We start from the raw sequence: 910,991 nt of genomic DNA on the forward strand, positions 1-910,991 counted from the left end.
GCGCCGCTGCCGGTCCCTGCCAGTCCGGCGCGAGTCCGAGCGCCTGCAACTGCGCGCACAGCAGCCGGCCGAGCAGCAGCTGGAAGGCCGCGTCGACACGCTTGCCTTCGGCCGTCCCGTCCGGCTCGGGCGTGCGGCCCGCCGCGCGTTCGAGCGCGCCGAGCAATGACGGATAGGCTGGCGCGAACACCTCGATCGTGTCGTCGCCGCGCGCCGCGCGCCGCGTCGTCTTCAGCAGGGCAAGCTGTCCGGCCGGGCCGCCGAGCAGCGTATCCAGCGCGGCCATCGCCTCGTCCGGCTCGATCGACGCGATGCCCTGCTGCGCCATCCGCTCGTGATACGGCTCCGACGCCACCGCGCCGACGCCGCCCCACCAGCCCCAGTTCATCACCCGCACGCGGCAGCGCCACGCGCGGCCCAGTTCGTGCGCGAACGCATCCTTGAAGGTGCAGCCCGCCGCGTAGTTGCTCTGGCCCGCCGCTTTCAGGAAACTCTGCAGCGACGAGAAGAACAGCACGAAATCGAGCGCGTCGCCGTCGAACACCTGCGCCATCCGCACGCTGACATCGACCTTCGCCGACAGGCTCGCGACGAAGCGGGCCTCGTCCATGTTCGCGAGACTCTGGTCGCGCAGCACCAGCGCCGAATGCACCACGCCGTGAATCGCGCCGAACCGTTCGCGCACCGTCCGCGCCGCCGCCCCCAGCTGTTGCGCGTCGGTCGCGTCGGCGGCGAGGTAGAGCGGCGCGGGACCGAGGCGCGCAAGCCGGTCGATGCGCGCCTGGATCGCCGCGTCGCACGCACGCCGCCCGATCCACACCACCTGCGCGGCATGCCGGCGAATCAGGTGCTCGCTCCAGGTCTCGCCGAGTCCGCCCGCGCCGCCGATCACCACATAGACGCCGCCCTGCCGGTACGGCGCCGCGCCGTCGGGCGCGACCCGCGCCGGCAGCAGCCGCTGCCGGTACCACTGGCCCGCGCGCCACGCCCAGCCATCGCCCTGCGCATCCGCCGGCACGCGCAGCACGTCGTCGAGCGGCCGCGCGTCGTCCTCCGGCAGATCGACGAGCCGCACCGACCAGTTCGGATATTCCTTCGCCAGCGAACCCGCCAGCCCCCGCACGCCCGCGTGGGCCGCGCGCACCGGCTCGTGCCGGTGGACCGCGCAGGTCCGGGTCGTCAGCAGGGTCCATTCGAGCGGCCGGCCGCCGTATCCCGCGCCGAGCAGCGCCTTGACGAGCCGGAAGCAGGCCAGCACGCCCGCCTGCTGCGCCGCGATCAACCGCGCGTCGGTCACGTCGAGCAGCGCTTCGTCGGGCGCGATCCAGACCAGATGGTCGACGTTGCCGAGCGTCGCGAGGGTGGCCGCGAAATCGGCGGCGGCGTCCAGCGGCACGCGCCCGATCACCCGCGCGTCGTCGCACTGCCGGCTCAGCGCCGCCTGTTGCGCGGGCGTGCCGCCCACGATCAGCACGCGGCCGCGCACCGGGCCGGGCGCGCAGACCGGCTTCACGACGTCCCAGGCCGGCGCCAGCATGGTGAGGTGGTCGGTCGCGGCCTCCACCGCCTGGCTCGCGAAGCCGCTGATGCGCACGCACACCACGCCGTCGTCATCGCACAGCGTGATGTCGTACTTGCGCACGCGCTCCGGCGCGGCGCCACCGGCGTGCGGCACGACCCACGCCCACATCGCCGGCGCGCAGCGCCCGACGATGTCGACCGCGTCGATCGCGAACGGCAACGCCAGCCGTGCGTCGCGCCCCGGCTCCGCCAGGCCGGCGCTGGCCTGCAACGCCGCGTCCAGCATGCCGGGATGCAGCATGAAGCCCGCCATCGTCGCGCCCGCTTCCGGGGGCAGGCGCAGCCGCGCCAGCGCCTGACCGTCGCCGACATGAATCCGCTCGATGGCCCGGAAGGCCGGACCATAAGCGAGACCGAGCGCGGCGAAGCCTGCGTAGCACGCGTCGCCGTCGAGGGTCGAGCGGTCGCATTGCGCGCGCAGCGCGGCCAGGTCCAGCCGCTCGGGCGCCGCCGTCAGCGCCTCGGCTTCGCCCTGGCCGTGCAGCATGTCCTCGCCGCTGTAGACCGCATAGGTCACGCGCCCGTCTTCGTCGACATCGAGTCCGATCTGCACATCAAGCGGCGCCGCGTCGACCACCACCGGGCGCGCCCAGACCACGTGCGTCAGACGGACGCCCTCATCGGCGTCCAGTCCCGCCGCGCGCACCAGCGCCTCGCGCGCCATCTCCAGATAGGCCACGCCGGGCAGCACCCGGCGGCCCCGCACCGCATGCCCGGCCAGGAAGAATTCGTCGCCCGTGAGGCGCGTCGTGAAGCGTTGCCGGCTCAGGTCGGACGTGTTCTCATGCAGCAGCGGATGCAGGTACCCGCGCATGCGTTCCACGCGCGCCGCGTCATCCGGCACGGACACCCAGTGGCGCTCGCGCGCGAACGGATAGGTCGGCAAGCTCACGCGGCGCGGCTTCGCGTCCGGATACAGCCGGTTCCAGTCGATCGCGAGCCCCTGCACCCACAGGTCCAGCAGCTTCGCCAGCTTGCCCTTCGCGATCCACGCGTCGAGCGTCGCGGACAGGTCCTCGTCCGCCTTCAGCGCCGCCAGCGCATCCTGGCCGCGCCTGACCTGCCCGCGATACAGCGCGTCGATCGCCGCGTCGCCCGCGAGATACGCCGACAGCTTGCGCGCCAGCTCCGCCATCCCGCTCACCGCCAGCGCCAGCCGCTCCTCCATCTCCTCACGGCCCACTTGCAGCGTATAGGCCAGATCCGGCAGCTCCGCGTCGCCCCAGCCTTCCGCTTCGATCGCCCCGACCAGATCCCGCACCCGCTCACGCAAGCGCGCCTCGTCGCGCGCCGACAGCACCACCAGCGCCGGCGCTTCCGCCGTCACCGGAGGCGCGTCGCGACGCGCCTGCGCCCCGCGATATTCCTCGATCACCACATGCGCGTTCGACCCGCCCGCACCGAACGACGATATCCCCGCCCTGCGCGGCATCTCCACCTTCTGTCCCGCCACCTCCACCACCGGTCTGCGCCACTCGCCCAGCTCCCGCTGCAGCACGAACGGCGTCGTCGAAAAATCGATGTGCGGGTTCAGCGTCTGCGCATGCAGGCTCGGCGCCAGCTCGCCGTGCTTCATCTGCAACAGCACCTTCGTGATCCCCGCGATCCCCGCCGCGCTTTCGCAATGCCCGATGTTCGACTTCACCGAGCCGATCGCGCAGAACTCACGGTCCTGCGTGAACTCGCCAAACGCCTTCGACAGCCCCGCGATCTCGATCGGATCGCCCAGCGACGTCCCCGTGCCGTGCGCTTCGAGATAGCTCAGCGTACGCGGATCGATGCCACCATCGCGCAGCGCGCGCGCGATCACCTCCGCCTGCGCCTGCGGATTCGGCACCGTGTAGCCGTTGTTCTTGCCGCCATGATTGAGCGCCGATGCCTTGACCACGCCATGAATCGGGTCGCCATCCGCGATCGCCTGATCGAGCGGCTTCAGGATCACCGCGCCGACGCCCTCGGCCGGCACATAGCCGTCGCCGCCGTCGCCGAAGCTCTTGCAGCGCCCGTCCGTCGCCGCGAACTTGCCTTGCGCCAGCGCCAGATACTTGTTCGGATGCAGCGTGAGATTCACGCCGCCCGCGATCGCCATCTCGCAGCGGCCGTTCAGCAGGCTTTCGCACGCGAGGTGCAGCGCGGTCAGCGAGCTCGAACACATCGTGTCCACCGACAGGCTCGGGCCATGCAGATTGAAGTGGTAGGACACGCGATTGGCGATCGACGCGGGCGCGCCGCTGAGCGCCACGAAGTGACCGCGCGCCTGTTCCTCGACGCCGTAAAGCTGGTATTCCTCGTGCGTGGTGCCGACATACACGCCCACGCTGCGCCGCCGCGCACCCTGTTCGAGCGCGTCGCGCGGGTAGCCGGCATCCTCCAGCGCCGCATGCGCGCATTGCAGGAACAGACGCTCCTGCGGATCCATGAACATCGCCTCGCGCGGCGAGATGTTGAAGAACTGCGGATCGAATTCGTCGACGCCGTCGATGAAGCCGCCCCACTTGCTGTAGACCGTGCCGGACTTGCTCTTGTCGGGATCGAAATAGCGGCCGTGGTCCCAGCGTTCCGGCGGGATCTCGGTGATGCTGTCGCGGCCGGCGCGCAGGTTGTCCCAGAAGGTCCTCAGATCGCGCGCCTGCGGATAGCGTCCGGCGACACCGATGATCGCGATGTCGCGGTTCGCGACGCGCGCGGCGGCGGCTGGCGAAGCACTTCGCGTGATCGCCGCGCGGCGCGCGCGCCGCCCGCGCACCATCGCGCGGGCGAGGTGCGCGGCCCGCGGCGCGTCGGCGGCCGGGCGCGGCGGCGCGGACGCCGCCGGTTGCAGCAAGGTCGCGAGTCGCGCCCCGTGGCTGGCGACGAAATAGTCGACCAGCGCATCCAGCGTCTGATATTCGAACAGCAAGGTCTTCGACAACGGCCCGAAGGTCTTTTCGAGTTCGCTCGTCAACTGCACCACGAGGATCGAATTGATCCCGTAGGTTTCGAGCGGCGCGTCGGCGTCGATCCGCGTCGGCGGCAGCTGGAATACTTGCGCGAGCAACTGCTTGAAGTGAGCGACAGCCTGGTCCCGCGACACGGCGGCCACACGCGCGGACGCCTCCGGCGTGGGAACGCCCGCCAACTGCGCCGCGCCGGACGCGGCACGCGCGGGCGCGGCCCCGTTCAGCCCCTGCCGGATCCGCGCCAGGTCGCCGTGCAGCACCATCACCTGGCCAAGACCCGCGCCCAGCGCGCTGTACAACGCGCGCATCCCGGTCTCGCGGTCCAGCGCCGTGAAGCCTGTCAGCGCCTCCAGCTGCCGCGCGCTCGCCGCGTCGATGCGCATTCCGCCATCCCGCCACAGCGGCCAGTCAATCGACACGGTCTGCCCATGGCGCAAGCCGCGCGCCACCAGCGCGTTCCGGTAATGTGCGAAACCATCCATGAAGCCGTTCGCCGCCGCGTAATCCGCGAGCCCCATCGCGCCCAGCGCGCCGCTCGTCGACGAGAAGGCGATCAGCCAGTCCAGTTCGATCTCCCGGCTCGCCTCGTCCAGATTCACCAGCCCCGCCACCTTCGGCGCCAGCACCGCGTCGATCGCGTCGTCCGTCCTGTCCAGCAGCGGGCCGTCGCGCAACACGCCGGCCCCATGCACGATCCCGTTCAGCCCCTGATGGGCCTCCTGAACCTCCAGCACCATGCGGCGCACGGCCGCGCCGTCCGCGACATCCAGCGCGCGGTATTCGACGGTCGCGCCCAGCGCTTCCAGCGCGCGCAATTGCGCGCGCCCCGCGTCGTCCAGCGCGCGGCGGCCCGTCAGAATCAGCGTCGCGCCCGGCGCCCGCCGCGCGATCTCCTCGGCAAGGAGACGCCCCAAGCCACCGAGCCCGCCCGTCAGCAGATACACGCCATCCGCCTTCCACGGCATCACGGCCTCGGGTTCCGTCTCCAGTTCCCGCCAGCCGCCGACCTCTCGCCCCGCCTCCGCATAACGGATCGCCGCGTCCGACGGACTGCCCGCGTTCTCCCGCAGTTTCGCCGCCAGCCCCCCCACGTCCTCGCCCGCGCCGACTCCGATCAGTTGCCCGACGAGCCTCGGCTGTTCCTGATACGCGCTCTTCAGCAAGCCGCTCAGGCCCGCCAGCACCGCGCCTTCGCCGTGCGCCGGCACCACCACCTGCACCAGCACCCGCGACGACGGCTGGCTGCGCGCGAGCGCCTGAAGCTCGCCGATCACGCGTCGCGCCGCCGCGCCATACGATCCGGCCAGATCGCCGGCGGCCGGCAGCGCGACGCAGGTCACGCCGTCCATCCGTGCCGCCAGCGCCTGCGCCGTCACGTCGACGTCACCCAGCAGCACGACCCGCGCCGCATAGTCCGGCGCGACGCCGGTCGCCGCCTGCGCGCGCCAGACCGGTTGCAGCAGCATCCGGCCGGACGCCGGACGCGCGTCGTGCGCGTGCGGCCCGGCCGCCGCCTCGCGCGACTCGCATCCGTTGATCCGCACGCGCACCGCGCCTTCGTCGTCGCACAGCGCGATGTCGTACCGGCCAGCGCGCGCGTCAGCGCCGCCGTCCAGCGGGTCCGCTTCGCGCGTGACCCACGCCCACATCTGACGCACGCAAGGCCCGGCAAGGTCCACTTCATCGGCCGCGAGCGGCACGACCCGCCGAGGCGCGCGGCCAGGTTCCGCGAGCCGCTCGCCGATCTGCAGCACGGCATCCAGCACGCCGGGATGCAGCACGAAGCCCGCCTCCGCCAGCCCGTCCGGGGACAGGCGCAGCCGCGCCAGCGCGCGATCCTCGCCGATCAGGATCTGCTCGATCGCCAGCCATGCCGGCGAGCCGGCCAGCCCGGATGCCGCGAGCACCGCCGCGCAAGCGTCACCGTCCAGCCGCTCGCGGCCGCACTGCGCGCGTAGCGCCTCCAGATCCAGGCGTTCGCCCGGCGCGGCCAGCACCTCGACCGTCCCTTCGCAGTGAACCTCGTCGTCCCCGCTGCCGAGGTCGAATTCGACCGTCCCGTCTTCCAGCGGATACAGCCCGACATGGAGCTCGACCGGCTGCGCCCCCACGCTCACCGGCCGCGCCCATACGACCTCGCGCAAGCGCACGCCGCCGCCCGCTTCCACGCCTCCCGCCTGCACCAGCGCCTCGCGGACCATTTCGAGGCTGGCGGCGCCGGGCAACACCCGTTCGCCCGGTTCGCCATGCCGGGCCAGAAACCCTTCGTCGCCCGCGAAGCGCGCGCTGAAGCGCGCCCCGGACAGGCCGGACGTATTGCGCTGAAGCAGCGGATGCAGGACTGCCTGCGCGGCCCCCGACACCGCGCCATGCGACGCGGCAGCCCGCGGCACCCAGTAGCGTTCGCGAGCGAACGGATAGGTCGGCAGGCTGATCCGGCGCGGTGTCCCCTGCGCATGCAGCCGGTTCCAGTCGAACCCGAAGCCTTGCACCCACAGCTCCAGCAGCTTCGCCAGCTTGCCCTTCGCGATCCACGCGTCGAGCGCCGCCGACAGATCCTCGTCCGCCGTCCAGGCCGCCAGCATCTGCCTGCCGCGCCGGACCTGCCCGCGATAGAGGCCGTCGATCCCGCCGCGCCCGTCGACCACCCCGGCCAGCCGCTCATCCAGCTGCTCGACCGAATCGACCCGCAGCGCGAGCCGTTCTTCCATCGCCTCGCGTCCCACCTGCAGCGTATAGGCCGCCGCCGCGAGATTATCCGCGCGCAGCACGCCCGCCGCGATCGCGGCGCGCAGCTGGCTCGCCTGCTCGCGCAGCGCGTCGTCCGTCCTCGCCGACAGCACGATCGCCACCGGACGCTCGGGCGTCACCGGCATGCCGGCCGCCTCCGGCGCGACGTACTCCTCGACGACGACATGCGCGTTCGCGCCCCCCGCGCCGAACGACGAGATGCCGGCGATGCGCGCGCCTTCGCGCGTCTGCGCGCCGATCGTGACGCGCGGACGTGGCCACGGCTTCGTTTCGGACTGCACGACGAACGGCGTGCGCGCCAGATCGAGGCTGGCGTTCAGCGTCTCGCTGTGAAGGCTCTTCACGAGCGTCTGGTGCCGCATCTGCAACAGCACCTTGGTCAGGCCGGCGATGCCGGCCGCCGCCTCGCCATGGCCGATGTTCGACTTGACCGAACCGATCGCGCAGTACGGCGGCGTATCCGGCGCCTCGCCGAACGCCTGCGCGAGTCCGGCGATCTCGATCGGATCGCCCAGCGCCGTGCCGGTGCCGTGCGCCTCGATATAGCTGACCTCGCGCGGCCGTACGCCGGCCCGGGCCAGCGCGTCGCGCACCAGTTCGGCCTGCGCGCGCGGGTCCGGCACCGTGTAGCCGTTGGTGCGGCCGCCGTGATTGACGGCCGTGCCGCGGATCACGCCATGGATCACGTCGCCGTCGGCGATCGCCCGCGACAGCGGCTTGAGCAGCACCGCGCCCACGCCCTCGCCCGGCACGAAGCCGTCGCCGCCCGCGCCGAAGCTGCGGCACCGGCCGTCGCTGGCGGCCATGCCGAGCAGCGCGTGGGTTGCATACTTGTTCGGATGCAGCGACAGGCAAACCCCGCCCGCGAGCGCCGCGTCGCACTCGCCGCGCCGGATGCTCTCGCAGGCGAGATGCAGCGCCGTCAGCGATGACGAGCACAGCGTGTCCACCGCCATGCTGGGCCCGCGCAGGCCGAGCACGTAGGACACGCGGTTCGCGATCGTGCCGTAGGTCCCGCTCAGCGCGAGGCCGCCGGGCAGGCTCGCATGCAGCTGATACTCGCCGTACATGACGCCGACGAACACCCCGACGCGGCTCGCCAGGGTCGCGCGCAGGCTGTCGCGCGTGTAGCCCGCGTCCTCGACCGCCTGCCACGCGGTTTGCAGGAACAGGCGTTCCTGCGGATCCATCAGCCCCGCCTCGCCCGGCGTCACGCCGAAGAACAGCGGGTCGAATTCGTCGACGCCGTCGATGAAGCCGCCCCATTTGCTATAGGTCTTGCCCGGCTTGCCGCGCTCCGTGTCGAAATAGCGCGCGTGGTCCCAGCGCTGCGGCGGCACTTCGCCGATGCAGTCGACGCCTTCGCGCAGGTTGTCCCAGAACGCGTGCAGCGAGCGAGCGCGCGGATAGCGCCCGCTCAGGCCGATGACCGCGATGGCGTCGGACGCCGCCGCCGCGTCGCGCGGAACCCGCGCCGGCTCGACGCGCGCCGCAGCGCCCGTCCACGCGACGCCGAACGTCCGCGCGGCGGCCTCGCCGTGGTGCTCGACGATATGGCCGGCCAGTTGCCGCAGCGTGCGGACCTCGAAGAACAGGGTTTTCGACAGCGGCCCGAACACCGCCTCCAGCCGGACGTTCATCGCCTCGATCATCAGCGAGGTCAGGCCATAGCGTTCGAGCGGCGCATCGACATCGAGCCGCTCGCCGGGCACTTCGGTCACCTCGGCCACGAGGCCGACCAGATGCGCGCGCACCTGGTCGCGCAGCGCCTCGACATCCGCGCCCACGTCCGCTGTCGTGCCCGCGGTCGTGTCATCCTGCACCCGCGCCGCCGCAACCGGCGTCGCGCCGCCCTGGCCGATCCAGTGACGGGTCCGCTCGAACGGATAGACCGGCAGCGCGATCCGGCGCGCGTCGCCGGACGCTCGCGCGTGCCAGTCCACCGCGCTCCCCCGCACCCAGTCCCGCGCCAGCGCGGCCAGATCGTCCGTCGCGGACACGGCGTCGGCGTCGTGCCGCGCGCGCGCGCGCCAGGTATCCGGCCGCGACGCGTCCGCGCCTTCATCGGCGGCCAGATACGCGCGCAATGCGTCGCCCAGCGCCGCGCAATCCGGCACGACGAACGCCAGCCGCTCGTCCATCGCCACCCGGCCGACCTGCAGGGTCCACGCCAGATCGTCGAGACGCGGCGCGGGTGTGCGCGCCAGCCAGTCGAGCAGTTGCCGCGCGCGCTGCCTGAGCTGCGCGCCGGTCGCGGCCGACAGGGGCACGAGCGCGGGCGCGGCGCGCGCCGGCCCGCGCGGGTCCGCGCCGGCCTCTTCCAGCACGAGATGCCCCTCGGAGCCGGCCGCGCCGATCACATTGACCAGCGCGCGCAGCGGCCGGCCCGGCTGCGCCGGATGCCACGGCGCGAGCGCGTCCACGATCCGCACGCCGGTGCCGTCCAGCGCGATCAGCGGGCTGCGCGGCTCGCTGTTCAGAGAAGGCGCCAGCTGACGATCGCGCAGCTGGTACAGCACCTTCGTCAGCTGGGAGAACACCGACGCCGACTCCAGATGGCCGATGTTCGCCTTGACCGTGCCGACCTGGCACGGCGCGGCCGCGTCGCGTCCCGCGAACACGGCGCGAACCGCGCGCATCTCGACCGCGTCGGCCATCCCCGCGCCGGACGCCGCCGCCTCGACATAGTCGATGTCGCGCGCCGCGAGCCCGGCGTCGTCCAGCGCGAGGCGAATCGCGGCCTCCTGCTGCGGCGCGCTCGGCGCGCCGAAGCGTCCGGTCCGGCCGCTATGGCCGATCGCGCTGCCGAGGATCCGCGCGTACACATGGTCGTGATCACGCAATGCGGCGTCGTGCCGCTTGATCAGCACCACGCCGACGCCTTCGCCGAGCACCCAGCCGTTCGCGTTCGCCGAGAACGGACGGCAGGCGTCCTCCTTCGACAGGAAATCGATCGCCTCGAGCAGGCGCGCGTGATATGCATGCGAGAGCAGATTCACGCCGCCGACGAGCGCCGCCTCGCACTCGCCGCGCCGGATGCTCTCGCAGGCCAGATGCAGCGCCGTCATGCCCGACGAGCACGACGTATTGATCGCGACGCTCGGCCCGGTGAAGTTGAAGCAATAGGACAGGCGATTGGCGAGCGACGCGTGATGCGAGAACTCCTCGATGCGGCCCTCGCGCTCCCACGCCTGCACGCCGTGACTCTGGTAGTCATTCCACATCGCGCCGACGAATACGCCGACCCGCGGGTTCCGGCGCAGCAGCGCGTCGGCCGTGTAGCCGGCGTCCTCGAGGCAGGCCCAGGCCGTTTCCAGCAGCAACCGCTCTTGCGGATCGAGCGCGCGCGCCTCGACGGGCGAGATCCCGAACAGCAGGTTGTCAAAGCAGTCGATCTGCGTCAGGTAGCCGCCCGCGCGGATCGCGGGCGCGGGCTCGCGCGCGAGCAGCGCCGCGCGCTCGGCGGACAGCGGCGCGATGCTGCTGACGCCCGCGCGGAGGTTGTCCCACAACGCCTCGGGGTCCGCCGCGCCCGGATAGCGGCCGCTCAGGCCGACGATCGCCAGCGCGTCGCGCGTGCCGGGCCGCGCCGGCGCGCGGACGGGTTCAACCACCGGTTCGACCGCCGGCGCGGCGTCGGACTGCCACCGCCACGCGGCCGGCACCGGCTGGCGCGCGATGCCGCCCGTGAAACTGTGCAGCAGCGTCGCCTCGGCGCCGAGCAGCAGGCTGTCGCGCACCACGTCGAAACGCATGCCGCCGATCGGGCACAGGCCGATCTCGAACTCGGCCTGACGCTCCATCAGCAATTGGCCGAGGTAGCCCGCGTCGAGCAGCGGCAGGTGAATCGCTTCCTCCTCGTCCAGCCCCGCGTGCGGGGCCGCGACGAGAAACAGGCAGAACGCGGCGCCACGATAATGCCGGCGGTTGTACGGCGAGTACGCCTGCGCCATGCGCGCCTCGTCGAGATCGCATTGCCGCGTCAGCGCATGACGCGCGTCGTCATACGCGTAGAGCCCTTCCGTCAGCCCTTCGACGCGCTCGCCGCGCGCGTACAGATAGATCCGGAAGCCCGGCTTGCCCGCCGCCGAACCGTACAGATAGGCGGGTGCCGCGCCCGGACCCGGCCTGAGCAGGGTCAGCAGGCCGCCGAGCGCGCGCAGCGACAGCGGCGCGGGCTCGTAGTCGCGCCGGCACGCGCGCAGGCGGTAGTCGTCCCAGCCGGACGGCGCGGCCGCGAGCCGGCACACGGCGGGCAGCGCCGACACGTCGCGCAGATGGCGATGCGCGTCGTGCAACTGCTCCAGCGCCGCCTTGGACAGCGGCGCCTGCGCGACCGTCTCGCTCAGCGCGCGATGGCTCAGGGTCGCCGTGCTTGCCGGCGGCGGCGGCACGCGATCGAGCACGGCGACGCGTTCGTCGGCCGTGAGCGGTTCCGGCTCGCCCGGGGCCGCGCCCGCCAGCAGGCAGTGCACGAAGCGCTCGTCGCCGGCCAGATCGAAGGCCGCCGCGACGCGACCGAAGTCGACCCGCACGGCCGGCCGCGCCGTCAGGCCGGACGCGGCCTGACGCCCGAGCAGCAGTTGCGCCATGTAGCCCGCCTCGACCGCGACCAGCACGCCCGCGTGCTGCGGGTAGAGCGGCGTGACCGCGTCCAGCGCGGCGACGAAGAACACCGCGAGCGCCGCGCTGTCGAAGGCGGCCCGGTCGGTGTCGGCGAACGCGTGCCGGTCGACGGCCGCGATCTCGCCAACCCGGTGCAGCGTGTGCGCCACCGGATGAAAGTAGTAGACGCCGCCCGCGAGCCCCGATACCGCCTGAGGCTTCACGGCGACATAGGTCCGTACCGCGTTGAGGCCGCCGCCGGACGGATGCAGATAGCAGAGCCGGCCGTCCCGCTCATCGGCGCCAAGACGCATCAGCCACGCGCCGAACGCGGCGAATTCGAGCGGCCGGTTCGCGAAACGGGTGGGCGCGGGCGGCAGGTAAACGTCCGCGCGCAAGCGCGCGACCGGCAGCGGCGTCGTCTCCACGGCATCCGGCGCGGGCGCCGCGGTTGGCGCGGGGGTGGGTTCGGAAGACGACGCCGCGCGCGCGTCGGTCACGCCATGCGCGTGCAGGTACGCGACGATGCCGCGCAGGTTTGGCGTATCGAGGAAGGTGTCCACCGGGACTTCGACGCGATACGTCTGGAACAGCCATTCCGCCACGCGAATCAGGCTCAGCGAGGTCGCGCCGAGATCGAACCAGTCGGCGTCGTCGTCCAGCGTGCCGCAGTTCAGCAGCGCCACGACGAACGCGCGCAGCGAGTCGGCGACCGGGCGCGATGTCCCGGCCGGCGGCGCGCCGGCGGGATGGACGGGCGCTGCCACGCCGGATGTGTTCATGCTGGCCGTATCCACGCCGGCCGTATTCGCATCAGCCCCGCCTGCGTCGCCGCCCGCCCCGGCGATATAGTCAGCGATGCCGCGCGTCGTCGGCGTATCGAGGAAACGATCGACCGGCACCTCGACGCCGTATTCGTCGCGAATCCACTCAGCCACGCGCACCAGGGTCAGCGACGTCGCGCCAAGATCGAACAGATCGGCGTCGCCGTCCACGCTCGCGCGTTGCAGCAGGGTCGCGACAAACGCGGATAACGCATCGCGCAGCGTGTCCACGCGGCGTGACGCAATCGGCGCAATCGGCGCAATGGGCGCCACGGGCGCCGCCACCGCTGCCGCCGCCTCTGCAGGACGCGCAACCGCGTCGCCCGCCACCGGCCAGGGCAACGCCTGCCGGTCGAGCTTGCCATGCACGGTCACCGGGAGGCGGTCGAGCACCGCGACGAGATTCGGCACCATGTACTCGGGCAGCCGCGTCCGGGCGAACGCGCGCACGGTCCGCGCATCGGGCGCATCACCGTCCGGCTCGACATAGGCGACGAGCTTGGGATCGCCTTGCGCCTCGCCGTGCACGAGCACCACCGCCTCGTTCACGCCGGGACAGTCGCGCAGCACGGCCTCGATCTCGCCCAGTTCGACCCGCAGGCCGCGCAGCTTCACCTGGAAGTCGATGCGGCCGACGAACTCGAGATTGCCGTCGTCCAGCTCGCGCACCCGGTCGCCCGTCCGGTACATCCGGCCGCCCGGCCCGCCGAACGGGTTCGGCACGAAACGCGCGTCGGTCAGCTCCGGCCGGTTCAGGTAGCCGCGTGCCAGGCCAACGCCGGCGATATACAGCTCACCCTCGTCGCCGCGCGCCACCGGCGCGCGCGCGTCGTCCAGCACGTGCAGCTGGATGCCCGTGATCGCGCGGCCGATCGGCACGCGCTTGTCGGGGCGTATTTCGCAGGTCCAGTGACTGACGTCGACCGCCGCCTCGGTCGGCCCGTAGAGGTTGTGCAGACGCGCGGACACGCGCTCGCCGAAACGGCGCACGAGTTCGAACGGCAAGGCCTCGCCGCTCGTGAACACGTCGCGCAGGCTCGTACACTGCGACGCCGCCGGATCGTCGAGAAAGAAGCGCAGCATCGACGGCACGAAATGGCAGACGGTGATGCCCTCGCGTCGAATCGTCTCCGTCAGGTAACGGCTGTCCTTGTGTCCGTTCGGTTTCGCGAACACGAGCGTCGCGCCCGCGATCAGCGGCCAGAAGAACTCCCACACCGACACGTCGAAGGTATAGGGCGTCTTCTGCAAGACCCGGTCGCGCGCCGTCAGACGATACGTGTCCTGCATCCAGACCAGCCGGTTGCAGACCGCGCGGTGCGACAGCATGCATCCCTTCGGCTGCCCGGTGGAACCCGAGGTGTAGATCACATACGCGAGATCGTCCGGCGCGTTGACGGGCGCGAGCGCGCCGCCGTCGTAACCGGCCAGCACGTCCGCGCCGAGGTCGAGCGCGAGCACGGTGCCCGCGAAGCCCGCGAACGCATCGGCAAGGCCCGGCCGGGTGACGACGACCGGCGCGGCGGAATCATCGAGCACGAACGCGCGGCGCGCCTCCGGAAAGGCGGGATCCAGCGGCAGATACGCGCCGCCGGCCTTCATGATGCCCAGCAGCGCGACGATCATTTCCAGCGAGCGCTCGATGAACAGCCCCACGATCACATCCGGCCCGACTCCAAGCTCGCGCAGATAGCGCGCGCAACGGTTCGCGTGCCGGTCGAGCTCGGCATACGTCAGCGTGCGTCCGGCGTCGCGCGCCGCGACGGCATCCGGAGTACGGGCGGCCTGCAATTCAATCTGCTGATGTATCAACATGGTTGTCTGATCACGTTGTGTTGATCTGGAATGCGCAGTGAAAGACCGGCGTCACGCCGGACCGGTGCGCACGCACCTAATCCGCGCCATAAATGCACTTCAAGGCCTTGCTCGCGATCCGCTCCTCGTAGGGATAGCCGAACGCGTTGTTGATGTACTGAATGCCGTCGATCCGGATGTCGCGATTGACATGGCTATGCCCATACACATGAATCGCGGGGCGGATGGTCCTGACCAGCTGCTCGATCCGGATGCTGCCCAGCACCGGATAGATCACGCGCCGCGCGGGCGGAATGAAGGCCGGCATCAGATCGATGCGCGGCAGGAAATGCGAAAACGAAATCGTCACGTCCTCCCGCGCGAGGTCGGGCGGCGCGTTTTGCCGGATGAAGTAATCGGTGACATCCGCGTCCGACCATCCGTCGGGCCAGCGGCACGCGTGAAAATCCATCCAGGTCTGGCGCAACTCCGGTCCGGGCATGCCGAACGAATAGTCGTACCAGCCGAACAGCGGCACGATCGACACGCGCTCCACGCTGGCCGCCCGCATCGTCGCGCCGCCGCGCTCGACCACGCCCCGCAGGCGCGCGAACTTGTCGACGGAGGTCGCGTCGCGCCCGTCGCGCGTGACCCACAGTTCATGATTGCCGGGCACGAAGAACACCTGACGGAAGCGGCGCGCCATCCCTTCCAGGCACCGCTCGACCGCGTCGAGCGAATCGGACAGATCGCCCGCCAGGATCAGGACATCCCGCTGGTAGTCGCTGCGCGACAAGTCCGCCGCCCAGCGCGCGTTGGCGTCGAAATCGACATGAAGATCCGACAGCGCGAAGATCCGCATCGCGGCTACCTCCCCGCCGCGTGCGGCACGGCGCGCGCGGACGCCGGGCGCAGCCGCGCGACGACCGATTCGAGCAGGCTCAGGTCGTCGCCGAACGGCGCCATCGCGCCCATGTGCCGGGACGCCGCCGACGCGGGCAGCAGGTATTTCAGGAACGTGCTCAAGGTGCCGGTCGGGCTGCAATCGAGGTAATCGAACGGACCGGTCCGCTCCATCGCGTCGATCGTCGTCATGAACGCGATTTCGCGGCGCGCGACCTGCCAGAAGTAGTCGTCGGCGATCTCGCCAAGCGGCGCGCCGTGCGCGCAGCAGAACACCGGGATCGCCGACGGCCGGAACGCGCCGGCGTCGTGCGACGTGCCCAGCAGGTCGCGCATCGGTTCGATCCACGGCGAGTGGAACGGATAGCGCACCGGCACCGTCTGGCTGGTCAAGTCGAGCCGGACGAGGCCGCGCCCGAGCGCATCGAGGTTGGCCTCGGGCGCGGCCAGCACGAAGTGCGACGCGAAGTTCCGCCCGGCGATCACCGCGCGCGCCTGCAGGAACGGCGACGCCTCGTAGAGCGCGGGCGCGCCCAGCACGGCGATCATGCCGCCCGCCGGGCCATGACGCTCGAGCGCGAGCGCCTGACGGATCACGGACGCGAGCGCCTGTTCCATCGACCAGCGCCCCGCGATCGCGAGCGCGGCGAAGGTGCCGAGACTCGCGCCCAGCGTACAGGCGGGTTCGATGCCGGCCTCGATCAGGGTCCGCGCGAGCGCGAACTCCACCATGAAGATGGCCGGGTGCGTAAAGCGGATGTCGGTGAACGGTTCGGCCTTGCCGGCCGGCCCGTAGAGCGTCGCGACGACCGACGCGCCGAGCGGCTCGCGCGCGAGCCGGTCCATCCGGTCCATGTGCGCGCGAAAGCACGCATTCCGCTCGTACAGGCCGCGCCCCATCTGGTAATACTGCGCCCCCTGTCCGGCAAACAGGAACGCCACCTTGCGCGGGCTCATGCGCGAGCCCCCGCCTCGACGCGCCCCACCCGCGCGGCGCGCACGACGGACGCGCGCATCCCGCGCGCGCGGATCACATGCTCGTTCACGGCGACCTCAGGCGCTGGCGCGCTGAAACAGGCGCTCCACGCTCCGGTTCAGATAGTCGGCGGTCGCCGCGAGCAGCTTCCGGCCGATCTCGTCCGCATGCCGGTTCGACCACGATTCGAGCGCCGTGCCCTTGACCCACTGATTGAATGCGCCGAGCGCGGGCCCGGTGTGCACCTGGTAATTGACGCGCTCCTCCTGATTGCCGGACAGCGCGAGCCGCGTCGAATACGCGAAGTACCAGCGGAACACGAGCGCCATCTTGTGCCGCGCGTTGGCCTCCGCCTTGACGATCTCGTGCATCATCCCCTGCGCTTCGAGATACCGGCGCGTGTCGTCCCAGACCTCGTCGAAGCTCTTCTTGAAGTAGGTCGTCTGCAGCTGCTTGCGCGTCTTCTCCGGGATGTCGTCGAGGCTCGCGCTGTGGTTGTACAGCGAGAACAGCTTGTTCGCGCGGGTCGCGAAGAACACGCCCTTCTTGAGCACCTGGACCTTCGCGCCCGTCTCGAACATGTCGCCGGCGGGCGCGTAGTCGGTGTCCTGCACGTTGATGTCCTGCAGCAGCGTCTTTACGTCGTCGCTCGTGCCGGCATCCACCGTGCACTGGTTGATCGAGCCCGTCAGGATGAAGTCCGCGCCCATCATGAATGCCGCCGCCGCCGCCTCGGGCGTGCCGATCCCGCCCGCCAGCCCCATGCAGAACGGCTCGGCATACTGATGCTTGCGCGCCATCTCGTCCTTCAGCTGCAGGATCGCCGGGAACAGCACGCTCGGAATGCCGCCGTCGGTATGGCCGCCCGAATCGGCCTCGACGCAGATGTCCTCGCTCACCGGCACCTGCTTCGCCAGTTCCGCCTGTTCCGCCGTGACCTGGCCTTCCTTCAGCAGTTGCTGGACGATGTGCGCGGGCGCGGGGCTCATGAACGCTTCGGCGACCTCGGGCCGGGAAATCTTCGCCATGATGCGATGGCGGCTCTCGATCCTGCCGTCGGTACCGCGTCCGAGGCCCTTCAGCTTGAACAGCACGAGCGCGGGCGTCACCTGCATGAACGCGGCCGCCTCGATCAGGCGCACGCCATGCCGCAGGTACAGCTCGATCGTCTGCCGCTCCAGCTCCGGATATGCGTAGTTGGCCAGCAGGTTCAGGCCGTATGCCTCGCCATTGCGCAACTCGCCCTGGATGTAGCGGATGCCCGCCTCGATCTCGTCGAACGACAGCCCGCCAGTGCCGAAGAACCCGGCGAAACCGGCCTTGCCCATCCGCACCACGAGCTTGGGCGCGGCGATGCCGCGATACATCGCGCCCGACACGTATGCATAGCGCGTGCCGAAACGCTCACGGAACAGCGCGCTGCCGAGCGTTTCGGCGGACAGCGGCGCGCGCGGGCCGGCGACGGGCGCGGCTTGCGCGGGGACTGTCGCCGGAGCCGGAGCCGCCGCCGTCGAAGCCGAAACCGATGCCGCGACGGCCGGTTCCGGCTCGACCACGAGCGGCGTCGCCGTCTTGCGAATCTCGTCGACCATGCGCGTCAACACCGCGCCGCCGATCTCGACGAACTCCGTGCAGCCCGCGCCCATCAGGTAGCGCACGCTGTCGACCCAGCGCACCGAATGGCTGATCTGCCGCGCGAGCGTGTCGGCCACCTCGCCGTCGCGGTACGGGCGCGCGGATACGTTGGCGATCACCGGCACGGCCGGCGCGCGGAACGTGAAGCTCCGCAGGAAGGTCGTGAACGCGGACTGCGCGTCTTTCATGTAGCGCGAATGGAACGCCGCGCTGACGTTCAGCATCACGCAGCGCACCTGGCGCGCCGTCAGCAGCTGCTCCGCGCGTTGCAGCGCCTCCTTCGGGCCGGCGATCACGATCTGGTTCAGCGTATTGAAGTTGGCCAGATCGATCGACGTGAGCCGGTGCTCGCCGAGCAGCGCGGCCAGACGCTCCTCGTCGATGCCGATCACGGCGGCCATCGCGCCGTCCCTGGCCGCGCCCATCAGTTCGCCACGCCGCTGCACAAGGCGCAGCCCCGTCTCGAAGTCGAACACGTCGGCCGCCAGCAGCGCGTTGTACTCGCCGAGGCTGTGCCCGGCCACGAAATCGGGCAATGCGAGGCCGTCATCGCGACGCCGGTAATAGCCGAGCGCGTTGACCACGTACAGCGCCGGCTGGGTGTACTGCGTCAGGCGCAGCGTGTCGTCGGGGTCTTCGGTGCACAGCCGGGCGATCGAGTAGCCGAGCAGGTCCGAGGCCGTCTCGGTCAATGACCGGTACTGGGCGAACAGATCCTTGCCCATCCCGCGAAACTGCGCACCTTGTCCAGGAAACAAAATCGCCTTCATGATGACGCCCTCGAGTTTTGATTGGCTCTTGTTGTTCAGAAAACCGCCGGTGACGCGGCGGCGGCGCATGGCGCGCGCGACCGCCGGGCCAGTCCGGCCGACGGCTCTCACCCGTCGGCCGGACTGACGCACCTTGCTTCAATCTGCCTGATGCCTCTGCATGCCCGCGCTTCCACGCGCGGACGGACGGTCCGGCGCGGCGGGCGGGGGTCGCGCTCGCGTCCCCCGCCGGCGCGCCCCGTCTCCTTCACTCCGTCAAAAGTAATGCCGATACGACAACTCGAGCGCGGTCCGCAGCGGCGACGCGCCAAACGTGCTGAACAGCTTCCCGCTGTTGTTCAGCCATTGCACCGCCACCTCGTCATGCGGCCAGCGATAGCGCAGTTCGAGCCACGACAGGTTGCTGCGATCGGCGACGCTGTAGCGAACCAGCGCGGACAGGTTCAGGTGGTTGATCACCACGTCCTGCCAGGTCGCGTAAAACAGCAGCGCGTGCCGCGTCGTCATCTCCTGCTGCGTCATCGCGTACTGCTGATAGCGGACATAGCCCGGCAGGGACGTCGCGGGCAACGCGTCCCAGCTCCCCTTGTCGAGCCCCGCGCCGTTGTACTCGTACTCAAAGGTCAGTGACAGCTTGTTGCTGGTCGTATACGTGAAGCCCGTCGACAGGCGGTTCCGGAACGCCTTGTCGCCGCCCTGCCCCAGCGCGTCCGTCAGCAGCGTATTGCGCCGCCCGCCCGCCCACTCGACATAGGCCACGGTCGAATCGTTGACGAGCGTGGTCAGGTTCATGCCGAACTGCACCGAGCCGCCCTGCTCCTGATACAGCAGCCACTGCGGATTCAGATTCGCGCTGATCCGCTTGCTGAAGATCAGCATCGCGCGATTCACGCCATTGGTCGAACCCCAGTCCGGATTGAACGGCGCATTGTTCGCCCGCGACGCGAGCTTCGGTGAAAACAGCGCCATCACCGACCCGCCATCCCACAGCATCTGGCCGCGCACCATCACGCTGCCCTGACGATTGTTCTTGATGCTGAGCGGATCGAGCGTCACGAGGGAACGCACCGCGCCACCCCGGAAAAAATCCGTCGGGTTGTACCCGACCGCGACGCCCGAATACTGATTGATGCGACCGGCATCGAAGATCACGTTGTTGCTCGGCTGCACGCTCAGATACGCTTCCCTGAGCGTGTTGACCTCGCGGTTCGGCTCGATCTGGTACGGCCAGTCCGCATAGTCGAGCCGGTCCGACAGCACGGCCCGCAGCCCGCGCAGCGGCGTCGCGTCGATGCGCAGGTCGGCCGACAGACGCTGGATCGAGCTGGTCTGGTTGCTCAGCGACTCGGTACGGATCCGCGACCAGCCGGTTCCGCCCTCGGCGAACAGCTGCCACGCGCGCGGCTTCGCCTCGGCCTGCGGCGCGCCGCTCTGCAGCGACAGCGCCGCCAGATCCGGATCCTGCTGCGCGTGCGCGACGCCCGCCACCAGCAGCCATGCCACGGCCACGCCCGCACGCATGCTTATTCGGGCTTGAAGCGCGCCAGGTAATCACGCTGCAGCCACTCTTCCGGCACCTCGCGCGGCATCCAGTTGCTGAAGTCGAGCAGGGTCACCCAGTTCGGATCGAGGCCGTCGATGATCACCGTCTCGGTCGGACGCTCCGCGCCGAGCTGCTTTTCATAGCGGCGGTAGTAGGCCGTCTTCAGCAGGCGATTGCTCTCGCTGTAGAAGCGCGCCTTCACCGGCCGGCTGCTGGCGGTGTCGATCCACATCTCGATGTGGTCGTAGGTCACGTCGGAGCGGACCGCCGCCAGCGCCAGCTTGTAGCAATGGCGCGTCTGGCGGTCGCCGTCGATGGTGTCTTCCTCGCCGACCAGCGTCGCGCGGTAGTCCTTCGCGAGATTGAAGGTCACCACGTCGCCATTCGCCGCCTGCCCGAGCAGCCGCTGTTGCGGCGAGATCCGGATGCTCGCGCTGTTGGCCGGATCGTAGAACCACAGGTCGTTGCCGGTCTTCAGCATCAGCTTGTTCGCGTCGCGCGCCGGCGCGACGAAGCGGATCAGGCTGCGGAACTGGCCGCTGTTCTTGTCCGCCTTCGAATACACCGTCATGGTGTTCAGGTCGGTCTGCTTGCCGTTGCGATACTCGGTGAGCGTCGTCGTCAGGCTGAACGGGCGGTCCGGATTCCGGATCGAGTCGCTGGCCGCGAGAATGTCCTGGGCGCTGGGCGCGGCGATCGCGTAAGACGCCCCCAGGCTCGCCACTGCGAGCAGAACCGGGAGCACGAGGCGCAACTTTTTCATATCGAGTGATTTCCGTGGTGCGATGAATGGCGGGAAGAACGGCGATACGTCGCCCGGGCCCGGACGCGCGCCGTCCGGGCCTTGCCCGGCGCGCGTCATGACCATGGGGAACCGGCGCGCGCGGCATCCTACACGCCGCGCCATCCGGGAAGTGCTACGCGTGGCGCAACGCGTCGACGATGTCGAGCTTTGCCGCGCGGTTGGCGGGCCACCAGGCGGACACGATGGCCACCACGGCGAGCGAGAATGCCGTGCCGAACATCAGCGCGTGATCGCCCCACACCCGCACCAGGAGCGGATATTTGTAGGAATAGCCGGGCGGCGCCCAGGTCAGGCCGCTGTGGTTGATCACGTAAGCCAGCGGCACCGCGACGACGATCCCGAGCAGGCCGCCGAACACGCCCAGCAACGCGCCCTCGCAGACGAACTGCGCACGGATGCCGCCGCGTCGCTGGCCAATCGCGCGCAAGGTGCCGATCTCGGCCGTGCGCTCGACGACGGCCATGCTCATCGTGTTGCTGACGGTGAACAGCACGATCACGTAGATCAGGATCGAGATGAAGCCGAAGATCGAGTCGAAGAACTGGATCACCTGCTTGTAGATCGGCGTCAGCGTCTCGTAGTCGAGCACTTCGAGCGACTTGTCCTTGAACTGCTCGTCGAGCAGCTTCTCAAGACGCGCCTGCGCGACCGGAATCTGGTTCGTATGGCGCAGCTGGATCTGGATCGCCGTCACCTGCGGCGGCGCGTTGCCGAACAGCAGCCGCTGCGCCTGATCGAGGTGCATGATCATCAGCGAGTCGTCGATATCCTTGACGCCCCAGTTCTGCGCCTTCACGACGTTCAGGCTGGCGACGTTGGGCGCGCCGTTCACGCTGGCGGCCAACAGTTCGATGTGGGTCGCCGGCGCGCGCGGCGCGGCCGTCTGCTCGAGGGCCGACAGCGCCATCACGTTGGCCGGCGCCGCCGGCGCATCAGCGGGCTTCTCGGCGATGCCGAGCTCCGCCGCGGACGGGCAGTCGTCGAGGTGCAGCGGCTTGCACAGCTGCAGCTGGCGCGCGACGCCGGACCCGATCACCGCCGAGTCGGGAGAGGTGCCGCCGAGTTCGATCAGCAGTGAACGGCCGATGCTGTTGTAGTCGTCCCACTTGCGCATCTTGTTCTGGTCGTCGACCACCACGCCGGCCGCGACGATGCTCTTCGACACGCCGTTCGAAAAATTGCCGGCGATGCCGTTGAGCCGCAGCGTGGGCGTGACGACCGCCAGCATCGGCTGCAACACCGGATCGCGCTGGACCGCGTCGATCACGCGCTGGTAGTCGGCGATGCCGTAGGCGGTCGGATTGCCGCTGCCGAACTGGAAGTAGCCCTTGCGCATGATCTGCAAGTGGCCCTGGTACTGAACATAGCCGGTTTGCGTCGCGAGAATCGCGTTACGCGAATAGCCGCCGAAGATCAGCAACGCGACCACGCCCACCACCATGGCCGACAGCGTCGTCAGCGAGCGGCGCCGATTGCGCAACAGATTGCGCAGTGCAAGCGAAAACGTCATCAGGCCACCCCTACGGCTTTTTCCAGCCGCCGTTCGATATGGGTGATGCGGCCGTCGCGAATGAATACTGCGTCGTCGGCTTCCGCCAGCACCTTGGGATCATGGGACGAAAATACAAACGAAACCTTATGTTCGTGCTGCATCTTGCGCATCAGCGAAATAATCGCAGCGCCTGTTTCACTATCCAGATTGGCGGTCGGCTCATCGGCCAATACCAGTTTGGGCGATGTCGCCAATGCGCGGGCAATCGCAACGCGTTGACGCTGGCCGCCGGAAAGTTGAGAAGGTCGATTATTTGCCTTATTCCCCAGACCGACTGCCTCAAGCAAACCCATGATTCGCTGGCGGCGCTCGCGCGCCGGCATTTTCATCAGAATCAACGGATATTCGACATTCTCGAATACAGTCAATACCGGCAGCAGATTGAAATTCTGGAAAATAAAACCGAGATGATGGAGGCGAAAACTGGAAAGCGCGTTATCCGACAGGCGATTGACGGCCTGTCCGGCCAGCGACACCTCGCCGCTGTCGGGGCGGTCGACGCAGCCGATCAGGTTCAGCAGCGTGGTCTTGCCGCTTCCCGACGGCCCCGAAATCACCGTGAAGCAATTGGCGCGGACCTCGAGATTGATATCCGTCAATGCCGGCACCGATACGGCATCGAGTTTATATGTCTTTGATATTTTACTGAGAACGACCGAATACACAGCTCACTCCTTGACTTGTAAGCAGCAATCGTCGAGTCATTATCACCGGGCGTGCTCACGGGCCGTCCTGAAAAACAAACGGGATCGACGTGCGCTGGCGTGACGTGCAAGTTCGGGAGCAAAACACTGCGAGTATCAATTCATCTTTTTCTCGCACCCCGTAACGGCAGCACGAGTCTATAGCCAATTTTCGGCGGCCGCAAGCAACTTGCCGAAACAATTTGGGGGAAGAATTTCGAGATTGTCGAGCGTGGCGAGTTACAACGCGCATCTGTTTGATCGGAAATGCCAGTGCGGCATTCAGACCGGTGACATCGATCGGCGCGAACGGTTTTGCCGCGCCGCCGTCATGCGCGCGATAACGACGCGCGGGCATGATGCATGCGGCCGCCGCGCGGCGGCCGCGACCGCTCAATACGTCGAATCGCCGCGCGTCTCGCCGCCGCTCGCCGCGCCCTTGAAGCGGGCCGCCAGCTGTTCCGCGCCGCGCGCGAGCAGCGTCGTGTCGACCCCGACCGCGACAAAGGTCGCGCCCGCCGCCAGATAACGGCGCGCGGCCGCTTCATCCGCGCTCAGAATGCCGGCCGCCTTGCCCGCCGCCACGATCGCCGCGAGCGCGCGGTCGATCGCCGCCTGCACCTCGGGATGGCCGGGCTGCCCGAGATGACCCAGGTCCGCGGCCAGATCCGCCGGGCCGATGAACACGCCGTCGACGCCGTCGACCCGCGCGATCGCGTCGATCTGTTCGAGCCCCGCGCGCGTCTCGACCTGCACCAGCACCGCCATTTCGTCGTTCGCGCGCGCGAGGTAGCCGTCGACGCGATTCCAGCGCGACGCGCGCGCGAGCGCGCTGCCGACGCCGCGCACGCCTTGCGGCGGATAGCGGGTCGCGGCCACCGCCGCGCGCGCCTCGCCGGCGCTCTGCACCATCGGCACCAGCAGCGACTGCGCGCCGATGTCGAGCACCTGCTTGATCAGGACCGGGTCGTTCCATGCGACGCGCACCACCGGATGCGACGGATACGGGGCCACCGCCTGCAGTTGCGCGAGCATCCCCGGCACGCTGTTCGGCGCGTGTTCGCCGTCGATCAGCAGCCAGTCGAACCCCGCGCCCGCCACCACCTCGGCGCTGTACGGATTCGCGAGCCCGAGCCACAGCCCGATCTGCGCGTCGCCGCGCGCGAGCGCGGCCTTGAATGCATTGACCGGCATCCGCATCGCCGCCTCCTTACGCGAAATGACAGTGGATGGCGCCGAGCGGACCGTAGTCGACGCTGAAGGTGTCGCCCGGCCGCGCCGCGCACGGCCGCGTGAACGAGCCGCCGAGAATGATCTCGCCCGCCGCGAGCGTGACATCGAAGCGCGCGAGCCGGTTCGCGAGCCATGCGACGCCGTTCGCCGGATGGTTCAGCACGCCCGCCGCGACGCCGGTTTCCTCGACCACGCCATTGCGCGACATGATCGCCGCGACCCAGCGCAGGTCGACGTCCATCGGCCGCACCGGCCGGCCGCCGATCACGACGCCCGCGTTGGCCGCGTTGTCGGCGATCGTGTCGAACACCTTGCGGGGCCGCTGCGTATCGGGATCGATCGACTGGCTGCGCGCGTCGATGATTTCGAGCGCGGGCACCACGTAGTCAACCGCGTCGTACACGTCGAACACCGTGCAGCCCGGTCCCTTGAGCGGCTTGCCGAGCACGAACGCGAGCTCCACCTCGACGCGCGGCACGATGAAGCGTCCGGTCGGGATGGTCGCGCCGTCGTCGAAGAACATGTCGTCGAGCAGCGCGCCGTAGTCGGGCTCGTCGATCTGCGACGACGACTGCATCGCCTTCGAAGTCAGCCCGATCTTGTGCCCCCTGAGCACGCGGCCCTCGGCGAGCTTCAGATCGACCCAGCTGCGCTGGATCGCATAGGCGTCGTCGATCGTGATGTCGGGATGGTCGAGCGAGATCTGGCGGATCTGCTTGCGCTCGCGTTCCGCGGCGTGCAGCCGGCGCGCGAGCTGGTCGATGGTGGCGGTGTCCAGCATGTCGGGTTTCCGGAAGTCAGGGCGCGCGCCGGTAGCGCGCGTGAATGTTGTTGTGCTTGTACGTGCCGGCTTCGCTGAACTCGCTCAGCTCCATCGACAGCGCCAGATAGCGGCGCGCATACAGCTCGGCGAAATGCGCGTTGATCGCGTCGAACAGCGCGTCGCACGCGGCCTGCTTCACCGCGTCGCTGCGCCCCGCGCCGATCTTCAGCGTGACGTGCACGAACGCGTCGTCCTCGCTGCCGTCGGCCACGCGGTAATCGCTCAGCGCGATCGCGCGCGAGCGGATGCCGCCGATCGGAAACGCATCGCCCTGCGCGATCAGCGTGTCGTTGATCGTCTTCAGCAGCGCGGGGATCCGCGCGTCGTCGCGGATGTTGTCGGTGTACTCGACCACGATGTGCGGCATGGCAAACCTCCGTTGCGGCGCGCGCTCATGGCAGCGGGAAGATCGCGTTGATCTGCCCCGTGCCCGAGCTCGCAAAATAATCGGTGACGATTTCGACCGGCTTGTCGTAGCGGTCCCAGCCCAGCAGCCCGAGCAGCATCGCGGTGTCGTGCATGCCGCCCTCGCCGAAGCAGTGCTGGTTGTACTCGGGCAGCATCTTGCAGAAGGTCGCGAAATCGCCCTGCTTCCACAATTCAACGACCCGCAGGTCGACCTGCCGGAAGAACTCGCGGCTGATCTGGTGGATCGATTCCTCGGGGCTGCCGTTGTCGTTGAAGCGATGCGACAGCGAACCGCTCGCGAGGAATGCGACGTTCGCATCGCTCTTCCCGATCGCTTCGAGCAGCGCCTCGCCGAAGCGGCGGCTTTCGTCGAGCGTGTGCCACATGCACCAGCCGGCGATCGACACGACCTTGAAGTGCTGGTCGGCGTTCATGTAGCGCATCGGCACCAGCGTCCCGTATTCGAGTTCGAGGCTGTCGATCTCGTGCGCGCGCGTCGCGATGCCGCGCGCAGACGCCGTCTCAGCGATCAGCCGGCCGAGCGCCGGATTGCCCTGATACGCGTATGCCATGTCGCGGATGAAGTGCGGCAGCTCGTTGCTCGTGTAGATGCCGGAAAACCGCGCGTTGCAGTTCACGTGATACCCGGCATTGACGAGCCAGTGGACGTCGGACACGACGATCGTGTCGACGCCGAGCGCGCGGCAGCGCTCGCCGATCAGCCGGTGGCCGCGGATCGCTTCCGCGCGGCAGCCGTGATGCTTGCCCGGCAGCTCCGACAGGTACATCGACGGCACGTGCGTAATCTTTGCAGCGAGGGACAGTTTGCCCATCGTGAGTCTCCATATCGTTCTTTCACGCGCCGCTCACACGCCCCAGCGCGGAATGTGATGCGAACCCATCGAAATGCAGACGTTCTTGATCTCGGCGAACACGTCGAAGCTGTACTCGCCGCCCTCGCGCCCGGTGCCCGACTCCTTCACGCCGCCGAACGGCTGCCGCAGGTCGCGCACGTTCTGGCTGTTGACGAACACCATCCCGGCCTCGATGCCGCGCGCGAGGCGATGCACCTTGCCGACGTCCTGCGTCCACAGGTACGACGCGAGGCCGTAGCGCGTGTCGTTCGCGAGCCGCAGCCCTTCGTCCTCGTCCTCGAACGGAATCAGGCACGCGACCGGGCCGAAGATCTCTTCCTGCGCGATGCGCATCCGGTTGTCGACGTCGGCGAACACGGTCGGCCGCACGAAGTTGCCGTTGCGCAGGTGCGCGGGCAGGTTCGCCGGCTTGTCGGCGCCGCCCGCGACGAGCCGCGCGCCTTCCTGTTCGCCGATGCGGATGTAGCCCGTCACCTTCTCCCAGTGCGCGCGCGTGATCATCGCGCCGAGCTGCGTCGCCGGGTCGGCCGGATCGCCGACCACGAGATTGTTCGCGCGGCGCGCGAATTCCTGCGCGAAGCGGTCGTAGATCGAACGCTGCACGAAGATCCGCGAGCCCGCGGTGCAGCGCTCGCCGTTGATCGAGAAGATCGTGAACAGCGACGCGTCGAGCGCGCGGTCGAAGTCCGCGTCATCGAAGATCAGCACCGGCGACTTGCCGCCGAGCTCCATCGAATACTTCTTGAGGCCCGCGCGCTCGATGATCTTCTTGCCGGTGGTCGTGCCGCCGGTAAACGACACCGCGCGCACGTCCGGATGCCGCACCAGCGCGTCGCCGGCGGTCGCGCCGTAGCCCTGCACGACGTTCAGCACGCCCGGCGGAATGCCCGCCTCGAGCGCGAGCCGGCCGAGCTGGTCGGCGGTCAGCGGCGACAGCTCGGACATCTTCAGCACCGCGGTATTGCCGAGCGCGAGGCACGGCGCCGTCTTCCACGTCGCGGTCATGAACGGCACGTTCCACGGCGAGATCAGCGCGCACACGCCGACCGGCTGGTACAGCGTGTAGTTCAGCATCTGGTCGTCGACCGGATACGTGCGGCCGTTCATCTGCACGCACACTTCCGCGAAGAAATTGAAGTTCTCCGACGCGCGCGGAATCAGCTGCTTGCTGGTCTGCGCGATCGGCAGCCCCGTATCCTGCGTCTCCAGCGCCGCGAGCGCCGGCACGTTCCGCTCGATCAGCTCGCCGAGCTTGCGCATCAGCTTCGCGCGCTCCTTCGCGGGCGTGTTCGCCCATTTCGGGAATGCGGCCTTCGCCGCGCGCACCGCCGCGTCGACTTCCGCTTCGCCGCCGGACGCGACGTCGGCGATCACGTCGCCGGTCGCCGGATTCAGCGTCGTGAACGTCTCGCGGCTTGCGACTTCGCGGCCGTCGATCCAGTGCTTGATGGTCATCTGCTCTCCTTGTGCGGCGGGCTCAGCCGGCGCGATAGTAGTCGTGTTCGCCGACGATCGTGTTCACGAGCCGGCCGATGCCTTCGATCTCGGTGACGACCTCGTCGCCCGGCTGCGTGTCCGCGAGCCCTTCGGGCGTGCCGGTCAGGATCAGGTCGCCCGGCGACAGCGTCATGAAGCCGCTGATGTGCTCGATCAGCGCCGGCACGTCGAAGATCATGTCGTGCGTGCTGCCGCGCTGGGTCTCCCGGCCGTTGACCGTCGTGCGCAGCGTCAGGCCGCCCGGGTCGTCGATCTCGTCGCGACTGACGAGCCACGGCCCGAGCGGCGTGCAGGTGTCGCGGTTCTTCACGCGCAGGTTCGGCCGGTAGTAGTTCTCGAGATAATCGCGGATCGCGTAGTCGTTCGCGACCGTGTAGCCGGCGACGTAGTCGAGCGCCTGCGCGCGGCGCACGCTCCGCGCGGGGCGGCCGATCACGACCGCCAGCTCGCACTCGTAGTGCATGTGGGTCGCGTCGGCGGGCCGTACGGTGCGCGACCGGTGGCCGATGAACGTGTTCGGGCCCTTCAGGAAGATCAGCGGCTCGCTCGGCGCCTTGAACGCAAGCTCCTTCGCGTGGTCCGCGTAGTTCAGGCCGAGCGCGAACGTCGTGCGCGGCGCGACGGGCGGCAGCCAGGCCACCGCGGTCTCCTCGACGACCCGCCCCGTATCGAGGCGGATCAGGCCGTCGCCGGCCGGTTCGGCTGCATGCTGCGCACCGTTGTAGATCACGCGAGCGGTTCTCATCGGGCCTCCTCCGCGATCAGCGCATGCCGCAACGTGCCGATGCCGTGCGCGGCGATCTCGATCCGGCTGCCCGGCTTCGCGCGCGGCGCGCCGCCCGCCACGCCGAGCAGCAGCACGTCGCCGGCGTCGAACGACATGAATGCCGACACGTCGGCGATCAGTTGCCGCACCGGGCGGATCAGCGTCGCCGTCGACGCGGACTGCGCAACGTTGCCGTCGATCCGCACGGCCAGCCGGATCGCGTCGACGTCGTCGAGCGCGCCGGGCGGGACGATCGCCGGGCCGAGCGGGCAGAACCCGTCGCGGCACTTGAAGCGCACGGCGGGACGGTAATAGTCGGGATGCGGCACCGACACGTCGCTCGCGAGCGTGAAGCCGTGCACGTAGTCGAGCGCGCGGTCGGCCGCCACGCGGGTCGTGCGGCGGGCAAACACGACCGCGACCGACGCACCGATCTCCAGCGCGCCGACGCCGGCCGGCACGACGACGGCCGCGCCGTCGGCCGCGTGGGTGTTGGCGGGCTTGATGTACAGGATCGGCGCCTGCGGCGGCCGCCCGTAAGGCGGCTGATGCACCGCGTCGCCGAGCGCGACGAGCGCGGCGCGCTCGTTGAGCAGCGCGCCGTAGACGGTGCCGATGGCTACCGGCAGCGGCGGCGCCGCGGCGGTCATGCAGGACAGCTCCATGCGTCATTCCCCTGCCGCGCGTCGCGGCGCATCGTCAATACTTAACATCTTAAGTAAACAATCGGGCAGTGACAACCTCGATTACCCTGATACGCGAAATTCGCCGCGACCGCCTGTTAAGATTGGCGCGTCCCCGTCCAACCCCTTCATCTCGATGAACCGTTCGTTCGACCACCGCAATCTGGCCATGCTGCTGCTCGAGGCCCGGGAAACGCTGATGGGGCGGTTCCGCCCCATTCTCAAGGAATTCGCGTTGACCGAACAGCAATGGCGGATCATCCGCGTGCTCGACGGCGAGCCGTCGCACGCGCTCGAAGCGGGACAGATCGCGCGGCGCTGCTGCATCCTGAGCCCGAGCCTGACGGGCGTGCTCGAACGGATGGAGCGCGACGGCCTGATCAAGCGCATGCGCGCGCAGGAAGATCAGCGCAGGCTGCTCGTCAGCCTGACGCCGCAAAGCCGGAAGCTGGTCACGGAAATCGGCCCGCGCATCGACGAACAGTACCGGCTGCTCGAGGCGCGCTTCGGCCAGGATGCGCTCGACGACATCTACCGCGCGCTCGACCGGCTGATCGAGCTCGGCGACAGCGCGCCGTGAGCCGCGCGCAGGCTCAGGCCTCGCCGCGCATCAGCGCGGTGACCGGGACGCCGCGCGACGTACGCATGCATTCCTCGACGTAATCGACGAACGGCAGCGGCTCGAAATCGATTTCATCGCGCACGCGCCGGTTGTCGAACACGCGATCGGCGGCCGCGAATTCCGCGAAGCGCTGCAGCGCCTTGCCGACCACCCGCTCGAGCGCCGGATCGGCGCGCCCCAGCACGTCGCGCACGACGAGCGGCAGTTCCGCCGCCGCGCACGCCGCGTAGCGCGGCGCGCCCGCCATCCCCGCCGCCTCGTCCATCGCCCGCACGATCTGCGCGACCATCGGCGCCTCCTCGCCCGCCGACACGTGATAGACGTCGTGCGCGAGCGCCGGCTTGACCGCCAGCAGCATCGTCGCGCGCGCGACGTCGTCGACCGACACGATGTCGATGCGCGTCATCGGCCGCGCCGTATAGCGGCGCGCCGCGTGCACGAGACGGAACATCCAGAACGTGTTCGGCGCGGGCCGCGTGCCGAGCACCGTGTGCCCGACGACATGCGACGGACGGACGACGACGAGCGGCAGCCCGAGCGCGCGCAGGCGCCGCTCGGTCTCGCGCTTGGCGTGCAGGTAATCCGCCGCCAGCACGGCGCCCGCGAGCGCTGCGCCCGGATCCGCAGCGTCGGCCGCACCGGACGGCGCGTCTTCCTGCACCGTGCCGCCCCGGCCGCCGCGCACGAACGCGGTGCCGACGTACGCGAAGCGCTGCAACTGCGCGGCGTGCGCAAACCGGGCGGCGAAGCGCAGCGACTCGTCGACGTCGGCCTGCAGGTGCGCGCCGTCCGCCGACGATGCGTGGCCCGCGCAGTGGATCACATGCGTCGCCTGCGCGAGACGGGCCGCTTCCGCGCCTTCCCAGACGTCGCCGAGCGCGCCGACGACCACGTTCGCGTCGCTCAGGCGCGATGCCCAGTACGGCGCGAGCCCTGCGCGCAGCGCCGCCTCGCGCAGCCGCGCAACCGCATGGCCGCGATCCTGCGCGCGCACGACGCAGACGATGCGGTCGAGCAGCCCCGCATTGACGAGCGCCGTCAGCACGGTGCTGCCGATGAAGCCGGTTGCGCCCGTGAGCACCAGTCGCCCGACGTTCGCCGCGGCGACCGGCGCGCACGCCGGCGATACGAGGCTCGTGCGCCAGTTGAGCGACAGGGCGGTTTTCCAGATCAGCACGGGAATCTCCTTCGAAAAATCGGCCGGACGGCACGCCGCCCGGCGCACTGGCGCCGGGCGTGACGGCTGTCGGTCTGCGGGCCGTCGAGCGTGCCCGGCGTCCCGATCCGGCATCCGCCGCGCGACAAGTCGGCGCGAGCGGCAACGCGGGCGGCGCCGCGAATGAGGGCCGCAACGCCAGTCGGGACCTTGCCAGTGTGGGGCCGGGTTCGGGACAAGTCTGTCCTGAAAGTTTTGCGAAAGTGTGCGGATTTGTATGAGATTGTCTGCGTGTGTGGTTCCGGCGGCCGCGCGCGATCCGGGCCGGCGCCAGCCCCTCGGATCAGGCGCGACACATCGACGCGTCTGCGGCGGCCGCGTGTCGTTGCGCGACGCGGGACGACGCACTGCCGCCCGGTGCAACGCGCCTGCGGCCGGCGTCACGCGGCAGTCGCGGCTGTTCGGCCATTTTCATCAGACAACATTTCATGCGAAATGCGGATGTGCGCGAGGTTCATTTATTGCGCATTGCGTCTTGCGTTTCACGGCAGTCTATCTAGACTATCGAGGCCAACGTGGTCGAATGAGTCATTTTTCATAAGGAGACGATCCAATGCGCCTCACCATTCGGATTAATGGCAGCGAAGCGGCAACTCGACAGTCTTTTGCAGTGCTGTGGGTGGACACCGACGAAGGACTGTGGTCTCGCGAGGCACATCAAGGCATCGATCTTCCGACATGGGGCAAGGTCAAGGACGTCGAGGGCGCAATGGCGCTCTGCGCGGCCGACAGCGGCAAGGCCGTCTGCAAGCTGCAGGGGCTGTCGTTCGACGCGACGCAGCGCGAACAGGGCACCGCCGTGCTCGTCGGCGAGCACGCGAAAGGGGCATGGCGGCTGCAGGAAATCGACACTTGCACGATCCAGCCGGAATACAAGGAATTTATTTCCGTCGATCGATAGTCAGGTATTTTTGACGCGTATTGTCTGCGGGTTTCGGGTTTATTCCAGTTTTAGCGATTTAGTTTTTCCTGTTTGAGAATATCGACGCCCCTCCGGGGGCGTTTTTAATTGGCCCGCATCAAAAAAAATTAACCGGGGACGGTTCGATTTCAGGACTCGTCCGATTTCGGCAAGCGGGTTGCACGCGCCCCCTCCCGGCTTCAGCCCCGCGTCCGCATCCCCAAAATCGGGGTCGGACTCACGCACTTTTCCCCACATGTCGATTACTCATTTATTACAATCGCATATCCAGACTGACAGCCCGCCGCCTGGCGGCTCGCCCCGGCCCCCGCATGAGCGTGAAAAAGAAGACCCATCCCGCCGATCCGTATGCATCGGCGACCAAGCACCCGATGCTCGCTTCGCGCCTGCCGATGTGGCGCTCGAAGCTGGTCGTGATCATCGTGTTCCTCGCGTTCGCGACGCTGCTCGCCCGAGCATTCTGGGTCCAGATCGCCAACCAGGATTTCTATGTCGGCCAGGGCCAGAAGCGCTACCAGCGCACGATCGAGCTCGACGCGATGCGCGGCCGCATCGTCGACCGCAACGGCGCGATGCTCGCCGTCAGCCTGTCGACCTACGAAATCTGGGCAAATCCGAAACAGGTCGCCGAGACTGACTATCCGCAGATCGCGAAGCTGCTCGACATGCCGCTCGCCGAGGTCAAGCGCCGCCTGCGCAACGACCGCACATTCGTGCTGCTCAAGCGCCAGATCGACGCCGACACCGCGAGCCGTCTCGACAAGCTCGCGATCGAGGGCGTCACGCAGATCGCCGATTCGAAGCGCTACTACCCCGAAGGCGAATCCGCCGCGCACGTGGTCGGCTTCACGAACGTCGAGGACCGGGGGCAGGAAGGCGTCGAACTGGCGGCGAACAGCCCGCTGTCGGGCACCGCCGGGCAGCGCGAGGTGATCCGCGACCGGCTCGGCCGCATCGTGTCCGACACGCGGCCGCTCGTGCCCGCGCAGCACGGCGCGACGATCGAGCTGACGATCGACCGGCGCATCCAGCAGCTCGCGTTCAGCCAGCTCAAGGCCGCGGTGCTCGAGAACAACGCGCAGGCCGGCAGCGTCGTCGTGCTCGACGCGCAGAACGGCGAGATCCTCGCGCTCGCGAACTATCCGACCTTCGATCCGAACGACCGCGCGCGCCTGACCGGCCAGCAACTGCGCAACCGCGCGGTGATCGACACGTTCGAGCCGGGCTCGACGATCAAGCCGCTCGTCGTCGCGCTGTCGATCGACGAAGGCAAGGTGCGCCCGAACACGATCCTCAACACGTCGCCCGGCACCTACAAGATCGGCCCGGCCGTGATCCACGACACGTCGAACCACGGCTCGCTGACCGTCGCGCAGGCGCTGCAGAAGTCGAGCAACGTCGCGCTCGCGAAGCTCGCGCTGAACCTGCCCGCCGAGACGATCTGGAACAAGTACCAGGAATACGGGATCGGCCGCGCGCCGGAGCTGACCTTCCCCGGCGTCGCGTCGGGCCGCCTGCGGCCCTACAAGCGCTGGCGGCCGATCGAGCAGGCAACGATGGCGTACGGCTACGGGCTGTCGATGTCGCTGCTGCAGATCGCGCAGGTGTACACCGCGTACGCCGGCGACGGCACGCTGCATCCGGTGTCGCTGCTGAAGAACGGCACCGACAAGCAGACGATCGACGCGCATCGCGGCCATCGCGTGACGACGCCGCAGACGGCGGCGGCGATCCGCTCGATGCTCGAGATGGCGGTCGGCGAAGGCGGCACGGGACGCCGCGCGCGCGTCGACGGCTACCGGATCGGCGGCAAGACCGGCACGGCGCGCAAGCAGGTCGGCAAGTCGTATGCGCAGGGCAAGTACCGTGCGCTGTTCGCCGGGATGGCGCCGATGAGCAATCCGCGCCTGATCGTCGCGGTGATGATCGACGAGCCGCGCGGCAAGGGGTATTACGGCGGCACCGTCGCCGGGCCGGTGTTCGCGTCGGTCACGAGCGGCTCGCTGCAGCTGCTGGGCGTGCCGCCGGATGTGCCGGTCGAGGCGGACAAGCTCGCGCCGGCCGTGCAGGCGCAGGCGACGGCGGCCGCGCGCTCGTAAAGCGGCCCTTCGCCGCCGCCGGCATCCCACTTTCTAGGAACGCCTCGCAACATTTGAGCGTTCCCGTCGCGCTCTCCTACAATTTTTTCGCGCCGCAGGCACCCTGCCCGCGCGAACAAGTACAACAAGGAGAGACGCATGCGATTCCGCTGGAAAACGCTCGTGCTGGCCTGTACGAGCCTCGCGCTGTTCGGCGGCGCGCCCGCCCGGGCCGCCGGCTCCACCGACGCCGCCGACGTGAAGATCGGCTTCCTCGTGAAGCAGCCCGACGATCCGTGGTTCCAGGACGAGTGGCGCTTCGCCGAGCAGGCGGCGAAGGACAAGCACTTCACGCTGATCAGGATTGCCGCGCCGAGCGGCGAGAAGGTGTCGACCGCGCTCGACAGCCTCGCCGCGCAGAAGGCGCAGGGCGTGATCCTGTGCGCGCCCGACGTGAAGCTCGGCCCCGGGATCGCCGCAAAGGCGAAGCGCGCGGGGATGAAGCTGATGTCGGTCGACGACCAGCTCGTCGACGGCCGCGGCGCGCCGCTCGCGGGCGTGCCGCACATGGGCATCTCCGCGTACAAGATCGGCCAGCAGGTCGGCCAGGCGATCGCCGCCGAGACGAAGCGGCGCGGCTGGAACCCCGCCGAGGTCGGCATCATCCGCCTCGCGTACGACCAGTTGCCGACCGCGCGCGAACGCACGACGGGCGCCGTCGACGCGCTGAAGGCGGCGGGCTTTCCCGCCGCGAACGTGATCGATGCGCCCGAGATGACGGCCGACACGGAAGGCGCATTCAACGCGGCGAACATCGCGCTCACCAAGCACCCGAACTTCAGGCGCTGGGTCGCGTTCGGCTCGAACGACGACACGACGGTGGGCGCGGTGCGCGCGGCCGAAGGGCGCGGGATCGGCGCGCACGCGCTGGTCGCGGTCGGCATCAACGGCAGCCAGGTCGCGCTGAACGAGTTCGCGAAACCGAAGCCGACCGGCTTCTACGGATCGATCCTGCTGAACCCGCGGCAGCACGGCTACGACACGGCGGTCAACATGTATGACTGGATCACGAAAAACCAGGCGCCGCCGCCGCTCGTGCTGACATCCGGCACGCTGATCACGCGCGACAACGAAAAGCAGGCGCGCGCGGCGCTCGGCTTGTAACGCAAGGAGCCGACATGACACGCACCACCCTCGTCACGGGCGCCGCCGGCGGCATCGGCCAGGCGCTGTGCCGGACCTTCCTCGCCGCCGGCGACCATGTGCTCGCGCTCGACCGCGACCGTACGGCGCTCGACCGGTTCGTCGATGCGCTCGGCGAGCCGCGCGCGATGCCGATCGTCGATGACCTGGGCGATCCCGAGCGGCTGCGCAGGCTGCTCGAAGCGCATCCGGCCGTCGACGTGCTCGTCGCGAACGCGGGCACCGCCGCGTCGGGGACGCTGCGCGAAACGACGCCCGCGTCATGGCGCACGGATCTCGACGCGAACCTGACCGCGACCTACGTGAGCGTCGAGGCCGTGCTGCCCGGCATGCGCGCGCGCCGGCGCGGCGCGATCGCGATCATCGGCTCGGTGAACGGCGTCCACGCGCTCGGCCACCCCGCGTACAGCGCCGCGAAGGCGGGGCTGATCAGCTATGCGAAGTCGCTCGCGATCGAGTTCGGCCGCGACGGCGTGCGTGCGAACGTCGTGCTGCCCGGCACGGTGAAGACGCCCGCGTGGGAAGCGCGCGTGCAGCGCAACCCGCAGGTGTTCGAGCAATTGAGGAAGTGGTATCCGCTCGACGATTTCGCGACGCCCGACGACGTCGCGCAGGCCGCGCTGTTTCTGTGCTCGCCGGCCGCGCGGATCATCACGGGCGTGGCGCTACCGGTCGACGGCGGCCTGCTGGCCGGGAATCGCGTGATGGCGCAGGAGCTGACGCTCGATACCTTCTACTGAGCGGGCCGCCGCCCGCCGTCAATGCGCGTGCGCGGCCACGGCCGGCTTCGTCATCCTGCCGAGCACGTGCTCGATCATCCCGCGGGCGAGCTCCGTCTCGCCCATGAACACCGTGCCGACGCCCTCGCTCGCGAGCAGCGCCGCTTCGTCGCCGCTGTTCGTGCACAGCACGACCTCGAGCGACGGATTGAGCGTGCGCGAGATCTCGACGATCTGCCGCACGTCGAACACGTCCGGCAGCGTGACGACCAGCATCCCCGCTCGCGCGATGTGCGCCTGCACGAGCACGATCGGCTCGATCGCATCGCCCGACACCGCCGCGACGCCGTCGGCGCGCAGCTTTTCGACGATCTCGCGATTCTGCTCGACCACCACGCAGGCGATCCCGCGCTCGTCGAGCGCCTGCGCGATCCGCGCGCCGACCTTGCCGTAGCCGACGATCACGACCTGCCCGGTCAGGTGCGTCCGCGGCGTGGACATCGGCAGCGCGGCGAGCGGATCGTCGCGCGCCTCGAGCCGCCGCGCGAACGCGGAATGCTGGCGAATCCATGCGAGCGCCGGATCGATCATCGCGAACAGGAGCGTATTCAGCGCGATCGAGATCAGCGCGACCGCGAGGATCAGGCTTTGCCCTTCCGCCGACAGCAGCCCGAGCGCGCGGCCGAGACCGGCCAGGATGAACGAGAATTCGCCGATCTGCGCAAGCCCCGCGCCGACCGTCAGCGCCGTATTGAGCGGATAGCGGAACGCGAGCACCAGCGCGACCGCCGCGAGCGTCTTGCCGACCAGCACGATCGCCGCGACCTCGATCACGTGCAGCGGCTCGTCGAGCAGCACCTGCGGGTCGAACAGCATGCCGACCGAGATGAAGAACAGCACGGAGAACGCATCGCGCAGCGGCAGCGTCTCGTCGGCCGCGCGCCGGCTGAACTCGGATTCGCGCATCATCATCCCGGCGAAGAACGCGCCGAGCGCGAACGACACGTCGAACAGCTTGGCCGCGCCGAACGCGATGCCGACCGCCGCGGCGATCATGCACAGCGTGAACAGTTCACGCGAGCCCGTGCGGGCGACGAGCCACAGGATGCGCGGAAACACCCGCTTGCCGACCACGAGCATCAGCGCGATGAACGCGGCGACCTTCAGCATCGTGACGCCAAGCGTGCCCCACACGCTGCCGCCGCCCGCATGCGCGTCGCCGGGCGGCGTGCCGCCGAGCAGCCCGGCGACGGGCGGCAGCAACACGAGCACGAGCACCATCACGAGATCCTCGACGACCAGCCAGCCGACCGCGATGCGCCCGTTCACGGACTCGACGAGCCCCCGGCCCTCCAGCGCGCGCAGCAGCACGACCGTGCTCGCGACCGACAATGCGAGACCGAACACGAGCGCCGCGCCGAAGCTCCAGCCCCACAGCAGCGCGAGCCCGCCGCCGAGCACGGTGGCCACCGAGATCTGCACGATCGCGCCGGGCAGCGCGATCTTGCGCACCGCGAGCAGGTCGCCGAGCGAGAAATGCAGCCCGACCCCGAACATCAGCAGCATCACGCCGACCTCGGCGAGCTGCTGCGCGAGCGACAGATCGCCGACGAAGCCCGGCGTGCCGGGGCCGATCACGATCCCGGCGAGCAGGTAGCCGACCAGCGGCGGCATTTTCAGCAGCGACGCGAGATAACCGAAGGCCATCGCGAGACCGAAACCGGCCGCGAGCAAAGCAATCAGGCTGACGTCATGTGGCATCCCCTCTCCCTCGTATGTGTAACCGTTTAGTAAGGTTCAAGGATAAGGGATGAGATGGGGAAAATGGCGCGCCGCCGCGAAAAATTCACGGGCGGCGACGCGACGCGGGGGAATGTCGGGGAATTGGGGAGACAATCCGCGGCGATTCGGCACGATGCCGGCCGCGGACGCGACGGGCGCGGCTGGCGCCACGGCCCGTCGCGGGCGCCCGCTCAGCGCGCGGCTTGCGGATAGCGCGCGCCCGGCGGCGGCTCCGGCCGCGTGCCCGGCGTAGCCTTGCGCACCTTCGCGACCTGCGCCGCGGTGACGGGCGAGCCCGTATTGCCCCAGCTCGTGCGCACGAAGTTCGCGACGTCCGCGACTTCCTGATCCGACAGGCGCCAGCCGAACGGCGGCATCGTGAACGTAGACGGCGCGGTGTGCGTGCCCTTCAGCGCGCTGCCCGCCAGCACGACGTGGATCACCGAAGTCGGATCGTCGCCCTGCAGGACCGGGTTGCCGCCGAGTGCCGGGAACACCCGTGTATAGCCGCGGCCGTCGCTGCGATGGCAGGCCATGCAGTTGTCGCGGTAGACCGCCGCGCCCGGCTTGCTGGCGTCGCCGCTCTGCAGCGCGTGCGCGGCCGCCGCGTCGTACGCGTATGGCGTCTCGCCCTGCACCTTCGGCGGCAGCGTCTTCAGGTAGCGCGCGATCGCCGTGAGGTCGTCGTCGGTCAGGTGCTGCATGCTGTGGCCGACCACGTCCGTCATCCCGCCGAACGCCGCGGTGCGCTCCGTGCGGCCGGTCTTCAGGAACTGCACGATTTCCGCTTCCGTCCACGCGCCGAACCCGGTGCGCGGCTCGCCGCGCAGGCTCGTCGGCACCCAGCCGTCGATCGCCGCGCCGCCGGCCAGGAAGTCCGGGCCGTCCGCGTCGGTCAGCCCGCGCTCCTGCATCGTCGGCGCGCGCGGCGTGTGGCACGCGCCGCAGTGGCCGAGCCCCTGCACGAGGTACGCGCCGCGCGCGAGGACCGGATCGGGGTACGGCGCCGCTTCGAACGGCTTCGGCACCGGCGCGAACAGCCTGCGCCAGAACGCGAGCGGCCAGCGCATCGACAGCGGCCACACGATGTCGACTGCGCGGTTCTCCTGCTGCACCGGCGCGACGCCGTGCATGAAGTACGCGTAGAGCGCCTTCACGTCGTCGTCGGTGAGGCGCGCATACGACGGAAACGGCATCGCCGGATACAGCGTGTCGCCGTTCTTGCGTACGCCCGCCCGCAGCGCGCGATCGAACTCTTCCAGTGTCCAGCCGCCGAGGCCCGTCTTCGGGTCGGGCGTGATGTTGGTCGAATAGATCGCGCCGATCGGCGTGTCGAACTTCAGCCCGCCCGCGAACGGCTTGCCGCCGCTCGCCGTGTGGCACGCAACGCAGTCGCCGGCGCGGGCCAGGTACGCGCCGCGCGCGACGAGCGCGTCCGCGGCGTGCGGCGCGGGCGCGACCGCCGCCGAAGCGGCCGCCGCAGGCACGGCCGCCGGTTGCGCGACGGCCGCCCCGCTCGCCAGGCCGAACCCCAGCCAGGCCGCGCCGGTCGCCAGCGCGCGCGCCGTGCGGCGCGCGGCGTTGTCTGTCGTTGTTCTCTTCATACGGTCACCAGCGGAGCGGGGTTTTTCAGGTATTGCTCGCGGATCGCGCGCGCCGACCAGTAGGCCAGCGCCGCGATGATCCCGGTCGGGTTGTAGCCGATGCCCTGCGGCAGCGCCGACGCCCCCATCACGAACACGTTGTGCACGTCCCAGCTCTGCAGATAGCGATTCAGCACGCTCGTCTTCGGATCGGTGCCCATCACCGCGCCGCCGACGAGGTGGGTCGTCTGGTACTGGCGCGAATCGAAGTGCTTGCCGAACTCGCGCGTCGACACGCCGATCGCCTTCGGCCCCATCGCCTCGGCGATCTTCTTCATCTGGCCGGTCACGTACTGCGCCATCCTGATGTCGTTGTCCTTCCAGTCGAACGTCATCCGCAACAGCGGCTGGCCGTACGAGTCGCGATAGGTCGGATCGAGGTCGAGATACACGTCGCGGTACGACATGTTCGTGCCGTGCGCGTCCATCGACACCGTGTGCGCATAGTTGTCCTTGACCGCCTTCTTCCACGCGGCACCCCACTGCGGCGTGCCGGGCGGCGTCGCGATGCCGCTGATCGGCTTCACGCCGGCCTGGTTGACCCACAGCGGCGAACCGCCGACGAAGCCGAGCGGGCCGTGGTCGAAGTTGTCCGCGTTGAAGTCGTCGACCGCGACGCCGTTGCCGCCCGCGCCGATGAACGGGTTCGTGTAGGTGTCCTTGTCGAAGAACGCCTTGATCGTCGACAGGTTCTGGTACGCGAAATTGCGGCCCACGACGCCTTCGCCCGAGATCGGGTCGTACGGCTTGCCGATGCCCGACAGCAGCAGCAGGTGCACGTTGTGATACTGGAACGCGGCGAGGATCACGAGATCGGCCGGCTGGTGCACTTCACGGCCGGCCGGGTCGATGTAGGTGACGCCCGTCGCGCGCTTCTTCGTGTCGTCGAGATCGACGCGCAGCACGTGGCACTTCGAGCGCAGCTCGAAGTTCGGCACCTGCTTCAGCGCGGGCAGGATGTTCAGGTTCGGCGACGCCTTCGAGTACATGTAGCACGCGTAGCCGCTGCAGTAGCCGCAGAAGTTGCACGGGCCCATCTGCACGCCGTACGGGTTCGTGTACGGCCCCGACGTGTTCGCGGACGGCAGCCGGTACGGATGCAGCCCGAGCGATTTCGCCGCGTCGAAGAAGCGCTGCGCCGAATACGTGTTGAGCTGCGCGGGCAGCGGGAAGTTGTCGCTGCGGTGCGCGTCGAACACGTTGCCGTCGCCGACCACCTTGCCGTTGACCTTGTACGCCTGCCCCGACGTGCCGAACACCTTCTCGGCGAAATCGAAGTACGGCTCGAGTTCGTCGTAGCTGACGCCCGTATCCTGGATCGTCATCCCTTCCGGGATGAACTTCTTGCCGTAGCGCTCTTCGTAGTGGCTGCGCAGCCGCAGCTCTTCCGGCGCGATGCGAAAGTGCACGCCCGACCAGTGCAGCCCCGCGCCGCCGACGCCCTCGCCCGGCAGGAACGCCGCGAGCTGGCGGTACGGCAGCGCCGTGTCCTGCACGCCGTGGCGGATCGACACGGTGGTCTTCGACAGGTCGAGGAACAGCTTCTTGCGGATGTTGTAGGTCAGCTCGTCGATCGTGTTCGGATACGCGCCGTCCGGATACGTGTCGCGATACTCGCCGCGCTCGAGCGCGACCACCTTCAGGCCCGCTTCGGTCAGTTCCTTCGCGAGAATCGCGCCGGTCCAGCCGAAGCCGACGATGACCGCGTCGACATGCGGTTTCTTCTCTGCGGCCATCAGGTACGCTCCCCGTTGATCGAAACCGGCCCGTACGGATACGGCTTGCCGTTCTGGTTGACGAAATCCATGAAGTCCGCGCGCGCGCCGGGAAAGCCGATCATCTTCCACGCGGCCATCCCGCGATTGCCGCCGTGGACCGGATCGCAGAAGTAGCCTTCGCGCGTGTTCTGCAGCAATTGCCCGAAGAACACCGCGGGCGGCACGTCATCGATCTGCGCGCTGCTCTTTTCGAGCGCGCCGAGCACCGCGTCGCGCGTCGTCGCGTCGAGATCCGCGAACGCCTTGCCGTGCGTCTTCGCGCAGAAACGGTCGACCGCCGCGATGCCGAGCCGGTACACGTCGCGCGGCACGAGCTTCAGCTGGTAGCCGAGCTCCGGCACGCCCTGCTGGAACGGCCCCTGCATGTACCACAGCGCGCCGTGCGCGTAAGGCGTTTCCATCTGGCGGTCGATGAATTCGGGCACGCCGGCCTCGAGCGCGCCGGGGCCTTCGGCGTCGGCGGGAATCAGCCGGTCGACGGCGGCCTGGACGAACGCCCACTCCCTGGCATCGAAGAAAGTCGGCTTGTACGGCGCTTGCGCGGCGTCGGCCGATGCGGCGCTCGCGCCGCCGGCCGTGGTCGCGGTGGTCGACGACGGCCGCAGGTCGCAGCCGGCGAGCGACGCGATCGGCACGAGCGCGACCGACGAGCGCAGAAAGTGACGGCGCGAATTGGGTTTGTCGGGTGGCGTGGACATGGTCGGATGATGATGTTGGGGACAGCGCTTCGAACACGCGCAAACAGCATGTGTCGCGCGCGACGGCCGGGTCGCGCCGGGCCGCAATACGCCCGGCTGCCCTTTTATTTCGTGTTACGAATTACCTTGATGCCGTCGGCGGATTCGCGCAGCGCGCAACGCCCCGCCGCCATGCAGCCGCTTTCGGCCAGTTCCATCGGACTCCAAAGCGTCACGACCTCTTGCGGGCCTTGTCGTCAGACGAATCCGCGCCTGCCGGACCGGATTCGACCTGCCGCCGTCATGGCCATTTCAACCTAGTCGCCGGTTCCGCCAACGGCAATACCGGGAAACGCGACCCTCTCGGCGGCCTGAATCGACGATCCGGCGAATCATAAATGGAACCGGTTCCATTTAAAAGTGTTTTAACGCAATTCATTGGATTGAAAAATGCAACAATCGCAGCGCTTCAGGTGCGGGAGGCGCAAGGATGAGGAAAATTGCAGGCTGACGGCCGGCGCAAGACGGCCATCCGTCGAAATCCGGTAGGCTTCCGTCCCGATATGAATACCGATACCAAGAAGACTCTCGACGAGACCAGCAAATACCTGAGCTACATCCTCCGTCACGCGCCGCAGGCAATCGGCCTGCAGCTCGACCCGGAAGGCTGGGCCGATCTCGATGCGCTCATCGCCGGCGCGTCCCGCGACGGGCGCGCCCTCGATCGGGTGACGATCCTCGCTGTCGTCGCCAACAACGACAAGAAGCGCTTCGCGCTATCCGGCGACGGCCGGCGCATTCGCGCGGTGCAAGGCCACGCGACGCCGGCCGTGCGGCGGCAATACCCGCAGCAGTGCCCGCCCGACGTGCTCTATCACGGCACCGCCACGCGCTTTCTCGACTCCATTCGCGAACAAGGGCTGAAGGTCGGCACGCGCCATCACGTGCATCTGTCCCGGGACGTGACGACGGCCATCGCGGTCGGCACGCGCTACGGCAAGCCGGCGGTGCTGGCGATCGACGCGCAGCGCATGCACGCGCGCGGCTTCAGGTTCTTCGTGGCCGAGAACGACGTGTGGCTCACCGACGCGGTGCCTGCCGAGTTCCTGTCGCTCGACGCTCCCGCCGCCTGAACCGCCGCGCGGCCGCGAGCCGCGTCACGCCGGACGAACGCCGCTGCCGCACCGCAGCAAACGGCACGCGCCGCAACGGTCAGCGTATCCAGAACATCGACGCGATCGACAGCGACAACGCCGCGCACAGCGGCGAATAGCACAGCGTATCCAGCCGCGCGAACCGTGATCCGCGGATGTGCTTGAAGAAACCCACGTAGCGGAAGTCGCCGATCGCCCGCACCGCGAAGATCAGCGCGAGCGCAACGGTCGCGAACGCGACCGCGCTCGCATGCAGGCTCGCCCCCAGCCAGCCGGCCCGCGCGGCGATCACCCCGGCGCCGGCGAGCAGCGCCGCCGCCACCGCGAACGTGCCGGCGACACTCGGCTGCAGCACCGGCTCGCCGTCGAGCTCGGGAATCGCCGCCAGTTTGCCCGCTCGGCCGCCGCATGCCCAATAGACGTGGATCAGCGCGATCGCGCACAGCGTCGGCACGATGAAATACGCAGCGGTCATGGTGAAATCGTCTCCTTGTGTCGGGGTGGTTCGCCGGCCCCCGATCCGGCGCGGCGTGCAATCCGCGAAGCGTATGACGATACCGAAATCGCGCGCGCCGTGCATTGCGGCGTCCGGTCGCGGCGTCGCCAGCCTCCGCGCCGATGCGGTCATGCGTGCCCGCCGCTTGACTTCCATCCGGGCGCTACTACCCTTTTATTCCAGGACTGCAGTCGAGGCGTGAACGCGAAACCGCTCATACCCCCTGCCGGAGGAAATGTTTCATGAACGAAGCCCTCGAACGCCGCGCGCTGCTGCTGCATCTCGGCAGCGTGATGCGAATGCTCAGTTGCCTGCTCGAAAGCGAGCGCGACGACGCCACCATCGGCGCGTTGATCGCGACGCGGCCGATGCTTGCCGATCTGCCGCTGCTCGAACACGTGTTCGATCACATGACGGTGCGCGAATTCGCGAGCGCCGTGCTGCACGCCTTCTGCCTGTGGCCGCAGCAGCTGCTCGATGCGCAGCTCGATCGCGACGCGCTCGCCGCGCCGGTCTGCGCGAAGCTGTTCGCCGGCAATCCGCGCGGCTGGACCCGCTACGCCGAGTCGCTCGTGGCCGACGTGCCGTGGTTCGGCGCGGGCATCCAGCCCACGGAACAGCGCCCCGAGCACGCGGCGCCGGCGGAACGGGCGGACCCGGTCGCGAAGACCGCATAGCGCCGTCACGACAGGCCGTCACGACAGGCCGCCGCGCCGGGACACGTCGACGCGCACGCAGCGCCGTGCGCGCGGACGAACGCGGCCGGCCGCGCAGGCCGCCGTGGAGCACATATAACGAAGGCCCGTGGAGGTGACCCATGCTGATCGGAGTGCCGAAGGAGATCAAGAACCATGAATACCGTGTCGGGCTCACGCCGGCCGGCACCCGCGAACTGACCCGTCATGGGCATCGGGTTCTGGTGCAGCGCAGCGCCGGCACGGCGATCGGGCTGCACGACGAACACTATTCGGCGGCCGGCGCGACGCTGTGCGACGGCGCGGCCGAGGTGTTCGCGCAAGCCGACATGATCATCAAGGTCAAGGAGCCTCAGCCGGCCGAATGCGCGATGCTGCGGCGCGGCCAGATCCTCTATACGTACCTGCATCTCGCCCCCGATCCGGAACAGGCGGCGGCGCTCGTCAAGTCCGGCGCGGTGTGCATCGCGTACGAGACCGTGACCGGCCCCGGCGGCGGCCTGCCCCTGCTCGCGCCGATGAGCGAGGTCGCCGGACGCATGTCGATCCAGGTCGCGGCAACCCATCTCGAGAGCCCGCGCGGCGGGATGGGCCTGCTCATGGCGGGCGTGCCCGGCGTGCCGGCCGCGCACGTCGTCGTGCTCGGCGCCGGCGTGGTCGGCACGGGCGCGCTGCAGATGGCGGTCGGCATGGGCGCGCGGGTCACGGTGCTCGACAACAACGTCGGCCGCCTGCGGCAGCTCGACCTGGTGTTCGGCAACCGGATCGGCACGGTCTGCTCGAACGCGCAGACGATCGAGGAAGCGGTGTGCGACGCGGACGTCGTGATCGGCGCCGTGCTCGTGCCGGGCGCATCGGCGCCGCGGCTCGTGACGCGCGACATGATCGCGCGGATGCGCGCCGGCGCGGTGGTCGTCGACGTCGCGATCGACCAGGGCGGCTGCTTCGAGACGTCGCACGCGACGACGCATACGAAGCCGACCTACGTGGTCGACGGCGTCGTCCACTATTGCGTCGCGAACATGCCCGGCGCGGTTGCGCGCACGTCGACGTTCGCGCTCAACAACGCGACGATCGGCCATGCGCTCGCGCTCGCCGACAAGGGCTGGAAGCGCGCGATGGCCGACGACGCGCACCTGCGCGCCGGCCTGAACGTCTGCGACGGACAGATCACCTACGAAGCGGTCGCACGCGCGCTCGACCTGCCTTACGCCCCCGCGGAGCGCATGCTGGCGTGACCCGGCCCGCGCCCGGGCGCCCCGGATGCGCGCCCTCATGCCGTGCCGTCGTCCATCCGCTTCACGAGCGCGGCCAGCCCCGCTGAAATGCCGACGGCGACCGGCTCCGCCGCCGTCAGCACACGCGTGCGCTCGGGCAGCATCGCAAGCTGGCGGGCCGCATGCGCGCGGCTTGCGTCGAGCGACGGCAATACCAGCCGCGCCCCGTCGATCATGACCGGCTGCAGCAGCGCCGCGCCCGGCTGCGCGTCGCCGTCCAACGCCAGGCAGTCGGCGTCGATCCGCCCGTTTGCGCCGTGCCGCCGGAACACCTGCTTGCGGCCCGGCCATGTCGCCTTGCCTTCCGAGCGCTTGCGGCGCGGCACCCCTGCATATTCGACGAGCTTGTACGCGCAGTCGAGCGACGGCGCGTCGGACGAGGTGTTCATCCGCGTGCCGATGCCGAAGCCGTCGATCGGCGCGCCGCGCGCCAGCAGGTCCTGCAGCCCGTATTCGTCGAGATTGCCGCTCGCGAAGATCGTCACGTTCGCGAGCCCGCCGCGGTCGAGAATCTCGCGCACGCGCCGCGCGTGCATCACGAGATCGCCGCTGTCGAGACGCACGCCCTTGATCGCGATTCCCTCCGGCGCCAGCAGGCGCGCGGTCTCCACGACCGTCTGCGCGGCCTGCTCCACATCGTAGGTATCGATCAGCAGCACCGCGTTGTCCGGCTGCGAGCGCGCGAAATGCGCGAACGCCTGCGCCTCGTCGCCGTGCGCCTGCACATACGAATGCGCCATCGTGCCGAATGTCGGAATGCCGTACGCGATCCCGGCCAGCACCGTCGCCGTTCCGGAGAAGCCCGCGAGGTAGCTCGCCCGCGCGGACAGCAGGCCCGCCTCCGCGCCGTGCGCGCGGCGCAGCCCGAAATCGACGAGCAGGCGCCCGGGCGCCGCGAGCACCGAGCGCGCCGCCTTGCTGGCCGCGAGCGTTGCGTAGTGCAGCAGGTTCATCACGCGGCTTTCGACGAGCTGCGCCTCGCGCAGCGGCGCGGTGATCCGCAGCATCGGCTCGTCGGCGAAGCACACCGTGCCTTCGGGCATCGCGTGCACCGTGCCGGTAAACCGCCAGTCCGCGAGCGACGCGAGAAAGTCGGCGCGAAAGCGCCCGGTCCGCGCGAGGCCCGCGATGTCGGCGTCGGTGAAGCGCGCGCGCTCCAGGTAGTCGAGCACGGGCGCGAGCCCCGCCGCCATCAGGAAGTTGCGCTGCGGCGGCAGCGCGCGCACGAAGAACTCGAAGCTCGCGACGTCGTTCATCGCGGCGTCGAAGTACGCCTGCAACATCGTGAGTTCGTAGAGGTCGGTCAGCAGCACGCTGTCGCCGTCAGCCATCAGCCCCCCTTCGCGCGGCGCGGCGCCGATGCGCTGCTCGCGCCCATCGTGCGCGCGAGCAGCGGCCGCAGCTGCGCGAGCGTCCGCGTGTTGAGCACGTCGGCCCGCGTCAGCCAGCCGCGCCGCGCCTGATCGACGCCCAGGCCGAGATCGTCCAGTTCGTCGGCGCACTGCGCGTCCGAGCCGATCGACACCAGCACGCCGGCCTGCGCGGCCTCGCGGCACCAGATGTCCGCGAGGTCGAGCCGCTGCGGCTGCGCATCGAGTTCGAGGAAGCAGCCGCGTGCACGCGCATGCTCGATCACGCGCGGCACGTCGAGGTCGCACCCGTCGGTCTCGCCGAGCACGCGGCCGGTCGGATGCGCGAGGATCGTGAAATGCGGATGGTCCATCGCCCGCAGCACGCGGTCGGTCTGCGCGGCGCGCGGCAGGTCGAGCGCGTCGCGCACTACGCCGACCACGAGATCGAGCCGGCCGAGCATGTCGTCCGGCACGTCGAGGCTGCCGTCTTCGAGAATGCCGGCTTCGACGCCCTTCAGCAGCACGAAATCGTCGTACGACGCGTTGACGCGGTCGATGTCGTCAAGCCGCCGCGCGAGCCGCCCGCCGTCGAGCCGGCGCTCGCCGGGCCGCCGCGCCGGATCGGTGATCGCCAGATACGCGAGCCCGCGCGCGCGGGCGGCCTCCGCCATCGCCCGCAGGCCGTCCTGGCCGTCCTTGCCATCCGATGGGCCTGCATGCGCATGCAGGTCGCCGCGCAATTGCCCGCGCTCGACCAGCGCCGGCAGGCGGCCGACGCGCGACGCATCGATCTCGCCGCGATCCTCGCGCAGCTCGGGCGGCACCCAGCGCAACCCGATCGACTCGTAGACCGATGCTTCGGTCGCGCCGGCGATCCGTTCGTCGTCGCGGAACACGCCGTACTCGTTGATCTTCAGGCCGCCTGCCTGCGCGATGCGGCGCAGCGCGATGTTGTGCACCTTCGACCCCGTGAAGTAGACGAGCGCCGCGCCGAATGCGTCCGCGTCGACGACGCGCAGATCGACCTGGATGCCGCTGCGCAGCACGACGCTCGAACGCGTCGCGCCGCTCGCGAGCACGCGCTCGACTTCCGCGTAGCCGATGAACGCGTCGGTGACCGCGCCCGGATCGCGTGCGATCACGAGGATGTCGAGGTCGCCGACGGTTTCGCGCCGGCGCCGGAAGCTGCCGGCCGGCACCGTGTCGCCGACGCCCGGCACCGCTCGCAGGCGTTCGAGCAGCGGCGTCAGGCACTGTTCGGCGAACGGCAGCAGGAAACGCTGCTGCGCGTGATTGAGGCGCGCGTCGATCGCTTCGAGCAGGTGCGCTTCGGATTTCGCGCCGAAGCCCGGCAGTTCGCGCACGCGTCCGGCTTTCGCCGCGGCCTTCAGCTGTTCGAGCGTATCGACGTGCAGCCCGTCATGCAGCGCCTTCACGCGTTTCGCGCCGAGCCCCGGCACGTCGAGCAGCTCGACGATCGCGGCCGGCAGCGCGCGGCGCAGCGTCTGCTGCAGCTCGCAGGTGCCCGTCGCGGCGATCTCGCGCAGCTTCGCTGCGAGGTCGACGCCGATCGACGGAATCCGGCCGAGGTCTTCGCCGTGCGCGACCATCGTCGGAATGTCGCGACCGTAATCGGCGATCGTGCGCGCGGCGTTGCGGTACGCGCGCACCCGGAACGGATTGGCGCCCTGGATTTCGAGCATGTCGGCAATCTCGGCGAACACCGCCGCGCACTCGGCATTGTGGATCGACATGATCGGCGCGGCTCCTTCCACGTGGATCGCGCCGCGCGCCATGCGGCGGCGCCTGCCCGCCCGGCGCGTTCACGACGAACGCCGGGCGCCCGACCCCATCCTACGCCCGCGGCGCCGTCCGTGCAGAAGGCCGGCCGAACGCACGTGCGCCGCACGGCGTGCACCGCCCCTTCACATGCAACGGTCGTGCCGGAACGCGGGCGGCGACGCCCGCCGGCCGACGGCGCGACGATCGGCCCGCACCGCGTCCGGCACGACACCTTCAGTATGGACCGAGGCGGCGCAGTTGCGTTACCGCCGGGATCGATTCGTGCGCCGCGCCGTCAGGCCGCGTCGCGATCGGCCAGCGCCTTGACCGCGGCCGCATAGCCGCGCGCCTGCAGCTCGGCGATCGTCGTGGCGGAGAAATCGTAGTCGGTGACGAATGACACCGGTCCGGTGCGCTGCAGCGCGATCCGCTCGACGCGGATCGGCGCGCGGTTGCCCATCAGCCGGATGTAGAGCGGCAGTTGCCGGATCGCGCTGGCGGCCGGCTCCTCGACGTGCGTCATGATGTTGCCGACGAGATCGCTGAAGTCATTCGCGTATTCCTCGAAACGCAGGTCGCTGCGCACGCGGTCCATGTAGCTGATCTCCTCGCGCCGCAACATCACTTCGACGAGGTTCTCCGGCATCCGCTTGCTGCCGGTGAACAGGTCGACGATGAAGATCCGCCCGCCGATCCGGCCGCAGCGCTCGACGACCAGATCGAGCGGCGAATTGCTGACGATGCCGCCGTCCCAGTACGCATGCCCGTCGAGCTTCGTCCACGGGATGCCCGGCGGCAGGCTGCCGCTCGCCAGCAGATGCTCGGGCGTCAGCCGGTCGACGTAGCTGTCGAAGATGCGCGGCTCGCCGCTTTTCACGTCGACCGCGCTGATCAGGAGGCGCGTCGGGCTCGAACCGAGCGACGCGAAATCGACATACTTATCGATCAGCTTGACGATCGGGCGCGCGTCGTACAGGCTCGTCCCGCGGCCGTAGAGCCAGTCGAGGCCGTTCAGCGGATTCCACCAGCGCGGCTCGAGGAAATTGGGCACCCCGAACCAGAACACATAGGCGGACAGCAGCATCTGCTGCCAGCGCGGGTCGCCCGTCGACGGCAGCGGAATCGCCAGCTCGCGCCAGAACGCGTCGAGCGCGCGCGACGGCGCCTTCGGATGGCTCGCGATGATCGCGCCGTTGAACGCGCCGATCGACACGGCCGACACCACGTCCGGCCGGATGCCGTGCTCGTCGAGCGCCCGCGCGACGCCGCATTCGAACGCGCCGAGCGCGCCGCCGCCCTGCAGGATCAGCAGCGTCTGCACCGGCAGCCGGTCGAGCGGGAAACGGACATCCTGCAGGCGTCCCCGCTCCGCCTTCAGGTCGAGCCGCATCGAGATCGCATCGGCCAGCGACGCGATGCTCGCGGGCGGCTGCGCGACCGCGAACGCCGCGCGCAGCGCGTCATCCTTCAGGTACAGCAAAGCATACGGGCCGTCGCCGAGCGTGCCGCGCTCGATCGTCTCCGTCGCGCCGCGCGGGTCGCCGAGAAAGTTGTAGGTCAGGCCGAACACGTCGCCGAAGAAGATCGACACGTCGCGATACGGCACCGGCCGCCCGGCCATGTTGTGCGCGGCGATCCTGCCCTGCCGCATCGCGTTGTCCCAATGCTCGATGCGGCGCCGCACGCCGAAGACCGGATCGGGGAAATTCGCGACGTCCCCCGCCGCGTAGATGTGCGGATCGGCGGTGTGCAGGAACGCGTCGACCTCGATGCCGTCGCCGATCGGCAGGCCGCTGTCCGCGAGGAAATCGCAGTTCGGCGTCACGCCGATCGCTATGAGCACGAGGTCGCACGGCAAGGTCGCGCCGTCGCTCGTCTGCGCCGCTTCGACGCGGCCGTCGCCGATCAGCGCACGCAATTCGCAGCCGGTTCGCACCGCGATGCCGCGCGCCGCGCAGCACGCCGCGAAGAAGCGCGACAGCACGGGCGCCCGCAGCATCGGCATCACGTCGGGCTCGCGCTCGATCAGCGTCACGTGCACGCCGCGCGCCTGCAGCGCCGCGGCGACCTCGACGCCGATGAAGCCCGCGCCCAGGATCACGACCCGCTGCGCGTGCGCGGCGTCGCGCTGCAGCGCCAGCATGTCGGCCAGCGTATGCAGGCAATGGACACCGCCGAGCTCGAGGCCCGGCAGCGACGGCAAACGCGGCGACGTGCCGGTCGCGATCAGCAGCTTCACGTAGTGGAATTCGCCCTGCGTATCGGTGCGCACGATGCGTGCATGCCGGTCGACGTGCGTCGCGCGCGCGCCGAGCAGCAGCGCGATCCGCTGCTGCTCGTAGAACGCCGCGTCGTGCAGGATGATGCCTGTCGCGCCATCGCCGACGTTCGGCAGTTTCGTGAGCGGCGGACGGCGGTATGGCGGCACCGGCTCGCCGCACAGCATCGCGATGGTGGCCGCGTCGTCTTCGCGGCGCAACGTCTGCACGGCCGTCGCGCACGCGATCCCGCCGCCGATCGCCAGATAGTCGACTTCCCGCATCGCGTCCCCCGGTTGCGCCGGCGTGCGCCGGCGCGTGGACGAGGCGCGGCGTCAGAGCGACGCGCGTGTGCCCGTCGCGTACCGCCGCTCGTGCAGCTTCTGGCAATGGGCGCAGCGCTCCGCGGTCGGCCGCGCGAGCAGGCGTTCGTAGTCGACGGGCGCGTCGCAGTCCACGCAATCGCCGTAGCTGCCGTCACGCATCCGCTGCAATGCGCGCGCAACCGCGCGCAACTCCGCCAGCTTCATGCCGATCAGCGCATGATCGACATCGACGAACAGATCGGCGTTCGCTTCGTCGCCCTCGTCGGGCGCTGCGCCGGCCAGGTCCGCATACGACTCCGACGCGCGCTGGTGTTCGCTCGCGCGAATCTCCGCGCGCAGCGTCTGCTCGCACTCGGTCAACCGTCGATGCAGGGTTTGCCATTCGCGTTCGTCGAGCGCCATCGTCGTTCTCCTTGTCCGGGTTCCACCTGCCCGCTTCAGCGTCCGATCGCAACCATCGCCGGACGCTTCCGACGCAGCATAAACCCAATGCGCACGCGCGTGTTGACCGACCTCACGCGAAACGGGAGCGGGCTTCGTTCGCAAAAAGCGGGGACCGACGCGAAATCGTTTCGCATTGCTGCGCCGCGCTGCGCGCGGCGAGCCGGCGGACTTCGCGACTCGCGCCCTGCCCGCCCGTCGACGGATGGCGGGACGTGTCGACGCCGATGCGCGCCAGCAGGCCGCAGCCCTGCGGCGTCAACGCCGGATGGGGAGCTTCGCCCGGCGCATCGGAGACGAGTTCGACAAACGACTGCGCGACGAGCGCATCGAAATCGGGACTGAAGCAATCGACATGCTGCGGTGCGTGAGCGACCAGCAGCAGCGTGGAAAATTCGTGCGGGGTCAGCATCTTGACGAGCTCCTCGTGACGAATGTCGCGCCGTGCCTTCTGGCACGAAAGTGACGGCGCGAACCGTGCTGCGCAGTTTGACGGGAATGATTTCCGCGGAACAGTAAGTGCTTTCCACGACACCGGACTGGCCGACGATATGCTTGTCGCCGTACACGTTTCACCCCGCATTCGATAAGCGCGATGCGGGTCGTCCGACGCACATGCCGACCACACCAGACACGCTAACGTTTGCGCTTTCCGCGCGGACCGTCGCGCCATTGCCTTCGTTCCAGTTCGTCGAGACGATCGCACAGCATCTGCGCCAGCGTTGCCGCCCGGCTGCCCGCACGCACCCGCGCGCGGATCGCGTCGAGGCGCGCGCGCCAATACGCAGGGTGCATCACCGAGGTCGTGGCGACCGGCCGGTCGCCAATCTCGACGCGGGACAGCTCGTCGATCATGGTCGCGACATGCCGCAGTTCGCGCTCGTCCTCATCGTTGCATGCCATCGCCGGCTCCGGTGTCGACGCGCGAGTCTCGTCGTCGCGCTCGCGCATCTTTGACACTGCGAGTGTAGGAACCCCGTTTGACGGAAATCTGACCGTCTATCGTCAACCCGATGACAGGCGAAGCGCAATCGTCTGACGCACGGCGGCTTGAGATCGATCAATCCCCTGCATAAAACTGCGCCGTAGAGTGGGACGACCGGGACAGATCGCACGCGCCCTTTGCTTGACACGCGGGAGGCAGCCATGGTTTTCGGCGTCATCATCTGGGTCGCGCTCGCGGCCCTCTTTCCGACGATGGTCGTGCCGACGATCCAGCACGCCGTCGCGCCGTCCAGCATGACCGTCGCGCCGGATGCGCAGCCGCAGGAGACCGCTCCCGGCGCGCCGCATGCCGACGCATCGGCGGCGGCAGGTTGACGGCCGCGGGCATCGTCCACGCCGGCTTCCGATCGAATTGTCATGGACTGCCAATGAATCGGGATGCGGCCGGCGTTGCGACGCGCCGCCGGATACTTCGATGCCGAGCGGCGTTCATTCGCTGCGGCGCACGATGCCGAGCAGCGCGTGAGCGGATGCCTGCCAGCTGAAGCTGCGCGCATGCTCGGTGCCGCGCTCGCGCAGGCGTGCGCGCAGCCCGGCGTCGTCCATCACGCGCGCGATCGTCGCGGCGATGTCGGCTGCGTCGTACGCGTCGCAGAACAGCGCCGCGCCGCCGCACACCTCCGGCAACGCGCCCTCGCGCGAGACGATCACGGGGCAGCCGCTGCGCATCGCCTCGAGCGGCGGCAGGCCGAAGCCTTCGTAAAGCGACGGGAACACGAAACAGCCGGCCGCCTCATACAGCGCCTTCAGCTCGCCGTCGGTCACGTATCCGGCCCAGGTCACGCACGGATCGTCGGCGCACTGTGCGGCGCTCGCGTCGCCGAAGATCTTCGCGTTCGCGCCGCCGGCAATCACGAAGCGCATCGCCGGATGCGACCGGCGCAACCGGCCGATCGCTTCGAGCGCCCGCCCGAGATTCTTGCCCGGCGCGAGCGAACCGACGAACAGCACGTAGCCGTCGCGTTCGAGCTGCAGCCGCGCGAGCACGCCGGGATCGGCGTCGATCCGGTCGATGTGGTCGACCGCGCCGGGCACGACCGACACGCGTGCGGGCGACACGCCAAGCCGGGCGGCGAGGCGCGCGCGAGAGAAATGCGACACGGTGACGATGTGCCGCGCGCGGCGCTTCAGGATCGCGAACGCGATCCGATACCAGACGCGAAACGCGAGCGAATAGCCTACGGGCAGATCGAAGATCGCCGCGTCGTGAATCAGCAGCACCTGGTCGCGCTTCATCAGCGGGCCGACGTTGCACAGGCTCAGCAGCGTCCGCCCGCGCGTCGCGCGCGGCAGCGTCCATTGCTCCCAGAGCGTGCCGCGCAGGCCGGGCGCGACCTGCCGGCGCGCGCAGGCCGGCAGCGCGGTCGAATCGTGAACGGACGGCACGACGACCGGCGGCGCGTCGTCGGCGCCCGCGAGCCGCGCGAGTTCGGCGGTCAGTTCGTAGGCAACGCGCTGCACGCCCGTCATCCGCTGCGACGTGAACTTGCCGTTGATCGCAAGCGCGCGCGCCTGCGCGATCCGCGCGGACGCGGCGACCGCCCGCGGCATGCGCGCCTCCGACGCCGCGTGCGCCCCTTCCCGTTCCCGAATCGACGTTGACATGATCGTGACTGCCCCGATGGCGGCGACGCGACTGCACGCCGCCGGGCATCCCGCGGCGAACGGGATGCGGTTTGCTGTGCCGTCAGTGTGTGCGCCGCGCGGCGCGCGATCCGTGCGTTCGACCGCACAAGCGCGTTCGGCCGGAACACATCGCCGCGCACGCGCTGCTCAAAACGCATTGCGCCCGACGAAGCCGCGCACGATCGTCAGCAGGATGATCTTGATGTCGAACCAGAAGCTCCAGTTCTGCATGTAGAACAGGTCGAACTTCACGCGCGCGGCCATCGCCTCGACCTTGCGCGTTTCGCCGCGATAGCCGTTGACCTGCGCCCAGCCCGTGATGCCCGGCCGCACGCGGTAGCGGTACATGTAGCCGTCGACGAGCCGCCGGTAGAAATCGTCGTGCTCGATCGCATGCGGGCGTGGCCCGACGACCGACATCTGCCCGAACAGCACGTTGAAGAACTGCGGCAGCTCGTCCAGCGACGTGCGCCGCAGGAACGCGCCGACCGGCGTGATGCGCGCGTCGTGGCGCGACGCCTGCCGCACGACGCCCGGCTGCTGCCGGTGCACGCGCATCGTCCGGAACTTGAGGATGTCGAATTCGCGGCCGTCGACGCCCTTGCGGCGCTGCCGGAACAGCACGGGCCCCGGCGACGACAGCTTGACCGCCACCGCCAGCGCCGCGAGCACCGGCAGCAGCGGAACCAGCACCGCCAGCGCGAACGCGCGGTCGAACGCGAACTTCGCCCACAGTTCCGGCGCGGATCGCGGGGTCGTCGCGAGGTTGATCGCCGGCATCCCGAGCACGTCGGTCGCGGAGCGGTCGACGACCGCGACGTGACGCACGTCGGGCAGCAGCCGCACTTCGACGAACTCGTCGCGCAGCTCGCGCACGATGCGCTGGATGCGCCGCTCGTGCGACATCGGCAGCGTCAGCCACACTTCGTCGATCAGGCCGGCGCGTATCCGCCCGCGCAACTCCTCCCAGTCGCCGATCACCGGCACGCCGCCGATGTCGCGCTCCTTGCGCGCGGCGTCGGCCTCGTCGAACACGCAGACGGCCACGTATGAAGGCTGCGGCGCCAGCCGCATCCGGTCCAGCGCCGCACGGCCGTAGGCGGTCGCGCCGACGAGCGCGACGCGGCGCGGCCGCCCGCGCGCGTCGCCGCGCCGCCGCGCGATCGCCAGCATCGCGGCCCTGCCGAGCAACAGCGCCGCGTCGCCCGCGAGCACCGTGCGCGCGATCCAGCGCGTCGACATCGTCGCGCCGCGATTCATGATCCACGTCGCGCCCGCGACCGTCAGCAGGCTCGCGCACGCGCTGGCGACCACGATCCGCGACAGCGCGGACCAGCCGCCGTCGCCGGCCGCGCGCGCGCCGCGCGGCAACAGCAGCAGCGTCAGCGCGCACAGCAATGCGATCGCGCCGCGCTGCGCATCCGCGAGATCGCGCCACGCGAGCCCCGCCCATGCCTGCGCGATCAGCGCGCCCATCAGCACCAGCGCGACGTCGACCGCCGTCACCGCCGCGCGCCGCATGGCCAGCGCGCTCCCCTGCGCGCGCCGTTGCGCGCCCTCTTGCGCCGCCTGCATCGTCATGCACCGTGCACCGGACGTGCGCCGCGCGCTTCCGGCAGCGGCACGCGGAATGGCGTTGCGCCTGCGCTTGCGCGCGCGCCGAGCAGCTTGCGGTATTCCGCGCGAATCAGGTCGTAGCATTCGCATGCGTGCTGCTCCAGCCCGTCGCGATCGAGCAGCGTGATGCGCCCGCGCCGCTGCCGGATCAGGCCCGCCTCCTGCAGATACCCGGCCGCCTCGGTCACGCCTTCGCGCCGGACGCCGAGCATGTTGGCGATCGTCTGCTGCGTGACGGCCAGCTCGTCGCCCTCGACGCGATCGTGCGCGAGCAGCAGCCAGCGGCTCAGCTGCTCGCTGACCGAGTGATGCCGGTTGCACAGCGCGCTGCGCGAGATCTGCGCCATCACCGCCTGGCAATAGTTAAGCAGCAGCCGGTAGGTCGCCGGCGAACGTTCGAATTCCGAGCGCATCACGCAGGTCGGCACGCGGTACGCCATCCCGCCGATGCGCACCTCGAAGCGGTTCGACACCGCGTTGCCGCCGATCAGCCCCGACAGTCCGACGAGCCCCTCGCTGCCGACCACGGCGACCTCGACCATCGCGCCGTCCTCCATCAGGTGCAGCACGGACAGCATCGCGGTCGTCGGAAAGTGCATGTGACGCGCCGGCTCGCCTACCCGGCCGAGCTCGCCGGGCTTGAGCCTGACCAGTTCGAGATGCGGCGCGAGGGCGCGGAGGCTGTCGTCCGGCAGTGCGTCGAGAATCGCGTTCGCCGAATGGCTCGATTGAAGATGAAGCATGTCTGTATCCCATTCTGCCCGCGCCGCCTGAAACCGCGTGCACGGAATTCGTTTTCGTCATGCGCATTCGGGAGCCGGCCCGGTTGCGGCCCACAACCGTTCATTCCGGCCGACTGCCCGCCGCCGAAGCCGGGTTTCAATCGTCTGCCCCGTTTTTTTCGGCACGCCATCCCAATAAGCGATTTACGTGCCAATTCCCGTCCATCCTTAATATCTAAATCACGACGCATTTATCAGGCATGAAAACCCGCTTGCGGAAGACGAAAAGCGTCGCATTTTTGGACACTGCGACATCGAACGGACACCGCGGCGGATTCGACTGAACATTTCGACCGCGCGCATACGCGCCGCCGGCGACCGTCGACCGCGCTGTCATTTCAAATACTTACACTGGCACGACGATTGTTTCGGCAGTCGTGGCGATCGCGCTCGCCGGCCGTACGCTGCCATGTCTCGCCTTCGGAACTGTCTCAAAAATGAGTCGTCGCGCCCGCCCCGGCCAATGTCAGCCGCCGCACATTTCTCGCCTATCCCCATGATTCGATTGAGAACCGGGAGCGTACGGCAGTCAATTGTCAAATAATATTTAAATCCACCACCGGTCGAATTCTCGTGAAATGCAGCCCCATGCGGATTGACTCCAAAACCACGGCCGGATACCAGCATCCGCGGACATTCGATTTCGTCATGATTAAATTCAGAGAATCCAATAATCGTCGCCCGGTTCAAATCTTTAAACTTTGTGAAATGACGCGCGATGCAATTGACCGGAATCGGCAGCGTGCTAGCGTTTTAACCGCCATCGGCATTCGAATATCTCCATAACGCCGTGCGACGCGCGTGATGCCTCGATTCGCGACGGCCGCCGCGCCGACACGCGATCGCAACCATACGAGGATGCGCCGTGATACATCAGGCAAATGAAGCCGCCGCCCCGGCCAGCGGCATGATCGAGCTGTCGCCCAGCTTCGACGCCAACCGGTTCCTTGCCGCGCTCGACCGCGAAGACCGCGCCGCGCTGGCGAGCCACCTGCAGCTGGTCCACGTGAAATCGGGCCAGGTGCTCTGCGAGCCCGGCGAAACGTTCGCCGCCGTCTATCTTCCGGTGACGACCGCGGTGTCGCTGCAATATGTGTCGTCCGGCGGGATGACGCTCGAAGTCGCGCAGATCGGCAGCGAAGGCGTCGTCTGCGACGACGTGATCGGCGGCAACGGCACGATGCCGTGCCGCGCCGTCGCCTGCCGCGACGGCTTCGCGTACCGGCTCGACCGGCGCGCGTTCGCCGCCGCGTTCGACGCGTCCCCGGTGCTTCGCCATCTGCTGTTCGTGTGCCTGCGGCTGCTGTTCGCGCAGGTGTCGCAGATCACGTTCTGCAGCCGGCACCACGTGCTGAAACATCAGTTATGCAGATGGTTCCTGCTCGCGTACGACCGCTCGCGCAGCATCGAGATCCAGGTCACGCACAGCATGCTCGCGCAGATGCTCGGCGTGCGGCGCGAGACCGTCACGGACGCCGCGGGCGAAATCCAGAAGCTCGGGCTGATCCGCCAGTATCGCAGCTCGATCGTGCTCGCGGATCTGCCGGGCCTCGACCGGATGGCGTGCGGCTGCCGCGGCATCGTCCGCGACGAGATGCAGCGCATCCTGTCGGCCGACACGGGCGTGCCCGCCGCGTCGCGCAGCGGATCGCGCAGTTGACCTGCGCTCAAGCGTGTCTATCCGGCATTGCCCCAAGCCCACTGTAGTGTGACGAACAGAACGCGGCGGCGGCGAATGGTCTACTGAAGCGACACCAAGCACGCCGGAGCTGCACGTGAAAAACGCAATCAGGGAAATACTCAAGCACGTTGCCCACCTCGAAACCGCCGTCGACACGATCGGCGACGCGGACGACCTCTACGACGCGGGCCTGTCCTCGCTCGACACGATCCAGTTGATGCTCGCGATCGAACGACAGTTCGACATCGAGATTCCCGACGAGATGCTGAACCGCCAGCTGTTCCGCAGCATCGACGCGCTCGCGGAAACGATCGTGACGCTGCAGCGCGCCGAGCATTCGGCATGAGCCGGCTGCTTCCGGACGTCGCCGCCGGCGACGACACGCGCCGGCTCGACGAAGCCGCGCATGCGGTCGCGCAGGTCGCCGCACAGCACGCGGACGCGGTCGACCGCGACGCGCGCTGCCCGGTCGAGGCGATCGAGGCGATGCGCGCGCAGCGCCTGCTCGGCGCGATGGTACCCGTGCGGCTCGGCGGCGCGGGCGCGTCGCTCGCGGATGTCGCGTCCGCGTGCGCGATCCTCGGCGAAGCGTGCGCGTCGGCGGCGATGGTGTTCGCGATGCACCAGATCCAGGTCGCATGCATCGTCGATCACGCGCTCGACGACGGCTGGCACAAGCTGTTCCTGCAGCAGCTCGCGCGGCATCAGTGGCTGCTCGCGTCCGCGACGTCGGAAGAAGGCGTCGGCGGCAACCTGCGCGCGAGCGAGTGCGTGCTGGAGACCGACGGCGGCGAGTTCCGGCTGCGCAAGCGCGCATCGACGATCTCGTACGGCGAATACGCGGACGGGATTCTCGCCACCGCGCGTCGCGACGCGCACGCGCCGCCGTCCGACCAGGTGCTCGTCACGCTGCTGCGCGACGGCTATGCGCTGACGCGCAGCAGCGACTGGGACACGCTCGGCATGCGCGGCACCTGCAGCAGCGGCTTCGCGCTCGACGCGCGCGGCGCGGCCGTGCAATGCCTGTCCGCGCCGTTCTCGCGGATCGCCGAACAGACGATGGTGCCGGTGTCGCACATCCTGTGGGCGTCGGTCTGGATCGGCGTCGCGCAAGATGCGTTCAACCGCGCGCATCACTTCTTCCGCGCGCAGATGCGCAAGACCGACGGCGCGCCGTCCCCCGCGTCGCGGCGCATCGCCGAATCGCTCGAGCGGATGCAGGCGATGCAGGCGCGCGTCGACCACGTGCTGCGCCTGCATGCGGGCGCGTCCGCGCGCTCGTGGTCGGCCGGCATGGCGTGGGCCGCCGAGATCAATACGCTGAAAACCTATGTGTCGACGACGGCGCTCGAAGTCGCATGCCAGGCGATGATGATCTGCGGAATGGCCGGCTACAGGCACGGCACGCCGTTCAGCGTCGGCCGGCACATCCGCGACCTGCATGCGGCGCCGCTGATGATCAGCAACGACCGCATCGCCGCCAACACGTCGAGCCTGCTGCTCGCGCTGCGTCCCGCGACGCCGGAGAAACAACCTTGAACGATCGCCTTTCCGCTGCTTCCGCTGCCCCCGTTTCCGCCACGCCTGCCGACGCGCCGCTCGACCGCGCAGGCGTCAATCCGTTGCGCGACGCGCTGATCGACGCCGGCCTGCTCATCCCGACCGGCGTGCAGGGCCTGTTCGGCCGCAGCGAGCGATTCGAGCGCGTCGTCGATGCGCTCGACGCGTTCGTCACGCGCATCGGCGCCGACCAGCAGGCCGAGGTGCTGCGCTTCCCGCCCGCGATGAGCCGCGTCGAGTTCGAGCGCAGCGAATACATGAAGAGCTTCCCGCAGCTCGCGGGCACCGTGCATGCATTCTGCGGCGACGAGCACGAGCAGCAGCGCGTGCTGCAATGCCTCGATCGCGGCGACGACTGGACCGGCTTCCAGAAGCCGACATATGTCGTGATGACGCCGGCCGCGTGCTACCCCGTCTACCCCGTCGTCGCGCGCGCGGGCGCGCTGCCCGGCGACGGGCGGCTCGTCGACGTGTTCTCGTACTGCTTCCGCCACGAGCCGTCGCTCGATCCGACCCGCATGCAGCTGTTCCGGATGCGCGAATACGTGCGGATCGGCACGCCCGCGCAGATCGTCGCGTTCCGCCGCACGTGGATGGAACGCGGCACGCGGATGATCGACGCGCTGCGCCTGCCGAACGCGATCGATCTCGCGAACGACCCGTTCTTCGGGCGCGGCGGCAAAATCGTCGCGAACAGCCAGCGCGAGCAGAACCTGAAGTTCGAGCTGCTGGTGCCGATCGAGCACGACGGACGCCAGACCGCCTGCCTGAGCTTCAACTACCACATGGATCACTTCGGCCTGCTGTGGGGCATCCGCACCGCCACGGGCGACGTCGCGCACACGGGCTGCGTCGGCTTCGGGCTCGAGCGGCTGACGCTCGCGCTGTTCCGCCATCACGGCTTCGACCTCGACGCGTGGCCGCGCGACGTGCGCGACGTGCTGTGGGGCGATCGATGACGTTCGTCTGTCACGACGGGGAGGACACGTCGTTCGACGACGTGCGCCATCGCGCGCGCCACTACCGCCCGCATCCGCTGCACGGGCCGGAGATGGTGTGGAAGCAGACCAACTGCTACGTCGACCTGTGGCTCGAGGTGCTGCGCTGGTGGGGCTTCAATCCGTATGCGGCGCTGCCGTTCACGATCGCGCTCGACTTCGAGGGCGACCAGTTCACGTTCTTCAAGTTTCCGCACGACGAGCTCGAACGGCTTTACGGGATCGTCGTGCAGGAACATTCGATCTACGAGCCGCTCGACCGGCACATCGACACGCAGGTCGCGCGCGGCCACCTGATGATCGTCGAAGTGGACGCGTGGTTCCTGCCCGACACGCGCGGCATCAGCTACCGCACCCAGCATACGAAGACGACGATCGGCATCGACGCGATCGACCGCGCGCAGCGGCAGCTCGGCTACTTTCACAACAGCGGCTATTACGTCGCCGAAGGGCTCGACTACGACGGGCTCGTCGGCAGCGGCTCGCCGATGGCGCTGCCGCCCTACGTCGAATGCGCGAAGCGGCGCTTCGCGCCGCTCGGCGAACGCGCGCTGTGCGAAGCGTCGCTCGACGCGCTGCAACGCCAGCTGCGCCGCGCGCCGGCCGTCAATCCGGTCGCCGCGTTCCGCCGCCAGCTCCGCAGCGACGCGCGCGCGCTCGCCGACGCGCCGCTCGAACGCTTCCACGCGTACTCGTTCAACTCGGTGCGGCAGCTCGGCGCGAACTTCGAACTGTTCGGCCACTATGCGCGCTGGCTGTACGCGAGCGGCTGCACCGGGCCGTTCGCCGACATCCGCGCGGCGTGCGAGCGCATCGCGAGCGAGGCGATGGTGCTCGAATTCCGGCTCGCGCGCGCGTGCTCGCGCGGCAAGGAGGAGCACGGCGACAGCACGCTCGATGCGATCGAAGCCGCGTATGGCGACCTGGTGGACTGCGCGCGCCGAATCGCCGCGCCGCATCACGCCGCCGTGCAAGTGCATGAAGACGCGGCTTGCGTGACGCCGGTCGCGCAGTGAGCCGCCCGACCGGGGCCACCGCGTGGTCGATGCAGGCGACGCCGGCCGGCGCCGCCGTTACCCCGGCGGATCTCGGCACGGCCGGCGACTGGATTGCGGCGCCGGTGCCCGGCACGGTCGCGCAGGCGCTTGCGCAGGCAGGCAGGCTCGACGCCGCCGGGTCGCTCGACGAGCGCGACTACTGGTATCGCACCGTGCTGCACGGCCGCGGGCCGCGCGCGCTGCGCTTCAACGGCCTCGCGACCATCGCCGAAGCCTGGCTCGACGATACGCCGATCCTGCGCTCGGACAGCATGTTCGTCGCGCACGACGTCGCCGTCACGCTCGACGGCGCGCACCGGCTGACGATCTGCTTTCGCGCGCTCGGCCCGCATCTTCGCAACATGCACGCGGTGCACGCACCGCGCCGCGCGCGATGGCGCACGCGGCTCGCCGAGCCGGCCGCGCTGCGCACCGTGCGGACCTCGCTGCTCGGCCACATGCCCGGCTGGTTCCCGCCTTGCCCGCCGATCGGCCCGTGGCGGCCGGTCGACGTGCTGGACCCGGCCGACGGCCCCATGATCGTCCGCTGCGACCTCCATGCACGCGTCGACGGCGAGACGGGCCGACTCGAAGCGGAACTCGCGTTCCGGTCGCCATTGCCTGACTCGCTTGCCGCGCGCATTTCGTGCGGCGAATACGAAGCGACGCTCGAACGCGTCGGCGCCGACCGGTTGCGCGCGACCGTGACGCTGCAGCGCGTGCGCCGCTGGTGGCCGCACACGCACGGCGAGCCGGCGCTGTACGATGTCGCGCTGCATCTGGACGGCGCGCGACGCACGCTCGGCGCGACCGGCTTTCGCACGATCGAGCCGGAGCCGGGCGATGACGGGCTCGGCTTCGGGCTGCGCGTGAACGGCGTGCCGGTGTTCGCGCGCGGCGCGTGCTGGAGCACGGCCGCACCGCTTGCGCTCCACGCGGACGACGCGACCTACCGGCGCCTGCTCGAGCGGGCGCGCGACGCGGGCTTCAACATGATCCGCGTCGGCGGCACGATGACCTACGAGGCCGATGCGTTCCATGCGTGGTGCGACCGGCTCGGCCTGCTGGTCTGGCAGGACTTCATGTTCGCGAACTTCGACTACGCGCTGGCCGACCCCGCGTTCGACGACGCGATCCGTCAGGAAGCCGAACAGTTCCTGACGCGTCGACGCGCATCCCCGTCGCTCGCGGTCCTGTGCGGCGGCAGCGAGATCGCGCAGCAGGCCGCGATGTCGGGCCTCGCGCCGCAGCAGCGGTGCGTCGAGCTGACGGCCGAGCGGCTGGCCGGCTGCGCGGCGGCGCTGCGCCCCGACGTGCCATATGTGCCCGACACGCCCGACGGCGGCGTGCTGCCGTTCCTGCCGCGCGAACGCGTGTCGCATTACTACGGCGTCGGCGCGTACCTGCGCCCGCTCGACGATGCGCGCCGCGCGGACGTGCGGTTCGCGAGCGAATGCCTCGCGTTCGCGAACGTGCCGTGCGACGCGGCGCTCGACGCGCTCGGCCGCCCCGGCGCGCACGAGCCGCGCTGGAAGCAAGGCGTGCCGCGCGACCCCGGCGCGTCGTGGGATTTCGACGACGTGCGCGACCACTATCTGCATGCGCTGTATGCAGTCGAACCCGACCGGCTGAGGCGCGAGGACCCGGCGCGCTACTTCGAGCTGTCGCGCGCGGTGCTCGCCGACGTGATGCGCGAGACCTTCGCCGAATGGCGGCGCGCAGGCTCGCGCTGCGCGGGCGCCCTCGTCTGGCAGTTCCAGGACGTGCGGCCCGGCGCAGGATGGGGCCTCGTCGATGCCGCGCATCGGCCGAAATCGGTGTGGCACGCGCTGCGGCAAGTGCTGCAGCCGCTGCAGATCCTGCTGGTCGACGAAGGGCTGAACGGGCTCGACGTGCATGTGATCAACGAGCGCCCGACGCCGCTTGCGGCCGCGGTCGAGCTGACCGCGCTGCGCGATGGCCGCACGCCGGTCGCGCGAGCCGGCGGCACGATCCGCGTGGCCGCGCACGCGGCGGTTCGCATCGCGTCGGCCGACCTGCTCGGCCGCTTCTTCGACTGGACCTATGCGTACCGGTTCGGCCCCTGCGAGCACGATGCGGTCGTCGCGACGTTGCGCGGCGAGGCCGGCGCGATCCTGTCCCAGGCGTTCCATTTTCCGTCGCGCACGCATCCCGCCGTGTTCGTGCGCCGCGACCTGGGCCTCGAAGCGTGCGTGTCGCGCGCGGACGGCGTCTGGACCGTCGACATCGCCACCCGCCATCTCGCGCGGCACGTGCAGATCGTGGCTCCTGGCTTCCTGCCGCGCGACGACTGGTTCCACGTCGCGCCCGGGATGCCCGCGCGCGTCGCGCTCGCGCCGCTCGACGCCGCGCATCGCGAGCACGATGCGGATGCGGCGCCGCGCGTCGAGATCCGCGCGGTCAATTCCGGCCCGACCGTGCGCGCGACGCCGGCCGCGTAGCGTTCAGTCCGACGATCCCGTGCGGCGCGGCCGCTCGATCCCGTAAGCCTCCATCCAGCGATAGAGCGTCGCGCGCGACACGCCGAGCTCGCGCGCGGACGCGGCGATGCGCCCGCGCGTGCGCAGCAGCGCGAGTTCGATTGCCTCGCGCTCGATCGACTTGCGGATCTCGGCGACGGACGGCGACGCCGCGTCGAGGCAGTATTCGAGTTCGAGATCGCGCGCGGTGATCAGCCGCCCCTCGGTCATCACGACCGCGCGGCGCACGCGATTGATCAGCTCGCGGACGTTGCCCGGCCAGTCGTGCTTGTAGAGCGCGCTGATCGCATCGGTCGAAAAGCCGCGCACGCGATGGCGCGCGTCGCCCCTGAAGCGCTCGAGCATGTGGTTCGCGAGCAGCTCGATGTCCTTGCCGCGCGCGCGCAGCGGCGGCTGGTCGATGCGCATCACGCAGAGCCGGTGAAACAGGTCCGCGCGAAAGCGCCCTTCCTCCATCGCGTCGCGCAGGTCGACGTGCGTCGCCGACACGATCCGCACGTCGACCGGCACCGGATCGCTGCCGCCGAGCCGGTGAATCGCGCGCGCCTGCAGGAAGCGCAGCAGGCTCGCCTGGCTTTCGTGCGGCAGGTCGCCGATCTCGTCGAGCAGCAGCGTGCCGCCGTTCGCGGCCTCCACGTAGCCGATCTTGCGCGAGTGCGCGCCGGTAAACGCGCCGCGCTCGTAGCCGAACAGCTCCGACTGCAGCAGGTCGGGCGGGATCGCGCCGCAGTTGACCGCGACGAACGGCCCGTTGCGCCGCTCCGAATGACGATGGATCGCGACCGCGGTCAGCTCCTTGCCGGTGCCGGTCTCGCCGAACACGAACACCGGCGCGTCCGTGCGCGCAAAGCGCCGCACCGTGTCGAACAGCCGCAGCATCGCGCTGCAGGTGCCGACGATGCCGTGCTCGGCCGCCTCGGGATGTTCGCGGTCGTGCGCGAACAGGCACTCCATCCCGTACGCGTGACCGACCGTGTCGGCAATCCGCTGATGGGACGCCGGCAGCGTGATGTAGTCGAAACAGTAGTCGCGCAGCAGCGCGCGCACGTTCGGCGACGTGGTCTGCCCCGCATCGACGAGCGCGACCCAGACGACGTCGCGCATCGACGCGCACATCGACGCGATCGCGCCGATCGCGTCGGCATGGCCGCCGCTGAGGTCGAGAATGCCGCACGTGATTTCGCCGGTGCTGTCGCGCAGCTCGCTCGCGTGCGCGACGATCGTGACTTTCCAGTCGCGCCGCGCCAGCTCCTTGCGCAGCATCACGGACGGCGCCTGCGTCCAGTAGATCAGCGGACGCTGCCCGGTGGCCTTTCCCCCGCCCTTGTCACGCGTTATTGGCCTATTCATGACGAACCATCGCTTTCTTTACTCCGTGAACCTTCTTCGCGCCGCGCAGCCGGCGGCGACCGGGGCCGCACGCGCCACGGTTCCGGAGTACGGGCCGGCTGTCGTCCGGCCCGCTGTCGTCGGGCCCGGGTGAACACGCGTCCGCCCGGGCCGCCCCGTCCTGGTTGTCATGCGGCGCGCCGTCGGCGTCGACACGCCGGCACGGCCGCCTCGCTTCATTCGCTCCCGAATGTACACGTCGCTCCGAAGCCGTTTGTTACCAAACGATAAACATCGAATCTTTCGATTACGCGACGGCCGGACCGGGGATGGCGCGCTTTAGCAATGCAGATTTGATTATCCGCGACCGATCCCGTCGATCGGTGGGCAATACTACATTCGCGCGCTGCAGGCTACGCGGATTAACCGCCATTCGATACGGAATGCCTGAAAAAAAGAGACAAACGTTCCGTCTTTCGCATAATTCCGGCCCGCCCATCAGGCATCCGCATCGGCCGCCGCCATACCGTCCGTTACATCACGCTTGCGCGCGGGCGGCAACCGGGCCGTTAGATGCGCAGCCGCGCCGCGTCGTCGTGGTGCGCCGGCATGCCGTGTCGTTCGTCCGGGTGCACGTCGCCGCGCTCCGCGCCGGCGGCGTCCGCCATCTCTTCCTGCAGCGCGGCGTAGCCGTCCAGCACGAAGCGCGTGAACTCGGCCCGGAAGCGATCGGCGCCGAACCGCTCCGCGTTCTCCCGGCACGCGCGCGCGTCGAACGTGCCGCTCGGCAAGGCGTCGAAGCGCGCAAGCGCATCGACGAGCGCGTCGGCCGTCTGCGCGCGATAGAACAGCCCGGTGGCTCGCGCGCACGGCCATGCGCGCACCGACTCGCGCACGCCGCCCTTGCCGTACGCGATCACCGGCGTGCCGCAGGCCTGCGCCTCCACCGGCGCGATGCCGAAGTCCTCTTCGGCCGCGAACACGAACGCGCGGGCGTGCTGCAGATGATCATGCAGGACCTCGAACGGCTGATAGCCGAGCAGCGTGACGTTCGGGCCCGCAAGCGCGCGGATCTTCGCCATCTCCGGGCCGTCGCCGATCACGACCAGCCGGCGCGACGGCGTGCGCGAAAACGCTTCGACGATCAGGTCGATCCGCTTGTACGGCACCAGCCGCGACGCGGTCAGATAGAAGTCCGCCTTGTCGGCGCGCAGCGTCAGGTGCTCGACGTCGACGGGCGGATGAATCACGGTCGCATCGCGCCGGTAGGTCTTGCGGATGCGGCGCGCGATGAACCGCGAATTCGCGGCCACGCAATCGACGCCGTTCGCCGAGCGCGCGTCCCAGTTGCGGATGTAGTGCAGCAGCACGCGCGCCAGCACCGATTTCGGTCCGCGCGCCAGTCCGGCCTCGTTCAGGTATTGGTGCTGCAGGTCCCACGCATAGCGCACCGGCGAATGCACGTAGCTCGCGTGGAACTGGTCGGGCCCGCTCAGCACGCCCTTCGCGACCGCATACGAACTCGACAGCACGATGTCGTAGCCGGACAGGTCGAACTGTTCGATCGCCAGCGGAAACAGCGGCAGATAGTGGCGATAGCGCGTGCGCGCGAACGGCAGTTTCTGGATGAACGACGTGCGCACGGAGCGGCCGCGCAGGCACGCGCGGTCTTCGAGGAAATCGACGAGGCTGTAGACGTCCGCCTGCGGAAAGCAGTCGATCATCTGCGCGAGCACGCGCTCGGCGCCGCCATGCACCACCAGCCAGTCGTGAACGATCGCGATCTTCAAGTGCGGCCCCCGGGGTTTTATTTCATGTACGCGGGCGACGAATGCGGTCCGCCCGCCAGGACGTGCGCATTATCGGCAAGCCGCGTCGCATCCGTTGTGTGCTACCGCACATTGCGCCGCTCTCGCGCCGGGCGCTTCGGCGCTCCCCGAAACCGGGCGTGAGTGCGCTCACGAACAGACCGCCCCGGTGCGCGCCCGTATCGTGAACTCTGCAATGCCGCGCGACGCAAACGTCCGCCGCGCGGCGTCGCATGTTCCGGGCATCAGGCGAGGACCGCATCATGGAATGGCATTGTTGTGAATTCGGACATCTGAGCGCCGTCGATCTCTACGCGATCCTGCACGCGCGCAACGCGGTGCTGGTCGTCGAGGACGCGCACACGCATCTCGACATCGACGGCAAGGACGCCGGCGCGCTGCACGTCTACGCGCTCTCGCACGACGGCGACGCCGCGCAGGTCGCCGCGTATGCGCGCCTGCTGCCGGGCGACGACATCGATCCCGACGTGACGATCGACAAGGTGCTGACGAGCGAGGCGCGTCGCGACGACGACACGCTCGAACGCCTGATCGAGCGCGCGCTCGCGGCGGCCCGCGTCGCGTGGCCCGGCATCGCGGTGCGCACGCACGTGCCCGCGCACCGGCAGGCGTTCTACCGGCGCTTCGGCTTCCGCAAGGCATACGGCCCCTACCTCGAACATGGCGCGCCGTTCATCGGCCTGGTGCGACCCGTCGATCGCGCGGCCGGCGCGCTCCAGCACCTGCTGTCGCGTGTCATCGCCGCGCCGCGTTTGCGCAACGACGACAACCGCCTGCGCAACCAGCAGCCCGCCGATACCGGAGCCAGCCGATGACCCGCACCCTGCACCCGGTTCCCCAACCCGACATGCCGCGCATCCTGCCCGTGATTCTCGCGGGCGGCTCGGGCACGCGGCTGTGGCCGCTGTCGCGCGAACAATGCCCGAAACAGCTGATCGATCTCGTGTCGGACGAGTCGCCGCTGTCAGCGACCGCACAGCGCCTGAACGGCATCGAGAGCGCGTTGCTCGGCGACCGGCTGCTGCTCGTGTGCGGCGAATCGCATCGCTTCATGAGCGCCGCGCAGGTCGTTGGCCGCGCGGCGCCCGCGCGCATCCTGCTCGAACCGGCCGCCCGCAACACCGCGCCGGCCCTCACGCTCGCCGCGTTCGACGCGCGCGCGCTCGCGGACGATCCGGTGCTCGTCGTGATGCCGGCCGACCACGTGATCGGCGACGTCGGCGCGTTCCAGGACGCGGTCGGCCGCGCCGCGCGCTACGCGCAGGACGGCGCGATCGTCACGCTCGGCGTGCTGCCGCGCCGCGCGGAAACCGGCTACGGCTACATCCAGGTCGGCGCGCCGCACACGGGCCTTCACGGCGGCCAGGGCGGCTACGCGATCAGCCGCTTCGTCGAGAAGCCTGACGAAGCGCTCGCCGAGCGCTACCTGCACTCGGGCGACTACTGGTGGAACAGCGGCATCTTCGTCACGCGCGCGTCGGTGTGGCTGAAGGCGATCCGCGCGCTCGCGCCGGCGATTCACGCCGCATGCGAGGCCGCATGGCGCGCGGGCACCGCCGAGGAGCCGTTCTTCCGGATCGACGCGGCCGCGTTCGACGCGTGCCCGTCCGACTCGATCGACTACGCGGTCATGGAGCGCCTCGCCGACCACCGCGCGCTCGGCATCGACGGCATCGTGGTGCCGCTCGCCGCGGGCTGGTCGGACGTCGGCACATGGGACGCGCTGTGGGAGATCATGCCGAAGGACGACCACGGCAACGTCGCGCGCGGCCCGATCGTGTTCGAGGACACGCAGGACAGCCTCGTGCGATCCGAGGGGCGGCTCGTCGCCTGCGTCGGGATGCGGGACGTCGTCGTGGTCGAAACGCCCGACGCGGTGCTGGTCGCGAACAAGCACGACGTGCAGCGCGTGAAGCACATCGTCGCGCGGCTCAAGACGGCCCGGCAGCCGCAGGTGCGCGAACACCGCAAGGTGCAGCGGCCGTGGGGGCACTACGATTCGATCGACCTCGGCGAGCGGTTCCAGGTGAAGCGGATCGTCGTCGAGCCGGGCAAGCGACTGTCGCTGCAGATGCACTATCACCGCGCCGAGCACTGGATCGTCGTGCGCGGCACCGCGAAGGTGACGCGCGGCAGCGACACGTTCCTGCTCAGCGAGAACGAGTCGACCTACATCGCGGTCGGCGAGGTGCATCGCCTCGAGAATCCCGGCCGGATTCCGCTCGAGATCATCGAGGTGCAGTCCGGCAACTATCTCGGCGAAGACGACATCGTGCGCTTCGACGATCTGTACGGGCGATCGGTCGTCGCGGCCGATGCGGCCGATGCGGCCGATTCAGCGGCATCGATCGAGTCCACGGCGCAGGCGTGCGCGAAGCCGGCCGTCAGCGACGCCAGGTAGCCGTGCTCGCCTGATCAACGCTCCACGGCTTGCGCACCCCGCCCGCGCGCCTGCCTGAGCCATTGCCGCACGCGCGGCATCAGCGTCGCATCGGCGCCGGTGATCGCGAATGCGGCCGCCTGCGGAGCCACGGCCGCGGGTGCGGCCGCGGGCGCGAGCGGCGGCAGCGCGGCGCCGTTCAGCGTGTTCGCGGCCCCGGCAATCGCCTGCCCGGCTGCGCAGCCGCGCGACTCGCCGTCGATCGGCGTGCCGCCGATCGCGTCGAGCCGATTGCCCGACAGGCGGACCCGGCACACGTTCCCCAGCGCGCGCACGCCCGCGAAGCGCGCGCCGACGATCCGGTTGTCCGACACGTCGACGCGCGTGACCGCGCCCGAGCCGGCGTTCAGGTCGATCGCGGCCTGCCCGGTCTGCGGACGCCCCGCCTGCCGCGACGCCCGCTGCTGGATATCCGACACCACGTTGCGCGCGACGCGCACGTTGGTCACGTCGCAGGTCCGGTAGCTATCCTCCTGCGCGACGAGAATGCCCGCGCCCGTCCGCACGCCGCGCACGATGTTGTCCGCGATCGTCACGTCCGCGCCGCCGACCACCGTCACGCCGCGCCCCCAGTCGTTGCCTTCGAGCGAATTGCCGGCGATCAGCACGTTGCCGCTCGGCGCGCCGTCGTTCCGGTAGCTCACGACCGCGATCATGTCGTCGCCCGTGTCGCGCACGACGTTGCCCTGCACGAGCACGTTGCGCGCGCCGTGCGTCACGTGGATGCCGTCCGCGAGGGTCGCGCGGACCTCGTTTCCGACGATCGCGACGTCCTGCCCGCCGAACACGAAGATGCCGGCGCTCGCGCCGCCGTCGACCACGACGTCGAGCACCTGCACGCCGCGCCCCGTCACGTTCACCTTTGTCGAAGCCGGCGTCGTCAGGCGCGTCGCGCCGGCCCCGGCCAGCATGAGCCCCGCGAGCGTCGTCCCGTCGCCCCGCATCTCGATGGTCTGGTCGTCCGGGTCGGTCGCGATCAGCGTCGCGCCGTAGCCCGAGATCGCGACGTTCGCCTGCTTCACGGCCAGCGAGCGCCCGACGACATACCGCCCCGGCGCGAACACGAGCCGCTGGCCGCGCTGCAGCGCGTCGAGCGTGCGTTGCAGCGCGTCGGCCTGGTCCGCGCCGTCGGCGGACGGATGGACGATCGCATCGGGCGCGACCGTCGCGTGTTCGACGTGCGCGCCGGCGGCTGTCGCCGCTGCGTCCGGCCGCGGCAGCGACACGGCGGCCGCGCCGAAGCCGAGCGCGACCGCGCAGGCCCCGAGCGCGCATCGGGATGTGCGCGTCGGGATCATGGCGACGAGCGGCCGGGCCGCGTTCCGCAACAGCGGAACACGACGAACAGCAGCATCAGCGGCACGAAGTTGCGCCCGCTGAACAGGTTCGGAATGCGCAGGATCTCGAGCAGCGACACGTAGAGCACCGCATGCGCGCAGCACCAGAAGCCGCTTGCGGCTCGCCAGCCCGCGTAGCTTCGGCCGAACACCCAGCCGACGAACGCCGCGACGAGCAGCCCGAACCAGCCCCACTCGTAGAAATGCACGAAGATCCCCGACGGGTTGTTGAATTCCGGATCGGCATAGCCGTTCAGGAACACGTTGATGCTGTCGCCCGAATCGAGCAGCGGCTGAAACAGGCCGCCGATTCCCGGAAAGCGGATCAGCCAGTCGAACGTGAACATCGGATGCCCGGCGCCCCAGCCGAGGACGCTCAGGATTCCCGCGCCGTTGTTCAGCGCGGTCGAGTAATACAGCCCGAGGCGTTCGAGCGCGAAATCGACGATGTTGTCGTACAGGTTCACGTAGTAGGTTTCCCACGACCGGTTGTATTCGTTCGCGATGAAGAACCCGACCAGCAGCGGAATCGCCGCGAACGGCGCGAGCGACACCCATGCCGAGCGCCGCGGCCCGCGCCGGAACCGCGCGATCATCAGCACGCACGGCAGCGCCATCTCGATCACGGCGAGCCGTTCCGCGAAGATGAAGCTGCGGAGCAGCGTCAGCGCCGCCAGCGCGACGAGATACAGCTTGTGGCGGTTGAAGCCCTTCACGCGCGTCCGGTACACGTAGAAGTACAGCGCGACATACGCGGCCGTCGCCTGCGTGAGCGTGCTCAGGCCGACCACGCGCCCTTTCAGTTCGAGCAGGTCGAACGCGCTCGCGCTGCCGCGCAGGAACGCGAGCAGCAGCGCGGGCTGCGCGAGCACGCCGCTCATCATCACCAGATAGCCGGCGAACGCGAGCGCGAACACGAGGTCGAGCACGCGCGGCGGCAGCTCGACCGGCGCCGCGCGTGCCGCGCGCATCGGCTGCGCCGCCTGCGTGAGCCACGCGGACGCCATCGCGACCACGAGGAACAGCGCGCCCGCGAATGCGTAGAAGCCGTCGAAGTAGACGCGAGCGATCGCCTTCTGGTCGCCGAGCAGGCCGAGCGACAGCAGCCCGTAGAGCGGCAGGATGAAGAACAGGATCAGGCGCGCCGGGTCTTCCCACCAGTAGCCGTCGCCGGCGGCCACGCGCCGCGCGCGCACCGGCACACGCACCGCCCGATGAACGGAGCGCGGCATGACGCGAGGGGCCGCACGCAAGTCATCCATGAGGTTCGTTCCATCCGCTTGCGGCGCCTGCCGCTCGTCCGGCGACGCAACGCACGTTCGATCGGCCGCGCATCGTCATCCGGTCAGCGCGCCGGCCGGCGCGCCGCCATCACGCGCGCGAAAGCGGACGCCGCCTGATGGGTGCCGGCGTCCGCATGACCGTAGTCGTAGCGGCCCGGCCCCCCCTTGAAGTCGTTGAGGATCGCGCCGCGGACGGCGACGTGCGCGTGCGCGAGCCGCCGCACGCTCTCGTCGATCCCGGCCAGCGTCGTCACGCCGCTGCGCGCGACGAGAAACACGGTGCCGGCCATGCGCCCGAGCACCAGCGCGTCGGCCACCGGCAGCAGCGGCGGCCCGTCGATCACGACCATGTCGTACTGCGCCGCCACGCGCTCGATCAGCGCCGCGAGCGCAGGCCGCAGCAGCAATTCGCCCGGATCGGCGACGACGCTGCCCATCGGCAGGAAATCCAGGCCCGGCGCCGCGTCGCGCTTCAGCGCCTCGTCGAGCCGATGCGTGCCGCCGACCACGTCCGCGAGGCCCGGCGCGCGGCTGTAGCGGAACCGCTCGTGCAGCGAGCCCTTGCGCAGGTCGGCGTCGATCAGCAGCACGCGCCGGCTCGATGCGCCGGCGAGCACCGCCAGATTCGCCGCGACGAACGACTTGCCGACGCCCGTCGTCGGCCCCGAGATCAGCACGACGCGATTCGGCGCGTCCGGCAGCGCGAGCTGCAGCGACGTGCGCAGCCCACGCAGGCTTTCGAGCGCCGCGTCGTGCGGCGCGGGCGCGGCGGCCGCCGGCCTGGCGCGCCGGCCGCCGCGCGCACGCGGTTCCGGCAGCGCGGACGACGGACGGTGCGGCACCGTCGCGAACACCGGCAGGCCGGTCGCCCATTCGATCTCGTCGGGATCGGCGACCGTGCCGGCGAGCCGCTGCCGCGCGACGACGATCGCGCCGCCCGCCAGCAGCCCGAGGATCAGCGAGCCGATCACGGCCATCCCGCGATTCGGCCGGATCGGCGTATCGGCCGCCGTCGCCGAATCGACGATCCGCACGTTGCCGGTCTTGCTCGCGCGCGCCAGCGTCATCTGCTGGCGCGCATTGAGCAGGTTCGTATAGAGCGCGGTATCGACGGCGACGTCCCGCTGCAGTTGCAGCACGCCCTGCTCGATGCCCGGCAGGCGCCGGATCTGCGCGCGCACCGCGTCGAGCTCGCGCTGCGCGTCGGCGAGCTGCGCATCGAGCGCCACCATCGCCGGATGCTTCGGCATGAAGCGGGTCAGCAGGTCCTGGCGGCGCTGCTGCAGCGTCTGCACGCGCGTCTCGAGATCGACCGACTGCTGCCGCAACGCGAGCCCTTCGTCACTCGTGTTGACGGTGCCGTGCGACGCGCGGAATGCGTTGAAGCGGCTCTCCGCCTGCTCGAGCTGCCGCTTGAGCTGCGGCAGCTGCGCGTCCATGAAGCGAATCAGCTTATCGGCGGCCGCCGATTTGCGCTGCGTGTTCTGTGCGAGATACGCGACGCCGACCGCATTCAGGATCCGGCTGTCGCGCAGCGGATCGGTGCCGTCGAGCGTCGCGCCGATCAGGTTCGACTGCTTGCCGCGCTCGGCGATCAGCACCGACTTCTGCAGCCATTCGGTCGCGTCGGCTTCCGCATAGCGGGTCAGGTCGAAGCGTGCGCCGGGCGCGCCCGCGAGGTCGCGCACGAACAGGTCGATCGGCCCGTGCGGCGTGTCGGCGTGCAGCGGCTGCCCGACCCGGCCCTGCCAGGTCGGCCCGGTCGCGCCGAGCAGGCCCGCGCGCTGCAGCGTATACGCGCCGTCGCGGCCGGCCGTCAGCACGAAGCGTTTTTCGAGGAAGCGCTTCGGCACGTCGAAAGTCGCGACGTCGATGCTTTCCGTGCCCGTCACGTAGCCGCCCGGCAGCGGCGTCGACAGTCCGTCCGCACCGTTCGCGAGCCGCCAGCCGAGCCACGGCAGGTAATGCGGACGCGCATCGATAGCCAGCGTCGCGATATCGACCGCGCGCGCCATCACCGCGCGCGACTTCAGCACCTCGATTTCGGTCGACGCGTCGGTCTTCAGGTCGAACACCGACGACGGATCGCCGGGCGGCGACGCGGGCTTCGCTTCCGTCGGGCTCTGTTCGACCTGGAACAGGATGTCGGAGCGGTAGACGGGCCGCGCGCACAGCGCGTATAGCGTGCCCGCGATCACGCACGCGAGCGCCGACGCGACCACCACGCGGCGGCCGCCGACCAGCATCGCCCAGTACCGGCGGGCCGAAGGGGACGGCCGCAGCGCGGCTTCGCCGGGTGGATCAGGCAGAGTCGAAGAAGTCATACAGCGTCATTCCCCTGTGGCGCGACAAGTCGCGATGCCGAATTCCGGAGCCCGGTTCACGGCGAGATGGCCTTGGCCGTCAGCGCGCCCTGCGCGGCCGACGGGATCAGCAGGTTGACGACGCGGCTCCAGCGCACCAGCGACGACGCATCGACGAACACGACGTCGCGGCGCGCGAGCGGGAACCGGTCGGCCAGCGCCAGCGCGGCCGGCGACTGCGCGTCGAGGTGATAGACCTGCGGCGTGTCGCCGGGCCCGCGGCGCACGACGTACACCTGCCGCGCATCGGCCGTGTACTGGCTCACGCCGCCCGCGTCGCCGAGCGCTTCGCCGAGGCTCATGCGCCCGTCGGTCAGCGTCAGCGTCGCTGGCCGCGTGACCTCGCCGAGCACGAACACCTTGCTGTCGCGCGCGGCGTTCACGCGCACGAGATCGCCGTCGCGCAGCAGGATCCGCGACGGATTGACGCCCGCCGCGATCATGTCGGGCAAGCTCACCGTCACGGTCCGGTCGCCGCGCGTCACGGCCACCGCCGAACGGTCCGCGGCCGCGGTGAAGCCGCCCGCGCGATCGATCGCTTCCGTCAGCGTCATCGGCACGTCGGTCAGGATCTGCAGGCCCGGCGCACGGACCTCGCCGTCGAGATGCACGCGCTTGCTGCGATACGCCTGGACGCGCAACGCCAGTTGCGGCGCGCGCACGTATTCGCCGAGACGCTTCGCGAGCCGCGCGCGCGCCTGCGCGTCGGTCAGCCCCGCGACGTGCACGGTGCCCACGTACGCGAACTGCAGGTTGCCGTCGGCATCGACCGTGTAGCCCGACGCGACCGAACTCGCGCCGCTGCCGTCGGGCCCGCCCGCGTTCTGCGTCACCGGCAGGTTCAGTTCCGGGTGGTCCCACACGACGATGCTCAGCACGTCGCCCGGCCCGATCACATAGGGCTTCGGCGTGCCGAACAGCTGCCGTACGTCGGCCGCGACCGGCGTCGGCCCCGCGGCCTGCTGCCCGTCGACGAGCGCACCGGTGATCTCGATCAGCGCCGCACCCGGCACCTCCTGGACGCCGGCGAGGCCGCCCGCGCCTGCTGCATCGGCGCTCACGCGCGCGTTGGCGTCGCCGCCGGCCGACGCCCGAGCCGTCATGCCCGGCGCCAGCACGCACGCGCTCGTCGCGAGCGCGACCGCCGCGATCGCCGCGCGCGAGCGCCACGACAGGCAAACAGCGGCCACGCCCCGCATCGTTCGTCGCCAGCGCGGAATGCGCGGCACGTTCCTCTGCGTGGGTGAAAACATCGTGTCCTTTCCGAAACTGTGCGCCAGCCCGCGCATCGCGGCGAGCTCCGGCCTTACGCTTTCCCGCGCGGCCTGCCATGCATCGCGGCGCGCCCATCCATCACTGCGTTTCATTCCGTTCGATCCGCCATGAACCTCTGTCCGTCGATCGTCTGTGCCGCGCTGACCGCCGTCGCGTGCGCGAACGCCAGCGCTCAAACCCTGCCCGGCGACCCGGCCGGTCTCGACCGTCCCGTCCCCGTGCTGCCCGGGGTTGCCGCGCCTGCGCCGCTTCAGCGCGCCGCGCAGACGCCGTTGCCGGCCGACTCGATGCCGGACGCGCCGCCCGACACGCGCATGCGCCGCAGCCTGCGCCGCACGCTCGCGACCGGCCGGCCGCGGCATCCGCCGGCAGGCGACACGCTGTATGCGTCGCCCTACCTGACGTCGCCGTATGCGCAATCGCAAGACGACCCGCGTTGAACCGCGCGGCCGGCCGCGTCGCTGGACAATCGATTGGACACCGCAATGCGCGGCGCGTCTGTGATCGAGCCCACCGAACGCCGATGTTCGGCGCGCGATCGCGATGACGCGGTCACCGCTTATGCGGCCCCGCCGCCGCGCGCCGCGCCGGCCCGCGAGCGGGCCACCGCGACCGGTGCGAACGACGCGCCCGCGACGCCCGCCAATGGCGCCCCGTCCGGAAGCCGGGCCGGCCAGCCCGCTTCGCCGCCCAGCACGGCGCGGCACAGCTCGATCACCGCATCCGCGCCCGACGTGCCGTACAGCGCGTGATCGAGCTGCGGCATCGACCGCAGGCGAACGTGGCGCGAGCGCCGGAACGCGCGCGCGGGCGGACCGAAATGACGGTGCACGTCGTCGATGCCGGGATCGAATGCGCCGTAGACGAGCAGCGTCCACACGCCGCGCTGCGCGAGCGTGCGCATCACGCCGCGCGGCGTGTCGGCGCGCGGCGTCCAGCCGACGCGCGCGGCCAGCTCCATCGCGGGCACGCGAACGCGCGCGACGGCGTTGCCGGCCAGCGATCGCAGGATCGGCCGCAGGTCGCGCCGCTCGCGCACGAGCCGCGTCCACTTCCGCCAGTCGCGCATCGACACCCAGTAGCCGCGCGCCGAGTTGTGACGCTGCTTCTGCGCGGCGTCGAGCGTCAGGCCGGCCGGCCACACGAAGCGCGCGAGATTGATCGCGATCACGCCGGTCAGCGCGGCGCTCCGCACGGCCGCATGCAGCGACGCATACGCGCCCGAACAGATGCCGACCGCGACGACTTCCGCGTGACCGCGCTCGCGCAGCCATGCGGCGGCGGCGGCAACGTCGTCGATCGTCGCGCTCGAATAGACGACGCCCGACTGCTCGTCCGGCGCGTGCGGCCCGCTGTCGCCGATGCCGGTCACGTCCATCCGCAGCGTCGTGACGCCGACGCGCGCCATCGCCCTCGCGAGCCGCACGCCGACGCGCCCGTCGGCGCTGCGCGGGTTCGCGGCCGTGTTCGCGATCAGCAGGGCCGGCCGCGACGACGCGTGCGCGGGCCGGCACAGCACCCCGACGAGCCGATCGACGCCGACGGCGACGACGCGCTCGGTCATGCCGTCCATCTCGAGCGGCGCGACGGCGTTCGCGTCCCACGCCGCGCATGCGTCCGGCCGCGCCCGATCGGCTACTGCGCGACGCGGCCCGCGGCTCGCGATCCAGTGCGCGACGGCTTCGATCGCCGCGCGCGGCAAACGCGAATACGTGCTGTCGACCATCGTCTTCGGCCATTCCGCGAACGCTTCGGTCGCGACCTCCACGCCGCGCGCCTGCAATGCGGCGTGCAGCGCCGGGCCGTCGCCGTGACCGGTCTGCACCAGCAGCATCGCGCCCGGCAGCGATGAAGCGTTGCGCACGACGTCGCACAGGTCGAGCGCCTTGAGGTCGTCCACGAGGTCGGCCGGATAGCGATGCCCGAGCACGTTCATGCACGGTTCGCCGCTCTGCGCCTGCCGGATCGACGGCGGCGCCGTATCGAGCCACTGGCGCTGCACGAGCGACAGTTCGCGCAGATACGCGCGCCCCCGGACGACCGGCGCCAGCGCGACGATGCCATCGACGCGCGGCGACGCATGCGGACCGGCCGCCGCCGCGAGCATCGCGAACACTGCGCCCGCGCGGATGCCGACGAGCGTCAGCGTGTCGATGCCGGCGTGCGCGCGCAACGCGTCGATCGCGCGACGAATGCCTGCGACACTCGCCGCGAAACGTCCCGCGTCGAGATCGTCGCCGGCCGAATCCCCCGCGCACGGATAGTTGAAGCGCAGCACCGTGACGCCATCGCGCGCCAGCCGCTCCGCGAGCGCGCGCGTCAGCTTGTGGGTCCACAGCGCTTCGTGGCCCAGCGACTCGCACAGGACGACGCCCTGCCCCGTATGTCCTTCATGCAACCAGCCCACGCAGCCGTCGAACGCTATCGGCTTCACTTGGCCCTCCTCGGATCGGTGATTGTTATCGGACGCCGGTAATCGCCCCGGATGGTCGACGCGGCGACGTCCGATTTAATCACTCGCGCCGATCGCGCTTCGGTGCGCCAGCTTACAAACGCATTTATCACGGCGGGGAAGGAACGCACGGGACGGTGCAGGCTGTGGCCGCCCGTGGGGAACGAATCCCCGAACGGTCGGCTCGCGAACAGAGCGCCGCCGCGTGCTCCGTATCATGGCTGCGGGACTCACCGGCCGCGATTCCGGCGCGGCGGCCGGGCAGGTATCGTCACCCCCGGCGCCGTTCGACCGTATGTCAACCGTCAAGAAGAATTTCGTCCTGCTGCTGACGCTGCAGATCTCGACCTACGCGGCGCCGCTGCTGATCGTGCCGCTGCTCACGCATGCGCTCGGCCCCGAGGGCTACGGCCAGCTCGCGTTCTCGCTCGCGGTCGTCGCGTACTTCATCAACTGGACCTGCTACAGCTTCGACCTGACCGCGACGCCGCGCATCGCGCTCGCGCGCGACGACCGCGCCGAGCGGTCGCGCATTTTCTGGGCGACGTTCGTCGCGCAGCTCGCGATCGCCGCGCTCGGCTTCGTGGTGCTGCTCGCGCTGACCTTCGTCGTCGCCCGCTTCGGCGCGGACCGCACGCTGCTGCTGATCGGCTTCGGCATGCCGGTCGGCGCGGCGCTCACGCCCGGCTGGTACTTCCAGGGCGTCCAGAAGCTGCGCACGTTCAGCGTGATCGTGTTCGTCTGCCGCGCGCTGAGCATTCCGGCGATGTTCGCGTTCGTGCGCGGGCCCGCCGACCTGACCGCCGCGATGATCGTCAACGCGGCCGTGCCGCTCGGTTCGGGCATCGCGGCGATCGCCTTCCTGTTCGCGTGCCGCGAGGTCGCGTTCGTGCGCGTGCGCGTCGCGGACGTCGCCGAAGCGCTGCAGGGCGGCTGGCAGGTGTTTCTCGCGTCGACGTCGGTCGCGTTCTACGCGTCGACGAACACGGTGCTGCTCGGCTTCGTGTCGGGCAACGTCGCGGCCGGCTATTTCGCGGCCGGCGACAAGCTCGTGCGCGCGGCCATCGGCATGCTGCAGCCGCTGAAGTCGGCCGCGTATCCGCGCGTCAGCTACCTGATGCGGCACGCGCGCGACGAAGCGATGGCGTTCCTGCGCAAGCTGCTCGTCGTGCAGTTCGCGATGGTGCTCGCGATCTCGCTCGCGATCTTCTTCAGCGCGCCGCTCGCGGTGCGCCTGCTCTACGGCCCGTCGTACGAGCCGACGGTCAACGTGCTGCGCTGGATGGCCTTCATTCCGTTCATGGCCGGCATGACCGACCTGTTCGGCGTGCAGACGCTGCTGCCGCTCGGGATGAAGAAGGCGTTCACGCGCATCCTGATTTCGTCCGGCATCCTGAATGTCGCGCTGCTGCCCGTGCTCGCGAAATACTTCGCCGAACAGGGTGCGGCGGCGGCCGTGCTGCTGGCCGAGGCCGCCGTCGCCGCCGCGCTCGCGGCTGTCGTCTACCGCGAAGGCATTCCATTGATCGGCAGCCCCGCCGCGCGCCGCTAGCCGCGTACCCTACCGAATACCGCCCAGGAGCGCCCCATGGCCGAGCTCACCATCGCCATCTGCAACCACAACCACGGCGCGTACCTGCGCGACGCGATCGATTCCGCGCTCGCGCAGACGGCGCGCGGCGTCCGCGTGCTGGTGGTCGACGACGGCTCGACCGACGATTCGCGCGACATCATCCGCGCGTACGGCGATCGCGTCGCCGCGATCTTCCAGGACAATCGCGGCCAGGTCGCCGCCTACAATCGCGCGCTGGAACACGTCGTGAGCGACTACGTGATCTTTCTCGACGCCGACGACCTGCTGTATCGCGACGCGGCCGGCCGCGTGCTCGCGGCGTTCGAATCGGGCGACTGCGTGAAGGTACAGTTCCGGCTCGACGTGCTGACCCGCGACGGCGCGGCCACCGGCGTCACGGTCCCGCAGTCCGTCGTCGACGCCGATTGCGGCCGGCTGCTGCGCGCGGGCTGGCTCTATCCGTCCCCGCCCGGGTCGGGCAACGCGTATCGGGTCGCCGCGCTGAAGCGCTTCTTCCCGGTGCCCGTCAATCCCGACAATCGCCACGGCGCGGATTTCTACGCGATCTACGGCATCGCGCTGCTGGGCGCCGTCCACATGATCGACGCGCCGCTCGGCGGCTACCGCGCGCACCATGCGGCCGCGCGCGTCGCCAACGGCCCGACCGGCGGCTCCGCCGACCTCGCGTTCGCCAATGCGGAAGACGGCGCGACCGGCGCGCAAAAGGTCGTCGTGCGCTGGGCGACGCTGCGCGCGCTCGTCCAGGTGCGGCTTCACGAGACGCTGCCGACGGCGCCCTACGATTTCTCGATCGAAAAGGCGCGGTTCGCGAGCGCGCTGTATCGCGCGCCGTTCGCGCGGCGCTGGCGCTGGTTCGCGCGCGAGTCGCAACGCTATTGGCATACGGTGCTGCGCAATCCGTTCTGGCGGCCGCTCAAGAAACTCGCGGTGTGCGGGCTGACGGCCGTCTGCCTGCTGCCGTCGACGGCGCTCAGCGATCGCGCGATACGCTACGTCGCCAATCCGCTGTCGCGCGCGCGCAAGCAGGACCCTGCGCGCGCGCTCCCCAAGCGGCAGCCCGGCGCCGCCCGCTAGCGCTTCGCGTCGCCGCCACGACAGCCGCGTGCCGTTCGCGCCGGTACTCGCCGGTACTTCTTACGCCGCGCGCGATGCCCGGCCGGGAACGTTGACTGCTTCTTCGTTGCTGCACACGGCGGCCGCGCAAAAAATCGGACATATCGGTAGAAACACCGATGCTGTAGTCAAACTACATTCATACCATTGGTCGCTGCAGAGGATCGCTACACCCGATCCCGATCGTGCCTAACCGGCCGTCCCGATCCCCTGCCCGGCCCGGCATGCCGACACGGAAGCCACCCTGCATCGCCGGCCGGAAGCATCCGGTGCGATTCCACCGGACGCGCGCAGCTCGTGACCTCACCCGAACAACCGGCATCACGATCATGGAGACAGCAACATGGGGGCAACATTCTGGTCAGCCGCCGCACTGGCGATGGCTTTCTGCGGCAGCGCCTGCGCCGGCGCGGCCGATTTCGGCAACGCATCCGACAGCGTCGACGCGTTCGCGTCGAGCGCCGCGCACCGGCGCGCGGACGCGCTCGTGCGCAAGATGACGCTCGACGAGAAACTCCGCTTCATTCACTCGCAATACGAGATGTCGAAGGTGCCCGGCGGCGGCGCCGGCTACATCCAGGGCGTGCCGCGCCTCGGCATCCCCGACCTGAACATGGTCGATTCGGCGACGGGCTCGGGCAGCACGTCGCAGGCGAGCACGACGTTCCCGGCGACGCTCGCGGTCGCCGCGAGCTGGGATCGCCGCCTCGCGTACGACTACGGCGCGCAGGTGGCGATCCAGTTGCGCGCGCAAGGATTCGGAATGGGCCTCGGCGGCGGCGCCAATCTCGCGCGCGAGCCGCGCGGCGGCCGGCTGTTCGAGTATCTCGGCGAGGATCCGCTGCTTGCCGGCGAGCTGCTCGCCGAACGCACGCTCGCGACGCAGCGGCACAAGGTCATCGCGACCATCAAGCATTACGCCGGCAACGAGCAGGAACACGGCCGGATGGGCGGCAACAGCCAGATCGACGAGCGCACGCTGCGCGAGCTCTATCTGCTGCCGTTCGAGATCGCCGCGAAACGCGCGCGGCCCGGCAGCGTGATGTGCAGCTATAACCGGCTGAACGGCGACTACGCGTGCGAGAACGCGCATCTGCTGAACGACGTGCTGAAGAACGAATGGGGCTTCCAGGGCCAAGTGCAGTCCGACTGGGGCGCGACGCACAGCACCGCGAAGGCGGTCAACGCGGGGCTCGACGAAGAGGAGGACGTCGGGCCGAGCGTGTTCCTCACGCCCGCGGCGGTCAAGCAGGCGATCGCGGCCGGCTCGGTGTCGACGGCGCGGCTCGACGACATGGTGCGGCGCAAGCTGTTCGTGATGATCCGCACCGGCGTGATGGACGACCCGCCCAAGGGCGGCGGCGCAATCGACTTCGCGGCCGCCGGCCGGTTCGCGCAGGCGGCCGCCGAGCAGTCGATCGTCCTGTTGAAGAACGACGGCAACCAGTTGCCGCTCGCCGCCGCCGCGCTCGCGCGGATCGCGGTGATCGGCGGCCATGCCGATGCGGCCGTGCTGTCGGGCGGCGGCTCCGGCAACACGCGCGACCCGGTCACCGGTTCGTTCGCCGGCTGCGGCGGCCTCGCATTCGGCGCGTCGGCCGGCTGCAGCTGGTGGCGCAACCCGTGGCTGAAGGTCGACGTGCCGATCGTCGCGGCAATTCGCGCGCTCGCGCCCGCCGCGCAGGTCACGTTCGCGGGCAACAGCGACCAGCAGGCGCCGTTCCGTGCGTACACGCAGCAGGAGATCGACCAGGCGGCCGCGCTCGCGGCCCGCTCCGACGTCGCGATCGTCGTGGTCGCGCAGCCGGCCGGCGAGGACTTCGGCGACCTGCAGAGCCTCGGCCTCGCGAATCCGTCGAACCAGGACACGCTCGTCGACGCCGTCGCACGCGCGAATCCGCATACGGTCGTCGTGGTCCAGAGCGGCAATCCGGTGCTGATGCCGTGGAAGGACCGCGTCGCCGCGATCGTCGCGGCGTGGTATCCGGGCGAAGGCGGCGGCAACGCGATCGCGAACGTGCTGTTCGGCAAGGTCAACCCGTCCGGCAGGCTGCCCGTCACGTTCCCCGCGCGCGACCAGGACACGCCGACCTGGAAAGCGGGCGGTGCATTCGACAGCGATCCCGTTTACGCGGAACGGCTGAACATGGGCTATCGCTGGTACGACGCCAACAACATCAAGCCGATGTTCGAGTTCGGCTACGGCCTGTCGTACACGCACTTCTCGTACTCGGGATTGTCCGTGTCGCGGCAGCGCGACGGCTCGCTCGGCGTGTCGTTCACCGTGCGCAATGACGGGCCCGTGGCCGGCGCGGACGTGCCGCAGGTGTACCTCGGGGTGCCGTACAAGGACGAGCCGCCGCGCCGGCTGGCCGGCTGGGAGAAGATCGACCTGAACCCGGGTGAAGCGCGGCGCGTGCGCATTACCGTCCCGCCGCGGATGCAGAGCGTGTGGGACGCATCGCGCAACGGCTGGCGCTACGTGCCGGGCGCGACGGTGTTCGTCGGCGCGTCGTCGCGCGACATCCGGCTGCAAGGGAGCTGAGCGCCCGGCGTATCGACGCCCGGCGCGTTTTCGCGCGCGGTAATACACTTGCGAGGGTTCGCCGCGCGTGCGCGCGCGGCGATCGTCCATCCGGAAAATCGCAAGGAGCATCAGCAATGGAATATGTCAGGCTCGGTTCCACAGGGCTGCAGGTTTCGCGTCTGTGTCTCGGCTGCATGACTTACGGCGTGCCCGAACGGGGCACGCATCCGTGGACGCTCGACGAAGCCGCGAGCCGTCCGCTCATCCGCGAGGCGCTCGACGCCGGCATCAACTTCTTCGACACCGCGAACATGTATTCGGACGGCACGTCCGAAGAGATCGTCGGCCGCGCGCTGCGCGACTTCGCGAAGCGCGACGACGTCGTGATCGCGACCAAGGTGTTCCACCGCATGCGTCCCGGCCCGAACGGCGCGGGCCTGTCGCGCAAGGCCATCCTCACCGAGATCGACCATAGCCTCAAGCGTCTCGGCACCGATTACGTCGACCTGTACCAGATCCATCGCTGGGACTATCACACGCCGATCGAGGAGACGCTCGAAGCGCTGCACGACGTCGTGAAGGCCGGCAAGGCGCGCTATATCGGCGCGTCGTCGATGCACGCGTGGCAGTTCAGCAAGGCGCTCTACACGTCGAAGCTGAACGGCTGGACGCAGTTCGTCAGCATGCAGGATCACCTTAACCTGCTGTATCGCGAGGAAGAGCGCGAGATGCTGCCGCTGTGCGCCGACCAGGGCATCGCGGTGCTGCCGTGGAGCCCGCTCGCGCGCGGCCGGCTCACGCGCGACTGGGATGCGTCGAGCGAGCGGCTGCAGAGCGACGCCTACGGCCAGACGCTTTACGAAGCGTATGCCGGCAACGATCGCGCGATCGTCGAAGCCGTCGCGGCGATCGCGCGTGCGCGCAACGTGCCGCGCGCGCAGGTGGCGCTCGCATGGCTGCTGCAGAAGTCCGGGGTGACCGCGCCGATCATCGGGGCGTCGAAGGCCCGGCATCTCGATGATGCGGTCGCGGCGCTGTCGCTCGAACTGAGCGAGGAGGAAATCGCCGCGCTCGAAGGGCCGTACGTGCCGCACGCGGTCGCGGGGCACGAGTAAGCGGCACACGCGCGCGCCAGCGGTGGCGCGCGCGAAGCGCCGGGGCAAAAGCGCCGGGATGTCCGACATGTCGGATCATGTCGAACCTCTCGGCGTATCTCATGATGCCCCCAGGCTCCACATCCCCAATCGCCCTAGTTTCGACGCAAGCTGCAAACGTGCCGATCGCCAATCCGTGAGTGCCTGAATGCGTTGCTTCTTCGCATTCGCGAGCGCGGATTGCGCGTTGAGCAGTTCGAGAATGCTCCCTACTCCGATCTGGTACCTGCGCTGTGCCGCCTCAAACGAACCCTGGGCCAGGGTAAGCAGATTCGCGCTGTTGTCCAGGTTCTTCGTCGCACTCTGCAGTGACTGGTAGCTGTTCCAGACGTCCAGCCCGACCTGCTGCCGGACTTCGTCGAGCGTGTCGATCTGCAATTCCGTCTGCGCATCGGCCTGCCGCACCTGATAGGTTCGGGCGAATCCCTCGAAGATCGGAATCGTCACCTGGAATCCGAGATACCACTCGCGATGCATGGCGGGAAATACCGGAAACCCCAACTGCAAGCTCGTCGGCTGATTGTTGTAGTTGTATTGCGCAACCAGGTTCAGGCGCGGCATGCCCTCCGCACGGGTCTGCGCGGCCTTGGCTCGCGCCGCGGCGACCTGCGCCTGGGCCGCCACGACCCCCGGGTAATGCTGGCGTGCGTCATCGATCAGTGCGGCAACCGAATCGCCGAACTCCCGATCCGGCTTGACCCCGTCGCCCACGTCCGGCAGCGCGATTCGCGTCGTCGGATCCTGGTTCATGTCAGACGCGAGCGTACCCACCGCGCTCGCCCAATCGCTTTCGGCTTTCGTACGGTTGACGACGGCTTCCGCATGAGCGGTTTGGGCCTGCAGCTGATCGCTGATTGCCGCGACACCCCGATCAACGCGGGCCGTCGCGGCGTCTGCGCTGGCTTTCGCGTGACGCTCGACCTCCCGGGCGGCGGCCAACGCACCCTGCGCGGCCTGAGCCGCATAGAAGTCCTTGGCGACGGTCGCGAATACCGTCTGCAGCGTCGCGAGCTGATTCGCCTGCGCGGCCGCCAGGAGCGCTGTCGCATTGCGCAACGCGGCGGATCGGCCACCGAAATCGTATAGAACCCAGCTGAGCGACACGCTGGCGTTCTGGAGGTTGGTCCGGTAGTTCGAATCGTATTGCGGGTAACCCGTGACGTGATTGTTCGCCACGTCGCGCGTGCCTTGCCAGTTCCCGTTGATCGTCGGCAGGAAGGCCGCGCGTCCGATCCCGACCGCGGCCGCCTGGATCTTGACGGTCGCCCAGGCCTGGCGTGTTTTGGGATGGTTGCACAGCGCGCGTTCGACGGCATCCTGCAACCGCAGCGGAGCCGGCAAGTCGCCGAACGCGCAGGCCTGTTCGCCCGCTCCGAGCAGGTTGACGGCCGGCGTCGCCGGTACGGCACGCCCCGTCAACAGCGGATCGAATGCCCAGCCCGGCGTTGCGGCCAATATGCCGGCCAGTGCCGCTACGGTAGTTCCGATGAGGTGCTTAGCGTTCACGCAGGCTCTCCTGGCCGGTCTGGATCACCGGATCGAGGAAGTAATGCGCGACGCTGCGCCTGCCCGTCTTGATCTCCGCCGTGACGGCCATCCCTGGCGTCAGACTGATCCACGTATCATTGGCTCGAATACGATTCGAGGTCAGCCGGATCCGCACCGGAAAAGTCAGGCCGCGCCTGCGATCCTGAACCGCATCGTTCGAAACGGTTTCCACGGTGCCTTGCAGGAAGCCGTAACGCGTGTAAGGGAACGCCTCGACCTTGACGATAGCCTGCTGCCCGGTCTTCACGAAACCAATGTCCTTGTTCTCGATATTCGCTTCGACCTCGAGCGTATCGTCGGGAACGATTTCCATCACGGGAGATGCCGCCGTCGCCACCCCGCCGAGCGTATGGATCTTCAATTGCTGGACCGTGCCGGCGACGGGTGCGGTCAGGCTGAGCAACTTTTGCCGCGTATCCGCCTTCGTCTCGTCATTGCGACTTTGTGCCAGTTGCTGGGTTGCCTTGTCCAGCGCGTCGAGCTGCTGACGCCGAAACTGGGACGCAAGGCCCGAAATCTCGGCACGCTGCTGGGCGATGGCTGCGACCAGTTCCTGCGCGTGGCTACGTTGCGCAGCCAGTTCGTGCTCCTGGCCCAGCGCGGTTTGCTCCTTGTCGAGGTAATCGGTACGTGCGACGTACTTGTCGGCCACCAGCGCCTGATAGTCGTTCGCCTGCCGTCGCGCGAGCGGCGCGGTCGCGGACAGTTTCGCGATCTGTTGCCGCGTCGTGCCGAGTTCGGCTTCACGCTTCATCAGTTCCGCCTGTCCGCTATTCAATCGATCGCGATATTCGCTATAGATGCCTTCGGAAAAATGTTGCGCATCGGCCTGCTGGTCGCCGCTCGCGCCCTCCACCATGCCGACCGTCGGCGCCTTGCCCCGGGATTGGGCGAGCAAAAGCGCACGGCTGCGCTCGGCCATCAGCGCGGCATCGACGCGACTCAGGCGGGCCTTGTCCGCGTCGGCGGCTGCCTGGGTCGTATCGAGCTCCATCAATAGTTCGCCCGGCTGGACTCGCTGCCCGTCACGGACCAGAATGCGCCGCACCACGCCCGTCAATGCAGGCTGGATCGTTTTGACCTGCTGCTTCGGAATCAGCTTTCCCGGGGCCACGGCGACGATATCCAGCTTGCCGATCAGCGCGATCAGGACGACCAGCGCGCCCAGCGTGACGATGATGCGCATCGTCCACATCGGCAGCGGATGAACGGGGGTTTCAACCAGTTCGAGATGGGCAGGCAGGAATGCCCGCTCATGCGCAAGCCGTGGCTGCGCGTCGAGTTCGCCGCGCACGCGCCAGGCCGCACCCAACACCGTCGCATAGCGCGTCAGCAGCGCGCCGAGCGCTTGTAATTTCTGCATCATGTCGGGATCAGGCGTTTTGAAGTGAAACGAGATGCGCGTAATAGCCGCGCTGTTCGAGCAGGGAATCGTGCGTTCCCTTTTCGACGATGCGCCCCTTGTCCATTGCAATGATGTGATTCGCATGCCGGACCGAGGTCAGGCGATGAGCAATGATGATGACGGTCCGTCCCGCGCACATTGCCTTCATGTTGTTCTGGATGATGCGCTCCGTCTCGAAGTCGAGCGCGCTGGTTGCCTCGTCGAAAATCAGGATGCGCGGATTGGTCACCAGCGCTCGCGCGATCGCGATCCGCTGGCGCTGACCGCCCGATAGATTCGAGCCGTGCTCGCCCACGATCGTGTCGTAGCCCTCGGGCAGCTCGGAGATGAAGTCGTGTGCGCCTGCAAGCTGCGCCGCGCGAATCACCACGTCGAGCGACGTGGCGGGATCGGTAACAGCGATATTTTCACGAATCGACCGGTTGAACAGCAGATTCTCCTGCAGCACGACGCCGATCTGTCGCCGCAGCCATGCGGGATCGGCGAGCGTCAGATCAATGCCGTCGAGACGGACGCGCCCCTGCTCGGGCAAATACAGGCGCTGCAGCAGCTTCGTGAGCGTGCTCTTCCCGGATCCCGAGCGGCCGACGATGCCGACGACCTCGCCGGCGGCAATGTCGAGCGACACGTCGTCAAGAATCGTCGGGCCATCCGGCCGGTAACGAAAGCGGATGTTCTGGAAGCTGATGTTGCCGCGTACGGCGGGCAGCGTCTGCCGACTCGACGACAGCTCGGTGCGCGTATTGAGAATGTCGCCAAGCCGGCTCATCGAAATCCCGACTTGCTGGAAATCCTGCCAGAGTTGCGCGAGGCGCAGGACCGGGGCAGCGACATGCTGCGACATCATGTTGAATGCGACGAGCTGGCCGACCGAGAGCTTGCCTTCTATGACGAACCGCGCGCCAAGATAGAGCGTCGCGAGCGACACCATCTTTCCGACCAGCTGGATCAGCTGCTGCCCGACGTTGCCGAGCGCCGATACGCGGAAGCCCGCCGCCACATATCCGGCAAGTTGATTGTCCCAGCGACGGGTGAACTGCGGCTCGACCGCCATCGATTTGACGGTCTCGGCGCCGGTCACGGTTTCCACGAGGAAGGACTGGTTGTCGGCCGTGCGCGCGAACTTTTCGTCGAGGCGCTTGCGCAAGGCCGGCGTGATCGCCATCGAGATCGCCACATAGACCGGAATCGAGATCACGACCACCAGCGTCAGCCAGACGCTGTAGACGCACATCACCGCAAGAAAGATGATCGAGAAGAACAGATCGATCACGGCCGTCACGGCCTGGCCGGTCAGGAAGCTGCGGATATTTTCGAGCTCTCGAACCCGGGCAACGGTGTCGCCGACGCGACGAACACCGAAGTACGCCAAAGGCAGCGCCAATAAATGCCGAAACAGCTTGGCGCCCAGTTCGACATCGATGCGGCTCGCGGTATGGGCAAAAACATAGTTTCGCACTCCGGACAGCACGATCTCGAATATCCCGCTGACGAGCAGCGCGACGCAGACGACATTAAGGGTGTCGAATGCGCGATTGACCAGAACCTTGTCCATCACCACCTGGAACATCAGCGGCGAGACGAGTCCGAACACCTGAAGGATTGCAGAAACGAGCAGCACTTCGACGAGGATCCGCCGGTATTTGACAACCGCCGGAATGAACCACGAAAAGTCGAAATGCGCGAGCTCACCTGCGAGCGCCGCCCGCGAGGTAAGCAGAAGAAGCTGTCCGCCCGTGCGCTCCATGACTTCCGCGGGCGACACGATGGTCGTGCCGCTTGCCCCTGCCTCCAGAACGAGCGCCTTTTCGCCATCACAGCCGGCGAGTATGAAATGTCGGCCATCGCGGTCCAGCATGAGTGCCGGCATCGGGGTCCGGGCCAGGCGCTCCAATGAAACGCGAACACGACGCGTTTTGAGTCCGATCGAGCGAGCCGACAATTCCAGATCTCGCGCTTCCATCTGCCCGGAACGAACGGCTGCCGCATGTCGAAGCTGGTCGGCATTTGCCGCGATTCCGTGAACCTGTGCGATGAGAACCAGCGCGATCAAGCCGGGATCGTCCGTTTGCCTGTCTTCAGGCTGAGACACGTCCATCTGAAACACCCAGTCAAATCATGAAAAAAACCGCCCGCGAGCGTGGTCGCGGGCGGTACGTGCCACCGAGGCTTCGATCAATGCCAGTTGGCGGCCAACACGGGCTGCAGCGCGTTTTTCTGCTCCGGCGCCAGGTTCGTCGCCCCGGCGGCCGGAGGCGCGAATGCCGCCATGGCCTGGACGAGTTTTTCCACGCTGAAGCTCGAGAGCGTCTTGCCGTCTCCGGACACGATGTTGCTCGCCTGATGCGGCGTGCTCGCATACCAGTCCTTGAGCGTCACCGTCTCGGCGCTGCCAATCACGGCAATATCGAGATCCTGGCCGACATGCCGGAACCACAAGTGATCAGCAGCAACATCCGGGCTGAAACGCAATTTCCCCATGCTGCCGGCGAAGTCCAGATCGTAGTTCCCGTGGCCGACATTGACGGTCGAGATCGCCCCGCCGATGGTCGCGACGTCATGCCCGTCTCCCAGGTTGAGCGTGGCAATCGCGCCGGTACTCGTCACCTGATTGCTTCCCTTTCCCAGCGTGAGCGTTCCGAATGCGCCCGACACGGTGTTGTTCCCGTCCCCCAGCGAAATGTTCGCGCCGTTATCGGAACTGGTAACGGTGTTGGCGCCATTGCCTCCGACCACCGTAGCGCCCGTGCCCACCAGCCTGAGGGTGTTATTGCCGTCGCCCACGGTCAAGGTGTCGCTGGGTCCCGCGACCGTCACGCTGTTCGTGCCATTGCCCTTGAGCGTCGCAGACGTGCTGAAGCCGCTTTGCAACAGGACATGATTCCCGCCGGCCGCCGTGACGGCCGAGAACGCATTGCCTTCCTGGATCGCAACCTGCGTATCCGGCACGTCGATTTTCGCGAACGTCGCGACGTCGAGGACGTTGGGCTGAACCTGCAATTCCAGGATCGATTTTGCGCTGACGCCATGCTGATTGGTCGCCGTCACGCTGATGCCGACGACACCAGCGGCAGCGGCGCCGGGCATGCCGGTCAATTTGTTTTGCGCGGCGTCGTACGTCAACCACGCCGGCAACGGGCTCCCGTCCGCAAGCGTCGCGGTATAAGTCAACGTGTCACCTTGCGGCACGGAAAACAGCGACGACAAGGCATCGCTACTCCACGGGCGTACCGCATCGATCATGCGATACGACGGCGCGTGGCCATTGAGCGATGCCGCTCCGGACCCGGGAATCGTGATGACCGGCGGCGTCACCGGCGTGATCGGCGGAATCGTGATGACCGGCGGCGTCACCGGCGTGATCGGCGGAATCGTGATGACCGGCGGCGTCACCGGCGTGATCGGCGGAATCGTGATGACCGGCGGCGTCACTGGCGTGATCGGCGGAATCGTGATGACCGGCGGCGTCACTGGCGTGATCGGCGGAATCGTGATGACCGGTGGCGTCACCGGATTAACGGGCGGAACCGTGACGGGGGGCTCCACGACCGGGGGGATGGTCGGAGATGTACCCGTCGGCGGCGTCGTCACCACGCCGGCCGCAGGCGGCGTCTCCTTGGCAAAAATGAAATCGGACTCCGTGACTTGCGCCGGATCAAGGGCGTCGAGATACACCAACTCCACTGCCTTGCCGGCAGCGTTCAACGACTTGCCGCCGACGCTCACGCCGTGAATCTGCGAGAGCCCGTTGATCGTCGCCCGGTTCTGCTGGGTGATGACCAGATCGTTGAAGTTCGTGATGCCGGTCTGGCTCAGGTCGATCTTGTCGATGCCATGCTTGAACCCGCGCAACGCGTTTTGATAGCTCGCCACGCCATCCTGCTTCGCGATGACGAACGTATCCGAGGTAGCCGCATCATGGCTGTAGATCGTGCCGGCCAGCGACGCGACCAGCCTGCCGTCCGCATCGCTCGTATAGCTGACGCCCTTCGCGCCGCCGCTCAGGACAACGGTACCGCCTGCGCTCGGCAACTGCCCGCCGCGCGCCGCGCTGTCGAAGTAATTCGCAGGCGCAATAAAGCTGTCCTGGAACAGGAAGCGATCGGCGCTCAGCGTGGCGACCTGCTGCCCCTTGACGACAATCCGTTGCCCGTTGCCGAGATCGACTTGCACGTCCGCGCCCTGCTGGGTCAGGACGAGATCGCCGAACTTCTTGCCGGCGAAACCGACAAGATCGATCATCTCTCCGCGCGCGGCGTCGAAATGCTCGATCGTATCGAGACCATTCGCGCGGCGATGCACGACGAAGAAATCCTTGCCCGCGCCGCCGACCAGCACGTTCGTGCCGCGCCCGCCGTCGAGCAGCGCGTCGCCGCTGCCGGCCACGAGCCGGTCATTGCCGTCGCCCGTCACGATGTTCTGGATCGCGTCGGGTTGGCGGATCGTCAGCGCCGCGCCACCGATGCTCGCCGTCCCGGTCGTCAGATCGACCGCCGTATCGCCCGACACGGCGGCCGCATTGAGCGTATTCCGTCCGCCTCGCACGCCGTTGACGCTGTCGTCGAGGATCGCGCGGCTCGGGTTCGCCGCCACCTGATTCCGGTACTCGTCGGTATAGAAATACGTGTCGTCGGCGGTGGACTGGTTGCCGTACAGGCGCAGCGACCACTGATTCAGCTTCACCGGCAGGCCGTTCGCCGCGTCAGTGACCTCGAGCGTCCAGTTGCCGCCCGAGCGCTCGCCCCAGTCGTGCGTCGACATGAACGTGTATTTGAATGCGCCCGACCGCGTGCTGCCCGCGTCGGCATCGCCTGCGCCAGGCGCCTTGCCTGCACGGTCGAGCAGGATGCTCTCGGTGCCGTCCGGCGAGATCAGCTTCACGACCAGGTCGCCGAGCCGGCCGATATCGGCGTCGAAATCGATCTCGGCGTGCTGAACCGCGAGACCGGACTGCATCGCGAGCGTCGAGCGGTACGTCGCGCCCGCTGCAACGGTCTGACCGAGCATGCCGCTCTTGCCCGTGTAGACACGCTCGTTCGCGCCCGTGCTCTGCTTCGCCCACGATTCGGCCAGGCGAACCGCCGCTCGCGCGTCGACCTCGCCGAAGCCATAGTCGTGGCTTGCATGCATGCCGCCGCCATTCCAGTTGTGCGCGCCGTTATCGCGCCATTGCGTTGCCTTGTCCTCCACTTTCCTCGAGGACAACGCGAGGATTTCCTGGACGTCGCGATAACCGAGGTTCGGATTGGCCTGCAGCATCAGCGCGACGATCCCCGACACGATCGGCGTCGCAAAGCTCGTGCCCTGCATGTCGCTGTACTGACTGCCGAACGTCGAGCCGCGATCGGTTTCCAGGATGTGGCTGGTCGATACGACATTGCTGCCCGGCGCGGACACGAGCAGGCTCGCGCCCGGATTCGAGAACGGCGCGGAACCGAGTTGCAGCGTCGACAGGTCGCTCTGCGCGTTGATCGCGCCGACCTCGATCGTGAAGCGGTTATTGCCCGTCAGCGAGCCCTGCGCGCTGCCACCCTTCTCGCGCGCGTTCCCGCCTGCGGCGACGATCACCGTGCCGAGCCCGCCGCGGCCGCTGTCCGCCGCATACTGAGCATTCGCAAGCAACGCGCTTTCCGTGTTGATCTGGCCATTCTGCAGGTTGCTCAGCGCGAAATCGTTCGTGAATCCCCAGCTGTTGTTCGCGATGTCGTAGCTGACCATATTGCCGAGGCCGGTCAGGTCCGCACCGCTGTTCGCCAGGTAGTGGCCGCCCACCGTCGCGTCGTAGGCGACGCCCACGCCGCCCTGCCCGTTTTTCGCGGCAACCATCACGCCGGCGACCATCGTCGCATGGTTCGACACCGCCTGCGGCAACGTCCCCTTGCCCTGCTGCGTCGCGAGCCACGCCGGATCGATGTTGGGCGCCAGGTCCGGATGATGGATGTCGAGAATCTCGGGCCCGGTGGCAAACTCGCCACCCGGCTCGAACTGGCCGATGCGCACGCCCTTGCCCGTGTAGTCCTGCCATACCGGAATGACGTTGGCATCGCTCAGATACCACTCTTGCGCCGTAAGCGGATCGGTCGGCACATCAGGCGTGGACAGCGTGACGGTCGCGCGCATGGGTGCGGTTTGACCGCTGTTCAGGTCGACCACCGTCGCCGCGGGATTGCCCGCCGCATCGGTCACGCCGTACTTGAAGCTCATCACGCCGGTGTAGGTGGAGTCAGGGGTGAACAGCACGTCGCCCGCCTGGGTCAGCGCGACCGTGCCACCGACCGCGTCGCCGACCGACGCGATCTTCAATGCGCCCTGGCTGTTCAGTCGCTGGTCGTTCGCCAGCAACTGCGATGCGGCAATCAGATGCGCTCGCGTGTGGTCGAATGCCTGTCCTGCCTGGTCGACACGCAACGCGTCGGCCACCGGCATCGGATTCGGCAACGTGAGGTCGACGGCCGAGATGTCCGAAAAATTCAGCTTCTGTACGTTCTTCAACGTGAGCGACCCGTCGCGCCCCGACTGATGGTCGGAGATCGTGTAGCCCGTTTCCGTGCGGGTGATCGTATAGTCGCCGTGATTGCCATGCAGCGTGACGACGTTGGTCCCGCCGCCGCCATCGATGATCGCATCGCCATGACCCGCCTCGATTACGTCATCGCTCGCGCCACCGAAAATATGGTCGGCCCCGCCGCCGGCGTGGATGATGCTGCCTTGTTCGGACGCATAGATCGTGTCGCCGTTCGGCCCGGCGTAAACCACTGCCTTGCCGCTGCCGCCGATGATCGTGTTGTGGCCCGAGCCGCCGACCAGCACGTCGTTCCCGCCACCGCCGATGATCGTGGTATTGCCCTGGCCGCCCTTGATGAACGCGCTGCTGTTGCCGCCGCTGATGATCACGTCGTCGCCGCGGCCGCCTTCGGCGATCGTCAGGCCGGCCCTGGCCATATTCAGCGTCACGCCCTGATCGCCGACGATAATGGCGGTATCGCGGCCGCCATTGCCGTGAATGTTGTTCGCGTCGTCGCGCGCGCTGATCACGAATACGTCGTCGCCCGCGCCACCCTGGTAGGTATTGCTGCCGCCACCGCCGACCAGCCAACTCCCGGTCGGCGCTGCAATCAGCGTCGTATCGCCCTTGCCGGCATAAACGTTGTCGACGCCCAGTTTGGCGGCGTCGAGCGTCTCGCCTGTCGTGCTGGCGCTCGTGAACGCGGTGCGGGCAATCCCGCCGGTCGACGACGACACCCTGGTACCGCCATCGACTTGCGTGAACGTATTGCCGACCGGGTCGGCCAGGAAATTGACTGCCATCAGCTGGCGCGTCTGGCCATTCATCGTGAATGTCCCGCGGCCGAGCACCTCGTTGCCGTTCTGCGTTTCACCGGACGTGGAAGTCGGCTTGACCTGGATCTGCGTGATGCCCAGTTCGTCGAGGGTCTTCAGCTCGCCCGATCCGGATTTGCCGTCATGGTTCGCGTCCACCCACACGCGCAGCGTGGCCCAGATCGGGTCGTTCCGGTCGATGACGCCATCGTGGTTGGCGTCTACGCTTTCGAGCGCGCCGAAGCTGTCCTTGAAACGGGTCTGGCCGGGACCGCCGTTCGCGCCTGCCTTGCCGCCAAAATACTCGGAGAGCATCTGGCTCGCATCCGTGATCCGGCCGCTGCCGTTGTCGACCACCAGCATGCCCGTCGACGCATCGGCCCACCCGGTGCGCTTCACCGTGCCGCTATGGTCGACGTCGAACAGCACGCCGTCCTCGATGCCGGTCGTTTTCGCGCCGTTGCCGGTCAGGTCAAGCAGGATCGGATCGATGTAGGTGTTGAAGGTGGTCATCGCCGACAGGCCGTTGAGCACCGCCGCGTTCAGGCCGGCGGCATTCGGGTTCAGCGTCGAGATCGGATCGACATAGAACTGCCCCAGGTAAGCGCCCGGCTTGGCGTTCAGGTCGAGCTGGAATTCTCCGGGACGCACGCCGCCCGACGCGAGGCTGCCCATCTGTGCGGACGTAAAGTCGGTCCCGTTCAACGTGTCGTCGGAGAACGAAACGTTGCTGGTCGCGCTGTTCTGCACGAATCCGTTGCGAACGTCCTGCGCGGCCTTGCCTTCCGCCTGCGAGCCGGAACGTGCCTTTGGCTTGGTATTGATCTCGATGTTGATGAGGTTCTGCTTCGGTGCGGGAGGCACGGGAACGGTTGCGCCTGGCCGACCGAATATCGCTCCGTTCCCCGCGGAGATTCCACTGTCGATCGAATGTACGTTGTTGGGGTTATTCCAGAAATCTCCGGACGTATCGATGTTCTTTCCGCCGGGTCTCAAGCTGTTGTACAGGTTGTACAAGCCGCCACCGGCCTTGATTTCAGCGCCGGAGATGCCGAGAACGTTGCCAACCAGTCCGAAGTTGAACGACGCGGCGTTGGTAAACGCGGGGACGAATCCAGCCGCGCCATGATTCGCGCCGTTATAGTATCTCTGCAGATCCCCGGTGCCTCCCTGCCTGAAAGTTTCATACAGGGTTGCATAGAGCCTGGCGCGCGCATCGATCTCGGGCGCTTCAACATTCAGACCGGAATACGAGGCATCCCGGATCTCGGAGATTTTTTTAATTAATACCTTCGGATCGTAATCGGCCGGGACGACAAAGGGCTTTCCAGTCAGGCTGTCGATTATATATTTTCCGTTTGCGTCGGTCAGATACTTCGCATCGACATCCACTCCGGACTTGCTTTTCACCTTGAAGCGATCCGGCCCATACTTTCCAGCGTCGTTAATTCCAGAACCCACCAAACACCTCTCAGATTATTGTATTTCAAAAGAAACCGAGACACCAAAATCCGTCCTGTTCTTGTATCGCAGATCAGCGTAGCCGCTTCCACCATGCGCCTTGACGATGACCCGCTCCCCCTCCCATTCGGCGGTCAATGCTCCATTACCCAGACAGGGCGCCGAATACACCAGATCCCGCTGTCCGGCCCTTCCTGCTACCCCCAGCTCTTTAACCAGAACATAATCATGACAGTAGGGAGAGATCCCCCCGCCTCCCGACGAGAATCCGATGTCGATCGCGTACTTCCCATCGCGCGACGGAATCTCCTTCAGCGGGAAATAACCTGAATCCTTGTCGCCTGCGCGCCCAACCAGGAACTGAACCACATGAAATGCGATTGCGCACGCCCCCCAGATCATCAGCAGCGCCTTTAGCCATTTCCAACCAACCCCTATCCACTTTGACGCTCTCGAAACTTTTGCGCTCATGCCCCCTCCCAATCGCACCAACCGCCTTGATTTATAAAATCTCCCGCAATGTAATTTGCGCGAAAACAATCACGGCACATCGCGACATCGATCATCGCATCGATTTTTATTCATCGCGGCGCACAAACGCACGACCGCATCTGCGCATCGAATATTGCGGATAACTTATTGATCAATACCAAAAGGATTTCGAGGTGATTATCGGAGCTTTCAAGCCAGTGATTTCGCAGGAAATGGAAGTCGCGAGGCAACGCCCCAGCCGATCAATATACTGGCAGCAAACGCCCGTGCCGGACCAAGCCGCATATTGCGCAACGACGGGCCGTCGCAGCACACGCAGCCATGCAGGTGAACTCCCCACCGGCACATTCCGGCGGATCGGGAAACTGTCGCTACACCTGGAAAATGCGCGAGAACGTATTTCGCCCTGGATCGGGGCAGCGCAAATACATTCGCTAGTGAATTGAGCGTGGACGTCGTACCCGGTTGTTGCTGTTGGCGACGTTGAATATCCGCCCCGGGCCACCTCTTCGGGAAGCGGCGCGACAGAGCGTTTTGAGCTCCAGCAAGGCCCGACAGCCCCCACATCGGCACCGTCGCAGTCTCTCGCTTCATTACTTGGCCTTAACTTTATGGTCTATTCGAAATATTACCAAATATTAACACACACCTTCCATCAGGCAACAATCGAATGCGACTTGATACTCTATTCGCAAGCTTGATCCCGGCACAACTGTCAGGTTGATTGATCCGCCAATGACAACACTCGCCCTGACCGGGGAAGCAGAACAGCGCAGGCACGGCGCAATAGGCGCCGCCTGGAACGACGCCGTCGGCAAATTGCAGTCGCTTCGTCAGGACGTGCCCGATCGGCATATAAAACCGGCATGGCGAAGGAGCACGTGATATTGAAAGTCCGGGATGGCTCGAACACATGGGCAAGCGCCCGGTTGCAATAACTCACATTCCATTCCCGGCGCATGGATGCACGAGTAGATAGTCTGCGTCGCGCCCTCGCGGCCGCGATGCGAGTCGATCCGGCAGAGCCGCTTCATCGCGCATGCTCCCTCGTGCGTTGCGTGCGTATCCCATGGCCACGATCCGCTGCGGCCCGATAACCGGGCCGCGCGATGCTCATCACTGCCGATTCGTCAGCGGTCCGCGCCCATGCGCCACTGATTCACATACTCGGGCGTCCCCGTCGGCGCGGCGTCAACGACCGGCGCCATCGGTTGCAACGCCAACGGCAGCACGCCCGCCCACACCGGCAATGACAGATCGGCTTCGTCATCCTCCGGTCCGCCCGAGCGCACCTTGCACGCGGCCTCCTCCAGCGCGATGCGCAGCACGGTGGTCGCGGCCAGCTCGTTTGCGTCGCCGGGGCGCACCTCGCGTGAACGACCGGGTGCAAGCCGCTCCAGGAACGTATCGAGCGCCGCGGCCTTGGCCGCACCTTCCACTGCCTCGAACGCGCCGTAGATCACGGCCGAGCGATAGTTCATCGAATGCTCGAACGCCGACCGCGCGAGCACGAGTCCGTCCAGATGCGTGATCGTCACGCAAACCTGCGCGCCGTCGGTCGCAAGCTTCAGCATGCGGCTGCCGTTCGAGCCGTGGATGTAGAGATGATCGCCGTCTCGCCAGCACGCGGTCGGAATGCAATGCACGCCGTGCGCGTCGGCGAATGCGACATGGCACATATACGCGGCATCGACGATCGCGTGGAGCGTCGCGCGATCATAGTGGCCGAGCCTGGCGATGCGGCGGATACGGGTACGCGCGGAAGGCGGCGTCGTTTCAATGGCGGTCACGGCGGGAGTCCTCTCAGGTGTTCGTGAAAGGCGCCACGATAGGGCAAGCGTGGCTCTGATTGTAGACCCAGGATTGATCGAGTTATTGGAGCCACGAGCGATCACTGCGCGTGGTTTCTTCCTGCTCGAAATCGACGTCATGCGGCAAGCGCGGAGCCGCATCGGCCATGGCACGATGCCTGGAGAGACTACCGGACGCCGATGCCGGCGTTCGCCTGCGTGCGCTGCAACGGAATGCATCGACGCACACCGCGGTAAAATCATCTCCTTTCGACCGACGCGCCGCGTGCAGACACCCGCCGCCCGCACGCTTCCGTACCAATGCCGCTGAATCCATCCGCTGGTTTCCCGGCATACAGGACATGACCTACTCACTCGCCACCGCCTACACCCGCGAGCTCGAAATCCGCAAGAGCCGCTTCATCGCGCACGCCATCCCCGTCGAAGACCGCGACGCCGCCATGCAGGCGCTGCAGCGCCTGCGCGACGAACACCCGACCGCGACGCACGTCTGCTGGGCGCTGCTCGCCGGCGGCCAGTCGGGCATGTCGGACGACGGCGAGCCGTCCGGCACCGCGGGCCGGCCGATCCTCGAGGTACTGCGCCACCATGATCTCGACGGCGTGCTGGGCGCGGTCGTGCGCTACTACGGCGGCGTCAAGCTCGGCGCGGGCGGGCTCGTGCGCGCGTACACGGATGCGATCGCGTCGGCGCTGCTCGACGCCGAACGCGTCGAACGCATCCGCCGCACGCAGCTCGCAATCGAAATCGGCTATCCGGATGAAGCGCGCGTGCGCCGCTGGATCGAGCAGGCCGGCTACGAACTGGCCGACAGCGCATACGGAATGACCGTGCGCCTCGTGATCCGCCTGCCGGTCACCGCCGAGGCCGACGCGCGCACCACCCTGTTCGACCTCACGCAAGGCCGCTCGGGTTTTCCCGCACTGTGAGCACGGGCGCCGCCGCCGCGCCCCCGTTCCGCTCGACATCCGGCCCGTACGGCCCGTCGCTCCCCTCTCCGCACTGCAACAATCTGCATCAGACCGGGCAATTCGGTCGATTTTCCCGAAATTTCGGAAAAGTCCCATAGAAAAAATACTTGCAGATATTTAATCTCATCCCGCTTTCCGGATCGTCGCCGCGCAAACGTTTCGCCGGCCAGCCGGACTGGCGCGCCTTGGCCGGGCACGCCGACGGGCGGGGATCCGCATGAAGCGTCATCAATAATCGAATATCAGCGACGGAAAAACGACGCATGCAGACCATTCAGAAACTGCAAGCCCAGCTTGCGGAACTCGACGAGCGGATCAAGGCGGCTCGCCGCGACGAGCGCAATGACGCGCTGACGCAGGCGCGCCAACTCGTCACGAGCTATGCGCTGACCGCGCGGGAAATCTTCGGACAAGGCTACAGCGACCGCGCGAAGCTGTTCACGGTCGGCCCCAGGTATCGCGACCCGGTAACCGGCGCGACGTGGAGCGGACGCGGGCGCGCGCCGTCGTGGATCGCGGGGCGCGACCGGACCGCGTTCCTGATCCGGGAGTAACGGCCGCGCCGCGCCGCGCGGAGCGGCGCGCGCGGCCGGCGCCGCGCTCAATAGACGTCGGGCACGATCATGTCCTCCGGCACCGGCCGGCGGATGTAGTCCTTGTGATGCTCGCGCTGCGGCAGGTCGATCGGCGAGCGCGGGATTTCGTGGTACGGCACCTGGCTCAGCAGATGGTGGATGCAGTTCAGCCGTGCCCGCTTCTTGTCGACCGCCTGCACGACCCACCAGGGCGCGTCGGGAATATGCGTGCGCAGGAGCATCTCCTCCTTCGCGGCCGTGTACGCCTCCCAGCGGCGCCGGCTTTCCAGGTCCATCGGGCTCAGCTTCCACTGCTTCAGCGGATCGTCGATGCGGTTCTGGAAGCGCCGCTCCTGCTCGGGATCGGTGATCGAAAACCAGTACTTCACGATCTGGATGCCGCTGCGCACCAGCATCTTCTCGAATTCCGGCACCGAACGGAAAAACTCCTCGTACTCGTCGTCGGTGCAGAAATTCATCACGCGCTCGACGCCCGCCCGGTTATACCAGCTGCGGTCGAACAGCACGATCTCGCCGCCGGCCGGCAAGTGCGCGACGTAGCGCTGGAAATACCACTGCGTGCGCTCGCGGTTGCTGGGCGCGGGCAGCGCCGCCACGCGGCACACGCGGGGATTCAGGCGCTGCGTGATGCGCTTGATCGCGCCGCCCTTGCCCGCCGCGTCACGCCCTTCGAAGATCACGACGAGCCGGTGCCCGGTGCTCACGACCCAGTCCTGCAGCTTGACCAGTTCGCCCTGCAGCCGGAACAGCTCGCGGAAATACTGCTTGCGCGCCTCGCGCCGCTCCGGCGAGAACAGGGTGTCGTCGTCGTCGAAGCGGCGATCGTCGAGTTCCATCTCGAGTTCCTCGTCATACGCGTCGACGAGATCTTCCTCGAGCCGGCGTTGGCGTGCCTCGATCGATTCCATATCGATACGGGTGTCGTTGTCGCTCATGGGGCCTCCTTCCGTGACGCAGCGAAACGACACCATTATCGCAGGCCGGCATGCCGGAATGATGAAAGCCGCATGTCAGCACGCGACGTGGCGCCGCCCGCTCAGAAGCGGAAATTGAGCAGCACGGTCGCCAGCACCGGATTCGCCGAAATGTCGAACGTATTCGACGCGAGCGTCCGGTTCTGCTGGCTGATGTCCAGCGTGATCTTCGTGCGCAGCGGGATGTACGTGACCATCCCCGTGATCCACAAGCGGCGCGTGACCTGATAGCTCGCGCCCAGCATGAACACGGGCTCCCATACGCTCTTCACCTTCGCCGACACGTTGGTGCGGCCCGACAGCAGCAGGTCGCCGCCGGCGTTCCACACCCGCTGGAACCACGCGGGATCGAGCAGCAGCCCCTGCAGGCTGCCGATGTCCGCGCCCGCCCCGAGCAGCCCGCCGAGCGACGCGAGCTTGCGCTGGAACACCGGATTCAGGTTGGTGTTCGTGAACCGCGTATAGCTGACGCCGAGGCCCGCGAACGGCCGGAACCGGTCGTCGCGCTCGCCGAGGTAGTACTTGAACACGACGGAGGCGAGCCACGCGCGCGTCGTCGCGAGCGGATTGCTGTCCGGATTGGCGAGATCGATCAGCGGCAGCCGCCCCTTGACGCCCGGAAAGATCCGGTCGAGCGGCAGCCCGATGCTGCCGTGCCCGCGCAGCGTCAGCACGGGCGGAATGCCCCCGCCGATTTCGGTCGCCCAGTTTTCGCTGAAGAAATGCGTGAACGTGAACGCCAGCGTGTTCGTGTGGCTGAGCGACAGGCTCGAGCCGCGGTTTTCGAAACTGTTGAGCCCGAGCGCACCGGTGTGCGTCGTGACGGGCGTCGAGCGGCCGGTCGTCGCGACGAAGTGCCAGCCGAGGCCGACCATGTTGCGGTCGTCGCCGGTCAGTTGCGCCATCAGCGACGGCGCCTGCGCGGCGGGCAGGTCCGGCAGCCGCGACGGATCGATCGGGTGCAGCTCGTACGGCATCCGGTCCGCGTGCACGACGCCGGCCGGCTGCGCCGCACGCGCATCGTCGCGCGCCGCCGCCGCGCCGCAGGCGCCGGCGTCCGCCGCGTCGGGGTCGAAGCCGATGCCGTCCGCGCCGTCGTCCCGCGCCGCGCCGCACGCGCGACGGCCCGGCGCCGCGGCGCGCCGGCCGAGCGTGATCGTGCCCGCGCTCAGCGGCGCGGGCGGCGGTCCGCCCTGCGCGGCCGCGTTGCCGCCCGTGCGTGCCGGCGCACCGTCCGTGCCCCATGAAGACGCATCGAACCCGTCCGCGTCGCCGCCCGGCCAGAACCCGACGCCGTCCGCGCCCGCCTGCCAGCGCGTGTCGCCGCCGTCGGGTAGCGGCGCGGCGTGCGCGGCCGCCCCGCACGCGAACAGCGTCGCGCCGAGCCAGCACGACAGCGGACGCGCCCAGCCCTGCCGCCGGCGCCGGCGGCGCTTGTCTCGGGTCGCCATCGGGTCAGGCCGGCGCGCCGAACATGCGCTGGCGCATCCGGTACAGCGGCTCGAACAGCCATTCGAGCAGGCTGCGCCGCTCGAGCACGACGTCGGCCTTCAGCATCATCCCGGCCTTCAGCGCGAGCGCCTTGCCTTCGAACGACGGCGTCCGGTCGGCGAGCTCGACCCAGGTCTTGAAGTAGGTCTGCGGCGCGGCGGTGTCGCCGGGCAGGTTCAGCTCCTTCGCCGAGAACGCGACCGGCGAGATCGACAGCACCTTGCCGCGATACGTGCCGAACTTCTCGACCGGATAGCTCGCATACGCGACCTTCACTTCCTGTCCCGGCTTGACGAAGCCGGCCTTCGACGACGGGATGTACACCTCGGCGATCAGCCCGTCGGCCTTCGCCGGCAGGATCTCGACGACGCGCGTGCCGGTCGGGTCGATCACGCCGCCCTGCACGACGTCGAGCCGGACGATCTGCCCGTCGGCCGGCGCATACAGCACCTGGTTGACGCTCTCGTCAATGTTGTATTCCTTCGAGTTCAGCTCTTCCTGCTTGATCTTCAGCTCGGCGTTCGCGCCGTCGTACTTGCTCTGCATCGTTTCCAGGTCGCCGCGCAGCTTCATCGCGTTCTTCGCGAGCTCCGCGCGCCGCAGCAGCAGATCCTGGTACGCCTGGCTCGCCTGCAGGTACTGCGTGTTCACCTGGTTGTACTGCTCGAGCGTCACCACCTGCTCGTCGAGCAGCTGCTTCACGCGGTCGCGCCGCTCGCCGTATTCGCCGACGATGCGCTTCTGGTCCTGGATCTGCCGGTCGATCAGCGCGCGGCTCTCGCCCTGCGCGGCGATCTGCTGGTTGACCTGCTGCACCGACGACTGGTATTCGAGCCGCGCGGCGTCGATCTGCTGCGTGACCTCGACGCGCTGGCGCGCGAGCGCCGCGCGCATTCCCTGCACGTTGTTCGCCTGGCTGACGAAGCTCGTGTCGCGCGTCACCGCGAGCAGCCGCTGCCCCGCCTTCACGTGCTGGTCCTTGCCGACGTACACCTCGCGCACCGCCCAGCCCGGCGGCGCGCCGACGCCGATCAGGCCGGCGCGCGGCGTCAGCATCCCGGCGACGCTCTCGGTGTTCGCATAGCTCAGCTCGACGAGCGCGGTCACGAACATCGCGAACATCGCGAGCGACAGGTAGCAGAAGAACCGCATCGACACCGGCACGTCGACGACGCCGTTGATCACGGTGCCGAACGTCGTGCCGCGCGCGAGCTTGCGCGACGGCTTCTGTTCTCGGAGGGCGGAATACCAGGTCGGCATGGAATCGGCTCGTCAGGGACGTCGGCGGGCGGCGGCATCGAGCAGCGGCGACGGCATCAGGTAAGGCGTGAAGTGTTCCCAGAAATGCCATTGCTCGGGCTGGCGCACGAGCGCCTGCTCGAGCCGGTCGACGATCCGCTGGTGGGTCGCGCGCACCGGCGACGCATCGTCGTGTGCGCCGAGCATCGGCGCGAGCGCGCGCGTTTCCAGCTCGGTGAAATGCACGGTGCAGGGGTCGCGAAACGGCACGCCGGTCGCATACGCGACGAGCAGCGGAATGCCGTGCTCGACCGCGAGCTTCACGCCGCCGCCCGCCATCCGCACCCAGCGGCCGCCGAGCCGGCAGCGGTTGGTCTTGCCGAACTTGCCGTGCAGGTCGGAGAACAGCAGGAACACCGGCTGCTCGCGGCGCAGGCTCGTCAGCAGGCGCCGCAACTGCACGCGCTCCTCGATGTCGATCAGCTCGCACTGCCCCGCGCCGTATTCGCCGACGAGCCGCAGCGCGTCGTCGAAGAACGCGCCCGGCGCGTCCTTGTGCAGGACCACGATCAGCTTGCGATCGGCGGGCAGCAGGAAGCGCAGCTTCGTGACGAACAGCATCAGGTTGCCGAAATGCAGCCCGGCGAGCATCAGCGGGCCGCCGCGGGCGAGCGCCGCGCGCAGCTGCGCGTCGCCTTCGCACGTCATCGCGTCGATCATCGCCTTCATCGATTCGAGGCTGTGCGTGCGCAGCTTGAGCCCCGCGAACTCGGCCTCGAACAGCTCGCGCACGATCGCCGCCGCGACTTGCCGCACGCGCTGCGGATCGTCGTTCAGGTGGCCGCTCAGCATGTGCGCGACCGCGCGCTCGATCGACTCGCGGATCGACGGGAAACAGCGCAGGCACGCGGCCGAACACCAGCGCATCAGCCGCAGCCCGCGCGCGGGCGACGTGCGCAGCGCGAGCGCGCGCACGGTGCGCCGGACCAGGTACGCGTAAGAGAACGCGTTGAACAGGAACAGCCGCGCAAGCGTCATGACGTCTCCTCGCGCGCACGCCACGCGGCCGTCGCGTCGGTCAGCACGCCGTCGTGCATCTGGTAGATCCGGTCGACCATCGACAGGATCGACGCGTCGTGCGTGACGAGCACGATCGTGCATGGCAGCGTCAGCACGTTGCGGCAGATCTCGTGCGTCGTCGCCTGGTCGAGGTTCGACGAGAACTCGTCGAGGATCAGAAGCCGCGGCTCGCAGTACAGCGCCCGCGCGATCAGCAGCCGCTGCATCTGCCCGGCCGACAGGAACTTCTGCGTATCGCCGAGCGGCGTGTCGTAGCGATGGTCGAGCCGCTCGATCTCGTCGTGGATGCACGCGAGCTTCGCGGCGTCGAACATCGCGCCGATGCGCGGCGCGGGCGCGAAGTTCGTGATGTTGTCGCGGATCGTGCCGCGGAACAGCTGGTCCGACTGCGTGACCGCGGCCAGGTGCTTGCGGTACTGCCGCAGGTTCACTTCCGCGAGATCGACGCCGCTCACGTGCAGCGTGCCGGGCTCGGGCCGGACCAGCCCGCAGATCAGGTTCAGGAGCGTCGTCTTGCCGCTGCCGGTGCGCCCGACGATCGCGATCTTGCCGCCGGCCGGCACGTCGAGGTCGATGCCGCGCAGGATCGGCCGGTTGCCACCCTTCGGCGTATAAGACAGGGCGCGGATCGACAGCGCGCCGTCGAAGCCGTCGACCGGACGCACCGGCGCGTCCGGCGCTGGCTCCTCGGTTTCGGTCTGCAGCACGTCCGCGACGCGGTCCATGTGCACCTGCAGGACCTTGCGGCGCACGTAGAGCTGGATCGAATCGATGAACTTGTCCGCGAACAGGTTCTTGTACTGGATGAACGCGTAGATCACGCCGATCGTGCTCTTGCCGTGCATCACGAGCCATGCGCCGTAGGTGACGATCACGAGCTGCTCGACGTGCACGATCCCCTTCGAGATCGCGTCGAACATCAGCTGCAACCGCTCCTGCTGGCGCATCGCCTGCAGCTTCTGCGTGAACGCGTTGACCCACAGGCTGCTGCGCGCGGTCTCGGCCGACAGCAGCTTGATCGAATGCGCGGAGCGGATGTTCTCGATCAGGAGCGCGTCGGCTTCCGCGCCGCGCGTGAGGATCTGCGACATCGCGTCCTGCAGGTACGGCTGGATCGCGAGCCGGCTCAGCGCGAACAGCACCATCCCGGCGACGCTGATGCCGGCCAGCACCGGGCTGTAGTACAGCATCAGCACCAGCGTCAGCACGCAGGTGACGATGTTGAGCAGCCCGCCGACGAGGCCGTCGACGAGAAAGCGCCCGACCTCCGACACCGACGACACGCGCGAGATCGAATCGCCGGTGTTGTGGAACAGGTAGTAGCCGATCGGCAGCCGCGCGAGATGGCCGACCATGTTCGACGACAGCTGCTGCGACACGATGTTGCGCAGGTAGCTCTTGATGTTGCCGACGAGGTTCGCGTACAGCGTGTCGAACAGGAACACGATCGCAAACACGATCGTCAGCAGCGTGAGGATGTCGACGTCGGTCTTCTTCAACGCCTCGTCGATCGTCAACTGCACGTACGACGGGCCGAGCAGCAGCAGGAACTGCGCGGCCACGCCGCCCGCGATGCCGATCGCGAGGCTCTTGCGGATGCCGGTCAGCCCTTCGAGATAGTCGCGCAGGCGGATGCGGTCCGCGGGCCCCGCGTGCGTGAAGCCGATGTCCGGATTCAGCTCCAGCGCGTAGCCGGAGATGTGCGTGAGCGCCTGCGCGAGCGGCAGCTTCGTCTCGCCGAGCGCCGGGTCGACGATGTGCACGCTGCCGTAGCCGACCTTCGTCAACACGACGTAGTGGTTCATGCCCCAGTGCAGGATGCACGGCGTCTTGAGCGCGTCGAGCTCGGACGCGTCGAACTGCAGCCCGCGCGCGCGCAGGCCGAGGTCGTTCGAGATCTCCATCAGGTCGAAGAACGACAGGCCGGAATCGATCCTGACCGGATAGCGGTTGCGCAGCGTGCGCAACGTCGTCTCGCGCCCGTGCCACGACGCGATCATCGCGAGGCAGGCCAGGCCGCACTCCGTCACCTCGTCCTGCAGGATCGGACGGACTTTACGCGGTTTGAAAAGCATGGGTCGGACAGTCGCAGAACGCGGCGACACGGCGCCGGAGCCCGTCGAAGCGGGCCCGTGGCGAGTCGCGCGCAAAACGCAGGGGCGCAGCCGGGCGGACTGGCTGCGGCGGCGAAGCGGCGTGGCCGCCCGTTCAGTGTTCGGAGCCGAGCGACATCCGGAACTGCTCGACGACGCGGGCCTGGTTTTGGGACATCAGCCCTTGCAAGGTGGAACCGATCGACTGGTTGACGAGGTCGACCGTATAGGCGGCTGAATTGGAGTACGACGACGCCCCGCCGCGGATCTGGCGGGCCTGCTCTTCCGTGATGTCTCGCATTTTTGTGGCCTTCATCATGTTTTCGGAATGCCTTCAAACCGTCAGCAGATCGAAATCAACCGCGCGTTTGAATTCCTGCACTCATATCCGGCATTCCTTCCTCCTGATAATCGCCGCATGGAAATCATGCATTGCGATTTCCTGTAATTATTTCTGCGGCGACTGCATTTTTTACTTCTTTTTTCATTGCGCATCGCGCGGGGGGCGCCTCCCCGCGCACGGCGATATTACTTGCCGGTGTTATTGAACGTCTTCGGGTTCTGCAGGTAATTGCCGAGGCTCGGCAGGAACTGGCCGAGCGCCGTCACCAGCGGCGCCGCGTCCACCGCAAGGCTGCCCAGCGAGCTGATCGGGCCGCCACCATGCACATTCCTGACCTGTTCCGTCGTCATGACCTTCATCATTCTCTCCTCGTAAAAAATAAAGATGATGCAAAGAACCTTCGTTGACTTAAAAACGGCTTTTAATCATCAAGCGACTTTAAATGTAATAATCACTGCGATTACCAGCCGAATTCAGGCTATCATGCGAGCGCCTCTCAATTCAATGGAGGACACACTCTTACGCAGGCGTTTTCCCTCGCACCGGGGTGCAGCGTAAATTTGCGCTGTTTGAATTTTATATTTGAAACGTTTAAATCCGGCCGCAATGCGTTGCGGAACGGGGACGGAACGGAGACGGCCATGTTTGAAACGAGCTGCGCGCGCCACGCATCGATTTCCCGATATACGGGTAATTCCCTATCAAGAAATCGGTTTAGGAGAAACACTCGAATCGCAACGCTATCATTGGCCACTGTAATCGTGGTAGCGGCCAGCGCGAACGCACATGCGTTCTGCCTCGACGCCGCGTACCAGTACGCGGTCGCGCACGATCCGCGCTACCTGCAGGCGCAGAGCGAATACGACGCGGCGCGCCAGAAGTTTCCCGAGGCGCGCGCGCTGATGCTGCCGCAGGCGAGCGCGCAACTCGAATGGGGGCGCTACGGCACGCACGCGAACCTGTTCGGCATCGACGTCAGCGGTTCGAGCAATGCCGCATACGGCGCCGCGCAGGTCACGCAGGCGCTGTTCAACCTCCCCTACCTGTACGACATGCGCCGCGCGACCGAATACGAGGAATCGGCGAAGCAGAAGCTCGAAGTCGCGAAGCAGGACCTGATCCTGCGCGTCGCGAACGCGTGCTTCGACCTGCTGAGCGCGCGCGAAAAACTGCAGTCGGCCGACGACGACGTGAGCGCGTTGACGCGGCTCGAAAGCGATACGCGCCGCATGGCGCAACTGGGCATGAAGACGATCGGCGACACCGCGGAGATCGAGGCGCGCCGCAGTCTCGCGCAGTCCGACGAAGCGCTCGCGCAGACCGACGTCGATGCGCGCCGCGCGCGCTACGAAACGCTGCTCGGCGCGACGATCGACTTCGCGCGCTGGCCGCGCCTCGCGTTGCGCGGCACGTCGCCGCGCATTCCGTCGGGCGACTACGCGCCGCAGGACAATCCCGCGTACCGGCAGGCGTATCGCGACGTCGAGGTCGCGCGCCTCGCCGCGAAGCGCGTCGGCGCGGAGCACCTGCCGACCGTCGACCTGTTCGCGTCGTATTCGCGCGGGCTCAACCCGAACCTGCGCGGGCTGACCGATCGCTCGGACTTCCACCAGAGCGCGGTCGGCGTGCAGGTGACGATTCCGATCTTCTCCGGCGGCAGCGTGTACTACCGGCAGGTCGAGGCCGAGCATGTGACGGCGCAGTATCGCAACCGGCTGCGCGAGGTCGAGGAGCAATTGAGCACCGATCATCGCGAAGCGCTGTCCGCGCTCGAATCGATCGGCACGCGCATCCGCGCGCTGCAGCAGTCGCTGCAGGCCGCGCGGCTCGCGTACGACGCGTCGCTGAAGGCGCACCAGGTCGGGTACAGCACGACCTACGAAACGCTGAACCTGCGCCGCGACATCTCGGGCATCCGGCAGAAGCTGTTCGACAGCTATCTCGACGCGCTCAAGCTGCAGCTGAAGCTGAAGAGCGTGCTGGGGACGCTCGACGAGCAATCGCTGGTGGCGGTGGACAGCTTCCTGCAGAGCAATGCGGCGGGCGGCGCTCGCGTGGAGTGACGGGCGCGGCGTCAGCCCCGTGGCGGCGCGTCCGCCGTCGGGGGCGGCAGCACGACCGTGTCTTCCGGCCCGAGCACGCGCCCGTCCTGCGCGCGCAGCTCCAGCCTCCTGACGGGCAAGCCGTTCTTCCGGTCGACCAGCAGCACGTGGGCCTCGTCCGGCTCGAAGAAGAAATCCTCCCCCCACTGCCGGAGCGCCACGAGCAGCGGAAACAGGCCGCGCCCCTTCTCGGTCAGCACGTATTCCTGGTACGCGCCGCCGTCGGCCGCGGGCACGGCATCCAGGATGCCGTGCGCGACCAGGTTGCGCAGACGGGCGGCCAGGATGTTCTTCGCCAGGCCGAGGCTCTTCTGGAATTCGCCGAACCGGCTCAGGCCGTCGAACGCGTCGCGGACGATCAGCAGCGACCACCAGTCGCCGATCGCGTCCAGCGGGCGCGCGACGCCGCATAAAGAGTCCTGGTGAGTGGTTCGCCTGTTCATCGGTATGTCCTGTCCTGCCGTGCATGCTATCGGTTGCAATATAAAACCCTTAAAGTCAAAAATCAATCGCTTCCGAACGACGTTGCATGACGCGTAATCGCGGCAATTGCAGCGCGCCACGCAGCACGCCTGGCCGCGCCGCATCACATAAAGCACCCAATTTCCCGATTGATCCCGCACATGACCGCCCATCAGTCCGACGGTCCGGCATGACCTGACAACTCTAACGGTTGCAAATTGAAACTACCCGGCCTACGATGCCAATCGGTTTCAATTTGAAACCAAATTGCCTACCCACCCCGACTATCGAAAGGAGCGCCCGATGATCCGGTTCGACGCCACGTTTGGCGGCACTTTTCCGTTCGCCCCGCATTTCGACGACGCGTCCGGTTTCCGGATGCACTACGTGGACGAAGGACCGCGCGACGGCGAGACGGTGCTGTGCCTGCACGGCGAGCCCACCTGGGGCTATCTGTTTCGCCACCTGATCCCGGTGCTGAGCCCCACTCACCGCGTCGTCGTTCCGGATCACATGGGATTCGGAAAAAGCGCAACGCCGCCGGATCGCAGCTACTGGCTGCAGGACCACATCGACAATCTGGAGCGGCTCGTCCTCGCGCTCGACCTCGACCGCGTGACGCTCGTCATGCACGATTTCGGCGGCCCGGTCGGCATGGGGCTTGCCGCCCGCCATCCGCACCGCATCCGCCGGGTCGTGTCGGCGAATGCGCCGACGCCGTTCGGCCAGCCCGACCTCGTCGATCGCATAACGGCGAACGGCCGCGCTTCACCGTGGTTTCGCTGGATCGCCGGCGCGGCGGCGGACGGCAGCCTGGCATCCGTGCTCGGGCAGCTCGGCTTCAACATCCTGAGCACGCTGAAGCTCAACGGCTTCGAGAACCCCGCGATCATCACCGACGACTGGCTCGCCGCCTACGGCGCGCCGTTCGCGAGCCCGGCCGATTGCCTCGGCGCGATCGGCTGGGCGCAAGGGTTCGCCACCGGCGCGCACCGGTTCGAAATGCCGGACGCGGCGACCGTCCGCGCGATCGGCGACAAGCCCGCGCTCGCGATCTGGGGAGAAGCCGACCGCACGCTCGCGGCCGAGCATTTCCTGCCGCTCTTCACCGCGCTGTTCCCGGCAGCGTCCGTCGAGCGGCTCGCGGGCGTCGGCCACTACTGCCTCGAAGACGCCCCGCAGGCCGTCGCCAACCGGATCGCGCAGTTCATCCGGAACACCTGAGCGCGTTTCGCCCGCCCCATCCGCCCCATCCCAACGGAGCCCACCATCATGTCCACCTGCACAGCGCCGGCCCGGCGCGATGCGGTCTCGCCGCTTCACCGCTGGCTGGCGATCGCCGTCCTCGCCGTCGCCACCTTCACCATCGTCGTCACGGAGTTCGCGCCGATCGGGCTCCTGTCGTCGATCGCCGCCGACCTGCACGAGCGTCCGGCAACCGTCGGCCTCATCGTGTCGGCCTACGCGTGGATCGGCGCGGGCAGCGCGCTGCTGTCGGCCGTGCTGCCGAACCACTTTCCCCGCAAACCGCTGCTGATCGGCCTGATGCTGCTGCTCGCGGCGTCGAGCGGCGTGTCCGCCGTCGCGCCCGCGTTCCCGGCGCTGATGCTGGCGCGCATCGCCGGGGCGCTCGCACACGGCGTGTTCTGGGCGATGGTCGCCGCGCTCGCCACGCAGATCGCGCCGCGCGACCGGCTCGGCCTCGCGACCGCCGTCGTGTTCGGCGGCATCTCGATTGCGAGCGTGCTCGGCGTGCCGATCGTCAACGTGATCGGCCAGCACTGGAACTGGCGGGTGGCATTCGGTGCGCTGAGCGGGCTGAGCCTGCTGACGGCGCTGCTGATGGCCGCAGCGTTGCCGACGATCCGGGCCGAGGGCTCGGTCGGCGGCGCGGCGCTCGCCGGGGTGCTGCGCAATCGCGCGCTGTGGATGGCCTACGCGGTCGCGATCTTCACGGTCGCCGCCCACTTCGGCGCGTTCACGTTCATCGAGCCGTATCTGCGGCAAATGCCGGGCGCGGCGCCCTCCGCCGTCGCGCTGCTGCTGTTTGCATTCGGCGCGGCGGGCCTGCTGGGCAACGTGCTGACGGGGCTTGCCATCGACCGTCATTTCAAGACGGTGATCGTGGCGGCGCTGGCGTTCATGTGCGCCGCGCTGATCGGGTTGGGCTGGCTCGTGCCGCGCGCCGGGATGGCGGCGGCGGTGGCGTGCCTGCTCGCCTGGGGCGCCGCGATTTCCGCGTTGTTCGTCGGCATCCAGACGTGGGTGCTGCGCGCGGGCGGCGCGGCCGCGCTACCGGCGTCGGCGCTCTATACGACGGTCTTCAATGGCGCATCCGGCATCGGCGCGATGCTCGGCGCGTCGCTCCTTGCCCGCAGCGGGCTTTCGGCGGTCATGCTCGCGGCGGGCGGCGGCGTCGCGTGCGCCGCGTGCCTCGTGGTCGCGGCCCGCCCGGGACGAAAGACGTGAAGCACGGAGCGGACGCGCGCGGCGCCGGCTGCCTGCACGCGTGCGGCGCCGCCCATCCGGCAGCCGCGCGCACCGCCCCGCGGCATCAGCCGCATGCGCGTCCGCTTGCGCGAACGCGCATGCGTTCGGTCAGTGAATCACCCGCGTCACCCCGCGCCCGCGCGGATCGGCGACCGCCTCGGGCGTCTTGCCGTCGATCTTGATCACCTGGATGTCGCCGCTGAAATCCTGCCCCTTCAGCGTATAGCCGCGCGCCTCGATCTGCTTCGCGAGGTCGCCCTCGATCGGGTGGTACGGCTCCCAGAAGATCGTGTTCGGCGGCAGCAGCTGGTGATGGAAGCGCATCGCGCCGACCGCTTCCTTCAACGGCATCTTGAAGTCGTAGATGTTGTTGATCACCTGGAAGATCGACGTGAAGATCCGCGAGCCGCCCGGCGTGCCGATCACGAGCGACACCTTGCCGTCCCTGGTCAGGATCGTCGGCGACATCGACGACAGCGGGCGCTTCTTCGGCTCGATCGCGTTCGCGTCGCTGCCGACCACCCCGAACATGTTCGCGACGCCCGGCTTCGCGGAGAAATCGTCCATCTCGTCGTTCAGCACGATGCCCGTGCCGTCGGCGATCACGCCCGACCCGAAGTAGCCGTTGATCGTGTACGTGTTCGACACCGCGTTGCCCCACTTGTCGACGACCGAGAAGTGCGTCGTTTCCGCCTTCTCCGGCATCTCCGTGCCGAGGCCCGGCTGCACGCTCTTCGTGTCGGACGGCTCCTTCGGATTCACTTCGGCCGCGCGCTTCGAGATGTAGGCATCGCTGGTCAGCCGCGAGACGGGCACCTTGTAGAAGTCGGGGTCGCCAAGGTATTGCGCGCGATCGGCGAACACGCGCTTCTCGATCTCCGCAACCAGGTGGATGTACTGCGGCGAGTTGAGCGCGACGCCCTCGAAGTCCTGCTTGCGGTCCGCCTTCATCTTCAGCAGCTGCACGAGCCCGATCCCGCCCGAGCTCGGCGGCGGCGCGGTGATCACGCGGTAGCCGTTCCAGCTCGCCTCGACCGGCTGGCGCCACGTCGCGCGGTATTGCGCGAGATCCTCGGTCGTGATCAGCCCGTTGCCGTCGCCGGTCTTCATCGACGCGGCGATCAGCTCGGCCGTCTTGCCTTCATAGAAGCCCTTCGCGCCGCCCTTCGAGATCCGCGTCAGCACGTCGGCGAGATCCGGCTGCTTGAAGTTCACGCCCGCCTTCATCCCGGCGAAGTACTTGTCGAAGTTGGTCTTGCCGCCGAATTCCTTCGACGCGTCGACACCGCGCTGCGCGAGCTGCTCGTCGACGACGAAGCCGTCGCGCGCATAGTGGATCGCCGGCTCGAGCACCTGCTGCCACTTCAGCTTGCCGAAGCGCTTCTGCGCTTCCCACATGCCCGCGACCGTGCCCGGCACGCCGACCGCGCGCGGGCCGTACAGGCTCATGCCCTTGACGACGTTGCCGTCCTTGTCGAGATACATGTCCTTGGTCGCCGCGAGCGGCGCGCGCTCGCGATAGTCGAGGAAGTACGGCTTGCCGTCCTTGTAGATGGTCATGAAGCCGCCGCCGCCGATGTTGCCGGCCTCCGGATACGTGACGGCGAGCGTGAACGCGATCGCGACCGCGGCGTCGATCGCGTTGCCGCCCTCCTTGAAGATCCGCTCCGCGGCATCCGCGCTGTACTTGTCCGCGACCGCGACTGCCGAGCTCGTCAGGATCGCGGGCTGCGGCCCCTTCGCATAGACGGGCGCGTTCGGCAGGAAACCGATGCCGGCCACCGTCGCGAGCGCGATGGCGGATGATTTGAAGCGATTCAGCGTAGTCATTGCATGTCCCCCATGTAGATCTCCTTCAGGCTGGAAAAAGCACCTGATCCGCTTATGGCCGCCGGCGCGCCGACGGCCATGCACCGGCCTCGTAGTATAGGAGGACAAAAAGGGTCAAACACAGCGGCAACGACGAAATGCCCGGAATCCGCATCGCGCACTGCATCGCGGCGCGAAATTCGTCGGACAACCGCCCACGACGCGCGCCGATCTGCGAAGATAGCGCCCCTCGTTTTCGCGCCGCCTCGTTTTTTTCGTCTTTCCGTATGGCATCACACAACGCACATCACGCGAGCGGCTTCGCGGCCGGCCTGATCGCAGCAGTGCTCGTCGCGCAGACCGGCTCGACCGGCCCCTGGCACCTGGGCATCCCCGCCGCATTCGCGGCCGGCGTCGCCGGCGGCACGGCGCCCGACTGGCTCGAGATCGCCTGGTGGAGCCGCAAGCGCCGCCTGTGGATCACGCACCGCACCGTCACGCACTGGGGCGTCGGCTGGGCCGCGCTGCTCGCGCTGGCGTGGCATGCGCTCACCCATCAACCGCACCCGCTGTGGGCCGCGCCGCTGTTCGGCTTTGCGTGCGGCGGCCTGATGCACCTGCTCGCCGACTGGCCCAACCCGCTCGGCGTGCCGTGGATCTGGCGGCGGCATTCGCTCAAGCTGTGGAACAGCGGGAACTGCGACCTGATCGTCGTCGCCGCCGCATGGGGCGGCGCGCTGTGGCTCGCGCAGTCGGTGTGGACGCGCGCGCCGGCGCTGCAGCACTGGCTTGGGTGGCTGCATCGCGTGTAGCGGTTTCCGGCGCGCGCGCGGCGCGTCTGGCACACTGACGGTTCGCGCGCGCCGTGCGGCATCGGCGCGCTTGCACCCCGATTGAGCCCTGCTTGAGCCCTGCTTGAGCCCTATTTCGCCGCTTCGATGGACGTCACCGCCACCCGCCCCGCCGCCAGCGTGCTCGACGTGTTCCACCCCGCCGTCGCCGCGTGGTTCCAGCGCACGTTCGCCGCGCCGACCGGCGCGCAGGCGCTCGCGTGGCCGCACATCAAGGCCGGCCGCTCGACGCTCGTCGCGGCGCCGACCGGTTCCGGCAAGACGCTCACCGCGTTCCTCTGCGCGATCGACGATCTCGTGCGCGACGCGCTCGCGCACGACGGCACGCTGCCGGACGCGACACTCGTCGTCTACGTGTCGCCGCTGAAGGCGTTGTCGAACGACATCCACGTGAACCTCGACGCGCCGCTCGCCGGCATCGCCGAATCGCTCGCGCGGCTCGGCCTGCCGGTGCCCGCGATCCGCACCGCGGTGCGCACCGGCGACACCACGCAGGCCGAGCGCGCCGCGCTGCGCAAGCGCGCGCCGCACATCCTGGTGACGACGCCGGAATCGCTGTACGTGCTGCTGTCGTCGACGTCGGGCCGCCATATGCTGTCGAGCGTGCGGTCCGTGATCGTCGACGAAATCCACGCGCTCGCAAACAGCAAACGCGGCAGCCATCTCGCGCTGTCGCTCGAACGGCTCGACGCGTTGACCGGACGCGCGCTGCCGCGCATCGGCCTGTCGGCGACGCAAAAGCCGATCGACGCGGTCGCGCGCTTCCTGGTCGGCGGGCCCGCCGACGCGCCGCGCGACTGCACGGTCGTCGACACGGGCCACGCGCGCGAGCGCGATCTGGCGCTGGAGCTGCCGAACGTGCCGCTCGAACCGGTGATGGCGACCGACGTGTGGGAACAGGTGTACGACCGGATCGCCGGGCTTGCCGCCGCGCACCGCACGACGCTCGTGTTCGTCAACACGCGGCGCACCGCCGAGCGCATGGCCCGCCATCTCGCCGACCGGCTCGGCAAGGACGCGATCGCCGCGCATCACGGCAGCCTCGCGAAAGAGCACCGCTTCGACGCCGAACAGCGGCTGAAGCGCGGCGAGCTGAAGCTGCTCGTCGCGACCGCGTCGCTGGAACTGGGGATCGACATCGGCGACGTCGATCTCGTCTGCCAGGTCGGCTCGCCGCGGGGCATCGCGCCGTTCCTGCAGCGCGTCGGCCGCTCGGGGCACCACGTCGGCGGCGTGCCGAAGGGGCGCCTCTTCCCGCTGTCGCGCGACGAGCTCGTCGAATGCGCGGCGCTGCTCGACTGCGTGCGGCGCGGCGAGCTCGACACGCTGCGAATACCCGAGGCGCCGCTCGACGTGCTCGCGCAGCAGATCGTCGCCGAGGTCGCATGCGCCGAATGGCGGGAAGACGCGCTGTACCGAAGCTTCACGCAGGCCGCGCCCTATGCGCGCCTGTCCCGCGAGCGCTTCGACGACGTGATGAGGATGCTGGCCGAAGGCTTCACCACCCGGCGCGGCGTGCGCGCGGCGTACCTGCACCGCGACGTGGTCGGCGGCACGGTGCGCGGGCGGCGCAACGCGATGATGACCGCGACGACGTCCGGCGGCACGATCCCCGACATGGCCGACTACGCGGTGCTCCTCGAGCCGCAGGGCATCCAGGTCGGCACCGTCAACGAGGATTTCGCGATCGAGAGCCTGGCCGGCGACGTGTTCCAGCTCGGCAACCAGTCGTACCGGATCATCCGCGTCGAGACGGGCCGCGTGCGCGTCGAGGATGCGCAGGGCCAGTCGCCGAACATTCCGTTCTGGCTCGGCGAGGCGCCGGGCCGCAGCGACGAGTTGTCGGCCGCGGTCGGCCGGCTGCGCGCGCGGCTCGACGCGCTGTTCGCCGAGGGCGACCGGCAGGCGGGCGCCGGCGCCGCCGAGCACCGTCTCGCGCCCGCGCTGCGCTGGCTCGTCGACGCGCTGCAGTTGTCGCCCGACGCCGCGCGACAGATCGTCGACTACCTGGCGCGCAGCCGCGCGGCGCTCGGCACGCTGCCGACGCAGGACACGCTCGTGATGGAGCGCTTCTTCGACGAATCGGGCGGCACGCAGCTCGTGATCCATTCGCCGTTCGGCAGCCGCATCAACCGCGCATGGGGGCTCGCGCTGCGCAAGCGCTTCTGCCGCGCGTTCAATTTCGAGCTGCAGGCCGCCGCGACCGACGACGCGATCATCCTGTCGCTGTCGCTCGCGCACAGCTTCGCGCTCGACGAGGTGTGGCGCTACCTGCGCGCGGCGAGCGCCGAGCACGTGCTGGTGCAGGCGCTGCTCGACGCGCCGCTGTTCGGCGTGCGCTGGCGCTGGAACGCGACGACGGCGCTCGCGCTGCCGCGCTTCACCGGCGGCAAGCGGACCGCGCCGCAACTGCAGCGGATGAAGAGCGAGGACCTGCTCGCGACCGTGTTCCCCGATCAGGTCGCGTGTCTCGAGAACATCGTCGGCGAGCGCGAGATTCCATCGCATCCGCTCGTCGACCAGACGCTCGACGACTGCCTGCACGACGCGATGGACACCGACGGCTGGCTCGCGCTGCTGCACCGGATCGAAGGCGGCGCGATCGAGCTGGTCGCGCGCGACCTGCCCGCGCCGTCGCCGCTCGCGGCCGAGATCCTCAACGCGAAGCCGTACGCGTTCCTCGACGACGCGCCGCTCGAGGAGCGCCGCACGCAGGCGGTGCAGGCGCGCCGCTGGAGCGACCCCGAATCCGCCGACGATCTCGGCGCGCTCGACGCCGACGCGATCGCCGCGGTGCGCGATGAAGCATGGCCGCTCGTGCGCGACGCGGACGAAATGCACGAGGCGCTGCTCACCCTGGCCTGCGTCGCCGACGACGAAGCGCGCGCGCATGACGGCTGGCCCGCATGGCTCGCGGAACTGGCCGAGCGCCGCCGCGCGACGAAGCTGGTCACGCCGGGCGGCGCGGCGCTGTGGGTGCCGGTCGAACGGCTCGTCTGCCTGCGCGCGCTGCATCCGGACGCACGCTGCACGCCCGCGTTGAAAGTGCCGGCCGCTTGCGCCGATCCATGGGAAGCAGACGCTGCGCTCGTCGACGTGATCCGCGCGCGGCTGACCGGCTTCGGGCCGCTCGCGCTCGACGCGATCGCGCGGCCGCTCGGCCTGCCCGTCGCGACGGTCGCGACCGCCCTCGCCGCGCTCGAGCAGGAAGGCTACGTGATGCGCGGCCGGTTTGCGCCGGCCGCGGCCGGCGACGAATGGTGCGAACGCCATCTGCTTGCGCGCATCCACCGCTACACGGTGAAGCGCCTGCGTCGCGAAATCGAGCCGGTCGAGCGCGCCGATTTCATGCGGTTCCTGTTTCACTGGCAGCATCTGACGCCGGATACCCGCGACGCCGGCCGCGACGCGCTCGCCGCCGTCGTCGAGCAGCTCGAAGGCTACGAAGCGGCCGCGAGCGCATGGGAAGACGCGCTGCTGCCCGCGCGGCTGGCCGACTACATGACCGGCGGGCTCGACGAGCTGTGCCGTTCCGGCAAGCTGGTGTGGACCCGCATCGGCGCGCCGGCGCGCGCGGCGGGCACGCCCGTGAAGACGACGCCGATCGTGCTGCTGCCGCGCCGCGATCTCGCCGCGTGGCAGGCGCTGCGCGACCCGGCCGCGCAACCTGCGCTGTCGGCGCGCGCGGCGCAGGTGCGCGACGCGCTCGCCGCGCATGGCGCGATGTTCTTCGACGAACTGCTCGGCGACCTGCACATGCTGCCCGTCGAACTCGAACAGGCGCTCGGCGAACTCGTGTCGTCGGGCCTCGTGAACGCGGACAGCTTCGCGGGGCTGCGCGCGCTGCTGAAGCCGGCGGTCAAGCGCAGCGCCACCCATGCGCCGCGCACCCGGCGCGGCGGCGCGCTGATCGGCGGCATGGACGACGCCGGACGCTGGGCGCTCGTGCAGCGTCCCGCGCCGCCCGCCGACACGCCGCAGCGTCAGCCGGCGCGCACGCTCGCCGCGACCGATCCCGAGGCGCTCGAACACATCGCATGGACGCTGCTGCGCCGCTACGGCGTCGTGTTCTGGCGGCTGCTCGAACGCGAAGCGGACTGGCTGCCGGGCTGGCGTGAGCTGGTGCGCGTGCTGCAGCGGCTGGAAGCGCGCGGCGAAATTCGCGGCGGCCGCTTCGTCGCCGGGCTGGCGGGCGAACAGTTCGCACTGCCCGAAGCGATCCCGATCCTGCGCGAGCTGCGGCGGCAGCCGGGCAGCGGCCAGTTCGTCTGCGTGACGGGCGCCGATCCGCTGAACCTCGCCGGCACGCTGCTGCCCGGCGACAAGGTGCCCGCGCTGGCCGGCAATCGCGTGCTGTTCCGCGACGGCGTGCCGGTCGCTTCGCTCGTCGCCGGCGCATTCCACTACGCGCCCGACCTGTCGCCCGCCGCGCGCGAGGACGCGCGCGTGCGGCTCGCGCGCCGCTCCTGACATCCGCTGACTACTGGCCGCACGCACGGAGGCGGACGTTCCGCTACCATCGGGCGTTCTGCCGCGCCGGCTTCCGGCGCCGATCCCAACGATTCCGGAGACATCCCTACATGCGTTCCTCGGCCGACCCGCACGTCGCGTCGTCAACTCCCGCTCGTCACGCCGGCTCGCTGACGATTTTCCAGGGCGCCGCGCTATACATCGGCGCAGTGCTCGGCACCGGCGTCATTGCGCTGCCCGCGCTCGCCGCCGACGTCGCCGGTCCCGCCTCGCTGCTCGCGTGGGCGGCGCTCGTCGTGCTGTCCGCGCCGCTCGCGGCCACGTTCGCGGCGCTCGGCGCGCGCTTCCCCGATGCCGGCGGCGTTTCGACCTACGCGCGCCGCGCGTTCGGGCCGAAGGCCGCGGCGGTCGTCGGCTGGTGCTTCTACTTCGCGGTGCCCGCTGGCGCGCCGGCCGCGGCGATGTTCGGCGGCGCATACGTCGCGGCCGTGACAGGCGGCGGCCATGCGACGGTCGTCGTCACGGCCGCCGTGCTGATCGCGATCGTGGCGGCGGCCAACGCATTCGGCGTCACCGTGTCGGGGCGGATGCAGCTCGTGCTGTCCGCGCTGCTCGTGACGCTGCTGCTCGCCGCCGTGCTCGCATCGGCCCCGCATGCGCGCACGTCGAATCTCCAGCCGTTCGCGCCGCACGGCTGGCTCGCGATCGGGCAGGCGGCCGCGCTGCTGGTCTGGAGCTTCGCCGGCTGGGAAGCGATCACGCATCTTGCGGCCGAATTCCGCCGCCCCGCGCACGACATGCCGCGTTCGGCCGGCATCGCGGTCGTGGTGGTCGGGCTGCTGTATCTGTCGGTGGCGGCGGCAAGCGTGACGGTGCTCGGCCCGTCCGCGGGCGCGTCCGGCGCGCCGCTCGCGGAGCTGATCGCACGCGGCATCGGCGCTCACGCGCAGGTGCTGGCCGCCGCAGGCGCGCTGCTGTTGACGCTCGGCACGATGAACGCGTATTTCGCGGGCGCGGCCAAGCTGGGTGCGGCGCTCGGACGCGACGGCGCGCTGCCGGCCTGGCTCGCGCAGGGCAGCCAGGTCGGCGGCGTGCCGCGCCGCAGCCTCGCCGTGATCGCCACGCTCGCGGCGCTTGCGCTGGTTGCGACGACGCTCGCCGGCGTGGGGCCGAAGCCGCTGGTGCTCGTCACGTCCGGCTGCTTCGTGATGGTGTACGGGCTGGGTGCCGCGGCGGCGCTGAAACTGCTGCCGCGCGGCGGCATCGCGCATCGCTGCGCGTGGATCTCGCTGGTTGCGGTCGCCGGATTGTTCCTGACGACCGGGTGGTATCTCGTCTGGCCGCTGCTGCTGGCGGGCGCGGCGCTGCTCTATCTGCGGGTGGCCGGCCGCAGCCGCTGACTCACGCCGGCACCAGCTCGAAGCTCAACCGCTTGCCGAGCGCCGCGGCAGCGCTCGCGAGCGTCGTCAGCGTGAGGCTCGTGTCGGTTTCGTCGAGCAGGCGGTTGAGCGCCGCGCGGCTGGTTTTCATCCGCGCGGCCATCGCGGTCTTCGTGATGTGCTGCGCCTTCATCTCCTGCCCGATCTGCCACGCGATCACCCGCTTGATGGCGGTCGCGGTGACCTCCTCGAGGATGCCCTCCTCTTCGAGGAAAGCGTCGAAGTCACTGCCGATGTGGCGGTTGTTCGTGGTCGTCATGTCGTACTCCATAGCTTTGCGTTGCCCGCTGCCCGGTCGTCCTTGATGGCACCAACCGGCACCGCATACGCGGAATTCAGATGCCGTTGCTCACGGCTTTCAGTCGAGACCTTGCGACGTCGAGATCGTCTGGCGGTGTGGTCGGCGACTTCTTGATGAACCCGTGCAACAGGACCATCGTATCGTCGACGACGGTGAAGAAGACTCGCGCGATTCGCGTCGGAAGCGTAACCCGGATCTCCCACAGATCCTTCGACATCTTCCGAACCAACGGCATGCCAAGCGGCCAGCCGAGTTGAACCGTCCTGATCTCCTCTCCGATCGCCCTCCGCTCCGCCGGCTCGAGACCCTTGAGCCATTCGCGGACCGGTTCGTTTCCACCGACCGTGCCGAAGAACCGCACGGCCAGCGTCGCCTGCAATTGCTGTCTCGCCATCGTCTTGCCGCCTATCGTACCAAAATTGGTACGATAGGCCAAGCGCGACGAAAGCGAACCTCAGCCGACCGGCCAATCTCCCGCGTCCGGTTCGCGCAGCGCGTCAGCGCGGCTTTGCCGCGTTACTGCCGCGCGTGCGCCGCCGGCCGCGTTGCGATGCCTCCCCCGGCCGCCCGTCACCTAACCGTGCCCGCGCGATTTCCCGCACCGCGTCGATCAGCGTGCGCGCGACGGGTGATGGCTCGGCATCGGTGCGAAGGATCAGCCCGACCGGCTCGTCGGTGCCGGCCGACGGCAGCGGCAGACGCGCGAGCGCACCGGTCGACAGGTCGTATTCGGCCGCGTACTGCGGCACGAACCAGACCGCGTCGTTCTCGAGCGCGAGCGCGCGCGCGACCGACACGGACAGCACTTCGATGAACGCATCCAGCGGCGGCGCGCCGCACGCGCCGAGCAGCTGCTCGGCCGATTGCCGGATCAGCGTGCCGTACGGCGGCAGCACGACCGGGTAGCGCGCAAGCTCGGCGGCCGGCGCGGCGCTCGCCATCAGCGGATGCCCGGCGCGCACGACGGCGACGAGCGGCTCGTTGTACAACTGCTCGAACGCGAGCCCGACCATCCGCTCCGGCTCCGACAGCCGCCCGATCGCGCACTCGATCGCGCCCGCCTTCAGGCGTTCGAGCAGCTCGGCATTCGCGGCGGTCGCGAGCCGCACGACGACGCGCGGCCAGCGCACGGCAAGCGCCTTCATCAACGCCGGCGCGAGCGACGCCGCAACGGTCGGCAGCATCCCGATCTCGAGCGTCGCCACCGCGCCGCCGCCCTCGTGCGCCAGCAGCCCGACGCCTTGCCGCAGCGCGAGCACGCACGCGTTCGCATGCGGCATGAAAAGCTGCGCTTCGCGCGTCGGGCGCGCGCCCTGCCGGCTGCGCTCGAACAGCCTGACGCCGAGGATGGACTCCAGCTCGGCGATCGTCTTCGAGACGGCCGGCTGCGTGATCGACAGGCTCTCGGCCGCCTTCTGCACGCCCCCCAACTGCGCGACCGCGAGGAAACACTGCAGGTGCCGGAACTTGACGCGGCCATCGGCGATACGGTTAGCCATAACAGACGGTTATGCGAATGACGGTGAATTGCCATTTTGCATAACTTTTCGGGTACTCCCAAGCCCTGCCTTCCGACTTTCGTCGTTCGGTCTCCGCCTGCCGCCGCCCCATCACGCCGCCCGCCGCAGCGCCTCGAAGCCGGCCGGCTCCCAGATCCGCTTCGCGATCAGCAACCCGGTGCCGTGCTTCTGCCCCAGCGGCGCGGACGACGATTCCGCATGCAGCGCGGCCGCCTTGCCACGCAGCCGGCGCAACTCCTGTTCGAGCTCCGCGGCGGCCGCCTCGGTCAGCATCCCCTGCGAGAACGTCATCGTCTCGCCGGGGCCGTCGAAGCGGCTGTCGAGGAAATCACCGAGCGCATGCGCGTGGAAGTAGCGACGGATCGGGCCGCCCGGCAGCCAGTCGAAGTCGCGCGCGACGCGCACGCGGATCCGGTCGCCCGGCAGCAGCGCGACCACGTTCATCCGGTCGAGCATCAGCAGGTACTTCAGGCATTCGGCCTTCGTCACGCGATAGGCCGCGATGATGTCGTCCACGGTCCAGTAATTGATCGCGCAGACGGCGACCAGCAGCAGCTTCTCGTCCGAGACGAGCAGCGCTTCCTGCTGTTCGGTCAGCATGTGCAGCCGCGGCGCGGACGCCGACGCTTCCTGCACGAGCTCGGCGAGCGTGTAGCCGAGCAGTTCGCCGATCTGGACGACGCGCTCGAGCGTGAAGCGCTCGCTCGCGAACAGGCGCTTCACGCTTGTCTCGGACACCGCGAGCGAACGGGCGACGTCGCGGTAAGTCATGCCCTGCGCCTTCAGCAGGCGCTTCAGCGTGTCGATGAGCTGGGCGGTTTCGGTCATGGTTGGTATTGAAAAATGATGCTTCAGGTGAAATTCCAGGCTACCGGCGCGTACTGTCGCACGGTTCCTGATACTTGTCTGCATAATCCTCTCCGACCTGTCACTGATCGACGGAGATGCGATGACCACCCGAACCGAAACCGCCGCAACCGCCCCGCATCGCGCCGCACCGCGCGACGCCCGCGAAACCGATCGCGCATTGCCGCTCGCGACCGTGCGCACGCTCGCCGCCGGCGCGCACATCGGGGATCTCGCGTTCATCCGCGTGCCGGTGCGCCCGTTCCGCGAAGTGGCGGACGCGACGGGGACGTGGACCAACCATGTCGGGATCGTCGTCGACACGTCGGGCGCGGAACCCGTGGTCGCGGAGAGCACGTTTCCGTGGGCGAAGCTGACGCCGCTCACGCGCTTCGTGCAACGCTCCGAAGGCGGCCGCGTCGCGCTGGCGCGGCTCGCGACGCCGCCGACCGCTGACGAGCAGCGCCGCATGCAGGCCGCCGCCGAACAGCGGATCGGCACGCTGTACGACACCGGCTTCAACCTGCGCTCGCGGCGCCAGTTCTGCTCGCGCTACGTGCGCGAGGTGCTCGGCGACGCGACGGGCGTCGAGATCGGCGACGTCGAGACGTTCTCGACGCTGCTCGCGCGCCGCCCCGACGCGAAGCTCGGGTTCTGGCGGCTGTGGTATTTCGGGCGCATTCCGTGGGCCCGCGAGACGGTCACGCCCGCGAGCCTGCTGCGCTGCGACCGGCTGACGCTCGAATTCGACGGGATCGTGTTCGATCCGCGCCGCGCCTGACGCGCCGGATACTTCGAGCGCGACGCAGACCACACAGGACAACCACAAGAAAAATGACAAACAAGCAGCGACGGGCTGGCTGGAGGGCCGTGCAACGTTCGTCACCGACGATACGCGAGCCCGATCGCTTTATCCGCCGGAGCGGCAGCCGCCGCCCGGCGTTTTTTTCATTGGCGGAGCGCACGTGACGCCCGCTGCATCCCGAATCCCCGCGCCATCGGCTCACATAACAATTCGTTATGCGTCCCGCGAAAAAACGTCATTTTGCATAACTTTCCGGATTGGCTAAAGTCCTGCCATCCCCTCTCTCGAAAACCTATCAGGAGACGCCCGATGGATTCCCCCACGATCCTCACCCCGCGCGACTGGCCGTCGCATCCCGCGTACATCCATCCCGAATACCGCTCGTCGGTGAAGCGCGGTCCCACCCGGCCGCTGATTCCGCTGAAGGAGAAGCTGCGCGACCAGTACGCGCCCGTGTACGGCGCCGAAGATCTCGGCGCGCTCGATCACGACCTGACGAAGAACGCGGTGAAGAACGGCGAGCCGCTCGGCGAGCGCATCGTCGTCACGGGCCGCGTGGTCGACGAAGGCGGCAAGCCGGTCCGCAACACGCTCGTCGAGGTCTGGCAGGCGAACGCCGCCGGCCGCTACGTGCACAAGGTCGACCAGCACGACGCGCCGCTCGACCCGAACTTCCTCGGCGCGGGCCGCTGCCTGACCGACGACGAAGGCCGCTACCGCTTCCTGACGATCAAGCCGGGCGCGTATCCGTGGGGCAATCACCCGAACGCGTGGCGTCCGAATCACATCCACTTCTCGCTGTTCGGCGACTACTTCGGCTCGCGCCTCGTCACGCAGATGTATTTCCCCGGCGATCCGCTGCTCGCGCACGACCCGATCTTCCAGGGCACGCCCGAAGCGGCGCGCGACCGGCTGATCTCGCGTTTCTCGCTGGACATCACCGAAGAAGGCTATGCGCTCGGCTACGAATTCGACATCGTGCTGCGCGGCCGCGACGCCACCCCGATGGAGCGCTGAACCATGACGACGCTGAAACAAACCCCTTCGCAGACGGTCGGCCCGTACTTCGCTTACGGCCTGTGCCCGCAGCAGTACAACTACGATCTGAAGAGCCTGTTCACGCCGACGATCGCCGCGCCGCACGCGGCGGGCGAACACGTGCTGCTGGTCGGCCAGGTATTCGACGGCGACGGCAACGTCGTCAGCGACGCGGTGCTCGAATTCACGCAAGTCGACGGCGCGGGCCGCTACCCGGCATCGCGCGACGACATCGCGCAGACCGGTTTCACGGGCTTCGCGCGGGTCGGCACCGGCACCGACGCGCAACATCGCTTCGTCGTCGAAACGGTCAAGCCGGGCCGGACCGCCGCCGACGACGACGCGCCGCACGTCAACGTGACGGTGATGATGCGCGGGATCCTCAGCCATGCGTTCACCCGCGTGTACTTCGACGACGAAGCGGCGGCCAACGCGGCCGATCCGGTGCTGAACGCGGTGCCGGCCGAGCGCCGCGCGACGCTCGTCGCCAAGCGCGAAACGCAGCCGGGCGGCCCGACGATCTACCGCTTCGACATCCGCATGCAGGGTCCGGCGGAAACGGTGTTCTTCGACGTCTGAGCGACGCGCCGGCGCAGGCCGGCCTCGCGCTTGCCCCGCCGCCGCGCGTGGCGATGCGTTCCGCATCGTCGCGCGCGGCGGTTTCGTTTCGTCGACGGCAGCACGACGTCATTCGGCGAACGCCGAATTGCGCGGAAACGGAAAGTCAGATGAAAGGCCGCACAGCCCCGCCAAACGGGGCTCTGGCGAGAATTGCAAACGTTTGCAGAGATTCCTCTTGCGCGTTATGCGGCATAGCCTATGCTATCGGCATTCGACGGACAATATTGCATCACTGCGGGCAATAATCCCGTCCAGTATGCGCTGCCGCTCAACCGCGGATTGGCGTGGATGTTCAACCGAGTGCCTTTGAGCGCGGCTGCCCGACCATATGGCAGGCGCGCGTTTTTTTGCCCGCGCCGATCAGCGCAGCATGAACGACATCGCCGACAGGCTGTTCAGCGTGCGCACTGCGTGCTCGACCGACGGTGCATCGAACCGCAGCGTCACCGCATCCACCCGCTCCAGCGACGGCAGCACGCAGAACAGGTCCGCGAGCGCGGCGCTCTGCACGCGCAGCGTGCACGCGGCAGGCGCCGGCCGATGCGGGCCGGCGCGCCGGCCGGCCGCGACAGCGCCCGCGACGGTCTCGCGCGCCGCGACCGCGATGCGTGCACACGCGGCCGCGGGCGTCAGCGTGTCGCCGCTCGACGCGCCGCCCGCCGTCTTGACCGTCTCGAAGCGCGCGGCCGGAAAGAGCGGCTGCGTCTCCTCGGCGAACACGTCGTCGCCGGACGCCAGCGCGACATGCGCGCCGTATTCCTGCGCCAGCGCGCCGTACAACCCGGCTTCGCCAAGCTCGACGCCGTTCAGCCAGACCTGCGTGAACGCAAAGCTGTTGATCGTATGCGCGAGCACCCCGCGCGTCTGCGACTTCGCGTGATAGCCGATCATGAACACGAGGTCGGGCCGCTGCTCGAGCCCCGCCATCATGCCGAGCATCCGCGGCTTGCCGAGCACCACGCGCGAGCGTGCATCGAGCTCGTCGGGCAGCAGGTTGCGGAAGCCACCGTGCGAATCGTTGACCCAGACGGCCTGCGCGCCGCCCGCGAACGCGCCCTCGATCGCCGCGTTCGCCTCGGCGGTCATCCAGCGGCGCGCGCGCTCGTATTCCGGGTTGCCGGGCCGCGTCTGCTCGACGGCAAACACGCCGGCGACGCCTTCGATATCGGTCGAGATCAGGATCTTCATGAGTGGGTGGCGGGTCCTTCGTGGAGCAGGCGGTCGAGCTCGGGAACGGCGTCGCGCAGCGCCTGCCGCGCATGACCGTCGCGCCCCGCAACGGTCACCGCCTGCAGCAGCGCGTCGACGATCGCGTGTTCGATGCTTTCGGCCGCGGCCTGGAACAGCGGATCGAGCACGCTGTCAGCGAGCAGCGCCGGCAGTGTCACGAACCGGGCGTCATGGGCAATCGTGTACGCGGTCGAGAACGCGAGCGCGATATCGCCGCTGCCGTGGCCGTAGACCGACCCCGTGCGCGCCAGCCCCGCCGCCGCGCGGCGCGCGAGCCGCGCCAGTTGCCGCGCGTCGAGCGGCGCATCCGTCGCGAGCAGCATGATGATCGAACCCTGTTCGGGCGGCGCGGCCGGCGCCGTGCGCGCGGTCACGATCCGTCCGACCGGCACGCCGTCGAGCGTCAGCATCGGCAGCCGGCCGAAATTCGCGAGCACGAGCGCGCCAACCGCATACGAACGCCCGGCGGCCACCGCGATCCGCGATGCCGAACCGATCCCGCCCTTGAGATCGAAGCACGACATCCCGCGCCCCGCGCCGACCGCGCCGCGCACGACGTCGCGCGTCGCGGCGCGGCACGCGTCGTCGTAGTGCGACGCGGTCACCGCGAACGCGTGCAGGTCGTTCAGATAGCCGTCGTTGCACTCGAACACGAGCGGGTTGACGGTCGGCCAGTCGCGGCCGATCCGCGGATTCGCGGCGATCGCCGCGCGGATCTGCGCGTGCGCGACCGCCCCGACGCCGAAGGTATTCGTCAGCGCGATGGGCGTATCGAGCACGCCGAGCTCGTCGACCTGCACGAGCCCGACGCTCTTGCCGAAGCCGTTGATCACCGCCGCGCCGGCCGGCACCTTGCTGCGATACACGTCGCCCGCGTGCGGCTTCACGACGGTGACGCCGGTCTGCACCGCACCGCCGTCGAGCGTGCAATGGCCGACCGTCACGCCGGGCACGTCGGCGATCGTGCCGCGCGGCCCCGCGGGCAGCGTCGCGGTCCACATCGTCGGCGCGGCCATCAGCGGCGCTCCAGCTTCGGATCGAGCGCGTCGCGCAGCCCGTCGCCGAGCAGGTTGAACGCGAGCACGGTCAGGAAGATCGCGAGGCTCGGAAAGATCGCGACGTGCGGCGCGCTCACCATGTCCGCGCGCGCCTCGTTCAGCATCGCGCCCCACTCCGGCGTCGGCGGCTGCGCGCCGAGCCCGAGGAACGACAGGCTCGCCGCGGTGATGATCGACGTGCCGATCCGCATCGTGAAGTACACGACGACCGACGACACGGTGCCCGGCAGGATGTGCCGCATGAGGATCGTCCAGTCCGACGCGCCGATGCTGCGCGCGGCCTCGACATAGGTCATGTGCTTGAGCACCAGCGTGTTGCCGCGCACGAGCCGCGCGAACGCCGGGATGCTGAAGATCGCGACCGCGCAGATCACGTTGATCATCCCGTTGCCGAGGATCGCGACGACGCCGATTGCGAGCAGGATGCCAGGGAACGCGAACAGCACGTCGGCGACGCGCATCGTGATGCGGTCCCACCAGCCTTCGTAGTAGCCGGCGAGCAGCCCGAAGAACGTGCCGACGACCGCGCCGAGCGCGACCGAGAAGAAGCCGGCCTCGAGCGAGATGCGCGTGCCGGCGACGATCCGGCTGAAGATGTCGCGGCCGAGCGAATCGACGCCGAACCAGTGCGCGGCGGACGGCCCCGCGTTGAGCGCGTCGTAGTCGAAATAGTTTTCCGGGTCGAACGGCACGATGTGCGGGCCGACGAACGCGAGCACGACGAGCAGCAGCACGAAGCCGCCGGCGACGAGCGCGACGGTCTGCTTGCGGAACTTGCGCCAGAATTCGCGCCATGGCGTGCGGATCGCAGTGGACGCGGCGCTGGCCGCGGTCTGGACGGTCGCGTTCATACGTGCCTCACTTGAACCGGATGGTCGGGTTGATGACCGCGTACAGCACGTCGACGGTCAGGTTGATCAGGATGAACTCGAGCGAGAACAGCAGCACGATCGCCTGGATCACCGGGTAGTCGCGCATCGTCACCGCATCGACGAGCAGCCGCCCGAGCCCCGGCCAGTTGAACACCGCCTCGACGACGATCGAGCCGCCGAGCAGGAAGCCGAACTGCAGCCCCATCATCGTGACGACGGGGATCATCGCGTTGCGCAGGCAGTGCTTGAGCACCACCGTCGGCTCGTGCACGCCCTTCGCGCGCGCGGTGCGCACGAAATCCTCGTTCAGCACCTCGACGAACGACGCGCGCGTGAAGCGCGCCATCACCGCCGCGACGGCCGCGCCGAGCGTCAGCGACGGCAGCACGTAGCTCTTCCACGTGCCGTCCGGCACGACCGGCAGCCAGCCGAGCTTCACCGAGAAGATCTCCATCAGCAGCATGCCGAGCGCGAACGCGGGAAACGAGATGCCGGACACCGCGAGCGTCATGCCGACGCGATCCGGCCACTGGTTGCGCCACACGGCCGACGCGATGCCGATCGCCATCCCGAACAGCGTCGCCCAGCCCATGCTGACGATCGTCAGCAGCAGCGTGGGCATGAAGCGCTCGCCGATCTCGGTGGACACGGCGCGCTTGCTGCGCGTCGACTTGCCGAAGTCGCCGTGCGCGACCTTCACGAAGAAGTTCGCGAACTGCGCCGGCATCGGCTTGTCGAGGCCGAGATCGGCGCGCACCAGCGCGACGGTCGCGTCGTCGGCCTCGGGGCCGGCCGCGAGCCGCGCCGGGTCGCCCGGCAGCAGGTGCACGAACAGGAACACCAGCACCGCGACGATCGCGAGCGTGGGCATGAGGCCGAACAGGCGTTTGACGATGAAATTCAGCATGAGGGCACCGAACCAGGGCGGCGCGCCGGCGCGACGGCATCGCGGAACCGGCGCGCCGTGACGCGCGCGAATGTGCGTAGTTAATGCGCTTACTTCAGCGAGATCTCGTCGAAATTGAACGAGCCGTCGGGCATCACGTACATGCCCTGCAACCGCTTGCTGCGCGCGTAGACGATCTTTTCCTGCACGAGGAAGATCCACGGCGCGTCGGCCCAGACCTGCTTCTGTGCGGTGGCGTAGTACTCGGCCTTCTTCGCGCGGTCGGTGGTCGCCAGCGCCTTGTCCAGCGCGTCGTCGAGGATGCCGTTCTGGTAGTACGCTGTATTGAACAGCTTCGGCGGCTTCGACGCGGACGCGAGCAGCGGCGTCAGCGCCCAGTTCGCCTCGCCGGTCGACGACGACCAGCCGATGTAGAACATCCGGACCGGCGCGCTCGCCGGGTCCTGCGCGCTCTCGACCTTCGCGACGCGCTCGCCCGATTCGAGCGCCTGCACCTGCACCTTCACGCCCACCTGCGCGAGCTGCTGCTGGACGAACTGGATCACCTTCTGCGACGTCGTGTTGTTGTAGCCGGACCAGAGCGTCGACTCGAAGCCGTTCGGATAGCCGGCCTCCTTCAGCAGCGCGCGCGCCTTCGCGGGGTCGTACGGCCACGGGCCGGTCTTCGTCGCGTACTCGACGCCCGGCGGCACGACGCCCGGCGCCGGCATCGCGAAGCCCGAGAAGGCGACTTTCGCGAGCGCATCCTTGTTGATCGCATAATTGAGCGCCTGGCGCACCTTCGGATTGTCGAACGGCTTCTGCAGCGTGTTCAGCGAGATGTAGCGCACGACGATCGACGGCCGCTCGACCACGTCGAGCTTCGGATTGGTCCTCAGGTCGGCGACCTGCTCATACGGAATCCGGAACGCGAGGTCGGCCTGGCCGGCCTTCATCAGCGCCGCGCGCGTATTGTTGTCGATCACGGGCTTCCAGTCGATCATGTCGATCTTCGGGTAGCCCTTCTTCCAGTAGCCGGCGTATTTCTTCACCTTCATGTCGTCGGTCTGCTTCCACTCGACGAACTCGAACGGCCCGGTGCCGACCGGATGCAGCCCGATCTCGCGGCCCCACTTCTTCAGCGCCGTCGGCGAGATCATCACCGCGGACGGATGCGCGAGCGTGTTGATGAACGCCGAGAACGGCTCGCGCAGCGTGAACCGCACCGTATTGGGATCGACGACCTCGGTCTTCTCGATCACGCGGAACAGGTTGTAGCGCTTCAGCTTGTTCGCCGGATCGGTCACGCGGTCGAACACGACCTTCACCGCGTCCGCGTTGAAATCGGTGCCGTCCTGGAACTTCACGCCCTGGCGCAGCTTGACCGTGTAGACCTTCGCGTCGGGCGACGCCGTGTAGCTCGTCGCGAGCACGTTGACGAGCTTCATGTCCTTGTCGAAGCCGAACAGCCCCTCGTAGAACGACTTCGCGGCCGCCTGCGACACCGTGTCGTTCGAATCGTACGGGTCCATCGTCGTGAACGTCTCGCCGACCGCGATCACCGCGGTCTGCTGCGCGAACGCAGGCAGCGCGACCGCCAGCGCGAACGCGCTCGCGCCCGTGGCGAGCAGCGCGCGCGGACGGAACATCGGGAACGAAAGCGATTTGTTCATGTGGCCTGGCTCCTGTGCATGATTCGGTGACGCGTGGTGGGAATCGCGGAATGACTGCCTCCGCTCGGGAAACAACCGTCTCTGCCTCGCGCGTGCGCAACTGCGGTCCATCGCCGCCTCCGCGCGTCAGTACGCGCCGCCGACGCGATGCGTCGCGACGAAGTGATCGGGGCCGACCGCGACGAGCGGCGCGACCGCCGGCTCGTCGCCGGCCGCGCGGATCGGGCTCGGCACCTCGTCCGCCGGCAGCTGGCGCGGCGCGTGCCGGCGCGCCGGATCGGCGACCGGCACCGCGCTCATCAGCTTCTTCGTGTACGGATGCTGCGGCGCCTCGAACACCGCGCGGCGCGGGCCGATCTCGACGATCTGGCCGAGATACATCACCGCGACGCGATGGCTGACGCGCTCGACCACCGCCATGTCGTGCGAGATGAACAGGTACGCGACGCCCAGCTCGCGCTGCAGGTCGAGCATCAGGTTGACGATCTGCGCCTGCACCGACACGTCGAGCGCGGACACCGACTCGTCGGCGATCACGACCTTCGGGTTCAGCGCGAGCGCGCGCGCGATCGCGATCCGCTGGCGCTGGCCGCCGGAGAATTCGTGCGGATAGCGGCGCGCGGCCTCCGCCGGCAGCCCGACCTTGTCGAGCAGCCAGTCGACCCGCTCCTGCGCCACCGCGCCGCTCGCGACGCCGTGCACGAGCAGCGGCTCCATGATCGAGAAGCCGACCGTGAGGCGCGGGTTCAGCGACGCGAACGGGTCCTGGAAGATGAACTGGATATTGCGGCGCAACGCCTGCAGGTCCGGGCCCTTCAGCGCGCTGATGTCGCGGCCGTCGAATTCGATCGAGCCGCTTTGCGACTCGACGAGGCGCAGCAGCGAGCGCCCGGTCGTCGACTTGCCGCAGCCGGATTCGCCGACGAGCGCGAGCGTCTCGCCCGCGCGCAGCTCGAAGCTCACGCGCTCGACCGCATGCACGTATTGCGACACGCGGCCGAACAGGCCGCTCCTGACCGGAAAGCGCGTGACGAGGTCGCGCACGCGCAGGATCGGCGGCGCGTGCGGATCGACGCGCGGCTGGGCGAGCACGGCCGCCCCTTTCGCATCTCCCGCCACTTCGGCGATGGCCGCGCCCGCCGGCGCCGGCGCCGTGCCGTTCGCCGGCGCGGCCGCCTCGACCTTCAGCAGCGGGAATTTCTCCGGCGCGTCGGTACCCTGCATCGACCCGAGACGCGGCACCGCCGCGAGCAGCGCGCGCGTGTAGCGATGGGCGGGCGCCATGAAAATCCGCTCCGACTCGCCCTCCTCGACCTTTTCGCCGCGATACATCACGAGCACGCGATCGGCCACTTCGGCGACCACGCCCATGTCGTGCGTGATGAACACCACGCCCATGTTCATCTCGTCCTGCAGGCCGCGGATCAGCTGCAGGATCTGCGCCTGGATCGTCACGTCGAGCGCGGTGGTCGGCTCGTCGGCGATCAGCAGTGCCGGCCGGCACGACAGCGCCATCGCGATCATCACGCGTTGCCGCATCCCGCCCGACAGCTGGTGCGGATAGCGCGCGAACACGCGGCGCGCCTCCGGAATCCGCACGAGATCGAGCAGCCGCATCGTTTCGGCGCGGGCGTCCGACGCACTCTTCGACTGATGCAGCGCGATCGCCTCGCTGATCTGGTCGCCGACCGTGAACACCGGATTGAGCGACGTCATCGGCTCCTGGAAAATCATCGCGATGTCCGCGCCGCGCACGCCCCGCATCGTCGCGGCGCTCGCCCGCGCGAGGTCGAGCAGCGCGCCGTTGCGCCGCCGGAACGCGATCCGGCCGCTCGTGATCGTGCCGCCGCCGTGCTCGACGAGCCGCATCAGCGCGAGCGACGTGACCGACTTGCCCGAGCCGGATTCGCCGACGATCGCGAGCGTCTCGCCGCGATCGACGTGGAAGGACACGCCGCGCACCGCGTCGAAGGTGACGCCTTCGCGGCGGAACGTCACCGACAGGTCGTCGACCGCGACGACGCGCTGCTCGGGCAATGCGAGCGCGGGCGGAGTTCGGTTCGGAGTCATGCGTGCGTCTCCTGCATCTGGGGCGATCCGGAATCAGGCCGCGTCGTCGCGGTAGATCCCGACGACGGGCGCGGCGCCGACGCGCGCGTAGCCGCGGTACATCCCGTCGGTGTTGAACGGCATCGCGACGTTGCCGTGCGCGTCGACCGCGATGATCCCGCCGCGGCCCGCGATGCGCGGCAGCTTGTTCATCACGACGTCGTACGCGGCCTCGGCGACCGACACGCTGCGGTACGCGATCTGCGCGGCAACGTCGTGCGCGGTCGCCAGCCGGATGAACATCTCGCCGGTGCCGGTCGACGACACCGCGCAGGTCGCGTCGTCCGCGTAGCAGCCCGCGCCGATGATCGGCGAGTCGCCGACCCGCCCCGGCTGCTTGTTGGTGATCCCGCCCGTCGACGTCGCCGCCGCGACATGGCCGTGCAGGTCGCGCGCGACCGCGCCGACCGTGCCGTGCTTGCGGTCCGGGTCGAGCGGCGCGCCGTCGCCGAACGCGAACGTCGCGGCGTCGTGATCGAGCAGCGCGCCGGCGGCGCCGCGCGCCTTGACCCACTGCGCGTGACGCGCTTCGGTGCCGAAGTAGCCGGGCTCGACGAGCTCCAGCCCCTGCGCGGCGGCGAACGCGTCGGCGCCCGCGCCGGCGAACATGACGTGCTCGCTCGCCTCCATCACGCGCCGCGCGGCGAGCACCGGGTTGCGCACGCGCGTCACGCAGCAGACCGAGCCGGCGGCGAGCGTCGCGCCGTCCATGATCGCCGCGTCGAGCTCGTGCGTGCCGTCGGCCGTGTATACCGCGCCCCGCCCCGCGTTGAACAGCGGGCAGTCCTCGAGCATCCTCACCGCGACGGTCACCGCGTCGAGCGCGCTGCCGCCGTCCGCGAGCACGGCCTGCGCGGCGCGCAGGATCGCCGCCAGTTCCGCGCGGTATTGCAATTCGGTGTCGGTGTTCATCGCTTCGCGCAGGATCGTGCCTGCGCCGCCGTGAATCGCGACGATCGCGGGTGAAGTCATGGTTTCCTCGAACCGGTGGATGAAGGGTCTGTCGCCGGCAGCGCCGCCTGCGGCTGCGTGAGCCACGGCAACAGGAATTCGGTCATTTCCGCGGCGGCCTTCGCGGAGCGATGCGTGCGCAGCGCGACGGCGTCGATCAGCGCCTCGATCATCGCGAGCACGGCCGCTTCCGACGTCGCCGCGAAGCGCCGCTGCGCCGTCACGAACAGCGTCAGCGGCGTGAGCGGCGCGAGCGGCGAATGCGGGCCGTCGGTCAGCGCGAGCACCCGTGCGCCGCGTGCGGCCGCGCGGCGCGCCAGCTCGATCGTGTCCTCGACGTAGCGCGGAAACGCGATCGCGATCACGAGGTCGCGCGCGTCCGCGGTGTACAGGCGCCGCGCCGCATGCGACGGGCCGCCGAGCAGCGCGAGCGACTGCACGTTGTCGTGGCACACCGACAGCCCGTGCTCCATCAGCCCCGCGAGAAACGCGCTCGATCCCGCGCCGAGGATCAGCACGCGGCGCGCGGCGACGATCGCCTCGACCGCCGCCTCGACATTGGCCGCGTTCAGTTGCGCGCGCGTGTCCTCGATGTTCTCGACCGCCTGGTTGAACACCGCGTCGATCCACGCGGCGTCGCGCACGCCGGCTTCCTGTTCCTGCGCGGAGCGCAGCCGTTCGACCGGTGCGAGCGTCGCCTCGAAGCCGCGCACCAGCGCCGCGCGCATCGCCGGATAGCCGTCGAAGCCGAGCGCCTTCGCGAAGCGGTTCGCGGTCGCGATCGATGCGTCGACGGCCTGGGCAAGCTCGTCGATCCGCATCGTCGCCGCGCGGAACGGATTGGCCAGCACGTATTCGCCCATCCGGCGGTGAATCGGCGTGAGCGACGGCATCGCCGACGCGATGCGCGCGGCGATCGACAACTCGGCATCGGACGCGGTGGACGGATGAGGTGTCGACATGACGGCAACGGTCAGGCAAATGAAAGTGAAAGTAAACTTACACAATCCACATTAGGAAAAAAATAAATTTCCAACGACTCAGGGAATCCCCGATGCGGCGCGCGCGAGCGGATGCGCTTCATCGTCGGTCGACCGCGCAGGACAATCCGAAGCATCGCTTGCAATGGCCGCTTCCTCCCTGCATTGCCCTCCGTTGCAGCCCATTCACGCGGTAACATCACACGCGTCCGCGGCGTCCGGGCTTGCCGCGCGAATGCGTGCGGCGGGCGGCGTTCCGTCTCGTGCCCCCTCTTCTGGATGCCAACCATGTCAGACTCCCGTCCCTTGCCCCGCACGACGTTCAGGCCGCGGGTCATCCCGCCGTCCCTCGCGGCCGACAAGCACACGCATCGGCCGATGCCGCGCGCCCGGACATGCGACGGAGGTGGAACGACGGCGGGCTTTGTTTCCGCGGGCGCACGATGAGCGGCGTGTCGCACGATCTCGTCGGCGACACCATCGCGCTCGGCACGCTCGCGCTGCTGTATCTCGCCGGGCTCGGGCTCGCGCTTTGGCGAATCCGGGCGGCCGGGCGGCGCGGCAAGGTCTACTGGATCGTCTGCGCGGCGCTGCTGATCGGCGGCGCGGGCGCGATGTTCGCCGGGCAGTCGCCCGAATCGAGCGTCGGCGAGATGCCCGGCGGCTTCGCGCTCGGCGTCGAAGCGGTACTCGGCGGGCTGGCGATGGTCGCCGCCGGATGCGCGTGGCTGATGCTGCGCGCGCGGCGAGAGCCGTAGGTCCGGCAGACGGAACGGAACGCGCGGGAGCTAGTGGCTGTTCACGCTAATAAACGGGCTTGCGCTGGCCGAGAAACGCCAGCATCGCCGCATTGAATCGGGCCGGGCGCTGCAGCGGCGCGAAATGGCTGACGCCCGGCAGGATCGTCAGCGTCGCACCCGGAATGGTCCGCGCGAGATAAGCCGCATGCTCGGGCCGGATGAATTCGTCGTGCTCGCCGAGCACGATGGCGACGGGCGCGTCGATCGCGGCGAGTTCCTTCGCCGAGTAGTCGGGCTGCGTCCGCATCATCTCGCTGACCGCGGCCACGAACGGCTCGAATCCGTCCGGCGTCGCCGACAGCGCCGCGTAATCGTTCCGGTGCCGGGCAAAGCAGCGGTCGACCACCGCGCTCGGCGCCATCGCCTTCACGCCGCCCGGATCCATGTTGCATGCGAAGAAGAACACGCTTTCCACGCGTGCGGGGGCCCTGGAAGCCAGCACGAGCGCGATGCACGCGCCGTCGCTCCAGCCGACGAAGCGGGCCCGGTCGAGGCCGAGCGCATCCATCACCGCGAGCACGTCCGACGCCATCCGCTCGTAGGAATAAGGCCGGTCGTCGCGCGTGCTGCGGCCGTGGCCGCGGCTGTCGATCAGGACCGCGCGATAGCCGGCCGCCAGCACGGCCGGCACCTGGTAGCCCCAGTTGCCGGCGTGGCCGAGGCCGCCATGCAGCAGGATCACCGGCGGGCCGTCCCCGTAGCACGCATGCCAGATGCGCGCGCCGTCATGTTCCAGCCAGCCCTCGAAGCCAGCCGGCGGCAGCGGCGCGGCGCCCTGCGCTTCGAACCGGCCGAGGTCGTCGTCCTCCATCTCCGCACGCATCGTTCTTTTATCCTTGTGACGAAGCCGAAGACGCGATTGTAACGGGCGTAACGGGCGTCCCGGCGCGCTCGGCTTGACGCAAGCAGCCGCGCCCTGAACCGCCCACGCGCCTGTCTACGCGCCGTGCTTGTGCGCGCAGATCATCCAGCACGCCGCGTCGAAACGCAGTTCGTCGCCGCGCACGTACGGCTCGAATGCCGCACTGGCCGTTTCGACCACGCGCACGCGCGTCGCGTCGTCCACGTCGCGCAGCGCGAGAGCGACGGGGCCCAGCCGCGACACGAAATCGGCCAATGCATGCGTCGGCAGCACGCATTGCACGTCGATCGGCCGGATGTCGATGCCGGTCCAGCCGCTCGCGTCGAGCATCGACGCGACCCGCTCCCCGTCGCCGAACGCGAACTGTCCGGGCGCGCCGGGGATGCGGGGCGGCAGGCCCGGCAGCAGCGGCGCCGCGGCGTGCTCGGCGGTCGTCATGAACGGGTTCTCCGCCGCGCTGCGCCAGGCGATCGCGCACAACCGCGCGCCGTCGGCGGCCGCGTGCCGCAGGTTCGCGAACGCCCGGACCGGATCGTCGAAGAACATCACGCCCAGGCGCGACACGATCAGGTCGAAGCTCGCGGGCGCAAACGCATGCGTCTGCGCATCCGCGCGGAAGAACCCGGCGCTGACGCCTGCGCGCTCGGCGCGCTCGGCGCGCGCCCGCGCTGCGTCGAGCATCGGCGCCGATACGTCGACGCCGGTACAGTGCCCCTGCGCGCCGAGCCGCCGCGCGACGGCGACCGTGACGGCGCCCGTGCCGCAGCCGACGTCGAGCACCTGCCGCGCGCCCGTGGCGGCGGCCGCTTCGACGAGCAGTTCCTCGAACGGCTCGAACATCCGGTCGAGCACCGCTTGCATGTCGACCCACGCGCGGCCGGACGGCCCGTTCCAGAGTGCGGCCAGTTCACCGTTGGCGGGCTGGGTGTGGTTCATGATCGTTTTCCTGTGGATGCCCTCGAAAGGCGAATCGGCAGTGTGCTGCTTCAAGCCGGCTTGAAGTCAAGCGGCGGCGGACGCCATCGACGCAAACGCCTTTCGAAACAAGACCGGAACGGAAACTCGGCCAGCCCGACGACAGATGTCAATTGATTTTGCGAGTGGTCTAAACCCTGGCAGTTAGCTGCCGTTAATCTTTCTTGCAACCACCCTTCATGGATTGAAAGCAAGAACGACTGCAAGGCTGGCAGTCGAATTCGACATGAAGCAATGATGCCCGAGGTTGATGAAAATCCATCAGCGCGATTTCGACAGTCCTGAGAGCACGTCGTCGGGCGCATATTCCAACAACAACGAGGGTTCCATGGCGATCGCCATCACCAGCAACACCAGCAGCACGCCGCTGTATACGCAAACTCAGGCTCAACCCGCATCAAGTCAGGAAAAATCGCCTGTCAGCACCGCGACCAAAGCAGGTTCCGTTACCGTCTCGTGGCTCGCCCAGCAGTTGAGTGATGCGGAATCGCGCGCTCAAGCACGCAATAGCACACTCAGCCGAAAGGAATTGGGTGAATTGGCCAGAACCATCGATGATCGAATTGCCGGCGATACCTGGGCCGCAAACAGGGCCAAACACGACGCCGAGCTCCCGAAATCGGACGACCCGCAAGCTTTGGCGCTGGCCAAGCAAGCCACGGATTTTTCCCATGGCATCGGCACCAACCCGTTCAAGGGCATGTCTCGCGAGCAGCTGGACGCCATTGCCTATGACGATGGCGGCTCATTTACCGTCAACGAGCGGCAAGCGGCCTGGCACGAAGCCTACGATCAGGAACAGGCATGGCGCGTTCGGGTCATTGCGGAAGGCAATCTCGAATATCAGAGGACCGGGAAACAGAACGACTTCTTTGCCGAAGTGCTCAAGCACTACAAGGGCCTGCCGGCGATCGAGCAAGCGCAATACCCCGACGACTACGCGTCGAAATTGCAGTACTGGATCTCGCTCGACTTCAACTTCCACACGAACCAGGCTGAAGGCAGCGGGACTTCCTACAAGAGCGTGGTCGAGATGCTGCTCGAGCAAGGCCCGCATGCCCGAAATGGCGCGAAGATTGCCGCGTCGGCAACTCAGGACACACCGGCTGCGCGCTAGCGCTTCGCGGCGAACGCCACGCAGAGAATCGGCCGAAACCGCAATCGCCGAAAGGCGATGCGCCAGTGTGTCGCCTCGAGTCGACTCCAGGACAAGCGCCGACACCGTCGCGCAACCGCCGCAACGCATCGGGGGGCTCGCCGACACGAGTTCCGCCCGTGCTTCGATCCTTCCGACCGCCGCCCGCGCCCTCTCGGCGCGGAACGCCATCCACGCCAGCCCCCGCCCGTCGCCCCCGATCTCGCCCGAACATCGATCGCCGAATCGCGCAGAATGCGTCGACGGCGAGCCGAATCGCCGCGCCCCGCCGAATCGTTTTCATATTTCTTACATTCGTGTTGCGTATGTTGACGGCTTTTCAACGGTGACCACCATGCGACGACTCTTCCTGCGCGCCGTGCCCGCGCGCCTGGTCTCGCTGGCGGCGATCGCGGCCCTCGCGACGCTGTCGGCGTGCTCGAATCACATCGATACGCCCGCCGACCCGGCGAGCGCCGCGATCAACGTGCAGGCCGCGTGGGTCGAGATCGGCGACGCGAACCAGCCGATCGCGCGCGTCGTCACGAACTTCACGCCGGCGTCCGCCAGCGACCCGCTGTGCCCGCAGCTCGTCGTCGACGGCAAGGTGTCGCGGATGACGCTGCGCGCCGGCGCGGCCACCGCGCCGCAGCGGCCGACCGCGAGCGCCCCGGCGGATTCGAAGCCGTCGAGCTTCCCGGTCTCGGTCTGCGAAATGACGCTGCCGGCCGACGCGCAAGGCGCGAGCGTCGCCGGCCGCGCATTGCCGCTGCCGAAAGCGCAGCCGCAGCGCATCGCGATCATCGCCGACACCGGCTGCCGGATGAAGAAGGCCGACAACGCATGGCAGGCGTGCAACGATTCGACGGTCTGGCCGTTCGATACGATCGCCGCGAGCGTCGCGAAGCTGTCGCCGGATCTCGTGCTGCACGTCGGCGACTATCACTACCGCGAAAACGCGTGCCCGCCCGACATCGCCGGCTGCAAGGACAGCCCCTGGGGCTACGGCTGGGATACGTGGCAGGCCGACCTGTTCCGCCCGGCCGCGCCGCTCTTCGCGCAGGCCCCGTGGGTGGTCGTGCGCGGCAACCACGAGGAGTGCGCGCGCGCCGGCCAGGGCTGGTTCCGCTTCCTCGATCCACGCCCGTACAGCGATGCGCGTTCGTGCAACGACCCGGCCAACGACGGCAACGCGAACTATTCGGAACCGTATGCGGTGTCGCTCGGCAGCGGCACGCAGGTGATCGTGTTCGATACCGCGAAGGTCGGGCGCAACGCGCTGAAGACGACCGACACGCAATTCCAGATCTACCAGAAGCAGTTCCAGACGGTGGCCGCGCTCGCGTCGAAGGCCGGCATGTCGACCACGATCTTCACGAATCACCATCCGATCCTCGCGTTCGCGCCGATCGCGGGCAGCACGCCCGCGCCGGGCAACCTCGCGCTGCAGTCGGTGATGTCGAGCCTCAACGCGCAGGCGTACTACCCGCCCGGCGTGCACGTCGCGCTGCACGGGCACGTGCACGACTTCCAGGCGATCAACTTCGCGTCCGGCCACCCGGCGACGATCGTGTCGGGCAACGGCGGCGACAACCTCGACGTCGCGCTGCCCGACCCGTTCCCGGCCGGCCTGACGCCCGCGCCCGGCGCCGTCATCGACAAGCTGTCGCACAACAACAGCTTCGGCTTCCTGATCATGGAGCGCCGTCCCGCGCCGGCGACAGGCTGGGTATTCCATGCGTACTCGGCCGCCGGCAAGCTGCTCGCGTCGTGCACGCAGGCCGGCACGACGCTCGCCTGCGACAAGACGGGGTTCGTCGCGCCGTGACGAAACGTTCTGCACGCAGCGGCCGCTCCGGCCAAACGGCCCGCCCGGCCCTCGCGACCCTGCTCGCGGCCGCGACGCTCGCCGCCGGGGTGCCGCTTGCCGGCCGCGCCGCGCCGTCCGACACCGTGCTCCTGCCCGGCGCCCCGCCCGCGCGCGTCGTCGGCACGATCGGCAACGGCACGCCGCAGGTCACTGCCAAGATCGATGCGGCCACTGCGCGCTTCGCGCCCGACCCGACGCTCGTCGCGCTCGGCCGCCGCATCTTCTTCGATCCGCGCCTGTCCGAGCCGCGCGGCATGTCGTGCGCCGGCTGCCACGATCCCGGCCGCGCGTTCGCGCCGACGCTGTCCGCGGCCGCGCTCGCGGGCCCGGGCGTGCCGCAGGGCAGCCGCCCGGGGCGCTTCAGCCAGCGCAACGCGCCGTCGCTGCTCTACGTGCGCTACGTGCCGCGCCGCCACTTCTACCAGGACGACGACGCGCCCGCGCCGTCGCCGTTCGGCGGCCTGTTCAGCGACGGCCGCGCGGACACGCTCGCCGAGCAGATCCGCGGGCCGCTGTTCGATCCGAACGAGATGAACAACCGGTCGCCGGCCGCGCTGCTGCGCAAGGTCGACGCAACCGAGCTCGCGCCCGCGCTCGCCGCGCGCTTCGGCGACGGGGTGCGGCGCGACCCGGAACGCCTGGTGCGCGCGCTCGGCGCGGCGGTCCAGGCGTATCTGCAGAGCGACGAGATGGCGCCGTTCACGTCCCGCTTCGACGCGTACCTGCGCAACCGCACGCCGCTCGCCGCGCAGGAGATGCGCGGCCTCGCGCTGTTCAAGAATCCGGACAAGGGCAACTGCATGAGCTGCCATACGCTGTCCGACACGTCGAGCCGGCCGGAGCGCTCGCTGTTCACCGATTTCGGCTACGACGCGATTGGCGTGCCGCGCAACCGCGCGCTGCCGGCCAACCGCGACCCGCGCCACTTCGACAACGGCCTGTGCGACACCGCGCGCGGGCTTCGCTGGCCGGAGCCGGACCAATGGTGCGGCTACCTGCGCACGCCGGGCCTGCGCAACGTCGCGGTGAAGCAGACCTTCATGCACAACGGCGTGTTCACGTCGCTGCGCGACGCGGTGGCGTTCTACAACACCCGCTCGACCGATCCGCGGCACTGGTATCACGGCGCCGCGACGTTCGACGACGTGCCGCCGGCCTACCACGGCAACATCAACGTCAACTCGACGCCGATGAACCGCCGCCCCGGCACGCCGCCCGCGCTGACCGAAGCGGAAATCGACGACCTCGTCGCGTTCCTCGGCACGCTGACCGACGCGCGCTACGCCGTCGCCCACGCCCACGCCAAGGCCGCCGCGCCCGCCCCGACGCACTGACCCTGTCCGAACGGCCAACGGCCCCGGGCCTGCTTGCGGTCGCCCGAAACACTGGTTATATTTACAGCACTGTATTTATAAACAGTGAGGTGCGCGATGGAACATCTGGTCCGGATCGTCAACGACACCGATCGCCAAGTGCTGGCCTGGCTGCGTACGCAAGTCGGCGATACGCGCGTGGAGCGCGCGGCGCGGCAGCTCGGGCACACCCGCAAGCCCTTTCCGTCGGCCCTGTGCCGGTACCTGGGCGTCAGCGCGCCGGCGACGCTGCGCCACACGGCTCAGCCGCGGGCAGTGCGCGATTTCTCGGTCGGCGATCGCTATCTGTCGCTGATCCGCCAGCACCTCGCCACCCACACCGCCAGCCGCTGAGCCGGACTGCCGAGCGAACTGGCGCAACGACACGGCTGGTTACGCGGCGGCCGCGGCGCGCACGAGGCGGCCAAGCGTCGCGAAAGCCGCTTCGAGCTGTGCGTCGAACGGTCGCGTGCAGCCGATGCGGATGAAGGTGTCGAAGCGGTCGGTGTTGGAAAAGATCGCGCCGGGCGCGATGCGCACCCCCTGTTCGAGCGCCGCATTGAACAGCGCTTCCGAACGCACGCCGTCCGGCAATGCGACCCACAGCATCAGGCCGCCCGGCGGCTGGTTCAGTCGCGTGCCGGCCGGAAAGTGGCGCGCGATCGCGTCGATCGTCGCGTCGCGCTGCGCGCGCAATTGCTCGCGGAACCGGTGCAGATGGCGATCGAACGCGCCCGAACCGACGAATTCGGCCGCGACCGCCTGCAGCAGCGCGGCGTTGTGGCGACTGTGCGCAAACTTCAGCATCTTCACGCGCGCATGCCAGCGCCCCGCGCTCATCCAGCCGAGCCGCATGCCGGGCGCGAGCACCTTGTTCAGCGACGGGCAGTAGATCACGGTGCCGTCGCGGTCCCACGCCTTGACGGGTTTCACGGCCTGCGGCGCTTCGACCAGTTCGCGGTACGGCTCGTCCTCGATCACGGCCACGCCGCGCCGCGCGCACAGCGCGACGAGCGCGGCCTTGCGGTCGTCGGGCATCACGCTGCCGAGCGGGTTCTGCAGGTTCGGCACGACGACGACCGCCTTGATGTCCGGATAGGCGGACAGCGCCACGTCGAGCGCCTCGATCGACAGCCCGGTCGTCGGGCTGGCGGGGATTTCGAGCGTGCGCAGGCCGAGGCTCTCGAGCAGCTGGATCAGCCCGAAGAACGCCGGCGATTCGATCGCGATCGTGTCGCCCGGCCGCGCGACCGCGCGCAGTGCGAGGTTCACCGCGTCGACGGCGCCGCTCGTCGATATGACTTCGTCCGGCGACACCGTCACGCCATACGCCAGCGCGCGCTTCGCCATCGTCTGCCGGAACTCCGGCGAACCGCCGACCGGGCCGGCATCGGTGAGCAGCGTCGGCTTGCGCCGCAGCAGCCGGATCGCGAGCGCCTGCAGGCGCGCCGTCGGATACAGCGCGGACAACGCGGATGCGCCACCGAGATTCAGCGCATCGGGCATCGCGTTCGCGCGGTCGATCACCCGCGATACGCGCTCGTGCAGGCCGGCGAACGGCGGATCGACCGTCAGCGGCGTCGCGTCGCTTTCGCGCAGCGTCTCGAGCGCGGCCGACGCGCGACGACGGACAAAGTAGCCGGAGCGCGGCTTCGCCTCGCACCAGCCCGCGTCTTCGAGCCGCCGGAACGTCTGGATCGCCGTCGACAGGCTGACGCCGTGCTGCTCCATCACCCCGCGCACCGACGGCATCCGGTCGCCGGGCGCCAGCGTGCCGGCGGCAATGATGCGTCGGTAGTGCTCGGCGAGCCGTTCGTACAGCGGCTCGCCGGCGATCGGCAGATGTTGGCGGAAGGCGTCGCGGGAGGGGTTCATGCGGGCCATCGTGCCCGCGCGGCCAATCTGCTGCCAGATACAGATTCCGGGAAAACCGGCCGATACAGCCGCGCAAATTGATGCCTGCACCGCAACAGATTCCCGTCCCCTGAATCTGTCGCGCCCGGGCGGGCGTCCCTAACCTGTCGACATGCGATCGCCTCGCACGACGCGACGGCGCGCAACCGGGAAAGGAATCGCCATGCGGACTCGACACTACCGGCTGGACGCCGGCCAAAGCCACATCGCGTGGTTCGACAAGGGCAGCCAGGTCATCGTGCTGGACGGCGCGCTCGCCGTCACGCTCCGGCACGGCGGTCCCGACTGGCTGCCGGACGCGCCGCACTACACGCGCAGGGTGCTCGACGCCGGCGACTGCCTGACGATCGAAACGGCCGGCCATGCGTCGCTCGCGCCTTCCGGCGCGGCGGCGGCCAGTACGGCGGTGGTCGCGCCGGAGCCGCGTGCCGGATGGCGCGGCGTGCTCGACGCGTGGCGGGCGCGCTTGCGCCGCGGGCGAACGGCGACGTCATGACGTCCGGCCTTCGCCACTCGCCGACTTGAGAGCCGGCCTCGCGGCCGGCCCGTCACCGCGCGGCCCGGCGCCGCTCGATCCACTCGAACGCAGCCATCCCCGCCAGCATCGCGACGACGAACCCGATCCCCTTGAGCGATCCGAAGCCGATCGACACGATCGCGGGCCCCGGACAGAACCCCGCCAGCCCCCAGCCGGCTCCGAACGCCGCGCTGCCCGCCACCAGACGCACGGTAATCGCTCGCGCGGCCGGCAACTGCATCGGCAGGCCGAGCCACGACCGCGTGCGGCGCTTCGCCCATGCGAATGCGAGCACGCCGACACCCGTCGCGCCGGCCATCACGAAGGCAAGCGACGGATCCCAGCCTCCCGCGAGATCGAGAAAGCCGAGGACTTTCTGCGGATTGGCCATGCCCGACACGACGAGCCCGCCGCCGAAGACCAGCCCCGCGAAGAATGCGAACCATGCCGCCATGTCAGCCTCCCAGCAGGTGCCGCTGCACGAACACGGTCAGGAACCCGACGGCCATGAACGTCGCCGTCGCGACCAGCGAGCGCACCGACCCGCGCGACAGCCCGCACACGCCGTGGCCGCTCGTGCATCCACCCGCGTAACGCGTGCCGATCCCGACCAGCAGGCCGGCCGCGATGACGACAGGCCAGCTCGCGTCGACCTGCGGCGTCGCACCGATTCCGGCCGCGCGCAACACGAGCGGCGCGACGATCAGCCCCGCGACGAACGCCAGCCGCCAGTCGCGCCCGTCCGCACGGGGCGCGAGCAAACCGCCGACAATGCCGCTGATCCCGGCCACGCGGCCGTTGAACGCGACGAACCCTGCGGCCGCGAGCCCGATCAGCACGCCGCCCGCGAGCGACAGCCACGGCGTGAAATGAGACGCATCAAGCTGCATCGCGCTTCCCCTTCGCAGACGGGCCGCAGAATTGCTCGTACAGCACCGCCATCACCGCGATCGCGGCCGGGCTGTCAAGCGAGTAATGGATGTTCTTGCCTTCGCGGCGCGTACGGACCAGCGCGTTGTCGCGCAGCACGCCGAGCTGCTGCGACAGCGTCGGCTGGCGGATGTCGAGCCGCGTTTCGAGATCGCTGACGCAGCGTTCGCCTTGCGACAGCTCGCACAACAGCAACAGCCGGTCGGGATTCGACAGGACCTTCAGCAGCGCGCAGGCCGATTCGGCGGCGGCGCGCATCTGCTCGGGATCGGGAAAGGGAGATGAAGCGTCGGATTTCATCGAGGGTGTCAACAATTTACGAACGGACATTATATTAACTTATATAACGTTTGCCGCCAGGAAGCCCTTCTGTGCGAATTGCGTCCCCCGGGCCACCGCGCCTTTTTCTCGCCCCAAGCCGGCGGTCGTGCAACGACCGACCGGCCCCGCCTCAAGCGTCGTCGCCCCCATCCAGCACCAGCGTCCCCACCCGCGCCGGCACCAGCGGCGGACGCGGCACGGGCGGCGTCCAGCCGAACAGCGCCTGCGCGGCCGCGCCGCACACACGGCCCTGGCACGCGCCCATCCCGCAGCGCGACTGCAGCTTCGCGGCCGTCCAGCCGGCTTCGTTCACGACTGCGTCGTAGCGCACGTCCTCGCAGCGGCAGACGAGCGTATCGGGCCGCGCGAGCTTGCGAACCGGCTCGCGGATCGCGAACCGTTCGCGCACCGCATCCGCAAACGCCTGCCAGCGAGCACGCCGTGCAATCAACCCGGCAAGCCGCGACGTCTGCCCGGTCGCCGCATAACCGGCGATCTCGCCCTCAATCATCGCCAGCTCGCTGCCGCCGACGCCCGTGCATTCGCCTGCCGCGAAATGCCCTTCCCGGCTCGTGCGCTGGTGCGTATCGACCACCACCGCGCCGTTCTCGATCCGGCAGCCGAGGTGGCTCGGCAGCGCCGTGTTCGGCACGAGACCGAATCCGCACGCAAGCCGGTCGCATTCGACGTCGAATTCGCGGCCGCCCTGCCTGATCCGCACGCCTTCGAGCCGCCGGTCGCCGAAGGCTTCGACGACGCAAGCATCCGGCCGGTAGACCGGCGTCATCAGCCGCGCCGCCTGCGCGAGCTTCGACGGCCAGCGCCACAGCCCGATCCCGAAGCCGATCACGTCCGCCCGCGCGGCCTGTTCGAGCACGTGCAGCACCTGCGCGCCCCGGTCGCGCGCCGTCGCGGCGCTCGCCAGCAGCAGCGGCCCGCTGCCCGCGATCACGGTGCGCTGCCCACGCACGTCCAGACCGTGCTTGATCAGCGCCTGCAAGCCGCCCGCGCCGGTGACGCCCGGCAGCGTCCAGCCGGGAAACGGCAGCAGCAGCTCGCGCGCGCCGCAGCACAGGATCAGCGTCCGGTATTCGAGCAGCAGCCCGCGTGCGTCGTCTTCGAGCAGCAGCGTGCCCGGGCTCGCTTCGGCAACGATGCGCGTCGCCGCGAGATGCCGGACGTTCGGTTGCCGCAGCACGTCGAAACGCGCGGCCGCGGCCGGCGGCGCAGCGACGCCCGGCCCCTGCCGCCAGATCTGCCCACCCGCGCGCGGGTTGTCGTCGACGATCGCGACCGACGCGCCGCTTCGCGCAGCCGCCTGCGCGGCGGACAGCCCCGCCGGCCCCGCGCCGACGATCGCGACGTCGACGCTCAGAATCTCGTGTTTCATCGCGTGCGCTCCACCTGCATCCCGTCGCGGCACAGCGTCTGGCACGCAAGCCGGCGGCGTCCGTCGATCGTCATCCTGCACTCCTGGCAGATGCCCATCCCGCAAAACGGCACGCGCGGCGCGCCGGTGCACGACGTGCGCGTCGTATCGTCGCCGCTCGACGCGACGGCGGCGGCAACCGTCAGGCCGTCCGCCACCGTCAGCGCGCCGCCGTCCAGATGAATGATCATGAAAGCGCTCCGACTACGGGGGACGTCGACAGGAAACGTCCCGGCAAATATGGTTCGGCGTCGATCTCGGGCCGCTCGCCGAACATCAGCGCGGCGACGAGCCGCGCGCTGCCCGGCGCGGTCGTCACGCCGAGCCCCTCGTGCCCGACCGCGAGCCACACGCCCGGCCGCGCAGGATGCTCGCCGAGCAGCGGCAGGCCGTCCGGGCTCGCCGCGCGGAAACCCGTCCATGAACGAATGCCGTTCAGGTCGGCCAGCGCCGGCAGGTAGCCGACCGCGCGACGCAGCATGCGTGCGAGCACCGGCGGCTCGACGCGCGGGTCTTCGGTATCGAACTGGCGCGACGAGCCGATCAGCAGCTGGCCGGTCGGGCGCGGCTGCACGTTGAACGCGACCGACGTGCCGTCGCTCGCGTGCGCGCTCGCCGCGTAGCCGAGCTCGACGAGCTGGTGCGACACGCATCCCGGGTAACGGTCGGTAATCAGCAGATGCCCCTTCTTCGGCCGCAGCGGCAATTCGGGCAGCAGCGTGCGCGCCGCGACGCCGTTCGCGACGACCACGCGTTGCGCGCGCAGCACGTCGCCGTTCGCGAGCGTCACGCTCGGCCCGTCGACCGCGACCGCCTTGTCGCGGCGCAACACGATGCCCGGCACGCGCCGCAGCAGCCAGTTCGCCGTCACGGGCGCGTACAGGATGCCGTCGCCGGGAATCCTCAGCGCGCCGCCGAGCCCGGGCCGCAGCATCGGTTCGAGCGCGGCGAGCACGCCGCTGTCGACCAGCTCGCCGGCCACGCCATGCGCGGCGAGCGTCGCCTGCTTCGCGCGCGCGAGGTCCATCTCGTTCGAATCGGCCGCGAGCCACAGCGTCCCGCAGTTGCGATACGCGCAGCCTTCCGGCATCCCGCCGCTCAACCCTCGCCACAATCCGATCGAGAAATGGCTCAGCGCCAGCTCCGCCGCGTTGTCGTCCATCGCGACGAGATGCCCCATGCCCGCGCCCGTCGCGCCGCCGCTGGCGTCGTCGAGCACCAGCACGCGCAGGCCGCGCTGCGCCAGCTCGTGCGCGCACGCCGCGCCGACGATGCCCGCGCCGATCACGACGACGTCGGTCTTCAAGTCGCTCACGACACTATGCCCCAGCCGAACGGATCGTCGTCCTCGATCAGCAGCGTCGCTTCCGCGCTCAGGTGCGCGGCGCCGCGGATCGTCGGCACGATGCCGCCGTCGCTTTCGACATAGCTCGCGTGGAACACGCTGCCGATCACGCTCGCCTGCCGCCACACGACGCCCGGCGCGAGCTTGCCGTCCGCCGCAAGGCACGCGAGCTTCGCGCTCGTGCCGGTGCCGCACGGCGAACGGTCGTACGCGAGGCCCGGGCACAGCACGAAGCTGCGGCTGTCGTGCTCGGGATCGTCGGCGAACAGCTCGATGTGGTCGATCTCGCCGCCGTTCGCGCCGGTGACGCCCGCGCGTTCGAGCCCCGCACGCACGGCCGACGCGTACGCCGTCAGCGCTGCGACGTTGTCGCCGGCGACACGCTGGCCGTGGTCGCTGATCAGGAAGAACCAGTTGCCGCCCCACGCGATGTCGCCCTTCACGGGGCCATGGCCCGGCACGTCGACGACGACGTCCTTCGCATGCCGATACGCGGGCACGTTGCGCACGCTGACCGACAGGTCGTCGTGCAGCGTCGCCTCGACGGTGCCGACCGGCGTCTCGATCCGGTGCACGCCCGGCCGGATGCGCCCCATGTGGTGCAGCGTGCGCACGACGCCGATCGTGCCGTGCCCGCACATGCCGAGATAGCCGCTGTTGTTGAAGAAGATCACGCCGGCGGCCGCGTCGGGCGACACCGGCTCGCACAGCAGCGCGCCGACCAGCACGTCGCTGCCGCGCGGCTCGAGGATGCACGCGGTGCGAAAGCGGTCGTGCTCGCGCGCGAGCAGGTCGCGCCGCTCGGCCATCGAGCCGTTGCCGAGCGCAGGAAAACCGGACACGACGAGCCGCGTGGGTTCGCCGCCGGTGTGCGAATCGATGATCTGGATGCGCTTCATCATGCGTCGTCCGAAAGTGGGGAAAGGAGCACAGCTTCCTCCGTCGCGCGTCCGCCCGCTTGTGGATTTTCGTTGAGGACGACGACGAAATCGGCACAGCGCGCGACACCCTCCCCGCACCGTTCGGCGGCTGTGCCGATTTCGTCATGTTGCTCCGGGAAACGACTCAAGCGTGATGGGCGTTTGCACGGCGATACTGGTCACCACACCGACACCTGTCGGCCGACCGACACAAACGTAGGAGATTTCAGTGAGCCGAAACGCCATTCAGTGGACCGGGGTTTTCCCGGCCGTCAGCACCCAGTTCAAGCCGGACTTTTCCCTCGACATCGACGCCACGCACCGCGTGGTGAAGAACCTGGTGAACGACGGCGTGTCGGGCCTCGTGGTCTGCGGCACGGTCGGCGAGAACACGTCGCTGACGACGAGCGAGAAGCTCCAGGTGATCGAGGCCGCGCGCGACGCGGCCGGCGGCAAGGTCCCGGTGATCGCCGGCATCGCCGAGTTCACGACCGAGTTCGCGCGCAACACCGTGCGCGAAGCGCAGCGCGTCGGCGTCGACGGCGTGATGGTGATGCCGGCGCTCGTCTACTCGGCGAAGCCGCACGAGACCGCCGCGCACTTCCGCGCGGTCGCGACGGGCACCGACCTGCCGGTGATGGTCTACAACAACCCGCCGATCTACAAGAACGACGTGACGCCGGACGTGCTGATCGCGCTGCAGGACTGCGAGAACATCGTCTGCTTCAAGGATTCGTCGGGCGACACGCGCCGCTTCATCGACCTGCGCAACGCGGTCGGCGACCGCTTCGTGCTGTTCGCGGGCCTCGACGACGTCGTGGTCGAGAGCATTGCGGTGGGCGCCGAAGGCTGGGTGTCGGGCATGTCGAACGCGTTCCCGAAGGAAGGCGAGACGCTGTTCCGCCTCGCGAAGCAGAAGCGTTTCGACGAAGCGCTCGCGCTGTACCGCTGGTTCATGCCGCTGTTGCACCTCGACGCACGCCCGGACCTCGTGCAGTGCATCAAGCTGTGCGAAGAGCTGGTCGGCCGCGGCAGCGCGGTCACGCGCCCGCCGCGCCTCGCGCTGCAGGGCGACACGCTCGTGGAAGTGAAGGCGATCGTCGCGAAGGCGCTCGAAACGCGCCCGGCATTGCCCGACGTCGGTCTCTGACCCGCTTCCCCCGGCGGCGGCGCGCACACCTTCCCCGTCGCGCCGCCGCCTCCGGTCCGGCATGGCCCGCACGGGCCCGCCCCGGTCGATCGAACCGGGCGCCGCCGGCCGGCAGGCGCGCGCCGCCGCCGCTCCGTCGGAGCGCGGCGCGGCTTCCGCCTGTGCCGACATTCCCATAGGAGACAAAGCCCATGCCAGGCCAAGGCAATGCACAACCGTCCGTGCCGCTTTCCCGTTCCGCGCACCCCGACGCGGGTCACGGCAAGTTCAAGAAACAGCTGTCGCTGACCGACCTCACGTTCATCGGTCTCGGCGCCATCTTTGGGTCGGGGTGGCTGTTTGCCGCGAGTCACGTATCGACGATCGCGGGCCCGGCCGGCATCTTCTCGTGGCTGCTCGGCGGCTTCGCCGTGCTGCTGCTCGGCATCGTCTACTGCGAGCTCGGCGCCGCGCTGCCGCGCGCGGGCGGCGTGGTCCGCTACCCGGTGTTCTCGCACGGCCCGCTGCTCGGCTACCTGATGGGCTTCATCACGCTGATCGCCTTTTCGAGCCTGATCGCGATCGAAGTCGTCGCCGCGCGCCAGTACGCGGCCGCGTGGTTTCCGGGCCTGACCGTCGAGGGGTCCAGCGATCCGACGACGCTCGGCTGGCTCGTGCAGGCAGCGCTCCTCGGTTTCTTCTTCCACCTGAACTACTCGAGCGTGAAGACGTTCGCGAAAGCGAACAACATCATCAGCCTCTTCAAGTTCATCGTGCCGCTCGCGGTGATCGGCGTGCTGTTCACGTTCTTCAAGCCCGCGAACCTGACGCTCCACGGCTTCGCGCCGTTCGGCATGCCGGGCATCGAGATGGCGGTGTCGGCGGGCGGCATCATCTTCGCGTACCTCGGGCTCACGCCGATCGTGTCGGTCGCGAGCGAGGTGCGCAATCCGCAGCGCACGATCCCGATCGCGCTGATCCTGTCGATCCTGCTGTCGACGCTGATCTACGTGCTGCTGCAGCTCGCATTCATCGGCAGCATCCCGACCGGCATGCTCGCCGCCGGCTGGCACGACGTCAGCAAGGCGTTCTCGCTGCCGTACCGCGACATCGCGCTCGCGCTCGGCGTCGGCTGGCTCGCGGTGATGGTCGTCGCCGACGCGATGATCTCGCCGAGCGGCTGCGGCAACATCTACATGAACGCGACGCCGCGCGTCGTCTACGGCTGGGCGAAGACCGGCACGTTCTTCAAGGTGTTCACGCGCATCGACGAGGCGTCCGGCATTCCGCGCGCGGGCCTGTGGCTGACCTTCGGCCTCGCGATCTTCTGGACGCTGCCGTTCCCGTCGTGGGAAGCGCTGATCAACATCGTGTCGGCCGCGCTGGTGCTCAGCTACGCGGTCGCGCCCGTGTCGGTCGCCGCGCTGCGCCGCACCGCGCCCGACCTGCCGCGGCCGTTCCGCGCGAGCGCATTCGGCATCACCGGCCCCGCGTCGTTCGCGATCGCCGCGCTGATCGTCTACTGGTCGGGCTGGAGCACCGTGTCCTGGCTGCTCGGGCTGCAGATCGCGATGTTCGTCATCTATCTCGCGTGCCGCCGCTGGGTGCCGACCGCGCACCTGAGCCTCGCCGAACAGGTGCGCTCGTCGGCGTGGCTGATCGCGTTCTATGCGGCAATGATCGTCGCGTCGTATTTCGGCGGCTTCGGCGGCACGGGCCGGCTCGCGCATCCGTACGACACGCTCGTCGTCGCGGCGATCGCACTCGTCATCTATTACTGGGGCGCGCATACCGGCGTGCCGTCCGCGAAGCTGCAGCTCGAGGACGACGAAGGCTGACGCCTCCTTCCCTTTTTTTCATCGGCCGGGCCGCGCGCCCGGCCCGCACTTTTTCGAGGAGAACCATGCGACTCACAGGTCAGCTTTTGATCGGCTCCGCCGCCGTCACCGGGCAGAACGGCACCCTCCACGCGATCGCCGCCGCAACCGGCGAGCGGCTCGAACCCGCGTTCGGCGGCGCGAGCCTGCACGACCTGGAGACGGCCTGCGCGCTCGCCGACGACGCGTTCGACACGTATCGCGAGACGAGCCTCGAAGCGCGCGCCGCGTTTCTCGACGCGATCGGCCGCAACATCATGGCGCTCGGCGACGAACTGATCGAGCGCTGCATCGCCGAATCGGGGCTGCCGCGCGCACGCGTCGAAGGCGAGCGCGGCCGCACGGTCGGCCAGCTCGGATTGTTCGCGTCGGTCGTGCGCGACGGCGGCTTCCTCGACGCGCGCATCGACCCCGCCCGTCCCGACCGCAAGCTGCTGCCGCGCGTCGACCTGCGGCTGCGCAACGTCGCGATCGGGCCGGTTGCCGTGTTCGGCGCGTCGAACTTCCCGCTCGCGTTCTCGGTCGCGGGCGGCGACACGGCGTCGGCGCTCGCGGCCGGCTGCCCGGTGATCGTCAAGGCGCATTCCGCGCATCCTGGCACGTCGGAGCTCGTCGGCCGCGCGATCCAGCAGGCGGTGCGCGAATGCGGCTTGCCGGCCGGCGTGTTCTCGCTGCTGTTCGACGCGTCGCGCGAGATCGGCCAGGCGCTCGTCGCCGATCCTCGCATCAAGGCGGTCGGCTTCACCGGCTCGCGCCGCGGCGGCGTCGCGCTGATGCACATCGCGGCCAAGCGCGATGAGCCGATCCCCGTCTATGCGGAAATGAGCTCGATCAACCCGGTGCTGCTGCTGCCCGACGCGCTCGCCGCGCGGCACGATGCGATCGCGCAGCAATTCGTCGCGTCGCTGACGCTCGGCGCCGGCCAGTTCTGCACGAACCCGGGCCTCGTGCTCGGCATCGACGGGCCCGCGCTGCGCGCGTTCGAGGCCGCCGCGGCGGCCGCGGCGCGCGCGGCAGCGGCGGCGACGATGCTGACGCCGCACATCCACGCGAGCTACTGCGACGGCGTTGCCGCGCTGCGCGCGCACGACGCGGTCGACACGCTCGCCGAAGGCGTCGAAGGCGACCGCTACCAGGCGCGCGCCGCGCTGTTCGCGACGTCGGCGGATGCGTTCATCGCGCGCCACGAACTGCGCGACGAAGTGTTCGGCCCCGCGTCGCTGATCGTCCGCTGCCCGGACGCCGACACGCTGCACCGCGTGCTGAAGTCGCTCGAAGGCCAGTTGACGATCGCCGCGCACCTCGCCGACGGCGACGCGCCGCTGTTCGCGAAGCTGCTGCCGACGCTCGAACGCAAGGCCGGCCGAATCCTCGTCAACGGCTTCGGCACCGGCGTCGAAGTCGGGCATGCGATGGTGCACGGCGGCCCGTTCCCGGCGACGTCCGACACGCGCACGACGTCGGTCGGCGCGCGCGCGATCGAACGCTTCCTGCGCCCGGTGTCGTATCAGGACGTGCCTGCCGCGCTGCTGCCGGCGGCGCTGCGCGACGGCAATCCGCTGCACGTCGCGCGGCGCATCGACGGCGTCGTGGTGCTGCCGAAGGAGGCGCGCGATGTCTGACGCGAACGAAGTCGTCCTGTCGCTCGACGAGGTGCACGCGCTCGCGCTGCGCGTGCTGACCCGCCACGGGATGTCCGACGCGCATGCGCGCGCGATCGCGAACGCGATCACGCAAGGCCAGCGCGACGAATGCCATTCACACGGCGTGTACCGGCTGCTCGTCTGCGTGCGCTCGCTGAAAAAGGGCAAGGTCGATCCGCAGGCCGTGCCGACGCTGCGCCGGCTGTCGTCGTCGATCGTCGCGGTCGACGCGCATCGCGGCTTCTCGCTGCTGAGCTTCGAGACGGGCCTGCCGGTGCTGGTTGAAATGGCGAAGCAGCACGGCATCGCGGCGATGGCGATCAACCACTGCTATCACTTCTCCGCGCTGTGGCCCGAGGTCGAGGCGATCGCGGCCGCCGGTCTCGCCGGCATCGCGATGAATCCGAGCCATAGCTGGGTCGCGCCGGAAGGCGGCAACCAGCCCGTGTTCGGCACCAATCCGATCGCGTTCGCGTGGCCGCGGCCTGGCGGCCTGCCGTTCGTGTTCGATTTCGCGACGAGCGCGATCGCGCGCGGCGACATCGAGCTGCACGCGAAGCAAGGCAAGCCGATCCCGCCGCACTGGGCGATCGACGCCGACGGCCAGCCGACCACCGACCCGAAAGCCGCGCTGCAGGGCGCGATGCGCACGTTCGGCGGTCACAAGGGCTCGGCGCTCGCGGCGATGGTCGAGCTGCTCGGCGGCGCGCTGATCGGCGACATGACGAGCCAGGAGTCGATCGCGTTCGACGAGGGCGTCGGCGCGACGCCGTGCCATGGCGAGCTCGTGATTGCGTTCGACCCGAAGGTGTTCCTTGGCGACGATCTCGATGCGGGGCTCGCGCGCGGCGAGCGGATGCTCGAATCGATCGTCGCGCAAGGCGCGCGGCTGCCGTCGCAACGGCGCTTCGACGCCCGCGCGCGCAGCGCGGCGAACGGCGTGCGGATTCCACGGCCGCTTTACGAGGAAATCCTCGCGCTGCTCGATTGATGTGCGCCACGCATCGTCCGCGGGCGCAATGCGCGCGGACGATGCGGTTCCGCCCGCTGTTACGTACATCGCTTCCTCCCGGCCGTCTCCGCTTTCCCCGCCACGCACGACCGCCGTGCACGCGCGCACCTTAAGGCTGTCATAAGGCTCGCGCGGCGATGATCCCATCAGCAGCGGCCCCTCGCCCCGTTCGTCGTGCCACGCGCCCGCTCCACTGACCCGCCCGAAGGAATCTCCATGTCCGATACCCCGCGCCAGACCGCCCGCCACGACCGGCTCACGCGCCTGTTCCACTGGAGCATGGTGCTGCTGGTCGCCGCCCAGTTCGCCATCGGCTGGACGATGCCCGACGTCCACGGCACCGCGCCGCCGCTCGGGCTGGTGCTGCTGCACGTGAATCTGGGCGTATTGCTGCTGCTGGTCGCGGCGCCGCGCCTGCTGTGGTCCGGCGCGCGCAAGCCCATAGCGCCGGTCGAGCAGCCTCCGGCACTGGCGTTCATTGCGAACGTCACGCACAAGCTGCTTTACGCATCGCTGATCGTGGTGCCGGTGCTCGGCTGGCTGAACGCGAACGGCCGCACCTGGCATGTCGGGCTCGGCAACGCGATTCCGTTGCCGACGATCGCCGCGCCGCATTCGCTCGGCGCGTCGATCGGCGAACTGCACAGCGCGTGGGCAACCGCGCTCGCGATCCTGATCGGCCTGCATGCGTGCGCGGCGCTCGCACACCGCTTCGTCATGAAGGACGGCGTGCTCGCACGGATGCTCTGACGCACGGTTCCACGCGAAGCGATGTCGCGCCCGCCGGCGTCCGCCGCCGACGGGACGCATCGCCCGCTTTCAGCCCGGGGCATCCGGGCTCTTTTTGCGTCGCACCTCGGTCAGGCGGCAAGTCCGATGCCGTCACTCGTGCCGGAAATCCCCGCCGTGTGCGCCGCTCCCTCCGCCACCGCCACCGCCTCCGCCGCCTTGCCGGCCGCCGAAGCTGCCGCGCTCGCCGCCCCCGCCGCCTTGATGCCCTTGCGGCGGCGTCACGGCGGCTGGCGCCGGTGCATGCATGGTGGCCGCCGGGCCCGGCGCGTGCATGTTCCCGCCGCCTTGCGGCACGGGCATCGGCGCAGGCGCCGGCATCGGAGCCGGAGCCGGCGTGCGGATGCCGCCGGTCCAGCCGCCGCGCGTGGCCGACGGCCGCGTATCGTGGCCGCCGTCACGCCCGCCGCGCTCGGGCGGCTGCCCGCCCACGCCCGGCATCACGATGGCCGGCGGCTCGTTCAACTGCGGATGCCCGCGTCCCGGCCCGACGCCGCCCGGGCCGATACGCGGCTCGGCGCGGTGGTGCATGAAGCGGTCGCGATCGTGGAAGAACGGCCGGTCGCGATAGAAATTGTCCCAGTACGGCACGATCGCGAACGCCACGATCGGGAAGCCGAGCTCGGCCCCGTAATCGAGCAGCGGCACCTCGCCGCCCTGGTACGAATAGTCGAGCAGCCCCGCGTAGATCCACCCACGCAGGCCCGGCACGGCGACGTCGCACCACGTGTAGTCGCTGATGCAGCCGATCACGGACACCAGCGTGCCCTCCGGAAGCTGGGCGACGAGCGGATAGTCCTGCGCCGGTCCTGCCCGCAGGTTGGCCGGTGCGTTCGTGTACGCCGCGGTCTGCGCGTCGGCCGCCCCCGGCACGCCCAGCAGGCCGAAAAGGACGATGCACAGGCATCGGACGATCGTGTTTCTCATGGCAATCTCCCGCACCGCTCGGGCGCGCATCGCGTCACCGGATGTCGCGCTGCCATCGCCCGCGGCTCAGCGCCCATGCCCGCCGCCGAAATGACCGGTATTCCAGTGGCCGCCACCCCAGTGTCCGCCGCCCCAGTGTCCGCCGCCCATGTGGTGATGATGGAAGTGACCGCCGCCAAATCGGCCGCTGAATCCGAAGCCGATCGCGAGCGGCGGCCAGCAGCAGTCGTACCACCCGGGGTAGTAATACGGGTACGGATACGGTGCATAGACCGGCGCCGGATAGACAGGCACGGCGGCGTCGGGCACGGTCGTGGCCAGCACGTCCGGCGGCGTGGTTGCATTGTCCGGCGTCGCGGGCGTCTGCGACACCGTCGCCGGCGCGTAATACGGCGTGTAGTACGGCGCGTAGCCGTACGGACTCGAGTAATAGCAGCCGCCGAGCGTCAGCGCAGCCAGCGCAACGGCAACGGGCCTGATCGGAGAAATCGGTTTCATGTCACGCTCCGGCAGGATCGGCGCGACGCAATCCGGCGCGCGCCCACATTTCTAGCTTACGTCTCCCGCACATTTCGGTACGTATGATCGGTTACTGTTTGTTTCACGCGCCGACGGGCCAGCCCGCGCCGCGAAGCGCACTCCGGCCGGCGTCAGTCCCGCAGCATCAGCATGCCGGCCGCATCCGCACGCACGTGCGTGCCGAACACCGCGCTTTCCCGTTCGAGCACGTCGGCGAGCCACGCGACGCCCTCGTCCGGCGCGCGCCGCACGCTCAGTTGCCGGATCTGCATCGGCGCCATGAGCAGGTCGCACAGCGCGCCGCTTGCCGTATCGACCAGCGGGAAGTACATCAGCGCGAGGTCGGGCCGGTACGCGCGGTAGCCGGCAATGCCTTCGTAGTCGTTCAGGAAATCGCCGCAGCCGTAGAGGATCAAGCGGCTGCGATAGCGTTCGATCCCGCGCACGTGATGCGACGAATGGCCGTACACGATGTCGACGCCGCCGGTGTCGATCAGCCGGTGCGCGAACGCGCGCTCGTCGGCGCTCGCCGCGTATCCCCAGTTGCCGCCCCAATGCAGCGACACGACGTTCACGTCGCCGGTCGCGCGCCGGGCTTCAGCGAGGCCGCTGCCGATCGCCTCCGCCCGCTCGGGCGACAGGTCCGGCAGCAGGTTCACGCCCGCGTGCGGGCCGCGCGCGGCCCACGTGTCAGGCACGCCCGCGCTCGGCGACGCGAACGCGCCGATGCGGACCCGCATGCCGTCCGCGCATTCGACGACGGCCGGCGCGGCCGCCTCCGCTGCATCGCGCCCCGCGCCGACCGGCCGGATTCCCGCGCGCACGAGTGTCGTGAGCGTGTCGGCGAGACCGGTGCGCCCCCAGTCCAGCGTGTGGTTGTTCGCGAGCACGCAGCAGTCGATGCGCGCGCGCAGCAGGCAGCCGACATTGTCCGGATGCATCCGGTACAGCACGGTCTTGCCGGGCCAGCGGTCGTCGCTGGCGGTGACGGCCGTCTCGAGATTGATGATCCGCGCGTTCGGCCGCACGCGCTCGAGCACGCCGAGCGCGTCGCCCCACGGATACGCGTCGTCGCGCCGGGACGGCAGCCTGCCGTTCTCCTGCTCGGCGAGCCGCACGTAGTCGCGCGCGGAGCCGCATACCGGCTCGAACAGGCGCGGGTCGCCCGGATGCGGCAGGATCTGGTCGATCCCGCGCCCCGTCATCACGTCGCCGCACAGAAACAGGCGCGCGCAGCCCGCGGGCCGTGCGCCGCGTGCCGCGCTCATCGCCGCAGCAGCCAGACCAGCACCGTCAGCGCGACCGACAGCACCGCGCACGTCGCCAGCGGAACGTAGAGGCTGAACCCGTCGCGCACGATGTGGAAGTCACCCGGCAGGCGGCCGAGCGGAAGCCGCGCGAGCCAGCGCCAGCCGAGGCTCGCCGCGATCAGCAGCAAACCGCAGATCAGAAGCGTCCGTTGCATCGCAGCCCTCCTGCGTCGCATCCTTTCGCATAGCGTAACGCCGCGCGGCCGCGCCGGGGGATCATGACCGCGCGCCGGTTGCGCGCCTGTGCAACGTTTGCCATTGACGCGCATCAACTTTTCGCGTTTTGTGTTCCGGACAATCGTGAATGGTCCCGGACACGGCGCGACGCGCCCCCCCTCCGTTTGCACCCAACGCGCTTGATCGCCCATGCAGACGACCGAAAGCCGCATTGACGAGGAAAACCGGCAGATCGCCAGTTGCCTGCGCGAGGCCGCCGAGCGTCTGGCCGCCCAGGGGGCGAACGCGTACCGGGCCGGCGCATACCGCGCGGCGGCGGACACGATCGACGGTCTCGGGCAGGATGTCCGGACCCTCTTCAATGCCGGCGGGGTCGATGCGCTCGGCGCGCTGCCGCGGATCGGCACGGGCATTGCGCAGGCGATCGCCGAGTTGCTGCTCGCCGGCCGCTGGCGCCAGCTGGAACGGCTACGCGGCGATACGGCGTCGGCGTCGCCGTTCGAAGCCGTGCCCGGCATCGGCCGCGAACTCGCGATGCGCATTCACGACGCGCTGCACATCGGCACGCTCGAAGACCTCGAGGCGGCGGCCCGCACCGGCCGGCTCGAAACCGTCACGGGCGTCGGCCCGCGCCGCGCGGCGGGCATTCGCGCGGCGCTCGACGAGGTGCTGAGCCGCCGGCGGCGGTGGCATGGCTCGACGCGCGACGCGGGCCTCGGCGCGGAGCCGCCGGTCGAGCTGCTGCTGTACGTCGATCGACTCTATCGCGCGCGGGCCGCCGCCGGCGTGCTGCCGACCATCGCCCCGAAGCGCGTGATCCCGGACGCACGGCCCCCGCTTCCCGTGCTGCACCTCACGAAAGGTGGCTGGCATTTCACGGCGCTGTTCATGCACACCGGACGCGCGCATGAGTCGGGCCGCACGGCCGACTGGGTTGCGATGTACTTCTATGACGACGTGCTGCGGGAGCACGAGCGTACGGTCTTCACCGAAGCGCATGGTGCGCTGGCCGGCAAGCGGGTCGTGCGCGGGCGGGAAAGGGAGTGTGAGGTGTACTACGCGGGCTGAGCCGGCGCAATGGGTCCTGAGTCAAGCTTCGTCGAGGCTAAGCGGGGAATGCACGGCAGACCGACCGCGTTCGGCCACGAGCGGTCGCCCGATCAAACTCTCAGACGGACATTCCGAGCGTCGGCTTCCGCCCAGACAACAGACCTTCTCCCGACGGTAACGCTCGCAAAGTGATCGGAGATAGCCAACGTTCGCCCAACACGCCGTTCGAGCATCGTTAAGGATGAGAGGACTCCCGTACGCCAGGCTGATCTCTTCTCCTCGCAGCCGAGTCTTCCAACATAGCAGGCTCGCGCAGATATTGGCCTCGAGAAAAATCATCAACTTACTTCGCATTGCCCTTAATTAGAAATGAGACTAAGTGGCATCAGATTTCATTGGCGAACGTGTATGGTCAGGCGATATACCTTTTCTGAATCGGCCAATGGCGCCAAGGCCTGCGATCGAGCTCTTCCGTTAGCTCGCAGCCGCGATCAAAGTCGGCGGAATACCAAGCTGGCATTGACGCCCCCAAAACCAAAGCCATTGGAGATCGCATATTCCGTCGATATCTTGCGGGCCGTACCTCTGACAATGTCGATGCCTTCCGCGGCCGAATCGGGCTGTGTCAAGTTCAGTGTGGGTGGCGCAAGCTGATCGCGCAGAGCAAGCACGGTGAAAATCGCCTCGACACCGCCCGCCGCCCCAAGCAAATGTCCCGTCGAGGACTTGGTGGCTGATACGGCGGGACCTCGACCCGTCCCAAATATCGCCTTGATGGCAGCCAGTTCACTGATGTCGCCTACCGGCGTGGACGTCGCGTGGGCGTTCAAATGCCCGATCAGCCTCGGTTCGAGATTCGCCTGCTGGATTGCCAGTTCCATCGCTCGCTGTCCGCCGGCGCCGTCTTCGGGCGGCGACGTCATATGGTGTGCGTCGGCGCTCGTGCCATAACCGAGCACTTCTGCAATCGGAGTGGCGCCGCGCCGCAATGCGTGCTCAAGGTCTTCGATAACGAGCATGCCGGCACCTTCTCCCATGACAAAGCCGTCTCGTCCAGCATCGAACGGGCGGGATGCCTGTGTTGGATGGTCATTAAAGCCCGTGGACATGGTTCTCGCGGCTGCGAATGACCCCAGGCTGACGCGATCGATGCAGGCCTCGGCTCCGCCACACACCGCAATATCGGCTTCACCAGCACGAATAAGGCGCGCTGCGTCGCCGATGGCCTGTGCGCTCGCAGCACAGGCAGTCACCGGTGCGCCCAAGGGACCACGAAAGCCGTGGCGGATGGAGATGTGGCCAGCTGCCATATTGGCCAGGAAACTGGGAACGGTGAAAGGAGAAAGGCGCCTTGGCCCGCGGTTATCCGTGATTCTGACCGCATCCACGATCGCACCGAACCCGCCTACGCCAGACGCCACAATGGTTGCCGTCCTTTGGCGAGCGTCTTCAGTCTCAGGTTGCCAGCCGGCTTGCTTCAATGCCTCTTGCGCCGCGCTCAGCGCAAACAGACTGAAGCGGTCCATCTTCTTCTGGTCCTTGGGTTCAACTGCGAGGGCCGGATCGAACCCCCACGGGCAGCCGGACGTCACCATGGGCACTACGCCCCCGACCTTTGTTGCAATGCCTTCCGTGATGTCGTCAGGCAAACCAGCCAAGCCTGAATGACCCTTCAAGAGACGGCTCCATACGGATTCAATCTCACATCCCAACGGCGACACGATACCCATTCCGGTCACGACGATGCGTCTCGAATTCAAACTAAAACTCCCATTTCGATTGGCGAAGAAATGCGGCCAGTTATTGGCACAATGCGCCATCTGGCAACTACAGGGGCTTGAGGAATTACGGAACTCCCGTGTAGTATAGGTAGGCTGGAAGCCAAAAATTGGCGCATCGCGCCAATCGATATGCAAAGTGCGCCATAATGAGCGGACCATGAACCTGTCCCGCCAAAGCCCGCTCACGCTTTCCGCTCACTTCCTGCACGGGATGCTGCGCGTCATTCGCACCCGTCACGGAGAAGACGTGGCGGCGAAGGCACTCGCAAGCGCCGCCATCCCCCAGTCCCTGCTCGATCAGCCTGATGCACGAATGACACGCGAGCAATACGTCGCGTTGTACCGGGCGGTCGCGGCGAGACTCGATGATGAAATGCTGGGACTTTGGTCCAGGCCAATCCGGGGCGGCACGTTAAAGTACCTCATGCTCAGCCTGCTGGACGCGCCTACCGTGCTGGTAGCGTTCAATCGATTTGTTCGCTTCTGGAATCTGCTGCTCGATGACTACCGGCTGCAGATTTCTACGAAGAACAATCTGGTGCGATTAGCTCTGGTGGAAAGGACGTCCGGCACGCAGGTCACGCCACTCGGACATGAGTTAATGATGAAGCTGGTTCATGGCATAGCATCATGGTTGCTCGGCAGGGAGATCATCCTGCACCGTGTCGAGTTCAGCTTCGCGAGGCCGAGGCATGTGGACGACTACGCGTTCCTGTTCCCCGGCGCAGTGCATTTCGATACACGGGTGACGAGTATTTATTTCTTGTACCAGGACTGCGCGGAACTGTTCAAACGCGAGAAGCACGAGCTATGGGCATTCCTGAAACGTGCTCCTGGAGACTGGACGTTCAGTGCATTTCATCACGGCTCCATTGTGGCTAAGACGCGGGAATATCTTGAACAGAACATCGCGCGGGCGGTGACGATACAGGATCTTGCAGAAGCATTGCACACCTCTGTACGCACGCTCAACCGTCGGTTTGCAGAGGAGGGAACGCATTTCCAGCTGGTGAAAGACGGACTGCGACGGGATATTGCAGTTCATCGGCTGACAAACTCAAACACGAGCGTGGCGGTGCTGGCATTTGATCTCGGCTTTTCCGATGCCACCGGCTTTTGCCGCGCATTCAAGCATTGGACCGGCAGCAGTCCTTCTGACTATCGCAAGGGCAGCCGTCAAGGTGAGTGACGGGAAATTGATGTTTTCTGACACATCGAATACCAGTCGCGTTGCCTTATTGACTTGGCCCGTGAGCGCATGGGCCGAGCGGTAAGCAGCTTTCATCCGACGCCTGGGCATCGGGGAGGTAGGTAGCCCTCCCGGCCCACCGGGGTAACAGACCACCCGACGATCGTGTTCCGCTCGTCCAACGTTGCAACGCTGTCGCTTGGTGCCGGTCAAGAGAAGCTGTCTTCAGCTGTGGCGTGACGTTTCCCTGAGTGTCTCTAACGACCCGAAAGCGGCCTTCGCTGGCCTCGTGTGACGAGAGGCAGCTCCGGGTCGTCTTACGCCACTTATCTAACGCTCTACCGGACAAGCCTTGAGTCCATCACCGCGATGATGGACCGCTCTCAAGCCATGTGTCGATGACGACGTGTGCTCAAGCAGCACCTCATTGCTCGATCGATACGGCATCGATATGCGTGATCCATTTGCCAGCGATATCCGATTCGCTTTCCGTGACCAGGAAGAAACGAAGGGCTTCCACGTAGTAGCCCGACCGCGTCGAGCGGCCACCCGCCATACAATCGATCGGCCACGCACGGCCTGAAAGTGTGGCATTCAGCGTTGCAGCGTCCATCGGTTTTCCGATCCGACAGGTCTCGTCCTGGTTGACTAACTCGCTCGGCCCGGAGTTTCTCATGCTGCTTCGATAGTTGAATGTGGCGCCGTCAGCGAACGTTGATATCGTCGCGCTGAGTTGCTCGGTAACACTCCCGCCGCTCTCCGGGGTGTTATCGACCATTCTTGAGCGAAGTTGAGCAAACCCGCCAACGGAAGCGCGATCGACGTAAAAGTATGTGTATGACTCTCGCAACAAAGTTGTACCGTCCGACTGCGGCCGCAATTCGATTACGTTTTTGGATTGATGAAACCGGGGGGAAGAACTGGATAGCGTCACGGTGACTTTTGAAAAACTTGCAACACCGGGCAGTGCCCGACTAAATGCGCCTGCCGCGGTCCGTACGTCGTCGGGAATCGGGCCGACTTCGATGGGTGGCATCTCAGGGGTTTCCGGCTTCTTACGAATGACACTGCCACCGATCGAACCGGCGAAGTGTTCGGGATCGATCGGCGCGCCGCACACTGCGTGCGCGACCTGTGCAATCAGCGCATCGGATTCAATCGGAGAGGTGGGCGGAGGCGGATCGAGCAATTTCGTCGCGTCAGTAATATCGCCCGTAGGTGAAAAGTGGTAGCGAATCAGCACTTGCGCATTTCTTGCGGCGCAATCGAGCGCGATCAATTCGCGAATCGAATCGTACGGCGCGCCGTAGGGCGGATTGAGCGTGATCTTCGGATAGTCGATGCGAGCCCAAACCGTTCTCGTCGTTCCGGAATCACGGACGCTGCGCGTATCGATCTGAAACAGCGTATCTCCATCTCCCTTGCCGATGTTGACGAGACGTTCCCGATGCAGCGGAAACGCGCATATCGCTTTCAGACTCGCAAGCCCGGATGATGACTCGTTCACCGACTTATAGGCTGCTTGCTTGTAGGACCTGGACGCGTCTTCAAATAGCCGAAGGAATCTGCCTCTTCGATAGGTATCGATCAGCAACGTTCGTTCGCGCTGTGCGGCGCAATCGAATTCTTCGACCGACGTTGATTGATTCGTATAGTCGCGGATTTTCGCGCCACTGTACTCCATGCGATAGACCGGGCCTTGCGTGGCGAGGTAGACGTGGTCACCGATACGAATGGCCGATTCCGGCAGGTACGAGAAGGTGGTATCTGTCGGCATCGGCATCCAGTTCATCGCAGGTGCATTCCCGGATAAGCCGGCAAGGATCAACGATAAAAGCACAACAGCTATACGCCTGCGGCGGCGGGCATCGGGTTTTGAAAGCATATGGTGGATAGAGGGCGGCTCGCCATGTCATGTTCACGACGACGTTCATGTCTGTATTTGCTGTTCACGCCGTCTCCGTCGAAGAACTAGTCCCCAACGGGCTTTCGGCCAATTCCGCAGAAACTTGACTCGTTGCCCGAAAACAGTCCTGCACTTGGACGCCAAGCGGCCGTAGAGCTGACACTTGAATATCCGAGTGAAGGTGCTTGCGAATGACACGTCCTTGCCGAACGCCGACAGCCCTCTCGGCGTTCCCCCGCAGTTCCGCGAAGAACCTAAATCAATCCGTACCGCCGCAGTTCATCCGCGAGCGACGCCGCGTCGACGAAGCGATAACCGAGCAGGCCCGCGCCGACCGCCCCCGCGACGTTCGCATCGGCGTCGTCGATAAACAGCGTCGCATCCGGCCGCGCACCGAGCACCCCGACGCAGCCAAGATACGCGCGCGCAGCCGGCTTGACCGCGCCGAACGACGCTGACGGGTACACATGCGCGCCGAACAGTCGCGCGACTTGCGGATTCAGGTAGTCGAGATGATCGGTAACGAGCCGGCAGTTGTTCGTAAGCACCGCGATCGGGCACCTGCCGGCGACCTGCTCCGCCAGCGCGAGCGTCTCGGCGTTCGGCGTGATCGACGCATGGCGGGCATCGAGCCACGCATCGCGGCTGACGCGGCAGTTCAGCAGGTCGCCGAGCGCGTCCAGATAGGCATCCGGCGTGATCTCGCCGGCGTCCGCGCGCGCTTCGAGGCCGGACTCCCAGATCGCGTAGCGCACGGCCTCCGGCGGCCGGCCCGTGAGCGCCGACAGGCGCGCGACCCGCGCCGCGCGATCGTAGTGCGTCAGCACGCCCTCCATATCGAACAGCACCCACGCGATCGGCACGCTCATCGCGCCTCCTCGGGCTGGATTCACACGCCGGCTGTACCAACCGGCTTCGCGCGACGCGTGACGCCGCGGTGCTCCGCAATACGCAGCAGCTTCCGGAAACTCGGGCATTCCAGATGGCTCGGCGCCGGACACGCCGCCGCGTGCCGAAGGGCATCGCGCACCGCGCTGAGCCGGCGGATCGTGCGATCGAGTTCGTCGGCCTTCGCGTCGAGCTTCGCGCGATCGATATCGGGCTCGCCGCCCGCGCCGAACATCGCGCCGATCTCGTCGAGCGAGAACCCGGCCTCGCGACCGAGCGCGATCAGCGCGAGCCGCTGCAGCACGGCCTGGTCGTACTGCCGCCGCAACCCGCGACGCCCGTTCGACGCGATCAACCCCTTTTCCTCGTAGTAGCGCAGCGTCGACGCGGGCAAGCCCGCATGACGCGCGACGTCGGCGATATCCAGACGGCCCATGCTTGACCTCAAGTGAACTTGAAGCTGCAAGATAGCCGCTCGCCTCCATTGAAACAAGCCGGAATTGCAATGAAACCGATCCGAACCCCGCGTCGCGCCGACGCGTCCACGCCCTGCCCCTGCCTGCCTGCGCACTTCGGAGGCAAACAATGAACGACACAGCCGACGTGCTGCTCCGCCTGCTGACGATCGGCGCGGGCGGCACGCTCGTGATGGACCTGTGGGCACTGTTCCGGCGGCGCGTGTTCGGCATTCCGTCGCTCGACTACGCGCTGGTCGGCCGCTGGCTCGGCCACATGGCGGGCGGCCGGTTCCGGCATGCGTCGATCGTCGCGGCGGCGCCGGTGCGGCACGAACGGCCGCTCGGCTGGCTCGCGCACTACGCGATCGGCATCGCGTTCGCCGGGCTGCCGGTCGCGCTCGCGGGAACGCAATGGATCAGCGCGCCGACGCTGCTGCCCGCGCTCGCCGCGGGCATCGGAAGCGTGGCCGCGCCGTTCTTCGTGATGCAGCCGGCATTCGGCTTCGGCATCGCCGCGGCGCGCACGCCGCAGCCGGGCGTCGCGCGCCGCCGCAGCCTCGTCACGCATCTGTCCTACGGGCTGGGACTGTATGTGGCCGCGCAGGTGCTCGCGCGCATGCCGTGACGTCGAGCGCGTCCGGCGCCCGCGTGTTCGCGCCGGCCGCCGTGCTTCGCGGCGGAGCGCATGCGCGCCGGATGGGACGGCGCGCTGCCCGGTCAGCCCTTCATCGACCCGGTCCGCACGAACCGCTCGTGCCACGACAGCGCCTCGCCGAGCAGGTGCGGCGTCTGCTTGCCGAAGCTCTCGCGGCACGCGCGCTCGAAGTAATCCTCGAGCATCGGCCGGAAGTCCGGGTGCGCGCAGGTCGCGATGATCTTGCGCGCGCGCTGCTTCGGCGACAGCCCGCGCAGGTCCGCCAGGCCCTGCTCGGTGACGACCACCGCGACGTCGTGCTCGGTGTGGTCGACGTGGCTCGCCATCGGCACGATCCGCGAGATCGCGCCGCCCTTCGCGGTGCTCGCCGACATGAAGCACGACAGGTAGCCGTTGCGCGCGAAGTCGCCCGAGCCGCCGATGCCGTTCTGGATCTTCGTGCCCATCACGTGCGTCGAGTTCACGTTGCCGTAGATGTCGGCCTCGATCATCCCGTTCATCGCGATGCAGCCGAGGCGGCGCACGAGCTCCGGATGGTTGCTGATCTCCTGCGGGCGCAGCAGGATCTTCTCGCGGAACGTCGCGATCTCGTCGGCGAAGCGCTTGACCGCGTCCGGGCTCAGCGACAGCGCGGTGGCCGATGCGAAGCTCAGCGTGCCGTCCGCGAGCAGGTCGAGCATGCCGTCCTGGATCACCTCGGTGTACGCGGTGAGATTCGAGAACCCGGCCGTGCTCAGTTCCGCAAGCACCGCGTTCGTGATGTTGCCGACGCCCGACTGCAGCGGCAGCAGGTTCTCCGGCAGCCGGCCGCGCTTCACTTCGTGGCGCAGGAAATCGATCAGTTGCGCCGCGATCTGCTTCGACGTCTCGTCCGGCGCGGAGAACGCGTTGCTGCGGTCCGCCGCGTCGGTCTCGACGATCGCGACGATCTTCTCCGCCGGGCAGCGCAGGTACGGCTCGCCGATGCGGTCGTCGCTCCTCGTCAACGGGATCGGCTTGCGGTCCGGCGGCAGCGCGGTGCCGTAATAGATGTCGTGCATCCCGTCGAGGCCGAGCGGCTGGCGCGCGTTGACTTCGAGGATCACGTGCTTCGCGCGGTCAAGCCAGGTCTTGTTGTTGCCGACCGACGCGGACGGAATCAGCAGCCCGTCCTCGCGGATGCCCGCGACCTCGACGATCGCGATGTCGAGATCGCCGTACAGCCCGAACCATGCGTATTGCGCGACGTGGCTCAGGTGGACGTCCTGGTAGTCGACTTCGCCGGCGTTGATCTTGTCGCGCAGCGTCGGGTCGGATTGATACGGCAGGCGCATCGAGATGCCGTTCGTCCGGGCGAGCGCGCCGTCGAGCTCCGGCGCGGTCGATGCGCCCGTCAGCACGTTGATGCGGAATTCCTCACCCCGCGCGTGCGTCGCCTCGATGTGTGCGGCGAGCGCGGCCGGCACGGCCTTCGGATAGCCCGAGCCGGTGAAGCCGCTCATGGCGACGGTCATGCCGGGACGGATCAGGGCGGCGGCTTCGTCGGCGGTGCGGACGAGCGAACGCAGGGCGGGAGCGAGGATGCGTGATGAAGACATGGCAGTTTGAACGAACGCGTTTTGGTCTGTCGTTGACGCCGCGGGGGGTGTCTCCTGAGCGGCGTGGAACCCTTGGGGCCGCGGTCGGCGGCCGGCACCACAGGTACGACCGGAGTATCGCAGAGGCCGCATCCGCGAAATGTCTACTGGATGCAAAAGACCCTTTCGGAATTTGCCGGATATCGAACGGTCGTTCTGTGACAGGCGGCGGCGCGCAGCACGGCCGCGCCGGATTGTCGCCCGATGCGCGCGCGGCCGGCATGATCGACATCAAGCCTGCGCGGCGTGGGCCGCCGCCCCCGCCCGGTTCGCCGAAGGCGCGCCTTGCGCATGCGGGCGACGACGACGAAACTTGAACGTAACGCGCCGCGTCGCGCGGAAGGAGCGGAACGGCCCCGTGTGCACCATATGCGTGCCTGTCGCGCACGTCTGGCGCGCAAGGTCCCTTCCGAAATGGCCGGTAACACCGGAAAATGTCAGGAGATTGAGCGGAAAAAAGCAACAACTTACAAATCCGTATATATTTCGCCGATGGACCAAAGAAAAACCGCCAAACGTTCCGAGCCACCGCTACCCCGCACGTGGGATGCGCGGCTTGCGCGCGCCCTCGTCCGGCCGCTCGTCGACACCCCCGTCACCCCGAATCACCTCACCACCGTCCGCCTTCTGATCGGCCTCGCCGGCGCGTGGTGCCTCGCCCAAGGCGGCTACGGCTGGAGCAACGCCGGCGCATTCCTGATCGTGCTGTCGAACTTCGTCGACCACACGGACGGCGAACTCGCCCGCATCAGCGGCAAGTCCAGCAAGATCGGCCATTTCTACGACCTCGCGGCGGACGCGCTCGTCACGATCGCGCTGTTCGTCAGCATGGGCGTCGGCGTCATCGCCCAGGGCGGCCAGATGGCCGCGTCGCCGGTGCTGCTCGGCGCGGCGGCCGGCGCGGCGGTCGCGCTGATCTTCTACCTGCGGATGCGGATCGAATCGTTCGCCGGCAAGGCCGGCACCAAGCAGGCGTTCGCCGGCGGCTTCGAGACCGAGGACGTCCTCTACCTGCTGCCGCTCGTGACGCTCGCGAACGGCGTCGAACCGTTCCTGCTGGCGGCGTCGATCGGCGCGCCGCTGTTCGCCGCCTGGGTCGTGATCGACTGGTGGCGCATCGTCCGTCGCGGCGCCCTGCCGCAGAACCCAACCGAAATCCAGGCAAGCAAATGACTCCCAGCACACGCGACGACTCCGTGCTGAACCCGGCACGCCCCGCGCCTGCGCGCGCAGCGGCGGCCACCCCGGACCGCACCGTGGCCGACTGCGTCGGCCGGCTCGACGTCGGCCGCCTGCGCGACGACTACACGCGCCAGGGGTCGTTCCTGTATCTCGATACGTTCCTGCCGCCCGACGCGCACGCGAAGCTCGCCGACGCCGCGCGCGCGCTCACCGCCGACATCAACCGCAATTACCTGCCCGGCCACAAGCAGGGCGGCAGCGTGAGCCGCCACACGATCGACGCGAAGGCGCCGTACATCGCCGAGCTGTACCGCTCGAAGGCGCTGATCGGCCTCCTCGAGAAGCTCACCGGCGACACGCTGCTGCTGTCGCCGGACGACGATCCGCACGCATACGCGCTGTATTACTACACGAAGCCCGGCGACCACATCGGCTGGCACTACGACACGTCGTACTACGACGGCCGCCGCTACACGCTGCTGATCGGCGTGATCGACGACTCGTCGTGCCGACTCGACTACGAGCTGCATACGCGTAATCCGGCGGTGCCCGACGAACCGGGCACGGTACAGATCGCCGACGGCGGCATCGTGCTGTTCGACGGCGACAAGCTGCGCCATCGCGTCACGCCGCTCGGCCAGAACGAGATGCGCGTGTCGCTCACGTTCGAATACGTGACCGACCCCGGCATGCGGCCGTGGAAGCGTTTCATCTCGAACATGAAGGACGCGATCGCGTACTTCGGTTTCCGCCAGGTGTTCAAGCAGCTGGCGACGCGACGCACGACCGGGTCATGACACGCGCCGGCATGATCCTGCTGTCCCTCGGGACGGCCCTGTTCGTGGCCCTTCTTGCGTGGCAGGGGGTCGGCGCGGTCGCGTCGACGTTCCTCGCGGCCGGCTGGGGGCTCGCGCTCGTCGCGGCGTTCCACGTCGTGCCGCTCGTGATCGACGCGGCGGCGATCGCGGTGATGTTCCACAAGGGCGAGCCCGGCGCCGAGCTCGGCAATGCGCTGCGCGCGCGCTGGGTCGGCGAATCGGTCAACAGCCTGCTGCCCGCCGGGCAGATCGGCGGCCCCGTGCTGATGGTGCGCTACCTCGCGCAGCGCGGCACCCGGATGGCGGATGCCGCGGCGGCCATCACCGTCAGCACGACGATGCAGGCGCTCGCGCAGATGGCGTTCGCGCTCGTCGGCATCGCCGCGTTCAGCATGGTCGCGACGCACGAGTCGGTCGTGCATCTGCGCACGCCGGCGCTGATCGCGACCGGCGTGCTCGGCGGCTGCGCGGTGCTGTTCTATGCCGCGCAGCGGCGCGGGCTGTTCGGCCGCGGCCTGCGCGTCGCGTCGAAACTGCTCGGCCCGCGCGACTGGTCGTCGCTCGCGACGCGCGCGGACGCGATCGACGACGCGGTCGGCACGCTGTACCGCGACCGCCGCAAGGTCGCGTCGACTTTCGCGCTGAGCTTCGTCGGCTGGATCGTCGGCACCGCCGAGGTGTGGCTCGCGCTGCATTTCCTCGGGCATCCGGTGAGCTGGCTCGACGCGCTGCTGCTCGAAAGCGTCGGCCAGGCGATCCGCGGCGCGGCCTTCGCTATTCCCGGCTCGCTCGGCGCGCAGGAAGGCGGCTACCTGCTGCTCGCGCCGCTCGTCGGCCTGCCGCCCGACGCGGCGCTCGCGCTGTCGCTCGCGAAGCGCGCGCGCGAACTCGCGCTCGGCCTGCCCGGCCTGCTCTATCTGCATTTCAGTGAAAGAAACTGGCAGCGGCGCCGTGCGCCGCAGCCCCTCGCCGACTGATCGATCGAGCATCGATCAGTCGATTTTTTGGTTGGAGAACACATGCGAGCCATCATTCTTGCGGCAGGCCTCGGCTTGCGCCTGCAGCAACCTCCCGAAGCGCAATTCCCGAAGTGTCTGCTGCGCTTCGACGACGCCTCGCTGCTCGAGCGCCACCTGCGCGTGCTCGACGCGGCCGGCGTCGACGAGATCGTGCTGGCGCTGGGCTTCCAGTCCGACAAGGTCGAGGCGGAACTCAAGCGCCTCGGCCGCCGCGCGGAAATCGTGCTGAACGACCGCTACGATCTCGGCAGCGTGCTGACCGTGCATACGGCCGCCGACGCGATGACGCGCGGCGGCGACGTGCTGCTGATGGACGCCGACGTGCTGTACGACGAAAGCATCCTGCACGCGCTCGTGGCCAACCCCGACCAGCCGGTCGACCGCCTGCTGATCGACCGCGATTTCGAAGCGGGCGACGAGCCCGTCAAGCTGTGCCTGAAGAACCGCGTGCCCGTCGAACTGCGCAAGCAGCTCGCGGTCGACCTCGACTACGACACGATCGGCGAATCGGTCGGCTTCTTCCGCTTCACCGAGCACACCGCGCGCCGCCTGGCGGCGATCGTCGCGGGCTACGTCGACAGCGGCCGCGCGAACATGCCGCACGAGGAAGCCGTGCGCGACCTGCTGCTCGAAGGCGGCCATTCGTTCGACGTCGCCGACGTGACGGGCGCGCCGTGGATCGAGATCGACTTCCCGAACGATGTCGCGCGCGCCACGCAGGACATCCTCCCCCTGATTCAACGCACCACCGCCGGAGCTGCACGATGAACGCACGCGAACCCAACTTCACCGAATCGCGCAGCGCGCGCCTGCGCCGCATGCTCGTCAGCAGCGACCTCGAATTCCTGATGGAAGCGCACAACGGCCTGTCCGCGCGGATCGTCCGCGAGGCGGGCTTCACGGGGATCTGGGCGTCCGGCCTCGCGATCTCCGCGCAGTTCGGCGTGCGCGACAACAACGAGGCGAGCTGGACCCAGGTCGTCGACGTGCTCGAATTCATGGCCGACGCGAGCGACCTGCCGATCCTGCTCGACGGCGACACCGGCTACGGCAACTTCAACAACGTGCGCCGCCTCGTGAAGAAGCTCGAGCAGCGCGGCATCGCGGGCGTGTGCATCGAGGACAAGCAGTTTCCGAAGACCAACAGCTTCATCGACGGCGAGCGCCAGCCGCTCGCCGAGATCGACGAGTTCTGCGGCAAGATCAAGGCCGGCAAGGATTCGCAGAGCGACCCTGACTTCTCGATCGTCGCGCGCGTCGAGGCGCTGATCGCCGGCTGGGGGATGGACGAGGCGCTGCGCCGCGCGAACGCGTATGCGGAAGCCGGCGCGGACGCGATCCTGATCCACAGCAAGCTGTCGCGCCCGGACGAGATCCTGCAGTTCGCGCGCGAATGGAGCGGCAAGGCGCCGCTCGTGATCGTGCCGACCAAGTACTACAGCACGCCGACCGACGTGTTCCGCCAGGCCGGCATCAGCACCGTGATCTGGGCGAACCACCTGATCCGCGCATCGGCGTCCGCGATGCAGGCCGTCGCGCGCGAGATCCACGCAAACGAAACACTGATCAACGTCGAAGACCGCGTCGCGTCGGTCAACGAAATCTTCCGCCTGCAGGACGCCGACGAGTATTCGGCGGCCGAGCGCATCTACCTGTCGTCGTCGTCGCGCGCGTCGAACGCCGCGATCGTGCTCGCCGCGAGCCGCGGCAAGGGGCTGGAAGCCGTCACCGAGGACAAGCCCAAGGTCATGCTGCCGGTCGCCGGCAAGCCGCTCCTGCGCTGGCTCGTCGACGGCTTCAAGAAGCACGGCGTGAACGACATCACCGTGGTCGGCGGCTACCGCGCCGACGCGATCGACACGTCGGGCATCAAGGTCGTCGTCAACGAGCGTCATGCGCAGACGGGCGAGCTCGCATCGCTCGCGTGCGCGGCCGAGCGCCTGACCGGCGACACCGTGATCTCGTACGGCGACCTGCTGTTCCGCAGCTACATCCTGCGCGATCTCGCGGAAAGCGAGGCGGAATTCAGCGTCGTCGTCGATTCGTCGCTGACGCAGCCGTCGAACCAGAGCGTGCGCGACTTCGCGCTCTGCTCGGCCGCCGACGACCGCGGCCTGTTCGGCCAGAAGACCTACCTGCAGCGCGTGTCGAGCGACGTCGCCGAAGGCACGCCGCACGGCCGCTGGATCGGCCTCCTGAACGTGCGTGGCGCGGGCGTCGCGCGCCTGAAGGCGATGCTCGCGACGCTGCAGGCGCGCGCTGATTTCGACACGCTCGACATCCCCACGCTCCTCAACGAACTGATCGCCGCCGGCGAGAAGATCGAGGTGCAGTACGTGCACGGCCACTGGCGCGGCGTCAACGACCTGGAAGACTTCCGCCGCGCGGGCGACTTCGCGCACGGCCAGACGCCGCTGTCCGAACCGGGCGCCGGCAACGGAGGCGCGCAATGATCGAAGCGGCCCAGTTCGTCGAGGCCGCCCGCGCGCGCGGCTTCGACTGGTACGCGGGCGTGCCCTGCTCGTACCTGACGCCGTTCATCAACTACGTGCTGCAGGACCCGACGCTGCACTACGTGTCGGCCGCGAACGAAGGCGACGCGGTCGCGCTGATCGCTGGAGCGACGCTCGGCGGCAAGCGCGGGATCGCGATGATGCAGAACTCGGGGCTCGGCAATGCGGTGAGCCCGCTCACGTCGCTCACGTGGACGTTCCGCCTGCCGCAGCTCCTGATCGTCACGTGGCGCGGCCAGCCGGGCGTGCCCGACGAGCCGCAGCACGCGCTGATGGGGCCGATCACGCCCGCGATGCTCGACACGATGGAGATCCCGTGGGAGACCTTCCCGACCGACCCCGAAGCGGTCGGCCCGGCGCTCGACCGCGCGATCGCGCACATGGACGCAACCGGCCGCCCGTACGCGCTCGTGATGCAGAAAGGCAGCGTCGCGCCGTATGAGCTGAAGGCCAATCCGGCGGCGACGCCGCGCGCGCACGTCGCCGCGCAGTCGTCGTCGCGCGCTGAATCGGCCAATGCGGCGGCCGACGCGCGGCCGACCCGCCACGACGCGCTGCAGCGCGTGATCGCGCACACGCCGGTCGACTCGACCGTCGTGCTCGCATCGACCGGCTTCTGCGGCCGCGAGTTGTACGCGCTCGACGACCGCCCGAACCAGCTGTACATGGTCGGCTCGATGGGCTGCGTGACGCCGCTCGCGCTCGGCCTCGCGCTCGCGCGGCCCGACCTGAAGGTCGTCGCGGTCGACGGCGACGGCGCCGCGCTGATGCGCATGGGCGCGTTCGCGACGCTCGGCGCCTACGGCCCCGCGAACCTCACGCACGTGCTGCTCGACAACGGCGCGCACGAATCGACGGGCGGCCAGGCCACCGTGTCGCAGCACGTGTCGTTCGCCGGCGTCGCCGCCGCGTGCGGCTACGCGTCGGCGGTCGAAGGCGAGTCGCTCGACGTGCTCGACGCGGCGCTGTCCGCACAATCGGACGGCGCGCAGTTCGTGCGCGTCGCGATCCGCACCGGCGTGCCCGACGGGCTGCCCCGCCCGACCGTCACGCCGGTCGAGGTCAAGACCCGCCTGATGCGGCACATCGGCGCCGCGCAGACTGAAGCCCACGCTGAAGGAGCCCTTTGATGCTGCTGCTGAACCCCGGCCCGGTAACGCTGACCGAACGCGTGCGCCGCAGCCTGCTGCAACCCGACCTGTGCCATCGCGAAAGCGAGTTCTTCGACCTGCAGGACGAGGCGCGCGCGCGGCTCGTCGCCGCGTACGACCTCGATCCGGCCGAATGGGCCGCCGTGCTGATGACGGGCTCGGGCACCGCCGCCGTCGAAAGCATGATCGCGGCGCTCGTCCCGCAGGGCGGCAAGCTGCTCGTGATCGAGAACGGCGTGTACGGTGAGCGGATCGCGCAGATCGCGACGCAGTACGGAATCGCGCACGACGTGCTGAAGCACGAATGGATGCAGGCCCCCGACCTTGCGCAGATCGCCGCGCGGCTCGACGCGGGCGGCTTCTCGCATGTCGCCGTGATCCATCACGAAACGACGACCGGCCGCCTGAACGATCTCGGCGCGATCGCCGGCGTGTGCCGCGCGCGCGGCGTGAAGCTGCTCGTCGACGGCGTCAGCAGCTTCGGCGCGGAAGCGATCGATTTTGCCGGCGGCGACATCGACGCGGTCGCGGCGACCGCGAACAAGTGCCTGCACGGCGTGCCGGGCGCGGCGTTCGTGATCGTGCGCCGCGGCGCGCTCGCGCAGGCCGCGAGCCGCACGTACTACCTCGACCTCGGCCGCCTCGCGAAGCTGCAGGACCAGCGCAACACGCCATTCACGCCGTCGGTGCACGCGTACTACGCGCTCGTCGAGGCGCTGCGCGAATTCGACGAAGCCGGCGGCTGGCGCGCGCGCCACGCGCGCTACAAGGCGCTCGCCGACCAGGCGCAAGCGGGCCTCGCCGCGCGCGGGATGCCGCTCGTCCTGCCGGAAGGCGCGTCGTCGGTCGTGCTGCGCGCGTACCGCCTGCCGCAGGGCGTGACGTACGAGCAGCTGCACGACGGGCTGAAGGCGCGCGGCTTCGTGATCTACGCGGGGCAAGGCGGGCTGTCGAAGGAACTGTTCCGCATCTCGACGATGGGCGCGATCGAGGCGGCCGACGTCGAGCGGCTGCTGGACGGGTTCAGCGCGTTGACACGGTGAGCGCCGCGCACCTGTCTACATGAAAAAACCCCAAGGGTCGGATCTATGTCCAACTCCTGGGGTTCAGTTCACAAGGGCCTTTTTTCTTGTCGACGGGGCGGTAGCCGGCCAGACAGCCGACCGGTTCTTCGGAGCCGTCGCGCGTCTTTATGGCGCGGCCTCCCGGTCGACCAGACTGGCCCCCGCCGTCTCACGCACCTTCGGCGAGTCCGTTGTACGCGTCCATCACACGTCCGGAATACGCAAGCGCCGCCCCGGCGTTCATCGCGACAGCAACGCCGAGGGCCTCCGTCAGCTCGGCTTTCGATACGCCAAGCTCGATCGCCTTCTTCACGTGATTCGCAATGCAGCTATCGCATCGGGTCGTGACGGCGACGGCCAGCGCAATCAGCTCGCGCGTCTTCGCATCCAGATTGCCGGTTTCGGCGCCCGCCTGATGCAGCATCCGATACCCGTCGATCGTCAAAGGACTCAATTCCTTGATGTCCTTCATGCTTTGTCCGATCTTCGGCAAGAATTGTCGCCAGTTTTTCAGCACGAAACGTGTCTCCCAAATCAAGTCAGTTAACCAGTTCAATGGAGTTGCAACGCAGACAACGAAGCCGGGCGGCACTGAAAAAATCCCGAGCGCCGCTCGCCGCGAGGTGCCAAATGATACGCAGGAACACGCCGGCCCGCCTCGAGGATAGCGACGACTCGAAGCCCGGGCGCTGCGAGCAGGACCGGGAGGGATCGAAGGCCCTCGATCCCGGCGCGCCGCCTACTCCGCGACTTTCGGCCCGATGCCGTCGGACGACGCCGGCATCCTCATCGCGTCGCCCATCGCGCGCCGCCCCGCCCGCGCCGAATAACGTTCCTTGAGCCGCAGGAACGGCTTTTCGACGAGAAAGTAGCTGGCGGTGGCCGCCGCGAACGCCTCCAGGATGCCGAGCGGAAACCCATGCGGGATCGGCAGATTCGGATTGGCGAACGGTTGCTGCCACAAATACAGGCTGAATGAGATCGTGCCGACAAACACCATCGGCGCGGTGCGCAATAATCGCGCGCACCATAAATCGTTTCGAAAATTGAGCACGACAATCAGGATGCCGATCAACGCCGCTTCGATCGTCACGCCGTAAGTGATATTCCAGATTCCGCGCAATTTCGCTTCAACCACCGGCATCCCTAATAACACGACGCAAACGATTGCGGTGACGATGTGCGCTTCGCCTCGCCATGAGCGGATCCACGCCTCCAGCCGCTGCCGGTTGAGCGCCACGTAGCAGCCGATCAGGATCGGATCGATGCCCGTGTGGAACATCATGCGCAGTTGGCCGCGCAGCGCCGGCGCGGCGAAATAGGTGCCCGTGCGGACGAGCGGCACGATCAGGATCAGCGCCGCCAGCCAGCGCGTGTTATTGCGCCGCACGGCGAACAGGAGCAGCAGCGGCCAGAACCAGTAGAACTGCTCCTCGAGCGCCAGCGACCAGAAATGGCCGAGATACCACGCGCCGTCGGGATGCAGCGCGGTGTCGGCGCTCAGGCCGAGCCCGACCGAATAATTCCACAGATGCAGCGCGGCAAGCGCCCACTGGCGCGGGCTGACGTCGATCCACCCCGCCACCGCCAGGATCGCGACGACCGCGAGATACGCGTAGCATGCCGGCCAGATCCGCAGCGCGCGCCGGACATAGAACGGCGCCAGCGCGATGCTTCCCGTGCGCCTCAGTTCGCCCAGCAGCACGTTGGTGATCAGGAATCCGCTGAGGACGAAGAAGATCAGCACGCCGAGCCGGCCGTCGGCCAACAGCCGCAGCGGCGCGAGCCAGCCCGTATAGCCGCCGGGCGCGACGTGTTCCGCATGTCCGACGACGACCATCGTCACCGCGACGGCGCGCAACCCGGTAAGCTGCTGGACGCGATGTGTCATGGACTCGTTTCCATCGGAATGGCGAATGGCCGGTTTGTTGATTGGTGTTTGTGAATGGCATGCCGATATGTCGTCCGCAGTTTCGTCGAAAAATATCGAAATGAAATTGCTTCAAAAATATCTGCGCCGATATCGGGATCGAATACCCGACAACGGAATCCGGCTCCCCTCGACGTGAAGCGGGAAATTGGAACGTTTCGCTCCGGCCGATGATTGCGCGACGCAGCCGTCTTGCGCGGGCTGCGCCGCATGCCTCAGTGACGGGGCCTGGAATCGACGGATGCGGAACAGGCCGGCATGCACGTCATGCCGTCCGGCCGAGCGATGCCGATGCCTGAACACCCGCCTGCTGCGCATGCCGTGTCAACAAACGCAGGGCCACGTCGAAATGACGCTTTTGCCCCCACAGCGTGCGATCGCCGACGACGTACAGATATTTCTTCGCGCGCGTGACCGCGACGTTCAGCAAGTTCGGTTCGACCGACGCCCAGTCCATTGCGCCTTCGTGTCGCGCGTCGCAGCCAAGCACGAAAAAGACGACATCGCTTTCCTTGCCCTGAAACGTGTGTACCGTCCCGACGCATGTCCGGATCCATTTCGACAGATCCGCCGGCGGGTGTTTTCCGGTACCGGTCAGCGCCTGCTCCCAGCGCGCGCGGTCGCGCAACAGGTCGACCAGGCCGCGCTTGACATGCCTGAACGGCGTAATGACGAAGGCGTCGGGCATGACGCCGTCGGCCTGATCCGTTTGCCGATAAAGGCGCACCAGCGCGTCGAATACGCGCATCCCCTGCTTCGCGACATACTTCGACTCGTCCGCGCTCGGGCCGCGGACGTCCCACCAGTCGCTCGCGCCCAGGACCGGATGCGGAGCCGGACGATGGGAATCGCTCGCCTTCACCTTTTTTTCGTGCAACATGCGCCCGCCATAGGCGATCGTGTTCGCGATCTCGAACATGGGATCGTGACAGCGCCGGTGGACGAGCAACGGGATGCCGACGAACTGTTCGGGCGTCGTCGGATGCCTGACGCCAAATGCGCAAATGCGGTCGGCAAATGACTGAACCGAGTGGTGATTGACCGCAAAGCGTGCGCGCCGTGTCGCGAGCCAGTGCTCGCCGAGATTCGCGAGCAATTGGGTCGACTGCGTGACGACCGGCGGAATCTGCAGCGGATCGCCGACGGCCACGACACGTTGCGCGCGCATCATCGCGCCGACCGCGGCTTGCGGAACCGCCTGCCCGGCCTCGTCGATCACCAGCCACCCCAGATCCTCGGGCCCCAGGCCGGCAAACTGCTGTCGAACCGAAGCGAACGTGCTCGACACGACCGGCGTCAGCATGAAGAACCATTGCCATAGCGCTTTCGCACCGCTTGCCGGCGGGCGCGACAGGAGCAGATTCGACAGCGCGAAGACAAGGTCGTTGAAACGCGGTTGTTCGGCGTGAACGTTGAGGAAGAACGCTTCGTGCAACGTCATGGCTGACGCGAACAACTCGCTTCTCAGCGTATTGAGCGCCTCGCATTGCCAGAACGCGTGCTTTTGACTGGACGCCCGTTCGACTTCCTCGCCATGCGCCAGGTCCACGCCGCTCCAAAGCGGCACGCGATACCTGGCGCGGATCTGCTCGGCCTCGTCGAGATCGTCGCGGACGTTGCGCAGCAAGTGCGCGGCCTCGGTCGCCGTGCGCCAGCCCCGGTACGCGTCGCGCCGGATCCACTTCGATGCCCAACGGATCCAGGACGGACCGAGCCGGCGCTCGAAGTGCAGCGCATCCCTGTCGAGCCGTGCGATGCGCGATTCGAGCCGATCGCGCTGCTTCGCCAGATTGCTGCGGCTGAGCGGCTCGACCTCGGGGCAGTGCTCAACGACCTGCGTCCAGATCGCCTCGAGCGCGATCAAGTGCGCGTCCAGCCGCTCAAGTTCGCGCCGGGCGGCCTCGAACGCCTCCCGAGCGGACTGGAAACGCAATTGGGCAGTCCGGAAAGGAACGCGGACGCTCCCACGCTCGCGCCAGTAACGCCAGTACGTCATCGCGCCTTGCGCGTCCCAACTGTCAAAATCGACCTCGTCGTTGCGCAGGAAACGATCGCCGGGCTTGTCATTGGGCGTCGCCGCGTAGTGGTTGAAGATGTTGCTGAAAAGCCGTCGATTGGCACGCTTGCCGAGCGCCGCCGCAACCAGGCCCCAGACCGGTTCTTCGAGTTTCCACGGCTTCGATGCGTGACTCCCCGCGTATTTCGTGGCGACCGGCCCGAAGTAGGACAGCCGGTCGCGCAGGCTCTCATCGACATGACGGCTCTGCGGCAGTTCGAGCGACAGATTCTCGACCGCCACGTTATTGGTGGATGCAACGACGATCTCGAATCCCGTCAGGGCGGGCGCGAGCACGGGCAGTGGATAGGTTTTCTTCCCGATCTCGGCCTCGACGCACTCACCGGTCAGGCCGTCCCGCCAATGCGGCAATGCCGCCAGCACGTTCGCGCGCTCGACGAGCAGGTGTGCGATCAGGTCGCGCAGCAGCGTTGTCTTGCCGGTTCCGGGCGGACCGTTGACGGCCAGGATCTCGCCGACGGGCAGCGTCTTCATCCGGTTGAGCGAATACTGCTGCATCAACGACTGCACATGTCGAGGCGCAGACGGCCAGCGCCCTGCGATACCGTTCGCCGGCCGCAGGGTGTCGACAATTTCCCGCTGCCCGGCAGGATATTCGTCGAGATCGAGCTTCGACGTATCGTGACTCGCCAGATAGGCGCGCAACGCGCGTGGTGGCGCCCCGGACTTCAGGCTGCGACGCGCGTCGGCGAGATCGCGCACGTAGAAGCTATTCAGGATCGGCAGGTCGGAGCCGGCGGCATCCTCTTCCGCGTCGCCGTCCGCGCTCGCTCCGTCGAGGCCGGCTTGCGGTGTCGCATCGTCGTCCGCGCGAAGTGCCGCACGCGGTAGTGCCGGCCGTCCATTGCTGGCCGGCCTGATCACCATGTACGCAAGCAACCCGCTGCGCGGCGCCAATCCCGCCCATGCATGCAGCCGGTCCACCATCGCCGACAACACGTCGAAATCGATCTCGGTCGCGTTGCCGAGCAGCACGACGAAGTCGCGCTTGAGCATGGCGGCGTCCGCTTCGAAGGCCTCTGCGCTCAGATCCGACAACTCGCCATCGCGCAACCGCCCAAGCGCCCACGGCAGCGCAGAGACGCTCAGGTTGCCCCCGCCCGATCGCTCTCCCGCCCCGATCGTCAGCTTGGCGAAGCAGGTCAACCCCTCCGGAGCCATCTCCTCGTCCCGGACTCGCTCGATCACGGTCCGCGCAGCCGCGCGGGCCGCCACATGCTCGTCGATGAGACGCGTGGCGACCGATACGTCGAACGGCACGAGGTACAGGTCGCCCGCTTGCCCGACCGCAGCTTCCCAGCTGTCACGCGCCGTGGAGTCGGCATGAACGCAAATCGTGGTCAGTCGACGATCGCGCGCGTGGTCAAGCTGATCGTCGAGATCGTAGCTGTTGAAGAATTCGACGCTGTGCCAATAGTCGAGCACCGCATCCATGTCGCATGTCATCTCTCTCGGCCCTGCCTGTCTAATTATCTGACGAATCCGAAGGTTAGCTCAAACGCTTCAGGCCGTCCCGATTGCGGCATGGGTCGGCTGCCCCGGGCGGGGCCTGCGCCGCGGCGGCGCAGGCAGAAACGCGCGCCGTGACACCGGCCGCATCATTCTTCGGCATAATGCCTGCCACACCCTTACCGTCCTCGTGCCCATGTACCCCCCCATCGAACCCTACGCCCACGGCTACCTCGACACCGGCGACGGCCACCAGGTCTACTGGGAGCTGTGCGGCAACCCGCAAGGCAAGCCGGCCGTGTTCCTGCACGGCGGCCCCGGCGCCGGCTGCAGCCCCGACCATCGCCGGCTTTTCGATCCCGCGCGCTACAACGTGCTGCTGTTCGACCAGCGCGGCTGCGGCCGGTCGACGCCGTACGCGAGCCTCGACCACAACACGACCTGGGATCTCGTCGCCGACATCGAGCGGCTGCGCGAGATGGTCGGCGCCAGCCAGTGGCTCGTGTTCGGCGGCTCGTGGGGCAGCGCGCTCGCGCTGGCCTACGCGGAAACCCACCCGGAACGCGTGAGCGCGCTGATCGTGCGCGGCATCTTCACGATGCGCCGCGCGGAACTGCTGTGGTACTACCAGGAAGGTGCGTCGTGGCTGTTCCCGGACCTGTGGGACCAGTACCTGGCGCCGATCCCGGAGCACGAGCGCGGCGACCTGATGGCCGCGTACCACCGCCGCCTGACCGGCGACGACGAAGCCGCGAAGCTGGAAGCCGCGCGCGCATGGAGCCTGTGGGAAGGCCGCACGATCACGCTGCTGCCCGATCCCGCGCTCGCCGAGCACTTCGGCGACGGACACTACGCGCTCGCGTTCGCACGCATCGAAAACCACTACTTCGTGAACCGCGGCTTCGTCGACGAGGGCCAGCTGCTGCGCGACGCGCATCGCCTGGCCGGCATTCCGGGCGTGATCGTCCAGGGGCGCTACGACATCGCGACGCCCGCGCGCACCGCGTGGGATCTGTCGAAGGCGTGGCCCGAAGCGTCGTTCGAGATCGTGCCCGACGCCGGCCATGCGTATAACGAGCCGGGAATCCTGAAGGCGCTGCTCGCGGCGACGGACCGGTTCGCGGGGTAGTCGAATCGCGCCGCCGCGCGCCGGGGTAAAACCGATACTTGAAGGATGCGCGCATGCCGCGCGGCGTCAATGTCTGAAGGAAGACTGGCGCCCTGAAAACAGGCGACACGGCGTTTGATCAACGCCGTGGATTACCGCGGATAAAACTGGAAATACACGGTGCCGTCGGAAGTCGCGTACGCGGAGCAATCCAGATTGCCCGCTGTACGCCTGATTACTTTGCCAGGACTGCGTTGCTCCAGTGCGAGCGCGGCCATGCTCGCCAATGTTTCAACATGTACTTGTGCAGAAGTGGCCGGATCGGCCGCTTGCGCGACTGCGACCAGTACTGCCATGTTCTTCTCCGTTATTCCGGATGCGTTATTCTCGACATTGACCGCGAGATCGCGAAGTAATTCGTTGCCCGTATCGATCACACCTATCAGAACGACGTCAGGACCGACCCTCTCCGTCATTCGATCAAGGCGAATATCGTGAATGATCTCCAATGTCGCGAGCTCATAACCGCTGGACACCAAGCGGTTGTATGCGGTGCGGAACTGTTCCGGCGTTATCCCGAAATCGCTGCGCGCCCCTCCCACGGCGGGCGAGGTCGACACCGCCGACGCGGCGTCAGCGACCGGCACCGATTCGCTCGACTGGTCGACGACGGCCTTCGCTGCTTCCTTCCTTTCCGGAACAACGAACGCCGCCAGGCCCACCCCAATCAACAATGCCAATATGCCGCCGAGGAGCAGTTCCCCGCTGTTCGGCACTGCGCCCGTTTTCTTGTTTCAATTGCTGACGGGAAAATCGAGCAGATAACCGCGCAAACGAAAAGCAGAAGGCCAGTCAAAAACAAAACCCAGGCAACAAGAAGCATTGGCTGGTCCTATTTGAATAATTTTTGATGATACCAGCACGCAAAGCCCCGAACATTCACTCGCCGCCGTCCGCCTCCAGCGGCTCGACCGTCACCCCCACCCTCAGCTCCTGATCGGCGCCGCCGCCGCGGATCACGCCGCGCAGCGGCGTCACGTCCGCGTAGTCGCGGCCGATCGACAGCATCACGTAGTCGTCGCCCGGCGCGCGATCGTTGGTCGGATCGAGCTGCAGCCAGCCGCCGTCCTCCGGCCACGCCGGGTCGTACACCTCGACCCACGCATGCGACGCGTCCGCACCGATCAGCCGCGGCTGCCCCGGCGGCGGCTGCGTCAGCAAATAGCCGCTCACGTACCGTGCGGCCAGCCCGAGCGAGCGCAGCGCGCCGATCATCACGTGCGCGAAATCCTGGCAGACGCCCTGACGCAGCGCGAGCGCATCGAGCGCGGTCGTCGTCACGTCGGTGCTGTTCGGCGCATACGTGAATTCCGCGTGGATGCGCCGCATCAGGTCCCACGCCGCCTGCACGAGCGGCCGGCCGGGCGTGAAGCTGACCGCCGCATACGCGGCCAGCGCCGGATCGCACGCGACGTGCGGCGATGCGAATACGAATTCGCTCGCCTCATCGTATGGCTGCCCCGCGCGAAAACAGAACCGCTCGCGCACCGCTTCCCACGCGCTCGCCCGCGCCGGGTCCGGCTGCGCGATCGCGGGCGGCGGCTCGCCGCGCGCGCTGGCCGACCAGACGGGCGGCGTCACCCGCACGACGCTGCGGCTGCGCACGAACAGCGCGTCGTGCGGCTGGTTCAGCGCGAACGACGTGCGCGCGTTGCCGAACGCATCGGTCTCGGCGCCGACGCTCTCCGGCGCGGGTTCGATGTCGAGCGCGAACGACAGTACCTGCTGGCGCGGCGTCGCGAGCGGCGTCAGGCGCGCCTGGTGCTGCGCGGATTCGACCCGCGCCGCGTAGCGGTACTCGGTGTCATGCGTGACGCGCAACAGCCGGCCGGTGACGGGCGCGGCAGGCGCAGCCGCATCCGGTGCGGGCGGCGCCTTCGCCGCGGACCGGGTCGTCGTCACCATAGCGTCCTGCCCGCCTCGCGCACGTGGCTGAAATAGCGTTCGCCGATCCGGTTCGACAGTTCCCACACGGCCTTCGCGGTCGTGTCGAGGCGGTCGAGCAGCCGGTCGTGGCGGCCATCGTCGCCGGTTTCGCACAACTCGTGCAGCGACCAGCCGGGCACGTCCGGTATCACGTCGGCCAGCTCGGACAGCGCGTAGCCCTCGCTGCGCTCGACCTTCGTCAAACGTCCGCGCATCGCCTGCACGACCCACGCGAGCGAGCGCGGATTGTCGGTGTCGAGCACGACGAGCGACAGCAGCGGCGCGACGTCGAAGCCGCGCTGGAAGCGCGAGCGGAACGTGATCGCGCTGTCGAACAGCTCCAGCACCAGCTCGAAGCCATCCTGCTTGTGCACCGCGCCCTCCTCGAACGCGAATCGCAGCACGCTGCACAGGAAGTCCAGCCGGTCGATCTGCCGGCCGATCGACAGCAGCCGCCAGCCGTCGTCGCGCGTCATGTTGTCGGTCTGCGCGCCCGTGATCGCGCCGAGCAGCAGGCCGAGCCGTTCGAGCAGCTGCAGCGCTTCATTGCCGAGCTGCTCCTCCGCTTCGGCGTTGCCGGTGCTGTCGGCGAACAGCTGGGTCGCGTCGTCGATCAGCCGCCATTGCTCGCTCGACAGCCGCTCGCGAATCGCGGCCGCCGCGCCGCGCATCCCGAACAGGCACGACGCGACGCCCGCCGCGCGGTCGGCGCCGCGCGTCAGCGATACGGCGAGCGCATGCTGGAACGCGCGCGGCGCGTCGACGGCGCTCGGCGCGTCGGCCGCAATCAGGCCCGTATCGCGGCACAGTGTGTCGATCAGCTCCAGATGCGCGGGGCTGTCCGCGTCGTCCTCGCCGCGCAGCCGTTCGAGCGCCGCGCGCGCGAGCCGCATCAGGTTGGTCGCGCGCTCGGTGTAGCGCCCGAGCCAGAACAGGTTCTCCGCCGCGCGGCTCGCGATCGCGCGCGGCTGCGCAGTGGTCAGGTCCTCCGCGCTGAGGTGGGTCTGCAGCAGCGTCGTCGCATCGACGACGCCTTCCGTCATCACCCACGTATCGACCGTGCTGCCGCCGCGCGGCATCGGCGCGTTGAACAGCGCGTCGCGCGCGCCGACCCGCGACAGCCCGCCGGGCAGCACGCGCCAGCGCGCCGCGCCGTCCGCGAGCGCGAACACCCGCAGCAGCAGCGGCTTCGGCACGATCCGCGCGCCGCCGTTGCCGTAGGCGTCGCTCGGCTCGCGGTGGCCCGGCCACGTCGGCGCCTGCGACAGCGGCAGGTCGGCCTGCACCGTGTAGTGCGCCGGCTGCGCGAGGATTCGCGCGCGCCATTCGGCGAGCTGCGCGTGCGTGAGCCGCGCGCCGATCACCGGCTCGAAGCCGCCGCCCGCCTGCACATCCGGCGGGAACGACGGCTTGATGATGCAGCGCGCGAGCTGCGGCAGCGCGTCCTCGCACGCGGCCGGCTCGCCGCACCACCACGAATGCACGGCCGGCAGCGTCAGCGTAACGCCGAGCAGGCTTTCCGCGAGGCGCGGCAGGAAGCCGAGCATGCCCGGCGATTCGAGGAAGCTCGAGCCCGGCGCGTTCGCGAGCAGCACGTTGCCCGCGCGCACCGCCTGCAGCAGCCCCGGCACGCCGAGCAGCGAATCGGGGCGCAGCTCCAGCGGATCGAGCCACGCGTCGTCGACGCGCCGCAGGATCCCGTGCACGGGTTCGAGCCCGCGCAGCGTCTTCAGGAACACATGGTTGTCGCGCGCGGTCAGGTCGCCGCCCTCGACCAGCGTGAGGCCGAGGTAGCGCGCGAGATACGCATGCTCGAAATACGTCGCGCTGTGCGGCCCCGGCGTCAGCAGCACGATCCGCGAGTTCTTCCCCGCCGGGCTCAGCGCCTGCATGCTCTGCAGCAGCGCGCGATAGCTCGCCGCGAGCCGCTGCACGCGCAGCCCGCGGAAGGTGCGCGGCAGCAGGCGCGACACGATCAGGCGGTTTTCCAGCAGATAGCCGAGCCCGGCCGCGCCCTGCGTGTGATGCGCGATCACCCGCCACTGGCCGTCCGGCCCGCGCGCGAGATCGAATGCGGCGACGTGCAGCCACGTGTCGCCGGGCACCCGCGCGCCGCGCATCGCGCGCAGGTAGCCGGGATGCCCGGTGACGAGCGCGGGCGGCAGCAGCCCGCGCCGCAGGATGGTCTGCGGCCCGTAGAGGTCGGCCAGCATCGCGTTGAGCAGCCGCACGCGCTGCAGCACGCCGCGCTCGATCGCGGCCCAGTCCTGCGACGTGACGATCAGCGGCAGCAGGTCCAGCGACCACGGGCCGGTCGCGCCGTCGCCGGCGCGCTGCTCGTGCAGCGGGTAGAACAGGCCGTTCTCGCGCATGCGCCGCTGCAGCGCGTCCGCGCGGCGGTCGAGATCGGCGACGCCGTCGCTGCCGAGGTGCGTGAAGAACGCGCGCCACGCGGGCGCGAGCGCGGGCGCATGCAGGCCGGCCGCGCTGCCGCGCAGCTCGTCGTAGCGGCCGGCGGCTGCCGGCGCGGCTAGCGCGGCGGCCAGCTCGGCGGCGTCGGGCTGCAACCCGGTATCGAAGAGCGTGTGCATCGCGTCGGCGGCGGCGAGATCGTCGGGGTGAATGGGCGGCACGGTGTCGGTCTGTCTCGAGTCAGGAGGCGGTCGCGCATGCAGGCCGCCACGGTGCGCGGCGGCCCGGTGCGACCGCACTCTGCCGGCATCCTAGCATTCCGGCGGGGCCGCCATCGGCCGGCGCGCATGGTCGCCCCGGCCGCCCGCAAATCGTCATCGTGCCTCCTCTGCGCACCGCTCAGGGCCGCCGCAGGTCCAGCGTGAACGGGAACTCGCGGCTCGGCGCGGCCGGCGCCACCGCCATCCGCCCTGGCGTATGCCCCATCGCGACGAAACGCGCGAGCCGCCGGCTCTCGGCCTCGTACGCGTTGACCGGGAACGTCGCGTAGTTGCGCCCGCCCGGATGCGCGACGTGATACCGGCAGCCGCCGAGCGAGCGCTGCATCCACGTATCGACGATGTCGAACGTCAGCGGCGCATCCACGCCGATCGTCGGATGCAGCGCGGACGGCGGCGCCCACGCCTTGTAGCGCACGCCCGCGACGTATTCGCCGGCGGTGCCGGTCGGCTGCAGCGGCAGCGCGCGGCCGTTGACCGTCACGACATGGCGGTTGTCGTTCAGGCCGGTCACGCGCACCTCGAGCCGTTCGAGCGACGAATCGACGTAGCGCACCGTGCCGCCGACCGCGCCCTCCTCGCCCATCACGTGCCACGGCTCCAGCGCGCCGCGCAGCGTGAGCTGCATTCCGTTCACCGCGATCTGCCCGAACAGCGGGAAGCGGAACTCGAAGTGCGGCGCGAACCACGCCGGATCGAAATCGAAGCCTGCGTCGCGCAGCTCGGCCAGCACGTCGTCGAAATCCATCTTCAGGAACGTCGGCAGCATGAAGCGGTCGTGCAGCGCGGTGCCCCAGCGCGTGAGCGGCGTCGTGTACGGCGCCGCCCAGAAGCGCGCGACCAGCGCGCGCAACAGCAACTGCTGCACGACGCTCATCCGCGCATGCGGCGGCATCTCGAACGCGCGCAGTTCGAGCAGCCCGAGGCGGCCTGTCGGCGAATCGGGCGAATACAGCTTGTCGATGCAGAACTCGCTGCGGTGCGTGTTGCCGGTCACGTCGATCAGCAGGTTGCGCAGCACGCGGTCGACGAGCCACGGCGGCATGTCGCGCCCCTGCAGCAACTGGTTGCGCTGGATCTCCGCGAACGCGATGTCGAGCTCGTAGAGCTGGTCGTTGCGCGCTTCGTCGACGCGCGGCGCCTGGCTCGTCGGGCCGATGAACAAGCCCGAGAACAGATAGGACAGCGACGGATGGTTGTGCCAGTACGCAATCAGGCTCGCGAGCAGGTCCGGGCGCCGCAGGAACGGGCTGTCGGCCGGCGTCGCGCCGCCGAGCACGAAGTGGTTGCCGCCGCCCGTGCCGACGTGGCGGCCGTCGACCATGAACTTCTCGCTGCTGAGCCGCGACTGCCACGCCGCGTCGTACAGGAATTCGGTATGGCCGACGAGCTCGTCGAAACTGTGCGCCGGATGGATGTTGACCTCGATCACGCCCGGGTCCGGCGTCACCTGCAGCAGCTTCAGGCGCGCGTCGCGCGGCGGCGGATAGCCTTCGAGCACGAGCGTCACGCCGAGCGCAGCGGCGGTCAGCTCGATCGCGTCCAGCAGGTCGAGATAATCGTCGAGCGCGGCGAGCGGGGGCATGAACACGTACAGGATGCCGTTGCGCACCTCGACGCACAGCGCGGTGCGCGTGATCCACGCGGCCGATTCGAAGCGCTCGGGATGGCGCGTCGCGTCCGGGGCGGCACGGCGCCCGTCACCCGCCGCGCCGCCTGTCGTGCCACCCGTCGTGCCACCTTCGCGCCACTGCATCACGGCCTGCGCGGACGCCTCGCGATGCACGCCGGCGAGATAGCGCGGCGCATCGCCCGGCCCGGCATGGCGCGCGCGGAACGCGCCGGCGTCCGGCAGCGGCTCGCGCGGCGCGAACGGGTCGCGCTCGACCAGGTAGGGGTAGTCGGCGCGGCCGACCCACGGCAGCGAGTCGAGCGGCAGCCGGTAGCCCATCGGCGAATCGCCGGGCACGAGGTACAGCCGCTCGTCGCGGAAGAACCACGGGCCGGTCTGCCAGCACGGGCCTTCGAGCCCCGGGGATTCATCCGCGCGCCTGAGCGGCAGCACGTAGCCGATCACGCTGTCGAGCCGCTGCTCGAATACCTTGCGCAGCCGCGCGCGCTCCAGTTCGTCGTCGAGCCGAGAGTCGAACGGATCGACGTTGACCGGCAGCCGGCGCTCGCGCCACAGGTAGTACCAGACGTCTTCGTAACCCGGACGGATGAATTCGCCGGTCAGGTTCAGGCGCGCGGCCAGCGCGTCGATGAAGCGCTTCGCGTCGTCGGTCGTCAGGGACGACGGCGCGCGCTCGTCCGCGAACAGCGACGGATCGCGCCAGGCCGGCTGCCCGTCCGCGCGCCAGAAGATCGACAGCGCCCAGCGCGGCAGCTGCTCGCCCGGATACCACTTGCCCTGCCCGAAATGCAGGAAGCCGCCGTGGCCGTACTCGGCGCGCAGCCGCTGCACGAGCTCGGTCGCATAGCCGCGCTTGGTCGGCCCGAGCGCGTCGGTGTTCCATTCCGCGCCGTCGCGGTCGTCGATCGACACGAAGGTCGGCTCGCCGCCCTGCGTGAGCCGCACGTCGCCGGCCGTCAGCGCCGCGTCGACCTGCGCGCCGAGCGCGCGCACCGCGCCCCATTGCGCGTCGGTGTACGGTTTCGTCACGCGCGGCGATTCGTACACGCGCGTGACCGCCATCTCGTGCTCGAACGTGACCTCGCATTCGTCGATCAGCCCCTCGACCGGCGCGGCGCTGGTCGGCTGCGGCGTGCATGCGAGCGGAATGTGCCCTTCGCCGGCGAGCAGGCCCGACGTCGGGTCGAAGCCGATCCAGCCCGCGCCCGGCAAATACACTTCGCACCACGCGTGCAGGTCGGTGAAGTCGACCGCGGCGCCGCTCGGGCCGTCGAGCGACTTGACGTCCGGCGTGAGCTGGATCAGGTAGCCCGACACGAAGCGCGCCGCGATGCCCAGGTGCCGGCACAGCTGCACAAGGAGCCAGCCGCTGTCGCGGCACGAGCCCGACGCGAGTTCGAGCGTCTGTTCGGGCGTCTGCACGCCCGGCTCCATCCGCACCAGATAGCGGATGTCGCGCGCCAGCTTCTGGTTCAGCGCGACGAGGAAGTTCACGGTGCCGGCCGGCGTGCGGTCGATTCCGTCGAGATACGCGCGGAACGCGGGCGACGCGCTCGTCTGCGGATCGCACGCGAGATACGGCGCGAGCTCGGTGCGCAGCGCGTCGTCGTACTGGAACGGGTACTGCTCGGCGCTGCCTTCGAGGAAGAAGTCGAACGGGTTGTAGACCGACATCTCGGCGACGAGATCGACCGTGATCTCGAACTCGCGCGTGCGCTCCGGAAACACGAGCCGGGCCAGGTAGTTCGCAAACGGGTCCTGCTGCCAGTTGATGAAGTGCTGCGCGGGCCGGACCGTCATCGAATACGCGACGATCGGCGTCCGGCAATGCGGCGCGGGACGCAGCCGCACGACCTGCGGGCCGAGAGTGACGAGCCGGTCGTAGCGGTAACGGGTGGTGTGATGCAGCGCGACGTGAATGGGCATGGCGAAGCGGCTCGGTTCAGGTTGGATCGGGCCGTCGCGCCGCGCCGAATCGGGCGCGGCGCAGCGGCGCGACGGGTTCGTCGGCTGACGTGCGCGTCAGACCAGTTCCGGCGACTGCACGACGCTGATCTCGATGCCGAGCGGCGTCGCGCCGGCCCCGGTCACCGGCTGCGCGTCGCGGGAGTCGAGGCCGGTTGCGATGCGCACGTAGCGCTCGTCCGGGCAGCGGTTCATGAACGGATCGAAGCCGACCCAGCCGAGCCCGTCGACATACGCTTCGGCCCACGCGTGGCCGGCGGGCTGCTGCATCGACGCGGCCGCCTGCTGCTGCGCGCCGAGCGCCGGCCGCGGCATGCCCTGCGACTGCGACGCGTGCGACGCGCCGAGCGCCTGCTGCATCCGTTCGCCGCTTTGCAGCGCGACGGCCTCCTCCTCCTGCGCGCCGCCGCCCTGCTGCTTCGCGTCCGCGATGCGCTGCATCGCGCTGTCGGCCAGCACGTAGCCGGAGATGTAGCGGGCCGGGATCTTCAGCACCCGCGCGGCCGCGATGAACGCATGCGCATGATCGCGGCTCGTGCCTTCGCCGCTTTGCAGCGCGGTTTCCGCGTCGACCGGCGTGTCCGGCGCATGCGGCGCGTACGCGATGCGGCCGTGCACCTCGGTCATCAGCCAGTGCAGCGCATCGAGGCTGCGCTGCTCGATCGGCAGCGCGTCGGCGAGCGCGCGAACCGTGTCGCCCGCTTTCGTGAGCGCGGTCTCGCGCTCAAAGATCCACGGCGGCGCATAGCCCTCGGTGTGGCCGAGGATGCCCGCGCGGTCCTGGGTCTCGACGACGCCCGCCGCGACGATCACGATCTCCGGCTTCGCGCCGCGGTCGTGCCGCACCAGGTCGGTGCGGTTGCCGAGCCCGTCGGCATAGGTGAGCGTCGGCTCGACGCCGTCGATCGTGACCTGCCACGCGCGCACCGTCTGGCCCGGCCCCGATTGCGGACGCAGCCGCAGCCGTTGCAGCACGTGGGTGACCTGATCGTCGAACTGATAACGCGAGATGTGTCGGATGGCGAGTCGCATGGCAAGTCTCAGTCGAAGTTGTACGCCTGGGCGATTTCGAGCCCCAGGCTGTTGTTGCGGCCGATGAAGTCGGTCAGGAATTCGTGCAGGCCGCTCTTGAAGATCCGCTCGACGCTCGTGTCGGACAACATTTGCAGGATCTGCGTGGCGGTGTCGTGACACGGGTGCGTGACACCGTAGTCCTTCGCGAGCAGGTTGAGGCTCGACACGACGCGGCCGTAGCAATAGCGCAGCGAGCGCGGCATCCGGCCGTTGAGGATCAGGTAGTCGGCGATGTTCATCGGCTTGTACTGCACGTCGTAGACCCAGCGGTACGAGCGGTGCGCGGCCACGCAGCGCAGGATCGTTTCCCACTGGTAGTTGTCGAGGATCGTGCCGACGTGCGAGACCGACGGCAGCAGCAGGTGGTACTTCACGTCGAGGATCCGCGCGGTGTTGTCGGCCCGCTCGACGAACGCGCCGATCTGCGCGAAATCGAAGATCTCGTTGCGCAGCATCGTGCTGTAGAAGCTGCCGAGGATCAGCGCGGTCTCGCGCTTGACCTGGTCGAGCACCGCCGGCAGTTCGCCCTCCGGCACCGGCTGCGCGAGCACGCGCCTGAGCGACAGCCATGCGCCGTTCACGCTCTCCCACGCTTCCCGCGTGAGCGCCGTGCGCACCATCCGCGCGTTCGAGCGCGCGGCCTCGATGCACGACAGCACGCTCGACGGGTTGTCGCGGTCGCGCAGCAGGTAGTCGGTCACGGTGTCGGCCGCGTACGCGTCGTATTTCTCGCGGTAGCCTTCGTCCGCGCCCGAGCTGACGAGCACCGACGACCATTCGGCCGGCGCGTCGGACGTGCGCGTGAGCGCCATCCGCAGGCCGGCGTCGACGATCCGCGCGGTGTTCTCCGCGCGCTCGATATAGCGGTACATCCAGTAGAGACCGCTCGCTGTGCGTCCAAGAAGCATCTTGTGTCCACTCCGTCTGGTTTCCGTTCGCGCGCCGCCGTTGCCGGCGCGCGCTGTCGCCGCGTTCCGCTCAGTCGGCCAGCACCCAGGTGTCCTTGGTGCCGCCGCCCTGGCTCGAATTGACGACGAGCGAGCCCTCCTTCAGCGCGACGCGCGTGAGCCCGCCCGGCGTGATGCGGATGCGATCCGACACCAGCACGAACGGCCGCAGGTCGACGTGCCGCGGCGCAAGGCCCGCTTCGGTCAGGATCGGCGTCGTGGACAACGCCAGCGTGGGTTGCGCAATGTAGTTCGCCGGGCGCGCGCGCAGCTTCGCGGCGAACGCCTCGATCTCGGCCTTCGACGCGCACGGCCCGACGAGCATCCCGTAGCCGCCCGAGCCGTGCACTTCCTTCACGACCAGTTCGTCGAGATGCTCGAGCACGTACTTCAGGCTGTCCGCCTCGCCGCAGCGCCAGGTCGGCACGTTCTCGAGCAGCGCCTTGCGGCCCGTGTAGAACTCGACGATTTCCGGCATGTACGAGTAGATCGCCTTGTCGTCGGCGATGCCGGTGCCCGGCGCGTTCGCGATCGTGATGTTGCCCGCGCGGTACACGTCCATGATCCCCGCGACGCCGAGCGCCGAATCGGGGCGGAACGTCAGCGGGTCGAGGAACGCGTCGTCGACGCGTCGGTACAGCACGTCGATCGGCCGGAAGCCCTCGGTCGTGCGCATCGCGACGCGGTCGTCGATCACCTGCAGGTCGCTGCCCTCGACGAGGTGCACCCCCATCTGGTCGGCGAGGAACGAATGTTCGTAGTACGCGGAATTGTGGATGCCGGGCGTCAGCACGGCGATGGTCGGGTTGTCGGCGTTGCCGCCCGGCGGACAGACGGCCGCGAGCGACTGGCGCAGCATCTGCGGGTAGGTCTCGACCGGCCGCACCTTGACCTGCTGGAACAGCTCGGGAAAGAGCTGCATCATCGTCTCGCGGTTTTCCAGCATGTACGACACGCCGGACGGCGTGCGCGCGTTGTCCTCGAGCACGTAGAACTGGTTCTCGCCGGTGCGCACGATGTCGACGCCGATGATGTGCGTGTAAACGTTGCCGGGCGGCCGGAAGTCGATCATCTCGGGCAGGAACGCGTCGTTGTGCGCGATCAGGTGCTTCGGCACAATCCCGGCGCGCACGATTTCCTGGCGGTGGTAGATGTCGTCGAGGAATGCATTGAGCGCCATCACGCGCTGCTCGATGCCGAGCGACAGCCGATTCCACTCGCTCCCGGAAATAATGCGCGGCACGATGTCGAACGGGATCAGCCGCTCGGCGGCCTCCGCGTCGCCGTAAACGGCAAACGTGATGCCCGTCTTGCGGAACACGCCCTCCGCGTCGTGGGCTTTCTGGGCGAGGCTCGCGGGGTTCTGCGTGTCGAGCCACTGCTTCAGGCGCGCGTAAGGCGCCCTGACCATGTCGCCGGATTGCAGCATTTCATCGAATGGCTTCATCGATTTTTTCTCCATCGTTTTCCCGGCATTGCGCATGCCGGACCGGCGTAACGACTGCTGAGCAAGGAGCGTGCCTTGCGATTCCCTCATTTCGCCGCGGCGCCGGCACGCTCCGGCGGCATGCCGCACCACGACGGTGCAGCGCGCGACGCGATTCGCGGCATCGGTGCGCCGCGTGTCACGATCATGGTTCTCCCGCGTGTCATCAATATGCAATCTGCAGTGCAGCATTCGCGGCCGGCCAGCCCGCCTTGCCGCTCCGGCGCGATGCCCCGCGCGTCGGGTTGCTGCACCGCGTCAGCGAAAGAGGCGGGCCGGCGCGCGCGCAGCGCGGCCGGCCCTGGGGGGAAGTGCCGTCCACGGCCAGCCGGCGGGTTCAGACGCGAGATGAACTAACCGGTTAGCCGTTGCCGGCATGACAACGTTATGCAGCCGTATTTATGTCGACAACGCTCATGCATATTTCGACTGATACCGATCGAAAAAAAACATCGGTATGCTCATCACGAGGCGCGGTAGGCTATAAAGTTTACGCAGCGAAACTGCGCCTTGGCACAAGCACGCGCCCGACTATAAAAGACGACGATCGATATGGAAGCAAAGTGGCTGGAAGATTTCCTGAGCCTTGCGGATACCAAGAGTTTTTCCCGGGCGGCGCGTAACCGGCATCTCACGCAATCGGCATTCAGCAGGCGAATCGCCTCGCTCGAGACCTGGATGGATGCGAAGCTGGTCGACCGGAGCATCACGCCGGTCGCCCTCACCCCGGCCGGACAGATGTTTCGCGGGCTGGCCGCGGACATCCTGCGCAGCATGTATGCGGCGCGCAACCTGGTGAACGGCTACGACCAGTTCGCGGCGAGCGATCAGGTCGTGCGGTTCGCGGTCGCACATACGCTCGTGTTCACGCTGTTCCCCGAATGGCTGAAGCAGCTCAACGGCGAAGTCGGCCACGTGACCGCGCGCGTCAACGCGGTGAACGTGCCGGAGGGCGTGCAGCAGCTCGTCGAGGGCGAATGCGACCTGCTGCTCGGCTATCACCATCCGCAGCTGCCGATCGTGCTCGACCCGAACCATTTCCCGTTCGTGAACCTCGGGGTCGAGCGGATCCTCCCCGTCTCCACGCCCGACGCGCACGGCAAGCCGCTGTTCCAGTTGCCAGGCAGGCCGGGCGAGCCGTTGCCGCTGCTCGCCTATTCGTCGGGGGCGTTCCTCGGCAACGTCGTCGAGATGCTGCTGCTGAATGCCGCCGAGCCGTACGCGCTGCACCGCTGCTTCGAGACGCACATGTCCGAGGCGCTGAAAGGGATGGTGGTGGCGGGCCACGGGATCGGCTGGCTGCCGGAAAGCTGCGTCGCGAAGGAACTCGCGGAAGGCAGCCTCGTGTGCGCCGGATCGGCCGACTGGATCACCGAGCTGGAGATCCGCCTGTACCGGTCGGCGCGCAAGCGCGGGCTGGCGGCGGAGCAGCTGTGGACGTACATCATGAACCGGCCGCGCGGCGCGGCGACGGCAACAGCCGACCAGCCGGCGCCGGCGATGCGGGTCGCGAGACGGGCTGCGAGCGGCGGCGGGCGGTAATGCGGGTCGGGGGGTGCGGTGCCGTTGACCGGTTGTGCAGGGGAATATCGGCCGGCACCATCCCAAACCCGCGTCTTCCTTGCCCTTCCATCAGGATGACGAATTTCCTGCCGGCCTGATCGCGCACTGCGCCCTGCTCGACTTGCAGCGCGTCATGCGTGCAATCCCGAGTACCGAATTCGTCTGGTGATAGCACATCCTCGTCGCGTTTTAGAACGTCGTCTCCGGGATGCCGCGCCCACGAATGGGCAGGATGCGTCGCCTGTCCCGGCCAATATTCAGTCGCAATCCGCTTGCCAATAAGCAAATATCCCGTCGGCGTTAACACCGATTAACCGTTTCAAATGGCGAATATCAATCAGGCGCGAAAACCCCTTTCCCGCAACACCCCAGCCCCGCAGCACGCCAAACTCCTTCACGAGACTTTCATTGAAAGCACATAAAAGCGATTTCGACACAACAAATAAAACAGCCAATCATCAAAAATACCCTCACAAAACCACATCATTTATTCAACCAAATAACCAGCACCAAAAATACAATTCCGCGCACCGACACAAAACACTCCCTCCCACATAATGGGAAATTTTCAATTGTCAGTCGTTACCGGTGAAGCAAATTCAGTCGCAACCCCATTACTACGCGCCGCGCCTCGAACGTCCCGCGCCGCGCAATACCGCAGACGGATGCGCGGCAAAATTTCCATTCGTCAGCACACGTCGCCGGAACGAAGTGCACCGCAACCTTCTTTCAATATTATGTTCTGCAAGTTGAAACGACCACGCAAAACCACAACCCGGAGAGATTCATTTTTTCCAACCATTATTACCCACACGAACCCGCCCTCACCCCCACTTAGATATTATGTTCCCGATCATCATCACTTTCACGTCATGCACGGTTTTTCATTAATCGACCCATGCAAATGAATAGCATGTTGCGAAATGGCGAATGGCCTTTGCGTTTTTCGTTCCGGTATGTATGCTTGCTATCACCTGCGAACGGAGGTCCCGATGTTATCTTCGTTTCGAAAGCATGCTCTTCCTGCTGCAGTCACTGCCGCTTTAATGCTTTGCATAGGCGCAGCGGCAATGGCCCAAACCGCCGCCGGGTCCGATCCGGGCACGCAGCGTTATGTGATCTCATACATCTGCGGTGACGCACGGATCGACGGCACGGCGCCGCTTCCACCCGACGGACGTCCGTACAACCTGGGCGTGTCATTTGCTTCCGCCCAATCCGGCAATCCGCTCGTCAACGTTCAAGTGCGGCTGAGGCGCCACGGTCGCGTCCTCGCCGAATTCAACGCGGCAGGACCGCGCTGCCTGTTCAGCGTTCCAGATGCGAGCTACCGGATCGAGGGCACGTACCAGGGCGAAACGAAATACGCGATCGTCGAAACAGGCGTGCTGACTACGCAACTACGGTGGTGAGCCTTCCACCGGCAAAGGCACGGAATCGAGGAGCGTTGCATGACCAGTGTGAATCGACAGCATATGCACTCCACCGGCCATCCGAAACCGGGCTGGGGCCCGGGCAGGAACGCGGCGCTCAGCTTCGTGGCTTTTGCCGTGATTTTCGGCATATTCGCCTATGTCGAGCGGGATGTCGTAGACGAAGGTTCCAGTGCATCGCACGAAGCATCCGGCGTGGTCGGCACATCAGTCAGGATAACTTACAAGTCCGCCGTTGCATCGACACCCGACCGGACCGTCGACACGGCGAAGACGACACCGCCAACCGGCATGACGTCGCCGGTGACGATCGAAATCGAGCCGGAGGCCGCGCCGCGCGCCGACGCGCAGGCGACGGCAACGCCCCCCGCCCTCGCGCCCGCCCCGCCTGTTGCCGCTGCGACCAACGCGCATGCGGCACCGTCCGGCGGCACCGTCGAGGGAAGGCATGCCGGCGTGCATCGCCGGCAGCATCAACATCCACGGCCTCATGACGTTGCCAATGCAAGGACACGCATGACTATCGCTGCAAGACCGCATTCGTTCAGCGGCGGCGGACACACGCGCACCGCAGGCGTCACGCACGCGGAGCTGGCGGGCGCCCGCGCGCTCGCGAAGGCGCGCTCGTGCGCGGTGCTCGAACAATGGGGCTGTGTCGAACAGAACGCGAGCCGGGCGCTCGCCATCGACCCGCAGAACGGCGAATCGCGGGCACTGCTCGGGGAGGCCATCCGAAACCACCCTTGACGTTGTACTCGGGGAACGAGAATCACCACGAAACTCGACGGCAGATCGAGCGCATTGATCGGCGCACGACCGATCTAACCGTTTCGAAGTGAGGACACCCCGTGGCCAACATCAACAATCGCAGACTCACTGCCATTCCGCACAACCGGCGGATTCTTCTTCAGGCGCCGCTCATGTTGCTGCTGGTTGCATCCGGCGCCTGCGTCGCGGCCGGCGACGACGCCGAATCAAGCGAACCCCTGAACGTCGCCGAGGCGCAAGGCGTCCCGGGCGCGCAGCCGGCCGACGCGGCCGCCGTGCGCGACGAAGTGTTCGGTCTCGCCACGAGCGGCGGCGCCGTCAAGGCGATCGACGAGGCGAAGTCCAGGCCCGACATCTTCTCCGCATTCGATCTCGCGCAGCTGGAGGAACTCTCGATCCGCCAGCAAGTGCGCGGCGGACGCGACAAGGCGCGCTCGATGACGAGCACCGATCGCTTCGACGGGCTCGACACCGCGCTGCGCGCAGCGGACGAGCTCAACGCGAAAATGCCGATCACGCCCGAGTATTCGCCGGTCAGGACGGCGCTCGCCGGAGATCGCACGGTCGCCTACGCCGCCCGCGGCGACATGAAAAAGGCGGTGGCGTCGTTCGAAACGATCCCGCCCGACGCGGAGATCTCGATCGATGCGCTGGCGGGCGCAGGCGACGCCTATCTGTACCTGGGCGAGCCGGGCAAGGCCGAGGCCGCCTATCGACGTGCGCTGACGCAGGCAGGCGCGTCGCCGACCGACCACGCGACGCGCGGCTACCAGTACGGCGCACGCACACGCCCGATCGAACTGCGCGAGGGCCTGTTCTGGTCGTATATCGATCAAGGGCGGGCGCAGGATGCGGGCAAGGTGCTCGACGAGATGGGCACGTCGCTGCCGCCGGCCGCGCAGGTTCATCCGTGGGACCCGGCAAACGACGATTACCTGCGCTACTACCGGCTGCGCGCGCAGCTCCTGATCAACACGGGCAGGACCGAGGAAGGAATCGTCGAACTGGAAAAGCTCGAGAAGGAGGTGCCGTTCAACTCCGAGATACGCGCCGCCCATGCCGACGCGATATCGAGCCAGTCGCACCCGCGTCAGGCCATCGCGATGTATCACGCGACGCTGACCGACCATCCCGACAGCGTCGAAAGCCTCGCCGGGCTCGGCCGCGCGTCGCTCGCGGCGGACGACTATGAAGCCGCGCGCAAGATCGACCAGACCTTCGGCAATACGTTTCCGGACAGCGGCGCGGTCCGCCAGTTCAAGCGCGACTACAACGCGTACCGCAGCCCGGTGCTGACGACGGACCTGAGCTACGAGCACGGCAACAGCGCACTGGCGGACAACAGCTTCACGTCGAATACCTATCTGTATTCGCAACCGTTCGGCGACAACTGGCGCGTGTTTTCCCATACGTTCTTCGGGTATGCGCAAACCGACCTCGGCAGGATCAGCCGCACGCGCACCGGGGTCGGCGGCGACTACCGGCACGGGCCGCTCAGCTTGCAGGCCGAGGCCACGCGCTCGTTCGGCACCGACGGGCGCACCGGCGGCAGCGGTTCCGTCAGCTACAACTTCGACGATTACTGGTCGGTGGCCGGCGCGCTCGACAGCAACGACAACTCGCTGCCGTGGAAGGCCTATGTCGCGCACATCTGGGGCAAATCCGCGAACGTCGAGGTGGCGTACCGCCAGAACGATCGCCGCGAAGTCAGGCTGAGCTACGGCGTGAGCCGCTACTCCGACTCGAACTTCCACCAGGAAATCGCGGCGACCGGCACGCAGCGCGTGTACACGTCCGCGAACCAGCTGGTCAACGTTTCGCTGAATGCCGGCACCGACAGCAACACCCGGCAAAACACCCCCTACTTCAGCCCGAGCCGCGACTACGCGGTCGCGGCGACCGTCATGCATCAATGGATGGTCTGGAAGAAGAGCGACATGTCGATGCGGCAGCGGATCTCCGCGTCCGGCGGCGCATACAACGAGAGAGGATTCGGCACGAGCGCGCTGTGGAGCGCCCGCCTCGAACACGCGTGGACGTTCAAGCACGACATCACGCTGACCTACGGCGTCGAGGTCAGCAGCCATGCCTACGACGGCCAGCGGGAGCGCTCGGAAACGGGCTTCCTCTCGCTCAACCTGCCGTTCTAGAACCAGGAGCTCACGGAATGCAATCGAGACGGACCTTCATGTGCGGTTGCCTTGGCACAGCTGCTGCCTGTTCGCTGTTTCCGGGCGTGACCCAGGCAAGGATGATCGACCTCCTTCCGCCGTCGGACCCCGCCGACGGCAAGACCTTCCGCGTGATCTGCATGCACGACGTGCGCGACAACCTGCTGTCGACCTTCGCGACCGCCACGACGATCGATCCCTACGCGATCGATACCGGCACGCTGACCGCGATTTTTTCCTGGCTGCAGACCAACAACTATCACACGATCACCGTCAGGCAGATCGAGGCATCCCGGCACGGCGGCAAGCCGTTGCCGCCCCGCTCCGTGCTCCTCACGTTCGACGACGGCTTTCGCAGCCACTTCACGAAAGTGCTGCCGCTGCTGAAGCGGTTCCGCTATCCGGCGGTGATGGGGATCGTCACCGCCTGGATCGACGCCCCCGCCGACGCGCCGATCCGCATCAGCGACAGGATCCAGCTTCCGCGCGACTACTTCATGTCGTGGGACGACGTCAAGCAGGTCGGTTCGTCGGAGCTGGTCGAGCTCGCCTGTCATACGCACAACCTGCATCATGGCGCGGTGGCCAATCCGCAGGGCAACGAGTTGCCCGCCACCACGTCGCACCTGTATCTGGCAAACGAGAAGCGCTACGAAACCGATGTGGAATTCGAAGCGCGGGTGCACGACGACCTGCAGACCTGCATCCGGCAGATTCGCGAACGCACCGGGCTGGTCGCGCGCTCGATGGTCTGGCCGTACGGCGCGGAAAACCAGCCGGTGCGCAAGATCTCGACGTCGCTCGGCATGGACATCCAGTTCAGTCTCGATGCCGGACCGAATACGCCGGACGTGCCGCTCGATCGCTTGCGGCGCATCCTGATGATGTATGACGTCGATATCGGCGTGTTCGAGCGCTCGATGCGCGAGCCGGCGACCAACCGCGGCGAAGTCGAAGCCGCCGAGCGGGTCGTGCAGGTCGATCTCGACCAGGTGTACGACCCCGACCCGGCGCAGCAGGAAAGGAATCTCGGCGAACTCGTCGAGCGCATCTACCGGATGCAGCCGAAGTCGGTCTACCTGCAGGCGTTCGCCGATCCGAAGGGCACCGGCGTCGCGGAGTCCGTCTATTTTCCGAACCGGCACCTGCCGATGCGGGCCGACCTGTTCTCTCGCGCCGCATGGCAGCTCAATACCCGGTCCAATGTCCAGGTCTATGCGTGGATGCCGGTGCTGGCCTTCCGTCCGCCGCCGGAAAAGCTGCGCGGCCTCGAGTCGGTCACCGCCTATAGCGGCGCGCCGGCGCGCGAGAATGGCACGCGCATGTTTCGCCTGAGTCCGTTCGATCCGAACGCCCGGCTGCTGATCGAGCAGATTTACGAGGATCTCAGCAAACATGCGTCGTTCAACGGCATCCTCTTCAGCGACGACGCCGTGCTCGACGACTACGAGGATGCGGGCCGGCACGCGCTGCAACTCTATGCGCAATGGGGACTGCCGCGCGACATCGGGCAGATTCGCGCGAAGCCCGACCTGATGAACCGCTGGACGCGGCAGAAGACCCGCCACCTGCTGGATCTGACGCGGCAACTGGAACAGATCGTTCTGGCGAACCAGAACGCGGGCGACGTGCTCACCGCGCGCAACATCTTCGCCCAGCCGGTGCTGAACCCCGAATCCGAAGCGTGGTACGCGCAAAACTACGACGATTTCCTCGACGCGTACGACTTCGTCGCGCTGATGGCGATGCCTTACATGGAGCAGGCATCGGACCCGGATCGCTGGCTGGACAAGCTCGCCGACATCGTCGCCGCCAGGCAGCACGGCTTCGCGAAGACCGTGTTCGAATTGCAGGCCTACGACTGGCGCGCCCGCAAGGAGATTTCCAGCACCACGCTGCTTGCGCAGATGGGGCGACTGAGAAGCCGCGGGGCCTTGAGCTTCGGCTACTACCCGGACAACTTCCTGCACGATCAGCCGAAGCTCGCGACCATCCGCGGCGCCATGTCGCTCAAGTCGCGTCTCGACCCGACTTCGATCAATGCGCTGATGCAGGCGCAACAGCACCAGGGGAAGCCGGCAAAATGATCGCACATGACCTCATCCGGCGCATGCAGGACTTCGTTTTCTATTACCCGTTCTTCATGTCGTATCTGTGGATGATCGGGGGCGTCGTGCACTTCCTGCTGCTCGAAGAGGGGCGCGTGCTGTCGAAGCGCATGCTCGCGGCGAGCGGCATGCCGAAGGTGTCGATCGTCGTGCCCTGCTTCAATGAGGAAGCGAACGTGCGGAGCGTGATCGCGCACCTGAACGGCATGGACTATCCGAACTACGACATCATCGCGGTCAACGACGGAAGCCGGGACCGCACCGGCGAAATGCTCAACGAGCTGGCCGCCGCCATCCCGCGGCTCATCGTCATCCATCACGCGCGCAACGAGGGCAAGGCGGTGGGCCTCACGACCGCGGCCGCCGTGTCGAACGCGGAGTACCTGCTCTGCATCGACGGCGATTCGCTGCTCGCGCACGATGCGATCGGCTGGATGCTCGAGCATTTCATCGCCGACCCCGGCGTCGGCGCGGTCACCGGCAACCCGCGCATCCGCACGCGCACGTCGCTGCTCGGCCGCATGCAGGTCGGCGAGTTCTCGTCGATCGTCGGGCTGATCAAGCGCACGCAGCAGGTGTACGGCCGCATCTTCACGGTGTCCGGCGTCATCACGATGTTCCGCAAGACCGCGCTCGCCGATGTGGGCTTCTGGAGCGCGGACATGCTGACCGAGGACATCGACATCAGCTGGAAGCTGCAGTGCCGCGACTGGCGCGTCGTGTACGAGCCGCATGCGCTCAGCTGGATCCTGATGCCGGAGACGATCCGGGGGCTCTACCGCCAGCGGCTGCGCTGGGCCAAGGGCGGCATCCAGGTGCTGCTCAAATATGCCGGCACGATCGCGCGGCCCGCGCAGATGATGATGTGGCCGCTCTACGCCGAGTATCTGATCGGCATCGCCTGGGCGTATTCGATGTCGCTCATCCTGCTGCTGTCGGTGGTCGGCCTGTTCCATCCGCTGCCGCCGGACTGGCACGTCTCGCTGGTGCCGCGCTGGCACGGCATGCTGCTGGTGGCGACCTGCGTGCTGCAGTTGATCGTCGGCTGCACGATCGATCGCCGCTATGACGAAAAGCTCCTGATGTACTTCCTGGACACCGTCTGGTATCCCGTCGCCTTCTGGCTGATCAGCATGATCACCACCGTCGTCGCCCTGCCCGCCATCGTGTTGCGGGGCCGGGGAAAACGCGCCGTATGGATCAGTCCCGACCGAGGAATTCAACATGAAGAACGCGCCGATCATTGACCTCTCGCTCCGTTCACCCGCCCGGATGATCGCCGATCGCGGCATCATCGTCGGATGCGCGCAAATCGTGTGGTTTCGCTTCATTCGGCCAGCGCTGGTCGGCGCGGTATGGGCGTCGATCTGCATCTATACGTACCGCTATCTGCTGCCGGTCAACGACGCCGAAATGCCGATCGAGCAACTGGTCTTCTATGTGACCTGCATCTCGCTCATCGCCGGTGCGCTGGTCACGTGGCTGATCGCCGCCCGCGTCATTCGTCCGTTCACCTTCCGGTGGCACGTGACGAAGATGCTGCGGCGCTCGGCCAGCCTGAAGTCGAAGTCGGGACCGCCGACGGCACTGGCGAAATCCGGACAACCCGACGAGAAACAGGCATCGCGCATTCTCGTCGCATCGCATGACGCCAACGGATCGATTTCCGCGCTCGAATGGACGCGCCACGAGCGCCGTGCCGCGCCGCAAGCGCGCGAACGGGACGACGCGAAATCGAACGAGGCCGCCTGGGACGGCGTCGGCCCGAAGACGCGTCACGGCACGTGACGTCAACGTCCGCCGCACCGCGCGGGCGTTCCGATAACTTCTTCCGGACGAGGTGATCCATGTGCGGAATCGTCGGAGCAAGCGGCCTGAACAATCAGGTGCCGCAACTGGTCAAGGCGCTGAGCCGGCTCGAGTACCGCGGCTACGACTCGTGCGGGATTGCGCTGCAGAACGGCGGCACCCTGCGCAGCGAGCGCACGTTGCGACGCGTGACGGACCTTCGGGAACGCGTGACGATGCTCGGTCTCGAAGCGGGAACCTGCATCGCCCATTCGCGCTGGGCCACCCACGGCGCGCCGTCCGAGGCCAACGCGCACCCGATCATGTCGGGCGACTCGATTGCGGTCGTGCACAACGGCATCATCGAGAACCACGAGGCGCTCAGGGACGAACTGCGGCAGCGCGGCTATGTCTTTCGCGGCGAGACCGATACGGAAGTGATCGCCCATCTGATTCACGGCGAGTATCGCGACGACCTGTTCGACGCCGTCGTTCGCGCGGTCAAGCGCCTGCGCGGCGCCTACGCGGTCGCGGTGTTGAGCGCGCGCGAACCGCAGCGTCTCGTGGCTGCGCGCGCGGGCTCGCCGCTCGTGATCGGCGTCGGCGCGCAGCAGAACTACCTCGCGTCCGACTGCGCGGCGCTCGGCGACCTGACCGACCGTTTCATCTATCTCGAGGACGGCGACGTCGTGCTGCTCACGCCGGAGCACGTCCGGATCGTCGACGCGCTCGGGCGCGACGCGAAACGCCCGCTGTGCCAGGTCAAGGCGCGCGACGGCGATGCCAGCCTCGGCCCGTTCCAGCACTTCATGCAGAAGGAGATCTTCGAGCAGCCGCAAGCGATCGGCAACACGCTGGCCGGCGTCGACACGATCTCCCCGGCCCTGTTCGGATCGCGCGACGAAGCGCAGGCGCTGCTGTCGCGCGTGAGGAGCGTGCTGCTGCTCGGCTGCGGCACCAGCTATTACGCGGGGCTCACCGCGAAATACTGGATCGAGAGCATTGCCGGCCTGCCGGCCCAGGTCGAGATCGCCAGCGAATACCGCTACCGGGAATCGGCGGCCGACCCGCGCACGCTCGTCGTCGGCATTTCGCAATCGGGCGAGACCGCCGACACGATCGGCGCGATCGAGCACGCGCGCGGCGTGGGCCAGGACCTGTCGCTGGCGATCTGCAACGTCGCGACGAGCACGATCGCGCGCAACGCGTCGCTGCGCTTCCTGACGCAGGCCGGCATCGAGCTGGGCGTCGCGTCGACCAAGGCCTTCACGACGCAGCTGGTCGCGCTGTTCCTGCTGACGGTGACGCTCGCGCAGTTGCGCGGCCGGCTCGACGCCGCGCGCGCGGCAGCATGCCTGCAGCAGTTGCGCGGGCTGCCGGCGCGCGTCGGCAATGCGCTGGCCCTGGAAACGCAGATCATGGGCTGGGCCGCCGATTTCATGCAGCGGGAGAACGCGCTGTTCCTCGGGCGCGGCATTCATTTCCCGATTGCGATGGAAGGCGCGCTGAAGCTCAAGGAGGTGTCGTACATCCATGCCGAGGGCTACCCGGCGGGCGAGCTGAAGCACGGCCCGCTCGCGCTCGTGACGAGCGCGATGCCGGTCGTCACGATTGCGCCGGACGACGGCCTGTTCCAGAAGCTGAAGTCGAACATGGCCGAAGTGCGCGCGCGCGGCGGGCGGCTCTACGTGCTCGCGGGCAGCCATCTCGAGATCGACGACGCCGACGACACGCGCCTGATTCGCCTGCGCGAGCCGGGCGACGTGCTGTCGCCGGTCATGCACGTCGTGCCGTTGCAGCTGCTCGCCTATCACGTCGGCTGCGCGCGCGGCGCCGACGTCGACAAGCCGCGCAACCTCGCCAAGTCCGTGACCGTGGAATGACGCCGCTGCGCGCGCGGATCACGACCGGATCGAAGGCGGACAGGCGGAAAGCGGCGCGGGCCATCGCAAGCACGGTGTGCGCCGCCTGCTGTCTCGTCGTCGCGTCGAGCGCGGCCCCGCCGGCCGCGCTCGCGGGCGCGACCGCCACGCACAAGGCCGCACCCCGCCCGTCTGCGCGACGCAAGGACGCCGGCGACCCGCGACGCTTCATGCACGGCATCGGCGTGGCCGACGCCGGCAACGGCAAGCGCTGGATCTTCTTCAGCAGCTCGGGCATCCCGCCGCGCGGCGCGCTGTCCAACGGCAACTGGCCGCATGACGTGTACGTCGGCGAGTGGTCGCCCGGCAGCGCGCACATCACGCATGTCCGCACGTTCATCAGCCGGCCGGAAGCGCAGGAGCCGGTGTCGGTCGCGCAGAACGATCGCGGCGACCTCTTCGTCACGTTCGAGGACGGCTGGAACGCGCCGCAGGAAGTCAGCCAGCGGTACGGCGTCTATCGCCGCAACCTGGAGCCGGTCAAGCCGTATCCGAACGACGTCGAGTCGGGCGGCCACTCGGGGCACGTCGCCGCGGTCGGCGAGCGCTTCGTCGTGTTCTATTCCGCCGACTGGGTCGACGGCGGCGGCGTCGACAACCTGGGCACCGGCGGCGGCGTCTATCTGAAGACCTACGATGCTGCCGGGCGGCTGCTGAACCACGTCCCGGTCGCGCCGCACAGCCGCGAGTGGTGGCCCGTGATCGCAGGGTCGCCGCACCGGGCGCTGCTGGTCTGGCAGAAGTTCGTCAAGGACAGCACGAACGCCACGCTCGAATACGCGCTGTTCGATCCGGCGACGGCGAAGCTCGAAAAGCTCGGAGAACTGAGCGACGCGATCCAGTACTACGTGTATGCCGCCGCGTATGTGCCCGCGATCGATCGCTTCATCGTCGTCACGACGACGGCGGACCGTCGCGGCGTCGCGATGCTGATCGATCCGGACGGCCGCCGCACCGCGATGCTCGATTGCCTGCCGGCCACGGTGCGCGAATCCGGCATCGGCGTCGCCGGCGTGCGTGCGTATGTGCCGACCCGCGACGGGCGGCTGCTGACGCTGGCGCTCGCGCCGGCGGAGATTTCGGTGAGCGGCGCGCAGCGCTCGCCGATTCCGTGGGGCACGACGGGCATCGCCGGTTTTCCGGCGCACGGCACGACGATGCATTTCGTGTCGCTGACGCCATCCGGCACGCGCGAAGCCGACTTCGAGCCGCAGCGCGAAACGCCTCTGCCGACGACGCAAGCGCAGTGTTCGAGTCATTGACGCCATGGCGAGCGCGGCATCGCGTGGCCCGCGCGAGCTGAACGCGTTCAGCCCGCGATCCCGCACCCCTGTCCGAACCGCGCCACGCAATGCCACACCCATTTGGCCGTCTGATAGTCGAGCACACCGTCTCGCGCGCGGCCAATCACGGCCGGCGTCACGATGCGATCGACGGCGATGCGCGCGATCGCATCGGCTGCCGCCTGTCCACGGAATTGCTCGCACTCGGGAAGCCGATCCAGCGACAGCCGGAAACCGCCATGCCACTCGACCCGGCAGCCCGATCGCGAAGCCGCCGCCTCGACCGACGTATCGCGGTAGCTCGGATCGAGCACGATCGCGTCGACATCGTGGTCCAGACTGACCACACCGTGCACCTGCGCCTCGATGTAGTTATCGAGCACCGGATCAAGGCCGTCGCGGTTTTCGGCCGCGAGCGCGATCAGCGCCGTGCAGTCGTGAATCGCGAAATGCGCGGGCCGGTAATGGCTGTCGGGGAAGCAGAAGGTCGTTCGACGATGCGCATCGCTTCGCAGGCGCAAATGACATGATCCGAAGCGGCGCGCCCCGCCGACAGGATCGAGAAGATGGTTCAGCGCGCCGTACTTCGGCCGCAGCGCGGGATCGGCGTCGTCGTATGCCTGCCCGAACATCCGGCTTTCCCAGAGCCAGCGATCGCCGCCGGGATACGCGGTCAGGCCGCCGTTGCTCGTCGCCGTCTCGAACTGGGACCGGTAGATGCCGTCGCGGACGATCCGCTCGAGCGTGCCAACGCCGTCGGCCGGCGTGTCCGGATGGAAATTGAGCGTGACGGGAAATTCCGGGCCTTGCCGCGCCGGCGGCCAGGATCGTCGGATATGGGCGAGCGCCCGCTCTGCAGGAGTGTCCATGCGTGTTGTCCGGTAGCGTCGAACGTCGCCGGGCCGGACGTCGCCGACGGTATCGTGGCGTTCGCGGTCCGGCGCCGGGTGTTGCTGGCCTTGTCGGAGCACGATACACCATCGCGCATGCTCCGATCGCAGGTCCCGCGCCGTCCACCGGTCGATGACGGAGCGGCGCGCACCGGGGATGCCCCGCCCCTGCGCCGTCAATCGCCCGCTTCCTGCGCGCTCTGCAACACAGCGCGCAGCAGCACGTCGGCGCCCGCCGCCGCCCATTCGGGCGTAATCGTCTCGGCCTCGTTGTGGCTCAGCCCGTCGACGCACGGCACGAAGATCATCCCGGTCGGCGCGACGCGCGCGATATAGCACGCGTCATGGCCCGCGCCGGACACGATGTCCATGTGCGGCAGCCCGAGCGCGTCGGCCGCATCGCGCACCGCGCCGATGCAGGCCGGCGCGAACGGCACCGGCGGGTACTTGAAGATCTGCTCGATCTGCGCGCCGAGGCCGGCCTCGCCCGCCACGCGCGCGAGTTCCGCGCGCAGCGCGGCGTCCAGTTCGTCGAGCACCGCGTCGTCCGGGTGCCGGAATTCGACCGTGAAGAAGCACCCGCCCGGCACCGTGTTGCGCGAGTTCGGGCGCGCGTCGATCATCCCGACCGTCGCGCGCGCATGCGGCGCATGACGGCGGCCCAGTGCGTCGACGAATGCGATCATCCGCGCGGCGCCGACCAGCGCGTCGCGGCGGAACGCCATCGGCGTCGTGCCCGCGTGCGCGTCGACGCCGGTCAGCGTCACCTCGTACCAGCGCTGCCCCTGCCCGGCCGTCACGACGCCGATCGTCTTCCCCGCGCGCTCGAGAATCGCGCCCTGCTCGATATGCAGCTCGTAGGCCGCGTGCACCGGATAGCCGCCGACCGGCTCGCTGCCCGCATAGCCGATCCGCGCGAGCTCCTCGCCGATCGTCTTGCCCGCGCCGTCGGTGCGCGACAGCCCGTAGTCGAGCGTATAGACGCCCGCGAACACGCCGGCCGCGACGATCGCCGGCGCGAAGCGCGAGCCTTCCTCGTTGGTCCAGATCACGACGTCGATCGGCCGCTCGGTCTCGACGCCCGCATCGTTCAGCGCGCGCACCACTTCGAGCCCGCCGAGCACGCCGTAGATGCCGTCGTAGCGGCCGCCGGTCGGCTGCGAATCGGCATGCGAGCCGGTCATCACCGGCGCGGCGTCCGGGTTGCGGCCCGCGCGGCGCGCGAACACGTTGCCCATCCGGTCGACCCGCACCGTGCAGCCCGCGTCGCGCGCCCATTGCACGAACAGGTCGCGCGATTCGCGGTCGAGGTCGGTCAGCGCGAGCCGGCACACGCCGCCCTTCGGCGTCGCGCCGATCTGCGCCATCCGTTCGAGCGACGCCCACAGCCGCTCGCCGTTCACGCGCGGCGCGCGCAGGTTGTCGTCACGCCGCATCGCCCGCTCCCTGCTCGCCGCCGCGCGCCGCATCCGTGAGCCGATAGCGGAAGTCGCAGCGCGCGCCGCCCTGCATGATCGTGGTGGTGCGCGTGAGCGCGATGCGCGGATCGTAGCCCTGGATGAAGTAGCTGTCGCGCGCGCAGCTCAGCAGATGGCCGATCTCGCCGAGCCCCATCGCGTGATACATCTCCGCGTAGCTGCAGCGGCGCACGTCGTAGTCGTAATGCGCGTCGTCCACGCGGCGCACCTCGACGTCGAGCGCGTCGTCCTTCTCCCACAGCACCTGCAGCGCGATGAACGATTTCACGCTCGTCCCGTCGGGTTCCTGCGCCGCGAACGTGCGCCCCGCGTCGACGGCCGCGCCGCGCACCGCTTCCGCGATCACCGCCTGCGCGCGCTCGACGCCGAACTCGCGCTTCATGATCTCGTAGATCGGCTTGATGATCTCCGCCTCGATGCGGCGCCGCGCGAGAATGCCGAGGCGCGTCTCCTCCGGCGCGGCGGCCGGAGTCTGGATGGGTTCTGTCATTGCCAAGGTCTCCATGAGGTCATTGGGACGCGGCGCGCGCGCCGCCGAGCACGTCGACGACAGTCCACTTGCCGCCGCGCACCTGATAAATCGTGAACGCCGGGCTCTTCAGATTGCCCGCGTCGTCGAACGCGATCCGGCCCGTCACGCCCGGCCGGTCGGTCGCGCGCACCGCGGCGACCAGCTTCGCCGGCTGCGTCGTGCCGGCCTTTTGCGTCGCCGCGATCAGCGTCGCGGCCGCGTCGTACGCGAACGGCGCATGCAGCTCGATCGGCGCGTGGTAGCGCGACCGGTACTGCGCATCGAACGCGTTGCCGCCCGGCATGCGCGCGAGCGGCAGGCCCGGTTCGAGCGCGGTGACGCCCTCGCCGTCCTTGCCCGCGAGCGACAGGAAGGTCTGGCTCACGAAGCCGCCCGCGCCGAGCAGCGGCGCATTCACGCCGAGCTGGCGCATGCGCCGCGCGAGCGGCGCGGCCTGCGCGTCGAGGCCGCCGAAGAACACGAGATCCGCGCGCTTGCCCTTGATCGCGGTCAGCACGCCGCTGAAATCGGTCGTCTTGTCGTTCACGTACTGGCGATCGACGATCGCGCCGCCGCTCGCCTCGACGCCCTTGATGAACTGGTCGGCCAGGCCCGCGCCGAACGACGTGCGATCGTCGATCACCGCGATGCGCGTCGCCTTCAGCGTCTTCACCGCGTAGGCGCCCGTGAAGTTGCCGCCCGCATCGTCGTGACCCATGATGCGGAACGCCGTCGCATAGCCCTGCTGCGTGTATTGATGGCCGGTCGACGCGGGCGCGACCTGCGCAATCCCGGCGTCGCGATAGACGCGCGACGCGGGCACGCTGCAGCCGGTGTTCCAGTGGCCGACCACGCCGATCACGTGCTTGTCGACGAGCTGCTGGGCCACCGCGACGGCGGTGCGCGGGTCGGACTGGTCGTCCGCGGCGACGAGCTTGTAGACCACCGGCTTGCCGCCGACGGTCGGGTGTCGGGCGTTCGCGTCGTCGACCGCGAGCTGCGCGCCGTTCTGCAGATCCTTGCCGATCCGTGCGGACGGACCGGTCAGCGGCGCCGCGACGCCGATCAGGATCGTCTGCGGCGCAGGTTGCGCGACGGCGGGCGTGGAAGCGATCAGGGCGGCCGCGGACCACGCGAGGCCGGCGGGAACGAAGGAGATTTTCATGTGGGGAACCGGAAGAATCGGACAAGACATGAAAAATATTAAATAGTTGGCTTACACACCCCAAATATCCAATTGTTTGATGCTTATTCCATTCCCGACACAATAGCCAAAACTCTTGTAAACACAAGATATTTTCAGCTTGCCGCTTGGCCAGACTTTTCTATAAAATTTGACACATGAAAAATATCGAACAATTGCCGCACGATCCGCCACTGCGCGCCGTCCGCGCGTTCGAGGCGTTCGCGCGCCTCGGCTCGGTCACCGCGGCGGCGGCCGAGCTCGACATCACGCCGTCCGCGGTCAGCCACCAGCTGCAGTTGCTCGACGCGTTCATCCAGACGCCGCTGACCGTGCGCGACGGGCGCCTGCTCGCGCTCACCGACGAAGGCCGCGACTACTACCGGTCGATCAGCGCCGCGTTCTCGGTGCTGCGCAGCGCGACGCGCTTCGTGCGCGACCGCTCGTCGCTGCGGCAGATCACGGTCAGCCTGATCCCGCTGTTCGGCATCGGCTGGTTCATCCCGCGCCTGCATGCGTTCCTCGCGGAGAACACCGACGTCGACGTGACCGTACTGTACGCGCACCACCGCAACTACCGAAGCGATGCGTCGGACCTGTCGATCCGCTTCGGCACCGGCGACTGGCCCGGCTATCGCTGCGAGCGGCTGCTGCCGGGCGCGATGACGCCGATGTGCAGCGCGTCGTTCCTCAAGCGTCACGGGCCGTTCCGCACCCCGGCCGATCTCGCGCACGCGCCGCTCGTGCACGACGAGGATCGCAGCGCGTGGGTCAACTGGCTGCAGGGCGCGGGCGTGCGGCACGTGTCGCACACGGTCGGCCCGATGTTCGAGGACGGGCAGCTCACGCTGAGCGCGGCGCGCGCGGATCTCGGCGTCGCGCTGCTGCGCGCGCCGCTCGTCGAGCGCGAGCTGGCGAGCGGCGAACTCGTGCGGCTGTTCGATCACGTGCTCGACGACGGGCGCGATTACTACCTGTGCACCCGGGAGGACACGGACTTGCCGGACGGCGCCGGGCGGCTCGCGGCGTGGTTGAGGCAAATGGCGGCGGCGTGATGCCGATCGCCCTTTGCATCGTCCTCTGCATCGCCCTTCAAATCGCCCTGCCCCAGCCTCGTTCGACCGCATAGGCGACCGTCGCGCGCGCCAGTTCCTGCGTGCTGTCGATGAGCGCGACCCTGGCGTTGCGCAACGCGCGCGCCGCGATCGGAATCTCCGTGCAGCCCATCACCGCGACGGCGACCTTGCGCCGCTCGAGCGTCGCCAGCGCCCGCGACAAATGCCCGGCGGCGGCTTCGATCTCCGTCGCCTTGACGGCCTCGATGCACGCGGCAATGTCGCGCTGGGCGGCCGCGGCCGGCATCACCGGCTCGATGCCGCGCGCCAGCAGCGACGCCTGATAGAACCCCGACACGAGCGCGCCGCCCGTCGCGAGCACCGCGACCCGCCGCACGCCTTCGGGCAACGCGGCCACCGAGGCGTCGACGATATGCAGGATCGGCGCCTCGCTCCGTTCCGCCATCTGCGCATACCAGTGGTGCGCCGAATTGCACGGGATCACGATCACGCCGGCGCCGCACCGGTTCAGCAGGTCGATGCCGTCGAGCAGCGCCGGCAACGGGTCGACGTCACCGGCGATGATCGCGCGCGAGCGATCGGGCGTATGCGTCAGGTTCGCGACGATCATCGACAGATGCTCCTGATCGCAGCGCGCGCGCGTCAGCTGCATCACGCGGTGCATGAAGTCGACCGTCGCGAGCGGCCCCATTCCGCCGAGCACGCCGATGAGTGCCATGCCCCCTCCCTAGTTTCGCGACGGCCGCGGACAGATGGCGGAGACGACGGCCGAATTGCCGATCACCAGCAACAAGGTCCGCAGCATCTCGCAAACCGGATCGACCGCGGCGAACAGCACGAACGCGGCCTCGAACGGCAGGTGCAGATAGGCGCACGTCATGCCCGCCAGCGACACGGTCACGAGGCCCGACGTGCCCGCCGACGCGAAACCGGCGAGCACCGACGCGAGCAGCACCAGCCCGAGCTCGCCGACGCCGAGCGGACGCTCGTAGAGTTGCGCGATGAACAGCGTCGCACTGGCGTAATAGACCATCGGGCCGACGCGCAGCAGCGATACGGTCAACGGCACGAGCAGCTCGACGCGCGCGCGCGCAAAGCCGAACCCGTCGACGAGACACTGGATCATCCCCGGCATGCAGGCCATGCTGCTGCGGGTGGCGAGCGCCAGCGCGAACGGAATGCGCAACTCGGCGAGCGTCGCGGCCAGCGTGCGCCCCGAGCGCTTCCAGATCACGACGACCGCCGCCCCGATCAGCAACGCCGACACGACAAGGAACGCCGCGACGAAGCGGATCATCGCTTCGAGCGGCCCGATGCCGGACGTGCCGATCTGCGCGGCGCCCATGCAGAACAGCACGACCGGCGTCGGATAGGCGAGCCAGTGCATGAGCTTCTGGCACGTGAAGTAGACCGTCTCCAGCGATTGGGCCAGCGCCGTCGACGCGCTCGCGGGGACGCGCCCGGTCGCGAACCCGAAGAACAGCGAGAAGACGAGCGCTTTCAGCGTATCGCCGTTCGCCAGCGCGGCGAAGAAGTTGCCCGGCACGAGCGCGACCAGCATGTCGGCGAAGCCGGAGGTCTTTTCCGCCGGATCGGCGCCGTACAGGCTCATCACGGTGTCGCTCGCCGCGCCGTCGCTGCCGACCATCGCGCCGAAGGCCCTGAGCGTCTCGTTCGACAGGTGCTCGCCCGGCCGCATCGCGAGCAGCACGACTGCCCCGACGACGACGACGAATACCGACACGCCGACGAACATCACCATCACGCGCCCGACGAGATCCGCCGCGCTGCCGTCGCGCATCAGCCGCTGCAGGCTGAAAATCACCGCCGCCACCATGAACGGCAGCGCCGTCATCTTCAGCAGGCCGACGTAAATGTCCCCGACGAACGCGAATTTCGGCGCGGCTTCCGGCAGCAGCATGCCGGCCATCACGCCGAGCGCGAGGCTGCCGAACACGGTCCACGGATTGACGGCGAAGGCGTGAAGCCATTGGGAATGGAGCGTCATCTTCATAGCGTTGATATCCATGTCAGCGATTCATCGCATTGAGCAGCGACTTCACGTCGAGCTGCCGGCCGCGGTCCGCAAGGAACTGATTGACGAAAGCCAGCAGCGTCGGGTCGGAGACGCGCACGCCGATCGCGAGCGCATCGTTGAGATCGGCGAGCGTCGCCACCCGCAGGCGAATCGGCGCTGTCGGCTGCTCTTTCATCACGCGCTTGACTGCCAGCTCGTCGCGATAGGTCGCCGACACGGCGCCGGTGTTCAGCGCATCCAGCACCGCGCCCCAGCTCGAATAGGTGCGGATCCGTGCTTTCGGGAAGTCGGCCTGCACGTAGTCCGCGTAGGCCGAGCCCGCCACGATGCCGATCGTGCCGTCATAGTCGCGCACGACCTCCGGCACGGTGCGCCCCCTCGCGAGCTCGGCGAACCGGACGCGATTGAGCAGCAGCGCGCGCTTCAGGCTCACGTACGGCGTGCTGAAGCGGATGACCTGCGCGCGCGGCAGCGTGCGCGACAGCTTGCTGACGGCAAGGTCGGCGCGCCCCGTCGCGAGCAGGCGCACGACGCCGTCGAACGTGGTGGCCTCGCGGTTGAAATGGACCGCCACGCCGAGCTGTTTCGCGAGCTCGTTCGCGAGGTCGATGTCGATGCCGGTCAATTCCCCGTTGCGCGACTCGAAGAACGGCGGCTGGTCGACGCCGAGCACCGCGACGACGAGTTCGCCCCGCGTGACGATGCGCGCGAATTCCGGCGCGAGCAGCCTGCCGTCGGGCACCTGCACGAGTCCGGCCGGCGTCGCGGCCGGGGGTGTCGCCGCGGCCGATGCCGCCGACGCATCGTGCGAGCGCGCAGGGCCGGCGAACAGCGCGACGACGAGCGCGCCGAGCAACCAGCCCGCAGGCACGCGGGCCGGCCAACAGGAATCCATCGCGTCGCGGGTCCATGCCGGCAAAACACGGGCGACGCGTCCGAGAACGTGGGTCATATCGCAAAGAGAAGTCGGACGTTGCGCGCAAGGCGCTGATCCGTTCAGGTCGAACGGGCTCCATGACGTCGCGCGTCGGATCGACGCTTTCGGTCAAGGCGGCGGCACTGCCCGCCCGTTCAATGTCTCAAATGCGCGCGCCGGTTGATATCCGTCCGATGACCCGGGCACGACGGCATGGGCCGTCCGCGCAGCGAAGCGACGCCCCGGACGCGACCGCGGGCCTGTCATCGATGTGACCGGGCTTATCGGCAACAATCCGATTATCTGTTTCCAGCTATTGCGATCCTGGTTCTCGTATGTGAAGATCGCGCCAGCTTGCACCGCAGAAGATCAATGCGAAAGCAATTCGTAAAACGACAAGAAAATGACAGGACGGCGTGGGGTTGGCGATCAAACGGGATGACTGCCGCTGAGCGTTGCAAATTCAAATCATGATGGGCGACGATACAGTGGAGAAAGCGGCGGGCAGCACGCAACGCGACAATGCTCGGCGGCAAGAGGACAGCGCGATCAACGACGCCGCCTCGGGTGCACAGAAGGAATCGACATTCACGCCGCCGGCACCGGCGCCGACCCAGACCGCCGTGCACGGTATCCGCTTCGATTTCAACGACGGCTGCCGGGTGGTGCTTCCGCCACATTCGGGTGGAGTCTGGAAGGTCAGGCTTGCGGATCTTCAGACCGGAAACGGCATTTTCGAAACGACGATTGCAGGCGGAGCGGTCGCGAGCAGCAAAAAATATTTCGTGCCGTTTTCGATCGAAATCGATAGCGACGGAACGCGCATTTTCGAACACCGGTTTTGCGCACGCGACCGGGACGTGCTGATCGAATTTCCGGTCGGCACGCTCGGCGACATTGTCGGCTGGTTTCCGTACGCAGTGAAATTCCAGCGCCAGCACCAATGCCGACTGACCTGCTCGATGGGGCCGCTGCTGATTCCGCTGTTCCGCGCGTGTTATCCCGAGATCACGTTCGTCACGCCGGACGAAGTGAAGGCGGAGCGCTTCTACGCGACTTACCGTATCGGCCTCTTTTTCGGCGACGAAGCAAACATCCACCAGCCGACCGATTTTCAGCTGGTCGGCCTGCACCGCACCGCCGGCTATATCCTCGGCGTCGATCCCGCCGAGGAGCGTCCGAAGATCGATGTCCCGGACAACGGGCGACCGATTGCCGAACGGTATGTGTGCATCGCCGTGCAGAGCTCGACGCAATGCAAGTACTGGAACCATCCGCCGGGCTGGCTCGAAATCGTGCGGTTCCTGAAGGAGCACGGCTATCGCGTCGTCTGCATCGACCAGAAGGCGACGCACGGCACCGGCATCGTGTGGAATCACCTGCCGCACGGCGTGGAGGACCAGACCGGCGACCGCCCGCTCGCGGAGCGGGCGCAGTGGCTCAGGCACGCGGAGTTCTTCATTGGCCTGTCGAGCGGGCTGTCGTGGCTCGCGTGGGCGGTCGGTACGCCGGTCGTGATGATCAGCGGCTTCACGCACCCGATCAACGAGTTCGAGACCCCCTACCGGGTGATCAATTTCCATACGTGCAACAGCTGCTGGAACGACGTGCGCGTGCGCTTCGATCACAAGGACTTCCTGTGGTGCCCGCGCCATGCGGGCACGCCGCGGCAGTTCGAGTGCACGCGGCTCATCACGACGGACCACGTCAAGCAAACGATCAGGCGAATACCCGCGTTCGCGGCGGCGTCATGACCGCCCGCGCCACAACGAAGCACAACGACGTGAACGAATAAAAAAAGCACGCTATGAAACGGTTGACCTATCGTCGCAAATCCGGATTGCATCAGTTCGGCGCGCGCGACACGCGCATTCCCCGGCTGACAGTCTGGCTTCTCGGCACGTTGATCGTGCCGGGCGTCGCGCACGGCACGCTGTACAACGTGACGATGCTGGACACCTACGTAGGCGTCCACTTTGCCAGCGGCGACGAAGTCGACGTGTTCGACGGCGGCTCGATTCTCGACAACTTCTTCCCCGGCGGCAGCGTGCTGAACGTGTCGAGCGGCGGCGCGGCGCGCTATACATTCGTGTCGAGCGGCGGGTCCGCGAACATTCTCAGCGGCGGCAGCGGCGTTCACTTTACCGTCATGCCCGGCGGCCAGTTCAACGTCGTCGACGGCGGCGTGCTGATCGTCGACACGTCCGACTTGATCCAGGCAGGCAACACCACGCACGGGTCGTTCACGATCATGGCCAACGTCGCGTCGAACGTGATGATCATGAACAGCGGCTTGCTGACGGTGCTTCCCGGCGGAGGGTCGATCAATACGCTGGCCGGCAGCGGCGGCCGCGAGGTCGTGCTCTCGGGCGGCAGCGCCTCGTTCACGTCGGTCGGCTCGGCGGGCGTTCAGGTCGTGTCGAATGGCGGGTATGCGGCGGGCACGCTCGTCTCTTCGGGCGGTGTGCAGAACGTGCTGAACGGCGGTGTCGCGAGCGGTGGGTTCATCAGCTCGGGGGGCACGCAGAACGTATCGGGCGGAGTTGCATCATCCGCGACTGTCGGCGGCGGCGGCACGCAGAACGTCCTGTCGGGCGGCCACGCGAACAATACGTACATCTATTCGATCGGTATACAGAACGTATCGTCCGGCGGCCTGGCGAGCGCGACCACCCTCTCCGGAACGCAGAACATTCTTGCCGGCGGTGTCGCATCGAATACGGTCATCCTGGCCGGCAGCGAGAACGTGTCGAGCGGCGGCTCGGCCGTCGCGGCGATCATTTCCGGCGGCGCACTGAATGTGCTCGCCGGCGGCTACGCGGCATCCGCGCAGGTGAACGCCGGCGGCACGGAAATCGTGTCGAGCGGCGGCAGCGCGGCGCATGTCGCGGTATCGAGCGGCGGCAATCTCGCCATCGCGTCGGGCGGCGCGCTGATCGCCGATACGTCCGATTCGATCGTTTCGGGTACCAATGCGATCGGCACGTTCTCGATCCTGAATCACGTCGCGAGCGGCGTGCTGCTCGAGAACGGCGGCAGCCTGGCGGTGCTGTCCGGCGGCTCGTCTCTCAATACGTTCGTGCGAAGCGGCGGCGCCGAAGGCGTGCTTGCGGGCGGCGTGGCGAGCGGCACGACGGTTCAGGGCGGCGGCACGCTCGCGGTGTCGAGCGGCGGCAGCGCGGTCGCGACGGTCGTGTCGAGCGGCGGCGTCGACGTGATTTCCGCGGGCGGCGTGGCGAGTGCGACGACAATCGCCAGCGGCGGCACGGAGAGCGTGCTTTCCGGCGGTTCGGCCATTGGCGCGACGTTGGGCTCCGGTGGCACACAGAACGTATCCGCCGGCGGCAAGGCGGTCGCAACGATCGTGGCGAGCGGAGGCGCGCAAAATGTGTCCTCGGGCGGCACGGCAACGTCGACCGTCGTCTCGAGCGGTGGCGTGCAGAACGTGTCGGCGGGCGGCAATGCGGTTTCCGCCGTGCTCGGCATCGGCGGCGTGCAGAACGTATCGGCGGGCGGGACGGCGACGTCGACGCTGGTGACCAGCGGCGGCGTGCAGAACATCGTGTCGGGCGGCTCGGCGGTGTCGGCCGTCGTGCAAAACGCAGGCACGCAGAACGTGGCATCGGGCGGCACCGCGATGTCGAGCGTGGTATCGAGCGGCGGCGTGCAGAACGTGTCGTCCGGCGCGGCGGTCGTCGATGCGCGGATCCTGTCGGGCGGTATCCAGAACGTGCTGTCCGGCGGCTCGACGAACGGCGCGACGGTGTCCTCGGGGGGCGAACAACGCGTCACGTCGGGGATGACCGTCGCTACGACAGTAAGCTCGGGCGGCTCGCAGGTCGTGACCGGCGCCGGCGTCGCGGTCGGCACGACGATCGACGGCGGGTCGCTCGCCGTGTCGTCCGGCGGCCGGACGAGCGGAACGACCGTCAATGCAGGCGGCACGGAAACCGTGCTGGCCGGCGGCAACGCGTCCGGCACGACGGTCAACTCGGGCGGCACGCAGGCCGTGTCGTCCGGGGGCATCGCGTCCGGCACGGCGATCAATGCAGGCGGCTCGCAGACGATTCTCGCGGGCGGCTCCGCCGTGTCGGCGACGGTCAACAGCGGCGGCCTGCAATACGTCGACGGCGTGACCGAAGGCTTTGCCTACGACACGGTCGTCAACAGCGGCGGCACGCAGGAAGTCGCGTTCGGCGGCTACGCATCGGGCGCCGTCGTGAACCCGGGGGGCGTACAGCAGGTCGACTCGGCCGGATCGGCAGTCGCGACGACGGTCGCGGGCGGAACGCAGCGGGTCCTGTCCGGCGGCTCGGCCAGCACGACGCGGGTCACGTCCGGCGGCCTGCAGAGCATCGCGGCCGGTGGCTATGCGCAGGATACGACCGTGTCGTCCGGCGCCGTGATCGTCAACGGCACCGCCGTGAACCTGACGTTGCAGAGTGGCGCGTCAGTGACGGGCACCGGGACGGTCGCGTCGGACCTGACAATCGGCAGCGGCGCGACGCTCGCGGCGTCGACGCCGGGCTCCGGCTTGAACGTCAGCGGCACGCTGACGTTCGCGGGCGGGTCCACCTACGAGGTGACCGTCAACGCGGCAAGGCTTTCCGGCCTGACGACCGTGGTCGGCAACGTGGTGATTGCCGGCGGCTCGACACTCACGCTGACTGCGAACGCCGGGTCGTATTCGGCTGGCGCCAAATACACGATCCTCACCTACTCGGGCACCGAGAGCGGCAGTTTCTCCACGGTCAATTCGGACTTCGCGTACCTTACGCCGTCGGTCTCCTACACCGGCGGGGTGATCGCCGTGACGCTGAACGCGGCGCAGTCGTTCGTGTCGGCCGGGTTCGCCACGGCCGCGCATACGCAGAACCAGATCAACGTTGCCAATGCGTTGACGCGCACCTACAACGCGGGCGGCAACAAGCTGACCGCGGCGCTTCAGGCCGTGTCGGCATCGCAGGCCTCGAATGCGCTGACGCAGGTTGCCGGCGACGAGGCAGCCGTGTTCTGCCAGATTGCCCAAAGGCGTACCGGCGACATGCAGGACGTGGTCGCGCAACGGCTCGCATCGGGGTCCGGCGGCGGCGCGCTGGCGCCCACGGCGACGGGCACGGACGCCCCCTGGGTGAGCGTGGGCTACAGCCATACCCATCAGTCGGGCGACGACGGTCTTGGCAGCAGCGCGTACGGTGAGCATTCGGCGCGCGTCGCGCTCGGCTTCGACCGCTCGGTGACTGCGTCCGTGCGTGCGGGTGCGGCCATCGCGCTGAACGACGACACGATCCAGTTCAGCGGCCGCTCCGCGGATGCGCGCAGCGACGGCGTGCAGGTTCTGTTGTATGGCGGGTGGCAACCGCAAGGGCGCCTCTATTACGTCAACGGGATGGCGGGCGTCGGCTACTGGGACAACGCGCTCACACGGTCGGCGACGCTCGGCGCGCTCACCGGCAAGTCCGACGGCTCGTTCCATACGACCGCGGTGGCCGCGTACATCGAGTCCGGACTCAACCTCGCGGCGGCGTACGGCAAGTGGCAGCCGTATGCGGGCGTACGGGTCGGCCACTATACGCAGCAGAGCTTCGCCGAACACGGCGGCGGCGTGTTCGATCTCGAGTACGCGTCGGCGAACAGCAACGCGCTGTCGACGGTGCTTGGGCTGCGGTTCGCGAAGCGCGCGGGTACGTTCTTCGGGCGCCCTGCCGACTGGCAGGCGGAGGTCGCATGGGAACACCGCTTCGGCAGCGCGGCGCAGTCGCTCAACGCGGCCTTTGTCGATGCGCCGGCCGCGACGTACCAGGTGTTCGGATCGCCGACGAGCCGTGATACCGCGCGCGCCGGCATCGGTGCGGACTGGCACTGGGGGCCGCTTGCCACGCTGTTCGCTCGCGTGAGCGTCGATGCGGGTTCGAACGAGCGCGAATACGGCGTGATGGCGGGGGCGCAATGGAAGTGGTGAATCTCGCGAACCGCCCATACCCGGCTTCGCGGCGGTCAAAGCCATGTGCATCCGGCAAGCGACACCGCCAGGCCGCCACCGCCGGCGGCACATAGGAATTCCCGATCCCTCGGATTGAAACAAGCAATTTCACAAAGTCAGGGTGAACCCGGATACTGGCGACTCGTTAATTCAACACCGCAACGAGCAAGGAAACCCAGATGCCGATCATCAACACCCAAATCAAGCCGTTCAAGGCAACCGCATACCACAACGGCGATTTCGTGCCCGTCTCCGACGAGAGCTTCAAGGGCAAGTGGTCCGTCGTCGTGTTCTACCCGGCCGACTTCACGTTCGTCTGCCCGACCGAGCTGGGCGACCTCGCCGACCGCTACGCGGAATTCCAGAAGCTGGGTGTCGAAATCTACGCGGTGTCGACCGACACGCACTTCACGCACAAGGCGTGGCACGACACGTCGGACACGATCGGCAAGATCAAGTACCCGATGATCGGCGACCCGACGCTGACGCTGTCGCGCAACTTCGACGTGCTGATCGATGAAGAAGGGATGGCGCTGCGCGGCACGTTCGTGATCAACCCGGAAGGCGAGATCAAGCTGTGCGAGATCCACGACAACGGCATCGGCCGCGATGCGGGCGAGCTGCTGCGCAAGGTGCAGGCCGCGCAATACATCGCCGCGCACCCGGGTGAAGTGTGCCCGGCCAAGTGGACCCCGGGCGCCGAGACGCTGACGCCGTCGCTCGACCTGATCGGCAAGATCTGACGACACGCCCCGCGCGCCTCGTGCGAGGCGCGCAACGGCCGGCCGCCGCATCGCGCGGCCCGCCCTTCCCTCCGGCACGACGTGCCCGACCAGAATCATCAATACGGAATCCGAAACGCCATGCTCGACGCCAATCTCAAGAACCAACTCAAAGCGTACCTGGAAAAGATCACGCGCCCGATCGAGCTCGTCGCGTCGCTCGACGACGGCGCGAAGTCGCAGGAACTGCTCGCGCTGCTCAACGAGATTGCGTCGCTGACGACTCGCGTGACGGTGGTCGAACGCCGCGACGGCGCCGAGCGCAAGCCGTCGTTCTCGATCGGCGAACCGGGCAAGCCCGCGGGCATCCGCTTCGCCGGGATTCCGATGGGCCATGAATTCACGTCGCTCGTGCTCGCGCTGCTGCAGACGGGCGGCCATCCGGTCAAGCTCGACGACGACGTGATCGAGCAGATCCGCGCGCTCGACGGCGACTACGCGTTCGAGACGTATTTCTCGCTGTCGTGCCAGAACTGCCCGGAAGTCGTGCAGGCGTTGAACGTGATGTCGCTGATCAATCCGCGCATCCGTCATGTCGCGATCGACGGCGCGCTGTTCCAGAACGAAGTCGAAGCGCGCCAGATCATGGCGGTGCCGACGATGTTCCTGAACGGCGAGTCGTTCGGCCAGGGCCGCAGCAGCGTGAAGGAAATCCTCGCGAAGCTCGACACCGGCGCGAGCGCGCGCGCCGCGAAGGCGCTCGAGAACAAGCCGGTGTTCGACACGCTGATCGTCGGCGGCGGCCCGGCGGGCGCGGCGGCCGCGATCTATTCGGCGCGCAAGGGCATCGCGACCGGCGTCGTCGCCGAGCGCTTCGGCGGCCAGGTGCTCGACACGATGGCGATCGAGAACTTCGTGTCGGTGCAGGAAACCGAAGGGCCGAAGTTCGCGACCGCGCTCGAACAGCACGTGAAGCAGTACGACGTCGACGTGATGGACGTGCAGCGCGCCGACGCGCTGATTCCCGGCGCCGTGCACCAGATCCGCCTCGCGAACGGCGCGGTGCTGAAGGCGAAGACGATCGTGCTCGCGACCGGCGCGCGCTGGCGCGAAATCAACGTGCCCGGCGAGCGCGAATACCGCAACCGCGGCGTCGCCTACTGCCCGCACTGCGACGGCCCGCTGTTCAAGGGCAAGCGCGTCGCGGTGGTCGGCGGCGGCAACTCGGGCGTCGAGGCCGCGATCGACCTCGCGGGCATCGTGAAGGCAGTCACGCTGATCGAATACGGCGCGCAGCTTCGCGCGGACGAAGTGCTGCAGCGCAAGCTGCGCAGCCTGCCGAACGTGACCGTCGTCACGCAGGCGCAGACGACCGAGCTGACCGGCGACGGCAGCAAGCTGAACGGCCTCGTCTACAAGGACCTGCGCAGCGGCGACGTGAAGCGCATCGATCTCGAAGGCGTGTTCGTGCAGATCGGCCTCGTGCCGAACACCGAATGGCTGAAGGGCACGATCGAGCTGTCGAAGCACGGCGAGATCGTCGTCGATGCGCGTGGCGCGACATCCGTGCCCGGCGTGTTCGCGGCCGGCGACGTGACGACGGCGCCGTTCAAGCAGATCGTGATCGCGGTCGGCGAAGGCGCGAAGGCATCGCTCGCCGCGTTCGACCACCTGATCCGGCAGGACGTGACGCCCGTCGACGCAAAGCCGGCCGTCGAGGAAGCGGTCGCCGCGTAATACCCGTCATACCAGGTTGTCTCTCTTGGCCCCGCATGCCCTGGTCGGCGTACGGGGTCCTTTTTTTCAGCCCGAATTGGCGGAACCGGAGTGCGATACGCGCACGCCGCCGGGGTCACCGGGTCGCGGCCGGATTGTCCTTTGGCGAAGGCGACGAGGGCTTGAAGCTGCTCGATTCCCTGACGAGCTTTTCGGTCATCGCCGCGGCAACCGGATTCGATCCCGCGGACGGGCTGCGCCGATCCGCGTCCGGGTTTGCCGAAGGTTGCGGCATAGGCAACGCAGGATCGAGCTTGGCCGACTCCCTGACCAGCGCGGCGGTCTCGGGCGTCTCGGAGGTCTTGACGGGATCCGTCGCGGCATGACGCTCCAGGCTGTCGCGCTGACGCGACGCGCGTTGCGCCGGATTCGCGGTCGAAGCGGTCGAGTGCTGCGCATCGACCGACGCGACAGCGGCGGACGGCGGCTCGCTCGGCTGGACCGGCGGTGGTGGTTTCGCGCTGACGCTCGGAACGGCCTGGCCGGGTGTGAGCGTCGCGCTCACGCGCGCAGGCGGTTGCCCGGTTGACTGTTTCGGCGCCAGGCTCACGGGTGCCGGCGGCTGTTGCGACGCCGCGTCGGCATGCGTCGCGGTTGCGGCGGCGGACGCCGGTTGCCCGATACTGCCCTGCGCCACGTGTTCGTCGCCCGATCGGGATTCGGCCACTTGCGTCGGTGCGGCATCGCCGAAACCGGCGTCCTCTATCGCACGGTGGTCCGCCCTCAGGAGCATCAGGTACGACACGCTTGTCGCGGCCACCAGAAGCCCCCCGGCGATCATTACTTTCTTACGGGTATTCGTCATACTTCGTTCACCGGTCGTTCAATCGAAGTGAACGATCGATGATAAGCGACCGTCGGCGCGTCATATCCGACGAATACATTTGGTTGCATTGATGCCGACCCCACGCTTCGCGCAAACCGCGCTCATGGGGTCGGTACCGCCTACTCGGGAAACGGCAATTCCGTCTGGCCGTCCGCGCGCATGCCGAACGTGTTGAGCGTCATCGCGACGAGCGCGTAATAGCCGAGCAGCGCCACGAGATTGACGACCACCTCGTGGCCAAAGCGCTCCTCCGCGCGGGCGAACGTCGCGTCGCTGACGCGCCGCGCATCGTACAGCTCGTTCGCGAACGCGTAGATCAGCGCATCGTCGTCCGACTCGAACACCGGTTCGACGCCGTCGCGGATCGCCTCGGCGGTCGCGGCCGGCACGCCGGCGTCGAGCGCAATCGGATGATGAATGTGCCATTCCGCCTGCGAGCGCCAGCGCGCGGCGGTGACGAGGATCGCGAGCTCCGACAGGCGCAGCGGCAAGCCGGTGCGATACCGGCAGAACGCGCCGAGCCGCTGCGCATGCTGCGCGAGCTCGGGGCTCGCGATCCAGCCGAGGAACGGGCCGTTCAGGTTGCCGCGCGGGCCGGCGAGAATCTCGGCCAGCACCGCCTTTTGCGCATCGGTCGCGGATGCGGGGTCGAATGGGGGAAGTCTCGAAGTCATCGGGTGTCCGTTCGCTGAATTCGTCATGCGCCGACCGCCGTAACCGCCGCGTCGATCGCGCCCGCCAGGCGCTCGACGATCGTGTCGATCTGCTGCGCGGTGCAGATGAACGGTGGCGCGAGCAGCACGTGGTCGCCCTGGCGTCCGTCGATCGTACCGCCCATCGGATACACCATCAAACCGCGCTGCATCGCCTCGCGCTTGATCACCGCGTTCAGCTTCAGCGCCGGATCGAACGCCGCCTTGCTCGCGCGGTCGCGCACGAATTCGACGCCGACGAACAGCCCGCGCCCGCGCACGTCGCCGATATGAGGATGCTGCGCATAACGCTCGCGCAACAAGGCGCGCAATTGTTCGCCGCGCGCCTTCACGTTGTCGAGCAGGCGCTCTTCCGCGATCACGCGCTGCACTTCGAGCGCCGCCGCGCAGGCGGTCGCATGGCCGATATACGTGTGGCCGTGCTGGAAGAAGCCCGACCCGCCGACGATCGTCCGGTAGATCTCGTCGCTGACGAGCGTCGCGCCGATCGGCTGGTAGCCCGCGCCGAGCCCCTTCGCGATCGTCAGCAGGTCCGGCGCGACGCCGTCTTCCTCGCACGCGAACAGGTAGCCGGTGCGCCCCATCCCCGACATGATCTCGTCGAGGATCAGCAGCACGCCGTACTTGTCGCACACCGAGCGAATCTTCCTGAGGTACGTGCGCACCGGCGGCACCGCGCCGGCCGTCGCGCCGACCACCGTCTCCGCGACGAACGCGGCAACGTTCTCCGCGCCGAGTTCGAGAATCTTCTGTTCGAGTTCGTCGGCAAGACGCTGCGCGAACGCCTCTTCGGTTTCGTCCGCGCGCTGCTCGCGATACGCGTAGCACGGGCTCACGTGATGCGCTTCGATCAGGATCGGCAGGAACGGCTCGCGCCGCCACGCGTTGCCGCCGATCGCGAGCGCGCCGAGCGTGTTGCCGTGATAGCTCTGCCGGCGCGCGATGAAGTGACGCCGCCGCGGCTCGCCCTTCTCGACGAAGTACTGGCGCGCGAGCTTGAGCGCCGCCTCGATCGCCTCCGAGCCGCCCGACACGAAGTACACGTGATCGAGTCCCGCCGGCGCGGCATCGACGAGCCGGTCGGCCAGTTCCTCGGCGGCTTCGGTGGTGAAGAACGACGTGTGCGCGTACGGCAGCTGCTGTGCCTGCCGCTTGATCGCGTCGATCACGCGCTGGTTGCGGTGCCCGAGGCACGACACGGCCGCGCCGCCGCATGCGTCGATGTAGCGCTTGCCGGTCGAGTCGATGATCTCGATGCCGTCGCCGGCGACGGCGACCGGGAGTGTCGCGCGCGGCGCGCGATGGAAAACGGTTGTCATAGGTTGCCTCGTGATTCAGGACACGTCTGTCGCGCGCCTGTCCGGCACGATGCGCGTCGCGAAACGCCGCGTGCCATGTTGACGAATCGTGATGTCGATACCCGCTGCGCGGATCGCGAACACCGCGGTCGCGAGCGTGTTCTCGTCGTCGGGATCGGCCGGGTCGTCGCGGTAGATCGGCAGGCCGTCGGGCGCGCGATCGCCGAGCACGCGCAACAGCGCGGCGGCGTCGATCGCATCGATGCCGGGCGTGAGCGCGTCGACGCGCCGCTGGCGATCCGCCGACGACCGCGTGACGATCTGCGCTTCCGCTTCGCAGCCCGCATGCACCAGGTGGTTCGCATGCCCCGACAGCCGCGCGACGTCGACGACCGAGCAGCGCGCGACGCTCGCCTCGATGCTCAACAGCCGCGCGTCGTCCGTCGCGCCGAGCGTGTGATGGAAGCCGCTCGCCCGCGCCTGCGTGCGCAGCACGTCGACGGCGGCATCGAGCGACGTCGCATCGAGCACCGCGCGCGCGAGAATCATCCGCGGCACGCCGGCGGCCGGCGTCTTGATGCGCAGATTGTTGATCGCCTGCACGAGGCCCGCGCGATTCGCCGCGAACGTATGGCCCGGCAGCGAGCCCGGGTAATAGAAGCTGACGAATCCGGGCCTGGCCGCAGGCCGCACGTCGACGAGCAGGCAGCGCTCGCGCAGGAACGGGTCGCCATCCTCGTTGTGCGCGATCCAGCGCGTGCCGTCCGCGCCGCGCGCGGCGAGCGTCGTGCAGCCGTCCGGCGCGTTGTGGATCAGCTCGCCGCGGCAATTCCACAGAAAGACGTCTTCCGCCGGCCAGCCGAGGCCGGCCGCCATCCCGTCGAGTTCCGCGACGAGATCGGGATACGCGGCGAGCGCCGCCTGCCGCAATGCGTGCACGAACGGATGGCCGCGCCAGCGGCTGACCGCCTGCCACGCACTGCTCTGCTGCATGTACGCGTCGAACACCGGCCGCGCGAGTTCGCCGAGACGCACGCCGATGTCGAACGGCGTGCCGGCGATAACGGGAGAAAGGGAAAGCTGCATGTCGAACGTCAGGGTCGTGCTCAGGACACGTGTTTCAGGAATTCCTTCAGGCGCGGCGTCGGCGGCCGGTCGATCAGGTCGGCCGGATGGCCGTCCTCGGCGATGCCGCCCTGATCCATGAACAGCAGGCGCGTGCCGACCCGCTTCGCGAAGCCGATCTCGTGCGTGACGACGATCATCGTCATTCCTTCCGTCGCAAGATCCTGCATCACTTTCAGCACTTCGTGGCGCAGTTCCGGATCGAGCGCGGAGGTCGGCTCGTCGAACAGCATCAGCCGGGGCCGGATTGCAAGCGCGCGCGCGATCGCGACGCGCTGCTGCTGGCCGCCCGACAGCTCGGACGGGAAATGATTCGCGCGCGATTCGAGGCCGACCTTGTCGAGCAGCGCCATCGCCTGGTCGCGCGCGTCGGCGCGCGATGCGCCCCGCACCTGCATCGGCCCGAACATCACGTTCTCGAGCGCGGTCATCTGCGGAAACAGGTTGAACTGCTGGAACACCATCCCGGCCTCGAGCCGGATGTTGCGGATCGTCGCCGCGTGGCCGCGCACGCTCTGGCCGTCGACGAGCAGATCGCCGCCCGTGATTTTCTCGAGCGCGTTGATACAGCGCAGCATCGTCGACTTGCCCGAGCCCGACGGGCCGATCACGACCACGACCTCGCCCGCGTCGATCTTCAGGTCGATGTTCTTCAACACCGACACGTGGCCGAAGCTCTTCGACACGTTCTGGAATTCGATCATGCTCATAGGATCCTCATCCTCCTTTCGACCACGCGCAGCGTCAGCGTCATCGCACCGGTCAGCATCAGGTAGATGGCCGCCACCGCGGTCCAGATCTCGACCGCCTGGAAATTTCCCGCGATGATCTCCTGCCCCTTGCGCGTCAGTTCGCCGACGCCGATCACGATGAACAGCGACGTGTCCTTCAGGCTCACGATGCACTGGTTGCCGAGCGGCGGAATCAGCCGCCGGAATGCAAGCGGCCCGACCACCTTCAGCAGCACGCGCGGCATCGACAGCCCCATCGCGAGCCCCGCTTCCGTCAATCCCTTCGGAATCGACAGCAGCGCGCCGCGCACCACTTCCGCGAGATACGCGCCGGAATTCACGGTGATCGCGATGATCGCGGCCGTCAGCCCGTCGATGCGGATGTGCGCGAGCAGCGGCAGCGCGAAATACAGGAACATCACCTGCACGACGATCGGCGTGCCGCGGATCAGCTCGATGTAGACCTGCGCGAGCACGTTCATTGCCTTCGGCCCGTACGCGCGGAACATGCCTGCGATCATGCCCACGACGAAGCCGCCCAATAACCCGAATAACGCGATGAACACCGTCAGCCGGACCCCGTCCATCAGGTCCGGCAACGCCGTCCAGATCGCTGACCAATCGAAATTCACGTGCCGCTCCCCGTTCGATTCAAGACCGGCGCGGCCGCACGGCCGCGCCACGATGCGCCGTCACGCTCACATCTTCGGCGGCTCGGCGCCGAACCACTTCTTGTAGATCTGCGCGTAGCGGCCGTCGGCCTTGATCTTCACGAGCTCCTCGTTGACCTTCGCGACGAGCGGGCTGCCCTTCGGGAAGCCGATCCCGTACTTGTCGCCGCTGACCGGCTGGCCCGCGACCTTCACCTTGCCCTTGCCCTCGTTGTTCACGAAGAACAGCACGTTCGGCGTGTCGTGCATCGCCGCGTCGACGCGGCCGGCCTCGAGCGCGAGATACGCCTGGTCGATGTTCGGGAACTGGCGGATCTCCTTCGGCTTCAGGTGCGCCTTGATCCAGTCGATCGTCGCGGTGCCCGTCTTCGCGGCGATCACCTTGCCGTTCAGGTCGTCGATCGACTTGATCGTCGTGTTGCCGGTCTGCACCATCGCGGCGAGGCCGCTGTCGTAGTATGGCGCGGAGAAATCGATCGCCTTCTTCCGCTCCTCCCTGATCGTCATCCCCGACAGCGCGACGTCGATGTTCTGCGTCTGCAACGCCGGGATCAGGCCCGCGAAATCCATCGGCTGGATCGTGTACTTCCAGCCCTGGTCCTTCGCGATCTCCGCCCACAAGTCGAGATCGAAGCCGACGTACTTGTCGCCCTGCTTGAACTCGAACGGCATGAACGACGTGTCGGTGCCGACGACGAGCGTTTTCGTGTCGGCATGCGCGACGCTTGCGCCGAGCATCGCGACGACCACGGCGGTTTTCAGGAAGGAACGGCGACTCATGGCATTTCTCCGCATTGATTGGCGATGGGCCCGGCACCCCGGCCGGGTGAAGCGACGACAGCAAGCCGCACCGCAACATGCGATGTCGAATTAGACCGTAGTGCAACATGTGTTGTCAACGCCGATACTACGACAACAAAAAAATGCGCAACAGGCGATTGCATCGAGAAAAACCCGGGCGTCGCGTTGCTTCGCTCAGGTGAAACGACGCGCAAATGAAAACGCCGCCGTGCCCGAAGGCGCGGCGGCGTGGCGAAACGATCGGTGCGAACGGCCGCCCGGTCGACCGGGCGGCGTGCGGTCACGGCGCGGCGAAGAACAGCCCGACGACGCAGGCCATGCCGGCAAACCAGGTGAGCGAGCGCAGCGCGGCCCAGTTCAGCAGGTACAGCAGCGAGTAGACGACGCGGATCACGACGAACGCGATCGCGAGCTGGTCGACGCGATGCGCGTTGGCGCCGGATTGCCACGCAATGACGAGGCCGGCCGTGAACAGCGCGAGCGCCTCCCATGCGTTGTGGTGCGCGGCCGCCGCGCGGGCGCGCCAGCCTTCGAGCTTCGCGAGGTATTCGCGCGGCGCGTGGTTGTCGTAGCCCTTCTTCGCCTTCGCGAGCATCGTCAGCGGGAACGGCAGCACCGCCACGATGAACAGGCACAGCTGGGACGTCGTCATCAAAGCCTCCTCCGTGTTTATGATTACATTATTCAATGACAAGATCATCGAGAGCTTAGCATTGCCCCGCCGTGAGCGCGCACCGGTTTTCTAGACGGGACGTTCGGCCGGTCACGCGCACCGGAATTTCCACCAAATTACCGACAAAAACATTAATACAAACTGATCAATCCCCAATAACATAGCGCTCATTGCTGGTCTGGCGCCGATCCGCGCCAGACCGACCGACCACCGATCCGAGCCACGCCATGCCCCGCCCCATCGTCGCCCACATCCGTCCCGCCGCCGTTCGCCACAACCTCGAGTTCATTCGCCGGACCGTCGCGCCATCGCGCGTATGGGCGGTCGTCAAGGCCAACGCGTACGGCCACGGCATCGAGCGGATCTATCCGGGCCTCGCGGCGGCGAACGGCATCGCGCTGCTCGACCTCGACGAAGCGGTGCGCGTGCGCGCGCTCGGCTGGGACAAGCCCGTGCTGCTGCTCGAAGGGATTTTCGATCCGGCCGACGTCGAGCTGGTCGAGCGCCACCGGCTGACGGTCGCGGTCCACTGCGACGAGCAGCTCGACCTGCTGATCGTCGCGAAGCCGCAGAGGCCGATCGACATTCACCTGAAGATGAATTCGGGCATGAACCGGCTCGGCTACCGGCCCGCCGCGTTCCGCGCCGCGTGGGAGCGCGCGGCCGGCGCGCCGTCGATCGGCGCGATCACGCTGATGACGCACTTCGCGGTCGCCGATGAAGGCGAGATCGACTGGCAGCTCGAGCAGTTCGACGCGGCGACGGCCGGCATGCCGGGCGAGCGCTCGGTGTCGAACTCGGCCGCCGTGCTGTGGCATCCGCGCGCGCATCGCGACTGGGTGCGCCCCGGCACGATCCTGTACGGCGCGTCGCCGACCGGCGCGGCGCGCGACATCGCCGATACGCCGCTGATGGCGTCGATGACGCTGACGAGCCGGATCATCGGCGTGCAGACGCTCTCGTCGCAGGAAACCGTCGGCTACGGCCGCCGCTTCACGGCCGACCAGCCGATGCGGATCGGCGTCGTCGCGTGCGGCTATGCGGACGGCTATCCGCGCCACGCGCCGACCGGCACGCCGATCGCGGTGGACGGCGTGCTGACGCGCATCATCGGCCGCGTGTCGATGGACATGATCACCGTCGACCTCACGCCGTGCCCGAACGCGGGCATCGGTTCGCAGGTCGAGCTGTGGGGCGATCAGGTGAAGGTCGACGACGTCGCCGAGGCGAGCGGCACGATCGGCTACGAGCTGATGTGCGCGGTCGCGCCCCGCGTGCCGGTCGTGGTCGTGCCGCTGGACGCGTCCGGCACGTCGGCAACGCAGGACGAGCCGCTGCGCACCGGCAGCTACGGGCGGTAAATCCGGCGTGCGGCATCGCCGCGCGTCAAGTCCGCCAGCGCGGCGGCCGCTTTTCAAGGAACGCGTCGATGCCCTCGCCCGCGTCTTCTTCCATCATGTTGCGCGCCATCACGTCGCCCGCATACGCGTAGGCGTCGTCGAGCGTCATCTCGCGCTGCCGGTAGAACATCTGCTTGCCGTAGCGCACCGCGGCCGGGCTCTTCGCGACGATCTCGGCAACCTTGCGCGCGACGGCCGCGTCGAGCGCGTCTTCCGGCACCGCTTCGTTGACGAGGCCCCATGCGGCGGCCGTCGCCGCGTCGACGAAACGCCCGGTCACGAGCATGTCGAACGCGCGCTTCGCCGCGACGCTGCGGCTCAGCGCAACGGCCGGGGTCGAGCAGAACAGGCCGACGTTGATGCCGGACACCGCGAAGCGCGCGGTATCGGCCGCGATCGCGAGATCGCACGCGGCGACGAGCTGGCAGCCCGCGGCCGTCGCGATACCGTGCACGCGCGCGATCACCGGCACCGGCAACGCGCGCATCGCGAGCATCACGCGGCTGCACTGCGCGAACAGCGCGCGGTAATAGTCGAGGTCGGGCTTGCCGCGCATCTCGCGCAGGTCGTGGCCCGCGCAGAATGCCTTGCCTTCGGCGGCGAGGATCACGCAGCGCACGCGCGGATCGGCCGCGAGCGACTCGAATGCGTCGTGCAGGCTCGCGAGCATCGCTTCGGACAATGCGTTGAATTGCTGCGGGCGGTTCAGGCGCAGCGTGACGACGCCGTCGCGGGCGTCGCGCTGCAGGATGGGTTCCGGGCGTGGTTGATTCGGGTCCATGATGTTCCGCCAATTTGGGATCGGAAGTGGCGCCGGACGGGGTCGAAAAGGCGCCGTCCATCAAGGACCCAATATAGATCAATCGCGCCGGCGACGGTTCGCTCGCGTCCCGGCGCACATCGGCGATTCATCGGACAACGCGGCGCATATCGCACCGGGAAACGGCAGCGGCGAGCGTTGCCCCCTCACCCCGCCAGCTTCTTCAACGCGTCGACCACCGCATCGCCCTTGAACGGCTTCACGATCCAGCCCTTCACGCCGGCCGCCTTGCCGCGCTCCTTCATCGCCGGGCTGCTTTCGGTCGTCAGCATCACGACGTTGACCGCCGCGTTGCCGAGCTCGCCGCGAATCTTCTCGACCATCGTCAGGCCGTCCATGTTCGGCATGTTGACGTCGCTGATCACGAGCCGGACGCCGGGCGTCGCCTTCAGCTTCGCGAGCCCGTCCTTGCCGTCGACCGCCGTCGCGACGTCCAGCCCCTGACTGCGCAGGAAGCCCGCGACTTCGTCGCGCACCGTGCCCGAATCGTCAACCACCAGAATCTTTGCCATGCGTCATTCCCCTTTTTCTTGCTGAACTTATCTGAAAACTTCAAAACAATTCGAGTTCGCCCGATTCGACCATCGGCCCGACGTCCTGCACCACTTCGCGGAAATCCTCCGGCGACCAGCTCAGGCTGAACACGAAGCGCTGGTCGATGCAGACCGCCTGCCCCGACACCGGATCGCTCATCCGGTACTTGAAGCAGAGCTGCGGACAATCGCCGCCGAACGAGATGAACTTCTGCTTGTGATTGACGATCAGCGGCACCTGCACCGGATGGCGCGCGAGTGCTTCCGCGTCGCCGAGGTAGCGGTTCTTGAACGCGCCCCACACGAGATTGGTCAACTCGCCGAGCACGCCGTTCAAGTCGCGGAAATCCGGCGCGCGGCCGTCGGCGCGCACGCCGCCGAGCATGTCGAGCAGCGGCTGCTCGCTCGTCTGCAGCAGCATGTAGCCGCGGCACCACGCGCTTTCGAGCGCGATCAGGCTGAACACCTCGCCGAAGATGATCCGGTCGCGCACGATGCACGGCGTGTCGCGGCCGATCGTCATGCCGGGAAACAGGCCGTCGAGCCCCGCCTCGGTGATCTCCGAGATGCCGCGCACGAGCGCGTTCGGATAGTCGATGCTGAAGATGTATTCGTCGATCACGCGCCGCAGCGGCGTCATGTCGCCGGCGACGTAGGTCGCGCACGCGACGCGCGCGAGCGCGTCCGGCAGGCCGTCGCGCGATGCCTGCGCGTCGCGGCGCAGGATGATCGGCAGCTCGGGGCGCAGCGCGTCGATCTGCGTCGCGATGATCGCGCTCTCGGCCGGCGAGCCGCCGTAATCCTCGGCGAGCAGGATCGCGCCGAGATCGATGTTCGAGCGCAGCACCTTCAGCAGCCGGTTGCGGCGCACCGTCAGGCCGATCAGGTTGTGGTCGTCGCAGAAGCGCTTGATCGCGTCGGCGTGCGTGCGGCTGTCGTCGAGCACGAGCACCTTGCTGACGGGTTTGCCTTCGGTCATGGCGCGGGTTCCTTGGGTTCGGGTTCCGGAACGGTCCGGTCAAAACAGCTCGAGCTCGCCGCCGGTATCCGCCGCCGCCGTCGCCGGCGCATGGAAATCGACCGGCGCGTTCGCGCAGATGCACAGCGTCGCGCGGACCCGCACGCCGTCGCCGAGCGTCACGTCGAACGCGGCGACATGGTCGGGCGCCAGCGCGGTGAAATACTCGATGCTCGCGTCGCTCAGCAGGTAAGGCGTCGACATGCCGAGATCCGGGAAATGGACGGTCAGCGCCTGGTTCATCGCGCCGCAGCAGAGGTTCGCGACTTCCATGAACGCCTCCTGCAGCGGCGCTTGCGCACCGCCCGCCTCCGCGCCGCCTGCGTAATAGCGCCGCGTCGCGTCATCGTCGCTGAAGCGCAGCGCGAGCAGCAGGCGGAAATGCAGCGCCGAGATCGTCAGCACCGCGACCTGCGCGGCCGGCTTCGAGCGCGCCCGGCGCTCGGGTGGCGGATCGCTCGTCGCCGGCGCGATGTCGCACGCGCCGCCGCCGGACGCGAGCCGCGTGCGCGCCGCGTCGAAGAAAATCCGTTCGAAGCTCGCCTTCGCCTGCGCGCCGATCACGCCGCCGCTCCTTCCAGCCGCGCCTGCAGCTGCCCGGCCAGCGTCTCGACGGTCGCGAGCGCGGCGGTGATCATCTTGCCGCCCGCCTGGATGTCCTGGAACGTCGCCGCGGTCACGAGGTCGTTGCGGTTCAGGCTGTCGCGATAGCTGTTCGACAGCTCCTGCGAACGCGCGGCGAGCCCGCGCACCTCGCTCGCGACGATCGAGAAGCCGCGGCCGGCCGTGCCGGCGCGCGCCGCCTCGATCGACGCGTTCAGCGACACGATCGACACATGCGCGACGATCGCGGACAGCTCCAGGTTCTTCGCGCGCATGTCCTGGTTCTGCGCGGTCAGCGAGATCATCTGCTCGTGCCAGCGCTCGAACGTGCCGGCGAGCCCGCGCAGGCGCGCGGCCTCGTGCGCGATCTTCACCGCGTCCTGCGACAGCGCGTCCCGCTCCGCCGACACCGCCTGCCGTGCGTCGCGCTGCGCATCCGCGTCGGCCGTCTGCCGCGCCAGCGCGTCGGCCAGCTCCGCTTCCTTCCGCGCCCATGCGTCGGCCTGCGCCGCATGCGCGGTCGCGGCCTCGTCGGCGTGCGCCTGCGCCTGCGCGAGCGCGTCGCGCAATGCATCCGCGTCGGCGGCCAGCCGCGCGACGAGCCGCGCGCGATGCACACGAAACACGACCGCCGCGACGATCGCGGCGACGATGGCGCCCGCCAGCACGGCGCCGATATGCGTCAATGCCTGCACGATCACTCCGTCGCGTTGGCGTCCGCCAGACCGGCGCGCGCGTGCTCCTGCGTCGCGCCGGCGCCCTCCACCGCGAACGCGGCCGGCAGCGACACGATCGTGCGGAACGCGCGATAGGCGGCCCCGCGCCGGTCGTCGGCGAAGCGCAGCGCGATATCGCCGCCCTCGCGCTTCAGGAAGCTGCGCACCGCGTCCATGCCGACGCCGCGCCCCGACACCTCGGTCACCTCACGCGCCGTCGAGAAGCCCGGCCGGAAAATCAGCTCGGCCACCGCTTCGTCGTCGAGCGTGCGCGCGCTGTCCGCATCGATCCAGCCGCGCTCGCGCGCGATGCCCCGGATCCGGTCGAGCGCGAGGCCGCGGCCGTCGTCGCTCAGCGTGAACTGCAGCATCCCGCTCGCGACGTCGACCGCGATGTCGATCGTGCCGGCGGCTGGCTTGGCCGTAGCGCGACGCTCTTCGGACGACTCGATGCCGTGATCGATCGCGTTACGCATCAGGTGCATGAACACGTTCTTCAGCGTGCCGCCGATCTCGCTGCGCATGCGATAGCCGTTGCTGTGGATCCGCACGACGGGTGACGCCTTGCCGAGTTCCGTCGCCAGCGACGGCAGCGACTCCAGCACGCCGCCGAGCGCGTCGCCGACGCTCTCGGTGCCGAGCAGGCTCAGCATGCGGCGCACCGCATCGCGCGCGGCACGCCAGTCGGCGGCGTTCGCGGGATCGACGCCGTCGAGCACCCGCAGGCTCTCGCTGATGTGCGCGCGCTCGACCATCATGTAATGTTCGCTCGCACGCTGCGCCGGCTCGCCGCTGCGGCCGAGCGTCACTTCGTTGATCGTCGCGTAGTGCTCGACCGCATCGCGCACCCGCGCGAGATCGTCCATCAGCGCATCGCGGTTCCACTCGGGGCCCGCGTCCGCACGACGCAGCGTGTCGTAGGCCTGCTCCGCCTCGTGCACGATGTTCGTCAGGTGCTGCAGGCTGTACGTGCGCGCGTTGCCCTTGATCGTATGCATGTTGCGGAACAGCGCCGCGACGATCGAGTGGTCCGCGCGCTCGTGCTGGCGGATCATCCGTTCGTTCTCGCTGAGGAAGCCCTTCGCGCTGTTCACGAACTGGTGGAACTTGTCCTGGCTGATCGACAGGATCTCGCCGATCATCTCCAGGCGGCGCTGCTGCTCGCCGGCCTGCGCAGTCAGCTCGCGCAGCTCGGTCACGTCGCGCACGCACAGCATCAGGCGCACGATCGTGTCGGTCTCGTCGGTGATCGCCGACCAGCTCAGGTCGAGCCACTTGTCGCGGCCGTCCGGCATGCGCCTTGCGACCTCGTTGACGAGCAGGTGCTCGTTGAACTCGAAGTTCATGCTGTCCTCGCCGAGGCACGCATGCACGGCCGCCTCGACCTGCGAGCGCGCGTCCGAGCCGAGGTTCGAATCGTCGAACACGAGCGCCATCAGGTCGCGGCCCGCGATGTCCTTCGACTCGAAGATCGTCTCGAGGTACGCCGAGTATTCGGCGTGCACGACGCCGCCGTCGACGACGGTCAGGATGCCCTGCTGCATGTTCTGCAGCATCGCCTGGATGTCGGCGGTCTTCTGCTTGAGCTGCGCGGCGTTCTCCTGGATCTTCTCGATCATCCCGTTGAACGCGACGATCGAGTGGCCGATCTCGTCCATCCGGCCGACCGGCACGCGGCGCGTGAAATCCTGGCTCGTCGCGATCTCGCTCATCATCGTCTGCATCCGGCTGAGCGGGCGCGTGATCTGGCGGTACAGCACGAAGCCCAGCGCGGTCAGCAGCACGATCACCGTGCCGGCCACGCCGGCGATCGCGGTGGCCGTCGTCGCCAGCATCCCGTTCAGCGCGCTGATCGCGTCGTCCTTCTGGCGATTCTTCTCGACGCGCAGCGTCTCGACGATGCCTTCGAGCTCGTCGCGATACTGCGCGACGTTCGCGAACAGGTAGGCCTGCGCCATCTCGGCCTTGCCGTCGGCCTTCATCTTCACGGTGTCGTCGATCGCCGCGAAATAGTTGGCGGCGCTGTCCTTCGCCTGCGCGACGAGACCTTCCTGCGCATGGCTCGCGGCCGACTTCGCCTGCACGTCGAGCGCCGCGCGCAGCGCCGCCTCCTTCACCTTCAGCTCGTCGCGCGCCTGCGCGGCGGTGTTGGCGTCCGGCGCGTAGATCAGCGTCATCGTCGCGATCTGGATGTTCTTCACGTCGGACACGACGTCCGCGGACGCGAGCGCGCTCGGCACGATGCCCTGCGTCACCTGCCGGACTTCGGACGCGCTCTTGCGCGTCTGGTAGACGGCATAGGCGCCGATCGCCGACAACGCGAGAAAGGTCAGGACGACAAGCAACGTGATGCGATGACGAATGGTCATGTGTACAGCTCCCCGTAGCGATCCGGCTTCAAACGCTCGTGCGTTCTGTTGAATGAATGGCCGAGCGCCGAATTATCGGGGATGGTTTATGACGGTCGGATGACCATGCGCGAATCGATTTGCGCGAGAATTGAAATGATTAATTTCCGGCCGAAAAACCTAAAGTTCCCGGGCCAGTTGCCGTTAATGCACGGTTGCGCTTGCGCGGAACCACCTAAATCACCAGCCGGCAAGGCTTTGCGCCCGCTTGCCGCGCGATGCGAGTGACCGGCCGCGATATTGCACGACGGGATATTCGCGATGACCGGTAAAACGTTTGCGGATGATCGCCATTTGAATGAGCGGAATATATTGAACAAATCATGGCATGGAATAAGCACATCGCCAGATTGTTTTTTCGAATCATTTTGACGAATCCACGAAATGCCCTGCCGCGCATTTCGCGCTCGCCTGCGCGCGACGGCAGCCCATGCGGGCTGCCGTCTCCCCTTCCGTTGCGCAATCAGCCTTGATTCACCCGATCGGCCACGGATCGATGCATCGCCGCCGCCTCGCGCGCCGCACCGCGCTTCGCCAGATGCCAGCCGACCGTCAGCGCGAGCGCGACGACCGGAATCATCGCGATGGTCCAGGTGCCCCCCGGATAGTCGAACGCCATCAGGACCAGCACCGCGAGCAGGAACGCCAGCGTGAGCCAGGACGTAAACGGCGCGCCGGGCATCCGGAACGGGACGTCGCCCAGCTCGCCGCGCCGAACCTTGCGCCGGAACAGGATCTGGCACATCACGATGAAGCCCCACGTCGCGATGATGCCGAGCGACGCCATGTTCAGCACGATCTCGAACGCCTGCGCCGGCACGATATAGTTCAGCGGCACGCCGATCGCGTTGATCGCGACCGTGAACAGGATGCCGCCGTAAGGCACGCCGCGTGCGCTCATCCTGGAAACGAACCGCGGCGCGGACCCGCCCATCGCCATCGCCCGCAGCACGCGCCCCATCGAATAGAGCCCGGAGTTCAGGCTCGACATCGCGGCCGTGAGCACCACGACGTTCATCACGGTGCCGACGTAAGGCACGCCGAGCTTGCCGAAGAAAGTCACGAACGGGCTTTCGTGCGCGCTGTAGGCGGTCCACGGCAGCAGCGTGACCAGCAGCACGACCGAGCCCACGTAGAAAAGCGCGATGCGCCACATCACGCTGTTGATCGCCTTCGGCAGCACCTTGCGCGCATCGGCGGTCTCGCCCGCCGCGACGCCGACGAGCTCGATGCTCGCGTATGCGAACACGACGCCCTGCACGATCAGCACCGCCGGCAGGAGCCCGTGCGGAAAGATCCCGCCGCCGTCCGCGATCAAGTGGAGGCCCGGCAGGTGTCCGTCAAGCGGCCGGCCGCTGGCCAGGAACAGGCTGCCGACGAGCAGGAACACGCCCAGCGCGCCGACCTTGACGAGCGAGAACCAGAACTCCATCTCGCCGAACATCTTCACGCCGATCATGTTCACCGTCGACACGATCGCGAGCGCGCCGAGCGCAAACACCCATTGCGGCACGTCCGAGAACACCGCCCAGTACTTCATGTAGATCGCGACCGCCGTGATGTCGACGATGCCGGTGGTCGCCCAGTTCAGGTAGTACATCCAGCCCGCGACGAACGACGCCCGCTCGCCCATGAATTCCCGCGCGTAGGACACGAAGCTGCCGCTGGTCGGGCGATGCATCACGAGCTCGCCGAGCGCGCGCATGATCAGGAATGCAAAGATCCCGCAGACGAGATAGACGAGCGCCAGCGCGGGCCCCGCGTGCTGCAGGCGGCCGCCGGCGCCGAGGAACAGCCCGGTCCCGATCGCGCCGCCCATCGCGATCATCTGCACGTGCCTGGGTTTCAACTGCTTCGCATAGCCGGTTTCGTGCGACGCGAACAGCGCCTCCCGGTCGGCATGACGGGAGGCGGCGCCGCCGGCCGTGTCGGCCGGGCGCTCGCTGGCGTATTTCATGATGTGTCTCCGATGTGATTGGAATTGAATGGACAACGCGCAGCCGCCGCGCGCGAACGCCGGCGCGGCGGCTGCTACGGCGACGGGGTCGCCGCGTTCAGTAGACGCGGGGCTGGATCAGCGCGTCGGGCCGCAGCGCCTCGTCGAGCTGCGCCTCGGTCATCAGCTGGCGGCCGAGCACGACTTCCCGGATGGTCTTGCCGCTCGCGTGCGCGTCGGCGGCTACGGACGTCGCACTCTTGTAGCCGAGGTATGGATTGAGCGCGGTCGCGAGCGCCACCGAGCGCTCCATCGTTTCGCGCAGCCGCTCGGGGTTCGCGGTGATGCCCTTCACGCACTTGTCGGCGAGCGTCATGCAGGCCGCCGTCAGGTGGCCGAAGCTGCGAAACAGCGCGCTCGCGATCACCGGCTCGAACGCGTTGAGCTGAAGCTGGCCGGCTTCGGCGGCGAAGGTCACCGTCAGGTCGTTGCCGAACACCTCGAACGCCACCTGGTTGACGACTTCCGGAATGACCGGGTTCACCTTGCCGGGCATGATCGACGAGCCGGCCTGCATCGGCGGAAGATTGATCTCGCCGAACCCGGCGCGCGGCCCGCTCGACAGCAGCCGCAGGTCGTTGCAGGTCTTCGACAGCTTGACCGCGATCCGCTTGAGCACGCCGGAGATCTGCACGAACGCGCCGCAATCCTGCGTCGCCTCGATGAGATTCGGCGCGATGCTCAGGTCGACGCCGGTGATGCGCCGCAGCGCGGCGAGCGCCTTGGCTGCATAGTCCGGATGCGCGGTGATCCCGGTGCCGATCGCCGTCGCGCCGAGATTGATCTCGCGAATCAGCGCGCCCGCCTCCTGCAGGCGCGCGATGTCCTCCGTCAGCATCACCGCATAGGTGGAGAACTCCTGGCCGAGCGTCATCGGCACGGCGTCCTGCAGCTGCGTGCGCCCGAGCTTCAGGAGACCGGCGAATGCGTCGGCCTTTTCGGCGAACGCGTCGCGCAGGTGCACCATCGCCTCGAGCAGATGCTCGATCGCGAAACACGTCGCGATCCGCAGCGCGGTCGGATAGACGTCGTTCGTGCTCTGCGCGAGATTGACGTGCTCGTTCGGGTGCAGATAGTCATACTCGCCGCGCGCGTGCCCCATGATTTCCAGCGCCCGGTTGCAGATCACCTCGTTCGCATTCATGTTGGTCGACGTGCCCGCGCCGCCCTGGATGATGTCGACGACGAACTGGTCGTGCAGGCGGCCTTCGCGAATCTCGACGCACGCCGCGGCGATCGCGTCGCGGTACGCCTGCGGCAGCAGCCCGAGTTCGCAGTTGGCGTCGGCGGCCGCTTCCTTCACGGCCGCCAGCGCAATGATCAGGTAGGGAAACGACGCGATGCTGCGGCCGGAAATGTCGAAGTTCTCTTTCGCGCGAAGCGTGTGGACGCCGTAGTAGACGTCCGCCGGAACATTTCGTTTACCTAAAAGATCGGTTTCGACGCGGAAGTCGATGCCTGCCATCGTGTCTCTCCAGTTTGGTCTAGTGTCGCCGGCGGGCGCCGGCATCGAAAAGGCCCTCGGTTCATGCGTCGCGAAGCCGAACCGGTCTTCGCCGGCCTGCCGCCTGCGCGACGCGTTCGCATTCTATGTCTTTGCAAAAAAATACTCATTTCGTTATTATCGAATTCGGTTTTGCGTCAGGCGCAACAGCGAGGCAGGCATGAAGAAGGGGCCGAGAGAGGCTGGCGTCGATCACCTCGGCGCGATGCGCGCATTCGTGCGGGTGGTCGAGACAGGGAGTTTTTCCGCGGTCGCGAAGGAGATGCACGTGTCGACGTCCACCGTCGCGCGCAAGGTGTCGGCGATCGAAGAGGTGCTCGGCGTCCCGTTGCTGCACCGCTCCACGCACAGCGTGACCCTGACGGAAGCCGGCAGCATCTACCACGAACGGGCCGTCACGCTGATCGCGGATCTCGACGACACGCTGCGCGTCGTCGCCGAACTGAACGCGCGGCCCAGCGGCCCGCTCAAGCTCACGGCACCGGTCGCGTTCGGCCGGCGCCATCTCGCGCCGCTGGTCGCCCCGTTTCTCGCGCAGTACCCGACGATCCAGCTCGACGTGCGGCTGACCGACAACCACAACGACCTGGTCGCCGGCGGCTTCGACCTCGACATCCACGAGGGCGAGAACTACCTCGACAACCTGGTCGTGCAGCGGCTGTCCCGCAACGACAGCATCCTGTGCGCGGCGCCCGACTATCTCGATCGCTGCGGGCGTCCGGCCGAGCCGCACGAACTGGCGGGCCACAATTGCCTGCGCTACGTCCACCCCGAAGGCGATCCGCGCTGGGAGCTGGTCGACGCAGACGCGCGGCACAGCATCCTGCCGGCGGGGAACCTGGTCTCGGATCACTCGGAGCTGCTGCTCGACGCCACCCGCGCCGGGCTCGGCATCGCGGAGTTCGAGATCTGGCTGGTGCGGGATCTGCTGGCGAGCGGCCAGCTCGAGGTCGTCCTGCCCCGCTATCGGCTGCAGAACAAGCTGACCGGCGACTTCATCTACATGGCGTATCTGGCGAACCGGCGCAGCTCGGCGAAATTGCGGGTGCTGCGGGAATTCCTGGCGGAACGGCTGGCCCACGTCGGCGAGCTTTCCGAAGCGGAAATGCAGAAGATCCGGGGCGGACGACGCTGAGCGCCGTCGCCTGGGCCCTGCCGGTCAGGCTGCTTGCAGCTCGAACGGGAACGCCGCGTGACCGGTCTCGACGCCCTGCGTGTTCAGCATCCGCGGGCGATGGAACGCCGCCAGCGGCTCGCGCTGCGCCGCCGTGCCGATCTGCAGCCGCTCAAGGAGCTCGCTGACGAGCATGTACAGCACGTCGATGTTGCCGTCCTCGATCTTGACCGCGATGCCGAGCGCGCCGTCGGCGCCGAGCCGCCGCGTCTGGTCGGACGCGCGCACGCCGAGCCCGTAGCACGCATCAGCGCCGAGCTTGCCGACGACGCTGCCGCCGAACGCCCGCATCAGCACGGTGCAATACCGGCCGTCGCCGGCGACCATCTCGGGATGGCGCGTCATCGCGTGATGAATCCGCGCGAGCGCATCGATGCGTGAGTCGTGCGGCGCGTTGCAGGCTTGCATGGCTTCCATGGCGTCCGCGGCGTCCGCGCCATGCGCGAGGCCGGCGTAGATGCGGGCCAGGCGATCGAGCGGAAACGCCGGCGTGGGCAGATTGCAGCCGTCGATCGCCCACTCGACCTCATCGTCGCGCAGCCCGCATGCTTCTGCGACGACGCGCTTCACTCGCACCTGCATCGGATGGTCCGGCAGATGGTAGTCCGCGATCGCGGCGCCGATCGCCTGCGCGCCGGCCAGCATGCCGACATGCTTGCCCGAGCAATTGCTGCACACCCCGGTCGGACTGTAGTCGCGCTTGATCCATGAGCGCAGCACCGCGTCGGACAGCGGCGCGTGCCCGCCGCACCGCAGGTCGGATTCCTGCGCGTGCACCTTGGACAGCATCGCGCGGGTTCGCTCGACATGCCGGTCCTCGCTGCTGTGGGACGCGCACATCAGCGCGAGGTCCGCTTCGTCGAAGCCGAACCGGTCGGGGCCGCCCGTCTCGAGCACCGACAATGCCTGCGCCGGCTTGGCCGCCGAACGCGCGAGCGTCATCCGGAACGGATCGCCCAGCCGGTACAGCAGCCTGCCGTGCGCGTCCACCACCGCGACGTGTGCCGCATGCGTGTTCTCGATCGCGTTTCCGCGGTACGTGACTACCGCTGCGCCGTTCGTTTCCATCCTGTCTCCATTTCTCACGGCCGCGTGATCGGGGCCTCGTCAAACCGAGGCGAAAGTGTATCGAGTCCCCTCCGCGCCAGGCGAAAGCGCGCATGGAAAGTGGTGTTGCGCCCGGTGCAAAGGCGCGCGCTCCCCGCGCGCAAGCCGGCCACGACCGTTTTAGTACACAAATCAATCAAGTGTTTACATATTTAACGACAATCCCTAGAATTGCGGGCGTAAATGCGAATCATACGCATTCAGATTGACGTGCAGGATTGCCGCGGACCTCGTCCACCGCCTGCACGCCGCCGATCACCGATACTTCCGCTGCCTCTCCTATGCCTGCCCAGTTCAAGACGCGGCCTCGAGCCCTCGTGTCCGCGCTGTATTGCTCCGTTTTCCTGACGCCGCTTCTCGCCACCGCGCAACAGACGCCCGCCGCCAGCGCCGCCGCCAATTCCGCCGCCACGCTGCCGACGATCGCGGTCCAGTCGTCCGCGCTGTCGGACATGCAGGTGAAGCGCTCGCCGTCCTACAAGTTCACCGCGCCGCTGCTCGACACGCCGCGCTCGGTCACGGTGATCCCCGAGCAACTGATCAAGGAGAAGAACGTGACGACGTTCGCCGACGCGCTGCGCTCGGTGCCCGGCATCACGTTCCTCGGCGGCGACGCGGCCGCGAACCCGTCGGCCGACCGCCCGGTGATTCGCGGCTTCGAGTCGCGCAACTCGATCTTCGTCGACGGGATGCGCGACTCGGGGCTGCAGAACCGCGAGACGTTCGCGGTCGAGCAGATCAGCGTGATCAAGGGTCCGGATTCCGTCTACGCGGGCCGCGGCTCGGTCGGCGGCAGCATCGACATCGTCACGAAGACGCCGAAGAACGATGATTTCATCAACAGCAGCATCGGCTTCGGCACCGACGGCTACAAGCGCGCGACGATCGACGCGAACCGCAAGCTCAACGACACGACCGCGGTGCGCCTGAACGTGATGGGCCACGACGCTAACCAGGCCGGTCGCAACGACGTGTACAACAAGCGCTGGGGCGTCGCGCCGTCGATCGTGTTCGGACTGAACACGCCGACCACGGTCACGATCAGCTACTACCACATGAACGCGTACGACATGCCGGACTTCAGCGCGCCGTTCCGCGCGTCGGGCGGCACGCCGGTGCCGACGGATCGCGGCCGGTTCTTCGGGCTGAACACGCGCGACTACCGCTACGGGCAGACCGACACCGGCGAAATCCGCGTCGAGCATCGCATCGACGACAACTGGAAGCTGAAGAACACGACGATGTTCGGGCGCTCGACACTCGACTTCGTCGCGACCAATCCGCAGATCCTCGCGTCGAATCCGAACCTGCTCGGCCTGCAGGCGAAGAGCGGCAAGTACGCGACCAACGGCTTCGCGAACCAGACCGAAGTCACCGGCCGCGCGAGCCTGTTCGGCATGCAGCACACGCTGACGGCCGGCGTCGAGCTCGGCCAGGAACAGAACCGCTACGAGGGCTATCTCGTCACCGACGCGGCCGGCAACAACATCCGCACGGGCGGCCCGTGCTCGGTCGCCGGCAACTGCACGCCGCTCGCGGGCGGCTGGAACCCGAACATGCCGTGGACCGGCAACATCGTGCTGAACGGCGACAAGGGCTTCCCCGGCGCGACGACGAACACGCGCACGACCACCGCGTCCGCGTACGTGTTCGACACCGTGAAGCTGTCCGAGCGCTGGCGGTTCAACGCCGGCCTGCGCTTCGACCGCTACGACATCACCGCGAAGCAGGCCGGCGTCGCCGACCTGTCGAACACGTCGAACCTGTTCAGCTACCAGTTCGGCCTCGTGTTCAAGCCGGTGCAGACCGTGAGCCTGTATGCGTCGTACGGCACGTCGTCGAACCCGCCGGGCGCGAACGGCGGCCTCGGCGGCGGCACCGACCAGATCACCGCGGCCAACCGCGACCTGTCGCCGGAGCGCTCGCGCAACATCGAGATCGGTGCGAAGTGGGACGTGCTGCACGAGCAGCTGTCGCTGACGTCCGCGCTGTTCCAGACCGAGAAGACCAACGCGCGCGTAAGCGACGGGCTCGGCCACACGATCAACGCCGGCACGCAGCGCGTGCGCGGCGTCGAGCTCGGCTTCGCGGGCAACCTGACGCCCAAGTGGCACATGTTCGGCGGCTACACGTACATGAACGCGGTCACGACCGATGCGGGCCCCGGCAGCCCCGGCGCGTCGGGCCTGCCGATGGTGATGGTGCCGAAGCACAACTTCACGCTGTGGACGAGCTACGACGTGATGCCGAAGCTGACGCTCGGCGCGGGCGCGACGGTGATGAGCAAGACCTACGCGTCGGTGTCGCCGACGGTCAGGAAGTGGACGCCCGGCTATGCGCGCTTTGACGCGGCCGCAACGTGGCGCGTGAACAAGACGATGGACGTTCAGCTGAACGTGCAGAACCTGTTCGACAAGAAGTACTACGCGAGCGCCTACCCGATCTACGCGACGTGGGCCCCGGGACGCTCGGCGATGGTGACGCTGAACTTCTATCAGTGACGTCGACGGATGCCGCGCCGCCTGCGCAGTTGCGGGCGGCGCGGCGTCCAGCGGGACGATCGGGACGGCGCGGGTCTGCTTGCATCTGAGGCCCGCAATAATGCGGGCCTTGTCGAGGGTGGCATGTCACGTCAATGCCCGTCAGGTGCAGGGCGCAGGTTTGGACAGCAATGGTTTGGACACCCCGGACCTACGTTGACCTCTACTCGGCGTCCTGTTTGATCAAACTCGTCCGGCTTGTAGAGTCGGCCGACAAAAGCACGCTCGTTCCCCCGGATCGCAAACTGATCGAGCGCATTCGTTACGAAGACGCCGCGAGCGGCCGGGTGCTCACGGCGCTCGCAGTGCATGCGCCGACCGCTCGGGCGACGCTCGACGACCTGCTGGAGGCTGTGCCGAAGATACGGGAGGCGGCGAGCCGGCTCGCGCCTCCCCGCGGCTGATGCAGGCTCGGGCGCAGACGTTCAGGCTCACGCGAGCTGATAGCGCAGCCAGAAAGTCTCACGGCATGCGTTGTCGAACGTCAGCCGCGACGGGCTGATCGCCTGCGCATCGGGATGGCGGATCACGTCGTAGTCGATCCAGCATTCGGCGCACAGCAGATCGGACGGCGTGCGATCCTGCTCGACCGAACGGCGCACGATCGCGCCATTGTCGAAACGGTATTCGGTTTCGTCGCGCGTGACCTCGACGTCGTCGTCGGTCCAGCGGTCGTGCGACGTGGTGTGCGAGACGATCGACACGGGGCCGGCAAGCCCGTGGATCGCGGCGACGTAGGCAATGAGCTTGTCCATGACGATGCAGCGAACTGGAGGATGGCCGCTTCGCGCGATGCGCGTTGCGAGAAACGGCCCGAGCGGCGAGTATAGCCGCGCGCGCATGACCTTGCCGGCAGCGGGGTTTCGCGCGTCACGCCGCCAGCGCGAGCGTCGCGAACGTCGCGAGCCAGTGCTCGCCCATGTAGTCGCCGGCGACATGCGCGAGCGCGCTGTCCAGATGCCGGTCGGCCGCGTCGAGCAAGCGCGCGCGGCGCGCATCGCCTTCCGGCAGCGCCTTCGCGAGCGCGCGCTGGCACCACGCGCGGCTCAGGTTCAAGCCGTCGAGATGCGCGATCTTGCCGTCGCTGCGGTCGCTCACCGTCGCCGGCACGAACAGCGTCGCCGGCTCGCCGCGCGCGAGATCGGGCAAGAAGCGCGCGAACCAGGCATCGAATTCGGCCGGCGCGAGCACCCGCCGCATCAGCTCCGCCTCCATCAGCGCGGGCGACAGGAATTCGTCACCCGACGGCTCCCACGCCTGGCACGCAACGTCGTTCAGGTGCCAGCGCCGCGCGGTGTCGGCGATCAGCGCCGCGAGCCCGTCGCGCTGCGTGTCGCGCGCGAAATCGAGCGTCAGCGCCAGCGCGAACGCGGTGTTGAAATGCGTGCCGACGCGCACCGGATAGGTCGCCTTCGGCAGGAACACCTCGAAGCGCGCGACGAACGCATCGGTCAGCGGCGCGAACGCCTTGGCCCAGCGCGCGGCCTGCGGCAGCGCGCCCTTCAGCGCGAGCCGCTCGAGCTGCCCGGCGAGCGCGAGCAGCCACGCCCAGCCGTACGGTCGCTCGAAGCCGCCGTTATGCGGCAGCGCGAGATACGCGCGCTCGCCCGCGACGTTCGCGTCGTTGAAATGCGCATCGACGACGGCGACGATGCGCTCCGCCTCCGGCAGCGTCGGGTAGCGTTCGAGCAGATGCAGCACGAGCCAGTAGCCGTGCACGCACGAATGCCAGTCGTAGCTGCCGTAGAAGATCGGATGCAGCGCGCGCGGCTCCTGCACGTCCTGCGGGCCGGCGAGTGAATGCGTGAGCCGGTTTGGATATTCGCGCGTCAGGTGCGCGAGCGCGAGCGAGGCGAATGTCGACGCGATGTCGGGCGTGAGTCGTGCAGTCATGGTCCTCTCGTCGGTTCGTCGATAACGGAAAACGGACGCGGGCAATCCGCAGCGCGTCGGCCGCGAGCAGCAGGACCGCGGGCGGCCATTGCGCGTCGATCGCGCCGTGCTTGTCCTTCGGTTCGAGCAGCGCCGCGCCCGCGATGTCGAAGCTCGCGGGCATCGGCGCCGTCAGCGTACCGCAGAGCCGCCCGCCGCGCATTTAGTCTGATGATTCGCCGCGCGCCGGCGGCCGGCCCACGCCCGCCCCGCCCGCCCCGCCGGACGGGCCGCCCGCATGGCGGAGCCCCATGCAGCAACTAAACTGGAAAGCATCCGCCGCACTCGGGAGAGCCGCCATGATTGACGTATACGAGACCATCGGCAGCCGCGCGTTCTCCGCCCATCTGGCGAGGGACGGCATGGTGACGCTGATGGAACAGCGCCACGAAGTCGACCGCGTGACGCTCGCCACCGCCTACGCCGCGCTCGTCGAGGACGTCGAGCAGGAAGCCGACCTGCGCGACGCGACCGTCGAAGGGATGATGCGAGCGCTGATCCAGGGCTACGCGCGCAGCCATTGACGGCCGGCCTGCGCGCCGTCGCGGACCTGCCCGCCCCGGTCGGCCGGGCGGCGTCCGGCTGCCTGCCGACTAGCGCCGCTTGTAGAAGTGACGCAACACGAGATGGAGCGGAAACGCGATCGCCATCACGATCAGCGCGGCGTCATGGGATGATGTGGCGTCCGCCCAGCCGTCCACCGTGCGACCGGAACCGAACCGACCGACCAGGATCATCGCGAGCCCGCCGAGCCCGCAGGCGACCAGGAACGCGACCGCGAACGGGACCCAGTCGCCGTTCATCGCGTCGTGCAGCGACAGCCCGAAGAAGCCCAGCACCGCCAACGCCAGGCCGAGCGTGACCAGATAGCTGCGCGAATACGTACCCATCGCATCGTCACGTCTCTTTCCATACTCCATCGCGCGTGCTTGCTCCATCGTTGCGTCGGCGCCGCATTTTATTGAACGTCCCGCCGATACGGCAGCCATTCCCGACCGAATGCGATATCGCGTCGCTTGCCGATCGGGATTCAGGCGGCAGATATTCACCGACGCGCACGCCGCTTTCATCGCGATTGGCTTGCCGGGCAAGCCTGCCACACATGCACTCTCCGCCGGCGGCCGACGTCTGCTTTCCCGACGCCGAAATGGCTGGAACGGCATGCGTCGCTTCTGGCCGATGCATGCGCGTAAAACGGAAATTTCTTTCCAATCGAATTACGACAATCCTCCGAACAATAACCTATCTTTAATGGCATGAAAAAGCGCGCGGCAATGCGCAGAAAATTCGATTGCGATCAAGCGCCCCGCATGACAGCATGCGGAGCGTCGGCAAACGCGCAAGACCGGAAGCCATTCGGCCGATCGCGAGAATCCGGGATCGAATCGTTTCGCTCCCGCATGCCGCGCCGCCGGACCACCTACGCCTCCAATCCTCCGGGAGACACACATGGCCACTGCGACGCCCCGTGCCGGCATCCCCCTGCTGCCCGCCCCGCTGCGCGGCGGACGGTTCACGCTCGGCACGCGCATCGTGCTCAGCTTCGGCACGATTTTCGTGCTGATGCTTGTCATGGCCGCGATTTCATACACCCGTTTGAAGGCCATCGACGACGAGGCCGACAGCCTGCTGCGGGATTCGGTGCCGGGCCTGTTCCAGTCGACGTTGCTGCGCGCCGCCGCCAATGAAAGCTACCTGATCCTGCAGCGGGCGATCTTCGTCGACACCGACGCGGATGCCGCGAAGCGCGATCTCGACCGGATGCCGGACGCGCTTCGGCATCTCGAACAGGCGTCGACCCGGTATGAGGCCACGTTGTTCCGCGACGACGACAAGGCGCGGTTCCGCGAATTCCGGGCTGCATACGACCAGTACTTGCAGCTCGCGAACGAGCTGACCCGTACGGCGGCGGACGACCGCGCGGCCGCGCGGGCCGGCTTCGCGCGCCTGACCGCGACGTGGGACCCCGTGATCCGCACCGCGGACGCGCTGGTCGACGAGAACCACGGCCAGGCCGACGATTCGGCGCATGTGATCCGCGGGTCGGTCACCGGCGCGGAGGCCACCGTCGCGACCGCGCTGAGCGTCGTGCTGCTGGCCGCGCTCGCGCTCGGCTATGCGCTGTATCGCGCGATCACCGGGCCGATGGCGCACCTCGTCGAAGTGCACGACGCGATGCGCACCGGCAACCTGACCCAGCGGCTCGACCTGCGCCGCCAGGACGAATTCGGCACATTGCAGGACGGCTTCAACCGGATGAGCGACGAGCTCGCAAACCTCGTCGCGCAGGCGCAGCAATCGTCGCTGCAGGTCACGACGTCGGTCGCCGAGATCGCGGCGACGTCGAAGGAGCAGCAGGCCACTGCAAGCGAGACCGCCGCGACGACGACCGAGATCGGCGCGACCTCCCGCGAAATCCTCGCGACGTCGCGCGACCTGCTGCACACGATGAACGAGGTGTCGTCGGTCGCCGAGCAGTCGGCGGCGCTCGCCGGCGCGAGCCAGAGCGGCCTCGCGCACATGGAAGAAATGATGCGCAGCGTGATGGAGGCGGCCGGCTCGGTGAACGCGAAGCTCGCGATCCTCAACGAGAAGGCGGTCAACATCAACCAGGTCGTCGCGACCATCACGAAGGTCGCCGACCAGACCAACCTGCTGTCGCTGAACGCGGCGATCGAAGCGGAGAAGGCGGGCGAATACGGCCGCGGCTTCGCGGTCGTCGCGACCGAGATCCGCCGGCTCGCGGACCAGACGGCGGTCGCGACCGACGACATCGAGCAGACGGTGAAGGAGATCCAGTCGGCCGTATCGGCCGGCGTGATGGGGATGGACCGCTTCTCCGAGGAAGTGCGGCGCGGGATGCGCGACATCCAGCAGGTCGGCGGGCAGCTGTCGCAGATCATCCACGAGGTGCAGACGCTCGCGCCGCGCTTCCAGACGGTCAACGAAGGAATGCAGACGCAGGCAACCGGCGCCGAGCAGATCACGCAGGCGCTGTCGCAGTTGTCGGAAGCCGCGCAGCAGACGGCCGAATCGCTGCGCCAGTCGTCGCAGGCGATCGACGACCTGACGCTGGTCGCGAACCAGCTGCGCACCGGCGTGTCGCGCTTCAAGATCGAAGGCTGACGCGCCGAACGACACGATGCTCTTCCTTCTTTTCGAACTCGACGGCGAACGCTATGCGCTGGAGGCGACGCAGATCGTCGAAGTGCTGGCGCTCGCGCCGGTGAAGTCGATTCCCGGTGCGCCGCCGTGGATCGCCGGCGTGATCGACCGCCACGGCGAGCCGGTGCCGGTCGTCGACGTCGCGCAGCTCGCGCTCGGGCGCGCGGCGCGCCGGCTGCGCTCGACGCGGCTCGTCGTGGTGCGCTACCGCACGCACGATGCGCGGCCCGACGCGGGCGACGCGGCCGGGCGCATGCTCGGGCTGATCGTCGAGCATGCGACGCAGACGAGCCGGATCGACCCCGCGCAGTTCGCCGACAGCGGGATCGCGACGCCGCATGCGCGCTGGCTCGGGCCGGTTGCCGGCGACGCGTCCGGATTCGTGCAATGGGTCGACGTCCGGCGCATGCTCGACGACGACGCCCGCGCGCTGCTGTTCCCGCCCGCGCAGCCGCTGCCGCAGGCGATCTCCGGATGACGCCGCGATGAACGCCGACGATCCCCGCTTCGACGCGTGGCTCTCGCGCGAGACCGGCATGGACCCCGCCACGCTCGGCAACAACGCGCTGGCGCGCGCCGTCGCCGAACGCGCGCGCGTCGCGCTGGGCGATCCGCGCATGCGGGCCGGCGACGGCGCGATCGACGCCTACTGGCAGTTGCTGAACGCGTCGGCCGACGAGCGGCAGGCGCTGATCGAGACGCTGGTGGTGCCGGAAACCTGGTTCTTCCGCGACCGCGAGGCGTTCGCCGCGCTCGCGCGGCTTGCCGACGCGCGGCTCGTGCGCGAGCCGGCGCGCGCGCTGCGGGTGCTGAGCGCGCCGTGCTCGACCGGCGAGGAGCCCTATTCGATCGCAATGGCGCTGCTCGACGCCGGCATCGGGCCGTCGCGCTTCAGCATCGACGCGATCGACATCAGCGCGCGCGCGATCGAGCGCGCCCGGGACGGCCTCTACGGCCGCAATTCGTTTCGCGGCCATCCGCTCGAATTCCGCGACCGCCATTTCCACGAGACGGCCAGCGGCTGGCGGCTCGACGCGCGCGTGCAGGAGCCGGTCCGGTTCGTGCGGGCGAGCCTGTTCGACCTGCCGCTCGACGCCGATGCGCGCTACGACTTCATCTTCTGCCGCAACGTGCTGATCTACTTCAACCGCGACGCGCAGGACCAATCGATCCGGCTGCTCGACCAGCAGCTCGCGGGCGGCGGCACGATCTTCGTCGGACCGGCCGAGACCGGCCTGATGATGCGCCATCCGCTGACGCCCGCGCGCATCCCGCTCGCGTTCGCGTTCCATCGCGCGCCGCCTGGTGCGGCAGCACCGACGACAGCGGGCGCAACGGCACCGGACGGCATGCCACCGAACGCCGCGCGCGCCCAGCCGGCGCGTCCGGCGAAGGCGCCGTTCGCGCCGGCGGCCCGCGTCGCCGCCGCCGCGCACATGCCTACGCCCGCGGCACCCGCACCGGTCGCGCGCACCCAGGCCGCCCTGCCCGACGGACACTTGCCGCCTCGCGCCGCGCCGACGCTCGACGACGCGCGCCGGCTCGCCGACACCGGCCGGCTCGACGAGGCCGAGCGCGCCGCTCACGCGTTCACGATCGTGCACGGGCCGCACGCGGACGCGTTCTACCTGCTCGGGCTGATCGCCGATGCGCGCGGCCTCGACGCCGACGCGCAGGACTTCTATCGCAAGACGCTGTATCTGGAGCCGGCCCACTACGAGGCGCTGACGCACCTCGCCGCGCTGCGCGACGCGGCCGGCGACGCCGACGGCGCGCGGCAGTTGATGGCGCGCGCGCAACGCGCCAACGCGCAGCGCGGCGCGCCGACGGCGGACCGGACGGACGATCGCGGAGGAACCGATGGTTCACGCCGCTCATGACGAACGCGCGCCGACGCCGCGCATCGACGACTGCTGGAACCGCATCGGCACGCGCGGCGACGGTTCGTGCCCGCGCCTCGTAGCGCACGCGCGCTGCCTGAACTGCCCGGTGTTCGCGCAGGCCGCCGCGACGCTGCTCGACCGACCGGTCTCCGACGCGGATTTCGCCGAGGCCGCGCGCACGGCCCGTGAGGCGCCGCCGGATGCGCGCGCCGACGATGCGAACGCGCCGCAGTCCGCGCTCGCATTCCGGATCGCCGACGAATGGCTCGGGCTGCCCGTCCCCGCGCTGCGCCAGATCGACGGGCCGCGGCCGATCCATCCGCTGCCGCATCGGCGCAACGGCGTGGTGCTCGGGCTCGTCAACGTCCACGGCACGCTGACGATCGCCGCGTCGCTCGGCGCGTTGCTCGGCCTCGAACGCGACGCCGCCGGCCGGCATGCGTCGCGCCACGCGCATGCACGGCTGCTGCTCGTCGAGCATCGCGGCGACACGGTCGCGCTGCCCGTCGACGAGGTCGAGGGCGTGCTGCGTTTCGCGGCATCCGCGCTGCTGCCGGCGCCGACGACGCTCGCCCATGCCGCCGCGATGCATGCGCGCGGCCTGCTCGCGTGGCGCGACACGACGCTCGGCCTGCTCGACGCCGACGGCGTGTTCGACTCGCTCGCCCGGAGCCTGCGATGAGCACCGACGACGACCTGACGCGCATGTCGCTGCTCGACCTGTTCCGCGAGGAAGCGCAGACCCAGGCGCAGGCGCTCGCGAGCGGGCTGCTCACGCTCGAGCATGCGAGCGCCGATGCCGCCGCGCTCGAAGCGTGCATGCGCGCCGCGCATTCGCTGAAAGGCGCGGCGCGCATCATCGACCTGCATGACGGCGTCAAGGTCGCGCACGCGATGGAGGAATGCTTCGTCGCCGCGCAACGGGGCGCGCTGACGCTGACGGCCGCGCATATCGACGATCTGCTGCACGGCGTGGACCTGCTGCTGCGCATCGGCGACGCCGATCCGGCGACGGCGGTCGCGCGCTCGGACATCGACGCGCTCGCCGCACGGCTGGCCGGGCGAGACCCGAACGGCGCGCCGGATACGCGCGGCGCGGGCCCGATGCACGCAATGCCGGAAGCGGACGATCGCGCCGGCACGCCGAGCGCCGCGTCGGACCGGCAAGCGCCGCACGCGCCGGCCGATCCGTCGCACGACGCAAACGCGCAGCCGCCGTCACCGCCCCACCCCGACGCGCGCCACGATCCGCAGCGAATGCTGCGCGTGCGCGCCGAACAGCTCGACCGGCTGCTGAGCCTGTCCGGCGAGTCGCTGGTCGAATCGCACTGGCTCAAGCCGTTCACCGGGTCGATCCTGCGCATCAAGCGGATGCAGCGCGACGTCGCGCGCACGCTCGACGTGCTCGTCGAAACGCTCGCCGAGCGTCTCGACCCGGCCGCGCTCGCCTCGCTGAACGACGTCCGCCAGGGGCTCGGCCAGCTGCAGTTGCAGCTCGGCGCGCGCATCGACGAACTCGACCGCTTTGACCGCCGTAGCACCCATCTCGCGCAGCAGCTGTACGACGAGGCGCTGCGCTGCCGGATGCGCCCGTTCGGCGACGCCGCGCATGCGTATCCGCGCATCGTCCGCGATCTCGCGCGCTCGCTCGGCAAGCACGTGCGGCTCTCGATCGTCGGCGAGACGACGCAGGTCGACCGCGACATCCTCGACATGCTCGACGCGCCGCTCGGCCACCTGCTGCGCAACGCGCTCGACCACGGCGTCGAAACGCCCGACGCGCGCGTCGCGTGCGGCAAGCCGGCCGAGGCAAGCGTCACGCTCGAAGCGCGCCACAGCGCGGGCCAGTTGCTGATCTCCGTCAGCGACGACGGCGCCGGCATCGACCTCGACGCATTGCGAGCCGCCGTCGTGCGGCGGCGGCTCGCCGACGAGGACACCGCGGCGCGGCTGTCCGATCACGAGCTGCTCGACTTCCTGCTGCTGCCGGGCTTCTCGATGCGCGAGCGCGTCACCGACATGTCCGGCCGCGGCGTCGGGCTCGACGCGGTGCACGACATGGTGAAGGCCGTGCGCGGCGCCGTGCGGATCTTCACCGATCCGGGGCGCGGCGCGCGCTTCGTGCTGCAGTTGCCGCTGACGCTGTCGATCGTGCGCAGCCTGCTCGTCGAAGTCGGCGGCGACGCATACGCGATCCCGCTCGCGCACGTGCGCCGCACGCTCGAGCTCGCGCGCAACGACATCGACATGCTCGAAGGCCAGCAGCACTTCCGCTTCGACGGCCGCGCGATCGGGCTCGTCACCGCGCACCAGCTGCTCGGCGCACGCGCGCCGGACCCGGCGCGCGACAGCGTCGCGACCGTCGTGATCGGCGACGAATGGGACGCCTGCGGCATCGCCGTCGATCGCTTCCTCGGCGAATGCATGCTGGTGATCCAGCCGCTCGACCGCCGGCTCGGCAAGGTCAAGGACATCGCGGCGGCCGCGTTGATGGACAATGGCGAGCCGGTGCTGATCATCGACGTCGAGGACCTGCTGCGCTCGGTCGACAAGCTCGTGCGCGGCGGCCAGCTCGACCGCGTGCAGCGCGAGCAGCACGCCGCCGTCGCACGCAGCCGGCGCGTGCTGGTGGTCGACGATTCGTTGACGGTACGCGAGCTCGAACGGAAACTGCTGGAAAAACGCGGCTACGACGTGACGGTCGCCGTCGACGGGATGGACGGCTGGAACGCGCTGCGCGGCGCGGCATTCGATCTCGTCGTGACCGACATCGACATGCCGCGGATGGACGGCATCGAGCTCGTCACGCTGATTCGGCGCGACGGCGCGCTGAAAGCCCTGCCGGTGATGATCGTGTCGTACAAGGATCGCGAGGAAGACCGCCGGCGCGGGCTCGATGCCGGCGCCGACTACTACCTCGCCAAAAGCAGTTTCCACGATGAAACCCTGCTCGATGCAGTACGCGACCTGATAGGAGAAGCCCGCCCGTGAACATCGGCATCGTCAACGACCTTCCGCTTGCCGTCGAGGCGATGCGTCGCGCGATCGCGCTCAGGCCCGAGCACCGCGTGCTGTGGGTCGCCACCGACGGCGCGCAGGCCGTCGAGATGTGCGCCGCGCAGCCGCCGGACGTCGTGCTGATGGACCTGATCATGCCGAAGTTCGACGGCGTCGAGGCGACGCGGCGGATCATGTCGTCGGGCCGGCCGTGCGCGATCCTGGTCGTGACGAGCAGCATCGGCGCGAACGCGTGGCGCGTATACGAGGCGATGGGCGCCGGCGCGCTCGACGCGGTCGACACGCCGCGCCTCGGCGAAGGCGCGAACGGCGACACCACGCGGCTCCTGCTCGCGAAGATCGACCAGATCGGCCGGCTGCTCGACAAGCCGCCGCGCGCCCCGCGCGCGGCCGGTGTCGCGCGCGGCGACAGCGGGCCGCTCGTCGCGAGCGCGGTCGGGCCGCCGATTTCGGCGCGCCGATCGTGATCGTGCAGCACGTCGACCAGGCGTTCGCGGACGGCATGGCCCAGTGGCTCGACGGCCAGACGCCGCTTACGGTGCGCATCGCGCGCGAAGGCGACCGGCCGCAGCCGTCGGTCGCGCTGCTCGCCGCGACCAACGACCACCTGCGCATTGCGCGCGACGGTACGCTCGAATACACGCGCGAGCCGATCGCCACGCCCTACCGGCCGTCGGTCGACGTATTCTTCGGCAGCGTCACCGAGCATTGGCCCGGCGACGTGATCGGCGTGCTGCTGACCGGCATGGGCCGCGACGGCGCGATCGGCCTGAAGGCGATGCGCATGAAGGGCTACCATACGGTCGCTCAGGACGAAGCGACGAGCGCGGTGTACGGCATGCCGAAGGCGGCCGCGACGCTCGGCGCGGCGCGCGCGATCCTGCCGCTCGACCGCATCGCGGGCGAGCTGGCGGCGCTCGCCCGGGCCTGAACCCCATGGACACGCGCGACAAGCATAGGCAGAAACAGGTATCGACATGACCAGTGACACCACGCGAAGCCCGGGCGACGACGGCGGGATGCCCGCCGCCGACGCCGCGGACACCGCGCTCGAAGCCGCGCGCAAGGCGCTGCAGACCCCGCCGGCCACCGACGTGCCGGTGATGGTGCTGCTCGTCGACGACCAGACGATCGTCGCGGAAGCCGTGCGCCGCGCGCTCGCCGACGAGGACAACATCGACTTCCACTACTGCACGCATTCGGGCGACGCGATGATCGCGGCCGTCCAGACGCGGCCGACCGTGATCCTGCAGGACCTCGTGATGCCCGGCACCGACGGGTTGAGCCTCGTGAAGGCGTACCGCGCGAATCCGGCGACCCGCGACGTGCCGATCATCGTGCTGTCGACGAAGGACGAACCGGAGATCAAGAGCGCGGCGTTCGCCGCCGGCGCGAACGACTACCTCGTGAAGCTGCCGGACCGCATCGAGCTGGTCGCGCGCATCCGCTACCACTCGCGCTCGTACGTGAACCAGCTGCAGCGCGACGAAGCCTACCGCGCGCTGCGGCAGTCGCAGCAGCAGCTCCTGCAGGCCAATCTCGAACTGCGCCGCCTCACGCACTCGGACGGCCTGACCGGGCTGTCGAACCGGCGCTATCTCGACGAGTACCTGAGCGCCGAATGGCGGCGCGGCGCGCGCGAGCATGCGGTGCTGTCGCTGCTGATGATCGACGTCGACAACTTCAAGCTGTACAACGACACCTACGGCCACGTGTCCGGCGACGACGTGCTCAAGCAGATCGCGTCGACCATCGAGCGCTGCCTCGGCCGGGCGGGCGATCTCGCGGCGCGCTTCGGCGGCGAGGAATTCGCGGTCGTGCTGCCCGGCACGTCGCCGGGCGGCCTGCGCCTGCTCGGCGAGAAGATCCGCCTCGCGATCGAGGCGCTGAAGCTGCTGCACGAGCAGTCGTCGACCGGCCGCTACGTGACGATCAGCATCGGCGGCGCGAGCGTCGTGCCGGCGGTCGATACGCAGGAGACGTCGCTGCTCGAGGCCGCGGACCGCGCGCTGTACCGCGCGAAGCGCGACGGCAAGAACCGCGTCGCGATCGACGTGGCCGCGCCGGCGGCGCAAGGCGGCGCGCACGGGGGCACGCCGCCCGCCTGACGCCCGGACGCGCCGCGCGCGGCTTCACGTGGCTTCTCGCGGCTTACGACGCGACGAGCCGGCGCGCGTATTCGGCCGGTTCGAGCGGCCGGCTGAACAGGTAGCCCTGCTGCTTGTCGCAGCCGATCTGCCGCAGGAACGACGACTGCGCTTCGGTCTCGACGCCTTCGGCCGTGACCTTCATCCCGAGCGAATGCGCCATCGCGACCACGGCCTGCGTGATCGCGACCGCATCCCGGTGTTCCGGCACGCCCGACACGAACGAGCGGTCGACCTTCAGGTTGTGCAGCGGAAAGCGCTTCAGGTACGACAGCGACGAATAGCCGGTGCCGAAATCGTCGACCGAGATCCGCACGTTCATGTCAGTGAGCGCCCTGAGCATCGGCAGCACCGTGTCGGTGTCGTACATCAGCAGCCCTTCGGTGATCTCCAGCTCCAGCGCGGACGGGTCGAGCCCCGCCTGCACGAGGCAGCGGTCGACGGATTCGACGAGCCCGTCGTGGAACTGCCGCGGCGACAGGTTGACGGCCATCATCAGGTCCGGCGCGATCGTGCGGCGCCATTCGGCCGCCTGGCGGCATGCGGTTTCGAGTACCCATTGCCCGATCGCGACGATCAGGCCCGTGTCCTCGGCAACCGGGATGAACTCCGCCGGCGACAGCGGCCCGAGCTCCGCGCTGGTCCAGCGCAGCAGCGCCTCCGCGCCGACCGTGCGCCCGCTGCGGCCGTCGACGACGGGCTGGTACGCGAGCCGCAACGCGTTCGACGCGAGCGCGCGGCGCAGCGACTGCTCGATCGCGAAACGGCGCTGCAGCCGCAGGTTCAGCTGCGCGGTGAAGAACGTGAAGTTGTTGCGTCCGCGCTGCTTCGCGTCGTACATCGCGGAATCGGCGTTGCGCATCAGCGTCGCCGCGTCGTCGCCGTCGCGCGGCGCGAGGCTGATGCCGATCGACACGCCGAGGTAGTACTCGTTGTTCGCGACCTCGAATGGCCGTGCGATCGCGTCGATCACCCGTCGCGCGAGCGCCGCGAGATCGTCCGGCGCGTCGTAGTCGTCGACCAGGATCACGAACTCGTCGCCGCCGACGCGCGTGAGCGCGTGCCGTTCGCCGACGCAGTCCGCGAGCCGCGACGCGACGCTGCGCAGCAGCGCATCGCCCGCATCGTGGCCGGCCGTGTCGTTGACTTTCTTGAAGCCGTCGAGATCGATGAACAGGATCGCGACGCGCGCGGCTTCGGCCGCGCCGTCGCGCGCGCCGAACAGCTCGCGCATCCGGTCCGCGAGCCAGCGGCGGTTGTAGAGGCCCGTCAGCGCGTCGTGCGTCGCGAGGTAGCGCAGCTTCTGCTGCGCTTCGCGCATCGGGCCGATGTCGTTGAACGAGATCAGCACCGAGTCGGCCTGCGCGTCGCCCGGCTTCACGATCGGCACCGCGTTGCCGCTGACCCAGATCATGTCGCCGTCGGCGAGACCGAGGCCGACCGTATAGCCGAGCTGCAGCGCACCGGTCGCGAGCGCGCGCCGGCTCGGCCAGTCGTCCGGCGGGATCGGCGTGCCGTCCTCGCGGGTCACGCTCGTCACCAGGCTCCACAAGCGGCAGCCGACGATGCTGCCCTGCGCACGCAGCATCCGTTGCGCGCTCGGGTTGCTCGCGGTGACGGTGCCGTCGTGCGACACGACGAGGATGCCCTCGTTCAGGCTGTTGACGACGAGACGGTGATGTTCCTCGCTGCGCGCAAGCTGCCGGGCGATCCGGTCCTGGTGCACCGCGAGCCCGACGCTGTTGCTGATGTCGCGCAGCAGCGCCGTTTCCTCGTCGGTCGGCCGGCGCGGCGCGCGATGGTAGACCGCAAACGCGCCGAGCACCGCGCCCGCTTCGTCCTGGAACGGCACCGACCAGCACGCGCGCAGGCCGAGCGGCAGCGCAAGGCCCTTGTAGGCGTCCCACAGGGGGTCCGTTGCGATGTCCTCGACCGCGACCATCCGGCGTTCGAACATCGCCGTGCCGCACGAGCCCGCGACGGGCCCGATCGCGGCGCCGTCGATCGCCGCGCCGTAATGGCCGGGCAGCGACGGCGCGGCGCCGACGCGGATGTGCACGCCGTCGTCGTCGAGCAGCATGATCGTGCAGGACGAGCCCGTGCCGAGCAGCGCCTCGGCGCGGCGGCAGACTTCGGCCAGCAGTTCGGGCAGCGGCGTGTTGCGCGTGATCAGTCGCAGCACGCTCTGCTCGGACGCGAGCACTTCGGCCGCGAGGCCGAGGCTGTAGCGCGGGCTTTGCGGTTCGGTATCCAAGATGAAAACCTGGCGAGTGGTTTCGGTCGCGTCTAGGGCGTCTGATTCGTTATATCGTGACGGCGCGCGGGGTTCCGTATCCGGGTTTACGCCAATGGGTGGCGAAGCCGGACGGAGACCGGGCGGGCGTCGTGCCGTAGTACCGGTACATTTAAGCACCAATCCGTGACAGGCAGCGCATTCATATGCATAGGGAGTTGCACGGGATGGGCCGGGGTTTGGTGGCTCTTGCTCGCGGGATTTCCCTCAAACCAACCGATTCGATCGTTGCATGTTTCGAAACGATGGTGCTGCAAGGAATGGGTTGGCTTTGTGACGTCGGTCAACACTTCGATCGATGTACTCGCCGGCGAATCAATAGCGCTGTGCATGTCGAGGCTCGGGCATTTTTAACCGCTCGCTCCCCTGCCTCGCCAGGGCGTCGAACGTTCAATCGCGAGCCCTTGATTTGGTTGCCTTTCAATTCACTGGCGGCTGGATCATTCAATTATGGATCTGCTCCTTCGACTGCTTACGACCTGAAGCGATCGTTTGATGCCATCGGAAGCAGACGTTGAAAGCGCGGCCGATATTCTGGATTGCATGACCGGAACGCAGGCAGCACGACGCATTCCATGTGGCATCAAGTTATTTTTCGTCGCAGCACTGCGCGATCGAACTCCCACCTTTGCCACCGCACACGGAGACTGTTCTTGCAATGCCTGGCGCTTCGACAGGACCCGCGTTGATATTGGCCGTTGTAAGCGCGCTATCGTGAACTTCGGCGCTGACACGATGGTCCGGCAGGATGCGAATCCACACGGTATTCGTTATCTCGTCGCCCACGCGCCACACGCCCGATACCTGCCTTTTCAGTGAATAAGGCGGAACGTCGACTTCCGCACGCTCGCAATTCCAGGTTCCGGCCGAATGCTGCTCCAGCCACGTCATCTTGAGTCGAGCACCCGCTCTTCCGTCCGGCGATACGACAGAAAATTCACAAGTGTCGCCATAATGCCCCATGGAGCATTCGGGGCTCTCTCCTTGTGCTGGTGCCGTTGGCGATCCAGCGGCGACATCCCCGAAACCAGCAATCCACCATGCCGCGAGTGCCGCGTTGGGCAGTTGATTCGACGGACTCTTCTCGGCACCGGCGGCCGCGACTTGTTCGATTTGCACGCGGCTTACTTTCTGGCCAGAGGTGTTGAGCAGTTTCATCGCAACCCGCTGCGGCCCCAACCGGCCCGGAACCTCTTGGCGAGGTGCAATCGACGTCCATTGTGTTTCCGGCGTACTCCAGCTTGCATTGCCGAACCAGTCGGCAGCCACGCGGTTTCCGGGAAGAAAATGGAGAAACAAGATTGCGTTCTGGTTAAGAGATACAGGAACGCTGAGCGTCGCGGTCATGTTGTCGTAAAACGTACGCCCACCGACCGTTTCTCTGGTTACCCAATTGACGTAGAGCCGATCTGTCCTCTGGGTCGATGCCGGGGTGGATGGCCATAGATCGAGGTTACCGTGCTCCGATGGGCCCCACTGAATTTTGTTGCGAGCGGGCAGTTCTCCTACTATCGCGACGCCTTGCAACCGTTGCTTTCTGCCTTGGAGGCGTTGTTCTTTCTCTTCGGAGTACCGGTTCGACCGGTAGGCGAGATCGTATTCAGCGGAAACGACCATCACGCTATCAATGTTCACGCCAGGCTTCTGCGACTCATCGCGGGCTATGACGGGTATGTTGAAGGGAGCATTGTCTTGCCCAGTGGACGCCTTGTCCTGATCCAGGTCATTTCCACATGCAAATAGCGTCGAGAGCAGCATGGCCAAAGCAGCCAATCTCAAATATGAAACGACGTGGCGGCTCAATATCGAAACTCCGTGTTCATCTTTGCTGAGGGGCAAATACTTTCGAAGCCGTGCTCTCGTTGGAATTCATGCCGATTCAAGCCCGTACCTGGGCCAGTGCTCGATCGGAAAACGGTAACGCCGGTCAGGAAGCTGGATTGTCGATGATGTACGCGGCGGCGTCGACCGGCCAAAGGTGGCCGATAGCCGTCTTGCACGACGTGTTCGATGAAACAAGATTATTCGAACCCGGCACCGATCGCATGCGGATTCACTGGCGCAGCCCGAACACGCTATGCCACAACGCGCTGAAAAAATCCGTGTGCACCGCGCGTTCGTCGTTCTTTCGGGCGTCATCCTTCGGCGCGTGCTCCGGCACCGGTTGCGACATCCCGTCCGATTCATCTGCGTCCCGGTCCGACGCCGTCCGTGCCGCGTTCTCATCGTGTTGCGTCACCGACGCATCGCACTCCGCATCCCGTGACGCCCTCGCCTGCCGCGACGCATGCAGCTCGACCACGCTGCCGGCAATGCGTTCGGCGAGCGGCACTTCACAATCACGTCCGAGCAACACGCCGAACACGACGTCGCGGTTGTGCCCCTGCTCGGCAAAGCGCATCGCCAGCGTCACAAACCGCGCGTATTCCGCATCGCGCTCCGCCTGCAGACGCTCCTCTTCTTCGCGCAGGCGCGCGTGACGAAGCATCTCCTCGGCATAGACGGTGTCGTAGACGCGGCGCTGCGCAGGGTCTGACAGGATCGCGTAAGCCTCCTTGACCTCCTGAAACCGCGCATGTGCGGACGCCTCGCGCCCAACGTTGCGGTCGGGATGCGCTTTCATCGCGGCCTTCCGATAGCCGCGCTTGATTTCCTCGTCGGTGGCGTCCTCGCGCACACCAAGCAATTCATACAGCGTCGTCATTGCGCACCGGATGGAAGTCGGATCGTGTCGATCGTAGCATGGCACCACGGCGTCAACTTAGCGGGCGGCAACCTCGGCCATCGCTGCAATCCGCACGGATAGGCCGACGACGCTCGAGAAACTGTTCGCGTACGACGACACCGCAGGTGAGCCGGACGGGATTCGCGTTCTTGCAACCAATTGCAGGATTGAATCATCCGATGCGGGGTTCACTTGACGACGGACGTTCGCTCGTCGACGGGTGACGACCTGAAGCGGACTAACGTGTCCTCAACCTTCGAATGCCGCCTTCGGGAAGTCATGCTGCGTGGCTGGAAGCACCTAATAGAGCATCCGCCGTAACGACGGTGCAGTATTCGGAATGCATATTGGCCAGCGACATGGCGTGAACCTCTTCGGCGCTTCGGGGCGTGCCATTCCAGTCCGCGCGTGCGAACGTGAAGCAGCCGTCAGCCACGAGCCAGGTACGGAAGCCAAGATTGCCGGCCATGCGAACGGTCGCCTCGACCGAATTGTTGGTGATGACGCCTGCCACGACCAGCGCGTCGTGGCCGCCAGCCCGAAGCCGGGCTTCCAGGTCGGTTCCGATGAACGCGCTGTTCGTCTGTTTCGGGATGACGGGTTCGCCGGCCACCGGGACCGCCTCCGGTTTGAATTCGTGTCCTGGCTGGCCCGGCCGGTAGTGAGACTCCGGGTTTGTGGAGTCGTGCCGAACATGCCATACCGGCCAACCCTGGCTGCGCCAATGGACAAGCAATCGGCGAACCTGCGTCTCCGCATGAGGGTTGTTTCGTTCGCCCCAACTCGGATGGTCAATCGCTCGCTGCAGGTCAATCAACAAGAGGACGGCGCCAGGAGACGGAAGAAGTGAGCGCATGTGTCGTGGTAGTGGAAACTTCAAATCGATTCGGGGTTCTGTGCCTGATTGGCGGACGTCGCTAATGCGACAGGCAACTTTACAACATGGCGGCCACACCACTGGATTCGCCCAGACCCGCAAGCCGCTCGACGCGCACAATGCAGCTCAGGCCATCGGCCGCCCGCATCATCGATTCATCGGCTGATTGTGCACGGCGGACAACTCGGATCGAGTGACATCTTGCCGAACCCCGGGCTACGAAAATCCCCCTTGCAGATACCTGTCCCCCTGGCAGTGGTTGAATTCGGTTGCCTAAAATGAATTCAGCCAATTCGCTCCGTCGGGAGGTAGCCATGAAATTCATGCTGACGTTCACGTGGGCTCCGGACACGCTATCCCGGGCGGCAGCCATCGAGCGATTTCAGAAGACCGGCGGACTTCCGCCGGCGGGCGTCAAGCTGCTCGGCCGCTGGACACGAGCGGACCTGAGCGGCGGGTTCGATTTGCTCGAGACCGACGATGCGAAGACGCTGACCGAATTCGCGTACATGTGGAGCGACCTGATGGAGCTCGATATCGCGCCGGTGATCGAAGATGCCGAACTGGGCGAGGTCTTCGAGCGTGTAATGAAGTAAATCCGGTCGGAGCTCACGCCCCTCCCGCGCGACGCCTCTCGAACATCGATGAACTCGGGGGTGATGTGAGCCGTCGCTACCGCCTCCCTGCGGTCAAACGGCCTCCCAGAAGGCGGCCATTCAATTTAGAGAGGCATTGTCGCTTGCGCACGCTTAACCCGGCCTTGCCATACAGGCGCCAGATACGTTTGTGATTTGACCCTGACCCAAGAAATAGTCAGGGTCACTATGTCAGTCGGATGTCGGCGCCTGCATAGCCAGGGCCTCGACGTTCATGCTCCAAGACGCTGTTTGCGCATTCCATCCATTCCGGAAATACAGCTGCGTCCATCGGCGTTCCGTTCCCATTTGAGTCGCCCCAAAGAGCAAGATTGCCGAGGAGCGCACCCAATGCATCCGGTTTATCGAGTCGCATCCATTCTCGCTGGAGAAACTCGAACATGACCAGGTAGGCTTGACGCAAGGTAACTGCGGATTCCATTGAAGTAGCCCCCATGTTTTCCTCGATTCGATTGAAAACGGGAGTCTAACTCTACCGACCGTTCATGGGCCGCTGTCAGCCTTTATCGCACCCCGACTCATTCGGCTCTTGCTCGTCTCCGGAAAGGAGGTCAGATAGTTCGGACGGGGAAAGCTGCTTCATTTTCTTCTCTAGCTTGCGATCGTATTGCCGATCGTTCGGCTCCGAGGTCTGGGCCTTGCGGGCGTATTGCTGCACGAAGCGACCGAGCTCGGCAGCTAGCCGAGATTTTGTGCGTTTCGTAGTCATTTATCGATCTTGCGCTGCTCCAAGTCATGCCTGCTGTACACGTGTACATCGACTGTCAACGATTCAAATACTGACGTCGAGCGACTGTTTCTGGTCAAACTTAGTCGGCGTGATCGATACGTGCAGCATGGGATGACCATAGCGCCTGGAACGCTTCCAACGTGGTTTCCCGCGCATCGAACTGGGGATCGGCGTTTATCTCGGCCAACGAAGGCACCGGAATTTCTCCAAGCTCCGTTCCGAGCATCGACCTCGTTGCGTCGGCAAACCCCACTCGCCCGTCGCGAAAAAATTCGAGCTTGCGCACCTCATAACGGTCCTGGTCAAGCAAGGAAATCAGACGGACCGGCTCCGCTTCGAAAGCGTGCTTCCACGCAACGTCGATTGCAATCAATTCATCTCTCATTGACCTCTCTCCGTACGCGTCAAAGTAACTGCTTTGGGCGTTCGACCGCCCGATTGTCGGCGATTCAGGCAACGAGCACCAGTGACCGCATCTGGCCTCACTGCGTCCGACGACGGTGCGCGAAGATCGTCTGCGGCGTTCGTGTCATGCAAAACGCATAAACCGACCGACGAAACGCTCATGGCGATGTCATCTTCGATGGCCATTGGCGGCCCGGCCAACTTTCGACGAACTGTGTTCGCCATGAGGCAATGCCGAGGTCGGCGCTGCGAACGGAAACAATCGTAACAACGTCCTGGTTTGCGAGCATCGGCGATGCGCCAAAAGCAGCGCGCGCAATCGCATGTGTACCCTGTTCGGTTTGTAGCATCGGGGATCCGCTTACAACGGAAATAGTGGTAACAGTGCGAGGCGCATCGCCCGACGATCCGACATGCCTGATGCTACTCATCGTGACACCGCTTCGCATGACCGAAGGGACCGACAACGTTGCACGCTGGATTTGTTCCAGCTCCGTCAGCTTCGACGCAAGAAATCGATTTACGTACGGACTCGCGAGCAGTATGAGGCCGGCGAAGGCGCCCAGCGCGACCCAGTGCTTTCTGCGAACCTGAACAACGCGTGCCTGCTTCGTGGAGACTCGAACGACGAGACTCGAGACTGCCAGGTCTTGCAACGATTGTCGGCTAGGCCGGTTGAACGCGAGCAGGTATACCAGCGCTGCGCCCCACAGAAATACGGCGAATGAGTTAACCCGTGAGATCCATGCCGCATGAGGTGAATTCAGCGCCGGGAGGTCGACAAACGCGATACCGCCGAGAACGGTCGGAACAGCAACAATTGCATAGCGCAGGCACGCTTGTGTCATGCTCAGCGTTGCAATCCCGTCCGCGTCACATCTGATGACCTTGATTTTTAACGCCTGCTTTCCGAATGACTGACTCCGTCCGGCATGGCCTTCCATCAAACCGAAATAAATCGAGCCGATTAGAAACCCAATCAACCGCCCCCACTGTCCAATTGCGGCCAACTGATCAAAGAATAAAATGGCCAGTGCCAGTCCGATCAGCCCAAGCACGATGCAATCGATGCCAAACGCCGCCGTCCTGCGCCAAAACCCGGCGACGTCGTCACAGCGACCTCCCACGCTTTCGTCTACCGCATTTTCACTTGTCGTCATGTCTTTCTATTTGTATCTATTTTTCCTGGACGTCGCGCCGAGCGCACGACGATTGTCAAAAGGAAAAGGCGATTTCGCCGATAATCTTCGTGTCAGATTCCGAAACTCGGTCAGATATAAAGGTTTCAATTTGGCAAGGACATCCTTTCGCCGGGATATCATGCCGACTCGCCATCGGAGCACTCCGCGTTCGACGCTTGCCAGCGAAGCGCGGTGGCGCACTCGCATTCCTGCGGTCGATGGCAGGCATCGACAAATCCTAACCGAATTCGGCGCCACCTTCCTGATTTGATCCCTCTTCAGCGGCGCAGGCGTTGCAGCCGAGTTGGCAGACAGCGGACCATCAAGTGCAACGCCATTGGGACCAGTACGCCATCGTCCACAATCCCGACGAATGGAACAGCGAAATTGAAAGGATCGATCGCGTACAGCGCGACCAAAGCGATCGCGGGAATCAGCCATCCAGGGCGTTCGGGATGCCACATCGCATACCCGAGTATGCGCAGATCGTTCCTTACAATTTTCCAAAGCAAAGCGATTCTTTTCATTCCGACGGTTCCTTCTACCTGAACCGATGAGTGCTGTTCAAGCAAACCCCTCGAAATCACGTTCATCGAACGGCTCGCCGAGTTCGCCCGACGTGCATAGCCATTCGATCGCCTGCTCCAGTCCGTCCCCGGCCACAAAGATCGACTCGCTTTCTCTCGGCAGGACCAATACCCGATCAGGAAGGTCCGGATGAAAGATCAGCTCGTCACCCACCGTGGTATCGCCGATGACGATCGCGCGAGACGCCGCGTCCTTGGTCAGAACACTTCGGCCCGCATCCCAGAACCAGTATCGATCGATGCGCGCCCGCCATTCTTCAAGCTCCGCCAGGATTTTCCGGGGCGGATAAATTCGAACGAAATCGCCGCCGAGGACGCCTTCGCCAAACCGCGTAATGTACGCCGCATAGTCTTTCGGAAACCTTGTCTGCAGCTTCTCTTCGGCCGCGCTGACCTCCGCCGATGTGGGGCAAGCAGAAGCGGCCTTACGCACGATGATTCGATTGAACATTCACACTCCCGTTAGCGAAAGTCGATTATCGCCAAAATGGGGTCTTCTTTGAACAATCACCAAGCCCAGGTTCGACGAACGCCGTTCGCATCAAGCGAATCCCGGCAGCGGGTCAGGCGCGCCAACAAAGCGCAACTCCCCCGACTCCCCCGCCAGCAATGCCCGATTCGCATCCGCCGCCGCACGCAGGTAATCCCACAGCGCAGTCACCCGCCGCAATTTCCGCAAATCCTCCCGGCAAGTCAGCCAGAAGCACCGCGTCACGACCACCTCATCCGCCAACACCGGCACGAGCGCCGGCTGCTGCGCGGCGATGAAGCAAGGCAGGATCGCCAGCCCCCCGCCCTGCAGCGCCGCGAAATACTGCGCGATCACGCTCGTCGTGCGCAGCCCCGCCGTCGCCCCGGGCACCGCGCGTTCCAGATACAGCAGCTCACTGCTGAACGCGAGATCGTCGACGTAGCTGATGAACGTGTGCGCGGCAAGATCACCCACGCCCGTAATCGGCGCATGATTCGCCAGATACGCCCGCGTCGCATAAAGCCGCAACTGGTAATCGCACAGCTTCGTGCACACGTAAGGCCCGCGCTCAGGCCGCTCGAGCGTGATCGCGAGATCGGCCTCGCGCTTCGTCAGGCTGACGAAGTGCGGCACCGGCAGCAGGTCGACCGTCACATGCGGATGCGCGGCGCGGAACTGCGCAAGCTGCGGCGCAAGAAAAAAGCACCCAAAGCCTTCCGTCGAACCGATCCGCACGTGCCCTGACAACGCATGCCCGGTATTGGCGACCTGGTCGCAGGCCGACTGCACGGTCGTCTCCATCGCGTCCGCATACGCGACGAGCCGCTGCCCCTCCGCGGTCAGCACAAACCCGCCGGAACGCGACTTGTCGAACAGCAGCGTGCCCATCGCCTCCTCCAGCGCGCGGATGCGCCGGGCGACGGTCGTGTAGTCGACGCCAAGGCGCTTCGCGGCGCCGCTCGCGCGCTGCGTGCGCGCCACTTCCAGGAAAAACCGCAGGTCGTCCCAGTTCAGGTTGCCGGATACCGGCTCGGGGTGGTGTCGCATCGGCAGGCGGGGTTCAGGCGGGAGGGTCTCCGGGCCGGCCGTCGATATGCAAATTTGCACATCCGACCGGATTCTTTGTCGGTACTACAGGATTCTGCGCATAACTATACTCGACCGGGACCCGCGGACCACGAGCCGCGGGCAAATAACGATGGAGACGCCATGCAGACCCGATCCACCCTTGACGAGCACGCGGAGCTTGCCGCGCCTGCGCCCACCCGAACCGCGAAGGACCACCTGCTGGCCGGCTGGGCCAGCATGACCGGCACGACGATCGAGTGGTACGACTTCTTCCTGTACGGCACCGCCGCCGCGCTGGTCTTCAACCGCATCTTCTTCCCGTCGCTCGACCCGGTGGTCGGCACGCTCGCCGCGTTCGGCACGTTCGCGGTCGGCTTCATCGGCCGGCCGATGGGCGGCATCCTGTTCGGCCACTTCGGCGACCGCATCGGCCGCAAGTCGATGCTGATGATCACGCTGCTGCTGATGGGCGTGCCGAGCATGATCATCGGGCTGATCCCGTCGTACGACAGCATCGGCTACGGCGCGGCCGCGCTGCTGATCGCGATGCGCTTCCTGCAGGGGATGGCGGTCGGCGGCGAATGGGGCGGCGCGGTGCTGATGGCCGTCGAGCATGCGCCCGAAGGCCGCAAGGGGTTGTTCGGCAGCCTGCCGCAGACGGGCGTCGGCCTCGGGCTGATCCTGTCGTCGCTCGCGATGACCGCAGTCGCCAGGCTGCCCGATGCGGACATGCTGTCGTGGGGCTGGCGCATCCCGTTCCTCGCGAGCATCGCGCTCGTCGGCCTCGGCGCGTTCATCCGCGCGAAGGTGCCGGAATCGCCGGACTTCGAGAAGATGAAGCATCAGGGCAAGGCGGTGAAATCGCCGGTGCTCGAAGCGATCCGCCGGCATCCGCGCGAGGTGCTGACGATCGTCGGCGCGCGCGCCGCCGAGAACACGTGGTTCTACATGGTCGTCACGTTCGCGCTCGCGTATGCGACGCAGCAGCTGCACCTGCCGAAAGCCGCCATGCTGGAGGCGATCACGGCAGGCGCCGCGCTGTCGCTCGTGACGATGCCGCTGTGCGGGCACCTGAGCGACCGCATCGGCCAGCGCCGGATGTTCGCGATCGGCCTCGTGCTGATGTGCGCGTTCGTCGCGCCGTTCTTCATGATGCTCGGCACGCGGCAGACGTCGATCGCGTGGTGGGCGATCGTGCTCGGCCTCGGCGTCGTGTTTCCGATCCTGTATGCGCCGGAGTCGCTGCTGTTCGCCAGGCAATTCCCGGCGGAGATCCGCTACAGCGGGATCTCGCTGTCGGTGCAACTCGCCGGCGTGCTCGGCGGCGGCTTCTCGCCGATGATCGCGACGTCGCTGCTGAAGACGGGCGGCGGCCAGCCGCATTACGTGATCGTCTACCTCGTCGGGCTCGGCGTGTTCGCGCTGATCTGCACGGGGCTGATGCGCCGCGCGAGCGACTGACCGCGCGGTCCGCGCCGCTCCCCATTCGTTGGCCTGCCGGCCGGCGCGCATGCGCGCCGGTCGCGGGCGCCTCCTTTCATTGCATTGCCGCCATTCGTAACCGCTACTTTCGGAGATTGTTCATGAACGCCGCCGTACCTCAAGCCACCGTCGCGCTGCCCACCGCCAAACTGCTGATCGACGGCCAGTTCGTCGAATCGCAAACCCGCGAATGGGGCGACATCGTCAACCCCGCGACTCAGGAAACGATCGGCCGCGTGCCGTATGCGACCGTCGACGAGGTCGACGCCGCGATCGCGTCCGCGCAGCGCGCGTTCCAGACCTGGAAGACCACGCCGATCGGCGCGCGGCTGCGCATCATGCTGAAGTTCCAGGATCTGGTGCGCCGCGACCTCGAACGCATCGCGAAGACGCTGACCGCCGAACAGGGCAAGACGCTGCCCGACGCGCAGGGCGACATCTTCCGCGGCCTCGAAGTGGTCGAGCACGCGTGCTCGATCGGCACGCTGCAGCTCGGCGAATTCGCGGAAAACGTCGCGGGCGGCGTCGACACCTACACGCTGCGCCAGCCGATCGGCGTGTGCGCGGGCATCACGCCGTTCAACTTCCCCGGGATGATCCCGCTGTGGATGTTCCCGATGGCGATCGTGTGCGGCAACACGTTCGTGCTGAAGCCGTCGGAGCAGGACCCGCTGTCGACGATGCAGCTCGTCGAGCTCGCGATCGAGGCCGGCGTGCCGCCGGGCGTGCTGAACGTGGTGCACGGCGGCAAGGTCGCGGTCGACCGGCTGTGCACGCATCCGGACGTGAAGGCGATCTCGTTCGTCGGCTCGACGCGCGTCGGCACGCACGTGTACAACCTCGGCAGCGAGCACGGCAAGCGCGTGCAGTCGATGATGGGCGCGAAGAACCACGCGGTCGTGCTGCCCGACGCGCATCGCGAGCAGACGCTCAACGCGCTCGCCGGCGCGGGCTTCGGCGCGGCGGGCCAGCGTTGCATGGCGACGTCGGTGGTCGTGCTGGTGGGCGCCGCGCGCGACTGGCTGCCGGAGCTCGTCGAGAAGGCGAAGCAGTTGAAGGTCAACGCGGGGCACGAGGCCGGCACCGACGTCGGCCCGGTCGTGTCGAAGGCCGCGCACGCGCGCATCACGGGGCTGATCGACGCAGGCGTGAAAGCCGGCGCGACGCTGCTGCTCGACGGCCGCGACGTGAAGGTGCCGGGCTACGAGCAGGGCAATTTCGTCGGCCCGACGATCTTCTCGAACGTGACGACCGACATGTCGATCTATCAGGAAGAGATTTTCGGGCCGGTGGTGGTCGTGCTCGAAGCCGACACGCTCGACGACGCGATCGCGCTCGTCAACCGCAACCCGATGGGCAACGGCGTCGGCCTGTTCACGCAGAGCGGCGCGGCGGCGCGCAAGTTCCAGAGCGAGATCGACGTCGGCCAGGTCGGCATCAACATCCCGATCCCGGTGCCGGTGCCCTACTTCAGCTTCACCGGCTCGCGCGGCTCGAAGCTCGGCGATCTCGGCCCGTACGGCAAGCAGGTCGTGCAGTTCTACACGCAAACCAAGACCGTCACCGCGCGCTGGTTCGACGACGACGCGACGTCGGGCGGCGTCAACACCACGATCGCGCTGCGCTGACGCGGGGAGCCGGAACATGGAAATCGCATTCATCGGGCTCGGCAACATGGGCGGCCCCATGGCCGCCAACCTGCTCAAGGCCGGCCACGCGCTGACGGTGTTCGATCTCGACGCGCAGGCGGTCGACGCCGCGGTGCGCGCGGGCGCGACGGCCGCCGGCTCGCCGCGCGACGCGGCGGCGCGCGCCACGCTCGTGATCACGATGCTGCCGGCAGCGCCACACGTGCAACAGGTCTATCTCGGCGACGACGGCGTGCTCGCGGGCGCGCGCGCCGGCGCGACGCTGATCGACTGCAGCACGATCGACCCCGGCACGGTGCGCGCGATCGCCGACGCGGCCGCGCGGCAGGACCACCCGCTTGCGGACGCGCCGGTGTCCGGCGGCACCGCCGGCGCGCAGGCCGGCACGCTGACCTTCATGGTCGGCGCTGACGCCGCGCTGTTCGAGCGGATCCGCCCGGTGCTGCTCGACATGGGGAAGAACGTCGTGCACTGCGGCGGCACCGGCACCGGCCAGATCGCGAAGATCTGCAACAACCTGCTGCTCGGCATCTCGATGATGGGCGTGTCGGAGGCGATGGCGCTCGGCGCGGCGCTCGGCATCGAGCCCGCGGTGCTGGCCGGCATCATCAACACGTCGACCGGCCGCTGCTGGAGCTCGGACAGCTGCAACCCGTACCCGGGCGTGCTGCCCGCGGCACCCGCCGCGCGCGGCTACAGCGGCGGCTTCGCCGCGAACCTGATGCTGAAGGACCTCGGACTCGCGACCGAAGCCGCGCGGCAGGCGCGCCAGCCGGTGTGGATGGGCGCGCTCGCGCAGCAGCTCTACCAGTCGATGAGCCAGCAGGGGTTGGGCGGACTCGACTTCTCCGCGTGCGTGAAGCTGTACGAGGCGCAGGCCGCCTGACGGCGGGACGGCGGCGGGCGGCGGGCGGCGTCAAGCGCCGCCCGCCGCCGCGGATTGCCGGAATCGCTCAGCCGCGCGGGTTCGTCGCGGTCTCGAAGGTCGGGTGGCACTCGAACGCGAGTTCGGAGCGGCCGCTCACGCCGCGGCCGGCGCTCAGCGACTCCTGCTTCATGCTGGCGCGCATCCCGCGCTGCGAGCAGAAGTTCATCGCCTCGTTGACCGCGTTCTCGTGCGCGGTCGCCCAGTTGGTCGACATGCCGACCGCGTGCGTCGACACGGTGAACACGTTCGGATTCGACGTCGACGCGACATCGGACGTGATCGAGCAGGCAGCGAGCGGGCAGGCGGCGGCCACGAGCGGCAGCCAGCGCAGGGATCGGAAAGGAACAGGGTTCGTCATGGGAAGCGGTTATGCGCCGGATCGCCGGCATTTCACATCATTTCCGCAAGTATGCCCGCTCATTCACCGAAGATCATGCCCCGTAAAGTGAACAGATTGTTTCCAATGATTAAACGATGACCGATCGGCACCGTAGCGCCCGTCGGTCGGTGTTCCAGATTACGAAAGAATCAAACTTTTTTTGATTTAAATTAAAAATGTTTGACGCAAGCATTTCAATGAGCTAATTTCTGCGCAAGCTTACGGAAAGAAACGGCGCGGCGCAGCGTGAACAAAGATCGCCGTTTCGCCCGGCTCCCATGACGCAAACCTGACGGACGACGCATCGCCCGGCCCGCGCCGACGCGATCGGCCGCAACCGGTTTGTCGACAACACGTCGTCCGGTCGAGTCCTGTCGTCCTCATCCGCGCGTTCGTGCCCGCCGGCAGTGCAGCGAAGCAGGCAGCTACTAGACAGCAGCAAGACAAGCAGCATCGATTCATTCCGTTCAATCCTGTCGGGGGGAGTATCGGCATGTCCAAATTGATTCGCACTGCTTCGTTTAAAGCGACCGTCCTCGGTGCGGCGCTGGCCGGCCTCGCCACCGCCGCACACGCGCAAACCGCGCCCGTGCCCGGGCCCGCCGATGCGGTGAACCAGCTGATCGTCAAGTTGCGCGCCGCCAAGACGCTGTCCGCCGCATCGGCCGCGACCGCCGCGCACGCGGACGTCCAGGCGGTCATCGATCGCGTGCTCGCGGCCCGCCGCACGCGCGCAGCCGGCCAGGCGTTCGGCGCCGCCGCCGCCTCGGCGCCCGGCAATCCGGCCGACCCGGCCGCCGGCATCCGCATCAAGCGCGACATGTCGGGCGGCGCGACGGTGCTTTCGCTGCAGCGTCGCGTGTCGCTCGCCGAGGCCGAAGGGCTCGCCCGCGACTTCGCGGCGGACGGCGCGATCGAGTACGCGGAGCCGGACGCGCGGATGTATCCGCTCCTCGTGCCGAACGACACGCGCTACGGCGAGCAGTGGGGCTACTTCAGCCCGGCGGGCGGCGCGAACCTGCCGAAGGCGTGGGATCGCACGACCGGCTCCCCGAACATCGTCGTCGGCGTCATCGATACCGGCTATCGCCCGCATGCGGATCTCGCCGCGAACCTGGTGCCCGGCTACGACTTCATCTCCGATCCGGCGACCGCGAACGACGGCAACGGCCGCGACAACAACGCGTCGGATCCGGGCGACTGGGTGACCGCGCAGGAAGATGCCGACCCGAACGGCCCGTTCTACGGCTGCGGCGCGCGCAACAGCTCGTGGCACGGCACGCACGTCGCAGGCACGATCGGCGCGGTGACGAACAACGGCTACGGCGTCGCGGGCATCTCCTGGGTCGGCAAGGTGCAGCCGGTGCGCGTGCTCGGCAAGTGCGGCGGGACGGTGAGCGACATCGCCGACGGCATGCGCTGGGCCGCGGGCCTGCCCGTGCCGGGCGCGCCGGCGAACCCGACGCCGGCGAAGGTGCTGAACCTGAGCCTCGGCGGCAACAGCCGCACCTGCAGCGCGACGTACCAGAACGCGATCAACGCGATCACGGCGCGCGGCGCGAACGTCGTCGTCGCGGCCGGCAACAGCGGCGGCCCGGTCGCGAACAGCCAGCCCGCGAATTGCCAGGGCGTGATCGCGGTCGCCGCGGTCAACAGCAGCGGCGTGCGCGCGAGCTTCAGCAACTACGGCCCGGCCGTGAAGATCGCGGCGCCCGGCGTCGGCATCCTGTCGACGCTCAATGCCGGCACGACGTCGCCGGGCGCGGACAGCTACGCGAGCTACAACGGCACCAGCATGGCGACGCCGCACGTCGCGGGCACCGTCGCGCTGATGCTCGCGGTCAATCCGGCGCTCACGCCGGCGCAGGTCCTGCAGCGGCTGCAGTCGAGCGCGCGGCCGTTCTCGAGCGGCTCGAACTGCTCGACGAGCACCTGCGGCGCGGGGCTGCTCGACGCCGGCAACGCGGTCGCCGCCGCCGCGAAGTAAGCGAACGCGGACGTTGCGGGCGACCGGCGCACGCTGCCGTCGCATGCAACGCCCGCGTCGCGGTGCTGCCGGCCGCTGATGTCGCGCCGGCGGCGCCGAAGCAACGCGTCGCGAACGCGCCCGGCCTGGTCCGGGCGACGCCGCGCACGCGCCGTGGCCGGCGACGTCCGCCGGCCCGTTATGCACCCGCCGTCCCGCCCGGGACGCGCGTTTCCACATGAGCATCGAAAACTAGAAGAACGAGGACAACAATGCGATTTCAACGAACCGAACCGCGGCGCGCGTGGCTTGCCGCGCTGGTGGCCGCCGCGACGCTCGCCGCCGCAGGCGTGCCGGGCGCATCCGCGCTCGCGCAAGGCCGACAGGAGGGGGCCGCCGCGCTCGCGGCCGACGCGAAGCAACTCGCCGCGCGCTTCTCGCCGTCCGGCGTGCCGTATGCCGACCTGTCGGGCAGCCGCTACCGGCCCGTGATCCAGAACGGCCAGGTGCAGCCGTCGCTGTCGGGCGGCACGATCACCGAGGAGGCGTGGGTCGAGACGCCCGTCGATTCCGACGGCGACGGCGCGAAGGACCGGATTCACGTGCGCATCGTGCGGCCGTCCGAAACCGCGTCGGGCGCGCGCACGCCGGTGATCGTGCTGGCGAGCCCCTACTACAACAACCTCGCCGACAGCCCGAACCACAATGTCGACGTCGAGCTCGACGGCACGCCGCATCCCGCCGCTTCCGGCGCCGCGCGCATCATGGTCGCCGCGCCGCAGACGCGGATCCTGCAGCAGGTCGAAGCGGCCGCCGCGGGGCGTTCGTGGATCGAGGGGTATTTCGTGCAGCGCGGCTTCACGATCGTGTATGCGGATTCGCTCGGCACCGCCGGCTCGGACGGCTGTCCGACGATCCTGACGCGCGACGAATCGGTGGCGATGGCGTCGGTGATCCACTGGCTCGGCCGCGGCGCGAGCGCGAAGGACGCGAGCGGCAAGCCGGTCGTCGCGAGCTGGTCGACGGGCCACGTCGGCATGTACGGCGTGTCGTACGACGGCACGCTGCCGAAGATGGTCGCGAGCCTGCGCACGCGCGGCCTCGACGCGATCGTGCCGGTCGCCGGCCTGTCGAACATGTACGGCTACTACCGCTCGGGCGGGCTCGTGCGGGCGCCCGACGGCTACCAGGGCGAGGACGTCGACGTCTACATCAAGGCGCTGCTGACGAACCCGCATCCGGAACGCTGCACGCGCCTGGTCGACGACGCGCTGAAGAAAGAGGACCGCACGACGGGCGATTATTCGGCGTTCTGGGCCGCGCGCGACATTCCGACCGCGCTCGCGGTTGCGCCCGCGCTCGTCGCGCAGGGGCTGACCGACGACAACGTCAGGGTCGACCAATCGACGTCGTGGTACCTCGCGATGCGGCGCCAGGGCGTGCCGGCGCAGTTGTGGCTGCACCGCTTGAAGCACACCGATCCGACCCGCGTGCCGGCGATGGCCGACGCATGGACCGCGCAGGTGAACCGCTGGTTCACGCGCTACCTGCTCGGCTACGGCAACGGCGTCGAGCGCGACCCCGGCGCGGTGATCGAGCAGGCGGACGGCACGCTGCTGAAGGATGCGAGCTGGCCCGCGCGTGGCGCGGCGAACGTCGCGTATTTCGCGGGCGGCGACGGCGCGGGCACCGGCACGCTGCTGCGCATGCAGTCCGGCGGTCCGCTCGTGAAGTTCACCGACGATGCGCGCATCCCCGCGCTCACGCTGGCGAACACGGCGACCGGCGAGCATCGCTCCCGCTTCGAGACGGCGCCGCTCGCGAGTGCGACGCGGATCTCGGGCACCGCGACCGCGCGCGTGCGGCTGACGTTCTCGGCTGTAGCAAACGTGACCGCGCTGCTGGTCGACCGTGCGCCGGACGGCAGCGCGAAGATCGTCACCCGCGCGTGGACCGATCCGCGCAACCGCCTGTCGAGCTGGTTCTCGGAGCCGGTCCTGCCCGGCATGCCGTACGACCTGCACCTGACCTTCATGCCGCGCGACTACCGGCTCGAAGCGGGCCATCGGCTCGGGCTCGTCGTGCTGTCGAGCGACAACGAGGCGACGCTGCGGCCGACGCCCGGCACCGAGCTGACGCTCGATCCGGCCGGCACGTCGGTGACGGTGCCGCAGTTGCCGATCTGACGGAAAACGCGCCCTTGCGAACACGCATCGGCGCGTGAACGAGACGAAACGCCGGCCGCCGGCCGGCGTTTCGTCCATCGATGTCCCCGCCCTCACCCACCTCATTGCGGCAAACAACGTGACGCCGCGCGCCGGTCCGGCGCCATTCGTTTTCCGAATGACTTCCACCCGAATATTTAATTTCCCATTGCCGCGCCCGCCGCCCATACTCGCGGACGAATCCGGCCAATAACACCCGCGGCATCCGGGCCCGAACCGCGCGCACGCGCCGCATGCGCACGCGCCCCACATGGAAGGAGACCTCCGCGTGCCACCCGAAGCCACTCGCCGCGCCGGCCTCGCGCGCCGCCTTGCCTCACGTTTCGGCCGCTCGCGATGCAGGACGACCTAGGCGCGACCCGGCCGCACGACGCTGCCGCCGGCGTGCTCGAGGCGCTCGACGCGCGGCTGATGCGGCTCCTGCTCGTGCTGCTGACCGAGCGCACGGTCTCGCGCGCGGCGGTGCGCCTGAACCTGTCGCAGCCGGCGACGAGCGCGGCGCTCAAGCGCTTGCGCACGCTGCTCGGCGATCCGCTGCTGGTGCGCAGCCGCTACGGGATGGTGCCGACCGAGTTCGGCGCGCGCCTCGTCGAGCCGCTGCGCAACGCGCTGCGCGTGATCGACTTCATCCGCAACCAGCAGCCGAGGTTCGACGCGCGCACGTCGGTGCGCACCTACCGGATCGGCTGCCCCGACTACCTGAACGTGCTGTTCGTGCCGAAGCTCGTCGCGCTGTTCCGCGAGCACGCGCCGCATGCGAGGCTGGTGTTCCATCCGCTCGGCGACGGCTTCGACGCCGAACGCGCGCTCGCCGACGGCGAGCTCGACGTCGTGATCGACAACCGCCCCGCCCGTGCGTCGCGATTCCGGCAGGACGACCTGTTCGACGACCGCGTCGTCTGCCTGATGCGCGCCACGCATCCGCTCGCGAAGCGCGGGACGATGACGGCCGCCGACTACGCGCACGCGCCGCAGCTATGCCCGACGCCGTCGTGGCTCGAAGCGTCCGGCGCGATCGACCGGCAGCTCGAACGCGTCGGCCTGCAGCGCCGGATCGCGGTCACGCTGCCGCATTTCGAGCTCGCCGCGCATGCGCTCGTCCGCTCGGACCTGATCCTCACCACCACGGTTCGCCTCGCGCGGCATTACGCGAAGCTGCTGCCGCTCGCGGTCGTCGCGCTGCCGGCTCAGCCGCCGGACATCGTCTACCGGATGACGTGCGACGAAGCCGGGCCATGCGTCGACGGCGTGCGCTGGCTGCGCGCGCTGATCGCGCAGGCGACGCGCGGCTGGCTGGACGCCGACGCGGCGCTGCCGGCCGTCGCGGCAATCAGCGCAGCGGCGATGCAGGCTGCGCCGACGGAGGAGCCCGCGCGGCGTCACGAGCGGCGACGCGAGCCGCGCTGCGGGAAACGACGCCCGGCGACCATCGCTCGCGCGCATCGCGGCGCGCCGAAAGCGCATTGATCGCGACGCTCGGCGCGGCAACGCGTGTGCAACGCCCCACGCGCATCATGCGTCATCCCTGCTTCATCGGTTGCGCAAGCAACTTCATCACGACGACCGCGCCGACGAGCGCAAACACGCCGCTCAACACCAGCGCATCGGCAAACCCGCTCGCGAACGCCGCGGGCGCGGCCGCCGCCAGCGCCTTCGCCGCCTGCGGCGGCACGCGCTCGAGCGCGCGCGCCAGATCGCCGGCCAGCAGGCTCGACATGAACGGCGCATCGACGACGCGCCCCAAGCCGGGGGTCGCCGCGACCAGCCGGTCGAGCTGCGCGTGCGCGCGCGCGGCGAGCACCGCGCCGAGCACGCCGACCGCCGTCACGATCGCGGAGAAGCGCGTCGTCGTGCTGATGCCGGACGCCATCCCGGTGCGGTGCGGCGGCACGCACGCCATGATGGCCTTCTGCGTGTCGCCGTTCATGATGCCGGCGCCGCATCCCGTCACCCACATCCCGAGCGCGACGAGTCGATAGTCGCCGCTCGCGGTGAGCGCCGCGGTCAGCAGGTTGCCCGCGCCGATCAGCGCAAGCCCGCCGGCCAGCACGCCGCCGGACGACACGCGCGCCGCCAGCGCCGCGCCGAACGACGGCCCGACGATCATCGCGAACGCGAACGGCAGCATGCCGAGCCCCGCGTCGATCGCCGACATGCCGAACGCGTTCTGCAGATACAGCGGCAGGAACGTCATCATCACCTGCGCGCACGCCGCGTAGCCGAACATCGCCAGCACCGCGCCAACGAAGCGCGGCGCGCGGAACAGCGCGAGGTCGATCATCGGCCGCGCCTGCCAGCGCTCCGCGGCGACGAAGCCCGCGAACAGCGCGGCGCCGAGCGCGAAGCGGCCGAGCGTGCCCGGCGACAGCCAGCCGTGCGACGGCGCGTCGATCAGCGCGGCGATCCCGCATGCGAGCGCCGCGCCGAACAGCAGGCTGCCGACGGCGTCGACGCGCTTCGCGTGCGGATCGCGCGACTCGTCGATCGCGACGCGCGCGCCCGCGGCCAGCAGCGCGCACGCCGGCAGGTTGAGCAGGAATACCCAGCGCCAGCCGATCCACTGCGTGATCGCGCCGCCGACGAGCGGCGCGATCGCGGTTGCGACACCCATGCACATCCCCCAGATTGCCCATGCGCGCGCGCGCTCGCGCCCTTCCGGAAAGCGGTTCGCGATCACCGCGAGCGCCGCCGTCAGCAAGAGCGCCGCGCCGCCGCCCTTGACCGCGCGCGCGGCGATCAGCCAGCCGGCCGACGGCGCGAGCCCGCAGCCAAGCGACGCGACGAAGAAGATCGCGAGGCCCGTGGCCAGCATCCGCTTGCGGCCGAAGCGGTCCGCGAGCCCGCCGGCGGGCAGCAGGCACGCGGCGAACGCGGTCATGTACGCGCTCACGACCCACTCGATGTCGGCGAAGCTCGCGTGGAAGCTGCGCGCGATGCTCGGCAGCGACACGGCGACGACGTTGGTATCGAGCACGATCAGCGAACAGGTCGCTGACGCGACGGCAAGCGTCGCGGCGGCAGGCAGGCGGGCGGCGGCGCGCGGCGCGGCCGGCGCCGGGGAAGACTGGGACATCGGAGGCTCCGGTGCAGGATGGACGAGGGCCTGTTCACGCGAATAACAGGCCCTCGTATGCTAGGCTTGGCCCGTATTGCCCGTCATTGATATTCCCACGCAGTTTTATTGACGATTTCCGCAATCATGGACCGGCTCGAATTCCGTCACGTCCGCGCGTTCCTCGCCGTCGCGCGCCATCTCCACTTCGCCCGCGCGGCCGACGAGCTCGACATGGCGCCGCCGGCGCTCACGCGGCAGATCCAGGAAGCGGAACGGCTGCTGGGCGTGCGCCTCTTTCACCGGTCGCGGCGCGCGGTCGCGCTGAGCGCCGCGGGCGAAGCCTACCTCGGCGAAGCGAGCGCCGCGCTCGAGCACCTGCAGCGCGGCCGCGAGCTCGCGGCGCTGGCCGAGCGCGGCGAACTGGGCCGGATCGAGGTCGGCTACGTGTCGTCGGCGGTCTATTCGGGCACGCTGCAGCGCACGGTCGGCGCGTTTCGCGCCGCGCATCCGCGCATCGAGCTCAACCTGCGCGAGGTGCCGATGGACGACGTCGCGAAGCAGATCGACGCGGGGCGGCTCGACGTCGCCTACGTGCGGCCGCCGCTGCCGCTGCCCGGCGAACTCCGCGCGGTCACGCTGCAGCGCGACGTGTTCGTCGCGGCGGTGCCGGCCGATTCGGCGTTCGCCGCGATGGCGACGATCAAGACCGCCGCGCTGGCCGGCGCGCGCTTCGCGGTGCCCGAGCAGGAGCTCGGCACGCTGGAAGTCGCGCGCCGCGGACGCTTCGCGCCCGTGATCGCCGCGCGCCCGGGCGGGCTGCTCGCGGTGCTGGCCTGCGTGTCGGTGAACGGCTGGGTCGCCGTGATTCCGGACGCGCTCGCCCGTTGCGTGTCGCTGCCGGGCGTCGTCTACCGGCCGCTCGCGGGCAAGCCGATCATGTCCGAGCTCGCGCTCGCGTGCCGGCGCTTCGAGAAAGGGCCGGCCGTGCGCGCGTTCCTGCGGGTCGTGGCGCGGCCCGATTGGTCCGGATGAGCGCCGGCCGGACCCGCGCGGCGACGGCCCGGCGCGCGGGTCGCCTGGAGCGTGCCATGCACTTTTGCCTCGAGATCATGTTTGCGAGCCTGACCAGTCTTGACCGTCTGGCCTGCAGCACCCGCGACATGCCGTTCGTGCCGGCTGTAATAGAATTGCTGACGCCCTTCCCACCGCCCCGTAGAGGCGGCCGACGAATCCGAGAACGCCTCCCCTGAACCAGTCGCATGAGCACCGACACCTCAACCGTAACGACCTGCCCTGTCCGCAAGCGTCTGGCCTTGCGCCGCAACGACTGGAAGTTCCCTGATGCCGGCCTGAATCATTGGCTGGAAATTCAGCGCGATCCTTTGAAGTGGCTGGCCGACATGCATCGGACCTCGCCCGATCTCGCGAGCCTGCGGATGGGGGTGAAGCGGCTCTGGTGCCTGTTTCATCCCGAGGCGATCCGTGATCTGATGGTCTCCCATCGCGCCGACCTGCGACGCTGGGAACCCAGCCTGTGCATCATGCGCCAGTGGAACGGGTCCAGTTTCATGATGAAGGAAGGCGAAGCGGCACGTCGTCAGCGCCAGACGGTGCGCCCGCACATTCAGTCGCCTGCCGTACAGGAGATCCAGCGCATCGCCCGACACTGGTCGGCGCATATCGTGCCCGGCCAGGTGGTCGACCTGGATTTGGAAATGGCCGCCTACAGCGTCACGCTGGCCGGCCATGCATTGTTCGACATCGATCTTGGTCCGAATGCGGAGACCATTGCCAAAGCCGTGCGTATCCTGTCGCGCGTCGCATTGCTCGAAACCAGCACGGGGCTCCCCCTTGGTCACTGGTTTCCCAGCAAGATGTGCCCGCGCAAGCGTTGGGCCCTCCGCGTGATGCGTTCGCAGATCGACCAGGTCGTCAACGAATCGCAACGCCCGCTGGTCATGCATCGCGACGACCTCGCCACGCTGCTGATGGCCTCCCACCAGGCCACCGGCGCAACGCTGGCTTGGGCGCAACTGCTGCTGGCCCGGCATCCCGAGGTGCTGGCCGCGCTACGCAAGGAGCTCGCCGCGATCGACTGGTCCGGCGTGAATCAATTGCAGGACCTGCACCGGGCTCCGTTGCTGCGCGCCGTGATTCAGGAAACCCTGCGCCTGTACCCGCCGGCTTATGCGCTGGTGCCGCGCCAGCTATCGCGCTCCATGACCGTGTCGGGAACACGGCTCGCGCGCGGCGATATCGTGATGGTTTCCAGCTGGATCACGCATCGCGACGCACGCTGGTTTCCCGAGCCCGATGCGTTCCGGCCCGAGCGCTTCCTGGAAGCCCCGACCTGGCCGCAGGGTGCGTATTTTCCATTTGGCGTCGGCGATCGAACCTGTCCCGGCACCGGAATGGCCATGATGGACCTGGCCGTATCGCTGGCTTACTGGGTCGAGCACTGGGACATGACGATCCTGGGGCCGGCGACCCCGCAAGGCTGGTTCTCCCTTCGCCCCAAAAATGCCCGAGTGCGCCTTGAACCGCGCATGCGTGTCGATCGCGAGCTGAACGAGTCGCCGCGCCGCGAGATGTTCGATCAGCTGGATCGACCCGTCGAATCTTCTATCGGCAACCAGATTTCAAGCACCCCGGTACCCGCAACAGGATCGAAGTCCTCGCTGTAGCGTTCGAACTCGGGAGCCTCCGCCGCCTTCAACCCCGACGTCGGCAGCCACCCGTTCCAGATGCTGTAGAAAGTCTGATGAACCGTCGATATATGCCCGCGATGTTCAAAGACCGCATAACGTTGCGGTTCAATTTCGACGCAACGAAACAAGGCGGGCAACCGGTCGCGACGCTTCACCTTCACGCCTGCGACATATTCGAAGCTGCCATCCGCATCCGGGTTGCAGCATACCCCGTAGGTCACGCCGCCGATCTGGTCGGGTATGTTGCCGATGTATGGGATGAAGGTTTGCCAAAGAGCCGGAATCCCTTCATTGGTTTCAAAAGTAAATCGACCGCTCATCCCCGCGATCAACAGCTTTCCGGAGACTTCGAAGCGTGGCGGTGCAACGTCGACGATTTTCAGTTCTTTCATGCGCAACGGCTCCACTAGAGACAGGCCATCGAGACTGCGCCGCGCGCGCACTTCATCGGGCGTCACGCCGAAGAGATCGCGGAAGGCGCGGGTAAACGCCTCATGAGAGCCATATCCGGCATCGAGCGCGACGTGAAGGATATCGGGTGCGCGTTGCGCCAGCGTCCGTGCCGCACGCGTCAGCCGCCTGGACCGGACGTAGCGCATCACCGGCCAACCGGTACTCATCGAGAAGTTGCGCGAAAAACCGAAGCGGGTCATTCCGCAACTGGCGGAAATTCTGTCGAGCGTCAGTTCGTTACCCAGTTCGTTTTCGATAAACCACAGCGCTTTTCCAACCGGATTCATGGCCTGCCCCAAAAGGTGTCGGACGAACTATATGACATCGACGGCGGGGCCATTTGATCGTTCTTGTGCCCTGTTCCCGCTGATAGTGGGAACAGGGCCTACGCGTTCGCCATGTCGAGGTCCGGCACGTCGTCGCCGAACGTCGACGCGACCAGCGTGCGCATCGCCGCGACCAGCAGCGTCGGGCCGGCCTGGTTGAACGTGCAGCGCTCGCCCGCGGACGGCACCGCGCGGTGCAGCACCGCCCGCCACGCGCCGCGCCCGCCGTCGCGCTCGAACGCGGCGAACGGCAGGCGCTCCACGATCGGTCCGCCGTCCGCCCACGACGACGACGGCGCGAACAGCGCCGGCACGCCGCCGTCGTCGCGGCTCACCCGGCACGCGCCGTCGGCGACATGCGGCGCGCCGAGCCCTTCCGCGACGGCCACCCAGTAATCGAGCGGCGCGCCAGCCAACTCCCGAACCTGCATCGCAGCCTCCCTGTCGGCCCGAAACGAAACGACATGCTAGCCCCGCCGCCGCCCGTAAAACAGGGCTTCACCGGCGAAACGGCCTCCGCACAAACCCGGGCATCCATGTTACGAATCGCCGTTTCCTGCGTACAATGGCCGGCAAGCCTGCCACGCGATGCAGCACCGACCGATCTTTCGGGGGAACGCATGTCCACGCACGCCAGAAAACCGCTGGTATCGCTCGTCGTGCCGTTTCATGATGAAGACGAAGCGATCGGCGCGTTCTTCGCCGCCACCGTGCCGATCCTCGAATCGATCGAAGCGGTCCGCTTCGAGATCGTCTGCGTCAACGACGGCAGCCGCGACCGCACGCTCGACCGGCTGATCGCCGTCGCCGCCAGCGACCCGCGCGTGCGCATCGTCGACCTCACCCGCCGCTTCGGCAAGGAAGCCGCGCTCACGGCCGGCCTCGACGAAGCGGCCGGCGCCGCGGCGATCCTGCTCGACGCCGACCTGCAGGACCCTCCCGCGCTGATCCCCGCGATGATCGAGCACTGGCGCGCCGGCGCCGAGGTCGTCGCCGCGAAGCGCACCAACCGGATGTGCGATCCGTTCATGCAGCGCGCGGCCGCCGCGCTCTACTACCGCGTGCACAATGCGCTGTCCGAAGTCGAGATGCCGGAAAACGTCGGCGATTTCCGCCTGATGGACCGTCAGGTGATCGACGCGCTGCGCGCGCTGCCGGAACGGCGGCGCTTCATGAAGGGCCTGTTCGCGTGGGTCGGCTACCGCACCGCGATCCTCGAATACACGCGCGCGCCGCGCAGCGGCGGCCGCTCGAAATTCTCCGGATGGCGGCGCTGGAACTTCGCGCTCGAAGGCATCACGAGCTTCAGCACCGTGCCGCTGCGCGTGTGGACCTACGTCGGCCTCGCGTTCGCGCTGCTGGCGCTCGCATACGGCGCGTTCATCGTCGTGCGCACGCTGCTGTTCGGCAACCCCGTGCACGGCTATGCGTCGCTGATCTCCGTCGTGCTGTTCATGGGCGGCATCCAGCTGATCGGCATCGGCGTGATCGGCGAATACCTCGGCCGCATCTACCACGAGTCGAAGCAGCGCCCCGTCTATCTCGTGCGGCGCCGCTACGGCGCCGACAGCCACGCGGACGCGCCGCCCGAGCGTCACGGCCACGCGCATCCGGCGTCGAAGCTGCTCCAGTTTCCGGTCAAGCGGACGGCGGCCCAGCGCCTGGCGGCCGCACGCCGCCGGCCGGCGGCGGCGACCGCCGGCCACACCGGTCACGCCGCCAGGAAGCTGTCGGCCAAGTAAGGACCAGGCAAGCCCGCATGCCGCCCATGGACATTCCCCGACAACCGGCGCAAGCGGCAGACCGCCCCGTCCGCGCATGGCTGACGCCCGGGCGGGTCGTCGTGTACAGCGCATTCGTGCTGGCGTTCTACGCGATCTTCCTGTGGATCTGGGCGTGGGTCGTTCTTCACGGGCCCGTCTCGTCGCGCCCCGGTTCGGACTACTCGGTGTTCTGGTCGGCGTCCTACGTGATGCTGCACGGCGACCCGTCGCAGGTCTACGATTTCCCGACCTTCTCGCGGATGTCGGCACGGATGTTCCCGCATTTCCACCGCGAGGGCTTTCTCGCGTGGCTGTACCCGCCCACCTACCTGCTGATGGTGACGCCGCTGTCGCTGCTGCCGTTCGCGGTGGGCTATCCGCTGTTCGTCGCGTTCGGCGTCGCGCTGCTCGGGGCGGCCGTGTGGCGCGTGTCCGGGCTCGCCGCGCTTCCCCGCGCGACGCGCTTCGCCGCGTTCGCGCTGGTCGCGAGCCCGTGCGTGTTCGTCACCGCGATGTTCGGGCAGAACGCGTTCCTGACCGCCGCATGCGCGGCGCTGGCCGTCTGCTGGGCCGACCGCCGGCCCGCGTGGGCCGGCCTCTGCATCGGCCTGCTGTCGGTGAAGCCGCAGATGGCGCTGCTGTTTCCGTTCGTGCTGGTCGCCGCGCGCGCGTGGCGCACGTTCGCGTGGGCCGCGCTCGCGACGACCGCGTTCGCCGCGCTGAGCGTGCTGGTGTGCGGCGTCGAATCGCTGCGCCTGTTCGCGGCCAGCACGGGGCTCGCTCGATCGCTGATCCTCGAGCACGGCATCGTGTTCTGGTTCGCGTCGCCGACGCCGTTCGCGGCGTTCCGCCTCGCGGGCCTGCCGGTTGCGGCCGCGTATGTTGCGCAGGCGTGCGTCGCCGTGATCGCGATCGCGGCCGCGTGCGTCGTGTGGGCGCGCTCGCGCGACCCGCGCCTGCGCGCTGCGGTGCTGATGGTCGCGACGCTCGCGTCGAATCCGTACGTGTGGCACTACGAGCTCGCGTGGCTCGGCGTCGCGCTCGCGTGCATGCTGGCGACCGGCTGGCGCGACGGCTGGCTGCGCGGCGAGCAGGCCATGATCGCGCTGATGTGGGCGCTGCCGCTGTACGAATACCTGAACCCGTTGTTCTACGCGCCGCAGGTCGGGCCGGCCGTGACGCTGGGCGCGCTGCTCGTGCTGCTGCGCCGCGCGCGGCCCGCTCACAACGCGAGCCTCGGCGGCGAATACACGCCGTAATACGGCCCGACGCCGCTGGCGACGCCGGTCATCTTGACGCCGGCGACGAAGTGGCCCTGGATGTACTTGTAGGTGCCGCCGAGCGACACGTCGATGTGGAAGGCCGCGAAGGCGACAACCGGCACATAGGCGCTGGTGGCCGTCTGCGTGACGACGGGCAGCACCACCGTCGTGCCGACCGGCACCGACGTGTAGAGCGTGGCCTTCACGCCGGTGGCGAGCCAGATGGTGTCGCCGATATTGAGCTGCGTCGGATTGCCGTTCGCCATCAGGCCCGCCATCGTCGTCACGTCGTTCGCGGTCGACTGGAACGACGTCCACTGCCCGCCCATGCACGACGCGCCATAGGTCTGGCCGTTCGTGATCATGAATTCGTACGGCAGGCCCGTCAGCGGATTGATCAGCGGCTGGTTGGTCGCCGCGTTCCAGTACTGGTTGTACACGCACTGGTCGATCGCGACCGGGAACAGGCCGCCGGCCGCCACCCCGCCGGGCGCCGCCAGCACCGCCACCGCGGTCGCGCTGCCGGACGCGCCGGGAATCCCGAGCAGCCCGCCGAGCAGCAGCGGAATCATCCCGCCGTTCACGCCCGGCGCGCGCGACACGGTGACCTGCACCGCCGGCGCGTCGTAGGTGCCGGGCGTGATGGTGGTCGCCTGCATCGTCGCGGGGCTGCGCCCCAGGTTCCAGTAGCCGGCTGCGACCGTGCCGGTCGACAGCGCGCTGCCGGCCGCCGAGTTCTGCGCGACCGCGCCGCTCGCCGCCGTCGCCGCCTGCGACCAGTTCAGCGCGCCGCCGCTCGGCGACATCAGCGCGTCCGCCCCCGCGAGCGCGGCCGCGTCGGCGGCGTTCTGCAGCTGGTTGCGGACCACCGCCACCCACGCGACATCGATCGCCAGCGCGCCGAACATCAGCAGCGGAATCAGGAACAGCAGGAAGAACAGCGCGACCGAGCCGCGCTGCCGCGCGGATTCGATGCCGCCCCGGCGCGCGTCATTCATAGAGCATCACGGCCGTCGCCGACACCGTGACCGGGCCGGTCAGCGCGCTGAACGCGGAGCCCAGCACGAGCCCCGTATACGTGTAGGTCACGGTCACCGTCAGCGCGCTGCCCGACGTCGTGCCGTTCGCCTGGGTGACGTTCACGGTCGGCGTCGTCGCGACGCCGCCGGTGATCAGGCTGTTCTGCGTGTAGTTGAGCGCGACGTTGGCGACCTGCGTCGTGGTCAGCATCGGCAGCCGCACGACGACGCCCGCGCGCGCCGCCTCGCGGCTCGCGTTCGTGATGACGGCCTTGTCGCACAGGATCAGGCTCATGTCGATGATGCCGAGCAGCACCATCAGCAGGAACGGCAGCATCAGCACGAACTCGAGGGAGATGACGCCGCGCGCGTGGCGCTCGCCGATCGCCCGGCGTGTCATTTCGCGGCTTCCGCGCCCGACTGCGCGACTGCCGGCTGCGCACCGCCCGCGCTCCCGCGCGACCCGAGCCGCGCGCGCACCGCCTGGTAGAAGCGCAGGTTGTCGGCCACGGCCGACGGCGGCAGGTCGGCGGACAGCAGCTTCTTCGCCGAATCGGTGTTGCCGAGCACGCCATACGCGAACGCGAGGTTCTGGCGCGCCTGCCACGGCGCGTCGGGCAGCCCGGCGACGTCGAGCAGCACGTTCACGCCCTCGCGCGGCCGGTTGCCCAGCACGAGCGACAGCCCGAGATCGACGCGCAGCCCCTGCGCATCGGGATGCGCACGCAGCGCTTCGCGATACACGGCCTGCGCATCCGCATGGCGCCCCTGCAGGTCGAGCACGGTGCCGAGCCCTTCGGCCGCGAGCGGATGATTCGGCTGCGCGGCCAGCAGCGCGCGATACCGCTCGCCGGCCTCGTCGAGCCGGCGCTGCCGCAGCGCGACGCGCGCGAGCCCGAGCTGCGGGCCGAGCTCCGCCGGCGCCTGGCGCTCCGCTTCCGCGTAAAGGATACGCGCGCGCTCCAGGTTGCCGGTGCGGTAATTCACGTCGCCAAGCCCGACGCGCGCCGCGAGCGCATCGGGATGCGCGGCGAGCACCTTCTCGTACAGCGTCGCCGCGAGTTCGACGTTGCCGCCGGCCAGCGCGCTGTCCGCGATGCGCATCTCGGCCTGCGGACCGTCGCTCTTGTGCGACAGCACCGGCCTCGACTGGATGCCCGGCGCGCCGCAGCCGCCGGCCAGCACCGGCAGCACGGCCGCGAGCGCGATCGTGATCAAGCGTGCAACGGATCGTGTCATCTGAACACCTCGAGCAGGCGGATCGCCGCCGGGCCCGCCGCGATCAGGCAGACCGTCGGCAGGATGAACAGCATCATCGGCAGCGTGATCTTCGGCGCGAGCTTCGCGGCCCGCTCCTCGAGCGCGACGATCTGCTCGGTGCGCTCGGTGCGCGCGAGCGTGCGCAGCGCCTGCGTGATCGGCGTGCCGAACCGCTGCGACTGCGTGAGCGTCGTCGCGAGCGAGCGCGCGGACGGCAGGTCGACGCGCGTCGCGAAATTGGCGAGCGTCGCGGCCACGTCGCCGCTCAGCGTCAGCTCGTCCGCGCAGACCGACAGCTCGTCGGCGAGCGGCGGGCAAATGCGCGCCAGTTCGTGCGCGACGCGCCTGACGCCCGACGCGAGGCTGTTGCCGGCCATCGTGCAGATCACCAGCAGGTCGAGCGCATCCGGCAGGCACCCGGCGATGATCCGCCGCCGCCGCCGGATCATCCCGCCGAGCACGTACTCGGGCACGATCACGCCGATCACGAACGCGGCGACCATCGCCAGCGCGCGGATCACGAAGTACTCGCCGAGCCGCGGAATGTACGGGCTGAACACGATCGCGACGCACGCGAACAGCACGCCGCCGCTCAGCTTGATCCCGATCATCGACGACACCGCGCGGCGCTCGCGGAAGCCCGCGCGCGTCAGCTGCAGGCCGAGCTTCACGCGCTGCATCGGGTCGAGCACCGGCAGCCGCTCGCCGAGCTGCGCGAGCCGCCGCGTCAAGTCCTGGCGGACGTCGCCCGGCTGCAGGAACATCGCCGCCGGCGACGCCGCGCGCTGCCCGGCCGCCTGCCGCGCGCGCGCGGCGATCCGCTTGCGCGTGCCGCCGCCGGGCGGCGCCAGCACGAACGCGACGCAGGCCAGCAACAGCAGCAGTTCGAGGCCGCGGGCGGCCAGCATCGACAGCGTCATCGCGCGGTCTCCAGTCTCGAGATCTTGCGGATCACCAGCAGCCCGATCACGAGCAGCGCGGCCGCGATCGTCAGCATCGTGTGGCCCGCATGCGTCGTGAACAGCAGCATGATGTACGGGCGGTTCACGAGAAACAGCGCGCCGATCATCACGAACGGCACCGCCGAAATGATGTTCGTCGTGATCCGCCCTTCCGCGGTCAGCGCGCGGCTTTTCAGGCGGATGTCGCGGCGCGAGCGGATGATGCTCGACAGCTCGTCGAGCGTCTCGCCGAGGCTGCCGCCGGTTTCGCGCTGCAGCAGCAGGTAGACGGTGAAGAACGAGAAGTCCGCGATCATCAGCCGGTCCGCCGCGTGCGTCAGCACGTCCTTCAGGTCCGCGCCGACGCGCAGGCTGTCGCCCATCGTCCGGAACGTCGAGCGCACCGGCTCGGCCGCGCTGTCGCCGACCGTGCTGATCGCCTGCGTGACCGGAATGCCGGCGCGCACCGCCCGCACGATCAGGTCGATCGCATCCGGAAACGCTTCGAGGAAGCGCAAGCGGAACCGCCGGATCAGCGCGAGATAGCTGCTGCGCAGCGCGACGAGCGGCAGCCCCGCGTAGACGAACGGGCGCACGAACCCCGGCGGCTCGATCAGCTTCACCGCGACGAGCGCCGCGAGCGCGCCGGCGATCGTGCTGGCGATCACGATCCGCACGCCGCCGTCGCCGCTGACCGCGCGCACCCGCGACACGTAGCGCTGCAGCCACGCGCGCGCCCTGCTCTGCCGGCGCTCGAGGCTCAGCAGCGCGAGGCCGGAACCGTCGACCGCGCCGGCGTCGCCGCCCGCATGCGCCGGCGACAGGCGGCGCATCCGCGCGCGAATGCGCTGCGCCGGCCCGTTGCGCGCGCGCTCGAGCAGCGACGAGATCGCGAGCCCGATCCCGAGGAGCGCGACGAACGCACAGGCCGCGAACAGGTCGGCGGCGCTCATTGCCGGAACACCTCGGCCAGCGCGTCCTCGACGCCGTAGTACGCGGCGCGCGCCGCGAACGCCGGCCGCAGCGACGACGCCTCGAACACGCCCTTCACCGCGTCGCGCGTCGTGTCGCCTTCCTGACGGAACGCGAACAGGTCCTGCGTGATGACCACCTCGCCTTCCATCCCGACGATCTCGGTGATCCGCGTGACGCGGCGCACGCCGTCGCGCATCCGCTCGACCTGCACGAACAGGTGGACGGCGCTCGCGATCTGGCGCCGGATCGACAGCAGCTGCAGGTTCGCGTTCGCCATCATGACCATGCTTTCGAGCCGGCTGATCGCGTCGCGCGGCGAGTTCGCGTGGATCGTCGTCATCGAGCCGTCGTGGCCCGTGTTCATCGCCTGCAGCACGTCGAACGCCTCCGGCCCGCGGATCTCGCCGAGGATGATCCGGTCGGGCCGCATCCGCAGCGCGTTGCGCACGAGGTCGCGCTGCGAAATCCCGCCGAGCCCCTCGGTGTTCTCGGGCCGCGTCTCGAGGCTGACGACGTGCGGCTGCAGAAGCTGCAGCTCGGCCGCATCCTCGATCGTCACGATCCGTTCGTGCTCCTCGATATGCTGCGACAGCGCGTTGAGCAGCGTCGTCTTGCCCGAGCCGGTGCCGCCGGAGATCACGACGTTCAGCCGGCACGTGCACGCGACCTTCAGCGCCTGCAGCATCGCGGGCGAGATGTTGCCCTGCTGCGCCATGCGCGCGAGCGTGATGTCGCGCTTCGCGAACTTGCGGATCGAGATCGACGGCCCGCGCATCGCGACCGGCGGCAGCACGACGTTCACGCGGCTGCCGTCGGCGAGGCGCGCGTCGACCATCGGGCTGCTCTCGTCGACGCGCCGCCCGACCGCCGCCGCGATCCGCTGCGCGACGCTCGTCACGTGCGCGTCGTCGCGGAACTTCAGCGTCGTGAGCTCGAGCCGCCCTGCGCGCTCGACATAAACCTGGTCGGGCCCGTTGACGAGGATGTCGGTCACCGTCTCGTCGGCGAGCAGCGGCTCGATCGGCCCGACGCCGAACATGTCGTTCAGGATCGCGTCGACGATCAGCACCTGCTCGCCGGCCGTGATCTTCAGCTGCTCGCGCTCCACCGTGTGCGCGGCAACCTGCTCGATGCCCGCGCGCACCTCGTCGCGCGTCTTCATCAGCGCCGCCGACATGTTCATCGACGCGAACACCGCCGTGCGGATCGCGTCGAACTTGCCGGACCGGATCAGCGCTTCGTGGTGGTCGGCCGCCGCGCGGGTCGGCATCGGGATCGGCGCGGGCGCGGGCGGGCGCGGCGCGTCGACACGCTCGGCCGGCGCGGGGTCCGCCGGCGGCCGGTTGCGGGTGCCGAATTTCATCACGGTCCATTCCTCCATTTGACGAACCGCGCGTACCACGGCTCGGCAGCGGCCATCGATTCGCCGGTGATGCCGTTCGCCATCTGCCGGATCTCGTCCAGGAAGCCGCGGCGCTTCGCGTTGTCGAGCGGCTCGCCGAGGTTTTCCGCGACGGCGAGCGTCTGCGGCTCGTGCGGCAGCTCGCGCAGCTTCACGCTGCCGAACGCCTCCTCGAAATCGGCCGGCTCGACGCGCCCCGCCACCGGCGCGAGCGGATTGTTCAGCACCATCGACAGCAGGCGCTCGCCGGGCAGCTCCCGCGTGAAGCGCGCGATCCGCCCGGCTTCGTAGGCCGCGTGCACCGACCGGTCGGCGACGATGTACACGAGATCGGACGCTTCGAGCGCGTCCTCGAACAGCTGGCCGGCCCCGCTGCCGACGTCGAACAGCACGTAGTGGAAGCGGTCCTTCAGCATGTCGACGAGGCCCGTGACGGCCGCGGCGCGCAGCGGCACGTCCGCGCCGTAGGCCAGCTCGGCCGACAGCACGTGCAGCCGGTCGCCCTTCGTGACGAACATGCGCTCGAACAGCGCGTCGTCCGGCCGCTGCTCCATGTTCAGCAGTTCGATCAGGCCGTTGTTGCTCGACAGCCCGAACATCGAGTTCGCGCCGCCGCCGTGCAGGTTCAGGTCGACATACGCGACGCGCCGGCGCTTCTCGCCCGCGAGGCAGCGCGCGAGGCTCACCGCGATCGTGGTCGCGCCGACGCCGCCGCGCGCGCCGACGAAACTCACGGTCTTGCCGGTGCGCACCTGCACGACCGACTCGGTGGCCGTCAGCGCGCGCCGCACCAGCTCGACCGTCAGCGGCTTGACGATGTAGTCCTGCACGCCGATGCCGAGCAGGTTGCGGAACAGCCCGACGTCGTTCTGCGTGCCGACCGCGACGACCCGCACCGACGGGTCGCACACTTCCGCGAGCCGCATCAGGTCCGACACCGGCAGCACCGAATCCGACACGTCGACGACGAGCTGGCGCGGCGAGCGCTCGTTCTGCTGCAGCAGGCGGATCGCGTCGTCGCACCCGCCGAGCTGCAGGTGCGCGCGCGTGATCGACAGATCCTTCGCGACGCGGCTGATCACGTCCTCGCTGCCCGGGTCGGACACGACCGCGATGAGGTCCGCCGCTCCGGCGGGGGCGGCGCGCTTGGCATTCTGGCGGGCGAGGACTTTCATGGCGGCGTGAGAGAGGCGTGGGTGGGATCAGCGTCCGGGCGAGCCGGTCGTCGTCAGCGTCTTGCCCGGCGCCGGCTGCTTGACGCGATCCTCGACGTAGCGGCGCACCGCGCCGGCCGCCGCTTCCGCGTCGGCGCCCCCGTACGGCACCGGCGCGACGAGGTCCTCGGGCCGCGCGAGCATCGCCGCGAGGTTGCGATAGGTCGCGCAGCCGAACGGCACGCCCGCGCGCCCGAACCCCGCATCGACGAGGTGCGACGGCTGCATCAGCTTCATGCAGTCGGGCGGCACCGCGCGCGCCCCGTCGAAGCCGATCGCGGTCGTATCGGGCAGGCTCAGCGGCGGCGGCGCCGACAGGCAGCCCGCGAGCGCCAGGGGCGCCAGCACGATCAGCGCGGAGACGGTCGTTCGAATTCGCATGTGCGTCCTCCCGACGTCAGTAGACGAAGCCCGCGGCGCCGACCAGACGCGGCGTGTCGCCCGACAGCAGGTCGAGCCCGAGGTTGCGCTGCACCGCGAACTCCAGGTCGCTGCTCGGCCGCGCGACGGTATCGATCGCCTGCTCGAGCTGGCCGGGCCCGGCCGGCTGCACGATGTACGGCGTGACGATCACGACGACCTCGGTCTTGTTGTCCTGGAAGTTCTTCGACGAGAACAGCCGGCCGAGCACCGGCAGCCGGCCGAGCCCGGGGATCTGCGACACGACGTCGCTCGTCTGGCTCTGCAGCAGCCCGCCGATCGCGAAGCTCTGCCCGCTCGACAGCTCGACCGTCGTCTCGACGCGCCGCACGCTCAGCGCCGGCACCTTGACGCCGCCGGTCGTCACGCTGTTGGTCGGATCGATCTCGCTGACCTCCGGCCGCACCTTCAGGCTGATCCGGTTCTCGGCGAGCACGGTCGGCGTGAAGTCGAGCGACACGCCGAACGGCTTGTACTCGACCGTGATCGCGCCGGTCGTGGTGCCGCTTTGCGCGACCGGGATCGGAATCTCGCCGCCGGCGAGGAAGCTCGCGGTCTCGCCCGACATCGCGGTCAGGTTCGGCTCGGCGAGCATCGTGATCAGCCCTTCCTGGTCGAGCGCGTCGAGCACGACGTCGATCGACCAGCGCCCCGCGCGGAACCCGCCGAGCACCGAGAACGCGCCCGTCGGCGACAGGTTGAACAGGCTCGTGGTCGGGTCGAACAGCGTGCGCCCGTTGAACAGCCCGCCGATGAAGTTGCCGGAGCCGCCTAGCCCGCTCCAGTTGATGCCGAGCTGCTGCGTGATGTTGCGGCTCACCTCGGTCACCCTGACGCGCAGGTTGACCTGGATCGGGCGCGACAGCGTGAGCCGGTTGACGAGCTTTTCCTTGTCCTGCAGGTACGGCGCGAGCGACTGCATCACGGCGTCGGCGTCGGCCCCGCTCGGCACCTTGCCCGACACCATCAGCGAGCCGGGCGCGCCGGACACCTTGAGCTGCCATTGCGGAAACCGGCCGTCGAGCACGCGCTGCAGCGACGGCGTATCGGCCTGCACGATCACGGTCCTGCGCAGGATCGGCCGGTGGTTCGCGCCGAGCGCGATCAGCGTCGTCGTGCCGGCCTTCTTGCCGAACACGAACACGGTGCGCGGCGACGGCACCTGGATGTCGGCGATGGACGGATCGGCGACGAACATCGTGGTCGCGGGCTCGGGCAGCGACAGCAGGTCGCCCTTGCCGGCCGCGAGCGTCAGCGGCGCGCCGGCATCCGGCGCGCTCGCGCGCTGCGCGAACGCGACGCCGGGCGCAGCGACGCAGGCCATGCACCAGAGAGCGATCCAACGAACCATGCGCACCATGCGTTTTCTCGTCAAATGCCCAAATGCCGGCCGCCGCGCGGCCGGTCCGATCCGTCACTGCGGGGTCGTCCCCGGCGGCTGCGGCGCCTGCGCGGCGAGGTTGCCGGCGTTCGACGCGCCGGGCAGGCCCGGCAACCCGGACGGCAGCGGCGGCACGCCGGCCAGGCCGATGCCGCCGCCGCGCGCCCCGTCGTCGACCGTCGAGCCGCGGTAGATCACCACCGTATTGTTCTGCCGGGGCAGCCGCGCGCCGGCATCCGGCGCGGCGGCCGGCGCGCGCGTCGCGTCGCGGAACGCGCGCGACACGTCGCCGGCCCACACCGGCGGCGAGTCGGGCTCCTGCTCGTCGCCGCCCGCCGGCTGCCGCCGGTCGCTCGTCGCGAAGCTGCGCAGCGCGAGCGACAGCGACCCGAGACGCGTCGCGACCAGCACGACCTGCGCGGTGCGCGGCGCGACCTCGAGCGTGACCGTGCGCGCGTGGACGGTCGCGTCCGCCCCGCTGGCGGGCCCCTTCGCGCGCTGGAATTCCGAGCCGACCGCGAGCACGCGCGCGCGCCGCACGACCGTCTCCGCCTCGTACGCGCCGGGCTCGGCCGTCGTGCCGCCGAGCTGCTGGGTCAGCAGCACGTCGACGAAATCGCCCGGCTGGATCAGGCCCGCGTTGCCCGACACGTCGTCGACCGGCACCGAGATCGCGCGCATGCCCGGCTTCAGCGCGGCCGCGAGAAAATCCGGCGCGCCGGCCGCAATCACGTTGTCCGCGCGTATCGGCGCGCCCGCGCTCACGCGGTTGCGCAGCAGCGCGCCCTTCAGGTCCGCGCCGGGCTGCGACTCGACGAACGCGCCCGGCGGCACCTGCGCATGCGGGACGCGCTTCCACGCGAGGTCGTTGTCGCGCAACAGCAGCCCTTCCGGCAGGTCGGCGGCCGCGACGCGCACGCGCGCCTCCGCGGACTCCGCGGGCGCCTTGGTGGTCGACGCGGCGACGTACAGCTCGCGCAGGATGAACGCGCCGATGCCGGCGGCAATGATCAGCGCGGCCATTCTCAGGGGTTTGGGCATGGCGGCGTGCGTCCCCCGGCTAGGTGAGCGTGGCGGCGTGCGCAAACGCCGCCCAGATCGACAGCGCGCCGCCCAGCGCGAGCGGGACGCCGTACGGCACGCCGCGCGTCGCGACGGGACGCGCGGGTGCGGTGCGCCGCTGCCGCGCGACGGTCGCGAGCGCCGCGACGCCACACGCGAGACCGCCCGCGCCGACGATCGTCAGCACCGGGCCGGCCAGCGCCGGGCCGGCCCACAGGAACACGGCGGCCGCCAGCTTGACGTCGCCGCCGCCGATCCAGCCCGCGTGGCGAAACCCGCCGAACAGCAGCAGCATCGCCGCGCCGGTCGCGACATGGCCTGCCACCGGCGCGAACCCGTCGCGCACCAGCGCCGCCGCGACGAAGTACAGCGTCGCGAACGCCAGCACCGCGCGATTGGACAGGCGCCGCGCGCGCAGATCCTGCACCGCGAGCAACGCCAGCACGGCCGTGGCCACCCACTGCACGAGATAGAGCATGAACGGCACCGTCCGTCAGCGCGCCTCCGGTCGGGATACGTTCGACCGCTGCGGATCCGTACGTGCGTCGGCGGCGCGGGATCAAGGGATCAAGGGATCAAGGGATCAAGGGATCAAGGGATCAAGGGATCAAAGGATCAGATCAGGCCCGTCACCTTCGAGATCAGCGCCGAGAAGATGCTCGGCAGACCGCCGGATGTGCTGCTGAGGATCGCGCCGACCGCTGCGAGCGCGACCACGACGATGCCGGCAAGCACCGCGTATTCCATTGAGCTGACACCGCGTTCGTCGCGCAGCAGGGACTTGACGTATTGCAGCATGACAACCTCCTTGCAAGGGGGTCGGTGATCGACCGTTGAACGTCATGGCGTTGCGTGACCCCGGCGGCCTTCACATCGGGCCGCTAGCATCCGCGGAGTCGACTCGATCGCTGCGCCGCCGGCAGGCACCTTGCCGACGACCTTGATTCGTCTTGGGTATAGACAATTTTCCGGACGAATTCAAATTATTTGGCGTCGGAGTGTATTTATGGATAGCACCCCGCAACAATCAAACCATTTATCATTTCGCCGCAATTGTTTCTCGCGCAGCAACGGAATTCCGGATCATTGATCGGGCGCGTGCTCGCCCGTTCGCGGGCGAATCGGCTGTTCACCGCCTGCAAGCAGCGCGTCGATTTTCATTGCATTTTCCAGCTCGCGCATCGACGTCGATTTATTACCGACGCGCTCGCGCGACTCGGTAAAAACGACGAATCCAGATGGATTTTTCCTGCGAGTTTTGCTGCCTTTTCCGGCGAAAAGGCCCGGCGAAAAGGCAAGCGCGGCCGATCGCCCGTCCGCGTCAATCGAGCCACACGCCGTCGAACCGGTGTCCGCCCAGCGGCGAGAACGCGAGGCCGTGCACGCGTGTCGACACCGGCAGCGACACGATCGAATGCGAGATCGGCGTGAACGGCACCTGGTCCTTGAACACGACCTGCGCCTGCTCGTACAGCGCCGTGCGACGCGCGACGTCGGCGTGCGTGCGCGCCTGGTCGATCAGCCGGTCGAAATCCGCGTTGCACCACTTCGACAGGTTGCTGCCGTGCACGGCGTCGCAGCCGAGCAGCGCGCCCAGCCAGTTGTCCGGGTCGCCGTTGTCGCCCGACCAGCCGTACAGGATCGCGTCGTGCTGCCCTTCGAGCTTCGAGCGCCGGTTGTATTCGCCCCATTCGTAGCTGACGATCTTCGCGCGCACGCCGAGCTTCGCCCAGTCCTGCTGGATCAGCTGCGCCATCAACTGCGCGTTCGGGTTGTACGGGCGCTGCACCGGCATCGCCCACAGCGTCAGCTCGAAGCCGTTCGGAAAGCCCGCGCGCGCCAGCAGCGCCTTCGCCGCCGCGAGGTCGCGCGGCGCATCCTTCAGCCGCGGGTTGTACGACCATTGCGCGGGCGGCATCGGGTTGGTCGCGATCTTCGCGTCACCGCCGAAGACGGTCCTGATGATCGCGGCCTTGTCGATCGCCATGTCGAGCGCGCGCCGCACGTCGACGCGGTCGAGCGGCGCATGCTGCGTGTTGTACGCGACGAAGCCGACGTTGAAGCCCATCCCCGAGAACAGCGTGAGCTTCGGATCGCGCTTCACCGTGTCGAGATCCGCGGGCCGCGGAAACACCGACACCTGGCATTCGCCGCCCGCGAGCTTGCGCAGCCGCGTCGCGGGATCGGGCGTGATCGCGAACACCAGATGCGCGAGCTTCACGTCGTCCGGCTTCCAGTAGTCGGGGTTCGCGTCGTAGCGGATCACCGCGTCCTTCTGGTAGGCCCGCAACTGGAACGGCCCCGTGCCGACCGGCAGCTGGTTGATGTCCGCCTCGCGATGGCGCGCCGCGAGCTGCGACGCGTACTCGGCCGACAGGATCGACGCAAAGGCCATCGCGAGATTGCGCACGAAGATCACGTCGGGCGTCTTCAGCACGAAGCGCACCGTGTCGTCGTCGACCTTGTCGATGCGCTCGATGTTGCGGTCGAAGCCGAGATCGCTGAAGTACGGAAAACTCGTCGGATACGCCTTGCGGAACGGATCGTCCGGATCGAGCATCCGGCGGAACGTGAACACGACGTCGTCGGCCTGGAACGGCCGGGTCGGCTTGAACCACGCGGTGGTCTGGAATTTCACGCCGCGCCGCAGGTGGAACGTGTAGACGCGCCGGTCGGGCGACACATCCCAGCTCGTCGCGAGCGCCGGCTCGGGATCGAGCGTGCCGCGCTTGAACTGCACGAGCGCGTTGTAGATCGTGAACGTGCTCGCGTCGAAGTCGGTGCTCGTCGTGTGCTGGCCCGGATCGAAGCCGGCCGGGCTGCCTTCGGAGCAGTACACGAGCGTCTTGCCGCCGGCCGGTGCGGCGTTCGCGTGCGGCGCCGCGAGCGCGAACAGCGCGCCGGCGAACAGGCTGATCCGGAGACGACGCGCGACGGACGGAACGAAAGGAGTCTTCATGATGGCGATGACGGTGAGAGAAAGCGCAATGGACTGCGCTTCATCTTCGCGCGCGCGTCGCGAATCACTTACCAATTAATTCGCCATTGCTTATCGCGGTGGAAAGCGTCGGCGCGCGCCGGCGCGTTCGCCGATTCGCTGCTTTCGATATGCGCAAAGATTGGTTGGCGCGGCCCGCCTGTCGACGTAAGGTCGTGGGTCCGTCCGGCGTGGTGTGCATCGTCACCCCGCCGCGATTCCGCTTCCCTGCCCCGAGGCCGTCCGATGAGCCAACGTCACACCCCGATCGACACCGCCCCCGCCGATTCGCGCCGCCGCCGGCTGCTGCACGGCGCCGCCGCCGGGCTGGCCAGTCTCGCGCTCGCGCCGCTCGCCGGTGCGCCCGCCTATGCGCAAGGCAACGGCGCGCGGCTGCGGATCGGCTTCCAGAAATACGGCAATCTCGTCGTGCTGAAGGCGCGCGGCACGCTGGAAAAGCGGCTCGCGAGCCAGGGCGTCGCGGTCGAATGGCTCGAGTTTCCCGCCGGGCCGCAACTGCTCGAAGGGCTGAACGCCGGCGCGATCGACGTCGGCACGGTCGGCGAAACGCCGCCGATCTTCGCGCAGGCCGCGGGCGTCGACTTCGTCTACATCGGCAGCGAACCGCCCGCGCCGCGCGGCGAAGCGATCGTCGTGCTGCCCGATTCGCCGATCCGCTCGATCGCGCAACTGCGCGGCAGGAAGGTCGCGCTCAACAAAGGCTCGAACGTCCACTACCTGCTCGTGAAGGCGCTCGAGCACGCGGGCCTCGCGTATGCCGACATCCAGCCGATCTACCTGACGCCCGCGGATGCGCGCGCGGCATTCGTGCAGCGCAACGTCGACGCGTGGGTGATCTGGGATCCGTACCTGGCCGCCGCCGAGCGGCAGCTGAACGCGCGCGCGATCGCGAACGGCGAAGGGCTCGTGCGCAACACGCAGTACTATCTCGCCGCGCGCAAGTACGCGGCCGCGCAACCGCAGGTGCTGCGCGCGCTGCTCGACGAAGTGGACGCGGTCGATCGCTGGGCACGCGACCACGTGCCGGACGTCGCCGCGCAGCTGTCGCCGCTCGTCGGCCTCGACGCGCCGACGCTCGAAGTCGCGCTCAAGCGCGCGGGTTACGGCGTCCAGCCGATCACGGATGCGACGCTCGCGTACCAGCAGAACATCGCCAATGCGTTCAGCACGCTGAAACTGATTCCGGCCAAGGTGACGGTCGCGAACGCGCGCTGACGGCGCGCGGCAAGCGCCGCCATCCGTCGCGGTCGTGACGAACCTGTCGGCAGCGACCGCGACATCCTCCTGATACTTCCTGCTTTTTTATTGGTTTTCCTGACGACCTGCGAGGCCGTTCAGTGCGTGTGCTGTTCGGCCGGCAGATCGATGAGTATCACCTCCCCGTCGTCGCCGCCGGTCACGCTCAGCTCGCCCGGCTGAACGATCCGCGCCGCGTCGCCGGGCTGGAGCGCTTGCCCATCGAGCACGACGCTGCCGCGCGCGACGTGGAAATACGCGATGCGGCCCGGCGCCACGCGATAGGTCGCCGACCTCCCGACGCCGAACAGGCCCGCGTAGATCCGCGCGTCCTGGTAGATCGACAGCGACCCGTCGCTGCCGTCCGGAGACACGAGCAGGCACCACTTGCCATCCTTCTCCTCGCGCGTGAAGACCCGCTCCTCGCAGCGCGGCTGCGCATCGCGCACGTTCGGCGTCAGCCAGATCTGCAGCAGATGGCAGGGCTCCGCCAGCTGATTGATGCCGCAATGGCTGACGCCGGCCCCCGCGCTGATGCGTTGCACGTAGCCGCCGTCGATCACGCTGTGCCGGCCGTCGGCATCGTCCTGCGTGAGCTCCCCTTGCAGCATGTACGTGACGATCTCGGTGTTGTCGTGACTGTGCATGTCGAAGCCGCGGCCCGGGGAAATGAAGTCCTCGTTCAGCGCCTTCAGCGCGCCGAAGTTCGTGTGTTCCGGGTCGTGGTAGTACTCCTCGAACGAAAAGCTGAAGAAGGAATTGATCCAGCCTTGATTGGCGTTGCCGCGATCGCCGGCTCTGCGAATGTCGAACATCTGCTTCACCTCTCTCGATGTGGGGGAATGAATCAACCGTGCTGCGGTTGCAGAAGTTATATGAGCTTCGCGATTCGACGCGCAAGCAAAACCTGTTGCATACATTGACAGTTCTCCTGCATCGAAAAGCATCGCTAATCTTCGGACAGCGCAGGGCTTGCCGCCCTGCCCGGCAACCGCTTCGCGACAGGCGTCGCGTTCAATGCCGGATACGAACCGGGGCATACGATGCAGGAGACCTTCGAAACACGCGTGCGCGAATTCATGTCGGTCGAGATCGCGCCGTACGTCGATGCGTGGGAACGGGACGGCGCCTATCCGCTGGCGCTGCTCGCGCGAGCGGGCGACGCGGGCCTGCTGTCCCTCGGCTATCCGGCGGATTCGATCCCGCGCGATCCGCGACGGCTGGCCGCGCTGATACGGGTGCTGGCCGAATGCGGCGCGCACGGCGTCGTCGTGGGCCTGTTCACGCATACGGTCAGCCTGATGGCGCTCGCCGGCTCGGCCGAGGAACGGGTGCCCGCGATGCTCGCCGGCCGGCGGAGCGCGGCGCTCGCGCTCACCGAACCGCAGGCCGGCTCGGATCTCAACGGCATCGACAGCGTCGCCGTGCGCGACGGGTCCGGCTATCGCCTGTCGGGCACCAAGACCTACATCTGCAACGGCGCGCGCGCCGACTGGCTGATCGTCTCCGCGCGCCTCGACGGCGAGCTCGCGCTGTTCATGGTGGAGTGCCGCGCGGACGGCGTCGAGACCGCGCCGCTCGACTGTGTCGGCTGGCGCAGCCTGCCGCTCGCCGAGGTGCGCCTGCGCGGCGTTCGCGCGACGCGCATCGCGCCGGAGCGCCCCGCGCGAGCGCTGCTCGGCGAGATGCTCAAGCAGGAACGGCTCAATCTCGCGGTGCTCGCGACGGCCAGCACGGACTGGCTGCTCGGCTTGACGGTGCGGCATTGCAAGTCGCGCACGGTCGCGGGCAAGCCGCTGTTCGACCGGTCGGCCGTGCGGCACCGTCTCGCGGATCGCCATGCGAAGGCCACCGCCGCACGCCTGACCGTGCAGCACGCGGTCGACCGCCACGCCGACGGCGCGCTCGACGCCGTGACGGCCGCGATCGCGAAGAACGTCGCGGTCGACGCGCTGAACGGCATGGCCGACGACGCGCTGCAGCTGCACGCCGCGCAAGGCTGCATCGCGCCGTCGCCGATCGAGCGCGCGTGGCGCGATGCGCGGCTGCTGTCGATCGGCGGCGGCACGCGGGAAATCCTGCTGGAGATCACCGCTCGCGCGCTGTGAACCTCGCCGGAATCGCGTCCGGCCTCCGGCTGCCAACCAAGGAAAACGACCCATGTGCGGAATCGTCGGGATATTCCAGGATCGGGATGATCGCGTGGTGCCGACCCGGCTCGGCGACGCGATCCAGTCGCTGCGGCATCGCGGGCCGGATGCGTCCGGATTCTGGCTCGCGCCGGACCAGTCGGTCGCGCTCGGGCACACGCGCCTGAGCGTGATGGGTCCGGCCAACGGCGCGCAGCCGATCGTCGCTGGCGACGGCCGCCTCGTCGCCGTCGTGAACGGCGAGTTCTACGGGTTCGAACAAATTCGCGCCGAGCTGGTCGCGGCAGGCGCGCGGTTCACGACAGACTCCGACAGCGAGATCGTGCTGCACCTGTACGACCGCTACGGCATCCGCGGCATCGAGCGGCTGCGCGGCGAATTCGCGATCCTGCTGTACGACCACGCGCGACGGCGCCTGCTGGCGGTGCGCGACCGCTTCGGCATCAAGCCGCTCTACTACGCGCACCATCGCGGCAACTGGTATTTCGCGTCCGAGGTCAAGGCGCTGTTCGCGGCGGGCGTTGCCGCCGAGTGGGACGAATACGCGTATGCGAGCCGGTCGTTTTATTTGCGCGACCACACCCTTTACCGCGACGTCAGGAGCGTACAGCCCGGCACGTGGGTCACGATCGACGGCGGCGGATTCCACGTCGGCCAGTACTGGGACATCGCGTTTCCGCCGTCCGCCGGTCTTGGCCCCGTCGACGAAACGCAGGCCGTCGACGACGTGCGCGCCGCGCTCGAGGACGCGGTATCGGTGCGGCTACGCTCCGACGTGCCGTTCGGCGTCTACCTGAGCGGCGGCATCGATTCGTCCGCGGTGCTCGGCATCGCCACCGCGCTGTCGGGCCGCACGCTCGATGCGTTTCACCTGACGTTCCCCGGCATGAAGGGTTACGACGAGCGCGAATTCGCGAACCTGGCGGCCGCGCACAATGACGCCCGCCTGCACGTGGTGGAGATCACGCAGCAGGTGCTGGCCGATCATTTCGAGCAGGCGCTGTGGCACAACGAGACGCCGTTCTTCAATGCGCACGGCGTCGCGAAGTTCCTGCTGAGCCGGCGCACCGCCGCCCATCACCTGAAGGTGGTGCTGACGGGCGAAGGCGCCGACGAGATCTTCGGCGGCTATCCGCATTTCCGCCGCGACATGCTGATGTACAACGCCGATCACCAGGACGGCGCCGTCGTCGCCGAACTGCTTGCGAAGCTGCAAGGCAGCGAGCAGGGTTATGCGCGCGCCGGGATACCCGCGGACACGGTCTGGATGAGCCGGCAGCTCGGGCACGGCGTGTCGTGGGTGGACAACCAGTCGGGCTGGTTCGCCGCGCTCGAGGCGCTGTACCGCGATGCGTTCGGCGCCCGCATGAAGGGCCTCGAGCCGTACCGCCAGTTCTACGACGGCCTCGATCACCGGCAACTCGACGGACGCGACCCCGTGCATCGATCGATGTACCTGTGGTCGAAATCGTTCCTGCCGAACTTCGTGCTGGCGACGCTCGGCGACCGGATGGAGATGGCGCACGGCGTCGAGGGCCGCGTGCCGTTTCTCGACCACCTGCTCGCCGAACGCGTGAACCGGCTGCCCGTGTGGATGAAGATCCGCGGCGCGACCGAGAAGCACGTGTTCCGCGAGGCCGCGCGTCCCTATCTGCCGGACGCGCTCTATCGCCGCAAGAAGCACTACTTTCGCGCGCCGCCCGCGACGCTGGACCCGGACGGCGCACTGTACCAGCTCGTGTTCGACACGTTGCACGGCACGGACCTGGAGCGGCTGCCGTTCTTCGAGCCCGGCGCGGTGCGCAGGCTGCTGCGCCAGTTGCCGTCGCGCCCGGGCGCCGAGCGCGACCTGCTGGACCCGATGCTGATGGAGATGACGAGCCTGTGCCTGCTGCAAAAGCGCTTCCGGCTGACGCAGCGCGTCGAGCACGCCGCGCACGCGGTCGAGTGGCCATGAGGATCGCGATCGTCGGCGCGGGGCTGAACGGCCTCGCGGCCGCGCTGCTGCTGCGCCGCGCGGGCTTCGACTGCACGCTGTTCGAGCGAGGTCCGGCGCCGCGCGACGCGGGCACGGGAATCTACCTCTGGCCGCAAGGCGTGCGCGTGCTGCGCCGCCTGCTGCCTGAGGCCGCGCTTCGCCGCTGCGGGCATCCGATCGACTTCCTCGACACGCATGACCGCAGCGGCCGCGTCATCAATCGCCAGCACGTGCGCATCGCCGATGCCGATGCCACGGTGCCCGCGATGATGTTCCTGCGCGCGGACCTGCACCGGATGCTCGGCGCGGCGCTCGGCCGCGACGCGATCCGCTTCGACGCGCCCTGCGAACGCGTCGACGAGATCGACGGGCAAGTCGCGCTGACGTTCGTGTCCGGCGCGCGGCAGCGCTTCGATCTGGTGATCGGCACGGACGGGCTGCATTCCGTCGTGCGGCGCCATGTGTGCCCGCACAACCGTCCGGTCTACGTCGGTCTCGCGGCGAGCCGGGGGATCGTCCGGTTCGATTCGCCGCGCTTCTCCGCCGATCGCTGCCAGATCTTCATGGCCGATTACGCGCGCGTCGTCACCTACTGCGTGGACGACGCCGAATCGATCCGCTACTGGTTCGCCGCGTATCAGGTCGGTGACGGCCCGCTGCTCGACCGCAACGGCCTGCTGAATCGCTTCCGGACGCTGCCGGACGCAGTGCGGGAGATGATCGCCGCCACCGCCGACGCGGCGATCAACACGCAGCCGCTGCACACGCTGAGCGCCGCGGGGCCGTGGCACCGTGGCGGCGCGGTGCTGCTCGGCGACAGCATTCACGCGATGCTGCCGACGCTCGGCTACGGCTTCACGCTCGGGCTGGAGAACGGCTTCCTGCTCGCGCAGGCGCTGGCCGGCGCGCGGGCGGCCAGCACGCACGCCGCGCTGATGCTGTACGAGCGACAGGTCGCAGCACGGTCGCAAGCGCTGATCGAGGTGATGAACGACATGACCCGCGCGTACTACTTCAACGCGCCAGACACCGTGACCGCCGAGCACATCGGGCGGATTGCGGAGCGCTTCAGCGCGCTCGCGTGCTCACCCGTCGCGTTGCATGAAGACGCGATGGCCGCGCCGCCGGGTGTGCACCCCTGACAGGAGACGATTGAATGCGAGACGACGAAACGAACGGCGGCATCGGCGACGCGCAGGCGCGCGTGTGGTCGGCCAGGCTGCTCGAGCACGACTATCAGCGCTATTGCGGGCTGGAACTCGTGCGGCAAGCGCCGGGCTTCTGCCGATGCAGGATGCAGGTGGTCGAGCGGATCGGCAATCTCGGCGACACGCTGCACGGCGGCGTGCTGTATTCGATGTTCGACGTCGTCAGCATGCTGGCGACGCTGCCGCTCCTCGCCGACGGCGAGTACGCGCTGACCAGCAGCTTCAACTGCATGCTGCTGTCCGGTGCGCCGCTCGGCGCGTGGATCACGCTGGAGGCGACGGTCGTTCGCGACGGGCGCAACCTGATCTTCTCGCGCTGCGACGCATGGAAGGAGGTCGGCCGCGACAAACGCGCGATCGCGACCGCCCAGCTGTCGAAATTCCGGTTGCCGGCGCCCGTGACACGATCGACGTGAACCACACCATGAATCGCACAACCTTGCTGACGCTGATCGCCGCCTGTTTCGGCTTTTTCCTCGTGCAAATGGACGTGACCATCGTCAACGTCGCGCTGCCCGGCCTGCCGTTCGCACATGCAGATGGCCTTGCGACTCTGCAATGGGTCGTCGACGGCTATGCGCTGATGTTCGCGAGCTTCCTGCTGCCGGCCGGCGCGCTCGGCGCGCGGTTCGGCGCGAAGCGCGCGTATCTCGGCGGGCTGGCGTCGTTCGCGCTCGCTTCGCTTGCATGCAGCCAGGCCGGTTCGGCCGCGATGCTGATCGTCGCGCGCGGCCTGCAGGGCGTGAGCGCGTCGTTGCTGGTGCCGCCGTCGCTGATGCTCGTCAATCACGCGTTCTCGGACGCGCCGCGCCGGCGCGCGCATGCGGTCGCGATCTGGACGACCGCGGGCGGCGTCGCGCTCGCCGCGGGCCCGCTGATCGGCAGCGCGATCATCCCGTGGCTCGGATGGCGCGGGATCTTTCTCGTCAACCTGCCGTGCTGCGCGCTCGGCGCCATCGCGACGCTTGCAGCCGACGACACGCGCGCCGAAGCGAACCGGCCGTTCGACTGGTCCGGCCAGGCCTGCGCGATCGCCGCGGTCGTGCTGCTGACGGCGAGCCTCATCGCATCCGGCGAACGCGGCTTCGCCGATGCGTGGGTGCTGTGGGGCCTGCTCGCCGCGCTGATCGCCGGGCTGCTGTTCCTGTTTGCGGAACGCACCGCCGCCGCGCCGGTGCTGCCGCCGGCGTTGCTCGCCGTTCCGCGCTTCACGTGCGCGGTCGTGTTCGGCACGCTGGCGAACGCGTGCTACTTCGGGCTGCTGTTCCTGCTGACGCTGTTCCTGCAGCGCGTCGAGGGCTACACGGCGTCTCGGGCGGCGCTCGCCTACTTGCCGCTGACCGCGACGTTCATCGTGTCCAATCTTGCGAGCGGCGGGTTCGTCGTGCGCTACGGCGCACGGCGGGCGCTGATCGCCGGCGCGTCGATCGCCGCGCTCGGCTTCGGCCTGATCGGGGTGATCGACGCGCACGCGCATGTCGCCGCATGGGTGGCGCCGTTCGTGCTGATCCCGGCCGGAATCGGCCTCGCGATTCCCGCGATGACCGTCACCGTGATCACCAGCGTGACGGCGGAACGGGTGGGCGTCGCGACCGGCGCGCTGAACGCGGCGCGACAGGTCGGCGGCGCGCTCGGCGTCGCGGGCTTCGGCGCGCTGGCCGGCTTCCATCATGCGGGGGTCGCGGTCGGCCTGAAGCGGGCCGCGATGCTGGCCGCCGTGCTGCAGGTCGGTGCTGCGTTGCTGATCGCGTTTGGAACGGCCGGCGACCGCGCCGCGGCGACGGCGAGCAGCGACGAATCGCTGGACGGCGTCGCGTGACGGGCCGCAGGCCGCTGCGCGTGTACACCTGCGGCTCGCGTTTTCGACGTGCGCGTCGATGGAAGGCACGCACTACCTCGGCAGAAAGGTCGGCAACCGCAAGCTGCTGGTGCATCTGTACGAGTACTTCGACGGCGAATTCGAGCCGACCTGCAAGGACAGCGACCTGCAGGACGGCAGCGCGGCGGGCAAGTAGCGCCGCCCGCGCCGGCCCGCGTCACCACGCCTGCCGGTAGATCTCCAGCGCATCCGCTTCCGTCACCTCGCGCGGATTGTTCACGAGCAGGCGGGTCTGCAGCATTGCTTCGTCCGCCATCCGCGGCAGATCGCGCTCCGTCACGCCGACCTCGCGCAGCGTGCGCGGAATGCCGGTCGCGACGATCAGCCGGTCGATCTCGTCGATCAGCGCGCGGGCTTTCGCTTCGTCGCTGCCGGTAGCGGCCGGCGCGACGATCGCCGCGAGCTCCGCATACAGCGGCGCGGCGGCCGGCGCGTTGAAGCGCAGCACGTGCGGCAGCACGAGCGCGTTCGACAGGCCGTGCGGCACATGGAAGATCCCGCCGACCGGATACGCGAGCGCGTGCACGGCCGCGACGGGCGCGTTCGCGAACGCCTGGCCGGCGAACATCGCGCCCACCAGCATCGCTTCGCGCGCGTGGCGGTCATGGCCGTCGTCGCAGGCCGCCAGCAGGTTGCGCGACAGCAGCGTCAGCGCCTGCTGCGCCAGCATGTCGGACACCGGGTTCTTCAGGCGCGCGGACGTATAAGCCTCGATCGCGTGGACCATCGCGTCGATGCCGGTCGCGGCGGTGGCCGCGCGCGGCAGGCCGAGCGTCAGCTCGGCGTCGAGGATCGCGACGTCGGCCAGCAGATGCGGCGACACGACGCCCATCTTGCGCGCTTCGCCGACCGTCACGATCGACACCGCCGTCACTTCGGAGCCGGTGCCGGCCGTCGTCGGCATCTGCACGAGCGGCAGCCGCGCGCTCGTGACCTTGTCGACGCCGTACATTTCCGCGAGCGGCTGCTGTCCGGGCACGAGCGCCGCGAGCAGCTTCGCGACGTCCATCGACGAGCCGCCGCCGAGGCCCAGCACGATCTCCGCGTCGGCCGCGACCGCCCGCCCGGTCGCTTCGAGCACCACGTGCTCGGGCGGATCGGCAACCACGTCGTCGATCACGGTCACCTGCCAGCCGTGCGCGGCGAGGCTCTCGAGCGCCGGCGCGAGCACGCCGCTGCGATGCAGGAACGCATCGGTGACGACGCACAGCCGCGCAAGCGCCGGAAAACGCTCGCGCAGCAGCGCGCCGAGCCGGCGCGCCGCGCCGAACTCCACGATCAGCGACGGCACGGTGCGGAATTGAAACGGGTTCATCGGGTGTCTCCTTGACGGGTTGCCGCGCCGGCGCAACGCGGCGCCAGGCGGCGGCTTGCGGCGCGGCGATCGGGCAGCGGATTGATCCTGCTCGAACCGATCCGCTGAAGATGCGGCGTTTCCCGATGGGCGTCAAGTCCGTTCGCGGCGCGCTAAGATCGATTCGCCTGGGCCAGGAGCGCCAGCAAGCGCTGCCGGTCCTCGCGAAGCACGTCGCGCATGTCGGACCGGCTTCGGCGTCGGGCTCGGGCGTCAAACGCGGCCTCCCCGAACAGCGGAGCCAGCCCTGACATCCGGCGGTCTCCAACGTGCCCGGCCAGCCATTCGTGCAACGGCTCGTCGAAGAACGGAAAGGCTTCGTGCGACGCGCGCGGCAACGCAATCGCGCGCAGCGCCGTCAGGTTCAGGATATCAACCACGTCACGATCGAACGTGATCAGGCTCGGCACGTAGAACGCCGATTGCGCCGGCCCGCTCAGCGTGTTGGTCATGTCCTCCATGAAGCGCGGCAATGCGAGGTCCCATGCCGCATTCCGGAGCACGGCCAGCGGCTCGGCCTGGTTCTGCAACGCGTTCAGCTTGTCCGAGAGCTGGCAGCGTCCGCCGCGGCCCAGAATGTCGGCGCACACGAACAGCTCCCGCAGCATGAACGTGGCAAGATCGTCGTGCATGAACCGCACCAGCTCTTCCAGCTTGTGCCCGGCCGATTTTCCCGACGCCAGTTCGATGATCTTGGTCCTGACCAGCACGGCCTCCATGAGATCCACTTGGCCGTCTATGGCATCGGCCAGCCCGGACTCCAGCTGGCGATAAAACCCGGCCAGCAGCTGGTCCGCGGCGGCCTCGGCCACCTCCCGGCAGGAAGTCCTGTAGCGGATTCCCCAATTCGCATCGAGCGGCTCGGGGATCAGCGACAACGCGTGGATCGCGGCGATCGACTCGCGCACCCGGGCCACCCGCTTCGCACTGCGGTCGCTCCGGTTCTCCCACAGATACAGATACGGATTCAGGCGGGCGAGCTCGTCGGCGGGAATCGTCGCGGATAGCGCACGACACCACTGGAGCAGCGCGTCGCGCGGCCGTTCACGGTAGGCCAGCGATCGAATGTAGCTCGCCGCGTTCGAGTCGACGAACGTGCCGTGTCCGATTTCAAAATGAACGGGCGCATCCGCCGCGATCGCCTCCCGGTCGAATACCCAGAGCGACTTGCCCCGGAACACCGTCGCGACGAAACCGGTCTCGGAAAGCTGCTGTCGCCTGAGCTTGAGATTCGACCGGTCGTCCGTGTCCGCATAGATCACCCGCCAGTCCGCCAGCAGATCGATGTTTCGCCGATAGGCATCCAGCGCATCGCCTGCGCTCGGCGCCATGCCGACCTCGTTGAGTGCGGCGTGCAGTTTGAACGGGTCGCTTGCTTTGCCTGAATTCATGTCGGGCTGAATCGAGGGAGTCGACGAAACGTCGGTACGCGGCCGACGCACGGGCACGGGCATGGGGCCCGTGCCTTCTTCGTCCCGCTTTCGCCAGGATCGTTCCCGCCCATTCGCGACAATCGTGCGGCGCCGGCTGCTCCAATGCATCGCCCGAACACTCATCGACGCTCGCCGTTCGCGCGCCCGGAAACATGCGTCGTCAAAAACAGGTCGTCGGATTGCGGGATCCCGGCGGAAGGTCGGGGCTCTTCTTGAATACGTGGCAGGCAACCCCGTTTCGACTCACGGTGACATGCTTGTCGCTGGCTGCACCTGGGGGTATGGCTCCGCCACCGTGTTCCCCCTTGATGTAGTAGCACGTATCGTTTTCGTATGCGCTGCGCAACTTCGCGTCGCTCGAGTTCTGCACCCTGGCGGGCCATCCGCTCAGCCCGCCCTCCTTCTCATAGTTGACCGAATACTGGCACCCGGCGGCTTGCGCGTGCCCCGTCAGCGCGAACAACGACAGCATCACAAACAGACACTTCGAAATGGAACGCTTGAACATGATTTGCTCTCCTGATTGACTGACCCGGATGGACCAGTATTGAAATGACAGCGGTACGCCAAGGCGTCCTCAGATGACTGCGCCGAGTACCGCCAGGTGATTGGGCGACAGGTCGGCAACCTCGACCAGGACGTTGTTGTTCAACGCATACGCGTTGTTGATGCGGAAGGTCAGATTCGTCGAGCCCGGGAACATTTCGATACAGCAGTATTGATCCCGCCCGTGAAGCCGGCCCAGGTGGATCGCGAGCCACCAGTGGGTGTAGTTGGGCGCATTGTTCACGCCGTTGGTCACGGGTTCGTAGTGCACGCAGACGTAGTAGCGCTCGCCATTGGCTTGCGCACCTGTGCCGGGAGTCATGTTGCCGAGCTCGCAGGTGGATCTGGCCACGACGTCCACGACGCGGGTAAACCAGTTGCCCCAGGGTGGCGCGCCGACGATCGCATGACCGTGCGCATCGTATTGAACGTACTCGGCGTGCCGCGCGGCGGCGAAGTGGACTGCCGGCGCATGGTTGGCCCACGCCGATCCCGCATTGAGCGCGGCGCCGGTCGCGATCGAGGTGAACATCTGCCCCGGATCGTTGATGACCGGCATTCCCAGGCCGGAACTGGCCCAACGCCAGCAACCGCATTCGTTGGCGGGAATGTTCCAGCCGGGAAGCGCCGCCGCCAGATTGACACCGGCAATGGCGCCGCCGGGGTTGTTCACGCACGCATTGCGCAACGCGTTGAGTTGGTTAAGGGTGAGTGGCATGTCGGTTCCTCGATATGGCCAGGGTTCGCTTACGTGGTCTTGAACATGTCGGCGGAAAATTTCCCGTCGGAAACCTTGAGCGGCCACGCGCTCCTGACGCCCTGCGGTTTCGGCCAGGGCGAATTCAAAGGCGTCGTGTTCCTCGGCGCGTTGAGGCTGAATTGTTGCGACGGTTGCGCGACGGGCGGCAATTTCGGGGCAGCGTTCCGCATGGTGATTCCCTCCTGGAAGAGGTTTGGTGGGGGATGAAATTCGCGTAGCAATGCGAAGCATGTCGATTCGGCGATGTCCCATTGTGTCGAGTGATGGCAGTCGCGCCTATAGATCGAAAGTCACGCGCGCGGTCATGGGCGCAAGGGCGTAGCGCGCGGGGTCGAGGCCATCGGCTCGCCCCTGTTGATGTGCGTTCGGACGCGGTGCCGCTCACCGAGGCCGTTCTCCGGCATTGAAGCGGCCCGAAGAAAAATGCGGAGATCGTTCAGTCGGGAATTGTCCACTCGAATGCGACAGTGATTATCGCCCCGGCGATTTATTCGTCAAATGGATTGACCTATTCTTGATCTCCACGATCGGCGCGAAGACAAGCGCGGCAGGCTCGCGCTCGTCGCGTCGACGGACCGCGACGAGCGCGCGGCAAAGCGGCGCCGACGTTCATGCACGCCAAGGACGCCGAGGTGCAGACGTTGACCTGCGCCCGATCGAAGTGACGGCCGAGCGGGCATGGCGCCCGACTCGGATGACCGGGCCTCGCACGATGCGGGGCCCAATATTGACGGAGAAACCGCATCATGACCAAGGTTCTGGTTCTTTACTACTCGTCGTACGGGCACATCGAGACGATGGCGAAACATGTCGTCGAAGGCGCGCAGTCGGTGCCGGGCGTCGAGGTCACGCTCAAGCGCGTGCCGGAAACGATCCCCGCCGACGCCGCGAAGTCGATCGGCATCAAGCTGGATCAGGCTGCGCCGGTCGCGACGCCGGACGAACTGGCCGACTACGATGCGATCATCTTCGGCACGCCGACCCGTTTCGGCAACATGGCCGGCCAGATGCGCACGTTCCTCGACCAGACGGGCGGACTATGGATGAAAGGCGCGCTCGTCGGGAAGATCGGCAGCGTGTTCGCGTCGACCGGCACGCAGCATGGCGGCCAGGAAACGACGATCACGTCGTTTCATACGACGCTGCTCCATCAAGGGATGGTGATCGTCGGCGTGCCGTATGCGTGCAGCGGCCTCGTCAACATGAACGAAATCACGGGCGGCACGCCGTATGGCGCGACGACGCTCGCCGGCGCGGACGGCAGCCGCCAGCCAAGCGCGAACGAGCTCGACATCGCGCGCTACCAGGGCAAGCATGTCGCGGAGTTGGCCAGGAAGCTCGCCGCCTGATCGACGGCGCATAACCACTCGACTCGACGCCGGCAATCGCCTGGCGGATACGCCGCGCCCCTGATCGGCGCGGACCGGCGCATGCTCATCCCCCGCTCCGTGGCCACGCGCGCAAGCGCTTCGCCGCGGCGCTCACGCCGTCACGGCGCGGGAGCGGTCTTGCGTTCCGTGTTCTGGAAATTCTCCGGATAATTGCCGCCGTCACCGGTCAGGCGATAGCCGTCCTTCTCGATCGCGCGCAACTCCGCGTTGCGCTTTTCCCGCGCGGCCTTGCGCGCCGCCTTGCGTTGCGCCTTGCGAACCTGCTTTGCCGACGATGCGCTCGGCGGCGCGGACGCCGCTCCCGTCGCATCCTGCGCGACGGCGATCGGCGGGATCAGCGTCATGACGACTGATGCTGCAACCGCCACCCCTGCCGAGATCATGCGAATCCGGATCATGGTCAGCTCTCCTTGTGTCGTGAATTGTCGATGGTCGATACACACGTATGCGCGCGAGCGGCGCACACGGCGGCGACCGGCCCCGTTCGCGTGCCGGCATCGCGTCTACACGCTAGACGTTCGGCATGCGAATGTCCTGAACGCGGCCTGAATCTTCCTGCCTGCTCGACGAATCACGCGGCCCGCGGTCGGCAGCAAAATGGCCGGCCGCTCATAAGGGGATTTATGGCTGAAATGTTCTGAACTCCATGGGAGAATGCCGGTCGTGTCGACGGCATGACGACCCGACCTCCCCCCTTCCTGGAATCCGTAATGAAGCTGTCATTCGAAGCGCTCGAGGCGCTCGACGCAATCGACCGGACCGGCACGTTCGCCGAGGCCGCCGAACTCCTGCACCGCGTGCCGTCCGCGCTGACCTATCTCGTGCAGAAGCTCGAGAGCGACCTCGGCATCGCGCTGTTCGATCGCAGCGGCCGGCGCGCAAAGCTCACGCACGCGGGGCGCGTCGTCGTCGAGGAAGGCCGCCGGCTGCTGCGCGCCGCGGAGCAGCTCGAATTGAAGGCGCAGCGCGTGCAGGAAGGCTGGGAAACGGAGTTGCGCATCTGCGTCGACGAAATCCTGCCGTTCGAGGCGCTGTGGCCGCACGTGCATGCGTTCTACGCGCTCGACATGGATACGCGGCTGCGCCTGTCGACCGAAGTGCTCGGCGGCACCTGGGACGCGCTGATTTCACGCCGCGCGGATCTCGTCGTCGGCGCGGCCGGCGAACCGCCGGTGTTGCCGAACATCATCGCGCGCCCGATCGGCACGCTGAAGCATGTGTTCGCCGTCGCGCCGGACCACCCGCTCGCCGCGTTGCCCGAACCGCTGCCGATGACGTCGGTCGTCAAGTATCGCGGCGCGGTCATCAGCGATACGTCGCGCGAATCGCAGCCGCGCTCGATCGCCATCGATTCGGGCCAGCCGTATCTCGCCGTGCCGACCCTCGCGGCAAAACTGGCTGCGCAATGCGAGGGACTCGCGGTCGGCACGCTGCCCGAGTGCATTGCGGCGCGCGCGATCTCCGAGGGCAAGCTCGTCGCACGCAAGGTGACGGGCATGCGCGACACCACCCACTGCTATCTCGCGTGGCGCGACGACGAGGCCGGCCGCGCGCTGCGCTGGTGGGTCGAGCAACTCGACCACGCCGACCTCGTGGACCGTTTCACGGCGCTGATCTGATCACGCGATCCACCACGCGTCAAGCGCCTCGCGAGCGGCGGGCGCGCAAGGCGCCGGCTGGGCAAGATCGACACGCAAGCGCGCGAGTTCCGCGACGAACCAGCGCTCCCCGGCGGCATCGGCATGGCGTTGCGCGAGCGCCAGCGTCTCGGCCGCCTCGACAGGTCGCCCGCCGTCGTGCAGGCAGCGTGCGTAGCGTGCCAGCAGCAGCGTGAGCGGCGCATGGCAGCCGGTCGCGCGCAACGTGTCAAGCGCCGCCCGGAACTGCGGCAGCCGCGCCGTGCCGGCATCCGTATCGGCGCGCAGATACTCGTCGTAGCAATCGCAGCACGCGAGCCAGGTCGCGATCCCGGCACGGGTCGCGCACGTCCGTAACGCGTCGATGCCTTGCGCCGCCACATCCGCTGCTCCGCAGAGCAGCGCGACCGGCACCAGCCCTTCGGCCAGCACATAGCCGGTCACGAGATCGTGCGCGTAACCGGACGCCCGCTCGAACGCATGCCGCGCGAGACGCAATGCGTCATCCGCGGCGCCCTGGCACCAGCGCACGCGCGCCAGCGTCGCCTGCGCGACGATCCCCTGCTCGATATGCATGCCGAGCGCTTCCCAGCGGTGCGCGCCATGGTCGTACGCGCGCAGCATCCGTTCGAGCCGCTCGCCGGCAGCGTCCTGCTCGCCCGCATAGTGCAGCGCGACGGCTTCGCTGCGCAGCGCCAGCACCTGCGACGCCGGCTGAGCGAGCGCACGGGCGCGCTCGCTCAGCCGGCCTGCCCACTGCAGCGCGGTGCGCACGTCGCCCGCCAGCTGGCACGCGGTCCAGTGGCCCCAGAGCGCGCGCAGTTCGTACTCGGTGTCGCGTTCGGCGAGCGCGAGCGCGTGCACGTTGGCCCACGCGTCGTGCACGGCGCGCGTCGGACCGGCCGTGTAGGCGAGCGACGCCGCGTAGGCCGCGAGCAGCCGCATGCGTGTGCCGGCGGACACCGGCGCGATCTCGGGATCGAGCGTCGCGTCGAGCGCGATGCGCGAGCGCTCGCAGCATTCGTCGACGAGCGACAGGTCGAACAGGCACGGCACCGCGACCGTCGCGAGCTCGACGCCGACCGCCTGGTCTCCGCGCGGCGAGAACGCCCAGTCGAGCGCGGTGCGAAGGTTGCCGAGCTCGTGCCGGAACGCCGCGAGCCACGCGCCGGGCCGCGACGCGTCAATCCCGTGCGGCGCCTCGGTCAACAGCACCCGGAAGTACCGGGCATGCGCGAGCGACGCGGCCTTGCGTTCGCCGTTGTCCTCGAGCTGCTGCAGCGCGTACGCACGCGTGACGGCCAGCAGCCGGTATCGCGTCGCCCCGTCCGCGCTATCGCGGATCACGAGCGACTTCGACACGAGCCCGCCAAGCGCATCGAGGGCCTGGGCCCGCGAAAAGCCGCGCGCGCCGACGACGTGACAGACGGCGTCGAGCGAAAAACCTTCGAGGAACACGCCCAGCGAACGCAGCAGCACGCGCTCGGGTTCGTCCAGCAGACGATAGCTCCAGTCGAGCATGGCCTTCAGTGTCTGGTGGCGCGGCAACGCGGTCCGAAAGCCGCCGGCCAGCACCCGGAAATGGTCGTCGAGATGGCCGGCCAGCACTTCGATGCCGAGCACCGCGGCGCGCGCCGCGGCGAGCTCGATCGCGAGCGGCAGGCCGTCCAGCCGGCGGCACACGCCGCCGATCACGCGCAGGCTGGCGGCGTCGACCGGAAAGCGCGGATCGCCCGCCCGCGCGCGCGCGACGAACAGCTGGACCGCGCCGGCCCGCAGGATCGCGTCGCTCGCGTCGTCCTCGGCAGGCACGTCGAGCGGCGGCACCGGCTGCAGCCGTTCACCCGGAATGCGCAGCGCCTCGCGGCTGGTCGCCAGCACGCCGATCTCCGGACAGGCGTCGGTAATCGCGCCGGCGATCTGCGCGGCGGCATCGATCAGATGCTCGCAGTTGTCGAGCACCAGCAGGATACGGCGTCCGGCCAGATGGGCGACGATCGCGGCGAGCGACAGGCCGCCGACGGGCTGCGCCATCCCGAGCGCGCCCGCGAGCGCATCGAGTGCAAAGCGCGGGTTCGCGACCGATGCGAACGGCACGAACACGATGCCGCCCTCGAACTGCGCGGCCGCGTGCGCAGCCGCCGCCTCCGCGGCCCGCGTCTTGCCGATGCCGCCCGCGCCGACCAGCGTGACGACGCGCGCGCGCTCGAGCGTGGCGAGGATGTCGGCGATCATGCGCTGCCGTCCGATCAGCGCGGCGGGGTCGGCCGGGATGCCGGAGGCAGTCGGGGATGGCACGGGAGCAGGCAGCGCAGCGGCGTCGATCTCGTCGCGCACGACGACGAGCCGGTAGCCGCGCCCGGGAACCGTCACGATCCGGCCGCGGTCGGCGCCGAGCGCCTTGCGCAGCGTGGCGATCTGCACCTGGAGGTTGTTTTCCTCGACGACGGTATGCGCCCATACGCGGCGCATGATGTCGTCTTTCGACACGAGCGCGCCGTCGGCCCGGATCAGCAGTTCGAGGACATCGAACGCACGGCTGCCGATGCGCAACGGCCTGCCGTTCAGGCGAACCTCGCGCGTATCGAGCAGGACTTGCAGGGGTCCAATCCGGATCATGGCGAGACGATAGTTCCGAAAGTGGATCGGCGGCGCGCCGCATGGCGGGGCTCCGCCCGGGACGCTCATGCTACGCCATTTGCCGAATTCGATGAGTCAAATATTCCGAACTCAACGATCGAATAATTTGAATCGATGCGGCCGGCGCAAAGCGATGAACGCGAAAACGGGCAATCGTATCGATCGGATACCCGACGGTCTGCTGCGACGCGCCAAGCAAGCGCGCCGACACCTGCCGCCGCGTGCAGTCGCCGCGCGCTTGCGCGGCCCGCGCACCGCCCGGTTCAGAACATTTCAGGCGCCGCTCAGGACTTTAATCGCGGGCTTGCCTAACGTAGCGGCATAACGTCGGCGCGCTAGGGGCGTGTCGGCATGCCTTCACGGCTCGCGGCGCGAGCACCTCTTCTGGAAACTCACGATGACTGCCCGGACGAACGACGTGGTGACCGCGGACGCGGTCTTTTTCAACGGCAAGATCGCGACGCAGGACGACAGGCGCTCGTTCGTCACCGCGCTGGCGATCAAGGACGGCCGGATCCTCGCGGCCGGCGGCGACCACGACGTGATGCGTCATGCGCGAGGCGACACGCCGCGCATCGACCTGCGCGGCCGCACGGTGATCCCGGGCCTGAACGACTCGCACCTGCACGTGATCCGCGGCGGGCTGAACTTCAACCTGGAGCTGCGCTGGGACGGCGTGCCGTCGCTTGCCGACGCGCTCGACATGCTCCGCCGCCAGGTGGCCCGCACCCCCGCGCCGCAATGGGTGCGCGTCGTCGGCGGATGGAATGAGCTGCAGTTCGCCGAGCGTCGCTTGCCGACGCTCGACGAGATCAACGCGATCGCGCCCGACACGCCGGTCTTCATCCTGCACCTGTACGACAGCGCGCTGCTCAACGCCGCCGCGCTGCGCGCGGTCGGCTATACGAAGGACACGCCGAACCCGCCCGGCGGCGAGATCCAGCGCGACCGGCACGGCAACCCGACCGGGATGCTGATCGCGCGCCCGAACGCCGGAATCCTGTACGCGACGCTCGCGAAGGGGCCGAAGCTCGGCTACGACGACCAGATGAACTCGACGCGGCATTTCATGCGCGAGCTCAACCGCCTCGGCATCACGAGCGCGATCGACGCGGGCGGCGGCTTCCAGGCGTATCCCGACGACTACGCGGTGATCATGGAGCTCGCCAGGCGCGGCGAACTGACGATGCGCATCGCGTACAACCTGTTCACGCAGAACGCGAAGAAAGAGATCGAGGACTTCGCGAAGTGGGTGAAGATGACCAGGCCCGGCGACGGCGACGAGTTCCTGCGCGTGAACGGCGCGGGCGAGATGCTCGTGTTTTCCGCCGCCGACTTCGAGGACTTCCTGGAGCCGCGCCCCGACCTGCCCGCATCGCTCGAAGAAGAGCTGACCGCGGTCGTGCGGCTGCTCGTGCAGCACCGCTGGCCGTTCCGCCTGCACGCGACCTATGACGAGTCGATCAGCCGCTTCCTGAACGTATTCGAGGCGGTCAACCGCGAGATCCCGTTCAACGGGCTGCGCTGGTTCTTCGACCACTGCGAGACGATCTCGGAAGCGAACATCGCGCGCATCGCCGCGCTCGGCGGCGGCATCGCGGTGCAGCACCGGATGGCCTACCAGGGCGAGTACTTCATCGCCCGCTACGGCGCGGAGGCCGCCACGCGCACGCCGCCGATCCGCGCGATGCTCGCGGCGGGGCTGCCGGTCGGCGCGGGCACCGACGCGACGCGCGTCGCGAGCTTCAACCCGTTCGTGTCGCTGTACTGGATGGTATCGGGGCGCACGGTGGGCGGCACCGCGCTGTATCCGGAGCGCAACCGGCTCGACCGGATGGAGGCGCTGCGGCGCTACACGGTCGGCAGCGCGTGGTTCTCGAACGAGGAGGATCGCAAGGGCGCGCTGGTGCCGGGTCAGTACGCGGACTTCGCGGCGCTGACGGACGACTACTTCACGGTCGACGAAGCGCAGATCAAGACCTTGTCGTCGGTGCTGACGGTCGTGAACGGCAAGGTCGTGCACGCGGACGAGGAATTCGCGCCGCTGGCGCCGCCGCCGCTGCCGGTCAGCCCGGCGTGGTCGCCGGTGGCCGAATTCGGCGGCTACAGCCGCTACCGGCCCGTCGCGTCCGCATCCGCGTCCGAGCGCGCGTGCGTGGACGGTTGCGCGAAGCTGTGCGGCGTGCACGGTCACGGCCACATGTTCGCGTGGCGCAGCAACGTGCCGGTAAGCGACGACAACGGCTTCTGGGGCGCGCTCGGCTGCAGCTGCTTCGCCTTCTGACGTGCTGCCGCCCGCGCCATCGCCCAAGCGCGACGCGTGAACTTCCGCGAGCCGGCCCCCGGCTCGAACGGCAGGGCGTGCCCCGCCCCGCCACCGATTCGCCACGCATTGCAAGCGCGGCGGCTCACGCCGCGACCGCTTGCGTGCAACCCTGCCCTTGACGGCCGCCGGCCGGCAAGGGCACGCGCCGGCGCCCGCTTCGGGCCCACTGTTTCATTGACCCAACCACCGACGGAGATTCAACATGCCTACCGCTCAAGCCAAACCCGGCAAGGCCCTGCTCGACCCGACCAACCACACGCTGATCATGATCGACTTCCAGTCGCAGATGTCCTTCGCGACCAAGTCGATCGACGCCGTGTCGCTGCGCAACAATGCCGCGCTCGTCACCAAGGCCGCGAAGGAATTCGGCGTGCCGACGATCCTCACGACCGTCGCCGAGAAAAGCTTCTCCGGCCCGATGTTCGAGGAAATCACGTCGGTATTTCCGGAAGAAAAGCTGATCGACCGCACGTCGATGAACACCTGGGAAGACCCGCGCATCGCCGAGCGCGTGAACGCGATCGGCAAGGGCCGTATCGTGCTCGCGGGCCTGTGGACGTCGGTGTGCATCGTCGGCCCGGCGCTGTCGGCGATCGACCAGGGCTTCGAGGTCTACGTGATCGCCGACGCATGCGGCGACGTGTCCGACGAGGCGCACGAGCGCGCGATGCAGCGAATGATCCAGGCCGGCGCGCGTCCGATGACGTCGCTGCAGTACCTGCTGGAACTGCAGCGCGACTGGGCCCGCACGGAAACCTACGCGCAAACCACCAAGACGGCTGCCCAGCACGGCGGCGCGTACGGCCTCGGCATCATCTACGCGAAGACCATGTTCGGCGCGAGCGAAGGCCACTGACCCTCGCCGCGGCGGCGCGCCGATCCGTGCGCGTCGCCGCGTGCCCGACGACATGAACGAAACCGCTTCGTCCGCGCCGCCCCCCGCCGCCATCGCGATGCGTCCCGCGCAGGTCCGCCTGCTGCTGCTCGGGCTCGGCCTCGCGACCGGCATGGAGTTCTATACGTTCGACAGCATGAACCTCGTGCTGCCGGACCTGACCGGCTCGCTCGGCGTGTCGGCCGACGAAGCGAGCTGGCTGCTGACCGTGTACAGCAGCGCGCTGTTTCTCGGCGTGCCGGTATCGATCTGGCTCGCCGGCCACGTCGGCTACAAGCGCTTCCTGCTCGCGACCGTCGTCGCGTTCGCGGCGACGTCGATGGGCGTCGCGCTGTCGCCCGAATTCGATTCGATGCTGCTCTGGCGAGCGCTGCAGGGCTTTTCCGGCGCGGGGCTCGTGGTCTGGTGGCGCGCGAGCATCTACGTGCTGATGCCGAAGCCGCAACGCAGCCCGTCGCTGATGCGCGTCTCGACGGTGCTGTACCTGTCGAGCGCGGCCGGCCTGCTCGCGAGCGGCTACATCACCGACCACTCTCACTGGCGACTCATCCTGCTGCCGAACCTGCTGTACGCGGCGCTCGCGCTGTGGCTGATCGCCCGGCATTTCCCGACGCTGCCGCCGCCGTCGTCGGATCGCCGCATCGCGACCGACTGGCCCGGCATCGTGCTGCTCGGGATCGCGCTGGTGTCGCTGCAGGTGATCCTCAACCGCGGCGAGATCGACGACTGGTTCGGTTCCGCGCACCTGCGCGCGCTCGCCTTCGCGTGCGCGGCCGCGCTGGTCCTGTTCGTCGCGTGGCAGTCGAGCCCGTCGAACCGCACGCCGCTGCTGTGCCTCAACCTGCTGCTCGATCGCAACGTGCTGTCGTCGGCGGTGCTCGGCGTGTTCACCGGCATGATCCTGTCCGGCAGCGTGTTCGTGCTGCCCGAGTTCCTGCGCAATCTCGCCGGCCAGACGTACAGCGCGACGCAAACCGGCCAGATCATGTGCGTGTACGCGCTGTGCGCGGCCGCGATCCGGCCGGCGATGGTCGAGCTGATCGCGCGCGTCGGCCAGCGCAAGGCGATCGCGATCGCGCTGCTGATGCTGGTCGCGTCGATGGTCGCATTCAACCGGCTGATGACGGCCGGCACGCCCGGCCCGTATTTCATCTTGCCGCTGATGCTGTATGCGTGCTGCCTCGCGCCGCTCCTGCCGGCCGTCGGCAGCGGCACGGTCGCGCGCATCGACCAGAACAGGCTGCTCGACGGCGTCTCGCTGTACATGACGTTCCGGCAGTTCGGCGCGTCGCTTGGCGTCGCGATCCTGACGATCCTGATCTCGCATCGCGAGACGCTGCACTCGGCGCGGCTCTACGATCATGTCCGCCTCGACAACCCGGCCACCCGCGACTGGCTCGCGAAGGTCGCGTCGGCGCTCGGCGCGAACGGCGGCTATGCGCCGATCGACGGCGGGCACGCCGCGCTGCGCGTGCTGGCCGAACACGGCGCGCGCCAGGCCGCGACATACGCGTATGCGGACGCATTTGCGTTCATGGCCGTCGTCGGCGTGCTCGCGCTGTGCGTGCTGCCGATCGTCCCGCCGACTCCGGTACAAACCAGGCAAGGACCCTGGCAAGCGCCTGCCGTTTCGCGACATTCCCCCGACATCCCCGCAGAGAATCCGCCATGAACGAAACCTCGCCGCCCGGGCAGCCCGGCGCGCCGGCGAGCGCCGCGCCGCCGCCCGCGAAGCCGGCCGGCAATCGCCGCTCGCTGACCATCGCGCTAGCCGGCCTCGCGATCCTCGCGCTCGCCGCGCTCTGTTTCGTCGTGCCGGCGCTTTATGAGAAGGCCACCGACGACGCCTACGTCGAAGCGCACGTCGTATCGGTCATTCCGAAGATTCCGGCGTACGTGAAGGCGCTGCACGTCGACGACAACAGCAAGGTGCGCGCGGGCCAGTTGCTGATCGAACTCGATCCGCGCGACTACGCGGTACAGCTGTCGCAGGCACAGGCGAGCCTCGCGAATGCGCAAGGCAAGCTGCGCGAGGCGCAGGACCAGATCCCGGTCGCCGACGCGGAAGTCGCGCGCCAGCGCGCCGAGCTCGAGGTCGCGCAGGCCAACGCGCGGCTCGCGCAGGCCAGCCTCGGCCGCCTGCAAGCGGTATCGGACGTCCGCGCGGTGTCGTCCGAACGCGTCGACGAGGGCAAGGCGGCGGCCGCCGGCACGCGCGCGACCGCGGTCGCCGTGCAGGTGCGCATCGATGCCGCGCGGGCGCAGGCCCGGCTCGCGCGGTCGCAGGCGCTCACGGCCGAGGCCGCGGTCGAGCAGGCGCGCGCCGCGCTCGCGCAAGCGAACCTGAACCTGTCCTACGTGAAGATCTATGCGACCGAAAGCGGCACGGTCGCGCGCAAGAGCGTCGAGCCCGGCAATTTCGTGCAGCCCGGCCAGATGCTGCTGTCGGTCGTGCCGGAGACGCTCTACGTCATCGCCAACTACAAGGAGACGCAGTTGACGGACGTGCGCCCTGGCCAGCCGGTCACGATCCGCGTCGACGCGTTTCCGGACCTGCGCCTGAGCGGCCATGTCGACAGCATCCAGCGCGGCACCGGTGCGCGCTTCGCACTGCTCCCGCCGGAGAACGCGACCGGCAATTTCGTGAAGGTCGTGCAACGCGTGCCGGTCAAGATCGTGTTCGATCGTCCGGGCGACGCGCTGCGGTGGATTTCGCCGGGCATGTCGGTCGAAGCGCGCATCGCCATTCGGGAGCGGCCGGCATGGCTCGGATTCCTGAATTGATCCCGCGCGGCCCGCAACGCGCGCGCCGCGGCAGGCCAGCCGCGGCGATCGCGATCGCGACGCTCGGCGCGTGGCTCGCCGGCTGCACCGTTGGCCCCGACTACGTCGCGCCGCATCCCGCGCTGCCGGCGACCTACGCGGAGCGGCCAGCCGCGCCGCTTGCGACTACGCCGGCCGCGCCCGACATGTGGTGGAAGAACCTCGGCGACCCGGTGCTCGACCGCCTGATCGACGACGCGCTGCGCTCGGCGCCCGACCTCGACGCGGCCGAAGCGCGCGTGCGCGAGGCTCGCGCGCGGCAAGCAATCGCGGGCTCGGCCGGTTATCCGGCGCTGGAAGCCGGCGCCGCCTACGACCGCACGCACGGCAGCGCGAACGTGCCCGTCGGCGTGCAGCCCGGCGGGCTCGGCCGGAGCGCCAACGGCAACCTGTATCAGGCCGGCTTCGACGCGTCGTGGGAAATCGACGTGTTCGGCGGCACGCGGCGCACCGTCGAGTCCGCCGATGCGTCCTACGAGGCGGCGGTCGCCGAGCGCGGCGACGCGATGCTGACGCTGCTCGCGGAAATCGCGCGCAACTACGTCGAGCTGCGCGGCGCGCAGCGCCGCCTCGCGGTGGCGCGCGACGACGCGGCGCTGCAGCGCGATGCGCTCGCGCTCACGCGCGCGCAGTTCGACGCGGGGCTGGCGTCGCGTCTTGACGTGTTGCGCGCGCAGGCGCAGGTGTCCGACACGGAATCCGACCTGCCAGCATTCGAGGCGGACGCGCGCGCGTCGATCTACCGGATCGGCGCGCTCGTCGGGCATCCGCCCGAATCCGTGCTGGCCGAACTCGATACCGCCGGCCCGATCCCCGCGCCCGTCGCCGACGTGCCGATCGGGCTGCCGTCGGACCTGCTGAAGCGCCGCCCCGACATCCGCGCGGCCGAACGGCGCCTCGCGGCGGCCCATGCGAGGATCGGCGTCGCGCAGGCCGACCTGTATCCGCACTTCTCGCTGACGGGCGTGGCCGGCCTGCAGAGCCTCGACGCGTCGACCTTTCTCACGATGCCGAGCCGCTATCTGAAAGTCGGCCCCAACATCAGCTGGCTGATCTTCGATGCGGGCAAGGTGCGCTTCGCGGTACGCGCCGAAGCGGCGCGCACCGACGAAGCGGCCGCCGTGTACCGCCGCACGGTGCTGGGCGCGCTGCGCGACGTCGAAACGGCCCTGTCGTCGTATGGCCACACGCAAGTGCGGCGCGATCGGCTCGCCGCCGAGGTCGCGGCGGATCGCGACGCCGTGACGGTCGCGACGCGGCTCTACCGGCAAGGGCTCACCGACTTCCTGCCGGTGCTCGACGCGGAGCGTGCGCTGCGCGCGGCCGACGACAAGCTCGCACAGACCGAGCGCGACGCGGCGCTGGCGCTGGTCGCGCTCTACAAGGCGCTCGGCGGCGGGTGGTCGGCGGGCGGCGACGCGATCGCGCAACGCTGACGGCGTTCAGTCGGCGGCGCCGTCCCGGCCGGGCGAGTGTATGCGTACGAGTCGGACTCGATGCACGCCGAGCCGCAACCGTCAGCCGATCAAGTCGTGAAGACGCTTCATCTCCTTTTCGAGCCATCCGAGCAGGCTGAAGGAGGCGCTCTCCTTCACCTCGGGCGGGATCATCAGCTTTTCCTCCGCCGCGATGTGCTCGGTGACGGACTGGCACATCAGCCTGCCGAGTTCGGGCTTTCGGCCGATGAGCGGCGAAAGGTCGTCGCTTCGCAACTGAAAGACCACGACCGGGGTCACCGCGTAAACGGTCGCGTGCAGCTTCGTGCCGGCCAGCACGACGGACTGGCCGATCGCATCGCCGGGCGCCATGCGCCTGACCTCCACGTCGCCGGCAACGCTGGGCGCGAACACCGACGCCACGCCGGATTCGACAATCGTCAGCATGCGCATATCCGAATCCGACGCGTAGATGACTTCCCCCTTGTTGAAGGTGCGTGACGTGAGCGCGTCGGCGAGCATCGCCAGGTCCGCATCGTCGAGATGCCTGAACAGCTCGACCGCGCGCAGCAGGCGCTGGCGATGCGAAACGGCGGGACGATCGGCAGCCGCGCCGGCGAGCGGGCGCAGTATCACGCCTGCGGAGGACAGGTGCCGATGCACGAGATCGTATAGCCGGTTGCGGGCCGCGGTCTTCTTCTGCAGCGAATCGACATAGCAGACCAGCTCGTACTCGATGGAATTCGTCCGGAATGCCCTCACCGCGGCAATCGGCGCAGGGCTCGCCAGCACGTCCTGCGAGCTCGCGGCGGCGCGTTCGAGGGCATCGAGGACGACGGCCGGCCGGATCTCGGGGTCGATCTCGAGCCCGAGCGTCACGCCGTGCGTGCTGGCGGGCTCGCTCAAGTTGACGATCGTCGCCCTGGCCGCCGCGCTGTTCGGCACGACGACCAGGTTGCCGAGCCCGTTGATCAGTTTCGTCGCCCGCCAGTTGCTTTCGACGATTCGCCCTTCCAGGTCCCCGATGGCGACCGTATCGTTCAGGCGGAACGGCTGCGTGGTGTTCAGCACCAGTCCCGAAAACACATCGTTCAGCGTGTTCTGGATCGCAAGACCGAGTATCACGGCCATGGCCCCGGACGTGGCGACGAGGCCGCTCAGCGGCAGGCCGAGCACATAGCCCAGCGCGGCGACCACGGCGGCGCCGAACACGACGCCCGCCACGATGTCGTGGAAGAGCCGCTGCGCGCGCCATGAACGCGGCAACAGCAAATGATCGAGAACCAGGCTGAACACGATCGCGCACTGGAGCCACCATGCGACGCAGATCGCCTGCACGGCGAGGCGATCGAACCACGCGGGGGATGCGGGAACGGCGAGCGGGCTGACGCCGCTTGCGAACAGCACATAGGTCAGCGCGGCGAATGCGACGCAGCGCCAGGTCTTTCTGGCGACGGATTTCCCGCGCCCCAGCACGCGCCATGCAACGATGTCGGCGATGACGACCGGTGCGCCATAGACGACTGCGGAAGAGAGATTCAGCATGTCGGACCGGAATTCGGGCAAGGGTTGCGATCGGCAACGGCGGCACGGTGCGAGCGTCTCCGCATGCCGCCGGGCCTATTCGACCTTGCGAACGATCGCCGACAGCGAATAGCGGCCGGCGCCCGCGATGGCGATCGTGCCGAACAGGATCAGCAGCATCCACGCGAACTGCGCCTGCTCGGCCGTCCAGTCCGGGTGGACGAACGCCAGCGCGACCACCGTGACGATCATCGCCGGGAGGGCGGCGAGCCGAGGCAATACGCCGGCGATCACGAAGATCGGGCAGATCACTTCCGCGAATATCGCAAACGCGATGGAAACGGTCCTGCCCAAATGAAACGGATCCTCGATAGCGGCAGCCTCGCTCGTGTAGTGCAGCACCTTGGGCAGGCCGTGCACGATCAGCAGCAGCACGCTGGCGCTGACGCGCAGGAACAGCAGGCCGAGATCGGTGGCACGACGGGAAAGATCGGACTGGATGGTGTTCATCAGTTGCTCCGGGAAACTCCGCCATTGATGGCGGGGAGGAAAGGAGCGTTCTTGACAGGCAGCTTCTTCCACGGGTCAGGATGGCCGGCATGATCCTTGTCTACCGCTACCCCGTGAAGTCGCTCGACGGACTCCTTTTCCGTTTCGCCGGCAACACCTTCCGGGTGGTCGGCAGCCGACCGCTTCCCGACGGCAAGATCAAGGACGGCACCCACTTCGCGCAGGATGCGCGCGGCAACGGGTTTCTCAACATCGTGATCGAGATGCCCGAAGTTCAGGCCCGACCGATCCGTTCCGGCGTCGGCATCGATCTCGGCCTGAAAGACTTCGCCGCACTTTCGTCCGGCGAGAAGCTGCCGAATGACCGGTTCGGCCGGCGCGCGGCCGACAAGCTGGCGAAGGCGCAGCGGGCGCGCAAGCACAAGCGGCATATCGCGAAGCTGCACGCCAAGGTGGTCAATGCCCGCGCCGACTTCCAGCACAAGCTCGCGCTCGATCTGGTGCGGTGCTTCGATGACATCGCGCTCGGCAACGTGTCGGCCGTGAAACTCGCCAGAACCAGGATGGCGAAGAGCGTCCACGACGCAGCCTGGTCGTCCTTCCGAAACGAGCTCCGTTACAACGCGATGGCGCACGGAGCCACGTTCGAGGAAGTGGACGAAAGCGGTTCGACCCAGTCCTGTTCGTCGTGCGGATCGACAGACAGCACGACGCGGCCGAAAGGTATCGCGGGACTGCGAATAAGAGCGTGGACCTGCAGTGGCTGTGGTGTCGTGCATGATCGTGATACCAACGCTGCGTTGAACATTCTCCGATGCGGACGTGCATCGCCAGCTGCGGGAATCCTCCGCCTTCAGGCGGAGGAGGACGTCAAGGGGCTATCGATCGATTTGGAAGGCGCGGGCGCGCCGCGCCTTCTGCCGTTTCCACGGAATCCGACTGTAGGCGCGCTTGCGGCCAAAGTCCTGCAAAGTCCTGTTAACCGCTTGAAACGTTCTGAATGCCGCGATGACGAAGCCGGACGCGCGCCCGCCGGCGCGCTCACACGCCCGCTTCCCCTGCCTCGGACCTGAGCAAATGGACTTCCGACCACGCGTCGTGCATGGCTTGCGTCGGGCCCGCCGTGTGTGCGAGCGCGGCGGCGTAAGCCGCCAGCAGCCGTACCCGGGTGTCGGCGGATACCGGCGCCATCTCGGGGTCCTGTGTCGCGTCGAGCGTGATCCGCGCCCGCTCCCGGCATTCGTCGACGAGCGACAGATCGAACAGGCACGGCACGGCGACGGCCGCGAGTGCGATGCCGACCGACCTGTCGCCGCCGGGCGAGAATGTCCAGTCGAGCGCGGCGCGCAGATTGCCGAGTTCGCGCCGGATCACATCGAGGCGGGTGACGGCCCTCGCCCCGTCGTCGCCGTTCGGCGTCTGCCTGAACAGCGCAAGGAAGTAGTTCGCATGCGCGAGCGCCGCGGCCGTGCATTCGCCGTTGTTCTCGAGCTGCTGCAGCGCATAGGCGCGCGTGGTCGCGAGCAGCCGGTAGCGCGGCGCGCCGTGCGCGTTCTCCAGGATCACGAGCGATTTCGACACGAGGCCGGCGATCGCGTCGAGGCGATCCGCATCGCACAGCCCCTTCACGCCGACGACGCTGCGGACCGCTTCGAGCGAGAACCCGTCCCGGAACACGCCGAGCCAGCGCAACAGCAGGCGTTCGGTGTCGCCGAGCAGCCGATAGCTCCAGTCGTACATCGCCTGCAGCGTCTGGTGGCGCGGCAGCGCGGTGCGAAAGCCACCCGTCAGCAGCCGGAAATGGTCGTCCAGATGCGCGGCCAGCACTTCGACGCCCAGCACGGCCGCCCTGGCCGCCGCAAGCTCGATCGCGAGCGGCAGCCCGTCGAGGTGGCGGCAGATCGAGGCCGTCAGCGACAGGCTGCGCGCGTCCAGCGGAAAGCGCGGATCGGCGGCGCGCGCGCGGGCGACGAACAGCTGCACCGCGCTCGTGTCCATGATCGCGCCGTAGCCGTCGCTCTCGCCCGGCACGTCGAGCGGCGGAACCGGTTGCAGGCGTTCACCGTGGATGCGCAGCGCTTCGCGGCTGGTCGCGAGCACGCAAAGCCCCGCGTGCGCGTCGGTGAGCGCGCCGGCGATCTGCGCGGCCGCGTCGATCAGGTGTTCGCAGTTGTCGAGCACGAGCAGCATCCTGCGGCATGCCACGTGAGCGACGACGGCTTCGAGGGTCAGCGATCCGGCCGGCTGCGCGATGCCGAACGCACTCGCCAGCGCGTCGGCCACGAAGCGCGGGCACGATATCGCGGCAAGCGACACGAATGCGATGCCGTCGGGAAAGCGCGCCGCCGCCTGCATGGCCGCTTCGACCGCGACGCGGGTCTTGCCGATCCCCCCCGCCCCGACGAGCGTCACGACGCGCGCGCCATCGAGAGCGGCGAGCACGTCGGCCACCACGTCCTCGCGGCCGACGAGCGCGTTCGGCGCGGCCGCTAATCGCCAGGCCGCCGGACGCGCGTCACGCACGCCCGGCGCGCCGGGCGGCAGGTCTTCACTGTAGCCGCCGACCAGCCGGTAGCCGCGGCCCGGTACCGTCACGATCAGGTCGCGGTCACCGGCGAGCGCCTTGCGCAGCGCCGCGATGTGCACCTGCAGGTTGTTTTCCTCGACCACCGTGTGCGGCCAGACGCGCTGCATGATCTCGTCTTTCGATACCAGCGCGCCGTCCGCACGGATCAGCAGCTCGAGAATCTCGAACGCGCGGCTGCCGATGCGCACCGGCTTGCCGTTCGAGCGAATCTCACGTTTGTCGAGGAAAACGTGAAGCGTACCAATCCGAATCATGGGGGAAGCATTTTAGCGAGTGCGATCAACGGCTTCCGGTGAGAAGCCACGTCGATCGGGGCCACCATGCTACGTCATTTGACGCGCTCAAAGCTTTAAATAATCCGAATTAAAGGACCGAAATTTTTGAAGTGACGCCACACCGGCAAGCACGGCTGTAGCTTGTCTCTTCGCGCGAACGCCTCGCGTCGACAGCCATCGCGGACATTCGCATGCTGTTTCGATCCATAAAACACGAAATGATCATTCATCTATAAAGTCGTTTTCACACGGCCGGATATACGGCTTTCAGAATGTAATTCGTCAATCGTTTAATTAGGCCGAAGAAGCCGATTCCCCGGATCGACGCAGCCGCCCCTCCCTGTTCAGAACGTTTCAGACTCCGCTCAGGACATTCAGCGACCCGTCGCGCGACGATGTTCGCTACCGTCGGCGCAGCAACGCCGGCGAGTTTCCCGGGAACCGCACATGACCGCCCAGACGAACGACGGACCGTCGACCGACACGCTCCTGCGCCGCGCGAAGATTGCGGCGCAGCAACGCATGCCGCCCTTCGCGGCCGCCGTCCGCCCGTCGTGAGGAACACGCTCATGGGCAACCGCATCGCCGGCATCCGGATTCCAGACGGCCCGATCGCGCAGGCCGCCACCGCGGCGGTACGCGGCAGCGAGCCGGAGATCCTGTTCCGGCACGCGATGCGCGTGTTCCTGTTCGCATCGATAATCGGCCGGCGCCGCGGGCTGGCGTTCAACGAGGAACTGCTGTACGTGGTCGCGCTGTTTCACGACATCGGGCTGACCGAGCGCTACCGGCATTCGCGCAGGCGCTTCGAGGTGGACAGCGCCAACGCAGCGCATGCGTTCCTCGACGCGCACGGCGTGCCGGCCGAGGACGCGGCCGACGCCTGGCGCGCGATCGCGCTGCATACGACCTTCGGCATCCACCCTTACATGACGCCGCTGACGGTGCTGCTCGGCGCGGGCGTCGAGACCGACCTGCTCGCGCTGCACTTCGATGAAGTGAGCCGCGCCGAGCGCGACGCGGTCGTGCATGCGTGGCCGCGCGGCGCGGGATTCAAGGAGCTGATCCTCGAAGCGTTCGCGGACGGGATCGCGGGGCGACCCGAGACTGCGTTCGGCAGTGTCTGCGCGGACGTGCTCGAACGCTGCGATCCGAACTATCGCCGCAGGAATTTCTGCGGCCTGGTCCTCGGCTCGATCTGGAAGGAGTGACGCGTTCGTCACGAAGGCCACGAAGGAACTCGGCGTGCCCACGCTCCTCGCGACCATTGCCGAGAAACGTTTCTCCGGCCCGATGTTCGAGAAGATCGGCCACCCGGCACGGCGCCGCCTGTCGGCGCGGTGCCGGCGCGGCCGCGCCTGTCATGCCCGCACGAACGCCAGCAGGTCGTCGTTCAGGCGCCCCGCGTGCGTCAGGTACAGCGCGTGCGGCGCGCCCTCGTACACGCTGAGGGTCGCGCGCGGCACGCGCTTCGCGGCGACCGCGCCGGTCAGCGCGAGCGGCACGGTCTGGTCGTCGTCGCCGTGAATCACGAGCGTCGGTACGTCGAACTTGCCGAGATCCGCGCGGAAATCCGTCTCCGAGAAGGCCCGCACGCAGTCGAGCGTCCCCTTCAACCCGGCCTGCAGCGCCATGGACGTCGTCCAGTCGAGCGCCTCGCGCGAGATCGTCGAGCCGGCCCGGTTCGAGCCGGTAAACAGCGGCCAGAATTGCTCGAGAAACGCCGCGCGATCGGCCAGGATCCCCGCGCGGATGCCGTCGAACACGGCGATGTCGACGCCTTCGCGATGATCGTCGCGCCGCGCGATCAGCGGCGTGACCGAGCCGAGCAGCACGGCTTTCGCGATGCGCTTCGTGCCGTGCCGGCTGATGTAGCGCGCGACCTCGCCGCCCCCCATCGAGAAACCGACCAGCATCACGTCGTTCAGGTCGAGCGTGTCGAGCAGCGCGGCCAGATCGTCGGCGAGCGTGTCGTAGTCGTATCCGGACCACGGCTGGTCGGAGCGCCCGAAGCCTCGTCGGTCATACGCGATGCAGCGAAAGCCGTGCGACGCCAGGTGAACCATCTGGACGTCCCACATGTCGGCGTTCAGCGGCCAGCCGTGAATGAAGACGACCGGCAGCCCGGCGCCCCAATCCTTGTAGTAGAGCGAAACGCCGTCGCGTGTCGTAAACATGCTCATGAGTGTGTTCCTTGCGGTGGAAAAGACTGTGATTGCGCTGCGCCTGCTCAGGAACCGGCCAGGCGGACGACGAGCCGGTCGAGTTCGGTCGCCAGGATCATCTCCGCGCCGTTCGCCGGGCGCTTCGCGCCGCGCCACTGCGGCTTGTAGATCGCGTCGCCGATATGGATCACCCGCCCGGTCAGCGCGCAGCAGCTGCGGATGCGCGACTTCGCGCTGATCCAGCGTTGATCGTCGTAGCGGCAGCGCGTCGGGTCGCTCCACGACACGAGCACCGACGAGTCGGTCTGCCGCTCGACGGCGACGATCGCGCTTCGGCCGCACGCGCCGCGATTCGGCGATTTCGCCGCGACGTCGCGGCAGCGGCGCGCGCCGAACGGATCGCGGCCATACGGCGGCATCGGGTAGTCCGCGCCGTACGACGGGGCGAGCAGCGTGATCATCCGTTCCCAACGATGGAATTCGTTCATGACGGTGAGTCCTGGCGAAAATGCGAGATCCTGGCCGTCTCCTGTCCGTTCTCGTCGCGGCTGGCGTCGCCCCGCAACCCGGTCCGACGCCGATACGTGCCGGGAGCGACCTGCTGCCGACGATAGCGCACGGCCGCTGAAGCGTCCTTGGGTCCGCGCTTAATTCTTCTTGCGGACGGCGGGGCGACCTGCTGTGCGGCCGTGCTCGACAACCGCCTTCAAGACAATTCAGCCCGATTTCAGTACAGGGCCCCGTGCGCGGCTATAGGCTGCGATCTGCGCTCGCCGGCGCCGCGCTCGTATCCGATCCGCGACGGCGCGCGCCCGCCGGCACGAGGCAAGCTTGCCTCGTGCCGGCCGCCATACCAATCCGTTTGACGCGGCGTCGTTCAGCCGCACGCTCAAGGAGCCCCCATGCGTCCTACGCATACCGACGCCGTTCCCTCGACCCGACGCCGCGACATGCTGCTCGCCGGCGCCACCGCCGTTGCCGCCGCCGCCCTGCCCGCGGCGGCATCGGCGGCCGGCGCGCCGAAACATGCCGCCGCCACTTCTGCCCATCACGGAGTTCATGCGATGAACACGATCACCACGAAAGACGGAACGCAGATCTACTACAAGGACTGGGGCTCCGGCCGTCCGGTCGTCTTCTCCCACGGCTGGCCGCTGTGCGCCGACGCGTGGGACGCGCAGATGCTGTTCCTGCTGCAGCACGGCTATCGCGTGATCGCGCACGACCGCCGCGGCCACGGCCGCTCGAGCCAGCCGTCGCACGGCAACGACATGGACACCTATGCCGACGACCTGGCCGCGCTGATCGACGCGCTCGACCTGCGCGAAGCGACGCTCGTCGGCCATTCGACGGGCGGCGGCGAAGTCGCGCATTACATCGGGCGGCACGGCACGAAGCGCGTCGCGAAAGCCGTGCTGATCGGCGCGGTGCCGCCGCAGATGGTGAAGTCGGCGACCAACCCGGGCGGCCTGCCGATGGAGGTGTTCGACGGCATCCGCAAGAACGTCGCCGAGAACCGTTCGCAGTTCTACAAGGATCTCGCGGTGCCGTTCTTCGGCTTCAACCGGCCGAACGCGAAGGTGTCGCAGGGCACGATCGACGCGTTCTGGGCGCAAGGGATGATGGGCGGCGCGTACGGCCAGTATCTGTGCGTGAAGGAATTCTCGGAAGTCGACTACACCGAGGACCTGAAGAAGATCGACGTGCCGACGCTGGTGCTGCACGGCGACGACGACCAGATCGTGCCGATCGACGATTCCGGACGGTTGTCGGCGAAAATCGTGAAGAACGCGCAGCTCAAGGTGATTCCGGGCGGATCGCACGGGATGTGCGTCGTCAACGCGGATCAGATCAACTCGGAACTGCTGGCGTTCCTGAAGGCGTAGTCACGCGGGCGCACCGTCGCCGCGCCGCGCGCCGGAGCACCGCCGGCGCGCGGCTGACGTCAACGCGTGCCCGGCCGTCACGTGCTTGCCGAGGAAGAAGATGATCGAGACGGGCAGCACGCAACGTGGCCGAGCCGCCCGTTGTCGACGTCCGCACCGCACAGGCGCAATCGAACCGACGGTGGCATCATTCAACCGGTGCTCGTTTCGCATCGAAAAGCACAGGAGTAACCCACGATGAAGGTCGTCATTGCCGGTGGCTCGATAGCAGGACTCGCGGCCGCGCTGACGCTCGATTGCATCGGGCACGACGTCGCGCTCTACGAACGCTCGCCCACCCCGTTGCGCGGCCAGGGCGGCGGCGTGGCGGTGCTGCGGCGCATGATGGCGTTTCTCGAGCAGCACGGGCATCACTGCCGCGACATGATCAGCGTGCCGACGCATCGCCGCCGCTGGATCGACCGTGACGGCGCCGTCACGCGCGACGAACCGGAGATGCTGCCGTTCTCGTCGTGGGACGCGGTCTACCGTTCGCTGTGCGGCACGCTGCCGCCGGGGCGGATCCATTACGGCCGCGTGGTCACGGGCTTCGAACAGGACGCCGAAGGCGTCGACGTCCACATCGACGGCGAGCGGGTCCGCGCCGACCTCCTGATCGCCGCCGACGGAACCGGCTCGGGTCTTCGTGCGCGGCTCTTTCCCGGCTATGCGCCGTCGTTCGCCGGATATGTCGCGTGGCGCGGCATCGTCGACGAAGCCGATTTCGACGCCGCGGCAATCGCCACGCTGGTCGAGAACATGACGCTGCACAAGGCGCCGGGCGAATTGTTCATGGCGTTCCTGATTCCCGCGCTCGACGGTTCGCTCGAGCCGGGCGCGAGGCGCTTCAACTGGCTCTGGTATCGCAACGAATCGGACCCTGCCGCATTGCGACGCCATCTGACCGATCGCAACGGGCAAGTCCATCACGCGTCGATTCACCCCGGCGAGCTGTCGGACGACTCCGTCGCGACGCTGATGCAGCTCGCCCGCGAACGGTTGCCGGCCGTATTCTCCCAGCTCGTCCTCGCGACGCGCGCGCCGTTCAATCAGGCGATCTTCGACGCGCTGAGCCCCGACTTCGTCGACGGCCGCGTGGCGCTGGTCGGCGACGCTGCCTGCACCGTGCGGCCGCATACCGCATCGGGCACGTCGAAGGCTGCGCGCGACGCGGTGTCGCTCGCGGAATCGCTGCCCGTGGATGCAACCGACGTCGTCGAGCGGCTCGCACGATGGTCGGCGGAACGCCGCGCGGAAGTGACGTCGCTGCTCGAGAAAGGTCCGCAGCTGGCTGCGGGTTTCGGGCTCGGCAATCCGCTTTGACGAAGACGCGAGCACCGGCCGCGCCGCACATCTGAATTAAGAACAATTCATTTATGTAGTCCTAACGACATCTCCTAGACTCGTCGTGACGGTGGACGCATGTGTGATGAAAATCCTGTCCGCCGAGCACTGCGCGGCGCCCCGATCCGGGCGCCGGCAGCTTCCGATTCAGCTTTCCCGTCGAATAGTGAGATCCAGTCATGGGTAATCCGAAGCTCGAGGTTCTGACACCCCACAACAGTCAGATTATTTTCATCGATCAGCAGCCGCAAATGGCGATGGGCGTGCAGTCGATCGACCGCCAGACGCTGAAGAACAACGTCGTCGGGCTCGCGAAGGCGGCCAAGGTATTCAACATCCCCACCACGCTCACCACGGTCGAAACGGAGAGCTTCTCCGGCTACGCGTTTCCGGAGCTCCTCGACGTGTTTCCGAATCACCCCGTGCTCGAGCGTTCGTCGATGAACTCGTGGGACGACCAGAAGGTGCGCGACGCGCTGGCGAAGAACGGCCGCAAGAAAGTGGTCGTGTCCGGTCTGTGGACGGAGGTCTGCAACAACACGTTCGCGTTGTGCGCGATGGACGAAGGCGACTACGAGATCTACATGGTCGCGGACGCGTCGGGCGGCACGTCGAAGGAGGCGCACGACTTTGCGATGCAGCGGATGATCCAGGCGGGCATCGTTCCCGTGACCTGGCAGCAGGTGCTGCTCGAATGGCAGCGCGACTGGGCGCGCCGCGAGACCTATGACGCCGTGATGGATATCGTCCGCGAACACTCCGGCGCGTACGGCATGGGTGTCGACTACGCCTATACGATGGTCCACAAGGCACCTCAGCGTGCGAAGCAGAAGCACGAGATGCTCGCGCCGGTGCCGGCGCCGATCCCGAAGAAGTAACCGCCGCGCGGCAGGGCGGGCGCCGGATGTCCGGCGCCCGCTTCCGCACCGCCAAAGCGCGGCGCGCCGACGGCGGAAAGCTCAGGAATGCCCATCATACCGACAGCGGATTGAAAGGATTCGCGCGCCCGTCGAACAACCTCGGGCACACGCGCACACACGGGTTAACAACGTTTCAGCGTCGCTTCAGGACTTGCCTGCCGGGCACGCCATAGACTGCGCGCATGATCCGCCGTGCGCATCACCCGACGTGTCGTGCGCATCAATGTGTCTGGAGCACACATGAAACACAAACGACTCTGGTTCGGCGCCGCCGGGATCGCACTCGTCGGCGTGGCCGTCGCGATCGGCATCATGGTCGAGCCGTCGATCGCCCCGATCGAACCGCCCGCGCCCGCCTCGTTCGATCCGCAACTCGTTCGCGCGGGCGCGCGCGTCGTCGCGCTCGGCGACTGCATCGTCTGCCACACCGCGAAGGACGGCAAGCCGTTCGCGGGCGGACTGCCGCTCGCGACGCCGTTCGGCACGATCTACGCGACCAACATTACGCCCGACCCCGATACCGGGATCGGCCGCTGGTCGCAGGATGCTTTCGCGCGCGCGCTGCGCAGCGGGATCGCGCGGGATGGCCACCCGCTTTATCCGGCGTTCCCGTACACCCATTTCACGCGGATCTCCGACCAGGACATCGCGGCCGCCTATGCCTACCTGATGACCCGCGAGCCCGTCCAAGCGTCGACGCCCGCGAACGACCTGATCTTCCCGCTCAACTTCCGGCCGCCGGTTGCGTTCTGGAACATCCTGTTCCTGCGCAAGGGCGAGCACCAGCCCGATCCGGCGCAGTCCGCCCAATGGAACCGCGGCAAGCTGCTCGTCGACGGCCTCGGGCACTGCGCATCCTGCCATTCGCCGCTGAACGCGATCGGCGGCGAGCAGGCCGGCAAGGCGTTCGACGGCGGGATCGTCGACGGCTGGGACGCGCCGCCGCTCAATGCGCTCGGCAACGCCGTGCATCCGTGGACGCAGGCGCAGCTCGTCACGTACCTGCGCACCGGCCGCGCGAGCGAACACGGCGCGGCCGCCGGGCCGATGCTGCCGGTCACGCGCGACCTCGCGACGGTGCCGGTCGAGGACGTCGAGGCGATCGCGTCGTACATCCTGTCGATCCAGAAGCCGGCCCCTGCCCGGCCCACGCTCACCGCCGTCAGCGACACGCCGACGACGCCGGCCGAGCAGCGCGGCGCGGTGCTGTTCCAGGCGTCGTGCGCGCAATGCCATGGTCCCGCGTCGCCGATGCAGGCGATCGGCGAGCGGCCGACGCTCGCATTCAGCACGGCCGTGAACGCGGACACGCCGCGCAACGCGATCCAGATGATGCTCAACGGAATCGGCTGGCACGGCGAGGATACGCTGAACTACATGCCGGCATTCATCGACCAGTACGACGACCGGCAGATCGCGGACCTCGCCGCATACATCCGCGGCGCGTATTCCAGCCGGCCGGCATGGTCCGGCATCGAAACCATGGCCGCGAAGCTCAGAAAGGAGGACGCCGCGCGATGATTACGCTGACCGTCAACGGTGTCCAGCACACGCTCGACATCGACCCGTCCACCCCGCTGCTGTACGTGCTGCGCAACGACCTGCACCTGCACGGCGCGAAATTCGGCTGCGGCCTCGGACAATGCGGCGCATGCACGGTGATCGTCGACGACAAGCCGATGTTCTCGTGCCTGATTCCGGTCGCCGCGATCGGACAGCGCCGCGTGCGGACCATCGAAAGTCTCGGTACGGCCGAGCGTCCGGGGCCGCTCCAGCACGCGTTCATCGACCACCAGGCCGCGCAGTGCGGCTACTGCATCGCGGGAATGATCATGCGCGCGCAGGCGCTGCTCGAACGCCACCCGAAGCCGACCGAAGCCGAATTGCGCGCGCACATGGAGCCGAATCTCTGCCGTTGCGGCACCCACATGCGGATCCTGGCCGCCGTGCGGCAGGTCGCGGGCCTGCAAGCGCCGGACGCCGGCCCCGAACCCGTCACCATCAGCAAGGCACTGTGATGAATCCCCAAGACGATATCGATGAAGGCCGTCGGCAATTCATGGTCTCGGGCGCGCTGTTCGTCGCGTTCAGCCTCGCCCCGGCCGCCCGCGCGATGGCCGAGGTCGTGATCGCCGACGAAGGCGCCGCCGTCCGCGTGTCGAAGGCCACCGAAACGCTGGCCGGCAGCCTGAAGACCAATCCGATGCTGGACGCGTGGATCAGGATCACGCCCGACGGCAAGGTCACCGTGTTCACCGGCAAGGTCGAGCTCGGCACCGGCGTGCGCACCGCGCTGCTGCAGGTGGCCGCCGAGCAGCTGAACATGAAGCCGTCGCTGATCACGTTCCTCACCGCCGATACCGGCGCGTCGCCCGACGAGGGGCTGACCGCCGGCAGCCACACGATGGCCGACAGCGGGTCCGCGCTGCTGAATGCGGCCGCGCAGGTGCGCGGGCTGCTGGTCGACGGCGCCGCGAGGCGGTTCGGCGTCGATCCGCGCAAGCTGACGGTCAGCGACGCGGTGATCAAGGCGCCCGACGGCCGCACGATGAGCTACGGCGACGCGGTGCGGATCGTCGACCTGCATCGCAAGGCCACGCCCACGTCGCCGCTGAAGGACCCGGCCACGTTCACCGTGATAGGCACGTCGCTGCCCCGGGTCGACATTCCGAACAAGGTCACGGGCGGCGTCAGCTACGTGCAGGACATGGCATTGCCCGGCATGCTGCATGCGCGCGTCGTGATGCCGCCCGTCTACGACGCGAAGCTGCTGTCGTTCGACGAGGCCGCGACCCTGAAAATGCCCGGCGTCGTGCGCATCGTCCGCAACGGCAGCATGCTCGCGGTCGTCGCGCGCGGCGAATGGCAGGCCGTCGTCGCGCAGCGCGCGCTCGCGGCAAGTTGCCAATGGTCGCCCGGCCGGCCGCTGCCCGATCGCGACAAGGTTCACGAGGACCTGAAGCACATCGCGACGCAATCCATCGAGATCGCCAACACGCGTGCGGCGACCGCGCCGGCCGCGAAGACGCTGACCGCGACCTTCCGGAAGAACTACTTGCTGCACGGCTCGATCGGGCCGTCCTGCGCGGTCGCGCAGCTCGAGAGCGGCGTGCTGACCGTGTGGACCCACTCGCAGGGCGTCTATCCGCTGCGCGACGCGCTCGCCGAAATGCTGTCGAGGCCGAAGCCGGGCATCCGCTGCATCCACACCGAGGGTTCCGGCTGCTACGGACACAACGGCGCGGACGACGCGGCCGCGCACGCGGCGCTGATCGCGGCCGCAATGCCCGGCAAGCCGATCCGGGTCCAGTGGATGCGCGAGCAGGAGCACACGTGGGACCATTTCACGCCCGCGATGGTCACCGAGGTCAGCGCGTCGCTCGACGCGAGCGGCCACATCGTCGACTGGCAGTACGCGCTGTGGAGCAGCTCGCACAACGAGCGGATCGTCAACGCCGGCCGGCTGCTGCCCGCGCGGATGCTCGAGCCGCCGTTCGCGCCCGCGCCGTCGACGCCGATGCTGCAGCCCGAGGGCGGCGGCGACCGCAACGCGATTCCGCTGTACGCGCTCCCGAACCTGCACATCGTCAATAACTTCTCGCCGACGATGCCGCTGCAGACGTCGGCGATGCGCTCGCTCGGCGCGCATACGAACGTGTGGTCGATCGAGAGCTTCATGGACGAACTCGCGCATGCGGCCGGCGTCGACCCGGTCGAGTTCCGGTTGCGCCACATGCAGGATCCGCGCGCCCGGCACGTGATCCAGCTCGCCGCGACGCGCTTCGGCTGGCCGCGGCCGCCGCGGGCGCGCAATCGCGGCGTCGGCTTCGCGTTCGGCAGGTACAAGAACCTGATGGCCTATGTCGCGATGGCGGTCGAGATCTCGGTCGTCCCCGAAACCGGCCAGGTGACGCTCGACCACGCGGACGTGGCCGTCGACGCCGGGCAGACCGTGTCGCCGGACGGCATCCGCAACCAGATCGAAGGCGGCATCGTCCAGGCCGCGAGCTGGACGCTGTACGAGGCGTTGAAATACGATACGCAACGGGTCCGCAGCTTCGACTGGAGCAGCTATCCGATCCTGCGTTTTTCGGCGGCGCCGCGCAGCCTTAAGGTCCACCTGATCAATCGCCCCGGCGCGCCGTTCCTCGGCGCGGCCGAGGCGTCGATGGGCCCGACCGCCGGCGCGCTCGCGAACGCGATCTTCGACGCGACGGGCCAGCGCATGCGCGAAATGCCGTTTGCCGGCGACGGGCTCAGGCAACGCATCGACGCATAGACGCGCGGACACACAAGGAGGCGCCGGCACGAACCGGCGCCGAAGACTCACGGGTTGGAGATTCGCGACTGATGGATACACTTCTTTCGATGCGCGTGTTCGCACGCATCGTCGAGACCGGCAGCCTCACGCGCGCGTCGGACACGACGGGCCTCACGACGCCGCGCGTGTCCGCGCTGCTGCGCACGCTTGAACAGCATCTCGGCTGCCGGCTGCTGAACCGCACGACCCGGCGCATTTCGCTGACCGAGGACGGGCGCTCGTATTACGAGCGCTGCGTCGCGGTGCTGCGCGAGATCGACGACATGGAAGCGTCGGTGTCCCACGCGCGCAACGCGCCGCGCGGCCGGCTGAAGGTCAACCTGCCGCCGGCGATGGCCAAGCAGATCGTGGTGCCCGCGCTGCCCGGCTTTCTCGCCGCCCATCCGGACATCAGCGTCGAACTCGGCGTGACCGACCGTCAGATCGACCTCGTCGGCGAGGGTGTCGATTGCGTCGTGCGGGTCGGCGCGCTCGACGATTCCGGGATGATCGCGAAGCGGATCGGCAGCCTCACGACCTGCACCTGCGCGGCGCCTTCGTACCTCGAACGCTTCGGCGAACCCGACACCATCGACGACCTGTCGCAACATGTGGCCGTCAGCCACGTGTCGGCCGACACGGGCCGGCCGCGCACCTGGGATTTCGTCGTCGACGGCGAGACGCGCGTCGTGCAGATGTGCGGCAAGGTCGCGGTCAACGACGCCGATACCTACATCGCCTGCGGCGTCGCGGGGATCGGCCTGATCAAGACGTCGCTGTATCTGGTCGAGCCGTATCTGAATTCCGGCGAGCTGCGCGAGGTGCTGGCCGCGTTCAACGCGCCGCCGCGGCCGATCTCCATCCTGTATCCGCCGAACCGTCACATCCCGGCCAAGCTGAAGCTGTTCGTCGACTGGCTCGCCGGGCTGTACGCGCAGATCCCGACATTGCAGGGCCAGCGGAGCTGAGCGCGGGCCCCGCGAGACCACACCCGTCGAACCCCGCCCCTCCCGACATCGACACGAGGCAACCCGCCGTCGCCCCGCGGCGAATGCGCGTGCTGCCCTGCCGCTGACACCCGCTGGCGGCACTCAAGTGAATTAAGGCGGTGTTTAGGACTTTTCAGTGGCGGCGAGACAGACTGGATCGCGACGCCCAGTCCCGCTTGCGCACGTCAACCGGCCGGCACCGTCGATCGACCGTCCGTTCGGCCCCTTTTGCATGAAACGCAACGCTCGATTGCGCGGCGCAGGCATTCCGACATTATCGATCGATCAATAAGCTTGTCGGCAATGCGGCGGACGTGCAATGCGAGCCGCAACGCCATGCCCGGAAAGACGGATGGGCCGGCGCCCCTGCCATCCCTCATTCAAGGAGTCGACCATGTCAGCAGATTCAACCTCGCCCGCGGCGCACGGCCGCGGTCACGCCACGAAGCTCACGCAAGGGCTCATCGCGCTGTTTGCGTTCAGTTGCGGCGCGATCGTCGCCAACCTGTACTACGCGCAGCCGATCACCGAGCTGATCGCGCCCGGCCTGCGCATGTCGAGCGACACGGCGAGCCTCATCGTGTCGCTGACGCAGATCGGCTATGCGCTCGGCCTGTTCTTCATCGTGCCGCTCGGCGATCTGCTCGAGAACCGCAAGCTGATGATCACGACGGCCGTCGTCTCGATCGCGAGCCTGGCGGCCGCGGCGGTCGTGCACACGCCGGGCTGGTTCCTCGCGATCTCGCTGCTGATCGGCTTCAGTTCGGTGGCCGTGCAGATCCTGATCCCGCTCGCCGCGCATCTCGCGCCGGATCACGCGCGCGGACGCGTGGTCGGCACGATCATGGGCGGGCTGCTGCTCGGCATCCTGCTCGCCCGCCCGATCTCGAGCGTGGTCGCCGACGCGTTCGGCTGGCGTTTCGTGTTCGCGGCCGCCGCCGTCCTGATGACGCTCGTCACGGCCGTGCTCGCACTGACGATCCCGTCGCGCCAGCCCGATCACCGCGCGACCTATTTCGCGCTGATCGGTTCGCTGCTGCATCTCGTGCGCACGATGCCGGTGCTGCGCCACCGCGCGCTCTACCAGGGGCTGATGTTCGCGTCGTTCAGCCTGTTCTGGACCGCCGTGCCGGTCGAACTGATGCGTCACTACGGGCTGTCGCAGACCGCCGTCGCGCTGTTCGCCCTCGTCGGCGCGATCGGCGCGACGTCGGCGCCGGTCGCGGGCCGCCTCGCCGATGCCGGCCACACGGTGCGCGCAACGCTGATCGCGCTGGTTGCGGGCGCGCTGTCGTATGCAGTGGGGCTGGTCCACGGCGCGGGCCTGTACGGTCTCGTCGTCACCGGCATCGTGCTCGACTTCGCGGTGCAGATGAACATGGTGCTCGGCCAGCGCGAGATCTATGCGCTGCACGCGGCGAGCCGCAATCGCCTGAACGCGCTCTACATGACGAGCATCTTCGTCGGCGGCGCGATCGGCTCGGCGCTCGCGAGCCCGCTGTACGAGCGCGGCGGCTGGCCGCTCGTCGCGGCGGCGGCCGCGGCCTTCCCGATCGTCGCACTCGCGCACTACCTCGCGATCGGCCGGCCGCACGCACGCCGTCACGCTCAAGCCTGAACCGGGGCCGGCACCGGTTCGCGCGTGCGTTCGACCTGATTCACACCCGCTCGAAAACGCTGCCGGCACGTCTTTCTCCATGTTTGCGCAGGGCTCGCCGCCTGAGCCGCACGCTGCCGGACGAAGTCGCGGCCCTGCCCCCGATAAAAGGAATGCCACCATGTCTACCCTGCTCAGCGATTACGATCTGCGCGGTCTCGCCCTGCCCAACCGCGTCGTGATGGGACCGATGACCCGCTCGCGCGCGCCGCACCGCGGCCAGCCGACCGAGCTCATGGCGCAGTACTACGCGCAGCGCGCGTCGGCCGGCCTGATCGTCACCGAGGCGACCACCGTGAGCCCGGTTTCCGCGTCGTTCGAACTCACGCCGGGCCTGATCACCGACGAACAGGTCGCCGGCTGGAAGAAGATCACCGAAGCGGTCCACGCGCAGGGCGGCCGGATCTTCGCGCAGCTCTGGCACGGCGGCCGGGTCGGCTCGATGACGCTGCTCGGCGGGCAGGCGCCGCTGTCGCCGTCCGGCGTGAACGACGATCTCGAACAGCTGCAGGTCTGGGCCCAGCTGCAGAACGGGTATTACACGAAGATCCACGCGACGCCGTCGCGCGCGATGACGACGGACGAAGTGGCCGAAACCGTCGGCGAGTTCCGGCGCGGCGCCGCCCACGCGATGGCGGCCGGCTTCGACGGCGTCGAGATCCATGCGGCCAACGGCTATCTGCCGCACCAGTTCCTGTCGTCGACGCTGAACCGCCGCGACGACCGCTACGGCGGCACGCTCGCGAACCGCGCCCGCTTTCTCGCGGAAATCGTCGACGCGATCGGCGGCGTGATGCCGTTGAGCCGGGTCGGCGTGCGCATCTCGCCGTACGCGAAATACAACAACGTGCGCGATGCGGACCCGGATGCGACCTATGCGTATGTCGGCCGCATGCTCGACGAAGCCGGCGTCGCCTATCTGCATGCGGCGGATACCAACGGCTGGAGCGGCGAACCCGACCTGCCGCGCATCGTCGAAAACGTGCGCAAGACCTTCGGCGGCACGCTGATCGTCAACGGCGGCATCACGCCCGACGCCGCGAACACGCTGCTCGCGGCAGGTGACGCGGATCTCGTCGCGTTCGCGCGCGCGTTCATCGCGAATCCGGATCTCGTCGAGCGCATCGCGTCGAACGCGCCGCTTGCCGCGCCGCAAGCGGCGGGCTGGTATGGTGGCGACCATGCGGGCTACGTGGACTATGCGCGCCACGCCGAAGCGGGGCGCGCGGCCTGAGCGGGCGCGCGCTGCCGCAATGCATGCGCGGCACGATGCGCACTCGCCTTTACGCGTCCTCCCAGCCTGCGCCCAGCACCCGCCCGCAGAAATTCTGCCGATGGAAGTCCGGATCGGCCCGTTCGAGCACGTCGGCGCTCCAGGTGCCAAATGTCGATGCCGGGCGGTGTGCGACGCCGCGCGCGATCGTCTCGAGCATCGCCTCCCTGAATCCGGTCCCGCGCGGATAGGCAGCGAGCAGTGCGTCACGCTCGGCCGCCGTGTACGCGTCGATATCCGTCGCCATCAGGTCGGTCGCCACCGCCGACGCCAGCACGCACGCGAGCGGCGACAGGCGGGCCGGCACGCCCGGCGTCGTATGCAGCGCCACCGCGCGCCAGACGTCGTCCCGCACGCGCTGCGGCGCGCGATGGCGCAACAGCAGCGCGCTCGCGGCGTCCGCGCTGTCGAGCTCGTAGCGCGCGCTCGACCGGCAATACGCGGCGCTCAATCCCATGTTCGCGTACATCGCCGCGACATACAGCGCATCGGCGTCGCACGCGTCCCCTTCCCGCCGCGCGGCCAGCGACGCGAGCACGAACACGCGGCTCGCGTGAGCGACGACGACAGCCGGCAACGACGCGCGCGCCCCGTCGGCGGCGGCGATCGCCACGGGTGTGCGCGGGATGCGGACGCCGGCCACTTCGTCCGGGTCTGCCGGGTTGCGCGGGGGCGCAGGATTCATCGCGTCTCCTTCCATGCCGGCTCGGCATGGCCAATGATTGTCTGATGCAGAACCGATGAGCGCTGCCCCGCCGGGGCGGCCGACGCGACGGGCCGGTAGCGGCTGTGGCCGCCGAATTCGGCCACCGGCGACCACGCCGGGCTGACCGGCAGCGGCGGCGGCGCCAGCGGCGCGAATTCCTCGTCCGCGTGCACGACCTTGCCGTTCACGACCGTCAGCACCGACGACAAGGTCTTGATCTGCGCTTCGTCGACCGTGAAGTAGTCGTCCGTCAGCGCCGCGAAGTCCGCGTACTGGCCCGGCACCAGCGCGCCCTTGCGATCCTCCTCGTTCGAGAACCACGCGCTGCCGACCGTGTAGCGCCGCAGCGCCTCCATCCGGTCGAGCCGGTTGCGCTCCGGATACAGCGCGGTGCCGCCCACCGTGCGCCCCGATACCATCCAGTACAGCGACACGAACGGGTTGAAGCTCGCGACGCGCGTCGCGTCGGTGCCCGCGCCGACCGGCAGCCCCGCCGCGAGCATCGCGCGGATCGGCGGCGTGCGCGTGGCGGCCTCCGCGCCGTAGCGGGCGATGAAGTACTCGCCCTGGTAGGCCATCCGGTGCTGCACCGCGATGCCGCCGCCGAGCGCGGCGATGCGCGCGATGTTCGCTTCCGAGATCGTCTCGCAGTGGTCGAAGAACCAGCGCAGCCCGTTGAACGGGATCTCGCGGTTGACCGCCTCGAATACGTTCAGGAAGCGGCTGATCGACTCGTCATAGGTCGCGTGCAGGCGGAACGGCCAGCGGTGCTGCACGAGCAGCCGCACGACCGCGGTCAGCTCTTCTTCGAGCGATGCGGGCAGGTCGGGGCGCGGCTCCAGGAAGTCCTCGAAGTCGGCGGCGGAAAACACGAGCATCTCGCCCGCGCCGTTCACGCGCAGGAACTCGTCGCCGTCGCCGGGCCTGGTCATCTTCACCCACTTCGCGAAGTCCTCGATCTCTTTCTTCGCGTTCTGCGTGAACAGGTTGTACGCGATGCGCATCGTCAGTTCGCCGCGCTTGGCGAGCTCCATGATCACCGCGTAGTCGTCGGGATACGCCTGGAAGCCGCCGCCCGCGTCGATCGCGCTCGTGATGCCGAGGCGGTTGAGCTCGCGCATGAAATGCCGCGTCGAGTTCATCTGGTCGTCGTAGCCGAGCTTCGGCCCCTTCGCGAGCGCCGCATACAGGATCTCCGTGTCGGGGCGCGCGATCAGCATCCCGGTCGGCCTGCCGTGCCGGTTGCGCTGGATCTCGCCGCCGGATGGCGCCGGCGTATCGCGGCCGCACCCGATCGCGCGCAGCGCGGCGGCGTTGAGCAGCGCGCTGTCGTACAGGTGCAGGATGAAGACCGGCGTGTCGGGCGCGATCGCGTTGAGTTCGGCAAGCGTCGGGCCGCGCTTTTCGACGAACTGGAATTCGCTCCATCCGCCGACGACGCGCACCCATTGCGGCGCGGGGGTGCGGGCCACCTGGCGGCGCAGCATGTCGAGCGCGTCGGCAAGCGACGGCACGCCGTCCCAGCGCAGCTCCAGGTTGAAGCTCAGCCCGCCGCGGATCACGTGCAGGTGCGAGTCGTTCAGGCCCGGGATCACCGTGCGGCCGCGCAGGTCGATGCGCGGCGTGTCGCCTCGCGCATGACGCATCACGTCGTGGTCGCCGCCGGCCGCGAGGATCCGGCCGTCCTTGATCGCCAGCGCGGTGACGAACGAGCGCCTGTCGTCCTGCGTCGCGATCTTGCCGTTGTGGACGACGAGGTCCGCCATCCGCGCCGGTTCCGTCGTCTCATGCATCGGCACGCTCCCGCTCACGTCCGGCGCCGGCTTGGGTCCGCACCAGCGTCGACGCGCGCAAGCGCGTCGCACGCCGGGACGACGCGGACATCGATCTTCCCGTTGAGCGTGCCGGTCCATGCCGGCGCAGTCGGCGCGGCCTCATGCCGGCTGCTGCGCGGCGCCGGCCCGGGCCGGCGCCGCGTCAGGCGCACTGTCGAACCGCACACGCTGCCGCCGCGCCGGCGGCGCGTCGTCCGCGCGCACGAAATTGCAGAGCCGCACCAGCCGGCGAATATCGAACGCGCGCGACTGGAGATCGAAGCGCCCGGCCAGGTTGGCGATCATCGGCGCAGCCTGGTTGATCCGCCCGCGTTCGATCAGATGGTCGGCCAGATCCAGCGTCGCGCGCAGCTCCCACATGCCGGCCCCCTGCCCGTTCGCGGTATGGATCGCGGTGAGCAGATGACGACGCCCTTCCGCTTCATAGGCGACCGCCAGATCCTCGTCGACATTGCGCGCCCGCTCGAGCGTCGCCAGGCCCTTGGCGCGCAGCAGTTCGGGCACGAACAGGTGCTCGCCCCGGGCGCGGCAGCGGGCGAGCGCGGCGTCGAGCTTCGAGCCGGCTTCGGCGGCCCGCCCGGTTCGCGTGAGCCCTTCCGCATAGGCGACGACGAGCGGCGCGAGCAGGCGCCGGAATCCGCTCGCTTCGACGCGCCGCAGCGCGGGTTCCAGCCTCGCCAGCCCCGCACCGGGATGCCCGGTCTGGATGTCGAATTGTCCCGCGAGGCATTCCGCATGACTCACCCAGATGTCGAACCCGCTCGCGTCGGCCTCCGCGCGCATCGTCGCGAGATGGTCGGAGATCGCATCGTGGTCGCCGTAGCGCAGCGCAATCGGCAGGGCGGCGGCGCCGAGCACGACGCACAGCGGCAGTCCGGACCGGCTGCGCCGGGCGAACTCGATCGCCTGCGCGGCAAGCCGCATCGCATGTTCCGGCTCGCCCTGCATCCAGACGAGCCGGGTCAGCATCGTCCGGCCGAGCGTCGCCACGTCGATGCCGAGCGCACGTTCCGCATGCGATGGCCCGTCGATGTCGGCCAGCCCCGCCGTCGCCGTTTCCAGCCGCTCGCGCGCCTGCGCGTGCTCCCCGAAGTAATGCAGCGAGGTTGCGACCATCGCGGTCGCGAGCAGCCGCTGCGAGCGCTCGCCGCTGCGTTCGGCCGCCCGCTCGAATCGCGTCGCATAACGAAGCGATTCGTGAATGTCGGACATCGCGAGCATCGTGTTCCACTGTCCGGCCAGCGCGCGCTGCTCGAACGCATCGTCACCCGTGGCGTGCGCCAGCCCGAGCGTCCGATTCCACATCGCGGTGGCTGCATGCACGTCGCCGGCGGTATGCAGCAGCGCCGACGCATACGCGGCGCGCAACTGCATTTCGCATTCCGCATCGACGGCGCCCGGCGGCTCCATGTCGATTGCGTCCAGCATCCGTTTCGCCTCGGCGCGGCATTCGCTCATCTTCGCCGGATCCAGCAGCTCGTACGCGAGCGCGCGGATTTGCGGATTCGCGGACACCGGCACGTCGCTCATGCCGGCAGTTGACGGCCGATGGTCCGGCTCAGGTCCGGCCAGCGCGGCCGACACGCCTGCGTCGGCCCGTTCGCGCTCATGGCGCGCGTGGCGCTCGGAGACGCGCTCGAACTCGCCCTCGTCGCGCAGCTTTTCCAGCGCATAGGCGCGGGTCGATTCGGTCAGCCGGTACCGCGCGTTCGCGCCGCTGAACTCGACGGTCAGCAGCGACTTCGCGACGAGCTCGCCGAGCCCGGAAATCATCTCGGCGACCGACGCGCCAGGCTCCATCGCGACGGCGCGCACCGCGTCGAACCCAAATGGGCCGATGAAGCATCCCATCCGGCGAAACAGCGCCCGCGCGGGCGGATCCAGCAGCACGTAGCTCCAGTCGAAGGTCGCTCGCAGCGCCTGATGGCGCGGCAGCGCGGACCGCAGCCCGCCCGTCAGCAGGTTCAGGCGATCGTCGAGACGAGATGCGACGCCTTCGACGCCCAGCGTCGCGACGCGCGCGGCCGCGAGCTCGATCGCGAGCGGCAGGCCGTCGAGTCGCCGGCAGATGTCGCCGATCAGCCGGATGCCGCCTTCGTCGACCACGCAATCGGCCATCGCCGCGCGGATACGGCACAGGAACAGCGCGACGGCGGAACAGCCGGAGATCTCGTCGACGGACGCATCGCTGCCGGGCACGGCGAGCGGGTTGACGCGAAACACGCATTCGGCCGAGATGTGCAGCGGCTCGCGGCTCGTCACCAGCACGCGCAGCGTATCGGTGCGCGCGGCAAGCGCCTCCACGAGGCTTGCGACGAGGTCGATCACGTGCTCGGCGTTGTCGAGCACCAGCAGACACGGCGACGCGGCGAGCGCATCGGCGAGGCCGTCGACCGCGCACGCATCGCCAGTCGCCAGTCCGAGGGCGTCCGCCAGCGTGCGCAACACGTCTTCGCGCGTCGACGCGCGCGCCAGTTCGACGACATGGACGGCGTCCCGGGAACGGCTGCGGATGTCGTGCGCGACCTGGACCGCGAGGCTCGTCTTGCCGATGCCGCCGGCGCCGACCAGCGTGACGACCGGCGTCCGGTCGAGCATGTCGATGATCTGCGCAATCTCGGTCTGCCGCCCGATGAGCGTTGCCGCGTGCGCCGGCGGATCGGCGCCGGGCGCAGGCGGCTCGTCCGGCTGCCGGTCGCGAACGCCGCCAGTCTGGCCGGCAACCAGCAGGTAGCCTCGGCCCGGCACGGTCTTGATCAGGTCGCGGCTCGCGCCGAGCAGCTTGCGCAAGGCAGCGACATGAACCTGCAGCCGGTTCTCCTCGACGATCGTGCCCGGCCAGACGGCGTCCATGATGTCGTCCTTCGATACGACGGAGCCGTTCGCCCGGTGCAGCACCTCAAGAATGTCGAACGCGCGCGCGCCGACACGCATCGATAGGCCTTGCCGGCGGATGTTCCGCTGCTCGAAGTCGACCGACAATATCCCGATCTGGATCATGGCTGCCTCCGGGTCCAGCTTGATGGCGGCCATGCGAACGCAGCGGTTCACGAGGCCGAAAGTCGGCGCCCGGCCCCTCGCAAGCCCGACGCGCGATAAACAATGAATGGCCCCGAGTGTAAACACGGTATAAATGCGCGTCTTGAAGGAAAATGCGCTGAAATGGCGTGGCGACACCGGCCGCGAAACCGTTCCCGCGCGCGGGCGAACGGCGCGGCAACCCGCCTGGCGCGCGCGGCTCGCCCCCCCGGCGCCGGAGCAATTCACCAGCCGGTGAGCGGAAATTCGTTCAATACATCTTGGGCTGGTCACGTGGCCCGTATAAACTGCAAACGAATTATTCGTGCCCCAAGCACCTTACAGGGATCTTCCATCATGCCTCAGCCCGTTATCGCGCCTCCCGCGCCGCCGTCGAAAGACACGCTCGGATGCGCGCCGAGCATGTTATGTAAGGATATCGAAAGACATGCCGGCGGCCTGACGCTCTACCGCAAATGCATGCGCGACGCGCAGTTCGAGCGCATCGTGATGCCGGCCTGCGATCGTGGCTTCCTGATCGGCATTTCGTTGAACGGCGGGCACCACCGCACGATCTTCCGCGGCGCAAGAAAATCCGACCGGAGGTTCCAGCACGACACGATCTACATCCGGGATTTTTCCGACGACTTTCGCGCCGACCTGTACGGCAAATTCGACTTCGTGCTCGTGGAAGTGTCGCGCCCCTACCTCGACCGGCTCGGCGAGGATTACGGCGACACGCTCATCGGCGGCCTGACCTGCGCGATCGAGCAGCGCGACCCGGTGCTCGGCCATCTCGCGCATGCGGTCGCTGACAGTCTCGACGAGCCGGGCCCGCTGACGACGCTGTTCGTCGAGCAGATGGGGCTTGCGATCGGCTCGCACCTCGTGCGGCGCTACGGCAACGCGCTCGAGTGCGACCTGCATCGCAAGGGCGTGCTGTCGCCGGCGAAGACGGCGCGCGCAAAGGAACTCCTGATGGAAAAGGCCAGCCTCGGCGTGTCGATCGCGGAAGTCGCGAGCGAATGCGACCTGTCGCGCGGCTACTTCATCCGCGCGTTCTCGCGGACGACGGGACGCACGCCGCACCAGTGGCTGCTCGAACAGCGCGTCGTGCAGGCGAGAGCATTGCTCGAGACGACGGACATGTCGCTCGCGGATATTGCCGCGACATGCGGATTCGCGGACCAGAGCCATCTGAGCCGCGTGTTCGTCAAGGTGCTCGGACACTCGCCCGGCGCGTGGCGCCGCGGCGTGTCGCGCTGACGCGCCGCTGCCGGCGCGACGCCCGGATCACGCGCGGCCCATGTCGGCAGCAACGCGTGCGAGCGTCGCGTGGATCTGGCCGACGACGGCCGCGCCGTCGCCGACCGCGGATGCCACGCGCTTGGCCGATCCGGAGCGCACATCGCCGATCGCGAACATTCCCGCCACGCTGGTTTCGAGCGGCAGCCGGCCTTCGTCGCGCGCGATGCCGGTCAGCACGAAGCCGCGATCGTCGAGTTCGACGCCGCTCGACGCAAGCCAGTCGGTCTTCGGGTCGGCGCCGATGAACAGGAACAGGTGGCGCGTCGCGATCGTTTCGACCGCGTCGCCGCGACGGACCCGGACGCCGGCCAGCCCGCATGCGTCGCCGACGAGCGCCTCGAGCGTGCAGCGCCGGCAAACCTGGACGTTCAGCAGCGCGCCGATCCGGTCGACCAGATAGCGCGACATGCTCGCGCCGAGATCGTCGCCGCGAATCAGCACGCGGATGCTGCGCGCGAAATTGGCGAGGAACACCACCGCCTGGCCGGCCGAGTTGCCGCCGCCGATCAGCACGACGTCCTGCCCTTTCACCAGCTTCGCCTCGATCGGCGACGCCCAGTAGTACGCGCCCCGCCCCTCGTAATGCGCGAGATCCGGCACCGGCGGCCGGCGATACGCGGCGCCGCTCGCGAGCACCACGGTGCGTGCGCCGACCTGCTGCCCGTCGGACAGCGCGAGCGCGAAATGCGTGGGCAGCCGTTGCACGCTGTCGACCTTCACCGGAATCGCCAGATGCGCGCCGAACTTCAACGCCTGCTGGAACGCGCGCGCCGCGAGCGCCTGTCCCGAGATGCCGGTCGGAAAACCGAGATAGTTCTCGATGCGCGCGCTCGCGCCGGCCTGCCCGCCCGGCGCGCGCAAGTCGAACACCGCGACGGAGAGGCCCTCGGTCGCCGCATAGACGGCCGCCGCGAGGCCGGCCGGGCCGGCGCCGACGATCGCGACGTCGTACACGCGGGTGGGCTCGAACGACGGCACGAGCCCGAGACAGGTGGCCAGTTGCGCCTCGTCGGGCGCGCGCAGCACCGAGCCGTCCGGACAGAACACGAGCGGTAAATCCGCGGGCCCTGCCGCGATGCCGGACAGCAGCGCAGCCGCGTCGCCGTCGTGACGCACGTCGAGCACGGTCGCCGGATACGCGTTGCGGCGCAGGAAGCCCTGCAGGTTGACGAGCCGTCCGTCCGCGCCGTCGCCGACGATGATCGGCCCGAGCCCCTTCTCGATCAGGCCGACGCGACGCAGGATCAGCGCGCGCATGATGTGCTCGCCGAGCAGCGCATCCGCGACGATCAGCGCGCGCAGCGGCTCGGGCTCGACGAGGAGCGTGTCGCAATCCGTCAACGCGATGCCGTCGACCAGCGACGGCTTGCCGGACAACTGCGCGATCTCGGCCATGAAATTCCCGGCCTCATGCTCGACGACAAGCGTCGAGCGCCCGAGGCGATCGTGCGTGCAGATCCGGGCCTTGCCGCGCAGCAGCACGAACAGCCCCGGCGCGACGCGGCCCGTTCGGAAAATGTGCTCGCCGGCCGCGAACGCCATCGGCCGCGCGAAACGCCGGAGGCTGCTGATCTCCGCCGACGACAGGCGCGGAAACATCTGGTGCCGCCGGAATTCGAGCGACGAATACGGCGCGTCCGGCTCCGCTGACGCGGCGTCGTCCGGCAAGGCTTGCGCGGGATGGTCGATCATGGGCTCGTCCTCGTTGCGCGATGTCGCGCGTCGGATGCGATCGCGCGACATCGCGATATCCAGGTTAGTCCGCCTCGACCCGAAAATCCTGATCCGGACATGAATCGTTCTGAACCGCCGGCCCGGACCGACCCGGCCCGCGCATCAGGCGGCCTGGCCCGGCGCGCCGCGCGCGGCGGTCAGCGCATCGCGGAACACCGCGGCGGGCTGCGCGCCGCTGATCACGACCGTGCCGATCCGGGTGGACGGCACGGACGCGATGCCGTCGCGCAGCGCGTCGGCCTCGAGTGCGCGCACGGCGTCGACGCCCTCGTCCGACGCCAGGAACGCGCGAACGGCATCGCCGCCCATGCCGACGCCGGCGGCGAGATCAACGAGCACGTCCGCCTCGCCGATATCGCGTCCGTCGCGGAAATACGCGGCGAACAGCGCATCGACAAGCGCAGTCGCGTTGCCGTGCCGTTGCGCGAACCAGACGAGCCGATGCGCAAGCCGCGTATTCGGCGTGCGCGCGATCCGCGCGTGGTTGAACGCGAGGCCAGCGGCGCGGCCGGCTTCCGCGACCTGCGCGTCGAGCGCCTGCGAACGCGCCCAGCTCCCGAACTTCGCGCTCCGGTAGGCCTTGCGGTCCATCCCGCCGGCGGGCATCGACGGGTTCAGTTCGAACGGAACGAAACGGACGCTCACCGCGTCGGCCAGACCGGCTTCGGCGACGACCTCGGTCAGCCTGCGCTCGGCAATCCAGCACCACGGACAGACGAGATCGTAGGTCACCGTCACATCGAGCTTATTCATCGCAATCTCCTGTGCATTTCCACATGACACGATAGCGCCCTCGGCCCGACGATAGAATGCGAACGGCATGCAACGCAACATTGCGACAGGAACAAAGGCGACGACATGGACAAGTTTTCCGCGCTGCGCGCATTCGTGGAAGTGGCGGAATCCGGCGGCTTCTCGAGCGCGGGACGGCGCCTCGATCTCGCGGCGTCGTCCGTCGTGCGGGCGGTGGACGCGCTCGAGGCCTCGCTCGGCACCGTGCTGCTGAACCGCACGACCCGGCAGGTGACGCTGTCCGACGCCGGCGCGCTGTATTACGCGCGGGCGAAGCAACTGCTCGAAGATCTGGCCGACGCCGACTCGCTCGTCGCCGACCGCGGCGACGAGCCGTCCGGGCCGCTGCGCGTGTCGGTGCCCGTCGCCTACGGTATCCGCCGCATCGCGCCGCACGTCTCGGCGTTCCTCGCGCGCCATCCGAAGCTCGACCTGGACATGCAGCTCACCGACCAGCGCGTCGACCTCGTGCTCGACAGGATCGACGTCGCGATCCGGCTCGGCGAAGCGGCGCCCGCGGCGGACGTCGTCGCACGGCGCCTCGGCACGTTCCGGCGCTACGTCGTCGCGAGCCACGACTACCTGGACGCACACGGCACGCCGGCCACGCCGGGCGAACTCGTCGATCACGCGTGCCTGCGCTTTCACTTCGGCGGCGACCAGCAGGTCTGGACGTTTGCGCACGCGCACGAGACAACGAAGGTGATCGTGACAGGCCGCCTCAAGTCGAACCACAGCGAAGTGCTGCGCGACGCCGCGCTCGACGGCGCCGGCATCGCGCTGCTGCCCGACTGGCTCGTCGACGCGGACATTCAGGCGGGCCGGCTGCGGAAACTGTTCGAGCGTTACGACGTGACGCCCGACGCGGCGCGCTCGGTCATCACCGCGCTCTATCTGCCGAACCAGCGCGGCTCGAAGCGCGTGAGCGCGTTCATCGACTTCATCGCGCCGCTCGCCGGCGCGCCGGGCTGACGCGCCGCGCATCACGCCCGGCCGGCCCGCGTCACCAGCCGAATTTCGCCTCGACGCCAAGATAATCGGCGTTGCGCGCGCCGAGCGCGCGAAGCGAGCTGCCGACCTGGAAATGAACGGCCTCGACGGCCAGCGCGACGTTCGCGTTGACGAGCCAGTCCGCCCGCAGCTGCGCGTACATCCCGGTCCACGCCGTGCCCTTTCCGGCCGTGCCGGGCACGGCCGTCATCCCTTGCCCGTAGACCGCATCGGCCGTGGTCGCGCGCCACTGGAGCCCGACGGCCGTGAGCAGCGTGACCGACGGCGTGGCCTTGAACGTCAGCGACGGCTTCACGTGGATCAGGTTGCTGTAGCCCGTGTAGCCGGCGAGCGTGAAGTAGTAGCCGTTCGGAAACAGCGGATTGAAGGTGCCCACCCGGCCGTCGCCGGGATGCGAGTCGCCCGATGCGCCGTCGACCTGGATGCCGATGCGCGGCGAGCCGGCCGCCGACGCGAACGTATAGCCGCCCAGCAGGCCGAACGCCCACGCGCCGATCGTGTCCTGGCCGACGCGCCCGGTCTGGATCATCGTCTCCGCGTCCCAGTCGAACTGATGCGACTTCCCCGCGTAGCGCACGTCGAACACGTCGCGCCGCTCGGTGCCGGCCGCGTTGCCGAAGCGCGCGTTGTCGCGCGTGTAGCGGGACCAGTAGGCCGACAGGTCGCCCGGCCCCGTCCCCGCCCGTTCGATCCGCACGCCGTCGAATCGCAGGTGCCGGTTCGACACGTCGTCGAACGGCGCCGCATTCCGGTACTGCACGGGTCGCGTCACGTAGCCGATCAGGCGCCACTTGCCGATTTCATAGTCGGCCCAGATCGCGTCGAACGCCTGGCGCACGTTCGGGCCGTCGCGCACCGACACGAAGCGCTGCAGGTCGAACGCCATCTCCTGGCGGCCGACGCGCGCCTTGAACGTGCCGGCGCCGACCTGATCGACATACGCGACGAACGCCTGCTCGATGTCGAGCGTGTTCCGGTCGACGGGCCCGACCGCATCCTTGCCGAACGGTCGCGCGTCGACGAACTGGAAGAACGCCTGGACATGCCCGCGGTAGCGCAGGTCAGCGTGCATTTCCGCGCGCTGGATCACGTAGTCGTCGCCGCGCGCGGAACCGAGGCCGAACAGCGGCGCGTGGTTCAGCTCGAAGCGCTCGCGCAGGTTCGCGCCGAGCGACAGGTAGGTGGACGGGTCGCCGCCCAACGGCAGATACTTCAGCGCGTCGACAGGCTTGCGCGGCACGCACGGGTCCGCGAGCGCCGACCAGTCCTCCTGCCAGCGGTTGAACATCGCGGCAGGCCGTTTCGTCGCGCACGCGGGAACCGCTGCCGCGTCGGGCGCGCTCGCGCCCTCCGCGCCGAACGCGCCGCTGCATTGAATCAGGAGGCTGCCCGCCAGCACGCCGCCCGACAGCACCTCCCGGCATACGCGCGGCATCGGGCGGCGCGCCGTCACTTCGTCTGCTCGTGGATCTCGGCGACGTAGCCGCCCGGAAACTCGACCATCGCCGTGCGACCTTCCGCCGTCGCATTCGGGTCCGACAGCACCTTCACACCGGCGCCGCGCGCCTTCGCGAGCGTCGCGTCGAGATCAGCGACCTGATAGCCGGTCACCTCGCGGCCGTACGGGTAAGGCAGGCGTCCGTCGGTGACGAACACGAGCATGTTGCCGAAGCCGGAGCGGATCCGCACGCGCCGGATCGTGTCGCCGGGGCGGCCGATTTCGGCGCCGTCCGCATGGCGGTTGTCGGAGACGACGGTCCCGTGCGAGAAGCGCACGAAACGCTTGATGAAGTTGTTGGCCATGTACGGCGACACATACACGCGATTGTCGGGCACCATCGCGAGCGGCGCATACGACGGCGCCTTCGTGTGCCAGTACAGCTGCATCGTGAGACCGCCCGGCCACTGGATCACCGCATCCTTGCCGATCGGGTCGTCGAACGTGTCGACGATCACGTCCGCGCCCGCGGCGCGCGCCGCGCGCACGGCCTGATCGATGTCGCTCACCAGATAGCCGGTGCGTTCGCTGCCGAACGGATAGGGCACGGGCGTCTCGAACGCGAATACCGACAGCATCCCGACCGGCGTCTGCACGTACTGCGACGCCGTCTTGCTCGGCGTCGGCGTCACGGTGAAGACGGCCCGCTGCGACACCTTGCCGCCGAACGTCGCAATGAAGCTGTCCACGAACTTGTCGATCTGCTCGCCGGGCACGTACACGTGCGTCGTCGAGTACTGCGAGCCGACCGACACGACCGGCAAGTGCGCGCCGGCGGTATCCAGATGCGTAACGTCGGCCAGCGCCGGCGACGCGATCGATGCCGCACCCAGCAACGCCATCGACACGGCCGCGATACGCAGCGCACTTCGCAATTTCACGGGATTCATCCAACTCTCCTTATGGTCAACGAGCGCAGCAACACGCTGCGCGGTATTCAGTGCCGCGCCGGCCCTGGTTCCTGCCGCCCGGACCGGCAGGCGAGGAAACACAGCGTCGCGAGCGGCAGCGCCAGCGCCCAGAACGACGCAAGCAGATAGCCTGCCGCGCCCGCGCCGGCACCGAGCGCAAAGCCGGCGACGGGCGGGAGCGTTCGGCGCAGCCTGGCGCGGGCGGCGGCGCGCTCGGCCGGCGCGGCGAGCGGCGCGAGCCAGTCGAATGCATCGATGACGGCCTGCGTGACGTTGCCCGTCATCACGGTGTGCGCGACGACCGAGCGGGCCGCAAGCCGTCCGTGCGCGTTCTGCACGCCCATCGCCGCCGCGCCGAGCAGGCCGCACGCGATCGTCAGCGGCGCATCCGCGTCGCCGATCGGCGACGACCATGCGCCCACCAGCATGAACGCGGCCAGCAGCACGGCCTGCAGCGCATACAGCGCACGGGCGCGCGCGCCGTGACCTTGCCTGCTCATCCGGTGATCCAGCACGCGCGCGCCGACGATGCCCGCCATGAACGCAGGAAACGCGAGCCACTTGATCGCGAGACCGTGCCCGGCGCCCGCGAGACCCGAACCGATCAGGATGAAATTGCCGGTGACGTGCGCGGTGAAAAGACCGAACAGCGCGACGAAGCCGAGCGTGTCGACGTAGCCGGCGATCGACGCGAGGAACGTGTCCTCGCCGCGCACGTGGTCGACCGCCGCGGCGGGCGGCGGCTCGGCCGAGCCTATTTGTCGCGGCTGCACGCGGTGTCCTGGCGGTTCGCGTCGGCATGCAGCGCCTGCGCCTGCACGGCCGGCGGACGAAGCTGCGCCTGCACGAACGGAATCGCGTGCTCGCCGAGCACGATGCCGAGCAGCCCCATCAGCGCAATCAGCGGCGGCGCGGGCGATTGCACGCGCGCGAGGGAATACAGCAGGCCGACGACGAGGCCGGCGCCCAACGAGATCAGATAAGCCATGGTCCGCTCCGTTCACGCCGGCCCGCGCGTCGAGCCACATGCGGCACGATGCCGGCAGGCACGGCAATCGGGGAGCAGACTAAGGAAAGCCGATCTTAAAGTCATGGCGGCGAGCTGAATTTTTCTTAAGACGCGGCCGCCCCGGCTCACGCGCCTCGCCGCAAGTCCCGCGCCTTGCCATTTTTCGATCGACCGGTTAACAATGGCCGCTATCCGGAGCCCATGAATGAGCGAACGCAAGCGCAGCACGCCGTCCCGCAAGCGGGAAGCGGACACCCCCGGCCACCCCGCCGCGCCCGCACGCAGGCTCGCGCCCGAGGCGCGCGAGCGGCAGATCGTCGAGAAGGCGGTCGAGTACTTCGCCACCCACGGCTTCTCCGGCAGCACGCGCGAGCTCGCGCGGCAGATCGGCGTCACGCAGCCGCTGCTGTATCGCTATTTCCCGAGCAAGGAAGCGCTGATCGATCGCGTGTACGACGAAATCTACACGTGGAATCCCGACTGGGAAAAGCTGATCGCCGACCGCTCGGTGCCGCTGCAGGAACGGCTCGTCGCCTTCTACCGTTCGTATTCGCACACGATCCTGCGGCGCGAATGGATCCGCACGTTCATCTTCGCGGGGCTCAGCCGCGAAGGCTTCAATACGCATTACCTGTCCCGGCTCAAGGAGCGCGTGTTCCTGCCCGTGCTGCGCGAGCTGCGGCATGCGTACGACATCGCGACGCCCGCATCGGCGGCCCAGCGCGACGCGGAAATCGAGCTGATCTGGAGCCTGCACGCGAGCATCTTCTACCTGGGCGTCAGGAAGTGGGTATATGGACTGCCGGTGCCCGACGACCTCGACGCCGAGATCGCGCGGCAGATCGACGCGTTCCTGCACGGCACGCCGGCGGCGCTGAAGCAGCTCGCCGGCGGCACGGCCGGCGCGCGGCGCAAGCGGGCCTGACGCGCGGCGCGCCGCCCACGCTGGCCATGCGAGGTTGCCGTGAACCTGACGACAACTTGATCGTTGCGGAGCGTCCGGCACGGCCAAAACGGGGCCACGCATCAACCGCTTTCAGAACAATTCATGCGACCGCGCGGATGGGTTCGCCTATGCTCGAATAGTCTTCGCGTCGTCGCACCGGCGGCGTTCCCGAACCGGACCGGACCGGGAACGCCCCATGATTACCGCGACGCCTGCAATCGTCCATCACGCCGTCATCGCGAACGGCATCCATCCGCCGGCATGACCTCGATGGCGGCAGCGGCCCCGCCGTGGTCCCGCTGCACAGCTTTCCGGAAACGAGCTTTGACAGGAGCGTTGAACCATGAGCGACACGACGGGACCGCGAGCAATCGTGATCGGCGGATCGGTGGGCGGGCTCTTCACGGCGACCGCGTTGCGCGCGGCCGGCTGGCGCGTCGCCGTGTTCGAGCAATCGACGGGGGAACTCGACAGCCGCGGCGGCGGCGTCGTGCTGCAGCCGCCGATCCTCCGAGCTTTCGCGTACGGGCGCGTGCCGGTGCCACGCGACGCGGGCGTCGATTCGATCGACCGGATCTATCTCGACGAACACGACCGGATCGTGCAGCGCTTTCACATGCCGCAGACTCAGACCGCGTGGAATGTGATCTATACGGCGCTCAAGCGCGCACTGCCCGCGGATGCCCTCCATGCAGGCGAATCGTTCGAGCGGCTCGAGCAGGATGACGCGCGGGTGATCGCGCGCTTCGCGAGCGGCCGCACCGAGCAGGCGGATCTGCTCGTCGGCGCCGATGGCGGCCGCTCCCGCGTGCGTGCACAGCTGCTGCCCGACGCCCAGCCCGACTACGCCGGTTACGTCGCATGGCGCGGGCTCGTCGACGAACACGAACTGCCCGACCCGGTGCTGCGCGTGCTGCGCGACCGCTTCACGTTCCAGCAAGGCGACGCGCACCTGTTCCTGACCTATCTGGTGCCCGGCCGCGACGGCGCCGTCGAGCCCGGCAAGCGGCGAGTGAACTGGGTCTGGTACCGGCGTCTCGCGCGCGACCGGCTGCCGGCGCTGTTTCTCGCGCAGGACGGCACGCAGCGCGACGGTTCGCTGCCGCCCGGCGCGATGCGCGACGACAACCGGCTCGAACTCGTCGATGCGGCCCGCCGGCTGCTCGCGCCGACGCTCGCGGCGCTCGTCGACGCAACGCGCGCGCCGTTCGCGCAGGCGATCCAGGATCTGGCGGTCGACAGGATGGTGTTCGGCCGAGCGGTGCTGCTCGGCGATGCCGCGTGCCTCGTCCGGCCGCACACGGCGGCAGGCGTCGCCAAGGCGGCGGACAACGCGGTCGGGCTGGCCGACGCGCTGCGCGAGATTGCGCACGGGCCGGCATTCGAATCCGCGTTGGCGCGCTGGGAGCGCGATCAGCAGCAGATCAATCGCTCGCTTTCCGATCTCGGAATCTCGCTCGGCACCCGAATCATGGGGCCGGCCTGACGGCCCGATGGGATGCGGGGCTGGGGACCGCCTACAATCGACGCCAGACGCGTTGCCCGCGTGACATCGAGGAGCCGCCCATGCCGAAAATCCATGTCGCCAACGTCCCGGCGCGCAAAGGCTCCGGCTATCCGCCGCCGTTCGATGCCCCCTGCGCCGAGCGCATTCGCCAGCGGCTTGGCGATGCAGGCGGGCTCGCCGACTTCGGCGTCAACCTGATGCGCCTGCCGCCCGGCAACTGGTCGAGCCAGCGGCATTGGCATACGGCCGAAGACGAATTCGTGTATGTCCTTGCCGGCGAGCTGACGCTGATCGAGGACGGCGGCGAGACGGTGCTGCGCGCCGGCGACTGTGCGGCGTTCCCGAAGAACGCCGGCAACGGCCATCACATGATCAACAAATCGGGAGAGATGGCTGTCTATCTCGAAGTCGGGTCCCGCTCGCCCGACGACGTCATCACCTGCCCCGATGTCGACATGATGAGCCCGAGCGTCGACGGCCGGTTCCTGCACAAGGACGGCACGCCTTATCCGGCGCCGGAAGATTGACGCATCGAGCCGACGTCCGAGACGCATGAAGCAGAATACCTCCATCGAAACCGGCCGCCTCGACGCGCCGGCCAATCAAACAATACGCACCACCATCAATAAAATTAAAACAAATCAACAAACCTCAACAATAACCATCATTAAAAACCAGATACACAACCAAAACAAAATACAATCGACCACAACAAATCAATCATACATTTAAATCCCTCCAAACCGCAAAATCTGCCATAGAATCAATTCATTGAAACTTAATCAACATAAAGCGGCAATTCAAATTAAAAAATTACTCCAATAATTCGCCCGCAACATCTCGAGCGCACGACAACACATTAGAAAAAAATCATCCGTCACTCGAAAACCAATAACGCCGACAGCATCTTTCATTTTTTTCCGACACGCGTTGGTCGCATCACAAAATGGGGTGCATACCAGATTCCCGCGGAACGGCACCTCGACGGCGTCAAGCATCAGCCTTGCTCCCACATTGAGCACCGCCTTTAAATTTCGACCCATGGCCGCCCCCACGCAAAGCGCCGGATTGCAAAATCGCAGGAGATCGACATGAACAGGATCGGGCATCAATTTGTTTTGATAGCATCAATTTCATTAATTTCGACAAGCCCTCACGCGCAGCAAATAAAAATTCAAGGAAATATCACGCAGATCACAATGCCGGAACAGAAAATCCAGAGGACCGCAATCGATTTCAAGAATGCGCTGCCGATGCCGCTGCCGAGGCCGAGTGTCGCGCCCGCCTCATTGACCGATTCGATGCTGTCCGGGCCACCGCGCTTTCCCGGGAATCCGGGCTTTGAACGCGGCGGCACCGGCGACGGCAAGCTGCGGCCAGTGCAGCTCGCCCCCGCCAGCGAATCGAGTCAACCGGGCGTGGAGCCACAGGAATTCGGCACGTCGAATCAGCCGTTCACGACGAACCGGGTCAACGCCAACGGCGACAATACCCAGTATTACTACCCGTTCCGGGCCGCCGGGAAACTGTTCTTCAAGATCGGCTCGGCAACCTACGTGTGCTCCGCCTCGCTGATCAAGCCGGGAATCGTCGTCACGGCCGCGCATTGCGTCGCGAATTTCGGTCAGCAGCAGTTCTACTCGAACTGGGTGTTCACGCCTGCGTATAGCAATGGAACGGCGCCATATGGCGTTTGGAACGTGGCGTCCGCGACCGTCACGACGTCGTACTACAACGGCACGGATCCATGTGCCCAGCCGGGCGTCATTTGCCAGGACGACGTGGCCGTGCTGGTCCTGATCCCGCAAGCAGGCTCGTATGCGGGAAACAGTGCCGGCTGGTTCGGCTACGGCTGGAATGGCTATGGCTTTACTTCGTCCGGAACGACCCTGATCAACCAGCTCGGCTACCCGGTTGCGCTTGACGGCGGCGGCCTCATGCAGCGCAATGACTCTCAAGGATTCGTCGCCTCCGGCTCCTCGAACAATACGATCATCGGTTCGTTGATGACCGGCGGTTCGAGCGGCGGGCCGTGGCCTGTCAATCTTGGCATGGCACCGGTACTCAACGGCACGAGCTTTGGCAATGCGCCCGCTCGCAACACCGTGGTCGGCGTGACGAGTTGGGGATATACCGATCCGTCGATCAAGCAACAAGGCGCGTCGCCGTTTACGAGCGGCAACATCGTGCCCCTTGTGAATAACGTGTGCGCCAGCTCGCCGGCTGCCTGTTGAAGACCGTCATCAACCGAACGACACGGCGGCCAGGCCCGTGCCCGTCCTGCATGGGTCGCATGACCAGCACGAGTCTTGCCGCCGTGCGACGGACCGGCCTTGCCTCGCCGTCCGGGAGATGGCCGCAATGCACGAACCGGTCACGTGCGAATCGGCGCGCCCGAAACGCGCGCGATCATCGCCGCCGCGATCAACAACTACGCGCACGGCCACTCCGGCGTGCGCGTCGACGTCGTCGAGCAACTCGCCGCGCTGCTCGCTGCCGATTGCCTGCCCGCAGTGCCGTCGCACGGGTCGGTCGGTTATCTGACGCACATGGCGCACGTCACGCTCGTCCGCGTCGGAAAGGGCCATGCGCGCCATCGCGGCGAGCGGATCACCGCCGACGCTGGCCGGCCTGGTCCAGCGGCGGAATGCCGCGAGTGACGCGAATCGCTTCACTACCCGACCATGCAATGGTGCGCATCGGCGACGCGCATCGCGGATGATCCGCCCCTGATCGCGCAGGCATCCGATGACGAGCGCGACAGCGCGACAATATTCGCGCGCCTGTTATCGAACGGCGCGATTTTCATCGATGCGCCCGGCGAATCCGCGCCGACGCCGCCTCAAGGTCCCGCCAGGCCGGCTGCCCCGGCGCGTAGCGCGCGCGGATGTACGCAGCCAGCTCGGCCATTTGCCGGTCGTCGAACGCGTCGCCGAAACCCGGCATGTAGCCGAGCCCGGCAGTCGCCGGATGATCGATGCCGTTGTGCAGCACACGCAACAGGTTGTCCGGCGCGTCCTGGCTCACGCTCGTATTCAGCCCCATCAACGGTCGCACGCCGAAATGGCCGACGCCGCCCGACTCCGCATGGCATACCGCACACGCGGCGCCGAACGCGCGGCGACCGTTCTCGAAGCCCAGTGTCGCTACCGCCTCCGCGCCGCGCGCCTGACGAGCAGCCGCGGCAGCGGCTGCCGTCGCGTCAACGTGCGGCGACAGCGACGCGACGTAGTGCGCGATCGCGCGCACGTCCGACTCGGGGAGCGCCGCCAGCCCGGCGACGACCGGCGCCATCGGCCCCGCGGCAACGCCGTGCTGCGCCGAAAAACCGGTGCGCAGATAGTCGAATAGCGCATCCTCGGTCCACGGCACGGGCGCCGCCTTCGACGACGCGACCAGCGACGGTGCCGCCCACCCTTCCGCGACGCCGCCCGACAGATACGCGAGCCCGCCCTTCTCCGCGCCGAGCGCGTTGCGCGGCGTGTGGCATGCGCCGCAATGGCCGGCGCCGTCGACGAGATACTTGCCGCGATTCCATATCGCCGAGCGATCCTGCGCCGGCGCGAACGGCTGCGCGTCGTGGAACAGCCAGTTCCAGCCCGCGACGAGCCGGCGCTGGTCGAGCGGGAACGGCAGCTTCGTGTTAGGCGGCGTGTGCTTCACCGCCGGCTGCGACATCAGGTACGCATACAGCGCCAGCATGTCCGCTTCGCTCATGCGCGCAAACGCCGTATACGGGAACGCCGGATAGAGATGCGTGCCGTCGCGCGCGATGCCTTCACGCATCGCGCGCGCGAACGCGGAATACGTCCACGCGCCGATGCCGGTTTCCGGATCGGGCGTGATGTTCGTCGTGTAGATCGTGCCGAACGGCGTATCGAGCGCGAGGCCGCCCGCGTTGACCCGGCCACCCGGCGCGGTGTGGCATACCGCGCAATCGCCGGCGAGCGCGATCTGCCGGCCGCGCTCGAGCGTCGCCGCGCTCCACATCGCGCCGTCCGCGCCACCCGCCGCAACCGGCGCGATTGGCGCGGGGCCGGGCAGCAGCGCGCACGCAAGGCCGATCAGCCCGCCGACCACGCCGCCGCCCCCGAGCCAGCGACGCCAGCGCGGCGTTGCGAAATGCATGGCCGGCTTCGACGACGCGCGCTCACGCGCGTCGACCGGCACGGCACGCGTCAACGCGGCACGGATGCGTTCGGCATCGAACGGCGGCGCCCGAAACCGGACGCCGGTCGCGTCGTACAGCGCGTTCGCGATCGCCGCCGCCGCAGGCGCGGCGGCCTCGTCGATGCGTTGCGCGTCCCGTGCCGACAGCGCAAGCGAATGCGCATCTGCCGCGAGGTCGCGCGTCGCCACGAGCTCGTGCGAGACGGCCGCCCGCGCGTGCCCGTCCTCATCATGAGCGGGTCGTGCGGACAGGCGCGCGCCCATCACGCGCGAGATCGTCGCCTCGATCTGCGACGCGGGCAATCCCGTCAGCGTCGCGCTACCCGCCTGCCCCGAGCCCTGGCCCGCCACGACACGCCGCACGGCGACGTCGCCGGTCGAGCGGTCGACGTCCAGGTCGACGACCCACGCGGTCCAGCTTGCCTGCCCGTCGGCCGTCGCGTTCTTGCCTGCCGGCGCGCCATCATCGGTCACGGCGGGGGCGTGCGCGTCGTCATTGCCCGACGTGGCCTGCTCGACGCCCGGCTCACCCATCGCCGCCAGCGCGCCGTCGAAAGCAAAGCCGCGCCCGCGCAGCCGGGACGACGGCCGTTCGTTCGCCGATCCGGCCGGCGCGCCCCATGCCGCCCGCTCCGCGACCATTCGGATGACTTCGCGCGGACCGGCATCGTCGCGCGGATCCAGATGCTGGAGACGCAGCGCGACCGGATCGCGCCCCATGTCGCCGGCCAGTTCGTCGATGAACGACTCGCGCGCGAACACGTGCGCATGCGGCGGAATCGCGCGGCCAGCATCCTCGATCTCGACCGACGCGTGCGCGTGCCGATAGACGAACGTCGGCGGCGCGTCCGCGCGATTCGCGGCAACCGGCTGTGCACGCGGTTCGTCGGACGCGCGATCGAGCTGCGCGCGATAGCGCCACGTCGTCATGCGGCCGTCGTACGCGGTGCGGGTTTCGACGTCGAGCGTCGCGCGCGCGTCCGGATCGTCCGTCGGCCATCGATATTGCACGTGCCGATAGCGGGACGCATCGCCGCCAGGATGGGCCGCCTCCGCGTCCGCTTCGTCGCGCGCGACGATCCGCGCGTCGTCGCGGCGCCCGTGCTCGCCGTCGCCCGCGTCGTGCGCCTGCGTCGTCGGTTCACTGTTCATCGTCGTGTCGCAGATACCGCGCGGCGCGATGCACCGCCCGGATGATCTCGAGATGCGTGCCGCAGCGGCACAGATTGAAGCGCAGCGCGTCGCGAATCGCGTCGTCGTCCGGCGACGGGTTGCGATCGAGCAGCGCCTTCGTGCTCATGATCATCCCGTTCAGGCAGTAGCCGCACTGCGCCGCCTGTTCGTCGATGAACGCCCGCTGGATCGGGTGCGGCGCGTCGAGCGAGCCGAGCCCTTCGAGCGTCGTGACCGTCCGCCCGGCCGCCGCGGCGACGGGCACCACGCACGAGCGCGCCGCCTGCCCGTCGATCAGCACCGTGCAGGCGCCGCATTGGCCGAGCCCGCAGCCGTACTTCGGGCCGTTCAGCGCGAAATCGTTGCGCAGCACGTAGAGCAGCGGCGTATCGGGCGCGGCTTCGTCGACGGCGCGCTGCACGCCGTTGATGCAGAGCGCGAGCGGCCCCGCGACGGAAGTGGAATGCGACATGGGCTGATCCGGGAAACGGGCTTGGGAACCTCGCAGCACACCGTGCCGACGCCGGCGCCCGGCATTGCGCGAGGCCGGGCCGCGCAGGCAGGGAGCGCACGCGCCGGCGGCCGGGCCGCGCCGGGCTCGTCAGGTGGCCGCCGCCACCTTGTCGTGCGACGGCGACACGAGCGGCACGTCGAACACATCGTACCCGAACACCCACGACGGGTCTTCGTTCGCGCGCAGCCACGTGTTGTCGTGCGACACGCGCTGCACCTTCGACGCGCGCGCCGCGCGGTTCGCCTCGTACAGCGCGAACGCGGCGGGGTAATCGCCGGCGCCGACCTCGTCGAGACAGCGCGCAAGCATCGCGGCGTCCTCGATCGCCATCGCCGCGCCCTGCGCCATGTGCGGCTTCATCGGATGGCACGCGTCGCCGAGCAGCACGAGGCGGCCGCGGCTCCACAGCGGCAGCGGGTCGCGCTCGAGCAGCGGCCACTTGGTGATCGACGGCGAAACGTCGATCAGGTGCTGGATATCCGGATGAAAGCCGGCGAACGCTTCGCGCATCTCGTCGCGGCTGCTGTCGACCATCGACACGCCTTCCGGCCACTCGGCCTGCGGCACGCCGGTCACGTAGTAGTACTCGTCGCGCTTTTCCGTCACGTAGTAGACCATCATGTGGCGATCCTCCGACCACCACTTCACGCACATGTCGTAAGGCTTGTTGCCGAGCAGCGATGCGGAAAACACCGCCCGGTGCGCGACATACCCGGTGTAGCGCGGCGGCTCGGCGCCGAGCAGATGCTCGCGGATCCGCGAATTCACCCCGTCGGCGCCGATCACGATGTCCGCGGTCTCGACGCTGCCGTCCGTGAAGGACAGGCGCACCGCGTCGCCAGTGTCGTCCACGCACGCCAGGCGCTTGCCGAAACGGATCGTGCCGGGCGTGACGGCCTGCGTCATCAGCGCATGGAAATCGCCGCGATGCACGGTCAGGTAGCTCGCGCCGTAGGTCTTCAACGCGTAGTCGCCGAGCGGAATCCGCGCGATCACGTCCGCCGTCCGCCAGTCGCGGCTGTACCAGCAATCCGGGTGCGAACCCATTCGGTTCAACGCGTCCTCGCAGCCGATGCGCCGCATGACCTTCATCACGTTCGGACCGAGGTGGATGCCGGCGCCGAGGCGCGAGAACGCGGGCGCCTGCTCGTACAACGCGACGTCGTAGCCGCGGCGCTGCAGAAGGCCGGCGGCGGCCGTGCCGCCGAGACCGGCGCCGATGATTGCGATGCGGGGTTTGCTCATGCGGATCTCCTGATCGTGAGCCCGCCGTGTCGAAGGTCCTCGAGCGGGCTGGTTGATTACGCGTTTATGTAGCGTACACACTCATAATTATTCAAACAAGAAGATTGTTTGCTGCTGCCGGCCCATACGGGAAAACACGGATAAATCCCCTATATGTCGCACACTACGGCGATCAATGAAGCCTTATGATTTTTTGATACGTTGTCGTTTTCAAACGTACACGCTAGACTTTGTTCGAACCCGAGTGCGCTCGCCCACCCTTACCCGCCACGGAGCCTTCCGCCATGAGCAAGACTTACCGCATCGGCCAGATCGTGCCGAGTTCCAACACGACGATGGAAACCGAGATTCCCGCGATGCTGCGGCTGCGCGAGACGATTCGCCCCGAGCGCTTCACGTATCACTCGAGCCGGATGCGGATGAAGAAGGTCGTCAAGGAAGAACTCGCGGCGATGGACGCCGAATCCGACCGCTGCGCGGTCGAGCTGAGCGACGCGCGCGTCGACGTGCTCGGCTACGCGTGCCTCGTCGCGATCATGGCGATGGGCCACGGCTATCACCGCGTGTCGCAGGCGCGCCTGACGAAGCACACCGCGGACAACGGCGCGCAGGCGCCCGTGCTGACCAGCGCGGGCGCGCTCGTCGACGCGCTGAAGGTGATCGGCGCGAAGCGCATCGTGGTCGTCGCGCCTTACATGCTGCCGCTCACCGAGCTGGTGGTCGACTACATCCGCAACGAAGGCTTCGACGTGCTCGCGTACCGCGCGCTGGAGATTCCGGACAACCTCGACGTCGGCCGCCACGATCCCGCGCGCCTGCCCGACATCGTGAAGACGCTGCCCTGGCAGGACGCCGACGCGATCGTGCTGTCCGCATGCGTGCAGATGCCGTCGCTGCCGGCGGTCGCGAAGGTCGAGGCGATGACGGGCAAGCCCGTGATCACGGCCGCGATCGCGACAACCTACGCGATGCTGCGCGAGCTCGACCTCGAGCCGGTCGTGCCGGGCGCGGGCGCGCTGCTGTCCGGCGCGTACTGACGCGCGCCGCCTCTCGAACGGAGCCCATTCATGCCCTCGACTTTCCTGTACGGCGCGAACGTTCACGCGAACGGCATCCGCCAGCATTACCTGCGCTACGGCGGCGCGACTCACGCGCGCGCGGCGCGGCCCGCGGTCGTGCTGGTCCCCGGCATCACGAGCCCCGCGATCACGTGGGGTTTTGTCGGCGACATATTCGGCGCGGCGTTCGACACCTACGTGCTCGACGTGCGCGGCCGCGGGCTGTCCGAAGCGTCGCCCGCGCTCGACTACGGCCTCGACGCGCAGGCCGACGACGTCGCGGCGCTCGCGGCCGCGCTCGGCCTGTCGCGCTTCAGCCTCGTCGGCCATTCGATGGGCGCGCGGATCGCCGCGCGCGCCGCGCTGCGCCGCCCGCGCGGGCTCGAAGCGGTCGCGCTCGTCGATCCGCCGGTGTCGGGCCCCGGCCGTCGCCCGTATCCGGGCAAGCTGCCGTGGTACATCGAATCGATGGCGCTCGCGCGCGCCGGCACCGACGCCGAGGGGATGCGCGCGTTCTGCCCGACCTGGACCGACGCGGAGCGGCAACTGCGCGCCGAATGGCTGCACACGTGCGACGAGCGCGCGGTGCGCGCGTCGTACGAAGGCTTCCATACCGACGACTTCCACGCGGACGCCGCGCGGCTCGACGTGCCCGCGCTGCTGATCACGGCGGAGCACGGCGACGTCGTGCGCGATGACGACGTCGCGGAACTGCAGCGCGCGACGCCGTCGATGCGGCACGTGCGCGTGCCCGGCGCCGGCCACATGATCCCGTGGGACAACGCGGCCGGCTTCTACGCGGCGTTCGGCGCGTTCCTCGGCGCGCCGCTCGCGGCCTGACCCTTTCCTTCACGCACCCACCGGAGCCGACGATGCCAGTCAGCGATACCCAACTGATCGACGCGTGGAAGCAGGTGCTCACGCTGTCGCGCCTCGAACCGGGCCAGACCGTCACGATCCTGACGAGCCCGGCCACGCACCCGCAGACGCTGTCGTGCGCGCTGATCGCGACGCAGATGATGGGCGCGATCGTGAACCGGCTCGACCTGCCGCCCGTCAACGGCGACAAGGCGTTCAGCCGCGATCCGCTCGCCTACCTCGGCACGACGCCGCTCACCGGCAACCGCGCCGCGATCGCCGCACTGAAGGCGAGCGACCTCGTGCTCGACCTGATGACGCTGCTGTTCTCGCCCGAGCAGCACGACATCCTGAAATCGGGCACGAAAATCCTGCTCGCGGTCGAACCGCCGGAAGTGCTCGCGCGGATGGTGCCGACGCAGGCCGACCGCACGCGCGTGCTCGCCGCCGCCACGAAAATCGCCGCCGCGCGCGAGATGCGCGTGACGTCGACGGCCGGCACCGCGCTCACGTGCCCGCTCGGCGACTTCCCGCCGACCGCCGAATACGGCTTCGTCGATGCGCCGGGCCGCTGGGACCACTGGCCGAGCGGCTTCGCGCTGACCTATCCGAACGACCGCACCGCGCGCGGCACGATCGTGATCGACCGCGGCGACATCCTGCTGCCGCAGAAGCATTACGTGAGCGAGCCGATCGCGCTCACCGTCGAAGGCGGCTACGCGACGCGCATCGAAGGCGGCGTCGACGCCGACCTGCTGCGCGACTACATGGAAACCTTCGCGGATCCGGAGGGCTATGCGATCTCGCACATCGGCTGGGGGCTGCAGCCGCGCGCGCGCTGGTCGACGCTCGGCCTGTACGACCGCGAAGCGACGATCGGGATGGACGCGCGCGCGTTCGAAGGCAACTTCCTGTTCTCGCTCGGCCCCAACAACGAAGGCGGCGGCAGCCGCACGACGACCTGTCACATCGACATCCCGCTGCGCCGCTGCACGGTCGCGCTCGACGGCGAGACCGTCGTGCGCGACGGCCGCGTGATCGACCAACCCGCCTGACGAACCGAGACCCGCGATGAACGACCTTTCCCGCCACGCCGAAGCGCACGTCTACCAGCAGCAGGGCTTCGGCACGCCGCTGCCGCCGCACGGCAACATCGGCCTGCTGATCGTCGATTTCGTCGTCGGCTTCGCCGATCCCGCGACGTTCGGCGGCGGCAACATCGCGCCGGCGATCGCGCGCACGACGCACGCGCTGGCGCTCGCCCGCCGCCGCGGCTGGCCCGTCGCGCACAGCCGCATCGTGTACGCGGACGACGGCAGCGACGACAACGTGTTCTCGCTGAAGGTGCCCGGCATGGCGACGTTGACGGAGCATCATCCGAACAGCGCGATCGTGCCCGAACTCGCGCCCGCCAAAGGCGAGCTCGTCGTGCGCAAGACCGTGCCGTCCGCGTTCTTCGGCACGCAACTCGGCGCCTGGCTCACGCAGCGCGCGGTGCAGACGCTGCTCGTCGCGGGCGCCGTGACGAGCGGCTGCGTGCGCGCGAGCGTCGTCGACGCGATGTCGCACGGCTTTCGGCCGCTCGTGCTGTCGGACTGCGTCGGCGACCGCGCGATCGCGCCGCACGACGCGAACCTGTTCGACATGCAGCAGAAGTACGCGGCCGTGATGCCGCTCGACGCCGCGATCGCGGCGCTCGACGCTGCGCGCGCGCCGGCCTCCGCGCGGTAGTTCGCGGACGGCCGCCGCGCGATTGACGCGCCGCTTCTGGCCACCTACATTCGTTTGCGTCGAATGCGGCGGCACGGCGGCACGGCGGCATCGCGGCGTGCGCCGATGCCTCCCCTTATCGGCCCGACTGGAACGCCTCACCGTGAACCCTTCCGAACTGCTCGCGCGCGACGGCTGCCTGACCGTGATCCGGCAGCCCGCGCCGCCCGTCAAGCCCGCGCCCGGCCAGCCGGGCAGCCTGTCGTCGTACGTGCCCGACCGGCCCGAGGCGTTCGTCGCGATTCTCGACGACGGCCGCATCCTCGCGTTCAACGGCCACGTCGATCTCGGCACCGGCATCCGCACGTCGCTCGCGCAGATCGTCGCCGAGGAACTCGACGTGCCCGCCGCGCGGATCTCGATGGTGCTCGGCGACACCGCGACGACGCCGAACCAGGGCCCGACCATTGCCAGCGCGACGATCCAGATTTCCGCGGTGCCGCTGCGCTGCGCGGCCGCGCAGGCGCGGCACGCGCTGCTGCAGCTCGCGGCCGAGCGCCTCGGCGTCGCCGCCGCGCGGTTGTCGAGCGACGACGGCAGCATCTTCGCGACCGGTGCGCCGGATGCGCGCCGCGTGACGTTCGCCGAGCTGGTCGCCGGGCGGCGCATCGCGCTCGAGCTGGACCTGAACGCGCGCACCAAGGACCCGGCGACGTACCGGATCGTCGGCCGCGCGTCGCCGCGGGTCGACATTCCGGCCAAGGCAACCGGCGCGCTGACGTTCGTGCACGACGTGCGCGTGCCGGGGATGCTGCACGGCCGCGTGGTCAGGCCGCCTTATGCCGGGATCGACAGCGGCCCGTTCGTCGGCGCGTCGCTCGTCGACGTCGATCGCGCATCGGTCGCCGACGTACCCGGGTTGCGCGCCGTCGTCGTCGCGGGCGATTTCATCGGCGTCGTCGCCGAACGCGAGGAACACGCGATACGCGCGGCGCGCCAGTTGCGCGTGACGTGGCGCCCGCTTCCCGCGCTGCCGCCGCTCGACGCCCCCGCCGCCGCGATCGCCGCCGCCCCGGCGCGGCAGCGCCTGCTGCTGGACGAGGGCGACGTCGACGCCGCCCGCGCACTGCCCGACGCGATCACGCTGTCGCGCACGTATGCGTGGCCGTACCAGATGCACGGCTCGATCGGCCCGTCGTGCGCGGTGGCGGATTTTCGCGCACCGGGCAACGGCCGGATCACCGTCTGGTCCGGCACGCAGAACCCGGCGTCGCTGCGCTGCGACCTCGCGACCCTCGTCGCGCGCGACGAAGCCGACTTCGACATCGTGCGGATGGAAGCGGCCGGCTGCTACGGCCGCAACGGCGCGGACGACGTGTGCGGCGACGCGCTGCTGCTGTCGCGCGCAGTCGGGCAACCGGTGCGCGTGCAGTTGTCGCGCGCCGACGAGCATGCGTGGGAACCGAAGGGCGCGGGACAGGTGATGCAGGTGACCGGCACGGTCGGCCGCGACGGCCGGCTGCTCGGCTACGACTTCTCGACCCGCTATCCATCGAACGACGCGCCGCTGCTCGCGTCGCTGCTGACCGGCGCGATCGCGCCGGAGCCGCGCGTGTTCGAGATGGGCGACCGGACCGCCGTGTCGCCCTATGCGTGCCCGAATCGCCGTTTCGTCTGCGAGGACCTCGCGCCGCTCGTCCGCGCGTCGTGGTTTCGCGGCGTGTCGGCGCTGCCGAATTCGTTCGCGCACGATGCGTTCGCCGACGAATGCGCGGCAATCGCCGGCGTCGATCCGCTGGCATTCCGCCTGCGCCATCTGAATGACGCGCGCGCCGCCGAACTGCTGCAAGCGGTCGCCGCGCGTGCGGGATGGACACCCCGCACGCGGCGCGAGCCGGACGACGCGCGCGTCGCGCATGGCCGCGGCATCGCGTATGCGCGCTACGTGCACAGCCGCTTTCCGGGATTCGGCGCGGCATGGTCCGCATGGGTCGTCGATCTGACGGTCGATCGCGCGACGGGCGAGATCCGCGTCGAGCGAATCACCGTCGGCCAGGATACCGGCACGATGATCAATCCGGACGGCGTGCGCCACCAGGTCCACGGCAACGTGATCCAGGTGCTGAGCCGCACGCTGAAGGAGCGCGTGCGCTTCGTCGACGGCAAGGTCGCGTCGCGCGAATGGGCGAGCTATCCGATCCTGACGTTCGACGAGGTGCCGGCCGTCGACGTCGTGCTGATGCCGAGGCAGGGCGAGCCGCCGCTCGGCGCGGGCGAGTCCGCGTCGGTGCCCGGACCGTCGGCGCTGGCGAACGCGATCTGCGATGCGACGGGCGTGCGCTTCTACGCGCCGCCGTTCACGCCCGAGACGATCCGCGCGGGCCTGCGTGCGGCAGGCCGGCTGCTCGCGCCCGAGCCGGCCGGCCCCGCGGCGGCGGGTTGCGCCTGAGCGCTGCGCGGCGGCGACCGATCATTCCTCTTCGGATTCCATCATCTTGCGGAGCAGGAATTGCAGCGCCACGCGCTCGCCCGGATTGAGCGCGCCGTAGGTGCGCTCCGTCACCTGCTTCGCGAACGGGACCGTCCGGTCGATCAGCGCGAGGCCGGCCGCCGTCGCGCGCACCAGCAGCTTTCGGCCGTCGTTCGGATCGTGCAGCACCTCGATCAGCGCGCGCGCCTTGAGCCGGTCGACGACGCCCCGAATCGTCGCCTGATCGATCGCGGTCGCCTTGACGATGTCGTTGAGCGAGCACGCCTGCTGTTGCTTGACCGCGCACAGCGCGACGAACTGCGCGGCAGTGAGATCGGAATCGGGAATCGCCTCCTGAAAGATGGCGACGTGCCGCTGATAGGCGCGGCGCAGCAAATGCCCGATCTGGTCGTGAAAGTCGTAGGAATCCTTGGAAGACGCCATGAAAGTAAGGGGGCCGGCGCGGCCTGAAACCGAAAGATAACGAGTGTACACCCTGAACTTGACGGCATCGCCCGCGTGCCCCGCCCGGCCTTGCGGGAGATCATGGCCACCTCGGCGACGCCCGGGTTTTAAAGCGCATACGCACCATCAACGTGCATGCCACCTCGCCTCTCTCCGCACCGGAATACGATCTCGCCACCTTGAAAAACACCTTTATTCATATGGAATTAGGTTCATCCACCCGTTCCGGGAAGCCTGTCTTCCGGCGTTGCGATCGAGTCATATTTTATAGTGTGTACGCTATTTAATTGGCGTGCTATACAGACTCCGGCGAGCGTTCAGCACGGACCCGCATCGACCGGCATTCTTCCCAACCGCCACATCAGAACAGGGGCAATCCCATGTCTACCGTACATTCCAGTGCCGCCGTCCCCGCGCGCGATGCGCAGCACGGCAACCTGTACCGCAAGGTCGCGATCCGGTTGATCACGATCTTCTGTCTGTGCTACTTCGCGGCCTATCTGGACCGCATCAACATCGGCCTCGCGAAGCTGCAGATGCTCGATGCGCTGAAGTTCAGCGACACCGTGTACGGCCTCGGCGCCGGCCTGTTCTTCGCCGGCTACATCCTGTTCGAAGTCCCGAGCAACCTGATCCTGCAGCGCGTCGGCGCGAAGTTCTGGATCGCGCGCATCATGATCACGTGGGGGCTGTTGTCCGGCGCGACGATGTTCGTGCACACGCCGATGCAGTTCTACGTCGTGCGATTCCTGCTCGGCGTCGCCGAGGCGGGCTTCCTTCCCGGCGTGCTGCTGTATCTCACGCAGTGGTTTCCGGACGCGCGCCGCGCGCGGATCGTCGCGCTCTTCATGGTCGGCCTGCCGCTGTCGAGCATGATCGGCAGCCCGATCTCCGGCTGGATCATGCGTTTCTTCGACGGCGTGCACGGGCTCGGCGGCTGGCAATGGCTGTTCCTGCTGGAGGCGCTTCCGTCGATCGCGCTCGGCTTCGCAGTGCTGCGCTGGCTGCCGAACAGCATCGAGTCGGCAGCGTGGCTGAACGCGGACGAGAAGAAGACGCTGCGCGCGAATCTCGACAGCGAGCCGTCCGGCGACAAGAGCCACGCGCTCGGCAACGCGTTCACCGACCCGAAGGTCTGGGCGCTCGGCCTCATCGACCTGTGCGTGCTGCTCGGCCTGTATGCGGTCAGCTTCTGGCTGCCGAGCATCCTGCGCGACACGGGCGTGAAGGACGCGTACCAGATCGGCTGGCTGATGGTGATCCCGAACGCCGCCGCCGTGATCGGCACGCTGTACTGCGGCGCGAGTTCCGACCGCGCGCGCGAGCGGCGCTGGCACATCGTCGTGCCGTTTCTCGTCTCCGGCGCCGCGCTGGCCGCCGCGGCAGCCGGCACCCACGGTACGCTCGCGACGGTGCTGCTGTTCTCGCTGGTCAACGCGGGCGCGGCTGCCGCGATGCCGGTCGTGTGGGCGCTGCCGTCGACCTTCCTGAAAGGGTCCGCCGCGGCGGGCGGGATCGCGTTCGCGTGCTCGATCGCCAACCTCGGCGGGTTCGGCAGCACGTATTTCATCGGCTGGCTGCGCGACACGTTCCATTCGCAGAGCGCGGGGCTGTACGGCTTCGCCGCGTGCATGCTGGTCGGCTGCGCGCTGGCGCTTGCGTATCCGGCCAGGCTGGTCAACCGCTGATCGACGGCGCGCGCGGATGCGCCGCATGCCGCGCGCCCACCTGCCTTCTCGCCGAAGGCCGACCGCCGAATGCAACCGAGGCCCGGGCCCGCGCCGCCAGCTAATCCGATGCACCCGCACATTCGACCCATCGCCTCCTGATTGGCGAGACCGTCTGCGGCACGCTCAGCAACGCCTCCAGTCGATGCCGGGCCTCGACGTAGGCACGTCCCGTTACCGTTGCGAGCTGATCGTCGTGCACGGCGACGATCAGCTTCAGGATATCCGCCTCGTCATCGACCAGCCGCCATATGCCGGTTTCCATTGCGCGCAGGACAGCGTCATCCAGCGCACGCTCCGCATCCAGAAACAGCACGGCCTGCGCCTGCGCATAACCTGCTTCCCACAGGAAATAGGACAGATAGACGACACGTATCAGCTCATTGAGCGAATGCCTGAGGCTCGCCTCGGAGCAGCAGCCGACGAGCGCAAGGTGGTTTGCCAGCGAGAGCTGCCGGATGTAGCCGGCCGGCAACTGAAGCAGCATCTGCTTCTTCAACCATCCGGGAATGGGCCCTCCCGGTTTTCGAGGCTTGGCTCGCGACATGTTCTCCCCGCGCTGCGGCACGCTGGCTGCCCTTCCCCATCGCTCGAATGGGCAGCGACCTGAAATCAGTAAACCGGCACCGTGTCCTCCGGCGCCCAGCTCAACAGAACGTCCGAATCGACCGGAATGACGTCGTGCCCGCGATTCTGCACGTGAACCTTGAGCGTCTGGCCATGCCATCCGAGGATATAGGTCGTGTTCACGCCGGCGAATACCTGCTGACGCACACGCGCCTGAAGCCGATTGCATGCCGGGTCCGGACTGAAGTCGCCGATGCGGTGAATGGAGATCTTTTCCGGCCGTACCGCGCATTTTCGCTGCGTGCTGATCTCGTGATCGCGAGCCAGCCCGAGCAGGTTGCCGTCGGCCAGGCGAAAATCACCGCCTTCGAGTTCGCCGGAAAAAACGTTCGCGTCGCCGAGAAACGTCGCCGCGAATTCCGTCTGCGGCCGGTCGTAGATTTCTCGCGCGCAGCCTTCCTGCAGCAGCGCCCCGTTGCGCAGGATGCCGATCCGGTCGCTCAGCGTCATCGCCTCTTCCTGATCGTGCGTCACGAACAGGGTCGTGATTCCGACTTCTTTCTGGATGCGTCGAAGCTCGACCTGCATGTCCACCCGCAGCGACTTGTCCAGCGCACTGAGCGGCTCGTCGAGCAGCAGCACGCGTGGCCGCGTGACGACCGCGCGCGCCAGCGCGACCCGCTGGCGTTGACCGCCCGACAGCTGATGAATGCGCCGCTCGCGATAGGCGCCAAGCTGCACCAGTTCGAGCGCCGTGTCGACGCGACGCTTGATCTCGCCGCGATCGACCCCGCGCACCGACAGCCCGAATGCGACGTTTTCGCCGACGTTCATGTTCGGGAACAGCGCATAGTTCTGGAACACCATGCCGATTTCGCGCTGCTCCACCGGAATGTGCTCCACCGAACGGCCGCCGATCTCGATCTGCCCGCTATCGGGAAAAACGAAGCCGGCAATCATGCGCAGCAGGGTCGTTTTTCCGCTGCCCGACGGGCCCAGCAAACCATACAGGCCGCCCTCCGGGAACCGGATCGACACGTCCTCGAGCACCCGCGCGTCGCCATACCGCTTGCTGACGTTCAATACGTTGACTTCTGCCATCACTGCTCTCCACCAAATCGATAAAGCCGCGAAACGACTACCATGATGCCCATGGAAATCATGATGATCAGCGTCGAGATCGCATTGATCGCCGGCGTAAAGCCTTTTCGGATCGCGCTGTAGATTTCCACCGGCAGCGTGGTTTGCCCCGGACTGGACAGGAAATAGGACACCACGAACTGATCGAACGACACGGCGAACGCGAACAGCGCGCCCGCCACGATGCCGGGCGCGATGTTTGGCAACGTCACGCGCCACGTGATCTGCCAGCCGGTCGCGCCCAGCGATCGGGCCGCCTGCTCCAGCTCGATCGGGAAAGTCTTCAGGCGCGCGCCCACGACGATGATCACGTAGGGCAGCGCGAGCGCGACGTGCCCGAGCAAGATCGCGTGCATGCCCCGTCCGATGCCGATCGAAAAGAAGAAGATCAGCATCGCCGTCCCGGTGATGAGCCACGGAATCGCCATCGGCGGAAACAGCAGCGCCTGCATCTGCCGCTTGCCGGGAAACTCGTAGCGATAAAACGCGAGCGCGGCCATCACGCCGAGCATCGTCGACAGCACCATCGTCGACACCGCGAGCTTGACGCTCCTCAGCGCCGCGTCCATCAGCTGGCTATCGCTCATGGCCGCGCGATACCAGTCGAACGTGAAATGAATCGGCAGTTCGAACAGCGGCGACGCATTCAGCGACATCAGCGCCATGATCGCGACCGGCAGATACAGAAATCCGATGATGGCGACGACATACAACCGGCCGACCAGGCCGCGCACGGCGCCCTGGCGCGCGAGCGCGCGGCCCCCGCCGTTGGACGCGCGAGGAAGGCCGGTCAACCCGCGTCGCAGCGGCGTTCCGGATTCAAGTGACCTCATTGCGATTCCCCCCTCCTCGACAGCCGCATGCCTGCGAACAGGATGACGAGCACGACGGCCAGCAGCATGAACGCCAGGGCGGCGCCCAGCGGCCAATTGAACACCGCGACGAACTGGTCCTCGACGACGGTGCCGAAAAACGTCCCCTTGCGCCCGCCCAGGAGCCGCGGCTCCATGAACGCGCCCACGACCGGCACGAAGATCAGCGCTGCGCCGGCCAGCAGCCCCGGCGCCGACAGCGGCAGAATCAGTCGACGCAGGATGGTCGCCCGGCTCGCACCCATCGAGCGGGCGGCTTCGGTCAGCGAATCGTCGATCGCCTGCAGGCTCAGGTACGTCGTCAGCACCGAATACGGCAGATACGACTGGACGAGGCCGATCACGACCGCGGGATAGGAAAACATCAGATCGACGCTGACGTTCCACGGCGACAGGTGATTGACGAGGATGTCCAGGATGCCGCCGCTGCGCAGCACCATGCTCCACGAGAAGATCCGGACGAGGCCGTTGCTCCAGAACGGCAGGATGATCAGCAGAAACAGCGCCTCCCGCGCCCGGCCGCGAATGACCTTGGCCAGCATGTACGCGCACGGAAACGCCAGCACCGTGCAGATGGCCGTCACTTGCGCGCTGAGCCAGAGCGAGCGGGCCAGCATCGTCCGGTACAGCGGGTCGGTCACGGCGGTCACGTAATTCGCGAGCGTCATCGACCACGACCGGCCGGCGACCGGCACATCGCTCATGAAGCTGAGCAGCAGCATGACCGACAGCGGCAGAAAGACCGCCAGCAGGAGCCAGCCGTAGGCCGGCCCGGCCAATGTCATCGCACGAACAAATGGCCGTTCGCCGCGCGGCGTCAATGCAATTCGCATGGCACTCTCCAGAGCATCGATCCGTGTCGTCCCGTCATTCGGTCTGCGCCTTGATTTCCTGCCAAAGTTGCAGGTACGTCTTGCGCTTGTCGTCCGTGATCGGTTCCTGAAACTGAATCCGCGCACGCGTCGTCGCCGTGGACAACACCGCCCGGTTGAACGAAGCGGCCGGCAAGGCCGCGACCGCCTTGATGTTGGCCGACACCGGCGCCCCGACGCGAGCGTCCCATTGCGTATAGAAGCCGGGATCGATCATGTAGTTGATGAACGCCTTCGCGCCTGGCACGTTGCGCGCGCCCTTCGGAATCGACAGCGAGTCGAGCCAGCCGATCGCGCCTTCCTTGGGCACGACGAACGTCACCGGCAGCGAGAACTTGTTGCGCGCGCGCGCCGCCGATCCGCTCCAGTAGCTCGCGATGTAGAACACCCCCGACGCGGTGTACTGGTTCCAGTCGTTTTCGGAGCTCCAGAAGGTTTTCAACTGCGGCATGAGCGCCGTGAGCTTCGCCTTGACCGCGTTCAGATTCCTGATGTCGTTGATCTTCTGGCCGGTCGCGAGCGCGGCGAACTGGACGGCTTCGATCGCGTCGTCGCGCAATCCGACGTGGCCCTTGTAAGCAGGATTCCACAACGATTCGATCGAATCGGGGGCGGGTCGAATCTTCGCGTCATTGACCGCGAACGACGTGACGCCCCATACCCACGGAATGCCGTACGCTTGCCCGCCGACCTCGAGCATCGGCGAATGACGCAGCCGCGGATCGAGATCAGGCACGTTGGACATGCCCGTCACGACGATCGGCTGCAGGAGGTTTTCCGAGCGCGCCTGCTGGTTGAACGCGCTGTTGACCATCACGACGTCGTAGGTGCCCGGATTGGTCCGCAGCTTGGTCAGCATCTCCTGTTCCGAATTGAAGTAATCGTTGACGACGTGGTAGCCGGTACGCGCCTCGAACTCCTTGAGCGCCCACGGCTCGTCCGTCCCGTATCCCTTCCAGTTCAGCACGTGAACGTCGTCGGCGCGCGCATCGTGCGACACCGAGAGCGCGGCGGCCCCAACGGCCGCGGCAAGCGCGAAACCGAGCATGGTCTTGATCGTCGTCATCTTTAAGACTCCAGAAGAAATAGGTTGAATTCGAGCAGCGAGATGCGCCGCAACCGGCCCTATTCGTTGTTACGTGATCTGATGAAAGCGGCGACCGTCTTCGGGTCGGGCGCCACCGCGCCACCACGCCGGGTGACCGCGTAGGCGGCCGCGGCATTCGCGTAACGGGCGGCGTCGAGCGCATCGCACCCGTCGATGAGCTTCGCGACGAAATTGCCGAGGTGCGTGTCGCCCGCGCCGTTTGCGTCGATCGCCGCGACCGGCAATCCTGGTACATGGTCGGTGCGAGGTCCGCCCTGATCCAGCAGGCATCCGTTCGCGCCGAGCCGCAGCAGCACGCCCGCCCCAGCCAGATCGAATGTGCGCCGCATCGCCTGGAGCGCCTGCAGCGGCTCGCGCTCGCCGGACAGCCGGAATGCCTCGTCGGCATTGCAGCTGACCCAATCGGCGCGGCGCAGCGTCCGCTCGAGCAGCGTGCGCGGGATCGACTGCACGAGCGGACCGGGATCGAAGACGACGGTGCAGTGGGAGGGCAATGCGTCGACCCAGTCACACAGCGCGTCCCGGCTGGCCGGATAGGACAGCATGTACCCCGACAGCACGACGTGATCGCCGGGCGTCACGTCGACGCGCGCCAGATCGCTGCGCTCGAGCCGGCTCTCGACGCCGGAATGCGTGACGAACGTGCGTTCGGCGTCCGCGTCGACGAGGACCACGCACGTCCCGGTATCGCCGTCGTCCGAAATGGGCTGCACCACCTCGATGCCCGCGCCGCTCAGCCGCGCGCGCACGCGCTCGCCGAACGGCCCCCTGCCGTGTCGGCCGGCGTAGACGACCGACACGCCGCACGCGCGTGCGGCCGCCATGACGTTGAAGGCGCCGCCGACGTCGACGTGCGCGCTTTTCGCCTGCACTTCGGTGGCGGCCTCGGGCACGCGGTCGATCTCGTACGTGAGATCGACGATCGCGCTGCCCATGTGAACGATGCGCCCCATGTGCTTCATGCTCCGCTCGGCGAACGGGCGACCAGCGCGCCGGCACCCGCACTCGCGGCGAACGCGTGCCGGGCTTTCAGCAGCCTTCGCGCGATCGGCTCCACATCCAGCGCATTGACGCGGCAGACCTCGGCCACCATCGCGGCCGGCAACTTCGCCCTTCCCTGGCAAGCACCGGCAACGGTGCCGCAGATCGCGCCGATCGTATCGGTGTCGCCGCCAAGATTCGCGCTCATCAGGCAAGCCTCCCACACATCTCCCCCGGTCGCCGCGAGCACGGCGAACGCGGCCGGTACGGACTCCTGCGCGGCGACGCTGGTGCCGACGAGCTCCGTGATGAATTCGACGGCCGCCCACCGGTCGCAACGCAGCACATGGTCGACCGCCCAGCGGATGCGTCCGGCGATCGACGCGCCGGCCACCCAATGCCCTTCGCGCTCGCCGAGGGAGGCGGCGCCGATCGCGACTTTCGTGGCTTCGTGCACGTCGGCCCCTTCGATGCCCGCGCTGACTGCGGCGGCCACGGCGCTCGCGGATGCGATCGCAAGATTGGTGTTGTGGGTCGCCCGGCAGGTATCCGCGACGCGCTCGACGAGCCGCGTCAGCGGATCGAGCGGCGTCGCGATCCCCACGGGGCCGATGCGCATTGCCGCGCCGTTCGTATCGCCGGCCTTGCCGGCCTCCTCGACCGGCACGCCGGCATTGATTGCCGTCAGCGCCCGTTTGGTCGACGGCCCCAGCAGGTCATAGCCGCCGCGCGCCCGGATATCGTTCTCCCATGCGATCAGCGCGTCAACCCACCGCGCGTGGTCGAATGCGGCGCCGGAACGCAGCAGCGTTTCGGCAAGGAGCAGCGTCTGCTCGGTATCGTCCGTGATCGTCCCGGCGGCGAGCCCGGCGGAAAGCGGATGGTCGTCGCTTGGCGCGACAAACCCCGTCACGTTGCCGTAAATCGCGCGAATCCCGTCAGGCGACAGGAGTTGCGTAGGCATGCCCGCGGCGTCGCCAAGCGCGCAGCCCAGCAGCGCGCCGACGGCACGATCAAGCTGGTCCTGATTCACTGTCTCAGTCATCGGTCAAAATTCCAGGTGCAATGCAAAGTGCGTGGGGTCCAGCAGACTGACCACATACTCGATCGGGTTTCCGTCTTGCCCGCGCGTCAGGCGGCGGGTACGCAAGAACGGCGTGCCCGGCGCCCGCTTGAGCACGTCGGCATCGGCCGGCTCGAGCCCGACGATTTCCACCCATTCCTCGCCGTGGTCCGGCACCATGCCGTGCTCCACGAGCGTGCGATTGAGCGAGCCTTCGATCAGTCCTTGCAGCGGAATGTCCGCCAGCGCGTCGGAAAACGGAATCCGGCTGCACTCGTACGAAATCGGCTTGCCCGTGCCCGACTCCGACCGAAGCCGGTCCACCGCAATGAACATCTGCTGCTGGACACCGATCTGGCTGGCCAGCGCTTCGTCCGGCACGAGCGCAATGCGCAGCAACTGCGTCTGCGCGCCCACCGGTGCGTTCTCCAGCGACTTCGACCAGCCAAGCTCGCTGTCGAGCAGTTGGCCGTCGTAGGTCACGAACGACCCGACACCGCCTTTTCGGGCGATCAGGCCGTCGTTGGAAAGCACGTCGAGCCCCTTTCGAACCGTGTTGCGGCTGACGGAGAAGCGCTCCATCAGCTCGCTCTCGCTGCGCAGCAACTGGCCGCGCGTCAGCCGTCCCGACAGTATTTCCTTCCGCAACGTCTCCGCCACCTTGTCCGCCTTCGACATCGTGATGGTGTTGGTTCGCTTTTTCATCCGCATCCTCCGATAGCCGGTCACGCTCACACGCCGCACCGACGAGCGGATCGTCCGGGTGCGAAGCATAGAGCACTGGGTTATACATGTTCATGGTATCGGAAGATCAGACGGATGCAAGGACTCAGAATTTGTGGAACATGCCGAGCGAGATTCCCCGCGCGGGCGCGCCGGGATAGGCCAGCGGCAATCCGGGATTGGCCGAGCCGGCCAGGGTGTAACTTGCCTCGTTGCGATTATCCAAATAGGAAATCGTCGCGTAGAGGCTGGTTCTTTTCGATACGTCATATTGATACATCGCACTGATCTGACGCGCATGATTATTTGCCGACGTCTGATCGCGCAGCATTGCAACACCTAAAGCCGCCATGCTTGCCGGTGTTATTTGATATTTCCCTGAAATGCCATAAACACGAACGTTCAACCCGATGTCCGTCCAGCGCGATGCATTCCATCCGGCAAAAATGGTCGCCTTTCCGATTTGGTATGACGCGCCGGCTTCTATCGCGGTATCGGTCGAGTTATTGGTTTTATTTCTTACGGCCTGCCAGGCGACTGCCGCTGCGATCGGACCTTGGTTGTATTGCAAATCGGCCTGGTAGCTGGAACCGCCCGAGCGCAATCCGCCCTCGGTTCCGAAACCGACGTACAGGCCCGCCTGCAGGCCCGCCACGACTGGAGACTGATAGGAAATCGTGTTGCTGGTTCGAACGACGAAGGTCATCAGGTTGCTGAAGCCCGACGCCTGCGTGGAAGCGCCGAACGCGTCGAGATAGCCTTGATCGTAAAATACCGGTGAATTCTGGCGCCCCATCCTGAATTCGCCCCAGCTTCCGGAAACTCCGATCCACGCCTGTCGGTTAAATATCTGCGACGGAGATGCCATCGATCCATCGTTCGGATTGAATCCATTCTCCATCTGGAAATTAACCTTGAGTCCGGCGCCGATTTCCTCACTGCCCTTGAGGCCGAATCGGCTTGCCCACTCGCCACTGGAGCCCATGGCCGCCGTATATCCCTTTCCTGTATTCACGTATTGAACGAATTCGTCGATGATGCCGTACATCGTCACCGTCGATTGTGCGTGGGCGCCAGCGCATGCCAATAAGGCAACGCAACCCGCATAGGTATGGGTCTTCATCAGTATCCCAATAAATGAAAGTTAGCCTGACGATCTTGCACGGGTCGCATGACCCTCGTCCGCACTCGTCCTCAACACAAGGAACAGGAAGGAACATGTTCAATATATGGGCCCGAATTTTGGCAGTCAACGAGTATTTGACGGGCTCGGGAAATCCCCTACGGATGGTGTTCTGGACGTGTTTCGTGGCACCGAGTCGACTGGCGCGAAGCGCTTTGGCGTGCTGTCGTCGCGTCTGCCGATCGTGAGCCGCCGCGTGACACCGCGCGCAAAGAAGCAGCGCCGGCGCTGCCGAAGGCAAGGAGATTGCGGCGGACTATGCCGATCAACGACATTGCGACTTCAGTTCGCCCTGCGCCGAGGCGCCCGGTGACGCCGGGAATCGCGCTGTTTTGTACGTTGAACGAGACCGCGGCGTATTCGCACGCGTGACGGACCGTGAATCCCGAACACGACGGGAGCCGCCGACAGGTCGATGGTGCGTAGCGCGTAGTCGAAGGTTCGACCGGTCCTGATTGGCGGAAGGCAGCAGGAGTCGAACCTACCCAGGAGCGTCTGACGCCCCTAACCGGATTTGAAGTCCGGCCGTACCACCGGATACGAATGCCTTCCTTGGGGGGAAAAAACCGATACCTACGCCGTCGTATCGAGCCAGCCGCTATCAGGGCGCAGGAAGTGGAGATCGCGGTGGAAGCGAGTATACCCAACCCGATCGAAGAATTCGAGGATCTGGATCGCGCGCTTGCGGCCGAGCCCCGTCGCATCGCGAAACGTCGCGGCATCCAAGCCGCCCGCGCGCGCCTGCGCGAGCTGCGCGACGAGCACGGCCAGTTCCCGCGCCACGTCCGCGTGATAGAACAGGTCGCGCACGACCTGATGCACGTCGCCGCGCCGCGCGAGCTTGCGCAACAGCGCGCGCACCGCCTCCTCGGCCGCGCCGGTCGCGCCGGCGAGATCACGCACCCACGGCGGATCGAAACGTCCCGCACGCACGAGCGGCAACAGCGTCTGCGCGAGCGCCTCCTCGCGCGCATCCAGATTCACCGCATGCGACGGCAGATGCAGCCACGGGCCGCTTCGCGCCGCTTCACCGCCGTCGACCAGCGCGTCGACCAGCGCACGCCACAGCACGTCGTCGACGAGCGGCGCCGCCATCCGGCGCAAACGCGCCGCATCGAGCCCCTGCTCGTCCGGCACGCGCTCGTGATACGTGCGCAGCGTGTCGAGCGTTTTCACCTGCAGCGCACGCCAGTGCTCGCGCGCGATCACGCAGCCGTCGTTCGCCGCGGGGCCGTGCTGGCCGATCGCCAGCGCGTCGTCGGGCAACGTCAGCGCGTCCGGTGCGAAACCGGTCAGGTGCGTGAGCGTCGCGCGCGGGAGGCCGAGCGGCGCCTGCGCGAGCAGCGCGTCGAGCCGCCCTTCGTCGAGCCACGCCGCGAGCGCGTCGAGCCACGCGCGGCGCGCGGGCGTGCGGCGCTTGCGCTCGGGGCCGAACGGATCGAGCACGCGGCCGCCGCCGACGGTGCGCGTCGCCTGCGGATTGCGCACGATGAAGCGGTCGCCGGGCAGCGCGAACACCGGCTCGTCGAACACCAGTTGGGCGCGCATCCGCTGGCCCGCCACGAGCGATTCGCCGTCGAGCAGCGCGACGTGCGCGACGCGATGCAGCGTGCCGAGATGGACATGCAGCGGCGCCCAGTGCGTGAGCGTCAACCCCGCATCCGCGAGCAGCGTCAGCTCGACGTCGATGCGCGGCGACGTCGCGACGAGACGCGCGTCCGCGACCGTGTCGCCGCGCTCGACGTCGCCCTTGTCGACACCGGCGAGATTCAGCGCGCACCGCTCGCCCGCGTGTCCGACGTCGACCGGCCGGTTCTGCGCATGAATGCTGCGCACGCGTGCCGCGCGGCCGGTGCGCACGATCGCGAGCGTCTCGCCAGCGTTCGCGTGGCCGGCGAACGCGGTGCCGGTCACGACCGTGCCCTGCCCCGCCAGCGTGAACACGCGGTCGACCGCAAGCCGGAACAGCCCGTCGTCGCGCCGCGCGCGCCACGCGATCGCCGCGTCGGCCAGATGACGCCTGAGCGCCGCGACGCCGGCATCGGCCACATCGGTCGCGCAGGTTTCGAAGACCGGCGCATCGGCCAGCGTCGAATCATGCAGCCATGCGGCGATCTCGTCGCGCACCCGCGCGCGCCGCGCATCGTCGACGCGATCGCCCTTCGTCAGCGCGATCGCGCCGTGGGTGACGCCGAGCAGCTGCAGGATCGCGAGATGCTCGCGCGTCTGCGGCATCACGCCGTCGTCGGCGGCGATCACGAGCAGCGCGAAGTCGATCCCGCACGCGCCGGCCGCCATCGTATGGATAAGTTTTTCGTGGCCGGGCACGTCGATCAGGCCGAGCACGTCGCCGTTGTCGAGCGGCGTATACGCATACCCGAGCTCGATCGAGATGCCACGCGCCTTCTCTTCCTTCAGACGATCGGTGTCGACGCCGGTCAACGCGCGCACCAGCGTCGTCTTGCCGTGATCGATGTGCCCCGCGGTGCCGACGATCATGCCGACGGCTCCGCGATGCGCGCGCATTGCGCGACGAACGCCGCCTCGTCGGCCGCTTCGAGGCAACGCAGGTCGAGCCGCAGCGCGCCGTCGGCGATGCGCCCGAGCACCGGACGCGGCCATCCGCGCAGCCGCTTCTCGAGCTGCGCGAGCGCGCGGCCGCCGCGCTTGCCGTCCGGCGTGCGCACGACGAGCCCGGCGCTCGGCAACTGATCGACCGGCAGCGCGCCGCTGCCGATCTGGCTGAACATCGCCTCGACGCTGACCGCGTAGCCGCTGCCGAGCGCCGCCTGCAGCGCCGGCTGCACGCGCGCGGCCGCCGCGGCGATCTCCGCTTGCGGGCGCGTCAGCAGGCGCAGCGTGGTCAGCCGTTCGCGCAGGAATTCCGGCGCCTGGTACAGGCGCAGCACGGGCTCGAGCGCGGCGAGCGTCAGCTTGCCGACGCGCAGCGCGCGCTTGAGCGGGTGCTTCTTGATCTTGCCGATCAGCGTGCGGTCGCCGACGATCAGGCCGGCCTGCGGCCCGCCGAGCAGCTTGTCGCCGCTGAATGTGACAACGTTTGCGCCGCCGGCCACGGTTTCGCGCACCGTGGTCTCGCGCGGCAGCCCCCATTGCGTGAGGTCGGCGAGCGTGCCGCTGCCGAGATCGACGGCGACCGGCAGCCCGTGCTCGCGCGCGAGCGGCGCAAGTTCGGGCAGCGTCACTTCCTTCGTGAAGCCGGTGATCGCGTAGTTGCTGCAATGCACCTTCATCAGCAGCGCGGTGCGCGGGCCGATTGCCTCGGCGTAGTCACGCAGATGCGTGCGATTGGTCGTGCCGACTTCGCGCAGCCGCGCGCCCGCGCGGCTCATGATGTCGGGAATGCGGAACGCGCCGCCGATCTCGACCAGCTCGCCGCGCGACACGATCACCTCGCGCTTCGGCGCGAGCGCCGACAGCGTCAGCAGCACCGCGGCCGCGTTGTTGTTGACGACCGTCGACGCCTCGGCGCCGGTCAGTTCGCACAGCAGATCGTCGATCAGGTCATCGCGGTCGCCGCGACGGCCCGTCGCGAGGTCGAATTCGAGATTCAGCGGCTGCGTGAGCGCGGCGACCACCGCGCGCACCGCGTCGTCGGGCAGCAGCGCGCGTCCAAGATTGGTGTGCAGCACCGTGCCCGTCAGGTTGAACACCGTGCGCACCGCGCCGGCGCTTTGCGCGGCCAGCGTCCGCGCGACGGTCGCGGCGATGCGCGTTTCGTCGAGCGGCTCGGCCGCCGCCGGATCATGCTGCGCCGCGGTACGCCAGCGCTCGAGTTCCGCGCGCACCGCCTGCAGCACGCGCGTGCGGCCGTATTCGTCCAGCACCGGCTGGAGCGGCGCCGACGACAGCACGCGCTCGACGGACGGCACGCGCGCCAGCAGCGCGTTCAGCTCGTTGAGGCCTGGTTCAGTCACGTGGGGTGAGCTCCATGCAAAGCCTTCAACCTTCGCGCGGCGCTTCCGGCCACAGCAGCGGGTTCGGCGAACTACGCTGGTAGCCGGCCTCGTTCATCAGCAGGTCGAGCGTGAGGCTCGCGAGATCGTCCGCGAGCGGCTCGAAGTCGTAGTCCTTGTTCTGGTAGCCGATCTTGCGGTACGTCTTGCATTCGTCGCACGATTCGGCCTTGACGGCTTCGCTGCCGCCCTCGATGCCGTGATACGCGATGCCTTTGGTCGAATCGCAGTGCGAGCACTTGGTGCGCACCATGTGCCATTCGGTCGTGCACAGCCCGCATTGCAGGAACCGGTAGCCCTCGTACTGGCCGCCGACGCGCACCACGCTCGCGACCGGGTGCGTGCCGCACACCGGGCACAGCCCCGGCTGGTCGAGGAACGGCACGTCGGCCGGCTGCGTGCGGCTCGCGAGGTCGGTCCAGACCACCTGCAGCGCGGCCATCAGGAACGGCGCGGTGGCCGGGTCGACTTCGGCGAAGCGCAGTGCGAGGATCGCATCGGCCTGCGCGTCGAGCTCGGCCGGCGCCATCAGGCGGAGCCGGTCGAGCAGCTTCGCGAGCGGCGGATTGACGAGCCCGGCGCCTTCGACACGGTCGAGCAGTTCATGCAGCACGGCCCGCCATTGCGGATCGCGCTCGCCGCCGAGCGCCGGCACGAGCGGCATCGAATGCTGCTGCGCGCGCGCGATCGCGTCCTGCGACGGCATCTGTGCGGCGAAGTCCTGCAGCACCGCGTGCTGCGCGTCGGTGACCACCGCCATCAGCCGCAGGTAGCCGCTGATCGGGTTCAGGTCGGCAAGCTGGCGCAGGCGCGCGGCACGCGCGGAGAAAACCGTTGCGCGTTCCGGCAGGCGGAAGCGCGGGATCGCCGAATGATCGAGCGCCGAGATTTCATTCGGTTCGAGAATGCGTTGTGTCACGAGTGTGTTGTCCAAAAAAACAAGCGCCGACGTATCGGCGCTTCGGCGGTTCCGACGACGGACGGGGCGGCGCACCGCCCTGTCCGCATGCGCTATTTCACGCTTTCACGGAACCACTTCGGGTGGTGCTTGCGCGCCCAGCCGAGGGTGACCGTGCCGCGCACCATCGCCCCGATCGAGCCCTTGACCCACAGCGCCGCATAGATATGCGTGACGATGCCGGCAATCAGCACGAACGCCGCGACGGCATGGACTACCGCCGCGAGCCGGATCACCCCGATCGGGAAGTAGAACGAGAAATACCGCCGCCAGATGACGATGCCGGACAGCAGCAACAGCGCCAGACACGCCACCAACGTGAAGAATAGCAGTTTCTGTCCGGCGTTATAGCGGCCGATCTCCGGCAGCTTGTCCTCGCGGTTCGCGAGCACGTCGTCGATCTGGCGCAGCCACTGGACGTCGTCCCGGTCGAGGACATTGTGATGCCAGTAGCGCACCACCATCACAGCGAACGACACGAACATCACGAGGCCGACGAACGGATGCAGGATCCGCGTCCACTGGCCGCCGCCGAACAGCGCGGTCAGCCAGAACATCGACGGATGGAACAGCGCCAGCCCGGACAGCGCGAGCAGCACGAACGTGATCGCGGTGATCCAGTGGTTCGTCCGCTCGTTCGCCGTGTAGCGGACGATCAGGTTGGGGTCGTCATGCTTCATTTCACGTCCTCCTTGATGCGTCGCGCCTCGTCGCGGGCGGCGGCTTCCTCTTCGTCGGTCACCTCGTTCGGGCCGACCCGGATGTAGTGGAAGAAGCCCGCGAGCGCCGTCAGCGCGATGCCGGCGACCGCCAGCGGCTTCGCGAAGCCCTTCCACAGTTTCACCATCGGGCTGATCGACGGGTTGTCCGGCAGGCCGTGATACAGCGACGGCTTGTCGGCGTGGTGCAGCACGTACATCACGTGCGTGCCGCCGACGCCCTGCGGATCGTACAGCCCCGCATGCTCGAAGCCGCGCTCCTTCAGGTCCTCGATCCGCTCGGCCGCGTGCTGCTTCATGTCCTCCTTGGTGCCGAACACGATCGCGCCCGTCGGGCAGGTCTTCACGCAGGCCGGCTCCTGGCCGACCGCGACGCGGTCGGAGCAGAGCGTGCACTTGTACGCGCGATGATCCTTCTTCGAGATCCGCGGGACGTTGAACGGGCAGCCGGTCACGCAATAGCCGCAGCCGATGCAGTTCTCCTCGTGGAAATCGACGATGCCGTTGTTGTACTGCACGATCGCGCCCGGCGACGGGCACGCCTTCAGGCAGCCCGGGTCCTCGCAGTGCATGCAGCCGTCCTTGCGGATCAGCCATTCGAGGTTGCCGTCCGGGTTCTCGTATTCGGCGAACCGCATCACCGTCCACGAATGCTCCGACAGGTCGGACGGGTTGTCGTACACGCCGACGTTGGTGCCGACTTCGTCGCGCAGGTCGTTCCACTCCATGCAGGCCGTCTGGCACGCCTTGCAGCCGATGCACTTCGATACGTCGATCAGTTTCGCGACGCTCCCGGTCACCGGCTCGCGCGCCGTGGGCGGCGGCGTGGTGGTGGCCGAGACGCGCTTGATATCCAGCGATTGCAATGCCATCTCGTTCCCCTTACGCCTTTTCGACCTTCACCAGGAATGACTTGAATTCCGGTGTGTACGAGTTGCCGTCGCCCACGGACGGAGTCAGGGTATTGGCGAGATAGCCGGGCTTCGTCAGCCCCTTGAAGCCCCAGTGCAACGGGATGCCGACCGTCTGGACCTTCTTGCCGTCGACCGTCAGCGGCTTGATCCGCTTCGTGACGAGCGCGACCGCGACGATATGGCCGCGCTTGGACGACACCCTCACGCGATCGCCATGCACGACGCCGACTTCCTTCGCGAGGTCTTCGCCGATCTCGACGAATTGCTCGGGCTGGATGATCGAGTTCAGCCGCGCATGCTTGGTCCAGTAGTGGAAATGCTCGGTCAGACGATAGGTCGTCGCGACGTGCGGGAATTCCGCGACCTTGCCGAACGACGCGCGATCATCCGGGAACACGCGGGCGGCCGGGTTGTTCAGCGCCTGCGGATTGTTCGGATGGAACGGGTTCGCGGCGAGCGGCGTCTCGAACGGCTCGTAGTGCTCGGGGAACGGGCCTTCGTTCATCCCGGCGCGCGCGAAGAAGCGTGCGACGCCTTCCGGGTTCATGATGAACGGGCCCATGCCGGTCTCGGGCGGCTCGTCGGCCTTGTAGTCGGGAATGTCCGGGCCCGACCACGCGCTGCCGTTCCAGCCGACCAGTTTCCGGGTCGGGTCGAACGGCTTGCCGTTGACGTCGCACGACGCGCGGTTGTACAGGATCCGCCGGTTCGCGGGCCACGCCCACGCCCAGCCGAGCGTCTGGCCGATGCCGGTCGGATCCGAGTTGTCGCGCCGTCCCATCTGGTTGCCGGCCTGCGTCCACGACCCGCAGAAGATCCAGCAGCCGCTCGCCGTCGTGCCGTCGTCCTTCAGCTGCGCGAACGCGGCGAGCTGCTCGCCCTTCTTCACGAGCGTCTTGGTCGGATCCTTCGGATCAGGCAGGTCGGCCAGCGCCTTCCCGTTGAACTCCTTCGCGAGCTCTTCGGGCGTCGGGCTTTCCGGGTCCGCGTACGGCCAGGTCAGGTTGACGATCGGGTCGGGGAACTTGCCGCCGTCCTTCTTGTACGCATCGCGCATGCGCTGGAACAGCCCCGACATGATCTCGAGATCGCTGCGCGCCTCGCCCGGTGGCTCCGCGCCCTTCCAGTGCCATTGCAGCACGCGGCTCGAACTGACGAGCGAGCCGTTTTCCTCCGCGAAGCATGTGGTGGGCAAACGGAACACCTCGGTCTGGATCTTCGACGAATCGACGTCGTTGTAGTCGCCGTGGTTCTTCCAGAACTCCGACGTCTCGGTCGCGAGCGGATCCATGATCACGAGCCACTTCAGCTTCGCGAGCCCCGCAGCCGTCTTCACCTTCGAGGGCGCCGCCGCGAGCGGGTTGAAGCCCTGGCAGATGTAGCCGTTCATCTTGCCGGCATTCATCAGCTCGATCGTCTGCAGCAGATCGTACTGCTTGTCGAGCTTGGGCAGGTAGTCGTAGCCCCAGTTGTTCTCGGCGGTGGCCGCGTCGCCCCACCACGCCTTCATGAAACTGACGTGGAACGCGCGGTAGTTCTTCCAGTAGCTGAGCTGGTTCGGCCGCAGCGGCAGCTGCGTGCGCTTCTTGATGTAGCCCTCGAAGTCCTGCTCGGACTGCATCGGCAGCGTCATGTAGCCCGGCAGCAGGTTCGACATCAGGCCGAGGTCGGTCAGCCCCTGGATGTTCGAGTGGCCGCGCAGCGCGTTCATCCCGCCGCCGGCGATGCCGATGTTGCCGAGCAGCAGCTGCACCATCGCGCCGGTGCGGATCATCTGCGCGCCGATCGAGTGGTGCGTCCAGCCGAGCGCGTACAGGATCGTGCCGGCGCGGCCGGGCACGGCCGTCGTCGCGAGCATCTCGCAGACCTTCAGGAACTTGTCCTTCGGCGTGCCGCACACCTGCTCGACCATCTCGGGCGTATAGCGCGTGTAGTGCTGCTTCAGCAGGTTGTAGACGCAACGCGGGTGCTGCAGCGTCGGGTCGACCTTCACGAAGCCGTCGTCGCCGCGCTCGTAGTCCCAGCTCGACTTGTCCGGGTACGCGTGCTTGTCCGCGTCGTAGCCGGAATAGATGCCGTCGTTGAACGCGAAATCCTCGCGCACGATGAACGAGAAGTCCGTGTAGTTCTTCACGTACTCATGCTGGATCTTGTCGTTCGTCAGCAGGTAGTTGATGACGCCGCCCAGGAAGGCGATGTCGGTGCCGGTGCGAATCGGCGCGTAAAAGTCCGCCACCGAGGCGGTGCGCGTAAAGCGCGGGTCGACGACCATCAGTCGCGCCTTGCGGTGCGCCTTCGCTTCCGTCACCCACTTGAATCCGCACGGATGGGCCTCGGCTGCATTGCCGCCCATCACGAGAATCACGTCCGCGTTCTTGATGTCGACCCAATGGTTCGTCATCGCTCCACGGCCAAACGTCGGGGCAAGACCTGCCACCGTCGGGCCATGTCAGACACGCGCCTGATTGTCGAACGCGAGCATCCCGGTGCTGCGGATGACCTTGTGCGTCAGGTAGCCGACCTCGTTGCTGCCCGCCGACGCGGCCAGCATGCCGGTCGTGAGCCAGCGGTTGACCTTCGCGCCGTCGTCGGCCGTCTCGACGAAGTTCGCGTCGCGGTCGGCCTTCATCAGCTTCGCGATCCGGTCGAGCGCGTCGTTCCACGAGATGCGCTCCCACTTGTCCGAGCCCGGTGCACGGTATTCCGGATGCATCAGGCGGCTCGGGCTGTGGATGAAGTCGATCAGGCTCGCGCCCTTCGGGCACAGCGTGCCGCGGTTGACCGGGTGGTCGGGATCGCCTTCGATGTGGATGATGCTGGCCTGCGCATTCTTCGCGCCGTCACCCAGGCTGTACATCAGGATGCCGCAGCCGACGGAGCAGTATGGACAGGTGTTGCGCGTTTCGACGGTTCGCGCCAGCTTGTACTGACGGACTTCCGCGAGCGCTTCCGTCGGCGAGAAACCCATGAGGGCAAGACTCGATCCGGCGAGCGACGTGGCAGTCACTTTCAGGAACTGGCGCCGGGACATTTGTAGCATGATGGTCTCGGCTTTATTGTGGGGGAAATTGAAAGCAATTATAGACAGTTTGCGAAACTATGTTCGAATCCTCGTATCAATTGTGAATTGTCTGTTCTTCACAAATCGCCGGCGCCCCGCGTCGCTGCCCGACACGCCATGAAACCACGGATTCCAGATCGAGCGACACGTTTCGCGCATCAACATGCCCACTGGGCGCTGACCGCCTTCCGGCGCTTCTCGTCCGACCGCTGCACGTCGATGGCCGCGAGCATCGCGTTCTACTCCGCGTTCTCGCTCGCGCCGATGCTCGTGATGGTCATCGCGGTGGCCGGCTGGTTCTACGGCGACGACGCCGCGCGCGGCCAGGTGTTCGAGCAGGCGCACCAGCTGATCGGCAACGATGCCGCGGCGAGCGTGCAGACCATCGTCCAGAACGCGCACCGCAGCGGCCAGCGCGGCGGGCTCGCGACGCTGATCTCGTTCGGCGCGCTGGCGCTCGGCGCGTCGGCCACGTTCTCGTCGCTCAGCGCCGCGCTGAGCGTGATCTGGCCGGCGACCGAGAGCCGCTGGTCGAGCGTCCTCGGCCTCGTGCGGGTACGGCTGATCTCGTTCGGGCTCGTGCTCGGCGTCGCGTTCCTGCTGATCGTCTCGCTCGTGCTCGACACCGCGATCACGTTCGTCGGCACCTGGCTGTGGGGCGATTCGCCCTATATCGTGATCACCAACCTGCTGCAGTTCTTCGTCGGCATCGCGGTCCTCGCGGGCGCGTTCGCCGCGCTGATGAAGTTCCTGCCGGATGCGCGCGTCGCGTGGCGCGACGCCGCGATCGGCGGCACCGTGTCCGCGATCCTCTTTTCCGGCGGCAAGAAGCTGTTCGCGCTGTATCTCGCGCATGCCGGCACCGCGAGCGCGTTCGGCGCGGCCGGGTCGTTCGCGGTGCTGCTGATGTGGCTGTACTTCTCCGCCGCCGTGCTGCTGCTCGGCGCGGAGTTCGCGGCGGCCCGCGGCGCGGTGCGCGAGCGGCTGGCCAACCTGCAGGCCGAAGCGTCGCCGGCCGACCGGTCGCGCTGACGCCGGCGCACTCCGCCTGCGCGCCTAGCACACTCGTTCATCCAAGTCTCTTCGTGTCGTCACGCAGTCGCGTGAGGGCCGGGCTGCATCCATCGCGCGCGCAAGCGCGAACGCAAACGTTTGCCCGCTCCGCTTTCCTCGCATCATTGCGCCAAACCCGCTCATCCCTCATGCACCATGATGGGACGCGCAACAATCGCATCGCAACAAATGTCAACTATTTCAAAAAACGGAATGACTGTCGATGTCCTTGATCTATATGGATTTTTCCTCGCTGTGATGTTTTGGAGACACTTTATTTTTTGAGCTTTCTTGCGTAGATGGCACTGCGCTATTCTGCATCCCGCAACAAATAACGACTCACGAATCCCTCGCGTGGAGAATCTCAACGATGAAGAAACTCGCTCTGTCTACCCTCTCGCTCGCTCTGCTGGGTGCTGCCGGCGCCGCACAAGCTCAATCGAGCGTCACGCTGTACGGTGTCGTCGACACGTCGATCGCGTGGGTTCACGGCAATAACGGCCAGGCCAACAACTCGTGGCAAATGCTGTCGGGCAACCTGTCCGGCAGCCGCTGGGGCCTGAAGGGCTCCGAAGACCTGGGCGGCGGCCTGAAGACGATCTTCCAGTTGGAAAACGGCTTTGACGTCGGCACCGGCACGCTCAACCAGGGTGGCCGCATGTTCGGCCGTCAGGCTTACGTCGGCCTGGAGCACGCCCAGTACGGTACGCTGACGCTGGGTCGCCAGTACGATCCGAGCGTCGACCTGGTTCAGGCCGTGACGGCCGACAACTACTACGGCGCGTTCTTCGCGACGCCGGGTGACGTCGACAACAACGACAACAGCATCCGCGTCAACAACGCGATCAAGTACACGTCGCCGGTCTACGCCGGCCTCCAGTTCGAAGGCATGTACGCACTGAGCGGCCTGGCAGGCCAGCCGGGTACGGGCCAGTCGTGGAGCGCGGGTGTCGCCTACAACAACGGCCCGCTCGGCATCGCCGCGAGCTTCCTGCGCGTGCAGAACAGCAATGATCGCACGATCACCGCGAAGGGCACCGGCGGCTGGAACAGCCCGACGGCGACCGGCATCGGCGTCGAGAACAACCCGATCCTCGGCATGTACGCAACGGCGAAGGCGGCCAACATCGCGCAAGTCGCAGCCCAGTACGGTATCGGCCCGGTGACGTTCGGCGCCGGCTACAGCTTCGCGCAGTACAAGCCGGACAGCCTGTCGTCGTTCACGTCGCAAGAGAAGTTCAACACCGGCCGCGCATTCGTGAACTACCAGGCAACGCCGGCGCTGCTGCTGGGCCTCGGCTACGCGTACACGAAGGCGAGCGGCGACACGGACGCGAAGTACCACCAGGTCTCGCTCGGCGCAGACTACTCGCTGTCGAAGCGCACGGACCTCTACCTGCTCGGCGCGTACCAGCACGCGAGCGGCAAGCAACGCTTCGCCGCTGGCGCCAACGGCACCCAGGACGCGCAAGCGTCGATCGGCTCGTACGGCTTCGCCGGCAAGAGCTCGCAGGAAATGGTTGCCCTGGGCATCCGCCACAAGTTCTAAAAACAACGTTCCCGGCACGCGGCGTCTTCGGACGCCGTGCCGCCGGCCTGCAAAGCCAGTCATCGGTTTCGGCCATGGCTGGCTTTTTTCTTGCCTGCTTCCCGCCGCGTGCCGTCGCAGAACGGCCGACACGCCCCGCATTTCGCGGGCTCACGCCCCGACCGCAATCCGCCCCAAACGCGGCCGACAGACCGGACTGCTAACCGTCGCATCATGCCGCGACTACGCCCGGCATATTCGCCTCAGCGCACCCACCCCGCGCCGACCGCATTACGATCGAAATACAGCCTCCAGGCCGGCCTGCGGACCGACACGCCATGCCCACGGCTGGCCACCCCGCGCGAAGACCACTCGCCGGCTCCCGCAACGACGTGCACGGTCTCGAACTCGACCGGATGCTTGTCGCCGCGACTTTCCACTATACTGGAGTGAATATTCAGCATGATGGAGCCGCTCTTGTCCACCGACAACACCGCCGACACCGACGTCAACGAGCGCATCGCTCGCCGCGTGCGCGCATTGCGGGCGACCCGCGGCCACACGCTCGATGCGCTGGCCGCCCGCAGCGGCGTCAGCCGGTCGATGATTTCGCTCATCGAGCGCGGCGCGGCCAGCCCGACGGCGGTCGTACTGGACAAGCTCGCCGCCGGGCTCGGCGTATCGCTCGCCAGCCTGTTCGACGGCGCCTCCGAAGACGCGCCCGCGCAGCCGCTCGCGCGCCGCGCGCAGCAAGCGCAGTGGCGCGACCCGGCCTCCGGTTACGTGAGGCGCAATCTCTCCCCGCCCGGCTGGCCTTCGCCGATCCAGCTCGTCGAGGTGACGTTCCCGGCCGGCGCGCGCGTCGCGTACGAAGCGGGGGGACGCGAGACCGCCGTGCATCAGCAGGTCTGGGTCATCCGCGGGCGCGTCGACGTCACGCTCGGCGATCAGGTCCACGCGCTTCGCGACGGCGACTGCCTGGCGATGCGGCTCGATCAGCCGCTGGTCTTCAGCAATCCGACGTCCCGTCCCGCGCACTACGTCGTAGTCCTGTGCGAAGGACACGCCGCCGCGTTCATCCGCTCGAGCAACACTTCCTCCAGCCAACAGGAACTTGAATGAATTCCTCCGAACACCACGACGACGTGCGCCTCGTCGATTGCAGCGAGGCCGAGCATGCAGCGGCCATCCTCGACATCCTGAACGAGGCCATCGTCAATTCCACGGCCCTTTACGACTACGCGCCGCGCCCCCCGCAGGCGATGGCGGCATGGTTCGCGACGAAGCGCGCAGGCGGCTTTCCGGTGGTCGGTGCGGTCGATGCGTCGGGCCGCCTGCTGGGCTTCGCAAGCTGGGGCACGTTCCGTGCGTTCCCCGCGTACAAGTACACGGTGGAACACAGCGTGTACGTGCATCACGAGCAGCGTGGCCGCGGGCTCGGCGAGCGCCTGTTGCGCGAGCTGGTCCGCCGTGCGCGCGACGCGCAGGTCCATGTTCTGGTGGGCTGCATCGATGCGAGCAACGCCGGCAGCATCCGCCTGCACACGCGGCTCGGGTTCACGCATGCCGGCACGCTCGCGCAGGTCGGTTTCAAGTTCGGCCGCTGGCTGGATGCGGCGTTCTACCAGCTCACGCTGGAAACGCCCGATCAACCGCAGGACGGTTGATCGAATGGCGGCGCGGCAGCAGCATGCGCGTCGACGCATCGCACCCGCCGTTGTTCGCCACATCGCCCAACCGCTTCCCCCAACCGCTTCCCGTTACGCGCCGCAATGAAAAATCCCCATGCGCTTTCGCGCACGGGGATCGCGGGACACCCGACGGCCACCTGCACGAAGCAGGCAACCGTTGCACTGCAGTTACGCAGCCGCGTCCTTCAGCTTCTTCAGCGCACGTGCCTTCACGCGCACGCTGGCCGGCTTCGCCGGGAACCAGCGCTCTTCGCCCGTGAACGGATCCTTGCCGAAGCGCTTCTTCTTCGCCGGCACGGCTTGCGCCGTGATCTTCAGCAGACCCGGCAGCGTGAACTCGCCTGCGCCCTTCTTGTGGACCGAGCCCAGCACGACGTTCTCGAGTGCGGCCAGCACTGCCTTGACAGCCTTCACTTCGACAGCTGCGCGCTCAGCGATGTGCACTGCGAGCGATGCCTTCGTGAACTTGTCCTTCAGCGGCGTCGGAGCGGCGGGCGCCTTCGCGACGGCCTTCTTGGCCACTACTTTCTTCGCGGGCGCTGCTTTTTTGGCAGCCACTTTCTTGGCCGGTGCGGCAGCCTTCTTGGCCACCTTTTTTGCGGAAGTCGCCATGTTTCTCCTACCAGGTGTGGTCGTTGGATACACGAAGCGCGCGATGTGTGCGCTTCAACGCCGGATTCTACAAGCGCCGTGACGCTTCGTGCAGTACTTTTATGCGTTTTCCGCGGGTTTCCTGCAGGTTTTGTTGCGTGCCGCTGACTGCCACACTGCCCGGCGCGCAAGAAAACGCCTGCACGTATGCATCGAAACATGAATTACGTTCGATATTTGTGCGCCTATAGTGGCCGTGACCAATGCCAGGACGCCTTCATGCGCGAAGTCAGACACGTCAACGGACTCGACGGCCTGCGAGCCATCGCGGTCATCCTCGTCTTCCTGTCCCACAAGGGCCACGTCCTAGCGATCGACGTGGGGAAGCTTGGCGTGTGGACGTTTTTCCTCATCAGCGGCTTCCTGATCGTGGGCGAGCTGCACCGCAGCCGCCACGCGGTCGAGCGCGGCGCGTTGTCGCGCCGCCATGCGCTCAGCCTGTTCCTCGCCAAGCGCGTGCTGCGGATCTTCCCCGTGTATTACCTGCTGCTCGCGTCGCTCGCGATCGCGCATGCGCTGTTCTACCAGCGCGGCGTCGACCTCGGCCTCGCATGGCACGCCCTGTTCCTGTCGAACCTGTGGATCGGCGTCGTCAAGAACGGCTGGCCCGGCACCACGTCGCATTTCTGGAGCCTCGCCGTCGAGCAGCAGTTCTACCTGATCGCGCCGCTCGCGCTGCTCGCGACGCGCGCGTCGCGGCACATCGCGCTCGGCATCGCGGCGGTCGCGCTCTGCGCGGCCGTGCATCTCGGCCTCTATCTCGCCGTTGCGTCGCCGGTGCTGATCTACGCGTTTTCCCCGTGGAATTTCGCGCTGATCGCGCTCGGCGGCATCGGCGCGATGGCGCTCGCCGAGCACGGCCCCACGGTCGCGCGCTACGCGCCGCCCGGCTGGCTCGCGGCGGCGGGCGTCGTAACGTTCCTCGCGCTGCCCGCGTGCGTCGCGCTGCCGGGCGCCGCGGCGGGCCTCGCGGATCTCGGGCTCTCCGCGTCGCTCGGCGCGCTGCTGCTGTGGATCGTCCGCGAGCCCGACCATCCCGCCGTCGCGCTGCTCGAGTGGCCGCCGCTCGTCTATCTCGGCACGATCAGCTACGGCTTCTACCTGTTCCACAACCTGATCCCCACGCGCTTCGGCGCGACGCAGGCGCTCTACCAGCACACGCGGCTGCCGCCGTTCGCCCGGGACGTGCTGCCCCAAATGCTGCAATTCGGGCTCGCCGTGCTGCTCGCGCATCTTTCCTGGCGCTATCTCGAAAAACGGCTGCTGGATCGCAAGAAGCCGATTGCCGAACGGCTGACGCGCTATTTCGCGGCGCCGCAACGCTCGTCCGTGCGCTGAAGGCAGCGCCCCACCCGCCGGCCGGCTTGCAACGGGCCGGCGATGCGCTACGCTTTCAGCAGCAGGTTGGCCGCCGATACGCGGTGAACGAGGACGTCGCCATGCTTACGCGTGAAAGCCATTGTGCGTGTTTCCGCCGTGTCGCGCCGGCATTGCTCTGTCTCGCGTTCGCACTCGCGCCGCCGGCTGCGCGAGCGCAGGCGCGGATGGAAGTGATCCCGTTCGAGTCGCTGACGATGACCGACGACGCGTTTCTCGCGGGCCGCGAGGACGGCAAGCCCGTCACCATCGCCGGCGAACTGCGCCTGCCGCGCGCCGGCAGCGAGCGCTTCCCGCTCGTGATCCTGCTGCACGGGTCCGGCGGGATCAGCAGCTACGTGACCGACTGGGAACGCGAACTCCTCGCGATGGGCGTCGCCACCTTCGTGATCGACAGCTTCACGAGCCGCGGCCTCGTCAGCGTGAACGACGACCAGGCGCAGCTCGGCCGGCTCGTGCAGATCGAGGATGCGTACCGCGCGCTCGCGGTGCTGGCGAAGCATCCGAGAATCGATCCCGCCCGGGTGATGCTGATGGGTTTTTCCCGCGGCGGCCACAGCACGCTGTATGCGAGCCTCACGCGGTTCCAGCGGATGCACGCCGCATCCGCTGCCCGCTTCGCCGCGTATGTCGCGTTCTATCCCGGCTGCCCGGTCGCCTACCGCGACGACGAGGACACCGTCGCACAGCCCGTGCGCGTGTTCGCCGGCACCGGCGACGACTACACGCCGATCGCGCCGTGCCGCGCATATGTCGAGCGGCTGCAGGCCGCGGGCCGCGACGTCCACCTGACCGAATACCCCGGCGCCCGGCACGTCTTCGACGGGCGCGCGTTCAATCCGCCGCTGACCTTGCCGAAAGCGCAGACATTGCGCCACTGCCGGCTCGCGGAAAACGATCGCGGCCAGGTGATCGATACCGACACCAGGCAACCGTTCTCGTATGCCGACGCGTGCGTCGAGCGCGGCGCGACCATCGGCTACGACGAAAAGGCCGCGGCCGACGCCAGGAAGGCCGTCGCGGCGTTCGTCGCGGAGACGCTCAAGCCGGCGCGCTAGCGGATTACGGCCGGCCCGCGTCCATGAAAAACGCCCCGGCGCGCTGGGCGAACCGGGGCCAACGGAACAACCACCACCTGAAACGTGACGCGCAGGGCTGCTAAGCGACGGCAGCCAGCGCGGGCAAACAGGTCCGCAGGTACGCCTCGAACTCGCGGCTCACTTCCGGATGCTGGAGCGCCAGCTCGACGGTCGCCTTGAGGTAGCCGATCTTGCTGCCGCAATCGAAACGCGTGCCGTAGTAGCGATACGCGAGCACCTGCTCGTGCGCGAGCAGCGACTGCACCGCGTCGGTCAGCTGCAGCTCGCCGCCCGCACCGGGCTTGATCTTGCGCAGGTGATCGAACAGCGTCGGCATGAACACGTAGCGGCCGACCACGCCGAGATTCGACGGCGCATCCTCGGGCGACGGCTTCTCGATGATGCCCGACAGCTTGATGATGTCCTCTTCCCACTCGCGGCCCTCGATGACGCCGTACGAGCGGCTGTCCTCGCGCGCGATGGTTTCGACGCCGATCACCGAGCTGTGATAGTGGTTGAACACGTCGACGAGTTGCTTGAGCACCGGCTGCTCGCCGTGCAGCAGGTCGTCGGCGAGGATCACCGCGAACGGCTCGCCGTGCACCAGCTTCTCCGCGCACAGCACCGCATGGCCGAGGCCGAGCGCTTCCGGCTGGCGCACGTAGAAGCAGTCGACATGGCTCGGCTTGATGCTGCGCACCAGGTCGAGCAGCTTCTCCTTGCCGCGCGCCTCGAGCTCCGCCTCGATTTCGTATGACTTGTCGAAGTGATCCTCGATCGCGCGCTTGCTGCGACCGGTGACGAAGATCATTTCCGTGATGCCGGCATTGATCGCTTCCTCGACCGCATACTGGATCAGCGGCTTGTCGACGACGGGCAGCATCTCCTTCGGACTCGCCTTGGTCGCCGGCAGGAACCGTGTGCCGAGACCGGCAACGGGGAACACGGCCTTGGTAACTTTCAACATGATTGCATCCTGATTGCGTTGAGCGCGCCGCGTCGCATCGTTTCGCGACACGGCACAATGAATGTCCGGATGGCGCGGCACGATTCAATCTCACATTGAAATCAGCCCGCCGCCGCTATTTACGGCAACGCATAATCGCGCCGCCGGTTCGATTAATGGATAATCGTCGCCAAGCCGGTCGATATTGCCGGTCCGCCGCATCGACCAGCGACAATTTACCGATTTTCCGGATACAAATTTTTACGATTCGAATTCCTCGACATAAGGCGCGCCGCCCCATTCGAAGCGCGGTCGAATCGGCTCGTTCTTCAGCGCTTCGCGGTATGCCGACACAACGGCCATGACCACCAATACCGCCGCGCTCGCGATCCAATGCATGTCCATCTTGCCGCTCCTTGCGTCTATCAACTGGAGCTTCAAACTATCAGAAAAAAATCGACAAATAATTGGCCGCGCGCTGAAACCGATATCGTCCCTGCATAAAATCGCAATCCGGAATCCGATTATTTCACGGCGAGATTTTTTTATTCATTGCGCGAATTCTTGCGGATTACGATGGTGCGAAACTTCCCCTTCATCCGTCGCAAGGAACCGAATCGCATGCAAGCATTCAGCGGATCGACTTTGAATGCGCCGCCCGCCGCCGATCACAAGGAGCACGTGATCGACGCGATGCGCGGCTTCGCGGCGCTGCTCGTCGCCTATTTCCACTGCCGGCAAGTCGTCTGGGTCGGGATGCAGAGCTTCCATCGCGCTTACGGCCACGCGCTCGACCCGAGCGTGATCGTCGGCTACCTGACCTTCCCGTTCGCGTGGGGCTCGGCCGGCGTGCCGATCTTCTTCGTGATCAGCGGCTACTGCATTCACCGCAACGCGGCGCTCAAGCTCGCCGCCGATCCCGCCTACCGGCTGAACGCGCCGAACTTCTGGGCGCGCCGCTTCGCGCGCATCTATCCGGTGCTGCTCGCCGCGCTGCTGTTCACGCTCGCGCTCGACGCGATCAGCCTGCAGATCGAGCCCGTCAGCCACAAGATCCGCGACGTCGGGCTGACCGCGTTCCTCGTGAACCTGTTCTCGCTGCAGGGCGTCGCCGGCTATACGTACGGTTCGAACGGCGCGCTGTGGACGCTGTCGCTCGAAGTGCAGTTCTACGCGATCTATCCGCTGCTGTTCGCGATCCGGCGGCGCATCGGGATGCCGGCCGTCGTGGCCGGCATCGCGCTCGTCAACGTCGCGTCGGCCTGGCTGCTCGAACGGCACGACCTGCAGTTCTTCACGTCGTACTGGCTGTCGTGGACGATCGGCGCGTGGATCGCGGACGTGCGCGCGCAGCAGAAGAACACGGCCGCCGCGCCGTCGCGCGCGTGGTACGCGGCGGCCGCGGTGCTGCTCGCCGCCGGCTGCGCCGCGTTCCGCTATGGCCAGTACGGCGCGTTCCAGCTGTGGGCGGCCGGCTTCGCGTGCTTCCTGTACCGCGCGCTCGCCCGGCCGCCGCGCACGACGCCGCCACTGCGCGTGCTCGGCTGGTTCGGCGACTTCAGCTATTCGCTGTACCTGATCCACCTGCCGCTGTTCGTCTGCGTCGGCTCGGTGCTTTACCGCTCCGAACTGCAGCTGTCGATCTGGCCGTCGTTCGCATTCATGGCGCTCGCGATTCCGGTCGCCTACCTGTTCTACCGGCTGTTCGAACGGCCCGCGATGATGTGGTCGGCGAGCCTCAAGCCGTCGCGCCGCGCGCGGGTCGTCGCGCCGGCGCCCGAACAGGCCGCCTGATCGTCTGACCATTGCGGTCGCAAGCAAGCCCCCGCGCGGCACATCGCTGCGCGGGGGCTTTTGCATGGCCGCTGTCGCGCCCGGAGCGGATCGCCGCGGCGGCGCCCTTCGGCACGCCTCGCCGGCATGCCCTGGCATGAGCAAAGCCCCCGCGCAGCGCATCGCCGTGCGGGGGCCGATTGGTCCTGCCGCTTGCCGCCGGGGGCCGAACCTTGGCCCCCGCCTGCGGCGCGCTACCGCTGCTTCGCCGCCCGCGCGGTATCCGCGAGGATCTTCTCGACGCGTTCCACGTAGGTCTTCGTGCCGAAGCGGCGCAGCGCCGTCACGTAACCGCTCGCGACGAGGCGCTCGCGCAGCGCGCGATCCGACTGCAGCGCGGCCAGCGCGTCTCCCAGCGCATGCGCGTCGCCCGGCTCGCACAGCAGGCCGTTGTCGTCGTGCTCGATGATCTCGACGACGCCGCCCGCGCGCGCCGCGACGACCGGCCGCTTCGCGAGCATCCCTTCGACGATCACGCGCCCGAACGGCTCGGGCGTGATCGACGTGTGCGCGACGACGTCGACCGCCTTCATGCACGCGGCCACGTCGCGCTGGAAGCCGAGGAAATGCACGCGGTCGTCCATCCCGTGCCGCGCGACGGCTTCGTGCAGTTGCGCCGCATATTCGTCCTCGCCGAACAGCGGCGCGCCGACCAGCACGACGTGCATGTCCGGATGGCCCGCGGCGGCTTCCAGCAGCAGGTGCTGGCCTTTCCAGCGCGCGAGCCGGCTGAACGAGCCGACCAGCCACGCGTGCTCGGGCAGCCCGAAGCGTGCGCGCAGCGCGGCCTGGCTGACACCGGCCAGCGCGTCGAACGGCTCGGCGGAGATACCGTTGAACACGACGTCGACGTGCTGCGGCGTGAAGCCGGTCAGCGCGCGGAACGCCTGCGCGGACGCGTCGGAGTTCGCGATCACCCGCGTCACGCCGAGCCGCGCGCAATACTTGATCGCGAGCAGTTGCTTGCGGCCGAAGTGATCGTCGCTGACGATGTCGCGCAGATGCCAGACCACCGGCTTGCGCGCGAGCCGCCCGGCCAGCGCGGCGACCACCATCGCGCGCTGCGTGTTCGCGTAGATCACCTCGGCGCGGCGCGCGCGGCGGGCGACGTCGCGCACGAGCCGCAGCAGCTGCTTCACCGCGCCGGCCGACACGCCGCCCTGCTTGCGCACGCCCGCGAGCGCGCCCTGCTCGACGACGTCGACGCGCGCGCCGATCTCGTCGAGCGCCGCGCGAAACGGCCCGTCGGCGAACAGCAGCACGTCGGCGTTCGCGCGCATGTGCTTCATGATCTCGAGCAACGACAGCTCGGCGCCGCCCAGCACGCCGCTCTGGTCGAGCACCAGCGTCGCCGGGCCGCGCGCGGCGGGCGGCGGCGCGGCGCCCGCGCCCTGCCGCGCGGTCGCGCCGGGCAGCGCGGCCTCGACGTAGTCGAGAAAGCGCCGCCGGAACGTGTCGGCGGAAAACCGCTCCGCATTCGCGCGGCACGCCTGCGGCGCGAAGCGTTGCGGCGCGCGTTCGAAATCGTCGACCGCCGATACGATCGCGCGCGCGGTCTGCTCGTCGAAGAAGAGGCCGGTCGGCCGCGCGCCCGACTGCGGGTCGAGCACGGTTTCGAGCGCGCCGCCCTTGCCGTACGCGATCACGGGCGTGCCGCACGCCTGAGCCTCGACGACCGAGATGCCGAAATCCTCCTCGGCCGCGAACACGAACGCCTTCGCGCGGCGCATCCGGTCGTGCAGCACCGCGAACGGCTGGTAGCCCATGATCTCGACGTTCGGGCCGGCCTTCGCGCGGACGCGCTGCATTTCCGGCCCGTCGCCGATCACGACCAGCTTGCGGTCCGGCATCTTCGAGAACGCCTCGACGATCAGGTCGATCTTCTTGTACGGCACCATCCGCGACGCGGTCAGGTAGAAATTCTCCTTGGCCGCGTTCAGCGAGAACGCGTCGACGTCGACCGGCGGGAAGATCACCGCCGCGTCGCGCTGGTAAACCTTCCTGATGCGCCGCGCGATGAACGCGGAGTTGGCGACGAAGCCGTCGACCGCATTCGCGGTGCGCGTGTCCCAGTTGCGGATGTAATGCAGGATCATCCGCGCGAGCAGCGATTTCGGCCCGCGCGTGAGGTTCGACTGCTCCAGGTACTGGTGCTGCAGGTCCCACGCATAGCGGATCGGCGAATGCACGTAGCTGATGTGCACCTGGTCGGGCCCGGTCAGCACGCCCTTCGCGACCGCATGGCTGCTCGAGATCACGAGATCGTAGCCCGACACGTCGAGCTGCTCGATCGCGAGCGGCATCAGCGGCAGGTAGCTGCGGTACTTGGTGCGCGCGAACGGTAGCTTCTGGATGAACGACGTCGTGACCGGCTTGCCGCGCACGAACGCGCGATCGTCGAGAAAATCGACGAGGCTGAACAGGTCCGCGTCGGGAAAGCACGCGATCAGCTGTTCGAGCACGCGCTCGGCGCCCGCGTAGGTGACGAGCCAGTCGTGGACGATCGCGACGCGCAGCGGCCGGGCCGGATGCCGTGCGCTCGCGGCTTCGCGGGGCGTGGCCTGGCGCAGCGCGACTGCGTCGGCTGTCACCGACGCTTCGGCCGTGGCCGCGTTCAGGATGGCGTGTTCCGCCAGATCGCGATTCATATGGGTTTCCTCGCATTGATACGGACGATCAGGCCGCGGGCCAGCGTGCGCAGCCCCGGCGTCATCGTGAGCGACCACGCGACGTTCAGCACCAGCACGACCGCGCAGATGGCGATCGATTCGACGAGCCCCGGCCACGCGTGCGCGAGATAGAGGCTCGCAAGCAGGAACGCGAGATGGGCGGCCATGTCGAGCACGATCGCCCGCATCCGGATCGCCGACAGGTAAAGCAGCACGCCGTAATCGACGAGTGCGCGCGCGGCGACGACGACCGCCGCGCCGATCAGCCCGAAATGATGGATGCCGAGCCACAGGCCGCCGACGAAGAACGGCATCTGGACGAGCCCGGCGAATGCCGCGCGGGACGGATTGACCTGCGACTGGATCAGGATGCGCGTCACGCTCGCCTGCCCGACGAGCCACACGCTGATCACCAGCACGCGCCCGACCGGCGCCGAATGCGTGGCGAGATCCGCGCCGACCCACAGCGCCAGGAACGGCCCGAGCGCGAAGATCGCAACGATGGCGACCGGCGTGAACACGCCGTTCAGGAATTCGAGCGACTGGCGCGCGAGCGCATCCGCATGGTCGCGGCCGACCGCCGACAGGCGCGGGAACAGCGTGCGCACGAGCGCGTTCGGCAGCATGTTCAGGCGCGTGACGAGGTTCTGCGGCACCGTGTAATAGGTGACGAACTTCGCGCCCATGCCCGCGCCGAGCATCACGCGGTCGAGCGTGTCGGCAATCATGCTGGTCGTGCTCGCGATCAGCATCCAGCCGCCGAAGTTGAACAGCCCCTTCGCGGTGCCCCACTGCGGCGGATCGATGCGGCGGATGCCGAGCACCTTGATGCTCGCGTGCCCGAGCATCACCGCCGCGATCAGGCGTGCCACGACCGCCGCGGCGAGCACCGTCTGCAGGTTCGGCGCGATCCACCACGCGGCGCCGAGCGGCAGCAGCTGGAACAGGAACGTGCCGATCGTCTGGTTCGTGTTGAACACGCCGAAGCGCTCGGCGCCGTTGATCGCGCCGGCGAACACCCACGACACGTTCGCGAGCGGAATCGCGAGCGCGAGCCAGGGCAGCGCGAGATACACCTCGTGCTGCATCGCGGCCGACACCTTCGTGAAATACGCGGTGTAGACGAACGCGCCGGAGTAGATCAGCAGCCCGCCCACGATGCCGGTGCCGAGGTTCAGCCAGAACGCGCTCCAGAACACGCGCGCGCTTTCGGCGTCGTCGCCGCTCGCGATCGCCTTCGAGATGTGGTTCTGCGCGGCCATGCTCATCCCGAGATCGAGGATCCCGAAATAGCCGATCAGCGTCCACACGAGGCTGACGACGCCATAGCGCTCGACGCCGAGCGCGTGGATGTACGCGGGCACCGTCACCAGCGACACGAAGGTCGGCAGGATCAGCCCGATGAAATTGATCGAAACGTTCTTGAGAATGCCCTTGTCCATGCTCGTGCCTTGTGGCCTGCCGTCCGTCACGGTTTCCAGCGATACATCAGCACCTTGCCGCGCGCGTCTTCCTCGACGAACACGAGGTACTCGCCGTTCTCGCGCCGGTACGCGCTGATGCCGAACGGCACGTCGACCCAGCCGGACGCCCGGCCGACCTCCGGCCCCGGGTTCATCACGCCGAGCTCCTTGCCGGATTCCTTGTCGTACACGTGGATCTTGCCGACCGGCTCCACCGCGAAGATGTAGCGGCCCTCGACCGTGATGCTGGCCAGCGTCAGGATCGGCTTCGCGTCCGGCTGCCACGGCAGCGCGATCGTGTAGCGCGCGACCGGCGAGCCGGTCGACCACTTGTCGAAGCGGATCAGCACGCGGCCGACTTCCTTGTTGATGCCGGGCTGCGGCGGCGCGTCGGGCGTGTAGCCGGTCACGTACAGCGTGTCGGTCTGCGGCTCGTAGAGCGCGCGGCGCAGTTGCGTGAACGGCTGCGGCATCGGATAGGTCGTGACCTTGTCGTACGCGTAGACCGGGTTGCCGGCGCGGTCGACACCGCCATAGCGGAACCGGTGGATCCCGCGCACGTCGCTCGTGCGCCAGATGTCGCCCTTCGTGTCGACCCACCAGCCCCAGCCGCCCGCCTTCGCCTTGCCTGTCGTGTTGATGTCGAACTCGTCGACGTCGAAGCGGCCGTTGCCGTTCGCGTCGCGCCACAGCCAGTCGCCGCCCGGCGGCTTGTTCGGCACCTTGTCGACCGGCCGCGCGCGGCCCGCGATCAGACCCGACGGAACCGCGACCTCGCCGTCGCGCTTCGGATCGAAGCGGTAGATCTTCAGGTGATCCGCGTACATGTCGGTCAGGTACAGGAACGTGCGGCCGTCGAGACGGCGCGCCATCGGCGTGCCCGGCCACTGGTCGGTGTGGAACACCGGGTCGTCCGGATACTTGAAGCGGTTCGACAGGAAGCCCGCGTACTTCCATTCCTGGCCGGGCGGCTTCGACAGGTCGAGCTCGAAGCGCTTGTTGCCCGTGTACACGCTGTTCGGCCGCGCGGGGTCCATCCATGCGCCGTCGACGAACAGCAGGCCCTGCACCTGCCAGCGCAGCTTGCCGTCCGGCGCGTAGCTCTCGAGCGTCGCGCCGAGGCCCGCGCCGATCGTGTCGTGACGCGGCCCGATGCCGTTGGTCGCGACGTAGATGTTGCCGGCGCGATCGACGCCGACGCTGGTCAGCCCGTTGAAGCGCTGCGGCCCCGGCCGGCCGGGCACTGCGCCCGAGAAGATGCCGCCGCGCTCGCCGAGCGTGCCGGACAGCGCATAGCCCTTGTCGCCTTTCGCGAAGATCAGGACCTGCTGGCACGGGCCGTTGTCGGCGACGAGCACGCGGCCTTTCGCGTCGACCGCGACGTCGACCGCGTCGGCGTTGTCCGGCAGCGCGGGCGCGTCGTCGATCCTGCGGCCGTCCGCACGCAGGTGCACGAGATGCGCGGGCCCGGTGAGCGTATCGGTCAGCAGCCATACCGTGCCGTCGGCCGCGAGCGCGATCCGGCCCGGCTCGTGCGCACTCCACGCGCCCTTCTTCTGCATCGTCTCGGCGTCGTACACGACGACTTCGTCGTGCGCCGGATTGGTCGCGAACAGCGTCCTGTCGTCGGCCGCGAGACCGCCGACTTCCGCCTTCAGCTCGCCCACGTCTTGCCTCGCGCTGGCCGGCACCTCGTTGAGCATCATGAAGCTCGCGGCCATCCGCGCGCGGCCGGCGTCCGCCCGCCCGCCGGCCGCGACCTGCGGTGCGGCGCGAAACGGCGCGGGCTGCTTCATGTCGCCGATCGCGCGCCGCGAGATGCCGAACCATTGCTTGCCCTTGTCAGGCCAGATGCCGGGCGACACGAGGTGGCCGCGCTCGTTGCCGACGCCGATCGCGACGTACGCATACTTGCCGTTCACCGCGACCGCATTGCCGCCGAGGTTGCCCCAGCCGTGCGTGCCGCCGGCGAAGCCGAGCATCCTGCCGTCCTGGTAGACGCTCGCTTCCGCGCCGCTCTCGTCCCACGGCGCATTCGTATACACCTTGCCGTCAGGCGTCACCGCGATCGCGCGGATGTCGATCTGCGTCCAGGAGCCGTCGCCGTAGCCGAACGTATTGCCGATCCAGGACGTCGTCGCGGGCAGGACCGTTTCAGCCGGCGCGGCCCACGTCAGCCATGCCGCGCACATCGCGATGGCGGCCAGTATCAGACGTTGCAATGCGCTTCTCCACTCGATGCTTCAGCGATCCGGCGTGGCGGCCGCAGGCCGCGCGAATGCCGCATCGCTAAATGGGTTTCAAACGTCGCGATGCAGGTTACAAGCAAAAATAATCACAAGAAATTTGGAAATATTTGGGGATGTTTCTGCGTGAAATATCGAGCCGGAACCCATTCCGAAACACCCGGCGAGGCGGCAAGAACGACCGCCCGACGGGGGTGGAGCTGTAGAAAATGCCGTGCCGGAGCGTCCGGCCCGGGCTTCCGGCCGGAAAATTATCTGCGCGCAATGCGCGTGAAAGGAAATCGGATGGTTTCCATCAACTCAATGACGCGCGTTTTTTTGCCGATTTCTTTTCCCTAGAATCAATTTCGATTCGATATATCACTTAATCGCATGAATGACGTTCACGCATCGATTGCGCGGCGCGCCGCCGACACGCCCGCGCCGCACCACGGCCGCATCGTCCAGCTCGACGGGCTGCGGGCGATCGCGGTGGGCGCGGTGTTCCTGCAGCATTCGCTGAAGGCGCCGCTGTGGATGGGCGTCGACCTGTTCTTCGTGCTGAGCGGCCTGCTGATCACCGGCATCCTGCTCGACCGCAAGGCGCGCGGGCAGTCCTACTTCAGCCATTTCTACGCGCGGCGCGTGCGCCGCATCCTGCCGCCGTACGTGCTGCTGCTGGTCGTCTCGACGCTGCTGTTCGGCGCGAGCTGGCTGCCGCACTGGCCGTGGTTCGCGTTCTTCTCGACCAACGTCGGGCTGTCGCTCGGCAGCATCGGCCACGACAGCCTCAACGTGCTGTGGTCGCTCGCGGTCGAGGAGCAGTTCTACATCTTCTGGCCGTTCGTCGTGCTGTGGTGCTCGGAGCGCGCGCTGCTGTGGATCGCGGCCGCGCTGGTCGTCGCAGCGCCGGTGCTGCGCGCGATCGCGACGCCGTGGTTCGACTCGTTCTGGCCGATCTACTACCTGACGCCGTTCCGCATGGACCTGCTCGCCGCGGGCGCGCTGCTCGCGATCGTGCTGCGCCGCGACCGGCGCGCGCTGGAGCCGTTCTATCCGCTCGCGATCGCCGGTGCGCTCGTGGCGCTCGCGATCCTCGGCTGGCTGCACCTGTCGTTCCCGCGCTTTCGCGCGGCGAACACGCCGCTGTCGAACGCGGCGCTCTACAGCATCTCGCTGCTGCTGTGCACGTCGATCGTCGTGATCGCGCTGCGCGGCCGCGGCCTCGTGCAGCGCGTGCTGACGAACCCCGTGCTCGTCTACGTGGGCACCGTCAGCTACACCGTGTACCTGATCCACCTGAGCGTGCTGTACGCGCTCTGGCCGCTGAACCTGAACCGCTACCTGAGCGCCGTGCTCGCGCTCGCCATCACGCTCGCGTATGCGACCGCGAGCTGGTACGGCTTCGAGCGGCGCCTGACGCGCGGCCCCGCGCGCAGCGCATTGCCGGCGGCGGCACGCACCGCCGCCTGATTTTCTCCATCGTTTCGACTAGGACATCGCCATGAGCCAAACTCGCAAGGCCATCATTACCGGGGTGACGGGGCAAGACGGCGCCTACCTGACCAAGCTGCTGCTCGACAAGGGCTACCAGGTCACGGGCACCTATCGCCGCACCAGCTCGGTCAATTTCTGGCGCATCGCCGAGCTCGGCGTCGACACGCATCCGAACCTCACCCTCGTCGAGCACGACCTGACCGACGCCGGCTCGAGCCTGCGCCTGCTCGAGCGCACGCAGCCGGACGAGCTCTACAACCTGGCCGCGCAGAGCTTCGTCGGCGTGTCGTTCGACCAGCCCTCGACGACCGCCGAGGTGACCGGCCTCGGCACGCTGAACCTGCTCGAGGCAATCCGCGTCGTCACCCCGAGGACGCGCTTCTACCAGGCTTCGACATCCGAAATGTTCGGCAAGGTGCAGGCGATTCCGCAGACGGAAACCACCGCGTTCTACCCGCGCAGCCCGTATGGCGTCGCGAAGCTGTTCGCGCACTGGACGACGGTGAACTACCGCGAGTCGTACGGCCTGTTCGGCAGCAGCGGGATCCTGTTCAACCATGAGTCGCCGCTGCGCGGCCGCGAATTCGTCACGCGCAAGATCACCGACACCGTCGCGAAGATCAAGCTCGGCAAGGCGAAGCGCCTCGAGCTCGGCAACCTCGACGCGAAGCGCGACTGGGGCTTCGCGCTCGAATACGTCGAAGGGATGTGGCGGATGCTGCAGGTCGACGAGCCCGACACCTACGTGCTCGCGACCAACCGCACCGAGACCGTGCGCGACTTCGTGCGGATGGCGTTCGCGGCCGCCGGCTACCAGATCGAATGGACCGGCAAGGGCGAGCAGGAGCGCGGCCTCGACGCGGCGACGGGCGACGTGCTGATCGAGGTGAATCCGAAGTTCTACCGGCCGGCCGAAGTCGACCTGCTGATCGGCTGCGCGGACAAGGCTAAAGCCAAGCTCGGCTGGACGCCGCAGACGACGCTCGAGCAACTTTGCCAGATGATGGTCGAAGCGGATTTGACGCGCAATCGCCACCATGACACATATTGAACGCTCGTCGCGCCGCGCCTTCGTCACGGGCCTGACCGGCTTCACCGGCCGCTACATGGCGGAACGCCTCGAAGCGGCCGGCTACGAGGTGTGGGGCACGACGGCGCCCGGCGCGCCGCGGCCCGACGATCCCGCGCTCGCGAACTGCACGCTGCTGAGCGTCGACCTGCTCGATGCGGACGCGCTGCGCGCCGCGGCCGCCGATGCACGGCCCGACGCGGTCGTGCACCTCGCCGCGCGCGCGCACGTCGCACAGGACGATCCGGCGCAGACGTACCAGGTCAACATCGTCGGCACGCGCAACCTGCTGGCCGCCGTCGCGGGCCTCGACCGCCGCCCGTCCGCGGTGCTGCTCGCGAGCAGCGCGAACATCTATGGCAATGCGACGCCCGGCGTGCTCGACGAGCGCGTCGCGCCCGCGCCCGCGAACGACTACGCGGTCAGCAAGCTCGCGATGGAATATGCGGCGAAACTGTGGCATGACCGGCTGCCGATCGTGATCGCGCGCCCGTTCAACTACACGGGCGTCGGCCAGAGCGAAGCGTACCTGCTGCCGAAGCTCGCCGCGCATTACGCGCGCAACGAACCGCGCATCTCGCTCGGCAATCTCGACGTGAGCCGCGATTTCTCCGACGTGCGCGACGTGACGGCCGCCTACCTGCGGCTGATCGAGGCGGCGCCGGCCGGCGAGACGTTCAACGTCTGCTCGGAGCGCGCGTATTCGCTGAAGGAAGTGCTGGCGATGCTGTCGCGCATCGCGGGCTACGTGATCGACGTAACGGTCGATCCGCGCTTCGTGCGGGACAACGAAGTGAAGAGCCTGAGCGGCTCGCGCGCCAGGCTGCGGCGCGCGGTGGGCGACCTGCCCGTCACGCCGCTCGACGAAACGTTGCGCTGGATGGTGGACGCGATGCGCGGCGCTCAGGCCGCGCCCGCCTGACGCGTTCCGGCGGGTGGCGAGCGTCGGTCGACCGCCCGCCACGCCGCGTGCCACGCTCAGCCTTCCAGGCCGCGCGCGAGGTCGTTGCGCAAGTCCGTCGCGTTCTCGAGACCGACCGCGAGGCGGATCAGCCCTTCGGTGATCCCCGCCGCCGCACGCGCTTCCGGCGTGACGCGGGCGTGCGTGGTGGTCGCCGGATGGGTGATCGTCGTGCGCGTATCGCCGAGGTTGCCGGTGATCGAAATCAGCTTCGTGCCGTCGATCACGCGCCACGCGTTCGCGCGCTGCTGCTCGGGCGTGTCGCCCTTCAGCTCGAACGACACGATCGCGCCGCCCGCCTTCTGCTGGCGCTTCGCGAGTGCGTGCTGCGGATGCGATTCGAGCCCCGGATAGAACACGCGCGCGACAGCCGGATGCGCATCGAGCCAGCGCGCGATCTCCAGCGCGTTCGCCGACTGCCGCTCGACGCGCAGCGACAGCGTTTCCATCCCCTTCAGCAGCACCCACGCATTGAACGCGGACAGCGTCGGCCCTGCGCTGCGCACGAACGGGAACACCTTGCCCATGATGAATTCCTTCGAGCCGACCAGTGCGCCGCCGAGCACGCGGCCCTGGCCGTCGAGGAACTTCGTCGCCGAGTGCATCACGACGTCCGCGCCGAGCTTCAGCGGCTGCTGCAGCACCGGGCTGCAGAAACAGTTGTCGACGACGAACAGCGCGTTCGCGGCCTTCGCGATCTTGCCGATCGCCTCGATGTCGGCCAGCTCGGTCAGCGGGTTCGACGGCGTCTCGAGGAAGAACATCTTCGTTTCCGGACGCACCGCTTCCCGCCATGCGTTCAGGTCGGTCGGATCGACGAAGGTCGTCGTGATGCCGAACTTGCTGAAGATCTGCGAGAACATGCCCAGCGTCGAGCCGAACAGGCTGCGCGAGCTGACGAGGTGGTCGCCCGCCTGCAGCGCGGCCATCACGACCGACATGATCGCGGCCATCCCCGACGCGGTCGCGATGCACGCCTCGCCGCCCTCGAGCGCCGCGAGGCGGTCCTGGAACATCGTCACGGTCGGATTGGTGAAGCGCGAATACGTGAAATAGTCTTCCGAGTTCGCGAAGCGCTCGGCCGCCTCGGCCGCGTTTTTGAAGCAGAAGCTCGATGTGAGGAACAGCGCTTCCGAGTGCTCGTTGAAGTCGCTGCGCAGCGTGCCCGCGCGCACGGCAAGCGTGTCGAAGTTGAGGGAGTCGTCCATGTTCCGTTTTCCGTTTTCGATGTCCGTGCTGCGCCGCACGGACCAGACCAAACAAAAAAGCCCGCTATGCGTCAGCATCAGCGGGCTTCGTGCGGTACGACAGCGGTCGACTCGGGCCGGCTGCCGCCGGCCTTCGCTTTAGCTGTTTTGGGATGAAGCCCCGCGTCCGCAAGCTGAAATCAAATCGACGCAAGGCCACATCGTATCACGCCTCCACGACGGCGTGCAGCAGCGTCACTCGACCGACAGCTGCAGGTTCATCTGCGAGCGCGCGACGCCGTCGCCGCTCGTGTCGCGGTCGGCCTGCGACGCCGGCGCGAGACGCGCGCGCTCGATCGAATCGAGATACTCGGGCGTCACGTTGCCGGTGATGTAGTTGCCGTCGAAGCACGACGCCTCGAAGCGCTCGAGCTTCGGGTTGATGTCGCGCACCGCGCGGCGCAGGTCGTCGACGTCCTGGTAGATCAGGTGGTCGGCGCCGATGATCTTCGCGACTTCGTCGTCGCTGCGGCCGTGCGCGACGAGCTCGCCGCGCGTCGGCATGTCGATGCCGTAGACGTTCGGGAACTTCACCGGCGGCGCCGCCGACGCGAAGATCACCGACTTCGCGCCCGCGTCGCGCGCCATCTGCACGATTTCGTGCGACGTCGTGCCGCGCACGATCGAGTCGTCGACGATCAGCACGTGCTTGTCCTTGAACTCGATGCTCATCGCGTTCAGCTTCTGGCGCACCGACTTCTTGCGCACCGCCTGGCCCGGCATGATGAACGTGCGGCCGACATAGCGGTTCTTGAAGAAGCCTTCGCGATACTCGACGCCGAGCTTCGCGGCGACCTGCATCGCGGCCGGCCGCGACGAATCGGGAATCGGCATCACGACGTCGATCGGCACGTTCGGCAGCTCGCGCTTGATCTTCTCGGCCAGATAGTCGCCCATGCGCAGGCGCACGTTGTACACCGGCACGCCGTCGAGGCACGAATCCGGACGCGCGAGGTACACGTACTCGAACATGCACGGGTTGAGCGTCGGCGCGTCCGCGCATTGCTGGCTGTGGAAGTTGCCGGCCTGGTCGATGAAGATCGCCTCGCCCGGCTGCACGTCGCGAACGAATTCGAAGCCGATGCCTTCGACCGCGACCGATTCCGACGCGAGCATCCATTCGGTGCCGTGCTCGGTTTCCAGCTTGCCGATGCAGAGCGGACGGATGCCGAACGGATCGCGGAATGCGAGCAGGCCGTAGCCGGCGATCAGCGACACGATCGCGTACGAGCCCTGCAGGCGGCGATGGACGCCCTCGACCGCCTTGAACACCGCGGCCGGATCGAGCTCGAGGCCCGTCGTCGACAGCTGCAGCTCGTGCGCGAACACGTTCAGCAGCACCTCGCTGTCGGAATTGGTGTTGAGGTGCCGGCGGTCGATCCGGAACATCTCGTCCTTGAGCTGCTGCCAGTTCGTCAGGTTGCCGTTGTGCGCGAGGATGATCCCGAACGGCGCGTTCACGTAGAACGGCTGCGCCTCCGCCTCGCTCGACGCGGAACCGGCGGTCGGATAGCGGACCTGGCCGATGCCGTACGTGCCGGGCAGGCTGCGCATGTTGCGCGTGCGGAACACGTCGCGCACCATGCCGTTCGCCTTGTACATGTGGAAATTGCTGCCGTCCGCCGTCGCGATGCCCGCCGCGTCCTGACCGCGGTGCTGCAGCAGCAGCAGGCTGTCATAGATCAGCTGATTGACCGGGGATTGGGAGATAACGCCTACGATGCCGCACATGGCATGTCCTTCTGAGAATACAAAAACGGTTCCGTCCTGCCCGGCCGCGCGGTCATCACACGCGCACGTACTGGGCCATGCCGTCGGGCAGGAGCGATTTCAGCTCGTGCACGCCCTCTTCGGCCAGCGGACGCAAAAGCGCATTGCGCCAGAATTCCTGTTTGGGCAACTCGGTCAGCCCGGCCGCGGCGACCAGCAGCACCACCAGCACGCCGCCGCGCACGAGCCCGAACATCATGCCGAGCGACCGGTCGACGCCGCCGAGGCCCGACACCTGCGCGATCCGCGACAGCAGCGCGTTCGCGACGCCGGCGACGAACACGACGCCGATCACGAGCAGCGCGAACGCGAGCACCCACTGCGTCAGCGCGCCGCCCGGCCAGGTTGCCGGGATATACGGCACCACGAGCCCGACGTAGCGACTGGCGATCACGATCGCCGCGATCCAGCCGATCAGCCCGAAAATCTCCGAAACGAAGCCGCGCCACGCACCACGCAGCGCAGACAACGCGATCACCGCCAATACAGCGTAGTCGAAAGCCGTCAGCATCGCGCGTTACTGGGTCAACCCGGCTTCGCGCACTTTCGCGATCGCCGCGGAGGCCGCCCCGCGATCCGCGAACGGGCCGGCACGCAACAGTGTAGCCGTGCTGCCGTCCGCCTGCTTGCGGTGCTCGACATATGCGGGCACGCCCGCCGATTTCAATTTGGTCGCCCACGAGCGGGCCGTCGCGTCGTCCTTGAACGCGCCGAGCTGCACCGCGAACCGCGCGCCGGCCGGCGACGACGGCGTCGCCGCGTCGCCGCCGTCCGTGCCGGCGGCATCGGCGTTCGCGACGGCCGCGGGCGCGGGCTTCGGCGCGGCCGGCTTGACCGGTTTGGTCGGAGCGGGCGCGGCCGGCGCCGGAGCGGGCTTCGGCGCGACGCTTGCGGTCGTGGCGGTGTCGGGTTTCGCCGCCGGCTTGGCGGCATTCTTCGCGACGTCCGTCGCCGCGGGCGCCGGCGCGGCGGCAATGGCCGCAGCGGCCGTCTCGGACGCGGGCGGCTCGTCGTGCGCGACGCCTGCCTGCACGTCGGACGCATCCTCGTCGCGCGACGGGGCCGCATGGTGCGCGGGGCGGTTGGGAATGTCGATCGCGATGTCGTCGGTCACCGGCTTCGGGTGCGAATCGAGCACCATCGGCAGCACGATGACGGCGGCCACCACGAGCGCGATCGCGCCGACGAGGCGGCGGCGCGCGCGTTGCTTTTCTGGAAGGGTCGGATCGAGGAGCAGTGCGTCCGATTCCGGACGCTCGGTGCGGCGCGAGCGCCGCTCGACGCGTTCAGTGCGCTCGCTACGCACGTTCCGGGAGGTCCCGGTACGACCGCCGCGCCGGGTGGGCGCGTCGTCGTCTTTCTTGCCGAACGAGAAAATTCCCATGAATGGCTGAGTCCGAAACTGCCCGTCAGTCAGTGTTGCTGCGATTTACGATAGGCCATCACGCCAGCTACCGTATGGAAACTGCCGAAAACCACGATTCTATCATTCTCCGATGCTCTTTTTAGTGCATCGCGAAACGCATCGGCCGGCGACGCGTAGCGCGTGACGCTCGAATCCGGGCCGTCCTCGACGCCCGCGTGGCGCAAAGCGGCTTCGAGCTGCGCGGCGCTCGCCGCGCGCGGCAGCGGCAGGTCGGTCACGCACCAGTGGTCGATCTCGCCCTTCAGGTGCCGCAGCACGCCGTCGATGTCCTTGTCGTGCATCGCGCCGAACACCGCGTACGTGTACGGGAAGAAGCCCATGTTGCCGAGATTCTGCGCGAGCACGGCCGAGGCATGCGGATTGTGCGCGACGTCGAGCACGATCGCCGGCTTGCCCGGCAGCACCTGGAAGCGCCCCGGCAGCTCGACGTTCGCGAGCCCGAGCCGGATGTCCTGCGCGGACACCGGCAGCACCGCGCGCAGCGATTCGAGCGCGGCGAGCGCCGCCGACGCATTGATCAGCTGGTTCGCGCCGCGCAGCGCAGGGTACGCAAGCGCCGGATAGCGCTTGTCGCGGCCGAGGTAGCTCCACTGCTGGCGCTCCGCGCCGGGTTGCGCCTCGCAGCGGAAATCGCGGCCGACGAGCCACAGGTCCGCGCCGATCGCTTCCGCGTGGTCGATCAGCGTCTGCGGCGCGGCCGGGTCGCCGCAGATCGCCGGCTTGCCCGGCCGGAAGATCCCGGCCTTCTCGAACGCGATCTGCTCGCGCGTGTCGCCGAGGTATTCGGTGTGGTCGATGTCGATGCTGGTGACGATCGCGCAGTCGGTATCGATGATGTTGACCGCGTCGAGCCGGCCGCCGAGGCCGACTTCGAGGATCACCGCGTCGAGCCCGCGCGCGGCGAACAGGTGCAGGATCGCGAGGGTCGTGAATTCGAAGTACGTGAGCGACACCGGCTCCGGCAGCGACGTGCGCGCGGCCTCGACGGCCTCGAAGTGCGGCAGCAGCGCGTCGTCGGCGACCGTCTCGCCGTTCACCCTCGCCCGCTCGTTGAACGCGAGCAGGTGCGGCGACGTGTGGCAGCCGACCTTGTAGCCGGCGCGCACGAGGATCGTCTCGAGGAACGCGCAGGTCGAGCCCTTGCCGTTGGTGCCGCCGACCGTGATCACCGGGCACGCGAATTCGAGCCCGAGCGCCGCCTTGACCTGGCCGATGCGGGTGAGGCCCATGTCGATGCCGACCGGGTGCGCGCGCTCGAGATGCGAAAGCCACGCGTCGAGAGTGGGAAAAGTGCTCATCGGATCAAATCTGAATCGGTACCGCCACTACGCAAAAAAACGAAGCGCGCCGCCTGGCGATCGAGCCAGGCGACGCGCGCGGTTCACACCTTCGGCGCCGATCAGGCCAGCGCGTCGGCCGGCTGGCGCTGCAGCAGCGCGAGCAGCTGCGCGATCTCGTCGCGCAGCTTGCGACGGTCGACGATCATGTCGATCGCGCCCGTCTTCAGCAGGAATTCCGCGCGCTGGAAGCCTTCCGGCAGCTTCTCGCGCACCGTCTGCTCGATCACGCGCGGGCCGGCGAAGCCGATCAGCGCCTTCGGCTCGGCGATCACGACGTCGCCGAGGAACGCGAAGCTCGCCGACACGCCGCCCATCGTCGGATCGGTCAGCACCGAAATGAACGGCAGCTTCGCTTCCGCGAGCTTGGTCAGCATCGCGGTGGTCTTCGCCATCTGCATCAGCGACAGCAGGCTTTCCTGCATCCGCGCGCCGCCCGAAGCGGTGAAGCAGATGAACGGCACCTGCTGCTCGAGTGCGTTCTGCGCGCCGCGCGCGAAGCGCTCGCCGACCACCGAACCCATCGAGCCGCCCATGAACGAGAACTCGAAGCACGCGGCGACGACCGGCAGCGTGTGGATCGCGCCGCCCATCACGACCATCGCGTCGGTCTCGCCGGTGTCTTCCATCGCTTCCTTCAGACGATCCGGATACTTGCGGCTGTCCTTGAACTTCAGCGTGTCGACCGGCACGATCTCCTGGCCGATCTCGTAGCGGCCTTCCGGATCGAGCAGCCCGTCGAGGCGCTCGCGCGCGCCGATCCTCATGTGGTGATCGCACTTCGGGCACACGTGCAGGTTCGCGTCCACGTCGTTGCGGTACAGCACGGCCTCGCAGGACGGGCACTTGACCCACAGGCCTTCCGGAATGCCCTTGCGGCTTTTCGGGTCGGTCTGCTTGATCTTCGGCGGCAACAGTTTGTCGAGCCAGCTCATCGTTTGGTTTCCTGTTCCGTGGCAGGCCGGGCAACATGCACCCGGACCCGCCTTCCTAAGTTGCTAGGTTGTTTACTTACGCGGCCGTCCTGCCCGCGCCGTCCAGCGCGGCGCGCACCTCGGCGACGAACGCCTTCAGCGCGGCGACGGCGCTGTCCGGCGCGGCGCTCTCGAGGAGCTGCACCAGACGGCTGCCGATCACGACGGCGTCCGACACTTCGGCCACCGCGCGCGCCGTTTCGGCGTCGCGGATGCCGAAGCCGACGCCCACCGGAACCGGCACACGCGACTTGATGGCCGGGATTTTACCCGCAATGCTCGAAACATCCAGATTTCCGGCGCCGGTCACGCCCTTCAGCGACACGTAATACACGTAGCCGCTCGCGATCTTGCCGACATCCGCGATGCGCTCGTCGGTCGACGTCGGCGCGAGCAGGAAGATCGGATCGATCTGCGCGGCGCGCATTTTTTCCGCGAACACGCGCGCCTCTTCCGGCGGATAGTCGACGACGAGCACGCCGTCGACCCCGGCCGCATGCGCGTGCTCGGCGAACGCGTCGACGCCCATCCGCTCGATCGGGTTCGCATAGCCCATCAGCACGACGGGGGTTTTCTGGTTGGTCACGCGGAAGCGCTTCACGTCGGCGAGCACGCTCTTCAACGTGACGCCGCGTTCGAGCGCGCGCTCCGACGAGCGCTGGATCACGGGGCCGTCGGCCATCGGGTCCGAGAACGGCACGCCGAGCTCGATCACGTCCGCGCCGCCTTCGGCGAGCGCGTGCATGAAGTCGACGGTCTTCGCGGGGTCCGGATCACCCGCGGTGATGAACGGGATCAGGCCCTTGCGGCCTTGTTCGGCGAGCGCGGCGAAGGTCTGCTGGATACGGGACATGGCAATTTTCCTGAATGCGTTCGGCGAAGCGGCGGCGCGGTTCACGCGCACGCCTGCGCGTCGAGCGCGGCAATGCGCTCGTGCGCGATCGCGCAATAACTTTCGTTGATCTCGTAGCCGACGAAGTCGCGCCCCTGCCGTGCGCAGGCCACCGCGGTCGTGCCGCTGCCCATGAACGGATCGAGCACGCGGCCGCCCGGCGGGCAACTCGCGAGCACCATCCGCTCGATGATTTCCAGCGGCTTCTGGGTCGGATGATCGACGCGCTCCGCGTGCTGCCGGTGCAGGCGCGAGACCGACCAGACGTCCTTCGGGTTGTAGCCCATCTCCAGCCACTTGCTGCCTTCGAACAGCTTGCGCGAGCGGGCCTTCTTCGTGTCGGCGTCGTACGGGATGCGGACCGGATCGAGATCGAAGTAATACGCCTTGGACACCGCGAAAAAGCCGATGTTGTCGTGCACCGACGTGAAGCGGCGCGTCGTGCCGCCCATGCTCGGCACGCGCCGGTCCCAGATGATCTCGTTGATCATCGTGAGCTTCGTCTTCAGGAAGCTGAAGATCTCCGGCGCGTACTGCCACGTGCAGAACACGTACATCGACCCGGTCGGCTTGAGCTTCGGAATCGCCAGCTCCAGCCATGCAAGCGTCCACGCAAGGTGGTCGTCGCCCGAACGCTTGTCCGAGTCGTTGCCGTAGTCCTTGCCGAGCCCGTACGGCGGATCGGCGACGATCAGGTCGATCGACGCGTCCGGCAGGCGCGCGGCTTCGGTCATGAAATCGCGGTTGTGCAATTCGATGCCGGCGCGCAGCGCGCGCGGCGTCGCGACGGCGGCTTGCACCGCCTCCGCTCCGCTCGCGGCGCCGCCCGCCGGCTCTTCGATCAGGTCACGCATCGGTCGGGGTCAGAGCGAGATGCCCGATCGCTCGGCGACCGTGTGCATGTCCTTGTCGCCGCGGCCCGACAGGTTGACGAGCAGGATCTTGTCCTTCGGCAGCGTCGGCGCGAGCTTCACGCCATATGCGATCGCGTGGCTCGATTCGAGCGCCGGGATGATCCCCTCGATCCGGCAGCAGTCGTGGAACGCCTTCAGCGCTTCCTCGTCGGTGATGCCGACGTACTGCGCGCGGCCGCTGTCCTTCAGCCAGGCGTGCTCGGGGCCGACGCCCGGGTAGTCGAGGCCCGCCGACACCGAATGCGTCTCGATGATCTGGCCGTTGTCGTCCTGCAGCAGGTACGTGCGGTTGCCGTGCAGCACGCCCGGGCTGCCGGCGATCAGCGATGCCGCGTGACGGCCCGTGTCGAGCCCGTCGCCCGCCGCCTCGACGCCGATCAGCTGCACCGACGCGTCGTCGATGTACGGGTAGAAGATGCCCATCGCGTTCGAGCCGCCGCCGACGCAGGCAATCACCGCGTCCGGCTGCCGGCCCGCGAGCTCGGGCATCTGCACCTTGCACTCGTCGCCGATCACGCGCTGGAAGTCGCGCACCATCATCGGGTACGGGTGCGGGCCCGCGACCGTGCCGATGATGTAGAACGTGTTCTCGATGTTCGTGACCCAGTCGCGCATCGCTTCGTTCAGCGCGTCCTTCAGCGTGCGCGAGCCCGATTCGACCGGCACGACCGTAGCGCCAAGCAGCTTCATCCGGTAGACGTTCGCGGCCTGGCGGCGCACGTCCTCGGCGCCCATGTAGACGACGCACTCCATCCCGAAGCGCGCGCAGATCGTCGCGGTCGCGACGCCATGCTGGCCGGCGCCCGTCTCGGCGATCACGCGCTTCTTGCCCATCCGCTTCGCGAGCAGCGCCTGGCCGATCACGTTGTTGATCTTGTGCGCGCCGGTGTGGTTCAGGTCTTCGCGCTTCAGGTAGATCTGCGCGCCGCCGAGCGTGTCGCTCCAGCGCTGCGCGTGATAGATCGGCGACGGACGGCCGACGAAGTGCTTCAGCTCGCGCTCGAATTCGGCGACGAAGTCGGGATCGTGCTGGAATTTCTCATACGCCGCGCGCAGTTCGTCCAGCGCGTGAATCAGCGTCTCGGCGACGAACACGCCGCCATACGGGCCGAAGTGGCCTCGATCGTCAGGAAGGTTGTACATGGTGTCACTCTCGATCGGTCGGTGCGCGCCCCGGTTCCCGGGGGCCGCTGCACCGGCATGCATCACCCGGCGTCCGCTTCGCGCACCGCGCGCACGAACGCCGCCATCCGGGCGTGATCCTTCACGCCCTTTGCGCCCTCCACTTCGATGCCGCTCGAGACATCGACAGCGAAAGGACGCAGCTGGCGGATCGCGTCACCGACGTTTTGCGCGTTCAAGCCACCACTCAAAACGGCCCGACGCGCGAGCTCTGCGGGAATAAGTGACCAATCGAAGACCTTGCCGCTGCCGCCGTAGTCCGGCACGAGGGTGTCGAACAGGAGGCCGCGCGCTTTCGAATAATGAAGTGCCGATTCTACCAAATCGGCCGTCTGCGTCGAGGGGCCGACGCGCACCGCGCGCAGCCACGGCAGCCGCGCCGCGCGGCCGAGCGCGTCGCACTGCTCCGGCGTTTCGTCGCCGTGGAACTGCAAGAGCGTCAGCGGCACGTCGCGCACCACCGCCTCGATCTCGGCGGCCGTCGCGTTCACGAACAGGCCGACGACCGACACGAACGGCGGCGCGAGGCGCGCAAGTTCCGCCGCCTGCGCGATCGTCACCGCACGCGGGCTCTTCGGGTAGAACACGAGGCCGATCGCATCGGCGCCGAGCGCCGCCGCGTGCAGCACGTCGTCGGGCCGCGACAGGCCGCACAGCTTGATGCGCGTGCGCGGCGGCGCGGGGGAAATGGGGGCGTGGTCCGTCATGTTTGTGGATCCAGGTCAGCCCAGACGCCGCTCCACGGCACGCTGCCGAGCTGCGCGGACGGGACGGCGAATTCCGCCGGGTAGCCGACGTGGGCGAGATACAGCCCGTCGGCCATGAACGTGGGCGCCGCGCGGTTGCGGTCGCGCCCGGCCAGCACGTCCGCGATCCATTCGGCCGGATAGCGGCCGCGGCCGACCGCGACGAGGCAGCCCATCAGGTTGCGCACCATGTGGTGCAGGAACGCGTTGGCCCGGAACCGGAAATGCAGGAAGTGGCCGGCGCGCCGGATGTCGATCTGGTACAGGTGTTTGACCGGCGTCTTCGACTGGCATTCCGACGACCGGAACGCCGAGAAGTCGTGCTCGCCGATCAGGTGCGCCGCGGCCGCGCGCATCGCGTCGTCGTCGAGCGGCGTGTGGATCCAGCCGGCGCGAGCGTCGAGCATCGGCGAGCGCACGGGATGCACGTACAGCACGTAGTAGTAGGTACGCTCGAACGCCGAGAAGCGCGCGTGGAACGCGTCCGGCATCGGCTTCGCCCACTGCACCGCGACCGTCGACGGCAGGAACGCGTTGGTGCCGCGGACCCACGAGAAGTCGGTGCGGTCCAGTTCGGTATCGAAGTGCACGACCTGCCCGAGGCCGTGCACGCCGGTGTCGGTCCGCCCTGCCACCGTCGTATGCAGCGGCGTCTGCGCGAACTCGGCCAGCGCGCGCTCGAGCGCGTCCTGCACGGTCGTGCCGTGCGGCTGCGACTGCCAGCCGCAAAACGCCGCGCCGTCGTATTGGATCCCCAGCGCGATCCGCATCACGCCTCGTCCGCCAGTTTCGCCAGCAGCGCGCGCGCGTCGTCGCGCGTCGCGGCGTCGTTCGCGTCGACCACTTCCTGCAGCAGCGTCCGTGCGCCGGCCAGATCGCCCAGCTCGACATACTCGCCGGCGAGTTCGAGCTTGTTGCGCGCGATGCGCGCCAGCTCGGCCGGCGTGAGCGCCGGCAGCGCCGCGCCGGGCGCGGCCGGCAGGTCGAGATCGAAATCGAGCTTCAGCGCGCCGAACTGTGCGCCGCCGAGCGGCGCAAACGCGGGGGCCGAGGATGTCGCGCCCGACCGGCCGTGCAGGGTCGCGCCGCCATCCCATTCCGGCTCCTCTTCCTGCTCGGCAACGTGTTCCGGGGTCGGATCCGCAGCGGCAACGGGCGGGTGCAAGGCGGATTGACCGTTAGTTGCGCTTTTGTCGTCGACAAAAAGCCCTGCCGCCGGGGCCGTTTCGGGCGTCGACAGCGACGCTTCGTCCGACACGCGCGGCGGCAGCGGCATGTCGAGACTGCCGAGCGCGGTGATCGCGTTCTGCATCAGCGCTTGCTGCATGTCCGCCGCCGGGGCGGCCGGCGCGTCAGCCGGTGCGTGGCCAGGCGCTTCGATCGGCTTGTCGGCTGGCGCGTTGGCCGGGGCATCGACCAGGGCATCGGTCGGCTGCTTGTCGTGGACGGCGTCCGCCGCTTCCGCCACCTCGCCCGCATCGTGCGCGCGCGGCGTGGAATCGGCATGGACAGGCTCGGCGAACGGCGGCGCCACCTGCGTGTCGTGGGATTCGTGGACTTCGTGCGCCTCCACCGCCGCCGCAGTCGCGGCCGCCAGATGCACGTCGGCCGCCGCATCGCGCGACACCGGCGTCTCGGGCTGGATCGGCAACTCCTCCGCGACCGACGGCTTGACGTCGTCGGCGCCGGAAGCCGCCTCGGCGGCGTCGCGCCGCGCATTGCGGCGCTTGCGCCACATGAAACCGGCCACCAGCAGCGCCGCTGCCGCGCCGGCCGCGGAAACCGGGCGCCAGTCGACCTGCCCGGCCGCGCCGGTCGTCGTCGCCGGCGCCACCGGACGCGCCGGCGGCGTCTGCGGTTGCGCCGCGCTTGCTGCGCCGCCGGTCGCCGCGGCCTCGCCGGCCCCCGGCGCAGCGGCGGACGCGCCTGCGTCGCTGGCCGCCGGACGCGGCGCGGACGGCGCCAGCGGGCGCCCCGCCTCGGCCGCCGCGCCGGTGGTCGCGGCCGGCTTGCCGATGCCGTGTTTCTGCAGTTCCATCAGCACGCGGTTCTTCAGTGCGAGCAACTGCTGCAGACTGGACGGACGCGCCTGCGACGCGGCCGCCACCGGCGCCGCGCCCGGGGCGGCATGCGAGCCGGCCGCCGGAACGCCCGGCGTCGACGGCGCAACCGCTTCGCTGGCGGACGGCGGCGCGGCCTGGATCGAGCCGCTCCACACGTGCGGCCCGCTCGCGCCGGCCTGCTGCGACGCCGGCTCGGCGCCGGGCCCGACGCGCCGTGCGCGGCGGACGCACCGACGGCGGCCGACGCGCCTGCCGTTGCTGCCGCCGCATGCGCGTCGCTAGGCTGCGCCGGATGAGCGGCGGATGCCGCGGGCGCGCCCTGCGCCGCCGACGCCGCATGCGCCGTCGAGGCAGGATGCGTCGCGGACGCCGCGCCGGCAGACGCGGCCGTCGCCACGGAAGCCGCCGACGCGCCGGACGCGCTCGCCGCGCCCGTCGCATCGAGCGCAGGCACCGTCAGCGTCGCGCCGAGCTTCAGGCGGCTCGGATCGCGTTTCATGAACGCCTGCGGATTCGCGTCGAACAGCGCGCGCCCGGCCCGGGCGATCACGCCGGGATCGTGCGACTGCGTGGCCGCAATCGCGATGTCGTTGAGGGACTGGCCCGGCTGGACCGTGATCGTGAGCGGCGCGGCAGCGCCGCCGGCGGTCGCCGCGGCGTCGCTGGCGCCGGCCGCCCAGACCGGCGCGACGGCGCCAAGCGCGAGGATTGCCAGCGCGCCGCACACGGCGCGCGACAGACGGGACTGACGCGGAAACAAGGAAATTCGGGACATCGTTGGCTCTATCGCCACGCTGGCGCGCGGCTCGGATTCGCGTTTGGAAGCGTCAAAAAAGTCGCCGCAGAAATGCAAAAGCGCCGCGCAGAACGCGACGCTTTCCGCTGGTCTGCGCGTCGTAACCGCGTAGTTTACTTCACGCGCCGGGATTCGGGCCGAATTCGTCCCCGGTTGCCGCGCACCGGCCCGCACGTGCGCGGCGTTTCTGGCGGCGCCGGACACGGTCCGGCGGCGCAATCGAGGCCGCCCCGCGTGCCTGCGAAGTCATCGTCCGCTCCGCCAGGGCCTCCTCCACGCCACGACGTCGCGCCCAAACGGATCGCAAACAAAACCTCACCAATTGCGACAATTCCCTACATTGACTTCCCATCAGGAACGAATCCGCCGGCCTATACTTCACGACGCATCCTCTCCTCGTGCCAAAGGAATCGATGCAAGAAAGCCCCGGCCGCGCAAGCGGTTCGGGGCTTTCACGTTTTTGCGCCGGACATTTCGCGCGCGGCCGGCGCCGCGTCGCATGCGCCGCCCTCCCAAACCGCCAGCGAAAAACCCGCAGGTCGAGAATAAAGGTCGTCGCCGCTATCAATAATTCGCCACGCCTGCCGTTAATGAAATCACGGCCTAAAATTCAAATAAATTACGCCGCCCGCACTCAATTCACATTCAAATAAATTTCAATCTATCGATAAGAAGGCAATTCCCACCTCTAATCGACGAATTGACCATTCATCCTACCAAATCCCCCGTCCAGCAAGGCTTTCAAGCCCATCAAAGCGACCCCCCATCCTCCCAAAAAACGACCTTTCGTTTGCAATTCAACAACATTACACAAATTTACACAAATTCGAGAATGACCGCCGCTACGATCAACTTCAAATAAGAATCAGCGCAATTCGACCATTACGATCGGCCGGACTGACGCGACGAGATTTCAGGGGAGTTTCACCGTGCAGTCGCACGACTGCATTCATTCACCAGCTCGTTACGGGGACCGAACATGGGCTATCAGCAGGGCTTAAGCGGGTTGGCCGGGGCGTCGAACAATCTCGACGTGATCGGCAACAACATCGCAAACGCGAACACGGTCGGCTTCAAGCAAAGCCGCGCGCACTTCTCCGACATGTACGCGAATTCGGTCGCGACGTCGGTCAACACCCAGATCGGCATCGGCACGGGGCTCGCGTCGGTGGACCAGCAGTTCGGCCAGGGTACGATCAACACGACGGGCAACGCGCTCGACGTCGCGATCAACGGCAACGGCTTCTTCCAGATGTCGAACGACGGCGTAGTCACGTATTCGCGCGACGGCACGTTCCATCGCGACAAGGACGGCTTCATCGTCGACTCGCACGGCCGCAACCTGATGGGCTATAACGCGGCCGCGGGCGGCGTGATCAACACCGCGGCGACCGTGCCGCTGCAGGCGCCGACCGCCAACCTCGCGCCGATCGCGACGACCAAGATCACCGGCCAGTTCAACCTGAACTCGCAGGACAAGGTGCCGGCCAAGACACCGTTCTCCGCGACGGACGACACGACGTACAACTACTCGACGTCGATCCAGGTGTACGACACGCTCGGCGGCGCGCAGCAGGTCGACATGTATTTCGTGAAGAGCGCGACGGCCGGCCAGTGGCAAGCCTACGCGGGCGTCAAGGGCCAGACGCCGACCAATCTCGGCACCATCACGTTCAGCCCGACGGGCCAGATCCAGGCCACGAACGTCCCGGGCGGCGCGTCGACCCCGTCGACCGGCAAGTTCCCGTTCACGATCCCGACCACCGGCGGCTCCTTGACGCCGCAGAACCTGACGCTCGACCTGACCGGCACGACCCAGTACGGCGGCAAGGACGGCGTGACCAACCTCGCGCAGGACGGCTTCGCGACCGGCACGCTGACGACCTTCACGATCGGCGCCGACGGCAAGCTGTCCGGCAACTACTCGAACGGCAAGAGCGCGGTGCTCGGCCAGATCGCGCTCGCGAACTTCAACAATCCGAACGGCCTCGTGAACCTCAGCGGCAACCAGTACGCCGAGAGCTCCGCGTCGGGCGTGCCGCAGATTTCCACGCCGGGCAGCACGAACCACGGCACGCTGCAGGGCAGCGCACTGGAAAACTCGAACGTCGACCTGACGGTCCAGCTCGTGAACCTGATCACCGCGCAGCGCAATTACCAGGCGAACGCGCAGACGATCAAGACCCAGCAGGCGGTCGATCAGACGCTGCTGAACATGCGCTGACCCGCGCATGAAAAACGCGCCGCGCCGGACCGTGACGTCGTCACGGCCGGCGCGGCGCGCTGGCGTACACAATCCGGCCCGCGGGCCGGATTCCGCTTGATCAGGCTTTACTTGTCGAGCAGGATGCGCAGCATGCGGCGCAGCGGCTCGGCCGCGCCCCACAGCAGCTGGTCGCCGACGGTGAACGCCGACAGGTATTCGCCGCCCATCGCGAGCTTGCGCAGACGGCCGACCGGCACCGTCAGCGTGCCCGTCACCTTGGCCGGCGACAGGTCGCGCATCGACGCTTCGCGCTCGTTCGGCACGACCTTCACCCAGTCGTTCGCCGACGCGAGGATGCCGTTGATCTCGTCGAGCGGCACGTCCTTGTTCAGCTTGATCGTCAGCGCCTGCGAGTGGCAGCGCATCGCGCCGATCCGCACGCACAGGCCGTCGACCGGGATCGAGCCCGGCTCGCCCATCGCCGGCTTGCCGAGGATCTTGTTGGTTTCCGCGCCGCCCTTCCACTCTTCCTTCGACATCCCGTTGCCGAGATCCTTGTCGATCCACGGAATCAGCGAACCGGCGAGCGGCACGCCGAAGTGGCTGGTCGGCATCGCGTCGCTGTTCATCGCGGCCAGCACGCGGCGGTCGATGTCGAGGATCGCGGACGCCGGATCGGCCAGCTGTTCCTGCACCGCGCCGTTCAGCGCGCCCATCTGCGACAGCAGCTCGCGCATGTTCTGCGCGCCCGCGCCCGATGCGGCCTGGTAGGTCATCGCCGTCATCCAGTCGACGAGGTTCTCGCGGAACAGGCCGCCGAGCGCCATCAGCATCAGGCTGACCGTGCAGTTGCCGCCGATGAAGTTCTTCGTGCCCTTGACGAGCGCGTCCTTGATCACGTCGAGGTTCACCGGGTCGAGGATGATGACCGCGTCGTCCTTCATCCGCAGCGACGACGCCGCGTCGATCCAGTAGCCGTTCCAGCCGGCCGCGCGCAGCTTCGGGAACACGTCGTTCGTGTAGTCGCCGCCCTGGCAGGTGATGATGACGTCGCACTTCTTCAGCTCGTCGACGTTGGTCGCGTCCTTGAGCGTAGTCTCGTTTTTCGCGAACGACGGCGCCTTGCCGCCCGAGTTGCTGGTGCTGAAAAACACCGGTTCGATCAGGTCGAAATCGCCCTCTTCCTGCATGCGCTGCATCAGGACGCTGCCGACCATGCCGCGCCAACCTACGAGACCTACGTTCATGACTAACCCTTTGAATGGAGCTTCCCCGCCATTTCCGTCCCCGGCGTGACCGCGCGGGGAAACAGGCGGGCACGACGGACGATCAGCGTTTAATGATCGTTTTCGTGGTAATGGTTTTCGTGATGACGATGGCGCGCGCAACCGCACGGGCAGTGTTGCCGTGGAGTTTCAAGACCGGGGAGATCAGGGAAATCAGCGCCATCGCACGAGTCTACACAAACCTGTCTGGCCGCACAACGGCCAATCGGGCGCGGACGGGGCCGTTCGATCCGGCCCCGTTCGCGCTTCCTGCTTCAGTCCTGCAGCGCGGCGATCACCGCGTCGCCCATCGCGACCGTGCCGACCTGCCGGCAGCCCGGCGTCGCAATGTCGCCGGTGCGGTAGCCCTGTTCGAGCACCTTTTTCACCGCACGCTCGATGCGATCGGCCTGCTCCGCGCGGTTCAGCGAGTAGCGCAGCAGCATCGCGGCCGACAGGATCGTCGCGAGCGGGTTCGCGATGCCCTTGCCCGCGATGTCGGGCGCCGAGCCGTGCGACGGCTCATACAGGCCCTTGTTGCTCTTGTCGAGCGACGCCGACGGCAGCATGCCGATCGAGCCGGTCAGCATCGACGCCTCGTCGGACAGGATGTCGCCGAACATGTTGCCGGTCACGACCACGTCGAACTGCTTCGGCGCCTTCGCGAGCTGCATCGCCGCGTTGTCGACGTACATGTGCGACAGCTCGACGTCTGCGTATTCCTTCGACACGTCGATCATGATGTCGCGCCAGAACTGCGACGTCTCGAGCACGTTCGCCTTGTCGACCGACGTCAGCTTCTTCTGGCGCTTGCGCGCAGCCTGGAACGCGACGTGCGCGATGCGGCGCACTTCCGGCTCCGAATAGCGCATCGTGTCGAAGCCTTCGCGCGCGCCGGCGAACGGGCCGTCGGGCGCAGCGCGCACGCCGCGCGGCTGGCCGAAGTAGATGTCGCCGTTCAGCTCGCGCACGATCAGGATGTCGAGGCCCGCGACCAGTTCGGCTTTGAGCGGCGACGCATCGACGAGCTGCGGATAGCAGATCGCCGGGCGGAAGTTCGCGAACAGCTCGAGATGCTTGCGCAGGCCGAGGATCGCCTGCTCGGGGCGCAGCGCGCGCTCGAGCGAGTCGTACTTCCAGTCGCCGACCGCGCCGAACAGGATCGCGTCCGCTTCCTTCGCGAGCTTGAGCGTCGCGTCCGGCAGCGGATGGCCGCTCGCCTCGTAGCCCGCGCCGCCGACCGGCGCTTCCTCGAGCTCGAACGTCTCGCCGAGTGCGTTCAGCACCTTCACCGCTTCCTTGACGATTTCCGGACCGATGCCGTCGCCGGGCAGCACTGCAATCTTCATGCGTTATTCCTGACTGGGTAGGTTATGTATACGAAGAGGCGCACGCGCGGCGCGCGCGCCCGCCCGAAGGACGACGTCAGCCGACCAGCTTGTTGTTCAGCCACGGCTGCTTCGCGAGCCGCTCGGCTTCGAACTGGCGGATCTTGTCCGCGTGACGCAGCGTGAGGCCGATGTCGTCGAAGCCGTTCAGCAGGCAGTACTTGCGGAACGCGGCGACGTCGAACGCGTATTCGCGGCCGTCCGGCGCGCGCACGACCTGCGCGTCGAGGTCCACCGTCAGCTGGTAGCCGTTGAACGCGACCGTCTCGTTGAACAGGTGATCGACCTGCTGCTCGGTCAGCACGATCGGCAGCAGGCCGTTCTTGAAGCAGTTGTTGTAGAAGATGTCCGCGAAGCTCGGCGCGATGATCGCGCGGAAGCCGTACTGCTGCAGCGCCCACGGCGCATGCTCGCGCGAGCTGCCGCAGCCGAAGTTCTTGCGCGCGAGCAGGATCGACGCGCCCTGGTAGCGCGGCTGGTTCAGCACGAAGTCCGGGTTCAGCGGACGCTTCGAGTTGTCCTGGCCCGGCTCGCCGTGGTCGAGGTAACGCCATTCGTCGAACGCGTTCGGGCCGAAGCCGGTGCGCTTGATCGACTTCAGGAACTGCTTCGGGATGATCGCGTCCGTGTCGACGTTCTCGCGATCGAGCGGCGCAACGACGCCGGTATGCACTGTGAATTTTTCCATGATCCGTCCCGTTACCCCAGCTTGCGAATGTCGACGAAGTGGCCTTCGATCGCCGCCGCCGCCGCCATCGCCGGGCTGACGAGGTGCGTGCGGCCACCGGCGCCCTGCCGGCCTTCGAAGTTGCGGTTCGACGTCGACGCGCAGCGCTCGCCCGGCTCGAGGCGGTCGGCGTTCATCGCGAGGCACATCGAGCAGCCCGGCTCGCGCCATTCGAAGCCGGCATCCGTGAACACCTTGTCGAGCCCCTCGTGCTCGGCCTGCGCCTTCACGAGGCCCGAGCCCGGCACGACCATCGCGAGCCGCACGTTCGGCGCGACGCGGCGGTTCAGCTTCTTCACGACGTACGCGGCCGCGCGGATGTCCTCGATGCGCGCGTTCGTGCACGAGCCGATGAAGATCTTGTCGACCTTGATCGATTCGATCGGCGTGTTCGGCTCGAGCGCCATGTACGCGAGCGCGCGCTCCATCGCGTCGCGCTTGACCGGATCCTTCTCGCGTTCCGGATCGGGCACGCGGCCGTCGATCGACGTGACCATTTCCGGCGACGTGCCCCACGTGACCTGCGGGACGATCTCGGCCGCGTTCAGCTCGACGACGCGGTCGAACTGCGCGCCGTCGTCCGACGTGAACTGGCGCCAGTACCCGACGGCCTGGTCCCATTCCGCGCCGGTCGGCACGAACGGACGGCCTTTCAGGTAGTCGATCGTCGTGTCGTCGACGGCGACCATGCCGGCGCGCGCGCCCGCTTCGATCGCCATGTTGCAGACCGTCATCCGGCCTTCCATCGTCAGCGCGCGGATCGTCGAGCCGCCGAATTCGATCGCGTAGCCGGTGCCGCCCGCGGTGCCGATCTTGCCGATGATCGCGAGCACGATGTCCTTCGCGGTGCAGCCGCGCGGCAACTGGCCCTCGACCTTCACGAGCATGTTCTTGCTCTTCTTCTGCAAGAGCGTCTGCGTCGCGAGCACGTGCTCGACTTCCGACGTGCCGATGCCGTGCGCGAGCGCGCCGAACGCGCCGTGCGTCGACGTGTGCGAATCGCCGCACACGATCGTCATGCCGGGCAGCGTCGCGCCCTGCTCCGGGCCGATGATGTGGACGATGCCCTGGCGCAGGTCGTTCATCTTGAACTGGGTGATGCCGAAGCTGTCGCAGTTCGCGTCGAGCGTGTCGACCTGCAGCTTCGAGACCGGATCGGCGATGCCGTGGCTGCGGTCCGTCGTCGGCACGTTGTGGTCCGACACGGCCAGGTTCGCGCTGATGCGCCACACCGGGCGGTGCGCGATCTTCAGCCCTTCGAACGCCTGCGGGCTCGTGACTTCATGCAGCAGCTGACGGTCGATGTAGAGCAGTGCCGTGCCGTCGTCCTCGGTGTGGACCACGTGGGTATTCCACAGTTTGTCGTAGAGAGTCTGTGCCATGGGTATGCGGGGTCGTTGTGACTTACAAGCCTTGCGGATGCGGTCGATTATGCCACGCAGATCGCGGTCCGGCGCGCATCCAGCGAGAAAAAACTCAATAAAAACAGCAGCTTGGCTGGTAGTGGCAATACCTGTATCGGCATTACCCGGCAACCGCGCGCGTCGCACCGCCGAGCCGTTGTCGGGCGGCGGCATCGCTGGCCCGTTTCTCGTCTGAGTGAATTGCCGTGATGACAGCGACCGGCGAAATCATTCGCCGACCAACTTCGGACGCGAAGATGGCTCGATATAGTGATTTATCGGCACGCGTCATATCTCGCCGGTCGCATCCCAAACTCCAGGCGAGCCAACTTTATTGCGAAGATCATTTCCGCCCCAAGACTCTCGGCAGCACCATAATGCGCGCCGGAGAGTAACGTAGGACGGCCCCGCGCAACTGCACGCCCTGACGGCGACCAATTTTGGTAGCATTCGGCCGGCTGGCGATATGGCATCCCGGTTTCGTCAGCAGTGCGCGCTCCCCGCGCTAGCGCGATAACGATCAAGATAATCAAACTGAGAGAAAGAAACGTGTCCTGTTTCATCGAATGCGTCTCATCTGACATCCATTCCGCAGGAGTCGGTCATCGGCTCTCGAAGTCAAGAATCGCGTGCCGCGTTCGCGCGTGACCGCAGGCATCCCGCTTCCACTGTTCCACGCCATGCTGCCCATTCGAATCATTTGCACCGGCAAGGCGCTGCCGTCGCGGCGCGTATCGTCCAGCGAGCTTGACGCGTTGCTCAAGCACACGCCGGGTTTCTCGCGAAAGAAGTCGGGCATCGACGTCCGCTACTACGCCGACGACGCCGAAACGCAATCCGGGCTTGCCGCGGCCGCGCTGCGTGACGCGCTGCAACGCGGCCAGGTCGCGCCTGCGTCGATCGACCTGCTGCTGTCCGCGTCGGGCGTCGGCGAGCAGGCGCTGCCCAGCACCGCGAGCCGGATTCTCGAGCCGGCCGGGCTGCCGGCCGGCACCGCCGCGTTCGACGTGAACGCGAGCTGCCTGAGCTTCGTCGCCGCGCTGCAGGTCGCGGCAAGCCTGCTCGCGAGCGGCGCGTACCGGCGCATCGCGATCGTCGCGTCGGACCTTGCGTCGCGCGGCATCGACTGGAACGACCCGGAAGCGTCGCTGATCTTCGGCGACGGCGCGGCCGCCGCGATCGTCGAGCGCGGCGATGCGGCAACCGGCATCGAGGCGTTCCGGATGGAAACCTACCCCGCAGGCAACGCGTTCTGCGAAATCCGCGCGGGCGGCACGCGCCGCAATCCGCGCATCGGCGCCGAGCCGGCCGACTACCTGTTCCGGATGGACGGCAAGCGCGTGTTCCGGCTCGCGTCCACGGTGATCGGCGGCTTCCTCGAGCAGCTGTTCGGCGGCAACGCGCGCGCGGCGCGCGACGTCGACGTCGTGATCCCGCATCAGGCGAGCCACCTCGCGATGGAACACATCCGCAAGCGGCTCGGCATGCGCCCTGACTCGCTCGTCGACATCTATGCGCAGCACGGCAACCAGGTCGCGGCGTCGATCCCGACCGCGCTGCACGAAGCGATCGAGCAGGGACGCTTCACGCGCGGTACACGCGCGCTGCTGATCGGCACCGCGGCCGGACTGACGGTCGGCGGGATGGTGCTCGTCGCATGAAGATCCTCGTGACCGGCGCGACGAGCGGGCTCGGCCGCAACGCCGTCGACACGCTGCTGGCGGACGGCCGCGCCGTGCGCGCAACCGGCCGCAATCTCGAAGCGGGCGACACGTTGCGCGCGGCCGGCGCCGAATTCGTGCCGGCGGAACTCGCGACGCTCGACGACGCGCAGGCCGACGCGCTCCTGCGCGACGTCGATGCGGTCTGGCACTGCGCGGCGCTGTCGTCGCCGTGGGGCCGGCGCGACGACTTCGTCGCGTCGAACGTGACCGCGACCCGCCGGCTCGCGCAAGCGGCCGCCGCGCGCGGCGTGCCGCGTTTCGTGCACGTATCGACGCCCTCGATCTACTTCGACTACCGGCATCACCGCGACATCGACGAGTCGTATCGCGCCGCGCGCTTCGTGAATCACTACGCGGCGACCAAGGCGCAGGCCGAAGACGAACTGTGCGCGCTCGCCGGCGCGCATCCCGGCACGACCTTCGTGCTGCTGCGCCCGCGCGGGCTGTTCGGCCCGCACGACCGCGTGATCGTGCCGCGCATCCTGCAGCTGCTGCACGCGCGACGCGGCGTGCTGCCGCTGCCGCGCGGCGGCGCCGCGCTCGTCGACCTGACCTACGTCGGCAACGTCGTGCACGCGCTGCGTGTCGCGACGCACGCGCAGGTCGCATCGGGCGCCGCGTTCAACATCACGAACTTCGAGCCGTGCACGCTCGCGTCGCTGCTCGCGCGCCTGCTCGGCGACGCGCTGAAGCTGCGCTACCGGATCCGCGCGCTGCCGTATCCGCTCCTGGACGCGCTCGCGCGCGCGTCCGAGCTGGGCGGCCACGTGCGCGGCCGCGAGCCGCTGCTCACGCGCTACGGGATCGGCGCGCTCCATTTCGACATGACGCTCAGCAACGCGCGCGCCGCCGCGCAGCTCGGCTACCGGCCGCCGTTCTCGATCGACGACGGCATTCGTCTCACCGCGGACTGGATTCGTACGCATGGCAACCATTACGGCATTTGAGGCAGGCTACTGCACCCATCCCGGCTGCGTCGCGCTGCGAGGCGCCGGCTTCTCCGCGTGCGCGTTCCCGTCGCGCTGCTACCTGCTGCAGGCGAACGGCCGGCGCTGGCTGTGGGACACCGGCTACGCGTCGCACTTCCTCGACCACACGCGGCGCGGCGTGTTCGCGCTGTACCGCAAGGTGACGCCCGTGTACTTCGACTCCGCCGACGCGATCGCCGCACAGCTCGCGCGCGAAGGCCTGCGCCCCGCCGATCTCGACGGCGTCGTGGTGTCGCACTTCCACGGCGACCACATCGCGGGCCTGCGCGACTTCCCGGGCGTGCCGATGATCTGTTCCGGGGACGGCTGGCGCGCGACGCGCCCGCTGCGCGGCATCGCGGCGCTCAGGCGCGGCTTCGTGCCGGGCCTGATGCCGGACGATTTCGACGCGCGCGCGCGCTTCGTCGAAAGCTTCGAGCGCGTCGCGCTGCCCGCCGAGCTCGCGCCGTTCGAGCACGCTTACGCGCTGCCGAACGCCGGCGGCGACATCCTGCTGGTCGAATTGCCCGGCCACGCGGCGGGCCATCTCGGCGCGTTCGTCGCGACCGACGGCGGCTGGGTGCTGCTCGCGTCGGATTCGGCATGGTCGCCGCAGGGCTACCGCGAGCCGCGCGGACCGTCGCGCATCGCGCACCTGATCATGGACGATCCGCGCGCCTATTACGCGACGCTCGACCGGCTGCATCAGCTCGACGCCGGCGGCCGCGCAACGATCCTGCTCACGCACGAGGGCGCATTGTGATGCAACCGCACCGCCTGTTGTGGGCCTACGCCCGCACCCGCGCGCGCCGCTTCGCGGACCGCGCGGCGCTCGAGCGCCACCAGGCGCGCGGGCTCGAACGATTCGCGCGCAACGTGCTCGCGCGCAGCCCGTGGTTCGCGCCGTACGCGAGCCAGCCGCGCGACGCATGGCCGCTGATGGACAAGGCGACGATGCTCGCGCACTTCGACGCGATGAACACCGCGGGGCTGACGCTCGACGATGTGCTTGCGTGCGCGCATCGCGCCGAACAGTCGCGCGACTTCAGCCCGATGCTCGGACGCTACAGCGTCGGCCTGTCGTCGGGCACGTCCGGCAGCCGCGGCGTGTTCGTCGCGAGCCCGGCCGAGCGCGCGACATGGGCAGGCGTGCTGCTCGCGAAGCTGCTGCCGCACGGATTGCTGCATCGCGAACGGGTCGCGCTGTTCCTGCGCGCGAACAACCGGCTGTACACGGCGGTCCGCACGCCGTGGCTGTCGTTCGCGTTCTTCGACCTGTTCGAGCCGTTCGAGTCGCTGGTCGCGCAGCTCGACGCGTACCGGCCGACGATCATCGTCGCGCCGGCCCAGGTGCTGTGCTCGCTCGCAATCGCCGTGCGCGACGGCCGGCTGGCCGTGCGCCCGGCTCGCGTCATCGCGGTCGCCGAAGTGCTGGAGCCGCTCGACCGCGTGCTGCTGGCCGAAACGTTCGGCCGCGTCGACGAGGTCTACCAGGCGACCGAGGGCTTCCTTGGCGCGACTTGCGCGCACGGCACGCTGCACCTGAACGAGGAATTCCTCCACGTCGAACCGCAGTGGCTCGACGACACGCGCTTCGTGCCGGTCATCACCGACTTCACGCGCTCCACGCAGCCGATCGTCCGCTACCGGCTCGACGACGTGCTCGCGGTACGCCGCGCGCCCTGCCCTTGCGGCAGCCCGGCGCTCGCGATCGAGCGGATCGAGGGGCGCTGCGACGACATGCTGGTGCTGCCCGCCCGCGACGGCACAACGCGCACCGTGTTCGCCGACGTCTGCGCGCGGGCGCTCGCGCAGGCGCTGCCGCTGCATGCCGACTACCGGCTGACGCAGACGGCGCCCGCCGCGCTCGCGCTCGCGGTCGACACGGGCGTGGACGGTGCAGGCTCCGACGCGCTCGCCGCATGCCGGCAGCATCTCGTCGACGTGTTCGCACGGCTCGGCGTCGCCACGGACGCGCTCACGTGGACACTGAGCCCCGCCGTGCCTGCGCGCGACTTCACGCAGAAGCGGCGCCGTATCGTCCGCATGAAGGAGGCGCAATGATCGCGCTGCCGCCGCGACTGCGCGCGATGGCGCTCGGCTGGGGCGCGGTCGGCGTCGCCTATACCCTGTCCGGCCTGCTGCAAGGCCCCGGGACGGTGCTCGCCGAAAGCGCGCTCGACCAGCTCGTCCCGTTCGATCCGCGCGGCGTGTGGCTCTACCTGTCGTTCTTTGCGCTGATCCCGTTCGCGTATCTTCGCGCGGACGCTGCACGCGTGCCGTGGCTGATGCGCGCGATGCAGTTCGGCGCGCTCGTGTCCGGCATCGTCTTCGTGCTGTTCCCGACCACGCTGCACTACCCGCCCGTCGGCGGCGCATCGCCGAGCGCCGCCGCGTTGCGGCTCCTCGCGGCGGGCGATTCCGCGCAGAACTGCCTGCCGTCGCTGCACGCGGCGCTGACCTGCCTCGCGGCACGCGCGCTCGTCGACGCGCGCCGTCCGTGGCGCAGCGCGCTCGTCGTGCTGTGGAGCGCGGCGATCATCTACTCGATCGTACAGACGCGCCGCCACCTGGCGCTCGACATTTCGGCGGGCGTGCTCGTCGCGCTCGTCTGCGGGATGTTCGCCGCAAGGCTGCCCGCGCTCTACCGGAGGACCACCTGATGAATGTGTTCGCTTTGCCGCTCGCCGTGATGCTGGCGCTCGTCGTCGCCGACGTGGCCGGCCTGCGCTGGCTGCGCGGACAGCGCGCGCCGTGGCGCGACGTGATCTTCAACCTGAATTCCGGGCACATCGTGCTGTGGCTGTTCCGCGGCGTCGAGGTCGCGGTGTTCGCGTGGCTGTCCGCGCACGCGAACCTGCACTGGGTCGACCGGCTCGGCACGCCTGGCGCCTGGATCTTCACGTTCTTCGCGTGGGATTTCTGCTTCTACTGGTTGCACCGGCTGCATCACAAGATCCCGCTGATGTGGGCGGTCCACGTCGTCCACCACGAAGGCGAGCATTTCAACCTGTCGCTCGGCGTGCGCAATTCGTGGTACTCGTCGCTCACGTCGATCCCGTTCTTCGCGGGCCTCGCCGTGCTCGGCGTGCCCGTCGAGGCGTTCGTGCTGGTGGGCGGGTTTCACTATTCGGTGCAGTTCTACAACCACTGCGGCACGATCTACCGGTCCGGCTGGCTCGACCGCTTCTTCGTGACGCCGGCGAACCACCGGGTCCATCACGGCCTGAACCCGGAATACATCGACAAGAACTTCGGCGGCACGCTGCTGATCTGGGACAAGCTGTTCGGCACCTACCAGTCCGAACTGCCGCACGCGCCGATCCGCTACGGCGTGCACGACGCAGTGCGCACCGACAACCCGTTCTGGGCGAACAACATCCCGGTGCTGCGCTACCTCGGCCTCGCGGCGCCCCGGCTGCCCGCGCGCGATCCGCTGCGGATCGGCGACGGCTGGATCGCGACGGGCGGGCTCGCGCTGTTCGCGGTCGTCATCTATTACGTGCACCGGCAAGGTACCTTCCCCGCGCCGCAGGGGCCGCTGCTGTTCGGCTGGATCGCCGCGCAGACGATCGCGCTCGGCGCGCTGTCGGACGGGCGCGCATGGGCGCGCTCCGCATGGAGCGCGGCGGCGCTCGCGATGCCGGCCTGTTTCGTCGGCGGGTTCGGCTGGCGCGACCCGCTCGGCTGTGCGCTCGTTGTGCTGGTCGGGCTGCACGGCGCCGCCTGCCTGGGCGCGCGCAAGCAGCACCGCACGGTGCTAGGAGCGCACTGATGGACCCGCGGCCTGCCACCTGCGTCTGGCCCGAAGGCACGCCGCCGTTCGACGCCGAGCTGCGTGCCGCGTCCGCCGCCTACCTGCGCGGGGCGGACGACCACCGCTACGCGGACGCGCGGCAATGGCTCAAGGGCGCCGTCCTGCTGACCGCCGCGCTCGGCGCAGGCGGTGTCGCGCTGACGGCCGGCGACGCGGCACGCTTCGCACTCGGGTACGTCGCGTTCGTGATGCTGTTCGCGGTGCTCGCCATCAACTTCATGCATGACGCCGTGCACGGCACGCTGATCGGGCCGCCTCGCGTATCGCCCGCCTCGGGCCGCCGGCTGAACGCGTGGATCGCGCGCGCAGTCACCGTACCGCTCGGGATCGAGCCGGCATACTGGCGTGTGCGGCATATCGCGTTTCATCACCCGTACGCGAATATCGAGGGCCGGGACCTCGATCTGGAGGAAAACTTCTTCCTGTGCCAGACGCCATTCCAGACGCGCCGCCCGCACCATCGCTACCAGCACCTGTACTGGCCGCTGATCGCGGCACTGTCGATGCCGTACATCGGCTGGATCTACGACTGGTCGGATCGGCTCGGCAAGACGCCCGTCGCGCGGCATCATGCGCTGCCCGGCGTGCGTGGCTGGCTCGTGTTCGTCGGCGCGAAGCTCGCGCACTTCGCGCTGATGCTCGCGCTGCCCGTCTGGGCGCTGCACGGCACGAGCGTCGGATGGGGCGGCGGCGTCGCCGCATACGTGATCGCCCAAATGTGCGCATCGTGCTTCGTCGTCGGCCTGCTGCTCGGCACCCACTGGGCCGACGTCGCGTTCTACCGCGCACCCGACTGCGAGCCGCTGCCGCACGGCTGGCGCGAGCACGGGCTGCATACGGCGGTCGACTGGCTGCCCCGGCCGCGCTGGCTCGCGTTCTGGCTCGGCGGGCTGCACCGCCACGCGACCCATCATCTGTTCCCGACCTGGCACCATCGCCACTGCGACGCGCTCGCGGCGCTCGCCGCGCCGATCGCCGCGCGCCACGGTGTGCCGTACCGGGTCCTCACCTACCGCGAGCTGGTCGCCGCGCAGCGGCGGTTCCTCAAGCAAATGGGCGGGGCGGCCCGGACGGAGTCGGGATGACGTCGTCGCGGTCCGGCCGTCCTCTCGCGATCGCGGCCAAGCCCACCGGGCCTTCGCAGACAGCTGTCGCGCGTGGCGTCAGCCGGCAACCGGCGTCTCGTGCAGATGCCGCCACACGATACGCCCGTGCGCATCGCGCTCGAATACGACGGTCGAGCGCCTGACGGTGCGTCGCCCCACCCCGTCGGTCTGTGTCTCGCGATAGCCGATCACGGCGCCGCCATCGCACGCGGCGATTTCCCGCCATTCGTCGATCTCGATCCGCAGCCCGGGGCGCGCATTCCAGCCCTGCGAAAACAGCGCGTCAACGCCCGCGTAACCGATCAGCGCACCTTGCAGCGTAATCATCGAGAACTGCGGCGAGAAGCGCGCCAGCAGCGTCGCGAGCCGCCCGGACGCCGCGCGGCCGGACAGCCATGCTTCGATGTCGACGTGCGCGTCGACGACTTCCTGGAAATACGGATTCGGCAGATTCATTGCATCACTCTCAGGATCGTTGGGAAACCGGTTGCGCGAGCGCAGCGGGACGTGTTGCAAGCCGTGCGACGAGCAGCAGCGGGATCAGCGTCAGCGCGGCCGCGAGCGCGAAGCTCTGCCGGTAAGGCAGCAGCGCCGGGCCGCCCGCGTCGAGCGCCAGCAACCCGTTGAACGCGCTGCCGAGCACCGCGACACCGACACAGAAGCTCAGTTGCCGGTTCAGGTTCCACAGCGCGCTCGCGTCGCCCATGCGCTCCCCCGGCACGTCGACGAACGCCGCGCTTTGCGCGGTGCTCGTGCACAGGCTGGCGCCGAACCCCATCGCGGCGAACGCGGCCACGCGACCCGCTTCGAGTGCGGCCAGCGGCGTCGCGAGCAGCACGATGCCCGCGCAGTCCACCACGATGCCGCCGACGAACAGCGGCTTCGCGCCCCAGCGCGGCAAGCCCCGGCGCGTCGTCGCGATGGCGGCGAACGACGCGATCGCCCACGGCGCCATCAGCGCGCCCGCATGCGTGGCGCTCAGTCCGAGACCGTTCTGCAGGTACAGCGCGGCGACGAGATTGACGCCCGCGAATACCCCCGGCACGCACAGATAGATGACGACGCCGGCGCGCAGCAGCGGCTGCGCGAGCAGGCCGAGATCGAGCAACGGCGCGGCGGTACGGCGCGCGTGCCACACGTAGCCGACGCCGGCGGCGAGCGCGGCCGCGAGCGTCGGCATCGCGAGCCGGCCCGCGCCGGGCTGGCCGGCGAACGTCAGGCCGAACAGCAGCGCGACGAGCGCCACGGCGCTCAGGCCGAATCCCGGCCAGTCGAGCGGCTCGGGCCGCGCACGCACGCCGTCGGGCGGCAGCCACGCGAACGCGAGGCCGCAGGTCGCGACGGCGAGCGGCAGCATGCCGGCGAAGATCGCCCGCCACGACACCCGGTCGACGACAACGCCGCCGAGCGCCGGCGACAGCGCGGGCACGAGCAGCGCGACCATCATTACGATCGACGTCAGATGCGCGCGCGCGTCCGGCGGGTACGCGCGATACGCCATCGCCTGCCCGACCGGAATCAGCAGGCCGCCGCCGAGCCCCTGGACCAGGCGCCACGCGAGCAGCGCGCCGATCGACGCGGACAGCGCCACGCCGAGGCTCGCGCATCCGAACAGCAGCAGCGACGCCGACAGCACCCGCCGTTCGCCGAACCGGCGCGCGAGCCATGCGCCGAGCGGGATCACGACGGTCAAGCCGAGCACGTACGCGTTGCCGACCCACGCAAGCTGCGCGACCGACGCGCGCAGCTCGCGCTGCAGCGCCGGATACGCGGCGTTGAGCATGAACATGTTGGCGAGATCGATCGCGAAGCCGAGCAGATAGACGGCGGCGATCCTGGAGCGGTCGGACATGTCGGCGGAACTCGAACGAAACGCCGCAGTGTAAGGTCCGAAGGCCGCACGGATAAGGCCGGCGATGCGAACGGTCCGGTCGAAAAATTTTGACAATCCGCGCGCGCCGCCGCGCATTCCCGGTACCCTTCGATCCGGATATCGTTTTTCGCACGGAGATCGACACAACCATGGTGAGCCTGGATCGTTTCGCCGTCTTCCGCGCCGTGGCCGAAGCGGGCTCGTTCACGGCCGCCGCGGCCGCGCTGAACCAGGCGCGCGCGGCCGTCAGTTTCAACATCAAGCAGCTCGAAGCCGAACTGGGCGTGACGCTCCTCACGCGCACGACCCGCCGGGTCGAACTGACCGACGCGGGCGAGCGCTTCTACAAGCGCTGCCTGCGCGTGCTCGACGAAGCCGACAGCGCGATCGACGACGCGCGCGGCGAGCACGGCGGCATGCACGGCAGCCTGCGGGTGACGTCGACGGTCGAATATGCGTCGATGGTCGTCGCGCCTGCGCTGCACGCGTTCACGCAACAGCATCCCGCGCTGCGGGTGCGGCTCGAGACGCATACGTCGCAGGTCGATCTCGTGCGCGACCGCTTCGATGTCGCGATCCGGCTCGGACGCCCGGAGCAGTTCGCGGACCTGCCGTATCGCGGCGTGTGTCTCAGCAGCTACGACGTCCGGCCGGTCGCGTCCCCGGCGCTGCTCGCGGCGGCCGGCGCGGCGCGCATCGACACGCCCGACGCGCTCGCCCGCCTGCCCCAGCTCGGGCACAGCCAGCTCGAGCGCGTCGCCGCGTGGCCCCTCGTGGGCCGCGACGGCAGCGAGCACGTGTTCCGGCCGGGCGCGAAACCGCGGCTCGTCGTCGACAACGCGTCGGTGCTGCGCGAGCTGGCCCGGCAAGGCAGCGGTGTCGCGCTGTTGCCGGAATGGCTCGTGCGCGACGATCTCGCGCGCGGCGCGCTGGTCGATGCGCTGCCGGGCTACCGGTTTCCGCGGCAAAGCGTGTACGCGCTGTACGTGTCGACGCGACACGTGCCGCAGAAAGTGCGCGCGTGGGTCGATTTCATGAAGGCGTACCTGAGGCACGCCCGCTGACGCGGCGGTGTTTGCGCCGACCCGACACCCGGCCTCCGGTCAACGCTTCGCGCCGTGCGCGCCGGACGCCGCATCGACCGCTTCGACGGACCGGTTCAGCCACGAGCCGATCTCCATGTCCTCGTAGCGCACCAGCCGGCTCTTGCGGACCCGCCGATAGCCCCACCAGATCGCGACGAACAGCGGAATCCACACGTAGATCGACAGCACCTCCATCCAGTCGATTTTCTCGGCGAAGAACGCCTGATAGTCCTGGCCGAGCGAAATCACGGCGCACGTCGCGATCGCGAACAACGGCCCGAACGGGAACCACTTCGCGCGATACGGCAACTGGTCGAGCCGGTAGCCCTGCTTCAGGAAACCCTTGCGGAACCGGTAGTGGCAGACGGCGATGCCGAGCCATGCGATGAAGCCGGTGATGGCGACCGTGTTCAGCAGCCACAGATAGATCCGCTGGTTGTCGGCCAGCGATGTCAGGAAGCACAGCCCGCCGACCGCCATCGTCGCGTACAGCGCGTTGCGCGGCACGCCGCCCGGCGACAGCGTCGCGAACATCGCCGGAGCGCGGCCCTCGCTCGCGAGCGTGTACAGCATTCGCGTCGCCGCATACGTGCCGGAATTGCCGGCCGACAGCACCGCGGTCAGGACCACGAGATTCATCGCGTCCGCGGCGAGCGGAAAACCGGCATGGCTGAAGACCAGCGTGAACGGGCTCACGCCGATATCCGTCACGTCGCCTTTCAGCAGGTTCGGGTCCGTGTACGGAATCAGCAGGCCGATCACGAAGATCGCGAGCACGTAGAACAGCATGATGCGCCAGAAGATCTGCTTCACCGCGCGCGGGATCGTCTTGCGCGGATGCTCGGATTCGCCGGCCGTGATCCCCACCAGCTCGGTGCCGAGGAACGAGAATCCCGCGATCAGCGCGACGCTCATCATCGCGCGCACGCCGCCGACGAACGGCGCATCGCCCTTCGTGAAATTGCGCCAGCCGACCGCGTGTCCGTTCCCGAGCAGGCCGGCCGCGATCAGCAGCCCGGCCGCGATGAACGCGACGACGGTGACGACCTTGATCAGCGAGAACCCGTATTCGGATTCGCCGAAGCCGCGCACGGACAGCGTGTTCAGCAGGAAGATCAGCACGAGGAAGCCCGCGCCCCACCAGACGCCCGGCACGTCGGGAAACCAGTAGCGCATCACGATCTGTCCGGCCACGAGCTCGATCGCGATCGTCACGGCCCAGCTGTACCAGTAGGTCCAGCCGAGCGCGACGCCGAAGCCTTCGTCGACGTATTGCTCGCCATAGACCGCGAACGATCCCGATACCGGCATCAGCGCGGCCATTTCGCCGAGCCCCGTGACGACGAAATAGACCATCAACCCGATCACGACATACGCGGCGATCGCGCCGCCCGGCCCCGCCTGCGCGACCGATGCGCCGGACGCGACGAACAGCCCGGTGCCGATCGAGCCGCCGATCGCGATCATCGCGATGTGGCGGCCCTGCAGGCGGCGCTTCAGCGTCGTCGTCGACGGTGCGGCCGCCCCTTCTGTCGCTTGCAGTGCATCCATGTCGTTCACCCCGGGAACACCCGATTTGATCACGTTAATTCGGAATGCAAATCAACTGGCCTGCTTTTTTGCGTCGGTTGCTGGCGGATTAAGACTCGAAGTGGTGCGCGGCGACACACCCCGCGGCGTTATACGCCGCTGCGCTTGATCACCTGCAGCTCCGCCGTCGTGACGATCTTCTCGATCCTGAATCGCGGGCTCTCGAGCCATGCGTTCGCGATCCGGCGATACTCGTCGAGATCCTCGCAAGCAAGCCGCACGAGAAAATCGAACGTGCCGCTGACGAGCCAGCAGTCGAGCACCGCCGGGTTCGCGCGCATTTCCTCTTCGAACGGCGTCTGCGAGCGCCCGTGATCGGCGAGCACGATCTGCGCGAGCACGACGATCGACTTCTTGTCGCGCGGCGCATGGATCACCGCGCGGTAGCCCGCGATGATCCCCAGCGCCTCGAGCCGCTCGACGCGAGCCTGGCATGGCCGCGGCGTCAGGTTCACGCGCTCCGAAAGCTGCCGGTACGAGATTCGTCCGTCGTTACGCAGGATGTCGAGGATCCGGAGATCGATCTTGTCGAGCTGCATCTTCTTGTCGGGCATCCGCGTTCGCTCCAGTCGGGTGATGGCTGGCGCGCGCAGCCTCTCCGGCTGCGCACGCGCGCCCCATTATCCGGCCGAACCGGACCGCATGCCATCCGGTCAGAACCGCAGCGACAGGCAGGTCAGGCCGCCGTCCATCTTGCGGAACTCGCTCGTATCGATCACGTGCAGCGGCAGGCCCAGCGGTTCGAGGCTGGCATGGACGCGCGGATAGCCGGCCGGCGTGATCAGCGCGTCGTTCACGCGCAGCGTGTTGCCCGCGTATTCGTCGGCCGGTGCGACCACGATCCGGCGGAACCCCGCGAACGCGGCATGCCCGGCCAGCGCGTCGTTGACGAGCAGCGTGTCGTCGCCGACGCAGTTGACGACCGACTTCAGGTGCAGCCCTTCGCCGACCGGCACCGCGACGACCGTGTAGCCATATGGCGCGACCAGCGACGCGAATGCCGCGATGCCGTCGGCGTCGGTGCGGCCGGTCAGCCCGATGTAAAAGCGCTTGCCGACCAGCATCACGTCGCCGCCGTCGAGACGGCCGTCGCGCATCGGCAGCAGGTCGCGATGCACGGCGAGCGGCGCTTCGATGTGTGCGATTTCGCCGCGCCGCGCGGGCGCGCCCGGACGCGTGATGACCGCGAATTCCGGCGTGACCACGGCGACGTCCTCGACGAAGTGCGCATCCGGAAACGCGTCGAGCGGCGGCAGTTCGACGAGTGCGACGCCGAGCGTGCGCAGCGTGTCGCAGTATGCGTGGAACTGCGTCAGCGTCCTGTCGTAATCGGGCGCGCCGAGCTGCGCGGTCGTGAGGCCGGCGGCGCACGATGCGGCCGGGCGGCGAACGATGGCTTGCGTGAAATGCATCGACTCCTCCTTGGTCATGAGCCGCGGCCGGCGCGTAGCGCCGCGCCGCCGCCCTGTGTTCCTGACCATTATCGGGAGTCAAAATAGGCCGGTTGCGTCGATTTCCGCTGCGCGGACAGCCGATTGCGTCGAATTGACAAAGACTCGCAGCCGATTCGGCGGTGCGCCGGGTGTTACAGCCCGAACCCCATCTGCGCGCGACCAAGCGGCGTCAGGTCCCCTTGCGCGCCCCGCCCGTCGAACCCGACCTCGAAGTGATCGGCCGGAAAATCCGGCGGGCTTTCGCCGCGCAGGAACGCGGGCAGCTGACGCCGCAGATACGCGTCGTTCTTCGCGCAGCCCGGCGCGGCGGCGATATACATCACGTTGCTGTCGCCGCTGCCGCGATGCGCATCCTCGACCGCGTGCACGACGTCGCCGTGCCAGAACACCGCATCGCCCGGCTCCATGTGCGGAATCGGCACCAGCGCGTCGAGCAGCAGCGCATGCCACTCGGGCAGGATCGACAGCGCGCGGCCGGGACGCGCGCCGCACAGGTCGTCGTCGGCCACGTCGTCCTGCAGCGCGCGCAGCACGACGTAGGCCATCGCGTTCGCGACCGGAACGAGCTGCAGCGTGCCGTCGCCGGGCCCCTGCGGCGTCAGCGCGGTCCAGCCCTGGAACGTGCGGAACATCGAGCATACGGCCGGCGACGGAATCTCCTCGACGTCGGGACGGAACGCCGCGTCGAACGGGTCGTACGCGCGCCAGTTGCCGGCCAGCACGTGCCGGTAGACCTGGCGAAAGTTCGCGCCGAGCCAGCGCTCGACGGAACCGCCATCGACGTGCGGCGACAGTCCGAGCGACGTCGAGCCCGGCGGCCGGCGGCGAATCCGGTCCGCATAGGCCGGCACCTGCTCCGGGTCGAAGTGCGCGCGAGCGCCGTCCGCATGACGCCACAGCCAGTTCAGGAACACGCGCGCCTGCGTGAGCGCCGGCGACTGGCGCGCGGCTACCTGCGGTTTCGACCAGTAGACGCCATGGATCTGCGGCTTGCCGGACGCGAGGTTGCCGAAGTAGCGGTCTTCGGCGCGTGCGTGCAGCCGCTCCGCCAGGCGATTCGCGTCGAGATAGGCGCCGATCTCGTCGTTCCAGTCGCGCGCCTGCCGTGCGTCGAACACGCCGCGGATCACGCACGCGCCGCGCGCGCGGAGCGCGTCGATCGCGAGCGGATCGACCGTCCCGTTCGCGATGTGCGCGAACGGCAGCACCGGAATCACGTCGTCGCCGCGCGCGTGCGCGCGGCGAATCGCATCGACCTGTCGCGCGATGCCGCCCTCCAGTTCGCGGAACGCGGTTGCATAGCCGGGCAGATCCGCGCGCAGCGTCCGTTTCGCGGCGCGAATCGCGGCCGGTAGGTCGTCGATCGTCAGTGGCATCGTTGTCACCAGTCTTGGGGTTGGAATGTGACGCCAGCTTAGTGCCGCCGCATCCCGCCGCTTGCCGCGATCCGGTCAACTATCGATACAATCCCGACAACCGAGCGTCACTCCGGCCGGTGGCAGGCCACGCAGAGCTTGTTGCCGTCCGGATCGCGGAAATACGCGCCGTAATAGTCGGGGTGATAGTGCGGACGCAGGCCGGGCGGCCCTTCGCTTGCGCCGCCGCGCTGCAGCGCAAGCGCGTGACAGCGATCGACGAGCGCGCGCGTGGCGGCGACGAACGCGATCGTCTGGCCGTTGCCCGGCGCGGGCGGACCGCCGTCGAGCGGCCGGCCGATGAAGAACAGCGGCCGGTCCGCGTCGGCCGGCATCCAGCCGCAACAGTCGTCCGGTTCGCGGAATTTCAGCCGCAGACCGAGCGCGTCGAACAGCGGCGCATAGAAATCGTAGGCGCGCGCCATATCGCTGACGCCCACGCAAACGTGTGAAAACATCGGCTTCGCTCCGTCGTGACGATCCCGCACGATCATGCCACGGCGCGACGCCTGCCGTCGCCCGGAGGCCGCGATGAAACCGCAATACGAGCACGTGACGTTCGCGCCCGGCTGTTCGATCCGGGTCTATCACCGCAAGCTCGCGCGCATCCCGTTCGAATGGCATCGCCATCCGGAGTACGAACTGACGCTGACGCTCAACAGCCGCGGCAAGCGCTTCATCGGCGACCACCTCGCGAGCTATGCGGACGACGATCTCGTGCTCGTGCCGCCGAACCTGCCGCACACGTGGTCGTCGAACGAGCGCATCGATCCGGATGTGCCGCAGGTCGCGCTGGTGGTCTGGTTCGACGGTGACTGGGTGTGGCGGCTCGTCGATTGCTGCCCCGAATACGCGCCGCTGCGTTCGCTGCTGCGGCGCGCGGCGCCGGGCCTGCGCTTCGGCATCGACGCGGCCCGCGCGATGCGGGCCCGGCTGCCTCGATTGCTCGACCCGTCGCCGCGCGAACGACTCGCCGCGACGCTCGACACGCTCGCCGAGCTGGCCGAGGCCGGCGGCGAACCGCTCGCGACCGCACCGGCGTACGACCGGCCCGACGAACGCACGCCCGCCTCCGACGCGCCCGAAGCCGAACGCCTCGACCGCGTGCTCGACGTGATCGACCGGCGCTTCCACGAACCGCTGCGCGTCGACGCGCTCGCCGCCGTCGCGCACATGTCCGAGCGCACGCTGCAGCGGCTGTTCGTCCGGCATCTCGGCGAAAGCGTCGGCCGCTACGTGCAGCGCCTACGGATCGCGCATGCGTGCCGGCACCTCGTCGGCACCGACTGGCCGATCGCGACCGTCGCCGCGCGCTGCGGGATTCCGAACGCCGCGAACTTCAACCGGCAGTTCCTCGCGACCCGCGGGATGACGCCCGGCGCCTACCGGCAGTTCTTCCTGCGTCACGGCCATCCGCCCGCGGACGACGCGCCTGCGGATCTCGACACGCGCCCGCCGTCGCTGGAACGCCGGGCCACGACGGCAACCACGCCGCGCCAATGAAAACACCCCGGCGGGCAAACCCGCCGGGGTGTCTTGGCATGGCGATCGCCCGACGCGAACGGCCTGCCGGCCATTCGCGCCGCACACGGCTTAGCGTGCGCTGATCGGCTTCGCTTCGCGCGGCGCGTCGCCGATGAAGAGCTGCCGCGGACGGCCGATCTTCTGCTCCGGATCCGCAATCATTTCGTTCCACTGCGCGATCCAGCCGATCGTACGCGCCATCGCGAAGATGCACGTGAACATCGACGTCGGGATGCCCAGCGCGCGCTGGACGATGCCCGAGTAGAAGTCGACGTTCGGGTACAGCTTGCGCGACACGAAGTACTCGTCTTCCAGCGCGATCTTCTCGAGCTGCATCGCGAGCTTGAACAGCGGGTCGTCGTGCAGGCCCAGCTCGTTCAGCACTTCGTAGCACGTTTCGCGCATCAGCTTCGCGCGCGGATCGTAGTTCTTGTACACGCGGTGACCGAAGCCCATCAGCTTCACGCCCGAGTTCTTGTCCTTCACCTGCTTGATGAACTCGGGGATGTTGTCCGGCGTACCGATCTGCTCGAGCATGTTCAGCGCGGCTTCGTTCGCGCCGCCGTGCGCCGGGCCCCACAGACATGCGATACCGGCCGCGATACATGCGAACGGGTTCGCGCCCGACGAACCGGCCAGGCGGACCGTCGACGTCGATGCGTTCTGCTCGTGGTCGGCGTGCAGGATCAGGATGCGGTCGAGCGCGCGGACGAGCACGTCGTTGACCTGGTATTCCTCGCACGGATTCGCGAACATCATGCGCATGAAGTTCGCGCTGTACGACAGATCGTTCTGCGGATACACGAACGGCTGGCCGATGCTGTACTTGTACGCCATCGCGACGAGCGTCGGCAGCTTCGCGATCATGCGGATCGCCGACACTTCACGGTGACGCGGGTCGTTGATGTCGAGCGAGTCGTGGTAGAACGCCGACAGCGCGCCGACTGCGGCGACCAGGATCGCCATCGGGTGCGCGTCGCGGCGGAAACCGCGGAAGAAGAACTGCATCTGCTCGTGCACCATCGTGTGCTTCGTGACGGTCGCGACGAATTCCTTCTTCTGCGCCTCGTTCGGCAGCTCGCCCTTCAGCAGCAGGTAGCAGGTCTCGAGGAAGTCGGCGTTCTGCGCGAGGTTGTCGATCGGGTAGCCGCGATACAGCAGCTCGCCCTTGTCGCCGTCGATATACGTGATCGCCGAGTTGCAGGATGCCGTCGACATGAAGCCGGGGTCGTACGTGAACTTGCCGGTCTGGCCGTACAGCTTGCGGATGTCGATCACGTCCGGGCCCATCGTACCCTTGTAGATCGGCAGTTCGACGCTCGGCGAGTTGTCGCTGAACGATAGCGTGGCTTTTACATCAGACGGAGTCATGGCACATCCTCAATCGAAATATAGAAACGGGATTCGATAACGGGCGTAACGCGGTTAGACGTTGCGCAGCATCTCCAGCAGCCGGTGGACTTCAGGGCTGTCAAGGTCGCCTTCTGGTTCCTTGCGCGCGAGGAGCAAGTCCATCAGGTCGTTGTCGCTCAGATCGAGCAGGCGCGTCAGCGCGCCTACGTCTGCATCGGTGAGGTCATGCTCGTATCGGCTGAAGAAACGATCGAAGATCAGATCGTTCTCCAGCAGACCCCGCCGCGCGCGCCAGCGAAGGCGCGCGCGGCGGTGCGGGTCGGATTGATGTGCGGTGTCGCTCATCTCAAACCGCACGGCGGACCATCAGTTCCTTGATCTTGCCGATCGCCTTCGTCGGATTGAGGCCCTTCGGGCACACGTCGACGCAGTTCATGATCGTATGGCAACGGAACAGACGATACGGATCTTCAAGGTTGTCGAGGCGCTCGCCGGTCGCCGTGTCGCGGCTGTCCGCGATGAAGCGGTAAGCCTGCAGCAGGCCGGCCGGGCCGACGAACTTGTCCGGGTTCCACCAGAAGCTCGGGCACGACGTCGAGCAGCTCGCGCACAGAATGCACTCGTACACGCCGTCGAGCTCGTCGCGTTCCTGCGGCGACTGCAGGCGCTCCTTCTCGGGCGGCGGCGCGTCGTTGATCAGGTACGGCTTGATCGAGTGGTACTGGTTGAAGAAGTGCGTCATGTCGACGATCAGGTCGCGCACGACGGGCAGGCCCGGCAGCGGGCGCAGCACGATCTTCTGCGGCAGGTCGTTCAGGTTCGTCAGGCACGCGAGGCCGTTCTTGCCGTTGATGTTCATCGCGTCCGAACCGCACACGCCTTCGCGGCACGAACGGCGGAACGACAGCGTCTCGTCGACGGCCTTCAGCTTGACCAGTGCGTCCAGCAGCATGCGCTCATGCTGGAGGTCCAGTTCGTACGTCTGCATGCGCGGCGCTGCGTCCTTGTCCGGATCGTAGCGGTAGATTTCAAAAATGCGTTTTGCCATTTCGGATTCCTTTGACTCGGCTTAGAACGTGCGCGGCTTCGGCGGCACGGAGTCGACCGTCAGCGGCTTCATTTGAACCGGCTTGTAGTCGAGGCGGTCGCCTTCGCTGTACCACAGCGTGTGGCGCAGCCAGTTCTCGTCGTCGCGATGCTCGTAGTCGCTGTGCGCATGCGCGCCGCGGCTTTCCTTGCGGGCTTCCGCCGACACCATCGTCGCGCGTGCGACCTCGATCAGGTTCTCCAGCTCGAGCGCTTCGACGCGCGCGGTGTTGAACACCTTCGACTTGTCCTTCAGGTGGATGTTGGCAACCCGCTCCTTCAGGCCGGCCATCTGTTCGACGCCTTCCTTCAGCAGCGCCGACGTGCGGAACACGCCTGCGTGCTTCTGCATCGTCGAACGGATGTCGTTCGCGACGTCCTGCGTGTATTCGCCCGACGACGACTTCTCGAGCTTGTTCAGGCGCTCCAGCGCGCGGTCGGCCGCATCGGCCGGCAGCGGCTTGTGATCGCGCTGGTTCTTCACGTGCTCGACGATGTGGTTGCCGGCCGCGCGGCCGAACACCACGAGGTCGAGCAGCGAGTTCGTGCCGAGGCGGTTTGCGCCGTGCACGGACACGCACGAGCATTCGCCCACTGCGTAGAAGCCGTTGATCGGCTCCTTGTGATCGCGCGACGTGCCGACGACCTGACCGTGGATGTTGGTCGGGATGCCGCCCATCTGGTAGTGGATCGTCGGGACGACCGGGATCGGTTCCTTGATCGCATCGACGTTCGCGAACTTCAGCGCGATTTCGCGGATCGACGGCAGACGCTTCATGATCGTCTCGGCGCCGATGTGCGACAGGTCGAGCAGCACGTGGTCCTTGTTCGGGCCCACGCCGCGGCCTTCCTTGATTTCCTGGTCCATCGAGCGGGACACGAAGTCGCGCGGCGCCAGATCCTTCAGCGTCGGCGCATAGCGCTCCATGAAGCGCTCGCCGTTCGCGTTGCGCAGGATGCCGCCTTCGCCGCGCACGCCTTCCGTGATCAGCACGCCCGCGCCGGCCACGCCGGTCGGGTGGAACTGCCAGAATTCCATGTCCTGCAGCGCGATGCCCGAGCGGGCCGCCATGCCGAGGCCGTCGCCGGTGTTGATGAACGCGTTGGTCGACGCCGCGAAGATCCGGCCTGCGCCGCCCGTCGCGAACAGCGTGGTCTTGCCTTCGAGGATGTAGACGTCGCCCGTTTCCATTTCGAGGGCCGTCACGCCGAGCACGTCGCCGTCCGCGTCGCGGATCAGGTCGAGCGCCATCCACTCGACGAAGAACTGCGTCTTCGCCGCGACGTTCTGCTGGTACAGCGTGTGCAGCAGCGCGTGACCGGTACGGTCGGCGGCCGCGCAGGCGCGCTGGACCGGCTTCTCGCCGTAGTTCGCGGTGTGGCCGCCGAACGGGCGCTGGTAGATCGTGCCGTCCGCGTTGCGGTCGAACGGCATGCCGAAGTGCTCGAGCTCGTACACGACGTTCGGCGCTTCACGGCACATGAACTCGATCGCGTCCTGGTCGCCGAGCCAGTCGGAGCCCTTGATCGTGTCGTAGAAGTGATAGTGCCAGTTGTCTTCGCTCATGTTGCCGAGCGATGCGCCGATCCCGCCCTGTGCGGCGACCGTGTGCGAACGCGTCGGGAACACCTTCGACAGCACGCAGACCGACAGGCCCGCACGCGACAGTTGCAGCGCCGCACGCAAGCCGGAGCCGCCCGCGCCGACGATCACCACGTCAAACTTGCGACGCGGGAGGGAAGTTTTGATTGCAGCCATTCTTTACACTCTCCAGAGAATCTGCGCGGCGTAGCCCGCACATGCGAGCAGCCAGACGATGGTCAGCGATTGCAGCAGCAGGCGCACACCGACGGGCTTCACGTAGTCCATCCAGATGTCGCGCACGCCGACCCATGCGTGGTAGAAGAGGGAAAGCAGCGTCACGAAGGTGGCAAGCTTCATCCATTGCGCGGAGAAGATCGACGCCCAGCCTTCGTACGAGAAATCGTGCGCGCCGAAGAACAGCACCAGCAGGATGATCGTGTAGACGGCCATGATCGTGGCCGTGATGCGTTGCGCGAGCCAGTCGCGCAGGCCGTAGTGCGCGCCGACGACGAGGCGCTTCGAGCCGATTCGGTTGTTGGCTGCCATTTCTTAGAATGCTCCGAACAGTTTGAGGGCCATCGCGATGGTCAGCAGCGACGAGACGGCGATCACGACGACCGAAGTCGACTTGCCGCGCTCCTTGGTGACGGCATCGTGGTTGATGTCCATCAGCAGGTGGCGGATGCCGGCGCAGAAATGGAGGAAGAACGCCCACGACAACACGAGGACGATGAGCTTGACGATGACGTTGGAGAGAAAGAACTTGAAGCCTTCGAAGCTGAGCTCGGAGGTGAGGCTCTGGTCGAAGAGGAACAGCAGGAACGGAAGGAACAGGAACAGCAGCGCACCGCTGACTCGATGGAGGATCGAAACCTTCGCCGCTAGCGGCAGGCGATATTTCATCGTGATGTCGCCGAACCCGATGTTCCGGTATTCCGGCCTCGGCTTTCTTACTGCGTCAGTCATGCTAGACCCCTACTTATGTTGTGACACTAATCCGCGATTTTAGCGCCTTTTTATATCGCGCTGCAGCGAAAACCTGCTCAGGAGCGTTACGCAAACGCGAACAAAGGCGACCCGAAACGTGCTTCGCGGACAGTGTGGGGAGCGCGAATGCACGAGACACGAGCCGATACCCGCATCGTCAGCTCAAGTCGTTCTGATAGTAATACCCGGTTGTGACATACCAGCCGCGCCGCACTTCCACCGGCCGGTCACCATATGTATAGGACACGCGCTCGACCGATAGCAACGGGAAACCTGTCGGCACGTGCAGCAGGTCGGCCACCGCCGGCTCCGCCGCCACCGCGCGGATCTTCTCCGACGCGCGAATCATGCGGGTGCCGAACTCCGTCTCGAACATCGCGTAGAGCGGCCCCTTGTACTCGCTGAGCCGCTCGAACGTGAGGCCCCGGAACATCGTGCCCGGCAGCCAGATCTCGTCCAGCACCGTCGTCTCGTTCTCGAATTCGAGCAGGCGGCGCACCTGCACCACCGGGTCGGCCGGCTTCAGGTCGAGCTGGCGGGCGATCTCGGCCGGCGCACGCGTCCGGCGGCACTCGAGCAGGCGGCTCACGTGCGCGTGCTCCGCGCCGTCGTCGGCCAGGAGGCGCAGGAACCGGAATTGCGCGCGGTCTTCATTGTGCGTCGCAACAAACGTACCCTTGCCCTGCCGGCGCACCACGAGGTTTTCGGCGGCCAGCTCGTCGATCGCCTTGCGCACCGTGCCTTGACTGACCTTGTAGCGGCCGGCAAGCTCCACTTCGCTCGGAATGATCTCGCCCGGCTTCCATTCGCCCGACTCGAGACTCTGCGTGATCAATGCCTTGATCTGCTGGTATAAAGGGCTGAACGTCGGCGCCGACGAAGGCGCGACCTCGGCCGCGCCCGGCTGCCCTGGGCCGCCTGCGCCGGTCGGATTCGCGTTGTTCGCCTGGTTCGATGTCATGGCGCGCATTTCATCACAAACCGCGCTTTTCCGTCCACTCAAATTCCGCAAAACATCTGTCTTATATAAGACATATGATACCGTTTGACTTTGCGTCCTTCGACTCCTAAACTCCGGGTCGAGCAAGGGTTCGCGGGTGGCAAAGCGCGTCCCCGGCCACGTGCCTCGGCCCGTCTCCAGGTTCACCGCGCATGCAACCGCGAGTCCTCCGCCCTGCTTCAAAGCAACGCTTCGCCTAACGCGCATAGAATGGCGTTTTCCCGAGCGTCCCACGCTTCACCCGTCCTGGAGATTTTCAATGGCTAAGCCCGCAAAGCGCGTTGCCGTCACCGGCGCCGCAGGTCAAATCGCTTACTCGCTGCTGTTCCGCATCGCGAACGGCGACCTGCTCGGCAAGGACCAGCCGGTCATCCTGCAACTGCTCGACCTCCCGCAAGCCCAAGCCGCCGTCAAAGGCGTCGTGATGGAACTGGACGATTGCGCGTTCCCGCTGCTCGCGGGCGTCGTGATCACCGACGACCCGAAAGTCGCGTTCAAGGACGCCGACGTCGCGCTGCTGGTCGGCGCCCGTCCGCGCTCGAAGGGCATGGAGCGCAAGGACCTGCTGTCGGCGAACGCCGAGATCTTCACGGTCCAGGGCGCCGCGCTGAACGAAGTCGCGAGCCGCGACGTGAAGGTGCTGGTCGTCGGCAACCCGGCCAACACGAACGCGTACATCGCGATGAAGTCGGCGCCGGACCTGCCGAAGAAGAACTTCACGGCGATGCTGCGCCTCGACCACAACCGCGCGCTGTCGCAGCTCGCGGCCAAGTCGGGCAAGCCGGTCGCGTCGATCGAGAAGCTCGCGGTGTGGGGCAACCACTCGCCGACGATGTACCCGGACTTCCGCTTCGCGACCGCCGAAGGCGAATCGCTGCTGAAGCTGATCAACGACGACGTCTGGAACCGCGACACGTTCATCCCGACCGTCGGCAAGCGCGGCGCGGCGATCATCGAAGCACGCGGCCTGTCGTCGGCGGCATCGGCGGCGAACGCGGCGATCGACCACGTGCGTGACTGGGTGCTCGGCACGAACGGCAAGTGGGTCACGATGGGCATTCCGTCGGACGGTTCGTACGGCATCCCCGAAGACATCATCTACGGCGTGCCGGTCGTGTGCGAAAACGGCGAGTACAAGCGTATCGAAGGCCTGGAAATCGACGCGTTCTCGCGCGAGAAGATGGACGGCACGCTGGCCGAGCTGCTCGAAGAGCGTGACGGCGTCGCCCACCTGCTGAAGTAAGGCGCCGGCCGCGCCGCCCGCGGGCGGCACGGCTGCGGCGCGGGCCGGCGGCATGCCACCGGCCCGCCTCGCCCCCGATCCGATCCGGATGCGTTTTGCCGCCACTGGCCCAGAACGCGCCCGCATCCGATTTTTCCACGCTAGCCTGCCTTCTAGACGTAGAGAAGATGTCCGCGCTTACACCTGCACAAGTGTTGTACGACGGTGCGTCCCCGCCCGCGATCCTGCCATGCTGCGACCACTACGCCGGCAGCGAGAAGCTGATGCGCAAGTCGCTTGCGCTGCAGGCCGGGATGGGCCCGGTGTTCGACATCACGCTCGACTGCGAGGACGGCGCGGCCATCGGCCAGGAAGCCACGCACGCGGAACTGGTCGCCGGCCTGCTCGGCAGCGCCGACAACCGCTTCGGGCGGGTCGGCGCGCGAATCCACGATTTCTCCCACCCCCACTGGCGCGACGACGTCCGGATCATCCTGCGCGCGACGCAGGCGCCGGCCTACATCACGCTGCCGAAGATCGCGAACGCCGCCGACGCCGCCGAGATGTGCGCGTTCATCGAAGGCACGCGCCGCGAGCTCGGCATCGCGCGGCCGATTCCGGTCGACGTGCTGGTCGAGACCCACGGCGCGCTCGCTCACGCGGCCGCCCTCGCCGCACTGCCGCTCGTCGGCACGCTGAGCTTCGGGCTGATGGACTTCGTCTCCGCGCATCACGGCGCGATTCCCGACAGCGCGATGCGCTCGCCCGGCCAGTTCGAGCATCCGCTCGTGCGCCGCGCGAAGCTCGAGATCGCCGCGGCGTGCCATGCGCACGGCAAGACGCCGTCGCACAACGTGACGACCGAGGTGCGCAACATGAGCGTCGTCGCGAACGACGCGCGCCGCGCGCGCGACGAGTTCGCGTACACGCGGATGTGGAGCATCCACCCGTCGCAGATCCGGCCGATCGTCGACGCGTTCGCGCCTCGCACCGACGAAGTCGCGCTCGCCGCCGAGATCCTGCTGGCCGCGCAGGCCGCCGACTGGGGTCCGACACGGCATTGCGATACGCTGCACGATCGTGCGAGCTACCGCTATTACTGGTCGGTGCTGCGCCGCGCGCAGGCGACCGGCCAGCCGGTGCCCGCCGAGGCGGCGCCGCTGTTCGGCCCGGCCGCCGCGGGAAATACACCGTGAGCGCGACGCGATCGCCGGCTTGCTAAACGACAAAAAACGTAACGGAGCCCGAAAACCTGAAATATGCGCGGCCAAATAGGCGAAAATAGCGGCCGCTGCGCGCTTCCGGGGCGCGTGCAGTTCAACCCGGCCGACGGCCCGACGCCGCCGGCCCATGTCAACTGATTATCGAAAGGTTCTGACTCCATGAAGAAACTCCTGATCGCTACCGCCATCGGCGCCCTGTCCGCCACGATGCTGGTCTCGGCTCCGAGCGCGTTCGCCCAGGAAGCGGGCACGACCGCGAAGAAGGCAACGGCCAAGCGCCCGGCGCCGGCCAAGCGCATCATCCCGCGTAGCAAGAAGGCACAGGCGCGTGCCGCGGCCAAGGTCGATCCGGTGCCGGAAGGCGCAGCCAAGTGGGCGTGCAAGGACGGCCTGTCGTTCGACCTCGCCGGCGACATGAAGCGCGACCAGGTCGTCACGGTTCACTGGGCGAAGAAGAACTACAAGCTGCCGCGTCAGGCAACGACGACGGGCGCCGACACGTTCTACGATCCGGCAGCCGGCTTCAAGCTGGTCGTGATCCCGACCAAGGCGATGCTGTTCAGCGACGCGAACGGCGGCGAGCGCCTCGCGGACGAGTGCGTGACGCCGGAAATGGCGCAAGGCACGCCGGCGCCGACGCAATCGAACGAGCTGAAGAACAACTAAGCCCGTTCTCCCAGGCCCCTCGATGTCCGCCCCGATCTCCAGCGTCCGCCCTGCCCCGGATCCGGTACTCGTCGACATCGTCGACTACGTGCTGAATGCGGGGATCGACAGCGCACCCGCGCTGGAGACCGCGCGTCATTGCCTGATCGACACGCTCGGCTGCGGACTCGAGGCGCTGTCCTACCCCGCCTGCACCAAGCTGCTCGGCCCCGTCGTACCCGGCACGATCGTGCCGAACGGCGCGAAGGTCCCGGGCACGTCGTTCCAGCTCGATCCGGTCAAGGCCGCGTTCGACATCGGCGCGACGATCCGCTGGCTGGACTTCAACGACACCTGGCTCGCCGCCGAATGGGGCCATCCGTCCGACAACCTCGGCGGAATCCTGGCGACGGCCGACTGGCTGTCGCGCACCGCCGTCGCCGCCGGCAAGACGCCGCTCGCGATGCGCGACGTGCTGATCGCGATGATCAAGGCCCACGAGATCCAGGGCTGCATCGCACTCGAGAATTCATTCAACCAGGTCGGGCTCGACCACGTGCTGCTCGTCAAGGTCGCGTCGACCGCCGTCGTCGGCCAGCTGCTCGGGCTCACGCGCGACGAGCTGATCAACGCGGTATCGAACGCGTTCGTCGACGGCCACGCGCTGCGCACCTACCGGCACGCGCCGAACACGGGCTCGCGCAAGTCGTGGGCGGCCGGCGACGCGACGTCGCGCGCAGTGCGCCTCGCGCTGATCGCGAAGACGGGAGAAATGGGCTACCCGTCGGCGCTGACCGCGCAGACCTGGGGCTTCTACGACGTGCTGTTCAACGGGCAGCCGTTCCGCTTCCAGCGCCCGTACGGCACGTACGTGATGGAGAACGTGCTGTTCAAGATCGCGTTCCCGGCGGAATTCCACGCGCAGACGGCCGCCGAAGCGGCCATGCAGCTGCACGCGCAGCTCGCCGCGGCCGGCCGCTCGACCGACGACATCAGCCGGATCACGATCCGCACGCATGCGGCGGCGATCCGCATCATCGACAAGCAGGGGCCGCTCGCCAACCCGGCGGACCGCGACCACTGCATCCAGTACATGGTCGCGGTGCCGCTGCTGTTCGGCCGGCTGACGGCGGCCGACTACGAGGACGCGGCCGCCGCGGACCCGCGCATCGACGCGCTGCGCGCGAAGACGGTGTGCGTCGAGGACCCGCAGTTCACGAAGGATTACCACGATCCGGACAAGCGATCGATCGCGAATGCGCTGACGATCGAGTTCGCGGACGGATCGAAGCTTGCCGAAGTGGCGGTCGAGTACCCGATCGGCCACAAGCGACGCCGTGCCGACGGCATCCCGCTCCTGATCGAGAAGTTCAGGACCAACCTTGCCCGCCGCTTCCCGGCAAAGCAGCAACAAGCGATTCTCGACGTGTCGCTGGACCAGGCAAAGCTCGAAGCGATGCCGGTCAATGAATACGTCGACTTGTATGTGATATAGCCGTCAGATACAGGACTCTTTGTTTCCTAGACTTAAACCCAGGAAAATCACCATGGCCCACAATCTCCACAAGACCCTCAAGGAATTCGACAGCGGTTCCGGCAAAGGCAAGTTCTATTCGCTGCCGCAGCTCGGCAAGGAACTGAAGACGAAGATCGAGCGCCTGCCGGTGTCGATCCGTATCGTGCTCGAGTCCGTGCTGCGCAACTACGACGGCAAGAAGATCACCGAGGAACACATCGAGCAGCTCGCGAACTGGAAGCCGACCGCCAGGCGCGTCGACGAGATTCCGTTCGTCGTGTCGCGCGTCGTGCTGCAGGATTTCACGGGCGTGCCGCTGCTCGCCGACATCGCGGCCATGCGCGGTGTCGCCAAGCGCGCCGGCAAGAACCCGAAGAAGATCGAGCCGCTGGTCCCGGTCGATCTCGTCGTCGACCACTCGGTCCAGATCGACTACTTCGCGCAGAAGGACGCGCTCGACCTGAACATGAAGCTGGAATTCCAGCGCAACAACGAGCGCTACCAGTTCATGAAGTGGGGCATGCAGGCCTTCGACACGTTCAAGGTCGTGCCGCCGGGCATCGGCATCGTCCACCAGGTGAACCTCGAGTACCTCGCGCGCGGCGTCCACAAGAAGAAGGACGCTGACGGCACGGTCTTCTACCCGGACACCCTCGTCGGCACGGACAGCCACACGACGATGATCAACGGCATCGGCGTGGTCGGCTGGGGCGTGGGCGGCATCGAGGCGGAAGCCGGCATGCTCGGCCAGCCGGTGTACTTCCTGACGCCGGACGTGGTCGGCGTCGAGCTGAAGGGCCAGCTGCGCGAAGGCGTGACGGCCACCGACCTGGTGCTGACCATCACCGAAATGCTGCGCAAGGAAAAGGTCGTCGGCAAGTTCGTCGAGTTCTTCGGTGAAGGCACGAAGACGCTCGCGCTGCCGGACCGCGCGACGATCGCGAACATGGCGCCGGAATACGGCGCGACGATGGGCTTCTTCCCGGTCGACGAGAAGACGATCGACTACTTCAAGGGCACGGGCCGCACGAAGGCGGAAATCGCCGCGTTCGAAAACTACTTCAAGGCGCAGGACCTGTTCGGCATTCCGAAGGCCGGCGAAATCGACTACACGAAGACGCTGACGCTGGACCTCGCAACGGTCGCGCCGTCGCTGGCGGGCCCGAAGCGTCCGCAGGACCGCATCGAGATCGGCAACGTCAAGTCGACGTTCACCGACCTGTTCTCGAAGCCGGTCGCGGAAAACGGCTTCGCGAAGAAGGCGGAAGACCTGGGCACCGAATACAAGACGAGCAACGGCGTCGACGTGAAGAACGGCGACGTGCTGATCGCCGCGATCACGTCGTGCACGAACACGTCGAACCCGAGCGTGCTGCTGGCTGCCGGCCTGCTCGCGAAGAAGGCCGTCGAAGCCGGCCTGACCGTCGCGCCGCACATCAAGACGTCGCTCGCCCCGGGATCGCGCATCGTCACCGAGTACCTGACGAAGACGGGCCTGCTGCCCTACCTGTCGAAGCTCGGCTTCGAAGTCGCCGCCTACGGCTGCACGACCTGTATCGGCAACGCGGGCGACCTGACGCCGGAACTGAACGAAGCGATCGTCAAGAACGACATCGTCGCGGCGGCCGTGCTGTCGGGCAACCGCAACTTCGAAGCGCGCATCCACCCGAACATCCGCGCGAACTTCCTGGCCTCGCCGCCGCTCGTCGTCGCTTACGCGATCGCCGGCAACATCACGCGCGACCTGATGACCGAGCCGGTCGGCCAGGGCAAGGGCGGCAAGGACATCTACCTCGGCGACATCTGGCCGACGAGCGACGAAATCCACGCGCTGCTCAAGTACGCGCTCGATCCGAAGAAATTCGAGGACAACTACTCGAAGCTGACCAAGAAGGGCGACCTCTGGAGCAAGATCGAGGGCGAGTCGGGCCAGGTCTACGATTGGCCGAAGTCGACGTACATCGCGGAGCCGCCGTTCTTCGGCAAGGAATTCTCGATGGAACCGGCCGACGAGATCGTCACGGTCAAGGGCGCGCGCGCGCTCGGCATCTTCGGCGACTCGGTCACGACCGACCACATCAGCCCGGCAGGCTCGATCAAGGAAGACTCGCCGGCAGGCAAGTGGCTGAAGGAGAACGGCGTGCAGAAGGCCGACTTCAACAGCTACGGCTCGCGCCGCGGCAACCATGACGTGATGATGCGCGGCACGTTCGCGAACGTCCGGATCAAGAACCTGATGATCCCGGCGAAGGCAGACGGCACGCGCGTCGAAGGCGGCCTGACGATCCACCAGCCGAGCGGCGAACAGCTGTCGATCTACGACGCGGCGATGAAGTACATCGACGCCGACACGCCGACCGTCGTGTTCGCGGGCGAAGAGTACGGCACCGGCTCGTCGCGCGACTGGGCGGCGAAGGGCACGCAGCTGCTCGGCGTGAAGGCCGTGATCGCACGCAGCTTCGAGCGGATCCACCGTTCGAACCTGGTCGGCATGGGCGTCCTGCCGCTGCAGTTCAAGGGCGCGGACAGCATCCAGTCGCTCGGCATCACCGGCGACGAGACGTTCGACATCGAAGGCCTCGGCGACGACTTCAAGCCGCAGCAGGACGTCACGCTCGTGATCAACCACAAGAACGGCGAAACGAAGCGCGTGCAGGTGCTGCTGCGCATCGATACGCCGATCGAAGTCGACTACTACAAGCACGGTGGTATCCTGCCGTTCGTGCTGCGCTCGCTGCTCGCAGCGTAAGCGCTCTGCTTTTGCAGGTGCCGCACCGCTTCGGCGGCTGCGGCCGATTTGGAAGCCCGGCCTCGCGCCGGGCTTTTTTTTCGCCCGCGCGCCCGATAGAGCAATCATTCTAAAGCGGGGTCCGGACGCGTAACCCGAAAGCCGGCTGCAAGACTGCGCCGCGCGCTGTTCCACCATTCGGCACGCCGCGCCCCTTCAACGCGGATTTCTGCATGCGCCGGCGGCATCGAGACGCCGTGCCAGAAAGCTTGCCGCAAGCCCCGACCAGATAGTGCGACGCTGCAGTGCGAACGCGGCGCTCGGTCCGAGCCGCCGGGCGACCCCTCGCACGCCGCCGCGATGCGCGATTCGCCGCCCACGCGGCTGCCGTGTCTGCCCGAATGACGCACGCGCTGCCCGCCGCCACGCGATGCGCGTGCGCATCCGTTCCGCAGCCCGCGCCGACGCGCCGCCCGCCACTGCCCCGCTCGGTCGCCGCGCGGGGCGCGCCTTGTCAGAACTGACAGCTGATGTTTCTCTCAGCTACCCGAAGCGTTATGGCGTCCTACGCTCCACTGCGCTCGCGGCCCCACAAGGGCCGGGGGTTCCAGCAACGTCGTCTCTCCTCAAAAGGACACCCGATGAAAAGGAACACCTGGTTTTCCCTGTCTCTGCCGTCGCCCCGCCGTCTCGCCTGCGCATGGCCGCTCGTACTTGCCGCCGGCGCGGCACACGGCGCGACGGACTGGGTCGACACACACACGAAGGCCTTCCTGACCGGCCCGCAGCTGATGGCGCGCAGTGCGGCGCCGTCGCTCGAACTGGCAGCGGGCGAAACGACCGGCGTCGTGGTCAGCCTGAACCTGCGCAACGCCGCGCAGCTCAAGCAGCTCGCGCGCGACGTCAACCGCCGCGGCAGTGCGCAGTACCGCAAGTTCCTCACGCATGAGCAGTTCCTCGCGAACTACGCGCCGACCGACGCGCAGGTCAAGTCGGTCGTCGACTATCTGCGCAAGAGCGGCTTCGTCGACATCGAGGTCGCGCCGAACCGGCTGCTCGTTTCCGCGCGCGGCACCGCCGGCACGGTCAAGACCGCGTTCAACACGTCGCTCGTGCACTTCCAGTACGCGGGCCGCTCGGGCTTCGCGAACGCGTCCACCGCGCAGGTGCCGCGCGCGCTGAGCGACGTCGTCGGCTCGGTGCTGGGGCTGCAGAACGTCGCGCGCGCGCATCCGCTGCTGCGCATCGGCAACGTCGCGAAGCCGACGGCGCTCGCCGCGGGCACCGCGACCGGCCACTATCCGAAGGAATTCCCGGCCCTCTACAACGCGACCGGCGTACCGACCGCGGCCGGCGTCACGGTCGGCATCATGACGATCGGCGGCGTCGCGCAGACGCTGCAGGACCTGAAGACCTTCACGTCCAGCAACGGCTACGGCGCGGTGTCGACGCAGACCGTCCAGACCAACGGCTCCGGCGGCAACTACAGCGACGACCAGGAAGGCCAGGGCGAATGGGATCTCGACAGCCAGTCGATCGTCGGCGCTGCAGGCGGCAAGGTCGGCAAGCTCGTGTTCTACATGGCGGACCAGAACGCGTCGGGCAACACCGGGCTCACGCAGGCGTTCAACCGCGCGGTGTCGGACAACGTCGCGAAGGTGATCAACGTGTCGCTCGGCTGGTGCGAGACCGACGCGAACGCCGACGGCACGCTCAACGCCGAGGAGCAGATCTTCACGACGGCGGCCGCGCAGGGCCAGACGTTCTCGGTGTCGTCCGGCGACGAAGGCGTGTACGAGTGCAACAACCGCGGCTATCCGGACGGCTCGAACTATACGGTGTCGTGGCCGGCCTCGTCGCCACACGTGCTCGCGATCGGCGGCACGACGCTGTATACGACCTCCTCGGGCGCGTTCTCGAACGAGACGGTCTGGAACGAAGGGCTCGACGGCAACGGCAAGCTGTGGGCAACGGGCGGCGGCGTCAGCACGATCCTGCCCGCCCCGTCGTGGCAGTCGGGCAGCAACCGCCAGTTGCCGGACGTGTCGTTCGATGCCGCGCAGAGCACCGGCGCGTACATCTACAACTACGGCCAGTTGCAGCAGATCGGCGGCACGAGCCTGTCGGCGCCGCTGTTCTCCGGCTTCTGGGCGCGCATCCTGGCGGCGAACGGCACGGGCCTCGGGTTCCCGGCGGGCAACTTCTACCAAGACATTCCGTCGAACCCGTCGCTCGTTCGCTATGACGTCGTGTCCGGCAACAACGGCTATCAGGGCTACGGCTACAACGCGGGCACGGGCTGGGACTACACGACCGGCTTCGGCAGCCTGAACATCGCGAACCTCAACCAGCTGGTCAAGTCAGGCGGCTTCTGAGCGAGGCGTGCAGGGCCGGCGCGCGGGGCGTTTCTCCGCGCGCCGTTTTTTTTGCTTCTTCACATTGACGCAACGGACCGAGCGGGCGTCTGCACGCCTCGCCGTCACTTCGTCGCCCGCTCCGACGCAACCGCTACGCCGGCCCGATGCGACGGCGCGAACAGCCGCAGCCCGCTCACGACGCTCGCGGCGCCCGCGAAGCATGCGCCGAGCACCAGCGCGAGCGTCGGCCCGTGGCGGCCCGCGATCCCGAACGACAGCGCGACGAGCGCCGCGCCGGTCGCCTGCCCGATCAGCCGCGCGGTCGCGATGATCCCGCTCGCGCCGCCGCTGCGTTCGGGCGGCGCGCTCGACATCAGCGCCTTCAGGTTCGGCGACTGGAAGAAGCCGAAGCCCGCGCCGCACAGCATCATCCGCCAGCCGATGTCGAGCACGTGCGGCGCCGCCGGCAGCGCGGCGAGCGACGCCATGCCCGCGCACAGCAGCGCGAGGCCGACCGCGCCGAGCAGCCCGGGCGGGTAGCGGTCCGACAGACGCCCCGCGAGCGGCGCCGCGAGCGCGACGACGATCGACCACGGCGTCATCAGGAAGCCCGTCTCGACCGCGCTCCGATGCAGCACGGTTTCGAAATAGAACGGCAGCGACACGAACGCGAGCCCCTGCGCGGCGAACGCGCAGACCGCGGTCAGCGCGGACAGCGTAAACACGGGCCGGCGAAACAGGTCGACCGGCAGCATCGGCGCCGGATGCCCGGCCTCGCGGCGGATCAGCAGCAAGCCGAAGCCGAGCGCGAGCGTGGCGGCGGCGAGCACGACGTGCAGCGGCCCGCGCTGCGCGGCCTCGCCGAGCGCGAAGATCAGCGAAGCGAACGTGACGACGTTGAGCAGCGCGGCCACCGGATCGAACGCATGGCGGCCGCGCGCCGTCTGCGGCAGCGACGGAATCGCAACCGCGAACGCACACAGGCCGAGCGGCACGTTCACCGCGAACAGCCACGGCCAGGCGGCGACCGACAGGATCAGCGACGCGATCGTCGGGCCCACCGCGAACGACACGCCGACGACGAGCGCGTTGAGGCCGACGCCGCGCCCGAGCCGGTGCGCGGGATACAGGCTGCGGATCAGCGCGACGTTGACGCTCATGATCGCGCTCGCGCCCAGGCCCTGCACGATCCGCGCGGCCGTCAGCAGCGGGAGCGTCGACGCGAGCGAGCAGCCGAGCGACGCCAGCGTGAAGACCGCGAGACCGGCAATGTACACGCGCTTGTGGCCGACGATGTCGCCGAGCGCGGCAAGCGGCAGCAATGTCGCGACCATCGCGAGCTGATAAGCGTTGATGATCCATACGGATGCGGCGGGCGCCGCGTGCAGGTCGGCGGCGATCGCGGGCAGCGCCGTGTTCGCGATCGCGGTGTCGAGCGTCGCGAGCGCGACGGCCAGCAGCACGGCGGCCATCGCGCGCCAGTTGACGGCCGGCTCCGGGGTGCGGGCGGCGGAAGCGGTTTCGGACAAGATCTGACTCTGCTGACGGGCGACGCGATGCGATGCGTCGCGGATGGACCGGCTCGGCAGCGCGCGTCGTCTGGTAGAACCGGCGCGCGCGCCGCTGCGTTCCGTATTGTTGCAGAGCCGCATCGAACCTGCAGGCAGCCGCTTCGCCAGTCAGCAAAACGAAAGCTGGCGCGCCCCCGGTTCGTCACCTCGTCACGCAACCGCCCGCCGCGCATTGCGCCCGCGCAGCCATTCGAGCGCGAGCAGCAGGCTCGTCGAGAAGATGATCAGGATCGTCGCGAGCGCGGCGATCGTCGGGCTGATGTTCTCGCGGATGCCGGTGAACATCTGGCGCGGCAGCGTGGTCTGGTCGGCGCCGGCGAGAAACAGCGTGACGACCACTTCGTCGAACGACGTCGCGAACGCGAACAGCGCGCCCGACATCACGCCCGGCGCGATGACCGGCAGCGTGACGCGAAAGAACGTCGTGACCGGATTCGCGCCGAGCGACAGGCTCGCGCGCACGAGGTTGTGGTTGAAGCCCTGCAGCGTCGCGGCCACCGTCGTGACGACGAACGGCACGCCGAGCGCCGCGTGCGCGCAGATCAGCCCGGTATAGGTGTTGGCGAGGCCGAGCGGCGCGAAGAACAGGTACATGCCGACGCCGACCACGACGACCGGCACGATCATCGGCGACAGCAGCACCGCCATCAGCAGCCCCTTGCCGCGGAAGTCGGCCTTCGTGAGCCCGATCGCGGCGAGCGTGCCGAGCACGGTCGCGACGACGGTGGCCGACGGCGCGACGATGAAGCTGTTCTTCGCCGCCATGCGCCACTCGTCGGACGCGATCAGGTTCTCGTACCAGCGCGTCGAGAAGCCCGGGATCGGATAGACGAGGAACGTGCTCGACGAAAACGACAGCGGCACGATCGCGAGCACCGGCAGGATCAGGTACAGCAGCGTCAGCACGACGAGCACGCGCAATGCGACGTACCACGCGCGCTCGACGAACGACATGTGCGGCGCGAACAGCGGCCTGGCGAGCAGTTTCATGATCGAATCCCCTTCCCTGTTTCCCGCGGCTCAGCCGAGGCTCACGTTCGAGCGGGTGAAGCGGCCGTAGACCGCGTACAGCACGAGCGTCGCCGCGAGCAGCAGCCCGCCGAGCGCACACGCCATGCCCCAGTTGATCGTCACGTTCGTGAAGTACGCGACGTAGTAGCTGACCATCTGGTCGTTCGGCCCGCCGAGCAGCGCCGGCGTGATGTAGTAGCCGATCGCGAGGATGAACACCAGCAGCGCGCCCGCGCCGACGCCCGGGTAGGTCTGCGGCACGTACACGCGCCAGAACGCCGCGAACGGGTGGCTGCCGAGCGACACGGCCGCGCGCTGGTAGGTCGGCGGGATCGACTTCATCACGCTGAAGAGCGGCAGGATCATGAACGGCAGCAGGATGTGCGTCATCGAGATGTACACGCCGACCCGGTTGAACAGCAGCGCGAGCGGATGCGAGATCAGCCCGCTGCCGATCAGCGCCTTGTTGACGAGCCCTTCGCTCTGCAGCAGCACGATCCACGCGGCGACGCGCACCAGCACCGAGGTCCAGAACGGGATCAGCACGAGGATCATCACGAGGTTCGCGCGCCGCTCCGACAGCGTCGAGATCCAGTACGCGAGCGGATAGCCGAGCAGCAGCGTGAACAGCGTGACCGCGACGCCGATCAAGAGCGTGCGGCCGAAGATCGCCAGGTAGATCGACTGGTCCGGATCGGCGGGCACGACGTGGCCGAAACCGTCCTGCTTGTGATCGAGCGATGCGAGCAGGTAGAACGGCGAGTACGTGCCGCCGTTCTTCGCGATCGCCTGCCAGTACGCAGGGTCGCCCCAGCGCGCATCGAGCTCGACGAGCTTGCCGCGCTGCTGCGCGGGCGTGAGTGCTTCGCCGTTATCGCCCTTGAGCGGCATCGCGCGCGCCGTCTTCGCGACGAGCGACCGGTAGCCGGGAATCTCGGTGTTCAGGCGCCGCGCGAGCGCGCCCATCGCCTCGCTGTCGGCGACCCGCGTCATGTCGGCGGCGAGCGCCGCGTACGCGGCGTCGGCAGGCGGCGTCCTGCGGTCCCAGCCGGACAGCGCGGCGACCGTCTTCGGCAGCGCGGTCGCGATCTCCGGGTTCTGCACCGCGCGCGTCAGCAGCGCGCCGATCGGCACGACGAAGATCAGCAGCAGGAAGATCGCGAGCGGCGCGACCAGCAGCAGCGCCATCGCGCGCTTCCTGGCCTCGGCGGCCTTCAGCTCGCGTTTCAGCGTGGCAGTCGACTGCGTCGACGAGGAAGTAGCGATCGTCATCGTATTCAACGGGTCTCTCCGACCGGACCGGAGTCCGGCGGCATGCCGCGCGAAGCGCCGCGACGCGTGCACGTCGCGCGGCCGGTTGCGTCAGGACTGCGACGCGCTTACTTCGATGCCCACGCGGCGAAGCGCTGCTCGAGCTCGTCGCTGTGGTCGGTCCAGAAGCCGATGTCCTGCAGCACCGCGTTCTTGCCGTTGGTCGGCGAGTTCGGCAGGTTCGCGAGCGTCTTCGCGTCGAGCGACTTGATCGCGGCGACGCTCGCCGGGCCGTACGAGATGTGCTGCGCGTAATCCTGCTGCGGCTTCGTCGACAGCGTGTACGCGATGTACTTCTCCGCAAGCGCCTTGTTCGGCGTGCCCTTCGGAATCGCCCAGTAGTCCAGATCGTAGATGCTGCCGTTCCAGACCACCTTCAGGTTCTTGCCTTCCTTCTGCGCGGCGCTGATGCGGCCGTTGTACGCGGTCGACATCACGACGTCGCCGGCGACCAGGAACTGCGGCGGCTGCGCGCCCGCTTCCCACCACTGGATGTACGGCTTCAGCTCGTCGAGCTTCTTGAACGCGCGGTCCTGGCCGGCCTTCGTGCCGAGCACCTTGTAGACGTCCTTCGGCGCGACGCCGTCGGCCATCAGCGCGAACTCGAGGTTGTAGCGCGCGCCCTTGCGCATCCCGCGCTTGCCCGGGAATTTCTTCACGTCCCAGAAATCGGCCCAGCCGGCCGGCGCGGCCTTCAGCTTGTCCGCGTTGTACGCGAGCGTGGTCGACCACACGAAGAAGCCGACGCCGCAGGTTTGCGTCGATTCCGGAATCAGGTCGGATTTCTTCGCGATCTTCGACCAGTCGAGCTTCTCGTACAGCCCTTCGTCGCAGCCGCGGTTCAGGTCGCCCGATTCGACCTCGACCACGTCCCAGTTGACGTGCTTCGCCTCGACCATCGCCTTCACCTTGGCCTGCTCGCCGTTGTATTCGACGGCCGTGACCTTGTTGCCGGTCGACTTCTCGAACGGCTGGTTGAACGCGACCTTCTGCGCATCGCCGTTCGCGCCGCCGAAGTTGACGACCGTGATCTCCGCCGCCGACGCGGATGCGCCGAACACGGCCAGCGCCAGCGCGAATGCGGTGCGGCGCGCGGTAAAGCTTGCTCGATTCATGATGGTTCCTCTCGTGGTGGAAGTGCGCCGTTGTTATGGACGACGTGCTGCAGAAAACCGTGAAGCCGTGTTCAAGCGAATATGCGCAGGTGCTCGGGCGCGAACGCCAGCCCGACCGGCGCGCCGGGCGAGAACGCATCGAGCGCGCCGGTGCCGAGCGGCACCTTGACGAAGCATTCGTCCTGCCCCGGCACCGCGCAGCGCATGCGCACGTGATCGCCGAAATAGATGAGGCTGCGGGCCTCGCCCGCCAGCAGGTTTGCGGCAGCATCGTTCGCGTGGCCGTTGCCGTGCCGCAGCGCGAGGCTCATGCGCTCGGGGCGGATGCATGCGACCGCAGGGGCGCCCGCTTCCGCGTTGCCGATGTTGCGGCCGACGAGCTTCGTGCCGTCGCCGAGCCGGAACTCGCAGAACTCGCCGTCGACGCGCGCGACGGTGCCGCGCAGCCGGTTGCTGTCGCCGATGAAGTTCGCGACGAATTCGTTGCACGGCGATTCGTACAGGCGGTCGACGGTGTCGAGCTGCTGCACGATGCCCTTGTCGAACACGGCGACGCGGTCCGACATCGTCAGCGCCTCGCCCTGGTCGTGCGTCACGTACACGAAGGTCACGCCAAGCTTTTCGTGCAGCGCCTTCAGTTCGTACTGCATGTGTTCGCGCAGCTGCTTGTCGAGTGCGCCGAGGGGCTCGTCCATCAGCACGAGCTTCGGCTCGAACACGAGCGCGCGGGCCAGCGCGATGCGCTGCTGCTGGCCGCCCGACAGCTGCGCCGGGTAGCGCTTCGCGAAGCGCTCCATCTGCACCATCTTCAGCGCATGCGCGACGCGCTCGGCGCGCTCGCCGGCCGGCAACTTGCGCACCGTCAGCGGATACGCGACGTTCTGCTCGACCGTCAGGTGCGGGAACAGCGCGTAGTTCTGGAACACCATGCCGATGTTGCGCTTGTGCGGCGGCACGTTGTTCAGCAGCTCGCCTTCGAGGCGGATCTCGCCGCCGGTCGGAAACTCGAAGCCGGCCAGCATCATCAGGCAGGTCGTCTTGCCGGAGCCGGACGGCCCGAGCAGCGTCAGGAATTCCCCGCGGCGGATGTCCAGGTCGAGCGATTTGACGACGAGCGTCTCGCCGTCGTAGGTCTTCCGCACGCCGCGAAAGCTGACGATCACTTCATCGGTCTTCATGGTGGCTGTCCCCTTGCAACGCGACACGCATTTATTGAGATGCAGACGACTATACGGCTGGCACGGTTCTATACTAGGGAACCATTTCAATATTCCTAGTAGGACCACTTTGGATACCGTGATCCTTGCCGACTGGCTCTCCGCGCGCCTCGACCGCGGCTCGTCCGAGCCGATGTACCGTCAGTTGCTGCAGCTGATGCAGCAGGCCATCCTCACCGGGGAATTGGGGCCAGGAACCAAGCTGCCGAGCTCACGGACGCTCGCCGCCGACCTGTCGATCGCGCGCAATACCGTGCTGCACGTGTACGACCAGCTGACGGCCGAAGGCTACGTGCTGACGACCACCGGCAGCGGCACCTATGTCGCCGACACGCGCCCGGACGCCGCGGCGATGCTGGCGCCGGGCAGTCCGCCGCCGTCACCTTCCGCCGCCGATGGAGCGGCGCAGCGGGACGACGCGCAGGGCGGCCTGTCGATGCGCGGCCGGCAGCTGATCGAACATGCGGGCGTGTCGCGCCGCCAGTGGGGCGCGTTCATGCCGGGCGTGCCGGACGTAGCGGAATTTCCGAGCCGCACATGGAGCCGCCTGCAGGCGCGGCTGTGGAAGGAAGCGAACCCGGAGCTGCTGACCTACGCGCCGGGCGGCGGCTACCGGCCGCTGCGGCGCGCGCTCGCCGACTACCTGCGCGTCGCGCGCTCGGTGAAATGCTCGCCGGACCAGCTGATCATCACGACGGGGATCCACCAGTCGATCGATCTCGCGGTGCGCCTCTTGTCCGACATCGGCGATCGTGCGTGGGTGGAAGAGCCGTGCTACTGGGGCGTGCGCAGCGTGCTGCAGGCTGCCGGACTGACGCTCACGCCGGTGCCGGTCGACCAGGAAGGGCTCGATCCGCGCGGGAGCGACCTGCAGCATCCGCCGCGGCTCGTGCTCGTCACGCCGTCGCATCAATATCCACTCGGGATGGTGATGAGCCTCGCGCGGCGCCGGATGCTGCTCGAATACGCGCGGCAGCACCGTTGCTGGATCATCGAGGACGACTACGACAGCGAGTTCCGCTACGGCAGCCGGCCGCTCGCGTCGCTGCAGGGGCTCGACGACGGCGGCCGCGTGATCTACGTCGGCAGTCTCGGCAAGATGCTGTTCCCGGGCTTGCGGATGGGCTACATGGTCGTGCCGGAGCATCTGGTCGACACGTTCCGCACCGGGCTGTCGGAACTGTATCGCGAAGGCCAGCTGATGCAGCAGGCCGTGCTCGCCGAATTCATCATGGACGGCTACCTGACCTCGCATGTGCGGCGCATGCGCACGCTGTACGGCGAGCGCCGGCAACTGCTGATCGACGCGATCCATGCCCGCTTCGGCGACGCGCTGCCGGTGATGGGCGACGAGGCGGGCCTGCATCTCGTGCTCGGCCTGCCCGATGCCTGCGACGATCGCGCGGTCACGCAGAGCGCGTTCGACGCCGGCGTGATCGTCCGGCCGCTGACGAGCTACTACAGCAGCGCGGACGCCGCGCGACCGGGCCTGCTGCTCGGCTATGCATGCGTCGCGCACGAGAGCATCGGCCCCGCGTTCGACACCCTCGCGACGACGATCGAACGCCACCTGCCGCGACAGGCGACGCGCGCAGCGTAACGCCGGTTCAGGCCACGCGCGTCGCGGTTACCGCGGGGCCGCCGCGCCGCGATCGAGCGACGCCGCGCGCAGCGCGTCGCCCGGTTTCGTGAACAGCCGCTGACGCAGCGCCGCGATCTGCGCGTCGCGCTCCTGCGACGGCAGCCCCAATGCGGCGATCTGGTCGCGTTGCGCCGCATAGTCGGTGTAACGGCGCTGCCACGCGTCGTCGTCCTGCTGCATGCGCGCGGCGCGCTCCGCCACCTCCGGGCCGAGCGACTGGGTCAATTGCGCGCGCATCGCGTCCGGCGTCGCGCCCGATTTCTGCAACTGCGCGATCTGCGCGATCGCGGCCTGCTGCTGCGCGATGCGCTGCCGTTCGGCGCGTGCGCCGGGCGGCAGCTGCTGGTCGAGCGCGGCAAGCCGCTCGGCCTTCTGCGCATCGGTCAGCGTGCGGTCCTGCGCGATCTTCAGCCGCGCGAGATCGAAGCGCTGCCGCCACTGCTCGTCACTGAAGAACGGTTCGTTCCACTCGCCAAGCGTGCGCCGCGCGATCGACGCGCGCTGGTCGAGCGCGAGCTCCAGCGCGCCGATATCGGACTTGTCGGCGACGGCGCCCGCGGCCGGCAGCTTCGCCAGTTCGGCCAGGTACGTGCGGTACCGGTGCCAGACGTCGAGCGCTTCCGGCTGTGCAACGGTGCCGTCGAGCTGCGCGGCGATCTCGCGCGCGACCAGCGCGTCGAGCGCGGTCGCGCTCAGGTCGCTCTGCGCGCTCAGGCAATAGTCGAAGAAATCGCGCACCGCGCGCGCTTTCGCCAGATGGCCGCCCGCCTCGAGCGGCAAGCGCGGCGCGCTCGAGCCGGCCAGCGACGACGGCAGGCCCGCGCTCGCCGCGTCCGGCGGCAGCGCCGCGGGCGCGCCGCCGAGCGTCAGCGCCGGCGCGCGTGCGGGCCCCGCGTCGTGACGCGACGCGGCACCGCGCACGATCCATGCGCCGCCCGCGACGACCAGCGCCACGACGGCCACCGCTCCGGCGCGTCGCCACTGCGGCGCGCGATCGTCACGTGCGGCCATCGCTTACACGCCTGCGAGTTTCAGCCGGTTCGCGTGCGTGCGAATCACCGCGACCGGGTCCTCCGCATACGCGCCGCGCACGCCCAGCAGCTGGTTGATCTCGTCGACGTGGTTCCACTTGTAGCTCGTGCTCAGCACCTGCCCGAACAGCGCGCTGCATTTCGACACGACGCCGTCGTTTTCGCCGGCGCCGCGATTGATCATCACCGTGCCGCTGCCGAGCAGCGCGAGCGTCGACGCGTCGAGCACATTCGCCGGATCGACGACCGGAATCGTGCTCGTATCCTTCGCGCCCGTCACGCCCAGCGCGGAAAACGTCGGCTGGATCGCGGTGCCGGCCCACGAGTACAGCAGGTGCGTGTTGCCGCCGACCGACTCCGTCGGCGCACCGCTCTGGCACGAGCCGGGCGCGCCGAGCCCCGCGCTCGGGAAGTTCTGGTTATAGGTCGCGGCCCGCGCCGTGGTCAGCGTCTGCAGCGCGGCGAGCGCATCCTGGTTGGTGTTGTGGGTGCTGCTCGTCAACATCCCGAACACGTTGACGAACGCCGCGATCACCGTCGACGAAAGACCGGTCGGGTCGTACGCGAGCACGCCCTGCACGAAATCCGCGAATTCCGAGCCGCGGTGCGGCGTGCCGATCGTCGTCACCGATGCGACCAGCTCCGGCGCGACGGCGGCGACATAGCGCGACGACAGGCCGCCCTGGCTGTGGCCGATCAGGTTGACCTTGGCCGCGCCGGTCTGCGCGAGCACTTGCTTCACTTGCGCGAGCAACTGCTCGCCGCGCCCGTTCGGGCCGTCGTCGCTCTGGTAGCCGGACAGGTTCGCGACGTACACGGTCGCGCCGTGCTGCTGCAGGTCGCCCTGGATGCCGTAAAAGTAATCGACCACGCCCGCGTACTTGTCGGTGCCCGTCAGCCCGTGCACGAGAATGATCGGATAACGCGTCGTCGCGTAATCGTCGGCCGGCGCGGTTGCCGCCACCGCCGCGCGCGTCGTCGCGACCGTCGCGAGCGCGGTCATGCCCGCGAACGGCGCGGCGCTCATCGCGCATGCCACTGCCCCTGCCACCACCCTGGAACGCATTGATCTGGCCATGCTTGTTCTCCTGTTTATATCCTGCTGGTGCGAGAGAGATTGTCTCGGCGCGACAGGCGCCCTCGTCCGGCCCGCGCGTCGAATGCGGGAGTTAAGCACGGCTGCCGAACGCTTGCGCCCCCTTTAGACACGGCTCTCTAGTCGGTTGACGCGGGCGGCCGAAACCGGCGGGCCGCCGCCCGCGGATGCGCATGCTGCGCTGCACACACAGCATGCGCACCGTTCACATCTTCGCGCTGACGCGCACCCACGCAGTGCGCCCCGGCTCGGTCACGGGCGTGTTGGCCGCGTAGCCGAAGCCGGCGTTGCCGGCGAGGTTCAGGTGCTCCGTATAGGCCTTGTTGAGCACATTGTCGACGCCGACCGACACCTGCACGGTCTTGCTCACGTTGTATTGCGCATGCAGCGACAGCACGCCGAACCCGGCGCTCGGACCGAAGTCCTTGCCCACCACGTTGCCCTCGTTGAGCGCGTAGCGATGCTGCGATGCAACGACGCGCCACAGGCCGCCCGCCGACCACGCGCCGCGCGTGTACTCGACGCCGAAACGCGCTTCGAGCGGCGGCATCTGCGGCAGCGGATCGCCGGTCGCCACGTTGCGCCCCCACGCATACGCGAGCGACGTCTCGACGCGCAACGGCGCGACCGGCCGCCATGCGACACCCGCCTCGCCGCCCATGATCTGCGCATTGACGTTGGTCGCCTGCGTAGTCGATCCCATCATGCCGGCCGCGTAGTTGAACAGGATGAAGTCCTGCACGTAGCCCGCGTACGCCGACACCCACGCATCGACCCGGTCGCTCCGGTACTGCGCGCCGATGTCGAGCTGCGTGGTCTTCTCGGGCTTGACCGCCGAAAACGCATTGACCGCGCCGGCCGGACCGCGCTTCGCGGAGAACAGCTCCCAGTAGTCGGGAAAGCGCTCCGCATGGCCGATCCCCGCGTACCACGTGACCGGCAGCGCCGCGAGATCCCGCTCGTAGCGGATGAAGCCGCTCGGCAGCACGCGCGAGCGGTCGTCGTCGAACGTCGGATTCGGCTTGCCCATCATGCCGCCCGTCGTCGGCCGCTTGTCGCGTGCGCTCGCATAGTCGACGCGCGCGCCGCCGATCACGCGCGACGCGTCGCTCGCGTACCAGGTCAGCTCGCCGAACGCGCCCGCGTTCCACATCGTCGTCTGCGCGTTCCACGGCTTGTCCGCATAGTTCTGCCGCCCCATGGCCGAGCGCGAATCGAGCCGGTTCGACTGCGCGTCGACGCCCGTGACGAGCTTGAAGTCGTCGCCGAAGCGGAACGTCGCCGCGGCCCGCGCGCCGAGCGTGCGGCGCCGCACTTCCGACGCCATCCGCATCGGCATGCTGCTCGTCGGGTCGGGCTGCCGCAGCGTGTAGTTGTCCATCACGTGATCGGCTTCGTTGTAGTAAACGCGCGCCTCGATGCGGTCGAGCACGTCGCCGATGTGCTGCTTGTCGAACGACAGGCCGAACGTCTCGCGGCGGAAATGCGCGCCGTCCATCCCGCGCCCCGCGTAGCGCGCATAGCCGTCGCCCCCGCCGGCCGTCAGCTCGACGCGCGTGTGGTCGTCCGGCGTCCAGCCGAGCGCCGCGTCCGCGTTCCACTTGTCCCACTGCGACGGCACGGTGCGGCCGTTGCCGTCCTTGTAGTCGTCCGAATGCGCGTGATTCGCGGTCACGCGGCCGTACACGTCCGGCGTGCCGGCCGTCACGTCGATGTTCTGGTCGTTGCGCCCGAACGAGCCGCCGACGAGACTGCCGTCGAAACGCATGCCGGGCTTGTCGAAGCGCCGCGTCGTGCGCTCGAACAGCACCGTGCCGGCCGATGCGCCGGGGCCGTACAGCACCGTCTGCGGCCCCTTCACCACGGTGAGCTTGTCGTAGCTTTCCGGCGCGATGTACGACGTCGGCGCGTCCATCCGGCCCGGACAGGCGCCAAGTGTCGGCATCCCGTCCGCGAGGATGTTCAGCCGCGAGCCGAACATGCCGCGCAGCACCGCGTCGCCGTTCGTGCCGCCGCTGCGGATCGACGCGAAGCCCGGAATCGTCTTCAGGTAATCCGCGCCGTCGCTGGCGGGCAGCGGCTGGCGCGGCGTCTTCGGATTGGTGACGACGACGAGCGGCGTCCTCAGCGGCGACGCGACGACCTCGACGGGCGGCAGCAGGTCGGCTGCACTGGCCTGCGCGGCCGGCCCCGCATCGTCCGCGCGCGCGGCGCCGGTTGCCGCGCAGGCAGCCGTCATCGCGCTGGCGGCCAGCGCGGGCATCGTGAGTTTCAACATCAGCGGCAGGCGCCGCGAAGCGCTATTGCGGGTAACGCGCGAGGCATTGCGCGGCGCCGATTGCGCGCGCAAGGGGAAGTGAATCATGATCGAAAGCCCGAGTAACGCCCTCCACGCGATCGACGGATCGCACGGATGGCGGCAAGAAAATGAGAACGGAAGAAAACGCGTCAGGCGTTCTCGGGCGGCGCGCGTGGATAGGCGCGCGGATAGCGTTCGACGCTCGCGGCAACGGCGACAGGCGCGGCCGCGGACGTGGCGGAAATGACGGAGAGATGCGCCGGCGCGGCGGAGACGCCGCCGATCGCCGGGCTGTGCGTGAAGAAGCTGCAGTAGCCGCACGCATCGAGATGCAGCGCATGGTGCGCACTGCCTGCGCCGGACGCGCGATGGCCGCCATGCTCTGCACTGCAGACGACCGCGTCGGGTGTCGACGCGTCGGCGATGCGCCACTGCGACACCAGCGGCGCGACGATCGCGAACCAGATCGCGAGCATGCCCAGCCAGGCAGTCAGTGTGCGATGTCGGTTCGGCATGCGTGGCGTCGGGTAAGCGGAATGTAAATCAGACGGGATGTTACAGAATGTTCAGCACAATGGCCAGCCTGCGCATGCACAAGCGAACCGGGGGCGCATGGTTGTTGATGCAACCATGCGCCCCCGGGGCGTCGTGCGGCGGACCTGCCCGCGGATCAGGGCGCCATGCGCTTCAGCAAGCCGTCCCGCAGGAAGAAGTGATGGAAGAGCGCGGCCAGCGCATGCAGGCCGATCACGAAATAGAACGCGTTGCCGATCAGCTCGTGCGCATCCTTGATGGACGGCCGCAGCGCCTTGTCGGGCCCGAGCAGCGTGAACGAGATGCCGAGCCAGTCGAGCGAGACCGGCTTGCCGCCCAGGTTGATCATCATGATGCCCAGCAACGGCTGCGCGATGATGAACGCGTACAGCGCGACGTGGGTCAGCCGCGCGAGCCATTGCAGCAGCGCGGGCTGCTGCATCGGCGCCGGCACGCGGCTGACCGCCCGCCAGACGATCCGCAACGCCGACAGCACCAGCACGAGCGTCCCCGCGGTCAGATGCACGTTCATCCAGAACACGCGGCTGTCGCTGCCCTTCGGCCCGCGGATCTCGATCGCCAGATAGGCGAGCGCCACGAGCACGAAGATGACCCAATGAAAGAAGATGGCGGGGCTGCTGTAGCGCGCCTGTCTCGCGAGGATGTTTCTCATGCTCGGTCTCGTATCGTATGCGGGGGTGGGACGGCTGCCGTGGGCCGGCCGGTGCACGGCATGCTGCAGCGATTGTAGCGGCAGGGGCGGCGCGATTCGACGGGCAGGATCAAATATCCGACGATTCGGTCGCGCCGGCGTCGCGCGACGAGGGTGCAGAATCGTGCGCCACGCGGATGCGACTGTGGCACGATGGAGTCTTTAGCGTCGTCGTCCTGCAGCACCATGAGCAAAGCGTTCTTCATTGCAGCCTACCGGCTGACGGCCGCGTTGCTCGCGCTTTCGACGACGCTGCACGGCATTGCAGGCCGCTGGGACATGCCGATGTTTCACGTCGGCAACTACCTCAGCTACTTCACCCAGCTGAGCAGCCTGTACGCGGCCGCGATGCTGTTCGCCGGGCTCCGGCGGGCGGCTCGCATCGGGTCCGCGCGCTACGAGTCGATGCGCGGCGCGGCGGTGCTGTACATGCTGATCACCGCAATCGTCTACGAATTGCTGCTCGCGCGGCCCGACGCGCTCCTGCACATCACGCCGGCCTTCAACAACTGGGTGCTGCACCGGATCGTGCCGCTCGTCGTGCTCGGCGACTGGCTGTATGTGGAGCCGCGCTCGCCGATCCCGTGGCAGAGCGCGGTGACGTGGCTCGGCTTTCCGTTCGTCTACCTCGCGTACACGCTGCTGCGCGGCGCCTGGGAAAACTGGTATCCGTATCCGTTCGTCGACCCGCGGCCGCACGGCTATCTGCCCGTCGCGCTGCAATGCACGCTGATCGCGCTTGGCTCGGCCGCCCTCGCACTGGCAATCCGCTGGCTCGGCAACCGGTCGAAACCGGCCGCTGAAGCGCAGGGGGCGAAGGATGGATGAGCGGCGGCGGAGCATGCGCACGCAGCGGCGCACACGCCCCGGCAAGTCCGGTCTCAGCCGCCGTTCTTCGGCAGGAAGCCCATCGGATCGACCACCTTGCCGTTTTGCCGGACTTCGAATTCGAACGTCGCCCGCCCGCTCGCATCGGTGTCCATCTCGGCGACCGGCTGGCCGGTCCGCACCGCGTCGCCTTCGTTGACGAGCAGCTTGCCGTTGTGGCCGTAGGCCGTGATCAGGCCGCTTTCGTGCTTCAGGATCACGAGCGGACCGTACGCCTTGACGCCGGACCCCGCATAGACGACCCGCCCGTTCGCCGCGGCGCGCACCGTCCGGTCGGGCCCTGACGCGGCGATGACGATTCCGCGCGTCTTCCCGGCCGAGAACGGCACCACCACGACGCCGGTCGCGGGCCACGCCAGCGTGCCCGGCTGGGCCGCCGCCGCGGCCGCAGGCGGCGTGAGCGACGTGGTGGCGGGCGGCGGCGCGACGCGCAGCACCTGGCCGGGCCTGACCGTATCGGTCGGCGCCATGTGGTTCCAGCTGGCCACGTCCTGCACGCGCTGGCCGAACGCGCCCGCGATGCCCGCGAGCGTGTCGCCCGGGTTCACGCGGTAGTAGCCCGCAATCACGCTGCCCGCCGGCGCGGCCGACGTCGACGGCCGGTACGGCTGCCAGGTATCGGTCCACGGCGTCATCGTACAGCCCGTCAGCGCGACGGCCGCCGCGGCCAGCGCCAGTTGCGGCAGCCAGCGTTGCGGGGAAAAGTGGATGGGATTATTTTCTCTCAAGCGTACCTCCCGGATTTGCCTCATGCGCCGCCCACCGCCCTCCGGCGTGCGTCGCACGGTGTCCGGCGCAGCGGCCGGACCAACCAGTATCCGACCGCGGATGCGGCCGGCAGTTTCCGAATCGGAAACGGCGCGCGGGTTCGTGAGCCCGTTTTGCGTCGTCCCAACCGGCAAAGATACCATTTGCGGCGATCGGGGCTGCGTCAGGCGCCTCCGGTCGGCATCGGTCCCGCGGTGCGCCAGGTCGTCCCGCGCGCGGGCAAGCCCGTCCGCGATGCGCCACCTATACTCACTGATGCCCTGCCCGCCCCGTCCCGGCGAGGAGACCGACGATGAACAACGCGACGTTTCTTTCCGTACAGCTCGACGCCGAGGATTTCGCCGGTTCCAGCGGCCTGGTCGAGCTGCTCAACCGGCACCTGCTGTTCGCGGCCGATGTCGCCGAAGCCGCGGATGCGCTCGTTCAGCTGGCCAGCGTCACGCACCTGTCGGGCGGAACACGCCGCAGCGTCGAGCTGCCCGTCGCGGCGATCGAGCGGCTGCGCGACGCGCTGGACACGCTGAGCGGCTACGACGAAACCTGGCTGATGGCGCTGGAACCCGCCGACAAGCTGTTCAAGGAGATCGGCCGCGGCAAGCGGCCGCTGCACTGACGCTGCGCGCGCCGTCGCAGCCCAGTCGCGCCCCACAAAAGAGAACAGCCCATCGTTCCATATCGTGGAACGATGGGCTGCGGGAGACAACCGGGACGGGGGGATCGAATCCGGCGGGCAGCCGATCACGGCCTCGCGGCCGCGTCGATCAATGACCCTTGTAGACCGGCGCGCCGTCGGCGACGCGCTTGATCCCGTTCGGCCAGCCTGCGGCCGGGGCGCCCGACGGCGCGCCCGATTCCTGCTGGGCCGCCGGCTGCGCGCCGTAGCCGCTCGTGTCGGCCGCAGCGACGTTCTGCTGCGGATGCAGGCGCGCTTCCGCGGCGAGGATGCCTTCCGGATAGTTGGTGCGGTCGCCGCCGAGCTTGTAGCCGGCCTGTTGCAGCGCCGACAGTTCGGCCTTGACCTGGTCGCGCGTGACCGGGCCGTTTTGTTGGGCGAACGAGACGGCCGGAACAGCGAGAACGGCAGCAGCAGCGAACGTTGCGATCAGCGATTTCATGACTTACCTCCGTGATTTTTTGCTCCGCCGCACACACCATGTCTGCAGCGATGGAACAGAGTCTAGTCCCGAGATCACTTAGGGAAAACCATGAAACCTCGAAAACACTGTTTCGCCAAAACCAACAATGTCACGATCTGGTGCGAAAAGACCCTATCGATACGATAGGTTTTCGCAACAATTGCCGCCCTCGCGGGTCCGTTACGACCAGTTCGCGTGGAAGCTGCCCGGCTTGTCGGTGCGCTCGAACGTATGCGCGCCGAAGAAGTCGCGCTGCGCCTGCACAAGGTTCGCCGGCAGGCGTTCCGAGCGGTAGCTGTCGAAGTACGCGACCGCCGACGCGAACGCCGGCACCGGCACCCCGGCCTTCACCGCCGCGATCACGACCTCGCGCAGCGACGCCTGGTAGTTCGCGGCGATGTCCTGGAAGTACGGATCGAGCAGCAGGTTCGCGAGCGCCGGATCCTTCGCATACGCATCCGTAATCTTCTGCAGGAAGCGCGCGCGGATGATGCAGCCCGCGCGGAAGATCTTCGCGATGGTGCCCAGATCCAGGTTCCAGCCGTATTCCTCCGACGCGGTGCGCATCTGCGCGAAGCCTTGCGCGTACGAGATCACCTTGCTCAGGTACAGCGCACGGCGCACGGCCTCGACGAACGCTGCGCGATCGCCTTGCAGCGGCGTCGCGGACGGGCCCGACAGCACCTTGCTGGCCGCCACGCGCTCCGTCTTCAGCGACGACAGCACGCGCGCGAACACCGACTCGGTGATCAGCGGCAGCGGCACGCCGAGATCCAGCGCGTTCTGGCTCGTCCACTTGCCGGTGCCCTTCTGCGCCGCGCGATCGAGGATCACGTCGACCAGATGCTTGCCGGTTTCGTCGTCCTTCTTGCCGAAGATCTTCGACGTGATCTCCATCAGGTAGCTGTCCAGCTCGCCCTGGTTCCAGTCGGTGTAGACCGCGCCCAGCTCGTCGTTCGTGAGGCCGGCGACGTCCTTCAGCACCGCGTAGCTCTCGGCGATCAGCTGCATGTCGCCGTATTCGATCCCGTTGTGGACCATCTTCACGTAGTGGCCCGCGCCGTCCGGCCCCATGTACGCGACGCACGGCTCGCCGTCCGACGGCGCCTTCGCGGCGATCTGCTTGAGGATCGGCTCGACGAGGTCGTACGCGTCGCGCTGGCCGCCAGGCATGATCGACGGGCCGCGCAGCGCGCCCTCTTCGCCGCCCGACACGCCCGTGCCGATGAAATGCAGGCCCGATTGCGCGAGTTCCTGGTTACGGCGGATCGTGTCGGTAAAGTGCGTGTTGCCGCCGTCGATCAGCACGTCGCCCTTCTCGAGCAGCGGCTTGAGCGCGGCGATCGTCGCGTCGGTCGCGGCGCCCGCCTTCACCATCATCAGGATCCGGCGCGGCGTTTCGAGCGACGCGACGAATTCCTCGAGCGTGTAGGTCGGCACCAGATTGCGGCCGGGGAATTCGGCGATCAGTTCGTCGGTCTTCTCGCGGCTGCGGTTGTACACCGATACCGCGTAGCCGCGGCTCTCGATATTGAGTGCGAGATTGCGGCCCATCACCGCGAGTCCGATCACACCGATTGCTTGTTTGCCCATTAGTCAATTCTCCGGAAAAAACAGGGCGCGACCCGACCGGGGCCGCGCGCACAGGCGAAAGGATAAGGGAAACCCGGCCGCGATGCGCGGGCAAGTGTCATTGGTCGGCGTGCGGCAGACGCCGGAACACGACGCTCAGGTTGTTGGCGGGCATCTCGACGACTTCGATGCAGTCGAGCCCGCGATCGAGGCCGAGCGCGACGACCGTCTCGAGATCGCGCACGCCCCACGACGGGTCGCGGCTTCTGAGCTGCGCGTCGAACGCCGCGTTCGACGGCGCGGTGTGTCGGCCTTCGCGGCGATACGGGCCGTACAGGACCAGCACGCCGCCCGGCCGCAGTACGCGCGACGCGCCGGCGAACAGCGCTTCGGCGCACGCCCACGGCGCGATGTGAATCATGTTGATGCAGACGATCGCGTCGAGCGCCGCGAACGGCCACGCCGCGTCGCGCACGTCGAACGCGAGCGGCGCGTCGACGTTCGGCAGCCCCGCCTGCGCGATCCACGCGGCGATCGAGCGCCGCGCCTGCGCGTCGGGATCGCTCGGGTGCCACCGCAGCCCAGGCAGGCCGGCCGCGAAATGCACGACGTGCTGGCCGGTGCCGCTGGCAATTTCGAGCACGTCGCCGCTGGCCGGCAGCACGCGGCGCAGCACGTCGAGGATCGGCCCGCGGTTGCGCTCGGCCGCAGGCGCGGAAAGCCGCAGCGACGGATCGTCAGGGGTCGTGCCGGTCATGGTGCGCAACACTCCGTTTCGGAATCGGCAATGCCCAGCCGCGCGTTCAGCGCGTCGAGCGCGGGCGCACACGGCGCCTCGACCTTCAGCGTCAGCATCGGATCGGCGCGCGTGTGGCCGAGATTGAGCGCCGCGACCGGCTTGTGCTGCGCCTGCGCCCATACGCAGAAACGGTAGCCGGAATACACCATCAGCGACGATCCGACGACCAGCAGCGCATCCGCCGCGTCGAGCGCCGCGGCCGCCGCGGCGACGCGCTCGCGCGGCACGTTCTCGCCGAAGAACACGACCGCCGGCTTGAGCAGGCCGCCGCACGCCGGACAGCCCGGAATGCGGAAGGTGTCGAGCGCGTGCCATTCCAGATGCGCATCGCCGTCGGCGGCGGGCTGCGCCTGCGCGCCCAGCAGCTCGGGGTTCTCCGCTTCGAGCACGGCCTGGATCGCGGCCCGCGCATGGTGTGCGCCGCAATCGAGACAGGTCACGCCGTTGATGCCGCCGTGCAGTTCGATCACGTCCGTGCTGCCCGCGCGCTGATGCAGGCCGTCGACGTTCTGCGTGACGAGACGCTCGATCCGGCCGGCCGCGCCGAGCCGCGCGAGCGCGGCGTGCGACCGGTTCGGCCGCGCGCTGCCGACGACCGGCCAGCCGATCATGCTGCGCGCCCAGTAGCGCCGCCGCGCGGCGTCGGAACCGAGGAACTCGTGAAGCTGGATCGGCGCCGATCGCATCCACTGTCCGTTGCGGTCGCGATAGCCGGGAATGCCGGAATCCGTGCTGATGCCCGCGCCCGTCAGCACGAGCAGGCGCGGATGACGCTCGACGAACGCGTGGAGCGCATCGAGCGCGGCGGGATCGATGGAAACGGCGGAAGACGGGCCGGGCGCGGCGGGATCGGTCATGACGGCGACGGTGAGCGGGCGGGATCGGCCGGCCGGGAACGCGAACCGGCGGGCCTGCATGTCCGCACATGATACCGAACCGCGACACGTTCCGTGCCGGCGGTCCGCGGCATGCCCGAACCGCCCGCCCCAAAAAAAGGCGCCCATCCTCCAAAGGGTGATGGGCGCTTGAACAATTGATCCATCGGGGTTGTGGATCAACTGGAAACCTGGCGTTGTTACATCCGCGAAGCCATGCCCGGCGGATGATCCCCGGTCAACGCCAATCCTTGCGTGTCATGCGCGTCGCCGCACGCTGTCTACCCTCCCTACTCGCTCCGGTTGTCGTCTCCCGGTGTCTTGCAAGGTGCCTCCCTTCGCCAGGCGCGTTCGGTTTCGGTTTTGAATCACACCGCCCGGTCGTCGCGCTCGATGCCGGTTCGGGTCTGCCACGCCGCCCGCCGCCATGGCGCACAGCATGCGGAACCCACACCCAGTTCATCAGGATGACAAATCAAATTTCGTGGTTGGCCGTCCGCCTGCCGGCGCCTGCTTCGATGTCCGTCAACGCCGGCGATTTGCGCCTGACCGGGTGGTCATGCGCGCGACGCATGCGTGTGACGAACGGATGAAACGGACGCGGATTGTCGGACGGGATTCGGTGCCGAGCGTGATCAGGTCACTTCGGCCAGAAGCGACACGGGCACCCGAGGTTTTCGGCGATTCATGCTTGCAACGCAGTGACTTGTGATTCGATCTTTTTTCATTATCTTGTCCCCGATTAGAAGTGCTCCCTGACCACCGGCTTGCGATCGTCGATCCGGTTCGGTCGACATGCACGCTGGCGGCACCCGCATATACGCAAGGAACGCACCATCTGGCGCAGCGCCATGCCTGGCGGGCCTCCGTGATCGGACGCCGGGGAACGCGGGGGTCCGGAGGGAGGGAATGTTTCAGAGTTGAAACGCGGTACCGGGGAAATCGTTTCGGAAGCGCGTCGCGGCGGACCGTCGCGCGCCCGTCACGCGACGGCCATCGACTCGGGCATGCTCTGCTTCATGTAGTCGAGGAAACGCTTCTGGAACAGAGAAGGGGTTTGGCGACGGCAAGCGCATGCGTCGCCGGCGAACCATCGGGTCGCCCAATGCTCATCGTTTCGCGGCAGCCGGCGCGCCGCGCGGCCCGAACGGCGGCTTCGACGGTCAGACGACCGCGATCACGACCAGGTAGATCCAGCCGCGCGCGAACGCGACATCGTTGAACGAGACCTGGTACGCCTGCGCGTTGATCAGCCGGTTCAGCGGTTCACAGCCCTCGGGTGCCTAGCCTTCAACTGTCCAACTATGCGGGGTGCAGTTCACCATTTCCCTCGTCTCTGCCTACTCTTTGGTGAATGGCAGAAGTAATCGAACGGTCCATGCCTCGCGATCCGATGTGCCGTTCCTGCGGGCGGCAGATGGATGAAGGATTTTGCCGAAACGCCGATTCCTCGGGTGGCGATCACTGTATTGTGGGCAGGAAACTTGGCGAATGCTGCACTTTAGGCAGCATTCGCCTCGACAGTCGATGCAACGGGTTCTCCAGCAGGTGATACGCCACGACTGCAAGGCACACGACGCCAATCGCGCACAAAAGCGTGGCGAGCAAGCTCAGGTGGCCGGGCACCAAAATGTGCGCAATCAGTCGTGCAAAGATAGAGGCCAACACAATGTGCGTCAGGTAAAGGGTGTAGGAGGCATCCCCAATCTTGCGAAGCCACTTGGGCACCCGAATATCGCCATGCTTTTCAACCAGCGCAGCCCCCAAAACCAGCAACACTGAAGGTGCGCCGAACAGGACCATGCGCCATTCGCCCACGTCAGATTCGGTCAACGGATTCTCGAAGAACGAAGGAATCGCAAACCAAGCAATGCCGCAAACGATGAGTCCCCAGCCGAAACGAACCCGTGCCGTTCGTACGGCAAACGCAGCCAATGCTCCCGAAATGAACTCAAGAACGATCGGGTCCGTCAGCAAACCGAGCCAAAGTCCTTTCGATAGACCTGGAATTGCGCGCGCAATGAGGATGACAAAGCACCAGCCGAATAATGCCAGCGGCACCGCACGGACGCTGCATAACCTGATCAGACAGGCAAAACCGACGTAGAAGTAGACCTCGTACGTCAGTGTCCAAGCCTGTGGCAGTAATCGCTCACCGGCTGTCGGCATCAGCGTGAACGAAGCCAAAACATCCACATGAGCGACGTCCATGCTCCTGACCAGTGCCGGGAACGCCAGCAAGATAGCCAACATGGCAGCCGAATACACCCAGTAGACCGGATAGATCCGCACAACACGGCGTGCAAAGAAACGGATCGCCGCCCCTTGGTTCCCGAAATCGTGACCAGCGGCCTGAACCATCACAAAGCCACTGATCACGAAAAAAAGGTCGACTCCAGCCATTCCGTAATGGGCGAAATAGCCTGGAATCCAATGAGAGCCAAAATACTTGGTTTCTATGGGCACCATATGAAAGAACATCACCATCAGCGCAGCCACGCCACGAAGACCCTGGATATTCGAGAAAAATGCCGGTGCATCCCCCGGGGGCATTTGGTTCTTTTTTTTCATGGCGCGTAGTCTACCCGAAATACGTCACCCGTCGCGATGTGCCTAGTCGTGGCCCTGACCCAAGAAATAGTCCGGTTCAAAAGTCGATAAATTCGGCATGACGTGTCCAATCGGACACGAAGGCCATGCCATAAAGACGAGCAAGTTTACGGAAGAGCAGATCGCATTTGCACTGAAGCAAGCGGAGTTGGGCACGAAGGTCGAAGAAGTCTGCCCGTTGGCGCATGTTGATCGATGAATTGCGTGATCGCTATCGAACGAGTCTGACGAAGACCTGCGTTGTTCGATGGACGGCGGCTTCGTGCTTTGACCATCGTCGACAATTACACGAGAGAGTGACTGGCTATCGAGATCGGTCAGAGTTTGAAGGGAGAGCATGTCGTCGAAGCGCTGACGCGCATTACCGCTTTGCGTGAACACCCGGCGACGATCAAGGTCGACAACGTTCCAAATGCAAGCAGGATGTGCAACGCAAGGTAAAACAAGACCACGCGCACGGCCAGGTGCAGCGCGCGAGCTGTCAAAGAGCGAACGACAACCAACCAGTGGTCTTCCGCATCATCGGGGAGGCTTGCTGACCATAGTGGGCACAAGATTCATCGCACACGCGTGATCTTCACCGTACCAAACACAGCGTAGAAGCCCCAGCGGTAAGCCCGCGCGGCATCGTTTCCCGCACCCGCCGGCTTACGGACGTGTCGCCCATCCGGACGGCTGCCGCGTCGCCCCGTTGGCGTCGATCGCGTCGATCGCGTCGATCAGGTAATCGACGAACGACGCGATCCGCGACGAAATCGCCGTGTTCCGGTAATAGACCGCATTCACCGGCTGCCGTACGTCCTGCGTCTGGCGCGCGAGGAGCTGCACGAGCCGCCCCGCTTCGCGATCGTGGACGGTCATGAAGTCCGACAGGCAGACGATGCCCGCACCGTCGAGCGCGAGTTGCCTGAGCGTCTCGCCGCTCGACGACCAGATCGCCGGCGCGATCCGATACGGCTCGCCGTCCGGGCCGAGGATCGGCCACACGTTCAGCGACTCCGGCTGATTGAAGCCCAGCAGCGCATGCTTCGCGAGATCCTCGACCTTGCGCGGGTGTCCGTGCGCATCGAGATAGGCCGGGCTCGCAAGCAGGCGCAACCGGCTGTTGCCGAGGTGCCGGCTGTGCAGCGTCGAATCCTTGAGCCGGCCGATCCGGATCGCGACGTCGGTGCGCTTTTCGAGCAGGTCGATGATCCCTTCGTTGCTGTTCAGCTCCAGCTCGACCTGCGGAAACCGCTCGCGATAGCCGCGCACGAGCGGCACGATCACGTGCAGCATGAACGGCGACGCGGCATCGACCCGCAAGCGCCCCGACGGCTTCTCGCGCCGCGCCGTCATCTGCTCTTCGGCGCTCTCGACCGATTCGATGATCGCGCGCGCATTCTGCAGGAACGCCTGCCCCTCCTCGGTCAGTTCGAGCCGCCGCGTGGTCCGGCGCAGCAGCGTGGTCTTCAGCTTTTCCTCGAGCCGCGCGAGCGTGCGGCTCGTCGCCGACACGGTGAGGTCGAGCTGCTGCGCGGCCGACGTGATCGATCCGGTGTCGACCACGGTCGCGAATGCCTGGAGTTCGTCTAGCGTGACTTTCATTGTTGATCTGAAATCAAAGCAATGTTCTTTATAGTGCAATTCTTGTGCAAAAGTAAAGGAGCCACGCTGCGTTCAGTCGGGCGCTCTGACGTAGTAGATATCCCATTCCGCCTCTTCGATTTTCACGAAGCCATGCCGCTGGTAAAAGCGGTTCGAATCGCTGCCGCGTAGCGCGCCGACCTTGACCGGCAGCGCTCGCGAATCTGCGTCGGCGAAGATCGACGCGAGCACGGCCGAGCCGATTCCCCTTCCCTGATACGCGGGCAGTATGTACAGGTGTTCGAGCACCAGATGCGCATCGACCGGCCTCACCAGAAGGAAGCCGACGGTTACGCCGTTTGCGACGATGAACCAGCAGCATGCGGGATCGAAGGACGACAGGAAACGCGCCCTCGCACGCTGTGGATCGAACCGGCCGACCCGCTCCAGGCTTTCGCGCATTGCGGCGATCCGCATGTGCACCAGCGTCTCGGCATCGTCGCGCGTCGTATCTGCGTATGTCAGTTTCATCCGCCAGCTCTCTTGTCGGCCTGTCAATGTGCGATAGACCCGATTCCGGGTCCGACTGCAATTGTCGGCGATTCACGCGCTCGCGTCGACCATGATTAGTATTTCTATGCATTCACGTCAGCGCAGAGACGTCGCCGTAAGCCCGCGTCGCGCGGCACGGATCATCCAGCCGCGCGACGAAGCCGGATCACGCGTCCGGCAGTATCACCACCTTGCCCTTGACCTGCCGATTCGCCATCCGGGCAATCGCGTCGGCCGCGCCAGAGAGCGGCACGCGCTCGGTGATCACGGGCCGCACCTTGCCCGCCGCGAACCATTCGGCGAGCAGGCGCATATTGGCCGCATGCTGCGCCGGATCGCGGCGCACCGCGTCGCCCCAGAACACGCCGAGGATGTCGCGCTCCTTGAGCAGCGCCAGGTTCAGCGCGATCTTCGGAATCTCGCCGGCGGCGAAACCGACCACGAGATACCGGCCGCGCCACGCGGTCGCGCGCAGCGCCGCCTCGCTGTACGCGCCGCCCACCGGATCGTAGACGACGTCGGCGCCGCGCCCGCCGGTCAGCTCGTCCACGCGGCGACGCAAGTCCTCGGTCGCGTAGTCGATCGTCTCGTCGGCGCCGGCCTCGCGGCACAGCGCCAGCTTGTCGGCCGTCGATGCCGCCGCGATGACGCGCGCGCCGAACGCCTTCGCGATCTCGATCGCCGCGAGCCCGACGCCGCCCGCCGCGCCCAGCACGAGCAGCGTCTCGCCGGGCTGCAGGCGCGCGCGCTGCTGCAGCGCGTGCAGCGACGTGCCGTAGGTCAGCACGAACGCCGCGCCCTGCTCGAACGCCATCCCCGGCGGCAGCGCGGTGATCTGGCGCGCGTCGGCCACGCATTGTTGCGCGAAGCCGCCGTGGCCGGTCGACGCGATCACCGCGTCGCCGGGCCGCCACGCGGTCACGCCGTCGCCGACCGCGTCGATCACGCCGGCCAGTTCCGCGCCGGGCGAGAACGGCAGCGCCGGCTTCGCCTGGTACAGCCCCTGCACGATCAGCGCATCGGGGAAATTGAGCGACGCCGCCTTCACGCGAATCCGCACCTGGCCCGCGGCCGGTTCGGGAATCGCCACATCCTCGATCCGCAAGCGGTCGATCGGACCGAATGCGGTACACAACAGAGCTTTCATGCTTTCCTCTCTCCTTGCGCGGCCTGGCGAGCCGCTTCCTGTTCCTGCAACTGGCGCCACTGGATCTTGCCGGTGCCCGACTTCGGCAGCGCGTCCACGAATTCGACGATGCGCGGCGCCTTGTATGACGCCATGTGCTCGCGCGCCCACGCGACGATCGCGTCTTCGGTCAGCAACCCGCGCCGCGCCGGGTCCGCCACGACGACCGCCTTGACCGTCTCGCCGCGATACGGGTCGATCGAGCCGATCACGCAGACCTCCTGGATTTCCGGATGGCCGTACAGGATCGCCTCCACCTCCGCCGGCCACACCTTGTAGCCGGACGCGTTGATCATCCGCTTGAGGCGGTCCACCATGAAGAAGTAGCCGTCCTCGTCCATGTAGCCGAGATCGCCGGTGCGCAGGAATACTTTCCCGTCGATCTCGACGAACGCGTCGCGTGTCGCGTCGGGGCGCCCCCAGTAGCCGCGCATCACCTGCGGGCCGTGCACGATGATCTCGCCCGTCTCTCCGCGCGGCATCGTGTCGAACGTGACGGGATCGACGACCCGCGCGTCGACGTCGAACACGGGGATGCCGAGGCATTGCCGCTTCGGCCGCTGCGGCGGATTGATATGGGTAGCCGCGATCGTCTCCGACAGCCCGTAGCCTTCGATGTAGTCGATACCGATGCGCTCCGCGAGTCGCTGCGCGACTGCGTCCGGCATCGCCGCGCCGCCGCCGCTCATCCAGCGCAGGCTCGACAGGTCGAATTCGTCGAGCCGCGGGTTCCACAGGAAATCGACTGCCATCGTCGAGATCGACTGCCAGTTGGTCACGCGGTAGCGCTCGATCGCCCACGCGGCCGCGTCGCGGTCCCAGCGCGGCAGCACGACGACCGTCGCGCCGCTGTACAGCGGCGCGTTCATGCCGCCCTGCATGCCGGTCACGTGGAACAGCGGCAGCACCGACAGCATGGTCGCGTCCTGCGTGCAGCCGAACCACTGAACGCCGCCCACGGCCGTGCACATCACGCTGCGATGCGTATGCATGCAGCCCTTCGGCTTGCCGGTCGTGCCCGACGTATAGGGCATCACGCACAGGTCGTCCGGCCCGGTCGTGAGCGGCCCCGGCGCGAGCTGCGCGGCCAGTACGTCGCGCCAGTGCGTCACGCCGGGACCGCTCGCGTTCCGCGGCGCCGTGATGCAATCCGGCGGCGTGAGGCCCGGCGGCCGCTTGAGGTAATCGCTGTAGGTCGCGACGACGACGTGTTCGAGCCCACTCGCGCCGACGAGCGGCCGCACGCGCGGATACAGGTCCTGCGCGGCGAACATCACGCGCGCACCGCTGTCCTCGACGTAATGCTGCAGTTCGTCCGTCAGGTTCATCGGATTGATCGGCACGACCACTGCGCCGGCGCGCAGGATGCCGTAGTAGGCGATCATCCATTGCGGGCTGTTCTGCATGTACAGCAGCACTCGGTCGCCCGTGCGCACGCCGTAGCGTTGCTGCAGGAAACCCGCGATGCGCTCGGCCTCGTCCTTGAACTCCGCGAAGGTGACCGCCGTGTCGTAGAAGACGATGAACGGCTTGCCGGGATAGCGTGCCGCCGCCACCTCCGCGTTGTGGAACAGGTTCGTTTCCGGCAACGTCAGATGGCCGGGCAGATGCGCCGGCCAGTTCGGCGACCTTTCGATGGGCATGGTTCGGCTCCTGTATCAGTGGCGGGCGCGATCAATCGCAGCGCGGACGCGGCGCCCGCGCGCGTGCCGGACGCTTTCCGGTAGAATCCTCGCAGCCTGCCGCCCGGCACTCGCCGGCCATGCCGGGCCACCTCCATCCCGCACCGCACACGCATGGGTAATCCGAAGCGCGACGCCATCACGCTGCTGTCCGCCCCCAACGAAGACCATCCGCAATTCATCACCGCGCTCGCGCGCGGGATGGCGGTGCTGCGTTGCTTCACGCGCGGCGAGCGCTTTCTCGGCAACCAGGACATCGCACGGCGCACGCACCTGCCGAAGCCGACCGTGTCGCGCGTCACGTTCACGCTCACGCAACTCGGCTACCTGCATTACTCGGCGGAACTGGAGAAATATTCGCTCGGCATCGGCGTGCTGAATCTCGGGCACGCGTTCCTGCAGAGCAACGAGGTCGTCGACATCGCGCGCCCGTTCCTGCAGTCCTATGCGGAGTACACGCAAGCGGCAGCGATGCTCGGCGAGTTCGACGGCAAGCAGATGATCCTGCTCGACGTGTGCCAGGGCGATCCGCTGTTCCAGCTGCGGTTCGAACCCGGCTCGCGCGTTCCGCACGGCGCGACCGCGCTCGGCCGCGCGCATCTCGCGGCGCTGCCGGGCGAGCTGTTCGAGCGCTATCTGCGAACCACCCGCGCGAGCAGCCCGCCGGACCAGTGGCCGCAACTCGAGGCCGGGATCGTCGCCGCACGCGAGGACTACGAAAAGCTCGGTTTCTGCCTGTCGCTCGGCGACTGGATGCCCGACCTGTTCGCGGTCGGCGTGCCGATGGTGTCGGCCGATCGCTCGCGCATCCTCGCCTTCAGCTGCAGCGGCCGCGTGTCGACCGTCACGCGCGCGCGCCTGATCGACGATTTCGGCCCTCGGCTCGTCGCGCTGCGCGACGAAGTGTTCGCGCGCGTCGGCGGCCATTTCTAGTCGACGCGCCGGCATCGGCGCGCGCTCAGAACCACTCATCGCGCATGTCGAGCGTCGTCGTGTCGACACGCGCGAGCAGATCGAGCTGTGCGTCCACCTTCGGCAATTCCCAGCGGAAGAAATAGCGGGCGGCGGCACGCTTGCCGTCGTGGAAGTCGCCGTTGCGTCCGTGCGCGGCAAGCGTCACGTCGAGCCACAGCCACGCGACGACGAGATGGCCGAACGCCTCCAGATAGACGCTCGCATTCGCGAGCCGCACCTGCGGATCGCCGAGCGCGCCCAGCTGATGCGTGACGGCGCAGAGCCTGGCCCAGCGCCGCACCAGCGCATCGGCCTGCGCACGCGCGTCGCCGTCCGTCACCCGCGCGCGGGCGACAGTCGCCGCGATACGCGCGTCGAGCACGCGCAGCGCGGCGCCGTCGTCCTGCACGACCTTGCGGCCCAGCAGGTCGAGCGCCTGGATGCCGTGCGTGCCTTCGTGGATCGGATTGAGACGATTGTCGCGATAGAGCCGCTCGACCGCGTAGTCGCGCGTGTAGCCGTAGCCGCCGTGCACCTGGATCGCGAGGTCGTTCGCGGCGACGCACCACTGCGACGGCCAGCTCTTCGCGATCGGCGTCAGGATGTCGAGCAGACGCCCAGCTTCGGCACGGGCATCCGCATCGCCATGCGCGCGCCCATCGTCGACGAGCCGTGCGCAGTACAGAACCAGCGCAAGGCCGCCTTCGACATAGGCCTTCTGCGCGAGCAGCATCCGGCGCACGTCCGGATGCGCGACGATCGCCGCCTGCGGCGCGGCGGCATCCTTGCCGGCCGGTCCGAGCGGACGCCCTTGCGGCCGGTTGCGTGCATAGTCGAGCGCATGCAGGTAGCCCGTGTAGCCGAGCGCCACCGCGCCCGCGCCGACACCGATGCGCGCCTCGTTCATCATGTGGAACATATACGCGAGGCCGTGATTCGGCGCGCCGACCAGATAGCCGATCGCGCCCGCGCGCCCCTCCGGGCGATACCGGGTGCCTTCACCGAAGTTCAGCAGGCAGTTGGTCGTGCCGCGATAGCCCATCTTGTGGTTCAGCCCCGCGAGCACCACGTCGTTGCGCTCGCCGCGCGCGTCGCCAGCGCCCGGCAGATACTTGGGCACGATGAAGAGCGAGATGCCGCGCGTGCCGGGCATCAGCCGGCCATGTTCGTCGGGGATCTTCGCGAGCACCAGGTGGACGATGTTCTCTGTCAGTTCGTGCTCGCCGCCCGAGATCCACATCTTGTTGCCGGTGAGCCGGTAGCGCGGGCCGAGCGGCGATTCGCACTCGAAGTCCGCGCGCGTCGCGATGTCGGACAGCGACGACCCCGCCTGCGGTTCGGACAGGCACATCGTGCCGGAGAAGCGCCCGTCCAGCTCGGGGCGCGCGAACGCGTCGATCTGCGCGGGGCTGCCGTGCGCGACGAGCAGGTTCGCATTGGCGGCGGTCAGGAACGGATAGGCCGACGTCGCGATGTTCGCGGCCTGGAAGAACAGGAACGACGCCGCTTCGACGAGCTTCGGCAGCCGCATGCCGCCGAGCGCTTCGTCATGGCCCGCGGCGATCAGGCCGGCGGCTGCAAATGCGCGCACGGCCGGCTCGACTTCGGGAATCAGCGTGACGCGCTCTCCATCGAAATGCGGTTCCTCGCGATCGCCGCGCGCCGCGTGCGGCGCGAACAGGTCGGCCGCGATCCGCTCGCTGGTGTCGAGCACCGCATCGAAGGTCTCGCGACTGTGCTCCGCGTAGCACGGCAACGCCGCGAGCGCTTCCGCATCGAGCCATTCGTACAGCAGGAACGCGAGATCGCGCCGCGACATCAGCAGGCTCATTGCGAGGCCTCCTGGCGTGCCTGAATCGCCGCAAACCGTCGCTCGCATCGCGCGCTACGGGCATACAGGTCGGCATGCATGCGCTCGATCGGGGCATGTTCCATCACTTGTCTCCTGTCGGGCGGCACAGTGGCGTGCAGCCGAGTAGTTCCGTCTGGCGAAACTTATGGATTGGCTTTGCGGCTAGAAGTGCTGTCGAAAAAATTTAGCACTGTCGTTCGAAAACCGCAACGCTCGATTCACGTCAGCGATATTTATGTTTTCGCAATAATTCCACCGACTATCTTGGCCAGCTGGATGCGATCATGCGGCACGATATAGTTTTGTCTATCGGAACTCTCCCACCAGTGGAATGACCGACAGCCGCAAACGGCAGCCCACACGCATGCGCGATCACTGTGCCCCCGATCACCGTTGCTCGCCGGACACATCGTGCGAATCGACTCTGGAGAACCTGTTTCGCAGCAGGCCCCCTGCGAAGGCAGTCGCAATCAACGACAGATAGCCGATGACGAGAAAATGTCGCCACGTGTCGAGCACGGCGCGGTGCGCGACCAGCACCGCGTCGGGTGCCGGTACGGCGAGATTTCCCGGCGCGATCGCACGCGCCATCTGAACGAATCCCGCCGCCGACAACAGCGGCAAGAGAACGAGCATGCCCAGCAGAACGAACTTCGCGCGACGCAGAAGCGCGTGACGGCGCAAATGAAACCACAGTCCAAGACTGCCGTGCACCCACCCCGGCGCGAGCAGTGCGATCTGCAAGCCCTGCGTGCCGCTCGTGAGCAGCGACACAATGACCCGTTCGTAACTTGGATCGAAGCCGTAAAACGATGTGGCGACGCGCGTTCCAACTACATGGCGTATCAACAGCATCGGCAGGCTGAGTCCCGCCCAGAGGCGGAGCCATTCGGCGGGCGGCAGCGCCCAATGCCGTCGGCTGTAAATGGTGCGGATCGCCAGCGCAAAATGCAGGCCGGCCGCGCCATATAGCAGGATCGTCCCAGGCAGGCTTTGCCAGAGTCCGATCGCCAGGGTCAGGCCGCGCTCCGCGATATCGATTGACCAGATGCCGAGCGCGTGATTGACCAAGTGAATGGAAATATAGAGCCACAGCAAGATGCCCGAACCGAGCTGCAGCCTTCGTGCGGCCTGTCGCATCCCTCCATGCCCCGATGCCGGTTTTCCGGCATCGGGGCCATTCGCGAAGTCCCGCTGCGGTTGGCCTGGAACATTCCCGGCCGGCCTCTTCTCGTCGCTCATCGACGTATCCCCCAGTGCTCTCCGCGCCTGATCGACATACCGGAGAGTGGGTCGATTTATTCCAGCGATGTGCGGCGTCCCGTGCATGACGCTCGCGCCCAAGGCGTCCGTCGCGCGTGTTGGCGCATCTGCCATGTGCCGGCACTGCGGACCGCATCGACAGGAGGACGCGTCAAGTTTTGTACAAGCCCGTGGAACTGCAGGAATAAGTGTCGACCGTTCCGGGTATACCGTCGTGTGAGCACGCCGGATGACGACTGCAGCGTTTCGGTTCCCTCACATTGAAGCGCGCAGAGAAAAGGAGACCGCCGTGTCCAACGTTCTGTCCCACTGGATTCTGATCGGTTGCGACGCATACGACGAGTACGTGTTTGTGCCGTGGCTCAATCAATCCCTGTACCAGCGAACGGTCGCGTTGCGTCGAGTCTGTCTTTTATAAACGAAGCCACCACGACACATTCGCCCCAATGGAACCCGCTCGTGTTTCCGCACGCTTCCTGATGCAAATCCATCACCTTCTCGTCATCTATATCGGAGTCCAAAGTGAACAAGCGAACCATGATTGCTTCCCTGATTCTCTTCGCCGGAGCGAGCATTGCCGTCAGCGCACCCGCTCAGGAAAAGACCCGAGCGCAGGTACGCCAGGAATTGATCGAAGCTCAACGCAATGGCCTGAATTTCATAACGGACACATCGTACCCCGTCGTTGCACCGATCTTCGAACAGCAAGTCAACAGGCTCAAGCAGCAAAACAGCGACAGCGGCATGGGCGCCGCCATGACAGGCGCAAGCGATGCCGGCCGCGTCAAACGGCAAACGCCTCCGTCTGATCCGCCGGCCTGCGTCGGACCGGTCAGCTTCTGCAATATCTATTCTGGCTCTTGATCCGCACGCCACTGTTCCTCTCAGCCTATTGGAGACTGAGCGCTTGATTTGAAGGAGTCCGCATCATGAAAAAGATCGCCCTGTTGGCACTGACGCTCGGCGTCGTCATCAGCTCCACCGCGACTTTTGCACAGTCCGTTCCCGCCGCGCTCACCAGAGCACAGGTCCGCGCCGACCTCATCCGTCTCGAACGGGCCGGATACAATCCGTCGGCCAACGACGAGGCGAGCTATCCTGCGGATATCCAGGCCGCGGAGGCGCGGGCAGCCGCTCAAGATGCGGCCGGCAGCGACCAGAAAGCGGCGGCCGAGTCGATGGGTGGAATGCCGGAGCACGGCGCATCCGAGGCCGGGAAGCCAACGGCGGGGAGTCCGGCGCGTTCCATCTACTCCGGACATTGAGCTTGTCGCGCTCGGGGCGACGTTGCGAGATCGCCCCGACGCCGCGGATCAAGGATCAGCCTCGCGGCATCTGCGCCGCCCTGGACAGCACCCGCACGGGTACCAGGTCATCGCGGCCTCTTACGCGCGCGGCAAGCTGCGGCAGGCCCGCGGCTGAAATGCCGGCATGCTCGAAGACCAGGTCCGAGACGATCGCCTCGCAAGCGACCTCCTTTGTCAATTGCTCGAGTCGCGACGCCACGTTCAGCGGATCGCCGATAGCGGTGAAGGTGACATGCTCGCGAAAGCCGATCTCGCCCATGACCGCGCGACCGCAATGCAATCCGATGCCGAACCGGATCTTCGCTTTCAGCTGCTGCTCGAGCGCGGTGTTGAGCGCGTCGATATTGGCCGCCACCAGCGGCACCGCGTCGAGCGCCTGGCGGCAGGCGGCGGCCGGATCGCTGCTCAAGCCGAATATCGCGAGCACCGCGTCCCCGAGGAACTGGTTCGGCAAGCCGCCGGCCTGCACCACCGCGGAGCTGACTGCGCTCAGGAAGCGGCTGACCACGAACAGGCTGTCGAACGGCAGCTGCGCCGCTGCAAGATTCGTGGAATCCCGCATGTCCACGAACATGAACGCCGCGAATCGCTCTTGCGGCATGACGTCCCGCTGACGCCGCTGCAGGAAGGCGGCAGAGGCCGCCGGCGGCACCAGCGGCCACACGGAGAGATCGTGGGTTGGCCGTAACTGGCAGGCAAGGCGCACGGCCTGCGGATCGGCGCCCAGCCGCTCCAGCACGCGACGCTCGGCGTCGCCCGGCTCGGGCAGCGGCGTATCGCTGAGTACGCGCACCCTGCACAACGTACATCGGGCGCGCCCGCCGCAACTGCTGGCATGGGGAACACCGGCCATGCGGCTTGCCTCGAGCACCGAGAATCCGAGCGGCGCCCGTATCTTTCGCCCGTCCGGATACAGGATGCTGAACCGTCCTGCGCGGCGTTCACGCGCTGTGCGCACCAGTCTCGCACCGAGCACCAGCAACAGCGCCCCACCATCGAAGGTCAGGAAGTCGTTGCGCAACTCGGCGAGCCACCGGTCCTGCGATCCGGTGCCGACCTTTGCCGGCCGAATCGCCTCGGCACGCCAGACCGGGTCCCGCGCGAGCCCGACCACTTCCCGTCCGCCCTGCAGGAAGCCGAGCAGCGCGAGCACGGGGAGCAGAACCGCAGCGCTCAGCAGCACGCTCCGCCATGCGCCAAACCATGGCTTCAATCGCAGCCAGAACCAGACGCCGTAACACCCATGCACCCATGCGACAACCAGGAGCGTCAGCTGCACGCCGCCGAAGAACGGCGAATCGATCCAGAAAGCGTACAGCAGCTGCGCATAGCCCTTGTTCAGGCCGAACTCGGCAAAGGCGATCCGCGTATTCACAAGATGGTTGGCGAGCAGCGGCGGGATGCACAGGCCGAGCACGAGTTGCGCCAGCTCCGCCGGCGTCCAGTGCAACGAGCGCCGTTCGTATAGCGCCCATAGACCGAGGAAGAAATGCGTTGCCAGTGAGCCATACAGCGCGGCCGTTCCAAGCCACCCCTGCCAGACGAACTTCTGCACGAGCAGATCGCGCTCCATCCACGCGAGCGAGATATTCCCCAGCGCGTGATTCAGCAGGTGCGTACCGACGTAGGTGAACACGACCAGCCCGGTGGTCAGCCGGATCGATCGAATACCCACATGCCGCAGCCGTTGACCCATGGGGTCACTCCTTTCCACCGCATCGAGTTACCCCTAAAGCTACCCCCATCGAACGGAGAAAATCAACGGAGCCGACCCATCATCCGGAGCACCGGGAATGCTCAGAAGGGCTTTTGCAGCAAGGGTTTCGGAACCCCACGGCGGAACGCTATGGATTGCGGAAGAAGGAGATGGTGGGCCCGGCGGGGTTCGAACCCGCGACCAATCGATTATGAGTCGACTGCTCTAACCGCTGAGCTACAGGCCCTGATGAGAAGAGAAGCGAAGCGTGCTGCACGCCACCCGGGCAAAGACGCCGGGCCGGCATTGTATCAATAAAAGGGACAAACGCCACCGGTACCGTATCGATACCGGTGGCGTCCAGAGGGGAAACGCGGAGATCAGTTCCCTTCGAGGAACGACTTCAGCTTGTCGGAACGGCTCGGGTGACGCAGCTTGCGCAGCGCCTTCGCCTCGATCTGACGGATCCGCTCACGCGTGACGTCGAACTGCTTGCCGACTTCCTCGAGCGTGTGATCGGTGCTCATCTCGATACCGAAACGCATCCGCAGCACCTTCGCCTCGCGCGGCGTCAGCGAATCGAGCACGTCCTTCACGACGTCGCGCATGCTCGCATGCAGCGCGGCATCCGCCGGCGCGACCGTGTTGTTGTCCTCGATGAAGTCGCCGAGATGGGAATCGTCGTCGTCGCCGATCGGCGTTTCCATCGAGATCGGCTCCTTCGCGATCTTCATGATCTTGCGGATCTTGTCTTCCGGCATTTCCATCTTCTCGGCGAGCGTGGCCGGATCCGGCTCGAGACCGGTTTCCTGCAGGATCTGCCGCGAGATGCGGTTCATCTTGTTGATCGTCTCGATCATGTGAACCGGAATCCGGATCGTGCGCGCCTGGTCCGCGATCGAACGCGTGATGGCCTGGCGGATCCACCACGTCGCATACGTCGAGAACTTGTAGCCGCGACGGTATTCGAACTTGTCCACCGCCTTCATCAGGCCGATGTTGCCTTCCTGGATCAGGTCGAGGAACTGCAGGCCGCGGTTCGTGTACTTCTTCGCGATCGAGATCACGAGACGCAGGTTCGCCTCGGTCATTTCACGCTTCGCCTGGCGCGCCTTCAGTTCGCCCGCCGCCATCTGGCGGTTGGTTTCCTTCAGGTCCTTCAGCGGCAGCACGACGCGCGCCTGCAGGTCGAGCAGGCGCTGCTGCTGTTCGCGGATCGCCGGGATGTTGCGCGACAGCACCGCGCTGTACGAATGCCCTTCGGCTGCGACCTTCTCGGCCCAGTCGAGATCCGTCTCGCTGCCCGGGAAGCGCGCGATGAATTCCGAACGCGGCATCCCGCACTTGTCGACGACGATGTGCAGGATCTGACGCTCGACCTGACGCACCTCGTCCACTTGCGCACGCAACGTGTCGCACAGGCGCTCGACGGTACGCGCGGTGAAGCGGATCGTCATCAGCTCGGTCTGGATCGTTTCCTGCGCCTTCAGGTAGGACTTCGACTTGTAGCCTTCCTTCTCGAACGCGCGGCGCATCTTGTCGAACCATTCGCTGATCTGCGCGAACTTCTCGAGCGATGCGCGCTTGAGGGCTTCGAGCTGGGCAGCGTTGGCGGTCGCCTGCGCGGCGCCGTCATCGTCTTCCTCTTCCTCTTCTTCCTCTTCCTCTTCGGCTTCGTCGTCCTCGTTCTCGATCTCTTCCGCCGCCTTCGCGGAGAAGCCGTCGGTGTCGGTGTCCGACGCATTCGGATCGAGCAGGCCGTCGACGAGCTCGTCGACGCGGCTCTCTTCGTTCGCGACGCGCTCGGCCATCGCGAGGATGTCGGCAATCGTCGTCGGGCACGCGGAAATCGCCATCACCATGTGGCGCAGGCCGTCCTCGATCCGCTTCGCGATCTCGATTTCGCCTTCGCGCGTGAGCAGCTCGACCGTGCCCATCTCGCGCATGTACATCCGGACCGGATCGGTCGTGCGGCCGAATTCGGAATCGACGGTGGACAGCGCGACTTCAGCTTCCTCTTCGACTTCATCGTCCGATGAAGCCGCCGGCGCGTTGTCGTTCAAGAGCAGCGTTTCCGCGTCCGGCGCTTGCTCGTAGACCGCCACGCCCATGTCGTTGAACGTGCCGATGATGCCTTCGAGCGCTTCGGTCTCGGTGAAGTTGTCCGGCAGATGGTCGTTGATCTCGGCATACGTGAGGAAGCCACGCTCCTTGCCGAGCTTGATGAGCGCACGCAGCTTCACGCGGCGCTCTTCGAGCTCCTCGGCCGTGCCGGGCGTGCTCGTCGCGAACGCTTCCTTCAGCAGCGCCTTTTCCTTGGCGCGACGATCGCGCACCTTGGATTTGCCAGGGGCAGCCGCAGCAGGCTGCTCGTCGCTCTGATTTGCGTCGTCATCGACGGATACTTCGTTCAGCTTTTTCGTCATGGAGTTCGCCGTACCGGCTAAATCGACTCGCGGCTGCTGGACGACAGCCGGTTGAACCGTGGGTGCATGAGTAGTACGTACTGCCGTTTCGTCCGCCGCGGCAGCCGCGTCCCTTGCGCTTTTCGCACTTGCCCGCTTCGCCACCGGCTTGGCCGGCCCGGAGTCGGGTCTGGCGGCAGCCCGTGTTCTGGCTGCCTGCGCCGGCGCAGCCTGAGCAGTGCCGGCCGCGGCCTTTTTTCTTGCAGTGGCCGTCGTGGCGGAAGACACCGTCCTGGCGGAAGAAGCAGACTTGGCCGCTGTGACCTTCTTGGTCGGCTCCGTCGAGCCCTTGCCTGTTGCTTTCTTTCCGCCTGTCGTCTTTGCCATCGCGATTCTCGCCTCTGCTTAGAAAACAAACCGCTGGAAACCTTATATTATAGCACGCTGGGGGGCCCTCTCTTGGCGCCCCGGCTGCCTACAGCCCGAGCCGACGCTTCATGTCGGCCCGCTGCTGGTTCAATTCCGTCAATTCAGCCAGCTCCTCGGGTGTGAAGGTGGATTGCCGCGAGAGCCGGTCGAGACGGTCGCAACATGCGTCGTAGCGCATCTTGAGCACCGCCGCCTGAAGCTCCTCCCCCGCGATCCGTTCCTGCTCACGCTGCCGTTCGGGCACCGTCTCGTCGTCCGGATTCTGTAACAGCAGATCGCGGACGTTTTCATCATAGTCCAGAATTTCGCGGAAGATTTCCTCGTAAGTCGCCGCATTCGAGGACGTCCTCAGCACATCCGACAACAATCTGAACTCCGCCCCGTCGCCCAGCGCACGCGCATGGTCGACGACTTCGCCGAACAGCTCGCCGATGCGCGGCAGCGCCCGCAGCGTCGCAACCTGCTCGTCGTCGAGCTGCACGGCGACGCGCGGATGCATCACGAGGTTGCGCAACGCGCGCTTCTCGTTGTCCGTCACGCGGCGCCGGTCGCTGCGCGCCGGCGCCTTGCGTGGCGGCACGTCGATCCGCGTATCGACCTCCGACAGCCCCGCGACCTCCTCGAACGGAATGTCGAGCCGGTCCGCGAACATGTGCATGATCTGCGCGCGCAGCGCATTCGCGGGCAGTGCCTGCAGCAGCGGCTTCGCGTCGAACAGCGCCTTCGCGCGGCCTTCCGGCTGGTCGAGCGCCTTGCCGGCGATCGCCTCGTTCAGCAGGAACTGCGACAGCGGCATCGCCCGCTCGACCTGCTCGGAAAACGCATCGGCGCCGAATTCGCGCACGTAGCTGTCCGGGTCGTGCTCGGTCGGCAGAAAAAGGAACCGGATCGTCCGGTTGTCCGCCGCGTGCGGCAGGCACGCCTCGAGCGCCCGCCGCGCCGCACGGCGCCCGGCCGCGTCGCCGTCGAAGCTGAAGATCACCGTGTCGGTCTGCCGCATCAGCTTTTGCACGTGAATCGGCGTGCACGCAGTGCCGAGCGTCGCGACCGCGTTCGGGAAGCCGAGCTGCGCGAGCGCGACGACGTCCATATAGCCTTCGACGACGAGCACGTACTTGCGCTCGCGGATCGCGAGCCGCGCCTCGAACAGCCCGTACAGCTCGCTGCCCTTGTTAAATAGCGGCGTTTCGGGCGAATTCAAATACTTGGGCTCGCCGCTGCCGAGCACGCGACCGCCGAAGCCGATCACCTGCCCCTTCACGTTGCGGATCGGGAACATGATCCGTTCGCGGAAGCGGTCGTAGCGGCGCGCGACGCCCTGCGCGTCGGTCTTCTCGCTGACGATCACGAGCCCGGACTCGACCAGCGCATCGTCCCGATAGTTGGGAAACGCCGCCTCGAGGTTCTGCCAGCCGTCCGGCGCATAGCCGAGGCCGAACCGGGCCGCGACCTCGCCGGTCAGCCCCCGTTTCTTCAGGTACTGGATCGCCGTGGGCGCGCCGCGCAGCTGCTTGCGGTAGTAGTCGCATGCGGCGGCCATCACGTCGGAGAGCGCGGTCGCCACCGATTTCGATACGGCCGGCTGCGACGGATAGTCGCCGCCTCCACCGCCGCCGCGCGTCGGCGACGGTTCGTGCGGCACGGTCAGGCCGACCGACTGTGCGAGCTCCTGCACGGCTTCAGGGAACGACAGCCCCGCATGCTCCATCAGGAAGCCGATCGCCGTGCCGTGGGCGCCGCAGCCGAAGCAGTGATAGAACTGCTTGGTCGGGCTGACGGTGAACGACGGGCTCTTCTCGTTGTGGAACGGGCACAGCCCCATGAAATTGGCGCCGCCCTTCTTGAGCTGCACGTACCGGCCCACCACGTCGACGATATCGACGCGGTTCAGCAAATCCTGCAGGAACGAATGCGGAATCACCGTGGGATCGAACGGAAAAAAACGATGCGGAGCGACCCGGCGCGCACGATGTCAGCGCACGCCGGGCATGGATTTACTTCGAGAGCGCGGCCTTGACGAGCGCGGAAACGGCGGTCATGTCGGCACGTCCGGCGAGCTTGCCCTTCAGCACGCCCATCACCTTGCCCATGTCCTGCGGGCCGGCCGCACCGGTCTGCGCGACTGCGGCCTGGACTTCGGCGGCCACCTCGGCCTCCGACAGCTGCGCGGGCATGTAGCCGCTCAGCACCGTCAGCTCGGCCTGCTCCTTCGCAACGAGATCGTCGCGGCCCGCCGCCTGGAACTGGCTGATCGAATCCTTGCGCTGCTTGATCATCTTGTCGATCACGGCCGTGACGGCGGCATCGTCGAGCGTGATCTGCTCGTCGACCTCACGCTGCTTGATCGCGGCCATCAGCAGGCGAATCGTCGCGAGACGCTCGGTTTCCTTCGCGCGCATCGCCGCCTTCATGTCTTCGCTGATCTGGTCTTTCAAACTCATCTTTCACCCGGGAATGGAAACGTGAATTCAACGCCCGTTGACGGACGTCAACACAAAAACCCGCTTGGGACACTGTCTCAAGCGGGTTGCTCGAATCCGGCATCGGCGACTCGCGACGGAACCGCCGGTGCGCCGCTCAGCGAACCGCGCGGCGCTACATCATTCAGTACAGCTTCTTCGGCAGCATCTGGCTGCGGATACGCTTGTAGTGACGCTTCACTGCTGCAGCCTTCTTGCGCTTGCGCTCGGCCGTCGGCTTCTCGTAGAACTCCCGCGCACGAAGTTCGGTCAGCAGACCGTTCTTTTCGATCGTGCGCTTGAAGCGACGCATGGCAACTTCAAACGGCTCGTTTTCTTTAACGCGAATGATCGTCATGACCCGACACGTAAAAAAGTTTGCAGGGAAAGATTATTGAGTATAGCAGACCCTTTACACAAACGCATTACTGCGTCAAGCGCCGCGTGCAAACTCCGCCGCCGCCTGCCCGGCGGCCACGCCGGACGCCCACGCCCACTGGAAGTTGTAGCCGCCCAGCCAGCCGGTCACGTCCACCGCTTCGCCGACGAAGAACAGGCCGGGCACCCGCGCGCTCATCAGCGTCGCCGACGACAGCTCGCGCGTATCCACGCCGCCCCGCGTCACCTCGGCCTTCTTGTAGCCCTCGGTGCCGCTCGGCGTCAGCGTCCAGCCGCCGAGCGCCTCCCCGACCTGCCGCAGCGTCTTGTCCGGCAGATCGGCGAGCCGCGTATCGGCGGCCACCCGATGCGTGTCGAGCCACACGTGCGCGAGGCGCGACGGCACCCACTCGGCGAGCAGCGAGCCGACCTGGCGCTTCGACGCGCGCTTGGCCTCGAGCAGATCGGCGACGACGTCGCGCTGCGGCAGCAGGTCGACGTGAATCGGCTCGCCGGGCTGCCAGTAGCTCGAGATCTGCAGGATGCCGGGCCCGGACAGCCCGCGGTGCGTCAGCAGCAAATCCTCGACGAATTCGCCGCCACGCTTCCGGTCGCCGGTCGACACGCGCACCTCGAGCGACACGCCGGACAGCGCGGCGAACGGCGCCCAGTCCTGCTGCGCGAAGGTGAGCGGCACGAGTGCAGGCCGTGTATCGACGAGCTTGTGGCCGAACTGCTTCGCAATCCGGTAGCCGAAGTCGGTCGCGCCGATCTTCGGGATCGACAGGCCACCGGTGGCGATGATCAGCGCGCGCGCCGCGATCGGGCCCGCCTGCGTGTCCAGCGTGAAGCCGTCGGCCGGCGCATGGCGCACCGCGTCGACGACGACCGGCCGGCGCCACGCGATGCCGCCGGCGTTGCACTCGTGCTTCAGCACGTCGATGATCGCATCGCTACCGTGGTCGCAGAACAGCTGGCCCTTGTGCTTTTCGTGCCAGGTCACCCGATGGCGCTTGAGCAGCCCGAGGAAATCGCGCGGCGTGTAGCGCGCGAGCGCCGAGCGGGAAAAATGGGGATTGGCCGACAGGTAGTTGTCGGGGCCCGCGTACAGGTTCGTGAAGTTGCAGCGGCCGCCGCCCGAGATACGGATTTTCTCGGCGAGGCGCGGCGCGTGGTCGACCAGCACGACGCGGCGGCCGAGCTGCCCGGCCACCGCCGCGCTCATCATGCCGGCGGCGCCCGCGCCGATCACGGCGATGTCAAAAGTTTCCATGGCGCGGATTGTACCCGGCCCGCGCCGCCGCCTGCGGCGGGAAGCGCGCGCCTGCTATACTTTTCGGTTACGTTGACATTCAGGCGACGCCGCGCGACACGGCACGCCCTGCCCCATACCATGCTCGTTCTCGGCATCGAAAGCTCCTGTGACGAAACCGGCCTCGCGCTCTACGACACGCAGCGCGGGTTGCTGGCGCACGCCCTCCATTCGCAGATCGCGATGCACCGCGACTACGGCGGCGTCGTGCCCGAACTCGCGTCGCGCGACCACATCCGCCGCGCGCTGCCGCTGCTCGAGGAAGTCATCGCGCAAAGCGGCACGCGGCGCGAGGACATCGACGCGATCGCCTTCACGCAGGGTCCGGGGCTGGCCGGCGCGCTGCTCGTCGGCGCGAGCATCGCGAACGCGCTCGCGCTCGCGTGGAACAAGCCGACCGTCGGCATCCATCATCTCGAAGGCCACCTGCTGTCGCCGCTGCTCGTCGCGGAGCCGCCGCCGTTTCCGTTCGTCGCGCTGCTCGTGTCGGGCGGCCATACGCAACTGATGCGCGTGACCGACGTCGGTGTGTACGAAACGCTCGGCGAGACACTCGACGACGCCGCCGGCGAAGCGTTCGACAAGACCGCGAAGCTGATCGGCCTCGGCTACCCGGGCGGCCCGGAAGTGTCGAAGCTCGCGGAAACCGGCACGCCGGGCGCCGTCGTGCTGCCGCGCCCGATGCTGCACTCCGGCGATCTCGACTTCAGCTTCAGCGGCCTGAAGACCGCCGTGCTGACGCAGATGAAGAAGTTCGAGGCCGCGAAACTGACCGGCGACGCGCTCGAGCGCGCGAAGGCGGATCTCGCGCGCGGTTTCGTCGACGCAGCCGTCGACGTGCTTGTCGCGAAGTCGCTCGCGGCGCTCAAGAAGACGAAGCTCAAACGCCTCGTGGTTGCGGGCGGCGTCGGCGCGAACCGTCAATTGCGCGCCGCGCTGTCGGCCGCCGCCGCGAAGCGCGGCTTCGACGTGCACTACCCGGATCTCGCGCTGTGCACCGACAACGGCGCGATGATCGCGCTCGCGGGCGCGCTGCGGCTCGCGCGCTGGCCCGAGCAGGCGAACGCCGACTATGCGTTCACCGTGAAGCCGCGCTGGGATCTCGCGTCGCTCGCGCGCTGAGCGCGCCCGCCCGCGTCTCGCACGCTGTTTGCAAACACGAAAGGCCGCTCCAATGAGCGGCCTTTCTCTTTCTGCCACAACGAACGAAACGGCGCGTTACGCGGCCAGCCGCTTGTCGCGCTCGATCAGCGCATACGCGCTGTGATTGTGGATCGACTCGAAGTTCTCGGCTTCGAGCACGTAGGCCACGATGCGCTCGTCGGCATCGAGACGCTGCGCGACGTCGCGCACCAGGTCCTCGACGAACTTCGGGTTCTCGTACGCGCGCTCGGTGACGAACTTCTCGTCGGGACGCTTCAGCAGCCCCCACAGTTCGCACGACGCCTCTTCCTCGGCCATCCGGATCAGCGCCTCGACCGGCACGTCGGCTGCGAGCTCGGCATCGATCGTCACGTGCGAGCGCTGATTGTGCGCGCCGTACTGCGAAATCTTCTTCGAGCACGGGCACAGGCTCGTGACCGGCACCAGCACCTTCAGGAACAGCCGGGTCGCGCCGCCGCGGCTTTCGCCCGCGAGCGTCACTTCGTAGTCCAGCAGACTCTGCACGCCCGACACGGGCGCCGTCTTGTTCACGAAATACGGGAACGTCACCTCGATGCGGCCCGCCTCGGCCTCGAGCTTCTCCAGCATCGACGCGAGCATCGTGCGGAACAGCCCGGTCGTCAGCGGCGCGCGATGCTCCTCGAGCAACGCGACGAAACGCGACATGTGCGTGCCCTTCTGGTCGGCCGGCAGATGGACGTCGAGGTTCCAGAGACCGACGGAAGGCTGCACGTCGCCGCTTTCCGTGCGCACCGTCAACGGATGCCGGACCGCCTTCACGCCCACGCGCTGAATCGGAATCTGACGGGTATCCACCGTGCTCTGCACGTCGGGCATCACGAAGGCGGGATTCATCTGGTTCATCTTGTTCAATCCTTTTAAGCCGCGCACGGGACTTCGCGCGCGCCGCCGCAAGCGGCAGGCCGGAAAAACAACATGGGCCCGCAGGCCCATGTTTTCCGCATCAATGAAAGACCGTGCTGCGCCAGTCGCGTCGACGCCGCCATCTGGCGGCGCCGGCTTACGCGACGCGCTTGGCCTGGTCGGCGACGTCGGCCGCCGGATTCAGGAAGCGTTCACGAATCGATTTCGCGATGCCCGCGCCGTCGAGGCCGCATTGCGACAACAGCTTCGCGTGGTCACCGTGATCGATGAAGCGGTCAGGGAGGCCCAATTGTAGTACGGGTCGGATAACCCCACACTCCATCAGGGCTTCGACGCACGCGGAACCCGCGCCGCCCATCACGCAGCCTTCCTCGATCGTGACGATCGCATCGTGCGTTTCGGCCAGCTCGCGCACGAGCGCGGCGTCGACCGGCTTCACGAAGCGCATGTTCGCGACGGTCGCGTCGAGCTCCTCGGCCGCGGCGAGCGACGGCGCGACCATCGTGCCGAACGCGAGGATCGCGATTCGCTTGCCTTGCGGCTGCGACGTGCGGCGGCGCACTTCGCCCTTGCCCAGCGGGATCTCGGTGAATTCCTTCACCGTCGCGACGCCCGTGCCCGCGCCGCGCGGATAGCGCACCGCGGTCGGGTTCGGCTGCTGCAGCGCGGTGTGCAGCATCTGGCGGCATTCGTCCTCGTCGGACGGCGCCATGACCGTCATGTTCGGGATGCAGCGCATGAACGCGAGGTCGTATGCACCCGCGTGCGTCGCGCCGTCCGCGCCGACGAGGCCCGAGCGATCGATTGCGAACACGACCGGCAGGTTCTGCAGCGCGACGTCGTGGATCAGCTGGTCGTACGCGCGCTGCAGGAACGTCGAGTAGATCGCGACGACGGGCTTCAGCCCTTCGGTCGCGAGGCCGCCCGCGAACGTCACCGCATGCTGCTCGGCGATGCCGACGTCGTAGTAGCGATCCTTGAAGCGCTTCTCGAACTCGACCATGCCCGAGCCTTCGCGCATGGCGGGCGTGATGCCGACGACGCGCGAATCGCGCTCCGCCTCGTCGCACAGCCATTCGCCGAACACTTGCGTGTAGGTCTTCTTCGCGGGCGTCGCCGACGGCTTGATGCCTTCCGCCGGATTGAACTTGCCCGGGCCGTGGTACAGCACCGGATCAGCCTCGGCAAGCTTGTAGCCCTGCCCCTTCTTGGTCACGACGTGCAGGAATTGCGGACCGCGCAGTTCCTTGATGTTCTGCAGCGTCGGGATCAGCGAATCGAGATCGTGGCCGTCGATCGGCCCGATGTAGTTGAAGCCGAACTCCTCGAACAGCGTCGCGGGCACGACCATGCCCTTCGCGTGCTCCTCGAGCTTGCGCGCGAGCTCGAGCACCGGCGGCGCGACGCTCAGCACGCGCTCGACGCCCGCGCGCGCGGCCGCATAGAAGCGGCCCGACATCAGGCGGGCGAGATGGCGGTTCAGCGCGCCGACCGGCGGCGAGATCGACATGTCGTTGTCGTTGAGGATCACGAGCAGCTTCGCGTCCTCGCTCACGCCGGCGTTGTTCATCGCCTCGAACGCCATGCCGGCGGTCATCGCGCCATCGCCGATCACCGCGATCGAGAAGCGGTCGTCACCGTTCAGCTGGCTGCCGATCGCCATGCCGAGCGCGGCGGAGATCGACGTGCTCGAGTGTGCGGTGCCGAACGTGTCGTATTCCGATTCCGAGCGGCGCGGGAAGCCCGAGATGCCGTCGAGCTGGCGCAGCGAGTGCATCTGGTCGCGGCGGCCCGTCAGGATCTTGTGCGGATAGGTCTGGTGACCCACGTCCCAGACGATGCGGTCGTTCGGCGTGTTGAACACGTAGTGCAACGCGATCGTCAGCTCGACCGTCCCGAGGTTGGACGACAGATGGCCGCCCGTCTTCGACACGCTGTCGAGGACGAACGAGCGCAGCTCGTCGGCGAGCGGTTGAAGTTGGCGGCGATCGAGACGGCGCAAGTCGGCCGGATCGTCGATAGTTTTCAGCAAGTCGTACATCGTCGTTCCATTGTAGGAAATCAAACGCGCCCGCATTCTGTTGCACGCACCGTAGCGTGTGCGCGGCGGCGGGCTTTCGCGTCAGCTGACCCGGTTCACCACCAGGTCGGCAAGTTCGGCGAGACGCTGCGCGCGCGCGCCGAAAGGTTGCAGCGCGGCGTGCGCGTCGGCGCGCAGTTGCGCGGCCAGCTCGCGCGACGCATCGAGGCCGAGAATCGACACGTAGGTCGGCTTGTCGTTTGCCGCGTCCTTGCCGGCCGTCTTGCCGAGCGTCGCCGAATCGGTCGTCACGTCGAGAATGTCGTCGACGACCTGGAAGGCCAGGCCGACCGCGGCAGCGTAGACGTCGAGCGCGGCCATCGTGTCCGCGGACGGCGTCTCGCCCGCGAGCGCGCCCATCCGCACGGCGGCGCGCAGCAGCGCACCCGTCTTCATCCGGTGCATCGTCTCGAGCTGCTCGCGCGTGAGCTTCGTGCCGACGCTCGCCAGGTCGATCGCCTGCCCGCCGGCCATGCCGATCGAGCCGCTCGCCAGCGCCAGCTCGCGCACGAGCGCGGCCTGCTGCGCCGGCGTCAGCGCCTCGACGTCCGTCAGCGCGACGAACGCCTGCGACTGCAGCGCGTCGCCGACCAGCAGCGCGGTCGGCTCGTCGTACTGCACGTGCACGGTCGGCTTGCCGCGCCGCAGCGCGTCGTCGTCCATGCACGGCATGTCGTCGTGCACGAGCGAATAGACGTGGATCATCTCCAGCGCCGCCGCCGCCGCATTGCGCGCCGCCTCGGTGGCGCCGGTCAGCTCGCCCGCTGCATGGCACAGCAGCGGACGCACGCGCTTGCCGCCCCCGAGGACCGCGTAGCGCATCGCTTCGTGGAGTTGTGCGGGCACCACAGTTTCGGCCGGCAGGTAGTGGCCGAGTGCATCCTCGACACGGTCAAGCACAGACCGCATCCATTGTTCGAATGTCATAGATCGTCGTCTTCGCCGTCCGTGGCGGCCGCTCCGGCCGAAAGCGGCTTCAGGGCCGCACCGTCAAGCACGCGCACCTGCTGCTCTACTTTTTCGAGCTGCTGTTGGCAAAACGCAACAAGTGCGGCCCCACGGCGATAGGCCGCGAGCGAATCCTCGAGGCTCAACGCGCCGCCTTCCATCCGGGCAACCAGCGCCTCGAGCTCCGCGAGCGCCGTCTCGTAATTGTCCGGCAACGGCTCGGTGCCATTGCCGGGCGGCGTGGCGCCTGGGGATGCGGTTTTCGCCATGGACAAAGTGTCAAATTTCAAAACAAGTCGGACATTCTACGGCAAAAGAGAATTTTCCGACCTGCCGACTTGGTGCGTCAGGCGCGCGCTCCTGCCCCACCTTTGGTGCAAATCGTGCCCTTCCGGATGGCCGCCCGACAAAAAATTGACACAAATCAGGCACTTAATACTGGCCTTGCCGAGGGAACCGGGTATAATTCCCCGTTTCCCTAAATCGATTTTTCGATGGTTGGGTTGTTCACTGCTTTCACGCTATCACCGGGAGTGGGAATGTCCAATCTGAGCGATGCGCTTCAGTTGAAGTCGGCTCATAGCCAGCTTCCAGTCACTGCATACTTCGATGAGGCGCTGTTAACGCGCGAAATCGAAACACTCTTCAAGAAAGGACCTCGCTACGTCGGGCACGAATTGATGGTGCCCGAGGCGGGAGATTATTTTGCGCTGCCGTCCGAGAAGGAAGGCCGCGTGCTGGTCCGCAACCCGGCGAACCAGGTCGAACTGCTGTCGAACGTGTGCCGCCACCGGCAGGCGATCATGCTGAACGGGCGCGGCCACGCGCAGAACATCGTGTGCCCGCTGCACCGCTGGACGTACGATCTGGAAGGCCAGTTGCTCGGCGCACCGCACTTCCCCGACAAGCCCTGCCTGAACCTCGGCAAGTCGCCGCTGCAGAACTGGCAGGGGCTGCTGTTCGAGGCGGAAGGCCGCAACGTCGCGCGCGATCTCGCGAACCTCGGCACGAAGCATCACTTCGATTTCTCGGAGTACCAGTTCGATCACGTCGAAGTCCACGAGTGCGACTATAACTGGAAGACCTTCATCGAGGTCTACCTCGAGGATTACCACGTCGTCCCGTTCCACCCGGGCCTCGGCAGCTTCGTGTCGTGCGACGACCTGAAGTGGGAGTTCGGCGACTGGTACAGCGTGCAGACGGTCGGCGTGCACAACGCGCTCGCGAAGCCGGGCAGCGCGACGTACAAGAAGTGGCACGAGCAGGTGCTGAAGTTCCGCAACGGCGTGCCGCCGGAGTTCGGCGCGATCTGGATGGTCTACTACCCGGGCCTGATGATCGAGTGGTATCCGCACGTGCTCGTCGTGTCGTGGCTGATTCCGCGCGGGCCGCAGAAGACGACCAACATCGTCGAGTTCTATTATCCCGAGGAAATCGCGCTGTTCGAGCGCGAGTTCGTCGAGGCGGAACGCGCGGCGTACATGGAGACGGCGATCGAGGACGACGAGATCGCGATGCGCATGGACGCCGGCCGCCGCGCGCTGATGGAGCGCGGCGAATCGCAGGTCGGCCCGTACCAGAGCCCGATGGAAGACGGCATGCAGCACTTCCACGAGTTCCTGCGCCGCCAGCTGGGCGACATCTGACGCCGGCATGCTGTTCAAGCATCACGATGCGTGACGAAAAGACGGGCTGCGACCCGTCTTTTTTTGTTTAGACTTAGAACATCAGGCCGTTTGCTCAATCAGGAGCCGTCATGACACATACTCATTACACCACGCTCATCTCCGCGGCCAATCTCGCCGAACGCCTCGCGGCCGCGCCCGCCAGCGTCGCGCTGTTCGACTGCCGCTTCGATCTCGCCGATACCGGCGCGGGCGAAGCCGCGTACGCGGCCGGACACATCCCGGGCGCGCAGTACCTGCATCTCGATCGTGACCTGTCCGGCCGAAAGACCGGCACCAACGGCCGCCATCCGCTGCCGACGCGCGACGCGCTCGTCGCCACGCTGGTCGACCGGGGGCTGAAGCAAGGCCAGCAGGTCGTCGCATACGATGCGCAGGGCGGCTCCTATGCGGCGCGCCTGTGGTGGCTGCTGCGCTGGCTCGGCCACGATTCGGTTGCCGTCCTCGACGGCGGGCTGCAGGCATGGCAAGCGGCCGGCCAGCCGCTGACGACCGAAACGCCGCATCCGTCGCGCGGTGACTTCCGCGCGCAGGCGCCGCTCGAATCGACGGTCGATGCGCAGGCCGTGCTCGCGAACCTGACGTCGCATGCGCGCCTCGTGATCGATGCGCGCGCGGCGGACCGCTATCGCGGCGAGAACGAAACGATCGATCCGGTTGGCGGTCACATTCCGGGCGCGCGCAACCGCTTCTTCAAGGACAACCTGGCCGCGGACGGCCGCTTCAAGACCGGCCACGAACTGCGCGAGACGTTTTCCGCGCTGCTGGCCGGCACCGAGCCGAACCTCGCGATCCTGCAATGCGGCTCGGGCGTGACCGCCTGCCACAACGCGCTCGCGATGGAAGTCGCGGGCCTGCACGGCGCGTCGCTCTACCCCGGCTCGTGGAGCGAATGGTGCGCCGATCCGTCGCGGCCGGTTGCGACCGGCCCGAATCCGTAAGCCATCCGGCAGGCGCACGTCGACGACGCGGCGGCTTCGGCCGCCGCGTTCCGTTTACATCACGCCGTACTTGTGGAACCACGCGATCGCGCGCTTCCACCCGTCCTCGGCATCGGCCTTCACATAGCTCGGCCGGTAATCCGCGAAGAACGCGTGGCCCGCATCGGGATACACGACGATCTCCGACTCCCGCGCGAGCTTCGAGTCGCTCTTCCCGATCTGCGCACGCATGTCCGCGAGCGATGCCTGCGTGATGTTCGCGTCCTTCTCCCCGTACAGGCCGAGCACGGGCACCTTGAGCGTCGACGCATGATCGACCGGATTGAACGGCGTCATCTCGTCGGTCTTGCCTTCGACGAACCCGTACCACGCGATCGCCGCGCGCACCTGCGGATTGTGCTCCGCATACAGCCACGCCTGACGGCCGCCCCAGCAGAACCCCGTCACACCGACGCGCGCCAGGTCGCCGCCGTTCTTGCCCGCCCACGCGAGCGTCGCATCGAGATCCTCGGTAACCTGCCGGTCCGGCACCTTGCTGACGATGTTGTCGATCACCCCCTGGATCGTCGGATACTTCGACGCATCGCCCTGCCGCGCGAACAGGTCGGGCGCGATCGCCAGATAGCCGAGCTTCGCGAAACGGCGGCAGATGTCGGCGATGTGCGCATGCACGGCGAAGATCTCGTGAATCACGATGACGACCGGCAGGTTGGTCTTGTCCTGCGGCTGCGCGCGATACGCGGGCACGCTCGCGTCGCCCGAGCGGATCTCGATGGTGCCGGCGTCCAGCCCGGCGCTGCCGGTCGTGATCGTCTGCGCCGACACGGGCAGCACCGCCGCCGCGAAGGCGCTGCCGAGCGAAGCCTGCATGAACTTTCGGCGCGAAAACGGAACGTGGGGAACCAGGCTGTCGACTTCGGGTTTCAACATGAATGCACTCCTCGATTGAGCGCCGCCGGCACGCCGACGACTTCGGCATGACGGGGCATCGCGCCGGCCCGCGACACAGGCGCTGCGGTTGTCGGCACGCGGCCGCTAGCGGAAACCTGCACACGATGCCCAATAATCCGTTGTCACGTCAACCGTCCGAACGCAAGAATCCACCTCGATACCTGCAATCGACGCGTCGCCCGATCCGGCTCGACGCACTCGGCACGCGTCGCCGGAACGACTGAAGCCGGTTGCGTGCGTACGCCCCAAAACGGCGACGGGCGGGGAATCCGCTCGTCGCGCATTCCCCGCCCGCCAGGACCGCATCATGCCGTCGTCAGTGCAGCTTGACGCGCGGCAGCGTCGTGCGCCGCAGCCAGTGCGCGACGGTATCGAGCATCATCCGCGGATAGCCGTGCAGCGCCGCGATGTGCAGCCGGTACAGCGACATGTACATGAAGCGCGCGAACAGGCCTTCGATGAGCATGTTGCCGCCGATCAGCCCGCCCATCAGGTTGCCCACCGCGCTGAAGTGGCCGAGCGACACGAGCGAGCCGAAATCGCGATAGGTGAACTCGGGCAGCGGCCGCCCCTCCAGCCTGCACCCGATCGCCTTGAGCAGGAAGCTCGCCTGCTGGTGCGCGGCCTGCGCGCGCGGCGGCACGTTGCGTTCGTTGCCGGGCCACGCGCATGCGGCGCAATCGCCGAGCGCGAACACGTTGTCGTCATTGGCAGTCTGCAGCGTGCGGCGCACATCCAGCTGACCGAGCTTGTTGACCTGCAGGCCGTCGAGCCGCGCCAGCACGGCCGGCGCCTTGATGCCGGCCGCCCAGACGGTCAGGTCGGCGCGCACCGACTTGCCGCTCGCAGTGCGCACGACGCCCGGCGCGACTTCGGTCACACGCTCGCTCAGCATCAGCCGCACGCCGAGCTTTTCGAGCAGCTCGGCCGTCGCGGTCGAAACGCGCTCCTGCAGCGCCGGGAGAATCCGCGGACCGGATTCGATCAGCACGATGCCGACGTCGTGCCGCGGGTCGAGCTTGTGCAGGCCGTACGCGGACAGCACCTGCGCGGTGTTGCGCAGCTCCGCCGACAGCTCGACGCCGGTCGCGCCGCCGCCGACGATCGCCACCTGGATGCGCGGCTCGGCCGGCGCCGACGGGTCGCCCGACGCTTCCACCGGCGCGGGATTCTGATGCTCTGCGCGCATGCACGCGGCGATCAGCCGCTTGCGGAACCGCTCGGCCTCCGCGACGGTGTCGAGCGCGATCGCATTCTCCTGCGCGCCCTGCACGCCGAAGAAGTGCGTCGTGCTGCCGATCGCGATCACGAGGGTGTCATAGTCGAGCGTGCGCTGCGGCAGCAGCTCCGCGCCGTCGCTGTCGTTGACGGGCGACAGCGTGATCCGCTTCGTCGCGCGGTCGAGGCCGACCAGTTCGCCCTGCTGAAACTCGAAGCCGTGCCAGCGCGCCTGCGCCGCATATTCGAGCTCCTGCGTGAAAGGATCCATGCTGCCGGCCGCCACCTCATGCAGCAGCGGCTTCCAGATGTGCGTCGGATAGCGATCGACGAGCGTGACGAGCGCCTGCGCGGGACGGTTGCCGCGCGCGCCATACCGATCGCCGAGCCGTGTCGCCAGTTCCAGGCCGCCCGCGCCCCCGCCTACGATGATGATCCGATGCATCTGATTCCCCCTTGCTGTTCAAAACCTGTCGCGGCCGCGCGATACCGATCGCGGCTGCGTGACTCCGTGGCGAACCAGTTCGAACATCATTGATGTGCAGTTCGAACGACATCCACGCGCCCGCCCCCGGAGCACGAAGCGCGCCGCGCCTCGCCGTCAGGCGATGCCTGACATGCATTGTCCGGGAGCTTGCGCGTTGACCACAAGCAAACAGTTTCAAGAAGTGACCTCTCTGCAACAATATGCCGCAGGTCACAGGGGGCGTGCAGCGGCGCCGGTCAGTGGGCCTCTTCCCAGTTCGCGCCGGCGCCGACCTCGGCGACGAGCGGCACCTTCAGCTTCGCGACGCCGCACATCATTTCCGGCAGCTTCTCGCGCACGCGCGGCAGCTCGGCCTCGGGCACCTCGAGCACCAGTTCGTCGTGCACCTGCATGATCATCCGCGACGCGAGGCCGTCGCGCGCGAGCCAGTCGTCCACCGCAATCATCGACAGCTTGATCAGGTCGGCCGCGGTGCCCTGCATCGGCGCGTTGATCGCCGCGCGCTCGGCCGCCTGGCGGCGCGGACCGTTGCCGCCGTTGATCTCCGGCAGCCACAGACGGCGGCCGAAAACGGTTTCGACGTAGCCCTTCTCCTTCGCGATCTCGCGCGTGTCCACCATGTATTGCGCGACGCCGGGGTAGCGCGCGAAATACCGGTCGATGTACAGCTTCGCCGCGTCGCGCGTGATGCCGAGGTTCGCCGAGAGCCCGAACGCGCTCATCCCGTAGATGAGCCCGAAGTTGATCACCTTCGCGATCCGCCGCTGGTCGGCCGTCACTTCGAGCGGCGTCACGCCGAACACTTCCGCCGCGGTCGCGCGATGGATGTCCTCGCCGTTCGAGAACGCGCGCAGCAGCGACGCATCGCCCGAGATGTGCGCCATGATCCGCAGTTCGATCTGCGAATAATCGGCCGACACGATCTGGTGGCCCGGCGGCGCGACGAACGCCTCGCGGATCCGCCGGCCTTCGGCGGTGCGCACCGGAATGTTCTGAAGATTGGGATCGTTCGAGGCGAGACGGCCCGTGACCGCGACCGCCTGCGCATAGTTCGTGTGCACGCGCCCCGTTTCCGGGTTGACCATCCGAGGCAGCTTGTCGGTATAGGTCGACTTCAGCTTCGACAGCCCGCGATGCTCGAGCAGCAGCTTCGGCAGCGGATAATCCTCCGCGAGCTTCTGCAGCACCTCTTCATCGGTCGACGGCGCGCCGCTCGGCGTCTTCTTCACGACCGGCAGCTGCAGCTTCTCGAAGAAGATCTGGCCGATCTGCTTCGGCGAACCGAGATTGAATTCGCCGCCGGCCAGTTCGTACGCCTGCGCCTCGAGCTCGATGAGACGCGTCGCAATTTCGGTGCTCTGCGCCTGCAGGCGCGCGTCGTCGATCAGCACGCCCGTGCGCTCCATCTTGCGCAGCACGATCGACACCGGCATCTCGATCTCGCGGTACACGCGCTCGAGGCCCGGTTCGCGCGCGACCTGCGGGTACAGCGCGTGATGCAGCTGCAGCGTGACGTCCGCGTCTTCGGCCGCGTACTCGGCGGCCTGCGCGAGCGCCACTTCGTCGAAGCCGATCTGCTTCGCGCCCTTGCCCGCCACGTCTTCATACTTGATCGTCTTGACGCCCAGATGACGCAGCGCGAGGCTGTCCATGTCGTGCGTGCGGTGCGATTCGAGCACGTACGATTCGAGCAGCGTGTCGTGCTCGATGCCGTTCAGCTCGATCCCGTAGTTCGCGAGCACCTGCGCGTCGTACTTCAGGTGCTGGCCGACCTTCTTGCGGTCGGCCGATTCGAGCCACGGCTTCAGGCGTGCAAGCACGCCGTCGAGCGGCAGCTGCTCGGGCAGGTCGGGGCCACGGTGCGCGACCGGCAGGTACGCGGCCTTGCCGGGCTCGACCGAGAACGACAGGCCGACGAGCCGCGCGACCATCGGGTCGAGCGACGTCGTCTCGGTGTCGAAGGCGGTCAGCGCGGCCGCGTCGATCTTCGCGAACCACGCGTCGAACTGCGCCCAGGTCTGGATCGTGTCGTATTCGCGAACGGTGCTCGCCGTCACGACCGGCGCCGACTCGCCGTCCGGCGCGTCGGCGCCGCCGCCTTCCGCGGGCGCGCTGTCGACCTCGCGCAGCCAAGTCTTGAAACCGTAGCGCGCGAAGATGTCGCGCAGCAGGTCGCGCGCTTCGCCGTCGGTCGCGAGCGTCGCCTCGATCGATTCGAGATGCGGCGCGAGATCGCAGGCGGTCTCGACGGTCACGAGCTTGCGGCCGAGCGGCAGGAAGTCGAGCGCGCGGCGCAGGTTGTCGCCGACGACGCCCTTGATCTCGCCCGCGTGCTCGATCACGCCGTCGAGGCTGTCGTACTGCGTCAGCCACTTCACGGCCGTCTTCGGCCCGCACTTCTCGACGCCCGGCACGTTGTCGACCGTGTCGCCGATCAGCGCCAGGTAGTCGATGATCCGCTCCGGCGGCACGCCGAACTTCGCGATCACGCCGTCGCGGTCGAGGATCTCGTTGGTCATCGTGTTGACGAGCGTGACGTCATCGGTGACGAGCTGCGCGAGGTCCTTGTCGCCCGTCGACACGACCACCTTCATCCCGTGCCGTTCGGCTTCGCGCGCGAGCGTGCCGATCACGTCGTCGGCTTCGACGCCCTCGACCATCAGCAGCGGCCAGCCGAGCGCGCGCACGGCGCCGTGGATCGGCTCGACCTGCAACGCGAGATCGGGCGGCATCGACGGACGGTTTGCCTTATAGTCGGCATAGAGGTCATCGCGGAACGTCTTGCCCTTTGCATCGAACACGCAAGCGCTATACTCTGCACTGACTTCCTTGCGCATACGGCGCAGCATGTTGATGATTCCGTAGAGCGCTCCGGTCGGCTCCCCGCCAGGGCCACGCAAATCAGGCATCGCATGGTAAGCCCGATACAGATAGCTCGAACCGTCAACCAATAGCAGGGTCTTACCTTCCAGATTTCGTTCTTCAGGCATTATGAACAAGAGAAAAGTGATTCCGAGTCTGCGTTCGCTCGCAGATCAAGAACGCGCGACGGCCAAGAAGGCGCGCGCATCGTGGCAGATGTTCACGATTATGGCAGAGTTTATCGAGGCGACCGAGTACCTGTCGGAGATCCGCCCGGCCGTCAGCATCTACGGTTCCGCCCGTCTCAAGCCCGATACGCCGCACTACAAGCTCGCGGTGCAGATCGCGCGCAAGCTGTCCGACGCCGGCTTCGCGGTGATCTCCGGCGGCGGCCCCGGCATCATGGAAGCGGCGAACAAGGGCGCGCACGCCGGCAAGGCGCCGTCGGTCGGCCTCAACATCGAGCTTCCGCATGAGCAGGCCGGCAACCACTACCAGGACATCTCGCTGCGCTTCCGCCACTTCTTCACGCGCAAGGTCACGTTCGTGAAGAACTCCGATGCGGTGATCGTGATGCCGGGCGGCTTCGGCACGCTCGACGAGCTGTCCGAAGTGCTCACGCTGATCCAGACGAAGAAGTCGCGCCTCGTGCCGATCATCCTCGTCGGCAGCACGTTCTGGCAGGGTCTGCTGCAGTGGTTCCGCGACCAGATGATCCCGAACGGCCTCATCAATGCGGAAGACATGAACCTGATGCAGGTGATCGACGATCCCGACCAGGTGCTCGACGCCGTGCTCGCGTTCTACGAGGACCGCGGCGAAGAGGAAGGCGAGGAAGCGCATCCGCCGCGTCCGGAAGAAGACCGGATGTTCTACCTGTAAATCGCCCGGCCCGAGCCTCGCCACCGGAGCTCGCCGGGCACGCGCTGCCGGAATGCCGTGTCCGGCAGCGTGCGATTTGCGTCATTTTGTAACGCCACGTGAAGCCGGTCGACTCGAAAACGTCAAATCCGGCTGCCGTTCGCCGCATGCTGCGCTACAGCAAATGCAGTATTGCAGCGCGCCATTGTCAAATCACCTCATCCCGCCCGGCCCTGCGTCGGCGACGCGCCGCCAATCTGCGGTAACAGAACCCGTTCGCTTTTCCGTCCGCACAACGGCACACTGCAGTCCAACGGTGCGCATTGCGACGGGGATCAGGTCCGCTGCCTCTGGCGATCCGCATCGTCGCGCCGCGATCTCCACACTATTCGGGAAAACAACATGAAACGCTCGCTGCTCGCCGCCGCCCTCGCAGGTCTCGGCATCTCGATGTCCGGCATCGCCCATGCCGTGAACGTCGACGTGAACATCGGCACGCCCGCCCCGGTCGTCATTGCGCCGGCGCCCGCGCCCGTCGTGATCGCGCCGGCCCCCGCCGTCATCATCGGCTGGCACGGCGACCGCTACTGGGACGGCCGCCGCTACTGGGAACGCCGCGAGTGGGAAGACCACGAGCGCCATCGCGGCCACGGCGGCTACCATTGCCCGCCGGGACACGCGAAGAAGGGCGAGTGCTGAGTCGCCGTTGACGTCCGGGCGCCGAGCGCGCCCGGTGCTCCAGCAAAAAGGCCGCTCGCGAACCAGGGTTCGCGAGCGGCCTTCGTCATTGCGCAGCCGGAATGCCGGTGCGCCGTTACTGGAACGCCACTTCCGCGAAGCTCCGCAGCCTGCGGAAATAAAATTATTAAATATCAATGCCTTACGAAATTCCGCCTAACACTCTGCACTATTTTTCGCCAAGTCACTGCGCAGTTTCCCCGATGACTCTGCCACAAAGTTAGACAGACTTTTGCCTTAAGTAACCTCACTCAGCCGCCGCCGTCGGAACGCCGCCGACACGCGCCCCTCACTGGGTCAGTTCGAGAACGCTGCAATTCAACCGACCTGTCCTCGTATGAGTCGTTGGCCGGCCTATGCAGTACTGGTAGGCCGATGTCTGCTCGCGCCCCTTGTGCAATTGACCACTTCCGGCCGATGATAGTGCACCAGTTTCGTCGCCGGACCAGCCCGTTACATCGTTCAGGCCGTCTCCATTCGCCAGCGTCGAGACCTCTACGGCGACCAACCGTCGCCATTGAGCGAGCCACCTTGCATACGGGGTATTGAGGTAGATAGGAAAGATGGCGCAGTCACGGCAACGGCAGGCTGACCAAGACGCTAACACGGGAATTTAATAGTCAGTCGACACGATGAAATAGCACTGCGATTTTTAGTGAATTTCATTCGCTGTAAATTTAGCACCAGGGAGTTTTTATGTTTGAGGTTTTCTCAATTGATTATGACGCGCGACTGGACGCATACTGCGTAAACTGCAGGTGCTCCTATGATGAATTTCTTCGCATGACAGAGGGCGCGGAATACAATCTCGCAATCCAGCGAAATATAATATCAGGAAAGAAAACATACAGAACCTTGCGCGCCGATTTGCACCGAGGGTGCATTCTACCACCTATTGTTTTAGCTCTAGACCGAGAAATTTTGACGGATGAGATAAAGAACAATTTGGCGCTAAACAAGACCGGCGCCAATGAGGTTAGAAAAAACATACTCGAAGCACTTAACGAATGCGAAGTCTACATTATCGACGGCCTCCAACGCACCAACGCCCTTCGCGCAGTCGAGTCAGATTTGCGCGAAATCGATACAGACAATGACCTAAAAGATTTTCTAGAAAACAAAATAAGACTTGAAATATGGGTCGACATTTCATTTGGCGCAATTGCATATCGCATGCTACTACTAAATGCAGGGCAGAAGCCGATGTCAATCAAGCACCAAGTTGAAATACTAAGCTTGAAATTGAGAGACGATCTATCCTCAATTAAGGGGATCGACATATTTACATCCAAAGATAAACGACGCCGACGTCAACCCGGGCAGTTTCATTTGTCGGTCTTGGCTCAATCCTTCCAAGCGTGGATTCAGAGACAAGCTAATATCGATATGACAAATGCGGTCATGGAGGAACTGCTCGCCGAATCAGCCATCGAAACATTAGGAAGTGCGCTTTCATCGAGAGGATCTGATGACGGCTTCAAGGATATTATTAAGTGGATTGTCGAGGTAGACGAGAAGCTCGGCGTCGATAATTTAGACTTCTTTGGAAATGAAACCGTAATGCTAGGTTTGTGTGCCGTTGTTGGCGAATTCGGAGCGGATAACGATCTGAGAAACGATATGTTGGCAGCGCTCGAACGGCTTTCTAAGCAAATCGGCATTCATGGCGCAGAAGCGTTAGGCGTTAATCTGTTTGACCGTCTACGACGGGGTATCGATTCGAAGAAATTCAATGTGGGTGCAGCGACTAGAGAGATGGTTTCGAAAGCTTTTGAACAATATTTCTTCTCTGCAGGGAAAAAACCGATGGAGCGTTGCTGGCAGCTTGCGAGTAAATAATGTCATATTCAGCTATTTTTCTCGATGCACTTGGATTATCGAGCGAGTCTTCGCGAGATGTATTTACTACCCGCCTTGACGACCTAATTCCGGAGTCCCCTCTCGGCGGGCTGATAAATTCTGAAACGCGAGACGTATTAATTGACAATTTCGAATCGACGCCGGATTTAGAAGTTGGCCAATCGAAGATCAACCCGTTTTTTACTAGCAAGACGTCATATCACGAGGTGAAATGCGCGAAAACTGGCGGACTGACGTGCCAGATTTTGGAGTTGCACAAAGTAAACTCTGTTGACGCACTTGTGTCAGATGCGAGAAAATTACTACTCTTATACATCGCCATCACTGGCGACCTGAAATTTCCATTTCTTCTCGAGGATGTTTCCGAATCCCCGTTCCATCGCGATGAATTCAATGTTTTGTTCCTCTGGGGAGTAGTCGACGACAAAAAAAAGGAGCTAATTAGATCCACCTATTCTCCGTCCGTTGACGAGCCAGTGGCTAGTGGCAACGAATACAATCCCCATACATCCGCAACGCTAGACCCGGATGGGTTTTATTCCAAAGTTGAGGAATTCGGCATACTCAGAGAGGCGCTCTCCGAAACCCGGATAAAATGGCGATTCTTGCTTCTTTATCGAATTCTCGAGAACGGTTATATTAGAAATTTACTAGAATCAATTCAAAATAGTATATTCTTCAATCCAAAAGACACCTTGATCAAGGCTTCAGATTCCGTTCAAAATGAGTTTTCGCAACTCACCGCATTAATTGATAAAAATGGGCTTGGAGAGCACTTTGATGCAATCCGGAAGGCCGTCTACAAAGGAAAAACAAGCAACAAATTTCTTGAAGCACTCCAAGATAAGCTTGACAGCGATTCTCGCGCAAAAAATCAAAAATCTGCACACCAAGGCGCATTTATCGTGTATCAAATACGATGCAGCATAGTTCACGCTGGTGAGATGTCGATTTTTTTCGACAAATACCCAGATGCAGCCATTGGCTTGCAAAGCTTGTATGACCACTTCGATACGGCAGTTTTTAAATATCTCGGGTTCTCGTTCAAGCCATGATACCCCTTCTTTATTCATCGATACTTCGGGTGTCAAGGTAGACCGGTTCTAACAACCGCCTCGCACGGGATTAGATTCAACAAGTCGGAATCCGCCCACCAACCGCCCACCGAGGCGGGAATTCCGACGACTGGCGCACCAGCGCATCGATACGCATCGGCGCGCATCGAAATGCACAATCTCGGCTCGTCTCCTAACACTGGGAAACCCACGCCACAAGGGAGAGCGATCGGAACGGCCCAGTGCATCAATACCACCCCGCCGAGCAGAGCCCGCAGGCGGGGAAGGACTGCGCAGCGGCCGCCCAGGACCGCTACGTTCCCTTCCCCCTATCCCTCCTGAACGCGTCCATGCGGGCACACGCGGAGCCCTTCTGCCAGCCGTTCCGCAGCGCACCACAATTGAACACCGCTTTGTGTAACACTGTCCTATACTTTCCCGTCAAGACTTGCCGCATGTTGCGCATCGCCCCAAGGCAACAGGGGTATCTCGGGGAAGGTCGTTCTCGCGCGGCGTGACGGTCAGCCCGACGCGACCAGCGTTTCGAGAATAACAATCGTCACATCACCAGATATGGCAGAAATTCGACACCTCGCCAACGCCCCGATCCGAGAAGCGATCATCGACGTTCAATTCGTTCCAGATGTCGCGATCGAAGCAGTCGACAGCTTCGCTGCGGATTTTGCCTCTGCCAGCGACAGGGTTTCAGATCTCTGGACCTCGACGCTGGAGTTGCAGGTCGAAGCCACCGGGGTGAGACAGTCTCAAGTTGGGACTCGAGTTGGCAAGCGTATCGATCTGCACGATGGAAAGCATATAGTCCAGTTTAGGACTAGCGGCTTCACCTTCAGCCGCCTGCCCCCGTATGAGCGATGGGAGGTGATGAGCGAGCACGCGCTCGGCATTTGGCAGAAGTACCTAGTGGCGATGAAGCCGACTGGGATTTCTAGACTCGCCACCAGGTTCATAAACTCAATTGAAATTTCATTGCCGATAACAGACTTCGGCGATTTCTTAGAATATCCGCCTGAAGTACCGGATTCTCTCCCACAAGGCGTGATGAGTTTTATCAATCGAGTAACGTTCGCGGCGCCGAGCGCGGACGTCACGACCGTCACACAAATGCTGGAAGGAATGTCATCCGATCAAAAAAGTGTGACCATTCTTCTCGACATTGACGCAGCGCATTCTGCACCCACGCCGATTACGGATATGCAGCAAACCGTTTCAACCCTAAATAGGCTACGAGAAACAAAAAACAAAGCATTTTTTGGGTTTCTCAAAAATAGAGCATTGGAGCGATACCTATGACCGCCCACGAGTTTTACAAATATGATCTTCCTTGGGGGGGAACTCCCGGCACGACATTGGAAGCCATGAGCGTTGAGGGGGAGCGGTCTAGAGGAATTTACGAAGTGAAAGAATCGCTGTCTGAGACCAGTGCAATGCACAATGAACTTCTCTCTCTCGCTTCTGAAAATGTCAATGTCTCAGAAGAGACGTTGAGCAAGGCATATCAATTCGCTGTCGCGTTACCGTCTGACGTTGAGCAACCGGAACTCTCGATTGACACGGACGGTGAAATCGCGTTTGATTGGGCTGACGACAAGAATATTTTGTCGATAAGCGTTGGTGGTGCGGGGAGAATTACATATGCGGGAAAATTCAAAGACACCACAACATCTGGCACGCTTCATTTCTCTGATCAAGTCATTCCTCAACTCGCGGGCGCGCTCAAATACTTCAGAAAATAGAAATTATTCCGCAGCTGTTGACATTGTTCCAGCAATTACCGGCGACGTGCGAATCGCCCCTCCTTCCCCTATTTCTCGATTTATTTACGACTCGGACAAAATCAGAAAACAGACCAATCGACCGAAGCCGGGTGCCTTCATGCCAGAGCCGTACGAAGACAGATGGGAGACTTCTGTTTGTCGAATGGATGCTTGCGATAACGAACGCGTTTGGCACTTGGGCCGGACTTGTCGCATCGATAGGACCCTGCGTGCCCGAATTGACTTCGACGTTCAAAACGTCGTTGACAACGAGTTGGCGTGCCACACCGCACCGCGAGACGGATTCGACGAGCACGCGGTTGTGATTCAGTGGCCAGCGGACAAAGAGAAGCAGAAGGTGATTGCTGTGAACCTCGCTGCCGCCGTTGGCACGTGCACAATTGCTCCGCCCATCGCTGATGGAAATGCGACCGTTCATTGAAGACAGGTGACGCGTATAGCCGACATCGCGAAGCATGACGGCCTGGTCATTCGCCCTGCATGTGCATAATCAGGGTGCATAAAAGCGCATAGAAGAATCGGTCTGTCGATCGCCGCGCGGGCCGCGCTGGGCGGCCCGGAGCGGCCGGTGCACGCGTGCATAACAATCGCTCATTTTTGCGGGCAGGTGGGGCGGGGGTACAACTGCGCGCGCGGGGTCGAGATCGCGATCATCAGGGCCGGTCCGCCCCCCCTTCCCGCGCGTCAGGAGGCCCATCACGGCGCCGTCGCGGTCCCGGCGGACCCGATTGGGCCGCGGCAACGGCGCCCGCCTACAGCCCTTCCTTTCGCGCCAGGACAGCGCAAGAGATCAACCGCGCAGCGGACACCGTCGTTTCGGGTACTGATACTCCGGCTGGAATCGCCGGACCAGCTCGTCGCACGCTTCGTTCATCAGCTCGTCCAGGCCGATTGCGTGCACCCAGAATGCGCAGCCGTTGATCGCTGTCGATCGGACTTGCTCGGCCCCAGGCTGAAAGCAAACCGCCGTGCGGTCGCTGCCGGCGATGTACCCGCTCCAGTGCTCACACGTCCAGCACGGTTTCTTGAGCTTCGGGATGAATAGGCCGTGGCCCTGCGTCGCGCTGTCGTCCATCATGAACACCTACATATTTATACAGTGTAGCTGCGCGTAGACTTTGCGGATATGGCGCGATTACCGGCGTCGGGTCAACGAGAAAGGGGGACGGATATGTGCACCAACTGCCGGTCACCGCATGAGGAATTCGAGCTGCGCGAGCTCAAGATCAACAACCTCCGCGACCTCTACCGCCGCGTGCCGTGGAAGCCCGAGATCTACCAAGACTATCTCGCGCCGATCGTCGCGCACGTCGACAGCCAATTCGAACCGCTGGTGGCCGGGTTCGGTTTCTGGCCGCGCGCGCTGCAAAAGGCGAACATCGAAAAGGCGAAGGCGGAAGGAAAGAAGCTGCCGATCATGCGAAGCACGATGAACGTTCGCGACGACAATCTCGGTAAGTCGCCGCTGTACGGCCCGTCATGGCGGGTCGGTCGCCGCTGCCTAATCCCGGCTGGATGGATCTACGAACCGTGCTACGAGACTGGTAAGAACGTGTGGCACCGGATCGGACTGGCCGGCTGGCGGCAGATGTGCGTCTCCGGCATATGGCGCACGCTGAAAAATCCAGACGGCACCGACCTTCACGCGATGTCGATGATCACGGTCAACGCTGAGGGGCGCCCAGTCATGTCGCGCATGTACAAGCCGGGTGACGAGAAACGATCAGTCGTGATCCTTCGGCCGGACGATTGGGAGGAATGGCTCACGACGTCGAACGTCGAAGCAGCGCGCGCGATGCTGCAGCTCTATCCGGCCGACGAGATGGCGGCCGAGCCGGTGCCTCCCAAGGAATAAGCGGCGCGGCCGGCGCGCGCCGCTGCGTCACTTTGCCGGCGGCTCGTAATCCCGGAAGCGCACAACGTCGACGCCGAGCCAGTCGTTCACCTCCCGGAGCCGTGCCTTGAAAGGTTCGATCTCGAGGGCGTTGAACACCTCCGCCGCCTTGTGCACGTCGCCGAAACCGCCGGCGTTCGACGGGATGATGCCCATGAGCTGCGGCGGCACGCGATGCGCTGCGAGCTGATCCTCGACCGTTACTTTCTTGATGTTCCAGAATTCGTCCTTCGCCGCGACCTCGCCGATCGGCAGGAGCTGGATGTCGTCCTTCTTTCCCTTCGGCGCGTACATGAACAGGTTCCGGAAGTTGCCCGGCACCTTCGCGTTTTTCAGCGCCGCGCGCAGATTGTCGACGTCCTCCTGGCGCTCGGCCGCGTCCGTCATGTACAGGATGAAATCCGCGTGACTTCCGTTCTTGTAGTAGCGCTGGCGGAACAGCGTCGCACTCTCGTTCAACCAGATCGAGTTGAGCGCCGACATATATTCCGGCAGCCCGTAGATTTCCTGGTTCAGATCGGGCTCGTGCAGGTGATAGACCGTGCCGCGCTGAAACTCGTGCGGCTCCCGCACGTTCGTCACGGACCAGAACTGATCCGGCTCGACGCCCACCCGCGTGTACTTCGCAAGCGACGCCCTCAATTTCATCGGCGCGCCGAGCCGGTTCGTGCGTTGCTCAAGGCATCTGTTCGCGAACACCAGGTACTCGAGCACGAACCGGCTGAATTCCGCGCACGGCAGAAGCGGGTACACGCGTGCAACCGACGGGATGGCCGCTCTCGAGAACACAATGCCCGCCCTGATCGATGACTGGGTGCGGAAAAAGCTACCAGCGTACGCGCCGAAGACTCGGTCCGCCTACGCCAAGATGCTCGGCCTCATCCGGAAAGAGTTCGGCCCCCAGTGGCTCATCGAGGACGTCAGGCCGGCGGACGTCGCTCGATTTCTGGATAAGCACTTCCTCGACAAACCCAGCAGCAGCAGCAACATGCACAAGGCCCTACTGTCACTGATCTTCATGCATGCTATTCGGCGCGGGCTTCGTGATCGCAATCCCGCGCGCGAGATCGGCGCAGCCAGGGAAAAGAAGCGAGACCGCTACATCACGGACGACGAGCTGGACGCTGTGCGGGCGGCCGTCGTCGCCAGCGCCGGCTACAAGACATCGTCCGCCAGGTCGATCCTCTGCCTGATCGACCTGGCGTACCAGACTGCTCAGCGTATCGGCGACCTTCTCGCGCTCAACTGGCAGAACGTGTCCGATGAGGGGATCTCGTTTCATCCAAGCAAGACAGTCAACAGCAGCGGCGTGCGCCTGCTGATTGAGATGACGCTCGACCTACGAGAAACGCTGGATCGTGCCCGGGGCGGCAAGATCACGTCCATCGGGCCAGTGATCTGCACGCATGCCGGCGGCCGCTTCACCTACATCGGCGCGTACTCGGGATGGAAACGGGCTTGCCAGCGCGCACGATCGGCGTATGAGAAAAACTGCGAAGAGAAGGGAAGCACACCGGACCCGAAGTACCTGATCGGCATGCATTTCCACGATCTGCGGGCGAAAGCGCTAACCGATCTGAAGCGCCGGCAGGGGGCAGCCGCAGCTCAATCACTGGCCGGCCACACGACCGAAAGTATGACGGCGCACTACACGAAATCGCGCGAAGTGGAACGCGTCCGGCCAGTCCCATTGAAGCGCGCAAGTTAGACACCGACGTTCATGTTAGACAAGATAGGCTCCCCGGATTTCCCGGGGAGCCTTATGCAGCAAGGGTTCGTTACTGGAACGCCACTTCCGCGAAGCTCCGAAGCTTCCGACTGTGCAGCTTGTCGAGCCCGTTGGTCCGCAGGATCTCCATCGCCTTCACGCCGATCTGCAGATGCTGGTCGACCTGCGCGCGATAGAACTGATCGGCCATCCCCGGCAGCTTCAGCTCGCCGTGCAGCGGCTTGTCGGACACGCACAGCAGCGTGCCGTACGGCACGCGGAAGCGGAAGCCGTTCGCCGCGATCGTCGCGCTTTCCATGTCGAGCGCGATCGCGCGGCTTTGCGACAGCCGCTGCACCGGCTCGCGGTGATCGCGCAGTTCCCAGTTGCGGTTGTCGACGCTCGCGACCGTGCCGGTCCGCATCACGCGCTTCAGTTCCGCGCCGTCGAGCCGCGTGACGTCCGCGACCCCGCGTTCGAGCGCAAGCTGCACTTCGGCGAGCGCCGGAATCGGCACCCACAGCGGCAGGTCGGCGTCCAGCACGTGATCCTCGCGCACATAGCCGTGCGCGAGCACGTAGTCGCCGAGGCGCTGCGTGTTGCGCAGGCCCGCGCAGTGGCCGAGCATCACCCATGCATGCGGACGCAGCACCGCGATGTGGTCGGTGATCGTCTTCGCGTTCGACGGACCGACGCCGATGTTGACCATCGTGATCCCGCTGCCGTCCGCGCGCTTCAGGTGGTAGGCGGGCATCTGCGGCAGACGCGGCGGCGCCGCGCCTTCCGACGGCTCGCTGCCGAGGTTCTCGTTGTACGTGATGACATCGCCCGGCTCGACGAACGCGCTGTACTGGCTGCGGTACGCGCGCACCTCGGGATCGTCGCTTTCCGTCATCATCATGCGGCCGAGCTTCACGAACTCGTCGATGTAGAACTGGTAGTTCGTGTAGAGCACGTAGTTCTGGAAGTGCGTCGGCGACGTCGCGGTGTAGTGGCGCAGCCGGTGCAGCGAGAAGTCGACCCGCGCGGCCGTGAACAGCGCGAGCGGATGGGGCTCGCCCGGCGCCGGCTCGAACGTGCCGTTGACGATGCGGTCGTCGAGATACGACAGGTCGGGCGTGTCGAACACGTCGCGCATCGCGAGCAGGCTGTCGCGGTCGAGCTCGCCTTCGAGGTGGATGCCTTCGGGGAACGCGAAGTGGATCGGAATCGGCTGCGACGACACACCGACCTCGATCTTGACCTGGTGGTTCTTGGCAAGCAGCCGCAATTGCTCGCGATAGTAGTTCGCAAAGAGATCGGGGCGGGTCACCGTCGTCTCGAACACCCCCGGGCCGGCGACGAAGCCGTACGAGCGGCGCGAATCGACGTGCGTGTTGACCTCGGTGCGCACGCGCACGAACGGATAGCATGCGCGCACGTGCTCGGTGATCGGCTCGTGGCGGCGATAGCGCGCGAAAGCGTCGCGCAGGAAGCCGGCGTTGGCCTCGTAGATCGCGGACAGCCGAGCGACCGCGGCGAACGGGTCGTCGAATCCTTCGACGGGCGGGCTTTCCGGGGTCAGCATCCGGTGTCTGCGGCTCAAATCGTTCTTCATGTTCATCACCTCGTCTGATCAACCGACATTACCACGGAACCTTGTCGCGCAGACGGCCGCGCCCTGCAAGCCGGCAGCCGGACAGCGCGCAGTATTTGCTAAAATTGAACGGTTAATTGGGAGAGTCACAATGAAGCCGCTCATTCTCGTCGCCGCTGCCGCCGCATTTGCCGTCGCCAGCGTCGCCCACGCCGCCGGCGGCACGCCGAGCGCCGACGCCCAGGCCCAGGCCGACGCCAACGAAGCCGCCGGCCTGCCGGATCTCCGGAAGATCAACCGGCCCGGCGCCGAAGTCACGTCGAAGGTCGATTTCGCCGACGTCCGCCGCACGCCGAGCTTCCATGAAAAAAGCAAGAACGGCACCGAAGTCACCGAATATCGCGATCGCGGCAAGCCCGTCGAGATCGACGTGAAGTCGAACTTCGGCACCCGCTACCAGATGAGCGCGTCGCCGGACACGTCGCCGAAGCCGCACGACGCGAGCATTCCGATCACGCGCCTGCCGTCGATCAACCTGCACTACTGACGCTCCGCCCGCGCCGCGCCGGCCCCGGCAGCGGCGCACGGGCTCTCCCCGCTGCCCCTTTTCGCGACGCACGCGGCACGCGTGCCCGCCCAACCTGACTCGACGTATCTCGCATGGCTGTATTCACCGCTGTTTCCGACTCCGATCTCGCGCACTGGATGCGCCACTACGCACTGGGCGACGTCGTCGCGTTCCGCGGCATTCCGTCCGGCATCGAGAACAGCAACTTCTTCCTGACGACGACCCGCGGCGAATACGTCCTCACGATCTTCGAGAAGCTCACGGCCGAACAACTGCCGTTCTATCTCGACCTGATGCGCCACCTGGCCGGCCACGGCGTGCCGGTGCCGGACCCGGTCCCGCGCAACGACGGCGCGCTGTTCGGCGAGCTGCACGGCAAGCCGGCCGCGATCGTCACCAAGCTCGACGGCGCGGCCGAGCTGGCGCCGGGCGTCGAGCACTGCATCGAGGTCGGGCAGATGCTCGCGCGGATGCACCTCGCGGGCCGCGACTATCCGCGCACGCAGCCGAACCTGCGCAGCCTGCCGTGGTGGCAGGAGAACGTGCCGGCGATCGCGCCGTTCGTGACCGCCGGGCAGCTCGTGCTGCTGGAAGGCGAACTCGCGCACCAGGCGCGCTTCTTCGCGTCTGCCGACTATGCAGCGCTGCCGGGCGGGCCGTGCCACTGCGACCTGTTCCGCGACAACGCGCTGTTCGCGCACGCGGCGCCGGAAACGGGCCACAGCGTGCGGCTCGGCGGCTTCTTCGACTTCTATTTCGCCGGCTGCGACAAGTGGCTGTTCGACGTCGCGGTGACCGTCAACGACTGGTGCGTCGACCTCGCGACGGGCGTGCTCGACCACGCGCGCGCCGACGCGCTGCTGCGCGCGTACCAGACGGTGCGGCCGTTCACGGCCGAGGAGCGCCGCCACTGGGGCGACATGCTGCGCGCCGGCGCGTACCGCTTCTGGGTATCGCGCCTGTATGACTTCTACCTGCCCCGTGCGGCCGAGATGCTGAAGCCGCACGATCCCGGCCATTTCGAACGCATCCTGCGCGAGCGTATCGCCCATATGCCCGCGCTTCCCGAGACCCAACCCGCATGCAACTGATCGAAGTCCCCGCGAAGACCGGCTACGTCTGGTTCCGTCAAGGCATCTGGCTGTTCCGCCGGAACCCGCTGGCGTTCATCACGCTGTTCGTGACGTACATGCTGGCCATTGCGCTCGTATCGAGGGTGCCCGTGATCGGCGCGGTGCTGCCGCCGCTGCTCATTCCCGGCCTTGCGGTCGGCTTCATGGCCGCGTGCCGCGACACCGTGGCCGGCAAGCACGTGCTGCCGACGATTCTCGTCGACGGCTTCCATTCGTACGGCGCCGTCGCGACCCGGCGGCTGCTCGTGCTCGGCGCGATCTATGTCGTGGCAATGGCGCTCGTGGTCGCGGCAGCGTCGATGGCGGACAGCGGCGCGATGTTGAGTGCGATGGTCAGCGCGACGAGCGACGCAAGCACGAACACGAGCCCGGACGCGCTCGCAGTACCGCCGGGCACGCTCAGCTCGCTGCTGGTCGCGACGCTGCTCTACGTGCCCGTCTCGATGCTGTTCTGGTTCGCGCCCGTGCTCACCGCATGGCACGATATCCCGCCCGCGAAGGCGTTGTTCTTCAGCATCGTCAGCTGCTGGCGCAACCGGGGCGCGTTCGCCGTCTACGGCCTGGTGTGGTTCGGCGTCATGCTCGGCACGTCGCTCGTCCTGTCGCTGGTATTGCAGGCGGTCGGCGCCGGCATCGATACGCTCAAGCTCATGATGCCGGTGTTGATGGCCATCATCGGCGCGATGGTCTATTGCTCGTTCTACGCGACTTATCGAGGCTGCTTCGGCGTGCAGGAGCCGAACGCACCGGCCACGCCGTCGTCGGGCCGCTGACCGCCCCCCTTGGCCGGCGCGCCCGTCGCCGGTTGCCCGTCTCCAGGTTCGGGGACGGACAGCCGGCCCCGGCTTCGCGCCCCTGTTCAAGCGAATCATTTGCGCGCAAAATCATTTGCATACAAATCTTTTGCGTCAACACCGCACGCCGTATCATGGACCGCCCGCCCATCCTGCCCCAGACGCTCGACGAGCAATTGTGCTTCGCGCTCTACTCGACTTCGCACGCGATGACGAAAGCGTACAAGCCGCTGCTCGACAAGTTGTCGCTGACCTATCCCCAATATCTCGCGATGCTCGTGCTGTGGGAACGCGACGACATCGCGGTCAAGGACATCGCCGCCCGGCTCGATCTCGATCCGGCCACGGTCACGCCGCTGCTCAAGCGGCTGGAAGCGCTCGGCTACGTCGAACGCGTGCGCAGCGCGGCCGACGAGCGCGTCGTGAACGTGCGCCTGACAACGGATGGCCGCGCGCTCAAGGAAAAGGCGCGCTCGGTGCCCGCCGACCTGTTTTGCGTCATGCAGCAGACGCCGGAATTCCTGATCCGGCTGCGCACGGATCTGAAGCAGCTGCGCGACGCGCTGGCGGCCTCCAGCGACCGCTGACTACCGGAGCCCGGCCTCGCCGGGCAATTTTTTTGAAATTTGATTTGCACACAAATCATTTGTGTTCTATATTTTCTCCGTGGCCGGCAGCAACGTGTCTGACCGGACCGCTTCCCTCTATCCCGACAGGAGCTGCACCATGAACATTCTGTACAAGACGAGCGCAACGAGCACGGGCGGCCGCGACGGCCGCGCAGTATCCGCAGACAACAAGCTGGAAGTGAAGCTCGCCGCGCCGCGCGAGCTGGGCGGCACCGGGGCCGAAGGCACGAATCCCGAGCAGCTGTTCGCGGCAGGTTATTCGGCGTGCTTCCTGAGCGCGATGAAGTTCGTCGCCGGCCAGAGCAAGCAGGCGATCCCGGCCGACACGCAGGTCACGGCCGAAGTCGGCATCGGCCCGAACGACGCGGGCGGGTTCGCGCTCGACGTCGAACTGCGCGTGTCGCTGCCGGGCCTCGACAAGGCCGCCGCGCAGGCGCTCGTCGACAAGGCGCACCAGGTGTGCCCGTACTCGAACGCGACGCGCAACAACGTGCCGGTGCGCCTGACGGTCGTTTGACAGCCGTTTGACGCGCTGCGCCGCCGAATGCAAAAAGGGCGCGTGCGGCTCGCATGCCGCACGCGCCTTTTGTTGCGCAATGCCGGATCGGATGGCGGGCTGCGCCCCGCCTGACGACGTTTAGCGCACGGTCATCCAGGACGGACGGCCCGACACGCCTTCGCGATCGAGCTTGCGCATGCGGAACTCGAGGTCGTACAGGTCGGAAGCGCCGGCGAGGTAGGCATCGGCGCGCTCTTTGGCGGCCTGCTCGGCATTCTTGGTCAGCATCAGGAACAGACGGCTCAGCATGAACATGATCGATCTCGCAAATCTAAAGGTCTTTGACTAGGGTTTTCCCGAATTATAGGGAAAACCCTAGTCCCTGACCAGCGTCGATCAGACGGTGCGTCGTTCTGCCGCCACAGTGCGGCGATGGGCGTCGAAGAAAGACCAGATCATCGCGCTCGCATCGGGGCCGACCGCTGCGTGGAACGGCACGGCTTCGTCGCCGCCCGCCCACGCGTGATCGAGCCCTTTGACGTGGCACAGCCGGACGACGGATGCGCCGCCGCGGCGATAGTCGCGGATCTGCGTGCCGGGCTCGTGCAGGTCGACCCGCTCGCCGCCCCGCAATTCACCGCGGCTGTCCGCCAGCCCGTTCAGCCGCAGGAACTGGATCGCAAGCTGATCGGCGTTCTTCGGCGATACCACGTGATCGCCGTCGCCGTGCATGATCAGCGCGGGCATGCCGGGATGCGCGTCGTTCGCGCTGATCAGTGCGTCAACGGCCGCGACCGGGTTCTGGCGCAGGCCGCGCCGCATCACGTCCATCCCGGTGATGCCGGAATTCGCTTCGCCGAACGCCGGCCCGGAATGCAGCGCAACCGCCGCGAAGCGGTCCGGGAAATTCAGCGCGAGCAGCGACGCGAGGCCCGCACCGGCCGACAGCCCGGCGACATAGACGCGCGACGCGTCGAAGCCGCGCGCGTCGACCAGCGCATCGACGAGGGACGCGACCGCGTGGGCCTCGCCGCGGCCCGCGCGCTCGGTGTCCTCGTACCAGTGCCAGCAGCCGTGCGAATGCGCGCGCAGCGATTGTTCCGGATATAGCACCGCGAATCCGTACCGGTCGGCCAGCAGGTTCATCCGGGTGCCCTGCGCGAATCCGTCGGCGGTCTGCGTGCAGCCGTGTAGCATCACGACGAGCGGCATGCTGCTGCGCCGGCGGCCGGGCGGCACGTACAGCGCGTACGCGAGCTGCTGGACGAGACGCCCGATCGCGGGCGCCATCGGGTGTTCGCCGCGCGTCCACTCGCCGGCCGCCCACGCGGCCGCACGTGGCCAGACCCGCGACTCGCGCACCGGCGGCGGATCGGCGGCGGGCGATGCGGCGGCCTCGATCACGTCGAGCGCCATGCGCTGCGCGCCGCGCGCCGCGCCTTTGGCGGGCGGGGACAGCATGCGTTTCATGCCGCCCAGCCACATCTTCGTCAGACTTTTGGTCATCGATCGGGCTCGCAGTCAGGAATTGGGGACGCTACGGAGAGCGCATCGTTCGGAGTTTGTGCGATGCACAATAACACTGTTTCTGGGATTTATCCTGCGCAGGGATAGTTCCCGTCCGCGCAAAAATCGGGCTCCATGTGTGCACGACGCTATACTGGTGCTTCGCCGCTTGTATCCGTTGTAGTCGCTCTCCCCGGCTCGCGCGTTAATTAAGCATTCGTCCCGCCTCTGCTCGCTTTCCTTTCCCGATGTTCGACCTGCCGTCTCACCTGTGGATCTCGATCACCGCGTTCGGTGGCGCCGGCCTGACGCTGCCGCTCGCCATCACGATCGCCGTCTGGCTCGCGCTCGGCTATTCGTGGCAGCGCGCCGCCGGATGGCTCGCGGTCCTCGCGTGCGCAATCGGCGTCGTCGCACTCACGAAGATCGCGTTCCTCGGCTGGGGCATCGGCATCCGCGCGTGGGATTTCACCGGCTTCAGCGGCCACGCGATGCTGTCCACGTCGGTCTATCCGGTTGCGATCTTCCTGGCGCTGATCCGCGCGCGCACGCCGCTGCGGCTGCTCGGCATCGTGCTCGGGCTGGCGGCGGGCGTCGCGGTCGGCGTGTCGCGCGTCGCGCTCGCCGCGCATTCGCCGTCCGAGTCGGTCACGGGCTGCATCGTCGGCGCGCTCGCCGCGCTGGTCTTCATCGCCGCTTCGTGGCACGCCGAGCCGCACCGCTGGTCGGTGCCGGCCGTCATCGCGAGCCTCGCGCTCGTCACCGTCGCGCTGCACGGCGTCACCGTGCCTTCGCATCGCTGGGTGACCCAGGTCGCGCTGCACCTGTCCGGCCACGAGCGGCCGTTCGTGCGCGCGCGCTGGAAGGCCAATCCGAACTACCGCCCCGCGTCGCAGCCGTCTTCGCTGCAGCGCACCGATTCGCAGCCCGGCACGCTGCACGCGTAACCCGCGGCACGTCGCCGCAGCCGACGGCGGCGCTCGCGCCCCGCCGGCCCGCTTCCCGCTTCCCGCTTCCCGCTTCCCGCTTCCGCAACATGACCATGCCGCCCGCCGCATGTGCATTATGTCGAGCGTTATAACCCGCCCTATATTACGATTACGGTTTCCGTCATCCGAACCAGATTCGCCATGCGCTCACCCGTCCGCCCGCTCCGTCGCACCCTGATTCGCCTGCTGCCGCTCGCCGCGTTCGCCGCCGGCATCGCGCTCAACACGACCGCCCACGCCGCCGACGAACTGGTCGTGTCGGCGGCCGCCAGCCTGACGAACGCGTTCAAGGCCGTCGGCGACGCGTACGAGAAGCAGCATCCGGACACCAAGGTGCTGTTCAACTTCGGCGCATCGGACGTGCTGATGCAGCAGATCGTCAAGGGCGCGCCGGCCGACGTGTTCGCGTCCGCCGACCAGAAGGCGATGGACCGCGCGGCGGACGAGAAGGTGATCGCTCCCGGCACGCGGCGCGATTTCGCCGCGAACTCGCTCGTGCTGATCGTGCCGGCCGACAGCCGCACCGCCGCGCCGGCATCGCTGCGCGACCTGACCGCGCCCGGCGTGAAACGCATCGCGTACGGCGACCCGGCGTCGGTGCCGGTCGGCCGCTACACCGAAGGTGCGCTGCGCGCGGCGGGCGTCTGGGACGCGGTCAGCGCGAAGGGCGTGCTGGCGGCCAACGTGCGCCAGAGCCTCGATTACGTCGCGCGCGGCGAGGTCGACGCCGGTTTCGTGTTCGGCACCGACGCTGCAGTCATGCCCGGCCGCGTGAAGGTCGCGCTGACGGTGCCGACCCAGACCGCGATCACCTACCCGATCGCGGTGGTCAAGGACAGCCGGCATGCCGCGCAGGCGCAGTCGTTCGTCGATTTCGTCACGTCGCCGCAAGGTCAGGCGGTGCTCGCGACGTTCGGCTTCAAGCCGGCCACCGGCAAGTAAGAAGCGAGCTGTGACATGCATGACGCCTGGATTCCGCTGCTGCTGTCGTTGAAGGTGGCCGGCTGGGCGACCGCGCTCGACATCGTGCTCGGCGTCGCCGCCGCGTTCGCGCTGGCGCGCTGGCGCTCGCCCGCGCGCGACGTGGTGGACTCGCTGCTGACGCTGCCGCTCGTGCTGCCGCCGACGGTGCTCGGCTATTACCTGCTCGTGCTGCTCGGACGGCGCGGCGTGTTCGGCGCATGGCTCGATTCGGTCGGCATCCAGCTCGTGTTCACGTGGCAAGGCGCGGTGATCGCATCGATGGTTGTCGCGTTCCCGCTGATCCTGAAGTCGGCGCGCGCGGCGTTCGAAAGCGTCGATCCGCAGCTCGAGCGCGCCGCGCGCACGCTCGGCCTCGGCGAAGCCGCGGTGTTCTTCCGCGTGACGCTGCCGCTCGCCGCGCGCGGAATCCTCGCGGGCGCGCTGCTCGCGTTCGCGCGCGCGCTCGGCGAATTCGGCGCGACGCTGATGATCGCGGGCAACCTGCCCGGCCGCACGCAGACGCTGTCGGTCGCCGTCTATGCGGCCGTGCAGGCGGGCGACGACGGCACCGCCAACCTGCTCGTGCTGGTGACGTCGATCACGTGCGTAGTCGTGCTGCTCGCGGCGGGCCGGCTCGTGCCGTCGCGCGCGTTGAGCGGAGTACGCTGAGATGAAACAGCCCCCACGCTCGCTTTGCTCGCTGCCCCCCGAGGGGGCGGTCAGCCCCCTTGGGACGGCCCGGCGGAGGCTGAGATGAAACGACCCCCACGCTCGCTTTGTTCGCTGCCCCCCGAGGGGGCGGTCAGCCCCCTTGGGACGGCCCGGCGGAGGCTGACATGAGCCTCGTCGTCGACATCCGCAAGACTTACGCGACCGCCGAGCGCCGCTTCGAGCTCGACGTGTCGTTCGCGGCCATGTCGCAGCGCGTCGTGCTGTTCGGACCGTCCGGTGCGGGCAAAAGCCTGACGCTGCAGGCGATCGCGGGGCTGCTGACGCCGGACGCCGGCACGATCGCGCTGGACGGCGAGCCGCTGTTCGACGCCGCGCGCGGCATCGACGTCCCGACCCGCGCGCGCCGGGTCGCGTACCTGTTCCAGGACTATGCGCTGTTTCCGCACCTGAACGTGCGCCAGAACATCGCGTTCGGGCTGACGCCCGGGCTGCGCAACCCGCGCGCGAAGACGCTGCCGCCGGAAGTCGCGTACTGGCTGCGCGCGTTCGAGCTGGAAGCGCTCGCGAGCCAGTATCCGGCGCAACTGTCCGGCGGCCAGAAGCAGCGCGTCGCGCTCGCGCGCGCACTGATCGCGCAGCCGCGCATCCTGCTGCTCGACGAGCCGTTCGCGGCGCTCGACGGCGCGATGCGCCAGCGGATGCGCCACGAGCTCGCCGAGCTGCAGGCGCGGCTCGACATTCCGATGGTGCTGATCACGCACGATCCGGACGACGTCGCCGCGTTCGGCGACCAGGTCGTGCAATTGAGCGACGGGCGCGTGCGGACGGCGAGCGCGCACGCCGCGTGGCCGACGCGCGTCGTGTAACGACGCGCGTGCAACTGGCGCGTGCAACCGGCGCGGGCCGCCGGACGTCAGCCCGTCACCGCAAGAATCACGCTCGACGCCTTGAACAGCGCGATCGCCCGCCGCCCGGCGGCGAGCTGCAGCGCGTCGACGCTGTCGTTCGTCACGACCGCGGTCAGCGTCCCGCCGCCGTCGAGCGCGAGCGTCACCTCGCTGTTCACCGCGCCGCCCTTCACGGTCTCGACGGCGCCATGCAACTGGTTGCGCGCCGACACCCTGACGGCCAGCGCGCCGTCGTCGGCCGCGAGCATGACCCACGATGCCTTGACGAGCGCACAGGCGTCCGCGCCGACCTGCAGGCCGAGCGCCTCGGTGCTTTCATGCGTGACTACCGCGACGACCGTCTGGCCGCCGGGCAACGTCATCACCACTTCGTCGTTGACGGCGCCGCGCCGGATCGACGCGACCTTCCCGAACAGCTGATTGCGCGCGCTGGTTTTCATGCCGATTCTCCCGATCAGCGCCCAGTCGACGTCGAAGCCGGACACCGCCGCGCTCGCGGCATCGATGAAGCGGCGATGCTCGCGCTCGATCGTCCGGAACGCGGCGATCAGCGACGCCGCGCGCGGCGTCAGCGTCGTGCCGCCGCCGCCCTTGCCGCCGGTGGCGCGCAGCACGAGCGGCTCGCCCGCGAGGTTGTTCATCGTATCGATCGCTTCCCACGCGCCCTTGTAGCTGATGCCGACCGCCTTCGCGGCGCGCGTGATCGAACCGGTCTCGCCGATCGCCGCCAGCAGCGCGATGCGCGTCGAGCCGCCGAGCATCTGCGCGCCCGCGCGCAGCCAAAGCTCGCCGCCCAGTTCGAGCGGCTCGGTACGGGAAGGCGGTTGCGGATCGGCGCTCATCGGTCGGCGTGGCAAGAACGGGCCGCCATTATAGTCAGCGCCCGCGCCCGGACACCGCCTTGCCGCCGAGCTTCGGCGGACGCAGGCTGGCGAGCAGCGCTTCGGCGTCGTGCACCGCGTGCCGTTCGAGCGCCGCGCCGTAGCCGCGCACGAAGCCGGTCTGATACGGCGGCGCCGCCAGTTGCTCGAGACGATGCAGCGCGACCACCGTGTCGTTCGCCTCGCCCAGCACGCCCTGCACGCGCGCGAGCGTCTTGATCGTCTCGGTGCGCGTGCCGCGCGAAGCCAGCGACGCGAAGAATTCCAGCGCGTAGCGCAGCCGTTTCGCATCGATCCGCACCTGGTGGCGCGCGGCGGCGTCGAGCGTCGCGAGCGACGGCGCGCCGTACAGGCGGCCGAACAGCCGGCGCACGCGCTTGGTCACGTGCCGCTTCAGCGACGGCGCGTCGTCGTCCGCGGTGGGCGGCTGCACGAACGCGCCCAGCCATTCGAGCCAGCCGAGCGTGAGCCGCACGTACCGCGCCGAATGCAGCCCCTGGCGCAGCTCGACGCGCGCCGCCGCGCACTGCGCGCGCGCCGCGTCGAGGGTGCCCGCCCATTCGGCGCTGTCGCCGTCGGCCGCGATCAGCGCGGGCAGGGTTTCCGTCGAGAACACGTCCCAGTCGCGCACCGTGCCGAGCAGCGCCGCGAGCCAGCGCAGGTCCGCCTCGAACGCCTCTTTCCAGCCGCCGTTCGCGTAGCGCGGGAAGAAGCGCATCAGCGTGCGCAGGCGGCGCAGCGCGACGCGCATCTGGTGAACGAACTCGGGATCCTCGTGGTCGAGCACGCCGCCTTCGTTGCCGAGCCACTGCGCGGCGATGTCGCCGGACAGCGCGAACAGCGCCGCACGCTGCGTGCGGACCCCGCTCAGGTCGACGAGCTGCGCCTTCACCGGCGCGGCCTCGGCCAGCGCGCCCGCGCACGCGCGGTCGATCACGCTCGTCAGCTGGACGAACGCGGGCCACGCGCCGCTCAGCTCGCGCGCGGCGGCGAACAGCGCACGCAGCGCGGCGGCGCGCGCATCCGGCGTCTGCCAGTCCGGCGCGTCGAGACGCAGTTCACAGTACCGCCGGGGCGCCGGGTCGACACCGTGGATCGTGACGTCGTCGAGCGTCATCTCGACCACCACGCCGCTGTCGTCGGCCCATCGTCCGCGCCGCCGCTCGCTGACGAGTCGCACGCGCGCGGCTTCGGACGGCGGCGCAGCGTCGGCCTGCGTGGGGGTTTCGCTCGCGACGGCGATGGCCACGTCCGCCGCCTCGGCCTTGCCGGCATCGGGCGACGGGTTCGAATCGGACGGGGCGGCCGGCGCAGGCGCCGCAACGACGATGCCCGCGTGTTCCGCGTCGAACACCTCGCGCAACGTCACGCCGGGCGCGAGCGTCTGCGTGCGCGCCGCGACGACGCGCCGCTCCTGCGCGGTCGATTCGACCCAGTTCCACCAGCTCTCGCCGGGGCTCGGCTCGGCCTCGACGGCCTCGCACGGCTCGATCGTCACGCGTTCGTGGCCGCGCTTCATCCTGACCTGCGGACAGATCCGCCATGCACGGCCGAGCTCGGCGCCGAAGTCGCGCTGCGCGCTCCGGGCCCGGCTCGCCGACGCGGCCGGCCAACCTTCCAACGACATGCACAACACGACTTCCAGCACACGCGACATGGAGTCTCCCGCTCATGTTGAATCGCCGGCGTCTCCCCTGGGCCGGCGTCGTTCGTGATGCAGTCTCCATAGTACACGGCACAAACCGCGCGCGAGCCGGGCGCGGCCGGCCGCTTGCCGTGCGTCAGACGACGTATTGCGCGATGCCGTTGCCGAACGACCAGTCCTCCTTCAGCACCTCGACGAGGCTGATGAACACGTCCTGCGGCCGCACGCCGGGCCGCTGCGCGAGGTTGTCGACGATCGTCCGGTACAACGCCTGCTTCTGCTCGAGCGTGCGCGTGTTGTTCGCGGTGATCTGGATCATCACGAGATCGTCGCTGCGCTCGATGTCGAGGTAATGGCGGCCGAACACGAAATTCTCGCCCGCATGCTCGGTCACGACCATGAAGATGTCGTCCTCGGGCACGTTGAAGGTGTGCATTAGCGCACGGTGCACGCCGTCGACGAGCGCCGCGCGGTATGCGGCCGGCTTGCCTTCGCGCAGTGCGATACGGGTGAATGGCATGGTGGTTCTCCTGGCGGTGACGTTGAAGGATGGAAACGCCACGTCAGGTTAAAGACGCCGAACTATAATAAACAGTCATCGATACATATTTCATTCATTTACATTGAAAATGAAAGTCCTCGACCTGGATGCGGTGCGGGCGTTCGTGCTGGTCGCCGACCTCGCGAGCTTCACGCGCGCGGCCGACGCGCTCGACACCACGCAATCGGCCGTCAGCCTGAAGCTGAAGCGGCTTGAAACCCACCTCGGCAAGCCGCTGCTCGAGCGCACGCCGCGGGTCGTGAAGCTGGCGGCCGACGGCGAGACCTTCCTGCCCGCGGCCCGCGCGCTGCTGGATGCGCACGACGACGCGCTCGGCGCGATCGCGGCCGGCACGCGCCGCCTGTCGCTCGGCGTCAGCGAGCACGTCGCGGTGCCGGACCTGCCCGCCGTGCTCACCTGCCTGCACCGACAGGACCCGGGCCTGTCGCTCGAGATGCATCTCGGCACGTCGGCCAACCTGCTTGCGCTGTACGACGAGCGCCGCCTCGACGCCGTGATCGTGCGCCACGAGCCCGGCGTGGACCCGCCGCGCGACGACGGCACGCTGCTGTTCACCGAGCCGCTCGCATGGCTCGCCGCGCCGGACTGGGCGCCGCGCGCGGGCGAGCCGCTGCCGCTCGCGGTGCTGGCCGGCCCGTGCGGGGTGCGGGCCGCCGCGCTGCGCGCGCTCGACCACGCGGGGCGGCCGTGGCGCGAACGCTTCACGGGCGGCGGCGTCGCGGCGGTCGCGGCGGCCGCCGCCGCGGGGCTCGCAGTCTGCCCGCTGGCCCGCCGCGTTGCGCCGCGCACGCTGGTCGACGTCGGCGCGAAATTCGGGCTGCCGCCGCTGCCGCACTCGCAGGTCGTGCTCTATGCGCGCGTGCGCGACACCCGCTCGGCGGCCGCGCTGAGGCGATTTGCCGACAGCCTTGCAATCTCGGCGTAAACTGACGGGTTTCGTCAGTCCTCCGGCTTACATCTCGTCATGACGCCCGCCGCACGCCAACACCTCCGCGCCAACCTGCTGATGCTCGGCGCCGCCGCGATCTGGGGATCGGCCTTCGTCGCCCAGCGGCTGAGCCTCGACGTGATCGGGCCGTTCCTGTTCACCGGGCTGCGCTTCCTGCTCGGCGCGCTGGTGCTCGTGCCGCTGCTGGCGCTCAACGCGGCGTCGCGCACGCACGTCGCCGCGATCCGCCGCGCGCCCGCGCTGCTGCTGCCCGGCCTCGCGCTGGGCGCGCTGCTCGCGGCGTCGATCTCGCTGCAGCAGATCGGCCTGCAATACACGCGGATCGCGAACGCCGGCTTCATCAGCTCGCTGTACGTCGTGCTCGTGCCGCTGATGGGCGTGTTCGCGCGCCACCGGATCGGCGCCGGCACGTGGTTCGGCGCACTGCTCGCGGCGATCGGGCTGTATTTCCTGAGCATCGACGAGCACTTCTCGATCCTGTACGGCGACTGGTTCCAGCTGGCCGGCGCGGTCATCATCGCCGCGCACGTGATGGCGGTCGGCCACCTCGCGCGACGCCACGATCCGCTCGTGCTCGCGTTCCTGCAGTTCGCAACCTGCGGGGTGCTGTGCCTCGCGATCGGCCTCGCCGTCGAGCCGGTCAGCGTCGCGATGCTGCGCGGCGCGCTGCCGACGCTGCTGTACGGCGGCCTGCTGTCGGTCGGCGTCGGCTACACGCTGCAGGTGGTGGCGCAGCGAGACGCGGCGCCCGCTCATGCGGCGGTGATCTTCAGCATGGAAGGCGTGTTCGCCGCGATCGCGGGCTGGGCGGCGCTCGGCGAAACACTGACGCTGCGCGCGCTCGTCGGCTGCGCGCTGATGCTCGCCGGCCTGCTCGCGTGCCAGTTGCTGCCGCGCGGCGACGCGCAGAAAAAGGACGAGGACGCGGTGCCGGCGTGACACGCCCGATCCCTATAATGGCGGTTCCCGATTCACGTCCGACCGCTTCCGACAGGCCCGCTCCTTGACGCCCGACCCCGACCTGCTGCGCGAACGCGCGGCGCACTATGCCGCGCAGGCGGCGCTGTTCCTCCGCGACCAGGCGCTGTCGACCGCGTCGCACGACCTGCGCAGCCCGCTCAACGCGATGCACAGCTGGGCGTATGTGCTGGAGCGCCAGCTGGCCAACGCCGATCCGGGCCTGCAGCGCGCGCTTGCGGGCATCCGCACCGGCATCGACCAGCAGGTGAAGCTGATCGACGACGCGCTCGACGCGCCGCGCGCCGAGACGCGCACGCTCGCGCTCGCGCCGCAGCCGTTCGCGCTGCACCCGCTGCTCGACGACGTGCTTGCGCTCGCCCGCTTCGCGCTCGCCGACGCGCGGCAGGTGACGCTCGACGCGACGCCGCCCGACGGCGCGCCGACGCTCACTGCCGACCGCGAACGACTCGCGCAGGCGCTCTGGACCATGCTGGTCGCAGCAATCGAGGCCAGCCCCGCCGGCGGCCGCGTGGCGTTCTCGTGCGCGCGCGACGGCGCGCGGCTCGTCGCGCACGTGGCCTGCAGCGTGGATGCCGCGGCGCTCGCCGACCCGGCCCGCCCCCACGTGTTCGAGCCCTTCGCGCGCCGCGAGATGCTGCGCGAACGCGAAGCCAAACGCGTCGCCTGGGCGCTTGCGCTCGCGCAGCGCGTCGCGCTCGCGCACGGCGGCAGTTTCACGCACGACCGGTTCGCCGACGGCGCGGCGGTCACCCTCGCGCTCGACCTCCCGTGCGAGGCGCCCGTGTAAGCCAGCAGCAACATCCAATATTACGTTTGCCTTTCCGGCCCTATACTGACGGGCCTGACATTTCCGGAGTGAATCCTTGGTTCAGATCTTCGCGCTGATCGGCGCGTTGTTCCTGGTGGCCCTCAACGGCTTTTTCGTCGCGGCCGAATTCGGCCTCGTCAAGCTGCGCGCGACGCGCGTCAAGACACTTGCCCGCAAGCACGGCCTGCGCGGTCGCATCCTCGGCGTCGTGCACGGGCGTCTCGATGCGTACCTCTCCGCGTGCCAGCTCGGCATCACGCTCGCATCGCTCGGCCTCGGCTGGATCGGCGAGCCCGCGTTCGCGGAACTGATCGGCCCGCTGCTCGACCTGATCGGCGTGCAGTCGGCGCAGCTCGTGCACCTGATCTCGCTGGTGTTCGCGTTCTCGCTGATCTCGTTCCTGCACATCGTCGTCGGCGAGCTCGCGCCGAAATCGATGGCGATCCGCCAGGCCGAGAAGGTCGGCCTGTGGGTCGCACTGCCGCTCTACGCGTTCTACTGGGCGATGTACCCGGCGATCTGGGTGCTCAACAACAGCGCGAACGCGGTGCTGAAGCTCGCGGGCCTGTCGGCCGACCACGGCGGCGACGCGCACTACTCGACCGACGAGCTGAAGCTGATCCTGCGCAGCCGCCGCAGCAGCGCCGGCAACCCGTCGCAGCCGGCCCGCGGCGCGTACAGCAACGACGAGTGGAACACGCTCGCGCATTCGCTCGACTTCTCGTCGATGACCGTGTCCGACCTGATGCGGCCGGCCCACGAGATGATCGGCCTGCGCCGCGACATCCCGCTGCCGGACAACATGGAGATCGTCGCGCGGCACCGGTTCAGCCGCTATCCGCTGTTCGAGGACGCGTCGCGCGAACAGGTGAGCGGGCTGATCCACCTGAAGGACCTGCTGCTCGCGCGCCACGCGGGCGCGGCGCTCGACGACCTGTCCGACTATGTGCGGCCGGTGCAGTACGTGAAGCCGGACACGCCGGCGCTGGACCTGTTCCGCCGCTTCCGCAAGGGCGCGCCGCATTTCGCGCTGGTCGGCAAGAAGGGCGAGAAGCCGATCGGCTACCTGACGCTCGACAACCTGCTCGGCGCGCTCGTCGGCCAGATCCACGACGAGTTCCGCCAGGGCGACTCGGACTGGGCCCGCCTCGACGACGGCACGCTGATGGGCAAGGGCAGCCTGCCCGTCGTGTCGCTCGAGCAGGCGCTCGGCATCGACATCGACGAGGGGCGCGCGGAATCCGTCGGCGGCCTCGTCATCCAGGCACTGAACGACCTGCCGAGCGAAGGCCAGCGGGTGTCGTTCGACCGCTTCGACGTCGTCGTGAAGAAGATGAACGGGCCGCGCATCGTACTCGTGCGCGTGTATCCGAAGGTTGCGAAGGAAGCCGACGAATGACGGCGCGCGCCCGCCGCCCCGGCCGCCGGCGCGTCGCGCGATGAGCGCGCCGCTGCCGCCCTGCTGCGTGATCACGCCGGAGCCGGCTTCCGCGTCGGACGCGGACTGCCGCGCGTTCCTCGACCGGCTGTCGGCCGTGCTCGCGCGTGGCGAGACGCTCGTGCAGTTGCGCGTGAAGTCGTTCGACGCGGCGGCGTTCGCGCGGCTCGCGGCCGACGCGCTCGCGCGCTGCGAAGCGACCGGCGCGCCCGGCGCGCGGCTGGTGCTCAACGGCAGGATCGATGCGCAGACGCTGACGCAACTCGGCGGCGCAGGCTGGCACCTCGACGGCGCCGCGCTGCGCGCGGCCACCCGCCGGCCGCTGCCGCCCGCGCGGCTCGTGTCCGCCGCGTGCCATACGCTCGACGACCTGAAGCACGCCGAACGCATCGGCGTGGACTTCGTCACGCTGTCGCCGGTGCTGCCGACGCTCAGCCACCCCGGCGCGCCGACGCTCGGCTGGGCCCGCTTCGAGGAATGGGCCGCGCAGGTCGCGGTGCCCGTCTACGCGCTGGGCGGGATGACCCGCGACCAGCTCGCCGACGCGCGCCGCCACGGCGCGCACGGCATCGCGGGGATCCGCGGCTTCTGGTAGCGGGTTCGCGCGCGGCGGCGCTCAGGCAAGCATCCCGCGCCATGCGCCGTCGTCGATCCGGCGCACGTCGTGCGTCAGCGCATACTGGTTGACGTCGCCCGTCAGCCACGCGACGAGCGAATACGGCGGCAGCTCGCCGCCGTCGACCCGGTCGCGCGCGCGGCCCGGCGTCTCGAACACCACCATCCCCGCCGGCGCGTCGAATGGCACGCCATCCGGCGACAGGTTCAGCGCGATGCTGAGCGTCTCGCCGTCGGCGAGCCGCCACGACGCGAGCAGCGCATCGGCCTCGCCGGTGCTGCCCGTGCGCAGCGTGTGCGCATCCTGCGGCCGGCATTCGGCCAGGCGCGGCGCAATCAGCTTCGCGCGCACCGCCAGCGCCGACTGCACGAAATGCGCGCGCTCGAGATCGCGCGCGGTTTCGTCGAAGATCAGCGGAATCTGCGGCGTCAGCAGCGACAGCGCGAGCGCGGCGAGGCCCGCTTCGCGATCCTGGCCGCTGTCCCGCCACGCGCCGTCCGACAGCACGAGCGACGTCAGCGGCAGCGCCGCGTCGGCCGGGCCGCCTTCGCTTTGCGCCGCCGGCTGGAACGCGGCGCCGGCGGCCGTCAGCGCCCGCGCGAGCGTATGGATCGACTGATGCGACGAGATCCCTTCATGACCGGACGCGTCGCGGCCGGTCAGCCGGTGCAGCGCGCGTTCGCCGCAGCCGTTCCATTGCGCGTCGAAATGCGTGTCGGCAAGATGCGCCGGATGCCGCTCGCTGCCGAGCACCAGGTGGATCAGCCGGTCGGCCGGCACCGCCGCGCGCACGCGGTCCGCGATCTCGCGCAGCCACGTGATGCCGATGCGGTCCGCCTCGCGCAGCCGCAGGCCGTCGCAGCGATATTCGTCGATCCAGTACAGCGCGTTGTCGCAGAAGAAATCGCACACTTCCGGATGGTCGAGCGCGAGCGGCGGCGCCTGCAGCGGATCGTCGCGGGAGTGGAAGAACGGCGCGGCGTAATGGCGCAACGCGTCCGTGCCGCTGCCGAACCGCGCGTAGTCGAGCTCGAGCAGCACCGCGAGACCGTAGCCGTGCGCGTCGTCGATCAGCGCCTTCAGCGCGTCGGGGCCGCCGTCGATCGCGAGCGGCGCGAACGGCAGGCTGTCGTGCGGCGACGCGAGCAGTTCGAGCGCGGTCACGCCGAGATGCGCGAGCTGCGGCAGCCGGCGGCGCACGCCGTCGAACCCGCCGGCCATGCGCGGCTGGATCGCGTACAGCGCGATGTCTTCCCACGGGCGGCCGCGCCAGAACGTGTGCCGCCACGTGAACGCGCGCGGATCGACGACCTCGCTCGGGCCGTTCAGCCCTTCGGGCTGCGAGCGGGACGCGGGATCGGGAATCGAGACCGCGTCGTCGAGACGATAGCGGTAGCGCGCACCCGCGCCGCATTCGACGAAGACCTCGAACCAGTTGGGGCCGGCCGGCGACATCGGCACCAGCGTCATGCCGCCGCCGGTATCGAGTTCAAGCTGGACCTGCGTGCAGCCAGGCGCCCATACGCGGAAATGCGTGCGCGGCGACGTGCCGATCGCGCCGCACGGCTGGGCGCCGAACGGCAGGCAGTGAATATAGTGATGCGCATACGGATCGTGCGGACAATCGGACATCATGCGCTCCTCGTGCGTGCCGGGCTGCACGGATGCGCCGTCGCGACGGCGCAGGGGGCCTGGCATGCGGGTAGCCAAGCGGGAGGGAGTAGATGAGTATGCGCTGCTTTTTGCGCGGCGATGCGGGCGGCCGGACATTATTAATTGCGTATCGACCCCGGTGGCATGACGCGCGCCGCATGCGAACGGAAGTGCTGCCTGACACGCACGCCTGCCATGACGGCGCTCCCGCCCCTGCTCCGTCCGCGTCATGCTCACCGTCCACCGCCTGAGCAATTCGCGCTCGCAACGCGCGCTCCGGCCGCTCGAGGAACCGGGCGTGCCGTACGGGATCGCGCGGTACGCGGCTCAGCCCAGCAGCCCGGCCGCGACGTTGATCGACAGGCCCAGCACCGCCATGTTGAAGTAGAACGAAAGAATCGACTGCGACAGCACCGCACGCCGCGCCGGGCGGCCGCCGAGCGCCACGTCGGCGGTCTGCGACGCAACCGCGATCGTGAACGCGAAATACAGGAAGTCCCAGTAGTCGGGTTCGAGCTTCGTGTCCGGGAAGCGGAGCGCGCGCTCGCTGGCCGGCGACGCGTAGTACAGCCGCGCGTAATGCAGCGTGAAGATCGTCGGGATCAGGAACCATGCTCCGAACAGCGTCGCGGCCGTCACCGCGTAGTGGCCGAGCCCCGCGCGAAAGCCCACGCCCTTGGCCGTCGCGAGCTCGATCGCGATGGCCGCGACGCTCGCGACGGTCGCGAAGCAGATGATCGTCAGCACGGTGGTCGCGTTCTCGTCCTCGCGGATCGCGATCTCGCGCACCTGGTGGTGGTGCGCGGTCACCATGCGCACCCACATCAGCGCGAGATACAGCCACACCGCGACATCCCAGCCGATCAGCGCGCGCACCGTCGGGCGCAGCGGTAGCGGCAGCAGCAGCGCACACAGCAAGCCTGCGATGAACGCCGCCACCAGGCGCGGCCGGTTGCGTAATACCTGCGGATAAAGTGTCATATTGAGTTTCCGTAAGCGAATGAAAGGCGCCGGTCAGCCCGGGGCATTCGGGCTGGTACCGCCCCGATTATCGCCATTCCGACAGGTCGTGGCGATGATCGCAAGCGCCTAAGATATGGGGATGACTGCCACCCCTGCCCTCCGCCGCCATCCCGCGAACACCGTCGGCCGCGACTTCGTGGTCGGCGACCTTCACGGCTGCCTCGATGCGCTGCGCGCGCTGCTGCACGAGATCCGCTTCGATCCGGCATGCGACCGCCTGTTCTGCGTCGGCGACCTCGTCGATCGCGGCCCCGAATCCGAAGCCGCGCTCGACCTGCTCGATCGCCCGTGGTGCCACGTGGTGCGCGGCAATCACGAGGAAGTGCTGAGCCTCGTCGCGCGCGGCAAGCTGGCGCCCGACGCGTGGCGCGGCATCGGCGGCGACTGGGGCGCGGACCTGCCGCCGCAGCGGCTGCGCGAACATGCGGCGCGCGTCGACGCGCTGCCGCTCGTGCGCGTGGTTGGCGACGGGCCGGAGCGCTTCAACGTGCTGCATGCGGAATTCTTCGGCGACGACGCCGAGCTCGATACGGGCCACTACGCGCCCGACGTGCGCGAGCGGCTGATCTGGGGCCGCGATCTCGTCCAGGGGCTCGCCGACCCCGCCTGGCAGCACGGGCTGTCGCTCACGTGCAGCGGCCATACGCCGGTGCGCGCGCCGCTGCGGATCGGCTCGCAGTGGTACATCGACACGGGCGCGTTCGCGCCGGCAGGACGGCTCACGCTCGTCGAGCCGCGCACCGGGAGCAGCTGGTCGGTGACGCAGGCGCAAGCGCGCGAAAGGCGGGCGGAGCAGTGGCCGTTGCCGTGACGCGCGGCAGCGCCTTCCCTGCCGGCCGCTGCTACCCGACCTGACTCAGTTCGTACACCGCATCGATCCCCGCGCCGTTCCAGTTGTATTCGAGATAGGCCGCGTGATGACAGTCGCGCAGGATCGTGGTGCGGAACGCCGCCAGGCATTCACCGAGCGGATCGCGCACCGACGGATAGACGACCCCCGCGCCGCCCGCGTCGCGCACCGCGCGGCCGAGCGCCTGCCCCGCCGCGTAGTTGAGCGGATGCAGCAGCGCCGGATCGCGCTCCGGCCACGTGCGCACGTCGGCCACGTCGCCTTGCGCGACCACCGTGTACAGCCGCATCTGCTGGCGCATCGGCGGCTCCTTCGTCGCGGCCAGGAACAGCCCGCTGTGGTAGCGCGTCTCGGCGATCGCCGCGTCGCGCGACCGCGCGCAGTAGAACACGCCGTAGCGGCCGTCCGAGAAGCGGCTGCCCTGCGGATTCAGGTGGGTGAATGCAGCCATGATCGGCCCCCAGCCGAGCCCGTAGCGGCGCTCCTCGGGCGGCACCAGGTCGAGCGTGCCGACCTCGTTGCGGATGCGGTCGTTGGTCAGCGATTCGAGCGCGTAGAGCGCGTCGAAGTCGTCCGCCGACGCGACGCGGTCGAACAGGTTGATCGCCGGAAAGCGGGTGGGGATGACGCGATAGGCGGGCGTCCAGTCGAGGGCCGTCGTCGGCCAGTTCATCAACGCGTCGGGATTGTTCACGCCCATCCGCCTCGCATCGCGTCGAGATACTGGCGGACCGCGACGAGATCGCCGACGTTGCCCGCCAGCATGCGGTCCAGCGCGCGCTTGCCGCCGAACGGCGCGGCGTCGTTCGGGCGCTTGACCCACGCGTCGGCGGCCGCCGATTGCGGCAGCAGGATCTGCAGCGCCTTGTAGATGCCGAGCAGCAGCGACAGCCGTTCGAGCGTGTCGCGCGGCAGGCGCGCCGATTCCGGCGCCGCCTTCCACTTGAAGAACGTCGACCGGCCGGGCGAGCCGAGCAGCACGATCTGCTCGTCGATCGTCAGTTCCCAGTCGCGCGCGATGTTGAAGAATGCGCGCAGGCCGGCCGCCGACATCTGGGCGACCGAAGCCTGCGGCGGAACGGGATGCGGGACGTGAGCGGGCCGGGACATGAGCGTTAGTCTCAAAACGAATTCACTAACAAGATTAGTCCATTTTTGTATTTATGCAAGGGTCGGCACCCGGCGCTCGGTGCTCGCTCGCGCCAAAGTGATATTTTTTGTCCATTCTGGACTCCGATTTTATTTTCTGCGTTAATGAACGCGCGGATGTCTCCCGTCCGCCCCGGAAACGGACAGACCACGCCAAGGAACGCACCATGAAGAGACTGATTGCCGCCGTTTCGATCGCCCTGCTCGCGGTATCGGCAGGCCCCGCCGCCGCGAAGGACTGGACCACGCTGCGTTTCGGCACCGACGCGAGCTACGCGCCGTTCGAGTCGAAGGCGCCCGACGGCAAGCTCGTCGGCTTCGACGTCGATCTCGGCAACGAGATCTGCGCGCGCCTGAAGGCCAAGTGCGTGTGGCTCGAGAACGATTTCGACGGGATGATTCCGGCGCTGAAGGCGAAGAAGTTCGACGCGGTGCTGTCGTCGATGTCGATCACCGCGCAGCGCGCGGAGCAGATCGCGTTCACGACGAAGATCTACAACCAGCCGACGCGTCTCGTCGTGAAGAAAGGCTCGCCGCTGCTGCCGACACCCGAATCGCTGAAGGGCAAGTCGGTCGGCGTCGAACAAGGCACGACGCAGGAAGCGTATGCAAAGGCGTACTGGGCAAAGCAAGGCGCGAACGTCGTGTCGTACCAGAACCAGGACGGCGTCTATGCGGACCTGCTGGCCGGCCGGCTCGACGCCGCGCTGCAGGACGAGGTGCAGGCCGCGATCGGCTTCCTGAAGTCGCCGCGCGGCGCCGGCTACCAGTTCGTCGGGCCGGAGCTCGTCGACGAAAAGGTGCTGGGCGTCGGCGCGGGCATCGGCCTGCGCAAGGAGGACGCGGACCTGAAGGCGAAGATCGACCGCGCGATCCTCGACATGGTCAAGGACGGCACCTACAAGCGGCTCGCGTCGAAATACTTCGATTTCGACATCTACGGCGGCTGACGCGGCGCCCCAAAAAAGACGCGGCCGGACAAGCCGGCCGCCTCCCCTCCCCGCCGCCATGATCCGGCGGCGCCTGTCGTCCGGAATTCTCAGCCGCCGTTCATCGACGCAAAGGTCGGCAGCAGGATCCGGTAGATGTGGATGAACGCCGGTCCGAGCAGCACCGTCAGCAGGGCCGGAAAGATGCAGAAGATCAGCGGGAACAGCAGCTTCAGCGCGATCTTCGCCGCGCGCTCCTCCGCGCGCATGCGCCGCCGCGTGCGCAGCATGTCGGACAGCACGCGCAGCGAATCGCCGATGCTCGTGCCGAAGCGGTCGGCCTGGATCAGCATCGCGCAGAACGATTCGATGTCCTCGACGCCGGTGCGCAGCGCGAGATTGCGCAGCGCGGCTTCCTTCGTGAAGCCCGAACGCATTTCGAGCAGCATCAGGTCGAGCTCGCTCGCGACGACCGGGCTGCGGAACTGCAGCTCCTCGCACACTTTCAGCAACGCCGAGTCGAGGCTGAGACCCGCCTCGACGCACACGGTCAGCAGGTCGAGTGCGTCCGGGAAATCCTCGAAGATCACGCGCTGGCGCGACGCGATCTTGCGCGACAGCACGACGTTCGGCAGGTAATAGCCGATCGCGCCGAGCAGCACGAGGATCATCGACAGCGTGTAGCGGCTCTCCGCGAGCCGCGTGGTGATCAGCGCCGGCAGCAGCACGGCCGGCAGCGCGATCGCGAGCAGCGTCTTGGCGCCGAAATACACGCTCGCGGCGTTCGGCGTGCGCCAGCCGGCGTTCATCAGCCGGATCCGCAGCGGCGACGCCTCCCAGCCCTCCTTCGGCACCGACAGCTTCGAGATCGGCTTCGACATCTCGGCAAACTTCGCGACCCATTGGGACGCGACGCCGCCCGCCGCACCGCTGTCGCCGAGCGTCGCGGCGCCGCCGCCCGCCTGCTGCAGGCGGTGCTGCATGTTGCGCGGCACGAAGACGAGCAGCGCCACCAGCGCGCCGGCGAACACCGCCGCAAACAGTCCGCCGAGCATCAGGACTTGCATCAGGTTCAGGTTTTGCATGACAACTCCTCGATCAGAGCGTGACGCATCCGGTCACGCCGCGCGTCAGACATGGATCCGGATGATCCGGCGCATCCACAGCACGCCGAACGCCATCGACACCAGCGTGGTGGCGACCATCTTGATCCCGGCCGAGTCCTGCCAGAGCACCGCCAGGAATTCCGGGTTCAGCAGCATCATCGCGCCGGCGGTGGCGAACGGCAGCAGCCCCAGCACCCACGCCGACATGCGCCCTTCCGCGGACAGCACGCGAATCTTGTCGAACAGCTTGAAGCGCTCGCGGATCAGCGCGGCGATGCTGTCGAGCAGCTCGGCCAGGTTGCCGCCGGTCTCGCGCTGGATCAGCACCGCGATCACGAAGTAGCGCAGGTCGCGCACCGGCACCCGGTTCGCGAGATTCATCAGCGCGTCGTGCAGCGACACGCCGTAGTTGATCTCGTCGAACGTGACGCGGAACTCGCTGCCCATCGGGTCGGAAAACTCGTCGCTGACCATCCCGATCGCGCTCGTGAACGCGTGGCCGGAGCGCAAGGCGCGCGCGATCATGTCGCATACGTCGGGCAGCTGGCGCTCGAGCTTGCGCATCCGGCGCGCGCGGTTGCGCATCACGAACAGCAGCGGCAGCACGCCGGTCGGCAGCGCGATCAGCACCGCGACCGGGAACGGCAGCGTCGTGAAGGTCAGCGCCACCAGCACGAGCGGCGGCAGCGCGAGGCTCATGCCGACGAGCTTCGCGACCGACCAGCTCATGCCGGACTGCTGCAGCAGCAGGTCGAGCGAATGCACCCGCGGCATCGCCATCAGCAGGCGGTCGAACGGCTTCGCGTCGTTGAGCATGCGCTCCTTCAGGATCGACAGCCGCTCCTTCTGCACCTGCCCGCCCGCGGACATCGCGCGGATGCGCGCCTCGATGCGCTTCGCCGCGACGCCGTGCCGGGCGTTCCACCACTGGTAGAGCCCCTCGAACGCCAGCACCACCGCGACGAACAGGAGAATCACAAACGCGTAGAAGATCGGATCCATGGTCATTCCTCGTCTTCGGAGCGGCCGGCGCGTGCCGGCCGCTCCGTCAGTTCGCCTCGTAATGACGCGACGGGTCGTAGAGCGCATCCGGCAGGTTGATGCCGAACGCCTGCAGGCGGTCCGCGAACTTCGGCCGCACGCCGGTCGCGGTGAAGTGCCCGCGCACCGTGCCGTCCTTGTCCATGCCCGTGCGCTTGAACGTGAAGATCTCCTGCATGTTGATGATGTCGCCCTCCATCCCGGTCAGCTCGGCGATGCTGACGATCTTGCGCTTGCCGTCCGTCAGGCGCGCCGCCTGCACGACGACCGAGATCGCCGACGCGATCTGCTGGCGCATCGTCTTCGGCGGCAGCGACAGGCCGGCGATGCTGATCATGTTCTCGAGGCGCGTCAGCGCGTCGCGCGGCGTGTTCGCGTGAATCGTCGCGAGCGAGCCTTCATGGCCGGTGTTCATCGCGTTGAGCATGTCGAGCGCCTCCGCGCCGCGCACTTCGCCGAGGATGATGCGGTCCGGGCGCATGCGCAGCGCGTTGCGCACCAGCGTGCGCTGCGTGATCTCGCCCTTGCCCTCGATGTTCGGCGGACGCGTCTCGAGGCGCAGCACGTGCGGCTGCTGAAGCTGGAGTTCCGCCGCGTCCTCGATCGTGACGATCCGCTCGTTCGGCGGAATGAAGCCCGACAGGATGTTGAGCAGCGTCGTCTTGCCGCTGCCGGTGCCGCCCGACACCAGCACGTTCACCTTCGCGCGCGACAGCGCGTCGAGCAGCTCCGCCATCGGCGGCGTGAGGCTCTGGAAGCGCACGAGGTCGTCCATCTTCAGCGGGCACACCGCAAAACGCCGGATCGACATCAGCGGCCCGTCGATCGCCGACGGCGGGATGATCGCGTTGACGCGCGAGCCGTCCGGCAGGCGCGCGTCGACCATCGGGCTCGACTCGTCGATGCGGCGCCCGACGCGCGACACGATCTTCTCGATCACCTTCATCAGGTGCGCGTCGTCGTAGAACGTCACGTCGGTCAGCTCGAGCTGGCCGTGCCGCTCGACGTAGACCTGCTTGAACGTGTTGACGAGGATGTCCGACACGCTCGGGTCGCGCAGCAGCGATTCGAGCGGGCCGAAGCCGAACATCTCGTCGTACACGTCGATCGCGAGCTGGCGCCGCTCGATGTCGTTCGCGGGCAGCTTGTCCTCGTCGAGGATGCGCGCGATCAGCATCGAGATCTCGTGGCGGACCTGCTCCTGCGGCAGGCGCGACAGGCGCTCGAGCTCGACGCGCTCCAGCACCGCGGCGTGGATCTCGCGGCGCAGCTTCTGATAGGCCTCGCGCACCATCGCGCCGCCGGGACCGCCGAGGTCGGCGCGCGCCGCGACCTGCGGCACCCGTTGCATGGACAACTGATCGCGCAATGACATGATCGACTCCTCGAATGAATTCACATGGACTTGAGTTTCGGCGTCGCGCCGCGGCCGAACAGCCGGGCGATCAGCGGTTCAGTGCGTTGCGCGCCGCGCCCCGCGCGCACCTCGCCCTCGATCAGCTGCTTCGCGCAGCCCTGCAGCGCGCGGGCCACCGTGCAGTTGCGCGCGAGGCGCGAAATCGGGTGCCCCTGGTTGACCGATTCGAGCACGGTGACGGGGTCGTCGGGAATCACGTCCGCCGCGCGCATGCCGAGCACTTCCTCGAGCGCGGACCGCGTGCGCTCGCTCGCGCGCGCGTTGCGGTTCACGATCAGGCGCAGCCGATCGAGCGGATAGCCGAGCGACATCAGGATTTCCTGCAGCCGGCGCCCCGCGCGCACGTGCGGCATCGTCGGCTGCAGCACGAGCCCGATCTGGTCGCTGCGGTCGAGCGCGACCATCGACACCGGATTGAGGCTCAGGCCGACGTCGAAGATCACGAAGTCGTAGCGCGGCGCGGCGACGCCGAGGATCCACTCGAGCGCGTCGTCGCGCATGTCTGCCGCCTTGACGGGGTCGCCCGCGCCGGCCAGCACGTGGAAGGTGTCGCTGACCCGCGCGACGCTCGCGTCGAGAAACGCGCCGTCCAGGCGTTCGAGCTGCGTGCAGAGCTGCGGCAGCGTCGACGGCGGCGTCTCGTCGGTGACGAGGAACGCCGCGTCGCCGAACTGCTGGTTCAGGTCGATCAGCAGCACGCGACGCTTGAAGGTCTCGGCGATCTCGTACGCGACGTTGCTCGCGACGAACGTCGTGCCCGCGCCGCCCTTGCACGACATGAACGACACGATCCGGGTGTCGCCGCTGTCGCGCCGCGTGCTCTGCGCGGCCGCGCGCTGCAGCGCGTCGGTGAGCGCATGGACTTCGAGCGGCCACGCCAGCACGTCGCGCACGCCGGCGCGCATCGCGTCGAGCAGCGTGTGCTGCGACGCGTCGGCGCTCAAGAGCATGCAGGTCAGGCCCATGTGCAGCCGGCACATCCGCTCGATCGCGGCCAGCTCGGCCGCGTCGAGCGACCCGCAGTCGACCATCAGCACGTCGAACGCGTCGAGCCCGTCGGTGCGATGCTCGATCTGCGAAGGCCGGCCAGCCGCGCGCGTCACGCGGTAGTTGCCGCAGTCGGCGGCAAGCCGCGCGATCTGCGTCAGACGCCCCGTATCGTCGGAAGCCACGAGGATGTTGATCATGTTGTGCCTCGCTCGGTTAATTGCAGACCGTTCCGCCCGTCGACGACATCAGGCTCTCGCGGGGGAGCGTCGTCGTGAAGGGCGGCATGGCGACGTTGATCTTCAGGAACGGGATCAGCGTCTTGATCGTGATGTTCGTCACCTGCAGCGTGACGAACGTGCAGGTGCTGCGCGCGGTCGCCGCGTCGGCATCGCAGCCCGCCGGCGAATACGCGAGCGACACGTTCGCGGATTGCAGCATCGGCATCAGCGTCGTGATGCGCTGCTTGATCACGGTCGCGTCCGCGTCGCACACGGTCGCGGTGCGCGCGCCGAGGCGCATCGCCTCGCTCGCGGTGTTCCAGTAGAACAGCACGCGGCCGAACTCGCAGATGCCGATCAGCAGCGTGCAGAAGATCGCCGCGATCAGCGCGAACTCGACGACGGTCGCGCCGCGTTCGGCGCGGCGGCGCAGCGGGGAACGGGTACGTGGCTTCATGACACTTGCCTCATCACGGTGACGATGTTGCCGAAGGTGATCTGCGGCAGGCCGGGGAACGCGGGAATCGGCACGTACTTGTAGCCCTTGATCTTGACCTCGACCAGGTTGATGCTGCCCGACGGCGTGCCGCCCGGCGCGCCGTTGTTCGCGTCGTAGGTCGTCACGTTCGAGAACTGCGGCGGGTCGGACGCGTCGGTGCAGCCGGTCGTGTGCACGGAATCGCACACGATCACCATCGACGTCGCCAGCCCCGGCGCGAGTTCGGCGCCCTTCGCGCCGCAGGTCGTGCTGCCGTAGACGACCAGACACTGCGCCTCCGCGATCGGATACGCGGGATCGCTCGGCATGTACGTCGACAGATAGCGCGTGGCCGTGCGCGTCGCCTTGGTCAGCGACTCGTACTGGTAGACTGCGCGGCCGAACTCGGCGACGCCGGTGGCGAGCAGCACGAGCGGAATCATCACGAACGCGAACTCGACCGCGGCGACACCGCGCATGCGCGATCGGCGGAGCGGGGCTTTTCTCATGGCTGTCTCCGTTACTGGACCAGTACCGGCACTTGCGGGCCGACCGAGCTGGCGTCGCCGGGCACGCCTTCCGTCGCGCACGGGCTGCCCGCCGCTTTCGACGAGCCCAGGTATTCGAGGTGCGCGGTGATGCTGCCGGCGCCGCCGCCGCTGTTGGCCTGTACCGGGTCCAGCATCAACACGCAGTCCCACTTCAAAATGTCCGTCTTGTGGCTGCCGCCGCCGCTGGTCAGCGACGAACAGTCCACTTCGGGCGCGAGCGCGATGCGGCGGTCTGCGCCGTACGCCTGGTAGCCGCTTTGCGACAGCGCGGTGCCGCCGGTCTGGATGTGAACGGGGTTGTCACCCTGGTAGACCTGGTTCTGGAGCCGGTCCTGCACGAAGTGCGCGTAGGCATCGGGCGCGGCGTCGATGTTCGAGGTCGGCGAGAAACCCGTGTACGAGTTGTACGTGAATCCCGTGAAGTCCGGCGTATTGCCGCTCGTGCCGGCGGTCGGGGCCTTGAAGCCATGCCCGTAGATGCCGAAACGCGTGTTCCACGCATCCGCGCTCGCGGACATGTTCCCCGGCGAGCCGATCTGCGCGCCCACCGCCGGAAGATTGCAGTAGTTCCCGGTCAGCTCGTTGGTGATCGACGAATTGCTGTTCGATCCGTCGAGTGCGGACCAGCCGAAGTTTCCGCCGCTCCACGACGTCGCGGTGCCGAGCGCGGTGATCCAGTTGCCGGGCGAGTAACCGCCGCCTTGCTGGCAGATGAACACCGGAATCGCGCAGACCGTCTGCGCCGCGCCGACCGTCGCAACCGCGGTCGCGCCGACCGACGCGTTCGCAATCCTGATGCCGGGGATCACGTTCAGCGCCTGCATGAACCAGTTCGCGATGTTGCGCAGCGACGTCGTGCACTTCACGTACTTGATGTTCGCCGGCGTGCCGACCGCGCCCTTCGTCAGGAACGGATTGGTGAGCGAATCGCTGAACGTGACGCTCGAATCCGTCTGCAGCTGCACCTGCTGCTTCTGGAAGAACACGAAATTGAGGCTGCCGGCGGTGATGCCGTCCGCTTCCGCGATGGTCAGGTTGATCGCGCTCGTCAGGTCACGCGCAGCCGCCAATGCACAGGCATCGGCGCTGTTCTGCAGCTCGCTGCGCGTGACGTACAGCTTGCCAAGATCCAGCGCGAGGCCGACGAACCCGATCAGCACCGCCAGCGCGAGGGCGACGACGACCGCGACGGCGCCGCGCTGACGGTGGATGCCGCGAGCGGTGATTCGAGGATGTTGAGCGACGCGGGACATGGCACTCTCCCTGATTGGCTGTCGTTATTCGTTGCCGGACTTGCTGATGCCGATCACGAACGTGTTCGACTTCGGCTGGAGCGTCTGGAACGACCTGTCATAGTTGTCGAGCGCGGCCGCCGCGGCGCTGCCCGACACGGCCGGCTTCGGCGCGTGCTCCGCGGCGTGCGGATCGATGACCTGCGCTTGCGTCACGGCGCGCACCGATTCGCCGAACCGGCCGTCCCACACCGGCGTCGACGACATGCAGCCCGCGAGCGCGGCGGCGAGCGGCGCGGCCAGGGCCGCGCGGCGCACGATTACGAGGTAGGCGGATTTCATGAGCTTCCCCTTCAGTGTCTTCAACGATCGGTGGACGACGGCGCGGCGTTCGCGCCGGCAACCTGTTGCGGGCGGCGATTGGCCGGGCTCGGCGGGGTCGCCGCGGCGATGCGGGCCGCGGCCGCTTCGATGCGGGCGACGCGGGCCGCCGTCGCGTCGGCGGCGGCCTGTGCCGGTTCAACCTTCACCGGGGCCGGTGCTGCCGCGACCGACTTGAGCGGCTCGGCCTTCACCGGTGCCGGCGCCGCCGCGAGCGGCTTGACCGGCTCGGTCTTCACCGGTGCCGGTGCCGCCGCGAACTGCTTGGCCAGCACGGCCTTCACCGGCGACGACGACGCTGCGATCGGCTTGGCCGGCACGTCCTGCGTCGTCACCGGCAGCGCCGTCGCGGCCGGCTGCGCGGCCGGATCGGCGTGCGGCGCGCGCGGCGCCGGCAGCGCGGCGGAGGCGTCAGGCGCGTCCGACTGCGGCGCGGGCGACGGGGCCGGGGCCGGCGCGGGAGCCGGCGCTTGCGACTGCGGCATCGACTGCTGCGTCGGCGCCGCCTCGCTCGCCGGCACCCTGCCGTGCTTGCGCAGCCCGCCACGCCCTTCCATGTTGCCGGTCGCGAACACGTCGGCTTCGTTCGTCCGGGTGAAGCTGTCGGTCGGCAGCGGCAAGTCGGCGGTCTGCAGCGGCTTCACGAGGTGCGGCGTGACGATGAAGATCAGCTCGGTGCGGTCCTGCTGGAACGACGTGCTGCGCGCCAGCGCCCCCAGCACCGGGATTTCGCCGATGCCCGGCACCGCCTTCAGCGAGCCCGTCACGTTGTCCTTGATCAGCCCGCCGATCGCGAACGATTCGCCGTCGGCCATCTGCACGGTCGTCGATGCGCGCCGCGTCGTGATGAGCGGCAGGATCGACGCGCCGGCGACGTTGGTCGCGGTGAGCGTGACGCCCGTCTGCGACAGCTCCGACACTTCCGGCGCGACCTTCAGGCTGATGCGGCCGTTCGACAGCACCGTCGGCAGGAACCGCAGCGCGACGCCGAATTCCTCTTCCTGCAGCGTGATCGTCGTGCCGCCGCCGGTATTGCTCTGCGGGACCGGGATGAAGATCTTGCCGCCCGCGAGGAACGTCGCTTCCTGGCCGCTGATCGTCACGAGGTTCGGCTCCGCGAGGATCTTGACGAGGTTGTCGGTGTTCTGCGCGTCGACCGCCACGTTGAATGGCCGGTTGTTCGCCTTGCTGGCCATGATGCCGCTCGCGACGCCGGCGAGCAGGTTGCTCACCAGCGCGCCGCTCCACGAGCCGAAGCCGCCCTGGATGTTGAACGCCGAGCCGAGCTGGTTGATCAGCGTCTTCGACACCTCGGCGACCTTCACCTCGAGCATCACCTGCTGCGGCGCGGTCACGGTCAGCATGTTGAGCACGGTGCCGCCCTTGTTGTCGCCGTTGGCGCCGCCGCCGCCCGCGTTCGCATAGGCCTTCGCGATCGCGGCCGCCTGCTGCGCGGCCTGCGAGCTCGACACGTTGCCCGCGAGCACGATCGTGTCGGCCGCGGTCGACACGTGGATGTCGCGCTCGCCCGGCATCAGCTGCCCGAGCGAGGCCTGCAGGCCGCCCGCGTCGGCGCCCACCGCCACGTCGATGATCCGGCACGCGCCGCTCTTGCCCTGCACGATCATGTTGGTCGTGCCGACCGACAGCCCGAGGATGTAGAGCGTCTGCGGCGACACCATCGTCGCCTGCGCGACGGCCGGGTTGCCGATCGTGCGGTTGCGCACGGGCTCCGGCATCGGCACGAGCATCGACTTGCCGAGCGGCACGCTGACGGACGTCGATTCGCGCACCGCGCCGACGCAGTTCGGCCCGCGCAGCGGCCCGTTCGCGGCGGCAGCGGCGGCCCCCGCGGCGGGCGCCGGCGTCATGCTGATCGTCATCTGCATCGGTCCCTTGCCCATCGCCGCCGGCGCGCTCGCGGGGCCGCTTTTGAGGAGGGCGCCCGACTCGGCGCCGACCTGCGCGACCGCGCTGTAGACGTTGAACCAGCCGGCGCACAGAATTGCCGCCACCATCGCGCCGTGCAGGGCGCGCAAGCGCGCCGGTCCGGCTCCAGAGCTTTGCGGTTTGATCTTCATTTCGTCTGATCCCCCGAATTCCCGGCGAAGCGCCGGGCTTGATTGTCAAAGGCCGCCACTTGCGGCGAGCGGCCTGGTTGCTGTACCTGTTGTTGATGTATTCAGAAGCATTCGAGGCTGCCGGCCACGCCGGTCAGCACGCCGATGCAGTCGCGCCGCACCGCCGGCGCCGCATGCGACGCGACGTGCACGCGCACCGGCCGCGCACGGGCGGGCGCCGGCGGAGCCGACGGCGCCGCGGGCATGCCGAGCAGCGTGAGCTTGGTCGCGCCATCGGTATTCAGCGTCTGCTTGTCGACCTGGTTGCGCAGCACGAGCGACAGCGTGCCGACGCTGCGCGCGACGTCGAGCTTCTCCGCCTGTTCGGGCGACACTTCGAGCGTCACCGCGTTGACGACCTTCGGCTGCGTATCGTCGCGGCTGACCTGCTGCGCGACCGCCAGCACCAGGATGTGCTCGAGCACGATCTTCGAGATGCTCTGCTGGTTGTCGGTCTTGCCCGGCTCCTGGGTGTTGACGATCACGTCGACGTAGTTGCCCGGCAGCGCGAAGCCCGCGACGCCGACGACGTCGTTGACCCGCACCGTGATCGCGCGGTTGCCCGCGCCGATCACGGCGGACAGCCCGCCCTTCGTGCCGATCGGCGCGAGCTTCGCCTCGAGCACGGGCTCGCCACGCGCGAGGCTCGTGCGCACGACGCGCCCTTCGAGCGACTTGGTGTCGGCGAACGTGCCCGGGGGCACGCTGCCCGTCGGCCAGCTGACGGTGCGGACCTGGGCCGGCCCGATCGGCTCGCCCAGGTTGAGGTCGGTGGCCGCGACGGCGACTTGCGTCACGGCGCTGGTGGACGTTTGAACGAGCCACCGGGATGCGAACGCGACGGCGGCGAGACCGGCCACCATGGCGATGATCAGCATCGTGATTGCGCGAGTGTTTTTCATGGCAGTGCTCCTCGACAGATCGTGAATGAAACGGCTCAACCGGAAATCAGCGTGCGGCCCATCCGCTCGCCCACCGGCGGATGCGGGCTGTCCCGCTCGGGCGCGGAGCCGAAGTAGCCGGCCCATGCCTCATGCAGCCCCTCCGGCGTGACTTCCATCGGGTCGCCGCGATAGCGCGCCGACGCGGCGACGAGACGCAGCAGGTCGCCCGGGAAGCAGGCGAGGAACGCCTTGCCGGTCGGCAGGTGCAGCTTGTGCGCGAGGTAGTCGAACGCGTCGTTGGCCGGCACGAGGCCGAGCGAGCGGCACATCGCGTCGAACACCGCGTGGTAGTCCTCGATCTCCATCGGCCCGACGTAGAGCTTCGAGCCGAGGCGGCGCAGGAATGCGTCGTCGCCGAACTGCGACGGCGCGATGTTGCTCGAGAACACCGGCCACACGTCGAACGGCACGACGAAGCGGTTGCCCGAGCCGAGCGTCAGCAGGTCGACGCCGCGATCGAGCGGCCGGAGCCACCGGTTGAGCAGGTCGCGCGGCTCGACGCGCTGGCGGCCGAGGTCGTCGACGATGTACATGCCCATGTTGGCCTTCATGTGCGGCGGCGCCTGGTAGCAGCCGGACGTCACGTCGTGGCGCAGGTCTAGCTCGTCGAGCGTCAGCTCGCCGCCCGACAGCACCATCGGGCGCTCGCACAGCCGCCAGCGGCGGTCGACCGACAGCCCGTCCGGCTGCTGCGCCGCGTCGACGTGCACCAGCGGATCGTAGATCTGGATGATTTCGCCGCCCGCGTAGATCGCGTACGGCACCGGCACGTCGCCGCGCATCAGCGTGCCGAGGCGCTCGGCGAGGAAGGTCTTGCCGCTGCCCGCGGGGCCATGGATCAGCAGCGGCCGGCCCGCGTTCAGCGACGCGGCGGCGGCATGGAGGAGCGAGCGGTCGTACACGACACCTTCGAACGCGGCCATCAGGTCGGCGCGCTCGATGCGCAGCTTGCGGACCGAATGGACTTCGATCATCTCGAGATACGCGTCGAGCGTGACCGGCGCGGGGCCCGCGTAGTTGCTGCGCGCCTTCTCCTCGATCGCGAGCACGCGGCCGGCGTCGGTGAGGCGGAACGACACGTCGAGATCGGTCGTGCCGCGGTGCGTGATCTCGACGAGATGCTCGCGCACGAGGAACGCGAGCACGTCGTCGAGCACCGAGATCGGCAGGCAGTGCCGGTCGATCAGGTCCGCGTACTCCGAGCGTCCGTGCATCAGCGTCGACTTGAGCACCAGGCCTGCTACGAACGTGTCCTTGAGCCCGGTATCCGCGAGCGTGCGCGGCGCGCGCGGCATGCGCGGCTGGAATTTCGTGTGCGACTCGCGCGACGGCGCCGGATCGGGCAGATGAGCGATCTGCGCGTCGCGTCTCGGCTCGTTGTGGTCTGCGTTCATGATCGCTCCGTTGTCAGCATCGATTGCGCAGGCGGCCCGCTTACACGGCGGCCGCGAACAACATCCCCAGCGTGCCCGCGGCGATTGCGACGCCGTACGGCAACGCCCCCACCGACGCGACCTGCGCCGGCATGTCGGCCCCCAGGCCCTGCTGCCTGAGCGCGCTGCGCGCGAGCAGGTAGCGGACGTTCGCGAACAGCTGCCGCGCGCGGCCTCGCCACAGCACCACCGCCAGCGCGCCGACGCCGCCCGCGACGAAGGTCGCGAGCACGATCCAGACCGCGAGCGCGGGGCCGACCCAGGCGCCGATGGTCAGCATCAGCTTCACGTCGCCGGCCGCCATCCCGTGCAACAGGTACAGCGGCAGCAGCAGCGCGAGCCCGGTCGCGGCGCCGGCGAGCCATGCGAGCGCACCGGCCCACGGCCCGAGCAGCACGCATTGCGCGGTCAGCGCGCCGCCGAGCCCGACCGCGAGCAGGCGGTTCGGAATGCGACGGCTCGTCAGGTCCGTGCTCGCCGCGACGATCACGAGCGTCGTGACGCACAGCGGAATCGGATGGGGCGGCATGACAGGCAACATGGCTGGCCTCTTCGTGCGTGGGTGGGATGATTCAGGTCGCGGCCGTGATGCGTGCCGCAACGTCCTGGTACAGACCGCCGAGCGACGTGCCGAGCGTCATCACGGCGACGACGATGGCCATCGCGATCAGCGACGCCAGCAGCGCGTACTCGATCGCCGTGACCCCGCCTTCGTCTTCGATCCATCTCGATACCGCCTTGATTCCGGTTTGCATGGCGATCTCCGTTTGGTCAGTCTTCGGACCGTCGCACATGTGCCGCGTGTCTGCCGATACACGTCCGGGCTGGCCAGCCCGGACGCCAGACCGCGCGCCATGTCATGTGCGCTACAGTTCGTTGCCGATGGTCGTGAACACTCCGTTCAGGTCCTGGCCGACGAGCTGCACGGCGCCGATGATCACCACCGCGATCAACGCGGCGATCAGGCCGTACTCGATCGCCGTGACGCCGCCGTCGTCCCGAAGGAAATTCGAGCGGCAGACACGGGCCAGCAGCTGACGCAACCCGCTGGAGTGCTGCACAAGGACTGTCTGCTTCATGACATGCTCCTCATCGCGTACCGAAGACATCGCCAGTTGGATAGAAGGAATGACGGGCGAATCAACCGTGAACTCGCCCGTCGGCGGGTTCACAGTTCGTTGCCGATCGTCGTAAAGACGCCATTGAGATCCTGGCCGACGATCCGCACCGCGCCGATGATGACGACGGCGATCAATGCAGCGATCAGGCCGTACTCGATGGCGGTCACGCCGTCTTCGTCACGGACGAACTTCTGAACTTGTTGAACGAACTTGGACATGATTTCTCTCCCTTCGGATAGCGAAACAAAACCCCTTGCCACCATTGACTCGGGGGACCTGCCTGCTGCTGGCGCTGCAAAAAATCAGAACGTGAAGATCGGCCGCATCGGCACGGGCGCACGTGCGCACATGCCCTTGCGGGCCGAGTCGACAAATGAGGAAACGCGGTTCGGGTGCGCATGCGTGGCGATCTGCCGGATGCGCTTGCCGCCCGAAGCGGACTGGAGGCCGGTCGACGCACGCCGGCCGGACGAATGGAGCGCAGTCGCCCGGCGTTGTGCCGTTGCGCTGCGTTGGCGGCTCGCGAGCCGCGGCATGGCTTGCTCAATCATTTTGATACCCCCGACTTCGGTCTTGCGCTTTGTTCTGGCGACCGGACGATGCCGGTGCCCCGCTGGCCAGACGGCGACTGCCCAGTGAGACCGGATGCGGCGCTGTTCTGCCTGGCTCCGGACTCCAACCCCGTGGGCGGCGCCGGCGTCGATCCTGGTGTAGTCGATGTCTGGATCGGCCGGACGTCACGTCGTCGACTTCCGCGAGTCACCTCTCGCAAAGAGCGGGCCAGCCGGCGCCGGATCCAGCCGCCACAAGGGGTTCGGGTCGGGGGGCGGGCGAACAAGGGGGGCCCGGCCGGCTGGAAGTTACGCTTCTGATACATCCGTGCCGCCGCACGCGGCCGCGCAACCGGCGCAGAGCCCCGCCGGGCAAGGCTCAAAAAATTTTCTCGGGATTTTCCCGGATCGCACCGGCCCCGCGCGCATGACGGCCCGCGTGCAGGTTTGCATCGGCCGGCCACGCGAAATGTTTCAGGTCCGCAACACCGAGGCCCGATTTTCCCCGCTCCGAACCCGCCGCCGGCCCGTTTTCCCCGGATTCCGCTTTTTTAAACGCACGGTTAAACCCGGGGCGATTTGCATCGCAGGACGTTTTTTTCTATCAATGGAATGGCCGGACGCTGGCAGAAAGCGAACACGCTTCGACGTCCGTGCGATAGCACACGATACCAACGGGCTGCATCGGCGACGCAGCCCCCACCTGCAGGCGGGGCATCATGTTCGTAGCAAATCGGGGAGCGCGCTGGCGCGCGCTGCGCAGCACTCAGTGGCTGACGGCCGACCGGATCGTGCCGTACAGCTGCGCGATGCTGCTGCTCATCGCGCTCACGCTCGGCGCATGGGCATGGACGACGCGCGGCTTCAGCGCCGACACATCGGTGCGCCCGGGCGTCGACTTCACGGTGTTCTGGACGGCCTCCGACCTGATCCTGCGCGGACAGGTCGGCACGATCTACGACTTCAGGCTCTTCACGCAAGCCGAACAGCTGCGGTTCGGCGCGTACCTGCATCACGGCTTCCTACCGTGGCTGTATCCGCCGACGATGCTGCTGTTCGTCGTGCCGCTCGCTTTCGTGCCGTTTCTGCCCGCATTCGTGCTCTTTTTCGCGGGCAGCTTTCTATGCTATGCGCGAGGTGTCGCCGGCCTGTCCGGGCTGCGCGCGCACCTGGCGCAACCGCGCGCCTTCACGCTCGTGCTGCTGGCGTTCCCCGGCGTGTTCATCGCGATCGCGAGCGGCCAGAACGGCCTGCTCACCGCCGGCATCGCGGCGCTCGCGCTGCGCCATCTCGAGCGGCGGCCGGTCGTAGCCGGCCTGCTCGTCAGCCTGCTCGCGATCAAGCCGCAGCTGGCCGTGCTGTTTCCGCTCGTGCTGATCGCGACGGGCGCGTGGCGGGCATTCGCCGCCGCCGCGGCCGGCACCGCGCTGTTCGCCGCGGCCAGCGTCGCGCTCGGCGGCGGCGTCGCGCTGCGCGGCTTCGCGAACGGCATGTCGATGGCGCGCGAGATGATCGTCGAGTACGGCGCGGGGTACTGGCTGGTGTCGCCGTCGCCGTTCGCGGCGCTGCGGCTTGCTGGCGCGTCGCTGCCGGTCGCCTACGCGACGCAGGCCGCGATCGCGCTGGTCGCCGCGACGGCCGCCGTTGCCGTGTGGCGCCGCACGCGCGACATGCGCCTGCGCGGCGCGGCGCTCGCGAGCGCCGCGCTGCTGATGTCGCCGTACCTGTGGCATTACGAGCTGCCCTGGCTCGGCATCGCGGTGTTCTGCGTCGTCGCGTACGGCCTCGACGAAGGCTGGCTGCCCGGCGACCAGCCCGTGGTCGTGCTCGCATGGCTGCTGCCCGCGTTCGAGTTCGTCAACCGCCTGCTTCTGCTGCCGCAATTCGGCCCGGTCGTGCTGCTGAGCCTGCTGTTCGTCGTGTTGCGCCGCGCGTCGCTCGCGCCGGGAGCCGCGTGATGCAGCTCCATCACTCCGGCCGCGACGCGCTGCCCGCGTTCGACGCGCATCCCGAACTGCCGGCGGCCGGCCCGCGCCGCCGGCCCCACTGGCTCACGCTGCGCCGCGTGCGCGCGTATGCGTGCGTCGCGCTGTGCTGCTACCTGCTGTTCGCCGGGATCTACGTCGTGCGCCTGCTGGGCCCGCACGGCGACGCGCTGACGCCGCCCGCGTCCGATTTCGCGCCGGCCTGGAGCGCCGCGTGGCTCGCCGCGCACGGGCGCGCGCTCGACGCATGGCACAGCGCGGCGCTGCGCGCGGTCGAGGCGCAGGCGATTCCGTCGCTGCACGGCGCGTCGGCCGCGATGCCATGGCTCTACCCGCCCGGCACGCTGTGGATGGCGATGCCGCTCGGCTGGCTGCCCCACGCGCTCGCGGCGGCCCTGTGGCTCGGCGGCGGGTATGCGCTGTTCGTCGCCGCGAGCCGCCTGATCGTGCAGCGCCGCTCCGCCGCGCTGTGCGCGTGGGCATTTCCCGGCGCGTTCCTCGCGACCCTCGCCGGGCAGGACGCGCTCATCACCGCATCGCTCGCCGGCTTCGGGCTGTTGCTGCTGCAGCGGCGCCCGTTCGCCGCCGGCATCTGCTTCGGTCTGCTGAGCATGAAGCCGCAGCTCGCCACGCTGTTCCCGCTCGCGCTGCTGTGCGCCGCGCAATGGCGCGCGCTCGCCGCGTGGGCCGCGACCGTCGCCGGCATCGCCGCGCTCGCGACGCTCGCGTTCGGCCCGGACGCGTGGCTCGCGTTCGCGCAGGCGATCGACGACGCGCGCCGGGCGGCCGGCGCCGCCCCCACGCTGCTCGCGCGCATGCCGACCGCGCAGGCGATAGCGGCGCTGGCCGGCTGGCCGCCGCTCGTCGCGCAGACGCTGCAGGCGCTGTCGATCGTGGGCGCGGCGGCGGCCGTCGTCTACGCGTGGCGCGGCAGCTGCACCTATGCGCTGCGCGCCGCGACGCTCGTCTGCGCGAGCCTGCTGGCCGGCCCGTCGCTGATCGACTGCGATCTCGCGTGGTACGGCATCGTGATCGCGTGGTACGCGCGTCACGCGTTCGCGTTCGGCTGGCGGCGCCTCGATCGCGAATGGCTCGCGCTGCTGTGGGCGGCGCCGCTGGCGAGCCTCGCCATCGCGCATCTGCACGTGCAGTTCATGCCGCTCGTCACGGCCGTGTCGCTGCTGCTGCTCGTCGCGCGCATCGCGCACGAACGCCACGACGCGCCGTGCATGCCGGACGCGCACGACAGCGCGACCGACACCGGTTTCACGCACGCCGTGCGGCCGCGCCACGCGGCGCCGCGGCTTCATTGATTCGACCGCGCCAGGCACTGCCGTACGGCAGCCGGCACTGAAGCGGCATTCACAGGGGGAAACGTCATGCGGGCTCAATCTCATACACCACTCGTCTCGTTGGTCGTGCCGTTCTACAACGAAGGCGAGGCCGTCGGGCACTTCTTCGACGTCGTGATTCCGCTGATGGCCGGAATCGACGGGATCCGCTTCGAGATCGTGTGCGTCAACGACGGCAGCCGCGACGACACGCTCGACCGACTGATCGCGATCGGCGCGAAGGACCGCCGCGTGCGCGTGATCGACCTGACGCGCAATTTCGGCAAGGAAGCGGCGCTCACGGCGGGCCTCGACGAAGCGGTCGGCGACGCGGTGATCCCGATCGACGCGGACCTGCAGGACCCGCCAAGCCTGATCCCGGTGATGATCGAGCACTGGCGCAACGGCGCGGAAGTCGTCGCCGCGCGGCGCACCAACCGCGCGTGCGATTCGTTCGCGAAGCGCACCGCCGCCGCCCTCTACTACCGCGTGCACAACGCGCTGTCGGAAGTGAAGCTGCCGGAAAACGTCGGCGATTTCCGGCTGATGGACCGCCAGGTCGTCAATGCGCTGCGCAGCCTGCCGGAACGGCGCCGCTTCATGAAGGGCCTGTTCGCGTGGGTGGGCTTTCGCACCGTGATCGTCGACTACGAGCGCGAGGCGCGCAGCGCCGGCAAGTCGAAATTCTCAGGCTGGAAGCTGTGGAATTTCGCGCTCGAAGGCATCACGAGCTTCAGCACGGTGCCGCTGCGCAGCTGGACCTACATCGGGCTCGGCATCGCCGCGCTCGCATTCGTGTACGGCTCGTTCATCGTCGCGCGCACGCTCATGTTCGGCAATCCGGTGCCCGGCTATGCGTCGCTGATCTCGGCGATGCTGTTCATCAGCGGCATCGAGCTGATCGGGATCGGCGTCGTCGGCGAATATATCGGACGCATATACTACGAATCGAAGGAACGGCCCGTCTATCTCGTGCGCCGCCGCTACCAGACGCGCAGCAAGGTGACGGCGCTGCCCGTGTCGCGCGATTCGCTGCGCCAGGCGGCGGCCGCCGCGCGCGCCGACCTTGCGCGCCGCCGCGTGCTGACGCGTCATCGCGTCGCCGCGCATTGAACACTGTCATGGAGCTCCAGGTGATTCGCGCCCTCTACGCCGCCGAACGCGGGCGGCTCGTCCGCTTCGGCCTGTCCGGCCTCTGCTCGACCGCGATCCACGCGCTCGTCGCGTCGGCGATGTTCGCGCTGGTCGATGCGACGCCCGTGACCGCGAACGCGGTCGCGTTCGTCTGCGCGACCGTGTTCTCGTATCTCGCCAACACGCTGTGGAGTTTCTCGTCGACCGTGCAATGGAGCAACCTCGTGCGCTTCCTCGCGGTCGCGGTGTCCGGGCTGGTCGAGACGATGCTGCTCGCGCGCGGCACCGAGGCGCTCGGCCTCGCCGCCGGCTGGAGCATCGTCGCGGTCGTGCTGTTCGTGCCGCCGGTCACGTTCGTGCTGCACCGGCTGTGGACCTATCGCTAGGCGCGGCCCGATGCCCGTCGCCCGGCGTGGCCGCCACCAGCGCCGTTCAACCGACCCGGCGGTGGCTCTCGTCGCCTGACGGCGGCTCCGTCGGCGCGCCGCCCTTGCCGCCGTCGCCGTTGTCGTGATCGCCCAGCCCGTGCTCGATCATCATCCGGTAGAGCGTCACGCGCGAAATGCCGAGTTCGGCGGCCGCCTTGTTGATCCGGTGATCGTTGCGCAGCAGCGCATTCTCGATCGCGGTGCGCTCCGCCAGCGCGCGCGCCTGTTCGAGCGTCACGGGCTCGGCTTCGCCCGGGGCCTCGAGCCCGAGGTCGTGCGGCGTCAGCAGCCGGCTCTCGGCCATCACGATGCCGCGCCGCACGCGGTTGATCAGCTCGCGCACGTTGCCCGGCCACTCGTAGCGCCGCATTGCGTCGAGCGCGGCCGACGTGAAGCCGCTGATCTTGCGGCCGCTGTCCGCCTTGTATTTCTGCAGCACGTAATGCGCGAGGATGTCGATGTCCTTGCCGCGCGCGCGCAGCGGCGGCTCGTGGATGCGCAGCACGCACAGCCGGTGATAGAGGTCCGCGCGGAACCGCCCGGACTCGACCGCGCCGTCGAGATCCACGTGTGTCGCCGACACGATCCGCACGTTGACCGGAATCGATTCCTGGCCGCCGAGCCGTTCGATCTTGCCCTCCTGCAGGAAGCGCAGCATGCTCGCCTGGCTCTCGACCGGCATGTCGCCGATCTCGTCGAGGAACAGCGTGCCGCCGTCGGCCGACTCGATCCGCCCGGCGCGCCGCTGGCTCGCGCCGGTAAACGCGCCGCGTTCGTAGCCGAACAGCTCCGATTGCAGCAGGTGGTGCGGAATCGCGCCGCAGTTGATCGCGACGAACGGCCCCTTCGCGCGCGCGGAACGCTCGTGGATCGCGAGCGCGGTGAGTTCCTTGCCGGTGCCGGATTCGCCGGAGATGAACACGCTCGCGTCGGTCTTCGCGACCTTGCGGATCGTGCTGAACAGCTGCTGCATCGCCTCGCAGTTGCCGATCATCCCGTGTTCGCCGATCGACGCCGCATAGGCCGCGCCGTCGACGCGATCGAGCGCCGCCATGCCGCGCGCATGGCCGAGCACGTGCGAGATCCATTCGTACGGCAGCGGCAGCGTCACATAATCGAAACAATAGCTGCGGATCAGCTCGCGCACCGCCTGGCTGATCGTCACGCCGGCCTGCGCCACCGAGATCCAGCCGATCGCCGGCAGGCTCAGGCACGCCTTCAGCGCGGGGAAGTCGCGCGACGTGAAGCCGGTGAAATCGATCAGGCCCGCCGCGACGCCCGCGCTGGACGTCATGTTCTGCGCGGCGCCGGCCGACTTCGCGACCGCGATCTCCCAGCCGAGCGCGCGCAGCTGCGCGAGCAGCGGCTCGTCAGGCGACTTCGCAATCACGAACAGCTTGCGCCCGGCCTCGGGCGCGGTGATGGATACCGGCGACGCGTCGGATGCAGCGGACGCCGCCCCCCTGGTTGCATCGGGTGACTTTGACACCATCGTTGTTCCCCGCTCTGCGTTGGCATCGCGCTTCGGCTCGCCACCGTGGCGCGCGACAAACCAGACGATCGAACCGACATATTCGCCGTATTTCCATCTGAATAAAATACCCCGGTGCAATAATTGCGTCGGTTCGAAGCCTGCCTTAAGCGGTATATCGGCGTCGGCGCGTTGCGGCTAGATGGGTGTAATCCCGGTGGCACGGCCGCCGCGAAACGGGCTGGCGTCGTGCGAAGGCGGGCTCGGCGTGTGGATCAGGATCGCGTGCGGGGGCGCAGGGCCGCGCAGCCGGCGCCGTCCGCGATGCGCCGGGCGTGGCGGCCGCCGCCGTGCCCGCCACGCCGGCGACCGTCGATTTCGGGTCCGATCTCGAGCGGGCGAACGCGATCGGGGGCGGATCGCGCCGATTGGCCGAGGTCAATCGTCACACTCAGCCGACTGACGTGCGGGCGCAACACGGCGCCCTCGACGCCCTCGGCGCCCAATGCCGGTCAGCGCCCGGACGTCAGCGGCGCGAGCGCGTTCGCGCGGCCACGGCCGGGCGACGTGCCGTCGTGCTCCCCGTACGCGGCGACGAGCGCATCGACGCGCGCGAGATGGTGGCGGTTGTCGTGATCCCACGGATGGAAGCCGGGCCGCAAGAAACTCAGCCATTCGCGCGCGATGCGCGGAAACAACCCGCGGCGCGGCCCGTACAGGAACGCGATCATGCCCAGCGTCCCGCGCACGCGGTGGCGCCGGGCGGCCGGGTCGCGCCGCAGCAGCGCGCGGTGCATCAGGTACACCGTCGGCCAGAACGTCAGCGTCGTCGCCAGGAACACGCCGATGCGCACGCAGTAGCGCCGCGCGCCCGGCTTCATCACCGCGTTCCACACGTCGAACGACACCGACTTGTGCTCGGTTTCCTCGAGCGCATGCCAGATCCACATCTGCCGGTAGCCGTCGACCGAGCCGGCCAGCCGCGACGGATCACGCAGGATCCAGTCGGCGAGCATCGCCGTGTAATGCTCGGCGGCGACCGTGTGCGCGAGCTGCACCGAATGCGGCAGCGTGCGCTTCAGGAAGTCGAGCACCGCCCAGACGCGCTGGTCGAGCTTGCGCGCCGGCAGCCGGTTCGCCTGCAGCAGCGCGTTGTATTCGACGTGCTCGCGCGTGTGCATCGCCTCCTGGCCGATGAAGCCGAGCACCTGGCGCTTGAGCACCGGATCGTCGATGCGGTCTCGGTAATGGCGCACCGAATCCATGAAGAAGCGCTCGCCCGCCGGAAACAGCAGCGACAGCGCATTGAAGAAATGGGTGACGTGCGGCCCCTTGCCGTGCCAGTCCTTCGCGCGCTCGACCGGCAGGTCGAAACGCAGGTCGCGGCGCACCGGCATCACGTTGGCCGCGGTGGCGGAAGCGGCTGATTTCATGATGGTTCGTCTCCTGTCCCATGCTTCGCGCACGGGTCTCGTGCCCTGCCGTTCCGGGCCGGTCCACGACATCGAAAATCTTGACATTGACAGATGTAAAGATAGGTCGCGACGACAGGCACACGCAAGCCGCGTGGTAGACGCGCGCTTCCAAACACCTTGCGGTGCAAGCGACGGAAAAACCGGCGCCGCAACGGCGTGCATCGACAGGGAAATTCGAACGCGCGTCCGGCGTCGCCGGACGGCTCGCGCAGGCGCGGCGCCGGATGCACGCGCCCACGCCGAGCCGGATTCATACGCGCGCCCCGGCCGTGCGCCGCGATGCGGGCCACGCGGCCGCCGATCGATTCGGATCGATTCAAACGGGCCGGTCGAGCGCCGTGCCGGCACCCGGTGGCAAGCGAACCGCCGACCGCGCGCCGACGCCCTGCCCGCGCGTGCGGCGGCGCGGCGTCCGCTCGCCTACAATAGCGGTTTCACCCAACCCCATTCAGGAGCAGTCATGGCAGTCATCACGACCGATACGGGCCTCAAGTACGAAGATCTCACCGAAGGCACCGGCGCCGAGGCGCAAGCGGGTCAAACGGTCAGCGTGCATTACACGGGCTGGCTGACCGACGGCCAGAAATTCGATTCGAGCAAGGATCGCAACGACCCGTTCGCGTTCGTGCTCGGCGGCGGCATGGTCATCAAGGGCTGGGACGAAGGCGTGCAGGGCATGAAGGTCGGCGGCGTGCGCCGCCTGACGATTCCGCCGCAACTCGGCTACGGTCCGCGCGGCGCGGGCGGCGTGATTCCGCCGAACGCGACGCTCGTGTTCGAGGTCGAGCTGCTCGACGTCTGACGCCCCACGGTCCACCGTCCGCCGTCCGCCCGATGGAACGCGTCGCGTCCCCCACCCTTGCGCTGCGCCGCTACGACGCGTCGGAAGCGTCGGACCTGCACGACTTCCACCAGGTCGTGCTCGGCGTGGACGGCGCGATGGTGATGGCGGTGGACGGCGTCGGCCAGCGCATCGACCGGCATGCCGCGTGGCTGATTCCGGCCGGCTCGCGCCACGATTACGCGGGCCTCGGCGACAACCGCCAGCTCGTGCTCGACCTGCCCGCGTCGTCGCTCGCGGTGCCGCAGCGGCTGTTCGACGGCGCGCGCGCCGTGTCGATCGATCCGGGCCTGACGGCGCTGGTCGCGCGGGTCGCGGCCGCCGCCGAACAGCTCGACGCGCCGGCCGGCGACGCGCAGTGCGCGGCCGCGCATCGTTTCCAATGGCAGGCCGCCGCGCAGCTGTGCGGCGCGCTGCTGGGCGACGGCGGCCTCGCAGCGGCAGCGCCCGCGGCGGGCCTCGATTTCGCGCGCATCGACCAGTGGCTGCGCGCGCGGCTCGCCGAGCCGCTGCGCATCGCCGATCTGGCCACGCATTGCGGCTACGGAATGCGCCGGTTTCATCAGCTGTTCGTCGACGCGTTCGGCGAAACTCCGCACCGCTACCTGCAACGGCTGCGTCTCGACGCGGCGGTCATCCTGCTCGCCGACGGCCGGCACCCGCTCGCGGACATCGCCGGGCAGGTCGGCTTCGCCGACCAGAGCGCGTTCACGCACGCGTTCACGAAACGGTTCGGCGTCGCGCCGGGCCGCTGGCGCGGCGATCGTCATTGAGCGGCTGATTCGCGCGTTCGCGTAGCGCGGAGACTGCCGAAGCATCGCCCCCCCGCCCCCGACGACAGATCGACACTTCACGCCATCGTGAAACGTCGTCCGCCCGTGCGCCCTACGATAGACGCATGGATGCCCTGACCCCTCCCCCCACGTTCCCGCCCGCGCTCGCGCGCATCGTCGCGACCGTCAGCGCCGGCTTCGTCGTCACGCAGCTCGACGTGACGATCGTGAACATCGCGCTCGCGCATCTCGCCGGCGATCTGCATCTGTCCGTCGCCGGCCTGCAATGGGTCGTCGATGCGTATACGCTCGCGTTCGCGGTGCTGATGCTGTCAGGCGGCGCGCTCGGCGACCGCTTCGGCGCACGGCGCATGTATGTCGCCGGCCTCGCGCTGTTCGCGATGGCGTCGCTCGCGTGCGGCGCCGCCACCCGACCCGCGATGCTGATCGCCGCCCGCGCGCTGCAGGGCGTCGGCGCCGCGGCGATGCTGCCCAATTCGCTCGCGCTGCTCAACGACGCGAGCCGCCACGATCCGCGGCTGCGCGCGCGCGCCGTCGGATGGTGGACCGCCGCCGGCGCGATCTCGATCGCCGCGGGCCCGGTGGTCGGCGGCCTGCTGATCGCCGCCTGGGGCTGGCGCGGCATCTTCCTCGTCAATCTGCCGCTGTGCGCGGCCGGGCTCGCGGCGACGCTCGCGTGGGTGCCGGCGAAACGGCAAGCGGCGGCGCTCCCGAACCGCACGCGCGCGCTCGACCTGCGCGGCCAGGCGCTCGCGATCCTGATGCTGACCGCGCTGACCGGCGCCGTGATCGAATGGCGGCCGCTCGGCTTCGCGCATCCGGTCGTGGCCGGCGGCTTTGCGCTGGCGGCACTCGCCGCGCTCGCCTTCGTCGCGGCCGAAGCGCACGCCACCGCGCCGATGCTGCCGCTGTCGCTGTTTCGCCGCCGCACGTTCAGCGCGGCCGTGCTGTTCGGGATCTGCGTGAACTTCACGTATTACGGCACCGTCTTCGTGCTCGCGCTGTACCTGCAGCGCGTGCGCGGCGAATCGCCGTTGCAGGCCGGCCTCGCGTTCCTGCCGCTGACGGGCGGCTTCCTGCTGTCGAACCTCGCAAGCGGCCGGGCGGTCGCGCATCACGGCCCGCGCCTGCCGATGCTCGCGGGCGCGCTGGTCGCCGCGCTCGGCTATGGCGCGCTGCACTTCGTCGATGCGTCGACGCCGCTGGCCGCGCTGCTCGTGCCGTTTCTGCTGATTCCGGCCGGCATGGGCTTCGCGGTGCCCGCGATGACGACGGCCGTGCTCGCGTCGGTCGAGCCCGAACGCGCGGGCATCGCATCGGCCGTGCTGAACACCGCACGGCAGGCCGGCGGCGCGATGGGCGTCGCGGCGTTCGGCGCGCTCGCCGGCGGCGGCGCGCCGCACGTCGTGGACGGGCTGAGAGCCGCGGTCGCCGTATCGGCCGCGCTGCTGATCGTGGCCGCGCTGCTGGCCACGATCGTCCGGCCGGACGCGCATGGCGTGTCGCGCGCCGGCCGCGCGGTGCGGGCCGTCGATTGACGGCGCGATGTCACGCTTCGCCGGGATCCTTCTGAACCAGGTGTCGCCACGGAAAAACGTCGCGCTTGAAGTGACTCACGTATCCGCCGTGCGCGGCCTGGATCACCATGAATTGCAGCCGGGGATGCAGCGCCTGCAGCGCTTCGAGCTCGGCAAGACCGAGACAGGTGTTTCGCAGGCGCAACGTATGGAGGGCCTGCCCCGCCCGGCTTCTCAACAGGCGCTCGTATGCGTCGAACGACGTCACGCTGCCGGGGTCCCGCTCGCGCTTCCATGTCGTCTGCAGTTCCGTCGACTCGGTGAAGTCGAGGACGTGAAGCCCCGGCAGGCTCTCGCTGTCGCTGTCGGCAAGATGGCCGATGAAGTTCTGCGTGCTATGCCCGCCGCCGATGCGCAGCGTCGCGAGATGGGGCAGGTGAACGTCGAAGAAACCGGCATCGGGCGCGTTGGGCACCGTCAATTCGGTGAGAAACGGCGTCTTCGCGACGAAGCGGGCAATGTCGCCGCCCTCGTCCATGACGCGGCCGGCGCGAACGATCATCGACACGTTGTGGTCGGCCGGTTCGGTCGGCCTGATGGACAGCGCGCGCAGCAGCGGAAACCGCGCGTCGCGCGCCAGCAGCGGCCCGAAATCCCACTCGCGCGTGCCGTTGGCGCCTTCGTCGGGACCGTCGAAGACCAGCTCGGTCACGACGTCGGCCACCGCCTGTTCGGCGACGCATTGCAGCGTCCACGCGAAAGACTCGTCCCACGGGTCGCCGAAATATTCGACATGCAGTCCGGCGCGCATCGGCGCGACGACGACATAGTTGAAATCGGACAGCCATAACGGGTGAGCCGGGTCCGCGTGATCACGCCCGTATTCGTCGTTCACGCGTCGGCAATGGTCGTAGATGCGGCGTTGCAGGTCGAGCAGGCGCTCGTAGCCGGTGGAGTGCAGCGGATTGGGCATGGGGACGCCGTTCAGGTCAGCCGGGACCGCGCCAGTCTATCCGACGACGATGTCATCAGACCTGGCCGTCGCCGCCGATCTTCCTGACGACCGTCTCCGCCGCCTTCAGCGGCCTGCCGTCGTCGTGACGCAGCGCCAGTTTGCGGATCGCGCGGCCGGTCTTGCGGTCGACCAGCACCGAATGCGGCTCGCCGCGCCCGAACAGGTTCGCTTCGCCCCACTGGCGCAGCATCACGATCACCGGAAACAGCCCCTCGCCCTTCTTCGTCAGCGCGTACTCCTGGTACGCCGTGCCGTCCGACGCCGGCACGACCTCGAACACGCCGGCCTCCACCAGCATCCTGAGCCGGTCCGACAGGATGTTGCTCGCCACGCCGAGGCTCGCACGGAAATCGCCGAAGCGTCGCACGCCGTCGAATGCGTCGCGCACGATCAGGAGCGCCCACCGGTCGCCGACGATGTCGGTCGCCCGCGCCACCGGGCACGGCGAATCCGCGAGACTTTTCTGTTTGGCCATCCGTTCCTCCGCTCACACGTCAACAAGTTGCATTTTAAAACTTCTTTTCCTACACTCACACCAGTTTCAATTTGCAACTACTTTGCGTGAGGAGCAACGATGGATACTTCCGTGACTTCAGCGACGGCCCGTCGCGCGCCCGACGCCGACGCCGCGGGCAACCGCCTGTCGACCGCGCGCGTCGCGCTGCTCGCCGTCTGCTGCGCGGCGAGCGTCGCGAATGTCTACTATGCGCAGCCGCTGCTCGATTCGATCGCGCGCGACTTCGCGATACCGCATGCCGAAGTCGGCGGCGTCATCACCGCGACGCAGCTCGGCTGCGCGCTCGCGCTGCTGTTCGTCGTCCCGCTCGGCGACCTGCTGAACCGCAAGCGGCTGCTCGCCGTGCAGCTGGTGCTGCTGACGGCCGCGTGCATCGGCGTCGCCGCGTCGTCGTCCCGCGTCGGGCTGCTGGCCGGCATGGCCGGCGTCGGGCTGCTCGGCACCGCGATGACCCAGGGCCTGATCGCCTGCTCGGCGGCGCTCGCGGGCGACGGCGAGCGCGGGCGCGTGGTCGGCGCCGCGCAGGGCGGCGTCGTGATCGGGCTCTTGATCGCGCGCTCGCTGGCCGGCTTCGTGACCGATCTCGCCGGCTGGCGCGCCGTCTATCTCGCGTCGGCGGCGATCGCGATCGTGATGCTGGGGGTGCTGTCGCGGCTGCTGCCCGACGCGCGCGCGCCGCGCGAGCGCATCGGCTATGCGGCATTGCTGGCATCGATGGGATTCTTGCTGCGCCGCGACCGCGTGCTGCAGGTGCGCGGCATGCTCGCGCTGCTGATGTTCGCGGCCTTCAGCATCTTCTGGAGCGCGCTGGTGTTGCCGCTCAGCGCGCCGCCGCATGCGATGTCGCATACGGGCATCGGCGCGTTCGGCCTCGTCGGCGCGCTGGGCGCGGTGGCCGCCGCGCGCACGGGACGGCTCGCCGATCGTGGCCTCGGCCAGGCGACGACCGGCGCGGCGCTGGTGCTGCTCGTCGTGTCGTGGCTGCCGCTCGCGTTCACGACGTCGTCGCTTCCGTTGCTGATCGTCGGCATCGTCCTGCTCGACATCGGCGGGCAGGCGATTCACGTCGTCAACCAGAGCATGATCCTCGGCGCGCGCCCGGACGCGCACGCGCGCCTCGTCGGCTGCTACATGCTGTTCTACTCGGTCGGCAGCGGACTCGGCGCGATCGCGTCGACGCTGGTGTATGCACGCGCCGGGTGGGCCGGCGTGTGCGTGCTCGGCGCGGCGGTCAGCGTCGCCGCGCTCGCGTTCTGGGCGGCGACGCTGAAACGCGCGCACTGACGACGAACGCAGCGGCGCTCAACCGGCCTCAACCGGCCTGGATCGCCTCGTCGTAGACGCCGGCGACGCGCCGCGCGATCACCGCGTTGTCGAAGTGATCGCGCGCATAGCGCTTGCACGCGCCTTCGTCCGGCAGCACGATCGCGCCCGACAGCGCCGCGCCGAGACCTTCCGCGATCGCATCCGCGCCGGTCGACGGCAGCACCAGATCGTCGGACAGCCCGGCGACCGCCTCCGGCAGCCCGCCGACCGGCGTGACCAGCACCGGCGTGCCGGACGCGAGCGATTCGACGGTGATCAGCCCGAAGCCTTCGAGCGCGACCGTCGGCACGACGCTGACCGTCGCCGCGCGATACAGCGCCGCGAGATGATGGTCGGGCACGAAGCCGAGCAGCTTCACGTTGTCCTGCAGCCCCGCCGCGTCGATCCGCTGCTGCAGCTCCTCGGCGAGCTTGCCCTTGCCGGCGATCAGCAGCAGCACGTCCGGATGGCGGCGCTTGACGAGGCCGATCGCGTCGATCAGGTCCTCGAGCCCCATGCGCCGCACGAGCCGCCGCACCGCGAGCACGATCGGCCGGTCCTGCGGCAACTGCAGCTTGTGCCGCGCCTCCGCGGGCGCGAGCGGCGTGTCGAACTGCGCGGTGTCGACGCAGCCCGGAATCACGCGCACGCGCTCCGGATCGATGTCGTAGCGGCTCGTCAGGATCTGGCCGAACGCCTGCGACAGCACGATCAGCCGCGACGAGCGCGCATACACGGCGTGCTCGAGATAGCGCTTCGCGCGCTGCCCGAGCGACGCGGCGCCCTCGACCTGGCTCTCGTCGGCCCACGGCCCCTGGAAATGCGACACCTGCGGAATCCCGCGCGTGACGTCGAGGCCGGGGAACGTATACAGCGCGAAATGCGACGAAATCACATCGGGCCGCTCGGTGCGGATCACCTCGCGCAGCGCGCGGCGCGCGGCCAGCATCCGGCGCGCGAGCGGCTGCTCGGCCGGGCCGAAGCCGCGGATCGCGCCGCCGGTGTCGTTCGCGACCTGCTCGGAGCCCGCGACGAGCCCGCGCACCGCGACGCCCGCGCCGGGCAGCGCGCCGACGAGCGAGTAGTACATCCGGTCGAGGCCGCCCGCACGTTCGGGAAACCAGTGCATGCCGATCTGCAGCGATTTGATCGGCCGGGTGGAATGAGGCATCACGATTGCTCCTGCGTGACTGCAGGCTCGACACGCCCGAGGGCGGTCGGCTGCGAGGGTTGGCCGATGCGCTGATAAAGCGCGACATACTGGGCGCCCATGTGCGCCCAGCCGAAACGGGACATCAGGTCGCGCGCCGCCGCGCCCATCGCGCGGCACGCGTCGCGCGACGCCGCGAGCGTGCCGACCGCCTGCGCGAGCGCGGCCGGATCGTCGGGATCGTCGAGCACGATCCCGCACTCGCGCGTGATGATCTCGGCGCCGCCCGCGGTGCGCGCGGTGACGACCGGCAGGCCGGCCGCCATCGCCTCGAGCAGCGACAGGCTCATCGCCTCGTAGCGCGACGGAAACACGTACGCGTCGACCGAGCGCATCAGCGTCGGCATGTTCTTGACGAGCCCGAGGAAATGCACGCGCCTGTCGAGCCCGAGCGCGCGCGCCTCGGCCGGATACGGGCTGCCGGGCAGGTAGCCCGCGACCGCGAGATGCACGTTCTCCGGCAGCTTCGTCAGCGCCTTCAGCACGGTGCCGAGGTTCTTGCGCGGCGTGCGCAGGTCGCCGACGAACAGCAGCAGGAACGCGTCGGCCGGCAGTTCGAACGCCGCGCGGTCGGGCTGCGCGTCCGCGAACGCGCCGGCGTCGACGCCGTTGTAGATCACGCTGATCTTGCCGCCGTCGATGCCGAGCCCGCGGATCTCGTCGGCGACCTTCTGCGACACCGCGGTGATCGCTCGCGAGCGCCGGTACGCCCAGCGTTCGAGCGCAGTGTTCACGCGCGTGTAGACGTACTGGTAGGCGGACCACAGGCCCTTGGTCAGCCCGAACGGATAATACGGACTCTTGAACCAGCCGCCGTGCACGAAGTGCGCGGTGTTCACGTCGGCCCTGATCCACGAGATGAAGCCGTTCACGTGCAGCACGTCGTATTCGCCGCGATGCGCGCGCAGCCACCACGCGCTCTTCAGCGCGAACACCTGCTGCTTGACGAGGTTCGACGGCCAGAAGCGCCCGACCTTCACGGGCGCCCAGCGCACCCGGTGGTTCGCGAGCAGCTCGGGCGCGACGTGCGACGCGACGAGCGTCACCTCGTAGTCCTCGGCCAGCGCCGCGCGGGCGATCTCGTAGTTGACGCGGCCCTGCCCGTCGTTATGACGCACGACATGCGTGACGATCGCGATTCTCAATGGTCGGCTCCCGTTAAGGTCGCGGCGGATAGCTGGCGCCGGGCCTTCTGCCAGTGCGCCGCGGAAAGAATCGAAAAAATGGCGGTGAACAGCAGCAGCCCTCCAGTGCCGATCAGCGAGTTCGTGAACACGAGCATCGCGAAGACCGACAGGCACAGGCTCAGGCAGGCGCCGACGAACTTGTCCTTGCGCAGCCTGAAGGCCGCGCGCAGCGTGCGGCCGAGCAGCAGCACGAACCCCGCGAGATACAGCAGCGTGCCGGGCCAGCCGAGCACGAACGGCACGTTCATCACGCCGCTGTCGAAGCTGCCGTACTTGCCGAGCTCGCCGCTGTCGCTCGACAGCTTGGTCGATGCGCCGGTCGCGCCCATTCCTTCGCCGGCGACGTCGGTAAACGCCGTCTCCGCGAAGCTCGCATAGAACTTGTTGCGGTCGTCGTAGCTGCGGTCGTCCTTCAGGTTCGTGATCGACTGCAGGCGCGCGCCGAGACGGTCGGCGACCGGCCCGACGGTCAGCAGCGGCACGCACAGCCCGGCCAGCACGAGCCCGCTGACGATGATCCGCATCCGCACGCGGTTGCTCGACTGCACGAGCTGGATCGCGAGCGCGATCACCCAGCCGCCCCACGTCGAGCGCACGAGACACAGCGCGAACGAGATGAAGCCCATCGCCCCCGCCACCCAGCGGATCTTCTGCGGCGCGGCGAGCACGAACACGAGCGCGCCCATCATCGCGAACGCGAACGGCCCGGACGAGTTCATCGTGCTGAACACCCGCACGCCGTACGGCACGGGCTCGCCCTGCGAGCCCATCTGCGAGCCGACCATCCACAGCACGTCCCACTGCGGCATCAGGAAGTACTGCACGACGCCGTACGCGCCCATCACGAGCATGCCCCACATGAAGGTGGACAGCAGCACGTCGCGATACTCGGGATAGTCGCGCGCGTTGACCATGATGTGAAAGCCGATCAGCAGCGGGTACACCCAGTTCGCGAGGTCGTAGGTCGCGGCCATCACGCCGCTCGATACGACGCCGACGAGGTACGCGTACGTGAGCCCGAACAGGATCAGCAGCACCGGTATCCCGCGCCGCTGCGCGAGCACGCGGTAATGGCGCAGCAGCCCGAGGCCGGCGATCATCGTCACCGCGAGCGGCGCGACCTGGATCAGGCTCGTCGGCGTGAACGCGCCCTTCGACCAGTCGGCGAGACGCCGCACCTCGGGGCTCAGGAACCACACCCACCACATGAAGCCGACGTAGCGCGCCGGACTCTTGAAATACAGCCACAGGCCCACCGCGATCGACAGCACCGGGAACGCGAGCGTCAGCACCGAGCCCTGGTGCGCGGCGATCAGCACGGCCGTAAAGGTCCACAGCCCGGCCTGCCCGGCCCAGTGCTTCGGCTCGGCAAACCGGCGGCGCGTGCGGGACGGTTCAGCGGCGGCGATCGACGTACTCATCGCACCCGTGCTCATCGCGACGACGACGGACGGGAATCCGCGAGCGGCAGCGCCATGCCGGCCGCCGCCGGCGTGCGGCGCTGGCGCAGCAGGTCGCGCGTGATCCGCACGTGCTGCGCGGCGAACGCCTGCGTCGTCAGGTCACGCTCGCGCAGCCGCGCCGCCGCGGCCTGCGCGGTCGCGAGCGCGCGGGCCGGGTCCGCCGCGAAGCCATCGGCCGCCTGGCGCATCGCCTGCGCGTCGAACGGCGGCACGTAGGCGGCCGTGTCGTGCGGGAAGTAGTCGGCGAGCCCGCCGACGTCGGACACGATCATCGGCTTGCCGAGCGCGGCCGTCTCGAGCATCACCGTGATGCCCGACGCATGGAAGTTCGGCCGCAGCGGCACGACGATCACGTCGGCCCACGCATACAGCTCGTGCTGCTTCGCGAGCCCGGACGCCGAGCCGATCTTCACGTTCGGCGCGCGCCATTCGCGCGGCACGCGCCGGCGCGTCGCGAGCCGCACGTCGTAGCGGTCGTCGCCGCCGAACGCGGCGAGGAAGGTGCGCCAGTCGCGATCGCGGTCGTTGCCGATCGCCGCGATGCGCAGCGGCCGGTTCGGCGTCCACTGCCGCGGCTCGCCGATCGGGAAATCCTGCGTGTTGAGCCCGTAATGGACGAACAGCGCGTCGCGCCGCAGGTAGCGGCGGCACAGCTCGGCGTTGTCGCGCGCGAGCGTCGTCAGCACGTCGGCGCGCGCGAGCAGCTTGCGATACAGCCAGCGGCGCAGGCGGCCGTAGCCGCTCCACTTGTCGTACAGCCACACGCTCTGCGCGAGCAGCAGCGGACGCTTGCCCCGCTCGCCCGCCAGCTTCAGGATCAGCGACGCGGCGAGGTGCTCCTGCTCCGTGTGCGTCCAGATCACGTCGGTGCCGATCAGCGCGGCGCGGTTGCGCCACGCATGCACGACGTCGAAGCCGAGCGCCGCCTTCAGCGCGCGGCGCGCGATGCCGACAACGCGGTTCTCGCGCGCGTCCCGCGAATAGGTCAGCGTGAATTCGTCCGATTCGGCGTGGTGATAGCCGTACAGGCAGCCGATGTCATCGCCTTTGCGGTACGTGCGCGGATCGGCGCCGTAAAACAGATGGACGTGCACTTTCGTCGCAGTCATGCGAGCCCTCCAGGTTTGGCCGCGCTTGATGCGCGCAGCCCGTTCAAGACGTCACCGTCGGCATCGCCGCACGGTGGGAGGCCAGGGCCGCGCGGCGGGCGTCGCGCGCGCCGCGCCGCACCGCGCGCCAGTGGTCGCGCACGCGGTCGCGCTGCGCGGTATGCAGCGACAGCAGCAGGTGCGCGAGCCCCGGATAGACGCGGGTGCCGACCAGCATCCACCACCACCACGCGATCTCGCGCCGGATCGGCGGCAGATGCTCGCGCAGCGTCAGATGCAGGTTGTACGCGCCGTTGCTGATCGCGTTCAGCGACGCGGCATCGCGCCGGTCGTCGTCGAAGCGCTCGGCCGGAAAGTGATCGACCGCGATCGCCGGGTCGTAGACGAGGGTCCAGCCGTCGCGCTGCACGCGCATGCTGAACGCCATGTCGTTGTGCACCTGCGCGCCCGCGCCGCGCAGCCGCGTATCGAAGCGCAGCCGCTCGATCGCCGCGCGCCGGAAGCTCATGTTCGCGCCCTTCAGCGTGTCGACCTCGCGCATGCCGCCGACGCCGAGATGATGATTGCCGATGATCTTGCCGGACAGCGTGAGCTGGCCGACGAGCTCGCGCGATTCGTCGAGCAGGCGGCCTTTCTCGTGCACCCAGTCGCGCCCGCCGACGGCGCCGACGCGCGGATCGGCGACGAACGCCGCTTCGATGCGCGCGAGCCAGTCGGGATGCGGCGCGGCATCGTCGTCGGTGATCGCGACGATGTCGCCGCGCACCGAGTCGAGGCCCTTGTTCAACGCGGCGACCTGCCCCGGCACGTCGACCGGCACGACGCGCAGCGGCAGCGTGCCGCCGACCGCCGGGTCGGCGAGGCGCTCGTGCGTCGCGTCGTCTTCCGGGCGCGCGACGACGATCACCTCGTCGGGCATCCGCGCCTGGCGCTGCAGCGCATGCAGGCAGCGCGCGAGATCGGCCGGACGCCGGTAGGTCGGAACGAGCACGGAAATTTTCATCGTCGAGTCTCCATCCGGTCAGGCGCTCAGGTATTCGTGCACGGCCGCATAGCCGCGGCCGTAGCCGCGCGCCTTCGGCGGCACGCCATTGAAGATGCCGCCCTGCAGGTCGACGCCCGCGGTGCGCAGCCGCTTGATCGCATCGCCGATCTCGCCTTCGGTATGCATGCCCGAGCGCAGCACGAGGAACGTCGAGCCCGCCATGCGGCCGAAGATCGTCGCGTCGGTCACGGCCAGCACCGGCGGCGAATCGACCAGCACCACGTCGTAGCGCTTGCCGAGGCCTTCGAGGTACTGCGGCAGGCGCGACGACATCAGCAGCTCCGACGGGTTCGGCGGACGCGTGCCGGCCGGGATGAACGACAGGCCCGGCACCGGCGTCTCGCGGATCGCGTCCTCGAGCGCCGACTGGTCGCTCAGCAGCTCGGACAGGCCGGGCTGCTGCGTGAGGCCGAAGTAGCGGTCGAGCAGGCCGCGGCGCATGTCGGCGTCGACCAGCAGCACGCGCTTGCCGGAGTGCGCGAGCAGCACCGCGAGGTTGACCGCGAGGAAGCTCTTGCCGATGCCCGGCGTCGGGCCGGTCAGCACGATCACGCGGTTCTTCGCGTCCATCAGCGCGAACTGCATCGCGGTGCGCAGGCTGCGCAGGCTCTCGACGCTCGGGTCCTTCGGACGCAGGCTCGCGAGGATCGCCCGCGCGCGGCTGCCGCTCTTCTCGGCCTGCGCGTCGAGCCGCGCCTGCTCGGCGCTTTCCGGCACGAGCCCGTACAGCGGCAGGTTGAACATGCGCTCGACGCGGTCCGGATCCTCGATGCCCTGGAACATGTTGCGACGCAGGAACACGATGCCCGTCCCGAGAATCAGCCCGAGGAACACCGCGGCCGACAGGATCAGCACTTTCTTCGGCTTGACCGGAGCGCCCGGACGCAGCGCCGAGTCGATCAGGTGGATGTTGCCGCCCGTCCCCGCCTTCTGCACCGACAGTTCCTGCACGCGGTTCAGCAGCAGCACATAGATGTCCTCGGCAACCTTCGCGTCGCGCTGCAGCTGGACCGCCTTCACCTCGGTCGCCGGCAGGCTGCGGAAGCGGTTCGAGAACTTGTCCTTCTCGGCCTGCAGCTGGCCGAGCTGCTGCTTCGCGGCGATCACCATCGGATGCGAATCGGTGAAGCGCTGCGCGAGCGACGCGAGCTGCAGGCGCTGCGCGGCGATCTGCTGCTCGTACTGCACGCTGCCCTCGAGGTAGACCTTCGCCTCGTCGCTCGCGTTGATCGAGCCGGACGTGCGCTGGTACTGGGTCAGCGCGGCCTCGGCGCGCTCGAGGTCCGCCTTCAGGCGGGGCTCCTCGCCCTTCAGGAAGTCGAGCATCTTGGTCGCCTCGGCCTGCTTCGCGACCACGTGCTGGTTCAGGTACGACTGCGCGAGCGCATTGGCGATCGCCGCTGTCTGCTCCGGATCCTTGCCTTCGAGCGAGATCTGCACGACGCCGGTCTGCTTGCCCTGCTCGGTCACCTGGATGCCGGTCTGGAACCCGGTGATCGCGTCGAGGTCGTTGTACCGGACCACCGTGAACTGCGTGCCCGGGCGCGCGACCAGCTTCGACACCATCAGCGTCACGCCGCCGCCCTGCTCGGCTTCGCCGACGCGGCCCGAGAGAATCCGGCCGCCGTTCTCGTCGGCGAGCGTGTAGCTGCCGTTCGGCCCCGCGGTCAGCGTCAGCTTCCTGCCTTCGAGCGCCGGCACGACGTTGACCGTGTCGATGTCGGCGAGCTCGCCGCCCCACGCGTACGACTTCAGGCCGAGCCACGGCTTGGCCGGCTCGCCCGGCGTCGCGAAGCGCGCGGCCAGGCTGCCGAGCACGGGGATCGTCTTCGGCATCACCGAGAAGTTCAGCTTGAACTGCTCGACGACCGGCGCGACGACGCCGCGGCTCTTGATGATCTCGATTTCCGCGTCGGTCGGCGCCTGCTGCGGGCCGCTGTTGATGACGGCGCCCGTCTGCGTCTGCGTGAGCGCCTGCGACGTGTTGTCGTTGCCTTCGACCCGCACGTGCACGTCGGCCTGGTACACCGGCTTCGCGATGAAGCAGTAGAGGCCGGCGAGCGCGACGACGGTCACCGCGATGCCGAGCAGCGTCCAGAAATCGTCGAAGATCACCTGGATCAGCTGACCGAGCACGACATCTTCTTCCTCGGTCTTCGCGGCCAGGCCCGCGTAGGGTTGTTTCGCTTGCGTGTTCACCATACGTTCCCGCTTGAGTTGGGCCGGGACGGTTGCGCCGCCCCGGTGGCGGGCCGCCGCCGGAAGATCGCTCCCGGCGGGCGCCCCACGGTTCGTCAGCGCGTGATCTGCTTCATGAAGAAGATCGTCTGAACCGTCGGCAGCACCTGCTGCAGCACGCGGTTGAACTGCACCGAGCCCGCCGTGTCGACGTACACGACATCGAGCGGTTGCAACTGGAAGCGGCTCGACAGCATCAGCGCGTCAGGCTGCGTCATGTCGAGCCGGAACACTTCCGGTTTGGTCGGGTTGTCGCGCGTCCCGCGCATCACGTAGATCTTGCGCGGGTTCGCGTCGGTATCGAGGATGCCGCCGCCCGACGTCAGCGCGTCGGCGATCGTCAGCTTGCCCTTCATCATCGGCACCGCGACCGGCGTCTTCACTTCGCCCATGATGTACACGCGGCTGTCGCTGCGGTCCGGCACGTTGACGATGTCGCCCGGCTGCAGCATCACGTTCTGCGACACCTCGCCGCGATCGAGCACGCCGTTCGCGTCGAGCGTGTAGAACTTGCCGTCGCGTGTCAGGCGCACGCGCTGCAGGTCGGCCTCGGAGGTCGAGCCGCCCGAGCGCGAGATCGCGTCGACGAGCGTGAGCGGCACGTCGCTCACCGCGAGCGGGCCCGGCTGCTTCACCTCGCCGGTGACCTGCACCTTCTGGCTGCGGAACGACAGCACGCGCACGTCGATCTGCGGATTCTTCACGTAGCGCGCGAGGCTCGTGGCCAGCTCTTCGCGCACCTGCGTGATCGTCTTGCCCGCCGCGCGGATGCGGCCGACGAACGGGAAGAAGATCGTGCCGTCCGCGCCGACCGTCTGGCCGTACGGATCGGCCTGGCCCGGCAGCGCCGTCGTATACGGCTGCTGCAGCGCGCCGGCCACCGTCTGCGTCGTGTTGCCGCCGCTCGAGAACGACTGGCCCTGCGGCGTCGTCAGCTCGGGGTGGTCCCACACCGTCACGCCGAGGATGTCCTGCGGCCCGATGCGGTACACGTATTGCGACGGGTCCGTGAAGCGCGACGGCGGCAGCGGGTGCGACACGCGCTGCTGCTGGAGCTGGTCCATGATCAGCTTCGCGTCGATGTAGTGGACCGTGTAGGTCTCGGACGGTTGCGCGCGCGCCTCTTCCTTCAGGCGCGACGCATCGAGGTAGTTGCCCGGCGCGGTCGCGCAGGCCGACAGGAGCGTCGACAGCGCAACGGCAAGCGCCATGGGGCGCAGCGTACGATTCAGCATAGTTTTTGCAGCCATCCTTGAACCAGACGTTCGATCAATGTGCAGCTTCGGCGATAGCCGGCCTCGGGGCCGCCATGCGGATCGGCGATCTCGGCGTCTTCCCACTTGCCGAGCAGATGCACCTTGCCGCGCGAGAACGGGTCGACCGACTCGACCGCCGCGATCTGCGCTCGCTCGCTGACCAGAATCAGGTCGGCTTCGCGCACGAGGTTGCGGGACAGGCGCCGCGAGCGATGCGTCGTCGCGTCGACGCCGCGCTCGGCGAGCAGCCGGCGCATCACCGGATCGATGCCTTCGCCGACGTTCGCATCGACGCCCGCCGAGTGGAATGCCACGCGCGGCCCGCCGCGCGACGCGGCATGCGACTTGAACAGCAGCTCCGCCGCCGGACTGCGGCAGACGTTGGCGTGGCAGACGATCAGGATGTTTCGGAACATGGCGTATGACCGGCCTCACGCGTTCGCGCGGGCGGCTCCGGAAAGGCGTGCGGCGAGCGCCTGGCGCGAGCCCGGCCGGCCGATCGGGTGATATTCGATGCCCTGCTCGCTCATCGCGTCGGGCTCGTACAGGTTGCGGCCGTCGAAGATCACGGGCGACTTCCACAGCCGGCCGAGCGCAGTGAAGTCCGGGCTCTTGAACGCCTTCCATTCGGTGACGATCACGAGCGCATCGGCGTCGCGCGCGACCTGCGATTCGTCGTCGACATACGCGAGGCGCTCGAGCCAGCCCGGGTGGCTCGCGAGATCGAGCGCGATCACGCGCTGCGCCTCGTGCTGCGCGACCGGGTCGTAGGCGGCGACGCGCGCGCCGCGCGACAGCAGCTCGGCGATCAGCGCGCGGCTCGGCGCCTCGCGCATGTCGTCGGTGTTCGGCTTGAACGCGAGACCCCAGATGCCGAACGTGCGGCCCGTCAGGTCCTCGCCGAAGCGCGCGACGATCTTCTCGGCGAGCACGCGCTTCTGCCCGGCGTTCACCGACGACACCGCCTTCAGGATCTGCAGCGACTGGCCGTGGTCGTCCGCTGTGCGGATCAGCGCCTCGACGTCCTTCGGGAAGCACGAGCCGCCGTAGCCGCAGCCCGCGTACAGGAAGTGGTAGCCGATGCGCGGATCGGAGCCGATCCCGCGCCGCACCGCCTCGATGTCCGCGCCGAAGCGGTCCGCGAGGTTCGCGAGCTCGTTCATGAACGAGATGCGGGTCGCGAGCATCGCGTTCGCCGCATACTTCGTGAACTCGGCCGAACGCACGTCCATGTACAGCGTGCGCTCGTGGTTGCGGTTGAACGGCGCGTAGAGCTTCTTCATCAGCTCGCGCGCGCGCTCGCCCGGCACGTCGTCGTCGCAGCCGATCACGATGCGGTCGGGCCGCGTGAAGTCGTCGACCGCCGCGCCCTCCTTCAGGAATTCCGGATTCGACACGACCGAGAACATCTGGTCGCCGCCGCGCTTCGCGAGCTCCTCGGCGACCGCCGCGCGCACGCGCTCGGCGGTGCCGACCGGAACGGTCGACTTGTCGACGATCACCTTGAAGCCGGTCATGTGGCGGCCGATGTTGCGCGCGGCGGCGAGCACGTACTGCAGGTCGGCGGAGCCGTCCTCGTCGGGCGGCGTGCCGACCGCGATGAACTGCACGTCGCCGTGCGCGACCGCGGCCTCGGCGTCGGTCGAGAAGCGCAGGCGGCCCGCCGAGCGGTTGCGCGCGATGATCTCCTTGAGGCCCGGCTCGTGGATCGGCACGCCGCCGCCGTTGAGGATGTCGATCTTGCGCTGATCGACGTCGAGACAGAACACGTCGTGCCCGATGTCGGCGAGGCAGGCGCCGGTGACGAGACCTACGTAACCGCTGCCGATGATAGTCAGATTCATGATGTGTCGACCTCTTGACCAGTGATTCGAAATTCGGAGCAGGCAGCCTGCCCGCTCAATACGCGTTGCTGCCGGTGAAGCCTTTCCAGAGCGTCAGCGCGACGATCTTGATGTCGAGCCAGAACGACCAGTTCTGCATGTAGTAGAGATCGAGCTTCACGCGCCCCATCATCTTCTCGATCTGGTCGGTCTCGCCGCGAAAGCCGTTGATCTGCGCCCAGCCCGTGATGCCCGGCTTGATCCGGTAGCGGAACATGTAGCCCTTGACCAGATCCTTGTAGATGTCGTCATGCGCGAGCGCGTGCGGGCGCGGGCCGACGACGGACATCTCGCCCTTGAGCACGTTGATGAACTGCGGCAGCTCGTCGAGGCTCGTGCGGCGCAGGAAGCGGCCGACCGGCGTCACGCGCGAGTCGTTCTTGGTCGCCTGCGTGACCTTGCCCGCCGTCTCCTGGTGCACCTTCATCGAGCGGAACTTGTAGATCTCGAACTCGTTGCCGTCGATGCCCTTGCGCTTCTGCCGGAAGAAGACGGGCCCCGGCGAGGTGACCTTGATCAGCAGCGCGATCAGCAGCATCACGGGCGCGAGCACCATGAGCGCGTTCAGCGCGAACAATCGGTCGAACACGAACTTCGGCAGGATCCGCACGTCGGTGATCGGCGACGCCGCGAGGTTGATCGCCGGCACGCCGAGCAGCTCGACGACTTCCTGGTTGAAGAACGACACGGCGCGCACGTCCGGGATGAAGCGGATGTTCACGAAGTCGTCGCGGAACACCGTCACGATCCGGTTGATCTGCGGCTCTTCCGACAGCGGCAGCGCGAGCCACAGTTCGCGGATCACGCGGCTGCGCACGAGGCGCACGAGCGTGTCGAAGCGGCGCTCGATCGCCACGTCGTCGAGCAACGCTTCCCCGGGCGACGCGCTTTCGTCGTACACGCACACCGGTTTGAAGCCGGCCTCCGGCCGTGCGCGCATCTGCGCGATCAGCCGCCGCGTCGCGGGCGCGCCGCCGACCAGCGCGACCGCGCGGTGGTTGAAGCCGCCGCGCCGCAGCTGCCGCAGCACCGCGTGCACGCCGGCCTTCGACGCCGCGAGCAGCACCATCGTCGCGAGCGCCCAGTAGCCGAGCCAGAGCCGCGACAGCTGGCCCGCCTGATGAAAGCTGAAGCTCATCAGGATGCCCGCGAGCTCGACCACGAGCCACGCGAACGCGACGCGCCCCATCAGCCCGATCAGCCGCTTGCCGCGCCACGACTGGTAGATCCCGAACGCCGGGAAAAACACGACGACGAGCACGCAGTCGAACAGCACCATCGTGCGTTGCAGATCGTCGAGCCATACGCTGCGCCCGTCGTGCAGCGCGGCGGCGATCACGGCTCCCGCCACGACCATCGCGATATCGATGATTCTCGCCAGCACGCTCAACATGTTCGCTTCCCCTCTGGACAGGCGTTTGCCGAACCGCTCGTTGCGCCGCCCGTGCCGCGCATTCGCTTCAAACATTGCATGGCGTTATTGAACAGGTAAGAAAATTCCTCCGGCAAGCGCACAAGTATTTCGAAAATTAATCGGTAACTCCTGCCCGCCGGAAGACGATTTATATCGGCACCTTTTCCCGGATCGAGAAAAAATAAAGATGTTCACGAATCGGACGAATCGCCCTGTCAGCCATGATGGACGGGCATCAGGCCCGAATTTTCCGAATTATTTTTTTATTTTTTATTTGCGCCTTCCGGCATCTGGAAAATTTTTCTCTTGCAGGCGCTTGACGAATATCAAGCGAGCTTTCACGGTTTTATTGTCGATTTACTTCATGCTACAACGGCAGGCATTGACATCAAACGAGGAGTGCGATCATGAATGCTCCGGCCGTGACAGCCGATACGCGCCAATCTTCTTCCGCCGCCGCGCCTGCCGGCGCGCGCGTCGCGGTGCAGCCGGTGATCCTTGCCGGCGGCTCCGGCACGCGTCTGTGGCCGATGTCGCGCGAGCACTATCCGAAACAGCTGATCGGCCTGCTCGGCGACCATTCGCTGCTGCAGGCGACCGCGTGCCGCCTCGACGGCCTGTCGACCGGGCATCCGCTCAGCGACGACGTGCTGATCGTCTGCGGCGAGGACCATCGCTTCACGACCGCCGAACAGTTGCGCCTGACGGGCAAGCGCGCGTCGATCGTGCTCGAGCCGCTCGGCCGCGACACCGCGCCCGCGCTGACGCTCGCCGCGCTGCGCATCGTCGCCGACGGCGGCGATGCGGTGATGACCGTGATGCCGGCCGACCATGCGGTCGCCGACCTGCCGCGCTTCCACGCGGCCGTCGCCGCCGGCGTGCGCTGCGCGGCGCAAGGCAGGATCGCGACGATGGGCATCGTGCCGGATCATGCCGAAACCGGCTACGGCTACATCCGCGTCGGCGCCCCGCTCGGCGGCGACGCATCCGGCGATCTCGACGTGCGGCGCCTCGACCGCTTCGTCGAGAAGCCGCATCTCGAGCTCGCGCAGCAGTACGTCGCATCCGGCGAATACTGGTGGAACAGCGGGATCTTCATCGTGCGCGCATCCGTGTGGCTGAAAGCGATCCGCCATTTCGAGCCGGCGATCCACGCGGCCTGCGAACAGGCGGTCGCGCAAGGCAAGGCCGACGGCGACTTCTTCCGCGTCGATCGCGACGCGTTCGCCGCGTCGCCGTCGAACTCGATCGACTACGCGGTGATGGAACCGCTTGCGACCGAGCAGCCGGTGTGGGAGAGCGTCGTCGTGCCGCTCGACGCGGGCTGGTCGGACGTCGGCTCGTGGGACGCGATCTGGCAAATCCTGCCGAAGGACGGCGCCGACAACGTCGGTCGCGGCCACGTGCTGTTCGAGGACGCCGCATCCACGTTCGCGCATTCGGAAGGCCGGCTCGTCGCCTGCGTCGGCACGCAGAACCTCGTCGTCGTCGAGACGCCCGACGCGGTGCTCGTCGCCGATAAATCGCGCGTGCAGGACGTGAAGAAGATCGTCGGCCGCATCAAGGCGGAGCGCGGCGCGGAAGCGACCGACCACCGCAAGGTGCATCGCCCGTGGGGCCATTACGATTCGGTCGACACGGGCGAGCGGTTCCAGGTGAAGCGCATCGTCGTGAAACCCGGCGCGCGGCTATCGCTGCAGATGCATCACCACCGCGCCGAGCACTGGATCGTCGTGCGCGGCACCGCGCGCATCACGCGCGGCGACGAAACGTTCCTGCTGTCGGAAAACGAATCGACGTACATCCCGCTAGGCGTGTCCCATCGCCTGGAAAACCCGGGCAAGATGCCGCTCGAACTGATCGAAGTGCAATCGGGCTCGTACCTCGGCGAGGACGACATCGTGCGCTTCGACGATACGTACGGACGGCAGTGACGAGCGCATGATGAACAAGGGCGCCGTCGTCGACGGCGCCCTTGTCGTTGCGGCCTCGCGCGCGGCACGCAATGCGCCGCGCGCGGGACTCGACCTCAACCGCCCTCAACCGACGCGATAAGCGAGCCGGTCGCTCTGCACCGGATCGTTGCGGCCGTCGGCAAGCGACGCCGAGTGGCGCTCGGCGATGAAGCGCTTGATGTCCGACTCCGCACGCGCGAGCGCGGACAGCCCGGCAAGCACGGGCACGCTCTGCGGCGCGCGCGCCGGCTCGTCGCTTGCGCCGTGCCGGTCGATCCACTGCCGCGCCCATTCGAGCGCGTACTGCTCCGCCTCCTCGGCATCGGTGAAACGCGGGCCGATCAGGCCGGAACGCTCGACGCGACGCTCGTCGTGCACGATCTCCGCCCACGCGCGATACATCAGGTTCTGCACGGGCTGCGCGATGCCGTAGACCGTATAGCCGCGATACGCGTCCACCTGCGGCTCGGACGTGAAGCTCGCGGTGGACACGCGCGCATGATGACGCTCGCACAGGCCCGCGGCCGGCGCGGCGACGGCAGGCGCGCCGGGCACGGTGAACGCCGGCTGCGCCGGCACGTCCGTTTCGCCGCGCGACGTCGCATCGTCGCGGCGCCAAACGTTTGCCTGCATGCCCTGCAATTGCGGCAATTGCCACGATTCCGGGTTCTGCCAGAACACGCCGCGCAGGCGGTCGTTGTCCGGCGCGGGTTCAGCGCGGCGCACGGGCGCGACCGGCACCGGCGGCGGCGGGACGTACGCGAAGGTGCGGCCGCTGAACTGGGTGAGCACGTCGATCATCTGCAGCAGCGTCCCGTTCGCGAGCCACTCCTCGTAGCGGCGGCGACACGTGGGCCCGGACGGATAGCGGCCGGGCAGCTTGGACCACGCGTCGCCGGTCGTCAGGATCCAGAGCACCGCATTGGCGACAACGCGCGGTTCCGCGCGCGGACGGCCACGACGATTCAGCCGAATCGGTTCATCGGCGATCAGCGTCGAAAGACGAACCCACTCTTCATCGTTTAGCTCATCGAAGAACATAGTAGATCTCTCCACGCAGCCAGGCCGGGCTGCGATTGGCGGCGCCGTCGCAATTGCTCGCGGGGCGGCCAGGTTGCACGTTATGGTTGTTCGGGTGTGCATGCCATCGCAACACGCACTAAGGCGGTGCCGCGAATCTCGGCAATGACGCACGGATCCCGGTCTCACTCCATTGCGGAAAAATTTGTGGACGAAGCATACCACTCCTAGGGTTTCTCTCAATATGACAATGACTTTATGTTACGCAATGAAACAACATGGGATCGATGCAAGATCAATTTATGGATGAATTTTTTTATGCGGACTTTATTAGGCGGCCTGCGAAGCCCCATCTGGCGGGGCTGTCCCGGGATGCAGCCGCGTCGCGCGTCCGACACGGTTCCGACCCTTTCCAGTAACATTCACCGAATCAATGGCTCAAAATCGGTAATTCACGGAAAATTCGTAACGATATATTTTCATATCGGTAATTCATTCGAATGCACTTGATTGGACTTTTCCTTGTGCACAATCTTTATATTGTTTCTCGTCGGACCGTGACAAGGATGTGACGCCGTGCGCGTCATTGCAGGAATGCGAATGTAACGAAGCGTCACTGCATGTTTCGATGCAGTGACGCGCAGGCGCTCACGCCTTGTCGCGCAGCTAGCGCAGATCGCCGACGAGCGATGCCGCCACGTCTTCTTCGATGCGTCGTGCCGGCACTGCGTAGCCCGAATGATCGCAGCCGATCGACAGCGCCGCGCCCCGCTTCAGCGCCGCGCGCATCGGCGCGTCGAACTCGAAACGGACGAAGTGCACCGCGGAGGTCTTCTCGTCCGTCTCGCGATCGAGGTCCTCGTCTGCGATCGCATAGACCGGTGCGTGGCCGTCGACCTGCAGGAACACGCGATCCTCGACGCCGATCAGCCGCTTGAGCGCCGCGCGCCGCTCGGCCTCGTGCGCGTATTCGATCTGCATCGTCGCCTTCAGGTTGGCGCCGTCCGGCACCAGCGGCCGATACGCGTCCAGCTCGCCCTCGATGCCCGCCTCGTCGAAGATCCTTTCGATATGCAGCATCTCCTGGACCTGATAGCGGATCGTCGTCTCGTCCTCGAACAGGAAGCGCAGGTGATTGCCGAGCTGCACCGCGCGCCGTCGCTTGTGCTCGATGAGCCGCGCATGTTCGGCCTTGCGGATCTTCGCGTACGCTTCGAGCGTCAGCAGGGAATCGCGGGTGAGCGTCATGAGTTGTCCTTCGTTGATCTCAATTTGATCTCGGGTTGATCTGGATCAAATGCCGTACGCGCGACGCAGCAGCGTGAGCGGATGCGCGAGCGGCGCACCGCCGAGCCCCGCCTCGTCGATGCCCTGCACGATGTGATGGCCCGCGAGCGCACAGTCGGACGACACGAAGTCCGGCTTCGGCTCCGCCATCGACCTGAACACCGGCCCGCCGATCCGCATCGCGTCCGCGTGGAATTCCTTCTTCACGCCGAACGTGCCCGCATGGCCCGAGCAGCGCTCGACGACGTTCACGCGCGTCTCGGGCACGAGCGACAGCACGTCGGCGGTCTTGCGGCCGATGTTCTGCACGCGCGCATGACACGGCACGTGGTACGACACGGTGCCGAGACCGGTCTTGAAATCGGTCTTCAGCAGGCCGTCGCGATGCCGCGCGATCACGTATTCGAACGGATCCCAGAACGCGTCGGCGACCGCGCGCACCGCGGCGTCGCCGGGGAACATCAGCGGCAGCTCGCTCTTGTACATCAGCACGCAGCTAGGAATCGCGCCGATCAGCGCATAGCCGTCGCGCGCGTAGCGCTCGAGCACGGGGATGTTCGCGTCCTTCTTCGCGGCGACGCCCGCGAGGTTGCCCTGTTCCAGCAGCGGCATCCCGCAGCACGCTTCGCTCGTCACGAGCTCGTACGGAATGTCGTTGTGCGCGAGGATCGCGAGCAGGTCGTGGCCGATGCCGGGCTCGTTGAAGTTCACGTAGCAGGTCGCATAGATCGCGACCTTGCCGGGCGTGCGCTCGCCGTCGCGCACCGGATGGCCGTCCGAGCGCTTTGCCGCGCGCCGGAACTTGCGCGGCGCGAATTCCGGCAGCCAGGCCGTGCGGTCGACGCCGAGCGCCGCTTCCAGCGCGTGCCGCGCGGGCGGCGTGCGGTTCACCGCGTTGACGGTCTGCGTGACGATCGGGATGCCCGCGAAATGGCCGAGCGCGTCCGTGTTCGACAGCACCTTGTCGCGCAGCTTCACGTCGCCTCGCCGGTAGCGCGCCGCCTTGCCGCGCAGCATCAGGTGCGGGAAATCGACGTTCCACGCGTGCGGCGGCACGTACGGGCATTTCGTCATGTAGCAGAGGTCGCACAGGTAGCACTGGTCGACGACCTTGCCGAATGCGTCCTTCGGCACTTCGTGGATGTCGCCCGTCGGCGCCTCGTCGACGAGGTCGAACAGCGTCGGAAACGCGCCGCACAGCGACACGCAGCGCCGGCAGCCCGCGCAGATGTCGAACACGCGGGTCATCTCGGCATCGATGGCCGCCTGGTCGTAGAACGTGTCGGACTGCCAGTCGAGCGGATGCCGGGTCGGGGCTTCTAGACTGCCTTCCTTGTGTGGCATGAGGCGCTCCAGCGGGACGGAGAGGCGCGCGCCCGCGCGCCTCTCCCTGTCACGCGAGCGGCGGGCGCGGCGGCGCACGGCAGACGGTGGGCCGGCGCGCCACGGCGGGCGGCCGGCCGCGCGGGTCAGTCGACGAGCGCGTCGAGCGCCTTCGTGTAGCGGTTGGCGTGGCTGCGCTCGGCCTTCGCGAGCGTCTCGAACCAGTTGGCGATTTCGTCGAAGCCTTCTTCGCGGGCAGTCTTCGCCATGCCCGGATACATGTCGGTGTACTCGTGCGTCTCGCCGGCGATCGCCGATTGCAGGTTCAACCGCGAGGAGCCGAACGGCAGGCCGGTCGCCGGATCGCCGACCGCCTCGAGATACTCGAGGTGGCCGTGCGCGTGGCCCGTCTCGCCTTCGGCGGTCGAGCGGAACAGCGCGGCGATGTCGTTCTGCCCTTCGACGTCCGCCTTCGACGCGAAATACAGGTAGCGGCGGTTCGCCTGCGATTCGCCCGCAAACGCATACTTCAGGTTCTCTTCGGTTTTGCTGCCCTTGAGTTGAGCCATCTGCGCCTCCGTGCATGCCGGCGCGGCCGAGCGCCGAGCCAGCCGTGGATATGTGGGGAACGATGCGCGCGGTACGCCGGCATCGTGCTCTTTAATCTAGGCGTTGACGCCGGCATCCCCCAATAGGCATTTTCAATCCGCGCGATAGCCGGGCGGCGCGCGGCGCGTGCGGATTCGTGTGGCGGGCGCCGGTGCAGCGCCCGCGCGATCCGGCCGCGTGATGTCCGTCGATCGGTGCCGATGTCGTTCGGTATCGGTGCCTGTCCCGTTGGCGTCGACTTCGAATGAAGACGATCGGCACCCGGCAGTGCGCTCACGCATCGGCCGCGCGCTTCAGCAGCAATTCGCGTTCGCGCGCGTTGCGGGTCAGTTCCGCCGCGCGGCGGAATTCGGCCTTCGCCTCGTCGGTGCGCCCGAGCTTCGCGAGCAGGTCGCCGCGCACGCTCGGCAGCCAGTGATAGCGCGCGAGCGCCGGGTCGTCGCGCAGCGCGTCGACGAGCTCGAGCCCCGCGGCCGGCCCGAACGCCATGCCCACCGCCACCGCGCGATTCAGTTCGACGACGGGCGACGGCGCGACCTCCGCGAGTGCGTCGTACAGCGCGACGATCTGCGCCCAGTCGGTTTCCGACGCCTGCCGCGCGCGTGCATGACAGGCCGCCAGCGCCGCCTGCAGCGCATACGGCCCACGCACGCCGCCGAGCTTCGTCGCGCGTTCGAGCGCCGCGAGGCCGCGCCGGATCAGCAGCGGATCCCAGCGGCTGCGATCCTGCTCGAGCAGCAGCACCGGGCGGCCCTGCGCGTCGGTGCGCGCATGCGTGCGCGACGCCTGCAGCTCCATCAGCGCGACGAGGCCGAACACCTCGCTCTCGTCCGGCGCGAGCCCCGCGAGCACGCGGCCGAGCCGCAGCGCCTCGTCGCACAGCGCGGGACGCATCCAGTCGTCGCCGGCGGTCGCCGCATAGCCTTCGTTGAAGATCAGGTAGATCACCTCGAGCACGGACGCGAGCCGCGCCGGCCGCGCATCGGCCGCCGGCACCTCGAACGGCACGTGCGCCGCCGCGAGCGAGCGCTTCGCGCGCACGATCCGCTGCGCGATCGTCGGCTCCGGCGCGAGGAACGCGCGCGCGATCTCGTCCGTCGTCAGCCCGCCGAGCAGCCGCAGCGTCAACGCGACGCGCGCGTCGGTCGACAGCACCGGATGGCATGCGGTGAAGATCAGCCGCAGCAGGTCATCGCCGATGTCATCGTCCCGCGCATCGGCGAGCGCCTCCGCGATATCGGGCACCACGTGCGCGCCGAGCGCGTCGCACTCGCGGCCGAGCTGGTCGCGCTTCGCCGCGTGCAGCGATTCCTGGCGGACCCGGTCGAGCGCGCGGCGCTTCACGGCCGTCATCAGCCAGGCGGCAGGGTTGTCCGGCACGCCGTCGACGGGCCAGTGCTCGAGCGCCGCGACGAGCGTGTCCTGCGCCAGCTCCTCCGCAACGCCCACGTCGCGCACCACGCGCGCGGCCCGCGCGATGATCTTCGGCGCCTCGATCCGCCAGACGGCCTCGATCGCCCGGTGCGTGGCCGCCTGCGTCACGACGCCGGCCCCTGCGCGGAAGCGTCCTGCGCGACATGCACCAGCTCCCACACATGGCCGTCCGGATCGGCGAACGCATGGCCGTACATGCCCGGATACTCCAGCGGCGGACGCGGCGTCGCGCCGCCCGCCGCGCGCGCCTTCGCGACGACCGCGTCGACCTCGGCGCGGCTCTCGCACGACAGGCACGGCAGCGCCTGCACGTGGGTGGCCGGATCGACGATGGCCTTGTCGGTGAAGGTCTGGAAGAACGGCCTGACGAGCAGCATCGCGAAGATCGCATCGCTGATCCGGATGCAGGCGCCCTGGTCGTTCGTATACGCCGGCACCGGCTCGAAGCCGAGCGCCGCATAGAATGCCTGCGCGCGCGGCAGGTCGGCCACCGGCAGGTTGATGAAGACTTGCTTGTGCATCGCTTGCGCTCCTCGTGATGTTGCGCTCAGCGGCCGAGGCCGCGGGCGGCCTGAAGCTCGCGGAACCGCTCGACCGCGTCGCTCGGCGTGAGATCGTCCAGCTCCATCAGCTGGCGCACCTCGATCTCGCAGTCCATCTCCGCGCCGAACGGCGCGGGGAAGCGGCGCGTCCATTCGAGCGCCTCGTCGCGCGAGCGCACCTGGATCAGCGTATAGCCGGCGATCAGCTCCTTGGTCTCGGCGAACGGGCCGTCGATCACCGTCCCCTTGCCGCCCACGTAGCGCACGCGCCAGCCCTTCGAGCTCGGCTGCAGCCCCGTCGCGTCGAGCAGCACGCCGGCCTTCGCCAGTTCCTCGTGATAGACCGTCATCGCCTCGACCAGCCGGTCGTCCGGCAGGGCAGCGGATTCGCTGACGGCATTCGCCCGCACCATGATCATGTATCGCATCGTTCGCTCCTTGTTTCAGTGGTCGGAGGCGCCGCGCATCGGCGCCCTATCCGAACGACGCGCGAGTCGCGGCCGGATCGACGCGCGGCACGACGAATCAGGGTAAACACCTGGTCTCGGGCGATCCGCTCGGCGTCAAAGGAAACACGGGCCGACCGCGCGCACCTCGACCGTGCACCACTGCGCGGCGGGGCACTGGCGCGCGATCTCGACCGCTTCCGCGTGCGTGTCGACGTCGACGAGGAAGAAGCCGCCGACCATCTCCTTCGCCTCCGCGAACGGCCCGTCGATCAGGCGCGTCTCGCCGTCGCGTACCTGCACGCGCGTGCCGCGCTCCGACGTTTCGAGCGATTCGACCGCGCGCAGCACGCCGCGCGCCTTCAGGCCCTGGGCGAAATCCTGCATCCGCGCGTAGAGCGCCTGCCCCTCCGCGAGCGTGCGCCCGGCGCGCTGGCCGGTCGGTTCGACAATCAACAGCATGTACGCCATGAAACTCTCCTCTGGGTAATCCGGTGGTGCAGCTGCGGGCGCGGGGCGCGCCGCATGGCCCGCTTCATCGACGGCCCGCCATTCTGGGCCGGCGCCGGCCGGCGGTCCATTCGATCGCGCCCGGCGCGAACGCCCGAACGCCTTCGCTCGACAGCATTGCGCCATTCTCCGCCGGACGGTCGCCGCCCGACACCTGTCCGAACGGCCTGTTCCGACCACTTCATTACATCTTCCTGTCACCATGCGACCCTGACTTTTCATTTTTTCAGCCGAGTCGCGCCATGCATCACTCATTGCCGTCATACGCCCTTGCCGTTTCCGTCGTCACGTCAGCCCCGGCGCTCGCGGCCGCGCCGCCGGTCAGCGCCGGCTGCGGCGGCGCGACGACGCCCATCGCCGCGATTCAGGGTGGCGCCGGCACGTCCCCGCTGGCCGGGCAGACGACGTCGATCGAAGCCGTCGTCAGCGCGGACTTCGGCGGCGCCGACGGGCTCGGCGGGTTCTTCGTCCAGCAGGCGGACGCGGAGCGCCAGCGCCCGCCGGGCGTATCGGAGGGCCTGTTCGTCTATGCGCCGAAGGCGCGCGCGACGGCCGGCGACGTCGTCCACGTGACCGGCAGGATCGAGCAGAAATACGGCCAGACGCAGCTCACGCTGTCGGGCGGAATCGCCGTCTGCGCGCACGGGCGGACGGTCACGCCGGCGACGCTCACGCTGCCGGTCGACGCCGTGTCCGTGCTCGCCGCTCACGCGGGCATGCTCGTGCGGCTGCCGCAGACGCTGACGGTCAGCGATACCTACGAACTGGGCCGCTACGGCAGCATCGTGCTCAGCAACGGCCGGCTGCGCACGCCAACGCATCTCGTCGCGCCGGCCCGGGCCGCCGCGCAGGCAGACGCGAACGCGCGCAACCGCATCGTCCTCGACGACGGTTCGAACAAGCAGAACCCCGCGACCGTGCGCTACCCGCCGCCCGCGCTGAGCGCCGCGAACACGCTGCGCGCCGGCTACACGGTGCGCGGCGTCGAAGGCGTACTCGAGCGGCGCTACGACGCGTGGCGGCTGCAGCCGGTGCCGGGTGCGGCCGCGCCGGTATTCGAGCGCGCCGCGAATCCTCGCACCGGCGCGCCCGCGCGGCATCCGGACGCCGACCTGCGGATCGCGTCGTTCAACGTGTTCAATTACTTCAACGGCGACGGCCGCGGCGGCGGCTTCGACGCGCCCGCCAACCGCGGCGCGAAGACCCCTGCCGATTTCGCGCGGCAGGAAGCGAAGATCGTCGCGACGCTGCGGGCGCTGCGCGCGGACGTGATCGGCCTGATGGAGATCGCGAACAACGGCTACGGCGACGCCAGCGCGGTGCGCCGCCTGGCTGCGCAGCTCGGCGACGGCTGGCGCGTGGTCGAGCCGGGCGCCGCACGCCTTGGCAGCGACGCGATCGCGGTCGCGCTGCTCTACGACAGCCGCACGGTCGAACCGGCCGGGCGCGCGGCGACGCTCGCGATCGGCAACCTGAACCGCCCGCCGCTCGCGCAGACCTTCACGCGCATCGGCGGCGCGCGCGCCGTCACGGTCGCGGTCAATCACCTGAAATCGAAGAACTGCCCGAACGCGACGGGCGCCGATCTCGACCAGGCCGACGGCCAGGGCTGCTGGAACGCGACGCGCACGCGCGCGGCCGAACGCATCGCCGACTGGCTCGCCGGCAATCCCACCGGCGTGACCGCGGAAGGCGTGCTGCTGATCGGCGATCTCAACAGCTACGCGAAGGAAGATCCGATCCGTGCACTCGAAGCGCGTGGCTATGCGAACCTCGTCGCGCGTTTTCGCGGCGACGACGCGTACAGCTACGTGTTCGGCGGCGAAGCGGGCTACCTCGACCACGCGCTCGCGACGTCGACGCTCGCCGCGCGCGTGAAGGCCGTGCACGCCTGGCACATCAACGCCGACGAACCGGTCGCGCTGCAATACACGTCGCGTTACAAGACGCGCGAGCAGCAATCGCGCTACTACGCGCCCGATCCCTACCGCTCGTCGGACCACGATCCGGTCATGATCGATCTCGCGCTCGACGATCGCGACACGTCGGCCGCAAGCGGAATTTACCCGCACACCTTACAGATTCCGTCACTTTTACCTGCGCTGCGGATTCACCCGAATCGGGCACGCGTCATGCACTGCACGCCGACGTCGCAGGCGAAAAAAATTCCCCCTCCCGTCGCGCCATGCGTGGCGGGGCTTTGCGCGCCGTGCCCCGACGAAACTGAAAGCGTGTGACGAAACTCCCCCGCATCGGGTGAATCACACAGACTGCAGCGATTTTTTCTTCGAATCTGCTTGGTTCAAGGAGGATGAACATCATGGCGCTCACCGACTCGATCGAACACAAGCTCGACCGCGGCCTGTCCGACATCCGCCGCAGCGGACGCCGCGTGGAACGCAGCACCCGCTCCGCTGCGCACAACCTGCGTGCGGACGTGCAGGACGATCTGCGCGAACTCGTCGACGAACTCGACGAATTGTTGAAGAACGATGGCGACGGCGACATCGCCGCGTTGCGCAAGCGCGTGCAGTCGCGTCTCGATGAAGCGCGCAGCACGCTCGACGTCGCATCGCATTCCGCGGCCGCCCGGCTGCGCGATTCCGCCGAGCGCGTGTCGCAGGTCGTGCACGACAACCCGTGGCGGACCGCGGGCGTCGTCGCGGGCCTCGCGTTCGTGGCGGGCCTGCTGCTCGCCCGTCGTTGATCCCGGTCGGCCATTGCGCCGCTCCCAGTCCGACAACGCAGGAGAACAAACATGCGAAAGACTCTCGTGATTCAAGCCGCTGCGGCCGTCGTGCTCGGCGGTCTCGCCCTCGCCGGCTGCACCACCACCCCCGACAAGAACCCGCCCGCCGCGGCAAACGCGTCGAAGCGCGAATCGATCGACGCGAGCGTCAACGCGACGCTGTCGCGACTCTATTCGACGGTGCCGGGCTCGCGTGAACTCGTCGCGAAATCGCGCGGCGTCCTCGTGTTCCCGAACGTGCTGCAGGCGGGCCTCATCGTCGGCGGCCAGTCCGGCAACGGTGCGCTGCGGGTCGGCGGCAGCACGATCGGCTACTACAACACGTCGTCGCTGTCGGTCGGCCTGCAGGCCGGCGCGCAGTCGAAGGCAATCGTGTTCCTGTTCATGACGCAGGACGCGCTCGATTCGTTCCGCAAGACGGACGGCTGGTCGGCAGGCGCCGACGCGTCGGTCGCGGTCGTCAAGGTCGGCGCGAACGGCGCGGTCGACACCAATACGGCCACCGCGCCGGTCGAGGTGCTGGTGCTGACCAACGCCGGCCTGATGGGCGACCTGTCGGTGAACGGCACGAAGGTCACGAAGCTCAACCTCTGACGCCGGGCGGCCGTGCGCCGCATCCGCGTTCCGCCAGCGCCGCGGGGCTTCGCCCGCGGCGTTTTCATGCGCACGCCGTCCTCGGCAACTATGACTTCCGCGCCTTTGCGGGCATACTCCGGTTCGGGCCGTCCCGGACACGCGCCGGGCCGACGGATTTCACCCTCACGCGGTTGCCATCATGGTTAGCGGAAACGACCACCAAAAATTCTTCTATCTGCTCCTGTTCGTCGTCACCGTCGGACTCTGCTGGATTCTCGCGCCGTTCTTCGGCGCGGTCTTCTGGGGCACCATCCTGGCGATCCTGTTCCAGCCGATCCAGCGCTGGCTCGCGGCCCGCTTCGGCAAGCGGCGCAATCTCGCCGCACTCCTGACGTTGTCCCTGATCATCCTGATCGTGATCCTGCCGCTCGTGTTCGTCGCCGCGACGCTCGTGCAGGAAATCGCGTACGTCTACCAGGAGATCAAGACCGCGCAGCCGAACTACACGCAGTACTACCAGGACATCATCCATGCGCTGCCGACGTCGATCCAGCGGCTGCTCGCGAAATACGGGGTGACCAACCTCCCCGGCATCCAGAAGAAGCTGACCGACGGCGCCGCGCAGATCAGCCAGTTCGTCGCGGCCCAGGCGCTCGTCATCGGCCAGAACACGTTCCAGTTCGTGATCAGCTTCGGCGTGATGCTGTACATGGTGTTCTTCCTGCTGCGCGACGGCGGCGAGATCGGCCGCCGCGTACGCCGCGCGCTGCCGCTCGACGACGAGCACAAGCAACTGCTGCTGTCGAAGTTCACGACGGTCGTGCGCGCGACCGTGAAGGGCAACATCGCGGTCGCGCTCGTGCAGGGCGCGCTCGGCGGGCTGATCTTCTGGATTCTCGGGATCGAGGGCGTCGTGCTGTGGAGCGCGCTGATGGCGTTCCTGTCGCTGCTGCCCGCAATCGGCGCGGGCCTCGTCTGGGTGCCGGCCGCCATCTATTTCCTGATGATCGACGAGATCTGGAAATGCGTGATCCTCGTCGCGTTCTGCGGCGGCGTGATCGGGCTCGTCGACAACCTGCTGCGGCCGATCCTCGTCGGCAAGGACACCAAGATGCCCGACTGGGTCGTGCTGCTCTCGACGCTCGGCGGAATGGCGCTGTTCGGCATCAACGGCTTCGTGATCGGGCCGCTCATCGCCGCGCTGTTCATGGCAAGCTGGGACATCTTCGCGCGCGCCGAACAGGGCGAGTGACGCAAGTCGCGCCCGCGGGCGCGGCTTGCAGCACATTACCGCCGGCCGGTTGCGAATGACCGGCCGCGCAATGCAATATCGACATCCTGGTCGGGAAATGCGGACGAGCCCCGCCCGTCACGGATGGAGAATCTTCATCACGATCGGCCCGGCCGCGTCGGCATCCGACGCCGCGACCGTCATCGTTCCGCCATGCGGGCCGACCCGATAAGCGCCGTCGGCACGCGGCGGCAAGATCCGCCGGCTCACCGCATCGCGCCACGTCGCGCGCACGCCGGACGCTTCCGGCTGCATCAGCGGCGCGCCGCGCACATCGGCCAGCACGATGTGCGCGCCCGGCAAGCGCCGGTCGTGCGCGTCGAACGTCACCGTCACCGAAGCGTCCCGTGCATCGACATCGGCTGCCCGTTCGCTCACGGCGACGGACAGCGCCGCGAGCGTGACGTCGTATTGCGCGACGAGCGCGCCGGAGAAGCTCACCTGCCCGGCCGCACCTGCCCCCGATGCGAACAGCGCGGCGCACATGCCCGCCAGCAGCGCGCACAGCGTGCGGTTGCGCGTTGCCGCGCCCATTGCGTTCGTGATTGCCGTTGCTTCCCGCTGCCGCGCTGCCTGCATCTGTCGCCTCTCCCTGTGCCGCTCATCCGGAAACGGCGGCGTGACGCCCGGGTCATGCCGCCTTGCATGTCGGCATTCACTTTAGGGAGAGGCGTCGGGAAAACATATCGGACTAGTCTGAAATCGAGATCAGACAAGACAGACAACGTCCCGATATGACGTTTCATGACAATCCGGCCGTCGCGGCAGCGCGCGCGCCGCTCATGCGGCTCACGCGTGCGGATCGACCCGCAGCACGAGCTTGCCGCGATGATCGCCGTCGAACAGGCGGTTCAGCACGTCGGGCGCGTTTTCGAGGCCGTCGGCGACGGTTTCCTCGGCCTTGAGCCGGCCGTCGCGCAGCCAGCCGGCGAGCGTCTGCACGGCGTCGCGGCTGTTGCGGTAGTCGAGGATCAGGAAGCCGCGCATCGTCAGGCGCTTCGAGATCAGCACGCTGACGTCGTCGGCCGCGCGAGCGCTGTTGTAATTCGCGATCGTGCCGCACAGCGCGATGCGCCCGCCGATCACCATCCGCGACAGCACCGCGCGCATCACGTCGCCGCCGACGTTCTCGAAGTTCACGTGCACGCCGTCCGGCGTCGCCGCCTTCAGCTGCTGCCGGAAGTCGTCGGCCTTGTAGTCGACCGCCGCGTCGAAGCCGAGCGTCTCCGTCAGGTAGCGGCACTTGTCCGGCCCGCCCGCGATCCCGACCACGCGCGCACCGTGGATCTTGCCGATCTGCCCGGCGATCGACCCGACCGAGCCGGCCGCGGCCGATACGACCAGCGTCTCGCCCGGCCGCACCGGCGCGATCTCGGTCAGGCCGTAGTACGCGGTCAGCCCGCTCATCCCGCACGCGCCGAGCAGCGTCGGCAGCGGCAGGCCCGCCTGCGCGGGCAGCTTGACGAGCTGCGCGGCCTCTCCAGCCGGCACGACCGCATAGTCCTGCCAGCCGACGAGCCCCTGCACGAGATCGCCTTCCGCGAACGCCGCGGCGCGCGACGCGACGACGCGCCCGATGCCGAGCGCGCGCATCACCGCGCCGATCGCGACGGGCGGCAGGTACTGCGGGACGTCGCTCATCCACACGCGGTTGGTCGGGTCCATCGACAGATACAGCACGCGCACGAGCACTTCGCCGTCGGCGAGCGCCGGCACCGGCGTGTCGACGAACGAGAAGTGTTCGCGGCCGACGCGCCCTTCCGGACGCGTCTTCAGCAGCAGTTGGCGGTTGACGAGCGTCGACACGATGTTCTCCTCCTGGATGTTCAGATCGGGCGCGATGCGTGCGCGCCCGTGCGAGTCCATGCGAATGGCGCGCGTCAGACCGCGCACATGCCGCCGTCGATCACGAGCTCGGCGGCGGTCACGAAGCGGCTCTCGTCGGACGCGAGATACACGGCCGCATGCGCGACGTCGTCGGGCTCGCCGAGCCGCCGCATCGGAATGCCGCGCGCGAGCCGGCGCGTCGCGTCGCGCTCGCCGAGCTGCTTGAACAGCGGCTCGACGATCCCCGTGCGGATGAACGCCGGATGGATCGAATTGCAGCGCACGTCGAGCTCCTTGCGCGCGCAATCAATCGCGACCGACTTCGTGAGGCTCGCGACCGCCGCCTTCGACGCGTTGTACGCGGTGAACTCGGGTTCGACCTTGAACGCGGCGACCGACGAGATGTTGATGATCGACGCGGGCCGGCTCGCGCTCAGATACGGCAGCGCGTACTTGCAGCCGAGCACGATGCTCTCGACGTTGATCTCCATCACGCGCCGCCACTCCTTCAGCTCGAGCTGGTCGAGCGCGCCGATCGAGCCGACGCCCGCGTTGTTGACGAGCACCGACAGGCCGCCCATCGCGTCGTTCGCCTGCGCGAGCAGCGCCTGCCAGCGCGCATCGTCGCGCACGTCCTGCGTCGCGGCGAACGCGACCGGCGCATCGTGCCCGGCGTTGAGCTCCTGCGCGAACGCGTCGAGCACCGCCGCGTCGGCGACGTCCGTCAGGAACACCCGCGCGCCCTGCTCGACCATGCGCCGCGCGATCGCGCGGCCGAGGCCGCCTGCCGCGCCGGTGATGTACGCGCACTTGCCCGCGAGGCGTGAAGAAACCACAGTCATCTGTCCCACTCCCGTAAATGATCCGGCGCCGCCGCAGCCCGTGCGCGCGGCATGCGCCCGGCAGCAAACGCACGGCCAGCGTACGCGAACGCCGCAGATCGATGAAATGAATATTCGTTATGGCCGATCATAGGCCGCATTCATGACTGGCGAACCGGCGTGCGCCCCGCCCGTGCTCACCCGGCGATGCCCGTGATCAGCAGCAGGTTCGTGCCGGTGATGACCGCGAACAGCGCCCACGCGGCCACCTGCATCCCGCGCCCGATCGCGTGCTCGCCCATCGCCGCGCGATCGCTGACCGAGCGGATCAGCGGCCACATCGCGAACGGCAACTGCAGGCTCAGCAGCACCTGGCTCCAGACGAGCAGCCGGCCGACCGAGCCGTCACCGAGCCAAAGCACGCCGATCAGCGCGGGAATCAGCGCGAGGCCGCGCGTGATCAGCCGGCGCTGGTAGCACGGGATCTTCATGTGCAGGAAGCCGTCCATGATCACCTGGCCGGCGATCGTGCCCGTGAGCGTCGAGCTTTGCCCGGACGCGAGGAGCGCGACGCCGAACAGCAGCGCGGCCGCCCCGCCGGCGATCGGCGTGATGAGCCGGTACGCCTGCTCGATGTCGACGACGTCGGTGCGGCCGGTCGCATGGAACGCCGCGCCCGCGAGGATCAGGATCGCCGCGTTGACGAGCATCGCGACGAACAGCGACACGCAGGTATCGATGCGCACGAGCGCGAGCGTGTCGCGGATCGTGCCGCGCGCGCCGCCGACGACGCGCCGCGTCTGCACGACCGACGAATGCAGGTACAGGTTGTGCGGCATGATCGTCGCGCCGACGATGCCGAGCGCGAGCACGATCGCGTCCTTGCGGTCGTGGCCCGGATCGCCGGGCACGAGCCCGTTGAACACCGCGTGCCAGTCGGGCGGCATCATCGTGACCTGCGCGACGAAGCAGAACGCCATCGTGCCGATCAGCCCGAGCACGATCGCCTCGATCTGGCGGAAGCCCTTGCCCTGCAGGCCGAGCACGATCATCGTGTCGAGCGCGGTCAGCACGATCCCCCACGCGACCGGCACGCCGAGCAGCAGCTTGAACGCCAGCGCGCAGCCGAGCACTTCGGCGATGTCGCACGCGATGATCGACACCTCGGCGGTCACCCACTGGAAGACGCGGCCGAACGGGCCGTAGCGGTCGTAGCTGGCCTGCGCGAGATCCTTGCCGGCGACGAGGCCGAGGCGCGCGGCGAGCATCTGCAGGAAGATCGCGGCGAGGCTGGAGAACGCGACGACCCACAGCAGCGAATAGCCGAACTGCGAGCCGGCCTGGATGTCGGTGGCCCAGTTGCCGGGGTCCATGTAGCCGATCGCGACGAGCAGGCCGGGGCCGAAGAAGCGCCTGAGCTTCGTCAGCCGGGACGCGCGGGCGTCGATCGTGATGCTGCCCTTGACTTCCGACGGACAGAACGGGGCGGTGGCGGTGGTGGGAAAAAAGGGCATGGCGCAGCGTCACTGAGACCGGAACGCCATGATTGTACGAAAGCCGGCCCGCCTGGTGCCAACACCGCTCGCTGCTTCCACGGGGGTGAACATCAACCGCGATGATTCGACATCCTTGCCGTCTCGCGGAAAGCGCCGTGAAATCCGCGCGGCCTGACCTCGATCACGCTGCGAGCCGCTTCGCCCCCTTCAGGGCGCCAGCCCGAAGGCCCGCTGCATTTGCGGCGCGTACGCCAGTGCGATGCCGACCCTCGAGATCCGCGCGCGCTCGCTGGCACGGTATTCGGTCGGCGACATCGACAGACGCTGACGAAACAGCTTCGCCATGCGCTCGCCGCTGCCCAGCCCGATGCGCCGGGCGACCTTGTCGGCCGGCAGGCTCGTATGAACGAGCATGTGGCATGCACGCTCGAGGCGCACATGCAGGACGAATTCCGTCGGCGTCACGCCGACTTCCTTCTTGAAACGCCGCAGGAAATTGCGTTCGCTCATGGCCACCGCCTGCGCGGCGCCCGCGATCGAGATCCGGTTGGTGCTCTGCGCGCGCAATTGCTGCATCGACGTGCGGATCGACGGGCTGGCGCTCAGTTCCCGGATCGCCCACATCGACTGGACGAAGCGCTCGTCGACCGGCCGCGAGATGTGGCGGGCGATGTCCTCCACCGCTCCGTCGCCGAGATCGTTCCGGAACATGTCCATGACCGCCGCCAACACATCCGCCCCTTCCCCCGACGGCTCGAGCTCCTTCGCCGCCGATACGAGGCTCGCGGTGGCGATCGACGCGGCATCTTCGCGCGCGCTCGCCAACTTTGAAGTCGCGATCGTCGCGAGCTTCATCCCGTCCGCGACCCAGCGGGCATTCGCCTGAACGTCCCGCAGCCGGCGCAGCAGATCCTCGCTCCACGCCACAAGCGCGTGATCGCCGTGCAGATGAAAGAATGCATAGACGTACCTGCCGTGATCGTCGTCCAGCGCATCGGTCGCGACCTGCACGCCGGATGAAGACTGGAGCAATCCGCCATTCGCGGACACGAATCTCAACTGATACGCCGCGCAGACAGTCTGCAAGCGGTTGGCGAGATTGAAGGCCTCGACCAGGCGCGCGGCCTGTGCCATCGAAAACCCCGCGCTCAAAAAGATGACGACTATGCGTTGTTCATTTGCATCCACTTGCCGAGCCCCCGACTCTTACTGCCTTTTCTCTCAGACACGCTTGTGTATTTTCGAAGCTTGCGCGCGACAGCCACCTGTTCCAAAGCGTTCGCATCATATCTTCTGAGGTACGTTTCTTGACAGTATTGTCCGACCCGGACAGGGTTATGGCGGATTGAAACAAGCCGCCCCGCCACCTGAATTTCGCCATTCCACTATGAGCGGAAGAACGCGCGATCCAATATTCCGCCCGAGCGCTGCTCAATATCGATGCAAGCGAGGCCCCACGGCGCATCGACGAATCCTTCCATTCAGCTTAAAAAGTTCAACATTTCCTAAACACAATCCACCCGAAAGCAACCTTCATTTAAATCAATCCATATTGATCAATTAAACAAGCGACGCAATCGCAAACGTTGTCGCATGAAAATTGAAAGTCCGTCGAATACATATATGCACGGGATCCTGTCCATGCCTTGTCGGAACTCGACAGGATGTCGACATATCCGCGCCCGCGCGTCGCTTTTATACTCGCTGCGCCGATCCAGCCCCATCTGGATCGGATGCATATCCTATGGATATCTGGCCTGGGTTCCGGCTCGTCCCTCGTGCGGTCGGGCCCCATTCCGCCGACCGGCTGCCGGTCGGTTTTTTTTTCGTCCGCCGAACCCGCGCCGAACGCGTCGAACACCCACGCGCATCCATTAGAATCGACCTCCGCGACCCACCACTTCCGCGTCCCGTGCCCGCCGATCACCGCCTCGATCTCAACCTGTTCCGCGTGCTCGACGCCGTCTACGTGCATGGCGGGATCAGCGCCGCGGCCCGCGCGCTGCACCTGACGCAACCCGCGATCACGCATGCGCTCAACCGCCTGCGCGCCCAGTTCGACGATCCGCTGTTCGTCCGCCAGGGCAACCGCGTCGTGCCGACCGAGCGCACCCGCGCGGTCATCGCCGACGTCCAGCTTCATCTGAAAGGGCTGCAGGACACGGCGCGCGCGCAGCCGGCGTTCGACCCGGTGGCGCTCGACCTGAGCGTCGTCGTGGGCTTGCGCGACGTGCTCGAATCGATCGCGCTGCCACGGCTCGTCGCCGCGTTCGCGCAGGAAGCGCCGGGCTTGCGGCTCGTGAGCCGGCGCGTGCCGATCCGCGACGTCGAGCGCGAGCTCGCGGCGGGCGATCTCGATCTCGTCATCGAGCGCCGCCTGCCGGTCGGCCCGCGCATCGCGAGCGAATACCTGCTCGACGAATCGCTCGTCGTCGCGATGCGGCGCGATCATCCGCTCGCGAACGGCCCGCTGCGGCGCAACGACTACTTCGCGGCGCGGCACGTCGCCGTGTCGTCGCACGGCGAGCCCCCTGCGATCGACGTGCTGCTCGGCAACGACGGGCGCTTGCGGCACATCCAGCTCGTCTGCCAGCACTACTTCGCGGCCTGCCAGATCGCCGCGGCGGGCGACCTGCTGCTCACGCTGCCGCATTCGTACGCGCTGCGAATGACGGACCTGCTACCGATCGCGGTGCGGCCGCTGCCGCTGCGGCTGCAGCCGTTTCCGATCCTGGCGTACTGGCATGAATCGCGCGATGCGGATCGCGCGCATCAGTGGTTCCGCGAACGCGTGAGCGCGCTCGTGCGCGGCTGCGTCCCGCAGGCGCGCCCCGCGCGCGCCGGCACGCCGCGCGCGTGAACGGGTATGCTGGCGGCTCCGGCCGCCGCGCAGCGCGGCCGCTTTGCGTTTCTCGCCACCGGAGCTCCGCCATGTCGCTGATTCACGCCGCCGCCGTCCTCGAAGCCGACGCGCCCGACTACGTCGTCAACCTGCAAGCCGGCTCGCACGCGCTGACCGGCGACGAAGCGGAACGCGAAGGCGGCCGCAACCGCGGGCCGGCCCCGTATGAATTCGTGCTGGCCGGGCTCGCGCAATGCACGGCCGCGACGCTGCGAATGTACCTGCAGCGCAAGGCGTGGCCGGCCGCGCGCATCGACGTGCGCACCGAGCTGCACGCCGACCGCGACGGGCTGCAGTACGTGCGCCGCGTCGTGACGGTCGACGGCCCGCTCGACGACGCGCAGCGGCAGCGTCTCGCCGAGATCTGCGAGAAGACGCCGGTGACGCTGTTCATCAAGCGCGGCACGCGCATCGAGACCACGCTGCGCTGACGCGCCGCTCCAATGAAACGGGCGGGCCGCGCAGCGCGCGCGGCCCGCCCGTCAACTGCGTCGCGCGGCGCTTACAGGCCGAGCGCGGACAGGTCCAGCTTGCCGCCCTGCATCGGCGGGCACCAGAAATACGCGCCGGTCAGCGGCCGCGTGAAGCGGAACAGCCCGTCGACGATCCCGTCGTCCGCGCCGCTCATCCGGCGCATCTGCACGTCGAACGCGCGGAACGAATGGCCGAACGCGACGAAGTACAACCCCGCGCGGCGCGCATCCGACCACGGAGCCGAGCGGCGCAGCATGAACGCTTCCGGCTCGAAGCTCTCCTGCGCGGTGCGCTTCACGTGCGCGAATTCCGGCGCGTCGTCGAGCTCCTCGTTGTCCGACTGGCGACGCCCGATGATGTTGTCCATGTCGTCGGACGCAATGCGCTCCATCCGGTCGAAGTCGTGCAGCCACTGCTGGACCGCGACGAAGCTCGCGCCGTCGAGCCCCGCGCCCTGCCCGGACACGATCGCCGCAGCGAGCGCGTCGTCGCCGGTCGGGTTCTCGGTGCCGTCCTCATAGCCGGACAGGTCGCGATCGTTCGCGTAGCGGAACGCGTCGACCGCGTCCTGCAGCGCGAACGCGGGCGCGAGCAGCCGCTCGATCGCCCGCGCGCGCAGCGTGATCTCGCCGCGATCGTCGGAACGCAGCCAGACCCACACGTCGGCCGGCGTCGCCGGCAGCGGCCGGTCCTGCACCGTGAAGGCCGGAAACCCGGTCAGGCCCGCGATCGAGCGGCCCAGGCACGACGCGAGCGAATGGCCGAAGCCGACGACGGTCTCGCGCCCGTCGACGACCTCGCGCAGCGCGGCGAGCGCCGCCCCGACGTTGTCTTTGCTGGAAATCGTGAAAGTGAGGTATCGGGCCGCCGCATCGATCGGAGCCAGAATGCCTTGCTGAACGTCGCTCATCGTTTCCCCAGGAATGTGTCGTGAATCTGCGTTTGGCCGCTTGGGCCAGTGCGCGCAGGGCCGTCCGTCCGGCCTTCGCACGGCGCGCAGCCACGCAGTTTAATCGATGCGCACGCCCGTATCGGCGCGGCAACGCGGCATTCGTCAGACATTGCAACCGCCTTGCGACTGCTGATAGAATCGCTCCACGTCTTTTCGACGCCTTTTCAACCATTCACTTCAGGGAGGTGCTGATGTTCCGAATGCAGTCCGCCTTCCCGAACGTGGTCCCACGGCTCAGCTGATCCAGCCAGCCGTCCGCGCCGGCGCCTGACGGCCCGCGCACGTTCCCGACAGTCCACTCTTTCGATCCGCGTCGCGCACGCGGGTCAGGCTGTTGCGTTTTCGACGTTCTCTGACCCGGAAAGTCCCGTCGCGCGATGCGCCGGGCAATGACACATGACCAGAAAAACCACCCAACTGGGCGGCCATGCGTTCCAGGCCGTCTTCGGCTTCACGTTGCACTACTGGCGCCGGCAACCGGCGCGCATCGTCGCCGTCGTGGCGTTCTCGCTGCTCGCCGCGCTCGCCGACGTGCTCACCCCGCTGTTCGCCGGCCGCCTCGTCGATGCGCTGGCGCTCGGCCTCACCGACCGGTCGGCCGCCTGGCACGCGGCGCTGTCGGCGTTCGGCACGCTCGCCGCGCTCGGCATCGGCGCGACGCTGCTGCGGCAGGGCGTCTTCCTGAACATCATCACGCTCACGCTGAAGATGATGGGCGAGGTCGCGACCGCGTCGTTCCATCGCGTGCAGCGCTTCTCGACCGACTGGCACGCGAACAGCTTCGCCGGCTCGACGGTGCGCAAGATCACGCGCGGAATGTGGGCGCTCGACCTGCTGAACGACACGCTGCTGATCGCGCTGCTGCCGTCGCTGACGATCCTGGTCGGCGCGACCGTGCTGCTCGGCTCGCACTGGCCGATGATGGGGCTCGTGGTCGGTCTCGGCTCGCTGCTGTACATCGCCGTGACCGTTGCGATGTCGCTCGGCTTCGTCGCGCCCGCCGCGCGGCTCGGCAACCTGTGGGACACGCGCATGGGCGGCGCGCTCGCGGACGCGGTCAGCTGCAACGCGGTCGTCAAGGCGTTCGGCGCGGAAGTGCGCGAGGAAGCGCGGCTGTCGCGCGTGATCGGCAAGTGGCAGAAGCGCACCCGGCGCTCATGGATGCGCGGCACCTTCAACGGCGGGCTGCAGGGCGCGATGCTCGTCGCGATCCAGGCGGCGATGATCGGCGTCGCGCTGAAGCTGTGGGCCAGCGGCGCGGCGAGCGTCGGCGACATCGCGTTCGCGCTGACGATGTTCTTCATGCTGCAAGGCTACCTGCGCGATGTCGGCTTTCACATCCGCAACCTGCAGCGCTCGGTGAACGACATGGAAGAACTCGTCGCGCTCGAGCGCCAACCGCTCGGCATCGACGACAAGCCCGGCGCGCAGCCGATCCGGATCACGCGCGGCGAGATCCGCTTCGAGCGCGTGACGTTCCGCTACGGCAGCCACCCGGTCGCGCTGTACGACGACTTCTCGATGCGCATCGCGCCCGGCGAACGGGTCGGCCTGGTCGGCCATTCGGGGTCCGGCAAGACGACGTTCATCAAGCTGATCCAGCGTCTGTACGACGTGTCGGGCGGCCGCATCACGATCGACGGCCAGGACATCGCCCATGCGCGCCAGGATTCGCTGCGCAGCCAGATCGCGATCGTCCAGCAGGAGCCGGTGCTGTTCCACCGCACGCTTGCGGAGAACATCGCGTACGCGCGCCCCGACGCGAGCCGCGCCGACATCGAGCGCGCCGCGCGGCTGGCGAGCGCGCACGACTTCATCGCGGCGCTGCCGGACGGCTACGACACGCTGGTCGGCGAGCGCGGGATCAAGCTGTCGGGCGGCGAGCGGCAGCGCGTCGCGATCGCGCGCGCGTTCCTCGCGGATGCGCCGATCCTGATCCTCGACGAAGCGACGTCGAGCCTCGACAGCGAGAGCGAAGTGCTGATCCAGCAGGCGATGGAGCGGCTGATGGTAGGCCGCACGACGCTCGTCGTCGCGCACCGGCTGTCGACCGTGCGCGCGCTCGACCGGCTGCTCGTGCTCGATCGCGGCAAGGTAATCGAGGAAGGCAGCCACGACGCGCTGATCCGGATCGACGGCGGCCTCTACCGGCGGCTGTTCGAGCGGCAGGCGCTGGAGCTGGCGAAGGGGCTCGCCGACGCGCCGGGCGGCCATTCGTCCGACGGCGCCGAACCGCGCGGCCAGCCCGCCGAAGCCTGACGGCAAGCCAGACGCGGGGCGGCGATGCAGGATGCCGCCCCGCCCCTCACGCCTCACTCGCCCGGCCCGTGCACGCCCTTTTCGACGGCCACGCGCTGCGCGCGATAGATCCCCGCGTGCCCGGAGAACAGATACGCGATTACGCACGCGACGATCGCGTATACGCCGATATCCGCGCCGAACAGCTCGATGGCCATGATCGTCGACGCGATCGGCGTGTTGGCCGCGCCGGCGAACACCGCGACGAAGCCGAGCCCGGCCAGCACCGGCATCGGCAGCGCCAGCACCTGGCCGAGCGCATTGCCGAGCGTCGCGCCGATGTAGAACAGCGGCGTCACCTCGCCGCCCTTGAAGCCCGACGCGAGCGTGACGACGGTGAACGCGAATTTCCCCGCGAAATCGTAGACCGGCAGCGGGCCGTGGAATGCCGCCTCGATCGTCGGAATGCCGAGGCCGAGATACTGCGGCACATTCAGCGCGGTCGCCGCGATCGCCACGAGCAGGCCGCCGGCCACCGGCTGCAGCGGCGCATAACGGATGCGCCGGCGAAACAGCGCCGACAGCGCATGCGTCGCATGCGCGAACAGCCGGCCGACCACGCCGAACGCGATGCCCGCGACGACCGTCGCGCCGAGCCCCGCCGCGCTGACGGACGGCACGAACGGAATCGCGTACGCGGTGTGATGCACGCCCCACAGCCGGCACACGACGTCCGCGACGATCGCCGACGCGACGCACGCGAGCAGCGCGTCGTAGCGCACGCGCCCGATCGCGAGCACTTCGAGCCCGAACACCGCGCCGGCGAGCGGCGTGCCGAACACCGACGCGAAGCCGGCCGCGATGCCGGCCATCAGCAGCACGCGCCGGTGCTCGCGGTCGAGCCGCAACGCGTGCGTGACGCGATCGGCGAGCGCGCCGCCCATCTGCACGGCGGTGCCTTCTCGCCCGGCCGAGCCGCCGAACAGGTGCGTGACGACGGTCGCGACGAGCACGAGCGGCGCCATCCGCTTCGGCACGAGCGCCTGCGGATCATGGATTTCGTCGATCAGCAGGTTGTTGCCGCGCACGACCGGCTGGCCGAAGCGGTGGTAGAGCCAGCCGGTCGCGAAGCCGGCGGCGGGCAACCCCCACAGCAGCCACGGATGCGCGACGCGCGTGCCGGTCACCCAGTCGAGCGCGATCAGGAACAGCGCGGACGCCGACCCGGCGAGCGCGCCGAGCAGCGCCGAAAGTGCGAGCCAGCGGCACACGTAGCGCACGGTCGCGAGGAAGTCGGCAGAAGTCTTGAACATCGGGTGATTTCCAGATTCGACGGAACATCAAACCTGGGCGGCAGGATACCGCAAGGACGGCGCATGAACGGCCTGCGACCTCCTGAAACCCAGGAACGCGCAGGCATCATCAGCCGGACGACCGGCGGTTGAGGGCCTGTGCGTGCTCGTGGCGAGCAAGCCCGGACCCCGGGGAGGCATGCCATCTCCGAAGCGCGCATTTTACGCGACGGCCGACGCCCCGCGCAACGCGCGAAGTCGGCCGCGCAATCAGCCGCGCGGCGGGCCCATCACGCGCGCGATCAGTTGCGGCGCGATCCGGTCGAGCGGCAGGATCGCGCTCGCGGCGCCGATCGCGGCGGCGGCCTTCGGCATCCCGTAGACCGCGCTCGTCGCCGCATCCTGCGCGATCGTATGGCAGCCCTTCTCGCGCATCGCCTTCAGGCCGAGCGCGCCGTCGCGCCCCATGCCGGTGAGCAGCACGCCGATCGCGTCGCCGCGCCAGCCGTCGGCGACGCTGTTGAAGAACACGTCGATCGACGGCCGGTACGGCGTCTCCGCCGGATGCTGCGTATAGCCGAGCACGCCGCGCGGCGACAGGCACAGATGGTCGTTGGTCGCGGCGAGCAGCACCTCGCCCGGCTGCGGCACGCTGCCCTGGCGCGCGACGCGCACCGGCAGGCGCGTATAGCCGTCGAGCCACTGCGCCATGCCGACCGCGAACGCCTGGTCGACGTGCTGGACGATCACGATCGCCGCCGGAAACGCTTCCGGCAGCGCGCGCAGCAGCGCGGTGAGCGCGGTCGGCCCGCCCGCCGACGCGCCGATCGCCACCAGCGTCGGCTGGCCGCGCGCCGGCGCGGATACGGGCGCGAGCACCGCCGAGCGGCTCTCGAGCAGCCGGCCGATCTGGTCGATCTTCGCGAGCAGCGGCTGCGCCGCGTCGACGCTCAGGCCGAGCGCCAGCGTCGGCGTGTCGACCGCGTCGAGCGCGCCCGCGCCCATCGCCTCGTAGACGGACGACGTGCTCGCGCTGACGCTCGCCGTCACGATCAGGATCGCGCACGGCGCGCGCGCCATGATGCGGCGCGTCGCGGCGACGCCGTCGAGCTTCGGCATCACCAGATCCATCAGCACGAGGTCGGGCGGCTGCGCGACGCAGAAATCCACCGCCTCGTCGCCGTCGGTCGCGACCCACAGCACGCGATGCTCCGGCCGCTGCGCGATCGCTCGCCGCAGCGCCTCCACGGCGAGCGGCAGGTCGTTGACGATGCCGATGTTCATCCTCGCGCGTCCCCGATCAGGTCGTGCACGGCGTCGAGCAGCGCCTCGTCGTGGAAGCTGCCCTTCGCGAGGTAGTAGTCGGCGCCGGCGTCGAGCCCGCGGCGGCGGTCCTCGTCGCGATCCTTGTACGACACGATCATCACCGGCACGCGCTTGAGCAGCGGATCGTTCTTGATCAGCGTGACGAGCTCGATGCCGTCCATGCGCGGCATGTCGACGTCGGTGACGACCAGATCGAACGCATCGCTGCGCACCGCGTTCCAGCCGTCCATCCCGTCGACCGCGATCGTCACGCCGTAGCCGCGCTTCTCCAGCAGTTTCCGTTCGAGCTCGCGCACGGTCAGCGAATCGTCGACGACGAGCACGCGCCGCCGCCGGTCCGCGAGCGCGTGCTGCGGGTCGCGCACGAGCTTCGCGAGCTGCCCGCCGCGCACGAGCTTGTCGACCGAGCGGATCAGGTCCTCGACGTCGACGATCAGCACCGGGTCGCCGTTCTCGAGCAGCGCGCCGGCCGCGATGTTCTGGATCTTGTGCAGGCGGCTGTCGAGCGGCTGCACGACGAGCATCCGCTCGCCGAGGAAGCGGTCGACCGCGACGCCGACCGGCTCGGGCTCGCCGCCGACCACCACCACCGCGGTGCGCGCGCGCGACGCATCGGGCTCGCCCGCATCGAGCAGCTGGTGCGCGGCGACGAGCCCGACGCGCCGGCCGTCGAACGGGAAATGCGGCTGCCCTTCGAGCACGTCGATATCGGCGCGCTCGAGCTCGAGCGTGCGGCGCACGTGCGCGAGCGGGAACGCGTAAGGCTCGCCGCCGACCTCGACGAGCAGGCTGCGGATCACCGACAGCGTGAGCGGCAGCTGCAGCACGAAGCGCATGCCCGCGCCCGGCTCGTTGAAGATCCGCACCGCGCCGCGCACGCCGCGCACCATTTCCTGCACCGCGTCGAGGCCGACGCCGCGTCCCGACACGTCGGTCACCGCGTCGCGCATCGAAAAGCCGGGCAGCAGCAGGAATTCCAGCAGCTCCTGGTCGGACAGCCGCGCGGCCGTCTCGTCGTCGGTCAGATGCTGGCGCACCACCGCCGCGCGCAACGCGTCGAGATCGACGCCCGGCCCGTCGTCGCTGACGCTGACGAGCAGCGACCCGGCGCTGTGGCGCGCCTCGAGCGTCACGCTCGCGGCGGCCGGCTTGCCGCGCGCGCGCCGCACGTCGGGCGGCTCGACGCCGTGGTCGATCGCGTTGCGCAGCAGGTGGCCGAGCGGCGCGTCGAGCAGGTCGAGGATGTCGCGATCGACCTGGGTCGCCTCGCCGACGATCGAAAACCGCACCTGGCGGCCGAGCGAGCGTGCCAGGTCGCGGACGATGCGCGGGTACGCGCGCGTCGCGTCGCCGAACGGCCGCATCCGACATTGCAGCGCCTCGTCGTACAGCTGCTCGGCGATATGCGTGCTGCGCCGCTCGAAGCGGTCGAGCGCGTCCATCCGCTCCGCGAACGAGCGCTGCAGGTCGTTGAGCATGTGCCGCACGTCGTCCAGCGACGCGAGCACGCCCGCGTCGAGCTCGCCGGCGAAGCGCTCGACCAGCGTGTCGAGCGAACGCGCGGCGTCGCGCTGCGCGCGCTTCACGCGCAGCATCGATTCGGCAAACGGCTTGAGCCAGCGCGACTCGACGAGCGATTCGCCGGACAGGCTCAGCAGCCGGTTCAGGCTGTCCGCGCGCACCCGCCGAATTGCGCCCGTGTTTGCGGCCGTGTTTGCGCCCTCTACGCGCGCGGACTGGGCCGGATCGGCGGCGCCCGCGGCCGTGGGCGCCGCGGCTTCGCCGCCGAATTGCGCCGCCTCGCGCGCCGGCTGGCCGGATTTGCGCGGAACGTCCTCGTGCGGCGGCGGCGCCGGCGTAAACGTTTGCGTCACCCCCGGATCGCCGGCCGCGGCCAGCGCCACGGCGAACGTCTCGATCTCGGCCGGCGCGACCGGCTGCGCCTGCGGATCGCCGACCCGCACGAGCAGATCGACGCCCGCCAGCAGCGCATCGACTTGCGTGGCGGTCAGCGCCGACGCGCCGCCCTGCGCGGCGACGAAGCACTCTTCCATCCGCCCCGCGATGTCGACGCCCTGCGGCACGCCGACGATGCGCGCGGCCCCCTTCAGCGAATGCGCGGCGCGCATGCAGGCTTCGAGCGCCGCCGGGTCGGGCGCGCCGGATTCGAGCGCGAGCAGGCGCTCGGACAGCGCCTGGGTCTGCGTGCGCGTCTCCTCGCGATACAGTTCGAGCAGCGACAGGCGGCTCAGGTCGTCGTCGGCGCTCATCGCATGCTCCGTGTCACGGCTTCGAACAGGCGGTCGTCGTCGAGCAGGCCGATCGACTTGCCGCGCCACGCCAGCACGCCGCGCGACAGGCCGGCGCTCGCGCGCCCGACCGTCGCGGGCACCGGCACCCACTCCGACGCGCCGAAGCGCACCACGCCCTCCACTTCGTCGACCGGAAACACGACCGGCTCGCCGTGATGCGCGGCGACCAGCAGCCGCGTGAAGCCGTCGCCGGCCGCGCCGAGCCCGAGCAGCGCGCCGAGCGAGATCGCGATGCGCAGCGTGCCGCGGATGTTGACGACGCCCCGCACCGCCGGGTGGCGGCGGTGCGGCAGCGAATGGATCGGGCGCGTGTCGGCGATCTCGCGCAGCACGCCGATCGACAATGCGAGCCATTCGTCGGCGACGCGGAACGCGAGCGCCGCGTGACGCGCGTCGGCAACGGCGTCGCTACGCTCGCGCGCGGCGCCGTTCGTGCCCATGCGGCGCGCGGCGTCGGCCATCTCGGCGCGGCCGACCGGCCGCTCGAGCAGCTTCGCCGCGTGATGCGCGTAGACGGGACAGTTCAGGCAGCGCTGGTAGTCGGTCAGCCGCTCGCACGACCGGTCGCCGCGCGTGCCGATCCGGTTCCAGCAGTCGTCGACGTCGATCGTCGTGTCGTCGGTTGGGTCAGCGGCCTCGCGGTTCATCGTTTCCTCGTGTCATGCCGGTTCGTATTATCCCGCCGAGCGCCGCGCGCGCTCGCGCATCCGTTGCGCGCCCACGCGGTCGCCGCCGACGTCGAGCAGCGTCGCGAGATGCGTGAGCGCCTCGTGGTGCGTCGGCCGCAGGTACAGCGCCTTGCGGTAGAAGTCGCCCGCCTCCGCGGCCCGGCCGCGCGCGTCCGCGATCAGCCCGCGCAGGTAGAACGCGTCGGCATGCAGCCCGGCGCGTGCCGTGAACCGCGCGAGCGCGCGCTCGGCTTCGTCGAACGCGCCCGCGTTCGCGAGCGCCTGCGCATGCTCCAGCGTCGGCGGATCGCCCCCGGCCGCCTGCGCCTGCAGATCGCTGCCATGGCCGCCGTCCACCGGCCGTTCCGGCGCGGCGGCAGGCACGGGCGGGCGCGCCGCCGCACTGGCGAACCACCCGGACGGCGCCACGCGCGGCGCGACAATGCGCGCCGCAGCGGACCGGTCGGCGCGCCAAGGCCGCACGGCCGGCGGCAGCGCGGCGGCGAGCCCGTCGGCCAGCCGTTCGGCGACGCTCGCGCGCTGGAATGCGAACGCGAGCGGAATCCGCGCGGAACGCATCCCGTGGCGCATCGCCACGCCGGTCTCGGCCGGGCCGACGAACAGCATCCCGTCGTCGGTCAGGCGGCGCTGCAGCGACTGGATCACGCGATCCTGCGCGTCGCGCTCGAAATAGATCAGCACGTTGCGGCAGAACACGAAATCGTAGCGGGCGAGCGCGTCGCCGACCGGCTCGATCAGGTTCCCCTGCCGGAACTGCACGCACGCGCGCACGCGCTCGTCGAGCTGCCAGCCGTCCGCCACCGGCGTGAAATGCCGCGCGCGAAACTCCAGCGCGTGCCCGCGGAACGCGTTGCGTCCATAGCGGCCGAGCCGCGCCTGCTCGATCGCGTTGTCGCTGAGATCGATCGCGTCGATCGTGAAGCGGGCGGGATCGAGTCCCGCGTCGAGCAGCGCCATCGCCGCCGAAAACGGCTCCTCGCCGGTCGAGCACGGCGCGCTCAGCACGCGCACGACGCGGCCCGGATGCGCGGCGAGGCGTTCGACCGCGAGCCGCACGAGCGTCGCGAACGCCTCGCGCTCGCGAAAGAACCAGGTTTCCGGCACGACGAACCGCTCGATCAGCGCGCGCCGCTCGTCGGCGCTGGCGTTCAGCCGCTGCCAGTACACGTCGAGCGCGTCCGGCGAGACCGGCGGCCGCGCGGCGCAGGGCATCCGCTCGCCGTCCGCCGCCTGCGTCGCGTAGATGCGCTCGGTCACAGCGCGCATCAGGAAATCGTGGCCGAGCGACTCGGGATCGATGCCGGTCTCGCGCAGGAGCCACGTGCGAAAACGCGAAGCGGCGTCTGTCATGCCGGCGCCCCTCCGTTGGCCGATGCGTCAGCGAACAGGTGCAGGCACGCGACCGAATCGACGATGTCGCGCACCGACACCTGCTGCACGATGCCGTCCGGCGTGCTCGCGACCGGGCCGAGCCAGCGCGTGCGCGGCGTCGCGACGCCGCTCGCGCGGAACGCGCCGCGCTCGATCCGCATCGTCTGCGTCGCACGCTCCACGATCAGGCCGAGCACCCGCTCGCTGGCGTCTGCTTCGTTCGCGCAATACCGGACCATCACGAGCCGCGTCGAGCGCAGCGCGTGCGCGGGCCGTCCGAGCGCCAGCATCGGCACGTCGACGACCGGCACCGGCGCGCCGTCACGCATCAGCAGCCCGGCGACCCACGCGGGCGCGCCGGGCACCGCCTTCGCGGTCGCGAGCGGCAGCACCGCGTCGATCGCGGCGGCGTCGAGCGCATAGCGTTCGCCGTCCAGCTCGAACAGCAGGAACAGCGCCGGCGCGCCGTGCAGGGCGTCCGCGCGCGTCACGCGTCCACCTTGAAGCGCGACACGCTGGTGCGCAACTGGTTCGCGACCAGCGTCAGGTCGTCGATCGCCTGCGACGACTGGCGCAGCGATTCGGCCGTCTGCTGCGCGGCTTCCGACAGCTGCGACAGCGCCTGCGTGATCTGCTCCGCGCCGCTCGCCTGCGTCTGCATCCCTTCGTTGACCATCTGGAAGCGCGGCGCGAGCGTCTGCACCTCGGCGATGATCTGCGACAGCTGCCCGCCGACCTGCTGCACGTCGAGCATCCCGCGCCGCACTTCCTCGGAGAACTTGTCCATCCCCATCACGCCCGCCGACACGGCCGACTGGATCTCCTTCACCGTCTGCTCGATGTCGTAGGTCGCGACCGCCGTCTGGTCCGCGAGCCGGCGGATCTCGGTCGCGACGACCGCGAAGCCGCGGCCGTATTCACCGGCTTTTTCCGCCTCGATCGCCGCGTTCAGCGACAGCAGGTTGGTCTGGTCCGCGACCTTGGTGATGGTCGCGACGACCTGGTTGATGTTGAGCGCCTTCTCGTTGAGGATCGCGAGCTTCGCGTTCACCGAGCCGGCCGCGTCCATCACGCTGCGCATCGTCTCCCCCATCCGCGTGAGCCCGCTCTGGCTCACGCCCGCGAGCGTCGCCGACTGCTCGGCCACGCCCGCCACCTCGTTCATCGTGCGCAGCAGGTCGCGCGACGTCGCGAAGATCTCGCGCGAGGTCGCGCCGATCTCGGTCGTCGTCGCGGCGGTCTCGTTCGCGGTCGCCTGCTGCTCGCGCGACGTCGCCGCGATCTCGGCGACCGACGTCGTCACCTGCAGCGACGACTGCTGCGCGCGCCCGACCAGCTCGGTCAGCTCGTCGGCCATCCGGTTGAAGCCCGTCTCGAGCGTGCCGAATTCGTCGTAGCGGTTCAGCGCGAGGCGGCGCGTGAGATTGCCGGTGCGCATCACGTCATGCACTTCGACGAGCCGCGCCATCGGCACCGTGATCGCGCGATACAGCGCGTAGCCGAGCGCCAGCGCGGCCAGCAGCACGACGGTCAGCGCAACCGCCAGCACCACCTCGGTGCCCTGCACCGATTCGCGGATCAGCTTCGCGGACTGGTCCGCGAACGAGCGGTTCTCCTGGACCATCGTATTCGCGTTGCGCACCACCTCCGCCCACGCGGGCAGCACGGTCGCATACGCGGCGGACGCTTCGCCGTGCGACCCGCGGCTCTTCTGCACGGCGTCGTTCAGGAGCGGCAGATAGCGGTCGTATGCGGAGCGGAACGACGAGAAGCGCGCGCGGTCGTCTTCGCGGAACGTCGTGTTCTGATAGTCGATCGACAGCTTGTCGATCTCCTTCGTCACGTCGGCGATCTTCGCGAGGTCGCGGCGCACGGCGTCCGGATCGGTCTCGACGAAGGTCGCCTGCTGCAGCAGCAGGAACGACTCGTTGACCGCGCCGCGCAGCGACGACGCGAGATACACGCCGGGCAGCGAATCGCGCTCGATGCTGACGGCTTCGGCGTTGATCGCGCGCAGGCGCTCATAGGACAGTCCGGCCGTCAGCAGCATCAGCACGAACAGCACGCCGAAGCTGAGCAGGATGCGGTTGCCGAGGGTCAGCCGGGTGGCGCCGATCGTCGGATGCAAGCTTTCATTGGTCGCGCGGGGCGTCACGGTGGCCATGTTCGTTGTGGGCTTTCAAAGTCTGCGTTGAGAAAGGGGGCGCGCCGGCCGGCGCCCGCCGGAGGCGGCGCGACCGGTGCGCGTGGGGAGCGGGCGCGCACGCGCGCGGCATGGCCTGCGGGCGCCGCCCGCACGCCGGGCGAGGCCGCACGGCCTGCGGATTCACCGCTCCGCTTGTTCGGGGAGCCGAAGCGCGACCATGAAGCCGCGCGCGGTATCGCGCATCAGGATCTGGCCCCGATGCCGCGCGGCCGTCGCGCGGACGAACGCGAGCCCGAGCCCGAAGCCGCCGCGCGCCGCGCCGTGCGCGGACTCGAGCCTCACGAACGTCTCGGTCGCCGACGCGCGCTGCGCCGGCGCGATGCCGGCGCCGCCGTCCTCGACACCGATCAGCCACGCGCCGTCGTCGCCGTCCAGCGTGCAATGCACGTCCGTTCCGGCCGGGCCGTACTTGAGCCCGTTGTCGATCAGGTTCGCGACCGCGCGCGTCAGCATGAGCCGGTCGCCCATCGTCACGCATTCGGCGTCCGGCACCTGCGCGACGACCCGGCTGCCGAACCCGGCGGCCTTCTCCCACAGCTGGTCGACCGCGTCGAGCACGATCTCGTTGAGGCTGACGACCTCGTGCGCGCGGCGCTCCGACTGCGCGCGGGTCAGGTGGATGAAGCCGTCGGCCAGCGCGAGCGCGCGCCGCGCGTGGCCGGCGATGCGCTCCATGATCGGCGGCATGTCGCCGTGCTCGGCCCGGTATACGTCGAGCAGCGCGAGAATCGACGTCTGCGGCGAACGCATGTCGTGCGACAGGAAATCGAGCGCTTCGTCGCGCTGGCGCGACATCAGGTAGGAATTCGAATGGTAGCGAATGCGTGCCGTCAGCTCCATCGCGTCAGGCAGCTTGACGAGATAGTCGTTCGCGCCGGCGATGAACGCCTCGCGCTTGACGACCGGCTCCTCCTTCGCGGACAGCACGATGATCGGCACGCGTGCGGTGGCCGCATCCGCGCGCCACGCGCGCACGAGGTCGAGGCCGTCGATGTCCGGCATCACCAGGTCCTGCAGGATGACCGTCGGCTTCACGTCGCGCGCGACGGCCATCGCCCGTTGTGCGTCGGTGCAAACATGCAGATCGATGTCATGTTCACTGCGCAACGCCCGGCGAATCACTTCGCCGACGAAAGCTTGATCGTCGACAAGCAGGACCGATAAACCGGACTCGAGGTAATCCGATACCTTTTCACCACTCGATTCATTCATAAATGTTGTTTCAAACGCGGAATCTCCAATCGATTCTTTCATGAGAGTTGATTATCCGACTTGAGCACGATCTTATTCTTGCGGAGGAATGATCCGCTTGCTGACGCCGATCGGGCCCATCGGCGCTGATGCGCAAGGCCACCGGATACCGATTTTCCCCGTCGGCATCCGGCGCTCGCCCCGCGCGATTTCTCTCAATAAACATAAGCAGCTGATTCTAAATGAAATTAGAGCACAGCATCTATCTGCGTCCTGTTTGGTTAAGCCAAACAGGCAAAAAGCCCCGCGTCGGAATAAATCCGACCATTTACAGGATTGAAATGGCGCATGCGAATGCAGCAGGCGCGTGCATGCTCGCGCGCGCTGCCAACCGGCGAGACGGGAATGGGCGGCCGTGGGCCGGCGCGCCGCGCAGACGCCGCGCGTGATGGTCGAAAGACGGCGGGCGCCGCCGCGCGCGCGGCGGCCGCCCGGCGTTCATCCGCGCGCGTGCTGCGCGGACACTTCCTGCAGGTCGAGATCGCGTTCGAGCGCGTGCAGCATTTCGTCGTGGATCTGCCCGGAACGATGCAGGCGCAACAATTCCGCGCGGCCGGCCGCGATCGCGGCGAGCACGACGCCATAGTGCGCGGCGCGATCGCTGTCCGGAAACGCGGGCTCGTGCTGCACGCGCTGCGTCAATTCCGCGCGATACGTGTACTGCTCGAGCAGGCGCGGATGGATCACGACGCCGTTCGCGTCGCGCACGAGCGGCTGGATCGCCGCGAGCTGCGCGGCCTCGACGCGTGCCCACGCCTGCGGCTCGGTCAGGTGATGCTCGGCGTGCGCGTGCTGTTGCGGCAGGCGCAGCAGCCGGATCAGCGGGCCGATCGTCGTGCCCTGCAGCAGCACGGTGACGAGAATCACCGCGAACGCGGCGACGAGGATCAGGTCGCGGCCCGGCATCGCGTCGGGCAGCGACAGCGCGATCGCGAGCGTGACGACGCCCCGCATTCCGGCCCAGCTCATCACGGTCGCGGCCCGCCAGTCCGGCCGGCACGCGCTGCGCGCGAACCAGCGCGTCGGCCCTTTCAGCACCTCGACCGCATAGATCCACAGGAAGCGCGACGCGACCACCGCGGCCAGCACCGCGAGCACGGCCGGCATCATCGTGCCGATCACCTGCTCGAAACCGCCGAGCCGGTTGATCACGCCGCGCAGCGACAGCCCGATCAGCACGAACACGAGCGCCTCGAGCAGGAACACGACGACCTGCCAGAACGCGGTGGCGCGCGTGCGCACCGCCGCCGAGAACACCTCGTGCTGGTGCCAGCCGAGCATCATGCCGACCACCACGGTCGCGATCACGCCCGACACTTCGAGCATTTCGCCGGCGATATAGCCGATCCAGCCGGAGAGCACCGCGACGGTGATCACGAGGTAGTCGTCGTCGAGCAGCTTCAGGAATCGCACGACGAGCCAGCCGATCACGAAGCCGACCACAACGCCGCCCACGCCCAGTTCCGCGAAGCCGACGAGCGCGTGCTGGAAGCTGAACGCGCCGGTCAGCGCGGCGACGATCGCGAAGCGGAACAGCACGAGGCCCGCCGCGTCGTTCAGCAGGCTCTCGCCTTCGAGCAGCACCATCAGCCGGCGCGGCAGCGCGACGCGCTCGAGCACGGCCTTCGCCGCGACCGCGTCGGGCGGCGACACGATCGCGCCGAGCGCGAAGCAGGCCGCCCACGGCAGCGACGGCACGGCCCAGTGCACGGCGAGCCCGACCGCGAGCGTCGTGAACGCGACCGCGCCGATCGCGAGCAGCAGGATGCCGCCGAGGTTGCGCTTGAACTCCTCCCACACGGAGAAATACGCGCCGTCCATCAGCAGCGGGGGCAGGAACACCACCAGCACGAGATCGGGGTCGAGGTTGATCGGCGGCAGGCCGGGAATGAACGCGATGGCGACGCCGCCGACGAGCAGCGCCGCGGCGGGCGGCAAGCGCAACCGCTTGGCGATGCATTCAAGCGCGACGATCGCGACGAAAGACAGCAGAACCAGCTTGAAAGCCGATACGGGGGACATGAGTCGACCTCGTGAAGAAATAATCCGCCGACGGCCGGAGTCGTACCCCGGCCCGCCGTGTCGCGCGATTACATCACGATGCCGTGCACGCAGTCGAGACCGTACAGCGGATGGGCGACGCGTTAGCGCGCCGCCCGATTTCCCCCGCGCCGCGCTACCTGCGCCGCACCACCATCAGGCGCGGCTCGGTCATGTCCTCGATCGCGTAGCGGATCCCTTCGCGGCCGAGGCCCGAGTCCTTCACGCCGCCGTACGGCATGTTGTCGACGCGGAACGACGGCACGTCGTTGATCACGACGCCGCCCACGTCCAGCTCGTCCCACGCGCGCTGCGCGTGCGCGAGCGAATCGGTGAACACGCCGGCCTGCAGCCCGAAATCGCTGTCGTTCACGCGCGCGAGCGCGTCGTCGAAGTCGTCGAACTTCTCGAGGATCGCGACCGGGCCGAACGCTTCCTTCCGGTACAGGTCCTGCTCGCGGCCGACGTTCTCGAGCAGCGTCGCCTCGAACATCGCGCCGTCGACGTTGCCGCCCGCGATGACCTGCGCGCCCGCCGCAACGGCCGCGTCCATCCAGCCCGCGAGCCGGCGCGATTCGGATTCGGAGATCATCGGGCCGACGAAGGTCGCCGGGTCCTTCGGATCGCCCATCTTCAGCGAGCGGGTTTTCGCGATCAGCTTCTCGCGCAGCGCGTCGTAGAGACCGGCGTGCACGATGATCCGCTGCACGCCGATGCAGCTCTGCCCCGACTGGTAGTACGCGCCGAACGCGAGCCGCTCGACCACGTAGTCCAGCCGGTCGCGCTGGTCCGCGTCGACGATCGCGGCCGCGTTGCCGCCCAGCTCCAGCACGACCTTCTTCTTGCCGGCCTTCTCCTTCAGCGCCCAGCCGACCGCCGGCGATCCCGTGAACGACAGCAGCTTGAAGCGCTCGTCGGTCGTGAACAGGTCCGCGCCGTCGCGATGCGCGGGCAGCACTGAGAACGCGCCCTTCGGCAGGTCGGTTTCCGCGAGGATCTCGCCGATGATCAGCGCGCCAATCGGCGTGCGGCTCGCGGGCTTCAGCACGAACGGGCAGCCGGCCGCGAGCGCCGGCGCGACCTTGTGCGCGGCGAGGTTCAGCGGGAAGTTGAACGGCGAGATGAACGAGCACGGACCGATCGGCACGCGCTTCGTGTAGCCCGTGTAGCCCTGCGCGCGCGCGGAAATCTCCAGGTTGATCACTTCGCCGTCGATCCGCACCGACTCCTCGGACGCGACGCGGAACGTGTCGATCAGCCGCGTCACTTCGCCCTTCGAATCGTTGATCGGCTTGCCGGCCTCGATGCACAGCGCCTCGGCCAGCTCGTCGAAGCGCTCGCGAAAGCGCGCGACGCAGTGGTCGAGCACCGCCTGGCGCCTGTACGCGGGCAGCTCGCGCATCGGCTTCGCGGCGGCGACCGCCGCGCCGATCGCCGCATCGATCGCCGTCGCGTCGGCCAGCGCGACGCGCGTCGCGACCGCGCCGCTGTACTTGTCCGTCACGTCGAGATCGGTGTTCGCGTACACGGCAACGTTGGCGAGGTAGTACGGATAGGTTTCCTTCAGCATGGAACGTCTCCTTCCGGTGAACTGTGAATTCAGAGCTGCGCCGACAGACGCTTGATCTCGCGGTTCAGCACGCGCTCGTTGTCCGAGTAGTCGATCGGCACGTCGATCACGTGCACGCCCGGCGACGCGAAGCATTCGCGCAGCAGCGGCGCGAGATCGTCGGCCGCCCCGACCCGGTGGCCGCGCGCGCCGTAGCTCTGCGCGTACGACACGAAATCCGGGTTCTGCAGCGTCATCGCGAAGTCGGGGAAGTTCATGTTCTCCTGCTTCCAGCGGATCATCCCGAACGCGTCGTCGCGCAGGATCATCACGACGATGTCGAGCTTCAGCCGCACCGCCGTTTCGAGCTCCTGCGAGTTCATCATGAAGCCGCCGTCGCCGCACACGGCGATCACCTTGCGCTGCGGGTGCACGATCTTCGTCGCGATCGCCGACGGCAGGCCCGCGCCCATCGACGCGAGCGCGTTGTCGAGCAGCAGCGAGTTTGGCTCGTGCGCGCGCCAGTAGCGCGCGAACCAGATCTTGTACATCCCGTTGTCGAGGCACACGATCCCGTCGGCCGGCAACGCGTCGTACAGGTCGTTCACGATCCGCACCGGGTACATCGGAAAGCGCGAATCGTGCTGCCCTTTCTGCAGGTGCGCGTCGAAATGCTCCTTGATCATCGCGAAGCGCGCGAAATCCCAATGCGGCTGCGGCGCGAGCGCCTCCTTCATCTGCCACACCGCGTTCGCGATGTCGCCGACCACCTCGATCTGCGGGAAATAGACGGGGTCGACCTGCGCGCCGAGGAAGTTCACGTGGATCACGGTCTTGTCGTCGGCGCGCATGAAGAACGGCGGCTTCTCGATCACGTCGTGGCCGACGTTGATGATGCAGTCCGCGTGCTCGATCGCGCGGTGCACGAAGTCGCCGTCCGACAGCGTCGCGTTGCCGAGCCACAGCGGATGCGTCTCGTCGATCACGCCCTTGCCCATCTGTGTCGTGAAGAACGGGATGCCCGTCTTGTCGACGAATTCGAGCAGCATCTTGCAGGTCGTCTTGCGGTTGCCGCCCGCGCCGATCATCAGCAGCGGATGGTGCGCGGCCTGGATCGCGTCGACCGCGTGCGCGACCGCCTTCTCCTCGGCCACCGGCCGCCGGCTGTAGCTCGCCGGAATCGGCTTGCCGTCGCCCTCCTCGTGCGCGATGTCCTCCGGCAGCTCGAGGTGGGTCGCGCCCGGCCGCTCATCTTCCGCGCGCCGGAACGCCTCGCGCACGGCCGACGGAATGTTGCCGATCGACACGATTTGCCGCGTGAACTTCGTGAGCGGCTGCATCATGTCGACGACGTCGACGATCTGGAAGTGGCCCTGCTTGCTGGACTTGATCGGCTTTTGCCCGGTGATCATCAGCATCGGCATCCCGCCGAGCTGCGCATACGCGGCCGCCGTCACGAAGTTGGTCGCGCCCGGGCCGAGCGTCGCCAGGCACACGCCCGTCCTGCCCGTCAGGCGGCCGTAGGTGGCGGCCATGAAACCGGCCGCCTGCTCGTGCCGGGTCAGCACGAGCTTGATCCGCGATCGCCGCAGCGATTCGAGCAGATCGAGGTTTTCCTCGCCGGGAATGCCGAACACATACTCGACGCCTTCGGCTTCCAGCGCCTTCACGAACAGATCCGATGCTTTCATGGGGGACTCTCGGTTGATGCCGCCTGCCCGGCCTACGGGCGCGCGACGCTCAGGACGCACGCCGGCCTACGGCGCGCGGACGCTTTACCTACCAGACACTGACCACACTGCACTTGCCCGCCGCGCAGCGCGCGGCGGCGTCTCCGGAAACCGGAGGACGAACGGATCCGCCGGCGCGCAACGCATGCGCGCGGGCGGCAAAGACGTTTTTGATTGTAGACGGATTCGGGAAATGCCGACTTCGATCGCCGGACATCTCGATGGGATCGGCCGATCGGCCATTTGACCGACGAATGGAGCCGGCGGCCTTATCGTGTGGCAACGGAAACAGCACTCTAAACATGTGAACCATGGTTGACACACTGCAATCCATACCCTACAGTGCGCCTACGTTCAGCATCCGGACCACCGACGTCTTTGACACATGGTTTGCCGGCCTGTCGGACCGTATCGCGAAACGCCGCATCCAGGCGCGCATCGACCGCCTCGCGATGGGCAATCCGGGCGACTGGAAATCCGCCGGCCCGCCGGTCGTCGAAATGCGTATCGATCATGGCCCCGGCTATCGCATCTATTACGTCCGGCGGGGAACGATATGGGTGATCCTGCTGTGCTGCGGCGACAAGTCGACGCAGCAGGCGGACATACGCGCCGCGCACGCGATGCTCGCGCATCTCGCTATGGAGTGATCGATGGACAAGATCAAGACCCGGCCATGGGATTCGGCCGAACACCTGAAGACCGAAGACGACATGGCCGACTACTTCGAAGCCTGTCTGCAGGAGGCCGGCGACGATCCGGCCTTCATCGCCCACGCGCTCGGCGTGATCGCGCGTGTGCGCGGCATGTCGCAGGTCGCGCGCGATGCGGGCCTGTCGCGCGAAGGGCTGTACAAGGCGCTGTCGCACGACGGCAACCCGAGCTTCGGCACGATCCTGAAGGTCATCAAGGCGCTCGGCCTGCAACTGCACGGCTCGAAAGCGCACGCCTGATCCGGGCGCGCGCGACGTCGCGCCCGTTCCCCGCCGGCACCGGCCGCGTCAATGCAGCCAGCCGCTCGCCCAGCGCGGCGCGAGCGACACGAGATACAGCCCGAGCCCGACCAGCCCGCCGACCAGCGTGCCATTGATGCGGATGTACTGCAGGTCCTTGCCGATGTTCAGCTCGATCTGCCGCGACATCTCGCGCGCATCCCAGTTGCGCACCGTGTCGCGGATATGGCGCATCAGGAAGTCCGCGAAATCCGGCGCCATCTCGTACACGGCTTTCTCGACGTGCTCGTTCAGCGATGCGCGCAACGCCGGGCTTTCCGCGAGCCGCGCGCCGAGCCAGCCGCCGAGCGTCGCGGCCTGCCGGTGCAGCGTCGAGTCGGCTCGCGCGAGATCGGCTTTCAGCCATGCGCGCAACTGGTCCCACAGATCCTTCAGGTAGGTGTTGAACGCATCGCCGTCGCGGATGTAGCGCTTGATCTCCTCGCCCTTCTCGATGAACACGGGATCGTGCTTCAAGCGCTCGACCAGCTTGACGACCGTCGCGTCGAAGCGCTGCCGCAGTTCGTGCTCCGGGTCCGCGGCGACCTGTTCGAGCACGCGGTTCACCGCGTTCGCGATCAGCTGGGCGCCGTTCTCGCCGAGCCAGTTCGTCGGCAGGATCTTCTCGACGGTCGGGTACTGGCTCTTCAGCCAGTCGACGATGTATGCGGCGATCACCGCGCGGTTTTCCGGCTGGTCGAGCAGGTTCGTCACCTGCCCGATCGCGTCGTCGAGCAGCGCCTGGTGGCGACCGTCCTTCGTCAGCGTGTCGAGGATCGCGCCGGCCGATTGCGACAGGTCGATCCGGTCGACCAGCGCACGGAACGCATCGTGCACGAACGACTGGATCCGCGCATCGTCGGTCATGTCGAGCGCGAAGCTCATCAGCTTCGTCGCGTAGCTGCCGAGCGCGTCGGTGTTCGCGGGCTCGCCGAGCCATGCGCCGAGCTTCCGCGCGGGATCGTGCTGGCGGATCTGCGCGGCGAGCGCGTCGGGGCCGAGGAATTTCTCGCGGACGAACACCGCGAGGTTGTCGGCGATCTTGTCCTTGTTCTGCGGAATGATTTCGGTGTGGCGCGACACGAACGGGATCGGCACGCGGCGGAACAGCGCGACGACCGCGAACCAGTCGGCGAGCGCGCCGACCATCGCGGCCTCGGCCACCGCCTTGATCCCGTCGATCCAGATGCCGCGCGGCAGGAAGATCGTCGTCACGAATACCGCGACGGCGACGAGCAGCAGCGACAGCGCGCGACGCTTGCTGCGGTTCAATTCGAGGGCTTTGTCTGGCGTCATGGGCGACCGGCGAGGGCGGCGGGCGAAGCGGCGATGCCGCTAATATCCCCGAATTCGCCGCGGCCGACAAACGCGACATGCCTGCGCCGCCCCCCACCCCGCCGTCAGAGCAACGCCTTCAGGTTCACCGCCGGGTCGGCGAGCCGGTCCGGATCGGGCGCGGCGCCCGCCGCGATCATCCGGCGGCACGCGCCGATGTCGCGCCCCGCGTTCACCGCCGCGGCCGCGACGAGCCTGCCGTCGTCGCCCAGCCCGAACACCGCGAACGCTCCCTTCGACGGATCGCCGCGCACGACCGTCGTCCGCTCGCCGCCGAACAGCCCGAGCATCTGCAGGTTGCAGTCGTACTGATCGGACCACAGCCACGGCAGCTCGGCATAGGTCTCGTCCGCGCCGAGCGCGTTCGCCGCCGCGACGGCCGGCTGGTTCTCCGCGACCTGCCACGACTCGATCCGCACATGGCGGCCGAGCAGCGGATTGAAGTGCATCGTCACCTCGCCCGCCGCGAAGATCGCCGGATCGGCCGTGCGGCACCCCGCGTCGACGCGCACGCCGTTGTCGACGTCGAGGCCCGCCGCCTGCGCGAGCTCGACGTTCGGCACGACGCCGATCCCGACGACCACGATATCGGCCGTCACGTCCCCGCCATCCGTCTCGACCACCGCGCCGCCCGATGCGCCACGCCGGATCGCGCGCGGCATTGCCGACAGCCGGAACTCGACGCCACGCCCGTCGTGCAGGTGCCGCGCGAACGCGCCGACCACGTCCGGCAGCGCGCGCTGCAGCAGGCGCGCGGCCGGGTCGATCACCGTCACCACGCAGCCGAGCTGACGCGCGGCCGCCGCGACTTCGAGGCCGATGAAGCCGCCGCCGAGCACCGCGACGCGTCGGCCGGGCGCGAGCGCCGCACGCAGCGCCCGCGCGTCGGCGACCGTGCGCACGTAATGCAGCGGCACGCGTGCGTCCACCGGCCCGCCGAACCTGCGGACCCGCGAGCCGGTCGCCAGCACGAGCCGCCGGTACGGCAACGTCGCGCCGTCGTCGAGCCGCACGCGCTGCGCGTCCCGCTCGATCGCGTCGACCCGCGTGCCGAGCCGCAGCGCGATCCGCTGCGCGTCGTACCACGCGGCGTCGCGCACGAACGCGCGCGCTTCGCCACCGTCGCTCAGCAACGCCTCCTTCGACAGCGCGGGCCGGTCGTAAGGCAGCTCGCGTTCCGCGCCGATCATCACGATGCGCGCGTCGGGGTCGCGCGCGCGCAGCGCTTCGGCGGTGCGGCGCGCGGCATGGCCGGCGCCGACGATCAGGACAGGATCAGCCGACATTGACTTCCACCTGCCCGTCGACGACGCGGATCGGATAGGTCCGCACCGGCTCGGTGATCGGCGCGCATTTCGGCGCGCCGGTGCGAATGTCGATCAGCCCCTGATGCAGCGGGCATTCGACGCAGCCGTCCTCGACGTAGCCCTCCGACAGCCGCGCGTGGCCGTGCGTGCAGAGGTCGTGCATCGCGAACAGTTCGTCACCGATCCGGAACACCGCGATCGGCTTCTGTCCGGCGACGCGTGCCGCCGGTTCGTCTTCGGAGAATTCGTCGATGGCACCGAGCGGGTGCCACTCGGTCAGCGTTGCTTCAGTCATGTCGTTTCTCGCATTCCGCTCAGATCGGGGTGGCCAGCAGCGTCTGCACGCGCGACGTGTCGTAGATCACGCGCTTGGCCTTGTAGCGCAGGCCGTCGGACGTGCGCACCACCGTGTCGTAATACTTGCCGGCCTGGTACACGTTCGATTCGCCGTTGCTGCGCGTCTGCACGACGACGTAGCTGCTCTCGGTGTCGATCTCGCCGTCGCGCTCGGCGACGACCATCAGCCCCGACGTCATGTGCCGGTACGTGTGCTCCTCAAAGATGTTCGCGTGCCGCAGCGACACGACGCGATCGCGCAGCATCCGCCGGTTCGTGCAGTGCACGATCCCGACCGGCAGCCCGAGGTCCGCGTTCTCCTTCGGCACGATCTCGTACGTGCAGTCCTCGATGAACAGCTCCGACCACTGTTCGAGCCGGTTGTTGTCGAGGTGGCTGATATAGCGGTTCTGCAGCATGGCGATCTCGAACCACGTCTTCATGTCTTCCGTCATTTCGCGCTCCCGCTTCAATAGCCCATCAGCTTCTGGTAGCCGACCCAGAACTTGCGGATCAGGCTTTCGGTGATCACCGTGTCCTGCTGGTCCGGATTGCCGCGCGACATCTCGATCACCGACGTCGCGTCGCCGTCGCGCACCGTGCCGCGCTGCACGAGCTCGGTCGCCTCGGTGTCCTCCATCGAGATGTAGCCGGCCGGACCGACGAGGTTCGCCTGCTTGATGCGCAGCGCGCGCAGCTCTGGCGTGTCGTCCGTGTAGCCGAAGAAGTGGAAGATCAGCTCGAAGTTGTCCGGCCCCTTCGGCAGGATCTGCCGCGCGACCAGCGTGTTGTGGATCTGCTGGATCACGAGCTGCGGAAAGATCGGCTGGATGTGGTTCGTGCAGTCCTCGTCGTATTCGGACACGAGATCGAGAATCGATTCGTCCTCCAGATGGAAGCCCTCGTCGAACGAGCGGATGTTCTGCTGCTTGTAGGCCGCCGACGTGTCGTCGCCGGTCTTCGTCACGGTGATGATGCTGTGCAGCCCGTGCGTCGCGTCCGGAATCGAGCGCGCCTTCATGCCGACGCGGAAGATGTTGAAGGTCGTATGGAACAGATGCAGCATGCTCGCGTGATACGGGTCCTTCACGTTCTCCAGGTAAAGCTTCCAGTTCGATTTCGAATACTGGCGCGTGCAGCCGAGATATTCGACCGGCTTGTGGAAGACCCGGTCGATCCACGGGCGCATCTGCTCGCCGAGGTAGTCGGGCAGCGGCGCGACGTCGTCGCTGAAGGTCGCGAACACGAGGCCGCGATAGCTGTCGACGCGCAGCTTGCGCAGCCCGTGCTGCTTCGGATCGAAGTCGGCCGGCATCCCGGTCATCCCTTTCTGGCCGCGCCGGAACGGCACGCCGAGCAGGTTGCCGGTGTTGTCGAAGCTCCACTGGTGATAGACGCACGTGTGCGAGCTCGCGTTGCCGCGCGCCTTGCGGCACACCTGCGCGCCGCGGTGCGCGCAGCGGTTCACCCAGGCGGTGAGCGCGCCGTCCTCGGCGCGCGTGACGACGACCGGCGTGTCGCCGACGAACGTGCTCTTGAAGTCGCCCGGGTTCGGAATCTCCGCTTCCAGCGCGACGAAATTCCATGTCGGACCGCGGAAGATGCGTTCCTGCTCGCGGTCGTAGACGGCGCGCGAGCTGAACACCTTGTACGGCACGCGCGAGCCGTCGTCGTGCGGAAACGTCACGTCGGACGCGTCTTCGCGCGCCGCGAACAGGACGGTCGATGCTGTCTGCTCCATGTCGGACTCCTTGTCGATCCGGTGGGGGTTTCTTGATGGAGCCTATTTTTGAAACGCTAATATTCGCCGTCTATCCGGAATCTGCAATTGCGGCGGCGCAGTATCCACTTCCGGCAGGTTTCTGCGCTAGGATGACCACACTCGACGCGCCCAGGCCCGGTCCGGTCCCATTCGTCCGGCCCGGGCGAGCGCCCACAAGCGAGACACATGCCCATGTCCCCGACGTCGTTCGAGCCGTTCGCGCTGCGCGCGCACCGGCTGTTCGAAACCCGTGATCTCGACGAGACCCGCGAGCGGATCTCGCGCGTGATGCAGCCGCACGCGTTGCTGCCGAACGGGCGCGTGCTTGGCGCGTCGCACATGGATTTCGTGCGCCTCGGCGGGCTCGGGATCGGCACGATCGCGTTCGGCGACGCGATGCGCGTGCAGGTCGATGCGGTCGACGGCTATTACCTGCTGATGTTCTGCCTGTCGGGTCAGGCCGACGTCCGCGCGATGGGGCGGCAGGTCGGCGTCGACGGGCAGACCGGTGTGCTGTGCGCGCCCGGCGAGCGCTTCGACGCGCAGCTGTCCGCCGATTGCGAGCAGTTCGTACTGCGCATCGACGCGGCGACCGTCGGCGCGCTGACCGGCGACCCGCGCGCGACGCTCGACCCCGTGCTGCGCGTGAGCGACGCGGCGCTCGCCGCGTGGCGCCAGCAGCTGATGCTGGTCGCGCGCTCGCCCGAACTGCTCGAGCGCGCGAACGCGAATCCGCGCATCGCCTCGCAACTCGAACACCTGCTGATCGACCTGCTGATCGAAGGCCACCCGCCGTCGGCCGTGCCCGCGTCGCGCCACGATCCCGCGCCGGGGTTCGTGCGGCGTGCGCAGGAGTTCGTAAGCGCGCATTACGCGCAGCCGCTGCAGCTCGCGGATATCGTGCGCGCCGCGAACGTGCCGGAGCGCACGCTGCGCGATGCGTTCCTCCAGTTTCGCGGGATGAGCCCGATGCAATACTTGCGCGTGACGCGACTCGAGCATGCACGCGAGTTGCTGCGCGGCGCGGCATCCGACCGGCGGATCGCCGATATCGCGCTCGATTGCGGCTTTACGCACCTGGGACGCTTCGCGATCGCGTATCGGGAGAAGTTCGGCGAATCGCCTTCGGAAACGCTTGACGGCAAGCGGTGACGATTATGCGCGGCGCGCCCGGCGTCGCGACTGCGCCGCCGCATTCGCGCACGCGAGCGCGGATTGACCGTTAGTTGCGATGAATTGCGGTGCTCGGCGCGTCGGCCACGCCTACGCCGCCGGGGCGAACATCGCCCGCGCGATCGCGCAGAACGCGGCCGTCGTGGCGCTTTCGCCGTGCAGCCGACGGCTCATGATGATCGGCGACGTCGCGGCCGGCTCCGGCAGGCGGCGGTACACGACGCCCTTCACCCGCACGCCTTCGACGCTTTCCGGCACGAGCGACACGCCGACCTGCGCGGCCACCAGCCCGAGCGCCGTCTGCAGCTCGCGCACCTCGTGCACGGCGGCCGGCTCGAGCGCGCCGTCGCGCAGCGCGGACAGCTGCTGGTCCGCGAAGCTCGGCCGCGGCGTGCTCGGATAGACGATCAGCGTCTCGCGCGCGATGTCGGCCAGCGCGAGCGGCCGGTCCGGGTCTGCCAGCGGGTGCCCGGCCGGCAGCGCCGCGATCAGCTTCTCCTCGATCAGCGCCTCGCGCACGACCTGGTCGTCGTCGAAGCGCAGCCGGCCGAACCCGACATCGATCCTGCCCCCTTTCAGCGCGCCGAGTTGCTCGAGCGTGAACATTTCGATCAGCGACAGCTCGACTTCCGGCCGCGTCTCGCGGAACGCCCGGATCACGTCCGGCAGCGCACCGTACAGCGTCGACGGCACGAAGCCGATCACGATCCGCTCCGACATCTGCGCGAGCCGCCGCGTCAGGGGCCCAAGCTCGTCCGCCTGGTCGACGACGCGCTTCGCCTGCGCGTAGAACACCCGGCCCGCCTCGGTCAGCCTCAACGGCCGCGCGCCCCGCTCGAACAGCGGCAGGCCGATTTCGTCCTCGATCGCCTGCAACTGGCGGCTCAGCGGCGGCTGCGTCATGTGCAGGCGCTCCGCGGCCCGCGTGATGTTCATTTCCTCGGCGACCGCAATGAAATACCGGAGCTGACGCAATTCCATTGCATACCTCGAAAGTATGGAAATAGTCGGAAAGAGTGTTGGACGCCGCCGGGCGGAAGTTCCTACCATGTGCACCAACAGGAGGAATCGCATGATAGCAACTGCCGCCACCATCGACCGCGTCGAAACGCTGCTCGTCGACGTGCCGACGATTCGCCCGCACAAGCTGTCGGTCGCCACGATGAATTGCCAGACCCTCGTGCTGGTCCGGGTTCGATGCTCGGACGGTATCGAAGGCGTCGGCGAAGGGACGACGATCGGCGGCCTCGCATACGGCGAGGAGAGCCCGGAAAGCATCAAGGTCAACATCGACACCTATTTCGCGCCGCTGCTGCAGGGCATGGACGCGACCCGCCCGGGCGCCGCGATGGCGCGCGTGCGCAAGCTGTTCCAGGGCAACCGCTTCGCGAAGTGCGCGCTCGATACCGCGCTGTTCGACGCGCAGGCGCGCCGCCTCGGCGTGCCGCTCTCCGAGTTGTTCGGCGGCCGCACGACCGACGCGGTGGACGTCGCGTGGACGCTCGCGAGCGGCGACACGCAGCGCGACATCGCGGAAGCCGAGGCGATGCTCGACGCGCGCCGCCATCGCGCGTTCAAGCTGAAGATCGGCTCGAACACAGTCGCCGACGACGTCGCGCATGTGATCGCGATCAAGCGCGCGCTCGGCGAGCGCGGCGACGTGCGGATCGACGTGAACCAGGCGTGGACCGAAACCGATGCGATCTGGGCCGGCCCGCGTCTTGCGGAAGCCGGCGTAAGCCTCGTCGAGCAGCCGATCGCGGCGGCCAACCGCGCGGGCCTGCAGCGCCTCACGCGGCTCGCGCAGATTCCGATCATGGCCGACGAGGCGCTGCATGGCCCTGTCGACGCGTTCGCGCTTGCGCAGGCGCGCGCGGCCGACGTATTCGCGGTGAAGATCGCGCAATCGGGCGGCCTGCAGGGCGCGGCGAGCGTCGCGGCGATCGCGGCGGCGGCCGGCATCGCGCTGTACGGCGGCACGATGCTCGAAGGCGCGGCCGGCACGATGGCGTCCGCGCAGCTGTTCAGCACGTTCGGCGCGCTGCAATGGGGCACCGAGCTGTTCGGCCCGCTGCTCCTGACCGAGGAAATCCTCGTCGAGCCGCTGCGCTACGAGGATTTCAAGCTGCATCTGCCGGCCGCGCCCGGCCTCGGCATCACTTTCGACTGGGCCCGCATCGAACGGATGCGACGCGGCGCCCGCTGATCCCCCGCAAGACACCCGATATTGGAGACACGCATGAACAAGGACGCCATCGACGCGCTGCTGAAGACCTTCGACGATGCGGCTGAGAAGCCTGGCAACCCGCGCGTGCGCGCGATCGTCAACCGGATCGTGAAGGACCTGTGCTACACGATCGAGGATTTCGACGTGCAGCCGAGCGAGTTCTGGACCGCGCTCAATTACCTGAACGAGGCCGGCAGGGAGTTCGGCCTGATCGCCGCGGGCCTCGGCCTCGAGCGCTTCCTCGACGTGCGGATGGACGAGGCCGAAGCGAAGGCCGGTATTCACGGCGGCACGCCGCGCACGATCGAGGGGCCGCTGTATGTCGCGGGCGCGCCGGAGTCGGTCGGCCACGCGCGCCTCGACGACGGCACCGATCCCGGCCAGACGCTCGTGATGCGCGGCCAGGTGCTCGGCGACGACGGCGCGCCGCTCGCGAACGCGCTCGTCGAGGTGTGGCACGCGAACCATCTCGGCAACTACTCGTACTTCGATCCGTCGCAGCCGGCGTTCAACCTGCGCCGCTCGATCCGCACCGACACCGAAGGCCGCTACAGCTTCCGCAGCGTGCTGCCGGTCGGCTACAGCGTGCCGCCGGGCAGCAAGACCGAGCAGTTGCTCGACCAGCTCGGCCGTCACGGTCATCGCCCCGCGCACATCCACTTCTTCGTTTCCGCGGACGGTTATCGTAAGCTGACGACGCAGATCAATATCGAAGGCGATCCGCACATCTGGGATGACTTCGCGTTCGCGACGCGCGAAGGGCTGATCCCGAAGATCAGGCAGGCCGAAGGCGCGGAAGGCAAGCCTTACAATGTCGATGGCCAGTTCGCGCTGATCGATTTCGACTTCACGCTGGTCAGGGATCGGTCGAACGTGCCCGAGAGTGAAGTCGAACGCGTGCGCGCGCAAGCCTGACGGGCGTCGCGGCAAAACGATAACGCAAGGAGCGTGTGATGCTGTTTCATGTGGAAATGACCGTCAACCTGCCGGCCGACATCGACCCGGTGAAGGCCGCGACGCTGAAGGCCGAAGAGAAGGCCATGTGCCAGCGCCTGATGCACGAAGGCGTGTGGCGGCATCTGTGGCGGATCGCGGGCAAGTATGCGAACGTCAGCATCTTCGACGTCGAAAGCGTGCAGCAGCTGCATGACGTGTTGAGCCAGCTGCCGCTGTTTCCGTATATGAGCGTCGAGGTGCGGGCGCTTTGCCGGCATCCGTCGTCGATTCGGGAAGATGATCGATGAGTCATGCGCGGCCCATGCTGCCGGTTGTCCGGTGCATGGGCCGCGAAATGTCACGCCGCGGCATCGCCGTGCGCGACTATTCGATTGCCAGCAAGGTCCCTCCAAATTCGGCTCCGTTGCCGACCTGATCCAGCGTCCAGCGCCGTTGCGTGCGCAACTTCACCCATTGCGTGTGCTCGCCGCCCTTGAATGCGCTCCCTGTCGACACCTTGGCCTTGCCCGTCGAAAAATTCACGCTGAGCGTGCGCACGTCGCCCGAGTTGCGCATCACCGAGCTTTCGTCGTAGCCGATCAGCATGAAATTCCCGTCCTGCCACCGGAACGTATAGGTGGTCGATCCCATCTCCCAGCCTCCGAAGCTGGAAAAGCGGCTCAGCGTGACCCGCAGCGCACCCCGGCCGACGCTCACGCCGCCGTCTTGCAGCATGTCGTCCATGCACGGCGTATCGCGAGTCGGTATCAGCGTTTCGTTGCGCAGCGCCAGCGTGTATCGACCGTCCGGCTGCGCAAAGGCAACGACGAGGATGCGCGGATTCGCGTCGAACGGGCTCTCGCACATGCCGTCGTGCGATATCACGTTGGCGGGATCGTTGTCGCGCAGCACCAGCACGAGATCGTCGCGGCCGTCGCCGTTCAGGTCGCCCTTCACCTGATATTCGAGCTTCCAGCCTTTGGGCACGAAGTCTTCGGGCTTTTGGGCCGTTGTCACAAGACGCGGAGACGGTGTATCCGGAACGTTCTGCGCCATCACGTGTGCCGGCAATGCGATGGCCACCAGCCATACTGCCACTGTCAGCCATCTTGACGGCGGGACGACCTTGCTCGCGACCTGCTCGCGATGAATGCATCTTCTGATTGTCATGGATCGATTTGTTTTCGAGAATTCGGTCAATCGTATGTTAGAGGACAGTTCAAAACCCCAATGAGGAAAAGTAAGCGCGAACCTCCGAAAATTCCCGATGGTCGCGCTATTGCGCATCAATCTTGGGTACTACCCGAGACTTGTCTGCTGCGCTTCATCCATAGACAACTGTCGTCATGCGGTGGGCACGAAAAAAATTAAGGAAACATAGCGCCATTGACCCGAAAAATCGAAAGTCTATCCTCCTACTGAAGCCGGTTTGGAGACGCGCCACCAGTATGCTGGCAAGGCAGCGCCCAGCATCTTTAGCAGTTCCGGTATGGAGTTTTTAAACTGGCCTCTTACGCAACCTGGTGGCAGACACAGCATCGCGCTCCGAACTTCGAGGCATGTATACCCGGGGCTCTGGTCAGGCCGATATTGTTCATCGGGACATCTCATACCTCAGTGCCTCCCCAACCACGCGCAATTCGTTCGCGGACAATTCAAGCCGCAGAGGCTTGTCTGCGTCAAGCTTCTTCACTTCAACGACACGTTTCCAGCTTCCGTCACCGCCGGGACTGCGGTATAACGCGACGATCCCGACATACTTCGTATCGCGCCGCATCGGCTGCGACAGGCCGGCCGAAGCACCCGGATTCACTGTCGCCGACATATTCGACTCCAGATCCTGTGCGAGCACGGTCTTGTCGTTCTTCAGCAGGTCTTCGTATGAGGCGCCGTCGAACATCGTTCGATCCGTCAATTGGTAGACGCGAACGGCAACCGACGTCGCCCGGCCCGCGTCATCGGGATTCAGTGCGGCGCGTGCCGTGAAATCGACATTCAATACCTTCACCTGCTTGAAGAACACGGCGCGATAGGCGCTCGCCGAGGTATCCGAGACGGATTGCCACGCGCCGCAGGCAGACAGCAGCACGACAGCTGCGATGGTTGAAACAGCGAAACGGATGGTCATGAGAGTTTCCTGGTCAGGCATGTTGGGGCAGGTACGGATTCGTTCCGGGTGCGGGAAATGCCTGATAGATCCCAAGCGCGATATTGATCAGGCACGCTTCATCGGCAGGCAGCACGGTGGTCCAGCCGAGGCGTGGCGCCGGGCCGTCATGCGTCGGACCGATTGCCGGCGATGGCGCAAGTCGCGACGACACTTCCATCCGCAGATGCACATCTGCCTTGACGCCGACATAAAGCCGCATGAAGGCCATCAGCTCGCGATGCAGCGATGCGCCCGGCAGCAGTGCCTGAGCCTGTTGCGCATCGGCAGGCTGCAGCGTCATACGAACCGCGCGACCGCGATACGCCATTCGCTTGCCGAGCACGTAGCCGCCACCCAGCCCCCTGCCCTTGCCATTCTCTTGCGCCTCCGCAATGCGGCCGACCGACGTGAGCGGCTGCGGCCGCCCTGTCGATGTCACGACGGGCCAGAACTCGTCAACGCGAACACCCACGCGCGGAATCGCCAGCGCAACCACACCTGCCAGCCCTTCCGGCGTGCGAGTCCGCTGGATCAACAGCCCCAGCAGCGCCAGCATCCGCGAATCGGGTAAACCGGCTCGCTTCGGCTTGTCGCCCCAGCCGAACCCGACCAGCGACAGCAGGTTGCGCGAATGCGCGTCGCTGCCACCCGGCCGGAAGCTTTCCGGATAGCGGTACTTTTTCCATGCGCGGTACAGCAGCGTGACGAACCGATGATTGAACTGGTCGAGAAATGCCTCGACGACCTCGTGCCCCTCTTCACGCAGCGTGATCTCGTCAATCATGTGCGACGGTACCGCCGCGTCGACGCCATACAGCCCCATGAACGTCGTGCGCACAGTCGGTGGAGCGTCGGGGCGCTCGTCATCGAACTCGACCGACGCGACTTCGCCAGCCGGAAAGCCCATGCGCGGCCTCGGTCGGAAGCGCACCGGCTCATGCTCGACGGCATCTTGCATGCCGAAAACCGGCCGGTCCGACACGCTCAGTTCGAGCAGTCGGCACAGCTGCATGAAGCCCATGCGCGGCGCACGCGCCAGCAGCGACGCAACCAGCGGATCGAGATTGGGCAATTCGACCGATCTCATAGCGGGGCCCGCTGCGCCTTGCTGCGCGGCCATTCGATCCGGGCCTGCGTCGGCAGGCTGATGATCGCGAGGTTCGTGAACAGGTTGATATCGGCATACAGCGCGAAGAACCGGTGCAACAGCTCGCCGAACAGCATGACGTCGCCCTCGCCCGCGAACGCATGACTATCGAGCGTGACCTCGATCAGCACACCCCGCTCGACCGAGCCGCCCGACACCTCCTCAATCAGCTCCTGCGATACCCGGAGAATTCCTGCGAGACGCCGGCGATTCAGTTCGTCGTTCGTCCAATCGTAGAGTGCGAGTGCGCCGCGCAGCACCTCTGCATCCATCATCGACAGGAAGTTCGGCGCCAGGTGCGACAACACGCGCCACTGGAACCGGTCTTCCGTGGGCGGATACAGCGGCAACGTCGGCGACACGAGATTGCGCATGCCGGCGACGTTCTGCGTGCTCACTGCAATCTCATTGAGGCTTGCCTCCCGCAGTCCCTTGCGCGGCAGCATACCGTTCGTGCCCGTTACACGTAGCGACAGGCTTTCCTCGGGCAGCGTGTCCATGCTTTCCCACGCATGGCCGCCGAGAATCACCCACGTTTCGTGCAGCCCGGACACGCCCGGGCGCACACGCGTGTGGAAATAGCGCTCCGGCGCCTCGTGCCGCAGCATGCCACCGCGGTGTCTGAACGTCGCGAACGGAACGTATTCGTATCGCTCGGCTGTGTCGTGGTCGAACGTCGCGATCGCGTCGACCGAGTAGGTTTCGACGTGCCCGCCCTGATGGCCGGCCGGCACCACGCGATATTCGGTTTCGTGATGGTCGATCTCGATCGGTTCGGCATCGAGTTCGAACAGGTTGATCACGGGACTGCAAAACAGCCGCACGTTCTCCGCGCTGAAACGCTGGTCAGACGGCCACGCATGTTTCAGCACGATCTCCAATTCGAAACGAGTCGATTTTTCGGGCAGTTTCGCGATGTCCAGACCGCACAGATCGACGAACAGGAACTTCTCGCGGAACGTGAAGTACTCGAGCAATAGCTGATATCCGGAGAAAGCCGCATCGGCCTTTGGCCATAACCGTTCTTCGACCGAGAAGCCGGCGGGCTCTATCGTGATGCCAGCGAGCGGCAGTGCTTCGCCATCGCGGATTTCCGGAATGCGCCAGTGGATTGCATCGATCTGTCGTGTGAGCGCGAGGTGCATCGCGAACGCGGTCGGCAAATCCGCGCTCAGGTGCAGGCGCAGCCGCGACAGATCCGTTTCCGTGCGGAGCGCAGATCCTTCGACCGCGAAACCGATCCGGATCACCGAACGGCCGTCGTGGCGCACGGCCGGTCCGGCGTGCGTGATCACGACCGGCTGTAGCGCGACGGCTTGCGTGGTTCGATACAGGCACTGGACCGCTCGCGGTGTCGTGCCTTCTGCCCCCTCCGAGGATGGCACGTTGATCGGCGCCGAGCGTACTGGCACGCCGGCCGGCACTATTTCGGTTTTCTGCAATTTTTCCGCGGGCGGAATCAGCTCGACGATCGACAACGACGGAATCATTCGCAGATAGTGCGGCCACAGGAGGCTCACGAGCCCCTCGGTGAGCTCCGGCAACTCGTCGTCGAGCTTCTGACGAAGCCGGCCGGTCAGGAACGCGAAGCCTTCGAAGAGCCGCTCGACATAGGGATCGCGATCGCCGACGCGGTCGAGGTTGAGCAGGCGTGCACGGTCAGGGTGCGCTTTCGCGAATTCCTTGCCGGACTCGCGCAGGTAGCGCATTTCCGCTTCGTAGTAGCGCAGGATGGGATCGTTGTTGTCCATTGAATACCGTTACGAAAGAGTCAGCGCGCGTGCAGGATCGAGCACGGTCAGTTCCGCCTGCAATTCAACGATGCGGTGTGCGAGTGCCGGCTTGTCGGCATCCTTGCGATTGCTCGTCGCCTTCAACGCCCGGACCAGCTGCTGCTTGACCTCGAACACAAGCGCCGGCTCCCAGCGCATCAGCGGCAGCGATCGGGATGACGCGTCGAGTTCCGCAAGCAGTGCAAGAGCCGTATCAGGCAGGCCGGAATGATCGGCAAGGCGCGCCATCACGAGCCGTTGCAGGTAGCGATGGCGATCGGTCTTCATGCCCGGTAGCGCTTCAAGCCACGCAAAAGCAGCCTCGACACCTTCGCGCGCAGCCAGCTCGCGCGCCTGCGCCTCGATTTCCGGCCAGTCGCCGGCGGCATCGCCCTCGCTATCGGCCGACACCGGCAGAGGCGCAACGGCCTCGCCCGCTTCCAGGTCACGCACGACGGCATGCCGCGCGATCCATTCGAGCGTTGCGTCGTCGGCGAACGGCGTGCCGTCGTTGAACGCCAACCGCTCGATGCCCGGCAACCGTTCGAGGAACAGCGCGAAATCCGCCCGCAGCAGCTCGCGCCAAGTGCTGTATGGCACGCCGACGTGGTCGAGCGCGACGTGCTGGAAGTACTGCAGGTCGAGCCACAGGTGATTCACGCCCTCCATGAACGCGCCCTCGACGCGTTCGAGCAGCTCGTGCCACTGCTTTTGCAGCACGAGCCGCTTCATTTGCTGGCGCAACTCGCTGCGCGGCGGCACGAGACGTGTCCGGGCAGCGGCATCCGCCGGCGGAACCTCGTGCAGCGTGTCCCAGCGGACGCTTCGCACGAGTCGAACCGAGGGCAGATAGCCGTTTTCCCGATCGCGTAACCACACCGCCATCCTGCGCGCCTGATCCAGCAGGTCGCGCGTCGATGCGACTGCGTTCGACGACGCGTCAGACGTCGCAGTAGACGACGTCACCGGCTCCGGGGCCGTGTTCCGTGCGGGTTCATCGTTGCGCGCGAACCGGGAAACGAGTGGCTGGAGGTTCGGGCGCGCGGCTTCAGGCCAGGTGTCCGTGCCAGCCGACAACGCGTCGAGCGCGACGAGTGCCCGCTCGAGATCGGCCGGCGCGAACGCGCCGTGGCTATCGAGCAGATCGAGCACGCGCGTCGTCGCCAGCATCTCGAGCGCGCCCCTCTTCGCCTCGGTGCGCGCGGGCAGCACAGCCTCGCCGAATCGCTCGACGAGCGCGGCCGCCAATTCGAGTGCGTCCGCAAAACCGGCGGGCCCATCCTGCCTCAGCCGGCCGAATGCGTAGTAGCCGGCCAGTCGCAGGTCCTTTCCGGTTTCCTTGATCAGCTGCTCGCAGGATCGGACGATCAGCCCGTCATCAATGCCGGAAAGCTTTTGCGTTTCATCCCGCAGTTCGAAGAACGCGTCCTCGTAGCCGGGGTCGCGACCGACGCCGGCGTCGCCCGCGAGTGGTTGCAGCCACGCATCCCACGCGTCGAGCCGCGCTTTTCCGAGGGAATCATCGCGATTCCCGCCGACGAGCGTTTTGACAAAATTTGCAAGCGTCATGGGTGACCTCAATAAACTAATGCGTCGCCCAACAGCCGCAACGCGTGTCCGAACGGCGTGGACAATGGCTCTGCCGACGCGGAAGTCGTCATCAATGATGATGTTGCACGCGGCTGTGTGTTCTTCGGTGACGTGGCATCCATGACAGCACCGCGCGCGGTTGGTTGAGCGATTTCCTTGGCTGCCGCAGCCGACGGCAGGTTGCCCGATACCGCCAATCCGCCGGGAAGGCCCGGCGGTAACGGCACCGCAGCATGTTGCGCCGCTGCGATCGCCGACGGCGGCAGCGGCGGCGGATTGATAGCGGAGAGATTGGGACCACCCGCTGCCGCCCCCGTCGCGAATACCCGCTTCGGCAGTGAAAAATTGCGCAACTGGAGCACGTCGAGAGGCCCGGCCCCCGCTTCGCTGCGCAGTTGAACCTTGAGCGGAATCCCCTGACTCGTGTCCGGCGTCCAGGTCAGCAGATAGCGCGCGTTATCCTGCTGCGACACCTTCGCACGCTCCAGCAGCCGGATCAGGCCGAACCGGCCCTGTGAATCGAGCGCGGTACGCAAGCCACCTTGCTCGGTCTGCCATTCGATATGCGACAGGTTTTCGAGCGACTGGCCCGGCCACTCGAACGGCACCCACTCCTGCTTCTGGTTGAAATAGTGCAGTTCGCGTCCGGACAGCACGAACTTCATATCGGTGACGCCCGGTGTCTGCACGGCCTGCAACTCGTAACGCACGCGCGCGTCGCCGGCCGGGAACAGCACGGTTGCGATGCGCGTGAGCTTGTTCAAACCGGTCAGGAACGCCGGATCGATCGTCAGCGCGCCTTGGTTGGCACCCTGCGCGACGACCCAGCGGTCCCCTTGCCGTTCGACGATGCCGGCGAGCTGGGTTGTCACGAATTGCGTGATCACGCCATTGTCCGGCCGCATGAAGCGCGCCATTTCGGGCAGCGATGCGTCATTGTCGGAGTCCGCAAACGGATACCGGCCGCCGAACGTCTTGTTCCAGTCGGCCGCGATTGCAGTGCTCCAGATTTCGTTCAGACTCGATGCGGCCGGTCGCGCGACAACCTGCCAGGCCTGATCGAACGGTGCGCGAAACAGCTCGCCGAAACCCGACCATTGCTCGCCGAGGCTCGCGGCCAGGCGGCTCGCATAGTCACGGCTGTCGGCAATGTCGGATGTCTTGCCCTGCAGCACCGACTGTGCGGCCAGCCGCGCCATCGCATCCGGATCGGCATTGGAGACGATCTGCGACGCCTTGAGACGCATGGCCGTGACCCGCTCAAGATAGCGTGCGAGACCGAGGTCGCCTGTCGCCGCCAACTGTGCTGCGGCCTTGCCGGTGGCGGGCGTGCCGGAAGCCTGGTCGCTGCCGGTCAATCGGAGGATCGGGCCGAAAGCGCCCGCCAGTGGCGCAAGCTGCGGCTGAGCCTGCTTCGACGGATCCTTCTCGTCGGCGCCGATGAACTGTTGCGCCTTGCTGATCAGGGTGTCCGACAAAGATTGCGCCGTCGCTCCCGCTCCGGCCTGGTAGACGATCGCGTTCATCAGCGCGACAAGCGGCGAGCGTTGCGCGTCGCCCAGCAGCGTCAACTGATCGGCCGTGGCCGACAGCGTCGGCGCCTGTTGCCAGCGCAGGCTATTGAGGAACTGCGCCCAGGCTCGCGCGTAATCGTCGAAGTAGCGCTGGCGGAGTTCGGTCTTTAGCGTCGACGGAGCCTGATTGCCGGTTTTCGCGTCCGAGAGCACCCAATCGCCTGCCGTGTTGTGCGGCCCGCTCGCGTCGTCGATCGCCTTCGAGATCCGCTCATCCCACGCCGCGCGTGTGAACACGCCGGGAACGGTCGCCGTCGTATTGAACAGACCTCGACTGGTCGTATCGCCTAGCAGCGTGGCGAGCGACACTGGCGGATACTTCGGCGTCGCGTCGTCGAGGATGTGTTGGTAAACCGCGTCGGTCGAGTTCTGGATGCCACGCACGCCGATGACCGTCTGGCGCGTTGAAGCGACGAGTCCGAGATCCGGAGTAATTGCGGGCAACTTGCCTTGGCCCAGGTGATTTGCGAAGAATGCGATCGTGTGCTGGCGGAGGTCTTCCCAAGCGCCCGGCGACAATGGCGAGTTGGTCGGACGAGCGGGCGCGGCCGTCGCCACGAGCTCCGGCGTCAGGAAGGCGGCCACGGCGCGCTCGGGTTTCGCGAGCATCATGTAGGTCTTTAGCGCATCGTAGGCGGCCTGTTCCTGCGTATTACCGCCGCTGGCGATCTCGGCGTCCGACAATGACGCGAGTTGATGCAGACGTTGTTCGAGCTTCTCGCGGATTGGCGTAACGAGGATGCGGTTCGCGGCCAGGGTGTAGCTCGGCCATAGCGCGTCGAGCAGCGCGTCGTCCCGGTTCAGGCCGAAACGCGACGTCAACGGTGCGCCGTCGCGCCGATGGACTTCCAGCGTATCGATCTGCCGGTCGAGGCCGTCGAGGGCTTGCATGGCTTGCGTGCGGTTCTGCACGGCGGACAGTGTTGCGACCGTGTCAGCCGCGCTTTCGATCGTTCCCCGGTTCACGAATCCGGACAGCATCGTGCCGGCCATCCAGCAGCCGATCAGGGCGGTGGTTGCCCAGGCGGCCGCGGTCGACAGTGAGAAGCCAACGCGGCGACCGTCAACCTTGCGACTGTGCTCGGCGACGGTTTGCCAGATCGTTCGATGTTGAGGAGCGAGAGGCGGTTCGTCGTCGCTCGTCTCGCTGGACGACGGAGGCACCAGCTCCCGCTCCTTGAACAACGGGGCAAACAGGAGGCCGTGGACTGCGTGCCGCCAGACGCGGGATTGGGTGGTTTGCAGCACGAGATCCGAAAGCGCACCTCGGAGATTCGCAATGTGCTGCGACAGTTCAGCGGGATAGCGGTCATGCGCATTGTTGGCGAGGCGCACGACGCCTGCTTCGGCAAGATTTCCGGAAAGCGCTTGCAGCGACTTATCGATGTCGTCTGCGTTCACCTGCACGTTCGACCAGGTGAAACCGGTGGCTTCGTCCGCATCCGATGATTCGCCACCGAAATCCGTCACATTGAGCAGATAGGCGGGCGCGGCCCAGCGCAGCACGCTCGCATGACGCGCGAGCCTTTGCGCAAGACCGTCAGAATCAAACGATGGCTTGCCCGAGCTACGATTGCGCGTCAGCGCCACGATCGCGTCGACCGGGCAACGGCGGCGCAGACGTCGGATCTGATCGAGCCATTCCGTATCGAGTGTGCTGCTCGTTTGCTTCGCATACAGGAGAACTGCGTCGCCAGTAATCGCGTATCCAGTGTCGGCGATGCCCGGCGCCAGACGTTTGACGAACGGTTCGTCCCCGGCGATCAGAACCCATCGCTCACGATAGCGCCACCGCCAGCCATGGCGATCGCGCAGGGCGTTGCGCAGCGCCCGAGCGTGGCCGACTTGTCCTGCCGCTTCGTCCGAATTGACCGCGACGCCTTTGCTGGCGTCGTAGCTGGCAAACCAACGCGACGCTCTCAACGAGGCAATCAGCAAGAACACCGCCTCGAAGTGTTTGATCAACAGCATCACCACCAGCAGAGCCGATAGCAAGGACAGTTCGATGATGATCCGCGTGTCGCGGGACCACCCGTACCGAGGCCCTTCCATCCACACCGCGATACCCAGTGCGAGGAAGACAATGAAGGCCGCGATGCCAATGAAGAGGCCTGCCGGTTTTGTCTTGTTATCGTTCATGTCTGTTTTCTGCACATCAGGGCGACCAGTTCTTCATCTTCACCGCACAACACCAATTGCGGATCGCCCGTCGTCCGCGCACCTTCTGCAGCCAGGGCGACCGCTAACCACGGCCCGGCGCCCGCACAGTCGCCCACTGACGTTTCGAGCGCGATCCAGCGCATCTCGTCGGTAAACGAAGCGGCTTGCCGTACTGCACTCACTCTGTCACTGCTCAAGCCATGCGCCCACACCGTGCGCAGACGGTCGCGCGAGGATTGTCCCCAACGGACAGCAAGCTCGAGCGTCCGGGCGGCAGCATCAAGCGTGCCGTTGGCAGGACGATGCAGCCGTAGCCCGACGGGCATGACCGCTGATGTATGACGCGGATGCCCAACGAGCAGGGCGACACCCGCCTCTGCAACGCCATCAGACAGGACGGCACTGATTGCATCGCGAAGCTCAACGGCGACCAGCAGGTGAGCCGTATTGACGTCTCGATTGTCAAGCCACGCGTCCGTCCGGAAGAGCGGAACCGTGTGCTCACCCGGCACGACGTCCACCTTCAACGCTGGCACTCGTTCAGCGAGCACTTCCCGTAGCCGGGTCTCGACAGCCTCGGATTTCAGCCTGGACCGATGACGAAGCTCGATCTGAAGCTTCGTTCGCAGTGGAAGAGTATTGAGTTGCGGCAGGAGACGGTCGATCAAGCGTTTGAGCAGCCACGTGCACACGGCATGATGGCGGGCATGTTCGGCCAGTTCGTTACCCGGATAAAAATGCATCTCGGGGATGTCGAGCCAACGTGCATTGACTTCACTATCCGCGACTGCGCCGCTCGGCCGCAGTTTCGCCAGTTCAGTTCCTGTCAGTATTCCTTCAAGCGAGTTTTCCGAATCGTTCGCAGCGAAGCACCAGGCATGGCCCAAAATCGCCAGCGGTCTGCCCGCCATTGCATGACACGCCTGCTCTGCCTCGTCGCTGACGCGATTAGTCGCAATCGCCTGATTTCGACGCGCATAGCCATACCCGAGCCAGGAGCACAGCAGAAATGTCCATGCCATGAACGGGTAACCTGCGGCACAGAGCCAGAACCACAGGGTGTTCGTCGGGCGGCCCGTTGGCCACAGCGTGATCGCCAGACCCGCCCCTGCGCCCATTACGAGTACCAGCAGAACCGTCCAGACGATCATCGGGACCTGAGGCGGAGGCGGCACCTCTACCCGCGGCGGCACGCGATTGAAATCGACAGGCATCGCTTAACGAACCTGCGCTCCGCTGGACGAGGAAATGAGGACTGCCCCACACTGCGTGTGATCGCCGTCGCGAGAGAGTGGCGTGGTGCCATCCTTCATTCTGTCGCTGCCTTCGATGATCTCGTTGTCTCCGTGGATCGGACACGAGACCTTGTCGCCGACGCGGGCGGCCCGACGACCCTTTACCTTGATGCGATCCGAGCCGGTCAAGATCTTGCCGCCGTGGCTCGTTGCGTCGCCTTCATATGCGAGATTTTTCATTGCTTGCCTACGTTAAAGGGGTTTGTTGCACCAAGTTTCTACGAAGCGCCTTTAATGGACCTTCGTCGTCACTTGAACGCAGAAAGGTTTAGCTCAAGAGCCGACAATCAATACTCGAATAATTAATCAGGTTAATCATCGAGATCCATCTCTGTTTACTGCGCCAGTATTTCATAACATCCGAAGCTGTTCTGTATCGAAATTTAGACTCTCTGCCTTCGACATAGCCCTCGACCCCGGTCATTGAGTCGTCTTTGGAAACGCGCTTGTTTTCAACTAACATGCCATTTTCATCAAAATGATAGGCGCACACCTGATAAAGCCGTCCACGAGCACCATCGCCACGATTGTTTATATCCCATGCGACAATGGAAAACACATTAACATGGCCACACAGAAGCATAAAAAAATATCGACTCGACTGTCGGTGCGCCTCACTCAATCGAGTATCGTGAAAATTCGGCTTTTTCACATCCGTCTTTTGATGGTCGATAGAAATCAAGAACCAACGGATATTATGTGACGCCGTTTCCAATAGAAATTCTCGAATTTTTTACCAGCGCAGATGCATCGAACACGTTTTTCTTTACATTTGCCACTGGGCAATTGGCGACACGCTCAGCCCCATATCCGCTGAGCGTGAAAACGAAAAACATCGCGCTCGCCACCAACAACTTTGATATAAACATTCTACGCCACCTCATTGGGAAGCCCAAGAATTGGGCCACATTGTTGTATGCAATCAAGCGCCCTGGATACCCAAATTTCGCCGCCGCTTACCACCTTCGAAACCGCACGGACACTTCCATAATCCACGACTCCGTTGACACTTTTAGTAACGACCCAAAAAATAGAAGCCGATTCGATCCCATGCTCCAAATTGCCAAGAACAAGACCCGGATTTTCTACGAAATCTGCTTGCGTTGACTGATATTATGAGCATAGATGCCACCTAGTCCTCACACCCGATTATGCAACAACGCCACAGAACATCGTACACCTTAAGCAAATATTGCCCAATAAACTAAGACTCGGCGATTCAATTACCTGTGCAACACGCATTCACATCTTCACAACGAATCCATCGCTCGATAATATTTCCGTTCTTCTGACGATACCTTGACACCACAAACCCCTTCGATAAGCTAGATTCATTCACCAATACTGAATCACCTTGCACAAGGTAGGCTCTAGAAACTGACGATTTCTCGGGCATTGCATATAAATATGCTTTCTTTGAAATCACTGCATGTCCGACCCAGGCACCCGACTCAGCCGGCGCTACGTGGATAGATGTGCCATTCCAGTCGCTAGTCAGGATCCTATTCAGCTTGGCGGCGTTTTCGGTGTCTCCATCCATCTGTAATTGGACAAGTAGTTTCGAATAAGCACTTCTGTTACCTGTACTTGGTGGATCGCACGTAAGCAGATTGCCAAATGTGGTACCTTCCGCCAGATATGCTAGGATTGGTGGCTGTGAAGTTTGGTATCCGCTTTTGTGTTTCGATGAATAAGCGGCATAGATGTCGGCTGCATTAGGTGGATTATCGAAGATCGGCTCAATGTTGACGGACCACTGGTGAGGCGGGCGCCACTCTCCACCACAGACTGCATCTTGCGCCACATGCACAACGCAACCATCCTTCATACGTACGAAGGCACACAGATACTCGGAATGCACCGACACACCGCTGGAATCAGCGAGATCTCCTTCAGCAGAAAAATTCACGATCGAGTACTGTTTGTCCGGAGACAGACTGTTCGTGCCGGGGTCGTAAAATCTCAATCCCTCATCGAAAGGTGTAAACATCGTGCCATCTGGCCGCTTAAAGCGAAGCGATCGGTAGGCGTTGTGTCCGCGATTGGTATACTCTAAAACGCTTGATTCACCCGACACACTTACCTGGGCCTGAACGCAGGCAGACAGTACTGCCAAGAGCAAAAATATGGATCTACGAATCATTTTCAGTCCTACAGCATCCCGCGAAGTTGGTTGTAACGTTCTATAGCAGAGTTCATATGGCGTGATGGGCCATAGATCTGAATAAGTTCGGCTTCATACCGCGATCTGTTGTCACCCCATTGCGTCGGGTCTGTGCCCAATCCCGTGTGCCGTTCCCGAAGTGTATTAATCGATGTTCCAATATCCATAGAGACATTACCGGGTGCGTTGACGTCTTGATCAAGAACAAGTGCGCGACCTAACCGGGATGGAAATAAGTCACGTGCGGAATTACTATAGCCACTCGGCTTCTTAGCGATGGCAATGTGCAAACGGCCAATGAAATCCACAACCTGCTTTTTCTGATACTCCTCATTGATCATCGCGTGCGCAATGGAAGCCAGTGGTTTCGACTCCTTTGGGAATCCACCGTCTGCTTCTTGAAACCCCTTCTTGATGAAATCATAGAGTTCCTGCCCAGTGATTTTCCTGTTTCCGGTATCACTGGATGAATAGTAAATCCTTGCGCCTTCTTCCTGTTCAACGGACCATCCGCATCGGCCAAAAATTTCCTCAAACAGACTAGGATTTTCGTTCCGAAACTCCCAGATCTGTTGTGGGAGTTCTCCGTAGCCTTCTGGTGTCACGGTCTTCTGCATGGCACCGGCACTGAATGTCTGCCAATCCCAAGCCTGCACAGCATCCATATTGCCTTCGTTGGACGACATGGCGATCACGATTGCCTTTTCGTCCTCAGTAGCCTTGGACTTAGCAATGAGATCGTCCCATCCTGTGAACTTGTCCAATTTCTTGGTACCCGCAAAAACCGGGCCATAGTATGTCTGAGGCGGATAGTGACGTCGATGTCTTAACCAACGATAGCGGTTAAATACCTTGCCAAGACAACATCCGCAGGCGCAAGTATCGCTCTTGAAAAAATTCCCCCCTAACGCAATCGGATGGATATGAAAAACCTCCGGCCCTGGGAATCCCGGCACACCAGCCTTCACCTCGTCCCACCACGCCAGCTTCTCGATCCGCTTCCGCTCTTCCCCATGCTGTGGGTTTGGCTCCGTTTTCCTTTCCAGTTCGACGATCAACTGATTCCATTTCGACGGATTCGCCCACTCGCTTTCGTGCTTCACAATCAGGCGTGAGGCAGCCTGCATGAGCCAGGGATAGCCTCCTCGCTCAGTCTGCGACAACGTGCATAATTCAACAACCGCCTGCGTGCCATCACCTGCCGTGAACAGGGTGTCATACACCTTGAGCATCAATGGGCTGAGATTCGAACGCGAAGCGAGGTTGGCAACATCTGCGCCTCTCGCGTAATCAACCCACTTCGGGGTTGTCGCAAAGATCGTATGGGCCGGATCATGGTCATCCGCCAGGCACTCGAAGTCGATCCACTTCTGCGCGAATTCCCGCGTCACCCGCCCCCCAGCGAAGTTGAAGTCGCACACCCAGCCGTCGATCGGTTGACCTTGTGCATTTACACCGTCAACGTGCCACCAGCTCACCGGGTAACCCGGATCGGGATTCGGACGCGGCTGGGGGATCCGCCGATTCGGGTCACGCGCCAGTTCGGCGAGCGAATACACCTGAACGGCGTCCGTCTTTCTCGACTGTGGGTCAGTGCCCGGAACGAACTCATTATTCTGGGTGCGTTGATACAGCACCGTGCCCGGCGCGACCCGCAGCATCGTCGGCTCGGATGGCAAGCCCAGTGCCGCCCAGTCCTCCTTGTGCGGACCGTGTTGACCGACCCATTCGCGCCCCTGCTCGATAAACGACTCGATGCCGTCGTCGCAAAACACCTCGATGTGCGCCATCCGGGTTCCGGACGTGCGTTGGTCCAGCGAGTCGTAGCGGCCGAGGTGGCCGATCAGGTCGCCGGACTTGATCGGGATTCCGCCTCCATTTCCTTGCGAGTCGCTCGGGGAGAGCGTCTGGTCTGTCGTTACGATTACCCGGTCGAACATCGAGCCAGGAATGACCTCCTCGACCATCGGCCCGCCGTTTTCATGACCCAGATAAACCCAGCGGCCGACGTCAAGGGACGGATCTACGTAGCCGCCGGCTTCGGGCGGGTACAGCGAAGCTCCAAGCAGGTCCGTAACCTCGCCCCATTCCTGTCCGCGTACTTTTTCCTTCTTGCCGATTCTGACGCTCACGCCCTGCGGCAGAATGCCAACGGGTGTGCCATTGGGAGTCTTGCGGACCCGCAGCCCCTGCTGCGACGGATCGGGGACCTGCCCGTTGCGACCCGTTGAGGGCTTATCCTGCGCATGCTCCGTTACCCGCCATTGCCGAGACCAGTACGACGGCTTGTTCCGCTGCGGGAAGTTCGCGTAGTCCTCCCAAGACATCAGGTGCATGTATAGGCTGTAGAACGTCAACTTCGTATCTCGCGGGAACTCCATCGTGTGCCGCACCAGCGCGAAGCCCGTGCTATACGGTGCCTGAACCGGTGATCCGCCATCGGTCGCAGCGATCTCGCTAAGCGGGTATGTCTTGTTGGCGCGAAACGCAATCACCACACCGTCGGCGATGCAGCGCAGTCCAGCTTCGAGATCCAGCGACTGCCCCGCGCCGGCTTCCGTGACATGGACCCCGCCGTGCCACATTCCCTTGCGGCTGACGAGATATGAGCCCGCAAGCTCGCGTTTGGCCAGCAGCCGGTAAATCTCGTGCTCGTCAGTGAACTGTGCGGAGGCCTCGGACTGGTCCCGCTCCTTTCGAAGGAACGGGAACGCGAAAGGCAGTTGCTTCAGCTTGGCCAGGGCCGGCACAGGCGGCGCTTGCGGCGAAGAAGGTTGGCTTGTCATGGTTGAGCCTTATTCCGAGAATCCGAAGTTCGCTACGTCCTTCACGTCGTTGAGCGGCGCCTTGGACCATGTCGGAAATTTGAAGTTGCCGCCGTCCGGATCGTCGACTTTCAGGTTGCCCTTGAGCTCGATTTCTCCGGCGGGACTGCCAAGAATGATCTTGCCGCCCGAGAGCTTGATGTAGGCGCCGGCCCCGTCGCCGATCGTGACGCCTTTTCGCCCCGTGATAATTACTTCGCCATCCGAAGAACTTGCCTTCATGTCCTGCATCGACATGAGTTCCATCGTGTCGGACTGCGCCTGGACCTGGACCTTACCTTTCGCGGCGAAAATCCGGATCCCGAACCTCGCCGCAAAAAACGAAATCGCCTCGCCGGCCGCGACCGCGATGCGCTTCATGACACCGACGTCGAGTCCGTCGCCAGTCGTGATGAACATTTGTCTGCGTGCGGCGATTTGCATCTGCTCGCCACTGGCGAGCCCGACGCCATCAGGCGCTGTCGCGACGATAACGGGCTTCTGGAGCCGCTTGAGCTTTTGCTGGATCAGCGCGCGCTGTTGATCGATGTCAGCCTGTAGCGCGTTCGCAGCATTCGCCGAGTCATTGAGCGCACGCAGGATCTGTTCAGCCTGCTCGAGCGTCATGTCGGCATCCTGCATGGCGAGTTGCTGGCCCGCAGCGCCTGGCTGTCCCTCGGCGGTGACCAGCACCCCCTTTGCTCCCCGAACAGCCGCAGGCCCATCGGTGCGCAATTCCGCGCCGTGCCCGCGCTCCTGGCGATCGCCGTTGACCATGTGACCGAGATTCAGCTCACTGGCCTGAAACGGGCTCGTCAGGTGAATGTGCTCCATACCCTCCCTGTCCTCCATCCGCAGCTCGTTCTGACCCGCGGTGCGGATGAGATTCCGAGTGTGATTGAGGTTGTTGACCAGGTCGGGATGCAAACTGTCGTGCATGGCCCCGATAATCACGGGCCGGTTCGGGTCGCCCGCCGTGTGAACGATAGCCACCTCGGCACCATCAATCAGCGGGAAGTGGTGGCCATAGTTGTCGCCACTGTACGGTTTCGCGAACCGCACTGGTCGGCTCGTGCCGCCAGGACTCCACTCGTCAAGGTCGAACGGCAGCTTGATCACATACCAGCCCTGTTCGGTCAGGTACGCATACTTGTAATCGCTAGGGGAAGTGATCCGCGCCGGCAAAATTCCGTCGATCGCCGGGCGCCGAATCAACGCCGTCGGGGTGCGCCATACCCGATCTGACGGAATTCCCTCGAACGACACCCAGTACGATTCATTACGCCCTCCGTGCGATTCGACAGACGTAATGAAAATCCCATGTTTCGCGTCGGCCGGCTTCGGATCGACCCGCATCACCTCGCCGGCTTCAAGCCAAAAAGGATTGCCAGTTCCTTTGAACGTAATCTGTCTGGCCAGATACGCCTCGTGCCTGAGACGAGCAACGCGTTTGCCTTCCTCCGGCGTCCCGTAGTGCTCACCCCATCTGTAATCGACAGCGTTGGTCGTCTTGTCGTCGCGGGCAGCGTTTTCCTCGACCAGCAGCGAAACACCAGCCTGCCGGTGGTTATAGTCATGCAGCCGCACCGACTCCGGCACACGCTGCGTTTCCCGCCCGAGTGTCTTGATCGCATCTGCCCCGGCACTCTCGAGCCCAGAATCGCGGCGATGCGGAACCGTGCGCCGCTTGCGCGCATACGCATCCAGATCGTCGCCGAACACGACCACCGCGCGATCCTTCTTCTGCTCCCAGCGGAACCAGATCCCCTCTTCCGCGCAGATGCGCTGGATGAAGGCAAACGTCGTCTCGTGATACTGCGTCACGTACTCGCGCCGCTTGTACTGGCCACGTAACTGGAACACGAAGTCGACGCCCGCACGGTATTCGTAATGCCGCAGCGTATCGGTAACGATCTCCTCGACCGACTGTTTCTGGAACAGCCGGCTGGTCACGCCGCGATTGAGGTCCGCCAGCGTCGGCTCCAACACGACCCGATAGCGCGTCTCGTCAGCCGACGTTTCGAACTCGTCGAACTTCGTGATGATCCCGTGAACCGTATACGCAGGTGGCTTCTTGCTGAACTGCTTGGCATTCTCTCCAAACATCTTGCGCAGGTAGTCCATGCTCGGATCGATCGGATCGACGATGAACTTGGCCGGCCGCCCAAGCACCTGATCCATCGGAATGCCAGCCACCGGGCTCGTGAATTCAATCTCGTACCTGTACAGCTGGCTGACCTGGTCGAGCCCAGTGAATTTCAGGATCGAGAACGGCGCCGGGTGCGGCACGAGCTTCAATTCATAAGCCTGCGAGGGCAATATCATCGCCATGGATTCCTCTCGGGTGCGCGAACGCAATGCCACCGCCGGTGGCGACCATCATCGCCCCGGCGGTTCATGCGACAGACGTCAGATCAATTCTTTGCCTTCGGCATCTGCGAAACGAGCGACAGCCCGATGTCCATCCCTTCGACCTGGAAGTGCGGCACGATGAACAGCTTGATGCGGAAGAAACCCGGGTTGTCCTCGATGTCCTCGACCGTCACCTTCGCCTCACGCAGCGGATGCGACGCCTGCAACTCGTCGCCCGGGTCCTTCATCTCGGTCACGAGCCCCTTGATCCAGTTGTTCAGCTCGAGCTCGAGCAGACGACGGTCCTTGGTCGTGCCAATGTTTTCGCGCTGGATCAGCTTCAGGTAGTGCGCGATGCGCGACAGCAGGAAGATGTATGGCAGGCGCGCATTGATGCGGCTGTTCGCGGTCGCCTCCTTGGTCTCGTACAGCGCAGGCTTCTGCGTCGAGTTCGCCGAGAAGAAACAAGCGAAGTCGTGATTCTTATAGAACGACAACGGGATGAAGCCGAGATTCGCAAATTCAAACTCTCGTGTTTCCGGAATCAGCACCTCGGTCGGAATCTTCGGCTGATAGCCGGTGCCGAGGTCATACAGGTGAACCGGCAGGTCCTCGACCTTGCCGCCTGCCTGCGGCCCGCGAATCTGCACGCACCAGCCGTTGCTCACGAAGCTGCGCACCATGTTCGCCGCGAACGCGAACGACGCATTCATCCACAAGTACTTGTCGTGATCAGGGCCCTTGACGGCTTCCTCGTAGTTGAACGCCCGCACCGGCGCCGTATCCTTGCCGTACGGCAGACGGCCGAGCACGCGCGGCATCGCCAGGCCGACGTAACGCGCATCGTCGGTATCGCGGAAGCTCTTCCACTTGATGTACTCGGCGCGATCGAAGTAGTTGCCGATGTCCTGGATCGCCGCGACATCTTCCATCGACTGCTTGCCGAAGAACGCCGGACCAATCGAGCCGATGAACGGCATGTGCGCGGCAGCGGCAACCTTCGAGATATTGCGCAGCAACGCAACATCCATCGGCGAGTTGTTGAATTCGAAGTCGCTGATCATCGCGCTGATCGGCTGACCGCCCGGCGTGTCGTATTCCTCGATGTAGGTCAAACGATACAAGCCGCTCTGAATCAGCTCCGGCGTATCCTCGAAGTCGCGCTGCAGCGCGTCCTTCGATACATCCAGCACCTCGATCCTGGCGTTCTTGCGGAAATCGGTGCGGCTCACCAGCATCTTCAGGCCGCGCCAGCGCGCTTCGAGCGCCTGGAACTCCGGCGTATGCATCACGGCGTCGAGCTGGCGGCTGATCTGCCGGTCGATCTGGCCGATATGGAAGTCGAGCAGCGACTTGTCGAGCCGGTCGACCGGCTGGCTCGCACCGGCCACGAGATCGAGGAACGCGCCCATGCCGCGCGCGATCCGCTCGTCGGCGGACGCCTCGGACAGCATGTCGTTGTCGCGGAACGCCTCGAGCGGACGCGCCTCGCTGACGGGCTTCAGGTTGATCTTGCTGCATAGCGATGCATACACGCTGTCGATGTCCCCGTGTGGGGCGTCGAGCACGACTGTCTCGGGCGTGCCGGTCTGCTGCGTTTCAGTGGATTTCATCTCGTGTCCTGTCTGCGATCGAATCGCAACCTGTTTACGGAATGCGGTGAAGGCGCGCTTGGCCCGGCTCCGCTCACGCATGCCCTTCGGGCTGCGTGGCGGCGGTGGCGATCTGCGATAGTTCGCCACGCAGCTTGTCGGACAGGCGCTTGTCCTTCAGCACCTTCTCGAACTCGCGGCGGAACGTGCCGTTATCGAGGAGGTTCGATTTCAGGTCGCGCAGCAGGTTGCGCATCGCCAGCATTGCCTGCAGTTCCGGAATCTGGCGTGCGACCTGCTCGGGTTCAAAGTCCTTGATCGAGCGGAACGACAGGTTGGCCGCCAATTCCGATCCGTCGTCCGCCAACGTGTTGTCCGCGGCGATCTTCAGGTCCGGTGCATAGTCGGCGAGCACCGCGTCGAAGTTGTTCTTGTCGATGTTGACCTTCTTCCGCTCGGCAAGCGGCGCCTGCTCGCGGCCGGCGCTGAAGTCGCCCGCGACGAGCAGCTTCAGTGGCAACTCGACCTTCTTCTGGGCGCCGCCGGTGTGCAGGTCCAACGTGATCGAAACCCGGCTCTTCGGGATCTCTCTCTGAAAGCTATCCAATTCGTTCTCCTTATCTCAGGATGCTTGAAGATTCCGCAATACGCATCCACCGTCGCGGATGCACTTCGTGCGCTCAACTCATGCTCAACGCCGTCATGAAAATTTGCGAACGACTGAATCGGATATTCGAAATCACGACTCCGGATTCAGGCGCCAGAAAAATACCACGACGAATCCAGAACGGTAAACTACAATCCACAAAAAATCCAACACCAACAAAACACCGAGACGCCATTCAGACAAATCTCATTTTGCAATTCCTCGCACCCTTTTCCCCCACCCATCCAACCGGAATCTCAAATATCGATAGGCAGCCCGAAAAGCAACACACAACACCATGAAATAAAACAACATTTTCACAAACACCTGCAACAATACAATCTTAAAAAGATATTATTTTGAGACAACAAACCCTCAATCACCAGACACAACAAATCTCAAAAATACTTCAACCTTTTATCTCAAATTAATTTCCCAAAATCGAGGTATACGAAACCCGCAATTGATGTATAGAATCAGCCCCTCATAATTCCAACACTCCTATAGACCACACCATGCGGATCGAAAAACCGCTCTGGCATGAAGGGCTGATCCTGACGCAGCAGCATTTCCAGCAGCAGGAACGCTGGGCCGCCTTCGCATTGCGCCAGCTCGCGAATTCCGTCATATCGTCTCCGTGGGGAACGCTTGGCGTCGATATCGACGAAGACGCACTATCGTCAGGACGTCTGAAGCTGACGCGGCTCCAGTTGCGCCTGCCGGACGGCACCCCGATCGACACGACCGTCGCCGACACGTTGCCTCCCGCACGGGATCTGACTCACGGAATACCTTCCGACGTGCAGAGCATGGTAGTGCTCGCGGCACTGGCGCTGCCAGACGCGAACGGCGGAAACTGCCGCTTCGACGAGACGACGCTGGCCCGGCCGAAGCGGGCGTATCGCGAGTTCGTCAAGGTGATCGATCTCAACGGCGGCGGCGAATCCGAGATCGCCGCGGAACGCCACGCCGTACGCCTGCTGTTCGATTTCGAGCCGCATGACGACGATACCGTGTGCGCGATTGCGCGGCTGACACGCACGACGAATGGACAGTTCCACGTCGATCGCCGCTTCGTTCCGCCTTGCCTCACGCTGTCCGCACATGCGCGTCACGTCGAGCGAATCCATCGCCTCGCCGATATCCTCAGCGCCAAGAGCACCGTGCTCGGCGCGCGCCGCAGCGAACGGATCGAACAAGTGGCCGAGTACGGCGTCGCGGACGTCCAGCTCTTCTGGCTTCTGCATTGCATTCACAACGCGTGGCCACCACTCCGCTTTCTCGCGTCGCATCCGAGCCAGCCGACCGACCGGCTTTATCAGGTTCTGTCTCAGCTCGCGGGCGCACTGATCACGTTCTCGACGAACACCCAGCTCGCCGACATTCCCGCCTATGACCATGCCAACGCCGACGAGGTGTTCGCAAAGCTCGAGCTGCTGATCCGCGACCTGCTCGATGCGATCATTCCGTCGCGTGTCGTCTCGGTCGGACTGACGCACACGAGCCCGACGACGTGGATCGGTCGATTTCTCGACGAGCGCCTCGCCGAGGGCACGGCGGACTGGTATCTGTCCGTCATTGCCGTCATGCCCGCATTCGAACTCGTCGAACAATTCCCGCGCCTGTGCAAGGTCGGCGCCCCCGACGACGTCGAGCACATCGTCAATTCCGCCGTCGCGGGCATTCCGCTCAAGGCGGTCCAGCGCGTGCCGGGCGCCATTCCGGTCCGGCTCGACAATCACTATTTCGCGCTCGATCCGGCGGCGCCGGCACTTGCGAGAATGCTTGCCGCACGCGCCTGCCAGATCTATTTGCCCGCGTCGATCCCCGATGCATCGATCGAACTCTACGCAGTGCTGCGCTCATGAACACCATCATTTCCACGCGCGCCCAAGCAGCGCTGCTCGAGCGCGAACCTGGCTCCGGCCACGCAACCGGCACGTCGATTCGTGCGTTGCTGCGCGACACGGCTCTGCTCGTTACGCATTTATCGAACGAAGGGCAGGTCCAGAACGTCGGTGAATTGCGCCAGCTCTGCCTTCAGCTCGTCGCACAATTTTCGACCGCGCTGGACGCACTTGGCATCGCTCCGGACGTACGTGACGATGCTGCAATCGCCCAATGCGGCCTGATCGACGAGGCCGCGCTGCGGCACCTGCGCCCCAGCAACCGCGCGCAGTGGGAACAGAAGCCCTTGCAGGTGGAGCGGTACGGTATTCATGATGCGGGCGATCGCGTGTACGAGCGGATCGAATACCGGATGCGCGAGGCAGCCCCCAATGTCGAATTGCTCGAATACTACGCCGCCATTCTTGGCGTCGGATTCCGGGGCCGCCATGCGTCTCCGGCGGGCGCGACGGCGGCATCACATGATGGCGAAGCTAAACGCCGGGCCCTGATCGCGGCGCTCGCCGAGCAGATCGACCGACTACGTCCGGCAGCGCCTACGCCGTTCATGACGGATCGCTCCACGACGCGGCTGATCGACCGGCTGAAGCGGCTTTCACCCTGGGCGATCGCGGGCATCGCGTGCGCCGCTGCCACACTGACATGGCTCGTCTGGCACCAGATACTCGATGCGCAACTGGCGCACCTCATTCAGCAGGCGAAGCTGCCGTGAGTTCCGATCTGTACGCTCGGCCCGGCACGCCAGGCCCGGGGTCGCATGCTGCGCGAGCGACGCTTACGGGGCTCGGATATCCGCTGTGCACCGTCGTCACGTTAACCGCCTTGCTGGCGCTCACGGTCATATGGCTCGTCCTGCCGATCGACCGTGGTGTGGCGTGGGGATTGACTTCAGTCATCGTCGCGGCTTCGCTTCTGGCCGGTTGGCTGCACATGCGCAGGCTGGCGCGCTTGCGCGAGCAACATGCACACGTGTTGGCCCAGCTCGGCGCCGCAACCGGCGACCTCCCGGTGGGCCTCAGAACCAGAATGCCGGTCGCGCTGGTCGTCGGCGACGGTCTGGCTGCGCTCTTCGATCGCGAAGACACCATCACGCGCTACGTGCATGTCGGCAACGGCGCCATCTGGTTGCGGGTGGATCAACCCCAGGACCTGCCGCGGCTCGCCGTCGCGATCCGTCAATGGCGCGATGGACGGGCGCCCGATTGTGTCGTGCTGTCGGTCGCTCCGGCCACGCATGCGAACGGCGACCTCCTGGCACAAAGATTGCGTGTCATCCGTCAGGCGGCGGCCGATGCGTCGAAGGCGCTGGGCACGGCGTTGCCCGGCTACGTCGCGATCTATCAGCGGCTGACCGACGATCCGGCAACGAGCCGGATGCAGTCCGGCGATACGACGGCTCAATGGTACGGCGCGTCAGCCGCGTCGCCCATCGTCGACGCGCACCGCTTCGACGCCGCAATCGAGGCCGCCGAATCGGAAGTGGCCCATGCCGGCGGCAACTGCGCGACGGCGGCGCGCGCCGCCGGTCTGGCCGCCATCGTCGCCTGGACACAGCGAAACGTGTTCGATGTGCTGGCCGACCGGCGGCAGCCGGCGCCGGCGTGGCGTCTGTTCGGCGCGGGCTGGATCGATTGCGGGCCAGAAACCGGCCCCGGCAAACCGTGGGAGCGCGATGTCCGGACACGCATCGCCGTCGTGCCGCGCGCCCTTCCCGGCTCGACGGCACCGTGGCCGCTTCCCCAGCCGTTGATCGAAGCCGCGCCGCGACGAGCATGGCGTTCGCCGCGAATCGCAGCCATCGGACACGCGTTCGCGATCGTCGCCTGTGCTGCCGCCGTCGCCATCTGGGGAGCCGCGAAAAACAACGAAGCGCTTGCTACCCGCATCGGCGAGCACCTCGCACGTTACAGCTCGATTCCCGCAACCCACGACGCAGCAAAGCGCGATGCGCTGCGGGGACTGGTCGCGGATCGCGATCAATTGGATCGCTACGCGCGTACCGGCGTACCGCTCCGGCTGTCGTTCGGGATGTATCACGGTCGCAACCTGCTCTCGCCGCTCAACAAGGCCATCGCATCCTATGAGCCGCCTCCACCGCCACCGTCCGTCGTGACGCTGGACAGCATGTCGCTGTTCGACAGCGGCAAGGCGGCGCTGAAACCCGACTCGACGCGCGCGATGGTGGGTGCACTCGAACTGATCAAGGCTCATCCGCGCAAACGGATTCTCGTCGCCGGTCATACCGACGATGTCGGCAAGCCGGATCGCAACCTGAAACTCTCGGTCGATCGCGCGGCCGCCGTGCGGGACTGGCTCGTCGACGCATCCGGCATTCCGCCGACCCAGTTCGCGATCCAGGGCTATGGCGATACCCGGCCTGTCGCGAACAACGCGACACCGGAAGGCCGGGCGACGAACCGCCGCGTGGAAATCACGCTCGTGCCCGATGCTCCGGCGCACGCGCCTTCGGGAAATCCGGCGAGATAACGGCGTAGTTTGGTTCCCGAGGCGAGCACCTCGGGCTTGGCAGCGCCGGGATCCGGTTCCGGCGATTCGTAGTACGAAGAAGGAGTGAAAAAATGGCAATTCCGGCCTACATGTGGCTGAAGGACGACGGCGGTGCGGACATCAAGGGTTCGGTGACCGTGCAGGATCGCGAGGGCAGCGTCGAACTCGTCGCGTTCGACCACGGCGTCCACATTCCGACCGACGGCAATACCGGCAAGCTGACCGGCACGCGCGTCCACAAGCCGATCACGCTGACGAAGGAGACGGACGCGTCGACGCCGTACCTGTACAAGGCCGTGACGAGCGGCCAGACGCTGAAGTCGGTCGAGATCAAGTGGTACAAGATCGACGACGCGGGCAAGGAGAAGGAGTACTTCAACACGAAGCTCGACAACGTGAAGATCGTCGCGGTGAAGCCGAAGATGCTCGACATCAAGAACCCCGACTACGAGAAGCACAATCACCTCGAGGACGTCGAGCTGCGCTACGAAACCATCACGTGGTCGTACAAGGACGGCAACATCATCCACAAGGACACCTGGAACGAACGTTCCTGACGTCGTGACGGACAGGCGGAAACCGGCTGCGGCGCAACCGGATTCCGCCGGGCCGGTCGGCAAGTTCGCACTGGCCAGGCCGCCGAAAGCGGGCGTCAATGGACGCCCGCCCTTTCCTCTCCTTTTCCAGCCCTCGACATGACGCTGCGCGACGACCGAACGCCCGCCCTCCGGGACGCCACTCATCTCCTTCGCCGCCTCAATTCCCATTGCACGCGGGCGCTTGAAGCCGCCGCGAGCCTTTGCCAGACACGACTCGCGGACGAGATCGCCGTCGAGCACTGGATGCTGAAGCTGATCGAAGCGGACGACGGGGACGTGCCCGCAATCCTGCGGCACTACGATCTCGATATCGACATTGTTTGGGATGCACTGATCGAGGTGATCGACCGCATGCCGCGCACGTTGCGCGGCAAACCCGCATTGTCGCGACAGCTCGCCGCCGTCGTCGAGGATGCATGGGCGCGCGCATCGTCCGACGATCCGGACGGCACGATCCGCTCCGGCCATCTGCTGCAAGCCGTCGTCGATGCGCCGCATGTCCTGCGCACGCAGCGCGCGTGGCCGCTGCTGTCGGTCTCCAGCGCCCAGATCCGCCGCGTGCTGCCGCGTTTGGGCCGGCGGTCCAGCGAGAACGAAACTGAAGACACTGCGCCGCCGCAAGGCGATGCTGCCCGTGCGGCTCAGGTAGCCGGCCAGCAGGCGCCAACCGCCATCGCGCCGGTCCGGCACGCTCCGCAGCGCTCGATCGACGGCGACGCACTCGCACGCTTTGCACTCGACCTGACGGAAAAGGCCAGGAAGGGGGACATCGATCCCGTATTCGGGCGTGACCGCGAAATCCGGCAAATGATCGACGTGCTGGCGCGCCGTCGCAAGAACAATCCGATCCTCGTCGGCGAACCGGGCGTCGGCAAGACCGCCCTCGTCGAAGGACTTGCGCTGCGGGTAGTCGAGGGCAGCGTTCCGGGGACGATCCGGGACACGCGCATCCTGACGCTGGACCTCGGATTGTTGCAGGCCGGCGCAGGCGTCAAGGGCGAATTCGAGCAGCGGCTGAAGAACGTGATCGACGAGGTGCGCGCGTCCACCACGCCGATCCTGCTGTTCATCGACGAAGCGCACACGCTGATCGGCGCAGGGAACGCGGCCGGCGGCGCCGATGCCGCGAATCTGCTCAAGCCGGCGCTCGCGCGCGGCGAACTGCGCACGATCGCGGCCACCACGTGGGCCGAGTACAAGGCGTACTTCGAACGCGATGCGGCGCTCGAACGGCGCTTTCAGGTCGTCAAGGTCGACGAGCCGGACGATGACACAGCCTGCCTGATGCTGCGCGGGCTTGCCGACCGATACGCACGGCATCACGACGTCCATATCCGCGATCAGGCAATCGTCGCGGCCGTCAGGTTGTCGCGCCGCTATATCCCGGCTCGGCAACTGCCCGACAAAGCCGTCGACCTGATCGACACGGCGGCGGCACGCGTGCGCATGGGTCTCGACGTGCCTCCGGCCGAACTGCAGCATGCGCGCGCAACGCTGGCAGCGCTCGCACTGGAGCGCGCCGCGATCGACGCCGACACACGCGCCGGACTCCCGGACGCGACGGCGCGCCGCGAATCGATCGACGCATCGCACGATGCCGTGCACGCCATCGCCGACGCCCTGGAGCGCCAGTACGCGCGCGAGCGAGAACTCGTCGAATCACTGCGCGCCATCCGCCGTGCCCGGAATGCGCAATCCGATGCCGGGCCGACCGCGACAACGCTCCAGTCACTGTCGACCGTTCAAGGCAAGGCACCGATGATCTTTCCTGACGTCGATGCACCGGCGATCGCGCGCGTCGTCGCCGAATGGACCGGCGTGCCGGTCGGCAATCTGGTTGAAGACGAACTGCGGAGCCTGCTCACGCTCGAATCCGCGCTGGCTACGCGCGTGGTCGCGCAAGACGATGCGATCGCCGAGCTGGCGGAAAGCCTGCGCACGGCGAAGGCCGGCCTGAAAAGCGAGCACGCGCCGCTAGGCGTGTTTCTGCTCGCCGGCCCGTCCGGCGTCGGCAAGACCGAGACTGCGCTGGCGTTGGCCGACTTGCTGTTCGGCGGCGAAGCCGCGCTGACGACCATCAACATGTCCGAATACCAGGAAGCGCACACGGTATCGCAACTGAAAGGCTCGCCGCCCGGTTACGTCGGCTACGGGCGCGGCGGCATCCTGACTGAAGCCGTGCGTCAGCGGCCTTATAGCGTCGTCCTGCTCGACGAGGTCGAAAAAGCGCATCGCGACGTGCTCGACCTGTTCTACCAAGTGTTCGACCGCGGCATGATGCGCGACGGCGAAGGGCGCGAAATCGATTTCCGCAATTGCGTGATCGTGATGACGTCCAACCTCGGCAGTGCGCAGATCGGCGATGCGACGGCCGTCGATCCCGAAATCGCGCAAGTGGCGCTGGGCGAAGCCATTCATCCGCAACTGCTTGCACACTTCCAGCCCGCGCTGCTCGCACGCTTCCAGACGCTGGTTTATCGGCCGCTCGACGCTACGGCGCTTGCGTCTATCGTGCGGATCAAGCTTGCCAAGGTTGCCGAACGTCTGCATCGGCAACACGCCGTGACGCTGAAGTGTGCGGACGACCTGATCGATTCGATCTCGCAGCATTGCGTATCGCGCGAGTCCGGTGCACGCAACGTCGATGCGTTCATCAACCAGCGCATTCTGCCGACCGTTTCGCGTCAGCTGCTGACGCGCATGGCGTCAGGCATCACGCCGCACGCAATCGGCCTTTCTGCGGACACGGACGGCAAGATGACGATCGATTTCGTCGATGCGCCGTTGCCGGTCGATGTCGATCCTGCATCGCGGAACTTCGCATGACCGCCGGCCCGTCTCTCTATGACATGCTGCTCGGCCAGATCGGCGGCGAGCCGATCGACGCGTACGACGACAGGACGCTCGAATGCCTGAGCGTCCAGCAGAACGTGCGACGCATCCTGAATACGCGCGTCGGCGCGCTCAAGCATCTGCCCGACTATGGGCTGCCCGACCTGACCAACATCTACAAGGCACTCCCGGCATCGGCGCACGTCCTCAAGCAGCAAATGGAAGCGACGCTCTTGAGATACGAGCCTCGAATTCGATCGATCGACGTCGAGATCATCGACAACCAGGATCCGGGAATCCTGGTCAGCTTCGAGATGACGTGTCATCTGAAGAACGCGGGTCTCGTCCGGTTCGGCACGTACTTCGAGCCGCCCGACCGCCTGCGTGTCGAGCGGCGCCTGCGCGACAGGCATTGATCGGGCGTCAACGCCCCGCCCCATCGACATGCGCCGCGAACCCCACCTTCTCCGGCGCGATATCTTCCTTCAGCGTCAACGCCGGAATCTCGTAGTCCCCCGCGTTCTGCCTTCGGAACGGAATCGGCGGCGTCGCCCACAGGCTGTCGAGGCGTTCGCCGAGCGCATTGCGCGTCTGCGCAAACCGCGCGTCGTCCATCTTCCCCGACCGGTAGATCACGAACGGCGGCAGCACGTCGAACCCCGGGTAATACAGGATCCCGTGCTGAATCGGAAACAGCACGTCGTCGATCGGCCCGTTGATGCCGCGCGGGCTGTAGTGCGATTCCCAGCCGCCCGTCGTGACGACCAGCATCGCACGCTTGCCCGCGAGCGACCCTTCGCCGTACCGGACGCCCCAACGCGTGTCCGAGTGCTCGCCGACGCCGTACGCGAACCCGTACGCATAAACGCGTTCCACCCAGCCCTTCATGATCGCCGGCATCGAGAACCACCACATCGGAAACTGCAGGATCACCGCATCGGCCCACGTCAGCTTCGCCTGTTCGCGCGCGATGTCGTCGCGTTGCGTCCCTTGCGCGAATGCGCGCTTCGAGTCGAGCGACGGATCGAAACGCGCGCCGGGCGGCCGGTCCGTGACGTCGTCCGCGTCGAGCGTCGTCTTCCAGTTCATCGCATACAGGTCGGACACCTGTACCGCATGGCCGGCAGCCTCGAGACGCTGCACGGCGAAATCCCGCAGCGCGCCGTTCAGCGACCGCGGCTCGGGATGGGCATAGACGATCAGCACATTCATTTGCCAGACACTCCGTTGCTTGAATGTCGGCAGGATGCCGCGCCGCCAGGTATATTGGAAATGAATTTCCGGAATTCCAGGTATAGCGATGAACAATCTCAGACGACTGGACCTGAACCTGCTCGTCACGCTCGACGTGCTGCTGTCCGAGCACAACGTCACGCGCGCGGCCGAGAAGCTGAGCATGTCGCAGCCGTCGGTCAGCGTGCAGCTGCAGAAGCTGCGCGACGTGTTCGGCGATCCGCTGCTGCTGCCCGGCCCGCGCGGGATGCGGCCGACCGCGCGCGCCGAGGCGCTGCGCGAACCGCTGCGGGAAGCGCTCGACGCGGTCGAACGCGCGGTGCTGCCCGCCACGCCGTTCGATCCTGCGACCGCGACGCACACCTGGAACGTGGCCGCCACCGACTACGGCGAATCGACGATCGTGCTGCCGGCACTGAGCACGCTGCGTTCCGCCGCGCCCGGCACGCGGCTCGCGGTCGTCGAGCTCGCGCCGCCGCGCATCGAGAAGCAGGCGGAACGCGGCGAGATCGACCTGGCGTTTCACACGACCGAAGGTTCGCCGGCGGGCATGCGGCGTCTGCCGCTGTTCGTCGAACGCTACGTGCTCGTCGGCCGCGCCGGGCATCCGAGGCTGAAGCGCCGGCCCACGCTCGCGCAGTTCAGCGCGCTCGAGCACGTGATCATGTCGCCCGATGGCGGCGGCTTCGTCGGCGTGACGGACGAAGCGCTCGCGAAGCGCGGCGCCACGCGCCGCGTCGTGCTCTCCGTGCCGCATTTCCTGTTCGTGATGTCGGCCGTCGCGAACACCGACCTCGTCGCGATGCTGCCCGAGCGTCTCGTGCGCGACGCGCCCGCGCTGCGGGTCGTCGACGCGCCGGTCGAGGTGCCCGGCTATGAAATGTCGATGCTGTGGCACGAACGCTCGCATCGCGATCCGGCGCACCGGTGGCTGCGCGAAACGATCGCGGCATCGGTCTGAAACCGGACGCGTTGCCGACAGCCGTCGCCAGTCACTCCGGCAAATCCGTTCGATTCAGGGCTTGAAACCAATCGAACTACTGTATATATTTACAGTGCTTTTGGCCATATGACCCGATTTCAGTCACATTCGACGAACGGACTTTGTGAGGCGACCATGTTCCAGCCAACCGCTTTCGATCCCGAACAACCCGGCTTCAATCCCGTCCACTTCGAGCGCGCCGCGCGGCAAGCGGTCGTCGACCTGCAACGCGTCGTCGGCGGGCCCGCACAGCGCGCGCTCGGCCTGCGCCGGCGCAGCCACCCGGCCGCGGTCCGCACGCTCAGCTGGCAGGCGCTGCTCGACGTCGAGGACCTGGCGTTCTCCAACGCGGGGTTTCTGAACCGGAACGATCCGACGGTGGTCGACGCATTCATCCGGCTGCGCGACAGCCGGATGGTGGCCATGGATGTCGAGGAGCCGGTCGACTGGCGGCGCGACGACGACGACCTGCCGGCCGTCTACCTGATCGTGCGGGCCATGATCGAGGCCGAAGCGGAGGAACGGGCCGAAGCCGCGTAACCCGTTCACAGCTCGGCTCACAGCCGCGCCGCCAGCCGCGCGCCCTGATCGATCGCGCGCTTCGCGTCGAGCTCGGCGGCCAGTTCCGCGCCGCCGATCAGGTGCACCGCGCGCCCCGCCGCCTGCAGCGGCTCGACAAGCGCGCGCTGCGGCTCCTGGCCGGCGCACAGCACGATCGTATCGACCTCGATCAGCTCCGGATCGGTGCGCTTCTCGCCGTACGACACGTGCAGCCCGCGCGCATCGATCCGCTCGTAGTTCACGCCGCCGATCATCTTCACCTGCTTCATCTTCAGCGTCGCGCGGTGGATCCAGCCGGTCGTCTTGCCGAGCCCCTTGCCGAGCGGCGCGGCCTTGCGCTGCAGCAGCGTCACCTCGCGGGCCGGCGGCGTCGCCTGCGCACGCGTCACGCCGCCGCGCGTCGCGGCCGGATCGGTCACGCCCCACTCCGCCTTCCATTCGTCGAGATCGAGCGCCGGCGACACGCCGTCCTGCACCAGGAACTCGGCGACGTCGAAGCCAATCCCGCCCGCGCCGACCACCGCGACCCGCTTGCCGACCGGCCGGTTGCCCGCGAGCACGTCGATGTAGCTGAGCACGTTCGGCCCGTCCTGCCCCGGAATCTTCGGATCGCGCGGCGACACGCCGGTCGCGAGCACGATCTCGTCGTAGCCGCCCGCGATCAAGTCGTTCGCGTCGACACGCCGGTTCAGGTGCAGCGCGACGCCCGTCAGCTCGATCTGGCGACGGAAATAGCGCAGCGCTTCATGAAATTCCTCCTTGCCCGGAATCCGCTTCGCCATGTTGAACTGGCCACCGATGTCCGCTGCCGCGTCGAACAGGTCGACGCGATGGCCGCGCTGCGCGAGCACGGTCGAGCATGCAAGCCCGGCCGGCCCCGCGCCGACCACCGCGATGCGCTTCGCCTTCGGCGCCGGCGCGTACGTCAATTCCGTCTCATGGCACGCGCGCGGGTTCAGCAGGCATGACGCGATCCGGTTCTTGAACGCATGATCGAGGCATGCCTGGTTGCAGCCGATGCAGGTGTTGATCTCGTCGGCGCGGCCCCGTGCGGCCTTGTTCACGAACTCGGCATCGGCGAGCAGCGGGCGCGCCATCGACACCATGTCCGCGCAGCCGTCCGCGAGGATCTGCTCGGCGACTTCCGGCCGGTTGATCCGGTTGGTCGTCACGAGCGGAATGCCGACCTCGCCCTTCATCTTCTTCGTCACCCACGCGAACGCGCCGCGCGGCACCGACGTCGCGATCGTCGGCACGCGCGCTTCGTGCCAGCCGATCCCCGTGTTGATGATCGTCGCGCCCGCGCGCTCGACGGCCTTCGCGAGCTGCACGACCTCGCTCCAGTCGCTGCCGTCCGGGATCAGGTCGAGCATCGACAGCCGGTAGATCAGGATGAAGTCGCGGCCGGCCGCCTCGCGGGTGCGCTCGATGATCTCGATCGGCAGCCGGATGCGGTTCTCGTACGCGCCGCCCCACTGGTCGGTGCGCTTGTTGGTATGCATCGAGATGAACTGGTTGATCAGGTAGCCCTCGGACCCCATGATCTCGACGCCGTCGTAACCCGCTTCGCGCGCCAGCTTCGCGCAGCGCACGAACGCGCGGATCTGCCGCTCGACGCCGCGCGCGCTCAGTTCGTGCGGCGTAAACGGCGAGATCGGCGACTTGATCTTCGACGGCGCCACCGCGAACGGGTGATAGCCGTAGCGGCCGGTATGGAGGATCTGCAACGCGATCTTGCCGCCCTCGGCGTGCACGGCGCGGGGAATCGCGCGGTGCCGGCGTGCGGCCCCCGACGTCATCAGCGTGCCGCCGAACGGCTTGGTCCAGCCGGCCACGTTCGGCGCGAAGCCGCCGGTGACCATCAGGCCGACGCCTCCGCGCGCGCGTTCCGCGAAGTATTCGGCGAGCCGCGGCAGGGTCTTGCGGCTGTCCTCGAGGCCCGTGTGCATCGAGCCCATCAGCACGCGGTTCTTCAGCGTCGTGAAACCGAGGTCGAGCGGGGCAAGCAGGTGGGGAAACGATGTCGTCATGATGGTGTGGCCGGAAAAGCGGTGAGCGTCATCGTAGAGCGCGCGCGACGTTGAACGTGAGGGGGCAAACAGCCATAATGCTTGTCATTTCCGGCCAAAGAGACATGACTTCCCCGCTTGCCAAGGACCGCCTCGGGCTGCGCCGGCCGACGATTCCGGTCGCCTATCCGCGCCTGCTGCTGCAGGTGCTCGACGCGCGCGGCGTCGACCTCGCCGCGGTGCGCGCCGGCACGGGCCTGCGCGACGCGGTGCTGGCCGAGCCGGACGCGCGCGTCGCGCCGTCGCAATGGGGGCGGCTCGTGCTGAACGCGATCGAAATCGGCGGCGATCCGGGCATCGGTCTCGCGTTCGGGCTGCAGCTCAAGCCGACCGTGCACGGCTTTCTCGGCTACGCGACGCTGACCGCGCGGGACATCCGCGCGTCGCTGCAGGTGACGATCCGCTACTTCCGGATGCGCAACCGCCAATATCGTCTGACCTATGCCGAGGACGCGCACGGCGCGACGCTCGAACTGCACGGCGTGCAGGCGAGCCCCGTGCTGCAGCATCACGTGATGTTCGAATTCGTGCTGACCGGGCTCGCGCAGAACATCGCACAACTGTCCGGGCGCGCGTCGCCGGACATCGCGCTGCAGTTCGCGTGGCCGGAGCCCGCCTACTTCGCCCGTTACCGCGACCCGTTGCCGCCGGTGCGCTTCGGCTGCGCGGCCAACGCGCTGTGGATCGCGCGCGACGTGCTGGACTGGCCGCTGCCGCTGGCCGACGAGGTCGCGCACCGGCAGGCGCTGGTGCAGGTCGAGCGGGAATACGCGCAAGTCCGACAGGAGGAAGGCGATCTCGTCGAGCGCGTGCGGGCGGAGCTGGCGCGCGCGGCCGGCGGCTATCCGGGGCCGGAGACGCTCGCGCAGCAGCTGCTCGTGTCGACCCGCACGCTCAGGCGGCGGCTCGAGGAAGCCGGCGCGAGCTACCGGCAATTGCTCGACGAGGCGCGCTGTCGGGATGCGAAGCAGTTGCTCGCGGCGTCGGATCTCGACCTGAAGACGATTGCCGAGCGCCTGCTGTTCACCGACCCGGCGAATTTCACGCGCGCATTCCGGCGCTGGGCCGGGCAGACGCCGAGCGCGTATCGGGAGGCGGCCGCCGGGCTGGCCGGCACGGCCCGGCATCGCGAACGCGAAGGCGCGTGAGACGTTGCGCCCGGCGGGCGGGCCGCACGCTTCGCGCCGCCCGCGCCCGTCGCGCGCTACTGCGCCGGCACCATTTGCATGTTCCTGAACGTGAAGGTCGTCGTCGGCGCTTCGGTCAGATCACCGTGCTTCGTGAACGCATAGGTCGCGGAGACGCCGTTGTACGAAGCCGCACGCAATGCCTGCACCAGCTTCGCGGGATCGGTCGTCTGCGCGGACGCCATCGTGTTCGCCAGCAGCAGCATCCCGTCGTAATAGGTGATGCCGTAGGTCTGCGGTTCGGTCTTGAATCGCGCCTTGTATCGTGCGACGTAGTGCCTGCCTTGCGGCGTGCCGTCGAGCCCCGTGCCGCTCATCGCGCAGAAGACGTTCTGCGACGCCGCCTGCGCGACCTTGCCCATGTCGTCGGAGCAGATGCCGTCGCCGCCCAGCAGCTTCGCGCGCACGCCGCGCTGCATCATCTGCCTTGCCATCGGCGCCGCCTGCGGCGTATAGCCGCCGAAGAAGATGACGTCAGGATTCTTCGCCTTGATCGTCGTCAGGATGCCGAGGAAATCGTTCGCCTGCGAATGGGTGAACTCCCGCGCGACGACCTGCAGCCCGAGCGATCGGGCCTTCTCGATGAACTCGTCGGCAAGCCCCTGCCCGTAAGCGGTGCGATCGTCGATCACGGCGGCCGTCTTCGCATCGAGCTTTCGGACGGCGAACACCGCCATCGACGCGCCGAGCACCGAGTCGCTCGCGCCGGTACGGAAGATGTTGTCGTAGCCGAGCTTCGTGAGTTGCGGATTCGACGCGACCGTCAGCATCGGGACACGCGCCGCGCTCGTCAGGCGCGCGACCGGAATCGCGACGCCCGAATTCTGCGGCCCGAGAAACGCGGCCGGCCGCTGATCGAGCAGCCGCTGCGCGACCTGAACGCCCGTCTTCGGGTCGGCCTGGTCGTCCTCCGACAGCATCTGGAACCGGATCGGCTGCCCGCCCACCGTGATCGGCTTCTGGTTCAGCATTTCGATGGCCAGCCGCAGCCCGTTCTCGTCGTCCTTCCCGCTGACGGCCTGCGGACCGCTCAGCGGCCCGGACAGCGCGATCCTGACGACCTGCTCCGCATGCGCGGCGCCGATCACGCTCCCGCCCAGGGCAAGCGATGCGATTGCGATTTTCAGCTTCATGAAGTCTCCTCGTCTATTGCCCGCTACCCCGCGAGCCAGGGTGGGTGGATACCCGACGATCGCCACATTGATATGGTGTACTAATGTATTGGCAGACGCCGACAGCCGCGAACCGCGACCTCGGCAAACGCCGGCCGGCTAGTCTCGGCGCGCGGCGTCGCCGAGGCTGATCGTCGCGCCGCCGGTTCCGCCGGCCGCCTCGATCCGCACCGGCCCCGACGCGCGGACGATCGCGTCGTACACGTGCTCCGCGACACACACGACGGGCACCTCGATCGCATACAGCTCGGCGGCGACGATCGCGCCGATCGAGATGATCAGGTCCCGCTCCTTCAGCACGATGCCGACGGGCCCCGTACCGTTGCGCACGGCTTCCGCGAGCACGCTGCTGCTCGAACTGGATCCCTTCGCATGCGCCATCACCATGATCTTGCCGGCGAGGCTTGCACCGACGAGCGGATGGCCCCGGTCGATGATCCGCCCCGCGGCCGAATCGTAGCCGCCCCAGAAACTGAGCGGCTTGTCGAGCACGAGCACGTCCGCGAACGCGTTCCCGGCGACGAGCGTATCGCCCGACAGCACCGCGCCCGTCGCATCGCGACCGGCCGTCGACGCCGAACCGCCACCATATGCTTCAGTCATCGAATCGCACCTTTCCTTCGAACGCGGACCTGACACACTCGCTCATGCTGCCGTACGCAACCGTCACGCCGATGTTCGCGGGCGCATACGACGCCCATTTCCCGGAATTGGTCATGACCAGCCCGGTCAGCTGCTTCATCACGGGCGTGATGTACGTGCACGTATCGACGACGATCTGGACGCCGCGCGCCTCGAAGCGGCTCGCGAGGCCAAGCTCGCCCAGTTCCCACAGGATGAACCGGCTCGTATTCACGTAGAAATCGCATGCCGGCTTGCCGTCGAAACGGTCGAGCAGTTCGTCGAGCCGGCGGAATTCCGCCAGCGAGAAATGCGGCGTGCCGAGCGCCACCGCGACGAGCTCGTCGCCCGCCGCGCCCTGGTTCAGCGTGCGGCGGATCTCGTCGAGATCGTCCATCGACACGGCGACCGTTCGATGCGGGGCACGCCCATGAAGCGCGGCGTCCAGCGTCGGCGCCTCGGGCGTCACGCCGACCGCGTGGAACAGCGCAACGGCCCCGCTCGACGCTGCTGCCGCGCCGAGCGCCTTCAGTTCGTCCTCGCTGGTGTCCGCCGGCAGGCCGACGATCACCGGCACGATCGCGCCCGCGACCTTGCCTACAAGCAGGCCGAGCGCGGCGAAGTAGATGTCGCGCGACGGCAGACCGCTGAAGTCGGGCGCCGTGAACACGATCCGCCCGGCCCGGTTCGCGTCGACGTGCAGGCCCGCGTAAGGCGCACGGCCCGTGATCGCGGCGGCGAGATCGAGAAAGTCGCCGTACCGGCTCGTGCGCGCGCCGAGCACCGAATTCGCGAACACGATCGCATTGGATTCGGCCCACGCGATCTGCTGGCCCTTCGCCGGACGGTTCTTCAGCTGATACGGGGCGCATGTGAAGCTGGATTCGCAGCCGAGCTGCAGATGGGCGTCCATCAGCCGCTGCGCATCGCGCTGGATCGCGCGGTCGCCGTGGTAAAGCTCCGGATGGATCAGGTCGAGCGATCCGACGTTCAGCGTCGTCGGCACCGCGACTTTCGCGCCCGTCGCGACGAAATATTCGACGAAGTCGAGACTCGTCCTGCCGTGGTACAGGCAGCCGTCGATATGCGCGGACGTGATGTCGATGAGATGCGGCGCGGACATGACCTCGGCCGTGCGCGAGACGATCCGCATCGCGCGCGCGACGCCCTCGCCGAAGTCCCCATGCAACATCGCCTGGTCGCGATCGCTCAATTGCAACATCGGGTTGCTCCTCCTGACTCGCTCGACAGGCACCGGCCTGTGTCACGCGTGGGAGGAATGTACAACTGGAAATAAATTATGTCCAGACTGGTTTATTCCCAGTCACCAATCAGACCAGATTACCGGTTCGACCGGCCGAATCACCCGATTCCGACGGCAATACGGCTTCGATGGCTCGGATTAGGTTCCAGTTGATCGGGGTGCGATCGCACCCGACGAGCGCAGGCGCGACGAAAGGCGGGAAAACCGGCGGGCCTATTCCGGCGCGATATCGCGCTGCACGCGGTGGATATGCTGCTCGACATAGAACGCCGCGGCATCGGCGTCGCCCGTCACGATCGCCTCGTAGATGAGGCGGTGTTCGGCGACGTACAGCCGGATGCGCGCCGGGTCGTCAATGCCGTCGTCCTTCACCCGCTTCCACAGCGACTGGTCCATCGCGTCGGCTATGTCTTCCGCGAACCGGATCAGCAGCGCGTCGCCCGTCATCACGGCCAGTTGCCGATGGAACAGCCGGTCGCTGTTGTTCCACAGCGCAAGCTGCTCGGGATCCGACACATCGGCCACCGTCTCCATCTGGGACAGGTATTGCTCCGCGAGCGAGTCGCGCTTCGCGAGCGCCGCCGCGCGGCGCGCGATCGCGGGCTCCAGAATCAGCCGGACGTCGAGCGTCGCCGACGGGCTGTAATCCGGCCCGCTGCCGCCTTCGTCGGCATGCGCGGCAGACCGGGCGAGCAACTGGTACGCGAGCGGGACCACATACGTGCCCGAGTTTCGCCGCGTGACGACCAGCCCCTCGTTCTGCAGCGCGCCGATCGCCTCGCGGACCGCGGGCCGCCCGACGCCGAAGCGCACCGCGAGCTCGCGCTCGGATGGCAGGCGCGTATCCGGCGGAAACTTTCCGGCACGGATTTCGGCGCGGATCTTTTCCGCGACCTGTTCGTAGATCTGGAGCGGCCGGAAGCTCGGCTCAAATTCGGGGAGCGTGGACGCCATACCTGTTTCTCGTCGCCGGATGTCGGACTGGTCGCAAATATACCACCGCGACATCGGACAAATCTTCGCGAGCCTGGCTTGCGCCGCGCGTTCCGCCTACCGCTTCCCCGTCATGCTGAACAGCTCGTCGCGCAGCGCCTTCGCGCGCCCTTCGCCGAACCCCGCCTCGAACTCGTCCTGCGCGGCCTGCCATGCGCGCTTTGCGTGCCCGAACGTGCGCTGCCCGAGTTTCGTCAGGTTCAGCGCATGCGCGCGCGCGTCGTGCTCGGACGCGCCTGCGGCCACAAGCCCGTCGCGCTGCAGCGGCTTCAGCGCGCGCAGCAGCGTCGTGCGATCCATCACCAGCGCATCGGCCAGGTCGCTCATCAGCACGTCGGGCCGGCGCGACAGGATCGCCATGATCGAAAACTGCGCCGGCGTGACGCCGAGCGGGCTCAGGTGACGTTCGTAGATCTGCGTGACGAACCGCGTCGCCTGACGCAGCGCGAAGCAGTTGCACGCACCGGCAATCTGAATATCGTCCATGCGTGGCAATCTATATGTGCATATGCATAAAGTCAACGTATACTTCGCCGTATCGGCCGGCGGCGGCCGGGCCGAGCCGCAAGCATCCGGGGCCGGATCACGGCGACGCGGCCCCGCGTTCGAACCCGAGGACACGCAACATGGACTACTTCGACAAGCTGCGGATTTTCCGGTCGGTGGTGGAACAGCGCAGCTTCACCCGCGCCGCCGACATCCATGGCGTCGCGCGCCCCGTCGTGTCACGCGCGGTCGCCGAGCTGGAAGCGCGCTTCGGTAGCCGCCTGCTGCACCGGACCACGCGGCAGGTGTCGCTGACCGAGACGGCCGAGCGCATCTACGAGCGCTGCGCGGCCGTGCTGGACGAGCTCGACGCGCTCGAGGCGGAAGCCGTCACGCACACCCGCGAGCCGGACGGCCTGCTGCGGCTCGTCGCGCACACGACCGCCACGCTGAACCGCCTTGTGCCGCTGATCGCCGGCTTCAAGGCCGCGTATCCGAAGGTGCGCCTCGACGTCACGCTGACCGAGCGCCCCGTCGACCTGGTCGGCGAAGGCTACGACATCGGCATCGTGGTGCCCTACATGCTGACGAGCGAAACGACCGTCGTGCGGCTGATCGAACGGATTCCGGTCGTGATCGTCGCGACGCCGGAATACCTGGTCGCCCACCCGCGCCCGACCGTGCCGGCCGACCTCGCCGACCACCTGTTCGTGTCGTTGTCGCCGTCGCTGCGGCGCCCGGCGCTGGCGTTCCGCGTCGACGGCGACACGCTGAGCGTGCCGTACCGATTCGACGTGTCGTCCAACAGCCCCGTGTTCAACCGCGAGATGGTGATGCGCCACTTCGGCATCGGCGTGGTGCCGCGCGGGATCGTCGAAAAGGAGCTCGCGTCGGGCGCGCTCGTGCAGTTGCTTGCGGACGCCGACCTCGTCGACGCGTTCGTCGACATCAAGCTCGCCTATGCGAACCGCGCGCTGCTGCCGGCGAAGGTCAAGGCGTTCATCGACTACGCGGCGGCTTACGGCGACAGCGCAAAGCCCTTGGAGCGGACGATTGGTTAGCTCACGAGTGTCGACGTGTCACATCGATAGCTCTTCCGCACGGGCGGCTTGCAGGCAACCGACACTCCATTGCGCCTGATTTCTGGAATGTGTCCATACCTTTCTGTTCCGGACCACGCTGCTCATAGCAACTAATCCGAGGATTGGACATAAGCCGACCACTAGCATCCAGTTCCCCACACTACAGCGATATCCACGCGAAACGCGCGGTCGCGCAGAAAGGCAACTCGGCAAAGCCGACGGCCGCCTCTCGGTGTTTAAGGGGCTGCCCTACTTTTGAATTGCTTAAGGCCCGTCTGGCCTACGTTCGCTAACGGACCTCATAGGCTGAACCTGCATCGAGGCCACCATCTTTCAATACGACATTTCTAATTTTATTTGTTATATATTCTGAACCATCCACATCTCCAGATTTTTTCAACTCATCAGAGATGTATTTATACGTTGTTATGTTTCTTGCCCTCGGAGGATCACAAGCCATCAAATTTACAACACCCAGGCTTGACGAAACCGCTTCTCGAATAGAAATCCGAAATGGCTTATCTCCTGCACTCACATACTCTTTCCAAAGAGTATTAGCATCGTCAAATTGATACCGAAGCATTGGAGCATTCGCATCTTCGTCCAGCCCACGAACCGTCCAGCGGTCACTTCGACGATCCCACTCCCCCCCACACAATTCACCCGTTTGGTTACTAAGAATGCAACCTGTTCTCGTCTCCATAACAGGGCAATATTGTCTGGTCTGTACTTCTGGCTTCCCAGATGGCCCGGGATCTACAACACCCACCCTCAGAACGTCGATTACCGCATATTTTCCCGTAGGCGATAGCTGAGGAGGATAAGAATCACCAAAAATTGCCCCTCCAGCAGTCGTTAGCGTCTCCATCGAGAAAAGTCCGAACCTCTCTCCTTGTGAGCTTATATATGTTGCCTTTTTCCAACCAGGTCCAAATTTTTTTTGCTCATTTGATGTTAACGGCACCGAGAACACTAGCGCAGCACCGTCCGAAAGGACAACTCTATCCGTACTCGCCAGGCACGCAAGCGAATTCATAAATAATGTCACGAACAAAAAATTCACCAATACAAATCGAACCATAGTCAACTCCCAAATTTTCAGACAAGGCTGCTCTTGAGCGCGGAATATCTTGCCGGCGCCACGTTGACACCGCCAACCCTGGCCATTTCTCGACCAGGACCATATATTTCAAGTATTTCCAACTCGTACGAAGAGTGACTCTCTCCCCACTCATTCGGATTCCTCGAAATAGATGGATGACGCTCAAAGAATGCATCCAATGCCTTACCGATATCCCTCCCAACGCATCCCGGTCGGTTTACACTTTGATCAAGTGCAGTAGCCCGCCCCAGATCCGACAAGAAATACTCGCCGACGGATTGATTGTATTTGGGCGGAGTGGTTGGCAATACCACGTCTCGCAATCGAACCACGAAATCCATCAATTGTCGCCTTTCATACGGCTCGCTTGATATTGCACGAACAATTGCAGCCAACGGTACATTTTTGATTTTCTTACGAAAATTATGCTCACCACATCCGTTACGTATAACTCTCTTTAGAATTTTCCCTGTAATTTTTTCGCCATCTGTAAATATTGGATGAGAATAATACATAATAGACGCCGAGCCACTTCCTTCAACCGTCCACCCGCATTGCTCAAAGAGTTCGCGGTAGCATTTCCCATCTGACACCCTGAACTGTGCAACTTGAGCCGGAAATTCGCCACCCCCTGTCGGATTGATTGTTTTTTGCATCGCCCCTGCAGTTAGGATTTCGCTGTCGTATGAATGCACAGTGTCCAGCTTTCCCTCATTTTCCGACATCGCGATAAGTATTCGATGTTCACTTTCCGATATATCTCCAGCACTTTCCATGTTGGCAAGTGCCGTTGCTTTCTCCATTGGTCTCAAGCCCCAGTAGATTGGACCGTAATTCGAGCCCATCCGAGTGACCTGAAAATCATCTTCAAGACAACATCCGCAGCAACAAGCGTCGGCGTTTGTGTCGAAATTCGCGATCAAGCTGATCGGATTGATATGAAAGACATCCGGTCCCGGAAATCCCGGAACACCGGCCTTCACCGCATCCCACCACGCGAGTCTGTCGATCCGCTTCTGCTCTTCTTCGTACTGTGGCCTCGACCCAGTCTGCTTTTCCAGTGCGGCAACCAACCGCTTCCACTTGGACGGATTTGCCCACTCGCTTTCGTGCTTCACGATCAGCCGTGAAGCGGCATGCATGAGCCATGGATAGCCACCTCGTTCGGTCTTGGACAGGGAGCAGAGCTCGTCGGCCGCGTGGCTGCCGTCGCCTTTCGTGAACACGGCGTCGTACACCTTTAGCATCAACGGACTGAGTTTCGAACGCGATGCGGTGTCAGCGACATCGGCATTGCTCGCATAGTCGACCCAACCGTCGGTGGTAGCGAAGATTGTATGGGCCGGGTCGTGGGATTCCTCGATGCATCTGAAGTCGATCCACTTCTGCGCAAATTCGCGCGTGACGAGTCCGCCGCCCGGGTGATTGAATTCGCGCACCCAGCCGTCAATCGGATTACCGCGTGCTTCCGCGCTGCCGACATGCCACCAGTTCACGTTCTGCTGGTAAAGCTTATCCACCACTTGCTCGGTCGACTTTTTTTCCTTGTCGCGCCCCAGCTCCGCGAGCGAATACACCTGAACGACATCCGTCTTTCTCGACTGCGAATCGGCACCTGCGACGAACCGATTATCCGGGGTACGTTGATACAGTATCGTGCCCGGCGCGATCCGGAGGATCGTAGGATCGGAGCGCAATCCCAGCTCGTCCCAGTCGTCTTTGTGAGGACCGTGTTCCGTGATCCAGCTGCGCCCCTGTTCGACGAACGCCTGGATACTGCTGTCGCAGAACGTTTCCAGGTGGACCATACGGGTTCCGGTAGTGCACTCGTTCAGTGAGTCATATCGACCAAGGTGACCGATCAGGTCGCCTGCCTTGATCGAAATACCCGCACATTCAGGTTCGTCAGGCAGGCAGTGACAACCACCCGATCAAATACCGAGTCCGGCATGACCTCCTTGACGAGCGGTCCACCGTTTTCTTCTTGCATATAAATCCATCCACCGATTGCGGCAGACGGCGAAGCAAAACCACCGGCGAGCGGCGGATACAATGCCGATCCATGCAGATCCGTAATCTGGCCCCACCGATTTTCTTGCTTTCCGATGCTTACGCTTGCACCTTGGGGAAGGATGCCAACTGGTTCTCCCTTTGGATAGCGCTTGCGCACCCGCAACCCTTGCTGCTCCGTATCTGCGACCTGCCCATTCTTCGCAGGCATAGGCCGGTCCTGGGCATATTCCGTCACCCGCCAATGTGCCGGCCAGTACGCCGGCTTCTGGCGTTTCGAGAAATTCGCGTAATCCTCATAGGACATCAGATGCATGTACAGACTGTAGAACGTCAGCGTTGTCTCCTTCGGAAACTCCATCGTGTGACGTATCAGCACGAAACCCGTGCTATATGGCGCAGGAACCGATGCTTCGCTGGTGACGGTGGAAATCTCGCTCACCGGGTAAGTTCGATCGATCCGATACGCGACAATTTTCCCGTCGGCGATGCAACGCACCCCCGCATCGAGATCGAGAGATTGGCCTGCTCCGGCTTCAGTGATATGTATTCCCCCGTGCCACATCCCCTTGCTACTGACAAGATATGAACCAGATGGCTCACGTTCAGCCAGCAACCGGTAAATGTCATGCTCGTCGGTGAAACGGGTAGATGTCTCAGATTTGCGTTGCCCTTTGCGCAGGAAAGGAAAGGCGAATGACACATGCATCAGCTTGGTCTCGGCCGGCTGGGGCGTTTGCGTCGGCTTCTTCGGCACCGGTTTTGTCGTCATTGGTTCGTTTACTCTGAAAATCCGAAGTTCATCGCATCTTTCGCGGCTTTGAGCGGCGCCTTGGACCACGTCGGAAATTTGAAACTGCCGCCTTCCTGGCCATTGACGGCGAGATTGCCCTTCAACTCGATTTGACCCGCAGGGCTATCGAAAAACACCTTGCCGTCCGACGCACTCACTACCATGTCCTGCATTGGAAACAGGTCCGTCGCATCACCGTGAGTCGGATTTGGACCCTGCCATTTGCTGCAACCTCACCGCAAAAGAAGGCATCTCGCCAGAAGTCACGAAATTGGCTCGGCATCGACCGCTCCCTCCACCGCCAACGGTACGTTCATCACACGCTCTGCTGAGCCTCTACATCCGCGACCTTGAGATGCACCCACGCTGGCGATCGGATGGTTGGTAGAAAGGAACCGAGGATCTCTTCGGCATTGCTTGGACAATTTTTCAAGGGTGCTGGGCTATCACGCTCGCGTCCATCAGACGTGTCTGAAAAAATGGCGATTCTTCCAATGAGTTGTCGCGAGCACGTGATCGAAGGCAGCAGGAATTCGTTTGCAGATCGAACTCGACCGGCTGCAACTGCCGCAGCGACGATGTGTTGCGTCTTCCTTGCACCAGTTACTTCCCGCGGTGTGCCAGCCTCACATCAATGCATTGCCTTTGCCATTTGCTGCGCCCCATCGGTCCGACTGATCAGCCTATTGGTACAGCCACAACACCAATCTGATCGCGCCCCGCACATCGCTTCGCGCCCGCCCGCCCACTAACATGTGCACATGCACAAGTACACGCTCACCGATGACGACTGTTTCGCTGTCCGGCAGGCCGCCCGCCGGATCTCGCAGTTCTACGAGCGTTACCTGTCGCAGGAGGGCGTCACCGCGTCGCAGTACAGCATCCTCGCGCTGCTGCGCGAGCGCCCCGGCCTGACGATGGCGGCGCTGTCGGCGGTGCTGGTCATCGAGCGCACCGCGCTGCTGCGCGCGCTCAAGCCGCTCGTCGGCGCGGCGCTCGTCGCGGGCCGCTACGCGGGCGACGGCCGGCGGCTGAGCTTCGCGCTGACCGGCGACGGCGAAGCGAAGATCGCACAGGCGCATGCGCACTGGCTCGAAGCGCAGGAAGCGTTCGAACAACGGTTCGGCCCGTCGGAAGCGGCGCGGCTGAGAGACGAACTGTTCCGGATCACGCACAACATCCCGGAGCGTTGAAGCAATCCCCCGATCGACGCGCCGCGTCGGTCGTTTCAAAAAGTGCATATACATAGGTGAATCGATGGATACGACCCAGACTCCTGTTTCCCGAGAAGCGGCGCCGGCGCAAGCCGTCACGCGGCAACGCCGGCGCGTGCCGTGGATGACCGTCGCGGTGCTGGCCGTCGTCGCGGTCGTGGCGTCGGCGGCGCTCTACTGGGATCTCGTGCTGCGCTTCGAGCAGAGCACCGACGATGCGTACGTCGGCGGCAACGTCACGGTGCTCGCGCCGAAGGTGAACGGTTTCGTCGACGAGATCCTCGTGACCGACAACCAGCGCGTGAAGGCCGGCGACGTGCTGGTGCGGCTCGACGCGCGCGACTATGACGCGAAGCTCGCGCAGGCGACGGCCGACGTCGACGGCGCGCGCGCCGCGGTGACCGAGCTCGAAGCGAAGCAGCAGCTGCAGTACGCGGTCATCGGCCAGCAGACGGCGGAAAAAAGCGCGTCGGCGGCCGAGCTGACCCGCGCCGCGTCCGACAAGTCGCGCTACCGCGAGCTCGTGAAATCCGACGCGGTGTCGAACCAGATCGTCGAACGCGCCGATGCCGATTATTCGAAGGCGAGCGCCGCGGTCGACCGCAGCGACGCCGCGCTGCTCGCCGCGAAGCGGCAGCTCGACGTGCTCGGCGCGCAACTCGCCGACGCCCGCGCGCGCGTCAACACCGCGCTCGCCGCGCAGCGGGTCGCGGCGCTCAACGTCGAATACACGACGATCCGCTCGCCGGTCGACGGCTACGTCGGCAACCGCACCGGCCGGGTCGGGATGCTCGCGAGCGTCGGCGTGCCGCTGCTGACGATCGTGCCCGCGTCGGGCCTGTGGATCGACGCGAACTTCAAGGAAGACCAGCTGAAGAAGATGCGCCCGGGCGACCGCGTCGACGTGTCGCTCGACGCATCGAGCCTGCGCGTGCACGGCCGCGTCGAGAGCCTCGCGCCCGCGACCGGCGCGACCTTCAGCGTGCTGCCGCCGGAGAACGCGACCGGCAACTTCACGAAGATCGTCCAGCGCGTGCCGGTACGCGTGCTTCTCGATGCGCAGCCGGGCCTCGAGAACGTGCTGCGTCCCGGCCTGTCCGCGGTCGTCACCGTGCATACGGCGCACGCGGACTGAGCGGCATGCCCAGCGAATGACGGAGCGGATCATGACTACAGGCTTTATCGGCGACCCGGCGTCGCAACCGATGCGGCAGCGCGTGTTCGCGTTCGCGCTGATGTGCGTCGGGTTCTTCATGGCGACCCTCGACATCCAGATCGTCGCGTCGTCGCTGCGCGACATCGGCGGCGGGCTGTCCGCGAGCCAGGACGAGCTGTCGTGGGTGCAGACCGCGTACCTGATCGCGGAGATCCTCGTGATCCCGATGTCGGGCTGGCTGTCGAAGGTGCTGTCGACACGCTGGCTGTTCGTCGCGTCCGCGGTCGGCTTCACGATCACCAGCATGCTGTGCGGCCTCGCGTGGGACATCAACTCGATGATCCTGTTTCGCGGGCTGCAGGGCGCGCTCGGCGCGGCGATGATCCCGACCGTGTTCACGACCGCGTTCGTGCTGTTTCCCGGCAAGCAGCGGCTGGTCGCGTCGACGACCATCGGCGCGCTCGCGTCGCTCGCGCCGGCGATCGGCCCGGTGATCGGCGGCTGGATCACCGACCAGTGGTCGTGGCACTGGCTGTTCTACCTGAACCTCGTGCCGGGCGTCGTCGTGGCCGCGCTGGTGCCGCGCTACGTGCATATCGACCAGCCCGACCTCGGCCTGCTCAAGCGCGGCGATTATCTCGGCATCGCGCTGATGTCCGGCTTCCTCGGCTGCCTCGAATACGTGCTCGAGGAAGGCCCGCGCAAGAACTGGTTCGGCGACGACGTCATCGTGCTGTGCACGTGGATCTCCGCGATCTGCGGCTTCCTGTTCCTCGTCCACGCGCTGACCGCGAAGGACCCGATCGTCGACCTGCGCGCGCTCGTCGTGCGCAACTTCGGAATCGGCAGCCTGCTGTCGTTCGTGACCGGGATCGGCATCTTCGTGTCGGTGTTCCTGACGCCGCTGTTCCTCGCGCAGGTGCGCGGCTTCAGCTCGCTGCAGATCGGCATCGCGCTGCTGTCGGTCGGCGCGTTCCAGATGCTCGCGCTCGGCGCGTACGCGTTCGCCGCGCGCTTCTTCAGCATGCGGGTGCTGCTGGTGTTCGGGCTTGCCTGCTTCGGCCTCGGCATCTACCTGTACACGCCGATCACGCACGACTGGGGCTGGCGCGAACTGCTGCTGCCGCAGGCGCTGCGCGGCATCGGCCAGCAATTCAGCGTGCCGCCGATCGTGACGATGGCGCTCGGCTCGCTGCCGCAGTCACGGCTGAAATCGGCGAGCGGCCTGTTCAACCTGATGCGCAACCTCGGCGGCGCGATCGGCATCGCGGTCAGCGCGACGATGCTCAACGACCGGCTGAATTTCCACTACCTGCGCCTCAACGAGCACGTGAGCGCCGGCCAGCCGCAGGTCGCCGCGCTGCTCGACGGGCAGGCCGCGCACTGGACGGCCGTCGCCGGCGACACGCTGAACGCCGCGCAGGCCGGCCTCGCGAACCTGCACCGGCTGATCTTTCGCGAAGCGCTGACGCTCACTTACGCGGATGCGTTCTACGCGCTCGCGTTGTGTTTCGTCGTCGCGCTGATCGCGGTGCTGTTTTCCAAACCCATTTCCACGAGCGCGCCGCCGCCGGACGCGCACTGAGGTCATCATCATGAAGAAGCTTCTCGTCGCCCTCGCCGTCAGCGCGCTCGCTGCCGGATGCGCGGTGCAGCCCGCGCAGCATCCCGCGCTGCATGAATCGGTCGAATCGCTCGCGCCGCACGCGTGGGACACGGACGTGCCGCGCGCGGACGTCGATGCCGCAACGTGGTGGGCGCAGTTCCACGACCCGGTGCTCGACGAATTGATCGCCACCGTGCTCGACGCCAACCTCGACCTGCAGGCGGCCGCCGAGCGCGTGAAGCAGGCACAGGCGCTGACGGTGCAGAAGCGCTCGGTGCTGCTGCCGGAACTGGACGCGAACGCGCACGGCGCTTACGCGCGCCAGAACACGCCGCCGCCGCTCGGCTACGTGAAGCAGGCCGGCGCGGGCCTCGCGCTGAGCTGGTCGCCGGACGTGTTCGGCGGCGAACGGCTCGACCTGCTCGCGGCGCAAGCCGAACTCGTCGGGCAGAAGCACGCGGAAGACGCGATGCGGCTCGCGCTCGCGGCGGACACCGCGTCGGCCTACGTCGACCTGCGGTGGGCGCAGCAGGAGCTGCGAATCCTGCGGGACAACGCGCAGATCCGCCAGCACGCGCTCGACCTCACGCGCAAGCGCCAGGCGTTCGGGCTGTCGACCGAGCTCGACGTCACGCGCGCGCAGAACCAGCTCGACGCGCTCGAAGCGCGGATTCCGCCGACGCAGGCGCAGATCTCGCACCAGCTCAACCTGATCGCCGTGTATTCGGGGCGCACGCCCGAGTCGGTCGACAAGCTCGTGCTGTCGCAGGCCGGCGACATCCCGGCGCCGCCGGACGGCTCGCCCGCCACGCTGCCGTCGCAGGCGCTGCTGCGCCGCCCCGACGTGCTGACCGCCTACGCGCGCGTCGAGCAGCGCGCGGCCCAGGTCGGCGTCGCGAAGGCCGAACGCTATCCGAAGTTTTCGCTGAACCTGACCGACGGCCTCCTCGCCGCGTCCTATCTCGGCCTGCCGACGCTGACCGACAACCTGTTCAGCGCGGCGCTGAGCGCGACGAGCCCGATCTTCAACGCCGGGCGCATCACCGCCGACATCGCGCAGAGCGAAAGCCGCATGCGCGAATCGGAACTCGGCTTGCGGCAGACGATGCTGCAGGCGCTGCGCGAAGTCGAGGATGCGCGCGCGGATCTCGTCGGCACGACCGCCGCGACACAGCGCCTGAACAGCGCGCTTGCCGCGTCGGACAAGGCGCTCGGTCTCGCGAACCAGCTCTACAAGGGCGGCGCGACGGATTTCCTGGACGTGCTGTCGGCGCAGGAAGTGTATCTGCGCGATTCGGACGCGCTCAATCAGGTGCGGCGCGAGCACGCGCTGTCGGCGGTCGCGCTGTATCGGTCGCTGGGCGGCGGGTGGAGCCGGAACGACGCGACGGACGCCGCGAAGGCGCAGGCCGTGGCCGCGAAGTGAGCGACGCAGGAGAGGATCGCCGCGCGGGACGCGCGGCGAGGCGGGAAGCGCCGGGCCGGCTCCGGTTCGACCGGCGCGGCCCGTCGTGCTGGACGGCCGGTCAGCGATCCAGCGCGAGCTTCGCGCCGAGGCCGACGAGCACGGTGCCCATCACCGCGTCGATCGGCTTGCGCAGCTTCACGTAGCCCGTCTGCACGCGGCTCGTCGAGAACACCACGGCCATCGTGCAGAACCAGGCAACCGACACGGCCGGGACGATCGCCAGCGTCGCGCCGTGCACCCAGGCGGGCGCATGCGCAGGCAGGATCGTCACGAACAGGCTGCCGAAGAACGCCGCGGCCTTCGGATTGGTCAGGCCGACCAGCAGCCCTTTCCGATATGCATGCGCCCCGTTGCGCACCGTCGCGACCGCCGGATCGGCCGGCTGCGCGGGCCGGCGCAACCCGATGAGCGTCTTCGCGCCGAGATACAGCAGGTACGCGGCGCCCGCGAGGCGGATCGCGTCGTACAGCCACGCGAATTTCGCGACGATCAGGCCGAGCCCGAAGATCGCCATCGCGGCCCAGACCGCATGCGACGTCGCGATGCCCATCGCGGCCTGCACGCCGGCGCGGCGATTGCCGAGCGCATGGGACGTGACCGCGATCAGGTCGGGGCCTGGGCTGACGCATGCCAGCAGCATCACGCCGCCGACGGCGGCGAGTTGAGGAAGGTAGCTCATGTCGATTGGAAACGCTGGGGGACGAGGAAGGTGGCCGGCTCACTCTAGCACGACGAAATCCGACACACATGCGCGTGCGTGACGAATGCCGGCGCGTAGCCCCCTGACGCGCGTCCGGATTACAGCGGCGGACGCTTCAGCTTCACCCAGCGCTGCACCGAAGGGGGCTCCCACTGGGCGCGCGCATAGTCCGCCAGGCGCTGCGGCACCGGATCGCCGTTCATCACGAGGCGGTTCAGCATCAGTGCGAGGTCGACGTCCGCGATGCACCAGTCGCCGAACAGGTTCGCGGCGCCCGGCGCGAGCAGCTTGTCGGCGGCCGCGAACAGCTTCTGCGCGGCGGCCTGCGCCAGATTCGACAGCGGCTCGCTCGACGGACGATAGAACAGCACTTCGGTCGAGCGCTCGGTCCGGATCGGCATCAGGTCGCTGCGCAGCCACGCCTGCACCTGCCGCGCCCGCGCGCGCTGGCGGAGATCGGCCGGATACACGCGCGGCGCGGGAAACGCTTCGTCCAGATACTCGGTGATCGCCGACGATTCCGACAACGCGAAGTCGTCGTGCAAGAGCGTCGGCACGCGCTGCGTCAGCGACGTCGCCGCGTAGTCCGGCGCGAAGTGCGCGCGGTTGCCGAGGTCGACCGTGACCAGTTCGAAAGGCAGGGATTTTTCCTGAAGCGCGACGTAGACCGACATCGCGTAGGGGCTCGTGTATTGCGCGTCGACGTAAAGACGAAGGTTGCCGCTCTGCACTGCTCTCTCCTTGGTCATTTTCATTGGGATCCGGGCGCGCGTGACGGTGGCGACCTGAACACCCGCTACGCGGGCCACCGGTAGCCGATCACGGTGTCGAGCGGATACGCAAGCTCGCGCACTTCTTCGAGCTGGTTGCCGCCGAACAGGTAGACGTTTTCGTCGTCGTGACGCAGATAGAACCCGACGTGCCCTTTCCAGCTCGCCGGATCGTCGCGCGTCAGCACGGCAACGCAGCCGTAGACCGGCCGCTCCAGCGCCCTGCCCCATTCGAGCCACGAGCGCGCGAGCGCGGAGCCGGTGCCGCGCAAGCCCGCGTGCGCCATGCACCAGTTCAGGAACGACGAGCACCACGAAATCTTGTCGTCATAGCCGACGAGGTTCGTCTGGTTGTTGTACTCGACGATGCGGGGATTCGTCTCGCCCGCGGGGAACCGACGCACGCCGCGTTCTCTCATCGCGACGGGCATCCAGATCGGTTGGTGATCGACGGTCATGTGCGTAACGTCTGGATGTTGTTTGCGCAATCGTCGCCGATCCGCGCGCGGATGTCGAGGTGTCCGCGCCAATCTTTGCGTGACCCGCGCTCCCCGTCCAATTGGGCGCCGGATCGCGCCACCGGCATTACAAACGGCCGACAACGATCGACGCGTAGCCAGGCAGTCACTGGCCAAATGGCTACAAGAAACGCCGCCGGTCAGCCGAGCGACTTGTTCATCGACGCGACCGGCAAGCAATCAACCTGCTTACTCGGTGTAAAAAAGGTCCGTGCGCAGCACATACTTCTCGCCCGAATTGACTGACCGACCTTCGTGCCATACGCGATGTTCGAAAAGGAGCGCATCCCCCGCGCGTGGCGCAATCGGCCGATAGGCCCACTGCTCACGCGGGCCATAGGGCATCAGTACCGTTTCCCCTCCATCGGCGTCTTTGAGATAGAAGAGCGCGGTGACACGACTTTCGTTCTGCCCGTCCTGGTACGACCCGTCCCGATGGGCCTTGAAATACTGCCCCGCCCGATAGCGGTAAATGCGAAAATGGCCGCCCGTCGCCACATAGCGCATCCCGTCCAGCAGACGAGGAAAGTCATCTCCCATTGCTTTGAAAAGATGGGCTTCAAGCTGTGTCGCGAGTTCCGGATTGTCCCACTCGAGCCGATCGTTGTTCCGCACGGACTCCCGGCGTTGCATCTCGCCATAGAAGTTGACAGGCGCCGCCTCGAAAGCCCGCTGGCGCGCGTACTCAAGTAACTCGGCGCACCGATTAGTTGGAAGTGCTTCAGACACGTGATGGATAAACATTGGGAGCTGGAATCTGGTACTGAAGGGCCGTCCCCCTTCTTCGACGGGGGGACGGACGATATTTTGCCCTGTTCCTTGTGCCGGGCTCTACACGATCTTCCTATGTGGGTTGCACGTTGAAGTGCACGGCGGCGTAGCGCGCGCTGCAGTTCCACACCTCGACGCCATCGCGGGCGAACGTCGCCCACCCGTCCTTGACGGTCATCGTTACTTTGGGAAACACCGCACCGTGTCCATTCGCTGTTGCGCCGATTCCCCAACTCCTCGGCTCGGGCCCTACGCCGCCGACGCCAATCACAGCATCAAAGCGACGATTGCGCCCCCCCATGCAATCGTTGATGCCAGAGTTCCCGAGGCAGTCGGGATCGCCCGTATGCGTTCGCTTGCATGTGAGGATGCGTAGTGCCGTCATCTCGTTTTCCGTCCGCTTCTACTCGCCATCCATCACGAGATCATCGAAAACGTCTCGATGCACTCGCGCAGTTACCGCCGCGCCATCAATCAAAACGATCATTTCGATAAATCCGGCAATCTGCGCATCACTTCAACTTGCAATTCCCCCGCACCGCAAGACCCATATTTTTCTTGCGAAAACAAATCCGATTTGCTTTATTTACTCATATCAAAATCATGATTAGACGCTACGGGGATATGACGGAGACTTTACCACTGTAATTGCGCGTGGCGAATTGCTGCCAATCCGCCGCGGCCTTTCCCGAGATTCGAATGCGTCGCGCCTTTTTCCCGAGGGCGCGCGGCGCCGTCGCACATGTCCGCATTGCTCCTGGAGGTGGCAGGAAGACCGCCGGGGCCTGCCTATGCCCTGCCGGATGACGAATTTCCAAATGCCTGCCCACATCGAGACAAAACGAATCTGATTGGACGAGAGCTCCGATTGTCCGCTCGCGTTCAAACCCTGGCAGTCAACCCGCAACGCTGCTTACAAAAGAGAGAGGCCGTGTCATGAATAGCGCAAATGGAGTCCGGGTTCGCCCGTCGATCGAATCGCTGCAGGCCGAGTACTTGAACGGCAACAAGAAGCCGCTCGAGGATCTGATGCGCGCGTGGAAAGGCATCAAGGAACTCCCGCCCGACGATCCGCACGCTTTCTTCCTGATCGGCGGCTTCCACGGCGAACCTTTCCGGGGCGCAGGCTGGGGATCATCCTCTTACTGGGGCGGCTATTGCAATCACGGCAATGTGCTGTTCCCGACCTGGCATCGCGTTTACCTGCTGAAGCTGGAAGAGGCTTTGCAGAGCATCCCGGGCTGCGAACAAGTCATGCTGCCCTACTGGGACGAAACCAGCGAGGAGTCGATCAAGCACGGCGTTCCGTGGGCGCTGACCAAGAAGGATGTCGAGCTCGACGGACAAACGATTCCCAACCCGCTGCGTTCCTTCGTTTTCAACAAGAGCATCACCGACAACATCAACGGCGACGAACCCAACTACACCAAGCCCCTCGGCTACGAAACGGTTCGCTATCCGTTGTCGGGGCTGGTCGGCTCCCCAAAAGACCGGGCCGCCACCGAGAAACACAACGCCCAATTCCCCAACTATCAGGAAAACGTAGAACTGCTCAACCGGAACGTCGTGAACTGGCTCACGTCCGCCATCATCGTGAACGGCGAGTTGATTTCGGACAACGTGAAGGGCCAATACGAGGCGTGCCTGGATGCCCCCAACTACACGGTATTCTCCAATACCACGTCCGCGACACAGTGGAACGACGATCGTCCCGACGGGACCGCGCAGCTCGTTCCGCTCGAAAAACCGCACAACGCAATTCACCTTGCCGTCGGCGGTTTCGATGTACCCACCGGTCCGAACGCCTATGATGCCTCGCCGATCAAGGGCGCGAACGGCGACATGGGCGAAAACGATACGGCGGGCCTCGACCCGATCTTCTATTTCCACCATTGCTTCGTGGACCGCGTGTTCTGGCTGTGGCAGAAGCGTCACGGCTTCACCCAGCGCCTCGACGTCATCGCCGAATATCCCGGAACCAACTCCGTGACTCCCGCCCAGGGGCCGACGCCGGGAACGGTGCCCAACTCGTGGCTGACGCTCGAATCGCCGCTCGATCCGTTCAAGAAAAGCGAAAACGGCAAGCAACGCGCCTACACGTCGCTCGACTGCGTCAACATCGAGGAGCAACTGGGCTACACCTACGGCCCTGGCTCGCTGGAAGACCTGCCGAAGCCCCAGCTAGACGCGGCCGTGCCGGCCGGCAACAGCAGCAAGGTCCTTCGCGTATCCGGGATCAACCGCGCGCCGATCCGCGGGTCCTTCCTCGTGGCCGCCTTCGTCGTTCTGGACGGCAAGCGGCTCCTCCTCGGCACGGAGGCGGTCCTGAGCCGCTGGAGCGTCCAGTACTGCGCCAACTGCCAGACCCATCTCGAAGTGAAAGCGTTCTTCCCGCTGCACCATTTCAAGGAAGCGTCGCTGAAGGATGCCCGCTACGAGGTCGAAGTCCATACCCGTGACGACGTATTCGGCCAAGGACAATCCTTCGCTGCCGCAGCGCCCAAACCGGGTCAGCAGCGGTTCCGGGTCGAGGTCCGCTAGCCGCGCCACGTGATGAACCGGCGCCATCTGCGCGGCGCCGGTTCATCGGCAGATGTCAATGCAGTGGATGTGACCGGGAGAGACCGGCATGAGCTACGCACCTGAAACCGGCAGTCTGGTCGGCATGTGGACCTATCGCAGCCTGCCGAACGATCCCGACCTGGCGACGCCATTCAATGACCTCGAATTCGGCCGCGCCAATATCGAGCTCGAGCCGGCGCCGATGGGCATTCTCAGGGGACGCATATTCGGACCGGGATGGCAGCTGCAGCTCAGCGGCTCGATCAGCCATGGCGATCCCTGGACCGCGCGCTTCCAGGGGCAGGGCATCGTCAGCGGCGAGGAATGGGTATACGACTACGTCGGATACCTGAGTGCGCCGTGGCCGAACGACGTCGACCAGCGTCCGGCGCTGACCGGCTCGATCGTGCGCGCCGCACCGCATGCGAGCGGCAACGGCGGCGTCTCGCCGGCCGGCGTCGTGTGCTCCTGGCATGCGGTTCTGAACGATCCCGCGTGAACGGCCATGATGCCTCCGACTGCGCCACCGGCAGACCGGGTCGGGCGAATCGCCGGCGTTTCACTGTCTGCGCGGCTGCGCGGCGTGATGTCGTTCGCACTCCTTGGATACGCCGCCTGCGACTTGCCGACCCGGTTACATGATTCATATTCCAGCTGGATCTGGAGTGTCGGCGGCGCGATTGCCTGCGCCATCGCGGGATATATGTCCGGAAGCGGACCGTCCGGCCGGTGCGCGCGCCGGTCGATGCGCTGGTGTATTGCCGCCGTCTGCGTCGGGTTGACACTCGATGCGATGCGCACGCCCATCGATACGATCCTCAATGTGTGCGGCGGGGCGCTTGATGCCGGCGTCATGTCGAATACGCTGACGATGCATCTGCGCTGGTTCCCGGTGTCGACGTCCGCGATGCTGGCGGTGGTGCTCCTGCACCACGCAGGCCGCCTCAACATGATTCGCGTCGACAAGGTGCGCGTTGCCGCCAAGGCCCTGGCCCGGATCGGAATCGAGAGTGCAGCGATGTTGCTCGCCATGACCACCGGCATGGCCGCGACCCAGGCAACGGCGTCCAGTCTCGGCCTGCGTTGGGACGCAAGCGGCGTCGCCTTCGCGATGCTGGCCAGCATGCTGGCATTTTACGAACTGAGCCATCGGGCGACCCGCTTCGCGGAACGCATTCGGAACAAGCGTCGCTCGACGTGCTGCGTTCCGGGTAAGCGCGGATAAAGCCGCCCCGACGGCCCGGGCGCGGACCTCGTCACTTTCCCGACGCAGCGCCGCCGGCGCCAGGTCGATCTCGTCTGACCTGACACCGGCGGCGTGCGCAAGTACGCTCCGCCAGCGCCCGGATCGCGCCCCGGCGGCTCGACTCACCCAGACTCACCCAAATGCGCCCCGCGTCAGGTCCCTGTCGAATTCCGCGGTCCACGCCGTGCCGTGCCCGATCCTGTATCCCTTCTCCTTGTGCGTCGAGCAGCAAACGACCGTAACGTAACCCTGCAACGGATAGACCTCGTCCACGATCTCCGGCGCACCGGTTTCCTGAATCGTGAAGTCGGACTCGACGAGGTGATGACGGTGCAAGACGGCGACGAAATCGGCCCTTTCGTCTGGAGCAATGACTGACATCTCGCGTCCCTCCTTGCGGAACGATCGATGAACGATCGACGCTTTCAAGCTAGCACACATCCATCGGCGCTGCGGTGCGATAACGCGCGCGATCCGTGCCGCGGCGCGCAACGGCATGGCCTCCGGATTACTGATCCGTGGTCCGAATCATCTTCGAATCCATCGGAATATTGCGCCGCAGCGAACGCCGACCCGACATCGCGCCGCCCGCCTGCTCGCTTGCCGCAACTGGCAGACCACCCGATTTTCGCGAATAATGGCCGCACATCCACTACTGGACGATTGCGGTCATGGACTACTCTCCCGAAGCCATCCGCACCGTCGCTCTGGTCGGGCATGCCGGATGCGGAAAGACATCGCTTGCCGAGGCGCTGCTGCACCAGGGCGGCTCGCTTCATGCGCCCGGCAACGTGAACAACGGCACCGCCCTGTGCGATTTCGACCCGCTCGAACGCAAATACCACCACTCGCTCAGTTCCGCCGTCGCCCAGCTCCACTATCAGGACACCCGCATCTACCTGCTCGATACGCCGGGCTATCCCGACTTCGCCGGCCTGTCGATCAGCGCGCTGCCGGCCGTCGAGACGGCGGCCATCGTGATCAACGCCCGCACCGGCATCGAAATGACCACCCGCCGGATGATGGCGTACGCGCAGCAGCGCAAGCTCTGCCGGATGATCGTGGTGAACGGCATCGATGGAGAGAAGGTCGACCTGCCGGCGCTGCTGGCGGAGATCCAGGAGCTGTTCGGCAAGACCTGCCTGCCCATCAACCTGCCCGCGCAGGGCGGCAGCGAAGTGGTGGACTGCTTCTTCAACCCCGCGGGCGCGGCCGATTTTCATTCGGTGGAAGCGGCGCACAACGCGCTCGTCGATCAGGTGATCGAACTGGATCCCGCGTTGATGGAGCTGTATCTGGAACAGGGCGAAGCGATCCGCCCGGAACAGCTGCACGAGCCGTTCGAGCGCGCATTGCGCGAGGGCCATCTGGTGCCGGTCTGCTTCACGTCGGCGGCCACCGGCGCGGGCATCGCGCAGTTGCTCGACGTGTTCGTGCGCCTGCTGCCCAACGTCACCGAAGGCAATCCGCCGCTGTTCTATCGCGAAATCGACGGACAGCTGAAAACCGTGCATGCGGAGCCCGTCGCCGACAAGCACGTGCTCGCGCACGTGTTCAAGATCGTGATGGATCCCTACATCGGCAAGATGGCTGTGTTCCGCATCCACCAAGGCACGGTCGCGCGCGACAGCCAGCTCTACATCGGCAACGGGCGCCAGCCGTTCAAGGTCGCGCGGCTGCTGATGCTGCACGGCAAGGAGCACACGGATGTGCTGCGGGCGGGCCCCGGCAATATCTGCGCGGTGACGAAAGCCGACGACATCGGCTTCGACGACGTGCTGCACGACGCCCCCGAAGACGGCAACGTGCACCTCACGCCGCTCGATTTCCCCACGCCGATCTACGGCCTCGCGATCGAGCCGGCGCGCCGCGGCAATGAACAGCGTCTGTGGGAGGTGCTGCAGAAGCTCGCGGCCGAAGACCCGTGCCTGCTGATCGGGCACCCCGTCGGCGCCAACGAGACCGTCGTGCGCGGGCTCGGCGAGCTGCACCTGCGCTTCATGCTGGAGCGCCTCACCGACCAGTACAAGCTGGAAGTCGTGACGCGGCCGCCGACCATCGCGTGGCGGGAAACCATCGGCGGCAAGGCGGAAGGCCACTACCGCCACAAGAAGCAGACCGGCGGCGCCGGCCAGTTCGGCGAAGTCATGCTGCGCGTGGAGCCGTTGCCGCGCGGCGCCGGGTTCGAGTTCGTCGACGTCGTCAAGGGCGGCGCCATTCCTTCGCAGTTCATTCCCGCGGTGGAGAAAGGCATCCTGCAGGTGATCGACAGCGGGCCGCTGGCCGGCTTCCCGATGCAGGACGTGCGCGTCACCGTGTTCGACGGCAAGAGCCATCCGGTCGACTCGAAGGAAGTGGCGTTCGTCACCGCCGGGCGCAAGGCCTTCGTCGACGCGGTGCTGAAAGCGCAGCCGATGGTGCTGGAGCCGATCGTCGACATCGAGGTGATGACGCCGGAAGCGGCGATGGGCGACATCATCGGCGACCTGTCCGCGCGGCGCGGGCAGGTGCACGGCACGCGCACCGTCGGCGGAAATGCGATGGTCATCGCGGGGAAGGTGCCGCTCGCCGAACTCAACGAGTACCAGTCGCGCCTGAATGCGCTGGCGGGCGGGCATGGCAGCTACAGCATCCAGCTGAGCCACTACGATCCCGTGCCGTCCGCCCAGCAGGAGCGGCTGGCGGCGCAGCACAGGAACCGGGGGGACAGCAGCGCCGAATGAATTCCGCGACAGCGGGAGAAGCCGGCGCGCGGCGTCACCGGTTCGCTTGAGCGGACGCGAGCGCCTCCAGCAATGCCTTGGCCTCTCGCAAGTCGGCGGTGTCGAACCCCTCCGTGAACTCGCCGTAGACGTCTGACAGCACTTGCCGGGCCTCGTCGATCCGGCCCTCGCACTGCCACAAGCGAGCCAGGCTCGACGCGGCGCGCAATGCCAGCGAGCGCGCGCCCTGCTCGCTCGCCACGGCGATCGCGTGGCGGAAACAGGCTTCGGCCGCGTCGTTGGGCACCTTGGCGCCGTCGCCGCCGCTCGGCTCGCCGAGCAACATGCCCCCCTTGAGCCGATGCAGCTCCGCCTCGAAGCAGCGCTCCCCGGCCCGCTCCACGATCGCCAGCGCGTCGTCGAGCAACCGCAGGCCGGTTTCCCGGTCGCCGGCGCGCCGGTGGCTGTCGGCAAGCAGGGCCATGAAGTACGAGCGCTGATCCTCGCCGCCCGCGGCGCGGTCGGCGGCGAGGCCCTCGCTCATCTGCGCGATCCCCGCCTGCAGGCTGTCCCGTTCGGTCAGCGACCAGCCCCGGAAAATCGTTCCCCATGCGAGCCAGTACGGCAAGCCGTGCTCGGTCGCGAGCGCGATGACGGCTTCCGCATGTTCGCGGGCCAGCGACGACTCGCGCCGCAACTGGTGCAGTTCGGCCGCGTAAGCGAGCGTGAACGCGAGGGTCGGGCCGTATGCGAGCTTCTGCGCGAGGGCGAGCGCCTCGAGGCTGCGCTTGAGCGCCTTGTCCGGGTAGCCCTGCAGCCACAAGGTCAGCGTCAGGAAGTTCAGCGCGCGGATGCCGGGGTCCACGCCGTGCGCGAACACATGGGCCTGGTGCTGCTCGGGATCGTAGATCGCCAGCGCCTGTTCCTGATGGGTGCGAGCGGTGTCCAGATTCCCCTGCAGGAACAGGCACGCGCCCAGTGCGCCATGCGCCTCCATCAGCAGGCCCGGATCCGCCGCCTGCCGCGCCACGTCGAGCATCTGCCTGCCCAGCTCGCGCGCGGTCGCGTACTCCGCGCGCGTCAGGTAGTGGATCCGCAGTCCGAGTTGCGCCGCGAAGCGCTGCGACGTGTCGCCGGTCTGCTCGCACAACGCCAGCGCGCGCGTATAGGTCGCGGCCACCTCCGGCGCGCCGTAGCCGCGCACGTCCATCAGGGCCGGCCCCAGCGCGAGCAGCAAGGTCAGTTCCCGACGCGCGCGCGCCGGCGTGTCGGGCAGGCGCTCGAGCAGCTCCAGCGCCGCGCCGAGGTGATGCATCGCATCCGGATGGGCGGCGTGGCGCAGCGCCTGTTGCGCGGCCTGGTGCAGATACTCGACGGCCTTCGGGATGTTGCCGCTCAGGCTGTAGTGATGCGCGAGCTCGCTGCAATAGTCCGCGATGCGGGTCGGAAACAGCGCCTCGATCGCCTGCGCGGTGCGCTCGTGCAATGCGCTGCGCCGCTGCGTGAGCAGCGAATGGCCGGCGACTTCCTGCGTCAGCGCGTGCTTGAACGAATACTCGACCTCCGGAAACGCCGGCCGCTCGTAGATGAATTCCGCCGCTGCGAGATGGGCGAGCAGTTCGCGCAGCGCGTCGTCGGCATAGGCGACCCGCCCGTCGCAAATGCGCCGGATCAGGCTGTACGGAAATTCCTTGCCGATCACCGCGAGCGTTTGCAGCAACTCCTTCTCCGCGACCGGGAGCCGGTCGATGCGCGCGGCCAGCACGCCCTGCACGGTGGTCGGAATGTGCAGCGCGGCCGGGGTCCGTCCGAGCCGGTAGCGGCCTGGGTCGCCGAGCAGCGATTGCTCCTCGGCGAGCGTCTGCACGACCTCTTCCATGAAGAACGGATTGCCCTCCGTCTTCTCCAGGATCAGCTGCTCCAGCGGCGCGAGGGTGGAATCGTCGCCGAGCAGCGCCGCGAGCAGCCCCCGGGCCTCGGTCGAGCCCAGCGGCTCCAGCCGCAGCTGGCTGCCATGGGCCGCGTGCGTCCAGACCGGCTGGTACTCCGGCCGGTAGTTCACGAGCAGCAGGATGCGGGTAGCCGGCACGCGTTCGCTCAGGTGCGCGAGGAATGCTTCCGTCTCGCGGTCCAGCCATTGCAGATCCTCGAACAGCAGCTCGACCGGCTGGTCGCGGCTCTCGCGCGCCAGCAGCTGCGTGATCGCGTCGAAGGTGCGCTCGCGGCGGATGCGCGGATCCATCTCCGCCAGCGCCGCGCCGGGCTCGCCGATGCCGAGCAGGTAGAGCAGATAGGGCACGAGATCCTCGAAGCTGCGCTCGAGCGTCAGCACCTTGCCCATCACCTTCTCGCGGCAGCGCCGCTCGTCGTCCTGCGCGGTGATCTGGAAATAGTTCTTCAGCAGCTCGATCAGCGGCAGATACGCGAAGGCCTTGCCGTGCGACACCGAGAAAGTCTCGAGCAGCAGGCAGCCGCGCCGCGTGCGCTCCTTGAACTCGTGGAACAGCCGCGACTTCCCGACGCCGGCCTCGCCACGCACGCCGACGATCTGCCCGCGGCCCGCCCTGACCTCGTCCAGCGACCGGTTCAGGTGCGCCAGCTCGGCCTCGCGGCCGACGAACCGGGCGAGGCCCCGGTGCGCGGCCAGCTGCAGCCGCGTGCGCAGCGCGCCGAGACCCAGCACCTCGTACACCGGCAGCGGCTCCGGAACGCCCTTGACCCGGGTGGCGCCCAGCGCCTTGAACTCGAAATAGCCTTCGGCCAGCTTGTGGGTCGACTCGCTGACGAGGATCGACGACGGCGTCGCGATGCCCTCCATGCGCGACGCGATGTTGATCGTGTGCCCGACCGGATCGTAATCGGCATGCAGGTCGTCGGTGCGGATCGAGCGCACGACCACTTCGCCGGTATGCACGCCGACGCGAATCTGCAGCGGAATGCCGCTCTCCAGACGAATCCGGTCGCCGTGGCTGCGCATCGCCTGCTGCATGCGCAATGCCGCGAACAGCGCGCGCTGCGGATGATCCTCGTGGGCGATCGGCGCGCCGAACAGCGCGAGGATGCCGTCGCCGAGCGATTTCGCGACGTAGCCTTCGTAGTAGTGGACGGCTTCCATCATCAGCGCGACGACCGGCTCGATCAGCCGATGCGCTTCTTCCGGATCGAGGTCGTGGATCAGCGCGGTGGAGCCGGCCATGTCCGCGAACAGCGCGGTGACGGTCTTGCGCTCGCCGGCGGTTTCGCCGCGCGCTTCCATCGCCGCCTGTTCGGCGCGGATGCGCTCCGCAAGATGGTGCGGCGTGTAATGGACCGGCGCCGGAGACGGCACGGCTTCCGGCCCCGGGCGCGGCGACGGCGCGTCGCGCACATCGTGTGCATCGCCCAGCGACGCGCCGCACGCATTGCAGAAGCGGGCGGAAAGGCTCGCGTCGTGGCCGCAGCGCGGACACACGCGCGACAGTCCGGCGCCGCACGCTTCGCAGAATCTGGCCCCGGCGAGGTTCTCGAATCCGCAGTTTGCGCAGTGCATGCCACCCTTCTCCTGCCGAGCGCCGGCATCCGGTCATTATGCGCCGGGTCTGCACGCATCAAAACCGGGGAGACGTCACTCGGCGCCGATCGTCGTCACCGGCGCCCACCGTCCGCCCTTCACCTGATAGAGCGTCGACGTCGGGTGCTCGAGATCGCCGTTGGCGTCGAACGCGATTTTCCCCGTGATGCCTTCGTAGCGGATCGCACGCAGCGCCGGCAGGTAGTCAGCCGGCTTCGCCGAATTCGCCTGCTGCATCGCATGGACGACCACCCCTACGCAGTCGTATGCGAACGGGGCGTACGTGAGCATGTCCATGCCGAAGCGGTTCCTGAACTTGCGCGCGAACGCCTTGCCTTGCGGCAGCGTGTCGATCGGCCGCCCGTATTCCCACGCCATCGCGCCTTCGGCCGCCGGGCCTGCCACGTTGATGAAGATGCTGTCCGCGATGCCGCCGCTGCCGACGAACTGGACACGCATCCCGAGCTGCCGCATCCGCTTGGTGATGAGCGCCGCCTGGTTGTCCAGCCCGCCGAAGTACAGCAGGTCCGCGTTCGCCGCCTTGATGCTGGTGAGCTGCGCGTTGAACTCGACGGCCTTGTCGTTCGTGAATTCGGCCGCGACGATCTTCCCGCCGGCGGCCGCAACGGCCTTCTTGAACTCTTCGACAGCCCCCTGGCCGAACGCGGTCCGGTCGTCCATCACCGCAATGCGCTGCGCCTTCGTGACGGTTACCGCGTAGGTGCCGGCCACGCCGGAATTCTGCGCGTCGGTCGCAATGATGCGGAACACCGTCTTCAGGCCCTGGCGGGTGATGGCCGGATTGGTCGCCGCCGGGTCGATCAGCGGGATGCCGGCCTTCGCGAAGATCGGCGCGGACGGCAGCGCGACCCCGGAGTTGTAGTACCCGACGACCGCGGCGACGCCGTCGTCGACCAGCTTCTGCGCGACCTGGACGCCGATGCGCGGGTCGCCCTGGTCGTCGACCGAATCGAGCTCGAAACGAACGTCCTGCCCGCCAAGCTTGATGTGCTGCGCATTCGCTTCTTCGACAGCCAGCCGGACGCCGTTCTCGAGGTCCTTGCCGTTGGCGGCGCTGACCCCGGTGAGCGGGCTGGACACGCCGATCCTGACGATCTGCTGTCCATATGACGGGCCGCAGGCGAAAAACAGCGCAACGGCACTCAGGCCCAAAGCGAGCCAGCTTCGACGAAATCCGCGCATGGTTGCACTCCCGATGACCAAGCGAGGCGCCCACGAACCGGAAACGGCGTCCGGCGCCAACCTGCGCCGCTGTCGTCGACAACCGATTTCCGGACGCATCCGTGATGCCCCGATGCCGGGCGCATCACTACACTCCATCGAACGATTTCGTCTCGTGCGGCGCAGCCGGTGTTTACCCTCGGCAGCGACGCTGACGCAAGAGGCCCGATCGACACGCCATGTCGAGCATGGCGCCCGCCGTTACGTCACAATGAAGCGCACATGGATCTCGCTCGATGTCAGCAGGCACGCCGCCACTGTGATGCGCGCAAGCCTGCTTTCCTGGGGGAAACAATGGACGACGTTATTTACGCGACGGATGGCGCAGTCTGCACGATCACCCTCAACCGGCCGGAGCGGCGCAACGCCGTCGACGGCCCGACCGCCCGGCAACTCAGCGAAGCGTTTGAACGGTTCGAGGCCGACGACGCACTCGGGGTCGCGATCCTGACGGGCGCCGGCGGCAACTTCTGTGCCGGCGCCGACCTGAAGGCGGCCGGCGATCCCGCGTTGCGCAACCGGGTCGACGGCGCGGGAGACGGCCCCGGCCCGATGGGCCCGACCCGCATGGCCTTGTCGAAGCCGCTGATCGCGGCCGTATCCGGCTACGCGGTCGCGGGCGGGCTGGAGCTCGCGCTGCTGGCCGATATCCGCGTCGTCGACGAGGATGCCGTGTTCGGCGTGTTCTGCCGGCGCTGGGGCGTGCCGCTGATCGACGGCGGGACGGTCAGGTTGCCCCGCATCGTCGGCATGGGACATGCGATGGACATGATCCTGACCGGACGCCCCGTCGACGCATCGGAAGCCATGAGCATGGGGCTCGCCAACTATGTTGCGCCGAAGGGCGAAGGGCTTGCGCATGCGACGCGCCTCGCGCGGCAGATCGCTCAATTCCCGCGCCAGTGCCTGCTCGCGGACCGGCGCTCCGCGTACGATCAATGGGATCTGCCGCTGGCGGACGCGCTGCGTCGGGAGGGCGCCCGGGGCGCGCCGATCGTGTTTGCGGAGGGCGTGGCCGGCGCCGCGCGCTTCAGCGCGGGTGACGGGCGTCACGGAACATTTTCCGACTGAAACGCTTCGATCGTTTTCGCTCATTCATTCGGAAACCGTAACAAGTTCCGCGATGAAGCCGTCTACGCGCGTTGAAACGCATCGCAGCCCATGGAGGCGGACATGCTGGAAATCGCACAGGGAAGCCTCGCGGCTGCGATGAATCTCATTCCCGCATCGCGGCTCGCGTCGTGTTTCGTCGCCGCGTTGGCAAGCGCCGTGCTTGCCGTGGGTTCCTCGCACGCGCAGCCGACGTCGTTCGACTCGTTCGCCGTTCCCGCCGGCAGCGCACCGCACGACGTCGCCCCGGCGCCCGACGGCAGCGTCTGGTTCACCGCGCAGGCGCAAGGCTCGCTCGGACGGCTGGATCCGCGCGTCGGCAAGACCGACTGGGTGCCGCTCGGCGACGGCTCGGCGCCGCACGGCGTGATCGTCGGCCCCGATCGCGCCGCATGGATCACCGACGGCGGCCAGAACGCAATCGTGCGCGTCGATCCGAAGACCCTCGCCGTCACGCGCTTTCCGTTGCCGAAGGATCGGGCGGACGCCAATCTGAACACCGCGGTCTTCGACAAGCGCGGGCATCTGTGGTTTACCGGGCAGAGCGGCGTGTACGGCGAGCTCGACCCGGCGAGCGCCAACATGCGCGTCTTCGATGCGCCGCGCGGGCGCGGCCCCTACGGCATCTGCGTGACGCCCGACGGCAGCCTGTACTTCGCGTCGCTGGCCGGCAGCTATCTCGGCCGCATCGATCCCGCCAGCGGCGCCGCGCAGGTCATCGAGCCGCCGACGCCGAATCAGGGCGCACGCCGCGTCTGGTCGGACTCGAAGGGGCGCGTGTGGGTCAGCGAGTGGCATGCCGGCAAGGTCGGCCGGTTCGACCCGGCAACGCATCGCTGGCGCGAATGGCGGCTGCCCGGCCGCGATCCGCATGCGTACGCGATCTTCGTCGACGACCAGGACATCGTCTGGCTCAGCGAATGGAGCGCCAACGCGCTCGTGCGCTTCGACCCGCGCGCCGAACGGTTCGACGTCCTGACGCTGCCGCGCGCGCATGCGAACGTGCGGCAGATGATGGGGCGTCCGGGAGAGGTCTGGCTGTCGGAGTCGGGCACCGATCATCTGCTGCGGTATCGGTCACGTGCGGTCGATGCCGGTGGAGACTGAAGGCGCACTGCCATGCATTGAATGCCGCGCGATCATGCAGGCCGATCGCGACGACGCTCACCGCCCGGTCAGTTTCCGGAAAATACCCTGCAACAGGCGCTCATGCTGCTCCAGCGCATCGTCGAGCGTACTTGCAGCATAGCCCTGATTGTCCTGTGCGTCTTCCATGCCGGCGACGCGCGTCACGAACAGCAGTGCCTCTCCACTCGTCGCATCCGATACCCCGCGGAAGCGGGTCGTGATCGTCACCCCGGATTCGTCCAGCACGGTGCGCCGGAACACCAGCTCGTTCTCGGACATCCAGCGCGACCACGCGTCGTGGTCGAACACTTCGACCGGCGTGTCCTTCGCGTCGAGGATGTAGAGGCGTCGCCCTTTGGGCGGGCTGGATCGGGACGTCATCGTTCAATGCGACGGCGCGATCAGCAAGCCCATCGCGTCTCGCCACCACGTATCGTCGACCAGGCCGATCCAGTCGTTATGCTCGGCCGACTTCACGACGATCAGTTGCTTCGGATCGGCGAGCGCGTCGTAGAGCGCCTCGCCGAAACGCGCGGGAACGATGCTGTCGCGCTCCGCCACCACGACCACGACGGGACGGCCGAACGACGCCAGATGGGCGACGCTGTCATACCGGTCGTGCAGCAGCCACTTCACGGGCACCCACGGATAATGATGCGCCGCGACGTGCTCGAGCGTATCCCACGGCGTGATGAGCATCAGGCCGGCGATGCAGTCGCGTTCGCGCGCGCCCGCCGACGCAACGACGCCGGCCCCGAGCGACTCGCCGACGACCAGCAGCGGTGAACCGTAGCGGCGATGCGCGAGCACGATCGTCTGCCGCGCGTCGGCGACCAGCGTCTCTTCGCGTGGCGTGCCGTCGCGCGGCCCGTAGCCCGGATATTCGGCGAGGATCACGCGCCATCCCATTCGGGTAAGCGCGGCGGCGTAGTACGAACGGTGCCCGGCATGCCCGGCGTTGCCGTGAAAGACGACGACCGTGCCGCGCACGGCTGCCGCCGGCTCGGCCACCAGTCCGCGAAATGCCTCTGCCGACGGCCACGCGCGCAGTCCGTCGGATACGACGTCGTCGATGGCGGCTTTTTCCGGAAAATAGATCAGGCGATCCTGCATCAGCACGACTCCTGCGAAGACGATCAGACACACGACGGCGAGACGCAGCACGATTCCGGCGAGTTTCATCGCATTGAGCCCGATCCATCCGTCATCCGCCGGCGAATTCGCAATCCGCTCCACTCTTTTCCGCTACCCTGTGCGAAATTTCGGCATGGATGCTGTTGCGCCGCCGATCAAGCATACGCCGGCCGGCCGGATGGCGCGCTGCACGTGCGGCTGGCGTCGCACGACGCGCCGGAACATGAGCGCCATCATCGGCTTCCATCGCCCCTCCCCGCCAAGGACATCATGATCTGGCTGGCCAATGCGGTTCTGGTGTTGCACGCCATGCTCGTGCTGTTCATCGTCGGCGGGCTGGCCGCGATCTGGGTGGGCGCCGGATTCAGGCGCGCATGGGTGCGCAACCGCACGTTCCGGATCGCGCATCTCGCGGCCATCGGCATCGTCGCGGCGCTGGCGGCGCTCAACGTGCCCTGCCCGCTCACCGTCATGGAGGACTGGCTGCGCACCGGGCAGGCCGGCCAGCAGGGCTTCCTGCAGCACTGGGTGAGCGCCCTGATGTTTTACGACCTGCCGGGCTGGATGTTTGCGATTGCCTATGTCGCGTTTCTGGTGGTCGTCGTGGTGACGTGGCGGCGCATTCCGCCGCGGGTGTAATCCGGACTGTCACGGACTCCGGAAATGGAGACCCCGGGCCACGCCATGGCCCATCTTCTGCGCTCCTGCAGTGGCGAGCGTCATCATCCGGAGGACTCGCGTGACACCTCTCCGCGCAAAAGAATGAGTTATCGCCCGGCACAAGCCCCTTTTCCCAACACGCCGGAACGCCGAATGCGCGTTCTCAATACTGCACGAGAATCGTCACCCGCCGATTCATCGCCCGCGCCGCCGCGTCGTCCCCGGCCACCAGCGGCAGGTTGTCCGCGCGGCCGATCGCGGCGAGCCGATGCGGTTCGACGCCCCGCTCGACCAGATACCGCACGACGGCCCCCGCCCGCGCCGACGACAATTCCCAGTTGGATTCATACTTCGCGGTCGAGATCGGCACGCTGTCCGTATGGCCTTCGACGAGGATGTTGGTCGCCGGATGGGTCTTCAGCACGCCCGCGATCCGCGCCAGCACGCCTGACGCATCCGGCAGCAGCCGCGCGTCGCCGACGTTGAACAGGATCTTCGCGTTGATGCCGATTTCAACGCCGTGTGCGGCATTCACGACCGTCACCTGCCCCTGCTCCTTCAGCGAGTTCAGCAGCGCGGACCACGCCTGCGCGGCATCGCGCTGCGCGTCGCCCGCGGCATGGGCGTGCGCGAACGCATTCGTCTTCCCGGCCGCCTGCTGCGCCAGCGCCTGAAACCGCACGTCGAGCGCGTTGTACTTCGCGAGCTGCAGCACATACAGCGCGAGAAACAGCACCATCAGCGTGGTGACGAGATCCGCATAGGAGATCAGCCAGCGGCCGGACTGCGCGCCTTCGCCGCCGTCCCCGTCGTGATCGGCGGCGTCGGCCGCGAGGCGCTTGCCGCCGGATTGCGTGTACATAGGCTGGAATCCGTGTTCGTCACGCGAGCGATTCGGCGGCGCGGCCGCGAATATCGCCGGTCAGGCGCGTCTCGATCGTATGCGGCGACTCCTTGCGCGAGATCGCCAGCAGCCCGTCGAGATAGAGCTTGCGAAACCGCAGCTCGCTGTCCACCTGCGCACGCAGCTTGCCGTACAGCGGCAGGAACACGAGGTTCGCGAGCGCCAGCCCGTACAGCGTCGCGACGAACGCCACCGCGATCCCCGGCCCGAGTTGCGCGGGCTCGAGAATATGGCTCGTCACCTGGATCAACCCCATCACCGAGCCGAGGATGCCGAACGTCGGCGCATAGCCGCCCGCCTGCTGCCAGACGCGCGCCGCCGCCATGTGGCTGCGCTCGTAGGCATCGAGCTCGCGCTGCAACGCGTCTTCGAGTACCGCGGTCGACACCCCGTTCGCCAGCAGTTCGAGCCCGCGCCGCGCAAACGGATGGATCCCGCTGACGTCCATCGATTCGAACGCGAGCAGGCCGTTCAGCTTCGCGCGGTCGCCCCACTCCAGCAGATCCGCCAGGCTCTGCCGATCGACCTGCCGCGCCTGCACGAACGCAAGCCGCAACTGCCTCACCGCATCGAGGAAGCGCGCCCACGTGTTCTGGATCATCACCGCGCCGAGCGTGCCGCCGAGCACGATGACGAACGCCTCGAGCTGGAACAGCGTCGCGAAATGCCCGCCCTCGAGCGAAAAACCGAACACGATGGCCGCGCCACCGAACACCACGCCGAACAGCGTCAACAGATCCATGTCTCTCTCCGGCCCGCGCTCACGCCGCCTGATCGGGAAGGTTCGCCGCGACGGCGGCCGGCGCCTTGAGCGCGCGCACGGCATCCAGCAGGCGCTGTTCGATATCGCCGACTTCGACCGGATCGATCTTGATGTCGCGACGCATGACCCACGACACCTCGTTGCGGCGCGTCTCGGTCATCACCGAGAACAGCCGGTCGACCACCGCCTGATCGTCCGCACTCGCGAGCAGCTTCGCGAGGTCGTACGTATCGAATGCGCTGACGACCTCGAACAGCGTGCGCTGGTCGACCCACGCCAGATCCTCCAGCGCGTTGAGCTCGCCGCCGCGCCGGACGTTGCGCCGCGTAAAGTACGCGACGCCCTTCTGCTCGACGTAATTGAGCACCTTCGACTTGCGGAACGCGAACACTTCGTCCGCGATCTCGCCGTGAGAGAGCTTGTTGAGCAACAGCTTCTTCTCGACGCCGATCAGCGATTCGAGATCGGCGAGCTCGATCAGCTCGAGCTCGCTGCTGATCGACAGGTCGAGCTCGTGATCCGCGACCTGCTGCGCGCGGTCGGTTATGCGGGCGGCGTCGAACGTCACGACCTGGCGCGCGTCGGCGGACGCCGCGTAATCGGCGGCCCCGCCGCTCAGCTGCTCCGCCTGCGCGGCCTCGATCGTGACGAGATTGAGCTTCTCCATGCGCTTGAGCATCGCCATCACGTGCGGACGCGAATGCCCGGCGATCGCGCGGCATTTCCTGATCACGTCGACGAGCGGCACCGACGCCTGCTCGGCATACGCCTGCATCGGCCGGCGCGCCCACGCGTCGTCGCCGCCGCGGCGCTCCCCGCCCGCCATCAGCGAGAGCACGTGCGCATAGGACAGCACGCCGGGCATGAAATCCGCGTGCGTGTAGGTCGCGAGCTGGTCGTCCTTGCGCTTCACGCGGCGAATCATCGTGCGCACGATATGGCGAAGCAGCGCCGACACGCGCCCGACTTCCTCGTCCAGCACCTCCGCCGGCACGACGGTGAGCTGACAGAACGTGAGCGCCTTCGCGGTGTTGCCGCGCGGCTCGGCCGCGAGCAACGCGCTCTCGCCGAAGAACTCGCCCCTTCCGAGCGTCGCGACGACGACCTTCTTCTCGTCGCAACGGGTCGACAGCTCGACCTTGCCCTCCGCGATCAGATAGATGACCGCCTCTCCCCCGAAACCTTCCGAATAGATGACTTCGCCGGGCGCCGCTGTGCGTGTCCACGACTGTTGACGATTCACGATGTTCCCCTGCTGCGCTTACTGTGTTTTCGGCTGCGCGTCACGCTTCATGCGTGATCATGGCTGCCGTTCCCCGTGCTCCCGTTTACGACACGGGAAGCACGGTTCTTTAGCGTCTGCGCCGGAGCGCCGGGGGTGGCAATTGACATGAATCGTTTGCGCCGCGGAAACGGTGCGATTCATCCGGGAAAACGACAGGTCGCCGCGCGTCTCGCGAATCGGCCGCGCCCGCCCCGATCCTTACTCCCGGCCTTCAACGCGCGCGGTCGCGCGCCGCTCACTCGTGCAATCCCCAGGACACGAGCACCGCGTGGATGCTTCGCGCGTATTCGTCCCGCAAATGCGGCGTTTCCGAGTGATACGCGCCGATCGCCTGCCATGTGTTCCCGTAGCGGACCATCTTGCGCTTCAGCATCCACGCCGCGACGTAGATGTTCACGCACGCGTCCTTCAGCGCGCCCGGCGGCACGCCGTAGCGGCGCAGCTCGCCGAAGTGCACCGAGTTGATCTGGGTCTGGCCGACGTCGATGCTGCCATCCGCGTTGCGATGCACCGCGCCGGGGTTGCCCTTCGATTCGTACCACGCAATCGCGCGCAGGATCTGCGGGTTGACGCCCTGGTAGCCGGCTGCGCGCTCGAAGCAGGCGTCGCCGGGCGCGGCGTCGTCGGCGCGCGCCGGCGTGATGAAAAGCAGGCCCGGCAACATCGCGAGCGTGCCGAGCATGACGCGCCGGCCGACTCGATTCAGCCGCTTCATTGCGCCATCGCCAGCGCAGCCGCGCCGGCCCCCGTCGTGCGCCGCTCGCGCACGCTCTTCGCGATCGCGTCGTCGAGCTTCTTGTCCACGGCGGCGAGCGCCGCGCGCGACTCCTCGGTCACGACGAGATGCACCTGAAATTCCGGCGCTCGCTTCGCGGGCGGCGCGTGATGCAGTTTCTTCGCGTGACGCCCGCCCGCCGACGCAGGCGCCGGCACGTCGTCGTCGCCGCCCGCCCCCGGCGGCAGCGACGCGAACGGCGGCAATGGCGGAAACACCTGGTTGGACGCGGCGGGCGCAGGCGCCGCGCTGTCGGCGGGTTGCGCCGCGAACGCGGTCCCGCACACGAGCATGGCCGCACTGATCGACAGTCGTAGCATCGCGAGGTCTCCTGTCACTGCGTCGCACCGACCTGAACGCTGTACGGCCGGCAACTGCCGGCCGCCACGTTCTCGACGCGCACCGCCCCCGCGCGCTGCGTCGCGATGCCGCGCCGGATCGACTGGTTCAGATAGCCGAAATCCTGCGGCAGCGCGGCCACGCGTATCGTCATCGGTTGCGGCTGCTTCGACGCCAGCGCGCCGACTTTCGCGAGCACGGCGGTCAGTTGCGGATCGCGCGCGCCGAGCGCGTCGGCAGGTATGACGAAATCGACGAGCGGCGTCGACGAAGCGGGGGCGTCGTTGTGCGCATTCGCATCCTGACGTCCGGGTTGAAGTTGGGCGCAGCCGGCTAACGCAGTGGCGGCAGCAGCGGCAAAGACAAGAATGACGAGCGGCTTCACGTGTTTCTCATGCGGTCACTGGACCTGCGTTATCGGCAACGCGCCCGCGATGTTTACCCCTGTCGCGCGCGAGGCCCGCCGTGACGGGAGAACACGCCGCTCGTCGATTCTTCAGATTTAAGCGCGCTCTGGTCAGACGCCATTCGTCCGATGTTTGAACGTGGCGCGCGCGTTACCATTCGTGCGCCGCACGCGCTCCGGTACTCAAAACTCCATGTCCAGCTCGTCGATATCGTCCTGCTCCGCCTTCGCCGCGTCGATCCATTCCGCGACGAACGGCTGCGCGAGCACGCGCATGCAGTACTCGGCGATGTCGGGTTCGAGCTTCACGTCGTAGGTCAGGAAGCGCGTGACGACCGGCGCGTACATCGCGTCGGCCACGCCGATCTCGCCGCCGAACAGCCAGGGCCCGCGATACTGCGCGAGGCATTCGCGCCAGATGGTCACGATCCGTTCGATGTCGTGCTGCGCGCGCGACCAGATGCGGAATTCCGGAAAATGCGCGCGCAGGTTCATCGGCAGCGCGGAACGCAACGCGTTGAACCCCGAATGCATCTCGCCGCAGATCGAGCGGCAATGGGCGCGCGCATGCCGCTCCTGTGGCAGCAGCCGCGCGCCGGGGCAGATCTCGTTCAGGTATTCCGCGATCGCGAGCGTGTCCCACACCTTGATGCCTTCATGCGTCAGGCACGGCACCAGTATCGACGGCGACAGCAGCAGCAGTTCGGCGCGCGACGCGGCATCGATCGGCACCATCACCGTGTCGAACGGCAGGCCGCTCAGCTTCGCGAGCAGCCAGCCGCGCATCGACCACGACGAATAGTTCCGGCTGCTGATGGTCAGCGTCGTTTCTCCTGCGGATTTCATGTCGCGTCCCCTGTGAATGCCTGTCGTGCGCGTGCACCGAAAACGACCGGCGCCGCGCTTGCGCCGCACCATCGCCGTGCACTGGATTCGCCGGTCTGGCGCAGCGTCGTGCCGGCGCCGCCGCGTTGCATCGATGAAACGTTTTGCGTCGCGCCGCATGCGCCCTTCGGGCCGAGCGCCCGCCTGCACGCCGCTGTGCCCCGTCAGAGCGTGCAACGTGCGTGCCAGCCACCGACTGGCACACGCCTTGCCTCGTTCGACGGACAGCGGCACGAGGCGCGACGGTCATGAACTTGCTTGCCTACCCTTGCTATCAGTGGTTCGCCGAATGCACGCGGCCCGCGCGCGCCTGGGCCGCCTGCATGCGCGCATCGATGTCGATGTGGCCCCCGGCCGCGTCGACACCGTCCGGCCGGACGCTCGACGCGTGGTGCGAACTGTTCGAATGCTGCGCGTTCTCGCACCGGCGCCCGCCGTTCGGCATCGACGCGGTCGACGTCGACGGCGCAACGGTGCCGGTCGTCGAGCACGCGGCGGCCGGCACGCCGTTCGGCACGCTGCTGCACTTTCGCAAGACGCTGCCGGTCGCGCGGCAGCCGCGCGTGCTGATCGTCGCGCCGATGTCCGGGCATTTCGCGACGCTGCTGCGCGGCACGGTGCGCACGATGCTCGCCGATCACGACGTGTACATCACCGACTGGCACAACCCGCGCGACATCCCGCTGCGGGCCGGACGCTTCGGCTTCGACGAATACGTCCGGCACCTGATCGATTTCATCCGCCACATCGGCCCGGACGCGCACGTGCTGGCGATCTGCCAGCCGACCGTCGCCGCGCTCGCGGCCGTCGCGCTGATGGCGGCCGGCGGCGATCCGGCCCAGCCCGCGAGCCTGACGCTGATGGCGGGCCCGATCGATTGCCGCGTGAATCCGACGAAGGTCAACGAGCTTGCAACGAGCCGTCCGATCGACTGGTTCGCGCGTCATCTGATCAGCGTCGTGCCGTCGGGCTTTCCGGGCGCGCAGCGACGCGTGTATCCGGGGTTCGTGCAGGTCGGCGCGTTCATGTCGATGAATCCGGATCGCCACGCATCGTCGTTCTCCGATCTGTATTACGAACGCGCGAAGGGCGACCCCGCGAAGGCCGATGCGTTGCGGCACTTTTACGACGAGTACTTCGCGACGGCCGATCTGACTGCGGAGTTCTATCTGGAAACCGTCGAGAAGGTGTTCCAGCAATACGCGCTCGCGCGCGGCGAGCTGACGGTCGGCGGGCAGCTCGTCGAGCCGGCCGCGATCCACCGCACCGCGTTGCTGACGATCGAGGGGGAGAAGGACGACATCTGCGCGATCGGCCAGACGGTCGCCGCGCAGGAGCTGTGTTCGGGGCTGCCGCCGTACCTGAAGACGCATCACGTGCAGACGGGCGCCGGACACTACGGTGTGTTCAATGGCAACCGCTGGGAAACGCAGGTCTATCCGATCGTGCGCGCGACGATTCATGACAACGAGCCGTACGATCGTACGGCGGGCAAGACGGGCGCGGCCACGGGCACACGCTATGTGACGCTGCATGCGCTGCTCGCGGCGCGGATGACCGGGGGCTATCGGGCGACGGGAGAACTGTCGCCGAACTGAAGTCACGCGCCGGCGCGGCCAGCGCGCTTGCCGGAGCTTGTGCGAACGCACCGATCGACATGCACGCCGCCTCCCGGACGTGCGCCGGGCCTGCTATTGCTTACCGCGCCCAGCGACACACGCGATGGTGGTGATGGTCGAAATGACACACCCGGTGCGAATGCGCTTCGGCAATCGCCGGAGCAAGGACGGCACACGCAACGATCGTCGCAGTCGGAAGCATGCGCATTGCGCGTCAGTCCTTGATCGAATTAGCGCCTCGCATGATTTGGAAAGCGATGCGAGATCGTATGGCGCGCCATGTCGAGACGTCGCCTGGCAACGCAAGCGGTACTCCCGCTCGGAGACACCCGCCTTTCGCCAAACGCAATATGCCATTTGGAGAAGTGACGCTTCGATGCGCGAATGCGCATCATGGAAGTCACGTCTATCCAGGACGCAGTGCCCCTCCGCGGAAAAGCAAATCAATCCATTGGATGACGCTAACAAACAAAAGGCCGCACGAGGCGGCCTTTCCTTCCGTTGGCGTCTGGGCACTTGAGGTCTGTCGCGTGAACGAGAGCGCAACAAGCGTTGATTCCCAGCGCTTACCCGACAAGTTCAAGGTCATGAGTAACTTGAAGCAAGTTCACATCGTAAGCGCGGTTGAAGCCCTGTCGTCACCGCGCCTGAGCAACTACCGCCGGTTTTTCGGTGCCGCCTGCGACCGAGCGGTTTACGGCCTGTACTGCTGGAATGATGCGATTTCGGTAGAACTCGCTCGGATTCTTGCCCTCGCCGAAATCGCTCTGCGCAATCAATTGCACTTCGCTCTCAGCAGACGCTTCGGGGTTGGGACGGGGACATCTGCTGACTGGTACAACCATCCGGCGCTGGATCCGAAATCCAGGGAGGCCGTCAAGAAGGTCACGCATCACATGATCCGGGCATCGCAAACGTTACAGAGCGTGCCGCGAACACCAGTTCCGTCGCCTGACGACGTGATATCGAAGTTGACGTTCGGATTCTGGCCACATCTCCTCGATGTCAGGTCGACAATAAGCGGCGCAGCTTTGCAATGGTCCGGGATTCTGACTGAAGCGTTCCCGGGACATCGACATTCGTCGCTCAACTTCTGGGACAAGCAACGAAATCGCGATTCCCTCCATGCACGTATCGACTATTGCAAGGATCTGCGTAATCGAATCGCGCATCTCGAACCTGTCTGGAAATCCGGTCCGCTATTCGAGGAGCGGCGCGCTCGCCCCAATCGTCCGCCTCGTCGCGTGAAAGGTCCGCCGGCCACACCGACCGAGGCCATTGCCCGGCTTCAACTGAGCTACGATCGCGCGCTCGAGTTGCTGTCCTGGTTATCGCCCGGTTTGCGGGAGGTCTATTTGGCCGGAGGAAGCCCTCATCGATTTTCCATGCTCAATCGCCTGCAATCGCTCGACGCATATCAGCGACACGCCGGTCATCGTAGAGAAACGCCAATCAACCTCAACGCTCGCCGAACCTTGCGTCAACTCAAGAACGAACTGAGACGAATCGGACGGCAACACGGAATTGCCGAAGTCACGCGTGCGGGCAAAGCGATCGCCTGCTGGCATCCAATCAATTAGCTGTCGAGGCCGGCGCATCCACTCGCGTCGATATTTCGCCGCGAGCGGCCCGCCCCCCTACTTCAACCGACCCGACAGAAACTGCCCCAGCCGCTCGCTCTTCGGATTGACGAGGATCTCCTGCGGATGCCCTTCTTCCTCGATCTTCCCCTGATGCAGGAAGATCACGTGATTCGACACGTTCCGCGCAAACCCCATCTCGTGCGTGACGACGACCATCGTCCGCCCTTCCTCGGCGAGCGCCTGCATCACCTTCAGCACTTCGCCGACGAGTTCCGGATCGAGCGCCGACGTCGGCTCGTCAAACAGCATCACTTCCGGCTCCATCGCGAGCGCCCGCGCAATCGCCACGCGCTGCTGCTGCCCGCCCGACAGATGCGACGGATACATCCCCTCGACCCGCGCCGGCAGACCGACCTTCTCCAGATACTTGCGCGCCCGCGCGACGGCCTCGTCCTTGCCGAGCCCGAGCACGGCCATCGGCGCCTCGATCACGTTCTCCAGCACCGTCATGTGCGCCCACAGGTTGAAATGCTGGAACACCATCGACAGCTTCGTGCGCATCCGCTGCAGCTGCTTCTGGTCGGCGACGCGCAGCGAGCCGGCCTTGTCGCGCGCGGTCTGGATCGGCTCGCTGCCGATCGTGATCTGCCCCGAGCACGGCTGCTCGAGAAAATTGATGCAGCGGAGAAACGTGCTCTTGCCCGAGCCGCTCGACCCGATGATGCTGATCACGTCGCCGGCCTTCGCCTTCATCGAGACGCCCTTCAACACCTCGTTGTCGCCGAACTTCTTGTGCAGGTCCTCAACGATGAGCTTGTACATGCGTGTGTTTCCTTTCGAATGCTTGAATGCGTCAATGGCCGCGGGGCGACAGGTACGCGAGCCAGCGCGCCTCGAGCTTGCGGAATGCCCAGATGAGCGCGAAGACCACCACCGCGTACAGCGCCGCCGCGATGCCGTATGCGTGGAACGACATGTACGTCGCCGAGTTGACGTCGCGCGTGACCTTCAGGATGTCCGGCACGGTCGCGGTGAACGCGAGCGTCGTCGCATGCAGCATCAGGATCACTTCGTTGCTGTAGCTCGGCAGCGAGCGGCGCAGCGCGGACGGCAGGATGACGCGTGCATAGAGCTTGAAGCGCGACATCCCGTATGCGAGGCCGGCCTCGATCTCGCCCGCCGACGTCGCCTTGATCGCGCCCGCGAAGATCTCCGTCGCATACGCGCATTCGTTCAGCACGAACGCGAGCAGCGTGCAGTTCATCGCATTGCGAAAGAACGTGTCGAGCAGCACGTGGTCATGCACGACCTGCAGGCTGTAGATGCCCGTGTAGCACATCAGCAGCTGCACGTAGAGCGGCGTGCCGCGGAACACGTACGTGTAGAGCCACACCGGCCCCGACACCCAGCGGTTGCTCGACGCGCGCGCAATCGCGAGCGGCACCGCAAGCAGGAAGCCGAGCACGATCGACACGACGAGCAGCCACAGCGTGATCGCGAGCCCGCTGAAGCGGTAGCCGTCGGTATACAGATAGTTTTGCCAGTACTGGCTGATGAGTGCGATCACAGTGCGAGCCTCCGGACGCCGGCCGAATAACGCTTCTCGAGATGGTGCAGCACGACGTTCGACACCGTCGTGATCGCGAGGTAGATCGCGCCCGCCGCGAGCGTGAAGAAAAAGAAGTTCAGCGTGCTCTTGCCCGCATCCTGCGACGCCTTCACGACGTCGGCGAGCCCGATGATCGACACCAGCGCGGTCGCCTTCACGAGCACCTGCCAGTTGTTGCCGATGCCCGGCAGCGCGAAGCGCATCATCTGCGGGAACAGGATGCGGCGAAACACGCGCCAACCGCTCATCCCGTACGCGAAGCCCGCTTCGAGCTGGCCGCGCGGCACCGCGAGGAACGCGCCGCGAAACGTCTCGGTGAAGTACGCGCCGTAGATGAAGCCGAGGGTCACGACGCCGGCCGCGAACGGGTCGATGTCGATCTGGTCCCAGCCGAGCAGGTCGGTCACGTTGTTCAGCAGGATCTGTATCCCGTAGAACAGCAGCAGCATCAGCACGAGGTCGGGCACCGCGCGGATCAGCGTCGTGTAGAAGGTGCCGACCGCCGCGCACGCGCGGTTCGTCGACAGTTTCGCGGCCGCGCCGGCGAGCCCCAGCACGAGCGACGCGGCGAGCGACAGCACGGCGAGCTTCACGGTCTCGACCGTGCCGGCCCACAGTAGCGGGCCAAATCCTTGGAAAATCATGTGAGCGTATCCGGAAAGGCGCGCGGCGCGGCTCTCGCGAGCCGCGCCGCAAGGCGATCAGCCGCCGTAGACGTCGAATGCGAAGTACTTCTTCTCGAGCTTCCTGTAGGTGCCGTCCTTCAGCATGTCGGCGATCGCGTGGTCGATCTTCACCTTCAGGTCGGCGTCTTCCTTGCGCAGGCCGATGCCCGCGCCGTTGCCGAGCGTCTTCGGATCGTCGATGTCGCCGCCGGCGAACTGGAAGCCCGCGCCGCGCGGCGTCTTCAGGAAGCCGATGTCGGCCTGCACCGCATCCTGCAGCGCGGCGTCGAGGCGGCCGGAGATCAGGTCCTGGTACACGCCGTCCTGGTTCTGGTACGGCACGACCTGCACGCCCTTCGGCGCCCAGTAGGTCTTCGCGTAGGTTTCCTGGATCGTGCCCTGCTCGACGCCGACCGACTTGCCCTTCAGCGCTTCGGCGCTCGGCTGCACCGGCGAGCCCTTCTTCGCGACGAGACGGGTCGGCGTGTTGAACAGCTTGTCGGAGAACGCGATCTGCTCGGCGCGCGCCGGCGTCATCGACATCGACGACAGCACGCCGTCGAACTTCTTCGCCTTCAGCGCGGGAATCATCCCGTCGAAATCATTCTCGATCCACACGCACTTCGCCTTCAGGCGCGCGCAGATCTCGTTGCCGAGATCGACGTCGAAGCCGACTACCTTGCCGTCGACGCCTTTCGATTCGAAAGGCGGGTAGCTGGCGTCGACGCCGAAACGGATCGTCGACCAATCTTTGGCGTGGGCACCGACCGCGATGCATGCAAGGGCAACACTGAGCGCGAGCTTCTTCATGGTGTTCCTGTGAATGGCGAACTGGACGACGGGCTCGCAGCCGGGCGGGCGACGCCCGCTCTTCCGGCGCGGCGCTGCCGCCGCGAACCCGCCCCAACCGGCGTACCTCGAATGGCCGCCCAAGTTGTACATACAACTTTGCCGTTTACCACCTTCCATCAGCAATCCGTGTTTATCTCTAATTGTCGGCGGATTGTTTTTCGCGAGCAGAATTTCCTTGTATTTCAATTAACTACGCATTACGGATGGCTTAAGATCGGCGCTCCGGAACGGCGTCGCCCGGCAGGCTACGGCAATGCACTTGTCTATACCTCGTCGAGCGGCCATGCGCGACGGCTCAGGCCCCGGTTTCCGCGCGCGGCGCGGCGCCAACGGCCTCCAGACCGACCAGCCGGTAGCCGAACTGCAATTCGGTGAGCAGATAACGAGGCGTCGCCGGCGTCTCCTCGAGCTTCTGCCGCAGGTTCGTCATGTAGACCCGCACGTAGTGCGCGCGGTCCGCGTCGTGAACGCCCCAGACTTCCGCGAGCAGCTGCCGCGCGGCGATCACGCCGCCGCGTCCGCGAATCAGCGCGGCGAGCAGCCGGAACTCGAGCCGGGTCAGGTGCACCGGCTCGCCGTCGCGGACGACTTCGTGCTTGCCGAGGTCGACGACCACGCCGCCGAATCGCACGATCGACGACGCTTGCCCGTCGGTCGACACGACCGCCGCGCGGCGCAGCTGCGCGCGGGCGCGCGCCAGCAGCTCGGGCACGCCGAACGGCTTCGCGAGGTAATCGTCCGCGCCCGCATCGAGCGCGGCGACCTTTTCCACTTCCTGCTGCCGCGCGGACAGCACGATCACCGGCACCGTCGACCAGCCGCGCAGCTCGCGGATGAACGCCTTGCCGTCGTCGTCGGGCAACCCGAGGTCGACGATCACGAGGTCGGGCTTGCTGCTCGCCGCATACATGCGCGCCTCCCTGGCCGTCGACGCCTCGCAGGCATCCATGCCCTCCTGTTCCAGCGCCATCCTGACGAAGCGGCGGATGTCGGCTTCGTCCTCGACGATAAGCACGCGTGATCTGATCATGTTCGACTCTCGTGTTCGATATCGGGCGGCACGCCCAACGGCAAGCGAATCTCGAACCGCGCGCCGTGCGGTTCGAGCGGCACCGCGCGGATCGACCCGCCGTGCGCATTGACGATGCTCCGGCACAACGCGAGCCCGAGGCCCACGCCGGCGATCGACGATGCCTTGCGGCCGCGCTCGAACGGCTCGAACAGCCGCTCGGCCTCGCGGGCGGCGAAACCGGGGCCGTCGTCCTCGACGCACACGACCATCGCCTCGCCGGACACGTGCGCGCGCACCGCCACCGACGCGTCGGCGCCCGCGTACTTCGCGGCGTTGTCGAGCAGGTTCATCAGCACGCGCTCGACCAGCAGCGCATCGACGTCGATCAGCGGCAAGTCGGCCGGCAGGTCCGCCTTCACGCCGCGGCCGCCCAGCATGCAGGCCGAATGCGCGAGCGCGCTGCCGACGATCTCGTCGAGCATGTGCCACTCGCGGTTCAGCCGCACGCCTTCGCTCTGCATGCGCGCGAGATCGAGCAGGTTCACGACGAGACCATGCAACGCCTCGGCCTGATCGCGGATGGCCCGCGCGAGCCCGGCCGGCTGCCCCGGCGCGAGCCGCTCCGGCTGCTCGAGCGTCTCGGCCAGCCCGCGGATCGCGGTCAGCGGCGTCTTCAGGTCGTGCGACACGGCGGCCAGCAGCGCGTTGCGCAGCCGCTCGCCTTCCATCCTGACCATCGTGTGCTGCGCGACGCCGACATAATGCACGCGCTCCAGCGCCATCGCGATCGACGAGCACAGCGCATCGAGCAGGCGCCGGTCGTTCGGGTCCGTTGGAATCGGCTGCGCGTCGGCGAGCAGCGCGAGCACGCCGCGCACCCGCATCGGCGCCTTCAGCGGCAAGTAGAGCGCCACCGCGCCGTCGAGCGTCGGCGTGCCGCGTCCGGCGGCCTGCGCATGGTCGTAAGTCCAGCGGGCCGCCGACGGATCGACGAACCACGCGTCGCGCGCGATCTGCAGCCGGTCGTCCGCGTCGGGCAGCACGAGCGCGACGTGCACGCCGAGCAGCGGCGCGATGGTGCCGGTGCACACCGACACGATCTGCTCGGTCTCCATCGCCGCGGAAAGGTCGCGCGCCACGCGCGCGAGCGTCGCCGAGCGCTTCTCGTTCGCCCGCGCGGCGCGCGCCTCCGCGCGCAGGCGCGCCGCGAGCTGGCCGATCGCCAGCGCCACCGCGAGCATCAGCGCGAACGTGAACACGTATTGCGTATCGGACACCGCGAACGACCATCTCGGCTCGACGAAGAAGAAGTCGAAGCAGCCGACGCACAGGAACGCCGCCCACGCGCCCGCCACGCGGCCCAGCCGCAGCGAGACGAACACGACCGTCATCAGGAACAGCATCACGACGTTCGACAGGTCGAACACGCGCAGCAGCACGCTCGCCACGACGGTCGCCAATCCGCAGATGACGGTGGCCCACGCGAGCGGCGCGTAATAAGGCGACGCCCGATCGTGCAGGCGCGTTCGCACGTGCGCGCGCGTGCCGCTGTCGGGCCGGGCCGGCCCGCCGCCCGGGTCGGCCCAGGCGAGCCGGGCCGCGCCGCCGGTGCAGGCGTCGAAGATGGCCCGCCATCGGCCGGAGCCCGCTCGCGCCGGCTCCCGGGCGGCGATCTCACGCAGGTGGTTCGTGTGTCGTTGCGTTTCGTTCACGTTCAGTCCCTGCAAGTCAAATGCCGTCCGGCCCCGCGCGCGCCGGAGCAGGCGCGCGGGGCCGGACGGCGCGTCGCGTCGGTCAGACGAACGGCGTCAGCAGCATGTCGATGAGCTTGATGCCGATGAAGGGTGCGACGATGCCCCCCACGCCATAGATCATCAGGTTGCGCCACAGCAGCTTCTCCGCCGGCTCGGCGCGGTACTTCACGCCCTTCAGCGCGAGCGGGATCAGCGCGACGATGATCAGCGCGTTGAAGATCACCGCCGACAGGATCGCCGACGTCGGGCTGTGCAGCCGCATCACGTTCAGCGCGCCGAGCGCCGGATACGTGGCGACGAACGCCGCCGGAATGATCGCGAAGTACTTCGCGAGATCGTTGGCCACGCTGAACGTCGTCAGCGCGCCGCGCGTCATGATCATCTGCTTGCCGACCTCGACGACCTGCATCAGCTTCGTCGGGCTGCTGTCCAGGTCGACCATGTTGGCCGCTTCCTTGGCCGCCTGCGTGCCGCTGTGCATCGCCACCGCCACGTCGGCCTGGGCCAGCGCCGGCGCGTCGTTGGTGCCGTCGCCCGTCATCGCGACCAGATGGCCCTTCGCCTGATGCTCGCGAATGAGGCGCAGCTTGTCTTCCGGCGTCGCTTCCGCGAGATAGTCGTCGACGCCCGCCTCCGCCGCGATCGCCGCCGCCGTCAGCCGGTTGTCGCCGGTGATCATCACGGTCTTCACGCCGACCTTGCGCAGCTCGGCGAAGCGCGCCTTGATGCCGTGCTTGACGATGTCCTTCAGCTCGATCGTGCCCAGCACCCGGCTGCCGTCGGCGACCACGAGCGGCGTGCCGCCGCGGCGCGCGATGTCGCTGACCGACGCTTCGACCTCGCCCGGAAACACGCCGCCGAGCGCGTCGACGTGCGCGCGGATCGCGGACGCCGCGCCCTTGCGCACCTGGCGATCGCCGATGTCGAGCCCGCTCATCCGGGTGCGCGCGCTGAACGGCACCGCGATACTGCCGTCGACCCCGCGCACATGCAAGCCGAACCGCTGCTTCGCGAGCGCGACGATCGAGCGCCCTTCCGGCGTCTCGTCCGCGAGCGACGACAACTGCGCGGCTTCCGCGAGCGTGCGCTCGTCCACGCCGGACGCCGGGCGGAACTGCACCGCCTCGCGGTTGCCGAGCGTGATCGTGCCGGTCTTGTCGAGCAGCAGCACGTCGACGTCGCCCGCCGCCTCGATCGCGCGGCCCGACGTGGCGAGCACGTTCGCGCGCATCATGCGGCTCATCCCCGCGATGCCGATCGCCGACAGCAGCGCGCCGATCGTCGTCGGAATCAGGCAGACCAGCAGCGCGATCAGCACGGTCAGGCTCACGGCCGAACCGGACGCATTGAGCAGCACGCTGAAGTGCGAGAACGGCAGCAGCGTCACGCACACGAGCAGGAAGATGATCGTCAGCGCGACCAGCAGGATCGACAGCGCGATCTCGTTCGGCGTCTTGCCGCGCTTCGCGCCCTCGACCATCGCGATCATGCGGTCGAGGAACGCCTCGCCCGGATTCGCTGTGATCTTCACGATGATCCAGTCGGACAGCACGCGGGTGCCGCCCGTCACCGACGAGAAATCGCCGCCCGACTCGCGGATCACCGGCGCCGATTCGCCGGTGATCGCCGATTCGTCGACCGACGCGACGCCGTCGATCACTTCGCCGTCGGCGGGAATCGTATCGCCGGCCTCGACGAGCACGATGCTGCCCGCGGCCAGTTCGTCGCTCGGCACGCGATGGGTCGTGCTGCCGTAGCGCTTCGGCTCGTCGAGCACCTTCGCATAGACGCGCTTGCGCGCCGCGCGCAGCGCCTCGGCCTGCGCCTTGCCGCGCCCTTCGGCCAGCGCCTCGGCGGCGTTCGCGAACAGCACCGTGAACCACAGCCAGCACGCGACGCCGAAAATGAAGCCGGCCGGCGCGTCGCCGGAACCCGTCAGCGCCTGCAGCCACAGCACCGTCGTGACGATGCTGCCCAGGTAGACGACAAACATCACGGGGTTCTTCAACTGCACCTGCGGCGCGAGCTTCCTGAACGCCTCGCGCAGCACCACGGTCCAGCGCATCGGCGGCACGCCGCCGATCGGGGCGGCCGCCTGGTTGATCGAGGTTTCGATATGGGACATGAATGGACTCCTTTGCCTTCCCTTAGCGCGCGCCGGCCGCTTTGCCGAGCGCGCGGTCGAGCGCCATGTTCAGCTCGAGCACGCGGATGCGCGGCTCGCCGAGCACCGCGAGCTGGCGCGGCGCGGCGACCCGGTCGACGAGCGCCGTCACCTGCTCGGGCGCGACGCCGCGTGCTTTTGCGACACGCGCCGCCTGCAGCCGCGCATTCGCGATCGAGATTTCCGGATCGAGCCCGGATGCGGACGCCGTCACCGCATCGACCGGCACCGGCGCGTCGTGCGCGAGCCCGTTCTCCTGCCGGTACGCACGCACGCGCGCCGCGATGTCGGCGAGCAGCTTCTTGCTGGCGACGCCCTGGTTGCTCGCGCCGCTGCCGGCCGCGTTGTACGGCTGGTCGACGGTCTTCGCCGGATCGGCGGGATCCGTGCCGACCGTGGCGCTCGGGCGCGGATGGAAGTACGCCGGGCGCGTGAACGGCTGCCCGATCACCGCCGATCCGACGGTGACGCCGTCGCGCACGACCAGGCTGCCGCGCGCCTGCGACGGAAACAGCACGTTCGCGACGCCGGTCGTGACCAGCGGATACGCGAGGCCCGTGACGAGCATGAACAGCACCGACGATGCGATCACCGGCCTGACGAGCCCGCCGGCGGCGGACATGAACGACGATCCGGCTGCCGGCGCGGCGGCCGGCGCCGCGTGGCGATTGCTTTGAGACATGATGATTTCCTCAGAACAGTTGGCCGCTCGTCATCAGCAGATGCTCGACGATCGGGCCCAGCGCGAGCGCCGGCAGGAACGTGAGGCCGCCGACGACGAGGATCACGAAGATCAGCAGGCCGGCGAACAGGCCCGTCGACGTGGACAGCGTGCCGGCGCTTTCCGGAATGCTCTTCTTGGCGGCAAGGCAGCCGGCGACGGCCAGCATCGGCAGCAGCGTGAGATAGCGGCCGATCAGCATCGCGAAGCCGATCGTCGTGTTGAAGAACGGCGTGTTCGCGTTCAGGCCGGCGAACGCGGAGCCGTTGTTGGCGGTGCCCGACGTGTACGCGTACAGCACTTCGCTGAAGCCGTGCGGCCCGAGGTTGGCGAGACTGTCCATCGTCGAGTGCATCATCGCGGCGATCGCGGTGAAGCCGAGGATGCTGAACGGATGCGCGAGCACCGCGAGCATCACGAGCTTCATTTCCCGGGCCTCGATCTTCTTGCCGAGAAATTCCGGCGTGCGCCCGATCATCATGCCGACCAGGAATACCGTCAGGATCGCGAACGTGAACAGGTTGATCAGCCCCACGCCGTCGCCGCCGAACACGTTGTTCAGCATCATCTGCGCGATCGGCACGAGCCCGCCGAGCGGCGTCAGCGAGTCGTGCATCGCATCGACCGAACCCGTCGTCGCGGCCGTCGTGACGGTCGCGAACAGGCTCGTCTGCGCGATGCCGAAGCGCATCTCCTTGCCTTCCATGTTGCCGCCCGGCTGTTCGGCGCTCATGACCTGATCGACGCCCAGCCCGGTCAGCAGCGGGTTGCCGTGCTGCTCGGCCTGGTAGATCGCCGCCAGGAAGCCGACGAACATCACGACGAACGCGCCGAGGATCACCCAGCCCTGGCGGCGCCGGCCGATCATGCTGCCGAGCGCATAGGTCAGCGCCGACGGAATCAGCAGCATGCTCAGCATGTGCAGCGTGTTGGTGAGCGGCGTCGGATTCTCGAACGGATGCGCGGCGTTCATGCTGAAGAAGCCGCCGCCGTTGGTGCCGATGTGCTTGATCGACTCGAGGCTCGCGACCGGGCCCGTCACGATCTGCTGGCGCGCCCCTTCGAGCGTGGTCGCCCACGCGTCCGACGCCAGCGTCTGCGGCATGCCCTGCCACACGTACACCAGCGCCATCACGAAGCAGAGCGGCAGCAGCACGCGATAGGTCACGCGCGTGAAGTCCACCCAGTAGTTGCCGATGTCCGCCGCGTTCTTGCGGCTCAGGCCGCGGATGAAGCCGCCCGCGGCGGCGACGCCGGTCGCCGCGCTGACCGTCATCAGGAACGTGATGACCGCCATCTGCGAGAAGTTCGACAGGCTGCTTTCGCCGGCGTAGGCCTGCCAGTTGGTGTTCGTGATGAACGACGCGGCCGTGTTGAACGCGAGATCGGGGCTCTGCGACGCACGCTGCAGCGAATCGAACGGCAGCATGTCCTGCACGCGCAGCAGCAGATACCCGAGCAGCATCATGCCCGCGTTGCTGAGCAGCAGCACCATCCCGTAACGCTTCCACGACATCGTCTCGGCCGGGTCGACGCCCAGCAGCGCGTAAGTGCGCTGCTCGACCCACGCATGGCGCGGGCTGGTGAACGCGTGCGCCAGCCATTTCCCGGCGACGGGCACCAGCGCCAGCATGATCGCCAGCACGATCACAAATTGAATGAGGTTATTGAACATGTCGACGCTCGCTCAAATCCTGTCCAGGCCGTTGATGAAACCGGCCGTCAACACGAAGAACACGAGCGTGAACAGCACGAAAAGCAGATCGCTCATAAGGTTCACCGATATTTTTCCAATTTCCGTTGCAATGCTCGAATCAATACCGTTCCGGCTTGATCAACGCATGAAACAGATAGATGAAGAGCGCGACCGAAATGCCCCCCGAAATCCACAACATCGCTTTCCCCTTTTGTTTTGCTTGCCCGGAAAACCCGCGGCACTATCGATATCGCCGGCCCGCGCCGCTGCGGCGGTGCATCGGGCCGGGCGACGGCCACCCCACGCTCGGCGGGAGAATGGGATGCGACAGTGTAGGAATCCGCATATCAAAGCGGTGTTCAATTTCCTTTCGCGAAGTAAAAAACGTGTAAAGACGCGAAGCGTGAATTTCGTATGCGCCACGGCGCGATGCGCGCCGCTTTTATGTGATTTTTTCGAGCGCGCCGTCAGTCTATACACCGTATCTGCAGCGCCATTCCTAGAATGAGCGCCATGTTCCAGACGGGATCTCCGTAACGCGGGCAGTGATGCGGCGCGGGGATGAATGCATGAAATCGCCCAGATCCGAAGCCGCTTCGATCACGCTTGCGCACCTTCTCCCATCGCGACCGGCCGTATCCGGCCGGCGCATCGCGCCGCGGCCGCGCAGGCGCATCTCGGATTCCCCGGTGCTGCTGTCGATCCGGGTCGAGACCGGGAACCTGGCTGCGGCGCGCCGCATGCTGCACGAAGCGCTCGGCCCCGCGCTGAGCATCTACACGGCGGAGATCAATCGCCAGACCGGCCGCGCGTGCCTGCAAATCGAGCTTGCGAAGTCGCTCGTGTCGCAGGTCATGTCGTCGATCATCCGGCTGCTGCCCGAGGCCGAGCTGGGCGCGATCCGCCCGTCGCGGCGCTAGGCGGCCCCCGGAGCGCAGGCGTCGCGCACGCCGCGCGTCCGGCGCGGCCTTCCCTCTTTTACCGGTTCAGACGAGCGCGATCGGCGTCGATCGCGCTCGTCATTCGTAGCTCGCCCGTCGAAACGGGTCTTTCCAGGAAGTCCAACAATGAAAAAAGAAGTCATCGGCGCCCTCTCGGTCGCCGTGCTCAGCGTCACCGCACACGCACAAAGCAGCGTCACCCTCTACGGGATGCTGGATGCCGGCATCGCGTACGTGAACAACCAGTCGGGCAAGAGCGTCTGGCAGCAAGGCAGCGGGCTGCTGTCGAACACGGTGTTCGGCCTGAACGGCGCGGAAGATCTCGGTGGCGGCCTTCACGCGATCTTCCGGCTCGAAAGCGGATTCAACCTGAACAACGGCACGCAGTCCTACAAGGATTCGATGTTCGGCCGTCGCGCGTACGTCGGCCTGCAGGACGACCGTTACGGCACGCTGACCCTCGGCCGGCAATACGACGCCGTCGTCGATTTCCTGGGCCCGCTCGCGATGTCGAACAACGGCGACGGCAACAACCTTGCCGCGCACCCGTTCGACAACGACAACGTCGACGATTCGTTCTACATCAACAATGCGGTCAAGTACACGAGCCCGACGATCGCCGGGTTTCAGTTCTCCGGCCTGTACGGCCTCAGCAACCAGCCCGGCTTTGCTGACAACCGCGCGTACAGCGCCGGCCTGTCGTATGCGAACGGTCCGGTCAACTTCGGCGCCGCGTACCTGCAGCTCAATCGCGGCGGCCTGACCACGGGCGGCGCGCTGTCGACCAACGACAACGCGAACTTTCCGTCGGCCCGCCAGCGCGTGATGGGCGCGGGCGGCAGCTACACGTTCGAGCGGCTGACGGTCGGCGCGCTGTGGACGCATTCGATGTTCGACCGGACGGCCGCGTCGTCGCTGCCGGGCGCGCTGAATTCGCTGCGCTTCGACAACTACGAGGTCAACGCCCGGTATGCGCTGAATTCGGCAGTGTCGTTCGCCGGCGCCTATACGTTTACCGACGGCCGCTTCGACGACGCCGCCGGCAGCCATCGCCCGAAGTGGCATCAGGTATCGCTGATGGCCGACTACGCGCTGAGCAAGCGCACCGACGTGTACGCGGAAACGGTGTACCAGCACCAGTCCGGCGTTGCATCGGGCACGACGCTCGGCTTCGCGAGCATCAACGGGCTGGGCGCGTCGTCGACGAACACGCAGGTCGCGGCGACCGTCGGCATGCGGCACCGGTTCTGACGGCTGCGTTCCGGCGGGCGGGCGGAAGGGATTCCGCTCGCGCGTCGTCGATGGATGAACCATTGCGCCAGGATCGAAACCTGTTGAAAATCGACCTTTCCCGCGCCCACCCATCGACTGCTCTCATCCCTCCATGCAACGCATTCCGTCGTTGAAGCTGCTGATCGGTTTCGAAGCGGCCGCCCGCCTCGGCAATTTTTCGCGCGCGGCCGACGAGCTGCACCTGTCGCAGTCGGCGATCAGCCATCAGATCCAGCAGCTCGAGGAGCAGTTGGGGCAACCGCTGTTTCGCCGCGTCGGCCGCGGCGTGGAGCTGACGGTCGGCGGCGACGTGCTGCTGCGCACGGTGCAGCGCTCGCTCGACACGCTGCGCAGCGGGCTCGGACGCATCGGCACCTACCTGACGCCCGGCCTCGTCGTGATCGTCTGTCCCGCGCCGCTGCTGCACGGCTGGCTGCAGCCGCGTCTCGCGCGGATGCGGCAGGACATCCCCGAGCTGTGCCCGCTGCTGTCGACCGACGAAAGTGCGCGCTACGTCGACGAGATCGACGTCGACATCACGATCGGGCAGCGCCCGCTCATGCAGCCCGGGCTGCTTGAAATACCGTTCCTGCAGGACGAGCGCGTGACCGTATGCGCGCCCGAGCTCGCGGCGCGGCTCGACCCGCTGCCGCTCGACCGGCACCACCTGCATGCGGGGCTCGTCTGCCTCGAGGAAGACATCGTCCGCGAAGAGTCGGCGGCCATCCTGCGCGAGCAGCTCGCCACGTTCGACGTGAAGACGATCCATGACGACCAGCGCCTCGCGCTCGACGCCGCGCTGCGCGGGCACGGCATCGCGTGCCTGCCGCGCCTGCTCGTCGAGGACAGCGTCGAGCGGGGCGCGTTGAAGATCGTGGCCGGCTATCCGCGCCTGCCCGGCGCGTCGTGGTGGATGTCGCGGGTGGCCGGCGCGCCGCGCTCGCGGACGGTGGCCGACGTGTTCGACTGGCTGTGCCGGCAAGGGAATCGCGACGCTCAGGACCGCGCATGACACGCTAGCTGGCCGCGGCAGCCGGTTCGCTCACGCCGGCACCTCGCGCGTCGCGCAATGCAGGCCACCGCCGCCCGACGCGATCCCGAGAATATCGACCTGGACGATCGCGCGCGAGCCCGCATAAGGCCGCAATGCGTTTACGGCCGCCTGGTCGGCCGCTGCGTCGTTGAACTTCGGCACGATGAACGCGCCGTTGCATTGATAGAAGTTGATGTAGCCCGCCGCGAAGTTCGCCATCTGGCTGCGGTTCAGCACGACGCCGTCCGATTCGCCATACTCGGCGGGCGCCGCCAGTTCGACCAGTTGCAGCGCCCGGCCACGCGCATCGGTCTGGCCGGACAGGTGCTTCAGGTTGTCGAGCATCAACGCGCGCTCGCCCGTCGCGTTCGCCGGATCGGACGCATACGCGACGACGCCCGGCGCGAGAAACTTCGCATAAAAATCCGCGTGTCCGTTCGTGATGTCCGTTTCCGCTTCCGGCGTGGCGGCGCCGGGCGACGCACCGGCGCCGCATCGCCGCGGGTAGATCGCCGTGCCCGGCAGCCAGATGACCTTGTCGATGCCGAGCGTGCGCTGCAATTCGGCGCGCACGGTTTCCCTGGCCGTCGGCAGCAGCTTCGCGCGGCTCACATCGCCGTCGGGCACGCTGAACAGCTGCGGATTGCGGTTCACGTGCAGCACCGACGACTCCGTCACGATCGCCGTTCCTTCGCCGTCGACCTCGAGCGCGCCGCCTTCGAGCGTCAGCGTGCTGCGGATCAGCGGCGCGCGATGCGCGTTCGCCATCCACGCAGCGAGCTTGTTGTCGTGTGCGAACGGCTGATAGAACACGCCCGCCTTCGACCGGTTGCTCGCGGCCCGCACGGCAGCGGGAATGTCCGGCACGCGCCAGATCCCCCCGTCCTCCACGATCACGCCATCCGTATTCGCGTTGCCCCAGCCGTTGAAATTGAAGTCCACCGCGCAGAGCGCGTTGCCGTTGCGCGCATCCTTGACGAACACGCAGCCGGTATCCCGCGTCCAGAAATCGTCGAAGCCGTTCGCGACCGGCACCAGCCTGACCCCGCCCGTGCCGGCGGGCCGGCGCACGTAGCCGGCATGGATGCCGGGATTGGCGCCGCTCGGCGTGTCGAGCAGCTTCCGCGCGACCGCGAGGTCGGCCGGCAGCACCAGCATGTTGACCGGTTCGTATGTGCCAACGGCCTTGGCGACGTCCATCAGGTCGGCTCGCACGCGGCTGATCCCCGCGTTCGTGCCGCCCGCCGTCACGCGCGTCCAGATCCCCGCCGCGCCGGACGCGAACGCCATGTACGTCGCCGCATGAGGGGCGTCTTCGCCGGGCATCGCATACGCGGTTCGCGCGGCGGCGCCGGCCGGCACCGAAGCCCGGCCCGCATCCGGCGTGGCGCCGAGTGCGTCGCTCTCGCCGTTGCATGCCGGCAGCGCGCCGACCATGCTCGCGCCGACGAGTGCCGCGGCGCCCCGGATCAATTGTCTGCGGAGCGGCGACGACGGCGAGCCGGCTGCGTGCCGGCGGGTCATGGCTGCCCGGTTGTCGATGGGGTTCATGGCTTGCGTGTTCCCTGGGTTCGTGAATCCGGCGCATGGTGCCATCAGGCACGAATGACGCAAATTGCAATTTATTGCCGGAATCGATCAGGTTTTCTCATATCTGGCATGAAGCGGCGATCATCCGGGCAACGGCCCGCCCTTGCGAACCGCGTGCACGATCCCCCGCATGGACGCGCGCCGCATTAACGGGGATCATTCACCTTGAATCGGGCGGACGCAGCCGCAAACCCGGTACACTCCGCCCGGGCTCGCGCACCGGCCCGGCATGCGGGGCCGACGGCCGCCGCCTCTTGAACAGCGATGCAATGACCACACCGATCTATCAGGAAATCAAGGATTTCATCCTGGCGCGGATCCACGCCGGCGAATGGGCGGAAGGCGACCAGGTGCCGTCGGAGAACGAACTCGCGCGCGAATTCAACGTCGCGCGGATGACCGTCAATCGCGCGCTGCGCGAGCTGACGGCCGAGCAGGTGCTGACGCGCACCCGCGGCTCCGGGACTTTCGTCGCGACGCCGAAGTACGAGTCGACGCTCGTCGCGATCCGCAGCATCTCGGACGAAGTCGGCGCGCGCGGCCACGGCTATCGCGCGCAGGTGCTGCAGGTCGGCGCGACGGTCGCCGACGCGAAGCTTGCCGACGAGATGCAGCTCGACGCCGGCAGGCCGATCTTCCATTCGCGCGTGCTGCACTTCGAGAACGACACGCCCGTGCAGCTCGAGGAGCGCTGGGTCAATCCGGCCTGCGCGCCCGACTACGCGCTGCAGGACTTCACGACGACGACGCCGAACCAGTACCTGACGCGCGTCGCGCCGCTGCAGCGCGTCGAATACCGGATCGAGGCCGCGATGCCCGATGCGGAAACGCGCCGCCTGCTGACGATGGACGAGCGCGAGCCGTGCCTGATGCTGCATCGGCGCACGTGGTCGCAAGGCGTCGTCGCGTCGACGGTCAATCTGTGGCATCCGGGCAGCCGGTATCGCTTCACCGGGCATTTCTGACGCGGGCCTGCGCCCGCGCGCTTGCGCCCCATCGCTCGATCCCGGCGACCGCCCGCCGTAACCCGTGCTCTTGCGCGATGCGCCGCCCCAGTTCGGCGGCGCGCGCTTTCACGTCGTCGCGCCGCGCAAACGCGATGCCGTGCGCAAGCTCGGCGGCCCGCAGCCGCTTGCCCGCCACCGGCGCAGCGGCCACGCCGAGCCGCTGAAGCCGGTTCGCCCAGAAGAACTGGTCGCCCGCGAACGGCACCACGACCGACGGCACGCCCGCGCGCGCCGCCGAGTGCGTGGTGCCCGATCCACCGTGATGAATCACCATCGACGTGCGCGGAAACAGCCAGCGATGCGGCGTGTCGCCGACGACGAACACGTGCTTCGGCAGCGCGGACGCATCGATCCCGCTCCATCCCGGATAGAACAGCGCACGGCGGCCGTCGAGCGCCGTCACCAGCGCATCCGTCAGCGACGCGCGATCGAAACCCGCCATGCTGCCGAAGCCGACATAGACCGGCGGCTCGCCGTTGGCGAGAAACGCGTCGAGCGCCGGCGGCGGCGTCCACGCCGGATCGTCGACGCTCCATTGCCCGCACGCGCACGCGTTGTCCGGCCAGTCGGCGGGGCCGGACAGCAGCGCCGGCGACACGCCGTACAGCATCGGATGCCCGGTCCAGACGCGCTTGCGCGGCGGCAACCCGCAGACGCTCGCGCGCGCCGCGTTGGTCGAGCGACGGAACGCCTGCCACAGCAGCGCATTCACGAACCGGTGGCTCGCGCGGTTGAGCCAGCGCGGCAGCTTGTCCGGCGGCAGGAACGGCGACGGGAAGCCGGCGGTGGGCGTGATCGGGATGAGCCCTGCGCCGATCGCGGGAACGCCGCGATACTCGGCAACCGACAGGCCGACGAACGCCGCGAGCCCCGACACGACGATCGCGTCGCAGCCCGCCGACGCATCGGCGACTTCGCGCATCCACGCGGCGGCATTGGCATTCGCGATCGCCGCGAGCGCCTTCGACGTGTCGTTGAAGCCGCCGCGCCCGTTCACCGCGTCCGACAACGCTTCGCCCGGTGCCAGCGCGCGGCGGATGTCGCCCGACAGCGCGGCCGACGGCACGCCGAGCGCGGCGGCCGAACCGAGCGTCGCGGCGTCGGCCAGCAGCCGCACCTCGTGGCCGGCATCGAGCAGCGCACGGCCGAGCGCCGCGAGCGGGCGCGTATCGCCTTCGGTGCCGTAGGTGACGATGACGAGCTTCATGCATGACCCCCTTGTCAGCAACGTGGTGGATTGGCGTCAAAAAAGTGCACGTCGTATACTAATGCAACTCATGCACTTTCTGTAAGGACCCTTTGCCATGGAAGCTGCCGTCGACGATCCGGGCCGCCGCGCGCGCAAGCGCATCCAGATGCTCGCGCATCTCGCCGCGACCGCCGCGCGCCTGTTCGACGCGCACGGCTACGACGCGGTCACGATGGAGCAGATCGCCACGGAGGCCGACGTCGCGAAGCGCACGCTGTACAACCACTTTCCGACGAAGGAAGCGGTGCTCGCGCACTGGCTCGAAGGCGAACTGGAACGCGATCTCGCGCATCTGCAACGCGACGTGGCGCGACGCAAGACCTTCGCGTCGCGGCTCGCGTGCGTGCTCGACGCGTCGGCCGCATGGTGCGAGCAGCATCCGGTCTATCTGCTCGCGTACCTGCGGCATCGCTTCCTGAGCATCGGCGTAGCGGAAGCGGAAAGCGGCAGCGACATCGCGCTCGTCTGGAAACAGCTGATCGTCGCGGGCCAGCAAGCCGGCGAACTGAACGGCGCGCTTTGCGCCGATCAGCTCGCGACGTGGTTCCATCACCTGTATCTCGCGGCGATGCTGCGCTGGCTGACTGTGCCGGGGCTGTCGCCGAAGCGCGAGTTCCAGGCGGTCGCCCGGCTGTTTGTCGAAGGGGCGCAAGCGAAAGCGTAAGCGGCAGCGCCGCCGATGTACGGCAACCGTAAGCCTGCGTAGCCGTTACGAGACACGCTCATGCCAAATTCGCCGCGCAGCAGTATGCTGATGACGTACGGCTGCGCACAGTGCGCCGGGCAAACCCTGCATGCGCACGTTGCGCGTCGCCGTCGCGATCGCAAACCTGTTTGCAAGGAGGAATTCGTGATGGCCGCCACGCATCATTTCCACCTCGAACTGCGGCACGCCAGCGTGCCGACCTATTTCGTCAGCTACCTGTTTCCCGCGCTGCTGCTCGTCTACGAGCTGCTGCGCGTCGGCCAGTGGATCCGCGATCACGGGATGCACTTCGCCGGCTTCAAGGAGATGGGCTACGAATACCTGCTGATGCTGCTGTTCGTCGGCCTGCAGATCGTCATCGAAGCGCTCTACCTGCTCGGCGCGGCGATGCGCAAGGACCGCGATTTCGAGCATCGGCTGCCGAACGTGGTCGTCGGCATCGGCTGTTCGATCGCGCTGCTCGCGATCGATCTCGCGATTCAGCTCGCGTTCTGAACGCCCCCTGCCCGCCGCCGGCTCGGGTGCTCAAGCGCCCGAGCGGTGCGGCACGCGGCCGCGTTCCTTCGGCACCGTGATGGTTGACGGTCCGGCCACGGGTCGTAGCTAACGGGCCGGGCTCGAAATCACCAGGATCGACAACGCCGCATCCGAATCGTCGATCACGCCGGTTGCGGGAAGCGACGCACCGTCGCGCGAAGTCAGGCCGCACGCCAGCGATAGCAACGGTTGTCCGCCCATCCAGTCGGGGCTCGGCTGCGACAGGCTCACTTTGACCGGCGACCGGTTCATGAAGGAAACGGGCACGACGTATCGCTGCACCAGAATCTGTCCGGATCCCGCCTCCATCGCGCGCAGCCTTTGCGTCACGCGCGCTGCGTCGCCGCAGTGCTGTTCAACCAGTCGGGCAAAGCGCGCACTCGTCACCTCTTCCAGGCTGAACTGCGGCAGCGCCTGATAGCGGATCGTCAATACGCCCGTCGAATCAGGCGGCGCCGGAACGACCCAGGAGTACGACACGAACCCTTCCCAATCGCGGCCATCGTTCAGCTGCATGCCCAGCTGCGGTTTGATTCGGGCAACCTGCGCGAGATCGCTCTCTTCACTCGGAAGCGTATCCAGGCCAGCCGCCCTGACATTGCCGGTCACGTCCTTGCCGAGAAAGAACGCGCGCCGCTCGACGACAAGCGGAATCGCTTTTCCGTCGAAGGTCACCTTCAAATCGGAAAAGCTCTTTTCATAGTTCTCCTCGCCAGCGCCGAGGCGGTGAAACAAAGGCGTATAGGCGTAGTACCCGCCTTTCACCCACGCATGCGTTTCATTGCGCAAGCGTGCGGCAACCGTGACCGCTTTCCCGTCCAGCGACACATCGATATCGGACGGCCGGGCGTTGCGTTGCATCGCGCCGATCGTCAGCGGCACCGCATCCTCAAACTCGAATGCATGTGCGCAAGCGGCCGCCATCATCGCAACCGCCCCGATGAGAATTCGTTTCGCGTTCTTCATTATCTGGCACACCACCCGGCACTCACGCCCCATGCCGCGTCAGAAAATCCTTCACCGCGTCGAGCACGTCGGCCGTGCGCTCGCGGTGCGGCACGTGCCCGCATTCCCTCAGCATCATGACGGACGACGGTCCGGCCACGCGCGACGCGATGCGGTTCGGGTGCACGGACGAGCCGTATTCGTCCTGCGAACCGTGGATCGCGAGCGTCGGGCAGCGCACGTGCGGCAGCACGTCGTCGAGGCTCCAGTCGCGAAACGCCGCCGACAGCCACGTATCCACCCACGCGCGCAACACCCATTCGGCCTTGTCGCCGTGATAGCGCGCGAGACGGTCGAGCTGGCCGGGCTCGGCGAACTGGCGTTCACTCTCGCGAATGCCCGCCAGCGTGCGCGCCTCGACGAACGCCTGCGCCGCGACGGTCACGAGCGCGCGGCATCCGTCGGGATAAGCCGCCGCGCATCCCACCGCCATCCCGCCGCCGACGCTGTGGCCGAACGCGACGAACGACGCGAAGCCGAGCTGCTCGCGCAGCGCGCGAAATGCGTGGTCCGCCTCGTCGCGCACGAACGTCGTAGTCAAGCGCGCCGGATGCGGATCGGAGCGGCCGAAGCCGAGCCGGTCGTACGCGATCACGTCGCGCTGCGTCGCCTGCGCAAGCTGCTCCGGAAAGTCCCGCCACAGCCCGACGCTGCCGAGCGAATCGTGCAGCAGCACGATCGGGCTCGCGGCCGCATCGGCCGCCGGCGCGCCGCGCCAGCGTTTCGCGAAGAGACGCCCTTGCGGCGTCTCGATCCAGGTCTCCTCGTGTGCGATATGCGTCATGTCGATTGTCGTTTGCGTGAAAGCGGCCGGCACCCTCCGGCCGCGCCGAATGCCGGCCATGTTGGCGCGGCGATGCGCATCGCGTCAAGCCCGCGCGCCGGCAACGCACGTTCGCAAGCCCGCTATTGGCGTGAACAGGCCCTACTCCTGCTGCGGCGGCAGGTACGCCATCTTTTCCTCGTCGTACAGCCGGTAGATCAGCGCCTGCATCGCGCGGATGTCCTCCGATTCGTCGAGCATCCGCATGCTCATGATGATCGGCGACACGAGGTTCGGATCGTCGAGCGGCTTGTAGCTGACGTCGTCGCGTTTCAGCCCGTACACGCTGTGCGGCACGACCGACACGCCCTCGCCCATCGCAACGAGGCCGAGCGCGATCTGCAGCTCGCGCGTCTCGTAGATGCGCCGCGGCTTCAGCGCGCGGTCATGGAACGCGGCCAGCACCTGATCCGCGTAGCTCGGCCGCGGCGCCTTCGGGAAGATGATCAGCGTGTCGTTGACGAGGTCGTGCAGCGACAGCACCTCCTTCGCGCGCTCGAGCGGATGGCCGAGCGGCAGCGCGACGATCATCCGCTCCTCGCGCAGCACGACGCGCCGCACGCTCGGGTCTTCGTGACGGATGCGGCCGAACCCGACATCGATCCGCCCCTCCTTCAGCGCCTTGATCTGGTCCATCGTCGACATCTCGTGCAGGCTCAGCTCGACCGCCGGGTATTCGTCGCGATAGCGCCGGATGATCTTCGGCAGCATCCCGTACAGCGTCGAGCCGACGAAGCCGATCGACATGCTGCGCTCGATCTTGCCGACGCGCTTGGTCATCGATTCCAGCTCGGCCGTCTGCGCGAGCAGCTGCACCGCATGCGAATGGAAGAAGCGCCCCGCGTCGGTCAGCTTCAGCGGCCGCGCGTTGCGCTCGAACAGCGGCACGCCGAGCATCTCCTCGAGCTGCTGGATCTGGCGGCTCAGCGGCGGCTGCGCGATGTGCAGCCGCTCCGCCGCGCGCGTGAAATTCCGCTCCTCGGCCACCGCGACGAAGTAACGAAGGTGCCGCAATTCCATTTCAATACCTCTTGGATATGGAACTGATACTAAATCAGTGTTGGACGATGCATTTCGCGCACAACTATCCTTCAACTGCCTGCTCGGAATCCCACAACTATACCCTCAGGGCATCAACACTCCAATCGGTCCGGGCCGGCGAAGATCAGAGGAAATGCGCGCATCCCGCCGGATCGCGGCCCATCAGAGCCAGGAGAAGACAGTGACCCACAGTGACATCGAAGCCCTCGTCGAAGGGTTCATCGTCGGCGCCGCGCACGGCGAAGCCGATCCCCGCATCCGGCAGGTCGTGGTCCGCCTGACCGCCGACCTGTTCAAGGCGATCGAGGATCTCGACCTGACCCCGTCCGAGGTGTGGAAAGGCATCGAATACCTGTCCGAAGCCGGCGCGACGCAGGAGCTCGGCCTGCTCGCCGCGGGCCTCGGCCTCGAGCGCTTCCTCGACATCCGCATGGACGAGGCCGAAGCGCGGGCCGGCCTGACGGGCGGCACGCCGCGCACGATCGAAGGCCCGCTGTACGTGGCCGGCGCGCCGGCGAGCATCGGCTTCGCGCGCCTCGACGACGGCGCGGACGAAGCGAACGGCGACCTCCTGTTCATGCAGGGCACCGTGTACGGCGAGCACGGCGCGCCGCTCGCGGGCGCGAAGGTCGAGGTCTGGCACGCGAACCTGCTGGGCAACTATTCGTTCTTCGACAGCACGCAGAGCGCGTTCAACCTGCGCCGCACGATCGTCACCGATGCCCACGGCCGTTACCAGTTTCGCAGCATCGTGCCGGTCGGCTACGGCTGCCCGCCCGACGGCGCCACGCAGCGCCTGCTCGACCGGCTCGGCCGCCACGGCCGCCGCCCCGCGCACATCCACTTCTTCGTGTCCGCGCCGGGCCATCGCAAGCTGACCACGCAGATCAACATCGACGGCGACGCGTACCTGTGGGACGACTTCGCGTTCGCGAGCCGCGAGGGCCTCGTGCCGGCGATCGAGCGTGTGGGCGCGCCGGCCGAGCTCGCCCGCCACGGCGTCGACCGGCCGTTCGCGTCGATCGATTTCGATTTCCGGCTGCACGGCGAGCACGCCGCGGCGCCGGACGCGGAAGTGACGCGCATCCGCGCCGCCGCCTGAACCGCTTCGATGGTGCGCGCCGCGAACGCGCGCGCCGCCCCTGACCGCCTTGCGCGGGACCGGAGCCCGTGCCGGCGCACGCGCTGCGGCCAATATGGAGACACCCGATGATCCCGATCTACCCGAAACGCGCACCCGCCGTGCGCACGCTCGACGACTTCCTCATCGAGGACAAGGCGCGCGGCGACTATCGCCTGCATCGCAGCGCCTTCACGGACGAGGCGCTGTTCGAGCTGGAAATGAAGCACATCTTCGAAGGCAACTGGATCTACCTCGCGCACGAAAGCCAGATTCCGGACGTCAACGATTACTACACGACCCACATCGGCCGCCAGCCGATCTTCATCGCGCGCAACCGCCAGGGCGAGCTGAACGCGTTCGTCAACGCCTGCACGCACCGCGGCGCGATGCTGTGCCGCCACAAGCGCGGCAACAAGGCGACCTATACGTGCCCGTTCCACGGCTGGACCTTCAACAACAGCGGCAAGCTGCTGAAAGTGAAGGACCCGGAAGACGCCGGCTATCCGGAGTGCTTCAACAAGGAAGGCTCGCACGACCTGAAGAAGGTCGCGCGCTTCGAAAGCTATCGCGGCTTCCTGTTCGGCAGCCTGAATCCCGACGTGCCGCCGCTGCAGGACCACCTCGGCGAAGCGGCGCGGATCATCGACATGATCGTCGACCAGTCCACCGACGGGCTCGAAGTGCTGCGCGGCGCGTCGACCTATACGTATGAAGGCAACTGGAAGCTGACCGCCGAGAACGGCGCGGACGGCTACCACGTGTCGGCCGTGCACTGGAACTACGCGGCGACGACCAACCATCGCAAGGAGCAGAACGCGCGCGAGGACAACATCCGCGCGATGGACGCCGGCAGCTGGGGCCGCCAGGGCGGCGGCTTCTACGCGTTCGAGCGCGGCCACATGCTGCTGTGGACGCGCTGGTCGAATCCGGAGGACCGCCCGAACTTCAACCGCCGCGACGAATTCGCCGCGCGCTGCGGCAGCGAGCGCGCCGACTGGATGATCCAGCACTCGCGGAACCTGTGCCTGTACCCGAACGTGTACCTGATGGACCAGTTCGGCTCGCAGATCCGCGTGCTGCGCCCGCTGTCGGTGAACCGCACCGAAGTGACGATCTACTGCATCGCGCCGAAGGGCGAGGATGCCGACGCGCGCGCGCGCCGCATCCGCCAGTACGAGGACTTCTTCAACGTCAGCGGCATGGCGACGCCCGACGATCTCGAGGAATTCCGCGCATGCCAGCAAGGCTATGCGGGCATCGCGGTCGCGTGGAACGACATGTGCCGCGGCTCGACGCACTGGATCGACGGCCCGGACGACGCCGCGCGCGGGATCGGCCTGAACCCGGTGATGAGCGGCGTGAAGACGGAAGACGAAGGGCTCTATACGGTGCAGCACCGCTACTGGGCCGACACGATGAGGAAGGCTATCGAAGCCGAAAGGAGCCAGGCATGAACCCGATCCCGATCACCGACGTCCAGGCGTTCCTGTACCGCGAAAGCCGCCTGCTCGACGACGAGCAATGGGACGACTGGCTCGCCTGCTACCACCCGGACGCGCAGTTCTGGATGCCGTCGTGGGACGACGACGACGCGCTCGTCACCGATCCGCAGCGCGAGATCTCGCTGATCTTCTACCCGAGCCGGCAAGGGCTCGAGGATCGCGTGTTCCGCATCAAGACCGAACGCTCGAGCGCGACGATGCCCGACACGCGCACGAGCCACAACATCGCGAACGTCGAGCTGGAAAAGCATGAAGACGGCATCTGCACGGTGCGCTTCAACTGGCACACGCTGAGCTTTCGCTACAAGACCGTGTCGACGTATTTCGGCATGTCGCGCTACGTGATCGATTTCAACGGCGCCGCGCCGCAGATCCTGAACAAGTACGTCGTGCTGAAGAACGACTACATCAACCAGGTGATCGACGTCTATCACATCTGATGAGGAAGATTGCCTTTCCGGGGCCCCGAGCAAGCGCTGAAGCGCCAGCTCGGGCCGACTATCAGGCATGGGACCCGGGTAAGCGCCGAAGCGCCAACTCGGGTCGACAGGAGACGACCATGGAACACACCATCGCGCTTCAATTCGAAGACGGCGTGACCCGCTTCATCGCGTGCCGCGACGGCGAAAAGCTGTCCGACGCCGCGTACCGCCAGCAGATCAACATCCCGCTCGACTGCCGCGACGGCGCATGCGGCACCTGCCGCTGCCATTGCGAATCGGGCCGCTACGACCTGCCCGAATCGAGCTACATCGAAGACGCGCTGACGGCCGACGAAGCGTCGCAAGGCTACGTGCTCGCGTGCCAGACGCGCCCGCGCGGCGACTGCGTGATCCGCGTGCCGGCGTCGTCGACCGCCTGCAAGACGGGCGCCGCGCGCCATGAAGGCACGCTCGCGGCCGTCGACAAGCTGTCGGACTCGACGATCCATTTCGCGATCGACCTCGACGCGCCCGAGCAGCTCGGCTTCCTCGCCGGGCAATACGTGAACGTCGAGATTCCCGGCACGGCGTCGTCGCGCTCGTATTCGTTCAGCTCGCAGCCGGGCGCGGCGCGCGTGTCGTTCATCGTGCGCAACGTGCCGGGCGGCCGGATGAGCGGCTATCTCGCGCAGGACGCCGCGCCCGGCCAGCGGATCGCGTTCTCCGGCCCGCACGGCAGCTTCTACCTGCGCGACGCGGCGCGGCCCGCGCTGTTCCTCGCGGGCGGCACCGGCATCGCGCCGTTCCTGTCGATGCTCGACGCGTGCGCGGCGCGCGCGGACGGCCATCGCAGTGGCGCACCAGCGGTGCGGATGGTGTACGGCGTGACGAACGACGCCGACCTCGTCGCGCTCGACCAGCTCGACGACGTCACGCGCCGCCTGCCCGGCTTCGAATACCGTACCTGCGTCGCCGACGCCGGCAGCGCGCATCCGCGCAAGGGCTACGTGACCGCGCACGTCGATCCGGCGTGGCTCAACGACGGCGACGTCGACGTCTACCTGTGCGGCCCCGTGCCGATGGTCGACGCGGTGCAGGCGTGGCTGCGCGAATGCGGCGTGACGCCGGCCAACCTGTATTTCGAAAAATTCTCGTCGAGCAACGCCGCATGAACACGCCCCATCCGAACCGCTTCGCGGACAAGGTCGTCGTCGTCACCGGCGCCGGCCAGGGAATCGGCCGCGGCGTCGCGCTGCGTGCCGCGCGGGAAGGCGCGACGCTCGTGCTCGTCGACCGCGCGGCGACCGTGCGCGACGTCGCCGCCGACATCGAAAGGGAAGGCGGCCGCGCGATTGCCGTGCTCGCCGATCTGGAAACGGCCGAAGGCGCCGCGCAAATGGCGCAGGCCGCGCTCGACGCGTTCGGCCGGATCGACGTGCTGATCAACAACGTCGGCGGCACGATCTGGGCGAAGCCGTTCGACGCGTACGAGCCGCGCCAGATCGACGCGGAGATCCGCCGCTCGCTGTTCCCGACGCTGTGGTGCTGCCACGCGGTGCTGCCGGGGATGATCGCGCGCAAGCGCGGCGCGATCGTCAACGTGTCGTCGATCGCGACGCGCAGCATCCACCGGATTCCGTACGCGGCCGCGAAAGGCGGCGTCAACGCGCTGACCGCGAGCCTCGCGTTCGAGCAGGCGCACAACGGCATCCGCGTGAACGCGGTCGCGACCGGCGGCACCGAAGCGCCGCCGCGCATCGTGCCGCGCAACACCGAGCCGCCGAGCGAGCAGGAAACGCGCTGGTATCAGGCGATCGTCGACCAGACGGTCGCGTCGAGCCCGATGCATCGCTACGGCACGATCGACGAGCAGGTCGGCGCGATCCTGTTTCTTGCGTCGGACGAGGCGTCGTATGTCACCGGATCGGTGCTGCCGGTGGGGGGTGGGGATCAGGGATGACGGCAGTGGCCCGGGCATGCCGGCTTCGACAGGCGGCATCGCCTGCCGGCACGGCCGCCCGGTCTCGCATTCGCATGCGGCGTTACCGCGCGCCGGGCGCGCGGCCACGGGACATCACTTCGACTGGCTGTCCTTCGATTGCGCAGCCTGCGTCTCGCCGCGCGAATACTTCAGGTCGCTGATCGCCTCCATCGCGACGGCCGAATCCTCGAGCGACGGCACGACACGGCCGACGAGCACGCCGAGCGCCACGGACGTGCGCACGTACTTCGTCTCTCCGGCATCCAGTGCGAACGAAACCGTCTTTTCCGTTTCGGTCGCGGTCGACACCGTGTACTGGCCGGCCGGCTCGTCCACGTAGAAGAACCCGCCCGGCTTCGACTGGCCGACGGCCTGCCCGTTCAGCTTGATCTGCGGCTGCAGCCCTGCGCCGAACACGGAGCCGGAGCGAAAGAAGTAGATCCGGCCGTGGTCGGCCGCCAGCGTCGGAATCGACGACGCCATTTCCTTGTATTGCGGCCCCGACGCGCAACCGCTCGCGAGCAACGCTACACTACCGGCAAGCAGCAAGGCACGGCACATCTTGATCATCGAAGGTCTCCCAGTTGAAGTGGTACGGGTGGATCGAGCGGAGAGAAATGCGCCTCTCCGGGAAGGTAAAAGCCAACGAGCGCGTCGCCTTTCAGCACCAGGTAGGCCTCGTGCACCTGCCGCCCCTCGATGGCAAACACCGTATTTACGGCCCGAAACACGCGACCTTGAGGGAGCGAACCGACATCGCGCCACTGCGAGCCCGCCGCGATCCTGCGCGTGTAGCCGGTGGACAGCCGCACCGTGACGTCCTGCGTGACGATCCTGACCGGGGCGCCGGTTGCCAATGCATCGAGATGCGCTTCCTGTACCGGTATCGCCGGTGCGCATCCTGCGAGCGCGATCGCTCCGCCGGCCATCATCCCGAGCAACGCGACACGCGTTGCCCGCCGTTTCTTCAAACCCATGGCGATTCTCCGCTCTTGTGATGGGCAGATTATCGGCAGAATCGGTGCGGACCTGAATGCCGGCCCCTTCGGCTGACGGCGCGCCCCTCAAAAAAAAAACGGGAAGCGGCCAGCTTCCCGTTTCGTCGCTTGCTGCCGTCGACGCGGTCCTACACCTCGGTCGCGAACAGCGCATCGCGCTGATCGGCGTTCAGCGTATCGAGCGACACGCTCGACTGCTGGTGGCAGATCATCGCGCCATAGAGTTCCGCGAGGCAGTTGCTGCCGGCATCGAGCGCGTAGCCGTCCTCGCCGTCCGGGGCCGGCGGGTACACTTCGCGCCACGCATTGATCGCGGCTTCGATTCGCACGATGGAGACGGTCTCGGCCGTCCGCTCGGCAGGTGATGCGCTCATGAATTCCTCTTGGTTGCGCGCCCCGCGCGCCGTGATGGGTCGGGCAATATAACCGGCTTTGCCCCCGGACCGAAAGATACCCGCGAAAAAAAACGGGAAGCGCGAGGCTTCCCGTTTCGTCGCCGGCGTCCAGCGCTATCGGCCGCGCCCGTTATGCGCCGTTATGCCGCCGTCTCCGGCGTCGACACCGGCTGCATGCTCCGCTGCCCGTCCCGGTTCGCGTCCACCCACGGCGCGATCTCCATGTCCTCGTAGCGGACGAAGCGGCTCTTGTTGACGAGCCGGTAGCCGGCCCACACCGCGAGGAACAGCGGGATGCCGACGTAGGTCGCGAGCACGCCGATCCAGTCGATCCGGTTCGCGAGGAACGCCTGGTAGTCCTGGCCGAGCGCGATCACGATGCACAGCGCGAACGCGAACAGCGGGCCGAACGGGAACCACTTCGACTCGTACGGCATCTGGTCGAGCGAATAGCCCTGCGCGACGTAGCCCTTGCGGAACCGGTAGTGGCTGACCGCGATGCCGAGCCACGCGATGAAGCCCGTCATCCCCGACGTGTTCAGCAGCCACATGTAGACGGTCTTGTCGCCGTACAGCGACGTCAGGAAGCACAGCGCGCCGACCGCCGTCGTCGCATACAGCGCGTTGCGCGGCACGCCGCCCGGCGACAGCTTCGCGAACAGCTTCGGCGCACGGCCTTCGGTCGCGAGGGTGTACAGCATCCGCGTCGACGCGTACATCCCCGAGTTGCCGGCCGACAGCACCGCGGTCAGGATCACCGCGTTCATCACGCCCGCCGCGAACGCGAGGCCCGCGTGGCGGAACACCAGCGTGAACGGGCTCACGCCGATGTCGGTCACGTCGCTTTTCAGCAGGTTCGGGTCGGTGTACGGAATCAGCACGCCGATCACGAAGATCGCCAGCACGTAGAACAGCAGGATCCGCCAGAACACCTGGCGCACCGCGCGCGGGATCGTCGTGCGCGGATTCTCCGACTCGCCGGCCGCGACGCCAATCAGCTCGGTGCCCTGGAACGAGAAGCCCGCGATCATCGCGACGCCCATCATCGCCGGCAGGCCGCCCGCGAACGGCGCATCGCCGATCGTGAGGTTGTTCCAGCCGTTGTGCGGCGCGCCCTTCAGAATGCCGAAGATCATCAGCAGGCCCACGCCGATGAACGCGAGCACGGTGACGACCTTGATCAGCGCGAACCAGTATTCGGCCTCGCCGAAGCCGCGCACGGTGAGCACGTTGAGCAGGAACATCACGCCGAGGAACGCGGCGCTCCACCAGACTCCGGGCACGTCCGGGAACCAGTAGTGCATCACGAGCTGCGCGGCCACCAGCTCGACCGCGATCGTCACCGCCCAGTTGTACCAGTAGTTCCAGCCGAGCGCGAAGCCGAAGCCCTCGTCGACGTACTTCGCGCCGTAGGTCGCGAACGAGCCCGACACCGGCATGAACGCCGCCATCTCGCCGAGGCTCGTCATCAGGAAATACACCATCAGGCCGATCAGCATGTACGCGACCATCGCGCCGCCGGGGCCGGCCTGCGAGATCGACGCGCCGGACGCGACGAACAGGCCGGTGCCGATCGAGCCGCCGATCGCGATCATCGTCAGGTGACGCGCCTTCAGCGCGCGGTGAAGCTTGGGGGGGTTCGCGGACGAACCGGGTTGGTCGGGATTCGGAAGTGCGGACATAAAACGGACGAACGTTGAGCGGGCCGGCGGCATGCGTGGCCGGCGCCCGTGCGAAATCGAGGCGCAATGCGCCCCCTGGCCTGCATTCGATGCAGTCCCGGAGCGCGTCGCGCGCCGGGCGCCTGCGGCGAAGCGCGGATTCTACCTGATTCGTCAGGGGGACAGCGCACGCGGTGCGCAACCGACGCAACGCGCAGCCTTTGCAGAATCAAGGAGTTGGAGGCGCGCGGCAAGCGGCGTGCGGCAAGCGGCAAGCGGCGGGCGGCAAGTTACGGACGGCGGGCCGGCCCCCGCCGGCACGGCCGATTGCCGTCCGGTCCCAAACCGCCAAAATGCCAATTAATCAGAAAATAATACAAACTGGTTTTTAATAATCAGACAAAATGACGGCTTGCGAGAGGCAGATTCACATCAGATCGCCACCACGGGCCCTGACAAGGTAATGAAAGATAACCGGGTCGGATGGCATTTAAATGCATGAACGGTTTTGACGAGATGGCAAGATTGTCAAAGTTCGCGAGATAATATGGATTATCTTGAAATAATCGTGCGGAATCATCGAAACCATGCATCTTCCGCCGCCTTTCGCCTGCCAGGATGATGCGATTCCCGCTGCTGCCCGCGTTGCGCCGCCACATCTCGTCGACGGCCGCACGGATTCTGTCGCCCGCCGGCGTCATCGTCCTGGGCGTCGTTCTGCTGTTGTTCAGCTGGAGTTTGTGCGCGTCGTTCCTGATCGACACCCGCCGCGATGCCTACCGCCACGCGATCGAAAACGCCCGCAACCTGATGCTGCTCATCGAGCGCGACATCGCCCGGAATATCGAGCTGTATGACCTGTCGCTGCAGAACGTCGTCGACGGCGTCGCCGATCCGGCCGTGATGGCGCTGCCGCCGTCCATGCGTAACCGGGTGCTGTTCGACCGCGCGGCGACCGGCACCTATCTCGGCTCGATTTTCGTGATGGACCCGCAGGGCAACATCGAGATCGATTCCCGCTCGGGGCCCGCGCGGCGGGGCAACTTCGCCGACCGCGACTATTTCGTCGCGCACCGCGACAGGCTGGCCCACGGCCTGTACATCAGCAAGCCTTACGCGTCCCGGCTGCGCAACGGCGCGCTGACGATCGCGCTCAGCCGCCGGATCGACCGCCCCGACGGCTCGTTCGGCGGCATCGTCGTCGGCACGCTGAGCATCGACTACTTCCGCGCGCTGCTCGACGGCATCGCGGTCGGCAAGCGGGGCACCGCGGCGATCATCGAGGACAGCGGCGCGCTCGTGTGCCGCCAGCCGTACGACCCGGCCCTCGTCGGCCTCGACCTGCACAACGGGCCGCTGTTCATCCAGGCGATCGCGCATCGCGAAGGCGTGCTGAACGGCACGGCGGCCATCGACGGCGTGCGGCGCTACTTCGTCTACCGGCATCTGGCCGGCCTGCCGCTGATCGTCAACGTCGCGCCCGCCGAGGACGACATCTATGCGCCGTGGCGCGAGCGCGCGATCTGGATCGGGGTGCTGATGGCCGCCTTCACGGCGATCATCGCGGCGGGCTCGCTGTTGCTGTCGCGCGAGCTGAAGCGCCGGCAGGTCGCCGAGTCGAAGCTGTACCGCCTCGCGCATACCGACGCGCTGACCGGCCTCGACAACCGCGGCCGGTTCGATGCCGTGCTCGCGCAGGAGGCCCAGCGCGCGACCCGCAGCAGCCGGCCGCTGTCCGTGCTGTTCATCGACGTCGATCACTTCAAGTCGTTCAACGACTACTACGGCCATCAGTCGGGCGACAACGTGCTGCGCCAGGTCGCGCAGTGCGCGTTGCGCTGCCTGCGGCGCCCGAGCGATCACGTCGCGCGCTACGGCGGCGAGGAATTCGTGGTCACGCTGCCCGACACCGACGCGCGCGGCGCGGCAACCGTCGCGGAGGCGATCCGGCGCGCGATCGCCGGGCTCGACATCGAGCACGTGATGAGCCCGTACGGGCTCGTGACCGTCAGCATCGGCACGGCGACCACCACGCGCGACCGCGCGCTGAGCGCCGCGATGCTGCTGAAGCTCGCCGACGAAGCGCTGTACGAAGCGAAATCCAGCGGCCGCAACCGCGTGTGGGACACCGCGCGGAGCCGGACCGCGGCGTGACGGGCGGCCCGCCGCCCGCATCCCGCCGTGGACAGCCGGTGCGCGTTGGGCTAGCGTTACGTCTCCGATCGCAGCCGCAATGCGACGCCGGACGCCGGCCGGATTTGCGCCGGCGCGCCTGTTCGTCACCCCGCATCCCGTCATGACCACCCTGCCTCACACCCGGCTGCCGCCCCTCATCCGTAACGCGCTCCGTCCGCTGCTGGATCCCTATCGCCGTTACCGGCACGCGAAACTGATCCACGCCGCGCGCGTCGCACTCGCGATCCTCGTGTCGATCGGCCTGTCGACCGGCCTGCGGATTCCGCACGGCGAATGGTCGACGATCACCGTGCTGGTCGTCGTCGGCGGCCTGCAGCATCACGGCAACATCCGCAAGAAGGCCGCCGAGCGCGCGCTCGGCACGTCGATCGGCGCGCTCGCCGGGCTGCTGCTGATCCTGCTGCACTCGGCCGTCCACGCGCCGCTCGCGATCTACGCGGTGATGGCGATCGCCTGCGGCGTCTGCGCGTATCACGCGATCGGCAAGGCCGGCTATATCGCGCTGCTGTCGGCGATTACGATGGTGATCGTCGCCGGGCACGGCGACAACGAGATCGTCGACGGCCTGTGGCGCGCGGTGAACGTGCTGGTCGGCATCGCGATAGCGCTGTCGTTCTCGTTCGCGCTGCCGCTCTACGCGACCTACTCATGGCGCTACACGCTCGCTGACGCGCTGCGCGCCTGCGCCGCCGTGCACGCGCGGATCGCGGGCGACCGGCAGGTCAGCGACGAAGCGCACCTGAAGGAGATGGCCGCGCTCGGCGCGCTGCTCGTGCAGTTGCGTTCGCTGATGCCGTCCGTGTCGAAGGAGTGCGAGATCTCGATGCAGCAGCTCGACGCAATCCAGCGCAACCTGCGGCTCTGCATCAGCTACCTCGAGATCCTCGCGAGCGTGCGGCCGGCCCGCGACGATACGGCCGCCCGCGACTACCTGCGCGTTGCGATGAAGGCGACCGACCTGAACATCCGCGACCGGCTGGTCGGCGCGAGCCGCGCGCTGAAGTTCGGCACGCCGAGCCGGCTCGGCGGCACGCGGCGGCGCCCGGACGTGCCGCACGACGCGCCGCCGCCGCAACTGTCCGGGTATGTGTCGATTTCGGCGAAGCTCGCCGGGGAAGTGGATCAGCTAAGGGAGCGGCTGCTGGATACCGCTCGGTCGTGGAATATCTGATTCGAGCGCCCTGGAGTGCGGCGAGCCGGCTCAAGCCGGGCCATCAAGGGGCAGCAAAGTTCTTGCGGAAGAACGCGAGCACGTCGGCATCGAGTTCCTTGTGAAAGGCCGCGCGGTCAAAGCCCGGGGGATCGGAGCAGATCTCGGGCGCGCGCTTTATCAGTTCGGCGGGGCATGGCGGCAGAAAATCGAAATGCTGCGAATTGGGCACCACGTGAAACTCGACCCCGGCCGGCAATTCCCGGGCGATGGCCGCGACGCGTTCCGGCGTCACGCCGTCGCCACCATGCGCCGAACTCCATAGCTGTACCGGCACCTTTACATTCCTCAGACTCCCCGCGGTGAAGAAGAGGCTCAGCGGATCGGCGATCACCGCCGCCTTGATGCGGGGATCGTGAGGAAGTGCCGGCAGCTCGCCTCGCCGGATTTGTTCACAGACCAGGCTGTTCTTGCCCGCGCACGACTTCGGCGCTTTTCCGAAAACGGGGTCGGCACCGATCGCGACAAGCCCCGTATAGCCACCCCGCGAAAAGCCGAAGAATCCGACACGCGCCGCATCGATCCGGGACGCGTCGGACCAAGGGCCGAGCATGAAGTCGATCACGCGTCTGATGTCGGTCGGCCGCTCGATCAGTACGGAGAAATCGCCGTTACGCCTCTCGTTCGTCGCGCTGTCGCCATGATCGACGGCGGCGACGACAAAGCCGGCATCCGCCAGGGTTTCGGCGATGTCGCGATGGCCGACGAAACTGCCGCTCCAGCCATGCGAGATAACGACAAGCGGCAGGTTTTCGCCGGCGATCGGACAGTCCTTTGCGACGGACATGACCACGAAACCCAGTTTCACGCTTCCCGGGGGCTGCGCACACGGATACCAGACCGCGCCTGTCAGCGTCGGGCCATCGTGATCGGCCGGGATGCCGAGCAAGCGGAAACCCGCAGCCTGGGCCAACGTCGCCACGAGGCAGAAAGCAGCGGCGAGAACGAGTTTCAATGGACGCATTGATTGCTTCTCCGATCAGGAAAATAGCCAGGCGCGGAAGGTGGCCCGCGTGGCCGGGCCGTTGCTGGCGGGCAGTCTTCGTTCGGGCCGCCATCCGCCGATCCGTCCCTTGAAAGTGGGTGCCGATCGGCCGCGGCAGCCGCCGCGCAGGCGTTCCGGACGCCCCGGCCGATGGCCGCGGGCCCGAAATCAACCCTTGCCCCAAGTTCCCGGACAGCCGATACTCGCATATTCCGCGAAATACAACCCCTCCCGGACTTCAATCCACGGTAACTCCTATGAGCACGATTCTCGAAAGCCTCCCGACCGGCCAGAAGGTTGGTATCGCCTTCTCAGGCGGCCTGGACACCAGCGCCGCGCTGCACTGGATGAAACTCAAGGGCGCCGTCCCGTACGCGTACACGGCGAACCTCGGCCAGCCCGACGAAGACGACTACGATTCGATCCCGCAGCGCGCGATCGAGTACGGTGCGGCAGGCGCGCGACTGATCGACTGCCGGGCGCAGCTCGTGGCCGAGGGCATCGCGGCGCTGCAGAGCGGCGCGTTCCACATCACGACGGCCGGCGTCACGTACTTCAACACGACGCCGATCGGCCGCGCAGTGACGGGCACGATGCTGGTCGCCGCGATGAAGGAAGACGGCGTCAACATCTGGGGCGACGGCAGCACGTACAAGGGCAACGACATCGAGCGCTTCTACCGCTACGGCCTGCTCGTGAACCCGGACCTGAAGATCTACAAGCCGTGGCTCGACCAGACGTTCATCGACGAGCTCGGCGGCCGCGCGGAAATGTCCGAATTCATGCACCAGGCGGGCTTCGCGTACAAGATGTCGGCGGAGAAGGCGTATTCGACCGACTCGAACCTGCTCGGCGCGACGCACGAGGCGAAGGATCTGGAAAGCCTCGAGAGCGGCATCAAGATCGTGAACCCGATCATGGGCGTCGCGTTCTGGCGCGATGACGTGAAGATCGCCGCGGAAGAAGTGACGGTGCGGTTCGAGGCGGGCCAGCCGGTCGCGCTGAACGGCGTCGAGTTCAAGGATCAGGTCGAGCTGCTGCTCGAAGCGAACCGCATCGGCGGGCGGCATGGTCTCGGGATGAGCGACCAGATCGAGAACCGGATCATCGAGGCGAAGAGCCGCGGGATTTATGAGGCTCCGGGGCTGGCGCTGCTTTATATCGCTTATGAGCGTCTCGTTACCGGCATCCACAACGAAGACACGATCGAGCAGTACCGCGAGAACGGTCGCCGTCTCGGCCGTTTGCTGTATCAGGGCCGCTGGTTCGATCCGCAAGCGATCATGCTGCGTGAAACGGCGCAGCGCTGGGTGGCGCGCGCGGTTACCGGCGAAGTGAAGATCGAGCTGCGTCGCGGGAATGATTATTCGATCCTCAGCACGAAGTCGCCGAACCTCACGTATCACCCGGAGCGTCTGTCGATGGAGAAGGTCGCGTCGACGTTCTCGCCGCGGGATCGTATCGGGCAGCTCACGATGCGCAATCTCGACATCACCGATACGCGCGACAAGCTGCGCGTTTATACGCAGGTCGGGCTGCTGACGCCGGGTGAATCGTCGGCGCTGCCGCAGATCAAGAACGACGACAAGTAAGTCGGTTCCTTCGCTCGCGGGCCGTTTGATTTCTGAGGCGGCCGCGAGCGGATGGGATCGTCGCCAGCCGCTCAGGCACGGCGCCGTGAGGATGAAGCATCGTGCCTCGCGCGCTCGGCACGAATGAACTGAATCGCGGCCAGGTTGTTTTTCTCTGATGGTTGAACATCGACGGGTGGGTCGATCCCATCCCAGATGCAATCCACTCTCGCCTCGAATCCGGGCGAGTGCCAAATTCCCCCTTCCACGCGGGCAATTGCCCTACCCTGTTCTGCCGCTTGTTCGCAGACTGCGATTGCCGCGTCGGCGGTCAGTTTCATCACGATGCTTCCGTTCAACGCGAAGAAGTCGGATGGTGAGTCGTAGCGGCGTTGATGATCGATATCCGCCATTACAAGTCAGCCGGATCCCGAGAGAGCCTGTCCGCAGCCTTGATCAAATCCGGAATTCGAAATTTCCCACTCATTTTAATAATATTATTCTTCGCCGATTCCAAATCAATTCCCGCAGCAGTGACAAATAGCGGCTTCGAACTATCCCCGCGCAGTATTTCTGCATCTTCCGGGGTTCCCAGGAATTTCGTTTTTGCAACCCCAATTACCGGACCTTGCCATCAAGGTGCTGCCACAACTTCATGCCAAGCCCTGGACTCTCGTCGGCGCCCAGCGTCACATAGCCATCGACGACGATGCATTCAAGTGGATAGTCAACATGCTTCAACAACTCGAGGATGCACGGCAACTCTCGCAAATAGAATTTTCCGGGAATGTAGCTCGCCAGACCATCTACTTTAGCGGTCAGCCTCTCGATCACCACATTGCTTTCCCAAGATTCGAAAACTACTCCTGCGGCACACGCGCTGTCGCCGGAGTAGCACACATCAGTAATTAAAATCACATTACCTCACGCCAATCAAAAAAATCTCAACAATTCCGAGGCGGCCGCGAGCGGCGGATATCGTCACCGCTCAGGCGTTTTGTCCTGAGCGCGCCTGGGCCCATTTCACGCGCTCGCTCAGACGCCGCTTCCAGTCCGGCGCGAGGCCGCGAACGGCGCTCAGCGCGTCGAGATCGTCAACGCTGGGGCGATGCGCCAACTGCACCTGCCAGAACTGGTCAATCGAGAAACGATTTGTTTGCCGCTCCACCAGTTCGATCGCATCACCCGGTTGAATGGTCCCCGGGCAAATCACGCGGTAGTACCAGCCGGTGATTCGGATTTGCGCCACGAACATCGACATGCTGTCCACGCCAAAGCGGTGATTGATTTTCCAGCACGGACTGCGAGGCTGCGACACCTGCAACGCAACCGTGCGGCCTATCTGGAAGATGTCGCCGATGTGCACGTTCCGTTCGCTCAGCAAGCGTGCCGAGATATTTTCGCCCAAGCTGCCCGGAACCAGTTCAGGCGCACTATCAGGAAATGCTTGCGCAAGCTGCGCGTAGTTTTCTGCCGCGTAGTGGTGAACCGCTTTCTCCGGTCCACCATGCACTCTCGGATCCGCCTGCTCGTCACCTGAGATGCCGACGGCTTCGACACGAACGGAATCCTTGATGCGCCGTTTGAATATGCCGCTGCGCTGCCCTTCGGGCAGGTAACCCGTTCCTCCGGCAAACAGGGAGTCGATGGTCGAGATTGGCATCATAATGTTGTAGCTCGCGGATTTTCCAGGAGAACGGCTAATGCTACTCCGTTGGGCGAATCGCGGCTCCGGTCAATCCCACTTACAGATGAATGCGAGAGATCACTATGAACTACGTCGTGACCAAGCCGCATCGAAGTGAGTATCCGAATCCCATCCGCCTCAACAAGGGCGATCCGTTCGTCATTGGCGAGAAGTATCAAGGCCCCGAGGGCTGGGACGACTGGTTTTTCTGCACCACGCCCGGTCAGGCGGGTGGCTGGGTGCCGCTGCAAGTCATCGAACGGCTTCCCGACGGCACGGGCCGTGCGCTGGAAGACTATACGGCTCGGGAACTGGACGTGGATGCCGGCGACATCCTGATCGGGAACAGGACGTTGAATGGATGGGTCTGGTGCGAACGCCTGTCTCACGACGATGCGGGATGGGTTCCGTTGCGGAATCTGCAGACTGCCGGAGCACTTCCGATTTCCTGTGTGTGACGCATAAACTGACGGCCAAAGAGCCGCTTGTGCATCGCAGCCCCCCCTTTGACCGACCCGGCCACTACCTCACGCGGTGACCGGCCCTCTCAACAACTTGACCGGTCGCGCCTTGTCACGCTGAGCATCATTTCCTGCGTCCAACGGTGCGGCGTAAATGAACTGAATCATCAGGCAAACAATAACCCCTAGTAACTGAACGATTCGTGCAGCCGAGAAAAAAGCGCCATTCCCTGGAATAAAAAACCGCACTGCCCCAATCCGAGGCACCATACCGACGCCGTAACTCGATGCCGACGCGGGCCCTCGCAGTGCGGCTGGCGTACCCGCCACGAAAAGCGCGAACAACAACGAGCCCAGCACTGCAGTGCCGATATGCAACTCGATGAGCCAATCCGGTTGAGCTAGCGCTGAAGATGTACTGGGACAAGCAAGGTTGATGTACGCGGACAGGCCCGTGCAACCAGCACAGAAGCCCGCGGCGAAAAGCCAGGTTTTCAAGTTCGTCATTGTTTGTTTTTCCGCGATTCGCTCCAGTTAACGCTGGAGCACTCCTGTCGGACGCTACCCAGCTTGCGGCCGGGTTCGTTCCACTCGGATTCACAGTCCTCGCTGAAGACGAAGCGAGAATGACCGTCCTTCTCGGCAGCCACCAGGACTCTGCCCTGCCCACAGACCGGACACGACTCGTTTACAACGGCGTAATGCACATAAGCCATGGTTAAAGCGCTTTGGACATTCACTATTTCGCAGTCCGACAAACCATCGATATCGCCCCCTGCCGATACAGCTGATTTCCCGGTTCACGTGAATACGACGCTGGGCCGCTCTGCCTTAACGCACCGTCGCAACCAGATTCGCTCCGATCTCCGCAGCCCGCCGCTTCTCGTCGTCCCCCATTCGCTGCGCAAGCCGCTGTTCGATGAGCGCCGCCGCGGCGCCATACTTCCGGTACTCGGGTACGGCGTCAAAACTCCTGCGAGCCCGTGCTATCCACGCGGCGCCGAGCGCCCTGTCTCTCGGTACGCCATTGCCGACCAGAAACCGCATGCCGACGGCATACTGCATGAACGGATCCCCCAACAGGGCCACACTCAGGCACGACAGACCATCCCAGCTGCGATCGGCGGCACCGCTCCACAGGGTCGAGGCCGCATCGGCAGGCACCAGCCACCGCGTCTCGTTGGACGGAAGCCGCAGCTCCTCTCCCGCCACCACGCCGCGCAACGCAAGTGCGATCTCCGACACCTCCGAGCCGCGTCCGGCAGCGCGCCGATGCCAATTCAGCGCGGTTGCCTCATCGCGCCGCACGCCCGCTCCCGTTTCGTACAACAACGCAAGATCGCTTTCGGCCCACTGCGACCCGGCGCTCACCGCCTTTTCAATCCAGGCATGGGCCTCGGTCAGGTCGCGCCCCACGCCGCGACCGTAGAGGTACGCGATACCCACCATCCGCTTCGCCTCGGCGCTCTCCGGAGCGGCACGCAGCGCCCACGAAAACGCTTCGTATTCGTCGGTCCGACCTCCAAAACCGACCGACAGATGCCAGGCGAGCGACGCCTGGGCAGACACATCACCCTGTTCCGCCGCCCGGCGAAACCAGTACATTGCGGCGTCGAAATCCACCGGCACGCCGTCGCCCAGATCGTACGCATCGCCCAGCATCGACTGATAGGTCCGCTCGCCGCGATCGGCGAGCTTCCACTGCCAATAGGCGCGTTCGTCGGCTGCAACAAGGTTGACGGCGGCCGATGCAAGCACGCGCATCGCACCGACATTGCCTTTGTCTGCGGCCATTCGGCACCAGCGCGCTGCGTCGGACCGCCGACTCGACCTGCTGCCTTCATCCGCATACGTGGCACACAGCCAGGCCTGTGAAGCCGGGTCGCCCAGTTTCGCCCCACGCGAAAACCAGTCGAGTGCGGCCTTCGGATCGGGCCCGCCCGATTTGCCGCGCCAGTACACATAGCCGAGCGCCGCATAAGCCTCGGGGACCTGCCGGCTCGCGAGCGCCTCCAGCCATTGCAGGCCCGTCTTGCCGGCATGGGACATCCGCTGTTCGGCCAGATAGGCGCCCAGCCACACGCCGGCGGTCGGGTCGCCGGCGTCCGCCGCAAGCTTCAGGTAGTGCAGCGCGGCTTGCTCGTCGCGTGGCACCGCGGCACCGGCCAGATACTGAAAGCCGATCCACCGTGCCGTCTCGACATTGCCGCGATCCGCGGCAAACCGGAACCATTGCATCGCTCGCGTTCGATCCACCGGCGTGCCCTGGCCCTGCCACGCCATGTTCGCGGCCATCAATGCCGCGGCATCGCTGCCGCGCTCCGCGCCGCGGCTGGCAAGCTGAAACGCCTTGTGAAAATTCACGGGCTCCCCTTCGCCGCGAAACGCGTAACGGGCGAGATTGAGCGACGCGATCCCGTAGCCTTGTGCATCGGCCTTTTCAAACCACGTCCTGGCGGCGGCGCGGTCCGCCTTCGTACCGGTGCCGTTCTCCAGCATCACGCCAAGATCGTTCTGGGCGACGACCAGCCCCGCATCCGCGGCGCCCTGCATCCAGCCAAGCGCCGCCTCGAGGTCGACCGGGCCGCCGCGACCGTCGCGATAGTCGTTCGCGAGCGCGAAACGCGCCCACGTGTCGCCGCCGATGGCCGCTTCCTGATACCAGACGCGGGCCTTGGCATCGTCCCGGGCAATGCCTGTTCCGTTTTCGTACAGTTCGCCGAGCCTGCGCTGCGCATACACGGAGCCACGCTCGGCCGCGGCCGACATCAGGCTGAAGCCTCGATGCTCGTCCCGCGGCAGGCCGATGCCCGTCAGATAGAGATTGCCCAGCGCCGCCCACGCGTCGACGTTGTCCTGTGCGGCAGCCATGCGCAACCACGCCGCCCCTTTGTCGGCGTCCCGCGGCACGCCATCGCCGCGCACGAGCATCAAGCCGAGAAGGAACTGCGCACTCGCATCGCCGCCTGCCGCGCCTCGCGACAGCCAGGCCGCCGCGACAGCGGGGTCGCGCGACACGCCGCGCCCGGTCAGGGCGAGCTTCCCTGCATTGGTTGCGCCGTTGGCGGACCCTCCGTCGGCTGCCGCAACGAAGTACCGGTAGGCAGCGACATCATCGACCGGCTGCCCCTGCCCATTGGCGCTCATCTGGCCGAGCAGGTTCGCCGACTCGACGTCGCCGTCGCGCGCCGCCGACGCGAAAAACGCCTGCGCCCGTGCATAGTCCTGCGGTAACACGGCGCCGTCGCGGTAAAGACTGCCGAGCGCCCGCCGTGCCAGCACCGAACCGTCGCCCGCGGCCGACATCAGGATCGCCTCGCCCCGAGCCAGGCCCGGCCGGGCGGCGTAGCCGTACAGCATCATCTCGCCGTAAATGGCCCTGGCAGTCAGGTTGCCGGCCGTCGCTTCCTTCCTGCAGGTGTCGCGTCGCGCCTCAGGCTTGTCGAGCGGCGAAACACTCCAGGACGGGCCTCTCATCGTCAGCACGCATGGCGTCGTGTCGTCGACGAGCGGTAGCGGAAATGCCTGCGTCATCGCGCCATCCATACGCGGCATCAGCGGCAACGCCGTGACAGCCTCGGGCCAACCTGCCAGCGCGGCAATCAACCCGACGACGCCAACCGACCGCTTCAACGCATGACGAACGAGCTCGGTGGGTTGACGGCCCGCCGTCGCGCCGCCTGCCAACGCGGTGCCCCCGACAGGATCATCCCCGCATGACGCGCGCGCATTCGTGCGCATGCGCGGTCGATGTTCACCCGTCACCGTCATGGCTTCACGATCGTGACGTTCTTGATGACGACGTCGGTCCGCCCTTCTGCGCCGTCGAACGCCCTGCTCAGCGCGATCCCGTAATCGCTCAGCCAGGTGGCGCGGACACGGGTCGTCGTGCCGTCCTTCCCGATCTCGCTGCAATCCAAATCGACGGCATCCCCCGTCAATGTGCGAAAGATCGTCGACGCCGGCACCGTCATTCCGACTTCGCAGCGCCTCGACATTTCACCCTTTCGCGAAGGCTGAGGAATGGGCATCTCGATCCGCTTTCCCTTCACCATCGACTGGTTCGCGATCGCGATTGCCGTGTCGTCCTTCAGCGTACGGAGCATGGTCGTGTCGCTCCCCACGCTCTGGAAAAACATGTCCGCAATGCCGAAGCTCAACGTGAAGTCCGACCATGTCGTCTTTCCGGACTTGTCTTGCGACGTAATGAGCTCGGCAACGACACCGTTATTGCGCCGATTGACATAGGTATCGGTGACCGGAAAGGAGGCTTCCGGCACCTTCTTGTTCACCCACTCCGCATCCACGATCAAACGCGAAAAGGGCAACGGACGGCTGCCGTCGGGCGGCAGGCGACGCCGGATTGGATCCGGCAGGCGGCGCTCGTCGAACACGTCGTCCAGGTATGCGGCCGGATCGCCGAGCACGCTTTCGCTTGCCTGCTTGCCGCCACCGATCCTCTTGAAGAATTCGTAGGTTGCGCGCTGCCGCTGCGGCTCCGGCAGCGCAACCATTGCGTCGATGAGGAACGCGAACAACGCGCAATTATCCGATTCGTGGCCCTTCGAACGCGATTCAGGCAACGCCACTGAATTGAAGCGCGCGTCCGCATCGAGCAATTCGGCTACGGTGTAATGCTCTTCCACGCCGGCCAGCCCAGATCGTTGCGTCAAGATGATCTCGATCGTCTCCAGCGCGCTCCGGAATCCTTTCGGTGAAAGGGTTTTCGCGAGCCCCCCAAAATCGTCTCGTCCCGGCTGCTTCAGCTTGCAGTCGTCCCGAGATTCGCTTGCGACTTCTTTCATCAATCGCAACATCTTCAGCCGGTTCTCCGGAGAAAACGTGACGCCCCCCAGCGGATTGGGGCTAGCGTCGAGTGCGCTCAGATTTGCGCGATATTCCGGAACTTGCGCGATCTTGATCAACCACTGCACGAGGATGCGCCCGTTTTCTGAATCCGGATCCACCCCGAGGCCCGTGACATATGCACGAGCCCGCGCGCCAAGCTGCGCCATGGCAGCGTCCGGGATGGCAGGAGTGGACGACGCTGGCGCCGGCGACTGCGCTTGCCCGATTTGTGCACCCAGTCCATATGCCGTTGCCGTCGCAAGCAACAACAACGCCCCGCAGAGTCCAGCCTTGATTTTCATGTTTATTGAAACCCGATTGCATGTGAACGAACAGATCGCGCTTTCGAATGTGGCGTCTGCCTGGAAAATCAGGAATGAGGGTCCTGCATGGCGTCTTGCTCAACGCCGCCCTTGGCGGAATTCATCGGATCGGATTCGTGCGCGTGACCTGAATGACCAGCGTCCGCGTGCCGATGCCGGCGGAGACTGCCCGACATGACAACGAACCTGCCGTGGCCAGGCAAAAGAAGAACAGGCGCAGGCCCTTGGCGCCTGCGCGCCGATTCGCGTTGCGGCGTGCCATCGTCTGGTCATGCGCGCGGCTGCATCGGCCGCGCGCCCCTCGGTTGTTTGGTCGTGTGGTTTGTTGTTGCTTTGATGCTTTTTAAACTTCTGCTGAACTCTAACGGCGCCGGACGAATTTTCTTTAGGGATGTTTACTGAAAATATTCCTTTCGGAATTCACACTCTTATAATTACCTTTTCCTTACATCACACTCCTCATGCCACCCCTGACCGTCATCCACCTGAACGGCCCGATCAACAGCGGCAAAACCACGATCGGCGTCGCGCTCGCGCGCACGCTACCCGACGCCCGCTTCATCGACGGCGACGATCACGACGCCCCCGAAGACGCGCCGTTCGACGTGCAATGGGCGATCGCGCTGGAGCGCATCGTTCGCTGCATCGCGGATGAGCGCAAACGTTTTCTGGTCGTCGCGTATCCGATCGGCGACGTGGAATTCGGGCGGCTGCGCGCCGCGTGCGATGCACGTTCGGCGCGTCTGTTCGTCGTGACGCTGGCGCCGCCTGAAGCGGTCGCACTGTCGGACCGGGGCGAGCGCGTGCTGACGAATTGGGAGCGGCAGAGAATCACGGAGATGTATCGAGAAGACTACGCGTCGCGGCCGTTCAGCGACTGCTTTGTCGATACGTCCCGGTTGCCGGCGGACGCATGTGCGGCGGATATCGCCCGGCGCGTCACGTCGCCGGGCGAATAGATCGACGTCAAGCGAAACGGGCATCACGAATTACATGCGGACGTCTGCCCGACGGTTACGGTATTCCTGTATCGGCTTTAATCCGCCCTCGTAGCAGGGTCGCTCAGCTCGCCACGCGGTTTGAACACTCCGCACACCAATGGCAATACAAAACGGTTGCAGCCGCAGGCTCGAATTCGTGGCCGACTGCTCACACGACACAATAGCGTCCCTTCATCAAGTGCTGGTGCGATCGTTCCGACTCGTGGCCGTTCGCTCATCGAAGCCGATACCGCACCTTTGTGCCGTGTCAGTTTGTGTCGAGCAACGTCAACCCTGCGTCCGCCAATTTTCGACGGATTCGTGCAAGCCACCCACCGGCAGTTGTCATTTGCAATCTCACCTTTCCTGCTCAATGCTCGCATCGGAAACTCAAAATACCAACAAATTCGGCACCTTCATACGCATCGACTTTTAAGATTTTCATTTGAGTCCGCTCGAATGCAGTGATGAAATCAGCGTACATCCGCATTCGCATGCGTCTCCATGCTGCGCTACCTCCCGCCCATTGTCCTGCGCTTGCGAAGTGCCACTCGCAATGTGATTGTCACCATGCCGCGGACACGAAACCGGGTCGCCAACTCTTGCGACACCCCTGCCCATAAAGAAACAGGTCTCCGATCCACTCAACACTTCACCATTTGAACTGGTGCGATCGCCTACACGTATCACGCCCGGCATGTCTTTCCCTCGTCAAACGCTCGGTTCGCGGCGGTGCTCCGCCGCGCGCAACGAATCCTGCAATCAATCAGGAAAATTCTCTTCCTTCAAAATTACCGAGTTCCCGTTGATCAGGAATCTGTATGACACGACACTTTTATCTTGAGAAGCTCGCATCGAATATACGACATCAGAATCACCAACCCTGAACTTCTTATCTATTTCCGCAGCAGGAATCTTCCCGGAAATCACTGGAGCAGAATATGGCGACAACGCCGGCGGCAGGCTCAAATTCTTAACCAGCTTCCGCATCTCGGAATTTTGTTCACGCGGCTCAACCACACCGGCTTCGTAAATGTACCGCCATCCGGTAATTTTTTTCAGGTGCTCAGCCGTATCGACATCCCAAGGATATTTTTTTAACAACTCTTTCAAAGTAATCGATGCGCCCTTGCTGACCTTGACACAGCACAAAACCGACGCCTTCGTGCCAATATCGACAAGACCGTTGAACCGGGTGTCCTCGTCAATCTTTCGATCGACGAATACGATATCGATACGCCGAGGATTGGCGGAAGAACCGCCCACTTCTCCAGCCGGAAGTTGCTCCCATAAACCGACAACCGGAGGTTGCTCCGCAAAGGATAGCTGACACGTCAACGCCACAAAAGCGCACATTACGATTTTTTTCATAATTCTCTCTGGTTAATGACCCGTATCCGACCAGTGCATCTTTTCCTTCGGAAAATAGATCACTCCGTAGCCGTGCCCAAGTTTCTTCAAATCGTCAAACGACTTGACCTCCACATCATGTCCGCTCGAATCTTTTATCTTCTTGCCAGCGTAGCCAGCAATATTGAGGTCCACCGCTGCACCGTAGTTGTGTCGAGACGACCCTGGCCGCCCTACCGCCTGTTTGGCCGAATTAAAGTTGATCTCGAAGCCCGTACACATCGCCTTTGCAGCCTTGATTGAGGCATCCAGATCCATGCTACCGTCGGCCTTACGATGCACCCAATCGATGTTGACGCCAGTGTAAGGCGGTACCTTGTCCGGGCTTTCCTTTCGTTTGGCGATCTGAAAAGCGTGATACATCAGATACGAGCGTTCCATAGGGCGAAACGCCGCATTGATTTTTACCGTCACCTTGGCATCCTTCAGCGCATCAATAAATGCGCTCGCCGCAGTCTTGAAGGAAGCATTGAGCGAATCAAGCGACGTACTCCCCGGATAATGTCCACACCATGCTGCACCGCTCAGTTCCAGAGTCGGCGAGCTCACAACGGTCTGTGGACGACCACTTGGTGAGTGTTGATGCGCAACGCCCGATGCAGCCGAGTTCGAACTAGCACTGGATTGCGACGGTGTGTTCGCATGTGGCTGTGCGGGATTTGCGGTCTTTTTCGGTGGAGACGTAGTCGCCGACGGCAATTTGTCCGTGGCGCTCGCCTGGGGGGCAGGCTTGCTCCCCGTGGCGCTCGCCTGGGGTGCAGGCTTGCTCTCCGTGGCGCTCGCCTGGGGTGCAGGCTTGCTCTCCGTGGCGCTCGCCTGGGGGGCAGGCTTGCTCCCCGTGGCGCTCGCCTGGGGTGCAGGCTTGCCCGCTGTCGAAGACACCGGCGCGGATTTCGGAACCGTTACCGCCGCGGGACGATCAGGTTGAGGTCCGACATCGCGATGCGCTTCCTGAGTCGCGTGCACGTCGGACGTGGCGGGAATCGTGAGATGCTGTCTCGCGTAAATGTGGTTCGCATCCTTCAATCCGTTGGCCGCGACCATCGCATCGACAGTCACGCCGTATTTCGCCGAGATCGCTGAAAGCGTCTCGCCCGACTGTACGATGTGAACCCGTGGACGCTGGGGCTCGTTGTTGTCGTGGAGCCGCGGACGTGTCGGAACCCGATAGTATGGGGCGTTGATCGTATAGGCGTTGGCCGCCTTCGACGAGTTCACCTGGCCAACGTGCTCCATATCATCCTGGCCGCGTTTGTAGTGAATGTTGACACTCTCCCCCAGCAATCCACTATATATCCACGGCAACTCGCCATTGGTATTCGTGCGCACATCGACAGTCCCGTGCTCGCCCTTGAGTTGCATCGACTGTCCGGCAAAGGGCTGGTTCAGCTTATCAAGCATTTGGACCTGCACCGGCTTGCCGAGCGGTTTGATGATGCCCGGAACCCATCCCTCCTTTTGTTCCATCGCCGCGCTGACAGCCTCGAACTTGTCCTTGCTCAAGGAGCCAACAACGTCGCTCGACGAAACGCCCGCCTTTTTTGTCACGAAGGCGATGTAGCCTTCCGTGTCGTTTTCCGATGGCGGTGCATATTGCGTGATCATGCCGCGGATAGTCTTGTCACCGTATATTTCCCTCAGCAGGTTCTGATGCGCCAGCTGGCCCGCAGCCCGATCCGGAAAAATGATAAATGGAACCTTGGATTTGCTCGTCCGGAGCGCATAACCGATCGCCGACTTCATGACGTAGCTACTCGGCTTGGTCAAATTCCCCGGGTTACTCGTTCGCCATGCGAATGATCCTCCGATATAAAGCGTCTCATTTCCCTCTTCGTCGAAGTAATGAACCGTCTTCTTTTCCCGGTTATAGGTTGCCCTCACGAACATACGCAATCCTTCTATTTCGAAAAGAATTCTTTAGCAAGCGCATCGCCAGCGTCCATGTACGCCGTCTTGCTACGAAACGTTTGCACGAGCTTAAAGCGCGCCACATCGAGATTGCCATTGAAGCGGTAGACCCTGAACGTAATCTGGGCCGGCTTCACGTACAGATCCGGTGCGGCCGCTCCGCTCTTCGTAGCCTGCACGGCATAAAGGGCACCATTCGATCGATACATGGCGATGGCCTGTACAGTCGAGTCCGCCGATTCAACCGTTCTAAGTTCGGGCTCACTGCTGTCGGGTTGGTCGACGAGAATCTGAAGCCAACTCTCGCCGCCCTTTCCCGGCAAAATATAGCTTGTTAAAGTTTCATAGCTATGTGCCGTGAGAGTACCCACATGGCCTCTGACAACACGGACAGTCATTTCTGCGAGCGAGATATCGGTTTGCCCTTCGGCCAGCTTCAATTCCGCACTCGCGGGAATTCGGCTGACATCGGCCGCCTTCGCCCCCGAGATGCAGAATGCAAGACACATCACTACAATCATTCTCATCGATTAGTCCTCGCCGTCCTGAATTGCTTGTTCGATCTTGGGATCTTTAAATACCAGATGCTCGATCACGTCTCGTTGGAATTGCATCACCTCGGCGTCGAGCCGCGATGTCAAGTCCGAGTTGAGCGCCGACTGAAGTGAACGCCCCTCTTCATTCATCTCGCTGCTGTCGTTCAGCGCGTGCTCGTTGGTCAGCTGCGTAAAACCCGGCGTCGCCTCGGCCGTATGATCGACACCGCAGCCACAGCCCTCTTCGTCTTCATGTTCCGTCATACGCCACTCGCCTTTCTCGCCCAGCAACACATCCATCGCTTCTGTGCTGGGATGGAAAATTCGTTGCGTGGCCCCCATTTCATCGATCGTTCCCTTTGCGATCACAGCGCCACTTTCGCTGATGAACTGGTAAGGAATCGCTGCGGCTGCGCCAATCCGCTCCTGAAGCTGCTTGTCGAGAATAACTTTCGCGCTGTAGTTTGCAGGAATTTGCCCAGGCCAAAGGCGCTCCGAATTCGCGAGACTCGCGGGCCCTTCCCAGTGGAAACTACCGGATTTCAACGTGATGCCGCCAGGGCACCCCAATTCGATATTGCCATTGGCAATCTTCACATAAGCATCGCCGCTCATGAGCGTAATGCCCTGTTTGGCAGACACTATGATCTGGCCTTGCACGCTATTGATTTTTACATCTTTCGCCGCGGAAAGCGCCAACTGCGCATCGGTGCTCCGCATCGTCAAATTCTTCAGCGCACTGAGGGACATTTCGTCATTTTGAGCTTGAATATCGATCTTGCCGCTCGCAGCGAACAATTTGACGCCCGCCTTTTGCACGAACAAACTTATTCTTTCAACCACGCTCATGACGAGCGATTTACCCGTCGCGAGATACGTGTCCTGTCCACTGATAACGTTGACGTGCTGATCGGCGCTGACATGCGTCGATTGTGGTGTTGACAGTGCAATTCCCGACGGGCTTGCCATCAACATGATCGGCGCCGAGAAGCCGTTTGCGCTGCCAGTACCGCCGCCGGCAGTTCGCCCACCTGTCGAACCGGCGCCTGTAATGCTATGTCGAGTTGCGTCGGTAAATCTCTTCAGTGCGTCCTGCCCTGCTCGCAAACCCTCTGCCTGACCAGCAGAACTGGCCTCGGAAACCGCTTCAATTACGCTCTCCGCATTGATCAGTTGTTCGGTGGCAGGCTGGGCGCCCAAAGGTTGTGCCACCGAAGTCGGGTGCGTCGAGATATACATGCCCTGTCCCGCACGCACGGCACCATACGCGTCGGACTTGAGATCAAAACCGCTTCCCAGAAACGAACCACGTGTGTTGCCGCTCTGATCGATCAAATAGCCGAGATGGAGTAACGAGTTCGTATTGCTGCTGAACAGCCGCACCCGATTCTGCCCGGTCGCGTCATCGAGAACCATTTCGTTGTAACCGGTTCCTGAGTACTCCTTGGACCGATAGCCCGACATGATCCCGTTGCTATGCCATTGCGGTTGAACTGCTCCGTTGTAAACACGATGCAAGACGATTGGCCGGTCGCAATCTCCACCGACATAACCAACGAGCACTTCTTCGCCGATCCGTGGAATGTGTACTCCGCCATAACCGCTGCCGGTATCCGACTGCGCCACGCGCACCCAGCACGAGGCACGTTCGTCGCCCTGACTCTGCCGATCCCAAACAAACATGACCTTGATCCGGTTCAGTTCGTCCGTGTAGACCTCTTCGCCCTTCGGGCCGACCACGATGGCCGTCTCGAGTTGCATCACCGGCTTCTCGTGCTCAAACGGGCTGCGATACGGCACGGTCACGCGCTGCGCTTCGACGTCGACAAGATAGAAGCCAGTCGATCCGTCCTCATGCGCGACCTTGAACGCGGCGTCGCCCGAGCGGCCGGCTCTTGCCTGCGCCAACCGGTCTTGCAAACTATGCGGGAAGTTCGCTTCCTGAGCCGATATCGGCAGGTTGTTCTCGATGTACCGCCAGACCTCGATGGCCGCAAATTCTCGCTCGCGGTCCGGATCGCGGTCGTGCTCCGGATGGCCGACCAGCGCGAAGCGTCGTCCGGCATCGATACCCCGAACGCCGCCCGCGCCGAAGAATCGCTTCGCACGCGACTCCCATTCCTCCAGGCGAATCTTCGACAGATGCTCGCCGCGATCCTGATTCAGATACGTGTACGGGCCGGTGTATTCGTAAACTTCGGCCTGCTCCGGCAAATTCCCCTGATCGGCCTTCGTCGGCAACGTCGTGCCTTTGGGGTTAAACGATGCGGATGGCGCCTTGTAGTCGAACGTGCGCGTCGTGTGCAGCGTGCTCTGCAATGTCCGCGACCCTGCCCACTGCGTGAGTGAATCCGCTTCGCTGGCCGTTCCCGACCGGTAAAACCGGACATCTCTGGGTGACACTTCATCGACCATGTGCAGGTCATCGGTGATGACGAGCGTGTGCGACTTGCCATCTTCGCCATGTCGCCAGAAGCCGAACAGTCCTTCCTCTTCCATCAAGCGATGCGCGAAGTTCCAGTCGGTTTCACTCTGGCGGCAATACGAGCGGAAGGGCAACGGCTTCGACAACGCGAACCGGTATTGCCCTTTAGCCTGCGGATGCGAATCGAACACGTCCGCGAGGATCGCGTCGACGCTTTTGTCCTGCCAATACCGCATGTCGCTGCGGAATTTGAGGAAGTGCATCCACGAGGCGAAAGCCAATTGATAGCTTGTCAAACTGCCGTCAGCACCAAGCCGACGGGCGGTGTGGATGTAGCCATTGATCGGAAGGTAAGACTTGTCCGCTTGCTGGATCCAGAGTGTCATCGGCTGCGCGATCAACGTCTTGAGCTCGATGGCTCCAGCAGCGGACACCAAGTCGAGCGTGACGCTGAAGTCACGGCCCAACTCGGAATAGGTAATGGCCCGGCGCGGCACAAGCGCATTGTCGGGCAATGACGGAATGTCCGTCTTAAGCAAACGGTCTTGCTGAATCAGGCCGCCGCGAATCGCCTGAGCCAATTCGGTCATGTTCATGCGTTTTTCCATCTTGTTTTCGACTGCAAGCCGAAAACGGCTCGCGCTCTCACGGGGACGGCTCACCCCAAAACTGCGATTGTCGGCGGCGATTCTACCGACGAACATGGAACAAATAAACTGACCGCCCTTAAACGAAAGGCTTTAGAAAGAATCACTTCGACAGCCAAGCTGCTTTCGCGGCGCCATCCTCGAACAGGACGCGGAAAGTGCCGGATTGACTGCCGACGACTGCGGCAAAGTCTTGCTCCGACATCAAGGTGTCATGTCGGAAACGGCATCAAAACCTCGCGCAACCATTACATCCTTTCCGGGGCGTTCAGACATTCGACAGGTTTCACGTCGTCCTGCGCGAGCACGCGTTCGTGGATCCATTCAGCGCAGCCTGGTCCGACCTTCTCATCCCCATGCCGGCACGCGGACGTCAATGATTGTGCCGCACCCCCGACACCACTTCCCGCTGCGCCCCCTTCCGGCTCAACAGCAGCGTGACGACCGCCGATACGGCGAGCGTCCCCGCGACCACATACAACCCGGCCGCATACCCGCCCGTCACGTTCTTCAGCCAGCCGATCGCGAACGGCCCGACGAACCCGCCGAGGTTGCCGATCGAGTTGATCATCGCGATCCCCGCCGCCGCGCCGGCGCCCGACAGGAACATGCTCGGCATCGCCCACAGCGGCGCCTTCGCGGCGCTGATGCCGACGTTGACGACGACGAGCGCGAGCACGGTCAACAGCGCGGTGCTCGCCTGCCCCGCGAAGATGAAGCCGACGCACGCCAGCACGCACGGGATCACGACGTGCCACGTGCGCTCGTCGGTGCGATCCGAATGCCGCGCCCAGCCGATCATCGCGACGACGGCCGCGACGCTCGGAATCCCGGTCAGCAGGCCCGTCTGCAGCGCGCTGAAGCCGAACTGCCTGACCATCAGCGGCGCCCACAGCCCGAGCGTATACAACCCGGCCGACGTGCCGAAGTAGATCAGCGCGAGCGCCAGCACGCGCGGATCGCGCAGCGCCTGCCACGCGCCGGCCGTGTGGCCCGCATGCGTGTGGCGCGCATCGGCTTCGGCCTTCAGCTTCGCGATCAGCCAGTCGCGCTCGTCGGGCTGCAGCCAAGCGGCCTGCGACGGCGAATCGGTCAGGAACGCCAGCACGACGAAACCGAGCAGCACGGCCGGCAACGCTTCGATCACGTACAGCAGCTGCCAGTCGGCAAGCCCGAACATCGGCGGCAGTTGCATGATCGCGCCAGACAGCGGCGAACCGATCGCCGTCGAGATCGGCGCGGCGGCCATGAACCACGCTGCGGCGACCGCGCGCTGCTTCGCGGGGAACCACAGGCTCAGGTACAGGATGATGCCGGGAAAGAACCCCGCCTCGGCGACGCCGAGCAGGAAGCGCAGCACGTAGAAGCTGGTCGGGCCGGCCGCGAACGCGGATACCGCCGACACGATCCCCCACGTGATCATCACGCGCGCGATCCAGATCCGCGCGCCGACGCGATGCAGGATCAGGTTGGACGGCACCTCGAACAGGAAGTAGCCGATGAAGAACAGCCCGCCGCCGAGCCCGAACGCGGTCGGCGACAGGCCGATCGCCTTGTTCATCGTCATCGCGGCGAAGCCGACGTTGACCCGGTCGAGAAAGCTGACGAAATACAGCAGCATCACGAACGGAATGATGCGCCACATCAGTTTCCGCGCGACGCGGGATTCCAGATTGGCTTGCATGTGTCTCCTCCTTCGAGGTCGAGCCTGGGCTCTGTCTGTCAAAACCCGACGCCTGCCGGTTGCAGATGCGTCGTCGCCCGGCTCGCGTCGCATGCGCGAGTCGCGGGCGGAAGGTTCACGCGCGACGTCGGTGAAACACCGCCGCTTACGCCGCGACCTCGACGCTCCCGACGCGCTCGCAGACCGCCGCGGTCACCTGCGCGGTGGTCGCGCTGCCGCCGAGATCGCCGGTGTGCAGCGACGGGTCCGCGGTCACGGCTTCGATCGCGTGCATCACGCGCGCGGCCGCGTCCGTTTCGCCGAGATGCTCGAGCAGCATCACGACCGACCAGAACGTGCCGATCGGATTCGCGAGGCCCTTGCCCATGATGTCGAACGCGGAGCCGTGGATCGGCTCGAACATCGACGGATAGCGGCGCTCCGGATCGATGTTGCCGGTCGGCGCGATGCCGAGGCTGCCGGCGAGCGCGGCAGCGAGGTCGCTCAGGATGTCGGCGTGCAGGTTCGTCGCGACGATCGTGTCGAGCGTCGCCGGACGGTTGACCATCCGCGCGGTGGCCGCATCGACGAGCTCCTTGTCCCACGTCACGTCGGGGAATGCCTGCGCGACCTGCTTCGCGATCTCGTCCCACATCACCATCGCGTGACGCTGCGCGTTGCTCTTCGTGATGACCGTCAGCCGCTTGCGCGGCCGCGATTGCGCGAGCCTAAACGCGAAGCGCATGATGCGTTCGACGCCCGCGCGCGTGAGGATCGACACGTCGGTCGCGGCCTCGAGCGGATGGCCCTGGTGCACGCGGCCGCCGACGCCCGAATACTCGCCTTCCGAGTTCTCGCGGACGATCACCCAGTTCAGGTCGTCGGGCCCGCAGCGCTTCAGCGGCGCGTCGATGCCCGGCAGGATGCGCGTCGGACGCACGTTCGCGTACTGGTCGAGCCCCTGGCAGATCTTCAGGCGCAGGCCCCACAGCGTCACGTGGTCAGGCACGTCGGGATCGCCCGCCGAGCCGAACAGGATCGCGTCCTTGCCGCGCAGCGCGTCCAGGCCGTCGTCGGGCATCATCACGCCGTGCTGGCGGTAGTAGTCGGCGCCCCAGTCGAAGTTCTCGAACTCGAACGCAAAGCGCCGGCTGCTGCGCGCGAGCGCCTCCAGCACCTGCTTGCCGGCCGGCACCACCTCCTTGCCGATGCCGTCGCCGGGAATCGTCGCGATACGGTACGTCTTCATGTCCCCACCTTCGAATGATCGTGATCGTGAACGCACTGTACTCAACTTGAAGCGCAGTAACTGGCGCTAAACTCAAAGCATCTTTAACCAGGATTCACAGGTGACGCGATGGCGGATGCGGTCCAGCCGGCCGATCTCGGCTTCTTTTCCACGCTCGCCGCGTCGGGCAGCCTGAGCGCCGCCGCGCGCGAGCTCGGCCTCACCGCGGCGGCGGTCAGCAAGCGGCTCACGCTGATGGAGCAGCGCGCAGGCGTGACGCTCGTGAACCGCACGACGCGGCGGATGATGCTGACGCCCGAAGGCGAGGTCTACCTGGAATACGCGCGCCGGATCCTCGACCAGATGGACGAGCTCGGCGAACTGCTCGGCAATGCGAAGAAGACGCCGAAGGGGCTGCTGCGCGTGAACGCGACGCTCGGCTTCGGGCGCAGCCACGTCGGGCCGGCGATCTCGCGCTTCGTCGCGCGCTATCCGGAAGTCGCGGTGCAGCTGCAGTTGTCGGTGATGCCGCCGCCGCTCACCGACGACGCGTTCGACGTCTGCATCCGCTTCGGCGAGCCGCCCGATACGCGGGTCGTCGCGCGGCGGCTCGCGCCGAACCGGCGGCTGCTGTGCGCGGCACCCGCATACCTCGCGAAGCACGGGACGCCGGCCACGCCGCACGACCTGACGCGACACAACTGCATCGGCATCCGCCAGGGCGACGAAGGGTATGGCGTGTGGCGGCTGACGAGCGGCCGGGGCGCGGCGCGCAAGGCCGAAGCGGTGCGCATCAACGGCAACCTGACGACGAACGACGGGGAGATCGCCGTCAAATGGGCGCTCGACGGGCACGGGATCCTGATGCGCGCGGAATGGGACATCAACGACTATCTCGCCGACGGCCGCCTCGTCGTCGTGCTGCCCGATCACGAGACGCCGGGCGCGGACATCTATGCGGTCTACGCGCAGCGCCATCAGATGTCCGCGCGGATTCGCGCGTTCGTCGATTTTCTGGCGGGGGAGCTGGGGCGGTTGCGCAACGCGTAGGCGTGCGCGACCGCGCCGGCAGCGCCGATTCGAACGGACTACAATGCCGCGATCCGTCATCCCGACGACGCGCACCGGAGCCCCCATGTTCGACCTGACCACGCTGACCACCTTCATCGCCGTCGTGCTGGGCCTGTTCCTGATTCCCGGCCCCGCCGTGCTGCTCGTGCTGAGCCGCACCGCGCAGGGCGGCCGCAAGACCGGCATCCTGACCGGCCTCGGCGTCGCGAGCGGCGATTTCGTCCACACGCTGTTCGCGGCCGTCGGGCTGTCCGCGCTGCTGATGACGTCGGCGCTCGCGTTCAACGTCGTCAAGCTGGTCGGCGCGGCCTACCTGATCTACCTCGGCGTGCGCGCGCTGCTCGAGAAGCCCGCCGATCCGGCGCTGCCGAAGATGCCGTCCGTCACGCCGCTCAACGCGTATCTGCAGGCGATCCCGGCCGAAGTGCTGAACCCGAAGACCGCGCTGTTCTTCCTCGCGTTCATGCCGCAGTTCGTGCACCCGGAGCGCGGCTCGACGTTCGTGCAGTTCGCAGTGCTCGGGCTGATCTTCGTCGCGCTCAGCTCGCTCTATACGACGCTGATCGCGCTGTCGGTCCGCCCGCTCGGCCGTCTCGTGAAGCGGCTGTCGTGGCTCACGCGCCGGCAGGGCAAGATCGTCGGCGTGATCTTCATTTCGCTCGGGCTGAAGGTCGCCGCGCAGCAGCGGTGACGGCGGACGCGGCGGCCGATTCGGCCGCCCGCCGAATTCATATGATCCCGCGTACGAAGCGGGACGCACGACAACAACAATCGACGACATGTCCTCATCACCCGATGCGCGCCGCGAACGGCTCACCCGCCGCTTCGTCAAGACGATCGCCGTCGTGGCCGCGCTGGCGCTCCTCTCGTGGCGCGTGCTGTCGCCCCGCGACCCGAAGCCGCGCGACGTGCAGGCGCCGCCCGGCGCCTCGCACATCACGATCGCGCTCACCGAGCTCTACATGCCGTTCCTCACGCCGGCGGAAAATGCCGACCTGCGCAGCCGGCTGCCGGACCACGTCGAAATCGTCGCGCATTACGTGCGCACCACCACCCGATACAGCCTGTTCTCGTGCAGCTCCGGCCTCGGCTGCCTGCCGGAGCCGCAGTGGGACCAGCAAGTCGATGACGAGATCCTTCGCCTTCCCGCGCAGGTCACGCCGCGCGCCGGGGACGCGGCGCGCACCATCAGCTTCGACTTGCCGCACCGGCTCGACGGCGGCTATTCGATCGCGTGGTTCCTGGTCGACCTGTCGCTCGACGCGCTGACGCGCCAGCCCGGCTACCGCGCGCTCGTCAGGAAGACCGACACGCCCGACTACAAGCCGCTCGATCCGACGGCGCCCAGCCTCGAATACGGCGTCGGCTTCGAGGATCATGACCTCGGCGTGGCGCCGCGCTACGCGCAGGACTGCCTCGACGCGCTGCTGCCGGTCAACGTGCCCGAGATCGCGATCCCGATCGTGACGGCGCTCACGACCAGCTCGCCGCGCATGTCGCTGTCCGTCAGGAACACGCGCTGCCCGCTGTCCGATATCGGCAGCGACTTCCACACGACGGCCGGTGTCAGGATCGGCGCCGCGCCCGGCCGGCTGCCGCCGGGCCGGATCGCCGCCGCGCAGGCCAAGCTGGATCTGGACGGCACGCACGGCGTCACGCGCCTGTACGGCTCGATCCGGCCGACGCCGGCCATGACGCGCTGGTATCGGCGCAACGAGGCCGGCATCGACGCGTCCGTGATCGAATTCGGCCCGTACCGGCGACTCGAGCTGCGCACGCGTTTCGACAACGCGTATCCGGTGAAGCAGACGCTGCCGATCCGCACCGAGACGTGGACCTTCTTCGACGATGCGCTCGTCGGCTACACCGCCGACATCGATTACTACATCGACACGGCAAGCCATTCGGTCCTGTTCCGCATGCAGTGGGAGCAGTATTTCCGCGACGGCCGGACCGTGTGGACGCAGACGACGACACGACCTTGCGACGACGTGCTCTGCGACACCAGCGTGATGGGCGACCAGGAGGCCGAGGCAATCAGTCACGACGTGCTGGCCGCGAGCCGCAAAGCGCTCGGCGAGCTGCAGGGCGCGATGGCGAAGCCGTACGATGCGCTGCAGGCGGATGCGCGCGCGTATCTTCAGCTGCGCAGCGCATTGAAGCCGGATGACGCGCATTGACGCACACCGGCCGCACGTTGATCGCCCCCTTGCGTCAGGCTCGCTTCGATCAAGCGTTCATAGATGTCCTGCTGCCCGGCCGGCAGCACCGGCAGCAGCGTTTCCCGGCGCTTGTCCGCGCCGAACAGGCGCTCCACCGCCCATCCCACCAGATACAGCGCGGCAAGGCAGCCGCCCGCCGTCGCGACATTGCCGTTGCTCATGAACGGCCGCTCGTCCGGTTCCACGCCGGCCGCGCGCAGCGCCTCGCGTGCTTCGGGATGCGTCGATGCGCGCCGCTCCGGCAGGAGTCCCAGCTTCGCCAGGATGAACGCGCCGCCGCAGATGGAGCCGATCAGCTGACGGCCCGGGTCGAGCCGGAATGCATCGATGAACGCGCTGTCCGCGATCGCGGCCGGCACGCCCTCCTTGCCACTCGCGAACAGTACGACGTCGGCGTCGTTCGCGTCGGCCAGCGCGCCGTGCGTGCCGACCGACAGGCCGTGCGCCGAGCGAAGCTCGTCATGCTTGCCGACGATCCGGACCTGCCAATCGTCGCGATTGCGGCCGAGGATGTCCCACATCAGGAACAGGTCGATGTCGGTGAATTGGTCGAATGCGACCAGCGCGATGTGCTTCATGGGCGGCTCCAGGAATGATTGCCGATGACCGGCGGGAACAGGAAACTTCATGGAAACCGCACTCTAGCGAGACAGGCGCTACCATACACAGCCTGTACGTTTTCGAGATAAAGCGCATGCTGACGCGTGACCACTGGATTGCCGCCGGGTTCGACGCGCTCGACCGCGACGGACATGCGGGCGTTTCCGCCGAACGGCTGGCGCGGCGGCTGAACGTTACGCGCGGATCGTTCTACCACCACTTCCGCAATCGCGAAGCGTTCGTTCGCGCGCTGCTCGACGAATGGGAATCGGACTGCACCGGCCGCAGGCTCGCGTATGCGGCGCAAGGCGACAGCCTGGAAGACGTGCTCGGACGTTACCTGACGATCGCCGGGGAACGGCGGCCCGAACGCGACATCGCGATTCGCGCCTGGGCGCGCCGCGATCCGCTCGTGGCCGAATACCAGGCCCGGGTCGACAGCACGCGGCTGTCGTTCGCCATCTCGATGTGCCGCACGCGGATCGGCGGCCCGGCCGATGCGGACCTCGTCGGCCGCGTCGCGCACCTGTGCCTGATCGGCGGCCAGCATGCCGGCGCGCGCAACCAGGCGGCAGACTTCGCCCGGCTCGCGCAACAGGCGCTTGCGATGTTGCGTCGCTAGGGACAGGCGCCCGTCTATCGCGCGACGCTTGCCAACTGATGTGCTGTCATGACGCGCGGGTCGTCGCGCGTGAGCTGCTCGCCGTAATAGGGGATGCTCGCCTGCCCGTCGAGCAGCAGCGGCGTCGCCCGCCTGCCGAGCAGCAGGCGTTCGACCGCTTCGCCAAAGCTGTACCCGCACAGATAAACGCCGTCGACAACGCAATTCGTCGAGAAGATGCGGCCATGCGCGTCCGCATGGAATTCGTGATACCCGCGGTCGTCCTCGCCGATCCCGATCATCGTGGTGCGCAGCGCCTGTTCCCACGCGAGAATCTGCTCGTCCTTCCGCGCAAGGGCGTGAAACGCCAGACCGGTTCGCGCGCACGTCTTGCCCGCGACATCGTCAGGCCCCACGCTGATGGTCAAGCCGTCGAACGCGCGCAGAATCGCGGCGCCGGGATGTTCGCGGGCGGCCGCGTCTGCGCCGCCCTCGGCAAGCGGGCGCCATCCGGCATGGACGAATAGCGGTCTGACAGACGAAGGAACGTGGATCATGGCGATTCCGGAGGGATCAGGGACAAAGGCAATACGGACGAACGGTATCAGATTCGCGATCCGGCACGCATGCCGCATCGTCGAGCGGATCGACGCGCACCACCCCGCCCGACCACCGGCTCCGATCAACGAAGTGCATCGAACGCCCGCCGCACCCCATCCCAATCGAGCCCGAACCGCGCGAGATACTTGCGCAGCCGGTCCGCATCATTCGGCTGCTTCTTGCTTTGCCGCGACACCGCGAACAGCGTGCGCCCCGCCTCCGACAAGCTCGCCGCCATACGGCACACATCGAGCACCCGCTCGAGCTGCACGCGGTCGAACAGGTCGAGCTCCGCGGCGCGCTCGCCGAACACCGCGCCGACGAGATCACCTGCGTCATCCGCCGCCGACCACGTGCGCGCAAGCCGTTCGACCTCCTGCTCGGCGATCGTCTCGGTGATGCGCCCCGCATCCGCGAGCGTCGCCATCCGCGTGACCGACGCCGACAGCTCGCGGAAATTGCCCGCCCACGCGGCACGCGACGACGCGGCAAACGCGAGATAGCGCCGCTTCGCCTCGACGTTGAAGCGCACCTGCTCCCCCTGCTCGCGGCCGAAGCGGTCGAGCTCGAAATCGAGGTTCGGCTCGATGTCCTCGCGACGTTCGGCGAGACCGGGCAATTCGTAGGTCCACAGGTTGATCCGCGCGTACAGGTCCTCGCGGAACGTGCCCGCCGCCACCATCTGCCGCAGGTCGCGGTGCGTGCCCGCGATCAGCTCGAAATCGCTGGACGCCTCGGCATCCGCGCCGACCGGCAGGAAGCGCTTCTCCTCGACCGCCTTCAGCAGCATCGCCTGCTCGTCGAGGCCGAGCTCGCCGATCTCGTCGAGGAACAGCAAGCCGCCGTCCGCCGCGCGCAACAGGCCCGCGCGCGCATTCTGCGCGCCGGTGAACGCGCCCTTCACGTGCCCGAACAGCGTGGACATCGCGGCGTCGCCGCGCAGCGTCGCGCAGTTGATCTCGATGAACGGCCCGGCGAGCCGATGCCGGCCGCGCTTCAGTTCATACACGCGCTTCGCGAGGAACGACTTGCCCGCGCCGGTCGGCCCGACGAGCAGCATCGGCGCGCGCGAGCGCACCGCGACGCGTTCGAGCTGTTCGATCAGCGCGTTGAAGCGCGCGTTGCGCGTCGCGATGCCCGCCTTCAGGAACGACACCGTCTCGTCGCGCTCGCGCGTGAAGCGCTGCGCGATCCGGTTGTAGCGCGACAGGTCGAGATCGATCACCGACACCGTGCCAGGCCCGCTCGGCCCCTCGTCGGTCTGCTGCGGCGGCCCGGTCTGCACGAGACGCGCGGGCAGGTAGCGCGCCTCCGCGAGCAGGAACCAGCAAATCTGCGCTACGTGCGTGCCGGTCGTGATGTGGACCAGGTAATCCTCGCGGTCGAGATCGAACGGATACGCGCGCGCGAACTCGTGCAGCGCCGCGTAGACCTCCTCGAAATCCCACGGATCGTGGATCGCCATCGGCGTGAGCCGCACGTCGGTGTGCGACGACGCCTGCGCGAGATCCTCCTGCACGCGTTTCGCGAGGCGCTCGTAGCTCGGCGGATACAGCAGTTCGAGCCGGTCGATCGGCAGGTCCGGCTGCTCGCACAGCGAAATCGTCGGCCGCCACTTGCGCCAGCGGCGGTGCGCACGGCCGCCCTGGTCGAGCACGGTGCCGAGAAAGCCGATCGCGACGGTCTTGCGCATTTTTATCCAGATTTATAAGAGACGATCGGATCGTATCAGAGTTTTGGAGTGCTGCCGTCGGCGGAGAGCACGGGCATTTCCACGCCAAATAAAAATTTCCTCTTTCGATTCAAGGCATTGAAATTTTTTTTGGCCACTGCGCGGCGCGCTGGCACGCTCCTCGCTATATATCTCGGGCCGGATGTCCCGCTGGCCCGCGAGCCAAGGTTCAAAAGCCTTGCTGGTGCGCCGCCGCCGAACCCCGTTCGTCGCGGCCGCGCATGCCGCCATGGACAGACGAAGGCAAAGGGACGCGCTGGATGCGTGAGCCCGGGTTCGATTCCCGGGGCGTCCGCCTGTTCGGAAGCTCATTTGGTTAGAGCAGTCGGTGAAAACCGATGTGTAGCGGGTTCGAATCCCGCTCGAACGCTGTCCGCGAGGACAGTCTCGTAGATGAAGCAGTACCCGCCGGAGCGGGCCGCAAGGCCCGCCGCGCGTCGGACCGGTCGCGGTTCCGCGCGAACGGCCGGGCGGCCGGACGGCCCGCGCGAACGCGCACGACGACGCCATGCGGCACGCGTCGCCGCGCGCGCCGGTGCGGCGCCTGACGCCCGGCCCGCCCGCTCGCGTCGCGCCCCGATCCGTGCGATGCGCGTCTGCCGGCGGACCATGAAGAAAAGGACAAGAATGAATATGTGGAAGCGTCATGTGGTGAAAAAGAACGAACGCGCGCTGCTGATGAGCGAGGGCGATTTCGTGAAGGTGCTCGAACCGGGGGTGTTCAAGGCTTTCGATCCGTTCAATCGTCTGACGGTGCAGACCGCGCGCCTCGACGCGCCGCTCGCCGACGAGGCGCTCGCCGATTACCTGCGCCACGACGCGCAGGACGTGCTGGCGCGCTACTTCGTCGCGATGGATCTCGCCGACGACGAGGCGGGCCTGCGCTACGAGAACGACGTGCTCGTCGAGATCGTGCCGCCGGGCACGCGCCGGCTGTACTGGCGCGGCCTGATCGAGCACCGCCTCGAGCGGATCGATCTCGCGCAGGGCGGCGCGCTGCCGGCCGGACTGGCGAAGCGCCTGACGCAGCCGGCGCTGCGCGCGCGCGGCGTCGCGGGGCTGGCGGGCGTGCTGCTGGCGCAGGTGCCGGCCTACCATGTCGGCGTGCTGAAGATCGACGGCAAGATCGAGCGCTTGCTGGACGCCGGCCTGTCCGCGTTCTGGCGCTTCAATCGCGACGTGGCGGTCGAACTCGTCGACCTGCGGCTGCAGGCGCTGGAAGTCGGCGGGCAGGAAATCCTGACGCGCGACAAGGTCGCGCTGCGCTTGAACCTGTCGGCCACCTGGCGCTACGCGGATGTACTGCACGCGTACGGGCAGTTGCAGAAGCCGGTCGAGCACCTGTACCGCGAGCTGCAGTTCGCGCTGCGCGCCGCCGTCGGCACGCGCACGCTGGACGAGCTGCTCGAGGACAAGCAGGCGATCGACGAGGTCGTGATCGCGCAGGTGCGCCCGCGGCTGGCCGATTCGGGGGTCGACGTGCGCAGCGTCGGCGTGAAGGATATCGTGCTGCCGGGCGACATGAAGACCATCCTCGCGCAGGTCGTCGAGGCCGAGAAGGCCGCGCAGGCGAACGTGATCCGCCGCCGCGAGGAAACCGCGGCGACCCGTTCGCTGCTGAACACCGCGAAGGTGATGGAAGAGAATCCGACCGCGCTGCGGCTCAAGGAGCTGGAAACGCTCGAGCGGGTCGCGGAACGGATCGACCGCATCTCGGTGTTCGGCGGTCTCGACCAGGTGCTGAACGGGCTCGTCAGCATCAAGGCCGCGCAATGAACGCGGCAGCGCGGCGCAGGAGCGCCGCGCCAACCATAACGAAACAGGGTGAAGCAATGAGTGAACTGGATTATCAAGTCATGGAACTGGCGCACGGCAAGCCGGTGAAGATGTGGACGACCGGCGTCGCCGTCGAAGAGGACGCGCGCGAACAGCTGCGCAATACCGCGCAGATGCCGTTCATCTTCAAGCACGTGGCCGTGATGCCGGACGTGCACCTCGGCAAGGGCTCGACGATCGGCAGCGTGATTCCGACGAAGGGCGCGATCATTCCGGCCGCGGTAGGCGTCGACATCGGCTGCGGGATGATGGCCGCACGCACGACGCTGACCGCGGCGGACCTGCCGGACTCGCTCGCGGGCCTGCGCAGCGCGATCGAACGCGCGGTGCCGCACGGCCGCGCGCCGGGCCGGCGCGATCCGGGGGCGTGGGGCAACCGCGCGCCGCAACTCGTCGACGACATGTGGAAGGAGCTGCTGCCCGGGTTCCAGCGGATCGTCGCCAAGTATCCGAAGCTGGAGAAGACCAACAACTACGTGCACCTCGGCACGCTCGGCACCGGCAACCACTTCATCGAGGTGTGCGTCGACGAGAACGACAGCGTGTGGTTCATGCTGCACAGCGGCTCGCGCGGCGTCGGCAACGCGATCGGCAGCCTGTTCATCGAGCTCGCGCAGGCCGACATGCGGCAGCACATCGCGAACCTGCCGGATCGCAACCTCGCGTACTTCAACGAGGGCAGCCGCCATTTCGACGACTACGTCGAGGCGGTCGGCTGGGCGCAGGACTACGCGCGGCACAACCGCCAGGCCATGATGGCAGCGGTGATCGAAGCGGCGCGCGGCGTGATCGGCAAGCCGTTCGGGGTCGACGAGCACGCGGTGAACTGCCACCACAACTACGTGCAGAAGGAACGCCACTTCGGCGAGGACGTGCTCGTGACCCGCAAGGGCGCGGTGTCCGCGCAGAAGGGGCAGCTCGGGATCATTCCGGGCTCGATGGGCGCGAAGAGCTTCATCGTGCGCGGCCTCGGCAATCCGGAGAGCTTCTGTTCGTGCAGCCACGGCGCGGGCCGCTCGATGAGCCGGACCGAGGCGAAGCGCCGCTTCACGGTCGAGGACCAGGTGAAGGCGACGCAAGGCGTCGAATGCCGGAAGGATGCGGGCGTCGTCGACGAGATCCCGATGGCCTACAAGGACATCGACGCGGTGATGGCGGCCCAGCGCAGCCTCGTCGAAGTGGTGCACACGCTGCGTCAGGTGGTGTGCGTGAAGGGTTAGCGCGGCGCGCGGCCGAGAAGGCCGGGCGGCCGCGCGCAATACGAGAGAACAGGATGAAACGAGAAGAAGAAATGAAAACCGTGCGCAGCGCGCATCCGGTCGACCCGGCCGTGCGCGAGCGCGTGATGGCGGAACTCGACGACGTCGAGCGGCGTCACGACGTGAAGGTGTTGTTCGCCTGCGAATCGGGCAGCCGCGGCTGGGGGTTTGCGTCGCCGGACAGCGACTACGACGTGCGCTTCGTCTACGTGCACCGGCGCGACTGGTATCTGCGCGTCGAGCCGCAACGCGACGTGATCGAGCGCCCGCTCGACGACGAGCTGGACGTGAGCGGCTGGGAGTTGCGCAAGGCGCTGCAGCTGCTGCACCGCTCGAACCCGACGCTGCTCGAATGGCTCGATTCGCCGGTCGTGTATCGCGAGGATGCGCCGCTGGCGTCGCGGCTCAGGTCGCTCGCCGGCGCGTTCTTTGCGCCGCTGCGCGGGCGGCATCATTACCTGTCGATGGCGAAGAAGAACTTTCGCGGCTATCTGCAGGGGGAAACGGTGCGCTACAAGAAGTACCTGTACGTGCTGCGGCCGCTGCTCGCCGTGCGCTGGATCGACATGGGGCTCGGGATGCCGCCGATGCGGTTCGCGGAGCTCGTCGCCGGGACGGTGCATGAGCCGGCGGTGCTGGCGGAACTCGATGCGCTGCTGGAACTGAAGATGCGGGCAGGCGAAGGAGAATATGGGCCACGGCGGCCGGCGATCCACGCGCTCGTCGAGTCGATGCTTGCCGATGCCGAACACGATCGCGAATACAAGCGGCCGTGGGGGGAAGTCGGGATGCTCGATGCGTTTCTGCGCGATGTGATCGAACGCGGGTGACTGAAGAACGGCGCGCTGCTTGCGGGCATCGCGCCGCCTCGTTCACGCCCCCACGATCGAAATCGCAAACCCGTCCCACCCCTTCAGCCCGACGGTCTGCACGGCCGTCGTCGCGACGCACGGTTGCGCTGCAAGGAACCGAAACCCGTCGCGCACGCCGACCACATCGGCGTCACGGTTGTCCGGATCCGCCACCCTGCCGCGCCGCACGACGTTGTCGACGACGATCACCGTCCCCGGCCGCGACAGCTTCAGCGCCGCCTCCAGATAGACCGCGTTGCTCTCCTTGTCCGCGTCGATGAAGATGAAGTCGAACGGCTCCGTGCCCGCTTCGACGAGCTGCGCGAGGCTGTCCTTCGCACCGCCGACGACGACCGACACGACGTCCGCGAACCCGGCGCGCGCGATGTTCTGCGTCGCGACCCTCGCATGCTCGGGATTCAGCTCGAGCGTCACGAGCCTGCCGCCCGGCGGCAACGCGCGCGCGAGCCAGATCGTGCTGTAGCCGCCGAGCGTGCCGACTTCGAGAATGCGCCGTGCGCCGCGGATCGTCGCGAGCAACTGCAGCAGCTTGCCCTGGTTCGGCGCGACGTTGATCGCCGGCAACCCGGCCGCGTCGCTCGCCGCCAGCGCGGCATCGAGCGCATCGTCCGACGGCACGAGCGTCGCCGAGAAATATGCATCCACCTGCGTCCACTGATCCTGATCCATTGCGCACCTTTCGTCTGCGGAAAAGCGCATTCTATGCCGCATGCGTCAATAAGCAACGAACCAATCGTTCTAAGTCTTGCAGACCGCCACTCCTATAATCGCCGGACCATCACAACAACAGACGGAGCACACCATGACCGACAGGGCCTCTTCCAGCTGGCGTCTCGAAACCATCGCCGTCCACGGCGGCTATCGTCCCGACCCGACCACGCGCGCGGTCGCGGTGCCGATCTACCAGACCGTCGCATATGCGTTCGACGACACGCAGCACGGCGCGGACCTGTTCGACCTGAAGGTGCAGGGCAACATCTACACGCGGATCATGAACCCGACGACGGACGTGCTCGAGCAGCGCATCGCGGCGCTCGAGGGCGGCGTCGGCGCGCTGGCGCTCGCGTCGGGGCAGGCGGCCGTCACCGCCTCGATCCAGACGATCGCCGAAGCCGGCGACAACATCGTGTCCGCCAGCACGCTGTACGGCGGCACCTACAACCTGCTCGCGCACACGCTGCCGCAATACGGCATCACCACGCGCTTCGCCGATCCGCGCGCCCCCGCCTCGTTCGACGCGCTGATCGACGCGCGCACGAAGGCGATCTTCGCGGAATCGGTCGGCAACCCGCTCGGCAACATCACCGACATCGCCGCGCTCGCGGAGATCGCGCATCGTCACGGGATCCCGCTGATCGTCGACAACACCGTGCCGTCGCCGTACCTGCTGCGGCCGTTCGAGCACGGCGCGGACATCGTCGTGCATTCGCTGACGAAGTACCTCGGCGGGCACGGCACGAGCCTCGGCGGCGCGATCGTCGATTCGGGCAAGTTCCCGTGGGCGGAGCATGCGGACCGCTTCAAGCGCCTGAACGAGCCCGACGTGAGCTATCACGGCGTCGTCTATACGGAAGCGTTCGGACAAGCCGCGTATATCGGCCGCGCGCGCGTCGTGCCGCTGCGCAACATGGGCGCGGCGATCTCGCCGTTCAACGCGTTCCAGATCCTGCAGGGCATCGAGACGCTCGCGCTGCGCATCGAGCGCATCAGCGACAACACGCTGAAGATCGCACAGCATCTCGCGCGCCACGAGAACGTCGAATGGGTGAGCTACGCGGGGCTGCCCGACCACCCCGACCACCCGCTCGTCGCGCGCTATCTGTCGGGGCGCGGGCCGGGGCTCCTGACGTTCGGCGTGAAAAGCGGCCGCGCGGGCGGCGCGAAGTTCCAGGACGCGCTGAAGCTGTTCACGCGGCTCGTCAACATCGGCGACACGAAGTCGCTCGCGACGCATCCGGCATCGACGACGCATCGGCAGCTCTCGCCGGCCGAACTCGCAAAGGCGGGCGTGAAGGAGGAAACGGTGCGGCTGTCGATCGGCATCGAGCACATCGACGACCTGATAGCCGATCTCGACCAGGCGCTCGCGCAGCTTTGACGGGATCGCGCGGGCGGGCGGCAGGCTACCGCGTCGTGGCGCCCGCCGGATGCGTATCGACGATGCGAACGCCGTTGCCGGGCGCGTCGCCTTCCCTGCGCAGAACTGACCACGAATCGATCCCATGTTCGCGCGACTTGCGGCTGCCGTCGTCGGTCAGGATGTTCATCGCGACGACCTCGTCACGCGCGGTCAATGGCAATTGCTCCGCGGGCTTGCGCGTATCGCTGGACAGCAGGCGTTCCGGCAAGGCGCGACCACGCATTCAGCCCGGACGCGCGATGTGTCCGGGCTTTTTTTCATGCCGTCGTCCATACGGAAGCGTTCGGCCCGGCAGCGTATATCGTCCGTGCGGCCGTCGTCCCGGGCAAGGCTGCGCGCCGCCGCGCCCGGTCAATTCAGCAGTCGCTCGACTTCCTCGATGAGCGCGCGGCGGCGTTGCGCAGCCTGCTCATAAGCGTGCGCGGCGGCCTCGATGTCCGCGCCGCAGTGCGGACACTGGCGCTCGTGCTGATGGACGTAGCCGTTGCAGGCACGGCACAGACCGAGTCTGGGCGGGATTCTCCCGACGTCCGGCGCACGCTTGCCCGCGTGTTTCCACGCGAGCTCGACGACCTGCCCCGACCGGGAAATGCTCGACACGGGCGTGCCGTCCGAGATGCGCTCGGTGACGAGATCGAATCGCCCCACCGCGAATGACGCAGGCGCCGCAGCCTCGATCTTTTCGATCCGTTCGCGCAGCCCCCGCTTTTTCAGCTCGAGCACACGGTAGTGGCAGTAAGGGTTGTTGCCCGGCTTGCCGAGCAAGGAATGCGAGGTCCACGTGCAGCCGCCGCGGCACACGTCCGCGTAATAGCACGTGCGGCAGAATCCCCACAGGTCGTCCACGGACCGCAGCCTGCCGAAATGTATCGCCTCGCTGGTCCGCCAGATCTGTTCCAGCGACAGCTCGCGGATATTGCCGCCCGCAAAGCCGACCGTCGCGAGCGACGGGCACCCCTTTACGGTTCCGTCCGCTTCGAGCGCAATCACGGTCTGCCCGGCCGCGCACCCGGTCCAGTGCACCCGCTCGTCCCCGAACCCGCGCCACAGATGCTCGTAAGGGCCGTAGTAGCCGATGTTGTTGCCGACGGTCATCAACAGGCCGCGATCGAGCCCTCGCTTGTAGAGATCGGCGAGCAGCGGCATCAGCTCCTCGAGCTGATACGGCTGCAGCAGCAATTCGTCGTGATCGACCGCGTTGCCCATCGCGACCGTCAGCTGAATCTGCCAATGCGTGACCCCGATCTCGATGATCGTGTCCATCAGCGCCGGAAGATCGCGCATCGTCGCTGCGCCGATCTGCGTATTCACGCTGACGGCGAGACCGTGCGCGCGGGCGCGCTTGAGCGTATCCACCGCCCGGTCGAACGACCCCGGGACATTGCGGACCTTGTCGTGCAGCGGCGCCAGGCCGTCCAGCGACACGCCCAGGCCGTTCAGGCCCGCTTCGACGGCCTGGGCAAGCCGTGCCGGCGTCAGATTGCGGCCGCCCGTCTGGATCGCGCAGTACATCCCGTGCGAGCGGATCGCCTTGATGAGCTGTGTCCAGTCCTTGCGCAGGTAGGCCTCGCCGCCGATCATCGACACCTCGCGCGTGCCGAGCCTGGCCAGCGACTCGATCACATCGAGGCACTCGCTCGTCGAGAGCTCGTTGGGACGCCGGCGGCCTGCACGGGATCCGCAATGCAGGCACTTCAGATCGCAGGCCAGCGTGATTTCCCACACGACATGAACCGGGATGAAACGTTGGTAATCCTCATCGCCCAGGAAACGAACCGGGCGCGCTTGGGTCTCGTCCATGCCGAAGTCCTTCGATTGTCGTTTCACTCGCGTGGACCGCTCGGGCTACCGGGCCGCCCGCGGCTTTCCTGCCGGATGTCCGGGACGCGCGCCGCCGCGGCGGCACGCGTCCTTCGCGTCGCAATCGCTCAGCGTCGCGCTTCCAGCCGCGCGATCTCGGCAGTCAGGCCGGCCAGCGCCTGCTCGAGGCGTCCGGCATCGGCGAGCTGTTGCTCCGCCTCGCGAGCAAGCGCCTTCATGCGGCTCAGGTCACCCGATTCCCGCGCCTCCTGCAAGCCGACGCCATACAGCGGCGCCACGGGCTGCTTGTGGGACTCGAGCGGCTGCAGCGTGCCGACGGCGGTCATGATCGCGTGTTCGACTTCGTGCCAGCTTTCCCCGTCGAAGAACCGGTAGCTGGCGACACCCGACTTCCAGTCCGCGTCCACGATGCCCTCGAGCTGGAACGTTTCGGCCAGACGGCTGGTCGGCCCCGATGGGCTGCCTTGCAGGCTGAGGACCAGCTGCGCCCTGGCGCCGTGTACCAGCACCATCGGGTTGAATTGGCCCCATACCTGTGCACGAAATTCGAGCGGCGGCCAGGTCGTCTGACTGATGCGGGCGACGCCGCTGACTTTCTTGGCCGGCGGGTTGACGAGCAGCGCCAGCGTGAGGACCGGTGCGCCTATCACCGGCGTTGCGACGCGGAAATTCACGGGAAAAAGTGCTGCGGACATGACGGTAGCTCCTGTAGCGAATGGGGATCGGGTAAGCCCGGCCGGGCTCAATGCCCGGCTTCCAGACGGGCGATTTCCGCCTTCAGCGCAGCCAGCGCCGCCGCAATTTCGTCGCGGCTCTGCAGCTGATGATTCGCCGCAGCGGCAACCGTCTTCATGTGCGCGAGATCACCGGAGGCCGTCGCCTGGTGAACGCTCACCCCGTACAAGGTCTGCGACCTGCCGTACAGGCTCGGGATCACCGGACCCGGCTCGAGCGTCACGAATTCCCGATCGATCCTTGCCGGTACGTTCTCGATGGCGTGCCAGCTGCCGTTGTCGAAGTAGCTGTAGGAGGCCACGCCACGTTGCCAGTCGCTTTCGAGCACGAGTTGCAGCTTGAACGTCACGACGGAATTCGAGTTCGGCCCGCCGTCATTGCCCTGCAGCGTCACCAGAATTCGCGTATTGGCGGGCGGCATCAGTGCCATGTAGGTGTAGTTGCCCCACACGTCGGCATGAAACTCGACGGGCGGGTTCACCGCCTGCGTGACCGTCGCGGCGCCGACCACACTGCGCTCGGGGGTGTCGACGAGCAGCGCGAGCCTGAGCGTCGGCGCGCCCGGCATCTCCGCGCCGATGACGTAGCCGACCGGGAAAAGCCCTGTAAGTGTCTTCTCGGACATCTGATCCTCCTGGGTGGTGAACGAAACGGCGAGGCGCGTCGACGACTGGTCAGGCTCGTTCGCGCTTCACGATTTCCTGCTTGAGCTTGCCGACCGCGGCGGCAAGGTCGCCGTGCTGCTTCAGGACCTCTTCGGCCTGGCTCAGCAATGCCTTCATTTTTGTCAGATCGCCTTCGGATATGGCCTGGTGGATCGCTACGCCGTAAGGCGGAATGGCGTGCCCGGTTTCCCTGTTCATATCGTTCTCGCTGAAAAGAGGGTTGTTCTGATTCGCGGAGCCTCCGCGCATCAGATAAAGCAACGCATGTGCCACGCGCCGCGCGTGCCGTGTGCGCGCGCAAGACCTGCGGCGACACGTCGATCGACGGACGAATTCGTCCGGCCGCACGCCGTGCGATGGACGCATTCGTCCATGCGCGGCGGGTTGATTCCGCGTGACGGATGGCGCGACGGCAAAGCCCCCGGACTCGAGGAAGGAACGCATGGATGAGCGCCGTGCGTGACGCGGAAAACGGAGCGGAACGAAGTTGGGGTACCTGCCCGGTGCGGACACCCGTCATCGGGGCCCGGCCGCACCGGTTCCGGGGTCAGCGGCCCATTCCGTCGTGCGGCGCGTTCAGGAAATCGCCGTAGCGCAGCCCCGGCAGCAGCCCGGATGCCTGGATCAGGCCCGTGCCCGGGCGCGCGGCCGCAGGCACGTGCAGCGCCCGCTCGGGCGTTTCGACGGCTGGCACCGTCCGCCCGGTCTGTCGCAGCAGATCCGCGAGATAGGTCGCCGCGGCAAGTCGCGCGGGTACCGAGCCGAGGGCCAGCGCCGTCGAGATCGCGATGCGCAGCCCTTGCTCGGCCGCGCACGTGTCGCCGAGCATCCATTGCGCACGTGCCTTGACGATCAGCAACTCGCCGAGATAGGCGCGCTCATGTCTGCGGATCGCTTCGTCGAGCGCTTCGGAAACGAGCGCTTCGCATTGCCGCGCACGCCCCGTGCTCAACAGGATCTCTCCATGCTTCCAGGTCTTGATCGAGTAGAAGAGCGCACCGCCCTGCTTTGCGATGTCGTTGTCATAGCCGTCGATCAACAGCGCCTCGGCTTCGCCGTGCTTTCCGATCGCGCTCAGGTAGCAGGCGCCGAATATCCGTCCCACGCCACCGCAGCAAGGCGGACCGCCGGCCGACGGCGCCGCATCGAGCGCGATCGTCAGATCCCTGAGCCGATCGACGTCGTCGAAGCGCATCGCGAGCCATGCGGCGCCTTGCAGATCGACGACATGACCGGGCGAATGCGGATGCTCGTCCTCCGTTCGCGCGATCAATACGTCCAGCGCACGGCGTGCATCGTCAACCGCCCCGGTCTGGTAGGCCGCGAGCCCCTCGAACGTCAACGCGAGTCCCGCGACATCGATGCCCTGGACCCCGGGCCGGCGGTCGGCGCGCCCGATGCCACGCAAGCCGCCGCGGGACAGCGATGCCAGCGCCTCCTCGCTGTCGCCGAGCCAGAACAACGTCATGGCGAGCGCCACGTGGGCCTCGTCGAGCGTGGGCCGATTGCCCATCGCATGCGCCCGCTGGAGCAGTTCCTGTGCCGTCGCGCGCGCCTTGTCGAGCTGCAGCGTCACCAGTTGCGTCGTCCAGATGCCGAATTGCACCACCGCGAGTTCGCACGGGTCGCACACGCCGTCGCCGATCGACAACGCCGCCGTGTAACAGGCCATCGCATCGGGAAACAGCCAGCCGTGGATGCCGCGCAAGCCGACGGCAAGCAGGCGATACGCGCCGAACTGCAACTGGCGGCTGTCTTCGGTCTGGCTGCTTTTTTTCAACAGGTCGAGACACCGGTGCAGCAGCGGAACAGCATCGCGAAACTGCGCGGCGCAGACCAGCGCTTCCGCGCGCTCCAGGCACTGCGTCGCTTCCCCGTGTTGCGCTTCGCGCGCCTTGAGCCGGCGCTCGACCACCTTACGGCCAACGCCGAGCAACGCGGCCGCCGCGCTCTTGTTGTACGAAGTCCTCTCCAGCGCGCGATCGATCAGCAGGCTTTCGGCTGCGGCCAGCTTGTTGTCGCCGTCGAGCGCCAGCAGACGATCCGCGAGATGGACCCGCGCAGCGTCATCACACGCCTGAGTCGCCAGAAATGGCTCGAGCGCGCCTGCCTCGACCCGAGCCTGCGGGGCGAATACGCTCACCTGACTGACGAGGTTGCGCAACTGGCGGACATTGCCGGGCCACGGCTGTTCGCACAAACGCTTGATGGCCGCCGGCGTGAACGCGATTGCACGCGCCTGCTGGGCCGAAAAATGGGCGACAAGGAGCGGGATGTCCTCGTTTCGTTGCGCGAGCCCCGGCACGTTGAGAATGCATGCCGCGAGCCGGTAGAACAGGTCTTCGCGGAACCGGCCGGCGTGCGCTTCTTCCAGCAGGTTGCGATGCGTCGCCGCGACGACGCGCCCTTCGAAACGCACGCTTGCCGATGCCCCGATCGGCCTGAACGTGCGCGTTTCGAGCACGCGCAGCAATTTCGGCTGCAGCGCAAGCGGAAGCTCGCCGATCTCGTCAAGAAAGAGCGTGCCCGCCCCCACTTGCTCGAACAGGCCGTGATGGTGTTCGACGGCGCCCGTGAAGGCGCCTCGCACATGACCGAAAAACTCCGCTTCGATCAGGTCGTGCGGGATGGCGCCGCAATTCACGTCGATGAACGGCAGGTCGCGACGCGGCCCGTTTGCGTGAACACGCCGCGCGACCAGTTCCTTGCCGGAACCGGTCGGCCCGACGATGAGCAGCGTGTGCTCGGTCGGCGCGACACGGTCGATCATCCCGACCAATTGGCGAAACGCGGACGACACGCCGATCAGCGCAGGCGCTTCACGTGCGGTCGTGTCGCGTGCGCGCGCCGCCGGGCCGACGCCTGCCCCGTTCCGTATCGAGTTCATTGCGCGATGCGCGGAAATCGCGCGACGTCGTCGGCCCGCCGAACGGCGGTGCCGGCACACGCCGTCGCGCCTGGATCGGGCAATCTGCCCGCGTCGCGGATTTCGGTCCCCGGTCTCGCCATGCGCTTTCCTATTCGGTCGAATTCGAGAGCGATGTTTCTTTCATATTTCTTGTTTCGACAAAGCACGATGGCGGCACTCGTCGAGTCAACCCGCCAGCGCATTTCTTGTTCAAGAATCCTGACGTTGCCGATCTTTCGACCCCATGTTGGCTGAGGTTTCAAATAGTGTAGTGGGAATTCGCAGCGTTTGATTCAAAAGAAACGGGGTGTGAATAACCAATTCGGAGAGCCCATTCGGAACGCGCAACAATCTTCAATTTTGTGCACGACCGGCGGGTGGATGGACGGGCGTTGACGATGCCATGCAGGATCGATGGCTACCCCGTCGTGGCGCCCGCCGGATACGTGTCGACGATGCGAGATCCGCTGCCGGGCGCGACGCCCTCTCTGCGCAAGGCCGGCCGCAAATCGATCGCATGTTCGCGCGACTTGCGATTGCCGTCCTCGATTCCGCATGATCCACGCGCGAACATCGCGCGCCCTGTTCCCGACGCCACGGCCGCGGACTCGCAGCGCGCCCGTTCACTCGCGCGATCGCGAGCGTCGTGTGCCGTCTCGCGGGACATCTGGCGTTCCGGCCACCCGTCTGCCATCGCGGCAGACGACGACAGCCACGCTGCGACCACAATCCATCTTGCGACACTTCGCATTGCGACCTCCCCGATCAGCGAACCGTGAAGCGCTCGTCGTGAGCATCGAACGTCGGCGTCTTCTCGCCGCCGTGTACGGTCGCGCGGTGAATCTCGCGATTGCGCTCGATGAGCGCAGGGCTCGTCGGGTAGTCTTGCTTCGTGCTCGGGATCACGCCATCGTGCCGGGCCTGCAGGAGTTCCCGGAGAACCTCCTGCCGGGTTTTCGACTGCGCGGCCGCGCCTTCGGAAAATGCCGCGATCGAAAGCGACGCGGCAGCAATGGCGATCGTGAGTCGCAAGCGCTTCATTTTTTCACTCCTTGCCGGAAATCGATGAAAGGAGCCTTCACTATGATCGGCGCGAGGTGCGTGCTCGTGATCGCCGCATGACGTTTCCGTCACCCGGCGAACGCGCATGAAAAAAATGTCATCTTCGAATCAGGTTCGCGCAGCGTCCTGTGGTTAGGATCGGCAGTGGTGCGGGTGATATCCGTCCCTGAACCACGCGACGCATGGCGTTGCCGCAAGGCGCGACCACGCATTCAGCCCGGACGCGCGACGTGTCCGGGCTTCTTTTCATGCATGGCCGCGACGGCGGCGATCATTGCGCCGCGCTGCGTTGCGGAAAGACGCACGGATGCGTCTTGACGTGCAGGTTGGGATTGCCGCAGCGGTGTCCCGCATAGTCGACCTGTTCACCGGGCGCCAGATCCCTGGCAACTGCCTTTCTTTCGCCGACGGACGAGGCAACGCCGCCACCGGATACGCATCCGGCGAGCAACGGAATGATCAGGACTGCGATGACGGAAAGACGACGGTCGATGTGATTCACTTTGCGGGTCGGTATCGAAGTGGAAGCAGGACCGTCCGCTTTCCGGAGCGCAATCGCGAACGGCATGGATGCCCCCGGTACCGCCGGGCAGCGGTCCGTGGCCCACTTCATCTTCGTGCCTGCGCGCATCGCATCGATGACGCGGACATGACGATTGCGTCATGTCCGCCGCGCGCCCGAATCTGACGCATTTCTCATCTTCCGATCATGGTCGCGCATGGCCGGCTGCGCATACTGGCTTCACGGCTCGCCAACCGGCGGCCACGTTCAAGGAGCACGCAATGAAAGCAGCAAGGATGGCAGCACTTTTCGTCGCCGCGACGCTGTCGCTCGGCCTCGCGGCCCAGGCCGCCCACGCGCAGGGCAAGACCCGCGCGCAAGTCGTCGACGAACTGAAGCAGGCGCAGCACGACGGCGTCGTGCCGACGAGCAAGACCCAGTATCCGCCGACCACCGACATCGTCACGCGCAACAAGGAACTTCACGGCATCTCGGTCCATGCGGGCGACGCGTCGCCGCAGGCCGACCGCCACGACAATCTCGCCGGGCGCTGACATCGCGCCCGCCCGATGCGCATCGGGCGCCCGCACCGCAAACGCGCGGGTGCGCGAGCGCGTCGTCAGGCGCGGGACAGCTTCGCCGCGGCCGTTCGGTGCGGAAACCGCAGCCAGAACGTCGTGCGCTTGGCCGGAACGCTATTAACGCCACACTCGCCGCCGTGGTTGTCCATGATCGACCGGACGATGGCGAGGCCGAGCCCCGTCCCCGACGCGGAATTGTGCCGGGACGGATCGACGCGATAGAACCGCTCGAAAATGCGCGCGACATGTTGCGCGTCGATGCCGGGCCCCGTGTCGGAGACGGTGATCGTCGTCGCGTCGTCCGCTGCCATGCAGTCGATCGCGATCACGCTCCCGCGCGGCGCATAAGCCAGCGCGTTGGACAGCAGGTTGCTCAACGCGCGCTGGTACAGCGTCAGGTCCGCGTCCACCCATGCGTGCCCGCCGACCCTGACCGACACGCCGGCATCCTCGGCGAGCGGTTCGTAGTAGCCCGCGACGCGTTCCGCCTCCACCGCGGCGTCGAGGCGGCGCACGTCGATCGACGTGCCGGCCTGCTCCGAACGCGCGAGAAACAGCATGTCCTCGATCATTCTCGACAGCCGCTGATATTCGTCGATGCCGGATTCGATCACGCTGCGGTACTCGTCCGCGCTGCGCGGCTGCGACAGCGCGACCTGCGCGGCCGCCTGCAGGTTGGTGAGCGGCGTGCGCATGTCGTGCGCGAGGTTCGACGAGAACTGGCTCAGGCGCGTGAACGATTCGTTGAGCCGCGCCAGCATCCCGTTGAACGCGTGCTCCAGTTCCTTCAGCTCGCCGGCGGTGTCGAGCTCCGGCAGCGGATGGGCAAGCCGGCTGGTCGACATCTGTTCCGCGCGGGCCGCGAAGCGGCGCAGCGGGCTCAATCCCAGCGCCGCGATGCCGTATGCGATCACGGCGGCCAGCGCGACGCCGAATACCTCGATCACGATGATCGTGTACGCATGCGCGCGCAGTTGCCGGATGTCCGCGCGCCGGTCGTACTGAACCACGATGCGCACGACGGGTGCGGCTGCGCCGGCAAGCGGCGCGGTCGCGACGAGATAGCTCAGGGTCGAGCGCGACGCGACAAAGACAGCCGGCATGTTGCGCGCCTCCCGCGACAGCAGCGGCGCATAGGCGCTGAACCCGCCGGTGCCGACGAGGCGATTGCCGGCGGCGTCGTAGATGGCCAGCTCCATGTTCGGATGGCCGTGCAGCTGGTCGACCCACACGTCGGTGTTCCGGGCGACGTCGGCGGTCGTCCGCACGTCGGCCAGATGCGTGCGCAATGCCGCGACGATCCCGCTCAGCTGCTCCGCGGCCGACGTCTCGATGCGGTTGCGCTGCGCCTCGTAGAGCGCGACGCCGCTCGACGCGAGGATCACGGACGTCGACAGGATGATCAGCGCGGTCAGGCGCCCGCGCAGCGTGCGCGGCAGCAGGCGCCGGATCATCGGTTCGCGCCGTCGCGCGCTTCGATCACGTAGCCCATGCCGCGCACCGTGTGGATCAGCTTGGGTTCGTAGGCGTCGTCGATCTTCGAGCGAAGCCGGCGGATCGCGGAATCCACGACGTTCGTATCGCTGTTGAAATTCATGTCCCACACCTGCGACGCGATCGTCGCGCGCGGCAGGATCTCGCCCTCCCGCCGCATCAGCAGCCACAGCAGCGCGAACTCCTTGGCGGTCAGCAGGATCGTGTCTCCCTGCCGGGTCGCCTTGCGGCGCGTCAGGTCGAGCTCGAGATCCGCTACGCGCAACGTGTTCGATTCGCGCGGCTGCCCGCGCCGCAGAATCGACTTGATGCGCGCGGTCAGCTCGACGAAATCGAACGGCTTCGCGAGATAGTCGTCCGCGCCGAGCTCGAGGCCCTTCACGCGGTCACCGACGTCGTCCATCGCGGTGAGGAACAGGACCGGCGTCGACTTGCTGCGGCGCAGGTTCTGCAGCAGCGTCCAGCCGTCCTGGCCGGGCAGCATCACGTCGAGCACGAGCAGGTCGTAGTCTTCCGTTTCGGCCTGGTGCAGGCCGGTGATGCCGTCCTCCACCCAGTCGACGACATACCCGGCCTCGGTCAGCCCCTTGCGAAGATAGGCGCCCGTCTTCGGTTCGTCTTCGACAATCAAGATCCGCATTACACATTACCCTTGAAGAAACCCAGCCGTCTCAGCATCCGCATCGGCGCGCCGGCGCCGAGCCCGGCCCTGAACGCCGTTCGCCACGACACCGCGTGACTGACGCGGTACAGCACCGGCAGCACCAGCAGCGTCAGCGCGGTCGACGACAGGATACCGCCGATCACGACGGTGGCGAGCGGCCGCTGCACTTCGGCGCCCGTGCCGGTCGCGAACGCCATCGGCAGGAAGCCCAGCGACGCGACGAGCGCGGTCATCAGCACGGGCCGCAGCCGCGTCAGCGCGCCCTCCCGCACCGCGGCATCGAGCGGCGCGCCTTCGTCGCGCAGGTTGCGGATGAACGAGATCATCACGAGACCGTTCAGCACGGCCACGCCGGACAGCGCGATGAAGCCCACCGCAGCGGTGATCGACAGCGGAATGCCGCGCAGCCACAGCGACACGACCCCGCCGCTCAGCGCGAACGGAATGCCGGTGAACACCAGCAAGCCGTCCTTCGCATTATTGAACATCACGAAAAGCAGGACAAACACCATGAACAGCGCGAGCGGCACGACGAGCTTCAGGCGCTCGCTCGCGCTCTGCAGCTGCTCGAACTGCCCGCCCCACGACACCCAGTAGCCGGCGGGAATCCGGACGTCCTGCTGCAACTGCTCGCGCGCGGCGGCGACGAACGAGCCGACGTCGCGACCCCGGACGTTCGCGCTGACGACGACGCGCCGCTTGCCGTCCTCGCGGCTGATCTGGTTCGGCCCCGGCGCGACCTCGATCGTCGCCAGCTCCGCGAGCGGCACGTACGGCGCCTGCACCGTCGTGCCGCTCGCGCCGAGCGCCGCCGGCGCGGGCAGCGCGATCGGCAGCCGCTTGATCGCTTCGATGTCCGAACGCAACTCGTCCGGCAGGCGCACGACGATGTCGAAGCGCCGGTCGCCCTGGAACAGCGTGCCGGCCTTCTGTCCGCCGACCGCCGCGGCCACCGTATCCTGCAGGTCCGCGACCGTCACGCCGTAGCGCGCGAGCTTGTCCCGGTCGAGGTTGATCGTGAGCACCGGCAGGCCGGTCGTCTGCTCGACCTTCACCTCCGACGCGCCGGGCACCTTCTGCAACACGGCCGCGATCTGCTCGCCCGTCCGCTCGAGCACCGCCATGTCGTCGCCGAAGATCTTGACGGCGACGTCGCTGCGCACGCCGGAAATCAGCTCGTTGAAGCGCAGCTGGATCGGCTGCGAGAACTCGTAGGCGTTGCCCGGCAGATCGGCGAGCGCCTCCTCGATTTCCGCGACGAGCCGCTCGCGCGGCTTCTTCGGGTCCGGCCACCGGTCCACGGGCTTGAGCATGATGTAGCCGTCCGACAGGTTCGGCGGCATCGGATCGGCGGCGATTTCCGCGGTGCCGGTGCGCGCGAACACGCGCTCGATCTCCGGGAAGCGCCGCTTGAGCGTCTTCTCGATCGACTTCTGCATGTCGACCGACTGCGACAGGCTCGTGCCGGGAATCCTCAGCGCGGCGACCGCGAGGTCGCCCTCGTTCAGGCTCGGGATGAACTCGCTGCCCAGACGCGTCGCGAGGCCGAGCGTGACCGCGACGATCGCCGCCGCGCCCAGCATGACCCGCGCCGGACGCACCATGAACGCGGCCAGCACCGGCTCGTACGCGCGCCGCGCCCAGCCCATCAGGCGGTTCTCCTTCTCCTCGACGCGCTCGCCGATGAACAGCGCGACGGCCGCCGGGATGAACGTGACCGTCAGCACCATCGCTGCGGCAAGCGCCATCACGACCGTGACGGCCATCGGGTGGAACATCTTCCCTTCGACGCCGGTGAGCGCAAAGATCGGCAGGTACACGACCATGATGATCAACTGGCCGAAGATCAGCGCGCGACGCGCTTCCTGCGACGCGCCGAACACTTCCGCGAACCGCTCGTCGCGCGTCAGCGGACGGCCCGCGACCGCCTGCGCATGCGCGAGCCGCCGCACGCAGTTCTCGACGATGACCACCGCGCCGTCGACGATGATGCCGAAGTCGAGCGCGCCGAGGCTCATCAGGTTCGCGCTCACCTTCGCGTTGACCATCCCGGTGAAGGTCATCAGCATCGACAGCGGAATCACGAGCGCGGTGATCAGCGCCGCGCGCAGGTTGCCGAGGAACAGGAACAGCACGGCGATCACGAGGATCGCGCCTTCCAGCAGGTTCTTCTTCACCGTCGCGACGGCTTTTTCGACGAGCACGGTGCGGTCGTAGACCGGAATCGCCTTCACGCCCGCGGGCAGCGTCCGGTTCACGTCCGCCATCTTCGCCGCGACCGCCTTCGCGACCGACCGGCTGTTCTCGCCCATCAGCATGAACACCGTGCCGAGCACGACCTCCTCGCCGTTCGACGTCGCCGCGCCGGTGCGCAGCTCGCGGCCGATGTCGACCTGGCCGACGTCCCTCATCCTGACCGGCACGCCGCCGACGTTCGTCAGCACGACGTTCGCGATATCGTCGACCGAGCGCGCCTGGCCGGGCACGCGCACGAGGTACTGCTCGCCGCGCTTCTCGATGTAGCCGGCGCCGACGTTGTCGTTGTTGCGCTCGAGCGCGCGCACGACGTCCGCCAGCGTCAGCCCGTAGGACATCAGCTTGGTCGGGTTCGGCGCGACGCGGAATTCCTTCACATAGCCGCCGATCGAGTTGACTTCGGTCACGCCCGGCACGTTGCGCAGCTGCGGCTTGACGACCCAGTCCTGCAGCTCGCGCAGGTCCGCGGGCGAATAGCGCGTGCCGTCGGGCTTGCGCGCGGCGGCGTCCGCCTCGACGGTCCACAGGTAGATTTCGCCGAGACCGGTCGACGTCGGCCCCATCGTCGGCGCGACGCCGGGCGGGAGCTTGTCCTTCGCTTCCTGGATCCGCTCGTTGACGAGCTGCCGCGCGAAGTAGATGTCGGTGCCGTCCTTGAAGATGACGGTCACCTGCGACAGGCCGTAGCGCGAAATGGAGCGCGTCTGCTCGAGGCCGGGGAGTCCGGCCATCGCGGTCTCGACCGCGTAGGTGATGCGTTGCTCCGCTTCCAGCGGGGAATAGCCGGGCGCCGGCGTGTTGATCTGGACCTGGACGTTCGTGATGTCGGGTACGGCGTCGATCGGCAGCTTCTGATAGCTGAAGATGCCCAGCGCCGCCACGGCGGCGATCGCCAGCATCACGAGCCAGCGGTGCGCAATCGCGAAGCGAATCAGGCGCTCAAACATTGCAATGATCCTCTGAAACCGAAAACGGCCGCTTACTCATGTTCCGCGCTCCCCTTGCCGAGCTCCGCCTTCAGCACGAAACTGTTCGATGCCACGTACGCCTGACCGGGCTTGAGCCCCTTGAGCACTTCGGCGGACTGCTCGTCGCGGCGGCCGATCTCGACGGCCTGCGCGACGAAACCCTTCGGCGAACGCACGAACACGGCAGGCGCGCCGTCGATGTCCTGCAGCGCGTCGCTGGCGACGGCCAGCGGCACGTGTTGCCGGCCCGCGTCGACCGACACGTTGACGAACAGGCCGGGCCGCCACACGCCGTCGGGATTCGGCAGCACGACGCGCGCCGGCGCGGTGCGCGTCTGTTCGCCGAGCAGCGCGCCCACGTAGGCGATCGGGCCGCTCGAGCGCGATTCGAACGCGGCCGCGCTGACGGTCGCGTCGCGGCCGACCCGCACGTCGTTCAGCCGCTGCGCCGGCACGGCCATCTCGGCCCACACCGACGACAGGTCCGACACGACGAACATGCTCGCGTCGGCGGCGATCGCTTCGCCCGGCGTCGCATGCTTCTCGACGACGGTGCCGGCGAACGGCGCGCGCAGCTCGTAGCGGTTCAATGCCTTCGCGCCGGCAGGCGCGTTCAGCGCCGCCAGCTTCTGCCGGGCGTTCTGCACCGCGATTTCGGCTTCGCGCAGTTGCACCTGCGCCTGCTGGTAATCCTGTTCCGCCGAGATGCGCTCCTGCCACAGCGTCTTTTCCCGTTCGTAGGTCGTGCGGGCCGCGGACAGGCGGCGCTCGGCCGTCAGCAGCTCGCTGCGCCGGTCCGCGAGGTCCGTGCTCGCGATCACCGCCAGCACCTGCCCCTTCGCGACGTTCTGCCCGAGCGACACCGCAACCTGCTCGACGATCCCGGCCACGCGCGGCACGACATGCGCGGTGCGATCCTCGTTGAACTTGATCTCGCCCGGCAGCTGGAACGGCGTGGCGATCTGCGCGGGCCCGGCCTTGGCGAGACCGATCCGCGATGCCGCGATCTGCGCGTCGCTCAGCGCGACCGCGCCGTCCACCCGCGAGAACGGAAACGCGGCCGTGCCGCCGGGCCACTTCACGTCGATCGTCACGTCGAACACGTGCGGCTTCCGGATCGGCTGCGCCGACGTGAATTTTTGGCCCGACGGGTCGAACCGCACGGCTTCGCGCGAGCCGTCGTGCCGGACCAGCATGCCGGATACGGACACGCCGTCGCGGGCCGGCTTGCCGTCGACGAACGGATAGACGACGAGGCGCGCGTCGCCGGGCTTTCCCGTCATCACGATCTCGACGGAAAGCTTGCCGTTCTTCAGCACGACGCCGCCGTATCGACCGGCTGCTTCGGAGGCTGGCGCGACGCCGGCCGCGCCGGGCACGGATGCCGGCTCCGCCCCGCTGCGGGCGATGGCGACTGCTGCGACGATGACGCCGGCGACGGCCACCGTGATGACGAGGAATTTGCTGCGCGACATGAGGGTCCTTCAGGGTGAGGTGGGCGGCGTTTGCGCGACGCTCGTCAGCGGCGTGCCGACGAGCCGGCCGATGTCGGCGCGGGCGGCGTGCGCATCGGCGAGCGCCCGCACGTACTGCGACTGCCCCTGGAACAGGGTCCGCTGCGCATCGAGCACGTCGAGGAAGCTGAACTTCCCGAGTTCGTAGCCGCGCGACATCGCGTCGAGCGCGAGTCGCGCGGCGGGGAGGATGTCGGTCTTCAGGCGCTGCGCTTCCTGCGCGGCGGCTTCGTAGTTCGCATAGGACTGCGTCAGTTCCAGCCGCAGGCGCGCGCGCTCGCGATCGAGATCGGCGTTCGCGCGTTCCGCCTTGTGCGTCGCTTCGAGCAGCGCGCCCTTGTTCGTGTCGAACAGCGGAATGGGAATGGCGATGCCGACGACGGCCTGGTTGTCGGGCACGCCCCCCGTCACGACCCGCTTCATGCCGGCGCTGACGGTGACGTCCGGAATGCGCTTCGCGCGCTCCAGCGACACCGCTGCGTTCGAGCGCAGCATTTCCGCACGGGCGACCCGGGCAAGCGGCGCATCGGCCAGCCGCTCGACGAGCGCGGCAAGCGGCGCCACGGCCGGCACGGCTTCGAGATCGCCGACCGCGACGCGCGCTTCGGTGCGCACGCTGCCCGTCACCGCATTCAGTTTTTCCCGCGCAATCTCGACGCGGCTGCGCGCGGTCGCGACTTCGATCTGCACGGCCGCCGCGGCGACCTGCGCCTTGGTCGCCTCGACCGGCGAGACCTTGCCCGCCCGCGCGCGCCGGCCCGCGAGATCGGCCGAGCGTGCGGCGAGCGCGGCCGATTCGTCCGTCACTTGCAGTTGCCGCTGCGCGGCGAGCAGCCCGTAGAACGCGCGGGTCACGCCGGCCCGCACGGCGGCGCCCTGTTCGTCGAGCGTCGCGACAGCGGCTTCGCGGCCGTAGGCGGCGACGTCGAGCCGCGCGCGCCGCTTGCCGCCCAGTTCGATGGTCTGGTTGACCAGGGCGGTCGTCGTGCGCTCGGTGCCGCCGAAGCCTTCCTGCAGCAACGACAGCTCGGGATTGGGCCGCACACCGGCCTGCATCAGGGCGCCGACGGACGCGTTCGAATCGGCGAGCGCGCCGCGCAGCGCGGGGTTGTTGCGGGCCGCGATGCCGAGCGCGTCGGCGAGCGTCAACGGTGGGGAAGAGGCGGCGGTAGCCGCGTCGCCGGCCGGCGTTTGAATCAGGGAAGGCTGGGCATGAGCCGAAGCGGCCGCCGCAAGGACGGCGAGCGCAGCCAGGTTACGCATGAGCATGTTCGAGTCTGCATTGACAGTTTCGCGACCGATGCTACGGTCCTGCCGCAGTGCAAACATGATGCGAACATGATATTTCCGTCATTTTTGGCGCGCGTCGTGGTGCACGGCCGTCGCACGCGACGCGTCGTTCAGGCGATTCGCTTGCGTGTGCGCCGACGGTGTTCGAGCCAATCGAGCAACCGCCTCCCATCCCGTTCGCCGAACCATCGCGCATGCCCGATCAGATAGCCGTCGTACGCGACATCGACCGTCTCGGGCGACCCGACGATCCCGTCGAAATACGCAACCTCGGACAGCGCGAACTCGGTATGCACTCGACCTTGCCGAACGGGCGCTTGCTCACACTGTCGCGAACAAGCTGACGGCGAGTGTGACGAACGCAGCGAGCGACGCCAGTGCAAAACGTTTCGGTAACGTGTTCGATTGCAAGAGAAAAAATCCCCGCGGATGCGGGCTTACGCCGCATCGAAATTACTTGATCGCCTTGCTTGTGGGCACCACGCGTGGATCATCGCAAAGCCACGCGCAACTTCCCTTGCATATCGGAGTCAACTCGATCACGATTTGATGAATAGTGAGCGTGCCATCGGGATGCTTAACTACCATCTCATCCGTGAACGTTTTCTTGTCAATCAATATATTCCCACTCTTAATGCCAAGCTGCTGCAAATATGCCTTAACATTTTCGGCCCGAACCTCTTTCAACCGCTCCACATGCTCTTCGCTTTTATATGCCCCCGCAATCACAACCGCCTGAATTTCCACATCTGGCCATTTTTTTGCATCAATCACAATATTCGCAATTGCGAGCCTGTCAGCATTAGAAATATCAGCAATGTTGAACGGCAGTTGAGCCTGCATTTCCTCCCCGATAGTACAGGAGACAGCTGATCCATGAAGAAAGGCGGACACTGCGACTGCCAGAGTCAAGAAACAGCATTTTAAACCTCGAGACACAATCATCGGATAACAATCCTATCGAATGTTGCAATATATCCAGTTATACTATCCGCGTTCCTGATCGCACAATCCGAATTATTCATTGCAAAAACCCTCATCCCGATTTCAGTGTCGCCATAAATAATATCTTCCGAATCAAATGTGTCGATGTAATGGGTGCACTCATGAATCAAAACTTTTACTTTTGCAGCATGGAATAGCTCCCCATTTGAATCCAAGCAGAACTTTGAGTAGATTGCTATAATTCGCTTTTCGGAGTCTGGCTTACATACTCCGGCATGATTTGAGCCGGTATCGGGTACAACGGCGCATGACAGACTTCTATTGAGGTCACTATCCCAGCGAACAATTTTCTCTGGAACAAGCTCTTGCATAGCTTTCAGCAATCGTGGAAGACCAGCGGCCAATGTGCTTCTGATCTCTTCATCTGCGCGTCCAAAGTAAATTTTGGCGCGTTCCTGCTCGTTTCCGTCCCATCGTGCAACCGCCGCGATACGATCCTTAATCAGCACAACACCCGCATCGCGAGCACGCACTACTATATCGGCGAATTGCCTATTATTCATGTTCTGACATATCGGCGTCGTGTTTACGTAGACATAAACCTTCGAGCCAGGCGTTGTGTTCGTCGTGGCTGAATCGTGAACAAGTTCGTAGCCGTCATTGGGCATTTTCGTTTCTCACAATTTCAAGATGAAGCGACCCGGCGTTAGTCGTCGCATAGTGAACATTGGCTAGACGCTGTCCGTTATCGGCATCGCGCGAAACGTATTGCTCGTCATGCGCGGCTGGCAGCGCGCTTTCGGTGACTGACTGCTTCAACGGCTGCGTTACCGTCTGCCCACAGCCTCCGTTCGAATAGAAGGACGTCGTGGAAGGCGTGGCGCGGATACGATTCTTCCGGCACGGACACAGCACCCAGTCCCGATCCTTGACCATAGCTTTTCCATCATCCAGCCATGTATCGGCACTGCCGCATATCGGAAAAGGCCCCTTGCAGTTACCGCAAGTCGCTTCGTCCCCGTCTCGGACGAGCCGCCTAGGACGCGGCCGCCGGTCGTCGTGCGAGCGCCTTTGACTATCAGTTACTCAAACATGATCGCGATAGATATAGAGTTGAAGGTCTTCCGTATCGGTCGTGGTGACGCGCTGTGAGTGGCCCATCGCATCCGTAACGCCGCTGAACACTTTTCCGGACGCGGTCCAGATACGGTATTGCACGCGCGCCAAGGGGCGACCGGTAGCGGCGTCGCACAGAACAAATTGTTCGTCGTGTTCGACCCGACCCGCTGCTACCGAACGCGGGACGCTTTGCCCCATCAGCGCCGCCCCTTGCTCGGCCGTGAAAATCATTCTCATGTTGCGCTCGGCGTAGAAAACCGGCGGCGGGTTGCAACCGCATACGTTAATGTCGCCGCTCAACGCCCATTGCTTGCCGTTCGGGCCGGTGCCGGGCCAGCGCGGCCCTTTCGGCGCGATGAACCCTTCCTGCTTGCAGGCCGTGCAGTAGGTTTTCATGTAGAGCGTGGCGATATGTACCCTCGGCGGCGGGTTCGCGCAGGTCACGGAGCGAAGACCTTCGGTGATGACCGCACTGCCGGCGCGGTCGCCTTGGGCGAGAAAATATCGGATCATGCCGTCGCCCCTTTAGCCGGTCACGGTCGCCAGTTTCACCACCGTGAACGTGTCGGCGAAGCCCCGGCCTTCACGTTCCGGGCTATCGGTGATCGCGTCGCCGTTGTCTAGTTCGCTCCCAACGAAAGCTAGCGGTGCGAAGTCGGGGTAATCCACGATGCCCAAGCCGCTGATGATTCGGGCGGTCGAGCCGTCCGCATAGTGGACAACGTTTCCCACGACAGCAGACTTGCCGAGTGAGTCGCCCATCTCCCACGTGCCGGTCGCTTCGTGCAGCACGCCGCCCCGAGCGGTCGTCGCCCCTTTCACGGCCAGCCGGTAGCGCGGGCGTGAAGGCGGCGGCACATAGTCCGGGTCGAACAAACCGGGAATCGGCTTGTCGTCGCTTACCCGGATGCCGGCTCCGTCTTGTAACGTTTGCGTGATGACGTCGCCGTTGCTCAGTCGCGACCCGACAAGCGCGAACGGCTTGCCCTCCGACGTGGCAGCAAATCCCGCCCCGTCGATGATGACGGCTTCGCTGCCGTCGTCGTATTGCACGATGTCGCCGACGCGGGCCAGCACCAGCCCGCGATAACTCGTCTTGCCCGCGACTTCGGCGACCCACCCGCCGCGCTCGGTACGTGAGCCTATGGTTGCAAAAAGATGAGTCAGCGCGTTTGCCTCTTGTTCATTCGTCATCCTGAATCCCTCTCCGGTTGAGCGGGCAGAATGTGCCCTATGCAAACCTAACGGCAACCCGACAGGGGAATCAATCGTCCGCGTACGAAAATGTGCTAACGATTTCCAGGTATCCGAATAAATGTCACGAAATGCGAACGAGCGCACCGTGTCGGGCGTCATTGCCGGGTATCGGGCGGTGTGGTGTCAGCCGAACGCCCGCGCTGTTCGCGCTTCGGGGGGCAACTGTCCGTAAGTCGCCAGGCGAAACTCGAGCGTCTTCGCCCCGCCATGCAGGAATCCTCCGGGAAGGCCCCGTCGCCGTCCCGGCGCGCGTTGCCGGACGCAATCAGCGTTGCCGCACCGGGGCACTTGCGCTGCGCGAAGCGCGCGTAGCTACAAGGCGCAAACAGTGTTTGCAGTTTGCATTTCCCCGTAATCCTGACCGCCGGAATTCGCGAATTCAGACTCCGGATGCACGTTCCTGGGACACGTCTTTATCGGCCGCTGAAGCTCGCCCGGATTGTTTGGGCGACGGATGACATATTGAAGTAGTGCGGGACCGCGTAGCACGAAGACCGGGCCAGCCGTCCGGGGCGCGTAGCGCGCCGCACACGTCGCCGTGCCGAACGCATCGCTCAGGCTTGCGCGTTCCGCGCCCGCCGGCGGCGCACCAACCAATCGAGCAGCCGCCTCCCATCCCGTTCGCCGAACCATCGCGCATGCCCGATCAGATAGCCGTCGTACGCGACATCGACCGTCTCGGGCGACCCGACGATCCCGTCGAAATACGCGACCTCGGACAGCGCGAACTCGGTATGCACGATCGGCAGCAACGCCACCAACGCTGCATACGCGTCGTCGTCGAGCGGCGCGAGCGACTCGTACCCGTCGAGCAGCGCGTCGATCTGCGCGTATTCGACCCGGCGCGCGTCGGCCGGCGCCATCCAGTCGATCGCGTTGCGCTCGATCGCGAGCGCAACGTCATACACCGCGCAGGTGCGGTCCGACAGCCCGAAATCGAGCACCGTGCGCACCTGCGCGCCGGGCTCGCCGTCGCTCCACAGCAGGTTCGACGCGTGCCAGTCGCCGTGGGTCCACAGCGGCTGCAATGCCGGCAGCAGCGGCGCAAGACGCGCGTGGTAAGGGCCGATCGCGTCCGCGATATCGTCGCGCCAGTTGCGCGCGGCCAGCGCGCGCACCAGCAGCGGCTGCGCGGCGACCCAGCGTTCGAGCGCGCCGGGCAGGTCGGCCGACGACAGCACCCTGAAGCTCGACAGCAGCAGCCGCACCGGCCGGGCCGGCGCATCGAAGCCGGCCGCCGCGTGATGCAGGCGCGCCAGTGCCTGCCCGGCCGCGTAAGCGTGCGACGGATGCGTGAACGGCTTCCACGACATCACGCCACGATACGCGTCGCATCCCGGCGCCACCGCATGCACCTCGTAGGTCCAGTCGCCGAGCGTCACGGCGGTCGCGCCGTCGCGGTCCGCCAGGACGTCGGGGACCGGAATGCCGCGGTCGCGCAGATGCGCGATGAAACGATGCTCTTCCTCGAGCCCCGCGACGTCGCGGATGCTCACGTGATGACGCTTGACGAACAACGCGCGGCCGCGCGCGGTATGGATCAGCACGGCCGCCGAGAACGGCCGCGGGCTGTGCCACGCGAGCTGCGCCGGCGGCCCCGCGTCGTCGATCCGCGCGAGGATCGCGGCCACCTCGTCGCGCGTGATCAGCGGCCAGTCGCGTTCGGCCTGCTCGCCATCGACGCCGAACTGCGGCGGCGCGATCGCGTCGGCGCCCGCGTGGGCCGCAAGCGCGGTCGACTCGGTCGGATTGGACATCGGCGACAGGCCTCCGGAAATGAATCAGCTCGCCGCCGCGCGCACCGCAGCGGCCGAGGCGGCAGCCGTGTTGCGCCAGTCGCGCCAGCCGATCACCGCGAGCCCGATGAACAGCGCATAGAGCCCCGCGGTCAGGTACAGTTCCTTGACGACGAACATCCCGACATAGACCACGTTGACCACGATCCACAGGCCCCACGACGCGATGTAGCGCCGCGCGGTCCAGTATTGCGCGACGAGGCTGAACGCGGTCAGCGACGCGTCGACGAACGGCAGCGCGGCGTCGGTCCAGCGCGCCATGATCCCGCCGAGCAGCGCGCTGCCCACGACCGCCGCGATCAGGTCGGGCAGCACCTGCGCGGGCGTGACGCCGCTGACCGGCACGACGGCGCCGCGCGACGCGTCGCCGCCGGCCATGCCGTCCGCCCGGTCCACCCGCTGCGCGAGCCAGCGCCGCCAGCCGTACACCTGCAGCACCGCGAACGCGCCCTGCAGCAGCATGTCCGAATAGAGCTTCGCGTCGAAGAAGATCCAGCCGTACAGCGCGACCGACGCGAGCCCCACGGGCCAGCACAGCATGCGCCGCTTCGCGGTCAGCCAGATCGCGAGCGCACTGACGATCACGCCGGCGATTTCAAGGGTGGACATCGTTCGTTCTCTCCAGTGTAGGTCGGACCGCGATCAGAAATCGTAAGTCAGTGACACGCGCGCGGTGCGCGGCGCGCCGGGGAACAGGTAGGCGTCGCCCTGCTGCTCGCCCGCATCCCGCCAGTAGAACTTGTTGAACAGGTTGTCGACCGACACGCGCAGCACCGTCCGGTGTCCGCCGATCTTCGTCGCATACCGCGCGCCGAGATTGAACACGAACCACGCCGGCACGCGCGCCGTGCCCTCCTCGTTCGCGTTGCGGCTCGCGCTGTAATCGACGCCGCCGAGCAGCGCGAGACCGGCGACGCCGGGCACCGCATAGTCCGCATACAGCGACGCGCGCAGCGCCGGGACGTTGATGACCTGGTGCCCTTCATAGGCCGGCGAACCCGAATCGTAAGCGCGTGCGCGAATCGCCGCCACGGTCGCGGTCAGCGACAGCCGCTGCGTGACCTGCCCGGCCGCGCCGAGCTCGATCCCCTGGTGCCGCTGCGTGCCGCGCTGCACGAACGTGTAGCGGCTGTTCGACGCGTCGGGCTGCGCGAACTGGAACGGCCTGCTGATCGAGAATACCGCGGCCGTGAGGCTCAGCCGGTCGAGCCAGTCGTATTTCGCGCCGACCTCGATCTGGCGGGATTCGACGGGCGGCAGGAACGCATACGCGTTGGTCGCGCGCACCGGCGCCTGGTCGCCGAGCGACAGCGCCTTGCTGTACGACGCGTAAACCGACAACGCGTTCACCGGCTTGTAGACCAGCGCGACCTGCGGCAGGAACACCGAGCGGTCGGTGCGGGTCTGCGGACCGTCGACGCTGCTCCAGCTCCGCTGCCGCAGCAGCACCTCCTTGCCGCCCGCGAGCACCTGCCAGTGGTCGCCGAAGCTGATCCGGTCGGCGCCGAACACCGCGTACTGCCACGCATCGAGCCGCGGATACGACGGCCCCGCCACGTTCGGCGACGGCGCAAACGTGACGTCCGGGCCGTAGATGTTCTCGCTGCCCACATAGTCGTAGACGGCGTCCGCCATGCGCACGACGCGCCGCTGCACGCCCGCGCCGACCGTCAGCTCGTGACGCATCGGCCCGGTCGCGAACTTGGCCGTCGTCACCGCACGCACGTCGTCGTTGCGGCGATACTCGCCCGGGCTCCGGAAATCGTACACGTCGTAACCCCCGTTCCGGCCGAAGAAGAACGGCGACGTCGCACCGGCCGCGCAGCTCGCCGCATACGAGCAGCCATACGCGAACGCGCTGTTGTCGTCGATCATCGTGCGGCTGCGGCCCGCGGCGACGTAGGCTTTCCAGTCGTCGTTGAACTGGTAGTCGAAGCGCGCGTTGAGGTTCAGCGCGTCGGTGGTCAGCGGTTTCGCCCACGGCTGCGTGCCGAGCGCCTTCGACGTCGACTTGACGGACGGCACGACCGTGCCGCCGAGCAGCTGATACCCCGGCGCGGAACGCTGGATCCACTGCTGGAATTCCGCATTGAGCTGCAGGCTCGCGCGCGGGCTGATGTCCCAGTCGGCGGCGATCGATCCGAACGTGCGGCGCCCGTTCGTGCCGTCGATGTACGAATGCATGTTCTCCTTCGCCGCATTGATCCGGATGCCGAACTGGTTGTCGGCGCCGAAGCGCCGGCCGAGATCCACGGCGGCCGACGTCGATCCCCTGCTGTCGACGCCCGTCGTCACGCTCGCGACGTTCGCGGACCGCTTGGTCACGAAGTTGATCACGCCGCCCGGCGCGACGACGCCGCTGTCGATGCCCGCGAGCCCTTTCAGTATCTCGACGCGCTCCTTGTTCTCGAGCGGCACGTTCTGCTCGCCCGATACCGTCAGGCCGTCGATGCGGATCGCGCTCGCGAGATCGATCGGGAAGCCGCGAATCGAAAAGCCTTCGAAATAGCCGACCGGCGCGTATGCGTTGCTGACCGACGCGTCGTTGCGAACGACGTCGCTCAGCCGCTTCGCCTGCTGGTCGTCCAGCAGCGCGCGGGTGACGACGCTGACCGACGCGGGCGTATCGCGCAGCGGCGCGTCGTCATACCCGGCGACCGACGCGGTGCGCGCGCGCAACGCATTGCCGCGCGCGCCGCTCACGCTGATGGCCGGCAGCGTGCCGCCGCCGGAGGCCGCATCGGCGTCGGAAGCGCTCGCCGATGCGTCGACGGAAGCCGCGCCTGCCTGCGCGGCGAAAAGCGTGATGCCGAGCCCCACGCTGACACACGCGCGCCGCCGCAGTGCCGGCGACGCTCTTCTTCTGTTCACAGTCATCTTTCTGGATTCGAAACTCGCCGCTCAACCTGTCGCACGCGCCTGGCCGACTGGCGGCCGAACGCGCTCGATCACGCAAGACGGGGAGTGGGCACGCCACGCATTGCGGCGCGCATTTTACCCCGTGGCGGCGAACCGGCGGCGGAATCGGGCAGGAAGGGGGGAAAGCGGAACAGGAAGCGCCATCGATCGATGGCGCGTATCGCAACGACGGAATCGTCGATTGCAGGCAGGCGGGCAGCGGCCGTTCAGGCGATCACGACAGCGGCCCGTGCAGCGTGCCCGTGTCCGGCGCATCGTCGCGCCGGCATCGGGTTGTCGAGGCAATCGTGCTCAGAAGCCCTGCATCGTCGACGTCGGATCGGCCACCAGATGCACGACGCCGTAGATGACCGCCCCGACGAGCGCGGCGAGAATGATCGCCACGAACGGCAGCAGCGTGAAGTTGACGTTCGCGAGATCCGCGGCATGCGCCTTGCTGTTGCGCACGCCGAAGAAGCTCCACAGGACCAGACGGATCATGCCAAGCAGTTTCATGGCCTTGCTCCTTTCACTTTCATCGTATCGGTTGCCGTTATGGTCGATCCGATCCGCCGATGAAAACAGAAGCAGTTGCGAACGCTTTTCGGGCAGCACATGGCGTGCGGCCCGCCGGTCCGTCACGCGGTGCGAGCCGCGAACTGGGGCGCCCATTCGACCGGCGACCAACGGAACGGCATCACCGCGGCGCTGCGCCGCACCTCCCGCACGCGATACCGCACCACCCGCTGCGCGCCTTCGAACGACGCGACGAGCGGCCCGTCCCAGACGATCTCCGCGCGCGCGGCGACGTGCACCAGGTCGCCGCGCTCGAAATCGACGAACAGCAAGCCCGCGCGCGGATCGAGCTGCAGGTTGCCGAGCGTGTTGAACAGCCGGTTGCCGCTGAAGTCGGGCGTCGACAGCGTGGCGTCGTCGTCGACGCGCACGAAGCCCGGCATCCCGCCGCGATGCGAGACGTCCACGCCGCGCGCCGCGCCCGCTTCCGCGGACAGGTTCGCGCTCGCGACGAAGAACGTATCCGCCTGCGCCAGCAGCGCGCGATCGGCGTCGCTCAGCCGGGCCGAGCGTTCAAGCCGCGGCGGCGCCGCATCGCCGCGCGGGTCGAACACCGGCGTGCGGCCCTGGATGTATTTCGCGCAGTTGCCGAAGCTCTGCTCGACGGCGACCGTCAGCACGTTGCTGCCGTCGACGGCCTGCACGACGCCGTTGACGCGATTGCGCCGCCGCGTGTCGAACTGGATGCCGAGCCCGCCGAGCGGCGCACCCGGCCGCCATGCATCGGCCAGCGGATCGCCCGGCAATGCGTCGCCCGCGATCCGCAGCGTATGCGCGTCCGGCGACGTCGCGAAGCCCGGCGCGCCGACACGCAGCGTCGCCCACGGCTGGCCCTCCGCGCCGACGCCGCCGAGCACGAAGAACGGCAATTGCGCGAAGAATGCCCGATGCTGACCGGGCATGAAACGCCGGATGCCGCGCAACCCGACGGCGCTCGCGGCATCGGCAACGCCCGCGCGCTGCTGCACGGCGAGTTCGCCCGCATGAAACGGCGACACATCCAGTTCCCAGCCCGGCAGGGCGACGGTCGGCGCAGCCATCGTTTGCTCTCCTGAAGGAAGCGGTCCGGCGCGTTACGCCGCGAGCAGGCCCGCGCGGGTCGGCGGCATGCCGACGAACCCGGGCAACGCCTCGACGCGCGCGAGCCAGGCGCGCAGATGCGGATACGGATCGAGCGCCACGCCGCCTTCCGGTGCATGCGCGATGTACGTGTAGGCGGCGATGTCGGCGATGGTCGGCCGCGCGCCGGCCGCGAACGGCCTCTTCGCGAACTCGGCGTCGATCACGTCGAACAGCCGGACGGCGACGCGCTTCGCCTGCTCGTGATCGTGCGGCGCGCCGAACACGGTGACGAGCCGCGCCGCGGCCGGGCCGGCCGCGATCGGCCCCGCCGCGAGCGACAGCCAGCGCTGCACCGCCGCCGCGCCGGCCGGATCGTCGGGCAGCCAGTGCGCGTCGCCGTAGCGCTTCGCGAGATAGACGAGGATCGCGTTCGAGTCGGACAGCACGACGCCGCCGTCGTCGATCACGGGCACCTGCCCGAACGGGTTCAGCGCGAGGAAGGCCGGCCGGCGCTGCTCGCCCTCGGCAAGATCCACGTCGACGATCTCGAACGGCACGCCGAGCAGCGACAGGAACAGGCGCACGCGGTGCGCGTGACCGGACAGCGCAAACGAGTAGACGCGGATCGGAACGGACGGCTTCTCGGCAACAGGCATGGCAACACTCCGGCAAAGGGCGTCGCCGCGAACCGGCAACGAACGGCCCCAGCGTAGCGCGCGCCCTCCGTCTCCAGAAGAGGGATAATCGCGGAAACATCATCCTCTTTGACAGGACAATCGGCGATGGCGGATCTGCGCGACGTGAACCTGAACCGCCTCGCGGTTTTCGTGGCGGTGGTCGAGGCGGGTTCGCTGACGGCGGCGGCCGAGCGGCTCGGGCTCGCGAAGACGGTGGTCAGCACGCACATGCAGCGGCTCGAATCCGAAGTGGGCGCGAACCTGCTGGTGCGCACCACGCGGCGGCTTGCCGTGACCGACGCGGGACGCGCGTTCTACGACGCATGCCGCGACATCATGCGCGCGACCGAAAGCGCGCTCGACGCGGTGTCGTCGGAAACGGGGCCGCTGCGCGGCACGCTGCGCGTGAGCGCGCCGATCGACTATGGCGCGCAGGTCGTCGCGCCCGCGATCGTCGCGCTGCGCGACGCGCATCCGGCGCTCGACGTCGAGCTGATCGCGAACGACCGCCTCGTCGACCTCGTCGCCGACAACATCGACGTCGCGATCCGCATCGGCCGTCTCGCGGATTCGAACTATCGCGCGGTGCAGCTCGGCGCATACGAGAAGTGGCCGGTCGCGAGCCCGGCGTTCGTCGCGCGCTGGGGGCTGCCGCGCGACCCGGCGGCGCTCGCGGCGCTGCCGTTCGTGATGCTGTCGACGCTGCCGCGCCCGCAGACGTTCGAGCTCGAGAGCGCGCGCGGCGGCAAGGCGTCGGTGCGCTGCACCGCGCACGTCGTGTCGAACACCGCAACTGCCTGCCGCGCGATCGCGCTTGCGGGCGGCGGCTTCGGGCTGCTGACCGATTTCTCGATCGTCGACGACGTCGCCGCGGGCCGGCTCGTGCGCCTGCTGCCCGGATGGCGCTCGCCGCCGGCCGGGATTCACGCGATCTTTCCATCGACGCGGCTGCCGTCGCCGAAGGTGCGGGCGTTCATCGAGGCGATGCGGGAGAAAATCGGTGCGGCGCCGGTGCGCAAGTTGCGTACGCCGGCATCGAAACCGAAGCGCGCGGCGGGCTGAAGCGACGCAGAGCGGCGCGGCAGGCCCGGCGCCCCTAGCCAGCCAGCCGCTTCGCCAGCACCGATGTCATCGCCATGCCCGTGTAGGTCGGGTTCCACGACCCCGGCGACGGGAACAGCATGCTCCCCGTGCCGTACAGGTTGCCGACGCCGTACAGCTTGCCGTCCGGATCGGTGACGGAATCGTTCGGCGAGTCGCCCATCCACAGCGTGCCGGCCTCATGGAACACCATCGACGAATCGATGACCGGCATGTCGCCCCGCCACGTGATGTCGAGCGGCTTGGCGGTCGGCGCATGCATGTACTGCACCGGCGCGCCGGCCGACAGCACGCGCACGATGTCCTTCACCGACTCGTTCATCTTGCGCCGCGCATGCGCGTCCGCCGGTTGCTCGCGCAACGTGATGACGGTCTCGCCGTTGCTCAGGCTCACGCGGTTCCAGCTCCGCGCGCTGCGCTCGCCCAGCATTTCGCCGAGGGCCTGCACCAGCACGTACACATAGCCCGGCTCGCGGTACATCTCCAGCGACTGCTCGGACGACGCGTCGGGCAGCACGCGGTACAGCAGATCCTTGTCCCGTGCGGGATGCGGATTGAACACGACCGAGATGTGGTTGTGGAAGAACCTCTCGCTGTCGATCTGGCTGAGCTGGTAGTACGCGCACACCTGCAACTGATTCGCCAACGCCGGAAAGTGCCCGGCCGGCATCCGGAACGCCAGCGCCGAGCGGTTGTGCACGCACAGATTCTTGCCCAGCAGCGGATGCTCCGGCAGCGCGGTCAGGCACAGCGCCGCCGCCTCGATCGTGTTGTTCGCGAGCACGACGCGGGCCGCGCCGACGTCCAGGCTCGTGGTCCTCTGCTGGTCGGTCGCGGCGAGTTCGAGGCGCGCGATACGGCCGGCCGCGAACTGCATGCGCGTGACGGTGGTGAGCGGCACGACCCTCAGGCGCTCGGGATACGCCTGCGCGAGCTCGACCAGCGTCTTGACCGGCGCATACTTCGCGAACTGCCCGGGCGCGACATCCGCGCCGGTCGCCATCGCGCTGTCGAGATCCGACGGCATCGCGAGCGGCACCGCGCACGCGATGCTCGCGTTGCCCTCGAAGAGCCGCGCCTTCGCGATCGCATCGAGCGTCTGGTTGTCGTTGCCTGCGCACGCCAGGCTGAAGCGCCGGCCGATGCGCGCGCCGACCGGATACCACTCGGCGTCGAGCGACGACACGACCGACGCCGGCCAATGCGGAAACTCGAACTGCCGCGGCTGCGGCACCCACGCGTTCCAGAACAGCGCGCGCCCGCCGACGTACGGCTGCTGCGGCGCCAGCGTGAAATTGCCGTCGCAGATCCAGGGCGACACGGCCGGCCCGTACACCGCCCTGACGTAGGCCGGCGGCAGGTTCTGCGAGTGATCGGGGAAGAAGATCGAGCCCTTCTCCAGCACGAGCACCCGCCCCTTGCCCGCACGCAGGATGCGCTCCGCGAACGTCGTGCCGTATGCGCCGCCGCCGATCACGACATAGTCGCAGGCCCGCTTCAGGTCGTCCCAGTTGCCGAGGAAATACTGCGCGAGACTGGACAGCACGGCGCGGTCGGACTCCATCCTGCCGATCGCCAGACAGGTTTCGAGACTCACGGACGTTCTCCTTCGCCGCGCTCGCGGCGCTCAGAGGAACACGGCGCGGCTCTGGATCGCCGCCGGCGCCGACATGAAGGTCTGGACCGCATGCGCATGCGCGCCGTCGAGCAGGGTCTTCATCGCCTGCTTCATCGGGTGGCTGCTCAGGCCGTAGCGCACGCTCACGCGGTGTGCGTCCTCGGGCCTCAGCCAGTAGGTCCTGAATGGCTGCAGGATGTTCCAGCGGCACGCGATCGCGCGTCCGTCGTGCTTGCCGTATTCGGTGATCGACGAGATGTTGCCCGGGACGGGCGTCAGGCCGTTGAGATCGGCGACACAGGTGAAGATGTCTTCCTCCGGCAGGCTCGGATCGTTCACCTTGAAGCTCCAGGTCTCGACCCATTCCGGTTCGTAGGCCGGCGCACCCCGCTTGCGCACCGGGTTGTACGACGGCAGGTTCACGCCGAAGCTGGTCTTGAACTTCGGCTCGCCGAACAGCTTCTCGCCCGCACTGATCGCGAGTTCGCTGTCGCACGGCACATACACGCGGTGATTGCCCATCAGCTTGCTCTGCTCGTCGCCCATCACCCACTGCTCGAAGCTCACTTCAGGAAGCAAGGCGGCCTGCGCGTCCGGAAACGCCACGATGTTGAGCTCCACTTCCTGCGTGACGCCGATGCAGCTGGTCGGCCATCTCTCGCTCGGCTGTCCGACGCCGCCCGAGACCTGCCCCGCGTAGGCCTGGAAATTGAACGCGACCGACGCCCGTCCGCCGAACAGCGCCGGGCGCAGCGGCGTGTCCTGCAGGAACGGCGTCACCCGTTTCGCATCGACGAGGAAGTGCACGACACAGTTGATCAGCGACGCATAGTAGAACGGCATCGTCAGCGAATCGGGCACGGAAGGCAGCGGGGTCGACATGACGGTCTCCTCACGAGGTGGCGAACAGCGCTCAGGAAAGGGCGGCATCCGGCGCGGCAGGCGGCGCGTACTCGAACGTCGGCGCGGCGTGCAGGCGCGGCCCGTGCCCGGGCAACGGGTTGTTCACGAGGCGCAGGAACAGGTCCTTCAGCGTGAACATGCGGCCGATGCCCTCCTGCAGCAGCGCCGGCCTGCCGTTGAACGCCCGCTCGATCGTCCGCAGGAAATCCCAGTACGCGACGTTGAATGCCTGCGCATGCGCGAGGATCTCCGGCGCGTCGCGGTAGTCGTCGAGCTTGCTGTTCGGCCGCACCGGAATCGCGGCCGTCCAGTCGACCTCGAACGGCGCGCCGCGCGGGCCGCTCTCGACCGTGTCGTTCCATTTGTATTCGCGACCGGCCAGCAGTTCGTTGAAGCGGAAGAAATGCGCGACTTCCGGGAAACTCTTGTACTGCTCGCGATTGCCGGTCCAGATCGTGTCGCTCACGCCTTCGCCCTGCTCGCGGATGGTGCGCAACGCAAGCAGCGCCGACACGCAGTCGGTCACCGGGAACGTGGCACCCGCGCCGTCGTAATAGAACCCTGCGCCGACCTGCCACGACCGCTCGCCGATGAACACGCGCGCCTCGCCGTAGCGGGCGACGAACGCGCGCAGCTTCGCCTCGATGCGCAGGTAGAACTCGCCGATCGTCATGTCGCCCCAGGCCGGATGCGCCTGGAACAGCACGCCGGGACGGAGCGCGCGCGGCCGCTCGATCGCGCAGCCCTGCTCGACCGCTTCACGCGAGAACCCGAGCAGGTTGACCTTGATGCCATCGATGTCGAACGGCAGTGGCGCCGGATAGTCGGGCACGAACTTCCGGTCGCCGGTCTGCGGCGCGCCGCCGATCGCGTTCATCACGTTCGCGACGAGCGTCATGTGCAGCATCTCCTCCACGACGATCGAGCGCAGCACCTCGATCGCGCGCCAGCCGCTGTTTGGCGCGAGCGTGTAGAGCGCGGTGAGGTACGGCGGGATCGTCGCATGCTCGAGGATCAGCGCCTGCTGCAGGTCGTTCAGCAGGTCCGCCCGGTCGGTGTCGATGTCGGTCGAGCCGATTGCGTCGGCCAGTTCCTGAAACGTCCGGCCGAGCGTCGGGATGGTTTCGCCGAGGCCCGGATGCGGCAGGTGCTCGAGCAGGCCGGCCGCTTCGATGCCGGGTTCGCCGGCGCGCGCCGCCTGGTACGCGTTCAGCAGGCGGACTCTTTCCGTGAGGTTCATGCGCTGACTCCTGCGTTGACGTTCGATTGCCGGCCCAGGGCCTGTTCGATCCGGTCGGCGGCCAGGAAGCTGAGCGACGCGCCCGTCAGGGTCGGGTTGGACGTGCCGCTCGTCGTCATGCTGCCGCAGCCCACCAGGTACAGGTTGTCGTGATCCCATGCGCGCAGGTCGGCATTCACGACCGAATCGCGCGGATGGCCGCCCATCCGGTGCCCGCCCATGTAATGCCCCGCGCCCTGGTAGTTGAACGTATGCCCCCGATACGAGAAATGCGGCTGCTTGCCGAACGTCTCCGTGCGGTCGCGGATGCCGCACAGCTTGAAGATGTGATCGGAAACCTTGCGCGCCAGCACGAATCCGGCGCGGGTGTAGTCGCTCACGTCGTAATGGATGACCGGCCGGTAGTTGCCGAGGAGGTCGCGATAGCGATCGTCGATCTCCAGCCGGTTGCCGCTTTCCGGCAACTGCTCGACGAGAATCCCGAAGCGCACCTGGCGCGTCACGCGGTCGACGAGTTCGCGCTGCAGCTTGCGCCCCCACAGGTTGTCGTTGACGAATTCCTGCACGTCGTACCCCGGCGATCCCAGCGGCCAGCCCCAGCCTTCGTTGCCGATCTCGATGCGGAACGACGCGGTGTGATTGCGGAACGCGCCCCAGCGCATCCCCTCGATGCCCGACGTCGCGATCGGCCCGCGGAACGGCCAGACCTGCCGCGGCGCGAGCCCCCAGGTCAGCAGCTCCGGATGATCCATCAGCCCGACGCCGACGAGCCGGCTGCTGTTCGCCGCATCCGACGCGAGCAGCAGCTTCGCGTTTTCCACGGGCGCCGCGCACAGCGCGACGATGTCGCCGCGCGCGACGAAGGTCCGATGCTCCGGCTCGCCCGGCTTGAAATAGCTTTTGACCGTCACGCCGGTGATCCGGCCGTTGCCCCGGTCGATCGTCAGCTCGCTCGCGACGCATTGCGTGACGAGCGTCACCCAGTCGCCGGTGCTGGCCACGAGGGTTTTCATCGCGTTGTACTTTGCCTGCACCGGACAGATCGGCACACAACTCGTGTTGCCCATGCAGCGATGCCCTATCGCGCGCGAACTCACCGCGCCGACCGGCGCGTAGCCCTTGCCGCCGTCGTAGTCGGCGTTGGGTACGCCGTTGCGTCCCGCCGGCGTGCCGATCACGTCGAGCGGATGCGCGCGCTCGTCGAGATCGTAGGTGCGCCCCTTGAGCCGCTCGGCGAACATCTGATCGACGACGCTGGGCGGCAGGCCGTGCATCGGATACACGTAACCCGTCGGAAAGCGCTGGCCGTGATAGGCCTGCTCGTCGACGTTCGCCGACACGCCGAGCTCGCGTTCGGCCAGTTCGTAATAGTGCGAGAACGTGTCGTACGACAGCGGCCAGTCCTGCGCGACCTGGTACAGGCTGTGCATCCGGAAGTCCTCGGGCAGCATCCGCAGCGACGTGCCGAGCCAGTGCAGCGTCGTGCCGCCCGCGTAGCGCGTGTAGGTGCTCCGGTACGCCAGCGGGCCGCGCTGAACGAAATATTGCCCGTCGTCCGCGTCGCCTTGCCCCGGGGTGACCTCGATCTGCAGTTCGTTCGGCTGAGGGGCGTTCGGGTTGTTCGGATACGGCGCCTGCGGCACCTTCGCGAGCGTCGCGTAATAGGTTTCCAGGAACTGCGTGTAGTGCGTGAAGTTCAGGCCGGAGCCGGTGCCGGCCTCGAGCAGCAGCACGCGGCGCTTGTGCTCGGCGAGCCGGCGCGCGACGATCGCTCCCATGATGCCCGCGCCGACAATGACCACGTCGTAATGGCGCGCGAGCGCGCTCTCGGCTGCTTCGATCTTCATGCTGGATTCCCCGGTGAAGCCGGGCGCGGCCCGGCGGAACAGGCGAAGCGACGGTCGGCGCGCGGCCGCTCAGCGCAGCGGCGGCGCCGACGGCGGCACGGACCAGGCCGCCCAGCCCTGCTGTTTCGCGCCCGGCGGATGGGCGCCGACCAGCGGCCAGACGAGCGCCTCCTGATAGGTGCGCGCGGAAATCACGCAGTCCTCGTCCGGCTGGCCGGCCGGCAGATAGCGCTCACGCCACGCGTGAGGCAGCTTCACCCATGTACCCGTGTACCAGGCGATCAGCAGGTTGTGCGTCAGGGCGCCGTACGGACCGTGCAGCAGCGCATGCACGGCCTTCTCCTTGTCCGGGCCGTCGTTCGGCACCGTGGTCATCTGCGCCATCCAGTCGTCGAAGATCTCGCCGCCAACCCTGGCGACAAAGAAGTCGCACAAGGTTTCGCCGATGCCGGCGCCGCGCAGCGCGAACTGCGTGAATTCGAGAAGCTTCGAGCTGTTTTTCAAGAAAACCGAGTGGCGCAGCATTTCTTCATGGTGGAGATCGGCATTTTCTTTATTCATTTTTCAACCCGCACTGAATACGAATGAATCAGCGGTTCGCCGTCGAATGGCAAACCGCACCCCGTTCCATCGCTCCGAATGCAGACTTTCCGGCGCACGCACGACATCCGTCGGCCGCGGGAGTGCGGGTGGGCCGGTCGGCGCTCGATTTCGCGACGTGGCTTTACGCGCCGGCGCGCGTCAGGCAAGCAAGAGAATGAGCCCCCGGCATCTCCTCGCGTTTTTCGGCATCTTAATAATTCAATTAAGCCATATCTGCGTGAGGGAAATATATTCGACAGACCAAAGAAACGCAAAGGCACACATCATATTGTTTTTTTATTCCACTGCGGACATGCCGTAGACAAACGCTATGGGCAGCCGGCGATCGCCGGCCCGGCCGCCGCTACCCCGCCGCCCGCAACGTCCCGAGCAGCACCTTCCTGCAGCTCGCGATCATCTGCGCTTCCGGATCGCGGTACTCGGTCAGCAGCCACGCCGTGCCGACGTTCGTCATCGCGCCGACCAGCGCGAGCCCGATCAGCCGCTGCTCGATGCGCTCCGCCGCCGTGACCGCCTCGCCCGGCCCGCCGATCGCCATGATCAGCTTGCCGAACTCGACGAGCACGCGCTGATACGTCGCGTCGGTGTCCAGGCTCACGCCCATCACCTCGAGCAGCAGCACGCGCGCCGCGCACGGGTCGCGCAGGAACCCGAAGAACGCGGCCAGCCCCGCGTCGACGCGCGCGTCCAGATCGCCGCCGCGCGCGGCGACCGCCTGCGCGACCGCGTCGCGCAACTGCTCAGCGTGATGCAGGTAGGTGCAGCGCAGCAAATCCTCGGTGCTGTCGAACGCCGCATAAAAGTAGCGGTCGTTGAGCTTCGCTTCCCGGCAAATCGACCGCACGGTCGCCTTCCTGAAACCGACCGTACCGAACACGCGCGTCGCCGCGCGGATCAATGCGCCGCGCCGCTCCGCCGCGCGCACCTCGGGCGCCACGCCGCCGTACGCGCGGCCCCGTTTCTGCGTTTTGAGTACTTTCTCCATTCCGCTATTTGACATCAGGACACGCGAAAAACTAAAGTGGTGACACAAAACACCACAATAAGCGCGCCGCCGGTGCAGCGCAAGCGGACACGGGAGGAACGACTGATGAAGGGGTTTTCCGGGAAGGTCGCCGCGATCACGGGCGCCGGTTCGGGCATGGGCCGCAGTCTCGCGGTCGAACTCGCGCGGCGCGGCTGCGAGGTCGCGCTCTCAGACGTCAACGACGTCGGGCTCGCGGGCACGGCGGCCGCCTGCTCGCAGCACGGCGTGCGCGTGACGACGCGGCGGCTCGACGTCGCCGACCGCGACGCGGTGTTTGCGTGGGCCGACTTCGTGCGCCAGTCGCACGGCAAGGTCAACCTGATCTTCAACAACGCGGGCGTATCGCTTTCGGCCAGCGCCGAAACCGCGCGCTTCGACGATCTCGAATGGATCGTCGGGATCAACTTCTGGGGCGTCGTGCATGGCACGCAGGCGTTTCTGCCCCATCTGCGCGCGTCCGGCGACGGCCATGTCGTCAACACGTCGAGCCTGTTCGGGCTGATTGCGATGCCGACCCAAAGCGCGTACAACGCGACCAAGTTCGCGGTGCGCGGCTTCACCGAGGCGCTGCGGATGGAGCTGGAGCTCGACGGCGCGCCGGTCAGCGCGACCTGCGTGCATCCGGGCGGCGTCGCAACGAACATCGTCGACGCGTCGCGCGTCGACACCAGCATCCACGCGCTGACCGGCCAGGACGAGGCGACCCACCGCCGCCAGGCGAACCGCCTGATCAACGCGACGACGGCCGACGACGCCGCGCGGCAGATCCTCGCCGGCGTCGAGCGCAACGCGCGCCGCGTGCTCGTCGGCGCCGACGCGCGCCGCCTCGACAGGATCGCGCGCGTGCTGGGCGCCGCCTACCAGATGCTGATGATCCGCCATGTGCGCCGCGCCCGCGCACGCAACCTCCAGCGCGCGCCCGGCGCGCTCCCGGCCACGCCGACCAAGGACCCCGCATGACTTCGACGACGACCGACCGGCGCGCCGCGCCGCCCGCCTTCGACCGCCACGCGCCCGCCGGCGGCACGCGCCCCGACGGCGCCGATCTCGACGTGCTGATCGTCGGCGCCGGCCTGTCCGGCATCGGCGCGGCCTATCACCTGCAGCAGCGCTGCCCGTTCGCGCGCGTCGCGATCCTCGAGGCGCGCGACGCGATCGGCGGCACCTGGGACCTGTTTCGCTATCCTGGCGTCCGTTCGGATTCCGACATGTTCACGCTCGGCTACAGCTTCCGGCCGTGGCACAGCGACAAGGCGATCTCGGACGGCCAGACGATCCTCGACTACATCCGCGACACCGCGAGAACCTATGGAGTCGACAAGACGATCCGCTACGGCCACAAGGTCGTCGGCGCGGACTGGGATTCGAACCGCGCGCGCTGGACGGTGCGCGTCGAACGCGGCGGCGGTGACGACAAGGCCGAGACGCTCGTGCTGACCTGCCGCTTCCTGTACATGTGCAGCGGCTATTACGACTACGACGCGGGCTACCTGCCCGACTGGCCCGGCAAGGATACGTTCGGCGGCGATCTCGTGCATCCGCAGCACTGGCCGAAGAACCTGTCGTACGCGGACCGCCGCGTGATCGTGATCGGCAGCGGCGCAACCGCGGTGACGCTCGTGCCGTCGATGGCGGCCGTTGCCCGGCACGTGACGATGCTGCAGCGCTCGCCGACCTACATCGTGTCGCTGCCCGCGCGCGACAGGATCGCCAACGCGCTGCGCCGCGTGCTGCCGGCGCGGCTCGCGCACCGGCTCGTGCGCGTCAAGAACGTGCTGCTGACGATGTATCTCTACAATCTCGCGCGCCGCAAGCCGGATGCGACGAAGAAGCTCATCATCCGCGCGGCCGGCAAGCAGCTCGGCCCCGGCTTCGACGTCGCGAAGCACCTGACGCCGCGCTACAAGCCGTGGGACCAGCGCGTGTGCCTCGTGCCGAACGGCGACCTGTTCAAGGCGATCCGCGCGGGCCGCGCGTCGATCGTCACCGACGAGATCGAGCGCTTCACGCCGACCGGCCTCAGGCTGAAGAGCGGCCAGCGGCTCGACGCCGACGTGATCGTCACCGCCACCGGGCTGAAGGTGAAGATGCTCGGCGGCGCGCAGGTCACGGTCGACGGCCGCGCGGTTGACCTGTCGCAGACGGTGTCGTACAAGGGGATGATGTACAGCGACGTGCCGAACCTCGCGTCGTCGTTCGGCTACACGAACGCGTCGTGGACGCTGAAGGCCGAACTGATCGCGCGCTACGTGTGCCGCCTGCTCAACCACATGCGCGCGCACGGCTACGACACCTGCGTGCCGCGCCTCGCGCCGGGCGACCTCGGCAACGTGCCGGCGGTGAACCTCGGCTCGGGCTACATCCAGCGCGCGGCCGGCATCCTGCCGAAACAGGGGGAGAAGAAGCCGTGGAAATTCCACCAGAACTACGTGCTCGATCTCGCGTCGCTGAAGTTCAGCACGCTCGCCGATTCGGCGATGCAGTTCGAACGCCGCGCGAAGCCCGACGCGGCGGCCGCATCCGCCCCGCAACCCGCGCTTGAAACCCGCGCTTGAACCTGACGAGGCCGACATGAGCCATACGATCCATCTGATCCAGCAGGCGCTGATCGCCGTCGCGGCCGTGTGCGCGGCGCTCGCGGCGTTCACGTGGTACATCGCGCGCCGCGTGACGCGCGCGTTCCGGCCCGAGGGCCGGTTCATCGACATCGGCGGCGACCGCATCCATTACGTCGAATACGGCAGCGGCTCGCCGATCGTGTTCGTCCACGGGCTGGCGGGGCAACTGCGCAATTTCGCGTACCTGCCGCTGCAACAGCTCGCGGAACGCCATCGCGTGATCCTGATCGACCGGCCGGGCGCCGGGCATTCGCTGCGCGGCGCGCGCTCGCAGGCGAACATCTTCGCGCAGGCGCGCACGGTCGCCGCGTTCATCGACGCGCTGCGGCTCGACAAGCCGGTGCTCGTCGGGCATTCGCTCGGCGGCGCGATTTCGCTCGCGGTCGGCCTCAACCATCCGGAGCATGTGAGCCGCCTCGCGCTGATCGCGCCGCTCACGCATCCGGAGGCCGAGCCGCCGGGGCCGTTCCGCCCGCTGCTGATTCCGTCGAAGCTCGTGCGCCGCTTCGTATCGTGGACTTTCGCGATTCCGCTGACGATCCTGACCGGCCGCAAGGCAGTCGGCGCGGTGTTCGCGCCGGAGGCGGCGCCGAACGATTTCCCGGTCAAGGGCGGCGGGCTGCTCGGGCTGCGGCCGCGCAGCTTCTATGCGACGTCGTCGGACCTGATCGCGGTGCCCGGCGACCTGCCCGCGATGGAGCGCCGCTATGCGGAGCTCGCGCTGCCGGTCGACGTGCTGTACGGCCGCGACGACCGCATCCTGAACTGGCGCAGCCACGGCGAGGCCCTCGCGCAGAAGTCGCCTCGCGTGCGGCTGCGGGTGGTCGACGGCGGCCACATGCTGCCGGTCACGATTCCGGGCGCGACGGCCGAGTGGCTGGCCGAAGTGGCCGCGGCGCCGCTCGAAGCGCACGCGCCGGTCGCGCAGGCCGGGCGCTGATGCCCTGACGCCCTGACAGCGCGCATCGGCGCGCGGCGACGCGTTCAGTCCTCGTTGTCGGGCAGCGTCAGGCCGAGTTCCGAGATCACCTCGCGCGCGCTGCGGAATGCCTCGACCGCCGCCGGCGCGCCCGCGTACAGCGCGCTGTGCAGCAGCACCTCGCGAATCTCGACGAGGCTCGCGCCGTTGTTGAGCGCGCCGCGCACATGGCCCTTCAGCTCGGTGCCGCGGCCAAGCGCGGCCAGCATCGCGCACGTGCAGAGGCTGCGCGTCTTGAGGTCGATGCCGTCGCGCTGCCACGTGCTGCCCCACGCGTGCTCGTTCAGCCAGTCCTGCAGCGGCCGCGAAAATCCGTCGAGATCGCGCATCGCCCGCTCGACGAATGCCTCGCCCATCACGTCGATGCGGCGCGCCTTGCCCTGCTCCCTGTCCTGTTCGCTCATCTGTCTGTCCTGTTCGTCCGGATTACGTTTCGGGGGTGCTTCGGTTGCGCCGTCGGTTGCCGGCGTGCGCGAGCTTGCCCGCAAGGCGGCGCGATCGCGTCATGTTCGCGAGGCGCGGGCGTTTCGTCAAAGACGCGGGCCTCGGTCGGCCGAACCGCCGCGCCGGTAAGCTTGTCAACGCGCACGCGTCGCCGGACGCCGACGCTACGTAACGTTTCCACGCGCGTTACGGCGCCTTGCGGGAACATCGCGCAGCCCATCGCACCAACGCTCCGCGAAAACGCCATTACTCAGAACAAAAAGCCTCAAACGTCGGACATCCCGCAAGAAAAATCCGCCCCCCACCGCGCAAGCTCAGATGGCGCGGAAATTGCAGTTCTGGCCGGGACAAACACCAATTGTTGAGGCCAACATGCAGAAATACTTCACAAGAACGACGCTCTCGCTCGCCATCTCGTCGCTGCTCGCGCTGTATGGATGTGGATCGATCGACGGACCGACCATGCCTACCTCGCTGAAGCCGAGCACGTCGGGGAGTTCAGGGGCGTCCGGGACCTCCGGCAGTTCGGGAAGCTCAGGGACGTCGGGGGGTAGTTCGGGGTCTTCGGGCACGTCCTCGGGTACGTCTTCGGGTACGTCTTCGGGCACGTCTTCAGGCACGTCTTCAGGCACGTCTTCAGGCACGTCTTCGGGCACGTCTTCAGGCACGTCTTCGGGCACGTCTTCAGGCACGTCTTCAGGCACGTCTTCGGGCACGTCCTCCGGTACGTCTTCCGGCACGTCTTCCGGTACGTCTTCCGGTACGTCTTCCGGCACGTCTTCCGGTACGTCTTCCGGTACGTCTTCCGGTACGTCTTCCGGTACGTCTTCCGGTACGTCTTCCGGCACGTCTTCGGGCACGTCTTCCGGCACGTCCTCCGGTACATCTTCGGGCACCTCAGGCTCCACCCCGCTCGGCAGCATCTTCCAGCAGACCGGCAACCTCGTCACGTCGCTCGGCACGACCGTCGCGAACGGCGGTACGCAAGCGGGCAGCGTGTCGAACAATCCGGCTGCCACCAGTGTCGGCAATGCGGTCACGAGCCTCGGCAACGGCGTCCAGTCGCTCGGCAACGGCGTCGCGGCCGGCCTCGGTTCGATCGGCGTGTCGGCGAATCCGCTCGGCCCGACGCTGACGTCGACGACCGGCCTGCTGAGCGGCGCCAGCGCAGCCGTCAACAACGTCGGCAACGCGGTGACGAGCCTCGGCACCGGCCCGCTGTCGCCGCTCGCGCCGGTCACGACGACCGTCGGCGGCCTCGTCAACACGGTCGGCAGCGCAATCAACACCGCAGCGTCCGGCCTCAATACCACGCTGAATACCACGCCGATCCAGCAGCTCGAAACCCAGGTCGGCAGCCTCATCAACCCGATCACGAACACACTGACCGGCGGCGTCCAGTCGCCCGGCACCACGCAGAACGTCGGCGCCACGACCGGCCTCGGCACGCCGGTCGGCAACCTGCTGACCACGATCGGCAACGGCCTCGGCACGGCCGGCTCGCAGATCGGCGGCGCGACGACCAACCCGGCCGGCACCGATCTCGGCAACGTCGTAACGCAGCTCGGCAATACGGTCACGAGCGTCGGCGGCGTGCTCGGCGGCAGTACGGGCAGCTCCGGCAGCGGTTCGGGCGGCACGAGCGGAACCAGCAGCAGCCCCCTCGCGCCGATCACGGGCCTGCTCGGGTCGCTGGGCGGCAGCGGCGGCTCGAGTGGCTCGAGCGGGACCAGCGGCAGCGGCCCGCTCGCCCCCGTGACGAACCTGCTTGGGTCGCTCGGTTCCATCGGCGGGACAAGTGGCACCGGCGGCGGAACGAGCGGCGCCGGCGCAAGCGGTCCCCTCGCACCGGTGACCAGCCTGCTCGGTTCGGTCGGCAGCAGCAGCGGCACCGGCGCCGGCGCCGGCGGCCTGCTTGCGCCTGTCACGAACCTCGTCAATTCGCTGACGCCGCTCGGCGCGAGCCTCACCGGCACGGTCACCGCGCCGGGCGGCGGGGTGACCGGCAACCTGACCGGCGCGCTGACGAACGGTCCGGTCGGCACGCTCGCCGGTTCGCTGACGTCGCCGGCCGGCACCACCGGCGCCGGCGTCACGTCGAGTCCGGGCGGCGTGATCACGACGATGACGACCCCGGGCGGCAGCGGCACCAGCACCGCGGCGGGCGGCCTGAGCAGTTCGAGCGGCGGCACGTCCGGGGCGACCAACCTGCTCGCGCCGGTGACGAACCTGGTCGGCGGCCTGCTCGGCGGCGCTGTACCGAAGTAATCGACCCGCAGCGCCAGGCGGCCGGGCACACAACATTCCAAAGCCCGGCCGCCCGCCAGCGCCGCCCACGTTGCGGCGTCGGCCTCATCCATACGAGGATCAGATGAACTCGACGCTCGAAGGCATCTCCGCCGTCCAAGACCGGCCGCCCCGCTCCGCCACCCCGTTGCGCGCCGGCCTGCTCGGCATCACGGCCGGCCTCTTCGCGCTGTGGATCACGCGCGACCGGCCCGCCCTCGACGGCGCCACGCGCGCGGTCATCGCCAGTCTCGCGATCATCGGCACGATCGCGCTGCACGAACTCTTCATCTCGCGCGTCTACCTGCGGCCGAGCGCCGGCCTGTCGCGGCAGGCCGTGCGGCCCCTCGGCGTCGCCCGCGTCGCGGTGCGGCTCGGCGCGCTCGCGTCGGTCTACGCGGGCATCGGCATGCTGTACTGGCTGCTGCCCGAGTATCACGGCGCGTTCTACCAGCCGTTCTGGTCGCTGCTGCGCGCGCTCGCGCCGTACGTGATCGTCGCCGCGCCGGTTTATTTCGGGTGGATGGACCGCCATCAGCGCGAGACCGACGACGCCTACCTGCTGTGGGGGCGCTTCCTGTTCCGCGGCGAGCAGCCCGCAAGCTGGCAGCCGGTGCGCGAGATGCTCGCCGGGTGGATGGTCAAGGCGTTCTTCCTGCCGCTGATGACCGTCTACCTGTCGAAGGACGCCGACCACCTGAGCGCGTCGCTCGCGAACGCGATGCATGCGCCGATGTCGCTCGCGCTGTTCGTGTTCATGTACGACCTGTCGTTCACGATGGACCTGATGTTCGGCACCGTCGGCTACCTGTGCACGTTCCGCCTCCTCGACAGCCACGTGCGCACCGTCGAGCCGACGACGCTCGGCTGGCTCGCCGCGCTGATCTGCTACCAGCCGTTCTGGTCGCTGATCTCGAACAACTACATCCGCTACGAAGGCTCGATGTTCTGGGACAACTGGCTGCTCTCCGCGCCGGCGATCCGTGTGGTCTGGGGCGTGACGATCATCGCGCTGCTGCTGTGCTACGCGCTGTCGACGATCTCGTTCGGCCTGCGCTTCTCGAACCTGACCAACCGCGGAATCATTACGTCCGGCCCGTACCGCTTCACGAAGCATCCGGCCTACATCGCGAAGAACCTGTCGTACTGGATGATCTCGGTGCCGTTCGTCGAGCCGCTCGGCTGGCAGGTCGCGCTCGCGCATTGCGCGGCGCTCGTCGCGGTCAACCTGATCTACTTCCTGCGCGCGAAGACCGAGGAGCGTCACCTGATGCGCGATCCGGACTATCGCGCGTATGCGGCGTGGATCGCCGAGCACGGGGTGTTTGCGCAATTCCGGCGCGTGTTCGGGCCGCGGCAGACGGGTTGATTTGCCGCCGGACGACCGAAACGCACGCGCATTGCGCGCCAAAGTCATCTCAAAAACGGCTAGCTTGCGGCCAATTGTCGCGAAACACGCTCAATTGACGCCTTTTACCGACAGCGGGATTGCCGGATGCGCGATGGCCGCGTATGGTGCGGGCCGTCCGCATGCGTGTCGGCTCGCCCGGGTGCTTGCGCCGCTCGCATCGTTCGGACATTCCGACCGTCGCCCCGCGCGACGGCCGCGCGGGCTCCGGTCCGCCGTTCACCGTCTCCGCGACGCCGCCCGCCGGCGCCGCGCATTCATGAGGAAAGAGGCGTGATGCACAAAGTCCTGATCCTGATTGCTCTTTGCGTCGCGGGCCTCGCCGCGATCGCCGCCGGTTTCCAGCACATCCCCAGCTGATTGGCGGCCCCGGCTCGCTTGCCGAGCCGCGGGGCCGCCTCATCCGTTTTCCATCGCCATGACCCATTCATTCGACACGCTCGACACGATCTCCCTTTGCCATGCGCATCGACGTACAGCATTGCCAGAACACCATCGACGATGAGCTGGATACGCTCCACGCTCGCCTCCATCAACCGGGCCACCGCCTGCACGGCCTGCCGGCCGTCGCACTCGGCGCGTCGGACCTGATCGTCCGCCATCGTGAGGCGGACGGCGAGTATTTTCTCTACGTCGAAGATCCGGCGACCCGGCAGCTCGCCGGGTATACGGTGTTCAACCGGTTGCCCGAAATTCCCCGTCGCGCGGATCGCTATCTGCGGGCGCCGCATTCCAAATTTCGTGCTTCGTTCCAGCGCAAGGGGCTGGCGACCACGCTGTATCGGTGGGGGCTCGACGCCGGGCTGTGCCTGATCAGCGGCGCGCGGCAGTCGGTTGGCGCGGCGCGGCTGTGGACGATGCTCGCGCGGGATTACCGGCACGCGTTCGTCGATGTCGAGGGGCGGGAACTGCGTTATCTCGGGGAGTGCGTGTCTGACGATGTGCACGATGCGCTGCATACGCGGCGGCTGTTGCTTGGGACGGGATGGACGATGGGAGAATTTGCGGAGGTGGTCGACATGACCGACGGGCCGGCCATGGCACGCGATCGCGCATCTCGCGCATCGGCGCGCTGGCCGGAGTGGCCGGTTCGCGTGCCGCCGAACGTCGACGCGCCGGACCCTCAATCCATCTTGCCGGGGGCAAGCACAACCGTGGCCAGACAATCGGGGTTGCGCTCCTTGAAGCCGAACGACAACGTGCCCCACGACAAGCGCGCGGAATGCACGGTCTCCTCGTCGAACGAGTGTCCATGAGGGACGTCCGTGATCGGAATCTCGCCGTAATGAGCGCGCACGGCATCGATACCGATGCAGCTTCCATCGAGGCTCAGCACGAGAAAGCCCGGAAAGCGCCGCTTCACGCTGAACCGCAGGTCGACTTCCGTGATGCAGGCGCCGCCGGCAAGCTGGACGGGACGATCGCTCCCCAGGAGCACGATGTAGTCATCGCGCTTGTTCTCGCTCAGACGTGTGCCGAGAGTGGACTCCACCGAGGCTTGTGACAACGGAAGCTGGCGGACCAGTGCGTCGATCGTTTGCCATACGGTCATTGCGGGTTGGGGTGTGACCAACTGCTGCGTGCCGTTCGCGAGCGTCGGAATCAATGTAGCAAGCGAAATTGCCAGACCCAATGCCGGAAGCACGCGTCGGATACCGCATGCGGTGCGAGATACATGTGCCATGTCAGTAGATCGGGCCATGACTGTCGTGCGTTTCAAACCGAAGCCGATACGCTTGCGGAAAGACACCCGCAGTGCTTCCGGATGCGTCACGTTCATTCGGGCAGGCTCCGCAGGATTCGATTGGAGTATGCAGCAACGTTCGCGACTTCACGCTGACAGCGTGTAAAACGAGACAAACCGGCCCAGCGCCCCACTCGAGATTCCGTCGTGCAGCCACGCGAAGAAGTCGCCGATGCATTCATCGTCGGACCAGTTGTCGACGACGATGCCGGATGGTTGATATACGACATCCAGCACGCGCTCGTTCCGTATCGTCATCACGAATCGTTTCCGGCCGTCGGGTAACAACTTCATTTTCGTCAGTACCTGGTTTTCACACAGCATCCATTGCTGTGCGTCGCGAAACGCCACCGGTCCCGCATGGGTCGCAAAGACGCCGTAGTAGTGCCCGTCCACAACCGTGAAATAACCGCGATCCGACTGGCGCGCCGGGTCGTGAGCGACCAAAGCCTTCGGGCCGTGGTCTGTCGCGTACTGGAGCACTTCGCGCACGCGATCGAAATTTTTCAACAACAGCAGAGGCATGCCACGTCCGGTTCAATTTCAGGCTTCAGACCTGAAAGCGGGCACGCGCCCCTTTGTTTGTCCAAAACAAGCGTGGCTCGACCAGGGTCAAAAGCACCGCAGCGGCGCCGAACATCTCGCTCACATCGTGCCGATACAGTTCCGCCATGCCCGTCAGGACATACAGCGTGCGGCTCGAATCGTGCAACACGAACACGACGCCAGCCGCGCCCCTGTTTTCCGCGAAACTCATGATTAACCTCTTTGTTATCGGGCGGGGCGAATGCCTGACCCGCGATGCGCCCGTTTGTCACAGTCTCTCAGCAGCCGAACGCGTCGCCAAATATAACAATTCGAAAGGGAATTCATGAGCATCCGCCGGCATTTGACGTTCTTTTAAATCGCCGCGGAGATTCGCAAGCCAATCGAACCCGGTTCGGGGAACCGGATCCGGGATATCGTCGGCATCATGGCTCAATCAATCGGCAAATAAATACCGATCGAAATCAGAATGCCGCCAGCAGCAAAGTCATATTTACCGACCCATGACATCGCGCTTTCGAAATTGCCTCGATCCAATCCGACGGCTCACCCTCGATTTATCGATAAACCGGAAATGATGGCCCGGTGCTCCGGCAGTCATCCCTGCGCCGCCCCGATGCGATAATCCGCCGGGTTTCCACACAACACTGCCTCCCTTCGTCGCCCTCCCGGCGCTCATCGATGCCTATCGAACCTCGAACCTCAACCTCCCGGCGCATGGAGATCGTCGCACTGTGCGGCAGCCTCCGCGCGTGCTCCTTCAACGCGGCGCTGCTCGACGCCGCGGCCGCCGTTGCGCCGCCGGACATGCACGTCGCCACGTTCCGGCGTCTCGGACAGTTCCCGCTCTTCAATCCCGACGTCGAGCACCCGGCGCCCGAACCGGTTCGCGACTTCATCGACCGGTTGAACGCGGCCGACGGGGTGCTGATCGCCAGTCCGGAGTACGCACACGGCGTGACCGGCGTGATGAAGAACGCGCTGGACTGGGTGGTCGGGTGCGAAGCGTTCGTGCACAAGCCGGTGGCGGTGCTCAATGCGTCGCCGCGCGCGACGCACGCCGACGCGGCGCTGAAGGAAACGCTGTCGGTGATGTCCGCTCGCGTCGTGGACGAAGCCTCGATCGCGCTCCCGATCCTCGGCAGCCGGCTCGACGCGGCGGGCATCGCCGCGCACCCGCCGTTCGCCGACGCGCTGGCGCGCGCGTTGCACGCATTCCGCGCGGCGATCCTGCAGGCGGCCGATGGCGAACCCTGAAACGCGCACGCCGGACGCCCGTCCCGCCAGCCACGCTCAACGCGCGGCGCGCGCCCGCTCCAGCGGAACGCCGTGCGGATGCGCATTCGCGTCGTTCGTGTCTTCCGGCAGCAGGTTGCCGTCGGCGAGTTCCGCATCCGCGCGCGCAATCTCCGGATAGCGCTCGGGATAAAGATGCCGCTGCGCCCGTTCGGTATCGAACGTGCCCGACCACTTCGCGACCACGACGGTCGCGAGGCTGTTGCCGATCGTGTTGCAGGTCGCGATCGCCATCGACATGAAGCGATAGACGCCGAAGATCACCGCGAGCCCTTCCACCGGCAGCATGCCCGTCGACGTGACGGTCGCGGCGAACACGACGAACGATCCGCCCGACACGGTAGCCGCGCCCTTCGACGTCAGCAGCATCAGCAGCAGGATGCCGAGCTGGTGCTCGAACGTGAGCGGCACGTTGTACGCGTGCGCGATGAACATCACGCCCATCGCCATGAAGATCGACGTGCCGTCGAGATTGAACGCATAGCCGGTCGGCAGCACGAGCCCCACCGTCTGCTTCGCGCAGCCGAGCCGCTCGAGCTTGATCAGGAGCCGCGGCAGCGCGCTCTCCGACGACGCGGTGCCGAGCACGATCAGGATCTCGTCCTTGATGTAGCGCATGAACCGCAGCATGCTGAAGCCCGCGAGCTTCGCAATCACGCCCATCACGACGACGACGAACAGCACGACGACCGCATAGAAGCCCAGCACGAGCTGCGCGAGCGCGATCAGCACGGCGGTGCCGTTGCTGCCGACCGCGAACGCGACCGCGCCGAAGGTACCGACCGGCGCGAGCTTCATCACGAGGTTGATGAACGAGAACAGCACCTCGGAGATCTGGTCGAGCCCGTCGTTGATCCGCGCGCGCCGCCCTTCCGGAATCGCGAGAATGCCGATGCCGACCATCACCGCGAGCACGACGACCTGCAGCAGCTCGCCCTTCGCGAACGCGCCGATGAAGTTGTCCGGCACGAGGTGCATCACGAATTCATGGAACCCCTGCGGCGCGGCCTTCGCCGCGGCGGCCGGCATCGCGCCCGCCGGCACGGCCGTCATCCCCTTGCCGGCGCCGAGCAGGTTGCCGGCAAGCAGCCCGACCGCGAGCGCGATCGTCGACACGACCTCGAAGTAGACGATCGAACGCCAGCCGACCCGGCCCGCGCTCCTCACGTCCCCCGCCGACGCGATGCCGTGCACGATGGTCAGGAACACCAGCGGCGCGACGCCGGCCTTGACCAGCGCGAGAAAGATGTCGCCGAGCAGCTTGAGCTGCGCGCCGAGCGTCGGAAAGATCAGCCCGGCGGCAATGCCGAGCACGAGCGACACCAGGACCTGCATGCCGAGTTTCCGGTACCAGGGCCGCTTCGGCTGCGGCGCGGCGGCGGCGCCGGCGGATGTCTTCGGGGTGCTCATGATGCGTGTCTCCTCCATGCGCCCGCTCAGATCGCGCGCGACAGTTCGATGGCCCGGTCGACCATCTGCGGGGCGAGGCCCAGATAGTTCGCCGGGTCCGTCATCCGGTCGATCGCGGCGCGATCGAAATGGCGCGTGACCTCGGGCAGCGCCGCGAGCGCATCGGCGAGCGTGCCGCCGGTTTCGTTGACCGCGCGGCACGCGTCATATACGAGGTCGTGCGCCTGCTGGCGGCCGGTGAACGGCGCGAGGTGCATCATCGCGGCCTCGGCGACGATGAGCCCCTTGCTGATGCCGAGGTTGTGCTTCATGCGCGCCGCATCGACGATCAACCCGCCGAGCGCGAACTTCGCCTGGTGCAGCGCGCCCGAGGTCAGGATGAAGCTCTCGGGAATCGCGATCCATTCCGCGTGCCACGGCCCCGTCGCGCGCTCGAAATCCTGGATCATCGCGTCGACCATCAGGCCCGCGTGCTGACGCACGGCCTTCGCGGCCGCGAGCATCAGTTCGCTGGAGATCGGATTGCGCTTCTGCGGCATCGTGCTGCTCGCGCCGCGCCCCTTGACGAACGGCTCGTACACTTCGGCGAATTCGTTCGACGCCATGATCATGATGTCGATCGCGATCTTGCCGAGCGAGCCCGTGATCAGCGCGAGCAGGTTCACGGCCTCGGCGAATCCGTCGCGGGCAACGTGCCACGTGGTCGCCGGCACGCCGAGCTTCAGCTCCTCGGCCAGCGCCCGCTGCACGTCGAAGCCCCGGTCGCCGAGCGATGCCAGCGTGCCGGCGGCGCCCGCGAATTCCACCACCGCGACGCGCGCGCGCATGTCGGCGAGCCGCTGCTGGTGCCGGTCGAACATCCCGAGCCAGATCGCGGCCTTGTAGCCGAACGTGACGGGCAGCGCCTGCTGCAGGTGCGTGCGCCCCGCCATCGCCGTGTCGCGATGCTTGTGCGCGAGGTCGGCCAGGATGCCGCGCAGCTCGCGAAGGTCGCCGTCGATCGAGTCGAGCGCATCGCGCACCTGCAGCGCGACGGCCGTATCCATGATGTCCTGCGTCGTCGCGCCCCAGTGCACGTAGCGGCCCGCATCGCCACACATCGCGACGAGCTGGTGCACGAGCGGCAGGATCGGATAGCCGACGACGTCGGTCTCCTCGCGCATGTGGTCGAAATCGATGCGCTCGATCGACGACTCGCGCGCGATCACGTCGGCGGCGTCGGCGGGAATCACGCCGACGCGCGCCTCGGCCTTCGCCAGCGCGACTTCGACGTCGATGTAGCGCTGCACCAGCGCGTGGTCCGAAAACAGCGCGCGCATCTTTGCGGTGCCGAACGCGTCGCGGAACAGGATGGAATCGACGACCGTGCTGGAAACAGGAATGGTGCGGCTCACTTTGGCGACCTCGGGGAATGCGGGAATGAACGAAAGGACCGGACCGGCGAAGCGTCGGTGGCGCGACATATGTCCGGACATATTTAAATTATTATGTCCGGACATATGGTTCAAGCTATGATTTACCCTGAACTGCGGCAGGCACGCCGCGGGCAGCACCGTTTCCCCATCGACAATGAACAGACCCCATTTCGCCGAGATCGCGCGCAACCTGACCGAAGGAATCGCGGAAGGCCGCTTCCCGGTCGGCTCGTACCTGCCGACCGAGCTCGAATTGCGCGACCGGTACCGCACCAGCCGGCATACGATTCGCGCGGCATTGCATGAGCTTCAGCAGTTGGGATTGGTGTCGCGCCGCAAGAACGCGGGGACGCGGGTCGAATCGACGCACCCGACCAACGATTTCCGGCCGTCGCTCGCGTCGGTGGACGATCTCGTCCAGTTCGGCACCGAGCATTTGCGCGTCGTGCAGTCGATCGAGGCGGTCGCGGTGTCGGGAGCCCTCGGCAAGCTGCTCGATTGCGAAGCGGGCACGCAGTGGCTGCGCATTTCGAGCCTGCGCGTCGCGCGCGACCGGACGCGCCCGCCGGTCGGCTGGACCGACGTCTACATCGATCCCGCCTATGCCGAAGTGGCCGAGACGGTCCGCAACGAACCCGGCACGCTGATCAGCACGCTGATCGAGGCGCGCTACGGCCGCTGCGTCGCGGAAATCCAGCAGGACGTGCGGGCGGTGAACCTGTCGGCGGACCTGGCCGAACGGCTTCAGGTGGAAGCGGGAAGCGCGGCGCTCGAGATCGTGCGGCGTTACCTCGATTCGACCGGCACCGCGTTCGAGGTGTCGGTGAGCGTGCACCCCGCCGAGCGGTTCTCGGTCTCGATGCGGCTGAAGCGCTCGGACGTCTGACGCGCGGCGCCGCGCGCTATCGCGCCTTGCCCCGCGCGCCCTTCTTCACGCCCTTCGCGCGCGGCGCTTCCTTCTCCGCCTGCACACCGCCGCCGGCGAGGTCTTCGAGCCACGCCAGCGCGTCCACATACGACAGGAATTGCTGCAGATATCCGGGCGACAGGTCGCGCATCAGCGACAGCGACCGGTGCACGAGGCTGCTCGAATTGAGCGGGCCGGCATTGCGCGGCACCTGGTCGAGCGCCTGGCGATACTGCTTCTCGGTGCGGACCTTCGACCAGGTTTCCCTGAAGTACTCGATCAGCGCCGGGTCGATCCCGGCCCGGTCCGCCTGCGCATCGCGCGCGATGTGCGTCACCAGCCCCGCAAGCGCGCTGCTCTTCCGCTTTGCCTGCTCTACGTCGCAGGCTTCTTCGTCCGCGCGCGCGTCGGCGCGCTCGACGTCATCGGCATAACCGGTCAGCAGCGCCTCGAGCCGCGCGTCCAGCAAGCGTCGCGCATCACCGTCCTGGCCGGCCGCGCGCCGCTCCAGCGCATCGATCCGATGAAAGCGCACGGGGTCCAGCCGATCGGCGCCGGATGCGCGCCACGCATCGAGCAGCGCGCGGGCGCGCGTCGCGTCACGGTTCACGGCGGCCACCGTTCGACGCCGACTTGCGCGGCACCGGCGCGATCTCGACGCGGCGGTTCTTCGCGCGCCCGGCGTCGTCCGCGTTCGAGCTGACCGGCTGCTCGGAGCCGAACGCGGCCGCGAACACCGACGACGCGGGCACGCCCGCGTCGATGAACGCGCGCGTCACGGTCAGCGCGCGCTTCGCCGACAGCTCCCAGTTGTCCGCGAACAGGCGGTTGCCGGCGTGCACCTGCTGATCGTCGGCGAAGCCGCTGATCATCAGGATCTCGTCGCGCGTCTTCAGATACGCGGACAGCGGGCCGGCCAGCGTTTTCAGCAGGTCCTTCCCTTCAGGCTGCAACTGGTCCGAGTTCAGCGCGAACAGCACGTTGCCGGCGATGCCGATGCGTCCGTTCACGAGCGTCACGCGGCCGGCCGCGAGCGGCCCCGCGAGCGCCTGTTCGAGCGTCTTGCGCTGCTGCGCTTCCTGCTGGCGCTGCTTGATCGCCTCCTCGAGCTTCGAGGTGAGCTGCAGCTGCATGCCGATCACGCCGACGAGGATCAGCACGAACGCGCCGAGCAGCACCGACATCAGGTCGGCGAAGGCGGGCCAGACCGGCGCCGATTGCGCGCCGCCGTCGATTTCGTCGTGCATGCGTTACGCTCCGACGGACGCGCGCCGGCCGGCGAGCTGCTGCAGGTCTTCGACGATCTGCTTCTGCGACATCATGCTCAGGTCGATCACTTCCCGCGCCTGCGCGACGTAGTATTCGAGCTGCTCGTCGCTGCGCGCGAGCGATTTCTCCAGCGCGGCCTCGATGCGCTGCAGATGGGTCAGCAGCTTGTCGTTCGATTCGCCGAACACCTGCACGGCCATCCCGAACGCGTCGCCGAGGCTCGCGACCTCGACGGCGCCCGCGGTGACCTGCGCGGCGACCGCGTCGAGCTTGCGGGTTTCGGCATCGACCGTGTCGTTGAAGCGCGCGCCGACGCGATCCAGCAGGTCGGCCGACGTGCGCACGAGCGCGTCGACCGCGCCGCGCTGTTCGGTCGACGCGTGATTGACCGCGTCGAGCAGCGTCTCCAGCGTGGCCAGCAGGCGGCTGCGCTCATCGAGCATCGCGGTGTCGCGCACCATGCTGTCGGACAGGCGCTGGCGCAGCTCGGCGACGACCTCGGCGGCCGCCTTCGGCGCCTCCGACGCGGCCTGCACGAGCCGGGAGATCTCGGCGATCGTGTCGCTCGCGTGGGCCTGCGCCTGCGCGGTGATGTCGTTCGCGGTGCGGGCCAGCGTGTCGCAAATGTCCTGCTGGCGGCTCGCGGCCTGCGCGCTCGTCTGCGCCCATTCGTCGCGCAGCGCGGCGGCCATCGCCGCGAGCGACGCGTTCCATGCGGCGAGGCGCTGTTCGTCGCGCGACGCCAGTTCCGTCTGCAGGTTCGCGTGCGAGTCGCGCATCGTGTTCAGCAGCGACGCCGAATGCTGCTCGAACGTCGTGGTCTGCGTGCCGATGTCGGTCGCCGTTTGCGCCAATGCGTCGCAGATCGCCTGCTGGCGGCCCGTGTGGCTCGCGCTCGTCTGCGTCCACTCGTCGCTCAATTTCGCCGCCATCTCCGCAAGCGATGCGCTCCATGCCGCGAGACGCTGTTCGTCGCGCGCCGCCAGTTCGGTTTGCAGGTTCGCATGCGAGTCGCGCATCGTGTTCAGCAGCGACGCCGAATGCTGTTCGAACGTCGTGGTCTGCGCGCCGATGTCGGTCGCCGTTTGCGCCAACGCGTCGCAGATCGCCTGCTGACGGCCCGTGTGGTTCGCACTCGTCTGCGCCCACTCGTCGCTCAGCTTCGCCGCCATCTCCGCAAGCGATGCGCTCCATGCCGCGAGACGCTGTTCGTCACGCGAAGCCAGTTCGGCTTGCAGGTTCGCATGCGAGTCGCGCATCGTGTTCAGCAGCGACGCCGAATGCTGTTCGAACGTCGTGGTCTGCGCGCCGATGTCGGTCGCCGTTTGCGCGAGCGCGTCGCAGATCGCCTGCTGACGGCTCGCGTGATTGGCGCTCGTCTGCGCGAGGTCGTCGCGCATCGCGACGGCCATCGCCGCGAGCGATTCGCGCCACGCGGCCAGCCGCTGTTCGTCGCGCGACGCGAGCTCGCCCTGCAGGCCCGTGTGCGACTCGCCGATCGTGCGCAGCAGCGACGCCGAATGCTGCTCGAACGTCGCGGCGGCGGCCTCCAGCGCGCGCGCGTTGTGGCCGGCCAGCGTCTCGCCGGCCTGCTCCTGCCGCGCGAGCGCGTGCCGCCAGCCGTCCGCCATGCGCTGCTCGGTCGCTTCGAGGCGCGTCGCGACGCCGTCGAGCAGATCGGTCGAACGCTGCGCGAACGTGTCGGTGAACTGTCCGAGCGCGGCATGCAGATGGCCGGCCGCGGCCTCGCTCGAGCGCCGATGATCGTCAAGCGCACGGTTCCAGATGCCCGTCACGTTGGCGGTGGTCGCCTCGAAGCCGCTCGACAGGCCATCCAGCTGCCGCTCGACCGCGTGCGTGACGACGTCGCGCAGCACGGTCATTTCGCGCGCGAGCCCCGCCATCGTCGCTTCCATCACCGGCTGCAGCGCCGCGCCGGCCACGCGCGCGCTCTCGGCCGCGCTGTCCTGCAGCGACTGGCCGACCGACGACGCGAGCCGCGCATAAGCCTGCTCCGTCCGGTCGAAGAACGCCTGCTGGCTCGCGATCTGCTGTTCGTGCAGCGCCGCGCTGCGCGTGTCGATCGCGGTCATCATCGTCTGCAGCCGCTCGACCAGCGCCGGCATCACGTCGGCCTGCTTCTGCAGGAGCCGGAACGACGCCTCGCGCTGATGCGCGTGCGAATGGACCCGCAGCGTCGTCGCGATCTTCGCGTCGAGCCGTTGCGACGCGTCGAGCCGATCGCGGCGCACCAGCGCGGACAGCAGCCCGAGCATCGCCGAGGTCGCCACGCCGGCGATCGACGTGCCGAACGCATACCCGAGGCCCTTGACCGGCGCGATCAGCGACGCGCGGATCGCGTCGAGATCGGTCGCGCTTTCCAGCGCGGCCCCGGTGCCCTTCAGCGTCACGACCATCCCGAGCAGCGTGCCGAGCATCCCCAGCAGCACGAGCAGGCCGACCAGGTACGGCGTCAGCGACGGCCCCGGCAGCGCCGCGCGGGCGCCCTCGATGCGCGCGCGCACCGCGCCGCGCAGGCTCGGGTGCAGCGTGTCGAGCCACGCGTCGAGCGCCGGCGGCGGCCCGGACAGGCCATCGACGGCGCCGGCGAGCGTCGCGGTCGCCTGGCGGTAGCGCAGCAGCTCGACCGCGCCCGCGAGATAGCACGCGGCGATCAGCAGCGTGACGACCGCCGCCGGCGGATTCGATGCGACATAACCGGCGCCGATCCAGCACACCGCGACCAGGCCGGCCAAAAATACAACGAGATCAATACGAATTCTGGACATAACTTCTTCTTAGCTGGCGCGAAGGGCCGCGAGCAGCCCATCCACCGTTTGAAACCGGATTTCGAGTTCGGCGAGCAGTACGCTCTGCATGTCCTTGCGGAACACGTCCAGCCATGCGCCGGGCGTGACGGCCGGATGCTCGGGGTTGTCCGGAGGTTCCGGGTCTTGCGCGTCGGCAAGCGCCTGCTGCTCCGCCGCGCGCAGCCGCTCGAAGTGCGCGCCGAGCAGCGCCGGCACGGTGGCCAGCAGGCTGCGTTCGCGCGCGCCGAGCACCCGCTCCATGATCGCGTCGAGCGTCGCGAGCCGCGCCATGCCGGGCGTGCTCGCCGCCAGCGCAACCCGCAGGCGGCCGCGCAGGTTGCCGATCGCCGTCTCCATCTCCTGCTGCAGGGTCAGATAACGCTGCCGGAAATCCGCATAGTCGGCCGTCTCGACGGCCGGCGGCGCCGGCCGCGCGCCGTAGCGGCGGCTCCCGCCGGCCGGGCGGGCGACCATCATCGCCTGCGCCAGCGCGTGGCGCACGCGCGCGCACTCGCGCTCCGCGTCGCCGCCGGCCGGGCGCGCGCCGCCGGCCGCGACCACGGGCGGGCTGCCGTTCAGCGCCGAGGACAGCGAAATCGCGTCCGTCCAGCCGAGCCATTGGCTCAGCCGGTCCGCGAGCGTCTGCCGGGATTCGGGCACGTCGGCGTCCGCCAGCCGCGCGAGCAGGCGAACGAGCGTCGGGCCGCTCAATGCCGTGCGCTGGGGGGCTTGCACCATGCTGCTACCGTCAAAAAAGGCAGCAGTTTACACGTCGCGGGCCGGTCGGCCGCCGGATTGCGGTCGGCGAGCCGGCCGCCGGAGGGGTCGCGGCGGCGCGAACGCCCGCCGGACAAGGCCGGCAGCGCGATCGGCCGCCCCCGGCCTTCAAGAAATTCGCACGGCCGGCCGATATCCTAGGCAGCGGGCCCGCCCCGCGCCACTTCTTCGCCGGTGCGCGTCGACGGACGCGAACCCGACCCGCTCACACACGATGCTCACCGATTTCGTCACGCGCCTCCTCGACCGCTTCCGCAAGCCGCCCACCCAACAGATCTTCGCCGAACGGCTGATGGCCGCGCTGCGCGCAGCCGGCGACACGCGTACGTGGACCTACGAAAGCGAGCGGGGCCGCCTCGTGCAGCCGGACGCACCGTCGAACGTCGTCAACCTGCACAACCTGTTTCGGGAATACGCCGGCGCGAAGCCGGCCGATCGGGACGCGACGCTGAAGCACCAGGCGAGCGCAGTGGTCGGGCACGCCATTCCGGCGCGCCTGGCGGACGCGAAAGCGAAGCTGCGGCCGGTGATCCGGAGCACGTCCGAGCGCGGCGAGATCCATCTGCAGATGGCAACCCGCCCGGAGCTCGCGTTCCGGCCGCTGTGCGAGAACCTCGAGATCGGCATCGCGTACGACAGCGAATTCAGCGTGTCGCGGCTGACGACGACCAAGCTGCAGGAATGGGGAGTCACGTTCGACGAGGCCTACGACATCGCGATCGACAACCTGCGCGCCGAGTCGTCCCGCCCGTGGCTTGCGTTGCAGAACGGCGTGTTCCTGGCGCAGTTCGGCGACTACTACGACGCGGCGCGGCTGCTGCTGACCGACCTGCTGTACCGGCAGCCGATCGCCGGCGAGCCGGTCGTCATGGCGCCGAACCGGGGCGTGCTGCTGCTCACCGGCGATCGCAATCCGGCAGGGTACGACACGATGCTGCAGGTGGCCGAACGTGCGTTCGCGCAGCCGCGCCCGCTGCCGCCGCTGATGCTCCGCTGGGACGGCGCGGCGTGGCGGCGGTTCGTGCCGGACGGGTTCGCGTCGCGGCTGCAGCAACTGTGGGTCAGCGAGCTCGCCGGCGACTACCGCGACCAGCAGGCCCTGATGGACGAGGTCCACGCACGCGACGGGCTCGACGTGTTCGTCGCGCAGTACAGCGCATACCGGCGGCCGAGCGGCGAATTGTTCAGCATGAGCGTGTGGACCGAAGGCGTGCATTCGCTGCTGCCCGACACCGACAGCGTCATGCTGTTCCGGCCGCAGACACGGCAGTCCGCCACCGTGCCGATGGCCGAGCTGCTGCGCATCTGCGGCGACCTGATGACGGCCACCGCGCATCGCCCGGTGCGCTACGAGGTCAAGGCCTTCCCGGACGAGGCGCGGTTCCGCGCGCTGATGGAGAAATACCCGAAGCCTTGAGCGCCGCGGCGCGTCAAAGCCCCGCGTGCGGCGCCGTCACGATCAGCCGCAGCCCGAGCGCCGAAATCGCGCCGGCCGCGACGCGGTCGACCCATTTCTTCGCGCGCAGGTACCACTCGCGCGGCCGGCGGGTCGAGAAGCACAGCGCGACGATCGTGTACCAGCCGCACTCGACGGCGAACACCAGCGGCGGCAGTACCAGGTAGGCCCACAGCGGCGGATGCTGCGGGAGCAGCGCGGCGAAGATGCTGGCGTACCAGATCGCCGTCTTCGGATTGCTGAGCTGGGTGGTGAGACCCGTCCAGAACGACTTGCGCGTGTTGCCGACGCGGGCCGCGAGCGGATCGGCGACCGCGATCGGGCGAGCCGCGCCGCGCCAGATTCGCGACGCCATGAAGATCAGGTACGCGCCGCCCGCGACCTTGAGCGCGACGTACAGCCACTCGACCGTCTGCAGCAGCGTATAGAGCCCGCCCAGCGCCACCGCGCCGAACACGATGCCGCCCACACCCATGCCGAGCGCGGTCGCGAGGCCGTCGCGGCGCGACAGGCCGATCGAATTGCGCGCGACCAGCACGAAACTGGGCCCGGGAATCATCGCGCCGAGCCATAGCGCGACCAGAATGCCGAAAACGGCGGCCATTGCGGTCATCTGTGTCTCCTCGAAATAGCGGCCCCGTTCGCCGGAGCCCGGCCGGTCCGCCATGAACGGGCCGAACGGCGATTCTGGCACGCTTCCCGCTAAGCCGGTAGGGGGCTCGCCGCGCGCCCGAACCACTCGCGAGCCCCCGCCGGCAGGTCTACCATAGGCGGACGCCCGGGTCGCGCACGCGGCCCCGTCGGCGCGCGTTGCGCACGCAATGCCCGCCCCACCCCGCAGCAGCGAAGGAGAACGCCATGACCCAGCACTTCGACGCGATCATCGTCGGCACCGGGCAGGCCGGCCCGCCGCTCGCCGCCCGGCTGTCCGGCGCGGGCATGCGCGTCGCCATCGTCGAGCGGGGCCGGTTCGGCGGCACCTGCGTGAACACCGGCTGCATCCCCACCAAGACGCTGATCGCGAGCGCGTATGCCGCGCATCTCGCGCGGCGGGCCGGCGAATACGGCGTGACGGTCGGCGGACCGGTCACGGTCGACATGCCGCGGGTGAAGGCGCGCAAGGACCAGATCTCCGCGCGCTCCAGCCAGGGCGTCGAGCAGTGGGTGCGCGGGCTGGAACGCGTGACGGTGCTGCAGGGCCACGCGCGCTTCGAGAGCGCCCGCACGGTGCGTGTCGGCGACGCGCTGCTGGAGGCGGAGCGGATCTTCGTCAACGTCGGCGGGCGCGCGCTGGTGCCGCCGATGCCCGGCCTCGACCAGGTGTCCTATCTCACCAACTCGACGATGATGGACGTCGATTTCCTGCCGGAGCACCTGATCGTCGTCGGCGGCAGCTACGTCGGGCTCGAATTCGGCCAGATGTACCGGCGCTTCGGCTCGCGCGTGACGATCGTCGAGAAAGGCCCGCGCCTGATCCGGCGCGAGGACGAGGACGTGTCGCACGCGGTGCGGGAGATCCTCGAAGCCGAAGGCATCGACGTGCAGCTCGACGCGAACTGCCTGAGCGCGCGGCGCGACGGGAACCGCGTCGTCGTCGGGCTCGATTGCGCGTCCGGCGCGCGCGAGGTCGCGGGCTCGCATCTGCTGCTCGCCGTCGGACGCGTGCCGAACACCGACGATCTCGGGCTGGCGCACGCCGGCGTCGAGACCGACGCGCACGGCTACATCACGGTCGACGAGCAGTTGCGCACGAACGTGCCCGGGATCTGGGCGCTGGGCGACTGCAACGGCCGCGGCGCGTTCACGCATACGTCCTACAACGACTACGAGATCGTCGCGGCCAACCTGCTCGACAACGATCCGCGCAAGGTGTCGGACCGCATTGCCGCGTACGCGTTGTTCATCGACCCGCCGCTCGGCCGCGTCGGGATGACGCAAGCCGACGCGATGCAGACGGGACGCCGGCTGCTGGTCGGCACGCGGCCGATGACGCGCGTCGGGCGCGCGGTCGAGAAAGGCGAGAGCCAGGGCTTCATGAAGGTGATCGTCGACGCGGACAGCCACGCGATCCTGGGCGCGTCGATTCTCGGCGTGACAGGCGACGAAGTCGTGCATGCGCTGCTCGACGTGATGGCCGCGAACGCGCCGTACACGACGATCAGCCGCGCGATGCACATTCATCCGACGGTGTCGGAGCTGGTGCCGACCTTGCTGCAGGATCTGCATCCGGTGAACTGAGCGTCGCGCCTGCATCCGCGCGTATGCGAAGATGGCCGTTCGCCACGGAATTCGGGAGCGCCAATGGATCGTCTGCAAGCGATGCAGATCTACGTGCAGATCGTCGAGCGCGGCAGCTTCACGCAGGCCGCCGACGCGCTCCAGCTGCACCGCCCGGCCGTCACGAAGGCCGTGCAGCAGCTCGAGCGGGAGCTCGGCATCCGGCTGCTCAACCGCAGCACGCGTCGCGTCAGCATGACCGCCGAGGGCGAGACGTTCCACGCGCGCTGCGTTCAGCTGCTCGCGAGCGTCGACGATGCGTTCGCGTCGTTCCCGCGGCAATGCAGCGCGCCGAAGGGGCGGCTGCGGCTCGACATCGCGGTCGCGCTCGCGAAGTCGGTCGTGATCCCGGCGCTCGCGGAATTCCAGCAGCGCTATCCGCAAATCGACGTGGTGCTCGGCGCGAGCGACCAGCCGGCCGACCTGATCGGCGAAGGCATCGACTGCGTCGTCCGGGTCGGCGCGCTGAAGGATTCGAGCATGATCGCGCGCACGGTGGGCGCGGTCCCGATGGTCACGTGCGCGTCCCCCGCCTATGTGTCGAGTCACGGCCTGCCGCGCACGCTCGACGACCTGCGCGCGCATCGGGCGGTCAACTTCTTCACCGGACGCAATCGCAAGGTACTGGAATGGGCATTCCGCCCGGCGGGCGACGTCGTCACGCTGAAGCTGGCGAGCGGCATCCTGACCAACAATTCGGAAGCGCTGCTGTCGTGCGGCCTCGCCGGCCTCGGGATCGTGCAGGCGTTGCGGCCCGCATTGCAGCCCTATATCGACGCCGGCCAGCTGATCGAGGTGCTGCCCGGCATCGCGAGCGTGCCGAAGCCGGTGTCGGTGCTGTACCCGAACCGCGCGCACCTGCCGGACAAGGTGCGCGTGTTCGTCGACTGGCTCGCCGAGCTGTTCGCGCGCCGGTATCCGGCCTGATCGATTGTTAATCGTCGAATAACAATCAGTCATTCGATCGCGCGTTTATCCCGCGCGATCCGCGCCCTACAGTTCTTCTTCGTCAAACGCGAAACCGCGCAGCCGTGCTGCCGCCCAGCGTTCCGACCGTTCAACGAAGGAGAGATCCATGTCCCGTGTCATTCGTTTTCATCGCACTGGCGGCCCCGACGTGCTGCAGATCGACGACGTCGAGGTGCGCGCCCCCGGCGCCGGCGAAGTCCAGCTCCGCGTGAAGGCCATCGGCCTCAATCGCGCGGAAGTGATGTACCGCACCGGCAGCTACACGATCGAGCCGCGCTTCCCCGCGACGCTCGGCTACGAGGCGTCGGGCGTCGTGGCGGCGGTCGGCCCCGGCGTGACGGGTTTCGCCGAAGGCGACGCGGTGAGCGTCGTGCCGGCGTTCTCCTTCGCCGAGTACGGGATGTACGGCGAGCGGGTCAACGTGCCGGCGCGCGCGGTCGTGCGGCACCCGGCCAGCCTCTCGTTCGAGGAAGCGGCCGCGACGTGGATGATGTACGTGACGGCCTATGGCGCGTTGATCGAGCTCGGCCAGTTGCAGCGCGGCGAGGCCGTGCTCATCGGCGCGGCGTCGAGCAGCGTCGGACAGGCGGCGATCCAGATCGCGAACCATATCGGCGCGGTGCCGATCGCGCTGACCCGCAGCGAACGCAAGCGCCAGGCGCTCGTCGATGCCGGCGCGGCGCACGTGATCGCCGGCAGCGGGCCCGAACTGACGCAGGAAGTGTTGCGCGTGACGGGCGGCGACGGCGCGCGCATCGCGTTCGATCCGGTCGGCGGGCCCGATGCGGCGCACCCGTTGCGCGCGCTGCGCCCGCACGGCACGTTCTTCCAGTACGGCGCGCTCGACACGCGCGACCTCGTGGTGCCCGTGATGGACCTGCTCGCCCGCCACCTGACACTGCGCGGCTACGAGCTGTTCGAGATCACCGGCGACGCCGAGAGGCTCGAACGCGCGAAGCGCTTCATCACGGAAGGCCTCGCGGCCGGCGCGCTGAAGCCGTCGATCGATCGCACGTTCGCGTTCGAGGCCATCGCCGACGCGCACCGGTACATGGAAGCGGGCGCGCAGGTCGGGAAGATCGTCGTGACGGTGTGAGCATGGCGGCCGGTTAGAATGCGCGACGTCCACCCTCACGACAACAACGATGACGATCCGAGACCGTACCCCCGAAGACAATCCCGCGCTGCTGGACATCTGGCACCGCGCCGTGCAGGCCACGCACGCTTTCCTCACCGAACAGGACATCGCCGAGCTCTACCCGCAGGTTCGCGATCTCTACCTGCCGAGCGTCGCGATATGGGTCGCCGAAGCCGACGACGGCCGCGTCGCCGGCTTCATCGGCGTGAACGACGCGCAGGTCGAGATGCTGTTCGTCGATCCCGAGCGGTTCGGCCAGCGCATCGGCACGCGCCTGCTCGATCACGTCCGCGCGAAGCATGCGAGCCTGACGGTCGACGTCAACGAGCAGAACCCGCGCGCGCATGCGTTCTATCGCCGCTACGGTTTCCGGGACGTCGGACGCTCGGCGACGGATTCCGCCGGCAGGCCGTTTCCGCTGATTCACATGGCGTATTGATTCATCCGCAAGCCGACGCCGCGCGCTCGGCTTTCATCCCGCGCTGCGCGACAAGCTCGCGCGCGCAGGCCAGGGAAAGCTGCTGGTCGCCTACGACGCGCGCAATCGCGACATCGCGTTGCGCGCGTTTTCCACGCTGCCCGCGTCGCTCGACGCGACGACCCTCTGCCTCGAAACCACCGCGCCCGGCGAGATCGCGACGCACGTGACCGACCTGCGCGGCTCGATCGTGTTCAGCGGCACCTTCCTCGACACCGTGCCGTTCGCGGTCAAGTACAAGGTCGTGGAGCGGCTCGCGACGCTGCATGTCGAGGACAGCACGATCGTCGATTTCGACAGCGAGCATCCGGACTTCCGGCGCGATTTCGCGTCCTGCCTGGACCGGCACGAGAATCACCGCCGGGTCGAGGAATTCGGCATCGGCACGAATCTCGGCATCAAGGGCCTGTACGGCCGCAACGCCGGTTTCGAGGAGCGGCATCCGGGCCTGCACCTCGGCCTCGGCGGCGGCGCAGGGCAGCCACCACCACCATCTCGACCTGATCTTCGCGAAGGGCACGCTGGCATTCGACGACCGGATCGTGTTCGACGGCGACTTCGCCGTGTGACGCCGGCGCGGCGCGGACTTACGCGCGTTCCCCCAGCCACTTGAACATCACGAGGCTGTCGACCAGCCCGAGCCGCGCGTGGCGATACGCGCGCGGCAGGCGGCCGACGATCTCGAACCCGAGCGTCTGCCACAGCGCGACCGCGACTTCATTGGTCGACACCACCGAATTGAACTGCATCGCGAGGAAGCCGCGTTCGCGCGCGACCTCCTGCGAGTGTTCGCACATCCGGCGCGCGACGCCGCGACCGCGCGCCGCTTCGCTCACCATGTAGCCGCAGTTGCAGACGTGGCTGCCCGGCCCCGCCGCGTTCGCCTTCAGGTAGTACGAGCCGAGCAGCACGCCGTCCTCTTCCGCGACCCAGGTGCACAGCGGCGCGTCGAGCCACAGCGCGCGCGCGGCGTCCTCGGTCGGCGCGGGGTCGAATGCGTAGGTTTCCTGCGCAGCAACCACCGCGCGGTAGGTCGGCCAGAAGCGGGCGAAATCGTCGGCGGTCATCGGTCGAAGCGTGATCATGCGGGTCCTCGGGAATCGGAAGGTTGGCTGATGCAGCACCTGCGATTCTAGGCCCGTTTCGACGCTGTCCGGTTTCGACGCTTCGCCCGCCCGTCGGCAGCAGGCGCCGCGCACCCGGCGGATGCGCGGCGCCCGTGCGGGAGCGCTCAGATGATCGCCACGCCGGTGGCGGGCACGTACATGAAGCAGTAGAACGTGTACGCGATGACGATGTCGTTCGGATTGCCCTGGATCAGCGGCCCCTGGTTCACCGTCCAGTCGGCGGTGGGCGGCCACGAGATCGGCTGGCCCGCGAAGTCGAAGTTCGTCACCTGGTCGCCGCCGTCCTTCTGCGACCACGAATCGAGTTGCGACGTCGAGTCGCAGCGCACCCAGTGGTAGTCGCCCGGCCAGCCGACCGACGGATCGCCCGGCGAAATCAGCAGCGCGACGTAATGCCCGACGCCGCCCTGCGCGCGCACGTGCTGGACCAGGTCCGCCTGCGTCGACGAGCCCAGGTTGACGAGCCCGTCGAGCTGCGCGCCCTTGACCACGTCGGGCCCCGTCGGCGGCGACGTGAGGAAGTAGCCGTGCATCCGCCCCGGCTGCGCGAACGAGTTCGACGCGATGTTCGCCGAGTAGTTGTAGCAGTTGTTGTTCACCTGGAACTTGTAGGACATGAAGCTTCCGTCGCAGTTGGCCGCCGGATCGTAGGCGATCGACGTGCCGACCACGGTGGGCGCGTATTGCGGCACCCGCCTGCCGCCCGGCACGGTCACGTAGTGCGGTGCGATCTGCTGGCCGGCGGCGGCTTCCATTCCCGGGGCGAGCACCGCGTAGCGCGGATCGTCCTCGTGAGTCATCCCGCTCAGCCGGTAGCGTGCATAAGGTTTCATCAACATCGTCTGCCTCCTTGGGTTGAGTGAAGCGCCGTCCCGGCTCAGTGGACGGGCCGCGTTTTCACTGCCGCGGTCTCGGGCGGCGTGATTTCTCCCGCCAGGCTCTGCTGCATCGTCTTGCGGATGTCGGCGGGCGCCATGCCGACGCTGATCAGACAGACGAGCTTGGCGAGGGATGCTTCGGGCACCATGTCGTACGCGCTGATCGCGCCGGCCTGCGCGAGCCCCGAGCCGGTCTCGTACGCGTCGATGTTGACCGAGCCGGCCAGCACCTGCGTGTTGTCCATCAGCCCGACGCCCGCTTCGTTCGCGTTCGACAGCACCTGCAGGAAGTCGGCGGCCGACGGGCCGTTGCCCTCGCCGAACGCCTCGATCACGACGCCCTTCACCGCGGGGTCGCTGCGGTTGATCATCGCGTTCGCGACCGACGCGCCGATGCCCGGGTACAGCGTCATGATGATCGCCGCGAAGCTGTGCACCGCCTGCGCCTGGCTCGCCAGCCGCGCCTGCGCGGCCGCGAGGTTCGCGGGATTGTCGAGCGACGTGCTCCAGTCCGGCTGCGGCAGCAGCAGCGCCGTATTGATCGAGATCTGCGCGGCCACGGTCGCCAGCGGCGGGAAATTCGGCGACGAGAACGCCGCGAACTGGTTCGCGTTGACCTTCACCGACCGGTTGCCGCGCAGCAGCAGCGAATCGAAGTACAGCAGGCTCTCCGGAATGCGCGTCGTGCCGGCGAGCACGATCGCGCCGACCAGGTTGGTCAGCGCGTCGTTGAGGGTCATCGCGAGCGGCACCTGCGAGCCGGTGAACACGACGGGCTTCGAGAGGCCCGGCAGCAGGAACGACATCGCGGCCGCGCTGAACGCCATCGTGTCGGTGCCGTGCAGCACGACGAAGCCGTCGTAGTCGTCGTAGACCGCGATGAGCGATTGCGCGATCGTGATCCAGTCGGACGGCGTCATGTTCGAGCTGTCGAGCGGCGTGTCGAACCACGCCACCGTGTAGCCGAGCCCCGGATAGCCGGCCACCTGCCCGCCTGCGAGCCCCGGCATCGATTCGATCAGGGCCTGGAACTGCAGCCCCGGCATCGGCGCGAGCGGCGTGCCGTCGCAGCCGATCGTGCCGCCCGTATAGAGCACATGGACTTGGCTCATCGTTGCCCTCCGTCAGGTCTGCGTCACATCGCCGGTCACGCGCCGCGCGTCGCCCGCCGCCGCGCGGGCCGGCGCACCGGCCGCCGGAGTGCCGGCCGCCGGAACGCCGGCCGCCGGAATCCCGAGCCGCCCGCGCTTGCGCCGGAAGAACAGCCGCAGGTCATGGAACAGGTTGCGGTCGCGGTTGCGGTACTGCCGCCCCACCGGCGGCTGCGGCGTGCGCGGCAGCGGCACGCCCGCGCGCAGCCCGTCGAGCAGCTCGACGAGCCGGTGGATGGCCGCCTTCTCCGCGCGGCAGTAGAGCCTTTCGGCGGTGTCGTCCGGATACAGCGGCGGCGTCACCTGCGCGATGATGTCGCCGGTATCGACCCCGCTGTCGACGAAGTGGATCGTCGAGCCGATCCGGTCGAACGCGCGGTCGTAGAGCGCGAAGAAGAAGCAGTGATTGCCGCGGTACCACGGCAGGAATCCGCCGTGGATGTTGACCGTCGTGCCCGCCGCGGCCAGCGTGCGGCGCGACAGGATGCTCGTGCAGATCACCACGGTCACGTCGGGCGCGGTCGCCTCCAGCAGCTCGACGACTTCGCCGCGATTGATCCAGTCGACCGTCAGGCTCGGCGGCACCGGCCATTCGGGCGCGTCGGGCGCGAGCGCGAAGTACGCGCGGCGGTACGCGTTCAGCCCGACCAGCGCCCGGCGCCAGCGGTGATACGCGAGCGCCGCCCAGTCGATCCAGCGCTTGCGGCGCCACAGCCGCTGGTGCTGGCAGCGGGACGGCTCGACCACCAGCGCGGCGAGTCCGAAGCGGCGATGCAGCTCGGCGGCGAGATAGCGGTGGTGCGCGTCGTCCGACGCGAGCAGCGCGATCCGCAACGGCGATGCGGTTCCGGCCATGATCAGCCTCCCCCCAGCGCGCGGCGCAGCGACAGCGGCCGCATGTCGGTCCACACCTCGCGGATGTGCGCGAGGCAGGCGGCCCGGTCGCCTTCGAAGCCGGTCCCGTTCCACCCGGGCGGCATGGCCGCGTGCGCCGGCCACAGCGAATATTGCTGCTCGTCGTTGACCACGACCAGGTAGCGCGTCGGATCTTCGTCGTCGTCCCGTGTCATCAGCAATCTCCTTGAGTGTCGGGCCCGGCCGTCTCGCCGAGCAGTTCGCCGAGTTCGGCGGGCGTCGCACGCGCCAGCTCGGCGTCGATGATCGCGACGGCCAGCTCGGCGACGGTCGGCGCCTCGAACAGCAGGCGCAACGGCAATTCGACGCCGAGCCGCGCGCGGATCCGGGCGGCGACCCGGGTCGCGAGCAGCGAATGGCCGCCCAGTTCGAAGAAGTTGTCGTGCAGGCCGATCCGCTCGACCTTGAGCACCTCGCTCCAGATCGCCGCCAGCGCGGCCTCGAGGGGGGTGCCCGGACGCGCATCCGGCTGCGCCGCTCCCGCCGCGGGCTCGGGGGCCGGCAGCGCCGCGCGGTCGATCTTGCCGCTCGGCGTGAGCGGCATCGCGTCGACCGGCACGAACAGCGCCGGCACCATCGACTCGGGCAGCCGCGTGCGGCAATGACGCCGCAGCGCGCCCACGTCGAACGCGACGTCGTTGCCGCGCGCGGCGATGACGTACGCGATCAGGCGGCGGCCGCCCGCGGGGTCCGGCCCGTCGACCACCACCGCCTCGCGCAGGCCCGGCGCTTCGCGCAGCACGGCTTCCACTTCGCCCGGCTCGACCCGCACGCCCCGCACCTTGATCTGCCGGTCGCGCCGGCCGAGAAACTCGAGCGCGGCGTCGCCACGCCGGCGCGCGAGGTCGCCGGTGCGGTACATCCGCGCGCCCGGCGCCGGCGAGAACGGATCGGGCACGAAGCTCGCCGCGGTCTGGTCCGGCTGACCCAGATAGCCGCGCGCGGGCAGGCAGCCGCCGATGTGCAGCTCGCCGGGCAGCCCGTCGGGCACCAGCGCGCCGTGCCGGTCGAGCAGATAGAGCCGCGCGCCCGCGATCGCGCGGCCGATCGGCGGCAGCTCCGGCCACGCATCCGGCGCGCCGTCGAGCGTCCACTCGGACGCGACGTGGGTTTCCGTCGGGCCGTACTGGTTGCGCAGCGTCGCGACGCGATGGCGGCGCACGAACGCCGCGAGCTGCGGCGACACCTGCAGCTGCTCCCCGGCGGTGACGATCTCGCGCAGCGCGAGCGCGGGTGCCTGCGGATCGTCGGCCGCCGTCGCGGCCAGCGCCTGGAGCGCCGCGGCCGGCGCGAAGATCCGCTCGATGCGGTCGGCCGCGAGGCGGCGCAGCAGCGCCGCCGGATCGCGCCGCTCCTCCTCGCTCGCGAGCACGAGCGTCGCGCCCGCGCAGAGCGTCGTGAAGATCTCCTGCGCCGACACGTCGAAGTTGAGCGACGTGAACTGCAGCACGCGCGCGGGCGCGGGCGCGGTGTCGTGCTGCCACGCGACCAGGTTCGCGAGCGGGCCGTGCGGCATCGCCACGCCCTTCGGGCGTCCGGTCGAGCCCGACGTGTAGAGCAGGTACGCGAGCGCGTCGCGTTGCGCGGCGGCGAGCGCCGGGCGCGACGGCGGCGCGTCCGCGTCCACCGGCACGAGCGCGGGCGCGGCGAAAGGCGGCGTCGCGCCGGCCGTGATCACGGCCGCGAGCCGCGCATCCGCGCAGATCGCCGCGAGCCGCTGCTCCGGGTAGACGGGATCGAGCGGCACGTAGCAGGCGCCCGCCTTCAGCACCGCGAGCACCGCCACCAGCTGCTCGATCGAGCGGCCGATATAGATGCCGACCGGCACGTCCGGGCCCGCGCCGCGCGCCGCCAACACATGCGCGAGGCGCTCGGCGCGACTCTCCAGCTCGCCGTAGGTCAGCGTGCGTCCGCCCTGCCGCAGCGCGATCGCGTCAGGCGTGCGCGCGGCCTGTGCCTCGACGCGCCGATGCACGAGCGGCGGCGCCTCCGCGGCCGCCCACGGCGACGCGGCGGCGGCCAGCACCGCGTCGCGCTCGCGTTCGTCCATCAGCGGCAGGCTGCCAACCGCCTGCTCCGGCGCCGCGAGCGCGGCGCCGAGCAGCGTCGTGAAGTGGCGCGCGAGCCGCTCGATCGTCGGCGCGTCGAACAGGTCGGTCGCGTATTCGACGATCCCGCGCAGCCGGCCGCCCACCTCGATCATCGACAGATGCAGATCGAACTTGGCCGTGCCGATGCCGACCTCGCGATAGTCGCGCCCGTCGTCCGCCGGCTGGCTGCCGGGATCGGCGAACGCGTTCAGCACGAACATCACCTGGAACAGCGGGTTGTGGTTCAGCGCGCGCTGCGGCCGCACCGCCTCGACGAGCCGCTCGAACGGCAGGTCCTGATGCGCGTAGGCGGCAAGCGTCGTCTCGCGCACCGCCGCGAGCAGGTCGCGGAAGCCGCGCGCGTCGTCGACCTGGCTGCGCAGCACGAGCGTGTTGGCAAAGAAGCCGATCAGCCCCTCCAGCTCGACGCGGGTCCGGTTCGCGATCGGCGTGCCGACGACGACGTCGTGCTGCCCGCTGTAGCGCGCGAGCAGCAGCTTGAACGCCGCCAGCAGCACCATGAAGGGCGTCGCGCCTTCGCGCTGCGCGAACGCGCGCACCGAGCGCGTCGTCGCCGCGTCGAGCGAGAAATTGTGCAGCGCGCCGCGATAGCTCGGCACCGCCGGGCGCGGCCGCGCGCACGGCAGGTCCAGCGGCGCCGACGGCGCGCCGTCGAGCTGCGTCCGCCAGAACGCGAGCTGCTGGTCGAGCACGTCGCCGGCGAGCCAGTCGCGCTGCCAGATCACGAAGTCCGCGTACTGGATCGGCAGCGGCGCGAACGGCGCCGGCAGGCCCGCGGCGAAGGCCGTGTACAGCGAGCTGAACTCGCGGTGCAGCACGCGCATCGACCAGCCGTCGGAGATGATGTGATGGATGGTCAGCACGAGCAGGTGCTCGTCGGGCGCGAGCCGGATCACGCGCAGGCGCAGCAGCGGCGCCGCGCCGAGATCGAACGGGCGCGCCGCCTCGTCGATCGCGAGCTGCTGCGCGGCCGCCGCGCGCTCGCCCGCGGGCAACGCGGACAGGTCGGTCAGCGCGAGCGGCAGCGCGACGGCCGGCTCGACGATCTGCACCGGGTGGCCGTCCTCGACGTCGAAATGCGTGCGCAGCGTCTCGTGCCGCGCGAGCAGCGCCGCCAGCGCGCGCTCGAGCGCATCCTGGGCGAGCGCGCCGCGCCACGGCACGATGTCGTACATGTTGTAGATCGCCTGCCCCGGCTGCAGCTGTTCGAGAAACCACAGCCGCTCCTGCGCGAACGACAGCGGAAAGACGAACACGTCCTGTTCGGCGGCGTCGGGTTCCTGCGGCACGGCCGTGTCGAGCGGGCTCATTGCGCGTCACTCCGCGTCGCGGCGGAACGGCGCGCGCGATAGATCGCGCGCGGCACGCTGACCAGCTCGGGGCCGGACGCGGGCGGCGCGCCGTTCGCACGGAGCTCGTCGACCGCGCGCGCCAGGTCGGCGAGCGTCGGCATCTCGAAGATCGTCCGCAGCGGCATCTCCGCGCCCAGCTCGTCGCGCAGCCGCGAAATCACCTGCGTCGCCAGCAGCGAATGGCCGCCGATGTCGAAGAAGTGATCCGTGCGCGCGATCCGCTCGATGCCCAGGATCCTGCCCCAGATGGCCGCCACCGCGCGCTCCGTGTCGCCGCGCGGCGGCTCGCCCGCGCCGCCGCCGGTCGCCGCCCGCCCGCCGGGCGCGGGGAGCGCCGCGCGATCGAGCTTGCCGTTGGCGTTGACAGGAATCGCATCGATCGCCACGAAATGCGCGGGCACCATGTATTCCGGCAGCCGCTGCTTGCAATGACGGCGCAGCGTGTCGTCGTCCGGCGGCGCGGCCGGATCGGCCGCGACCACGTAGGCGACCAGCTGGCGGTCGACGGCATCGCCGCGGCAGACCGTCACCGTGGTCCGCACCGCCGGGTGCGCGCGCAGCGCCTCGTCCACCTCGCTCGGCTCGATCCGGTAGCCGCGGATCTTCACCTGCCCGTCGGCGCGGCCCAGGAATTCGAGCGTGCCGTCGGCGCGCAGCCGCGCGAGATCCCCGCTGCGATAGAGCCGCGCGCCCGGCTCGCCGCCGAACGGATCGGGGATGAAACGCTCGGCCGTCAGGTCCGGCCGCCCGACGTAGCCGCGGGCCACGCATGCGCCGCCGATCAGGACCTCGCCCACCGTGCCAGTCGGCGCGAGCCGGCCCGCATGATCGACGACGTACAGCGTCGCATGCGGCAGCGCGGGCGCGATCGACAACGGCTCGCCTTCGGCCGGCGGCGCAGCCAGCGTCTGGATCGAACAGAACACCGTGGTCTCGGTCGGGCCGTAGGTGTGCATGAAGACCGGAATCTGCGACGCCTGCATCGCGGCGCGCACCTTCGCCGCGTCCACCCGGTCGCCGCCGACCAGCAACAGCCGCGCGCCGAGATAGGCGTCGGGGCGATGCGCGACGGTCTGGCCGAACAGCGCCGCGGTCTGGTACAGCACGCTGATCCGCCGGTCGGCGAGCGTCGCGGCGAACTGGTCCGGAATCAGCAGTTCATCGCGCCCGATGCCGACGAGGCACGCGCCCGCGGTCAGCGCGCCCCAGCACTCGAACGCCATCACGTCGAAGGCGGGACTGGAGCTTTGCGCGACGCGGTCGTCGGCCGCTATCCGGGCCGGCCGCATCGCGTCGAGCAGCCACAGCAGCTGGCGGTGCTCGATCATCACGCCCTTGGGCTTGCCGGTCGAGCCGGACGTGAAGATGATCTGCGCGAGCTGCCCGGGCGCGTTGCGCTGCTTCAGCGGCTGCGCCGAGCGCATCGCGATCGCCGCGGCCTGCTCGTCGAGGTCGAGCAGCGTGACGCCCGGCATCGGCGGAACCTCGCGGCCGCCGGCGGCGATCACGAGCTCGACGTTCGCGTCGGCGAGCATCGACGCGAGCCGCTCGGGCGGATTGCGCGTATCGAGCGCGACGAACGCGCCGCCGGCCTTCCACACCGCGAGCATCGCGACGACCAGCGCGGCCGAGCGGTCGAGCCACAGCCCGACGCGCGTGTCGACCCCGACGCCGCGTGCGCGCAGCAGCCGGGCCAGCCGGTTCGCGCGCGTCTCGAGCTCGCCGTAGCCGAGCGTCGCGTCCGCGAATTCGAGGGCCGGCGCATCGGGCGTGCCGGCGGCCTGCCGCGCGACGAGCGCATCGATGGTCGGGCCGGCCTCGAGCGGCGCGGCCGGCTCGGCGAGCCCCGTCAGCAACCGCGCGCGCTCGTCCGCGCCGATCAGGTCGAGGCCGTCGACCGGCGCATCCGGCTCGGCGGCGATCGCGCGGATCAGGTTCGCGAAGTGAGCGGCCATCGTCGCGACGGTCGCCGGGTCGAACAGGTCGCTCGCGTATTCGATCACGCCGGACAGCGTATCGCCGGCTTCCGCGAGCGCGAAGGTAAGGTCGAACTTGGCCGTGCCCGTCAGCACCTCGGGCGGCGCGACGTCGGCTGCGGCGTCGGCCGCAGGCTGCCCCTTCGCGGCGCCGGTGGCCGCCTGGAACAGCAGCATCACCTGGAACAGCGGGTTGTGGCCGAGCGTGCGCTCGGGCTGCAGCTCCTCGACGAGGCGCTCGAACGGCAGGTCCTGATGCGCGTAGGCGGCCAGCGTCGTTTCCCGCACGCACGCCAGCAGCGTGCGGAACGATGCGCCCGCATCGATCCGCGTGCGCAGCACCAGCGTATTCACGAAGAAGCCGATCAGGTCCTCGAACTCGGCGCGGGTGCGGTTCGCGATCGGCGTGCCGACCACGATGTCGTGCTGGCCGCTGTAGCGGCTGAGGAACAGCTTCACCGCCGCGGTGACCGCCATGAACAGCGTGCCGCCCTCGGCCTGCGCGAGCGCGCGCAGCGCCGACGTCGACGCCGCGTCGATCGTGAACGGCAGCAGCCCGCCGCGGTAGCTCTGCACCGCCGGCCTCGGGCGGTCCGACGGCAGCGTCAGCACCGCCGGCGCGCCGGCCAGCTGATCGCGCCAGTAACCGAGCTGCGACGCCAGCGTCTCGCCCTGCAGCCACTCCCGCTGCCATACCGCGAAGTCCGCATACTGGATCGCCAGCGGCCGCAGCGGCGACGCCCGGCCCTCGTCGAACGCCGCGTACAGCGCCCCCAGCTCGCGGTACAGCACCCGCATCGACCAACCGTCCGACACGATGTGATGCAGCGTCAGCAGGATCACGTGATCCGCCTCGCCCAGCCGCACCAGCCGTGCCCGCAGCAGCGGCGCCGTCCCCAGGTCGAACGGCCGCGCCGCCTCTTCCGCCGCGATCGCCTGCGCCGCCGCCTCGCGCTCGCCCGCCGGCAGGCCCTGCAGATCGCTGATCACGAACGGCACCGTTGCCTCGCCCGCGATGCGCTGCACCGGCTTGCCGTCCTGCGCCTCGAAATGCGTGCGCAGCGTCTCGTGACGCCGCACGATCTCGTTCAGCGCCCGCTCCAGCACCGGCGCACGCAGCGGCGCGCGCAGCCGCGTCACGAGCGGAACGTTGTACAGCGCGGCGTTCGGATGCAGCTGGTCGAAGAACCACAGCCGCTCCTGCGCGAACGACAGCGGCGCCGTGCGGACCTCGGCCGGCGCCGGGCCGGCCAGCAGGCGCGCGAGCAGCGCGCGCTTGTCCGCCGCCGTCATGCCGTCGAGCGTGGCCGCATCGACGGCGGCCGGCGCCGCACCGCCGGCCGGCTGCCGGCGCAGCGCCGCATCGATCGCGTCGTCCGCCGCGCGGGCGTCGCCGGTCGCCGCCAGCACGCGCAGCAGGTCGTCCAGTTCCGGCCCGCCCGCCGCGCCGCGCGGCGCGGCTGACAGCGTGCGGTCGACGATCGCCGCGAGACCCGCGACGGTCGGCGTTTCGAAGACCGTGCGCAATGGCAGTTCAAGGCCGAAGCGGTCGCGCAGCCGCGACACGAGCTGCGTCGCCAGCAGCGAATGCCCGCCGATCTCGAAGAAGCTGCGCTGGATGTCGATGCGGGCGGTCTCCAGCAGTTCGGCCCAGATCGCCGCGACGGCCGCCTCGGTCGCGGTGCGCGGCAGCGCCTCCTCGGGGACGTCCGGGACCGGGGCCGGCGCGGCCGCGAGCGCCGCGCGGTCGACCTTGCCGTTCGGCGTGAGCGGCAGCGCGGCATGCGCGTAGAACGCCGACGGCACCATGTAGCCGGGCAGGCGTTCGCGCAGGTAGTGCCGCACCGCTTCGACGTCGAGCGCCGGATCGGCGGACGCGAGATGCGCGTCGAGCCGCCGCTCCGCGCCCTCGCCGTGCGCGACGACCGCCGCGTCGCCGACGCCCGGCGCGGTGCTCAGCACGGCCTCGATTTCGCCGAGCTCGATGCGGAATCCGCGAATCTTGACCTGCTCGTCGGTGCGCCCGAGGAAATCGAGCGTGCCGTCCGCGCGCAGGCGCACGAGATCGCCGGACCGATAGAGCCGCGCGCCCGGCTCGCCGGAGAACGGATCGGGCACGAAACGCTCGGCGGTGAGGTCGGGACGGCCGAGATAGCCGCGCGCGAGCCCGTCGCCGCCGATGGTCAGTTCGCCGGCGACGCCCGGCGGCACCGGCTCGCCGTACGGATCGAGCACGTAGAGCCGCGTGTTGACGCACGGCCGCCCGATCGGCATGCGCCCGGTGGCCGGATCGTAGCCGCCCGTCGACACCCAGATCGCGGTCTCGCTCGGACCATAGCCGTTGAGGACGCGCCGCCCGGCGGCCCAGCGCGCGGCAACCGCGGGCTCGACCGCCTCGCCGGCCATCATCAGCAGCGCGAATTCCGGCAGGTTCGCGTCCGGCGTGATCGCGCACGCGGCGGGCGGCAGGACGGCCGCCGTGATGCGCCGCTCGCGCAGCAGCGCGGCGAGCGGCGCGCCGGGCGCGCGCGCATCGGCCGGCGCGACATGCAGGCAGGCGCCGGCCGACCATGCGAGCAGCATCTCGAAGATCGACGCGTCGAAGCCGATTGCAGCAAAGGACAGCACGCGATCGGCGGGTGTGAGCCTCAGCAGCGCACGCTGGTTGAACACGACGCGCGCCAGCCCCTGGTGCGTGACCGCGACGCCCTTCGGCGCGCCGGTCGAGCCGGACGTGAAAATCACGTACGCGCACTGCGCGGGCAGCGGCTGCGGCCGGTACGCGAATGCGCCGGCGACGGCCGCCGTGTCCGCCGGGTCGACGAGCGCGATGCCCTCGGGAATCCAGTCATGCCCGTCGCGCGGATCGCCGAGCACGATCCGCAGCGATGCTTCCGTTGCGATGTGCGCGAGACGCCGGCACGGCAGCGCGGGGTCCAGCGGCACATACGCGGCGCCGGCCTGCAGCACGCCGAGGAACGCGACCGCGAACGCCGCGGACGGCCGCATGCAGACGCCGACCCGGTCTTCCGCGCCGATGCCGCGCGCGGCGAGCGCGACCGCGACGCCTTGTGCGCGCCGCATCAGCTCCCGGTAGCTGAACCGGCCGTCGGGCGCATCGAGCGCGGGATGATCGGGGAACGCCGCGGCGAGCTGCGCGATCAGTTCGGTCACCGGCAGATCGGGCGCATACGGATGGCGCGGACCGTTCCAGTCGTGAAGCAGCGCATGCCGCTCGGCCGCGGACAGCAGCGGCAGCCGCCGGACCGGCAGGTCCGGCTGCCTGACGATCGCGGCGAGCAGGGTCTGGAATTGCACGGCCATGCTGCCGATGGTCGCGTCGTCGAACAGATCGCGGCTGAACTCGAACACCGCGCCGAGCCCCGCGCCGTGGTCCGTGATCGCGAGCGACAGATCGAAGCGCGCCATCCCGTTGCGCGGCGCCGCCGGATCGGGGGGCTGCGCCGTGCCGGCGCCGGCCCCGGCCTTCGACTCGCCGTCGGTCTGCAACGCGAACAGCACCTGGAACAGCGGGTTGTACGCGAGGCTGCGCTCGGGCTGCAGCTCCTCGACGAGACGCTCGAACGGCAGGTCCTGATGCGCATAGGCGGCCAGCGTCGTTTCCCGCACGCCCGCCAGCAATGTGCGGAACGATGCGCCCGCATCGATCCGCGTGCGCAGCACCAGCGTATTCACGAAGAAGCCGATCAGGTCCTCCAGCTCTTCGCGCGTGCGGTTCGCGATCGGCGTGCCGACCACGACGTCGTGCTGGCCGCTGATCCGTGCCAGCAGCACGGCAAAGGCGCCGAGCAGCACCATGAACAGCGTGCCGCCCTCGGCCTGCGCGAGCGCGCGCAGCGCCGACGTCGACGCCGCGTCGATCGTGAACGGCAGCAACCCGCCGCGGTAGCTCTGCACCGCCGGCCGCGGACGGTCCGCCGGCAGCGTCAGCACCGCCGGCGCGCCGGCCAGCTGATCGCGCCAGTAGCCGAGCTGCGACGCCAGCGTCTCGCCCTGCAGCCACTCCCGCTGCCATACCGCGAAGTCCGCATACTGGATCGCCAGCGGCCGCAGCGGCGACGCCCGGCCCTCGTCGAACGCCGCGTACAGCGCCCCCAGCTCGCGGTACAGCACCCGCATCGACCACCCGTCCGACACGATGTGATGCAGCGTCAGCAGGATCACGTGATCCGCCTCGCCCAGCCGCACCAGCCGCGCACGCAGCAACGGCGCCGTCCCCAGGTCGAACGGCCGCGCCGCCTCTTCCGCCGCGATCGCCTGCGCCGCCGCCTCGCGCTCGCCCGCCGGCAGGCCCTGCAGATCGCTGATCACGAACGGCACCGTTGCCTCGCCCGCGATGCGCTGCACCGGCTTGCCGTCCTGCGCCTCGAAATGCGTGCGCAGCGTCTCGTGACGCCGCACGATCTCGTTCAGCGCCCGCTCCAGCACCGGCGCGCGCAGCGGCGCGTGCAGCCGCATCACGAGCGGAACGTTGTACAACGCGCCGTTCGGATGCAGCTGGTCGAAGAACCACAGCCGCTCCTGCGCGAACGACAGCGGCGCCGAGTCCGCTCCCTCCCTGCGAGGGATCGTCTCGAGTTCCGTGCCCTCCCTTCCGATCAACCGCTGTTCGAGCGCCTGACGCTGCCCGGTCGTGAGCGCGGCCAGCCGCACGCCGCCCTCAGAAGAGGAATCCTTATTGTCTGTCATCGTTTAGTCACCGCTCCGGCGAAGCGGCCCCGGTCGAATGGCTCAGGGCCGCAGGCTTGCGAAATAACCCGCCCATGCAATGCTCTCGCCGAACGCGGAGAGCTCATGGGGCTCGATGCTGTGGATGTCGGGACGGGACCAGATGTCCCTCACTTCGTCGATGTAGCGCGAATAGGCAAACGCGATCTTCGCCATCTGCCGCTCGGGCGCGCCGAGTTCACGCACGGTTTGCAGGTACTGGACCATCACCTCGCAGCGCTCGAGCTCCTGGCCGGCCGAAGACAGGACCGCGAGCCGGCGCTGCAGCTCATGGTCGGCTTCCGCGATCGCCTGGCGGATCTCGACCGCGTTCCACGCGGCGGCCAGCTTGTCGTACAGGTTGCGGTACGACAACGCGAATGCATCGTGGAACGAAGCCGGCCCGCCCGTGCCGGGATGCGCCCCATGCGCGACCGAATCCGGCATTGCCTTGCCGTTGCCGTTGTACGGCCCGGGCACCGCGGCCTCCCCGTCCGGCGACGGACTACGATGGTTTCCGGTTTTATCGCCCATATCGCCTTCCCCATCGGACATGATTTCGCCTCCTTTGTCGGCGCACGTAATTCGATGCTTATGTATAGTACGCCATTTATTTTATGCAACCATTTAACTTAAAAATCGGACCACATGAAAATGTCATATTCAGGCCAATAAAAAACCTCAGCGATAATCGTTGATCGACTCGAAACGATGCCCCGGTTTGTGCCCGCCTTCAGCGCACATGATGCTGCATCGCAGTACCGGCGGGGTTCCGGTCGGCACGCATCGATTTCCTTGACTCTTTGCTTTCATATAGTACTATTCGCGTCACTTGCGTTTTTCGGATTAATTTTCTCCGAAAATTCGCGACATTAATAATCGAATCGAATACCACCGCAAATTCGAAAACCGCAAATACGGAGACAAACCACCGGAAATTCACCGGCAAATTCACACCCGCACCCATCAAATCGATTCTCTTATTGGGGAGTTATCGAATGTACGCCGACAGGCCGAGCGAACTGATGGTCGGAGACGCGTTTATCCGTCTCCGCGGCATCGTCCCGAAAGGGGTGGTGCACTTGAAAATAGAAGGCTTCACTTCCGGGGGCTCGATCAAGTCCAAGACCGCGCGCCACATGCTCGATCAGTTCGAGGCGCGCGGGCATGCGCATCGCGGCCAGCGCTTCATCGAAAGTTCGTCGGGCAACCTCGGGCTCGCGCTCAGCATGATCGCCGCCGAACGCGGCTACCGGTTCACCTGCGTCTGCGATCCCAATCTGTCGCCGCAGACGCACAAGCTGATGCTGGCGTTCGGCGCGAAGGTCGTGGTCGTGACGGAGCGCGACCAGAACGGCGGCTTCCTCGGCACGCGCATCGCGACCATCCGGCGGATGCTCGAAGAAGATCCGGGCCTCGTCTGGCTCAACCAGTACACCAGCGCCGACAACGCGGGCGCGCACCTGCGCTTTACCGGCCCCGAAATCTTCTCGGCCTTTCCGCGCGTCGATTTCCTGTTCGTCGGCGCGGGCACGACCGGCACGCTCGGCGGCCTCTCGCGCTACGCGCGCCAGCATTCGCCGCAGACCCGCATCATCGCGGTCGATTCGGTCGGCTCGGTGACCTTCGGCATGCCGTCGGGCAAGCGCTACATCTCGGGGCTCGGCACCAGCTGCCGGCCGCCGATCGCGGACCACTGCGAGATGGACGCGCTCGAGATGATCGAGGAGGCGGACACCATCGTGATGTGCCGCCGGCTCGCCGCGCAGGGGCTGCTCGTCGGCGGCTCGACCGGCACCGTGCTCAGCGCGGTCGCGCGTCGGGCGGAAAGCATGCCGCCCGACGCGGTGATCGTCGCGATCTCGCCCGATCTCGGCGACCGCTACGTCGACACGATCTACGACAACGGCTGGGTCGAGGCCCGCTTCGCGGGCCTGCTCGAACGCTGCCGCATGACGATCTCCGATGCCCCTCTCCTCTGGGAGCGCCACCATGGCTGACACCTTCACGCTTGATCGCGCATCGACGCCGGCGGGCGATGACGTCGGCGCCGACCCGTTCGCGTTCTCGATCGTCGCGGGCGACACGGTGCGCGATCTCATCGCCGCGTCGTTTCCGGCGGTGGTGGACATCGTCCGCGACGCGTATCTCGCGCATGCCGACGGCATCGCGCACAATCCGCCGAGCCATTTCCTGCGCTTCGCGGACCGTCCGCGCGACCGCATCATCGCGCTGCCCGCCGACCTCGGCGCCGAGGCCGGACTCGCGGGAATCAAATGGATCGCGAGCTGGCCCGAAAACGTCGAGCGCGCGATTCCGCGCGCGTCGGCCCTGCTCGTGCTCAACCGGCGCGACACCGGCTATCCGCTCTGCGTGATGGAAGCGTCGATCATCAGCGCCGCGCGCACCGCGGCGTCGGCCGTGCTTGGCCTGCAACGGCTCGGCGCCGGACGGCTGCCGCCGCACCCGCGGATCGGTGTGGTCGGCTGCGGCGTCATCGCGCGCTACATCGTCGACATGATCCTCGCGCAAGGCATCACGCCGGCCAGCATCGCCGCGTACGACCTCAGCATCGACGACGCGCAGCGCCTGCTGGATCACGTCGGCCCGCACGCGGCGCCCGAGCCCGCGTCGTCCGTCGAAAGGCTGGTGCGCGGCAGCGACGTGGTCGTGTTCGCGACGACCGCGGCGCGCCCGCACGTGCTCGAACCCGGCTGGTTCGCGCATGCGCCGGTGGTGCTGAACATTTCGCTGCGCGATCTCGCGCCGGACATCATCCTCGCGGCCGACAACGTGCTCGACGATATCGATCATTGCCTGCAGGCGGATACGTCGCCGCATCTCGCCGAACAGCGGGTCGGCCATCGCCGCTTCGTCACCGGGACGATCGCCGAAGCGATCCGGGGCACGCTCCGCTTCGATCCGGCGCGGCCAGTGATCTATTCGCCGTTCGGCATGGGCATCCTCGACCTCGCGGTCGGACACCACGTGTACGCGGCCGCGCGGCGCGCGGGACGGGTCGTCAACGTGCCGGGGTTCTTCGCGGAGCGGGCGCGCTGGTGAGCCTGCGCGACGCGCGCCGCTCAATCCTTGCCGAGCTGCCCGTCGCGCAACCGCCACACCCCGAGCGGATTGCCGTCCTGCAACGCCGCCGGCAGCAGCGCCGGCGGCAACGCCTGATAGCACACCGGCCGCAGGAAGCGCTCGATCGCGAGCGTGCCGACCGACGTCGTGCGTGAATCCGACGTCGCCGGGAACGGCCCGCCATGCACCATCGCATGCGCGACCTCGACGCCGGTCGGATAGCCGTTCGCGAGTATCCGCCCGGCCTTGCGCTCGAGCGTCGGCAGCAGGCGGCGCGCGAGCGCGTAGTCGTCCGGGTCGAGATGCAGCGTCGCGGTCAGTTGCCCTTCGACATGCTCGGCGAGGTCGATCATCTCGTCGATGTCGCGGCATGTGACGATCAGCGACGTCGGCCCGAAAATCTCGTCCTCGAGCCGCGGGTTCGACACGAATGCGGGCTGCGTCGTCGCGAACAGCGCGGGCACCGCGGCCGCTTGCGCACCCGTCTGCACGCCTTGCGCGACCGCGCTCACGCCGTCCGCCGCCGCGCGCTGCGCGACGCCGCGCGCGTAGGCATCCGCGATTCCCGTCGTCAGCATCGTCTGCGCGCCCTTGCGGCCGAGCGCCTGCGCGGCCGCGTCGATGAACGCCGGCGCGTGCGGCCCGTCGAGCACGACCACGAGCCCCGGATTCGTGCAGAATTGGCCGACACCGAGCGTCAGCGACTCGACGAAGCCGCGCGCGATTTCGCCGCCGCGCGCCGCGAGCGCGCCGGGCAGCACGAAGCACGGATTGATGCTGCTCATTTCCGCGTAGACCGGAATCGGCTCGCGCCGCTGCGCGGCGATGTGCATCAATGCGAGCCCGCCGCCGCGCGAGCCGGTGAAGCCGACCGCCTTGATCGCCGGATGCGCGACGAGCGCCTCGCCGATCGCGTTGCCTGCGCCGATCACGAGCGAGAACACGCCTTCCGGCAAGCCGCACGCGGCGACCGCCTGCCGGATCGCGCGCCCGACGAGCTCCGACGTGCCGAGATGCGCCGGATGCGCCTTCACGACCACCGGGCAGCCGGCCGCGAACGCGGACGCCGTGTCGCCGCCCGCCACCGAGAACGCGAGCGGGAAATTGCTCGCGCCGAACACCGCGACCGGGCCGACCGGAATCTTCTGCAGCCGCAGGTCGGGACGCGGCAGCGGCTGCCGATCCGGCAGCGCGGCATCGAGCGTCGCGTCGAGCCAGCGGCCGTCGCGCACCAGCGCCGCGAACAGCCTGAGCTGGCCGACCGTGCGCGCGCGCTCGCCTTCGAGCCGTGCGACCGGCAGCGCCGACTCCTGATGCGCACGCGCGATCAGCGCGTCGCCGAGCGCGACGAGATGGTCGGCGATCGTGTCCAGAAAACGCGCGCGCACGTCGAGCGGCATCGCGCGAAACGGATCGAACGCGGCCGCCGCGAGCCGGCATGCCCGCTCCACGTCCGCCGCATCGCCCGCGCCGTACTCGGGTTCCAGTTCAACGCCGCGCGCCGGATCGAACGCGCGCAGCGTCCCTGCCGTGCCACGCACCGACGCGGCGCCGATCAACATCTCTCCAGTGATCTGCATCATTCACCTGCCTGCTTTCGCTGTTGGTCCACGCCGATCCGGTAGATCCGGATCGCGTTGTCATGCCAGATCGCGCGCCGCGCCGCGTCGTCGAGGTGCGTCATCGCGTCCGCGAAGGTGCGCAGCAACGCGGGATACGTGACCCGCAGCCCCGCCACCGGGAAATTGCTCGCGAACATGCAGCGTTCCCAGCCGAAGATCGCGATCGCGTCGCGGATGATCCGGCCGTTCTGCGCGTCGTTCCACTCGGCATCGCGCAACCCGAATTCGGACAGCTTCACCGACACGCGCGGCAGCGCGGCCAGCGCTTCCATCCCGCGCCGCCAGCGCGCGAGCCCCGCGTCCGAGCGGTCCCACGGCAGCCCCGCATGCTCGAGCACCACGTCGACGCCCGGCGCATCCGCGAGCGTCGCGGCCGCTTCGCCGAGGTGCCAGAACGGCACCCGCAGATCCCAGCATAGGCCGTGCGCGGCGAGCCGTTCAAGCGCGGCGGGCCAGCGCGGATCACGCAACGTGCCGGGGCCGTCGGCCGTTGCCTCCTGCGCCGGCGCGGTGCGCGGCTTGAAGCGCACGCCGCGCACCCGCGGCCATGCGGCCTGCTCGGCGAGCCGCTGCGCCGCGTCGTCGGCGAGCAGGTCGACCCACGCGACGACCGCCGACGGCAGCCCGTGCGCGGCCGCGACGTCGTGCAGCCAGCGCGTCTCCGCCAGCGCCTCGTCGTGCGCGCGCTCGGCCTCGACGTGCACGCTCGCGACGAGCGGCGCGCATTCCGCCGCCCGCCGGTAGTCGTTCACGTCGAAATTCCGGCACAGCGCCGCGTAGTCGCCGAGGATGAAGCGCGACGGCTCGTACCGATCCTGCAGCCACGGATAGTGCGCGCCCGTATCGAGCCGCCACAGGTGGTGATGCGCGTCGACGAGCGCATCAGGCATGCCGTCCGGCGCGCTCATGTCAGCGCGCGCCTGCGAGCACATACGACGCATCCGGTTCGCGCAGCGTCGGCATCGCGCCGACGAAACGCCATGCATCGAGATCGAGCTCGCGCACGTAGTCGTCCTGGAACGACACGTAGGCCATGCGCCGCGACGGATGGAACGACAGCGCGGTCGGATTCGCGGGCAATGCCACGCGCTCGATCTCCTCGAGCTGCTGCGCATCGAATACCGAGATCGACTGCTCGCCCGAATTGGTCAGCAGCAGCAGGTCGCGGCCGTCCGGTGCGCTCGCCCGATAGATGCGGTTCGGATCGCTGCGCGTCTTCACGCGGCGGCCGCAGGTCATCGTTTCGGTGTCGATCGCGACCAGCGTGTCGTCGCCGCGGTTCGCGACGTACAGCGTGCGCTCGTCGCTCGACAGCGCGTTGCCCTCCGGGCGCGGCCCGGGCATCACCGCGCGCGGCGCGACCGTCGCGTCGCGCGGATGGAACTGCGTGACCGTGTTCGACAGCAGGTGCACGCCGTACGCGCGGCTCGCGTCGCGCGTCAGCGTGACGAGGTGCGTCTTCACGCCGCCGGACGGCACCGCCAGGTTCGGCACCGCCTGCTCGGCCGGACGGTCGAACACGAGCAGCATGTCGTGCGCCTCGCTCATCGCGTACAGGCGGCCTTCGCGGTCGCTCGCCATCCCGTGCGGCCGGTAGTACGGCCACAGATCGAGCATGCGCGTATGCGTGCGCTCGACGAGGTCGATCTCGGCGATCCGGTGGTCGCCTTCGTGGCCGCGCGTCCACGCGGTCTCGATCCCGAAGATGCCGACGTACGCGTAGCGTTGGTTCGCGTCGACGGTGAATTCATGCGGGAAGTTCGGCAGCACGACGTGCTTGAGCGCGGCCCGCGTTTCGAGGTCGTAGAAGCTGAAGGTATGCGCGCATTTCTGGACCAGCAGCAGGATGTCGTTCATGGTGAGTCTCCGTCCTTCGATCTTGCCGCCGCGGCGCGTGGATCACGCCGCAGCGAAGTCAAACCCGTGTCGCGCGCGGTCACGCCTCGCAGCGCCTGGGCAGCGTGATCGTCAGCAGCCCGGCCACCGCGAGCGCGCCCGCGAGGCTGTACACGCCGGCCGCCGTGCTCACGTGCTGGGTCAGCACGCCGACCGCATACGGGCCGCAGAACCCGCCGAGGTTTCCTAGCGCGTTGATCAGGCCGCGTGCGCTGCCGGCCGTCTCGACACTGCACAGCTTCGGCGGAATCGCCCAGAACACGCCGGCCGCCGCCTGCAGGAAAAAGCCGCAGCCGATCAGGAATGCATACGACACCGCCATCGTCGCCTGGAACCGCACCGACAGGAACAGGCAGGCGGCGAAGCCGAGCAGCGGCAGCACGATGAACAGCCGCCGCCGGCCGGTCTTGTCCGACAAATACGACGTCGCGCTCATCCCGATCATCGTGCCGACGTACGGCAGGATCGCCAGCATCCCGACCTGCGCCATCCCGCCATGGGTGAGGTTTTTCAGGAGCGTGGGCAACCACAGCGTATAGCCGTAGATGCCGACCTGGTAGCAGAAGTTGATCAGCACGAGCCGCCAGATCGTCCCGTCGCGCAGCAGCGCGCCGAACGACGCCGCGGTCTTCTGCTCCGCGCCGCGCGCGGCTTCGCGCTCGGCGGCGAGCGCCTCGGCGATGTACGCCTTCTCGCGCGGCGAGATCCAGCGCGCGGTCTCCGGGCTGTCGTCCGCGAACGGCAGCCAGATCGCGAGGAACGCGAGCGACAGCAGCCCCGCGCCGTAGAACAGGTGACGCCAGTCGTAGGTCGCGAGGATGTAGCCGGACAGCGGCGCGGTGATCATCCCGGCGAGCGGCACGAACATGATGACCATCGCGTTCGCGCGCCCGCGCTCGCGATCCGGAAACCAGTTGCTGACCATCGTCAGCACGACGGGCAGCATCCCGCCTTCGGCGACGCCGAGCAGGAAGCGCAGCGCCAGCAGTTGCCACGCTTCGGTGACGAGCCCCGTCACCGCCGACAGCACGGCCCAGCTCACGAGCGACCACGCGATGAACTTCTTGCCGCCGCCGAGCGCCGCGAGCCGGCCGCCCGGAATCTGCAGGAACAGGTAGCCGAAGAAGAAGATGCCGCCCGCGAGGCCGGCCATGCTCGCGCCGATGCCGAGGTCGGCGTTCATCCCGCCGGGCATCGCGAACGCGATGTTCACGCGGTCCATGTACGAGATGATGCACGCCATCAGGAGCGGCGGAATCACGCGCAGCCAGCGGCGGCGCGGAACGGGGGCGGCGACGTCGGCGTCGTAGGCCGGGCTCGCCTGGTTCAGGGTGGTCATGGTGTCTCCAGTATTTGTCTAGATGGACGCGGCCTTCTTGCGGGCCTTTCGTCATCCCATCGTTTCGTTGCGTGTCGCCGCGACGCGCCTACCGCCCCCAGCGCAGCACGAGCGGATCGAGCCGCCGCGCCGCGTCGAGCAGCCCGGCGCGCGTGTCCGGATGCAGGTCGGGCCACGGCGCGCGCGGCTTGTCGCACGCGATCACGCCGCCGGCCTTCATCAGCGCCTTCGCCGCGAGGAAGCCCGCCTGCCGGTTCTCGTAGTTGATCAGCGGCAGCCAGCGCGCATACTGCTCGCACGCTTCGTCGCGGCGGCCGGCGAAATACGCGTCGGTGATCCGGCGAATCCCGTCCGGGTAGCCGCCGCCCGTCATCGCGCCCGTCGCGCCCGCATCGAGATCGGCGAGCAGCGTGATGCCCTCTTCGCCGTCCCACGGCCCTTCGATCGCGTCGCCGCCGATGCGGATCAGCTCGCGCAGCTTCGCCGCCGCGCCGGGCGTCTCGATCTTGAAGTACGACACCGCGTCGATCCCGCGCGCGAGCCTGGCGAGGCAGTCGACCGACAGCGTCGTGCCGCTCGCCGGCGCGTCCTGGATCATCAGCGGAATGTCGAGCCCTTCGCTCGCTTCGCGGAAGAACGCATGGATCGACGCCTCCGGCACGCGGAACGTCGCGCCGTGATACGGCGGCATCACCATCACCATCGACGCGCCCATCGCCTGCGCGCGCCGGTTGCGTTCCGCGCAGATCCGCGCGCTGAAATGCGACGTCGTGACGATCACCGGCACGCGGCCGGCGACGTGCTCGAGCACCGTGCGGGTCAGCAGGTCGCGTTCGTCGTCGCCGAGCGCGAACTGCTCCGAGTAGTTCGCGAGGATGCAGATGCCCTGCGAGCCCGCGTCGATCATGAAGTCGATCGCGCGGCGCTGGCCGTCGAGGTCGAGCGCGCCGTCCTCGGTGAAGATCGTCGGCGCCACCGGAAAGACGCCCTGGTAACGTGCGCGCATGGTCACTCCACGATGTCGAACTGGTCGAGGAACTCGGTCTTCAGCGTGAGGCCGAGGCCGGGCACGTCGTCGCGCAGCTGCAGGAAGCCGTTCTCGGCCACCGGCTCGCCGTCGAAGATGTAATAGAACAGCTCGTTGCCGACCTCGACGTCGAACATCGGGAAGTACTCGCTCATCGGCGACGCGAGCGTGCTCATCGTCAGGTGGTAGTTGTGCATCTGGCCCGCGTGCGGGATCACCGGCACGCTGTACGCCTCGCACAGCGCGTTGATCTTGTGCGCCATCGTGATGCCGCCGACGCGGTTCGTGTCGTACTGGACGACCGACACCGCCTTGCGATCGAGCAGCTGCTTGAAGCCGTACAGCGAGAACTCGTGCTCGCCGCCCGAGATCGGGATGCTCGTCAGCCGGTTCAGCTCCGCGTAGCCGTCGATGTCGTCGGCGATCACCGGCTCTTCGAGCCAGCGCGGCTGGTACTTCTCGAGCTTCGGCAGGATGCGCTTCGCATACTCGAGGTTCCAGCCCATGTAACACTCGAGCATCAGGTCGTTGTCGTAGCCGATCACCTCGCGGATCGCCGCGACCGACTTCAGGTTCTCGACGACGCCCTGCTGCCCGTGCGCGGGCCCGTAGCCGAAGCGCATCTTGAACGCGCGGAAGCCCTCGTCGAGATAGCGCCGCGCTTCCGCCTGCATCTCGTCCAGGTCGGTGCGGTACAGCTTCGAGTAGTAGCAGGGAATCTTCTCCTTCGTGCGGCCGCCGAGCAGCTTGAACACCGGCTTGCCGACGCTCTTGCCGAGGATGTCCCAGATCGCGATGTCGACCGCCGAGATCGCCGCCATGCCGACGCCCTTGCGGCCCCACGCGTGGGTCGCGCGGTACATCCGCTGGTTCAGGTATTCGTAGTCCCAAGGGTCCTGGCCGATCACGAGCGGCGCGAGGTACTGGTCGACGATCGCCTTCGCGACGTGCGGCGCGAGCGCGACGTTGCCGAGACCGACGATGCCGTCGTCGGTCTCGACCTCGACGACCGCCCATGAATGGAAGCGGAACGTGCTCATCGTTTCCTGCGGCGCATACAGCAGGTCCATCGCGTTCGAGCAGAAATTGCCCTGCGGCGGCACGGTCTTGCCTTTCCACTGGTACACGCGTGCGCGCACAGCCTTGATCTTCATTGCGTTGTCTCCTGGTGATCGGTTCTGGTCCGAAGGTCCGGCGGGGCGGGCGGCCGTCACGCCGATGTCGTGTGCTGCCGGTGCGCGGCGCCCATCCGGCACGCGATCTGCAGCGCCTGCCAGGTCGCGCCGACGTCGGCCGTGCCGCGCCCCGCGATGTCGTACGCGGTGCCGTGCGCGGGCGTCGTGATCGGCACCGGCAGCCCGCCCTGCACGGTCACGCCGCGCGAGAAGCCGAGCAGCTTGATCGCGATCTGCCCCTGGTCGTGGTACATCGTGACGATCGCCTGGTAGTCGCCGGCCTGCGCCTTCAGGAAGATCGTGTCGGCCGGGAACGGGCCGTGGAACGGCGCGTCGGTCGGCCAGTCGCGCGCCTGCAGCGCGCGCACGGCCGGCGCGATCACGTCGATCTCCTCGCGGCCGCACATGCCGCCGTCGCCGCCGTGCGGGTTGAACGCCGCGATCGCAACCTTTGGCGCAGCGACGCCGTTCGCGAGCAGCGACCGGTAGATCAGTTCGGATGCCTGTTCGATCCGCTCGACGGACAGGTAGCGCGCGGCATCCTTCAGCGGAATGTGCGACGAGATTCGCGCAGTCCACAGTTCGCCGAGCGTGTTGAATTCGCAGAAGTAGCCGGTCACGCCGAGGTAGTCGGCGAAGTGATGCAGCTCGTCGTCGTGCGCGAGGCCGCCGAGCTTCATCGCGTGCTTGTTGAGGGGCGCGAAGCAGATCGCGTCGACGTCGCCGGCCAGCGCCGCGTCCATGCAGCGGTTCAGCACGTCGAGCACCGAGCGGCCGCCTGCCGGGCCGGCCTGAGCAAGCGTCACCTGGGCGGGATCGACGGTGTCGACCGCGACGAACGCGGGCCGCGCGACGGACGGCCGGTCGCGCACGTCGGCGAGCGACGCGACCGGCTCGACGTCGACCTGCACGCCCGCGACACGCTGGCCGGCTTCCCACAGCCAGCGGTCGCCGATCAGCACGAGATTGGCGTGCGCCGCCGCATCCGGGCGCGCGAGCAGCTTCGCGATCAGCTCGGGGCCGATGCCGGCCGGGTCGCCGAGCGTCAGCGCGACGACGGGCAATGCCGGGTCTCCCGCGCGGGCCGGGCCGCGTGCCGGAATCGCCGAATTCGTCTGCATGTTCGTCTCCTGTCTCTCTGGCCGGAAAGCGGCCGTTCGTCATGTGGGGTTCATGCTAGGTAGACGGGACACGCCGGTAAATTGAAAACTCTTGATGAATTGATAACCTGAGGTAATCGAATTGGGTTCGATCGACAGGAAGGATTCGACGCCGCAACTGCTGAACCGGCTGCGGATGCGCCAGGTCGCGCTGCTGCTGGCGGTCGAGGAGTGCTCGACGCTGCGCGCGGCGGCCGACCGGCTCGGCCTCACGCAGCCGGCCGCGACCAAGATGCTGCGCGAGCTCGAGGATGCGCTCGGCCAGCCGCTGTTCGAGCGCGTCGGGCGCGGGCTCGTGCTGAATCCGGCCGGCGAGCGGGTGCTCGGCTACTTCCGCGGGATCCGCGGCAGCATGGAGGCGCTCAACCGCGAGCTGGCGGAACTGCAGCTCGGCAGCGCCGGGCGGCTCACGATCGGCAGCATCATGGCCGCGACGCCCGGGCGGCTCACCGAGGCGCTCGTGCAGCTGAAGTCACGCTATCCGCTGCTTGCGATCGACATCGCGGTCGACACCAGCGACAAGCTGATGCCGCAACTGCAGGAAGGCGTGCTGGAAGTGGTGATCGGGCGCAACGTCGGCGCCGACTGCGAATTCCGCGCGGTCGACGACGAAGCGCTCGCGATCGTCGCCGGCCGCGACCATCCGCTCGTCGGCAGCGGGCCGGTCGAGTTCGCTGCGCTGCTCGACTATGCGTGGATCCTGCAGCCCACCGGCAGCCCCGCGCGCGAGGTCGTCGAGCGCGAGTTCCGGATGCACCACCAGCCGATGCCGCGCGGGCTGGTGGAGACCGGCTCGATCCTGACGACGATGAGCCTCGTCGACCGCTCGCAGATGCTCGGCGTGATTCCGCGCACGGTCGCCGAGCTGAATGCCGAGCACGGGATGGTGGCGATCGTCGACTACGCGCTCGCGCAGAAGCTGCCGTCGTACGGGAGCCTCGTGCGGCGCGACCGGCCGCTGTCGTTGCCGGCGCAGCAGTTTCTGGCGTTGTTTCACCGGGAGGCGGGGGCTTGACGAGGCGAGCGATGCGCATCCCTGGGAGACGGTTTCGGAAAGGCTTCGTCCGGTGCTGCCCCACGTTACTCGATCGGCCCGATGGCTCGATGGCCAGCGGACAGCGGCCGACAGCGCGCCGGTCCATTCGTAAAGGACCCGGGTGCCTTCGCGTTGTGGTGGCGGTCGTTGAAACAGCCCGCGACGATTACGTCAACGCTCGCCCGGCCGCCACGTCCACCGGCACTTCCCTGTCCAGTGCCCTGGCGGCGAGTTCCCCGACCCAGTCTGCATCGGCGGAATCGACGACGCCATACTGGTCCGGCGGGAAAAATTCATAGTGGTGAGCCGCCGCGGCCAGACGCTGACGTTCAGCGTCAGACAGCAGATAGGAGGTAAGGGTCAATGGCGCCGCCGGTCCACTCATTCGCAATCCGATACGAATATTGGTGCGTGGCGCAAATGCTACCGCCAGTTCTCGCCCCGGGGTCAGCCGTCTCGTCTCCAAGGGGAACGTTGGCGGCCCGGACCAGCTGTCTGCCGCAATGCCATGATCAAGCACCAGCCAGTGACCAGCGGACGTTCGAGCCAGGATCCACTGCCTTACTCCGGCCCTGCTGGATTTAAGCTTGCCGTCGATCCATTCCTCAACGTAGATGGGTTCTGGATCGTAGTCGTCCGACCACACGATGATTGCCGAACATAGCGTATGGCGCTCCAATTCGACATGCCCGTTGAACGGCATTTCGCGCCAGTACCGCTGTCGGGTACCGTACGTCGCGACGCACCAGTTCAGGCCGATCCAGGCTGCGATGATGAGAGCCGTGACCCATATTACGGGTACGGCTGTCTCGACGACCGCACGATCGATATCGAAGGCCGGATCGAACATTCCGCGGTATGCAAGCATACCCAGCATATACGCGAACATCGGAACCCAAGGCCCGAATACGATTGGCACGAATAGAATGGCGAGCCAACTGCGGACATGCACTGTCGCAGCCGACCTGGCGCGCGCCTGCTCCTCATCGCTCATCGCCGCGACTTCCCTCGCGGCAACTTCGTCGCTCGGGGTGTGGAATCTCTCATAAATATTCTGGCGTTTAGACATTCGAGGGGGCGTGTGGCGAAAGCAGCGCTAAAGTAGAGGGGCCTCAAGAAACTGATTCTTGCATACGTTGAGTCGCAATGAAGCGCCCGGGTTTTCCGGATCAGCGCGCGGCCGACGAAGCCCCGTACGACGAGAAGCCTGAAGAGAACGGCGTGATCCCGACGATGACCGACAAGTACAAGGAAAAGGTCCTCGCGCTGTATCCGGCGGCGGGCAACGTGTACACGCTCGCCGAATACGCGACCGGCAAGTCGGAAGACCTGCCGGATGCCTGGGGCAAGCCGATGGCGTTCTGCGAGAACGTGACAGCGCAGCTCGACAGGTTCATCCCGCCCGCGCTCGACAAAGTCGCGGCGAGTGCGCCGGTGAAGCAGTGACGGTTGCGGCGATGAACGCTTCGAGACTCGTCCAGGCGTCTGCCATCACAAGCGATCCTTCGGCTTCGCATTAGATACGATGGAGAGGCCGTAACCATTGCAGCCTTGTCACGGAACTTCCGGGTGCGCGTCTGCAAACGCCCGATGATGCTTGCGCACCTTGTTGCTCGCTTCGCCGATAACCTCGATATTGCGAATCACGCATCGATGACGATGCGTATTCGCAACAAATCGCGCCTTGTTCATCGCGGCGCCGACCTGGTCAATTTTGCCGCTGATGTCTTGCCTGGCGTCAGGCTGCAGCAAATCCGCCAGTTCAGACGCAGCGGCCTCCGTCGACCTCGAGGCAGACGCCCGTGACGAACTCGGCATCGTCCGACGCAAGATAGAGCGCCGCGTTCGCGATGTCCTGCGGCGTCGACAGCCGGCCGAGCGGGATCGTCGCGAGGAAGCGCCGGCGATTTTCCGGCGTGTCCTCGACGCCCATGAACTCGGACATGAGCCCCGTCTCGCCGAGCACGGGATTCACGCAGTTCACGCGAATCCGGTCCGGGCCGAGTTCGGCCGCGAGCGTCTTGCTTGCGGTGATCATCGCGCCCTTCGTGCTGTTGTACCAGACGAGCCCCGGGCGCGGCCGCACGCCGGCCGTCGACGCGATGTTCACGAACACGCCGCCGCCTTGCTCGCGGAAATACGGCACGAAGGTCTGCACGCACCAGTAAAGGCTCTTCATGTTGACCGCGTAGACGCGGTCGAACTCCGCTTCGGTCACGTCGAGCACCGGCTTGTTGCGATGCGTGGTGCCCGCGTTGTTGACGACGATCTGCACCGTGCGGAAATCGTCGAGCGCGGCGGCGAGCAGCGCCTGCCAGTCGTCGCGGCGCGACACGTCGCCCGCGACCGCGATCGCCTTGCCGCCCGCGAGCACGATTTCGCTCGCGACGCGCTCGGCCGCCGGGCCGTTCAGGTCGTTGACGACGACGTTCGCGCCTTCGCGCGCGTAGGTTTTCGCGATGCCTTCGCCGAAGCCCGAACCGGCGCCCGTGACGATCGCAGTCTTGCCGCTGAGCCGCATGCCGAGTGTCTCCTTGTCTGGTGTGTCTCGTGTCGTGTGGATGAAGGGCGCGTCAGCCATGCCTGAGCGCGATGGTCTTGAGCGTCGTGAAGCCGTACAGCGCCTCGAAGCCTTTTTCGCGGCCGTGGCCCGAATGGCCGACGCCGCCGAACGGCAGCTCGACGCCGCCGCCCGCGCCGTAGTTGTTGACGAACACCTGGCCCGCGCGCACGCGACGCGCGACGCGCAGCTGGCGCGCGCCGTCGCGGGTCCAGACGCCCGCGACGAGGCCGTACGGCGTGCCGTTCGCGAGCGCGACCGCTTCGTCCTCGTCGGCAAAGCGCATCGCGGCGAGCACCGGGCCGAACACTTCCTCCTGCGCGAGCCGGTGCGCGGGCGGCACGTCGCGCAGCAGCGCGGGCGCCTGGTAGAAGCCGCTTTCGGGCGCGTCCGGCACCACCTGACCGTGCGCGGCCATCGGAATGCCGTCGTGCTGCGCGTCGGACAGGAAATCCTGCACGCGCTGCTGCTGCTTCGCGTTGATCAGCGGGCCGCAGTCGAGATCCGCGCGGCTCGGGCCGACCCTCAGGCCGTTGAACGCGGTCGCGAGCCGTTCGACGAGCGGCTCGTAGACCGTGTGCTCGATCAGCACGCGGCTGCCCGCCGAGCAGGTCTGGCCGCCGTTCTGCACGATCGCGTTGACGAGCACCGGCAGCGCCGCGTCGAGGTCGGCGTCCGCGAACACGATTTGCGGCGACTTGCCGCCGAGTTCGAGCGTGACGGGCACGTGGTTTTCCGCGGCCATTTGCGCGACGAGCTTGCCGGTCGCGGGCGAGCCGGTAAACGAGATGTGGTCGATGCCCGGATGGCGGGCGAGCGCCGCGCCGGCCTCGTGGCCGTAGCCGGTGACGACGTTCAGCGCGCCGGCCGGCAGCCCGGCTTCGGCGGCCAGCTCGGCGACGCGCAGCACCGACAGGCACGCGTCCTCGGCCGGCTTGACGACGCACGCGTTGCCGGCCGCGAGCGCCGCGCCGACGCTGCGCCCGAAGATCTGCATCGGGTAGTTCCACGGCACGACGTGGCCGGTGACGCCGTGCGGTTCGCGGATCGTGAGCACCGTGTAGCCGGCCTGGTAGGGCAGCGTCTCGCCGTGCAGCTTGTCGGCGGCGCCCGCGTAGAACTCGAAGTAGCGCGCGAGCGCGGCCGCGTCGGCGCGCGCCTGTCGCAGCGGCTTGCCGGTGTCGCGCGCCTCGAGCACGGCGAGCTCGTCGTGATGGGCGGTGACGAGCATCGACAGCCGGAACAGCACGCGCCCGCGCTCGGCCGGGCTCGCCGCGCCCCATGCGCCTGCGAACGCGTCGCGGGCCGCCGCGACCGCGCGGTCGACGTCGGCGGCGGTGCCGCGCGCGATCGACGCGAACGGCTGGCCGTCGGACGGATCGGTCACGGCGACCGTGTCGCCGCCGGACGAGGCGGTCCATTCGCCCGCGATGAAGTGCTTCGCTTCTTCCATATAGGTTCCTGTATTTTTTGCGCGGTGATATTCGTCAAGCACTGCGAGTATTTTATCGACCAGATATTTACACTATTAACCAGCATCGACTCCAATTCACATCTATTTCAGGTGATATCTCGGGGCGCGAATGAGTTTCATGCATACCGATCGCGATAAAATCAAACGGAAACATGGTTTTTCGAACCTGCGATGAAATTGCGCGGTGAATCTCGCCGGCCCGCCGGATTCAGCCGCGTCCCGCCTTTCGCCGCCGGCAGCACATTCTACTCAGATCGACCTCGTTCGAATCAACTGGTCAGCGCTCTAAAATTGTGTGCACCGGTAAACATTAATTATGCTGGCTGCCGCCAATTTGCACTGCTACCGTTGGCTCGTAATTCAACGGCCTGGCCGTCCGCCCATTGCACACGACTCAATCAACTCGAAATCCCCTTATGCCGGAATTACTGAATCTATCCGCCGTCGCGCTGGCCGAGCGCTTCCAGCGCCGCCGCACGACTCCGTCCGACTATGCGGACGCGCTCCTCGACCACATCGCGCGCTGGGAACCCCATCTCCGCGCGCTGTACCGCTTCGATCCGGAGCAGGTGCGCATGCAAGCCGACGCCTCTCGCCGCCGCTGGGCGGCGGGCGCGCCGCTCAGCGCGCTCGACGGCATCCCGGTCACCGTGAAGGACCTGATCGCGACGAAAGGCGATCCGGTGCCGGTCGGCTCTGCCGCGGCGACGCTTGCGCCGGCCGACGCGGACGCGCCCGTCGCTGCGCGACTGCGCGAGGCGGGCGCGGTGCTGATCGGCAAGACGACGATGCCCGACTACGGGATGCTGTCGTCCGGCATGTCGAGCCTGCACGGGGTGACCCGCAACCCGTGGCAGTTCGAACTGAATCCGGGCGGCTCGAGCAGCGGCGCGGCAGCGGCGGCGGCGGCGGGCTACGGCCCGCTGCACATCGGCACCGATATCGGCGGCTCGATCCGGATACCGGCGGGCTGGTGCGGGCTGGTCGGATTCAAGCCGTCGAACGGCCGCGTGCCGATCGATCCGTACTACACTGGCCGCTGCGCCGGCCCGATGACGCGCACGCTCGACGATGCCGCGCTGCTGATGCGCTACGTCGCGCGCCCGGACTGGCGTGACGCGACGAGCCTTGCGCCGGAGTCCATCGACTGGACGATCGACGCGGCCGACGTGCGCGGCATGCGGATCGGTCTGATGCTCGATGCCGGCTGCGGACTCTCGCCCGACGACGAGATCGTCGTCGCCGTCGAGGCGGCCGCCGAGCATTTCGCGCGGCACGGCGCCCGGATCGTGCCGATTGCGCCGGTGCTGAACCGCGCGATGCTCGACGGGCTGGATCGTTTCTGGCAGGCGCGGCTGTGGGGCGAACTGGAGGGCTTGTCCGCGGCGGCGCGCGCACGGGTCCTGCCGTACATCATCGAATGGGCGGGGCAGGCGACGGCGGTGTCGGGCGTGGATGCGGTGCGCGGCTTCGGCGCGACGTTCGAGATGCGCGCGGGCGCCGCGCGCGCATTCCAGGAGGTCGACGCGATTCTGTCGCCGACGAATCCCGTCATCGGCTTTCCCGCCGAATGGGCCGGGCCGACCAACGACCCGACGCGGCCGTTCGAGCACATCGCGTTCACGGTGCCGTGGAACATGGGCGAGCAACCCGCGCTGTCGATCCATTGCGGCTTCGCGCGCAACGGGCTGCCCATCGGGCTGCAGATCATCGGCCCGCGCTTCGCCGACCGGCTCGTATTGCAACTCGGCAAGGCCTACGAGCTGTGGCGCGGCCCGATGCTCCACTGGCCGGAACCGCCCCGCTGACGGCTTTCCGCCGTCTCTCCCCCTGCCCGCACCGGCCTTGCACGGCGGGCGCAGCCTGTCCCCTTCGAGGAGCCGTGATGAAAAACCTGCTTGAACCGGCATTGGATGCCGTGCCGGCCCATCCCCCAGCGGCAGGGAGCGCGCGCCGCAACATCGCCGCGGTCGCGCTCGGCAATGCCGTCGAGTTCTTCGACTTCGGCACGTATGCGACCTTTGCGGTGATGATCGGCCATACGTTCTTCCCGACGCGCGACGCGTTCGCAAGCTTGCTGCTGTCCGTGTCGGTGTTCGGCCTGGGCTTCGTCGTCCGCCCGCTCGGCGCCGTGTTGATCGGCGCGTATGCCGACCGTGCGGGACGCAAGCCGGCGATGATGCTGACGCTCGTGATGATGGCCGTCGGCACCGGCGCGATCGCGATACTGCCCGGCTACCAGACGCTCGGCGTCGCCGCGCCGGTGCTGCTGGTCGTCACGCGCCTGATCCAGGGGCTCGCGTGGGGCGGCGAAGCGGGCCCCGCGACAACCTACATCCTGGAAGCCGCGCCGCGTGACAAGCGCGGCACTTACGCGTGCTGGCAGGTCGCGTCGCAGGGCTTCGCGGCCGTCGCCGCCGGCCTCGCCGGCTATTGCCTGACCGTCTCGCTGACGCAAGCCGAGCTCTATGCATGGGGCTGGCGCATTCCGTTCGTGTTCGGCTTGCTGGTCCTGCCGATCGGCATCTACATTCGCCGCAACCTGTCGGAGACGATCGACACGCGCGATGCGCATCGTACGACCCGCGAGATCCTGCATACGCTCAACGCATCGCATCGCCGGCCGATCGCGATCGGGCTGATGATCCTGCTGGGCAGCACGATCACGCAGTACTTCCTGAACTACATGACGACATTCGCGCTGACCGAGCTGCACTTGCCCGGCAGCGTCGCCATGCTCGCGACGTTCGCGACGGGCGGTTCGCTCGCCGTGTTCTCGCTGCTCGGCGGCTGGCTGTCGGACAAGGTCGGCCGGCGTGCTGTCGTGATCTGGCCTCGGATCGCTTTGCTCCTGCTGATCTTTCCGGCGCTGCAGTTGATTGTCGCGCACTCGAGCGCCCCGGTTTTCCTCGCGACGCTCGTCGTGCTGTCGGCGCTGCATGGGATGAGCGGCGCGGGGCTGATCGTGCTGATCGCCGAGAGCTTCCCGGCCCACGTGCGCTCGGCGGGTTTCTCGATCGTCTATGCGGTCGCGGTGTCGCTTTTCGGCGGCACGGCGCAGGCCATCATCACCTGGCTCATCGGCAGCACCGGCAACCCGATGGCGCCGACCGGCTATCTGCTGATCGCGAACGCGATCTGCATCGCGGCCGGCTGGTGCGCGACCGAAACCTGGCCCGGCCGCCGCGCCGAGCGCTGAGCACGCACATTTCGTCGACGATCCGTTTTCGCCCAATTAAATAGGAATGCATATGAAATATCGTAATGGGGCCGACCTGATGCGGCTGGGCCGCTGCGCGCTGGTATGCATGACGAGCTATAGCGCAGTGGCCGCGGCGCAGGGTTCCGTCACACTGTACGGGCTGCTCGACGCGGGCATCCAGTACAGGACGCACGCCAACGCGGCCGGCCAGGGCGCGTGGACGTCGGATAACGCAAGAACGTCCTATCCGTCTCGCTTCGGGCTCAAGGGCAGCGAGGACCTGGGCGGCGGCTATCACGCGATCTTCCAGCTCGAGAACGGCTTCTCGCTCAGCAACGGCGCGCTTGCGTCGGCGAATACGCTGTTCAACCGGATCGCGCTCGTCGGCCTGACGAACGATCGCTTCGGTTCGTTGACGTTCGGCCGCCAATACAGCGTCCAGTACGATAAGACCGTGCTGTACGAGCCGACCTTGTTCAACAACTACTCGATCTTTTCGTTGAACATGATCCCTCCCGCGACGGTCCGGCTCAACAATTCGATCAAGTATCAGTCGCCGGATTTCGGCGGCGTCAACGTCGAGGCGATGTATGGCTTCGGGCAGCAGATTGCCGGAAATGCCGACGCGGGCCGCTACTGGGGCGTCGCCGCCGAATACAGGAACGGCGGCCTGTGGGCGCGCGCGGGCTACGAGGAGGTGCGCGGCACGGTATCGAACGGAATCGACCAGTCGGGGCTGACCGACCGCCGCGCGAGCGCGGTCGCGCGCTATGCGTTTGATCGTTTCGCGATATCGGGCGGCGTCGTCACGGTGCGCGGCTCGCTGCACGCATCGCCGAACGGCAACATCTACTGGGCGGCGGCGCAATACATGCCGACGCCCGCGCTGAAACTGATCGTCGAAGGCGGCCGCTACGTGTTCCGCGACAGCGGCGGGCGACCCGCGCTCGCCAACGCGTCGGCGCTGTACTGGCTGTCCAAGCGAACCACGGTCTACCTGACGGGCGGCTATACGAGCAACGGCGGCGGCGCGGACTTCGGGGTCAACAACTACACGACAACGCCCGTTGCAGGCATGACGCAACTCGCGGTCGGCGCCGGGCTCATCGTGCGGTTCTGACGCCCGGCCGCGGCGATGTCAGTGGGCCGGCCCGCTGTCGTCGCAGCGGGCCATCGCGGCCTGCAGCATCTCGACGCACTTGCGCGCGGCGATCGACGCGGGACGATACCGGTACCGGCACAGTTCGACGCGCACCTGCTGCAGCTCCGCATCGGCGATCGGCACCGCGCGCAGCCCGTCCGCGTCGCGCACGCCAGGCGGCGCGCAGATCGGCAGGATCAGCAGCGCGGCGCCCTGGCGGGCGAGCGCCTTCTGGGTTTCGAGCGAGCAGGTGGTGAACGCGGGCTGGAGCGACACGCCCGAGCGCTTCGCCGCCTGTTCGAGCGCTTGCCGGACGCCGAACGCGGTATCCGGGATCGCGAGCGGCTGTTCGACCAATTCGGCGAGCATGACGCTGTCGCGCCGGCTCAGCGGATGCTCGGGCGCAACCAGCACGCGATGCCACAGGTCGACCTGGGCGAGGACCTCGATGTCGGCGCGGCGCGGCAGGTAGAAGCCAATGCCGATGTCGGCGCGGCCCTGGCACAGCGCGTCGAGCGTCTGCTGCGCGCTAGCGACGGAGATGTCGAAACGGATGCCCGGATGGTTCTGCGCGAACGCGGCGAGCACCGGCGCAAGCAGGCTGGACACGATGCCTTCCGATGCGCAGACCGCAACCGAGCCCACCTCCAGGTTGCGCCGTTCGGAAATCAGCGTCTTCACTTGATCGAGCTCGAACAGGACGGCGTCGACGCGTTCCACGAGGAATTCCCCTTCGGCCGTGAGACGGATCCCGCGCGGACCGCGTTCGAACAGCGGCACCCCGAAGTGATGCTCGAGCTGTTCGATCTGACGGCTGATCGCGGTGGGGGCGATGTGGAGCCGCTCGGCCGCTTTGCGCAACGACGAGCAACGCGCCAGCTCCCGAAAGTAACGAAGGGTGCGTAGTTGCATGTGGCATCGGGCCGGAAGATGCGCCAACGGGCGTCAATTCTGACGCACATTAACCAACCAAAATTGGCGCAGCTATCGGTAGGGACCCTTGCGAAACGGCAGCGCGCGGAGGATTGCCTGAAGTACGACACGTGATGCGAATCCGGCGTTTCTCACGCATCGCCGACTTGATGTGCCTGCCTTGCCACCGCCGCGGCCGCCGCTATCGCGCATCGCGCGACTTGCGAAACGCCCCCGGCGCCACCCCATGCCACCGCTTGAACGCCTGCGAGAAACTCGACAGGTCGCTGAACCCGAGCCGCTCCGCCACCTCGGCCAGCGTCAGCCGCTCGTCGCCGAGCAGCGCCTCGGCCATCGCGCTGCGCGACTCGGCGAGCAGCGCGCGGAACGTCGTGCCCTCGTCCTGCAGCCGCCGCTTCAGCGTGCGCGCGCTGGTATTCATCAGGCGCGCCATGTCCTCGAGCGAAAACGGCGGCGTGCCCGGCGTCGAGCCCAGGTAGTCGCGGATCATCGCCGCGGTGCCGACATGCGCGCGCCGCGCTTCCAGCAGGCGACTGCACATCTGCTCGCACATCGACACCGTAATCGGATTTGCCTGCGGCAGCGGCCGGTCGAGATACGTGCGCGCGAACGCAAGACTGTTCGAACGCGCGCCGAACGTGGGTTTCACGCCGGCGATCCGCGGCGCCGCAACGGCCGGCGCCGCGCCGCGCGCCGCCGCCGGCCGTTCGGCCTGCAACGTAAAGCGCGACAGCGTGAAATCCGCGCCGCCCATTTCCTGCAGCAGCACGACCGCCGCGGTCATGTCGCGCTCCACGAGGAACCGGCTCAGCTCGCCGGCCAGCTCGGGCGCGCCGAAATTCAGCACGCAGCAGTCGTCCTCCTCGCGGTACGTGATCACCGTGTACGCATAGGTGAGCGGCAGAAAGCGCATCGCCAGCGCGAGCGCGTCGCGCGCGGTGGCGCTCGCGATCAGCCCGTAGCCCCATACGCCGTAAGCCGAGAAGTGATAGCGCCGCCCGACCTCGAAGCCGAGGCCCGGCGGATGCCCGAGCAGCCGCAGCAGGTTGGCGGTCAGCCGCAGTTCCTGGGCCGCCGTCACCTCCGCGTTCGGGTCGTCGAGCTGCGCGGCCGACAGCCCCGTGCCGGCCAGCAGCTTCGCGTGCGGCAGGCCGCGCTCGCCGCCGAAATCGACCAGCAGCCGCGCGCCGGCCGGACTCCGGGTGAAATCCTGGAAGCTCATGCGGAGAAACCCTCAAAGCGCCGATTTGGCCCAAATACTAAAACAATTGTCCCGTCGCAGCATTGGTGTTTTCCCACGCGGCACGCACCATCGGCGTCATCCAGTCGTCATCCGAACGACTTCATCGATTGCCAGGAGGAGACACCATGCACCCGATCCCGCCGACCGATTTCGCCACGCGCGGCGCCTGACCCGCCGATTTTCCGGAGACAAGTCCATGACCCAGACATTCGACTACATCGTCGTCGGCGGCGGCTCGGGCGGCTGCGTCGTCGCGGGGCGCCTGACCGAGGACCCGGACGTCACCGTCTGCGTGCTCGAAGCCGGCAACCGCGGCGACGGCACGCTCGTCAACGTGCCGACCGGCGCCGTCGCGATGATGCCGACCCGCATCAACAACTGGGCGTTCGAGACCGTGCCGCAGCCGGGGCTCGGCGGACGCCGCGGCTACCAGCCGCGCGGCAAGGCGCTCGGCGGCTCGTCCGCGATCAACGCGATGGTCTACATCCGCGGCCACCGCAGCGACTACGACCATTGGGCCGCGCTCGGCAACGCGGGCTGGGGCTACGACGACGTGCTGCCTTACTTCAGGCTCAGCGAGCACAACGAACGCTTCGACGATGCATGGCACGGCCGCGACGGCCCGCTGTGGGTCAGCGACCTGCGCACCGGCAACCCGTTTCACGCGCGCTACCTGGAGGCGGCTCGCCAGGCCGGCCTGCCGCTGACCGACGATTTCAACGGCGCGCAGCAGGAAGGCATCGGCCTCTACCAGGTCACGCAGAAGCACGGCGAACGCTGGAGCGCGGCGCGCGCGTACCTGCTGCCGCACGTCGGCCGCCGCGACAACCTCGCGGTCGAGACGCACGCGCAGGTGCTGCGCATCCTGTTCGACGGCACGCGCGCGGTCGGCGTCGAGGTGCGGCAGCACGGCGCAGTCCGCACGCTGCGCGCGCGGCGCGAAGTCGTGCTGGCCGCGGGCGCGTTCCAGACGCCGCAACTGCTGATGCTGTCCGGCGTCGGCCCGACGGCTGAACTCGAACGTTTCGGCATCCGTACGCTCGTCGACCTGCCGGGCGTCGGCCGCAACCTGCAGGACCATCCCGACTTCATCTTCGGCTACCGCACGCGCAGCGTCGACACGATGGGCGTGTCGGCGCGCGGCGGCCTGCGCATGCTGCGCGAGTTGCTGCGCTTCCGCCGCGAGCGGCGCGGGATGCTGACGTCGAATTTCGCGGAAGGCGGCGGCTTCCTGAAGACGCGCGCCGCGCTCGACGCGCCGGACATCCAGCTGCATTTCGTCGTCGCGCTGGTCGACGACCACGCGCGGCGCCTGCATGCCGGCCACGGGCTGTCGTGCCACGTGTGCCTGCTGCGGCCGCGCAGCCGCGGCTCGGTCACGCTGCAGAGCGCCGATCCGCTCGCCGCGCCGCGCATCGATCCGGCGTTCTTCGACGATCCGCGCGATCTCGACGACATGGTCGCGGGCTTCAAGCTGACGCGCCGGCTGATGCAGACGCCCGCGCTCGCCGGCTGGATCACGCACGACATGTTCACCGCGAACGTGACGACCGACGACGAGATCCGCGACGTGCTGCGGCAGCGCACGGACACCGTGTACCACCCGGTCGGCACGTGCCGGATGGGACGCGACGCGCTCGCGGTCGTCGATCCGCAACTGCGCGTGCGCGGGCTGCAGGGGCTGCGGATCGTCGATGCGTCCGTGATGCCGACGCTGATCGGCGGCAACACCAACGCGCCGACGATCATGCTCGCCGAGAAGGCGGTCGACCTGATCCGCGGGGTCAGCCGCGTGCAGGGACGGCCGCATGCCGATGCGAAGGCTGCGATGAATGCCGCGGCACGGGCCGTCGCAGCGACCGTCGCCGAACCCGACACCCACCCCGGCGCCGTTCACGCGCCACCTTCCGCCCAACCGAAGGAGACCCGCGATGCGATCGCCTGATTTCGCCGCCCTCGACGACACCCCCCCGCCGCTTGCCGCCATCATCATCGGCGCGGGCTTCGCCGGCATCGGCATGGCGATCGCGCTGCAGCGCGCCGGCGTGCACGACTTCGTGATCCTCGAACGCGCGCACGACGTCGGCGGCGTCTGGCGCGACAACAGCTATCCGGGCGCCGCATGCGACGTGCCCTCGCATCTTTACTCGTTCTCGTTCGAGCCGAATCCCGGCTGGTCGCGCACGTTCGCGCGGCAGCCGGAAATCCACGCGTACCTGCAGCACTGCGCGCGCAAGTACGGCCTCGCGCGGCACCTGCGCTTCGGCGCGGAAGTCGCGCACGCACGCTACGACGAGCCCCACGCGCTGTGGCGCGTGACGCTGACGGACGGCACGACGCTGAGCGCCGCGCTGCTCGTCAGCGGCACCGGGCAGTTGAGCCGTCCCGCGCTGCCGAACCTGCCCGGCATGGAAACCTTCCGCGGCCGCGCGTTCCATTCCGCGCACTGGGACCACGGCTATCCGCTCGCCGGCAAGCGCGTCGCGGTAGTCGGCACGGGCGCGTCGGCGATCCAGTTCGTGCCGGCGATCGCCGATGCCGTGAAGACGCTGACGGTGTTCCAGCGCTCGCCCGCCTACCTGATTCCGCGCCCGGATCGCCCATACCGGCCGTGGGAGCGGGCGCTGTTCCGGCGGCTGCCGTGGGCGATGAAGCTGCATCGCGCGGCGATCTACGTCCGCTACGAATCGCGCGCGCTCGCGTTCACGCGCTTCAACGGGCTGATGAAGTTCGCGGTCGGCCGGCCGTTCTTCAGGATGCTTGCGCGGCAGGTGCCAGACGCGGCGCGGCGCGAGCAGCTCACGCCCGACTACCCGATCGGCTGCAAGCGGCTCCTGCTGTCGAACGACTATCTGGCCACGATGAGCAAGCACAACGTCGAACTCGTCACGCAAGGCATCCGCCGCGTGACCGAGCACGGTATCGAGACCGCCGACGGCACGCATCACCCGGTCGACGCGATCGTCTACGGCACCGGCTTCGCGGCAACCGAATTCCTGTCGCCGATGCGCATCACCGGCCGCGGCGGGCTCGACCTGAACGACGCGTGGCGGCATGGCGCACAGGCGTATCTCGGGATGACCGTGCCGGGCTTTCCGAATTTCTTCATGCTGTACGGCCCGAACACCAATCTCGGCCACAACTCGATCGTCTACATGCTCGAGAGCCAGATCGCGCACGTGATGCGCTGCGTGCGGGCGATGCGGCGGGCCGGCGCGACCGCGATCGACGTCGACGCGCGCCGCTACCGGCGCTACAACGTGCACGTCCGGCAGCGCCTCGCGGGCTCGGTGTGGAGCGGCTGCAAGAGCTGGTATGTCGACGCGTCCGGCCACAACAGCACCAACTGGCCCGGCTTCACGCTGTCGTACCGCTGGCTCGCGCGCTTCTCCGGGCTCGCCGCGTATCGCTTCTCGACCGCATTGCCGGGTGCGGCCGGACGCGGCGGCGGCATCGCCGTCGCCGCGCCGAACGGCGCGCTGGAGGCGCTGAATGCCGGCTTCCTGCGCGGCTTCCTGCGGGTCGGCTTCCGCTCGCTGATCGGGCCGCCGTTCGGCGTCGGCCTCCAGCGGCGCGTCGTCGGGCTGCTGTCGCCGCTGATGCCGGGCATCGGCGGCGTGATCCGCTATCGCACGTCGGCGGGCGGCGTGCCGGCCGAAGTGATTGCGCCGAAGCGCGGCGACGCCGGCGGCGCGATCCTCTATCTGCACGGCGGCGCCTTCTGCCTCGGCGGGCCCGGCACGCACCGCGGCGTGACGACGCGGCTCGCCGACGAAGCGGGGATGGCGGTGTGGACGCCCGATTACCGGCTCGCGCCCGAGCACCCTTGCCCCGCCGCGCTCGACGATGCGCTGGCCGCGTATGCGGCGTTGCGCACGCAGGGCTACGCGCCGGCGCGCATCGTCGTCGCCGGCGATTCGGCGGGCGGCGCGCTCGCGCTGGCGCTCGCGATCGCGTTGCGCGACCGGGGCGAGCCCGCGCCGGCCGCGCTGCTGCTGATCTCGCCCGTCACCGACGCGTCACTCGGCGGCGACACGCTGGCGTCGCGGCGCGGCGACGATCCGATGATCCGGCGCGGCTGGCTTGAACAGGGGTTGCGCTGGTATCACGGCGCCGGCGCGGCCGCGACGCGCGGCCCGCTCGACGTCGACCTGCGCGGCCTGCCGCCGATGCTGATCCAGGCGGGCGACCAGGAAGTGCTGCTGTCGGACGCGCAGCGGCTCGCGGCGCATGCGCTCGCGTGCGGCGTGCCGTGCCGTCTCGAAGTCCACGCGGCGCGCTGGCATGTGTTCCACCTGCAGTCGTTCTACCTGCGCTCGGCGCGCGACGCGCTGCGCACGCTCGCGGGATTCGCGCGGGATCGGGTGGTCGCGCTGCCATAGCGACGACGTGGCCGCGTTGCCCGTTCGGCCAATAGCGTGCAGTCCGTCCCCGATGAAAGAATCGATCTCGTCCGGGTAACGGGTTTCATCGCTTGAGTTTTATCGCCTGAAACGCCGAATGAAAGGCGCTGCATGCCCCCGGGCCGCAGCGCCTTTTTCTTTGCGGCGCGTGCTTCGCTCCCGTCCGCATTCCGCCCGGCAAGCCACGCAATCCGCTCCGCTTTCTTTTTTCATTTTGTAGTTTATAAGTTACAATGCCGTCTGTCGTCGAACGCCTTCGCTATCGATGCGATGACGGCCACGAGCCGTTTACCGAATGGCTGGTTGCCGTGCGCGACAAGGTCGCCCAGGCGCGGATTCGCGTTCGCCTGCGTCAGGTCCAGATGGGCAACTTCGGCGATTGCAGGCCGGTCGGCGAAGGCGTGATCGAACTGCGCGTCCATGTCGGCGCCGGATACCGCGTGTATTGCGGCCGGCACGGCGACACGCTGGTGCTGCTGTCGAGCGGCGGCGACAAGGACAGCCAGACTGCCGACATCCGCTACGCGAAGGCACTCTGGTCGGAATGGAAACGGAGGCAATCATGAGCAAACTCGAAGGCGCGGTGCCGCACCACGACGCGGAACTCGCCGAACTGCGCGCGGACCGCGAACTCGCCGTCGAATACCTGAAGGCGGCCATGGCATCGCTCGACGATCCCGACAACCGCGCAGGCGGCCTGCTCGCGCTGCGCACCGTCGCCGAAGCCTATGGCGGCCTCGGCGCCGTCGCGGCGCAGGCCGGCATCAGCCGGGAGGCGCTCTATCGCGCGCTGTCACCCAACGGCAACCCGACGCTGAAAACCCTGATCGCGGTGCTCAAGACGGTCGGCCTGCGCCTTTCCGTCGAACCGGAACAGCACGCGCGCACGTAAGCGACACACACGCGATCACGGCCGCGCCATCCACACCAGCAGCACGTCCGCCGGCGCCGAGCTTGCGCCCGCCGGCGGATGCACGATCTTCGCGTCGACCGCGAGCGCCTGCGCGATGTCCGCGGCGCCGTCGATCGTTGCGCTGCGCACGATCGTCATCAGCCCCACCGGACGGCGCAGCGTTTCGCGATACAGCGCGCCATACCACAGCGCCCGCGTGCCCTGCGCATCCTTCAGCACGTACGGATAGCGCCACAGCCGCAGCACGAGCCGGCGGTTCGGCTGTCCGGGCTCGACGCGCACGAACACCCGCCGCGTGTCCACGCCCTGCGAATAGCGCGGCAGCACCGGCAGCCCGTCGGCCGGCGTCTGCGGCAGCAGCCAGCGCAGCGCGGTCTGCCCGGACCACGGCGTCGCGCGCTGCCAGCCGGCCCGCGCGAGATGCCGGTCGAGCGTGTCGGACGACGCGCACCACTGCAGCGGCAGGAATTCCTCGCGATCGCCGCTGATTTCGGTGCGCCGCGCCGGCACGGACTGCCAGCCGCCGTCCATCCACTGGTCGACCGTCATCGCGACCACCCTGGCATGCGCGTGCTGGTCCCGGTCGGCCTGCCACGCCGCCGGAATCGTCCACACGCCGGCCGTCGCGAGCACCACGACGACGGCGACGAGCGCCCCCTTCGGCTGGACCTCGTCGCGCACGTGCCCGAACGCATAGACGCCGGCGAGCAACGCGAACCACGCGAGCCCGAGGCTCCAGCCGCCGAGCAGCCCGGACAGCCACGCGTTGCCGAGATACAGCCGCGCGAAGCCGCCGAGCACGATCCACAGCATGATCGCCGTCGCGACGCCGTTGCGCCACAGCACCGCGCGCCCGCGCGTCAGCACCCAGCCCATGCAGCCGGTCGCGACGATCGCGAACGCCGCGTCGGCGTCCGGCAGCGGCACATGCGCGCCGCCGGCCGCGAAGGTCGCGGGCGTGCCGCCGTCCGGCGCGACGCCGAACGGCGGCACGAGCACGACCGCGACGCCGACCGCCGCGATCCACCACGCGACCGTCAGCCAGCAGCGGTGGATCATCAGCCAGACCAGGAACGCGGCCGCGACGATCAGGCCGACATCGCGGCCGCTCAGCACCACGACCGCGCGCATCGCCGCGTCGACGGGCGGCGTGCGCAGGTTCTGCAGGAACGCGTACAGCGCGGTGTCGGCGCGCATCAGCGGATCGTTCGCGACGACGTCCTCCACGACGCCGGCGAACAGCCAGACGCTGCCGACGAACAGGAGCGCGAGCATCGGGATCGCGCCCGGCAGCCGGCGCACGCGGGCGGCCAGCCTGCGCAGCCGCGCGGCGACCCTCGGCCAGCGATGCGTGCCCGCGCGCACGGCTGCGGCCGCCGCGCGGCGCAACAGCGGCACGCCGCGCCGCAGCGCGACCCGCACGCCGAACCACACGGCCGCGACCAGCGCGGCGACGACCAGCAGGATCGCGGCGACCCGCGTGCTGACCGCCTCGGCCAGCGCGGCCGACGCGCCGAACGCGATGCCCGGCGCGACATGCACCGGCGCCCACACGAGCGCCGACGCGATGTTCGTCGGATAGAACGACCTGCGCGGCAGGGACGCACAGCCGACCACGACCGGCACGACCGCACGCACCGGCGCGAGGAAGCGCGCGAGCGCGATGCTTTTCATGCCGTGGCGCAGCACGAACTGCTCGCCGCGTTCGTATGACGCCGCGCGCCCGATGCGCGTCCACCAGTTCCGAACCTCGCTGCGGTAGCGCCGGCCGAGCTCGTAGCTGATCCCGTCGCCGACGACCGCGCCGGCGGCCGCGACGCCGATCGTGATCCAGCCGTCGAGCGCGCCCGCGCCGATCAGCGCGCCCGCCGCGAACATCACCGCGCCGGCCGGCACCACCGTGCCGATCAACGCGATCGCTTCGGCACACGCGGTCGCGAACACGATGACGAGCACGAGCGCCGGATGCGCGCCGACGGCGCCGAGCCACGCATGGATCGTTTCGCTCATCGCCTGTCCTGTCGAAGGGCGGCCCCGCTGCGCCGGCGACGCTGGGCGTCCGCCGCCGTCGCGGCTGTCATGAGGGTGTGCACGCCGTCGCGCCGTGCCCGTGCGTCAGCCGATCTCGTGCCGCCGCGCATCCGCCTCGAGCGGCGCGGCGTCGTAGCCGACCGTCGCGATCTCGCGCAGATAGCGCGCGAGAAACGCGCCGATCGACCCGGCGGCTTCGTACTGGTGCACATGGCGGAATTCGTGAGTGAGAAGCCGGCGCGTGTCGTGCCCCTGCAGCACGAACACCGCGTGGCCGAGCGTCAGGCCGATCGTGCCCGGCGACAGCAGCCCGGCTTCGCGTGCGAGCGCGGCGAGCGCCGGCTCGTCGGGAAACGGCAGCTGCGCGGCGCTGACGACGCGGATCCGCTCCGGCAGCGCGACGCCGACCGAGCGCGCATCGGCGGCGAGCGCCGGCGTCAGCGGCGCGCCCTGCGCGAGCCCGCGGGCCGCCTGCGCTTCCGCCCACTCGACCGCGGCAGGCAGCGCGCCCGGCAGGATGGCGGCAAGATCGATCATCGATGGCTCTCCTCGGAGGATGGGGGCGGCATCGGACCCAGTGTAGCCCCGAATCGTCACGGGCCGCGACGCCCGACGCCCGTGCCGCCGAAGCAAGCGCGCAAGCGACGCCACGTCGGACGGCCCGGCATTTCGTCAGACGATTAAATCGCCGCCGTGCGCCGATTATTTAGTCCTGGTACCGATTCCGTCTGTTGCGTCGCAGAAAATTTCTTCGACGTGTACCGTTTTCCGGTCAGGCGGAATATATTGATCGGAACAACGGCCGGCGCGCAGGCGTCGCGCGCGCCGGCCGTCACGCAATGCCGTCCGCACGACACCGCGCCCCCGCGCGCCGAAGCGTCATCCCGCCAAGAGGACCGCTCCATGATCAAGGTGATACTGGCCGACGACCACGCAGTCATGCGAGACGGGCTGCGTCACATACTCGAGACGGCCGGCGGTTTCGAAATCGTCGGCGAAGCCTGCGACGGCCCGACCACGCTTGCGATGGCCGGGCGCGGCGCGGCCGACGTGCTGCTGCTCGACCTGTCGATGCCCGCGCCGACCGGCATCGAGCTCCTCAAGCTGATCAAGACCCACGCGCCGACGCTGCGCACGCTCGTGCTCACGATGCACACGGAGGAGCAGTACGCGGCGCGCGCGTTCAAGGCCGGCGCGACCGGCTACCTGACGAAGGACAGCGCAACCGCCGAGCTGGTCACGGCGGTCGGCAAGGTGGCGTCGGGCGGCGTCTACGTGAGCCCGTCGGCGGCGCAGAGCCTTGCCCGGACCCTGCACGCGCCGGTCGACACGCCGCCGCACGAACGGCTGTCGGCGCGCGAATTCGACGTGATGCGCCGCATCGTCGCGGGACAGACCGTCACGCAGATCGCGAGCGCGCTCGGCCTCAGCACGAAGACGGTCAGCACCTACAAGATGCGCATTCTCGAAAAAATGGACCTGCCGCACGACGCGGCGCTGATCCGCTATGCGGTGCGCCACGGCCTCGGCATCGACCTGGACGACGCATGACGCACGCCGTGACGCCCAAGCCCGGCTCCCCGAGGCCGGACGACCCGCCCGCCCCGACGGACGCCGCAACGCGCGACGCCGATACGGACGCGTCGCACATGTTCATGTCGTCGCTACGGCCGGAGCGGCGCGAGCGCCAGCTCGCGCGCGCGACCGTGATCGTCTCGGCGGCGATCTTCGTCGCGCTGGCGCCGTTCGCGAAGATGCCGCTCGCGCAGGAGTGGGGGTTCATTCCGGTCTACCAGACGGCGATCCTCGTCAACGACATGGTGACGGCCGGCCTGCTGCTCGGCCAATACGCGATCCTGCGCGAGCGCGCGCTGCTGGCGCTCGCGGCCGGCTACCTGTTCACCGGCTTCATGGCCGGCGTGCACATGCTGACCTTCCCCGGCCTGTTCGCGCCGACCGGCCTGCTGCACGCGGGCGAACAGACGACCGCGTGGCTGTACATGTTCTGGCACGGCGGCTTCCCGCTCGTGGTCGCGTGCTATGCACTGCTGCGCGACGCCCCGCGCACGCCGCCGAAGCCGGCCCGTCACGCGGCGATCCCGATCGCGGGCTGCGTCGTCGCGACTGCGCTGGCGACCGGCGCGGTCGCGCTGTTCACAACCGCGGGGCACGACTACCTGCCGCGCATCATGCGCGGCAACCGGATGATCGAGCCGCTGCTGAGTCCGGTCGTGGCCGTCTGGGCGCTGAACCTGATCGCGCTCGCGTTGATGTGGCGGCGCCGGCGCCGCCATTCGGTACTCGACCTGTGGGTGATGATCGTCACGGTCGCTTGGCTGTTCGATATCGCCATGTCGGCGATGCTGAATCACGGCCGCTTCGATCTCGGCTTCTACGCGGGGCGCACATACGGGCTCATCGCATCGAGCCTCGTGCTGTTCGCGCTGCTGTTCGAGAACGGCCGGCTGCATGCGCGCACGGCGCGCGCGCTCGCCGGCGAAAGGAGCGAGCATCAGCTCGTGCTGCAAAAGACCGCGGAGCTGAACGACGCGAACGAACGCCTCGAGCAGCGCGTCGCCGCGCGCACCGCGCAGCTGAGCGCGTCGAACCGCGACCTGCGGCGCGAGGTCGAGGAGCGCGTGCGCGCGGAGCGGGCCTTGCAGGCGTCGCGCGAGGAGCTGCGGGAGATCTCGGCGATCAGCGCGAGCGCGCGCGAAGCGGAGCAGCGCCGCATCGCGCGCGAGCTGCACGACGAACTCGCGCAGACGCTCGCGACGCTGAAGAACGATCTCGAATGGCTGATCGACCACGTGCCTCAGGACGACGCGCAGCTCGCGCGCAAGATCGCGGCGATGCACGGGCTCGCGCGCGGCGCGGTGGCCGCGACGCGGCGCATCGCGTCGGATCTCCGGCCGCTGATGCTCGACGATCTCGGCTTCGCCGCGGCGATGCAGTGGCTCGTGCAGAACTTCCGCCAGCGGCACGGCATCGGCTGCACGCTGTCCGTCGACCCGCCCGAGCAGAACCTCGCGGAACCGTATGCGACGGCCGTGTTCCGCATCGCGCAGGAAGCGCTGGCGAACGTCGCGCGCCATGCGGCCGCATCGCAGGTCGAGGTGGAGCTGGCATGCGGCGACGACGGCATCGTGCTGACGATCCGCGACGACGGCGCCGGCTTCGATCTGGGCGACCCGCGCAAGCCCAGCTCGTTCGGGCTCGTCGGGTTGCGCGAGCGGGCGTACCTGGTCGGCGGAACGCTGCGGATCGACACCGCGCGCGGCAAGGGCACGACCGTCGACGTCCACATTCCGTTGCAGCCCGCGCACGCGACGTTCGTGGCAGCCGACGGCGACGGGGGCCACGCGGGGTAGCGAACCTTCGAGCGCCGGGTCGGCGGCACGCGTCGCGCGCAACAGGATCGGCACGGCGCTACAATCCCCCGCCATCGCCACCGCCCCCGGCAATCGCCGTGGCCAGTGCGCCGGACGAACGGATCCAACGCATTCGACACGATGAAATCCATCCTGACCTTCCCGCTTTTCTTCCTGGCCGCCGTGGCGATCTGGCTCGCGTGGTCGCTGCTGTACTGGCCCGTCCTGCTCGGCCTGCAGGCGCTGACGACGCACCTGTTCATCCCTCACCCGGCGGGCAGCTACATCGGGCTCGGGTTCGTGTCGGCCGCGCGGCTCACGGATTTCCCGACGAGCTTCGTCAGTGCGTGCTCGGTTCCGTTCATGAACCTGCCGCTCGGATTCATCGCGACGTTCTGGTGGCTGGGCGTGGCGATCATCGTGCCCTCCGCGTACAGGCGCTACCGCGTCGTGGCTCGCAGCGCCCGCGCATCGCGGGCCGTCCTGCTCGGCGCGGCCCGTTCGCTGCTGACCATGACCGCCGTGTTCCTCGTCGTCGCGACGCCGTTCCTGCGGCGCTATGAAATCGTGTCGCAGGATCATCTCTACGTGCGGCACCTGTTCGACTGGCACGAGCGCGCGTATCCGCTCGCGTCGCTGAAGGCGATCACCGTGCAGATGCCGGAGAACGGTCGCGGCCCGATCACGTGGGATTTCGCGTTCAACGCCGGAGACCGCTTCTCTACGACCGCGCCCGATATCGACGCGCTCAAGTACCTGCTGTCGAAGGTACGGGTGTCGACCAACTTTTCGATCTCGGGCAGCGGGATCGTGCTGCGGTGACGCCACCCCGCGCGCTCACGCCCGCGCCGCGACCATCCCCCGCTCCGAGCGCGTCCACGCGACGAGCGCGCCGATCCCGAGCAACGCGAGACACACGATCGGCACGATCATCGGCCCGAACGCGGTGCCGGTGACCTTGCCGGCGAACGGCATCAGGTTCTGGCTGAAGAAGCCGCCGAGGTTGCCGATCGAGTTGATCGCCGCGACGCTCGCCGCCGCGCGCGCGCCGGTGAAGTAACGCGGCGGCATCGACCAGAAGCACGGATACAGCAGCGGGATGCACGCGCCGCCGAGCACGAGCGCGACGAAGCGCAGCGGCGTCGACGGCAGCACGAGGCTCAGCAGGAAGCCGAGCGCGCCGAGCGCCGCGACGATCGCGATCGTGCGCAGGATGCTCTTCGCGCGGCGCAGCTTCGTCGGCAGCCAGAGCAGCAGCAGCACCGCGAGCGCCCACGGCAGCATGCTGAGGAAACCGTTCATGCCGCTCGACACGCCGAACGACTTCACGAGCGTCGGCAGCCAGTAGGTCACGCCGTACAGCGACGTCGACATCAGCATGTAGGTCGCCGCGAACAGCATCACGCGCGGATCGAGCAGCGCCTTCCACGGCTGCCCGTGCTCGGCCTGCGCGGGCTTCTCGCGCTCGAGCGCGGCGGCGACGACCTGCTTCTCGCGCTCGTCGAGGAAGCGCGCGTCGCGATACGACGCGGGCAGCACGCGGAACACGACGATCGCGACCGCCACCGCCGGGATGCCCGTCGCGACGAACACCCACTGCCAGCCCGCGAGCCCCCACACGCCGTTCAGGCTCAGCAGCCAGCCGCCGACCAGCGAGCCGAGCATGTTCGCGAGTGCGCTGCCGAGCGTGAAGATGCCGAGCACCTTCGCGCGATAGCTCTGCGGAAACCACAGCGTCAGGTAGTAGATGACGCCCGGATAGAAGCCCGCCTCGGCGATGCCGAGCGCGAAGCGCAGCCCGCAGAACACCGGCATCGACGTCGTGAAGCCCATCGCCACCGTGATCAGCCCCCACGTCAGCATGATGCGCGCGAGCCACACCCGCGCGCCGTAGCGATGCAGCGCGAGCGTGCTCGGCACCTCGAACAGCAGGTAGCCGATGAAGAACAGCGACGACGCGAGACCGAACGCGGCCTCCGTCATCCCGAGGCTGTGCACCATCTGCAGTTTCGCGAAGCCGACGTTCTGCCGGTCGATGAACGCGATCAGGAACATCACGACGAGGATGGGCAGCAGGCGCCGCGCCATCTTCGACATGACGTGCCGCTCTTCGGCGGACGCGGGGTCCAGGGTTTCGGTGGCGTTCACTGCTTGCTCCTCCGTGGTGTCGGTTGTGTGTGGGGTTGCGCCTACGACGAGCGGAAGCCGTCGAGCATCGGCACGAACATCTCCTGCCACGTGCGCGGCTTCGCCTTGATCGTGCCGGCCATGTAGAGAAAATCGACGTAGTCCATCAGCTGGTTCGGCCGCACCGAGAAGCGCGTCTCGGGCGCGGCGAGCATCTGCATCACGTCGTCGTGCGACACGCCGACGCCCGACGCCGACGCGTAGATCGCCGCCGCCGCGCGCGGGTCCTGCGCGATCAGCCGGTTCGCGTCGTCGAGCGCGCCGAGGAATGCAGCGGCGAGCACGGGTTCCGCGTCGACGAGCCGCTTCGGCGCGAACACGACGTCGAGCGTCAGCGGGCCGAGCACGTCGACCGAGCTGACGACGCGATGGATGCCCGGCTGCCGGAGTTCGAGCGTCGAGAACGGCGGCGACGTGAAGTGCGCGGTGACGCCGCGCTCGTGCCGGATCAGCGCCTGCATCGCCTGCGGATGCGGCAGATTCACGGTGATCGAATCGAGTTGCGCGAACTGCTTCCGGCCCAGCAGCTTGCCCGCGACCATCTGCAGCACGACCGCCGACAGCGACGTGCGGATGCCCGGCACCGCGATCCGGTCGGACGGCGTGAAGTCGCGCAGCGACGCCAGCCCGGGCCGGTTCGCGTTCAGCGACAGCGACGTCGTCGACAGCCCGCTGATGCCGATCACCTCGACGTTCGGAATCCCGCGCGCCCGGGCCCACAGCTCGATGAAGCCCGGCGCGCCGGCGCCCGCGAAGTCGAGCGTGCCGGCCATCATCGCGTCGTTGACCGAGTTGCCGCCGTCGAGCAGCACCCAGTCGACGCTGACGTCGCGCACGCCGTGCCGCGCCGCGTGCCGCTCGAACAGCCGTCGCTGCTCCATCACGAGCAGCGGCAGGTACAGCACGCCGTAGCCTTTCGAGATCCGCACCGTGCGCGGCTTCGGCAGCACGAGCGACGGCGCGAGCGCCGCCCCGAGCCCGGCCGCGACGATCGCGCGGCGGCGCAGCGACGGCGTCATGCGGGGGCTCCCGCTTCGCTCGTTGCCTGCTGCATAGTGCCGTCTCCTCTGGTATTAATGCCGTCTCTGCACTTCCGGCTGCGCACAGGTTATCGGGCGAGTCTGAGAAAATGCTGACATCCCCTCCTCGGGAAAACCCGTAACCCAGTAATCGGCAGGACGGCAACATGCGCATTCTCGTCGTAGAGGACGACGCCGAAATCGGTGCGGCGATCCGCAGCCGCCTGACGCGGCTCGGCCACGCGGTGGACCTCGAGACCGACGGCGCGACGGCGAACAGCCTGCTGCGCGTCGAGCGCTTCGATCTCGTCGTGCTCGACGTGATGCTGCCCGCGATGGACGGCTTCGCGATCCTGCGCCACCTGCGCGCGTCGGGCAGCACGACGCCGGTGCTGCTCGTCACCGCGCGCTCCGCGATCGACGACCGCGTGAGCGGCCTCGGGCTGGGCGCGGACGACTACCTCGTGAAGCCGTTCGACTACCGCGAACTGGACGCGCGCGTGCAGGCGCTCCTGCGCCGCAACAGCGGCCACGCGAACGACGTGCTGACGCTCGGCGGCCTCACGATCGATCGCAGCAGCCGCCTCGCCGAACTCGACGGCCGGCCGCTGTCGCTGTCGCGCCAGGAGTTCGCGCTGCTCGAGATTCTCGCGAGCCGGCCGCAGCGGATCTTTTCGAAGGAAGAATTGCTGAACCAGCTGTTCAGCTTCGGCAACGAGCCGACCGCGAACGCGGTCGAGCAATACGTGACGCGCGTGCGCCGGAAGCTGCAGGGCAGCTCGGTCGAGATCCGCACCGCGCGCGGGATGGGGTATCAGATTGCCGCGCATTGACTGGTTTCCGAAGACGCTGTTCGGGCGCACGCTGCTGTTCATCGCGCTCGTCGTCGCATCGGGCGCGCTCGCGTTGGCCGCGATCGCGCGCTACTACGCGGGCGTCGCCGCCGAGCGCGCCTACGACCAGCTGCTCGCCGGCGCCGCGATCCAGGTCGCGGAAAACCTCTACGTGCAGGGCGGCGTGCTCGCGCTGAATCCGCCGGTCGCCGCGCTGTCGACGCTGTCGCGCTACGACCTCGTCTACTACAAGGTCGTCGATTCGCGCGGCGTCGTCGTGGCCGGCTACAACGATCTCGCGAGCCCCGCGACCCTCGACGCCGCGCGGCAGGGCCCCGCGTTCGCGAACGGCGCCTACCAGCGCCAGCGCATCCGGATGGCGACCATCGCGCGCTACATGCCCGAGGAGCGCACGCCCGGCTGGGCGCTCGTCACCGTCGCGCAGACGACGAACGCGCGCCAGCAGCTGACGAACGACATGAGCCTCAAGGTGTGGACGCTGATCCTGCTGATGAGCGTGCTCGCGATCGGCGCGAGCGGCCTCGCGATCCGGCGCGGCCTGCGGCCGCTCGCGCAGATCGAGACGATCATCGCCGCGCGCGATCCCGCCGACCTGCGGCCGGTGGCCGTCGATACGCCGAGCGAAATCGACGCGATCATCGGCGCGATCAACGGGCTGATGCGCCGGCTCGCGGAACGGATCGCGGCGATGCAGCGCTTCATCGCCGACGCCGCGCACCAGATGCGCACGCCACTCGCGCGGCTCGACGCGCAGATCGAGCTGCTCGGCAGCGAAGCCGATCCGGCGCGCCATGCGGCGCGGCTCGACGCACTGCGCGCGACCTGCGCGGACGTCGGGCGGCTCACCGGCCAGCTGCTGAATCACGCGATGGTGATCCATCGCACCGAGGTCGTGCCGCTGCAGCCGGTCGAGCTCGTCGCGCTTGCGAAGGAAGTGCTCGGCCGCACGATTCCGCTCGCCGACGAACGCGACGTGGCGGTCGCGTTCGACAGCGACGCGCCGCAGGCGTGGATCGACGGCGATGCGATCAGCCTGCAGGAAGCGCTGTCGAACGTGCTGCACAATGCGCTGCTGCACGGCCACGCGGACGACATCGCGGTGTCGGTCGCGACCGCCGGCGACGCGGTGACGCTGACCGTCACCGACAACGGCCGCGGCATTGCCCGCGAGCACTGGGACGCGGCGTTGCAGCCGTTCGTGCGGATCGCGCCGGACGGCAGCGAACGGCGCACGGGGTCGGGGCTCGGTCTCGCGATCGTGCAGGAAGTGATGAAGGCACACGGCGGGCGGGTCGGGTTCGCGTTTCCGCCGACGGGCGGGTTTGCGGTGGTGTTGACGTTTCCGCGTGTGACGTTCGGTGAAATCGGATTGTCCGAGCACACCGAACGATGAGCATCTCGGTCCCGTTCCAGGAACAGGGATTCGCATTCCCTCCGTCGGACACCTGTTACAAGCGGTTCAGTTCGGGGGGGGCACCTTCCACTGAAGATCCAGCAGACAGGTGCCGAGCCACGCGATAACACCGCAGCGTGCTCAATGCAATGCGGTGATCTTCACGGCCCCGCTCTTGCCGTTGTCGCCCGCGTCCTTGAGCATCACCAGCCCGGTCACGGGGCAGAAATGATCGACGACGTGCTGCGTAGTGGCCGGCACGGTCGTCGTGTGGCCGTACATGGTGATCCTGGTAGCTTGCTGCGTCTGGTCGTAGCTGATCGGCACACACGCGAGCCGACCGGCAACAGTGTCGAGTTGCTCCGCTTTTCCGATGCGCTTTGCCGTGGTCGTCACGACCGCCTTCGGCACGGCGACGTGATTGACATTCATGCCCATTGCCGACACCGCGCCCGCGAACGACACTTCGCTGCGTGTGCCAGGCAGCGTTGCGCCCTCGGTCAGGGATTCGCCGACGTAGCTGAGCAGGCCGGCCGTTTGCGCCGATATCGAGCCCGCCATCGACGCGCCGTTTGACGATGCGCGCATTGATCCATCAGAAGCGAGCGCCCCGAAGCGGGCGTGACCGTCAACGATCTGGAGCGCCATGTCGTTTTGGCTGCGCGAAGTGCGGCCCGCCACGCTCAGCGTCCCGCTCGCCCGTAACACACCGCTGCAATTGCCGTCGGGGGCCTTTTTGAAATCAAGCATGTCGACCTCGAGGACGATGCCCGCCGGCAACACCGACATCGTGAAGCCACCACCCTTATGCATCCAGGGCGCGTCGCACGCGAGCGCCGCATGCGCAGCGCCCGACGTTCCCCAGGCCGAGCCGGCGAGCAGCAGCATCACACCGTGCCGACGCAACGTGTGTCGCACCTGTCCATACCGCTTCGCTGCCGGAATCAAGCTTTCCATTTACACCCCCTCGTCACTGTTGTTCGCCACTACGTTTCAAATGCCGCCCGGCCATGCGCGCCGACGCAACGACGCACCCGGCGCGCGACGGCATCACTGCACCGCCACTTCGACGCGGCGGTTTTGCGCCCGTCCGACCGGAGTGGCATTGGCCGCAACCGGACGGCTGGCGCCGAAGCCTTGGGCCATCAGACGATCCGCAGCGATGCCGGCATTGATCAGGTATTCGCGCACGGTGGCCGCACGCTGCTGCGAAAGCGCCTGGTTGTGCACGTCGCCGCCCGTGTCGTCCGTGTGTCCTTCGATCGTGAGCTTCCAGTCCTGATGAGCGTTGGCGGCCTTGACCACGCTGTCCAGCGCCGGGCGACTGTCGGTGCGCAGCGTGGCGGCGTCGAGATCGAAGTTCACGCCGTACAGCGTGACGCGCTTGTTTTGTTCCAGTGTGTCGCTCACCGTATCCGTTGCCAGTCCGGGGCAGGTGTTCTGGTAAGCCGCAACCTTTCGGCCCACACTATGCCTGGTCTTCTGGATCGAAACCTCGCTCGCGCTGAGCGTTGCAGGAAATTCCTGGGCGGCAGCCAGATCTGCCTTGGGGCTGAAACTCATCACGCCGCGCCACGCTTCGTTGCCGCTGTGACGCAGGTAGCGCAGGTAGCCGTTCGGCTCCATGCCTCCTTCGAATGTGCCGACAATTTTTCGCAACTTGACGTTGCCGCCGTTGAAGTCGCCCGCGCCATAGCAGCCGCGGATCGTACCGCCGTCCTGTTTGATTGCGACGAAATCGTTCATGTCGAAGACGATGCCGAACTCGTAAACCCCGCTGACGTCGCGCGTTGCCGGCTCACCCGGGACGAATTCACCCAACGCCATGAATTGCTTGAGGCTGATGGTGCCGGAATCGCCGGATTCGCGCGTCACCGTCACGCGCAGCCAACGCGCCGTGACCGGCTTCTCGAGCGTTACTCGCGCAGTGGCTGTCTTGCTGTCAAGTTTTGCGAGGGCGGGCAGATCGGCGTCGTAGACCGTCTGCCACGGTCCGTTCTCGCTTTGGTCCGATGTCTGTACCTGCGCGTGGCGCGCGGCGTCCATCTCGGCAATGCGGTCGAAGCGCAGTGCCTGGATTCTCGCGGGAGCCGCCAGCGCAATGACCGCCTCGTAGCGGTCGCCGTTGGCCGTCACGCCTATCGAGTCCGGCACCTCGTCCAGCATGAGCATCCATTTGTCATGGGAGGCATCCTTGTCGACCACGAACGCGCCCTGCGACAACCCGGCCACGTTGATCAATGGCGGAGTCGACGCGTGCTCCGCCACTGCCGGTGCAGCGGTGGACCCGGGAGCGGCAGTGGCCGCACCGACAGACGCAGATACCGGCGCGGCCGCACCGGCATCCGCAGGCGCGGCTTTGCGCTTGCAGCCGGCGCCGCCCATGACGAGCAGGCCTGCGGCTGTCGCGATCGTCAATACACGGGCGCAGCCTCGGAAATGATCACGGTGCGGAAAGGGCAAGGTCGGCATCCTCGTCGACAGCGTTATGGTTCGGTTCGGCGTGCGTTTGATCGCCGATTGGGCCATCGTCGGGCCGATGATGGCGGGCCAGTATAGCCGAGGCGATCACGCGCCACGCAATCTCCAGACCAATGACCTGTCGATCATGGCGTCCGCGAGACTCCACGCCCCCGAAGGGAGGGCGGTGTCCATTCCATCCCGAGTCGCAACGGACGGTCGATTTTCGCGATTGCGGCCACTCCGTTGAGGCCGATGCTGGCCGCGGGAACGTCAACCCTGGATGACCACGTGCTCAAGCATATTGCGCAAGGCCGTGGCCGAGGGACCAATTCTCTTTCGCAACCTCTACAAGGCTCACGAATACATCCTCTGCCCGGATACCGGGGCTTTCGCCAAGCAGCTCCACGGTCCGCCGGAACAGTGCCTTCTTCTGTTCGACAGTGCGGGTGTTGTTCGCCGTGATCTGGATAAACACGAGGTCGTCGCTCCGAGCGACGCCAAGATAAGATGCGCCATAGCGGAAGTTCGCAGCTTCGTGCTCAGTGATGGTCATGAACTGATCGTCTTCGGGAACGTTGAATGTTTCACGCATCGCGCGGTAAACGCTGTCGAAGATTGCCTGCCTGTAGGCTTCCGTCTTTCCGGTACGTAGCGAGATATGAGCGAGTGGCATCGTAGGTCCGTTCGAGGTTGTGCCGCTCCATATTATTTATGCTGATTCGATATCGACATTTATTTCAATAATAACCATTTGAAATGACTGAGCACCCACTCGATCTGGATACCGTCAAGGCTTTCGTCCGTGTCGCCGAGTTTGGCAGTTTCACGCGCGCGGCTGAGGCTATGGGGACGACACAGGCTGCGGTCAGCTTGAAACTCAAGCGGCTCGAAGAGCGGCTCGGCTTCCGGCTCGTCGAGCGAACGCCCCGGTACGTGGAGCTTTCGGCGCGGGGCGCAACCTTTCTTGAGCATGCCCGCGAACTCCTGACAGTCCACGATCGCGCGCTTTCTGCATTTGCCGCCGCCCGGCGGCGTCTCACTATGGGCATCAGTGACCATGTCGCGGGGCCGGAGCTCCCCGCGCTAATCGCGCGCATGAACGCGCAAGACCCGGACCTGTTGATCGAGATCCGGATCGGATCGTCGGGTGACCTGCTTCAGAGCTTCGATCGCCGCGAACTCGACGCGGTAATCGTTCGTCTGCATGTCGGTCGGAGCGACGGGAAGGTTCTCGCCGAGGAAAAACTCGGCTGGTTCGCAGCGCCAGGCTGGCAGTATCGAGCAGACGAGCCTCTGCCGATTGCCACGGTCGCCGAACCCTGTGGTGTGCGTGCGCTGGCCGCGGAACTTCTCGACGCCGCAGCAGTGTCATGGAGAGAGATTTTCGTCGGTGGTGGCGTGGCAGCGGTCGCCGCCACCGTCATGGCGGGATTGGGCGTTGCCGCATTGGCTCCGCGCATGCTGCCATTTGGCGCCATCGACATAGGCTCAAGGCTCGGGCTTCCCGAACTGCCGCGTCTGCCGGTCCTGCTCCACACGAGGGTCAAGGACGGCCAGGCGCGTGATGCACTTGCCGCGCTGTCCGCTGCCTTCCGGTGCGCAGTTCGAGGCTGATACGGCTTTC

General features: G+C 67.6%; 773 protein-coding genes, 3 tRNA genes, 11 pseudogenes and 1 riboswitch (1 of these 788 running past the window's edge). Of the genes and pseudogenes, 298 read left to right on the forward strand and 489 right to left on the reverse strand.

All coding sequences use genetic code 11. The features are described 5' to 3' along the window. The 15 genes from ACFIMZ_RS28050 to ACFIMZ_RS28120 form a co-directional block, all read right to left on the reverse strand. Positions 1-14,515 carry the 5' portion of an amino acid adenylation domain-containing protein gene (locus tag ACFIMZ_RS28050; RefSeq protein ID WP_431822730.1) on the reverse strand. 9,737 nt of this gene lie to the left of the window's left edge, so only the first 14,515 of its 24,252 coding nucleotides appear in the window; the start codon lies at positions 14,513-14,515; its stop codon lies beyond the left edge, outside the window. Between the two features lie 76 nt (positions 14,516-14,591). Then, positions 14,592-15,356 carry a metallophosphoesterase family protein gene (locus ACFIMZ_RS28055; protein ID WP_431822731.1) on the reverse strand — a complete coding sequence of 255 codons (765 nt, stop codon included), beginning with the start codon at positions 15,354-15,356 and terminating at the stop codon, positions 14,592-14,594. A 5-nt stretch (positions 15,357-15,361) separates the two neighbouring features. After that, positions 15,362-16,354: an acyltransferase domain-containing protein gene (locus ACFIMZ_RS28060; RefSeq protein WP_431822732.1), complete on the reverse strand. Its 993-nt coding sequence runs from the start codon at positions 16,352-16,354 to the stop codon at positions 15,362-15,364. Positions 16,355-16,450: 96 nt separating this feature from the next. Beyond that, the gene (gene fabD / locus ACFIMZ_RS28065; protein ID WP_431822733.1) at positions 16,451-18,778 is read right to left on the reverse strand and encodes an ACP S-malonyltransferase; all 2,328 of its coding nucleotides are present in this window, start codon (positions 18,776-18,778) and stop codon (positions 16,451-16,453) included. A gap of 255 nt (positions 18,779-19,033) precedes the next feature. Then, complete coding sequence (locus ACFIMZ_RS28070) at positions 19,034-20,299, reverse strand: hypothetical protein (protein WP_431822734.1); 1,266 nt, start codon at positions 20,297-20,299, stop codon at positions 19,034-19,036. Positions 20,300-20,301: 2 nt separating this feature from the next. Beyond that, a complete protein-coding gene (locus ACFIMZ_RS28075; RefSeq protein WP_431822735.1) occupies positions 20,302-21,084 on the reverse strand; it encodes an outer membrane lipoprotein-sorting protein in 783 nt (260 codons plus the stop codon). A 154-nt stretch (positions 21,085-21,238) separates the two neighbouring features. After that, a complete protein-coding gene (locus ACFIMZ_RS28080; RefSeq protein ID WP_431825382.1) occupies positions 21,239-22,639 on the reverse strand; it encodes an ABC transporter permease in 1,401 nt (466 codons plus the stop codon). Further along, positions 22,636-23,343, reverse strand: coding sequence for an ABC transporter ATP-binding protein (locus tag ACFIMZ_RS28085; protein WP_431822736.1), 708 nt, complete (start codon positions 23,341-23,343; stop codon positions 22,636-22,638). Before ACFIMZ_RS28085 ends, ACFIMZ_RS28080 begins: the two co-directional genes overlap by 4 nt. 411 nt (positions 23,344-23,754) lie before the next feature. After that, the gene (gene hpaI / locus ACFIMZ_RS28090) at positions 23,755-24,561 is read right to left on the reverse strand and encodes a 4-hydroxy-2-oxoheptanedioate aldolase (protein ID WP_431822737.1); all 807 of its coding nucleotides are present in this window, start codon (positions 24,559-24,561) and stop codon (positions 23,755-23,757) included. 10 nt (positions 24,562-24,571) lie between these two features. Beyond that, positions 24,572-25,375, reverse strand: coding sequence for a 2-oxo-hept-4-ene-1,7-dioate hydratase (gene hpaH / locus ACFIMZ_RS28095; protein ID WP_431822738.1), 804 nt, complete (start codon positions 25,373-25,375; stop codon positions 24,572-24,574). A 16-nt stretch (positions 25,376-25,391) separates the two neighbouring features. Then, positions 25,392-25,784, reverse strand: coding sequence for a 5-carboxymethyl-2-hydroxymuconate Delta-isomerase (locus ACFIMZ_RS28100; protein ID WP_431822739.1), 393 nt, complete (start codon positions 25,782-25,784; stop codon positions 25,392-25,394). 25 nt (positions 25,785-25,809) lie between these two features. Continuing rightward, positions 25,810-26,658: a 3,4-dihydroxyphenylacetate 2,3-dioxygenase gene (hpaD, locus tag ACFIMZ_RS28105; protein ID WP_431822740.1), complete on the reverse strand. Its 849-nt coding sequence runs from the start codon at positions 26,656-26,658 to the stop codon at positions 25,810-25,812. A 33-nt stretch (positions 26,659-26,691) separates the two neighbouring features. Next, a complete protein-coding gene (gene hpaE, locus ACFIMZ_RS28110) occupies positions 26,692-28,155 on the reverse strand; it encodes a 5-carboxymethyl-2-hydroxymuconate semialdehyde dehydrogenase (protein ID WP_431822741.1) in 1,464 nt (487 codons plus the stop codon). Between the two features lie 22 nt (positions 28,156-28,177). Further along, positions 28,178-28,942 (reverse strand): fumarylacetoacetate hydrolase family protein, encoded by a 765-nt coding sequence (locus tag ACFIMZ_RS28115; RefSeq protein ID WP_431822742.1) that lies wholly within the window; start codon positions 28,940-28,942, stop codon positions 28,178-28,180. Then, positions 28,939-29,628, reverse strand: a complete 690-nt coding sequence (locus ACFIMZ_RS28120; RefSeq protein WP_431822743.1) for a fumarylacetoacetate hydrolase family protein — start codon at positions 29,626-29,628, stop codon at positions 28,939-28,941. The genes ACFIMZ_RS28115 and ACFIMZ_RS28120 overlap by 4 nt, the downstream gene beginning before the upstream one ends. A gap of 154 nt (positions 29,629-29,782) precedes the next feature. Between ACFIMZ_RS28120 and hpaR the strand changes: the two genes are divergently transcribed. Next, the gene (gene hpaR, locus ACFIMZ_RS28125; RefSeq protein ID WP_431825383.1) at positions 29,783-30,226 is read left to right on the forward strand and encodes a homoprotocatechuate degradation operon regulator HpaR; all 444 of its coding nucleotides are present in this window, start codon (positions 29,783-29,785) and stop codon (positions 30,224-30,226) included. Between the two features lie 13 nt (positions 30,227-30,239). Here the strand turns inward: hpaR and ACFIMZ_RS28130 are convergent, their stop codons facing one another. Then, positions 30,240-31,445, reverse strand: a complete 1,206-nt coding sequence (locus tag ACFIMZ_RS28130; protein WP_431822744.1) for an SDR family oxidoreductase — start codon at positions 31,443-31,445, stop codon at positions 30,240-30,242. A gap of 592 nt (positions 31,446-32,037) precedes the next feature. On the opposite strand from ACFIMZ_RS28130, the gene ACFIMZ_RS28135 reads away from it, so the two are divergent. The 4 genes from ACFIMZ_RS28135 to ACFIMZ_RS28150 all read left to right on the forward strand — a co-directional run bounded on the left by ACFIMZ_RS28135 (position 32,038) and on the right by ACFIMZ_RS28150 (position 36,427). Then, on the forward strand, positions 32,038-32,385 hold the full coding sequence (locus tag ACFIMZ_RS28135; RefSeq protein ID WP_431822745.1) for a DUF3564 family protein: 348 nt from the start codon (positions 32,038-32,040) through the stop codon (positions 32,383-32,385). 332 nt (positions 32,386-32,717) lie between these two features. Beyond that, complete coding sequence (locus ACFIMZ_RS28140) at positions 32,718-34,505, forward strand: peptidoglycan D,D-transpeptidase FtsI family protein (protein WP_431822746.1); 1,788 nt, start codon at positions 32,718-32,720, stop codon at positions 34,503-34,505. Positions 34,506-34,643: 138 nt separating this feature from the next. Beyond that, positions 34,644-35,648: an arabinose ABC transporter substrate-binding protein gene (locus ACFIMZ_RS28145; protein WP_431822747.1), complete on the forward strand. Its 1,005-nt coding sequence runs from the start codon at positions 34,644-34,646 to the stop codon at positions 35,646-35,648. Between the two features lie 14 nt (positions 35,649-35,662). Beyond that, positions 35,663-36,427, forward strand: a complete 765-nt coding sequence (locus ACFIMZ_RS28150; protein ID WP_431822748.1) for an SDR family oxidoreductase — start codon at positions 35,663-35,665, stop codon at positions 36,425-36,427. Between the two features lie 18 nt (positions 36,428-36,445). Here ACFIMZ_RS28150 and ACFIMZ_RS28155 read toward each other — a convergent pair whose 3' ends face one another. From ACFIMZ_RS28155 to ACFIMZ_RS28170, 4 genes are all read right to left on the reverse strand, one after another. After that, the gene (locus tag ACFIMZ_RS28155; protein ID WP_431822749.1) at positions 36,446-38,167 is read right to left on the reverse strand and encodes a cation:proton antiporter; all 1,722 of its coding nucleotides are present in this window, start codon (positions 38,165-38,167) and stop codon (positions 36,446-36,448) included. Positions 38,168-38,379: 212 nt separating this feature from the next. Next, a complete protein-coding gene (locus ACFIMZ_RS28160) occupies positions 38,380-39,792 on the reverse strand; it encodes a c-type cytochrome (protein ID WP_431822750.1) in 1,413 nt (470 codons plus the stop codon). Further along, entirely contained in the window at positions 39,789-41,567 is a 1,779-nt protein-coding gene (locus ACFIMZ_RS28165; protein ID WP_431822751.1) for a GMC family oxidoreductase, read from the reverse strand. Before ACFIMZ_RS28165 ends, ACFIMZ_RS28160 begins: the two co-directional genes overlap by 4 nt. Then, positions 41,567-42,307, reverse strand: coding sequence for a gluconate 2-dehydrogenase subunit 3 family protein (locus ACFIMZ_RS28170; protein ID WP_431822752.1), 741 nt, complete (start codon positions 42,305-42,307; stop codon positions 41,567-41,569). Before ACFIMZ_RS28170 ends, ACFIMZ_RS28165 begins: the two co-directional genes overlap by 1 nt. Positions 42,308-42,849: 542 nt before the next feature. Here ACFIMZ_RS28170 and ACFIMZ_RS28175 point away from each other — a divergent pair. Continuing rightward, the gene (locus ACFIMZ_RS28175) at positions 42,850-43,419 is read left to right on the forward strand and encodes an RNA 2'-phosphotransferase (protein ID WP_431822753.1); all 570 of its coding nucleotides are present in this window, start codon (positions 42,850-42,852) and stop codon (positions 43,417-43,419) included. Positions 43,420-43,498: 79 nt separating this feature from the next. Here ACFIMZ_RS28175 and ACFIMZ_RS28180 read toward each other — a convergent pair whose 3' ends face one another. Continuing rightward, positions 43,499-43,915 carry a DUF3995 domain-containing protein gene (locus ACFIMZ_RS28180; RefSeq protein ID WP_431822754.1) on the reverse strand — a complete coding sequence of 139 codons (417 nt, stop codon included), beginning with the start codon at positions 43,913-43,915 and terminating at the stop codon, positions 43,499-43,501. Between the two features lie 263 nt (positions 43,916-44,178). On the opposite strand from ACFIMZ_RS28180, the gene ACFIMZ_RS28185 reads away from it, so the two are divergent. Beyond that, positions 44,179-44,613, forward strand: a complete 435-nt coding sequence (locus tag ACFIMZ_RS28185) for a hypothetical protein (protein WP_431822755.1) — start codon at positions 44,179-44,181, stop codon at positions 44,611-44,613. 140 nt (positions 44,614-44,753) lie between these two features. After that, positions 44,754-45,869 (forward strand): alanine dehydrogenase, encoded by a 1,116-nt coding sequence (ald, locus tag ACFIMZ_RS28190; protein ID WP_431822756.1) that lies wholly within the window; start codon positions 44,754-44,756, stop codon positions 45,867-45,869. A gap of 35 nt (positions 45,870-45,904) precedes the next feature. On the opposite strand, the gene ACFIMZ_RS28195 is transcribed toward ald, so the two are convergent. The 6 genes from ACFIMZ_RS28195 to ACFIMZ_RS28220 all read right to left on the reverse strand — a co-directional run bounded on the left by ACFIMZ_RS28195 (position 45,905) and on the right by ACFIMZ_RS28220 (position 53,018). After that, complete coding sequence (locus ACFIMZ_RS28195; protein ID WP_431822757.1) at positions 45,905-47,239, reverse strand: nicotinate phosphoribosyltransferase; 1,335 nt, start codon at positions 47,237-47,239, stop codon at positions 45,905-45,907. Continuing rightward, positions 47,239-49,014: a DNA polymerase/3'-5' exonuclease PolX gene (gene polX / locus ACFIMZ_RS28200; RefSeq protein WP_431822758.1), complete on the reverse strand. Its 1,776-nt coding sequence runs from the start codon at positions 49,012-49,014 to the stop codon at positions 47,239-47,241. Before polX ends, ACFIMZ_RS28195 begins: the two co-directional genes overlap by 1 nt. Positions 49,015-49,337: 323 nt before the next feature. Further along, positions 49,338-51,584 (reverse strand): FAD-dependent oxidoreductase, encoded by a 2,247-nt coding sequence (locus ACFIMZ_RS28205; protein WP_431822759.1) that lies wholly within the window; start codon positions 51,582-51,584, stop codon positions 49,338-49,340. Positions 51,585-51,635: 51 nt separating this feature from the next. Continuing rightward, complete coding sequence (locus tag ACFIMZ_RS28210; protein WP_076474774.1) at positions 51,636-52,028, reverse strand: TraR/DksA family transcriptional regulator; 393 nt, start codon at positions 52,026-52,028, stop codon at positions 51,636-51,638. Positions 52,029-52,140: 112 nt separating this feature from the next. Next, complete coding sequence (locus ACFIMZ_RS28215; protein WP_431822760.1) at positions 52,141-52,479, reverse strand: hypothetical protein; 339 nt, start codon at positions 52,477-52,479, stop codon at positions 52,141-52,143. Between the two features lie 224 nt (positions 52,480-52,703). After that, positions 52,704-53,018, reverse strand: a complete 315-nt coding sequence (locus ACFIMZ_RS28220; protein WP_431822761.1) for a hypothetical protein — start codon at positions 53,016-53,018, stop codon at positions 52,704-52,706. Between the two features lie 195 nt (positions 53,019-53,213). On the opposite strand from ACFIMZ_RS28220, the gene ACFIMZ_RS28225 reads away from it, so the two are divergent. After that, a complete protein-coding gene (locus tag ACFIMZ_RS28225; RefSeq protein WP_431822762.1) occupies positions 53,214-53,387 on the forward strand; it encodes a hypothetical protein in 174 nt (57 codons plus the stop codon). A gap of 114 nt (positions 53,388-53,501) precedes the next feature. Here ACFIMZ_RS28225 and ACFIMZ_RS28230 read toward each other — a convergent pair whose 3' ends face one another. The 3 genes from ACFIMZ_RS28230 to ACFIMZ_RS28240 all read right to left on the reverse strand — a co-directional run bounded on the left by ACFIMZ_RS28230 (position 53,502) and on the right by ACFIMZ_RS28240 (position 57,058). Then, complete coding sequence (locus tag ACFIMZ_RS28230) at positions 53,502-54,677, reverse strand: glycosyltransferase family 4 protein (protein ID WP_431822763.1); 1,176 nt, start codon at positions 54,675-54,677, stop codon at positions 53,502-53,504. 168 nt (positions 54,678-54,845) lie between these two features. Further along, positions 54,846-56,219: an undecaprenyl-phosphate glucose phosphotransferase gene (locus tag ACFIMZ_RS28235; RefSeq protein WP_431825384.1), complete on the reverse strand. Its 1,374-nt coding sequence runs from the start codon at positions 56,217-56,219 to the stop codon at positions 54,846-54,848. Between the two features lie 56 nt (positions 56,220-56,275). Then, a complete protein-coding gene (locus ACFIMZ_RS28240) occupies positions 56,276-57,058 on the reverse strand; it encodes a Crp/Fnr family transcriptional regulator (RefSeq protein WP_431822764.1) in 783 nt (260 codons plus the stop codon). A gap of 904 nt (positions 57,059-57,962) precedes the next feature. Here ACFIMZ_RS28240 and ACFIMZ_RS28245 point away from each other — a divergent pair. The 6 genes from ACFIMZ_RS28245 to ACFIMZ_RS28270 all read left to right on the forward strand — a co-directional run bounded on the left by ACFIMZ_RS28245 (position 57,963) and on the right by ACFIMZ_RS28270 (position 64,835). After that, complete coding sequence (locus ACFIMZ_RS28245) at positions 57,963-58,757, forward strand: Crp/Fnr family transcriptional regulator (protein WP_431822765.1); 795 nt, start codon at positions 57,963-57,965, stop codon at positions 58,755-58,757. A gap of 115 nt (positions 58,758-58,872) precedes the next feature. Beyond that, positions 58,873-59,124 carry an acyl carrier protein gene (locus tag ACFIMZ_RS28250; protein WP_431822766.1) on the forward strand — a complete coding sequence of 84 codons (252 nt, stop codon included), beginning with the start codon at positions 58,873-58,875 and terminating at the stop codon, positions 59,122-59,124. Then, on the forward strand, positions 59,121-60,317 hold the full coding sequence (locus ACFIMZ_RS28255) for an acyl-CoA dehydrogenase family protein (RefSeq protein WP_431822767.1): 1,197 nt from the start codon (positions 59,121-59,123) through the stop codon (positions 60,315-60,317). The genes ACFIMZ_RS28250 and ACFIMZ_RS28255 overlap by 4 nt, the downstream gene beginning before the upstream one ends. Next, a complete protein-coding gene (locus ACFIMZ_RS28260) occupies positions 60,314-61,297 on the forward strand; it encodes an amino acid--[acyl-carrier-protein] ligase (protein WP_431822768.1) in 984 nt (327 codons plus the stop codon). The genes ACFIMZ_RS28255 and ACFIMZ_RS28260 overlap by 4 nt, the downstream gene beginning before the upstream one ends. Further along, complete coding sequence (locus ACFIMZ_RS28265; protein ID WP_431822769.1) at positions 61,294-62,352, forward strand: DUF1839 family protein; 1,059 nt, start codon at positions 61,294-61,296, stop codon at positions 62,350-62,352. Before ACFIMZ_RS28260 ends, ACFIMZ_RS28265 begins: the two co-directional genes overlap by 4 nt. A gap of 29 nt (positions 62,353-62,381) precedes the next feature. Then, on the forward strand, positions 62,382-64,835 hold the full coding sequence (locus tag ACFIMZ_RS28270; RefSeq protein WP_431825385.1) for a glycosyl hydrolase 2 galactose-binding domain-containing protein: 2,454 nt from the start codon (positions 62,382-62,384) through the stop codon (positions 64,833-64,835). 3 nt (positions 64,836-64,838) lie between these two features. On the opposite strand, the gene ACFIMZ_RS28275 is transcribed toward ACFIMZ_RS28270, so the two are convergent. Both ACFIMZ_RS28275 and ACFIMZ_RS28280 read right to left on the reverse strand, forming a co-directional pair. After that, positions 64,839-66,224, reverse strand: coding sequence for a sigma 54-interacting transcriptional regulator (locus ACFIMZ_RS28275; RefSeq protein WP_431822770.1), 1,386 nt, complete (start codon positions 66,222-66,224; stop codon positions 64,839-64,841). Between the two features lie 548 nt (positions 66,225-66,772). Further along, positions 66,773-67,993: a glycosyltransferase family 4 protein gene (locus ACFIMZ_RS28280; RefSeq protein ID WP_431822771.1), complete on the reverse strand. Its 1,221-nt coding sequence runs from the start codon at positions 67,991-67,993 to the stop codon at positions 66,773-66,775. Between the two features lie 281 nt (positions 67,994-68,274). On the opposite strand from ACFIMZ_RS28280, the gene ACFIMZ_RS28285 reads away from it, so the two are divergent. Both ACFIMZ_RS28285 and ACFIMZ_RS28290 read left to right on the forward strand, forming a co-directional pair. Then, positions 68,275-68,847 carry a drug:proton antiporter gene (locus ACFIMZ_RS28285; RefSeq protein WP_431822772.1) on the forward strand — a complete coding sequence of 191 codons (573 nt, stop codon included), beginning with the start codon at positions 68,275-68,277 and terminating at the stop codon, positions 68,845-68,847. After that, entirely contained in the window at positions 68,844-70,433 is a 1,590-nt protein-coding gene (locus tag ACFIMZ_RS28290) for a mannose-1-phosphate guanylyltransferase/mannose-6-phosphate isomerase (RefSeq protein WP_431822773.1), read from the forward strand. The genes ACFIMZ_RS28285 and ACFIMZ_RS28290 overlap by 4 nt, the downstream gene beginning before the upstream one ends. Before the next feature lie 14 nt (positions 70,434-70,447). Here ACFIMZ_RS28290 and ACFIMZ_RS28295 read toward each other — a convergent pair whose 3' ends face one another. The 4 genes from ACFIMZ_RS28295 to ACFIMZ_RS28310 form a co-directional block, all read right to left on the reverse strand. Further along, on the reverse strand, positions 70,448-71,770 hold the full coding sequence (locus tag ACFIMZ_RS28295) for a right-handed parallel beta-helix repeat-containing protein (protein WP_431822774.1): 1,323 nt from the start codon (positions 71,768-71,770) through the stop codon (positions 70,448-70,450). Then, positions 71,767-73,041, reverse strand: coding sequence for an oligosaccharide repeat unit polymerase (locus ACFIMZ_RS28300; protein ID WP_431822775.1), 1,275 nt, complete (start codon positions 73,039-73,041; stop codon positions 71,767-71,769). The genes ACFIMZ_RS28295 and ACFIMZ_RS28300 overlap by 4 nt, the downstream gene beginning before the upstream one ends. A 113-nt stretch (positions 73,042-73,154) precedes the next feature. Beyond that, complete coding sequence (locus ACFIMZ_RS28305; protein ID WP_431822776.1) at positions 73,155-75,416, reverse strand: GNVR domain-containing protein; 2,262 nt, start codon at positions 75,414-75,416, stop codon at positions 73,155-73,157. A gap of 56 nt (positions 75,417-75,472) precedes the next feature. After that, a complete protein-coding gene (locus ACFIMZ_RS28310; RefSeq protein ID WP_431825386.1) occupies positions 75,473-76,654 on the reverse strand; it encodes a polysaccharide biosynthesis/export family protein in 1,182 nt (393 codons plus the stop codon). On the opposite strand from ACFIMZ_RS28310, the gene ACFIMZ_RS28315 reads away from it, so the two are divergent. Beyond that, on the forward strand, positions 76,557-76,841 hold the full coding sequence (locus tag ACFIMZ_RS28315) for a hypothetical protein (RefSeq protein ID WP_431825457.1): 285 nt from the start codon (positions 76,557-76,559) through the stop codon (positions 76,839-76,841). The genes ACFIMZ_RS28310 and ACFIMZ_RS28315 overlap by 98 nt on opposite strands. After that, positions 76,838-77,170, forward strand: a complete 333-nt coding sequence (locus ACFIMZ_RS28320; protein WP_431822777.1) for a hypothetical protein — start codon at positions 76,838-76,840, stop codon at positions 77,168-77,170. Before ACFIMZ_RS28315 ends, ACFIMZ_RS28320 begins: the two co-directional genes overlap by 4 nt. Before the next feature lie 119 nt (positions 77,171-77,289). On the opposite strand, the gene ACFIMZ_RS28325 is transcribed toward ACFIMZ_RS28320, so the two are convergent. Further along, positions 77,290-79,164, reverse strand: coding sequence for a serine aminopeptidase domain-containing protein (locus tag ACFIMZ_RS28325; protein WP_431822778.1), 1,875 nt, complete (start codon positions 79,162-79,164; stop codon positions 77,290-77,292). 313 nt (positions 79,165-79,477) lie between these two features. Between ACFIMZ_RS28325 and ACFIMZ_RS28330 the strand changes: the two genes are divergently transcribed. The 4 genes from ACFIMZ_RS28330 to ACFIMZ_RS28345 all read left to right on the forward strand — a co-directional run bounded on the left by ACFIMZ_RS28330 (position 79,478) and on the right by ACFIMZ_RS28345 (position 85,531). Beyond that, complete coding sequence (locus tag ACFIMZ_RS28330; protein ID WP_431822779.1) at positions 79,478-80,734, forward strand: flippase; 1,257 nt, start codon at positions 79,478-79,480, stop codon at positions 80,732-80,734. 36 nt (positions 80,735-80,770) lie between these two features. After that, positions 80,771-81,850 carry a glycosyltransferase family 2 protein gene (locus tag ACFIMZ_RS28335; RefSeq protein ID WP_431822780.1) on the forward strand — a complete coding sequence of 360 codons (1,080 nt, stop codon included), beginning with the start codon at positions 80,771-80,773 and terminating at the stop codon, positions 81,848-81,850. A gap of 382 nt (positions 81,851-82,232) precedes the next feature. Then, positions 82,233-84,434, forward strand: a complete 2,202-nt coding sequence (locus ACFIMZ_RS28340; protein WP_431822781.1) for a glycoside hydrolase family 3 C-terminal domain-containing protein — start codon at positions 82,233-82,235, stop codon at positions 84,432-84,434. Positions 84,435-84,550: 116 nt separating this feature from the next. Beyond that, positions 84,551-85,531, forward strand: a complete 981-nt coding sequence (locus ACFIMZ_RS28345; RefSeq protein WP_431822782.1) for an aldo/keto reductase — start codon at positions 84,551-84,553, stop codon at positions 85,529-85,531. 99 nt (positions 85,532-85,630) lie between these two features. On the opposite strand, the gene ACFIMZ_RS28350 is transcribed toward ACFIMZ_RS28345, so the two are convergent. From ACFIMZ_RS28350 to ACFIMZ_RS28365, 4 genes are all read right to left on the reverse strand, one after another. Beyond that, complete coding sequence (locus ACFIMZ_RS28350) at positions 85,631-87,076, reverse strand: TolC family protein (RefSeq protein WP_431822783.1); 1,446 nt, start codon at positions 87,074-87,076, stop codon at positions 85,631-85,633. Next, complete coding sequence (locus ACFIMZ_RS28355; protein ID WP_431822784.1) at positions 87,066-88,484, reverse strand: HlyD family type I secretion periplasmic adaptor subunit; 1,419 nt, start codon at positions 88,482-88,484, stop codon at positions 87,066-87,068. Before ACFIMZ_RS28355 ends, ACFIMZ_RS28350 begins: the two co-directional genes overlap by 11 nt. A gap of 7 nt (positions 88,485-88,491) precedes the next feature. Further along, positions 88,492-90,621, reverse strand: coding sequence for a type I secretion system permease/ATPase (locus ACFIMZ_RS28360; RefSeq protein WP_431822785.1), 2,130 nt, complete (start codon positions 90,619-90,621; stop codon positions 88,492-88,494). Between the two features lie 77 nt (positions 90,622-90,698). Continuing rightward, positions 90,699-96,707: a S8 family serine peptidase gene (locus tag ACFIMZ_RS28365; RefSeq protein WP_431822786.1), complete on the reverse strand. Its 6,009-nt coding sequence runs from the start codon at positions 96,705-96,707 to the stop codon at positions 90,699-90,701. 66 nt (positions 96,708-96,773) lie between these two features. Here ACFIMZ_RS28365 and ACFIMZ_RS28370 point away from each other — a divergent pair, with 66 nt between their 5' ends. Then, positions 96,774-97,130 carry a hypothetical protein gene (locus ACFIMZ_RS28370; RefSeq protein ID WP_431822787.1) on the forward strand — a complete coding sequence of 119 codons (357 nt, stop codon included), beginning with the start codon at positions 96,774-96,776 and terminating at the stop codon, positions 97,128-97,130. 189 nt (positions 97,131-97,319) lie between these two features. On the opposite strand, the gene ACFIMZ_RS28375 is transcribed toward ACFIMZ_RS28370, so the two are convergent. Together ACFIMZ_RS28375 and ACFIMZ_RS28380 are read right to left on the reverse strand one after the other, a co-directional pair. Next, the gene (locus ACFIMZ_RS28375) at positions 97,320-97,775 is read right to left on the reverse strand and encodes a hypothetical protein (protein ID WP_431822788.1); all 456 of its coding nucleotides are present in this window, start codon (positions 97,773-97,775) and stop codon (positions 97,320-97,322) included. Between the two features lie 1,151 nt (positions 97,776-98,926). Then, the gene (locus tag ACFIMZ_RS28380; RefSeq protein ID WP_431825387.1) at positions 98,927-99,586 is read right to left on the reverse strand and encodes a pyridoxamine 5'-phosphate oxidase family protein; all 660 of its coding nucleotides are present in this window, start codon (positions 99,584-99,586) and stop codon (positions 98,927-98,929) included. 362 nt (positions 99,587-99,948) lie between these two features. Here ACFIMZ_RS28380 and ACFIMZ_RS28385 point away from each other — a divergent pair, with 362 nt between their 5' ends. Next, positions 99,949-100,536 (forward strand): IMPACT family protein, encoded by a 588-nt coding sequence (locus ACFIMZ_RS28385; protein WP_431822789.1) that lies wholly within the window; start codon positions 99,949-99,951, stop codon positions 100,534-100,536. A gap of 88 nt (positions 100,537-100,624) precedes the next feature. Here the strand turns inward: ACFIMZ_RS28385 and ACFIMZ_RS28390 are convergent, their stop codons facing one another. Continuing rightward, on the reverse strand, positions 100,625-100,843 hold the full coding sequence (locus ACFIMZ_RS28390; RefSeq protein ID WP_431822790.1) for a hypothetical protein: 219 nt from the start codon (positions 100,841-100,843) through the stop codon (positions 100,625-100,627). Here ACFIMZ_RS28390 and ACFIMZ_RS28395 point away from each other — a divergent pair. Further along, positions 100,842-101,132: an H-NS family nucleoid-associated regulatory protein gene (locus ACFIMZ_RS28395; protein WP_431822791.1), complete on the forward strand. Its 291-nt coding sequence runs from the start codon at positions 100,842-100,844 to the stop codon at positions 101,130-101,132. The two genes, ACFIMZ_RS28390 and ACFIMZ_RS28395, sit on opposite strands and share 2 nt — an antisense overlap. Before the next feature lie 47 nt (positions 101,133-101,179). On the opposite strand, the gene ppk2 is transcribed toward ACFIMZ_RS28395, so the two are convergent. From ppk2 to ACFIMZ_RS28430, 7 genes are all read right to left on the reverse strand, one after another. After that, positions 101,180-102,109: a polyphosphate kinase 2 gene (ppk2, locus tag ACFIMZ_RS28400; protein WP_431822792.1), complete on the reverse strand. Its 930-nt coding sequence runs from the start codon at positions 102,107-102,109 to the stop codon at positions 101,180-101,182. Between the two features lie 101 nt (positions 102,110-102,210). Further along, the gene (locus ACFIMZ_RS28405; protein WP_431822793.1) at positions 102,211-103,599 is read right to left on the reverse strand and encodes an OmpW/AlkL family protein; all 1,389 of its coding nucleotides are present in this window, start codon (positions 103,597-103,599) and stop codon (positions 102,211-102,213) included. A gap of 4 nt (positions 103,600-103,603) precedes the next feature. Beyond that, the gene (locus ACFIMZ_RS28410; RefSeq protein WP_431822794.1) at positions 103,604-104,899 is read right to left on the reverse strand and encodes an HlyD family secretion protein; all 1,296 of its coding nucleotides are present in this window, start codon (positions 104,897-104,899) and stop codon (positions 103,604-103,606) included. A 12-nt stretch (positions 104,900-104,911) separates the two neighbouring features. Next, complete coding sequence (locus ACFIMZ_RS28415; protein WP_431822795.1) at positions 104,912-105,916, reverse strand: hypothetical protein; 1,005 nt, start codon at positions 105,914-105,916, stop codon at positions 104,912-104,914. Beyond that, a complete protein-coding gene (locus ACFIMZ_RS28420) occupies positions 105,913-108,033 on the reverse strand; it encodes a peptidase domain-containing ABC transporter (RefSeq protein ID WP_431822796.1) in 2,121 nt (706 codons plus the stop codon). Before ACFIMZ_RS28420 ends, ACFIMZ_RS28415 begins: the two co-directional genes overlap by 4 nt. A gap of 133 nt (positions 108,034-108,166) precedes the next feature. Further along, a complete protein-coding gene (locus ACFIMZ_RS28425; protein ID WP_431822797.1) occupies positions 108,167-108,352 on the reverse strand; it encodes a hypothetical protein in 186 nt (61 codons plus the stop codon). Positions 108,353-108,579: 227 nt separating this feature from the next. Continuing rightward, positions 108,580-108,756: a hypothetical protein gene (locus ACFIMZ_RS28430; protein WP_155122498.1), complete on the reverse strand. Its 177-nt coding sequence runs from the start codon at positions 108,754-108,756 to the stop codon at positions 108,580-108,582. Positions 108,757-109,035: 279 nt separating this feature from the next. Here ACFIMZ_RS28430 and ACFIMZ_RS28435 point away from each other — a divergent pair, with 279 nt between their 5' ends. Then, on the forward strand, positions 109,036-110,457 hold the full coding sequence (locus tag ACFIMZ_RS28435) for a TolC family protein (protein WP_431822798.1): 1,422 nt from the start codon (positions 109,036-109,038) through the stop codon (positions 110,455-110,457). 11 nt (positions 110,458-110,468) lie between these two features. On the opposite strand, the gene ACFIMZ_RS28440 is transcribed toward ACFIMZ_RS28435, so the two are convergent. After that, positions 110,469-110,939, reverse strand: a complete 471-nt coding sequence (locus ACFIMZ_RS28440; RefSeq protein ID WP_431822799.1) for a winged helix-turn-helix transcriptional regulator — start codon at positions 110,937-110,939, stop codon at positions 110,469-110,471. A 322-nt stretch (positions 110,940-111,261) separates the two neighbouring features. Between ACFIMZ_RS28440 and ACFIMZ_RS28445 the strand changes: the two genes are divergently transcribed. Beyond that, positions 111,262-112,182 (forward strand): alpha/beta fold hydrolase, encoded by a 921-nt coding sequence (locus ACFIMZ_RS28445; protein ID WP_431822800.1) that lies wholly within the window; start codon positions 111,262-111,264, stop codon positions 112,180-112,182. Positions 112,183-112,230: 48 nt separating this feature from the next. Continuing rightward, a complete protein-coding gene (locus tag ACFIMZ_RS28450; RefSeq protein ID WP_431822801.1) occupies positions 112,231-113,427 on the forward strand; it encodes an MFS transporter in 1,197 nt (398 codons plus the stop codon). Positions 113,428-113,556: 129 nt separating this feature from the next. Here ACFIMZ_RS28450 and ggt read toward each other — a convergent pair whose 3' ends face one another. After that, positions 113,557-115,278, reverse strand: a complete 1,722-nt coding sequence (gene ggt / locus ACFIMZ_RS28455; RefSeq protein WP_431822802.1) for a gamma-glutamyltransferase — start codon at positions 115,276-115,278, stop codon at positions 113,557-113,559. Between the two features lie 266 nt (positions 115,279-115,544). Between ggt and ACFIMZ_RS28460 the strand changes: the two genes are divergently transcribed. From ACFIMZ_RS28460 to ACFIMZ_RS28470, 3 genes are all read left to right on the forward strand, one after another. Beyond that, a complete protein-coding gene (locus ACFIMZ_RS28460; protein WP_431822803.1) occupies positions 115,545-116,069 on the forward strand; it encodes a metal-dependent hydrolase in 525 nt (174 codons plus the stop codon). A gap of 126 nt (positions 116,070-116,195) precedes the next feature. Continuing rightward, on the forward strand, positions 116,196-120,578 hold the full coding sequence (locus tag ACFIMZ_RS28465; protein ID WP_431822804.1) for an Lhr family helicase: 4,383 nt from the start codon (positions 116,196-116,198) through the stop codon (positions 120,576-120,578). 110 nt (positions 120,579-120,688) lie between these two features. Next, on the forward strand, positions 120,689-121,978 hold the full coding sequence (locus ACFIMZ_RS28470; protein ID WP_431822805.1) for an APC family permease: 1,290 nt from the start codon (positions 120,689-120,691) through the stop codon (positions 121,976-121,978). Between the two features lies 1 nt (position 121,979). Here the strand turns inward: ACFIMZ_RS28470 and ACFIMZ_RS28475 are convergent, their stop codons facing one another. The 4 genes from ACFIMZ_RS28475 to ACFIMZ_RS28490 all read right to left on the reverse strand — a co-directional run bounded on the left by ACFIMZ_RS28475 (position 121,980) and on the right by ACFIMZ_RS28490 (position 124,666). Further along, positions 121,980-122,276: a Fis family transcriptional regulator gene (locus ACFIMZ_RS28475; RefSeq protein WP_431822806.1), complete on the reverse strand. Its 297-nt coding sequence runs from the start codon at positions 122,274-122,276 to the stop codon at positions 121,980-121,982. A gap of 76 nt (positions 122,277-122,352) precedes the next feature. Beyond that, on the reverse strand, positions 122,353-122,712 hold the full coding sequence (locus ACFIMZ_RS28480) for a type II toxin-antitoxin system RelE/ParE family toxin (protein ID WP_431825388.1): 360 nt from the start codon (positions 122,710-122,712) through the stop codon (positions 122,353-122,355). Between the two features lie 103 nt (positions 122,713-122,815). After that, positions 122,816-123,817, reverse strand: a complete 1,002-nt coding sequence (pcaQ, locus tag ACFIMZ_RS28485) for a pca operon transcription factor PcaQ (protein ID WP_431822807.1) — start codon at positions 123,815-123,817, stop codon at positions 122,816-122,818. Between the two features lie 111 nt (positions 123,818-123,928). Then, positions 123,929-124,666: a helix-turn-helix domain-containing protein gene (locus ACFIMZ_RS28490; protein WP_431822808.1), complete on the reverse strand. Its 738-nt coding sequence runs from the start codon at positions 124,664-124,666 to the stop codon at positions 123,929-123,931. A 121-nt stretch (positions 124,667-124,787) separates the two neighbouring features. Between ACFIMZ_RS28490 and ACFIMZ_RS28495 the strand changes: the two genes are divergently transcribed. The 3 genes from ACFIMZ_RS28495 to pcaG all read left to right on the forward strand — a co-directional run bounded on the left by ACFIMZ_RS28495 (position 124,788) and on the right by pcaG (position 127,106). Further along, a complete protein-coding gene (locus tag ACFIMZ_RS28495) occupies positions 124,788-125,465 on the forward strand; it encodes a YebB family permuted papain-like enzyme (RefSeq protein ID WP_431822809.1) in 678 nt (225 codons plus the stop codon). Positions 125,466-125,798: 333 nt separating this feature from the next. Beyond that, positions 125,799-126,506, forward strand: coding sequence for a protocatechuate 3,4-dioxygenase subunit beta (gene pcaH, locus ACFIMZ_RS28500; RefSeq protein WP_431822810.1), 708 nt, complete (start codon positions 125,799-125,801; stop codon positions 126,504-126,506). Between the two features lie 3 nt (positions 126,507-126,509). Beyond that, complete coding sequence (gene pcaG, locus ACFIMZ_RS28505; protein ID WP_431822811.1) at positions 126,510-127,106, forward strand: protocatechuate 3,4-dioxygenase subunit alpha; 597 nt, start codon at positions 126,510-126,512, stop codon at positions 127,104-127,106. 402 nt (positions 127,107-127,508) lie between these two features. Here pcaG and ACFIMZ_RS28510 read toward each other — a convergent pair whose 3' ends face one another. The 8 genes from ACFIMZ_RS28510 to ACFIMZ_RS28545 form a co-directional block, all read right to left on the reverse strand. Next, positions 127,509-128,336, reverse strand: a complete 828-nt coding sequence (locus ACFIMZ_RS28510; RefSeq protein ID WP_431822812.1) for a M55 family metallopeptidase — start codon at positions 128,334-128,336, stop codon at positions 127,509-127,511. Then, positions 128,333-129,394, reverse strand: coding sequence for a P1 family peptidase (locus tag ACFIMZ_RS28515; RefSeq protein WP_431822813.1), 1,062 nt, complete (start codon positions 129,392-129,394; stop codon positions 128,333-128,335). Before ACFIMZ_RS28515 ends, ACFIMZ_RS28510 begins: the two co-directional genes overlap by 4 nt. Continuing rightward, the gene (gene gsiD, locus ACFIMZ_RS28520) at positions 129,394-130,287 is read right to left on the reverse strand and encodes a glutathione ABC transporter permease GsiD (RefSeq protein WP_431822814.1); all 894 of its coding nucleotides are present in this window, start codon (positions 130,285-130,287) and stop codon (positions 129,394-129,396) included. The genes ACFIMZ_RS28515 and gsiD overlap by 1 nt, the downstream gene beginning before the upstream one ends. Before the next feature lie 7 nt (positions 130,288-130,294). Next, positions 130,295-131,215 carry a glutathione ABC transporter permease GsiC gene (gsiC, locus tag ACFIMZ_RS28525; RefSeq protein ID WP_431822815.1) on the reverse strand — a complete coding sequence of 307 codons (921 nt, stop codon included), beginning with the start codon at positions 131,213-131,215 and terminating at the stop codon, positions 130,295-130,297. A gap of 89 nt (positions 131,216-131,304) precedes the next feature. Then, positions 131,305-132,867 carry a glutathione ABC transporter substrate-binding protein GsiB gene (gene gsiB, locus ACFIMZ_RS28530; protein WP_431822816.1) on the reverse strand — a complete coding sequence of 521 codons (1,563 nt, stop codon included), beginning with the start codon at positions 132,865-132,867 and terminating at the stop codon, positions 131,305-131,307. 126 nt (positions 132,868-132,993) lie between these two features. Continuing rightward, positions 132,994-134,937 carry a dipeptide ABC transporter ATP-binding protein gene (locus tag ACFIMZ_RS28535; RefSeq protein ID WP_431822817.1) on the reverse strand — a complete coding sequence of 648 codons (1,944 nt, stop codon included), beginning with the start codon at positions 134,935-134,937 and terminating at the stop codon, positions 132,994-132,996. A 33-nt stretch (positions 134,938-134,970) separates the two neighbouring features. Then, positions 134,971-135,948, reverse strand: a complete 978-nt coding sequence (locus ACFIMZ_RS28540; RefSeq protein ID WP_431822818.1) for an isoaspartyl peptidase/L-asparaginase family protein — start codon at positions 135,946-135,948, stop codon at positions 134,971-134,973. Next, a complete protein-coding gene (locus ACFIMZ_RS28545) occupies positions 135,945-136,889 on the reverse strand; it encodes a MurR/RpiR family transcriptional regulator (protein WP_431822819.1) in 945 nt (314 codons plus the stop codon). The genes ACFIMZ_RS28540 and ACFIMZ_RS28545 overlap by 4 nt, the downstream gene beginning before the upstream one ends. Positions 136,890-137,350: 461 nt before the next feature. Between ACFIMZ_RS28545 and ACFIMZ_RS28550 the strand changes: the two genes are divergently transcribed. Further along, on the forward strand, positions 137,351-137,665 hold the full coding sequence (locus ACFIMZ_RS28550) for a hypothetical protein (RefSeq protein WP_431822820.1): 315 nt from the start codon (positions 137,351-137,353) through the stop codon (positions 137,663-137,665). A 46-nt stretch (positions 137,666-137,711) separates the two neighbouring features. Here ACFIMZ_RS28550 and ACFIMZ_RS28555 read toward each other — a convergent pair whose 3' ends face one another. Beyond that, on the reverse strand, positions 137,712-138,530 hold the full coding sequence (locus ACFIMZ_RS28555; RefSeq protein ID WP_431822821.1) for an alpha/beta fold hydrolase: 819 nt from the start codon (positions 138,528-138,530) through the stop codon (positions 137,712-137,714). Positions 138,531-138,644: 114 nt separating this feature from the next. After that, entirely contained in the window at positions 138,645-139,505 is an 861-nt protein-coding gene (locus ACFIMZ_RS28560; RefSeq protein WP_431822822.1) for a class I SAM-dependent methyltransferase, read from the reverse strand. 289 nt (positions 139,506-139,794) lie between these two features. On the opposite strand from ACFIMZ_RS28560, the gene ACFIMZ_RS28565 reads away from it, so the two are divergent. The 4 genes from ACFIMZ_RS28565 to ACFIMZ_RS28580 all read left to right on the forward strand — a co-directional run bounded on the left by ACFIMZ_RS28565 (position 139,795) and on the right by ACFIMZ_RS28580 (position 144,255). Beyond that, on the forward strand, positions 139,795-140,661 hold the full coding sequence (locus ACFIMZ_RS28565; RefSeq protein ID WP_431822823.1) for a hypothetical protein: 867 nt from the start codon (positions 139,795-139,797) through the stop codon (positions 140,659-140,661). A 373-nt stretch (positions 140,662-141,034) separates the two neighbouring features. Then, positions 141,035-142,507: a metallophosphoesterase family protein gene (locus tag ACFIMZ_RS28570; RefSeq protein WP_431822824.1), complete on the forward strand. Its 1,473-nt coding sequence runs from the start codon at positions 141,035-141,037 to the stop codon at positions 142,505-142,507. Between the two features lie 59 nt (positions 142,508-142,566). After that, on the forward strand, positions 142,567-143,883 hold the full coding sequence (locus ACFIMZ_RS28575) for a cytochrome-c peroxidase (RefSeq protein WP_431825389.1): 1,317 nt from the start codon (positions 142,567-142,569) through the stop codon (positions 143,881-143,883). 96 nt (positions 143,884-143,979) lie between these two features. After that, positions 143,980-144,255, forward strand: a complete 276-nt coding sequence (locus ACFIMZ_RS28580; protein WP_431822825.1) for a hypothetical protein — start codon at positions 143,980-143,982, stop codon at positions 144,253-144,255. Positions 144,256-144,294: 39 nt separating this feature from the next. Here the strand turns inward: ACFIMZ_RS28580 and ACFIMZ_RS28585 are convergent, their stop codons facing one another. Beyond that, a complete protein-coding gene (locus tag ACFIMZ_RS28585; protein WP_431822826.1) occupies positions 144,295-145,776 on the reverse strand; it encodes a PLP-dependent aminotransferase family protein in 1,482 nt (493 codons plus the stop codon). A 202-nt stretch (positions 145,777-145,978) separates the two neighbouring features. On the opposite strand from ACFIMZ_RS28585, the gene ACFIMZ_RS28590 reads away from it, so the two are divergent. Beyond that, on the forward strand, positions 145,979-146,311 hold the full coding sequence (locus ACFIMZ_RS28590; RefSeq protein WP_431822827.1) for a hypothetical protein: 333 nt from the start codon (positions 145,979-145,981) through the stop codon (positions 146,309-146,311). 52 nt (positions 146,312-146,363) lie between these two features. Here ACFIMZ_RS28590 and ACFIMZ_RS28595 read toward each other — a convergent pair whose 3' ends face one another. The 7 genes from ACFIMZ_RS28595 to ACFIMZ_RS28625 all read right to left on the reverse strand — a co-directional run bounded on the left by ACFIMZ_RS28595 (position 146,364) and on the right by ACFIMZ_RS28625 (position 151,256). After that, positions 146,364-146,786, reverse strand: a complete 423-nt coding sequence (locus tag ACFIMZ_RS28595) for a DUF6691 family protein (RefSeq protein ID WP_431822828.1) — start codon at positions 146,784-146,786, stop codon at positions 146,364-146,366. A gap of 1 nt (position 146,787) precedes the next feature. Continuing rightward, positions 146,788-147,222, reverse strand: a complete 435-nt coding sequence (locus ACFIMZ_RS28600) for a YeeE/YedE family protein (RefSeq protein ID WP_431822829.1) — start codon at positions 147,220-147,222, stop codon at positions 146,788-146,790. Next, positions 147,212-147,562, reverse strand: coding sequence for an ArsR/SmtB family transcription factor (locus ACFIMZ_RS28605; RefSeq protein WP_431822830.1), 351 nt, complete (start codon positions 147,560-147,562; stop codon positions 147,212-147,214). The genes ACFIMZ_RS28600 and ACFIMZ_RS28605 overlap by 11 nt, the downstream gene beginning before the upstream one ends. A gap of 151 nt (positions 147,563-147,713) precedes the next feature. Further along, positions 147,714-148,973 carry an FAD-dependent oxidoreductase gene (locus ACFIMZ_RS28610; protein WP_431822831.1) on the reverse strand — a complete coding sequence of 420 codons (1,260 nt, stop codon included), beginning with the start codon at positions 148,971-148,973 and terminating at the stop codon, positions 147,714-147,716. Beyond that, positions 148,970-149,203: a (2Fe-2S)-binding protein gene (locus ACFIMZ_RS28615; RefSeq protein WP_431822832.1), complete on the reverse strand. Its 234-nt coding sequence runs from the start codon at positions 149,201-149,203 to the stop codon at positions 148,970-148,972. Before ACFIMZ_RS28615 ends, ACFIMZ_RS28610 begins: the two co-directional genes overlap by 4 nt. Further along, complete coding sequence (locus ACFIMZ_RS28620) at positions 149,200-150,327, reverse strand: NAD(P)/FAD-dependent oxidoreductase (RefSeq protein ID WP_431822833.1); 1,128 nt, start codon at positions 150,325-150,327, stop codon at positions 149,200-149,202. The genes ACFIMZ_RS28615 and ACFIMZ_RS28620 overlap by 4 nt, the downstream gene beginning before the upstream one ends. After that, positions 150,324-151,256: a 4-hydroxyproline epimerase gene (locus ACFIMZ_RS28625; protein ID WP_431825390.1), complete on the reverse strand. Its 933-nt coding sequence runs from the start codon at positions 151,254-151,256 to the stop codon at positions 150,324-150,326. Before ACFIMZ_RS28625 ends, ACFIMZ_RS28620 begins: the two co-directional genes overlap by 4 nt. 250 nt (positions 151,257-151,506) lie before the next feature. Here ACFIMZ_RS28625 and ACFIMZ_RS28630 point away from each other — a divergent pair, with 250 nt between their 5' ends. The 5 genes from ACFIMZ_RS28630 (at position 151,507) to ACFIMZ_RS28650 (ending at position 157,688) form a co-directional block, all read left to right on the forward strand. Then, positions 151,507-152,427 carry a dihydrodipicolinate synthase family protein gene (locus ACFIMZ_RS28630; RefSeq protein WP_431822834.1) on the forward strand — a complete coding sequence of 307 codons (921 nt, stop codon included), beginning with the start codon at positions 151,507-151,509 and terminating at the stop codon, positions 152,425-152,427. A 191-nt stretch (positions 152,428-152,618) separates the two neighbouring features. Beyond that, positions 152,619-154,244, forward strand: a complete 1,626-nt coding sequence (locus ACFIMZ_RS28635; RefSeq protein ID WP_431822835.1) for an APC family permease — start codon at positions 152,619-152,621, stop codon at positions 154,242-154,244. A gap of 65 nt (positions 154,245-154,309) precedes the next feature. Then, positions 154,310-155,905 (forward strand): aldehyde dehydrogenase (NADP(+)), encoded by a 1,596-nt coding sequence (locus ACFIMZ_RS28640; RefSeq protein ID WP_431822836.1) that lies wholly within the window; start codon positions 154,310-154,312, stop codon positions 155,903-155,905. Beyond that, complete coding sequence (locus tag ACFIMZ_RS28645; protein ID WP_431822837.1) at positions 155,898-156,917, forward strand: Ldh family oxidoreductase; 1,020 nt, start codon at positions 155,898-155,900, stop codon at positions 156,915-156,917. The genes ACFIMZ_RS28640 and ACFIMZ_RS28645 overlap by 8 nt, the downstream gene beginning before the upstream one ends. 237 nt (positions 156,918-157,154) lie before the next feature. Further along, positions 157,155-157,688 (forward strand): cytochrome b, encoded by a 534-nt coding sequence (locus ACFIMZ_RS28650; RefSeq protein ID WP_431822838.1) that lies wholly within the window; start codon positions 157,155-157,157, stop codon positions 157,686-157,688. A 132-nt stretch (positions 157,689-157,820) separates the two neighbouring features. Here ACFIMZ_RS28650 and ACFIMZ_RS28655 read toward each other — a convergent pair whose 3' ends face one another. The 4 genes from ACFIMZ_RS28655 to ACFIMZ_RS28670 form a co-directional block, all read right to left on the reverse strand. Further along, entirely contained in the window at positions 157,821-158,654 is an 834-nt protein-coding gene (locus ACFIMZ_RS28655; RefSeq protein ID WP_431822839.1) for an SH3 domain-containing protein, read from the reverse strand. A 66-nt stretch (positions 158,655-158,720) separates the two neighbouring features. After that, a complete protein-coding gene (locus tag ACFIMZ_RS28660; protein WP_431822840.1) occupies positions 158,721-159,152 on the reverse strand; it encodes a hypothetical protein in 432 nt (143 codons plus the stop codon). Between the two features lie 152 nt (positions 159,153-159,304). Continuing rightward, the gene (locus tag ACFIMZ_RS28665) at positions 159,305-160,441 is read right to left on the reverse strand and encodes a CapA family protein (protein ID WP_431822841.1); all 1,137 of its coding nucleotides are present in this window, start codon (positions 160,439-160,441) and stop codon (positions 159,305-159,307) included. Beyond that, positions 160,438-160,638 (reverse strand): DUF2905 domain-containing protein, encoded by a 201-nt coding sequence (locus ACFIMZ_RS28670; RefSeq protein ID WP_431822842.1) that lies wholly within the window; start codon positions 160,636-160,638, stop codon positions 160,438-160,440. Before ACFIMZ_RS28670 ends, ACFIMZ_RS28665 begins: the two co-directional genes overlap by 4 nt. A gap of 211 nt (positions 160,639-160,849) precedes the next feature. Between ACFIMZ_RS28670 and ACFIMZ_RS28675 the strand changes: the two genes are divergently transcribed. After that, positions 160,850-161,728, forward strand: a complete 879-nt coding sequence (locus tag ACFIMZ_RS28675; protein WP_431822843.1) for a helix-hairpin-helix domain-containing protein — start codon at positions 160,850-160,852, stop codon at positions 161,726-161,728. 473 nt (positions 161,729-162,201) lie between these two features. Here the strand turns inward: ACFIMZ_RS28675 and fabF are convergent, their stop codons facing one another. Then, on the reverse strand, positions 162,202-163,440 hold the full coding sequence (gene fabF, locus ACFIMZ_RS28680; RefSeq protein WP_431825391.1) for a beta-ketoacyl-ACP synthase II: 1,239 nt from the start codon (positions 163,438-163,440) through the stop codon (positions 162,202-162,204). A 208-nt stretch (positions 163,441-163,648) separates the two neighbouring features. On the opposite strand from fabF, the gene ACFIMZ_RS28685 reads away from it, so the two are divergent. Continuing rightward, entirely contained in the window at positions 163,649-164,680 is a 1,032-nt protein-coding gene (locus tag ACFIMZ_RS28685; protein WP_431822844.1) for an AraC family transcriptional regulator ligand-binding domain-containing protein, read from the forward strand. Between the two features lie 424 nt (positions 164,681-165,104). Here ACFIMZ_RS28685 and ACFIMZ_RS28690 read toward each other — a convergent pair whose 3' ends face one another. The 3 genes from ACFIMZ_RS28690 to ACFIMZ_RS28700 all read right to left on the reverse strand — a co-directional run bounded on the left by ACFIMZ_RS28690 (position 165,105) and on the right by ACFIMZ_RS28700 (position 167,910). After that, positions 165,105-166,472 carry a surface-adhesin E family protein gene (locus tag ACFIMZ_RS28690; protein WP_431822845.1) on the reverse strand — a complete coding sequence of 456 codons (1,368 nt, stop codon included), beginning with the start codon at positions 166,470-166,472 and terminating at the stop codon, positions 165,105-165,107. Between the two features lie 368 nt (positions 166,473-166,840). Continuing rightward, a complete protein-coding gene (locus ACFIMZ_RS28695; protein WP_431822846.1) occupies positions 166,841-167,455 on the reverse strand; it encodes an HAD family hydrolase in 615 nt (204 codons plus the stop codon). Between the two features lie 20 nt (positions 167,456-167,475). Next, entirely contained in the window at positions 167,476-167,910 is a 435-nt protein-coding gene (locus tag ACFIMZ_RS28700) for a helix-turn-helix domain-containing protein (RefSeq protein ID WP_431822847.1), read from the reverse strand. Positions 167,911-168,059: 149 nt separating this feature from the next. Between ACFIMZ_RS28700 and ACFIMZ_RS28705 the strand changes: the two genes are divergently transcribed. Beyond that, the gene (locus ACFIMZ_RS28705) at positions 168,060-168,557 is read left to right on the forward strand and encodes a DUF2938 domain-containing protein (RefSeq protein WP_431822848.1); all 498 of its coding nucleotides are present in this window, start codon (positions 168,060-168,062) and stop codon (positions 168,555-168,557) included. 92 nt (positions 168,558-168,649) lie between these two features. On the opposite strand, the gene ACFIMZ_RS28710 is transcribed toward ACFIMZ_RS28705, so the two are convergent. Continuing rightward, on the reverse strand, positions 168,650-170,164 hold the full coding sequence (locus ACFIMZ_RS28710; RefSeq protein WP_431822849.1) for an acetyl-CoA hydrolase/transferase family protein: 1,515 nt from the start codon (positions 170,162-170,164) through the stop codon (positions 168,650-168,652). Between ACFIMZ_RS28710 and ACFIMZ_RS28715 the strand changes: the two genes are divergently transcribed. From ACFIMZ_RS28715 to ACFIMZ_RS28750, 8 genes are all read left to right on the forward strand, one after another. Next, a complete protein-coding gene (locus ACFIMZ_RS28715) occupies positions 170,155-170,520 on the forward strand; it encodes a hypothetical protein (RefSeq protein WP_431822850.1) in 366 nt (121 codons plus the stop codon). The two genes, ACFIMZ_RS28710 and ACFIMZ_RS28715, sit on opposite strands and share 10 nt — an antisense overlap. 175 nt (positions 170,521-170,695) lie before the next feature. Continuing rightward, positions 170,696-171,376: a CDP-alcohol phosphatidyltransferase family protein gene (locus ACFIMZ_RS28720; RefSeq protein ID WP_431825392.1), complete on the forward strand. Its 681-nt coding sequence runs from the start codon at positions 170,696-170,698 to the stop codon at positions 171,374-171,376. Beyond that, positions 171,373-172,182, forward strand: a complete 810-nt coding sequence (locus ACFIMZ_RS28725; protein WP_431822851.1) for a HalD/BesD family halogenase — start codon at positions 171,373-171,375, stop codon at positions 172,180-172,182. The genes ACFIMZ_RS28720 and ACFIMZ_RS28725 overlap by 4 nt, the downstream gene beginning before the upstream one ends. After that, complete coding sequence (locus tag ACFIMZ_RS28730; protein WP_431822852.1) at positions 172,179-173,180, forward strand: HpnL family protein; 1,002 nt, start codon at positions 172,179-172,181, stop codon at positions 173,178-173,180. The genes ACFIMZ_RS28725 and ACFIMZ_RS28730 overlap by 4 nt, the downstream gene beginning before the upstream one ends. A 42-nt stretch (positions 173,181-173,222) precedes the next feature. After that, a complete protein-coding gene (locus ACFIMZ_RS28735; RefSeq protein ID WP_431822853.1) occupies positions 173,223-173,990 on the forward strand; it encodes an NTP transferase domain-containing protein in 768 nt (255 codons plus the stop codon). Continuing rightward, positions 173,987-175,675 carry a phosphoenolpyruvate mutase gene (gene aepX / locus ACFIMZ_RS28740; protein ID WP_431822854.1) on the forward strand — a complete coding sequence of 563 codons (1,689 nt, stop codon included), beginning with the start codon at positions 173,987-173,989 and terminating at the stop codon, positions 175,673-175,675. The genes ACFIMZ_RS28735 and aepX overlap by 4 nt, the downstream gene beginning before the upstream one ends. Beyond that, on the forward strand, positions 175,672-176,865 hold the full coding sequence (aepY, locus tag ACFIMZ_RS28745; protein ID WP_431822855.1) for a phosphonopyruvate decarboxylase: 1,194 nt from the start codon (positions 175,672-175,674) through the stop codon (positions 176,863-176,865). The genes aepX and aepY overlap by 4 nt, the downstream gene beginning before the upstream one ends. Further along, a complete protein-coding gene (locus tag ACFIMZ_RS28750) occupies positions 176,865-177,929 on the forward strand; it encodes a 2-aminoethylphosphonate aminotransferase (RefSeq protein ID WP_431822856.1) in 1,065 nt (354 codons plus the stop codon). The genes aepY and ACFIMZ_RS28750 overlap by 1 nt, the downstream gene beginning before the upstream one ends. Before the next feature lie 190 nt (positions 177,930-178,119). On the opposite strand, the gene ACFIMZ_RS28755 is transcribed toward ACFIMZ_RS28750, so the two are convergent. The 3 genes from ACFIMZ_RS28755 to ACFIMZ_RS28765 all read right to left on the reverse strand — a co-directional run bounded on the left by ACFIMZ_RS28755 (position 178,120) and on the right by ACFIMZ_RS28765 (position 183,391). Continuing rightward, complete coding sequence (locus tag ACFIMZ_RS28755; protein WP_431825393.1) at positions 178,120-178,464, reverse strand: carboxymuconolactone decarboxylase family protein; 345 nt, start codon at positions 178,462-178,464, stop codon at positions 178,120-178,122. A 225-nt stretch (positions 178,465-178,689) separates the two neighbouring features. Next, positions 178,690-179,841 carry an acyltransferase family protein gene (locus ACFIMZ_RS28760; RefSeq protein WP_431822857.1) on the reverse strand — a complete coding sequence of 384 codons (1,152 nt, stop codon included), beginning with the start codon at positions 179,839-179,841 and terminating at the stop codon, positions 178,690-178,692. A gap of 304 nt (positions 179,842-180,145) precedes the next feature. Next, positions 180,146-183,391 carry a DEAD/DEAH box helicase gene (locus tag ACFIMZ_RS28765; RefSeq protein WP_431822858.1) on the reverse strand — a complete coding sequence of 1,082 codons (3,246 nt, stop codon included), beginning with the start codon at positions 183,389-183,391 and terminating at the stop codon, positions 180,146-180,148. A 211-nt stretch (positions 183,392-183,602) separates the two neighbouring features. On the opposite strand from ACFIMZ_RS28765, the gene pip reads away from it, so the two are divergent. Further along, entirely contained in the window at positions 183,603-184,535 is a 933-nt protein-coding gene (pip, locus tag ACFIMZ_RS28770) for a prolyl aminopeptidase (RefSeq protein ID WP_431822859.1), read from the forward strand. Positions 184,536-184,666: 131 nt separating this feature from the next. On the opposite strand, the gene ACFIMZ_RS28775 is transcribed toward pip, so the two are convergent. The 7 genes from ACFIMZ_RS28775 to ACFIMZ_RS28805 form a co-directional block, all read right to left on the reverse strand. Continuing rightward, the gene (locus ACFIMZ_RS28775) at positions 184,667-185,290 is read right to left on the reverse strand and encodes a hypothetical protein (RefSeq protein WP_431822860.1); all 624 of its coding nucleotides are present in this window, start codon (positions 185,288-185,290) and stop codon (positions 184,667-184,669) included. A 163-nt stretch (positions 185,291-185,453) separates the two neighbouring features. Further along, positions 185,454-186,479, reverse strand: coding sequence for a transglutaminase family protein (locus ACFIMZ_RS28780; protein WP_431822861.1), 1,026 nt, complete (start codon positions 186,477-186,479; stop codon positions 185,454-185,456). Further along, on the reverse strand, positions 186,473-189,091 hold the full coding sequence (locus ACFIMZ_RS28785; protein ID WP_431825394.1) for a circularly permuted type 2 ATP-grasp protein: 2,619 nt from the start codon (positions 189,089-189,091) through the stop codon (positions 186,473-186,475). Before ACFIMZ_RS28785 ends, ACFIMZ_RS28780 begins: the two co-directional genes overlap by 7 nt. Before the next feature lie 220 nt (positions 189,092-189,311). Then, entirely contained in the window at positions 189,312-192,749 is a 3,438-nt protein-coding gene (locus ACFIMZ_RS28790) for a DUF2126 domain-containing protein (RefSeq protein WP_431822862.1), read from the reverse strand. A gap of 96 nt (positions 192,750-192,845) precedes the next feature. Continuing rightward, positions 192,846-193,820 carry a transglutaminase family protein gene (locus tag ACFIMZ_RS28795; protein WP_431822863.1) on the reverse strand — a complete coding sequence of 325 codons (975 nt, stop codon included), beginning with the start codon at positions 193,818-193,820 and terminating at the stop codon, positions 192,846-192,848. Between the two features lie 8 nt (positions 193,821-193,828). Next, positions 193,829-194,770, reverse strand: a complete 942-nt coding sequence (locus tag ACFIMZ_RS28800; protein WP_431822864.1) for an alpha-E domain-containing protein — start codon at positions 194,768-194,770, stop codon at positions 193,829-193,831. Positions 194,771-194,840: 70 nt separating this feature from the next. Then, positions 194,841-196,256: a circularly permuted type 2 ATP-grasp protein gene (locus tag ACFIMZ_RS28805; protein ID WP_431822865.1), complete on the reverse strand. Its 1,416-nt coding sequence runs from the start codon at positions 196,254-196,256 to the stop codon at positions 194,841-194,843. Between the two features lie 591 nt (positions 196,257-196,847). Here ACFIMZ_RS28805 and ACFIMZ_RS28810 point away from each other — a divergent pair. Continuing rightward, on the forward strand, positions 196,848-197,837 hold the full coding sequence (locus ACFIMZ_RS28810; protein ID WP_431822866.1) for a LysR substrate-binding domain-containing protein: 990 nt from the start codon (positions 196,848-196,850) through the stop codon (positions 197,835-197,837). 278 nt (positions 197,838-198,115) lie between these two features. On the opposite strand, the gene ACFIMZ_RS28815 is transcribed toward ACFIMZ_RS28810, so the two are convergent. Next, positions 198,116-198,256 (reverse strand): hypothetical protein, encoded by a 141-nt coding sequence (locus tag ACFIMZ_RS28815; protein ID WP_431822867.1) that lies wholly within the window; start codon positions 198,254-198,256, stop codon positions 198,116-198,118. 594 nt (positions 198,257-198,850) lie between these two features. On the opposite strand from ACFIMZ_RS28815, the gene ACFIMZ_RS28820 reads away from it, so the two are divergent. The 8 genes from ACFIMZ_RS28820 (at position 198,851) to ACFIMZ_RS28855 (ending at position 209,310) form a co-directional block, all read left to right on the forward strand. Beyond that, the gene (locus tag ACFIMZ_RS28820) at positions 198,851-199,270 is read left to right on the forward strand and encodes a hypothetical protein (RefSeq protein WP_431822868.1); all 420 of its coding nucleotides are present in this window, start codon (positions 198,851-198,853) and stop codon (positions 199,268-199,270) included. Between the two features lie 39 nt (positions 199,271-199,309). Further along, positions 199,310-200,038 carry a hypothetical protein gene (locus ACFIMZ_RS28825; RefSeq protein ID WP_431822869.1) on the forward strand — a complete coding sequence of 243 codons (729 nt, stop codon included), beginning with the start codon at positions 199,310-199,312 and terminating at the stop codon, positions 200,036-200,038. Between the two features lie 173 nt (positions 200,039-200,211). Beyond that, entirely contained in the window at positions 200,212-202,209 is a 1,998-nt protein-coding gene (gene pgaA / locus ACFIMZ_RS28830) for a poly-beta-1,6 N-acetyl-D-glucosamine export porin PgaA (RefSeq protein WP_431822870.1), read from the forward strand. A 17-nt stretch (positions 202,210-202,226) separates the two neighbouring features. Beyond that, positions 202,227-204,317 carry a poly-beta-1,6-N-acetyl-D-glucosamine N-deacetylase PgaB gene (gene pgaB / locus ACFIMZ_RS28835; protein WP_431822871.1) on the forward strand — a complete coding sequence of 697 codons (2,091 nt, stop codon included), beginning with the start codon at positions 202,227-202,229 and terminating at the stop codon, positions 204,315-204,317. Then, the gene (gene pgaC / locus ACFIMZ_RS28840; RefSeq protein ID WP_431822872.1) at positions 204,314-205,585 is read left to right on the forward strand and encodes a poly-beta-1,6-N-acetyl-D-glucosamine synthase; all 1,272 of its coding nucleotides are present in this window, start codon (positions 204,314-204,316) and stop codon (positions 205,583-205,585) included. Before pgaB ends, pgaC begins: the two co-directional genes overlap by 4 nt. After that, positions 205,563-206,126 (forward strand): Biofilm PGA synthesis auxiliary protein PgaD, encoded by a 564-nt coding sequence (locus ACFIMZ_RS28845; RefSeq protein WP_431822873.1) that lies wholly within the window; start codon positions 205,563-205,565, stop codon positions 206,124-206,126. Before pgaC ends, ACFIMZ_RS28845 begins: the two co-directional genes overlap by 23 nt. A 59-nt stretch (positions 206,127-206,185) precedes the next feature. Next, complete coding sequence (glmS, locus tag ACFIMZ_RS28850; RefSeq protein ID WP_431822874.1) at positions 206,186-208,009, forward strand: glutamine--fructose-6-phosphate transaminase (isomerizing); 1,824 nt, start codon at positions 206,186-206,188, stop codon at positions 208,007-208,009. Then, complete coding sequence (locus ACFIMZ_RS28855) at positions 208,006-209,310, forward strand: hypothetical protein (RefSeq protein ID WP_431822875.1); 1,305 nt, start codon at positions 208,006-208,008, stop codon at positions 209,308-209,310. The genes glmS and ACFIMZ_RS28855 overlap by 4 nt, the downstream gene beginning before the upstream one ends. Positions 209,311-209,357: 47 nt before the next feature. Here the strand turns inward: ACFIMZ_RS28855 and ACFIMZ_RS28860 are convergent, their stop codons facing one another. From ACFIMZ_RS28860 to ACFIMZ_RS28875, 4 genes are read right to left on the reverse strand one after another with little or no spacing between them, the layout of a single operon-like run. Beyond that, positions 209,358-210,401 (reverse strand): DUF3626 domain-containing protein, encoded by a 1,044-nt coding sequence (locus ACFIMZ_RS28860; protein ID WP_431822876.1) that lies wholly within the window; start codon positions 210,399-210,401, stop codon positions 209,358-209,360. Next, positions 210,398-211,657, reverse strand: coding sequence for a Zn-dependent hydrolase (locus tag ACFIMZ_RS28865; protein ID WP_431822877.1), 1,260 nt, complete (start codon positions 211,655-211,657; stop codon positions 210,398-210,400). Before ACFIMZ_RS28865 ends, ACFIMZ_RS28860 begins: the two co-directional genes overlap by 4 nt. Continuing rightward, entirely contained in the window at positions 211,647-212,189 is a 543-nt protein-coding gene (locus ACFIMZ_RS28870) for an L-2-amino-thiazoline-4-carboxylic acid hydrolase (RefSeq protein ID WP_431822878.1), read from the reverse strand. The genes ACFIMZ_RS28865 and ACFIMZ_RS28870 overlap by 11 nt, the downstream gene beginning before the upstream one ends. 19 nt (positions 212,190-212,208) lie before the next feature. Beyond that, entirely contained in the window at positions 212,209-213,375 is a 1,167-nt protein-coding gene (locus ACFIMZ_RS28875; RefSeq protein ID WP_431822879.1) for a branched-chain amino acid ABC transporter substrate-binding protein, read from the reverse strand. A 176-nt stretch (positions 213,376-213,551) separates the two neighbouring features. Between ACFIMZ_RS28875 and ACFIMZ_RS28880 the strand changes: the two genes are divergently transcribed. Further along, positions 213,552-214,448: a LysR substrate-binding domain-containing protein gene (locus ACFIMZ_RS28880; protein WP_431822880.1), complete on the forward strand. Its 897-nt coding sequence runs from the start codon at positions 213,552-213,554 to the stop codon at positions 214,446-214,448. Between the two features lie 37 nt (positions 214,449-214,485). On the opposite strand, the gene ACFIMZ_RS28885 is transcribed toward ACFIMZ_RS28880, so the two are convergent. Genes ACFIMZ_RS28885 through ACFIMZ_RS28895 form a run of 3 tightly spaced genes read right to left on the reverse strand, consistent with a single transcriptional unit; the run spans position 214,486 to position 217,402 of the window. Continuing rightward, the gene (locus ACFIMZ_RS28885) at positions 214,486-215,187 is read right to left on the reverse strand and encodes an aspartate/glutamate racemase family protein (protein WP_431822881.1); all 702 of its coding nucleotides are present in this window, start codon (positions 215,185-215,187) and stop codon (positions 214,486-214,488) included. Between the two features lie 9 nt (positions 215,188-215,196). Continuing rightward, positions 215,197-216,498 carry a dicarboxylate/amino acid:cation symporter gene (locus ACFIMZ_RS28890; RefSeq protein ID WP_431822882.1) on the reverse strand — a complete coding sequence of 434 codons (1,302 nt, stop codon included), beginning with the start codon at positions 216,496-216,498 and terminating at the stop codon, positions 215,197-215,199. Position 216,499: 1 nt separating this feature from the next. Continuing rightward, positions 216,500-217,402: a substrate-binding periplasmic protein gene (locus ACFIMZ_RS28895; protein ID WP_431822883.1), complete on the reverse strand. Its 903-nt coding sequence runs from the start codon at positions 217,400-217,402 to the stop codon at positions 216,500-216,502. A 494-nt stretch (positions 217,403-217,896) separates the two neighbouring features. Between ACFIMZ_RS28895 and ACFIMZ_RS28900 the strand changes: the two genes are divergently transcribed. From ACFIMZ_RS28900 to ahpF, 4 genes are all read left to right on the forward strand, one after another. Then, positions 217,897-219,177: an autotransporter strand-loop-strand O-heptosyltransferase gene (locus ACFIMZ_RS28900; RefSeq protein WP_431825395.1), complete on the forward strand. Its 1,281-nt coding sequence runs from the start codon at positions 217,897-217,899 to the stop codon at positions 219,175-219,177. A gap of 53 nt (positions 219,178-219,230) precedes the next feature. Continuing rightward, positions 219,231-223,385, forward strand: coding sequence for an AIDA repeat-containing protein (locus ACFIMZ_RS28905; RefSeq protein ID WP_431822884.1), 4,155 nt, complete (start codon positions 219,231-219,233; stop codon positions 223,383-223,385). 200 nt (positions 223,386-223,585) lie between these two features. Further along, the gene (gene ahpC / locus ACFIMZ_RS28910) at positions 223,586-224,149 is read left to right on the forward strand and encodes an alkyl hydroperoxide reductase subunit C (RefSeq protein ID WP_431822885.1); all 564 of its coding nucleotides are present in this window, start codon (positions 223,586-223,588) and stop codon (positions 224,147-224,149) included. Between the two features lie 120 nt (positions 224,150-224,269). Then, complete coding sequence (gene ahpF, locus ACFIMZ_RS28915) at positions 224,270-225,865, forward strand: alkyl hydroperoxide reductase subunit F (RefSeq protein WP_431822886.1); 1,596 nt, start codon at positions 224,270-224,272, stop codon at positions 225,863-225,865. A gap of 115 nt (positions 225,866-225,980) precedes the next feature. On the opposite strand, the gene ACFIMZ_RS28920 is transcribed toward ahpF, so the two are convergent. The 8 genes from ACFIMZ_RS28920 to ACFIMZ_RS28955 form a co-directional block, all read right to left on the reverse strand. Further along, positions 225,981-226,685 carry an extensin gene (locus ACFIMZ_RS28920; protein WP_431822887.1) on the reverse strand — a complete coding sequence of 235 codons (705 nt, stop codon included), beginning with the start codon at positions 226,683-226,685 and terminating at the stop codon, positions 225,981-225,983. A gap of 164 nt (positions 226,686-226,849) precedes the next feature. Beyond that, entirely contained in the window at positions 226,850-227,404 is a 555-nt protein-coding gene (locus tag ACFIMZ_RS28925; protein WP_431822888.1) for a carboxymuconolactone decarboxylase family protein, read from the reverse strand. 23 nt (positions 227,405-227,427) lie between these two features. Beyond that, positions 227,428-228,762, reverse strand: a complete 1,335-nt coding sequence (locus ACFIMZ_RS28930) for an aspartate aminotransferase family protein (RefSeq protein ID WP_431822889.1) — start codon at positions 228,760-228,762, stop codon at positions 227,428-227,430. A gap of 15 nt (positions 228,763-228,777) precedes the next feature. Next, positions 228,778-229,827 carry a C45 family autoproteolytic acyltransferase/hydolase gene (locus ACFIMZ_RS28935; RefSeq protein ID WP_431822890.1) on the reverse strand — a complete coding sequence of 350 codons (1,050 nt, stop codon included), beginning with the start codon at positions 229,825-229,827 and terminating at the stop codon, positions 228,778-228,780. Positions 229,828-229,847: 20 nt separating this feature from the next. Beyond that, the gene (gene glnQ / locus ACFIMZ_RS28940; RefSeq protein ID WP_431822891.1) at positions 229,848-230,576 is read right to left on the reverse strand and encodes a glutamine ABC transporter ATP-binding protein GlnQ; all 729 of its coding nucleotides are present in this window, start codon (positions 230,574-230,576) and stop codon (positions 229,848-229,850) included. Beyond that, positions 230,573-231,280, reverse strand: coding sequence for a glutamine ABC transporter permease GlnP (gene glnP, locus ACFIMZ_RS28945; protein WP_431822892.1), 708 nt, complete (start codon positions 231,278-231,280; stop codon positions 230,573-230,575). Before glnP ends, glnQ begins: the two co-directional genes overlap by 4 nt. A 15-nt stretch (positions 231,281-231,295) precedes the next feature. Continuing rightward, a complete protein-coding gene (gene glnH, locus ACFIMZ_RS28950; protein WP_431822893.1) occupies positions 231,296-232,048 on the reverse strand; it encodes a glutamine ABC transporter substrate-binding protein GlnH in 753 nt (250 codons plus the stop codon). A gap of 301 nt (positions 232,049-232,349) precedes the next feature. After that, positions 232,350-232,721 (reverse strand): MAPEG family protein, encoded by a 372-nt coding sequence (locus ACFIMZ_RS28955; protein ID WP_431822894.1) that lies wholly within the window; start codon positions 232,719-232,721, stop codon positions 232,350-232,352. A 248-nt stretch (positions 232,722-232,969) separates the two neighbouring features. Here ACFIMZ_RS28955 and alr point away from each other — a divergent pair, with 248 nt between their 5' ends. Continuing rightward, entirely contained in the window at positions 232,970-234,103 is a 1,134-nt protein-coding gene (alr, locus tag ACFIMZ_RS28960; protein ID WP_431822895.1) for an alanine racemase, read from the forward strand. Positions 234,104-234,128: 25 nt separating this feature from the next. Here alr and ACFIMZ_RS28965 read toward each other — a convergent pair whose 3' ends face one another. From ACFIMZ_RS28965 to aspA, 8 genes are all read right to left on the reverse strand, one after another. Next, on the reverse strand, positions 234,129-234,923 hold the full coding sequence (locus ACFIMZ_RS28965) for an enoyl-CoA hydratase (protein WP_431822896.1): 795 nt from the start codon (positions 234,921-234,923) through the stop codon (positions 234,129-234,131). Between the two features lie 185 nt (positions 234,924-235,108). Continuing rightward, positions 235,109-235,474, reverse strand: a complete 366-nt coding sequence (locus ACFIMZ_RS28970; protein WP_431822897.1) for a response regulator — start codon at positions 235,472-235,474, stop codon at positions 235,109-235,111. Positions 235,475-235,514: 40 nt separating this feature from the next. After that, positions 235,515-236,474: a chemotaxis protein CheX gene (locus tag ACFIMZ_RS28975; protein WP_431822898.1), complete on the reverse strand. Its 960-nt coding sequence runs from the start codon at positions 236,472-236,474 to the stop codon at positions 235,515-235,517. A gap of 39 nt (positions 236,475-236,513) precedes the next feature. After that, on the reverse strand, positions 236,514-237,077 hold the full coding sequence (locus ACFIMZ_RS28980; protein ID WP_431822899.1) for a hypothetical protein: 564 nt from the start codon (positions 237,075-237,077) through the stop codon (positions 236,514-236,516). Further along, positions 237,074-237,817, reverse strand: coding sequence for a methyl-accepting chemotaxis protein (locus ACFIMZ_RS28985; RefSeq protein ID WP_431822900.1), 744 nt, complete (start codon positions 237,815-237,817; stop codon positions 237,074-237,076). The genes ACFIMZ_RS28980 and ACFIMZ_RS28985 overlap by 4 nt, the downstream gene beginning before the upstream one ends. Beyond that, a complete protein-coding gene (locus tag ACFIMZ_RS28990) occupies positions 237,814-240,201 on the reverse strand; it encodes an ATP-binding protein (RefSeq protein ID WP_431822901.1) in 2,388 nt (795 codons plus the stop codon). The genes ACFIMZ_RS28985 and ACFIMZ_RS28990 overlap by 4 nt, the downstream gene beginning before the upstream one ends. A 502-nt stretch (positions 240,202-240,703) precedes the next feature. Next, complete coding sequence (locus ACFIMZ_RS28995; protein WP_431822902.1) at positions 240,704-242,197, reverse strand: amino acid permease; 1,494 nt, start codon at positions 242,195-242,197, stop codon at positions 240,704-240,706. Positions 242,198-242,294: 97 nt separating this feature from the next. Continuing rightward, positions 242,295-243,701: an aspartate ammonia-lyase gene (gene aspA / locus ACFIMZ_RS29000; protein ID WP_431822903.1), complete on the reverse strand. Its 1,407-nt coding sequence runs from the start codon at positions 243,699-243,701 to the stop codon at positions 242,295-242,297. Positions 243,702-243,900: 199 nt separating this feature from the next. Here aspA and ACFIMZ_RS29005 point away from each other — a divergent pair, with 199 nt between their 5' ends. Continuing rightward, on the forward strand, positions 243,901-244,875 hold the full coding sequence (locus tag ACFIMZ_RS29005; protein WP_431822904.1) for a LysR family transcriptional regulator: 975 nt from the start codon (positions 243,901-243,903) through the stop codon (positions 244,873-244,875). Positions 244,876-244,899: 24 nt separating this feature from the next. On the opposite strand, the gene ACFIMZ_RS29010 is transcribed toward ACFIMZ_RS29005, so the two are convergent. Beyond that, complete coding sequence (locus ACFIMZ_RS29010) at positions 244,900-245,982, reverse strand: asparaginase (protein WP_431822905.1); 1,083 nt, start codon at positions 245,980-245,982, stop codon at positions 244,900-244,902. A gap of 320 nt (positions 245,983-246,302) precedes the next feature. Here ACFIMZ_RS29010 and ACFIMZ_RS29015 point away from each other — a divergent pair, with 320 nt between their 5' ends. Together ACFIMZ_RS29015 and ACFIMZ_RS29020 are read left to right on the forward strand one after the other, a co-directional pair. Next, positions 246,303-248,522 carry a TonB-dependent receptor gene (locus ACFIMZ_RS29015; RefSeq protein ID WP_431822906.1) on the forward strand — a complete coding sequence of 740 codons (2,220 nt, stop codon included), beginning with the start codon at positions 246,303-246,305 and terminating at the stop codon, positions 248,520-248,522. 305 nt (positions 248,523-248,827) lie between these two features. Next, positions 248,828-248,965 (forward strand): annotated as a pseudogene (locus ACFIMZ_RS29020) (IclR family transcriptional regulator); the annotation flags it as partial. Positions 248,966-248,992: 27 nt separating this feature from the next. Here ACFIMZ_RS29020 and ACFIMZ_RS29025 read toward each other — a convergent pair. The 3 genes and pseudogenes from ACFIMZ_RS29025 to ACFIMZ_RS29035 form a co-directional block, all read right to left on the reverse strand. After that, entirely contained in the window at positions 248,993-249,316 is a 324-nt protein-coding gene (locus tag ACFIMZ_RS29025) for a hypothetical protein (protein WP_431822907.1), read from the reverse strand. A gap of 115 nt (positions 249,317-249,431) precedes the next feature. After that, positions 249,432-250,454 (reverse strand): DUF2891 domain-containing protein, encoded by a 1,023-nt coding sequence (locus ACFIMZ_RS29030; protein ID WP_431822908.1) that lies wholly within the window; start codon positions 250,452-250,454, stop codon positions 249,432-249,434. A gap of 106 nt (positions 250,455-250,560) precedes the next feature. Beyond that, positions 250,561-250,656, reverse strand: a pseudogene (locus ACFIMZ_RS29035) (hypothetical protein); the annotation flags it as partial. Between the two features lie 136 nt (positions 250,657-250,792). On the opposite strand from ACFIMZ_RS29035, the gene ACFIMZ_RS29040 reads away from it, so the two are divergent. Continuing rightward, positions 250,793-251,017, forward strand: coding sequence for a hypothetical protein (locus ACFIMZ_RS29040; RefSeq protein WP_431822909.1), 225 nt, complete (start codon positions 250,793-250,795; stop codon positions 251,015-251,017). A gap of 69 nt (positions 251,018-251,086) precedes the next feature. Here ACFIMZ_RS29040 and ACFIMZ_RS29045 read toward each other — a convergent pair whose 3' ends face one another. After that, entirely contained in the window at positions 251,087-251,383 is a 297-nt protein-coding gene (locus ACFIMZ_RS29045) for a hypothetical protein (protein WP_431822910.1), read from the reverse strand. A 559-nt stretch (positions 251,384-251,942) separates the two neighbouring features. Here ACFIMZ_RS29045 and ACFIMZ_RS29050 point away from each other — a divergent pair. The 7 genes and pseudogenes from ACFIMZ_RS29050 (at position 251,943) to ACFIMZ_RS29080 (ending at position 260,667) form a co-directional block, all read left to right on the forward strand. Next, positions 251,943-253,619: a methyl-accepting chemotaxis protein gene (locus ACFIMZ_RS29050; protein ID WP_431822911.1), complete on the forward strand. Its 1,677-nt coding sequence runs from the start codon at positions 251,943-251,945 to the stop codon at positions 253,617-253,619. 16 nt (positions 253,620-253,635) lie between these two features. Next, positions 253,636-254,136 (forward strand): chemotaxis protein CheW, encoded by a 501-nt coding sequence (locus tag ACFIMZ_RS29055; protein ID WP_431822912.1) that lies wholly within the window; start codon positions 253,636-253,638, stop codon positions 254,134-254,136. 7 nt (positions 254,137-254,143) lie between these two features. Continuing rightward, entirely contained in the window at positions 254,144-255,538 is a 1,395-nt protein-coding gene (locus ACFIMZ_RS29060; protein ID WP_431822913.1) for a CheR family methyltransferase, read from the forward strand. Continuing rightward, positions 255,519-256,223, forward strand: coding sequence for a chemotaxis protein CheW (locus ACFIMZ_RS29065; protein WP_431822914.1), 705 nt, complete (start codon positions 255,519-255,521; stop codon positions 256,221-256,223). Before ACFIMZ_RS29060 ends, ACFIMZ_RS29065 begins: the two co-directional genes overlap by 20 nt. Beyond that, complete coding sequence (locus ACFIMZ_RS29070) at positions 256,220-258,532, forward strand: hybrid sensor histidine kinase/response regulator (RefSeq protein WP_431822915.1); 2,313 nt, start codon at positions 256,220-256,222, stop codon at positions 258,530-258,532. The genes ACFIMZ_RS29065 and ACFIMZ_RS29070 overlap by 4 nt, the downstream gene beginning before the upstream one ends. Then, positions 258,529-259,490, forward strand: a pseudogene (locus ACFIMZ_RS29075) (chemotaxis response regulator protein-glutamate methylesterase). The gene ACFIMZ_RS29070 and the pseudogene ACFIMZ_RS29075 overlap by 4 nt, the downstream one beginning before the upstream one ends. Before the next feature lie 46 nt (positions 259,491-259,536). Continuing rightward, positions 259,537-260,667 (forward strand): diguanylate cyclase domain-containing protein, encoded by a 1,131-nt coding sequence (locus ACFIMZ_RS29080; protein ID WP_431822916.1) that lies wholly within the window; start codon positions 259,537-259,539, stop codon positions 260,665-260,667. Positions 260,668-260,710: 43 nt separating this feature from the next. Here the strand turns inward: ACFIMZ_RS29080 and ACFIMZ_RS29085 are convergent, their stop codons facing one another. The 4 genes from ACFIMZ_RS29085 to ACFIMZ_RS29100 form a co-directional block, all read right to left on the reverse strand. After that, on the reverse strand, positions 260,711-262,960 hold the full coding sequence (locus ACFIMZ_RS29085) for a putative bifunctional diguanylate cyclase/phosphodiesterase (RefSeq protein WP_431822917.1): 2,250 nt from the start codon (positions 262,958-262,960) through the stop codon (positions 260,711-260,713). A gap of 627 nt (positions 262,961-263,587) precedes the next feature. After that, positions 263,588-264,802 (reverse strand): hypothetical protein, encoded by a 1,215-nt coding sequence (locus ACFIMZ_RS29090; protein ID WP_431822918.1) that lies wholly within the window; start codon positions 264,800-264,802, stop codon positions 263,588-263,590. Between the two features lie 250 nt (positions 264,803-265,052). Next, positions 265,053-265,703 (reverse strand): J domain-containing protein, encoded by a 651-nt coding sequence (locus tag ACFIMZ_RS29095; RefSeq protein WP_431822919.1) that lies wholly within the window; start codon positions 265,701-265,703, stop codon positions 265,053-265,055. 298 nt (positions 265,704-266,001) lie between these two features. Further along, a complete protein-coding gene (locus tag ACFIMZ_RS29100; protein WP_431822920.1) occupies positions 266,002-266,544 on the reverse strand; it encodes a cysteine hydrolase family protein in 543 nt (180 codons plus the stop codon). Between the two features lie 371 nt (positions 266,545-266,915). Between ACFIMZ_RS29100 and ACFIMZ_RS29105 the strand changes: the two genes are divergently transcribed. Continuing rightward, entirely contained in the window at positions 266,916-267,197 is a 282-nt protein-coding gene (locus ACFIMZ_RS29105) for a DUF3303 domain-containing protein (protein ID WP_431822921.1), read from the forward strand. A gap of 556 nt (positions 267,198-267,753) precedes the next feature. Here ACFIMZ_RS29105 and ACFIMZ_RS29110 read toward each other — a convergent pair. The 6 genes from ACFIMZ_RS29110 to ACFIMZ_RS29135 all read right to left on the reverse strand — a co-directional run bounded on the left by ACFIMZ_RS29110 (position 267,754) and on the right by ACFIMZ_RS29135 (position 271,679). Then, positions 267,754-267,966, reverse strand: a complete 213-nt coding sequence (locus ACFIMZ_RS29110) for a hypothetical protein (RefSeq protein WP_431822922.1) — start codon at positions 267,964-267,966, stop codon at positions 267,754-267,756. Positions 267,967-268,066: 100 nt separating this feature from the next. Continuing rightward, positions 268,067-268,372: a DUF6881 domain-containing protein gene (locus ACFIMZ_RS29115; protein ID WP_431822923.1), complete on the reverse strand. Its 306-nt coding sequence runs from the start codon at positions 268,370-268,372 to the stop codon at positions 268,067-268,069. A 178-nt stretch (positions 268,373-268,550) separates the two neighbouring features. Continuing rightward, a complete protein-coding gene (locus tag ACFIMZ_RS29120; RefSeq protein WP_431822924.1) occupies positions 268,551-269,552 on the reverse strand; it encodes an RDD family protein in 1,002 nt (333 codons plus the stop codon). 299 nt (positions 269,553-269,851) lie between these two features. Then, positions 269,852-270,100, reverse strand: a complete 249-nt coding sequence (locus ACFIMZ_RS29125; protein WP_431822925.1) for a hypothetical protein — start codon at positions 270,098-270,100, stop codon at positions 269,852-269,854. 37 nt (positions 270,101-270,137) lie between these two features. Further along, positions 270,138-270,611 carry an SMI1/KNR4 family protein gene (locus ACFIMZ_RS29130; RefSeq protein WP_431822926.1) on the reverse strand — a complete coding sequence of 158 codons (474 nt, stop codon included), beginning with the start codon at positions 270,609-270,611 and terminating at the stop codon, positions 270,138-270,140. A 90-nt stretch (positions 270,612-270,701) separates the two neighbouring features. Further along, on the reverse strand, positions 270,702-271,679 hold the full coding sequence (locus tag ACFIMZ_RS29135) for a LysR family transcriptional regulator (protein WP_431822927.1): 978 nt from the start codon (positions 271,677-271,679) through the stop codon (positions 270,702-270,704). Between the two features lie 162 nt (positions 271,680-271,841). On the opposite strand from ACFIMZ_RS29135, the gene ACFIMZ_RS29140 reads away from it, so the two are divergent. The 3 genes from ACFIMZ_RS29140 (at position 271,842) to mmsB (ending at position 275,717) form a co-directional block, all read left to right on the forward strand. Next, positions 271,842-273,161 carry an MFS transporter gene (locus tag ACFIMZ_RS29140; RefSeq protein WP_431822928.1) on the forward strand — a complete coding sequence of 440 codons (1,320 nt, stop codon included), beginning with the start codon at positions 271,842-271,844 and terminating at the stop codon, positions 273,159-273,161. A gap of 122 nt (positions 273,162-273,283) precedes the next feature. Next, a complete protein-coding gene (locus ACFIMZ_RS29145) occupies positions 273,284-274,810 on the forward strand; it encodes a CoA-acylating methylmalonate-semialdehyde dehydrogenase (RefSeq protein WP_431822929.1) in 1,527 nt (508 codons plus the stop codon). Between the two features lie 16 nt (positions 274,811-274,826). Beyond that, positions 274,827-275,717, forward strand: coding sequence for a 3-hydroxyisobutyrate dehydrogenase (gene mmsB / locus ACFIMZ_RS29150; RefSeq protein ID WP_431822930.1), 891 nt, complete (start codon positions 274,827-274,829; stop codon positions 275,715-275,717). Positions 275,718-275,784: 67 nt separating this feature from the next. Here mmsB and ACFIMZ_RS29155 read toward each other — a convergent pair whose 3' ends face one another. After that, positions 275,785-276,117: a hypothetical protein gene (locus ACFIMZ_RS29155; RefSeq protein ID WP_431822931.1), complete on the reverse strand. Its 333-nt coding sequence runs from the start codon at positions 276,115-276,117 to the stop codon at positions 275,785-275,787. A gap of 514 nt (positions 276,118-276,631) precedes the next feature. Between ACFIMZ_RS29155 and ACFIMZ_RS29160 the strand changes: the two genes are divergently transcribed. The 3 genes from ACFIMZ_RS29160 to ACFIMZ_RS29170 all read left to right on the forward strand — a co-directional run bounded on the left by ACFIMZ_RS29160 (position 276,632) and on the right by ACFIMZ_RS29170 (position 281,796). Beyond that, positions 276,632-278,125, forward strand: coding sequence for a S8 family peptidase (locus ACFIMZ_RS29160; protein ID WP_431822932.1), 1,494 nt, complete (start codon positions 276,632-276,634; stop codon positions 278,123-278,125). 251 nt (positions 278,126-278,376) lie between these two features. Further along, the gene (locus ACFIMZ_RS29165) at positions 278,377-280,290 is read left to right on the forward strand and encodes a Xaa-Pro dipeptidyl-peptidase (protein WP_431822933.1); all 1,914 of its coding nucleotides are present in this window, start codon (positions 278,377-278,379) and stop codon (positions 280,288-280,290) included. A gap of 375 nt (positions 280,291-280,665) precedes the next feature. Further along, positions 280,666-281,796: a LysR family transcriptional regulator gene (locus ACFIMZ_RS29170; protein WP_431822934.1), complete on the forward strand. Its 1,131-nt coding sequence runs from the start codon at positions 280,666-280,668 to the stop codon at positions 281,794-281,796. A gap of 52 nt (positions 281,797-281,848) precedes the next feature. Here the strand turns inward: ACFIMZ_RS29170 and ACFIMZ_RS29175 are convergent, their stop codons facing one another. After that, positions 281,849-283,402: an MFS transporter gene (locus ACFIMZ_RS29175; protein ID WP_431822935.1), complete on the reverse strand. Its 1,554-nt coding sequence runs from the start codon at positions 283,400-283,402 to the stop codon at positions 281,849-281,851. A gap of 126 nt (positions 283,403-283,528) precedes the next feature. Between ACFIMZ_RS29175 and ACFIMZ_RS29180 the strand changes: the two genes are divergently transcribed. Together ACFIMZ_RS29180 and ACFIMZ_RS29185 are read left to right on the forward strand one after the other, a co-directional pair. After that, positions 283,529-284,416 carry a LysR family transcriptional regulator gene (locus tag ACFIMZ_RS29180; RefSeq protein WP_431822936.1) on the forward strand — a complete coding sequence of 296 codons (888 nt, stop codon included), beginning with the start codon at positions 283,529-283,531 and terminating at the stop codon, positions 284,414-284,416. A 227-nt stretch (positions 284,417-284,643) separates the two neighbouring features. Beyond that, positions 284,644-286,068, forward strand: a complete 1,425-nt coding sequence (locus tag ACFIMZ_RS29185; protein ID WP_431822937.1) for a cytochrome P450 — start codon at positions 284,644-284,646, stop codon at positions 286,066-286,068. Here the strand turns inward: ACFIMZ_RS29185 and ACFIMZ_RS29190 are convergent. Together ACFIMZ_RS29190 and ACFIMZ_RS29195 are read right to left on the reverse strand one after the other, a co-directional pair. Continuing rightward, entirely contained in the window at positions 285,981-286,832 is an 852-nt protein-coding gene (locus ACFIMZ_RS29190; RefSeq protein WP_431822938.1) for an AraC family transcriptional regulator, read from the reverse strand. The genes ACFIMZ_RS29185 and ACFIMZ_RS29190 overlap by 88 nt on opposite strands. A 98-nt stretch (positions 286,833-286,930) precedes the next feature. Further along, on the reverse strand, positions 286,931-287,302 hold the full coding sequence (locus tag ACFIMZ_RS29195; protein ID WP_431822939.1) for a phage protein NinX family protein: 372 nt from the start codon (positions 287,300-287,302) through the stop codon (positions 286,931-286,933). A 189-nt stretch (positions 287,303-287,491) separates the two neighbouring features. On the opposite strand from ACFIMZ_RS29195, the gene ACFIMZ_RS29200 reads away from it, so the two are divergent. Together ACFIMZ_RS29200 and ACFIMZ_RS29205 are read left to right on the forward strand one after the other, a co-directional pair. Next, a complete protein-coding gene (locus tag ACFIMZ_RS29200) occupies positions 287,492-288,613 on the forward strand; it encodes a glycosyltransferase family 2 protein (RefSeq protein WP_431822940.1) in 1,122 nt (373 codons plus the stop codon). Between the two features lie 26 nt (positions 288,614-288,639). Continuing rightward, on the forward strand, positions 288,640-289,893 hold the full coding sequence (locus ACFIMZ_RS29205) for a glycosyltransferase family 87 protein (protein ID WP_431822941.1): 1,254 nt from the start codon (positions 288,640-288,642) through the stop codon (positions 289,891-289,893). On the opposite strand, the gene ACFIMZ_RS29210 is transcribed toward ACFIMZ_RS29205, so the two are convergent. The 13 genes from ACFIMZ_RS29210 to ACFIMZ_RS29270 all read right to left on the reverse strand — a co-directional run bounded on the left by ACFIMZ_RS29210 (position 289,857) and on the right by ACFIMZ_RS29270 (position 302,529). Further along, a complete protein-coding gene (locus ACFIMZ_RS29210; protein ID WP_431822942.1) occupies positions 289,857-290,894 on the reverse strand; it encodes a TadG family pilus assembly protein in 1,038 nt (345 codons plus the stop codon). The genes ACFIMZ_RS29205 and ACFIMZ_RS29210 overlap by 37 nt on opposite strands. Further along, positions 290,887-291,315, reverse strand: coding sequence for a TadE/TadG family type IV pilus assembly protein (locus tag ACFIMZ_RS29215; protein WP_431822943.1), 429 nt, complete (start codon positions 291,313-291,315; stop codon positions 290,887-290,889). The genes ACFIMZ_RS29210 and ACFIMZ_RS29215 overlap by 8 nt, the downstream gene beginning before the upstream one ends. Then, positions 291,312-292,154, reverse strand: a complete 843-nt coding sequence (locus ACFIMZ_RS29220) for a tetratricopeptide repeat protein (protein ID WP_431822944.1) — start codon at positions 292,152-292,154, stop codon at positions 291,312-291,314. The genes ACFIMZ_RS29215 and ACFIMZ_RS29220 overlap by 4 nt, the downstream gene beginning before the upstream one ends. Further along, positions 292,151-293,095: a type II secretion system F family protein gene (locus ACFIMZ_RS29225; RefSeq protein WP_431822945.1), complete on the reverse strand. Its 945-nt coding sequence runs from the start codon at positions 293,093-293,095 to the stop codon at positions 292,151-292,153. Before ACFIMZ_RS29225 ends, ACFIMZ_RS29220 begins: the two co-directional genes overlap by 4 nt. Beyond that, complete coding sequence (locus tag ACFIMZ_RS29230; RefSeq protein WP_431822946.1) at positions 293,092-294,069, reverse strand: type II secretion system F family protein; 978 nt, start codon at positions 294,067-294,069, stop codon at positions 293,092-293,094. The genes ACFIMZ_RS29225 and ACFIMZ_RS29230 overlap by 4 nt, the downstream gene beginning before the upstream one ends. Next, complete coding sequence (locus ACFIMZ_RS29235) at positions 294,066-295,454, reverse strand: CpaF family protein (RefSeq protein ID WP_431822947.1); 1,389 nt, start codon at positions 295,452-295,454, stop codon at positions 294,066-294,068. The genes ACFIMZ_RS29230 and ACFIMZ_RS29235 overlap by 4 nt, the downstream gene beginning before the upstream one ends. Next, entirely contained in the window at positions 295,454-296,668 is a 1,215-nt protein-coding gene (locus ACFIMZ_RS29240; RefSeq protein WP_431822948.1) for an AAA family ATPase, read from the reverse strand. Before ACFIMZ_RS29240 ends, ACFIMZ_RS29235 begins: the two co-directional genes overlap by 1 nt. A 27-nt stretch (positions 296,669-296,695) precedes the next feature. Then, complete coding sequence (locus ACFIMZ_RS29245; protein WP_431822949.1) at positions 296,696-297,088, reverse strand: CpaD family pilus assembly lipoprotein; 393 nt, start codon at positions 297,086-297,088, stop codon at positions 296,696-296,698. Positions 297,089-297,104: 16 nt separating this feature from the next. Further along, positions 297,105-298,487: a type II and III secretion system protein family protein gene (locus ACFIMZ_RS29250; RefSeq protein WP_431822950.1), complete on the reverse strand. Its 1,383-nt coding sequence runs from the start codon at positions 298,485-298,487 to the stop codon at positions 297,105-297,107. A gap of 54 nt (positions 298,488-298,541) precedes the next feature. Then, positions 298,542-299,549 (reverse strand): Flp pilus assembly protein CpaB, encoded by a 1,008-nt coding sequence (gene cpaB / locus ACFIMZ_RS29255; RefSeq protein ID WP_431822951.1) that lies wholly within the window; start codon positions 299,547-299,549, stop codon positions 298,542-298,544. A 19-nt stretch (positions 299,550-299,568) separates the two neighbouring features. Next, complete coding sequence (locus tag ACFIMZ_RS29260) at positions 299,569-300,048, reverse strand: A24 family peptidase (RefSeq protein WP_431822952.1); 480 nt, start codon at positions 300,046-300,048, stop codon at positions 299,569-299,571. Positions 300,049-300,185: 137 nt separating this feature from the next. Next, on the reverse strand, positions 300,186-300,368 hold the full coding sequence (locus tag ACFIMZ_RS29265; RefSeq protein ID WP_431822953.1) for a Flp family type IVb pilin: 183 nt from the start codon (positions 300,366-300,368) through the stop codon (positions 300,186-300,188). Positions 300,369-300,891: 523 nt separating this feature from the next. Next, positions 300,892-302,529: an ABC transporter substrate-binding protein gene (locus ACFIMZ_RS29270; protein ID WP_431822954.1), complete on the reverse strand. Its 1,638-nt coding sequence runs from the start codon at positions 302,527-302,529 to the stop codon at positions 300,892-300,894. A 264-nt stretch (positions 302,530-302,793) separates the two neighbouring features. On the opposite strand from ACFIMZ_RS29270, the gene ACFIMZ_RS29275 reads away from it, so the two are divergent. After that, complete coding sequence (locus ACFIMZ_RS29275; RefSeq protein WP_431822955.1) at positions 302,794-303,783, forward strand: sulfonate ABC transporter substrate-binding protein; 990 nt, start codon at positions 302,794-302,796, stop codon at positions 303,781-303,783. A gap of 119 nt (positions 303,784-303,902) precedes the next feature. On the opposite strand, the gene ACFIMZ_RS29280 is transcribed toward ACFIMZ_RS29275, so the two are convergent. Then, a complete protein-coding gene (locus tag ACFIMZ_RS29280; protein ID WP_431822956.1) occupies positions 303,903-304,619 on the reverse strand; it encodes a pirin family protein in 717 nt (238 codons plus the stop codon). A 228-nt stretch (positions 304,620-304,847) separates the two neighbouring features. Between ACFIMZ_RS29280 and ACFIMZ_RS29285 the strand changes: the two genes are divergently transcribed. The 6 genes from ACFIMZ_RS29285 to ACFIMZ_RS29310 are packed head-to-tail and all read left to right on the forward strand — an operon-like array spanning position 304,848 to position 311,155. Beyond that, positions 304,848-305,912: an acyl-CoA dehydrogenase family protein gene (locus ACFIMZ_RS29285; protein WP_431822957.1), complete on the forward strand. Its 1,065-nt coding sequence runs from the start codon at positions 304,848-304,850 to the stop codon at positions 305,910-305,912. A 52-nt stretch (positions 305,913-305,964) separates the two neighbouring features. Beyond that, positions 305,965-307,911 (forward strand): asparagine synthase (glutamine-hydrolyzing), encoded by a 1,947-nt coding sequence (asnB, locus tag ACFIMZ_RS29290; RefSeq protein WP_431822958.1) that lies wholly within the window; start codon positions 305,965-305,967, stop codon positions 307,909-307,911. Further along, a complete protein-coding gene (locus tag ACFIMZ_RS29295; protein ID WP_431822959.1) occupies positions 307,908-309,074 on the forward strand; it encodes an FAD-dependent monooxygenase in 1,167 nt (388 codons plus the stop codon). Before asnB ends, ACFIMZ_RS29295 begins: the two co-directional genes overlap by 4 nt. Positions 309,075-309,088: 14 nt before the next feature. Then, positions 309,089-309,556: a PaaI family thioesterase gene (locus ACFIMZ_RS29300; protein WP_431822960.1), complete on the forward strand. Its 468-nt coding sequence runs from the start codon at positions 309,089-309,091 to the stop codon at positions 309,554-309,556. Positions 309,557-309,564: 8 nt separating this feature from the next. Further along, on the forward strand, positions 309,565-310,959 hold the full coding sequence (locus tag ACFIMZ_RS29305; RefSeq protein ID WP_431822961.1) for an MFS transporter: 1,395 nt from the start codon (positions 309,565-309,567) through the stop codon (positions 310,957-310,959). Positions 310,960-311,017: 58 nt separating this feature from the next. Beyond that, complete coding sequence (locus ACFIMZ_RS29310) at positions 311,018-311,155, forward strand: hypothetical protein (RefSeq protein ID WP_431822962.1); 138 nt, start codon at positions 311,018-311,020, stop codon at positions 311,153-311,155. 21 nt (positions 311,156-311,176) lie between these two features. On the opposite strand, the gene ACFIMZ_RS29315 is transcribed toward ACFIMZ_RS29310, so the two are convergent. From ACFIMZ_RS29315 to ACFIMZ_RS29330, 4 genes are all read right to left on the reverse strand, one after another. Next, entirely contained in the window at positions 311,177-312,334 is a 1,158-nt protein-coding gene (locus ACFIMZ_RS29315) for an iron-containing alcohol dehydrogenase (protein ID WP_431822963.1), read from the reverse strand. A 152-nt stretch (positions 312,335-312,486) separates the two neighbouring features. Beyond that, positions 312,487-313,764 carry a hypothetical protein gene (locus ACFIMZ_RS29320; protein ID WP_431822964.1) on the reverse strand — a complete coding sequence of 426 codons (1,278 nt, stop codon included), beginning with the start codon at positions 313,762-313,764 and terminating at the stop codon, positions 312,487-312,489. Between the two features lie 202 nt (positions 313,765-313,966). Beyond that, complete coding sequence (locus tag ACFIMZ_RS29325; RefSeq protein WP_431822965.1) at positions 313,967-314,314, reverse strand: hypothetical protein; 348 nt, start codon at positions 314,312-314,314, stop codon at positions 313,967-313,969. Positions 314,315-314,383: 69 nt separating this feature from the next. Then, positions 314,384-315,070, reverse strand: coding sequence for a hypothetical protein (locus ACFIMZ_RS29330; RefSeq protein WP_431822966.1), 687 nt, complete (start codon positions 315,068-315,070; stop codon positions 314,384-314,386). A 45-nt stretch (positions 315,071-315,115) separates the two neighbouring features. Between ACFIMZ_RS29330 and ACFIMZ_RS29335 the strand changes: the two genes are divergently transcribed. Both ACFIMZ_RS29335 and wrbA read left to right on the forward strand, forming a co-directional pair. Beyond that, positions 315,116-315,319: a hypothetical protein gene (locus tag ACFIMZ_RS29335; protein ID WP_431822967.1), complete on the forward strand. Its 204-nt coding sequence runs from the start codon at positions 315,116-315,118 to the stop codon at positions 315,317-315,319. A 539-nt stretch (positions 315,320-315,858) separates the two neighbouring features. Continuing rightward, on the forward strand, positions 315,859-316,461 hold the full coding sequence (gene wrbA / locus ACFIMZ_RS29340) for an NAD(P)H:quinone oxidoreductase (protein WP_431822968.1): 603 nt from the start codon (positions 315,859-315,861) through the stop codon (positions 316,459-316,461). Positions 316,462-316,601: 140 nt separating this feature from the next. Here the strand turns inward: wrbA and ACFIMZ_RS29345 are convergent, their stop codons facing one another. Next, positions 316,602-316,901 carry a hypothetical protein gene (locus ACFIMZ_RS29345; protein ID WP_431822969.1) on the reverse strand — a complete coding sequence of 100 codons (300 nt, stop codon included), beginning with the start codon at positions 316,899-316,901 and terminating at the stop codon, positions 316,602-316,604. A 312-nt stretch (positions 316,902-317,213) separates the two neighbouring features. Between ACFIMZ_RS29345 and ACFIMZ_RS29350 the strand changes: the two genes are divergently transcribed. After that, the gene (locus tag ACFIMZ_RS29350; protein WP_431822970.1) at positions 317,214-318,122 is read left to right on the forward strand and encodes a LysR family transcriptional regulator; all 909 of its coding nucleotides are present in this window, start codon (positions 317,214-317,216) and stop codon (positions 318,120-318,122) included. On the opposite strand, the gene ACFIMZ_RS29355 is transcribed toward ACFIMZ_RS29350, so the two are convergent. Further along, positions 318,123-320,759 carry an ATP-binding protein gene (locus ACFIMZ_RS29355; protein ID WP_431822971.1) on the reverse strand — a complete coding sequence of 879 codons (2,637 nt, stop codon included), beginning with the start codon at positions 320,757-320,759 and terminating at the stop codon, positions 318,123-318,125. It abuts the gene before it with no gap. Positions 320,760-321,177: 418 nt separating this feature from the next. On the opposite strand from ACFIMZ_RS29355, the gene ACFIMZ_RS29360 reads away from it, so the two are divergent. The 5 genes from ACFIMZ_RS29360 to ACFIMZ_RS29380 all read left to right on the forward strand — a co-directional run bounded on the left by ACFIMZ_RS29360 (position 321,178) and on the right by ACFIMZ_RS29380 (position 328,260). Beyond that, positions 321,178-323,064: an amidohydrolase gene (locus ACFIMZ_RS29360; protein WP_431822972.1), complete on the forward strand. Its 1,887-nt coding sequence runs from the start codon at positions 321,178-321,180 to the stop codon at positions 323,062-323,064. Positions 323,065-323,308: 244 nt separating this feature from the next. Continuing rightward, complete coding sequence (locus ACFIMZ_RS29365) at positions 323,309-323,962, forward strand: hydrolase (protein ID WP_431822973.1); 654 nt, start codon at positions 323,309-323,311, stop codon at positions 323,960-323,962. Between the two features lie 52 nt (positions 323,963-324,014). Further along, the gene (locus tag ACFIMZ_RS29370; RefSeq protein ID WP_431822974.1) at positions 324,015-325,673 is read left to right on the forward strand and encodes an MFS transporter; all 1,659 of its coding nucleotides are present in this window, start codon (positions 324,015-324,017) and stop codon (positions 325,671-325,673) included. Continuing rightward, entirely contained in the window at positions 325,670-326,785 is a 1,116-nt protein-coding gene (locus ACFIMZ_RS29375; protein WP_431822975.1) for an HlyD family secretion protein, read from the forward strand. The genes ACFIMZ_RS29370 and ACFIMZ_RS29375 overlap by 4 nt, the downstream gene beginning before the upstream one ends. Further along, positions 326,764-328,260 carry an efflux transporter outer membrane subunit gene (locus ACFIMZ_RS29380; protein WP_431822976.1) on the forward strand — a complete coding sequence of 499 codons (1,497 nt, stop codon included), beginning with the start codon at positions 326,764-326,766 and terminating at the stop codon, positions 328,258-328,260. Before ACFIMZ_RS29375 ends, ACFIMZ_RS29380 begins: the two co-directional genes overlap by 22 nt. An 81-nt stretch (positions 328,261-328,341) precedes the next feature. Here the strand turns inward: ACFIMZ_RS29380 and ACFIMZ_RS29385 are convergent, their stop codons facing one another. Next, positions 328,342-329,805 (reverse strand): mechanosensitive ion channel domain-containing protein, encoded by a 1,464-nt coding sequence (locus ACFIMZ_RS29385; protein ID WP_431822977.1) that lies wholly within the window; start codon positions 329,803-329,805, stop codon positions 328,342-328,344. A gap of 75 nt (positions 329,806-329,880) precedes the next feature. After that, positions 329,881-330,294 carry a DoxX family protein gene (locus tag ACFIMZ_RS29390; RefSeq protein ID WP_431822978.1) on the reverse strand — a complete coding sequence of 138 codons (414 nt, stop codon included), beginning with the start codon at positions 330,292-330,294 and terminating at the stop codon, positions 329,881-329,883. 68 nt (positions 330,295-330,362) lie between these two features. On the opposite strand from ACFIMZ_RS29390, the pseudogene ACFIMZ_RS29395 reads away from it, so the two are divergent. After that, positions 330,363-331,148 (forward strand): annotated as a pseudogene (locus ACFIMZ_RS29395) (RNA-guided endonuclease InsQ/TnpB family protein); the annotation flags it as partial. Positions 331,149-331,335: 187 nt separating this feature from the next. Here the strand turns inward: ACFIMZ_RS29395 and ACFIMZ_RS29400 are convergent. Beyond that, positions 331,336-333,135: an ATP-binding protein gene (locus ACFIMZ_RS29400; RefSeq protein ID WP_431822979.1), complete on the reverse strand. Its 1,800-nt coding sequence runs from the start codon at positions 333,133-333,135 to the stop codon at positions 331,336-331,338. 590 nt (positions 333,136-333,725) lie between these two features. Between ACFIMZ_RS29400 and ACFIMZ_RS29405 the strand changes: the two genes are divergently transcribed. After that, positions 333,726-334,367: an HD domain-containing protein gene (locus ACFIMZ_RS29405; protein WP_431822980.1), complete on the forward strand. Its 642-nt coding sequence runs from the start codon at positions 333,726-333,728 to the stop codon at positions 334,365-334,367. A 150-nt stretch (positions 334,368-334,517) separates the two neighbouring features. Here ACFIMZ_RS29405 and ACFIMZ_RS29410 read toward each other — a convergent pair whose 3' ends face one another. Together ACFIMZ_RS29410 and ACFIMZ_RS29415 are read right to left on the reverse strand one after the other, a co-directional pair. Further along, entirely contained in the window at positions 334,518-335,339 is an 822-nt protein-coding gene (locus tag ACFIMZ_RS29410) for an alpha/beta fold hydrolase (RefSeq protein ID WP_431822981.1), read from the reverse strand. 47 nt (positions 335,340-335,386) lie between these two features. Continuing rightward, complete coding sequence (locus ACFIMZ_RS29415) at positions 335,387-335,809, reverse strand: DUF3331 domain-containing protein (protein ID WP_431822982.1); 423 nt, start codon at positions 335,807-335,809, stop codon at positions 335,387-335,389. Between the two features lie 576 nt (positions 335,810-336,385). Between ACFIMZ_RS29415 and ACFIMZ_RS29420 the strand changes: the two genes are divergently transcribed. The 9 genes from ACFIMZ_RS29420 (at position 336,386) to ACFIMZ_RS29460 (ending at position 347,690) form a co-directional block, all read left to right on the forward strand. Then, positions 336,386-337,207, forward strand: coding sequence for an alpha/beta fold hydrolase (locus tag ACFIMZ_RS29420; RefSeq protein WP_431822983.1), 822 nt, complete (start codon positions 336,386-336,388; stop codon positions 337,205-337,207). Between the two features lie 237 nt (positions 337,208-337,444). Beyond that, positions 337,445-338,569, forward strand: coding sequence for an FAD binding domain-containing protein (locus tag ACFIMZ_RS29425; RefSeq protein ID WP_431822984.1), 1,125 nt, complete (start codon positions 337,445-337,447; stop codon positions 338,567-338,569). 200 nt (positions 338,570-338,769) lie between these two features. Continuing rightward, positions 338,770-339,468, forward strand: a complete 699-nt coding sequence (locus ACFIMZ_RS29430) for a hydrolase (RefSeq protein ID WP_431822985.1) — start codon at positions 338,770-338,772, stop codon at positions 339,466-339,468. 282 nt (positions 339,469-339,750) lie between these two features. After that, complete coding sequence (locus ACFIMZ_RS29435; RefSeq protein ID WP_431822986.1) at positions 339,751-341,031, forward strand: c-type cytochrome; 1,281 nt, start codon at positions 339,751-339,753, stop codon at positions 341,029-341,031. Further along, a complete protein-coding gene (locus tag ACFIMZ_RS29440) occupies positions 341,028-341,528 on the forward strand; it encodes a (2Fe-2S)-binding protein (protein ID WP_431822987.1) in 501 nt (166 codons plus the stop codon). The genes ACFIMZ_RS29435 and ACFIMZ_RS29440 overlap by 4 nt, the downstream gene beginning before the upstream one ends. Next, positions 341,528-343,789: a molybdopterin cofactor-binding domain-containing protein gene (locus ACFIMZ_RS29445; protein WP_431822988.1), complete on the forward strand. Its 2,262-nt coding sequence runs from the start codon at positions 341,528-341,530 to the stop codon at positions 343,787-343,789. Before ACFIMZ_RS29440 ends, ACFIMZ_RS29445 begins: the two co-directional genes overlap by 1 nt. Before the next feature lie 71 nt (positions 343,790-343,860). Continuing rightward, a complete protein-coding gene (locus ACFIMZ_RS29450) occupies positions 343,861-344,778 on the forward strand; it encodes a LysR family transcriptional regulator (RefSeq protein ID WP_431822989.1) in 918 nt (305 codons plus the stop codon). A 415-nt stretch (positions 344,779-345,193) separates the two neighbouring features. Then, positions 345,194-346,417: an MFS transporter gene (locus ACFIMZ_RS29455; RefSeq protein WP_431822990.1), complete on the forward strand. Its 1,224-nt coding sequence runs from the start codon at positions 345,194-345,196 to the stop codon at positions 346,415-346,417. 160 nt (positions 346,418-346,577) lie between these two features. Then, positions 346,578-347,690 carry an alkene reductase gene (locus tag ACFIMZ_RS29460; RefSeq protein ID WP_431822991.1) on the forward strand — a complete coding sequence of 371 codons (1,113 nt, stop codon included), beginning with the start codon at positions 346,578-346,580 and terminating at the stop codon, positions 347,688-347,690. A gap of 49 nt (positions 347,691-347,739) precedes the next feature. On the opposite strand, the gene ACFIMZ_RS29465 is transcribed toward ACFIMZ_RS29460, so the two are convergent. From ACFIMZ_RS29465 to ACFIMZ_RS29475, 3 genes are all read right to left on the reverse strand, one after another. Then, on the reverse strand, positions 347,740-348,414 hold the full coding sequence (locus tag ACFIMZ_RS29465; RefSeq protein WP_431822992.1) for a phosphohydrolase: 675 nt from the start codon (positions 348,412-348,414) through the stop codon (positions 347,740-347,742). After that, positions 348,411-350,228: an amidohydrolase gene (locus ACFIMZ_RS29470; RefSeq protein ID WP_431822993.1), complete on the reverse strand. Its 1,818-nt coding sequence runs from the start codon at positions 350,226-350,228 to the stop codon at positions 348,411-348,413. The genes ACFIMZ_RS29465 and ACFIMZ_RS29470 overlap by 4 nt, the downstream gene beginning before the upstream one ends. Positions 350,229-350,369: 141 nt before the next feature. Continuing rightward, positions 350,370-353,270: an ATP-binding protein gene (locus ACFIMZ_RS29475; RefSeq protein ID WP_431825396.1), complete on the reverse strand. Its 2,901-nt coding sequence runs from the start codon at positions 353,268-353,270 to the stop codon at positions 350,370-350,372. Between the two features lie 375 nt (positions 353,271-353,645). Between ACFIMZ_RS29475 and ACFIMZ_RS29480 the strand changes: the two genes are divergently transcribed. After that, positions 353,646-354,554, forward strand: a complete 909-nt coding sequence (locus tag ACFIMZ_RS29480; RefSeq protein ID WP_431822994.1) for a helix-turn-helix domain-containing protein — start codon at positions 353,646-353,648, stop codon at positions 354,552-354,554. A 27-nt stretch (positions 354,555-354,581) separates the two neighbouring features. On the opposite strand, the gene ACFIMZ_RS29485 is transcribed toward ACFIMZ_RS29480, so the two are convergent. Further along, the gene (locus ACFIMZ_RS29485; protein WP_431822995.1) at positions 354,582-356,288 is read right to left on the reverse strand and encodes an FAD-dependent oxidoreductase; all 1,707 of its coding nucleotides are present in this window, start codon (positions 356,286-356,288) and stop codon (positions 354,582-354,584) included. 144 nt (positions 356,289-356,432) lie between these two features. Then, positions 356,433-357,083 (reverse strand): DsbA family oxidoreductase, encoded by a 651-nt coding sequence (locus ACFIMZ_RS29490; protein WP_431822996.1) that lies wholly within the window; start codon positions 357,081-357,083, stop codon positions 356,433-356,435. A 105-nt stretch (positions 357,084-357,188) separates the two neighbouring features. Here ACFIMZ_RS29490 and ACFIMZ_RS29495 point away from each other — a divergent pair, with 105 nt between their 5' ends. Beyond that, on the forward strand, positions 357,189-358,094 hold the full coding sequence (locus ACFIMZ_RS29495) for a LysR family transcriptional regulator (protein ID WP_431822997.1): 906 nt from the start codon (positions 357,189-357,191) through the stop codon (positions 358,092-358,094). Positions 358,095-358,125: 31 nt separating this feature from the next. Here ACFIMZ_RS29495 and ACFIMZ_RS29500 read toward each other — a convergent pair whose 3' ends face one another. From ACFIMZ_RS29500 to ACFIMZ_RS29515, 4 genes are read right to left on the reverse strand one after another with little or no spacing between them, the layout of a single operon-like run. After that, positions 358,126-359,568, reverse strand: a complete 1,443-nt coding sequence (locus ACFIMZ_RS29500) for an alginate export family protein (protein WP_431825397.1) — start codon at positions 359,566-359,568, stop codon at positions 358,126-358,128. Between the two features lie 14 nt (positions 359,569-359,582). Beyond that, complete coding sequence (locus tag ACFIMZ_RS29505) at positions 359,583-360,521, reverse strand: VOC family protein (protein ID WP_431822998.1); 939 nt, start codon at positions 360,519-360,521, stop codon at positions 359,583-359,585. 47 nt (positions 360,522-360,568) lie between these two features. Next, positions 360,569-361,315, reverse strand: coding sequence for a YoaK family protein (locus tag ACFIMZ_RS29510; RefSeq protein WP_431822999.1), 747 nt, complete (start codon positions 361,313-361,315; stop codon positions 360,569-360,571). Beyond that, complete coding sequence (locus ACFIMZ_RS29515; protein ID WP_431823000.1) at positions 361,297-361,530, reverse strand: DUF1427 family protein; 234 nt, start codon at positions 361,528-361,530, stop codon at positions 361,297-361,299. Before ACFIMZ_RS29515 ends, ACFIMZ_RS29510 begins: the two co-directional genes overlap by 19 nt. Before the next feature lie 226 nt (positions 361,531-361,756). Here ACFIMZ_RS29515 and ACFIMZ_RS29520 point away from each other — a divergent pair, with 226 nt between their 5' ends. The 3 genes from ACFIMZ_RS29520 to ACFIMZ_RS29530 all read left to right on the forward strand — a co-directional run bounded on the left by ACFIMZ_RS29520 (position 361,757) and on the right by ACFIMZ_RS29530 (position 364,531). Further along, positions 361,757-362,476, forward strand: coding sequence for a TetR/AcrR family transcriptional regulator (locus tag ACFIMZ_RS29520; RefSeq protein WP_431823001.1), 720 nt, complete (start codon positions 361,757-361,759; stop codon positions 362,474-362,476). Positions 362,477-362,840: 364 nt separating this feature from the next. Further along, positions 362,841-363,983, forward strand: coding sequence for an FAD binding domain-containing protein (locus tag ACFIMZ_RS29525; RefSeq protein ID WP_431823002.1), 1,143 nt, complete (start codon positions 362,841-362,843; stop codon positions 363,981-363,983). An 80-nt stretch (positions 363,984-364,063) separates the two neighbouring features. Further along, on the forward strand, positions 364,064-364,531 hold the full coding sequence (locus ACFIMZ_RS29530; protein WP_431823003.1) for a cupin domain-containing protein: 468 nt from the start codon (positions 364,064-364,066) through the stop codon (positions 364,529-364,531). 273 nt (positions 364,532-364,804) lie between these two features. Here ACFIMZ_RS29530 and ACFIMZ_RS29535 read toward each other — a convergent pair whose 3' ends face one another. Next, the gene (locus ACFIMZ_RS29535) at positions 364,805-365,113 is read right to left on the reverse strand and encodes a hypothetical protein (RefSeq protein ID WP_431823004.1); all 309 of its coding nucleotides are present in this window, start codon (positions 365,111-365,113) and stop codon (positions 364,805-364,807) included. On the opposite strand from ACFIMZ_RS29535, the gene ACFIMZ_RS29540 reads away from it, so the two are divergent. Both ACFIMZ_RS29540 and ACFIMZ_RS29545 read left to right on the forward strand, forming a co-directional pair. Beyond that, the gene (locus tag ACFIMZ_RS29540) at positions 365,096-366,238 is read left to right on the forward strand and encodes a trypsin-like serine peptidase (protein ID WP_431823005.1); all 1,143 of its coding nucleotides are present in this window, start codon (positions 365,096-365,098) and stop codon (positions 366,236-366,238) included. The two genes, ACFIMZ_RS29535 and ACFIMZ_RS29540, sit on opposite strands and share 18 nt — an antisense overlap. Positions 366,239-366,388: 150 nt before the next feature. Beyond that, a pseudogene (locus ACFIMZ_RS29545) lies at positions 366,389-366,625 on the forward strand (aromatic amino acid lyase); the annotation flags it as partial. Positions 366,626-366,809: 184 nt separating this feature from the next. Here the strand turns inward: ACFIMZ_RS29545 and ACFIMZ_RS29550 are convergent. The 3 genes from ACFIMZ_RS29550 to ACFIMZ_RS29560 form a co-directional block, all read right to left on the reverse strand. Continuing rightward, positions 366,810-369,326 carry a c-type cytochrome gene (locus ACFIMZ_RS29550; RefSeq protein ID WP_431823006.1) on the reverse strand — a complete coding sequence of 839 codons (2,517 nt, stop codon included), beginning with the start codon at positions 369,324-369,326 and terminating at the stop codon, positions 366,810-366,812. Continuing rightward, entirely contained in the window at positions 369,316-369,819 is a 504-nt protein-coding gene (locus tag ACFIMZ_RS29555; protein ID WP_431823007.1) for a (2Fe-2S)-binding protein, read from the reverse strand. The genes ACFIMZ_RS29550 and ACFIMZ_RS29555 overlap by 11 nt, the downstream gene beginning before the upstream one ends. Before the next feature lie 129 nt (positions 369,820-369,948). After that, positions 369,949-371,106, reverse strand: coding sequence for an FAD-dependent monooxygenase (locus ACFIMZ_RS29560; RefSeq protein ID WP_431823008.1), 1,158 nt, complete (start codon positions 371,104-371,106; stop codon positions 369,949-369,951). A 284-nt stretch (positions 371,107-371,390) separates the two neighbouring features. On the opposite strand from ACFIMZ_RS29560, the gene ACFIMZ_RS29565 reads away from it, so the two are divergent. The 5 genes from ACFIMZ_RS29565 (at position 371,391) to ACFIMZ_RS29585 (ending at position 377,181) form a co-directional block, all read left to right on the forward strand. Then, positions 371,391-372,143 carry a maleate cis-trans isomerase family protein gene (locus ACFIMZ_RS29565; protein WP_431823009.1) on the forward strand — a complete coding sequence of 251 codons (753 nt, stop codon included), beginning with the start codon at positions 371,391-371,393 and terminating at the stop codon, positions 372,141-372,143. Between the two features lie 30 nt (positions 372,144-372,173). Continuing rightward, positions 372,174-373,004 carry an alpha/beta fold hydrolase gene (locus ACFIMZ_RS29570; RefSeq protein ID WP_431823010.1) on the forward strand — a complete coding sequence of 277 codons (831 nt, stop codon included), beginning with the start codon at positions 372,174-372,176 and terminating at the stop codon, positions 373,002-373,004. Between the two features lie 32 nt (positions 373,005-373,036). Further along, positions 373,037-374,077 (forward strand): 2,5-dihydroxypyridine 5,6-dioxygenase, encoded by a 1,041-nt coding sequence (locus ACFIMZ_RS29575; RefSeq protein WP_431823011.1) that lies wholly within the window; start codon positions 373,037-373,039, stop codon positions 374,075-374,077. Positions 374,078-374,093: 16 nt separating this feature from the next. Further along, positions 374,094-374,753 carry an isochorismatase family protein gene (locus ACFIMZ_RS29580; protein ID WP_431823012.1) on the forward strand — a complete coding sequence of 220 codons (660 nt, stop codon included), beginning with the start codon at positions 374,094-374,096 and terminating at the stop codon, positions 374,751-374,753. Positions 374,754-374,895: 142 nt separating this feature from the next. Further along, on the forward strand, positions 374,896-377,181 hold the full coding sequence (locus tag ACFIMZ_RS29585) for a molybdopterin cofactor-binding domain-containing protein (protein ID WP_431823013.1): 2,286 nt from the start codon (positions 374,896-374,898) through the stop codon (positions 377,179-377,181). 21 nt (positions 377,182-377,202) lie between these two features. Here ACFIMZ_RS29585 and ACFIMZ_RS29590 read toward each other — a convergent pair whose 3' ends face one another. Continuing rightward, entirely contained in the window at positions 377,203-377,646 is a 444-nt protein-coding gene (locus ACFIMZ_RS29590; RefSeq protein ID WP_431823014.1) for a MarR family winged helix-turn-helix transcriptional regulator, read from the reverse strand. 401 nt (positions 377,647-378,047) lie between these two features. Here ACFIMZ_RS29590 and ACFIMZ_RS29595 point away from each other — a divergent pair, with 401 nt between their 5' ends. Continuing rightward, positions 378,048-379,355 carry an MFS transporter gene (locus ACFIMZ_RS29595; protein WP_431823015.1) on the forward strand — a complete coding sequence of 436 codons (1,308 nt, stop codon included), beginning with the start codon at positions 378,048-378,050 and terminating at the stop codon, positions 379,353-379,355. Between the two features lie 100 nt (positions 379,356-379,455). On the opposite strand, the gene ACFIMZ_RS29600 is transcribed toward ACFIMZ_RS29595, so the two are convergent. From ACFIMZ_RS29600 to fdnG, 16 genes are all read right to left on the reverse strand, one after another. Beyond that, on the reverse strand, positions 379,456-379,881 hold the full coding sequence (locus tag ACFIMZ_RS29600) for a hypothetical protein (protein ID WP_431823016.1): 426 nt from the start codon (positions 379,879-379,881) through the stop codon (positions 379,456-379,458). A 125-nt stretch (positions 379,882-380,006) separates the two neighbouring features. Then, complete coding sequence (locus ACFIMZ_RS29605) at positions 380,007-381,062, reverse strand: ABC transporter ATP-binding protein (protein ID WP_431823017.1); 1,056 nt, start codon at positions 381,060-381,062, stop codon at positions 380,007-380,009. Continuing rightward, complete coding sequence (locus ACFIMZ_RS29610; RefSeq protein WP_431823018.1) at positions 381,062-381,934, reverse strand: ABC transporter permease; 873 nt, start codon at positions 381,932-381,934, stop codon at positions 381,062-381,064. The genes ACFIMZ_RS29605 and ACFIMZ_RS29610 overlap by 1 nt, the downstream gene beginning before the upstream one ends. Then, entirely contained in the window at positions 381,931-382,806 is an 876-nt protein-coding gene (locus ACFIMZ_RS29615; protein ID WP_431823019.1) for an ABC transporter permease, read from the reverse strand. Before ACFIMZ_RS29615 ends, ACFIMZ_RS29610 begins: the two co-directional genes overlap by 4 nt. Positions 382,807-382,840: 34 nt before the next feature. Next, positions 382,841-383,911 carry an ABC transporter substrate-binding protein gene (locus tag ACFIMZ_RS29620; RefSeq protein WP_431823020.1) on the reverse strand — a complete coding sequence of 357 codons (1,071 nt, stop codon included), beginning with the start codon at positions 383,909-383,911 and terminating at the stop codon, positions 382,841-382,843. Positions 383,912-383,970: 59 nt separating this feature from the next. Then, positions 383,971-384,915, reverse strand: a complete 945-nt coding sequence (locus ACFIMZ_RS29625; RefSeq protein WP_431823021.1) for a PfkB family carbohydrate kinase — start codon at positions 384,913-384,915, stop codon at positions 383,971-383,973. Beyond that, complete coding sequence (locus tag ACFIMZ_RS29630; protein WP_431823022.1) at positions 384,912-385,979, reverse strand: ADP-ribosylglycohydrolase family protein; 1,068 nt, start codon at positions 385,977-385,979, stop codon at positions 384,912-384,914. The genes ACFIMZ_RS29625 and ACFIMZ_RS29630 overlap by 4 nt, the downstream gene beginning before the upstream one ends. A 3-nt stretch (positions 385,980-385,982) precedes the next feature. After that, the gene (locus tag ACFIMZ_RS29635) at positions 385,983-386,702 is read right to left on the reverse strand and encodes a GntR family transcriptional regulator (protein WP_431823023.1); all 720 of its coding nucleotides are present in this window, start codon (positions 386,700-386,702) and stop codon (positions 385,983-385,985) included. 124 nt (positions 386,703-386,826) lie between these two features. Beyond that, on the reverse strand, positions 386,827-387,843 hold the full coding sequence (locus ACFIMZ_RS29640) for a porin (RefSeq protein ID WP_431823024.1): 1,017 nt from the start codon (positions 387,841-387,843) through the stop codon (positions 386,827-386,829). Positions 387,844-388,359: 516 nt separating this feature from the next. Continuing rightward, positions 388,360-388,455, reverse strand: a tRNA-Sec gene (locus tag ACFIMZ_RS29645). 21 nt (positions 388,456-388,476) lie between these two features. Continuing rightward, on the reverse strand, positions 388,477-390,402 hold the full coding sequence (selB, locus tag ACFIMZ_RS29650) for a selenocysteine-specific translation elongation factor (protein WP_431823025.1): 1,926 nt from the start codon (positions 390,400-390,402) through the stop codon (positions 388,477-388,479). Beyond that, on the reverse strand, positions 390,399-391,838 hold the full coding sequence (selA, locus tag ACFIMZ_RS29655) for an L-seryl-tRNA(Sec) selenium transferase (RefSeq protein ID WP_431823026.1): 1,440 nt from the start codon (positions 391,836-391,838) through the stop codon (positions 390,399-390,401). Before selA ends, selB begins: the two co-directional genes overlap by 4 nt. A gap of 25 nt (positions 391,839-391,863) precedes the next feature. Further along, positions 391,864-392,796 carry a formate dehydrogenase accessory protein FdhE gene (gene fdhE / locus ACFIMZ_RS29660; RefSeq protein WP_431823027.1) on the reverse strand — a complete coding sequence of 311 codons (933 nt, stop codon included), beginning with the start codon at positions 392,794-392,796 and terminating at the stop codon, positions 391,864-391,866. Positions 392,797-392,888: 92 nt separating this feature from the next. After that, positions 392,889-393,515, reverse strand: coding sequence for a formate dehydrogenase subunit gamma (locus tag ACFIMZ_RS29665; protein ID WP_431823028.1), 627 nt, complete (start codon positions 393,513-393,515; stop codon positions 392,889-392,891). Then, a complete protein-coding gene (fdxH, locus tag ACFIMZ_RS29670; RefSeq protein WP_431823029.1) occupies positions 393,512-394,426 on the reverse strand; it encodes a formate dehydrogenase subunit beta in 915 nt (304 codons plus the stop codon). Before fdxH ends, ACFIMZ_RS29665 begins: the two co-directional genes overlap by 4 nt. 10 nt (positions 394,427-394,436) lie before the next feature. Next, on the reverse strand, positions 394,437-397,508 hold the full coding sequence (fdnG, locus tag ACFIMZ_RS29675; RefSeq protein ID WP_431823030.1) for a formate dehydrogenase-N subunit alpha: 3,072 nt from the start codon (positions 397,506-397,508) through the stop codon (positions 394,437-394,439). A 138-nt stretch (positions 397,509-397,646) separates the two neighbouring features. Between fdnG and ACFIMZ_RS29680 the strand changes: the two genes are divergently transcribed. Next, positions 397,647-398,561, forward strand: a complete 915-nt coding sequence (locus ACFIMZ_RS29680) for a YihY/virulence factor BrkB family protein (protein WP_431823031.1) — start codon at positions 397,647-397,649, stop codon at positions 398,559-398,561. A 391-nt stretch (positions 398,562-398,952) separates the two neighbouring features. After that, the gene (locus tag ACFIMZ_RS29685; RefSeq protein WP_431823032.1) at positions 398,953-400,131 is read left to right on the forward strand and encodes a porin; all 1,179 of its coding nucleotides are present in this window, start codon (positions 398,953-398,955) and stop codon (positions 400,129-400,131) included. A gap of 242 nt (positions 400,132-400,373) precedes the next feature. Here the strand turns inward: ACFIMZ_RS29685 and ACFIMZ_RS29690 are convergent, their stop codons facing one another. Beyond that, on the reverse strand, positions 400,374-400,727 hold the full coding sequence (locus tag ACFIMZ_RS29690) for a hypothetical protein (protein WP_431825458.1): 354 nt from the start codon (positions 400,725-400,727) through the stop codon (positions 400,374-400,376). Between ACFIMZ_RS29690 and ACFIMZ_RS29695 the strand changes: the two genes are divergently transcribed. Further along, positions 400,630-401,232, forward strand: a complete 603-nt coding sequence (locus tag ACFIMZ_RS29695) for a helix-turn-helix domain-containing protein (protein ID WP_431825398.1) — start codon at positions 400,630-400,632, stop codon at positions 401,230-401,232. The genes ACFIMZ_RS29690 and ACFIMZ_RS29695 overlap by 98 nt on opposite strands. Next, a complete protein-coding gene (locus ACFIMZ_RS29700) occupies positions 401,229-401,777 on the forward strand; it encodes an N-acetyltransferase family protein (RefSeq protein WP_431823033.1) in 549 nt (182 codons plus the stop codon). The genes ACFIMZ_RS29695 and ACFIMZ_RS29700 overlap by 4 nt, the downstream gene beginning before the upstream one ends. A 192-nt stretch (positions 401,778-401,969) precedes the next feature. On the opposite strand, the gene ACFIMZ_RS29705 is transcribed toward ACFIMZ_RS29700, so the two are convergent. Further along, positions 401,970-402,413 (reverse strand): HU family DNA-binding protein, encoded by a 444-nt coding sequence (locus tag ACFIMZ_RS29705; protein WP_042587451.1) that lies wholly within the window; start codon positions 402,411-402,413, stop codon positions 401,970-401,972. A gap of 258 nt (positions 402,414-402,671) precedes the next feature. On the opposite strand from ACFIMZ_RS29705, the gene ACFIMZ_RS29710 reads away from it, so the two are divergent. Further along, a complete protein-coding gene (locus ACFIMZ_RS29710) occupies positions 402,672-403,790 on the forward strand; it encodes an acyltransferase family protein (RefSeq protein ID WP_431823034.1) in 1,119 nt (372 codons plus the stop codon). Between the two features lie 101 nt (positions 403,791-403,891). Continuing rightward, positions 403,892-404,887, forward strand: a complete 996-nt coding sequence (locus ACFIMZ_RS29715; RefSeq protein WP_431823035.1) for a dienelactone hydrolase family protein — start codon at positions 403,892-403,894, stop codon at positions 404,885-404,887. Positions 404,888-404,987: 100 nt separating this feature from the next. Here ACFIMZ_RS29715 and galU read toward each other — a convergent pair whose 3' ends face one another. Next, a complete protein-coding gene (gene galU / locus ACFIMZ_RS29720) occupies positions 404,988-405,875 on the reverse strand; it encodes a UTP--glucose-1-phosphate uridylyltransferase GalU (RefSeq protein WP_010099203.1) in 888 nt (295 codons plus the stop codon). Between the two features lie 240 nt (positions 405,876-406,115). After that, positions 406,116-406,259 (reverse strand): hypothetical protein, encoded by a 144-nt coding sequence (locus tag ACFIMZ_RS29725; protein WP_010099202.1) that lies wholly within the window; start codon positions 406,257-406,259, stop codon positions 406,116-406,118. 216 nt (positions 406,260-406,475) lie between these two features. Between ACFIMZ_RS29725 and ACFIMZ_RS29730 the strand changes: the two genes are divergently transcribed. Then, positions 406,476-407,648 (forward strand): acyltransferase family protein, encoded by a 1,173-nt coding sequence (locus ACFIMZ_RS29730; RefSeq protein ID WP_431823036.1) that lies wholly within the window; start codon positions 406,476-406,478, stop codon positions 407,646-407,648. 233 nt (positions 407,649-407,881) lie between these two features. Here ACFIMZ_RS29730 and ACFIMZ_RS29735 read toward each other — a convergent pair whose 3' ends face one another. From ACFIMZ_RS29735 to ACFIMZ_RS29745, 3 genes are read right to left on the reverse strand one after another with little or no spacing between them, the layout of a single operon-like run. Beyond that, positions 407,882-410,335 carry a glycosyltransferase family 4 protein gene (locus tag ACFIMZ_RS29735; protein WP_431823037.1) on the reverse strand — a complete coding sequence of 818 codons (2,454 nt, stop codon included), beginning with the start codon at positions 410,333-410,335 and terminating at the stop codon, positions 407,882-407,884. Beyond that, the gene (locus ACFIMZ_RS29740; protein ID WP_431823038.1) at positions 410,332-411,798 is read right to left on the reverse strand and encodes a flippase; all 1,467 of its coding nucleotides are present in this window, start codon (positions 411,796-411,798) and stop codon (positions 410,332-410,334) included. The genes ACFIMZ_RS29735 and ACFIMZ_RS29740 overlap by 4 nt, the downstream gene beginning before the upstream one ends. A 26-nt stretch (positions 411,799-411,824) precedes the next feature. Further along, the gene (locus ACFIMZ_RS29745; RefSeq protein WP_431825399.1) at positions 411,825-414,011 is read right to left on the reverse strand and encodes a hypothetical protein; all 2,187 of its coding nucleotides are present in this window, start codon (positions 414,009-414,011) and stop codon (positions 411,825-411,827) included. Between the two features lie 426 nt (positions 414,012-414,437). On the opposite strand from ACFIMZ_RS29745, the gene ACFIMZ_RS29750 reads away from it, so the two are divergent. From ACFIMZ_RS29750 to ACFIMZ_RS29760, 3 genes are read left to right on the forward strand one after another with little or no spacing between them, the layout of a single operon-like run. Further along, complete coding sequence (locus tag ACFIMZ_RS29750) at positions 414,438-415,517, forward strand: acyltransferase family protein (protein ID WP_431823039.1); 1,080 nt, start codon at positions 414,438-414,440, stop codon at positions 415,515-415,517. Positions 415,518-415,548: 31 nt separating this feature from the next. Further along, positions 415,549-416,592: a GDP-mannose 4,6-dehydratase gene (gene gmd, locus ACFIMZ_RS29755; protein WP_431823040.1), complete on the forward strand. Its 1,044-nt coding sequence runs from the start codon at positions 415,549-415,551 to the stop codon at positions 416,590-416,592. After that, positions 416,579-417,532, forward strand: a complete 954-nt coding sequence (locus ACFIMZ_RS29760) for an NAD-dependent epimerase/dehydratase family protein (protein WP_431823041.1) — start codon at positions 416,579-416,581, stop codon at positions 417,530-417,532. The genes gmd and ACFIMZ_RS29760 overlap by 14 nt, the downstream gene beginning before the upstream one ends. 56 nt (positions 417,533-417,588) lie before the next feature. Here ACFIMZ_RS29760 and ACFIMZ_RS29765 read toward each other — a convergent pair whose 3' ends face one another. From ACFIMZ_RS29765 to ACFIMZ_RS29820, 12 genes and pseudogenes are all read right to left on the reverse strand, one after another. After that, the gene (locus ACFIMZ_RS29765) at positions 417,589-418,779 is read right to left on the reverse strand and encodes an O-succinylhomoserine sulfhydrylase (RefSeq protein WP_431823042.1); all 1,191 of its coding nucleotides are present in this window, start codon (positions 418,777-418,779) and stop codon (positions 417,589-417,591) included. A 234-nt stretch (positions 418,780-419,013) separates the two neighbouring features. After that, entirely contained in the window at positions 419,014-420,549 is a 1,536-nt protein-coding gene (gene purF, locus ACFIMZ_RS29770; protein WP_431823043.1) for an amidophosphoribosyltransferase, read from the reverse strand. Positions 420,550-420,604: 55 nt separating this feature from the next. Then, positions 420,605-421,099, reverse strand: coding sequence for a CvpA family protein (locus ACFIMZ_RS29775; protein ID WP_060233967.1), 495 nt, complete (start codon positions 421,097-421,099; stop codon positions 420,605-420,607). Positions 421,100-421,105: 6 nt separating this feature from the next. Continuing rightward, complete coding sequence (locus ACFIMZ_RS29780) at positions 421,106-421,972, reverse strand: SPOR domain-containing protein (protein ID WP_431823044.1); 867 nt, start codon at positions 421,970-421,972, stop codon at positions 421,106-421,108. Positions 421,973-422,001: 29 nt separating this feature from the next. After that, the gene (folC, locus tag ACFIMZ_RS29785) at positions 422,002-423,312 is read right to left on the reverse strand and encodes a bifunctional tetrahydrofolate synthase/dihydrofolate synthase (RefSeq protein WP_431823045.1); all 1,311 of its coding nucleotides are present in this window, start codon (positions 423,310-423,312) and stop codon (positions 422,002-422,004) included. A 101-nt stretch (positions 423,313-423,413) separates the two neighbouring features. After that, a complete protein-coding gene (accD, locus tag ACFIMZ_RS29790) occupies positions 423,414-424,286 on the reverse strand; it encodes an acetyl-CoA carboxylase, carboxyltransferase subunit beta (protein ID WP_122949232.1) in 873 nt (290 codons plus the stop codon). Between the two features lie 76 nt (positions 424,287-424,362). Next, positions 424,363-425,178, reverse strand: coding sequence for a tryptophan synthase subunit alpha (gene trpA / locus ACFIMZ_RS29795; RefSeq protein WP_431823046.1), 816 nt, complete (start codon positions 425,176-425,178; stop codon positions 424,363-424,365). A gap of 41 nt (positions 425,179-425,219) precedes the next feature. Further along, the gene (locus tag ACFIMZ_RS29800; protein ID WP_431823047.1) at positions 425,220-426,071 is read right to left on the reverse strand and encodes a DNA-methyltransferase; all 852 of its coding nucleotides are present in this window, start codon (positions 426,069-426,071) and stop codon (positions 425,220-425,222) included. Between the two features lie 9 nt (positions 426,072-426,080). Next, positions 426,081-427,274: a tryptophan synthase subunit beta gene (trpB, locus tag ACFIMZ_RS29805; RefSeq protein ID WP_431823048.1), complete on the reverse strand. Its 1,194-nt coding sequence runs from the start codon at positions 427,272-427,274 to the stop codon at positions 426,081-426,083. Between the two features lie 62 nt (positions 427,275-427,336). Next, complete coding sequence (locus ACFIMZ_RS29810) at positions 427,337-428,020, reverse strand: phosphoribosylanthranilate isomerase (RefSeq protein ID WP_431823049.1); 684 nt, start codon at positions 428,018-428,020, stop codon at positions 427,337-427,339. Further along, positions 428,017-428,829 (reverse strand): tRNA pseudouridine(38-40) synthase TruA, encoded by an 813-nt coding sequence (gene truA / locus ACFIMZ_RS29815; protein WP_431823050.1) that lies wholly within the window; start codon positions 428,827-428,829, stop codon positions 428,017-428,019. The genes ACFIMZ_RS29810 and truA overlap by 4 nt, the downstream gene beginning before the upstream one ends. Continuing rightward, positions 428,829-430,897, reverse strand: a pseudogene (locus tag ACFIMZ_RS29820) (FimV/HubP family polar landmark protein). The gene truA and the pseudogene ACFIMZ_RS29820 overlap by 1 nt, the downstream one beginning before the upstream one ends. 1,000 nt (positions 430,898-431,897) lie before the next feature. Between ACFIMZ_RS29820 and flgE the strand changes: the two are divergent. Further along, the gene (gene flgE / locus ACFIMZ_RS29825) at positions 431,898-433,142 is read left to right on the forward strand and encodes a flagellar hook protein FlgE (protein ID WP_431823051.1); all 1,245 of its coding nucleotides are present in this window, start codon (positions 431,898-431,900) and stop codon (positions 433,140-433,142) included. A gap of 107 nt (positions 433,143-433,249) precedes the next feature. Here the strand turns inward: flgE and asd are convergent, their stop codons facing one another. The 5 genes from asd to leuC all read right to left on the reverse strand — a co-directional run bounded on the left by asd (position 433,250) and on the right by leuC (position 437,886). Then, positions 433,250-434,371, reverse strand: a complete 1,122-nt coding sequence (gene asd / locus ACFIMZ_RS29830; protein WP_431823052.1) for an aspartate-semialdehyde dehydrogenase — start codon at positions 434,369-434,371, stop codon at positions 433,250-433,252. 82 nt (positions 434,372-434,453) lie between these two features. Beyond that, positions 434,454-434,573: a hypothetical protein gene (locus ACFIMZ_RS29835; RefSeq protein ID WP_010099622.1), complete on the reverse strand. Its 120-nt coding sequence runs from the start codon at positions 434,571-434,573 to the stop codon at positions 434,454-434,456. A 91-nt stretch (positions 434,574-434,664) separates the two neighbouring features. After that, positions 434,665-435,738, reverse strand: a complete 1,074-nt coding sequence (gene leuB, locus ACFIMZ_RS29840) for a 3-isopropylmalate dehydrogenase (RefSeq protein WP_431823053.1) — start codon at positions 435,736-435,738, stop codon at positions 434,665-434,667. A gap of 76 nt (positions 435,739-435,814) precedes the next feature. Beyond that, complete coding sequence (gene leuD, locus ACFIMZ_RS29845) at positions 435,815-436,465, reverse strand: 3-isopropylmalate dehydratase small subunit (RefSeq protein WP_431823054.1); 651 nt, start codon at positions 436,463-436,465, stop codon at positions 435,815-435,817. Positions 436,466-436,476: 11 nt separating this feature from the next. After that, a complete protein-coding gene (gene leuC / locus ACFIMZ_RS29850) occupies positions 436,477-437,886 on the reverse strand; it encodes a 3-isopropylmalate dehydratase large subunit (RefSeq protein WP_431823055.1) in 1,410 nt (469 codons plus the stop codon). Between the two features lie 701 nt (positions 437,887-438,587). On the opposite strand from leuC, the gene ACFIMZ_RS29855 reads away from it, so the two are divergent. From ACFIMZ_RS29855 to ACFIMZ_RS29885, 7 genes are read left to right on the forward strand one after another with little or no spacing between them, the layout of a single operon-like run. Next, positions 438,588-439,568, forward strand: a complete 981-nt coding sequence (locus ACFIMZ_RS29855; RefSeq protein WP_431823056.1) for a 3-oxoacyl-[acyl-carrier-protein] synthase III C-terminal domain-containing protein — start codon at positions 438,588-438,590, stop codon at positions 439,566-439,568. Next, a complete protein-coding gene (locus ACFIMZ_RS29860; RefSeq protein WP_431823057.1) occupies positions 439,565-440,578 on the forward strand; it encodes an NAD-dependent epimerase/dehydratase family protein in 1,014 nt (337 codons plus the stop codon). The genes ACFIMZ_RS29855 and ACFIMZ_RS29860 overlap by 4 nt, the downstream gene beginning before the upstream one ends. Then, positions 440,556-441,362, forward strand: a complete 807-nt coding sequence (locus ACFIMZ_RS29865; protein WP_431823058.1) for an MBL fold metallo-hydrolase — start codon at positions 440,556-440,558, stop codon at positions 441,360-441,362. Before ACFIMZ_RS29860 ends, ACFIMZ_RS29865 begins: the two co-directional genes overlap by 23 nt. Beyond that, positions 441,362-442,663 (forward strand): F390 synthetase-related protein, encoded by a 1,302-nt coding sequence (locus tag ACFIMZ_RS29870; RefSeq protein WP_431823059.1) that lies wholly within the window; start codon positions 441,362-441,364, stop codon positions 442,661-442,663. The genes ACFIMZ_RS29865 and ACFIMZ_RS29870 overlap by 1 nt, the downstream gene beginning before the upstream one ends. Beyond that, a complete protein-coding gene (locus ACFIMZ_RS29875; protein ID WP_431823060.1) occupies positions 442,660-443,262 on the forward strand; it encodes a phosphatase PAP2 family protein in 603 nt (200 codons plus the stop codon). The genes ACFIMZ_RS29870 and ACFIMZ_RS29875 overlap by 4 nt, the downstream gene beginning before the upstream one ends. Next, positions 443,262-444,374 carry a sterol desaturase family protein gene (locus ACFIMZ_RS29880; protein ID WP_431823061.1) on the forward strand — a complete coding sequence of 371 codons (1,113 nt, stop codon included), beginning with the start codon at positions 443,262-443,264 and terminating at the stop codon, positions 444,372-444,374. Before ACFIMZ_RS29875 ends, ACFIMZ_RS29880 begins: the two co-directional genes overlap by 1 nt. Further along, positions 444,374-445,501, forward strand: a complete 1,128-nt coding sequence (locus ACFIMZ_RS29885; RefSeq protein ID WP_431823062.1) for a fatty acid desaturase family protein — start codon at positions 444,374-444,376, stop codon at positions 445,499-445,501. The genes ACFIMZ_RS29880 and ACFIMZ_RS29885 overlap by 1 nt, the downstream gene beginning before the upstream one ends. Positions 445,502-445,579: 78 nt before the next feature. Here ACFIMZ_RS29885 and ACFIMZ_RS29890 read toward each other — a convergent pair whose 3' ends face one another. Both ACFIMZ_RS29890 and ACFIMZ_RS29895 read right to left on the reverse strand, forming a co-directional pair. After that, positions 445,580-445,978, reverse strand: coding sequence for a nuclear transport factor 2 family protein (locus ACFIMZ_RS29890; protein ID WP_431823063.1), 399 nt, complete (start codon positions 445,976-445,978; stop codon positions 445,580-445,582). A 10-nt stretch (positions 445,979-445,988) separates the two neighbouring features. Beyond that, positions 445,989-447,374, reverse strand: coding sequence for an MFS transporter (locus ACFIMZ_RS29895; protein ID WP_431823064.1), 1,386 nt, complete (start codon positions 447,372-447,374; stop codon positions 445,989-445,991). A 170-nt stretch (positions 447,375-447,544) separates the two neighbouring features. Here ACFIMZ_RS29895 and ACFIMZ_RS29900 point away from each other — a divergent pair, with 170 nt between their 5' ends. Next, complete coding sequence (locus ACFIMZ_RS29900) at positions 447,545-448,459, forward strand: LysR substrate-binding domain-containing protein (protein ID WP_431823065.1); 915 nt, start codon at positions 447,545-447,547, stop codon at positions 448,457-448,459. Positions 448,460-448,498: 39 nt separating this feature from the next. On the opposite strand, the gene ACFIMZ_RS29905 is transcribed toward ACFIMZ_RS29900, so the two are convergent. The 5 genes from ACFIMZ_RS29905 to ACFIMZ_RS29925 form a co-directional block, all read right to left on the reverse strand. Continuing rightward, positions 448,499-450,031, reverse strand: coding sequence for an amino acid permease (locus ACFIMZ_RS29905; protein WP_431823066.1), 1,533 nt, complete (start codon positions 450,029-450,031; stop codon positions 448,499-448,501). 128 nt (positions 450,032-450,159) lie between these two features. After that, positions 450,160-450,624, reverse strand: coding sequence for an Lrp/AsnC family transcriptional regulator (locus ACFIMZ_RS29910; protein WP_010096032.1), 465 nt, complete (start codon positions 450,622-450,624; stop codon positions 450,160-450,162). Between the two features lie 99 nt (positions 450,625-450,723). Then, the gene (locus ACFIMZ_RS29915; protein WP_431823067.1) at positions 450,724-451,482 is read right to left on the reverse strand and encodes a dimethylarginine dimethylaminohydrolase family protein; all 759 of its coding nucleotides are present in this window, start codon (positions 451,480-451,482) and stop codon (positions 450,724-450,726) included. 173 nt (positions 451,483-451,655) lie between these two features. After that, a complete protein-coding gene (locus ACFIMZ_RS29920; RefSeq protein ID WP_431823068.1) occupies positions 451,656-452,900 on the reverse strand; it encodes a DUF1479 domain-containing protein in 1,245 nt (414 codons plus the stop codon). Positions 452,901-453,007: 107 nt separating this feature from the next. Further along, positions 453,008-453,397: a VOC family protein gene (locus ACFIMZ_RS29925; RefSeq protein WP_431823069.1), complete on the reverse strand. Its 390-nt coding sequence runs from the start codon at positions 453,395-453,397 to the stop codon at positions 453,008-453,010. Positions 453,398-453,470: 73 nt separating this feature from the next. Between ACFIMZ_RS29925 and ACFIMZ_RS29930 the strand changes: the two genes are divergently transcribed. Then, positions 453,471-454,442: a helix-turn-helix domain-containing protein gene (locus ACFIMZ_RS29930; protein ID WP_431823070.1), complete on the forward strand. Its 972-nt coding sequence runs from the start codon at positions 453,471-453,473 to the stop codon at positions 454,440-454,442. Between the two features lie 90 nt (positions 454,443-454,532). On the opposite strand, the gene gltA is transcribed toward ACFIMZ_RS29930, so the two are convergent. The 7 genes from gltA to ACFIMZ_RS29965 form a co-directional block, all read right to left on the reverse strand. After that, on the reverse strand, positions 454,533-455,834 hold the full coding sequence (gene gltA / locus ACFIMZ_RS29935; RefSeq protein ID WP_431823071.1) for a citrate synthase: 1,302 nt from the start codon (positions 455,832-455,834) through the stop codon (positions 454,533-454,535). Positions 455,835-455,888: 54 nt separating this feature from the next. Further along, entirely contained in the window at positions 455,889-456,161 is a 273-nt protein-coding gene (locus tag ACFIMZ_RS29940; protein WP_431823072.1) for a succinate dehydrogenase assembly factor 2, read from the reverse strand. 1 nt (position 456,162) lies between these two features. After that, the gene (locus tag ACFIMZ_RS29945) at positions 456,163-456,864 is read right to left on the reverse strand and encodes a succinate dehydrogenase iron-sulfur subunit (protein WP_017330018.1); all 702 of its coding nucleotides are present in this window, start codon (positions 456,862-456,864) and stop codon (positions 456,163-456,165) included. A 21-nt stretch (positions 456,865-456,885) separates the two neighbouring features. After that, the gene (sdhA, locus tag ACFIMZ_RS29950) at positions 456,886-458,661 is read right to left on the reverse strand and encodes a succinate dehydrogenase flavoprotein subunit (protein WP_431823073.1); all 1,776 of its coding nucleotides are present in this window, start codon (positions 458,659-458,661) and stop codon (positions 456,886-456,888) included. A gap of 3 nt (positions 458,662-458,664) precedes the next feature. Next, complete coding sequence (gene sdhD, locus ACFIMZ_RS29955) at positions 458,665-459,033, reverse strand: succinate dehydrogenase, hydrophobic membrane anchor protein (protein WP_431823074.1); 369 nt, start codon at positions 459,031-459,033, stop codon at positions 458,665-458,667. A gap of 3 nt (positions 459,034-459,036) precedes the next feature. Beyond that, positions 459,037-459,453, reverse strand: coding sequence for a succinate dehydrogenase, cytochrome b556 subunit (sdhC, locus tag ACFIMZ_RS29960; RefSeq protein ID WP_042587413.1), 417 nt, complete (start codon positions 459,451-459,453; stop codon positions 459,037-459,039). A 178-nt stretch (positions 459,454-459,631) separates the two neighbouring features. Continuing rightward, entirely contained in the window at positions 459,632-460,435 is an 804-nt protein-coding gene (locus tag ACFIMZ_RS29965) for a GntR family transcriptional regulator (protein ID WP_431823075.1), read from the reverse strand. Between the two features lie 298 nt (positions 460,436-460,733). Here ACFIMZ_RS29965 and ACFIMZ_RS29970 point away from each other — a divergent pair, with 298 nt between their 5' ends. From ACFIMZ_RS29970 to ACFIMZ_RS29995, 6 genes are all read left to right on the forward strand, one after another. After that, the gene (locus tag ACFIMZ_RS29970; protein WP_059566007.1) at positions 460,734-461,717 is read left to right on the forward strand and encodes a malate dehydrogenase; all 984 of its coding nucleotides are present in this window, start codon (positions 460,734-460,736) and stop codon (positions 461,715-461,717) included. Positions 461,718-461,884: 167 nt separating this feature from the next. Further along, positions 461,885-462,892, forward strand: a complete 1,008-nt coding sequence (locus tag ACFIMZ_RS29975) for an HpcH/HpaI aldolase/citrate lyase family protein (RefSeq protein ID WP_431823076.1) — start codon at positions 461,885-461,887, stop codon at positions 462,890-462,892. A 186-nt stretch (positions 462,893-463,078) separates the two neighbouring features. Beyond that, positions 463,079-463,585, forward strand: a complete 507-nt coding sequence (locus ACFIMZ_RS29980) for a hypothetical protein (protein WP_431823077.1) — start codon at positions 463,079-463,081, stop codon at positions 463,583-463,585. Between the two features lie 22 nt (positions 463,586-463,607). Continuing rightward, on the forward strand, positions 463,608-465,059 hold the full coding sequence (locus ACFIMZ_RS29985; protein WP_431823078.1) for a bifunctional 2-methylcitrate dehydratase/aconitate hydratase: 1,452 nt from the start codon (positions 463,608-463,610) through the stop codon (positions 465,057-465,059). Between the two features lie 52 nt (positions 465,060-465,111). Next, positions 465,112-467,829: an aconitate hydratase AcnA gene (gene acnA, locus ACFIMZ_RS29990; RefSeq protein WP_431823079.1), complete on the forward strand. Its 2,718-nt coding sequence runs from the start codon at positions 465,112-465,114 to the stop codon at positions 467,827-467,829. 620 nt (positions 467,830-468,449) lie between these two features. Continuing rightward, a complete protein-coding gene (locus ACFIMZ_RS29995) occupies positions 468,450-470,183 on the forward strand; it encodes a S53 family peptidase (RefSeq protein WP_431823080.1) in 1,734 nt (577 codons plus the stop codon). A gap of 104 nt (positions 470,184-470,287) precedes the next feature. Here ACFIMZ_RS29995 and ACFIMZ_RS30000 read toward each other — a convergent pair whose 3' ends face one another. From ACFIMZ_RS30000 to ACFIMZ_RS30020, 5 genes are all read right to left on the reverse strand, one after another. Beyond that, positions 470,288-471,694, reverse strand: coding sequence for an MFS transporter (locus tag ACFIMZ_RS30000; RefSeq protein WP_431823081.1), 1,407 nt, complete (start codon positions 471,692-471,694; stop codon positions 470,288-470,290). Positions 471,695-471,886: 192 nt separating this feature from the next. Further along, positions 471,887-472,726 (reverse strand): ABC transporter permease, encoded by an 840-nt coding sequence (locus ACFIMZ_RS30005; protein WP_045564617.1) that lies wholly within the window; start codon positions 472,724-472,726, stop codon positions 471,887-471,889. 30 nt (positions 472,727-472,756) lie between these two features. Then, entirely contained in the window at positions 472,757-474,028 is a 1,272-nt protein-coding gene (locus ACFIMZ_RS30010) for an ABC transporter permease (protein WP_431823082.1), read from the reverse strand. Between the two features lie 98 nt (positions 474,029-474,126). Next, the gene (locus tag ACFIMZ_RS30015) at positions 474,127-475,173 is read right to left on the reverse strand and encodes an ABC transporter substrate-binding protein (RefSeq protein WP_431823083.1); all 1,047 of its coding nucleotides are present in this window, start codon (positions 475,171-475,173) and stop codon (positions 474,127-474,129) included. Between the two features lie 71 nt (positions 475,174-475,244). After that, positions 475,245-476,351: an ABC transporter ATP-binding protein gene (locus ACFIMZ_RS30020; RefSeq protein ID WP_431823084.1), complete on the reverse strand. Its 1,107-nt coding sequence runs from the start codon at positions 476,349-476,351 to the stop codon at positions 475,245-475,247. Between the two features lie 109 nt (positions 476,352-476,460). Here ACFIMZ_RS30020 and ACFIMZ_RS30025 point away from each other — a divergent pair, with 109 nt between their 5' ends. Continuing rightward, positions 476,461-477,990, forward strand: coding sequence for a PLP-dependent aminotransferase family protein (locus ACFIMZ_RS30025; RefSeq protein ID WP_431823085.1), 1,530 nt, complete (start codon positions 476,461-476,463; stop codon positions 477,988-477,990). Positions 477,991-478,017: 27 nt separating this feature from the next. On the opposite strand, the gene ACFIMZ_RS30030 is transcribed toward ACFIMZ_RS30025, so the two are convergent. The 5 genes from ACFIMZ_RS30030 to ACFIMZ_RS30050 form a co-directional block, all read right to left on the reverse strand. Next, on the reverse strand, positions 478,018-479,043 hold the full coding sequence (locus ACFIMZ_RS30030) for a lipase secretion chaperone (RefSeq protein ID WP_431823086.1): 1,026 nt from the start codon (positions 479,041-479,043) through the stop codon (positions 478,018-478,020). Between the two features lie 3 nt (positions 479,044-479,046). Next, the gene (locus ACFIMZ_RS30035; RefSeq protein ID WP_431823087.1) at positions 479,047-480,141 is read right to left on the reverse strand and encodes a triacylglycerol lipase; all 1,095 of its coding nucleotides are present in this window, start codon (positions 480,139-480,141) and stop codon (positions 479,047-479,049) included. Between the two features lie 223 nt (positions 480,142-480,364). Then, positions 480,365-482,524, reverse strand: a complete 2,160-nt coding sequence (locus tag ACFIMZ_RS30040) for a TonB-dependent copper receptor (RefSeq protein WP_431823088.1) — start codon at positions 482,522-482,524, stop codon at positions 480,365-480,367. 83 nt (positions 482,525-482,607) lie between these two features. Further along, entirely contained in the window at positions 482,608-482,973 is a 366-nt protein-coding gene (locus tag ACFIMZ_RS30045; protein WP_431823089.1) for a DUF2946 domain-containing protein, read from the reverse strand. A 155-nt stretch (positions 482,974-483,128) separates the two neighbouring features. Beyond that, positions 483,129-483,665 carry a cytochrome b gene (locus tag ACFIMZ_RS30050; protein ID WP_431823090.1) on the reverse strand — a complete coding sequence of 179 codons (537 nt, stop codon included), beginning with the start codon at positions 483,663-483,665 and terminating at the stop codon, positions 483,129-483,131. Positions 483,666-483,890: 225 nt separating this feature from the next. Here ACFIMZ_RS30050 and ACFIMZ_RS30055 point away from each other — a divergent pair, with 225 nt between their 5' ends. Then, positions 483,891-484,532, forward strand: coding sequence for a Pr6Pr family membrane protein (locus ACFIMZ_RS30055; RefSeq protein ID WP_431823091.1), 642 nt, complete (start codon positions 483,891-483,893; stop codon positions 484,530-484,532). 53 nt (positions 484,533-484,585) lie between these two features. On the opposite strand, the gene ACFIMZ_RS30060 is transcribed toward ACFIMZ_RS30055, so the two are convergent. After that, positions 484,586-485,320, reverse strand: coding sequence for a peptidoglycan DD-metalloendopeptidase family protein (locus ACFIMZ_RS30060; RefSeq protein ID WP_431823092.1), 735 nt, complete (start codon positions 485,318-485,320; stop codon positions 484,586-484,588). A 332-nt stretch (positions 485,321-485,652) separates the two neighbouring features. On the opposite strand from ACFIMZ_RS30060, the gene ACFIMZ_RS30065 reads away from it, so the two are divergent. After that, positions 485,653-485,973 carry a hypothetical protein gene (locus ACFIMZ_RS30065; RefSeq protein WP_431823093.1) on the forward strand — a complete coding sequence of 107 codons (321 nt, stop codon included), beginning with the start codon at positions 485,653-485,655 and terminating at the stop codon, positions 485,971-485,973. A gap of 148 nt (positions 485,974-486,121) precedes the next feature. Here the strand turns inward: ACFIMZ_RS30065 and ACFIMZ_RS30070 are convergent, their stop codons facing one another. The 5 genes from ACFIMZ_RS30070 to ACFIMZ_RS30090 form a co-directional block, all read right to left on the reverse strand. Further along, positions 486,122-486,475, reverse strand: a complete 354-nt coding sequence (locus ACFIMZ_RS30070) for a DUF4148 domain-containing protein (RefSeq protein WP_431823094.1) — start codon at positions 486,473-486,475, stop codon at positions 486,122-486,124. A 201-nt stretch (positions 486,476-486,676) separates the two neighbouring features. After that, positions 486,677-488,089 carry an NADP-dependent phosphogluconate dehydrogenase gene (gene gndA, locus ACFIMZ_RS30075; protein ID WP_431823095.1) on the reverse strand — a complete coding sequence of 471 codons (1,413 nt, stop codon included), beginning with the start codon at positions 488,087-488,089 and terminating at the stop codon, positions 486,677-486,679. 97 nt (positions 488,090-488,186) lie between these two features. Continuing rightward, the gene (locus ACFIMZ_RS30080; protein ID WP_431823096.1) at positions 488,187-488,825 is read right to left on the reverse strand and encodes a DUF938 domain-containing protein; all 639 of its coding nucleotides are present in this window, start codon (positions 488,823-488,825) and stop codon (positions 488,187-488,189) included. Next, on the reverse strand, positions 488,822-489,724 hold the full coding sequence (locus tag ACFIMZ_RS30085) for an NAD-dependent protein deacetylase (protein WP_431823097.1): 903 nt from the start codon (positions 489,722-489,724) through the stop codon (positions 488,822-488,824). The genes ACFIMZ_RS30080 and ACFIMZ_RS30085 overlap by 4 nt, the downstream gene beginning before the upstream one ends. 1,479 nt (positions 489,725-491,203) lie before the next feature. After that, on the reverse strand, positions 491,204-492,313 hold the full coding sequence (locus ACFIMZ_RS30090; RefSeq protein ID WP_431823098.1) for an acyltransferase family protein: 1,110 nt from the start codon (positions 492,311-492,313) through the stop codon (positions 491,204-491,206). 276 nt (positions 492,314-492,589) lie between these two features. Between ACFIMZ_RS30090 and ACFIMZ_RS30095 the strand changes: the two are divergent. After that, positions 492,590-492,757, forward strand: a pseudogene (locus tag ACFIMZ_RS30095) (IS3 family transposase); the annotation flags it as partial. 243 nt (positions 492,758-493,000) lie between these two features. On the opposite strand, the gene ACFIMZ_RS30100 reads toward ACFIMZ_RS30095, so the two are convergent. The 4 genes from ACFIMZ_RS30100 to ACFIMZ_RS30115 form a co-directional block, all read right to left on the reverse strand. Continuing rightward, positions 493,001-493,939, reverse strand: a complete 939-nt coding sequence (locus ACFIMZ_RS30100) for a LysR substrate-binding domain-containing protein (protein ID WP_431823099.1) — start codon at positions 493,937-493,939, stop codon at positions 493,001-493,003. Between the two features lie 72 nt (positions 493,940-494,011). Then, the gene (locus ACFIMZ_RS30105; protein WP_431825400.1) at positions 494,012-494,449 is read right to left on the reverse strand and encodes a GNAT family N-acetyltransferase; all 438 of its coding nucleotides are present in this window, start codon (positions 494,447-494,449) and stop codon (positions 494,012-494,014) included. Between the two features lie 187 nt (positions 494,450-494,636). After that, positions 494,637-495,617, reverse strand: coding sequence for an NADPH:quinone oxidoreductase family protein (locus tag ACFIMZ_RS30110; protein WP_431823100.1), 981 nt, complete (start codon positions 495,615-495,617; stop codon positions 494,637-494,639). Further along, positions 495,614-497,299 carry a long-chain fatty acid--CoA ligase gene (locus tag ACFIMZ_RS30115; RefSeq protein ID WP_431823101.1) on the reverse strand — a complete coding sequence of 562 codons (1,686 nt, stop codon included), beginning with the start codon at positions 497,297-497,299 and terminating at the stop codon, positions 495,614-495,616. The genes ACFIMZ_RS30110 and ACFIMZ_RS30115 overlap by 4 nt, the downstream gene beginning before the upstream one ends. A gap of 153 nt (positions 497,300-497,452) precedes the next feature. Here ACFIMZ_RS30115 and ACFIMZ_RS30120 point away from each other — a divergent pair, with 153 nt between their 5' ends. After that, positions 497,453-498,271: an IclR family transcriptional regulator gene (locus tag ACFIMZ_RS30120; protein WP_431823102.1), complete on the forward strand. Its 819-nt coding sequence runs from the start codon at positions 497,453-497,455 to the stop codon at positions 498,269-498,271. A 25-nt stretch (positions 498,272-498,296) separates the two neighbouring features. Here ACFIMZ_RS30120 and ACFIMZ_RS30125 read toward each other — a convergent pair whose 3' ends face one another. Beyond that, on the reverse strand, positions 498,297-500,123 hold the full coding sequence (locus ACFIMZ_RS30125; RefSeq protein ID WP_431823103.1) for an acyl-CoA dehydrogenase: 1,827 nt from the start codon (positions 500,121-500,123) through the stop codon (positions 498,297-498,299). A gap of 408 nt (positions 500,124-500,531) precedes the next feature. Next, positions 500,532-501,284, reverse strand: a complete 753-nt coding sequence (locus tag ACFIMZ_RS30130; protein ID WP_431825401.1) for a hypothetical protein — start codon at positions 501,282-501,284, stop codon at positions 500,532-500,534. A gap of 645 nt (positions 501,285-501,929) precedes the next feature. Between ACFIMZ_RS30130 and ACFIMZ_RS30135 the strand changes: the two genes are divergently transcribed. Both ACFIMZ_RS30135 and ACFIMZ_RS30140 read left to right on the forward strand, forming a co-directional pair. Then, the gene (locus ACFIMZ_RS30135) at positions 501,930-502,271 is read left to right on the forward strand and encodes a DUF4148 domain-containing protein (protein WP_431823104.1); all 342 of its coding nucleotides are present in this window, start codon (positions 501,930-501,932) and stop codon (positions 502,269-502,271) included. Positions 502,272-502,336: 65 nt separating this feature from the next. Beyond that, positions 502,337-502,672: a DUF4148 domain-containing protein gene (locus ACFIMZ_RS30140; protein ID WP_431823105.1), complete on the forward strand. Its 336-nt coding sequence runs from the start codon at positions 502,337-502,339 to the stop codon at positions 502,670-502,672. A 55-nt stretch (positions 502,673-502,727) separates the two neighbouring features. Here the strand turns inward: ACFIMZ_RS30140 and ACFIMZ_RS30145 are convergent, their stop codons facing one another. The 7 genes from ACFIMZ_RS30145 to ACFIMZ_RS30175 all read right to left on the reverse strand — a co-directional run bounded on the left by ACFIMZ_RS30145 (position 502,728) and on the right by ACFIMZ_RS30175 (position 511,354). Further along, the gene (locus ACFIMZ_RS30145) at positions 502,728-504,410 is read right to left on the reverse strand and encodes an adenylate/guanylate cyclase domain-containing protein (protein WP_431823106.1); all 1,683 of its coding nucleotides are present in this window, start codon (positions 504,408-504,410) and stop codon (positions 502,728-502,730) included. A 171-nt stretch (positions 504,411-504,581) separates the two neighbouring features. Next, positions 504,582-504,657, reverse strand: a tRNA-Ile gene (locus tag ACFIMZ_RS30150). Between the two features lie 133 nt (positions 504,658-504,790). After that, a complete protein-coding gene (gene rpoD, locus ACFIMZ_RS30155; RefSeq protein WP_431823107.1) occupies positions 504,791-507,202 on the reverse strand; it encodes an RNA polymerase sigma factor RpoD in 2,412 nt (803 codons plus the stop codon). Between the two features lie 88 nt (positions 507,203-507,290). Then, positions 507,291-509,165, reverse strand: a complete 1,875-nt coding sequence (dnaG, locus tag ACFIMZ_RS30160) for a DNA primase (RefSeq protein WP_431823108.1) — start codon at positions 509,163-509,165, stop codon at positions 507,291-507,293. Positions 509,166-509,238: 73 nt separating this feature from the next. Further along, the gene (locus ACFIMZ_RS30165) at positions 509,239-509,685 is read right to left on the reverse strand and encodes a GatB/YqeY domain-containing protein (protein WP_431823109.1); all 447 of its coding nucleotides are present in this window, start codon (positions 509,683-509,685) and stop codon (positions 509,239-509,241) included. 163 nt (positions 509,686-509,848) lie between these two features. Continuing rightward, positions 509,849-510,061, reverse strand: coding sequence for a 30S ribosomal protein S21 (gene rpsU / locus ACFIMZ_RS30170; RefSeq protein WP_004190342.1), 213 nt, complete (start codon positions 510,059-510,061; stop codon positions 509,849-509,851). 75 nt (positions 510,062-510,136) lie between these two features. Continuing rightward, positions 510,137-511,354: an NAD(P)/FAD-dependent oxidoreductase gene (locus ACFIMZ_RS30175; RefSeq protein WP_431823110.1), complete on the reverse strand. Its 1,218-nt coding sequence runs from the start codon at positions 511,352-511,354 to the stop codon at positions 510,137-510,139. 120 nt (positions 511,355-511,474) lie between these two features. Between ACFIMZ_RS30175 and tsaD the strand changes: the two genes are divergently transcribed. Beyond that, positions 511,475-512,515, forward strand: a complete 1,041-nt coding sequence (tsaD, locus tag ACFIMZ_RS30180; protein ID WP_060233865.1) for a tRNA (adenosine(37)-N6)-threonylcarbamoyltransferase complex transferase subunit TsaD — start codon at positions 511,475-511,477, stop codon at positions 512,513-512,515. Between the two features lie 96 nt (positions 512,516-512,611). On the opposite strand, the gene folE2 is transcribed toward tsaD, so the two are convergent. The 4 genes from folE2 to ACFIMZ_RS30200 form a co-directional block, all read right to left on the reverse strand. Further along, a complete protein-coding gene (gene folE2, locus ACFIMZ_RS30185; protein WP_060001986.1) occupies positions 512,612-513,421 on the reverse strand; it encodes a GTP cyclohydrolase FolE2 in 810 nt (269 codons plus the stop codon). Positions 513,422-513,578: 157 nt separating this feature from the next. Next, positions 513,579-515,483: a 1-deoxy-D-xylulose-5-phosphate synthase gene (gene dxs / locus ACFIMZ_RS30190; protein WP_431823111.1), complete on the reverse strand. Its 1,905-nt coding sequence runs from the start codon at positions 515,481-515,483 to the stop codon at positions 513,579-513,581. A gap of 81 nt (positions 515,484-515,564) precedes the next feature. Next, positions 515,565-516,449 carry a polyprenyl synthetase family protein gene (locus ACFIMZ_RS30195; RefSeq protein WP_431823112.1) on the reverse strand — a complete coding sequence of 295 codons (885 nt, stop codon included), beginning with the start codon at positions 516,447-516,449 and terminating at the stop codon, positions 515,565-515,567. Further along, positions 516,446-516,739: an exodeoxyribonuclease VII small subunit gene (locus ACFIMZ_RS30200; RefSeq protein ID WP_431823113.1), complete on the reverse strand. Its 294-nt coding sequence runs from the start codon at positions 516,737-516,739 to the stop codon at positions 516,446-516,448. The genes ACFIMZ_RS30195 and ACFIMZ_RS30200 overlap by 4 nt, the downstream gene beginning before the upstream one ends. 270 nt (positions 516,740-517,009) lie before the next feature. Here ACFIMZ_RS30200 and ACFIMZ_RS30205 point away from each other — a divergent pair, with 270 nt between their 5' ends. Together ACFIMZ_RS30205 and ACFIMZ_RS30210 are read left to right on the forward strand one after the other, a co-directional pair. After that, complete coding sequence (locus ACFIMZ_RS30205) at positions 517,010-518,116, forward strand: aromatic ring-hydroxylating oxygenase subunit alpha (protein WP_431823114.1); 1,107 nt, start codon at positions 517,010-517,012, stop codon at positions 518,114-518,116. A 110-nt stretch (positions 518,117-518,226) separates the two neighbouring features. Next, the gene (locus ACFIMZ_RS30210) at positions 518,227-519,096 is read left to right on the forward strand and encodes a sulfurtransferase (RefSeq protein ID WP_431823115.1); all 870 of its coding nucleotides are present in this window, start codon (positions 518,227-518,229) and stop codon (positions 519,094-519,096) included. Positions 519,097-519,150: 54 nt separating this feature from the next. Here ACFIMZ_RS30210 and ACFIMZ_RS30215 read toward each other — a convergent pair whose 3' ends face one another. From ACFIMZ_RS30215 to polA, 3 genes are all read right to left on the reverse strand, one after another. Then, positions 519,151-520,026 carry a dienelactone hydrolase family protein gene (locus tag ACFIMZ_RS30215; RefSeq protein WP_431823116.1) on the reverse strand — a complete coding sequence of 292 codons (876 nt, stop codon included), beginning with the start codon at positions 520,024-520,026 and terminating at the stop codon, positions 519,151-519,153. A gap of 337 nt (positions 520,027-520,363) precedes the next feature. After that, positions 520,364-521,710, reverse strand: a complete 1,347-nt coding sequence (locus ACFIMZ_RS30220) for an NAD(P)/FAD-dependent oxidoreductase (RefSeq protein ID WP_431823117.1) — start codon at positions 521,708-521,710, stop codon at positions 520,364-520,366. 278 nt (positions 521,711-521,988) lie between these two features. Next, positions 521,989-524,742, reverse strand: coding sequence for a DNA polymerase I (gene polA, locus ACFIMZ_RS30225; RefSeq protein ID WP_431823118.1), 2,754 nt, complete (start codon positions 524,740-524,742; stop codon positions 521,989-521,991). A 1-nt stretch (position 524,743) separates the two neighbouring features. Here polA and ACFIMZ_RS30230 point away from each other — a divergent pair, with 1 nt between their 5' ends. The 6 genes from ACFIMZ_RS30230 (at position 524,744) to ACFIMZ_RS30255 (ending at position 530,882) form a co-directional block, all read left to right on the forward strand. After that, positions 524,744-525,496: a TIGR00730 family Rossman fold protein gene (locus ACFIMZ_RS30230; protein WP_010089133.1), complete on the forward strand. Its 753-nt coding sequence runs from the start codon at positions 524,744-524,746 to the stop codon at positions 525,494-525,496. A 381-nt stretch (positions 525,497-525,877) separates the two neighbouring features. Next, positions 525,878-526,174 (forward strand): hypothetical protein, encoded by a 297-nt coding sequence (locus tag ACFIMZ_RS30235; RefSeq protein ID WP_431823119.1) that lies wholly within the window; start codon positions 525,878-525,880, stop codon positions 526,172-526,174. Positions 526,175-526,909: 735 nt separating this feature from the next. After that, complete coding sequence (locus tag ACFIMZ_RS30240; protein WP_431823120.1) at positions 526,910-528,052, forward strand: hypothetical protein; 1,143 nt, start codon at positions 526,910-526,912, stop codon at positions 528,050-528,052. Next, positions 528,052-529,128, forward strand: a complete 1,077-nt coding sequence (locus ACFIMZ_RS30245; protein ID WP_431823121.1) for a hypothetical protein — start codon at positions 528,052-528,054, stop codon at positions 529,126-529,128. The genes ACFIMZ_RS30240 and ACFIMZ_RS30245 overlap by 1 nt, the downstream gene beginning before the upstream one ends. Before the next feature lie 573 nt (positions 529,129-529,701). Beyond that, a complete protein-coding gene (locus tag ACFIMZ_RS30250) occupies positions 529,702-530,439 on the forward strand; it encodes a TIGR04255 family protein (RefSeq protein ID WP_431823122.1) in 738 nt (245 codons plus the stop codon). Continuing rightward, positions 530,436-530,882 carry a hypothetical protein gene (locus ACFIMZ_RS30255; RefSeq protein WP_431823123.1) on the forward strand — a complete coding sequence of 149 codons (447 nt, stop codon included), beginning with the start codon at positions 530,436-530,438 and terminating at the stop codon, positions 530,880-530,882. Before ACFIMZ_RS30250 ends, ACFIMZ_RS30255 begins: the two co-directional genes overlap by 4 nt. Positions 530,883-531,714: 832 nt before the next feature. Here ACFIMZ_RS30255 and ACFIMZ_RS30260 read toward each other — a convergent pair. Further along, complete coding sequence (locus ACFIMZ_RS30260; RefSeq protein WP_431823124.1) at positions 531,715-532,002, reverse strand: hypothetical protein; 288 nt, start codon at positions 532,000-532,002, stop codon at positions 531,715-531,717. Between the two features lie 93 nt (positions 532,003-532,095). Between ACFIMZ_RS30260 and ACFIMZ_RS30265 the strand changes: the two genes are divergently transcribed. After that, the gene (locus ACFIMZ_RS30265) at positions 532,096-532,779 is read left to right on the forward strand and encodes an SOS response-associated peptidase family protein (RefSeq protein WP_431823125.1); all 684 of its coding nucleotides are present in this window, start codon (positions 532,096-532,098) and stop codon (positions 532,777-532,779) included. Between the two features lie 27 nt (positions 532,780-532,806). Here ACFIMZ_RS30265 and ACFIMZ_RS30270 read toward each other — a convergent pair. Beyond that, positions 532,807-533,568: pseudogene (locus tag ACFIMZ_RS30270) on the reverse strand (phage portal protein); the annotation flags it as partial. Between the two features lie 40 nt (positions 533,569-533,608). Here ACFIMZ_RS30270 and ACFIMZ_RS30275 point away from each other — a divergent pair. Continuing rightward, positions 533,609-534,526, forward strand: a complete 918-nt coding sequence (locus ACFIMZ_RS30275; RefSeq protein ID WP_431823126.1) for a tyrosine-type recombinase/integrase — start codon at positions 533,609-533,611, stop codon at positions 534,524-534,526. A gap of 70 nt (positions 534,527-534,596) precedes the next feature. Here the strand turns inward: ACFIMZ_RS30275 and ACFIMZ_RS30280 are convergent, their stop codons facing one another. Continuing rightward, positions 534,597-536,123, reverse strand: a complete 1,527-nt coding sequence (locus ACFIMZ_RS30280) for an AMP nucleosidase (protein WP_431823127.1) — start codon at positions 536,121-536,123, stop codon at positions 534,597-534,599. 130 nt (positions 536,124-536,253) lie between these two features. On the opposite strand from ACFIMZ_RS30280, the gene ACFIMZ_RS30285 reads away from it, so the two are divergent. The 5 genes from ACFIMZ_RS30285 (at position 536,254) to ACFIMZ_RS30305 (ending at position 539,743) form a co-directional block, all read left to right on the forward strand. Further along, a complete protein-coding gene (locus ACFIMZ_RS30285; protein ID WP_042587369.1) occupies positions 536,254-536,649 on the forward strand; it encodes a hypothetical protein in 396 nt (131 codons plus the stop codon). A 113-nt stretch (positions 536,650-536,762) separates the two neighbouring features. After that, positions 536,763-537,761, forward strand: a complete 999-nt coding sequence (locus ACFIMZ_RS30290; RefSeq protein ID WP_431823128.1) for a homoserine kinase — start codon at positions 536,763-536,765, stop codon at positions 537,759-537,761. Beyond that, complete coding sequence (locus ACFIMZ_RS30295; RefSeq protein WP_431823129.1) at positions 537,752-538,576, forward strand: BPSS1780 family membrane protein; 825 nt, start codon at positions 537,752-537,754, stop codon at positions 538,574-538,576. Before ACFIMZ_RS30290 ends, ACFIMZ_RS30295 begins: the two co-directional genes overlap by 10 nt. A gap of 155 nt (positions 538,577-538,731) precedes the next feature. Next, entirely contained in the window at positions 538,732-539,184 is a 453-nt protein-coding gene (locus ACFIMZ_RS30300; protein ID WP_431823130.1) for a MarR family winged helix-turn-helix transcriptional regulator, read from the forward strand. 139 nt (positions 539,185-539,323) lie between these two features. Then, complete coding sequence (locus ACFIMZ_RS30305; RefSeq protein ID WP_084908173.1) at positions 539,324-539,743, forward strand: organic hydroperoxide resistance protein; 420 nt, start codon at positions 539,324-539,326, stop codon at positions 539,741-539,743. Between the two features lie 120 nt (positions 539,744-539,863). Here ACFIMZ_RS30305 and ACFIMZ_RS30310 read toward each other — a convergent pair whose 3' ends face one another. Together ACFIMZ_RS30310 and ACFIMZ_RS30315 are read right to left on the reverse strand one after the other, a co-directional pair. After that, entirely contained in the window at positions 539,864-540,040 is a 177-nt protein-coding gene (locus ACFIMZ_RS30310) for a DUF3563 family protein (RefSeq protein WP_431823131.1), read from the reverse strand. Positions 540,041-540,121: 81 nt separating this feature from the next. Beyond that, positions 540,122-541,231 (reverse strand): extracellular catalytic domain type 1 short-chain-length polyhydroxyalkanoate depolymerase, encoded by a 1,110-nt coding sequence (locus ACFIMZ_RS30315; RefSeq protein WP_431823132.1) that lies wholly within the window; start codon positions 541,229-541,231, stop codon positions 540,122-540,124. 248 nt (positions 541,232-541,479) lie between these two features. On the opposite strand from ACFIMZ_RS30315, the gene ACFIMZ_RS30320 reads away from it, so the two are divergent. The 4 genes from ACFIMZ_RS30320 (at position 541,480) to ACFIMZ_RS30335 (ending at position 544,721) form a co-directional block, all read left to right on the forward strand. After that, a complete protein-coding gene (locus ACFIMZ_RS30320; RefSeq protein ID WP_431823133.1) occupies positions 541,480-542,178 on the forward strand; it encodes a phosphatase PAP2 family protein in 699 nt (232 codons plus the stop codon). 183 nt (positions 542,179-542,361) lie between these two features. Beyond that, positions 542,362-543,162: a molybdate ABC transporter substrate-binding protein gene (modA, locus tag ACFIMZ_RS30325; protein ID WP_431823134.1), complete on the forward strand. Its 801-nt coding sequence runs from the start codon at positions 542,362-542,364 to the stop codon at positions 543,160-543,162. Positions 543,163-543,177: 15 nt separating this feature from the next. After that, complete coding sequence (gene modB, locus ACFIMZ_RS30330) at positions 543,178-543,852, forward strand: molybdate ABC transporter permease subunit (protein ID WP_431823135.1); 675 nt, start codon at positions 543,178-543,180, stop codon at positions 543,850-543,852. A 167-nt stretch (positions 543,853-544,019) separates the two neighbouring features. Next, entirely contained in the window at positions 544,020-544,721 is a 702-nt protein-coding gene (locus ACFIMZ_RS30335) for a sulfate/molybdate ABC transporter ATP-binding protein (RefSeq protein WP_431823136.1), read from the forward strand. Positions 544,722-544,768: 47 nt separating this feature from the next. Here ACFIMZ_RS30335 and ACFIMZ_RS30340 read toward each other — a convergent pair whose 3' ends face one another. The 3 genes from ACFIMZ_RS30340 to ACFIMZ_RS30350 form a co-directional block, all read right to left on the reverse strand. Next, the gene (locus ACFIMZ_RS30340) at positions 544,769-545,605 is read right to left on the reverse strand and encodes a TOBE domain-containing protein (protein ID WP_431823137.1); all 837 of its coding nucleotides are present in this window, start codon (positions 545,603-545,605) and stop codon (positions 544,769-544,771) included. Positions 545,606-545,639: 34 nt separating this feature from the next. Further along, positions 545,640-547,301 carry a CHAD domain-containing protein gene (locus ACFIMZ_RS30345; RefSeq protein WP_431823138.1) on the reverse strand — a complete coding sequence of 554 codons (1,662 nt, stop codon included), beginning with the start codon at positions 547,299-547,301 and terminating at the stop codon, positions 545,640-545,642. A 124-nt stretch (positions 547,302-547,425) separates the two neighbouring features. After that, positions 547,426-547,809: a tautomerase family protein gene (locus ACFIMZ_RS30350; RefSeq protein ID WP_431823139.1), complete on the reverse strand. Its 384-nt coding sequence runs from the start codon at positions 547,807-547,809 to the stop codon at positions 547,426-547,428. Positions 547,810-547,918: 109 nt separating this feature from the next. On the opposite strand from ACFIMZ_RS30350, the gene ACFIMZ_RS30355 reads away from it, so the two are divergent. From ACFIMZ_RS30355 to ACFIMZ_RS30375, 5 genes are all read left to right on the forward strand, one after another. Next, entirely contained in the window at positions 547,919-548,776 is an 858-nt protein-coding gene (locus tag ACFIMZ_RS30355) for a LysR family transcriptional regulator (protein WP_431823140.1), read from the forward strand. Between the two features lie 39 nt (positions 548,777-548,815). Next, positions 548,816-549,739, forward strand: a complete 924-nt coding sequence (locus tag ACFIMZ_RS30360; protein ID WP_431823141.1) for a DMT family transporter — start codon at positions 548,816-548,818, stop codon at positions 549,737-549,739. 64 nt (positions 549,740-549,803) lie between these two features. Beyond that, the gene (locus ACFIMZ_RS30365; RefSeq protein ID WP_431823142.1) at positions 549,804-550,568 is read left to right on the forward strand and encodes a sensor histidine kinase; all 765 of its coding nucleotides are present in this window, start codon (positions 549,804-549,806) and stop codon (positions 550,566-550,568) included. A 76-nt stretch (positions 550,569-550,644) separates the two neighbouring features. Continuing rightward, positions 550,645-551,988, forward strand: a complete 1,344-nt coding sequence (locus ACFIMZ_RS30370; protein WP_431823143.1) for a hemolysin family protein — start codon at positions 550,645-550,647, stop codon at positions 551,986-551,988. Positions 551,989-552,028: 40 nt separating this feature from the next. Next, positions 552,029-552,622, forward strand: a complete 594-nt coding sequence (locus ACFIMZ_RS30375) for a thiamine phosphate synthase (RefSeq protein ID WP_431823144.1) — start codon at positions 552,029-552,031, stop codon at positions 552,620-552,622. Between the two features lie 21 nt (positions 552,623-552,643). Here the strand turns inward: ACFIMZ_RS30375 and ACFIMZ_RS30380 are convergent, their stop codons facing one another. Both ACFIMZ_RS30380 and ACFIMZ_RS30385 read right to left on the reverse strand, forming a co-directional pair. Beyond that, positions 552,644-554,275 carry a DUF3459 domain-containing protein gene (locus tag ACFIMZ_RS30380; protein ID WP_431825402.1) on the reverse strand — a complete coding sequence of 544 codons (1,632 nt, stop codon included), beginning with the start codon at positions 554,273-554,275 and terminating at the stop codon, positions 552,644-552,646. 348 nt (positions 554,276-554,623) lie between these two features. Further along, positions 554,624-555,277 (reverse strand): DUF1345 domain-containing protein, encoded by a 654-nt coding sequence (locus tag ACFIMZ_RS30385; RefSeq protein WP_431823145.1) that lies wholly within the window; start codon positions 555,275-555,277, stop codon positions 554,624-554,626. 121 nt (positions 555,278-555,398) lie between these two features. On the opposite strand from ACFIMZ_RS30385, the gene ACFIMZ_RS30390 reads away from it, so the two are divergent. Continuing rightward, positions 555,399-556,130 carry a metallophosphoesterase gene (locus tag ACFIMZ_RS30390; protein WP_431823146.1) on the forward strand — a complete coding sequence of 244 codons (732 nt, stop codon included), beginning with the start codon at positions 555,399-555,401 and terminating at the stop codon, positions 556,128-556,130. 31 nt (positions 556,131-556,161) lie between these two features. Here the strand turns inward: ACFIMZ_RS30390 and ACFIMZ_RS30395 are convergent, their stop codons facing one another. Beyond that, entirely contained in the window at positions 556,162-556,869 is a 708-nt protein-coding gene (locus ACFIMZ_RS30395) for an RES family NAD+ phosphorylase (protein WP_431823147.1), read from the reverse strand. Continuing rightward, a complete protein-coding gene (locus tag ACFIMZ_RS30400; protein WP_431823148.1) occupies positions 556,860-557,279 on the reverse strand; it encodes an MbcA/ParS/Xre antitoxin family protein in 420 nt (139 codons plus the stop codon). Before ACFIMZ_RS30400 ends, ACFIMZ_RS30395 begins: the two co-directional genes overlap by 10 nt. Positions 557,280-557,485: 206 nt before the next feature. Here ACFIMZ_RS30400 and ACFIMZ_RS30405 point away from each other — a divergent pair, with 206 nt between their 5' ends. Then, positions 557,486-558,268 (forward strand): ABC transporter substrate-binding protein, encoded by a 783-nt coding sequence (locus tag ACFIMZ_RS30405; protein ID WP_431823149.1) that lies wholly within the window; start codon positions 557,486-557,488, stop codon positions 558,266-558,268. Positions 558,269-558,357: 89 nt separating this feature from the next. On the opposite strand, the gene ACFIMZ_RS30410 is transcribed toward ACFIMZ_RS30405, so the two are convergent. From ACFIMZ_RS30410 to ACFIMZ_RS30485, 16 genes are all read right to left on the reverse strand, one after another. Next, a complete protein-coding gene (locus tag ACFIMZ_RS30410; protein WP_431823150.1) occupies positions 558,358-559,332 on the reverse strand; it encodes a type II secretion system F family protein in 975 nt (324 codons plus the stop codon). A gap of 45 nt (positions 559,333-559,377) precedes the next feature. Further along, a complete protein-coding gene (locus ACFIMZ_RS30415; protein ID WP_431823151.1) occupies positions 559,378-560,355 on the reverse strand; it encodes a type II secretion system F family protein in 978 nt (325 codons plus the stop codon). Between the two features lie 46 nt (positions 560,356-560,401). Continuing rightward, on the reverse strand, positions 560,402-561,769 hold the full coding sequence (locus ACFIMZ_RS30420) for a CpaF family protein (RefSeq protein ID WP_431823152.1): 1,368 nt from the start codon (positions 561,767-561,769) through the stop codon (positions 560,402-560,404). A 20-nt stretch (positions 561,770-561,789) separates the two neighbouring features. Next, positions 561,790-562,998: an AAA family ATPase gene (locus ACFIMZ_RS30425; RefSeq protein WP_431823153.1), complete on the reverse strand. Its 1,209-nt coding sequence runs from the start codon at positions 562,996-562,998 to the stop codon at positions 561,790-561,792. A 16-nt stretch (positions 562,999-563,014) separates the two neighbouring features. Then, positions 563,015-563,476, reverse strand: coding sequence for a TadE/TadG family type IV pilus assembly protein (locus tag ACFIMZ_RS30430; protein WP_431823154.1), 462 nt, complete (start codon positions 563,474-563,476; stop codon positions 563,015-563,017). Next, entirely contained in the window at positions 563,473-563,976 is a 504-nt protein-coding gene (locus ACFIMZ_RS30435) for a TadE/TadG family type IV pilus assembly protein (RefSeq protein WP_431825403.1), read from the reverse strand. The genes ACFIMZ_RS30430 and ACFIMZ_RS30435 overlap by 4 nt, the downstream gene beginning before the upstream one ends. A 41-nt stretch (positions 563,977-564,017) precedes the next feature. Continuing rightward, positions 564,018-565,301, reverse strand: a complete 1,284-nt coding sequence (locus ACFIMZ_RS30440) for a pilus assembly protein TadG-related protein (RefSeq protein WP_431823155.1) — start codon at positions 565,299-565,301, stop codon at positions 564,018-564,020. Between the two features lie 24 nt (positions 565,302-565,325). Next, positions 565,326-565,622, reverse strand: a complete 297-nt coding sequence (locus ACFIMZ_RS30445; protein ID WP_431823156.1) for a hypothetical protein — start codon at positions 565,620-565,622, stop codon at positions 565,326-565,328. Positions 565,623-565,642: 20 nt separating this feature from the next. Next, the gene (locus ACFIMZ_RS30450) at positions 565,643-567,742 is read right to left on the reverse strand and encodes a type II and III secretion system protein family protein (RefSeq protein WP_431823157.1); all 2,100 of its coding nucleotides are present in this window, start codon (positions 567,740-567,742) and stop codon (positions 565,643-565,645) included. A gap of 101 nt (positions 567,743-567,843) precedes the next feature. After that, complete coding sequence (gene cpaB, locus ACFIMZ_RS30455) at positions 567,844-568,683, reverse strand: Flp pilus assembly protein CpaB (protein WP_431823158.1); 840 nt, start codon at positions 568,681-568,683, stop codon at positions 567,844-567,846. A gap of 35 nt (positions 568,684-568,718) precedes the next feature. Further along, the gene (locus tag ACFIMZ_RS30460) at positions 568,719-570,119 is read right to left on the reverse strand and encodes an ATP-binding protein (protein ID WP_431823159.1); all 1,401 of its coding nucleotides are present in this window, start codon (positions 570,117-570,119) and stop codon (positions 568,719-568,721) included. Positions 570,120-570,159: 40 nt separating this feature from the next. Then, positions 570,160-570,699 carry an A24 family peptidase gene (locus tag ACFIMZ_RS30465; protein WP_431823160.1) on the reverse strand — a complete coding sequence of 180 codons (540 nt, stop codon included), beginning with the start codon at positions 570,697-570,699 and terminating at the stop codon, positions 570,160-570,162. Positions 570,700-570,730: 31 nt separating this feature from the next. Then, positions 570,731-570,913 (reverse strand): Flp family type IVb pilin, encoded by a 183-nt coding sequence (locus ACFIMZ_RS30470; protein ID WP_431823161.1) that lies wholly within the window; start codon positions 570,911-570,913, stop codon positions 570,731-570,733. A 111-nt stretch (positions 570,914-571,024) separates the two neighbouring features. Continuing rightward, a complete protein-coding gene (locus tag ACFIMZ_RS30475) occupies positions 571,025-571,237 on the reverse strand; it encodes a Flp family type IVb pilin (protein WP_431823162.1) in 213 nt (70 codons plus the stop codon). An 89-nt stretch (positions 571,238-571,326) separates the two neighbouring features. Next, the gene (locus ACFIMZ_RS30480) at positions 571,327-571,497 is read right to left on the reverse strand and encodes a Flp family type IVb pilin (protein ID WP_084908141.1); all 171 of its coding nucleotides are present in this window, start codon (positions 571,495-571,497) and stop codon (positions 571,327-571,329) included. Positions 571,498-571,581: 84 nt separating this feature from the next. After that, a complete protein-coding gene (locus ACFIMZ_RS30485) occupies positions 571,582-571,815 on the reverse strand; it encodes a hypothetical protein (protein WP_431823163.1) in 234 nt (77 codons plus the stop codon). A gap of 734 nt (positions 571,816-572,549) precedes the next feature. On the opposite strand from ACFIMZ_RS30485, the gene ACFIMZ_RS30490 reads away from it, so the two are divergent. The 4 genes from ACFIMZ_RS30490 (at position 572,550) to ACFIMZ_RS30505 (ending at position 576,666) form a co-directional block, all read left to right on the forward strand. Continuing rightward, positions 572,550-573,788, forward strand: a complete 1,239-nt coding sequence (locus tag ACFIMZ_RS30490) for a glycosyltransferase family 87 protein (RefSeq protein ID WP_431823164.1) — start codon at positions 572,550-572,552, stop codon at positions 573,786-573,788. Continuing rightward, on the forward strand, positions 573,788-575,128 hold the full coding sequence (locus ACFIMZ_RS30495; protein WP_431823165.1) for a glycosyltransferase family 87 protein: 1,341 nt from the start codon (positions 573,788-573,790) through the stop codon (positions 575,126-575,128). Before ACFIMZ_RS30490 ends, ACFIMZ_RS30495 begins: the two co-directional genes overlap by 1 nt. 66 nt (positions 575,129-575,194) lie before the next feature. Further along, positions 575,195-576,259, forward strand: a complete 1,065-nt coding sequence (locus tag ACFIMZ_RS30500) for a glycosyltransferase family 2 protein (RefSeq protein ID WP_431823166.1) — start codon at positions 575,195-575,197, stop codon at positions 576,257-576,259. Positions 576,260-576,267: 8 nt separating this feature from the next. Further along, entirely contained in the window at positions 576,268-576,666 is a 399-nt protein-coding gene (locus ACFIMZ_RS30505) for a GtrA family protein (RefSeq protein WP_431823167.1), read from the forward strand. Positions 576,667-576,712: 46 nt separating this feature from the next. On the opposite strand, the gene ACFIMZ_RS30510 is transcribed toward ACFIMZ_RS30505, so the two are convergent. Next, positions 576,713-578,200 carry a sigma 54-interacting transcriptional regulator gene (locus ACFIMZ_RS30510; RefSeq protein ID WP_431823168.1) on the reverse strand — a complete coding sequence of 496 codons (1,488 nt, stop codon included), beginning with the start codon at positions 578,198-578,200 and terminating at the stop codon, positions 576,713-576,715. Between the two features lie 491 nt (positions 578,201-578,691). Beyond that, the gene (locus ACFIMZ_RS30515) at positions 578,692-579,612 is read right to left on the reverse strand and encodes a metal-dependent hydrolase (protein WP_431823169.1); all 921 of its coding nucleotides are present in this window, start codon (positions 579,610-579,612) and stop codon (positions 578,692-578,694) included. Between the two features lie 502 nt (positions 579,613-580,114). Here ACFIMZ_RS30515 and ACFIMZ_RS30520 point away from each other — a divergent pair. From ACFIMZ_RS30520 to ACFIMZ_RS30530, 3 genes are all read left to right on the forward strand, one after another. After that, on the forward strand, positions 580,115-580,456 hold the full coding sequence (locus tag ACFIMZ_RS30520) for an FKBP-type peptidyl-prolyl cis-trans isomerase (RefSeq protein ID WP_059613377.1): 342 nt from the start codon (positions 580,115-580,117) through the stop codon (positions 580,454-580,456). Between the two features lie 32 nt (positions 580,457-580,488). Further along, entirely contained in the window at positions 580,489-581,268 is a 780-nt protein-coding gene (locus tag ACFIMZ_RS30525) for a helix-turn-helix domain-containing protein (RefSeq protein WP_431823170.1), read from the forward strand. Positions 581,269-581,393: 125 nt separating this feature from the next. Further along, positions 581,394-582,827: an MFS transporter gene (locus ACFIMZ_RS30530; protein ID WP_431823171.1), complete on the forward strand. Its 1,434-nt coding sequence runs from the start codon at positions 581,394-581,396 to the stop codon at positions 582,825-582,827. A gap of 10 nt (positions 582,828-582,837) precedes the next feature. Here ACFIMZ_RS30530 and ACFIMZ_RS30535 read toward each other — a convergent pair whose 3' ends face one another. After that, positions 582,838-583,779: a hypothetical protein gene (locus ACFIMZ_RS30535; protein WP_431823172.1), complete on the reverse strand. Its 942-nt coding sequence runs from the start codon at positions 583,777-583,779 to the stop codon at positions 582,838-582,840. Positions 583,780-583,834: 55 nt separating this feature from the next. After that, on the reverse strand, positions 583,835-584,296 hold the full coding sequence (locus ACFIMZ_RS30540) for a winged helix-turn-helix transcriptional regulator (protein WP_431823173.1): 462 nt from the start codon (positions 584,294-584,296) through the stop codon (positions 583,835-583,837). Between the two features lie 99 nt (positions 584,297-584,395). Here ACFIMZ_RS30540 and ACFIMZ_RS30545 point away from each other — a divergent pair, with 99 nt between their 5' ends. Further along, entirely contained in the window at positions 584,396-585,622 is a 1,227-nt protein-coding gene (locus tag ACFIMZ_RS30545; RefSeq protein WP_431823174.1) for an MFS transporter, read from the forward strand. A 28-nt stretch (positions 585,623-585,650) separates the two neighbouring features. Here the strand turns inward: ACFIMZ_RS30545 and ACFIMZ_RS30550 are convergent, their stop codons facing one another. The 10 genes from ACFIMZ_RS30550 to ACFIMZ_RS30595 form a co-directional block, all read right to left on the reverse strand. Beyond that, on the reverse strand, positions 585,651-586,814 hold the full coding sequence (locus ACFIMZ_RS30550) for a glycosyltransferase family 4 protein (protein ID WP_431823175.1): 1,164 nt from the start codon (positions 586,812-586,814) through the stop codon (positions 585,651-585,653). Continuing rightward, complete coding sequence (locus tag ACFIMZ_RS30555) at positions 586,814-587,998, reverse strand: glycosyltransferase family 4 protein (RefSeq protein ID WP_431823176.1); 1,185 nt, start codon at positions 587,996-587,998, stop codon at positions 586,814-586,816. The genes ACFIMZ_RS30550 and ACFIMZ_RS30555 overlap by 1 nt, the downstream gene beginning before the upstream one ends. Continuing rightward, positions 587,995-589,461 carry an O-antigen ligase family protein gene (locus tag ACFIMZ_RS30560; protein WP_431823177.1) on the reverse strand — a complete coding sequence of 489 codons (1,467 nt, stop codon included), beginning with the start codon at positions 589,459-589,461 and terminating at the stop codon, positions 587,995-587,997. Before ACFIMZ_RS30560 ends, ACFIMZ_RS30555 begins: the two co-directional genes overlap by 4 nt. Before the next feature lie 11 nt (positions 589,462-589,472). After that, on the reverse strand, positions 589,473-590,612 hold the full coding sequence (locus ACFIMZ_RS30565) for a glycosyltransferase (protein WP_431823178.1): 1,140 nt from the start codon (positions 590,610-590,612) through the stop codon (positions 589,473-589,475). Positions 590,613-590,655: 43 nt separating this feature from the next. Beyond that, positions 590,656-591,615: a glycosyltransferase family 2 protein gene (locus ACFIMZ_RS30570; RefSeq protein ID WP_431823179.1), complete on the reverse strand. Its 960-nt coding sequence runs from the start codon at positions 591,613-591,615 to the stop codon at positions 590,656-590,658. An 18-nt stretch (positions 591,616-591,633) separates the two neighbouring features. Further along, the gene (locus ACFIMZ_RS30575; protein WP_431823180.1) at positions 591,634-593,859 is read right to left on the reverse strand and encodes a polysaccharide biosynthesis tyrosine autokinase; all 2,226 of its coding nucleotides are present in this window, start codon (positions 593,857-593,859) and stop codon (positions 591,634-591,636) included. Positions 593,860-593,951: 92 nt separating this feature from the next. Then, entirely contained in the window at positions 593,952-595,130 is a 1,179-nt protein-coding gene (locus ACFIMZ_RS30580) for a polysaccharide biosynthesis/export family protein (protein ID WP_431823181.1), read from the reverse strand. Continuing rightward, positions 595,124-595,567: a low molecular weight protein-tyrosine-phosphatase gene (locus ACFIMZ_RS30585; RefSeq protein ID WP_431823182.1), complete on the reverse strand. Its 444-nt coding sequence runs from the start codon at positions 595,565-595,567 to the stop codon at positions 595,124-595,126. Before ACFIMZ_RS30585 ends, ACFIMZ_RS30580 begins: the two co-directional genes overlap by 7 nt. Positions 595,568-595,582: 15 nt before the next feature. Next, complete coding sequence (locus tag ACFIMZ_RS30590) at positions 595,583-596,995, reverse strand: UDP-glucose dehydrogenase family protein (protein ID WP_431823183.1); 1,413 nt, start codon at positions 596,993-596,995, stop codon at positions 595,583-595,585. 55 nt (positions 596,996-597,050) lie between these two features. Further along, positions 597,051-598,427, reverse strand: coding sequence for an undecaprenyl-phosphate glucose phosphotransferase (locus ACFIMZ_RS30595; protein WP_431825404.1), 1,377 nt, complete (start codon positions 598,425-598,427; stop codon positions 597,051-597,053). 428 nt (positions 598,428-598,855) lie between these two features. Between ACFIMZ_RS30595 and ACFIMZ_RS30600 the strand changes: the two genes are divergently transcribed. Continuing rightward, positions 598,856-600,382: a mannose-1-phosphate guanylyltransferase/mannose-6-phosphate isomerase gene (locus ACFIMZ_RS30600; protein ID WP_431823184.1), complete on the forward strand. Its 1,527-nt coding sequence runs from the start codon at positions 598,856-598,858 to the stop codon at positions 600,380-600,382. A 105-nt stretch (positions 600,383-600,487) separates the two neighbouring features. On the opposite strand, the gene ACFIMZ_RS30605 is transcribed toward ACFIMZ_RS30600, so the two are convergent. From ACFIMZ_RS30605 to ACFIMZ_RS30640, 8 genes are all read right to left on the reverse strand, one after another. Further along, positions 600,488-601,444 (reverse strand): transposase, encoded by a 957-nt coding sequence (locus ACFIMZ_RS30605; RefSeq protein ID WP_431823185.1) that lies wholly within the window; start codon positions 601,442-601,444, stop codon positions 600,488-600,490. 645 nt (positions 601,445-602,089) lie between these two features. Then, positions 602,090-602,671: a DUF3501 family protein gene (locus ACFIMZ_RS30610; RefSeq protein WP_431823186.1), complete on the reverse strand. Its 582-nt coding sequence runs from the start codon at positions 602,669-602,671 to the stop codon at positions 602,090-602,092. A 45-nt stretch (positions 602,672-602,716) separates the two neighbouring features. Next, a complete protein-coding gene (locus tag ACFIMZ_RS30615; protein ID WP_431823187.1) occupies positions 602,717-604,054 on the reverse strand; it encodes a heterodisulfide reductase-related iron-sulfur binding cluster in 1,338 nt (445 codons plus the stop codon). Between the two features lie 125 nt (positions 604,055-604,179). After that, positions 604,180-604,602, reverse strand: a complete 423-nt coding sequence (locus ACFIMZ_RS30620) for a rubrerythrin family protein (protein ID WP_010089086.1) — start codon at positions 604,600-604,602, stop codon at positions 604,180-604,182. Positions 604,603-604,915: 313 nt separating this feature from the next. Further along, positions 604,916-606,184 (reverse strand): RNA polymerase sigma factor, encoded by a 1,269-nt coding sequence (locus ACFIMZ_RS30625; RefSeq protein ID WP_431823188.1) that lies wholly within the window; start codon positions 606,182-606,184, stop codon positions 604,916-604,918. Then, a complete protein-coding gene (locus ACFIMZ_RS30630; protein WP_431823189.1) occupies positions 606,181-606,597 on the reverse strand; it encodes a VOC family protein in 417 nt (138 codons plus the stop codon). Before ACFIMZ_RS30630 ends, ACFIMZ_RS30625 begins: the two co-directional genes overlap by 4 nt. Before the next feature lie 26 nt (positions 606,598-606,623). Next, positions 606,624-607,046 carry a YciI family protein gene (locus ACFIMZ_RS30635; protein ID WP_431823190.1) on the reverse strand — a complete coding sequence of 141 codons (423 nt, stop codon included), beginning with the start codon at positions 607,044-607,046 and terminating at the stop codon, positions 606,624-606,626. Between the two features lie 135 nt (positions 607,047-607,181). Next, a complete protein-coding gene (locus tag ACFIMZ_RS30640) occupies positions 607,182-607,535 on the reverse strand; it encodes a YciI family protein (RefSeq protein WP_431823191.1) in 354 nt (117 codons plus the stop codon). 281 nt (positions 607,536-607,816) lie between these two features. Between ACFIMZ_RS30640 and ACFIMZ_RS30645 the strand changes: the two genes are divergently transcribed. The 4 genes from ACFIMZ_RS30645 (at position 607,817) to ACFIMZ_RS30660 (ending at position 612,151) form a co-directional block, all read left to right on the forward strand. Further along, positions 607,817-609,811 (forward strand): ExeM/NucH family extracellular endonuclease, encoded by a 1,995-nt coding sequence (locus tag ACFIMZ_RS30645; protein WP_431823192.1) that lies wholly within the window; start codon positions 607,817-607,819, stop codon positions 609,809-609,811. Between the two features lie 83 nt (positions 609,812-609,894). Continuing rightward, entirely contained in the window at positions 609,895-610,281 is a 387-nt protein-coding gene (locus ACFIMZ_RS30650) for a DUF883 family protein (RefSeq protein WP_431823193.1), read from the forward strand. 51 nt (positions 610,282-610,332) lie between these two features. Next, a complete protein-coding gene (locus ACFIMZ_RS30655) occupies positions 610,333-610,917 on the forward strand; it encodes a BPSL1445 family SYLF domain-containing lipoprotein (RefSeq protein WP_431823194.1) in 585 nt (194 codons plus the stop codon). 181 nt (positions 610,918-611,098) lie between these two features. After that, positions 611,099-612,151, forward strand: a complete 1,053-nt coding sequence (locus ACFIMZ_RS30660) for an AI-2E family transporter (protein WP_431823195.1) — start codon at positions 611,099-611,101, stop codon at positions 612,149-612,151. 117 nt (positions 612,152-612,268) lie between these two features. Here the strand turns inward: ACFIMZ_RS30660 and ACFIMZ_RS30665 are convergent, their stop codons facing one another. The 5 genes from ACFIMZ_RS30665 to ACFIMZ_RS30685 form a co-directional block, all read right to left on the reverse strand. Further along, the gene (locus ACFIMZ_RS30665; RefSeq protein WP_431823196.1) at positions 612,269-612,769 is read right to left on the reverse strand and encodes a hypothetical protein; all 501 of its coding nucleotides are present in this window, start codon (positions 612,767-612,769) and stop codon (positions 612,269-612,271) included. Positions 612,770-612,979: 210 nt separating this feature from the next. Further along, positions 612,980-613,996, reverse strand: coding sequence for an NADP-dependent oxidoreductase (locus ACFIMZ_RS30670; protein WP_431825405.1), 1,017 nt, complete (start codon positions 613,994-613,996; stop codon positions 612,980-612,982). 74 nt (positions 613,997-614,070) lie between these two features. Beyond that, on the reverse strand, positions 614,071-614,859 hold the full coding sequence (locus tag ACFIMZ_RS30675) for an SDR family oxidoreductase (protein ID WP_431823197.1): 789 nt from the start codon (positions 614,857-614,859) through the stop codon (positions 614,071-614,073). A gap of 176 nt (positions 614,860-615,035) precedes the next feature. Further along, positions 615,036-616,352, reverse strand: coding sequence for an Nramp family divalent metal transporter (locus tag ACFIMZ_RS30680; protein WP_431823198.1), 1,317 nt, complete (start codon positions 616,350-616,352; stop codon positions 615,036-615,038). Positions 616,353-616,541: 189 nt separating this feature from the next. Then, positions 616,542-617,468 (reverse strand): helix-turn-helix domain-containing protein, encoded by a 927-nt coding sequence (locus ACFIMZ_RS30685; RefSeq protein ID WP_431823199.1) that lies wholly within the window; start codon positions 617,466-617,468, stop codon positions 616,542-616,544. 778 nt (positions 617,469-618,246) lie between these two features. Between ACFIMZ_RS30685 and ACFIMZ_RS30690 the strand changes: the two genes are divergently transcribed. Beyond that, complete coding sequence (locus tag ACFIMZ_RS30690; protein ID WP_431823200.1) at positions 618,247-619,194, forward strand: LysR family transcriptional regulator; 948 nt, start codon at positions 618,247-618,249, stop codon at positions 619,192-619,194. Between the two features lie 71 nt (positions 619,195-619,265). Next, positions 619,266-619,667: an OsmC family protein gene (locus ACFIMZ_RS30695; RefSeq protein WP_431823201.1), complete on the forward strand. Its 402-nt coding sequence runs from the start codon at positions 619,266-619,268 to the stop codon at positions 619,665-619,667. 71 nt (positions 619,668-619,738) lie between these two features. On the opposite strand, the gene ACFIMZ_RS30700 is transcribed toward ACFIMZ_RS30695, so the two are convergent. Beyond that, the gene (locus ACFIMZ_RS30700; RefSeq protein WP_431823202.1) at positions 619,739-620,620 is read right to left on the reverse strand and encodes a Dyp-type peroxidase; all 882 of its coding nucleotides are present in this window, start codon (positions 620,618-620,620) and stop codon (positions 619,739-619,741) included. 438 nt (positions 620,621-621,058) lie between these two features. Between ACFIMZ_RS30700 and ACFIMZ_RS30705 the strand changes: the two genes are divergently transcribed. Then, positions 621,059-622,921, forward strand: a complete 1,863-nt coding sequence (locus ACFIMZ_RS30705; protein ID WP_431823203.1) for an ABC transporter ATP-binding protein — start codon at positions 621,059-621,061, stop codon at positions 622,919-622,921. A gap of 53 nt (positions 622,922-622,974) precedes the next feature. On the opposite strand, the gene ACFIMZ_RS30710 is transcribed toward ACFIMZ_RS30705, so the two are convergent. The 11 genes from ACFIMZ_RS30710 to ACFIMZ_RS30760 form a co-directional block, all read right to left on the reverse strand. Then, complete coding sequence (locus ACFIMZ_RS30710) at positions 622,975-624,213, reverse strand: voltage-gated chloride channel family protein (RefSeq protein WP_431823204.1); 1,239 nt, start codon at positions 624,211-624,213, stop codon at positions 622,975-622,977. 93 nt (positions 624,214-624,306) lie between these two features. After that, positions 624,307-624,411, reverse strand: a riboswitch (Fluoride riboswitch). A 51-nt stretch (positions 624,412-624,462) separates the two neighbouring features. Beyond that, complete coding sequence (locus tag ACFIMZ_RS30715) at positions 624,463-625,476, reverse strand: chemotaxis response regulator protein-glutamate methylesterase (protein ID WP_431823205.1); 1,014 nt, start codon at positions 625,474-625,476, stop codon at positions 624,463-624,465. Then, positions 625,473-627,788: a hybrid sensor histidine kinase/response regulator gene (locus ACFIMZ_RS30720; RefSeq protein WP_431823206.1), complete on the reverse strand. Its 2,316-nt coding sequence runs from the start codon at positions 627,786-627,788 to the stop codon at positions 625,473-625,475. Before ACFIMZ_RS30720 ends, ACFIMZ_RS30715 begins: the two co-directional genes overlap by 4 nt. After that, on the reverse strand, positions 627,785-628,477 hold the full coding sequence (locus ACFIMZ_RS30725; RefSeq protein ID WP_431823207.1) for a chemotaxis protein CheW: 693 nt from the start codon (positions 628,475-628,477) through the stop codon (positions 627,785-627,787). The genes ACFIMZ_RS30720 and ACFIMZ_RS30725 overlap by 4 nt, the downstream gene beginning before the upstream one ends. A gap of 27 nt (positions 628,478-628,504) precedes the next feature. Beyond that, complete coding sequence (locus ACFIMZ_RS30730; protein WP_431823208.1) at positions 628,505-629,869, reverse strand: CheR family methyltransferase; 1,365 nt, start codon at positions 629,867-629,869, stop codon at positions 628,505-628,507. After that, a complete protein-coding gene (locus ACFIMZ_RS30735) occupies positions 629,866-630,381 on the reverse strand; it encodes a chemotaxis protein CheW (protein WP_431823209.1) in 516 nt (171 codons plus the stop codon). Before ACFIMZ_RS30735 ends, ACFIMZ_RS30730 begins: the two co-directional genes overlap by 4 nt. Then, positions 630,378-632,054, reverse strand: coding sequence for a methyl-accepting chemotaxis protein (locus ACFIMZ_RS30740; RefSeq protein ID WP_431823210.1), 1,677 nt, complete (start codon positions 632,052-632,054; stop codon positions 630,378-630,380). Before ACFIMZ_RS30740 ends, ACFIMZ_RS30735 begins: the two co-directional genes overlap by 4 nt. A gap of 162 nt (positions 632,055-632,216) precedes the next feature. Next, a complete protein-coding gene (locus ACFIMZ_RS30745; protein ID WP_431823211.1) occupies positions 632,217-633,350 on the reverse strand; it encodes a hybrid sensor histidine kinase/response regulator in 1,134 nt (377 codons plus the stop codon). A 435-nt stretch (positions 633,351-633,785) separates the two neighbouring features. Further along, a complete protein-coding gene (locus ACFIMZ_RS30750; protein WP_431823212.1) occupies positions 633,786-635,369 on the reverse strand; it encodes a Na+/H+ antiporter in 1,584 nt (527 codons plus the stop codon). 154 nt (positions 635,370-635,523) lie between these two features. After that, entirely contained in the window at positions 635,524-636,957 is a 1,434-nt protein-coding gene (locus ACFIMZ_RS30755; protein WP_431823213.1) for an aldehyde dehydrogenase family protein, read from the reverse strand. A 29-nt stretch (positions 636,958-636,986) separates the two neighbouring features. Beyond that, positions 636,987-638,627 carry an acetolactate synthase large subunit gene (locus ACFIMZ_RS30760; protein WP_431823214.1) on the reverse strand — a complete coding sequence of 547 codons (1,641 nt, stop codon included), beginning with the start codon at positions 638,625-638,627 and terminating at the stop codon, positions 636,987-636,989. Positions 638,628-638,977: 350 nt separating this feature from the next. Between ACFIMZ_RS30760 and ACFIMZ_RS30765 the strand changes: the two genes are divergently transcribed. Beyond that, positions 638,978-639,316 (forward strand): type II toxin-antitoxin system RelE/ParE family toxin, encoded by a 339-nt coding sequence (locus ACFIMZ_RS30765; RefSeq protein ID WP_431823215.1) that lies wholly within the window; start codon positions 638,978-638,980, stop codon positions 639,314-639,316. A gap of 3 nt (positions 639,317-639,319) precedes the next feature. After that, positions 639,320-639,619: an addiction module antidote protein gene (locus tag ACFIMZ_RS30770; protein WP_431823216.1), complete on the forward strand. Its 300-nt coding sequence runs from the start codon at positions 639,320-639,322 to the stop codon at positions 639,617-639,619. Positions 639,620-639,667: 48 nt separating this feature from the next. Here ACFIMZ_RS30770 and ACFIMZ_RS30775 read toward each other — a convergent pair whose 3' ends face one another. The 5 genes from ACFIMZ_RS30775 to andAc form a co-directional block, all read right to left on the reverse strand. Next, positions 639,668-640,954 (reverse strand): DUF445 domain-containing protein, encoded by a 1,287-nt coding sequence (locus ACFIMZ_RS30775; protein WP_431823217.1) that lies wholly within the window; start codon positions 640,952-640,954, stop codon positions 639,668-639,670. A 104-nt stretch (positions 640,955-641,058) separates the two neighbouring features. Then, a complete protein-coding gene (andAa, locus tag ACFIMZ_RS30780) occupies positions 641,059-642,279 on the reverse strand; it encodes an anthranilate 1,2-dioxygenase system ferredoxin--NAD(+) reductase (protein ID WP_431823218.1) in 1,221 nt (406 codons plus the stop codon). Next, positions 642,269-642,595 (reverse strand): anthranilate 1,2-dioxygenase ferredoxin subunit AndAb, encoded by a 327-nt coding sequence (gene andAb, locus ACFIMZ_RS30785; protein WP_431823219.1) that lies wholly within the window; start codon positions 642,593-642,595, stop codon positions 642,269-642,271. The genes andAa and andAb overlap by 11 nt, the downstream gene beginning before the upstream one ends. A gap of 19 nt (positions 642,596-642,614) precedes the next feature. Further along, positions 642,615-643,091 carry an anthranilate 1,2-dioxygenase small subunit AndAd gene (gene andAd / locus ACFIMZ_RS30790; protein ID WP_431823220.1) on the reverse strand — a complete coding sequence of 159 codons (477 nt, stop codon included), beginning with the start codon at positions 643,089-643,091 and terminating at the stop codon, positions 642,615-642,617. 14 nt (positions 643,092-643,105) lie between these two features. Next, positions 643,106-644,377 (reverse strand): anthranilate 1,2-dioxygenase large subunit AndAc, encoded by a 1,272-nt coding sequence (andAc, locus tag ACFIMZ_RS30795; protein WP_431823221.1) that lies wholly within the window; start codon positions 644,375-644,377, stop codon positions 643,106-643,108. 213 nt (positions 644,378-644,590) lie between these two features. On the opposite strand from andAc, the gene andR reads away from it, so the two are divergent. Next, positions 644,591-645,550, forward strand: a complete 960-nt coding sequence (andR, locus tag ACFIMZ_RS30800) for an anthranilate 1,2-dioxygenase regulatory protein AndR (protein WP_431825406.1) — start codon at positions 644,591-644,593, stop codon at positions 645,548-645,550. A gap of 111 nt (positions 645,551-645,661) precedes the next feature. Here andR and ACFIMZ_RS30805 read toward each other — a convergent pair whose 3' ends face one another. Continuing rightward, positions 645,662-646,552: a LysR family transcriptional regulator gene (locus ACFIMZ_RS30805; protein WP_431823222.1), complete on the reverse strand. Its 891-nt coding sequence runs from the start codon at positions 646,550-646,552 to the stop codon at positions 645,662-645,664. Positions 646,553-646,643: 91 nt separating this feature from the next. Between ACFIMZ_RS30805 and ACFIMZ_RS30810 the strand changes: the two genes are divergently transcribed. Genes ACFIMZ_RS30810 through catC form a run of 3 tightly spaced genes read left to right on the forward strand, consistent with a single transcriptional unit; the run spans position 646,644 to position 649,042 of the window. Then, a complete protein-coding gene (locus tag ACFIMZ_RS30810; protein WP_431823223.1) occupies positions 646,644-647,777 on the forward strand; it encodes a muconate/chloromuconate family cycloisomerase in 1,134 nt (377 codons plus the stop codon). Between the two features lie 33 nt (positions 647,778-647,810). Next, on the forward strand, positions 647,811-648,713 hold the full coding sequence (gene catA / locus ACFIMZ_RS30815) for a catechol 1,2-dioxygenase (RefSeq protein WP_431823224.1): 903 nt from the start codon (positions 647,811-647,813) through the stop codon (positions 648,711-648,713). 38 nt (positions 648,714-648,751) lie between these two features. Beyond that, positions 648,752-649,042: a muconolactone Delta-isomerase gene (gene catC, locus ACFIMZ_RS30820; RefSeq protein ID WP_431823225.1), complete on the forward strand. Its 291-nt coding sequence runs from the start codon at positions 648,752-648,754 to the stop codon at positions 649,040-649,042. 76 nt (positions 649,043-649,118) lie between these two features. Here catC and ACFIMZ_RS30825 read toward each other — a convergent pair whose 3' ends face one another. From ACFIMZ_RS30825 to tssB, 14 genes are all read right to left on the reverse strand, one after another. Further along, on the reverse strand, positions 649,119-649,934 hold the full coding sequence (locus ACFIMZ_RS30825) for a hypothetical protein (protein WP_431823226.1): 816 nt from the start codon (positions 649,932-649,934) through the stop codon (positions 649,119-649,121). Positions 649,935-650,328: 394 nt separating this feature from the next. Then, entirely contained in the window at positions 650,329-650,862 is a 534-nt protein-coding gene (gene tssJ / locus ACFIMZ_RS30830; protein WP_431823227.1) for a type VI secretion system lipoprotein TssJ, read from the reverse strand. Between the two features lie 13 nt (positions 650,863-650,875). Further along, positions 650,876-652,003, reverse strand: a complete 1,128-nt coding sequence (tssG, locus tag ACFIMZ_RS30835) for a type VI secretion system baseplate subunit TssG (protein ID WP_431823228.1) — start codon at positions 652,001-652,003, stop codon at positions 650,876-650,878. Next, positions 651,967-653,781, reverse strand: coding sequence for a type VI secretion system baseplate subunit TssF (gene tssF, locus ACFIMZ_RS30840; RefSeq protein ID WP_431823229.1), 1,815 nt, complete (start codon positions 653,779-653,781; stop codon positions 651,967-651,969). Before tssF ends, tssG begins: the two co-directional genes overlap by 37 nt. Before the next feature lie 9 nt (positions 653,782-653,790). After that, a complete protein-coding gene (gene tssA, locus ACFIMZ_RS30845) occupies positions 653,791-655,371 on the reverse strand; it encodes a type VI secretion system protein TssA (protein ID WP_431823230.1) in 1,581 nt (526 codons plus the stop codon). Positions 655,372-655,379: 8 nt separating this feature from the next. After that, positions 655,380-659,105 (reverse strand): ImcF-related family protein, encoded by a 3,726-nt coding sequence (locus tag ACFIMZ_RS30850; RefSeq protein WP_431823231.1) that lies wholly within the window; start codon positions 659,103-659,105, stop codon positions 655,380-655,382. After that, a complete protein-coding gene (locus tag ACFIMZ_RS30855) occupies positions 659,102-660,340 on the reverse strand; it encodes a hypothetical protein (RefSeq protein ID WP_431823232.1) in 1,239 nt (412 codons plus the stop codon). Before ACFIMZ_RS30855 ends, ACFIMZ_RS30850 begins: the two co-directional genes overlap by 4 nt. 3 nt (positions 660,341-660,343) lie before the next feature. Then, positions 660,344-660,601: a PAAR domain-containing protein gene (locus tag ACFIMZ_RS30860; RefSeq protein ID WP_431823233.1), complete on the reverse strand. Its 258-nt coding sequence runs from the start codon at positions 660,599-660,601 to the stop codon at positions 660,344-660,346. Between the two features lie 88 nt (positions 660,602-660,689). After that, the gene (locus ACFIMZ_RS30865) at positions 660,690-661,073 is read right to left on the reverse strand and encodes a hypothetical protein (RefSeq protein ID WP_431823234.1); all 384 of its coding nucleotides are present in this window, start codon (positions 661,071-661,073) and stop codon (positions 660,690-660,692) included. Positions 661,074-661,640: 567 nt separating this feature from the next. Further along, positions 661,641-662,564 carry a hypothetical protein gene (locus ACFIMZ_RS30870; protein ID WP_431823235.1) on the reverse strand — a complete coding sequence of 308 codons (924 nt, stop codon included), beginning with the start codon at positions 662,562-662,564 and terminating at the stop codon, positions 661,641-661,643. 8 nt (positions 662,565-662,572) lie between these two features. After that, a complete protein-coding gene (locus tag ACFIMZ_RS30875; RefSeq protein WP_431823236.1) occupies positions 662,573-665,371 on the reverse strand; it encodes a hypothetical protein in 2,799 nt (932 codons plus the stop codon). 9 nt (positions 665,372-665,380) lie between these two features. Further along, positions 665,381-667,720 carry a type VI secretion system Vgr family protein gene (locus ACFIMZ_RS30880; protein WP_431823237.1) on the reverse strand — a complete coding sequence of 780 codons (2,340 nt, stop codon included), beginning with the start codon at positions 667,718-667,720 and terminating at the stop codon, positions 665,381-665,383. 83 nt (positions 667,721-667,803) lie between these two features. Beyond that, entirely contained in the window at positions 667,804-669,354 is a 1,551-nt protein-coding gene (gene tssC, locus ACFIMZ_RS30885; RefSeq protein ID WP_431823238.1) for a type VI secretion system contractile sheath large subunit, read from the reverse strand. 73 nt (positions 669,355-669,427) lie between these two features. Further along, on the reverse strand, positions 669,428-669,940 hold the full coding sequence (tssB, locus tag ACFIMZ_RS30890; RefSeq protein WP_431823239.1) for a type VI secretion system contractile sheath small subunit: 513 nt from the start codon (positions 669,938-669,940) through the stop codon (positions 669,428-669,430). 554 nt (positions 669,941-670,494) lie between these two features. Between tssB and tssK the strand changes: the two genes are divergently transcribed. From tssK to tssE, 6 genes are all read left to right on the forward strand, one after another. Further along, entirely contained in the window at positions 670,495-671,847 is a 1,353-nt protein-coding gene (gene tssK, locus ACFIMZ_RS30895; protein WP_431823240.1) for a type VI secretion system baseplate subunit TssK, read from the forward strand. Next, positions 671,844-672,599, forward strand: a complete 756-nt coding sequence (locus ACFIMZ_RS30900) for a DotU family type IV/VI secretion system protein (RefSeq protein WP_431823241.1) — start codon at positions 671,844-671,846, stop codon at positions 672,597-672,599. Before tssK ends, ACFIMZ_RS30900 begins: the two co-directional genes overlap by 4 nt. Continuing rightward, positions 672,596-674,374: an OmpA family protein gene (locus tag ACFIMZ_RS30905; RefSeq protein ID WP_431823242.1), complete on the forward strand. Its 1,779-nt coding sequence runs from the start codon at positions 672,596-672,598 to the stop codon at positions 674,372-674,374. The genes ACFIMZ_RS30900 and ACFIMZ_RS30905 overlap by 4 nt, the downstream gene beginning before the upstream one ends. 92 nt (positions 674,375-674,466) lie before the next feature. After that, entirely contained in the window at positions 674,467-674,952 is a 486-nt protein-coding gene (locus ACFIMZ_RS30910; RefSeq protein ID WP_006479553.1) for an Hcp family type VI secretion system effector, read from the forward strand. A 138-nt stretch (positions 674,953-675,090) separates the two neighbouring features. Beyond that, on the forward strand, positions 675,091-677,820 hold the full coding sequence (tssH, locus tag ACFIMZ_RS30915) for a type VI secretion system ATPase TssH (protein WP_431823243.1): 2,730 nt from the start codon (positions 675,091-675,093) through the stop codon (positions 677,818-677,820). After that, entirely contained in the window at positions 677,817-678,242 is a 426-nt protein-coding gene (gene tssE, locus ACFIMZ_RS30920; RefSeq protein ID WP_431823244.1) for a type VI secretion system baseplate subunit TssE, read from the forward strand. The genes tssH and tssE overlap by 4 nt, the downstream gene beginning before the upstream one ends. A 7-nt stretch (positions 678,243-678,249) precedes the next feature. Here the strand turns inward: tssE and ACFIMZ_RS30925 are convergent, their stop codons facing one another. After that, positions 678,250-679,038, reverse strand: a complete 789-nt coding sequence (locus ACFIMZ_RS30925) for an NAD(P)H-dependent oxidoreductase (RefSeq protein WP_431823245.1) — start codon at positions 679,036-679,038, stop codon at positions 678,250-678,252. 88 nt (positions 679,039-679,126) lie between these two features. On the opposite strand from ACFIMZ_RS30925, the gene ACFIMZ_RS30930 reads away from it, so the two are divergent. Both ACFIMZ_RS30930 and ACFIMZ_RS30935 read left to right on the forward strand, forming a co-directional pair. Beyond that, entirely contained in the window at positions 679,127-680,020 is an 894-nt protein-coding gene (locus tag ACFIMZ_RS30930) for a LysR family transcriptional regulator (protein ID WP_431823246.1), read from the forward strand. 156 nt (positions 680,021-680,176) lie between these two features. Beyond that, positions 680,177-680,581 carry a DUF2471 family protein gene (locus ACFIMZ_RS30935; protein ID WP_431823247.1) on the forward strand — a complete coding sequence of 135 codons (405 nt, stop codon included), beginning with the start codon at positions 680,177-680,179 and terminating at the stop codon, positions 680,579-680,581. Positions 680,582-680,598: 17 nt separating this feature from the next. On the opposite strand, the gene ACFIMZ_RS30940 is transcribed toward ACFIMZ_RS30935, so the two are convergent. Further along, complete coding sequence (locus ACFIMZ_RS30940) at positions 680,599-682,632, reverse strand: FAD-dependent oxidoreductase (RefSeq protein ID WP_431823248.1); 2,034 nt, start codon at positions 682,630-682,632, stop codon at positions 680,599-680,601. 77 nt (positions 682,633-682,709) lie between these two features. Here ACFIMZ_RS30940 and ACFIMZ_RS30945 point away from each other — a divergent pair, with 77 nt between their 5' ends. After that, positions 682,710-683,819, forward strand: a complete 1,110-nt coding sequence (locus ACFIMZ_RS30945) for an AraC family transcriptional regulator ligand-binding domain-containing protein (protein WP_431823249.1) — start codon at positions 682,710-682,712, stop codon at positions 683,817-683,819. Positions 683,820-683,875: 56 nt separating this feature from the next. Here the strand turns inward: ACFIMZ_RS30945 and ACFIMZ_RS30950 are convergent, their stop codons facing one another. From ACFIMZ_RS30950 to ACFIMZ_RS30970, 5 genes are all read right to left on the reverse strand, one after another. Then, complete coding sequence (locus ACFIMZ_RS30950; protein WP_431823250.1) at positions 683,876-684,991, reverse strand: branched-chain amino acid ABC transporter substrate-binding protein; 1,116 nt, start codon at positions 684,989-684,991, stop codon at positions 683,876-683,878. Positions 684,992-685,129: 138 nt separating this feature from the next. Further along, entirely contained in the window at positions 685,130-685,633 is a 504-nt protein-coding gene (locus ACFIMZ_RS30955) for an aconitase X swivel domain-containing protein (RefSeq protein WP_431823251.1), read from the reverse strand. Continuing rightward, complete coding sequence (locus tag ACFIMZ_RS30960) at positions 685,626-686,873, reverse strand: aconitase X (RefSeq protein WP_431823252.1); 1,248 nt, start codon at positions 686,871-686,873, stop codon at positions 685,626-685,628. Before ACFIMZ_RS30960 ends, ACFIMZ_RS30955 begins: the two co-directional genes overlap by 8 nt. Positions 686,874-687,128: 255 nt before the next feature. Further along, positions 687,129-687,869: a FadR/GntR family transcriptional regulator gene (locus tag ACFIMZ_RS30965; RefSeq protein WP_431823253.1), complete on the reverse strand. Its 741-nt coding sequence runs from the start codon at positions 687,867-687,869 to the stop codon at positions 687,129-687,131. Positions 687,870-687,965: 96 nt separating this feature from the next. Continuing rightward, positions 687,966-688,394, reverse strand: coding sequence for a MarR family winged helix-turn-helix transcriptional regulator (locus ACFIMZ_RS30970; protein ID WP_431823254.1), 429 nt, complete (start codon positions 688,392-688,394; stop codon positions 687,966-687,968). Between the two features lie 140 nt (positions 688,395-688,534). Here ACFIMZ_RS30970 and ACFIMZ_RS30975 point away from each other — a divergent pair, with 140 nt between their 5' ends. Further along, on the forward strand, positions 688,535-689,455 hold the full coding sequence (locus ACFIMZ_RS30975; protein ID WP_431823255.1) for a LysR family transcriptional regulator: 921 nt from the start codon (positions 688,535-688,537) through the stop codon (positions 689,453-689,455). A gap of 310 nt (positions 689,456-689,765) precedes the next feature. On the opposite strand, the gene ACFIMZ_RS30980 is transcribed toward ACFIMZ_RS30975, so the two are convergent. From ACFIMZ_RS30980 to ACFIMZ_RS30995, 4 genes are read right to left on the reverse strand one after another with little or no spacing between them, the layout of a single operon-like run. Beyond that, positions 689,766-690,557 carry a hypothetical protein gene (locus ACFIMZ_RS30980; RefSeq protein ID WP_431823256.1) on the reverse strand — a complete coding sequence of 264 codons (792 nt, stop codon included), beginning with the start codon at positions 690,555-690,557 and terminating at the stop codon, positions 689,766-689,768. Positions 690,558-690,574: 17 nt separating this feature from the next. Then, entirely contained in the window at positions 690,575-692,386 is a 1,812-nt protein-coding gene (locus ACFIMZ_RS30985) for a hypothetical protein (protein ID WP_431823257.1), read from the reverse strand. A 53-nt stretch (positions 692,387-692,439) separates the two neighbouring features. Further along, complete coding sequence (locus ACFIMZ_RS30990; protein WP_431823258.1) at positions 692,440-693,360, reverse strand: hypothetical protein; 921 nt, start codon at positions 693,358-693,360, stop codon at positions 692,440-692,442. Between the two features lie 8 nt (positions 693,361-693,368). Beyond that, positions 693,369-693,554 (reverse strand): hypothetical protein, encoded by a 186-nt coding sequence (locus tag ACFIMZ_RS30995; RefSeq protein ID WP_431823259.1) that lies wholly within the window; start codon positions 693,552-693,554, stop codon positions 693,369-693,371. Positions 693,555-694,142: 588 nt separating this feature from the next. Between ACFIMZ_RS30995 and ACFIMZ_RS31000 the strand changes: the two genes are divergently transcribed. From ACFIMZ_RS31000 to ACFIMZ_RS31015, 4 genes are all read left to right on the forward strand, one after another. Next, positions 694,143-694,574 carry a MarR family winged helix-turn-helix transcriptional regulator gene (locus ACFIMZ_RS31000; protein ID WP_431823260.1) on the forward strand — a complete coding sequence of 144 codons (432 nt, stop codon included), beginning with the start codon at positions 694,143-694,145 and terminating at the stop codon, positions 694,572-694,574. Positions 694,575-694,638: 64 nt separating this feature from the next. Then, positions 694,639-695,730: an HlyD family secretion protein gene (locus ACFIMZ_RS31005; protein ID WP_431823261.1), complete on the forward strand. Its 1,092-nt coding sequence runs from the start codon at positions 694,639-694,641 to the stop codon at positions 695,728-695,730. Positions 695,731-695,761: 31 nt separating this feature from the next. Further along, a complete protein-coding gene (locus ACFIMZ_RS31010; RefSeq protein WP_431823262.1) occupies positions 695,762-697,336 on the forward strand; it encodes a DHA2 family efflux MFS transporter permease subunit in 1,575 nt (524 codons plus the stop codon). Positions 697,337-697,346: 10 nt separating this feature from the next. Further along, positions 697,347-698,783, forward strand: coding sequence for an efflux transporter outer membrane subunit (locus tag ACFIMZ_RS31015; RefSeq protein WP_431823263.1), 1,437 nt, complete (start codon positions 697,347-697,349; stop codon positions 698,781-698,783). A gap of 100 nt (positions 698,784-698,883) precedes the next feature. Here the strand turns inward: ACFIMZ_RS31015 and ACFIMZ_RS31020 are convergent, their stop codons facing one another. The 5 genes from ACFIMZ_RS31020 to ACFIMZ_RS31040 all read right to left on the reverse strand — a co-directional run bounded on the left by ACFIMZ_RS31020 (position 698,884) and on the right by ACFIMZ_RS31040 (position 701,780). Continuing rightward, positions 698,884-699,504, reverse strand: coding sequence for a LysE family translocator (locus ACFIMZ_RS31020; protein ID WP_431823264.1), 621 nt, complete (start codon positions 699,502-699,504; stop codon positions 698,884-698,886). Between the two features lie 119 nt (positions 699,505-699,623). Further along, positions 699,624-700,256, reverse strand: a complete 633-nt coding sequence (gene yfcF, locus ACFIMZ_RS31025; protein ID WP_431825407.1) for a glutathione transferase — start codon at positions 700,254-700,256, stop codon at positions 699,624-699,626. Between the two features lie 65 nt (positions 700,257-700,321). Then, on the reverse strand, positions 700,322-700,753 hold the full coding sequence (locus ACFIMZ_RS31030) for a TIGR02594 family protein (RefSeq protein WP_431823265.1): 432 nt from the start codon (positions 700,751-700,753) through the stop codon (positions 700,322-700,324). A gap of 249 nt (positions 700,754-701,002) precedes the next feature. After that, positions 701,003-701,557 carry a 2OG-Fe(II) oxygenase gene (locus tag ACFIMZ_RS31035; RefSeq protein ID WP_431823266.1) on the reverse strand — a complete coding sequence of 185 codons (555 nt, stop codon included), beginning with the start codon at positions 701,555-701,557 and terminating at the stop codon, positions 701,003-701,005. A gap of 100 nt (positions 701,558-701,657) precedes the next feature. Then, positions 701,658-701,780 (reverse strand): hypothetical protein, encoded by a 123-nt coding sequence (locus ACFIMZ_RS31040; protein ID WP_431823267.1) that lies wholly within the window; start codon positions 701,778-701,780, stop codon positions 701,658-701,660. A gap of 740 nt (positions 701,781-702,520) precedes the next feature. On the opposite strand from ACFIMZ_RS31040, the gene ACFIMZ_RS31045 reads away from it, so the two are divergent. The 3 genes from ACFIMZ_RS31045 (at position 702,521) to ACFIMZ_RS31055 (ending at position 705,371) form a co-directional block, all read left to right on the forward strand. Further along, the gene (locus ACFIMZ_RS31045; protein ID WP_431823268.1) at positions 702,521-704,125 is read left to right on the forward strand and encodes a tyrosinase family protein; all 1,605 of its coding nucleotides are present in this window, start codon (positions 702,521-702,523) and stop codon (positions 704,123-704,125) included. Positions 704,126-704,213: 88 nt separating this feature from the next. Next, positions 704,214-704,645, forward strand: a complete 432-nt coding sequence (locus tag ACFIMZ_RS31050; protein ID WP_431823269.1) for a hypothetical protein — start codon at positions 704,214-704,216, stop codon at positions 704,643-704,645. Between the two features lie 6 nt (positions 704,646-704,651). Continuing rightward, entirely contained in the window at positions 704,652-705,371 is a 720-nt protein-coding gene (locus ACFIMZ_RS31055) for a hypothetical protein (RefSeq protein ID WP_431823270.1), read from the forward strand. A 153-nt stretch (positions 705,372-705,524) separates the two neighbouring features. On the opposite strand, the gene ACFIMZ_RS31060 is transcribed toward ACFIMZ_RS31055, so the two are convergent. Then, the gene (locus tag ACFIMZ_RS31060) at positions 705,525-705,773 is read right to left on the reverse strand and encodes a hypothetical protein (RefSeq protein WP_431825408.1); all 249 of its coding nucleotides are present in this window, start codon (positions 705,771-705,773) and stop codon (positions 705,525-705,527) included. A gap of 290 nt (positions 705,774-706,063) precedes the next feature. On the opposite strand from ACFIMZ_RS31060, the gene fusA reads away from it, so the two are divergent. Continuing rightward, the gene (gene fusA / locus ACFIMZ_RS31065; RefSeq protein ID WP_431823271.1) at positions 706,064-708,115 is read left to right on the forward strand and encodes an elongation factor G; all 2,052 of its coding nucleotides are present in this window, start codon (positions 706,064-706,066) and stop codon (positions 708,113-708,115) included. 34 nt (positions 708,116-708,149) lie between these two features. Here fusA and ACFIMZ_RS31070 read toward each other — a convergent pair whose 3' ends face one another. Continuing rightward, on the reverse strand, positions 708,150-711,623 hold the full coding sequence (locus tag ACFIMZ_RS31070; protein WP_431823272.1) for an adenylate/guanylate cyclase domain-containing protein: 3,474 nt from the start codon (positions 711,621-711,623) through the stop codon (positions 708,150-708,152). 75 nt (positions 711,624-711,698) lie between these two features. Then, positions 711,699-712,847 carry a branched-chain amino acid ABC transporter substrate-binding protein gene (locus tag ACFIMZ_RS31075; RefSeq protein WP_431823273.1) on the reverse strand — a complete coding sequence of 383 codons (1,149 nt, stop codon included), beginning with the start codon at positions 712,845-712,847 and terminating at the stop codon, positions 711,699-711,701. 333 nt (positions 712,848-713,180) lie between these two features. Here ACFIMZ_RS31075 and ACFIMZ_RS31080 point away from each other — a divergent pair, with 333 nt between their 5' ends. Beyond that, positions 713,181-713,957: a crotonase/enoyl-CoA hydratase family protein gene (locus ACFIMZ_RS31080; RefSeq protein ID WP_431823274.1), complete on the forward strand. Its 777-nt coding sequence runs from the start codon at positions 713,181-713,183 to the stop codon at positions 713,955-713,957. A 138-nt stretch (positions 713,958-714,095) separates the two neighbouring features. Beyond that, positions 714,096-715,103 carry a Vgb family protein gene (locus tag ACFIMZ_RS31085; RefSeq protein WP_431825409.1) on the forward strand — a complete coding sequence of 336 codons (1,008 nt, stop codon included), beginning with the start codon at positions 714,096-714,098 and terminating at the stop codon, positions 715,101-715,103. Positions 715,104-715,160: 57 nt separating this feature from the next. On the opposite strand, the gene ACFIMZ_RS31090 is transcribed toward ACFIMZ_RS31085, so the two are convergent. Together ACFIMZ_RS31090 and ACFIMZ_RS31095 are read right to left on the reverse strand one after the other, a co-directional pair. After that, positions 715,161-715,505 (reverse strand): hypothetical protein, encoded by a 345-nt coding sequence (locus ACFIMZ_RS31090; RefSeq protein ID WP_431823275.1) that lies wholly within the window; start codon positions 715,503-715,505, stop codon positions 715,161-715,163. A gap of 3 nt (positions 715,506-715,508) precedes the next feature. After that, on the reverse strand, positions 715,509-716,306 hold the full coding sequence (locus tag ACFIMZ_RS31095; protein ID WP_431823276.1) for an alpha/beta hydrolase: 798 nt from the start codon (positions 716,304-716,306) through the stop codon (positions 715,509-715,511). Between the two features lie 222 nt (positions 716,307-716,528). Here ACFIMZ_RS31095 and ACFIMZ_RS31100 point away from each other — a divergent pair, with 222 nt between their 5' ends. Next, entirely contained in the window at positions 716,529-716,897 is a 369-nt protein-coding gene (locus ACFIMZ_RS31100; protein WP_431823277.1) for a DUF2784 domain-containing protein, read from the forward strand. Positions 716,898-717,081: 184 nt separating this feature from the next. On the opposite strand, the gene ACFIMZ_RS31105 is transcribed toward ACFIMZ_RS31100, so the two are convergent. From ACFIMZ_RS31105 to ACFIMZ_RS31135, 7 genes are all read right to left on the reverse strand, one after another. Then, positions 717,082-717,780: an OmpA/MotB family protein gene (locus ACFIMZ_RS31105; RefSeq protein ID WP_431823278.1), complete on the reverse strand. Its 699-nt coding sequence runs from the start codon at positions 717,778-717,780 to the stop codon at positions 717,082-717,084. Between the two features lie 19 nt (positions 717,781-717,799). Continuing rightward, positions 717,800-718,564: a flagellar motor protein gene (locus ACFIMZ_RS31110; protein ID WP_431823279.1), complete on the reverse strand. Its 765-nt coding sequence runs from the start codon at positions 718,562-718,564 to the stop codon at positions 717,800-717,802. A 19-nt stretch (positions 718,565-718,583) separates the two neighbouring features. Then, entirely contained in the window at positions 718,584-719,828 is a 1,245-nt protein-coding gene (locus ACFIMZ_RS31115) for a cyclic nucleotide-binding domain-containing protein (RefSeq protein WP_431823280.1), read from the reverse strand. A gap of 277 nt (positions 719,829-720,105) precedes the next feature. Next, complete coding sequence (locus ACFIMZ_RS31120) at positions 720,106-720,534, reverse strand: lytic transglycosylase domain-containing protein (protein WP_431825410.1); 429 nt, start codon at positions 720,532-720,534, stop codon at positions 720,106-720,108. 47 nt (positions 720,535-720,581) lie between these two features. Next, complete coding sequence (locus ACFIMZ_RS31125; protein WP_431823281.1) at positions 720,582-720,965, reverse strand: hypothetical protein; 384 nt, start codon at positions 720,963-720,965, stop codon at positions 720,582-720,584. A gap of 14 nt (positions 720,966-720,979) precedes the next feature. Then, positions 720,980-721,369, reverse strand: a complete 390-nt coding sequence (locus tag ACFIMZ_RS31130; protein ID WP_431823282.1) for a hypothetical protein — start codon at positions 721,367-721,369, stop codon at positions 720,980-720,982. Positions 721,370-721,573: 204 nt separating this feature from the next. Further along, complete coding sequence (locus ACFIMZ_RS31135) at positions 721,574-722,236, reverse strand: glutathione S-transferase family protein (protein ID WP_431823283.1); 663 nt, start codon at positions 722,234-722,236, stop codon at positions 721,574-721,576. A gap of 287 nt (positions 722,237-722,523) precedes the next feature. Between ACFIMZ_RS31135 and ACFIMZ_RS31140 the strand changes: the two genes are divergently transcribed. Next, positions 722,524-723,873, forward strand: coding sequence for a polyhydroxyalkanoate depolymerase (locus ACFIMZ_RS31140; RefSeq protein ID WP_431823284.1), 1,350 nt, complete (start codon positions 722,524-722,526; stop codon positions 723,871-723,873). A gap of 100 nt (positions 723,874-723,973) precedes the next feature. On the opposite strand, the gene ACFIMZ_RS31145 is transcribed toward ACFIMZ_RS31140, so the two are convergent. Further along, positions 723,974-724,102: an HHHH-motif protein gene (locus ACFIMZ_RS31145; protein WP_431823285.1), complete on the reverse strand. Its 129-nt coding sequence runs from the start codon at positions 724,100-724,102 to the stop codon at positions 723,974-723,976. 322 nt (positions 724,103-724,424) lie between these two features. On the opposite strand from ACFIMZ_RS31145, the gene ACFIMZ_RS31150 reads away from it, so the two are divergent. After that, positions 724,425-725,474: a hypothetical protein gene (locus ACFIMZ_RS31150; RefSeq protein WP_431823286.1), complete on the forward strand. Its 1,050-nt coding sequence runs from the start codon at positions 724,425-724,427 to the stop codon at positions 725,472-725,474. Between the two features lie 57 nt (positions 725,475-725,531). On the opposite strand, the gene ACFIMZ_RS31155 is transcribed toward ACFIMZ_RS31150, so the two are convergent. The 10 genes from ACFIMZ_RS31155 to kdpF form a co-directional block, all read right to left on the reverse strand. Next, the gene (locus ACFIMZ_RS31155; RefSeq protein ID WP_431823287.1) at positions 725,532-726,299 is read right to left on the reverse strand and encodes an ABC transporter ATP-binding protein; all 768 of its coding nucleotides are present in this window, start codon (positions 726,297-726,299) and stop codon (positions 725,532-725,534) included. 31 nt (positions 726,300-726,330) lie between these two features. Further along, positions 726,331-727,044, reverse strand: coding sequence for an ABC transporter permease (locus ACFIMZ_RS31160; RefSeq protein ID WP_431823288.1), 714 nt, complete (start codon positions 727,042-727,044; stop codon positions 726,331-726,333). Further along, entirely contained in the window at positions 727,041-727,730 is a 690-nt protein-coding gene (locus ACFIMZ_RS31165; protein WP_084908019.1) for an ABC transporter permease, read from the reverse strand. Before ACFIMZ_RS31165 ends, ACFIMZ_RS31160 begins: the two co-directional genes overlap by 4 nt. Before the next feature lie 57 nt (positions 727,731-727,787). Beyond that, positions 727,788-728,561, reverse strand: coding sequence for an ABC transporter substrate-binding protein (locus ACFIMZ_RS31170; RefSeq protein ID WP_431823289.1), 774 nt, complete (start codon positions 728,559-728,561; stop codon positions 727,788-727,790). Between the two features lie 337 nt (positions 728,562-728,898). Beyond that, positions 728,899-729,633, reverse strand: a complete 735-nt coding sequence (locus tag ACFIMZ_RS31175; RefSeq protein WP_431823290.1) for a response regulator — start codon at positions 729,631-729,633, stop codon at positions 728,899-728,901. Next, positions 729,630-731,327: a DUF4118 domain-containing protein gene (locus ACFIMZ_RS31180; protein WP_431823291.1), complete on the reverse strand. Its 1,698-nt coding sequence runs from the start codon at positions 731,325-731,327 to the stop codon at positions 729,630-729,632. The genes ACFIMZ_RS31175 and ACFIMZ_RS31180 overlap by 4 nt, the downstream gene beginning before the upstream one ends. 82 nt (positions 731,328-731,409) lie before the next feature. Next, positions 731,410-733,434: a potassium-transporting ATPase subunit KdpB gene (gene kdpB / locus ACFIMZ_RS31185; RefSeq protein WP_431825411.1), complete on the reverse strand. Its 2,025-nt coding sequence runs from the start codon at positions 733,432-733,434 to the stop codon at positions 731,410-731,412. A gap of 82 nt (positions 733,435-733,516) precedes the next feature. Continuing rightward, positions 733,517-734,215 carry a potassium-transporting ATPase subunit KdpC gene (gene kdpC / locus ACFIMZ_RS31190; RefSeq protein WP_431823292.1) on the reverse strand — a complete coding sequence of 233 codons (699 nt, stop codon included), beginning with the start codon at positions 734,213-734,215 and terminating at the stop codon, positions 733,517-733,519. A 10-nt stretch (positions 734,216-734,225) separates the two neighbouring features. Next, entirely contained in the window at positions 734,226-735,929 is a 1,704-nt protein-coding gene (kdpA, locus tag ACFIMZ_RS31195) for a potassium-transporting ATPase subunit KdpA (RefSeq protein WP_431823293.1), read from the reverse strand. 139 nt (positions 735,930-736,068) lie between these two features. Then, on the reverse strand, positions 736,069-736,149 hold the full coding sequence (kdpF, locus tag ACFIMZ_RS31200) for a K(+)-transporting ATPase subunit F (protein ID WP_010100205.1): 81 nt from the start codon (positions 736,147-736,149) through the stop codon (positions 736,069-736,071). Between the two features lie 490 nt (positions 736,150-736,639). Between kdpF and ACFIMZ_RS31205 the strand changes: the two genes are divergently transcribed. From ACFIMZ_RS31205 to ACFIMZ_RS31215, 3 genes are all read left to right on the forward strand, one after another. Further along, the gene (locus ACFIMZ_RS31205; RefSeq protein ID WP_431823294.1) at positions 736,640-736,870 is read left to right on the forward strand and encodes a sugar ABC transporter permease; all 231 of its coding nucleotides are present in this window, start codon (positions 736,640-736,642) and stop codon (positions 736,868-736,870) included. A 147-nt stretch (positions 736,871-737,017) separates the two neighbouring features. After that, positions 737,018-738,142, forward strand: a complete 1,125-nt coding sequence (locus tag ACFIMZ_RS31210; RefSeq protein ID WP_431823295.1) for a porin — start codon at positions 737,018-737,020, stop codon at positions 738,140-738,142. A gap of 133 nt (positions 738,143-738,275) precedes the next feature. After that, positions 738,276-739,175: a LysR family transcriptional regulator gene (locus ACFIMZ_RS31215; protein ID WP_431823296.1), complete on the forward strand. Its 900-nt coding sequence runs from the start codon at positions 738,276-738,278 to the stop codon at positions 739,173-739,175. Between the two features lie 30 nt (positions 739,176-739,205). Here ACFIMZ_RS31215 and ACFIMZ_RS31220 read toward each other — a convergent pair whose 3' ends face one another. Then, on the reverse strand, positions 739,206-740,747 hold the full coding sequence (locus tag ACFIMZ_RS31220; protein ID WP_431823297.1) for an agmatine deiminase family protein: 1,542 nt from the start codon (positions 740,745-740,747) through the stop codon (positions 739,206-739,208). Positions 740,748-741,055: 308 nt separating this feature from the next. On the opposite strand from ACFIMZ_RS31220, the gene hutC reads away from it, so the two are divergent. Then, a complete protein-coding gene (hutC, locus tag ACFIMZ_RS31225; RefSeq protein WP_059618470.1) occupies positions 741,056-741,751 on the forward strand; it encodes a histidine utilization repressor in 696 nt (231 codons plus the stop codon). Here the strand turns inward: hutC and ACFIMZ_RS31230 are convergent. Next, on the reverse strand, positions 741,735-743,000 hold the full coding sequence (locus tag ACFIMZ_RS31230; RefSeq protein ID WP_431823298.1) for a glycosyltransferase: 1,266 nt from the start codon (positions 742,998-743,000) through the stop codon (positions 741,735-741,737). The two genes, hutC and ACFIMZ_RS31230, sit on opposite strands and share 17 nt — an antisense overlap. A 97-nt stretch (positions 743,001-743,097) precedes the next feature. On the opposite strand from ACFIMZ_RS31230, the gene ACFIMZ_RS31235 reads away from it, so the two are divergent. After that, positions 743,098-743,706 (forward strand): TetR/AcrR family transcriptional regulator, encoded by a 609-nt coding sequence (locus ACFIMZ_RS31235; protein WP_431823299.1) that lies wholly within the window; start codon positions 743,098-743,100, stop codon positions 743,704-743,706. 189 nt (positions 743,707-743,895) lie between these two features. Further along, positions 743,896-744,243, forward strand: a complete 348-nt coding sequence (locus tag ACFIMZ_RS31240) for a hypothetical protein (RefSeq protein WP_431823300.1) — start codon at positions 743,896-743,898, stop codon at positions 744,241-744,243. A 108-nt stretch (positions 744,244-744,351) separates the two neighbouring features. Here the strand turns inward: ACFIMZ_RS31240 and ACFIMZ_RS31245 are convergent, their stop codons facing one another. From ACFIMZ_RS31245 to ACFIMZ_RS31255, 3 genes are all read right to left on the reverse strand, one after another. Then, positions 744,352-745,251, reverse strand: a complete 900-nt coding sequence (locus ACFIMZ_RS31245) for a hypothetical protein (protein ID WP_431823301.1) — start codon at positions 745,249-745,251, stop codon at positions 744,352-744,354. Between the two features lie 22 nt (positions 745,252-745,273). Then, the gene (locus ACFIMZ_RS31250; protein WP_431823302.1) at positions 745,274-746,074 is read right to left on the reverse strand and encodes an alpha/beta fold hydrolase; all 801 of its coding nucleotides are present in this window, start codon (positions 746,072-746,074) and stop codon (positions 745,274-745,276) included. Positions 746,075-746,215: 141 nt separating this feature from the next. Next, positions 746,216-747,133, reverse strand: a complete 918-nt coding sequence (locus ACFIMZ_RS31255) for a LysR family transcriptional regulator (RefSeq protein ID WP_431823303.1) — start codon at positions 747,131-747,133, stop codon at positions 746,216-746,218. A gap of 202 nt (positions 747,134-747,335) precedes the next feature. Between ACFIMZ_RS31255 and catA (ACFIMZ_RS31260) the strand changes: the two genes are divergently transcribed. The 5 genes from catA (ACFIMZ_RS31260) (at position 747,336) to ACFIMZ_RS31280 (ending at position 752,161) form a co-directional block, all read left to right on the forward strand. Then, a complete protein-coding gene (catA, locus tag ACFIMZ_RS31260) occupies positions 747,336-748,256 on the forward strand; it encodes a catechol 1,2-dioxygenase (RefSeq protein ID WP_431823304.1) in 921 nt (306 codons plus the stop codon). Between the two features lie 107 nt (positions 748,257-748,363). Further along, positions 748,364-749,731 (forward strand): benzoate 1,2-dioxygenase large subunit, encoded by a 1,368-nt coding sequence (gene benA, locus ACFIMZ_RS31265; RefSeq protein WP_431823305.1) that lies wholly within the window; start codon positions 748,364-748,366, stop codon positions 749,729-749,731. Then, a complete protein-coding gene (gene benB, locus ACFIMZ_RS31270; RefSeq protein WP_431823306.1) occupies positions 749,728-750,219 on the forward strand; it encodes a benzoate 1,2-dioxygenase small subunit in 492 nt (163 codons plus the stop codon). Before benA ends, benB begins: the two co-directional genes overlap by 4 nt. Positions 750,220-750,338: 119 nt before the next feature. Next, positions 750,339-751,373 carry a benzoate 1,2-dioxygenase electron transfer component BenC gene (gene benC / locus ACFIMZ_RS31275; RefSeq protein WP_431823307.1) on the forward strand — a complete coding sequence of 345 codons (1,035 nt, stop codon included), beginning with the start codon at positions 750,339-750,341 and terminating at the stop codon, positions 751,371-751,373. Continuing rightward, positions 751,370-752,161, forward strand: a complete 792-nt coding sequence (locus tag ACFIMZ_RS31280; RefSeq protein WP_431823308.1) for a 1,6-dihydroxycyclohexa-2,4-diene-1-carboxylate dehydrogenase — start codon at positions 751,370-751,372, stop codon at positions 752,159-752,161. The genes benC and ACFIMZ_RS31280 overlap by 4 nt, the downstream gene beginning before the upstream one ends. Before the next feature lie 114 nt (positions 752,162-752,275). Here ACFIMZ_RS31280 and ACFIMZ_RS31285 read toward each other — a convergent pair whose 3' ends face one another. From ACFIMZ_RS31285 to ACFIMZ_RS31300, 4 genes are all read right to left on the reverse strand, one after another. Next, on the reverse strand, positions 752,276-752,752 hold the full coding sequence (locus ACFIMZ_RS31285; RefSeq protein ID WP_431823309.1) for a DUF2846 domain-containing protein: 477 nt from the start codon (positions 752,750-752,752) through the stop codon (positions 752,276-752,278). After that, positions 752,749-753,159 (reverse strand): hypothetical protein, encoded by a 411-nt coding sequence (locus ACFIMZ_RS31290; protein WP_431823310.1) that lies wholly within the window; start codon positions 753,157-753,159, stop codon positions 752,749-752,751. The genes ACFIMZ_RS31285 and ACFIMZ_RS31290 overlap by 4 nt, the downstream gene beginning before the upstream one ends. A gap of 149 nt (positions 753,160-753,308) precedes the next feature. Then, positions 753,309-753,554 carry a DUF3717 domain-containing protein gene (locus ACFIMZ_RS31295; RefSeq protein ID WP_431823311.1) on the reverse strand — a complete coding sequence of 82 codons (246 nt, stop codon included), beginning with the start codon at positions 753,552-753,554 and terminating at the stop codon, positions 753,309-753,311. 161 nt (positions 753,555-753,715) lie between these two features. Then, positions 753,716-755,257, reverse strand: a complete 1,542-nt coding sequence (locus ACFIMZ_RS31300; protein WP_431823312.1) for an amino acid permease — start codon at positions 755,255-755,257, stop codon at positions 753,716-753,718. Positions 755,258-755,854: 597 nt separating this feature from the next. Between ACFIMZ_RS31300 and ACFIMZ_RS31305 the strand changes: the two genes are divergently transcribed. Both ACFIMZ_RS31305 and ACFIMZ_RS31310 read left to right on the forward strand, forming a co-directional pair. Beyond that, positions 755,855-757,390 carry a sensor domain-containing diguanylate cyclase gene (locus ACFIMZ_RS31305; RefSeq protein ID WP_431823313.1) on the forward strand — a complete coding sequence of 512 codons (1,536 nt, stop codon included), beginning with the start codon at positions 755,855-755,857 and terminating at the stop codon, positions 757,388-757,390. Positions 757,391-757,532: 142 nt separating this feature from the next. Beyond that, positions 757,533-758,603 (forward strand): FUSC family protein, encoded by a 1,071-nt coding sequence (locus tag ACFIMZ_RS31310; protein WP_431823314.1) that lies wholly within the window; start codon positions 757,533-757,535, stop codon positions 758,601-758,603. A 43-nt stretch (positions 758,604-758,646) separates the two neighbouring features. Here ACFIMZ_RS31310 and ACFIMZ_RS31315 read toward each other — a convergent pair whose 3' ends face one another. Next, positions 758,647-759,606: an alpha/beta hydrolase family protein gene (locus ACFIMZ_RS31315; RefSeq protein ID WP_431823315.1), complete on the reverse strand. Its 960-nt coding sequence runs from the start codon at positions 759,604-759,606 to the stop codon at positions 758,647-758,649. 278 nt (positions 759,607-759,884) lie between these two features. Here ACFIMZ_RS31315 and argG point away from each other — a divergent pair, with 278 nt between their 5' ends. Beyond that, complete coding sequence (gene argG / locus ACFIMZ_RS31320; RefSeq protein ID WP_431823316.1) at positions 759,885-761,219, forward strand: argininosuccinate synthase; 1,335 nt, start codon at positions 759,885-759,887, stop codon at positions 761,217-761,219. 71 nt (positions 761,220-761,290) lie between these two features. Here the strand turns inward: argG and ACFIMZ_RS31325 are convergent, their stop codons facing one another. The 3 genes from ACFIMZ_RS31325 to ACFIMZ_RS31335 form a co-directional block, all read right to left on the reverse strand. After that, a complete protein-coding gene (locus ACFIMZ_RS31325) occupies positions 761,291-761,611 on the reverse strand; it encodes a colicin immunity protein (RefSeq protein WP_431823317.1) in 321 nt (106 codons plus the stop codon). Between the two features lie 205 nt (positions 761,612-761,816). After that, positions 761,817-762,116, reverse strand: coding sequence for an endonuclease V (locus ACFIMZ_RS31330; RefSeq protein WP_431823318.1), 300 nt, complete (start codon positions 762,114-762,116; stop codon positions 761,817-761,819). Between the two features lie 70 nt (positions 762,117-762,186). Continuing rightward, a complete protein-coding gene (locus tag ACFIMZ_RS31335; RefSeq protein WP_431823319.1) occupies positions 762,187-762,861 on the reverse strand; it encodes an MOSC domain-containing protein in 675 nt (224 codons plus the stop codon). Positions 762,862-762,968: 107 nt separating this feature from the next. Between ACFIMZ_RS31335 and ACFIMZ_RS31340 the strand changes: the two genes are divergently transcribed. Continuing rightward, a complete protein-coding gene (locus ACFIMZ_RS31340; RefSeq protein WP_431823320.1) occupies positions 762,969-763,343 on the forward strand; it encodes an SH3 domain-containing protein in 375 nt (124 codons plus the stop codon). 69 nt (positions 763,344-763,412) lie between these two features. On the opposite strand, the gene ACFIMZ_RS31345 is transcribed toward ACFIMZ_RS31340, so the two are convergent. From ACFIMZ_RS31345 to ACFIMZ_RS31355, 3 genes are all read right to left on the reverse strand, one after another. Continuing rightward, positions 763,413-763,853 (reverse strand): hypothetical protein, encoded by a 441-nt coding sequence (locus ACFIMZ_RS31345; RefSeq protein ID WP_431823321.1) that lies wholly within the window; start codon positions 763,851-763,853, stop codon positions 763,413-763,415. A 324-nt stretch (positions 763,854-764,177) separates the two neighbouring features. Continuing rightward, positions 764,178-767,117 carry a tetratricopeptide repeat protein gene (locus tag ACFIMZ_RS31350; protein ID WP_431823322.1) on the reverse strand — a complete coding sequence of 980 codons (2,940 nt, stop codon included), beginning with the start codon at positions 767,115-767,117 and terminating at the stop codon, positions 764,178-764,180. Continuing rightward, positions 767,114-768,496, reverse strand: coding sequence for a hypothetical protein (locus ACFIMZ_RS31355; RefSeq protein WP_431823323.1), 1,383 nt, complete (start codon positions 768,494-768,496; stop codon positions 767,114-767,116). Before ACFIMZ_RS31355 ends, ACFIMZ_RS31350 begins: the two co-directional genes overlap by 4 nt. Before the next feature lie 195 nt (positions 768,497-768,691). Between ACFIMZ_RS31355 and ACFIMZ_RS31360 the strand changes: the two genes are divergently transcribed. After that, complete coding sequence (locus ACFIMZ_RS31360) at positions 768,692-768,919, forward strand: hypothetical protein (protein WP_431823324.1); 228 nt, start codon at positions 768,692-768,694, stop codon at positions 768,917-768,919. Positions 768,920-768,978: 59 nt separating this feature from the next. After that, positions 768,979-769,476 carry a shikimate kinase gene (locus tag ACFIMZ_RS31365; RefSeq protein ID WP_431823325.1) on the forward strand — a complete coding sequence of 166 codons (498 nt, stop codon included), beginning with the start codon at positions 768,979-768,981 and terminating at the stop codon, positions 769,474-769,476. Positions 769,477-769,938: 462 nt separating this feature from the next. Here the strand turns inward: ACFIMZ_RS31365 and ACFIMZ_RS31370 are convergent, their stop codons facing one another. The 7 genes from ACFIMZ_RS31370 to ACFIMZ_RS31400 form a co-directional block, all read right to left on the reverse strand. After that, positions 769,939-770,196 (reverse strand): PAAR domain-containing protein, encoded by a 258-nt coding sequence (locus ACFIMZ_RS31370; RefSeq protein ID WP_431823326.1) that lies wholly within the window; start codon positions 770,194-770,196, stop codon positions 769,939-769,941. Positions 770,197-770,259: 63 nt separating this feature from the next. Then, entirely contained in the window at positions 770,260-770,868 is a 609-nt protein-coding gene (locus ACFIMZ_RS31375; RefSeq protein WP_431823327.1) for a hypothetical protein, read from the reverse strand. Positions 770,869-770,880: 12 nt separating this feature from the next. Next, complete coding sequence (locus tag ACFIMZ_RS31380) at positions 770,881-772,794, reverse strand: LysM peptidoglycan-binding domain-containing protein (protein WP_431823328.1); 1,914 nt, start codon at positions 772,792-772,794, stop codon at positions 770,881-770,883. A gap of 11 nt (positions 772,795-772,805) precedes the next feature. Then, positions 772,806-773,342, reverse strand: coding sequence for a hypothetical protein (locus ACFIMZ_RS31385; protein WP_431823329.1), 537 nt, complete (start codon positions 773,340-773,342; stop codon positions 772,806-772,808). Positions 773,343-773,345: 3 nt separating this feature from the next. Next, positions 773,346-776,372 carry a type VI secretion system Vgr family protein gene (locus ACFIMZ_RS31390; protein WP_431823330.1) on the reverse strand — a complete coding sequence of 1,009 codons (3,027 nt, stop codon included), beginning with the start codon at positions 776,370-776,372 and terminating at the stop codon, positions 773,346-773,348. 424 nt (positions 776,373-776,796) lie between these two features. Further along, a complete protein-coding gene (locus ACFIMZ_RS31395) occupies positions 776,797-778,107 on the reverse strand; it encodes an MFS transporter (protein ID WP_431823331.1) in 1,311 nt (436 codons plus the stop codon). Between the two features lie 145 nt (positions 778,108-778,252). Next, positions 778,253-779,335 (reverse strand): tartrate dehydrogenase, encoded by a 1,083-nt coding sequence (locus ACFIMZ_RS31400; protein ID WP_431823332.1) that lies wholly within the window; start codon positions 779,333-779,335, stop codon positions 778,253-778,255. Between the two features lie 108 nt (positions 779,336-779,443). On the opposite strand from ACFIMZ_RS31400, the gene ACFIMZ_RS31405 reads away from it, so the two are divergent. The 3 genes from ACFIMZ_RS31405 (at position 779,444) to ACFIMZ_RS31415 (ending at position 782,565) form a co-directional block, all read left to right on the forward strand. Then, entirely contained in the window at positions 779,444-780,364 is a 921-nt protein-coding gene (locus tag ACFIMZ_RS31405; RefSeq protein WP_431823333.1) for a LysR substrate-binding domain-containing protein, read from the forward strand. An 85-nt stretch (positions 780,365-780,449) separates the two neighbouring features. Then, entirely contained in the window at positions 780,450-781,076 is a 627-nt protein-coding gene (locus ACFIMZ_RS31410; RefSeq protein WP_431823334.1) for a LysE family translocator, read from the forward strand. Between the two features lie 88 nt (positions 781,077-781,164). Beyond that, positions 781,165-782,565, forward strand: coding sequence for a hypothetical protein (locus ACFIMZ_RS31415; RefSeq protein ID WP_431823335.1), 1,401 nt, complete (start codon positions 781,165-781,167; stop codon positions 782,563-782,565). Here ACFIMZ_RS31415 and ACFIMZ_RS31420 read toward each other — a convergent pair. Beyond that, positions 782,526-783,185, reverse strand: coding sequence for a DJ-1/PfpI family protein (locus ACFIMZ_RS31420; RefSeq protein WP_431823336.1), 660 nt, complete (start codon positions 783,183-783,185; stop codon positions 782,526-782,528). The genes ACFIMZ_RS31415 and ACFIMZ_RS31420 overlap by 40 nt on opposite strands. Before the next feature lie 116 nt (positions 783,186-783,301). Between ACFIMZ_RS31420 and ACFIMZ_RS31425 the strand changes: the two genes are divergently transcribed. Further along, complete coding sequence (locus ACFIMZ_RS31425; protein WP_431825412.1) at positions 783,302-783,829, forward strand: TetR/AcrR family transcriptional regulator; 528 nt, start codon at positions 783,302-783,304, stop codon at positions 783,827-783,829. 14 nt (positions 783,830-783,843) lie between these two features. On the opposite strand, the gene ACFIMZ_RS31430 is transcribed toward ACFIMZ_RS31425, so the two are convergent. Beyond that, entirely contained in the window at positions 783,844-784,365 is a 522-nt protein-coding gene (locus ACFIMZ_RS31430) for an SUKH-3 domain-containing protein (RefSeq protein WP_431823337.1), read from the reverse strand. 125 nt (positions 784,366-784,490) lie between these two features. Further along, positions 784,491-786,101 (reverse strand): RNA repair transcriptional activator RtcR, encoded by a 1,611-nt coding sequence (gene rtcR, locus ACFIMZ_RS31435; RefSeq protein WP_431823338.1) that lies wholly within the window; start codon positions 786,099-786,101, stop codon positions 784,491-784,493. 336 nt (positions 786,102-786,437) lie between these two features. Here rtcR and ACFIMZ_RS31440 point away from each other — a divergent pair. The 4 genes from ACFIMZ_RS31440 (at position 786,438) to ACFIMZ_RS31455 (ending at position 790,065) form a co-directional block, all read left to right on the forward strand. Next, a tRNA-OTHER gene (locus ACFIMZ_RS31440) sits at positions 786,438-786,510 on the forward strand. A gap of 263 nt (positions 786,511-786,773) precedes the next feature. Next, positions 786,774-787,916, forward strand: coding sequence for a slipin family protein (locus ACFIMZ_RS31445; RefSeq protein ID WP_431825413.1), 1,143 nt, complete (start codon positions 786,774-786,776; stop codon positions 787,914-787,916). Between the two features lie 56 nt (positions 787,917-787,972). Beyond that, complete coding sequence (locus ACFIMZ_RS31450) at positions 787,973-789,196, forward strand: RtcB family protein (RefSeq protein WP_431823339.1); 1,224 nt, start codon at positions 787,973-787,975, stop codon at positions 789,194-789,196. A 53-nt stretch (positions 789,197-789,249) separates the two neighbouring features. Then, positions 789,250-790,065: a nucleotidyltransferase domain-containing protein gene (locus tag ACFIMZ_RS31455; protein WP_431823340.1), complete on the forward strand. Its 816-nt coding sequence runs from the start codon at positions 789,250-789,252 to the stop codon at positions 790,063-790,065. A gap of 42 nt (positions 790,066-790,107) precedes the next feature. On the opposite strand, the gene ACFIMZ_RS31460 is transcribed toward ACFIMZ_RS31455, so the two are convergent. Beyond that, positions 790,108-790,776: an O-methyltransferase gene (locus tag ACFIMZ_RS31460; RefSeq protein ID WP_431823341.1), complete on the reverse strand. Its 669-nt coding sequence runs from the start codon at positions 790,774-790,776 to the stop codon at positions 790,108-790,110. Between the two features lie 133 nt (positions 790,777-790,909). Here ACFIMZ_RS31460 and ACFIMZ_RS31465 point away from each other — a divergent pair, with 133 nt between their 5' ends. Then, complete coding sequence (locus ACFIMZ_RS31465; RefSeq protein WP_431823342.1) at positions 790,910-792,205, forward strand: O-acetylhomoserine aminocarboxypropyltransferase/cysteine synthase family protein; 1,296 nt, start codon at positions 790,910-790,912, stop codon at positions 792,203-792,205. 25 nt (positions 792,206-792,230) lie between these two features. On the opposite strand, the gene ACFIMZ_RS31470 is transcribed toward ACFIMZ_RS31465, so the two are convergent. The 8 genes from ACFIMZ_RS31470 to ACFIMZ_RS31505 all read right to left on the reverse strand — a co-directional run bounded on the left by ACFIMZ_RS31470 (position 792,231) and on the right by ACFIMZ_RS31505 (position 799,940). Continuing rightward, the gene (locus ACFIMZ_RS31470; protein WP_431823343.1) at positions 792,231-792,455 is read right to left on the reverse strand and encodes a hypothetical protein; all 225 of its coding nucleotides are present in this window, start codon (positions 792,453-792,455) and stop codon (positions 792,231-792,233) included. A 143-nt stretch (positions 792,456-792,598) separates the two neighbouring features. Then, positions 792,599-794,047 carry a GDL motif peptide-associated radical SAM/SPASM maturase gene (locus ACFIMZ_RS31475; protein ID WP_431823344.1) on the reverse strand — a complete coding sequence of 483 codons (1,449 nt, stop codon included), beginning with the start codon at positions 794,045-794,047 and terminating at the stop codon, positions 792,599-792,601. Between the two features lie 128 nt (positions 794,048-794,175). Then, complete coding sequence (locus ACFIMZ_RS31480) at positions 794,176-794,763, reverse strand: DUF1842 domain-containing protein (protein WP_431823345.1); 588 nt, start codon at positions 794,761-794,763, stop codon at positions 794,176-794,178. 47 nt (positions 794,764-794,810) lie between these two features. After that, complete coding sequence (locus ACFIMZ_RS31485; protein ID WP_431823346.1) at positions 794,811-795,428, reverse strand: DUF1842 domain-containing protein; 618 nt, start codon at positions 795,426-795,428, stop codon at positions 794,811-794,813. A gap of 49 nt (positions 795,429-795,477) precedes the next feature. After that, positions 795,478-795,666 (reverse strand): DUF1843 domain-containing protein, encoded by a 189-nt coding sequence (locus ACFIMZ_RS31490; RefSeq protein ID WP_431825414.1) that lies wholly within the window; start codon positions 795,664-795,666, stop codon positions 795,478-795,480. Positions 795,667-796,015: 349 nt separating this feature from the next. Continuing rightward, positions 796,016-798,355 carry a sigma 54-interacting transcriptional regulator gene (locus ACFIMZ_RS31495; RefSeq protein ID WP_431823347.1) on the reverse strand — a complete coding sequence of 780 codons (2,340 nt, stop codon included), beginning with the start codon at positions 798,353-798,355 and terminating at the stop codon, positions 796,016-796,018. 786 nt (positions 798,356-799,141) lie between these two features. Next, positions 799,142-799,417 carry a DUF4148 domain-containing protein gene (locus ACFIMZ_RS31500; protein WP_431823348.1) on the reverse strand — a complete coding sequence of 92 codons (276 nt, stop codon included), beginning with the start codon at positions 799,415-799,417 and terminating at the stop codon, positions 799,142-799,144. A 292-nt stretch (positions 799,418-799,709) separates the two neighbouring features. Beyond that, positions 799,710-799,940, reverse strand: coding sequence for a hypothetical protein (locus tag ACFIMZ_RS31505; RefSeq protein WP_431823349.1), 231 nt, complete (start codon positions 799,938-799,940; stop codon positions 799,710-799,712). Between the two features lie 281 nt (positions 799,941-800,221). Between ACFIMZ_RS31505 and ACFIMZ_RS31510 the strand changes: the two genes are divergently transcribed. After that, entirely contained in the window at positions 800,222-800,494 is a 273-nt protein-coding gene (locus ACFIMZ_RS31510) for a DUF4148 domain-containing protein (protein WP_431823350.1), read from the forward strand. A gap of 65 nt (positions 800,495-800,559) precedes the next feature. Here the strand turns inward: ACFIMZ_RS31510 and ACFIMZ_RS31515 are convergent, their stop codons facing one another. The 17 genes and pseudogenes from ACFIMZ_RS31515 to ACFIMZ_RS31595 form a co-directional block, all read right to left on the reverse strand. Then, positions 800,560-801,975, reverse strand: coding sequence for a heavy metal sensor histidine kinase (locus ACFIMZ_RS31515; RefSeq protein WP_431823351.1), 1,416 nt, complete (start codon positions 801,973-801,975; stop codon positions 800,560-800,562). Further along, positions 801,972-802,655, reverse strand: a complete 684-nt coding sequence (irlR, locus tag ACFIMZ_RS31520; protein WP_431823352.1) for a heavy metal response regulator transcription factor IrlR — start codon at positions 802,653-802,655, stop codon at positions 801,972-801,974. The genes ACFIMZ_RS31515 and irlR overlap by 4 nt, the downstream gene beginning before the upstream one ends. Beyond that, positions 802,655-805,882, reverse strand: coding sequence for an efflux RND transporter permease subunit (locus ACFIMZ_RS31525; protein WP_431823353.1), 3,228 nt, complete (start codon positions 805,880-805,882; stop codon positions 802,655-802,657). Before ACFIMZ_RS31525 ends, irlR begins: the two co-directional genes overlap by 1 nt. A gap of 32 nt (positions 805,883-805,914) precedes the next feature. Then, entirely contained in the window at positions 805,915-807,378 is a 1,464-nt protein-coding gene (locus ACFIMZ_RS31530; protein WP_431823354.1) for an efflux RND transporter periplasmic adaptor subunit, read from the reverse strand. A gap of 9 nt (positions 807,379-807,387) precedes the next feature. Next, positions 807,388-808,686: a TolC family protein gene (locus ACFIMZ_RS31535; protein ID WP_431823355.1), complete on the reverse strand. Its 1,299-nt coding sequence runs from the start codon at positions 808,684-808,686 to the stop codon at positions 807,388-807,390. A gap of 131 nt (positions 808,687-808,817) precedes the next feature. Then, positions 808,818-809,003, reverse strand: a pseudogene (locus ACFIMZ_RS31540) (aminoglycoside phosphotransferase family protein); the annotation flags it as partial. Between the two features lie 157 nt (positions 809,004-809,160). After that, positions 809,161-809,550, reverse strand: coding sequence for a hypothetical protein (locus tag ACFIMZ_RS31545; RefSeq protein WP_431823356.1), 390 nt, complete (start codon positions 809,548-809,550; stop codon positions 809,161-809,163). 98 nt (positions 809,551-809,648) lie between these two features. Continuing rightward, positions 809,649-810,215, reverse strand: coding sequence for a M35 family metallo-endopeptidase (locus ACFIMZ_RS31550; RefSeq protein ID WP_431823357.1), 567 nt, complete (start codon positions 810,213-810,215; stop codon positions 809,649-809,651). Positions 810,216-810,309: 94 nt separating this feature from the next. Further along, the gene (locus ACFIMZ_RS31555) at positions 810,310-810,588 is read right to left on the reverse strand and encodes a hypothetical protein (protein WP_431823358.1); all 279 of its coding nucleotides are present in this window, start codon (positions 810,586-810,588) and stop codon (positions 810,310-810,312) included. Positions 810,589-810,738: 150 nt separating this feature from the next. Beyond that, the gene (locus ACFIMZ_RS31560) at positions 810,739-811,284 is read right to left on the reverse strand and encodes a hypothetical protein (RefSeq protein ID WP_431823359.1); all 546 of its coding nucleotides are present in this window, start codon (positions 811,282-811,284) and stop codon (positions 810,739-810,741) included. Positions 811,285-811,296: 12 nt separating this feature from the next. Then, on the reverse strand, positions 811,297-811,965 hold the full coding sequence (locus ACFIMZ_RS31565; RefSeq protein WP_431823360.1) for a PAAR domain-containing protein: 669 nt from the start codon (positions 811,963-811,965) through the stop codon (positions 811,297-811,299). 617 nt (positions 811,966-812,582) lie between these two features. Then, complete coding sequence (locus ACFIMZ_RS31570) at positions 812,583-813,785, reverse strand: phosphotransferase enzyme family protein (protein ID WP_431823361.1); 1,203 nt, start codon at positions 813,783-813,785, stop codon at positions 812,583-812,585. 24 nt (positions 813,786-813,809) lie between these two features. Then, a complete protein-coding gene (pnuC, locus tag ACFIMZ_RS31575) occupies positions 813,810-814,433 on the reverse strand; it encodes a nicotinamide riboside transporter PnuC (protein ID WP_431823362.1) in 624 nt (207 codons plus the stop codon). 33 nt (positions 814,434-814,466) lie between these two features. Further along, positions 814,467-816,701, reverse strand: coding sequence for a TonB-dependent siderophore receptor (locus ACFIMZ_RS31580; RefSeq protein ID WP_431823363.1), 2,235 nt, complete (start codon positions 816,699-816,701; stop codon positions 814,467-814,469). Positions 816,702-817,034: 333 nt separating this feature from the next. Beyond that, the gene (locus tag ACFIMZ_RS31585; protein ID WP_059905263.1) at positions 817,035-817,238 is read right to left on the reverse strand and encodes a DUF2970 domain-containing protein; all 204 of its coding nucleotides are present in this window, start codon (positions 817,236-817,238) and stop codon (positions 817,035-817,037) included. Between the two features lie 134 nt (positions 817,239-817,372). Continuing rightward, a pseudogene (locus tag ACFIMZ_RS31590) lies at positions 817,373-818,338 on the reverse strand (pyridoxamine 5'-phosphate oxidase family protein); the annotation flags it as partial. A gap of 33 nt (positions 818,339-818,371) precedes the next feature. Further along, the gene (locus ACFIMZ_RS31595) at positions 818,372-819,016 is read right to left on the reverse strand and encodes a glutathione S-transferase family protein (protein WP_431823364.1); all 645 of its coding nucleotides are present in this window, start codon (positions 819,014-819,016) and stop codon (positions 818,372-818,374) included. A gap of 126 nt (positions 819,017-819,142) precedes the next feature. On the opposite strand from ACFIMZ_RS31595, the gene ACFIMZ_RS31600 reads away from it, so the two are divergent. Continuing rightward, positions 819,143-820,099, forward strand: coding sequence for a LysR family transcriptional regulator (locus ACFIMZ_RS31600; RefSeq protein ID WP_431823365.1), 957 nt, complete (start codon positions 819,143-819,145; stop codon positions 820,097-820,099). 34 nt (positions 820,100-820,133) lie between these two features. Here the strand turns inward: ACFIMZ_RS31600 and ACFIMZ_RS31605 are convergent, their stop codons facing one another. The 6 genes from ACFIMZ_RS31605 to ACFIMZ_RS31630 all read right to left on the reverse strand — a co-directional run bounded on the left by ACFIMZ_RS31605 (position 820,134) and on the right by ACFIMZ_RS31630 (position 827,349). After that, on the reverse strand, positions 820,134-821,735 hold the full coding sequence (locus ACFIMZ_RS31605; protein WP_431823366.1) for a GMC oxidoreductase: 1,602 nt from the start codon (positions 821,733-821,735) through the stop codon (positions 820,134-820,136). 30 nt (positions 821,736-821,765) lie between these two features. Continuing rightward, complete coding sequence (locus ACFIMZ_RS31610; RefSeq protein WP_431823367.1) at positions 821,766-822,638, reverse strand: hypothetical protein; 873 nt, start codon at positions 822,636-822,638, stop codon at positions 821,766-821,768. A 31-nt stretch (positions 822,639-822,669) separates the two neighbouring features. Continuing rightward, positions 822,670-823,899 carry a ferritin-like domain-containing protein gene (locus ACFIMZ_RS31615; protein ID WP_431823368.1) on the reverse strand — a complete coding sequence of 410 codons (1,230 nt, stop codon included), beginning with the start codon at positions 823,897-823,899 and terminating at the stop codon, positions 822,670-822,672. Then, positions 823,896-825,746, reverse strand: a complete 1,851-nt coding sequence (locus tag ACFIMZ_RS31620) for a GMC family oxidoreductase (RefSeq protein ID WP_431823369.1) — start codon at positions 825,744-825,746, stop codon at positions 823,896-823,898. Before ACFIMZ_RS31620 ends, ACFIMZ_RS31615 begins: the two co-directional genes overlap by 4 nt. Before the next feature lie 69 nt (positions 825,747-825,815). After that, complete coding sequence (locus tag ACFIMZ_RS31625; RefSeq protein WP_431823370.1) at positions 825,816-826,307, reverse strand: hypothetical protein; 492 nt, start codon at positions 826,305-826,307, stop codon at positions 825,816-825,818. A 385-nt stretch (positions 826,308-826,692) separates the two neighbouring features. Then, on the reverse strand, positions 826,693-827,349 hold the full coding sequence (locus ACFIMZ_RS31630; RefSeq protein ID WP_431823371.1) for a TetR/AcrR family transcriptional regulator: 657 nt from the start codon (positions 827,347-827,349) through the stop codon (positions 826,693-826,695). A 90-nt stretch (positions 827,350-827,439) separates the two neighbouring features. Between ACFIMZ_RS31630 and ACFIMZ_RS31635 the strand changes: the two genes are divergently transcribed. From ACFIMZ_RS31635 to ACFIMZ_RS31645, 3 genes are read left to right on the forward strand one after another with little or no spacing between them, the layout of a single operon-like run. Then, positions 827,440-828,336 (forward strand): SDR family NAD(P)-dependent oxidoreductase, encoded by an 897-nt coding sequence (locus ACFIMZ_RS31635; protein WP_431823372.1) that lies wholly within the window; start codon positions 827,440-827,442, stop codon positions 828,334-828,336. Beyond that, on the forward strand, positions 828,333-829,931 hold the full coding sequence (locus ACFIMZ_RS31640) for a flavin-containing monooxygenase (RefSeq protein ID WP_431823373.1): 1,599 nt from the start codon (positions 828,333-828,335) through the stop codon (positions 829,929-829,931). Before ACFIMZ_RS31635 ends, ACFIMZ_RS31640 begins: the two co-directional genes overlap by 4 nt. Before the next feature lie 16 nt (positions 829,932-829,947). Next, positions 829,948-830,934 (forward strand): alpha/beta fold hydrolase, encoded by a 987-nt coding sequence (locus ACFIMZ_RS31645; RefSeq protein WP_431823374.1) that lies wholly within the window; start codon positions 829,948-829,950, stop codon positions 830,932-830,934. 44 nt (positions 830,935-830,978) lie between these two features. Here ACFIMZ_RS31645 and ACFIMZ_RS31650 read toward each other — a convergent pair whose 3' ends face one another. After that, entirely contained in the window at positions 830,979-831,377 is a 399-nt protein-coding gene (locus tag ACFIMZ_RS31650; protein WP_431823375.1) for a carboxymuconolactone decarboxylase family protein, read from the reverse strand. 354 nt (positions 831,378-831,731) lie between these two features. Further along, positions 831,732-832,457 carry a hypothetical protein gene (locus ACFIMZ_RS31655; protein ID WP_431823376.1) on the reverse strand — a complete coding sequence of 242 codons (726 nt, stop codon included), beginning with the start codon at positions 832,455-832,457 and terminating at the stop codon, positions 831,732-831,734. Here ACFIMZ_RS31655 and ACFIMZ_RS31660 point away from each other — a divergent pair. From ACFIMZ_RS31660 to ACFIMZ_RS31670, 3 genes are all read left to right on the forward strand, one after another. Continuing rightward, positions 832,414-833,685 carry a collagen-like triple helix repeat-containing protein gene (locus ACFIMZ_RS31660; protein ID WP_431823377.1) on the forward strand — a complete coding sequence of 424 codons (1,272 nt, stop codon included), beginning with the start codon at positions 832,414-832,416 and terminating at the stop codon, positions 833,683-833,685. The two genes, ACFIMZ_RS31655 and ACFIMZ_RS31660, sit on opposite strands and share 44 nt — an antisense overlap. 103 nt (positions 833,686-833,788) lie before the next feature. After that, positions 833,789-835,072 carry an isoprenylcysteine carboxylmethyltransferase family protein gene (locus ACFIMZ_RS31665; RefSeq protein WP_431823378.1) on the forward strand — a complete coding sequence of 428 codons (1,284 nt, stop codon included), beginning with the start codon at positions 833,789-833,791 and terminating at the stop codon, positions 835,070-835,072. Between the two features lie 500 nt (positions 835,073-835,572). Then, positions 835,573-836,367 carry a histone acetyltransferase gene (locus tag ACFIMZ_RS31670; RefSeq protein WP_431823379.1) on the forward strand — a complete coding sequence of 265 codons (795 nt, stop codon included), beginning with the start codon at positions 835,573-835,575 and terminating at the stop codon, positions 836,365-836,367. A gap of 575 nt (positions 836,368-836,942) precedes the next feature. Here ACFIMZ_RS31670 and ACFIMZ_RS31675 read toward each other — a convergent pair. Both ACFIMZ_RS31675 and ACFIMZ_RS31680 read right to left on the reverse strand, forming a co-directional pair. Next, positions 836,943-837,380: a hypothetical protein gene (locus ACFIMZ_RS31675; protein ID WP_431823380.1), complete on the reverse strand. Its 438-nt coding sequence runs from the start codon at positions 837,378-837,380 to the stop codon at positions 836,943-836,945. A 25-nt stretch (positions 837,381-837,405) separates the two neighbouring features. Next, a complete protein-coding gene (locus ACFIMZ_RS31680; protein ID WP_431823381.1) occupies positions 837,406-837,612 on the reverse strand; it encodes a hypothetical protein in 207 nt (68 codons plus the stop codon). 470 nt (positions 837,613-838,082) lie between these two features. Here ACFIMZ_RS31680 and ACFIMZ_RS31685 point away from each other — a divergent pair, with 470 nt between their 5' ends. Further along, entirely contained in the window at positions 838,083-838,658 is a 576-nt protein-coding gene (locus tag ACFIMZ_RS31685) for an NADPH-dependent FMN reductase (protein ID WP_431823382.1), read from the forward strand. Positions 838,659-838,694: 36 nt separating this feature from the next. Here ACFIMZ_RS31685 and ACFIMZ_RS31690 read toward each other — a convergent pair whose 3' ends face one another. Next, positions 838,695-840,107 carry a cation:dicarboxylate symporter family transporter gene (locus ACFIMZ_RS31690; protein WP_431823383.1) on the reverse strand — a complete coding sequence of 471 codons (1,413 nt, stop codon included), beginning with the start codon at positions 840,105-840,107 and terminating at the stop codon, positions 838,695-838,697. Between the two features lie 26 nt (positions 840,108-840,133). Further along, positions 840,134-841,426: a class-II fumarase/aspartase family protein gene (locus ACFIMZ_RS31695; RefSeq protein ID WP_431825415.1), complete on the reverse strand. Its 1,293-nt coding sequence runs from the start codon at positions 841,424-841,426 to the stop codon at positions 840,134-840,136. A gap of 250 nt (positions 841,427-841,676) precedes the next feature. Here ACFIMZ_RS31695 and ACFIMZ_RS31700 point away from each other — a divergent pair, with 250 nt between their 5' ends. Next, complete coding sequence (locus ACFIMZ_RS31700) at positions 841,677-842,408, forward strand: GntR family transcriptional regulator (protein ID WP_431823384.1); 732 nt, start codon at positions 841,677-841,679, stop codon at positions 842,406-842,408. Between the two features lie 16 nt (positions 842,409-842,424). Here the strand turns inward: ACFIMZ_RS31700 and ACFIMZ_RS31705 are convergent, their stop codons facing one another. From ACFIMZ_RS31705 to ACFIMZ_RS31720, 4 genes are read right to left on the reverse strand one after another with little or no spacing between them, the layout of a single operon-like run. Further along, on the reverse strand, positions 842,425-843,039 hold the full coding sequence (locus tag ACFIMZ_RS31705) for a DUF2894 domain-containing protein (RefSeq protein WP_431823385.1): 615 nt from the start codon (positions 843,037-843,039) through the stop codon (positions 842,425-842,427). Then, on the reverse strand, positions 843,029-843,676 hold the full coding sequence (locus ACFIMZ_RS31710; protein WP_431823386.1) for an OmpA family protein: 648 nt from the start codon (positions 843,674-843,676) through the stop codon (positions 843,029-843,031). The genes ACFIMZ_RS31705 and ACFIMZ_RS31710 overlap by 11 nt, the downstream gene beginning before the upstream one ends. Positions 843,677-843,679: 3 nt before the next feature. Next, positions 843,680-846,487: a DUF802 domain-containing protein gene (locus ACFIMZ_RS31715; protein ID WP_431823387.1), complete on the reverse strand. Its 2,808-nt coding sequence runs from the start codon at positions 846,485-846,487 to the stop codon at positions 843,680-843,682. A 9-nt stretch (positions 846,488-846,496) separates the two neighbouring features. Further along, on the reverse strand, positions 846,497-847,246 hold the full coding sequence (locus ACFIMZ_RS31720; RefSeq protein ID WP_431823388.1) for a DUF3348 domain-containing protein: 750 nt from the start codon (positions 847,244-847,246) through the stop codon (positions 846,497-846,499). Between the two features lie 253 nt (positions 847,247-847,499). On the opposite strand from ACFIMZ_RS31720, the gene ACFIMZ_RS31725 reads away from it, so the two are divergent. Continuing rightward, positions 847,500-848,702: a DUF1444 family protein gene (locus ACFIMZ_RS31725; RefSeq protein WP_431823389.1), complete on the forward strand. Its 1,203-nt coding sequence runs from the start codon at positions 847,500-847,502 to the stop codon at positions 848,700-848,702. A 13-nt stretch (positions 848,703-848,715) separates the two neighbouring features. Here ACFIMZ_RS31725 and ACFIMZ_RS31730 read toward each other — a convergent pair whose 3' ends face one another. Continuing rightward, a complete protein-coding gene (locus ACFIMZ_RS31730; RefSeq protein WP_431823390.1) occupies positions 848,716-849,354 on the reverse strand; it encodes a LysE family translocator in 639 nt (212 codons plus the stop codon). Between the two features lie 245 nt (positions 849,355-849,599). Between ACFIMZ_RS31730 and ACFIMZ_RS31735 the strand changes: the two genes are divergently transcribed. The 5 genes and pseudogenes from ACFIMZ_RS31735 (at position 849,600) to ACFIMZ_RS31755 (ending at position 854,172) form a co-directional block, all read left to right on the forward strand. Continuing rightward, complete coding sequence (locus tag ACFIMZ_RS31735; protein WP_431823391.1) at positions 849,600-850,979, forward strand: FAD-containing oxidoreductase; 1,380 nt, start codon at positions 849,600-849,602, stop codon at positions 850,977-850,979. 63 nt (positions 850,980-851,042) lie between these two features. Beyond that, positions 851,043-851,945 (forward strand): LysR substrate-binding domain-containing protein, encoded by a 903-nt coding sequence (locus tag ACFIMZ_RS31740; protein WP_431823392.1) that lies wholly within the window; start codon positions 851,043-851,045, stop codon positions 851,943-851,945. 148 nt (positions 851,946-852,093) lie between these two features. Then, the gene (locus tag ACFIMZ_RS31745; RefSeq protein WP_431823393.1) at positions 852,094-853,083 is read left to right on the forward strand and encodes a zinc-dependent alcohol dehydrogenase family protein; all 990 of its coding nucleotides are present in this window, start codon (positions 852,094-852,096) and stop codon (positions 853,081-853,083) included. Between the two features lie 49 nt (positions 853,084-853,132). Further along, positions 853,133-853,564 (forward strand): acetyltransferase, encoded by a 432-nt coding sequence (locus ACFIMZ_RS31750; RefSeq protein ID WP_431823394.1) that lies wholly within the window; start codon positions 853,133-853,135, stop codon positions 853,562-853,564. Continuing rightward, positions 853,560-854,172: pseudogene (locus ACFIMZ_RS31755) on the forward strand (hypothetical protein). Before ACFIMZ_RS31750 ends, ACFIMZ_RS31755 begins: the two are co-directional and overlap by 5 nt. A gap of 18 nt (positions 854,173-854,190) precedes the next feature. Here ACFIMZ_RS31755 and ACFIMZ_RS31760 read toward each other — a convergent pair. The 8 genes from ACFIMZ_RS31760 to ACFIMZ_RS31795 all read right to left on the reverse strand — a co-directional run bounded on the left by ACFIMZ_RS31760 (position 854,191) and on the right by ACFIMZ_RS31795 (position 868,396). Beyond that, positions 854,191-854,688: an N-acetyltransferase family protein gene (locus ACFIMZ_RS31760; RefSeq protein ID WP_431823395.1), complete on the reverse strand. Its 498-nt coding sequence runs from the start codon at positions 854,686-854,688 to the stop codon at positions 854,191-854,193. Between the two features lie 146 nt (positions 854,689-854,834). Next, positions 854,835-855,569, reverse strand: coding sequence for a hypothetical protein (locus ACFIMZ_RS31765; RefSeq protein WP_431823396.1), 735 nt, complete (start codon positions 855,567-855,569; stop codon positions 854,835-854,837). A gap of 38 nt (positions 855,570-855,607) precedes the next feature. Continuing rightward, a complete protein-coding gene (locus ACFIMZ_RS31770; protein WP_431823397.1) occupies positions 855,608-856,720 on the reverse strand; it encodes an asparaginase domain-containing protein in 1,113 nt (370 codons plus the stop codon). Positions 856,721-856,732: 12 nt separating this feature from the next. After that, positions 856,733-857,614: a formyl transferase gene (locus ACFIMZ_RS31775; RefSeq protein ID WP_431823398.1), complete on the reverse strand. Its 882-nt coding sequence runs from the start codon at positions 857,612-857,614 to the stop codon at positions 856,733-856,735. A 2-nt stretch (positions 857,615-857,616) separates the two neighbouring features. Then, the gene (locus ACFIMZ_RS31780) at positions 857,617-857,829 is read right to left on the reverse strand and encodes an MbtH family protein (protein ID WP_431823399.1); all 213 of its coding nucleotides are present in this window, start codon (positions 857,827-857,829) and stop codon (positions 857,617-857,619) included. Beyond that, a complete protein-coding gene (locus ACFIMZ_RS31785; protein ID WP_431823400.1) occupies positions 857,829-861,095 on the reverse strand; it encodes an amino acid adenylation domain-containing protein in 3,267 nt (1,088 codons plus the stop codon). The genes ACFIMZ_RS31780 and ACFIMZ_RS31785 overlap by 1 nt, the downstream gene beginning before the upstream one ends. Beyond that, on the reverse strand, positions 861,092-867,823 hold the full coding sequence (locus ACFIMZ_RS31790; RefSeq protein ID WP_431823401.1) for an amino acid adenylation domain-containing protein: 6,732 nt from the start codon (positions 867,821-867,823) through the stop codon (positions 861,092-861,094). The genes ACFIMZ_RS31785 and ACFIMZ_RS31790 overlap by 4 nt, the downstream gene beginning before the upstream one ends. Positions 867,824-867,865: 42 nt before the next feature. Further along, on the reverse strand, positions 867,866-868,396 hold the full coding sequence (locus ACFIMZ_RS31795) for a hypothetical protein (protein ID WP_431823402.1): 531 nt from the start codon (positions 868,394-868,396) through the stop codon (positions 867,866-867,868). Positions 868,397-868,866: 470 nt separating this feature from the next. On the opposite strand from ACFIMZ_RS31795, the gene sbnA reads away from it, so the two are divergent. Beyond that, positions 868,867-869,841, forward strand: a complete 975-nt coding sequence (gene sbnA, locus ACFIMZ_RS31800) for a 2,3-diaminopropionate biosynthesis protein SbnA (RefSeq protein WP_431825416.1) — start codon at positions 868,867-868,869, stop codon at positions 869,839-869,841. After that, complete coding sequence (gene sbnB, locus ACFIMZ_RS31805) at positions 869,834-870,904, forward strand: 2,3-diaminopropionate biosynthesis protein SbnB (RefSeq protein ID WP_431823403.1); 1,071 nt, start codon at positions 869,834-869,836, stop codon at positions 870,902-870,904. The genes sbnA and sbnB overlap by 8 nt, the downstream gene beginning before the upstream one ends. A gap of 20 nt (positions 870,905-870,924) precedes the next feature. Here the strand turns inward: sbnB and ACFIMZ_RS31810 are convergent, their stop codons facing one another. The 7 genes from ACFIMZ_RS31810 to ACFIMZ_RS31840 all read right to left on the reverse strand — a co-directional run bounded on the left by ACFIMZ_RS31810 (position 870,925) and on the right by ACFIMZ_RS31840 (position 879,105). Next, on the reverse strand, positions 870,925-872,505 hold the full coding sequence (locus tag ACFIMZ_RS31810; protein ID WP_431825417.1) for an aldehyde dehydrogenase (NADP(+)): 1,581 nt from the start codon (positions 872,503-872,505) through the stop codon (positions 870,925-870,927). Next, a complete protein-coding gene (locus tag ACFIMZ_RS31815; protein WP_431823404.1) occupies positions 872,505-873,479 on the reverse strand; it encodes an amidohydrolase family protein in 975 nt (324 codons plus the stop codon). The genes ACFIMZ_RS31810 and ACFIMZ_RS31815 overlap by 1 nt, the downstream gene beginning before the upstream one ends. Next, positions 873,457-874,404 carry a YncE family protein gene (locus ACFIMZ_RS31820; protein ID WP_431823405.1) on the reverse strand — a complete coding sequence of 316 codons (948 nt, stop codon included), beginning with the start codon at positions 874,402-874,404 and terminating at the stop codon, positions 873,457-873,459. The genes ACFIMZ_RS31815 and ACFIMZ_RS31820 overlap by 23 nt, the downstream gene beginning before the upstream one ends. A gap of 79 nt (positions 874,405-874,483) precedes the next feature. Next, the gene (locus ACFIMZ_RS31825) at positions 874,484-875,782 is read right to left on the reverse strand and encodes an MFS transporter (protein WP_431823406.1); all 1,299 of its coding nucleotides are present in this window, start codon (positions 875,780-875,782) and stop codon (positions 874,484-874,486) included. Positions 875,783-875,870: 88 nt separating this feature from the next. Further along, positions 875,871-876,788: a dihydrodipicolinate synthase family protein gene (locus ACFIMZ_RS31830; protein WP_431823407.1), complete on the reverse strand. Its 918-nt coding sequence runs from the start codon at positions 876,786-876,788 to the stop codon at positions 875,871-875,873. Positions 876,789-876,790: 2 nt separating this feature from the next. Then, positions 876,791-877,963, reverse strand: a complete 1,173-nt coding sequence (locus ACFIMZ_RS31835) for an L-rhamnonate dehydratase (protein WP_431823408.1) — start codon at positions 877,961-877,963, stop codon at positions 876,791-876,793. Between the two features lie 56 nt (positions 877,964-878,019). Next, entirely contained in the window at positions 878,020-879,105 is a 1,086-nt protein-coding gene (locus ACFIMZ_RS31840; protein ID WP_431823409.1) for a 4-hydroxythreonine-4-phosphate dehydrogenase PdxA, read from the reverse strand. Positions 879,106-879,226: 121 nt separating this feature from the next. Here ACFIMZ_RS31840 and ACFIMZ_RS31845 point away from each other — a divergent pair, with 121 nt between their 5' ends. Next, positions 879,227-880,159 carry a LysR family transcriptional regulator gene (locus ACFIMZ_RS31845; RefSeq protein WP_431823410.1) on the forward strand — a complete coding sequence of 311 codons (933 nt, stop codon included), beginning with the start codon at positions 879,227-879,229 and terminating at the stop codon, positions 880,157-880,159. Between the two features lie 187 nt (positions 880,160-880,346). Here the strand turns inward: ACFIMZ_RS31845 and ACFIMZ_RS31850 are convergent, their stop codons facing one another. Beyond that, a complete protein-coding gene (locus ACFIMZ_RS31850; RefSeq protein ID WP_431823411.1) occupies positions 880,347-881,249 on the reverse strand; it encodes a hypothetical protein in 903 nt (300 codons plus the stop codon). A 77-nt stretch (positions 881,250-881,326) separates the two neighbouring features. On the opposite strand from ACFIMZ_RS31850, the gene ACFIMZ_RS31855 reads away from it, so the two are divergent. Beyond that, positions 881,327-881,626 (forward strand): hypothetical protein, encoded by a 300-nt coding sequence (locus ACFIMZ_RS31855; protein ID WP_431823412.1) that lies wholly within the window; start codon positions 881,327-881,329, stop codon positions 881,624-881,626. Between the two features lie 108 nt (positions 881,627-881,734). Here ACFIMZ_RS31855 and ACFIMZ_RS31860 read toward each other — a convergent pair whose 3' ends face one another. Genes ACFIMZ_RS31860 through ACFIMZ_RS31870 form a run of 3 tightly spaced genes read right to left on the reverse strand, consistent with a single transcriptional unit; the run spans position 881,735 to position 884,193 of the window. Next, positions 881,735-881,932, reverse strand: a complete 198-nt coding sequence (locus ACFIMZ_RS31860; RefSeq protein ID WP_431823413.1) for a HepT-like ribonuclease domain-containing protein — start codon at positions 881,930-881,932, stop codon at positions 881,735-881,737. Positions 881,933-881,942: 10 nt separating this feature from the next. After that, entirely contained in the window at positions 881,943-882,701 is a 759-nt protein-coding gene (locus ACFIMZ_RS31865; RefSeq protein ID WP_431823414.1) for an SDR family oxidoreductase, read from the reverse strand. 52 nt (positions 882,702-882,753) lie between these two features. Continuing rightward, entirely contained in the window at positions 882,754-884,193 is a 1,440-nt protein-coding gene (locus ACFIMZ_RS31870) for an aldehyde dehydrogenase family protein (protein ID WP_431823415.1), read from the reverse strand. Positions 884,194-884,630: 437 nt separating this feature from the next. On the opposite strand from ACFIMZ_RS31870, the gene ACFIMZ_RS31875 reads away from it, so the two are divergent. From ACFIMZ_RS31875 to ACFIMZ_RS31885, 3 genes are all read left to right on the forward strand, one after another. Next, positions 884,631-886,022: an amidase gene (locus tag ACFIMZ_RS31875; RefSeq protein ID WP_431823416.1), complete on the forward strand. Its 1,392-nt coding sequence runs from the start codon at positions 884,631-884,633 to the stop codon at positions 886,020-886,022. Positions 886,023-886,099: 77 nt separating this feature from the next. Further along, positions 886,100-887,413, forward strand: a complete 1,314-nt coding sequence (locus ACFIMZ_RS31880) for an MFS transporter (RefSeq protein ID WP_431823417.1) — start codon at positions 886,100-886,102, stop codon at positions 887,411-887,413. Between the two features lie 52 nt (positions 887,414-887,465). Beyond that, positions 887,466-888,536, forward strand: coding sequence for a porin (locus ACFIMZ_RS31885; RefSeq protein ID WP_431823418.1), 1,071 nt, complete (start codon positions 887,466-887,468; stop codon positions 888,534-888,536). Between the two features lie 18 nt (positions 888,537-888,554). On the opposite strand, the gene ACFIMZ_RS31890 is transcribed toward ACFIMZ_RS31885, so the two are convergent. Then, positions 888,555-889,469, reverse strand: coding sequence for a LysR family transcriptional regulator (locus tag ACFIMZ_RS31890; protein ID WP_431823419.1), 915 nt, complete (start codon positions 889,467-889,469; stop codon positions 888,555-888,557). Positions 889,470-889,671: 202 nt separating this feature from the next. Continuing rightward, entirely contained in the window at positions 889,672-890,712 is a 1,041-nt protein-coding gene (locus ACFIMZ_RS31895; protein ID WP_431823420.1) for an AraC family transcriptional regulator, read from the reverse strand. A gap of 217 nt (positions 890,713-890,929) precedes the next feature. Here ACFIMZ_RS31895 and ACFIMZ_RS31900 point away from each other — a divergent pair, with 217 nt between their 5' ends. The 4 genes from ACFIMZ_RS31900 (at position 890,930) to ACFIMZ_RS31915 (ending at position 896,028) form a co-directional block, all read left to right on the forward strand. Next, positions 890,930-892,678: a GMC family oxidoreductase gene (locus tag ACFIMZ_RS31900; RefSeq protein WP_431823421.1), complete on the forward strand. Its 1,749-nt coding sequence runs from the start codon at positions 890,930-890,932 to the stop codon at positions 892,676-892,678. Further along, entirely contained in the window at positions 892,665-895,115 is a 2,451-nt protein-coding gene (locus tag ACFIMZ_RS31905; RefSeq protein WP_431823422.1) for an alpha/beta hydrolase fold domain-containing protein, read from the forward strand. The genes ACFIMZ_RS31900 and ACFIMZ_RS31905 overlap by 14 nt, the downstream gene beginning before the upstream one ends. A 254-nt stretch (positions 895,116-895,369) precedes the next feature. Beyond that, positions 895,370-895,702 (forward strand): type II toxin-antitoxin system RelE/ParE family toxin, encoded by a 333-nt coding sequence (locus tag ACFIMZ_RS31910; RefSeq protein WP_431823423.1) that lies wholly within the window; start codon positions 895,370-895,372, stop codon positions 895,700-895,702. Beyond that, positions 895,699-896,028: an addiction module antidote protein gene (locus ACFIMZ_RS31915; protein ID WP_431823424.1), complete on the forward strand. Its 330-nt coding sequence runs from the start codon at positions 895,699-895,701 to the stop codon at positions 896,026-896,028. Before ACFIMZ_RS31910 ends, ACFIMZ_RS31915 begins: the two co-directional genes overlap by 4 nt. A 15-nt stretch (positions 896,029-896,043) precedes the next feature. Here the strand turns inward: ACFIMZ_RS31915 and ACFIMZ_RS31920 are convergent, their stop codons facing one another. Then, positions 896,044-898,059: an LssY C-terminal domain-containing protein gene (locus ACFIMZ_RS31920; RefSeq protein ID WP_431823425.1), complete on the reverse strand. Its 2,016-nt coding sequence runs from the start codon at positions 898,057-898,059 to the stop codon at positions 896,044-896,046. A gap of 105 nt (positions 898,060-898,164) precedes the next feature. Continuing rightward, positions 898,165-898,617, reverse strand: coding sequence for a hypothetical protein (locus ACFIMZ_RS31925; RefSeq protein WP_431823426.1), 453 nt, complete (start codon positions 898,615-898,617; stop codon positions 898,165-898,167). 366 nt (positions 898,618-898,983) lie between these two features. Between ACFIMZ_RS31925 and ACFIMZ_RS31930 the strand changes: the two genes are divergently transcribed. From ACFIMZ_RS31930 to ACFIMZ_RS31940, 3 genes are all read left to right on the forward strand, one after another. Further along, complete coding sequence (locus ACFIMZ_RS31930; protein ID WP_431823427.1) at positions 898,984-899,631, forward strand: response regulator; 648 nt, start codon at positions 898,984-898,986, stop codon at positions 899,629-899,631. Next, the gene (locus ACFIMZ_RS31935) at positions 899,628-901,451 is read left to right on the forward strand and encodes an MASE4 domain-containing protein (protein ID WP_431823428.1); all 1,824 of its coding nucleotides are present in this window, start codon (positions 899,628-899,630) and stop codon (positions 901,449-901,451) included. The genes ACFIMZ_RS31930 and ACFIMZ_RS31935 overlap by 4 nt, the downstream gene beginning before the upstream one ends. 141 nt (positions 901,452-901,592) lie before the next feature. Beyond that, the gene (locus ACFIMZ_RS31940) at positions 901,593-902,273 is read left to right on the forward strand and encodes a hypothetical protein (protein ID WP_431823429.1); all 681 of its coding nucleotides are present in this window, start codon (positions 901,593-901,595) and stop codon (positions 902,271-902,273) included. 15 nt (positions 902,274-902,288) lie between these two features. On the opposite strand, the gene ACFIMZ_RS31945 is transcribed toward ACFIMZ_RS31940, so the two are convergent. After that, positions 902,289-903,599, reverse strand: coding sequence for an MFS transporter (locus ACFIMZ_RS31945; protein WP_431823430.1), 1,311 nt, complete (start codon positions 903,597-903,599; stop codon positions 902,289-902,291). A gap of 41 nt (positions 903,600-903,640) precedes the next feature. Beyond that, positions 903,641-904,657 (reverse strand): ABC transporter substrate-binding protein, encoded by a 1,017-nt coding sequence (locus ACFIMZ_RS31950; RefSeq protein WP_431823431.1) that lies wholly within the window; start codon positions 904,655-904,657, stop codon positions 903,641-903,643. A gap of 167 nt (positions 904,658-904,824) precedes the next feature. On the opposite strand from ACFIMZ_RS31950, the gene ACFIMZ_RS31955 reads away from it, so the two are divergent. Both ACFIMZ_RS31955 and ACFIMZ_RS31960 read left to right on the forward strand, forming a co-directional pair. Beyond that, the gene (locus tag ACFIMZ_RS31955) at positions 904,825-905,490 is read left to right on the forward strand and encodes a response regulator transcription factor (RefSeq protein WP_431823432.1); all 666 of its coding nucleotides are present in this window, start codon (positions 904,825-904,827) and stop codon (positions 905,488-905,490) included. Continuing rightward, positions 905,477-906,904, forward strand: a complete 1,428-nt coding sequence (locus ACFIMZ_RS31960) for a sensor histidine kinase (RefSeq protein ID WP_431823433.1) — start codon at positions 905,477-905,479, stop codon at positions 906,902-906,904. The genes ACFIMZ_RS31955 and ACFIMZ_RS31960 overlap by 14 nt, the downstream gene beginning before the upstream one ends. A 141-nt stretch (positions 906,905-907,045) precedes the next feature. Here ACFIMZ_RS31960 and ACFIMZ_RS31965 read toward each other — a convergent pair whose 3' ends face one another. The 3 genes from ACFIMZ_RS31965 to ACFIMZ_RS31975 form a co-directional block, all read right to left on the reverse strand. Next, on the reverse strand, positions 907,046-907,861 hold the full coding sequence (locus ACFIMZ_RS31965; RefSeq protein ID WP_431823434.1) for a hypothetical protein: 816 nt from the start codon (positions 907,859-907,861) through the stop codon (positions 907,046-907,048). Between the two features lie 93 nt (positions 907,862-907,954). Beyond that, positions 907,955-909,433, reverse strand: a complete 1,479-nt coding sequence (locus tag ACFIMZ_RS31970) for an OmpA family protein (protein ID WP_431823435.1) — start codon at positions 909,431-909,433, stop codon at positions 907,955-907,957. A 226-nt stretch (positions 909,434-909,659) separates the two neighbouring features. After that, entirely contained in the window at positions 909,660-910,040 is a 381-nt protein-coding gene (locus ACFIMZ_RS31975) for a tautomerase family protein (protein ID WP_431823436.1), read from the reverse strand. 83 nt (positions 910,041-910,123) lie between these two features. On the opposite strand from ACFIMZ_RS31975, the gene ACFIMZ_RS31980 reads away from it, so the two are divergent. Then, the gene (locus ACFIMZ_RS31980; RefSeq protein ID WP_431823437.1) at positions 910,124-910,981 is read left to right on the forward strand and encodes a LysR family transcriptional regulator; all 858 of its coding nucleotides are present in this window, start codon (positions 910,124-910,126) and stop codon (positions 910,979-910,981) included. The last annotated feature ends 10 nt before the right edge of the window (positions 910,982-910,991 follow it).

This window comes from Burkholderia sp. F1, assembly GCF_050813845.1.
Classification (GTDB): domain Bacteria; phylum Pseudomonadota; class Gammaproteobacteria; order Burkholderiales; family Burkholderiaceae; genus Burkholderia; species Burkholderia ubonensis.

Bases quoted from the DNA above. Each gene is read 5' to 3' on its own strand.
- ACFIMZ_RS28055 (WP_431822731.1), bottom strand. From the start codon at position 15,356: ATGCGGATCTTCGCGCTGTCGGATCTTCATGTCGATTTCGACGCCAAC.
- ACFIMZ_RS28060 (WP_431822732.1), bottom strand. From the start codon at position 16,354: ATGAGCCCGCGCAAGGTGGCGTTCCTGTTTGCCGGACAGGGGGCGCAG.
- fabD (WP_431822733.1), bottom strand. From the start codon at position 18,778: ATGAAGGCGATTTTGTTTCCTGGACAAGGTGCGCAGTTTCGCGGGATG.
- ACFIMZ_RS28070 (WP_431822734.1), bottom strand. From the start codon at position 20,299: ATGCGTGCGGGCGTGGCCGTGGCATGGCTGCTGGTGGCGGGCGTCGCG.
- ACFIMZ_RS28075 (WP_431822735.1), bottom strand. From the start codon at position 21,084: ATGAAAAAGTTGCGCCTCGTGCTCCCGGTTCTGCTCGCAGTGGCGAGC.
- hpaI (WP_431822737.1), bottom strand. From the start codon at position 24,561: ATGCGGATGCCGGTCAATGCATTCAAGGCCGCGCTCGCGCGCGGCGAC.
- hpaH (WP_431822738.1), bottom strand. From the start codon at position 25,375: ATGCTGGACACCGCCACCATCGACCAGCTCGCGCGCCGGCTGCACGCC.
- ACFIMZ_RS28100 (WP_431822739.1), bottom strand. From the start codon at position 25,784: ATGCCGCACATCGTGGTCGAGTACACCGACAACATCCGCGACGACGCG.
- hpaD (WP_431822740.1), bottom strand. From the start codon at position 26,658: ATGGGCAAACTGTCCCTCGCTGCAAAGATTACGCACGTGCCGTCGATG.
- hpaE (WP_431822741.1), bottom strand. From the start codon at position 28,155: ATGACCATCAAGCACTGGATCGACGGCCGCGAAGTCGCAAGCCGCGAG.
- ACFIMZ_RS28115 (WP_431822742.1), bottom strand. From the start codon at position 28,942: ATGAGAACCGCTCGCGTGATCTACAACGGTGCGCAGCATGCAGCCGAA.
- ACFIMZ_RS28120 (WP_431822743.1), bottom strand. From the start codon at position 29,628: ATGGAGCTGTCCTGCATGACCGCCGCGGCGCCGCCGCTGCCGGTAGCC.
- hpaR (WP_431825383.1), top strand. From the start codon at position 29,783: ATGAACCGTTCGTTCGACCACCGCAATCTGGCCATGCTGCTGCTCGAG.
- ACFIMZ_RS28135 (WP_431822745.1), top strand. From the start codon at position 32,038: ATGCGCCTCACCATTCGGATTAATGGCAGCGAAGCGGCAACTCGACAG.
- ACFIMZ_RS28140 (WP_431822746.1), top strand. From the start codon at position 32,718: ATGAGCGTGAAAAAGAAGACCCATCCCGCCGATCCGTATGCATCGGCG.
- ACFIMZ_RS28145 (WP_431822747.1), top strand. From the start codon at position 34,644: ATGCGATTCCGCTGGAAAACGCTCGTGCTGGCCTGTACGAGCCTCGCG.
- ACFIMZ_RS28150 (WP_431822748.1), top strand. From the start codon at position 35,663: ATGACACGCACCACCCTCGTCACGGGCGCCGCCGGCGGCATCGGCCAG.
- ACFIMZ_RS28155 (WP_431822749.1), bottom strand. From the start codon at position 38,167: ATGCCACATGACGTCAGCCTGATTGCTTTGCTCGCGGCCGGTTTCGGT.
- ACFIMZ_RS28160 (WP_431822750.1), bottom strand. From the start codon at position 39,792: ATGAAGAGAACAACGACAGACAACGCCGCGCGCCGCACGGCGCGCGCG.
- ACFIMZ_RS28165 (WP_431822751.1), bottom strand. From the start codon at position 41,567: ATGGCCGCAGAGAAGAAACCGCATGTCGACGCGGTCATCGTCGGCTTC.
- ACFIMZ_RS28170 (WP_431822752.1), bottom strand. From the start codon at position 42,307: ATGTCCACGCCACCCGACAAACCCAATTCGCGCCGTCACTTTCTGCGC.
- ACFIMZ_RS28175 (WP_431822753.1), top strand. From the start codon at position 42,850: ATGAATACCGATACCAAGAAGACTCTCGACGAGACCAGCAAATACCTG.
- ACFIMZ_RS28180 (WP_431822754.1), bottom strand. From the start codon at position 43,915: ATGACCGCTGCGTATTTCATCGTGCCGACGCTGTGCGCGATCGCGCTG.
- ACFIMZ_RS28185 (WP_431822755.1), top strand. From the start codon at position 44,179: ATGAACGAAGCCCTCGAACGCCGCGCGCTGCTGCTGCATCTCGGCAGC.
- ald (WP_431822756.1), top strand. From the start codon at position 44,754: ATGCTGATCGGAGTGCCGAAGGAGATCAAGAACCATGAATACCGTGTC.
- ACFIMZ_RS28195 (WP_431822757.1), bottom strand. From the start codon at position 47,239: ATGGCTGACGGCGACAGCGTGCTGCTGACCGACCTCTACGAACTCACG.
- polX (WP_431822758.1), bottom strand. From the start codon at position 49,014: ATGTCGATCCACAATGCCGAGTGCGCGGCGGTGTTCGCCGAGATTGCC.
- ACFIMZ_RS28205 (WP_431822759.1), bottom strand. From the start codon at position 51,584: ATGCGGGAAGTCGACTATCTGGCGATCGGCGGCGGGATCGCGTGCGCG.
- ACFIMZ_RS28210 (WP_076474774.1), bottom strand. From the start codon at position 52,028: ATGGCGCTCGACGAACGCGAATGGCAAACCCTGCATCGACGGTTGACC.
- ACFIMZ_RS28215 (WP_431822760.1), bottom strand. From the start codon at position 52,479: ATGCTGACCCCGCACGAATTTTCCACGCTGCTGCTGGTCGCTCACGCA.
- ACFIMZ_RS28220 (WP_431822761.1), bottom strand. From the start codon at position 53,018: ATGCGCGAGCGCGACGACGAGACTCGCGCGTCGACACCGGAGCCGGCG.
- ACFIMZ_RS28225 (WP_431822762.1), top strand. From the start codon at position 53,214: ATGGTTTTCGGCGTCATCATCTGGGTCGCGCTCGCGGCCCTCTTTCCG.
- ACFIMZ_RS28230 (WP_431822763.1), bottom strand. From the start codon at position 54,677: ATGTCAACGTCGATTCGGGAACGGGAAGGGGCGCACGCGGCGTCGGAG.
- ACFIMZ_RS28235 (WP_431825384.1), bottom strand. From the start codon at position 56,219: ATGCGGCGCGCGGCGGTGACGGCGGTCGACGTCGCGCTGGTGCTGATG.
- ACFIMZ_RS28240 (WP_431822764.1), bottom strand. From the start codon at position 57,058: ATGCTTCATCTTCAATCGAGCCATTCGGCGAACGCGATTCTCGACGCA.
- ACFIMZ_RS28255 (WP_431822767.1), top strand. From the start codon at position 59,121: ATGAGCCGGCTGCTTCCGGACGTCGCCGCCGGCGACGACACGCGCCGG.
- ACFIMZ_RS28265 (WP_431822769.1), top strand. From the start codon at position 61,294: ATGACGTTCGTCTGTCACGACGGGGAGGACACGTCGTTCGACGACGTG.
- ACFIMZ_RS28270 (WP_431825385.1), top strand. From the start codon at position 62,382: ATGCAGGCGACGCCGGCCGGCGCCGCCGTTACCCCGGCGGATCTCGGC.
- ACFIMZ_RS28275 (WP_431822770.1), bottom strand. From the start codon at position 66,224: ATGAATAGGCCAATAACGCGTGACAAGGGCGGGGGAAAGGCCACCGGG.
- ACFIMZ_RS28285 (WP_431822772.1), top strand. From the start codon at position 68,275: ATGGAATGGCATTGTTGTGAATTCGGACATCTGAGCGCCGTCGATCTC.
- ACFIMZ_RS28290 (WP_431822773.1), top strand. From the start codon at position 68,844: ATGACCCGCACCCTGCACCCGGTTCCCCAACCCGACATGCCGCGCATC.
- ACFIMZ_RS28295 (WP_431822774.1), bottom strand. From the start codon at position 71,770: ATGATCCCGACGCGCACATCCCGATGCGCGCTCGGGGCCTGCGCGGTC.
- ACFIMZ_RS28300 (WP_431822775.1), bottom strand. From the start codon at position 73,041: ATGCCGCGCTCCGTTCATCGGGCGGTGCGTGTGCCGGTGCGCGCGCGG.
- ACFIMZ_RS28305 (WP_431822776.1), bottom strand. From the start codon at position 75,416: ATGACTTCTTCGACTCTGCCTGATCCACCCGGCGAAGCCGCGCTGCGG.
- ACFIMZ_RS28315 (WP_431825457.1), top strand. From the start codon at position 76,557: ATGCCCGGCGCCAGCACGCACGCGCTCGTCGCGAGCGCGACCGCCGCG.
- ACFIMZ_RS28310 (WP_431825386.1), bottom strand. From the start codon at position 76,654: ATGCGGGGCGTGGCCGCTGTTTGCCTGTCGTGGCGCTCGCGCGCGGCG.
- ACFIMZ_RS28320 (WP_431822777.1), top strand. From the start codon at position 76,838: ATGAACCTCTGTCCGTCGATCGTCTGTGCCGCGCTGACCGCCGTCGCG.
- ACFIMZ_RS28330 (WP_431822779.1), top strand. From the start codon at position 79,478: ATGTCAACCGTCAAGAAGAATTTCGTCCTGCTGCTGACGCTGCAGATC.
- ACFIMZ_RS28335 (WP_431822780.1), top strand. From the start codon at position 80,771: ATGGCCGAGCTCACCATCGCCATCTGCAACCACAACCACGGCGCGTAC.
- ACFIMZ_RS28340 (WP_431822781.1), top strand. From the start codon at position 82,233: ATGGGGGCAACATTCTGGTCAGCCGCCGCACTGGCGATGGCTTTCTGC.
- ACFIMZ_RS28345 (WP_431822782.1), top strand. From the start codon at position 84,551: ATGGAATATGTCAGGCTCGGTTCCACAGGGCTGCAGGTTTCGCGTCTG.
- ACFIMZ_RS28355 (WP_431822784.1), bottom strand. From the start codon at position 88,484: ATGATGCAGAAATTACAAGCGCTCGGCGCGCTGCTGACGCGCTATGCG.
- ACFIMZ_RS28360 (WP_431822785.1), bottom strand. From the start codon at position 90,621: ATGGACGTGTCTCAGCCTGAAGACAGGCAAACGGACGATCCCGGCTTG.
- ACFIMZ_RS28370 (WP_431822787.1), top strand. From the start codon at position 96,774: ATGTACGTTGTTGGGGTTATTCCAGAAATCTCCGGACGTATCGATGTT.
- ACFIMZ_RS28375 (WP_431822788.1), bottom strand. From the start codon at position 97,775: ATGAGCGCAAAAGTTTCGAGAGCGTCAAAGTGGATAGGGGTTGGTTGG.
- ACFIMZ_RS28385 (WP_431822789.1), top strand. From the start codon at position 99,949: ATGACCTACTCACTCGCCACCGCCTACACCCGCGAGCTCGAAATCCGC.
- ACFIMZ_RS28395 (WP_431822791.1), top strand. From the start codon at position 100,842: ATGCAGACCATTCAGAAACTGCAAGCCCAGCTTGCGGAACTCGACGAG.
- ACFIMZ_RS28390 (WP_431822790.1), bottom strand. From the start codon at position 100,843: ATGCGTCGTTTTTCCGTCGCTGATATTCGATTATTGATGACGCTTCAT.
- ppk2 (WP_431822792.1), bottom strand. From the start codon at position 102,109: ATGAGCGACAACGACACCCGTATCGATATGGAATCGATCGAGGCACGC.
- ACFIMZ_RS28405 (WP_431822793.1), bottom strand. From the start codon at position 103,599: ATGGCGACCCGAGACAAGCGCCGCCGGCGCCGGCGGCAGGGCTGGGCG.
- ACFIMZ_RS28410 (WP_431822794.1), bottom strand. From the start codon at position 104,899: ATGCCGACCTGGTATTCCGCCCTCCGAGAACAGAAGCCGTCGCGCAAG.
- ACFIMZ_RS28415 (WP_431822795.1), bottom strand. From the start codon at position 105,916: ATGACGCTTGCGCGGCTGTTCCTGTTCAACGCGTTCTCTTACGCGTAC.
- ACFIMZ_RS28420 (WP_431822796.1), bottom strand. From the start codon at position 108,033: ATGCTTTTCAAACCGCGTAAAGTCCGTCCGATCCTGCAGGACGAGGTG.
- ACFIMZ_RS28425 (WP_431822797.1), bottom strand. From the start codon at position 108,352: ATGCGAGACATCACGGAAGAGCAGGCCCGCCAGATCCGCGGCGGGGCG.
- ACFIMZ_RS28430 (WP_155122498.1), bottom strand. From the start codon at position 108,756: ATGATGAAGGTCATGACGACGGAACAGGTCAGGAATGTGCATGGTGGC.
- ACFIMZ_RS28435 (WP_431822798.1), top strand. From the start codon at position 109,036: ATGTTTGAAACGAGCTGCGCGCGCCACGCATCGATTTCCCGATATACG.
- ACFIMZ_RS28440 (WP_431822799.1), bottom strand. From the start codon at position 110,939: ATGAACAGGCGAACCACTCACCAGGACTCTTTATGCGGCGTCGCGCGC.
- ACFIMZ_RS28445 (WP_431822800.1), top strand. From the start codon at position 111,262: ATGATCCGGTTCGACGCCACGTTTGGCGGCACTTTTCCGTTCGCCCCG.
- ACFIMZ_RS28450 (WP_431822801.1), top strand. From the start codon at position 112,231: ATGTCCACCTGCACAGCGCCGGCCCGGCGCGATGCGGTCTCGCCGCTT.
- ggt (WP_431822802.1), bottom strand. From the start codon at position 115,278: ATGACTACGCTGAATCGCTTCAAATCATCCGCCATCGCGCTCGCGACG.
- ACFIMZ_RS28460 (WP_431822803.1), top strand. From the start codon at position 115,545: ATGGCATCACACAACGCACATCACGCGAGCGGCTTCGCGGCCGGCCTG.
- ACFIMZ_RS28465 (WP_431822804.1), top strand. From the start codon at position 116,196: ATGGACGTCACCGCCACCCGCCCCGCCGCCAGCGTGCTCGACGTGTTC.
- ACFIMZ_RS28470 (WP_431822805.1), top strand. From the start codon at position 120,689: ATGCGTTCCTCGGCCGACCCGCACGTCGCGTCGTCAACTCCCGCTCGT.
- ACFIMZ_RS28475 (WP_431822806.1), bottom strand. From the start codon at position 122,276: ATGACGACCACGAACAACCGCCACATCGGCAGTGACTTCGACGCTTTC.
- ACFIMZ_RS28480 (WP_431825388.1), bottom strand. From the start codon at position 122,712: ATGGCGAGACAGCAATTGCAGGCGACGCTGGCCGTGCGGTTCTTCGGC.
- pcaQ (WP_431822807.1), bottom strand. From the start codon at position 123,817: ATGGCTAACCGTATCGCCGATGGCCGCGTCAAGTTCCGGCACCTGCAG.
- ACFIMZ_RS28490 (WP_431822808.1), bottom strand. From the start codon at position 124,666: ATGACCGAAACCGCCCAGCTCATCGACACGCTGAAGCGCCTGCTGAAG.
- ACFIMZ_RS28495 (WP_431822809.1), top strand. From the start codon at position 124,788: ATGACCACCCGAACCGAAACCGCCGCAACCGCCCCGCATCGCGCCGCA.
- pcaH (WP_431822810.1), top strand. From the start codon at position 125,799: ATGGATTCCCCCACGATCCTCACCCCGCGCGACTGGCCGTCGCATCCC.
- pcaG (WP_431822811.1), top strand. From the start codon at position 126,510: ATGACGACGCTGAAACAAACCCCTTCGCAGACGGTCGGCCCGTACTTC.
- ACFIMZ_RS28510 (WP_431822812.1), bottom strand. From the start codon at position 128,336: ATGAAGATCCTGATCTCGACCGATATCGAAGGCGTCGCCGGCGTGTTT.
- ACFIMZ_RS28515 (WP_431822813.1), bottom strand. From the start codon at position 129,394: ATGGCCGCGCCGACGATGTGGACCGCGACGCTGCCCGCGGGGCCGCGC.
- gsiD (WP_431822814.1), bottom strand. From the start codon at position 130,287: ATGAACGCGACCGTCCAGACCGCGGCCAGCGCCGCGTCCACTGCGATC.
- gsiC (WP_431822815.1), bottom strand. From the start codon at position 131,215: ATGCTGAATTTCATCGTCAAACGCCTGTTCGGCCTCATGCCCACGCTC.
- gsiB (WP_431822816.1), bottom strand. From the start codon at position 132,867: ATGAACAAATCGCTTTCGTTCCCGATGTTCCGTCCGCGCGCGCTGCTC.
- ACFIMZ_RS28535 (WP_431822817.1), bottom strand. From the start codon at position 134,937: ATGACTCCGAACCGAACTCCGCCCGCGCTCGCATTGCCCGAGCAGCGC.
- ACFIMZ_RS28540 (WP_431822818.1), bottom strand. From the start codon at position 135,948: ATGACTTCACCCGCGATCGTCGCGATTCACGGCGGCGCAGGCACGATC.
- ACFIMZ_RS28545 (WP_431822819.1), bottom strand. From the start codon at position 136,889: ATGTCGACACCTCATCCGTCCACCGCGTCCGATGCCGAGTTGTCGATC.
- ACFIMZ_RS28550 (WP_431822820.1), top strand. From the start codon at position 137,351: ATGAGCGGCGTGTCGCACGATCTCGTCGGCGACACCATCGCGCTCGGC.
- ACFIMZ_RS28555 (WP_431822821.1), bottom strand. From the start codon at position 138,530: ATGCGTGCGGAGATGGAGGACGACGACCTCGGCCGGTTCGAAGCGCAG.
- ACFIMZ_RS28560 (WP_431822822.1), bottom strand. From the start codon at position 139,505: ATGAACCACACCCAGCCCGCCAACGGTGAACTGGCCGCACTCTGGAAC.
- ACFIMZ_RS28565 (WP_431822823.1), top strand. From the start codon at position 139,795: ATGAAAATCCATCAGCGCGATTTCGACAGTCCTGAGAGCACGTCGTCG.
- ACFIMZ_RS28570 (WP_431822824.1), top strand. From the start codon at position 141,035: ATGCGACGACTCTTCCTGCGCGCCGTGCCCGCGCGCCTGGTCTCGCTG.
- ACFIMZ_RS28580 (WP_431822825.1), top strand. From the start codon at position 143,980: ATGGAACATCTGGTCCGGATCGTCAACGACACCGATCGCCAAGTGCTG.
- ACFIMZ_RS28585 (WP_431822826.1), bottom strand. From the start codon at position 145,776: ATGAACCCCTCCCGCGACGCCTTCCGCCAACATCTGCCGATCGCCGGC.
- ACFIMZ_RS28590 (WP_431822827.1), top strand. From the start codon at position 145,979: ATGCGGACTCGACACTACCGGCTGGACGCCGGCCAAAGCCACATCGCG.
- ACFIMZ_RS28595 (WP_431822828.1), bottom strand. From the start codon at position 146,786: ATGGCGGCATGGTTCGCATTCTTCGCGGGGCTGGTCTTCGGCGGCGGG.
- ACFIMZ_RS28600 (WP_431822829.1), bottom strand. From the start codon at position 147,222: ATGCAGCTTGATGCGTCTCATTTCACGCCGTGGCTGTCGCTCGCGGGC.
- ACFIMZ_RS28605 (WP_431822830.1), bottom strand. From the start codon at position 147,562: ATGAAATCCGACGCTTCATCTCCCTTTCCCGATCCCGAGCAGATGCGC.
- ACFIMZ_RS28610 (WP_431822831.1), bottom strand. From the start codon at position 148,973: ATGAAACACGAGATTCTGAGCGTCGACGTCGCGATCGTCGGCGCGGGG.
- ACFIMZ_RS28615 (WP_431822832.1), bottom strand. From the start codon at position 149,203: ATGATCATTCATCTGGACGGCGGCGCGCTGACGGTGGCGGACGGCCTG.
- ACFIMZ_RS28625 (WP_431825390.1), bottom strand. From the start codon at position 151,256: ATGAAGCGCATCCAGATCATCGATTCGCACACCGGCGGCGAACCCACG.
- ACFIMZ_RS28635 (WP_431822835.1), top strand. From the start codon at position 152,619: ATGCCAGGCCAAGGCAATGCACAACCGTCCGTGCCGCTTTCCCGTTCC.
- ACFIMZ_RS28640 (WP_431822836.1), top strand. From the start codon at position 154,310: ATGCGACTCACAGGTCAGCTTTTGATCGGCTCCGCCGCCGTCACCGGG.
- ACFIMZ_RS28645 (WP_431822837.1), top strand. From the start codon at position 155,898: ATGTCTGACGCGAACGAAGTCGTCCTGTCGCTCGACGAGGTGCACGCG.
- ACFIMZ_RS28650 (WP_431822838.1), top strand. From the start codon at position 157,155: ATGTCCGATACCCCGCGCCAGACCGCCCGCCACGACCGGCTCACGCGC.
- ACFIMZ_RS28655 (WP_431822839.1), bottom strand. From the start codon at position 158,654: ATGAGAAACACGATCGTCCGATGCCTGTGCATCGTCCTTTTCGGCCTG.
- ACFIMZ_RS28660 (WP_431822840.1), bottom strand. From the start codon at position 159,152: ATGAAACCGATTTCTCCGATCAGGCCCGTTGCCGTTGCGCTGGCTGCG.
- ACFIMZ_RS28665 (WP_431822841.1), bottom strand. From the start codon at position 160,441: ATGAGCGCGGCACGCGGCGCACGGCCCGCGGGCTGCGCGCGCCTGTTT.
- ACFIMZ_RS28670 (WP_431822842.1), bottom strand. From the start codon at position 160,638: ATGCAACGGACGCTTCTGATCTGCGGTTTGCTGCTGATCGCGGCGAGC.
- ACFIMZ_RS28675 (WP_431822843.1), top strand. From the start codon at position 160,850: ATGCAGACGACCGAAAGCCGCATTGACGAGGAAAACCGGCAGATCGCC.
- fabF (WP_431825391.1), bottom strand. From the start codon at position 163,440: ATGGGTATCGTGTCGCCGTTGGGATGTGAGATTGAATCCGTATGGAGC.
- ACFIMZ_RS28685 (WP_431822844.1), top strand. From the start codon at position 163,649: ATGAACCTGTCCCGCCAAAGCCCGCTCACGCTTTCCGCTCACTTCCTG.
- ACFIMZ_RS28690 (WP_431822845.1), bottom strand. From the start codon at position 166,472: ATGAACTGGATGCCGATGCCGACAGATACCACCTTCTCGTACCTGCCG.
- ACFIMZ_RS28695 (WP_431822846.1), bottom strand. From the start codon at position 167,455: ATGAGCGTGCCGATCGCGTGGGTGCTGTTCGATATGGAGGGCGTGCTG.
- ACFIMZ_RS28700 (WP_431822847.1), bottom strand. From the start codon at position 167,910: ATGGGCCGTCTGGATATCGCCGACGTCGCGCGTCATGCGGGCTTGCCC.
- ACFIMZ_RS28705 (WP_431822848.1), top strand. From the start codon at position 168,060: ATGAACGACACAGCCGACGTGCTGCTCCGCCTGCTGACGATCGGCGCG.
- ACFIMZ_RS28715 (WP_431822850.1), top strand. From the start codon at position 170,155: ATGAAGACATGGCAGTTTGAACGAACGCGTTTTGGTCTGTCGTTGACG.
- ACFIMZ_RS28710 (WP_431822849.1), bottom strand. From the start codon at position 170,164: ATGTCTTCATCACGCATCCTCGCTCCCGCCCTGCGTTCGCTCGTCCGC.
- ACFIMZ_RS28720 (WP_431825392.1), top strand. From the start codon at position 170,696: ATGGACCAAAGAAAAACCGCCAAACGTTCCGAGCCACCGCTACCCCGC.
- ACFIMZ_RS28725 (WP_431822851.1), top strand. From the start codon at position 171,373: ATGACTCCCAGCACACGCGACGACTCCGTGCTGAACCCGGCACGCCCC.
- ACFIMZ_RS28730 (WP_431822852.1), top strand. From the start codon at position 172,179: ATGACACGCGCCGGCATGATCCTGCTGTCCCTCGGGACGGCCCTGTTC.
- ACFIMZ_RS28735 (WP_431822853.1), top strand. From the start codon at position 173,223: ATGCGAGCCATCATTCTTGCGGCAGGCCTCGGCTTGCGCCTGCAGCAA.
- aepX (WP_431822854.1), top strand. From the start codon at position 173,987: ATGAACGCACGCGAACCCAACTTCACCGAATCGCGCAGCGCGCGCCTG.
- aepY (WP_431822855.1), top strand. From the start codon at position 175,672: ATGATCGAAGCGGCCCAGTTCGTCGAGGCCGCCCGCGCGCGCGGCTTC.
- ACFIMZ_RS28750 (WP_431822856.1), top strand. From the start codon at position 176,865: ATGCTGCTGCTGAACCCCGGCCCGGTAACGCTGACCGAACGCGTGCGC.
- ACFIMZ_RS28760 (WP_431822857.1), bottom strand. From the start codon at position 179,841: ATGACACATCGCGTCCAGCAGCTTACCGGGTTGCGCGCCGTCGCGGTG.
- ACFIMZ_RS28765 (WP_431822858.1), bottom strand. From the start codon at position 183,391: ATGGATGCGGTGCTCGACTATTGGCACAGCGTCGAATTCTTCAACAGC.
- pip (WP_431822859.1), top strand. From the start codon at position 183,603: ATGTACCCCCCCATCGAACCCTACGCCCACGGCTACCTCGACACCGGC.
- ACFIMZ_RS28780 (WP_431822861.1), bottom strand. From the start codon at position 186,479: ATGGTGACGACGACCCGGTCCGCGGCGAAGGCGCCGCCCGCACCGGAT.
- ACFIMZ_RS28785 (WP_431825394.1), bottom strand. From the start codon at position 189,091: ATGCACACGCTCTTCGATACCGGGTTGCAGCCCGACGCCGCCGAGCTG.
- ACFIMZ_RS28790 (WP_431822862.1), bottom strand. From the start codon at position 192,749: ATGCCCATTCACGTCGCGCTGCATCACACCACCCGTTACCGCTACGAC.
- ACFIMZ_RS28795 (WP_431822863.1), bottom strand. From the start codon at position 193,820: ATGCGACTCGCCATCCGACACATCTCGCGTTATCAGTTCGACGATCAG.
- ACFIMZ_RS28800 (WP_431822864.1), bottom strand. From the start codon at position 194,770: ATGCTTCTTGGACGCACAGCGAGCGGTCTCTACTGGATGTACCGCTAT.
- ACFIMZ_RS28805 (WP_431822865.1), bottom strand. From the start codon at position 196,256: ATGAAGCCATTCGATGAAATGCTGCAATCCGGCGACATGGTCAGGGCG.
- ACFIMZ_RS28810 (WP_431822866.1), top strand. From the start codon at position 196,848: ATGGAAGCAAAGTGGCTGGAAGATTTCCTGAGCCTTGCGGATACCAAG.
- ACFIMZ_RS28820 (WP_431822868.1), top strand. From the start codon at position 198,851: ATGTTATCTTCGTTTCGAAAGCATGCTCTTCCTGCTGCAGTCACTGCC.
- ACFIMZ_RS28825 (WP_431822869.1), top strand. From the start codon at position 199,310: ATGACCAGTGTGAATCGACAGCATATGCACTCCACCGGCCATCCGAAA.
- pgaA (WP_431822870.1), top strand. From the start codon at position 200,212: ATGTTGCTGCTGGTTGCATCCGGCGCCTGCGTCGCGGCCGGCGACGAC.
- pgaB (WP_431822871.1), top strand. From the start codon at position 202,227: ATGCAATCGAGACGGACCTTCATGTGCGGTTGCCTTGGCACAGCTGCT.
- pgaC (WP_431822872.1), top strand. From the start codon at position 204,314: ATGATCGCACATGACCTCATCCGGCGCATGCAGGACTTCGTTTTCTAT.
- ACFIMZ_RS28845 (WP_431822873.1), top strand. From the start codon at position 205,563: ATGAAGAACGCGCCGATCATTGACCTCTCGCTCCGTTCACCCGCCCGG.
- glmS (WP_431822874.1), top strand. From the start codon at position 206,186: ATGTGCGGAATCGTCGGAGCAAGCGGCCTGAACAATCAGGTGCCGCAA.
- ACFIMZ_RS28855 (WP_431822875.1), top strand. From the start codon at position 208,006: ATGACGCCGCTGCGCGCGCGGATCACGACCGGATCGAAGGCGGACAGG.
- ACFIMZ_RS28865 (WP_431822877.1), bottom strand. From the start codon at position 211,657: ATGCGGCGTGACGACAACCTGCGCGCGCCGCGCGTGAACGGCGAGCGG.
- ACFIMZ_RS28870 (WP_431822878.1), bottom strand. From the start codon at position 212,189: ATGACAGAACCCATCCAGACTCCGGCCGCCGCGCCGGAGGAGACGCGC.
- ACFIMZ_RS28875 (WP_431822879.1), bottom strand. From the start codon at position 213,375: ATGAAAATCTCCTTCGTTCCCGCCGGCCTCGCGTGGTCCGCGGCCGCC.
- ACFIMZ_RS28880 (WP_431822880.1), top strand. From the start codon at position 213,552: ATGAAAAATATCGAACAATTGCCGCACGATCCGCCACTGCGCGCCGTC.
- ACFIMZ_RS28885 (WP_431822881.1), bottom strand. From the start codon at position 215,187: ATGGCACTCATCGGCGTGCTCGGCGGAATGGGGCCGCTCGCGACGGTC.
- ACFIMZ_RS28890 (WP_431822882.1), bottom strand. From the start codon at position 216,498: ATGGATATCAACGCTATGAAGATGACGCTCCATTCCCAATGGCTTCAC.
- ACFIMZ_RS28895 (WP_431822883.1), bottom strand. From the start codon at position 217,402: ATGGATTCCTGTTGGCCGGCCCGCGTGCCTGCGGGCTGGTTGCTCGGC.
- ACFIMZ_RS28900 (WP_431825395.1), top strand. From the start codon at position 217,897: ATGGGCGACGATACAGTGGAGAAAGCGGCGGGCAGCACGCAACGCGAC.
- ACFIMZ_RS28905 (WP_431822884.1), top strand. From the start codon at position 219,231: ATGAAACGGTTGACCTATCGTCGCAAATCCGGATTGCATCAGTTCGGC.
- ahpC (WP_431822885.1), top strand. From the start codon at position 223,586: ATGCCGATCATCAACACCCAAATCAAGCCGTTCAAGGCAACCGCATAC.
- ahpF (WP_431822886.1), top strand. From the start codon at position 224,270: ATGCTCGACGCCAATCTCAAGAACCAACTCAAAGCGTACCTGGAAAAG.
- ACFIMZ_RS28920 (WP_431822887.1), bottom strand. From the start codon at position 226,685: ATGATCGCCGGGGGGCTTCTGGTGGCCGCGACAAGCGTGTCGTACCTG.
- ACFIMZ_RS28925 (WP_431822888.1), bottom strand. From the start codon at position 227,404: ATGACTTCGAGACTTCCCCCATTCGACCCCGCATCCGCGACCGATGCG.
- ACFIMZ_RS28930 (WP_431822889.1), bottom strand. From the start codon at position 228,762: ATGACAACCGTTTTCCATCGCGCGCCGCGCGCGACACTCCCGGTCGCC.
- ACFIMZ_RS28935 (WP_431822890.1), bottom strand. From the start codon at position 229,827: ATGCAGCTTTCCCTTTCTCCCGTTATCGCCGGCACGCCGTTCGACATC.
- glnQ (WP_431822891.1), bottom strand. From the start codon at position 230,576: ATGAGCATGATCGAATTCCAGAACGTGTCGAAGAGCTTCGGCCACGTG.
- glnH (WP_431822893.1), bottom strand. From the start codon at position 232,048: ATGAGTCGCCGTTCCTTCCTGAAAACCGCCGTGGTCGTCGCGATGCTC.
- ACFIMZ_RS28955 (WP_431822894.1), bottom strand. From the start codon at position 232,721: ATGACGACGTCCCAGCTGTGCCTGTTCATCGTGGCGGTGCTGCCGTTC.
- alr (WP_431822895.1), top strand. From the start codon at position 232,970: ATGCCCCGCCCCATCGTCGCCCACATCCGTCCCGCCGCCGTTCGCCAC.
- ACFIMZ_RS28965 (WP_431822896.1), bottom strand. From the start codon at position 234,923: ATGGACCCGAATCAACCACGCCCGGAACCCATCCTGCAGCGCGACGCC.
- ACFIMZ_RS28970 (WP_431822897.1), bottom strand. From the start codon at position 235,474: ATGGCAAAGATTCTGGTGGTTGACGATTCGGGCACGGTGCGCGACGAA.
- ACFIMZ_RS28975 (WP_431822898.1), bottom strand. From the start codon at position 236,474: ATGACCGAAGGCAAACCCGTCAGCAAGGTGCTCGTGCTCGACGACAGC.
- ACFIMZ_RS28990 (WP_431822901.1), bottom strand. From the start codon at position 240,201: ATGACCATTCGTCATCGCATCACGTTGCTTGTCGTCCTGACCTTTCTC.
- ACFIMZ_RS28995 (WP_431822902.1), bottom strand. From the start codon at position 242,197: ATGAAATACGCCAGCGAGCGCCCGGCCGACACGGCCGGCGGCGCCGCC.
- aspA (WP_431822903.1), bottom strand. From the start codon at position 243,701: ATGGCAGGCATCGACTTCCGCGTCGAAACCGATCTTTTAGGTAAACGA.
- ACFIMZ_RS29005 (WP_431822904.1), top strand. From the start codon at position 243,901: ATGAAGAAGGGGCCGAGAGAGGCTGGCGTCGATCACCTCGGCGCGATG.
- ACFIMZ_RS29010 (WP_431822905.1), bottom strand. From the start codon at position 245,982: ATGGAAACGAACGGCGCAGCGGTAGTCACGTACCGCGGAAACGCGATC.
- ACFIMZ_RS29015 (WP_431822906.1), top strand. From the start codon at position 246,303: ATGCCTGCCCAGTTCAAGACGCGGCCTCGAGCCCTCGTGTCCGCGCTG.
- ACFIMZ_RS29025 (WP_431822907.1), bottom strand. From the start codon at position 249,316: ATGGACAAGCTCATTGCCTACGTCGCCGCGATCCACGGGCTTGCCGGC.
- ACFIMZ_RS29030 (WP_431822908.1), bottom strand. From the start codon at position 250,454: ATGACTGCACGACTCACGCCCGACATCGCGTCGACATTCGCCTCGCTC.
- ACFIMZ_RS29040 (WP_431822909.1), top strand. From the start codon at position 250,793: ATGATTGACGTATACGAGACCATCGGCAGCCGCGCGTTCTCCGCCCAT.
- ACFIMZ_RS29045 (WP_431822910.1), bottom strand. From the start codon at position 251,383: ATGGGTACGTATTCGCGCAGCTATCTGGTCACGCTCGGCCTGGCGTTG.
- ACFIMZ_RS29050 (WP_431822911.1), top strand. From the start codon at position 251,943: ATGGCCACTGCGACGCCCCGTGCCGGCATCCCCCTGCTGCCCGCCCCG.
- ACFIMZ_RS29055 (WP_431822912.1), top strand. From the start codon at position 253,636: ATGCTCTTCCTTCTTTTCGAACTCGACGGCGAACGCTATGCGCTGGAG.
- ACFIMZ_RS29060 (WP_431822913.1), top strand. From the start codon at position 254,144: ATGAACGCCGACGATCCCCGCTTCGACGCGTGGCTCTCGCGCGAGACC.
- ACFIMZ_RS29065 (WP_431822914.1), top strand. From the start codon at position 255,519: ATGGTTCACGCCGCTCATGACGAACGCGCGCCGACGCCGCGCATCGAC.
- ACFIMZ_RS29070 (WP_431822915.1), top strand. From the start codon at position 256,220: ATGAGCACCGACGACGACCTGACGCGCATGTCGCTGCTCGACCTGTTC.
- ACFIMZ_RS29080 (WP_431822916.1), top strand. From the start codon at position 259,537: ATGACCAGTGACACCACGCGAAGCCCGGGCGACGACGGCGGGATGCCC.
- ACFIMZ_RS29095 (WP_431822919.1), bottom strand. From the start codon at position 265,703: ATGACGACGCTGTATGAATTGCTTGGTGTGCGCGAGGACGCCACCGAC.
- ACFIMZ_RS29105 (WP_431822921.1), top strand. From the start codon at position 266,916: ATGAAATTCATGCTGACGTTCACGTGGGCTCCGGACACGCTATCCCGG.
- ACFIMZ_RS29110 (WP_431822922.1), bottom strand. From the start codon at position 267,966: ATGACTACGAAACGCACAAAATCTCGGCTAGCTGCCGAGCTCGGTCGC.
- ACFIMZ_RS29115 (WP_431822923.1), bottom strand. From the start codon at position 268,372: ATGAGAGATGAATTGATTGCAATCGACGTTGCGTGGAAGCACGCTTTC.
- ACFIMZ_RS29120 (WP_431822924.1), bottom strand. From the start codon at position 269,552: ATGACGACAAGTGAAAATGCGGTAGACGAAAGCGTGGGAGGTCGCTGT.
- ACFIMZ_RS29125 (WP_431822925.1), bottom strand. From the start codon at position 270,100: ATGAAAAGAATCGCTTTGCTTTGGAAAATTGTAAGGAACGATCTGCGC.
- ACFIMZ_RS29130 (WP_431822926.1), bottom strand. From the start codon at position 270,611: ATGTTCAATCGAATCATCGTGCGTAAGGCCGCTTCTGCTTGCCCCACA.
- ACFIMZ_RS29135 (WP_431822927.1), bottom strand. From the start codon at position 271,679: ATGCGACACCACCCCGAGCCGGTATCCGGCAACCTGAACTGGGACGAC.
- ACFIMZ_RS29140 (WP_431822928.1), top strand. From the start codon at position 271,842: ATGCAGACCCGATCCACCCTTGACGAGCACGCGGAGCTTGCCGCGCCT.
- ACFIMZ_RS29145 (WP_431822929.1), top strand. From the start codon at position 273,284: ATGAACGCCGCCGTACCTCAAGCCACCGTCGCGCTGCCCACCGCCAAA.
- mmsB (WP_431822930.1), top strand. From the start codon at position 274,827: ATGGAAATCGCATTCATCGGGCTCGGCAACATGGGCGGCCCCATGGCC.
- ACFIMZ_RS29155 (WP_431822931.1), bottom strand. From the start codon at position 276,117: ATGACGAACCCTGTTCCTTTCCGATCCCTGCGCTGGCTGCCGCTCGTG.
- ACFIMZ_RS29160 (WP_431822932.1), top strand. From the start codon at position 276,632: ATGTCCAAATTGATTCGCACTGCTTCGTTTAAAGCGACCGTCCTCGGT.
- ACFIMZ_RS29165 (WP_431822933.1), top strand. From the start codon at position 278,377: ATGCGATTTCAACGAACCGAACCGCGGCGCGCGTGGCTTGCCGCGCTG.
- ACFIMZ_RS29170 (WP_431822934.1), top strand. From the start codon at position 280,666: ATGCAGGACGACCTAGGCGCGACCCGGCCGCACGACGCTGCCGCCGGC.
- ACFIMZ_RS29175 (WP_431822935.1), bottom strand. From the start codon at position 283,402: ATGTCCCAGTCTTCCCCGGCGCCGGCCGCGCCGCGCGCCGCCGCCCGC.
- ACFIMZ_RS29180 (WP_431822936.1), top strand. From the start codon at position 283,529: ATGGACCGGCTCGAATTCCGTCACGTCCGCGCGTTCCTCGCCGTCGCG.
- ACFIMZ_RS29185 (WP_431822937.1), top strand. From the start codon at position 284,644: ATGAGCACCGACACCTCAACCGTAACGACCTGCCCTGTCCGCAAGCGT.
- ACFIMZ_RS29190 (WP_431822938.1), bottom strand. From the start codon at position 286,832: ATGAATCCGGTTGGAAAAGCGCTGTGGTTTATCGAAAACGAACTGGGT.
- ACFIMZ_RS29195 (WP_431822939.1), bottom strand. From the start codon at position 287,302: ATGCAGGTTCGGGAGTTGGCTGGCGCGCCGCTCGATTACTGGGTGGCC.
- ACFIMZ_RS29200 (WP_431822940.1), top strand. From the start codon at position 287,492: ATGTCCACGCACGCCAGAAAACCGCTGGTATCGCTCGTCGTGCCGTTT.
- ACFIMZ_RS29205 (WP_431822941.1), top strand. From the start codon at position 288,640: ATGGACATTCCCCGACAACCGGCGCAAGCGGCAGACCGCCCCGTCCGC.
- ACFIMZ_RS29210 (WP_431822942.1), bottom strand. From the start codon at position 290,894: ATGAATGACGCGCGCCGGGGCGGCATCGAATCCGCGCGGCAGCGCGGC.
- ACFIMZ_RS29215 (WP_431822943.1), bottom strand. From the start codon at position 291,315: ATGACACGCCGGGCGATCGGCGAGCGCCACGCGCGCGGCGTCATCTCC.
- ACFIMZ_RS29220 (WP_431822944.1), bottom strand. From the start codon at position 292,154: ATGACACGATCCGTTGCACGCTTGATCACGATCGCGCTCGCGGCCGTG.
- ACFIMZ_RS29225 (WP_431822945.1), bottom strand. From the start codon at position 293,095: ATGACGCTGTCGATGCTGGCCGCCCGCGGCCTCGAACTGCTGCTGTTG.
- ACFIMZ_RS29230 (WP_431822946.1), bottom strand. From the start codon at position 294,069: ATGAGCGCCGCCGACCTGTTCGCGGCCTGTGCGTTCGTCGCGCTCCTC.
- ACFIMZ_RS29235 (WP_431822947.1), bottom strand. From the start codon at position 295,454: ATGAAATTCGGCACCCGCAACCGGCCGCCGGCGGACCCCGCGCCGGCC.
- ACFIMZ_RS29240 (WP_431822948.1), bottom strand. From the start codon at position 296,668: ATGAAAGTCCTCGCCCGCCAGAATGCCAAGCGCGCCGCCCCCGCCGGA.
- ACFIMZ_RS29245 (WP_431822949.1), bottom strand. From the start codon at position 297,088: ATGCGAATTCGAACGACCGTCTCCGCGCTGATCGTGCTGGCGCCCCTG.
- ACFIMZ_RS29250 (WP_431822950.1), bottom strand. From the start codon at position 298,487: ATGGTGCGCATGGTTCGTTGGATCGCTCTCTGGTGCATGGCCTGCGTC.
- cpaB (WP_431822951.1), bottom strand. From the start codon at position 299,549: ATGCCCAAACCCCTGAGAATGGCCGCGCTGATCATTGCCGCCGGCATC.
- ACFIMZ_RS29260 (WP_431822952.1), bottom strand. From the start codon at position 300,048: ATGCTCTATCTCGTGCAGTGGGTGGCCACGGCCGTGCTGGCGTTGCTC.
- ACFIMZ_RS29265 (WP_431822953.1), bottom strand. From the start codon at position 300,368: ATGCTGCAATACGTCAAGTCCCTGCTGCGCGACGAACGCGGTGTCAGC.
- ACFIMZ_RS29270 (WP_431822954.1), bottom strand. From the start codon at position 302,529: ATGAAGACTCCTTTCGTTCCGTCCGTCGCGCGTCGTCTCCGGATCAGC.
- ACFIMZ_RS29275 (WP_431822955.1), top strand. From the start codon at position 302,794: ATGAGCCAACGTCACACCCCGATCGACACCGCCCCCGCCGATTCGCGC.
- ACFIMZ_RS29280 (WP_431822956.1), bottom strand. From the start codon at position 304,619: ATGTTCGACATTCGCAGAGCCGGCGATCGCGGCAACGCCAATCAAGGC.
- ACFIMZ_RS29285 (WP_431822957.1), top strand. From the start codon at position 304,848: ATGCAGGAGACCTTCGAAACACGCGTGCGCGAATTCATGTCGGTCGAG.
- asnB (WP_431822958.1), top strand. From the start codon at position 305,965: ATGTGCGGAATCGTCGGGATATTCCAGGATCGGGATGATCGCGTGGTG.
- ACFIMZ_RS29295 (WP_431822959.1), top strand. From the start codon at position 307,908: ATGAGGATCGCGATCGTCGGCGCGGGGCTGAACGGCCTCGCGGCCGCG.
- ACFIMZ_RS29300 (WP_431822960.1), top strand. From the start codon at position 309,089: ATGCGAGACGACGAAACGAACGGCGGCATCGGCGACGCGCAGGCGCGC.
- ACFIMZ_RS29305 (WP_431822961.1), top strand. From the start codon at position 309,565: ATGAATCGCACAACCTTGCTGACGCTGATCGCCGCCTGTTTCGGCTTT.
- ACFIMZ_RS29310 (WP_431822962.1), top strand. From the start codon at position 311,018: ATGGAAGGCACGCACTACCTCGGCAGAAAGGTCGGCAACCGCAAGCTG.
- ACFIMZ_RS29315 (WP_431822963.1), bottom strand. From the start codon at position 312,334: ATGAACCCGTTTCAATTCCGCACCGTGCCGTCGCTGATCGTGGAGTTC.
- ACFIMZ_RS29320 (WP_431822964.1), bottom strand. From the start codon at position 313,764: ATGAATTCAGGCAAAGCAAGCGACCCGTTCAAACTGCACGCCGCACTC.
- ACFIMZ_RS29325 (WP_431822965.1), bottom strand. From the start codon at position 314,314: ATGTTCAAGCGTTCCATTTCGAAGTGTCTGTTTGTGATGCTGTCGTTG.
- ACFIMZ_RS29330 (WP_431822966.1), bottom strand. From the start codon at position 315,070: ATGCCACTCACCCTTAACCAACTCAACGCGTTGCGCAATGCGTGCGTG.
- ACFIMZ_RS29335 (WP_431822967.1), top strand. From the start codon at position 315,116: ATGTCGGCGGAAAATTTCCCGTCGGAAACCTTGAGCGGCCACGCGCTC.
- wrbA (WP_431822968.1), top strand. From the start codon at position 315,859: ATGACCAAGGTTCTGGTTCTTTACTACTCGTCGTACGGGCACATCGAG.
- ACFIMZ_RS29345 (WP_431822969.1), bottom strand. From the start codon at position 316,901: ATGATCCGGATTCGCATGATCTCGGCAGGGGTGGCGGTTGCAGCATCA.
- ACFIMZ_RS29350 (WP_431822970.1), top strand. From the start codon at position 317,214: ATGAAGCTGTCATTCGAAGCGCTCGAGGCGCTCGACGCAATCGACCGG.
- ACFIMZ_RS29355 (WP_431822971.1), bottom strand. From the start codon at position 320,759: ATGATCCGGATTGGACCCCTGCAAGTCCTGCTCGATACGCGCGAGGTT.
- ACFIMZ_RS29360 (WP_431822972.1), top strand. From the start codon at position 321,178: ATGACTGCCCGGACGAACGACGTGGTGACCGCGGACGCGGTCTTTTTC.
- ACFIMZ_RS29365 (WP_431822973.1), top strand. From the start codon at position 323,309: ATGCCTACCGCTCAAGCCAAACCCGGCAAGGCCCTGCTCGACCCGACC.
- ACFIMZ_RS29370 (WP_431822974.1), top strand. From the start codon at position 324,015: ATGAACGAAACCGCTTCGTCCGCGCCGCCCCCCGCCGCCATCGCGATG.
- ACFIMZ_RS29375 (WP_431822975.1), top strand. From the start codon at position 325,670: ATGAACGAAACCTCGCCGCCCGGGCAGCCCGGCGCGCCGGCGAGCGCC.
- ACFIMZ_RS29380 (WP_431822976.1), top strand. From the start codon at position 326,764: ATGGCTCGGATTCCTGAATTGATCCCGCGCGGCCCGCAACGCGCGCGC.
- ACFIMZ_RS29385 (WP_431822977.1), bottom strand. From the start codon at position 329,805: ATGCTGAATCTCTCTTCCGCAGTCGTCTATGGCGCACCGGTCGTCATC.
- ACFIMZ_RS29390 (WP_431822978.1), bottom strand. From the start codon at position 330,294: ATGAACACCATCCAGTCCGATCTTTCCCGTCGTGCCACCGATCTCGGC.
- ACFIMZ_RS29400 (WP_431822979.1), bottom strand. From the start codon at position 333,135: ATGATTCGGATTGGTACGCTTCACGTTTTCCTCGACAAACGTGAGATT.
- ACFIMZ_RS29405 (WP_431822980.1), top strand. From the start codon at position 333,726: ATGGGCAACCGCATCGCCGGCATCCGGATTCCAGACGGCCCGATCGCG.
- ACFIMZ_RS29410 (WP_431822981.1), bottom strand. From the start codon at position 335,339: ATGAGCATGTTTACGACACGCGACGGCGTTTCGCTCTACTACAAGGAT.
- ACFIMZ_RS29415 (WP_431822982.1), bottom strand. From the start codon at position 335,809: ATGAACGAATTCCATCGTTGGGAACGGATGATCACGCTGCTCGCCCCG.
- ACFIMZ_RS29420 (WP_431822983.1), top strand. From the start codon at position 336,386: ATGAACACGATCACCACGAAAGACGGAACGCAGATCTACTACAAGGAC.
- ACFIMZ_RS29425 (WP_431822984.1), top strand. From the start codon at position 337,445: ATGAAGGTCGTCATTGCCGGTGGCTCGATAGCAGGACTCGCGGCCGCG.
- ACFIMZ_RS29430 (WP_431822985.1), top strand. From the start codon at position 338,770: ATGGGTAATCCGAAGCTCGAGGTTCTGACACCCCACAACAGTCAGATT.
- ACFIMZ_RS29435 (WP_431822986.1), top strand. From the start codon at position 339,751: ATGAAACACAAACGACTCTGGTTCGGCGCCGCCGGGATCGCACTCGTC.
- ACFIMZ_RS29440 (WP_431822987.1), top strand. From the start codon at position 341,028: ATGATTACGCTGACCGTCAACGGTGTCCAGCACACGCTCGACATCGAC.
- ACFIMZ_RS29445 (WP_431822988.1), top strand. From the start codon at position 341,528: ATGAATCCCCAAGACGATATCGATGAAGGCCGTCGGCAATTCATGGTC.
- ACFIMZ_RS29450 (WP_431822989.1), top strand. From the start codon at position 343,861: ATGGATACACTTCTTTCGATGCGCGTGTTCGCACGCATCGTCGAGACC.
- ACFIMZ_RS29455 (WP_431822990.1), top strand. From the start codon at position 345,194: ATGTCAGCAGATTCAACCTCGCCCGCGGCGCACGGCCGCGGTCACGCC.
- ACFIMZ_RS29460 (WP_431822991.1), top strand. From the start codon at position 346,578: ATGTCTACCCTGCTCAGCGATTACGATCTGCGCGGTCTCGCCCTGCCC.
- ACFIMZ_RS29465 (WP_431822992.1), bottom strand. From the start codon at position 348,414: ATGAATCCTGCGCCCCCGCGCAACCCGGCAGACCCGGACGAAGTGGCC.
- ACFIMZ_RS29470 (WP_431822993.1), bottom strand. From the start codon at position 350,228: ATGCATGAGACGACGGAACCGGCGCGGATGGCGGACCTCGTCGTCCAC.
- ACFIMZ_RS29475 (WP_431825396.1), bottom strand. From the start codon at position 353,270: ATGATCCAGATCGGGATATTGTCGGTCGACTTCGAGCAGCGGAACATC.
- ACFIMZ_RS29480 (WP_431822994.1), top strand. From the start codon at position 353,646: ATGCCTCAGCCCGTTATCGCGCCTCCCGCGCCGCCGTCGAAAGACACG.
- ACFIMZ_RS29485 (WP_431822995.1), bottom strand. From the start codon at position 356,288: ATGATCGACCATCCCGCGCAAGCCTTGCCGGACGACGCCGCGTCAGCG.
- ACFIMZ_RS29490 (WP_431822996.1), bottom strand. From the start codon at position 357,083: ATGAATAAGCTCGATGTGACGGTGACCTACGATCTCGTCTGTCCGTGG.
- ACFIMZ_RS29495 (WP_431822997.1), top strand. From the start codon at position 357,189: ATGGACAAGTTTTCCGCGCTGCGCGCATTCGTGGAAGTGGCGGAATCC.
- ACFIMZ_RS29500 (WP_431825397.1), bottom strand. From the start codon at position 359,568: ATGCCGCGCGTATGCCGGGAGGTGCTGTCGGGCGGCGTGCTGGCGGGC.
- ACFIMZ_RS29505 (WP_431822998.1), bottom strand. From the start codon at position 360,521: ATGAATCCCGTGAAATTGCGAAGTGCGCTGCGTATCGCGGCCGTGTCG.
- ACFIMZ_RS29515 (WP_431823000.1), bottom strand. From the start codon at position 361,530: ATGGCTTATCTGATCTCGTTGGGCGCCGGCCTCGTCGTCGGCCTGCTG.
- ACFIMZ_RS29520 (WP_431823001.1), top strand. From the start codon at position 361,757: ATGAGCGAACGCAAGCGCAGCACGCCGTCCCGCAAGCGGGAAGCGGAC.
- ACFIMZ_RS29525 (WP_431823002.1), top strand. From the start codon at position 362,841: ATGAGCGACACGACGGGACCGCGAGCAATCGTGATCGGCGGATCGGTG.
- ACFIMZ_RS29530 (WP_431823003.1), top strand. From the start codon at position 364,064: ATGCCGAAAATCCATGTCGCCAACGTCCCGGCGCGCAAAGGCTCCGGC.
- ACFIMZ_RS29540 (WP_431823005.1), top strand. From the start codon at position 365,096: ATGAACAGGATCGGGCATCAATTTGTTTTGATAGCATCAATTTCATTA.
- ACFIMZ_RS29535 (WP_431823004.1), bottom strand. From the start codon at position 365,113: ATGCCCGATCCTGTTCATGTCGATCTCCTGCGATTTTGCAATCCGGCG.
- ACFIMZ_RS29550 (WP_431823006.1), bottom strand. From the start codon at position 369,326: ATGAACAGTGAACCGACGACGCAGGCGCACGACGCGGGCGACGGCGAG.
- ACFIMZ_RS29555 (WP_431823007.1), bottom strand. From the start codon at position 369,819: ATGTCGCATTCCACTTCCGTCGCGGGGCCGCTCGCGCTCTGCATCAAC.
- ACFIMZ_RS29560 (WP_431823008.1), bottom strand. From the start codon at position 371,106: ATGAGCAAACCCCGCATCGCAATCATCGGCGCCGGTCTCGGCGGCACG.
- ACFIMZ_RS29565 (WP_431823009.1), top strand. From the start codon at position 371,391: ATGAGCAAGACTTACCGCATCGGCCAGATCGTGCCGAGTTCCAACACG.
- ACFIMZ_RS29570 (WP_431823010.1), top strand. From the start codon at position 372,174: ATGCCCTCGACTTTCCTGTACGGCGCGAACGTTCACGCGAACGGCATC.
- ACFIMZ_RS29575 (WP_431823011.1), top strand. From the start codon at position 373,037: ATGCCAGTCAGCGATACCCAACTGATCGACGCGTGGAAGCAGGTGCTC.
- ACFIMZ_RS29580 (WP_431823012.1), top strand. From the start codon at position 374,094: ATGAACGACCTTTCCCGCCACGCCGAAGCGCACGTCTACCAGCAGCAG.
- ACFIMZ_RS29590 (WP_431823014.1), bottom strand. From the start codon at position 377,646: ATGGCGTCTTCCAAGGATTCCTACGACTTTCACGACCAGATCGGGCAT.
- ACFIMZ_RS29595 (WP_431823015.1), top strand. From the start codon at position 378,048: ATGTCTACCGTACATTCCAGTGCCGCCGTCCCCGCGCGCGATGCGCAG.
- ACFIMZ_RS29600 (WP_431823016.1), bottom strand. From the start codon at position 379,881: ATGCTGCTTCAGTTGCCGGCCGGCTACATCCGGCAGCTCTCGCTGGCA.
- ACFIMZ_RS29605 (WP_431823017.1), bottom strand. From the start codon at position 381,062: ATGGCAGAAGTCAACGTATTGAACGTCAGCAAGCGGTATGGCGACGCG.
- ACFIMZ_RS29610 (WP_431823018.1), bottom strand. From the start codon at position 381,934: ATGAGGTCACTTGAATCCGGAACGCCGCTGCGACGCGGGTTGACCGGC.
- ACFIMZ_RS29615 (WP_431823019.1), bottom strand. From the start codon at position 382,806: ATGCGAATTGCATTGACGCCGCGCGGCGAACGGCCATTTGTTCGTGCG.
- ACFIMZ_RS29620 (WP_431823020.1), bottom strand. From the start codon at position 383,911: ATGACGACGATCAAGACCATGCTCGGTTTCGCGCTTGCCGCGGCCGTT.
- ACFIMZ_RS29625 (WP_431823021.1), bottom strand. From the start codon at position 384,915: ATGAAGCACATGGGGCGCATCGTTCACATGGGCAGCGCGATCGTCGAT.
- ACFIMZ_RS29630 (WP_431823022.1), bottom strand. From the start codon at position 385,979: ATGACTGAGACAGTGAATCAGGACCAGCTTGATCGTGCCGTCGGCGCG.
- ACFIMZ_RS29635 (WP_431823023.1), bottom strand. From the start codon at position 386,702: ATGAAAAAGCGAACCAACACCATCACGATGTCGAAGGCGGACAAGGTG.
- ACFIMZ_RS29640 (WP_431823024.1), bottom strand. From the start codon at position 387,843: ATGAAGACCCATACCTATGCGGGTTGCGTTGCCTTATTGGCATGCGCT.
- selB (WP_431823025.1), bottom strand. From the start codon at position 390,402: ATGATCGTCGGCACCGCGGGGCACATCGATCACGGCAAGACGACGCTG.
- ACFIMZ_RS29665 (WP_431823028.1), bottom strand. From the start codon at position 393,515: ATGAAGCATGACGACCCCAACCTGATCGTCCGCTACACGGCGAACGAG.
- fdxH (WP_431823029.1), bottom strand. From the start codon at position 394,426: ATGGCATTGCAATCGCTGGATATCAAGCGCGTCTCGGCCACCACCACG.
- ACFIMZ_RS29680 (WP_431823031.1), top strand. From the start codon at position 397,647: ATGAAACCACGGATTCCAGATCGAGCGACACGTTTCGCGCATCAACAT.
- ACFIMZ_RS29685 (WP_431823032.1), top strand. From the start codon at position 398,953: ATGAAGAAACTCGCTCTGTCTACCCTCTCGCTCGCTCTGCTGGGTGCT.
- ACFIMZ_RS29690 (WP_431825458.1), bottom strand. From the start codon at position 400,727: ATGAGCGAAATCATCGACCGGCTGACGCCGCTGCGGGCGGCCAGCGCA.
- ACFIMZ_RS29700 (WP_431823033.1), top strand. From the start codon at position 401,229: ATGAATTCCTCCGAACACCACGACGACGTGCGCCTCGTCGATTGCAGC.
- ACFIMZ_RS29705 (WP_042587451.1), bottom strand. From the start codon at position 402,413: ATGGCGACTTCCGCAAAAAAGGTGGCCAAGAAGGCTGCCGCACCGGCC.
- ACFIMZ_RS29710 (WP_431823034.1), top strand. From the start codon at position 402,672: ATGCGCGAAGTCAGACACGTCAACGGACTCGACGGCCTGCGAGCCATC.
- ACFIMZ_RS29715 (WP_431823035.1), top strand. From the start codon at position 403,892: ATGCTTACGCGTGAAAGCCATTGTGCGTGTTTCCGCCGTGTCGCGCCG.
- galU (WP_010099203.1), bottom strand. From the start codon at position 405,875: ATGTTGAAAGTTACCAAGGCCGTGTTCCCCGTTGCCGGTCTCGGCACA.
- ACFIMZ_RS29725 (WP_010099202.1), bottom strand. From the start codon at position 406,259: ATGGACATGCATTGGATCGCGAGCGCGGCGGTATTGGTGGTCATGGCC.
- ACFIMZ_RS29730 (WP_431823036.1), top strand. From the start codon at position 406,476: ATGCAAGCATTCAGCGGATCGACTTTGAATGCGCCGCCCGCCGCCGAT.
- ACFIMZ_RS29735 (WP_431823037.1), bottom strand. From the start codon at position 410,335: ATGAATCGCGATCTGGCGGAACACGCCATCCTGAACGCGGCCACGGCC.
- ACFIMZ_RS29740 (WP_431823038.1), bottom strand. From the start codon at position 411,798: ATGGACAAGGGCATTCTCAAGAACGTTTCGATCAATTTCATCGGGCTG.
- ACFIMZ_RS29745 (WP_431825399.1), bottom strand. From the start codon at position 414,011: ATGTGCGCGGCATGGCTGACGTGGGCCGCGCCGGCTGAAACGGTCCTG.
- ACFIMZ_RS29750 (WP_431823039.1), top strand. From the start codon at position 414,438: ATGAATGACGTTCACGCATCGATTGCGCGGCGCGCCGCCGACACGCCC.
- gmd (WP_431823040.1), top strand. From the start codon at position 415,549: ATGAGCCAAACTCGCAAGGCCATCATTACCGGGGTGACGGGGCAAGAC.
- ACFIMZ_RS29760 (WP_431823041.1), top strand. From the start codon at position 416,579: ATGACACATATTGAACGCTCGTCGCGCCGCGCCTTCGTCACGGGCCTG.
- ACFIMZ_RS29765 (WP_431823042.1), bottom strand. From the start codon at position 418,779: ATGGACGACTCCCTCAACTTCGACACGCTTGCCGTGCGCGCGGGCACG.
- purF (WP_431823043.1), bottom strand. From the start codon at position 420,549: ATGTGCGGCATCGTAGGCGTTATCTCCCAATCCCCGGTCAATCAGCTG.
- ACFIMZ_RS29775 (WP_060233967.1), bottom strand. From the start codon at position 421,099: ATGCTGACGGCTTTCGACTACGCTGTATTGGCGGTGATCGCGTTGTCT.
- ACFIMZ_RS29780 (WP_431823044.1), bottom strand. From the start codon at position 421,972: ATGGGAATTTTCTCGTTCGGCAAGAAAGACGACGACGCGCCCACCCGG.
- folC (WP_431823045.1), bottom strand. From the start codon at position 423,312: ATGAGCACTTTTCCCACTCTCGACGCGTGGCTTTCGCATCTCGAGCGC.
- accD (WP_122949232.1), bottom strand. From the start codon at position 424,286: ATGAGCTGGCTCGACAAACTGTTGCCGCCGAAGATCAAGCAGACCGAC.
- trpA (WP_431823046.1), bottom strand. From the start codon at position 425,178: ATGTCCCGTATCCAGCAGACCTTCGCCGCGCTCGCCGAACAAGGCCGC.
- ACFIMZ_RS29800 (WP_431823047.1), bottom strand. From the start codon at position 426,071: ATGCGTGACCTGATCGAAGAGCCGGCGGGCGGCGCCGCGAGCGGAGCG.
- trpB (WP_431823048.1), bottom strand. From the start codon at position 427,274: ATGTACAACCTTCCTGACGATCGAGGCCACTTCGGCCCGTATGGCGGC.
- ACFIMZ_RS29810 (WP_431823049.1), bottom strand. From the start codon at position 428,020: ATGACGGACCACGCCCCCATTTCCCCCGCGCCGCCGCGCACGCGCATC.
- truA (WP_431823050.1), bottom strand. From the start codon at position 428,829: ATGCGGATCGCGCTGGGGATCCAATACGACGGCGCGGCGTTTTGCGGC.
- flgE (WP_431823051.1), top strand. From the start codon at position 431,898: ATGGGCTATCAGCAGGGCTTAAGCGGGTTGGCCGGGGCGTCGAACAAT.
- asd (WP_431823052.1), bottom strand. From the start codon at position 434,371: ATGAACGTAGGTCTCGTAGGTTGGCGCGGCATGGTCGGCAGCGTCCTG.
- ACFIMZ_RS29835 (WP_010099622.1), bottom strand. From the start codon at position 434,573: ATGGCGCTGATTTCCCTGATCTCCCCGGTCTTGAAACTCCACGGCAAC.
- leuB (WP_431823053.1), bottom strand. From the start codon at position 435,738: ATGAAGATTGCAGTGCTGCCCGGCGACGGCATCGGTCCGGAAATCGTC.
- leuD (WP_431823054.1), bottom strand. From the start codon at position 436,465: ATGGAAAAATTCACAGTGCATACCGGCGTCGTTGCGCCGCTCGATCGC.
- leuC (WP_431823055.1), bottom strand. From the start codon at position 437,886: ATGGCACAGACTCTCTACGACAAACTGTGGAATACCCACGTGGTCCAC.
- ACFIMZ_RS29855 (WP_431823056.1), top strand. From the start codon at position 438,588: ATGCTGCCCATTCGAATCATTTGCACCGGCAAGGCGCTGCCGTCGCGG.
- ACFIMZ_RS29860 (WP_431823057.1), top strand. From the start codon at position 439,565: ATGAAGATCCTCGTGACCGGCGCGACGAGCGGGCTCGGCCGCAACGCC.
- ACFIMZ_RS29865 (WP_431823058.1), top strand. From the start codon at position 440,556: ATGGCAACCATTACGGCATTTGAGGCAGGCTACTGCACCCATCCCGGC.
- ACFIMZ_RS29870 (WP_431823059.1), top strand. From the start codon at position 441,362: ATGCAACCGCACCGCCTGTTGTGGGCCTACGCCCGCACCCGCGCGCGC.
- ACFIMZ_RS29875 (WP_431823060.1), top strand. From the start codon at position 442,660: ATGATCGCGCTGCCGCCGCGACTGCGCGCGATGGCGCTCGGCTGGGGC.
- ACFIMZ_RS29880 (WP_431823061.1), top strand. From the start codon at position 443,262: ATGAATGTGTTCGCTTTGCCGCTCGCCGTGATGCTGGCGCTCGTCGTC.
- ACFIMZ_RS29885 (WP_431823062.1), top strand. From the start codon at position 444,374: ATGGACCCGCGGCCTGCCACCTGCGTCTGGCCCGAAGGCACGCCGCCG.
- ACFIMZ_RS29890 (WP_431823063.1), bottom strand. From the start codon at position 445,978: ATGAATCTGCCGAATCCGTATTTCCAGGAAGTCGTCGACGCGCACGTC.
- ACFIMZ_RS29895 (WP_431823064.1), bottom strand. From the start codon at position 447,374: ATGTCCGACCGCTCCAGGATCGCCGCCGTCTATCTGCTCGGCTTCGCG.
- ACFIMZ_RS29900 (WP_431823065.1), top strand. From the start codon at position 447,545: ATGGTGAGCCTGGATCGTTTCGCCGTCTTCCGCGCCGTGGCCGAAGCG.
- ACFIMZ_RS29905 (WP_431823066.1), bottom strand. From the start codon at position 450,031: ATGGATGCACTGCAAGCGACAGAAGGGGCGGCCGCACCGTCGACGACG.
- ACFIMZ_RS29910 (WP_010096032.1), bottom strand. From the start codon at position 450,624: ATGCCCGACAAGAAGATGCAGCTCGACAAGATCGATCTCCGGATCCTC.
- ACFIMZ_RS29915 (WP_431823067.1), bottom strand. From the start codon at position 451,482: ATGCATTTCACGCAAGCCATCGTTCGCCGCCCGGCCGCATCGTGCGCC.
- ACFIMZ_RS29920 (WP_431823068.1), bottom strand. From the start codon at position 452,900: ATGCCACTGACGATCGACGACCTACCGGCCGCGATTCGCGCCGCGAAA.
- ACFIMZ_RS29925 (WP_431823069.1), bottom strand. From the start codon at position 453,397: ATGTTTTCACACGTTTGCGTGGGCGTCAGCGATATGGCGCGCGCCTAC.
- ACFIMZ_RS29930 (WP_431823070.1), top strand. From the start codon at position 453,471: ATGAAACCGCAATACGAGCACGTGACGTTCGCGCCCGGCTGTTCGATC.
- gltA (WP_431823071.1), bottom strand. From the start codon at position 455,834: ATGACTCCGTCTGATGTAAAAGCCACGCTATCGTTCAGCGACAACTCG.
- ACFIMZ_RS29940 (WP_431823072.1), bottom strand. From the start codon at position 456,161: ATGAGCGACACCGCACATCAATCCGACCCGCACCGCCGCGCGCGCCTT.
- ACFIMZ_RS29945 (WP_017330018.1), bottom strand. From the start codon at position 456,864: ATGGCAAAACGCATTTTTGAAATCTACCGCTACGATCCGGACAAGGAC.
- sdhA (WP_431823073.1), bottom strand. From the start codon at position 458,661: ATGGCTGCAATCAAAACTTCCCTCCCGCGTCGCAAGTTTGACGTGGTG.
- sdhD (WP_431823074.1), bottom strand. From the start codon at position 459,033: ATGGCAGCCAACAACCGAATCGGCTCGAAGCGCCTCGTCGTCGGCGCG.
- sdhC (WP_042587413.1), bottom strand. From the start codon at position 459,453: ATGACTGACGCAGTAAGAAAGCCGAGGCCGGAATACCGGAACATCGGG.
- ACFIMZ_RS29965 (WP_431823075.1), bottom strand. From the start codon at position 460,435: ATGACATCGAACCAGGCGAACAACGCGAATCCGACCGGCGCAGGCGGC.
- ACFIMZ_RS29970 (WP_059566007.1), top strand. From the start codon at position 460,734: ATGGCTAAGCCCGCAAAGCGCGTTGCCGTCACCGGCGCCGCAGGTCAA.
- ACFIMZ_RS29975 (WP_431823076.1), top strand. From the start codon at position 461,885: ATGTCCGCGCTTACACCTGCACAAGTGTTGTACGACGGTGCGTCCCCG.
- ACFIMZ_RS29980 (WP_431823077.1), top strand. From the start codon at position 463,079: ATGAAGAAACTCCTGATCGCTACCGCCATCGGCGCCCTGTCCGCCACG.
- ACFIMZ_RS29985 (WP_431823078.1), top strand. From the start codon at position 463,608: ATGTCCGCCCCGATCTCCAGCGTCCGCCCTGCCCCGGATCCGGTACTC.
- acnA (WP_431823079.1), top strand. From the start codon at position 465,112: ATGGCCCACAATCTCCACAAGACCCTCAAGGAATTCGACAGCGGTTCC.
- ACFIMZ_RS29995 (WP_431823080.1), top strand. From the start codon at position 468,450: ATGAAAAGGAACACCTGGTTTTCCCTGTCTCTGCCGTCGCCCCGCCGT.
- ACFIMZ_RS30005 (WP_045564617.1), bottom strand. From the start codon at position 472,726: ATGAAACTGCTCGCCAGGCCGCTGTTCGCGCCGCACATGTCGTTCGTC.
- ACFIMZ_RS30015 (WP_431823083.1), bottom strand. From the start codon at position 475,173: ATGAATCGAGCAAGCTTTACCGCGCGCCGCACCGCATTCGCGCTGGCG.
- ACFIMZ_RS30020 (WP_431823084.1), bottom strand. From the start codon at position 476,351: ATGAAGACCGATGAAGTGATCGTCAGCTTTCGCGGCGTGCGGAAGACC.
- ACFIMZ_RS30030 (WP_431823086.1), bottom strand. From the start codon at position 479,043: ATGGCCGCACGTGACGATCGCGCGCCGCAGTGGCGACGCGCCGGAGCG.
- ACFIMZ_RS30035 (WP_431823087.1), bottom strand. From the start codon at position 480,141: ATGGCCAGATCAATGCGTTCCAGGGTGGTGGCAGGGGCAGTGGCATGC.
- ACFIMZ_RS30040 (WP_431823088.1), bottom strand. From the start codon at position 482,524: ATGATTCACTTCCCCTTGCGCGCGCAATCGGCGCCGCGCAATGCCTCG.
- ACFIMZ_RS30045 (WP_431823089.1), bottom strand. From the start codon at position 482,973: ATGCCGAACCGACATCGCACACTGACTGCCTGGCTGGGCATGCTCGCG.
- ACFIMZ_RS30050 (WP_431823090.1), bottom strand. From the start codon at position 483,665: ATGAGAAACATCCTCGCGAGACAGGCGCGCTACAGCAGCCCCGCCATC.
- ACFIMZ_RS30055 (WP_431823091.1), top strand. From the start codon at position 483,891: ATGAGCAAAGCGTTCTTCATTGCAGCCTACCGGCTGACGGCCGCGTTG.
- ACFIMZ_RS30065 (WP_431823093.1), top strand. From the start codon at position 485,653: ATGAACAACGCGACGTTTCTTTCCGTACAGCTCGACGCCGAGGATTTC.
- ACFIMZ_RS30070 (WP_431823094.1), bottom strand. From the start codon at position 486,475: ATGAAATCGCTGATCGCAACGTTCGCTGCTGCTGCCGTTCTCGCTGTT.
- gndA (WP_431823095.1), bottom strand. From the start codon at position 488,089: ATGGGCAAACAAGCAATCGGTGTGATCGGACTCGCGGTGATGGGCCGC.
- ACFIMZ_RS30080 (WP_431823096.1), bottom strand. From the start codon at position 488,825: ATGACCGGCACGACCCCTGACGATCCGTCGCTGCGGCTTTCCGCGCCT.
- ACFIMZ_RS30085 (WP_431823097.1), bottom strand. From the start codon at position 489,724: ATGACCGATCCCGCCGCGCCCGGCCCGTCTTCCGCCGTTTCCATCGAT.
- ACFIMZ_RS30090 (WP_431823098.1), bottom strand. From the start codon at position 492,313: ATGAAAAAAAAGAACCAAATGCCCCCGGGGGATGCACCGGCATTTTTC.
- ACFIMZ_RS30100 (WP_431823099.1), bottom strand. From the start codon at position 493,939: ATGAAAGTCACGCTAGACGAACTCCAGGCATTCGCGACCGTGGTCGAC.
- ACFIMZ_RS30105 (WP_431825400.1), bottom strand. From the start codon at position 494,449: ATGAAACTGACATACGCAGATACGACGCGCGACGATGCCGAGACGCTG.
- ACFIMZ_RS30110 (WP_431823100.1), bottom strand. From the start codon at position 495,617: ATGAAAGCTCTGTTGTGTACCGCATTCGGTCCGATCGACCGCTTGCGG.
- ACFIMZ_RS30115 (WP_431823101.1), bottom strand. From the start codon at position 497,299: ATGCCCATCGAAAGGTCGCCGAACTGGCCGGCGCATCTGCCCGGCCAT.
- ACFIMZ_RS30120 (WP_431823102.1), top strand. From the start codon at position 497,453: ATGGGTAATCCGAAGCGCGACGCCATCACGCTGCTGTCCGCCCCCAAC.
- ACFIMZ_RS30125 (WP_431823103.1), bottom strand. From the start codon at position 500,123: ATGAGCCTGCTGATGTCGCGGCGCGATCTCGCGTTCCTGCTGTACGAA.
- ACFIMZ_RS30130 (WP_431825401.1), bottom strand. From the start codon at position 501,284: ATGCGACAGGCCGCACGAAGGCTGCAGCTCGGTTCGGGCATCTTGCTG.
- ACFIMZ_RS30140 (WP_431823105.1), top strand. From the start codon at position 502,337: ATGAAAAAGATCGCCCTGTTGGCACTGACGCTCGGCGTCGTCATCAGC.
- ACFIMZ_RS30145 (WP_431823106.1), bottom strand. From the start codon at position 504,410: ATGGGTCAACGGCTGCGGCATGTGGGTATTCGATCGATCCGGCTGACC.
- rpoD (WP_431823107.1), bottom strand. From the start codon at position 507,202: ATGGCAAAGACGACAGGCGGAAAGAAAGCAACAGGCAAGGGCTCGACG.
- ACFIMZ_RS30165 (WP_431823109.1), bottom strand. From the start codon at position 509,685: ATGAGTTTGAAAGACCAGATCAGCGAAGACATGAAGGCGGCGATGCGC.
- rpsU (WP_004190342.1), bottom strand. From the start codon at position 510,061: ATGACGATCATTCGCGTTAAAGAAAACGAGCCGTTTGAAGTTGCCATG.
- ACFIMZ_RS30175 (WP_431823110.1), bottom strand. From the start codon at position 511,354: ATGGAAACTTTTGACATCGCCGTGATCGGCGCGGGCGCCGCCGGCATG.
- tsaD (WP_060233865.1), top strand. From the start codon at position 511,475: ATGCTCGTTCTCGGCATCGAAAGCTCCTGTGACGAAACCGGCCTCGCG.
- folE2 (WP_060001986.1), bottom strand. From the start codon at position 513,421: ATGAACCAGATGAATCCCGCCTTCGTGATGCCCGACGTGCAGAGCACG.
- dxs (WP_431823111.1), bottom strand. From the start codon at position 515,483: ATGTACGACTTGCTGAAAACTATCGACGATCCGGCCGACTTGCGCCGT.
- ACFIMZ_RS30195 (WP_431823112.1), bottom strand. From the start codon at position 516,449: ATGACATTCGAACAATGGATGCGGTCTGTGCTTGACCGTGTCGAGGAT.
- ACFIMZ_RS30200 (WP_431823113.1), bottom strand. From the start codon at position 516,739: ATGGCGAAAACCGCATCCCCAGGCGCCACGCCGCCCGGCAATGGCACC.
- ACFIMZ_RS30205 (WP_431823114.1), top strand. From the start codon at position 517,010: ATGTCCAATCTGAGCGATGCGCTTCAGTTGAAGTCGGCTCATAGCCAG.
- ACFIMZ_RS30210 (WP_431823115.1), top strand. From the start codon at position 518,227: ATGACACATACTCATTACACCACGCTCATCTCCGCGGCCAATCTCGCC.
- ACFIMZ_RS30215 (WP_431823116.1), bottom strand. From the start codon at position 520,026: ATGTTGAAACCCGAAGTCGACAGCCTGGTTCCCCACGTTCCGTTTTCG.
- ACFIMZ_RS30220 (WP_431823117.1), bottom strand. From the start codon at position 521,710: ATGCATCGGATCATCATCGTAGGCGGGGGCGCGGGCGGCCTGGAACTG.
- polA (WP_431823118.1), bottom strand. From the start codon at position 524,742: ATGCCTGAAGAACGAAATCTGGAAGGTAAGACCCTGCTATTGGTTGAC.
- ACFIMZ_RS30230 (WP_010089133.1), top strand. From the start codon at position 524,744: ATGAACAAGAGAAAAGTGATTCCGAGTCTGCGTTCGCTCGCAGATCAA.
- ACFIMZ_RS30235 (WP_431823119.1), top strand. From the start codon at position 525,878: ATGAAACGCTCGCTGCTCGCCGCCGCCCTCGCAGGTCTCGGCATCTCG.
- ACFIMZ_RS30240 (WP_431823120.1), top strand. From the start codon at position 526,910: ATGTTTGAGGTTTTCTCAATTGATTATGACGCGCGACTGGACGCATAC.
- ACFIMZ_RS30245 (WP_431823121.1), top strand. From the start codon at position 528,052: ATGTCATATTCAGCTATTTTTCTCGATGCACTTGGATTATCGAGCGAG.
- ACFIMZ_RS30250 (WP_431823122.1), top strand. From the start codon at position 529,702: ATGGCAGAAATTCGACACCTCGCCAACGCCCCGATCCGAGAAGCGATC.
- ACFIMZ_RS30255 (WP_431823123.1), top strand. From the start codon at position 530,436: ATGACCGCCCACGAGTTTTACAAATATGATCTTCCTTGGGGGGGAACT.
- ACFIMZ_RS30260 (WP_431823124.1), bottom strand. From the start codon at position 532,002: ATGATGGACGACAGCGCGACGCAGGGCCACGGCCTATTCATCCCGAAG.
- ACFIMZ_RS30265 (WP_431823125.1), top strand. From the start codon at position 532,096: ATGTGCACCAACTGCCGGTCACCGCATGAGGAATTCGAGCTGCGCGAG.
- ACFIMZ_RS30275 (WP_431823126.1), top strand. From the start codon at position 533,609: ATGCCCGCCCTGATCGATGACTGGGTGCGGAAAAAGCTACCAGCGTAC.
- ACFIMZ_RS30280 (WP_431823127.1), bottom strand. From the start codon at position 536,123: ATGAAGAACGATTTGAGCCGCAGACACCGGATGCTGACCCCGGAAAGC.
- ACFIMZ_RS30285 (WP_042587369.1), top strand. From the start codon at position 536,254: ATGAAGCCGCTCATTCTCGTCGCCGCTGCCGCCGCATTTGCCGTCGCC.
- ACFIMZ_RS30290 (WP_431823128.1), top strand. From the start codon at position 536,763: ATGGCTGTATTCACCGCTGTTTCCGACTCCGATCTCGCGCACTGGATG.
- ACFIMZ_RS30295 (WP_431823129.1), top strand. From the start codon at position 537,752: ATGCAACTGATCGAAGTCCCCGCGAAGACCGGCTACGTCTGGTTCCGT.
- ACFIMZ_RS30300 (WP_431823130.1), top strand. From the start codon at position 538,732: ATGGACCGCCCGCCCATCCTGCCCCAGACGCTCGACGAGCAATTGTGC.
- ACFIMZ_RS30305 (WP_084908173.1), top strand. From the start codon at position 539,324: ATGAACATTCTGTACAAGACGAGCGCAACGAGCACGGGCGGCCGCGAC.
- ACFIMZ_RS30310 (WP_431823131.1), bottom strand. From the start codon at position 540,040: ATGTTCATGCTGAGCCGTCTGTTCCTGATGCTGACCAAGAATGCCGAG.
- ACFIMZ_RS30315 (WP_431823132.1), bottom strand. From the start codon at position 541,231: ATGACCAAAAGTCTGACGAAGATGTGGCTGGGCGGCATGAAACGCATG.
- ACFIMZ_RS30320 (WP_431823133.1), top strand. From the start codon at position 541,480: ATGTTCGACCTGCCGTCTCACCTGTGGATCTCGATCACCGCGTTCGGT.
- modA (WP_431823134.1), top strand. From the start codon at position 542,362: ATGCGCTCACCCGTCCGCCCGCTCCGTCGCACCCTGATTCGCCTGCTG.
- modB (WP_431823135.1), top strand. From the start codon at position 543,178: ATGCATGACGCCTGGATTCCGCTGCTGCTGTCGTTGAAGGTGGCCGGC.
- ACFIMZ_RS30335 (WP_431823136.1), top strand. From the start codon at position 544,020: ATGAGCCTCGTCGTCGACATCCGCAAGACTTACGCGACCGCCGAGCGC.
- ACFIMZ_RS30340 (WP_431823137.1), bottom strand. From the start codon at position 545,605: ATGAGCGCCGATCCGCAACCGCCTTCCCGTACCGAGCCGCTCGAACTG.
- ACFIMZ_RS30345 (WP_431823138.1), bottom strand. From the start codon at position 547,301: ATGTCGCGTGTGCTGGAAGTCGTGTTGTGCATGTCGTTGGAAGGTTGG.
- ACFIMZ_RS30350 (WP_431823139.1), bottom strand. From the start codon at position 547,809: ATGCCATTCACCCGTATCGCACTGCGCGAAGGCAAGCCGGCCGCATAC.
- ACFIMZ_RS30355 (WP_431823140.1), top strand. From the start codon at position 547,919: ATGAAAGTCCTCGACCTGGATGCGGTGCGGGCGTTCGTGCTGGTCGCC.
- ACFIMZ_RS30360 (WP_431823141.1), top strand. From the start codon at position 548,816: ATGACGCCCGCCGCACGCCAACACCTCCGCGCCAACCTGCTGATGCTC.
- ACFIMZ_RS30375 (WP_431823144.1), top strand. From the start codon at position 552,029: ATGAGCGCGCCGCTGCCGCCCTGCTGCGTGATCACGCCGGAGCCGGCT.
- ACFIMZ_RS30380 (WP_431825402.1), bottom strand. From the start codon at position 554,275: ATGTCCGATTGTCCGCACGATCCGTATGCGCATCACTATATTCACTGC.
- ACFIMZ_RS30385 (WP_431823145.1), bottom strand. From the start codon at position 555,277: ATGACACTTTATCCGCAGGTATTACGCAACCGGCCGCGCCTGGTGGCG.
- ACFIMZ_RS30390 (WP_431823146.1), top strand. From the start codon at position 555,399: ATGACTGCCACCCCTGCCCTCCGCCGCCATCCCGCGAACACCGTCGGC.
- ACFIMZ_RS30395 (WP_431823147.1), bottom strand. From the start codon at position 556,869: ATGGGCGTGAACAATCCCGACGCGTTGATGAACTGGCCGACGACGGCC.
- ACFIMZ_RS30400 (WP_431823148.1), bottom strand. From the start codon at position 557,279: ATGTCCCGGCCCGCTCACGTCCCGCATCCCGTTCCGCCGCAGGCTTCG.
- ACFIMZ_RS30405 (WP_431823149.1), top strand. From the start codon at position 557,486: ATGAAGAGACTGATTGCCGCCGTTTCGATCGCCCTGCTCGCGGTATCG.
- ACFIMZ_RS30410 (WP_431823150.1), bottom strand. From the start codon at position 559,332: ATGCAAAACCTGAACCTGATGCAAGTCCTGATGCTCGGCGGACTGTTT.
- ACFIMZ_RS30415 (WP_431823151.1), bottom strand. From the start codon at position 560,355: ATGGATCCGATCTTCTACGCGTTTGTGATTCTCCTGTTCGTCGCGGTG.
- ACFIMZ_RS30420 (WP_431823152.1), bottom strand. From the start codon at position 561,769: ATGTCATTGCGCGATCAGTTGTCCATGCAACGGGTGCCGCAGGTCGCG.
- ACFIMZ_RS30425 (WP_431823153.1), bottom strand. From the start codon at position 562,998: ATGATCAACATCCTCGTGGCTTCCGACGATACGGGGCGTCTGACGCAG.
- ACFIMZ_RS30430 (WP_431823154.1), bottom strand. From the start codon at position 563,476: ATGAAGCCACGTACCCGTTCCCCGCTGCGCCGCCGCGCCGAACGCGGC.
- ACFIMZ_RS30435 (WP_431825403.1), bottom strand. From the start codon at position 563,976: ATGCGCGGTGTCGCCGCGGTCGAGTTCGCGTTCGTGATGATTCCGCTC.
- ACFIMZ_RS30440 (WP_431823155.1), bottom strand. From the start codon at position 565,301: ATGTCCCGCGTCGCTCAACATCCTCGAATCACCGCTCGCGGCATCCAC.
- ACFIMZ_RS30445 (WP_431823156.1), bottom strand. From the start codon at position 565,622: ATGAAATCCGCCTACCTCGTAATCGTGCGCCGCGCGGCCCTGGCCGCG.
- ACFIMZ_RS30450 (WP_431823157.1), bottom strand. From the start codon at position 567,742: ATGAAGATCAAACCGCAAAGCTCTGGAGCCGGACCGGCGCGCTTGCGC.
- cpaB (WP_431823158.1), bottom strand. From the start codon at position 568,683: ATGAAAAACACTCGCGCAATCACGATGCTGATCATCGCCATGGTGGCC.
- ACFIMZ_RS30460 (WP_431823159.1), bottom strand. From the start codon at position 570,119: ATGAACGCAGACCACAACGAGCCGAGACGCGACGCGCAGATCGCTCAT.
- ACFIMZ_RS30465 (WP_431823160.1), bottom strand. From the start codon at position 570,699: ATGTTGCCTGTCATGCCGCCCCATCCGATTCCGCTGTGCGTCACGACG.
- ACFIMZ_RS30470 (WP_431823161.1), bottom strand. From the start codon at position 570,913: ATGCAAACCGGAATCAAGGCGGTATCGAGATGGATCGAAGACGAAGGC.
- ACFIMZ_RS30475 (WP_431823162.1), bottom strand. From the start codon at position 571,237: ATGAAGCAGACAGTCCTTGTGCAGCACTCCAGCGGGTTGCGTCAGCTG.
- ACFIMZ_RS30480 (WP_084908141.1), bottom strand. From the start codon at position 571,497: ATGTCCAAGTTCGTTCAACAAGTTCAGAAGTTCGTCCGTGACGAAGAC.
- ACFIMZ_RS30485 (WP_431823163.1), bottom strand. From the start codon at position 571,815: ATGCCGCGGCTCGCGAGCCGCCAACGCAGCGCAACGGCACAACGCCGG.
- ACFIMZ_RS30490 (WP_431823164.1), top strand. From the start codon at position 572,550: ATGTTCGTAGCAAATCGGGGAGCGCGCTGGCGCGCGCTGCGCAGCACT.
- ACFIMZ_RS30495 (WP_431823165.1), top strand. From the start codon at position 573,788: ATGCAGCTCCATCACTCCGGCCGCGACGCGCTGCCCGCGTTCGACGCG.
- ACFIMZ_RS30500 (WP_431823166.1), top strand. From the start codon at position 575,195: ATGCGGGCTCAATCTCATACACCACTCGTCTCGTTGGTCGTGCCGTTC.
- ACFIMZ_RS30505 (WP_431823167.1), top strand. From the start codon at position 576,268: ATGGAGCTCCAGGTGATTCGCGCCCTCTACGCCGCCGAACGCGGGCGG.
- ACFIMZ_RS30510 (WP_431823168.1), bottom strand. From the start codon at position 578,200: ATGGTGTCAAAGTCACCCGATGCAACCAGGGGGGCGGCGTCCGCTGCA.
- ACFIMZ_RS30515 (WP_431823169.1), bottom strand. From the start codon at position 579,612: ATGAAATCAGCCGCTTCCGCCACCGCGGCCAACGTGATGCCGGTGCGC.
- ACFIMZ_RS30520 (WP_059613377.1), top strand. From the start codon at position 580,115: ATGGCAGTCATCACGACCGATACGGGCCTCAAGTACGAAGATCTCACC.
- ACFIMZ_RS30525 (WP_431823170.1), top strand. From the start codon at position 580,489: ATGGAACGCGTCGCGTCCCCCACCCTTGCGCTGCGCCGCTACGACGCG.
- ACFIMZ_RS30530 (WP_431823171.1), top strand. From the start codon at position 581,394: ATGGATGCCCTGACCCCTCCCCCCACGTTCCCGCCCGCGCTCGCGCGC.
- ACFIMZ_RS30535 (WP_431823172.1), bottom strand. From the start codon at position 583,779: ATGCCCAATCCGCTGCACTCCACCGGCTACGAGCGCCTGCTCGACCTG.
- ACFIMZ_RS30540 (WP_431823173.1), bottom strand. From the start codon at position 584,296: ATGGCCAAACAGAAAAGTCTCGCGGATTCGCCGTGCCCGGTGGCGCGG.
- ACFIMZ_RS30545 (WP_431823174.1), top strand. From the start codon at position 584,396: ATGGATACTTCCGTGACTTCAGCGACGGCCCGTCGCGCGCCCGACGCC.
- ACFIMZ_RS30550 (WP_431823175.1), bottom strand. From the start codon at position 586,814: ATGCCTCATTCCACCCGGCCGATCAAATCGCTGCAGATCGGCATGCAC.
- ACFIMZ_RS30560 (WP_431823177.1), bottom strand. From the start codon at position 589,461: ATGAGTACGTCGATCGCCGCCGCTGAACCGTCCCGCACGCGCCGCCGG.
- ACFIMZ_RS30565 (WP_431823178.1), bottom strand. From the start codon at position 590,612: ATGACTGCGACGAAAGTGCACGTCCATCTGTTTTACGGCGCCGATCCG.
- ACFIMZ_RS30570 (WP_431823179.1), bottom strand. From the start codon at position 591,615: ATGAAAATTTCCGTGCTCGTTCCGACCTACCGGCGTCCGGCCGATCTC.
- ACFIMZ_RS30575 (WP_431823180.1), bottom strand. From the start codon at position 593,859: ATGGTGAACACGCAAGCGAAACAACCCTACGCGGGCCTGGCCGCGAAG.
- ACFIMZ_RS30580 (WP_431823181.1), bottom strand. From the start codon at position 595,130: ATGCTGAATCGTACGCTGCGCCCCATGGCGCTTGCCGTTGCGCTGTCG.
- ACFIMZ_RS30585 (WP_431823182.1), bottom strand. From the start codon at position 595,567: ATGTTCCGAAACATCCTGATCGTCTGCCACGCCAACGTCTGCCGCAGT.
- ACFIMZ_RS30590 (WP_431823183.1), bottom strand. From the start codon at position 596,995: ATGAATCTGACTATCATCGGCAGCGGTTACGTAGGTCTCGTCACCGGC.
- ACFIMZ_RS30595 (WP_431825404.1), bottom strand. From the start codon at position 598,427: ATGTTGAGCGTGCTGGCGAGAATCATCGATATCGCGATGGTCGTGGCG.
- ACFIMZ_RS30600 (WP_431823184.1), top strand. From the start codon at position 598,856: ATGAATGCTCCGGCCGTGACAGCCGATACGCGCCAATCTTCTTCCGCC.
- ACFIMZ_RS30605 (WP_431823185.1), bottom strand. From the start codon at position 601,444: ATGTTCTTCGATGAGCTAAACGATGAAGAGTGGGTTCGTCTTTCGACG.
- ACFIMZ_RS30610 (WP_431823186.1), bottom strand. From the start codon at position 602,671: ATGACGCTCACCCGCGATTCCCTGCTGACGCTCGAAGCGTACGCGAAG.
- ACFIMZ_RS30615 (WP_431823187.1), bottom strand. From the start codon at position 604,054: ATGCCACACAAGGAAGGCAGTCTAGAAGCCCCGACCCGGCATCCGCTC.
- ACFIMZ_RS30620 (WP_010089086.1), bottom strand. From the start codon at position 604,602: ATGGCTCAACTCAAGGGCAGCAAAACCGAAGAGAACCTGAAGTATGCG.
- ACFIMZ_RS30630 (WP_431823189.1), bottom strand. From the start codon at position 606,597: ATGCACAAGCAAGTCTTCATCAACCTGCCGGTGGCCGACCTGCCGCGC.
- ACFIMZ_RS30635 (WP_431823190.1), bottom strand. From the start codon at position 607,046: ATGCGATACATGATCATGGTGCGGGCGAATGCCGTCAGCGAATCCGCT.
- ACFIMZ_RS30640 (WP_431823191.1), bottom strand. From the start codon at position 607,535: ATGGCGTACATGCTGTTGATTGTCGAACCGACCGGCCAGCGCGCCGGG.
- ACFIMZ_RS30645 (WP_431823192.1), top strand. From the start codon at position 607,817: ATGCATCACTCATTGCCGTCATACGCCCTTGCCGTTTCCGTCGTCACG.
- ACFIMZ_RS30650 (WP_431823193.1), top strand. From the start codon at position 609,895: ATGGCGCTCACCGACTCGATCGAACACAAGCTCGACCGCGGCCTGTCC.
- ACFIMZ_RS30655 (WP_431823194.1), top strand. From the start codon at position 610,333: ATGCGAAAGACTCTCGTGATTCAAGCCGCTGCGGCCGTCGTGCTCGGC.
- ACFIMZ_RS30660 (WP_431823195.1), top strand. From the start codon at position 611,099: ATGGTTAGCGGAAACGACCACCAAAAATTCTTCTATCTGCTCCTGTTC.
- ACFIMZ_RS30665 (WP_431823196.1), bottom strand. From the start codon at position 612,769: ATGCAGGCAGCGCGGCAGCGGGAAGCAACGGCAATCACGAACGCAATG.
- ACFIMZ_RS30675 (WP_431823197.1), bottom strand. From the start codon at position 614,859: ATGACTGTGGTTTCTTCACGCCTCGCGGGCAAGTGCGCGTACATCACC.
- ACFIMZ_RS30680 (WP_431823198.1), bottom strand. From the start codon at position 616,352: ATGCCCTTTTTTCCCACCACCGCCACCGCCCCGTTCTGTCCGTCGGAA.
- ACFIMZ_RS30685 (WP_431823199.1), bottom strand. From the start codon at position 617,468: ATGGCACAGGCCGCGCGCCTGGTCGAGGCCTTCAATCTCGCCAACCGC.
- ACFIMZ_RS30695 (WP_431823201.1), top strand. From the start codon at position 619,266: ATGTCGCTGATTCACGCCGCCGCCGTCCTCGAAGCCGACGCGCCCGAC.
- ACFIMZ_RS30700 (WP_431823202.1), bottom strand. From the start codon at position 620,620: ATGAGCGACGTTCAGCAAGGCATTCTGGCTCCGATCGATGCGGCGGCC.
- ACFIMZ_RS30705 (WP_431823203.1), top strand. From the start codon at position 621,059: ATGACCAGAAAAACCACCCAACTGGGCGGCCATGCGTTCCAGGCCGTC.
- ACFIMZ_RS30710 (WP_431823204.1), bottom strand. From the start codon at position 624,213: ATGTTCAAGACTTCTGCCGACTTCCTCGCGACCGTGCGCTACGTGTGC.
- ACFIMZ_RS30715 (WP_431823205.1), bottom strand. From the start codon at position 625,476: ATGAACATCGGCATCGTCAACGACCTGCCGCTCGCCGTGGAGGCGCTG.
- ACFIMZ_RS30720 (WP_431823206.1), bottom strand. From the start codon at position 627,788: ATGAGCGCCGACGACGACCTGAGCCGCCTGTCGCTGCTCGAACTGTAT.
- ACFIMZ_RS30725 (WP_431823207.1), bottom strand. From the start codon at position 628,477: ATGAACCGCGAGGCCGCTGACCCAACCGACGACACGACGATCGACGTC.
- ACFIMZ_RS30730 (WP_431823208.1), bottom strand. From the start codon at position 629,869: ATGACAGACGCCGCTTCGCGTTTTCGCACGTGGCTCCTGCGCGAGACC.
- ACFIMZ_RS30740 (WP_431823210.1), bottom strand. From the start codon at position 632,054: ATGGCCACCGTGACGCCCCGCGCGACCAATGAAAGCTTGCATCCGACG.
- ACFIMZ_RS30745 (WP_431823211.1), bottom strand. From the start codon at position 633,350: ATGAAAGAATCGATTGGAGATTCCGCGTTTGAAACAACATTTATGAAT.
- ACFIMZ_RS30750 (WP_431823212.1), bottom strand. From the start codon at position 635,369: ATGTCCCCCGTATCGGCTTTCAAGCTGGTTCTGCTGTCTTTCGTCGCG.
- ACFIMZ_RS30755 (WP_431823213.1), bottom strand. From the start codon at position 636,957: ATGCTGAAGGAAACCTATCCGTACTACCTCGCCAACGTTGCCGTGTAC.
- ACFIMZ_RS30760 (WP_431823214.1), bottom strand. From the start codon at position 638,627: ATGAAAGCATCGGATCTGTTCGTGAAGGCGCTGGAAGCCGAAGGCGTC.
- ACFIMZ_RS30765 (WP_431823215.1), top strand. From the start codon at position 638,978: ATGGTTGACACACTGCAATCCATACCCTACAGTGCGCCTACGTTCAGC.
- ACFIMZ_RS30770 (WP_431823216.1), top strand. From the start codon at position 639,320: ATGGACAAGATCAAGACCCGGCCATGGGATTCGGCCGAACACCTGAAG.
- ACFIMZ_RS30775 (WP_431823217.1), bottom strand. From the start codon at position 640,954: ATGACGCCAGACAAAGCCCTCGAATTGAACCGCAGCAAGCGTCGCGCG.
- andAa (WP_431823218.1), bottom strand. From the start codon at position 642,279: ATGTCGGCTGATCCTGTCCTGATCGTCGGCGCCGGCCATGCCGCGCGC.
- andAb (WP_431823219.1), bottom strand. From the start codon at position 642,595: ATGACTGAAGCAACGCTGACCGAGTGGCACCCGCTCGGTGCCATCGAC.
- andAd (WP_431823220.1), bottom strand. From the start codon at position 643,091: ATGACGGAAGACATGAAGACGTGGTTCGAGATCGCCATGCTGCAGAAC.
- andAc (WP_431823221.1), bottom strand. From the start codon at position 644,377: ATGGAGCAGACAGCATCGACCGTCCTGTTCGCGGCGCGCGAAGACGCG.
- andR (WP_431825406.1), top strand. From the start codon at position 644,591: ATGTCCCCGACGTCGTTCGAGCCGTTCGCGCTGCGCGCGCACCGGCTG.
- ACFIMZ_RS30805 (WP_431823222.1), bottom strand. From the start codon at position 646,552: ATGGAATTGCGTCAGCTCCGGTATTTCATTGCGGTCGCCGAGGAAATG.
- ACFIMZ_RS30810 (WP_431823223.1), top strand. From the start codon at position 646,644: ATGATAGCAACTGCCGCCACCATCGACCGCGTCGAAACGCTGCTCGTC.
- catA (WP_431823224.1), top strand. From the start codon at position 647,811: ATGAACAAGGACGCCATCGACGCGCTGCTGAAGACCTTCGACGATGCG.
- catC (WP_431823225.1), top strand. From the start codon at position 648,752: ATGCTGTTTCATGTGGAAATGACCGTCAACCTGCCGGCCGACATCGAC.
- tssJ (WP_431823227.1), bottom strand. From the start codon at position 650,862: ATGACCATCCGTTTCGCTGTTTCAACCATCGCAGCTGTCGTGCTGCTG.
- tssG (WP_431823228.1), bottom strand. From the start codon at position 652,003: ATGGCCGCGCAGCAAGGCGCAGCGGGCCCCGCTATGAGATCGGTCGAA.
- tssF (WP_431823229.1), bottom strand. From the start codon at position 653,781: ATGGACAACAACGATCCCATCCTGCGCTACTACGAAGCGGAAATGCGC.
- tssA (WP_431823230.1), bottom strand. From the start codon at position 655,371: ATGACGCTTGCAAATTTTGTCAAAACGCTCGTCGGCGGGAATCGCGAT.
- ACFIMZ_RS30850 (WP_431823231.1), bottom strand. From the start codon at position 659,105: ATGAACGATAACAAGACAAAACCGGCAGGCCTCTTCATTGGCATCGCG.
- ACFIMZ_RS30855 (WP_431823232.1), bottom strand. From the start codon at position 660,340: ATGCCTGTCGATTTCAATCGCGTGCCGCCGCGGGTAGAGGTGCCGCCT.
- ACFIMZ_RS30860 (WP_431823233.1), bottom strand. From the start codon at position 660,601: ATGAAAAATCTCGCATATGAAGGCGACGCAACGAGCCACGGCGGCAAG.
- ACFIMZ_RS30870 (WP_431823235.1), bottom strand. From the start codon at position 662,564: ATGATTCGTAGATCCATATTTTTGCTCTTGGCAGTACTGTCTGCCTGC.
- ACFIMZ_RS30875 (WP_431823236.1), bottom strand. From the start codon at position 665,371: ATGACAAGCCAACCTTCTTCGCCGCAAGCGCCGCCTGTGCCGGCCCTG.
- ACFIMZ_RS30880 (WP_431823237.1), bottom strand. From the start codon at position 667,720: ATGGCGATGATATTGCCCTCGCAGGCTTATGAATTGAAGCTCGTGCCG.
- tssC (WP_431823238.1), bottom strand. From the start codon at position 669,354: ATGAAATCCACTGAAACGCAGCAGACCGGCACGCCCGAGACAGTCGTG.
- tssK (WP_431823240.1), top strand. From the start codon at position 670,495: ATGCGGATCGAAAAACCGCTCTGGCATGAAGGGCTGATCCTGACGCAG.
- ACFIMZ_RS30900 (WP_431823241.1), top strand. From the start codon at position 671,844: ATGAACACCATCATTTCCACGCGCGCCCAAGCAGCGCTGCTCGAGCGC.
- ACFIMZ_RS30910 (WP_006479553.1), top strand. From the start codon at position 674,467: ATGGCAATTCCGGCCTACATGTGGCTGAAGGACGACGGCGGTGCGGAC.
- tssH (WP_431823243.1), top strand. From the start codon at position 675,091: ATGACGCTGCGCGACGACCGAACGCCCGCCCTCCGGGACGCCACTCAT.
- tssE (WP_431823244.1), top strand. From the start codon at position 677,817: ATGACCGCCGGCCCGTCTCTCTATGACATGCTGCTCGGCCAGATCGGC.
- ACFIMZ_RS30925 (WP_431823245.1), bottom strand. From the start codon at position 679,038: ATGAATGTGCTGATCGTCTATGCCCATCCCGAGCCGCGGTCGCTGAAC.
- ACFIMZ_RS30930 (WP_431823246.1), top strand. From the start codon at position 679,127: ATGAACAATCTCAGACGACTGGACCTGAACCTGCTCGTCACGCTCGAC.
- ACFIMZ_RS30935 (WP_431823247.1), top strand. From the start codon at position 680,177: ATGTTCCAGCCAACCGCTTTCGATCCCGAACAACCCGGCTTCAATCCC.
- ACFIMZ_RS30940 (WP_431823248.1), bottom strand. From the start codon at position 682,632: ATGACGACATCGTTTCCCCACCTGCTTGCCCCGCTCGACCTCGGTTTC.
- ACFIMZ_RS30945 (WP_431823249.1), top strand. From the start codon at position 682,710: ATGCTTGTCATTTCCGGCCAAAGAGACATGACTTCCCCGCTTGCCAAG.
- ACFIMZ_RS30950 (WP_431823250.1), bottom strand. From the start codon at position 684,991: ATGAAGCTGAAAATCGCAATCGCATCGCTTGCCCTGGGCGGGAGCGTG.
- ACFIMZ_RS30955 (WP_431823251.1), bottom strand. From the start codon at position 685,633: ATGACTGAAGCATATGGTGGCGGTTCGGCGTCGACGGCCGGTCGCGAT.
- ACFIMZ_RS30960 (WP_431823252.1), bottom strand. From the start codon at position 686,873: ATGTTGCAATTGAGCGATCGCGACCAGGCGATGTTGCATGGGGACTTC.
- ACFIMZ_RS30965 (WP_431823253.1), bottom strand. From the start codon at position 687,869: ATGGCGTCCACGCTCCCCGAATTTGAGCCGAGCTTCCGGCCGCTCCAG.
- ACFIMZ_RS30970 (WP_431823254.1), bottom strand. From the start codon at position 688,394: ATGGACGATATTCAGATTGCCGGTGCGTGCAACTGCTTCGCGCTGCGT.
- ACFIMZ_RS30975 (WP_431823255.1), top strand. From the start codon at position 688,535: ATGGACTACTTCGACAAGCTGCGGATTTTCCGGTCGGTGGTGGAACAG.
- ACFIMZ_RS30980 (WP_431823256.1), bottom strand. From the start codon at position 690,557: ATGGTTCGATTTGTATTGGTGAATTTTTTGTTCGTGACATTATTTATG.
- ACFIMZ_RS30985 (WP_431823257.1), bottom strand. From the start codon at position 692,386: ATGGTCCACCTGGAAACGTTCTGCGACAGCAGTATCCAGGCGTTCGTC.
- ACFIMZ_RS30990 (WP_431823258.1), bottom strand. From the start codon at position 693,360: ATGACGACAAAACCGGTGCCGAAGAAGCCGACGCAAACGCCCCAGCCG.
- ACFIMZ_RS30995 (WP_431823259.1), bottom strand. From the start codon at position 693,554: ATGCAGGACATGGTAGTGAGTGCGTCGGACGGCAAGGTGTTTTTCGAT.
- ACFIMZ_RS31000 (WP_431823260.1), top strand. From the start codon at position 694,143: ATGCACAAGTACACGCTCACCGATGACGACTGTTTCGCTGTCCGGCAG.
- ACFIMZ_RS31005 (WP_431823261.1), top strand. From the start codon at position 694,639: ATGGATACGACCCAGACTCCTGTTTCCCGAGAAGCGGCGCCGGCGCAA.
- ACFIMZ_RS31010 (WP_431823262.1), top strand. From the start codon at position 695,762: ATGACTACAGGCTTTATCGGCGACCCGGCGTCGCAACCGATGCGGCAG.
- ACFIMZ_RS31015 (WP_431823263.1), top strand. From the start codon at position 697,347: ATGAAGAAGCTTCTCGTCGCCCTCGCCGTCAGCGCGCTCGCTGCCGGA.
- ACFIMZ_RS31020 (WP_431823264.1), bottom strand. From the start codon at position 699,504: ATGAGCTACCTTCCTCAACTCGCCGCCGTCGGCGGCGTGATGCTGCTG.
- ACFIMZ_RS31030 (WP_431823265.1), bottom strand. From the start codon at position 700,753: ATGACCGTCGATCACCAACCGATCTGGATGCCCGTCGCGATGAGAGAA.
- ACFIMZ_RS31035 (WP_431823266.1), bottom strand. From the start codon at position 701,557: ATGTTTATCCATCACGTGTCTGAAGCACTTCCAACTAATCGGTGCGCC.
- ACFIMZ_RS31045 (WP_431823268.1), top strand. From the start codon at position 702,521: ATGAATAGCGCAAATGGAGTCCGGGTTCGCCCGTCGATCGAATCGCTG.
- ACFIMZ_RS31050 (WP_431823269.1), top strand. From the start codon at position 704,214: ATGAGCTACGCACCTGAAACCGGCAGTCTGGTCGGCATGTGGACCTAT.
- ACFIMZ_RS31055 (WP_431823270.1), top strand. From the start codon at position 704,652: ATGATGCCTCCGACTGCGCCACCGGCAGACCGGGTCGGGCGAATCGCC.
- ACFIMZ_RS31060 (WP_431825408.1), bottom strand. From the start codon at position 705,773: ATGTCAGTCATTGCTCCAGACGAAAGGGCCGATTTCGTCGCCGTCTTG.
- fusA (WP_431823271.1), top strand. From the start codon at position 706,064: ATGGACTACTCTCCCGAAGCCATCCGCACCGTCGCTCTGGTCGGGCAT.
- ACFIMZ_RS31070 (WP_431823272.1), bottom strand. From the start codon at position 711,623: ATGCACTGCGCAAACTGCGGATTCGAGAACCTCGCCGGGGCCAGATTC.
- ACFIMZ_RS31075 (WP_431823273.1), bottom strand. From the start codon at position 712,847: ATGCGCGGATTTCGTCGAAGCTGGCTCGCTTTGGGCCTGAGTGCCGTT.
- ACFIMZ_RS31080 (WP_431823274.1), top strand. From the start codon at position 713,181: ATGGACGACGTTATTTACGCGACGGATGGCGCAGTCTGCACGATCACC.
- ACFIMZ_RS31085 (WP_431825409.1), top strand. From the start codon at position 714,096: ATGAATCTCATTCCCGCATCGCGGCTCGCGTCGTGTTTCGTCGCCGCG.
- ACFIMZ_RS31090 (WP_431823275.1), bottom strand. From the start codon at position 715,505: ATGACGTCCCGATCCAGCCCGCCCAAAGGGCGACGCCTCTACATCCTC.
- ACFIMZ_RS31095 (WP_431823276.1), bottom strand. From the start codon at position 716,306: ATGAAACTCGCCGGAATCGTGCTGCGTCTCGCCGTCGTGTGTCTGATC.
- ACFIMZ_RS31100 (WP_431823277.1), top strand. From the start codon at position 716,529: ATGATCTGGCTGGCCAATGCGGTTCTGGTGTTGCACGCCATGCTCGTG.
- ACFIMZ_RS31105 (WP_431823278.1), bottom strand. From the start codon at position 717,780: ATGTACACGCAATCCGGCGGCAAGCGCCTCGCGGCCGACGCCGCCGAT.
- ACFIMZ_RS31110 (WP_431823279.1), bottom strand. From the start codon at position 718,564: ATGGATCTGTTGACGCTGTTCGGCGTGGTGTTCGGTGGCGCGGCCATC.
- ACFIMZ_RS31120 (WP_431825410.1), bottom strand. From the start codon at position 720,534: ATGTTGCCGGGCCTGCTTTTCATCACGCCGGCGCGCGCCGACGACGCC.
- ACFIMZ_RS31125 (WP_431823281.1), bottom strand. From the start codon at position 720,965: ATGCTACGACTGTCGATCAGTGCGGCCATGCTCGTGTGCGGGACCGCG.
- ACFIMZ_RS31135 (WP_431823283.1), bottom strand. From the start codon at position 722,236: ATGAAATCCGCAGGAGAAACGACGCTGACCATCAGCAGCCGGAACTAT.
- ACFIMZ_RS31140 (WP_431823284.1), top strand. From the start codon at position 722,524: ATGAACTTGCTTGCCTACCCTTGCTATCAGTGGTTCGCCGAATGCACG.
- ACFIMZ_RS31145 (WP_431823285.1), bottom strand. From the start codon at position 724,102: ATGCGCATGCTTCCGACTGCGACGATCGTTGCGTGTGCCGTCCTTGCT.
- ACFIMZ_RS31155 (WP_431823287.1), bottom strand. From the start codon at position 726,299: ATGTACAAGCTCATCGTTGAGGACCTGCACAAGAAGTTCGGCGACAAC.
- ACFIMZ_RS31165 (WP_084908019.1), bottom strand. From the start codon at position 727,730: ATGATTTTCCAAGGATTTGGCCCGCTACTGTGGGCCGGCACGGTCGAG.
- ACFIMZ_RS31170 (WP_431823289.1), bottom strand. From the start codon at position 728,561: ATGAAGAAGCTCGCGCTCAGTGTTGCCCTTGCATGCATCGCGGTCGGT.
- ACFIMZ_RS31175 (WP_431823290.1), bottom strand. From the start codon at position 729,633: ATGATCAGATCACGCGTGCTTATCGTCGAGGACGAAGCCGACATCCGC.
- kdpB (WP_431825411.1), bottom strand. From the start codon at position 733,434: ATGCGCTGGACCGTGGTGCTGCGCGAGGCGTTCAGGAAGCTCGCGCCG.
- kdpC (WP_431823292.1), bottom strand. From the start codon at position 734,215: ATGTCTCAAAGCAATCGCCACGCGGCGCCGGCCGCCGCGCCGGCAGCC.
- kdpA (WP_431823293.1), bottom strand. From the start codon at position 735,929: ATGTTCAATAACCTCATTCAATTTGTGATCGTGCTGGCGATCATGCTG.
- kdpF (WP_010100205.1), bottom strand. From the start codon at position 736,149: ATGTTGTGGATTTCGGGGGGCATTTCGGTCGCGCTCTTCATCTATCTG.
- ACFIMZ_RS31210 (WP_431823295.1), top strand. From the start codon at position 737,018: ATGAAAAAAGAAGTCATCGGCGCCCTCTCGGTCGCCGTGCTCAGCGTC.
- ACFIMZ_RS31215 (WP_431823296.1), top strand. From the start codon at position 738,276: ATGCAACGCATTCCGTCGTTGAAGCTGCTGATCGGTTTCGAAGCGGCC.
- ACFIMZ_RS31220 (WP_431823297.1), bottom strand. From the start codon at position 740,747: ATGAACCCCATCGACAACCGGGCAGCCATGACCCGCCGGCACGCAGCC.
- hutC (WP_059618470.1), top strand. From the start codon at position 741,056: ATGACCACACCGATCTATCAGGAAATCAAGGATTTCATCCTGGCGCGG.
- ACFIMZ_RS31230 (WP_431823298.1), bottom strand. From the start codon at position 743,000: ATGAAGCTCGTCATCGTCACCTACGGCACCGAAGGCGATACGCGCCCG.
- ACFIMZ_RS31235 (WP_431823299.1), top strand. From the start codon at position 743,098: ATGGAAGCTGCCGTCGACGATCCGGGCCGCCGCGCGCGCAAGCGCATC.
- ACFIMZ_RS31240 (WP_431823300.1), top strand. From the start codon at position 743,896: ATGGCCGCCACGCATCATTTCCACCTCGAACTGCGGCACGCCAGCGTG.
- ACFIMZ_RS31245 (WP_431823301.1), bottom strand. From the start codon at position 745,251: ATGAAGAACGCGAAACGAATTCTCATCGGGGCGGTTGCGATGATGGCG.
- ACFIMZ_RS31250 (WP_431823302.1), bottom strand. From the start codon at position 746,074: ATGACGCATATCGCACACGAGGAGACCTGGATCGAGACGCCGCAAGGG.
- ACFIMZ_RS31255 (WP_431823303.1), bottom strand. From the start codon at position 747,133: ATGGAATTGCGGCACCTTCGTTACTTCGTCGCGGTGGCCGAGGAGCGG.
- benA (WP_431823305.1), top strand. From the start codon at position 748,364: ATGATCCCGATCTACCCGAAACGCGCACCCGCCGTGCGCACGCTCGAC.
- benB (WP_431823306.1), top strand. From the start codon at position 749,728: ATGAACCCGATCCCGATCACCGACGTCCAGGCGTTCCTGTACCGCGAA.
- benC (WP_431823307.1), top strand. From the start codon at position 750,339: ATGGAACACACCATCGCGCTTCAATTCGAAGACGGCGTGACCCGCTTC.
- ACFIMZ_RS31280 (WP_431823308.1), top strand. From the start codon at position 751,370: ATGAACACGCCCCATCCGAACCGCTTCGCGGACAAGGTCGTCGTCGTC.
- ACFIMZ_RS31285 (WP_431823309.1), bottom strand. From the start codon at position 752,752: ATGATCAAGATGTGCCGTGCCTTGCTGCTTGCCGGTAGTGTAGCGTTG.
- ACFIMZ_RS31290 (WP_431823310.1), bottom strand. From the start codon at position 753,159: ATGGGTTTGAAGAAACGGCGGGCAACGCGTGTCGCGTTGCTCGGGATG.
- ACFIMZ_RS31295 (WP_431823311.1), bottom strand. From the start codon at position 753,554: ATGAGCGCATCACCTGCCGAGCGGACGGCCGAGACCGTCTCCATCGTG.
- ACFIMZ_RS31300 (WP_431823312.1), bottom strand. From the start codon at position 755,257: ATGTCCGCACTTCCGAATCCCGACCAACCCGGTTCGTCCGCGAACCCC.
- ACFIMZ_RS31305 (WP_431823313.1), top strand. From the start codon at position 755,855: ATGATGCGATTCCCGCTGCTGCCCGCGTTGCGCCGCCACATCTCGTCG.
- ACFIMZ_RS31310 (WP_431823314.1), top strand. From the start codon at position 757,533: ATGACCACCCTGCCTCACACCCGGCTGCCGCCCCTCATCCGTAACGCG.
- ACFIMZ_RS31315 (WP_431823315.1), bottom strand. From the start codon at position 759,606: ATGCGTCCATTGAAACTCGTTCTCGCCGCTGCTTTCTGCCTCGTGGCG.
- argG (WP_431823316.1), top strand. From the start codon at position 759,885: ATGAGCACGATTCTCGAAAGCCTCCCGACCGGCCAGAAGGTTGGTATC.
- ACFIMZ_RS31325 (WP_431823317.1), bottom strand. From the start codon at position 761,611: ATGGCGGATATCGATCATCAACGCCGCTACGACTCACCATCCGACTTC.
- ACFIMZ_RS31335 (WP_431823319.1), bottom strand. From the start codon at position 762,861: ATGCCAATCTCGACCATCGACTCCCTGTTTGCCGGAGGAACGGGTTAC.
- ACFIMZ_RS31340 (WP_431823320.1), top strand. From the start codon at position 762,969: ATGAACTACGTCGTGACCAAGCCGCATCGAAGTGAGTATCCGAATCCC.
- ACFIMZ_RS31345 (WP_431823321.1), bottom strand. From the start codon at position 763,853: ATGACGAACTTGAAAACCTGGCTTTTCGCCGCGGGCTTCTGTGCTGGT.
- ACFIMZ_RS31350 (WP_431823322.1), bottom strand. From the start codon at position 767,117: ATGACGGTGACGGGTGAACATCGACCGCGCATGCGCACGAATGCGCGC.
- ACFIMZ_RS31355 (WP_431823323.1), bottom strand. From the start codon at position 768,496: ATGAAAATCAAGGCTGGACTCTGCGGGGCGTTGTTGTTGCTTGCGACG.
- ACFIMZ_RS31360 (WP_431823324.1), top strand. From the start codon at position 768,692: ATGACAACGAACCTGCCGTGGCCAGGCAAAAGAAGAACAGGCGCAGGC.
- ACFIMZ_RS31365 (WP_431823325.1), top strand. From the start codon at position 768,979: ATGCCACCCCTGACCGTCATCCACCTGAACGGCCCGATCAACAGCGGC.
- ACFIMZ_RS31370 (WP_431823326.1), bottom strand. From the start codon at position 770,196: ATGCCGGGCGTGATACGTGTAGGCGATCGCACCAGTTCAAATGGTGAA.
- ACFIMZ_RS31375 (WP_431823327.1), bottom strand. From the start codon at position 770,868: ATGAAAAAAATCGTAATGTGCGCTTTTGTGGCGTTGACGTGTCAGCTA.
- ACFIMZ_RS31380 (WP_431823328.1), bottom strand. From the start codon at position 772,794: ATGTTCGTGAGGGCAACCTATAACCGGGAAAAGAAGACGGTTCATTAC.
- ACFIMZ_RS31385 (WP_431823329.1), bottom strand. From the start codon at position 773,342: ATGAGAATGATTGTAGTGATGTGTCTTGCATTCTGCATCTCGGGGGCG.
- ACFIMZ_RS31390 (WP_431823330.1), bottom strand. From the start codon at position 776,372: ATGAACATGACCGAATTGGCTCAGGCGATTCGCGGCGGCCTGATTCAG.
- ACFIMZ_RS31395 (WP_431823331.1), bottom strand. From the start codon at position 778,107: ATGCAAGCCAATCTGGAATCCCGCGTCGCGCGGAAACTGATGTGGCGC.
- ACFIMZ_RS31400 (WP_431823332.1), bottom strand. From the start codon at position 779,335: ATGAAGACGTACCGTATCGCGACGATTCCCGGCGACGGCATCGGCAAG.
- ACFIMZ_RS31405 (WP_431823333.1), top strand. From the start codon at position 779,444: ATGGCGGATGCGGTCCAGCCGGCCGATCTCGGCTTCTTTTCCACGCTC.
- ACFIMZ_RS31410 (WP_431823334.1), top strand. From the start codon at position 780,450: ATGTTCGACCTGACCACGCTGACCACCTTCATCGCCGTCGTGCTGGGC.
- ACFIMZ_RS31415 (WP_431823335.1), top strand. From the start codon at position 781,165: ATGTCCTCATCACCCGATGCGCGCCGCGAACGGCTCACCCGCCGCTTC.
- ACFIMZ_RS31420 (WP_431823336.1), bottom strand. From the start codon at position 783,185: ATGAAGCACATCGCGCTGGTCGCATTCGACCAATTCACCGACATCGAC.
- ACFIMZ_RS31425 (WP_431825412.1), top strand. From the start codon at position 783,302: ATGCTGACGCGTGACCACTGGATTGCCGCCGGGTTCGACGCGCTCGAC.
- ACFIMZ_RS31430 (WP_431823337.1), bottom strand. From the start codon at position 784,365: ATGATCCACGTTCCTTCGTCTGTCAGACCGCTATTCGTCCATGCCGGA.
- rtcR (WP_431823338.1), bottom strand. From the start codon at position 786,101: ATGCGCAAGACCGTCGCGATCGGCTTTCTCGGCACCGTGCTCGACCAG.
- ACFIMZ_RS31445 (WP_431825413.1), top strand. From the start codon at position 786,774: ATGTGGAAGCGTCATGTGGTGAAAAAGAACGAACGCGCGCTGCTGATG.
- ACFIMZ_RS31450 (WP_431823339.1), top strand. From the start codon at position 787,973: ATGAGTGAACTGGATTATCAAGTCATGGAACTGGCGCACGGCAAGCCG.
- ACFIMZ_RS31455 (WP_431823340.1), top strand. From the start codon at position 789,250: ATGAAACGAGAAGAAGAAATGAAAACCGTGCGCAGCGCGCATCCGGTC.
- ACFIMZ_RS31460 (WP_431823341.1), bottom strand. From the start codon at position 790,776: ATGGATCAGGATCAGTGGACGCAGGTGGATGCATATTTCTCGGCGACG.
- ACFIMZ_RS31465 (WP_431823342.1), top strand. From the start codon at position 790,910: ATGACCGACAGGGCCTCTTCCAGCTGGCGTCTCGAAACCATCGCCGTC.
- ACFIMZ_RS31475 (WP_431823344.1), bottom strand. From the start codon at position 794,047: ATGGACGAGACCCAAGCGCGCCCGGTTCGTTTCCTGGGCGATGAGGAT.
- ACFIMZ_RS31480 (WP_431823345.1), bottom strand. From the start codon at position 794,763: ATGTCCGCAGCACTTTTTCCCGTGAATTTCCGCGTCGCAACGCCGGTG.
- ACFIMZ_RS31485 (WP_431823346.1), bottom strand. From the start codon at position 795,428: ATGTCCGAGAAGACACTTACAGGGCTTTTCCCGGTCGGCTACGTCATC.
- ACFIMZ_RS31490 (WP_431825414.1), bottom strand. From the start codon at position 795,666: ATGAACAGGGAAACCGGGCACGCCATTCCGCCTTACGGCGTAGCGATC.
- ACFIMZ_RS31495 (WP_431823347.1), bottom strand. From the start codon at position 798,355: ATGAACTCGATACGGAACGGGGCAGGCGTCGGCCCGGCGGCGCGCGCA.
- ACFIMZ_RS31500 (WP_431823348.1), bottom strand. From the start codon at position 799,417: ATGAAGCGCTTGCGACTCACGATCGCCATTGCTGCCGCGTCGCTTTCG.
- ACFIMZ_RS31510 (WP_431823350.1), top strand. From the start codon at position 800,222: ATGAAAGCAGCAAGGATGGCAGCACTTTTCGTCGCCGCGACGCTGTCG.
- ACFIMZ_RS31515 (WP_431823351.1), bottom strand. From the start codon at position 801,975: ATGATCCGGCGCCTGCTGCCGCGCACGCTGCGCGGGCGCCTGACCGCG.
- irlR (WP_431823352.1), bottom strand. From the start codon at position 802,655: ATGCGGATCTTGATTGTCGAAGACGAACCGAAGACGGGCGCCTATCTT.
- ACFIMZ_RS31525 (WP_431823353.1), bottom strand. From the start codon at position 805,882: ATGTTTGAGCGCCTGATTCGCTTCGCGATTGCGCACCGCTGGCTCGTG.
- ACFIMZ_RS31530 (WP_431823354.1), bottom strand. From the start codon at position 807,378: ATGTCGCGCAGCAAATTCCTCGTCATCACGGTGGCCGTCGCCGGCGTC.
- ACFIMZ_RS31535 (WP_431823355.1), bottom strand. From the start codon at position 808,686: ATGCTCATGCGTAACCTGGCTGCGCTCGCCGTCCTTGCGGCGGCCGCT.
- ACFIMZ_RS31545 (WP_431823356.1), bottom strand. From the start codon at position 809,550: ATGCAGGCTCAACTGCCGTTCAACATTGCTGATATTTCTAATGCTGAC.
- ACFIMZ_RS31550 (WP_431823357.1), bottom strand. From the start codon at position 810,215: ATGAATAATAGGCAATTCGCCGATATAGTAGTGCGTGCTCGCGATGCG.
- ACFIMZ_RS31555 (WP_431823358.1), bottom strand. From the start codon at position 810,588: ATGGTCAAGGATCGGGACTGGGTGCTGTGTCCGTGCCGGAAGAATCGT.
- ACFIMZ_RS31560 (WP_431823359.1), bottom strand. From the start codon at position 811,284: ATGATCCGATATTTTCTCGCCCAAGGCGACCGCGCCGGCAGTGCGGTC.
- ACFIMZ_RS31565 (WP_431823360.1), bottom strand. From the start codon at position 811,965: ATGACGAATGAACAAGAGGCAAACGCGCTGACTCATCTTTTTGCAACC.
- ACFIMZ_RS31570 (WP_431823361.1), bottom strand. From the start codon at position 813,785: ATGTCCAATCCGACCGAGTCGACCGCGCTTGCGGCCCACGCGGGCGCC.
- pnuC (WP_431823362.1), bottom strand. From the start codon at position 814,433: ATGTCCACCCTTGAAATCGCCGGCGTGATCGTCAGTGCGCTCGCGATC.
- ACFIMZ_RS31580 (WP_431823363.1), bottom strand. From the start codon at position 816,701: ATGACTGTGAACAGAAGAAGAGCGTCGCCGGCACTGCGGCGGCGCGCG.
- ACFIMZ_RS31585 (WP_059905263.1), bottom strand. From the start codon at position 817,238: ATGAAACTGCTTGGCATGATCCGTCTGGTCCTGTGGAGCTTCTTCGGC.
- ACFIMZ_RS31595 (WP_431823364.1), bottom strand. From the start codon at position 819,016: ATGCCTGTTGCCGAGAAGCCGTCCGTTCCGATCCGCGTCTACTCGTTT.
- ACFIMZ_RS31600 (WP_431823365.1), top strand. From the start codon at position 819,143: ATGGCGGATCTGCGCGACGTGAACCTGAACCGCCTCGCGGTTTTCGTG.
- ACFIMZ_RS31610 (WP_431823367.1), bottom strand. From the start codon at position 822,638: ATGTCGACCCCGCTGCCTTCCGTGCCCGATTCGCTGACGATGCCGTTC.
- ACFIMZ_RS31615 (WP_431823368.1), bottom strand. From the start codon at position 823,899: ATGAACCTCACGGAAAGAGTCCGCCTGCTGAACGCGTACCAGGCGGCG.
- ACFIMZ_RS31620 (WP_431823369.1), bottom strand. From the start codon at position 825,746: ATGAAGATCGAAGCAGCCGAGAGCGCGCTCGCGCGCCATTACGACGTG.
- ACFIMZ_RS31625 (WP_431823370.1), bottom strand. From the start codon at position 826,307: ATGAATAAAGAAAATGCCGATCTCCACCATGAAGAAATGCTGCGCCAC.
- ACFIMZ_RS31630 (WP_431823371.1), bottom strand. From the start codon at position 827,349: ATGTCAAATAGCGGAATGGAGAAAGTACTCAAAACGCAGAAACGGGGC.
- ACFIMZ_RS31635 (WP_431823372.1), top strand. From the start codon at position 827,440: ATGAAGGGGTTTTCCGGGAAGGTCGCCGCGATCACGGGCGCCGGTTCG.
- ACFIMZ_RS31640 (WP_431823373.1), top strand. From the start codon at position 828,333: ATGACTTCGACGACGACCGACCGGCGCGCCGCGCCGCCCGCCTTCGAC.
- ACFIMZ_RS31645 (WP_431823374.1), top strand. From the start codon at position 829,948: ATGAGCCATACGATCCATCTGATCCAGCAGGCGCTGATCGCCGTCGCG.
- ACFIMZ_RS31650 (WP_431823375.1), bottom strand. From the start codon at position 831,377: ATGAGCGAACAGGACAGGGAGCAGGGCAAGGCGCGCCGCATCGACGTG.
- ACFIMZ_RS31665 (WP_431823378.1), top strand. From the start codon at position 833,789: ATGAACTCGACGCTCGAAGGCATCTCCGCCGTCCAAGACCGGCCGCCC.
- ACFIMZ_RS31670 (WP_431823379.1), top strand. From the start codon at position 835,573: ATGCGCATCGACGTACAGCATTGCCAGAACACCATCGACGATGAGCTG.
- ACFIMZ_RS31675 (WP_431823380.1), bottom strand. From the start codon at position 837,380: ATGCCTCTGCTGTTGTTGAAAAATTTCGATCGCGTGCGCGAAGTGCTC.
- ACFIMZ_RS31680 (WP_431823381.1), bottom strand. From the start codon at position 837,612: ATGAGTTTCGCGGAAAACAGGGGCGCGGCTGGCGTCGTGTTCGTGTTG.
- ACFIMZ_RS31685 (WP_431823382.1), top strand. From the start codon at position 838,083: ATGCCTATCGAACCTCGAACCTCAACCTCCCGGCGCATGGAGATCGTC.
- ACFIMZ_RS31690 (WP_431823383.1), bottom strand. From the start codon at position 840,107: ATGAGCACCCCGAAGACATCCGCCGGCGCCGCCGCCGCGCCGCAGCCG.
- ACFIMZ_RS31695 (WP_431825415.1), bottom strand. From the start codon at position 841,426: ATGCGCGCGCTGTTTTCGGACCACGCGCTGGTGCAGCGCTACATCGAC.
- ACFIMZ_RS31700 (WP_431823384.1), top strand. From the start codon at position 841,677: ATGAACAGACCCCATTTCGCCGAGATCGCGCGCAACCTGACCGAAGGA.
- ACFIMZ_RS31710 (WP_431823386.1), bottom strand. From the start codon at position 843,676: ATGCACGACGAAATCGACGGCGGCGCGCAATCGGCGCCGGTCTGGCCC.
- ACFIMZ_RS31715 (WP_431823387.1), bottom strand. From the start codon at position 846,487: ATGTCCAGAATTCGTATTGATCTCGTTGTATTTTTGGCCGGCCTGGTC.
- ACFIMZ_RS31720 (WP_431823388.1), bottom strand. From the start codon at position 847,246: ATGGTGCAAGCCCCCCAGCGCACGGCATTGAGCGGCCCGACGCTCGTT.
- ACFIMZ_RS31725 (WP_431823389.1), top strand. From the start codon at position 847,500: ATGCTCACCGATTTCGTCACGCGCCTCCTCGACCGCTTCCGCAAGCCG.
- ACFIMZ_RS31730 (WP_431823390.1), bottom strand. From the start codon at position 849,354: ATGACCGCAATGGCCGCCGTTTTCGGCATTCTGGTCGCGCTATGGCTC.
- ACFIMZ_RS31735 (WP_431823391.1), top strand. From the start codon at position 849,600: ATGACCCAGCACTTCGACGCGATCATCGTCGGCACCGGGCAGGCCGGC.
- ACFIMZ_RS31740 (WP_431823392.1), top strand. From the start codon at position 851,043: ATGGATCGTCTGCAAGCGATGCAGATCTACGTGCAGATCGTCGAGCGC.
- ACFIMZ_RS31745 (WP_431823393.1), top strand. From the start codon at position 852,094: ATGTCCCGTGTCATTCGTTTTCATCGCACTGGCGGCCCCGACGTGCTG.
- ACFIMZ_RS31750 (WP_431823394.1), top strand. From the start codon at position 853,133: ATGACGATCCGAGACCGTACCCCCGAAGACAATCCCGCGCTGCTGGAC.
- ACFIMZ_RS31760 (WP_431823395.1), bottom strand. From the start codon at position 854,688: ATGATCACGCTTCGACCGATGACCGCCGACGATTTCGCCCGCTTCTGG.
- ACFIMZ_RS31765 (WP_431823396.1), bottom strand. From the start codon at position 855,569: ATGTTGATGAAACCTTATGCACGCTACCGGCTGAGCGGGATGACTCAC.
- ACFIMZ_RS31770 (WP_431823397.1), bottom strand. From the start codon at position 856,720: ATGAGCCAAGTCCATGTGCTCTATACGGGCGGCACGATCGGCTGCGAC.
- ACFIMZ_RS31775 (WP_431823398.1), bottom strand. From the start codon at position 857,614: ATGGCCGGAACCGCATCGCCGTTGCGGATCGCGCTGCTCGCGTCGGAC.
- ACFIMZ_RS31780 (WP_431823399.1), bottom strand. From the start codon at position 857,829: ATGACACGGGACGACGACGAAGATCCGACGCGCTACCTGGTCGTGGTC.
- ACFIMZ_RS31785 (WP_431823400.1), bottom strand. From the start codon at position 861,095: ATGAGCCCGCTCGACACGGCCGTGCCGCAGGAACCCGACGCCGCCGAA.
- ACFIMZ_RS31790 (WP_431823401.1), bottom strand. From the start codon at position 867,823: ATGACAGACAATAAGGATTCCTCTTCTGAGGGCGGCGTGCGGCTGGCC.
- ACFIMZ_RS31795 (WP_431823402.1), bottom strand. From the start codon at position 868,396: ATGTCCGATGGGGAAGGCGATATGGGCGATAAAACCGGAAACCATCGT.
- sbnA (WP_431825416.1), top strand. From the start codon at position 868,867: ATGGTCGGAGACGCGTTTATCCGTCTCCGCGGCATCGTCCCGAAAGGG.
- sbnB (WP_431823403.1), top strand. From the start codon at position 869,834: ATGGCTGACACCTTCACGCTTGATCGCGCATCGACGCCGGCGGGCGAT.
- ACFIMZ_RS31810 (WP_431825417.1), bottom strand. From the start codon at position 872,505: ATGCAGATCACTGGAGAGATGTTGATCGGCGCCGCGTCGGTGCGTGGC.
- ACFIMZ_RS31815 (WP_431823404.1), bottom strand. From the start codon at position 873,479: ATGTGCTCGCAGGCGCGCGCTGACATGAGCGCGCCGGACGGCATGCCT.
- ACFIMZ_RS31820 (WP_431823405.1), bottom strand. From the start codon at position 874,404: ATGAACGACATCCTGCTGCTGGTCCAGAAATGCGCGCATACCTTCAGC.
- ACFIMZ_RS31825 (WP_431823406.1), bottom strand. From the start codon at position 875,782: ATGACCACCCTGAACCAGGCGAGCCCGGCCTACGACGCCGACGTCGCC.
- ACFIMZ_RS31830 (WP_431823407.1), bottom strand. From the start codon at position 876,788: ATGCGCGCACGTTACCAGGGCGTCTTTCCGGTGGCGCCGACGATCTTC.
- ACFIMZ_RS31835 (WP_431823408.1), bottom strand. From the start codon at position 877,963: ATGAAGATCAAGGCTGTGCGCGCACGCGTGTACCAGTGGAAAGGCAAG.
- ACFIMZ_RS31840 (WP_431823409.1), bottom strand. From the start codon at position 879,105: ATGCAGACGAATTCGGCGATTCCGGCACGCGGCCCGGCCCGCGCGGGA.
- ACFIMZ_RS31850 (WP_431823411.1), bottom strand. From the start codon at position 881,249: ATGTCTAAACGCCAGAATATTTATGAGAGATTCCACACCCCGAGCGAC.
- ACFIMZ_RS31855 (WP_431823412.1), top strand. From the start codon at position 881,327: ATGAAGCGCCCGGGTTTTCCGGATCAGCGCGCGGCCGACGAAGCCCCG.
- ACFIMZ_RS31865 (WP_431823414.1), bottom strand. From the start codon at position 882,701: ATGCGGCTCAGCGGCAAGACTGCGATCGTCACGGGCGCCGGTTCGGGC.
- ACFIMZ_RS31870 (WP_431823415.1), bottom strand. From the start codon at position 884,193: ATGGAAGAAGCGAAGCACTTCATCGCGGGCGAATGGACCGCCTCGTCC.
- ACFIMZ_RS31875 (WP_431823416.1), top strand. From the start codon at position 884,631: ATGCCGGAATTACTGAATCTATCCGCCGTCGCGCTGGCCGAGCGCTTC.
- ACFIMZ_RS31880 (WP_431823417.1), top strand. From the start codon at position 886,100: ATGAAAAACCTGCTTGAACCGGCATTGGATGCCGTGCCGGCCCATCCC.
- ACFIMZ_RS31885 (WP_431823418.1), top strand. From the start codon at position 887,466: ATGAAATATCGTAATGGGGCCGACCTGATGCGGCTGGGCCGCTGCGCG.
- ACFIMZ_RS31890 (WP_431823419.1), bottom strand. From the start codon at position 889,469: ATGCAACTACGCACCCTTCGTTACTTTCGGGAGCTGGCGCGTTGCTCG.
- ACFIMZ_RS31895 (WP_431823420.1), bottom strand. From the start codon at position 890,712: ATGAGCTTCCAGGATTTCACCCGGAGTCCGGCCGGCGCGCGGCTGCTG.
- ACFIMZ_RS31900 (WP_431823421.1), top strand. From the start codon at position 890,930: ATGACCCAGACATTCGACTACATCGTCGTCGGCGGCGGCTCGGGCGGC.
- ACFIMZ_RS31905 (WP_431823422.1), top strand. From the start codon at position 892,665: ATGCGATCGCCTGATTTCGCCGCCCTCGACGACACCCCCCCGCCGCTT.
- ACFIMZ_RS31910 (WP_431823423.1), top strand. From the start codon at position 895,370: ATGCCGTCTGTCGTCGAACGCCTTCGCTATCGATGCGATGACGGCCAC.
- ACFIMZ_RS31915 (WP_431823424.1), top strand. From the start codon at position 895,699: ATGAGCAAACTCGAAGGCGCGGTGCCGCACCACGACGCGGAACTCGCC.
- ACFIMZ_RS31920 (WP_431823425.1), bottom strand. From the start codon at position 898,059: ATGAGCGAAACGATCCATGCGTGGCTCGGCGCCGTCGGCGCGCATCCG.
- ACFIMZ_RS31925 (WP_431823426.1), bottom strand. From the start codon at position 898,617: ATGATCGATCTTGCCGCCATCCTGCCGGGCGCGCTGCCTGCCGCGGTC.
- ACFIMZ_RS31930 (WP_431823427.1), top strand. From the start codon at position 898,984: ATGATCAAGGTGATACTGGCCGACGACCACGCAGTCATGCGAGACGGG.
- ACFIMZ_RS31935 (WP_431823428.1), top strand. From the start codon at position 899,628: ATGACGCACGCCGTGACGCCCAAGCCCGGCTCCCCGAGGCCGGACGAC.
- ACFIMZ_RS31940 (WP_431823429.1), top strand. From the start codon at position 901,593: ATGAAATCCATCCTGACCTTCCCGCTTTTCTTCCTGGCCGCCGTGGCG.
- ACFIMZ_RS31950 (WP_431823431.1), bottom strand. From the start codon at position 904,657: ATGACGCCGTCGCTGCGCCGCCGCGCGATCGTCGCGGCCGGGCTCGGG.
- ACFIMZ_RS31955 (WP_431823432.1), top strand. From the start codon at position 904,825: ATGCGCATTCTCGTCGTAGAGGACGACGCCGAAATCGGTGCGGCGATC.
- ACFIMZ_RS31965 (WP_431823434.1), bottom strand. From the start codon at position 907,861: ATGGAAAGCTTGATTCCGGCAGCGAAGCGGTATGGACAGGTGCGACAC.
- ACFIMZ_RS31970 (WP_431823435.1), bottom strand. From the start codon at position 909,433: ATGGCCCAATCGGCGATCAAACGCACGCCGAACCGAACCATAACGCTG.
- ACFIMZ_RS31975 (WP_431823436.1), bottom strand. From the start codon at position 910,040: ATGCCACTCGCTCATATCTCGCTACGTACCGGAAAGACGGAAGCCTAC.
- ACFIMZ_RS31980 (WP_431823437.1), top strand. From the start codon at position 910,124: ATGACTGAGCACCCACTCGATCTGGATACCGTCAAGGCTTTCGTCCGT.